The following is a 922,746-nucleotide window of genomic DNA, read 5'->3' as shown; positions in this document are numbered from 1 at the left end:
CGGTGCTGTTTTCGCAGCTTTCCATGGGGCAAATTGCCGCCGAGTTCTGTGCCGCCTATCCAGAGATAACGATTGAGATCGTGGCAGAGGACCGTATGGTTGACCTTGTCGAAGAACACTTTGACGTTGCCATTCGTATCAATCCCAGGCCCGACAGCGGCTTGATCGGCCGGTGCTTTGCCGAAGATCGTCAGGTCGTCGTAGCCGCCCCTTCGGTACCCATGCCGGCAGCGACCGGGCAGGTCAGCCCCGTGCCCGCCATCGTGTTTTCAAACGCCCAGCCTGCAACATGGCATCTGGACGAAGGCCGTCTGGTCCTCGACCCCATCCCCAGACTGAGATTTTCCTCATTCCTGATGATCCGCGACGCCGCTATCGCCGGCGGTGGTGCCGCCCTGATCCCGCAATCAATCGTAGGCAAGCAGCTTGCTCGCGGCGAATTGGTTCAATGGGGTACGGTATCGGGTGTCGAGGTTAAGCTCTGGGTGTTGCATACCTCGAGGCGCCTGACCGCGCCGAAGGTTCGGGCGTTCGTTGAGTTTATGTGCGAAAGATATCCGAAGATTTCTCTGGTACTGAACGGATAGTGGTCGCAAAGCGGAATGGCGGCGTTAAACAGAATCGATACTAAAGGGTCCATACGGCGATCTTATCCCCGAAAGAACAAATGTTTTCCTTTTTACCTGATTTATCTCTCATAAAGGCAAGGATAAAGTGGCGGCATATTCATAAGGAGAACCGCCATGAGTCCGATCCGTAAATTCGCCCTCGCTGCCACGCTGGGTTTCGCCGCCATGCAGGCACAAGCCGCCAATGTGTTGGTGGTGTTGTCTGATGCCAACCATTTGGACCTCAAAGACGGCAAGGTATTCCCTACCGGTTTTTATCTGAATGAACTGATGCAACCGGTCAAACTGCTGCTGGATGCCGGCCACCATGTGACCTTCGCCACCCCGGAGGGCAATGCCCCGACGCTGGATGCCTCTTCGGATGACAAGATGTATTTCGATAATGACGTCACCGCGTTGCAGGCTCACCGCGCGTTATTGTCCAAACTGAAACTGACCTCCCGCAGCGAGTCGCCGGTCGTCAGCCTGTCGCGCGTTGCCCAGATGGGCTATGCCAATTTTGACGCCATCTACGTACCCGGCGGGCATGCGCCGATGCAGGATCTGCTGACCAGCCCCGAACTGGGGAAAGTGCTGCAGGATTTCCATGCGCGGGGAAAACCCACCGCGCTGGTTTGCCACGGTCCTATCGCATTACTTTCAGCCATGACTGACGCGCCGGCGTTTACTCAGCGGCTGGCCGCCACCGGTCACGCAGTAAAACCCGCCGACTGGATTTACGCCGGTTACCGCATGACGGTGATCAGCAACGCTGAAGAGCAGTTGGCCAAAAGCCTGCTCAACGGCGGAGAAATGAAATTCTACCCGCAAACGGCGCTGGAACAGGCCGGTGGCGTATACAGCAGCAATACGCAGCCCTTTACGTCGCATGTGGTCACCGATCGTGAACTGATCACCGGCCAGAATCCGGCATCCGCTGTCGGCGTCGCTGACGAACTGCTCAAACGACTGAAATGACCGTCTCTCCCCAGCCTCTCGGCTGGGGAACTTAACCTGTTTGCATCGAAATCCGGCTCGCTTCGCGAGCTTTTGCCGTTCTGGATAAGGACCAGACCTCATTGAATTGCGAGATCATTTACGGGCGCGTCTGCGCCAGGCATTTCAGGTTGCCGCCGGCGCAAACAGCAGGCTGCGCAGAAACAGCATGATCAATTTGCCGGAGGGATCGGCGCCGGTGCCGGTCCGCTGCAAAGCCAGCCCGTGCGCCATCGCCATAAAGGCCGCCGCCAATTCGTTTTGATCCGCCGGCGGCGCTTTGCCTACCCGTTGAAACAGTGATCCAATCACCTCACCAATTTTTGCCTGATGAACGTCACAGATATTTTTGTACTCCACGGCAAAAGCCGGGCTGCGTTTCGCGTGCAACTGCAGCTCAACCGACAGCATGCACCAGTCCGCCTCCAGATTCAGGGTCGCCGCCCAGGCCTCCAGCGCCGTCAGCACGTGCTCCGGCGTATCGCTATCACTCTGCGCCAGCGCAGTGAGTTGCGTGGCCTCCGCTTCCATATGGCGTTGTAACAGTTGCAGCAGCAAGGCCTCCTTAGAGGCAAAGTTGGAATAAAACGCCCCCTGGGAATACCCGGCCTGGCTGGCGATATCCCGGATTGAGGTACCGCCGTAACCGCCGGCGATAAACAATTGGCGCGCGGTTTCAAGCAACTGCTCGCGGGTTTGCTGCTGACTTTCTTCGCGGGTTAACCGCTTTTTCTCTGTCTTCATCTTCTTCGACTTTAGGCTGCTTTGGCGTAATGGATACGCATTTGAGATATCACTTGATATTTTAAATGCACGTCACTAAATTAAGATATCATATGAACTTTGAAACTCACTTAAGATTTTAATGATGATGAACATGAAAACGGCTTTTGTCACCGGCGCAACGGGGTTGCTCGGCAATAATCTGGTCAGAGAGTTGGTTGCAAAAGGCTGCCACGTCAAAGCGCTGGTACGCTCGCTGGATAAAGGCCGCTGGCAGTTCGGCTCCCTCGAGGGCGTGGAACTGGTCGCCGGCGACATGGCCGATGTGGCCGCCTTTGCCGTACATCTGCAAGGGTGCGACGTACTGTTCCACACCGCCGCGTATTTTCGTGATAACTACAAGGGCGGCAGCCACTGGCCCGAACTGAAAGCGATCAACGTCGACGGCACGGAACGTCTGCTGGAGCAGGCTTACCGCGCAGGCATTCGCCGTTTTGTTCATACCTCCTCCATCGCAGTGCTCAATGGTGAACCGGGCATGCCGATAGACGAAACCTGCCTGCGTCGTTCGGAGGATGCCGATGATTATTACCGCAGTAAAATTCTGGCTGACGAGGCAGTACTGGCGTTTCTGCAAAGCCACCCCGATATGAACGGCAACCTGGTCCTGCCGGGCTGGATGTGGGGCCCGGCCGATCTCGGCCCCACTTCTTCCGGGCAACTGGCCAGCGACGTGATGAACGGTAAATTGCCGGGCCTGGTGCCGGGCAGTTTTTCAGTGGTTGACGCGCGAGATGTGGCGTTAGCGATGATCCTGGCAGCCGAGCGCGGCAAACGCGCAGAACGCTACCTGGCCGCGGGACGACATATGACCATGCAGCAACTGGTGCCGCTGCTGGGCAAAATAGCCGGGGTTCAAACGCCAAAGCGCACCTTGCCATTACCGCTGCTCTATATCATCGCCGCGCTGCAGGAAGCGTACGCCCGCCTCAGCGGCAAGCCGGTCTTGCTCAGTTTGGCGACGGTGCGTTTGATGGTCAAAGAGGCCAACCGCTCCCATTTCAATCATGCCAAAAGCGAACGGGAACTGGGCCTGACATTCCGGCCGGTAGAACAAACGATCGGCGATACGGTAACCTGGTTGCGCAATAACGCCTCTAAAAGCTAATCGAAGCGGGGGAAAGCTCTTTCCCCCGTTTTACCTAGGCGGCTTGCGCCTCCACATAGCTCAGCGCAGAACGCAATGTGGCCTCGCTGAGCGCGACCGGCAGCAGATGAATCGACTCGCCCTGCTGCAAGGTGCGTGCAATCAGGCGCCGAATCTGCTCGTCATCGTGAATATCCACCGCCAATGCGGCCAGATTTACCGGCAGATCCAGGCGGCGGTAAAGCGCGATTAACTGCGTGACGGTTTCCCACTGCTCCAGCAAGGCGCTTTGCACCAGAATGCCATAGGCCACCTTGGTGCCATGCAGGAAGGCATCGGTCTGTGGCAAGGCGGTCAGGCCGTTATGCACCGCATGCGCCGCCGCGATGCGGGTGTAACGATCCCCCAATCCGCCCACCAGGCCGCCGCCGGCGATAATCGCCTCCAGGACATTGAGGAAAGGCCGGCTCAATTGCCCCTGCGCCAGCGCCTGCAACGCCGCTTCGCTTTCGGTGAGCAGCACGTCGCGCAGGGTCAGCGCGGTATTCAGGCCCAGTTGCACGGTGAGCGGCAAACGTTCCGGTTGCGGGCTGAGCACCGCCGCTTCGTACCATTTCGCCAGCGTATCGCCAATGCCCGCCAGTAAATACGCCTTCGGCGCACGCAGAATGATTTCCGGCTCCACCAGGACCAGATGATTTGCATCCTTGAAAATTTCGTAGCGCAACGCCTGCCCCTGATCGTTATACCAGACCGAAAGCGGCGTCCAGGCGGCGCAGGTTGCGGCAATGGTCGGGATCGCCACCACCGGCAGACCCAGCCGGCGCGCCACCACTTTGGCGGTATCGAGCACCGCACCGCCGCCAAGGCCAATCACCACCTGCCGATCCGCCCCCGCCTGTTGCACGATGTTTTGCACCGTGCTTTCACTGCAATGGCTGTTGAACAACACCCTGCGGGCTGCGGGCGCGTCAAACGCCTCAGGCAACCAGGGCTTGGCTGCCGCCAGCGCGCGCTGGCCATAAATCCACAGCGCGTTATCCAGTTGCTGCGGCGAATAAAACTGCGCCAGTTGGTCAATCGCACCGGGGAAAGCAAAATAGTTGGCGGGGCCGGCGACCACGCGGATGTGGGTATCACTCATGCTCAAGTCCTTATTTTGTTTGCTGTTGCCATCATAGGGACGGGAAAGCCGATGACTAATACTGTTTTGCATTAGCTTATGATTTTTCATTCATTGTCATCCGCCCAACCGCCGTGGAAACTGGCTGCCTCAATTCATGCCGGTAAAAAAAACCATTCCAATGGTGACGATGAATTGTCCTCCCGTTTTTTAATGATGCTTAACCACGCAGGGTAAAAACTTGATGAAACTGTTCAACACCTCATTACTGGCGTTAAGCCTGTTCGCCGTGTTTCCCGCTTTCTCCGCCCCCGTTGCCGCACCGGTTCCGGCGGCGATCGCCAACCATCAGGGGCCGATCCGCATTGCGGTGATCCGCAATCTCGGCTCGGACGACAATACCACGCAGTTCGTCACCGGAGCGGTGCAGGAAGGCCGCAAGCTGGGGTTTCAGGTCAATACCTTCCTGACCAACGGCGACGACGCCAAATTCCAGGACTTCGTCAACCAGGCGATCAGCCAGAAATACGACGGCATTATTCTGTCGCAGGGGCGCGATCCTTACTCAACCGCCCTGCTCAAGCGCATTGCCGACAGCGGTATCGCGGTGGCGGCCTTTGATACCGCAGTACAGGGCAGCATCCCGGGCGTCACCGTCAGCCAGCAGGATGACGCTTCATTAACCGATCTCTCCTTCGGCCAACTGGTGAAAGACTTCGACGGCAAAGCCAACATCGTCAAACTTTGGGTGGCGGGTTTCCCGCCGATGGAGCGGCGTCAGGCGCAGTATCAGAAACTGCTGCGCGACCAACCCGGCATCAAAGAGCTTGAGTCTATCGGCGCGGTGTCTTCCGACGTTCAGGGCGACACGGCAAACAAAATCGGCGCGATCCTGGCCAAATACCCCAAAGGCAAAATCGACGCCATCTGGGGAACCTGGGACGCCTTTAGCCAGGGCGCGTACAAAGCGTTGCAGGAGAATGGCCGCACCGAAATCAAACTCTACAGCATTGATATCTCGAACCAGGATCTCGCGTTGATGCGCGCCAAGGGCAGCGCCTGGAAGCTCAGCGTGGCGGTCGATCCCAAGCTGATCGGCGCCGTTAACCTGCGCCTGGTGGCCAACAAAATCGCCGGCGAGAAAACCCCGGCAACCTATGAGTTTAAAGCCGCCGCCATTCCGCAAGCGCTGCTGCTGAGCCACCCGGAAGCCACCAACGTCGCCTCGCTGGCCAAGGTGATCCCTGATTGGGGCAAATCGGACGATTTCGTTGCGCCCTGGTTCGCCACGCTTGAAGCGCAACAGGCTAAAAAATAAGGAAGATCAATGGCATCGCAACCGCTTCCCCATCCCGAATACAGCCGCAACATGCGGCTGATTGGCCACAGCAACCAGGGCGGACGGCCCGATGGCGTGCAGGTGATGGTTCACCGGGGCTACGCCTACATCGGCCATATGGTGTCGCAGGGGTTTTCCATCGTCGACGTGCGCGATGCGAAAAACCCGCGCGCCGTCGGCTTTGTCCCTGCGCCGCTCGGCACCTGGAACGTGCATTTGCAGGCGCATGACGATTTGCTGCTGGTGATCAACGCCCGTGACCTGTTTGCCGACGCCCGCTTTGCCGACGAAAAAGTGTATTACACCCGCGCCATCAGCCAGACGGTGTCAGGCAACGACGCCCGCGGCTGGAGCGCCGGGGTACGTATTTTCGATATCTCCACGCCGGAGCGGCCACAGGAAATCGGTTTTCTGGCGCTGGAAGGCATAGGTGTGCACCGTATCTGGTATGTCGGTGGCCGATGGGCGTACGTTTCCGCCCTGATTGACGGTTACAGCGACTATATTTTTCTGACCGTCGATCTGGCGGACCCACGCAACCCGCAAATCGCCGGGCGCTGGTGGTTGCCGGGCATGCACAGCGCCGCAGGCGAGACGCCATCCTGGCCGGAGGGCAAACGCTACGCCCTGCACCATGCCATTATCAGCGGTGACACCGCTTACGCCAGTTGGCGCGACGGCGGGCTGACGCTGCTGGACATTCGCGATCGCAGCCGGCCGCAGCTCATCGCCCACCGCAACTGGAGCCCACCTTTTGGCGGCGGCACCCACACCGCGTTGCCGCTGCCGGAGCGGGATCTGCTGGTGGTGCTGGATGAGGCGGTGCTCGACAACCAGGAGGACGGCGAAAAGCTGATCTGGCTGTTTGATATCCGCGAACCGGCCAACCCGATAAGCATCGCCACCTTCCCGCAGCCGAATGAACGGGATTACGTCAGCAAGGGCGCGCACTTCGGGCCGCACAACCTGCATGAGAACCGCCCCGGCAGCTTTGTCAGCTCAACGCTGATTTTTGCCACCTACCAAAATGCCGGCGTCCGCGCCTACGACATCAGCAACCCTTATCAGCCGAAAGAAACCGGCGCGCTGGTGCCCGCCGCGCCGCAGACCATGATGGATAAACGCCCGGGACGCCCGCAGGTGATCCAATCCTGCGACGTGTTTGTCGACGCTCAGGGCATTATCTACAGCACGGATTACAATGGCGGTCTGTCCATTATCGAGTATCTGGGGTGAAAATTGGCCGGCGTAATGCTGAATGCCGATCGGTTAAGCCTGACTGGCATTTTTTATCCCCTCTCTGTACGCTCCGTGCAGGAAGCATTGCCGTCAATACACCGAATTTCTCTGCTGCCGCAATGTACGGCAATGGGAGGAGCCGTAGGCGCGGCCCCTCCACCCGCGCCTACGCTTAACACCGTCTGTCCGCTGCGCGGATGCCCTCGCTGCACCTGCGTTGTCGGGCGGGTCGGCTACGACAAACGTCCCTGTTTGTCTCGCCTCAACCGGCCTTCCCTGGCCGGTTGCCCCTGACAACGCCGTCTTGCTCGGCAGCCGGTGATGCGCACTAAGGTCAACACCCGAATCGGCCGCCACCGGGCAACCTATGCCCTGAGTTTGATGTTGCGTGATGAAAGACAGTGAAAATAGTGAGATGAGCAGGATGTTGGCCGCCCTTGAAGACGCCGAACGCAGGCGCGGCCCAGGGATGGGCCGAGTAACGTTGGCTCAGCCAACCGTCTGATAGGGCAAAGGCGCGGGTTGTAAGGGACTCCGCCCTGGGTCCCTTGCTCGGTCGAGGCCCGTGGGCCTCAGGGGACATCTCACCTTTATCGACCGAAAACGTCACTCATACCTGCAGAAAAACGCTAACTGACCAGCATTAGGCGCAATGCCGTTTTTTTTTGTCTATTTGAGATAGTATGAATAAACAGGCAATGGCCCCCGGAACAAGGAGAAGAGATGTTTAGCCATATCACCGTAGGCGTCTGCAATCTGGACAAAGCCGCAAAATTTTACGATGCCATTTTACTGCCGCTGGGATTAATACAGCGCCAGGTAACGCCCGATGGCGGCCCCGCCGCGCGTTGTTGGGTAAAACCGGGGCTGACCTTGCCGCGATTTTACGCCTACGAGCCGTATAACGGCCAACCCGCCAGCGCCGGTAATGGCAGCATGGTGGCGTTCACCGCCGACAATGAGAATCAAGTGCTGGCAGCCTACGCCGCAGGCCTGGCGGCCGGCGGCAGCGCCGAGGGTGAACCCGGTGAGCGCGCGAATTACGGCAAAGGTTACTTTGGCGCTTACCTGCGCGACCCGGACGGCAACAAAATTCATCTGGCCTATCGCGGGGACTTGCTTTGATAAAATGTTCGGTATACATCGCCACCAGCGTGGATGGTTTTATCGCCAGAACAGACGGCGATATCGATTGGCTATTGCGGCCTGAATACGCCGTATCGCTGCTCAACGGGCTGAGTTTCGAGGAGTTTGTCGCCGACGTCGATGCCTTGGTGATGGGACGCAATACCTATGAAAAGGTGAGCGCTTTCCCCGAATGGCCTTATGGCGCCTTGCCGGTGATCGTTTTGTCGTCACGCGCGCTCGACATCCCGCCCCACCTGCAACACAGCGTAAGGCGGGAGGCCGGCGCGCCTGAGGCCATCGTCGCCCGGTTGGCGAATGAAGGATGCCGACATTTGTATATCGATGGCGGCAATTGCGTGCAGCGTTTCCTGCAGGCCGGGTTGATTAACGAACTGACCATTACGCGCGTTCCGCTGTTATTGGGCGCCGGCATCCCGCTGTTTGGTGCCATGGGTGCAGAGCAACAGCTGCGCCTGATCGCCGCGACGCATTCCGACAATGGGTTTGTGCAGGAACGGTACGCCGTCAGCGCGCCGAATAGCGAACCCTAAGCGCCCGGCCGCCGAGGGCAATACCCAACGCGGCCAGCGCCAGCAACGCCGCCGCTGCGTAGGTGAAATGCATACCTGCGGTCACGGCGGCAGCCTCGGCGGCGTTGATATCTGCCGTTTTCGAGGCAAACATAAACAGTGCGCCCATGGCAGAAGCCCCGGTGATCAACCCAAGGTTGCGCGACAGGTTGATCATGCCGGAAATCAACCCGCGCCGCTCAGGGGCCGCGTCTTTAAGCAACGCGGTATTATTGGCGACCTGAAACAACGCATAACCAAGGGTGATCACGCAAAGCGGCACCACGTAGCCCAAAACCCCTTGCCTTATCGACATCATCGACATGACACCGGCGCCCGTGGCCTGGATAGCCAAACCCATGACCGTCATCTTTTGCGCCCCCAGCTTATCCACTAACCGGCCGGCCGGCACGCCGACCACCGCGGCGGTAATCGGCCCTGCCGACATCGCCAGCCCGGCCTGATCCACCGCCAGCCCCAGCCCGTGCGTCAGGTAAAACGGCCCCACCACCAGCGTAGTCATCATCACCGCCATCACCAGCAGGCTCATCATCAGCCCGGCACTCAACCCCGGCTGACGGAACATGGCCAGCTGAATCAACGGCGATAGGCTGCTGTTCTCCACCCAAACAAACAACCCGATCCCCAATGCGGCGCACAGCAGCAGCGCCAGATTAAGCCAACCGAAATCGCCGCGCCCCAGCGTCATGGAGAGCGCATAACTGGCCAGCGTCAACCCAAGCAACAAGGTGCCGGGGTAATCAAACCTGCCCTGCCGTTTTTGCGGTTCCCGAGCCGGGATCGGCAGGTAACGGTAAGCAAGAACAAACGCCAGCAGGCCCACCGGCAGATTGATCAGGAACATCGCCCGCCAACCAAAGCCAAAAATCAGCGCGCCCCCCAGCGAAGGCCCGAGCGCGGTCCCGATAGCGGACATAGTGCCGAGCAGCCCCATCGCCCGGCCGGTGTTGTCTTTACCCAGAGCCTCGCCCACCAGCGCCATGGTCATCGCCATCATGACTGCCGCCCCCAGCCCTTGGGCGATCCTGGCGGCAAACAGCGCCCCGATGCTCGGCGCAAGGGCGCACAGCGCAGATGCAAAGGTGAACAGCGCGATGCCCGCCAGCAGCAAACGCCGTCGGCCGATCCTGTCGCCCAGTCGGCCCAGAGCGATAATTGAGGTGGTGATGGCCAGCAGATAGGCGATCACCACCCACTGCACCGCCTGGAATGAGGTGTTGAGCGCCTGTGCCAGCGTGGGCAAACCGACGTTGGCGATGCTGGTGCCCAATGAAGAGAGCAGCATCGAAAGAGAAAGGCTGACGAGGATCCACCTTGGGTCTGCGCCGCCGGATTTAAGGGTAAACTTCATGTTGCTGCCTCCTGAAAGAACCTGTCAGCAGCCTATGTCATTGCCTGGTAAGGCGGAAGACGCAGCACATGCAGTTTATTCATGCATCAGACGCCATATCTGGATTGCGGTAGCCTGGACTGGGCATGCGTGTCATATTTCCCGAAAACAGTTCCCTCCAGGATATAATTAGCGCACTATAAAAAAGACCAGCAACAGAATAATAACTAAAATAAATAGAGCGACATTGCAATCAACTATCAGCCTTTATTTGTTGACGAAAATAAAAATGTTCTGTTAGCATTATTTCCGTATCATCGCTCTATTTGTAATTATCAAAAGGAAAGGTAATGGAATGCAATAAAAGAGTGAATGCCGGCGCGTTGGCATTGGGTTGCCTCATGCTGGCCGCATGCGCAACAAAAAGCCCCGCCGAAAAACACGCCTCCCACTATATTCACCAAATCTCAAACGAAAACTCTCCTTCAGTCAGGACGTTGGTTCAAGACAGCATCAAGGCCAGCACGCCGCTGTTTGATCAGTTTTACCAACAGGGCAAATGCGATCGTAACGCCCACTTACCCCTCGCGGAGGCCAAAACAAAAGCCGATTACTTATCCAGCGAAGAATTTAAAAGCAAACTGGAACTTAATAACACCGTATTAAATAAAACCTATAAAATTGATCACAATCAAAAGATTTATACTGTCTTTACGAAAGAAGCCACGGGCGCTTATTGGGACGGTTATAACGGTTTATAATAACCATCCTCGCCAGTAACATGTATAAAATTAATCGCCACCCTGGGTATTCACAGTGGCGATTAATGATTTGTCCGGCCTCCCTACTTACTGCGCAATAACCATGTTCAGGCCATACCTTCACTCACCGCGGCCGTTCCCCGTGGATAAAGCCCGATCTTAACCGCAATCGTCACTACCGCCAGCGCAGCGAACAGCCCACCGCAGAGAATGCTGCCCTGCAGGCCCAGCGCATCGATAAACCAGCCGCTGACCACCGAACCGACCGCCACGCCCAAATTGATAAAGGCGATATACAGCCCGGTAGCAAACTCAGGTGCCTGTGGCGCTTCGGATGTCAGCCAGATCTGGGTCACGATCAGGCCGCTGGTGTGCGCCGCGCCCCAGAACAGGCAAAGCGCGATCATCGGCCCCGTCTGGGCGCTGCCGTAGCGATACAGCAGCAGATAGGCGGCTGCCAGCACTATCGGGTGCAGTAAAGTGGTCGCTACCCGGTTCCGGTTCAGCAACTTACCGGCCAACAGGTTACCGGCGACCCCGCCTGCGCCAAAAATCACCAGCAGGATGCCCACCATCGGCTCGCGAATGGCGGTTTGTCGGCTCAGGTATTCGGTTGCGTAGGCATAAACGGAGAACATGGCGGCGAAAATCAGCACGCAGGCGGCAATATTCAGCCACAGCGCGCCGCTGCGCAGTATCGCCAGCTGTTTGCCGTAGCTGAGCCTTTGCGTGGCGGCGTCGGGCAGGCGGAAAAACAGGCCGACGCCCGCCAGCAGGTTAACCAATGCGCAAAACAGAAAAGAGGCTTCATAGCTGAACTGACCGGCAATCCAGTGGGTCAGCGGGATCCCCAGCACCATCCCCATGCTGGTGCCGATAAACGCGTAAGCGGTCGCCCGGGTCACCTGCTGTTTGGGGTACAGCGATGCCGCCGCCACCATCGCCAGCGAAAAATAAATCGGGTGGAACAGCGCCGGCAGGATACGCAGGATCATCAGGGTGCTGAAACTGGCCGCATAGGCCGACAGCACGCTGACCACCGAGAACACGGCCAGCGAAATCAACAGCATTCGCTTGCGGTTGAAGCGCGAAGCCAGCAGCACCAGCAGCGGCCCCAGCAAGGCGATGGTCACGGCAAACAGGCCGACCAGCCAGCCGGCCTGCGCGGTTGAAACCCCGTAGCGCGCAATGATCAACGGCAAAATGCCCACCACGCCAAACTCGATGCAGTAAACGCCGAACAGCCCCAGCGCGATGAAAAAAATCGGCGGCAGGATCTTCATCATGGTTCTCCCAACCCGTCATACACTGCCTGGCACAGCTCGCCGACAAACGCCCCCGCCATCCCCTCGAGCGCCGTATTGGTGAAGGCCACCACGCTGAGTTGCCGCGCCGGGTCGACAAACCAGGAGTGACCATAGGTACCGCCCATGCGCCAGGTGCCGATCGATTCCGGCGTCTGTGCCGCCTGCGGATCTTTCAGCAGGGTGATCCCCAGACCAAAACCGCGCCCCGGCCAGAATGGCATCGGCAGATCCCCTATCTGGTTGCTGGTCATCGCCGTTACCCACGCCGTTGGCAGCAGCGGCGCGCCGCCCTGGCGCAAGGTTTCCAACAGCCGCAAGAAATCCTCGGCCGAGCCCACCATGCCTGCGCCGCCGGAGGCATAGGCGTGAGCATCTAACGCCCGCGCCGGGGACAGATTAAAACCGGCCGTATCCTCGATGAAAGGCAAACGATCGGGTTGCTGCAACGGCCGGGGTTCGGGGTGGTGGTTGGCGTAAGCCACCGTCAACCGCTGCGCATCCGTGGCGATAAAGCCGGTGTCGCGCATCGCCAGCGGCCCGGTCACCAACCGCTCAACCGCCTCCGCCAACGGCAAGCCGCTGGCCTGCTCAATCACGGCGCCCAGCACGTCGGTAGCAATCGAATAGCGCCACTCGGTTCCCGGCGCCGCCAACAGCGGGGCCGAAGCGATACGCCGCAGATTCTCTTCCAGGCTGAGCCGGTCATCATCCATACCGTCGGAAACTCCCGCCTGAGCATAAAACCCCTGTTCCGGCTGGAAAAACCGGTAGCTCAACCCGGCGGTGTGGGTCATCAGATGGCGCACCGTCATTGGCGGTTCGCGCCCGTCGGCGGTGCGCGGCCGAAAAGCCGGCAACCAGCGCGTCACCGGGTCCTCCAGCCCCAAACGCCCTTGCGCCATTAGCACCAGCGCGGCCGTGGAAACGATAGGCTTGGAGACCGAAGCCAGTCGGAACAGCGCATTGGCAGCCATTGGCTTGCCGGCCTCTCGGTCCGCCATGCCCGCCGCACGGCGATAAACCACTTCACCGCCCTGCGCCACCAACACCACCGCGCCGATCAGCCGTTTGTCCTCCAGCGCCAGATCGACAGTTTTATCGATAGTATTGGCAACCAGCTTGCATTCACTCATGGGTCTCACTCCAGGTAGACAGTCAATTCTGTAACTACCGAGAATAGAGTCTGGCGATTAACGGAAAAACAGGCTAGATTTCCCTTCATACCGGACATAAGAGTCCGCAATAGGGGAAATATGGATAATCTGGCAGGCGTTTCGGCCTTTGTTCAGGCAGCAGAAACGCTCAGTTTTGTCGAGGCGGGCCGCTTGCTGGGGGTTTCCGCTTCGGCCATCGGCAAAAGCATCGCCCGGCTGGAGACGCGTCTGGGCGTGAGGCTGTTTCACCGCAGCACCCGCAGCATGACGCTGACGGCGGAAGGCGCGCTTTTCTTGCAGCGCTGCCAGCGGATCCTCGGCGAAATGGCGGCGGCGGAACAGGAATTGAGCGATACCCGCAGTGCGCCGCGCGGCAAATTGCGCGTCAGTTTGCCCCTGGTAGGCAGCCTGCTGAATCCGGTGCTGGCGGAGTTTATCCGCCAATATCCGCAGATTGAGCTGGAGGTGGATTTCTCCGATCGCCGGGTTGAGGTGATTGAGGAAGGCTTTGACGCGGTGATCCGCGTCGGAGAAACCGAAGATTCCCGGCTAATGAGCCGCCAATTAGGCACCTTCCACCTGCAACTGGTGGCGGCCCCCGGCTATTTACGCCAGGCGGGTATCCCGCAGCAGCCGGCCGATCTGCGCCAACACGCCTGCCTGCTGTATAAATTTCCCACCACCGGAAAAGTCGAAAGCTGGCCGGTGGCGGACTGGGACAAAATCCTCGGCGACGGCCTGCGCGCCAGCGTGGTATGCAATACCGTCGATACGCTGATTTATCTGGCGGAACAGGGCCAGGGCATCGCCTGCCTGCCCGATTTCGCCGTGAAACAGGCGCTGGCCGGGCAACGGCTGCAGCAGGTTCTCGGCGAACATAGCCACCATACCGGCAGCTTTAAAATTCTCTGGCCCTCCAGCAAGCATCTGGCTCCCAGGCTGCGGGTGTTTATCGATCTGCTGAGCGAACGGCTGTTTCCGGCTTAACGGCGCAACGCGGCTTAAGAGCAATTCCGGCTTTGCTTTGCACAAAATCAGCTAAGCCAGCCACAGCAGCGCCTGCCGGCGGCCTCACCGCGCCGGCTTCTTTCCCTGCTATTCCATTTTGAAATATGAAAGTCCCGTTCGTTCTTTCGGGGCGAGAAAAATCACCACACAATAAAACCTGAATCGCAGGCCGGCTCATAACCGCATAAAAAATCAGGGTTTATACTCTTGTCATCGCTCATAACCGCTCAATTTACCCATCTGGTGCTGGATAGCCAGCCTGATGAACTCGCGCTGTCAGCCGCCCGCCGCGGCCTGATGGACTACTTCGCCTGCGCATTGCCGATCGCCCAGGGTGCGCTGAAGGATTCCGGGCTGGCGGCGGTGAAATCGGTGTTCCCGCCTACCGGCGCCGAGAACCGTGCCTTGTATTTTGGCTACGTCAGCCACTCGCTGGATTTCGACGATTACCACCCTGCGCTGCGCGGCCATCCCACGACCGTGGTGCTGTCTGCCTTGCTGGCGCTGAACGGTGACCGCGACGATGCCGCCGCACTGTTAACCGCCTATACGATCGGCGTAGAAGCCGCCGGGCGATTGGGGCTGGCGGCCGGAACCCAGCATTATCAGTTGGGTTTCCACAGCACCGCGACCCTGGGCGCGGTAGCCGCCAGTGCAGCCGCCGCACGCTATTTAGGATTAACCCCGCACCAGACGCAGATTGCGCTCGGCCTGGCAGCGACCCAGGCTGCCGGGCTGCGCAGCCAGTTCGGTTCGGCCGCCAAACCGCTGCACGCCGGGTTGGCGGCGCGCGCGGCGGTCAATGCCGTGCTGCTGGCGCAAGCGGGCTTTGCCGGCCAACCGGAAGGCGTGATTGACAGCCTGTTAAGTTCCCACGGTGACGGCCGCCAGCGGCCGGAGCTGTTAACTGCAGATTGGGGCGCGCCGTGGCGTATCCTGCAACCGGGTCTGGAGTTTAAACGTTACCCGACCTGCGGCGGCACCCACAGCGCGGCCGAGGCCGCCTTCGCCCTGCGTGAACGCTTGCTGGAACAGGGTATTGCCGCCGACGACATGCCTGCCGCCATCAGCCACATTCAGGTCAGCTTTCCGCCCGGCGCAGATACCGCCCCTCATATTCGCCGCCCGCTAAACGGTGTCGAAGCGCGTTTCAGCCTGGAATATGTGATCGCCGATGCACTGTATAGCGGTGCCGTGCCGCTGGTGCATTACGGTGAAAACCCCGTCGACCCCATGATTGCCGCGCTGGCCGCGCGCGTGGAACGGCACGCCGACCTGACGGCCCCGCCGGATGAGAGGGATCCGGAGCTGCGTTTCCACCGCGTGACGCTGACGCTGCACGACGGCCGGCAATTTAGTGACATTGTCACCAGAAAACAAACCGCCGCCCGCCCAACGGACGTCGAAGCCAAGCTGCGCAACATCCTGCAACTGCTGCCGCAGCTGGACGGCGACCGCGTGGTTCGCGACTGCGCACTGACGCAGCCCGGCGCGCCGGCACGGCTAATCGCATTATTAAATCAATAATAAATAGAGGAATAATTATGAGTACTTCACCTTCAACACCATCGCGTCAATTACGTCTCGGCCTGTTTGTGCAGGCACTGGGGCACCATGTCGGCGGCTGGCGCGCAGAAGGCGCCAGTGGATCGCCGACCGATATCGACTGGTTCACCTGGATCGCCAAAAAAGCCGAAGAAGGCACCTTTGACATGTTCTTCGTCGGCGACGCGCTGGCCACCAGCGTACACCGCTTGCCCTCGACGATGTCACGCCTGGAGCCGTTGACCTTGCTGGCGGCGCTGGCGGTCAACACTCGCCATATCGGGCTGGCGGCCACCGCCTCCACCACCTTCGACCAACCCTTCCATCTGGCGCGCGCCATGGCGTCCATCGACCATATCAGCCACGGCCGCGCCGCCTGGAACGTAGTGACCTCCTTCTCCAGCGATGCGGCGCGCAACTTCAGCCGTGACGATCTCCCTTCGCACGCCGAGCGCTATGAAGTGGCGCGCGAGTTCCTCGAAGCCAGCTACAAGCTGTGGGACGGCTGGGAAGAAGACGCCATCGTGCGTGACAAACAACAGGGTATCTACGCTATCGACGAAAAAATCCACGCCGCCAACCACAAGGGCAAGCACTTCTCGGTGCAGGGGCCACTGAATATTTCGCGTTCCCCGCAGGGGCGCCCGGTGATTATCGAAGCCGGCTCCTCACCGGCCGGGCAGCAGTTGGCGGCGGAAACCGCCGAGGTGGTGTTTACCGCCGCCGCCACGCTGGAGGAAGGCCAGGCGTTTTACCGCAGCCAGAAAAAGTACGTGGCCGAGGCCGGCCGTAACCCGGACCACCTGCTGATCCTGCCGGGCGTGATGCCGATTATCGGCCGCACCAAGGCGGAAGCGCAGGAGACCTGGTATCAGCTGAATCAGTTAGTGGATATCGATAACGGTATCGAGCAGCTTTCCGCCCGCTTCGGCTTCGATCTGAGCGACTACCCGCTGGACGGCCCGGTGCCGGACGTGGGCGCAACCGAAGGCGGCCAAAGCCGGGTGAAACTGCTGACCGATCTGGCCGCGCGGGAAAACCTGACGCTGCGGGAACTGGCTGCGGTAGCGGCAGGCTCACGCGGGCACCGCGTGGTGGTCGGCACCGCCGAAGAGATCGCCGATGACTTCCAGCTGTGGCTGGAGCAGCAAGGCGCCGACGGCTTTAACATCATGCCCGCCGTACTGCCAAACCAACTGGAGCTGTTCGTCGAGCTGGTCATACCGGAGCTGCGCCGCCGTGGCCTGTTCCGCGAGGAATACCACTATTCAACCCTGCGTGAAAACCTGGGCCTGCCGGAACCGGCAATCAACTTCGCCAACGTAAAATCGGCTTAATCTGCAGGGGAATACCATGAAAACCACCGTTAAACGCACTACGCTGTCCCTGCTGTTGGCTTGCGCCACTTTGGCCCCGTTGGCCACAGGCTATGCCGCCGAAGGCGATGTCCCCTTCAAGGCTGCGGTGAAAGCCAGCGCCGATCCGAAACTGCACGACAGCCTGCCTGAAGCCGTCAAAAAAGCCGGTTTTATCGTGGCGGGCACCAACCCGAACACGCCGCCGACCACCTTCTACGAGGCGGACAACAAAACGCTGGCCGGGCGTGAAATCGATGTGATGAGCGCCATTGCCGATCGCCTCGGTGTCGCGATCCACTGGAAGGATACCGGCGGTTTCGACAATATCATTCCCGGTTTGAAATCCGGGCGCTACGACGTGGCGCTGGCCAACATCGACGCCAACAAGAAGCGTTTCCAGCAGGTCGACTTCGTCGGCTATTACAATGCCTCCAAGCTGGCGCTGATCGCCCGTAAAGATGCGGCGCTCGGCCCTTACACCGAGCTGGCGCAACTGTGCGGCCAGACCGTCGGCGCCGGGGCCGGCACTTCGCAGGTCACCCGTTTGCAGCAGGCCAGCGACCAGTGCGTCAGCGCCGGCAAACCGGCGATCACCATTCCGATCTTCCCGGACCGCCCGGCCGGCGTGCAGGCGACGATCAGCGGCCGCGTGCCGATGTTCTTCGGCCCGTATGAAGGCCTGCGCTACCAGGCAAGCCATGTTAAAGCGCTGGCGCTGGCCGGCGACATCAATATCGAGGGCACCACGGTAGCCATCGCATTGCCAAAAGGCTCAGAGCTGGTGAAACCGGTGCAGGCCGCGCTTAACTCGCTGATTGCCGATGGCAGCTACCAGAAAATCCTCGACGGTTGGGATATCGGTTTCGGCGCGGTGAAAACCGCCGGCATCAACGAAGAGATTGCAAAATGAGTGCGCAACAACCTGCCGATGATGCCGAGCTGAGCATCGTCGGTCATCGGCATTACGGGCGCTGGTTCAGCGCTCTGATCGTGCTGCTGATCGTCGGCATTATCGCCAACTCGATGCTGCACAACCCGCGCTTCGAATGGGCGGTGGTGGCGGAAAACTTTACCGAGGCGTCCATCATCAACGGCGTGATCATGACGCTGAAGCTGACGGTGATCTCGGTGATCTTCGGTTTCGCCGGCGGCGTGCTGCTGGCGTTGATGCGCCTCTCCGCCAACCCGGTGCTGGTTGCGGTAAGCTGGTTTTATACCTGGTTCTTCCGTGCCGTACCGATGCTGGTGCAACTTTTCCTGTGGTACAACATCGCCGCGCTCTACCCGCGCATCAGCCTGTGGATCCCGTTTCTGGGTGAGGTCGCCAGCGCGCCGACCAACACCGTTATCAGCACCTTCAGCGCCGCGGTGATTGCTCTGGTCATGCATCAGTCGGCCTATGCGGCAGAGATTGTGCGCGCAGGCATTCAAAGCGTGGGCAGCGGCCAACTGGAAGCCGCCAAGGCATTGGGCTATCGCCGTGGGCAGATCCTGTGGCGAGTGGTTTTGCCGCAGGCCATGCGCACCATTTTGCCGCCGGCCGGCAATGAGGTGATCGGGCAGCTTAAAACCACCGCCGTGGTGTCGGTTATCGCCCTGCAAGATGTGCTGTATTCGGCGCAGATTATCTACCAACGCACCTATGAGGTGATCCCGCTGTTGCTGGTCGCCACGCTGTGGTACCTGGTGATGACCTCGATTCTGTCGATTGGTCAGCACTATGTTGAGCGCTATTTCGGCCGCGGCACACAGGCCACTCGCGGCCACTGGCTGTTACGCAACCGCAAGGCCCCGACCGAACTGAACCAGGGAGCAGAACAATGAGCGCCGCCATTCATATCAACCAGGTGCGTAAGTCCTTCTCCGGCACCGAAGTGCTGAAAAATATCAGCCTGCAGATCCCGGCCGGTTCGGTGACGGTGATCCTCGGCCCTTCCGGCTCGGGGAAATCAACCTTGCTGCGTTGTATCAACCACCTGGAAAAGCTCGACGGCGGCACCATCCGCGTGGGCGACCAACTGATCGGTTATCGCCAGAAAGGCAAGCATCTGTATGAACTGAAGGAGCGTGAAGTCGCCGAACAGCGTAAAAGTATCGGCATGGTGTTCCAGCAGTTCAACCTGTTCCCGCACCGCACGGTGCTGGAAAACGTTACGGAAGCGCCGCTGCTGGTTAAAAAGGAAAAGAAAGCCGTGGTGGTCGAACGGGCGAAGGCCCTGCTGACCCGCGTGGGGCTGGAGCATCGCATTAACGCCTGGCCACGCGAGCTTTCCGGTGGGCAGCAGCAGCGTGTGGCGATCGCCCGCGCGCTGGCGATGAATCCCGAGGTGCTGTTGTTTGATGAGCCGACCTCCGCGCTCGATCCGGAACTGGTTGGCGAAGTGTTGCAGGTGATGAAGGGCCTGACGCACTCCGGCATGACGATGGTCGTGGTCACCCATGAGATCGGGTTTGCCCGCGAAGTGGCCGATCAAATCATCTTTATGGATCAGGGGAAAGTGGTCGAAACCGGGACTGCGCAGCAGGTGCTGGATGCGCCTCAGCATGAAAGAACGCGTAACTTCCTGGCGACGGTGCTCTAAATGGCATCAGGGGGCATTGCGCCCCCTGATCAATGAATTCAGTCTTTTTTTCTGCCGATAGCGGAGAAAACGTTAAACACTTCACCCAGACCATAAATCGAGCCCAGCAACACGGCTATCATTACCGGCACCAGGATCACCACGGTTGCCAAACTCTCAATCATTTCTAACATCGTTGTCTCCTGGTTTTTTAAGCGGAAAAAGCCATTCACAAATGGACTTGAATTTCTCCGGGATACCGCACATTTTATTGTTGGTATTTTCAATCTGTGACAAGTATCACAGTTTAGGGTGGCTAATGTAACTTACACAGTTACATTAAGACAATGACAAAAAATGCTCTGGAAAACGCGGATTAAAGCGACGAAACGCCGGTGGAGAGCCTGCTCGACACAGGTAATCAAGGTACAAAAAATGGCGATGGCGGCCAAATAACGGGAGCAATGATGATAACGCTGAGAATGGCGCGGCCTGTGGATGCACCGGCGATCGCTCGTCTGCATGTGCAGGTTTGGCGCAGCGCCTACCGGGGCCTGGCGACGCAGGCGGCCTATGCCGCGCTGGATGAACCAAGGCGGTTGGCCCACTGGCAGGAAAAACTGCAACAGCCAGGCGCATCGCAGGTGCTGCTGGCCGAATCGGCGAGCCTGTTGGTCGGATTCTGTCTGGCCGACGCCCCTTCCCATCCGCAGTTTGGCGAGCATGCCGAAATAAAATCACTTTTCGTCAGCGACACGCATCAACGTCAGGGTATCGGCCGCAGGCTGCTCGGTGCCGCAGCCAGAGCCATGCAAAAGCTCGGCTATCGCAGCATTGCGCTGGGGGTGGTCGAAGGAAATGACAGCGCGATGCGGTTTTATCAGGCATTGGGCGGCGCTCCGGCCGGTCACTATACCGATCCCGGTCCGTTGTGGCGCTCCAGCAATGTGATTTACGTCTGGCCGGATATTCGCCATCTGGCGGCCGTTAAATAATAAACAGAGCTCAAAATTAAGAATATTTACCTATTCTATTTTCTGCCGGAGGAATACATTCATCTCAACTTCTACCGAACGATTAATTGACGTATTTTTAGTCGAGCGTTCTATCATTTTACCAGGATAATTTTTATGAACATTAAACGTGTTGCCGGCGTGTTGGTTCTTGTAATGGCTACGCTTTCCGTAACTGCATGCGGACATATGTCCAACCGCAATCGCAACACCGCTATCGGCGCCGGCGTAGGCGCGCTGGGCGGTGCAGTGTTGACCGACGGCAGCACCCTGGGCACCTTGGGCGGCGCGGCACTGGGCGGTATTATCGGTCACCAAACCAGCCGTTAATGATAGCCGAATAATAAAAATCTCAGGCCGGAATTTTTAATAAAAGACTATTCCTGCCTGAGTTAATTTTATTTTTTTCCGTCTGTTTTTTCTTCTTTTTTAAAACTCTCGCCAAACGTTGATTGAACTCTAACCGGTTATCGCCGGTGTTATTCGCGCCCTCTGCATCGCCTTACCCCGTTCTGGCAACCTGTCAAAGCCACGTCGAAAAATAATGCGCGTTAGCCGCAGAAAAAATACCTTACCTAAAAAGCAGATATTGACCACCCGCACCGGGTAGATAACTAATCAATGAATGGTTCACAGCAAATCAATGCCTGCGTGACAAAATGGTGGGCGTCTCAGGGTCAGTAACAATTTGGCTTGCAGGCCTGTTTATTTGCAGCCTGCCGGGTAAACGAAAGGGGCCGGAAACGGCCCCTTTCTGCTTTCTATCGGCAACGCAACAACATTACCCCTTCACCTGAGAAACCACGTTCAGCGGTTGAGCGTCCGGCAGAATGTTCATATGCTCCAGCACCTGCGCCATGATCTTGCCGAATACCGGGCCGGCCACCGAACCGCCGAAGTGCTTGCCGGCTTTCGGATTGTTGACCATAACCACCAGCGCCACCTGCGGATCGCTGGCCGGCGCCACGCCTGCGGTGTAGTTGATATAGCCGCCGTCATATTTGCCGTTGGCGCCCATCTTCTCGGCGGTACCGGTTTTAATCGCCAGCCGGTAACCCGGCACGGCGGCGCTGACCCCGCTGCCGCCCGGCAAGGCATCGCTCTCCATCATGTGCACAACGGTTTTCACCGTATCTTCCGGCAATATCCGCTGCCCCATGACCGGCGGCGTCACCCGCGTGATCGACAGCGGCCGATAGACGCCGTAAGCGCCGATGGCGGCATATTCACGCGCCATTTGCAGCGGCGTAACGCGCAACCCATAACCGAAGGAGAACGTCGCCCGCTCGATATCGGCCCAGCGCTCACGATGCTGCGGCAGATAACCGCTGCTCTCGTTGCCGATCCCCAACTCGGTCGGCAGCCCCAGACCAAAGCTCTTGTAGACCGCAGGTAACACGGTGGCAGGCAGCGCCAATGCGATATGCGACACCGCGATGTCGCTGGATTTTTGCAGCACGCCGGTAATGGTCAGTTTGGACCAGTGGCCAACGTCCTTGATCAGGTGGCCGTTGACCCGGTACGGCGTGGTATCCAGCACCGTGTCCGGCTTGATCAGCCGGTGCTCCAGCCCGACCATCACGACCACCGGTTTTACCGTCGAACCCGGCTCGAAGCTGTCGCTGCTGCAAACGTTGCGAATATCTTTTGCCGGCGTATTGGCATAGTTATTCGGGTTGAACGACGGGTAGCTGGCCATGCCAAGCACCTCGCCGGTACTGACTTTCACCAGCACCGCACAGCCGGAATCGGCCTGGTTGGCCACCACGCCATCGCGGATTTGCGCAAAAAGTACGTACTGTATAAATTTATCGATGCTCAGCGTGACGTTCGGCGGCGGCACGGGATCGACGCTCTTGATCACGCCAATCACCGCCCCGCTGCCGTCCTTCTGGTACACCCGCATGCCGTTCTTGCCCTGCAGCAGGTGGTTGAAACCCAGCTCAATGCCTTCAAGCCCCTGATTGTCCTGCCCGACAATGCCTATCAGCCCGGCGGCGTCCTGGCCCATCGGGTAAAAGCGGCTGAAATCCTGCTCGGTGCTGACACCGGTCAGATGCAGTTTGTTGATATAGTTCGCGTTATCGTCCTCCACCTTGCGCGCCAGATAGACGAAACGCTTATGGGCGTTGGCCTGAATCAACTTTTGCACATCCGTCAACGGCATTTTCAGCACGTTGGCCATACTCTGCCAGCGCTCGTTGCCGGTGTCGGTATGGGTGTCGAAAATATGCTTGGGATCCAGCACGATATCTTTCGAAGACACGCTCACCGCCAGCGCTTCATCGTTACGGTCGGTGATCATCCCCCGGTTGGTCGGCAGCACCTGCGTACGGATTGAACGCTGATCCGCCTGGTCCGCCAACTGCTGATGCTCCATCAGTTGCAAATAACCGACCCGGAACGCCAGCAGGAAAAAACACACCAGAATACCGGCGCAAATCCAGCCAAACCTCAGTGAGGAATAATTTTTACCGCTCTTTTTTATTAATGGAGCCACTGTTAACCCTGCGTTTTTATTCGGATTATGTAATTATTTCAGTCTACCCTGACAGAAATCTCCAGAAGATTGCAGTTTGTAAGAAAGTAAAAACAAACGCGTTTACTGTTGCACATCTTCACTGTCGTTTAACTCCGGTTTAACTTTCTGCCCATCGTCAGGATTAGGCGCGTTGGCCGGGTCAAAAATATGGTCAAGGATCGCCCGCGCGGTTGGCCCCGCCACCACGCCGTCACCGCCGCCGTTTTCCAGAATCAACGCCATCGCCACCCGCGGATTTTTATAGGGAGCGAACAGCGTGTAGAAAATATGGTCGCGCAACCGCACCGGGATCATCTTGGCGTTATAAGTCTGATTTTCTTTCAAACTGAATACCTGCGAGGTACCGGATTTGGCGGCGATCTGATACGGCGCGGTATGGAACAGCTTATAACCGGTACCGTTCGGCAAGTTGGCCATACCGTACATGCCATTGCGCACAATGCCCCAATACGGTGATTTGGCATCGCCGATCTGTGCCGTCTGCTGCGGCGGTTGGTAGCGGTTCACCCGATTGCCCTGGCGCATGGAATACAGCAGATGGGGCGTTTTCACCTCGCCGTTATTGATAAGCGTGGTCAGCGCCTTCACCATCTGAATGGGCGTGGCGACCCAATACCCCTGGCCGATGCCGACCGACACGGTATCGCCCTGATACCAGGGTTTTTTATGCACCCGCTGCTTCCATTCGCGGCTGGGCAATACGCCGCGATACTCTTCGTTAAGATCGATCCCGGTCGCCTGGCCGTAACCGAACTGGCTCAGCCAGCTGTGAATGCGATCAATGCCCATTTCAAACGCCACCTGATAAAAGAAGGTATCGGCGGACTCTTCTATCGCCTTGGTGACGTTCAGCATGCCGTGGCCACTTTTCAGCCAGTCGCGGTAACGGCGTTGGGTACCCGGCAACGTCCAGGTCGGCGCGCCAAAGAAACTGGTGTTGGGCGTGATCACCCCGGCGAACAGCGCAGAGGTGGCCATATAAGGCTTCACGGTGGATGCCGGTGGGTACAGCCCCTGAGTGACGCGGTTAATCAGCGGCAAATCGGGGTTGGTCAATAAGGTTTTATACGCTTTGTAGCTGATGCCTTTCACGAAAGGATTGGGATCGTAACTGGGGCTGGACACCATAGCCAGAATGCCGCCGTCGCGCGGATCCTCAACCACCACCGCCGCGCGCTGCCCCTTCAGCACCGACTCGATATATTGCTGCAACGGCAAATCGAGCGTCAGATAGATATTTTTGCCGGCCTGCGGCGGCTGCTCTTTCAGCAGGCGTATCACGCGGCCGTGGTTATCCACCTCCACTTCCTGATAGCCGGTGGTGCCATGCAGTTCCGACTCGTAGTAAGCCTCAATGCCCTGCTTGCCGATGTTATGGTCGGCGGAGTAATTTTCGCCGATGCCGGCTTTATCGAGCCGTTTCACATCGCCATCGTTGATTTTCGATACATAACCCACCACGTGCGCCAGTTCGGCGCCATACGGATATTCCCGCTGCTGATAGGTGTCGATGGTCACCCCGTCAAAACGGTATTGATTGACCGCAAAACGGGCGACCTCGGTGTCGTTCAGCCCGCTTTTCAACGTCACCGGTTTATAGCGGCCGTTGTGGTGCATGTCGTCGCGAAAGGTGGCGATATCCTCAGGCGTCAGATCGACAATCGGCGTCAGCGCCTGCAACAGCGCGGCCATATTGGCGATTTTGCTGGGAATGACCTGGATCTGGTACAGCGTAATGTTACGCACCAAAGGGATGCCGTTACGGTCGAATATCAGCCCGCGGCTAGGCGCAATCGGCAGCATTTTGATGTCGTTCTGATTGGAGCGCGTCTGGTAGAACGCATGTTGCTTAATCTGCAGGTGATACAGGTTGACGATCAGTGCGCCGAAGCAGGCGACCACCAACGCCATCGCCACGCAGGCCCGGCGAATAAACAGCATTTCCTCAGCGGAATGGTCACGGATTTTTTCTTTCAAGAGGGCCATACGCAGCGCAGTACCTGTCCGACGTCACATTTTCCCCAGATAAATCAGGGCAGTGAAAAGTCGGCAAGCATAGCGTTATTGGTTAACGGCCCCCATTAAAAGGTTGCTAATGAAATGGCATAAATGTTTCAGCATGTTGGAATGTTTCCGGGGGGCAGGCTTTTATGCCGTACAGGGATTGAGCGACCCTTTATCCCGATGCTACAATGTGACGCAGATCACACTACTCCATTTTTGCCCGCACTGTTCTCCGGCGCCCTGCCGGCTGCGGCTTTTCACCAAGGATCATGTTCGATGAGTACCATAGCCACGGGTTTGATTATGATGCGCTGGGAATTACTGAGCGCCGTAATGATGTTTATGGCCAGCCAGTTAAACGTCGTTTGCCGTAAAACCAGCCGTAACGGCATGGCATTCATGTTCAGCAGCCTTGGGCTATTCACCACCTGCTGGTTCGTGATGGGTTTGATGGGCATCAGTTTCAGCCAGGAAGGCTTCCTGCATTTTTGGTCAGTGACCAAAGACGTCTTTTTCGACGTGATGAGCAAAACCCCGACCGACTGGCCAATGCCCTGAACCGCACCTAATCTCCCCCAGCGGCAGGCAGCGGCGCCGACATCTCCAGCAGTATTTTGCCGAATGCCTGCGCAGCCGCGCCAGGCTCCGCGCCGTTGACGATCAGGGTGAAATCGACGTCGGGTAATTCGGGTAGCCCATATTCGTCCGCGATCACTTTCATCCCCGGCTCCAGATCGCCGCTCGCCATGACGGCAATGCCCAGCCCCGCCAGCACGGCCGCCCGTAACCCTTGCTGGCTTTGTGAGGTGAAGGCGGTGTGCCATTCGATAGCCTTGCTTTCCAAAGCGGCGATCCCGGCCTCGCGGCTGACCGAAGGCGCGGGCAACAACGCCAGCGGCAACGACGTGCCCGCAAGGCTGAATGTCTCAGCCGCTACCCACACCAGTTGCGTCCGCCGCAATAGCCTACCCTCAATGCGGTCAGCCAGCGACATCACGACGGCCAAATCCAGTTCGTTGCCCTTCACCATGCCACAAAGATCCAGCCCGATACTGACATTCACCTCCAACCTGACCGCAGGGAAAGCCCGGGCGAACCGGGATAACAGCGGCGGCAATCGTTCCCCCAGAAAACTCTCCGTCAGGCCGAAGCGCACCGAGCCGGAAACGGGGGAAGATTCAAAGCGCCGCTGCATGGCGTCGAGCGCCTGCAAAACCTGCCCGGCGTGGCGCAACAGATCTTCACCGTCTTCGGTTAGCGTCAGGCGGCGCGTAGTGCGGTGCAATAGCTGTCGGCCAATCTGCTCCTCAAGCCGGCGGATCTGGTGACTGATCGCGGATTGGGTCAGATTCAGTTGCTGCGCCGCGCGCGTAAAGCCGCCGGTTTCGGTAACCGCAACGAAGGTGCGCAGCAGTGTCGGGTCAATGTTCATCGGGTAATTTCATGATGGGAATTAATTAATAACGATAAATTAAATCATTTCTATCATGCAATCCATTTATCCAGAATAGCTGTTCGTTGCCATCACCCTCTTTTGTGGAAAAAACTCATGACGCTTTCTCACGCCAGTAAAAACCGACTGGCATTAACGGCAATTTGCCTCGCCGCGCTGATGTTCGGCCTGGAAATCTCCAGCGTGCCGGTCATACTGCCGACGCTGGAACGGGTATTACACAGCGATTTCAGCGATATGCAGTGGATTATGAATGCCTACACCCTGGCCTGCACCGCAGTGATGATGGCCACCGGAACGCTGTCTGACCGGTTTGGCCGCAGGCGCGTTTTCATCATCGCCATTGCCGCTTTTGGCCTCACTTCCTTACTCTGCGGCTTGGCCAACGGCTCGACGATGCTGATCGCGGGCCGCTTTATGCAAGGCATGGCGGGCGGCGCCATGTTGATTTGCCAGGTAGCTGCATTGTCGCATCAGTTTCAGAGCGGCAAACAGCGTGGTCAGGCCTTCGGCATTTGGGGCGTCGTTTTTGGCATCGGTTTAGGGTTTGGGCCGGCGATCGGCGGCGCTATCGTGGCGCTCGCCAACTGGCAGTGGGTATTTTTGATTCATGTGATCATCGCCGTTCTGACCCTGTTACTGGTGATTTTCAGCGTGCAAGAATCCCGCGATCCTCAGGCGGCAAAACTGGATAGTCTGGGGATCGTCACATTGTCGTTGTCGGTTTTCGGGTTGGTCTATTTTATCACTCAGGGGGCGGGGTTCGGTTTCGTCAACGTTCGCGCCGGGGGGATTCTTCTGGCTGCGGCCCTCAGCCTGCTGCTGTTTATCGGGGTTGAGAGACGCACCCCCTATCCGATGATTGCGTTTTCCGTGTTCAGGAATCGGCAATTTTCCGGGGCGCTGATGGGATCCATCGGCATGAATTTCAGCTTCTGGCCCTTTATGATCTACCTGCCGCTCTATTTTCAAATCGGGCTGGGTTATGACAGCCTGACCACAGGTCTGTCGCTGCTCGCCTATACGCTTCCCACGCTGGTCTTCCCCCCGCTGGGCGAGCGATTGGCTCTGCGTTACCGCCCTGGAGCCGTGATCCCCGCAGGGCTATTCGCGCTCGGGCTGGGTTTCCTGTTGATGAAATCAGGCAGCAGCGGCGAACATGCCGGCGGATGGGCCATGCTGCCGGGGTTACTTCTCGCCGGCATCGGCCTGGGCATCACCAATACCCCGGTGACCAACACCACCACAGGTTCGGTGTCGAATGCCCGCGCCGGCATGGCCTCCGGGATAGACATGAGCGCCAGAATGATCGCCTTGGCTATCAATATTGCCGTCATGGGTTTTATCTTGCTGGCGGGCGTTGACGCTTGCCTGCGGCAAACGCTGCCCGAATCATTCGCTACCTTGCCGCCAGGTTCGGTGGCGGAGCAGATAGTGGCGGGTAATCTCAGCGCGTTGAAAGCACGCCCCGAATGGGATGCCTTGGCTCCCCTGGTTCATGCTGCGCTGACGCACAGTTTTGGCCTGGTGATGCTGTACGGCGGCCTCGGTGCCTGGGCGCTGGCTGCGGCCAGCCTGGCGATTTTCGCCCCCTGGAAAACCGCGGCCGCACTCCCCCGGTAATAACATTCCGTTATTACCTAAGGGTTCATAAAAAAGAATCGGGGGGCTGAGACCGGCTGGGACTTAGGCCGGCCTCAGACCGCCTTCTTGTTTTCCCCTGTTAATCCGGGAGCCGGCTTAATAGTTAAGCGATATCTGGCCTGGCTGAAGGATAGGCTACGCGGGCACCATGCGCTGAACGCCGTGGCCGTCACGCCACTTTGTGGCAGCGCACCGCCGTGCCCCCCAGATTCACCCGCAACGTTTGCGGCATCTGGCAGCCTTCCCCGGCGTAGGGACAACGCTCGCGGAAAAAACACCCCAGCGGCAACTGGCGATTGCCCGGCAACTCCCCTTTGCGATCTTCAATCGTGCTGTCGCTCAGCAAACGCCCGGCGCGCGGCACCGAATCCAGCAGCAGCCGGGTATAAGGATGCTGCGGCTGGCGCAAGACTTGCGCAGTGGGCCCCAGCTCGACGATTTGCCCCAAATACATCACCGCCACCCGATCGCTCATATGCTGAATCACCGAAACGTTATGCGAGATCAGCACATAGGTCAGATTGCGCTGGCGTTGCAGCTCCACCAACAGGTTGAGGATCTGCGCCTGCACCGAGATATCCAGCGCCGACGTTGGCTCGTCCAGCACGATGATATCCGGTTGCGAGGACAGCGCGCGGGCAATCGAGATCCGTTGGCGCTGACCACCGGAAAACTCATGCGGCAGCCGGTCAATAGACTCCGGCCGCAGGCCAACCTGTTGCACCAGCTCTGCCGCCAGCGCCCGCCGCTCTGCCACGCCATTATGCTGCTGCACGTAGACCGGCTCGGTGATAATGCGCCATACCGGCAGGCGCGGGTCGAGCGACGACTGCGGATCCTGAAACACCATCTGCATGCCGCTGCCAAACCAGGAACCGCCGGAACGGGCGCGCAGCAGCTCACCGCTGCTGGGCTTCAACAATCCCATCAGCAGTTGCGCCAGGGTGCTTTTGCCGCAGCCGGATTCGCCGACGATCCCCAGGGTCTCGCCGCGCATGATGTTGAGATCCAGCCCGTTGAGCGCATGGACATATTCTCTCGGCTTACCGCGCCAGTTATAGCTGGCGGGAAAACGCAGCCGCACGTCGCGCAGTTCCAGCAGCGCTTCAAGGTTCATTTTTCACCTCCAGATCGAGAGACTGCGGATGCCAGCAGGCCACCCGTTGCGTCGGGTCGGCGGCCAAAGGCGCCAACTGCGGCGTTTGTCGGCACTGGCCGCTGGCGTAGCCGCACCTGTTGCTGAATGCGCAACCCGGCGGCAACGCGCTCAAATTGGGCACCGTACCGGGAATGGCCCGCAGCAAGCTGCGCGGTTCGGCGCGTTCCGGCGCCGCCTGCAACAACCCAATGGAATACGGGTGACGCGGGTGGTCAATCACCTGCGCCGTGGCGCCGCTTTCGATCACGTGCCCGGCGTACATCACGTACACCCGGTCGCAGAGCTGCGACACCACCGCCATATCATGAGTAATAAACAGCACCGCCGTGCCGCTGGCGCGAGCCTTCTGTTGCAACAGGCGCAGCACCTGCCGCTGCACCGTAACATCCAGGGCGGTGGTCGGCTCGTCGGCGATAATCAACTCAGGTTCGCAGGAAAACGCCATGGCGATCAGCACCCGTTGGCGCATGCCGCCCGACAGCTCGAACGGATAGCGTTCCATCACCCGTTCCGCATCGGCAATTTGCATTTCACGCAGCAACTGGATCGCCTTGTCGCGCGCCTGCCGCACCGACAGCCGCTGGTGCAGGCGGATCACTTCGCACATCTGGCGGCCGATTTTCCGCGTCGGGTTCAGCGCACTCATCGGCTCCTGAAAAATCATCGACACCCGGGCACCGCGCAGTTGGCGCATTTGCCGCTCGCTGGCGCCGAGCACGTCGGTGCCCAACAGCTCCAGCCTGCCGCCGGTCATGTTGTAACCGTCCTCGGCCAGCAGGCGCAGAGTCATCATTGCCGTCACCGACTTACCGGAACCGGACTCCCCCACCACGCCGACGATTTCGCCGGCCCTGACCTGCAGCGAGACGCGGTTGAGCGCCTTGACGCTGCCGCCGTAGACCGGGAATTCCAGTTGCAGCTCATCAATCGATAAAACCGTAGTGTCGCTCATCAACGCCCCCGGGTTTTAGGATCCAGCAGGTCGCGCAGACCGTCGCCGAACAGGTTGAAGCCGGTGGCGGTGATCAGGATCGCCGTACCGGGAAAGGCCGAATACCACCACTGATCGAGCACATAGTTACGGCCGTTGGCCACCATGGCGCCCCATTCGGCGGTCGGTTGCTGGGCGCCAAGGCCGATAAAGCCCAGCGTGGCGGCCATCAGGATAGCGGTACCGATATCCAGCGACGCCTGCACCACCAACGGCGGCATGACGTTGCGCAGTACGTGCCAGCCGATCAAATGCCAGCGCGAGGCGCCAAAGGTGCGCGCCGCCTGCATATACGCCTGATGCCGCAGCGTCAGCGTCTGCCCGCGCGCCAGCCGCACGTAAAACGGAATGCGCACCACCGCAATCGCCAGCATGGCGTTGAACAGGCTTGGCCCGAGCGCGGCCGCCAGCGCCATGGTCAGCACCAGCGAAGGCACCGACAGCATGATGTCCATGCAGCGCATGATCAACGCGTCCACCGTACCGCCCATCACGCCGGAAAAACAGCCGAGCAGCGAGCCTATTCCGCCCGCCAGCACCACCACCGCCAGCCCGGCGGCTACCGACTGCCGGCTGCCGACCAGCACCCGGCTGAACAGGTCGCGGCCCACTTCGTCGGTGCCGAACCAGTGTTCGGCCGAAGGCGGCAGCAGCCGTGCGGTCAGGTCAATGGCGTCCGGATTGTGCGGCGCCAGCCAGGGTGAAAACAGCATCAAAAACAGCACGCAGAACATGATGGCGGCGCCCAACAGCGTCAGCGGGCTGCGCCGCACCCGATACCAGGCGCGCCGCGCGCCGACAAAGCGCAGCACAGGTTCCGCCGCCGGCGGTTGTTCGATTTGAGACGGCGGTCGTTCAAGTTGAGACATGGTCATTAGCCCTCGCGCCCCATTCGCGGGTCGATCCACAGATAAAGCAGATCGACGATCAAGTTAACCATCACATAGGCAAAAGACACCACCACGGCAAAGCCCATCACCGCCGGGAAGTCCAGCGCCTGAATGGAATCCACCACGTAAGCGCCCATGCCTGGCCAGGCGAATACCGTTTCGGTCAGCACCGCGCCATACAGCAAATCCCCCAACGCCAGCCCCAGTACCGTCACCGAAGGGATCAGCGCGTTCGGCAGCGCATGGCCGAGCACCACTCGCCAGTGCGAAAGGCCATTGGCGCGTGCGGTGCGGATATAGTCTTCGCCCAGTTGTTCAAGCATCGCCGAGCGGATTTGCCGCGCCACCACCCCGAGGTGTACGAACGCCAGGGTCAGCGCCGGCAGGATCAGGTGCTGCAGGCTGTTCCAAAACGCGTCGCCGTTGCCGGTCAGCAGCGAATCCAGCAGGTAGAACCCGGTAATATGGGTGGGCGGATCCAGCCAGTCGTCCAGCCTGCCGCCACCGGGCAAGACGTTCAGTTGGCCGTAAAACAAAATGATCACTCCCAGCCCCAGCCAAAACGCCGGCGTGGAGATGCCGGTCACCGACAGCAGGCGCACCAGATGATCGGGCCATTTATTGCGGTAAACCGCAGACAGCACGCCGAGCGGCACGCCCAGCGCGATCGCCAGCAGCAAGGCGCAAAATGCCAGCTCCAGCGTCGCCGGGAAGAAGGCGCGCAGGTCTTCCAGCACCGGCCGCCCGGTGCGGATAGAGGTGCCCAGATCGCCGTGCAGCAGATCCAGCACATAGCGGCCAAACTGCACGTATAACGGCTGGTCCAGCCCCAGTTGCTGGCGAATATGCCGGACGATTTCCTCGCTGGCGCGATCGCCGGCCAGCAGCCGCGCCGGATCGCCGGGGATCAGATGCGAGATGGTAAAGGTGATGACGCACACCCCGAACATCACCAGCACCAGCCCCCAGCAGCGCTGGCGGATAAGGCTCCAAACGTTCATAGTCATTTCCCGTGGCGCAAGGGGGCAGCCAAAGGGCTGCCCGAAAGAGAATTACTTGCTCATCTGCCCAACGTTGAACACCTGTTCCAGCATCGGGTTATACACAAAGCCCTTCACCTCTTTGTTCATCGCCACCTGATAGTTTTTCTGGAACAGATAGACGTAGGCCGCCTGGTCGATGACGATTTTCTGCGCCGCCTGATAATCGGCGGTGCGCACTTGCTGATCGGACACCGAAACCGCTTTTTTCAACAGTGCGTCCACCTGCGGATCGCTGTAGAACGAGCGGTTGCCCGGCAGCCCTTTTTTGTCGGATTCGAACCAGTAGTTCATGAACATGTAGGGGTCGGCGAAGTCCGGGCTCCAGTTGCCGATGGCGATGTCGTAATTGCCCTGGCCGATGCGATCGCGCATGGTGGCGTTAGCCAGCTTCTCCAGTTTGACGTTAATGCCTACCGTCGCCAGGCTGGCCTGCACCGAGAGCGCTATCGCCTCCCAGTTAGGATCGCTGACCGAATACAGGAAGTTCAGCGACGCCGGCTTGTCTTTCACCGCCGCCAGCGCGGCCTTGGCCTTGTCCGCATCCAGGCTATATTGCTGTGCGGCGGCATCGTAACCCCACATGCCTTCCGGGATCGGTCCGCGCATCTGTTTGCCGTTGCCGCCGAGAATGCCCTTCACCATGCCCTGATAATCCACCGCATAAGAGATGGCACGGCGCAGATCCACCTGATTCAGCGGCGCCTTGCCGTTGTTCAGGTACAGATAGGTAACGCGCAGCGAAGGAAACTCATTGACCGCCACCTTGTTTTCGCTTTTCAGCGCCGTGAGCTGATCGATGGGCAGAGATTCGGCGATGTCCAAATCACCGCGCGTCAATTGCAGGCGGCGGGTGGCGCTTTCGGCGATGATCTTCACCGTTACGCGTTTGAACGCCGGTTTGGCGCCGCCGTAATGCGGATTTGGCACCAGCACCAACTGCTGGCCCTTCTGCCAGCGATCCAGCTTGTAAGGGCCGGAGCCTGCGCTGTGGTTCGCCAGCCAGGCTTTGCCTTCGTCGGCCGGGTTGGCCTTGGCGATCGCCGGGTTGACGATGCCGGCGCCGTCATTGGCCAGCGTGTAGAGGAACGGGGCAAACGGCGTTTTCAGCGTGAAACGCACCGTCAGCGGATCCACCACCGTCACCTGCAGATCTTTCGGGAAGGCTTCTGACGGCCCCTGGCCGATCTTCATCAGCCGTTCAAACGACCATTTCACCGCCTCGGCGTTAACCTCGCTGCCGTCGTCGAACTTGTTGCCCGGCTTGAGCTTAAAGGTCCAGACCAGTTGATCGTCCGACGCGGCCCAACTTGCCGCCAGTTCGCCTTCAACCTGGGTGGAGCCTTTGCCGCCTTCGGTTTTGTATTGCACCAACCGCTGGTAGGCAGGATAAGTTACCGTCCAATCGTTGTTGTCGATGGTCACGGCCGGATCCAGCGTCTGCGGGTCGGCCGCTTTGCCGATCACCAGCATATCCTTTGGCACCGCCGCCTGCGCCGGAGCCAAACCGGCCAGACCCACAGTGACTGCCACCGCCAGCGCGGCGTATTTAACTTTGCTCATAAACTGACTCCTGGTGTGTTGAAGGTGCGTCGTTTTAATCGTAAGAAAAACAGCCGAAGCGATCGGCCAACAGCGGATAGTCACCGGCGTTGGGCAGCTCAAAATGCCACCATTCGCTGGCGATGCCGCAAAACCCCCCGGCGGCCATCACCGCATTCAGCAACAGCCGGTTGCGCTGCACCTCGGGAGGGAAATCGGGGTAAAACGGATGGGAACGCTCGCTCATCTCATCAAAGCCGGTACCCATATCCAGCGCCGCGCCCGCCGCATCCAGCAGCGTCACGTCGATAGCCACGCCGCGGCTGTGGTGCGAGCCGGTCTGCGTGCTGGTGACATATTGCGGATCCGGGCACGCCAGCCACAGCAACGCCTGCGCCTGTTGCGGCCGATAGGCGTCAAACACCTTTAGCGATAAACCGGCAAGCCGCGCGGCCAGCAGGCAGCGTGCCAGCCCACGCGCTGCGTCGGGGTGCAGCAGACAGCGGCTTTCGCGATAGATTGGCCGGCCGGTGAGGTTATCGGCGCCGGCGTATTTCAGCTCAATCGGCAGATCGGGAAACGCCTCGGCCAGATCAATTAACGTTACATTGTCACTCATTACCTGTTCCCATACGGTTAAGATTCAAATTGCCCCAGCTCTTTTTGCAGGATGCGGTTGTTGGCCAGCCGCTGCTCCACCGCCGCGCCGCCCTGTTCCAGCACCGAGGACAACAGCAGGTTGAACAGGCAACTGAGCGGCGCCAGCGAATCCCAAAACTGGCCGGTGTCGGTTTTCACCTGCAGCAGGTCAATCGGGTAGTCCCGCGCCCACGGGCAGTAAATGTCGGTAATCAGCGCCAGCCGCAGCCCGCGCGCGCAGGCCGCCTGGCAATACTGCCGGGCGATGGTCGAGTAGGCGCGAGTGTCGGTCAGCACCAGATAGGGCGCGCTAAATTCAGAATTGAGCGATTCCACGTAGGTGCCGGACAGCCCGTCGGCGTAATAGACTCTGGGCCGCAGATATTCCAGATGGCTGTAAAAGGCGTTGGCGATGCCGCGCGTAGACTGAATGCCGACCACAAACACGGCTTCCGCCTGCGCCAGTTGACGGCTGACGTGGTTGAACGCCTCCCCGCCGGCCAACTGGTAAACGTGTTCTATCGCTTCCAGCTCCAGGGTTAACGCCTGACGCAGCTTTTGCGGCTGCGGCTGCTCGCGCCGCCGGCGATAAGCCCCCAGACGATCGGTGACGCCCCAGGGTTGGTACAGCGCTGCCCCTTGTTCACGCAGCGTGCGTTTCAAATCGTCGAGATTGCGGTAACCCAGGCTGCGCAGATAACGGCCGACCGAAATGCCGCTGGTCGCCGTGCTGCGGGCGATGCCGTCGGCGGTTTCAAACGGCACCTGCGCCAGATTGGCCAGCAGATAACCGGCAATACGCTTGCCGGTCGGGGTTTGTACCGCGAATGACGCTTCTATCTGTGCGATCACATCAGGATGGTCTGTCATAGTTCGCCCGCTGTTGTTGAGTTGTCATCAAACCGCCGCCTGTTACTCAGGTAACAAAGACTGATGATGACAATGCATGGCCTGTGCCAATTGCGGACTTTCTGGGGATATTTCACGCGCGGCGGCGTACGGCGGCGCAGGAACGGTAAAACCTGCGGTTACAGCAAAGTCATCAGTTGATAACTATTGCACAACAATTGGGCAATGCATCTGGCGATGCACCGCCGTGGCCTCTGATTTTCAATTTTATGACAGCGCTTGCGAAACCAATGCAAAAGTCTGCACGCCGGCAGGATCCGGTCTATGAAGCGCGCCGCGCACCATGACGGCGGGCGTGTCCACGCAGGGTAAACCGCGCTCGAGCAGCCAAGGGCCGAGGCTGTTGGCCTGTGGCGTGTCGATACGCACAAACTGACCGGTGCAGGGCCGGCACAGCGCGTCGATTAACGCGACGGCGGAGGCCAGGTCAGGCGCGATTACCGGGCCGATCATGTGGCCATGACCAAAGCGGCGACGCACCGCGAAACCGGCGGCAATCCCCTGCCGCTCCAGCACCAGCGCCTGCCCGGCGCTACTCAGCAAGGTCTCCAGCAGCGGCTGACGCCGCATGCCGCAAGCGGCGAAATCCAGCTCGGCGAGGGTTGACAGATCCTGCGACGATGCCGGGCGCAGGGTAACGCCCTCCGGCAAAGGCTCGGCGTCGCGGGCAGGCAACTCCCGGCATTGATGCTGTGCCAGCCGCCCCTGTTCGATAAACCCCAACTGTTGATACAACGGCTTGCCCTGTTCGGTAGCCACCAGGTGCAGCTGATAGTCGGCCAATGGCGCCATCAGCGTCTGCATCATCGCCCTGGCAATGCCTTGCCCGCGATGCCCTTCGTCGACAATCACCAACCCCAGCGTGGCGCGGTTCTCTCCCCATAGCCAGCGCAGCGCGGTGCCGACCGTCTCGCCGTTGACCACCGCGACCACTCCCGCCCCCAATCCCCACGCCTGCTGCCAGTCTTCCAGGCGGTGAGGCCAGCGCGCCTGTTGCGACAGCCCGAACGCCGCCGGCAGATCCCTTTCGACCATCGGGCGCAGGTGAATGCTTTGCTTTTCCTCGGGCACGTTTGCCTCCTGATTCACTAGGGATAACTTGCAGGGTGGCGAAAACCGCCTTCCCGCAGAGTAGCAGATTCGGTTCTGCGTGGTGCATTGCTTATAGTCTGAATATGAACTAAATTTGACTCACGCAAGATACGAGGACGCCAGTATGAAAGTTGAAACCATCAGCTATGTTAAGAAGCACGCCGCCGCGCTCGATTTGTCTGAGCCTATTCTGGTGACGCAAAATGGTACCCCTGCTTATGTGATCGAATCTTATGAACAACACCAGCAAAGGGATGACGCCATTGCCCTGCTTAAATTGCTAACGCTGTCTGAAAAAGACAAAAAAGAAGGCAAGGTTTATTCCCGCGACCAATTGCTGGCTGATATAGATAAGTAATGCGGTCAAAAGGAGATGTCGCATGAGGGAACGGATTGATATTGAGTATACCGCAACGGCAAAGAGTACTTTGCTCGAGATTGTCCACCATTTGAAAGCCAATAATGTGCTGCCGGTACCGATCGTTGAAAGCATCATTACCGGGTTCGAAGCCAGGGTAAGCCTCTTTCCGACCGGCTGTCAGATATGCCCTGAACTCTTGAAAATTGGCTGCGATAAATACCGTGAATGTAATACGTTCAACGGCTATCGCGTTATTTATTCGCTCGAAGATTCACTTGTCACCGTGCATGCCTTTCTTGCCCAAAAGCAAGATATTCAACAAACGCTATTTAACCGGCTGATTGCGTCATAATCCCCCCGTTAAGCGGACAAGCCCTCCCGTTTTTCAACGAATAAATGCAATAACCCGTTTTTGCGGGTGACGACCAACACTTGCACCCCCTGCGATAAGCCGTTAGGGTAAATTGTGATTTTAATCACGTTTTTATCTGGGGGAGGCACGGCGTCGGCGGCAAACACCCTCAGCAACGCCACGCGTCGTTTCTCCGTCGGTCTAGATGACAACAAAGTAATCAACCTGTTTATCAGTGAGTTATGCACGATAGAATGGAGATGAAATGCTGAAACCGAGCCCCAACCTGTTAATTTTCACCGATCTGGACGGTTCGCTGCTGGATCACCACAGCTACCGCTGGCAGGCTGCGCAGCCGTGGCTGGATCGGCTGGCGCACGCCCAGACGCCGCTGATTATCGCCACCAGTAAAACCGCCGCAGAAGTCGCCCCGTTGCAACGGCAACTCGGGCTGAGCCACTGGCCGTTTATTGCGGAAAACGGCGCGCAGATTGTCTTCCCCGCCCAATGGCGCGATCGCCCCGACTATCCGGCCAGGCACCTGGGCGCAGATTACCCCAGCCTGTGCGCCACGTTGCGGGAACTGCGCAGCCAGACCGGCTTTGCCTTTCAGGGATTTGCCGACGTGGACGACGCCAGGGTCGCGCAATGGACCGGTTTAACGCTCAATCAGGCGCATCTGGCCCGCCGGCGCGTCGGTTCTGAACCCTTGCTCTGGGCCGGAAACGATGAACAGCTTGCCCAGTTTCGCACGTTGCTGGCGCAGCACGAGCTCAGCTTGACCCAGGGCGGACGCTTTTATCACGTGATGAGCTCGGCCGTCAGCAAAGGCAACGCCGCCCGTTGGATCACCGCGCGTTATCGGCCGCCGCACGGCCCCCCTCTTACCACCCTCAGTCTGGGCGACGGCCCCAACGATATTTCCCTGCTGCACGCCAGCGATCTGGCGGTGTTGATCCGGGGGCAGCAGGACAGACCTCTCGACTTACCGGGCGATTTCGCCGGCCAGCTGTACCGCACGCGCCGCCAAGGCTCCCAGGGCTGGTGCGAAGGATTGGATCATTTTCTGATTAACGGGAGATCTCACCATGAGTGATTTTTATCAAGATGGCATCATCACCAACTTTCACGCTCTCGCTCAGCGCGAATTGTCCGAACTGGAATATGAGTTGCAGGTATTTTCCGGCCGCAACACCATGGGGCTGATTCTGCCCTCGCTCTATTCCGAGCTGGAAGGCCCGGCACTGGACAATATTGTCGATGTTTTGGCGCAGGTGCCTTATCTGGAGGAGATCGTCATTGGTCTCGATCGCGCCAACCATGAGCAGTTCCTGCATGCGAAAAGCTTTTTCTCCCGCCTGCCGCAGCGCCACCGCATTTTGTGGAACGACGGGCCGCGCCTGACGGCGATTGCCGACCAGCTCAGCGCCGAAGGGCTGGCGCCCAACGAACCGGGCAAAGGCCGCAACGTGTGGTTTTGCGTCGGCTACACGCTGGCTTCACGCCGCTCCAGCTGTGTGGCGCTGCACGACTGTGACATTGTCACCTACGATCGCCGCATGTTGGCGCGGCTGCTGTATCCGGTGGCCAACCCGCATTTCCATTACGATTTCTGCAAGGGTTACTATGCCCGGGTGGCTAACGGCAAGCTGAATGGCCGCGTCGGCCGGTTGCTGGTGTTTCCGCTGCTGAAATCGCTGCAGAAAGTGTACGGCAATTCGGATTTTCTCGATTACCTGCGCAGCTACCGCTACCCGCTCTCGGGCGAGTTCGCCATGCGCACCCACATTCTCAACAACCTGCGTATTCCCAGCGACTGGGGGCTGGAGATCGGCGTATTGTCGGAAGTCCACCGCAACACCGCCACCAGCCGTATCTGCCAGGTTGATATCGCCGATAATTACGATCATAAACACCAGGCAATGTCGGAAGATGATCCGCACAGCGGCCTGCAGCGTATGGCGGGCGATATCACCAAGGCACTGTACCGCAAATTGGCGATCCAGGGGGTGCCGCTCACCAGCGATTCTTTTCGCGTACTGCGCGCCACCTACTACCGCACGGCGTTGGATATGATCGACGCCTTTGAGCACGATGCCAAAATGAACGGTCTGGATTTCGATCGCCACAGCGAAGAGTCAGCGGTCGAACTGTTCTCTCGGGTGATTTCTCAGGCCGGGCAAGCCTTCAGCGAAAACCCCGGCGATAAACCCTTTGTGCCAAGCTGGAACCGCGTACAATCCGCCTTCCCGGATATTCTCCAGCGGCTGTATGACGCCGTGGAACAAGACAACCAGAAGTAACTGCCTGCGCCCGCCGCAAGGCGGGTTTTACTTTTCCTCATTCATTTCCCCACGCCTGATAACCGGTGTTATTATTAACCTGCTCAATAATTCTCCCTTAATTCAAAGTGGTACGATAAGTTGATGATTGCAAAAATCGCAGATAACTGGACTGACCATCCGTATTTCAAGATTTGCTATACTGGCTTTTTATACAGTAAAAGGTTTTAGCCATGAGCAATTATGTAACTGTGGGAGCATCAGATCCAGCGAAGTCAAACGCTTTCTATGATGCAACTCTAGCAACAATTGGATGGAGTATGCATATAGAGTTTTCAGGTTGGCGTGCCTATTCAGAGGGCGGGACAGGTAATGGATTTACCCTATGGGTCTGTACTCCTTTTGATGGCGAGCAAGCCACGTCAGGTAACGGTTCCATGGTCGGATTTATGGTTAAATCGCGGGCCGAAGTGGATGCTTTTTATGAAGCCGCCATGACCAATGGAGGATATGATGAGGGTGCACCGAACCCTCGTCCGCACTATGGACCTAATTGGTATGCGGCCTACGTGCGTGACCCATCGGGAAACAAAATTGGCATTGTCTATAACGGCTAAATTGCGTATTTTCTGCATGATGTAACAACTGCAGCCTTCGTTTGCTGTCTCACGGAGGCTGCTATCTGTACGAGGTATTTATGAGTGAAGTTGTTATTTTTGATTTGGATAAGACGCTTTTATCTGGAGATTCCACTAAAGCCTGGATGTTGATGAGATTTAGAACTGGGAAGTTAAGATTCTTCTGTGCAGCCGTCTTAGCACCTATAGCTCTGCTTTTTTTGAAGTCAAAGAGGTTCAAATCCACTGGCGCATCTATTTTCTTCTTTATTGCATCTTTCAGAATGAAAGAAAAAGAAATGATGGACAGCTTTTTTCTATTCTCATCTAAGATTAGAGATGGGAAAATAAATGGGGTTAATTGGTTTAAAGACGGATTGCTAGAGCTTTTAAAACATAGAGAAGAAGGTCGAAGAGTTATCATCGCCACGGCTGCTCCTGAATTACTCGCTTATAAAATCATAGAGGCTATAAACCTTAACCTTGAAGTTATAGGAACTCCCTTATCTAAAACTTTATTTAATGGGTGGGTAGCAGGTAACCACTGCAGGAATGAGGAAAAAGTTAGAAGAATAAAAATGAAAGGGATATACCCAAAATGGCACTCAACATACACTGATGATATCGATGATGATTATCCTATCCTTATAAATAGCGAAAATCCTTATTTGATTAACTCGAAATGCAAACATGGACATGTTGTAAAAAATCTTAATCTACTTAACTGGTCATAAGATGGACCTCTTGAATACAAGTCAATCTGTAAGTACCCCGGCAAATAGTAACATTCGCCCTACATGCGGATTAAGTACGCCAGTAAACGACACCGTGGTTCAGTACTGGAAGTGCCGTTAAGACACTTCCCGATTAACGTTCCGGTTATTACCACTCTATTTGGATAGGCTAAACCCGCATCGCATCCAGTGCAGCGCTGCTGATTGTCAGCACGGACTTGATGCTTTGCTCAATCCTTTCGATAATCGCCTCCCTCGGGCCCGTTCGCCAGGCATCGCTTTTGTAAAATTCGTCCTGGGCGTTTTCAAGATGTTCGACACTGTCGAAAGCCCGGATTAGAAAGTACGAATCTGCATCGTGCAAAGAGTTTCCGAAGCGGACAACATCGATCCCCGCCTTAAGATGCAAAGGAACGCTGGTTTCCGTCATGATGTTGTGAAAATCGCGGCCAGTCCCTTTTTTGAGGGTGTAGGTGAGTATCTCCAGGGTTTTGTTTTCCATCCATGTCCTCATAAGCCAAACGGCGAAAATAGGCGCTGACGCCGGATTATGCTTCTGTCTGCTCAAGCTGATAATCGAACCAAATATGGTGCGTGCCATCTGCGTCGATCTTCATGCCTCCAGAGCCGGATATGCCTTTCAAAGCCTGGGTGCCGCTGCCATCCACGATGCAGAAAAACTCGTTCAGCCGATCGCTGCCGGTTGTCGAGGCCGAATGAATAAAATTAAAAGCCCCTTCTTTGCCGTTCACACTTCCCGAGAAACTTTCCATTGCGATGTAACTGCCTTGTTTTCTCGCCGGATCGAATGCGGCAGTAAAGATTGTTGCGGAAACCCCCTGGATCTCACCCGAATAGCGTTTCTCCATCGTGCTGACGGAAACCGGCAAGGCGGTTGTAAGCGCTGGCTCAGGGCTCAGATCCGTTGGTTTGAAATCCTTGGTAGAAAAAGTGGCAACTGCTTTCATTTAGAATCCCGTCTCTATAAAAATACCGAAAAAATGGATGCCAGGGATTGGCGCTGGGCGTGGTCTATCCGGAAATTTAGTGATACATGCAAGGGAAAGCATAGGTTCAGTCGCGCAGCCAAGGCGTGAAAGTGACGCCGACCAGCAACCCTTCCGGGCTGAGCAAGCGGGTGACGCTCTGGCCCCAGGGTTCTTCGCGGTTGGCGACCAGCAGGCGGTAGCCCTTGTCGATCAACCCTTGGGTGGCCAGCGCCATATCGGCGACGTCAAACTCCATCCATGCCTGCGGCACCGGCAGATCGGCCGGCCATTGTTCGCTGCCGAAGCAAGATTGCGCCGCCTGCGCCAACGGCCACAAGGCAAAGTGCTTCACCCCATCCAGCGCGCCATGCTCGGCCAGCAGATAATCGCTATTGCCGGGCATCGGCTTGAGCGGCAGCCCCAACACATCAACATAAAACGCCTTGCTGTGCTCCGTTTGCCGGGTAATAGGCCCAAATCCGGCGATAAACAATACGCCAAGTCCTGCGAACTGCTGTTCCATGTTCTCTCCTGTCGGTGTCAACGCCCCTGGCGCATCTGCATCGGGGCAAATCCGTAGGCCGCTTTGAAGCGGTTGCTGAAATGGCTGGCGGAACTGAAGCCGCATTCCAGCGCAATCTGCGTCAGCGGCAACAGGCTGTGACGCAGCAATTTTTCCGCCTGTTGCAGCCGCGCGCGCATCACAAACTGGTGTGGCGCCAGGCCGGTGTCATGTTTGAACATGCGGGCAAAGTGGAACTCACTCAGCTCGGCCTGCGCCGCCAAATCCGCCAGCAGCAACGGCCTGTCGAGGTGTTGTTCGATATAGTCTTTCACCCGCCTGGCTACCGCCGGCGCCAGGCCGCCGCGCACCCTCGGCAAAGCCCATTGCAGTTGACTGTAGCGCTGAACCAGATGCGACATCAACAACGTTGTCGCACTGCTGAGCGCCAACTGATTGGCGCGTTCCTGCCAGTTGCAGTTAAGCAAAAACTGGCGGTACAGCAGCGTAATTTGCGGATCCTCGGCAAACGCGCACGGCTCGAGAGCGATCGCCGCCGGGCTGCGATCCCAGGTTTGCTCCACCACCTGTCGCAGATGCCGGTCGGTGCAGTAAAGATGCACGAAAGATAAATCGCTGCGCACGTCCCAGGTGGATTCGTACTGGCGAGGCATAATGCAGAAACGGTCCGGCCCACCGCCGTTTTTCCAGCCGCCGGGCACTTTTTGATAGCACTCGTAGCCATCGGCGACATAGAGGCTCAGGGTATGGTGATCGGCGCTTTCCTGGGTAATGCGATCGTCACGGTTGGACCAGGCGGCCAGCTCCACGCCAGAACCCAGCTGCACACTGCCGTGCAACCGCGCTTTGTGTTCCCGCAGTGTTTCAAACGCCTTGTATCTGGACATCGCCGGCCCCGCTTCGCTGAGTTGTCTTCAGTGTAAAGAGTGACGCCATACCGCACCAGTCCACGACCCGCGCTTTCGCTAAAAAAAGCGCAAGAATATGCAATTGTGCGCAAAGCGCTGAAAGCGCGGCGGCGAGCGACAGCGGATACTGCGGCAGTCTATTTTGCCGGAGTCGATTATGAACGTGCTGTTGTACCTTGCCGTGGTGCTGATTTGGGGCACCACCTGGATTGCGATTACCCTGCAACAGGCAGGACCGGTCGCCATTCCGGTGTCTATCAGTTACCGCTTCGTGGTTTCCGCCGCGGTGATGTTGCTGATCCTGCTGTTGGCGCGCCGCCTGCGCCGCATTGCGCTGCGCGATCACCTGTTTTGTATCCTGCAAGGCTGCTGCGTGTTCGGCTTTAACTTCTACTGTTTCTACCATGCGGCGGCCTATATCAGCAGCGGGTTGGAATCCGTGATTTTCTCGATGGCGGTGCTGTTCAATGCCGTCAACGGCATGATCTTCTTCCGTCAACGCCCCAGCCCAAACTTGCTGCCTGCGGCGGTACTGGGCCTGACCGGGATCGTCGCCCTGTTCTGGCAGGATCTGGTCGCCACGCACATGGCGCCGGAACTGTTGCAAGGCATCGGACTGAGTGCGCTCGGCACCTACGGTTTTTCACTCGGCAATATGATCAGTTCGCGCCACCAGCGGCGTGGGCTGGACATTTTATCCACCAATACTTATGCCATGAGTTATGGCGCAATTCTGATGGCACTGATCGCCCTGGCCCAGGGCGCATCCTTCCAGATTGAGTTCAGCACCCGCTATATCGGCTCATTGCTGTATCTGGCGATTTTCGGGTCGGTGATTGCCTTTGCCGCTTACTTCAGCCTGCTTGGCCGCATCGGCGCAAGCGCTGCGGCCTACAGCACCCTGCTGTTTCCGCTGGTGGCGCTGAGCATCTCGACACTCTATGAAGGTTACCAGTGGCACCTCAATGCGGTGATCGGCCTGTGCCTGATCCTGTTGGGGAATCTGGTGATGTTCGCCAAACCCGGCATGTACGCCGCGTTATGGCGGCGGGCGGCGTAAGGGGAAATCGTAATAACAGCGGCTAATCCTGACAATTTGGAGGGCATTATGGCCGGGAACGGGCGCTGTAACCATTCCCGGTCACAATGTCTGGAAATCAGTGAGTTATTGCCATACCTAAATGTGCAACCAACCATCAATCAGCGTGCAGCTCTGTCCACCAATCCATGGCTCATCATGAATAAAACGAACGCTAACCCGGCCTTCTCGCTGAAGTTGGGTCCCTTGTCGAACCTGATACTCCAGTGCCGTCGAGCCACCGTCGGGGAAGTTATTGGCCTTCAACAGACGGGCCAGGCACGCATTAGCGCTGCCGGTCACGGGATCCTCAACCAACTGTCCCCCTTCAACCAGAAGCGCTCTCATTTCGTAATCAGCCGGATCACCGGATGAATAGGCAGCATAAATCACCACGCCATCAACATGACAGGCAATTTGCAGCTTTTTAATCATGGCTTGATCCGGCGTCGCCCTCAGGCAGGATTGAACGTTTGGCATACGCACCATAAGCCAGCGAATACCCATGTCGGCAATCACCGGCATGGTATCTGTTTCAATAACCGCCTGCTGAAAAGCGGCCTTTAGCAGGTCCCTTTCTCCGACCGTCAGCGATCGAAACGTTGCCGCCGGTGCGGCAAACGCCAGGGTTCCGTCAGCCAAGATATTGACCGCAACCAGACCAACCCCGCATTCTTGCATAACTACCCCCGGCTGTTTGGTCACCAATCCGGCCTCCAATAAGGCATGGGCCGTCCCCAATGTCGGATGTCCGGCAAAGGGCAACTCTTTATCGGGGGTAAAGATGCGCACCTGATAATCTGCAACCGGATTCGTCGGTTTGAAGACAAACGTCGTTTCCGAAAGGTTGGTCCAGCGAGCCAATGAAAGCATCTGCATTTCATTCAACCCTTCCGCCTCCAGGATCACCGCCAAGGGATTCCCCTGCAATGGCGAGGTGGTAAATACATCTACCTGTTTGTAGGCGCGTGGTATCACATTATCTCTTTTGAGCATTGGCCATAATCCGTTATATATAAGGCTTGATGATAGCTCTGTTAAATACCTTACATCAATTTATCAATCTGCCGCTATTTGAAGGGGCCACATGGCAGCCGTTACTGTTCCTTCCCCGCTAACCCTTGACGGAAGGCTCATCGACCTGCTGCGGTAACCAACACGCCAGTAGACAGGCGGCACGATTATCCATACCTAATGACAAAATGGTCGTGCTCCAAACGACAGGCCACGTCGTCTGCATCAGTCGCCAGACAGAGCTCAACGTCTGCGGCAAACCCGCGTTCAATCAACTCCCGCGCTGAGCTGCACTGGCGCAATGCCGTCGCAGGCAACGCCTGGAAGCTTGCTGCCGCCGCCAGTGCTTCCGGCGACGGGTTTCTTTCCGGCAGTTGCGCAATGACCCCGCCAGCAACCAGCCAGTCCTCAAGTGCCGGCCGCAGGCTGCCGTCCGGCCATTTTTCACCGCTGGGGACCACCAATATGTTTCGATACGCCGCACAGGCAGCGGCTGTCGCTTTAAGGTTGCGCAGACAAGCGCAGAATACCGCCGCCCCTGAATCACGCGCTTTAAAGGCCAACGAAGAACCATTGGGGGACGGGAGCACCAGCTTGGTCTGCGCGGGGATATTGACCAGCGAGAGCGGCGAAAGAGAATACCCTGCGCCATCGAAACGCCGGGTGTTGCTAGCCGTTACCGCGCCTAACTTGCTTGCATAATCCTTGGCCGAGTCATCTTTCCATATATAGGGATAGACGCTGGCTCCCCGTTTGGTCGCCACGCTGACACAGGTTGAAAACGACATCACATCGACAATGACGACGCAATCAACGTCACCCGCCATGTGCTCGATGGCGTTGGCTCCCCACTCAAGACGAATATCGAATGGAAGTTGCGAAAAATAGCCCATCTGCGGCTCCAAAACGAAAAAGATTTCGTGACGCTGAGCATCTCGACACTCTATGAAGGTTACCGGTGGTACCTCAGTAAGCTGTCCATTCCTCTGTAACGACCTAAACCGCCAGTGGAAAGCTCAACGACAAGGGCGAGATTAAACAGCGTCATCACGCGCTCCCCTGAGAAACTCGGGAAGCTAATCACCCACAACCCCGCTCTGCGGTTACAGCAGCAACCAGTGTGACATTATTGAAACACACGACCTGATTAAAGTGACACAATTTTTACCAATGCCGCGTTCAGTTCATCCCCCTAGTTCGAGTTATATACTCTGACATGGCGCCGTTTTTTGGTATTTTATAATTTCCGAAGCTAATTGGTTAGATTATTGATTGTTCCACATATAACATAATTTATTATTGATTGATTTTAGTAAGAATTGGCAATTAATAGGAGATTTCAGTATTTTTGATAGACACCATTGCATTTTTGCATTCCCGTGCCAAAATAAATCTAGAAAGCTGTTCTTATAACACCTACAGAAAATAAAAAAACATCAACCTTTACTGGTGGAAAGATTTTATTTATTAGTTTATGAAAAAAAACTCATCACCATTTGATTTTAATCCTACTTTTTGCCTTGCTTGGTTAAATAAAAATCAAGCAAGAAACACCATACAATACAAAGCGTGTTAATAATTACCACAGCAATGGAACGTTTTTTTGAAAGGCTGATTTCACCATGCGCTGTGAATATAAAAATAATTAAACAACCAAAATTCACGAAATTATTTTTTCATTGATGATTCATTTACTCTCTTTAACCATCACCTTATGAGAATAATTTATGGAAAATTTACGCATTGAAACATTAATAAATAATTACAACAAAGCACTTAGTCAACCAAAAAAGTAAGAAAAATCAAACCACTTAATCGTCAACCCTAAAAAGGACTCTCTTTTTTCCACATCGATGCTTAGTTGAGGAATATATACCGCCGTATAGAATCAATATCCATAAACTTCATAAATATGACATGACAGAGATGCCACTTCGCGTCTCGCCGCTACTTAAAACCTATCATAGTGGTTCACTGACACTGTGATCGATAAGACGGAGGCACTATGGTCCCTAGTAATGTTCTCACAATTCTGGTGCTTGGTGGTGTAGCTGGAATGGTTGGTCAAGGTATACGGGCCGTAATAGGTCTGAAAAAAGCAGGCTATCTGCAACTTGAAACGATGGATAACGCAAAGGTATTCAATGCTAGCTATTTAATACTCACACTGATGATTGGCTTTATTGCAGGCGTAATATCCATAATAATTGCTGGATTAGATAATTTTGTTAATAACATCGAGACTGACAAACTGTTAGCAATAGTCGCAGCGGGTTATTCAGGCGTAGATCTTATCGAAGGAAGTTTTAACTCCATCATTAAACGTGCCGTAATCCCCTCAACCGATATCCCTCAACCGCCAGAACCAGCCCTCACCGCAGATCTTGCTACTCATAGAGAGTTCAATTTATCCTTCGTTCCCGTGGCTATTGATCCCTTAGCTCACGCGCTGCAAGTTGTAAGTGAAAAAAGACTCAACTCTGACATCTGGGTTCCTGCACTTAATGAAGCGTTCACGAAATTCAGTTTCAATACCAACAAACAGAAAGCAGCGGCGATTGGGCAGTTTATGGTTGAAGCAGGAGAAGATTTCCATGAGTTGACAGAGAGATTGAACTACACACTTCCTGGCCTGATGAAGACTTTCGGTTCCCACTTCAAAGATGAGACGGAGGCGAAACTGTTTCTGGGCGATGAGGTAAAACTTGCAAACCGCGTCTACGCCGACCGTAACGGCAATGGACCGGAATCCTCCGGTGATGGTTATCGCTACCGCGGGCGCGGGTTAATCCAACTTACCGGTAAGACCGAGTATCAGCAGTTTGCTAAAGCACTAAACAAACCGATCGAAGAGGTTTTAGCTTGGTGTGAAAGCCCCAGAGGTGCGGCTATTTCTGGCTGTTGGTATCTTTCCACCAAGGGCTGTCTACCATTGGCCGATCGTTGGGAGCTGGAACATCTAACTGAGCTTGTTAATGGTCATGTCGAAGTCGACCTAGCTCGGCGCATAAAGCTCTCGGGAGCAATATTAGAAGCATTGAATAGTGGACTGCCCCCACAACCGTAGACATTTCCGTAGACATTTCATGTCCCTCACGACGAGGCCTTCTCGAAGGCCTCTGGACTGACGCCGCCAAGGTGGCTGTGGCGGCTAGCCCGGTTATAGAAGACTTCAATGTAATCGAAGATATCGGCGCGGGCCAGATCGCGAGTTTTATAGATCCGTTTTCTGATGCGCTCTTTTTTCAGCGAACTGAAGAACGACGCTGCTACGGCATTGACGCTCCTATGTCAAAAGCTGACGATTAGCATGTGCAAGATCCGATAAAATCAGTGGGTAGAGTTCACGGACGATATAGCGTTTTAGACATCTCAGGATCGTCTACCGGGCTGGGATCAGTCCATCAGTCCAACTCTGGTTCGGGATTGTCTATTGCAACCGGATCAGTCGGTTTGAAAACAAACGTCGTTTCGGAAAGTTTGGTCCAGCGAGCCAATGAAAGCATCTGCATTTCATTCACCCCCTCAGCCTCCAGGATCACCGCCAAGGGATTCCCCTGCAATGATTCACCTCTCCCAAATAGCCCCTAACAGCTAACGCTCTCACTGGTTTTCCAACACCTTTAACGCATCAGAAACGGATTCATAGCGACCTTTCAATGCGTTGCATTGGAAATCGTTTTCTTTACCTTTGGCACAAGTCATCATTATCTGTGCAGATAGCGTTAACAGACGCGAATTCAGCGCATTAATTTTGCCAGGCTTAGGATCATTCACCCCCTCATCCAACGCTAGCCGCAACCCTTCCATAAATGAACAAGAGTTATGGAAACTAATAAAATCACTCAAAGCATTATCGATGCCATAGTCATTTATTGATTCGTTTTTTAAACGATTTGCCATTGCAGTGACTTTTTCGGCCCTGATCGACATGATTTTTTTATCTACTGCCGGGACAATCATTTGTTTGTAAACCACTTCGTTAACCAATGATCTTTCAGCGTTAGAGAATAGCGCAAGCGCCGAGAAAACAGATTTCGTTGTGGTGGGAGTTGCAACGGTAGCAATACCGGCGAATAAATTGGTAAAACTGCCTGCGCTCACATTAAATAATGCATCATTGCCATAAATGGTTTTACGGTGCTGTAGGCAAGCCTGCTCAGAGCCAATAACTAACGCATAAATCGCTTCATTTCTTTTATAACGACAACTGTCATCGACACTGTCGCCAAAACAACGCTTCGGGATAAGCTCCGGGATGTTCACGACTTTCCCTTGGTCATTCTCATAGCTGCCCTCGCCAATCAAAATGTTCCTTAACTCTACGTAGTTCCCTACTGTAGAGCCGTCAACGGGTAAAGCGGCATAGTCATTATATAAATTTTTTTTAGAATTTAATCCGCAACCTACAACGCTAAAAGATAACAAAACCCAGGCCCCGCGCAGCACAAATTTATTTAGCTTAATCATGTGTTTTCCTTATGTATCAGATTCACGGGACCTGCGCATAAGCAGCAAGTATCAACGCCGAAGTTTACTCTGACGGCCTCAACACACACTGTTCTCTCGGGTATGGTCGCCCATTTACTTATATAGATGAAAAAGAAATTCACTTATTGAACAAAAATAAAAATAAAATAAAAAACCAAAAAAAAAGTCAACGCTAGCATTAAACCCCCATCTCTCCTGACTTTCATTCGTTAAAATCTTACGCATTCTCACACCAGCACACTATTAATTACCGTGATAAGCATTATGGCGTAAACAGTCAAGCATGAAACGGTCAAATAAAAAGCGCAGCCATCATTTTTATTTAATGGCGGCAATTGACATTTACTCACTGCTGGCTATTTTTATCAGCATAGATCATTTTATTCTCTCGCCATTTTTCTTCAAAAAAGACGAGTAACACATGCATATAATTAATACCGAATGAAAACCCATACTGAGTGATAATATCCAGGGGTTTTATTATGCCTATATCTCTAGTTAGTCATGTAACGGATCAAGACTCCGCGCTCCGACTATGGGCAGGCTTAGCAGGCTTCTCTGCCGATGAGCAACTTGTCTGGAGGATCAACGGTAACATCAGCACTCCCATAACGATCCGACAATATCATTGGCCTATTCACACCGGGCTACACTTTCAATCGCTGGTTGTTGAATTTCACAACCTTCCGACTGACCGTATTCATACGGTAGAACTCCAGGCGGGGGATGAAAGAACGCTTCGCAACTTCCGCACGCGAATCAATGGGGTTCCCGCCAAAGATGGGCAAACATTTAACCTATTGTTGCTGTCCTGTTTTGATAACAACATGGACAAAGGCGGGAAATCCGCCAAAATCCTGTCGCAGCTGGTCCCCAAACCTGACTGGACCATTTTGGCTGGCGATCAGGTTTACCTTGATTTGCCGCCTTTATTGAATTTTGTCGACGATACCCCTTGGCTGGAAAATCAATTCTATAAGACCTACTACAAAAACTGGTTTAACGGCAGCAGCAATACCAATCCTCAAAATGAACCTGTCGGCTATCCTAGCGTGTTGACACTCGCGCCTGTCGCTATGCTGCCGGATGATCATGAGTTCTGGAATAATGCGCCGGCATTAAGCCCCTGGATCGGCAATACCTTCACTGCGCAAGGGAGAAAACGGTGGTGGGACGCCGCCGCCAAAGCCTACGAGGCATTTCAACTTTCCGCCCTCTCATTGGGCTCTGCATGCAAATTGCAACAATCTCCACTTTCCATTTTGATGCTGGACACCCGAACCCAGCGTAATGCAGGCGGCATCTTCGATAATACCACAGACAACGCCGGCGATTTACTCGGCCATTCCGGACAACAACAAGCTCTGGAGGAATGGGCAACTGAACTGGTAGAAAGTGCCAACACCGCCACTCCTCAGTACGGCGTTCTGGTTACGGGCCAATCATTGTTCAGAGAACCGGCAGGCTTTTTCGAAGGGAAAACGACAGATTATGAACTGGCTAATTATTCATATGACTATGAATTTATCCTCCAACAGATTGAACGGGTATCTGCAGCCGGTTTGCCGGTGCTCTGCCTGACGGGGGATGTGCATTGGGGGCGGGTGTCGTGCGCTCAACACGTCAACAATAGCTACGGAAAAATTTATGAATTTATCTCCTCGCCAACGTCGCTATGCCAATACGGCAACAAAAGAGATATGGCTAATGTCTTGCTTAATCATTCACTGGGAGTGCTTCGCGATCTGCAATTGACCCGGGATTACCCGCTTCCAGAGCCACCGCCAGCCAGGTTCGGCACCCGCGGTTTGTACACAACGACGACCATCAATAACTTCGCACTACAGAATAATAAGCCTTTACAAGGAGATATGGGGATGATGTTGAGCTTTAGCACGGTGGGCAGAGGGTTGGATGTGATAGTTACCTATATCCCCTTCCCCGACACTATCCCGCAGAAACTGCAGCAGCGCAGCATGACGTTATCGCTGCGTCCTATCGTATAAAATGAGGACAGCCCAATGAGTATTAGCATCATGCGTTCCCAGGCAACTCAATCCAGCAATTTTATTAAAAATATCAAGCGCAAATCTAACGAACAAAATATCTCTTGGCTAAAACAGGCAGTTACCTCCTGCGTAATTGAGAATGTTGAAAACCCCGGATTAATTTTACTTGCTGGTGGCAACGATCCCGTTTCATTTCGGTTGCGGGTGGCACAAGCGCATTTACGAAGTGACTTTCTGCCGAGTGCGTGGTCCGTTGCGCTATTTATTCAGGACATAGACCCAATCAACCTGGGAGAAAGCACCACGCTGGGTATCGATCTTACGCCAAAAGAGTGGTATCCGGACCACGGCTATGCACCGGCATCGAATGCCATTCAGGTGGGTAAACTGTCCCGGTTTGCAGATAAATCGCGCTATCCGAACTTGGCACTGTTGGCGATCCCGGTTCCAAGCAAAGATATCGCCGAAAAAATCAGGCAGCTATACAAGGAACGTTTTATGCTGGATCTCTCCGCATTGTTGATCCGCTGGTTGCAATATAGTTGGGGCATAGGCACGGCGGCTAACCCTTTGCACGAAGGATATGGTTTTCCTTCCGCCGCCATGCTCAATATGGCATTTTCAGCCAACAGTTTTGATCTGTCGCCGGGTATGGGCGGCACTATCAGTAGCCCGGAATCCATCTGGCAAGCGGCACGCTACTGGCACGAATACTATGAGAGTGATGTTTCCCACACACCTATTTTCGGAGCTTATGTCATGTCGCACAGTTTGGTTCCAGACCGTTATTATCCCTCTCACCACACTGGCAACTAGCCCCTATCGATTAAGGCTGTCCATATTGCATGCATCCTTTTAGCCAGGGGGCATGGCGCAATGGACCAATCGAACAGGAGACGTTGTTAGAAAGATGATGAACGGCGCTAACGAGGTGATAATGCAAAGCCAAACGTCAACGCCGGCAACTTTGCTATCATCATAGACACAAAAGATGTTTCCGCCCGGCCACGAAAGCGACAATGAGGAAACTGATGTCCCGCCTTTTCTCCTTAATCCCACGGCGCATTGCCCTGACAGGAGCCGTTATGAGCCTATTGTTGTGCGGCAATACCTTCGCCAGTTCGTTGCCGTTGCTCGCCCCCTCCGCGCTGAAAGGGCACTGGCAGTTGACCGACACCGAAGGCAAGCTCGCCGCCTGCGACGTTGAGCTGAGCGATGAGCGGATCGAAAGCACCAACGCCTACCGTTTCACCGCCTCATCGCAGTGCCTGCAACCGCTGGCGCTCACCGAGCTGCCGGTGGCCTGGCGCCCGACGCCGGACGGTATGACGTTGACCAACGCCGAAGGCAGCAGGGTGGCGTTTCTGGCGCTGACCGCCCCCAAACGCTACCAGGTTACACACCGCGACGGTAAACCCCGCTTTGTGCTGACGCCGCGCTGATTAGGCGACCAGCAGCCCGAGCAGAGCACCGCCCGCCAGTACCCACAGCGGGTGAATGCGTTTGTTCATGCTCAGTAGCGTGGCCAGCGCGATGATCGCCGCCAACGGCCAGCTCGGCGCAGAGGCTTCGGCGATCAGGACCCCGCTGGCCGCCACCAAACCCACGGTGACCGGCACCAAACCGGTCTGCACGATGCGCCGCCAGGGTTTGTCCTTGAAGCGCCGCCAGGCCCCCATCACCAGTAAAGTCACGATCGATGACGGGCCGAACTTGGCGACGGAGGAAACCAGCAGCCCCGCCCAGCCGGCCACGTGCCAGCCAATCAGCGGCACGATCATCATATTCGGTCCCGGCGCGGCCTGCGCCATGGCGAACAGCGCGCTGAACTCCTGCGCGCTCATCCATTGATGAACCTCCACCACCTGGCGCTGCATTTCCGGCAGGATGGTCATGCCGCCGCCGAACGCCAGCAACGAAAGCTCGGTAAAAATAATCGCCAGCGAGATCAATACGCCCATCATGAGGGCTTCCTCCACCACAGCAACAGAATGCTCAGCGGTGCCAGCACCAGCATGGTCGGCAACAACGGCAGGCGCAGCCAGGCGATGGCGATCAGGCACAGCGCGACAATCCCCAGCGCCAGCCATTTACCGCGCAGCGGCAACAGCATTTTTATCCCGGTGGACAGCAGCAAGCCGGCCGCCGCAGCCGCCAGCCCGGCAAACACGTGCTGCACATGCGCATCGTTCTGGAAGCGGGCGTAAACCATCCCCAACCCGACCACAATCGCCGTCGGCGCGCTGATCAACCCCAACAACGCGCAACAAGCGCCGCGCAGGCCGCGGAACTCCATCCCCACCGCGACCGAAAGGTTGATCACGTTGCCCCCCGGCAGAAACTGGCACAGCCCGAGCAGCTCGGTAAACTGTTCGCCGCTCAGCCAGCGCCGATCCTCCACCAGCATATTGCGCGCCAGCGGCAGCACGCCGCCAAACCCTATCAGCCCCAGCATCAGAAAGCCCCAAAACAGCTCCCCATTGCCCGGCGGTGCCGCCAGCCGGGTATTTTTTACCGCATCCGATTCAGACATTGGTCGTTCCACATCGCTTATTTTGATGGCTGGTATGATGCGCGCCGCCATGCCATGATGTCTAATGCATTTCTGAGTCAACAAGGATACCTTTTAGGTATGTCTATGATCGAACTCCGCCGCCTGCGAGCCTTCGTTGCGGTAGTTGAAGAAGGCAATATTACCCGCGCCGCCGAACGGCTGTTTATTCAGCAGCCGCCGTTGACCCGCCTGCTGCAAGGGCTGGAGGATGAGCTGGGGGTAACACTGTTGCAGCGTCTGCCGCGTGGCGTGCGCGCCACCGAGGCAGGCAACGTGCTGTTTAACGAGGCGCGTGCGCTGTTGGCCCGAGCCGAACTGTTGACCGAAGCGGTGCATCGCGCGGCACGCGGTGAACAGGGGCATATCGCCATCGGCTTCACCAGTTCCGCCGCGCTGCACCCGTTCGTGCCCAACCTGTTGCGCCGCTATCGCGAGATCCTGCCGGGCATCACCACCCAACTGGAAGAAGCCGGCAGCGGCGAACTGCTGGATGCGCTGGTGGATGAACGGCTCGACGTGGCTTTTGTGCGCTCGCCGGCCAGCGGCATTCCGGGCCTGACCATTGAGCCGGTGCTGCGCGAACCTATGCTGGTCGCCCTGCCGGTCGGCCACCCGCGGGCAGTCGACGGCGAGCAGCCGTTGCCGCTGCTGTCGTTGGCTAACGAAGCTTTTATTCTCTACCGCCGCCCTGCGGGCCAGGGATTGTACGATGCCATTTTAGCCGCCTGCCATCGCGCCGGGTTCAGCCCGCGCGTCATTCAGGAAGCCCCGCGCCTGCCCGCGACGCTCAGTCTGGTGGGGGCCGGTCTGGGGCTGTCGATCGTGCCGGCCTCGATGCGGCGGTTGGGCGGCGACGGTATCGTCTACCGGGCCATCAGCGACGAAGCCCAGCTCAGTGCCCCGCTGTACCTGGCGCTGCGCAGCAACCGCACCTCCCCCCTCATCCAGCGCTTCCGTGCGCTGGTGGAAGACGCGGTGAGCGCACAGCATTCCGGCTAGTCCTGCGGGTCGGCGATACGCGTCAGGTGGATCACCAGATACAGCAGTTCATCGTTCGACATCTCCATCTCCAGCAGATTCTTCACATAGTCGCGGATCAGCAGCGCGCCGCGATAAGCATTCGGGTACTCCCTGGTCACCTGGGCAAAGATAAAGTCGTCTTTCGACGCCATCTGTTGCCCTTCGACCATCCGCTGAATAAAAAACTGCATATGCACCAGAAAACGCGCGTAGTTGAGCGAATCCGTATCGATATTGATGCGAAAGTGGTACTTGATGATATTGAAAATGTCTTTCAGCATCTTCACCGACAGCAGGGTATGTTCCATGTTCTGCACGTCGGTCTGACCGTTAACCAGATGGAACGCGATATTCCCCGCCTCTTCTTCCGGCAGAGTGATGTTAAGCCGCTGATTGATATGCGCCAGCGCCTGCGCCGCCACCGCGAACTCCTGCGGATAGAAGCGCTTCACCTCGAACAACAGCCGGTTTTGGATCGCGATGCCCTTGTGGTAGCGCTCGATGGCAAAACTGATGTGGTCCGTCAGGGTGAAGAAAATCTGCTCGTTAATGCGGCCATTGAGCTGCCGGTTGGCCTCGGCGAGGATCATCTGCACAATCTCCAGGTGCTCCTCCGGCGTGTTTTCCATCAGCCGCAGGTAATCACGGCCCTTTTGGCTGTTTTGCACCACATACACTTTCTCAATAGTGGCCGGGTCGAGAACGTCACCCACTTTGCTGTTAAAGCCAATACCCTTGCCCATGACGATAGCTTCGTTGTTATCGCTGTCTGTTGATAGCACCAGGCTATTGTTGAGTACCTTAATGACTTTCATCGTCGCGGCCATCACCCTTTATTTTTATTAGCGTTGCCGGCCATGAGTGGCAATCAGCCGTTGATACCAGTCAAAACTGCGCTTTTTGATGCGGCGCAGATCTTTCAGATCCTGCTCGCCCCGATTTACATAGATAAATCCGTAACGCTTGGCGTAGCCCTGATGGGTGCTGACCACATCTATCGCCGCCCACGGGCAATACCCCATCAGTTCAACGCCGTCGTTGATCGCCAATTGCATCTGTTCAACGTGCCGGCGCATAAACTCAATGCGGTAGTCATCATTAATTGTACCCTCGTCCTGTAACTCATCCGGTGCGCCGATGCCGTTTTCAGTGATTAATATCGGCAAATGGTAGCGTTCGTAGGTTTTGCGCAGCGTCAGGCGCAACCCGACCGGATCTATCACCCAACCGTAACGGGTTTTGCCAACGAACGGGTTCTCCGCCGCGCGGTACACCCCCGGTTCCCCCAGCATGATTTGCTGATCGCCGGCGCGGGCGCTGATGTCCGAGGCATCACCCCGGCTGGCGGCGATGGTGGCGGTGGAATAGTAGTTTATCGCCACGTAATCCGGTTTGCCTCGCAGCAACAACGCCGCATCGCCCGGTTCCATTTGCGGTGCCAGGCCGCGATCCTGCAAATATCGCCAGGCCAGCGCGTTATAGCGCCCCTGCACCGCCACGTCGAGGAAACTCCAGCAGCGCAGCGTTTCCCAGTTGTGCGCGGCGATGGCGTCCAGCGGGTGGCAGGTTTCCTGATACATCGAGGTGGTGTTAATCGCCGGGCCGATTTTGCCGGTTGGGCAGCGTTGATGGCATAACGCCATCACCCTGGCCTGCGCCACCAGCATGTGGTGGCTTTGCTGATACAGCACCTGTTTGGACGGCAACTCACCGCCCTTCGGCATGCCAATCGCGCCCGGATGCAGGATCATAGTGTTCTGTTCATTGATGGTCAGCCAATATTTTATCCGATCGCCAAAGGCGTCAAACAGCACCGCCGCATACTCGACAAACGCGTCGATAGTGGCGCGGTTGGACCAGCCGCCCTGCTGTTCGAGCACGTAAGGCAAATCGAAGTGATAAAGCGTCACCACAGGTTCAATGCCGTGACGCTGCAGTTCATCGATCAGTTGCCGATAGAACGCCAGCCCGGCGGCGTTAACCTCACCGGTGCCGTTGGGCAGCACCCGCGTCCAGGCAACGGAAAAGCGATAGGCCTTCAGCCCCAGCTCGGCGAACAGTTTCACGTCCTCGCGGAAACGGTGATAGTGATCGCTGGCCACCTTGAAATCGGCGGTATCTTCAGGATGATCGAGCATGTCTACAATCGACGGGCTTTTACCGTCTTCATCCCAGGCTCCCTCCACCTGATAGGCGGAGGTAGAAGCCCCCCACAGAAAATCTGCGGGGAAATCGTCCAGGCGTTGATAAATCATGCCGGCTCCTTGGGGGTATTGAGGGTGATGATCGCCTCGCCAAAGCCCACGCTACCCGGTTGACGGCAGCTCAACTGCGGGAAAGCTTCGCTGTTGATTACCAATACCGGCGTAGTGATGTCGTAACCCAACCCGGTAATCGCCGCAATATCAAAACGCACCAGTTCGTCCCCCACCTTGACCCGATCGCCAATCTGCAAATCAGATGCAAAATGCCGGCCAGCCAGATTGACGGTGTCGATGCCGATATGCACCAGCAGTTCGACGCCGTTATCACCCTTGATGCCCACCGCGTGCATCGACGGCAGGAAAGTCGCCACCTCGCCGTCCAGCGGCGCACGCAACACCCCTTCCTGCGGCCTTATCGCCACCCCCTGTCCCAATAATCCCTGTGAGAACACGTCGTCGTTAACCTGCTCCAGCGCCACCAGTTGGCCGGACAGCGGGCTGAAAACCTGCTGCTCATCACCGCCGATGGGAGCCACCGCCGGTGCGGCCGCTTGCTCCTGCTCTTCAACCGGATCCTCAAAGCCGAGGATCCAGGTCAGCGCGAAGGTCACCACGATGGCAATGGCACAGGTGATCAGCGCATGGACGATATTCATCGGATTTTCACCGATAAATGCCGGCAACGCCGCCAATCCCGGAGAGACAAAGGCATAGCGCACCAACCCGCTCAGCCCGGCATAGATACCGGCGCAGCCGCCGCCGATCATCGCCGCAATCAGCGGTTTGCGCAGCTTCAGCGTCACGCCATACAGCGAAGGCTCGGTGATCCCCAGCAGCGCAGTGAAACCGGCGGAAGACGCCAGCTGGCGCAGATTTTTGTTTTTGGTGCGGAAAGCCACGCACAGCGTCGCCGCGCCCTGCGCGATATTGGACGCCAGCATGCCCGGCCCGTTAATCATTTCGAAACCGTTTTTGCTCAACTGGCCGGTGGCGATAGGTGTCATCGCCCAGGCAGTGCCGGTGATCACCAGGAAGGGTTGCAGCCCGCCCATCAGCATCGGGATCAGCCAACTGGCCTTGCCGTCGATGATGGCCGCGCCTGCGGCGACCAGATCGTTAAGGAAAATACCGAACGGCCCGACCACCACCAACGCCAGCGGCGCCGTAACCAACAGGATAATCATCGGCTTGGTGAAAAACTTGATCATCGTCGGCGACACTTTCTCCGCAAAACGCTCGATATAGGACATCAGCCACACGGTGAATATAATCGGCAACACCGAACCGGCATAGTCCGCCAGGCGCACCGGAATGCCGATAAAATCAATCGCGGTGCCCGCCGCCAGCATCTGCGCCAAATTGGGGTGCAGCAAGGCGCCGGCGATGGTCATCGCCAGTATCGGGTTGCATTCAAACTTGATCGAGGCGCCGTAAGCCAGCAATACCGGCAGGAAGAAAAAGGCCGCATCGGCGATGGTGTCCAGCAGATGGTACGTCGGGCTGGCGGCGTCTATCACGCCGGTCAGTTTGAGGATCGCCAGCAGCGCCTTGATCATCCCCGCCCCGGTGATCGCCGGGATCACCGGAGTGAAGGTGGTGGAGATGACGCTGATGATCTGCGAAAACACCCCGCCCCTGGCCTGCTGTTTCTTCTCGCTCTGTCGGCCACCGAGATCGCCAATCTCTTTTTGCAACGTGCGGAAGGTTTGTTGCACGTTATTGCCGACCACGATCTGAAACTGGCCGCCGCGCTCCACCACGCTTATCACCCCCGGCAAGGCCTCAATGGCTTTCGCCTGCACCTTGCCGTCATCGTTAAACTCCATGCGCAGGCGCGTGGCGCAGTGCGTCAGTTTGCTGACGTTAGCTTTACCGCCTACCCGCGCCAATATTTCCAGGCCCAACTGTTTGTAATCCATCGTTTTTCCCCGGTAAAAAAACAAAAAAAAAGACCAAAACGAAAATGCGCCTCATCATGATGAGAGGTGCATTCCTATTTTGGTCTTGCCTGCCTGAGCAGTAACACGCCTTAATAAAAATGTCTGGCGATCACGAAGATCGCGACGGAAGTATCGCCATAGTTGCGATTTTTCAGCAACTGCCTTCGTCAAACTTTGCGAGCAACATCACTCTTTGCCGAAAATGCACTGCAATGTCACCTGATGCCCCATTTTAGCGCAGCGGGGATTCATTAACCGAGTAAAATAACACTGACAATAGAATAAACCCGCCATTAAATTAAATTTATTTATCTTTTGTTTAATTAAAAAATAAACCCAATTAATACCGGATGATGATTATTCAAAAAATAACTCATAAATTACCACCACTCTTAATTGGTAACACAAAGAAATGCAATATTCTCTGCGCGGTCAATTTCAGCCACTATAATTCAACCGTAGTCAAACATGACAAACTCGGCAATAAAAGCCTGCGCCCAATAAAAACAGATAAACTCTGCCCAGGGTCCGGCAGGATATTTATATGGAGAAAACTATATGTTATCGCGTCGTGATATATTAAAAGCCTCCGCAGTAAGCGCGGCGGCAGCCAGCGTCATGGGGAGTATGATAAAGTCCGCCAGCGCAGACGACCACCGTAATATTACCCCACCCAGCACTTTCCAACCCACCGCCGATGCGCAAAACGTTTATAAATATGTCTTTACCCACAGTAAAAAACGCAGCTTGCCCAATGGCTGGGCCAGAGAGGCCACCGTCGAGCAATTCCCAGTTTCCGAGGGCGTAGCCGGGGTGGACATGACGCTGGAACCGGGCGGTGTACGTGAATTGCACTGGCATGCCATTGCCGCGGAGTGGGCATTTATGCTGGAAGGGCATGCCCGTATTACCCTCATTGACCCTGACGGTAAATGTGAGGTGGCGGATTTCGGCCCAGGTGACGTTTGGTATTTTCCCAAAGGCTACGGACATTCGATTCAGGCGCTGGCAGACGGCGCACATTTTATCCTGACATTTGACAATGGTCACTTTTCCGAATTCGGCACGTTCAGCATTACCGACTGGGTGGCGCACATGCCCAAAGAAGTATTGGAAAAAAGTGTTAATATGCCGGCAGCGGTGTTTTCCAAAGCCAAACAGGGTGAGGCCTATATTGTCGGGGGCGCAGTTCCACCCGCCCTGCCGCTGCTCACCCAGGACGGTGGTTTGAATAATGCCCCGCTGACCCACCGTTATGAATTAATGAAACAGAAACCTTTTTTCGAAAATGATGCCGGCAGCGTACACCTGGTGTCATCGAAAGAGTTTCCTGTATCCACGACCATGACGGGAATTATTGAAATCGTTAAGCCTGGAGCCGTAAGAGAATTGCATTGGCACCCCAATGCCAATGAGTGGCAATACTATATTTCCGGAAAAGGTCGCATGACGGTATTCAGTTCGCACGGTCATGCGCAGACCGCAGAATACGCACCAACCGATGTCGGCTATGTACCTCAAGGGTTTGGTCATTACATTGAGAATATAGGTGATGAGGATCTGAAGGTGTTAATCGTACTGGATAACGGTATTTATCAGGATATCTCACTGTCTGACTGGCTGGCAAAGACCCCAGCCTATCTGCTGGCGGATAACTTCAATAACCAGATTGCCGACTGGCAGGATCGCCCCAAGGATAAACTGGTCATGTCCCGACGCAGACGTTAATCGGTGGCGAGGGGGCGTTCCCCCTCGCCGACCGTTACTGTTTGCGTTGTTCCGCGACCTGTTTCGCCGTGACCTTGCCTTGCTTCTCGCCAAACTGGCCGACCACATAGTTGGCCACCGCCGCCACTTCTTCGTCCGAATATTGGGCGCCGAAGTCCGGCATCACCTCATGCTGCTCCCCGATGCTGATGCGGGTGCCTTTGAGGATCGCCTGCACCACGCTGCGGCCCTGCGGATCGTTCACCGCCGTGCTGCCGACCAACGAAGCGTATTTACTTTGCCGGCCAACGCCGTTCCACTGGTGACAGCCGCTGCAATCGCCGGCAAACAATCTGCGGCCCAACGAATCCTCTTGCCCGCCCGGCAGCACCGCACTGGAGGACAACGCGCCCTTCGGTTGCAGGTTCACCGCACTGGCACTGTCGCCGGCGATAGGTTCTATGTTGCGCAGGTATTTCACCAACGCCTGATTATCCTCCGGCGTCAGATACTGCAGGCTGTTTTCCACCGCCTCCGCCATTGGGCCGGCGGCACTGCTGCGGCCCTCCGCGTGGCCGGTCGCCAGATACTGCGACAGTTGCTGCTCGCTCCAGCCGCCGATGCCGGTCTGCGCATCCGGGGTGATGTTGGCGGCGAACCAGCCCTGGACCACCTCACCGCTGAGGTTCTTGCTCTGATTCACGCCAAAGGCCAGGTTGCGCGGCGTGTGGCATTCGCTGCAGTGCCCCAGCGCGGTCGCCAGGTAGGCGCCGCGGTTCCACTGTTCATCCTGGTTGAGATTCGGTTCGAAGCGTTTTTCATGGAAGAACGCCAGATTCCAGAATTTCATGCCCCAGCGTTGGTTGAACGGGAACGGCAGATCGTTTTGCGGGTTGGCCTGTTTCACCGGCGGCAGGCTGAACAGATAAGCCTTGATCGCCAGCACGTCGTCACGGCTCAACGCGGTGTAAGAGGTGTAAGGCATCGCCGGATACAGGTTACCCTCCGGACCGACGCCCTCACGCACCGCACGCACAAACTGCTCGTCGCTCCAGTCGCCAATACCGGTCTCTTTATCTGCGGTAATATTGGTGCCGTAAATAGTGCCGAACGGCAGTTTAAACGCGAAACCCCCGGCGAAAGGCTTGCCACCCGGCGCGGTGTGGCAAGCCACGCAGTCGGCGGCGCGCGCCAGATATTCACCGCGCGCCAGTTTATCGGTAATGCCGGCCGGCGCGCCGGCGATGGGCGCGGCAGGCTCCGGCCCAACCGGCCGCAGCAGGGTATACAGCGCATAGCCACCGGCTATCACTACTACCGCGACAATCAGCCATAACAGCCATCTCAGGGCGTTGCTCATGAGTTTCTCCCTTAATCCAGCGCCTTGGCGGCCTGGTGGATGGCGGCGCGAATGCGCACGTAAGTAGCGCAGCGGCAAACGTTGCCGCCCATCGCCGCGTCAATATCCGCATCGCTCGGATTTTTGCTCTGGGCCAGCAGCGCGCTGGCGCTCATGATCTGGCCGGACTGACAGTAGCCGCACTGCACCACGTCCAGATTGACCCAAGCGTCCTGCACCGCTTTACCCGCCGGCGTTTCGCCGATGGCCTCGATGGTGGTGATTTTCTTGCCGACCGCCGCCGAAACCGGCGTCATGCAGGAACGTACCGGCACGCCGTCCAGATGAACGGTACAGGCGCCGCACATGGCAATGCCGCAGCCAAACTTGGTGCCGGTCAGCCCGGCTTCATCGCGCAAAAACCACAGCAGCGGCATATGGGTATCGCCATCAAACGTCAGCGATTGGTCGTTCACGGTTAAAGTAATCATGATGTTCTCCTTGATCAGGCGCTGGCGTCGCTGTGGGGACGGTGTAAGGGCAGGCTAAGCGAGGTTCGGGGCCGCCCGAGCAGCGCCAGCGCATTGCCGACCGCCGGGCCGATGGTCGGCACGCCCAGTTCGCCCACGCCGGTAGGCTTCTCGGTTGAAGGCACGATGATCACCTCGATTTCCGGCATTTCATCAATCCGCAGCGGGCGGAAATTGTTGAAGTTAGATTGTTCGACCATACCGTCTTTTAAAGTGATATTGCCGTACAACGCGATGCTCAGGCCGTAGCCGATACCGCCCTCAATCTGCGCGCGGATCACGTCGGGATTCACCGCCACACCGCAATCCACCGCGCACCACACCTTGTGTACGCGCGGAATGCCGCCTTCGCCGATAGACACTTCGGCAATCTGCGCCACCCGGGTGTCAAACGCCTTGGCGACGCCAACGCCGCGCGCCCGGCCATCCACCACCTTCGCGCCCTGCCAGTTGGCGGCTTTCGCCACCGCTCGCAACACTCCGGCTTCGCGTGGCGCATCCCCCATCAGCGCCAGCCGCCCTTCCACCGGATCCTGCCCGGTTTCCTGCAGCAACTGATCGATAAAGCTTTCCACCGCATGGCCGGTATGGGTGCTGGCCACCGATCTGAGCGAGGAGGTCGGCACCTTGCCCGGTACGATATGGGCATCGCAACGGAAACTTTCGAAGGTATAAGGCAGCTCGCTGGCGCCTTCGATCATCATCTGATCGACGCCGTTGACCACCAACGCCGTCATGGCGCTGTTGAGCGTCCAGGAGTGGCCGACGACGGTGTCGGTCCAGCCCACCACCTTGCCGCCCCGGATCGCCCCGCGCAGCCGGTGCAAGATCATCGGGCGATACCAGCCGTTGCGGATGTCGTCCTCACGCGTCCACACCACCTTCACGCCATGACCGGGCCCGATAGCCTTGGCGGCAGCGGCCATATCCGCCGCCAGATCCGGCCCCAGAGTCGGGTTGCCCAGATCGATGCGTCGGCCGAAGCTGCCCCCCGCCAGAATGGTTTCGATGTGCACTTTTTCCGGCGGTAGCTGGAACAGATCGCACAGCTGTTTATGGTCGAGAGTTTGGATCTGGCAGCCGTAACGCGCCTTGACGCTTTCGCCGTCCCAGAACAGATAGCCGTCGAGGGGTTCCATCGGCGCATGGGCCACGTAGGGGAAGGTATATTCCGCCTCGATCACCTTGTCGGCCTTGTCGAAAACCTCATCCGGCTTGCCGCGGCTGGTCGCCACCGCGCCGGTTTTTTGCGCCACCTGGCGGAATTCGGCAAAAATTTGCTCGGTATTGCGCCTTTCAGCCTGGGAGTCGTCCCACTCTACCTGCAATTTTTCACGGCCCTGGATTGCCGCCCAGGTATTTTTGGCGTAGACCGCGACGCCGGTGTCGATCTGCTTCACATCCACCACGCCCGGCACCTGCAGCGCCCGGCCGGCGTCAAACGACGCCACTTTGCCGCCAAAGCGCGGCGGTTTTTTTATGGTGACGGTCAACATGTCCGGCTCATGAATGTCCTGCGTGAACTGCGCGCTGCCGTTGGTCTTCGCCAGCGAATCCACGCGGTGCAGGCCGCTCACTTTGCCGATCAGGGTAAAATTGGCCGGGTCCTTCAACGTCAATCCTGCGGGATCCGGCGGCGGCAGTTTAGCGGCCAATGCGGCGAACTCGCCGAAGCCCGCTTCGCGGCCGCTGGCGGCATGACTGATTTTGCCTGCCTGTACGGTGATCTCCTGCGCTGAGGTTTTCCAGCTTTGAGCGGCGGCCTGAACCAGCAACGCCCGCGCCATGGCGCCCATGCGCCGCATTTGGTCATAGGCGTTGGCCACGGAACTGGAGCCGCCGGTACCCTGGAAACCGAATGACAGGTTTTTGTAGACGCTGGTGTCCACCGGGGCGGCGACTACCCGCACCTGCGCCCAGTCTGCGTCCAGCTCCTCTGCGACCAGCGTCGCCATGCCGGTATAGACGCCCTGGCCCACTTCGGTGTGTTTGCTGATGACGGTGACGATGCCGTCTTCGCCGATCTGTACGAAGGCGTTGGCTTCAAAAGCGTTGCTTTCTGGCGCCGTGGCGGGAGAGGTGCGTGCCAGTGCGCCGGTAGACGGCAGATAGGCGCCAATCACCAGCGCGCCTGCGCCGACGATAAACCGCCGCCGCGTAAGCGGAACTTGCGATATTGTCATTGCTCATAGCTCCAAAATGTCGCTCAGGATGATTCCCTGCGATGAGATCGTTTTTTTTATGTGAAATGTCGGCTGCGTCCCTGGAGGGATGTAGAACAACAGAACAATAATTAGCGTAGCCTATTATTCAGCCGGCCTGATGTGAGGCGGGCATTTTCTGTTGTGGGATCGTGCTCTGTGCTCCGAGCGTCACGCGGAGGCAAGAAAGTGCGGCTGTGCTATAAAAAAGATCTTACCGGCACATCTATGGGCATTAAGGCTATGTCGCAAAACAAGAGATTTCGTTTATATCGTCCATTACATGGGTTAAACCATACTTTTGGCGATCAGTGGTTTGCTTTGAAGGCCGAGGCTTTCGCCCGTTTCTTCGGCACCCCGACCTTTTTGATGGGGCAAACGCTGCTGGTTGGCGTCTGGATCTACCTCAACCTGGCGGGCTTCGCCAAGTTTGACCCTTACCCTTTCATCCTGCTGAACCTGGCGTTCAGCCTGCAGGCCGCCTATGCCGCGCCCTTGATCCTACTGGCGCAAACCCGCCAGACCGAACGTGACCAGGCGCATGCGTTGGCCGACGCGCAGCACCGGGAAGATTTGGATGAGGCGATGGCGCAGCGGCAAACCCTCGTCGAACAGCATTCCGAACAGTTGCTGGCGCTGTTGAAACAAAACACCGAATTAACCGCCCTGACCAAGCAGATGGCCGAACGCATTGAAAATCTGGCCATCCAGTTAACCCAGCGCGAACGCCGGTAACTACCCGGGCGGTGCCATCAGTTAATTCGCCAAGCGATCGAGCAGCGGCCCCAGCGCAACGCGTGAATGCTGGTGGAAGCCGCTGACGCCCTCGGCGCTCAGCAAGGCGTCCAGCACCGCGTATTCAGTGGCGTCCGCCGCCGCCGCGAACAGCGGCTCCAGCCGTTCATCCGGCAGCGCCGTTCCCTGCAGGCGGGTGGAGAACGCCAGCGCGATATCGCCGGAGCCGTGCCCCCAGTGGCTGCCCACGCGTCCCAGCCCGGCCCCGGCGCGTTTGGCGATGCGGCTGAGTTGCCGGCTGTCCAGCACCCGGTCGCAGGCGATAATGATGATGACCGAACCGGCCTCTATCTGCGGCGGCGGTTCCGCCAATTGCGCAGCCAATGCCGGCCCGACGCGCACCCCGCTCAGCGTGAGGGACTCCAGCGTGCCAAAATTGGCCAGCACCAGCACGCCCAGGGTGGCCCCCAGACCGGGGCAATAACGCGAAGCGGTGCCGATGCCGCCTTTCAGGCCGAAACTGCTCATGCCGCGCCCGGCGCCGACGCTGCCGCGCGCGAAGCCGATGCCGTGATTGTCCAGCGCACTGAACACGTGCTCTTCGCGCACCGGCATCGCCTGAATATCGTTGAGATAACCGTCGTTGCATTCCAGCACTACGGGATTGATGGTGGCGCTGTCGCGGCCGATCTGCGGGTAACGCAGGCAGCTGCGCCGCACCATGGCATTGAATAAGGTGCCGACGGCAAAGGTGTTGCTCAGCAGGATCGGCGTTTGCAGCACCCCCAGCTCGTTGAGCTGCACCAGGCCGAGCGGTTTGGCGAAGCCGTTCAACACCGCGCTGCCGCAGGGCAACGGCTGATTGAACAGGTCGCCCGGCGGCATAATGGCGGTCACGCCGGTCTGGCACTCGCCGCTGTCCAGAGTGTGATGCCCCACGCTGACGCCGCTCACGTCGCACAGGCTGTCCGTCGGTCCGGGCAAATAACGCGCCCCCGGCAGGCGACGGTGGCGCCGCCAGTAGCTCAGCAGATTATCCAGGCTCTGTCGTTCAAAGAGTTGGCTGTCTGTCATAGTGACCTCGTCAGGCGCAGCCCGTTTGTAAAACAGCATATCGCGCAATGCGGCACCCCGTAAATTGAAAGCCGAAACCGACGAGAAAATATTCTTTTTCGGCTGCGGCCGGGCATGCGAAGGGTCTCAGCGTGCCGGCCCCGCCTGGCAGCCCACGCAGGACGTCGTTGTGATGCCGTGGTTAACGCCGCAGGTTATCATCCGGCGTATTTTTTCATCGACCGGCAAGGCAGCTGCCAGATCAACACGGGGCAGGTTCATGCCCCGCCATGGCACATCGGCGCACCAATTTGCGTCAGCGTTCCCCCGCCACCCCGCTCACCGCCCCTTTCACGGACTGGTACGGAAATTGCTTCTCCCTGTTATGGCTACAAAGGAGAAGAACATGAAAGCAATCATCATAGGTGGCGGTATCGGTGGGCTTTGCGCCGCCATCGCTTTGAAGCGCTGCGGCATCGAGGCCGAAGTGTTCGAAGCGGTTAAGGAGATCAAGCCGGTTGGCGCGGCGATTTCCATCTGGCCGAACGGCGTTAAATGCCTCAACTATTTGGGGATGAAAGAACCCCTGCGCCGGCTCGGCGGCCCGATGCACTACATGGCCTATCAGGAATATCTGCACGGCCAGACCCTGACGCGTTTCAGCCTGGATCCGCTGATCGCCAGCGTCGGCGAACGCCCCTATCCCGTGGCCCGTGCCGAACTTCAGGCCATGCTGCTGGATACCTACGGCCGCGACAATGTGCGCTTTGGCAAGCGCGTCAACGGCCTCGAGGAAACCCAGGATGGCGTCATCGCCTGGTTCGAGGACGGCAGCCAGGCCAGCGGTGATTTTCTGATCGCCGCCGACGGCACTCATTCGGCCATCCGTCCTTACGTGCTCGGGCATGGGGTGGAGCGTCGCTATGCCGGTTACGTCAACTGGAACGGGCTGGTGACGATTGATGAATCTATCGCCCCGGCCGATCAGTGGACCACTTTCGTCGGTGAGGGCAAGCGAGTTTCGCTGATGCCGGTCTCCGGCAACCGTTTCTACTTTTTCTTCGACGTTCCGTTGCCGACCGGGCTGGCGGAAGACCGCAGCACGGTGCGCGCCGATCTGCAGCGCTACTTCGCCGGTTGGGCCGAACCGGTGCAGAAACTGATTGCCGCGCTCGATCCCGACACCGTCAACCGCATTGAAATTCACGATATCGAGCCTTTCGAACAGTTGGTGCGCGGCCGGGTGGCGTTACTGGGCGACGCCGGTCACAGCACCACGCCGGATATCGGCCAGGGCGGCTGCGCGGCGATGGAAGACGCGGTGGTGCTGGCGATTGCGTTACAGACCAACTCGCTGGGCATCGAAGATGCGCTGCTGCGTTATCAGGATAAACGCAGCTACAGGGTGAAGGATTTGGTGCTGAAAGCGCGCAAGCGTTGTGACGTGACGCACGGCAAAGAGATGGAGATCACCCGCAGCTGGTACGAAGAACTGAAAACCGAAACCGGCGAACGCATTCTCTCCGGCATGAAGGAAACCATCCTGGGCGGGCCGCTGGCCTGATCCGCAGCCCCTTCTCCGGCCAGGAGAAGGGGCAATCCCTCAAATTTTATTTATTGGTCTTGTGGTTAATAGTGAATGCAATTGTAAAACCCATCCTGGATACCACCGCCCGGTAGCCCAAACAAGAAATAACATCGAGTAATAATTTAAAATCATTAATGACTCCCTGGATTAGCGCGCAGCCTGGCTACCTGAGCCTCCACGTATTGCCATGCCGGTTTTTGGCCGGCATAGCGTTGACGCAGGTAATTCACCAGATCCGCTACCTGCCGATCGGAGAAACTGTCCTTAAAGCCCGGCATAAAGCCCAGATCGGCAGTGGCCGGTTTGGCAATGCCTTGCAGGATCACTTTGATCAGATTATCCGGCCGATCGCTGAAAATATTGGTGTTATTGGCCAAATCAGGACTGACGCCAAACAGCTGCGGCCCACCGGCGGCGGCGCTGTGGCAGGCCTGGCAAGCGCCCTGGAACAGGCGTTCACCGGCCTGTTGCGCCTGCGCGGATTGCAGACTTCCGGCTAGCTGTACCTGCGGTTCCAGGTTTAACGTTGTCGGGCTGCTCAGGGAGATAAGATAGCCGGCCATCGCCCGCACGTCCGATTCCGGCAGCGTAGCCAGTTCGCTGACCACCGGCCCCATCGGCCCGGCCGCCACGCCGTGTTCGGCGGAATGACCGCTGCTCAGATACTGGAACAGCTGTTCTTCGCTCCAGGGTTTGTCCGCATTGGCCAGTTGGTTCAACGCCGGCGCTTCCCAACCGTCCACCATCGCCCCTGCCAGAAAACCGGCGCCGCCCTTTTCCGCCCCCATCAGGTTGCGTGGCGAATGGCAGGCGGCGCAGTGGCCCAACCCGTTGACCAGATAAGATCCGCGATTCCACTGTGCAGTTTGCGTGGGGTCTGGCTGGTACTCGCCCTGGCGTAGAAACAGCGCATTCCAGCCGGCCATCAGCGGGCGCAGATTAAACGGGAAACGCATCCGGTTAGCCGGGTTGCTTTGCGCGACCGCCGGTTGCGACATCATGTAGGCATACAGCGCCTGCATGTCGCCGTCGGTCATTTTGCTGAACGACGTATAAGGAAACGCCGGATACAGATGACGGCCGTCGCGGCTGATGCCCTGGCGCATCGCGCGGTCGAACGCGGTAAACGACCAGTTGCCGATGCCGGTTGCCACATCCGGGGTGATATTGGTGCTGTACAGGGTGCCGAACGGAGTTTCCATTGCCAGCCCCCCGGCGTTGGTGGCCCCTTCTGAGGCGGTATGGCATACCGCGCAATCCCCGACGGCGGCCAACTGACGCCCACGTTCCAGAGTCGCGGCCGACCAGGTGCCTGCGCCCGGCGTGGCAACGGGTGCAATCGCCGTACGCCACGGCAGGGCCGTAGCCGCGACGCCCAACAGGGCGCCGACAATGCCGGCCGCGCCGCCGAACCACCATTTGCTGCGCCGGGGTTTGGCCGCCGGAGCAGGCTCCTGCCGGGCGCTATCCGGACCGTTCAACGCCTCGCGCAGCCGATCGGAGGTGATCGGCAATTCGCGAAAGCGAATGCCGGTGGCGTCAAACACCGCATTGGCGATGGCCGCCGCGCTGGGTACCGATGCGGACTCACCGGCGCCCAGAGGCGGATCGTACGGCCTCGGCATCATCACCACATCGACCTCCGGCACCTCCGGGAAGGTCAATATCGGGTAAGCGCCCCATTCCTTGCTGGAAATGGTCGACTCTTCGAAGGTGACGCGCTCTTTCAATACCCGGCTGGTCGACTGGATGACGTTGCCGTGGATCTGGTGACGCACCCCGTCCGGGTTGACCATCATGCCGGCGTCGTGCCCCACCACAATGCGCGTGACCGCCACTTCGCCGCTGGCCTTGTCGATCGCCACGTCGGCGACCCAGGCCGCCCAGGCGGCGCCAAAACCGGGAAACTTGCTGTGTATATAACGCGCATAAGCGAAACCGCGCCCGCGCAGCACGCCGTCCTCCGCCGGCGTCTGCATAGGTTCGGTATGCGGCGTCCAACCGGCGCGTTCGGCGGTGCTGCGCATCAGTTCGGTGGCGCGTTCATCATTGATGTAACGCAGCCGGTACTCCAGCGGATCGACGCCGGCGGCGTTAGCCAGTTCGTCAATATAAGACTCGTGCGCGAAGGTATTCGGCAACGCCGACACGCCGCGCATCCAGGAAGCGCGCACGATTGGCGCCATATCCTCGATGCTGACGCGCAGCGCCGGATATTCATAAGGCGGCACCGAGGTGCGGTCGCCCATTTCATAAGCCACAGGCACAGGTTCAACCCTGCCGGTCAGCAGCAGCGCCAGCGTCGGCGCGCCATTTGAGGGGTAATAGGTGCGAAAATCATAGGCGACGGGATGGCCTGCGGCGTCCAGCCCGCCATCGACCTCCATCAGCTGTGCGGTGCCCTTCGGTTCCCACAGGTGTTCCTGCTCGCGCGTCAGTTGCACCCGCACCGGGCGCCCCACCGCCCGCGACAGCAACGCCGCATCGGCGCACACGTCGTCGGCGCAGTTGCGGCCATAACAACCGGCGGCCTCCATGCGGATAATATCAATCTGCGCTTCCGGGTATTCCAACAGCCAGGCGAGGTCGGCGCGCAGCAGATGCGGATTTTGAGTGCCGGACCAGACCCGCAATTGCTGCGGCTGGTAGTCTGCCAACGCGCAAGAGGGGCCGATAGAGGCATGCAATTGATACGGCCACAGGTAGCTGCGGGTGAAACGCCGATCGGCGGACGCCAGCGCCGCATCGACGTCGCCGGTGTCATGCACCACCCGCGTTGAATGCGGATTATCGCGCAGCGCCTGCGCCACGTCGGTCATCTGCGGCAGGTTGCGGCGCCAATCCTTCCAGCTCACCTGTAGCGCCTGCGCCGCCTTGATCGCCTGTTCTTCGCGCTCGGCGACGATGCCGATAAAGTCCCCGATCACCACCAGCTTGACGATACCGGGAATAGCGGCGATCGACTGCTCATCCACCGCCAGCAAGCTGGTGCCGACGAACTCACCGCTGTCATAACCGGCGTACGGCGGCCGGACCACCCGGCCATGCAGCATATTCGGCAGGCGCATGTCGTGCACATAGGTCGTTTCGCCGGTCGCCTTGGCCGGAATATCGACCCGCGCAGTGCTGGTGCCCACCAGCCGATATTCGGCCTGCGGCTTGAGCGGCGCGTCGCCGGAAATCGGTAACTCGACATGCACGCCCGCCACCAGCTCGCCGTAGGTCAAGATCTGCCCTTGCGGATCGACAATAGCGCCGTCGCTCAGCGTCAGTTGATCCAGCGGGCAGTTAAAACGCTGCGCCGCCTGTTGCAGCAGCCAGCGCCGCACCTCGGCGGCAGCATTGCGCAGCGGCACGGCGGAAATCTGCAGCGTGGCGCTGGCGATGGTCGCCCCCTGGTTTGGCGTGCTTTCGGTATCGCCCAGCACCATGCAGACCTGTTCCATCCGCAGGTACAATTCTTCGGCGACGATCTGCCCCAGCGCGGTGCGCACACCGGTGCCGAGATCGACATGGCCGTTAAAGGCGTAGACCTCACCGCTGTCGCAAATGGCGATAAACAGCCCCTGCTCTTTGGGTTTCAGAGTAGGCGTTTGGCCTTTCGGCACCAGGCCCGGTGGCGGCTGGATCTGATCGATAACCAATAACGTGCCGTTACGTTGCAGTAATTCAGCCTGGCTCGGCAATGAGAAACGGGCCTCAGTCATGCGGAATTTCCTCACTGCGACAGAGAATAATGGCGCGCTGAACCGCACGCAGGATTTCGATGTGGGTGCCGCAACGGCACAGATTGCCGGACAGCGCCTGGCGGATTTCGCCGTCGCTCGGCGAAGGGTTGCGATCCAGCAGGGCTTTGGTGGTCATGATCATGCCGTTCAGGCAATAACCGCACTGCGCGGCCTGCTCTTCGATAAAGGCGCGCTGCACCGGGTGCAGGTGGTCGCGATCCCCCAGCCCTTCCAGCGTGGTGATCGCCCGATCGGCCACGCCCAGCGCCGGGATCACGCAGGAGCGTGCGGCAATGCCGTCAACCAGCACGGTGCAGGCGCCGCATTCGCCGAGGCCGCAACCGTATTTCGGGCCGTTCAGCGCCAGATCGTTACGCAACACCAACAGCAGCGGCGTATCCGCCATGACCTGGGTATGAATGTTTTTTCCGTTCACCGACAGCATCAGCGAATGCTCCGTCAGCGTTTTTACCGCCCCCTCCCTGGACGTTGGCACTTCAGATATCGCCATTCTCGCGTCTCCGCCTGCGCTCCGGTTATACCCGTCATCTTTCAAGCCGCAGCGTTGTTACCTGCACTTGCGCACCCCAGCCACTTACCGGAGTAAGCTCCTGGGGATGAGCAAGCTGGGCGCCTGGCTGCAACTTGAAAGCTATAGGGTATGTATTGTGGGCCGTGACCTCGCCGCAGGCCACTCACCGGGCAACCGCAGTTACGGGGAGCGAATTAGCCTGGCGGCTGGTCTTCCAGCATTTTATTGAGCAGGAACATCAAGGCGACACGCTCGGCCGGATTGAGCGTGCCGAAGGTTAATTCCGTGATCTTCGCCGCATGCGGCACCGTTGTCGCCAACAGCGCAGCGCCGGTGTCGGTCAACCCGACCACCACTTTGCGCCGGTCTATCGGATCCGGCATGACGGTGATCAATTCACGCGCCTTGAGGCGCTCAACGATACCGCGAATGGTGGCCTGATCGACCGCCGTCACCTGCACCAGCTCGGTCAGCGAGCTAGGCCCCATGTCGCGCACCGCGCACAGGGTAATAAACTGCACGGCGGTCAGTTGAGAATCCCCGACGTTCTGCTGGAATATCGCCACGTGGCGTTGATAAACCTTGCGCAGCAGGTGCCCGACTTGTTCGGTAAAATGATAGTTTTCGGCTTTGCCGTCGTCGGCGGCCGAGTCTTCGGGGGGCGTCATTGCGTTACTCTCACCATCTATGGAAACTACCGAGAATAGTACAAACCCCCGCGGTTAACAGCAACGGTTAACCCTGGCGCACCCGCGATGCCTCCGGCGCGACCACTTCCCCTTCAGCCACTACCGTCTGGCCATCCAGGCTGATATCGCAGCGACGCAGCGCAATATCCATGTGGCACGGCGTTTTTCGCGTGCCGCCGACTTCGGTATTCGGGCCGGTGGAGAACAGGAAGTTGCCGTAAAATGCGCGCGCATCCATGCACATGCCGTCGTTTTTGTCGTGCAGGCCCATTGCCGTCCACTGGGCGCGCGGTTGCAGGCCCCAACCGATATGCGAGATGCCGTACACTTCCGGATCCTTGAAATACTTCATGTATTCGCGCAGGTATTCCGCCTCGAAGCCGCCGTGAATCCCCGTCACGAAACCTTGTTCAATCTCCAGCGTAATGCGTTCCCGGGCATAGCTCTTAAACGGCAGCAGGATATCGCCGACGTCCAGCACCAGCACCCCTTCCGCCTGCTCCTCATTCGGCCAGGTAAACAGAAAACCGCTCGGCCAGTGATCCCAACGCCCCGGTTCGTCGGCATAACCGTATTCGGTCACCGTCGGGTATTGCCCCAGGGGGGCGCGGAAATCGCTGCCGGCGGCGGATGTCACCCGCATCAGCTTCGCCTGTTCCAGCAGCGCAGCCGCCGCCAACACCCGCGCTTTGTCCTCTGAGTCAGGCAACATCCGTGCCAACACCTCCGGCGGCTCGACCGCCAACAGTATGCGCGTGCCGGTTTTCAGTATTTGTTCCTGCTCCGGCGAGTGCAGCAACATCATGGTGTCGACGATCAAATCGGCGGCTTCCAGCGCACGCTGCGCGGCAGGGTTGCCGGTCAGCGCCGTGTCGCCGCAGTAGGCGGTCATGTCATTGCCCATCGCCCGCGGATGGTTGAACGAGGGGAGCTCCACCGCATACACCTTGGCCCCCAACCGCAGCGCGGCATCGGTGGCGGCGCGTACCGTACGCGCATCGGAATAGTGGCTTTTCAGGATGGCTACGCTCTGCGAAGCATCCACTTTCGACAGCGTAAGCACCTGCTCGAACAGTTGAACCAGCTGACTCTCATTGACCGCCATGGCGTATCTCCTGTTTCGCTAATGAATGACCGGCGCACTCGGCACGGTGAGGTTATTTTGCACAAATTAAAGCGAACACACTCTTTTAATCATCTAAGCCCAAAATTCAATGGGACGCAAGTCGCTAACGCCACCCATAAGTAAATCCTATTTTATGCCCGTACCAGGCTGTGATTAACATGAGTTTACCAGGAAATTACTGTCCGTTAGCGTGAGCGAGATCTAAATTAACACTTGTGCAACTTTGCGATATCTAGTGTATACACTATAAATCAATCGTCCGGCATTGCCGCGGACAACGCCTAAAAAGACCAACAGTCAGGGGAAAAACGATGAGCAAACAACAACGCATTGCCGTGGTCGGCGCAGGCCTGGGTGGCGCCGCCGCCGCCGGTCTGCTGCAAAAAGCCGGCTTTACCGTCGATTTGTATGAGCAAAGCCCGGTGTTTTCACGCCTCGGTGCCGGTATCCATATGGGACCGAACGTGCTGAAGATTTTCCGCCGCCTCGGTATCGAACAGCCGCTGGAGCAAATGGCTTCGCACCCGGATTTCTGGTTCAGCCGCGATGCCGAAAGCGGCGACTATCTGTCGCGCATTGAATTGGGGGCGTTTGCCCGCAAAGAATACGGCGCGGCATACGTTACGGTGCATCGCGGCGACTTACAGGCGTTGCAGATGGCGGCTCTGCTGCCGGGCAGCGTGCACTTTGGCAAATGCCTGAGCAAGATTGAAGATCGCGGCGACGACGTGGTGCTGAATTTCGCCGACGGCACCAGCGCCACCGCCGATATCGTGATTGGCGCCGACGGCATCAACTCACGCATTCGCGAACACCTGTTGGGTGCCGAAGCGCCAACCTACAGCGGCTGGGTGGCCCACCGCGCGCTGATCCGCGGCGAGAAACTGGCCAAATACAATTTGAGTTTCGAAGACTGCGTGAAGTGGTGGTCGGCGGATCGCCATCTGATGGTCTATTACACCACGCAAAAACGCGACGAATACTATTACGTCAGCGGCGTCCCCCACCCGGCGTGGGATTTCCAGGGCAGCTTCATCGACAGCAGCCGCGAAGAAATGTACGAAACCTTCGCCGGTTATCACCCGATAGTACAAGCGCTGATCGAGTCCAGCGAGCAGGTCACCAAATGGCCGCTGCTGAACCGCAAACCGCTGCCGCTGTGGAGCGAAGGCCGCATGGTGTTGCTCGGCGACGCCTGCCACCCCATGAAACCGCATATGGCGCAGGGTGCGGCGATGGCGATCGAAGACGCCGCCATGCTGGCGCGCTGCCTGCAGGAAACCGGCCTGACCGATTACCGCACCGCCTTCCAGCTGTATGAAGCCAACCGCAAAGAGCGCGCCTCCCGCGTGCAGGCGGTGTCCAACGCCAATACTTTCCTGCGCACTCAGGAAGATCCGGCCTGGGTGTACGGCTATGACCTGTACGCGCAGGCGTTGAAATCGGAGAACGCCGCATGAGCCGCTTCCTGTATGGCGCCAACGTGCAGGCCAACGGCATCCGTCAGCACTACCTGCGCTACGGCGGCCAGGGCCCGACGCTGATCCTGATCCCCGGCATCACCAGCCCGGCGATCACCTGGGGCTTCGTCGCCGAACGGCTGGGCGAAAGATACGATACCTACGTGCTGGACGTGCGCGGGCGCGGTCTGTCTTCCAGCGGCCCGGATTTGGCCTATGACGCCGAAACTTGCGCGCAGGACGTCAACGCTTTCGCCGCCGCGCTGAAGCTGGACAGCTATTCGCTGATCGGCCACTCCATGGGCGCGCGTTTTGCCCTGCGCGCTGCGGTGCTGCAACCGGCCGGCGTTCGCCGGTTAGTGCTGGTCGATCCGCCGGTTTCCGGCCCCGGCCGCCGCGACTATCCCGGTAAATGGCCGTGGTACGTCGACTCCATCCGCCAGTCGCTATCGGGGATGGATGCCGAGCAGATGCGCGCCTACTGCCCGACCTGGAGCGAGGAGCAGCGGCAGTTGCGCGCCGAATGGCTGCACACCTGCTATGAACCGGCCATTCAACGTGCCTATGAAGATTTCCATCAGGTGGACAGCCACCGCGACTATCCCGACCTGAGCATGCCGACGCTGCTGATGGTCGCGGGCCTGGGCGGCGTGATCCAACCGGAAGACGAGGCGGAGATCCGCACGCTGCAACCGGAAATCACCGTGGCGCACGTAGCAAACGCCGGGCATATGATCCCGTGGGACGACTTTGACGGTTTCTTCCGCGCCCTGGGCGATTTTCTGGATTAATTAAGGAATCTTTGTCATGACCAAAAATTACCGTATCGGCCAGATCGTACCCAGCTCCAACACCACGATGGAAACCGAAATTCCGGCGATGTTGACCGCGCGCCAGCTAATCCGCCCGGAGCGTTTCACCTTCCACTCCAGCCGCATGCGCATGAAGCATGTGAGCAAAGCGGAACTGGCGGCGATGGACGCCGAATCAGACCGCTGTGCGCTGGAGCTTTCCGACGCGCAGGTCGACGTGCTCGGTTATGCCTGCCTGGTGGCTATCATGTCGATGGGGCTGGGGTATCACCGTGAATCGCAGGCTCGTCTGGCCCGGATCACGCAAGACAATGCCGCAGCGGCGCCGGTGATCAGCAGCGCCGGCGCGCTGGTCAGTGGCCTGAAAGTGCTCGGCGCCAAACGCATCGCACTGGTGGCGCCTTACATGAAACCGCTGACCCAAATGGTGGTGGACTATATCGAACACGAGGGCATTGAGGTCAAGGTGTGGCGCGCGCTGGAGATCCCGGACAACCTGGCGGTGGGCCGTCACGATCCGGCCAAACTGCCGGGCATTGTCGCCGAGATGGATCTGCGCGACGTAGACGCCATAGTGCTCTCCGCCTGCGTGCAAATGCCGTCTTTACCCGCGGTAGCCACCGTTGAGGCGCAAACCGGCAAGCCGGTGCTGACCGCCGCCATCGCCACCACCTACGCCATGCTGACCGCACTGGAGCTGGAGCCGATCGTTCCCGGCGCCGGCGCCCTGCTGTCCGGCGCCTATTAAGGAGGAAAAATGGCATCCGCAGCCGATAACTCTCTCGTAGATAACTACAGCGGCGTCTGGGGCAACCGCATCGGTTTCGGCCATCGCCCGGCGCTGCTGATGATCGACTTTATGCAGGCTTACACCACCGAGGGCGCACCGCTGTTCGCCCCCGGCGTGGTCAGCGCGGTCGACGAAAGCGTGGCGCTGCTGGCCACCGCACGCCAGGTGAGAATTCCGGTGATCCACACCAATATCCGCTATCATGCGGGGCATTTTGCCGATGGCGGCATCTGGGTGAAAAAAGCGCCGGTGATGAAAGACATGGTCGAGGGCAACCCGTTGGCGGCGTTCTGCCCCCAGGTTGCGCCGTCAGCGACCGAGGTGGTGTTGACCAAACAATATGCCAGCGCCTTTTTCGGCACTGCGCTTGCACCTATGTTGGTGGCGCTCGGCATCGATACCCTGCTGCTGGCCGGTTGCTCCACCAGCGGCTGTATCCGCGCCAGCGCGGTGGACGCCGTGCAACACGGATTTCGCACTATCGTGGTGCGTGAATGCGTGGGCGACCGCCACTCAGGCCCGCACGAAGCCAACCTGTTCGACATCGACAGCAAATACGGCGACGTGGTGACGAAAAAGGAGAGCCTCGATTATCTGAACCGGCTGTAACCCAGAGTTTTACCTGCACGGAGAGCTGAACAATTAAAGAAGGCGCGGAAAGCGCCTCAAAAGCAAACACACAACACTCCTCCTCCGGAGGCCACCATGCACCACCTGGAGACACCATCATGGCCATTGTTGAAACCCCGTTAGCGGGGAAAGCGGGAACAGAATCGCTGCTGTACCGCAAAATCACCTGGAAGTTGATCCCGTTTCTCTGCCTGTGTTATCTGGCCGCCTACCTTGACCGCATTAACGTCGGGCTGGCCAAGCTGCAGATGGCCGATCAACTGCAACTGAGCGAAGCCGCCTTTGGGCTGGGCGCGGGGCTGTTTTTTGTCGGTTATATCCTGTTTGAAGTGCCGAGCAACCTGATCCTGCAGCGCGTCGGCGCCAAGGTGTGGATTGCCCGCATCATGATCACCTGGGGCCTGCTTTCCGCCGGCACCCTGTTCGTCACCACCCCCAATCAGTTTTACGCCATCCGTTTTTTGCTGGGCGTGGCGGAAGCCGGCTTCCTGCCCGGCGTACTCTATTATTTGACGTTATGGTTCCCCACCTATCGTCGCGGCCGCATCATAGCGCTGTTCATGATCGGCCTGCCGCTGTCGAGCGTGATCGGCGGCCCGCTCTCCGGCTGGATCATGGGGCATTTCGATATGCGCCACGGGCTGCATGGCTGGCAATGGCTGTTCCTGCTGGAGGGCATTCCCAGCGTGCTGCTGGGCGTGCTCACCTTCTGGGTGCTGCCCAATAATTATCGGCAGGCAAAATGGTTAACCGACGACGAGAAAAAACGCATTGAGCAGGATCTGGCGCATGACGATGCCGAAGCCGGCCACAGCAAGCACAGTTTCCGCGACGGTTTCTTTAACCTCAAGGTGTGGATGTTGGGCGGCATCGATTTCTCGATCCTGCTCAGCGCCTATGCGATGGGGTTCTGGATGCCGACCTTTATCAAAACTGCCGGGGTCACCGACATTACCACCATCGGCATGCTGACCGCGCTGCCGAGCGTCGCCGCCCTGCTGGGCATGTTGCTGATTGGCACCAGTTCCGACCGCATGCGCGAGCGCCGCTGGCATATCATAGTGCCGTTTATCGTCGGCGCGATGGCGATGGCCGGCAGCACCTTCTTCACCCATAACGTGATCGCCACGGTGCTGCTGTTCTCCATCGCCCAGGCGGCGATCATCGGCGCGGTGCCGGTGTTCTTCAGCCTGCCGGCCACGTTTTTGCGCGGTACGGCGGCGGCAACCGGCTTTGCGCTGGCCTGCTCGCTGGCGAATATCGCCGGGTTGGTGAGTAACTCGCTGATGGGGTTGGCACTGGATCTGACCGGCAAAAGCGGCGGCGCGCTGTGGGCTTTCGCCGGTTGTCTGCTGATCAGTTCGCTGCTGGTGATCGCTCTGCCGGCCAAGGTGGTTAATCGCTGAGGGTGTTGGGCTCCGTACGCGGAGCCCAACTTATTGGCAGGTGAAATGCCCGTCTGCGGCCTCGCCCATGCGCTGCAGTAAGCGGTGGCCAATGTTATTGCTCCAGTTGAAGCTGTTTTGCAACACCACCACCGCCGTCTTGTGGCGCAGATCCAGGCCGATATAGCTGGAGTAACCGCCGATAAATCCCACCTGATAGGTAATTTGCTGCGTCCCAACGTCATCCACTATCCAGGCGATGGCCGCCGCCTCTTTTTTGCGCGCAAAACGCACGGTCAACGAGTTTTTCAGCGCCTGGTCCAGCGCAGCGGAGCCGGTAGAGACAAAATGCGCCCGTGCATAGCGCAGCAGATCGTCGGCGTCGGTATACAACCCGGCGGCACCAATCATATAGGAAGAAAACCGCCAGTCCGGCACCGGCTGACCGCGCCGAATAAACTTCGGCTGATCGCCGGCATGACCTATGGCACGCTGCGCATAACCCGGTAACTGCTGCACATTGTAACTGGTGTGGGTCAGCCCCAACGGCTGGAGGATGTTTTCCGCCGTCAGGCGATCGACGGTTTTCCCGGTGCGCCGCTGCAAAATGTAATCCAGCAGCGCATAACCCAGGTTGGAATAGCGCGGTGCTTCCACCGCCGGTGCCTCAAACTGTGCCAGATCATCGAGAACTTTTGGCGTATCCAGCGCGCCATAAAAATTATCGCCGGTAAACAGGTAACGGACGAAGGCACCGAGCATTTCCGGTGTCATCATTTGGCGCGGCAGCCCCGAGGTGTGGGTCACCAGTTGCAGCAAGGTAATGTTGGCCGCATCCTTGCTGAGTACAGTCCCTGCCGGTAACAACGTCGCCAACGTATCCTCCCAATGCAGCACCCCCTTGTTAACCAACACGACGGTCACTTCGGCGATAAACCCCTTACTGACCGACCCCACGGCAAACAGCGTGTTACCGTTAACCGGATAACGCTGCTGCGCATCGGTTACGCCATAGCCAAAGGTGCGGGCCTGCCCGTTCGGCGTCAACACCCCGACCACCAGCCCCGGCGTCTGCCGGCCGTCAATGAGCGGCCGCGCCAGGCGATCAACTTCGGCTTGCAGATCGCCGCTGCACGCCAAACGTCGGCTTTCCAACGGCGAGGTGTCAGTCGGCATACGCGACAGGGTGCCACAGGCGGATATCAGTAACGGCAAGATCAGGACGAAACTGCGTTTTAAGAGGATTTTTATCTTCATTGCTCACGGGCCAAAATTATCCCGCGCATGATAAACCATCACACCGACCATGTCCCCCTGGCGTAAAAAAGGACGCAAGCAAGCTTGCGTCCTTCGTGGCCTTACGGGCTAACGCCGTGACGACTTATTCGTCTTTCAGACCGCGGTTAATCAGCATCGGCTCGATGCTTGGCTCTTTGCCGCGCCAGTCGACATACAGTTTTTCCAGATCCTGGCTGTTGCCGCGCGACAGCACCATTTCGCGGAAGCGCTGCCCGTTCTCCGCCGTCAGGCCGCCGTGCTCGGCGAACCACTGGAAGGCGTCATCCGCCAGCATTTCGGTCCACAGATAGGCGTAGTAACCGGCGGCATAACCGTTGCCCCAGATATGCTTGAAGTAGCTGGAGCGATAACGCGGCGGCACGTAGCCGAGATCGATTTTATCCTTCAGCAGCGATTCGGCTTCGAACTTGTCCACGTCCTGCTGCGGCTGGTCCGCGCTCAGCATGTGCCAATGCATGTCCAGCAACGCGGCAGACAGCAGCTCGGTCATGTCATAACCTTTGTTGAACTTGTCGGCTTTTTTGATTTTGTCGACCAGTTCCTGCGGCATGGCTTCGCCGGTTTTGTAGTGCCTGGCGAAGTGCGCAAAGACTTTGGGATCTCTGGCCCAGTGTTCGTTGAACTGTGAGGGGAACTCAACAAAGTCGCGCGCGGTATTGGTGCCGGACAGGCTCGGATACTCCTGATCGGCAAACATGCCGTGCAGCGCATGGCCAAACTCGTGGAACATGGTGATCACGTCGTCGTACGACAGCAGCGCGGGCTGGCCCGGCGCCGGTTTGGTGAAGTTGGCGACGTTGTAAATCACCGGTTTGGTGCCTTTCAGCTTCGACTGTTCGACAAAGTTGCTCATCCAGGCGCCGCCGCCCTTGTTGTCGCGCTTAAAGAAGTCGGTATAGAACAGCGCCAGAGATTTGCCGTCTTTATCGAAGACTTCATACACGCGTACGTCCGGTTGGTAGACCGGGATGTCCTTGCGTTCTTTAAAGCTGATGCCATACAACAGGTTGGCGGCATAAAACACGCCATTGTTCAGCACGTTATCCAGTTCGAAGTAAGGCTTGATCTGCGATTCATCCAGATCGTATTTCGCCTTGCGCACCTGCTCGGCGTAGAACTGCCAGTCCCAGGCTTCAACCTTGAAATTGCCTTTCTGCTGATCAATCACCGCCTGAATGTCTTTGGCTTCGCGTTCGGCGCGCGCGGTGGCCGCCGGAACGATATTGCGCATAAAGCTCAGCGCCGCGTCCGGGGTTTTGGCCATCTGGTTTTGCAGTTTCCAGGCGGCATAGTTCGGGAAGCCCAGCAGTTTGGCCTGCTCGGCACGCACTTTAGCCAGGCGTGCGAGGGTCTGGCGGGTGTCGTTGCCATCGCCCTTTTCCGCCCGGTTCCATGAAGCGTCAAACAATGCCTTACGCGTATCTCTGTCTTTCAGACTCTGCAATTCCGGCTGCTGGGTAGTGTTTTGCAACACCAGCAACCACTGTTTGTCCAGCTTGCGCTCGCCGGCCGCCTGGGCTGCCGCTGCCAGTTCGCTTTCCGACAGGCCGTCCAGCTTGCCTTTGTCGGCAATCGCCAGCGCGCCGTCTTTGGTCGCCGCCAGCAGCTTGTTGGAGAACTGGGTGCTCAGCGTCGCCGCTTCCTGATTCAGCGCTTTCAGCCTGGTTTTATCGGCATCGGGCAGGTTAGCCCCGGCCAACTCGAAGTTCTTGTATGTCACTTCCACCAGGCGGCGCGACTCCGCATCCAGCTTCAGCGCATCGCGCTGCTGATAAATCGCCTTGATGCGCGCGAACAGCTTGCTGTTAAGCATGATGGCGTCATCCAGCGCCGCCAGTTTCGGCGAGCTTTCCTCATCCAGCTTTTGCAATGCGTCGCTGGTGTTGGCCGAGGTCATGGCGCCAAACACGTTCATCACCCGCGTCAACAGCGCTCCGGCCTGCTCCAGCGCCACAAAGGTATTTTTAAAATCAGGCTTGGCCGGGTTATTGGCGATCTTCTCCACCTCCTCCAGCTTTTGCTTGATGCCGGCGTCGATCGCCGGGGCGTAGTCGCTTTCTTTAATCAGATTGAACGGCGGTGCCTGGAATGGCAGGCGGCTCTGATAGAAGAATGGGTTCTCGTTCTTTTTGTTCTCGTGCTGATTGGCTTCGCCGGTCACGTTAGCCTCCTTCGCCTGGCCGCTTGGCAACGCGCTATGACTCGCGTGCGGGTTGGTTTCTGCTGCCTGTGCCTGCGAGCCCAGCGCCATGCCGATCGCCAGCACCAATGTAGATAAACGCATCAAATCGAAACTCCTCCATGTTCACGGAATAAAGTGCACAGGGACCCCAGTCCCCAGACCACATCCTAGCTTAGGCGCAGTTGGCAGTTTGAGCAAAAACAAGTGATTAGAATAGCGGGCCCCGTTACAGGGCACCGCAGTCTGGACTATCTCTGAAGGATTCGGTCAAACAGGTCACCACGCTGAAGGGCTATTCGATTTCTGCGCCTGCCTTTCAACGTCATCTATTTTTTGAAATCACAGCGCTCATGTATTGATTTAAATCGCGCAGATCCTGAAGCCGCCAAGAGAACGGCGGCAGCTTTACCCCATTCTCTCGCAAAGTTTTGGGAATCAAGTCTCCATTTGGACGAAGTATTATCGATGAGACAATAACGCCCGGATAATCATTGAGCCGTTCTTTGAAAGAGGGAGTTGTCAGATCAGGCGGCGGCGGATTGGTTTTATCAGCCAATGGCCCCGTGCCTTTGAGGTCTGTTCCGTGACACATACTACATCTCTGTAAGTAGATGTTTTTCCCATTGGCGTTATCCGCGAAGGAGAATGATGCTTGCATTAACGATAAAGCGCCTAGCGAAGCGATGAGCAACACTTTCATTTCCATGTGACCTTGTTATGTGAATCAGACCTGAATCGAGAACAAACCCCGGCGGCGCCACTGCGACACGCCATTCTCACGATAACATTTGAAGCGAGATTGTTCATCAGCAACGTGCTCGCGCCCACGAGAGGTTGGCTGGCTCACCGGCATTGCCCCCCTCAAACCCCGGTCTTCATTTCGCATTAAAAAAACCGGCATAAATTGCCGGTTTTAATAGTTTCAATATATTTACATTGCTTGGCGTGATAATGAGATTTATTAATTTAGTTTATAAATCCCTGACTGCCATGGTTTTAGTTCGAGCAATGAATCATTCTTTTTCACACCGTTTTTGCCGTTGCTTTCTATAATCGCTGTATCAATGGATAAATTATCCGGTAATTTATATCTCATCATTTGCTCCTTAAAGTTAACAACAACGAGATATTTTTCCGCCCCAAGGCTGCGTGTATAGGCATAGACCGAATCATTTGCAGGATCCAAATCGGTGTATGTCCCGTAGGTCAGCGCCGGGATGTCATGCCTTATCTTGATCAGCTGACGATAATAATTAAATACTGAATCGGGCTGCGTGACTTGGCTGGCCGCATTGATTTCCTGGTAGTTTGGGTTGACCTTGAACCAGGGTTTTCCGCTCGTGAATCCAGCATTTTTGCTCCCGTCCCATTGGAACGGCGTCCGGCTGTTATCCCGGCTCGTCAGGCGTACATTTTGCAAGAACTCGTCGGCTTTCACCTTTCCTGTCTCAACATAGTCGTGCCAAAAACCTTTCACCTCGATATCATCGAATTCATCAATAGCTTTGAAGGGGTAATTGGTCATGCCCAATTCTGAACCTTGATAAATAAAAGGCGTTGCTCGTTGAGTCAGCGTCAAGGTGGCAAGCGCTTTAGCCGATGGCTCACGCCATTGTGGGCGGTCGTCGCCAAAGTGCGAGACAGCACGCGGGTTATCGTGGTTATCCAGGAAGAAGGCATTCCAGCCATATTCCCCTGCAGTACGGTCGACGTTATCGATGACCTGCCGGAATTGCGACAATTTCCAATCTTTTCGACGCCATCTCTGATCAGAGTCTCGATCGAGCCTGATGAGGTCAAAGGTAAATGCGATGTTCAGCTCATCGCGGCGGCGATCGAAGAACTTTATCGATTGATCCAGGGGTACGCCAAAGATTTCACCGGCAGTCGCAATGTCGTAATGAGACAAAACCTCTTTATTCATTTCATTGACGTAGCGATGAATGTTAGGGCCCTTGGTATACTCCTGTGCAAAATTCTTCAGCTGTTGTTGGGTGAGATCCGGGAAATCCGGAATTTTTGAGTAGGTCGCGACCGTATCAAAGCGCAAACCAGACACGCCTTTATCTAGCCAGAAACGTAACATTGCATAAAGATCCTGACGGACTTTGGGGTTATCCCAATTTAGGTCAGGCTGTTGTTTAGCAAAATAGTGCAGGTAGTATTGATTGGTTTTTTCATCTTTTTGCCACGCCGAGCCACCAAAGAATGAGGGGTAATTATTAGGCGACTGCCCTTCTTTAGCATCTCTCCAGAAATAATAGCTGCGGTAAGGATTATCCTTACTGCTTTTACTTTTAACAAACCATTCGTTTTGATCGCTTGTGTGGTTGATGACCACATCAATCATCAAGCGCATATTACGTTTTTTCATTTCAGAAATCAGGCGATCGAAATCTTCCATCGTGCCATATTCTTTCATGATTTTTCGATAATCACGTATATCGTAACCATTATCCGTGTTAGGGGAATCATAATGTGGGTTGATCCAAATAGCATCAATTCCCAAAGATTTTAGATAGTCTAATTTTTCTATGATGCCGTTAATATCCCCGATACCATCGCCGTTGGTGTCTTTAAAGGAACGCGGATACACCTGATAAAAAACAGCCTCTTTCCACCATTTAGGGAGGGTTTTCGCCTGTTCGCTACTCTTTTCGTGAGGCAAGGGTTGTTGCGTACCTAAGGCTTGCTGGCATGAGATGCATAATGATGTGGTTAGAAAAATCGCTAGTGCAGTTTTCAATCCTTGACGGGGCATTACAATACTCTCCTGTTTCTTATTCAAAAAATAAAATCAATTCAATGTTTCCCCTGATATTTAAATGTTTAATCGTTATTTTCACACTGATTAATTTCAGTATCTAATAGAAGCTTTTAAATTATGTATCCTAACAATGGCCGGGTAAAGTAAATATAAGGCATCACGATTTTTTAAGTGATATTTGTTTTAAATCGGCTGTTTTTTAGCACACCTTGCTAAACCGTGTTAGCTCATGGGGTGCGAACGCTCTAAAACACTATTAATTTGCGATAACAAAAAACATTCTTATGTTATTTTGCGAAAAAATCCGTTGATCAACGTAATGATTAGATTGGGAATTATTGCAATTACCATAGCGCAGAAATGCGGCCCCTTCGACCGCTATTTATTGCGCTTCAAATGGTAATCCACGTGGTATTCATTGGCATTTCTGAATATCACCGAATAGTTGATATAGTCGCCGGTATCACTGTAGGAAAGCGATGTCAGGCGCAGCAGCGGCGTGCCTTCGGCAACGTGCAGTAGCGCGCCGATCGTGCTGTCTGCCAAGATTGGGCTGAAGCTCTCGTAATTCCCTGCGATATTGATATGGCATTCGTCTTCTATATACGCAAACTTTGACCCCTCCAGGTGCGCCACTGAAAGGTTGCCAAATAACCTGCCAGGCATGTAACTGTCTTCCAGCACCACAGGCTTCCCTTCCACAAACCTGACGCGACGCGAATAGTAAATGCGTTCATCGGCCTTGATGCGCAGCTGGCTGGCGATGGCTGGGGGAGCTCCCATCATTCGAAACTCCAGCACCTGGCTCACCGTGGGGCGGCCCAGTTCTTTCATCAGTTCCGAAAACCCCATCAGCCCGCGAGTTTCATGTTGAAGATCTTTCTGCGCGACGAAGGTTCCGCTGCCGTGACAGCGACGCACCAGCCCCCATTCAATCAGTAAATTTACTGCTTTGCGTAGCGTCATTCTCGATACAGAAAATTCGGCAGCCAGACGTTTCTCGCTGGGTAAAGCATCGCCGATAGCAAAATCGGCAGAATTGATACGTATTCTCAGACGTTCAGCAAGCGTTTTGTAGATCACTTGAAGACCTCTTTATCCCTCAATGAATCCTGATAACCGCGCAACAAAAAGAGGTTACCGCACTGTAAAACCTGAAATTTATTTGGATATTCCCCTGGCTATTTTTTCCTTGATCACTCTAATGTATACAAATCGCCATAAAAGTAGACCACTTCACCCAGCGAGAAAACATGAATGCGATCACAAAATGATTAATAGTTTTGCGAACTTTTTTTTCAAAGTCCCTACTCTTTGAATGGAAAATAAATCGGTTAAAACGAAATAATAAAAAATCTGACCCGGAAAAATATGAGGAGTATTTATGCTCAGTCAAATTCAACGTTTTGGTGGTGCAATGTTTACACCTGTGTTGCTGTTTCCGTTTGCGGGAATGGTGGTGGGCATTGCAATCATGCTTCAGAACCCTATGTTTCTCGGGGACTCACTCACCGCACCTGGCAGTCTTTTCGCACAAATCGTTCATATTATAGAAGAAGGCGGTTGGACCGTTTTCCGCAACATGCCGCTGATTTTCGCGGTCGGCCTGCCCATCGGGCTGGCGAAACATGCGCAAGGTCGCGCCTGCCTGGCGGCGCTGGTTAGCTTTATGACCTGGAATTATTTAATTAACGCAATGGGATTAACCTGGGGCGATTATTTTGGCGTTAACTTTAACGTTGATCCAGGAGGACACAGTGGACTGACAATGATCGCCGGAATTAAAACTATCGATACCAGTATTATTGGCGCAATTATCATTTCAGGCATAATCACCTCAATACACAATCATTTATTTGATAAACAACTTCCCGTATTCCTCGGAATTTTTCAGGGCAGCTCCTTCGTGGTCATCGTCGGATTTCTGTTGATGATCCCTTGTGCGTGGCTGACGCTGCTGGTGTGGCCGAAAGTGCAGGCCGGCATCCTCTCGATGCAACACTTTATGCTGATCTCTGGTTCTCTCGGCGTATGGGTGTATACCTTCCTGGAACGCATTCTGATCCCTACCGGATTGCATCACTTCATCTATGGCCCGTTTATCTTCGGTCCGGCAGCTGTCGAAGGTGGAATTCAGGTTTACTGGGCAGAACACTTGCAGGCATTCAGCCAAACCACAGAACCGCTGAAAGCCTTATTCCCGCAAGGCGGATTCGCGCTGCAAGGTAACTCGAAAGTTTTCGGATCGGTCGGTATTGCGATGGCAATCTACGCTACCGCCGCACCGGAGAATCGCGTCAAGGTGGCAGGGCTGTTGATCCCGGCGACGCTGACCGCCCTGCTTGTCGGTATTACCGAACCCCTTGAATTCACCTTTCTCTTCATCTCGCCACTGCTGTTTGCCGTACATGCGTTACTTGCCGCCACGGTAGCGACGCTGATGTACATGGCAGGCGTGGTCGGCAACATGGGCGGTGGGCTACTGGACCAGTTCCTGCCGCAAAACTGGATCCCGATGTATCACAATCACGCCTCGATGGTATTCACCCAGATTGCCATCGGGCTGGTATTCACCGGCATCTGGTTCCTGGTATTCCGCACGCTAATCCTGCGTCTTAACCTGAAAACGCCGGGGCGTGAAGACAGCGAAATCAAACTCTACAGTAAGGCTGACTATCAGGCGCAGAAAAATCCGTCGGGCCACACCAGCGACATCCCGGCACCGTCTTCAGCACAAGCCCAGGCTGCGGGTTATCTGCATGCACTCGGCGGCAACGGCAATATCGTCAACCTCAGCAACTGCGCGACGCGGCTGCGTATCACGCTCGGCGACATGACGCTGACGCAGAGTGACGACATCTTCAAAGCCCTGGGCGCACATGGCGTGGTACGGCGCGGCAACGGCATTCAGATCATCGTGGGCCTGCACGTCCCCCAGGTTAGGGACCAGATAGAAACGCTGATGAAGCAAGATGCTTTCACACCATCATCCATATCCGGGGAGAGTTCCCCGACAAAAACATCCATTACGGAGGCAGTATGAAGAAGAAATTCTCGGTAGTCGTGGCTGGCGGCGGCAGCACATTTACACCCGGTATCGTATTGATGTTACTGGCGAATCTGGAAAGATTCCCGCTGCGCTCCATCAAGTTTTATGACAACGACGGCGCACGTCAGGAAATTGTGGCCGAAGCGTGCAAGGTGATCCTCAAAGAGCAGGCGCCGGACATTGAATTCGGCTATACCACAGACCCGAAAACGGCCTTTAGCGATGTCGATTTCGTTATGGCGCATATCCGTGTCGGTAAATATCCGATGCGCGAAAAAGACGAAAAAATCCCACTGCGGCATGGTGTCGTAGGACAGGAAACCTGTGGGCCTGGCGGTATCGCTTACGGCATGCGCTCCATCGGCGGCGTACTGGAAATCGTCGATTACATGGAGAAATATTCTCCGGACGCCTGGATGCTGAATTACTCGAATCCGGCCGCAATTGTGGCAGAAGCGACGCGCCGTTTACGCCCGCGCTCCAAGATCCTCAACATCTGCGATATGCCGATTGGCATTGAAGGCCGCATGGCACAGATTGTCGGGCTGAAATCGCGGAAAGAAATGCAGGTGCGTTATTACGGACTGAATCACTTTGGCTGGTGGACGTCGATTCAAGATTTGAAGGGTAACGATCTGATGCCCAAAATCCGCGAACATGTGGCTAAACATGGCTATATCCCGCCAACCAACGAACAGGGCGTCGAGGCCAGCTGGAATGATACATTCGCCAAAGCGAAAGACGTCTGGGCGTTAGATCCGTCCACGTTCCCGAACACTTACCTGAAATATTACCTGTTCCCGGACTATGTCGTTGCGCATTCCAATCCGGAACATACCCGCGCCAATGAGGTGATGGAGCACCGAGAAAAACACGTTTTCAGCTCCTGCGCCGCGATTACCCAGGCGGGGAAATCTTCCGCCGGCGAACTGGAGATTGATGAACACGCGTCTTACATCGTTGACCTGGCGACCGCCATCGCATTCAACACCCAGGAAAGAATGTTGCTGATTGTGCCGAATCAGGGTGCCATCAACAATTTTGATCCGGAAGCGATGGTTGAAATTCCGTGTCTCGTCGGTAGCAACGGGCCGGAACCGCTGACGGTCGGTAAGATCCCGTTGTTCCAGCATGGGTTGATGAGCCAGCAGGTGGCGGTTGAAAAACTGGTGGTCGAAGCCTGGATTGAGAAGTCCTATCTGAAACTGTGGCAGGCGATAACGCTCTCGAAAACCGTGCCGAGCGCTTCTGTCGCTAAAGCCATTCTGGACGATCTGCTCGAAGCCAATAAAGACTACTGGCCGGAACTGAAGTGATTTGACGATTCTTACATGTGGCGGCGCAACCTTCGGGGGGCGCCCACACAATTATCGAAAACACACCGCCGCGGTTTTAGCCCCGCTCCCCCTCCCGTAACAGGCAATCATCTCCCCGGCCACCGCCATAACGACGAGAACGACACCAATACGGCTAAGCCGCCGCATCCGACCAACGTCGCCAGGGCGTAAAATGCGATCCTCCTGCGGCTCACCGTAAATATGCTCCCAACGGGTTGGTTCTCGTTTTGTGCATTCTGCCAGACCTTCAGTCCGGAACATTTAAAATCCTTTTTATAACAAACGGTTATATTTTTCTCGAAACCCGATTCAACCCAGGCAAGAACACTCCTAAAAATCGGAAAACGGTCAAAATCGTCAGAAAGATAATATTAACCATGATAGAAAAAAGTTGTTCGAAGCACAGGATAGGTCACGCAACACATCGAGGTCTGTTGACCATAAGGGACGGATATTATGCAGGGAAAAAGTCAGCTACTCCTTCTGATGCTGGCCGCGCTGACGCTCGTCAGCTGCGCGACCATGAGGCCAAATGACACGCTGGCCGGCGATGTCGAGGGCTATAACCACACCGCGAAAGGCATCAATTGGTTCACTGTGAACGGTGCCGGCGGGCCTGGAATGAACGCCTATGGTATGGCCGGCGGCGCATGTTGCATTGCCTACTCCCCAAAGTGGACACCCGGCCTCAAGGCCCGCGTCGAGTGGGAGGCGGACCCTAACCCTGATGAAGTTATCCCCCGAAAAAAGGAAGGGTTTGAATACGAACCCGAGGCCGAAGCGCGCCATGTGGCAAAATACCAGCACTTTACCCGCACCGTTGACATCCCCCGGCCCGGCCCGGGAGGCACCTGCGGTATCACCGTCCACTTCCTGCCCTGCGACCGGGTCGAAGTCACCCAGTCCTGCCTGAGCCCCGGCCACCCCGACAGCCCGATAAAATATCCCAGAGAGATGAAGGAGCCCGCCACATGTCCACACTCATAGTCCAGCCAGCCTGCGTCCCACCGCCGTTTTCACTGGCATCAGCAGGCCGTCTAAAACTGACGCCCGCCGCTGTCATGCAAAATTACAAGCGCCTGATGCAGGAGCTGTTCGAAACACAGGATAGGTCACGCAACACATAAGGGTCTGTTGACCATAAGGGACGGATATTATGCAGGGAAAAAGTCAGCTACTCCTTCTGACGCTGGCCGCGCTGACGCTCGTCAACTGCGCGGCCATGAGGCCAAATGACACGCTGGCCGGCGATGTCGAGGGCTATAATCACACCGCGAAAGGCATCAATTGGTTCACTGTGAACGGTGCCGGCGGGCCTGGAATGAACGCCTATGGTATGGCCGGCGGCGCATGTTGCATTGCCTACTCCCCAAAGTGGACACCCGGCCTCAAGGCCCGCGTCGAGTGGGAGGCGGATCCTAACCCTGATGAAGTTATCCCCAGAGTAAAACAAGGGGCGGGGTTTGAACCCGAAGCCTACGCCCGCCATGCGGCAAAATACCAGCACTTTACCCGCACCGTTGACATCCCCCGGCCCGGCCCGGGAGGCACCTGCGGTATCACCGTCCACTTCCTGCCCTGCGACCAGGTCGAAGTCACCCATTCCTGCCTGGGCCCCGGCCACCCCGACAGCCCGATAAAATATCCCAGAGAGATGAAGGAGCCCGCCACATGTCCACGCTCATAGTCCAGCCAGCCTGCGCCCCACCGCCGTTTTCACTGGTATCAGCAGGCCGTCTAAAACTGACGCCCGCCGCTGTCATGCAAAATTACAGGCGCCTGATGCAGGAGCTGTTCGAAACACAGGATAGGTCACGCAACACATAAAGGTCTGTTGACCATAAGGGACGGATATTATGCAGGGAAAAAGTCAGCTACTCCTTCTGACGCTGGCCGCGCTGACGCTCGTCAGCTGTGCGGCCATGAGGCCAAATGACACGCTGGCCGGCGATGTCGAGGGCTATAACCACACCGCGAAAGGCATCAATTGGTTCACTGTGAACGGTGCCGGCGGGCCTGGAATGAACGCCTATGGTATGGCCGGCGGCGCATGTTGCATTGCCTACTCCCCAAAGTGGACACCCGGCCTTAAGGCCCGCGTCGAGTGGGAGGCGGATCCTAACCCTGATGAAGTTATCCCCCGAAAAAAGGAAGGGGATGAATACGAACCCGAAGCCTATGCCCGCCATGCGGCAAAATACCAGCACTTTACCCGTACCGTTGACATCCCCCGGCCCGGCCCGGGAGGCACCTGCGGTATCACCGTCCACTTCCTGCCCTGCGACCAGGTCGAAGTCACCCAGTCCTGCCTGAGCCCCAGCCACCCCGACAGCCCGATAAAATATCCCAGAGAGATGAAGGAGCCCGCCACGTGTCCACACTCATAGTCCAGCCAGCCTGCGCCCCACCGCCGTTTTCACTGGAATCCGGTGATCGTCGAAAGCTCAGCCCCGAAGCCGTGATGCAAAATTACAGGCGCCTGATGCAGGAGGAGCGCGATTACCATACTCAAAAATGCGTCGAGGCACAGTCTCGTGGCGTCTCTACGTGCAGCAAATGCCTCCACGTCAGCCTGTTTTTTGACGGCACCGGCAATAACAATGAGAACGACACCAATACGGCTAAGCCGCCGCACCCGACCAACGTCGCCAAGCTCTATCACGCCACCCCGCAAGACAGGGAGCGCGGCTATCATAATTACTATATGCCCGGCGTCGGCACCCCGTTCCCCAAGATTGGCGAATCGGACTACGACAGCATGGGGCTGGCAAATGCACTCGGCGGGGAAAACCGCATCAACTGGGCGCTGCTGCGTCTGGTGGACGCACTCATATACACCCTGACCGGCGGCAAGCTCGATGACGACGTGGCAAAAAAAGAGCTTGTGAACATGACCGCCCACCTGCCGTTCTCCGGCGAGGTGCCGCGCCGCCTCGTCATCAATCGGCTGCTGTCGCCGCTGAAAGCCAAAGTTGAGTACCACAAGCCCACGCTGCTTGGCATTAAGCTGTTCGTTTACGGGTTTTCACGCGGCGCTGCCGAAGCCAGAACCTTCGTCAACTGGCTCACCCAGCTGTCCCCCCCACAGCAAAACGGGCAGTACCCGCCCGTCATCACCCTGCTCGGGCTCCCCGTCACCGTCGAGTTTCTTGGCATCATCGACACCGTGCCGTCCGTCGGCCTTCCCAATATGGTGCCGGGCTTTAACGGCCATCAGGGCTGGTCTGACAATACCCAGCATCTGCCGGACGAGGCCGACTTTCCGGGCTTTGTTAAGCGCTGCGTGCATCTGGTCTCCGCCCATGAACAGCGCCAGTGCTTCCCGCTCGACTCCGTGCGCCGTGCCGACGGCCGCTATCCCGCGTACGCCACCGAAACCCTTTACCCCGGCGTCCACTCCGACCTCGGCGGCGGCTACCCGCCCGGCGAGCAGGGAAAAGCCACCGGCGACGTGAGCCTGCTGCTCTCACAAATCCCGCTGCATGACATGTACGCCGCCGCCTTTGAGGCCGGGGCCCCGCTCGCCATTCTGCCGGAATGCATTCCCGAGCAGTTGGCCCCGCTGCTCGCCTTCCGGGCATTTCCCCCAGGATTTGAGGACGAATTTAAGCTCAGCCACGAGCTGATCCTGCGCTTTAACGCATGGCGCACCACGCTGGGGATCTCACCGGACACCCCACCGGCGCAGGTGGACGGCTATCACCCCGTCAGGCTGGCTCAGGGGCTTGAACACCTTGTGCGTGAGCAGATGGGCTGGCTGACCGCATGGCGCATTGGCCGTTACGGCAAAAAAACCTTCCTCACGCAGCCGTTCTATCTGCATCAGTCTTATGATGATGAAGATCCTGACGTGCTGGATAAAAATAAAAAGGCCTGGGAGGCAGAGCATAAAATACGCCAGCGCGCCAAAATGCAAAAAGGTGGGGAGGACATACAGGGGCTACCCGACTACGCCCCCAAAACCGAGCAACGCCAGACCCGCGAAGCCGCCGCCGAGTTTCAGGCAGACTATTTCGACTGGGCGCGAGATCAGAACTCCTGGCAGCAGATCGTGCTCGACACCATTCCCCGCCACGCCGTTTATCTGATGCGCAGCCGCGACCGTAAAGCCGAGTATGACGCCATGAAGCGCGACGGCGAACGCCTCTTTCCCCGGCTCTACCGGGACAAAATGGGGTGGAAAACCGCTGATGAGACCGGGCAGCTCATCATGGCGCTGTTCGACGATCAGGTGCATGACTCCCGCGCATGGTTTATGCGCGAAAGCAGCGTGCAACAGCGCGAAATGTGGGCCGGGTATTTCCTCTACCGGCTGATTTATTTCGGCCTGACGACCAGCCGCGAGCTGTCGCTGGTCTCCGTAAATCGTCAGTTGGTCGGTACCGGGCTCGTGCAGGGCAGCCTCACGGTGAAACAGCAGGACGTGACCGCCAGCGGCGAGGCTCGGCCCGAACGCCGTTTCACTGCAATGAATGGCGCGCCGGTGGTCGTCGAATCCGGTGCACGTGCCCTGTGGGTACCCTCAACCCGCGCACCCGAACTCGCCGAATCTCAAAAAGACATCATCCGGGATAAAATGTTCGAGCACGCCAAACAGGCAATTCAGGATCTTTGGGCTTGATCCTCAGTGCTTCCCGCCACCGCAGGGGCGGGCCATCGGCCCGCCTTTATCCCCGGGTGGCTCTGCCGTAACAGGCAATAATCTCCCCGGCCACCGCTACCGCGATCTCCGCAGGCAGTTTGCCTTTCACGTCCGGCAACCCCAGCGGGCAGCGCATGGCGGCTATGACCTGTTCGCTGATGCCGCGCTGGCCAAGCTTGTACTCGAAGCGTTTACGCTTGGTCAGTGAACCAATCAGGCCAAAGTAACCGGCATCGCCACGGCGCAAAATGCGCTCCGCCAACGCCAGATCCAGCGCGTGATCGTGAGTCATCACGATGAAATAACTGCCTGGCGGCATGGCATCGACGATCTCCAGCGGCTCATCGCAAATCTCTTGCTGCACTCCCGGCGGCATCGCCGCAGGGAACTCCGCCGCACGGCTATCTACCCAACGCACCCGGCACGGCAAGGTGGCGAGAATGTTCACCAACGCACGGCCCACATGCCCGGCGCCAAACAGCGCGATTTGCGGGCGCGGCGGGATCAAGGGTTCGAACAGCACGCTGGTGGTTCCGCCGCAGCACTGGCCCAACCGCGCCGCCAGCGGGAAACGCTCCAGCCGCAGCGTGGCGCCACCCTGCTGCAACATCTCACGTGCAATCGCCAGCGCCTGGAACTCCAGGTGACCGCCGCCGATGGTATTGACCGCCCGTTCGGCGGTCACCAGCATTTTGGTGCCGCGGTTGCGCGGCGTGGAACCCAGCTCATCGATCAACGTCACCAGCACGCAGGGCTCGCCGCGCCGGCGTGCTTCCGCCAGCGCCTCAATCCATTCGTCCATCGCCGTTCTCCCGCGCCAATTCAGTGACAATGTCACTTGAAAGCATCTGTTGCACGCCCCACAGCACCCGCTCCGGCGTGGCCGGCGCGTCAATATTGGGTTGCAGGCGGTAATCCGCCAGGCTGGCGACCGCGTCCTTGATCGCGCACCAAACCGAGATCCCCAGCATAAACGGCGGCTCGCCCACCGCTTTGGAATGGAACACCGTATCTTCCGGGTTTTTGCGGTTTTCCAGCAGCGTGACGCGCAGATCGGCGGGCACATCGCCAATCGCCGGGATTTTGTAACTGGCCGGGCCGTTGGTCAGCAGCTTGCCCTGTTCATCCCACACCAGCTCTTCGCTGGTCAGCCAGCCCATGCCCTGCACAAAGCCGCCCTCAACCTGGCCGATGTCGATAGCCGGGTTCAGCGAGTCGCCCACGTCATGCAGAATATCGGCGCGCAGCAGTTTGTACTCGCCGGTCAGGGTGTCGATCAACACTTCCGCGCAGGCCGCGCCGTAGGCAAAGTAATAGAACGGGTGGCCGCTGGCCTTGTCGCGATCGTAGAAAATTTTCGGCGTGCGGTAATAGCCGGTGCTGGCGAGCGAAATCTGATTGAAATACGCCTGCTCGACCACCTGCTCGAAGCTGAAATAACGCTCGCCTACCCTGACCTGGCCGTTGCTGAAGGTAATTTGATCGGCGCTGACCTGGTGCTGTTTGGAAAGCATGTCGATCAACCGCTGCTTGATGATTAACGCCGCATTCTCCGCCGCCTTGCCGTTCAAATCGGTGCCGGATGACGCTGCCGTCGGCGAGGTGTTCGGCACTTTGCCGGTATCGGTGGCGGTGATCTGAATGCGTTCAATATCCACCTGGAACACTTCGGCGACTATCTGCGCCACCTTGGTGTTCAGCCCCTGGCCCATCTCGGTGCCGCCGTGATTGAGCTGAATGCTGCCGTCGGTGTAAACCAGCACCAGCGCACCGGCCTGGTTGAGGAAGCCGGCGGTAAAGGAGATGCCGAACTTCACCGGCGTCAGCGCCAGCCCTTTCTTCAGGATCGGGTTCTCGGCGTTGAAACGGCGAACAGCCTCGCGCCGAGCCGAGTAATCCGCACTCTGTTCCAGTTCGGCGGTCATCTCCTGCAGCAGGTTCTGCTCCACCGGCTGATGGTAATGGGTGACGTTGCGTTGCTCCTTGCCGTAATAATTGGTCTTGCGCACCGCCAGCGGATCGAGCGCCAGATAGCGCGCAATATGGTCCATGATCTGCTCAATCGCCATCATGCCCTGCGGCCCGCCAAAGCCGCGATAGGCGGTATTGGACGCGATATGGGTTTTGCAGCGGTGACCGGTAATCAATACATCTTGCAGAAAATAGGCGTTATCGGCGTGGAACATGGCGCGATCGACAATAGATCCTGAAAGATCGAGCGAGTAGCCGCAGTTGCCGGCCAGGTCGATCTTGATGCCGTTCAGCAACCCGCCGTCGTCAAAGCCAACGTCATAGCGGATATAAAACGGGTGGCGCTTGCCGGTGATCAGCATGTCGTCATGACGATTGAGGCGCATTTTGACCGGCCGCCCGGTCAGGTGCGCCACCACCGCACACAGGCACGCCGGGCCGGCAGCCTGGGTTTCCTTGCCGCCGAAGCCGCCGCCCATGCGGCGCATGTCGAGGGTGATTTTGTGCATCGGCAGGTTGAGCACCGAGGCCACCAGTTTCTGGATTTCGGTCGGGTTCTGGGTGGAGGAATACACCAGCATGCCTCCGTCCTCGGCGGGCATCACCGACGCAATCTGGGTTTCCAGATAAAAATGCTCTTGGCCGCCGACGTGCAACTCGCCCTGAATGCGGTACAAAGCCCGCGCCAGTGCGCCGTCGGCGTCGCCGCGCCGATGATGGTGCGCCTCCTGCACCACAAAACCTTCGCGCAGCGATTGCGTCACGTCCAGCCGCGCAGGCAGATCCTGATACTCCACCTTCACCGCCTGCGCCGCCCGCCAGGCGATCTCCGGGTCTTCTGCCGCCACCACCGCGATCACCTGCCCAACGTACTCCACCGTCTCCTTCGCCAGCAGCGGATCGCCGTGGGTCAGCGGCGCAATATCCAGTTCCCCCGGCACGTCCTGCCAGGTGATCACCCGCACCACGCCGGGGAAGGCGTAACAGCCTGACAAATCCAGCTTGATGATGCGCGCATGCGCCCGCTCGCTCAGCTTGGCCGCCAGATGCAGCTGGTTTGGGAATTCCAGCCGATCGTCGATGTATTGCGCCTCGCCGCTGACGTGTTTGTCGGCGCTTTCATGCTTGCGACTACGGCCTACCCCGGTAGTCAACGGCTGGCGGAAACGGTCGGCCAGCTGTTCCTGCGTCGATTCGATACGTTTGTTATTACTCATGAGCCGTCACCTCGATCGCCAGCTGCGGCGCGGTCAGCGCAATGAAATAGCGGCGCAGCAGGTTTTGCGCCACCAGCAGGCGATAACCGCTGCTGGCGCGGAAATCGCTGAGCGGCGTAAAGTCCTGCGCCAACGCCTGCACCGCATGTTCAACGGTGGCGCGCCGCCAGGGCTGCCCCACCAGTTGCTGCTCGCATAGCAAGGCGCGTTTTGGCGTTGCGGCCATGCCGCCAAATGCCAGCCGGGCACTGCGAATAACGCCGTGCTCGATCCTAAGGTTAAAAGCGCCGCACACCGCCGAAATATCGTCCTCCAGCCGTTTGGATACTTTCCAGGCGCGGAAATCCGCCGGCGCGGTGGCCGGCAGCACGATGCTTTCGATAAATTCCCCCGGCTGCAACGCGGTCTGGCGATATCCCAGGAAGAAATCGTTCAATGGCAGCTCACGCCGTACATCGCCGCAGCGCAGGTTCAGCATGGCATCCAGCGCCAGCAGCAAGGGTGCACCGTCGCCAATCGGCGAGGCATTGGCGATATTGCCTCCCAGGGTGCCCTGGTTGCGGATCTGCTGCGAAGCGAAACGCGCCAACAGCTCGCCGAAGGCCGGGTGATATTTTTCCAGCAGCGGATACAGGTCGCTCAGCACAGCACCGGCACCGATCGTCAAGCGTTCGTCCTGCCAGCTGACGTGCTTCAACGCCTCAATCTGCCCAATGGCAATCATCAGCGGCACGTCCTGGTGACGCTGGGTGACCTCCAGAGCCAGATCGGTGCCGCCGGCCAACAATTTGGCCTGCGGGTGTTGTCGGTACAGCGCCGCCAGCTCGTCGACCGTTTGCGGCATCAGGCAGCCTTTGCCCGCCGCTTCCAGCGGCGTCGCTGCACGAATGGCTTGCAGGCGCTCCAGGGTTTGCCGTTCCCCGCGATCGAAACTGTCCTCGCCCTTGACGCCGCAGGCCTGCTGCGCCGCCGCCAGAATCGGCCGGTAGCCGGTGCAGCGGCACAGGTTGCCCGCCAGCGCCTGCTGCGCCTGTTCACGCTGGTATTCCCCGCCGTTCTTTTGCAGGCAGAACATCGACATCACAAACCCCGGCGTGCAAAAACCGCACTGCGAGCCGTGGCAATCGACCATCGCCTGCTGCACGCTGTGCAATTGACCATCGTGTTTCAAATCCTCCACCGTGATCAGCTGTTTGCCGTGCAGCGCGCTGACAAACGTCAGGCAGGCATTGACGCTACGGTAGCGCAACTGCCCGTCTGCCGGTTCGGCCAATACGACGGTGCAAGCCCCGCAGTCACCGGAGGCACAGCCTTCTTTGGTGCCGCAACGGCCCAGGTTGCGGCGCAGATAGTTCAGCACCGTGGTGTTGGGATCGAGCGCGCTTTCACTTTTTAGCGTTTGATTAAGCAGGAACTGGATCATGCTGCCTCCTGATGCGCGGCCGCGCGGTAAACCACTTTGCCATCAACGTAGGTACGATAAACGTTGCGATCGTCCCCCAGCGTCATCAGCAAGAACAACTGGTCCGCCAGTTCGCTGCTGTTTTCATGGCGCAACTTCTGCAGCGGCGACACGGCAGGATCCAACACCACAAAATCCGCCTCTTTACCGACGCCGAAGTTGCCGATCTTATCGTCCAGCGCCAACGCGCGCGCACCGCCCAAGGTAGCGTGATAGAAGGCTTCGCAGGCGGAAAGTTTATAGCGCTGCAACTGGCCAATCTTGTAAGCCTCGCCCAGCGTTTGCAGCATATTGAACGTGGTGCCTGCGCCGACATCGGTGCCGATGCCCAGCTTCACCTGCTTCTGCCAGGCTTTTTGCAGGTTGAACAACCCGCTGCCGAGAAACAGGTTGGAGGTCGGGCAGAAAGCGATCGCCGAACCGGTCTGGCACAGGCAATCCCACTCTTGCTCTTCCAGGTGCAGGCAGTGAGCGAATACGCTTTTCTCGCCGGTCAGGCCGTACTGGTGATACACGTCCAGATAGCTGCTGTTCTCCGGGAACAAAGCTTTCACCCAGGCCACTTCATCCAGGTTCTCGCTCAGGTGGGTGTGCAGCCAGGCGTCCGGAAACTCTTCGCGCAGCCGCTGTACCTGTGCCAATAGCGCTGGGGTGCTGGTGGGCGCGAAACGCGGCGTTATCGCATAGCCCAGGCGTTGTTTGCCGTGCCAGCGTTCGATCAGTTCACGCGTTTGCCGGTAGCTTTGCTCCGGGGTTTCCAGCAGTTCGTCCGGTGCGTGGCGGTCCATCATCACTTTGCCGGCGATAAGGCGCATGTTGAGCGCCGCCGCCTGGCTGAACAATGCGTCAACCGACTGCGGATGTACCGTACCGAACACCAGCGCCGTGGTGGTGCCGTTGCTTAACAGTTGTTGCAGGAAGAACGCCGACATCTTGCCGGAATGCCGTTCGCAGCAGAACTGGCTTTCGGTCGGGAAAGTGTAGTGTTTCAACCACGCCAACAGTTGATCGCCATAGGCGCCGATCATTTCGGTCTGCGGGTAGTGAATATGGGTGTCGATAAACCCCGGCACGATCAGCTTGTCGCGGTAATGCGTCACCTCGAAACCCGGCGGCAACAGCGGCTCGCCCTGCTGCCAACTGCCGAGCCAGACAATGGTGCCTTCATTAAGCAGCAGTAATCCGTCGGGGATATGCCGCAGTTGCTCATTCAACTGCTGCGGGCTTTCCACGCAGGCAGCGATATCGAAAAAATTGCCACGGATGGCCGCGGTGAATGCCATGCTCATTTTGCTTTCCTTCTCTACCGACCCACGTACCGCACCCCGTTGAGTAAACTCAATTCGGTGAAAGTATGTCGGTCTTTTTATCGTTTGCAGATGTTGAATTAAGGATAGCAAGCAGCGTGCCAGTTGTTTTTTTATTGTTAATTATCATTAAAAAACAATGAGATAAAATAAATCATTGAATTAACACGGGGAAGTGAAAATAATTAGAAAGCAAGCAAACGGTTGCCTGAAAAATAGCAACCGTTTGCTTGCCTGGGCTAATTAACGCGATGCACCAACATCGAGCAAGAATATAAATCGAGAAAATGAAGTGGCTATTTCAACAGCACTTCATAACGTGGGTTAAACTCGTCGAACAGCGGCAGCGCCGCCGCCCCCAATGCTGCGGTATCCGCGCCGGTGGTGCCCAAGCGCACGCGCAGACCATCGAGGTATTTGCTGCGTACCGAGCGGTGCAAGGGCGCCAGGCGTTTGATCAGCTGCTCCACAATGCTTTCCGGCATCAGCCCGCCAATAATCACCGCTTCGGCATCGAACATGCACTCGATGATGTTGATCGCCTGGCGCAGTGCCGGCACCGCAGAATCCAGCCAGAGGTCGATCTGCGCCTGCGGCAATGCCAGCAGATCCTGCGGCATGGCACGCATCGGATCCAAACCGCAGCTTTCGTACGCCGCCTGCAAGGAAACGTAGCGCTCAAGACAACCCTGGTTGCCGCAATAACAGCCACGCCCGCCCGGTTGCACAATCATGTGGCCTATTTCACCGGCATTGTGCGCATGGCCGGTATAAATGCGCCCGTCGGTGAAGATCCCCGCCCCGAGGCCGGTGCCGAGATACAGATAAATAAACGAATTGAGCTGCCTGGCCACGCCGTGCAGACGTTCGCCGATGGCGGCGACGGTGGCGTCGTTCTCCAGCGTCACCGGCAGGCCGCTTTGCGCGCTAAGTTCAGCCACGACATCGATATTTTCCCAGCCGTTGAGGGTCGTCGGCCCGACGGAGGAGATCCCTTCCACGCCAAACGGCCCCGGCATCACCACGCCGATGCCCAGCATTTTTCCCCAGGCCATCTCCGGCTGTTGGCGCATTTCTTGCAGTACATCACAAATCAGTTTCAAGGTCGCAGCAGGTTGCGGCTTTTGCACCATAATCAGCCGATGGAAACGAACGCTCCCTGACAGATCAACGACGATGATCAGAAGCGTCTGGTGATCCAGATGGATGCCGATGGAATACGCACTGTCCGGATTGAGGGTCAACGGCGTCGCCGGTTGGCCCCTCCCTCCGGCACGGCGTGGCAGGTGCGAGGAGAGAATGCCGGCCTGTTCCAGTTCTGTCGCGATGTTTGAAACGGTTTGCGGCGTCAGTGAAGTCAGCCGGGCGATTTCGGCACGGGTCAGTTCGCCGTGCAGACGGATTGCCTCTATCACTACGCGCCGGTTGTGTGCACGAGCATGTTCAAGGTTAGTGCCGGATGTCGTCATAACTGCCTATGCAGAAAGGGAAATCGGTGTTTGCAGTATGGTGCCCTCCATTAAAGCAATCAAATTGATTTAAGAATCTTTTTAACACCGGAGAACGCACCATGAAAAGCCCTACCCGTGCCGCCAAGGCCGCCTGCACCCTGTCTGCCCTGGCGTTTTGCATCTCAAGCGCCTTTGCCGCCCCTACGCAAATCAACGCACTGTTTATGACCCAGGCGGCTTATAGCGAAAACGATATCCGCGCCATGACCGCCGATTTCACCCAACAGCACCCGGATATCACCGTTAATCTGGAATTCGTCCCTTACGAAGCGCTGCACGATAAAATCGTCGCGGCGCGCGGCGCAGGCAGCAACGGCTACGACGTGGTGCTGTTCGACGCCATCTGGCCGGCCGAATTCGTTAAGTTCGGCCTGTTGCAGGATGTCACCTCGCGCATCAGCGCCGACGACAGCGGCAAGATTTTCGACGGCGCCATGACCACCGTCACTTATAAAGACAAGCGCTGGGGAATGCCGTGGATCCTCGATACCAAGTACCTGTATTACAACAAAGCCATGCTGGCCAAGGCCGGCATCAGCGCCCCGCCGAAAACCTGGCAGGAGCTGGCGCAGCAGGCAGAAATCCTGAAACAGAAAAACGTGGTCAAATATCCGCTGGTGTGGAGCTGGTCACAGGCCGAGGCGCTGGTTTGCGATTACACCACGCTGGTGTCCGCCTTCAAGGGGCAGTTCTTCCAACAGGGGAAAATCAACTTCTCCACCCCAGGCTCATTACAGGCCGCCGGTTACATGAAAGACACGCTGGACAAGGGGCTGACCAACCCGAACTCGCGCGAATATCTGGAAGAGGACGTGCGCAAAGCCTTCTCTAACGGCGATGCCGCCTTTGCGCTCAACTGGACCTATATGTACAACATGGCCAACGATCCGAAGCAGAGCAAAGTGGCCGGCGACGTCGGCATAGTGCCGGCGCCGGGATCGGTTGAGGGCCAGGTTTCCGCCGTCAACGGTTCGATGGGCCTCGGCATCGCCAAGGCCAGCGCCCACCCGGATCAGGCCTGGCAGTACATCAGCTACATGACCTCCCAGCCGGTGCAGAATAAGTACGCCAAACTGAGCCTGCCGATCTGGAAATCCTCCTACGAGGATCCGGCGGTGCAGAAAGACCAGCAACCCTTGATCGCCGCCGCCAAACAGTCGTTGAACGTGATGCTGTCGCGCCCTGAAACTGCCGATTACTCACGGCTTTCCAACGGGTTGCAACAGGATTTGCAGCAGATCCTGCAAGGCAAGGTGACGCCGCAAGCGGGCCTGGATGCCGCCACCAAAAGCGCGGCGCGGCTGCGTTAAGGGATGACGATGCTCACTTTGCCCCAACGTGAGCGGCGTCAGGCATGGGTGCTGCTGGCGCCCATGCTGCTGATGATGCTGCTGTTAACCGCCTGGCCGCTGGGCCGCACCCTGTGGCTGAGCTTTACCGACGCGGCGCTGGTCGGTGACGGCGTAACGCCTGCCTGGGTCGGCGTCGATAACTTTTTGTATGCCCTGACCGACCCGGATTTCCAGGCCGCGCTGTGGCGCACGCTGTATTTCACCGTGGTTTCGGTGGCGTTCGAAGGGGTGATTGGCGTGTTGGTGGCGCTGCTGCTCAACCAGCAATTCCACGGCCGCAACCTGCTGCGGGTGCTGGTGATTTTGCCCTGGGCGCTGCCCACCATCGTCAACGCGACAATGTGGCGGCTGAACTTCAACCCGGATTACGGCAGCATCAATGCGCTGCTGACCCAGCTTAGGGTCATTGACCATTACCGCAGTTGGCTGGGCGATCCCGCCTCGGCGCTGAACGCGGTGATGCTGGCGGATATCTGGAAAAACTACCCGCTGATCACCCTATTGACGCTGGCGGCACTGCAATCTATTCCGGAGGATCTGTACGAAGCGGCCCGACTGGACGGCGCTTCCGCCTGGCGGCGATTCCGTGCCATCACTCTGCCCGCCATTCTGGCCCCGCTGGCGGTGGCGCTGGTGTTGCGCACCATCGACGCCTTCAAGGTATTCGACATCATTTACGTGATGACCCGCGGCGGGCCGATGGACAGCACCAAGACCCTCAGCTTCTTCGTTTATCAGGAATCGTTCAGCTATCTGCGTGCCGGCAGCGGCGCCGCCTACGCGGTGCTGATGACTCTGCTGTGCGGCCTGCTGATTGCACTCTACATGCTGATGCTGTTCCGCCAGCGCCGAAGGAGCCTTGCCGATGAAGCGTAAAATCCGCCTGATACTGCGCTATGGCGCCGCGCTGCTGCTGGCGCTGTCGATCCTCGCGCCAATGCTGTGGCTGTTTTTGATGAGCGTCAGCTCCTCCGCCGATCTGACCCGCGTGCCGCTGGAATGGTTGCCGCGCCGCTGGGACTTTTCGCGCTACGGCAGCCTGCTGTCGTTACAGGCCGGCCAGCCTGGCGCGCTGTTCCTGCACGCGCTGTTCAACAGCCTGCTGGTGGCCTGCGGCGCCACGTTGATTTCGCTGCTGCTGGCGATCCCGGCGGCGTTCAGCTTTTCACGCTATCCGGGCCGCGACGGCTGGCTGTTCGCCAGCCTGGCGATTTACATGGTGCCGCCGGTCGCCTTCGTACTGCCGCTGTACTTTATTCTGCAACAGCTGGCGCTGTTGAACACCCACATCGGTCTTGTGCTGGTCTACTGCTCGCTGATCCTGCCGTTTCTCACCTGGATGCTGAAGAATCAGTTCGATGCCCTGCCGATCGACATCGAACAGGCGGCGCGGCTGGATGGGCTGCGTCAGTGGCAGGTGCTGCTGCGCATCACATTGCCGCTGGCGAAGCCGGCGCTCGGGGCCTCGGCGCTGTTCGGCTGGTTGCTGGCCTGGGACGAATTTTTCTACGCGCTGCTGTTTACCAGCAATATTCAGGCCCAGACGCTGCCGGTGACCATCGCCGGTTTCACCGCCGGGCGCGCCACCGATGACGGATTGATCGCCGCAGTCGGCATTTTGGCCGCCATACCGCCACTCTTTATTGCCATTTGGCTGCAAAAAACGCTGGTCAGCGGCTTAACCAGCGGCGGCAGCAAGGGCTGACTTAAAAGGGAAGAATTCACATGATGAATACCAACACCAAACCCACCCTGTACGTGGTCGGTAATATCAACGTCGACGTGATCATGAGTACCCTGCACCAGTGGCCGCAGAAAGGCACCGAGGCGATGCTGGATCACAGCGAACTGCGCCCCGGCGGCTCGGCCGGCAACTGTGCGCTGGCGTTGGCGGCGCTGGAGACGCCTTATCGGCTGGTGGCCAATCAGGGCAACGACTATTTCAGCCCCTGGCTGGCGCAGCTGTTCCCGGAAAGCTCGCTGTATTGGCCGACCTACAGCTGCGAAACCTCGCTGACCTTCGGCGTGACGCACCCCGACAACGAGCGCACCTTTTTCAGCAATCAAGGGCACATCACCCGCCTGAGCCAGGACGACGTACTGCACCAGATCCCGCTGTTCGCCGGCAACGGCGACACCGTGCTGTTATGCGGCACCTTCCTGTGCACCACTTTGCTGGCGGATTATCCGGCGCTGCTGCAAACCCTGCGCCAGCGCGGCTACCGCATTGCGGTAGACACCGGCTGGCCGCCGCAGGGCTGGAGCGACGCGCTGCGCGGGCAGATCGCCGACTGGTTGCCGTTCTGCGACATTCTGTTGCTGAATGAAGTGGAGACCTGCGGCATGGCGGGCCATGAAGATTTGTACACCGCCGCCCGCACCCTGAACCGCCAACAACCGGCCGATGCCGCCTGCGTGGTGAAATGCGGCCCGGACGGCGCACGCATGTGGTGCGGCGAACGGCTGTTGCAGGCGGCGGCGCACCCGATCAAGGTGGTAGACACCATCGGCGCCGGCGACAGTTTCAACGCCGGGTTCCTGACCGCCTGCCTGCACGGCCATTCGGCCACGGTGGCGCTGCGTTGGGGCATTCGCGCCGCCAGCCACGCCATCAGCAGCTCGCCGCGCCAATATCTGGACTGGCATACCCTGAAAACCTGCGCCGGGGAGATGATCTGATGGCAAGCGTAGAACTGGTGAAAGTCGCCAAATATTATGGCAAACAGCGGGTGCTCAATCCGCTGGACCTGATCATTCCCGACGGCAGCTTTACCGTGCTGGTCGGCCCCTCCGGCTGCGGCAAATCCACGTTGCTGCGCTTGCTGGCCGGGCTGGATACGCTATCCGATGGCGCTATCCTGCTGGATAAACAGAAGATTAACGATCTGGACCCCGCCGATCGCGATATCGCCATGGTGTTCCAGAGCTATGCGCTCTATCCGCACCTGACGGTGGCGGAAAACATGGCGTTTCACATGCAGGTCATGAAGGTCAGCAAAAGCGAGCAGCAGAGCAAAGTGCAACAAGCGGCGCGTATTCTGGCGATCGATCACCTGTTGCAGCGCTATCCGAAAGAGCTGTCCGGCGGTCAGCGCCAGCGGGTGGCGATGGGGCGTGCCATAGTGCGCAATCCGAAGGTCTTCTTGTTCGACGAGCCGTTGTCCAACCTCGACGCCCAGTTGCGCATGGAGCTGCGCGCCGAGATAAAATCGCTGCATCAGCAGTTCAAAACCACCACGGTGTACGTCACCCACGACCAGATTGAAGCCATGACGCTGGCCGATCAAATCGTGGTGATGAAAGACGGCAACATCGTGCAACAGGGCCGGCCGCTGGAGATCTACGACGCGCCCGCCAACACCTTTGTGGCGCGCTTTATCGGTTCGCCGCCCATGAACCTGTTGGAGGGCATCGTCACGCCGCGCGGCGATCGCCCCGGTGTAACCTGCGGTGAACTTTGGCTGCCGCTGCCCGATAAGTGGCGGCAGGCGGTGCCGGGCAGTCACGTGATCCTCGGGCTGCGCCCACATGATTTTCTGCTGGTCGAAGTCAGCGAACAGCCGCCCGCCCAGCTTCGGCTGATGGAGATCACCGGTGACGTCAGTCTGCTGCACCTGACCTGGGGCGGCTACCGGTTGCATGTGCAGTTCAGCGGCAGGATCAACGCCGAAAGCGGCCAGCCACTGTGGCTGGCGCCCAACATCGACGCGATCCACCTGTTCGACGCCGCCAGCGGCCAGCGGCTAAGCGAACGTTGAGTATCCGGTACCCCGCATTTCGGCGTGAAAACGCGGATTGAAACAGACTGCCCCCCTCTGCGAGCGCAGATCGCTGCGCTCGCTAATCATCCCCCGCTTAACCTCTTTTTAACCTCTGTACGATGCGCTATGCTCGAAAACTCGTCCGGATTAAATTTTTTGAAACGGAGTTTCTTGTCATGCCTGCATACTGTCTGTGCTCCACCCGGCGAATCTCGCCATGAGCGGGTTTTCACGCGCCAGCGCGCTGCCGTTGCTGGTGGCCGGCGCCTTCTTTATGGAAAACCTCGACGGTACGGTGATTGTCACCGCCATGCCGCAGATGGCGGCCGCTTTCGGCGTGCGGGCGGTGGACATGAACATCGGCATTTCCGCCTATATCCTGACGCTGACGGTGTTTATTCCCGCCAGCGGCTGGATCGCCAACCGCTTCGGCGCGCGCAATGTCTTTGCCGCCGCGGTGATGATTTTCACCCTGGCCTCGGTGCTGTGTGCCGCCAGCGTCAACCTGCCCACCTTCACCGCCGCCCGCATTCTGCAAGGCTTTGGCGGCGCGCTGATGGTGCCGGTCGGCCGGTTGGTGGTGCTGCGCAATACCGCCAAACCGGATCTGATAAAAGCCATCGCCACCATTACCTGGCCGGGGTTGGTGGCGCCAATCCTTGGCCCGCCGGTCGGCGGTTTTATTACCACCTACGCGTCATGGCACTGGATTTTCCTTCTCAACGTGCCGCTGGGCGTCGCCGCGCTGTGGCTGGCCTGGCGGTTGATCCCGCAGGAAGCGCCGCAGAAAGGCGTGCCGTTTGACGCCATCGGCTTCATGCTGACCGGCATCGCCTGCTTCGGCCTGATGTTCGGCCTGGACCTTATCAACCACCCGCAGCTCTCCTGGCTGGTGCCGGTACTGTGCATCCTCGGCAGCCTGGCACTGGGCGCGCTGGCGGTACGCCACGCCAAACGCACCGCGCACCCGTTGATCAATCTGTGGGCGATGCGGATAAAAAGTTACGCCGTCACCATTTTGGGCGGTGCCTTGTTCCGCATCGCCATTGGCGCCGTGCCCTTCTTGCTGCCGCTGCTGTTCCAGATCGGCTTTGGTCTCAACGCCTTCGACGCCGGGCTGCTGGTGCTGGCGGTGTTTGCCGGTAATCTGGCGATGAAACCTTTTACCTCTGCCATACTTTACCGTTTCCGCTTTCGCACCACGCTGGTAGTCAATGGGCTGCTGAACGCCGCCACCATTTTTGCCTGCGCGTTATTGACGCCGCAGACCCCGACCTGGCTGATCGTGGCGTTGCTGTTCGTCAGCGGGTTGACGCGTTCCATGCAGTTCACCGCGCTGAATACGCTGGCGTTCTCCGAAGTGCCGCAGCCGCAGATGGGCGGCGCCAATACTCTGTTCACCGTATCGCAGCAACTGGGCAGCGGCCTGGGCATCGCCATCGGTGCGCTGGCGCTGCGATTGGCGGAAATGCTGATACCGCAGTCGGCCAGTCGCCTGCCGCTGGTCGATTTCCAGTTGGCGTTTGGGGTTATCGGCGTTATCGCCCTGTTGGCGGTGGCAGACAGTCTGACGTTGAATCCCGATGCCGGCAGCGAAGTGCGCCGGAAAAAATCCCCTTCGTCGGCACCGGCTGGCGCTGATGAATCCACGGCAACCAAGGCAAGGAGTTAAACGATGCAATACCGTCAGCTTGGCCATTCCGGCCTGAAAGTTTCGGCGCTGAGTCTCGGCACCATGACCTTTGGCGGCGCGGGCAAATTCGCCAAAACCGGCGATACCGGCGTTGACGAAGCCCGCAATCAGATAGACCGCTGTATCGACGCCGGCATCAACCTGTTCGATACCGCCGACGTCTATTCCGCCGGCAAGGCGGAAGAGATCCTGGGCCAGGCGCTGGGCAAAAAACGCCAGCAGGTGCTGGTCGCCAGCAAGGCGCGCTTCCCGATGGGCGCCGGCCCGAACGACGCGGGGCTGTCTCGCCATCATGTGATCCGCGCCTGCGAAGCCAGTCTGCGGCGGCTGAACACCGACTATCTCGACGTGTATCAACTGCATGAGTGGGACGGCCTGACGTCGGTTGAAGAGACCCTGCGCGCGCTGGAGCATTTGGTCAACAGCGGCAAGGTGCGTTACGTCGGCGTGTCCAACTTTTCCGGCTGGCACCTGATGAAACACCTTAGCGCAGCCGAACGCCTGGGCCTGGTGCGCCCGGTCAGCCAGCAGATTCATTACACGCTGCAGGCCCGCGAGGCAGAGTATGAACTGCTGCCGATCGCGGCGGATCAGGGCGTCGGCGTCCTGGTGTGGAGCCCGCTGGCCGGCGGTTTGCTTTCCGGTAAATACCGCCGCAATCAGCCTGCGCCGGCAGGCACCCGCCACCTGGCCAACTGGGGCGAGCCGCCGGTACGCGACGAGGAGCGGCTGTACGATATCGTCGACGTGCTGGTGGATATCGCCCAATCGCACGGCGTGTCTGCGGCTCAAGTCGCCCTTGCCTGGCTGCTGGCGCGGCCTGCCATCACCTCTGTGGTGATCGGCGCGCGCAACGACAATCAACTGCAGGACAACCTGCAGGCCGCCAATCTGCACCTGAATGAGGAGGACCTTCAGCGGCTGGAGGAAGTGAGCCGCCCGCCACTGATTTATCCTTATTGGCACCAGGCCGCCACCGCGCCGGACCGTCTCTCGGACGCCGACCTGCTTCTGCTTGCTCCACACCTGCAGCAAAAATAAGTCGCATCTGCCGTTAATCAACGTAGTATCGATGATCCGCCCCGTTTTGACGGGCGCGGATTTTTGCCGTTCTGGCCTGAAAAGCGAGGTAATAATAATGATTCACAGTGACCTTTCTCAGTGCCGCCTTAACACCGACCGGTTGTTGATTGCTCCATTTACCGCAGCAGACGCCGACGAGGTTTACCAGGCGATTACCCCAACCTTGACGCGCTTTATGAATTTTGAACCTGAGGCGTCGCCGGAGGCCTTCGCCAACGTCTGGCAAACCTGGTTACCGCTGATCCGCGAAGGCGAGGAAGTGATTTTCGTTGCCCGTCTGCGCGACACCAAAGCGTTTGTCGGCATGGGCGGCGCGCACGATCTGCACAGCCAAACGCCGGAACTGGGCATTTGGGTGAAGGAGACTCAACACGGCAACGGCTATGGCCGCGAAATTGTCCACGCCATAGCGGTCTGGGCCAGCGATCGCTACCGACCGCAGCACTTTATCTACCCGGTGGCCGAGCAAAATACCCCCAGCCGACGCATCGCGGAATCCCTCGGCGGCGTGGTAGCCGGCCGGCGCGAAAACACCAAATACGACTGCGTGGTCTACCAGGTTCCGCCACAGCGTTAAAGGTTTTACCGGCCCGGCCCTTGATAATCGTTTAGCGGCCTGGCCTGCTTTTCCCTTCGTTGCCAACTGACCGAAAACCGCCCGTTTGCCCGCATCGACGACTGTTTTTTACCGCACATGCAGATAACCGCTGCCACTTGGTGTGGGATTATGCTAATCCTAATAGCATGTAGGGTATAAACACTTGAGGAACAGTCACATGATCATTTTTGTCACGGGCGCCACATCAGGTTTTGGCGAGGCTATCACACGACGTTTTATCCGCGAAGGCCACCAGGTGATTGCCACCGGTCGCCGCGTTGAACGTCTGGAAGAGTTGAAAGACGAACTGGGTGACGCGCTGCATATCGTCCGCCTGGACGTACGCAACCGCGCCGCTATTCAGCAGGTGATCGACGAGCTGCCTGCCGCGCTGCGCCAAATCGACGTGCTGGTGAATAACGCCGGTCTGGCGTTGGGCCTGGAACCTGCGCACAGAGCCGACGCCGACGACTGGGATACCATGATCGATACCAACACCAAAGGCCTGGTGAACATGACCCGCGCCCTGCTGCCGGCGATGGTCGAGCGCAACATTGGCCATGTGATCAACATCGGTTCCGTCGCCGCCAACTGGCCGTATGCCGGTGGCAACGTTTACGGCGCGACCAAGGCTTTCGTCAAGCAGTTCAGCCTGGGTCTGCGGGCCGATCTGCACGGCACGCGCCTCCGCGTCACCGACATTGAGCCTGGGCTGGTGGGCGGTACCGAGTTCTCCAACGTGCGCTTCAAAGGCGACGATGGCAAAGTCGACAAGATCTACGACGGCGCCAATGCGTTGACGCCGGAAGATATCGCCGAGTCGGTGTTCTGGGTGGCCACCCTGCCGGCGCACGTCAATATCAATACGCTGGAAATCATGCCGGTCAGCCAGTCCTTCGCCGGGTTGAACATCCACCGCGAGTCCTGACGCTCCCCGTGCCGCCGGGTTATCCGGCGGCACGCCAGCCTGAAACGATAATCAGCATCCCCGCCAACGCCACCCCGGCGCCCAGCCAATCCAGCGCCGACAGCTTAACCCCGTCCACCACCCGCAGCCACAGCAGCGCCGTCGCCACATAAACGCCGCCATACGCCGCATAGACTCGCCCACTGGCGGCCGGGTGCAGCGTCAACAGCCAGACAAACAGCATCAAACTGGCCGCCGCCGGCAGCAACAACCAAACGCCGGCGTTTTTTTTCAGCCACAGGTAAGGCAAGAAGCAGCCTATAATTTCGGCTAGCGCGGTGGCGAAAAATAGCAGGGTAGTCTTTAACATGGGTAATGATTTTCTCTCTATAAAGTAAACGAAGCGGTGCTTGACTGGTGCAGCATCAAGGCTCGGTGGTATATTTATTGCCACGCCTGAGGGCGAGATTAAGCCAGTGTTACCTTCTTCCGGCAACACTAACTCATAAGGATGAAACGATGAAAACACTTTCTACTCAACGACTGCTGCGCGGGATGCTGCCGGTCGCCATGCTGATGTTGATGGGCGCCTGGCAGGCTCCGGCGTTGGCCGCCAGCTGCACTCAGGGCAGCACCTGCGTCACTGTCGATGGCAGCAACAGCGGCGCCATGAGCACCGAAGCGGCACGCCAGAGCAAAGAACAGTTCAACGACACCAAATCCCTGCGCCATAAGGTCAACACCCGCGTGGAGAAAGAGTTCGACAAGGTAGACAAGGCGATTGATAACGAGGACCGCTGCGACGACAGCCTGAACGTTAACGCCTACTGGGAGCCGAACACCCGCAAGTGTCTGGATCGCCAGACCGGCCGTCAGATTAATCCTTAATCACGCCACAGCAAGCGGCGAACGTTAACCTCAGCCGCCATTGCTGCTATTGTGACAAAGGAAGTTCATGCTCAAATAAGGACGAATTGATGAAAAAAGCGCTTATCCTGGGTGCACTGCTGCTGACCGCAGCCCCCTTGGCAGCCTTGGCTTCATGCGAAAGCGTGAAGGCGGACATTTCACAGAAAATTGTCAAAAACGGCGTCCCGGAATCCGGCTTCAAGCTGGACATCGTGCCCAATGACCAGGCCCAACAGGCCGGCGGATTGGTCGTTGGTCACTGCGAAAACGACACGCAGAAAATTGTCTATACCCGCCTGAGCAACGGCGATGACAACGGTGACGCGGCTCAGACCGGCACCAGCCAGGACACCAAAACCGCGCAATAACCGCAGTTCAGGGCGCAACCGCGCCCTTTCCTTTCTCTTGGAAAACGGAAATATCCCAGGTTCAGCCGGTTTCTTTGGCAGGCATGACAGACAGCTTTGAGCGAGAAGCTGACCTAATCGTAATCGGTAATCACCCCTAATAAATACATCATGGTTCTGAATCTAATAAAGATTAGGCCGTTTTACCGATGAACTATTGTCGTTAATACGGTGCAGTACATAAATCTATACGCGACAGTGTTAAAAAACGGTAATTGTCAGATCAGCCCTGAACCAACATAATTAATCAAAAAGTCACAGCGTTGATGTAATAGGCCTACTATCTAGCGGGACTCCTTCTAGGAATATGTCTGTATTGATTCAGATCACTATCAAGTGACCAGATAAATACTTCCGTAAGAGGAAATCTTTCAACGCATTTCTCATATTCTACAATAATACTTAGATCGCCAAAACTTGTGCCTTCAAATAGCTTAGTTGGGGACTTATTTTGACCAGCCAGTTGCGGAAATCGATCAAGCCATGAGAGTATTTCTGTGGTATTGGGAAACTCACTCGTGCGATAAGGGGCCTCACCTGTAAAGGCTCCTTTTACCGTTATGAGGAAACGTTCTGCCGTTTCTCGCCTGAGTGTGCCATTACCATTTTGGGCGATATGATTGCCTGTTTCAATGATCGTAGCCATTGGTAAAATAAATGTCGTTTCAAGTTGAACAAACTCCGAATAGCTCTGAATGATTGAATCTTTATCTTGGTTTTTTCCTGGTACGTTTAATAGATTCAAGAAAACAGAGGTATCAATGATGCAGACAGCACTCATTGTTCGCCCCCCTGCATTTTCGCTAGCCAATCAATTGCATTTTTTTTCTTCTGTTCAGGCGTAACCGGTGATTTAACAAAGCGATCTACAACACCATTGGTTACCAGTTCACCCAATGGTCCTTGGGAAACCAGACCCGGGAAATCATTCAAATCCGATAATCTCATTAGCTGACTATCCCCAGTATCTTTATTGCGATAACAAAACACTACATCGCCTAATGCGGAATCAGGTAAAGCGTCCATGAGGGCCGGATTGTGCGTGGACATTAATAATCGAATGTCTCTTTTTTGAGCTTGTTCACGCATCGTAGTCAGTAATTGCCTCGCACGGGAAGGATGAACACCATTATCCACTTCCTCTATGACCAGAGTCGACCCTTGTGGAATTGATAACAAAGCTGCTGCGATTGCCAGCACTCGCAGTGTTCCGTCAGAAAGTAACTCCACTGAGCATTTTCGATCCTGATTACCGAAAGACTCTAGTAATTCCAGGGATACTTTTCCCCTTCGATCTTCAAAGAAGGTTATATCTTTAACATCTTGTTCCGGTAAACTTTTGATGAAATCGACAATTACCGGCTTTGCATTTTCATTTTGCCAAAGAGTAAACAACACGCCAGACAGATTGGCACAATCGCCACGCAGGCGTTTTTCTGGATAACTATCACCTCGCATTAGCGAAGGCACAGGATCCAAAAAAAGCGTATTTGATAGCAAATTCTGAAATAAGGTCGTGGTTACAGGAATTTCTCTCTGAGCCTTTTTATGTCCTGAATCAAACATCGCTGATGATGCCAGTTGATTCATAATTGCAATCTGGTCAGTACAATTGACTTGAGGCTTACGTCCACCTCGCGAAAAGTTGTTGTAGGCCACCCGTACATCAGTACCCAAGCCTGAAGAAACCTGTTCTATTCGGTAAAGAGGGGAAGTCTCCTTCGTTGAGGTAATCGTCTCCTGAGAAATGTGAAGCTCTTGTTCTCGTAAGGTGATCTCAACTTCAAAATGGTTCCAATGGCTGTCATCAATGGAGCAGCCTAGCCTGAATGCGTTTGCGCCCAAATACCCTAGGTCTTTTACCTGGCCGCGAAGGATTTGCTCGGAGTCATCAACGCGATGTTTAAGGACTGACAGTTTCTGCCCCTGCGCAAGCCAGGACAGAAAACGAAATGCTTCTAGGGCGTTACTTTTACCGGAAGCATTTGCACCAATCATGAGTGTTAAGGGAGACAGATGTAACGTCTGTTGTTTGTAACTTTTAAAATCTTTAATCAGAATTTCCGTTAACATATATTCTCCTGTATCACATCTCGCATACTTCTTCTGTATCGTAGATGAGAGGGCTTGATTGATATAGTTCCACCCTTTGCAACATATTGGGGCAGAATAGCAAAAAAAATAGGGGAAATGTATCTAATGTCAGGTGCTTGCGGATCTTTCCTGTGCTGTTTTGACCCTGACCCAAAATCCTGCTCCATTCAGAAACAGAATTCCGGCATGATCTACACTCCCTGAACGGAGGTGGTGCCGATGAAAAAATCACGATTCACCGAAGAGCAGATTGTCTTTGCCCTCAAGCAGGCCGAACTGGGTACGTCGGTGCCTGAGGTCTACCGTAAGCTGGGCATTTCTGATGCCACGTTCTATACGTGGCGCAAGAAATACGGTGGCATTTCGCCCTCTGAGCTGAAGCACATGCGCCAGCTTGAAGAGGAAAACCTGCAGCTGAGAAACTGGTGGCCGATCTGAGTCTCGACAAGGCGATGCTGCAGGACGTGCTAGCAAAAAAGACCTGACGCTGGCACGGTTGCGTGAATGGGTCCGAGACCTGCAGGCGCGTTACGGGGCCAGCGAAAGGCAGGTCTGTTTGCGCTGCGGGTTAGTCGCAGTTCGTTTCGCTATCGCTCCGTGGCGGCCGATGACAGTGCGCTGCGTCTGCGTATCCGTGAGATCACAGAAACTCGCGTGCATTACGGGTACATTTTTTCAGTCGGATGTTGATAGCGTAAACACCATAGCAGTTTACTACTGGTTTTAACGAGCTAGCCTGTTGATTAGTGAAATTTCTTGTCAACAACGTCCGCTCCTGGCACTCAGGGGACGTTCAGACCTCTCTGGCTAACGCCTGACGGTCTGCCAATTCTGTCCCTAATAAAGCCCCCAGAGGGGCTCAGTCATCATCAGTCGGCATCTATCGCCAGCAGGTGCATTTCATTCAGAGCAAACTCGCGTACAGCCATCGTTTCTGTTTCATCCAGCACGTACATACCGATCCAGATGTAAAATGTTTCGTAGCACCTGTAATTCAGCATGGTTCCGTTTAAACGATATCTGGAACGGAAATCAGCGGTAAAGCTGATGATAGTCAGTAGCAGATCGTAAGATTTCATGGGTATGTCTCCAGTTGGTGCGCGACCGTCCCGCGCTTTACAGGGGGTATCGTCCCATCACGACCAAATTAGAGGTACTATTTTTTCATATTCCCCGTATCACCGGGACAGCCTGATTTTTCAGTCTATCAGCGATGAGACTGTCGCTTCTCATGCTGAATGTGAGATATTTGGCAGGCAGTTAAGAGCGAAAGCGGAAGTTCGCAGTTGTTCACACCACCCTCCATGGACATCTTCCGGTGCTCCCTTTATAGTAACTTCACCTCAGCATTCAACGATCTCGAGCCCCTGTCAGGAATAGTTAATGAACACTCTAACTGCGTTGGATTATCTGAAATATATGGGAGTCGGGTTAGTTCTGATCCCTTTTTTTCTTGTATCTAAAACTGTAATGATAAAAACGAGAAATGAGTTCAAGAATAGTGGGCTTGGCTCTGCAGCTTTTTTTCTAGCGGTTCATATTATGCTATTCCTTGCTCCTGTGGGTATTCTCCTTGCTACCTATATTGATAAAGGAACTAGTGCATTATTAATCGCCTCTCTTACTTTCTTGCTTATTTTAGCAGGCGCATACGTTTACGACAGGATCATCAAACGCACTTTCGTCATCAGCGTTGATGAGGAAACATTTTATGTATTATATAATCGCGCAAAAGATGACGGTGTTTCCATCAAAGACCTGATTGTGGGCAGGTTCAAAAAAGAATAATGGTACAGTTTGTCTTACAGGTCTTGACCTGCCCCATGATTAGATACAATGCTCAGTTAGTAATGTCGGATCCTTCACTCTCAGAATTACTCTTTCTCCAGCCCGCCGCAAATTCAGACGGCGTCTGATAATTCAGCGTGGAGCAGGTCACTGAGCTTGAAGTCCGCTAAGAGCTGTGAGTTCAAAGCGGATTAAGCAAACAGTAACTGCCATGTTCAGGTTCTGGTTGAGAAGAGATTTTGTATAGAAGAGTACGCACTTCAGTTGAATTTTCCTAGGAACCCGATTGGGGATATGGGGTTGATTATTTTAGTAAAACAAATCGGCATTGCCGGACGTGTTATGTGGTATGGGCGATAATGTATGAAGTGATATAGAGATTTTTTTAAACGTTTCCAGCATCACGATTTTAATGAAATGCTATTAATGCCATTACGTTAATCATTGCTTACATGCTTGGCTAACTTAGATTTGATTGGTTATGTTACGTCCTATTGTTTAAATCAGGACAACAGTTGCTTCATAAATATTGATATATATGTATCGAGTTTAATAACAATAGCTGGTTCAAATTTTGATAAATAAACTAGTAATGAGAGGATGAAAGGCGTAATTGATAAAATCAAAAAGATAACCATTACTAAGTTAAGCTTATCAGCTTGAGAAAAAAGATCTCTTTTGTGGGCGGCTATAAGTTCTGACAGTTCGCCAGATTTAGCTGACTTTGTATGGCTAAATAAAGCATCTATAGATGCCCTTATCGAATAAAGAACCTTTCTTTGATCTTGAATAGTAAAGAGTATTAATAGCGATGTAATTGCGACACCAATTAAGGTGAGAATACCTTCAAACTTTTGTGATGACTTTAAAATAGCAAGAGCAACACCTATGGAAATCGGAAGTCCGAAAAGCTTCCCTGAAATAGAGGATAGTGTACTTGATATTTTGCTTGAAACTGACATGTAATTTTCGGCAGCTTCTTTTTTTTGTTTCAGAAATGAAAAATTAGTTAAATAACATTCGAAATTACCGTAATAGGTCTCTTTAAGAAGTTCCCAGTGCTTAATTAAGTTATTAAAATTACCATCCTCTCTATCCACCTCTCTTAGCACTTCAATTAATGAAACTCTAAACATTGATTGTTTTTCTTGAACGTGAGCATTATCATTCTCATGATTATTGATGTTATTAAAGACTGATAAATCTACTGTAGGATAAGATACATTCTCTATTGATATATTGGGCTCAATAACAATTGGCGGTATTTTTTTAGAGCTTCCGGCATCAATAAATACAATTTTAAGACGGCCATTGTCATCAATGCGATCAATGTAGTTTGCTAGCTTACCAAGTTCATTTATAAAGTGAGATAATATTAATGTATTTTTAATTTTTTCATTGTTTGTCTTTTCTCCAAAAACATAATTTTCTTGGACAAGGTATACATTCTCGACATCTAACCCCATGTTCAATTTATTATCAAATGATAAAAAGACATCAAGTGAATCTACAAACTGAAAATCACCACTAGGCAAAGAAACTTTCAGTGTTATTTTTTTATTATTATCAATATTGGTCGGGAAAATATCACCAAAATAGGTCCCGACACTCGAACCATTAAATGATATTTCAAAATCTGAGAGCATTGGATTATGTTCATCCCATAACTCTTTTAGCTGTATAAGGTTATCTCTAAGTTTTCCCTCAAAAATAAATTGAGAATCAGTCATCGCAGGTCTACCTAGCCCACGATATAAATTGACTAATTTTTCAAATTGTTGGGCGCACATAATTACCCTCTCTCTTTAAGGACAGCTTCTAACTTTTGTATGGTATTATCATCTAGCTTCGATATTATCAGTTTTTTATCTGCTCGATTATACTGAATTACTGATCCTGGAGTTGTACCGAAAAATCGCCTTTCAAAATTTAATTCCCACCCATTTGACTTAGCTTTTACTTTAGCACGCCTACCGAGTACAGCTCTGTTAATAGAAAACTCTAACGGTAGTCCAATTTCTTCGCTATTAAGATAAGTTATAAAATTATCCATATATTCATGCTTTTCTGCCGGAACTATACCTCTAACTGCATGATCGATTTCGGTTAGAGATGCTAATTTACCATCTTCTTTTAATGTTAAGTAATTGAGTACAGCATCATAAGCTTGATTTTTATACGCAGTTAACTCTTTGTTCGCTTCGAAGTATTGTTTTACTCCATTAAGTGCACCATCAGTGGCTTTAGCAGAGGGAACACTATCTGAACATCCTAAGGCTGCTACAAAATATCCTGAAGCATCTTGATTTATTTTAGGACTGACGAAGGCGAGATATGTAGGTTTCTCTTCTTCCGGTAATACTTCATATTGATGGTATCTATCAAAGTTTATCCGTGCAGCTTGGTGTATCTTAGCCATATCTATTTGAACGGTTCCTACCGGCTTTAAATTTTCATCTAGCCGTAAAGCTTCTTTTTGCTTAACCATCGTAATAAGCATGAAGTTAGAGGTACCACTTGTGTAATGAGCAAATACTATTGCTCCACCAGATGCGGCAACTCTTGAAGGATCTTTTGCTTGTCGGGTAAGTTCATTCATACACACTGTTGAAAATGTATGAAATGAATCAGACCCTGCCCTACCGTTGTAATAGCCCTGGAAGGCATTCGGTACCTTATAAGTAGGATCCTCAATATCAAAAGTCCCTCTTGCTGCTTGGTTTTCTTTCTTTCCAATTAAGTCATTTAAGGATTTTACTAAGTCCTGCACATACTTGTCATCTGTAGGAAGAACCTGCTTAATAATATCCTCAACGCGCTGTTTTCCACTTTCTTTTACAAGTTCGTGTATAACACAATGCCTTAACTGAAATGCCATCTTGCACCCATTATCAATATATCACCGTAGTGATTCACCTAACTTCATAAAAAGTTGAAAAATCTCTTTCAACCACGAAAGATCTGTGTTGCGGATAGTGTAATGTTTATGGCTAGGTGTACAAAGTTTTTTTTCTTGCATACATGTACAAAGCGACAGTATTTAGGAAGTTAGAGGCTTTGTTGAATAAATCAGAGTTAGTCGACAGGATGGCTACTGTTGGCATACCTGTCATGTGATCCGAACGCTGCGCGTTATCCCCAATTGCGTCATCCGACTCAGCGCTTCACCCACCTGCGCATCCTAGTCCCCCCTGATCTGCTCCCCACAGATTATGCAGATAGATATTAGCAACTTCCGCTCTGGCACAGAGCGGACTGACACATGCTCCAATGTCCTCTTTGATCCAGGATTAGTCATTCAGCAGCATGCCAGTAAAAACAGATACCTTCGCTACAGATAAGGACAGTTCAGCTCAAGCGCCAAGGGTACCCATGATAAGCTGACTGGCATTTTTCCAGCTAACCCTGAATATCGGGGCTTTATCTGCCGAAGGCAAATCGGAGACTGTACGCTCCACAATGACCCCTCCAACATTCTGATAAAAAATTGTTGCCCTGACATTGTCTTCAAATACCCACAGGTAAATCGCTGACACAGCGTCCATACCATTTATCCATTCTGCTGCGTGACGGAGCAACTTTTTTCCAGCGCCCTGCCCCCGGAGAGCCGAACTGATATGCAGGCTATCGATATACGCTCCCCATTGCGCGTCATTCTGAAGTTTTACACATATAAACCCCTCAACTTTTCCTTCTTTTTCAGCGACGAAAACGGCCACATCGTCGCTGTACTTGCTCAATACAGAGTTCCAGTAGGAGAGGAGCTCTTTTTGCGCATAGTTCTCGAGAAAATCTGAAGACATAACGTTGCCGTAAGTATCTCGCCATCCGGCAGTATGCAGAAGTGCAATCTCATCGACATCCCCGTATTGAGCCGGTCTTAACTTGATCACAGTAATTCCTCTTCTAGAGTCACTTTGGGTTGCCATTAACCTGTATGAAGTGAAAGTTTCAGATAATCCTGGCGATCCAGTCGGCAAACGCGCGCACTGCGGGAGAAAGAAAGCGCTGATGCGGGTAAAGCATCGTTACCGGTACTGACGGCGGCTGCCAGTCTGCCAGAACCTCAACCAGGCTCCCTTCCTGAAGATTCTCAGAGATCACATTCTCAGCAAGCTGTGCCAGCCCGAAACCTTCAAGACACATTTTGATATAGAGTCCCGTTTCGTTAACGGCTGTATCTCCCTTCACCGGGACGGACAGCGTCTCAGTGCCACGCGCAAAACGCAGTTCATTCGTGCGCCTGGCCGAGCCGGAAAAGTAATGGATCGCCCGATGCTGTGACAATTCCTCAGGTGTTTTGGGGATACCGTATGCCTTGAGATAATCCGGAGAGGCGCAGGTCACCCAGCGAAACCTTCCAAGCGGACGGCCAACAAGTGTGGAGTCCGTTAATTCCCCCGTTCTGATTACGCAGTCTACGCCCTCCTGGATGAGATCGACCTGCCGGTCGCTCACCCCAATCATCAGGTAAATATCCGGATAAAGCCGGTAAAAGTCCTTCAACTTTGGCATGACGATGAAATGGGCGATCCCTCCGGGCATATCAACCCGCAGCCGCCCCTGTGGCCGCCTGACGGAGTCTGCCAGGCTGGATTCAGTATGTTCAATTAACGACAGGATTTCGCGGCATTGCGTAAGATACCGCAATCCTTCAGGGGTGAGGCTCACCCGTCTCGTCGTCCGGTTAAGCAGACGCACCTGCAAGTATTTCTCAAGGTTTTTAATCGTGCTGGTTACCGTGGAAGAAGGCAGTGAAAGTGTTTCTGCTGCGCGTACGAAGCTTCCGACTTCGGCCACCCGCGTAAAGACCTGCATAGCCTGAATACGGTCCATTTTCCTTCTCCCAAGCCGACAGTAAATCTTATTATTCGTAAATTATGAATTATGAAAACGCTTTAAGCATCTTTTTCAGGTTAATAGAGCGAAGTATCGTTTTCCTGTTGATTAGAAAAGAGGCACTTTAAATGACAGATTACATCAGAAATATTGTTAATAATCAGTCTGTAAACTCGCCGGCAACCTTGATACGAAACGCAACGATACTGAGCATGGATGAGAGTGTCGGTAATATTGAACGCGGTGATATTCTTATCAGCGGATCAACCATTACCGCCGTGGGTCGGAACCTGGACGCACAGGGTGCCTATGTTATAGACGCCACGAACATGATCGCCATGCCGGGGATGGTGGATTCTCATCGTCACTCATGGGAAGGACAACTCCGCCGCATTAACCCTAACGCCACCTGTCTGGACGACTACAGCAACGCAACGCATTTCTCTTTCGCCAAATACTATCGGCCTGCCGATATCTATATTGGTAACCTGCTGACTGCCCTGGGCTGTATTGACGCAGGCATCACCACGGTGATTGATAATTCGCACAACAGCCGCACCGCCGCACATTCCGATGCCGCCGTTGAGGCCCTGCTTGACACAGGTATTCGTGCCATACATGCCTCGGGGGCACCGGTAGCAGGCGAATGGGATAAAGCGCACTGGCCGGGTAACTGGCAACGCCTGCAGGAAAAGTACTTCAAGAACAATCCTGAAAGCCTTGTTTCTCTTGCGGTCATGGCACAGCTGGAGCCAGAGCTGTGGGCTGAGGCCCGCAAGCTGGGACTGTCGATCGTCACTGAATTCTTTGGTGCCGAGATGGCATCGGAGCTTGAACCCTTGCATCGAAAGGGCCTTCTGGGCCCGGACAATATTTTCAATCACTGCACGGCGCTGCCTGACGAGGGATGGAAAATCCTGCAAGAAGCCGGTGTCCGGGTGAACGTCTGCCCACGTTCCGATGCGCACTATGGTATCGAAAACGGTATGTTTGCCATTCAGGCTGCGCAGCGTCATGGCATCAACCCCGGCCTGAGCGTGGACAATGAAACGTCCTACAGCAGCGACATGTTTATGGAAATGCGCGTGGCATTTTACCTGCAGCGGGTGATGGGCATGCATCAGCAGCACTGCTGCGATTCCGCACCTTCGCTGAAAACGCTTCCGGCAGTACAACTCCTGAAAGCGGCGACCGTCGATGGTGCTGCCTGTGCAGGGCTGCAGGACAAAATTGGCAGCCTGACGCCAGGCAAACAGGCAGACCTGATCCTGATTAACACCGGCGACATCAACCTCTACCCGTCCGGGAATGCCTTTGGCACGGTGGTACATGCGACAGAGCGCAGCAACATTGATACCGTCATGATCGGCGGACGCATCGTCAAGCAGAACGGCAAAGTTCTGGGTGTGGACAGCACACGACTTCGTGCAGCGATTGATGAATCTCGTGAGCATCTGTTTGCCGCCGCCGGGTATGAGCCCGATATTTTTGCCGAGACCTTCCTGCCGCTGGAGCAGGCGCACTGACAGGTATGAAACGCATGAGCATGATTTATTATGTAATCGCTTTTGCCGCGGGTCTTGGGAGCACCCTTCTGTAGTGCGAAAAAACGCGCAGGCCGTATTGGACGGAGATTGAAGGCAGCGAGCGGCTCGCTTTTACTACGCCTGCTCCGCCTCTTCACCCTCGCCTTGCGGCCTGTGCCGCGCGGGGATCAACATCGCCGCCGCCAGCGCCAGCAACGAAATCAGTGCGGAAACCAAAAACACCCAATGCAACGAAGCGGCCACCTGTTGAACCACATCCGCCAGTTTTTCCGGCGTCATGGCGGCGCGCACTGCCGGCTCCATCAATTGCTGCACCGGATCGGCGGTTTGCGGCAGACGGTGCTGCAAGTTAAGGTTCAACGTCGCGCCCAGAATAGCGGTGCCGATGGCCGACCCCACCATCCGGGTGAATACCGTACAGGCGGTGGCTATGCCGCGAATGCTGTGATGCGCGGCGTTTTGCACTGAAACCAGAAACGTGGTGTTGCACAAGCCCATGCCGGCCCCCACCATAAAGGCCGCCACCCGCCCCCACAGCAGACCGCCGTTCGGCTGCAGCAGCAATAAGATCAATCCGCCGGCTACCAGCAACAGCGCCCCCAGCAACGCAGTGGTACGGTAAGACGTCATCAGCATCAGCCGCCCGCTCAGGGTGCTGGCCAGCGGCCAGCCAATCGACATCAGCGCCAGCGTGGTTCCGGCTTCCAGCGGCGTTCCGCCCATCACGCCCTGAATAAAGGTCGGCAGAAAAGCGCTGATCCCCATCATCGCCGCGCCGATCACCACCCCGCCAACATTGCCGGCCACAATCACCCGGCTTTGCCACAGCGCCAACGGGAACAACGGCTCTGGCGCACGGCGCTCCTGGCGGATCAGCAGCATCAGCGACACCGCCGCCAGCGACAGCAGCGGCAACACCCACCATCCCAGATTTTCCGCCTGCAGCAACGACATGAGCAGCGCCGCGACAAACAGCGTCAGCCACGCCGTGCCCGCCAGATCCAGCGCGTGTTTGCGCACCTGTTTACTGGGGGGCAGGTAGCGGCCGAGGAAAAACATCGCCAGCAGGCCGATCGGCAAATTGACCCAGAACACCAGCGCCCAAGGCAAATGCTGGACGATAAACGCCCCCAGCAGCGGACCTATGATTGCCGACACGCCCCACACGCTGGACAGATAGCCCATGACCTTCGGCCGCTCGGTAGCGCTGTAGATATCGCCGATAATGGTGGTCGCGATCGGCATAATCGCCCCGGCGCCCAGCCCCTGCAACAACCGAAAACCAATCAGCCAGTACATGTTGGGCGAAAAACCGCACAACACCGATCCCAGCAAAAACAGCGATGCGCCAAAGAAAAATACCCGCTTGCGGCCCAATAGATCCGCCAGCCGGCCATAGATCGGAATGGTGATGGCCTGCGCCAGCAAATAGACCGCAAAGACCCAGCCCAGCAGCGAGAAACCGCCGAGATCGCCAATGATGGTCGGCATTGCCGTGGCGACAATCGTCGCCTCGATGGCTGACATAAACATCGCCAGCATGCAGGCGATCAGAATCAGCGGGCGATGCGCGAGGGGTGCAGATGAGTCGTTAGTTGTCATAGCGATGTTTGGCTCTGGATTTTTATTGTCATCAAATTATACCCGTCGTGTTGAACGCTGCCGTAAGCTGCGTCTACTTCCCTGTTTTCCATGGCGAAAAACGCATCATTTGAACATTTGGTGACAACGTCACAGTAGATGAAAGGGATTTATCGCTTCTCAGTTGAAACCACGATCCCGGCGGCGGATCTGCAAAGATTCTCTGGCCTTCGGCCGGACCGGCAAGCACAATGCTCAGCTGAACCTTTCATTTTTCTCACGATTTTACCGACTCATGAAACGATTGGTCCACCTGCATCACTATCGCGCCCTGCTGCGCCGCCTGTTTATCGCCATCTTTCTGGGCATTGCCGCCGCGTTGGTCGTTTGGCTGTTTCACCGCGCCATGCTCGGGCTGGAGTGGGCATTGCTCGATCACGAAGATGGCAGCCTGGTGGCCGCCGCCGCCGCATTACCGGGCTGGCGCCGAGCCTTAACCCCGGCCCTGGGCGGCCTGGCGGCAGGTTTGTTGCTGTGGGTGTATCAGCGTTATCAACATCAGCGGCAAATAGCGCCTACCGATTATATGGAAGCGATAGAAACCGGCGACGGGCGACTCGATGTCAGCGCCAGCCTGGTTAAATGCCTGGCTTCATTGCTGGTGGTGTCCAGCGGCAGCGCTATCGGCCGCGAAGGTGCGATGATCCTGCTGGCGGCGCTGGTGGGATCGGTATTCGCCCAACGTTTCACCCACGAAAAAGAGTGGAAACTGTGGGTAGCCTGCGGCGCCGCCGCCGGTATGGCCAGCGCCTATCACGCGCCGCTGGCGGGCAGCCTGTTTATCGCCGAAATTCTGTTTGGCACTCTGATGCTGGCTTCGCTCGGCCCGGTAGTGATTGCCGCCGTCAGCGCGCTGCTGGTGACTAATTTGCTCAACGGTGGCCAGGCGCCGCTGTATTTGGTGGAGCCCCTGCCTGCGCCCTGGCCGGTGCAATATCTGTTGATGGCGCTGCTCGGCGTGCTGGCCGGCATCTGCGGCCCGCTGTTCCTGTGGGCGATGTCGGCCTCCGGCCATGCGTTCCGCTCACTGCGCCTGACGCCGCCGCTGCAACTGGCGCTGGGCGGATTCATTGTTGGTTTGCTGTCGCTGCTGTTTCCTGAAGTGTGGGGCAATGGCTACAGCGTGGTGCAGTCTCTGCTCAGCGCACCGCCCGGCGTATTGCTGGTCGGCGCCATATTGATCTGCAAGCTGCTGGCGGTGCTTGCCAGCAGTGGTTCCGGCGCGCCCGGCGGCGTGTTCACCCCAACGCTGTTTGTCGGCGCTGCGCTGGGTTCGGTGGTTGGGCAGTTGTGCGCCACCTGGCCCGAACTGGGTGCTGCCGTGCCGCTGTTAATGGCGTTGACCGGCATGGCAACCCTGTTGGCCGCCACCACTCACGCGCCAATCATGGCCGCGTTGATGGTGTTTGAGATGACCGGCGAATACACCCTACTGCCCGGCATTCTGCTGGCCTGCGTGATAGCCACCACAGTGTCGCGCGGCTTGCGTTCGGTGTCGGTCTATCACAATGCCTAGCGGTTCAGCAGCGCGGAGATATCGAGGTAGTGCGCCAGTTCGCGCTGCTCGGCGCGCGGCAGATAAGGGATTTCCCCCAACAGCGGCGCAGGAATGCGTTGACGCAAAGCTTCGATTGTTTCTGCGTAATGCGCCAGCCCCGGATTAATCCGGTTCGCCACCCATCCCAACAAAGGTAAACCGTCATTAATGATCGCTTGCGCGGTCAACAAGGCGTGGCTGACGCAGCCCAGTTTGATTCCCACCACCAACACCACCGGCAATTGCTCCTGAATCACCCACTCGGCGTAGGGACGCAGATCGTTCATCAGCACGCGCCAACCGCCGCTGCCCTCCACGACCACGGTATCGGCTCTGGCGGACAGACTCTGCAACCCGCTGCTCATCACGCCGTAATTGATATCCTCGGTGGCATGAGCGTGAAACACCTCATCCAGACAGGTGATGGGATTAATTTCCTCGTACGACAGCGGCAGGGTCGAAGATGCCTGTAAAACCAAAGCGTCTTTATTGCGAATGCCTTCGCTGGTTTCCTGACAACGCGCCGCGATCGGCTTATAGCCGGCGACCGAACGGCCTTGCGCGGCCAGCGCCTGCAGCAAGGCGCGAGAAACCACGGTTTTACCGACGTCGGTATCCGTGCCTGTTACAAATAAACGCTTTAACATGTCTTAATTGCCCCGAAATGCTCCATTAACCCAAATATCGCCGTAATAAGGCGAAGGAGAAGAACGGGAAAATTCTAGGGGATGCTGAGCGAACAGGGCTTGAGGTAGCGCAATCTTTTATCGTTAAACGATAAGTATTACTGATATTACCCTTGCAGCAGCTGTACCAGCAACGAGCCGTTGTACAAGGCTTCCTTCACCAGGGCGGCGCCGGGCATGGTGCCCTTGTTGAAAAACTGAGTGGACTCCACCTGCACATGATCGCTGTAGGCCGGCAGAGATTGCTGACGAATGCAGGAAGCGATGGCCGGATGCAGAATTTCCGCCGCGCGGTTCAGCGGCGAACCGACCAGAATTTTTTCAGGGTTGAACAAGTTGACCATGATCGCCAGAATACGCCCCACGCTGTGGCCCACGCCCAAAATGATATCTTTGGCCAGTTGATCGCCTGCCAGCGCCGCATCGCACAGGGATTCTGCCGTCAGCGGCGCGCCGTGCAGGCTGGAGCTCATGGAGGTCGCGAGACGCTGCTGGGCGATCTCCAGGATGTTTTCAATGCTGGCGACGGTCTCCAGACAACCGTGATTACCGCAGTAACAGCGTTTGCCGTAAGGATCGACCTGCGTATGACCAATCTCCACCACGCTGTGGCTACCGCCGTGCAGCACTCGCCCGCTGGTGATCACGCCGGCGCCGACGTTGTGGTCGATCACCACCTGAATCACGTTCTGGCTGCCGCGCGAAGCGCCGTACAGCGCTTCGGCCATGGTCCAGGCACTGATATCGTGCTGCAGATAGACCGGTAACCCGGTGCGCGTTTCCAGCGCGGGGCCCAGCGGCATGTCCACGACGTCGTAAAACGGCATACGGTGCACCACGCCGGAGACCACATCGATCGTGCCCGGCAGGGTAATGGCGATCGCCGTCAGACGCTCAAGTTTGCTTTGATGGCGGATAAAGAACTGGTCGACTTCAGCGAGAATGCGTTTTAGCAGCGGTTCGGGGTGTTCGGCGTCCAGCGGCAGAAGCTCTTCCACCACCAGTTTGCTGCTGATATCGCGCAGCGCCAGCGTAATGGTGCCACGGCTGATGCGCGCGGAAAGGTAATGCCAGGCTTCGGTGTCCAGCACCAGCCCCACCGCCGGTCGCCCGCGGCTGCCGACTTCCTGGTATTCGTTTTCTTTAACCAGATGCGCTTCCAGCAGCTCGCGTACGATTTTGGTGATGCTGGCGGGGGCGAGTTGCGCGCGTTTTGACAGTTCGATGCGCGAAATTGGGCCCAGTTCATCGATTAACCGATAAACTGCCCCTGCATTTGTTTGTTTGATTTGATCGATATGCCCAGGCTGCCCAACAGCAATCACAAACCTGCTCCTACTATTTTTCGCGCTTCTAAATAAAGACTAGAGGCTATGGTGGGGCTTTTGTAATACAGCGTCAACTATTTGATTCGTTATGTGATTTGCAGCACAAATTCCCCCTGCTTTCGCCGCGGATTGTGTTTTATTTGCGCAGAACTCCGTTACGGCAACAGCAGCGTCATCAAGGATTTGGCTGCAGCGGTCAGCGCCCTTTGGCGATGATGCACCAACCAGACTTCGGTCATCGCCTCCGGTTCCGCCAGCGGCAGGTATTTCACCCCATCGACTTTCACCCTGCCAAAAGACGCCGGCAAAATAGAGATGCCCAACCCGGAAGACACCAGGCCGATGATGGTCATCGCTTCGCCGACTTCCTGGGTGATATAAGGCGTGATCCCCGCTTTGGCCAACAGCGACAGTATTTCGTCATGCAACGCCGTGCCTACCTCCCGCGAGAAAAACACAAAGGGTTCTTCCGCCAGATGCTGGAAACGCAACGTGCCGGGCGCAATATGGGTTAACGGATGCCCTTCCGGCACCACCGCAACCAATGGCTCGCACAGCAACAGTTGATGCTTCAGTACGTCCGGCAAGCGCGTATTGCGCATCACGCCCAGATCCAGCTCGCCGTTAAGCAGCGGTTCGATCTGTTGCTTGGTATTCACTTCGCGCATTTTTATATGCACGTGCGGATGCTGTTGGCGGTAAGCCCGCAAACTGCGCGACACTACGCTGATAAAGGGGGCCGAAGAGGTGAAACCAATGGTCAACTCGCCCAGTTCGCCACGCTCCAGTCGCGCGGCCTTCTCCGCCGCACGGCCGACCTGATCGAGCACCTGATAAGCCTCTTTCAGGAACATTTCCCCCGCCTGCGTCAGGCTGACGTTGCGGTTGTTACGCGCCAGCAAACGCGCGCCGACCATTTCCTCCAGCGCCTGGATTTGCTGGCTGAGCGGCGGTTGCGAAATGCGCAGACGCTCCGCCGCCCGACCGAAATGCAGTTCTTCCGCCACGGCGACAAAATAGCGCAGGTGTCTCAGCTCGATATTCATACTTTAGACGTCTTAATTTGAATTATTAATATATTAGACAAAAAACTGGGCTCTCCCTATCATTTTGTCAACCCATGATGTGTCTGTTTAAATCGCCCGAAGCTCGGTAAGGAAAGACTGTGACAACCCCTGTGCGTTCTGCGGCCAGTATGCCGTCGACGCTGGCCGCCAATGACGAGGCGGCTGCTGCGCCAAAAGCCAAACGTTCCACCCTGAATAAACTCCCTTACATCGAACGCGGAACGCCGCAGTTTATACGCGTTACCCTGGCGCTGTTTTCCGCCGGGTTGGCCACCTTCGCCCTGCTGTACTGCGTGCAGCCGATCCTGCCGGTTCTGTCGCAGGACTTTGGCATCTCGCCGGCGGAAAGCAGCCTGTCGCTTTCCGCCTCCACCGGCCTGCTGGCGATCGGCCTGATGTTTACCGGCCCGCTGTCCGATGCCATCGGCCGTAAATCGGTGATGGTGGTGGCGTTGTTGCTGGCGGCTATATGCACCCTGATTTGCGCCTTTATGACCAGTTGGCACGGCATCTTGCTGATGCGTGCGCTGATTGGGTTGTCGCTGAGCGGCGTGGCCGCCGTTGGCATGACGTATTTAAGCGAAGAGATCCACCCCAGTTTTGTCGCCTTTTCGATGGGGCTTTACATCAGCGGCAACTCCATCGGCGGCATGAGCGGCCGCCTGGTCACCGGGGTGCTGACCGATTTCTTCTCCTGGCGCGCGTCGCTGGCGGTGATCGGGCTGTTTGCTCTGGCCGCCGCCTGCATGTTCTGGCGCATTTTGCCTGCTTCTACACATTTCCGCGCCAGTTCTCTGCGCCCTCGCACCTTGCTGATTAACTTCAGGCTGCATTGGCACGACAAGGGTCTGCCGCTGCTGTTTGCCGAAGGTTTTCTGCTGATGGGCAGCTTTGTCACCATGTTCAACTACATTGGCTACCGCCTGCTGTCCGATCCTTATCACCTCAGCCAAGCGATTGTCGGCCTGCTGTCGGTGGTGTATCTGACCGGCTCTTACAGTTCGCCGAAGGCCGGCGCGATGACCTCTCGTTTCGGTCGTGGCCCGGTTCTGCTGGCTTCAATCGTGATTATGCTGATCGGGATCCTGATTACCGCATTGGCGCCGGTAGCGATTATTTTTATCGGCATGATGCTGTTTACCGCAGGTTTCTTTGCCGCCCATTCGGTTGCCAGCAGTTGGATTGGCCGCCGGGCAAGACGCGCCAAAGGCCAGGCGTCTTCTCTTTACCTGTTCTGCTATTACGTCGGCTCCAGCGTCGCCGGTACGCTCGGCGGTGTGTTCTGGCACAGCTTCGGTTGGAGCGGCGTGGTGGCGTTTATCAGCGTGATGCTGCTGCTGGCGCTGCTGGTAGTGCATTATCTGAAGAAACTGCCGGAAGCGGCGCGCGTCTGACCCCTTCCCCTTGCCGCCTGTCCGTACGCTGAAACAGGCGGCCACCTTAATCCCCCTGCCAGACTGGACCACTGGGAGCCTGGCGTTATCACTGTGGCCGAGGTTGCCCTTTCGTTTGTCGTTCCCTTAATGTATGTTGTAACTAAAATGCGAGGTGAATGATGGATAAATACGGTCTAATCGGCAGGATGAATGCGTGTTTCATCGAGTTGGAGCAGGCACTGGCGGCGCTCCACCAGCAGATCCTGCCGCTGCGGCTGCTGGCCGCACGGGTGTTCAGCCTGCCGGAAATCGAGAAAGGCCAGGAGCATGCGGCAGTGGAACAGATCGCCGTCGAGCAGCATGTCGGCCAGGCGGCGCGTGCGCTCGCACTGGAGCACTACCAGCGGCTGTTTATCCATCACAATAAACACAACGTCAGCAGCAAGGCGGCGGTACGCCTGCCCGGCGTGATCTGTCTGGCCGTGGAACTGCCGCAATACCAGGCATTGCAGGCGCAGATCGCCCTGATTAATCGGCTGAAGGCCGAACTGGAGCAGATTATCACCGTCGATTCGGGCCTGGCGCCGGAGCAGCGGTTCGATTTCGTCCACACTCATCTGCATGGCCTGATCACCCTCAGCGCCTATCGTGCCATCACCGCCCTGAGTAACCCGGATTCGGTCCGCTTCGGCTGGGCCAACAAACACATTATCAAAAACGTGAAACGCGACGATATTTTGGCGCAGCTGGAAAAAAGCCTGAAGGCCGGGCGTGCAGTGCCGCCGCATAACCGCGAGCAATGGGCCGAACTGGTCAGCCGCGAGATCGATGACGTCAGCCGCCTGCCGCAACAGGCGGTGTTGAAAATCAAACGCCCGGTGAAGGTGCAGCCGATCGCCCGCGTGTGGTATCAGGAGCAGCAAAAGCAGGTGCAACACCCCTGCCCGCTGCCGCTGATCGCCCTGTGCCAGGTGGAAAGCGGCGCACAGGTGCCGAAGATTGGCGAACTGCTCAATTACGACGCCGCGGCGGTCAAACACAAATACAAACCGGATGCCAGACCACTGCGGCTACTGGTTAAACGGCTGCATTTGTATACCGACGCGCCTACCGGGTGAGCGCGTAGCCCCGCAGGCGGTGGCCGTCCGGATCGGTGGCGACGAAAGAATAACCGAAATCGAGCGACACCGGTTGCTGGATAATCTCAACCCCCAGATCACGCCACTGCTGACAAAGTACCTCTACCTGCTGCGGTTGCTCGCACAGAAAACCAATCTCACCGCCGCCACCGACAGCCGTTGCGGCCGGTTCTACGGTATGCTTCGACCACATCGCCAGTTTGAAGCCGTTACTCAGTACAAACAGCGCGAAGGTAGGTGAAAACTCCACCGGCTCCCGCCCCAGTAACCGGCGATAGAAAGCGACGCTTTTTTCCGGGCTATCGACGTAAAGCAGAGTCATGTTTGGGGTTGTCATCAGACTGTCCTCATGGCTGGGGAACCGACGGCTCCCGATAGCGATAAATTAGCCCACCCTGCTGACAGTTTTTGGCAGTAGTGATGATTGTTTACTGGGGAGTAATACCATGAGTTTGATACCACTCTTTCAACAGCACGCGGCGGCCGCGTGGGTAGCGCTGCGCCAGCGGCGTAGCCAGACGGATACGGTCGAGGCGGAAATGACGGAACTCCTGACGCAGCTCGCACCAGGCGGCCAGTATGCGCACCTGTTCAAAATAGCCGAGCGCAAATGGCCACAGAGTACGTTCGCTGGAGCTACCGTCGCGATCACAGTAATCCACGGCGAGCTTGCGCTCCTGGCGAATGGCATCCCGGATCAACACCACCGTTTCGTCTGCCACCTGCACCACGTCTATCGGGCCAACCAACAAGGTGTTGGCCTCCAGCTCATCACGCAGCGTCGCAGGCAGGACGTCGGCAATTTTCGCCAGCGCATTATTCGCCGCGCCGGCCAATTGGGTGTCGCCACGCCGCGCCACCCAGCGCATTCCCAGCACCAGCGCTTCGATTTCTTGCGGCGAGAACATCAGCGGCGGCAGCGTAAAACCAGGCCGCAACACATAACCCACGCCCACTTCACCGACGATCTCCGCCCCCTGCTGCTGCAACGTGGCGATATCGCGGTACAGCGTGCGCATGCTGATATTCATTTCCTGCGCCAGCGCATGGCCGGCGACCGGATAACGATGGCGCCGCAGGATCTGCATCAGATCCAGTAAACGTTCGGTGCGCGACATATCATGACTCCCTGTACAAGGCTTGCTGGACAACATCGGCGAATACCCTGGCCTTGGCGGGGGCGAAATGGCCGCCGGTTTCCCTGCGCTTAATCTGCGGGCGGCGGCGATAAAGGATGCCGTTTCGCACACGCAGATGAAGGTTTCCAAATCAGAAAACTTGCCCACGTCATTATAACCATTAGCTATTTTGGCAGTTTACACGGGTCGTTAAGGTATGGGCAAGATGGCGACAATGACGTTTGATACTGAAAGGGGCGCAGTCATAAATGCGCGGCACCCCTCGGTGACGTTCAATAAGGCGGGAGGTTAATTCTTCATGCTGCCGACCATCTCTTCCGGGCGCACCCATTGGTCGAATTGATCTTCGGTCAGGTAACCCAGTTTCAACGCCGCGGCTTTTAGCGTCAGCCCCTCTTTATGCGCTTTCTTGGCGATTTCCGCCGCTTTGTCATAGCCGATATGGGTATTCAAGGCGGTAACCAGCATCAAAGATTCGTTCAGCAACTGGCTAATGCGATCGCGGTTGGGTTCGATGCCCACCGCGCAGTGCTCATTAAAGCCCTGCATGCCGTCGGCCAGCAGCCGGATAGACTGCAGATAGTTGTGGATCACCATCGGGCGGAACACGTTCAGCTCAAAGTTGCCGGAAGCGCCGCCGATATTCACCGCCACGTCGTTGCCCAACACCTGCGCGCACAACATGGTCATCGCCTCGCACTGGGTCGGGTTGACCTTGCCCGGCATGATGGAGCTGCCCGGTTCGTTTTCCGGAATGGCAATCTCGCCGATGCCGCAGCGCGGGCCGGAGGACAACCAGCGCACGTCGTTGGCGATTTTCATCAATGAGGCCGCCAGCCCTTTTAGCGCGCCGTGCCCATGCACCAACGCATCGCAGGTCGCCAACGCTTCAAATTTGTTGGGTGCGGTAACGAACGGCTGCCGGGTCAGGTCGGCCAGCGCCCTGGCGACGCGCACCGCATATTCGGGATGGGTGTTCAGTCCGGTCCCCACCGCCGTGCCGCCCAGCGCCAGCTCGCAAATGTGCGGAATGCTGGCTTCAATGTGCTGCAAATTATGTTGCAACATCGCCGCCCAGCCGGAAATTTCCTGGCCTAGCGTCAGCGGCGTGGCATCCTGCAGATGGGTGCGGCCGATTTTGACGATATCGCGGAAAGCTTCCGCTTTGTCGCTCAACGTTTTATGCAGCACTTTCAGTTCAGGGATCAGATGTTCGCGTACCGCTATCACCGCCGCCACGTGCATCGCGGTCGGGAACACGTCGTTGGAGCTCTGGCTCTTGTTAACGTCATCGTTCGGGTGCACGCGCCGCTCTTCGCCGCGAACCCCGCCCAACAGCTCGCTGGCGCGATTGGCCAGCACTTCGTTCATGTTCATGTTGGTTTGGGTGCCGGAACCGGTTTGCCAGATCGACAGCGGGAACTCGTCCGGGTGCTTGTCCGCCAGCACCTCATCGGCGGCGTTGATAATGGCGTCGGCGCGCTCCGCCGGCAGCAAGCCCAGATCCCGGTTTACCCCGGCGGCAGCGCGTTTGGTCAGCGCCAGTGCATGAATCAATGCCGTCGGCATTTTTTCGGAAGAAATGCGAAAATGCGCCAGAGAACGCTGAGTTTGCGCGCCCCATAGCCGATCGGCCGGCACTTCGATGGGCCCCATGGAGTCTTTTTCAATACGAACGGCTGCCATCACTGTCTCCTTAGTACAATTCCTAAAAATGTACGATTACGCCAACGCGCTCAAGCCCGTCGGCACGCCCCTTCAGTATAGTGACATAATAACTATTCGCATTAAGAGAGTTGCCTCACAGCATTTTTTCTTCATTGCCTTTTTTAGCGTATGGCTATTATTTTCTCGGCGAACATCCTTGCGGCGCACCTGCTCTTCGATAACGCGCCAATACAATAAAAACGCCATCAGACGTTCAGCGCGCTATTTCAGCGGCCCGGTTGTGAATGAGTGAATGATGATGCTGATTGTTGGCATTAATTCTTTCATCCTGCGGAGGATTGATTTCATCATGAGCATTCTGCCGTTCATTGCGGCGTTCCCTCTCACACCAACCGCCGCAGTGGCTGCCGGCGGTGCCGCAGTAGCCGCAACCGGCGTCAGCGCCCACAATTTTTTCATCCGCGCCTCGGCGTTTAAATAGCGACACGCCAAGGGTTAATTTAATTTCGCTCAGTGTATCGCGATGCGATGTTTCAATTTAACCCCTTTTCCTGGTTGCCAATAAAAAAACACATAATAGTGATGTAAATATTCAACGAGTAATAATCCACATCAGAGTTCACACCTTGAAATAGAGCGAAATAAAATAACGCCAAAATGGCATTTTTGAGTTTCCATTTAATAGCCTGAGTAAAAACTGCCGATGCAACACCCTATTCGCCATCCCTTTTGGTCGGCGTTTTTTTACCCAACCGCAACCCCATCGAACCGCCTGAGGCATTTGTGACGCTTATTGCTATCACGTTATACTTTGCGAATGTCGAACAGCAGCGTGCCACAGAGATTATTTCCCCTGCCCGGCGCAGGTGGCCTATTGTTTGATCGCGCACATGATGTGGCGCCGTCGGATGAGCGTACGATGGGCGCTCAGGGTCTGCTTGTTTTAGCCGTATAAATCAGTCAGCTACTCCCCCGCCACCGCGGCGGCGAACGCAAAGGATATTTATCAAGATGCAAAAAATGACCAACGCAGTGCAAAACTATGCATGGGGCAGTCACGACGCCTTAACCCGGCTGTATAACATCGCCAACCCGCAGGGGAAACCGATGGCGGAGCTGTGGATGGGCGCTCACCCGAAGAGCAGCTCCAGCGTGGCGGATGCCAACGGCTCTTTGCGCTCACTGCGCGACGTCATTGATGAAGACCAACCTAAACAGCTGGGCGCGGACGTTGCCCGTCGCTTTGGCGAGCTGCCTTTCCTGTTTAAAGTCCTGTGCGCCGATCAGCCGCTGTCGATCCAGGTGCACCCAAGCAAGTCCGCCGCCGTTGCAGGTTTTGCCAAAGAAAACGCCGCTGGCGTTCCGCTGGATGCGGCCGAGCGCAATTATAAAGACCCTAACCACAAACCGGAGCTGGTGTTTGCGCTGACGCCTTTCCTGGCGATGAACGGCTTCCGCGAGCTGTCCGACATTGTTTCTCTGCTGCAGCCGATTGCCGGCGCGCATCCTGATATCGCCGCCTTCCTGCGACAGCCGGACGTTGCGCACCTGTCAACGCTGTTTGCCAGCCTGTTGGCGATGAGCGGCGACCAGAAATCACTGGCGCTCGGAGTGCTGAAAGCCGCGCTGAACAACCAACAGGGCGAACCCTGGGATACTTTGCGCTTTATCGCCGGTTTCTACCCGGACGACAGCGGCCTGTTCTCGCCGCTGCTGCTGAATGTGGTGCAACTCAAGCCGGGCGAAGCGATGTTCCTATACGCCGAAACACCGCATGCGTACCTGAAAGGCGTGGCGCTGGAAGTCATGGCCAACTCGGACAACGTGCTGCGCGCCGGTCTGACGCCTAAATTTATCGATATTCCTGAATTGCTGGCCAACCTGCAGTTCCGTCCTCAGCCGGTTTCCGGCCTGCTGACCCAGCCGGAAAAGCGCGGCGATGAGCTGTTCTTCCCGATCCCGGTAGAGGACTTTGCCTTTTCGCTGCACGATCTCTCCGCCGCACCGCAGACGCTGGCGCAAAACAGCGCGGCCATCGTGTTCTGCGTCGACGGTGAAGCGGTACTGGAAAAACAGGGCCAGCAACTGGCGCTGAAGCCGGGTGAGTCCTGCTTTATCGGCGCTTTCGAGTCTCCGGTCAGCGTTAGCGGTTCAGGCCGAATCGCGCGCGTTTATAATCAGTTGTCGTAATCACTCGGTAAATTTCAGCAAATTAGTTGCTAAAAAGAGTGAGTTACCTTCACAATTAAACGCCTGCGGGCGTTTTTTTGTTGGCCCAAATTTGCCCATCCATCTGTCTGCAACAGATGGCTTAATAAAGGATGAACAGAACTATGAAAAAATCGTTAGTCGCTGTCAGCGTCATTGTGGTTCTTGGCGCGGCATGGACCGGGGCTTCCTGGTACACCGGCAAACTGATCGAGCAACGGATGGGTGAAGTGGTTGATAACGCCAACAGCCAACTGAAAGCCTACCTGCCGAAAGCCGGTGTCAAACTGGGTTATGAAAATTACCAGCGCGGCATTTTCAGCAGTAAGATTCGTTACGTACTGCGCGCCGACGGCAGCGTCACCACCGACGATGCCGCACTGAAGCCCGGCGACGAAGTGGCGTTCCTGGAAACCATCGATCACGGCCCTTTCCCGTTCGCCCAGCTGAAAAAATTCAATCTGTTGCCAAGCATGGCCTCGGTGCATACCGAGCTGGAAAACACCCCGGCAACCAAAGGCCTGTTTGACATTACCAAAGGCAAGTCGCTGTTCACCGCCGACTCGCGCATTTCATACAGCGGCGACACCTCGTCGGCCATTGACGTGATCCCGTTGGAATACACCAAAGACAAATCGGCGCTGAAGTTCAGCGGCGCCACCATCAATGCCGATGTTTCGCGCGATATGAAGGCCTTTACCCTGGACGCCAACAGCGACAGCGCCGTGATCAGCGGCCCGAACCAGTTCGGCCAGATCGAGCAGGTTACCTTGCAGGGCGCTACGCTGAAGAGCCAGACTCATGCCGGCCAGTTCGATCTCAGCCTCGGCGACCAGAACATGGCGGTGAAGCAGGTCAAGATTGCCGTTGACGGTAAAGATACCCTGACGCTGGACGGCTTTAACCTGGCAAGCAAATTCGGCGAGAAAGACAACAATCTGAACGGCCAGATCGATTACACCATGGATGCGCTGAAGATCCAGAACAGCGACTTCGGCTCCGGCAAACTGTCGTTGAAGATCGACAAACTGGACGCCAAGTCGCTGAAAGAGTTTGCCGACCGTTACAACCAGCAGGCGCTGGCGATGCTGCAACAGGGCCAACCCGTCGATCCGGTCGCTTACCAGCAGCAAACCACCGATATCTTGCTGCAAAACCTGCCGCTGTTGCTGAAAGGCAACCCGAACATCAGCATCGCACCGCTGAGCTGGAAAAACAGCAAGGGTGAAAGTACCTTTACCCTGAATCTGGACCTGACCGATCCGGCGCAGGCCGGCTCCCCGGCACAATCTCCGGACCAGCTGATTGCCCGTTCGGTGAAAAAACTGGACGCCAGCCTGAGCATTCCGGTCGCGATGGCCACCGAAACCACCTCACAGACGGCACTGCTGCAAGGCTATAGCGCGGAAGAAGCGCAAAAACTGGCGCAGCAACAGGTGCAGGGGCTGGCGGCGATGGGCCAGATGTTCAAACTGACCACCCTGAAAGACGACGTGATTGGCAGCAGCTTCCATTACGCCGACAACCAGGTTGATCTGAACGGCAATAAAATGACGCTGCAAGAATTCATCGGCATGTTCGGCCTGTTGGCCGCACCGGCAGAGGAAGGCGCACCGGCTCAGGACGCCGTTCCCGCACCGGCGCAGTAAGCGATAAGTTGTTGTTCATCGGGGCTCCTTACGGAGCCCCGGTTTTATTCCCCTCTCCCGTACACCGCATCGCGGATCTGCTGCGGATACAGCCCGCACATCCCTTCGAACGCCGTATTGGTCAGTGCCACCACGCTTAGCTCCGCCTGCGGATCGTAAAACCAACTGTGTCCGTACACGCCGCCCCATTGCAGGGTGCCGCAGTGCTGCGGCGTCGCCGCCAATTGAGCATCCACCAGCACCGCGCCGCCGAAACCAAAGCCCCAGCCCGGCCCCTGAACTTCGGCTTCTGCCCCCACGTGCGGCTGGCGCATCAGCGTCACGGTAGCGGGTTGTAAAATACCCTCGCCGCCAGCGCGTAACGCCTCCACCAGCCGCAGTACGTCGTCGGCGTCACCGACCATGCCGGCCCCGCCAGAAGCATAAGCCTGCGGATCAAACGCCCGTGAGGGCGACAGTTCGATATCAAAGCCAAAGCCTTCAGGTAGCTGCAACCGCATACCGTCATGTATCGGCTCCGGCCGGGTGGCAATATCATGATAGGCCGTCGCCAGGTTGTCGGCATCGGTGGCGTAAAAACCGGTATTGGCCAGCCCTAATGGCTGTGCGACCCATTGGCTGAACAACTGCGGCAAGGGTTCGCCCGCTGCCTGCTCCAGCACCGCGCCCAACACGTCGATCGCCAGTGAATAATTAAATGCGCTGCCGGGTTCGGCCAGTAGTTCCGCCTGCGCCAGCAACTGCAAATTTTGCTCCAGCGTCAGTGACGACAGCTCCATGCCGTCTTCAACGCCCAACCGCTGATATGGGCCGTCCGCGGGCTGATTCATGCGGTAATCCAGCCCGGCGGTGTGGCTCAGCAGGTGGCGGATTTTAATCTCCGGGCGGCGGCCGTCGGCCAGCGCCGGGGTGAACCACGGCAACCAGCGGCTTACCGCATCGTCCAGGCTCAGTTTTTGTTGTTCGATCATGCGCATCGCCGCCAGCGTGATATAAGGCTTGGACACCGACGACAGGCGGAACTGCGTTTCACGCCGCATTGGCCGCTGCAATTCACGGTCGGCATAACCGGCAGCCCCGGCATAAATCACTTCGCCTCGTTGCGCCACCAGCACCACGCTGCCCACCAGGCGCCCTTCGTCGATCGCCCGCTGGCTGACCGCCTGCACTCTTTCTGCTAATGACTGATTCACTGTCGACATGTTTTGTTGTTCTCTCTGAGGGAATAAAATCAGTCTAACGCGTCTATTATAAAATTAAATGCCAGGTTACTTAACGAATCATTAAGCAGGAATTAGCGATCGATGAGCTCACTGTTACAACTGCTGCCGTTCTTCGAAGCCGTCGCCCGGCTGGGCAGCTTTACCCAGGCGGCCAACCAACTGGGCGTTACGCCACCGGCGGTGTCGCAAAACATTCAGGCGCTGGAAACGCGGCTGGGCGTCAGGCTGTTCAACCGCACCAGTCGTTCGGTACGGCTGAGTGATGAAGGGAAGATTTTTTACCGGCGGGTGGCACCGGCCATGAGCCAAATCGACGTGGCGGCGGACGATCTCCGCACCCTGCGCGGGCAACCTTCCGGCCTGCTGCGCATTACCTTGCCGCAACTGGCCGCGTCCCTGCTGGTGATGCCTTATCTGGCGGAGTTTCAGGCACGTTACCCCGAAGTACAGCTTGAGCTGTTTACCGACGACCATTTTTCCGACCTGGTGCTCGGCAGCTTCGATGCCGGCATCCGCATGCGCGCGATGTTGCAGAAAGACATGATCGCGGTGCCGATCGATAACGGCCAACGGCGGGTGGTGATCGCCTCTCCCGGCTATCTGACGCAGCACGGCATACCGCTTACGCCGGCGGCGCTGAGCGAACATAATTGCCTGCGTTACCGTTTCCCCGGCAGCGGCAAATTTGAGCCCTGGTATTTCAGGCAGAATGACGGGCACCTGACGCTGGAGGTCGGCGGCAGCCTGATTTTCAATGAAGATCGGCTGATAAAGGACGCCGCGCTGGCGGGGCTAGGCATTACCCAGCGCTTTCGCGGTGCGGCGCGGCGCGAGCTGGAAAGCGGGCAACTGGTGGAGGTTTTGGCGGATTATGCCGACGAGTCGCCCGGTTTTTTCATCTATTTCCCTGCCAGCCGCCATATGCCGCTCAAGCTGAGGGTATTTATTGATTTTATGCGCGAAAAACAGGCGTTGCAGGATATGCCCCAGAGCGCCATTGCGGCGCCCTGAGGCTGCGACTTAGGGTTTTTCCAGCGACTGTACGATGCGGTAAGTGGCCGCCACCCGATCGTCATTCGGGAACCATTTGTTGGCCAGCATGACCACGGCAATCTTTTGCTTGGGCAAAAACACCGCATAGGTAGAGAAGCCGCCGGTCGAACCGGTTTTATTGAACCAGGCCGCGCCCTGTTCCCGTTGCGGCGGCGTGATGGCGGTGGCCGGCGTGCCGTTCATGATCATCCCGGCATTGTTGCCCTCCGTCAGGCGCGCCAGCTCCACCGGATAAGGATAGCTTTCCCACATCAGATCCTGGGTGAGTACCCCCGCCCGGTAATAGCCGGTATGGGTCTCGTCCAGCGCCTTGCGCCATTTATCCCCCACCTTCGCGACCTGCATATTGGCCTCGAGGTAGCGGATCAGATCCTGCGCATTGGATTTGACGCCGTAGGATTCGGCATCCAGCGGTCCCGGCGTGACCCGCACCGGCTGGTCTTTTTTGTTGTAGCCCTGGGCGTAATTCGCCATTTGGCCGGTCGGTACGTTAATGTAGCTGTGCGTCAGCCCCAGCGCCGGGAACAAGCGTTGCTCCATCGCCTGAGCAAAGGGTTGGTTCAGGCTTTTCGCCGTGATCATCCCCAGCATGCCGATACCCAGATTGGAATAAACGCGGGTGCTGCCTGCCGGTTTAGGTGGCTGCCATTGCTTGTAATAGGCCATCAGTTGCGCGTCGTTGGTCACCTCGTCCGGCACAAACAGCGGCAACCCGGAGGTATGAGTCGCCAGCTTCAGCAGGCTGACATGGTCAAACGCGCTGCCGCGCAGCTCCGGCAAATAACGGCTGGCCGGTTCGGCGAACGACAGTTTGCCCTCATCGTTGGCATAGGCCGCCAGCGTGGCGGTGAAGGTTTTGCTCAGCGAGCCGATTTCAAACAGCGTCTGGTTGGTGATGGGTTTGCCGGTCTGTTTGGACGCCACGCCATAATGATAAAACTGCTGTTTCCCTTCCACCGATACCGCGATCGCCATGCCCGGCACGCCGTATTTCTGCATCAGCGGTTGAATGATGGCATCGATGTCGGCTTTATCTGCGGCATGGCCTGCCGGTATCGCCAGTGCGGTCAGCAACGCCACCGCCAACTTATGGGTTCTCTTCATGATAACAAGCTCATTGTGTTGAAGGGCTGCCGCCAATAGATTTTTTTGTCAGTCGGCGTAACCCTATCCTTGAGTGATTATACCCGGTGCATTTCACGTGGCAGCCAACGACGCTGCGGCCTGAAAGGTATGGGTATCGACTATTCCTTGGCTCGTCGCAGAACAGCTGCAACGAGTGCGCAAAATATCGGTGTTTATCCCCCGGCTGACAAGCGATAATAATTTCACCTAGCCAAAAGAAAAATTTATGGGTCGTTATGCGTAACCGACTGCCGCTGAACGCACTGCGCGCTTTTGAATCCTCCGCCCGCCACCTTAACTTTACCCGCGCCGGCCTGGAGCTGAGCGTGACCCAGGCCGCCGTCAGCCAGCAGGTGCGAATGCTGGAAGAACAGCTGGGCATTGTGCTGTTCAAGCGCCTGCCGCGTGGTCTGGATCTTACCGAAGAAGGCCAGGCGCTGCTGCCGGTATTAACCGAATCCTTTGACCGCATCGAGTCGGTACTGCAGCAGTTTGAAGGCGGCCATTTTCATGAGGTACTGACGATTGCGGTGGTCGGCACCTTTGCGGTCGGCTGGCTGATGCCGCGGCTGGCGTCGTTCCGGGAGGCCCACCCGTTTGTCGATCTGCGCATCCTGACCAACAACAATCTGGTTAACCTGTCCGCGGACGGCATGGATTTCGCCATTCGCTTCGGTGAGGGGCTGTGGCCCGCGACCTGCAATATCAAGCTGTTTGACGCGCCGTTGACGGTGTTGTGCCCGCCGGAGGTCGCCGCGCGCCTGCGTTCACCGGAAGATCTTAAAAACGAGCTGCTGATGCGCAGTTACCGCAAGGATGAATGGGAACGCTGGTTTGCCGCCGCGCAGATCGCTCCCTGGCGCATTAACGGCCCGGTGTTCGATGCGTCGAGATTGATGGTCGAGGGGGCGATAAACTGCGGCGGCGTGGCGCTGGCTCCCGCCAGTATGTTCGCCCGGGAGTTGCAGGGAGGGCTGTTGGTGCGCCCCTTTGCCGCCGAAGCGAATCTGGGCGGCTATTGGCTGACCCGCCTGAAATCCCGCGTAATGACCCCGGCGATGAAAACCTTCGAAGGCTGGCTGCAACAGCAGGCCCGGCAAGAACAGGCTTAGGCGGAACCGCGCTTGATCAGCCGCGGCGGCAGGATGACGTTTTGCGCCGGCAGCCCGGCGTCGCCAATCCGCTGCAACAAGCGTGCAGCCGCGCTGCGCCCAACCTCCATTGCCGAGCTGGACACCAGGGTCAGCGGCGGCTCGGTCAGTTCGGCTTCAGGCACGTCGCCAAAGCCAATCAGCGCCACCTGTTGGCCATAATAGGTGTCCACGCCTTCCGAACCTATGCTGCGCCCGCTGCGCACAATGCCGAAATAAGCGCCCAACGCCACCGAAGCCTTGTGACACACCAACGCGCTGATGTTCGGGTATTGGCGCAGCAGGTTTTCCGCCGCCTCCGCCGCCGCCCGCTGATGGCCATCGCATTCGACAATCCATTCGGAGCGGAAAGGCAGGCCATACTGCACCAGCGTGGCGCAAACCCCCCCCAGCCGTTCCGCGCGGGTCAGCGAGCCGCTCTCGCCGCCCAGATAGGCTATTTGGCTGTGGCCGCGTTTGATCAGGAATTCTGTGGCCATCTTGGCGGCCTGCATGTTGTCCGGGCGCACCACGTCGACCCCGTCCAGCCCGTTCGAACGCGCGGCGCACACCAGGGGAACGCCCTGCTCTGCGGCCTTTTCCTTCAGCCCCGCCGCCGAACGCATACCGCCCGCCAGCACCATACCGTCGACGCCGTGTTCCAGCAGCGTGTCAAAACAGCGCATCAGCCCTTTGCCGTCGCGGCCGCTTTGGGTGAGGAACAGCACTTTGCCGTGCGCCTCCAGCACCTCGCTCAGGCCCGCAGTCATTTCGGCGTAAAAAGGGTCGCAGATATCGCGCAGGATCAGCCCTATCACCCCTGACTCACCGCCACGTAACGTCGCCGCCTGGCGGTTGCGCACATAACCGAGCCGTTCGATCGCCTCGTTGACCCGCGTCACTGTGGTGGCCGAAATACGGCCCTTGCCGCTCAGCACCAGTGAAACGGTGGTGACGGAGACGCCGGCCTGCTGTGCGACATCGGTGATGGTGATCTTTTTGATGGTCATAACCCCTGCAAACCCGATCCTGGGCATATTGTGCAAACGCTGCAGCCTGAAAGCCATAAAGCCTGTCTCTGAAGCCATGGTATACCGAATCTCTTTGTTCGGTAAAACGTTTTACTGGCATAACCATTGTCACCATAAAGCACCTGCCATAATTGTGATTAGCGGCGCATTTTTGCTAGGTAAAACGTTTTATCTTATTTTTACCTAACAGGGGCACACATCACTTTTGCACGCTTTTTTCGCCAGGAGCCACCGGTCATGCCAGCATCTAAAAAACAAAAAATAACGCTCTGGGAGTTTTTCCAAAGCCTGGGCAAAACATTCATGCTGCCCGTCGCCTTGCTGTCTTTTTGCGGCATCATGCTGGGGATCGGCAGTTCGCTGAGCAGCCGCGATGTCATCACTCTGCTGCCTTTTATCGGCCACCCCGCCTTCCAGTTGCTGTTCACCTGGATGAGCAAGGTGGGCTCTTTTGCCTTTAGCTTCTTGCCGGTGATGTTCGCCATCGCCATTCCGCTGGGCATGGCGCGTGAAAACAAAGGCGTCGCCGCGTTCTCCGGCTTTGTCGGCTTTGCCGTGCTGAACCTGGCCACCAATTTTTACCTGACCACTACCGGCATCCTGCCCACCACAGATCCGCTGGTGTTAAAAGCCAATAACATCCAGAACATCCTCGGTATCCAGTCAATCGACACCGGCATTTTGGGCGCGGTGATCGTCGGCATTATCGTTTATCTGCTGCATGAGCGTTTCAATACCATCCGCCTGCCGGATGCGCTGGCGTTCTTCGGCGGCACCCGCTTTGTGCCGATCGTCACCACCCTGGTGCTGGGCCTGTGCGGGCTGGTTATTCCGTTGATCTGGCCCTGGTTCGCCGCCGGCATCAACGGCCTCGGCTGGGTGATCAACGGCGCGGGCGCTTTTGGCCCGATGATTTTCGGCACCGGCGAACGCCTGCTGTTACCCTTCGGTTTGCACCATATTCTGGTGGCTCTGATCCGCTTTACCGAAGCGGGCGGCACGCTGGACGTTTGCGGCCACAGCGTCAGCGGCGCCCTGACCATTTTCCAGGCGCAGCTCTCCTGCCCAACCACCACCGGCTTTGCCGAAAGCGCTACCCGCTTCCTGTCGCAGGGTAAAATGCCGGCGTTCCTCGGCGGCCTGCCGGGTGCGGCGTTGGCGATGTATCACTGCGCCAGGCCGGAAAACCGACATAAAATTAAGGGCCTGCTGATCTCCGGCGTGGTGGCCTGCGTGGTCGGCGGCACCACCGAGCCGATCGAGTTCTTGTTCCTGTTCGTCGCGCCTTTCCTGTACTTCATCCACGCCATTCTGACCGGGCTGGGCTTCACCGTGATGGCGCTGCTGGGCGTGACCATCGGCAACACCGACGGCAATATCATCGATTTCGTGGTGTTCGGCATCCTGCACGGCACCGCCACCAAGTGGTATCTGGTGCCGATTGTCGCCGCCATCTGGTTTGCCGCCTACTACGCCATTTTCCGCTTCTCCATCCAGCGCTTTAACATCAAAACGCCGGGCCGCGAGAGCGACGCCGCTACCAGCCAAAGCGCGCCGGTGGGCGCGGTCGGTAAATCCGGTTATAACGTGCCGGCCATTTTGGCGGCGCTGGGCGGCAGCGAGAATATCGTTTCGCTGGATAACTGCATCACCCGCCTGCGCCTGTCGGTCAGCGACATAAGCAAGGTGGATGACGCGGCGCTGAAAGCCAACCGCGCCATTGGCGTCGTGCGCCTCAATGACCATAATCTGCAAGTGGTGATCGGTCCGCAGGTACAATCGGTAAAAGATGAATTAGACTCACTGATAGCGGCAGCGCAACCTGCGGCCGCCCTGCAGGGAGCGTCACATGTTTGATTTTTCTACTCCGGTCGATCGGCACGGCACCTGGTGCACGCAGTGGGATTACATTGCCGATCGCTTTGGCAGCGACGACCTGTTGCCGTTCACCATCTCAGATATGGACTTCGCTACCGCCCCCTGCATTATCGAGGCGCTGCAACAGCGCCTGCAGCACGGCGTGCTGGGTTACAGCCGCTGGCAGCATGAGGATTTTCTCGGCGCGGTGCGCCACTGGTATCAGCAGCGTTTCAATACGCCGATCGACACCGGGATGGCGGTTTACGGTCCGTCGGTGATCTACATGGCTGCACAGATGATCCGCCTGTGGTCGGCGCCGGGGGAATTCGTGGTCACTCACACGCCGGCCTATGACGCCTTTTATAAGGTGATCCTCGGCAATCAGCGCCAACTGTTGGCCTGCCCGCTGCACAAGGACGGCGACCAATGGCTGTGCGACATGGCGCACCTGGAAGCGCTGCTGGCGCGGCCGCAAACCAAGATCCTGCTGTTGTGCAGCCCGCACAATCCGACCGGCAAGGTATGGAGCGTGTCGGAGTTGCAGCAGATGGCCGAGCTGTGCGAACGCCATGATGTACGGGTGATCAGCGATGAGATCCATATGGACATGGTGTGGGGCGAGAGGTGCCACACGCCATGGAGCCAGGTGGCGACCACGCCCTGGGCCCTGCTGACCTCCGGCTCCAAAACCTTCAATATTCCGGCGCTGACCGGCGCCTACGGGTTTATCAGCGACAATGCCGCTCGCGACGCCTACACCCAACTGCTGAAAAGCCGCGACGGGCTGTCTTCACCGGCAGTGTTGGCGGTGGTGGCGCACATTGCCGCCTATCGCCACGGCGAGCCCTGGCTGGATGCACTGCGCGATTATCTGCAAGACAACCTGACCTACGTCGCCGAACGGCTGAACCTGGCGTTCCCGACGCTCGACTGGCAGCCGCCGCAGGCCACCTATCTGGCCTGGATCGATCTGCGTCCGCTGGGCGTTGACGACAGCCAACTGCAACAGGTGCTGATCGACCGCGAGAAGGTCGCGATTATGCCGGGTTTCACTTACGGCGAAGAGGGCCGCGGCTTCCTGCGGCTGAACGTCGGTTGCCCACGCAGCAAGGTGGAAGCCGGCATGGACAAGCTGATTAGCGGGCTGAGGTTTGTTCTGGGCGAGGTTTAGTCGACCGGGCCTGCCACCGGGGATTGACCAAACCGCCACCGGTTACAGGCTGCGCCCGCTATTGGGTCATTCAGGGCGAACATGTTCGCCCTCTGTTCATTCCGCCTGTGGGATATCGTCCAGGCGGTAATAGACATTCAACCCGCGCTCATTGGCCAGCCGCACGTCGTTATCCGCCCCGGCAGAAGCACCTTCAATGCGATAAATAGCCTGGCATTGGGCAATCAGCCGATGGGCTACCGGATAGAGAAACGCCTCGCTTACCGCGTCCCCCAATTGGGTTGAACCGGCCGCCGCCGCCAGCGGCAACGCCAGCCATTCGCCAATCACCGGCACATGCCCGCGCTGATACACCTCGAGCGCCGCCTGCTCCAGACGGTGCAGATTAGCGGCAATGCGCTGCGGATCGCCATCGGTGCCGCTGCGGTACGGGCCGGCTATCAGAATCAATTGAGCGCTCATTGGTTATTCTCCAGGGTACGGTTAAGCGCCACAAATTGCAGCAGCATAATGGTTTTGGCATCCACAATGGTTCCTTGCTGAATGGCGTGCAGCGCGTCCGCCAACGGCATCTCGAGCACCTCGAGGTCTTCGCCTTCCGCTTCCACCCCGCCGCCATCGCTCACCCGGCTGCCGGCAGCGTATTCCCCGACGAAGAAATGCAGTTTTTCGGTCACCGAACCGGGGCTCATATAGGCCTCAAATACCTTCTGTACGTTTTCCACCCGATAGCCGGTTTCCTCCTCCGCTTCGGCGCGAATGCGCTCCTCCGGCGAGGCATTGTCCAGCAAGCCGGCGGCGGCCTCTATCAGCATGCCGTCATGGCCGTTGACGAACACCGGGAAGCGGAACTGGCGCGTCAGCACCACCTTTTGCGCCTGCCGGTTAAACAGCAAAATGGTCGCGCCGTCGCCGCGATCGTAAGTTTCGCGGCTTTGCCGTTGCCATTCGCCATCACGGCGTAAAAAATCGAAGGTGGTTTTTTTCAGCAGATACCAGTCATCGGACAATACCCGGGTTTCAACGATACGGACCCGATCTTTAGTCGCAATCATATTAGCCAACTCCATAACTCAGGAAAGGAACTGGATACTATCGTGCAGTTTCGTGTATGATCAAGATATTTCGTGCAATGCAAATTTAATGGGACAACAGGATGCTCACCAGTCAGCGCAAAAAAATTATTCTGGAGAAACTGGCACAGGACGGACAGGTGCTGGCCAAACAGCTCAGCGAAATGTTCGGGCTGTCCGAAGACACCCTGCGCCGCGATCTGCGTGAGCTGGACAGCGAAGGGCTGCTGCAACGGGTGCACGGCGGCGCGCTGCCGGTTTCCCCCGCCATTGGCACCTTTGCCGAAAGAAACGGGCAGGAATCGGCCGCCAAGCGCTCGATAGCCAAAGCCGCAGCGGCGATGATCATTCCAGGGCAAGTGGTGATCATCGATGGCGGCACCACCTCCGCCGAGCTGGTGAAACAGCTGCCGCCCACGCTGGAGGCGACAATCGTCACCCACAGCCCCAGCGTGGCGGTCGGGTTGGTTGATCACCCCAAAGTGGAGGTGATCCTGATCGGCGGGCGGTTGTATAAACATTCGATCGTCAGCGTGGGCGCCGCCGCGGTGGAGGCCATGTCGCACATCCGCGCCGACATTTACTTTATGGGCGTGACGGGCGTGCACTCGACCGCCGGGCTGAGCACCGGCGACCTCGAAGAGGCCTATATCAAGCGTGCGCTGGCGGCGCGGGCGGCAGAAACCGTGGTGCTGGCCTCCGCCGCCAAGCTGAACGCCGCCTCACAATTTGCGATTGGCGATATCACGCTGGCGCAGACCATTATTGTCGAACGCGCGACCGACGCCGCGCTGATCGCCCCGCTGGAACAGGCCGGGGTCACGGTGGTGAGGGCCTGAGCAGCGCGGCCCAAAGGCCGCCCCGCTGGCCATCGGCCCGGTGTTCCGGGTTGATGTTTTCCGCAACTGCCGATCAGAGCAAACGCGGGAGCTTCTCGCCCGCGATAACCCCAAAATGCCACGCCGCCCGCAATTAATGTGATTTTCATCACTTTTTTATGCAACGTAATGGCAATTTTCATCATTTTGTTTTTATACTGATATGCACTTTACCTACGACAAAATAACGAGTGCAGATCATGATTGACTCCCGCCTACCGCTTACCGACATTCACCGTCACCTCGACGGCAACATCCGTGCGCAAACCATTCTCGATCTGGGCCGTCAGTTCAATCTGGCCCTGCCCGCTGACGAGCTGGAAGCATTGCGCCCACACGTGCAAATTACCCATGCCGAACCGGATCTGATCAGCTTTCTGCAAAAGCTGGACTGGGGCGTGGCGGTGCTGGGCGACCTGGATGCTTGCCGCCGGGTAGCCTACGAAAACGTAGAGGACGCGGCAAATGCCGGCCTGCACTACGCCGAGCTGCGCTTCTCGCCGTATTACATGGCGATGAAACACCAACTGCCGGTGGCTGGCGTAGTCGAAGCGGTGATTGACGGCATTCGTTCCGGCGTTCGCGATCGGGGCATCGATGTGCGTCTGATCGGCATCATGAGCCGCACCTTTGGCGAAGCGGCCTGCTTGCAAGAGCTGGAAGGCCTGTTGGCGCACCGCGACGGCATTACCGCGCTGGATCTGGCCGGTGACGAGCTGGGCTTCCCGGGCAGCCTGTTCCTCAGCCACTTCAACCGCGCCCGCGACGCCGGCTTGCGCATTACCGTGCACGCGGGCGAAGCCGCAGGCCCGGAAAGCATCTGGCAGGCGATCCGCGAGCTGGGCGCCGAGCGTATCGGCCACGGGGTGAAAGCGATTGAGGATCCGGCGTTGATGGACTTCCTGGCTGAACACGGCATCGGCATCGAATCCTGCCTGACCTCCAATATTCAGACCAGCACCGTCTCTTCTCTGGCCCAGCATCCGCTGGCGAAATTCCTGCGCCACGGCGTGCTGGCCTCGATCAACACCGATGACCCGGCGGTTCAGGGCATCGAGATCGAACACGAATACCGGGTTGCGGCGCCACAGGCCGGGCTGACGCCGGCCGAAATCCGCACCGCACAGGAAAACGGCCTGAAAATGGCGTTCCTCAGCGAGCAGGAAAAGCAGGCTCTGCGCGATAAAGTGCAAGGCTGATAAAACAAGGGGCGCGTATAACGCGCCCCGGTTTATTTCACCGCCAGCGCCTCTCGCTGTTTGGCGGTTTTGCGCGCATAGCGCTGCGCCAGTACGGCGCACACCATCAATTGCACCTGATGGAAAATCATCAGCGGCAGCACCATGGCTCCCACCGCAGCGGCCGGAAACAGCACGTTGGCCATCGGAATGCCGTTCGCCAGGCTCTTTTTCGAGCCGCAGAACACAATGGTGATCTCATCGGCGGTATCGAACCCCAGCCAGCGCGCAGTGTAAGTGTTGATAATCAGCACCACCGTCAGCAGCACCAGCGACATCACCAGAATGGTCAGCAACGACCAGCCGTCAATCCGATGCCAGATGCCCTCCACCACCGCCGCGCTGAACGCGGTATACACCACCAGCAATATCGATGAACGGTCAGTGATGTTGATCAGTTTACGGTGGCGATCGACCCATTTGCCAATCAACGGCCGCGCCAGATGCCCCACCACAAAGGGCACCATCAGTTGCAGAATTATCGAACCAATGGCGTGCAGTACGTCGGTATTCCCGCCCTGAGTATGCATCAAGGCGCCCACCAGCAGCGGCGACAGGAAAACGCCGAGGATACTGGACGCCGAGGCGCTGCAAATCGCCGCGGCCACGTTACCGCCCGCCGCAGAAGTAAAAGCGATGGCCGACTGGACCGTTGCCGGCAACGCGCACAGATAAAGGAAGCCCAGATACACCGTCGGCGTCATCAGCCCCGGCACCATCCAGTTCATCGCCAGCCCCAATAGCGGGAACAGCGCGAAAGTGCTGAGGAATACCACCAGATGCAGTTTCCAGTGGCTCATGCCGGCGATAATCGCCTCGCGCGACAGCTTGGCGCCATGCATAAAGAACAACAGCGCAATGGCGGCGGTAGTCAGGCGTTCGAAGAAGGTTTTCCATACCCCTTCGCAGGGGAATATCGAGGCGACGATCACCACAAAAATCAAGACCAACAAAAACTTATCAATGCGCAGACGCTGTAACCAGGACATGAATCGGGATCCCTCGAAGAGTAAAAACGGGTTCGGCAAGCGAACCCGGAACCGTGGATGGCGGCAACTGCGGCGATCAGACCACCGGCAACGCCTTTTGCTGTTTCGCAGACTCAATGCCCAGCTCGATCATTTCCATCACTTTGATGGCGTCGCCGGCCGGCACCGGGTTTTCGCCCTCGCCGTTAATCGCATCGCGGATGGCCGCGTAATAGGCCGGGTAGTTGCCGGGAATGCTCAGCAATGGCTTCTCCGCCAGCAGGCCATCGCGTGACAATGTCACCACGCCGTCGCGCATATCGTAGCCCCAGTCGGCCTGCGGCAGGCGCTCACCGGCTTTCAGGCGGTCTTCCTGCGGATCCAGCCCGAACTTGATAAAGCTGCCCTGGGTGCCGTGCACGATATAACGCGCGGTTTCCGCCGCCGCCAGCACCGTGCCATGCAGCACTACCCGGCGGTTGCCGTAGTTCAACACCGCGTGGAAATAATCCACCGATTGCGAGCCAGGGCGCAGTTCGCCCAAATCGACAAACAGCGTTTGCGGCTTGCCGAACAGTTGCAGCGCCTGATCGATCAGATGCGGCCCCAAATCGTACCAGATGCCGGTGCCGGCGCCGGCCTGCTCGCGCCAGCGCTGGCGCACTTCCGGCCGGAAGCGATCGAAATGCGATTCAAAGTAAACCACTTCGCCGAGCGCGCCGTCTTTCAGCAGCGCCTTGAGCGTGAGGAAATCGCTGTCCCAACGGCGGTTGTGGAACACCGACAGCAGTGTGCCGCTCTGTTCCGCCTGCTGTTTCAATTCTTGCGCTTGTGACAATGTCACGGTAAAGGGTTTGTCTACCACCACGTGCTTACCGGCGGCCATCGCCTGCTGCGCCAGCGGGAAGTGGGTATCGTTGGGGGTGGGAATGACGATCAGATCGATAGAGGGGTCGTTGAACAACGCCTGCGGATCGCTCACTACCGTCATCGCAGGCCAGTCGGCGTGCACTTTGCCGGCATCGCTGCTGGACACGGCGGCCAGTTCTACGCCCGGAGTGCCGACAATCAGCGGCGCATGAAAGGTTTTGCTGGCATAGCCGTAACCGACCAGCCCAACCCGAATTTTTTCTGCCATGGTATTTCCTCTTGCTGGCTCGCTATAAACCTATCCGATTTGACACCATGACGCAGGCGGGAACAAGAAGTAAATCAGGCTGCGTCCGGCAATGGAAAGCTCGGACATAGCCTTGCGTTAACTGCTCACGGCGGCGTAAGGCGATTGGCGCTCGCTTTTAGCCGGGTAGTTGATCTCCAGGCTGCGGCGGCGGAAATCGCTTGGGCTGACCCCCACCCGTTTGCGGAATACGCGAGAGAAATAGAGTTGATCGTCGTAGCCCACCACCCGGCCGATAGTGGCGATCGACTCCTGCGTGGTCTGCAACAGCAGCTTGGCACGGATCACCCGCTGATCCTCGCGCCAGCGCAGGATATTGATGCCCACCTGCTTACGGAACAGGTGCGCCAGCCGTGACGGCGACAGGCAGACGTGGCGCGCCACCTCGTCAATGCGCAACTCGCCCGCCAGGTTGCCGGTGATGAACTGACAGGCTTCGATGACTCGCGGATCCATGATTTTCTGCGGGCTGAGCGGATCTTCTTCCATCGCGCGCAGCAACAGGCGTTCCAGCAGGTTCATGCCCAGCTCTTCCGCAAAACGGCGCCCGGAGCGCTGGGTCTGTTCGATATTGGCGAACAGCCGATCGAACTCCAGCAGCAGGTTGTTGTTTGGCAGCGTCAGGCGCCCCACCTCATGGGTTTTGCTGTGCCATTCCAGCCAGTCGGCCCAGTAGGCGCGCGGCCGGAAATAGACCCAGCGGTGATACCAACAGTCGCTGTCCGGTGAACGCCCATAGTAATGGGATGCTTTGGGAGGAAACAGCAGCAGGTCGCCGGGGTTGCAGTAAAAGGTGTCCTCGCCGTCGAACACTTTTCCCTGGCCCTTGATGGTCAGGTTGAGAATATAGCCCTTCATGCCGCCGGGGCGGTCGATAAAGAAATCCAGCGGGCCGTCCGCCATGATCGGCGTCAGCCCGGCCACCAGATAGGCATTGAAGGTGTAACCCGGTAACAGCGGGTTCGGTTGCGGTTCCTGCGCCATGCGATGGTACATCGGTCCTCCCGGAACGGTTTCAGCAACGAACTTATAGCTTAGATAACAACCCTATACCCTATGGCTTTCAAGTTGTAGCTAGGCGCCCAGCTCACTCATCCCCAGGCGCTTACTTAAGTAAGTAACTGGGGTGCGTGACAAATCTGTCGGGAACAGATTTGAACGCTGCTTGCAGCGGCCCTGAAAGGGCAAGGTCCATGGATGGGCCTTGTAAGCAGGTAACAACGCTGCGGCTTGAAAGACGACGGGTATAACCAAGTGTATCGGCCCGGCAGATTACTGCCTGAGCCGATGACAGAACTGTGAGCAGGGTTAACGATTTTCTACAGCGTGCGTTTGGCCTGCTGTTTGTAGCGGTCGAAAATTACCGCCGCCAGCAGGATCACGCCGCGCACCACATATTGCGAGAATGGCGAAATATTCAGCAAATTCATCGCGTTCTCTACCGTCCCGAGGATCAGGATGCCGGCGATAACGTAAGAAATCTTGCCGATACCGCCCTTCAGCGACACCCCGCCCAGCACGCAGGCCGAGATCACGATCAGCTCATAGCCGATCGAGGTCATCGGCTGGCCGCTGGTCATGCGCGAAGCCAGAATGATGCCGGCGGCGGCCGAAACCAGCCCGGACAGCACAAAGATGATGATTTTAGTGCGCACCACCGGCACCCCGGCCAGCCGTGCCGCCTCTTCGTTGCCGCCGATCGCCAGCGTATTGCGGCCAAAGGTGGTTTTGTTGAGCAGGAAACCGAACAGGATCAGGCAGGCGACGGTGATCCAGATCGGCGCAGGCAGCCCCAGCCAGTTGGCGTAGCCCAGGGTGAAGAAACGCTCGTCTTCAATGCCCACCGCTTTGCCGTCGGAAATGATGTAGGCCAGGCCGCGCAAGATCTGCATGGTGGCCAGCGTGGTGATCAGGGCGTTGATTTTCAATCGGGCGATGACAAAGCCGTTAATCAACCCCGACGCCACGCCCAACAGCAGGCCGGCACCTACGCCGATCCACAGGCTTTCGGTCAGGTTGATCACCACCGCCGTGGTGACCCCGGCGCAGGCGATAACCGAAGCGACGGACAGATCGAAGTCGCCGGAGGCCAGGCAAAACAGCATGCCGCAGGCCACCATGCCGGACATGGATATCGCCAACCCCAGCCCTTTCATGTTGATGAAAGAGCCGAAGTTAGGCACAAACACTACGCAGGCGATAAACAGCACCGCGAATACCACCAGCATGCCGTAGCTGTCCCAGATACGCGCCAGCCCCCGGCCGCTGCGGTTTTTCACAGAATGGGTCGTTATGGTCGACATCTCTTTCTCCTTCACAATCAGGCCACCGCCACAGCGGCATCAGGGGCAATATCGGGGGTGCGCAGCATCGCCAGGCTGAGGGCTTTTTCCTCGCTGGCATCGTCGTGCAGTAACTCGCCGGAAATGGCGCCTTCGCGCATCACGATGATGCGGTCCGCCAGCCCCAGCACTTCGGGCAAATCGCTGGAAGCGAACAGCACCGCGATGCCCTGCTGCGCCAGTTGGTAAATCACATGGTAAATTTCATGCTTGGCGCCGACATCGATACCGCGCGTCGGCTCATCCAGCAGGATCACTTTCATCTCTTCCGACAGCCAGCGGCCCAGAATCGCCTTCTGCTGGTTGCCGCCGGATAAGTTCATAATCAGCTGACCGGCACTTGGGGTTTTGATATTCAGCGCGCGGATGTGGTGATCGGCATTGCTGACCTCCCAGCCGTTATTGATCAGGCAGCCTGCGCGGATGCTTTTACGCCGTGCGCTGATGTTGATGTTGTCTCGCACCGAATGCACCGGAATGATGCCATCCGCCTTGCGGTCTTCCGGGCACAGCATGATGCCGGCGCGGATGGCGTCTATCGGCGAACGGATGTCCAGCCGCTGGCCATCCAGCGTCAGTTGCCCGCCGCTGACCCGCGTGGCGCCGAAAATGCCCTTCATCAGTTCGCTGCGCCCGGCGCCCACCAGGCCGAACAGCCCGACAATCTCCCCGGCCCGCACGTTTAGATCGATAGGGGTTTTGACGCCCGGCGCCTGCAACCCCTGTAGCGCCAACCTCACCGGCCCCAGCTCACGCGGCTGATAACCGTAAACGTCACCGAGATCGCGGCCCACCATCGCCTGCACCAGTTGCGCGTTGTTGACCTGGCTCATGTCGTCGAAGGTGCGCACATAGCGGCCGTCTTTGAATACCGTGATGGCATCGCTGAGGGCAAAGATCTCCTCCATACGGTGCGAAACGTAGAGGATCACCCGCCCTTCGGCGCGCAGTTCGCGGATCACCCGGAACAGTTGCTCAATCTCTCTGGCGGACAGCGAACTGGTCGGCTCGTCAAACGCAATCACCTTGGCGTTGCGCGCCAGCGCCTTGGCGATTTCCACCATCTGCCACTGGCCGATCGACAGGTATTTCAGCGGCGTATCCGGGTCGATATCCAGCCCGAGATGTTCCAGCTGCAAGCGGGATTCGTAACGCAACAGCTTGCGATCCACCAGCCCGAGTTTGGTCGGCAACTGGCCGAGATAGATGTTCTCCGCCACCGTCATTTCCGGCACCAGATGCAGCTCCTGGTAGATAATCGCGACCCCGGCGTTCAGGGCATCGGTGGTATTGGCGAACTGTACCGGTTGGCCTTTCAGCTGAATTTCGCCCTGGGTCGGCGCGTAGTTGCCGCTGAGGATTTTCAGCAGCGTGGACTTCCCGGCGCCGTTTTCCCCCATCAACGCGTGGATCTGCCCGGCCTGGCAACTGAAACTGATATCGTCCAGCGCCTTCACGCCCGGGAAGGTTTTACCGATGCCTTTAAACGTCAGATACGGCAATGCGGCGGTCATAATGCGATCCTCCTGCGGTCAAAAATGCCGCCCGGCGTTATGCTGCGGGCGGCTCGGTGATTACATCAGGCCTTTTTTCTGCAGTTCGGTTTTAAAGTTGTCGCGGGTGATCAGCACCACGTCGGTCACTTCGGTAAATTTCTGCGGCTCTACACCCTTCTCTACCCAGTCATGCAGCATCTGAATGCTTTTGTAGCCGTGAATGTCCGGGCTTGGCAGCAGCGACCCGTAGAAACCGGTAGCCTGCCCCTTGGACAGTTCGCTGACCGCGTCCACGCCGTTGATGCCGATGCCGATCACGTTCGGCGCCTTGAAGCCCTGGCCTTCGGTGGCTCGCACGCCGCCCAGCACGGTGTTGTCGTTCATGCCGACAATCAGCCAGTTTTTCACTTCAGGATGCTGCACCAGCATCGAGTTGGCGGCGTCGAACGCCCCCGGGATATCGTTGGATTTGGTCGGTACCGCGTAGATTTGTTTTTCCGGGAAGCCAGCCGCTTTCAGCGCGGCAATAGAACCGCCGGTGCGGCGACGGGCGGTGTCCAGCTCATCGGCGGTGATCGCCATCACGGCGGTGTCCGCCGGTTTCCAGCCGCGCTTGTTCATCTCTTTCCACAGCTCCTGGCCCTGGCGTTCACCGATTTTGGTGGCCGCCATCATCACCAGCGGCACGCTGTCCATAGGTTTGCCCTTGGCGGTGACGAACTGATCGTCCACGGCGATCACTTTCAGGTTGTAACTGCGCGCCTTGGCCATGATCGCCGAGCCGAGTTTCGGATCCGGCGTGCAGATGACAAAACCCTTGGCGCCGCTGGCCGCCAGGCTGTCGATGGCGTTAAGGGTTTTCTCCCCGTCCGGCACGGCGATTTTGATCACGTCGAAACCGAGATCCTTACCGGCCTTGTCGGCAAATTTCCATTCGGTCTGGAACCAGGGTTCCTCTGGCTGCTTGACCAAAAAGCCCAGCTTCATGGTCTCGGCGACAGCCGAATGTGACATAACGGCCGCCAGACCCAGCGCCGCCAGCGCCTTAGTGAATTTATGCATGATGCTCTCCGCAGTGTTGTTCTCTTCGGCGAATAAATTCGCTCGCCGTGAAAACGTTATCATTAGGGTACCTGCTGTCGGTGTGCCGCTTGTTTGCGAGGCATCGCCCAACACCAGCTGTAAGACGGATTAAGTTTTAGCGGGTATTTGTTGCCGAAATGTAGAGCGCTATCACATCCGTGGATTACAGCAGATATGTGCATATATTTAGCGAATTCCGCCAAGCATTAACTTATGACAACCGTCACAAAACCACTGTGAGAAGCAGAAAAGTGCATACTTCCAGCTAATGGCTCCTCACCTGCTCACCGCTCCCGCTCCTATGGTTGTCACAGCGTATTAACACATCAGGAGTCAACATCATGACGGCAGGCGCTATTGCCCTGGGATTGGACTTCGGCAGCGATTCGGTGCGGGTATTGGCGGTTGACTGCCATAACGGCCAGGAGCTGGATACCGAAGTGGTTTATTACCCTCGCTGGCAGCGCGGCGAATTCTGCAACGCTGCGGAGAACCTATTCCGCCACCATCCGCTCGACTATATAGAAGCCATGGAGCAGGCGATCGTCAGCCTGGTGCAGCGTATGTCCCCGCAGCAACGGCTGCAGGTGATCGGTATCGGGGTCGATTCTACCGGCTCCACGCCTGCGCCGATTGACGCGCAGGGCAAGGTGCTGGCGCTGCGGCCGGAGTTTGCCGACAACCCGAACGCCATGTTTGTGCTGTGGAAAGATCACACCGCCATCGAGGAAGCCGACGCCATCAACCGGCTTTGCCGCAGCGGCGATTTCCCCGACTATTCTCGCTATATCGGCGGCGTCTATTCATCCGAATGGTTCTGGGCCAAGATCCTGCACGTTTCGCGTCAGGACGCCGGGGTACGCCAGGCCGCCGCCTCTTGGGTGGAACTGTGCGACTGGGTGCCGGCGCTGTTATCCGGCACCACCGCCCCGCAGAGTTTGAAGCGCGGGCGCTGTAGCGTCGGGCATAAAACGCTGTGGCATCCCGACTGGGGCGGCCTGCCGCCGAAAGCGTTCTTCGCCGCGCTCGATCCGCTGTTGGTCGAAGACCTGCCCTGGCCTTTGTTTGAAGACTCCCACACCGCCGATTTGCCGGTCGGCACGCTCACCGCCGAGTGGGCCGCACGCCTCGGGTTGCCCGAGAGCGTGGTGTTGTCCGGCGGCGCATTCGACTGCCATATGGGCGCGGTGGGTGCCGGGGCGCAGCCCTATACCCTGGTGAAGGTGATTGGCACCTCCACCTGCGACATCCTGATCGCCGATCGCGAGCGGGTCGACGGGCGCGCCATCGAAGGCATCTGCGGCCAGGTCGACGGCAGCGTGGTACCGGAGTTGATAGGCCTGGAGGCCGGGCAATCGGCCTTTGGCGATATGTATGCCTGGTTCAGCCGTTTGCTGAGCTGGCCGTTGCATGAGGCGGCGAAAAACCACCCCGAACTGCAACCGCAGTTGAAACAGATTGAAGCCGGCCTGCTGGCCGCGCTGACCGAATCCTGGGCCAACAATCCGTCGCTGGACCACCTGCCGGTGGTGCTGGACTGGTTTAACGGCCGCCGCACCCCCTACGCCAACCAGCGCCTGAAAGGCGTGATTACCGATTTGAACCTCGGGACCGACGCGCCGACGCTGTTTGGCGGATTTATTGCCGCCACCGCCTTTGGCGCCCGCGCCATCATGGAGTGCTTCGAACAGCAGGACATCCCGGTCGACAACGTGCTGGCCATGGGCGGCATCGCACGGAAATCGCCGACCATCATGCAGGCCTGCGCCGACGTGATGAACCGCCCGCTGCAGATTGTCGCCTCCGATCAATGCTGCGCGCTGGGTGCGGCGATCTTCGCCGCCGTGGCCGCCGGCCGTTTCAGCAGCGTGCCCGAGGCGCAGCGCCTGATGGCCTGCGGCATCGAACGCACGCTGCAACCGGACTCGCAGCGGGTCGCACGCTATCAACAGCTTTATCGGCGCTATCAGCAATGGTGCCTGGCCGCCGAGCCGCGCTATGCCCTGCATACTTGACGCTGCCTTTTTGTTGGCTTCCTGCGCTTACCCCGGTCACGTACTGCTTGTACGCTCCCAGGGATGCGCTTAGTCGCCGCCGCGATGCAGCCCCAATTATTTTGGGTATCCGTCCCAATCAGCGGTTCAGTAAATCGAATCCCAATACACAATTCAGGAGTTTTTAATGGACGCATTCAAGCAGCATGAAGTCTGGTTCGCCATCGGCAGCCAGCACCTGTACGGCCCGCAAACCCTGCAACAGGTCAAGGCGCACGCCGAACAGGTCGTGGAAAGTCTCAACCGCGAGGCGGGGTTGCCGGTAAAACTGGTGCTGAAGCCGCTGGTCACCACGCCGGATGAAATTACCGCCCTATGCCGCGACGCCAACTATCGCCAGGAGTGCATCGGCATCCTGACCTGGCTGCACACCTTCTCGCCGGCCAAAATGTGGATCGCCGGGCTGTCTATCCTCAACAAACCGCTGCTGCAATTCCATACCCAGTTCAATGCCCAGGTGCCATGGGACAGCATGGATATGGACTTTATGAACCTGAACCAGACCGCCCACGGCGGCCGTGAGTTCGGTTTTATCGGCGCCCGCATGCGCCAGCAGCACAGCGTGGTTGCCGGTCACTGGCAGGATCCTGAAGCACACCGCCGCATCGCCCAGTGGATGCGTGCCGCCGCCGCCAAACAGGCGAGCCGGCAACTGAAAGTGGCGCGTTTTGGCGACAACATGCGTGAAGTGGCGGTGACCGAAGGCGATAAGGTCGGCGCGCAGATCCAGTTCGGCTACTCGGTCAATGCCTATGGCATCGGCGATTTGGTCAGCGTGATCAATGAGGTCAGCCGTGGCGATGTGGACACGCTGATTGAAGAGTACGAAGCCAGCTATGTGCTGAGCGACGCGGCGAAAGCCAACGGCGAAAAGCGCGAGAACCTGATCGACGCGGCACGCATCGAACTGGGGATGAAACGTTTTCTGGAACAGGGCAATTTCCAGGCCTTTACCACCAACTTTGAAGACCTGCACGGCATGAAGCAGTTGCCGGGGCTGGCGGTGCAACGCCTGATGCAACAGGGCTACGGCTTTGGCGGCGAAGGCGACTGGAAGACCGCCGCGCTGCTGCGCATCCTGAAAGTGATGGCCGATGGGCTGAACGGCGGCACCTCGTTTATGGAGGATTACACCTATCACTTCCAGCCAGGCAACGATTTGGTGGTCGGTTCGCACATGTTGGAGGTGTGCCCGTCGATCGCCAAAGAAAGCAAACCGCTGCTGGACATTCAGCCGCTCGGCATCGGCGGCAAGGCGGATCCGGCGCGATTGATTTTCTCCACCCCCGCCGGCCCGGCGGTTAACGCCAGCCTGATCGACATGGGCGACCGTTTCCGCCTGCTGGTCAATCAGGTGGATACCGTAGAACAGCCGCACCCGCTGCCCAAGCTGCCGGTAGCGCGCGCCATCTGGCGGGCTCAGCCGACGCTGGCCACCGCAGCGGAAGCCTGGATCCTGGCCGGCGGCGCGCACCACACCGTGTTCTCCCAGGCGCTGGACGCCGATCAACTGCGCCTGTACGCCGAGATGCACAACATCGAGTTCTTGCTGATCGATAACGCCACCGCACTGCCGGCGTTCAAAAATGAGATCCGCTGGAACGAAGCCTACTATCAGCTTAACCGCCGTTAATCGGCAGGCTACCGGCAGTAAAACTGGCCGCCGGTAGCCAAACGCTTTCCTGATATCTATACCCAAAATAATTGGGGCTGCATCGCGGCGGCAACTAAGCGCATCCCCGGGAGCGTACAAGCAGTACGTGACCGGGGTAAGCGCAGGAAGCCAACAAAGAGGCAGCTTCAAGTATGCAGGGTATATGATGACTAACCCCCTATTACCCGCTAAGCTATGCGGCTTCATGTCTTACCCAGGAAGCCGTTTATGTCTCAAGCTGAATACACCCGTATTGGCGGTTGGTTGCTGGCCCCAATGGCCTATATGATTGTCACTCTGCTTAGCGCCAGCCTGATGATGCTCCTGTATGGCATGGCGATTTTCATGCCGGAATCGCGCGAATACCTGCTGACCAACGCCCAGGCATTTACCCTGCAATGGTATTTGTCCGTCCTGACCACGCTGGCGATGTGGTGCTTTACCCTGTGGCTGCTGTGGCTGTTTTGCCAGCGTTCGCAGCGTTTCCCCAAACTGTTCCTGGTGTGGTTGTTGATCACCGTGCTGCTGGCGATAAAAGCCTTTGCCTTTTCGCCGGTACCGGACGAATTGGCGGTGCGCAGTTTGGGTTGGCCACTGCTGATGGCGGCGCTGCTGGTACCCTATATGAAGCGATCCCAACGGGTAAAAAACACCTTTACCGAGCGCTGAGTGCCGTTGTGGCACGTTTCGCACGCGGATTTGTGTAAATTTTCGCCAAAAAAGTGCGAAAAGAGCAATAACCCTGCTATCCATATGTTGTCGTTACGCCGCCAATTCCCGATAATAGGCGGCTTTTATTTTTTTAGGCATCGCAATGACCGAATACCTGCTCCTGTTTGTCGGCACCGTCCTGGTGAATAACTTCGTTCTGGTGAAGTTTCTTGGCCTGTGCCCGTTCCTTGGCGTATCCAAGAAGCTGGAAAGCGCCATCGGCATGGGAATGGCCACCACCTTCGTCATGACGCTGGCCTCCGTCAGCGCCTGGGTGATCAACACCTTTATCCTGGTTCCACTGGATCTGGTGTACCTGCGCACGCTGTCCTTTATTCTGGTGATCGCCGTTGTGGTGCAATTTACCGAGATGGTGGTGCGCAAGACCAGCCCGGCGTTGTATCGCCTGCTGGGCATCTTCCTGCCGCTGATCACCACCAACTGCGCCGTGCTTGGCGTAGCCTTGCTTAACGTCAATCTCGGCTACAACTTCCTGCAATCGGCAGTGTACGGCTTTAGCGCCGCGGCCGGTTTCTCGCTGGTGATGGTGTTGTTCGCCGCCATTCGTGAACGGCTGGCGGTCGCCGACGTGCCTGCGCCGTTCCGCGGTTCTTCTATCGCGCTGATCACCGCCGGGCTGATGTCGCTGGCCTTTATGGGCTTTACCGGGCTGGTGAAATTCTAATGACGGCGTTATGGATTGCTATTGCTGCGCTTAGCGCCCTCGGCCTGTTGTTCGGCCTGGTGCTGGGCTTTGCCGCCCGCCGTTTTGAAGTGGAAGAAGATCCGGTGGCCGAACAGGTCGACGAGATCCTGCCGCAGAGCCAGTGCGGCCAGTGCGGTTACCCCGGCTGTCGCCCTTATGCCGAGGCCGTCGCCAACGGCGAGATGATCAACAAATGCGCGCCGGGCGGCGAGCAGGTGATGCTGAAACTGGCAGAGCTGCTTAACGTCGAGCCGCAACCGTTGGGCAGCGAAGCCGTCGCCGAGCCGGTGCGCCAGGTGGCCTATATCGATGAAGCCAACTGCATCGGCTGCACCAAGTGCATTCAGGCCTGCCCGGTGGATGCCATCGTCGGCGCCACGCGCGCCATGCATACCGTAATTACCGATCTCTGTACCGGCTGCGACCTGTGCGTTGCGCCGTGCCCTACCGATTGTATTGAAATGAAGCCGGTCGCCACCACCACTGCCAACTGGAAGTGGGATATGAAGACGATTCCGGTGCAAGTGATCCACGTGGAGCAACATGCTTAATCTGTTCGCCGCCTTCAAAAAAGACCGGATTTGGGATTTCGATGGCGGGATCCATCCACCGGAAATGAAGACTCAGTCCAGCGGGGTGCCGCTGCGCACCGCTCCGTTGGCCGATAGTTTTATTATTCCCCTGCAACAGCATCTTGGACCGGAAGGCGAACTGTGCGTCAATGTCGGCGACCGGGTGCTGAAAGGCCAACCGCTGACCGTTGGCCGCGGCCGCACGGTGCCGGTACACGCGCCGACCTCCGGCACCGTCTGTGCCATCAAACCGCATATCACCGCTCACCCTTCCGGGCTGGCCGAGCTGTGCGTGATGATCCAGGCGGACGGCGAAGACCGCTGGTGCGAACGCGAGCCGGTGGCGGACTACCGCCAACTGGCGGCACAGGATCTATTGCAGCGCATTCATCAGGCCGGCATCGCCGGGCTGGGTGGCGCCGGTTTCCCGACCGCCAGCAAACTACAGGGCGGCATGAGCGGCGTGGAAACGCTGATCCTCAACGCTGCCGAATGCGAACCTTATATCACCGCCGATGACCGTCTGATGCGCGAACACGCCGATCAGATTATCGAAGGCACGCAGATTTTGCGTCACCTGCTGCAACCCAAGGTCACGCTGATCGGCATCGAAGACAACAAGCCGGAAGCGATCGAAGCGCTGAAGCTGGCGCTGCGCAATCAACCGGGCATCGCCCTGCGGGTGATCCCGACCAAATACCCTTCCGGCGGCGCCAAGCAGCTCACCAAGATCCTGCTCGGCAAAGAAGTGCCGCACGGCAAGCACTCTTCCGCCATCGGCGTGCTGATGCAAAACGTCGGCACCGCTTTCGCCATCAAGCGTGCCATTGTCGACGGCGAACCGTTGATCGAGCGCGTGGTGACCCTGACCGGCGATGCGCTTAGCCAACCGGGCAATGTGTGGGCGCGCATCGGCACGCCGGTGCAGCACCTGTTGAACTTTGTCGGCTTCCAGCCGCAGGCGCAGCAAATGGTGGTGATGGGCGGCCCGCTGATGGGCTTTACCCTGCCCGCCCTTAACGTGCCGATCGTTAAAATCAGCAACTGCATTCTGGCCCCGTCGGTCAACGAAATGGCGCCGCAGGAGCCTGAACAGTCCTGTATCCGCTGCGGTCTGTGCGTCGACGCCTGCCCGGCGGGCCTGCTGCCGCAACAGCTTTACTGGTTCAGCCGCGGCGCAGAACACGAAAAAGCCCGCAATCATAATCTGTTCGATTGCATTGAATGCGGCGCCTGCGCCTTTGTCTGCCCAAGCAATATTCCGCTGGTGCAGTATTACCGCCAGGAAAAGGCCGAGATCAAAGCCATCGATCAGGAAGCCGCACGCACCGCAGAAGCCAAGGCGCGTTATGAAGCCAAGCTGGCGCGATTGGAACGCGAAAAACTGGCGCGTGAAGAACGCCACAAGAAAGCCGCGGTCAAGCTGACCGATGACGATCAGGATGCCGTTCAGGCCGCTCTGGCGCGCGTGCGCAGTAAAAATGCCGCGCCGGCGACCGGCACGGTCAATGGCGATGCCCCAGACAACAGCGAGATGATTGCCGCCCGCGAAGCCCGCAAGGCTCAGGCGCGCGAACGCCGCGCCCAACAGGAGACGGCAACCGCTCCAGAGGCGGCAAGGGTCGCTGAAGATGAAGACCCGCGTAAAGCGGCGGTTGCCGCCGCGTTGGCGCGGGTAAAAGCCAAAAAAGCCGCACAGCAGGCCGGGGTTGAAACCCCTGTCGACACCGCACCAGCCGAACCGGCAGCGGCGGCGACGGAGGACGATCCGCGCAAGGCAGCGGTCGCGGCGGCCATCGCCCGCGCCAAAGCCAAAAAAGCCGCGCAGCAAGCCGGGGTTGAAACCCCTGTCGATACCGCGCCGGCCGAACCGGCAGCGGCGGTGACGGAGGACGATCCGCGCAAGGCGGCGGTCGCGGCGGCCATCGCCCGCGCCAAAGCCAAAAAAGCCGCGCAGCAGGCCGGGGTTGAAACCCCTGTCGACACCGCACCGGCCGAACCGGCAGCGGCGGTGACGGAGGACGATCCGCGCAAGGCGGCGGTCGCGGCGGCCATCGCCCGCGTCAAAGCCAAAAAAGCCGCGCAGCAAGCCGGGGTTGAAACCCCTGTCGACACCGTACCGGCCGAACCGGCAGCGGCGGTGACGGAGGAAGATCCGCGCAAGGCGGCAGTCGCGGCGGCCATCGCCCGCGTCAAAGCCAAAAAAGCCGCGCAGAGTCTGGCGGCTACCGAGACGGAAAAAGAGTAACGGAAGAAAGCGCCTTGCCGAACGCAAGGCGCCCCAGGCTGTGTCCCTTAATTATCCGTGGTGCCGCCGCCCCAAAGGGCTGGGGTCATTTGAACGCCAGCGGCATACATTAAGGGTCGCAGCCTAATCAATAGACATCAGATAGGTATAATCGACGTCGATCTGACGCATCTTCGAGTCCTGATTCCACTCTTTGGTTTGAATAATTTCCATTTCCACACTGCCCTGCACCTCATGACGCAGCCCCGGCATCACGTGGGTCATCAGATAAGCGAAGAACTGCAAGCATTCTTTCGCCGTGCCCAGATAGTTGATAGAGATATACTCGCGGCCGGGAATATGAATATTGTCGATCTGATGCCCCGAAAGAATATCTTTTTTGTTCTCCGCCTCCACCGCCATGACGTGAGTGGATGACCACTGCTTGTCATCACGGTTACGGGGCGAGTGAATGCTGTACACCCGGCGGCAGTCCACGTTCAGCCCGCGGAAGAAATCGGTGAAAATCTCATCCTTCATCGCCATGCAGGAAGCATGTTCGATTTCGGTTTCAGCGGCAAAATCCAGTTGGCGCGAGAAGCCAACCAGTTGCAAATCCGGCAGCGTTACACGTTTCACCTCCGGATAGTAATCGACCGCGAAACTGGCGTCGAAACTGAAACGCGGCATCAGGTTCTTCACATCCCATTTATCCATCGAGCGGTAGCGGTTGGGCGTGGTGTCGAAACGCTGCTTGAACATGCGCGTAAAGGTCTGCTGGGAATCAAAGCCCAACTCGTCTGAGATGTCGATAATTGAACGGTGGGTAATGCGCAAGGCTACTGCGGCACGCGTCAGGATGCGTGAACGGATATAGGTGGCGAGCTGAATGCCGGTGATACGCTTGAATTTGCGTTGCAGGTGCCACTTGGAGTAGCCGGAAATGCGCGCGACTTCGTCCAGATTTGGCCGTTTCTCCAGATGTATCTCAACCCACTCAATTAATTCTTCAATAAAAAATACATCTTCATTAGTCATTATTATGCTTTCACTAACTTAATAATACCCGGGATAATAACCCACATGGATTATGTAAAAGTTGTTATTTTGTGCGGAAAAACGTACCGAAAATAACATATAAATCCTGTGATTGTGGCCTGATTCCGGCCCGCGATACCAACAGTTTGGCTACTGCATTCCCAAGCTAGCGTAGTTTTACCGCGAAAAAAAATCCGATCGCGCCACAGGGCGATTAAGCCACGGCGCAACCCGTGCTAAAAGCCTAATACCCCTATAATTAAGACGTATTACCCTTTCAGCGATTGAGGTAGAATGCAGCGCTATTATTTTCCCTGCGCCTCCGCCGTGAGGTGCGTAGAACCTGCCGATGCACGGCAAAGATAGGTGTAGTGATTCTATGAAGTTCAGGCCGGTACAACAAACAGCCGCCAAAGGCTTGCACATCGCCAGTTCCCCTTTCACCCATAACCAGCAAAGCACCAGTCGCATCATGCTGTGGGTGATGCTGGCTTGCATTCCGGGCATGGCGGCGCAGGCGTGGTTTTTCGGCTACGGCAACCTGATCCAAACCGCGCTGGCGATGATCGTCGCACTGCTGGCGGAAGGCGCTATCCTCGCCTTGCGCAAATTGCCGGTACGCACCCGGCTGGCAGACAACTCGGCGCTGCTGACCGCGCTGCTGCTCGGTATCAGTCTGCCGCCGCTGGCCCCCTGGTGGATGATTGTTATCGGTACCTTCTTTGCCATTGTTATCGCCAAACAGCTTTACGGCGGCCTGGGGCAAAACCCCTTCAATCCGGCCATGGTCGGTTACGTGGTGCTGCTGATCGCCTTCCCGGTGCAGATGACCAGTTGGCTGCCGCCGGATGAACTGCGCGCCACCGCGCTGTCGTTCCAGGACACCCTGTTGGCTATTTTCAGCGGTCATACCGCGCAGGGCGCCACTATTCACGAACTGCAAATGGGCATTGACGGCATCAGCCAGGCTACGCCACTGGACGGTTTCAAAACCGGCCTGCGCAGCGGCCATAGCGTCGAGCAGATGCTGCAACAACCGCTGTTCGGCGGCATGCTTGCCGGCATCGGTTGGCAATGGATCAACCTCGGCTTCCTGGCGGGCGGCCTGTTTATGCTGGCGCGCCGCCTGATTCACTGGCAGATCCCGTTCAGCATGCTGGCGACCATCGCCTTCTGCTCCGGCCTGGCCTGGTGGTTTGATCCCGCGCATCAGGCATCGCCGCTGATCCACCTGTTCTCCGGCGCCAGCATGCTGGGCGCGTTCTTTATCGCCACCGACCCGGTCAGCGCCTCCACCACCCCGAAAGGCCGCCTGATTTACGGCGCTCTGATTGGCGTGCTGGTGTGGTTAATCCGCGTTTATGGCGGCTACCCGGACGGCGTGGCCTTCGCCGTGCTGCTGGCCAATATTACCGTGCCGCTGATCGACCACTACACGCAACCGCGCGTGTACGGTCATCGCTAAGGAGCCATGATGCTGAATTCAATGAGAAAGCATGGCACCACGCTTGCAGTGTTCGCCGCAGTGACGACCGGTTTGACCGCCGTGGTGCACAGTCTGACGCAGAAAACCATCGCTCATCAGGCGGAACTGCAGCAAAAAGCGCTGCTCGATCAAGTGGTGCCGCCGGAAAACTACGATAATAACATGCAGACCGAATGCTTCCTGGTCAGCGACCCGGCGCTGGGCAACGGCGCCCCGCACCGCCTGTATCTGGCGCGCAAGAACGGCCAACCAACGGCGGCTGCACTGGAAACCACCGCGCCTGATGGTTATTCCGGTGCCATTCAGCTGCTGGTCGGCGCCGATTTCAGCGGCACCGTGCTCGGCACCCGGGTGATCGAACACCACGAAACACCGGGGCTGGGAGACAAGATTGAGCTGCGCATTTCGAACTGGATTTCGTTCTTCAGCGGCAAGAAAATTGAAGGCGCGGACGACAAGCGTTGGGCGGTGAAGAAAGACGGCGGCATGTTCGATCAATTCACCGGCGCCACCATCACGCCGCGTGCGGTAGTCAACGCCGTTCGTCGCACGGCATTGTATATGGAAACGCTGCCGCCTAAACTCGAGACCTTACCTGCCTGCGGAGCCAGCGAATGAGTGAAGCAAAAGAGTTGATTGTCCAGGGGCTGTGGAAGAACAACTCCGCCCTGGTGCAATTATTGGGGATGTGCCCGCTGCTGGCCGTCACCTCCACCGTTACCAACGCCCTGGGGCTGGGGCTGGCGACCACGCTGGTGCTGACGCTGACCAACGGATCCATTTCGGCGGTGCGTCGCTGGGTACCCAGTGAAGTGCGTATTCCCATTTACGTCATGATCATCGCGGCGGCGGTGAGTATCGTGCAGATGCTGATCAACGCCTACGCCTTCGGCCTTTACCAGTCGCTGGGGATTTTTATTCCGCTGATCGTCACCAACTGCATCGTGGTCGGCCGCGCCGAAGCGGTGGCGGCCAAAAAACCGATTGGCCTGTCGGTGCTGGACGGCATGGCTATCGGCCTGGGCGCCACCGGCGTCATGGTGACCCTGGGCGCGATGCGCGAACTGCTCGGCAACGGCACCCTGTTCGACGGCGCAGATATGCTGTTGGGAAGCTGGGCCAAGGTGCTGCGCATTGAAGTGGTTCATTTCGACAGCCCGTTCCTGTTGGCCATGCTGCCGCCAGGCGCCTTTATTGGTCTGGGCCTGTTGTTGGCGGTGAAATACCTGATTGATGAACGGATGAAGGCGCGCTCCGCCAAGGCGTCAGTGATCGAACCGGCGCGGGAACCGGGACAAGCAGAGAAAGCGTAATGAATAAAAACAAACGTCTGGAAATTCTGACCCGGCTGCGCGACAACAACCCGCAGCCCACCACCGAACTGGTGTACACCACGCCGTTCGAGCTGTTGATTTCAGTGCTGCTTTCCGCGCAGGCCACCGACGTCAGCGTCAACAAGGCCACCGCCAAGTTGTATCCGGTGGCCAATACCCCGGCCGCGCTGCTGGCGTTGGGCGTCGACGGCGTCAAGAGTTACATCAAGACCATAGGTCTGTTTAACAGCAAGGCCGAGAACGTCATCAAAACCTGCCGCATGCTGCTTGAGCTGCACGGCGGCGAAGTGCCGGAAGACCGCGCCGCGCTGGAAGCGCTGCCCGGCGTAGGCCGCAAAACCGCCAACGTGGTGCTCAACACCGCCTTTGGCTGGCCGACCATTGCGGTAGATACCCATATCTTCCGCGTCTGTAATCGCACGAACTTCGCGCCGGGCAAAAACGTTGACCAGGTCGAAGAGAAGTTGCTGAAGGTGGTGCCGGGCGAATTCAAGGTCGATTGCCACCACTGGTTTATCCTGCATGGTCGCTATACCTGCATTGCGCGCAAACCCCGCTGTGGCTCCTGCATCATTGAAGATTTATGCGAGTTTGATTGCAAAACCGAGATGTAAAAGCACAAATAAAACCTCACTGGCACATCTTTCCATCGTGAAGTGATGCCGTTATGTAGACTCTCGCTATCAGACTGCTTGCAGAACCCAGAAGATCGGGCAATCTCGGGTGATTGTCACGGCAGGCCTCATCCGCAGTGCGTGCCATACAGCCGCCGACACGCCGAGAGTCGACATCTGCCCTCCCGGCTGAACCTGTAGCCCTGAGCATGGCGCTGTGCTGCTGGTGTGCTCTGTGCCCGCACTTTCAGACCGTTTTCATAGGCTGCGAATAGTCAGTGATAGCGCCCGGCAACGCGCGACACGGGGAATGATTGGGTTTGAATCTGTCAGATCTCCATGGCAAGGCGTTTCCTGCCTATTTATCTTCGATAATCCGGGCGTAAGAAAAATAATCGAAATCTGCATACGCGTTTTCCCCCGTAAAGTCCTGACAACAGATACCGACAAATGCCCCAGTAAAGCGCTCATGGCCTTTTTCTTTGAAGTATTCATCAGACAGCTTGCTGTACTCAACATACCCCCCCACGCTATGCCACTCTTTCTCGTCGCAGGAGTAAAAGAAGAATGCAGCATCATGGTTTACCTCAACCTTTAGATGAACCAGGCCATCATGATCCAGTTCAATGCCCTTTCCTGTCGGTTGATTGAATCTGTTCAGATCGTTAATCATCAGGTTAAGGGTGCGCTTCCCTTCACCGTCAGCCGTCAAAAACAGATAAATGTAATTAGTGGTATCGTAAATACAGACCAGCCCGGCCATTTGCTGGAAAGAAGTCGGTGTGAAATCAACGCATGTTTGCGCCCTGAAAACGAAGTCCGTTTGTCTTCTGGCCACCAAACTCTGACAGTGGTGGGAACTGAGAGACTCTTTGCCATGCAACCGCAGCCAGCCTTTTTTGGCTTTCAAGCTACAAATTTCCTCAGGCAGCGGAATGCGCAGGCTTTGAAAGTGCAGTGGCAAAGTGGGCAAGTCGAAATCATCCCGTTCCGGCTCATCAGGCCACGGTTTTTCCGGTAACCGGCAGTGGACGACAAGATCCGCAGTCGTTTTTTCATTGGACAGTCTTAACCAACCGTCGTGGCTCCAGTAAACTTTTTGGATGGCGGTTTCCCTGCCCATTGGGCTTCTGCCGCGTGAAGGCAAAGGCCGGCCACAGAGGTGGACCATAAAAAATTCACCCAGCTCGGTTTCAACCAGGTCGGCATGACCGGTACGCTGCAGTGGGAGACGACAATCATAACGGGAAGTCATCATCTGGCCATAGGGGTCAGTTTCGTACGGCCCCAGTAAATGGCGCGAACGTGCCATAGTCACGCCATGATTGTAGAAAGTCCCCCCTTCTGCCGTTAAGAGATAGAACCAGCCGTTCCGCTCATAAATATGTGGCCCTTCCGTCGTGCCCAGATCGCTTCCGTTATAAATCTTGTGACACTCGCCGATGAGTTTTCTGCTTTCCTCATCGTATTGCTGAATAATGATGCCATTCCAATGTGGGAAACCCGGCTTCCCCCCGTCCCGGTAACTCATCTCCATACTCACCAGCCACTTGGTACCGTCGCTGTTGTGAAACAGCGACGGATCAATTCCCCGGCTGTTGAGATAGGTTGGTTCAGACCATTCCCCCTCAATGTCAGACGTTGTCACGATAAAATTGTTGGCATCCCAAAATCTGCCCATCAGGTTTTTTACATCGGTGTAAACCAGGTAAAATTGCCCCTTATCGATACTCAGGCAAGGCGCGTAAATCCCGCCGGAGTCCGGGTTACCTTTCATATCCAACTGACTCACTCTGCTAAGCGGGTATGAGATTAACTTCCAGTTTTTTAAATCAAAAGATTTATAGAGACAGATACCAGGAAACCATTCGAATGTTGAAGTAACGATATAATAGGCATTATTGGCATAGATAATAGAAGGATCCGGGTTAAATCCCGGCAAAATGGGATTATTAATCATTGTCATCTTAATTCTCCCTTAGCTTCCGGAAGAACGTCGGCAGATGCATTTTTTGACGAATAGGCATCACCCTCGCTCTTCTGGGCAAGATTATATTTCCTGAGGATCAGGATAAGACTCAAAATCAACAGTGCGGGGATAACCGTGAAGATAAGACGAATGCAAAGAGTGGCAGCGTCCGCTTGGGTAGCCGAGTTTCCTATATAGCCACCGACCGTCAGTAACCACCCCATTAATGCTCCACCAATGGCAATGCCGACTTTGATGGCAAAAATGTTCGTTGAAAAAACCAGCCCGCTGAATGACTTCCCGGCCTTACTTTCAATATGGTCGATGATATCACTGAGGAGACTCCATTGTAACGGCGTTGCAGTGGAGTTTATAAAGTGGACGCATCCGATAATCACACAGATAACAATGACATATTGTGCCGGAACGAAAAATAAACCGATCATGATGGCTGCTTGCACCGTCATTGCCATTTTATAAGCGAATAACCGGTCTAACTTAGCATACAAAGCCGTGGTGAACATTGATCCAACAAATTTGGCGCCAAGAATAATGGTTAAAATAATGCTGACAAGATCAGGCCTGTGTAAATAATAAGTGACGAAATACATGGCACCGCCGGTTTTTAAAATCCCCGCCGTCAGGTTAACCACATTGAGTAAAAATAACTTCCTCCAGTTTCTGTCGGATGAGAGATGGTGGAGCTCTTTGAAAACGGTGCTGAATTTCTGTGATTTATCGACAGGACGAGCATACTTTTCATTGGTCAATGCGAAACAAAGATAAAACATAACGGTGCTGATTACCCCCATCAACACCATAGCGTAAAAGTAGCCGTGTTGCAGATTGCCGCCCCCCAGGGTTTTAGTCAGCGGCAGCGCAATAACCGATACGATGATCCCGCCCAGCGCCGCGAAGGCAAAGCGGTACGATTGCATGGAAACGCGTTCGTCCGGGTTCTGGGAGAGATTATTAATCATGGCGCAATAAGGGACGTTTACCAACGTATAAAGCAGTGATAATGCAGTATAAGAAACATAGGCATAGATGAGTTTTCCCGTCTCACCGAATTCCGGGGTGAAAAAAGTGAGAGAACCAATAATACCAAAGGGCAATGAGAACCACAGTAAGTAGGGTCTGAACTGTCCGTGCTTTGTTGAGGTGTGATCGGCTAAAAACCCGATATACACATCGAAAAAGGCGTCCAATATACGTACGACAAGAAACATGATTCCCATATGAAAGGCGCTGAGGCCATAAATATCCGTATAAAAATACGCCATGAACAACATGATGGTTTGCCAGATGATGTTCGAAGCGCCATCGCCCAATCCATAGCCTATCTTCTCTTTAACCGTGAGCTTAGACATGTTGATACCTTTTGAGTTTTTATAGAGTCAGAGAGAACTGACGTCCTGGCATCAAAAATAATCTTTATCTTGGGGAGCGGCTGTAACGGAAAGTGGATTTTATATAATTTTTTTGCGCTCGCAGCGTAACGGAGATCACCATTTTGGAAAGAGATGACGGCCTGAATTTCGTTGACACAGGGTTGAACGGCGGTTTCACCCTATGGGAACGATATATGGATGTTTAGGGTTTTGCCTGGCGTACCAGGTTATCGTGCCTGGTAGACAGTTGCTTCGTGGAGCGACTGTTGGTTCTGAATGTTTTAGGCGTGACGCCCATTAGCGATCTGAATTTGAAACAATAGTAGGCACTGTCGGTAAATTCGCACCGGTAAGCAATGTCAGTGATGCTTAACTCTGTATTTCTGAGGAGTTCAGTGGATTGGGCAATTTTTTTCCCGACCAGATACTCTTTAAAGCTGACTTGCATGATTCTTTTGAACGTTCTGGAAAAATGGCTTGTCGAGAGAGAGCAATACTCGGCAGCTTCATTCAATGTCATGCTGAAAGCTGCGTTTTTTTCAACATGTACGACCAAATCAATGATCTTGTCAAAGATGTTATTTTTTTCATCGCTTACGGTGACTTGCTCAGCATGTTGAGCATGGGTAAACACCGTATTGAGCAGGAGAATTAACAACGGATTCGCTTCACAGAGAGTGTGGGGGCCGTCATGCATATCGGTGAACCATCTGAAGAGAAATTGCATGCGCTCAGCATCCCGCTCGTTCAGTTGCAATACAAACCCGGCGTGCAGATGCGTCACGGGGAACTGATATTTTAAACGATTCAGCACGGTATTATTGTATTGCAGCAAGAACCGCTCATGATTGTCGGTGAATGCCAGCTCCATATCATGGAGTATCATCGGCCCCACAAAGACCAAGGTATTGTCTCTCAGTTTGAATTTTTCGCTGCCGATAGAGTAAAAACCCTCGGCGTGGCGAAACCACATAACCTCATGTTCCAAATGTACGTGAGGCCTAATGTATACCCCTTTCTCAGGCACGGCCTCCCGCGCGCGCAACATGTAATCTGTGCCCAGCGTCGTTTCGATTTTTTCGAAAAAGTGATCTACGTTCCACATGATACGCAAATTTCTTATAAAAAGACGTCGATAACGCCATTTGTTACGCCCTTTAAAGCCAAAAATCAATGCCGGGCGTTGCTGCGTTTGAAGGTCCTCTCTTTGCCGCACAGCCTGACGGCGGGCAGGCCATTACACTAATAGGCTCACTACCTGACCCGCCCCTGCTCAAGGATTCAAAACTCACCTGTCTTGCGTAATCTTGTCCTGACGTTTCCTGGTGAACACCCCATTGTTCTTGAGCCTGGCACACAAATAAGCACTGCCCGTGAAATCCGTTTGCTCCGTTTATCCGCCTTGAACAGGGCTTTTTAACACTGCGGCGTGTTGCAGATATAACATTCTGCACGCGCTCCCCTGCGTGCGCCACTTCCCCTGCCATCGCCCTATTTTTTATCAGAAATGTGATACCGAGCAGCAGTAACCTTGGCGATTTCGTGGATTTCAGCGAAAAACTCACTTCGATGTTATTTTCAAGCAAAAATTTAGTCAAAAATTGCGGCATAAATCACGCTTTCACGATCACATCCTCGTCACAACCCTCAGCTCCATTGTCCTAAATTTCTATAATTTTACAAAACACCCATTACTCACAACAATCGAGCAGACATGACATCACCTGCATTTATATAAACCATAAAAACCAAAAACAGCAGAACATATCACTAATTAAATTCCGCACAGCTTTTAATCAAAACAAAAGTTCGCCAAAACAAATCAAGGCAAAAGTTCATGCTGCGTAATATTTGCAACATAGTTGTTTCACAACGCGAACGTTATATGTAACAGAGTATGACAAACGGCTTGCCTCGTTGACAAAGATAGTGAACATTAACCGCCGTCATCCCATCCTATAACAACGCAGAAGGATGCAGTCCTGCATCACCTTTTGCCATTTCTCGTCTCTCCGAGACGGGGCAGTGAAAAATCAGAGGTACCAGTGTCAACTGCAAACAACAACAGCAAACACCCTGAAAGCGTCAGTCTTAACGCCTTCAAACAGCCCAAGGCGTTCTACCTGATCTTCTCGATCGAACTGTGGGAACGTTTCGGTTATTACGGCCTGCAAGGCATCATGGCGGTTTATCTGGTCAAAATGCTTGGCCTGAGCGAAGCCGACTCAATTACGCTGTTCTCTTCTTTCAGCGCCCTGGTGTATGGCTTCGTTGCCATCGGCGGCTGGCTGGGGGATAAAGTGCTGGGCTCCAAACGCGTGATCGTGCTGGGCGCGCTGGTACTGGCCGTCGGTTATGCCATGGTGGCGTATTCCGGCCATGAGATCTTCTGGGTCTACCTGGGCATGGCGACCATCGCCGTGGGCAGCGGCCTGTTCAAGGCGAACCCGTCCTCCCTGCTGTCGACCTGCTATGAGAAAGACGACCCGCGTTTGGACGGTGCATTTACCATGTACTATATGTCCGTCAATATCGGTTCTTTCCTGTCGATGCTGGCGACCCCGTGGCTGGCGGCGAAATATGGCTGGAGCGTCGCGTTCTCACTGAGCGTGGTGGGCATGCTGATCACCCTGGTCAACTTTATGGTGTGCCACAAATGGGTGAAACAACACGGCTCCAAACCGGACTTTAAACCGCTGCAGATCAAAAAGCTGCTGATGGTGCTGGTTGGCGTCGTGGCGCTGGTCGCCCTGTCAAGCTGGCTGCTGCACAACCAGGTCATTGCCCGCTGGGCGCTGGCGATTATTTCCCTGGGTATTGTGGTCGTGTTCGCCAAGGAAGCCTTTACGCTGCATGGCGCAGCGCGCCGCAAGATGATCGTCGCCTTTTTGCTGATGCTGGAAGCGGTGGTGTTCTTCGTACTGTATGCCCAGATGCCGACCTCGCTGAACTTCTTCGCCATTCATAACGTCGAGCACAGTATCCTCGGCGTGGCATTTGAACCTGAACAGTATCAGGCGCTGAACCCGTTCTGGATCATGCTGGCCAGCCCGATTCTGGCGGCGCTGTATAACAAGATGGGTGACCGTCTGCCAATGCCGCACAAGTTCGCCTTCGGCATGATCCTGTGCTCCGGCGCCTTCCTGGTCCTGCCGTGGGGCGCCAGCTTCGCCAACGAACAGGGTATCGTTTCGGTTAACTGGTTGATCCTGAGCTATGCGCTGCAAAGCATCGGTGAACTGATGATCTCCGGCCTGGGTCTGGCCATGGTGGCGCAGTTGGTGCCGCAACGCCTGATGGGCTTTATCATGGGGTCCTGGTTCCTGACCACCGCCGCCGCCGCGCTGATTGCCGGCAAAGTCGCCGGGTTGACCGCCGTACCAAGCGACATCAACGATGCGCACGCTTCACTGGCTATCTATAGCCACGTGTTTATGCAAATCGGTATCGCCACCGCCGTCATAGCCATTCTGATGATGCTGACCGCGCCGAAGCTGTACCGCATGACGCTGGACACCGCAGAAGATACCCATAAGAAAGCGCAGGCCGCCGCAGCGGTTAACTGATAACGGTTTCGGACAGACAAAAAAACGGGGCGTCTTAACAACGCCCCGTTTTTTATTTCAGCTTATCTCTTCTCAGCCTGGCGACTTGCCGCTCAGGGTTGCCCACATAAACTCGCTGACCAGCGCGCTGTGGAACGCAGCCTGTTTCTTATCCGCGGCGGCGCTATGCCCGCCCTCGGTATTCTCATAGAAATAAGCCTGTTGATACCCCATTTGCTGCATGCGCGCCGCCATTTTGCGTGCGTGCGACGGGTTGACCCGATCGTCGCTGGTGGCGGTGTAAAACAGCACCGGCGGGTATGCCGCATCCGCTTTGATATTGTGATAAGGCGAGAAGGTTTTGATGTACGCCCACTCCTCCGCTTTGGCCGGATCGCCGTATTCGGCAATCCAGGAGGCACCGGCGGAAAGTTGGGTATAACGCTGCATGTCCAGCAACGGCACCTCACAAACGATGCAGCCGAACAGCTGCGGGTACAGCGTCAGCATGTTGCCCACCAGCAGCCCGCCGTTACTGCCGCCGCGCGCGCCCAGATATTGTGACGACGTCACTTTTCGCGCAATCAGATCCTGCGCCACGGCGGCAAAATCCTCATAAGCGCGATGGCGATTCTGCTTAAGCGCCGCCTGGTGCCAGGCCGGCCCATATTCCCCGCCGCCGCGAATATTCGCCACCACATACACCCCGCCACGCTCCAGCCAGGCCGGTGCCTTGCTGCCCATGTAACCCGGCAGCAGCGACACTTCAAAACCGCCATAACCGTACAGCAGCGTTGGGTTGCTGCCGTCCAGCCTGGTGCCTTTGGCCGAAATCTGGAAATACGGCACGCGAGTGCCGTCGCGAGAAACGGCAAAATGCTGGCTGACCTGATAATCGCCGGCGTCAAAGTCCTGCGGCCCCTGCTTGAGCAACTCTGCCTCGCCGCCGTCGAGATCCCCCAGGTACAGCGAAGTCGGTTGCAGGAATCCGCCAATCGTCAGGAAATAATCGTTGGTTTCATCGTCAATTCCCCCGGCGGAAATCGTGCTAATGGCACCCGGCTTGCCGAGCGGCCTGCGCTGCCAGCTGTTACCCTGCGGCGTCAGCACTTCCAGCCGGTTCACCACGTTGTCCATGATGCTGAGGATCAGGTGGTCGCGCGTGCCGCTGTAACCGCTCAGCGCCGCCTGTGCGGTCGGCGTGAATAACACCGTCAGTTCGCGTTTGCCCGCAAGATAGTCATCGAAATGGGCCGCCAGCAGCGAACCTGAAGGATAGCGCGCACCGCCTACGTCCCAGTCGCTGCTCGGTTTGATCAATAGCCATTCGCGATGCGTGCTGAACTCGGCGTCGGCGGGAATATCGATTTTGATTTGCCGATCCTGCGCGGTTAGCACAAAGGTTTCACGGCGGTAGAAATCCAGGCTGCGGCCCACATAGTTGCGCTCAAACCCCGGCGTGTGGTCGTGATAGGCAAACACCGCCATGTCCTGCGGTTGCGCCTCATACAGCGTCTGGGCGGCGCTCAGCGGCGTGCCGCGCCGCCAACGTTTGGCGATGCGCGCGTAACCGGATTGTGTCATCGACCCTGCGCCAAAGTCGGTGGCGACGAACAACGTATCCTTATCAATCCACGACGCCTGGCTTTTCGCCACCGGCAGCGTAAAGCCGTTTTTCACGAACGCTTTGCTGACCAGATCAAACTCGCGTATTTCGGTGGCGTCGCCGCCGTCCGGCGACAATTCCACCAGGCAATAACGATACTCCGGCGGTAACGGCTCGGAACCGTGGAACACCCAGTCTTTGCCTTCCGCCTTGCCGAGCGCATCAATATCCAGCACCGTTTCCCAGGCCGGTTTGGCCTTGCGGTATTCCTGCAGCGTGGTGCGCCGCCATAGCCCGCGCGGGTTGGTTTGATCCTGCCAGAAGTTGTAGTAGTAATCGCCGCGCTTGGCGACCCACGGAATCTGGCTGTCCTTGTTCAGGATGTCCAGCACCTGTTTTTCCACCTGTTGGAAGCCTTCGCCCCGGGCGAAACGCGCAGTGGTACGCTGGTTTTCCTGCTTCACCCATGCCTGCGCGGCCTTGCCCTGCAACTCTTCCAGCCACAGGAATTCATCGGTGGCGCTGGCGCCGCCCTCCGCCGCCATCGCCAGGCGGATACTGTTCGGTAATGACGTCATCGCGAATACGGCTCCTGCAGTTTGTGCGCTGAGTTTAATAAACTGGCGTCGATTGCTAATCGGCAAAATCAAGCTCTCCTTCCTGGATAAATAAGACTCATTTTCAACAAGGTAGATCGTTGATGAGGCGGAGTCAAAGCCTGCGTCCGTGCCGTTGAGTCAAAATTTAGGATAGTGGATCAGATCGTGAATACGCACCCTCTCCTGGCCGGCGTTGCGGTAGGCATGCGGCCGATCGGCCTGAAAGCGCATAGCCTCGCCTTCGGCCAGGCTGTGCCACTGACCGTCAATCGCCAGTTCCAGTTGGCCGCTGATGACAATCACGTGTTCAATGACGCCCGGCTCGTGCGCCGAAGACTCGCTGAGTGCCCCCGGCGCCAGATCGATGACGAACATGTCGAAACCCAATTGCCTGTCGAACGGAAACAGCGGCACCACCCGCATATCGGCGTTGTACTGATTGAACACCGGCGCATCGCCGTAACGGTGCAGCGTGGCCTGTTCCTGCAGCGGCGAGATCTCCAAAAAAGCGGAAAACGCCACGTTGAAGCCGGTGGCGATTTTCCACAGCGTCGCCACCGTTGGGCTGGATTCGCCGCGTTCTATCTGCCCCAGCATCGCCTTGCTGACGCCGGTACTCTCGGCCGCCTGAGCCAGGCTCCAGCCGCGCTGCGCACGCAGCGATTTCAATGTTTGCGCCAGATGGCCGGACAGTTCCTGCATGATTCCCCCTTCTGAATTCCGGCTGATTATAGCCACTTGTGCGCTATAACGCACGGTGCTATGCTCAATCCTCGCCGTGCGTTATAACGCACAATTACAGCCGGAGTCTGCCATGCGCCCTGCCATCTCGTTACGTCATTTGACCCTGCCCGCCGTTATGGCCGGGTTTGTGGCGGTATTGGTGGGTTACACCAGTTCCGCGGCCATTATCTTTCAGGCCGCGGCGGCCGCCGGCGCCACGCCAGTGCAGATCGGCGGCTGGCTGAGCATGCTGGGGCTGGGGATGGGCGTGACCTCGCTGGGGCTTTCTCTGTATTACCGTACACCGATCCTGACCGCCTGGTCGACCCCGGGCGCGGCGCTGCTGGTCACCAGCCTGCCCGGCACGCCGATCAACGAAGCGATTGGCGTGTTTATCTTCGCCTCCGGATTAATCCTGCTGTGCGGCGTCACCGGGCTGTTCGCCCGGCTGATGGACTATATTCCGCAGGCGATTTCGGCGGCGATGCTGGCGGGGATCCTGCTGCGCTTCGGCCTGGACGCTTTTGCCTCGCTGCAGGTAAATTTTGTGCTCAGCGCCGGGATGGGGCTGGCGTATCTGGTCAGCCGCCGCTATCTGGCGCGTTATGCCATTGTGTTGACGTTGCTGGTGGGGCTGGCCATTGCGGCGTTGCAGGGCAACATTCATCTTTCTCAGCAACCGCTGACTTTCGCCGTGCCGGAATTTATTGCGCCGCATTTCACCTGGTCGACGCTGCTGGGCATTGGCATCCCCTTCTTTGTGGTGACCATGGCATCACAAAACGCCCCCGGCATCGCTACGCTGAAGGCCGCAGGCTATAGCGTCCCGACTTCGCCCCTGATCGGTTGGACGGCGCTGACTGCACTGCTGCTGGCGCCGTTCGGCGGGTTCTCCGTTTGCATCGCCGCCATTACCGCCGCCATTTGCATGGGGCCGGACGTGCATCCCGATCCACAGCGCCGCTATATGGGCGCCGTGGCCGCCGGGGTGTTTTATCTGCTCGCCGGGCTGTTTGGCGGCGCTATCGGCATGTTGTTCAGCGCGTTGCCGCCGGCGCTGATCCACACCATTGCCGGGCTGGCGCTGCTTGGCACTATCGCCGGCAGTTTACAACGGGCGCTGCAGGATGAAAAACAGCGCGATGCCGCTCTGATCGCCTTCCTGATCACCGCCTCCGGCGTGACGCTGCTCGGCGTCGGTTCTGCATTTTGGGGAATTATTGGCGGAGCGCTCGCGCATCTCATTTTGTCGCTGCCACGACGCCCGGAGCGCTCGGGAAGTTAGGCCAACAGGCTGAGTTTGGCGGTCAGCTTGCGCACGGTTTTCTTTTCGCCGACCAGCGCAATGCCCAACAAACGCCAGTCGTCGCTTGGTCGGTTGGCAATGCTGGCGCGAAACTCGGCGTAATTGGTCGTTTGCTGGCCATCCGCCGGGAACAAGATCCGATCCACCTCCGCGGCCCGCGGCTGTTTCAACAAAGCGCCCAACTGCTCCTCACTGGCGGCCAGTACGCTAATGCCTATCGGGATCAGCCCCGGCCAACACTGTCCGTGGCTGTCCGCCAACACCTCGCCAACCAACCCAGGATGGCGTTGGCCCAAGGTTAGCGCCAGTACCGCCGCCGCATTAGCGATATTGCCCAGCGGCAGGTCCTGATTAATCACAATCACGCAGCGCTCGGCGGTAATCGTCTCTGGGGGGATGTTTTCCATCATTCAGCTTCCTGTTTCCAAGTCAGCCTGCAGGATACTCAACCGAAGTCGCTTAATCTGGAAGATTTGTGCACAGTTTGCGGTAATGCGCCGGGGTCAGGCGGTAGGCGCGCTGAAACCAGCGCCCCAGATGGCTTTGATCGGCAAAACCCAGCTGCGCCGCCACGGCGATGGGCTTTGCCCCTGCGGCCAGCAGCCGCCGCGCCTGCGTTAACCTCAACTGAACCAAATAAGCATGCGGCGGTAAACCATAAGTCTGGCGGAACAGTCGGGTCAGCCGGAACCGATCCAGGCCGGTTAATGCCGTCAGCGTTTCCATCCGAATATCCTGATGGCTGTTGGCATGCAGAAAGTCACGAATGCGCCGCGCCTGATAGCCGGAAGTTTCATGCGGCGGCGAGCGTCGCCAGTGCACGTGCCGCGTCAGGCCGCACAGCAAATTATCCAGGGCGAACTGATGCTGCATTTCCCCTTCGCCCATTTGCTGCAACTGCGAGAAGGCCCGCATTGTCGCCTGTGCCAGCAGCCGATCGTCCGACAGCGTGGCGGCGAAACCAAGGCGAAAGCTGTCCGGCACCTCGGCAAATAACTGACGGAGTTGTGCGTCCAGCCATTGCGGACTGAGATACAGCATCTGGTAGGTAAAGCCGTCTTCCGCCGGCGCATCGCCGTCATGCACCTCCCCCGGCTCCAGCAAAAATACCTGCCCTGGCGTACTGCGATGACGCTGGCGTCGGCAATGAAACTGCTGCACGCCCTGTTCGGTGATGCCAACCAGATAATCATCATGCCAGTGAGGATCGTAAGCATGCGCATGGCCGCAAAAGTGGGCGCGGATCAACTCTATGCCGGTCGGCCCATCTTTCTTTAATTCGATCCAACTGCTCATCGCCGCTCCCTTGTCGTTAGCCCACATTGTCGTATAGCAGATGTTCGCCCTCCTGTCTGGAACACATGTGCACGCCAGCCCCACTTGCCGGGCGGGGTAAACTTTCCCGCTTCGGCGATCTTCTGCTTAACTGAGAGGGGGCGCGATTGTTGCCACACTTGAGCGTTAAGAGAACCTTTATGTCCTCTTCCGAGCTGATTGAGCTGATTCGCCACTGGCCAGGCAACCCGATTGGCTTAAGCAACAGGATTGTATGGACAATGCAGAATGACAGCCGTTGAGCGCAGGTTAACGCCTATATCCTCATCGTCGACAGGCTGAAACGCGTGTTCTATCGCCAGCGTCAATTATTAAGTGACATTGTAACGAGAGATTCTATGAATGATAATGCCGCGCTGTTAGCCCAGCGACTGATCCGCAATCTTGAAGAAGTCGAAAAAACTCACGATCGCCGTCCGCCGTTATATGACAGCGTCGGCGCCCGTTTAGGCACCGGCACCGCCGCCAGCAAGCTGGGGGCGTCCATCGACGTGGTGGCGCCTGGCATGCGTTCCTGCCCTTATCATTTTCACTACGCGCAGGAAGAAATGTTTATCGTGCTGGAGGGAAGCGGGACACTGCGGGTCGCCGGTGAGCAATTGCCGATCAAAAGCGGCGACGTTATTTTTATCCCGCCCGGCCCGGAATACCCGCACCAAATCATCAACACGTCGGCGGTACCGCTGAAGTATCTTTCCATCAGCACCCGTGAGCAGCCTGAACTGGTGGAATATCCGGACTCGGGCAAGTTTCAGGCCATCGCCCAGCGCGACAATGGCCAACCGGTACGCTATCTGCAACGCCCTTCAGCGTCGCTCGATTATTGGGAGGGTGAACCCTGAGTCCCCCTCCGGCAGCCGCAGGCCCAACGCGCGCGCAGCCTGTTCCGCCACCCGAAAATCGATATCCGCCGCTTCGCCGTCCTCCATAAACCAGGCTGCGGACAGCCCCGCCCAGGCGAGGATCCATTGCAGCAAACGCCGGCGTTCCAGCCCGGCCAACTGGCTGACCTGCTCCACGCGGCGCTGGAAAATATCCGGATCGGTGGCAATGCCGTAATTGGGATTGCAGAAGATATTGGCATAGTCGAAGGCGCGTTCGCCGTAGAGGCGTTTGGGATCGATCACCAGCCAACCGCGCTCGCCGAAATCCAGCACGTTGTCGTGATGAATATCGCCATGCAGCACGCTCTGATCCCGCGGGCTGGTCAGCAGATCCGCCGCCGCCGTGGCGCTGAGCCGCAGCATGCCGCCGTGGGCCTGCGCCGCCGGCCACAACGAGTTGAACCACAGGTGCAGTGGAATAAGCTCCGGCAAGGGCTGCGCACGCGGCGCATGCAGGCGGGCAACCACCTGACAAAGAATGGCCGTCGCCTGCCGATCGTCGCCGTCACGCACCATTTGCGCCAGCGATCGCTTGCCCTGAGCACGCTCCAGCAGGATGCCGTCTTCATGCCAGGCCAGAACTCGCGCTGCGCCTTCGCCCTGCCACCAGCACATCAGTAATCCGCCGAACTTTTCTTCCTGCTCGCGGGCGATTTTCAGCATGGCGGCAGCGCCCTGATAACGCACCGGCATCAGCAGGCTGCTGTGAGTTTCAAATGCTTTGCCGTCTGGTTCCAACTGCCAGCGTTGCACATAGGGAATAAAGGCCGGATTCATTGCGGTCAGGCGTCCTTATTGATGGCAATCACGGTGAAAAATTGGCGCCGGTGATACTATTAGACATCAACAGTTCCCGGCGTATTCCCGGTGTTAATTGCAGTATCCTAACCAAGTTTGCCTATTTTTTTAATTAATCTGCGGGGTTTTTATCATGACGTCATTGAAGCGCATTAATTATCCGCAATTGCCTGCGCCGGGTGGGCCTTATGTCCACGCGGTGCGCCACGGCGATACGCTGTATGTCTCAGGGCTAACGGCCTTCGCCACCGAAGCTCAGGGGCAAACGGCGCAGCAGCAGACGCAGGCCGTTCTGGAGCAGTTGGCGACCATTACCGCCGCCGAAGGCACCAACCTCAAGGGGCTGATTAAAATCACCGTATTTTTAACCGAGATCGGCGATCTGCAGGCAATTCGGCCCGTGCTGTTTGATTATTTCGATGGTGCGCTGCCGGCCTGTTCACTGGTCGCGGTCAGCGCACTGTTCTCGCCACAGGTTAGCGTGGAGATCGACGCCGTCGTAGCGCTGTGACATTGGGCGCTATAACGCGCCCTCATCCAGCTCGCACGGGCCGACTTTGAACCAGGCCTTCAGGATCTTGCCCTGTTCAACTTCATAAATGGCGATCACGTCCATTTTGCCGCGCCCCTGCGGGAAATTGCGCGTCACCACTTCCTGATCGATCACCATGCTGCCCAGCACCATGCGTTTAACTCGCTCACCGTACAGGCTTGGTTCCCTGAAGCGCGCAATATGGCGTTCGCGGATTTCCGCCTTGCCGCTGGCCAGCAGCGTATCGGGGTGTTCGTAATACTGCGCATCTTCCGCCCAATACGCCATAAAAGCATCAATATCACGGGCGTTATAGGCATCAAGCTGCTGCTGAACCACATCTTCCGGGCGTATCGTTTTGTTGTTCATAATATCCCCTGCTCGTAGTTAACCTGACAATTACAGCGCGGCGATTTCATCAACCCGATGATGAAAGACATAGGGATCTGAAATTAAAGCGAAGGCTTCATCGTCCGGATAAGTGACTGCTACCTGATAATCCTCACCGGCGAAGCGTTTTATCGCCGCCAAAGACTCCCAATAGGTGGCCAGAAAGAAGTGCGCATACTGCCCCTGGACCTCTTGTCGAACAAAAGCGCCAAGATTTCCAGCCGTAGCTTCAGCATGCTGCAGCCCTGTGACAGTTAAATGATCGGTAAATCCTTGCTGATGGCGTAACGGCACACACCCGTGCCAGGTTCTGACAATCATCGCACCCCCCGATAATGAATAAAAAAACACAAATAATGAATAGATAACGTATCATGTTTTGGCGTTTATTCACTACCCCGTGCGCAGATTTTCAGCGAAGGAATACCCGCGGGAAAAACAGCGGTATGACATGCGTTAACCTTTGCCGCCATCAGGAATATTCTGGTAATTTATCGCCAAGAGAACTATTACCCGCGGAAAGTTATGCAGCAAAAACCGGTCATGCACGAAGCCAGGCAATTAAAGCGACTCAACGCGGCCACGCGGCGACAATCCCATACGTACAAATGGATTGCCTTTATCGCGGCGATGGATGCTGTATTGGTGTTTTGCTATGACCGAGATATGCGCAACATTACCTTTTCAGGCGCAGTCGCGCTGGTGTGCGGCTATTTGTGGATCCGCGATCGCAACAAGGCGCGCGGTTATCGGCGAGAATACGATCGTAAATACGGCAAGCACAGCGGCCTTTAGCCCTGCATGGCTTCCAGCACTTTAGCGCTGTCCACGATTTGCACGAACTTGACGATTTTCCCCTCGCGCAGCTGATAAATATGCGCAAAGGATGCAGTGAACGATTTGCCGGTCGCACCATAGGTGCCGTGATAGAACCCTTGGGCGATCACGTTTTCACCGGCATCGTAGAAATGTTCAACGTCGGCGCGGTAGCCCTGCCATTCCGTCCCTAAACGCTGATGAACATTTTCAAAAATGGCCTGCGGCCCAACGTAGGTACCGGCATAAGGAAAGCCCGCCGCTTCGGTCCATTCTGCATCGGGCGCCAACGCCGCCAGCAGGTTGCGACCGTTCTCTTCGGCACTGCCGCCCTCATAGGTAGCGCGTACAATTTCCAGATTCGTTGGCATGTCTGTTCTCCTGTGGCATTAATGGGATATTCCGGCCATGCCCCGCAGACACAGGCTAACACCAGGCGAGGATGGCCGGAATGAGACTATTGTAGGTTGCTTATTCCGGTACAAAAACCGTAATTCCGGCAATAGTCTATTGCAATACGGTAAACAATTCTGTTCCTGCAGTGTCATAACCGCCTCATCTTCGGCTGCTATGATGATTCACGATTACCGTCAAAAGGAGCAAAACGTGCATTTTCCACTGCTGCCACAGTCATTGCTGCGGCCTTTTTCACCTCATCAGGAACTGGCGCAGGCGCTGTTGCCGCTGACCCTCGATTCCGACGATGGTTCCCATGACGTTGCCCACTTGCACCGTGTATGGAAGAACGCCCGCCAGATCAGTGCGCAGGAAGGCGGCGACCGGCGCATCTTGTGTGCGGCGGTGCTGTTGCATGACTGCGTGGCGGTAGAAAAGAATTCGCCGCAGCGCCACCTGGCGTCACGCATGGCGGCGGAAAAAGCCGCGTTGACGTTGGCGCAGTTGGACTGGGAAGCGCACGATATCGCTAAAACGGTCCATGCCATCGAAGCCCACAGCTTTTCTGCCGCCATTACGCCGGAAACGCTGGAGGCGAAAATCATCCAGGATGCCGACCGTCTGGACGCCATAGGCATGATTGGCGTGGCGCGCTGTTTCTATATCGGCGGACGTATGCGCAGCGCGCTGTACGATGCCGCCGATCCGCTGGCGCAACAGCGCCAGTATGACGATAAGCGTTTCACGCTGGACCACTTCGAAACCAAACTGTTTAAGCTACAAGAAGGCTTTCAGACCGCGGCCGGTCGACAAATGGCGCAGGAGCGCACCGAGCGCATGCGTCGCTTCCTCAGCGAGTTGCTGGAAGAGATGTGAAAATCGCGGTTAATGCCTCCAACGCATCGATTCCGTTACGTTACCGGCATCTTCGCCGCAATAATTGCTGTACACTGATAACCATCTTCACTGACCAGGCCACAACGATGAAAAAACTGACGCTGAAAGACATGACGGAAAGCGAACAACGTGAAGTAAAAACCGAGCTGGACAAGGCGCGTAAAAATCTCGGCCGGGAACTGACGAATGCCGAGAACAACAAGACCAAGGATGAAGTCGTGGCGCGCATCATGGCCGCCCGCGAGAAAATCGAAAAAGCCACGCGCGCCGAACGTAAAGCCAACCGGGTCAAACCCAGCGGCGAAACCTTCAGCTGGTCCGCTTCAATCAGCACCCGCCCCCCGCGTTAATGCCTTAAGAAAACCCCGCCGGCGCGGGGTTTTTTATTGCCCCGATTCATTAGCCAAACTCATCAGCCTATTCGAATCATGAATAACAATGTTATCAATAAGTTGTAAATTGACAGCATAATGAAGAATATTCATTATCGATGGATATCCTCTGGCATTTTCTCATCTGGCTTATCTGTCGTTTGCACTGAAGGAACTTATTATGGCTTCATTCTCCGGTATTTGGGTTGCGCTGGTTACCCCATTCAATAATAACGCCGTCGATCTGCCTGCGGTTAAACGGCTGGCGCAATACCTGATCGCCTCCGGCGTCTCCGGGTTGGTGGTCTGTGGCACCACCGGCGAAGCAGCGGCGTTGAGTAAAGAAGAACAATTGGCGGTACTGGATGCGGTGTTGGACGTTGTACCGGCCAGCCAGGTGGTGATGGGGCTGTCGGGCAATAACATGCTGGATACCCTGCAGATGCAGCAGGAGATCCAACTGCGCGACATCGCCGGTGTGCTGATCCCCGCGCCCTATTACATCCGCCCATCGCAATGCGGCCTGGTGGATTACTTCACCCAGCTTGCCGACGCGTCGAGCGTGCCGGTGATCCTGTACAATATCCCGCAGCGCACCGGTATCGTGATGGAGCTGCAAACCCTCAGGCAGATCGCCCGCCATCCGCAGGTCAAGGCGATCAAAGACTGCGGCGGTAACCCGGATACCACCATGGCGCTGATTGACGACGGCGAAATCGACGTCATGACCGGCGAAGATAACCTGATCCTCACCACCCTGTGCCTGGGCGGCACCGGGGCAATTTCCGCCTCCGCACATATTTACCCGCAGCGCTTCGTGCAACTGGTGCAACAGGTTGCCAACGGCGATCTGGCTGCCGCGCGCGCTAACTTCTATACGCTGTTGCCGATGATCCACCAGATGTTCAGTTTCCCCAATCCGGCCCCTGTCAAAGCCGCTCTTGCGCAGCAAGGTCTGATCCGCAACGAACTGAGATCGCCGATGCAAATCGCGCCGCAGGCGTTGCAACAGCGCATTGCCGTCACTTTGGCGCAGTTACAGCCAGAGGATGCGCTGGTGAGCTAAATTTGTTAGCTAACCCGCTGTAATTTTAACGTTATGGAACTAGGATCAGAGGTTAAGCATGCCTGTCATTCATCACAATCAAGGAGCTTACGATGAAACTGTTCTATAAAGCCGGTGCCTGTTCTCTGTCACCGCATATTGTGCTGCGCGAGGCGGGCCTGGATTTTACGGCGGAAAAGGTCGATCTGGCGCAGAAAAAGACCGAAAGCGGTGCCGACTACCTGGCCATCAACCCTAAGGGACAAGTACCGGCGCTGTTGCTGGATGATGGCAGCCTGCTGACCGAGGGCGTGGCGATTGTGCAATATCTGGCGGATCGCGTGCCGGACCGCAACCTGATCCCGGCTGCGGGTACACTGTCGCGTTATCATGCCATTGAGTGGTTGAACTATATTGCGACTGAATTGCACAAGGGATTCAGCCCGCTGTTTAACCCGAAAACGCCGGATGAATACAAGGCCATCGCACGCGCCAAACTGGAGCAGCAATTCGGCTATTTGGATTCCGTGCTGGCAAAGCAGCACTTCCTGTTGGGAAACCGGTTCAGCGTGGCGGACGCCTATCTGTTTACCGTTTTGCGTTGGGCCATCTCCCAGCGGTTCGATCTCAAAAAACACCCCCACTTGGCGGCGTATTTTGACAGAGTCGCTGCACGGCCAGCGGTAGATGCGGCGCTGAATGCCGAAGGTTTGAAATAGCACCCAAGCCCCGGCTGCACTGCCGGGGCTGCAGAGCTTAGCGTTTTACCGCTTTGAACTCGCAGTTCGGCTGCACGATGCGATCCTGAGCCGCCACGACCTGCAGTTCGTACTCGCCCATTGCCTGGGTTGCCAGCATCACTTCATACACCGCCGCCGTCACATGCTCCAATGCCTTATCCAGCGCCATGCCTTGCAGTAAATCGACCAGTAACAGGCCGCTGGTCAGGTCGCCTACGCCGACCGGTTGGCGAGCGCCAAAATCCACCAGCGGGCGGCTGATATGCCAGGCTTCATCTGCCGTGACCAACAGCATTTCGAAACAGTCGATATGATAGCCGGCGCGGCTCAGGTGTTTGACCAGCACCAGCTTCGGCCCTTTGGCGATCAGTTCACGTGCGGCGCTTATCGCTTGCCCAACGTCAGTGACTTCCCGTTGGCTCAGCAGTTCCAGTTCAAGCAGGTTTGGCGCAATCATGTCGCTGCATTGCAACGCCTGCCGGCAAAAAAACTCCGCCACGCCCGGCGCAACGATGCAGCCCTTTTCAGGGTGGCCCATCACCGGATCGCAGAAATACCAGGCGTCCGAATTAGCCTGTTTGACCTGACGAACCACCTCGAGAATATGATTGCCCTGCTCCGGCGAACCGATATAGCCGCTCAGCACCGCATTGCAGTTTTTCAGTTGATCGATGGCCGCAATCCCCTGAGCGATCTCTGTCAGGTGGCTGGCCGGCATCACGCAGCCCGTCCATTTTCCGTACTGGGTATGATTTGAAAACTGCACCGTGTTCAGCGGCCAGACGTTAACGCCCATACGGCGCATTGGGAATTCAGCCGCACTGTTGCCCGCGTGCCCAAACACCACATGCGATTGAATAGAGAGAATATTTTTCATCGATACAGCCTGACCTCGCCATGCCGTGCGCATCAGCCCGCGGCGAAAATAGTGTTATAAGCAACAGAATGTGTCAACCGTTGGCTTCCAGTGAGAGAATTTTAAGAAGTCGGCTCTTTTACTCCCAATCCAGATTCTATCCAAAGTGAAACAGCAAAAAAAGCTTATAAAAAATAAAGTTATGACGAACATCCTGAATAACAGATTATGTTTTCATCAAAACATTGCATTTATGATTTTTTAGTCTGTACTTAAAGATGCTCTTCTCTTTCACTCAACGAGGCAAAAATGGGAATTCTAAAAATACAACAAGATGTAGCGATTCTGTATTATGCAATTTTAGGTAAAAGTGCCGATATAGAAACCTGCGAATATTTTTCAAAAGGATTAGAGACGTTCGCTTACAATCAGGAATCTCTTGCCAATAAAATTTTCAACTCAGCAGATGGTCATTATCGCTACGATACCCTTAGCACCTCAGAAAAAATAAATAAAATTTATAATAACATAACGCAAGTAGAACCCACCGATGCCATACTCGCAGATTTAGTAGCGCAGGTAAATAGTGGGAAAAACCTTGGACAAATAACCCTGAGCATTATTAATAATATAAGCTCTTATGATAGTACCAATCCAGCCATTGTTGCTCAACAGCAGAATATAACAAACATTATCAACTCTACACTTTACCCTGCATTCGAGCTATCCTACTCACAACCTTCTGCCGCTGAAAAAATTCAAGGGATATATTATGTCTTAGGCAGTTTTATGGATGCAGATGGCATTAACTATTGGGGTAAGCAATTGTCAGAAGGGAAAAGAGATGCTGTAGAAATCGCAGATCTTTTCATCTCATCAAAATCTTGGTTATCCAGCTTAAGTGATGGTGATTTTGTCAAAAAAATATTCAAGCAAACCTTTGGAACTGACGCCAGTGATCAGGACCTGCAGAAATACACTGCTGGGTTGACTGGACATTTTGAAACCAGGGGTGATGTAGTGATGCGAATGATTGCTGACATTAAAAATGACACAAATCACGCCGTTGCTAAAACAAATTTCATCAACGCAACTCATGTTTATGCTCCTGGGGAGTTACCTGAATTAAAATACCAAGAAATGGTGGCATACATATACTTGAATACTGCACATTTCTCCGCAGATGCCAGAGCAATGGATACATACAGCAAGATGCTCTTCAGCGGTACAACCACCTCTGAGCTGTTAAAGATACTGTATACGTCACCCTCATTTTTCAGAGCCAAAGACTTTGACATTCTTTTTAACTCTCTCTACGGTTCACCTTTATCTCCAATGGAAAGGCAAAGTCTTTTAGACCAAACGGGGAATGACCCATTTAAGGTAAGTGCTTTAATATTAGAGACATTCCGCAACGGGAAATCACCGTTTCCAAATAATCATAAAGCCCCAAGCGAATCAACATTATTCCACCAGGAACTGGCTATCGCTCAAATGCTTGGGTACAAAAGCATCGCAGTATTGCAAAATACATCTGACTCTAACGGATTAATCAGCAATATCAATACCGGCGTTACTCATACCCTAACCAATGCAGAAAAATCGATCCTTGAGAAGGTATCTATAGAGGTATATAACAATAAAGAAATCAATCTTGATTATGCAAAAAAACTCACAGATGTAACATTACTTGGCGAGTTTTCTGCAAACCCCGTTGTTATAGACTCTCTTAAGAACAAGCCTTTTACATTACATGTCCAGATTGGTGACTATCAATCATTCCAGTCTGTTAAAAATATAAATTTTGGTTCTGAGAGCGATACCGTTGCATTTAATGACATTTATCACAATACTATTAAAAATGCCGTTCTCAATATCGACTTTGGTTCTGGTACTAATAAATTATTTTGGAACGGTAACGGTAAAAATGGAAACCCCAACATTGTCAGCACTCAATTCACCGCTGAGTCAAACTCCAGTTCCGAGCAATTATCTCTAATCTCAGGAAACTTCATCACCAAAGACATTTACTTGACAACTAATCAAGACGGAAGTGTTAGCGGTTATATTCAAAGTAATATCAATCAATTTAAAAACTTCCAATACATTGAGTTATCAAGCTACATAGGAACAGGGAGAATATATCTTGATGGGAAACTAGTAGGTAATGAAGGTAAAAACATCATTGACTTGGGTGTGACAAATCAAACAGCGAGCATTTACAATGAAAAATATGATAATGTTACATCACTAGTTCAATCTGATCATGCAACAGTCAGTTCCGCCGGCTGGACTGGTAGTAAAGGCGTTATATTATCCAGCGTAGCCAAAGATGTTCACGTTATTAATGCAGCAAGCGATGGAACTTTTTTGCTTGATGTCAGAGGGCATGCAACGAGTCAAAGCAAAATACATTTGGAACTGGCCCCGAGCATCCAACCTACGGCATATAACAACTGGAAGATAAATATTTCCGGAGTTAACCTTAAACAATTGAATGCTGGTGAAGTTGAATTAACAAGCCATTACAGCTCGCCTGACAGTAAAGAGGGTCTTGAAATTGTTTCTGCAGGTTCAGCAGTCAACTCATTAGTATTGTCAGGTAAAAACAATTACATTGAGAATATTTATGTGACTGGTTCATCAAAATTGAATTTGAAAATAAAATCTGATTTCAGTGACACATTGAAGAATATTAATATTCCTGCTGCCGAAGATCCCTGGACCTCAGTACCCAAAATATCTGTTAACTTAACTCTCGAAAAAGAAGGGAGTGGCGGTGGTGAATTTTATAAATTACTACAATCTTTGAGCGATCACAGTAAATATGATGTTCTGATCGGCGAACTTGCAGGTGAGCAGATCACTATTAATTACAATAGTAAGAACATTTTCAATATCAAAGGAGATACCACGCTAAAATATTATGATGAAACAGGGGTTGATTACATTCATGAATTAAATAGATTTAACTTTGAACAAAGCACAATCGATAAGATGGTAACCATTACCGGTCTTGACCCAACAGATACTGTTACCGTCGGTAAAGGTACACAACAGTGGGTCTTCAGCAAAGCGGGAGCAAAAAGCATGGAGAATTATGGCTCCGTCACGTCGCAAGATGCGATAGATGCAATATTCAACTCGCTTTCTCAGTCAAGTACCGACAACGCGCAAGCTACTTTTGGTAAAGCATTAGAGAAGATAACTCAGGGCGAAAGCAACGGTAATCTGGCTGAAGTTGGTGCACTCAAACTAGGTAAAAACCTGTATGTAATTATTGATAAAAATCATAATAAAAATTTTGATCATGATGATTATGTATTTTCACTTGGTAACCATGATATCAATGCTACTATCGCCGCGACGCATTACCAATCACCGGAAATTGCGCTGAACGGCCTTACCACTGGAATACATGAGATTATTACCGCCTAATAAACGGCCCGTGGGATAATTCCCCGGGCCTTATTTCTAACCGCTCCGCAGTAAATTACTGCCAGTCGACCAGGCAGTAATGCTTTTTACCCCGGCGCAACAGCGTGTAACGGCCGAACAGACGATCGGCGTCGCTGAACGCGTATTCGGCGTTGGACTGTTTCTCACCGTTGATGGTCACCGCGTTGGAGCCGATCATGGTGCGCGCCTGGCCACGTGACGGCACCAGTTCGGCATTGACCAGCGCCTGCTGCAGATCCGCGTCGCCATCCAGTTTGATGGTTGGCATACCGTCTTGCGCCAACTGGGCGAAGTCGGCTTCGGTCATCTCGTGCAGTGCGCCGGAGAACAGGCTCTGGGTGATGCGCTTGGCCGCAGCCAGCCCTTCCGCGCCATGCACCATACCTGTCACTTCTTCCGCCAGCACATACTGGGCGCGCGGCGCTTTGCCGCTGTTCTTGTCTTCTTCTTCCAGCGCGTTGATGTCTTCCAGGCTCATGAAGGTGAAGAACTTCAGGAAACGGTAAACGTCGGCGTCGGCGGTGTTGATCCAGAACTGGTAGAACTTGTACGGGCTGGTTTTTTCCGGTGCCAGCCACACTGCGCCGCCTTCGGTCTTGCCGAACTTGGTGCCATCCGCTTTGGTGATCAACGGCACCGTCAGGCCGAACACCTGCTTCTGGTGCATGCGGCGAGTCAGATCGATACCGGACGTGATGTTGCCCCACTGATCGGAACCGCCAATCTGCAGTTCCACCTGATGGCGATTGTACAGCTCGGAGAAATCGAACCCCTGCAGCAGGTTGTAGGAGAACTCGGTGAAGGAAATGCCCGAGTCGTCACGGTTCAAACGCTGCTTCACCGCCTCCTTGTTGATCATCTGGTTCACGGAGAAATGCTTGCCGATGTCACGCAGGAAGGTCAGCACGTTCATGCCTCCGAACCAGTCATAGTTGTTGGCGGCGATGGCGCTGTTGCTCCCGCAGTCGAAATCGAGGAACGGGGAAACCTGTTTGCGGATCTTTTCTACCCACTCATTCACCGTCTCGGCGGTATTGAGCTTGCGCTCAGCCGCTTTGAAGCTCGGATCGCCGATCAGACCCGTGGCGCCGCCTACCAGCGCGACAGGCTTGTGGCCGGCCAACTGGAAGCGCTTCAGGCACAACAGGGGAACCAGATGGCCCAAATGCAAGCTGTCAGCGGTCGGATCGAAACCGCAATACAGTGCAATTGGCCCTTGCGCCAGTCGCTCCGCTAACGCTTCTTCATCCGTAACCTGGGCAACGAGGCCCCGCTCTTGCAGTTGTTTAATCAAGTTGCTGCTTGCCATCAATGACTCCATGTATAAACGAATGCACCTTTGTCGGTACACGACCTTTCGCCCACTGGCGAAATATAAAATTTACGATAACGCATTTACCCTAAATAATTCGAGTTGCAGGAAGGCGGCAAGAACGCGAGTCCCGATGAGCTTACAACAGGTAAGTGATTCGGGTGAACGCTTGCAGCCAACACACCTGCAGCTTGAAGTACGACGGGTATAGAATAAAGCGCCGACGGCATCAGTGCCAGCGCTTAAGGGGGATTTTCAGTTTTCAGGGCGCCAGTCGGTCAATTTTCCAGTCATTCCCATCGCGCTGATACAAAAAGCGGTCATGCAGGCGGTGTTCGCCGCCCTGCCAGAACTCGACAGAATCGAAATTAACGCGGAATCCGCCCCAGAAACTCGGCAACGGCACTTCGCCCTGCTGGAATTTTTGCTTCAGTTCGAGGAATTTGCTCTCCAGTACGCCGCGTGCGGAAATGCGCGATGACTGCTGCGATACCCAGGCGCCGATCTGGCTGTCTTTCGGCCGGCTGGTGAAATACTTCATCACCTCCAGCGTGGACAGACGTTCTGCCTTGCCAAGGAAAATCACCTGACGATCTAGCATATGCCACGGAAATAGCAGGCTGATGTGCGGATTTTGCGCTAACTGTTGCGCCTTGCGGCTGCCGAGGTTGGTATAAAAGACCAGGCCTTTGTCGTCAAAATGCTTGAGCAGCACGATACGCTGATAAGGTTGGCCATTTTCATCCACCGTAGCCACGCACATGGCGGTAGGATCGGCCAGGCGCGCATCGCAGGCCTGCTTCAGCCAGCGTTCAAACAATTCAAGCGGATTAGCGGTCAGATCGTTGCGGCGCAGGCCGCCACGGGTGTATTCACGGCGCAGGTCCGCAACATCAAACTCATTATTTTCAATCATCTGGTTTATCGACCAACCGAAAAATTCGTCGTTACATTCTGCGCCTGCGGCGCCAGAATCTCAATCGTTCTGACGCCGCCGTCGGCCGATCAATTAGCCAGTACGCAGTCGCTTATAATCACCTTGTCATTACGCTCGACATAGGCGTTTTGGCCCTTCGACCAGAAACTGTACTTGCCGTCGCTGTATTTCGCGCCGGACATGACCAACACCTGTTTCAGCTTCAATTGCTCGCCATCCATCAGAAAGCTGGCCGTGCTGTCCTTACCGTCCAGCGACACCGTCAGCGGCGTAGTGCCGCACTGGTAATGCAGCGTCTGGCTGCTTTGCGGCAATACGTAACTGCAGCCTGCCAGCGTCAGCGCGCCTGCGGCAATAATGATTTTTTTCATGCTGTTGCTCCTTAGGGAAATCTGTCGATTTCTATCCTAACAGAGCTAACGGGGCCCTAAAGGCAAAACCGGATAAATCCCACCCAGCAGGGTTTCACGGCTGGCGCCGGTGACCGACGGCAGGTTGCCGGCCTGCCCGGACAGGGTGCGAAACGCCAGCCAGGCAAAGGCCAGCGCTTCCATATCGTCACCACTGACGCCGAAATCATCGGTCAGACAGACTTCGATACCCGGCAACAGCGCGGACATCCGCGCCATCAGCAACGGGTTGCGCGCCCCGCCGCCACACACCAGCAAACGCTCGCACCCTCCCGCCAATTGTACCTGCTCGCAAATGGTGACCGCCGTCAATTCCGCCAAGGTGGTTTGTACATCGGTGGGGCTGATTGCCGGCAAGCCCGAGAGTTGGCGCTCCAGCCAAGCGGCGTTGAAATACTCGCGACCGGTGCTTTTCGGCGCAGGCAGCGCAAAGTAAGGATCTGCCAACATCTGTTGCAACAGCGGCAGGCAGACGCGCCCCTCCATCGCCCATGCGCCGTCCTTGTCGTAAGGCCGCGAACGATGGCGCCATACCCAGGCATCCATCAGCATATTGCCCGGCCCGGTATCGAAACCGCGCACCGGCGCGCCTGGCAGCAGCAGCGAAAGGTTGGCGATGCCGCCAATATTGAGCACCATACGGCGCTCTACCTGATGCGCCAACAGCGCCTGATGAAATGCCGGTACCAGCGGAGCACCCTGGCCGCCGTAGGCCATATCGCGGCGGCGGAAATCGCCGACGGTGGTGATATTGGCCAATGCGGCAATGCGGTTGTTATCGCCCAGTTGCATCGAGAAGCGTGCATCGCCTTCAGGCTCATGCCATACCGTCTGGCCATGACAACCGATAGCGGTGATGTCGTGCGCCGACATGCCGGTCTGTTTCAGCAAACCAAGCACCGCCTCGCCAAACAACACCCCAAGCTGCGCATCCAGCCGGCCCACCGCAGAGAGCGTGGTCTGCTGGCCCTGGCACATGCCAAGAATGTCTTGCTTCAGTTGGATCGGCATCGGGTGGCTGTAACTTGCCTGCTGCGCGACCATTCGTCCGTCGATTGCGGCAAGCACCACATCGACGCCATCCAGACTGGTGCCAGACATAACACCTATATAGCGGCCTGACTTCATAGCAACATCCTTTAACCCGCACGGGGAAGCAAACTTTCAACCGATAAATAAACCAGAATTGGGCCATTAACGCCATGAATTATGATGTCTTTTTTTCACCTCTGTGAGCGATGCGCCTGTTTTTCGCGGCCGGCCACGGTGATAAAGGCGGCTAAACTGCGGTTCAACCCGCAACGGAATTTGTTCCGGCCCTGTCATAAAGCTAAACCACCGTTTATTATTGGTTGAACAGAGTAAAGTTAAGCTGCGTGCAGTAACGGGCATGGTGATGTACGCGTATTTACGCCATACTTTGTCTATTGTTTTCACAGAATCTGGCCTGGAAAGGTTTCCCAGGTTATGGACTACCACAACAGGAGTTTTATATGATCAAGCGTCTTCTCGTCGTTGCCGTCGCCGCAGTTACGCTGGCAGGATGCGCCAATGAATCCATGTCCGGCGATGTCTATTCATCCTCGCAGGCCAAACAGGTTCAGACCGTGACTTACGGTACGCTGGTTTCTGTTCGTCCGGTCAAGATCCAAGGGAGCGACAGTTCGAATACCATTGGGGCGATCGGCGGTGCGGTACTTGGCGGCTTGCTGGGCAACACCGTAGGTGGCGGCACCGGCCGTACCCTGGCAACCGCGGCGGGCGCAGTAGCCGGCGGCGTAGCAGGCAACAGCGTCGGTGAGCTGGCAGGACGCACCTCGGGTTATGAGTTGGAAATCAAGACCGACCAGAAAGAGAACATCGTGGTGGTTCAGAAGGCGGGCGAAACCAAGTTCAGCGTGGGTCAACGTGTGCGTATGGCGCGCACTGGCGACACCATTACCGTTTCCCCGTTGTAAGCGAAAGCTGCAAGGTAAAACCGGAGGCCAAGGCCTCCGGTTTCATTTCCGATGCTGTGAAATCTAATCAAATAAAGAAAACGTTATTATTGTTTATTTTGCAATTCAGAGATGTTTTGTTCCAGCTTGCCAATCAAACCTACCAACAACTGCACTTCATCCGTGGTAATGCCACTCAAAATCTCACCGCGCGTAGAGCTGATGACGCTGTCCACTTCCCTGATGATGGGATCGGCCGCTTCAGTCAATTTGATACGCTTTGCGCGCCGGTCGTTAGCGCAAGTGTGGCGAGTAATAAGCCCCTTCTCTTCCAGTTGGTCCAGCGTTCGAACCAGCGAAGGCTGTTCAATGCCGATTGCCTTGGCCAGTTGGATCTGCGACTGCTCCGGCGGTAGACGATTGATATTGTGCAGGGTGACCCAGTGTGTTTGCGTGAGCGCCAGCGGCTTGAGCCGATGATCGATAAGCGCGCGCCAAACACGAACTAATCGTGCTAAATCTGAACCTAATGATGACTCCACTTCCCCCTCCTTATAATTAGCATGCTAATATAACTATCCAAAGCTTAGACCATTCTGAGTAACTCACATTAAAAACACAAATGTATATAATGTATATTGTAGAAATAGCCACCACTTTGCTCAGCTATTGTTTATCCTTTACGCAAATATTTAACATATTCACTAGTAGGGATTGTTAATGTGAATAGTCCATGGCTTCACGCCGCCTCCCCCCTGCCCGATTTGGTGCTCGGCGCCTCACTCTATTTTCCACCCATATTTAAAGCTTTTCTGCTCGGGTCAGTTTTATGGCTACTGGCACACCGCCTGTTGCGAGACTGGATTTATTCCGGCGAAATTTGGCATCCCATGTTGATGGATTTGTCTATTTTCGTCATCGCCGTCAGTGGCTCCTTATGGATTTTAGCGAGTTGGTAACTCATGACGCATAAAACGTTAAAATATTTTTCTACGGTAATCGTCTGCGCCATTGCCCTGTGCGCCGGTTGGTGGTTGTGGAATTATTATATGCAATCCCCGTGGACCCGTGATGGAAAGGTGCGCGCCGAGCTCGTCAATATCACACCAGAAGTTTCTGGCAGATTAGAGAAAATAACCGTACATGACAATCAGTTCATACCTGCGGGAAGTCTGATTTTTACTCTCGACCCGGTGCCATACCAGATTGCGCTGGACAATGCTGAGGCCGCACTGGCAAAAGCGCAGTCCGACCTGGCCAAAGCGGAGCATGAGGCGGCGCGTCGTCGCAGCCTGCCAAAAAACGTTATTTCTGCCGAAAATATGGATGAGTCAAATTTAGCCGCGCAGGCAATGAAAGCCGCGTATAAAGCCGCTGAGGCTAATCTGAAACAGGCTAAATGGAATTTAAGCAAAACTAAAATTTACGCACCTGTCGATGGCTATATCACTAATTTGCAAGCACGTGTTGGGAACTATGCCAGCGCCGGCACGCCATTGGTTGCGCTGGTCGACGCACACTCATTTTACGTGCTCGGCTATTTTGAAGAAACCAAGCTCAAGCATATAAAAGAAGGCAATAAAGCGGATATCGTTTTATATAATGGCAACATCCCTCTGTTGGGCCAGGTGGAGAGCATTGGCCGTGCCATTAACGATCAAAGCGTCGACAGCAGCGGCGATTTATTAATGGACGTGAAGCCCAATGTTCCCTGGGTTCGTTTGGCGCAGCGCGTGCCGGTGCGGATAAAACTGTTGAACGCACCCGCCGATCTGCCCTTGGTGGCGGGTACCACCTGCACCATCGCCATTCATCAGTAAGGCTAACCAGTGAACCTGCCCTTTTTGGAATGGAAGCGCACCCCCTGGGGTAAGGCCACCGGGGGGCAATGGCGCTATGCGCTGCGCAACTCGCTGGCCATGTGCCTGTCATTATGGCTGGCGTTCGTCCTCAATCTCGACGAACCTTATTGGGCGTTGACCTCTGCTGCGGTGGTCAGCTTCCCCACCGTCGGCGGCGTCATCAGCAAAAGTCTCGGACGCATTATCGGCAGCCTGATAGGCGCCGCCGCGTCAGTGGCCATTGCCGGTCATTGCCTGAACGATCCCTGGCTGTTCACCTTATTTATCGCCGCCTGGATCGGTTTGTGCACCTACATTTCCAACCATTATCAGAACAACGTTTCCTATGCGTTTGCGCTGGCGGGCTATACCGCCGCCATCATCGCCTTCGGCACGGTCAACGTCACCGATACTCAGCAGATCTTTGATATCGCTCAAGCGCGCGTCTGCGAGGTCATCACCGGCATTCTGTGCGGCGGCGTGATGATGATGATCCTGCCCAGCACCTCAGACGGTGAAACCTTGCTGACCTCGTTAAGACGCATGCACCTGCGGCTGTTGGAACATGCAGCCATGCTGTGGCAACCGGAAATCACCGCTCAAATGCGCACGTCGCACGAGGGCGTCATCGGGCAGATCCTGACCATGAACCTGCTGCGTATTCAGGCGTTCTGGAGCCACTACCGACTGCGGCGGCAGAATAACCTGCTCAACTATATGCTGCACCAACAGTTGCGCCTTACCAGCGTGATCTCCAGCCTGCGCCGCATGTTGCTGAACTGGCCGGATCGCCCGGCCAATCTGGCGGCCGTCCTGGATCAAGTGCTGACCGAACTGCGCGATCCCGCCGCCGACAAATACCGGCTGGCGCGTATCCTGCAGCAGATAGCCCCTCAGGATCCGGCAGATTACCGCCACCGCGCCTTCTGGCTGCGGCTGCGCCATTTCTGTTGGCTGTATCTGAGCTGCAGCCGCTGGTTGCAAAGATTGGAAGGCGCCACGCCGGTCAGCGATATCCAGCCCCCTCGCGTGACCTCTCTGGCGCGCCATACCGACAGTTACGAAGCCGCCTATAACGGCCTGCGCACCTTTTTGTGCATTATCATCGGTTGCGCTTACTGGATTAACACCCAGTGGGATGCAGGCAGCTCGGCGCTGACGTTAACCGCCATCAGCTGCGTGCTCTATTCTTCCACCCCTTCGCCGATCAACAGCATCACCACCTTGTTGAAGGCGGTATTGCTGCTTTCGGTCGCCTGCTTTGTGGTGAAATTCGGCCTGATGATCCAAATTGACGATTTTTGGGTATTCTGCGCCTTCCTGTTCCCCATTCTGATCACCCTGCAGATGATCAAACTGCAAAATCCGCCCTACGCCGCGCTATGGGGGCAACTGATCGTATTTATGGGTTCTTTTCTCACCGTCACCAACCCGCCAAGTTACGATTATCAGTCGTTTATCAATAACAACATCGGCAAGATTGTCGGGGTATTGTTTGCCGGTTTGGCATTCCAGATCCTGCGGCCCAGTTCTGACAAACGTAAAAGCCGGCGCATTATTCGCGCTCTGCGGCGCGACTTTAGCGATCAACTGAGCCAAAAACCGCAGCAGAGCGAGAGCCAGTTCGAATCTCTGATTTATCACCGCATCAGTCAGTTGAGTCAAAGCCAGGATCAGGAGGCGCGCAGCTGGTTATTGCGCTGGGGCGTGGTGCTGCTTAACTGCAGCCATATCGTTTGGCAATTGCGTGACTGGCAAACCCGCTCCGATCCGCTCTCGGCGGTACGTGACGTCTGCATTCACTGTCTGCGGGACATTATGACCGAGAAAGGCGTGCAGCGCCCCTCCCTGGACGCCACGCTGCGGGAACTGCTGCGCATGAGCAATGCGTTGGCGCACCACCCGGAGCAGGCGGCGCGCGATCTTGCCGGATTGATTTGGCGGCTTTACTGTTCGCTGCAACAACTGCAGCAGGCGATCAACCTGCCCGACGACGCCGCGGCAGCCTCCGCCGCCCGTTAAACCCGGTTATCCCTTAATCACACCGCAGGCGAAACGTTCGCCCCCGCCACCCAAGGGTTTCGGATGGTCGGAGTGGTTGTCTCCACCGGCATGTACCATGAGCGCTTTGCCGGTTATTTCGCTGATTTTTTTCAGCCGCGGTGCCAGAACCGGGTAACTGGCCATGCCGTCATCCGTCACATAAATGGCCGGCAAATCGCCCAAATGGCCGTCGGCGTAAGGGCCAAGGTGCTTGCCGGTTTTTTGCGGATCAAAATGCCCACCCGCCGCCAACGCCGCTACCGCCTTGCCCTCTTTCATCCCCGGCTCGCAACTGCCGTTCTCGTGCACATGAAAACCATGCACGCCTGCAGGCAACGCTTTTAACTGAGGGGTAAACAGCAAGCCGTAAGGCGTTTCGCTGATCGTGACTTTGCCGATTTCCTGGCCAATTCCCTGTCCGGTCACCAGATTCATGTCAACATCCACCGTTGCCGCCTGCGCGACGCCACAGGCCATCAGGCCGAAGGCCGCATACCAATAATGTTTCATCAATCACTCTCCATGAAATATCCGTGAACCTTGAGTATAGGGTAGCTGGCGATGTCACCGCGCAAAATGGGGATAAATCTGGCGATAAGATTCGCATTATTAATAATTCATACTAATAATAATTTTACCGCCCGTGGTCATCCGACCAGTTGTCGTTCGGTTCGTTCTGTTCACCTACACTCGCTGCCAGTGCCATTTGATGAGTAAAAGGCCAATGCAGCAAACTCATAAGGAACTGATATGGGCATCTTTAATTACCAAGATCTCGATGATGCGGAATCAAAAACGTTATTTTCCGATGCGCTGGCGATATCCACGTACGCCTATCACAATATCGATAATGGCTTTGACGAAGGGTATCACCACAGCGGCTTTGGATTGGGTTTACCCCTTACGCTGGTTACCGCCCTTATTGGCAGCACCCAATCGCAGGGCGGGCTGCCCGGCATCCCCTGGAATCCCGATTCAGAAAAAGCAGCGTTAGAAGCGGTTAATAACGCCGGCTGGACCCCGATTGGCGCTGAGCAATTAGGCTACCTGGGCAAAACGGATGCCCGCGGCACCTATTACGGCGAGAGTCTGGGTTACACCACCGCCCAGGCGGAGGTGCTGGGAAAATATGACAGCGCAGGCAACCTCATCTCGATTGGCATTGCCTTTCGCGGTACCAGCGGGCCGCGCGAGTCATTAATTACCGACAGTATCGGCGATCTGATCAACGACGTGTTGGCAGGCTTTGGACCGGAAGGCTATGCCGACAATTACAGTCTGAAAGCTTTCGGCACTTTACTGGGCGACGTGGCTAAATTCGCCCAGGCACATGGCCTGAGCGGCGATGATATCACCGTCAGCGGCCACAGCCTGGGCGGGCTGGCGGTGAACAGCATGGCAGCGCTCAGCGACGGTAACTGGGCGGGTTTCTACGCGCAATCCCACTACGTGGCGTTCGCTTCGCCAACGCAATATGAAACAGGCGGCAAAGTCATTAATATTGGTTACGAAAACGATCCGGTCTTTCGCGCGCTGGATGGCACCACGCTGACGCCGGCGTCATTAGGCGTCCATGATGCGCCACAGGCATCCGCCACCAATAATATCGTTAACTTTAACGATCATTACGCCTCTGCCGCCTGGAATATCCTGCCTTTCTCCATTCTGAATATCCCGACCTGGTTATCCCATTTACCGTTCTTTTATCAAGACGGGCTGATGCGGGTGCTGAATTCAGAGTTTTACTCCCTGACCAATAAAGACTCGACGGTGATTGTGTCCAACCTCTCTGATGTCACCCGCGCTGATACCTGGGTGGAGGATTTGAACCGCAACGCCGAGAAACACAGCGGCCCGACCTTTATTATTGGCAGCGAGGGCAACGACTTGATCAAGGGTGGCGCAGGCAACGATTACCTCGAGGGCCGCGCCGGCAATGACACTTTCCGCGACGGCGGCGGGTTTAATATTATTTCCGGCGGCGAGGGAAATAACACGCTGGACCTGCAACAGGCCTTGAAGAAAAACGAGGTGGCTTACGACGGCAATACGCTTTATCTGCGTGACGCGACAGGCGGAATTACCCAGGCAAGCGGTATCAGCACCTTGCGCACTAAAGAAGCCTCATTATTGCTCTTCACCAAAGAAGTAGACCATCAGGTGACCGATGCCGGCTTGAAATCAGGCGCCGGTCTGAATGCCTACTCCGCATCATCCAATGGCAGTGACGGCGCCGATATCCTGCGCGCCAGAGCCGGCGACAACTGGTTGTTCGGCAAAGGTGGCGATGACCAGCTGTTTGGCCACGGCAGCGGAAATCTGACGTTTGTCGGCGGTAACGGCAACGATATGCTGCAAAGCGTCGGCGGTAACAATACGTTCTTGTTCAGCGGGGATTTTGGCAGCGATAAGGTGTACAACTTTGGCGCCACCGACAAGCTGGTCTTTCTGGGGACTCAGGGTGCCAGCGGCGATTTCCACGACTATGTTTCGCAACGCGCTGACGGATTGACGTTGGCCTTCGGCGAAAATAAAGTGACGCTGATCGGCGTAACCGCCGAAAGCCTCAACGATAGTCAGGTGGTGTTGGCTTAAAATAAAAAGCCGGGCTGTCTACAGACCCGGCTTTTCTGATGACGACCTTGGCTAATGCTTAAGGCACATCGTAACCCAGCGCCGCCTTGCGGATGCGGAACCACTGCTGACGGTTCAGCGTCAGTTCCTGCGCCTTCAGCGCCGAACGCACGCGTTCAATCTTGCCGGAACCGATGATCGGCAGCGGCGCGGACGGCAGACGCATTACCCAGGCATACACCACCTGCTCGATAGTCTCGGCGCCGATTTCCTGCGCCACCGTCTGCAATTCATCGCGCAACGGCTGGAACTCCGCGTCGCTGAACAAGCGGCCGCCGCCAAGACAAGACCAGGCCATCGGCTTGATGCGCAATTGCTGACACTGATCCAGGGTGCCATCCAGAATGGCCGGCTGGTGGATCGGTGAAATCTCAACCTGATTGGTGACCAGCGAGAACGGCAGGCGCGACTGCAGCAACGTAAACTGTGCCGGCGTGAAGTTGGAAACGCCGAAATGGCGCACCTTGCCGCCTTTGTGCAGGGCGACAAAGGCTTCCGCCACTTCATCGGCTTCCATCAGCGGATCCGGGCGATGAATCAGCAACAGATCCAGGTAGTCGGTGTGCAGAAGCGCCAGTGAACGTTCGGCGCTGTGCACAATATGATCGCGGTCAGTGTTGTAATGGCCGATGGGGTTGCCGGGCTTGGCAGTCGTGGCGATGCCGCATTTAGACACCAGCTCCATCGACTGACGCAGCGAAGGTTTCAGACGCATTGCCTCGCCGAACGCCTGTTCGCAGGCATAACCGCCATAAATGTCCGCGTGGTCGGCGGTGGTGACACCCAGTTCGATGTGCTGCTCGATAAACGTCAGCAGTTGCTGCGGCGTCATGCCCCACTCCATCAAACGCCAGTATCCGCAAATCATGCGGGAAAATTCAGGCCCCTGCGGCGCGAGTTGAATACGGTTTACCATCGTTAAAGCCTCGTGACATTATTTAATGCCAGCATACACAAGCGGATAAGCGTGTGGGAAGCGGAAAGCCCCGTTAACGTGCGGCCGATCAGGAAAGGTTCAGAACAGCGAAGGCTGTTCCGGTTGCGGTTCGTCAGGTTGTTTGTTGGCGCGTTGCAGGCGCAGGAAGCGTTGGTGGCACAGGCGCAGCACGTCGCGTTTTTGCGCGTCGCTCATTTGCATCCAGCCAAAACGCTCCTCGCGACTGCGCAGGCAGCCACGGCAGAAACCGCGCTCATCGGCCTGGCAAATACCGCGACACGGGCTGGGGATGTCGAAAAACTCTAGCTGCTGCGGCACACGTCCTCCTGCATTCTCTTGCTAATTGAAGACGCCATTAGCGCCGCTGGCAAGTGACTTTTCAGTATGGCGGCGAAAATAGTCGCGCAAATAGCGCAGCGCCTGCCGATTTTTCTCGGGCATCGCCCTTTCCAGCGTCAGCGCGTGCAGCCGCAGCGGCGCGGGCCGCCATTCCGGCATCAGTTGGATAAGCTCCCCGCGCTGCAATTCGTCCTCAATTTCATTCAGCGGCTGAACCGAAATCCCGAGACCGCTGCGAGTAAAGGCGCGCATGACGGTCATGCTGTCGCTGACGATCTGCCCTTCCGCCAGCCGTAATTTAAGCTGCTGTCCGCCAAGATGGTGCAAATCCAGATGCGCGCCACTGTAAATACCAGAAATCCAGCGGTGTTGCATCAAATCCTGCGGCGTCTCCGGCACCCCGTGCTGGCTGAGATAACGCGGCGCGGCGCAAAGCACCATCGGCCACTCGGCCAGCGGGTGGGCGATCATATTCGCATCCGCCAACTGACGATTGACCCGCAGCGCGATATCGATACGCTGCTCAATCATGTCGACGATCCGATCGTCCGCCAATACGCGCAGCGTCAGTTTAGGGTGCGCCAGCAGCAGCGGCGCCATCGCCTCCGCCAGCGGGCGACCGCCAATGCCGACCGTGGTGGCGATACGCAGCTCCCCCACCAGGGTGTCGCGCAATTCCGCCAGCCGCTGTTCCGCCTGCTGCGCCTGAAACAACATCGCTTCGCAGCCGGGATAGAACGCCGCGCCCGCTTCGGTGAGCGCCAATCGCCGCGTGGAGCGGTGCAATAACGGCACGCCGAGCGCTTTTTCCAGCGAACGCATATGCTGGCTGACCGCCGATGGCGTCATGCCCAACCGCCGGGCGGCGCCGGCCAGCGATCCTTCCGCCACCACGGTGGCGAATACCGCCATTCGATTCAGTTTATCCACGATTATGAAGTTTTACTTAATCAAGAAAGCATGAATATGGCACTAATCAGATCTATTGTTAAGTACTAGAGTATCTCTAACTTCGCAGGCCAAGCTGGCCTGCCCCGCAGACAGACCCTATTTCTGACAGGAGCAAACAGATGAAAGTAGCCATTATTGGAGCAACAGGTTTTGTAGGCCGCCGCGTGGTGGACGAAGCGCTGGCGCGCGGCTTGCAAGTGACGGCGATTGCACGTCAGCCCAAGGATCTGCCGGACAATGCCAACCTGACCGTGGCGCTGGGTGACATCGCCGACACCGAATGGCTGGCGAAACAGCTGGCGGGCCAGGACGCAGTAATCAGCGCCTATAACCCAGGCTGGGCGGAAGATAACCTGTACGAAAAAACCAGCACCGGCGCACAGAAAATCCTGAACGCCGTGGAAAAGGCCGGCGTTAAGCGCCTGTTGGTGGTCGGCGGCGCCGGCAGCCTGGAGGTCGCGCCGGGCGTTGAACTGGTAGACACCCCACAGTTCCCGGAAAATATCCGCCCGGGCGCACAGGCAGTGCGTGATTTACGCAACAAGCTGCGTAACGGCTCGCCGCTGGACTGGACCTATCTTTCCCCTGCCGCGTTGCTGGAACCCGGCAAGCGCACCGGTCAGTTCCGTCTCGGCACCACCCAGTTACTGATGAATGGCCAGGCGCCGGCCAGTATCTCGGTAGAAGATTTGTCGGTAGCCATTATCGATGAGATCGAAAAACCGCAGTTTATTAAAGCGCAGTTTACCGCCGCTTACTAAACACCCTGTCAGACCGCGTTCCACGCGGTCTGACGGCTGCAAACTAAACCAAAATTAAACAAACCCGCCACCATTCTGAATCTCTAAGGCTTTCTTAAGTTTCATCCTGTAAATTTCGGCGCATTACTCATTATCAGGATTCAGATTTGGCAATGTGGTTACGTCAACGCTTACAGTGCAACAGCCTGGAGTTTATCCTCGCCAGCGCCGTGTTTTTCACTCTGTTCCAGAACGCGTTATTCCTGCATAAGGCCTGGTCGTATATCAATTTCGATAGCGTCCACAACCTGATCTTCGCTGCCACCATGCCGGTAGTGATTTTCTGCGCGTTGAACATTATCTTCAGCGTATTGACCGTGCCTTTCCTGCGCAAACCGCTGATGATTTTCTTTCTGCTCGGCAGCGCGGCCGCCAACTACTTTATGTTCAGCTACGGCGTGGTGATCGACGGCAACATGATGCAAAACGCCTTCGAAACCAACCCGCAAGAGGCGACCGCCCTGTTGACGCCGCGCATGGGGTTATGGTTGGCGCTGCTTGGCATTTTGCCTGCGGTGTTGGTGTGTTTTACCGAGATCCGCATCACCCGCCCGTGGTGGTATATGGCCGGGCTGCGCGCCGCCAACGTGATGCTCTCGGTGGTGGTGATCCTGATTATCGCCGCGCTGTTTTATAAGGATTACGCCTCGCTGATCCGCAACAACAAAAGCGTGGTGAAAATGCTGACGCCGTCGAACTTCGTTTCCGGCACCATCAAGTTTACCCAACAGCGCTATTTTACCCATAACCTGCCGCTGGTGAAAATCGGCGAAGATGCACGTAAAGGGCCATTGATCGCCGGGCAACAAAAGAAATCCCTGGTGATCCTGGTCGTGGGGGAAACCGCCCGCGCCGAGAATTTCTCGCTCGGCGGCTACGGGCGCGACACCAATCCGCGCCTGAAGCAAGACAATGTGCTGTACTTTAAAAACGCCAGCTCCTGCGGTACCGAAACGGCGATCTCTGTCCCCTGCATGTTCTCCAATATGCCGCGCAAGGACTACGACGCCACGCTGGCGACCCACCAGGAAGGCATGCTCGACGTGCTGGCGCATGCCAGCGTCAACGTACTTTGGCGTGAAAACGACGGTGGGTGCAAAGGCGCCTGCGATCGCGTGCCGCACGTCGACATGACCAAGCTGAAACTGCCGCAGGATTGCGACGGCGACGTCTGTATGGATAACGTGCTGCTGTATAAGCTGAATGACTACATCAACGGCCTGAAAGACGATGGCGTGATCGTGTTGCACCAGATGGGTAGCCACGGGCCGGCCTATTTCCGCCGCAGCACGCCGGAGTTCCAGAAGTTTTCGCCAACCTGCGACAGCAATCAGATCCAGGATTGTACCCATGAGCAGTTGGTAAATACTTATGACAACTCACTGCTGTATACCGACGCGATGCTGGACGACACCATCAAGCTGCTGCAACAGCACAGCGATAAATTCAATACCGCGCTGGTTTACCTCTCCGATCACGGCGAATCCTTGGGTGAAAATGGCATGTACCTGCACGGCACGCCTTACGTGTTTGCCCCCAGCCAGCAAACCCACGTTCCTTTCCTGATGTGGATGTCCGCCGACTATGAGCGCAGCTTCAAGGTTGACCGCCAGTGCCTGAGTAACATGGCCGAAAAGGATGAGATCTCGCAAGACAATCTGTTCCATACCCTGCTCGGTATGCTGAACGTGCAAACCCGCGAGTATCAGCCGCAACTGGATATTTTGCATCGCTGCCGCAACGTGGCATAAAGGCTTAACTTCTGCCCCCCGCTCGGGCAAAATACCGCTCTTCGCAACCGGCGTTTTTACGCCGGTTTTTTTATTGTTATTGACCTAGACCAATCGGTCTATTATGCTTGTCTCCATTATGACGAAACATGCGCACTGCCCCGTAGATACCCGTGAACATCTGCTCGCTACCGGCGAGACACTTAGCCTGCGCCTGGGTTTTACCGGCATGGGGCTGAGCGAACTGCTGACCACGGCAGGTGTGCCGAAAGGCTCGTTTTATCACTATTTCCGCTCGAAGGAAGCCTTCGGCGAAAGCATGCTGCAGCGTTATTTCGAGCACTACGATGCTGAGATGCAACGGCTGTTTAGCGACGATAAAAGCGACGCTCGCCACCAGTTGCTGAGCTATTACGCCCAGGCGATCAGCTTCCATTGCCGCAGCGAATGCCATAACGCCTGCCTGGCGGTGAAACTCTCAGCCGAAGTGAGCGACCTGTCGGAACCCATGCGCCACGCCCTGGAGACCGGCACCGCACGGGTGATTGGCCACCTGCAGGATGCCATCGAGCGCGGCATCCGCGAAGGTTCGTTGTCGATAGCCATGAGCCCGGCTGCCACCGCAGAAACGCTGTACTCACTGTGGCTTGGCGCCTCGCTGCGAGCCAAAATCCGCCGTTCGGTCGCCCCGCTGACCAGCGCGCTGGAAAGTATCGAATTGCTGTTGCGCCCGCCGCAGCCGTAAACGTAATACCCAAGCTTTACCGAAAAATTACCCTGTTGGGCAGTTAGTTAGCCATTACTAGTCGACCGGTCTATTAATATAGGATGCACTATGAAGATTGAAAAATTGTTCTCCCCGCTGAAGGTTGGCTCTGCAACGTTGCCAAACCGCGTGTTTATGGCCCCGCTGACGCGTCTTCGCAGCATTGAGCCTGGCGATATCCCTACTCCGCTGATGGCCGAATATTATGCCCAGCGCGCCAGTGCCGGTCTGATCGTGACCGAAGCCACCCAGATTTCTTTCCAGGCGAAAGGCTATGCCGGCGCTCCGGGGCTGCATACCCCAGAGCAGATCGCCGCGTGGAAAAAAATCACCCAGGCCGTACACGATAAAAACGGCCATATCGCCGTTCAGTTGTGGCATGTGGGCCGCATCTCCCACAGCAGCCTGCAACCGGGCCAACAGGCACCGGTAGCCCCTTCCGCGATCAATGCCGACTCCCGCACCACCGTGCGCGACGAAACCGGTGCCTGGGTGCGGGTTCCAACCTCGACCCCGCGTGCGCTGGAAACCGAAGAGATCCCAGGCATTATTAACGATTTCCGCCAGGCAAGCGCCAATGCGCGTGAGGCCGGTTTCGACTTTATCGAACTGCACGCGGCCCACGGTTATCTGCTGCACCAGTTCATGTCCCCAGCCTCCAACCAGCGCACCGATCAGTACGGCGGCAATATCGAAAACCGTACGCGCCTGACGCTGGAAGTGGTGGACGCAACCATCGCTGAATGGGGTTCAGAGCATATCGGCATCCGCATTTCGCCGCTGGGCCCGTTCAATGGCCTGGATAACGGTGAAGATCAGGAAGAAGCGGCGCTGTATCTGGTCGAAGAGTTGAATAAGCGCAACATCGCTTTCCTGCACATTTCCGAACCGGACTGGGCAGGCGGCAAACCTTATTCCAACGCCTTCCGCGATTCGGTACGCGCCCGCTTTAAAGGGGTGATCGTCGGCGCAGGCGCCTATACCGCCGAGAAAGCCGAAGAGCTGATCAACAAAGGCTTTATCGATGCGGTAGCCTTTGGCCGCAGCTATATCGCCAACCCGGATCTGGTCGAGCGTTTCAAACAGAACGCACCGCTGAACGAACCGCATGCGGAAACCTTCTACGGCGGCGGCGCCGAAGGTTATACCGATTATCCGACGCTGTAAGCAATAACGATTTGACCACGCGTAATATCCCCCCGTTGTCAGGCAACGTTCTGACAATGGGGGGATATTTTTATGCCTGTTGTTCTTCAAGATGCAGATCGTCGACTATCCGCGGCGGGTTGCCTGACGTTCGGCAATATCTGCGGCAGCAATTTCATCCGTAGAAGGCAGCGGCTTGATGGTGACCTCACCCGAAATAAAGCGTTTTCCTTTAAAATCCTTGCCGAAATAACGCGTGCTGATGGCATGAAACTCGGCATTGCCCGATGCCAGATGTTCTAATTCAGTGAGATATCTTCTTACGTCAATACGCTCTCCAAATGGCCCTGCCAGCACCTTGTCGCGCGCGTTAATCAGTTTTTGTTCGTTCTCCCGGACGATACCCGCCAGCTTATCGAGAGATTGCTGCAGCGTCAGCCCCTCGAGATACATAAGCAACCAGACCGAGTTGACGGAGTCGGCAATATGTATTTCCTTGCGAAACGAATAGGGGTCATTCACCAATGTAATAGAATCTATCGCGGCCGTTCTTGCGACACCCAACGACTCTTCAGCGGCCAGTACATCGGTCATATCAACATCGATAGCATATTCCGTCATCATGGCCGCCCAGTCGCCATAATTATCGATACGCCGCAGCTCCAGATAGCGATCAAAAGTCAAGGTATCCATCTGCAAAGCCAGTGAGTCCGTCTGTCTGTCAATCATGGTATGCATAGACGTTTCCAAACGTTGCCAAACCCGGGGGTTCGACGCGAGTTGCGCCTTTATCGGGAGTAACCCTTCATACAACAACTGCGCGATTGGGAAACTATCAGGGGGGCGGATACCGGCTATGGCATCGAAGTAATGATGCCGAAGTTCGGCTTGTTTTTGTTGGTCCCCGAGGACGTCGGGGTTGGTGGTGGTGTCATCTATCAGAGTCGTGATGCTCATCATCCGCTCCGTATAGTAAATCCGGTCTTTTTTGGCATGTGGATAACATAGCCCGCCAAATGAAGGCATGCTCATTGATAAATAATGATCAACTGCCTTTTGGCTGCCGTAATGCGCTAAAATATAAGGACTATCGGTAAGCGCGACCTGCGCTTCGGCAGCATCATGATCGGGGTGCCACAGAGGCTGCAATGTGAGGAGAAAGTCTGGGTGGTATATCTTATCCCCTAACCTGGGCTTACCTGATAAAGTCTGAACGAAGTTGGGCGCCTTGGACATGTTCGGTTCCTCAGTCATGACTTGCGTAGATACACATCCTCAAGGCCGTTTCAGGATAGTGCTATAAATAGAAAACTTGTTTTTAACTATCGCGACCGCCAGGTTTTCACACATCACGCGCAGTTCCTCCAAAGCGCCGCCCGCACCGTCAGGAAAATGCCTTTCGATGTTATTGCGAATATCCAGTAACCATTTGGTTGCATCGGCATCACTGGGCAACACTCTTTTGTCTTGAATGATGAAACCGCTTTTTTCCAAAACGGAGAAAAAATACCCAGGCGTTTTCCGATGATTACACGCCAATCGGTCAACAGTATCCAGGGTGTCAGATTGATATGTCGCAAGATCAATCTTGTACAGATTGTCCGAAATAATCACCGTGCCGCCTGGCGACACGCGTTGCCACAGCTTATCCATCACCCTTTCGAAAAGCTCACCGGAAAAATGCGAAATAACGCCGCGCATGATTACCAGGTCGTAAGGTTGCTCCCTGCCGGGTAAAAGGTCGATATCCTGCGCATTGCACTGAAATAGGTTGATGCGATCCCTGAGCCCTTGCTCGGCATGAAATCGGGAACAGTAATTAAGCTGCTGACCGCTCACATTAATCCCATCCAAACGCCGGCATTCTGGATAACGGTCCGCCAAATGCTTGAGGATATAGCCCCATCCGCAACCAATATCCAAAATGCGGCGCATGGCCGGTCGCTCGCTGCCGGTCACGCCGGCCAAAAACAGCTGCTGCTCGAAATAACGCACACCGGCGCTATCCAGAGAGGCCGTAGGTTTGAATTTCAACAACGGGGTCAGGGACGCCCCGTCGTTGTCATACACCCCAAACTGGAACAGCAACGTATCGCCGATGGCCTTACGCCAGCGATCCGGTTCTTCGCAGTAGGCTTGCACCACTTTCTCTTCGTAACCGTCGATGTTTTTATCCCGGATCACCTGGTAAGGCTGGTTCTGTAGATACACCGAATCGGAATATTGAGTTTCAGACAGATTGCTCATGATCGCTCTCCTCGATAAATACAGATTTACTCAGGCCGTGTTCGCGCAATTGTTGCCCTTGTTCACCCTCAGACCAGCAGCTTCACCAAGCGCACGTGGCATTGTTCATCGTCTCCGGCACAGAGCGCCCCGTCGCCTATCACTGCGATACAATGCCGCCGTTTTTGCTGCCGCCGGGCCGCATGGGCCATCCCCAGGCTGTGCTAAAGGTGTCCTGGGGGATTCATCCCGTCCTGGAAAACCGGAAACGCCCCTCTTTTGACGCAGGTCGCTCATCTGTTCGCGTCTATCGGTACTCGTTTTGTGCGGATGGCATTGATGGCCGAGGTTCGAAGCCAAATGGCCACCATTTTTTGCAATGCCGAATAATAAAACGCTCGGAGTTCATTCACAGCCTGTGCCAATTACTCACGGGTTAATTCCCGCCAATCAATCGGAAAATTAATTAAACCCGGCAACGAACCCATATTATCCCCCGTCGTTTAAGACTTTTTCATTAGCGGGAGGCGATTTTTGCCCAACCTTCCAGCGTATCTGAATGGGTGTTTTTTATTATTTCTTTGAACCATACGGTGAAAGAGTCAGGATTAGTCGCTACTTTATCGGCTATTTGCCGAATACCGATCCACGCCCAGCCATCGACTTCCTCAGGATTAACCTGCAGTTGGCCATCAAACAATCCAACAAAAATATGGTCAAATTCATGCTCAATTAAATCGCCCGGCACTTCCGCATGGTAGGTAAAACTGGAAACCTTCCGTAACCGAGTGCTAAAACCCATCTCTTCCTGTAGCCTTCGCTGCGCCGCAGCCTGGGTGGCCTCTCCCCAGCGCGGGTGCCCGCAACAGCTGTTGGTCCACAACCCAGCCGAATGATATTTGCTGCGCGCTCTTTGCTGCAGCAACAATTGACCTTTACTATCAAATATAAATATCGAAAATGCACGATGTAATAACCCCTGTTGATGAACAGATAGTTTCCCTTCAGAACCAATAGAATTATCTTTTTTATCAACCAGAATCAGCATTTCTTCCATAGCAAAGACCTTTCAAACGGGTATGCCCGCACTGAAACCACAGTTATATTACTAAAGTCTATTTTTGATTTTTGTCAAATCCCCATAATTCAATGCAGGTTTCCATTTACTTTAAAAACAGCATCGCTTTAGATTGCCACAGCCAAAAATATAATAAATGCAATTATTTAACACCCCATGCCTATTAGCGTCAAAATCAGAACAATCAATAAAAATGGCGATAAGGAATTTTATATTTTAATAAAATCAGCAAGCTAGTTGTACACTAATGGGTTTCCAAAATAGCTCTTATAAAAAAGATTTTTTAGCCTGAAACATCATCATTTCGTGACTGCGTCACATCCCCCCTTTTCCCGTCCCTGGCTCGCGTTGTAATGCCTTACGTGACAACGCTATACTGGGTGGCTTAACTCCATTCGCCGTTGATGACGGCACACCCAATCAGAGGAATTATGCGCTTACTCCATACCATGATCCGCGTCGGTGACCTGCAACGCTCCATCGACTTCTATACCAAGGTATTAGGCATGCGCCTGCTGCGCACCAGCGAGAACCCTGAATACAAATACTCGTTGGCATTTGTCGGTTATACCGATGAAAGCGAAGGCGCAGTGATTGAGCTGACCTATAACTGGGGCACCGATAGCTACGAGATGGGCACCGCGTTCGGCCATCTGGCACTGGGCGTCGACGATGTGGCCGCCACCTGCGACAGCATTCGTAACGCCGGCGGTAAAGTGAGCCGTGAAGCCGGCCCGGTCAAAGGCGGCACCACGATTATCGCCTTTGTCGAAGATCCGGACGGCTACAAGATCGAACTGATCGAGAACAAACATGCCGGTCAGGGTCTCGGCCACTGAGACCGATAAGGGGCGCTTTCGGCGCCCTTCTTGTTATGCCTGCGATAACCGCCTGCAACCGGGCGCAAAATTTGCCATAATGCGCGCTGTATTCGATGAAGATAAGAAACTGATGGCCGAAAAAAGTGATCTTAACGCCCTGAGTGGTCGTTTTCGTGGGTTTTATCCCGTAGTTATAGATATAGAAACCGCCGGATTTAATGCCAAAACCGACGCGCTGCTGGAGATTGCCGCCGTTACGTTAAAAATGGACGAAGAAGGCTGGTTGCAGCAGGATGAAACCCTGCACTTTCACGTTGAACCTTTTGAAGGCGCCAACCTGCAACCCGAAGCGCTGGCATTCAACGGTATCGATCCCCATAACCCGCTGCGTGGCGCAGTCAGTGAATACGACGCGCTGCACAGCATTTTTAAAGCGGTGCGTAAAGGCATCAAGGATCGCGGCTGTAACCGGGCGATTATCGTGGCGCACAACGCCAATTTTGATCACAGCTTTCTCATGGCCGCAGCGGAGCGCGCAAGTCTGAAGCGCAATCCTTTCCACCCGTTCGCCACCTTTGACACCGCAGCGCTGAGCGGGCTGGTGTTGGGGCAAACCGTGTTGGCCAAAGCCTGTATTGCCGCCAATATTCCGTTCGACAGCACTCAGGCGCATTCGGCCCTGTACGACACCGAACAAACGGCTCAACTGTTCTGCGAACTGGTTAACCGCTGGAAACGCCTTGGCGGATGGCCACTGGCCATCGGTGATACTGACACTACCCTATAGCTTTCAAGTTGCAGCCAGGCGCCCACCCCAGGCGCTTGCTTCAGTAAGTCATTGGGGGGAACTAGTGCAGGTAACAACGCTGCAGCTTGAAAGATGACGGGTATAAACTACAAATAAATCGGGCGGCCCAGTAGCACTGGCACCGCCCGATGTCTTCTGGCAATAAACCCGAGCCGTTATGGCTGCTGGTCTTCTTGCTCTTTATACTTCTCTGCAGTTTCTTTGATCAACTGCTGCAGTTCGCCGCGCTGATACATCTCCATGATGATATCGCAGCCGCCTACCAGCTCACCGTCTACCCACAACTGCGGGAAAGTCGGCCAGTTGGCGTATTTCGGCAACTCGGAACGGATATCCGGGTTCTGCAGAATATCAACGTAGGCAAAGCGTTCGCCACAGGCAGACAGCGCCTGCACCGCTTGCGCAGAGAAACCGCAGTTTGGCAATTTCGGTGAACCTTTCATGTACAGCAGAATAGGGTTCTCACCGATCTGCTGTTGAATTTTTTCAATCGTCGTCATTTATCGCTTCCTCAAGCCACATCTCATGGCTACAACATGCATCACACTGGCTATTGTAGCGGCTGGAACAGTCGCAAGAAAACGCCATCTTTTGCAAGGGCATTTCCCCGTTGCCAATCGCGTCTCACCGGCCAGGCCATTCCGGTTAAAACATACGCTCAGAATAACATTTTTAATCCGACCATTTCACTAATATATTTTTCCGCCGCACAGCCCCATTTAATAATTCCCGCAGCGGCAAAAGGCGATTTTTTATACATCAATGGATTGATTTTTCAGCAAAAAAATTGTCGTTAACGTTTTCTCACAATATGGATTATCATTTATGAGTTCTTCGCTGTTTTATATGGCGAAATTGGGGAATACTGTCATTCTTTCGATATCTGTTCCGGGGCCAAGGTTGGTAACGTCGACATGCGTTTAATTCTTACGCTTTTTGTGCTGTTGTTTACACAGCTATTCTTAAATCTGGCGCACGCTGCGCCACAGGCGCGTGTTGCCGCCGAGCAGCGCAAAAGCCACGTTAATGAAGCTCGTCCGGATGACCGCAAGAAAAAGAAAGCGGCAAAGGCCAGCAAAAAAGTGAAAGTCACTGCTACGCCAAAAACTGCCAAGGTTTCCAAAGCCAAAACAGAAAAAACCGCTAAAAAGATCGTTAGCGCCAAATCGAAACACTCAACCCAGAAAATAGCCAAAATCAAAGTAACCCCACCGAAAAAGGGCTACAAAAAAGGCTATGGCCGCCATCGGGAAGCCGGTATGGCCACCGCCAAACTGGTGCGTGACGATAAGCCATTGAAACTCAGCCCGGCGCACAAAAAGCGCTATCAGCACGCCAAGCAAACCGCCATGGCCAAGCTGATGGATCAAATGGGCAAACCTTATCGCTGGGGCGGCACCTCGCCAAGAACCGGTTTCGACTGCAGCGGCCTGATTTATTACGCCTATAAAGACGTCGTGAAAATCAAGATGCCGCGTACCGCCAACGAAATGTATCACCTGCGCGATGCGGCGCCGATCAAGAAAAACGAACTGGAAAGCGGTGACCTGGTGTTCTTCCGCATCAACAACCGCGGCATGGCCGATCATGTCGGCGTCTATCTGGGCAACGGCAAATTCATTCAGTCACCGCGTACCGGCGAGGAAATCCGTATCAGCCAGTTGGACAACGACTACTGGCAAAACCACTATATCGGCGCACGCCGTGTAGTAACGCCGAAAACCATTCGATAATATCCTCCGCGGCTGGCGCTCTCCCGCCGGCCGCCCTCCTCGCAAGCGACGCCTTCTGTGCTTTCACCGCGCTCTGAGAACAGTTTTGCGAACCCGCAGGTGAAATTTCCGGGCATTGGTGTGGCTGGAGGCTTGCAAGAAGACGTAATGGCAGGAAAACGCGAACAGGCGCAGCGAGCTGCGCCTGTGTTACAACCGGGGATCAGTTCAACGCCGCAGTGAAGCTAAAAGCAATAATAACGGCCAGCGCGCACACAGTCGTGAACAGTGACATTTTCAGATCGGTATCCATTACAACTCCTTTTCAGACGGGATTTCCCAAGGGTAAAAGGCACACAATTAATGCGTCAACCCATTTTCCCACAGTTAGACAATAAAATCTTGTTATCATTTCCCGGTTTATAATACTGATTACCTCTTCCACTTTGGCTCAATATGGGACAAAATTCGCAGTTCACAACTGCGTACCGGCAAAAATGCCCCTCCTGACCAAGCGCTGACGACTTCAACACACTAAAAACTCAGCTTCGTTTATTTGGAAGAAGGATCTACGCAGGCAAACGATTAACATCACACTTACATGCTGCAACATGTGAGTTCAGGAGTCATTCTTTACATGGCAACGATTAAAGATGTGGCCAAACGCGCTGGCGTTTCCACCACCACCGTTTCGCACGTCATCAATAAGACTCGTTTCGTCGCCGAAGAGACCAAAGCGGCCGTTGGGGCCGCGATCAAAGAGCTGCACTATTCTCCCAGCGCCGTGGCGCGCAGCCTGAAGGTCAATCACACCAAATCTATTGGCCTGCTGGCCACCTCCAGCGAAGCGCCCTATTTCGCCGAAGTGATCGAGGCGGTGGAAAACAGCTGCTACAGCAAAGGCTATACGCTGATCCTGTGTAATTCGCACAATAACCTGGACAAGCAACGCGCTTATCTGGCGATGCTGGCGCAAAAACGCGTCGACGGCCTGCTGGTGATGTGCTCTGAATACCCGGATCAATTGCTGGGGATGCTGGAAGATTACCGTAATATCCCCATGGTGGTCATGGACTGGGGCGCCGCACGCGGTGATTTTACCGATACCATCATCGATAACGCCTTCGAAGGCGGTTATCTGGCCGGCCGCTATCTGATCGAGCGTGGTCACCGCGATATTGGCGCCATTCCGGGCCAGTTGGCGCGCAATACCGGCGGCGGCCGCCATCAGGGCTTTTTGAAAGCCATGGAAGAAGCCAATATCGAGGTGCGCGACGAGTGGATTGTTCAGGGCGACTTCGAACCGGAATCCGGCTACAAGGCCATGCATCAGATATTGTCGCAGAAACAACGCCCGACGGCGGTATTCTGCGGCGGCGACATCATGGCGATGGGCGCTATCTGCGCCGCCGATGAACTGGGGCTGCGAGTACCGCAGGACATTTCAGTCATCGGCTACGATAACGTGCGCAACGCGCGCTATTTCACCCCGGCGCTGACGACGATCCACCAGCCCAAAGAGCGTTTGGGTGAGATGGCGTTCACCATGCTGCTGGATCGCATCATCAGCAAGCGTGAAGAGTCGCAGGTCATTGAAGTGCATCCGAAGCTGGTTGAACGCCGCTCGGTCGCCGACGGCCCCTTTATCGATTACCGCCGCTAGTCGCCAGCGCCGGGAACCAAGGCGGTTTCCGGCGCCACTTCGCTCAGCCATTCCTGGTTCAAGGTTTCACTGTCCCCCAGGTAGTCCAGTAACCAGGCCATCGCCGGCGATGGGGTATTCTGCTGCCAGGTCAGGCAGCATGGGCTGGCGGGAAACGGCTGTTGCAGTTGCAGCGCCACCAACTCGCCGCGTTGTACCAACGGCAGCACCTGATGCGCCGGCATCATGCCGACACACAAGCCAGCGCACAAGCAATCCACCGCCGATGCCCAATCCGGCACCACCAACCGCCGCTGGTTGTCCAGCGTCCAGGTGACCCGTTTGGGCAGATTGCGCGAGGTATCCTCCAGACACAGGGAAGGAAAAGGCCGGAGCTGATCGTCGTTCAGCAGGCCCTCCAACGCCGCCAATGGATGCTGCGGGCTGGCGACACACAACCAGCGCATATCGCCCATGTCACGAAAGGCAAAACCGCCGCCGACAGGCACCGCTCGCGTAGCGCCGATCGCCATATCGGCGCGGCCGTCCACCAACGCATCCCAGACGCCGTTAAACACTTCCGGTTGGATCAGCAGCTCAACATCGGGGAAATGGCGGTAAAAATCCAACACCAGCTGTCGGCTGCGCTGCGGCTTGACGATGATATCCACCGCAATTTTTAATTGGCCGCGCCAACCATTGGCCACCTGCTGGCACTGCCTGCGCGTGTCGAGCATTTTTTTGATGACACCGCGCGCCTCCTGAATAAATAACAGGCCGGCCGGCGTCAGTTCTACATCACGATGACGCCGTTCAAATAACGGCACCGCCAACCATTGTTCCAGTTGCCGAACGGTATAGCTCACCGCCGAAGGCACCCGGTGCAGTTCCTGCGCCGCCGCGCTGAAGCTGCCGGTGCGGGCGACCGCGTCCACGACATCAAGAGAATATTCAGACCACATGGTTTGCCTTCAATTTTTTTAACAGCACTTCGCAAATATTACCGTTTCACAAGCAGAGATCCAGCCGGATACACTTGCCGGCGCTAAAAACCTGCGACAATAAAATATTAATGAGAAATACCATGCGAAATTCCTTTGGTTTTATGTTCTATCTTGCCGGCCTGAGCATGCTGGGTTACCTGGCCACCGACATGTATCTGCCCGCCTTTGGCGCCATGCAGCTGGATCTGCAAATTTCCGCCGGTGCAATCAGCGCCAGCCTGAGCATTTTCCTGGCCGGTTTTGCCTTTGCTCAACTGCTCTGGGGGCCGCTCTCCGATAATTTGGGCCGTAAACCCGTGCTGCTGATTGGCCTGGCGCTGTTTGCCCTGGGCTGCCTCGGCATGCTGTGGGTACAGAATGCCGTCCAGTTGTGGTCATTGCGCTTTATTCAGGCGATCGGCGTGTGCTCAGCCGCCGTCACCTGGCAAGCGTTGGTCATTGACCGCTACCGTGAAGGCAAGGCCAATCGCGTATTCGCCACCATTATGCCGCTGGTGGCACTTTCGCCAGCGCTGGCGCCGCTGGTCGGCGCCTGGCTGCTGAACCACATGGGATGGCGGGCAATTTTCGCCGTTCTGCTGGGTATCACCGTCATTTTGCTGCTGCCTACGCTGTTACTGAAGGAAAGCGCCAAAAGCGCGCCATTGGCCACTCGGAAAAACACCCTGAGCTTCTTCCAACTGCTGAAATCGCCGGTATTCAGCGGTAACGTCACCATCTTTGCCGCCTGCTCTGCCGGCTTTTTTGCCTGGCTCACCGGCTCGCCGTTTATTCTTGGCGATATGGGTTACAGCCCCAATGACATTGGCCTGAGCTATGTCCCGCAGACGCTGGCATTCTTATTGGGCGGTTACGGTTGCCGTACGGCGTTAAATCGCATCAATGGCAACACCCTGCTGCCGTGGCTGCTGGTAGGTTATGGCATCAGCATGGTGGCGTTATATCTGGTAGCAACAATGACCGAGCCTACGCTGACCACATTATTGATTCCATTCTGTCTAATGGCGCTGGTCAACGGAGCCTGCTACCCGATCGTAGTGGCGAATGCGTTGATGCCCTTCCCGGAAGGCACCGGCAAAGCCGCAGCCCTGCAAAATACATTGCAGTTGGGTTTATGCTTTGTCGCCAGCCTATTGGTTTCGGCCTTTATTGCCCAACCGCTGTTGGCGACGGTAACGGTAATGGTTTCAACGGTGGTATTGGCCGCGTTGGGGTATATGTTGCAACGGGGAAAAGTGATTGATGATGCACAGGCGACGCGCCAGGAACATGCTAACCCTGCGTCATAATTACCAGAATTAATAATCACTTAAAGAATATTTTTGCCGAGTGCGATTTACGGTTGAGTCAGCGCCTCGGCAAGCCTATACTCAAAAACGACCTTTTAAAATAACACTTTTGTAGTCTTATTATCACAAGTAGCTGTTGTGTACGCGTAAGGCGTCACACTTTTTTAAGGATTTGTTTATCCTGTGCCTATTGCGCTGGAGTCTTCTTAAAATTTTCCTCTGTTCATAGTCGGATATCAGACGCCACGGTGACTTTTCACCGCAGGTAAACGTATGCGCCCGCAGAAATTGTCTAAGCTATTTTCTGGCGGGTCATAAGTCAGAAGAAGGTGATGGAGAAGCTATGAGTTCATCGTGTATAGAAGATGTGAGCATTCAAGACAACCCATGGTACCGTATCGCTCATGAAATGCTCAGCATGGCCGGTATTGAAATAAACGGCTCACGCCCTTTCGATATTCAGGTTAAAAACCCTAATTTTTTTAAACGCGTGCTGCAGGAAGGTTCTCTCGGTCTGGGCGAAAGTTATATGGACGGCTGGTGGGAATGCGAACGGCTGGATATTTTCTTTCAACGCGTAGTCAGCGCCGGCCTTGAAAAGAAACTCCCGCATCATTTGAAAGACACTCTGCGTATTGCCGCCGCGCGATTAACCAATTTGCAATCGAAGAAACGCGCCTGGATTGTCGGTAAAGAACATTACGATCTGGGAAACGATCTTTTTACGCTGATGCTCGATCCCTATATGCAATATTCCTGCGCCTATTGGAAAGAGGCAACCACGCTCGAAGAAGCGCAGGAAGCCAAGCTGCGAATGATTTGCGAGAAACTGCAGTTGCAGCCGGGCATGAAATTATTGGATATCGGCTGTGGTTGGGGCGGCCTTTCCGCCTTTGCGGCGAAAAACTACGGCGTTTCCGTCGTGGGCGTCACCATCTCCGCAGAACAGCAAAAGCTGGCGCAGGAACGCTGCGCCGGACTGGACGTTGAAATCCTGCTACAGGACTATCGCGATCTGTACCAGCAGTTTGATCGCATTGTCTCCGTCGGCATGTTTGAGCACGTCGGCCCCAAAAATTATCGCACCTACTTCAAGGTGGTGGAGCGTAATTTAAAACCGGACGGCCTTTTCCTGCTGCATACCATTGGTTCGAACCGGACAGATATGAATGTTGACCCGTGGATCAACAAATATATCTTCCCTAATGGTTGCCTGCCTTCAATCACGCAAATAGCCAAAGCCAGCGAGGGGCGTTTCGTGATGGAGGATTGGCATAATATTGGCGCCGATTATGATCGCACGCTGATGGTCTGGTACGAGCGCTTCAGGCAGGCCTGGCCGCAGCTGGCCCAACGTTATTCCGAGCGTTTCGAACGTATGTTCAGCTATTATCTGAACGCCTGTGCCGGGGCATTCCGTGCGCGCGATATCCAATTGTGGCAGGTAGTGCTTAGCCCGAAAGGCATTGAAGGCGGTATCCGCGTCCCGCGCTGATTATCCTGCAGAGTAAAAAACATGCCCTATGGATTTCGATCTGCAGCCAGGCACTTGCTTAACTAAGTCGCCGGGGTGACAAATTTGCCGGGAGCAGATTTGAACGCTGCTGGCAGTGGCCTTTTGAGGGACGTGGCCCAAGGATGGGCCACGTAATTGAGTGCAGGCAACAACGCTGCAACCTGAAAGACGACGGGTATATCAGCCGCAATAAACCCGAATGATTTTATCATCGCTATCGCCCAGGAAGTTCAGACGACGCAGGTTAAAGTCCATGGTAACGGCCGAATTGTACGGTATAGCGCGTACCTGAGATTCAATCTGAACGCCTTCCAGCGCCGACATCGGTTTACCGACGTAACTCTGGTATTGCGATGCGCCGCAGGTATCACTTTCCGCATCAACGGCCTGATTGGCCGCGCCCTGCTCGGGTGAACTGCTACAGGCACTCAGCGCCAGCAGCGCCGTTAACATTAACGTTTTCCCATAAAACTTCACGCGGTTACTCCTCTGTGGTTATTGTCCGTCAGATCTTCTGCGCCAGCGCGCTCGCCGTCGCCATTGCCGCTTCGCGGCTCGCCAACACCCGCTCAACGGTGTCTACCACCGCCTGCGTTTGCGGATCGATCTCAATATTCACCTTGTCACCCAGGCGTTTTTTGCCCAGCGTGGTGCGCTCAAGCGTTTCCGGGATCAGATGAACGCAGAAACGGTTATTCACCACCTCTCCGATCGTCAGGCTAATACCGTCAATGCCAATAAAACCTTTATGCAGAACGTATTTCATCAGTTCCGCGTCAGGCATGCGCAGCCATACCTGGCGGTTATTTTCGGAGGTATAAATCTTGGCGACTTCCGCCGTGCAGATAATATGGCCGGACATCAGGTGGCCGCCAATTTCATCGTTGAATTTGGCTGCCCTTTCGATATTGACCACGTCCCCCAAAGCCAGCTCGCCGAGATTGGTCAGGCGCAACGTTTCTTTGATCAAATCGAAACTGACGCGGTTGCCTTCCACCGCGGTGACGGTCAGGCAGCAACCGTTATGGGATACCGACGCGCCGAGCTCCAGCCCTGGCAGCAGTTCCGCAGGCATCTCGATGACATGGGTGCGGAAGTTGGATTTTTCATCAATGGCGACCAGCGGCGCGGTGCCTTGTACGATACCGGTGAACATGTGAGCCTCTTCTTTCTGAAAATGTTTAAAGCGCTTGGGGCAGTTTGCCCCAGTTGGCGTGGAAAACCAAACCCGGGAGGCAAAAAATCCGCGCCTGCGCATTTAATAACTATTTCGTCACAACATTTGCTTAACGACGCCGAGCGCGTACAATCTTTTGGACAAAATTCCGCTATTTTTAATTGTTGTCCTTTCGCGACGACCCTCCCCTCAATCATAAATAAATAGAAAAGGTGTATGCGTGCAGAAGTACTTCATTGAAGCGCGTAGTTTATTGGCTCTCGCAATTCCGGTAATCATCGCGCAAATATCGCAAACCGCAATGGGCGTGGTCGATACCATTATGGCCGGGGCTTATAGCGCCACGGATATGGCCGCCGTCGCCGTCGGTACCTCTATCTGGCTACCGGCCATTCTGTTCGGCCACGGCCTGCTGCTGGCGCTGACACCGGTGATCGCGCAGCTTAACGGCGCCGGCCGCCGCGACCGCATCGCTCACCAGGTACGCCAGGGTTTTTGGCTGGCTTCCGCGGTCTCTGTCCTGATTATTGTCGTGCTGTATAACAGCAAGTTCGTGATCGACATGATGCACAATATCGATCCGCAACTGGCAGATAAAGCCGTTGGCTACCTGCACGCCATCATGTGGGGCGCGCCGGGCTATCTGTTCTTCCAGGTGCTGCGCGGCCAATGTGAAGGCTTGTCGAAAACCAAACCCGGCATGGTGATTGGCTTTCTCGGCCTGCTGGTCAATATCCCGATTAACTATATTTTCATCTACGGCAAGTTCGGTATGCCTGAGCTGGGCGGCGTCGGCTGCGGCGTGGCGACCGGCAGCGTCTACTGGTTCATGTTCCTGGCGATGCGCTGGTATGTAAAACGCGCACCGTCGCAACGCGACATCCTGCCGCACGAAGGCAGCAACCGCAGCCCGGATTGGCCGGCGATGAGACGTCTCGTCGGCATCGGTCTGCCGGTGGCGTTGGCGCTGTTTTTTGAAGTGACGCTGTTCGCCATCGTCGCCCTGCTGGTCTCGCCGCTGGGCATCATTTCCGTGGCCGGGCATCAGATTGCGCTGAACTTCAGCGCATTGATGTTCGTGCTGCCGATGTCGCTTGGCGTCGGCGCCACCATTCGCGTCGGCCATCGGCTCGGCGAAGGCGCGGTCGAAGGCGCGCGGATTGCAGCCTATACGGCTATCGGCGTCGGTATCCTGATGGCCTGTTGCACCGCCCTGTTTACCGCCACCTTCCGCGAACAAATCGCCCTGCTGTACAACGACAGCCCGGCGGTAGTGGCCATGGCATCGCACCTGATGTTGCTTGCTGCCATTTATCAGATTTCCGATTCGATTCAGGTGATCGGCAGCGGTATCCTGCGCGGTTATAAAGATACCCGCTCGATCTTCTTCATCACCTTTATCGCTTATTGGGTGCTGGGCCTGCCAAGCGGCTATATGCTGGCGCTGACCGATACCCTGGTGCCGGCAATGGGGCCAAGCGGATTCTGGATTGGTTTTATCATCGGCCTGACCTTTGCCGCCATCATGATGGCGGCGCGCATGCGCTGGCTGCAAAAACAGCCCGCAGTGCTGATTCTGCAGCGTTCCACCCGCTAAGCTTCGCCACCGGCCGGTCGGTTCCGCCGCCGGTGGCTTCTTCGTCCATGTTTGCAGAAAAAAACGCCGCACTGCACACAAGCTCAGCAATCGCGTGAAATACCGGATAAAATTACGTTTTTCTCCTTGCCAGCACGCGGGTAGCTCGTTAATATTCGTCCCCGCTGTCAGCCATGACAGACAGGAAAAGATGCGTCCGTAGCTCAGTTGGTTAGAGCACCACCTTGACATGGTGGGGGTCGGTGGTTCGAGTCCACTCGGACGCACCAAATTCCTAAAGCAGTACAGTGCGTCCGTAGCTCAGTTGGTTAGAGCACCACCTTGACATGGTGGGGGTCGGTGGTTCGAGTCCACTCGGACGCACCAAATTCCTAAAGCAGTGCAGTGCGTCCGTAGCTCAGTTGGTTAGAGCACCACCTTGACATGGTGGGGGTCGGTGGTTCGAGTCCACTCGGACGCACCAAATCATTATTTCCTCAGGTTTACCCTTTCTGTTCGATACTTCCATTACCCTAAACTGCCCATGCAATCGCGTAAGTTTGCTTGACTAACCGCTAGCCGTACCCGATATCATCAGGGGCGAACACCTTTTCAGGACAGGTTTAATGCTGACATTTACCGCTGAGACTCCGTTTGAAAAACTAGACAACGGCCTCCTCCGCCGCCAGGGCACAATGAGCGATGGCGCCCATGCTGCAGAAATCAAATTCGAAGCCGGCACCTTCGGGCAACTGCAAAAGCGGCTGCACCCATTACAAACGCGGGTCGTTTCCGGTGAATTTGAATTCACCGTTGGCAGCGATACTCAGATCGTGGTGGCCGGTGAAACGATAGTCATTCCCGCCAACACCGCCAGCGGGTGCTTCTGTCTGACCGCCGGCACGCTGCTGGAAATCGTCACGGCAGAGTGACTGAAGCAATTGTGGCGTTCACAGTAAGGTTATTTGCGCAACAAACACCTGCTGATGATTTGCATTTGCGCCACATTTGCTGCTGATTTGACGGTTCCGCCGTTGATCACCGGTTTTTTATTTTGTTTCCCGTCGCTTAGCCTTTATAATGCGCAACGTCTTTCAGTTGAATGGTTTCAGCCCTTGATCTGCGAAAACGCAATAACAACACATTTTCATCTCATCATGTTGCGCAGCATCCCTACGCCCCGGCGCGGGCTGAATTTTTCCGCCCCATTTCAACTCTGGTCACCTATCCTTAACTGTGTTTTGCACCACCAGGCGCGACTCAAATTCCATACCGGTGGCCTGGCCGCCGGTTTTATTCGTTTTTTTATCCATCACAACTTGTAGAAAACTCCGTCATGAAAAAGACCAAAATTGTTTGTACCATCGGTCCAAAAACCGAATCGGAAGAAATGCTGACCAACCTGCTCAATGCAGGCATGAACGTAATGCGTCTTAACTTCTCCCACGGCGATTACGAAGAACACGGCAACCGCATCAAGAACATGCGCGCAGTCATCGCGAAAACCGGTAAAAACGCCGGCATCCTGCTGGACACCAAAGGCCCGGAAATCCGCACCATGAAGCTGGAAGGCGGTAAGGACGCGGCGCTGGTTGCCGGCCAGACCTTCACTTTCACTACCGACCAGAGCGTTATCGGCAATAACGAACGCGTTGCGGTGACCTACTCCGGCTTCGCCGCCGATCTGAAAATCGGCAATACCGTGCTGGTTGACGATGGCCTGATCGGCATGGAAGTCACTAACGTGACCGAGAACGAAGTGATCTGTAACGTGCTCAACAGCGGTGATCTGGGTGAAAACAAAGGCGTTAACCTGCCGGGCGTTTCCATTCAACTGCCCGCGCTGGCTGAAAAAGACAAACGCGACCTGATTTTCGGCTGCGAACAAGGTGTCGACTTCGTTGCCGCTTCCTTTATCCGCAAGCGTTCCGACGTGCTGGAAATCCGCGAACATTTGAAAGCCCACGGCGGCGAGCAGATTCAGATCATCTCCAAAATCGAAAACCAGGAAGGCCTGAACAATTTCGACGAGATCCTCGAAGCTTCTGACGGCATCATGGTAGCTCGTGGCGATCTGGGCGTAGAAATCCCGGTAGAAGAAGTGATCTTCGCTCAGAAGATGATGATCGAGAAATGTAATCGTGCACGTAAAGTGGTGATCACCGCCACCCAAATGCTGGATTCGATGATCAAAAATCCACGCCCTACCCGTGCCGAAGCCGGCGACGTGGCGAACGCCATTCTGGACGGTACCGACGCCGTGATGCTGTCGGGCGAGAGCGCCAAGGGTAAATACCCGCTGGAAGCCGTGACCATTATGGCCACCATCTGCGAGCGCACCGATCGCGTGATGCCAAGCCGTATTGACAGCCTGAACGACAACCGCAAACTGCGCATCACCGAAGCCGTCTGCCGTGGCGCCGTTGAAACCGCAGAAAAACTGGACGCGCCATTGATTGTGGTTGCCACCAGCGGCGGTAAATCAGCCAAATCCGTGCGTAAATACTTCCCTAACGCCGTGATTCTGGCCCTGACCACCAACGAAGTTACCGCCCGCCAATTGATCCTGACCAAAGGCGTTACCCCGCAAATGGTCAAAGAAATCGCCTCTACCGACGACTTCTATCGCATTGGCAAAGAAGCTGCGCTGGCCAGCGGCCTGGCGCAAAAAGGCGACGTCGTCGTGATGGTTTCTGGCGCTCTGGTACCGAGCGGCACCACCAATACCGCCTCGGTACACGTGCTGTAATATAAAACGTGACATAATTGTCTTGACCAAAACGCCGCTTAGCGGCGTTTTTTTTAGCAGTAGTAAACCGTTTTCTCAAAAACGCAACCGCCGATTGCTCATTATTTAGCTAATTACAAATCGGAGTTGTCCCATGGAATCCAGCTGTTTTCCCTAGATTTTTTAACTATTTTTCAAAAGAAGATGCAAGTTTGAGCGAACGATCAAAATAAAGCACTCCAATACAAAAAAATTATTCTCTTTCGAAAAAAGTTTGTGTAATACTTGTAACGCTACATGGAGATTAACTCAATCTAGAGGGTGTTATAATGAATCGTACTAAACTGGTACTGGGCGCGGTAATCCTGGGTTCCACTCTGCTGGCAGGCTGCTCTAGCAATGCTAAAATCGATCAACTGTCTTCTGACGTTCAGACTCTGAACGCTAAAGTTGACCAGCTGAGCAACGACGTGAACGCAATCCGTTCTGACGTTCAAGCAGCTAAAGACGACGCAGCACGTGCTAACCAGCGCCTGGACAACCAAGCTCACGCTTACAAAAAGTAAGATAGCTTCGGTTATTGAAAACGGCGCACATTGTGCGCCGTTTTTTTTGGTCTGCATTTCCCCTTTCTTCTCGCACCAGGCGAAAAAAAGGGTTCAGCGCGCTGAACCCCCTCAGAATTGTCAGTTATGACCCGTTTTTAATTCACTGAGCTGATAGGTGCCCCCTTGAACAAGCCCTTATTCGCTTTCTGCGGGGCTACAGGCGTTAAAGTCACCTCAGACATACTCTGCCCCAGATTAACCAGTACCGGCATGCCAGAGCGGCGTACAACCGCGCTGTCGAACACCGTACGATCGGTCTGCGCATCCGCGACAAAGGTTTTTTCGGTTTTGGACAACGTAATCGGCATGGTCTGCGGATCGTCGCTTTCGATTCTCGACAGCGGCTGATGGACTTCGACGTAACGCTTGCCGTCCGGCTCCACGGAAATTTTCACCGGATCGTTAATCACCTGCACGCGGGTGCCGCGCGGCACCATGTTGAACAGCGCTTCGATATCCTTCGGACGCAGACGGATACAGCCGGAGCTGACGCGCATGCCAATACCGAAATTGGCATTGGTGCCGTGGATCAAATACTCACCGTGCCCCATAGCCAGACGCATGGCAAACAGCCCCATCGGGTTTTCAGGGCCGGCCGGTATCACCGCCGGCAGCGTCACGCCTTTGGCCTGATAGCGTTTACGGATGTTGGCCGTGGGTGTCCAGGTCGGGTTCGGGATCTTCTGGCTGACTGAGGTCACCTGCAGCGGCGTATGCATGCCGGTCTGACCAATACCGATGGGATAAACAATCACTTTGTTCTCGCCTTTCGGGTAGTAGTACAGGCGCAGTTCGGCCAGATTGACCACTATTCCCTCACGCTTGGTGTCCGGCAGCAACATTTGAGTCGGGATGGTCAATACCGAACCCGGCTTGGGCAGGAACGGATCCGTACCTGGATTGGCCTCCAGCATGCCCAGCAGGCCAATTTGATAGTCGGCGGCAATCGCCTCCAGCGGGCGGCCATCGTTAGGTACGGTGTAAGTGGTGTTCTCGCCAATCAGGCGGCTGTCCGGCGGCGGCAGCGGGTATTCGGTCGCGCTGGCGGCTTGGGTGCCTGTCAGTACGGTGGCGAATAGCATGCCCATTAAACTCAACGCACGTTTCATTATCATCCCTATATGCTTATTACGGTTCGGCCACAAGGCTAGCTGGCACCTGACGACAGGTAAATCAGACAATACCTGATTAATACTAGCAACGCTGGCATTAAAGGCAATAAGTCCTCTAAAAATCAACATGTTATAACGTAATCGCGCACCAGAATTGTCAGCAATACGTCAATGAGTAAGCTGCTGAAATGTCACTGATTTGCTGCACGGACAGGGGGACAGGAGGAGGTTTGTAAAGGCTCATTGACACAAGAAATATATTCAACGCATCAATAAGCCATTTTTGAATAGCAAAGCAGGATCACGCCAACTGGGCGGCCTTAATGCGGATAGCGCGGATCATCGCCTCCAACCCTTGAGAGCGCGAAGGCGTCAAGTGTTGGCTAAGCGCCAACTCGGCGAAAAAGGGTCGAACATCAAGCTCGGTAATCTGCTGTGGCGTCATTTGGTGATACAGAATAAACACCACCGCCAGCAACCCTTTGACGATGGCAGCGTCGCTGTCGCCGTGAAATTCGACGCGCCCTTGCTCGTCGGTATGCATCACAATCCACACCTGGCTCTGGCAGCCGGAAATCAGGTTACCCGCCTGGCGTTCAGCCTCGTCAAGCGCCGGCAACTTCGCGCCCAGTTCAATCACATACAGGTACTTATCTTCCCAGTTGAGGCAACGGGAAAAATTTCGCACCAATTTATCTTTATCCGGCAAGTTCGCCATGAGGATCCTTTCAATAATTCAGGGGCCGGCATGCCGGGCCCCACACAACTGTCCGCAGGCATTGTTTCGCCACAGAGCGCCACAAGAGGCGCCCTCGACCTACCCCAAGAGTTTTTGGATACGCTGCAACCCTGCCACCAGCCGGTCAACTTCATCGCGCGTGTTATATAACGCCAGCGAAGCACGGCACATGCTCGGCACATTATAGAACGCCATCAACGGCATCGCGCAATGGTGGCCGGTACGAATGGCAATGCCGTATTGATCCAGGAAACTGCCGACGTCGTAAGCGTGGTGCTCACCCAGGTTAAAGGCAATGACTCCGGCGCGCTCTGACGGACCATAAATTTTAAGTGCCGGCACCTGTTTTAGCGCTTCGAGCGCATAGTGCATCAGCGACTGTTCGTAGTCGTGAATCGCCTCCAGCCCAAGCGCGTTAACGTAATCAATCGCCGCGCCCAGCCCCATCATGCCGGCCGTGTTCGGCGAACCGGCCTCAAAGCGCCACGGCGGCTCGGCATAGGTGGTGCCATTCGTCAGGCTGACCTGTTGTATCATCGAGCCCCCGCCTTCCCACGGCGGCATCTGCTGCAACAGCGCCTGACGGCCATAAAGAATGCCGATGCCGGAAGGGCCATACAGCTTGTGGCCGGAAAACACATAAAAATCGCAATCCAGCGCCTGCACATCCACCCGCTGATGCATAACGGCCTGAGCGCCGTCTATCAGCACCTTCAGCCCCGCCGTCTTCGCCTGCGCGATGATTTCACGCACCGGGTTCACCGTGCCGAGCACGTTGGAGACCTGGGTCATCGCCAGCAATTTGGTGGACGAGTCGATCAAACCCGGCAACTGCGCCAGATCCAGAGTACCGTCCTGCTGCAGCGGCCACACCCGCAGTTGAAGCCCGCGTTCCTGCGCCAGCATCTGCCAGGGAACAATATTGGCGTGGTGCTCCATCTCGGTGATGATGATGCTGTCGCCCGGTTGCAGGAAATGGCGGCCAAAGCTGTTGGCCACCAGGTTAATGCCCTCGGTGGTGCCCTTGACGAAGACAATCTCTTCCGCCGAGGAGGCGTTGATAAACGCCGCCACTTTTTCGCGCACCGCTTCCATTTCCTGCGTCGCTTCTGCGCTCAGCGTGTGAATGCCACGGTGTACCGCAGCATAGCCATGGCGATAAAAATCCAGCTCGCGATCGATCACCGCCTGCGGCTTCTGCGCACTGGCGGCACTGTCAAGGTAAGCCAGCGGCCGGCCATTGACCTCACGCGCCAACAGGGGGAATTCGCTGCGCACCCGTTCAATCGGAAAACTCATGCTGCCTCCCCCGGCAGGCGCTGCGCTATGCGCGCCAGCACCCATTCGCGGATGACATCGTTGCCGATGCCCTCGGTCAGTTCAGCGGCAAAGGCAAAGATGATCATCTGCTGCGCTGCGTGTTTATCAATGCCTCGCGATTGCAGATAGAACAGTTGCTCTTCATCAATGCGCCCGACGGTGGCGCCGTGGCTGCATTTCACGTCATCGGCGTAGATTTCCAACTGCGGCTTGGTGTCCACCTCCGCCACCTTACCCAGCAGCAGGTTGTGGTTGGTCATCTGGCCGTCGGTCTTGATCGCATGTTTGGCGACTTTGATCATGCCGTTGAATACCGCCTTGGCGCGATCGCTGACCACCGTTTTATGCAGTTGACGGCTCTCGCAGTAACCTTTGTTGTGCTCCAGGTAGGTACGGGTATCGCACACGTCTTTGCCCACCGGCAACACCAGGCTGTTGATCGCCAGGTTGGAGCCTTCGCCGTTCAACTGCGCGCTGGTGTTATGCCGCGTAAGCCCGGCTCCCAGCAGGAAGCTGTCGCTTTTCACCCGCGCGTCGCGGCCAATCACCAAGTCGTTATGCGCAAAGTGGTAGCTCGCCTGGCTTTCGAACGCCAGCTTGCAGTGATGCAGCTCCGCGTTGTCTCCGACGCTGGCCGTCAGCCGGGCACCGGTGAAATGCGCGGCTTCGTTCAGGCTGACATAATGCTCGATCACCTCGGCCCGGGCATTGCGACCGACCTCGAGATGATGGCGATGATGCACGGTGTTCACTTCGCCCGCCGCGCCGCCCCCGCTGCTGATGTGCAACAGGTACAACGGCCGCGCAGCGATCTTGCCGGCCGCCACGCGGATCATGCTGGTCTCCTGCGCCAGGCTTTCGGTCAGGTGCAGAAAAATTTCAGGTTGGATCGGCTCCGGCAACGCCTGCGGCGTACCGTAGGGAGTGACGTCGAACTGGTATTCGCCCAGATCGCTGTCGCTCAGCGCGGCGTTGAAACGCCCGTCGACAAACACCAGCCGATAAGCATCCAGGTTCAGCGCCAGCGCATTACGTTGAGCGGCGGTGATCGGCTCGGCCTGCGGCTCAAGGAACTGCTGCTCCAGCAACCCTTCCAGCGGGGTATATTTCCAGTTTTCATGCTTGCGCGTCGGCCAGCCCAGGCGCAAAGCCTGCTGCCAGTGCGCCAGAGCATGAGCGGAGCGTTCGCCGCCTCGAGCCTCGAACAGGCTGTAAAGCTGTTGCAACGCGCGTGAGTTATTGTTGGTCGGTAAGCCAGCCATAGCCCTGCTCCTCCAACTGTTTCACCAGGGAGAAATCGCCGGACTTCACGATGCGCCCTTGGGAAAGAACATGGACATAATCCGGTTTGATGTAGTCCAGAATACGCTGATAGTGCGTGACGATAATGAAAGCGCGCTTGCCATCCCGCAGCGAATTGACGCCGTTGGCGACGATCTTCAGCGCGTCAATATCCAGGCCGGAGTCGGTTTCATCCAGAATGCACAGATCGGGCTCCAGCGCCGCCATCTGCAAAATGTCATTACGCTTTTTCTCGCCGCCGGAGAAGCCGACGTTGACCGAACGGGTCAGCAGATCCGGCGGCATATTCAGCAGTTCAATCTTTTCTTCGATGAAATCAGCGAAATCGAAGCGATCGAGCGCTTCTTGCTGGCGGTATTTGCGCACGGCATTCACCGACGTCTGCAGGAAGAAGTGGTTGCTGACGCCGGGGATCTCCACCGGATACTGGAACGCCAGGAACACGCCTTCACCGGCGCGATCTTCCGGAGCCAACTCAAGCAGATCCTTACCCTTGAAGGTCACCTCGCCCTCGGTCACTTCATACTCTTCACGCCCCGCCAGGGTGGCTGAGAGCGTACTCTTGCCCGAGCCGTTCGGCCCCATGATGGCATGCACTTCACCCGGTTTGATCTCCAGGTTCAATCCCTTGAGGATCTCATTGCCTTCGGCGCTGACTTTTAAATTCTTGATACTTAACATGCGATGTCCTTAGGTAGCGCTGCTGCGCTGTAAATCCGGCGTTTAGCCCACGCTGTGTTCCAGGCTGATGGCCAATAACTTTTGCGCCTCGACGGCGAATTCCAGCGGCAGTTCAGAGAACACGTCCTTGCAGAATCCGTTGACGATCATAGAGATGGCATTGTCTTCGCTGATACCGCGCTGCAAGCAGTAGAACAGTTGGTCATCGCCGATTTTCGAGGTGGTCGCTTCGTGTTCCAGCTGTGCGCTGTTATTGCGGGCCTCTACGTACGGGAAAGTATGGGCGCCGCTGTCCGGCCCAATCAGCATCGAGTCGCATTGGGTAAAGTTACGCGCGTTTTCCGCCCCCGGCAGGATCTTCACCAGGCCGCGGTAGGTGTTCTCGCTGTGCCCGGCGGAGATGCCTTTGGCAATGATGGTCGATCGGGTGTTTTTGCCGATGTGGATCATCTTGGTGCCGGTATCCGCCTGTTGATGGCCGCTGGTCAGCGCCACCGAGAAAAACTCGCCGATTGAGTTATCGCCCTGCAGGATCACGCTCGGGTATTTCCAGGTGATCGCCGAACCGGTTTCCGACTGGGTCCAGGACATCTTCGATCCCGCGCCTTCGCATAATGCGCGCTTGGTCACGAAGTTGAGAATGCCGCCTTTGCTGTCGCCGCCGGAGAACCAGTTTTGCACCGTTGAATATTTCACTTCGGCGTCTTTGTGCAGGATCACTTCCACTACCGCCGCATGCAGCTGATAGCTGTCGCGCACCGGGGCTGAGCAACCTTCGATGTAGCTGACGTAGCTGCCTTCATCGGCAATCAGGATGGTGCGTTCGAACTGACCGGTTTTGGCGGCGTTAATGCGGAAATAGGTCGATAGCTCCATCGGGCAGCGCACGCCTTTCGGCACGTAGACAAAAGTGCCGTCGGAGGCCACTGCGGCGTTCAGCGCGGCAAAGAAGTTATCATTGGACGGGACGACGCGGCCCAGGTACTTGCGCACCAGATCCGGATATTCCTGAATCGCCTCGCCGAACGAGCAGAAAATCACCCCGCTTTCCGCCAGTTTTTCGCGGTAGGTAGTGGAGACCGATACCGAGTCGAAGATCGCGTCTACCGCCACTTCGCTGCCTTCGCGCACCGGCACGCCGAGTTGGTTAAACGCCAGCTCAACCTCGCTGGTCAGATAGCTGTTTTCGGTTGCCGCGCCGGGTTGCTGTTCGGCACCGGGCTGGGAACCGCAGGCGTCGTCGCAGCTGCCGCAGGAGGGCGCGGAGTAATAGCTGTAATCCTGGTAGTTCAGCCGGTCATAGTTCGCTTTCAACCAATGCGGCTCTTCCATTTGCAGCCAGGCACGGTAAGCCTCCAGGCGGAATTCCAGCATCCACTCAGGTTCGTTGCGCTTGGCCGAGATGGCGCGCACCACGTCTTCGTTGATGCCCGTCGCCAATTCATCGGTATCCAACTGGGTGAAAAAGCCTTCTTTGTAGCGACCTTCGCTGACCCAAGCCTGCACTTCATTAGGCATTTCTATATTGCTTCGTGTCATGTTGATTGCATCGCTCAAACGCCAAAGCTCTCGCCGCACCCGCAGGCATGCTGAGCTTTAGGGTTATTGAATTTGAATATTTGATTCAGCCCTTCACGGACAAAATCTACCGTGGTGCCATCGATGAACGGCATGGCTTTCAGCGGCACATACAGTTTTGCGCCATCGCGCTCGAACAGCAGGTCGTCTTCTGCCGGGGCACGGGTGAGATCCAGCACATAGGCAAACCCGGCGCAGCCTGATTGCTTCACCCCGAGTTGCAGCCCCTTCACTTGCGGATCCTGCTGCATCAATTTAGTAATTTGTCGTACGGCGTCGTCACTGAGCAAAATGCCTTGCCAGACATTTTCGTCCAGAGAAAAGGTGCCGACATTTTCCGTTTGCATATGGCCTACCTCACACTCGTGTTTTACCGCAGCCAATCTGGGTTTCTTATATGTTAGTGATAACAATTATCACTTCAACCGTTTGTTTTGCGGGGGTATCCGCCAAAAGCCCATTTTTATGCTGCCTCAATAGGGAACAGTCTGAGCGCCTGACACAGTCCGGTGGAGACGCGTTCATTTTATCCTTATGAATTTGCTGTACATCCTGTATCACCGCCCCGCCCAACCGCTGGCCCGTCCTCTTTGCAGCACCGGCTTTTATTGTCGATCTAAACATTCATAGAAAATACCTATTTCAACATTTTGTCTGTCTCAAAAATGCGTTTATTGACAATTCGCGGTGTTTTCCGTTGTTTGCGCCGCCCTCCCGCAGTGGCCGAAACCGCTGGCATTGCTTAAAGTTTAGCCGCTACTGACTGATATTGGGCCGTAGCAGAACAAATGCAGCCCCGGCGGCCGATAAAAATTTCAACAGAATGATTGATCGCGAACGCATCCGTAAATATGATAATGATTATCATTTAAATTCAGGTGGCGCGGATATAATGGCTATTTCGATCGGTGCGTGGCTGTTGGGCAAAATTGATGACTATAAATTCAGCGTGCGTGATGCCACGGTAGATTTCTACATGGCGGAGGCGTCGCTCAGGCGGCCAGAGTGCAATATCAACCATCTGAAGCGCTACAATAACGTCAGCCTGAACATGGCCAATCTGTGTCTGGAAAACGGTGATGATGAAAGCTATTTGCATGCGCTGAGCAAACTGCATAACCGGCTGATCGTCGAAATCAACAATCCGCAGCGTTGCCAGCTGTTTCGGGTTCAGAGCTATCATTTTGCCCGTCATACCCTGACCTTAATCTGCCAGAAATATGCGATGGAAGGCACCTGGGAGAAGGCTAACGCCTTCCAGAAGGATTTCGTCAAGCGGGTGCCGTTCCAGCTCTAAACGCCTGCGGAACGGCAACGGAGCACCCGCAGGCAAGGCGCCTGCGGGTGGGAGGATCAGTCGATCACTGCGGTGGTCAAGCGTGAGGTGCAGCACAACCGGTCACGCGAATCGAATATCTCGATCTGCCACACCTGATGCCGCCGGCCCACGTGCAGCGCACGGCATACGCCGCGCACCTGCCCTTCAAACGCCGCCCGCAAATGGTTGGCATTGATTTCCAGCCCCACCACTTTCTGCTCCCCTTCGCTGCACAGATAGCCGGCCATCGATCCCATCGACTCCGCCAGCACCACCGATGCCCCGCCGTGCAGCAACCCGAAAGGTTGCCGGGTGCGGTGGTCCACCGGCATCGTGGCTTCAAGAAAATCGTCTTCCAGCCGGGTGAAGTGAATCCCCACATGGCTTACCATGCATCCCTCACCGGCGCGGTTTAACTGCTCCAGCGTCGTTTCTCGTTTCCACAATTTCACGCAATCATCTCCAGAAGTGCCTGTAACGGGTGGCGCACGCCGTTACCCTCAATGCGTTTGACCTGGCTGCGACAAGAATAGCCGGTCGCCAGACAACGTTGCCGCGGCAAACGTTGCAACGCCTGGTGCCATGATAGCTCATAAATCCCGAGCGAATTCTCCAGGTTCTTCACTTCATGCCCGTAGGTGCCCGCCATGCCGCAACAGCCCACGCTGACGTTTTCCAGCCTGGCCCCGAAGCGCGAGAAGATCGACGCCCAATGCTGGCCGCTGGCCGGCAGCGCCGTGGTTTCGGTACAGTGGCCAAACAGGTACCAGGCCTCGCCGGTCGCCGGTTGCTCGGCACGTTCCGCCAGCAGTTGTTGCAGCCATTCATGTACCAGTTGCACCTGGAAGTCACCGCGCGTTTCGCCGAGGATCTCGCTATATTCGTCGCGATAGCACAGCACCAGCGCCGGATCGACCCCTACCAGCGGCATCCCGAGCTTGGCCACTCGATTGAGGAAATCGGCGGTTTTGCGCGCGGTGCGGGCAAAGCGCGTCAAGAAGCCTTTGATATGCTGCGCCTTGCCGTTCGGCGAGAAGGGCAGCAGCACCGGCTGGTAACCGAGTTTTTCCACCAGCCGTACAAAGTCCGCCACCACCTTGGCGTCGTAATAGCTGGTGAAGGGATCCTGCACGATCAGCACGTGTTGCTCACGCTGTTCGGCGCTCAACGCCTCAAGTTGCTCCAGCGTCATGGTCAAGGCGCCGTGGCCGGAAAGCTGCTGACGCAGCGTCGGGCTGGAGAGCATTGGCAAATCGACCATACCGATAGCGTTGCGGCTCAGCTCACGCACCCAGGGCTGACGGAAGAAGAAGTTGAATACCTTCGGCGCTTTCGCCATCAACGGCGTATAGCTTTCAACCCCGGCGACCATATAGTCGCGCGCCGGCCGCAGATAACGGGTGTGATACAGCTGCAGGAAACGCGAGCGGAAACCCGGCACGTCAATTTTAATCGGGCATTGGGTGGAACAGGCTTTACAGGCCAGGCAGCCGGACATCGCCTCTTTCACCTCGTGCGAAAAATCATATTCGCCTTTGCCGGCATACCAGCTGTTGCGGGTTTTCTCGATCAAGGTACGGAAGCTGAGACGCTGCTGCGGCAATTGCCGTTCCAGCACCAGCGGGTCTACTCCCTGTTCGGACAGCAGACGCAACCATTCGCGCACCAGCGCCGCACGGCCTTTTGGCGAGTGAATGCGGCTGCCGGTGATCTTCATCGACGGGCACATCGGGCTGCGCACATCAAAGTTAAAACACAGGCCGTTGCCGTTGCACTCCATGGCGCCACGGAACGAGGTGCGCACCTCAATCGGGATACGACGATCGAGTGTGCCGCGCTTGGCCGCGTCCACTTTCATCATCGGGGCATCGACGCCCAACGGCGGGCAAATTTTACCGGGGTTAAGGCGGTTATTCGGATCGAACGCGGCCTTGATGCGGCGCAACTCCTCGTACAACTGCTCGCCGAAGAATTCCGGGCTGTATTCGGCGCGGAAGCCTTTGCCGTGTTCGCCCCACAGTAACCCACCATATTTGGCGGTCAGCGCCACCACCTGGTCGGAAAGCTGCTTCATCAGCACTTCTTGCTGCGGATCGCACATGTCGAGCGCAGGCCGTACGTGCAATACGCCGGCATCCACGTGGCCGAACATGCCGTAACTGAGGTTATGGCTGTCCAACAACTGGCGGAATTCGACAATATAATCGGCCAAATGCTGCGGCGGCACGCAGGTATCTTCGGCGAAAGGAATAGGTTTGGCGCGCCCTTTGGCGTTGCCCAACAGCCCGACCGCCTTCTTGCGCATGTTATAAATCCGCTCGATACCGACCAGGTCCCCGCAGATCTGATAGCCAATCACGCCGCCCTGCTTCTCGCGGATTAACTCGTCCAGCCGCAGACACAGAGTTTCCATCTGCTGGTCGATCAGCGCCTTGTCATCCCCGGCAAATTCGACGATGTTCAGACCCAGCATCTCTTTATCCGGCACGTTGGTGATCAATTCACTCACCGAGTGCCAAACAATATCTTCCCGCGCCAGGTTCAGCACCTTGGAATCAATGGTCTCCACCGACAGCGCCTTGGCCTCCACCATGAAGGGAGCGTTGCGCAGGGCTGAATCAAAGGAATCATATTTTACGTTAACCAAGCGGCGTACCTTCGGCAGCGGCGTGATATCCAGCCGCGCCTCGGTGATAAACGCCAGCGTGCCCTCAGCACCGGTCAGGATGCGCGTTAGATCGAAGGTCTGCAGATCGTCGCTGAACACATGCCGCAGGTCGTAGCCGGTCAGGAAGCGGTTTAGCTTGGGGAATTTCTCCAGGATCAACGCACGCTGGTCGCGGCAGCTATTCAGCACCCTATGGTAGATCCGGCCTTCGACGGTATCTTCCATAGCAATCGTTTCCGCAAGCGGTGTCGGCATGGCGCGGGTATCGATCATATCGCCCCCCAGCAGCACCGCCCTCAGGCCCAGAACGTGATCGGAGGTTTTGCCGTACACCAGCGAGCCTTGGCCGGACGCATCGGTGTTGATCATGCCGCCCAGCGTCGCGCGGTTACTGGTGGAAAGTTCCGGAGAGAAGAAATAGCCGAACGGCCGCAGATACTGGTTAAGCTGATCTTTGATGACCCCGGCTTCAACCTTCACCCAACCCTGTTCGACATTGATTTCAAGGATGCGGTTCATGTGGCGCGACATATCGACCACAATGCCGGTGTTGAGGGCCTGGCCGTTGGTGCCGGTACCGCCGCCGCGCGGGCTAAAGGTCAGCGCGCTGAAGCGCTCTTCGCCCGCCAGTCGCGCAATCAACGCCACATCCGCCGTTGAACGAGGAAACACCACCGCGTCAGGCAACAGCTGATAGATGCTGTTGTCGGTCGCCATCGTCAGCCGATCGGCATAGCTGGTCGCAACATCACCGTTGAATCCGTTTTGTTTTAAGGCTTCCAAAAAGTCGAGCACCCGTTGAACGAGGCCGGGCGCCTGAGAAATCTGTGGGATCATTCGCTTTTTTGACCCTGTCTGTCTATTTTTTATGCGTTAACGTACGCTGAATCAGGTCTTTACCCGTCGCCTTTCAGGCTGCGGCGTTGTAGGCTGCAACTTGAAATTCATAGGGTATATTCAGACCCACCCTACTTTTTATTGATGATGAAAACTAACATACTCGTTTAGTGAAGGCATTCACATTATCACAATTACCCCACTGCAGAATGACGCACGATAAAAGGTGCGCCGCCTTGTGGAAAGTAACGAAAATGCACCATGCTTAGCAGGTACGAAGGATTTAACTTACCAGGATGAGAACCTAATTCATGACACACCCGCAATCCCGATACGATTTGCCACGGATTATTTTTGGCGTGCTGTTTATCGCCATCATGATCGTCGCCTGTTTTTGGGTCATTCAACCGTTTATTCTCGGTTTTGCCTGGGCCGGCATGGTGGTCATCGCCACCTGGCCACTGTTGATCAAACTGCAAAAAATACTCTGGGGCCGGCGCTCGCTGGCGGTCCTCGTCATGACGCTGCTGCTGATCCTGCTGTTCATCCTGCCGATTTCGCTGCTGGTCAGCAGCGTAGTGGACAACAGCGCACCCGTCGTTGCCTGGGCCAGTACCCCCGGCAAGCTGCATATTCCCGATCTGGCCTGGTTGCACTCGATCCCGATGATCGGCAACAAAGTCTATAACAGCTATCACACGCTGGTGAATGCCGGGGGCGCGGCGCTGCTGGCGAAGATCCAACCTTACTTCGGTCAGACCGCCACCTGGTTTGTCGCGCAAGCGGCGCATATCGGCCGTTTCCTGCTGCACTGTACGCTGATGTTGCTGTTCAGCGTACTGCTGTATGCGCGCGGTGAACAAGTCGCCCTGGGTATTCGCCACTTTGCGGCGCGTCTTGCGGCCGATCGCGGCGACGCGGCGGTGGTGCTGGGTGGCCAGGCGATCCGCGCGGTGGCGCTGGGCGTAGTGGTGACGGCGCTGGTGCAGTCGGTACTCGGCGGGATTGGCCTTGCGGTATCCGGCATTCCTGCCGCCACCTTGCTGACGGTGCTGATATTCATTTGCTGCGTGGCGCAATTGGGACCGTTGCTGGTGCTGGTCCCGGCGATTATCTGGTTGTACTGGAGCGGCGACACCACCTGGGGCACCGTACTGTTGGTATGGAGTTGCCTGGTCGCCACGCTGGATAACGTGCTGCGGCCGGTGCTGATCCGCATGGGCGCCGATCTGCCGATGCTACTGATCCTGTCCGGCGTTATCGGCGGCCTGCTGGCCTTCGGCATGATCGGCCTGTTTATCGGCCCGGTGGTGTTGGCGGTATCTTATCGTTTGCTCACCGCCTGGATGGACGAAGCGCCAGAACCCACGGCCGATCTGGACGACGTCGCCAAAGAGTTGGAAAAGCGCTAATTCTCCTATTCTGCCCGGGCTGCCGGGCAGAATACCCTCAGCAAGATCCCTGATTCACTTCCTGTCTTTGAATTCACTCTCTGGCATAATATAGCTGCCCCATACCGGCACATTAATTGAACATGCCGAGCGAATGCATCTTTATACAATAAAGATAAAATAAGCGTTCTGATGAATAAATCATGAGGCAAGTATTTATTAGGATGATTCTTAATGACTAGTGGCCCTTAAATATTTAGTATTATTGCCATATATTGCTTCAAATCACTGATTTTAAAGCAAGCTTTCCAAACAATGTAATGCCATACATGTGAATTGCTGTGTGTAGTCTTTGCCCGTCTCCTGATGGGCTTTTTTTTATTCTTTTTTTAGCCACGCTTATTCACCCACCCACATCATTTACCTGCGGCAATAAAAAAACCGTAACCTGAGTTACGGTTTTATGTCAGCGCTCAATCTGCGGTGAAAGGTTATTTTTTCTTCGACAAATTGATCCAGGTTTGCACCACGGTATCCGGATTGAGGGACAGGCTATCAATGCCCTGCTCCATCAGCCATTCGGCGAAATCTTCGTGGTCGGATGGGCCCTGGCCACAAATACCCACGTATTTGCCATGACGCTTCGCGGCCTGAATCGCCATCGACAGCAGTGCCTTCACCGCTTCGTTGCGTTCATCAAACAGTTCCGACACCACGCCCGAGTCACGGTCCAGCCCCAGCGTCAGCTGAGTCATGTCGTTGGAGCCGATCGAGAAGCCGTCAAAATGTTCCAGGAACTGATCCGCCAATAGCGCATTGGATGGGATTTCACACATCATGATCACTTTCAGGCCGTTCTCGCCGCGCTTGAGGCCCTGACGCGCCAGCTCTGCAACCACCGCCTCCGCCTGCGCCACGGTTCGCACAAAGGGCACCATGATCTCGACGTTGGTGAGGCCCATTTCGTTGCGCACGCGTTTTACCGCATCGCACTCCATCGCAAAGCAATCACGGAAACTGTCCGATACGTAGCGGCCTGCCCCGCGGAAGCCCAGCATTGGGTTCTCTTCGTGCGGTTCATACTTCTCGCCGCCCACCAGGTTGGCGTATTCATTGGATTTGAAATCGGACAAACGCACGATCACGCGTTTCGGCCAGAATGCCGCACCCAGCGTGGCGATCCCTTCCGTCAGACGGCCCACGTAGAACTCTGCCGGATGGTCATAGCCCAACATCAACGCCTTGATTTCGTTCTGCAATGCCGGGGTTTGTTGATCGAACTCCAGCAGCGCCTTTGGATGGACGCCAATCATGCGGTTGATGATAAATTCCAGACGGGCCAATCCCACGCCTTCATTCGGTAAACGGGCAAAATCGAACGCCCGATCGGGGTTACCGACGTTCATCATGATTTTCAACGGCAGATCCGGCAGCTCAGTCACTTCGGAGCTCTGTACGGTAAAGTCGATCATATCGCTGTACACAAAGCCGGTATCGCCTTCCGCACAGGACACGGTGACTTTCTGGCCGTCTTTCAGCAGTTCGGTGGCGTTGCCACAGCCGACCACCGCCGGGATACCCAGCTCGCGAGCGATAATCGCCGCGTGGCAAGTACGGCCGCCACGGTTGGTGACGATCGCCGCCGCTTTCTTCATGATCGGCTCCCAGTCCGGGTCGGTCATATCGGTAACCAGCACGTCCCCCGGCAGAATACGATCCATTTCGCTGATGTTATGGATCACTTTCACCGGGCCGGCACCAATGCGATGGCCGATAGCTCGCCCTTCCACCAGTACCGAGCTGGTACCGTTAAGCTGATAACGCTCCATCGTCTGCTCGTTGGAACGCACGGTTTCCGGACGCGCCTGCACGATCAGCAATTTGCCGGTATGGCCGTCTTTGGCCCACTCGATATCCATCGGGCGGCCGTAATGCTTTTCGATCAAAATCGCCTGATGCGCCAGCGCTTCCACTTCCTGGTCGGTCAGAGAGAAACGATTGCGTTGCTGCTCTGGCACATCTTCAATTTTTACCTGCTTGCCGTGATCCTGCGATGGCGCGTACACCATGCGGATTTTCTTCGAGCCGAGGTTGCGGCGCACGATAGCCGGATTGCCGCGCAGCAACGTGGGTTTATGCACATAGAACTCATCCGGGTTCACCGCGCCCTGCACCACCATTTCGCCCAGACCCAAGGCGGAAGTAATAAACACCACCTGATCAAAACCCGATTCGGTATCAATGGTGAACATCACGCCGGAAGACGCCAGATCGGAACGCACCATACGCTGTACGCCGGCCGACAAGGCTACGCCGCGGTGGTCATAGCCCTGATGCACGCGATACGAAATGGCGCGGTCGTTAAACAGCGAGGCGAATACGTGTTTGATCGCCACCATGACGGCGTCGATACCCTGCACGTTGAGGAAAGTTTCCTGCTGGCCGGCAAAAGAGGCATCCGGCATGTCTTCCGCTGTCGCGGAAGAACGCACGGCAAACGAGGCTTCCGGCTCGCCGTCCGCCAACTGTTGGTAAGCCAGGTTAATTTCACGCTCGAATTCCGCATGGAATGGCGTATCGATGACCCATTGGCGGATTTGCGCGCCGGCCTTGGCCAGTTGAGCAACATCGTCAACGTCAGTTTGATCCAGTAATTGATAGATGCGCTGGTTAACACCGCTTTGCTCGAGGAAATCGTTAAACGCCTGTGCGGTGGTGGCAAAACCGTTTGGCACGGCCACGCCCAAATCGGAAAGATTGGTGATCATTTCACCGAGGGAGGCATTTTTGCCACCGACACGGTCAACGTCGTGCATGCCGAGCTGGTTGTACCAAAGCACATTACGCAAGTCTGGGCCATTGTTGGACATCGAGACAATCCTTATTGCTATCAGTAGGGTATAGACGGATTTAATTCGTTTGCTTTCTTGGGCACCGACAAAGCGGAGCCCATTCAGACTAGCACAATGATCCATAAGAAATGGAAAGGTGAATCGATCAACCCGATGAAGAAAGTGGATTTTCGGAAAATTACCTGAACGGCGAAACCTGCCCGGAACCGTTCCCTTTCGCACTAAAAGTTTAAATCTCAATAAATTAAGTATTTTTTAAACTTCAGTTTTAAAAACCACAATAATTACCATGTTTTTGATTGAGATTTCGCCGATATACTGAATAAGGCCCGCAAAAAACGAGTCATTTATCTCATGAAAATTAAAATAGCGTTTTAATACGAATACTCCATCACGTTCATTTTTCCTCGCTCGCGAAAATTAATGAGCCACTCTGCCTGCATTATCACATTTTTTTTGCTCACCCCTTTACCGCGGGATCGCCTGAAGCCCATGATACCGCCAAGCAGGCGATACAACTGCATCACCGTTTCAGGTAAGGAGCCTCGGGTGGAAAGAAGCGTTTTTTATATTTCGGATGGGACGGCGATCACCGCCGAAGTGTTGGGCCACGCGGTGTTGTCCCAATTCCCGGTCAAAGCCACGACCTTTACGTTGCCCTTCGTTGAAACCGAAGCGCGAGCCCGGGCGGTCAGCCAGCAGATCAACGATATTTATCGCGATACCGGCGTGCGCCCGCTGGTGTTTTACTCCATCATTTCGCCGGAAGTGCGTAATGTCATTACCCAGAGCGAAGGCTTTTGTCAGGACATCGTGCAGGCGCTGGTCGGCCCGTTGCAGGGTGAACTGGACGTTGAACCCACGCCGGTGCCGAACCGCACCCACGGGCTGACGGCCAGCAACCTCGGTAAATACGATGCCCGTATCGCTGCCATTGACTACACGTTAGCCCATGATGACGGCATATCGCTGCGTAATCTCGATCAGGCTCAGGTTATATTGTTGGGCGTATCACGCTGCGGCAAAACTCCCACCAGCCTGTATCTGGCGATGCAGTTCGGGATCCGCGCCGCCAACTACCCGTTTACCGCCGACGATATGGACAATTTGCATCTCCCCGCCGCGCTGAAACCGTTTCAGCATAAACTGTTCGGGCTGACAATCGACCCGGAACGGCTGGCCGCCATTCGCGAAGAGCGCCGCGAAAACAGCCGCTATGCGTCGCTGCGCCAGTGTCGGATGGAGCTTGCCGAAGTAGAAGCGCTGTTCCGCAAAAACCAGATCCGTTATCTGAACACCACCAACTATTCGGTGGAGGAAATCTCCACCAAAATCCTGGATATTCTTGGCATGAGTCGCCGCATGTTCTAGCCGGCACGGCCCGCCGCTAAGAGCGCGCTAGCAGGCTTTCCGGCAGGGGTATTTTCCCTGCCGTCTGACGTTTATTTCCCACATGCCATGATTTTTGTGCTTTTTTTAGTGGCTTCGATCAACAGAACACAATTTCTACGGTTGAATTCACCGGTTTTTACGTTATTGTGATCGCCATCACTTCCCGGCACTCCTGCCGCAGCGAAGAAAAGTCTTTAGAGAAAACCATGCACAAAACAGATGAACTGCGGACCGCGCGCATCGATAGCCTCGTTACGCCGCAAGCATTGGCGGAGAAGCTGCCGATCTCGGCGGAAATCGCCGATAGCGTGACAGCGTCACGAAAACGCATTGAAAAGATCCTTACCGGCGAAGACCGTCGCCTGCTGGTGGTTATCGGCCCCTGCTCCATCCACGATTTAGATGCCGCCATCGATTATGCCGGCCGTCTGAATGCGCTGCGCGTTCGCTATCAGGATCGCCTGGAAATCGTGATGCGCACTTATTTTGAAAAACCGCGCACCGTGGTGGGCTGGAAAGGCCTGATTTCGGATCCGGCGCTGGATGGCACCTTTCAGGTAAATCGTGGTATCGAAATGGCACGCCGACTGTTACTGGAAGTCAACCAGCTCGGTCTGCCGACCGCCACCGAATTCCTGGACATGGTGGTCGGCCAGTACATTGCCGATTTGATCAGTTGGGGCGCCATCGGCGCACGTACCACCGAGAGCCAGATCCACCGCGAAATGGCCTCCGCACTTTCCTGCCCGGTGGGCTTCAAGAACGGTACCGACGGCAACACCCGCATCGCGATTGACGCCATCCGCGCGGCGCGCGCCAGCCACATGTTCCTGTCGCCGGACAAAAACGGGCAGATGACGATTTATCAGACCAGCGGCAATCCCTACGGTCATATCATCATGCGCGGCGGCAAAACGCCGAACTACCACGCCACCGATATCGTTGCCGCCTGCGACAGCCTGCGCGAATTTGAGCTGCCGGAGCATCTGGTTATCGACTTCAGCCACGGCAACTGCCAGAAATTGCACCGTCGTCAACTGGAAGTAGCCGAGAATGTCTGCCAGCAGATTCGCGCCGGTTCCGCCGCCGTCACCGGCGTGATGGCAGAAAGTTTCCTGGTGGAAGGCACGCAGAAAATCGTTGCCGGCCAACCGCTGACTTACGGCCAGTCAATCACTGACCCGTGCCTGAGCTGGTCCGACAGCGAACAGCTGCTGGCCATGTTGGCCGATGCGGTGGATACCCGCTTCTGAACCTGTTCTCCGGGGTGGCGACACCCCGGTTTTTCAACCTTCCTTTCACTCATCTATACTTACGCCAACCAAGCCCGCAGACGCCATAAACCGCGCCCCTGCCAACAGGATGTGGAGTTTCCCGCATGAGCCATTCGCTGTTATCCATCCCCTGCGTCACGCTGCAAGGGGAGCACAAAACTCTGGGCGACTTTCCCGCCCGGGCTTATCTGGTGGTCAATACCGCCAGCAAATGCGGCTTTACCCCGCAATACCGTGGTCTGGAAAACCTCTGGCAGTACTATCGGGATCGCGGCCTGATGGTGTTGGGGTTTCCGTGCAATCAGTTTGGCGCACAAGAGCCGGGGGATCCGCTGGAGATCGCCAATTTCTGTACGCTCAACTACGGCGTCAGCTTCCCGCTGTTCGGCAAGGTGGAGGTTAACGGCCCCGGCGCGCATCCGCTGTTCAACGAATTGAAACGCCTGGCGCCGGGGGTTCTGGGCAGCAAGCGCATCAAGTGGAACTTCACCAAATTCCTGCTGACCGCCGACGGCCAACGGGTGAAGCGTTTTGCGCCCATCACCAAACCTGAGCGCCTGTTTGACCACATCGAAACCCTGCTGAAATAACCCCCTTAGTTTGCGGGCTGGGCGTGCCCGGACCGCTCCGTCCCCCTTTCTTTCAAAAAGGTTCCATCGGTAAGAAAATTTTCCTTGATGTAACCTTTCCCTCACATGATAATGATTATCAATACGATATTAATTACCATTTAATGGCCTGTTTTATAAACAAATGACGATGGATAATCACAATACTCCCCCTCATGGCATAGCTGCCCCCGGTGCTGAACGCAGCCTGATCTCGCCGCCTTGCTACGACAGCGCGCAGTTGCTCGATGCCGACGGCGTAGCGATCATCCTTCATCAGGGCCAGCGTTACCAACTGCGGCAGACCAAGGCCGGGAAATTAATCCTGACCAAATAATCCCTTATTCCTCAACGCCAGCCACCCCGATCGCTTAGATCCAGGCAGCCAGCAAATCTATTGATATGTTTAAAACATATGGAGAATTGCGACATGCCTCTGCCCTCTTACACCCGGTTGCGTTTATCCGCATTGAGTTTGGCGATTGCCTGCGCTCTGCCGACGGTGACTTTTGCACAAACCACCAGCACAGTTTCTTCTTCTGCCGCCACCCCGGCAAAAACCGAAAAAACCGGCGAAGACGCCATGACCGTTGTCGCTACCGGCAATCAACGCAGCAGTTTTGAAGCGCCGATGATGGTCACGGTAATCGAAGGCAACGCGCCGGAAAGCCAGACTGCGTCTACCGCAGCCGATATGCTGCGCCGGATCCCCGGAATTACCGTCACCGGCACCGGCCGCAGCAACGGCCAGGACATTATGATGCGTGGCTATGATCGCCGGGGTGTGCTGACGTTGGTGGATGGTATCCGTCAGGGAACGGATACCGGACACATCAATGGCACCTTCCTCGATCCCGGTCTGATTAAACGCATTGAAGTCGTGCGCGGCCCTTCTGCCCTGCTGTATGGCAGCGGCGCCTTGGGGGGCGTGGTCGCTTATGAAACGGTCGATGCCGCCGATCTACTGCTGCCGGGTCATGACAGCGGTTTCCGGGTATTCGGCACCGCAGCCAGCGGCGATCATAGTCTGGGCATGGGCGCCAGCGCCTACGGCAAGGCCGACAATCTCGACGGCCTGCTGTCGTTCGGCACCCGTGACGTCGGCAATTTGCGCCAGGGCAACGGTTTTGACGCGCCAAACGATGAAACCATCAGCAACCTGTTGGCCAAAGGGACCTGGACTCTGGACGAAAACCAGTCATTGAGCGGCAATCTGCGTTACTACAACAATCGGGCGCAGGAGCCGAAAAACCCCCAGGAATCCACCAACTCCAGCGGCAACCTGATGACCGACCGCTCCACTATCCAACGCGACGGCCAGCTCAGCTACCGCCTGAAACCTGTTGGCCAGGAATGGCTGGATGCCGAAGCGAAAGTGTATTACTCCGATGTGAAAATCAACGCCCACGCCAACGGCAGTGAAGATGAAGCCCGCAAACAAACCACTCGCGGCGCAAAACTGGAAAACCGCACCCGTTTGTTTGCCGATACCTTCGCGTCGCACCTGTTTACCTATGGTTCGGAAGCTTATAGGCAAGAGCAGACGCCGGGCGGCGCGACGGAAAGCTTCCCCCAGGCGAAAATCAACTTTGCTTCCGGCTGGCTGCAGGATGAAATCACCCTGCGCGACCTGCCCATCACCCTGCTTGCCGGCACCCGTTACGATAACTACAAAGGCTCCAGCGACGGCTATGCGGATGTCGACGCCGACAAATGGTCGTCACGAGGGGCAATCAGCATTGCGCCAACCGACTGGCTGATGGTGTTCGGGTCATATTCCCAGGCGTTCCGTGCACCAACCATGGGGGAGATGTATAACGACGCCAAACATTTCTCGATCCCCATGGGCCCGACCACCATTACCAACTACTGGGTGCCAAACCCGAATCTGAAACCGGAAACCAACGCGACGCAGGAGTACGGCTTCGGCCTGCGCTTTGACGATTTGCTGCTGGCGGACGACAGCCTGCAATTCAAAGCCAGCTATTTTGACACCAAGGCCAGAGATTACATCACCACCGGTGTCACCATGGAGTTGGGGCGTGGCCCGCGTGGCCCCTATTGCATCAGTTGCACCACTTTCTCGACCAATATTGACCGCGCAAAAATCTGGGGCTGGGACGCCATGCTGAGCTATAAAACGGCGATTTTCGGCTGGGATTTGGCTTACAACCGCACGCGCGGCAAGAACGAAGCCAGCGGCGACTGGTTAAGCAGCATCAATCCTGACACCGTGACCAGCACGCTGGATATCCCGTTGGGTGAAACCGGCCTGTCGACCGGTTGGGTCGCTACCTTCGCCGAGCGCGCCACTCGCGTGGAAACCGGCACCGCCGAGCAAGGCGGCTACGGCGTCAACGACTTCTACCTGAGCTATAAAGGCCGCGAACGCCTGCAGGGCGTCACCACCACGGTGGTGCTGGGCAACGCCTTCGATAAAGAATATTACTCGCCGCAGGGCATCCCACAGGATGGTCGCAACGCCAAACTGCTGGTCAGCTATCAATGGTAACCTTTTGAATACGGCGGGCAAGCCGATTGCCCGCCGCGTGAACCACACACAGGAGCACAACCGATGAGCAATAACTTATACGCCAGTTACCGGCAGGCAAAAATTGATAATCCTGGCAAATACGCACGCGATCTGGCAGAGCTGCTGGGTGTCAGCGAAGCGGAACTGACCCATGCCCGCGTGGGTGAAGACACCCGCCGCCTGCAAGCCGATGCGCGTACCCTGCTGACCGAGCTTGAGCAGGTTGGCGTCACCAAGTCCATTACTCGCAACAGCTATGCGGTACATGAACAAATGGGCCGCTACCTTAACCAACATCTGAACGGCCACGCGGGGTTGATTCTTAACCCGCGCGAGCTGGATTTGCGCCTGTTTCTCAATCAGTGGGCCAGCGTATTTGCCATGAGCGAAACCAACAAGCGCGGCGTACGCCACAGCATTCAGTTCTTCGACCATCAGGGCGACGCCTTGCATAAGGTGTACACCACCGAAGAAACCGATCTGGTGGCCTGGATGGCGCTGGTCGAGCGCCATCTGAGTGCAGAAAACCCGGTTCTGGAACTGAAGGCGACAGACGCCAGAGTCGGCAACGCCGCACCGGACGCCGAAAAAATTGACCGGGAATGGCGTGAAATGACCGATGTTCACCAGTTCTTCCAACTGCTGGGCCGCCATAAGCTGACGCGTCAGCAGGCTTTCCGCGCCGTCGGCAACGATCTGGCGTATCGGGTGGATAACAATGCCTTGGCGCAGCTGCTGAACGCCGCACAGAATCTGCAAAACGAGATCATGATTTTTGTCGGCAACCGCGGTTGCGTGCAGATCTTCACCGGCCAGATCGAGCGGCTGATGCCGCAGGAAGGTTGGATTAACGTGTTTAACCGCCGCTTTACCCTGCACCTGATCGAAGACGCTATTGCCGAAAGCTGGATCACCCGCAAACCCACCAAAGACGGCTTCGTTACCAGCCTGGAGCTGTTTGCCGCCGACGGCACGCAAATCGCCCAACTTTACGGCCAACGTACCGAGGGCCAGCCGGAACAAACCCAGTGGCGTGAGCAGATTGCCGCCCTTGAACCCAAGGACATTGCCGCATGAAAGCTTCATTGTCCCGTCGTCTGACGTTGTGCCTTGCGCTGGCATTGCCGTTCACCGCACCCGCGGCGGAACGTATTGTCTCGATAGGCGGTGACGTCACCGAAATTGCCTTCGCCCTTGGCGCAGGCGATGAGATCGTGGCGCGAGACAGCACCAGCCTGCAGCCTGCGGCCGTGAAACCGCTGCCGGATGTCGGCTATATGCGTCAACTCAATGCCGAAGGGATTCTGGCGCTGAAACCCACGCTGGTGCTGACCACCGAACTGGCTGAACCAGCGCTGGTGCTCAAGCAGTTGGAGGAAAGCGGCGTGAAGGTGGTGCGAATACCCGGCGACACCACGTTGCAGGCGGTGCCGGAGAAAATCGCGGTCATCGCCAAGACGCTGCAACGCGCCGACCAGGGCAAGCAACTGAGCGCCCGTTACCAACAGCAACTCGCGCAGGTGAACACCTCTTCGTTGCCGATCCGGGTGTTGTTCGTCATGAGCCACGGCGGCATTACGCCGATGGCCGCCGGACAACATACCGCCGCCGATGCGGTCATCACCGCCGCAGGGTTGAAGAACGCAATGCAAGGATTTAACCGTTACCGCCCACTGTCGCAGGAAGGCGTCATTGCCAGCGCGCCCGATCTGCTGCTGGTCACCACCGATGGCGTCAAGACCCTCGGTGGCCTGGAACAGCTGTGGAAACTGCCTGGCGTTGCCCTCACGCCTGCCGGCAAAAATCGCCGCGTGTTGGTGGTCGACGACATGGCGCTGCTGGGCTTTGGGCTGGAAACACCGGCCGCGCTGGCCAAACTGCGCAATGCGGCGGAGCAAAAGTAATGCCCGGTCGCACTTCTCCGCGCGTGACCATTGCCGGCCTGCTGGCGCTGCTGGCGTTATTGGCGCTGTGCGCCGCCAATATGGGCGCACTGACGCTGTCGTTTCGCACCCTGTGGCAAGCGCCGTTCAGCGATACCTCTTGGCATATCTGGCTAAACATCCGCCTGCCGCGCGTGCTGCTGGCGGTGGTCATCGGCTGCGCACTGGCGGTGTCCGGCGCCGTCATGCAGGGGCTGTTCCGCAATCCGCTGGCCGATCCCAGCCTGTTGGGCATCAGTAGCGGTGGCGCGCTGTTTGTCGCGCTGATTATCGTTATGCCATTGGCCCTGCCACCGGTGATTGCCCTGTATGGCCACATGTTGGCGGCTTTCCTCGGCAGCCTGCTGGTGTCGCTGCTGATCTACGGCATCAGCCGCAGCGGGCATGGCAGCCTGTCACGCCTGTTGCTGGCGGGGATCGCGATCAACGCCCTGTGCATGGCGGCCATCGGCGTGCTGTCTTATCTCAGCAGCGAACAACAGCTGCGTCAGTTTTCATTGTGGATGATGGGCAGCCTGAGCCAGTCACAGTGGCCGACGCTGATCGTATCTGCCTCTTTGATCCTGCCGGCGGCCCTGTTGACGCTGCTACAGGCGCGCCGCCTGAACCTGCTGCAACTGGGCGATGAAGAAGCGCACTACCTCGGCGTGAATGTCCAGCGAGCCAAACTGCAATTGCTTCTGCTCAGTGCCTTGCTGATTGGCGCGGCAGTGGCAATGAGCGGCGTTATTGGTTTTATCGGCCTGGTGGTGCCGCACCTGGTGCGCATGCGGCTCGGCGGCGACCACCGCTGGCTGTTGCCCTGCTCCGCGCTGGGCGGCGCCTGCCTGCTGTTGGTCAGCGACACGCTGGCACGGACGCTGGTGGCACCGGCGGAAATGCCGGTCGGACTGATGACCAGCCTGATTGGCGGGCCTTATTTCTTATGGCTGGTCATGCGCCAGCGGGAGCGTGCGGATGGATAACGCATCAAGCCTGACGGCACATCAGCTACGTTATAGCCTGGGTTCGCGCCGGTTAATCAACGACGTCTCGCTGAGTATCGCCAGCGGCGAAATGGTGGCGATTATCGGGCCGAACGGCGCGGGGAAATCGACGCTGCTGCGTCTGCTGACCGGCTACCTGTCGCCAAGCTGCGGGGAGTGCAAACTTCTCGGGCTGCCGTTGGATCAATGGCAGCCGCAACAGTTAGCCAAGGTACGCGCGGTGATGCGCCAGCACAGCGATCTGGCCTTTCCGTTTACCGTCGAGGAAGTGGTCGGCATGGGCCGATCACCGCACGGCAAGCGCCATCTGCAGCAAGCGGTGCAGCAGGTGATGGCGCAAACCGACTGTCTTGAACTGGCCCAGCGGGATTATCGCCGCCTTTCCGGCGGCGAACAGCAACGGGTACAGTTAGCCCGCGTGCTGGCGCAGCTTTGGCAGCCGCAGCCTTCGCCCTCCTGGTTGTTCCTGGACGAACCCACGTCGGCGCTGGATCTCTACCACCAGCAGCATACGCTGAGGTTGTTGCGTTCACTGACGCGGCAACAGCCCATTGCGGTGTGCTGCGTATTGCACGATCTGAACCTGGCGGCGCTGTATGCCGATCGTATTTTATTGTTGCATCAGGGGCGTTTGGTTGCCGTGGGCACGCCGCAGGAGGTATTGCAGGCGGATATTCTGACCCGCTGGTATCAGGCCGATTTAGGCGTGGTACACCACCCGGAAGTGGCGCTGCCACAGATTTATCTGCGCCAGTGAATCGGGCCCGGGTTTCAGCCAGGCGGTTTGCAGGGCGCAGCATGCTGCTGCCCAGGTTAGCCCGCCGCAATGTGAAACGCGGCGGGTATTTCAGCTCGAACAGGAAATCTCCAGATGCTTGCCCCAATCCGGCGGCAACGCGGCGAGATCGTCGTATTCTGGCGCATCGGCGAACGGCGTCAGCAACGCCTGATGCAGGCGCGCCAGCTTGCTGACATCATCCTGCTCGGCACGCTCAATCGCCTGCTGCGCCAGATAATTGCGCAGGATTAATTTGGGATTTGCCGCCTTCATCGCCTGCTGCCGTTCACTGTCGCTCACCTGCTCTTGCTGCAAACGCTGCCGATATTGCCGATACCACGCGTCGAAGGCGTCGCGATCGATAAACTCATCCCGCAACGGCGACTGCGCCTGTTGCTGTTCCGTCTGGCTCAGTAAGCGGAAAGTACGGGTATAGTCACGCCCCTCTTGCGCCATCAGGCTCAACAACCCGGTCAGCAGATCGTTATCCTGCGTCGACTGGGTGAAAAAGCCGAGCTTGGCACGCATCTGTTCCCCATAGGCACGCATCAACGCCGGCTCATAGGCCGCCAACGCCTGTTGCAACTGCTCGGTGGTCATCAACCCGGACAGCGCCTGCGCCAACCGGTGGAGGTTCCACAGCGCAACCGCAGGTTGATTGTCAAAGGCATAACGCCCCTGATGATCCGAGTGGTTGCAGATAAAGTCTGGTTTGTAATCGTCAAGGAAAGCGTAAGGGCCATAATCGATGGTAATGCCAAGGATCGACATATTATCGGTGTTCATCACGCCGTGAGCGAACCCGACGGTCTGCCAATGCGCGATTAAGCGCGCAGTGCGTTCAACTACGTCAATAAACCAGGGTAAATAGCCGTCGTCGTGACCCTTCAACTGCGGCCAATGACGGGCGATCACAAAATCGGCCAGCTGTTGCACCTGTTCTGGCTGTTTGCGGTAGTAAAAATGCTCAAAATGGCCGAAGCGCACATGGCTTTCCGCCACGCGCAGCAACATCGCCCCACGCTCTGGTTGTTCACGGAAAACGGGCTGCTCGCTGGTCACCAGAGTCAACGCGCGGGTGGTCGGGATCCCCAGGTGATGCAACGCCTCGGAGGCCAGAAATTCACGGATCGCCGAACGCAATACGGCACGGCCGTCACCCATCCGCGAATAAGGCGTTAGCCCAGCCCCTTTCAGATGCCAATCCATGCTGCGGCCATCCGCCAGCTTTTGTTCGCCGAGCAAAATGCCGCGGCCGTCACCCAATTGCCCGGCCCAAACGCCAAACTGGTGGCCGCTGTACACCTGCGCTAACGGCTGCATGCCGGGCAGCAGCGTTTCGCCCGACCATATCGGGCTCTTGTCCTGGGTAAACCAGCTTTCGTCCAACCCCAGCTCCCGCGCCAGCGGTTCGCTGTGATACAGCAGGCGGGCGCCCTTCAGCGGCGTGGGTTTCAACTCGGTATAAAAACCGGGTAACTGATGGTGGTAAGCGTTTTCGAACTGCGGCATAGGCCCTCCGTTTCCGCTTAGTGTAGAGCCTGAGCGTGCGGATTAACACAGAGGAAATGCAGGGAGAAGCCTCTGTCGGGAATCCATGCAGAGACGGAGGATCGACGCTGACGCCAATACGGCTTAAGCACCTTGTTGCGCCGATGAATGGGGGGCTTTATCAGCCAGAAAATCATCATAAATAACCAGGCCGGAATCGCAGCAAAAATCATCCGGACCGTTATTACTCTGGGGTGTATAACGTTACCCGTTATCGTTATTGAACTCTTCTGGCGTCATCCGCAAAGCAGCCAGATTATCCACATCAACGCTGGGCCATAAAAACCCCTGCAAACCAAAAACGCCGGCATGCCTGAGCTTATTAAAATATTCCTTCTTCTCTATGCCGCAGACAATCACCCCCTTGCACAGCAGATTGATATTCTTTAAGAGCGAGTCGATTACCACGTCATACCCTTGGTGGTCAAAAAGCTGCCAGTAAAAACGTTTGTCGATTTTCACATAGTCAAACAGGCCATCATACAATGCGGTCAAGGTCGCCTGCCCTGAGCCAAAGTTATCCAGCCACAAGGGAAAAATCTCGCTTAGCCGGCTGACCTTGGTATTGTTTTTTCCCGCTGAAAGATTCGGAAAACTCTCGCTGATCTCGAACGCAATAAACGGCCATTGCCGCAGGCGTTGACGCAGCAGATCGTCAGTGAGGATCACATCGACAAGGGTTTCTTCGATATTGAAGGTCAACAGCACGTCGTGTTCGACAAACCACTCGGCATGTTGCTCTACCAGCCTCAATTGCTCATGAAATAACTCAATCTTTTGCGAGGCGGTCAATAAATTAATCCCAATGTCAGCGGGCATGGCCAAATCACCGTCCAGGCTATTGAAACGGCATAATATTTCTACCGCCAGCAGCCTGCCGTCCATTGAGTAAACGGGTTGAAAAACATAGCTACTAATAAAGTCAGCTTCGAATTGAATTTTCATTTTAATGCCACAGGCAGAATGGCGAGCAGCTCATCCTATATCAATATATTTTATCGATCAATCCCTCTGGGATTAATCGGAAATATCAATGTAATTACCAATAAGTTATCATTTAATTGATAGATTAAAGCTATTCATGACTGGCAGCAGGAAGAATTAGAAAAAATTTAACTTATGGCAAAACCTGAGGATTACGAATAAACCCGTGAGAGATTTAACTTAAGTGATGGCAAAATTCTTAAAATTTAACTTGGCTCCATTGTTTTAATTAAAGAAATTCCTATTAGATAAAAAACAGGCCATTCTTGCCCAACGCTATTCTGCCCACGCGGCCAGATAACTGATTAAATTTAATAACACATCAATTCACTGCGTTATTCTCAGAATTGAAACAACCAAAAAATGCCCACCTTGATTTTAGCGGATTTATGCTGTAGCGGAATTTACGACTTTTTGACGATGGGAGGCTGCAAGAGAGTCAGGGGCCAGCACGGTTTGAAAAGGGATGAGCTGCCTCATCCCAGGGTACCTGAGCCTGAACGTTATTTAATCGTCTCGATCAGCCACTGCCGCAGCTCAGCCAACTCGGCAGCTTGATCGGGAGACTGCGCGGTCAGGCTATCACAGCAACTTGCCACAGCTTCGCTGCGATAGGCACACCCGACCAGCCTCTCTGCCAACTGTTGCAACGGCGCAGGGTTAAGGCTATCGGTGAAAATCTGCGCCCGCTCAATGACGCCTTTCTCCACGTCAAAGAAGATATCCACTCCGCCCCAGACGAACCGCTCATTCAGCAAATGGCTAAATGCAGGCGCTTTGCCGAAATTCCACTCCCAACTGCTTTGCCTGGCGAACTGGGCGGCGAAATCCGGCAGATCGGGATAAACATCCGGAGAGATGATTTCCGCCGTGGCGGTATCGCCATAGTGGTCAAAGAAGGCCTGTGTCACGGCGTCACATATCTGCCGGTGGTTGATATCGGGCAGGAACTCCGCCAGATTGGCAACGCGAGAACGCACAGAGGTGATGCCCTTGGCCTGCAATTTTTTGGGGTCCGGGTTAAGGTAATCCGCCAGACGATTGAGATTGGCATTCAGCAACAACGTACCGTGATGAAACCCGCGATCCTGAGTTTCACGGTAGGCCGACCCGGATATTTTACGTACGCCCTCTGCGGTATCGATCACCAGATCATTGCGCCCTGATGCCGTGGCGGAGATCCCCAACTGAGCCAGCGCCGCCAGAATAATGCCGGTGGACACGGTTTTATCGTAGCCGGGTTTACCCGCCATAAAGGTAAAACAGGTATTGCCCAGGTCGTGAAATACCGCTCCGCCCCCACTGCTGCGCCGCGCCAGCCGGATCCCATCTTGCTCCATCCGCCGGGTGTTGCATTCTTTCCACGGGTTTTGTGACTGGCCAATGACCACGGTATTAGCTAGTATTGCAAACATGATAACGATAATTATTATTAAAATGACATCGAGTCAGGCCAGGTACGGTACTCTAAATGACAAAGGAGCCTGAAGGCTCCTTTGTCGAATTACTTGGTATCTTTTGGTGGATTTGGATCATGTCCATGTGAATCAGAATTCGAAATCCTCCCATCCTTATTATGGATCACTAACTCACTTTCTTGATTACGGGAAATTGCCCTACCGGCATCAATGGCTTCCTTCTTTGTACCAGTAACAACCGTAGCACGACTGTTACCTTCACCTTTTACTTGCCATCCATCAGCATGGGGTGTTACGTGTTGATCTTTACCTTTTGCCATGTGTAAGTCCTCTTGATGGGATATCAACTTCAGATTACACATTTTGAAACAAAATGTACAATTTGCAACCAGATGGATTGTCACCCCCCCTATCCTTACCCTAAGATATATGTGGTTACTTGCTTACCCACTGGGAATGATGAAAATGACAGAAGAACAATTCGAAGATAACTATCCGAAAGACAAGTACGAGTACGTTAGAACCAATATGAGAACCAAAGGTACTATGGGTCAGACCGAAATCGAGTTTTTTGATATCATCGATCGTGAAACTGGGCAGGTAGTACTACAACCAACCAGAACTGAACATACGAACCTACGCGAGTTGAACACTACGGTGAATTGGAATTGGTAAGCTCAATGAAAAAATTGGTTCTAATTTGCCTTCCGTTGATTTTGGTAGGATGTGCTCAAGTTCAGTACAACGATGGGAAAACCGTAAGTATCCAGTCCGATGGCTGGTATGGTTTGGACAGCTTGCAAAAGACAGCCAACGCAGCTTGCCAACAGTACGGCAAGGGCAAGGCTACATATACACACTCTGCGAATATGAATCCTCACCTTCCGGAAGGATCTGGAGTACAGAACACCATATGGAAGTGTGAATAAAAATGCCCCTAGTGGGGCTTTTCATTTCGGAGTCGTAGTAAGTATTGGATACAGTGTGATCATAACCGTAATTATCACAAATATTAATGCCCAACCCGGTATGTATATCCCGCTAATTCTTTTGAATTTCTCATCGGGCAAAAGATAACTTTTAAAGTAATTATTTAACCTCATTCGTGTTACTAACAACCTGCTGTATAAAGTCCTCCGATACAGCACGCCTGTTATTCTCTGATATGCAAAAAATTTCTTAATCCAAGGTTTTATTCGATGAGCGTTAATTGACCCAGAATCATAAGTACTATATAAATTTATCGTTGGGTGATCGGCTAATGAGTCTTTGGAAGTGCTTGGAGTCAAAAAAACCAATACTAAACCTATAGCACTATAGGTTACATGCAGAGTTGCTCCGTGCTGGAAGTTAAGATCGGTATGAATGCTTTCATTATTTTTATATCTATACCCATTCCCAGTAAATTCGGCAGAAAACCTCAGGGCTACACCATCATAACCAACACTTTCCTTATTAGGAATAGATTGGTCTTTATAATCATAATAAAACAAGTCAATCCCATTTGACTTCGCATCTCTGACTACGCTCTCAAATTCTGAAATAATTAATCTTTTATGTATGTTCCAGTTTATTTCTGAAACACGCACTCTAAATTCATCTTTATTAAATCCAGCTCTTTGTTTTGATAACCAACTATCCATACAACACCCTGTTATTTAACCACCACCAATCAATACTATCAGTACCCGCCATACGTCATCAAGTGGTATTGGCAGTACTACCCCACATACAGCCAGTACTGGGAGAATCACGTAATTCCATGCAACAATAAACGTTAGTACATACCCAAGAGCCTGCCACCACGTGAAGCCCTTACGAGTTTCTTCGAGTGTTATTTCATTCTGCTCATGGCTGTTCTGTGCATCTAAATCTTTCTTACTCTGTTCCTTTTTCTGGAAGAAACTGAAACCAGTTTTGATCAAATCAATGATCGCTCCTATTCCAAACATTTTAGTATTCCTGTTGAATAAACCCAGAAGTACTTCCCCTTTACAAACAATCTTGTTTTTTCAATGACAACGATAGTTCGTTCAACGTCAAACAATGACCATTGGTATATGTTTCCAAGTTCCAGTTGTTGTTGTTATTTCTCAAAGATGATATTCATTGTTTCTTGTACATCAACTTCCATTTCAAGTTCTTCATTAATTAGTTTTAGCTGTTGCTTTAATAGTTTCTTGAACTTCTGACCAAGAAAACAAACATTAGTGGGCAGTGAGTTACCATCCGGTACTAGATCATTAATTTGAATTGAACGTGTATCATCTTCATAGTATTGATGTTGGTCTTGCATTATCATTTACATTCTCCTAAATATATATTGGCCTTGTAGGTCAGATAAGATAAGACGTGCACCGGCTTCGGCGTTTGCGTAAAAGTCATATACCATTTTACGTTTCTTAACCTCACGAACACCGACAACACGTTTAGAACGGTTTTTCCTACCTTTCTTTGTAGTATCAATCATTCGTTTCTTCCCACCTGAATCTACTATTTTAAATTTACCATTCCTAATGCCGGATTTCATTGCACTGATATTTCCCTGTGCAGTGAGTTTTGCAACAGATGTTGGTACTATTTTCACTTGATTACGTGGTTTCACAGTAATATCGTGTAAGTACTTGGCCTGATAATCCCTCACAATGATTTCATTAACTGCACCAGTACTTGTGTAAGTATCCCAGCTTTAGTTCCACGCACTTTTTGAGATTTCCGGGTTTTCAGCCATTAGCCGGTACTCTTCCGGCGTCAGGTTGTTCAGGGATTCATGAGGCCGCTCGTTGTTATATTCCATCAGCCAGCGCTCTGTAATTTCCCGTGCTTCATTCAGGGTTCTGAACAGGTAAAAATCCAGGATTTCTGTCCGGTATGTCCGGTTAAACCGTTCGATAAACGCATTTTGTGTAGGCTTACCCGGCTTAATAAATTCGAGCTGCACACCATGTTCTTCGGCCCACTGTGCCAGCGCCAGTGAGACCAGTTCTGGCCCGTTGTCCATCCGCATCTTCAGCGGGTAGCCGCGGTTTGCCACTATCCTGTCCAGCACTCTGACCACCCGGTGCGCCGGGATATTCAGATCGATTTCTATTGCGAGAGCCTCGCGGTTAAAGTCATCAACCACATTGAAGGTCCGGAAGCGTCTGCCACACACCAGCGCATCATGCATAAAATCTATCGACCAGCTCTGGTTAAGTGCTTCCGGCGTCGCCAGCGGCGCCGGGTTGCGTACAGGCAAACGCTGCTTTCCCTTGCGGCGAAAATTCAGTTTCAGCAGGCAGTAAATGCGGTGAACGCGTTTATGATTCCAGGCGTTACCCTGCCTGCGCAGCAACTGGAACAGCTTCTTAAACCCATACCGCGGGTAGCGCTCTGCCAGCTCAGTCAGCGCCTGGATCACCGGTTCATCACGCCGGGTATCGGGCGGGTAAAAATACACCGTCCTGCTCAGCGATAATGTCCTGCAGGCCTGGCGTAAACTCATGGCAAATTGCGCCGTCAGATAGTTAACGAGTTCACGCTTTATCGCTGGTTTTAAAGCTTTTTTTCGATAACGTCTTTCAGGGCCCGACATTCAAGGCTGAGATCGGCAAACATCTGTTTCAGGCGACGATTTTCGTCCTCGAGATCTTTCATCTTTTTGATATCAGAGACTTCCATACCGCCAAACTTCGCTTTCCAGTTGTAATAACTGGCTTCAGAGATACCGGCTTCACGGCAGACATCCTTAACGGTACGTCCGGCTTCGACGGACTTCAGAACGGCAATGATCTGGTGTTCGGTGAATCGGGCTTTACGCATGGTGATCTCCTCAGGGGACATAATCAGTATGTCGGAAGATCTCTAGAAGTGAATGGTTCGTTTCGCAGGGATACTTACACTGGAGCGTCTAGTACTAAATCGGTGTATGTATCCTTGATAGTACATGACCATTCCCCCGACATCGTAACTATCGTTTCAATCTGAAAACCATTAATGTTAATACATTGATATAACGATTCACTCAATTTAAAAGTTTTGCATTCTGCTATCAGTTTCATTACATATTACCTCTACTGTATTTAGGTAAAAAAAAGCCCCGGCGATTAGGCCGAGGCTGGGGGTAATTTATTATTACTATTATTGGTTAAATCCCCTATTCACTGGTGTTGGTAATTTTATAGGTTCTCAATACTATTGCTGTGAATCGGTGCGAGGCTATTCGTTTTTACTACAGTGTTACCCGTTTCACCCGGTTCACGATAGGCACGGATATTAGTAACCCGCTCGGCTGCAATGCGACAGCCCGTACTGTTATTGTCCAACTGATAGTTTTTATTGTATGTTCTGCGGCAATCGCTGCTGAATTGTGGCCTGTAAAATCCATCACCAGCCGGGAACAGTACTACTACGTTGTTCCCATCAACCGTTCCTACCAGTGCTTGATCCATCCAAGGGGTACTACAACCGGTAAGTAAGGCTATTGAAAATAATATGATTACTAATAATTTCATAAGGTTCTCCAGACATTTTTATTTTATTTATTGGCCGCTGACGGCTGGAAGCATCATATCAGACGAGCACTTACATTGATAGGATTTACAGATCAATAATTGATAATTGATCACTTTAAACGATCAATAAATTGATATCGTACGTGTACGCCACTGTGAACTGTTTTAGTGAAAACCCAGGTAATCATATAGGTGGTGTGATTTAAAACGCGTAGAGAGGCGTACAGGAGGTTGGATTATCCGGTGGTACTAACTTTTTACTTCAGGTTGATGCCCTTATTGTTTAGTACCACCGGACAATAGTACTATACTATCAAACATATAATGGTGGGGACAATTTGGTGTGAGACGAATAGACGTTATCATGATCACCATTACTGCTTTAGCTGTGGCTGTTACACTACCAACCTTCCCGTACTATATTAGTGAAAAATTAACCCGACTACTGTATGGCAGTATGTGAGGTAATAAAACATGGAAAATAATGCAAAACTAACTGATCATACCTTCCCTCTTGAGAGTAAAGAATACTTTGAACATTTACTGGGGAAGAGTCTCGCGGATGGGGAGAAATTCACTACGCAAGACTACAAAAAAATTGAAGAGGCTTATAATAAGGCTCATGACATTCGCAAATTTGAAATTGAATTATACTGGAAGCGGGCGTCATATTTTTGGACACTCATATCAGTACTAGTCGCAATTTGTGGTGTTGTCTCTGCTGCGTTTTTAAAGGATGGTAAGATTGCCAAAGAACTACTGTCATTTTTGTTTTGTGCAAGCGTGCTCGGTTATTTTATTAGTCTACAATTTTTAATCACCTGCCTTAGTGGGAAACAGTGGCAGGAAAATTGGGAGAGACATATTGATATACTTGAACCTTATTTTTCAGGAAATATTTATAAATTAAACATCGTCAAAGGTAATATAAGACACTCAATATCACTATCAAATGAAATTATAGTATTATCTATTACTTTTGTTTGGTTTGGCATTAGTATATATAGCATGTCATATATATCAGTAAACTTCATGCTAATAGGTTTGGCTTTCATAGGCATAACAACTGGGGTTTATTTATGGAAGTCTTTGAAAAGATCAAAAAATACAGATATAGATATAACATTCAACATTAGAAGAGTGAAATCCACAAAAATTAAAAATACAAAAAATTACCTTTCAGAAAAATTCCATATGAAATGGGCTAATCGAATAATCACCGGACTTGTTATAGTACTACTCACTCTTATAGTACTGCTATTGATTGGTGTTATTCTTTATAACTCGGATAAGAAAATGGAAATAGGTTCATTGACTGATTGGCTAAGTGCAGGTGCAAACAGCTGCATGGCTGGTGCAGCTGTTTATGCAGCCGTTAATGCCAAAGACTGGCTTTCACCTAAATTAAACGATCGTAAAGTAAAGTTCGCAGATGAAATAATAGATAATTTCTGTAGATTACAGCAAGAATCTTTATATCTTCACACTGATGTGAAACACATTATTAACACCGATCCTGATATTCAAGGTGAAAAAAATAGCTTTGCAAAACGCTGGGGAAACTTGCGTGATAGAGAGTCTATCTATAGGAAAAATACAATATCTCTAAGATCTGACATGGCAAGAATGGAGCTCTGGGGATTGAAACCAAAAAACAAGAATGAATTTTATGCAATAATTGAAGCACATTTAAATTTATCTTATACAATTAGAGATGCATTATCAATTGGAGCTTATGACACTCAAAATAGATTAAATAATAGTTTTGAGTATGATCGAGAGCTAAGCAAAAAGTACAAAACCGTTCGTACATCGCACAGTAAAATAATTAAACACTATGCTGATTTGTTTATTGATTAAGGAGCATATTATATGGCTTGGTATGATATTACAGGTACAATAGCAGATTGGACGATGGCTGGGGCTGCTGTTTATGCAGCCTTCAATGCTAAAGATTGGATTAAAGACAAACACAATTCAGCTGGCTATGATCATGTTGCAAAATTAATGGCAGATTACGATACAGTAGTTTTAGAAATGAATCGCTTTTACTTCTATATGTCAAAGTTGAAAAGAACAGATGATGAATTCCATACCACGATAAAGAATATTGAAGATCACGTATATACTGTATTGCCATTACAAGATAGATTAAAGGCTTGTAGAAGATTTAATATAAAGAGCAAAGTGGAGCTTGAACAGCATTTTAAAGATCTAGTTAGATTTTATAATCTTTGCCTGAAGTTTTATAGTGCTTTACGACTTGATGATATTAATATGTTTAAAGAAGCAAGAGCGAATCTAGATCAGCAATATCTCAAAGTCGATGGATTCAAAAAGAATTTGGATGCGGATATTAAAAACTTATTTTCCTTCTCCTAGTACGCTATGCGTTTAACAAGCCGCAATATTGCGGCTTTAATTTCACCATCATAGGGCAGCTCAATTAGATCGGGTTGGCTTCGCGTTAGTACTATACGATGCACAGCGTATGTCTTCACACGAGAAGTTAGGTATGGTTGCTGCGTGAAGTACTGGAGATAACATAGCCAGTACTAATAGAGTTCTTCTCATATGTGTCGTCCTTGTTTTTTCTGTACTGTAGTAGTATCGCCAGTATCTTAACCTTAGTGTAGAATCAGTACAAAGTATTCTCGTTCAAGACAACACAGAGACTCTATGACCAAACAAGATTGGATAATGCAGCTTCGCCGCTGCATCAGTATTGATACCCTTGAAAAAGTAATTGATAAGAATAAGTACGAACTATCTAATGATGAACTTGAAACCTTCTACGCCGCGTCTGATCATCGACTTGCAGAACTTACAATGGGGAAGTTGTACGACAAAATCCCCCCTACCGTTTGGAAGTACGTTAGATGAAATGGGCTAATAGAATTATAATTAGTTTAGTTATAGTACTGCTCTCTATTTTAGTACTGCTATTGATCAGTACTCTATACTACAGCACGGATAAGAAGATGGAACTTGGCTCCTTAACTGATTGGCTATTAGTTTTAGCGAATTTTATTATGGCATTCTCTGCTTTTTATGCTGCTTATAAAGCTAAAGACTGGCTGAAAACACAAACTAAAACCAAAGGACTAGAAGCTGCCATTGAAAAAATTTCTAAACTTGATGAACAGTATAGTGATGCAATGGATAGTAAAGAGCGTATAACTAAGTTTTCATCTAGAATAGAACAATTAAATGAGTTTCGTGATGAAGTACTTGAATTATATATTGAACAATCCAAAGTCGAATATGACAAAATAAAAAAAATCAAGAACCTCAGCCATTAGACTAAAACGAGAAATTCTTTCTATTGAACGACTCGGAATAATTATATCCGATAAAGAACAACTTGAAAAAATATGCAACTGTTTAATTAGATTTCATACTGCCTCTGCGATTTTCATCCTTACAGTACAACAATTCTTAAGATCTAAGCATCCAGATGAACAGTACTTGATGTATAAAATTCAATTCAAAGATATCAATTCATTTTCTAAGATCACTATGGCAGATATCTATGGTCTTAAAGAAGAAGCATCTAAAAAACTAGATTCATATTACGATGAACTTATGACGGTAAAAGTACATAAGCTTTTTCAGAGTTAGTTAAAATCGTATGTTTCTGATGAGGGTATTGGTTACATACCCTCGCCGTTAAATTATTAGACTTTCTTTTTAGCTCTAGATTCGGCTTTAATCAACACAGCCTCATCGCCATTTTTGTTCCATACTGTTTCATTTAAGCCCCAATGTATCGAATAAATCTTCACACCTTCATGTTCATAGACACTATCATTACCTTTACAAGTATAAAGAATTATTAAATCCCCATCATTCAAAGTAATTGCGGTTAGAGAGTCAAAATCGAACACGTGACGCAGTTTATTAGAAACAGTACCATCACTATGATAAGTACTATCCGATAGTAAGTAATTCCATAATAATACTCCGTTTGAATTGGAGCGTAACACTATCCTCTCCATGGAAATGTTTCCATGATCTGAAACAAAAGAAATTTCAAGACTCATTTAGACTCTCCAGAGTGTTTTTTGCGTGTAGTGTGAAACTATTTTACCGCTAATTATTTCCTGAATATAATATAATCAACATCCTCATCAAAGCGAGGATTTTTGGGATGTGTTAGGATCAGTTCGTAGTTGTCTCGTATGTTACGGTAAAGGTTAGTAAATTCTACGCACCATGAATTACTTGTGCGTCTCGCTTCCCAGTTACCATTTTCATTCTGCTTCAGTTTGTAGCTCGGTGGGTCAAAATCAACGATATCAAGGAAGTCGATCATCATTCCACCCTCATAGTTGCTCGCAGTTTAACCATATAATGTCATTTTTTTACTGTCCATATGTCAACATCACTATCATTATTCAATTTTTTTATCATGCGTACTTGAGTGTACTTTACATTTCGCTTTCAAAAATTCTCTATCAAAATAGTTTTCCGGTACTGGAGTTAACATACCATCTGGAATGTCAGCTATATATGTCGCCATAACTCCATTACTTTGACACTTTTTCATTATGTACTTGTCATTGTATTGAGCTATAATTACACGTCCATCCTTATCCTGATATAACCCATTAGGTGCGAAACCATAGTAATAATTCCCTAACGCGAAACAAATAACCCAAGAATAAAATACAGCCTTTAACAGCCCCCTGCCTTGCACGTTTCCCTCATCAGTTTTGTTGAGTTCTCTTATTGAATCGGCAATGGAAAACAATGAATAGTAAATTATAATATAAAAAACAAAAACAGTTGATACCTCATGTAAGTTTCTATCTTTAAGATACATCATTACGGAAAGTACTACCAAGCTAATAAGTACTAGAAAAGTATTCCAAATAGCACCTTGTGATGATTTCATTGCAGTCTTTATCATTGCGAAAGCAAATAACAATGCAATTAATGACTTTATCAGTACTGAAAACAAACTAGATGAATCTACACTGATGTAACTGAATGGATAGCCATAAAAAACAGCCTCTCCCATCCTAAAGAAGAAATAGCATGAGTACGCAAAAATGGTAATTTTAGTAATATCTGCTATGTTTTTTATTCCATTCCAATTTAATGCCATAGCTAAGTCATCCCTCTGCTATTAATCTTTCTACTAGTTTTTTGGAGTTCTTAATTCGGTACTCTTTCCCTTGAGTATCTAACACAGTGATATCTTCAAGTTGATAGACGTCACCTTCATCTCCATTGAGAATAGTGCTACGCCTTTCCACATCGAGTACCACCCTCTCTTTTTCCTTCAGATGAATTCCTTCCTCGATATAGTCACGACAGGTATAGCCTTGCTCATAATGGCATTGCACACCTTCTATTGCGGCAATTCGTCTACCTATATTTGTAACTTTAACCTCAATTTTATAGACCTTTTTGTAGAACGGCTCCGCTACTGTACGTGCGGTGATCAATAGTTTCGATCTGTCTCGCAGAGCAGTTCTTGCCGAGAAGAACAATGCAGTACATGCAATTATGAATGATAACGCACTAAAACTAATAGTAAGCAAATCTTTGTACTTGCTCGCGAACTCGATCATCTATTGTCCTTTGAAGTTGAACATTGCAGTACTTTATCATTGTCTCATGCAAGTGCCAGTGCTGCATGTCGAAATCACTATCATGAGGGGTTGTAATTGATCGGGGGTGGCTTCGCGTTAGTACTGCCCGGCGAATCATTGGACTTCCCTACTCACGAACGGGGGCGACGACTTGTCTTTTCTACTTACTGTCTTTTCAGTAGTTATTTTGAGTAGTTTTTATCTAAGGGCTTTCAACAGCCCGATCCCTAAACAAACGAAGTGCGTAGCTACTAATAAGTCATTTAAAATACCCAAAATTATTTTAGTTCTTTTCAATAACTAATAAATTATTTTAAAAAAATCAAAATGCCGCGTTCTTTTGACCGAAAGGGAAAAAACGCAAGTTTAATCCCTATTTAATTTTTCTTAGTTAAAGCGAGTTTACGAGCTTTGACTACGACAAGTTTACTTGGCGATTGTTTATTATAAAATTTTGAGTAAGAGTAATATTAATATAACGTCGCAAGATGCGAATTGACACCACAATCTGAACGCAAACAATTGATTTTACTACGATTTATTTTGTTATCATGTGAAGTAAACACACCATCTTGCGAAGTAAACCACCATCTTGCGAAGTAAGGTGGTCGCAACATAAAGTAAATCACTTCGCATCATCAATCATTTTCTGAATCAGTACTATCATTTCTTCTGCCGATCCGCCGTCATTATATATTTTATCGATTCGATATTTCTGTACTGGCGTTAAATAACAGTGACCGTCTTTTGAATTTTTAAATAACTTCACACCTTTAGTATGAGCATCAACCATTGCCGCCGATAGCTGCTTGGTGATAGTTAGAAACTTGCGTACTGTGTCCTCTGTAGGTGCCGAATCACCACTAGTTTTCCCGTAGTAGTACTGGAGCCAGTACTTAACCCTATCCCTGCTAATTTCAGTACAATTGAATAGTACGAAGTATACTTTTTCTTTTGGGTATCCTTTCTTGCCTGCACATTTACTAATAACATCAATAACTATGGATTTACCCTCTGTGGTAAGGTCTGAGTACTTATGGTTATTACCAGCAATGCTAATGAATTTTGAGTTATCTGTTTTTTGTTGTTTTCCTGCCATTATATACCCATAAATAGTTTAGTTGGTTTTTTATTTTCCCAAAAACAAGCCCCACGTCCGGGCTTTATTTTATTGCGTTTTCATATTGTTGTCGTAATCAGATTGGATACTATCTCTTACTTCAATGAGACGGTCGATAATACGACTATCTAAACGTGGTTCAGTACTGAATTGCGAGATCACATTATCAATCTCTTCAATCTTCCACTCTTGCCACTGTCTGTGGGCTTGATTGGGACATTTGAAAGTTTTATTTACGTGAAGTCCACCAACCCAACATTTCGCACAATAACTATCATTGTTATGAGACACTCCCATTGGCAAACTGTTACTTTTCTTACGACCATCACACATCAGACAATTGATCTTATTCGGAATCCAAACGCAATTACTTGGAGAGTACTCTTTCCCACCAGTAAGCCAATCTTTGTCAATGCACCAGTCTTCAATGTGAGTGTCTAGCCACCAGCGTGTGAAGTTAGAGTAAGTAAGCCATTCAGTGCAAACAGTGGCTTTCCCCTTCTTCTGTGCCGCTAAACGACTGTTCCACGCCTTATAGCAATCTTTTCGAAACTCAGGTGTAATTAGTCCGATTTCAATTTGTTTTTGTTTCTTGCGAGCTAGATCGTTAGTACCAATACCGTAGACTAGTTTATTATTTTCCTGTTCCATTTCAAATTCCATTTATATTTGCATCTCAACGTCCGTGTGATGCCTCTGTACTACTTACTGCAAACTACCTATTAGCTCTTATTACCTCCTAAAATTGCATATTGATTTATCAGGTAGACTAGTGCTCCACTTTGAGTACTTGCCTTACCACTATCCACTAATTGTTGTAAGTACTGCATTTGCGTTTCGTTTAAACGTACATTAATTTGCTTTTTCTTGTTCTTCTTTTCCATTGCTATACATTCCCTATGTTTTTTCCGTAAAAAAGTACCGCCTCGTGACATTGGCGGTAACTTTGTCTTTGGAGATTTGTTGTTGTATTATTTATCAGATAAAGTAGAAAATGTTTCCATATGCGATTCCAAGCTTTTCATCTCGAATCACAAAGGCTATTGTATTTCCATCATCTATATTTATTAATTTCACGTCATAAAGCGTGAACAATACAGGCCAGTATACGCTATTGAATTGATCAATATCATCTTCGGTTAATTCTAGATTATTGTCTTGAAGAAATCGTAGTATCTCATTTACCAAAACATCTAGTACTGGTAGATCGGGAAATAGTACTTTTACTAGCCAACAAGCCGTTATAATATTAAGCTTGTACATTTAGCACTCCCAATGCCCATATGAAGGCAATTCCCCAAATTATACTTATTGGGTTAGCGAGTATTAAAATAATTACTACGAAAATTGTAGATAGTACGATGAAGTCTTTTATAAATTGTTTCATTAGGTGTTCCTGTGCAATTTCACTGTACTTATTTAGTGAATAACCACCGAAACACTCTTATATTATAGCATAACAAAACGAGTCGTTTCATTTTTAGATAAAATACCCACCCATATTATAGCCGAAATTAGATTTTTTGTCAGAATTATTTGAGAACTGCGTCCATATTCTGTTGTAAATATATAACATCTACAATCCACTGTTTTTCTGGCAAACTACCGATGTAATTAGCCAACAAGAAATAATCGGTGTAACTAACATTATCGATACCTTCAAAAGTACAAACACCTTCGCTCTCACTCTCGACAATACTAAAACCACCACTATTATAAGTAGTATTATCACCACTAACTGTAATATCCACTTCGTGTAGTACTTTAAGTTTCTTATCAGTTATCAGAGCGTGGCAGTAAACATTATTATTGTACTGCACTTCTATGATGTTATAATCACCAATATTGATGAAAGTTAATTTATCAACCACCTGAACTAAGTACTTCCTAAGACTCATTCGAAGTTCAACATTACTTGCATCCAGAAGTGCTGAAATACTATCACTACTAATATCCGGCAATGGTTCTTGTACTTGTAAGTTTAAAATTTCACTTTGTATTTCTTCAATACGATCTTGAATATCCGTCAATGCGTTTGCCAAAGGCAAAGAAGCCCGTTGTTTTAATCTTTTCCGTTCATCAATCTTTACTCTACAACTCTGTTCTTCTATTTTTAGTTCTATCAGCTCTGCCTGTAACAGTGCTTCGTTTGAAGTATCTGCATTAGAGATTGAAAGTACCTTACTGAGATCAACTTGCTTAACGTGAGTGATAACTATTCTTTCAACTTCTTCAAGACGAATACTTTTCTGTCCACAAATTTTATAGTTCAAACGATTAAGGCATGTAATATATCGCATACCTCTACCATTTTTCGTAGTAGTGACTTTAGAACCACACTTTCCACAACGTACTAAGCCCGTTATGATATTATTAACTTCCCTTGTTTTATTGTTCTCACGTGGCCTGCCCTTCTTACATACGGCATTAGTACTTAATATTCTGTTCGCCAATACAAACAACTCATCATCGATCACTTTCGGAAATACATTAGGAATTAAAGTTATCTTCTCACGAACGAGATTACCTCTGAGACGCTCGTCTTTGATGAGTTTAGTGATCGTGTTAGGACGCCATAACGATTTACCAGTCCCTTCTTCATTCAACCTCCGGGCGATCATAGGGCTACTCATACCGTTCGTGTACTCACGAAAGATTCGCTTTATGATTTCTGCTTCATTTTTGAGTACTACATACTGGTCATCGTTCGACCCTAACCAACGCGGTAGTTTATTGGTGAATACACGACCATCTTTCAACGTATCGTTTAGACGCTTTTCCCAACCGGCAGTACTCCGCTCAGACTTAATCTTACTTTCGTTATTCCCACGGGTAACGATGAGTTCCATGATGATTTTTGACATGGAGTCTTCACGATTCAGTACAACAGGTGTACTGACATCATGGATTTCAACACCCTTTTTTACGAGGTGCTGTATTGTTGTTTCATCCCACGATGAACGCCGTGAAAGCCGGTCAAGGCTATAAATGATAAGGGCATCACCCTGCCCTATACGCCCTTCATCAACTTGTTTAATGAACTCGCTGAGCTGGCCATGTTGAATGTTCATGTCGCGGTAAGCAGATACCCCGATGTCTTGCCAGTAGGTCACGTCACCTTCAAAAAGGTGCCTCTTATCCTTCAAGTACTGTTCAATACGAGCGGTCTGTTCGTCCAGACCACTACCTTCTGTCTGGGTCGTTTTACTTATACGGGTGTAAACGTGGGGGCGGCGTGTAGTCATGACAAACTCTCAAATGATAATTTTCTCATGTGTGAATAATATCAGAACACCACGGTTTCGGCGTTGCGCCATAAGAACAGGATTTTTTGCGTAGTCATCTCGCGGAATATGCACTCTTCCACGGCAAGATTGAACCAGGGATCGCAGGAGTCGGAAATCAGTAAGCGTAGGCTATTCATGGCAGTCACCGTTAAGGACGTGATACCGCCATGATACACCTAATCAAAGGGTTAACGCTAAATACGCCGCGCCTGCCAGTAGGCTTGCTTCCAATAGACATTGTCCAGCGAGGAGCGAATAACGCCACGGCTGGTTGAGGCGTGGATAAATTGATCGTTGGTGTCGTAGATACCCACGTGCAAACCATTTTCACCCGCGCCGGTTTTGAAAAACACCAGATCGCCCGGCATCAGTTCATCACGCGAGACTTTGGTGCCCAGCTCGGTTTGTTCCTCGGTAGATCGCGGCAATTGCATATCGAAACGGTCACGGAAGGTGCGATAGACAAATCCGGAGCAATCGACGCCGCCGCGATCCATCCCGCCATAACGATATGGCGTGCCGTACCATTGCCGCAGTTGCTCATTCAATTGAGCCACCACCACGATCGAGTCGGCCAACCGGCCGCTTGGCGGCGGCGCATGGCTGCTGCAACCGGCAAGGATTAAACTGGCTAATAAAAACCAAACACGCATCCTCATACGATCCCTTCATTGAACCCGTAGCCGCATCATGCCGCCCGGTCAACCACACCACCAGCGAGGCAAAGCCGGCACCACGTTAGGAGAGAGCTATTTGGCGCTAATTTATCTCTCGCATGGGGAAAAAGGCAAGTGCTGTGAAGGAGATAATGGCGATGAAGCCAATTTTTGCGCTATTGGGCGGTTTTTACCCCAGCCTTGCTGTTAATCAGCCACACCCCAAGCAGAATAAACAACGTGCCGAGAGTTTTCAGCAAGGTGGCGGATTCATTGAACCAGGGCAGGATCACCGCAGCCAGGTACACCAGCGCATAGCTGACGCTCAACAGCGGATAAGCACGATTTAGTGGCAAATGATGCAGCGCAAAGAACCAGCACAGCATCGACAGCGCATAACCAAAGATACCGCCGCACACTGCCAGCAGCGGCAAACAATAATGCATGAGCAGCGCCGGCGTCACGTCCGCGAACGACATCAGCGGGATCTGCGCCATGCCCCACTTCATCAGCAGTTGCGCCAGCGTAACCAGCAGCACGCTGGCGGCGCCCCAGGCGTAGCCCCTCATGGTTGCACACTCATCAACAGGATCCCCAGCATAATGGACGCCACGCCGCACCAGTGGCGCAACGTGGTCGGTTCCTGAAACAGCCAGCGGGCAGCCAGCGTCACCAGCACAAAATTCAGGCTGAGCATCGGGTATGCCAAGCTGAGCGGCAAACGTTGCAACACGTTGAGCCACACCGCCATGCCGGCCCCCAGCAACAACACCGCCAGCGCCAACCAGCGCAGCGTCGGCCCCCGTCTAACGTCCGGTGGCAATTGCCAACACTGGGCGGCCAGTTTCTGGCACAGCTGCCCACCACAAGTGAGCAGGCTGACGACAATCACCAACAGGTAACCGATCATCATGGTTGTTGTTGGTACCAAACCAGCGCCAGGCGGTTCATCTCAACAATCTTGTCGGCAGCCGGTAAGTTTTTCGGCACGTGATCCCCTCTCGACAATTGCAATACCAGCGAGACATCGCCCTGTTTTCGCGCCTGTGCCAACCACTGCGGGAAATCGTCATCGCTGATGAAATGGCTGCGGGCATCCGGATAGTCCAGACCATAAGACACTTCGCCCTTCTCGCTGAACATCAGCACGTCGCTGCGCTTGAGTTCCCAGGCCAGGCCTGCGGCCACGCCTACGCTGTCGGTCAGCACATAGCGGCTATGGCTTAGTTCTGCCATGTTCACTCGCGCGAAGTTTTGCGGCAGCTTGGAATCGGTCACCTGCTGCGGAATCGCATAGCCAATCAGCAGGCACAGCAGCAACGGACAGGCGGCCGCCCAACGCCAGCGGCGTGCATTATCCCGCACCGACACCACGGCGAACGCCAGCCACCCGGCAAAGGCGATAATACCGATCACGATCTTCGGCCATTCCTGGGCGTTAAACAAATGCACCTTGGGCAACAGACCACTACCGATAATCAGCAACGCCAATACGCCTATCGCGCCAAACAATCCGTTTAGCAGCGCATTGACTTTGAATGCCTTGCTGCGCAGTGCCGCCGCATAATCCTCGGCATAGGCGGCCATCAACAGTGCCAGCGGCGCCATGCACGGCAGAATATAGGTCGGCAGCTTACCTTTGGCGATACTGAAGAATATCAAAGGCATCACTACCCAACTGAGCAGGAAAAACAGCTCCGGGCGATTGATGCGCTCACGCCAGCCCTTGATCAGCGAGCCTGGCAGCAGCGCCGCCCACGGCAGCACCCCGGCAAACAGAACCGGGATATAGTACCAGAACGGTGCCTTATGCTGCGCATTGTCCTCGGCGAAGCGCTGAATATGCTCCACCCAGAAGAAGTAATTCCAGAAGTCCGGTTCTCGCTGGGCAATGGCCAGCGCCCAAGGCAGGCTGAGCAACACCGCCACCACGATCGCCACCGGGCCGTAAATAAGAAGATCTTTAATCCGACGTTGCTGAATCACAATCGGGATCACCGCAATCACCGGCACCGCCAGCGCCAGGAACCCCTTGGTCATAAAGCCCATGCCGCAGGCCAAACCCAACAGCACGTAACCGCCCAACTTGCCTTTGGCCGTGGTGGCCTTCAACGTCAGGTAATAGCTGACCATCGCCGCGGCCAGCCACAGTGAGATCATCGGATCCAGTACGCTGTAGGTACCGATGCTGAACACCAGTACCATCGACAGGAAAATCAGCGTCGCCAGGCTGGCACGGCGCGCATTGCGCCACATCAGCATCGCCAGAGCAAATACCAGCAGCGCGGTTATGCCGGTGCTGAATACCGAACCGAAACGCACCGCAAAATTGGTCTCGCCAAACAGCCATTGGCTGATGTTGTTAAACCAATAACCGGCTACCGGTTTTTCAAAATAACGCAGGCCGAGCAGATTAGGCACCACCCAATCGCCGCGCTGCAGCATCTCGCGGCTGATCTCGGCATAACGGGTTTCATCTGGCTGCCACAGCAGGCGGCCATTAAGGGGAATCAGGTAAACCAGAGCAAAAAAAATGGCCAGCAAAATGGCCCATGATCCTTTTAGTGCCTTCATGAATCGTCCTTCACATCGGTTTGACAACCCAGCCAACCTTCACGGCCGGGGAAAGGAGCGCGCTTGACGCGGCCCAATGGCAATGACGCCAAATCGTGCGGCAGCAGTTCGCTTAACGGACAGAATGCTATGCCCTGCCGTTGCGCACGCTGCAATAACTGTTCGAACATCGCCGCCTGCGACATCCCTTCCACTTCGGTATGTATGGTGTACACCGGCACGCCGCGATCGTTTTCAATGGCTTGCAAAATGTAATCGTTGAAGTCGGCCATACTGACTTCACTGCCAATCACCTCATCAAAGGTGGGCAGCGTTACCGGGATCTGAACCGTTCCCATGCGACCATCGCTTAACAGCGGACGGAATGGATGGGTGCCGCGGCAGTCGCTGTTGTAGTGAAAACCGAAACGCTGCTTCACCTCCAGCACCCGCGTATCCGCACGCCAGCCGGCGACCGCCGAGCATTTTACCGGCTGACCAATGCTGGCGGTTAGCGCATCCACGCCCCGTTGAACCTGTTGCGTCAATTGCGCCTCGGACCAGCGGCCGACGTTCGCCTGCCAGCCCTGATGATCCCAGGCATGCAGCCCCACCTCATGCCCGGCCTCGGCGGTGCGCTTCATCAACGGCCCCAGCGCGCGCGAAATATTGCGCCCCGGCCAGGCGGTACCGGCCAGCAGGATATCCCAGCCGTACAGGGACGCAGCGTTCGAACGCAACATTTTCCACAGGAATTTCGGACGTAAAAGGCGCCACAGATGGCGCCCCATATTGTCCGGTCCTACGCTGAAGAAGAAACTGGCCTGAATATCGTATTTGTCGAACAGTTCCAGCAACTGCGGCACCCCTTCCCGGGTGCCGCTGAAGGTATCTACATCAACTCGCAGACCGACTTTCTTCATTCACCTTTACCTTCCTGGACGGTAGTGCGCAGGAAGTAATCCAACGTGTCTGCAACGGTCTGCTGCATAGCAATCGTCGGCTGCCAACCCAACAGGCGGCGGGCATTCTTGATGCTCGGCGTACGGTGCTCAACGTCCTGATACCCTTTACCGTAATAGCTGCTGCTTTCTACATCCTTGAAACCGGCAAACGGCGGGAAACTGTCGCGCAACGGGTGATTGTTGAAACTCTCGAGCAGCATTTCCGCCAGTTCACGGATGCTGGCTTCGTTGGTCGGATTACCGATATTGACGATCTGGCCGTCACACAAACCGTCGCGGTTTTCGATAATGCGAAACAGCGCTTCGATACCGTCGTTGATGTCGGTAAAGCAGCGTTTCTGTGCCCCGCCGTCCATCAGTTTGATCGGCGAACCTTCCACCAGATTGAGAATCAATTGGGTGATAGCGCGTGATGAACCGATACGCGCCGCATCCAGATTATCCAGACGCGGTCCCATCCAGTTAAACGGCCGGAACAGCGTGAACTTCAACCCTTCCTTGGCACCGTATGCCCAAATCACTCGGTCCAGCAACTGCTTGGACACCGAGTAAATCCAGCGCTGTTTGTTGATCGGCCCGACGATCAGACGCGAGTGGTCTTCATCAAACTCTTTGTCGTCGCACATGCCGTACACCTCGGAGGTGGACGGGAAGATAATGCGCTTATTGTATTTCACGCAGTCGCGGACGATTTTCAGGTTTTCTTCGAAATCCAACTCGAATACGCGCAGCGGGTTGCGGGTATATTCGATAGGCGTCGCGATGGCCACCAGCGGCAGCACCACGTCGCATTTCTTGATGTGATACTCGATCCACTCCGAGTGAATGCTGATATCCCCTTCCACAAAGTGGAAGCGCGGGTTATCCAGGAAGCGGCTGATGGCATCCGAACCGATATCCAGGCCGTAAATGTCGTAACGGTCGTCGCGCAGCAGGCGTTCGGTCAGGTGGTTACCGATAAAACCGTTAACGCCCAGGATCAACACGCGGGTTCTGCGTTTCATAACCGCATTCGGCTTGGCGGCCAAGCGCACATCGGTCACGATCCCCATTTCCTGCGCCAGACGGCTGCCCTGTACGTACAGACCGGTCTCGTTTTGCCCGGCAACGATTTCCAGCGCGCCTTCACCGCAAGCGATGATCAGCGGAGAGGTGCTGAGCACGGTGCCCGGTTGTTTATCATGCTGGGCATCCAGCACGCGGGCGCGCCAGACGATCAGTTTACGCTGGCCGAGGTAGCTGAATGCGCCAGGGTAAGGCTCGGTGACCGCACGGATCAGGTTGTTGATTTCCTGTGCGGATTTATGCCACAGAATTTCACCGTCCGCGGCAGTGCGGCGGCCAAAATAGCTGGCGTCGGCTTCATTTTGCGCAGTGAATGAGGCGGTGCCGTTTTTCAGTTTGGGCAGCTCGTCTTTCAGCAGTGCCTGCGCCGCTTCCAGCACTTTTTTGTGCAACGTCAGCGCCGTATCATCAGCGGCAATCGCCACTTTACGCTGACCAACGATATCCCCTGCGTCCGGGCGTTTGACCATTTTGTGCAGCGTGGCGCCGGTTTCGGTTTCGCCATTGACCAACGCCCAGTTCACCGGCGCGCGGCCACGGTAGCGCGGCAGCAACGAACCGTGCAGGTTGAAACCGCCAAGCGGTGCCAGCGACAGGATCTCATCGCTCAGCAGGTTGCGATAATAGAATGAGAAAATAACGTCCGGTTGCATCTGACGAATACGCTCGATCCACAGCGGATGGTTAACGTCTTCCGGCGCATAGACCGGTAACTCCAATTCAGCGCCCAAACGTGCTACGGAAGAGAAGAAGTTGTTCTCACCAGGATCGTCGGTATGCGTGAATACCGCCTGAACGTCATAACCTGCCTCAGTCAGCGCTTTCAAACCCGCGCAGCCAATATCATGGTAAGCAAATACAATAGCTTTCATCATTCTTCTTCCTGAGTATTGTGAACCGGCTGTTCACCGACCACTTTCTGAACAAAATAACGAGGGCGAGCGCGTACGTCGGTATAGATACGACCTATGTACTCTCCCAACAGGCCCATGCCGACAAATTGAGCGCCAATAAAGGTAAACAGCACCGCAAACAGGGTGAACACGCCGCCGCCCGACCATTCAGGCCCCATAATCAAACGCAGGGCGATCAACACCACCGCCAGCACAAAACCTGAGAGCGCCACCACGCTACCCACGACGCTAAGCATACGCAGCGGCGTCGTCGTCAGGCAGGTAAGCAAGTCGTACATCAGGTTAATCAGCTTCATCAGGCTGTATTTGGAGTCGCCAAACTCGCGCTCGGCATGCAGTACGTCGATTTCTGTGGTGCGCCGGGCGAAGGTGTTCGCCAGAATCGGGATAAAGGTGCTGCGTTCGTGGCAGTTCAACATGGCTTCGATAATATGGCGGCGGTAAGCGCGCAACATGCAGCCGTAATCGCCCATCGATTTACCGGTAGCGCGTTGGATCATCATATTGATAATGCGTGAGGCGCTTTTGCGGAACCAGGAATCCTGACGGTTGGCGCGCACGGTGCCCACGACGTCATAGCCCTCTTCCGCTACCCGCACCAGACGCGGGATTTCTTCCGGCGGGTTTTGCAAATCGGCATCCAGCGTGATCACCAGATCGCCGCTCACCTGATTGAAACCGGCCATAATCGCCGAGTGTTGACCGTAATTACGGTTCAGCAAAACGGCAATCACGCAACTGCCCGGTTGTTCTGCCGCAGCGGTCAGCATATCGGCAGAGTTGTCGCTGCTGCCGTCATCGACCAGGATAATTTCATAAGACTGAGTCAGTTGCTTACAGGCGGCAGTAGTACGCTCAAGCAAGGCAGGCAAACTTTCCTGCTCGTTGTATACCGGTATCACTACCGAAACTTTTTTTATTGGCTCAACGCGAGACACGTAATGACTCCACAACAGAAGATAAGGCATTGACCACGCGATCAACGTCATCGTCGGTCATATCAGGGAATAACGGTAAGGTGCAAAGACGCGCCGAGTTCCATTCGGTGTTCGGCAAAACCAGTTGCGGATAACGTTCGCGGTAAAATTTCTGGGTATGGGCAGCGCGGAAATGCAGGCCGGTGCCTATGCCCAACGCCTTCAGGCGCTCCATCAGTTGGTCGCGGTCGATACCGCAACGCTCGGCATCGACTCGCACCATAAACAGATGCCAGGCGTGGTCATGCGGGTAATCAGGCAGCCCCAGCGGCTGGAAAGGCGAGCCCTCCAGCGCGGCCAAATAACGCTCGGCCAGCGCTTTGCGGCGGGCGTTCAGCTGTGGCAGACGGGCTAACTGCACGACGGCGATGGCCGCGTGAATATCCGAAAGGTTGTATTTGTAACCCGGTTCCACCACCTCGGCCTGCGGCTTGCGCCCCAGTTGTTGCCGATCGAAGGCGTCAACCGCCAGCCCGTGGAACTTCAGGCAACGCACGCGATCCGCCAGTACATCGTCGTCGGTGGCGATCAGGCCGCCCTCGGCGCAGGTCAGGTTTTTAATCGCATGGAAGGAGAAAATTGCCGTGCCGCGCGCGCCGACCCACTCGCCGTTGTAACGAGCGCCCACCGCATGGGCGGCATCTTCAATCAGGGGGATATTGTGGCGTTTTGCCACATCGCGCAAGGCATCCATCTGCAGTGGCGCGCCGGCGTAATGCACCGGGACAATGGCTTTGGTTTTAGCCGTGATGGCAGCTTCGACATCGGCGGCGCTGACCATCAACGTATCGCGGTCAACGTCAATCATCACCGGCATCGCGCCAAGCAATTCAATCATGTTGAGGGTGGAAACCCAGGTTTGCGAAGGTGTGATAACTTCATCACCCGGCCCAATGCCCAGCGCCATCAGGGTAATGTGCATACCCGCAGTGGCGGAACAAACGGCGATGGCGTGTTTACATCCGAAGGTGGAGCAGAATTCGCTTTCCAATTGCTGGTTCTGTGGCCCGGTGGTGATCCAGCCGGAACGCAATACCTTTTCTACCGCTGCGATCTCTTCTTCGCCAATGGCCGGGCGCGAAAAAGGTAAAAATTCATCCATAGTTAACCCCAAACCCATCAAATTTCTTTAATGACACTGTAGATCTCTTTTATTTAACGAATATTAAACGCCAGAGAGAATCGTTCCTGGTGGATTAACTGCCAATGTACGGCTGCAAGCTTAACTAAACCTTAAGGTGAGATTAATTATCAGTTGGCTATCAAATGTGAGCGGCACATCAAAAAAAATAAAAATCCATTAAAAAACAATGAATTATAGTTATAAATAATTACTTACTTATTTTATTTGAACTAAATTATCGTAGCACGTCAGGGACGGTTTTCAAGGCGGGAGAGTTAATTTAATGGGAAAAAGGAAATAACGGCCGATGGTTAGCCGTCTATTTATATCGAGTCCGTTTAATTTTCGTTTAAGCCGCTTTTCTCGCTACGCGGTCTTGGTCATGATCCAACGCTGATCGCCGACCGCCTGCAGATGAAAATCCACATCATAAATCTGTGAAAGCAAGACCGGCTCCATCACATCTCGCGTAACGCCCTGCGCGATCAACCGACCGGCGTGCAACAGCCAAACCCGATCGGCCTGCTGCAGAGTGTGGTTGAGATCGTGCGCGCAAACCAAAGCACTGCGCCCGCTCTGGCAAAACTCGCGAAGCAGACGATCCAGAGCGACCTTCTGCGCCACATCCAGACTATTGGTCGGCTCATCCAGCAGCAGCAGTTGACTGTTGGGGTTAACCGTCGGCCACACCTGCAGCAGCACCGCCGCCAGCCTTACCCGCTGCCATTCGCCGCCGGACAGCTGAGTCAGCATTCGTGGCAACTTGTCCATCAGTTTTAAACGTTGGCAAAGATAGAGGATGGCACTCTCCACCGCGGCTTCAGAGGCCCCCGCCGGCTGGTGCAGCGCCAAATATTGAAATACCGGCATCAACGCGACCGGGGGCTGCTGCTGGCTTAAATAAGCACGACGCAGCGCCAGCTCATTCCCCTGAAAATCGGCCACCGGTTGCCCTGACAGCAGAATTTCTCCCCTGCCGGGCAGCATGCCCGCCAAGCGAGCCAGCAGCGTACTTTTACCGGCGCCGTTCGGGCCGATAAGGTGATACTGCAACCCGGCATCAACCTGCGCTGAAAATGGGGCCAAACGCCCTTCTACCCCAACCTCACTGAGTTGCAGCATGATAGACTACCGCTCCTTGTTATCCGGCGAGGGCCTGTTTCACGGCCGCGACCAGCACCGGATCTTCCGGCGTCATATCCGGCGAGAAACGCTGAATCACTTGGCCATCGCGCCCAATCAGGAACTTCTCAAAGTTCCACAGGATATCGCCGGTTTGTTTCGGCGCACGGCCTTTGCTGCTCATACGCGCCAGGAATTCGCTGCCCTCTGGCGCAATGGCCTGCGGTTTTGCGGCAATCAGCGCCTGGTACAACGGATGGCGATCGTCGCTGTTCACTTCAATTTTGGCGAACATCGGAAACTGAACGCCGAAGGTTCCGCGGCAAAACGCCAGGATCTCTTCATTGCTGCCGGGTTCTTGCCCCAGGAACTCATTGGACGGGAAGCCCAGCACCTCAAAACCCTGCGCGCGATAGGTTTCGTACAAGGCTTCCAGCCCTTCATATTGCTTGGTCAAGCCACATTCCGACGCCACGTTAACCACCAGCAGCGCTTTGCCTTCATATTCGCCCAGGGTGGTGGAATGATTTTCGATAGTGTTTACCGGAATGTCATAAATAGGTTGAGACATAGCTTTATCCTCTTGTTTTGTTTGCAGGTGAACAGAAAAAACTACCTTACGCTTTTTACCCGGGTCAGTAACCAGATAAATAGCGGTGCCCCGAGGGTAGCGGTCACCACCCCAATGGGCAATTCTGCCGACAACAGGGTGATACGCGCCACCACATCAGCGGCCAGCAACACGCCGCCACCGGCCAGCGCGCACCCGGGCAGCAGATAACGTTGATTGGTCAGGCCACTGAGACGCAGCATATGCGGGATCACCAGTCCGACAAAACCAATCACCCCGGCCAGCGCCACGCTGACGCCCACCAGCCAGCCAATCGCCAACACCAGCAGATTGCGCCACAGATGCAAGGAAAGCCCGAGCTGACGCGCCTGAATCTCCCCCAGGGCCATAAAGTTCAGCGCCTTGCCTTGGCAACACAGCCAAAGCAGTACCGGCAACAGGGCCAGCACCAACCACTTTTGCCGCCAGTCAACGCCGCCAAAGCCGCCCATCATCCAATACATCAGTTGGCGCAGATCCAGACTGGAACTGAAGTACACCGCCCAGGTCATCACCGCGCTGCAAACGATGCCCAGCGCAACCCCCACCAACAGCAAGCGCGCATTGGTTAAGCGTCGGCGGCGGGCAAAGCTCAGCAGCAGAAAAGTCATGACTAGCGCACCGACGATAGCGCTCAGGCTCATCAACGCCACCGGCAGCAAACCGTTACCCAACAACACCGTCAGCACCAACGCCACACCGGCACCATTCGCGACACCGAGCAGGCCGGGCTCGGCCAAGGAGTTTTCGAATAGCGCCTGCATAACCGCCCCGGCCACCGCCAGGCTGGCGCCTACCAGCATCACCGCCATCGCGCGCGGCAACCGCAATTGCCAGACAAACAGCTGCGCGGATTCACTCAACCACTGTGAGGGCCAGAGCCAAACGTCACCGGCACTGAGGCTGAAAACAAAAGCCACCGCAACGCCCAGCGCCAACAGCCACAAATGGCGTTTGTCGCGAGTACGTTGATTCTGGAGCAATAAAGAAAAGGTTTGGCTGGTCGGCATAGGCGCGCGATTCCCTGCAGGCCGTATTTGCGGCCGAATAATTGACGTCTGGGTCAAATATTAGGGGGTTAGCGCCTGAAGGGGAAGTATTCAATGGCAGGAAAACGGCGGCTGCCCCTGCCCGTCACCCGCAGGTGGTGGCAAAAGCAGCCGCTGTAGAATCAATTAATGACGCTGACCATTGCCATTCGGTGGATAGGGTTCACCATTACCGTGGCCGTTACCGCGCCCATTGTCATTGCCACGACCCTGATCGTTACCGCGACCGCCGTTGTCATGACGGTTACCGTTATCATGATTATCCCGTTCGCCACGGAATGGATTACCGCCGCGATCCGGGCCAGGGTGCTCATAACCGCGCGGTGGCTTCGGTTGCCAACGGCCCCCGTCCCAATACATGCCATGGCTATTCCGCTCCCCCATACCGCGGCCCTGATGAGCATGCCACCACTGCGGCGGACGCCAGTCGTAACCATCCCAGTAATAGCCCCGACGATCCTGATCGCCCAGATGAACCGAGACGCCCGGCACGTTGATATCTATAGAGACATCCGCCTGCGCTGCCACCGGCAGCAGCAACGGTAAACAAACCAGCAACAGGATCTTTTTCATTTTATGTTCTCACTTTATTTTTCTCGCCGGAGTGGTTATATCAGCGCATTTATTTAGCGCCTATCTCACCAATGCCTATTTTCAGATCGTTTTCATCTCCTTTACGAAATCCATACACTCTTCCTATGCAGGGTAATTAATATAATTACTGACAACGCTTAACGAATAACTGACGTACGTACCGCTACAGGGTTATTTATAATTAAGCCCACAACCACCGGAGAAATATTATTATGATTAAGCGTATTGGAATGCTATTGACCGTTGCCGTACTGGCTTCAGCGCTCAGCGCCTGCTGCTTCGGCCCACACGGTGGCGGCCACCGTGGCGGCGGGCCGGGTCACTACTACAACCATTATTAACCATCAGGGGCCTCGGCCCCTTTCTTATTTCACAAAGCAATCAATATAAAATATCAATAAGAATAATCCGTATAAAATATATTATTTTGAACCAATGGGACAATGAAAGTAATATCCTCACCAGCCGATGCCAATAGCGATATAATTTAAGAATAAACCGAATTTAACGCAGAAAAAGAAAAAGGCCGCAAAAGCGGCCTTTTTTGGTTTCACGCAACTTACTCTTTCGGGCTGGCGTTCTCTACCCGACTTTTCAGCTTTTGCCCCGGACGGAAAGTGACCACGCGGCGCGCCGTAATCGGAATGTCCTCGCCAGTTTTCGGGTTACGCCCAGGACGTTGGTTCTTGTCACGCAAATCAAAATTGCCAAAACCTGACAGTTTAACCTGCTCACCATTCTCGAGAGCACGACGCACCTCTTCGAAAAACAGTTCTACCAGGTCTTTGGCATCCCGTTTGCTAAGCCCAAGCTTTTCAAACAGGTGTTCTGACATTTCAGCTTTAGTAAGCGCCATAGGTTCAATCCCTCAAGGATGCTTGGAATCGCTGTTTTAGAGCCTCTACGCATCTTGCAACGGTAGCGGCTATCTCCTCTTCTTCCAGTGTACGAGCGGTATCCTGCAATACCAGACTGATAGCCAGGCTCTTATCACCCTCCGCTACGCCCTTGCCACGGTACACATCAAACAAGTTTACGCCAACCACCTGATTTTCGCCAACTTTCTTACACTCTGCCAAAATATCTTCTGCGGCGACGTTTTCAGCCACTACGACGGCGATATCGCGACGGTTTGCCGGGAAGCGAGAAATCTCCCGCGCCTGAGGCACAGCGCGGCTTGCGACCTTGTTCCACTCCAGTTCGAACACCACTGTGCGGCCGTTAAGATCCAGTTTACGCTCAAGTTCCGGATGAACCACACCGATGAAACCTACGCGTTCGCCCTGTAAATAAATCGCTGCGCTTTGCCCCGGATGCAGTGCCGGATTGGCCTCTGCCTTGAACTGAATTTCGGATAATTTACCGGTCAGTTCGAGTACCGATTCCAGATCGCCTTTTAAATCATAGAAGTCGACCGGCTTACGCGCCAGATCCCAGTGTTCTTCGTGCGTATGGCCCGCAATCACCCCTGCCAGCATGACATCCTGACGGATACCCAGATTTGCCGCAGTATCAGGCACAAAGCGCAAGCCGCTTTCAAACAGGCGCAGGCGGCTTTGCTGACGATTCTGGTTATACACCACCGCGGACAACAGGCCGGTCCACAATGACAGACGCATAGCCGACATCTCTACCGAGATTGGGCTTGGCAGGATCAATGCCTCTTCACCCGGGTGCAGCAAGGCTTGCACCTTAGGATCAACGAAACTGTAGGTGATCGCTTCCTGGAAACCGTGATCGACCAGCAGGGTCTTCACGCGTTTCAGCGTCAGATCGGCTTCGCGATGCTTGGTCATGACCAGATCGGCACGTACCGGAACGTCAGGAATATTGTTGTAGCCATAAACGCGCGCGACTTCTTCCACCAGGTCTTCTTCGATTTCCATATCGAAACGCCAGCTCGGCGCCACCGCCAGCCAGTTATCGCCCTGCTCGGTCACCTGGCAACCCAGACGACGCAGAATATCGCTCACCTGCTCGCTCGGCACTACGTGGCCAATCAAACGATCCAGCTTTTCACGGCGCAACGTAATGGTGGCGCGCTTCGGCAATTCGCTTTCGGTGGTAACATCAATAACCGGGCCGGCCTGGCCGCCGCAAATATCAATCAACAGGCGGGTAGCGCGCTCCATGGCTTTGTACTGCAGCGCAGGGTCAACGCCACGCTCATAGCGATGTGAGGCATCGGTGTGCAGGCCCTGACGGCGCGCACGGCCGGTAATCGACAGCGGGCTGAAGAAGGCGCACTCCAGCAGCACATCCTGGGTCTCGTCATTCACCCCTGAATGTTCGCCACCAAAGATGCCGCCCATCGCCAGCGCTTTCTGGTGATCGGCAATCACCAGGGTGTCTGCATTCAGTTTGGCTTCGCTGCCGTCCAGCAACGTCAGGGTTTCCCCCTCTTCGGCCATACGCACCACGATCCCGCCTTCAATGCGGCTCAGGTCGAAAGCATGCATTGGCTGACCCAGTTCCAGCAGCACGTAGTTGGTAACGTCAACCACCGCGTCAATGGAACGGATGCCGCAACGACGCAGTTTCTCACGCATCCACAACGGGCTGGCAGCCTTAACGTTGATGCCTTTGACTACGCGGCCGAGGTAACGTGGGCAGGCCTGCGGTGCATCAACGCGGATCGGCAGCGTATCATCGATAGTCGCGGCGACCGGGCTCATGTCCGGTTCGCTCAGCGCCACCTGATTCAGCACGCCGACATCCCGCGCTACGCCGATGATGCCCAGACAGTCCGCACGGTTAGGCGTTACGCTGATTTCGATCGTGTTGTCGTTCAGCTTCAGGTATTCACGGATGTCGGTGCCAATCGGCGCATCTTCCGGCAGTTCGATAATACCGTCGTGATCGTCTGAAATGCCCAGTTCGGAGAACGAACAAAGCATGCCTTCAGAAGGCTCGCCGCGCAATTTGGCGGCTTTGATTTTGAAATCGCCCGGCAACACCGCGCCCACGGTGGCAACGGCCACCTTCAGGCCAGTACGGCAGTTTGGCGCGCCGCAGACGATATCCAGCAGGCGATCGCCGCCCACATTGACCTTGGTCACGCGCAGTTTGTCCGCATTCGGATGCTGACCGCATTCAACCACCTGGCCAACCACCACGCCGTTGAAAACGCCGGCTACCGGCTCCACGCCGTCCACTTCCAGGCCTGCCATGGTGATTTGATCGGATAATGCTTCGCTGCTGATGGCCGGGTTTACCCACTCGCGCAACCAGAGTTCACTGAATTTCATGTGATATTCCCGCCTTACTTAAACTGTTTGAGGAAACGCAGATCGTTTTCGAAGAACGCGCGCAGGTCGGTCACGCCATAACGCAACATCGTCAGACGCTCCATACCCATGCCGAAAGCGAAACCGGAATAGATTTCCGGGTCGATGCCCACGTTACGCAGAACGTTCGGGTGCACCATGCCGCAGCCCAAGACCTCCAGCCACTTGCCGTTTTTGCCCATGACGTCCACTTCAGCGGACGGTTCGGTAAACGGGAAGTAAGACGGACGGAAACGAACCTGCAAATCCTCTTCAAAGAAATTATTCAGGAAATCGTGCAGCGTGCCCTTCAGGTTGGTGAAGCTGATGTCTTTGTCGACAATCAGGCCTTCCATCTGATGGAACATCGGGGTGTGCGTCTGATCGTAATCGTTACGGTAAACGCGACCCGGCGCAATAATGCGAATTGGCGGTTGCTGGTTCTTCATGGTACGGATCTGCACACCGGAAGTTTGGGTGCGCAGCAGGCGTGTGGCATCGAACCAGAAAGTATCGTGATCGGCGCGCGCCGGGTGGTGCCCGGGGATGTTCAACGCATCGAAGTTATGATAATCGTCTTCAATTTCAGGGCCGGTTTCAACGGAAAAACCCAGTTCGCCAAAGAAGGCTTCGATACGATCGATGGTGCGGGTCACTGGATGCAGCCCGCCGTTTTCCATACGACGGCCCGGCAGGGAAACGTCAATAGTCTCTGCTTCCAGACGCTCGTTCAGCGCAGCGGATTCCAGCGTATTTTTACGCGCGTTCAGCGCATCCTGCACCGCCTGTTTTGCCTGGTTGATCACTGCCCCGGCCGCCGGACGCTCTTCCGCCGGCACATCGCGCAGCGATTGCATCTGCAAGGTAAAATGGCCTTTCTTGCCTAAATATTCGACGCGTACCAAATCCAACGCGGCAACATCCTGGGCATCTTCTACGGCTGCTTTGGCATTGGCAACCAGCTCTGCGAGATGTGGCATTGCTTTCCTCTTCCTCTGGCCGGTATGGCCCTAAGTAATTGTTATCTATTATTCGAACACGCCTTTCGCAAATCTTCAAAGACTTTCACGTCATCGCTGAGCAGCCACCCCAGGTACCGGGCGTTTACTCCGCTAGCGGGCTGAGACAAGCGCGTGCAGCCAACAACGCTACGGTTTGAAAGACAAAGGGTATGGCCAAAAACAAAAAAGCCTCCACAGGGGAGGCTTAGGCGCTACTTTTCGTTTCTTTTCTTACGCGCAAAGCCTCCTGAGATCAGGCGCTAAAGTAAAAAAAGAAACGAAAAATAGCAGCGTGCATGATTGCTTAACCTTGTCGATTGATTGTCCACCGGTAATAAGGAGGCGGTCAATAAAAGTCAATATTTGTGCTGAAAAACAAAGATTAAAAGAGGGAGCAAGCTCCCTCTTCTACTGACTTACGCCAGTGCTGCTTTCGCTTTCTCAACCAGTGCGCCGAAGGCCACTTTGTCGAAGACTGCGATGTCAGCCAGGATCTTACGGTCAATTTCAATAGAGGCTTTTTTCAGGCCGTTAATGAATTTGCTGTAAGACAGGCCGTTCACACGAGCTGCTGCGTTGATACGTGCAATCCACAGCTGACGGAACTGACGCTTACGTTGACGACGGTCACGGTAAGCATACTGACCTGCTTTGATTACTGCCTGGAAGGCAACACGATAAACGCGCGAACGGGCACCGTAGTAACCTTTCGCTTGTTTTAAAATTTTCTTGTGACGTGCGCGTGCAATTACACCACGTTTTACGCGAGCCATATGCTCTCTCCTAAAGTCTTATTCTGGATTCAAAAAAAATGGCTTATGCGTACGGAAGGCACGCAACAACCAGGACCATATCGTTTTTAGACACCATGCCTTTCGGACGCAGGTGACGTTTACGCTTGGTTGCTTTTTTGGTCAGAATATGACGCAGGTTAGCATGCTTGCGCTTAAAACCACCGCTGCCGGTTTTTTTGAAGCGTTTGGCTGCACCACGTACAGTTTTAATCTTTGGCATTTTAATTAAATCCACTTCGCATTGTTAAACAACGATCAGTAAGGCGAATAAAACCCACACAACGCAAGCGTTGCGCGGGTTCGATTACTTGGAAGCCTTTACTGTCTCTTTTTCGGTGCGAGCACCATGATCATCTGACGACCTTCGATCCGAGTAGGGAAGGATTCGACAATGGCCAAATCAGAATCTTCACACAGGTCTTTACGGACGCGGTTAAGCACTTCCATACCGATCTGTTGGTGCGCCATTTCACGCCCACGGAAACGCAGGGTGATTTTGGCTTTATCGCCATCTTCCAGAAAGCGAATCAGGTTGCGTAGTTTGACCTGATAGTCGCCATCATCGGTACCAGGACGGAATTTGATTTCCTTGACCTGAATGACTTTTTGCTTCTTCTTCTGTTCTTTGGTCGACTTGCTCTTCTCGTAGAGGAATTTGCCGTAATCCATGATTCGGCAAACTGGCGGTTCGGCATTTGGGCTGATTTCTACTAAATCAACACCCGCTTCCTCAGCTTTTTCAAGAGCTTCATTCAGACTGACAATACCAATCTGCTCGCCATCGACGCCGGTTAGGCGAACTTCTTGCGCGCGAATCTCTCTGTTAATGCGATTAGGACGCGCCGGTTGAACTCGTTTTCCGCCTTTAATACTTTATTCCTCCAGTTGATGAAGACTACGGCTGCGAATCTCTTTCAGCAGCTTGTCTACGACTTCGTTTACATCGAGGCTTCCCAGGTCTTTGCCACGGCGGGTACGAACGGCGACTTTGCCTGATTCGACCTCTTTATCACCGCACACCAACATGTAAGGAACCCGACGTAAAGTATGTTCGCGAATTTTAAAGCCAATCTTCTCATTTCTCAAGTCCGCTTTAACACGAATCCCTGCATCTTGCAGTTTTTTGGTCAATTGCTGGACATAATCAGACTGGCTGTCGGTGATATTCATCACCACCACCTGCACCGGAGCAATCCAGGTTGGGTAGAACCCTGCGTACTCTTCGGTAAGGATACCGATGAAACGCTCCATGGAGCCCAAAATAGCGCGGTGGATCATTACCGGTACCACGCGATCGTTGTTTTCGCCAACATACGACGCGCCTAAACGACCCGGTAAGAAGAAATCGAGCTGCACGGTACCACATTGCCATGCACGATCCAAACAATCATGCAGAGTAAATTCAATTTTCGGTCCGTAGAAGGCACCCTCACCCGGCTGATATTCAAACGGAATCCCGTTTTCGGTCAGCGCCGCAGCCAGGTCTTCTTCCGCGCGAGTCCACATATCGTCAGTGCCGATGCGCTTCTCAGGGCGGGTTGAGAGTTTAACAGCAATCTTTTCGAAACCAAAGGTGCCGTAAACATCATAAACCATTCTGATGCATTCGTTCACTTCGGCGCGCACCTGCTCTTCGGTACAGAAGATATGGGCGTCATCCTGAGTGAAACCGCGCACGCGCATCAGGCCATGCAGAGAACCCGAAGGCTCGTTGCGGTGGCAGCTGCCGAACTCGCCCATACGCAGCGGCAAATCGCGGTAAGACTTCAGGCCCTGGTTGAAGATCTGCACGTGTCCCGGGCAGTTCATCGGCTTGATGCAGTACTCGCGGTTTTCCGACGAAGTCGTGAACATGGCGTCTTTATAGTTTTCCCAGTGGCCGGTTTTTTCCCACAGCACACGGTCCATCATAAATGGCCCTTTCACTTCCTGATACTGGTACTCCTTGAGCTTCATGCGCACAAAGGCTTCCAGCTCGCGGAAAATCGTCCAGCCGTCGTTGTGCCAGAACACCATGCCCGGCGCTTCTTCCTGCATATGGTACAGGTCGAGCTGCTTGCCGATCTTGCGGTGGTCACGCTTGGCGGCTTCTTCCAGACGTTGCAGGTAGGCATTCAACTGTTTCTTGTCTGCCCAGGCAGTACCGTAGATACGCTGCAGCATTTTGTTTTTGCTGTCGCCGCGCCAGTAGGCGCCCGAGGTTTTCTGCAGTTTGAAGTGATGGCAGAAACGCATGTTCGGCACGTGCGGACCACGGCACATGTCGATGTATTCTTCATGGTGATACAGGCCAGGACGGTCGTCATGGCTGATGTTCTCATCCAGAATCGCCACTTTGTAGTTTTCACCACGCGCGGCAAAGGTGTCGCGGGCTTCTTGCCAACTGACCTTTTTCTTGATGACGTCATAATCTTTGTCGGCCAACTCATGCATCCGCTTTTCCAGCAGATCCAGGTCTTCCTGCGTCAGGGTGCGGTCAATATCGACGTCATAGTAGAAACCGTTGTCGATCACCGGGCCAATGGCCATTTTGGTGTCCGGCCACAGTTGCTTGATAGCATGGCCCAACAGGTGCGCACAGGAGTGGCGCATGATTTCCAGGCCTTCGGCGTCCTTGATGGTGATGATCGCCAGTTGCGCATCGGATTCGATCAGATCGCCGGCATCAACCAGTTCACCGTTTACACGGCCGGCAATACAGGCTTTGGCCAAACCAGGGCCGATATCAAGGGCAACATCCAGCGGGGAAACGGCGCGGTCGAAATGACGCTGACTTCCGTCAGGAAGAGTAATAACAGGCATTAATGATTCCTTATCTACAGTGGTGACCCACACGACAGATCACATGAAGAAATACAATATCGTTTAACTACATGTTGTTATGAACGCTATTCAGCTTCACTCTGCCAAATATATACCCTCATAAGCACACAATTTACGATGTGCCATGGTGCGACGCCATAACGGAACAGAGAGTGTAACACTATGATTAGCGCGCCATCTACCTGAGAGTTTGTCGGGCATGCCCCACTTGCCGGCCGACGTATTTTAAACTCTCGGTAAGCGATTTATCTGCAATGAGCGAGCAATAACATTGCGTACAGCTATGGCGAAGCTTGCCCGCTACCGCTATTCTGTCGCCACTAACGGCTGAACTGAGACATACCTTCGCATCATGAACCGGTTATTCAAGTTACTTGTTGGCGTCTGCGTAGTGCTGGTGGCGAGTTTTGCTCTGCTTCACCTCGGCACCGATCGCCACCCGCGGGCCATTGCGGTCAACGAACCGCCGATGGAATGTGAAGATGCCCCGGACATCGCCAATGACTGCGTGAACGACGACGATGACGCCTCTGCAGACTCCGCTCCCGAATTGACGCCACCCAATACGCACGGCTGATAGGGCACCCATCCCGTGGCAACATTGTGAATTTTCAAATGATATCCCTCTCTCACCATTGCTGGTGATCTCCCGGCAGGCTACTCTATCATTTTGCGCCGCGCTGTGGCGTTAACTGAAAACAGAGGTCTGTTTCATGACGAGTATCATGCAGTTATTCCAGGCCATCGGATTAGGTCTGGTGCTGTTGCTGCCGCTGGCCAACCCGCTGACCACCGTGGCGTTGTTGCTCGGTCTGTCCGGCAATATGACGCGTGAAGAGCGCAATCAGCAGTCGCTGATGGCGTCCATCTACGTGTTCTTAATCATGACGGTGGCGTTCTACGCCGGCCAGTTGGTCATGAATACCTTCGGCATCTCCATTCCCGGCCTGCGTATCGCCGGCGGGCTGATTGTGGCGTTTATCGGCTTTCGCATGCTTTTTCCGCAGCAAAGCGCAGAAGAAGCGCCGGAGGTGGAAACCAAGTCAAACGAACTGCGCAAAAAAACCTCGGCCAACATCGCCTTTGTGCCACTGGCCATGCCAAGCACCGCCGGCCCCGGCACCATCGCCATGATCATCAGTTCGGCGTCGAGCATTAAAGATAACGCGCTGGGGTTTGACCACTGGGTGCTGTTGGTGGCGCCGGTGGCGATTTTTCTGTCGGTGGCGGTGATACTGTGGGCCTGCCTGAGAAGCTCCGGAGCCATCATGCGCCTGGTAGGCAAGAGCGGCATCGAGGCAATCTCGCGCCTGATGGGGTTCCTGTTGGTATGTATGGGCGTGCAGTTCATTATCAACGGCGTACTGGAGATTATCACCACCTACACGCCTGCGGCCTGATAAAACGGGCGCGAATCACCGCGCCCGTCCGCTTTACTTCCCTGTCGGCGCCTGAGCGCCCAAAATCCCCTTGCCTTCCGGCACTTCGGTAAAGCGGCTGAGGATCTCGCTGTAGGTTTTCGCCGGATCCAGCTCTTTAAACTGATTCGGATAGATAAACTTCGCCAGATACTCCAACCCGACAATGTTGTACGGGTGGTTATAGAAGTTGTGGTAAATGCCGTAGAAACGGCCCTCTTTCACCGCCGAGAGTTGAGCGAAGCCTGGGCGCTGTTTCATGCGGTTGAAAGCCTCGTCGACCTGCTGCCGGGTAACGCCATAACCGAAGGGCACTGCGGCATTGGTTTTGCTGGCCCATTGGGAGCCGGAAACGATATAGGCATCCGGTTTCATGCTGATCACTTTTTCAAGCGAGACGTCGCCGGTCGCGCCGGGCAGCAGTTCGGAACCCAGGTTACGGGCGCCCACCGCCTCGATCATCCCGCCCCAGCCAACGTGCGAATGCGTGAAGCAGCAAGACTCAAGCCCGTTCAAACCGGCTTTCGCTTCAATAAACACCAGCGGCTTTGGTTCCACCGTTTTGGTTTTATCGAGGATGCTCTGATAATGCTGCTGATAGAAATCGGTGTATTGCTTCGCTTCGCTCTCGCGGTTCAGCGTCTCCCCCAACAGCTGAATGCTTTTCGGGGTGTTTTCCACCGGCTTCAGCATGGTGTCGATAAACAGCACCGGAATGTTCAACGCTTTCAGCTTGTCCAGCACGCCGGTCTGGCTCAAAGACGGCTTGGAACGTAATTGCGCCACCATCAGATCGGGATGCTTCGCTATCACGCTTTCCAGGTTGATCTCGCCCTTGTCGCTGAAGCCCATATCGATAATGTTCTTCGCCTCGGGCCATTTGCTCTGCAGGATTTTCCAGGTTTCACCGTCGCTTTTCTTCAGCAGGTTGTTCCACGCCACCAGCCGGGTGAAGGGATCGGCGCGGTCCAGCAAGGCCAGCGTCAAAATATCGCGCCCGTCCTGCACCACAACGCGTTTCGGCTCTTGTTTAATCGTCACGCTTTCGCCGGAGGTGTCGGTCAGGGTCAACGGATAGGTGGTCGCCATCGCCTGAGCAGATAAAACGCAGGCGCAGGCCAATGCCAGCAGGGTGATTCTACGGTGCACGTAAAGCTCCTTAGCGTAAAAATTATCGGTAAATAATAATGAGAATGGCTTCTATTATCAAAGATAACGCTAAGCAGATTACGCTTTAATTGAAAATGGATGTGAATCCGGAGGGAAGCGTGGCGCGCCGGTTTCGGCGCGCCGCAGAGGTTAAACCAGGCCGTAAATCAGCGCAGAGAGCGCAATCAGCCCCATCACCAGCACGAACACGTTGCTCGGCGCACGGTAGCGGCGCATCGCGGGCACCGCACGCACCGCGTACATCGGCAAAATAAACAGGATTACCGCAATCAACGGGCCGCTGATAGTTTCGATAATATGCAACGCGCTGGGGTTCCACACCGTGGCCGCCCAGGTGAGCAGGAACAACAGTACGGCGGAAAGGCGGTGCGTGACGCGCGAACTTAACGGCTTACCGACCGCTCGCGTCAAACCGTCAATCAGGCTGGTCGCCCCTTCGGTCACGCCAAGCGAGGTGCCAAGATAAGATTTGGCCATCGCAAGCATCGCCATTACCGGGCCAAGATAGGCAATCAGCGGATTGGAGAATTTGTTCGCCAGCGTGGTCAGCACGGTGATGTTCTGATCTTTCGCCTGCTGCATGTCCGCATGGGACAGGCTCAGCACACAGCTAAAGACAAAGAACAGCACGGTGACGCAAATCAGCACGTAGCTGTAACGCATGATGCGTGCGCAGCGGCGCTCGGCCTTGTCGCCATACAGGCTTTTCTGGGTAGAGGCGAAGGACGAAATAATGGGCGCATGGCTGAAGGAAAACACCATCACAGGTACCGCCAGCCACAACGAATGCCACAAATCCGGGCTGCTGAACTGGGTGTTGGCCAGGCCGCTGACGAAGTTCGCCGTCTGCCAGGTCGGCATCAGGTACAGCGAAATGCCCATCAGGAATACCAACAGCGGGAACACCAGCATGCCCATCGCCGCGACAATCGCGTCTTTACCGCGCAACAACACCAGATTCAGCACCACCACCACCGCCAGGCTCAACCAGATGCGCGGCAACGGCGTCAGGTGAAACTGATGGATCAGGAAGCTGTCCAGAGCGTTGGTAATCGAAATGCTGTACACCAGCACGATCGGGAAGAACGCCATCAGGTACAACACCATGATGATTTTTCCCGCCAGCACGCCAAAGTGCTCGACCACCACATCATGGATATTGCCGTCGCGGCTGGAGCCGGAAAGCACGAAGCGACTCAGTGCGCGATGCGGCAAATAGGTCAGAGGAAAAGCGAACAGTGCCATCAGCAACAGCACCAACGGGCCGTTCAAACCGGCATTGATCGGCAGGAACAGCGTACCTGCGCCGACAGCGGTGGCATAGAGGCCAAACATCCACACCGTATCGGTTTTGTTCCATTTGGCCGCTTGGGTAACGGCCTGCGTACCTGAATCGGGAGAAATCGTACTCATAGGAAAGCTCACCTTACTCTTCAGCGACAACGATTGCGCTCAATGGGATATCCTTCTCCGCGAATTTTTTAACATTAATCAAGGGATTAATGCAGTATTTCATTCTTGTGCTTGATAAAAGGACGGCAAAGGATAATTAAAAACGCTGCGCGGGTCTATCTCTTGGCGGCTAACTGCGCGCTTCATGAGCGATTTTCAGTGCGGGAATAAGTACGGGAATGGATGGAAAGAGGCAAAGAACAGGGGCCCCTTGAGGCCCCTGGAGGTTTACTTGTTGGCGTCCGGGTGCTCCGGCACTGCGGCGCTACCCATCTCCTGCTCGTTGCGGATCATCGAGCGGTCTTTACGCACGCCGGCCACGTCTGAAGCAGCGATGGGCTTGGCGCTGTTGCCCCAGCTGGAACGGATAAAGTTGACCACATCCGCCACCTGTTGGTCATTCAGACGCCAACCAAATGGCGGCATGGTGATGTTGGATACCGCCCCTTTCACCGCCGGCGTGGTATTACCGGTCAGCACGATGTGGATCAGCGAGGTCGCATCGTCGGTTTGCACCACCGGGTTGCCCTTCAGTGCCGGGAAGGCGCGTTTGTAACCCACGCCGTCGGTACGGTGGCAAGCCGCACAGTTATCGACGTACAACGCCGCTCCAGGCTTGCTGTCGTTACCGCGCCACAGATCCTTGGCAACGCTATCCTCGACAGGTGCCGCCTGCTGTTTACCGTCTTTCGGCGGCAGCGTTTTCAGGTAGCGCGAGATCGCCGTCAGGTCCTCATCGCTGAGATACTGCAGGCTGTGTTCCACCACGTCGCTCATGCCGCCGAACACGATGGATTTGTCGTTGCGCCCGGTTTTCAGGAACTCGGTCAGTTCGGCTTCGCTCCAGGTTCCCAATCCGTCTTTATTGTCGCCACGCAGGTTGGAGGCGACCCAACCGTCGATCGGCGCGTTGCTGCCGGACAGATAATTGTCGCCGTCGTTATTGCTCAGCGATTTCTCCTGCATGGTAATGCTGCGCGGCGTATGGCAGGCACCGCAGTGTCCCAGCCCTTCCACCAGATAGCGGCCACGCTCGATCACCGGATCGGCTTTGGCGTCTGCGACAAAATCCGCCGGCGTCGGCGCAAACATGCCGCGCCAAATGCTCAGCGGCCAACGCATCGACAGCGGCCAGGGGATATCGGAATCCTTGTTGGCCTGCTCCACCGGTTGCACGCCGTGCATGAAATAGGCGTACATGGCGCGCATGTCGTCCTCTTTCACCAGCGCGAACGACGGATAAGGCATCGCCGGATACAGAGTGCTGCCGTTTTTGGCAACCCCCTTGCGCACCGCGTTGTCGAAGTCTTCAAAGCTGTAATCACCGATGCCGGTTTTTTTATCCGGCGAGATATTGGTGGAGTAAATGGTGCCGATCGGCGTTTCCATCGCCAAACCACCGGCAAACTCTTTACCGCTTTTACCGTTGGTGTGGCAGGCCACGCAGTCACCGGCACGCGCCAGGTACTCGCCGCGTTTGATCAACTCGCTGCTGACCGTCGCGTCCTGCGCCCAAACGGAAAAACTCAGTGCACTGAGAATCAGTGCGGGAACAAATGCTTTCATCGATCGCCGTCCTTATGCCTGCACCAGAGGGCCTGGGTTTTTCAGATACTGCTCGCGAATCGCGCGGGCAGACCAGTAAGCCAACGCGGCCACGGTACCGGTCGGGTTATAACCCAACCCTTGCGGGAAGGCCGAAGCGCCGATGGAAAACACGTTGTGCACGTCCCAGCTTTGCAGATAACGGTTTACCGCGCTGGTCTTCGGATCTTCGCCCATTACCGCACCGCCGTTCATGTGCGTGGTCTGGTAACTGGTGGTGTCAAAATGGCTGTTGGCGTTTTTCGGGCTGCCGGCGATCAACTTCGGGTTCATCGCTTTGGCGATCGGCGCCATTTTGTCGTACATGAATTGCGCCATCTTGACGTCGTTTTCCTGCCAGTCGAACGTCATGCGCAGCAACGGCTGACCAAACACGTTCTTGTAGGTGGGATCCAGGTCCAGATAGTTGCTGCGGTACGACTGGTGCGCGCCGTGGGCGTCCATCGACACGTGATGGGTGTAGGCATCCGCTACCGCCGCTTTCCACTTGCTGCCCCAGGCCGGGGTGCCCGGAGGCGTCGGCAAGCCGGAAATCGGTTTGGTGCCCGCCTGGTTGACCCAGAACGGTGAACCGCCGACGAAGCCTTCTTTGGCATGGTCGAAGTTATCGGCGTTGAAATCGTCCACCCCGACGCCGTTGCCGCCGGCGCCGATGAACGGGTTGGTGAACACGTCTTTGTCGAAGAACGCTTTAATGGTGGTCAGGTTCTGATAGGCGAAATTACGCCCGACAACGCCCTCTCCGGTCACCGGATCGTAAGGTTTGCCGATACCGGACAGCAGCATCAGATGCACGTTGTGGAACTGGAAGGCGCCCAGGATCACCAACTCCGCCGGCTGTTCAATTTCGCGGCCCTGCGCATCGACATAATTCACGCCGGTGGCGCGGGATTTGTCAGCGCTCAGGTTCACTTTCAACACGTTGGCGTTGGTACGCAGCTCGAAGCGTTTTTCCATGCGCAACGCCGGCAAAATATTGACGTTCGGCGACGCCTTGGAATACATGTAGCAGGCGTAACCGCTGCAGAAACCGCAGAAGTTGCACGGCCCCATCTGCGCGCCGTAAGGGTTGGTATAGGAGTCCGAGGTGTTGGCGGAAGGCAGATTATACGGATGATAACCCACCTCCAGCGCCGCCTTCTCGAACAGCTGCGCCGAAAAAGTATTCTTCTGCGCCGGCAGCGGGAAAGGGTTCGAACGGTCGGCCGCGAACGGGTTGCCGCCCTTTTGGCTCACTTTCTGCCCTTTGACCGTCCAGGCGGTGCCGGAGGTGCCAAACACTTTTTCGGCTTTATCGAAGAACGGCTCCAGCTCGTCGTAAGTCACGCCGAAGTCCTGAATAGTCATGTCCTTCGGGATAAAACTCTTGCCGTAGCGCTCTTCGTAGTGGCTGCGCATGCGCAACTCGATCGGGTCAACGCGAAAATGCACGCCGGACCAGTGCAAGCCCGCCCCGCCCACGCCGGTGCCCGGCAAAAATGCGGCCAGTTGGCGATAAGGCACCGCAGTCTGGCTGGTATTATGCCGAATGGTCACGGTGCTTTTCGACAGGTCCTGGAACAGCTTGCGGCGGATATTATAGGTCAGCTCGTCAATCACCTGCGGGTAGGAACCGTCCGGATAGGTATCGCGCATCGGGCCACGCTCCAGCGCCACCACGTTCAGGCCCGCCTCGGTCAGCTCCTTGGCCATGATCGCGCCAACCCAGCCGAAACCGACGATCACCGCGTCTACTTTTTTCATTATCGTTGCCATCGTTACCCCCTCTCCCCGCGAATTGATACCGGTGGGAAGGGATAGCGTTCCCCTCGCTCAACCCAGTCCATAAAGTCGGCGCGTGCGCCCGGAAAATTAATCAGCTTCCAGCCGACCATGTCTTTGTTGCCGCCATGGATCGGATCGCTGAAGAAACCTTCGCGGGTGTTTTGCAGCAGGTAGGAGAAGAACAGCTTGGAAGGTAACTGCGAGAATTCCGCCTCACCAGACTCAAATTTTTGCAGCAGCGCATCCTGCTGCGCAGCATCCAGCTCTGCAAAGGCTTTACCGGTGGTTTTCTTGCAGTAGGCATCCGCGTCGCTGATACCCAGGTTGTAAATCTGTTTCGGCACCAGCGGCAGCTGGTAACCCATCTCTTTCGGCACATCCGGGTTGAAAGGCCCCTGCATGTACCAGATTGAACCTGTGGCATACGGGGTATTCATCTGGCGATCGATAAACTCCGGCACGCCGGCTTCCAGCGCACCTGGGCCGCGATCGTCAGCCGGGATCAGGCGCGCAACGGCGGCCTTGATAAATGCCCATTCTTCCGGGGTGAAAAATGTAGGCTGGTAGTTCGTTGGGGTGTCTGTAGCCGCGACAGCGGGCATAGGTGCCGTCAGGGCGCTGACGCCACTGCCGCCAATCACCGCTGCGGGAATTAAAGTCATCGATTTCAGCAGGAAATCGCGCCGTGAGTTGTTAGTTTTATCGTCCGACATGTCACATTCCATCCAAAGATAATCACAACTATTTAACCTCAACCTTGTGAACATTGCGGGATTTAAAAACAATTTGTTACGTATTTGTCTATTTTTTGAAGGTTACTTTGTAAACTCAAGCCAAAATGTTACCGGTAACTTATTGAATGAACGTAAAGAATTATCCGCCAACGTAATTTTAACTATTTGTGCGGTTTTTGAGGTAACAGAATGGGAAATAACGAAAAATGGGATCGATGTCGCGATTGTGGTCACGCCGAAAAGAAAAACCGGCCGCTGTGGGCGGCCGGTGTTTGTGAGAAATAGAGCTTACTGCGACATTGCCTGATAAGCCGTCGTCACCTTCCATAAATAGCGCGGCGCCTGCGGGGCCGGATGCTTTTTCTGGATGTGCTGATAAAACTCATCCGGGCTCATCTGATTGATGCGGTTTACCGCCACGCGCTTATCCGATGAGAACGTGCGCAACATGGCGCCTGCTCCATTGACATAAGAAACGATGGTGGCGTAACGCAAAGTTTGTGGGTTGTTGATCCCGGCTAGCTGCTGGCTTTGAAGAATATTGATATAGGCCGTTCCCAGATCAATATTAACCGCCGGATCCTTCAACTCACGTGAGCTGGGTTGCCCACTTCTTCCTTTCATACGATAGGCATCGCGCCCGGCGGTTGAAGGTTTCAGCTGCATTAATCCCACAGCGTTCGAGGTGCTGACCACGTTCGGGTTAAACCCGGACTCCACCTGAATAATCGCTTTAATCAGCGTTTCGTCAACGCCATAACTGCTGGCGGCCTGACGAATGTAATCGTTATAGGCTACCGGTGTCCCCGTGCGATTGACCGGAGCCTGCGGGGGGGTTTTTAACCAACCGCCACGCGATGTGCCACTGCCTGAAATAGTACTTGTCGTTTGCGGGTCTTTGGCGCACCCCGACAAAAGCAAAATTGCCGTCAGGCAACCGATTTTTGTTTTCACAGAATCCCTCACTCCTTTCAATGGGTTGCGTAGCATATACAACTTGTAAGGACGCCTGCATAATTTTTTTGGTCTAATCTCAAGCTATCCATATACCAAGAGGTGATTTATGAGTCAATCTGCAACGACGTGTTTTGTGGTGACTTTCCACTATCAGGAAGAAGGATTGGCTGATTTGGCCAAGCTTACCGGACAATTAACCCGTGATGGATTTGTCACTTCGGTGACAGACGAACAGGGCGTTCCGCATCTGTTGGGCAGCAACAGTTTTGCGTTTATAACGCCATTGAATCAAGAAGATGTTCAACAGCTGGCGCAGAAGCTCGGTGAAGTTGCCCTGGGGAAAACCCCGGAGGTCGACATAGTTCGCTATGAGGAGTACGTTAAGCGGTTACATATTGATACATAAAATGCTATAACTCACCTGACGGTATTATTTGTTCAATGGATTGATAGCCTGCCGTCAGCTTAAAAGGTGACGCTTGACTTTACCTCAAATGATATTGATAATCATTTTCATTTGAGCCAGGAGATGTCACCATGCCTTTGAAACAACGCGTTTTTCCCTGCCTGTCACTCATTCCGGCCAGGGGCTTTTACCGCCCTTTTGCCCTGCTGTGTCTGCTGCTCGCCACAGGCCTCGCCAGTAACGCCGCCCTGGCAGAAAAAAAACTGCGCGTGGTAACGACCTTTACCATCATTCAGGACATCGCTCAAAACGTGGCAGGCGATGCCGCCGTGGTCGAGTCCATTACCAAGCCGGGCGCGGAAATCCACGATTATCAGCCCACGCCGCGCGATATCGTTAAAGCTCAGCACGCCGATCTTATCCTGTGGAACGGCATGAACCTCGAACGTTGGTTCCAGCGCTTCTTCGAGAATATCAAACAGGTGCCCGCCGCCGTGGTGACCGAAGGCATCACCCCGCTGCCCATCCACGAAGGGCCGTATAATGGCAACCCGAATCCGCATGCCTGGATGTCCGGCAGCAATGCGCTGATCTATATAGAAAACATCCGTAAGGCGCTGGTGCAACACGACCCGGCCAATGCAGAAACCTATAACCGCAACGCCAAAACCTATGCCGCCAAAATCAGCGCGCTGGATGCCCCGCTGCGCGAGCGCCTTGCGCGTATTCCCGCAGCCCAGCGTTGGTTGGTTACCAGCGAAGGCGCATTCAGCTACCTGGCGAAAGACTATCAGTTGAAAGAAGTCTATCTGTGGCCAATTAATGCCGACGAGCAAGGTTCGCCGCAGCAGGTTCGCCGGGTTATCGATGCCGTTCGCGCCAACCGCATTCCGGTGGTGTTCAGCGAAAGCACCATCTCCGACAAACCGGCCAGGCAGGTGGCGAAAGAAACCGGGGCGAAATACGGCGGCGTGCTGTATGTGGACTCGTTGTCCACCCAGGGCGGCCCGGTGCCGACATATATAGACCTGCTGAACGTTACAGTACAAACCATCGCCAAAGGATTTGATCAATGACCACCGAGGTTTTTGTCCGCCCCGAGTTAAACGTTGATGACGTTACCGTTACCTACAACAACGGCCATACTGCGATCCACAACGCCAGTTTTAACCTGAGCGGCGGCGCCATTTGCGCGTTGGTAGGCGTTAACGGCAGCGGCAAATCGACGCTGTTCAAAAGCATCATGGGGCTGGTCAAGCCCACCACCGGCCGCGTGCAGTTGAATGACAGGCCTGTGGCGCTGGCGCTGAAAAAAAATATTATTGCCTACGTCCCGCAAACCGAAGACGTCGACTGGAACTTCCCGGTTCTGGTGGAAGACGTAGTGATGATGGGCCGCTACGGCAAGATGAATTTTCTGCGTATTCCCTCCCGGGAAGATCGACTGCGCGTCGATAAAGCGCTGGAGCGCGTTGGCCTGAGCGAATTGCGTACCCGCCAGATCGGCGAGCTTTCCGGTGGGCAGAAAAAACGCGTATTCCTGGCGCGGGCGCTGGCGCAACAAGGTTCCGTGCTGCTGCTGGATGAACCCTTCACCGGCGTGGACGTCAAAACCGAGAACGCGATTATCGATCTGCTGCGCGCGTTGCGTGACGAGGGTCACCTGATCCTGGTTTCCACCCATAACCTGGGCAGCGTGCCGGAATTCTGCGACCGGGTGATCCTGATTAACCGCACGGTGCTGGCCGCCGGCCCAACCGAAACCACCTTTACCCAAAGCAATCTGGAGCAGGCGTTTGGCGGCGTGTTGCGCCATATCAACCTGTCCGGCCCGGATCTGCACGACGATAACGATCCGCGCACCGTGACGGTATTGACCGATGACGAACGCCCGGCGGTGTTCTATGGCCATAGCAAAAGCGACCCTCCGGCGCAAAGCCAGCCAAAGGAGAAGCAACTCTGATGCTGGACATTTTGCTGCAACCCTTCAATTACAACTACATGGTCAAAGCGATCTGGGTCAGCGCCATCGTCGGCGCCGCCTGCGCGTTCCTGTCGGCCTATCTGATGCTGAAAGGCTGGTCGCTGATGGGCGATGCGCTGTCGCACTCGGTGGTGCCCGGCGTCGCCGGGGCCTATGCCCTTGGGCTGCCGTACGCCGCCGGGGCCTTCTTCACCGGCATGCTGGCCGCGCTGGCCATGACGCTGGTACGCCACGTTACCCGGCTGCGTGAAGACGCAATCATCGGCTTTATTTTTTCCACCTTCTTCGCCGTCGGGCTGCTGATCATTTCACTCAATCCTACGTCGATTAACGTGCAGTCGATTATCTTCGGCAATATTCTCGGCATCGCCGACGAAGACGTGCTGCAAGTCGAGATTATCATCGGCGTCTCGCTGCTGATTCTGTGCCTGGTGTGGAAAGACCTGCTGGCAGTGTTCTTTGACGAAAGCCACGCGGTGTCGATTGGCCTGTCGCCGCTGCGGATGAAAATTCTGTTCTTCACCCTGCTCAGCGCCTGTACCGTCGCGGCATTACAAACCGTCGGGGCGATTTTGGTGATCGCCATGGTGATTACGCCAGGCGCCACCGCCTATCTGCTGACCGACCGCTTTAGCCGATTGGTCATCATCGCCATCATCATCGGCGCGCTGACCAGCGGCATCGGCGCCTATCTGAGCTTCTTCCTCGACGGCGCGACCGGCGGCGTGATCGTGACCCTGCAGACGCTGGTGTTCCTGGCGGCGTTTTTCTTCGCCCCCAAACACGGCCTGTTGTCGTCCCGGCGCCGCGTTGCCCGCGAACAGACCGGAGGCCACTGATGGAAACCCTGTATCAACTGCTCAGTGAACCCTTCGCCTACCCGTTTATGCAGCGGGCAATCCTCGCCGCTATCGTTACCGGCGTGGTGTGCGCGGTGCTGTCGTGCTATCTGGTGCTCAAAGGCTGGTCGCTGATGGGCGATGCCATCTCGCACGCGGTGCTGCCCGGCATCGTCGTGGCGTTCGTGCTTGGCATCCCGGTGGTGATCGGTGCGTTTTTCTCCGGCATTTTCTGCGCAGTGGCCACCGGCTATCTGAAAGAGAACAGCCGGGTGAAAGAGGACACGGTAATGGGCATCGTTTTCTCCGGCATGTTCGCCTTCGGGCTGGTGCTGTTTTCCCGTGTCGATACCGACCAGCATCTGAGCCACATCCTGTTCGGCAATATGCTGGGCATTACCGACGCCGAGCTGAAGCAAACGCTGCTGATTGCCGGCATTACGTTGGTGGTGGTACTGCTAAAACGTAAAGATCTGATGCTCTACTGTTTCGATCCCGGCCATGCCAGGGTCATAGGTCTGCCGGTAAAACTGCTGCATTATGGGCTGCTGTGCCTGCTGGCGCTGACCATTGTCGCTTCTCTGCAAGCAGTCGGGGTGATTCTGGTGATTGCGATGCTGATAGCCCCTGGCATCATTGCCTTTATGCTCTGCCGCAGTTTCGATCGCATGCTGATCATCGCGACGCTGGTGTCGGTATTCTCCTGCGTGCTCGGCACCCTGGTAAGCTTTCACATCGACGGTGCGACCGGCCCCTGTATTGTGATCGTTCAGGCAATTGCGTTTGTTATCGCCCTGCTCTACAGCAAACTCAAACCGTTACAACGTCACGAAGAGGGCTTACTCAGCGATAAACACTAAAATGGGTGGCGGTGCGTCATTGCACCGCCACTTCATATTAGTGTTGCTGGTAGATATCCGGCCGAACAATATGCCAGACAAAATCCTCACGATTAATCGCTTCATAACCCACTTTTTGGTACAACCAGGGTGCAGTGCCAGTCACCAACATAATCCGTCGCAACCGTTGCAGCACAGGGTGTTCCAACGTGCAATCCATCAGCCAACGCGCTAACCCCTGCCCCTGATAATCCGGGGAGACAAAGACATCACACAGATAACCGAAAGTGGCGTAATCCGTCACCAGACGGGCAAAGCCAATTTGTTGCTGCTGATGGTACAAACCGAAACACAGGCTGTTGTCGATTGACTGTTGCACCGTCTGCAGCGAGATACCGGTCGCCCACGTTGAAGTGGTCAAAAAAGCATGCGTAAAGACAATATTTAAATCACTTTTATCACTGGTGATCAGGTATTCACCGCGTTGCCATTGCTGATTTTGCTCCATTTCTTCTCATCTCATTGATAATGAAAACCATCCAAAGTTTCTACTGTCGCGACATGTGCAATCAGCCTAATAAACATCACCCCCATACCACCAAGTTGCAACATGCACAGTGCTTAAATTAATCAATAGCGTATATACTTTGAGCAAACGCGGTGGCGAAAAAATCGCCTTCCGTTGGTGCCAGTGTGCGCCAGGTCGTGTTTTCGCAACGGTAAAGACGCTAACCTAATGAATTCGCAGGCAACACAGAGGGGGTGTACCATGTGGCAAGCCGTTAGCCGTCTGTTAAGTGAACATCTTGGCAGCGCAGAAATCCGCGAAAGAACTGAACTGCCCGGGGGAGAAATCCACCCGGCATGGCGCGTGAGTTACGGTGACAACGAGGTATTTGTCAAATGCGATGCCCGCGAAATGCTGCCGATCTTTACCGCCGAAGCCGATCAACTGGCATTGCTGGCGCGCAGTAAAACCGTGCGGGTGCCGCAGGTTTATGGCGTCGGCAGCGATCGTGACTACAGCTTCCTGCTGCTGGAATACCAGCCGCTGAAACCCTTCGACGCCCACGGCGCCCATTGCCTCGGCCAACAGCTGGCCCATCTGCACAAATGGAGCGAACAGCCGCAGTTCGGTCTCGACTTCGATAACGATCTGACCACCACTCCGCAACCCAACGCCTGGCAACGCCGCTGGTCGGAATTCTTTGCCGAACAACGCATCGGCTGGCAACTGCAGTTGGCGGCGGAAAAAGGCATGACCTTTGGCGATATTGATGAAATCATCGACGTGGTGTATTTGCGCCTGCAGCACCATCAGCCGCAGCCTTCATTGCTGCACGGCAACCTGTGGCCGGGCAACTGCGGCATGACCACCAACGGCCCGATCCTGTTCGATCCCGCCAGCTACTGGGGCGATCGCGAATGCGATCTGGCGATGCTGCCGCTATACCCTGAGCTACCGCCGCAGATATATGACGGTTACCAGAGCGTCTGGCCGTTGGAGCATGGGTTTATTGAACGCCAACCGCTGTATCAGCTGTATTATCTGCTTAACCACAGCAATCTGTTTGGTGGCCAGCATCTGGTCAAGGCGCAGCGTGCGGTAGAAGCATTGCTGCGCCCTCAAGCTCGCTAGTATCAAGGCGCTATGCAGCGCCTTGACCTGGCCCCGCCTTAAGCCGCGCCGGCCAGTTGACCAAGCAACCTGATGACGAACCAGGCAATGACCGCGATCACCACCGGCAAGACGTACAGGGGGAAGTACTGCAGAAAAATGGTGTGATGTGGCAGCGTAATGCGCTCTTCCAGTTGTGCGCGCGTATGCCCTTCATCACCCTTGGCCTGTTCGAGAATCATCTGGTCCTCCAGGCCTTCACGGATAAACTTCACCTGGCGCGACATACGCGCGCCTGATGCCTGTAACGCCAACCCGACAAAAATCAAAAAATAGATAATGATAAACATCAGATTGGCGCCGCTGAACAGGCTTCTCGCGACGTCCGGCACCGGCGAGTTGTACCAGAAGATATTCAGGAACGGCGTATTGAAGCGCACCATATCCACCATCACGTGGACGAAATCCAACATCACCGCATTAATGCCTTTGGTCTTCTCACTGTGTTGATAGAAAAACAGCAGCAGCGAGATCAGCGTCGACAGCAACGCGGGAATGAAAACCACCCAGCCAAGAATTCGTTTTACAATGGCGATGCGCCCAGCCTGTTGATACGTCATGTGTTCCCCTTGTAAGCGACGTAACCGTAATTGGCTAAGTCTACCTGTAGTTACTGAAACTCGCCCACCGTTTTCTTTAGCCTTGCGGTGCTACAAGCGTAGCCGGGATTGGCCGTTTTCAACAACTTAACGGCGACAATGCATTCACATTAAAAGGCTATAGCGTTACTTCAATCGTTCGGAAAGGCGTTGTTTTCTGTTTTGCCCTTCACCCGTGGATGCTGGCGATACTGCGTTTCGACAAGGCACCTAAAGCGAATGCGGCGCAAACAGGCGGGCAAAAATTTTAGTCTGGTTCCTGGCGATGATAAAGTGACGGATACATTCACCGACGCCGGCAGGAGTTAATCGCTAATGGCCTATTCGCAACGCATTGAAACCGCTATTTTTGATATGGACGGTTTGTTGATCGATTCAGAACCTCTGTGGCTACAGGCGGAACTGGATATCTTTGGCGCACTGGGGCTGGATCTGTCTGACCGCCATAAACTGCCGGACACCCTCGGGCTGCGCATCGATCTGGTGGTAAAAATGTGGTATCAGGCCATGCCGTGGCAAGGCGTTTCTCTGGAGGACGTCTCTGCGCGGATTATCGAACGCGCCATTGAACTGGTGCATGAAAAACGGCCGTTGCTGCCGGGCGTGCAACAGGCATTGGAACTATGCCGCAGCCGGGATCTGAATATTGGCCTGGCCTCCGCATCGCCACTGCACATGCAACAACAAGTGTTGAAGATGTTCGATCTGGCGGGATATTTCGACCAGTTGGTGTCCGCCGAATATCTGCCTTACAGCAAACCGCACCCGGAAGTTTACCTGATCGCCGCTGAACGTCTCGGCAGCGATCCGTTGCGCTGCATCACGCTGGAAGACTCGTTCAACGGCATGATTGCCACCAAGGCCGCGAGAATGCGTTCAATCGTCATCCCGGCGCCAGAGTATCGCCACGACACGCGCTGGGCACTGGCGGACCATAAGCTCGATACCCTCGAACAGCTCACACCCGAGCATCTGGCCTAATCTTCGCGGCGGCGTTATCCCGCTGCCGCCCTGCTTCTCTTTTATCTTCAGCGTCCCCCGCTAACGTTCAAAACTCTGCCTTAGGTCAAAAAATAAATAAAACATTATTTCATTTTTATTGAATAAACGTACCGCCATCTCTATGCTGGGACATCAAGAAAGCGCCGGGTAGCCGGCGAGCGCTGTCACTGCCACGCAGCGCAACCCTGCCGTTCGGCGCTTTCTCCCGCATTTCTTGAGTCTAAGAGGCATTGAGAACCAGTTCTTTGGCGATATGGACCATGTTGCCGTCAGTGAACTGCGCGGATCCCCTTTCCCCTGTAATGGCTGCGCAGCACCCGGCCGGTGCCCTTTTTTACCGCCGCGGTTCCACAAACGCGCAATATATAATCCTGTCACGTAACAACTCGTTGTAAAACCGGGGAAAATAAACAATTAGTTACAGGGTAACCGCTTCCGCTACTGTTAATTTTCCCATATACTGGATAAATTAACAGTTTACCAGCCGGAACAACAGCAGCATGACCGCGGAAGGACATCTTATTTTCTCTGTCGCTTGCGCGATTTTCGCCAAGAAGGCCGAAGTGACGCCGGAACTGGCCAGCGGGGACTGGTGGCACATCATTCCTGCCGCGCTGCTGACCTCACTGCTGCCCGATATCGATCACCCCAAATCGGTGCTGGGCCAACGCCTGCGCTGGATCGCCATTCCCATCTCCCGCGCCTTTGGGCACCGCGGTTTCACCCACAGCCTGCTGGCGATCGTCGGCGGTATGGCGCTGTTCCAGTTAGACGTGCCACGCAGTTGGCCAATTCCACCCGACGTGCTGCATGCCATGATCATTGGCTATTTCAGCCACCTGTTGGCCGACATGCTCACCCCTGCCGGCGTGCCGTTGCTTTGGCCCTGTCGCTGGCGTTTCCGTTTGCCGGTGCTAAATTCTCAGAAAGGCAACCAGCTGGAGCGCGCCCTGTGCCTGTGTCTGGTAGCTTTCGCCATCTATTGGCAGGGAGACTGCACCATTCCAGTGCAGTCCTACTTTGAACAAATCAAAAATATCAGACTGTAATCACAAAAAATCGCCCACAAAACATTCACAAAGTATATTAATCAAACAAATTCATATTCGAAGTTATATCAAATTCCATTTGGATATAAGTGAGCCGTTGCGCAAACTGTTACGATATTTCGTATCGTTACATTTTGGTGCTTAGCCGTTTTTATATAAGAAAAATGATTGGAGACATTGGGGATGAATTTTCCGCTGGTAATTAACGTGGTGGTTTTTGTCGCCCTCCTTTTGCTGTTGGCGCAAACCCGCCATAAGCAATGGAGCCTGGCGAAAAAAGTGCTGGTCGGCCTGGCGATGGGCGTAGTGTTCGGCCTGGGCCTGCAACTGGTGTATGGCTCGGATAACCCGGTTCTGAAAGAATCCATCAGTTGGTTCAACATTGTCGGTAACGGCTATGTGCAACTGCTGCAAATGATCGTAATGCCGCTGGTATTCGCCTCAATTCTGAGCGCGGTCGCCAAGCTGCATAATGCCTCTTCACTGGGAAAAATCAGTTTCCTGACTATCGGCACTCTGCTGTTCACCACGCTTATCGCCGCGTTGGTGGGTGTGCTGGTGACCAACCTGTTTGGCCTGACCGCAGAAGGCCTGGTGCAAGGCACGCAAGAAAGCGCGCGCATGGCGGCCATCCAGAGCAACTACGTCGGTAAAGTGGCGGATCTGACCGTACCGCAGTTGGTATTGTCGTTCGTGCCGAAAAACCCGTTTGCCGATCTGACCGGCGCCAGCCCGACCTCGATCATCAGCGTAGTGATTTTCGCGGCCTTCCTGGGTGTGGCTTCGCTGCAATTGTTGAAAGACGATAAAGAGAAAGGCCAGCGCGTGCTGGTGGCTATCGATACCCTGCAAGCCTGGGTGATGAAGCTGGTACGTCTGGTGATGAAATTGACCCCGTACGGCGTGCTGGCGTTAATGACCAAAGTGGTGGCCGGTTCCAACATCCACGACATCGTCAAACTCGGCAGCTTCGTGGTGGCGTCTTACCTCGGTCTGGCAATCATGTTTGGGGTACACGCCCTGCTGCTGGCCTTCACCGGCGTTAACCCGGCGAAATTCTTCCGCAAGGTCTGGCCGGTCATCACCTTCGCCTTCACCAGCCGCTCCAGCGCCGCCAGCATTCCGCTGAACGTTGAAGCGCAGACTCGCCGCCTGGGCGTTCCGGAATCCATCGCCAGCTTCTCCGCTTCGTTCGGCGCCACCATCGGCCAGAACGGTTGTGCAGGCCTCTATCCGGCAATGTTGGCGGTTATGGTTGCCCCAACCGTTGGCATCAACCCATTGGATCCGGTGTGGATCGCCACGCTGGTCGGTATCGTCACTGTCAGCTCCGCCGGCGTTGCCGGTGTCGGCGGCGGCGCCACCTTCGCCGCATTGATTGTGCTGCCTGCGCTTGGCCTGCCGGTCACGCTGGTCGCCCTGCTGATTTCGGTCGAACCGCTAATCGACATGGGCCGCACCGCGCTGAACGTCAGCGGTTCAATGACCGCCGGCACCGTCACCAGCCAATTGATGAAGCAGACGGACAAAAACATTATGGACAGCGAAGACGAAGTGGAACTGGCTCACCAGTAAGTGTCGTCCGCAATAAAAAAACCGGGGCTGCGATGCTCCGGTTTTTTTATGTCTGCGATAGCGGTTCATTTAAAGGATAAAGGCTGCTTCCGTGAACGGCACGCCTTTACGCATCAAACGCCGGCAGGCTCAGAAGGGGTAATCGTGGTAGCCCATTTGCTCGGAAATGTTGCGTGCGGCGGTATGCAGGCGTTTAACGTAATCCGCCTTGGCATCTTCGGAGAAACGGATCGTGGGGAACGAGATGCTAAGCCCGGCGATCACCACGCCAAAGCGATCGAATACCGGCACCGCAATGCAACGTAGCCCCTCTTCCTGTTCTTCAATGTCTTCGCCCACTCCGTGCTCGCGCACCTGATCCAACACCAACAGCAGCTCAGCGGCGCTGGTAAGGGTATTCGGAGTACTGCGGGTAAATTCAATCTGCGACAGGATTTGTTCCACTTCAGCACGATCGCGCCAGGCCAGCAGCACTTTACCGATGGCGGTGCTGTGCAGCGGGTTACGACGGCCGATGCGCGAATACATCTGCAGGTTGTACATCGAGTCGATTTTATGGATGTAGACAATACTGTCTTCATCCCGCGCCCCGAGGTGAATGGTTTCACGGGTGTGATTCGACAACTCGCGCATCTGGATATCGGCGCTGCGGATCAGATCGACGTTCTGCAGCGACTTGGCGCCGAGTTCAAACAGCTTGAGAGTAAGCGCATATTTTTCCGATTCCCCTTCCTGCGAAACATAGCCCAGCGACTTCATGGTCTGCAGAAAACGGTAGACGGTGCTTTTGGACATCATGACCCGTTGGGAAAGCTCGGTAATGCCGATCTCGCGTTCCTCGCCCAGCGCTTGCAAGATACCGAACACTTTCAGCACTGATGAAACAGAATCCGGTTGTTTATCTAGATCTGCGTTAGCCATGGTAAATATCCTACTCAGCTTTTTCTGTTTTAAGAAATTTGAACAAGGGTTTCAGTATACGCGCAAGCCCTGAGGCCACGCAATGGAGCCAAGGAAAATGCCATAAGATGAATGGATTAGGCCCACTCTCATCGGTTATTACAATTGAGCCGGCCAGTGCAGGTGCAATCTCCGCCGAATATGATTAGCATGTTAATACTCCCCCGTATTAATACCTTCGAGATCAACATGCGTTCTTGTACTGACGGCCTCCCCGTCCCGCAACGCTATGGGGCCATCCTCGCCATCGCCCTGGGCATTACCGTTTCCGTGCTTGACGGTGCGATCGCCAATGTGGCGCTGCCCACCATCGCACGCGATCTTAACGCCAGCCCGGCCAGTTCGATCTGGGTGGTTAACGCCTATCAGTTGGCCATCACCATTTCACTGCTCTCGCTGGCCTCGCTCGGCGACCTGATTGGCTATCGCCGCATCTATCAGGCCGGCTTGCTGGTGTTCAGCATTACCTCGCTGTTTTGCGCCCTGTCCGATTCGCTTGCAACCTTGACCATTGCCCGCGTGCTTCAGGGGTTTGGCGCCGCCGCCATCATGAGCGTCAACACTGCGCTGATCCGCATTATCTACCCGCAGCGCTTTCTCGGGCGCGGCATGGGCATCAACTCACTGATTGTCGCCTTTTCCTCGGCGGCGGGCCCCACGGTGGCGGCGGCGATACTGTCCGTGGCGTCCTGGCAATGGTTGTTCGCCATCAACCTGCCGATTGGCATTGTGGCGCTGGTGTTGGGAATGAAGTTCCTGCCCGGCAACAGCCAGAAAAGCGGCAATCAGCGTTTTGACCCGACCAGCGCCGCGATGAACGCCCTGACCTTCGGGCTGTTGATCACCGCCATCAGCGGCTTTGCCCAGGGGCAGAGCCTGACGCTGATATTCAGCGAGATCGCCGTACTGCTGGTTATCGGCTTCTTCTTCGTCCGCCGCCAGCTGCGACAAGAGTTTCCGTTGCTGCCGGTCGACCTGCTGCGTATCCCTATTTTCGCCCTGTCGATGGGCACCTCCATCTGTTCTTTCACCGCGCAAATGCTGGCAATGGTCTCGCTGCCGTTCTTTCTGCAAAGCACGCTGGGCCGCGATGAGGTGGCTACCGGGCTACTGCTGACGCCCTGGCCGCTGGCGATTATCGTCATGGCGCCGATCGCCGGGCGACTGGTGGAGCGCGTTCACGCCGGGCTGTTGGGCTGTATCGGGCTGGGAGTGTTTGCCCTGGGGCTGTTCCTGCTGGCGCTGCTGCCGCATAACCCGTCGGATCTGGACATCATCTGGCGCATGGTGCTGTGCGGCGCCGGCTTCGGACTATTCCAGTCGCCGAATAACCACACCATCATTTCTGCCGCGCCCCGCAACCGTAGCGGCGGTGCCAGTGGCATGCTAGGCACCGCCCGCCTGTTAGGACAAACCTCCGGCGCCGCGCTGGTGGCGCTGATGTTCAACCTGTTCCCCACTTCAGGTACGCACGCCTCGCTTATCCTGGCCGGCACCTTCGCCACACTGGCGGCCGCGGTCAGCAGCCTGCGTATCACCCAACCGCGCGCGGAGCAGGCAGAACACAGCCCGCAAGCCAAATAGCAGGCATAAAAAAACCCCGGCAAGCCGGGGTCTTTAACCTTCTCAGCGTTACTTCAGGTACTGACCTGAACGCAGCGCTTCGATACGTTTATCGAGCGGCGGGTGCGACATGAACAGTTCGCTGAACGACTTGGATTTGCCGTTGATGCAAAACGCCATCATGCTGCCCGCTTCCTGCGGCTCGTAGCTGGTTTTCAGACGCTGCAACGCTGCAATCATCTTCTCGCGGCCCACCAGTTTGGCGGAGCCTGCGTCGGCGTAGAACTCACGGTGGCGTGAGAACCACATGGTGATGATGCTGGCCAGAATGCCGAACACCAGTTCCAGCACCATCGACACGCCAAAATAAATCATCGGGTTGCCGTTGCTTTCGCCTTCACCGTCGCGGTTGCCGAGGAAACCGGCGGCGACTTGTGCAATCAGGCGAGAGATAAAGATCACGAAGGTGTTCACGATACCCTGAATCAGCGTCATGGTGACCATATCGCCGTTGGCGACGTGGCTGATTTCGTGCGCGATAACCGCTTCCGCTTCATCCCTGCTCATGCTTTGCAACAGGCCGGTACTGACGGCAACCAGCGAGGCATCACGGCGTGCGCCGGTGGCGAAAGCGTTAATGTCCGGTGCGTGATAAATAGCGACCTGCGGCATGGCAATGCCTGCCTGCTGCGACTGACGGCGCACCGTTTCGAGCAACCAGTTTTCGGTTTCGTTACGCGGCTGTTCAATCACTTCCCCGCCTACGGAGCGTAGCGCCATCCATTTGGACATCAGCAGTGAGACAAACGCACCGCCGAAACCGAACAGACCGGCCATGATCATCAGGCCCTGAACGCTACTGGATTGGATTCCTGTCAGGCTGAGCACCAGCCCGAAAACCAACATCACCGCCAGGTTGGTGAGCAGGAACAGAGCTATACGCATCATAAAATGTTTACTTCCTCATAAATGTTAACAAAACGCTGCTTTGGATACCCTAGATCGTATGGGCATTCGTCACAGTTTCAAGAGTTGCGCGCCATTAACCTACTAAAAATACGAAACTTTACAAAATCGGCATTCCAGCATGGCTTTTCAAATTGTAAACGATTGTTGCACAAGGCGGTGGTTTTTCTGACGGCAAATCAGTCGCGTTTATTATTCAAACGCCCGAGGTAGAGTCAGTTCGCTCATCATTGCTTCACAGAGTGCTTAACGCCTCAATGTGCCTTCAGCGGCACCTAACAAAAAACGCACCCGAAGGTGCGTTTTTTATTTACCCGACTGCGTTACTTCGCCGCCGGCTGCTGGGTTGGCTGCGCCTGTTCAAGGTGAGCCAGATCCAGCGCGATATGCACGCTTTCATCCAGGTATGGATCCGGTTCCTGGTAATCCTTCGGCAAATCTTCCAGCGCCTTCAGCGGTTTTTTACCGGCGCGCTGCAGGCGATCGTTAATGCGTTGCAAACGGGTAGCGTCATCATCGTGGTTCTCTTTCTCGCGCTGAGCAAGATTGAGTGAGACGATGTTACGCTTGTCTTTCAGCGCCTTGTAATGGGCGATGTCCTGCGCGATGTACTGGAACTCCGGATCCTTGGCTATACGCTGCTCATGGTCTTTCAGCAGTTCAGGATCGAAAGGCGTCAGGTCGCCGGTTTTGCTGTAGGTAGCCGCATTGATGCTGTCCCACGGCATGGCGTTGTCTTCAAACGCCTCGCCGGTTTCCGCTGGATCGACGCCGGTAGGCATCAGGATATCCGGCGTTACGCCCTTACGCTGGGTGCTGCCGCCGTTAACGCGGTAGAACTTCTGGATGGTGTATTGCACCGAGCCCAGCGCCGGCCATTCCGGCCGCAGCATCTGATCGTAAATGCGGTTTAGCGAACGATACTGCTGCACGGTACCTTTACCGAAGGTAGGTTCACCGACAATCAACGCACGGCCGTAGTCCTGCATCGCCGCAGCAAAGATCTCGGAAGCCGAGGCGCTGAAGCGGTCAACCAGCACCACCAGCGGACCTTTGTAGTAAACGATGCCGTCGGTGTCGGCGTCTTCACGCACTTTGCCATTGTTGTCGCGCACCTGTACTACCGGGCCGCTAGGAATGAACAGGCCGGAGAGCGAGACCGCTTCGGTCAGCGCGCCGCCGCCGTTGGTACGCAGATCGATGATCAGGCTCTTGACGTTCTGCTTGGCCATTTTCTGCAGTTGCACTTTCACGTCATCGGTCAGGCCCACGTAGAAGCCAGGGATGTCCATCACCGCGACTTTCTCTTTGCCGACGGTCTTGATGGTCATTTTCACCGCACGGTCTTCCAGACGGATACGTTCGCGGGTCAGCGTAACAACGCGGGTTTTGGTGCCCTTGCCGGCCGGCAGGATTTCCAGGCGCACTTTACTGCCCTTCGGCCCTTTGATCAGGGAAACTACGTCGTCCAGACGCCAGCCGATAACATCGACCACAGGTTTCCCCGTCTGGCCGACGCCGACAATGCGGTCGCCCACGGTGATCGCCTTGCTTTTCGCCGCCGGGCCGCCCGGTACCATGGAGTTGATCAACGTATAATCGTCATCCATCTGCAGTACCGCACCAATGCCTTCCAATGACAGGCTCATCTCGGTGTTGAACTGCTCGGTGTTGCGCGGGGAAAGATAATTGGTGTGCGGGTCGATCTCATGCGCAAAGGCATTCATCACCAGCTGGAATACGTCTTCGCTGTTGCTTTGCGTCAGGCGCTTAATGGCGAACTGATAGCGTTTGGTCAGCGTCTCGCGGATTTCTTTGTCGGTTTTGCCGGTCAGCTTGAGGTTCAGCTCGTCATATTTGACTTTCGCATCCCACAGGCTGTCCAGTTCGGCCTTGTCTTTCGGCCACGGCGTTTTGCTGCGGTCGAGATCGATAGTTTCGTTGCCGGTAAAGTTCATCGGCTTTTCGAGCAACGACAACGCATAGGTGTAACGCTCAAAACGGCGTTTCTGGGCCAGATTGTACAGCGCGTAGGGGGTATCCAGCTTACCGCTTTTCAGTTCTTCGCCCAGTTGATTGCGCTTGTCGGCGAACTGCGCCACGTCGGAGGCCAGCAACACGTTATGGTTGTAGTCCAGCATATTCAGGTAACGATCGAAGATCTTGCCTGAAAAATCCGCATCGAGGGCAAACTGGCGGTAATGAGAGCGAGTGAAGCGCGAGGTTACGCGCTCACTCACAGTAGCATGCTGCGGCTCCTGATGAAGCTGAGGCAGTTGGTCGATGCGGATGTTGGCTGTATCCGCTCCGTAACTGACACCCGCCCACAACAGACCCGCGACTGCTGTTAATCTGACAAATTTGTTCATGCCTTGGTTGGCCTCCGTATCAGAACTGCAAGTGTTCTGCGCGCACAATCATCGCCAGACCGGAAGAGAGCTGCACACGTACGCCATCTTTAGCGATTTCAAGTACGGTTGCATCCATCGCGCTCTGGCCTGCTCTGACTTTGATTTCTTGGCCAATTTGCAGTTTAGAGATATCCGTGACTGGCACATGACGCTGCTGGCTTTCCTCTTTTGCTGCACGAGGTTGACGAGCTTGCTGTGGACGAGTTTGTGGGCGCGGCTTGCGGTTCTCCGGTGCGGCTCCGCCTTCGCGACGTGCAGCAGGTTTTTTACCGGCTGGACGTGGACGGCGTGGCTCGGCATCGGTTGATTCACCGGCAGCTTCACGTTTTTTGGCATTTTGTTCGGCACGCTGTGCCTGAACGCGCGCTTTGGCTTCTTCAAGCTGTTGGCGGGCATGATCGACATGCTGCTGTTCCAGCTCGCCGCACGGGTTACCGTCCAGGTCGACGCGCTGCGCGCCAACTTTGACGCCGTACAGATAACGCCAGCTTGAGGTGTACAGGCGCAGTGCAGAACGTAATTGCGTTTTGCTTAAGCTTTCTTCCCCCTGAACACGCTCTACCAGATCTTGAAAAATACCGATTTTCAACGGGCGAGCTTCGCCCTCGGCGCTAAAGCAGAGCGGAAAACGCTCGGCAAGAAAAGCAATGACTTCTTTACTAGAGTTCAACTTAGGTTGATTTTCCATGAAATTTCCTGATTACAACGGGTTGCCAACAAGCCACAGGCATGAACAGGCGTCATTATAATGACGCCATCGGTAAATGCCACGTTAACCGTAGATCAACTTGCCGCCACAGTGACGTATTTCGCACTATCACAGTGTTCCAGTTGCACGCAAAGCCCCGCCACCACTGCTTCCAGGCCCCGTTGGTCCTGTTCGTCGAAACGTTGATAAACTGTGCTGTCGATATCAAGAACGCCGATGATCTGACCGCTAACCTGCAGCGGCAGTACGATTTCCGCATTACTGGCCGCGTCGCAGGCGATGTGGCCCGGGAATGCGTGGACGTCGTCAACGCGCTGCACGCGATTTTCCGCCACCGCGGTTCCGCATACGCCCTTGCCCACCGGAATGCGCACGCAGGCGATTTTCCCCTGGAACGGGCCGAGCACCAGTTGGTTGCCGTCCATCAGGTAAAAACCGGCCCAGTTGACGTCGTCAAGGCGTTCATTAATCAACGCGCTGGCGTTGGACAGTGCGGCAATGAAGTTGGTTTCCCCGTCGAGCAACGCATTCAAATCGCGTTTTAATTCCGCGTAGAATTCTTCTTTTGTCATTTGTTAACCATGGTTATCTATTCCCGTGCAGAGCAGAGAGAAACACAGGAACCAGTCATAATGTGCGCAGACTACAATAGATTTGATTTTCTATTGTATATCATGCAGGTAGTTTCGCTGTCTTGCCATTTTCCTGTCGGCTTGCCCCCAGCATAATTGCTATTGCGCCGCGTTGTCCAAAGCAATCATGAGACGTTTTGAAACAGGGAGTTAGCGTAAGGAACCCATGATCAAACACCCTGGGTTTTATTCTTTTAATATCAATGCATTGAGGAATCGAACGTTCAACGACGCCCGGGGCAGGCAAAAGGTTTCGCCTCCGGCGGCCCTCAAACGACTGCCACGACTATAATGAAACCATGTCCAGAAAGGCCCCCCCGGAAAACGCGACGGTGAAGGCCGGCCCACATTGCCCTTCCTACAAAAAATGCGTATAGCCATCGGGTTATTCATCTGTTGCTTCACAAACCCCTGCCGGGCAAGGTATGTTTGCCTCGCAGAAACCCTGTTTACCGCCCCGCGCGGTTACAGCAGGTTTATTTTTCAGCTACGCTACCCATCCGGCGGGCTATAGAGCAGCTTTTGTCATGATGAAAATACACGCGATCACCGGCCCCCTTTCCAAAGCGCGCCACCAGCGCTGTCGCGAATGCGATCTGTTGTTTATGCTGCCGCCGCTGAACGGCAATCAGGCCGCCTATTGCCCGCGCTGCAACGCTAAAGTGGTGCATGGCCGCGACTGGTCGATGACCCGCCTGACGGCCATGGCGGTCGCCATGCTGCTGCTGATGCCGTTCGCCTTCAGCGAGCCGCTGATCAGCATCCGTCTGCTTGGCACCCGCATTGACGCCAGCCTGCTGGAAGGCATCTGGCAAATGAGCCGCCAGGGCGACCCTCTCACCGCCAGCATGGTGGCATTCTGTACCTTGGGCGCCCCGCTGACGTTGGCGCTGTCGCTGCTTTACCTGCGTTTCGGCCACGCCATCGGCATGAATTTGCGTCCGGTACTGCTGATGCTGGAGCGGTTGAAAGAATGGGTGATGCTCGATATTTACCTGATCGGCATGGCGGTAGCGGCGATAAAAGTCAAAGAGTATGCCGATATCCAGGCCGGCAGCGCGTTGATAGCCTATCTGTCGCTCACGCTGCTCAGCATCCTGACCCTGATCCACCTCAATCTGGAACAGCTGTGGGAGCGCTATTACCCGCAGGAACAGCCGAAAGGCCCGCCGGCGGCGCTGCATGTTTGCCTGTCGTGCCATTTCACCGGTTATCCGGACGAACGGGGACGCTGCCCGCGCTGCCATATTCCCATGTGTCACCGCCAGCCCTATAGTCTGCAAAAAACCTGGGCGGCGCTGATTGCGGCGATGATCCTGCTGATCCCGGCCAACCTGCTGCCGATTTCCATCGTTTACGCCAACGGCGCACGGCTCGAAGACACCATTTTCTCCGGGGTCGTATCGCTGGCGACCTCCGGCAACGCACCGATCGCCGCTATCGTTTTTATCGCCAGCGTGCTGGTGCCCTTTACCAAAGTCATAGTGCTGATCACCCTGCTGTTCAGCATACATTTCAAGACCTCGCACAGCCTGAAAACGCGTATTCGCCTGCTGCGGCTGGTCACCTGGATCGGCCGCTGGTCGATGCTGGATCTGTTCGTCATTGCGTTGATGATGTCGCTGGTGAATCGCGACCAGTTATTATCTTTTACTATGGGGCCGGCAGCCTTTTATTTTGGCACTGCGGTCATTTTAACTATTCTTGCCGTAGAGTGGCTGGATAGCCGATTGATTTGGGATGCACATGCAACAGGAAACGCCGAATACACCGACTGAAGCGCGGGTCAAAAACAAGCGCCGCATTTCGCCATTCTGGTTACTGCCGTTTATCGCCCTGCTGATCGCGGGGTGGTTGGTTTATAGCAACTTCCAGGAGCGCGGCACCACGGTTACCATCGATTTCCAATCTGCGGCGGGTATCGTCGCGGGCCGCACTCCCGTGCGTTATCAGGGGGTGGATGTCGGCACCGTGCAGACCATCAGCCTGAGTAAGGATCTGCGCAGCATTGTGGTCGAAGCCAGCATCAAGAGCGATCTGGAAGACTCGCTGCGCGATGGTACCCAATTCTGGCTGGTTACGCCTAAAGCTTCGCTCGCCGGCGTTTCCGGCCTGGATGCGCTGGTCGGCGGCAACTACATCGGCATGATGCCGGGCAGCGGCCAGCCGCAGAGCCACTTTACCGCGCTCGACACCCAGCCCAAATACCGCCTGAACACCGGTGAACTGATGATTCACCTGCACGCCGACGACCTCGGCTCGCTCAACAGCGGCTCTCTGGTGTACTACCGTAAAATCCCGGTAGGCAAGGTGTACGACTACACCATTTCCGAAGGTAATAAAGGCGTCACCATTGACGTGCTGATCGATCGCCGCTTCGCCAATCTGGTGAAGGGCAGCAGCCGTTTCTGGAACGTCTCGGGCTTCAAGGGCGATTTCAGCCTGGCGGGCGCCTCGGTGCAAATGGAAAGCCTGGCGGCGCTGGTCAACGGCGCGATAGCCTTTGATTCACCACCCGACGGCCAACAGGCCAAGGCCGACCAAAGCTATGACCTGTACCCGGATCTGGCGCACAGCCAACGCGGCGTGAACATTACGCTGGATCTGCCGAGCGGCAATAACCTCAGCGAGAACCGCACGCCGCTGATTTACCAGGGGCTGCAGGTGGGCACCCTGACCAAGCTGACGCTGCAGCAGGACAGTAAGGTCAGCGGCGAACTGACCGTCGATCCCTCAGTGGTGGATTTGATGCGCAGCGGCACGCGCATTGTGATGCGCAGCCCGCGCCTCAGCCTTAACGACGCAAAAATCAGCCAACTGCTGACCGGCAATACCCTGGAGCTGGTGCCGGGCGACGGAGAACCGCAGCAGCATTTCAACGTACTCGACAGCAGCGAAACCCTGCTGCAACAGCCGGGCGTGCTGACCGTGACGCTCAACGCGCCGCAAAGCTACGGTATCGACGTAGGCCAGCCGCTGATTGTGCACGGCGTCAAAGTCGGCCAGGTGATGAGCCGCGCACTGACCGACAGCGGCGTCGTATTTACCGCCGCCGTCGAAGCCCAATACCGCCGTCTGCTGCATAAAGACAGCAAATTCGTGGTCAACAGCCGCGTCGACGTCAAGCTGGGGATCGACGGCATGGAAGTGCTGGGCGCCAGTGCGCAAGAGTGGCTGGACGGCGGCGTGCGCATCATCCCCGGCAGCAAGGGCGAGCCGGTTGGCCAATACCCGCTGTATGCCAATGCCGAGAAGGCCGAAGCCGGCATTATCGGTAACAGCCCAACGCCAACACTCACGCTGAATGCCGACAGCCTGCCGGACGTGCAGACAGGTTCGGTGGTGCTGTACCGCAAATTCCAGGTAGGCGAGATCGTTAATGTTCGCCCGAAAGCCAACGAGTTTGAGGTGGATGTCTATATCAGCCCGGAATACCGCAAGCTGCTGACCAGCGAGAGCATCTTTTGGGCCGAAGGCGGCGCCAAGGTGCAATTGAACGGCAGCGGCCTGACGGTGCAAGCTTCGCCGCTCAATCGGGCGCTGAAAGGCGCCATCAGCTTCGACAATCTGCAGGGCGTCACATTGGGCAAAGGCGCCAAACGCGTGCTGTATGCCAATGAAACCGCCGCCCGCGCGGTGGGCAGCCAGATTGTCCTGAGGACTTACGATGCCAGCAAGCTGTCGCCCGGCATGCCGTTGCGTTATCTCGGCATCGATATCGGCCAGGTGGATTCGCTTAAACTGGCGCCAGAGCGCAATGAAGTGCTGGCCAAGGCAGTGCTGTACCCGGAATACGTACAGACCTTCGCGCGTCTGGGCAGCCGTTTCTCCGTAGTGTCGCCGGAAATTTCCGCTGCCGGAGTCAGTAATCTCGATACCCTGCTGCAGCCGTATATCAACGTCGAACCGGGGCGCGGCCGCGAACTGCGCAGCTTCGAACTGCAAGAAGCCAGCATCACCGACTCGCGCTATCTGGACGGCCTGAGCGTGATCCTCGACGCGGCAGAAACCGGCTCGCTGCAGGTCGGCACACCGGTGCTGTTCCGTGGCATGGAAGTGGGCACCATCACCGGCTTCTACCTGGGCGCCATGTCCGATCGCGTCCATGTTGCGCTGCGCATCAGCAAGAAATATCAGCATCTGGTGCGCAACAACAGCGTGTTCTGGCTGGCCTCCGGCTACAACTTGCAGTTCGGCCTGACCGGCGGCGTGATCAAGAGCGGCACCTTCCAGCAGTTCATCCGCGGCGGCATTGCCTTCGCCACCCCGCCAACCATTCCGCTGGCGCCGCAGTCGGCACCGAACAAGCACTTCATGCTGAATGCGGAAGAGCCGAAAGACTGGAAGGAATGGGGCACCGCGATCCCGCGGAATTAAACCCGTTACTCAATGCCGGCAGGGGCGTCCCTCTCCCTGCCGGCCCGTTTTATGCTAGAATCCCGCCCTTATTTTGATTGCTGCCAGAGAGCTCACCCCGTGGCCAAACCTGCCTCCGTTATTTTGCCTCCCGCTTTTCTCGACGCGACGCGCGCCGTCATGCCCGCCGAACTGTCGATGGACGATTTTATAGCCGCTTGCCAGCGCCCGCTGCGCCGCAGCCTGCGGGTGAATACGTTGAAGATCAGCGTTGCCGACTTTCAGGCGCTGGTGCAAGGTTATGACTGGCGATTGGAACCTATTCCCTGGTGTGCGGAAGGTTTTTGGATCGAGCGTGAGGATGAAGAATTGCGGCTCGGCAGCGCGGCGGAGCACCTGAGCGGCCTGTTTTACATTCAGGAAGCCAGTTCGATGCTGCCGGTCAGCGCCCTGTTCGCCGATCGCGAAAAACCGCGTCGGGTACTGGACGTGGCCGCCGCGCCGGGTTCCAAAACCACCCAGATTGCCGCGCTGATGAACAATCGGGGCGGTATCGTGGCCAACGAATACTCCGCCAGCCGGGTTAAAGTCCTTCACGCCAACATCAGTCGCTGCGGCGTAAAAAACGTGGCGCTGACCCACTTTGACGGCCGGGTGTTCGGCGCGGCGCTGCCGGAAAGTTTCGATGCCATTTTGCTGGACGCCCCCTGTTCCGGCGAAGGTGTGGTGCGCAAAGATCCGGACGCCATGAGCAACTGGTCACCGGAAAGCGTTACCGCCATTGCCGCCACCCAACGCGAACTGATCGACAGTGCTTTCCATGCGCTGGCCCCCGGCGGCGTCATGGTTTACTCCACCTGCACGCTCAACGCGCAAGAAAATCAGCAAATCGTCAACGGCCTGCTGGCGGCCTACGGCGATGCGGTGAGCATTGAACCGCTGGGTGAGCTGTTCCCCGGCGCGGAAAAGGCGCTAACCGCCGAAGGCTTCCTGCACGTGTTCCCGCAGATCTACGACAGCGAGGGTTTTTTCGTGGCGCGGCTGCGCAAGAACCATTCTGTTACCCCATTGCCGAAACCGAGCTACAAACTGGGTAAATTCCCGTTCACCCCGCTTTCCGGCAAGGATTCGGCCGCTATCTGCCAGGCCGCCGCGGCTTCCGGTCTCGCCTGGGATGAAACCAGCCGGCTGTGGGCGCGCGATAAAGAGATCTGGTTGTTCCCTGCCGAACTGGAGGCGCTGGTCAGCAAGGTGCGCTTCTCGCGCATTGGGGTGAAGCTGGCCGAGAGTTTCCCTAAAGGATACCGCTGGCAGCATGAAGCCGTTATCGCGCTGGCCACCGCCGACGGCAAGCAGCGTTTCGAGTTGGATGCCGCGCTGGCGCAAGAGTGGTATCACGGCCGCGATCTGTATCCGGAAGCGCCGCCGCAAAGCGATGAATGCATAGTGACCTACCAACAGCAGCCGTTGGGTATCGCCAAACGCATCGGCAGCCGGATCAAAAACAATCTGCCGCGCGAACTGGTCCGCGACGGTACACTGGATTTTCATCAATAATGTATTAATTGGCCGGGAAACCCCGGCCAATTAATACCGTTAATAATATTCCTAACTGCAAGTATTACCCTTCTAATGATTCTGCATTTACGCCTTTCCGCTTCCCAGACTGCGCAATATTGATACCTTTCAAAATAAAGAAAATTTTTCGCCCCCCACCAAGACAATTCCGAATTCCTATTCTATTAATTAACCTATAAAGAAATTAATGCGTTCAGCCTTTCCGGATGGCGCTTTGCGGATCTCTCTGGCACAGCAAGGAACAAAAAATGAAAAAAACTCTGGTGGCATTGGCCTCGGTAGCAACCCTGCTGTGCGCAAACGGCGCAGCCCACGCAGCAGGCACCATTCAGGGCAACCTGGGAGTGACGTTAACCATAGGCGCAGGTTGTGTTGTGGGTGGCGGCAACAGCAGCGGCTCAGTCAATGATTTTGGCTCCATCAGCTTTGGCACCTACTCTTCTCTTGCCAATATTATCGACGCCAGCGCAACCGGTTCCGGCGGCGCAGGCACGCTGTCGCTGACCTGCACTGACGGCACCGACTATACCGTCGCATTGGACAACGGGCTGCACGTAACCACCGGCAGCCAACGCCGCATGGCCAGCACCGCCGGCGCCTTTATCAATTACAACCTCTATCAGGATCAAGCCCGCGCTACCGCCTGGGGCAGCGGCGCCAACGCCCTGACCGGCACAGGCACCGGTGTGGCAGTTCCTCTGATTGTCTACGGCCGCGTCCCGGCTGCGGGCAGCACGCCGGCAGCCGATACCTATAACGATACCGTGATGATGACGGTAACCTGGTAAGGGTGCGGCAGGCGGTTTTCGGTTGCGGATTACTGGCGTTAAGTCTGGCGGTTTATGCCGATAGCAAAACCGCCAATATTGGCGTCAGCGCCACTTTGCTGAATGCGTGCGAAGCCGGCAGCAGCTCGGGGGGCAACGTCAGCTTCGGCTCGCTGAACTTTGGTACGGTGTATTTTCTCACTACCGCCGTCAGCGTAGCCGGGCAACAAAATGCCGGCGCCATCCGCGTGAAATGCAACAACGGCACCAGCTACAACGTGCTGCTCAACGGCGGGCAAAGCGGCAACACCGCAGCCCGCTACCTGCAAAGCGCCGCCAACCAACGGGTAAACTACAACCTGTACATCGATAGCGCCCACAGCGTCATTTGGAATAACCTGACCGGGGTCTCGCAAACCGCTAACGGCCAGGATAACTGGTTGCCGGTGTATGGCATGATCCCGGTGCAATCCACCCCGCCGGTCGGCAGCTACACCGATACCGTACAGGTGACCATCAATTGGTAACGGCAATGCGCATTTCAGCCTGCGGTCTACTGCTCGGGATGACGGCGGCCCCGGCAATCGGTGACACCGGCGTCAACGACTTGCAAAAGAGCTCGCCGTTTACCGTCAATGCGACGGTAGTGAAAGGCTGCGTCCTGGGCAGCGGCAACAGCGATGTCACCACCTTCGGCACCCTCAACTTTGGTCAAATCTCTTCGTTGGCCAGCAATATCAATATCGTATCCAGCGCCGGGGCCGGTTCAGTGCTGTTGCGTTGCAACCCGGGCCTGAGCGTCACGCTGGCGCTCGGCGTCGGCAACAACGTCACCGGCTCCATCTCCGCAGGGCGCAAACTAAAAAATACCCTGACCACGGAGACGCTGCTTTATCAACTCTACCAGGACAACAACTACGCCACCCTGTGGGGCGATGGCGCCAACGGCGGCGGCGCGCAGGTGATCGCCGCCACCGGCAGTACCCAGGAAATCAAAGTTTATGCCCGTTTGTTTTCGGCCAGTACCCTGCCCACCAGTGGCACTTACAACGATACGGTCTTGCTGACGGTAACTTATTAAGTATTTTGAATAAGGATTTAGCTATGCGTACTCCCTTCCGTCTGCCGTTGACGGCAGCGCTGCTGCTTGTCGGCCAGCAACAGGCACTGGCTGCAGCGTCGATTCTGATTTGGCCCATCGATCCGGTAATTGAAGATCAACAGCCCGCAACGGCGCTGTGGTTGGAAAACCGCGACACTAAACCGGTCTATATGCAGGTTCGGGTGCTTGGCTGGCGGCAAACCGACGGCAAAGACGATTACAGTAACCAGAGCGAGGTGATCGCCAGCCCGCCGGTCGCGTCGATAGCGCCGGGCAAGCGCCAACTGATCCGGCTGATTAAGCAGACCCCGCCGCCAGCCGGCCAGGAACGTGCCTACCGCATTCTGATCGATGAAGTGCCGGTAAAAGAAAACGACAGCGCATCCGCGCCCGCCGGTGCCCAGATGGGGCTGAAATTCCAGATGCGTTATTCCGTACCGCTGTTTGTCAGCGGCCAGGGGATCTGGACCAAGCCGGATTCTGAAAAGCCGCGCGACTACGCCACCGCCAGCCAACCGCAACTCAGCTACCGGCTATTGCAGCAAAGCAGCCAACGCTGGCTGGAAGTCCGTAATCAGGGCATTGTGCACGCCCGCATCTCCAAAGTGACGATACAGGGAAAAACGCTCAATGCCGGGCTGATGGGTTACGTATTGCCCGGTGCGCAAATGCGCTTTGCCGTGCCGCCTTCAGGCAGTTTCAGCAGCGGTAAACTGCAGGCCACGGTCAATGACAACAAACAACCGATAGCCTTCCCGTCTTACTGAGTTTCACATGCGGTTAACAGGGACGCCGTCACTCAGGAACAACGGATTCGGGCTGAAGCCGTTGGCATTCGCCATACTGTGCGCAGTGGCCGCCCCGTGGGCGCCGCTTGCCCACGCCGACGATTTGCCGCCGCCGCCCAGCGCCATCAGCATGCCGGATACCACCCTGTATCTGGAGCCGGTGGTCAACGGCCGCCAGACCGGCAAAGTGGTGCCGGTGGACTACCGTGGCGGCCACTATTACCTCACGCCGCAGCAACTGATCGACGCCGGCCTGCCGGTGGCGGACAAACAGGCAAAAGAAATTGCGGTCGACCTGTTGAAACAGGTGAATGTCACCTACAGCGGCGAAACCCAGCAGTTGCTGATCGACATCCCCAACGACTGGCTGCCCAAACAAAAATTCAACGCGCAGAACCCGCTGGATCGCCTGCCGGCGCAAAGCAGCCTCGGCCTGCTGTTCAATTACGACCTTTACGCCAGCCAAAGCAACGCCAACGGCCAACCGGGCTATCTTTCAGCCTGGAGCGAACAACGGCTGTTTGACGGTTTTGGCGTGGTGTCCAACACCGGCATCTTCCGTGGCAGCTTTAACGGATCCGCCGGCGATAACCAGGAGAGCCGTTATATTCGCTACGACAGCCAGTGGCGTTACACGGATGATGAGCGCCTGCTCAGCTATACCGCCGGCGATCTCACCACAGGTTCACTGCCCTGGAGCAGTGCCGTGCGCATTGGCGGCGTTCAACTGGCGCGTAACTTTACCGCACGCCCGGACCTGATCACTTACCCGCTGCCGCAATTTTCCGGCCAGGCGGCGGTGCCCAGCAGCGTCGATCTGTATATCAACAGCTATAAAAACAGCACCACCAGCGTCAATCCTGGCCCCTTTACCCTGGATACGGTGCCCTACATCAACGGCGCCGGCGAAGCCAGGGTGGTCACCACCGACGCGCTGGGCCGCCAGGTCAGCACCCTGGTGCCGTTTTATGTCGCCAGCAACCTGTTACAGGCCGGCATGAGCGACTTTAGCCTTTCCAGCGGCGTCCTGCGCCGAAATTATGGTTTGAATTCAGCCGATTATGGCCAGTGGGTCGCCAGCGGCAGCGGGCGTTACGGCGTCACGAACTGGTTAACGATGGAGGGTCGCGCCGAAGCGGCGGCGGAACTGGCGGTGGGTGGCGCAGGCGCCGATATCAAACTCGGCCAGTGGGGCGTGTTCAATGCGTCGTACAGCTACAGCCAGGCCGGCGACAACGCGTTTAACGATTATCACCCTTCGCGACAGATAAACTATTACGATCCGCTGACCGGCAAACCACTGCCGCAGCCCGACCCGCAAGCCGTCTACCACTACACCGGCAACCGGGGCGATCAAAGCAGCTTCGGCTACACCTACAGCAACCGGTATTTCAGCCTCAACGCCCAGCGTATCCTGCGCAGTGCCGGCTTTGGCGATATCTCGGTTTATAAGAGCGACTACCGCCTGAGCCGCCGTACCGATCAACTCACCGGCAGCCTCGGCCTTGGCCGCGCCGGCAGCATTGGCGCCGGCTATTTCGACGTGCGTGACGCTATCGGCACCCGCACCCGGCTGGTCAACGTCTCTTACAGTCTGTCGTTATGGCGCAATATGAGCCTGTATGCCTCGGTAAACCGGGAGATCGGCAGCAGCGGCTACAGCACCCAGTTACAGCTCTCCATTCCCTTCGACAGTTGGGGCACCGCCAGCGTCAGCGCCTCCCGCGACAACAACAACCGCTGGAGCGAACGCGTCAGCTACAGCCGCGCCGCGCCGACCGACGGCGGCCTGGGCTGGAACCTGGCCTACGCGGATGGACAAAACGGCGGCAGCTACCGCCAGGCCGACGTGATCTGGCGCACCCACCTGCTCGAGACCCGCGCCGGAATGTACGGCAACAGCGACGACTATACCCGCTGGGGCGAAATAAGCGGCTCGCTGGTCATGATGAAAGGCGATCTGTACGCCACCAATACCATCAACGACGCCTTCGCGCTGGTTTCTACTCAGGGCTACCCAGACATTCCGGTGCGCTATGAAAATCAGTTGATCGGCGTGACCAACGCCAAAGGCTATCTGCTGGTGCCGACCGTGACCTCGTATTACCACGCAAAATTCCAGATCGACCCGCTCAATCTGCCTGCGGACGTTGCCATTCCTACCGTCGAGAAAACCGTGGCGATCCGCGATCACAGCGGTTTCCTGGTCGATTTTCCGGTCCAGCAGATCGCCGCCGCAGACGTCAAACTGGTCGACGCGCAAGGCAAGCCGCTGGCCAACGGCAGTGAAGTGGCGGTTATCGGCGGCAGTCAGCGCAGTTACGTGGGCTGGGACGGTATGGCCTATCTGGATCCGGTGCAGCAGCACAACCGGTTGAGCGTCATCCCCGCAGACGGCGGCGCCCCTTGTCAGGCGCAGTTCAGCCTGACAAAAACGCAGGGCATCCAGAGCATCGGGCCGATCGTTTGCCAGTAACCCATTATGGAGAAAGATATGATTCGGGGATTCAAAGCGATATTACTGACGCTGATGCTGTTGGCAAGCCAGCGGGCGCTGGCTGACTGCGCGACCACCAATGGCAGCGTGACGCTGCCGGGCAGCAGCTCTTTTACCGTCTACAACGGCCAGATCAGCGCCCAGGGCACCGCCGGGCTGAACTGCACCGGCCTCGGTCTGTCGCTGCTGTCGCAAAACACCGTAACGGTGAAAATCACCTCGACCACCCACAATATGGCGATAGCCAATACCGACGGCTCCGGCGATCAGATTCCTTACCTGATTTACCCCGATTCGAATTACCAATACGCGTATAGCGTCGGGCAAACCATCGATTACAGCTCATTGAACCTGCTGTCGCTGATCCTCATCTCCTCCAACGTCAATTTCCCGCTGTATGTCAGGACCACCGCCGGGGCTAACGTGCGCTCCGGCACCTACACCGATACCGTTAACCTGACCTGGAACTACCACATCTGCGGCCTGGGCGCGCTCGGTTTGTGCATCTGGTGGGATGGCGTCAACAAGCTCAGTACCGTAACCATTACCGCCGTGATCACCAAAGACTGCCTGATTGGCACCGCGCAGAACGTCAATTTTGGCAGCATGGCGCTGGTGGGCCAGTTTAACCCGGTGAACCAGAGCATCACCCTCACCTGTACCAAAACCGAGGGTTACAACACCTATTTTACCAACGGCAACAACCCGGTCACCGGCTGGCGGCAGATGAAAAACGGCACCAGCAATTTTATGCAGTATCAAATTTACCTGCCCAACACCACTACCGTCTGGGACAGCACCAACAAGCAAAGCGGCGCAGGAACGGGGCTGGCGCAAAGTATTCCTTATCTGGCGGTGATTAACCCTGCACAAACCGAAAGGCCGGTCGGTACCTATCAGGACAATCTCAGCTTTGTCGTGGAATATTAGCTTCATGCGCTAGTCGCTGGCGTTGATTGTTGCCAGTTTGTATTTTTTATGTGGCATTTTTTGCTCATTTAGCTATGCTCAAAGAGATGGCCTCAACTGGTCATACCTCATACCAGCAGATCGAGCAAGGAGTTCCAATGGGCAAAACCGTGGTGAAAATAGGCAGTTTTGAGGTTGATGATGCGCATTTGTCCTCCTCGTCCGAGCAGGCCAGCACGCTGACCATTCCCTGCAAGTCGGATCCCGACTTGTGCATGCAATTAGACGGATGGGATGAACATACCAGCATTCCGGCGACGCTGGATGGCAAGCATTCGCTGCTGTTTAAGCAGCATTACGATCGGCAATCCGATGCCTGGGTGATGCGGCTGGCATGAATAACGATGAACTGAAAAACGCGCCGTGAGTTCCAGGAAACACGGCGCGTTTTTTATGCGATGGCGATACCGCGACCGGCGAAGAAACGGTCAAAAATGTTCAGCGGCAACCTCACCTGTTGGCGCGTGGCCGGGCTGTCGCCGGAAGGATTGTGGAAGGTTACGCCATCAGCGTCAACGGCGGTGACCAGCACCAGGTGGCCGCCCCGCTGCGGCGGTGCCCGATCGGGACGACGAATGCCCGGGTGCACCGAGGCCATGAAATAACGCCGCTGCGCCAGCAATTGCGGCAACGCCTCCGCATCGAGGCCGACCCGCACCTCGGCGTCCAACGCAAACTGCTCACGCACATAGTCGACAAAAGGCGCGTAGATCAGCCCTTTGATGTTCTCACTCTCATGGACATAGGCGCCGTACGGCAGGCTACGACGCGCCAGCTCCAACACCGGCGGCGCATCGCCGTCACGGTGGCTCAGCACCATTTTCAGGCAGGCCATACCGCAAACGTGATTGGCCCATTCGATATATTCCGCCCGATCGCGCGCCCCGCTGCACGCCCAGTTGGCGTCATCTGCCAAGGTCGCACGCCCGGCAATCAGATCGGCCGCCAGTTCAGGCGTCGCCCATTGGCAAACGTAGGGGACTGCGCTCGTCAAATCAGAAAGTCTCAATCACTTTGAAATTCATCAGCACCAGCGTCATATCCGGCGAAAACAGTTCGTACTCTTCAAAGAAACTCTGCAGCTCTTTACGCCAGTACGCCAATGAACGATCGCCTTCCCCTTCGGCATAGGCATGAGCTTCATCAACCTGATCGTAGGTTTTCATCTCCACCGAGGTCAGCTCTACCGCACAGACCGGAACATTTTTACCGTCAACGACCACAAACACGTCGCCGGCCAGCGGAATGCCTTCCCCGTCGAGATTGGAGCAGGTGGCGGTCTTGGTGCCGTTGAGGATCAGCTTGACCACATCATCAGCCTGCTGCTCGGTGTTGCCGAACGCCCAACGCTCGGTGTTCTCATATTTCTTCGGAATTGCGTCTGCCATTGCCTTACCTTATTGAATGAATCATTGTGCAGACAGAATAGTACAACGTATTCCCCGCCGCCTGCACCTGCCGAATTCGCCGCATCGCGGCGCAAACCCATACTATTTACAGGTTTTTTACGGTAAATCTCTGTGCCTGCCCCAGGACAACAGGCATACTGTGAGCGATATTCACACCATGGCTCTCAGCCAGGCGGTAAAATGAAAGAAGACGACAAAGATCCCGATGACACCTTCAGTGACTTATTAAAAGTCATCGCGCTGGTCGTGATTGCTCTCTTTGTTATCGGCGGCTGGTACTTCAGCTGATCAACAAAACAGGAGATCACCTTGGCCACCAAACGCATGCGCACCAAGCACTGGAAGATGTTTTTGATTCTGTTGCTGATCTGCCTCGCCCTGTTGTTATTGCGTTGGGCGGCAATGGTCTTCGGTTAACGCCGGCCCGGCCGAACCCCGGCGCCGGTTTCAGTTGTGCCGTTCGCCCGGTGTTTTAGCCACCGGCTCCAGCAACTCCCGCAAATAGGTTATTCGCGCCTCCCCCTGCGGCAACCACAGACGGCATAACCGATTTTGCACTTCTGCCCGCCGGCTCAGGCGATAATATTCCGCCAGTTGATCGACCAGTTTCATCACCTACCCTCCAGATATTCGACAGAGTCAGTATTGGGCGAAAAAACCAGAAGAAACACTGATGCCTTATTTTTTATGCTTCCGGTTTTAGCGTTGTGCGACCGGTGCAGTGGCGAACGCCAGGCCCAACTGCTACATTGACCAAAAATCACCCAGCCGAGGTAAACGATGATGTTCTCGGAGCAGGAGATAAAACCCGTGTGGGATGAGGTCGCCCGTTTGATTGGTGACAGCGTGATGCAACTGCGCCATCGCGGCGAGGTGTTATCGGTAGAAACGCTGGCGAAACACCTGGCGCGGCAGTTGGCTGAAAGCAACGACATCGAACGCCGGATCCTGATCGGTGCGGCGATCAACATGCTGAAAGATGGAAAATGAATCGCCAACCGGAATGGTTGGCGATTCGGCAGAAGCCCGAGGTATGCAAGCCCGGCCTTCTGAGCGCTACTATGTCAGGCTGACCCGATGAAATTAATAGGAATTATCGCGTTTTTCTCGAAAAAGACATGTTCTTATTGTATTTCACCTAGCGATAGAAGTGCCATGGCCTGCTGTAATGTAGCAGAGCATATGAATTGGATGAAAAACCACCACATTAACTAGGTGTAAAAATTAAAGGCCAATCACGTAAATCTATAAAGGCCTCAATATGTTTTCATTGACGTTACAATAATTTTGCCACTTTACCTCCCAATGAGGAATTTTTTCCTATTAGATCTACTAGCCATGAATATGTATAAGATAAAACCAAGGTCGCACCCGCTATCCCAAGAATGAAAAACAAAGGAATAGAATGAATCCATGTTTCATCACCAAATATCGAAAAAACAATTTCCAAGAAGAGGGCATGAATAAGGTAAACTCGGAAAGAGTGTTTTGACAAAAAGGATAACACTAGACTGGCATTAACTTTTAATGACCTAATAAAATTAAAGAAGCTTACTGCAGAAATAATAGCCAAGATGGAAACGTAAGAGAAAAAATAAGAACTATTAGTAGATTGGTGATAAGTTTTTGATGATAGTATCAGAATACACGCCGAGGTTAAAATATAAACAACCAGATTAAAGTATCGACCAGTCGGCTCAGGCTTCCTGGCTAAGTACATACCCAAGAAAAAGTACCCAAGATAGGTTACAAAATCCAACGGCCAAAACTTTTTAACTTCAAAAACATAATACCAAACAGATGAAACCGCTGCCATGGCAAGGAAATAGCCCGAGACATACAAAATCACCTTATTTTCATAACCATCAAATGCTTTAATAACAAAAGGTACCAGAAGATACAATCCAACAAGCATGTACATATACCATAGATGGTAATAAGGCCTTCCCATTGCCAATGAGTATAAGATATCCTTTGCCGAACCTTCGTGCAGGGTTTTCACTTTGAAAAATGAGAATGCCACATAAAAAACAGAATAAGCCAGAACAGGAACGACAATATTGAGAAATGTTTTAGTGTAAAAAGCTTTAACATCTGTATTTCGTGAATTGTTAAGAACAAAATACCCAGATATCATAACAAACAAAGGAACGCAAATCACACTAAAACTATTAATTAAATTACCAATTATAAATTCAGAATCTGATGTACTCCTCGGCATCACCCACTTCGATACATGAACAAAAACAACCATTACGCATGCGCATACCCGTAGAAGCTCAAGATTGTTATTACGTTCCATGACTTATCACCATACATTCAATTAACACACGGTTTTAGATAAATGGCGTCAATAAATCAAGTAATAAATCAACTTTCAGATAAAACCCATTAAGTGCAGTATCTTTGCTTTAAAGCAAAACCAAAGCTGACGCCATAAAACTTACGCCAGCTTAATAGATTTTCAATGATGTGAAAAGCTACCTTAACCAACCCAGCAATAATGTCGCGCCAATCACGGTAGAGGCGCCGCCAATCCGCGTGGCGATTTGCGCGAACGGCATCAGCCCCATGCGGTTGGACGCAGAGAGGATCGCCACGTCGCCGGTACCGCCCAGCCCGCTGTGGCAGCAGGTGACGATCGCCGCTTCAATCGGGTACATTTTCAGGTAAGGCGCAATCAGGAAACTCACCACGCCCATCGACAACACCACCGAACCGCAGACCACCACATAGCCCACGGAGAACACCGCCACCACGCTTTCCAGCGGCACATACAGCATGCCCAGGCCAATCATCAGCGGCCACACCAACGCGGTAGAAACGAACTTGTAAAAACTGTGCGCACCGGTTTCCATCGAGACCGGGATCACCCGGCAATATTTGCACAGCACGGCAAACAGAATCATCAGCACCGGGCCGGGAATATGCACAATATGTTCAAACAGGCCGCCGACGATAAAGAAGGCGCAGATCACCAGCAGCCCGCCGCCCATCAGTTGGAAATCGACATTGCCGTTGGTTTCCTTGATGGCGAACACCGCATTTTCCTGCGCCGAACGGATCAGCATGCCGTCACCGCTCAACGCCTTGCGTTGCAGGCCGATACGCGCCAACACCCCTGCCGCGACGATAGCGAAGATATTGCCCAGCACCGCCGCCGGCGCCAGTTGCGCCACGTAAACGTCCGGCGTCGATCCCAAAATGGCGGAATACGCCAGCGACAGCGGCAAAATGCCTTCACCTATGCCACCACCGATGATCGGCACGATGATAAAGAAGAAGGTGTGATAGAAGGTAAAGCCAAACAGCTTGCCTACCAGCAACCCGGTGGCCACCGCCGTTACCGTCCCGACCACCAAAGGCACGAACATGCGGATCATGCCTTGGATCAGAATCACCCGGTTCATGCCGAGTATGCTGCCCACCACCAGACTGGCGATAACGAAGTACAGCAGATTGGCTTCTTTCATCAGCAGATGGACGGTGCCCATCACGTTGGGCTGGAAGACGTTGAAGTAAACCAGAACCGAAGGCACCATCAGGCACAAAATGGCCGGGCCGCCAATATCCCGCAATACGGGAATGCTTTTACCTAAATGCGCCAGCGCAAAACCCAGCGTCATAATCACCGCCAGGCCGCCGATCATATTCTTTGGCAAGAAGTTGGCGTAGGCCGACACGGTAACAATGGCGCAAATGGTGATAAACAACGCGACCGGAACCGCGCCGATATCCATTTGTCGAATTTGGTTAATTACGCCTGATGAATCAGGTAGCGGCGTATCTTTCTCACAGGCTATTTCTGCATTTATCTGTTTCATTATTCACCCTGCTGACAAGTGTTCGGTGCGGAACGGTTCGCCTAACCACATGCGAAGAACGTTATTAAACAAAAACAACTGCTTATCATAAATTTCATTACGTATTTTCGTTTTTTAATAATGGAAAAAACAGTAGACAGCTCAGACAATATGATAAAAAATAAAAATACAAAACTAAATTGCGCTGCGTTAATTCAATATTGTGAGCCCCAGCCAATGTTGATTTTAATTAATTATCGTCAGCGTTTTGTAATTAAATTAAGCAGGTGAAAATTCGCTGCTATGCTATAGATGGAAGTAAAAATCCGCGCGTTTATTAATGAGAACCGGAGCAGTAATTAGCTGAATCCGGTCAGCTGTACCCGAGCCTCTTCTCTGCACGCGGCACCGTGCGGGAGTGAGGCACATAATATATGCCGTATGACTTTCATCCTTGCCAATGCCCCCACGGCTTGAAAGGCTACGGACATAGAACCGATAAGGAAGTAGATATGTCTTCAATCGCTGTTACCCCACAAACGCTGGCCCGCTACGGTATCCATCAGGCTACCGAGATCGTCTATAACCCAAGTTACGAACAACTGTTTACCGAGGAAACCCGCGCCGATCTGCCGGCGCTGGAGCGCGGTACGCTGACCCGGCTTGGCGCGGTCAACGTCGATACCGGCGAATTCACCGGCCGTTCCCCGAAAGACAAATACATCGTTCGTGACGACACCACGCGCGATACCGTCTGGTGGTCCGATAACGGCACCGGCAAAAACGACAACCAACCGCTGTCGCCGGAAGTCTGGCAGCACCTGAAAACCCTGGTGGGCAATCAGCTCTCCGGCAAACGCCTGTTTGTGGTGGACGCCTTCTGCGGCGCCAATGCCGATACCCGCCTGAAGGTGCGTTTCATTACCGAAGTGGCCTGGCAGGCGCACTTCGTCAAGAACATGTTTATCCGCCCGAGCGACGCCGAACTGGCGGATTTCGAACCGGACTTCGTGGTGATGAACGGCGCCAAATGCACCAATCCGGACTGGCAACAGCAGGGGCTGCATTCCGAGAACTTCGTCGCCTTCAACCTGACCGAACGCATTCAGTTGATCGGCGGCACCTGGTACGGCGGCGAGATGAAAAAGGGTCTGTTCTCCATCATGAACTACCTGCTGCCGCTGCAAGGCATCGCCTCCATGCACTGCTCGGCCAACGTCGGCGAACAGGGTGACGTGGCGATATTCTTTGGCCTGTCCGGCACCGGCAAAACCACCCTCTCCACCGATCCCAAGCGCCAGTTGATCGGTGACGACGAACACGGTTGGGATGACGACGGCGTGTTCAACTTTGAAGGCGGCTGTTATGCGAAGACCATCAAGCTCTCGCAGCAGGCCGAGCCGGAAATTTATCAGGCCATTCGTCGCGATGCGCTGCTGGAAAACGTGCAGGTGCTGGCAGACGGCAGCATTGATTTCGATGACGCCGGCAAGACCGAAAATACCCGCGTGTCCTACCCGATCGACCACATCGAAAACATCGTCAAGCCGGTGTCCAAGGCCGGCCATGCCAGGAAGATCATCTTCCTGACGGCGGATGCCTTCGGGGTGTTGCCGCCGGTTTCTCGCCTGACGCCGGAACAAACCCAGTATCACTTCCTGTCCGGCTTTACCGCCAAGCTGGCCGGTACCGAACGCGGCATCACCACGCCAACCCCCACCTTCTCCGCCTGTTTCGGCGCCGCGTTCCTGACGCTGCACCCGACGCAGTACGCCGAAGTGCTGGTGAAACGCATGGAGGCGGCCGGTGCCCAGGCCTATCTGGTGAATACCGGTTGGAACGGCAGCGGCAAGCGCATCTCCATCAAGGACACGCGCGGCATTATCGACTCGATTTTGAACGGTGAGATTGAGCACGCCGAGACCTTCACCCTGCCGATTTTCGGCCTGGCGGTCCCGACGGCACTGCCGGGTGTCGATCCTTCGATCCTCGACCCGCGCAAAACCTACGCCGACGAATCGCTATGGCAGGAAAAGGCACAGGATTTGGCGCAGCGCTTTATCGATAACTTCGCCAAATACACCGTGACGCCGGCAGGCGAAAAGCTGGTGAGCGCCGGCCCCAAACTGTAAACACGCCCTGTTTTATCCGGGCGTCTTCAGGCGCCCTTGTTATGGCAAAGGCAAAAAAACGGGTCAGGGAACGGATAGGCATCTGCAACACAAGGCGACCGCAGATGCCGCTAAAATACAAAACGCCCAATGACGTTCATCGGGCGTTGGCAGGTCCATTGCACCTTGTCTGCGCCGCTTAAGGCACGAACACGCCGCGGAAACGCATTTTCCCAGAGGCCAGCCGCGTGTAGGCTTCCTGCGCTTGATCCAGCGAGAAAGTCTCGACGATCGGTTTCACTTTACCTTTCGCCGCGAGATTGAGAACCTCGCTCAGATACTGCTGCCCACCGTGCGTCGAACCTATGATCCTTTGGCGCATCATATGGAATGGCACGCCGTCGGACGAGATAGCAAAGGGTTTACTGAAATCCAACCCGCAAAGAACGACGCGGCCGTCAACTCGCAATCCCGTCATCGCTTCCTGAGCGGAATCGAAATCATTGGTTGTCACCAGCAAAATATCTGCGCCGCCACTCTCCAACAAGGCCTTCCCAGACTCGACGACCCGATCGGCACCCAGTTGCAACGCCAGAGGGTGCTTATCCGGTGAATGAGTGATGGCGATCGTCTCGAAACCGCAGGCTTTCGATAGCTGCAACGCGACGTGTCCCAGACCGCCGATGCCCAAAATGGCCACCTTCTCGTGGGGTTGCGGCGCGGCGTCGCGAAGCCCGCTCCAGGTGGTATAACCGGCGCACATCATAGGCGCGGCATCCACATAGGGCAGTCCATCCGGCAGCAACACCGTGCCTTCGGCAGCAATGGCGATATATTCGGCATGCCCACCCTGCGCGACGAAACCCGTGGTACGCGGTGAAACGCAGTTCATCGCAGTTTGCCCCGTTAAAGGACGGTTCTCGCGACAATAGGCGCAACGCCCACAAGATGACTGCACCCATGTCGTACCGACGCGATCGCCAATCTGACGCGAATGCACGCCGGCGCCGACTTCAACCACGTCGCCCACCACTTCATGGCCGGGGGTCTGCGGATAGATATCCCCGCCGTAGCCTTGCGTAGACCATACATCGGTGTAACACATTCCTGAAGCACGCACTTTTACCAATACCTGACCTGGCTCAGCCTTGGGCATCGGCACTTGCCAAACTTCCCACGGGCGATTGGCGCCCGTCATGACGACGGCCTTCATCTTCTTTTCCATTGCGGGTTCCTTGCTTTGCGATGGCGGTTAATAGGCGCCGATATGCTCCGACGCCTTGCCATGCAAGCGTAAAACACTCCCCTTAGCGCAACAATGCAGGCCAGTCTCACTGTTAAAGTGAATGATATTCATCAATCCAAGGGACAGAGGAAAAGTACGCAGGCGAGTTATGACGGCTGTTGTTGCGCGCCGCGAATGCAGCTTATCAACGCCTTCAGCCCGCTCGACACATGACGATGACCGGAATAATAGAGGCACAATCCCGGGTATGACGGGCACCACTCATCCAACACGCGCTCAAGGCGCCCTTCCCGCAGCGCTTCGATGGCCAAATGATCGGGCACAAAGGCGATGCCAATACCGTCGATGGCAGCATCGACCATTAAAGGTTGATCGGTCAGGGTGAGTGGGCCGGTCACATTTATCGATTCCACGAAGCCATGGCGTTCGAACTCCCAGCGATAAATGGCCCCGCTGTCGAAACGGAAGCGGATACAGTGATGGCGCAGCAGATCTTGCGGCACTTTCGGGCGCCCGTGCGCGGCGAAATACTCGGGCGCGGCGATGACGGCAAAGCGTACGGGTTCGCTGACGCGTATTGCGACCATATCCTGCGGTACAGCGTCGGCCAGACGGATCCCGGCATCAAAGCCATCGGCAATGATATCGCTGAGTTTGCCGTCACAGACGATATCAAGGTGGATCTGCGGGTATGCAGCCAGAAAGCGGGCCAACAGCGGGCGTAAAACCATACGGACCGCGCCTTCGCTGGCGTTGATCCGCACAGTGCCGCTGGGTGTCCCGCGAAAATCGTCCACCTCTTGCAACGCATTGCTGATGGAGGACAATGCGGGGCGCAGTTTAGCCGCAAGCTGCTCTCCCGCGTCGGTCAGCGATACGCTGCGCGTTGTGCGATTGAACAATCGAACGGCAAGGCGTCGCTCCAGATTTTTCACTGAATGACTGATCGCCGATGGCGTCACCTCAAGTTCCACCGCCGCCGCATGAAAACTGCGATGCGTCGCGACGGCGAGGAAAACAGTCAGGGCAAACAGATCGCCATTTTTAAATTGGTGAGCGTTGTTCATTTTGCTGGCCGAAAATAGTGAGATCATATCAATAATGAACATGCCATATTTCAGCAAAAGCCACAACGATGCGAGGCTCCCTCCCTAATCCCGTACCAAGCCCGGCAGCACCAGCGTCAGCGCCGCCGTAATGCGAGTGTCGATGTCGCTGCCCGGCGGCAACAATCCCAGCGCCATCTGGCGCAAGGGTTCGGCCATCACCATCGCCAGCAGCAGATCGCTGGTCTGCGCGCAGTCCAACTCACGCAACCAGCCGTGCCGCTGTTGGCGTTGCAGCCAGTCCGCCACAATGGCTCGCCCGCGTTCAATGCCGTTACGCTGATAGGCCGTCAGCAAGGCTTCCCGCCCAGGGAATTCGCTCTGCAACAGGCGAAAGACTCCCACCGCCTGCACGCTCAGCACGTGGTGCGCAATGGCGCGCAGACCCTGCTCAAGCAATGGCTGCACCTCTGTCGCCCGCTGCGCATCCTGTTCAAACGCCGGCCGAAAAGCGTCGGTCCAACTGGCTATCGCCTGCATCACCAGCGCATCGCGGTTCTCGGCGAAACGGTACAGGGTCTTCTTGGCCATGCCGGCCCGTTTCGCCACCGCGTCCACGGTGGTGGCGGCATAACCCTGCGTCAGCAACAGCGCCAGGGTGGCCTCGACCGCCGCCGCGCGCAGTTCCGCCTCCGGGGCCGAAGGCCTTCCACGCGAGCGCGGTGCGGCATCCTTCTCATTTGCCATGATGGTTCCTCGAAATCGTTGACAGAGACAGCATACCGGCATAGCCTTAATTAGGAAACCAATATCGTTTCCTAATTTATAAGGATGACCGCCATGACACATCAATCGCTGATGCTCCCTTGGGGCGTGAATGATATCAACGCGTTGCTTAAACCGGAACCGCTGCTGCTGGAGATGGGGCTGACGCGCAGCACCGACGGCTTGCTGACCGTCGCGATCCGCACCGACCTGCACGGCTGCAAGGGCCACATGCTGGACTGGTGGTTTACCTTTTTTGAGACCACCCAGCACATTCGCTGGTGGCATCCGCACGATCACGTTGAACACCGTGGCTGGGACCGGCACTGGAAAAAAGGCGAAAGCTACATTGGCGCCAGCATCGATGCGGTTGAATGGCTGGCGGAGCTGCCGCCGGTGCCTGCCCGCCTCAAGTTTCACGCCGCCGAAGATTTTTTTGCCGCGCAACCGCTGCAACAGGCGCGCGACACTCAGGCGCTGTCTGCCGCCATTTGCGCCCGTATCGGCTTCGGCGAGCAGGTGGCGCTGGACGACAATGGCGACCCTCGCGACGGTGAAATGCTGCATTTGGTACGCGACACGCCTTACGGCTGCGTGCTGCGCAGCCGCTTCCTGCTGGGTAAATCCTGTGCGAACGCGCATGACGAGCTGCCGGACGAGATTGGCTTTAATCTGATGCGCCACTGTTACAACGAATTCAGCTATCTGGCGCAGTTCCTGCCGTCATTGTACTACGCCGAAAATGGTCGTGAGGCGGCGCCGTTACCCTGGTGAACCCCCTTCACACTTCCCGTTGAAAATAATTGATTGTTTTGTCATATGAATTTAGAAGTGGATGACAACAATTCAAACACACGGGAACGGGAATGGACGCACAAACGACGGTTATCGACGCACGCCAGTCACGCCAGGCATTGCTGGCCGGATCGGTCGGCAATTTTATCGAATGGTATGAATTCGGCGTTTACGGTTTTCTCGCCACCGTCATCGCCGCCAATTTTTTCACCCTGCAGGGTGAAAGTGAAATCACCAGTCTGATCCTCACCTACGCCGCCTTCGCACTGGCATTTTTCTGCCGCCCGATCGGCGCGGTGATTTTCGGCCGCATCGGCGACAGGATTGGCCGCCGCCCGACGCTGATTGCGGTATTGCTGCTGATGACCCTGGCAACCGCCCTGATCGGCGTGATGCCGACCTATGCCTCTATCGGCGTCGCCGCCCCGCTGCTGTTGACCCTGCTGCGCATGTTTCAGGGGTTGTTCGCCGGCGGTGAGTTCGGCGGCGCGGTATCGCTGATGACCGAGTTCGCCCCCAAGGGAAAACGTGGGCTGTACGGTGCCTGGCAATCGCTGACCGTGGCGTTCGGGCTGTTGGCCGGCGCCGGGCTGGTAGCGTTGCTGGCCGCGCTGTTGACGCCGGAACAGTTACATGACTGGGGCTGGCGCATTCCCTTCCTGTTGGCGTTGCCGATGGGCGCGGTGGCGCTGTGGCTGCGGCTGAAACTGCAGGAAACGCCGACCTTTAAACAGGCGCAACAACACGGCGGCGAAACGGCCCAAGTAGCGGAAGTGACGCTGGGCGGCATGCTGAAAACCATTCTGATCGGCATTGGCCGCATGATGGGCTGGTCCGCCGCCGGTTACACCTTCCTGGTGGTGATGCCGTCCTACCTGCAAACCTCGCTGCACGCCACCTTCCAGCAGGCGCTGGTGGCGACGGTGCTGGCCAACGTCGGCTTCGCCCTGACCATTCTGCCCGCCGGCGTTCTCAGCGATAAGCTGGGGCGCAAAACAGTGATGCTGGCGGCGGTCAGCGCGGTGATCCTGTTCACCTTCCCGCTGCTGCACGTGTTGCAAGATCCGCAAAGCTCGCTGCTGCTCAAAGGCGTCGCGGTATTGATCGCCGGTGCGGTGGTCGGCATGCTGGCCGGCCCCGGCCCGGCGATGCTGGCAGAGATGTTCCCGACCAACGTGCGCTACACCGGTCTGGGGCTGGCCTATTCGCTTTCCAACGCGGTATTTTCCGGTTCAGCGGGGTTAATCATCACCGGTTTGATCAAGCAGACCGGTAACCTCGATATCCCGGCTTATTACGTGGTCGCCACCTCGGTGGTCAGCCTGTTCGCGCTGATGACCCTGCGGCGCGACGATCATCTGCGCTCGCTGAACTCGCGTTAATCCTGATGGGGCGCATTGCGCCCCAAGTTCGAACCGCTGCGCAATTTTTGTGCGCCGTTCTGGTGCATTCCCCCATCCCCCGTTTCAACGCCCCTCTCGCCTCGTCGGCAAAATGCCTGATTATTTATAATTATTAATAAGTTGAAAAATAATTCCCGCCGCTATTCGCAGTTGGCCCTTAACTTGCTCCACCTTGTATATACATGGACGGACATTACCGACACGGACATCACTCTTACTCACCAGTGCGAAAGACGAGGTTCCACCATGAAGCAACCCATAAAAACGCTGCAAAAAGTGCTCGCCACCGCCTGCTGCCTCAGCATGCTTGCCGCCCCGGCATTCGCCGCCGAGGCACCGCTGACCAAGCCGGAGGCCGGCACCTTCAAAATGGGCATTGAACCCTGGTTGGGCTACGGCCAGTGGCACGTAGCCAATAGCCTGGACCTGTTCAAACAACAGGGGCTGGACAAGGTGGATATCATCAACTTCGCCGAAGACAAAGACATCAACGCCGCACTGGCCAGCGGCCAGATCGATGCCGCCAATATCGCCACCCACACCGCCATGGGCATGGTGTCCGCCGGACTGCCGGTCAAAATCGTGTTGCTGCTTGATCAAAGCCAAACCGCCGACGCGCTGATTGTCGGCCCAGGCATCAAAACGCTGAGCGATCTGAAAGGCAAACAGGTGGCGTACGAAGAAGGCACCACCAGCGACATCCTGCTGCACAGCGCCCTCGCCTCCGCCGGAATGAAATGGAGTGACATCGTGCCGGTGCCGATGCCGGCCGACGCCGCAGGCAGCGCGCTGATCGCCAAGCGCGTCAGCGCCGCCGTCACCTACGAACCTTACCTGAGCATGGCGAAGAAACAGGATGCCGCCGTGAAAATGCTGTACAGCGGCGAGTCCGATCCGGGCCTGATCGGCGACGTGCTGGTGGTGCGCGACGAGGTGATCAAGACCAAACCAGGCCAGGTCGCCGCCATGATTAAAAGCTGGGATGCCGCGTTACAGCATTATCAGCACAACACCGCGGCGGATCGGGCCATCATCGCCAAACAGGTTGGCGCCAGCCCGGCCGATCTGGCCAGCGCGTTTGACGGCGTGAAGTACTACTCGCTGGCGGAAAACAAGCAGGTCCTGAGCGAGCACTTTGCCAAACACACCTTCGCCCACGTGCTGAAAGCGGCCACAGAAGCCAAGCTGGTGAGCAAACCGGTTACGCCGGAAAACCTCATCGACGCGCGATTCGTTAACGGTCTGTAAGCCGGATTAGCGCCGGTCGGCGGTTTGTTGCCGGCGTAACTCCCCATCAGAGGAAAGACCCGATGAGCTCGATAAAACTGGATGCGCCTGACGCGCGCACTCATCTGAACAACGTCCCACCGCCTGGGCGGCGCAAGCGCCAGCCGCTTGGGCTGATGGTGATCGGTAAAACGCCGTCGCGCGGGCTGTTCGTCGCTATCGCCGTGGCCGTGTTCGCGCTGCTGCTGCTGAGTTGGTGGCTGGCGACCCGCAGCGGTGCGGTCCCGGCGATTTTTATGCCCACGCTGGACGGCGTATGGCGCCGCATGGCCAGCCTGGCGCAGGACGGCACGCTGTGGAGCGATATTCGCAGCAGCCTGTACCGCATTTCGGTGGCCTTCCTGATTTCGTCGGTGATGTCCATTGTCATCGGCGTATTGGCCGGCTGTTACGGTTTTTTCAAAGCGGTCACCGAACCGCTGGTGGATTTTGTCCGCTATATGCCGGTGGTGGCCTTTGTGCCGCTGACCATTTTGTGGACCGGCACCGATGACGTACAGAAATTCCTGATCATCTGGATCGGCACCTTCTTTCAACAGGTGCTGATGGTGATCGATACCGTAAAGCGCGTGCCGGGGGATTTTGTCGGCCTGGGCCGCACGCTCGGCATGCCGGACCGCAATATCCTGTTCAAGATCGTGCTGCCCAGCGCGCTGCCGGGCATCTGGGATGCGTTGCGCATCAGCCTCGGTTGGGCCTGGACCTGGCTGGTGCTGGCGGAACTGGTAGCCTCCACCTCAGGGCTGGGCTACCGCATCGTGGTGTCGCAGCGCTTTTTCCAGACCGACACCATTATCGGCTACATCCTGCTGCTGGGGCTGCTTGGGCTGATCACCGATCAACTGATGCGCGCCGCCGAGCGCGTATTGTTCCGCTACAACGCGAGGCGTAAATAATGGCAACCCTCACCCTCAATGGTCTGAACAAAAGCTTTCAGGTCGGCAAGCGCGCACGTCAGGTATTGCATGACATCGATCTGACGCTGCACGACAACGAGTTTGTCTCTGTGGTCGGCAGCTCCGGCTGCGGCAAAAGTACCCTGCTGTCGATCGCCGCCGGGCTGGAGGATTTCGACAGCGGCAGCGTGCGCGTCGACGGCGTGGACATCCGCGGGCCGGGTATCGATCGCGGCGTGGTGTTCCAGTCTTATACCCTGCTGCCGTGGCTGACCGCCCGCCAGAATATTGAATTCGCCCTGAAGGCGGCAGGCTATGGCCGCGGCGAATGCCGTGACATCGCCGGCGACCACCTGGCGCTGGTCAAGCTGACCGAATTCGCCGACGCCTACCCCAACGAACTGTCCGGCGGCATGAAACAGCGGGTGGCGATTGCCCGTGCGTTGTCCTACCGGCCGAAAATCCTGCTGATGGATGAACCCTTCGGCGCGCTCGACGCCATGACTCGCCACCAGATGCAGCTGTTGCTGACGCGCATCTGGGAAACCCATCGTCTGACGGTAATGTTTGTCACCCACGATATCGAAGAGGCGGTGTACCTGTCGGACCGCATCGTGGTGATGGGGCCGGGCAAAATCAATACCACCTTTCAGGTCGATCTGCCGCGCCCGCGCAGCGAAGAAGTGAGCGGCGACGCACGCTATATCGATCTGCACCGTCAGGTTCTGAAATCTATCCGGGAACAGGCTTCCCAACACGAATTAGCTTAGGAGCGCCACATGTCGCACACAGTGACCTTTCACGATCTCAGCCACAGCCGGCAATTGCCGGAAGCCCTGTTCCAACGCACCGAAGCCGACTTGTCGTTCTTTATCGAACGGGTGCAGCCGATTATCGCGGCGGTACGCAGTGAAGGCGATGCCGCGCTACAGCGCTTCGCACGGGAATTCGATGGCGTGCAGGCCGAACGGATGTCGATTCGCGTCGAGCAGAGCGAGTTCGACGACGCCATGGCGCGGCTGGATCCTGCCGTCACCGCCGCAATCGCCTATGCCGCCGGCAATATCCGCGCGTTTCACGAAGCGCAAAAACCGGAAGAAATGTGGTTGAAAGAGATGCAGCCCGGCGCTTTTGCCGGCGATCGCCACCTGCCGATCGATTCCGTGGCCTGCTATGTGCCGCGCGGCAAAGGTTCGTTCCCCAGCGTGCTGCTGATGACGACGATCCCGGCGCTGGTGGCGGGCGTCCCCCGGCCGGTGGTGATCACTCCGCCCGGCCCGGATGGCAGAGTCGATGATGCCACGCTGGTGGCGGCGCAGCTGGTCGGCATTCGCGAAATTTACAAGTGCGGCGGCGCGCAGGGGGTCGCGGCCGTGGCTTATGGCACTGAAACAGTGCCAAAGTGCCTGAAGATCGTCGGCCCCGGCAGCCCCTGGGTGGTGGCCGCCAAACGCCAGTTGGCGCAATTGATCGATCCCGGCGTGCCGGCTGGCCCCAGCGAAAGCATTATTTTGGCCGATGACAGCGCCAACGGTGCGCTGGCGGCGTTGGACCTGATCATTGAATCGGAACATGGCCCGGACTCCTCCGCCTGGCTGGTGACCTCCAGCCGCCGGGTAGCCGAACAGGCGATCGCCGCGCTGCCGGGTTACTGGGCGCAACTGGACGAGAAACGCGCCGGCTTCTCGCAAAGCGTGCTGTGCAGCGCCCACGGCGGCGTGGTGCTGACGCAGGACTTCGCCGCCGCAGTGGAGTTTGTTAACGGTTACGCACCGGAGCATCTGGAGATCCTGGCGGAAGAACCGCTGGCGGTGATGGGCCAAATTCGCAACGCCGGTGAAATCCTGCTGGGCAATTACACCCCGGTAACCTTAGGCAACTTTGTGCTCGGCCCCAATGCGGTGCTGCCGACCAATGCCGCCGCCAAGGTGGCCGGGCCGCTGTCGGTATTCGACTACATGAAGCGTATTTCGGTGGGTTATGTCACCCGCAGCGGCTACGACGCCTTGGCGGAAAAGGCGCACGGGTTTGCCCTGTATGAAGGCTTCCCCGCACACGCGCTGGCGGTGTCACCGTTGCGTAAAACCCTGCTCGATCGTCAGTCCTGAACAGGCAGTGAGGTTACGATGACCGATAATCCTATTCCCCGCAGCGCCCGGGGCGAACCCTTGGCGGCGCAGGCCAGAGCGCTGACCCACGCCGGCGAATGGCAGCAGGCGGCAGACAAACTGCGCCAACTGGTGCTGGAGATCACCGGGGTGGCGGTGGGCGAGTTGACCATCAACCGCGATCAGTACAGCCTGAACTCGCTGAACGGCCAGTTGCAATTGGCCGACGGCCGCGGCCTGTTCTTTAAATATCACCACGAGGAAGGCGAAGACCACACCATCGAGGAATATTACAACGCCGAGCTGTTGCGCAATAACGGTTTTCGCGTCGACGTGCCGCTGTATGCCTGCGGTGAACCGGGGCGGCAGATCCTGCTGTACCGGTTGCGCCACGATCGGCGGCTGGCCGACGTGTGCCGTGAGATTGAACTGCAACAGAGCTGGCCGCAGATGGCCCCGGTGGTCGATGCACAGCACCGCGCCGATGCGGAGATCTTGCGGATGACGCTGCCGACGTTAAAAATCGGCCAGTCGGCGGCGGTGGCGCGCGAGCCAATCCACCAGCTGTTTCATCACCGGTTGGTTAGCCCTGGCGCCACACCGGGATTGGGTGGCCGGGTGGCGCAGTTCTACGTCGGCAAAACCTTCCAGCTGGCGCAGTTGGAGTTGAGCTGGACGCAATTGCAAGACCTCCAGTGGGAAATCAACGGCGTGCGCTATCGCCATACGCTGGGTGAACTGCTGTTGCAGGCCGGTGAACTGCTGGCCCCGGCCGAACTGGCGCAGCACGGCGTGGTGATCGCCCACGGCGACGCGCACAACGCCAACGTATGGTACGAAACCGATCGCCCGCCGCCGCAGTTGGTCAGCTTCGATCCGGCCTTCGCCGGGCGTAATATCCCGGCGCTGCTGGCGGAGATCAAAGCGACTTTCCACAATATTTTCGCTCACCCGTTCTGGCTGTACGAACCGCAGCGCTGCGCGACGCATTACCGGGTGGCTGCCCGGCTGGAGGGGCAACGGCTGATCGTCGAGCATGACTGGCAACTGACGCCATTGCGCGCCGCCTTCCTGCAGGACAAAGGTACGCTGTACTGGCGGCCATTGCTCAGCGAACTGACGACGCGCGGCTGGCTGCCGCATAACTGGCGGCGGCTGATGAGGCTGGCGCTGTTCTGCTGCCCGACGTTGGTGCTCGATCTGCGTGCCGGTGGCGGCAGCGGCCATACACCGGCAAGCTCAGCGCTGGGCTTCGCCATCGCCATGATGCTGGGCAGCGAACCTGTCGACGGCAAGGACGTGGCCAGCCGCTGGTTCACCGCCATCGATCCGCAGTTCGGCGGTGAACGCGCGTTTTAGGGCAGAGTCCTGCTGAAACCCTGGTGGTTCCCTGAGGAGAATGTATGCAAAACACCTATTTACCGCCGGGCCTGGCCCCCTTTTCACTGCTCGGCAAGCGCGCACTGATCACCGGCGCTACGCGGGGGATTGGTCAGGCGCTGGCGATCGGGCTGGCGCAGGCCGGCGCGCAGGTGATCGTCGCCGGGCGACAACGCGCCGCGCTGCAAGAGGTGGTACAACAGCTGAATAATTGGGGAGAACACCCGGAAATGTTGCTGTTGGATGTCCAGGACTCGGCGTCGATTGAAACCGCCTTTGCCGCACTGGCGGGCAAACCGCTGGATATCCTGATCAACAACGCCGGTATCGAACGCCTGTGCCCGTCGCTGGAGGTGGATGAAACGCTGTGGGACAGCATCGTCGGCACCAACCTGAAAGGCGCTTTCTTCTGCGCGCAGGCGGCGGCGCGCCTGATGGTCAAACAGGGCGGCGGCAGCATCATCAACCTGTGCTCATTGACCAGCGAAGTCGGCGTGCCGGGGGCTACCGCCTACGGCGCGTCAAAATCCGGGCTGGCGGGCATGACGCGTGCGCTGGCCAGCGAATGGGCGGCCCACGGGATCCGGGTCAACGGCATCGGGCCAGGCTATTTTCAGACCGCGATGACCGAGGTGTTTTACCGGGACAAGGGTTGGTGCGAGTCCATGCAGGATAAAATCCCGCTAGGCCGCTTTGGCAAGCTGAGCGACCTTACCGGTGCGGCCATTTTCCTCGCCGGGCCGGCGGCAGCCTACATCACCGGCCAGATCCTGTATGTCGACGGCGGCTATCTGGCCAGTATCTGAATAACCGCAGGCGGGAGCGATATCCCACCCCCGCCCACTCTTCAGCGCCTTGCATCCATCCAGTGATGACGATCACAACGCAAATATGTTAACGTTAACTTTTGTGATTAACATCGCAATCCCTGACGTTGGTGGCTTTATTTGACGAAAGGTTAACGTTAACAATAAGGCTGACATCATCCATCAGGGCATCTCACATGAACCGCGAAACAAAAAAATATTATGTGCTTCTAAGCGGCCTGTTGTTTTTCTTCTTCTTTACCTGGTCGGCCAGCTTTTCACTGATCTCCATCTGGCTAAACCAGAAAATCGGTCTGAAAGGCACCGAAACCGGCCTGATCTTCTCGGCCATGTCGATCATGGCGCTGTGCGTGCAGCCACTGTATGGGTTTATTCAGGACAAACTCGGGTTGCGTAAGCATCTGTTGCTGTTTGTCGGCGTGCTGCTGCTGCTCACCGGGCCGTTCTTTATCTATGTTTACGCCCCGCTGCTGCAAACCAATCTGGTGATCGGCGCGCTGGTTGGTGGCCTGTTCGTCAGCCTGGCGTTCAACGCCGGCATTGGCGCGCTGGAATCCTATACCGAGCGCGTCAGCCGCATCGTCGGCTTCGAGTTCGGCCGGGCGCGCATGTGGGGCTCGCTGGGCTGGGCCAGCGCCACCTTCTTTGCCGGCTTTATCTATAACATCAACCCGAACATCAATTTCTGGATTGCCTCGGCCTCGGCGGCGGTATTCCTGCTGTTGCTGTGGCAGGTACGAGAGCTGAAACCCAACGCCATGGCCGGGCTGGAATACGGCAAACCGGAAAACCTGAAGTTGCAGGACGCCCTGGCGTTGCTGCGCCTGCCGGGGTTCTGGGCATTGGTGGTGTTCGTGCTCGGCACCAGCATCTACGGCGTCTTCGACCAGCAGTTCCCGGTGTACTTCGCTTCGCAGTTCGCGACCCACGAAGAAGGCAACCGCATGTACGGTTTCCTGAATTCGCTGCAAGTGTTTCTGGAGGCCGGCGGCATGTTCCTGGCGCCGCTGCTGGTCAACCGCATCGGTATCAAACAAAGCCTGCTGCTGGCCAGCAGCGTGATGGCGTTTCGCATGTTCGGCTCCGGCTTCGCCAATGGCGCGCTGATGATTTCCGCCATGAAACTGCTGCATGCCGTGGAGCTGCCGATTCTGCTGGTAGCCATGTTCAAATACATCACCACCCGCTTTGACAGCCGCCTGTCCTCCACGCTGTACCTGGTGGGCTTCCAGTTTATCAGCCAGATCGTCGCCGGCATTCTGGCGCCGCTGGCCGGCCTCGGTTACGACCGCATCGGCTTTGCCGACACCTATTTGCTGATGGGCTGCGCCGTCACCGGCACCACGCTGGTTTCCTGTTTTCTGCTGCGCGGCGAGACACCTACCCGCGCACCTCAATTTCAATCCACGATAAAATCAAGTGAGCCAATCCAATGAACAATGCCTTAGCTCAAGCCGACCAGGCGGTCGAAACCCTGCGCGCACAGCGTCAGGACGATTACTACCCGCAGTTTCATCTGGCGCCGGCCGCCGGCTGGATCAACGATCCCAATGGGCTGGTGTGCATTGACGGCGTTTATCATGCGTTCTATCAGCACCACCCCTACGACGAAAACTGGGGGCCGATGCACTGGGGCCACGCCATCAGCCGGGATCTGGCGCACTGGCAGCACCAGCCGATCGCCCTGGCGCCCGGCGACGACTACGACAAGGACGGCTGTTTCTCCGGCTGCGCGGTAGACGATAACGGCGTGCTGACGCTGATCTACACCGGCCACGTCTGGCTGGACAAAGTGGGCGATGACGATCAGGTGCGCGAAGTACAGTGCCTGGCCACCAGCGAGGACGGCGTACATTTCGTCAAACACGGGCCGGTGCTGGCGCCGCCGGAAGGCATTCAGCATTTCCGCGATCCCAAGGTCTGGCGCGAGAATGACGGCTGGTGGATGGTGGTCGGCGCCAAACAAAACGGCCTCGGGCAGGCACGGCTTTATCGTTCAACAGATCTGCGCGACTGGCAGTTTGACCGCGTGCTGGACGGCGCGCAGACGCTGCATCAGGGCTATATGTGGGAATGTCCGGATTTCTTCCCGCTCGGCGAAAAACAGGTGCTGCTGTTCTCGCCGCAGGGGCTGGCGGCGCAGGGCTACCGCCACCGCAACCGTTTCCAGAGCGGCTATTTGCTCGGTCACTGGCAGCCGGGCGCTGATTTCAACGTCACTCAACCTTTCTGCGAACTGGACGCCGGGCATGATTTTTATGCGCCGCAAACCTTCACCGCCGCCGACGGTCGCCGCCTGCTGTTCGCCTGGATGGACATGTGGGAATCGCCGATGCCGAGCAAGGCGCACGGCTGGGCCGGCGCGCTCACCCTACCCCGCGAACTGTCGCTGAATGCCGAAGGCGATGTGCTGATGAACCCGGCGCGGGAGTTGGCGGCGCTGCGCAGCATGCCGCAGACGTTTGCCGCAGCGCAGTTGCGCAACCAACGCCAGCTTCTGGCGGAGAACCTGCAAGAGCTGACGCTGTCGCTGGATCTGGCCGCCAGCGATGCCGAACGCTACGGTATCGCCATTGGCAACGCCGCGCGGCTGTACGTGGACAACCAGGCCCACAGGCTGGTGTTGGAGCGTTTCAGTGAAGAGCCGGGGCTGTGCGGTTGCCGCAGCGTGCCGCTGCCGGCGGGCGACACATTGTCGCTGCGCCTGTTTATCGACCGTTCATCGCTGGAAGTGTTCGTCAATCAGGGCGTTGCCTGCCTGACCAGCCGCATCTACCCGGCCGATGGCCAGCGCGGCGTGAGCCTGTTTGCCGAAAGCGGCCAGGCGCATTTTGGCGCACTACAGGGGTGGGAACTGAAAAGCATCTGGGCCTGATAGCCCTCGATACCGGACTGGCAGGGCACGCTTGTCGTGCCCTGTTTCATTCACATCGATTCGCGCAGCAACAGCGGGCAGGCAACCTTCACCGTCTCGCAGTGATCCAACTGGTTAATCAGATGCAGCGCCGCCTGACGGCCCAGTTCGTAATGCGGCAGTTGCACCGTGGTCAGCGGCGGCAGGAACAGCTGACCGATGCCGACCATGTTGTCATAACCCAGCACCCCCACCTGCTGCGGGATCTGCCAGCCCTGCGCCAACAGCACCTGATACACCATAAACGCCACCCGATCGTTGCCGCACACCACCACATCGCAATCGCGCCGCCCCGGAGCGAAATGCCGCTCCAGCAGTGCCACGCAATCGCGGTAGCGCTCGTCGCCGTCGCTCAGATCCAGGTGATATTGCTTGAGTTGGTCGACGTCGCCGCCCGCGTCACGCCAGGCGCGCTCCAGCCCGCGGCGGCGCAGCCCGGCTGCCAGCGTATTTTCCGGCAGGTGAATGCACAGCGGCGCCCGGTAACCTTTGGCGATCAACGCGCGTATGGCGTCGTACTGGCCCTGTTCGTCATCCGGAATGTAGCTGGCAACGGGGTTTCCCTGGCTGACGCAGTTGGCCAGCACCAGCTTTTTATCCAGTAACTTGGGCGGCACTCTGACCTGACGCAGCCCCATGGTGGTGAAAATCACCCCATCCGGCCGGTGCGCCAGCAGCAAATCTATGGTGTGTTCGGCGCTGTCGTCGGCGAACAGGTTGACGACAAAGCTGTTCCAGCCGTGTTCGCGCGCGGTTTTTTCGATCGACAGGATCATTTCCACCGAGAACGGTGTGGTGGCGGTGTCCAGCGCCAGCACGCCAAGCGTCTGCACCCGGTTGCTGTCGCCGCGAATGCGCCGCGCCGAGAGATCGGGCACGTAATCCAGTTGGTCAATCGCCAGCTTGACGCGCTGGTAGGTGTCTGGCCGCAGTTTGCCTGGCTCGTTGATGGCGCGGGAAACCGTCATCAGCGACACCCCGGCAAGTTTTGCAACGTCTTTCAGCGAGGCCATGCGCCCTTCTCTGTGTAGGATAGAAAACCAAATAATCCCACAACTTAACGCCGGACTCTACCCCTTGCGCACTCTGTCGGCCAGTTCATGTACCCGCTGCATGGCTTGCGTCAACTGGGTGACGGTGACCGGCTGCGACATATTGGCCATATCCGGTGCCTCTACCGCCGCCGCCATAATGGCGTTGATGGCTTGGTTGTCCAGATCGTCGGCGATATCCGCCAGATGCAGCGGTATCCGGCAGTCCTGCGCCAACCGCAGCGCCGCCAGCAGTTCCTCATCACTGCGCTGTTCCAGCGCCAGCAGACACAGATTACCGTACCCCACCAACAGACCATGACCAAAGTTGCGCGTCTTGTCGCAGACGGTAAAACCTTCAAACAGCGCATGGGCCGCCGCCGCATGCGCCCCGCTGCCCATCACCGACGTCAGCCCCGCGAACAGGAAGATGGCATCCAGCACCTGCTCCAGCGCGGTATCGGCCTGGCATCGCTCCGCCGCCTGACAAGCCGCAGCCCCGTATTCCTCAATCAATTGGTAACAGATACGGCTGTTGGCCTGAGCCGCCAGTGCCATGCCGTTCAGCGCCTGCGGGTGGGCGATAGCGCGATACTCATACCATTTCGCCAACGTATCGCCCAACCCGGCAGCCAACCAGCGGACCGGTGCCGCAGCCAACAACGGGCTGTCAATCACCACCGCCGCCGGGGCATGCGGCAGGTGCAGCATGTCGCGAAAGTGGCCATCGTCATGATAGCGGATGGTCAACGGCGTAACGGCAGCGCAAGTGGCAGCAATGGTCGGTACGGTGATGACCGGCAATCCGCAGGCTGCCCCCACCGCCTTGCCGGTGTCAATGGCTTTACCCCCACCCGCGACGATCAGCATCTGCGCCGCTGCCGAATGCGCCAATGCGACCAGCCGCGCAATCTGGGTTTCACTGCATTCGCCGCCATACTGCTCGCAGCCAACCAGCTCCACCGCCGCCGCACGCAGGCCGTTGCCTATGCGCGTCTCGGTAACCGCCAGCCCACGCGCGCCGCCGATCAACATCGCCCTTGAACCATAACCGGCGCACAGCGGGCCGATCTTCTCCAATGCTCCGACACCGCGCACCACACGCGCCGGGAAAGCGATTTGCGCTAAAGACATCTCAGGTTCCTTATCCTCGTTCATTCACCGGCCGCAGCAAGTGCGGCCCCAACTCTTGCACGCTGCAACAACCCAGTTGCGCCAACGTGCGGTCGATTTCCTCGCTGAAAATCCGCAGCGCCCGAGTCGCGCCTGCCTGCCCGGCCAGCGCCACGCCGTACAACAACGGGCGGCCGAGCAACACGGCATTGGCGCCCAGCGCCAGCGCTTTCACCACGTCGGTGCCGCGCCGAAAGCCGCTGTCGATCAGGATCGTCGCCGTCGGCCCACAGGCAGCACGCACCGCCGGCAACAGGCTGACGGGGGCAACGCTGCCGTCGAGCTGGCGGCCGCCGTGGTTGGACAGCACTATGCCATCCGCCCCGGCATCGAGCGCCTGACGGGCATCCTGCGGGTGCAGAATGCCTTTCACCAGCAGCTTGCCCGGCCAGCATTGCCGTACCCAATCCAGCGTTTGCCAGTTCAGCGCGGCGTCCATTTCGCGGGCAAAATAAGCGGCCCCACTCAGGCCCCGCTGCCGCTGCGCCGGCAGATAAGGTTGCAGATTGCCGAAACCGGGCATGCCCGCCGGGCGCAAGGTATGCCACAGCCAGCGAGGGTGCAGCGCCACGTCGCACAGGCTGGCGAGGGAGAGTTTCATTGGCTGCCGGTAACTGCGCCGATCGCGCTCGCGGTTGCCGAAATGCACCGCATCCACCGACAGCACCAGGGTGCCGCAGCCGGCAGCCAGGGCGCGTTGCAACAGCCCGGCGGTCACCTGCCGATCGCGCAGCACATACAGCTGAAACCAGTGCTGCCCCTGGCCGTCGGCGGCAATCTCCTCCAATGAGGCGGTCGACACCGTGCTCTGAATATAGGGAATGCCGAACGCCCGGGCGCTGCGCGCCAGCATCAGATCCGCCTGATAGCGCAGCATGCCGTTGTAGCCGGTGGGCGCAATCAGCAGCGGCGCCGCCAGTTCCTGCTGCCAAAGCCGGATGTTGAGCGTGCGGCGGCTGGCGTCACGCAGTACCGGCGGCACAAACTGCCATTGGTCGAACGCCACCCGATTACCGCGCAGCGTGTGTTCGTCTTCCGCGCCGCCCGCCAGGTAACGGTAAGCGAAACGCGGCAGATAACGCCGCGCCGCACGCTGTAAATCCGCCGCGTTGAGTATCGCCCCGCTCATCAGCGTGCCGCCTCCGCCAGCACCTGTCGCAATGCGTGGAGGAAACGCCGGTTATCTGCCGCGCTGCCGATCGAAACCCGGATGAACCGCTGATAACCGGCTTCGCGCCAGGGTTTGACGATGATGCCGTGCGCCAGCAACGCCTCGGCGATCTGCACGCTCGGGTAGCCGCAATCAAAGAACAGGAAGTTGGCGCTGGAAGGCGCCACCTGCAACCCCAGCGTACGCAACGCCGCCGCCATCGCCGCACGCGCTTCACTGACCCAGGCGACGCTGTCGGCCACATGCTGCCGATCGCGCAATGCCGCCAACGCCGCATTTTGCGCCGCCCGGTTAATGTTGAACGGTGTGCGCACCCGGTCTAGCAGCGCCACCAGCTCGGCATCACAGGCCAGGCCGTAACCGACGCGTAGCCCGGCCAGCCCGTAAGCTTTGGAGCAGGTGCGCAGCACAATCCACGGGCGGTCCTGTAACGGCAACAGCGCCAGGCTGTCCGGGTAATCCGCCTGGTTGGCGCAGTATTCGTAATACGCCTCGTCGATCACCAGCAGACAGTCTTGCGGCACTGCGGCGATCAGTTGCAGAAAGTCATCACGCCCGAGCATGCAGCCGACCGGGTTCGACGGGTTGCTGAATACCACCATCTTGGCCGGCCGTTGCAATGCCAACTGCCAGGCGGCCAGATCGAATTCCAGCGCCTGATTGACCGCCACCAGCGTCACCTCCGCCCCCATCATGCGCGGGTAGATTTCATGCAACCCAAACGACGGCAGCAGGGTCACCACCCGATCACCCGGATTAATAAACGCCAGACACAGCATTTCGAGGATGTTTTCAGACCCGTTGCCAATCACCACCTGCGGCGGCGCAATGCCGGTCAACGCGGCGATTTCCGCCCGCAGCGCCTGGCTGTTTGGGTCGGGGTAAATGCCGCTATGCTGAGCCAAATCGCTCAGCGCCTGTTGCACCAGAGGGCTGGCGCCAAGCGGGTTTTCGTTGCTCGCCAGGCGGGCAATTTCAGTGACGCCGTAACGATTGCGCACCGCCTCGCTGGATAATCCGGCGTTATAGGCGCCCAGCGAACTCGCCTGTTGGCGCGCCAGCCGGCGCACCGCCTGTGCTGCGGAAGAAATGGCTTGCATCCTCACCTCGCGGATTGAGTATCGGTAAAGTCAAATGGCCTGCCGGATTTCAGTGCAGGCTTTGCAGCGTTTCACTGCGGATCTCTTCCGTGACCTGCGCCTTGATGGCCATAAACTCCGGCGACGTTTTCAGGGTGTAATCACGCGGATGCGGGAAATTGACCGGTATTTCGGTTTTGATCCGCCCCGGCCGCGCACTGAAAATCGCCACCTTGTTGGCCATAAAAATCGCTTCATCGATGTCGTGCGTGACGAACAGCACCGTCTTGCGCGAAGCCTCCCAGATGTTGAGCAACAGCTCTTGCATCATCACCCGGGTCTGGTTATCCAGCGCGCCGAAAGGTTCGTCCATCAGCAGGATTTTCGGATCGTTGGCCAGCGCGCGGGCGATGGCGGTGCGCTGCTGCATGCCGCCGGAAAGCTGGCGCGGGAAATGCCGTTCAAAACCGCGCAACCCGACCTTGTTGATGAAATAATCGCTGCGTTCTTTCTGCTGCGCCGCGCCCACGCCGCGTTCCTGCAGGCCAAACCGGATGTTCTGCTCCACCGTGAGCCACGGGAACAGCGTATAGCTCTGGAATACCATGCCGCGATCGGCGCCCGGCCCCTCTACCCGCTGGCCATCCAGCCACACCTCCCCCTGCGTCGGGCTATCCAGCCCGGCAATGATGCGCAGCAGCGTCGATTTGCCGCAGCCGGAAGGCCCAAGAATGGTGATGAAATCATTCTCCTGCACCTGGTAATCGACCGGCAGCAGCGCCTGCGTCTGCTCGCCATGCGGCCCGGTAAAGATCCGCGATACCTTTCTGACGTTGAGCTTGTCGGCTTTCATCGCAGAGAACTCCAGATAAACAGGCGCTTGTTAGCCGCCTTGAACAGCAGATCGGACAGCAGACCGATACAGCCGATGACGATAATGCCGAAGATAATCTGCCCGGTGTTCAACAGCGCCTGGCTGTCGACAATCATGTGGCCGATACCGCTGGAAGAGCCGATCAGCTCGGCGACAATCACGTAGGTCCAGGCCCAGCCGAGCACCAGACGCAGCAGTTCGGCAATCTCCGGGGCCGCGCCGGGGATCAGCACCCTTCGCACCACGCTGCGGTTGGAAGCGCCCAGGGTATAGGCCGCCTCCACCAGATCGCGCCGGGCGGCGCCGACGGTCACCGCCACCATCAGCACTATCTGGAAGAACGACCCGATAAAGATCACCAGGATTTTCTGCATCTCGCCGATACCGGCCCACAGGATCAACAACGGCACAAACGCCGATGCCGGCAGATAGCGGCAAAACGAGACGAAGGGTTCGAGAAACGCCTCCACCAGTTTGTACGAACCCATCATGATGCCGAGCGGCACCGCAATGGCCGCCGCCAGCAGGAAACCGCTCAGCACCCGGAACACCGTCATGCCGATATCCAGCGAGAAATCGTACTCGGTGAACAACAGTACGCCTTCGCGCAGCATGGTGAGCGGATCGGCCAGAAACGTCGGCGACACCAGCCCGGTGAAGGTCACCAGCCCCCACAGCGCCACAAACAGCGCAAAGAAGGCCAGGCCGAGAAACCCACGCAGCCGTCCGGTAACCGGCCGCAGCGGCACCATCATCGGGTTATGCCAGTGCGGTTTGGCGGGCGGCAGCGCCGCAGGCTCCCGTTCCAGTTCCGCAACCGGACTGAGGGGTGAATTCATTTCGGACTCCTTCATGGCTGGTTTACGTAGCTGGCGTCATACAGCGTGCCGATGTCCGGCAGTTTGCGGATCACGCGCATTTCCAGCAGCAGCGCCGCGGCCTCTTTGCTGAAATCGGCGATTTCGCCGCTGAAGAACTTGCGGTTCTGCTCGCGATCCTGCCAACGCAGATAGCCGGCGGACTCGGCAAACTGCTTGCCGCTCGACTTCACTGCGGCGCCCATGATTTCGTAAGATTTATCCGGCTGCGCCTTGATCATGTCCAGCGCGTCGAAATAGCTCTCCACCAGCGCTTTCGCCGCCTGCGGGTTTTTCTTCAACCAGTCCGGCGTGCAACCCAGCGTATCCATCACCATCGGGTAATCCAGCGTGGTGGCCAGGATTTTGCCCTGCTTGGGGTTGTCGCGAACCGTCGACAGGTAAGGTTCATAGGTCATCGCCGCGTCGTTCTGCCCGGCATTGAAAGCCTGCGCCGCGGCCTGCGGCGACAAGGTGGCCAGCTTGACGTCTTTCAGCGTCATGTGGTTTTTGTCCAGGATCCACGCCAGCGCAAAATAGGAGGACGTGCCGGGCGCATCGACGCCCACCGTCTTGCCCTTCAACTGCGCCACGCTGCTGATACCGTTGCGCACCGCCAGCCCGTCGGCCCCGTAGGATTTATCCAACTGCACGATTTGAGTGATTGGCACGCCGTTGGCGTTCCAGGCGACGTAGGTTTCCACCGTGGTGGCGGCGCACTGCACCGCACCGGAGGCGATCGCCAGATGGCGGTCTTTCTGCGGGATCATTTTCAGATCGACATCCAGGCCATGCTTTTTGAAAATCCCGGCCTTGTCTGCCAGCGTTAACGGGGCGAAGCCGGTCCAGCCGGAGATGCCAATCGCCACCGGCGTATCGGCCGCCTGCGCCGCCGTCAAACCGCAAAACCCTGTCGCTGCCGCCAGGATCGAAAGTGTCCCCATAGCCGTTTTCACGGAAAAACCCTTGCTCATGCTGTGCTCCTGTCTTGCCGATAAAGCGCCCCATCGCGGGCGCCAGAATGACTCTGTATAGTCTTGTCTATACAAGAGAGGTGACTGGAGCAAAGACTGTGCCAAACGCGCAAGCGGCGTGGGCGGCGGAGAAACGGGTTTCAGCAGGGTGATGGCAGGTGCGGGTGAATCATGATGGCGCAGGCGGCGCACCTAATTGGAGCAAGGGCGCCGCTTGCCGGGTAAGCGGATTAAACCGGGTGAATATCGGCCCACAGGGCCAGACTCTCTTTCGCCAGCGGCGTCAACTGCCCGCCGTGATGTTCGGCCGGCCACCAGCCGCCCTGACGCGCCGACAGCGTAACACCGCCCGCCAGCGACCAGGTTCCCTGCAACACATACAGCACACCGGCGTGGCCTGCCGGCAATGCCATGCCGGCGGTGATGCGCTGCACCTTGGCCGCCCAGCGCCCGCGCCGGGTCATGATGTTGAAATCCTGGCTGGCGCAGCCCAGCAGCGTGGCGTTCAACGCCACGTCGCCGGAAAAGGCGAACGGTTCACCGACCTGCGACAATCGGTGATCGATTTGCCCGGCGCTGAACAAATGCACGCCGTCGCCCTCCAGCAGGGTAATCGAGCGGTCGATGCCGTCAAATGCCGAAAATGGGCCGTCCTGCGCAATGGTGGCGATGCTGGCGCGCCAGTCAAAGTCTGGCGCGCCCGCCGGCCAGCAGGCGATCTCGCGGGTTTCGCCGCCGCCATTGCGCCAAGGCGTCACCGGCAGGGAATCAAAATCAAAACGGGTCAGGTTCATCACGCCTCCTGCTGGAAAGTTTTCAGTACTTGCAGGAATTCCGCACTGCTTTGCTGTTGCAACGCGTGGCGCCCCTGTTCGATTACCTGACGGCCGCCAACGAAGACGTCGCGGATTTGCTCTTTGCCGCCGGCGAACAGCCAGCGATTGAGGATCGAGGCATCGGGTGCGGCGGCCAGATAAGGATCGTCGCCATCCAGTACCAGCCAGTCTGCACGGTAGCCGCTCTGCAAACGGCCGATTGGCGCGCCGCAGGCCTGCGCCCCGCCCTGCAATGCCTGCTGGTACAGCACATCCGCCACCGCCGGTTGTTGCGGCGTGGTCAGGCGGTTACGGCGCTGATCGCGCAGCCGCTGGCCGTATTCGAACCAGCGCAGTTCTTCCACGACGTTGAGCGACACGTGGCTGTCGGAACCTATGCCCCAGCGGCCCTGATGGTGCAGATACGCGTCACCGGGGAAAATGCCGTCGCCCAGGTTGGCCTCGGTGGTCAGACACAGGCCGGCCACCGCCTCGCTGCGCGCCAATTGCTCCAGCTCTGCGCGATCGAGATGGGTGGCGTGCACCAGGCACCAACGCGAGTCAACCGGCATGTGCTCATACAGCCAGGCCACCGGGCGTTGGCCGCTCCAGGCCAGGCAATCGTTGACCTCTTTTTGCTGCTCGGCGATATGAATATGCACCGGCAAGGCGCTGTCCGACGCCGCCAGGATTTGCTGCATCTGGCTCAGTTCCACCGCACGCAAGGAGTGGAAGCACAGGCCTTGGTTTTGCAGCGGTTGGTCCGCCAATTGGCGAGCTATCACCTGCTGCTGTTGCAGGTAGCTGTCCGCGTCCTGAATAAAACGTTTCTGCCCCGGCTGGGCGGGCTGGGCGCCAAAACCGGCGTAGCTGTACAGCACCGGCAGCAGGGTCATGCCGATCCCGGCCTGCTGCGCCGCCTGGCTGAGCCGGCCGGTCATTTCACCGCGATCGGCGTAAGGATTGCCGTCGGCGCCATGATGCAGATAGTGGAACTCGGCAACCTGGGTATATCCCCCCTTCAGCATTTCGATATACAGTTGTCGGGCGATAACTTCCACCTGCTCCGGGGTCAGCCGCTGCACCAGGCGATACATCAGATCGCGCCAGGTCCAGAAGCTGTCCTGCGGGTTGCCCGCGACCTCTGCCAGCCCGGCCATCGCACGTTGAAAGGCGTGGGAATGCAGGTTCGGCATGCCCGGCACCACATCGCCGTGCAGGCGAATGCAGCCTTCGGGATCTGAATCGGCAATCACCTGAGCCAGGTGACCGTGCGCATCGACGTCCAGACGGACGTTATGCGCCCACCCCTCAGGGAGCAGAGCGCGTGAGGCAAAATAAGCAGGCATGGCAGTATTCCACTGTTAGTGTAACGGCTAATAACGCGCGAGGATCACGCATCCGAAAATGCACAGGCCGATCGCATTGCTGTGGCGAACCGGGCCTTATACCCTGGATAATTGGAGTTGCATCACGGCGGCAAGAGCGCTTATCCGATGAGCTTACTGAAGTCAGCGATTCGGGTAAGTGAGCGCAGCCAACACAGCGGCAATTTCAAGTATGATGGGTATAGTTGTATATACATATACATACGCCGACATCAACAGTAAACTGGTGTTATTATTTTTTTATTTGACGAGGTTAACGTCGTGGTGGATCAACAGACCCTGTTACAACTGGCTGCTGCAATGAGCGATACCCCCGCCCCGATCTACCAACGGGTCAAGCAGGCGATCGTAAACCAAATCCGTGCGGGCCATTGGCTGCCGCACCAGCGCGTGCCCTCTGAAAGTGAACTGGTGGCGGAACTGGGCGTCAGCCGCATGACCATCAACCGCGCGCTGCGCGAGCTGACCAGCGAAGGTTTCCTGATCCGCATGCAGGGCGTCGGCACCTTCGTCGCCGAGGCTAAGGCGCATACCGCGCTGCTGGAAGTGCATAACATCGCCGACGAAATCGCCGCTCGCGGCCATCGTCACAGCAGCAAGATCCTGCAGCTGAAAGCGCGCCCGGCCAGCGAAGAAGAAGCGCTGGCGCTGGGTATCCAACCCGGCCAACAGCTGTTCTATTCGCAGATCGTGCATTACGAAAACGACCTGCCGGTGCAGGTGGAAGACCGCTGCGTCAATCCGGCAGTGGCGCCCGATTACATGAAGCAGGATTTCGACCGCGTGACGCCGTATATCTACCTGACGCAAGCCGCCCCGCTGACCGCCGGCGAGCACATCGTGGAAGCGGTAGTGCCGACCCGCCAGGAGCGCGACCTGCTGCAACTGGAAGATCACGAACCGGGGCTGTTGATTCACCGCCGCACCTGGTCCGGCAAAAACGTCGTCACCTCGGCGCGCCTGCTGTACCCCGGCAGCCGCTATCAGCTGTTCGGCCGTTTCACCAGCGACGTTTAATCCCTCTGCGGGTGCAGCCTTTGCGCCCGCCTTCTCTGCGCGATCACACCCCGATAACAAATTTTTACCCCGCCTCTTGTGACAAACCGGTGAATGCGCTAGGTTGTTTTTAATTGTATATACAACCATGTGGGAGCCAAGGCTCCGGCGGAGGAAAGCAATGACGTCTGAGATTCACTGCGACAGCCTGTGGCACGGGGCCGACATCGTCACCATGCGCGACGGCAAGTATCACACCCTCAGCGATGGCGCGATCGCCGTGCGCGCAGGGAAAATCGTCTGGGTGGGCGAATATGCCGCGCTGCCTGCGGGGCTGATCGCCGATGAAAGGGTGAAATTCGACGGCGGCATCATCACGCCGGGCTTTGTCGACTGCCATACCCATCTGGTGTTCGGCGGCAACCGCAGCGGTGAATTCGAACAGCGCCTGAACGGCGCGAGTTATGCCGAGATCGCCGCCCAGGGCGGCGGCATCATTTCCACGGTCAAAGCCACGCGCGATGCCGACGAAGAGGCGCTGTTCGAGCAAGCGCTGTTCCGTTTGCGGCCGCTGCTGGCGGAAGGCGTGACCTGCGTGGAGATCAAATCCGGTTATGGGCTGACGCCGGAAAGCGAGCTGAAAATGCTGCGCGTGGCGCGCCGGCTTGGCGAAACGCTGCCGGTAGAGGTGAAAACCACCTGCCTGGCGGCCCACGCGCTGCCGCCGGAATACGCCAACCGCGCCGACGATTATATCGATCTGGTGTGCAACACCATTATTCCTCAGGCCGCTGCCGCCGGGCTGGCGGATGCGGTTGACGCCTTCTGCGAGCATCTGGCGTTCTCGCCGGCGCAGGTTGAGCGGGTGTTCGCCGCCGCCGAAGCCGCCGGCCTGCCGGTGAAGCTGCACGCCGAACAGCTTTCCGCCCTCGGCGGCAGCGAGTTGGCGGCGCATCACCATGCGCTCTCCGCCGATCACCTGGAATATGCCACCGAGCAAGATGCACGGGCGATGGGCGATGCCGGTACCGTTGCGGTGCTGCTGCCCGGCGCTTATTACCTGCTGCGCGAAACCCAGTGCCCGCCGGTGGATCTGTTCCGCAAGCACCGGGTGGCAATGGCGATCGCCAGCGACGCCAACCCGGGCACCTCCCCGGCGTTGTCGCTGCGCCTGATGATCAACATGGCCTGCACGCTGTTCCGTCTGACGCCGGAAGAAGCGCTGGCGGGCGTCACGGTTCATGCGGCCAAAGCGCTGGGCCTGCAGGACAGCCACGGCACGCTGGAAACCGGCAAGGTGGCGGATTTTGTGCACTGGCCACTTTCCCGGCCGGCTGAACTGGCTTACTGGTTGGGTGGACAACTGCCCTGTACGGTGATTTTCCGAGGAGAAGTACGTCAATGACCATTCGCGATCCCTATGATTTCCAGGCCGGCAGCCTGCCGCTGCTGATCAGCATTCCCCATGCCGGCACCCGATTGACGCCTGCGGTCGAAGCCGGTTTGACCGAAGAGGCGCGGCCGCTGCCCGATACCGACTGGCACATTCCGCAGCTGTATGATTTTGCTCGCGCTATGGGTGCCAGCGTGCTGGTCGGCAACTACTCGCGCTTCGTCATCGACCTTAACCGCCCGGCGGACGATAAGCCGCTGTATACCACCGCGACCACCGGCCTGTACCCTGACGTGCTGTTTGACGGCCGCCCGAGTTTTTTGCCAGGCAAAGCGCCGTCGGACGAAGAGCGGGCCGGTTATTTACAGCAAGTCTGGCAGCCCTACCACCAGCAACTGCAGGATGAACTGGCGCGACTGAAAGCCAAACACGGCTACGCGCTATTGTTCGACGCGCACTCCATCGCCTCGGTGATCCCGCGGCTGTTCGACGGTAAGCTGCCGGATCTCAACCTGGGCACCAACGGCGGTGAAAGCTGCGCCCCGGCGCTGAGCGATCGCCTGGTGGCCTGCTGCGAACAACAACAGCAGTTTACGCACGTGCTTAACGGCCGTTTTAAAGGCGGGTATATCACCCGTGCTTATGGCCAGCCGCAACAACAGCAGCATGCGATTCAACTGGAGCTGGCGCAGGTCAACTACATGTCCGAACAGTATCCTTTTGCCTTCGAGCCGCAGCGGGCGGCCGCTTTGCAGCGCCTGCTGAAGCAAATGATCGATAGCCTGCTGTCCTGCGAACTACCGCGTTAACCCAGCGCTTATGCCCTGGCCGGGGCGGCTCCTCTCGCCCCGGCGTCACCAGGACGTCGCTTCGTCTCCTGATTTTGCGGCATAAAGCATGCCTCCTTTCCGGCTCCCGCCTCAATTTGCGTGCTGCATCGCAGTTTGAATGAAAACCCTTGAATCTGGTCGGAACAGCGCACAAAACAGCGGCATAGGGATCCCAGGGTGCGCCACAATCTGCCGAAAAGCCCGGCCATTGCCCGGGAATAAATCCCGTCAACCTCTCCCCGGCAACCTTGGCTGCCAGGGTTCCGGGTGCGCGGTCCAAAGCCCAAAATTGATCCCCCACTCTGGAGGCTACCATGTCTGAAACCCCGTTAAACTGGCGCGCCGCACAGGCCGTTGCCGATCGTCTGTTGGCGAATTGGCGCTCCGATGGCGAACCCGGTGGGGCAATAACCCTGTTCGACGCCGGGCAGATACGGGCGACCGCCAGCGCCGGCCTGGCCGACCTGGCGCAAAATACACCCTTTACCGCCGACAGCGTGGTGCGCTACGCCTCGATCACCAAGCACATCTTCGCCGCACTGGCGCTGAACGCCACCGACAATGCCCTCAGTCTGCACGATCGCCTCGGCGATTTACTGCCTGAGCTGCATGCCCCGCTGGCGGACGTGACCGTCGGCCAGGCGCTGGACATGACCAGCGGGCTGCCCGACGTGCGTGAAACCCTGGGGCTGCTCGGTATCTCGGTACATACCCGCAGCGATGCACAGCCGGTGATGCAGTTTCTGCAGGGGCTGCGCGGGCTAAACTATCCTGCCGGCAGCGAAGTGGCCTACACCAATACCGGATACCGGCTGGTTGAAGCGGCGCTAAAAGCCAAAGGCCATGACTTCGATCAACTGGTGCAACGGCATATTGCCGAGCCGCTGCAGGTTCAGCTGCGGGCACCGGAAAGCTGGTTTGACGTGGTGCCTGGGCTGGCACCCGGCTACTGGCGTTCACGGCAAGGTTGGCAACTGGCCAGCGCCGGCCTGCACCTGTCCGCCTCCGGCAGCCTGACCGGCAGCGCCAATGCCCTCACCCGTTGGCTGCAAACGCTGCTGGCTGATGAAGGCCCGGGCCACGGCGTGCTGGCGCAGCTTGGCGCCCCACGGCGGCTCAATCAGGGCCAGCTCAGCGCTTACGGTCTGGGGTTGGCGCAAACCTCGCTCGGCGCACATCGGTTACTGGGCCACGGCGGCTCGCATGCCGGTTACAAAAGCTATTTTCTGCTGACGCCCGATCGGCAGGCTGGGGTGGCGCTGGTGGCCAACCGCGAGGATTGCGACAGCTTTGGCATGGCGCTACAGGTGATGGCCGCCCTGCTCGATGAGGCGCTGCCGCAGCGCAGCACCGCCATTCCCGACGGCATTTACGCCACGGTGGCAGAGCCTTACTGGCTGGAGGTGGAGGACGGTAACCTGAGCTATTTGGGGATCGGCGAGCCGCTTTACCGCGCCGATGACGGCTATGCGGTGTCGCTTTCTGCCCATATGCCAATGCGGCTGAAATGGACCGGTGAAGCGGTTGAAGGCGAAGTGGGCCACGTGACGCGCAGCTTCCTGCCGGTAACGCCCAACGGTGACTGCCTGAAGCACGTGCAGGGTCTCTGGTATCATCCGCAGTACCGCACTGCCTTCGAGATTTGCGGCGATCGGGTGCTCATGGGCGTGGGTCCGGCGGCGCAGACCGGCACCATCAGTTCGCTCGGCCACGGCCGCATGCTGGTAGAAAGCAGCGACGGCCCGTGGCTAAAGCGCTTTTGTCTGTATTTTCGCGGTTACAGCGTGGATCTGATCGCCAACCGCAGCCGGGTGCTGACCTTTCAGCGCGGCAGCGCCGGCCACGATTAACTACGCCGCTCACCCCGTCTTGCCGGCCCTGACTGCCAGCAAGGCGGTGAACAACCGCTGCTTGTCGGCGTCGCTGAGATTAGCCTGATTGAGGGCGCCGACAAAAGCGCCACGCGCCTGTTCCGTCAAGGGGCCGCCTTTTAATTGCTGCGCCAGCCGTTGCAGAATGCGGTTGCTTAACTCGGCGATCTGCGGCCGCACGCTGTCCAGCGGGCGCGGTTGCCAACCGCTTTCCGGCGTCGCCAGCCAGTCTGCGCGATAGCGGTACTGAATCGCCTTGGCGGCGTCCATCTGCGCCACGATAAACGGCCGCACCGAGCGCGGGTCCAACCCTAATCTGCCCGCCTCCGCCTCTGTACTGGCCAGCACCTTGGCTTCCTGCGTAAGATCCTCGATCGGCAAGTGCTGCCGAGCTTTGTAACCGGCGACATCTTTCATATAAGACAGACGCTGGTTGACCAATTCGCCAAGCGGCGTCCCGTCGCCTGCCAGCGCGGAAAAACTGGCCAGACAGCAGACGAACACTAACGCTCTGAACATAACCCTTTCCTTTTTGTTTGCCCAAATAAAGAAAGCAGAGTTCATCACAATCGCCGCCGCTCAGGCAACTCTCCCTCGGAAAGAAAAAAGCCCCGCCGAAGCGAGGCTTTAAGTCGAAAACGCCGGACGTTAGTCAAACACGCCGTTAATCACCGAGGCTACAATGGCGGTGCTCAACGCCACCAACACCAGGTCGTCACCGGCAATGCGCCATTCGTAACCCGGATAGGACGGCAGATCGCGCAGCATTGAAGACGGCACCATTTTCTTGGCGATGCCTGGAGGCAGCGGTTTGCCGCGTGCCAGGTTCTTGGCAATGCCCGGCGGCAGAGAACGATAACCGGTCAGGCCGTAATTCAGCGCCAGCGAACGCACCCGCTCGTGAGAGATATTCACCGACACCAGATCGTGTTCGTTACCTTTGGCTCTGTAGCCGTCGTCTTTATTGCCCTTGACGTGATCGCCGCTCTTGCCATTGCCGTGACCATTGCCGTTGCCGTTGCCCTGACTATTCCCGTGACCGCCGCCATTGCCATTACCGTGGCCATTGCCGCCCTTATCGGCGAACGCCGGCGCAGAAGACAAACCCAGCGAAACAATCAGCGCCAGCGCCGTGAGAGTAGTACGTTTTTTGTTCATGTCATAACTTCCTGCCTGGGGTATTACATTAACTATAGCGGTAATTCCCCCCATAAAGGATAAGGAAAACTCCGAGATTGTGAGCAGTGAAAAGGCGGCCGGGCCGGCCAGAGCAAGGAGAGCGATGAGAGATTGTTCCGGCCAAAACAATTCGAAAAAACCGAGCTTCGCGACGAAATTTTTCTTGCAGCGAAATAAGCCTTCCAGTAGTTTGGAAAGGTAACAAAAAGAGTTAGTTTGCTCTTTTTCGTCGCACCTCAAATCTTATTTTATCGTCCAGAATGATAAACTGAATGCTTCCCGCCTCTCCGTGCGGGATTCTTTTTTTACTAAATTTGACGTCTGTCGCACCGTCCTGGTGCTTTATGTTGAGATTTGGTAGCCAATACTTTAAATTCAGCGTCTGAGAAACCTTAACCTCCCGCGGTGGCCAGTTGGCAACGGGTGGGCGTTCAGGAGCAAAAGACATGCAAATGACCCTCATGGAATATATCACTCAGCACTTTAACGGCGATCTTCACCGCTACGCTCAATCCGAAGGCGTGAGCAGTGAACAAATTATCCATTGGATCGATAATGAATGCCATGTAATCAAAGGACGATTATTTATGCCGGTGAGACATTTACCGGGTGAACAAGCGCAGTGATAACAAAAAAACCCCGCAAAGCGGGGTTTTCTGTTTCTGATACCACGGAAAATCAGAAGTTATAACCGGCCACGAGGTAATAGGCCCAGCCAGTAGATTTGATTGGGCCCTGCGGCGTACCGATCTCCGAGCCATCTTGCCACTGGCCGCCGTTATGGAAGTAACGGGCCACGAACGAGTAGTGCCAGTGATCGTAATTCAGCGCCAGAATGTGGCTGGAAGCAATCGAGTTGCTGGTGCGAACCTGTTTGCCGGTGCCGTCGGTCCAGTGACTGTCTTTGCCCAAATCGGAACCGAAGTCAAAGTTGGTGAAGCCGATGTAGCTCAGGTTTCCGCCCCACAGTTGGGTCAACGGCACAAAGTATTTCACCTTGAAGCGGTAACCATCCCAGCTGTTCTCGTTGGCAGCCTGATAGTTTTCCCACTGGTATTTGGCATAGATGTTCATCGACAGGCTCATCGGCAGGCCGGTATCGATGTCCGTACCCAGGCCCATGTACCAGGTATTCTGGCGGCCGTCGGCGTTATGGCCCAGGTCATAGATATAGTTGTTGGCGAAGTACCATTCTTTGAACGGCCCGAAGCTCAGATCGGTGCCGGTCAGCTTGTCGATGGAGAAGCGCGGCTCAATCTCCATAAACAGCGGTGAACCCTTGTCCCAAATCCCGCGGTCCGGCGTGTTGCCGACACCGAAGAACTTAGGCACATCGACGTAACCATAGAAATCGAACCAATCTTTTTTGGCGAAGGCTTCGTATTCAAGATACAGATCGTTGTTCAACTGCGGCCCGAAACGGGTGTGGTAGCTGCCCACCACGTTAACGCTTTGATGCCACCAATCCGAGACGAATTGGCTGTCTTTGCTATCAGCCATTGATGATGCACTGTAAGACGTTGCGAGCAATACGCCTGCTGCTAGAGCTATTTTTTTCATTTTTATTACCACATGCTTAAAGGGCCATTTCCTGCCCGTTAGAAAAGATGACAATGAGTCTGACGACACCTGGCGTTGCCCCCGCTGACTGTTTCTCGGCGACGCGCGCATTATAGAAATCACTGAGTGTAATAATCTGTGATCCAGTTATGCATTTTGCGAATAGGTAATCGATTGCGTTCACATTTGTCAAATTATGTTTCATGCAAATTCACGATCGATGTGATTTTTGTCATGCACGGCGATTTATAAAGCAGTTTTTGTGCCAATTGTGTACGACACCCAAAATAAATGCAGATGACATTTTCGAGGTTAAAAAGCCGGAACGAATTGACCGGCAGAGAGGGAGGGACAGGCAAGATGAGAGCGTTGGCGATGGAAAGCACCGGCAGCGTTAACCGAACATAGTGCTGAACATACGCTGCAGAAAGGGTTTCTTCTTGCGGGTAATGGTATTGCCGTCATACCGCTTTTGCGATTGCTTGTTAAAGTGACCGAAAAGCTGCGGATTGCGGTACTGCTCCAGGGTGTAACCCGCCGCCAGCGCTTCGTGATAGTACTGCTCAAACAGTTCACGCAGATCGTCGCGGTAATGGCTGTAAATTTTGCCGTCAAACCAATGACAACGGTTTTCGGATTGCAGGCGTGGCAGCGAGAAGCGGTGAGAAAACTGGCTCCCCATGTCTGAGTAATGCAATGCCTTTAACGCTTCCAGCGGCAAGTCGTCACCGTCGAGATTGCTATACTCCGGCGCCAGGGGTTCAACATATTCAGGATGTTGTTCAAAGAACTGCTGCATCTTTTTATGGCCATGCCGATCACGGCGCAATTCTTCGAGCGGCGGCAGAAAATGCGCCGCGGCTTCGCAATCCCACAGCATTTCCCCCAGCCGTAAATCCTTGCCGATGCCCGACGCTAATACGGCTTTCCCCTCTTCCATTGGATGATGCCAAATCTCCGCAATGTCGCTGAGATACAAAACATCGGCATCCGAATAGAATGCGCGCCCCTGAAAATTACAGAATGCAGGAATCCCCCAGCGGAACGCCGAAAAAGGGGTAGCCCAGCATTCCGTATTCCAACCCGCGCCGGCGCCGTTGGAGTGCCAGAAACTGGCAGGATCCCGCGAAAGCCTCATCCATTCGATATGGACGGGAATGGATGCATGTTTGCGCAGGCTATATTCCAGAACCATCATCTGTTCCAGATCGCAATCATTCGGATCACAACCAATAAAAACAAGCGCGGTATTTGCCGGTTGAGTCATGGTCATTCAGTCAACATCCCTATAAGCCACATCATTCTGTAATATTAACAACAACTATCAGAATATTCTAATGGCGAATAGAAACCCTTATCATTCCCTTTAAGGTCAGAAAACAATAATTTTACGCAATCCATTGAATTTTAAAAACAAATAACCAAATCAATCGGGCGTGCCCGCCCTTATTTTGAGAAAATACAGAACGGATGCTCACTCTTCAGCGTGCCCCCGGCACCGCTTTGGCAATATTTTCCTGGCGGAAGACCACTTCCTGCCCCGGAGCCACCTCCCACTCTTTAGGGGGAATGTCCACCTTCGGCGCAGCGGCAACCACGGAGCCGAAAATCAACTTGCCTTCCCGGCGCAGAATGCCGACATCAAGCTGGTACTCATGGCGCAAGTTAGCGGTGGTCAGGCGCACAGTATCACCGCGCATATAGTTTTCATCGTCAATCACTGGCTGCTGAATGAATTGGATATCGTCTCTCATTTTTATGTTCCTTCAGGCACAATCGATAGTTAAATTCTAGCCCACTATCCCAGGGTCGACTGAAAATTTCCGTTACTTTCCACGGGTTGCCCGCCAGCAGATCAGCGAACCGAGCGTGACCATCGCCACGCCCTGCCAGAAAGTGACCGTCAGCGACGTATCGAGCACCAGCGCGGCAAATACCGCCGACAGCACCGGCGTAAAATAGGATACCGTCGCCAGCAGCGTCATGTTGCCGTGCAAAATACCGACGTTCCACGCCGCGTAGCCGGCCCCCATCGCCATACCGGCACACAGCAGCGTCAGGGTCACCGGCCAGGTAAACTGCATGCCGCTTTCGTCGCTGAAGGCATATTTCAGCCACAGCGCCACGGCGGTCAGCGTAATAAACAGCACCACGCCGTTGCTGCCCTGCGCAATTTTTTTGGTCAGGTTGCAATACAGCGCCCAAATCACTGCGCCGCCAAAAGCCAGCGAATAACTCAGCGGGTTACTGCGTACATTCGCCAGCATCTGCGCCGGCGACCATCCGCCCTCGCCGCTCATGATCCAGCCAATGCCGAACAGCGACAGCAACAGCCCGGGCAACAGCCACCATTTGGCTTTCTGCCCGTTGAACACCAGCGCCATCAGCACGGTAAAACAGGGCCAGAGATAGTTGATCATCCCCACTTCTATCGCCTGCAGACGGGTATTGGCATAGCCCAGCGACAGCGACAGGCAGATCTCATAGCTGACGAACAGCAGGCTGCCGAGGATCAGATAAAGACGGGGAAAATGGCGCAAATTCGGCAAACGCAGCACCAGCAGCAGAAACACCGCGCTGACGCTGTAGATCATCGCCGCGCCGCCAATCGGCCCCAGCCCTTCGCTGACGCTGCGTATCAGACCGACGACGCTGCTCCACAGCAGGATCGCCAATAAACCGAACAGCGTGGCTTTATGCTGGATGGGTAAAGGAAACATGAAGAGGGTCCAATGGATTATTTTTTATCAGAATTTTCACTCTACTGCCGGGCGGCAGAAAAAGAAAGGCGGGAAACCCCGCCTGATTTCGTTATTGCTGCGGCTGCCGCTCAAACTGCGGCGGTGGCTGGCGGAAACGCCGGGTGAGGTACACCAGATATCCAAAGCCCAGCGCTGCCCAGATCAGCCCCATAGTCAGAGAACTTTTTTCCAGGTTCAACCACAGTACCGCCACCGTCAGCGCACCAATCAGCGGCAGGATCAGGTAGTTGAACCGGTCCTTCCAGCTTTTGTTGCGCCCCTCGCGAATAAAGAAATGGCTGATAACCGACAGATTCACGAAGGTGAAGGCCACCAGCGCGCCGAAGTTGATCAGCGCCGTGGCGGTGACCAGATCAAAAGACAGCGCGGACAGCGCCACCAGCCCGACCATCAGCACGTTCAATGCCGGCGTGCGCCATTTCGGGTGGATATAGCCGAAGAACTTTTCCGGAAACACGTTATCGCGCCCCATCACATACAGCAGCCGTGAAACGCTGGCGTGCGAAGCCAGGCCGGAAGCCAGCGTGTTGATGAAGGTGGTGCACAGGAAGATGGCCTGGAACAGCTTGCCGCCCACGTACAGCGCGATTTCCGGCAGCGCCGCATCCGGCTGGTGAAAACGCTGAATGGACGGGAAAAACAGCTGGATAAAGAACGACACGCTGATAAAGATCACCCCGCCGTACAGCGCTGTCAGGAAAATTGCGCGCGGGATCACCTTGGCGGCATTGGGCGTTTCTTCACACAGGGTGGTGACCGCATCAAAACCGAGGAACGAGAAGCACAGGATGGTAGCGCCGGTGATAATCGGCAACAAATGCGCATTCTCGCTGATGAACGGCTGCAAACTCCATACCGTTCCTACCCCTTCGCCGCTGTGCAGGCCGTGCACCACCAGGTAGATAAACACCAGAATAATCGCCACCTGGGCCAGTACGAACAACGTATTGAAGTTCGCCACCAGATTGACGCTTTTCAGGTTAATCGCCGTCATGATGATCACGAACCCCACGACCCAAATCCAGGGCGGCACCTCGGGAAACAGCGCGGTCAGGTAAATTTTCGCCAGCAGCGTGTTGATCATCGGCAGGAACAGATAATCCAGCAGCGAGGACCAGCCGACCAGAAAGCCGACGTGCGGGTTGATTGCTTTCTGCGCATAGGTGTAAGCAGAACCTGCGGTCGGGAACTGGCGTACCAGCTTGCCGTAGCTGATGGCGGTAAACAGCACCCCGGCCAGCGCAAACAGGTAGGAAGAAGGCACATGGCCGTCGGTGACGCCGGACACGATGCCGAAAGTATCGAACACCGTCATCGGCGTCAGATACGCCAGGCCCATCATCACCACCTGCCACAGCTTGAGGGTTTTGCGCAGTTGCGGCTTGGCCGCCGGATTACGGTCAGTGGCATTAATCGTCATAGCGCTTCCCCTCGTTGTCCTCTGCTGGTAACCGTTTAACGTCATTCAGAGAGGCCGCGGGGGAACTGCTGCTCGGGCGGCGGGAAAAGCGATACGAAAGTAAACGAGCTCGGCCAGCGAATGGCCCGTATTCACTGCGGCACGGGCAAACGCCCGCGCTGACTGACGGAAGGGTAATGGCTGTCATGATTATTTCCTCGCCGGCGTCCTGTACGCCTGTATGGAAGAAATGCGGTACCGCGACGCGCAGCTTCGCAGGCCACAGGATAGCCGGCGCAAATGCGCCAGACGCGCGCGGTAGGTTCGGATTGAGCGGTGTCAGGCGTTTTTCAGCATCCACTCGATTTCGGTCTCGGTGATCAGGCGCTCGAACTGCACCATTTCATCCGTTTTGCAGGCCAGGTAAACATGGCTGAACCTTTCGCCGAGCAGCGCATTCAACACCGGCTGGTGCTCGAACTCGTACAGCGCATCGCTCTGGCGGATCGGGAACGCCAGTCCTTCCTGCTCCAATCCGTTGCCGGTCACCGGCTCTTGCAGCGGCAGCGGCGTTTCCAGCCCGTAAACAATGCCCGCCAAAATGGTCGCCATCACCAGATAAGGGTTGGCATCGGCACCGGCAACGCGGTACTCCACGCGGTGATTGTCGCGATCGCCACAGGGGATGCGCAGCGCCACGGTGCGGTTGTTATGGCCCCAGGAAGCCTGGGTCGGCACGTACATGCCCGGCTGGAAGCGGCGATAGGCGTTAACGTTGGGCGCCAACAGCGCAATAGAAGAAGGCATCAGGGCGATCATCCCCGCCAGCGCCTGCTTCAGCAGCACGGAGTCCTCGCCGTCGTCATCGGCCAATACGTTGTTGCCCTGTTTGTCGAGCATGCTGATATGCACGTGCATGCCGCTGCCGGCGTGTTCTTCATAGGGCTTGGCCATAAAGGTGGCGTGCATGTTGTGATTTTCCGCCACCATGCGGATCAGGCGCTTCAGCGCCAACGCGTGATCGCAGGCTTGCAGAACGTTATCGGTATGATGCAGGTTTACCTCAAACTGGCCGGGAGAGGCTTCCGCCACCGCCCCGTCCGCCGGGATGCCCTGCAAACGCGCCAGCTCGTCGATGTCGCTCAGCACGTCGGCGAAGTGATTAAGGTTGTCGACGGAATACACCTGGCTCTGGGTATTGCGCTCCTGAGTACCCGGCGCGCACGGCGGCTGAAGATAGCCCTCCGAGTCGCGCTGGCGATCGATGAGATAGAACTCCAACTCTACCGCTACTACGGGGGAAAGCCCGCGCTGACGCAAACGCTGCCACACTCGGTTCAGCACATTACGCGGTTCAACGTCAAAGGGAGTACCATCTTCATCCAGCATGGTGAGCAGTACCTGGCCGATATATTGCGGATCCGCCGCCGACGGCGTCAGCGTGCCTGGCACCGGCACACAGATATGATCCGGCTCACCCAGTTCCTGCCCCAGCCCGGCTTCTTCTACTACGTTACCGAGAATATCCATCGCAAACACCGAGGCCGGGAAGTAACAGCCCTTCTCCAGCTTGCTCAGGCCACCGACAGGTATGCGTTTGCCGCGGAAGCTGCCGTTGAGATCGGTCAGCAGAACGTCAACGTGCTGAGTCAATGGATAACGTTCCAGGTACTGCTTCACTTCACGCTGGAACGCGCTACTTCGCCTTTCTTCGTTGTGCTGAACAAAGTTTTCCACTTCTACTATGTTGGTCTGCATGATTCACCCGCCATTTATGTTTTTGTCAGTGGTTCCCACACCTATTGCCGTCGATATTTTTTGACCATCGCGTTCAATATAATGCCCACCAATGAAACATAGTTGCAACAATTTTGTTTTGCAAGTGTTAATTTGAGTTTGAATATTGCCCATTTGACTGCTAGATTTATAAAATATTGAACGAAAATGGTACTGGAGAAGCTTATCGTTCATAATTTCGAACAACCCAAGGGGACAGTATGGGCAATATATTTAACAGACCGATGGTCGGCGTAGTGATGTGCAGGTATAGGTTAAACGAGCATCTCACTCAGACCTTGCAAGAAAAGTACCTGAATGCAGTCATCACCGCCGGAGGGTTGCCGATCGCCCTGCCACACGCGCTGGCGGAGCCCGCACTGCTGGAAGAATTGCTGCCGCACCTCGACGGCATTTTGCTGCCCGGCAGCCCCAGTAACGTGCAGCCGCACCTTTATGGTGAAAACGGCGATGAGCCTGACGCCGATCCCGGGCGAGATGAATTGAGCCTGGCGCTGATTCGCCATGCGCTCGACAGGCGCATTCCCCTTTTCGCCATTTGCCGCGGCATGCAAGAGATGGTGGTTGCCACCCGAGGCGCTTTGCATCGCCGATTGTTCGAACTGCCCGAACTGCTCGAACACCGTGAAGACCACGACCTGCCGCTGGATCAACAATACGCCCCCGCCCACGAAGTCATCGTTCAGGAAGGTGGGCTACTTTCGCAACTGATACCGGATTGCAACAGATTCTGGGTCAACTCACTGCACGGGCAAGGGGCAAAAACCCTCGGCCCCAACGTCCGCATCGAAGCCCACGCCGCCGATGGGCTGGTGGAGGCGATCAGCCTGCGTGACCAGCCCTTCGCGCTGGGCGTGCAATGGCACCCGGAATGGAACAGTGAGGAGTACGCCCTGTCGCGCCTGTTGTTTGATGGCTTCATTACCGCTTGCCGGCACTACCAAAAGGAAAAACGCCTATGAGCGATGTCAGCTTGGCACCGGGAAAACGTCTGTCGCAGATCCGCCAGCAATTAGGGTTGTCACAGCGCCGCGCCGCCGAACTGTCTGGATTAACCCACAGCGCCATCAGCACTATCGAGCAGGACAAGGTCAGCCCGGCCATCAGCACGCTGCAAAAACTGCTGACGGTGTATGGGCTGTCGCTGTCGGCGTTTTTCGCCGAGCCGGAAAAACCGGATGAGACGCGGATTGTCATCGATCATGAAGACCTGATCGAGATTGGCAGCCAGGGGGTGTCGATGAAGCTGATTCACAACGGCGACCCCAACCGCACGCTGGCGATGATGATCGAAACCTACGAGCCGGGCACCACCACCGGCGAACGCATCAAACATCAGGGGGAAGAGATCGGCACCCTGCTGGAAGGCGAAGTGCTGCTGCAGGTCAACGGGCAGAACTATCACCTGTTGGCCGGCCAGAGCTACGCCATCAACACCGGCATTCCCCACAGTTTCAGCAACACGTCGGCGCGGATTTGCCGGATTATCAGCGCCCATACGCCGACGACATTCTGATCAACGGAGCAAGGCATGGACTTCCATCACCTGCAGTATTGGCAACACCGGGCGCAAGCCCTGAATATTGAAAACCGACTGTTTATTAATGGCCGTTATCAACAGGCCGCTGAAGGCGAAACCTTTACCGTGGAGGATCCGGCCGCGCAACGCGAATTGACGCAGGTGGCGCGGGCGAGCAGCGCCGATATCGATCTGGCGGTCAGCGCGGCGCGCGAGGTGTTTGAGCGCGGCGAGTGGTCACGGGCCGCACCGGCGCAACGCAAGGCTACCCTGCTGCGACTGGCGGCATTGATGGAGCAGCATCACGAAGAGCTGGCGTTGCTGGAAACGCTGGATACCGGCAAGCCGATCCTCCACAGCCTGCGCGACGACGTGCCCGGCGCTATCCGCTGTCTGCGCTGGTACGCCGAAGCCGTCGACAAAGTCTACGGCGAAATCGCCCCCACCGGCAGCGACGCGCTGGCGTTGATCGAACGCGAGCCGATCGGGGTGGTTGGCGCTATCGTACCCTGGAACTTCCCGCTGCTGCTGGCCTGCTGGAAGCTCGGCCCGGCGTTGGCCACCGGCAACAGCGTGATCCTCAAACCTTCGGAGAAATCCCCGCTGAGCGCGATCTATCTGGGCAAGCTGGCGCAACAGGCCGGGTTGCCGGACGGCGTGCTGAACATCGTCCCCGGTTACGGCCACGATGCAGGCAAGGCGTTGGCGCTGCATAACGACGTCGATGCCCTCGCCTTCACCGGCTCCACCCTGGTTGCCAAACAGCTGATGATCTACGCCGGTCAATCCAATATGAAACGGGTATGGCTGGAAGCCGGCGGCAAAAGCGCCAATATCATTTTTGCCGACTGCCCGGATCTGGACAAAGCGGCACAGAGCGCGGCGGCGGGTATCTTCTACAACCAGGGGCAAGTGTGCATCGCCGGCACCCGGCTGCTGGTGGAAGAGAGCATTCAGCAGGAATTCTTGCAAGCCCTGCGCAAGCATGCGGCAGCCTTCGTGCCGGGGGATCCGCTCGATCCTGCCACGGTGATGGGCACGCTGATCGATCAGGCCCACTGCGAAAAAGTGGCCGGTTATATCGAACAAGGGTTGAGCCAGGGCGCAGCGCTGTTCCTTGACGGCCGTGATCACCCGCGTAGCGGCCATGCCGGTTATCTCGGCCCCACCATTCTTACCCTGGTGGATAACGCCATGAGCGTGGCGCGCGATGAGATTTTCGGCCCGGTGCTGGCGGTGACGTCCTTTAACGACGAACGGCAGGCATTGCAGTTGGCCAACGACAGCGAATACGGCCTGGGCGCCGCCGTCTGGACGCGCGACCTGTCCCGCGCCCACCGCATGGCTCGCCAGTTGAAAGCCGGTTCGGTTTTCGTCAATAACTACAACGACGGAGACATGACCGTGCCGTTCGGCGGCTACAAGCAAAGCGGCAATGGCCGCGACAAATCGCTGCACGCGCTGGATAAATTCACCGAACTGAAAACCACCTGGATTTCGCTGGAATAAGGGCCCCCATCATGACTGAACACGTAAAAAGCTATTATGCGGCTTCGGCCAACAGCCATCAGCCCTACCCGCAACTGAATGAATCCATTGAATGCGACGTTTGTATCGTCGGCGGCGGCTACACAGGTCTGTCTTCGGCGCTGTTCCTGGTAGAGGCCGGCTACAACGTGGTGGTGCTGGAATCCGCCCGCATCGGCTTTGGCGCCAGCGGCCGTAACGGCGGGCAGTTGGTGAATTCCTACAGCCGCGACATAGACGTCATCGAAGAGCGCTATGGCGCAGAAAGCGCCCGGGTGCTCGGCAGCATGATGTTCGAAGGCGCAGAGATCATTCGCAGCCGTATCAAGCGATACGCCATCGAATGCGACTATCGCCCCGGCGGCATCTTCGCCGCGCTGAACAACCGGCAATATCATGCGCTGATCGAGCAGAAACAGAATTGGGAGCGCTACGGCAATACCCAGTTGGAGCTGTTGGACGCCGGGCGCATCCGTGAGGAAGTGAACAGCGAACGCTACGTCGGCGCTCTGCTGGATCACAGCGGCGGCCATATTCATCCGCTGAATCTGGCGCTCGGAGAAGCCGAGGCTATTCGCCTGCAGGGCGGGCGCATCTTCGAGCAGTCCGCGGTGACCGACATCCGCCACGGCGAACCTGCGCTGGTCAGCACCGCCGGTGGCCAGGTGAAGGCCCGCTATGTGATTGTGGCCGGCAATGCTTATCTGGGCGACAAGCTGGAGCCCCGGTTGGCGAAACGAAGCATGCCGTGCGGCACGCAGGTGGTCGCTACCGAACCGCTGGCGCCGGAAGTGGCGCAGTCGCTGATCCCGCAAAATTACTGCGTGGAAGACTGCAACTACCTGCTGGATTATTACCGCATTACCGGCGATAACCGCCTGCTGTACGGCGGGGGCGTGGTGTATGGCGCACGCGATCCGGACGATATCGATAATTTGATCCGGCCAAAACTGTTGAAAACTTTCCCGCAGTTGAAAGGCATACGCATCGACTACCGCTGGACCGGCAACTTCCTGCTCACGCTGTCACGCATGCCGCAATTCGGCCGGCTGGAAAATAATGTGTATTACATGCAGGGCTACAGCGGCCACGGCGTGACCTGTTCCCATCTGGCGGGCAAGCTGATTGCCGAGCTGATGCGCGGCGATGCGGAACGTTTCGATGCCTTTGCCAAGCTGCCGCACCTGCCGTTTTTCGGTGGCCGCAACCTGCAAATCCCGTTCACCGCGATTGGCGCGGCCTACTACACGCTGCGGGACCGGATGGGGGTGTGATGCCAGGGGCCCAGCATGCTGGGCCCTTTATGCCAAGGATCAAACGATCTTCGGTTGGCCGTCTGATGCGGTCGCGCCGCCGTCAACCGGGATGTTGGCGCCGTTGATAAAGCTGGCGTCGTCGCTGGCCAGAAACGCCATCACCGCCGCCACTTCTTCCGGCTCTGCCGCACGCCCCAACGCAATACGCTCGTTGAACTTGTCGCGGATCTCCTGCGGCCAGCCATTGGTCATATTGGTTTTCACCAGGCTCGGGCACACCGAGTTCACGCGTACGCCGTCGCCGCCGTGATCCAGCGCCATGGCGCGCGTCAGGTTGACCACCGCCCCTTTCGCCGCGCAGTAATATGCCGCGCCCCAGTCGCCACCCAGGCCGGATACCGAGGCGGTGTTAACGATACAGCCCTTGGTTTTCAGCAGATAAGGCATGGCGAATTTGGAACAGAACACTACGCCGTCGATATCCACCCCGGCGATGCGCCGCCAGTCGGCCACGCTGGTTTCCAGCACTGTACCCGCCACGTGCACGCCGGCATTGTTCAGCAACACGTCGATACGGCCCAGTTTTTCCGCCACCTCTTTCATCATCTTTTCAACCGCAACCGGGTCGGAAACGTCGATGTGCACCGCCATCGCCCTGCCTTTCGGCAGCGAAGCGGCAACGGTATCTACCGCGTCCTTCGCCCAGTCCGCCAGCACCACCACAGCGCCCTCGGCGGAAAATCGGCGTGCCGCCGCCTCTCCCATCCCATTGCCTGCGCCGGTGATCACTACCACTTTATTGTCGAAACGCATGAAACCTCCTCCATGTGAATGTATTTCTATAAATCATACAAATCCTGCTGAGGCTCAAGGATAAAACTCATGAAGGGCAAGGGCCAGTCAAAACGTGCGGTTTATTAACCATAAAGAGGTATCTCCTGCCAATTCAATGCGACAGGCCCTGCATTATCGGAATTAAGCCAATACATTGATAGAATTGATAAAATAAAGACGTGAAACTGTTTTATCGAGGGATTATCAGCGTTCTATAAGTTCAACAACTGCCCTATAGCGCCACTGGTAAGATAAGGGACGGTAATGGAAAATCATCGCCGTCCCGTTTAGCGACGGCGATAAGCAGATTTATTTCTTGTCGATGGGGACCACCAGCAGATCAACCTGCAGATGGTTGATGGCCTGTCGCGCCGATGACATCAGCCGGCTCCAGATATCCTGGTGATGGCCAAAAATCACCAAATCAATGCCCTTCGCTTTCACCGCCCTATTCAGCTCTTGCGTCAATTCGCCGCGCCCAATAATCACCTCTTCAACCGGATAGGAGGACTGGCCCTTGATCGCGTTCAGCGTATTTTTCACGCGTTCCGAAAAAGTAGAGTCGGTGTAGTTGTATTCACCCACGCCCAGTTCGGCGTAATAGCCGGTACGGTGGATATCGATATAGATCAGGGATAGCCTGGCATTGAGAGCGCCGGCCAGCCTGGCGCCTTTACCGAGCAGAAACTCCGCGTCTTCGCTGAGATCGGTTGCGACAACGATATGTTGATAAGCCATGATGCTGCCCTCCACATTGCGCTGATGAACAGAAATGGCGCCCCGACAGGGGCTTTTCACTCGTTTCCTCTACAGTTCAAGTTTAGTTCAGCGCCAGGATTACCGCTTATCGGGCCCCGGCGGTTCTGGCCATGGAACGATGCACTCTGACCGACAGGCATAAAAAAACCCCGGCGTTTAGCCAGGGTCATCAATGTTTGCCGGTTACTTTCCCGGCTGTCATGTTATGGCGTAAGCGTCCATCGAACACTCCAACGTTACGCAGCCTAAGCACAACTTTTTCACAACAGAAAAAAAGACTGAATCAGTGTCGTTATTAACGTGGCGACGCCAATCTGTTTTTCTGTTGAGAATATTTACCGCAACTAAAACAGAGCGAAATATTCAGCTTTAAATAAACTCCGGGTAACCCCGGAGTTTATTCGGGCAACTTTTTATTTCTCATCCGCTCCGGCTCAAGCCATCATCGCTATCGCAAGAAATAAAACATTACCTTAAAATTATAAAACCACTACGTTGCCTGCTGAAGGGCCTTTTGCACCACTTTCGATGGTGAACTCAACGCGCTGGCCTTCATCAAGAGTTTTGAAATCATTGCTCTGAATGGCAGAGAAGTGCACGAACACGTCTTTGCTGCCGTCTGCCGGAGAGATAAAACCAAAACCTTTACCCGCATCAAACCATTTTACCAAACCAGTCATTTTAGTAGACATAGATATTTCCTTTATATTTTGAGACGCCATACGGCGATAGAGGTCTGTTTTTGTTGGAAACTTATTGGGCACTAGAGAAGGTAATTCGCGGAAGAAGAGGTATCTATGGGATATCACTAATACTGAGAACTGCTTTACTAAAACTGCTTTCATAAGGTCTGTACTACAAACCGATGACGCTATTTACACACAGCTGAATTATTTAATCAAGGGATATTTATAATTATATTTACTTACACGATGAATTTATTACGCTCCCCCGCGGAAAACTCACCGCCGAGAAAGGCGACATACAGACGGAAGACAAATTTTCGCTCCGCACGTTATCAGGATGGATTATGGCCGCGATTCATTATAAAACTGCCGGTATGTTCCTTTCTGAATCGGCCGTAACATGATGATCGATATGCCCGCAGTAATCGCCGTCTTCACCCTGTATGTCGTCGGCGTAGTCGTGCCTGGCCCCAATTTTGTCGCCGTAGCGCATAAAGCCGTCTCTGCCCGCCGAACGGAAGCCTTCGCTCTGGTAGCCGGCATAGTGCTGGTCAATCTGTTCTGGGCCAGCGGCGCAATTCTCGGCATCGACCTGATTTTTGCCCTGTTCCCCTGGCTGGCGATGGCGGTCAAAATCGCCGGAGCCGGCTATCTGATTTGGTTTGGCTGCCGCCTGTTCGCCAAGGCAAAACCCGCCTCGGGTTTGATAAACCCCGACGCCCGTGCAAAAAGCGGATCCCGCGTCGCCTTTCTGCAGGGTATCGCGACCAATATTTCACGAGGCGTACCAACGGGAAAATCCGTTTAGACTTAAATAACTGCACTCCGGCAGGCTCTCTCGGTATTTATCTACGGCTTGAACATGGCGCTCAGATGACCCTTTTTGTCACCGTTGCTTTGATTTTTTGCTGATATAAAGGTGAAGGGCTGCCGGGTACGCGCTGTTAATACCCCTGTCCAGCTGTCATGTTTTAGTAACAAAACCTTAACCAATCAATAAGTTCTCGACAACGGCGCATCGCAGTTGCTAGGATCGTTATAGTAAAGCACCAATATAGTTACCTAGGTGGTTGTCACGGGATGGTTATGATTTACAAAAAGACAGTGGCTCTGGTAGCCCTTGCTATCAGTCTGACGGGGTGTCAGCCGACGCCGCCCAGCTATGTGTCAAACGCTAATGCGCTGCTTGAAAAGCAAATTACCCAAATCGCCGGTAAAAACGCCCAGTGCAAGTACACCAGTAAAAACGGTTTCTGGCTTTCCGCTTGCTCTTCGCCCGATACGCACGCTTCCCCTTTGTTCGCGCTGTTCGAACCGGAAGGCGTGATGCAGGCCAATGATAATCTGGCGATTTTTGTTACACCGGTCAATGAAGATGCCCGTTACTTCACCCAACAGCCGGGTTTCACTATCCCGGTAACGACTCGGGAAATCCCGGTCAATGCCGATGCAGTGATCAACTCACTGGCCCCAGCGACACGCTAGTTTTTCTGGCCGTGTCAGGAGGAGCAAGTGCTCTTCAATGCGCTTAACCGATAATCGCAATACCCAGCCGTTCCATGATCTGGAACGCCTGATAACCGTCCAGTTTTACGCCCTGCAAATCGACGCCGCGCACGTCCAGCTCACCCAATTCAGAATTGGTCAGATCGCAATGAGTAAAGTTGGCGGCACGCCAGTCGAATGAAGAAAATTCGCCGCCGGAGAGATCGGAGCCGCTAAAGGTCGCGCCGAGGACCTGCGCCCCATTCCAGCGGTTTTCCCATAGCTCGCACTTCTCCAATACCACTTTCGAAAAGTTGGCGTAGCTGAGGTTGGTTTTGGTGATGTAAGCGCTGCAGAACCAGGTCCGCGCGGTGATCATGTTCATAAAACTGGCACCGCGAAAATCGGCGCCCTGGGCGCGACACTCGCGGATTTCAATGCCCAGCGCGCTGGCGTTTCTGAAGTCCGCCATCGATAAATCGCAGCTTTTGAAGCTGGCGTCTTTCAATAGCGCGCGGCTGAAATTGCCGCCTTGCTGGCTCTCGCGATCATAAAACTGACAGTCGATAAACTCGGTGCCGGTCAGATCCGCTCCCGAGAAATCGCAGTTGTGAAAAATGCCGTTTTCAATCTTCTCACCGGTAAACCGGTTACGACCAATTTTCTCGCCATCCAAAACCAGCGCCATGCAATCCACCTGTTTATTTATACAGTCCGCGGTGCATTATAAGCCGATCCTTTCGGCCAAGAAAACCGCTTTGGCGTATTTTCCTCGCCAAAAGGCACAAAAAAACCGGCAGGTGGCGGGAGGGGATTTATGCTTGCCTGACCCTGATGCGGTTCATGTTCAGACCGGCGGTCTGAGCCTGTAATGCCCCCTGTGCAATCAAGGCGTACAGACGGAAATTCAGAAAGGCATCCCCCACCGGATAAGGCGAATTCACCATCGCTTCGCCCACCACCCGCGAACCCTGCGTGTAATCTGCGGGGCAGGCATCCAGCAATTGGCGGTCGTGAAAATCCTGCGCCTGGCCGCGAACCGCGTTTTCCGCAAAGATCCGCACCGGGGCATTTTCCGCCAGCAGACGTTGCCAGTCGGCGGTGAGTGTCGTTTTGTCTGCCGAGGTCAGTTCACGTCGGCGGATCCACAAGGGTTCCAGCATTTCCGCCGCACAGCAGTGGGTGCTCGCCCGCCCAGTGTGTTCGGTTACGTTGACGGTAAAGACAGGGAGTTCGCCAAGCAGTGGCAGCAACGCACGCAGCATCAGCTGTTCATCGGCGTTATTGCCGACCCACAGCGTCACTTGCCCGGTAACGGCGGCAAGCTGCGCTTTTAACCTCGTCATCCCCGCCTGACATTCTTCGGAAGTGTCCCACTCAGGCGCGTGAACGGATTGGTACAATTCGCGCATCCAGCGGGTTCTGGCCTGCAACGCACCATCGTCGTCGAGCGCATACAGCGGCCCGAATGACAGCCGGTCGGGAAAATCCAGTACGTCTTCTCCCGGGTAAGCCAACCGTACGCAACTGCCCGACAGTGCGATATGCACATCCTTCATCAACGCTCTCCTCACGCTCTTTCTTAAGATAATCCTGAGGTCGATTTTACAACTTTTCCCGTTTCGCTCTATGACAAACAATCCGAATATGCCGGACAAAAAGCAAAAAAACCGCCCAAAGGGGGCGGTTGATTATGGGCGGCAGGAGCTTACTTCAAGGCTTCCTGTATGGCATCCACCAGGGGGCCAATATGCTTTTCAGCCGCTTTCAGTTGAAAATCCACGCCCCATCAGTGGGCGTTACGGCCCTTCATGGCAACCCGGAGACATTTTGGCCATCGCTAAACGCCACCTTGACGATGCTGAACTCGCGCGTGCGATCGGCATTCGCGGTATCGGCAAAGAGGCGAGGATAACGTGAATTGACAACCCAAACCTCACCATCCTTGACTGCCGCCGCAGTGGGTCCATCCAATCCCGGCGGCGTGACAACAGCGGTAATGCGCGCGCTAGCCCAACCGTCGGATGAAGAAAGCAGTGTCACATCCCCCGACATGCCCTGTCCGGTGCCAGGGAAAGACTGTACCACCACCAGGGTGTCGGGGTTTTTAAGACGTAACCCGTCGGGCCCTTTCAAACGCTGTGGCAGCTTGATTTCGCTTAGAGCGTGCGTCCCATCCAGCGCCACCTTCCACAACAGACCACGGGAATAGTCCCCGGCGATCAGATAGCCGTCCGGGTGGAAAACAATTCCGTTGAGATAAGGTTTCGCCCCCGACGCCGCTGTGGTCGTGGCGGGCATCAGACGTTCGGAACGCACCAGTATCGAAACCGCCTTGGTTGCCTGGTCGATTTTATAAATCTGCGGCTGGAAACTATCGGTAACGTAGACATTGCCTTGCGCGTCGAGGGCCAGATCGTTGGCGAGCGTCGGTCCTTTGCTCAACGGCGAGAAATCATAGACATGTTGCAGCGCACCTGTGTCGAGATCAAACTCAAGCACCTGCGCCACGCGATTGTGCGTACCGGGTGAAGACCTGAGCGCAATGCCTACATCTTCGTTGCATACCAGCACGCGGTTGCGCACGGCGTCAACGACAATGCCGGAAGTCGTGATCTGTGAACGGTCGACGGCGAAATGCCTGTAGCGCCCATCCTCATAAACCAGGCCGATCTGCCCGCCACGCAGCGACGAAACCAGAAACGCCCCGGCGCGCTCATTCCAGGCAATGCTCTCGGGGTATCCCCCAGCGGCATCGGGCACAAAGGTGATAACCTGCGCGCCCTGGGTCGGCGCGGCAGCCGCAAAGAACATGACGAAACTGACCAACAGCGTAATACCACCAAAGCGCAGTGGTGAAGTTGATGATAGGGTATGCTTGAACATGACAGGGAACCTGGTAATTAACCGGATCTGCATAGTAGGTGGGTGCTGAAAACGGCACTAGTCGGGAAAAAGGCAATAAGCTAATGAAAAAATCACAGCAATCATGCGATGGCTGTGCGCTCAACGCGGTTTGCCAGCAAAGCTGGCACAAAAAAACCGCCCAAAGGGGGCGGTTGATTATGGGCGGCAGGAGCTTACTTCAAGGCTTCCTGTATGGCATCCGCCAGGGGGCCAATGTGCTTTTCGGCGGCTTTCAGCTGAAAATCCACGCCGTTGCCGTCGTTGGTATCGGACAGGGTGGCCTTGATCAACTCCAACGCCACCTGCACCGCCACTCGCCTTTTATGCTGTTCGTCCGTGACGGGTTTGGAGCTCATCGTCGCCGGGTAGTATTGCTCTAACATCCTTCTCTCCTTGTGATTAGGCCAACCCCTACCCTATCAGCCTTTCCCCCTTTCTCTAATGAGGCTGATCACTGTATCGTCCCTCTGGCGTCTGGGTGACGAAAAAACGAACTAAAATGGGACGAGCCGAGGCTCCACCGCGCTTGCGGGGCTTTAGCGAAACTCAACCCAGCTGGCGCCGGCATCGGCGGAACGCACGCAGTTTTCCACCCAGCGCACCCCCATCGCCCCAGCATGCACGTCGGGGTACCAAAAATCCGCCAGGAAAGCCTCGTCCCGCCGGTCGGTGGCGTCCATCGCCAGCGCAAAACGTCGGTACAGATTTGACCAGGCTTCAAACAGCCCCTCGGGATGCCCGCCGCCAATCCTGTCGTCCGCCAACGCGGCGTGATCCAGGTAAGGCATGCCGCGCTCCAGAATGCGCACCGGCTCGCCCTGTACTTCAAAACGCATCTGGTTAGGCTGTTCGTCCCACCATTCCAGGCTGGCCTTCTCGCCGACGATGCGTATCTTCTGCCCGTGCATCGAGCCGCTGTTGACCGCGGAGCACCACATAGAGCCAACGGCACCATTGTCGTATTCCATCAGCACATAGGCGTTATCTTCCAGCGGCGCGCGGGTTTTGACAAAGCTCTGGCGGCTGCACATCAGGCGTTTGACCTTCAATTGCGGCGCCATGGTTTCCGCCAGGAATAACGGATGTGTGGCCAGGTCGCCCAGCACATAGCTCGGGCCGACAAAACGCGGGTCTACCCGCCAGCGCGTGCTGGGGTTTTCCTGCTCCACCGCCGTGGCGTGAAAACCGTGAGAGAACTGCATGTTGATGATGCGAATGTCGCCCAGCAGGCCGTCGGCAATCATCTGCCGGGCCTGCAAAATCAATTGGTGGCCGGAATAGCCGTAGGTGACGCCGATAATTTTATGCTGCCTTTGGCTCAATTCGACCAGTATTTGCGCCTCTTCGGCGGTAAAGCACAGCGGTTTTTCGCACACCACGTGCAGACCCGCTTCCAGCGCCGCCTGGCAAATAGCAAAGTGGGTGTTGTTTGGCGTGGCGATGGAAACCGCCTCGATGCCGTCTGCCCTGGCGGCTTCCTCCCGAAAGAGCGTGGCGTAATCCGGGTAACAGCGCTCCGCCGCCACTCCCAGGCTTTGCCCAAAGCTGCGCCCGCGTTGCGCGTCAATATCAAAGGCGCCCGCCACCAGGCTGAAGGTACCGTCGCGCAGCGCCGCAGAACGGTGGATATAACCGATTTGGCTGGTGCCACCACCGCCGACCATGCCCCAACGCAGGGAGCGCTCCAGAGGTTTAATGCCGTTGATCATCACGTTTCTCCTGATTAAAAACCGACTGTTCGCAAATAATTAAGGCTTTCCGTCACATCCTGCAGGCTGCCCTGCACGTTGCGCGGATCGCGCTCCTGCTCAATGGTGATCCAGCCCTGATAGCCGTGCGCCGCCAATAATTCGCGCACGGCTGGATAATCAATTGCACCCTGCCCCAGTGGGCACATCACCCCTTCCGCGCAGGCGGTAAAGAAATCCAGCCCGCGTTTCAGCACGTCATTGAACACCTGCGGGTTAACATCTTTGAAATGCAGGTAATCAATCCGGGAGAAATAGCGTTCGAGCCAGGCGACCGGATCCATACCGGAGTAATACAGGTGGCCGGTATCCAGGCATAATCCGGCGGTTTGGTGCGGAATTTGGCTAACCAACAGCTCGATTTCATCGGCGAACTCGATACAGCCGCCGGCATGCGGATGGATCACCGGCCTGACGCCATATTCCTGCCAGGCAATCTCGCTGACCGTTTTGATGTGGCCGATCATCCGTTTCCAATCCGCATCGCTCAGGCGCGGCGCCAGTGCATACTGGCCGGCCAATTTGGCCCGCTGCGGATTGCCGAAATCGATAATCACCAGATACGGCGCTGAGAAAGCCCCGCCCTGAGTGTTCTGCGCTTTAGGCGCCTGCGACAGATTGCGGCAAATGTTGTGCGTCAGCGCGAGGATATGGCTGAAGTTTTGCTCGCTGACCAGATCGTCAAAAATGGTGCCTGCCACCAGCGAAAGGCTGTGCCGCTCAAGTTCAGCACTCAAAGCCGCGGCCTCGATCGGCAAGTACCCCCACGGCCCCAGCTCAATGCTGTGATAGCCGGCGGCGCTCGCTTCCTGCAGCACTTTCTGATAAGGCGGAAGATAGGGATTTTTAGGGTCGTCCACCCCCCAACTGCAGGGTGCATTGGCAATAGGTAAATTCATCGTTGTGGTTCCGTTTCAGGCAGCATGTCGCGCCAGTATCAAACAAATATTTCGAAACCAACAATAATGAAACTTTCATTTTTTGATGGAGATCGCGTTAAATTTGATAGTCGTAATGATAGTTTTTTATCAAACACAGACAGACCGCGATCCGCAAGACATCGGCGACAACTCAGAGGGCAACGGCCCGCAGCGGGGCCCGGCGATCAGATATTTTCTTTGGTGATCAGATCAAAGCGGTTAATGATCTGCATAAATCCAGGGTGTTCGCCGCCGGCGGCGGCGACAAAGGTGTTGATGACCGACGCGGCGAATTCATGAATGCGATGCGTCAACATCAGATCCAGCGTGCCGTCGATCAACGCCATCTCCGCGTTTTCCACCGGGCCGTGACAAACCAGCATCACCTCGTGCTGCCTGCCGCTCTCCCGCAACGCGGCGATAATCCCTTCCACGCCGCCGCAGGGCGCGTACAACGCCACCAATTCGGGGCGCTGCGCCAATATGCTCAAGGTTACCTGTCTGGCGCTTTCGGCCCGTTCATGGCTGCGTAGCGGCTCCAGCACCCGGTGGCCACTCAGATGTTCGCGCAGGTAAGAGCGAAAGCTGATTTCGCAACTTTCCTGGCACAGGAAGCGATTATCGCCGATGACAACCCCGATTTCCCCCTGTTTTCGGCACATACGCTCTACCGCCCAGGCAGCGGTGCGGCCGGCCTGTTGATTATCCAGGCCCACATAACCGGCCCTGCTGTGCACCGACAGGTCCGACAGCAGCGTAAACACCTTGACGCCCGCGCGGCTGGCCTCTTCGACCGCATAACGGATCATCGGGTTATCCAGCGCCACGACCCCCATCACATCCACGCTCTGGCTCAGTTGCGTAATGGCAGCGGCGGTATCGCCTACCGCGCTGATATCATGAAAAACGAACTGCGGCGGGTGGGCCAGATCGTAGTACGGCGCGGCCTGTTCCAGCAGGCTTTCCGCTAACTGCGCATAGAAAGAATGTTCGCGTTGCAACAGGATAAAACCCATTTTGAGCCGCACCGGCGACTGCCCGGCCGCCTCAAACAACCGGTGAGACTTTTCGCGGGCAAAGCCCAGTTTTTTCGCCGCTGCGATAACTTTGCGTTCCGTTTCCGGCCGTACCGACGCTCGCCGGTTCATCACCCGGTCAACCGTAGCAATGCCGACCCGTGCCTCCCGGGCAATGGCGCTCATGGTGGTTTTCTTGCCTGCCATATTCTGCCTCATCATGATTTTGATAAAAACTATCATGGCATCTATGACGGAAGAAACCCGGTCTGGGGTTTTGTGTGATCGGGCGCGCTAATAGCGATTTGAGTCGTTGTGGGGATCAAATAAGGGTGAAGCGCCTGATGGGTCAGGCGTGATGAAAGACATCCGATCTGAGCGGGAGATTGAGCGGCCGGCGTTTAAGCTTATGGATCTCCGCCGTACTTTCCTCATCCGAACGCAACCTCTGAATAGCGTAATTTTATTTTTTTATCCGCCGTGTTCAGCATACCCTGGCAAATCACTACAGTTATCTTGATGGATATGGCCAATGGTGCTCCAACCCTGACAATGACAAAGCGCCCGTGGCCATCAGGTAAATCACCAAACCGCCAAAAGCGATCGCAACAATTATCTCAATAAATTTAAGTCGTTTATGCTCAGTCATACACCTACCTCTTAGTTTCAGGTGAAAATGCGCTCACATAAAACGTAGATAACCCACCCCTTATCATCAAGGTAAACTCACAAAATGAAACACAATCAATAAGACTTATTGATAATTTACACAAAAATCCGTAAACAAATCGGCTTACAGGCCAGAGAACCGCCGCTCACCAACAATCAGCTAACTGTTAAGGCATTGTGATGCTATGGTTTGTTTTTCACTGCTCGTCAATGTCGGTGAGCGCCAAGATTCACCGATAAAATCTATCATCAGAGGGACTGCCATGATGTCTAAAGGTATTTCAAAGGGATTCTTTATTCTGATCCTTTTCATCGTAACCGCCGCTTTTCTGGACGTATTGGGTCCCTATTATTCGTCGGTGCTATGGGCCATCATATTAGCCGTGATTTTCCACCCGTTGAAAAACAAGCTTAAGCAATACCTTGGCGACCGCAACGGCCTGGTCTCATTGTTAACACTGCTGGTGATCTGCCTGATTGTGTTTACCCCGTTGGCGATCATCGCTTCGTCGCTGGCGCTTGAGTTCAACGTTCTCTACGAAAAACTGCAGAACAACAATACCCAACTGCCTGCGATGCTGGCCGACGTGATGCGGCATTTACCCAGCTGGGCACGGCATTTTCTGGCGGAGCATAACCTCGACAGCGCCGCGGAAATACAAAAGCAGCTTTCCGAGGTGGCACTCAAGGGCGGGCAATTCCTGGCGGGCAGCGTATTCCTGATCGGCAAAGGCACGTTCAACTTTGCCGTCGGCTTTGGCATCATGCTCTATCTGCTGTTCTTCCTGCTCAAAGACGGCCCCTATCTGGTGACCCTGGCGCTTGAGGCGCTGCCGCTGTCCGAGCACGTTAAACACCACCTGTTCGTGAAGTTCGCCGCCGTGTCCCGCGCTACGGTGAAAGGCACCGTGGTGGTGGCGATTGTGCAAGGCGCCCTCGGCGGCCTGGCATTTTACATCACCGGCATCGATGGCAGTTTGCTGTGGGGCGCGCTGATGGCCTTCCTCTCCATCATTCCCGCCGTCGGTTCGGCCATTATCTGGGTACCGGCAGCCATCTATTTCTTCGCCACCGGCATGCTGTGGCAAGGGGCGTTCCTGGTCGGGTTCTTCGTGGTGGTTATCGGGCTGGTTGACAATATTCTGCGCCCGCTGCTGGTCGGCAAAGATACCAAGATGCCGGATTATCTCATCCTGATTTCCACGCTGGGCGGCATGGAGATTTACGGCATCAATGGCTTCGTTATCGGCCCCTTGATCGCCGCACTGTTCATCGCCTGCTGGAATATCCTTTCCGGCCGCGACAGCGAGGAAACCACCGATGAGATTGATGAAGCCTTTATCGAAGAAGGCAAGAATCATCCTGATGCGAGTTAAAAGGTGTTGAAGCAGAGATGGTGTTGATTCCGGGGGGCCTGCACAGGCCCCCAACGTTTGCCATCGCGTTACACCGCCCCTCTTATGCTATCTTGAGCCTGCTAAATGAAATAAGGTCGTTGCTTATAAAAAAACGGGAGCCCTAAGGCTCCCGTTTTTATTCAAATTGACCCTGCCTGAATAGCGTAGACAGGTTTTCCCCTCTCATTGAGGTGCTCAGGGGCGGAATTCCAATAGAGGATTTTTCAAAGCATCATAAACGGCTGGTGAAGGCGATTTGGGAAAACGGGCATTTGCGGCCGCCTTTATCGCTGCACGGCAAAGATCAGGGTCACCTTCTTCGGCCCGCGCATCTAAAAGCATGCCATCCGGTGCCAGCATAATTCTTAAAGCGCATCGCTTACCGGCATATGCACCAACGTCCAGAAAACTGCTTTGAATGGCGGATTGTATCTGCGCGGCATACTGGCGGGCCTCCGCCCCAGGTTCAGGCGCAGTTTTACCTTCGAAGGCGGCAAAAATCTCATCAACACCCTTATCAGACGGCACAGGTTTAATCGAAGAACTCGTCTTTGTACACCCCGTCAACAACAGCGCGGCGATAACAAGCGATAATGCCGGCGCGCAAATCCCAAACCCCAGATGAACTCTCTTCATGATTCCCTTCTTTATTGAATATCCACAGGAAAGAAGAATAAACCAATACAGGCAAATTTAAACGGCCTTAGATCAAGGTATTGCAAACCCACATGTTGTTGTTTCGCTTCAATGATGCGAGCACGCAGGGATATGGGAGCCGTACATTTGCAGTGCTGAGGGATTGAGCTACCAGCCGTAACGGGTCGGCGATACGGCTTCTATCAACTATACGGCGGTGTTCGCTGGGACTGAAATGCAAAAAGGCAACACTAGAGTGCAGCCCTGTGATTACGCGATTTGTAATCGACTTTTCAATGGTGAATGCCGCTGTGTGGCATTACTGGATGGATGACAGGTAGGTACATTGATTTGTGATATCACTGCGCCAAGACTTCCCCTTATCCTTAACCTTGCAGTTATGTGCGTCTCGATGACTTAACACTTTACCGGTGCAGTTCTTCGCGCTATACACGTGCCGGCAGCCGCAGACGCGGTTAAAGGAAGTAAGAGGCAGGATGTGTTTGCATTGTGGTTGACTGAGGCTAAAAAGATAAAGGCCAAGCATAAGCTCAGCCCTGTAATTTGGATTACTATTACGTTTTTATTTAAATGCTCAATACATAGAATCTCATTAACAATAGGATCGCCAAGCTCTGAATAGTTCAGCAAGAAAGACACTCTATAATCTCTATCAGTCATTAATTATGTTAAGTTCATCATTAAAATTATATTCGTCACAATCGCCAACTCAGACTTATATGCTTCGCCATTAAGGAACTCCGAAAACTTATCTCTTAGCAACCTAAGATTTTCGGACAAATCATCATTAGGTTTATCCTTGAGATAAACCATGCATCTTGTATGAACTTCGCTCATTACTACTATTATAATCTTCTTTTGGGTATTATCCTCGTCATCATTCAAATTTTTTGGCATAATTATAAGTGTATTGTTAAATTTAATAAGTGCCTCAATGAGCTTTATTTTTTTATCTTCGGTATATTGTTTCTTCCAAGTATATAGTGCTCTTTTAGCGAAAATTAAGGTTATCAATGAAATTATTAATGATACGACTGTCACAACAAGAGTATAAAACGCAAAGTCAGCTGAAGCCTTAGCTGCGAGCATTGACTCGTATGAAATAATGTCAGCATCCATCATCACTCCCTTTAATTATTGAATGGCTTTATCTCGTTATAAAAACGCATATTCACCATCACCAAAAAAAATTAGATTAACACAAAAACACTGGCAACAAATATATCACTGCATCGTAAAAAACACACATCACCACCACTTATATCACAAAAATAATTATAATTGTAAAACTAATTTATGCAACGACATGAAGCATCATATTATACAACAATACAACATCAAAATTTAACCCGCCATAGATAATTGAATAAAAACAAAAAGTAAACTATAATTACTTTTTTCTTCTAACAAAAAAGGGTTTACGCCATGGATAGAGTTGACTATCAATCGCTAGTAGTACAAGACTTAATAAACATCCGCAAGTCAGATGAACTTGATTTAGCTCCATGGTACCAACGCAGATCAGTATGGACAACAGCACAAAAATCTTATTTAATTAACACTATGTTCGAACAAAAACCTATCCCTGCAATTTACATTAGACATTCATTAGATTTAATTAATTCAAAAAGCATTAAAGAAGTTGTAGATGGACAGCAAAGATGTCGAAGTATAATTTCTTATGCAAACAATGAGTTTCCAGCCAAACATCCAAAATATAAAAAGAAAATAAGAATAAATGAATTAACCCAAGATGACCGGCAAAAATTCTTATTAACATCATTACCTGTAGGCTATCTACTTGGTGCATCTGATAGTGATGTAATCGATATCTTCGGTCGAATAAACTCAATCAGCAAGTCATTAAACTCTCAAGAAAAACGCAATGCTGCATACAGTGGAGAAATGAAACAATTCTGCTTAACTCAATCATCCTCACGGATAAATTTTTGGCGTGACTATAGTATATTCTCGTCAACAGATATATCTAGAATGAACGAAGTTCAATTTACTTCAGATTTAATTTACAATATTATCAATGGACTATCCGACTTTAGTAACACCTATTTAGATAAAATGTACAGAGAGTATGATGACGAATTTAATGACGAAACAAAAATAACAGAGAGACTTAACGCAACATTCGATAAACTATCTGAGATTGAGCCAAGAAAGTTCTCTGATACTATCTTCAATCGCCAACCACTATTCTTTTCTCTTTTCTTAATCATTGATGAAATGAAAATTAAGAGCAAAAATAAAATTAGTGAAGTAATCGATGAAATAGATTCAAGATTTAATTCCGACAATAAATCTCAAAATGACATTTTATTTCAGAATGCTTGCTCATCGACAACTCAACGGATTGCGCAAAGAAGAATTCGCGCAGACTATATAAAGGGTTTTCTCTAATGCCCATACCTAAATTGAGTATCACATTACGAAACTCACATTATGCATTGGATCGCTTGTTATGGTATAGAAGAGAGTGCATTTTATTAGATGCCAGGCATCAACACATTATATCCGAAATGATTATGCTAAGAGCATTTTCAATATTAGAATTACACATTTCAGAAATAGCTTTCAAAGTGGCCTCTGGGGCATGCTATACCAATACTACACAACCAATTACTTTTGTAAAATGCAAAAGCATTGCTGGGGCACGCAATCTTTTTTTAACATTTGGCCGTCAAAAACCCATTATGAATTTGAAGTGGACCAAGGCAAAATATATAACAGACAGTGTAAAGTACGTCATTGATGAAAACGATTTTTATATAAAAAATGTAAATATACACAGTCATTTAATTAATGAAATGAGAATTGTCAGAAATGTATTAGCACATCGCAGCAAATCAGCCAGGGATGATTTTCGCGCATTAATAAGAACTGTTTATGGGGCTCAAAACCACATAACACCCGGTGCATATTTAGCGACAACACGACGGGGGCAAATATGTAATATAGAACGCTACATAACCTCATCAAAAATAATATTAGATGATTTATGTAAAGGTTCGTAACCATACGGAATAACATACCCCCTAACACTGACCGCTTTATTGGACCTTAGAAAAATATCACATCGCCTATGCATATTTATATTATGCAATCTCAAAAGCCCCTTATCTACTTACATAACATCGTCCTGGTTAAATTAAGCCACCAATTTAGTTTCTGCAATTATCAACATCTTAGAAATAGCATTTGGTGCGCACTTCAAGCATAAGAATAGTTCTCACGGACGAAACCAATCTGTATAGGCTCCTCCACAGTGAGTACTTTTCAATCGACAAAAACGGGAGCCCTAAGGCTCCCGTTCTTATTCAAACACCAAACACAATTACATGTGTTTAACGATAGCGTCGCCAAACTCTGAACATTTCAGCAGCTTAGCGCCTTCCATCAGGCGTTCGAAGTCATAGGTCACGGTCTTGGCAGCGATTGCGCCTTCCATGCCTTTAACGATCAGGTCAGCCGCTTCGAACCAGCCCATGTGACGCAGCATCATTTCTGCGGACAGGATGATGGAACCTGGGTTCACTTTGTCCTGGCCCGCATACTTAGGTGCGGTGCCGTGGGTCGCTTCGAACAGCGCGCAATCGGAACCGATGTTGGCGCCCGGTGCGATACCGATACCGCCAACCTGTGCAGCCAGGGCGTCGGAGATGTAGTCACCGTTCAGGTTCATACAGGCGATCACGTCGTATTCCGCCGGGCGCAGCAGGATTTGCTGCAGGAAGGCGTCGGCGATCACGTCTTTAACCACGATCTCTTTACCGGTGTTCGGGTTCTTGATTTTCAGCCACGGGCCGCCGTCGATCAGTTCGCCGCCGAACTCTTCGCGCGCCAGTTCGTAGCCCCAATCCTTGAAGGCACCTTCGGTGAACTTCATGATGTTGCCTTTGTGAACCAGGGTCACAGAGTCACGGTCGTTGGTGATGGCGTATTCGATCGCCGCACGCACCAGACGTTTGGTCCCTTCTTCGGAACATGGCTTGACGCCGATGCCGCATTGTTCCGGGAAGCGGATTTTCTTCACGCCCATTTCGTCGCGCAGGAACTTGATCACTTTGTCCGCTTCGGCAGAACCGGCTTTCCATTCGATACCCGCATAGATGTCTTCGGCGTTTTCGCGGAAGATCACCATGTCGGTCAGCTCTGGCTGTTTAACCGGGCTAGGGGTGCCCTGGTAGTAACGCACCGGACGCAGACACACGTACAGGTCCAGCTGCTGGCGCAGAGCCACGTTCAGGGAGCGAATACCCCCACCGACCGGGGTAGTCAGCGGGCCTTTGATGGCAACGCGGTAGTCACGGATCAGATCCAGGGTTTCTTCCGGCAGCCACACGTCTTTCCCGTAAACGTGAGTGGATTTTTCACCGGTGTAGATTTCCATCCAGGAGATTTTACGTTCGCCGTGGTAGGCCTTTTTCACAGCCGCATCAACCACGTGAATCATAGCAGGGGTAACGTCAACGCCGATGCCGTCGCCTTCGATGAATGGGATGATCGGGTTATTCGGAACAACCAGTTTACCCTGGGCATCGACCGTAATCTGTTTACCTTCTGCCGGAACTACTACTTTGCTTTCCATCAACCTCTCCTTCAAGCGCAATTTTTGTTAATGCTTTGTAAGATGCGTGTAGATACTACTCGAATATTCAGTCCGCGCCAATCCGAAACGGATTCGGTTATAATGCGCCTATCATCCGTAATCTCAACTGTTATGAAAAAATTCCCTGTTAAAAATCACAACGTTAAACGATTCAGCCGACCGAATGCCGCCAAACCCGCAGTAGCACAGGGTCCGCGCCGCGTGGTGTTATTCAATAAACCCTTCGATGTGCTCCCCCAATTTACCGATGAAACTGGCCGCGCCACGCTGAAAGAATACATTCCTTTTCCCGATGTATACGCCGCCGGGCGGCTGGATCGCGACAGCGAAGGGTTATTGGTGCTGACCAATGACGGCAAGCTGCAAGCGCAGCTCACTCAGCCGGGCAAACGCACCGGCAAAGTGTATTACGTACAGGTCGAAGGCGCGCCGCAGGAAGCCGATCTGGCGCCGCTGCGCAGCGGCGTTACGCTCAAAGACGGCCCCACTCTGCCGGCCGGCGTGGAGTTGGTCGGCGAGCCGGAATGGCTGTGGCCGCGCAATCCACCGATCCGCGAACGCAAGGCGATCCCCACCGCCTGGCTTAAAATCACCCTGTTCGAGGGCCGAAATCGCCAGGTGCGTCGCATGACGGCGCATATCGGGTTCCCTACCCTGCGCCTGATTCGCTACAGTATGGGCGAGCTTTCCCTGGGTGCATTACAACCTGGCGAATGGAAAACCCTTGATTCACTGTAGTCCAAACCAAGGGTATGCCAGCACATCAACCAGCCGCTGTAAGGGGCCGTTATGTTTAAACCGCACGTCACCGTTGCCTGCGTGGTTCACGCCGCCGGGAAATTTCTGATCGTCGAAGAGACCATCAACAATAAGGCGTTATGGAATCAGCCGGCCGGCCACCTGGAGGCCGATGAAACCCTGGTGCAAGCCGCCGAACGCGAACTGTGGGAAGAAACCGGCATCCGCGCCACGCCGCAGTCGTTCCTCAAGCTGCACCAGTGGATCGCCCCGGACAACACGCCGTTTTTGCGTTTTTGTTTTGTCATTGAGCTGGAATCCCCCCTGCCCACCGAGCCGCAAGACAGCGATATCGACCGCTGCCTGTGGCTGAGCGCCGAAGAGATTTTGCAGGCCCCCAACCTGCGATCCGCGCTGGTTGCGGAGAGCCTTCGCTGTTACCAGCAACCGGAGCGTTACCCGCTGTCGCTGGTCGGCAGCTATGATTGGCCGTTCTGAGATGAATAAGTGCCGTGCGCCAACGCGGCCAACGTGGTAAAATCCTGCGCTTGTTTTTTATCGCACGGTTCGTGTTCAAGTTCGTGAGACCCCCATGTCAGATAACAGCCAGAAAAAAGTAATCGTCGGTATGTCCGGCGGCGTCGACTCTTCCGTTACTGCCTATTTGTTACAGCAGCAGGGCTATCAGGTCGCTGGGCTGTTTATGAAGAACTGGGAAGAGGACGATGACGAAGAATATTGCTCCGCAGCGACCGATTTGGCCGACGCGCAGGCAGTATGCGACAAACTCGGCATCGAGCTGCATACGGTGAACTTCGCGGCAGAGTACTGGGACAACGTTTTTGAGCTGTTCCTCGAAGAGTACAAGGCCGGTCGCACGCCGAACCCGGACATCCTGTGCAATAAAGAAATCAAATTCAAAGCCTTCCTGGAATTCGCCGCGGAAGATCTGGGGGCGGACTTTATCGCCACCGGGCACTACGTGCGCCGCCAGGACGTGGACGGCAAAAGCCGCCTGCTGCGCGGCGTCGACGGCAACAAAGACCAGAGCTACTTCCTGTATACCCTGAGCCACGGGCAGGTCGCGCAAAGCCTGTTCCCGGTCGGTGAACTGGAAAAGCCGGAGGTGCGCCGCATCGCCGAGCAGCTGGAACTGGTGACCGCCAAGAAAAAAGACTCTACCGGCATCTGCTTTATCGGCGAGCGCAAATTCCGTGATTTCCTCGGCCGTTACCTGCCGGCACAGCCAGGCCCTATCGTCAGCGTCGATGGTCAGACCGTCGGCGAGCACCAGGGGCTGATGTATCACACCCTTGGCCAGCGCAAAGGGCTGGGTATCGGCGGCATGAAGGACAGCAGCGAAGATCCGTGGTATGTGGTAGACAAAGACGTCGCCAACAACGTGCTGGTGGTCGCTCAGGGGCACGAACACCCGCGCCTGATGTCCACTGGCCTGATCGCGCAGCAGCTGCATTGGGTCGATCGCCTGCCGCTGAGCGGGCCATTTCGCTGTACGGTGAAAACCCGTTATCGCCAGCAGGACATCCCGTGCACCGTTACGCCACTGGATGATCAGCGCATCGAAGTGCGTTTCGACGAGCCGGTCGCCGCCGTCACCCCAGGCCAGTCAGCCGTGTTTTATCAGGACGAAATCTGCCTCGGCGGCGGCATTATCGAACAGCGTTTACAGGAGTAATCGTGGCGAAGAATTATTATGACATTACGCTGGCGATGGCTGGAATCAGCCAGTCGGCGCGTCTGGTCCAGCAACTGGCGCACGAGGGGATATGCGATAAAGACGCCTTGCATGTCTCGTTGAGCAGCCTGCTGCAAATGGATCCGCCTTCCACGCTGGCGGTGTTCGGCGGCGAAGAGCGCAATCTGAAAATGGGCCTCGAGACGCTGATGGGCGTGCTCAATGCCAATAACAAGGGGCCGGGCGCCGAACTGACCCGCTACACCATCAGCCTGATGGTGCTGGAGCGCAAGCTCAACGCCAACAAACAGGCGATGAACCAGCTTGGCGAACGCCTCGGTCAGTTGGAGCGCCAGTTGGCGCATTTTGATTTGGAATCAGACACCATTATCAGCGCACTGGCCGGCATTTATGTCGACGTGGTCAGCCCGCTCGGGCCGCGCATCCAGGTGATAGGTTCGCCGGCTATCCTGCAGAATACGCAGGTGCAGGCCAAGGTTCGCGCCACGCTGCTGGCCGGCATCCGTGCCGCCGTGCTGTGGCAACAGGTCGGCGGCAGCCGCCTGCAGTTAATGTTTTCTCGTAATCGTCTGTTTAAACAGGCGCAAAATATCGTTGCTCATTGTTAATCGATCCCAGGAGTTGCTACCGATGGAATTATCCTCACTGACCGCCGTTTCCCCCGTTGATGGACGCTACGGTGATAAAGTCAGCGCACTGCGCGCCATTTTCAGCGAATACGGTCTGCTGAAATTCCGCGTGCAGGTTGAAGTACGTTGGCTGCAGAAACTGGCCACTTGCGCAGAAATCAAGGAAGTTCCCGCTTTTGACGCCGACGCAAACGCTTTCCTCGACAAGATCGTCGCAGAATTCAGCGAAGAAGACGCGCAGCGCATCAAGACTATCGAACGCACCACCAACCACGACGTGAAAGCGGTTGAGTATTTCCTGAAGGAAAAAGTGGAGGCCGTCCCTGCCCTGCAGGCGGTCTCCGAGTTCATCCACTTTGCCTGCACCTCGGAAGATATCAACAACCTGTCCCACGCGCTGATGCTGCAAACCGCGCGTCAGGATGTGGTGCTGCCGTACTGGCGCAAAATCATCGATTCGATCAAGGGCCTGGCGCTGGAATATCGCGATATTCCTTTGCTGTCCCGCACCCACGGCCAGCCGGCGACCCCGTCGACCGTAGGTAAAGAATTCGCCAACGTGGCCTACCGTATGGAACGCCAGTTCCGTCAGCTGGAACGCGTTGAGATCATGGGTAAAATCAACGGTGCGGTCGGCAACTACAACGCCCACATCGTCGCTTACCCGGAAGTGGACTGGCACCAGTTCAGCGAAACCTTCGTCACCTCGCTGGGCATCACCTGGAACCCGTACACCACGCAGATCGAGCCGCACGACTACATCGCCGAGCTGTTCGACTGCGTGGCGCGCTTCAACACCATCCTGATCGACTTCGACCGTGATATTTGGGGTTACATCGCCCTGAATCACTTCAAGCAGAAGACCATCGCCGGTGAAATCGGGTCTTCCACCATGCCGCACAAGGTCAACCCGATCGACTTCGAAAACTCCGAAGGTAACCTGGGCCTGTCCAACGCGGTGTTGGCCCACCTGGCCAGCAAATTGCCGGTTTCCCGCTGGCAGCGCGACCTGACCGACTCCACCGTGCTGCGTAATCTGGGCGTGGGCCTGGGCTATGCGTTGATCGCCTATCAGGCGACCATGAAAGGCATCAGCAAGCTGGAAGTCAACCAGGCGCACCTGCTGGACGAGCTGGATCACAACTGGGAAGTGCTGGCCGAGCCGATCCAGACCGTGATGCGCCGTTACGGCATCGAAAAGCCGTACGAGAAGCTGAAAGAGCTGACCCGTGGCAAGCGCGTGGATGCCGCCGGCATGCAGGCGTTTATCGAGGGTCTGGCGCTGCCGGAAGAAGAGAAAACCCGCCTGAAAGCCATGACCCCGGCTAACTACATTGGCCGCGCCGCCACTATGGTTGACGAGCTGAAATAATCGGTCTGGTTAGAAACACAAAGGCGGCCACATGGCCGCCTTTGGTATTTTAAACTCTCAACGCATAAATGCCTGCAACCGCTGTTGCTGCTGCCCCTGCGCGTTGAAGTTGCCGGGGCTCAACCACTGCTCGAAGGCGGCTTTAATCGCCGGCCAGCGATCCGAGGTGATGGCGAACCAGTCGGTATCGCGGCTGCGGCCCTTGGTGATCACCGCATACCTGAACCGGCCCTCGTAATTGAAACCGAACCTTGCCGCCGCCTGTCTGGATGGCGCGTTGTGGCTGTCGCACTTCCATTCACAACGGCGATACCCCAAATCATCGAACAGGTGGCGCAGCATCAGATAGACGGCCTCCGTTGCGCTGGAGCGTTGTTTCATCGCCGGCGACCAACTGACGTGGCCAATCTCCAGCACGCCGTTGCCTTCATCGATGCGCATATAAGCCACGGTGCCGACCGGTGCGTGGCTTGCGCTATCGAACACCGTCATGTTCACCAACGTGGGGTTGGCCTGAAGCTGGGTCAGGTGTTGCAACATCGCCGCCGGGCTGTCCGGCCGTTCGATGGATAAATAGGTCCAGTCGCGGCCATCCGGAGCCAGTTGGAATGCGCGGAACAGGGCTGCGTGATCACGCTGCGGATCAAGCGATTTCAGAAAACAAAAGCGCCCGTCAAGCGGCTCTCCGGCAGGCCGTTGCGGTGCCCGCCAATCGGTTAATGGCTCGCCCACCGGCTGCCCGAATTGATTGAACGCCATAAAGCCCCTCGCAACCTGTAATTAACGGGTATAGATAATGAACGAACTTCTTTTGCCTATTTTGTCGTACAGCGAACGCGCCGGGGCGTTATATTCCTGCGTCATCCAGTAAACCCGGTCGCTGCCCCTTTCATTGGCAAGCTGATAAGCCTGCTCAAATAGCTTCTCGGACACCTTCTTGCCGCGCGCCACCGGGGAAACATAGAGATCTTCAATATAACAATAACCGGCGGAGCTCCAGGTTGAAGGGTGGAAAATCAGGTTCATCAACCCCAGAAGATTGCCGTTTGCATCTTCCGCCACCAACCCATACACCTGTCGATCCGAGCATAAGCATTCAAACGTGTGCTCGGTAACCTGCGCGGCAATGTCCGCACGATAAAAATGAAGATATCCCTGCCACAGATCCAACCACTGCGATTTATCGCCGTTTTGTATTTTGCGTACCACAACGTCATTGTTTACTGGGTGCATAGCGCCTCTCTGGTTTTAAGATATTATTTCCACAGGAGAAATAACCTGATACCGACAGGGTACACCGACGATCACAGACTGAATACAGACCAATTCATAACAGTGAGCAGACCAATTTTGACCGCATAGACGCCCTTAATCGGCCTGCGGCAGCGCGCTGAAAATGGAGGATAACTTTTTGATGAATTTTACGATTTCATCCGGCGTGTAGGCCGAGAAGCCAAACACCAGCGCCCCTTCCCGAGGTTGGCCGGTGTAAAAATCCGCCAGCCCATAGACCTTCATTCCCTGCGCGGCGGCGGCCTGAATCAAACGCCGCTCGGTAGCCGCATCCGCCAGCGGGCACACCAATTGCAACCCGCCCTGCGGCAGCGGCGGCCGGGTCCAGGCGGCAAGATACTGATGGACCGCCGCATGCAGAATATCGAGCCTGGCCTTATACAGCTTGCGCATATTCCTTAAGTGTTCGGCATAAAAATCGCCGTTTAAAAAACGGAACAGGGTCATTTGCGGCAACGCGGAGGTATAACCATCCTGGAATTGTTTGGCGGCCACCATCGGCTTGATTAACTGTGGCGGAACTATGATAAAACCGATGCGCAGCCCCGGAAACAGGGTTTTACTGAAGGTGCCGATATACAGCGTGCGTTGGTATTTATCCAGCCCCTGCAGCGAAGCCCTGGTCAGCCCGTCATAATTGAATTCGGAATCGTAATCATCTTCAATAATCCAGGCCTTGTGCTGCTGCGCCCATTCCAGCAGTTTCAATCGTCTGTCGATGCTGAGCGAATGCCCCAGCGGATAATGATGAGATGGCGTGACATACACGCCCCGCCCACGATGGCGCGCGTCAATTAATGCATCGATATCCATTCCGTCTTGATCGACCGCGACAGGCTGGGCGATGATCCCCGCAGACTGCACCAGCTTTTTTGCCCCCTGATACCCCGGCTCTTCGACAAATACCCTGTCGCCCGGATTGAACAACACCTGGGTACACAGCGACAGCGCCTGTTGGGAACTGGTCAGCACGATCACCTGTTCCACACTGGCCTTAACGCCCCTTTCGCGCCGCAGATACTCAATGATCTCGCCCCTCAGCTCCACCACTCCCTGGGGATCGGCATAGCCCAACAGAGGTTCGCCGTACTGCCGAACCGCCAGCCTTTCCAGTTGCAGCCAGCTATCTATCGGGAACAGCCGCAGGTCAGGCAATGACGGCGTGAGCGAACTGGCGCGGCTGGTATGCGGCGCATGGGCGGCCACCAGCAACGAGCGGCCATGCGCGCTCAGTTCCCGCTCCGCCAACAGTGCGCTTTCGGCATCATCCGCCGCCAACAGCTCGCGGCCAATCAGGGTGCTTCGCTGATAACTGACAAAGCTGCCGCGCCCCACCGCGCGGGCAATGTAGCCTTCGGCTTCCAGTTGGGCATAGGTCACCTCGACAGTATCGCGAGAAACGCCCAGCCCGGCAGCCAGCACCCGGCTGGGAGGAAGTTTCGCCAGATATTGCAGATCCCCCGCCGTCACCTGTTGTTTGATGGCCAGATGCAGCGCCGCTTTGCGCGTCATGCCCTGTTGCAAATGCCGGGCAAAGCTTGCCTGCAGGGCGTCCGGGGAGGTGGGTGGGCTGCTGTGTTTCATGGTGCTCCGGGTCAAGAGAGGGCGGCTTTACCGCCTCACTTTACCTTATTTCCCCCTCTGAGCGGGCATATCGGGTCATAGTGCCAAACCCGGTCGTTGGATGGCAGCGATGCTGGCGCGTATTGCCTGCGCGGGCATTTGCCGTGAAACATGTCAGTGCCGATTTCCTTAGGTTCCGGGCCGATCCTTCAACACCCGACGGTTTAAGTTTGGTTTAACTTTGTTCCGCCATTGTTTATCCAGCGTTTATTAGCCGTTGCAGATAATGACGGCGAACATAAAATCGATAGCGCTTATTTCCCGCCAACGCTCTGCGTCTCTTGCGGTAACAGCGGGTTCTACCTACCATAACGTCAACATTCAAGATCAATGGGTAAGGTAGCCGCACGCTATCCCTCACACGCTGAAGAGCGTGTTACCTTTTTAGCGGGGTGACAGGATGCTCACCCACCTAACCACAGGAGTTAGCCATGCGAGTATTGGTTGTTGAAGATAACGGTTTGCTGCGCCACCACCTTTCCGTACAGATGCGCGAGATGGGCCATCAGGTCGATGCTGCAGAAGATGCCAAGGAAGCCGACTATTTCCTGCAGGAACACGCGCCGGACATCGCGATTGTCGATCTCGGCCTGCCTGGCGAAGATGGCCTGAGCCTGATCCGCCGCTGGCGCGCTCACCAGATGAAGCTGCCCATTCTGGTCCTGACCGCACGCGAAAGCTGGCAGGACAAAGTGGCGGTGCTGGAAGCCGGCGCCGACGACTATGTCACCAAACCCTTTCACCTGGAAGAAGTGATCGCCCGCATGCAGGCGTTGATGCGCCGCAACAGCGGCCTGGCTTCCCAGGTGATCGTCTTGCCGCCGTTCCAGATCGACCTGTCGCGCCGCGAGCTGAGCGTCGGGGAACAGCAAATCAAACTGACCGCGTTCGAATACACCATTATCGAAACCTTGATCCGCAATGCCGGCAAAGTGGTCAGCAAAGACTCGCTGATGTTGCAGCTGTATCCGGATGCGGAACTGCGCGAGAGCCACACCATCGACGTGCTGATGGGCCGCCTGCGCAAAAAATTGCAGGCTGAATATCCGCAGGAAGTGATCACCACGGTTCGTGGCCAGGGCTATCGTTTTGATGCGAAGTGAACATGATGTTCAACAAGGATAAAAAACCTTTTTCGCTGCGCGCGCGCTTTTTGATGGCGACCGCCGGGGTGATCCTGGCGCTGTCGCTGTCTTACGGCCTGGTGGCGGTGGTCGGCTATATCGTCAGCTTCGACAAGACGGCCTTCCGCTTGCTGCGCGGTGAAAGCAACCTGTTCTTCAGCCTGGCGCAATGGAAAGACAACAAGCTCACTATCGCCATTCCGCCCGATATCGATCTCAACTTCCCTACCCTGGTGTTTATTTACGACGACAAGGGCAACCTGCTGTGGAGCCAGCGCCAGTTGCCGGAGCTGGAAAAGCGCATCAACAAAGAGTGGCTGGAGAAATCCGACTTCTACGAAATCGATACCGATACCCGCATCAGTAGCGAAGTGCTGGGCAACAACCCCAAAGCGCAAGACCAGCTGAAAAACTATGACGACAACGACCAAAACGCGCTGACGCACTCCGTGGCGGTCAACACCTACGCGGCGACCCCGCGGCTGCCTGCGCTGACCATTGTGGTGGTCGACACCATCCCGCAGGAGCTGCAACGTTCGGACGTGGTCTGGGAATGGTTCAGCTATGTGCTGCTGGCCAACCTGCTGCTGGTGGTGCCGTTATTGTGGCTCGCGGCTTACTGGAGCCTGCGCCCGATCAAGGCGCTGGTGAATCAGGTCGGCGAGCTGGAGAACGGTGAGCGCGAGCAGCTCGACGAAAATCCCCCCAGCGAGCTGCGTGGGTTGGTGCGCAATCTGAACATTTTGCTGCGCAATGAGCGCCAGCGTTACACCAAATACCGCACCACGCTGTCCGATCTGACCCACAGCCTGAAAACGCCGCTGGCGGTGCTGCAAACCACCTTGCGTTCGCTGCGCACCGGCAAGCAGACCACCATCGAAGAGGTCGAACCTATCATGCTGGACCAAATCAGCCGCATCTCGCAGCAGATTGGTTACTACCTGCATCGCGCCAGCATCAGTTCGGGGCAAACGGTACTGACCCGCGAGATCCACTCCGTGCCCGCGCTGTTGGACAGCCTGACCGTGGCGCTCAACAAGGTATATCAGCGTAAAGGCGTGGTGATCTCGCTGGATATTTCGCCGGAAGTGACCTTTATGGGGGAAAAGAACGACTTTATGGAAGTTATGGGCAACGTATTGGAAAACGCCTGCAAATACTGCCTGGAGTTCGTTGAAATTACCTCACTCCACTCCGATAAAAACCTCACCATCGTCATCGACGACGACGGGCCGGGCATTCCGGAAAGCAAACGCGAGTTGATCTTCCAGCGCGGCCAGCGTGTAGACACCCTGCGCCCCGGTCAGGGGCTGGGATTGTCCGTTGCGGCGGAGATTATCGAGCAGTATGACGGCACCATCATCATCAGCGACAGCCCGCTTGGCGGTGCGCGCATGCAGGTCACCTTCGCCCGCCAGCACGATTCCCATCATCACGAATAAATTCTGTCGTTCCGGCCCCGATCCACGGGGCCAAACTTCCGTTATAATCGCACTCAGGCTCACTTCTTTCTGCTGGAATAGAACATGGATTATCAATTAGATCTGGACTGGAACGACTTTTTGCAACGTTACTGGCAAAAGCGCCCGGTGATTCTGAAGCGCGGCTTCAAAAACTTTATCGATCCAATCTCCCCGGATGAGCTGGCCGGGCTGGCGATGGAAAACGAAGTGGATAGCCGCCTAGTCAGCCACCAGGACGGCCGCTGGCAGGTTGCGCACGGTCCCTTCGAGAGCTTTGACCACCTGAGCGAAAACAACTGGTCGTTGCTGGTGCAGGCGGTGGACCATTGGCATGAGCCTTCCAGCGCGCTGATGCGCCCGTTCCGCCAACTGCCGGACTGGCGGATGGACGACCTGATGATTTCGTTCTCGGTCCCGGGCGGCGGCGTTGGCCCGCACCTCGATCAGTACGACGTCTTTATCATTCAGGGCACCGGCCGCCGCCGCTGGCGCGTAGGCGAAAAGGTGCCGATGAAACAGCACTGCCCGCATCCGGATCTGCTGCAGGTTGAGCCTTTCGACGCCATTATCGACGAAGAAATGGAACCGGGCGATATTCTGTATATCCCGCCGGGCTTCCCGCATGAAGGTTATGCGCTGGAAAATGCGCTGAATTACTCGGTGGGCTTCCGCGCGCCGAGCGGCCGCGAGTTGATCAGCGGCTTTGCCGATTACGTGCTGGCACGCGAGCTGGGCAGCCAACGTTACAGCGATCCGGACATTCAGTTGCGCGACCAACCGGCGCAGATCTTGCCGCAGGAAGTCGATGCCCTGCGCCAGATGATGTTGGATCTGGTTCAGCAACCGGAACACTTCCAGCACTGGTTCGGTGAGTTCATTTCCCAGACCCGCCACGAGCTGGATGCAGCGCCGCCGGAGCCGCCGTATCAGGCCGGAGAAATCTACGAGCTGTTGCAACAGGGCGAACCCTTGCAACGCCTGGGCGGCCTGCGCGTGCTGCGCGTTGGCGACCGGTGCTTTGTGAATGGCGAGCTGATTGATACCGAGCATCTGCAAGCCGCCGACGCGCTGTGTCAGCACTTCAGCGTTAACGCCGCCATGCTGGGCGAAGCCATCGACGATCCGTCGTTCCTGGCCACGCTCACCGCGCTGATCAACAGCGGTTACTGGTACTTCAACGACTAGGCCCGATAACCCTCGGTTAAAGCCACCCGCTTCGGCAGGTGGCTTTTTTTTCATCATGCTCCCGGCATCCAACTGCGCCGTGGGGATATACGCAATTGTTAATAGCGTAAAACCTATGCCGGCGCGTTCCTGAACTCGCGTTAATAAAGAGAGGAACGACGTTTCCTACGCCTCAACCGTCGTTCCTTTCCCCGCTTCGTCCAGTATCCATTGAGCAAACGCTTGTATGGGCTCACTGCTTAATGCGATCGGTTCCGGGAGAATGAGACTGAAGGTTTTGGCGATTGTTTTCCCCTCCGGCCACGGCGCGACCAGCCTTCCGCGCGCAAGTTCGGTATCAACGTAGAGGCGCGGCACCAGCGCAACACCGAGGCCGGCCAATGCCGCTTCGATCAACATGGCATGAAGATCGTAGCGTGCTCCCATCGCAGGATGAGTCAACGGGATCCCCGTCTCCTGAGAGTAGCGTTGCCAAGCCTCAGGATTTTGCCGTCGGTGCAGGCGCGGTAAGTTGTCCAGCGCACTTGTCCCCTCGCCTCCCGTCAGAATGTCAGGATGGCAAACCGGCACCAGCACCTCATCCAACAGGGGGTGAGTCCGCATTCCCGTCCAGGCCGGATGCTCGAAATGGATTGCCGCATCGAACCCGCTCCCGGCCAGGACAAAGGGTTCCATGCGTTCGGAGAGATGCACAGTGATGTTCGGGTGCTTCCGCCGAAAGTGTGACAGGCGAGGAATAAGCCATCGCATCGCGAAAGTCGGGATGATGGCAATATCCAGGCTTGCGCCATCGCTCGGTTGCCCTGTCAGGTACTGGCTGTCCCGATCCAGGCGGTCAAGCAACTCACGGATTTGGGCCGCATAGCGTTCCCCGTTCGGCAGGAGCCGGACGCGATTGCCGATTCGCTCGAACAGCGTGACGCCAAGGAAGGCTTCCAGGCGACCAATCTGACGGCTGATAGCGCCTTCGGTTAGAGACAGTTCATTCGCCGCGCGAGCGAAGCTGCCATGACGAGCGGCAGCCTCGAAGGCGATCAGTGAAGTGTTGCTCGGGATCTTCCGGCGCATAAGCGTTCCTGATTGGGGCCACGACGGCTGACCCACCTTGATTTTTTGTCACTGAAGCATACCGAAAAATCGATTTTTTCGCTGCCTTTAACGCCCTACCATGATTTAACGTCAACAAGGCATCCGGTCGAGAGTGATCTAATGATTTATACAGTCGAATGCAGCTTTGCCGATCCAACCGGCGAAGCAGAGTGGAATGATTTTTATAGCCTGGAAAAACTGCCCGCGCTCATTTCGGTGAGCGGGTTCCATACCTCGCAGCGTTTCAAGGCGCTGAGCGCCGGTTGCCCTGTCTACCTTGCCCTTCATTCGATCGACAATCTCGATGTGCTCCAGGGAGATGAGTATCGCCAGAAAGGCGGCGGCAATTTCTCGCGCTGGCAACGGCACATCACCGACTGGCACCGCAATCTTTATGCTGGCCTTGATCGTGCCCTGGCCATCGGTGAACACGAACATCTGGTGACGAGTGCCGTCGGCCCGGAGCCGCTCGTCGAAATGGGCCTCACGCCTTATCGGATGCAGGCTGTCGCCCTGGAGATATCCCCTGAATTTCGCTGGCTGGCGAAGCTGGAGCGCGCCATTGACCTGGGCCTGGAACCGCTGCCGAAGGGCGTCCACCTCTATGCGCCCATGACGAATCAATTGACGAAAAGCAGTATTAGTGAGGAATACGGTGATGAATAACATGAAACTTCCAGGCCGGCAGATTGGCGCGTTTTCGGTCACGGCCATCAGCGACGGATACCTTTCCGCAGGTCTGGATTTGCTCTCCAATATCGATCCAATGGCTGCGTCAACGTTGCAGCAAGACGCGGGGGTGGAAGATCCCGCTTCTATTCATATCAATTGTTACCTGGTTCAGGGCCGTGGCCGCACTATCTTGATTGATGCGGGCGCCGGGGGATTTAAGCAATGGGGCGGCAAACTGAAAGCGAATCTTGCACTTGCCGGCGTACAACCCTGCGACATTGACACGATCCTTCTGACTCATGCGCATCCCGACCATATCGGGGGGCTGGTGGACTCATCAGGCGAGGTCGCTTTTCCCGATGCGGAATTAGTGGTCCACCAGCATGAGGTCTCGTTCTGGCAGGATGATGGCCATCTCAGCCGGGCGAGCGAGCGCGCTCGCGGAAACTTTCTGTTTGCGCGGAAGGCATTCGATAAGTATCGGGGGAAGATTCGTACGTTTACCGATAATGACGTTCTGCCTGGCATCAGTGCGATCCCCCTTCCGGGGCATACCGCCGGGCATTCCGGTTATCGCCTCGAATCCGATGGCCACAGTCTGTTGATTTGGGGGGATATCGTTCATTTCCCCCATATCCAGATTGCTCGCCCCGACGTATGCATAGCATTTGACCAGGAGCCGCTCGTTTCCGCCGAAACCCGGTCAAAACTGTTGGATGTCGTCAGCTCGGACAAAACGCTTATCGCCGGCATGCACCTGGGTGAACTCGGCTTTGCACGTATCGAACGGACAGGCAAGCGCTACACAATGTCTTACGAATCTTGAGCGTCATCCCTTCCTCTGCACGGGTGCGGGCCATTTTTATACCGGCAATGCCCGCGCCCGATAGCCGTCCAGCTCGTTTTCCGGCATGCCGACCTGTTTCGCCGCCGCGCAAATCTGCCGCCAGGTGTTGTCGTCTATCGGGATCCCCCGCTGCAACCGCGCCTCACGGTTCGCGTCTTCCCATTCGCCCGGCACCTCAATCGGCTTGCCGTCGCTTGGCGGCGAAGCCTTGACCCAGTCGATAAAGGCCTCGGCCTCGGTCTGCATCTCGGGCGCTTCAAAGGCTTCCGGGTTGAGAATGATGGTGGTCATGCAGTTGAAAATGGCGCTGCTGTCGGATTTCAGCGTGGCGTCATGAGTCGTGCGACCGCCGGAGAGCGCACCACCGAGAATTTCGCACAGGGTAGCCAACGCATAACCTTTATGGGCGCCGAACGGCAACAGCGATCCGAAAGGTTGTTCGTGCATCACGCTGGGTTCCGTGGTCGGCCGGCCTTGTTGATCAATCAGGTAGCCCGGTGCCACGCTCAGGCCTTTGTTGTAGGCGACGCGCGTTTTGCCGTAGGCGATGCCGCTGGTGGCGAAATCCAGCAATAGCGGTTTTTTACCCTCACGCGGGAAAATCACGCAAAACGGGTTGGTGCCAAAGCGGCGATCGCTGCCGCCGAACGGCGCCACCATAGGATCACCCACCACGTTGACGAAATGAATGGAGATAAAACCGGCGCGCGCGCACTGCTCGGCCCAATGGCCGATGCGGCCGATATGGTGAGAGTTATGCAAAGCCACCGCCGCCAACCCCAACTGCCGGGCACGTTCGATCCCCTTGTCCATCGCTTCACTGGCCACCACCTGGCCGAACCCCTGGCCGCCGTCAATCGTCAGCACCGCGCCGGCATCGCGCACCACCCGGGCATGAACGTTAAGCTGCAACTGCCCTTCCGCCAGCGACGCCATGTAGCTTGGGATCATGCCGACGCCATGCGAATCATGCCCGGCCAGATTGGCCTGCACCAAGTGCTCCGCCACCAGCGCGGCCTCCCGATCCGTGCTGCCGGCATGGCGCCAAATGGCCTGCACAAATTGTTCAAGGCTTTGGCTGTCGATACGGTGTTCGGTACTCATAATGCAGGTCCTTGCGCTGAAAAGATGTTCACAAACACTAGGAGCAAATCGTTGTTGCGGCAAGCAATTATGACAACGGCAATCAACGCTCTCGGCCGCGCTCGGCCGTCAGCGCCGCGATACGCATGATGACCGCTACCGCCTGCTCCATGCCCTCCAGCGAGATGAACTCGTGCTTGCCGTGAAAGTTATAACCGCCGGTAAACAGGTTCGGGCATGGCAGGCCGCGGAACGACAACTGTGCCCCGTCGGTGCCGCCGCGAATCGGCTTCATTATCGGCTCGATATCGCAATCGCGCATCGCCTGTTGCGCCAACGCAATCACATGCGGATGCTCGGCCACATGCTCGCGCATGTTGTAATAACTGTCTTCGATCGTCACTTCGATGTAGCAATCGCGCGGCAGGCCTTTGCCCACCTGGCGCGCCACTTCAATCATCCGGCGTTTGCGCGCTTCAAAACCCTGGTGCTCGAAATCACGCAGGATATAGTGCATTTCGGCACGTTCAACGCTCCCCTTGATGCCGCTGAGGTGGTAGAACCCCTGATAGCCGTCGGTAGTTTCCGGGGTTTCATCCGCCGGCAACGCCTGCTGAATCCGGGTTGCCAACGACAACGCGTTAACCATCACGCCTTTGGCACTGCCGGGATGAACGTTGTTGCCGACAATTTTGATTGTCACCGAGGCCGCATTGAAATTTTCGCATTCCAGCTCACCGACGCCGCCACCGTCGACGGTATAAGCCCACTCGGCGTTGAACTCTTCGACGTCAAACAGCTGTGCCCCTTTGCCCACTTCTTCGTCCGGGGTAAAGGCCACGCGAATATCGCCGTGCGGAATGTTGCGTTGCTGCAACCGCACCATGGCGGTGAGAATTTCGGCAATGCCCGCTTTGTCATCGGCGCCGAGCAGCGTTTTGCCCTCCGCGGTGATCAGCGTCTGCCCCAGCATATGGTGCAGGATCGGGAACATCACCGGCGACAGCACTTCATCGCCGATACCCAGGGCAATATCGCCGCCGCGGTAATTTTCGACAATCTGCGGATTGACGTGCTTGCCGGTAAAGTCCGGTGACGTATCCAGATGAGAAATAAATCCAATGGCCGGCACCGGCCAGGCAACGTTGCCCGGCAACGTCCCCATCACGCAGCCGTGCTCGCTGAGCGACACCCGTTCAAACCCCAGTTCAATCATTTCCTGTTGCAACGCACGCGCCAGCTTCAGTTGCCCGTCGGTACTCGGCACATGTTTGACGTTCGCTTTAGATTGCGTGTCGAAAGAGACGTAGTTAAAAAAGCGATCAAGTAGTTTATTCATGGTATCCGTCCTCAGAATATCGCATTTCATTATGCGGAACCGATCCGGATCAAATATTGAGACAGGTCATTTTTAACCAGAATTAACGGAAATCATTAATTCCCGGGATGTGTGCAATCTCGCCGGCTGTCTCCAGACTGGAGGCCGCCGGCGCCCTGATGTGATCCCCTTCACGCCTGGTACCTGTTGTCAGCCGCTGACCACAGGTACCTTTTTCGGGCAACCGATTGCAACGCCAAATCATTCCACCTATAACTAATTCAAGGCAAAGATTACCGCGTTCTTATGCTTTTATTTTCGCCACACTGGGGAGTTTTATCAGCAACGTCGTTATCCACTAAAAAATAAAAAGGAACTGCCATGAAAGGTATTATTGATAATATCTTAAGCAAGCTGCAGATTTTCTCTAAAGCCATGATGGGGCCGATATTTTTCCTGCCGGTGATTGGCTTGATTCTGGCATTAAGCTCTATTCTTACCAACGCCACGCTGGTGAATGAAAACTCCGGCGTATTTCATATTGGCAAAATGATCGGGGATACCTTTTGGCCGTTGTTTGGCAACCTCGGGCTCATTTTCTGCATTGGCATCACCTACGGCCTGGCAAAGGATAGATCCGCCTGGCTGAATACCTGTTTGAAATTCACCGTGCCCCCTGCCCATTCAGTAAAATAACGGCCGGTCGGCAGGCAAGACCAGAGCGCAGCGGACTACGCTCTGAACTGCAGATTAAGGCCGGTCGGCCCGTTCCACTTTCCCTACCAGGAATTTGTGCACAAAGCGCGGCACCACTTCACTGGCCTGGCCATAATGTTTCTCATCGAACTGGCTTTCCACCTGGCTGGGTTCCAGATTCAGCTCCATGGTATGCGCCCCGCCCAACCGGGCCTCGTGCACAAAACCGGCCGCCGGGTAAACGTGGCCCGAGGTACCGATAGCGACAAAGAAGTCGGCCTTGGCCAGCGCCTGATAAATTTCGTCCATGCCCAACGGCATTTCACCGAACCACACCACGTGCGGGCGCAGCGGTGCCGGGAACTGGCAGCAATGGCAGCGATCGTCCACGCTGAGATCTCCCGGCCAGTCAAACACCTGCCCGGAGCTGGTGCAGCGCGCTTTCAGCAATTCGCCGTGCATATGCAGCACCCGTTGGCTGCCGGCGCGTTCATGCAGGTTATCGATATTCTGCGTCACCAGCAGGAAGTTATCCCCCAGCCAGGCTTCCAAATCCGCCAGCGCGCGGTGCGCGGCGTTAGGCGCGACTTCCGGCATTTGCAGTTGCTGGCGGCGCGCATTGTAAAATGCCTGCACCAGTTGCGGATCGCGCTTATAACCTTCCGGCGTAGCGACATCCTCCACCGGGTGTTCCTCCCACAGCCCATCCGCAGCGCGGAAGGTGCGGATGCCCGATTCCGCTGAAATCCCGGCCCCGGTCAACACCACCACAAACGGCTTTTTCAGCTCGGCCGCCGCCATGGTGTCGCGATGGAAAATACGAGAACGAAAGCGCTGATGCAGCACATGCTTGCTCTTACGAAACTGACACAACCGATGGCGAGTGTGCATTAACTCTCTCCTTACCTTTCCCTGTTTGCCCTTCTTACTCGACATTGCAGCGTTGTTGGCCGCAACGCCAATTACTTTGGGCTGACCAAATTGAGGAACGCCGCCCCGCGCACGCCGCCGGCATCACCGTAGCGTGCTTTCTCGATCCGCGGCAGCTTGGCCACGCGCAGCAAGTGCGCCGGCAATCGCTGTGGCAACGCCTGATAGATCGCTTCAAAATTCGACAACCCGCCGCCGATCACCACCAGATGCGGATCGATAATGGTCAGCAGATTCCCCAGGCATATTGCCAGAACGTCCATAAAACGCTCGACGTGAGCTACCGCCTGCGGCTCGCCTGCCTGATAATGCGCAATGATCTGCTGCGCAGGCAAGTGCTGCTGATAAAAGTGAGCGTACATCCACTCAAAACCGCGGCCCGATATGTAATTTTCGATGCAACCCTGATGGCCGCAACCGCAGGCAACGCGAGGTATATCACGCCCCAGTACCTCGAGCGCATCCACCGGCAGCCGGAGGTGGCCAAATTCGCCGGCGATGTAATTGCGCCCAGACACCGCTTTGCCCTCCACGATCAGCCCGCCACCCACCCCGGTGCCCAGAATAATGCCCAGCACGGTCGGATAACGACGGAACTCTTCGTCCCAGGCTTCCGACAGCGCAAAACAGTTGGCGTCGTTGTCGACGCGTACGTCGCGGCCAATCAGCGCCGCCAAATCGCGCGGCAGCGGCTGCCCCATCGCCGCCGGGACGTTGGAGGTGAACAACGTACCGTCATCATTGGGCAACCCCGGAATGCCGATACCCACTTTGCCCCGCAGGCCGCAGAACTCGTCCGCCTCAAGGGTCAGGTCACGCAGCGTGGTCAGCAATTGCCGGTAATCGTCACGCGGCGTCGGCACCCGTTTTTGCCAGATGCGATGCAGATCCGCATCAAACACGCCCAGTTCAATTTTGGTGCCGCCCATATCGAAACCGTAGTACATAACCCACCCTCAGGCTAAAAAAAGGGGGCGGCGTTTCCGCCACCCCTGATTTTCATTATTGTCCGCTCAACACGCGCGCCGGATCGATACGGCTGGCGCGCCTGGCCGGATACCAACTGGCCAACAGGCTGAGCACCAATGCGGTCGCCAATACAATCACCACGTCCAGCCAGTGCAGCTCGGAAGGCAGGAAGTCGATGAAGTAGATATCTCCTGACAGGAACGAGTGCCCCATCAGTTTTTCCAATCCTTTGATGATGTTGGTCAGTTGCAGCGAGGCGATCACCCCGACCACCACGCCGCTGACGCTGCCCACCAGCCCGGCCAGCAGGCCGTACCAGATAAAGATGGCGCGGATAAAACCGTCTTTGGCGCCCAGAGTGCGCAGCACGGCGATATCGCCGCTTTTGTCCTTCACCGCCATCACCAGCGTGGAGACAATGTTGAAACAGGCAACGCCAATCACCAGCACCATCGCCAGATACATAATGGCGCGGATCATCTGGATATCGCGGTACATGTAGCCGTAGGTGCCGATCCAGCTCTTGATGTAGACGTAGGAATTGGTGACTTCGCCCGCGTCGCGCACCAGTTTGTTGGCGGCAAACACGTCATTAACTTTAATCGCGATACCGGTCACGCTGTCACCCATGTCCAGATACTGCTGAGCATCGGCCAGCGGTACCATCGCCAGGCTGTGGTCCAGTTGGCCGCTCAGTTGCAGAATGCCGGTCACATGCAGACGGATGCGTTTGGGCTGCAACAGCTTCATTTGCGGATCGCTGTTGGGGATCATTACCGTGACGTAAGAGCCTTGCTTCACGCCCAGCGCATCGGCCACGCCCTTGCCGAGGATCACCTGCTGTTCACCGCTTTTGAAATTGGCCCAGGCATCGCCCTGCACGTATTGCGGCAGCGCGCTGAGCCGGCTTTCCTGTTGCGGATCGACCCCTTTGACGCCAACCGCACGCAGCTGCGCGCCGTTTTCCATCAGGCCGGTAAAGTTGATATAGGGGGCGGCAGCCAGGATGCCCGGCACCTTTTCCACCCGCGGCAAGATTGACGACCAGTCTTTGAACGGTTGTTTCACCGGCTCAATCTCACCGTGCGGCACCACCGCCAAAATACGGTTTTTCAGCTCGCGCTCGAAGCCGTTCATCGCGCTCAGCCCGACGATCAACACCGCCACGCCCAGCGCAATGCCAATGGTGGAGATCACCGAAATCAGCGACACCATGCCGCCGCGCTTGCGGCCCCGGCTAAAGCGCAGCGCCGTCAAAAAGGAAAGTGACGCACCCGCCATTACTCGGCTCCCATCAGGGTCAGTTGAGCCTGCAGGTGGCCGTCGGCCATTTCCAGTTGGCGACTGAGGCGCTTGGCCAGTTGCAGATCATGGGTCACCACCAGGAAGGCGGTGCCCTGACGCACGTTCAGCTCACCGAGCAGATCAAAGATGCTGTCGGCGGTGCGCTTGTCCAGGTTACCGGTCGGTTCGTCCGCCAGCACCAGCGACGGGTTATTCACCAACGCACGGGCGATCGCCACGCGTTGACGCTCGCCGCCGGACAGCTCCGAAGGCCGGTGTTTGCTGCGTTTTTCCAGCCCGACCGCCGTCAGCATTTCCAGCGCCTTTTCCTGCGCCTGGGCCGGCTTCATGCCGCCGATCAACAGCGGCATGGCGGCGTTTTCCAACGCGGTGAAGTCCGGCAACAGATGGTGGAACTGATAGATAAAGCCCAACTGGCGGTTGCGCAACTCAGCCTTGGCCGCCGACGACAGGGTATTCAGCGACTGGCCTTTGTAGATCACTTCGCCGGAGGTTGGCGAATCCAGACCGCCCAGCAGGTGCAACAGGGTGCTTTTACCGGAACCCGAGCTGCCGACAATCGCCATCATCTCACCCGGCTGCATGGCAAAGCTGACATTACGCAGTACGTCGGTATGCAGGTTGCCTTCCTGATAGGTCTTGCACAGGTTTTCGCACTGCAGCAAAAGATGGTTACTCATAACGTAAAGCCTCAGCGGGTTGTACGGCGGCAGCGCGCCATGAAGGGTAAAGCGTGGACAACAGGGATACCGCCATCGCCGCCACGGCGATAATCGTCACCTGCAGCGGATCGACCGCCACCGGCAGCGACGCGCCGTCAATCAATGCGCCGAGGATCGGCATCAGGTTATTCAGGTTGGTCGCCAACAGCACGCCCAGCAGCGTGCCGAGCAGCGAACCGATAATGCCGGCGCTGGCGCCCTGCACCATGAACACCGACATGATCTGCCGGCGGGTCAGGCCCTGGGTTTGCAGAATGGCGACTTCGCCCTGCTTCTCCATCACCAGCAGGCCGAGCGAAGTAATGATGTTAAACGCCGCCACCGCCACGATCAGGCTGAGCAGCAGCCCCATCATGTTTTTCTCCATGCGCACCGCCTGGAACAGCTCGCCCTTGCGTTCACGCCAGTCTTTCCATTGCGTCCCCTGCGGCAGCATTTGCTGGCTGAGGGTATCGACCGTCAGCGGCTGTTGCAGGAACAGACGCCAGCCGGTGATGTTGCCGGCCGGGTAGCGCATCAGGCGCGAAGCGTCTTGCTGATTGACCAGCATCTGGGTGCCGTCCACCTCACTGTTGGCGTGGAAGGTGCCAATGATAGTAAACAGGCGCTGGCTGGGAATGCGGCCCATCGGCGTGAACTGGCTGGCGCTCGGCACCATCACCCGCAGTTGGTCGCCGCGTTTGACGCCCAGTTGCCCGGCAAGCTGCTCGCCGATGATGATGTTGTACTGGCCCGGCTGCAACTGTTGCTGCTTGACGTTCACCAGATACTGCGTCAGCGGATCGGCTTCGTCCGGGTTCACCCCGAGCATCACGCCGACCGCCACGCTGCGGGCGCTTTGCAGCACCACGTCGCCGGTAGTCAACGGCGCAACCCGGGTGACGCCCTGCAACCCCTGCGCCATCGAGGCCGGGATCTGCTGGGGATTGATCGACCCCTGCGGGCTGGTGATCAACGCCTGCGGCATCAGGCCGAGGATGTTGTTTTCCAGATCTTTTTCAAAACCGTTCATCACCGACAAAACGGTGACCAACGCCATGACCCCCAGCGTAATGCCGATGGTGGACAGCCAGGAGACAAACCGCCCGAAGCGGTCTGAGGCTCGCCCGCGCATATAGCGCAGGCCAATGAATAACGCGACAGGTTGATACATGAAATCCGTTTTGTTGCCGTAGCTTAAGCAAAGTGATCAAGGATAATAAAGGCTATACCTCGTTTAGGGAACCACCCAGACGCCTTTTATTCCGCCTATTGCGCATTCCGCCGCAGCATCTGCCCTATGGCGTCGAACTGGGCCATTGCATGCCGCGCCCATGTAAAACGCAGCGAATGCATTCACACCCCAATGCTTCTGCCAGGAACAGAGTGGAACGCTGCGGCTTGAAAGACGCCAGGTCGTTATCCGGCATCCCGTTTTAACAGGTTATAAACCGACACCCGTGAAATGCCCAACGCCTCCGCCGCCATGGTGGCCGCCCCGCGCAGTTGCAGATAGCCCTGCCGCTTCAATAACTGGATCACCTGAAAACGCTGCTCGGAAGAGAGCGCACGCGGCTGGGTAGCGTGCGACGCCGCAAAGTTGTTGATCACGGCGGCGATGTCCGACAGCGAACGGGCCCCTCCCGCCGCCGGCTGCGGCGCACTCTGCACTACCGCGGTCAGTTGTTGCAGGATGGCGTTGACGCTGTTGAAGATTGAGACGTCCAGATTGAGGCAGATGGCCGCCACATAGACGCCTTCGCTGTTGCGCAGACCGATCGAGGTGCTCTTGGCCGGACGCCCGTCCGGAAAGGCATTGGCGTAATTTTGTACCACGTCCGGAAAGTCCGGCGAAGCGATGCGCTCCAGCCCCATTTCACTGGCGGCGTCACCAATGCTGCGGTTCGACAGATTATTGGCGATGGCGACGATAGCATGGTCCGGCTGTGTCAGATCGTGCAATACCACTTCGCAACTGGGGGCAAACATCGTGCCCAGCGCCTGGACAATTTTTTCCGCTTCGCGCAGCAGTAGCGCATTTTCCTGCCTGAGATCGCTCATTGACTTAACCATTTGACAAAAACTTTACAAAGAGTAAGTTAAAAACTCCGGGCAATCAATCCCCCTTCACCCACGCGAGGTCGCCATGAGTTCAACGCCCCACTGTATCACCGCCGCCGATATCTCTGCCGCCGCCGAAATTCTGGCCGGACACGCTCTCCGCACGCCGGTCATGACGTCGCATCAGGCCGACAACCTCACCGGCGCAAAACTGTTCTTCAAATGCGAAAACTTCCAGCGCGTCGGGGCCTTTAAGTTCCGCGGGGCGTACAACGCGATCGCGCAACTGAGCGAGGCGCAGCGCAAGGCCGGAGTGATTGCCTTTTCCTCCGGTAACCACGCGCAGGCAATGGCGCTGGCGGCGCGGGAGCTGGGCGTCAACGTCACCATAGTCATGCCGAACGACGCGCCGGAAACCAAGCTGGCGGCGACGCGCGGCTACGGGGCCAACGTGGTGATTTATCAACGCCACAGCGAGAACCGCGAAGAGATTACCCAACGGCTGGCCGCAGAGCATGGCCTGTCGATAGTCCCCCCCTATGATTACCCGCAGGTGATTGCCGGCCAGGGCACCGCCACCAAAGAGCTGATAGAGGAAGTCGGCCCGCTGGACGTGTTGCTGGTGTCTACCGGCGGCGGTGGCCTGCTTTCCGGCAGTGCGATAGCGGCCCACCACTGGTCGCCGGGCTGCCGGGTGTACGGCGTGGAGCCGCAGGCAGGCAACGACGTGCAGCAGGCTTTTCGCAGCGGGCAGCCGGTGCGCATTCCGGTGCCGAAAACCATCGCCGATGGCGCGCAAACCCAGCAGGTGGGCACGCTCACCTTCCCGATCATCCAGCAATACGTAGAGGATATTCTGACGGTCACCGACGCGCAGTTGTGCCGGCAAATGCGCTTCTTTATGGAACGGATGAAAATGGTGGTCGAACCAACCGGGTGCCTGGCCGCAGCGGCGGCAATGAATTCGCTGCTGGATTTGCGCGATAAAAAAGTCGGGGTGATTGTCAGCGGCGGCAACGTCGACGTGGATAAAATCGCGCAATACCTCGCCATGGGCGCGCAAGCATAATACCTTCAGCGGGTTGACTCTCCGCCAGGCGCCCCGTTCGCCCAAACCTGACAGGGAGAGTGTCCACGCGGGCCGCAAATGAATGCCGCCGGCAACGCGGCGGCTTGAAAGACGACGGATATGGCGCTTTTACCTATGTCAGTTTGCTGGCCAGTGGGCTAGTATTACCGGGTAAAGGCGCTTTGTTATTTGTGCCAGGGCGAAATTTAACACATTGATTAAAGATACCTTAATGAGCACCTCCGATAACCGTAACCGTTCTGCATCGTCATCCTCCCGTTATTCCCTGCCCGATCGCGCAGGCGATGTGCGCCAGTTGGGGCAACTAACCGGCGCGGCCTGTGCCGTGGAGTGCGCCGAGATCGTCGAACGTCATAACGGGCCGGTGATGCTGATCGCCCCGGACATGCAGAACGCCCTGCGGCTGCGCGATGAAATCCAGCAGTTTACCGATCAAATGGTGACCACGCTGCCAGACTGGGAAACCCTGCCCTACGACAGCTTCTCGCCGCACCAGGAGATTATCTCCGCCCGTCTGTCGAGCCTGTACCACCTGCCGACCATGGTGCGCGGCATCATCATTCTGCCGGTCAATACCCTGATGCAGCGCGTCTGCCCGCACGAATTCCTGCACGGCCACGCGCTGGTGATGAAAAAGGGCCAGCGCCTGTCGCGCGAAAAACTGCGCGCCCAGTTGGAACAAGCCGGTTACCGCAGCGTCGATCAGGTGATGGAGCACGGCGAGTTCGCCACCCGCGGCGCGCTGCTCGATTTATACCCGATGGGCAGCGAAGAGCCTTACCGCATCGATTTCTTCGACGACGAAATCGACAGCCTGCGCATCTTCGACGTCGACACCCAGCGCACGCTGAGCGAAGTCGAGGCCATCAACCTGCTGCCGGCCCATGAATTTCCGACCGACAAAACCGCCATCGAGCTGTTCCGCAGCCAGTGGCGCGAGCAGTTCGAGGTGCGCCGCGACGCCGAACATATTTACCAGCAGGTAAGCAAAGGCACCTGGCCGGCCGGCATCGAATACTGGCAGCCGCTGTTCTTCAGCCAGCCGTTGCCGTCGCTGTTCAGCTACCTGCCGGCCAACACGCTGATCGTCAATACCGGCAACCTGGAGAGCGCCGCCGAGCGCTTCTGGCTGGACGTCAACCAGCGTTACGAAAGCCGCCGCGTCGATCCGATGCGCCCGCTGCTGGCGCCGGACAGCCTTTGGCTGCGGGTTGACGCGCTGTTTGGCGAATTGAAAGCCTGGCCGCGCATGGCACTCAAAACCGAAGCGCTGCCGGCCAAAGCCGGCAACACCAATCTGGACTATCGCGCGCTGCCGGATCTGGCGGTGCAAGCCCAAAATAAAGCGCCGCTGGACCAGCTGCGCCGCTTTATAGAAAGCTTTGACGGCAGCGTGATTTTCTCGGTCGAGAGCGAGGGCCGCCGCGAAACGCTGCAAGACCTGCTCGGCCGCATCAAACTCGGCACGTCATTAATTCAACATCTCGATCAGGCCGAACCGGCCGGCCGCTACATGATGGTCGGCGCCTCCGAGCGCGGCTTCCTCGACGGCATACGCAACCGGGCGCTGATCTGCGAAAGCGATCTGCTCGGCGAACGCGTCAGCCGCCGCCGACAGGACAATCGCCGCACCATCAATACCGACACTCTGATCCGCAATCTGGCGGAGCTGCACCCCGGCCAGCCGGTGGTGCATCTGGAGCACGGCGTCGGGCGTTACGTTGGCCTGACGACGCTGGAAGCCGGCGGCATCAAGGCCGAATACCTGATCCTCTCCTACTCCGGTGAAGACAAACTCTATGTGCCGGTCTCTTCGCTGCATCTGATCAGCCGCTATGCCGGCGGCGCAGATGAAAACGCACCGCTGCACAAACTGGGCGGTGACGCCTGGACGCGCGCACGGCAGAAAGCCGCGGAACGGGTGCGGGACGTGGCGGCCGAGCTGCTGGATATTTACGCCCAGCGCGCCGCCAAATCCGGTTTCGCCTTCAAACACAACCGCGAACAGTATCAGCTGTTCTGCCAGAGCTTCCCGTTTGAAACCACCCCAGACCAGGAACAGGCTATCAACGCCGTGCTGAGCGACATGTGCCAGCCGCTGGCGATGGACAGGCTGGTGTGCGGCGACGTCGGCTTCGGCAAAACCGAAGTGGCGATGCGCGCGGCCTTCCTGGCGGTGGAAAACGGCAAGCAGGTGGCGGTGCTGGTGCCCACTACGTTGCTGGCGCAGCAGCACTTCGACAACTTCCGCGACCGCTTCGCCACCTGGCCGATTCGCATCGAGATGATGTCGCGTTTCCGCAGCGCCAAAGAGCAGCAACAGATCATGGACGACGCCGTCGACGGCAAAGTTGACATTATCATCGGCACCCACAAACTGTTGCAGAGCGATCTGCGCTGGAAAGATCTGGGGCTGCTGATCGTCGATGAAGAACACCGTTTCGGCGTGCGCCACAAAGAGCGCATCAAGGCGATGCGCGCCGATGTGGATATCCTGACGCTAACCGCCACGCCGATCCCGCGTACGCTGAATATGGCGATGAGCGGCATGCGCGACCTGTCGATTATCGCGACCCCACCGGCCCGTCGTCTGGCGGTGAAAACCTTCGTGCGCGAGTACGACAGCCTGGTGGTTCGCGAGGCTATCCTGCGTGAAGTGCTGCGCGGCGGCCAGGTTTACTACCTGTACAACGACGTGGAGAACATCGAGAAGGCCGCAGAGAAGCTGGCGGAACTGGTGCCGGAAGCGCGTATCGCCATCGGCCACGGCCAGATGCGCGAACGCGATCTGGAGCGGGTGATGAACGATTTCCACCACCAGCGTTTTAACGTGCTGGTCTGTACCACCATTATTGAAACCGGCATCGATATTCCCAGCGCCAATACCATTATCATCGAACGCGCCGATCGCTTCGGGCTGGCGCAGCTGCATCAGTTGCGTGGCCGCGTGGGTCGTTCGCACCATCAGGCCTACGCCTATCTGCTGACGCCGAATCCGAAGGCCATGAGCACCGACGCGCACAAACGGCTGGAAGCCATCGCTTCGCTTGAAGATCTCGGCGCAGGTTTTGCGCTGGCCACCCATGACCTGGAAATCCGCGGTGCGGGCGAGCTGCTGGGTGAAGATCAAAGCGGCCAGATGACCACCGTCGGCTTCTCGCTGTACATGGAGCTGCTGGAGAGCGCGGTCGACGCGTTGAAAAACGGCCGCGAGCCGTCGCTGGAAGATCTCACCAGCAACCAAACCGAGGTGGAGCTGCGCATGCCGGCCCTGCTGCCGGACGATTTTATCCCGGACGTGAACACCCGCCTGTCGTTCTATAAACGCATCGCCAGCGCGAAAAACGACGGTGAACTGGAAGAGCTGAAAGTGGAGCTGATTGATCGCTTCGGCCTGCTGCCGGATCCGGCGCGCAACCTGTTGCAAAGCGCGGCGCTGCGCCAACATGCGCAGAAACTGGGGATTAAGCGCATAGAGGGGAACGAGCGCGGCGGATTTATCGAGTTTGGCGAAAAGAATCGGGTCGATCCGGGTTACCTGATCGGCTTGCTGCAAAGCAATCCGCAAATTTATCGCCTGGATGGGCCGACCAAGCTGAAGTTTATGCTGGACCTGACCGATCGCCAGAAACGCCTGAAATTCACCGAGGAGCTCTTGACCGCATTCCGCGAGCACACGCTGGCGGCCTGACTGTCGGCCCCGGCGGCAGCTATATTGCCCGGCTGCGGTTCTAAGTTATCGCCAAGCTGTCTATCCCGTTTTTTCAGTTCGGGATACTCTGTCCGCAGCCAAGATTAACGGGGGTAGCCATGAATACTGATGATGAGTTGCGTGCGCTCAGCGAACAGGAAGCCACGCTGACCTTTAGCCATTTTGACCATGCAACCGCCTGGGAGCTGGGCACGGCGCTGAAGACCGCCGCAGAGCAACGGCGTCTGAGTATCGCCATCGAAATCCAGTTGGCCGGGCAGACGCTGTTCTATTACGCGATGCCCGGCACCACGCCGGACATCGCCGACTGGGTGCGACGCAAACGCAACGTGGTGAATCACTTTCACAAAAGCTCTTACGCTATCGGCCTGCGCTTGCAACAGCGGCAGGCGACGCTGGAGGAGCGCTATGGCCTGAGCGTGCGCGACTACTCAGTACACGGCGGCGCTTTTCCCATCAATCTGGCGGGCATAGGCTGCATCGGCACCCTAAGCATCTCAGGTTCACCGCAGTTGGAAGACCATAACCTGCTGGTCGGCACGCTGGCACATTTTCTCGGTTTATCCCTGCCCTCGGTACACTAAGCGGTAAAAGTCTCTTTATATTTTTCCTGCCGGCCGCCTTATCCGCGGCCTGGCTGCCTTTCCCGCTTCGCCCTCCCCATCAAAATAGCCTGACTGCGATTTTCTGCGTCCGTTTGATGTATATCTAGGAATCGCCGCCGCAACTGGCGTAGTCTGTCTATCAGCTATTCGAGACGGACCTTACCTGGCCCGCCATTCCGTTCTCTTTTATAGACTTGGTCCGCACCTTAGATGAAAACGCACGAAATTACCGGTATCCGGCCGTTCAGCGCGCTGATTGACGCCTGCTGGCGAGAACCCTATTCCCTGCAACGCCTGCTTAAAGACGCCATCGCCGGCGTCACCGTCGGCATTATCGCCATCCCGCTGGCGATGGCACTGGCGATCGCCAGCGGCGTGCCCCCTCAGTACGGGCTCTACACCTCGGCGGTCGCCGGCATCGCTATCGCCATCAGCGGCGGTTCGCGCTACAGCGTCTCCGGCCCCACCGCCGCCTTTGTGGTGATCCTTTACCCGGTATCGCAGCAGTTCGGCCTTTCCGGACTGCTGATCGCGACCCTGCTTTCCGGCGTATTTCTGGTGATTATGGGGTTGGCTCGCTTCGGCCGTCTGATCGAATACATTCCCCTGTCGGTTACGCTGGGCTTTACCTCCGGGATCGCCATCACCATCGCCACCCTGCAAGTGAAGGATTTCTTCGGCCTGCAACTGGCGGCGATGCCGGAAAATTATGTCGGCAAGGTTTACGCCCTGTTGCAGGCGCTGCCGACGCTGGATATCGGCGACACGCTGATCGGTGCGGTCACGCTGCTGATACTGGTGTTCTGGCCGAAGCTCGGCCTGCGGGTGCCCGGTCATCTGCCCGCGCTGCTGGCGGGGATGGCGGTCATGGGCATTCTGGCGCTGTTTGATCATCAGGTGGCGACTATCGGTTCCCGCTTCAGTTACCTGCTGGCCGATGGCAGCCGCGGGCACGGCATCCCGCCGATCTTGCCGCAACTGATGCTGCCGTGGGATCTGCCCGCCGCGGGCGGCAAGCCGATGCCGCTGAGCTGGCAGACCCTTTCCGCCCTGCTGCCGGCGGCGTTTTCCATGGCGATGCTGGGCGCGATTGAATCGCTGCTGTGTGCGGTGGTGCTGGACGGCATGACCGGAAAAAAACACAACTCCAACACCGAACTTATCGGCCAGGGCGCGGGTAACCTCATTGCGCCGTTTTTTGGCGGCATTACCGCCACCGCCGCCATCGCCCGTTCGGCGGCCAACGTGCGCGCCGGCGCCACCTCGCCGGTATCGGCGATTATCCATGCGTTGCTGGTGCTGCTGGCGTTGCTGGTACTGGCGCCGTGGCTGTCCTGGCTACCGCTGTCGGCGATGGCGGCGCTGTTGTTGATGGTGGCCTGGAACATGAGCGAAGCGCACAAGGTAATTTATCTGCTGCGCCGGGCGCCGAAGGACGACATTCTGGTGATGTTGCTGTGCATGTCGTTGACGGTGCTGTTCGATATGGTGATCGCCATTACCGTGGGCATAGTGCTGGCTTCGTTGCTGTTTATGCGGCGTATTGCACGCATGACCCGGCTGAGCGAATTGAGCGCCGAAAACGGCCGCCTGGTATTGAGAGTGAACGGCCCGCTGTTCTTCGCCGCCGCTGAACGCATCTTTAATGAATTGCTGGCACGCAGTGAAAATTATGACGTGATCGTGCTGCAATGGGACGCGGTGCCGGTGCTGGACGCAGGGGGCTTAACCGCCCTGCAGCGTTTTATTGAGGCCCTGCCCGCAGGCAAGCAGTTGGCGATCACCGATATTCCGTTCCAGCCGTTGAAAACGCTGGCGCGGGCGCGGATACAACCGATAGAGGGAAAACTGCATTTCTACTCGACGCTGCCGGAAGCGCTGGCGGCGCTGGAAAACTAAAAAAAAGCCCGACGCATCGGGCTTTTTTATCGCGGCGATAACGCTTAGTTGCTGGTGTCCAGCTCCGGGAAGCTCTTCACCAGATCGTCGATGGCTTTCATCTGCACCAGGAACGGCTCCAGCTTGTCCAGCGGCAGCGCGGATGGGCCGTCGCACTTGGCACTGTTCGGCTCCGGGTGCGCTTCGATGAACAAACCTGCCAGGCCCACCGCCATACCGGCGCGCGCCAGCTCGGCAACCTGCGCGCGACGACCGCCGGAAGCGGCGCCGAACGGGTCACGGGTCTGCAGGGCGTGGGTAACGTCGAAGATCACCGGATGGCCGCCGGTCACGTTCTTCATCACGTTGATGCCGAGCATGTCGACCACCAGGTTATCGTAGCCAAAGTTACTGCCGCGATCGCACAAGATCACCTGATCGTTGCCGCCTTCCTTGAACTTGTCGACGATGTTGCCCATTTGGCCCGGGCTGACGAACTGTGGCTTCTTGACGTTGATTACCGCACCGGTTTTCGCCATCGCTTCAACCAGATCGGTCTGACGCGCCAGGAAGGCCGGCAGTTGGATAACGTCAACCACTTCGGACACCGGCTGCGCCTGCGACGCTTCGTGCACGTCGGTGATGATTTTCACGCCGAAGGTTTTTTTGATTTCTTCGAAGATTCTCATCCCCTCTTCCAGACCCGGACCACGGTACGAGTGAATGGAAGAACGGTTGGCTTTATCAAAAGAGGCTTTGAAAACGTAAGGAATGCCCAGTTTTTGCGTCACGGTGACGTAGTGCTCGCAGATGCTCATCGCCAGATCGCGCGATTCCAGCACGTTCATACCGCCAAACAGCACAAACGGCAGATCGTTCGCTACGTTGATGTCGCCAATGCTAACTACTTTCTGTTTCATGCTTTCGCCTTTGTTGATGTTATACCCGTCGCCTTCCAAGCCGCAGCTTGAAACTCACAGGGTATTTTTAATGAATTAATGCAGCGTAACCTGTTTAGGTTCAATCGAGTGGATCTGTACTTTGATCACTTCGCTGATGGGATCTTCAGGACACTGTTCGACAAAATAGTTGAGATCGGAAATAGCGACGTGGTTACATTCCAACTGGGCGTAAATCAGCCCGCGGTCGCGGATCTCGTAAGGATCTTCCGGATCGAAGCACAGCACCGTTTCGCTGGCGCGCAGGGCCATTTCCATCTGCTTTTCTTCCATCAGGGCGGCTTTCAGCGTATCCAGCATTTTACGCACCACCATGATGTTTTCGGATTCATCGAGATCGTCGTCTTCCAGCTCGGCACCCAGGCCCAGGTTGCCCTTGATCCACACTTCCAGCTGATGTTCGTTCAGCGTTTCGCCGTTCAGCGGGTTGATCAGCCACATTTCGTCATCCAGCCAGTCTGCGCGCAGGATCAGTTGGGTGGGGAAAATAACCGGCAACAGCGGTAAATCGAGATGATGGGCGATATGCAGGAAAATGGTGCCGAGCGAGACCGGTGTACCCTGACGCCCCTCCAGCACCTTGTCGAGCCAGATGGCGTCGGACAGCCGATACACGCCGCCGGCGCCGCCAAAACCCCAGGTTTTGAAGAACAGCTCAATGAGTGCGTCCAGTTGCTGTTCCTGGTTGAGATCCTGCGGCATGGCCGCACGCGCATCGTCGACCAGCTGTTGCAGCTTGCGTTCGACGTCGGCGACGGGGAAATCACGCCGTACCGACTGCGATACCAGGATTACGCCCTCGCTCAGCAGCGAGGTGTTAAATTCAAAATCAGCAATGCTACTCATAAGTATCCCATCAGAAAGGGTAATTTCGTCGTGGCAAGTTTAATTATCAGGTACAGACAGCCCAGCGCCAGCACAAACGCCAAGGTGCGCAGGTTCTGGCTTTTGGTCTTCTTGCCCAATGCGACGTAGCCAAGCAGGATATAGATAATAACGCCAAACAGCTTCTCGGTCAGCCACGAGTCCATGCCCAGCAGCGGATAGAACTTGAACATCACCACCAGTGCAATGCCGCTGGCGAACAACACCGTATCATTAACGTGCGGCGTTATCTTCACCCAACGCTTGTTCAACATGGCCGAGTCGCGCCATTTCCAGAAGAAACGCATCACAAACAAGGCAATACTGAGGGCGACCGTCAACAAATGCAGATGTTTTAACGCCGTGTAGACTGCCATATCGCTTCCTTTTTATTCGCTGTGTGCTTAGTTATCGTTGGTTTTCAGTTACTGCGGCCATTGGCCAAACGTCACGCGATCGTTATCGCCGTAATCACGGCGGGTAGCGACCGAAATAAAACCTGCGGCCTGCAGCAGCGCGCGTACGCTTTCCCCCTGCTGCCAGCCATGTTCAAGCAACAGCCAACCCTGTGGCTGCAGATAATGCGGCGCCTGCTGCACGATGGCGGCCAAATCCGCCAGCCCGTGCCGTTGCGCCACCAGCGCGCTGCTCGGTTCAAAACGAACGTCGCCCTGCGCCAGATGCGGGTCTGCGGCGTCGATATAAGGCGGATTGCTGGCGATCAGGGCGAAGGTTTGGCCGGCCAGCGGTTCGAACCAGCTGCCCTGCAAGAACTGTGCGTTACCGATCGCCAGCTTCTGCGCGTTATGCTGCGCCAGCGCCACCGCTTCCGGCTGCAAATCGACGCCGGTCACCGCGCAATCCGGGCGTTCGCTGGCCAACGCCAACGCGATGGCACCGGTGCCGGTACCCAGATCGAGGATAGTGCAGGGAGAAGGCGGCAAGCGCTCCAGCGCCAGTTCCACCAGGCATTCGGTGTCCGGACGCGGGATCAGGGTTGCGGGGGATACCGACAGCGGCAGCGACCAAAACTCGCGCTCGCCGATCAAATAAGCCACAGGTTCGCCACGTTCGCGGCGCGCCAGCAGCCTTTCCAATTGTTCTTGTTCCTGCGGCGTCAAAACGGTTTCGCCAAACGCCATCAGGAAGGTCCTGGCCCTGCCGGTCACGAAGCCCAGCAGGATCTCGGCATCACGTCGGGCGCTTTCGCTCTGCGTCAGCCGCGCACTTGCCGCCTTCAGCCAGGATTGATAATCCATTATTCAAGCTCTGCGGACAGCGCTGCGAGCTGATCGGCCTGATATTCCTGCACTATCGGCTGAATCAGCATGTCCAGCTTGCCTTCCATCACCTCATCCAGACGGTAAATCGTCAGGTTGATGCGGTGATCGGTCACCCTTCCCTGCGGGAAGTTGTAGGTGCGGTTACGGTCGGAACGATCGCCGCTGCCCAACAGGTTGCGGCGGGTTGACGCCTCTTCCTGCTGGCGTTTGGCCATTTCCGCGGCGCGGATGCGCGCGCCCAGCACCGACATCGCCTTGGCTTTGTTCTTGTGCTGCGAACGCTCGTCCTGGCACTCCACCACAATGCCGGTCGGCAAGTGGGTGATGCGGATCGCCGAGTCGGTGGTGTTGACGTGCTGACCGCCGGCGCCGGAGGAGCGGAAGGTATCGATTTTTAAATCGCCCGCATTGATCTCAGGCAATTCGGCCTCCGGCACTTCCGGCATCACCGCCACGGTGCAGGCGGAGGTATGGATACGCCCCTGCGACTCGGTTTCAGGTACGCGCTGCACGCGGTGGCCGCCGGATTCAAATTTCAGTTGGCCGTAGACGCCGTCGCCGGAGACCTTGGCAATCACTTCTTTATAACCGCCGTGCTCGCCTTCGTTGGCGCTCATGATCTCGACGCGCCAGCGGCGCGTTTCGGCATAGCGGCTGTACATGCGGAACAGATCGCCGGCGAAGATCGCCGCTTCGTCGCCGCCGGTGCCGGCGCGCACTTCCAGGAAGATACCGCGTTCGTCATCCGGGTCTTTCGGCAGCAGCAACAGTTGCAGTTGCTGTTCAAGTTCTTCCGTCGCCGCCTTGGCCTGCTTCATCTCTTCCTGCGCCATCTCGCGCATTTCCGGATCGTCCAGCATCATTTCTGCGGTAGCCAGATCCTCTTGCACCTGGCGCCATTCCAGGAAACAACGGCTGACGTCGGTCAGTTGCGAATATTCGCGCGACAGGGCGCGGAACCGATCCTGCTCGGCAATGACGCCGGCATCGCCGAGCAGCGCCTGCACTTCTTCATGGCGCTCTTGTAACGCTTCCAGTTTGGCAACAATAGAAGGCTTCATGCGTGGTATTAAACCCTGTTAAAAGAGAAAACTAATGCTGATCCAGCCCGAGGCTGTCGCGTAATAACTGCAACCGCTCCACGTCGCCATCGCCGGCGGCCTGCTGGAGGGATTTGGTAGGGGCATGAATAAGGCGGTTGGTCAGCCGGTGGGCCAGTTCGTGAATAACCTGTTCCGCATCAACGCCTTGCGCGATAGCGGCCAGCGCTTTGGCTTCCATTTCGGCACGAATCTGGTCGGCCTGCGAGCGGTAGTCACGGATGGTTTCCACTGCGCCCTGCGAGCGCAACCAGGCCATAAAGTTGGTGCTTTCCTGCTGAACGATCGATTCCGCCTGCACTGCCGCGGCTTTGCGCTGCGCCAGGTTGTTTTGAATGATGGCGTGCAGATCGTCCACGCTGTACAAATAGGCATTCGCCAGCTTACCCACTTCCGGCTCGATATCGCGCGGCACGGCGATATCCACCAGCAGCATCGGCTGGTTGCGACGCGCTTTCAGCGCCCGCTCCACCATCCCTTTACCGATGATCGGCAGCGGGCTGGCGGTAGAACTGATGATGATGTCGGCATCCGCCAGACGTTCGTCGATTTCCGGCAACGTGATCACTTCTGCGCCGACTTCGTCTGCCAGCAACTGGGCGCGCTCGCGGGTTCGGTTGGCAATAATCATATGCCGCACTTTATGCTCGCGCAGGTGACGCGCCACCAGTTCAATGGTTTCACCGGCACCAACCAGCAGCACGTTCAAATCGGCCAACGACTCGAAGATTTGGCGCGCCAGCGTACAGGCGGCAAAGGCCACGGAGACTGCGCTGGCGCCGATTTCAGTTTCGGTGCGCACGCGTTTGGCGACGGAGAAGGATTTTTGGAACAGGCGTTCAAGCTCGCCGGAGAGCGACTGGCCGCGTTGCGACTCGGCGAAGGCTTTTTTCACCTGCCCGAGGATTTGCGGTTCGCCCAGCACCAGCGAATCCAGCCCGCTGGCCACGCGCATCAGGTGGCTGACGGCGTCGTTGCCGTGGTGCCAGTACAGGCTTTTGCTCACTTCTTCCGGACGCAGGTGATGGTATTCACACAGCCAGGCGACCAGCTGTTCGTGAAGATGTTCCTGTTGCTCCACGCTGAGATAAAGCTCGGTGCGGTTGCAAGTAGACAACACCACTCCGCCCTGCACCAACGGTTGTTGGAGCAAGCTGGTCAGCGCCTGATCGATAGACTCTGGGGAGAAGGTCACCCTTTCACGCAGAGAAACCGGAGCGGTTTTGTGATTTATACCTAACGCCAGCAGGGTCATTGCTTCGAGTAATACTTCTGTTGGTACGGGTTCTCGTTGAACGGCATTCTACTTGATGCGCGGGATCAATAAAAGTAACAACCGCATCTTCCGTTCAATCGCTGATATAGCCAAAACCAATCAATGAATAATAATAAATTCAAAAAGTTAAATTATATCCAGATCAATAAGCACACTAAATTTTAGTTTGAAACGCGACGATCCGCACAGTATTCATCAATAAGTTATCCTGATTGAACGGTTAATGTCGCCCAAATAGTAAGCAGAGCGCGCGGGACGCCGCTCACCTGCCCGCCGAACAACGCTGGCCATATGAAGATATTCTCGCGGCCTGCGCAGCACGACCGGGCGATTGTGTTAATCTTATGGCAACCCAAAGCTCAGCCGTCAGCCGTTAAAGCGCCTGTTATCACGTCAAAAAGACGGTGATATTCACAACGGGGCGTGTTGACGCTATCGCGTTCCCCCGCTAGCGTGAACGCTGAAAAAAGATTTCGCTGTGCATGCCCGCAAGGACAAAAGGACAAGAGAAAGTTATGCCAATCCGCAAAGTTAGTTTGCTACGTCTGATCCCGCTGGCCAGCCTGGTGCTGGCCGCCTGTACCACCACCAAGCCAAGCGGCCCGGCTACCAGCCCAACCTCACCGCAGTGGCGCGCCCACGAGCAAGAGGTGCAACAGCTCGGGCAATATCAAACCCGCGGCTCTTTCGCCTATCTGTCGGACCAGAAAAAAGTCTATGCGCGCTTCTTCTGGCAGCAATTTTCGCCGGAACGCTACCGCCTGCTGCTGACCAACCCGCTAGGCAGCACCGAGCTTGACCTGAACGTGCAACAGAACGTGGTGCAGTTGACGGACAACCAGGGCAAACGCTATGTCAGCGACAACGCCGAAGAAATGATCCGCAAACTGACCGGCATGGCGATCCCGCTGGATAACCTGCGCCAGTGGATGCTCGGCCTGCCGGGCGAGGCCAATGATTTCACGCTGGATGACCAGTACCGTCTGAGCAAGCTGACTTATCAGCAAGGCGGCCAGACCTGGACCGTGGATTACCAGGACTACAACAGCGATCTCAAACCGCAGCTGCCAAGCCGCCTGGAACTGCAACAGGGCGATCAACGCATCAAACTGAAAATGGATAACTGGACCCTCAAATGATCCGCCAGTGGCCATCTCCCGCTAAACTAAATTTGTTTTTGTACATTACCGGCCGGCGCGAAGACGGTTACCACCAGTTGCAAACGCTGTTCCAGTTTCTGGATTACGGCGATACGCTGACCATCGACGCGCGCCAGGACGACCGTATCCGCCTGTTGACGCCGGTGGATGGCGTGCCGGACGAGCAAAACCTGATCGTCCGCGCCGCACGCCTGCTGCAACAGCATTGCGATAGCCACGGGGTGAACACGGCCCCGCGCGGAGCCGACATCAGTATCGATAAGCGCCTGCCGATGGGCGGCGGACTGGGCGGCGGCTCTTCCAACGCCGCCACGGTGCTGGTAGCGCTGAATGAACTGTGGCATTGCGGGCTGAGCGACGATCAGTTGGCTGAGCTGGGGTTGACGCTCGGTGCCGACGTGCCGGTTTTTGTGCGCGGTCATGCGGCGTTTGCCGAAGGCATCGGCGAACGATTGCAGCCGGCCAACCCGGCAGAAAAGTGGTATCTGGTGGCGCATCCGGGCGTCAGCATCCCTACCCCGGTCATTTTTGGCGACGCGGAATTAAAAAGAGACACCCCGGTTCGTCCGTTAAATGTGCTGTTGCAGGCAACTTACGCAAATGATTGCGAACCAATCGCAAGAAAACGTTTTCGCGAGGTTGAACAGCTTCTTTCTTGGCTGTTAGAATACGCGCCGTCACGCCTGACTGGCACAGGTGCATGTGTGTTTGCTGAATTCGACACAGAAATCGCCGCCCGTCAGGTGTTAAATCAAGCTCCGGAGTGGTTGTGTGGTTTTGTAGCGCGTGGCGTTAACGTCTCTCCACTACATCGCATCCGCTCCGGGCAGATTGAACCGTAGTTCTCGTTTCGCTGCGCAGGGTCATGCACACCTGGCCCTGTAATCCCTGCGCCGCTGCGGTTTGAAGTGAGTTTTTATGCCCTAAATAATTGGGGTTGCCTCAAGGCGGCAAACGAGTGACTCCCGATGAGCTTACTCAGGTAAGTGATTCGGGTGAGTGAGTGCAGCCAACACAAAGGCAACTTCAAGTATGACGGGTAACACACCCGTATGATATTGCGCCGGCATCGTTAACTGCCCCTTAGCGAAGGCCGTACGACAATATCTTCTCTGGACGCATGCCTGAGGTTCTTCTCGTGCCTGATATGAAGCTTTTTGCTGGTAACGCCACCCCGGAACTAGCACAACGTATTGCCAACCGTTTGTACACCAGCCTTGGTGACGCCGCTGTAGGTCGTTTTAGCGACGGCGAAGTGAGCGTGCAAATCAACGAAAATGTACGCGGCGGTGATATTTTCATCATCCAGTCCACCTGTGCCCCTACCAACGACAACCTGATGGAACTGGTTGTTATGGTAGATGCCCTGCGTCGCGCCTCCGCAGGCCGTATTACTGCTGTTATCCCTTACTTCGGTTATGCCCGCCAGGATCGCCGCGTGCGTTCTGCTCGTGTGCCTATCACGGCCAAGGTTGTCGCCGATTTCCTCTCCAGCGTAGGGGTTGACCGCGTATTGACGGTGGATCTGCATGCTGAACAGATTCAAGGCTTCTTCGATGTTCCGGTAGATAACGTGTTCGGTAGCCCGATCCTGCTGGAAGACATGCTGCAACAGAATCTGGTGAACCCAATCGTGGTTTCTCCGGACATCGGCGGCGTAGTGCGCGCCCGCGCTATCGCCAAACTGCTGAACGATACCGATATGGCCATCATCGACAAACGCCGCCCGCGCGCGAACGTTTCTCAGGTGATGCACATCATTGGTGACGTGGCAGGCCGTGACTGCGTGCTGGTTGACGACATGATCGACACCGGCGGTACCTTATGTAAAGCGGCTGAAGCGTTGAAAGAACGCGGTGCCAAGCGCGTATTTGCCTACGCGACGCACCCGATCTTCTCCGGCAACGCCGTGGAAAACATCAGGAACTCGGTGATTGATGAAGTGATCGTCTGCGACACCATTCCGTTGTCTGCAGAAATCAAGGCACTGAAAAACGTACGCACTCTGACGCTGTCCGGCATGCTGGCTGAAGCCATCCGCCGTATCAGCAATGAAGAGTCAATCTCTGCCATGTTCGAGCATTAATTCATTTTCTTTTCGGTGCGGCGCCCTGCCGTACCGGAAGAATCTATTGCCCGGCAGCAGAAAAAGAAAAACCCGTTGGTGCGCAAGCAGCAACGGGTTTTCTACTCGTAGTCAAACATGGTCCCAGACCTGAGTACGCGGCAGATCTCCTTTGCCGTAATGCCGTTTCCCTTCTGTTTTTTTAATCAATGCTGCGAACGATGTTGATCGTTGCGGCAGCGTTTATCAAAGTGTTTTACCCACCAGTAGCGATCCGCAACCTGCTCGCGGCCACCGATACGCGCACCGACCAGCCACAGCAACGCACCGACGAAAATACTCATGACGGCGCCATGGGCGAAAAGTTGCGGTAAATCGAGCTGCGATACTTCAGCAAGAATGTTGTATCCGACACCGCCGATCATCACGACCAGCCCCAGCCCCATAAAAAAGTTGCCCATTCTGCACGCGTTTCTACGTTTCATTTTGTCACCTCCATAGTGCTGTATGCCAACCGGGATAACTCAGCAAAGGGTTAACCCTCTTTGATAAGTTAAGTATAGTCCCTGGTCCGACAAGGGGTTTGCGGAGACGATCACAAATGGTAAAGAAAACGTGACAAATCTTTACCTTATCCGGTTTGTTAGCCAACAAATTGAATGGTTTTTCTAATGAATAATTTAATTTTCAGCCTATCGCTGAATCAATACGCCGGGGTTGGGCATCAGGATTTTGTCATTCGCGGCGGCGGCAGGTAGACTAATGCCCTTTCCATTATCTCGATCATAGCGAATTTCCCAGTGAGCAGTATTAAATTGATAGTCGGCCTGGCGAATCCGGGCGCTGAATATGCCCAGACGCGGCACAACGCCGGCGCCTGGTACGTAGATTTGCTGGCTCAACGCCATAACCAGCAATTGAAGGAAGAGAGCAAATTCTTCGGTTATACCGCGCGGCTCAATTTGGCGGGCAACGACGTGCGGCTGCTGGTGCCGACCACCTTTATGAACCTGAGCGGCAAAGCGGTATTGGCGATGGCCAATTTCTACCGCATTGAGCCGGACGAAATCCTGGTGGCGCATGACGAGCTGGATATCCCGCCGGGCATCGCCAAAATAAAACTCGGCGGCGGTAACGGCGGCCACAACGGGCTGAAGGATATTCAGAACAAGTTCGGCAATAACCCGAACTTCTACCGTTTGCGCATTGGCATTGGTCATCCGGGCGATAAAAACAAGGTGGTAGGATTTGTGCTCGGCAAGCCACCGGCCAGCGAGCAAAAAATGATTGATGAAGCGATAGATGAAGCCGCCCGCTGCACTGAAGTGCTGCTGACCGACGGGCTGGAAAAAACCGTTCGCCGCCTGCACAGCTTCAAGGCGCAGGCCTGAGAGTTACCGCAGCGGGCATGCCGCCCGCTGCGTGCCGCTATTACGTCCGCACCTTGAAGGTTTCTTCGCCGAGGTTACTGTCATCGGTCTGATACCCTTCTTCAGCTACATAATATTGCGGGTCGTCCAGCTCATGGCTGCAAAACGGGCCGGCCTGTTTCAGCAGCCGTACGCAATCGCCGCTCAGATGGCGCAGGCGGATGGATTTCCCCGCCGCCAGATAACGCGCCGTCAGCTTATCGATCGCCTCCACCCCGCTGGAATCCATCACCCGGGTACCGGCAAAATCCAGCACCACGCTTTGCGGATCGTTCTTCGGCTCAAACAGGTCGGCAAACGCCGCCGTGGAGCCAAAAAACAACGGGCCGTCGAGTTGATACACCGCCACATCGCCCTCTACCTGGCGCTGACGAACGCGGATGCGCGCCTGCTGCCAGGCAAACGCCAGCGCCGAGATAATCACCCCGCTGATTACCGCCACCGCCAGATCGGTAAAGATGGTGATCAGAGTAACCAGCAGCATCACCAGCGCGTCCATCTTCGGCATGCGGCGCAGACGACGCAGCGAACTCCATTCAAAGGTGTTGTAACACACCACCAGCATGACCCCGGCCAACGCCGCCACCGGCAGCAGGCCGATATAACCCGACAGGCTGACCACGAACAAAATCAATAACAACGCGCCCACCACGGCGGAAATGCGCCCACGGCCGCCTGAGGTGAAGTTGATGATCGATTGCCCAATCATCGCGCAGCCGGCAAAACAGCCAAACAGGCCGCAAATCGTGTTGCCCGCCCCCTGAGCGATGCTCTCGCGGTTGCCGTTACCCTTCTTGCCGCCCATTTCGTCGAGCACCGTCATGGTCAACAGCGATTCAATCAGGCCGACCAGGGCGATCACTAACGCGTACGGCAGCACCACTTTCAGCATTTCCAGGTTGAACGGCGCCATCGGCAGGCTGAAATGCGGCAAGGCACCGGAAATATCCGCCAGATCGCCAACCCGCAGCGTATGCAGATTAAGCCCGACAGCCAATGCGGAAACCGCGATCAGTGCCGCCAGCGAAGCCGGGATCGCTCGCGTCAGCCGGGGGAAGAACACCACCACCAGGATCGCCAGCGCCACCAGCCCGTACATCAGCGGCCCCTGCCCGGCAATCATATGCAGTTGCGCCAGCATGATGACAATCGCCAGGCCGTTAACAAAGCCGTGAATGGCGGGCAACGGCACCAGCCGAATAAACTTGCCCAGCCGGAACACGCCGATCAGGATTTGGATCACGCCGGCGAAAATCGTCGCCCAGAGTACGTATCCCATGCCGTGCTGCGCCGCCAGGCTCATCAGCACCACCACAATAGAACCGGCTGCGCCCGACACCATGCCCGGCTTGCCGCCGAACAACGCCGTCACCAGGCCGATAATAAAGGCGGTGTGCAGCCCGACAATCGGGGAAAGCCCGGCGACCAGCGAAAAGCCGACCGCTTCCGGGATCATCGATACCGCCACCACAAAGCCCGCCAGGACCTCGTTCTTGACGTCCGACAGCCTGACATTGCTCAGGTTAAACATGAATGATTCGCTTCTGACAGTTCAAAAAGACATCCCCGCTGAACAGGAACCAGGGCCGTATGGCGCGGCAAACCGCGGCAGAGAGGCAACTCAGGGGGGCTGGGCAAGAAGGACACCGGCGCGTTTCCTGTAGGTTAATCAGAAGCGCAGTATGTGTAAATGTGATCCAAATCTCAATCGAAAACCGGCCAACCTACCCGTCTTTCCTGTGTATCCGCCATACCTGGAGTTGCATCAGGGCGGCAAGCATGACGAGTACACAGTCAGATCGAGATAAACGCCCATTACGTGTATAATGGCCGCATTATTTTGCCATTTATGCAGCGGGTTAACCCTAACCAGCTGATAGTTAAGATATTTAAGGTGATAACAACATGGGATTCAAATGCGGTATCGTCGGCCTGCCTAACGTAGGCAAATCCACCCTGTTCAATGCGTTGACCAAAGCGGGTATCGAAGCAGCCAACTTCCCGTTCTGTACCATTGAACCTAATACCGGTGTGGTGCCGATGCCCGATCCGCGTCTGGACAAGCTGGCCGAGATCGTCAAGCCTCAGCGCATCCTGCCAACCACCATGGAATTCGTCGACATCGCCGGCCTGGTGAAGGGCGCATCCAAAGGCGAAGGCCTTGGCAACCAGTTTCTGACCAACATCCGTGAAACCGAGGCAATCGGCCACGTGGTGCGCTGCTTCGAAAACGACAATATCATCCATGTGAACAACAAGGTTGATCCGGCTGATGATATCGAAGTCATCAACACCGAGCTGGCGCTGTCGGATCTCGACACCTGCGAACGCGCAATCCACCGCGTGCAGAAGAAAGCCAAAGGCGGCGATAAAGACGCGAAAGCCGAACTGGCCGCGCTGGAAAAATGCCTGCCGCAGCTGGAAAACGCCGGTATGTTGCGCGCGTTGGACCTGACCGAAGAAGACAAAGCGGCCATCCGCTACCTGAGCTTCCTGACGCTGAAACCGACCATGTACATCGCCAACGTCAACGAAGACGGTTACGAGAACAACCCGTACCTGGACAAAGTGCGTGAAATCGCCGCAGCCGAAGGCTCCGTAGTGGTTGCCGTGTGCGCCGCCGTGGAATCCGACATCGCCGAGCTGGAAGATGAAGACCGCGCCGAGTTCATGGCCGAGCTGGGCCTGGAAGAGCCGGGCCTGAACCGCGTGATCCGCGCCGGTTACGAGTTGCTGAATCTGCAAACCTACTTCACCGCCGGCGTAAAAGAAGTGCGCGCCTGGACCATCCCGGTGGGCGCTACCGCCCCGCAGGCGGCCGGTAAAATCCACACCGACTTCGAGAAAGGCTTTATCCGCGCGCAAACCATCGCGTACGAAGACTTCATCACCTATAAGGGTGAGCAAGGCGCCAAAGAAGCCGGCAAGATGCGTTCAGAAGGCAAAGATTACGTCGTTAAAGATGGCGACGTGATGAACTTCCTGTTCAACGTCTAAGCTTCAGCTGTTGTCTTATGAGGTTTTAGTGAATCTCATAAAGACGGGCAAACCTCATAAAATCCACGCAATGGCGTGGATTTTTCATTTCATAGCGTCTCAACTCATCTCGTAACAAAGCAGTCAAAAATGAGTACATGGATGAGTGCAACATTCTTCCATCTTCATTTTAAGTGAGTACAACAACGGTATAATAAATAAACAAGGCCCCGTTATGCTCACTGACACGCAATGCCGCACTGCCAAGCCGAAAGAAAAACTCTATCGGCTCAATGATTTCAATGGACTCTACCTCGAAGTGAAACCCAATGGCAAAAAGGCATGGCGCTATCGGTTTAAACTCAACGGTAAATCCAGCATGTTTGCGTTGGGTGAATATTGAGGCTCAACTTACACATGCTGATACAAACAATGTTCACCGAACATACAACCATGCAACTTATCTCAAGGAGCAAAAGGTCATGATGTGGGGATACTTACACTCTCAATCAGCCCCTAAATCGCCGTTGGCGCTATGGATTTGACCCTATAAGCTCCAACCCATAAAATGATATGTAAATCAGTAAGTCGTGGTATCATTTAGCATCTTACCTATAGAGTAGCTGCACGAGTTTCTTGGCTAAAAAGGGAGGCTGCGCCGTGAGTTTACAAACAAATTTAAAGGGGCGTCTGCGAAATACCTCGCTGCCGAAAAGTCATGGCCTAATGCCAGTATTTGAGGCAGTAGTAAACTCCATTCATTCTATTGAAGAAATGGATAATGCCTCCGAAGGAAAGATTGTTCTCCGCATCAATCGCGCCTCTCAAGGCAGTCTGGATCTAGACACAAAGTCCCAGCCTCCAATCGTCAGTTTTACCATCACCGATAATGGCTGTGGTTTTGACGAGGCTAACTTTAAGTCATTTAAAACTCTCGATTCGGACCATAAGATTGACAAGGGGTGCCGGGGGGTTGGTCGCCTGATGTGGCTGAAAGTCTTTGCTCTGGTCGAAGTGGAAAGCCACTTTTTCGATGTTGATGGTAAGCTTAAAAAGCGCGTATTTCGCTTCAACGATAAATCAGGAGTCCATGGTGAAAAGGTTGTAGAGGCTACATCTCAAAAGCCAGGCACTCTTATCAAGCTGGTTGATTATGATGAAAGCTTTCGAAAGCAGGTTCCTGCAAAAGGCCAGTCCATAGCAAATCAGTTGCTCGAACATGTGCTCTGGTATTTTGTGCGACAGGGAAGTGCACCCAAGATACTTCTAGAGGACGCGGACGAGGTTTTTGACCTTGACCATTTGCTTGAAGAGCATATGCATGCCAGCGCATTTCTCGAAACCATTACAATTCGTGATTACCAATTCGACTTAACCCATATCAAGTTTCGCGCATCCGTTAATAAAAAACATCAATTGGCACTCTGCGCAGCCAATCGACTGGTTAAAGAAGAATCTATTCAGGGAAAACTTCCCGGCCTGTACGGAAAAATTTCAGACGCTTCTGGTGAATTCACTTATACCTGCTATGTATCTTCCGACTACCTTAATCAACACGTTCGCAGTGAACGTATTTCTTTTGATATTGCAGAAGATGTTGAGGACATACTCAACGAAGTGAGTTTTAAAGATATTCGGGAAGCTGTATTAACGCGTACTAAAGAGTATCTGCAAGATGTCCTGACAGAAAATGTGTCGGCTGGTCGCAGACGAGTAGATGATTTCATCAACACTCATGCGCCACGCTATCGCCCCATTGCCAATTATGTTGCAGAAGAATTACTGATCGTTGACCCTGAAAAATCAGATAAAGAGCTGGAGCTACACCTGCACGCTCAGTGGTATGAGGTGGAACGTCAGTTAGTGAGCGAAGGCCATGACATCATGCAACCTCAGAACAAGGAACATGTAGAGGAATACATGGAACGGCTAGGTGAGTACTTACGCAAAGCTGGAGACCTTAAAAAATCAGACCTTGCCAATTATATTTCTCATCGCAAGGTAATTATCGACCTGCTACAAAAATCTATCGAGCGGCTAGAAGATGGAAAGTACGCCCGTGAAGATATGATTCACGAGCTAATCATGCCTATGCGCAAAGATTCAGCTGAGGTTTTCCTAGACTCTTGCAACCTTTGGTTGATCGATGAACGCTTGGCATTTCATAATTATTTGTCTTCTGATAAAACGCTCAACTCAATGCCAATCACTGGCAATGACTCAACCAAAGAGCCAGACTTGCTCAGCCTGAGGGTGTTTGATAATCCTTTTCTTGTTAACGACCAGAGCAGCTTCCCACTTGCTGCTATTACTGTTATCGAAATTAAACGCCCCATGCGTAATGATATGCGAGAAGGCGAAGATAAAGACCCTATTGATCAAGCGCTCAGCTATTTAGAGCGGATACGTGAGGGAAAAGTCACTACAAAATCCGGTCGCCCTATTCCGGGCAATAATGATATACCAGGTTATTGTTATGTACTTTGTGACCTCACTGAATCTATGCATCGGCGCTGTCGTCGAGCCAACTTACGGATCACATCTGATGGAATGGGCTATTTCGGTTACAACGAACCTTCTCATGCCTATATAGAAGTGATTAGTTTTGACCAGTTAGTGAAAGCGGCCAAAGAGCGTAACCGGGCATTCTTCGATAAGCTTGGACTGCCTTCCGCCTAGGGGAGCTAGCTATACGCTGGGTTGAATTATAGATTTAGAAATTTCCATCTGATTGGTTAAAAAATTGAAATGAATATTATAGATACTCTGCAAAACGACCTAGAACGCGCAGAAGCGCTCCAAAATATAATGATCGCAAGAGCTACTGGTGCCCAAGATGAGGCTAATTCTGATTATTTACTTCTAAGAACTTATTTCCTACAAAATCAATCATTGCTACAGCTCTTACCTGATTTTGTAAGAACTAACCGCTCCTTAAAAGAATTCTGGGGATATATAAAAAAAACCGAAAAGTATGATCCTCGCAGAGAAATCATTTATAAAGCTTTTCAGCCCCTCTTAGACTATTTAGAAGGAAAAAATAAAACCCCAGCGGATGAAGACATTTCTAATGTGTTAAGGAGATTTGATGAGGATAGTGTCCACACTGTTTGGGCGAAAGCGCTAGAACGACGCCATACAGATCCAGATGGAGCAATAACATCTGCAAGAACACTTATAGAAACCGTTTGCAAACACATTCTGGATGATATGGGAGTGGCGTACAATAATAAAAACATAGAAATGTCAGAGCTTTATAAAATACTATCAAAAGAACTTAATTTATCGGCCGACCAACATACTGAGAGTATTTTCAAACAGATTCTTGGCGGTTGTTCCGCAGTTGTAAATGGCTTAGGCACTCTTCGCAATAAACTAGGTGATGCTCACGGAAAGAATAGATCATCAACGAAGCCATATCCAAGACATGCAGAATTAGCCGTAAACTTATCAGGATCTATGGCCCTGTTCCTTATCAGCACTTGGCTAAATCTTAAAGAAAAAAGTTAATATCTTACTGGTACAAAAGGTAATACGGCACACCGACTGATTAGTTAACCATCAGACTTAGCAGTTTATGCTGTTCCTAGCTTGGCTACCAGTCAGCCAATCTTGCATGTATTTGCACCGAACACTGAATATAACCAGAATGTCCTTTGCCTGGGAATGACTTGCATACACACAAAGTATCTTATGCACTGTTCCACTCCCCTATAAAAGTGTACTATCGACAAGAAACAGCATAGAACCGATGATTAACATAGGGATAAAGAATGAAAACACAGTATATTTTGGAGATCTATGACCCGGAAGATCTTTCATGCGTTGCGGGTTTGTATGAAAGTAGCACGCCTTTTGGTGCATTAAATGTAGGTGATGAGATCAGTGGGCATTCTTTAAATCATAGCGAATCAATAAAAAACGTAAAGATTACTAAAATTCAACACATCTTTTGGGAAATTGAGAATTCTCACCGGACTCACAAAATTTGTGTTACTACACAATTAGCTTAAATACCCCTCAGTATCAGAACGCGGCAATCAAGATTTTAGACTGCCGCGTTAATTATATCTGATATCCATAGAGATATTTGTCAGCACTTAGATGGTACATCTTTCATATGCTCCGTCCAGATATCTCGCCCCGTAGCCATAACGTGCCATCGTTAAGCAAAATACAGCGACTGCTGCTTCCAGTATTCGATGCCTCCTAAAATGCTGTCCGCCCTAAGCCACGGTCTGGCAATCAGAATATGCAAATGCCGGGTGTTCAGAACGCTGACGATCTGTGAACTTTCGGTTAACAGCTGCACAATATACGTCACAACATAGTCTCCCGAATCCAGATATTCCCTATGGCTCTGCCGTTCTTCCAGCACGCTTTGGCTCCCCTTAGGCCAGCGATGCCGCAAAGCAGAAAGTAGAGTATTGACGTAATTAATATTTGCCAGCACCAAGTCTGCGATGTGGTCCTCCTCACGAGTAGTACTACGTTCAATAAGATAAAAACCGCGAATTGCCGGGCCGTGTGGGGTATAAAAATTCGGGGGACGGCTCTCTCGGTATAGTAAATTCCAGACCTCGCCGAAGGAAAAGACGTCTTCATCGTGGAACAGGGTGGCTAAGCGAATGAACTGCATTTGCGCCCTCCCCTGCAAATATAGAGGCAACTTTCCATTCTCAAGCCTCATGAAATACTTACAGAAAATGGTACATATCTTTTCGCCTAAGTACCGCAAAGGTTTGCTCTGCCAGAATCGCCATCGCTGCCACCGTTCGGCAATATCAAGAAGGCAAGCAAAAGCGTCGATTTGCTCATCGAATGAAGGGCTAAGGCGGTTCCTTAAGTACTACACGAGATAAAATAAAAGCGCTTTTGCAGGTTTCCCTTTAGCGCGAATAAGGCCTGTGCGATTCACTTTCCTAGCTTCTTCGAGCGAGTTTTTCAGATAGTTTTGTATCCATAACGCCCCGGCAATAAACCCACATGAGTAGTAAATCTCAGCTTCAAAAGGCGCCAACATTTCGTCGTTCTCTAGCAGGCGTTTCAAATAGCGGAGTTATTCTTCAGCCAGTTGACCAAGCCCAATCGAACTGGCTAGCCGTGTACTGGTAAGGTACTTCTCTTTCTCCGTTGGGATGTAATATTCTGCTAGAGCAGTTCGCCACCAGTACTACAATCTTGAGCATCGACCAAAGTTCTACGGGAAATACCCAGCAGGACGGTCAGCAACTAACTCTGGCGTTGGTCCGTACTGAACCTTCATACCGCCAAATGCTCCCTACCAGTAAACTCTCGGCTCGCGATTTTCCTGTTCGCTCAGCCGCCAGAACTCTTCCACCTCATCCTGATGGTGCTCGATCCATACCAACCGAGTTGTACGATCTCCGTTCCAGCGCTCGCGAATCCAGTGATTAATGTCGAAATGGTCGGTGCCACTATAGCCTGCGACCACCATTAAATCAGCCTGATTTGTAACCTGTTCAAGAAGTGTGTTGAACGCTTCAGGCAGTCCATGTTCTAGGTCTGCAAGCGTTGCGCCAAGCCCCGAGCAGCGTGCTCGATGGTGCCATGCACTTTGATGATGCCCCAGTCTTCACCGTATTCCCGGTGCAGGATGTCAAAGGTTTTGGTATCAGGATCGATGACGTGCACAGGGATCTGATGACGACCAGCCCGTTCGATGCAGTTATCAAAATTGGTGGTAATGCACCAGCTGCGCTGCTTAATCAGGTAATCGGCAATCAGGTGATGATTCGCATTCGGGAGATGTAGGGAAAAGATGCGCAGCAGTTCGCGTGCAGCACAGCTACGCTCAACGACTTCAACGGTTGAAGGTTCAAAAGCTTTATCAAGCACGTGTTCTAGGCGCGGTAGGCTCCACCCCATCCACTGTTAACATTGGCTAAACACCGTTTTAATTTCGGAAACCGCTCGGCTGTCAAGCAAATGGTCGAGCAGTGCCTCCGTTAGTGCGTATCCGCCGGGTAGCTGCGTGGGGGACTCTATGGAAATCCCTGCACCAACCATCAACACAACCTTGCCTGGACAGGGGCGTTCGGGGGTGACCCCCTTCCAGCCAAACCACCAGTTGTCCATCTCCATTGTTTTATCTCCATGCCGTGCAGAAATGTTATTAATGCCTTAATTTTCTTGGCAATTCAAACCGCCAAAAAGAGTGTAAATGCGTAACATACAATTAAATTGTGTGATATTTATATTACTTCATGAGGACGATAACTAAGGCTAAAGACGTGCTGCTAATACCCCATGCAGTGAACAAGCTATCCCCCTCAATTACTGGCAGCAATTGGGCTGAACTACCCGCTTTCCTCGGGCTAGCCGGAACGCTTTAACATCAGTGAACTCATTACTTTCACCATTCTCTATTCATCAAAAGCCGCTGGTCCCGGAAGAATGTGTATTTCAGATAAGCCTTTTCACAAACTTCATTAGCTCCGGTTATAGCCAAACTTGAATCAGAAAGAAAAGATAAATTTACTAATATGACGAGGAAATAGACTCATCCTTTGTTTAAACGCTCTTCTGGCGTTTCCCACTTTAACAATCGCTCAATCGCCGTATCCTCAGACAGGAACTGACGGGCTAGTTGCAGGCGCTCTATGACCTGTATCTTCTGCTGCTCATCAAGCATGGCTGCGTCTAACTCTGCCTCGTGAAAAAACTGTTCCAGCTGTTTGTCTTCAGTCCACTGAACCATAATGGATTTCAGCTCGGTACGACTGGCTCTGTACGCTTTTTCTTCCTGCCTTATTCGCTCCTTTTCCAGATATATAGCATGTTCCCGCTCACTCTGAATGCGCCACTCATCAGCTTCGATTCTGGCCTTTTCTAATTGCTTTGAAATTAGCGGAACAGACTCCTGCATCGCCGAAATCATCTGAGGGATCTGACTAATCAATCCACACTGCTTTGTCTGCCGGAACTGAAGTAACCATTTTGCGGAAGAATAAGGCGAGTAAAGCTGCAACAAAAATCGCCCAGTAGGCAAAGTATGTTTTGATACGTGAAGAAAAAGCTCACTATTTTTTCCCCGCATCCATCGTCCCATCTGTTCATCACGGACATAGCGATTTTTGACTTTTTTCGCTGGGACATACTCCGTCATTTCAGCAAGATTAAACGCAAAGTACATATCCCCAACACAAATAATACTTGGCGTATAAGGCCGCCATAAATTGCCCCAGCGATATCCTCCCCCTTTCGGATCTTCCTTAATATCAATATCCGCACGATTCAACCTTTCTCCCGGCGCATCCAACGTAACACGGTACCCCTTTTTCCCCAGGGCATCAAAGAAGCGACTCAGAAATTCCATTGCACTATCAAATCCCGTATCAGAAACGTTGAGATCCAGTAATTTCTTTTTCGTAGGCTTGTAATAGCCATCTTCTGTAACCGAGGAGGCTGGCAAATACTTTTTGAGATCATTTATCAGTCCATAACCATTACCTGTAACAGGAGCTTGCTTTCGGGTTACTGAAGACACTGATTTTGATACAACAATGGCAGAAGGTTGCACTGATGGGTTGTGATTCTCAAGTACCTTTACCGCCCTTCCCTTTTTCAGGGCAGGCAGCGCCGGGATTGCAGGTGCGCTCCCTTTAGCTAGCGCTTTCCAGTAACCAGCAAGCGGCCTGGGTATACACATTTCGCTGCATCGCTTCGCCAATAACTCAGTACTAATGCCATACAGCGCAGTTATACGCTCCGCAGGCTCCCGCCAGACCAAGTGATACAGCGTTTCCCGCTCCTGAGGTAAAGTCTGTGCAGAATTGTGTGAATTAATATCTGGCATTGAGTCTCCCTTTTTTGACTAACGTCCTCAGAAATCTATGCCTGCTGATCATTAAATGAAATCTGACCTTCTCTCCATTGATTGAGGTATCAATGGCGTAGAAATGTCCGCGTCTAGCAAAAATCTATCTGTCAGATAAGATATTGTCCCGAGGATATGCTTACAACAACACTTGGCACTCATCAAGTATTTGATAACCCGGCCAGAGCAATGCGTTGATAAATAAAATAAATAATACCATTCTAGCAGGATGAACAAGAGTTGGTTAGCGCTGTGATAATTAACCTCAGTTAACAGCATCAACCGAAATGAGTACAGGTGTGAGTATAAAAATAACAACTGAAAACAAAATCAATTAATATCAATTAGATAAATATTAAATGACATTTCAACGTCTAAGCTTCAGCTGTTGTCTTATGAGGTTTTAGTGAATCTCATAAAGACGGGCAAACCTCATAAAATCCACGCAATTGCGTGGATTTTTATTTAACGGCAAAACGTTTAGTTCTGCTCACCGATCGGCTCCCCAATGCATTTCTCAAACACCACTTTCAATGGCCCGTAGTCACAAATGACCGCCGCTATGTTAGCGCGTATCCACTCAGCCTCTTCGACGGGCCACCAACTGATCGTAAAACCCGCGTTGACGATGATATGTTCGAACAGAACGCGTTGAGCTCTCCCGTTACCCTCCCGAAAAGGATGGATCATGTTCAGATCGCCAAATTGCTCGGCCACTGCATCGACCAAGGCTGAACGCTCCCACCCTTCAAACCAATCCTTTCGCGCCATGATGTTAAAGATTTTTGCAGCCTCGGGCTCGATTCGAGTAAGGCTGCAAAAACGCGTGTCGCCCTTTGAGATGTCAATAGTGCGAAGCTCACCAGCCCAATCATAAATATCGGAAAATAAGCTATGGTGAATTTGCTGAAGGTAGCTCAGATCATAAGGGGGAAGGGAAAAATCGATCTGCTCGGCCGCAATCTCTGAAAGATCACGTTCGGCCTGTACAAGTAACACATCATCCTTAAGGTTTAACCGATTACGTAGCGTGCTACTACCAGGGTAACAATAGGGATCTTGTCCAGTACCGTACTTGTCCAACAGTCAGGCCAGTTTCCGATACGTGCGTAAAACAGCTTCGCGTTCGGGTAGCTCGCGTTTAGACTCCGCCTCTGTGACTTCATAACCTTCTAAACGCAGACTGGCAACGTAGTTAGAACGACGTGTCTTGGCACAGTAGGCTACTTTGGCTTGCAGACTGGTCTTTTTCACTGAAAATACCTTATCTTGGGACCCAACAAAATATAGCTTAATTATACGCAATCCCCGACTAAAACTCACCCCGCAAAATACGCCACATCCTGTGGCACAGGTGAAGTTTTCCCCTCACCGCGGCTACCGTCGCACCAATACCCGATCCACCAGCCCCCACTCAACCGCCTCGTCGGCCGTCATAAAGCGATCGCGATCCAGCGCTTGTTCGACCTCTTCATCGCTGTGGCCGCAATGTTCGGCATACAGCCGGATCACCCGCTTTTTGGTGCGCCGCATCTCTTCGGCATGAATGAAAATATCCGATGCCTGGCCCTGAAAGCCGCCCAGCGGCTGATGAACATGCAGGCTGGCATTGGGCAATGCCGCCCGGTGGCCCGGCTCCCCCGCCATCAGCAGAAACGATCCCATCGAGCGGGCGGTTCCCATGCACAGCGTATGCACCTGCGCGTTGATGAATCGCATGGTGTCATAAATGGCGAAGCCGCTGGTAATGGCGCCACCGGGCGAGTTGATGTAGAGATGAATGGGTTTTTCCGGGTTCTCCGCCTCGAGAAACAGCAACTGCGCGCAGACCAATTCGGCGAGGGCGTCGTTGACTTCGCCATTCAGAAAGATGATGCGATCGCGCAACAACCGCGAGTAAATATCAAAGGATCTTTCCCCCTGGCTGGATCGTTCTACCACCGTCGGGACGAGCAGCATCGCTTCACGCATAGGTGAACTCCATTTTGCAGATACGGTTGATGAATAAAGGGGTCAGGCGGCGCGCATAAGGGGCTGCCCGCTGTCGTTGGCCGCCGTCAGGCGAGCGTCGTCCAGTCGATGGATAATGCGCAACAGGCTGCCGCCATCGGCGCCGGGCCGGATTTGCAACGTCACCGTGCTTTCCAGGAATGGCGGTTCGTCATCGCGCAGCCGATAGCGGATTTCTTCACCCGGTATCGAAACCACCGGCTCGGCATCGGCCAAGACTTGTGGCGGCAACCATTGTTCGCGCAACTCAGGAATGCCAATCGCCCGCCAGACTTTCTCCGGTGGCGCGTCGAGCCGATATTCGAGGACCAAAGGCTCGCCCCGTTTTTCGCTGCCGGTGTCGTTCATTGGTCCATGTCCTTGAGAAAAATGTTCAATTTGTCGATCTGCGCCGGCCAGAAGGCGCGGTACTTATCCAGCCAGCGGGCTATCAGTGCCAAGCCCTGGGGATCGACTTCGTAATTGACGAAACGGCCCTGCCGCTCCTCGCACACCAGCCCGGCATGGCGCAGCACCGCCAGATGTTGGGACATGGCCGATTGGCTGATTTGCATGCCTTCGCGCAGCGCGCTGGCATTCATGCTGCCAATCGCCAGCTTTTCGAAGATGGCGCGACGGGTGGGATCCGCCAGCGCTTTGAAGATCTCGTTTTCATTCATGATTACACATTAGTACTTACTTATCTAATGCGCAAGTTTGCAGCACGAGATATTCATTTGCCTGCCACAGCACGAGGCAAAAGATAGGCAGCCGGAAGACGACAAACCGCGCAGCCGCGCGGTTTGTTTATGCGTTATTGCTTAATCGGGATCACCAGCACGTCGACGTTCAGCTGATTGATGGCATGGCGGGTCGATGAAAACAGGTTGCTCCACAGGTCGTGATGATGGCCGAAGATCGCCAGATCTATCCCTTTATCCACCACCGCGTTCTGCAATTCGCTAATAAAATCACCGCGCCCGATAATCACCTCGTTGATCGGGTAATTCACATTTTGGGTCATCGGTTCCATCTCTTTTTTGATCTTGTCGGTGAAAGACACACCGTCGTAGCTTCTCTCCGAGAAACCAATCGCCGCATGATAGGTATCGTAATGAATGTCCACGTAGATCAGGGAGAGTTTGGCCTTGAGCGCAGCGGCCAGCAACGCGCCTTTTTCAACCAGCCGTTTGCCGTCATCGCTCAGATCTGTGGTAATTAAAATATGTTGATAACACATAGCGCCTCCTGTCATTGACTCGGTAGAGAGCCGAGGCTCCGATATCCCATAGGGCTATATCGTTATGGTTAATTTTAGTTCAGAAACGCAGCGATCGGGCGGGGATATTGGCGGGAATGGCCCCGCTGCCGGGGCCTGTGGGGTTCAGCGTACGCGCTGCACTTCAAACCACACATTGCAAACCGACAGAATCAGCGTGTTGACGTCTTTCACCAGCACGTTGTCGCCGGGTACGCCTTCGGTGCCTTGATCGGTGATGCCTTTAATCTCGGTGTCGGCATGCTGGATTGTCACCCGCTCAACCGAAGGCGTGCTGATGCCCAGCATCGGGAAGTCAATGTAGGAACTGCTGCCGGAGTTGTCCTCGACAAACTCCTGCGCCTCGACCGTGCTGAGGGTAGCGCCCTGATTTTTCAGCGCGGTGCCGTTCCAGCTGAAACCGTCGGCCTTGTAACTGATTTTGCCGCCGACCAGGCTGTTTGCCTGCTTTTCGTCCCAGCAGCCCAAGGTTTGCGTCGGCAAAATCTTGCTGACATGCCAGTTACCCAACAGCGTTTTGGGGATCGGCTCGACCGCCGCCTGCTGGCTCTGATCCGCCGCCTGCACCTGCGCCGTCGATACGCAGGCCAACACCACCAGCGGCAGCAGCGCCTTGCTCCAGATGTTAAATCGCATTGTATTTTCCTTTCGTGAATTCTGCCCCTGCCGGGCCTGCGAACATCATAATAACCCGGTGGATCCGCAGTCAAAACAAACCGAAGAACAGGGGCACAAACGGAGCAATCCTATAACCGTTATTTCACGACCGGCGACGCCCGAGCTTGCTCATAGCAAATCGCTATTAATCATAGTGAATCCGTCTTTTGTTTTATCCAGTTGCCTATCTAGAGTCATAGCCACTACTCAGCCTGCAATAACCAGCAGGCTATTTCGACAAGGACTCTGGGAAAATGACATTTACGCTAAAAAAGCTCGCCGCAACGTTGGCGGTAACCGGCACCCTGCTGCTGACCGCCTGCGGGCCGGCGGATCAAGACAGCCATCATATAAAAGTCGGCATCAGCTCCGGCATCGATCAATCGATGTGGGCAGTGGTGCAGAAGGTCGCCAAACAGAAGTACAACCTGGATGTGGAAGTGGTGACGTTCAATGATTACGTGCTGCCCAACGAAGCATTGAACAACGGTGACCTGGATATTAATGCCTTCCAGCACCGCCCTTATCTGGACAAACAAATTCAGGAGCGCGGCTACAAGCTGGTCGCGGTGGGCAATACCTTCGTTTACCCGATTGCCGGTTACTCGAAAAAAATCACCTCGCTCAGCCAACTGCCGGACGGCGCGCAGATCGCCGTGCCGAACGATCCCACCAATCTCGGCCGCTCGCTGCTGCTGTTGCAAAAACAGGGGTTGATCGTTCTGAAAGACGGCGTCGGCTTGCTGCCTACCGCGTTGGATATCGTCGGGAACCCGAAGAAATTGAAAATCGTCGAGATCGAAGCGCCACAGCTGCCGCGCGCACTGGACGACAAACAGATAGCGCTGGCGATTATCAATACCAACTACGCCAGCCAGATCGGCCTGTCACCGGCCAGGAACGGTCTGTTTGTCGAAGATAAAAACTCGCCTTACGTCAATATCTTCGCCACCCGCATCGATAACCAAGACAGCGAAAAGGTGAAGGATTTGGTCAAGGCCTACCAGACCGACGAAGTGGCCGCCAGCGCGGCCGACATCTACAAGGGCGACGCGGTGAAAGGCTGGTAATCACCCTGGAACCGTGGCGCATTCGCCACGGTTCCGCACCGCTAACTACGGTTAATGGAAACGCCGCCGTCGACCAGCATGGCGGTTCCGGTGACGAACGACGAGGCGTCCGACGCCAGGTACAACGCCGAACGGGCGATCTCTTCAGGCATGGCCAAGCGCTTCAGCGCATGCAAGTTGGCCACCTGCCGCAACGCCTCGGGGGTGTCGCTCATTTGCCTGCCCATCGCCGTATCGGTGCCGCCGGGCAGCAGTGCGTTTACCCTTATCCCCTGGCTGCCAAACTCCACCGCCAGCGCCTGCGTCAGGCCGATCAATCCCGACTTGCTGGCGGCATAGGCCGCAGTGCCGGGAAAAGCCGCCGTGTAGCCGACAAAGGTTGAGGTGAAGATCACCGAGCCCGCGCCGCGCTCCAGCATGGCGGGAATTTGATATTTGGCGCTGTAGTAACAGCCAGACAAATTGGTCTCCAGAACGTCGCGCCACTCCCCGCCGCTCAGCGCCAGCGACGGGCCCAGTGGCCCCAACGTGCCGGCGTTGTTGAAGGCGACGTCCAGACCGCCAAACTCGCCAACCGCCGCGTCGACCAACTGGCGGGCAAAGGCTTCGTCGCGGACATCTCCCGCCACCCACTCCGCCTTTCCTCCCTCACGGCGAATCTCCTCCGCCAGTTGTTCGAGCTGCCGCTCACGCCGCGCCCCCAATACCACCGAGGCGCCCATACGCGCGAAAAGCAGCGCGGCAGCTTTACCGATCCCCGAGCTGGCGCCGCTGATTATTGCCACCTTACCGTCCAATGCACTCATGTCTGATCCTCATCAAGTCAGGAGGCAGCATTGTGAAGGAAGGATTCCCGGTGCGCTGGCGGCAAGCGGACACACAACTGACGCAACAAAAAAGGGCGCTATAAATAGCGCCCTGTCGTCAACCCGCCTATTACTGCTTCGCCACGAATTTTTGCATAGTGGCCGGCGTCACCAGTTCAAACGGGATCCAATAATAGGGCTCCAGTTTTTCGCCTTTGATCATTCGCTGCGCAACGTCGACCGAGGCTTTGCCCTGGCCGACGGCGTCCTGGAATACCGTCACCTGCATCTTGCCGGAAGACAACGCCTTCAGGCCGTCCGGGGTGGCGTCGATACCGCCGATCAGCACCTTGCTGTCACGCTTGCCGGCCTGCTGCAACGCCATGATCGCGCCAATCGCCATCTCGTCGTTGTTGGCGGCGACAATATCGATAGGTTCGCCGTTAGTGACCCAGTTCATCATCAAATCCATGCCTTCGCTACGCGAGTAGTTGGCGCTTTGCTTCTGCACTACCTTCATGTTCGGGTACTTCGCGACCACCTGCTCCACGTCTTTGGTGCGTTGCAGCGCACCGGCGTCGGTCAGGTTGCCGATCATGATCGCGACGTTGCCCTTGTAGTTCGCCAGGCGCGCCAACTCTTCCATTTGCAGGGTGCCGGACTCTTTCTCGTCGGAACCGACAAACACCACGCCGGAAGGCAACTTGCTGTCGCCCGGCGTACGGTTCACGTACACCAAGGGAATGCCCGCCTTCGTCACCAGTTTGGTGATGGCCGGCGTACCCGCCGAATTAACCGGATCGACAATAATCGCGTCCACGCCGGCACTGATAAAGCTCTGCACCTGATCGGTCTGGCGGCCAACGTCGCCGCGTGCGTCTTCGAACTGCACGGTGATACCGCGCGTCTTGGCTTCTTTGTCTATCGAGTGGCGGATAATGGTCAGGAAGTTCTGGTCAAAATAGGCCATCGACACGCCGATGGTTTCCGCCAGCGCCGAGGTGGAACAGCTGAGCGCCGCCACCAGCACGATTTTTTTCAAGTATTTCATGATGATTCCCCAGAGATAAAAAAATACCGCCGGACAGGCTGCTCCGGCGGCAATTCACGGCAATCAGTGTTTTTTGCGGTTACGGTGCATGTCGATCGACACGGCAGCGACGATAATCACGCCTTTGATAATGTCCTGAATGTAGGAGTCCACGCCGATAAAGGTGAAGCCGCTTTTAATCAGCCCGAGGATCACCGCGCCGATCAGCGTGCCGGTAATGCGCCCGACGCCGCCCATCAGGCTGCTGCCGCCAATCACCGCCGCGGCGATGGCGTCCAGTTCGTAAGACATCCCCATGCTCGACTGGCCGCTGCTGACGCGCGCCGCCAGTACCACGCCCGCCAGCCCCGCCAGGCCGCCGGCAATGGTATACACCGTCACCAGGTATTTATTGACGTTGATGCCGGATACCCGGGCCGAGGTCATGTTGCCGCCGATGGCATAGATGTATTTGCCGTAACGGGTGTGCTTCAGCGCGATATGGAAAATCACCGCAATCACCAGGAAGATGATCACCGGCATCGCACCCTGGCCGATCGAGGTGAAACCGTCGGACAGGAAGCTGACCGGGTTACCCTTGGTGTAATACTGCGCCAGGCCGCGCGCCGACACCATCATGCCCAGAGTGGCGATAAAAGGCGGAATGCCGGTACGGGTGATCAGGAAACCGTTGACGAAACCGCACACGATGCCCACCCCTATCCCCGCGCCGATCGGGATCGCCGCAGGCAAATCGAGCAGTGCCGGGTACATAGGTGAAATGCTGTCGGAAGTTTGCGCCAAACTGGCCGCCACCACCGCCGTCAGCGCAATCAGCGAACCGGATGAAAGATCGATGCCGGTAGTGATAATGACCTGGGTAACGCCGACGGCGATGATGCCGATAATCGCCACCTGCAGTACGATCAGCAACAGCCGGTTGGGGTTCATCAGGAATGACTGATCGCGAATATACCAGCCGAGAATTTCGAATATCAGCGCGATGCCGATCATCACGATAAAGATGCCGGTGTCTTTCGGCATTTTGCCGCTCAGGCCAGAGAACAGTGGCGCTTTACCCGCAAGCGGCTTCTCGATTTTTACATTACTCATGGTGGTTCACCTTTGCGTTATTCAGAGGCCAGCGCCAGGATTTTTTCCTGATCCGCTTCTTCTTTATCCAAAATGCCGGTAATACGGCCGCCGTGCATGACCATCACCCGGTCGCTCATGCCGAGGATCTCCGGCAATTCCGAGGACACCAAAATAATGGCGACGCCCCGGTTCGCCAGCTCGCTGATCAGGCGATAGATTTCCGCTTTCGCCCCCACGTCGATACCGCGCGTGGGCTCGTCGAGAATCAATATTTTCGGCTGAGCCAACAGCCAGCGAGCGATAAGCACCTTCTGCTGATTGCCGCCGCTCAGGTTATTGATGATTTGATCCATGGTCGGGGTTTTGATGTTGAGCTTTTTAATCTGCTCCATGCAGTCTTTGGCCATTTGCACATGGCTGACAAACCCGTTCTTGCCGATGTACTCCGACAGGTTGACGATACTCATGTTCTCGACCACCGACAGCACCAGAAACAGCCCGGACTTTTTGCGATCTTCGGTAAGAAAAGCCAGCCCCAGCTCGATGGCCTTCGACGGGGAATCGACCTTTGCCGCCTTACCCTCGATAAAGATGTTGCCGCCGTCCGCCGGGTGCATGCCGAACAGACTTTCCATCACCTCGCTGCGGCCTGCGCCCACCAGCCCGGCGACGCCGAGGATCTCGCCGCGTTTAACGCTGAACGAAACATCCTGGAACCAGTCCGAACGCCGCAGCCCTTCGACCCGCAACACTTCCTCGCCGATATTGTTGTTGAACTTGGGGAACATTTGGGTCAGTTCGCGCCCCACCATCATGGTGATCAGCGACTGTTTGGTCAGGTTTTCGGTTTTATCGCAGGCGATAAAGGTGCCGTCGCGGAAAATACTCACCTCGTCGGTGATGGTAAAAATCTCGTCCATCTTGTGGCTGATATAAATAATGCCTTTGCCCTGTTCGCGCAGTTCGCGAATGATGGTGAACAAATGCCCGACTTCGCTCTCGGTCAGCGCCGAGGTGGGTTCGTCCATAATCAGGACGTCTGCGTTATAGGAAACCGCCTTGGCGATCTCCACCATTTGCTGGCTGGCGATGCTGAGTTCGCCGACCAGGGTTTCCGGTTTTAACTTGATGTTCAGCCGCGCCAGCAGATCGCGGGTTTTCCTGTTCAGCTCGTCATGATTGACGAAACCAAGCCGCACCGGTTCACGCCCCAGCCAGATGTTTTCCGCCACCGTCATGTAAGGCACCAGATTAAGCTCCTGGTGAATCATGGAAATGCCCGAATGCAGCGCCTGCAGCGTGTCGCTGAAGATCACCGGCTCGCCTTTTATTTTAATGGTGCCTTCATCGGGGTGATAAATACCGATTAAACATTTCATCAGCGTGGATTTTCCCGCGCCGTTCTCCCCCATTAACGCGTGTACGCTGCCTGGTTTGATTTTAATTGAGACCTTATCCAACGCCTTCACGCCGGGGAACTGCTTACTGATGCCTTCAGCCTCAAGAACATAAGGATACATACCGATAACCTCCGCCGTTCGTCAATGCATCCCTGCCGTATTTACCGCCGTCTACCGGGTAAATACGGCAAAGGATACAACCGCACTGCTTTAACGCTTATTTTCTGTTCTTGTCGGCAAATTCCTGATAATTGGCCTTGGTAATCAACTGATACGGGATCAGGACATTGCTTTCCACCTTCTCGCCCTTAACCAGCTGAATGGCGGTTTGCACTGCGCCCTCGCCCTGTCCTTTGGCGTCCTGGAATACGCTCAACGCCAGATCGCCCTTCTTGATGAACTCCAACGCGTCCGGAGTGCCGTCAACGCCGGCCACCAGCACGCCGGTTTTCTTCGCCTGCTTCAGCGCCAGGATCGCGCCGATGGCCATTTCGTCGTTATTGGAGGCAATGGCATCAATCTTCTGACCGGTCAGCACCCAGTCGGTGGTAATGTCGACGGCTTCTTTACGGCCCCACTTGGCGGTTTGTTTGTCGAGGATTTTGATGTCGGGATATTTGGCCGCCACCTCTTCCACGCCGCGCGTACGGTCGCGGGTCGCTTCAGTGGACAGTTCGCCCATCAGGATCATCACGTTGCCCTTGCCGTTCATTTGCTTGGCCAACTCTTCCATCTGCAGCTTACCGGCCAGTTTGGAGTCTGAGCCCACGTAGGCCATGCCCGCCGGCAGCGTGACTTCCGGGCGACGGTTAACGAACACCAATGGGATCTTGGCGCTTTCCGCCAGTTTGATCATCGGTTTCACGCCCTGGGTATCGACCGGGTTGAGGATGATGGCGTCGACGCCCTGACTGACAAAGTTTTCGACCTGTTGAATTTGCTGGGCAATATCCCCTTTGGCATCTTCAAACTGGCCGCTGACGTTGCCGTCCGCCTTCATTTTGTTCTGCATTGACTGGCGCAGGATGGTGAGGAAGTTGTCATCGAAATAAGCCATTGAAACGCCGATCTTGATGTCTTTTGCCAACACGCTGGCCGGCAACATGCACATCAGTACCGAGGTGACGATCAGTTTCTTCAGCTTCATGTTCTGTACCCTTTAATCGTTAGAATGAAGAGGCCTGTTGATTTGACAGCTAATGAAAAATATTTTTTACATTCAAACAACAATCCGGTCGGTGTTATCCCTTTGATACGGCAGATTTACCGCTTTTTCTGCGTATTCGGGCGGTGTGTAAAATTTTGATCAATATCTCAAAATAGAATAAAAACAATATATTGAAATAAACCTTCTCACAGAGCAGTAACGTTATCGCGTCATTATCAAATGTTTATTTCATAATTGAGATTATTGAAACTTTTTAACTCAAACAAGCGAAACATGCGTTTTGGAATGACCAAGTAACAAAAACATGACACGGATCTAACAAATGACGCAAAGACCATCAGCCGACCGCGTCCTTTACTGCGCTCAGCCGCAGTTCACGCCCGCAGCAATGAAAAATGGCACGGCGGTTTCTCAGCAAATGTGCGAGCGAGCGCGCAGTTTGCGGTTTCCCCATTTCATGCCCATGCTTACTCAGCGATACTGGATATATCCCTATTTTCAGGAGGATCTGACATGCAGCTCAGCAGTAAGGTACGGATGAACCGGCTGTTTAATGACGGCAAATGCCTCGATGTGGCGATCGACCACGGCATCGCCAATGAACCGGATTTTTTAATCGGCCTGGAAGATATCGAACGGGTCATGGGCAGCCTGATCGCCGCCCGGCCGGACGCCATTCAGGTTAACTACGGCCAGGCGGATTTGCTGCAACGCTCGCCGCTGCGCGACAAACCGGCGCTGGTGATGCGCACCGACGTCGGCAATGCCTATAATGCCGCCCGCCACCGCGAAATGTGGGCGGTGCTGCATAATCCGGATGCACCGATCCTCGCCGCGCTGCAAATGGATGCCGCAGCGGTGGTAGTTAACCTGTACCTGATCCCCGATGAACCCGGCATTTTCCGCCAGTGCGTGGAAAACATCGGCCGGCTGCGCCATGCCTGCGATCGCTACGCCATGCCGCTGATGATCGAACCGCTGGTGATGGCCCCGCCCGGCCAGGGCGCCGCTTACGGCTCGCTGGGCGATGTGGAAAAAATGGTGCCGTTGGTGCGGCTGGCGCGTGAACTGGGTGCCGACATCATCAAGGCCGACCCGACCGAGCGGGTGGAGGATTTTCACCGCATCGTGGAAGCGGCGCGCTGCCCGACGCTGGTGCGCGGCGGCGGCAAAGGCGAACTGGGCGCGGTGCTGGAGAAATCTGCCGCACTCATGGCGCAGGGCGCATCCGGCATGGTGTATGGCCGCAACGTTTATCAGCACAGCAACCCGTCAAAAGTGGTCAGTGCGCTCATGGCGATCATCCATCAGGGCGCCAGCGGCCAACAGGCGCTGGAAATCTACCACCAGCCCTGAATACGGCTTTTGTAACTAAAATAATCCCTCACCCGGCGGCGGCATGTTATAACCTGCTGCCGGTCACTGCCCTGCAACCTATTCCCCGCAAGAATCGTTGATATCGCCATTCGGAGAACCGCCATGCCAAAACAACGGATCCCGCTGAAGCTCAGCACCACACTCACGCTGATGGTGTCCGCCATTATTGCTTCGGTGCTGCTGGTGGTGTTCGCGCTGTTTTTTGTGCAGATGAACCGAGAGGGGCAGGATCGGTTGCAGCAAAAAGCGATGGCGATTGCCAATACGCTGGCGCTCTCTTCCACCGTGGTCGGGGGGCTTGAACGTCAGGATCGCAGCGGCGAGATCCAGCGCTTTGCCGAGCAGGTGCGTAAGCAGAACGAGTTGCTGTTCGTGGTGGTGGTCGATATGAACGGCATTCGCTACTCGCACCCCAAACCCTGGCGCATCGGCCAGCATTTTATCGGCGAGGACCTGGAGCCTGCGCTGCACGGCAAAACCAACAGCGCCATCACTCGCGGTTCGCTGGGGCCGTCATTGCGGGTTTTTGTCCCGGTCTATGACGCGCAACGGCAGCAGATCGGCGTGGTGTCGCTCGGCATCGCACTGGATACCGTCCGCCGGGTGCTGGGCGAAAGCCGCTGGATTATTTACTGGACCATCGCCTTCGCCGCGCTGGTCGGCACGCTTGGCACTTTCTTCCTGGTGAAGGCGTTGAAGCGCATCATGCTCGGCTTTGAACCCTACGAAATTTCCAACCTGTTCGAACAACGCAACGCCATGCTGCAGTCGATTAAAGAAGGCGTGATTGCGGTCGATAACCAGTCACGCATTACCATTGTCAACGACGAAGCCAAACGGCTGCTGCGTCAATGCGGGCCGCTTGAGAATTTGCTGCTGGAATCCGCCAGCAAACATTGGCCGGCCCAGCTGCACCTGGCGGAGGTCCTGGTCAGCGGCAAGCCGCTGCGCGACCGGCAGATCAGTTTTAACGGCAGCGAGCTGTTAACCAATACCGTGCCGGTGATCGCCAAAGGCCAGGTTATCGGCGCCATCGCCACCTTCCGCGATAAAACCGAGGTCAGCCAACTGGTGCAGCGCCTGAGCGGCATGGCACACTACGCCGATGCGCTGCGCGTACAGTCGCATGAGTTTATGAACAAGCTGCACGTGATCCTCGGCATGTTGCATATGAAGGCTTATCAGCAGTTGGAAAACTACATTATCAATACCGCCAGCAACTACCAGGAAGAAATCGGCGCGCTGCTGCGCAAGATCCAGTCGCCGGAAGTCGCAGGTTTCTTTATCGGCAAGATCAGCCGCGCTCATGAGGCCGGCATTGAGCTGACCATTGATGACGCCAGCCTGCTGCCGGAAAGCGACGATGCGGAAACTACCCATGTGCTGATCAGCGTGCTGGGCAATCTGATTGAAAATGCCATCGACGCCATCGACGGCGTTGAAGGGCATGAGATCAACCTGAGCTTCCATCATAATGAGAATCACTTACACTGTATTGTCAGTGATGACGGCCCCGGCATAGATCCGGCCATCGGCGCACGCATTTTTGAACAGGGTTTTTCCACCAAAGGACCGGGGCGCGGTATCGGGCTGGCGTTGATCCGCAGCAGCCTGGAGAAGCTGGGCGGCAGCATTGATTTCGACTCTGAACCGGGTGAGTTAACCCAATTTTTTGTGCATATTCCCTATCGGGCCAAGGGCTGAACCCATGATTAACGTATTGATTATCGACGACGATCCGATGGTTGCAGAACTCAATAAATACTATCTGAGCCAGGTCAGCGGTTTTCACTGCCAGGCGACGGTCGCCACGCTGGCGCAGGCGCGCGCGTTGCTGGCCGACGCCAACGTCCCGGTCGATCTGGTGCTGCTGGACATCTATATGCAGCAGGAAAACGGGCTGGATCTGCTGCCCGGCCTGCGCGAGCTGGGCGAAAAAACCGACGTCATCATCATTTCTTCCGCCAGCGACGTGGACACGGTGCAGCGCGCCCTGCACTACGGCGTGGTGGATTATCTGATCAAGCCTTTCCAGTTCACCCGATTCAAAGAGGCGTTGAACAACTACCAACAGCAGTCGCAGATCCTGGCGCAACGCGAGTTCTCGCAGAGCGACGTCGACAGCCTGCTGCGCCGCCAGCCCAGCAGCAGCGAAGGCAAGAAACTGCCGAAAGGGCTGACCACCATCACGCTGAGTACGGTGTGCGAATGGATCGAACAGCAACATGACGGCGAATTCTCCACCGACAATCTGGCCAACGCCATCGGCATTTCGCGCGTGTCCTGCCGCAAATATCTGATCTATCTCGCAGAAAGCGGCATCCTTGGCACCCGTATTCTGTACGGCACGACAGGCAGGCCGGTCTATCTTTACCAACTTAAGCCGGATGCCATCGCCATGCTGAAAGAGTATTGCCGGCCGGCCTAGCCGCGCAGAAACTCCAACCGCGCAGCCAAAAAATCATCGGGCAATTCGAGGTTGGACAGATGCACCGCCGGCAAATCACGAGGCGGTAACGACGTCGCCCTTCCGGCTATCAGCGACGGCGTTTGATATTCGGGAAAGCCCTATCGCGGCCAGGTTGCAGGCACGTTCCGCCCTGCGGGGGTTTATTGCCGCAACGACGCTCGCCGAACATCGCGCTGTTGCGCCGTCTGTTCGCCTGCTCGCTAACCCCCTGTTGCCGCTCCCGCTCAAGCGCCTGTTCATTGGCCAGCGCCACGCCTTCGGCGCTCCATATCTTGTGCTGTAGCCCGCTGCGTTTTTGCTGATAATCCTCAGAGACTTTGTTATCCGGCGGTAGCGCAGCGTGGTATTGCAAATCAACCGACGCTTGCGAAGAGAAAGCACAACACTGCGCCACGCAGGCCAGAAAAATCCGTTTCATTGATACACTCCCAACATGATATTTACCTTACTCCTCCCGCGGCTCGGCACCCCACCTGCCGCCAGTTGATCCACACGCGACAAAAAGTACCGACATACAGCCGATGCGCGCCCATCACCGGGATCGGCAACCGCTTCACGGCCAGGCAACGGTTAACAACCGATGCGAAGCCGCACTGCAATTCTTGGTGCTGATGGGGATACGCGACGGTCGCCACAGGGGGTAACTCTGATTCCCGTTGATGGATAGCGGCCTCCAGCGCTTTTCGCTCTGCGCGCAACTCGGCAAGCCGCGTCTGTTCCGAGCGAATTTGTTCTACATACCAGAGATGTTGCAACAGGCCGTTAAACCGCTGCCGATAGTCACCGGCACCGTCATTCGCGCCGTAGGTTGCAGGCTGAGCCTGCCGGTCGACGAATGAATGGCAACAGCCAGACGCCAGCAAGGCGAACGCCGCCGCAACCACAGAGGTCCATTTCAAAAGCATAAACTCCATTAATGCCGTAAGGGGCTAGCAACCGTCGATAAGCAAGGGTTGTTCTTCACGCGGTAAGGCCGACGTATGCGGTTCAGCCGTGGCAGAGGCAGTTTTTCCCCGGGTCTCGCAACCTTTACGCAGGGCCAGCGTATTGTTTTCGCCTTGCGTAGATACCGAAGGCCGCTGTTTTTCATGACCCATTTCGTCCCACAGGCCGTGGGCCATTTCTTTGAGCTTCTTGCGAAACAGCACGGGCGAGACCTCTTCCTGCCCCCTCTCATAACGGGCGGCGGCGGCCGGGTGGCTCCAGGGTAATAATAAGAACAGGAAAATAACGGGGATACCCTTTTCCACAATAAACTCCTGTAATAAGGCCCATGCAGGCGCTCATTTCCATTAAATCAAGAGAGGTATTATTTGCCGTTAAAACAAACGCCACCAAAGAACAAACACATTAACCGAAAAATAATAAACCTTAATTAAATAGGCGATATTGAGACTTATAATTCGCAGGCATAATATATTTTTACGGGTTAACGATCCCACAACCTTGACCAGTCCAGGGTTCCGCCAATACCCGGCGAACCCTCGTGCAATACGGAATAGGCCGACTCTCCACTACCGATGCGTTGCTTTTGCTCACGCGTTGCCCGCGAAGGCGGATCCCAGGATGAATGAGATGAATCAGCATGAATAGCGCTGCAGCCACTCAGGAATATTATCAGCGCGGGGATACCATGACGCAATGTCATATATTCTCCTTAAAATAGACTTAACTGCCGGTCGGGGTAAATAAAAAAGACACTTTTTTTAGTTTATTAATCCGAATGCCCCTTCGGCAACGCCGAAGCAAAACGTATCACTGTTAAATAATGTGGCGAATGAGTTAACGTAAAATAAACAAACAACCAGTTTCACCGCAGCGGCAATTAAATGGTTCATATAGCGGGCGGCGCGCAAAATGCGCTGCCGCGTCAGTCTTCGCTATCAGGTTCCCATGCCAGCAGATCGCCCGGTTGGCAATCGAGAATACGGCAGATTTTGTCCAACGTCTCCAACCTGACGCCTTTGACCTTACCGTTCTTCAGCAACGATAAATTTTGCTCAGTGATCCCCACCTGCTCCGCAAGCTCCTTCGATCGCATCTTCCTTTTGGCTAACATGACATCAAGACTTACTATTATCGCCACTCTATTCTCACACGAAAGAAAGCTGTTCTTCATTCAGCCGCAACGCTTCCAGGAATACCCGACTAAACACCAGGATTGCGCAGCCTACGATCAACGAACGTACCGACTCGCTGTTGACGCCATAATAAATTATTAACAGCATTTTTTCACTGGCGGTCAGTATCATCACCTGCAACATACCGGCCAATGAAGGGAACAACACATCGAGAATCAGTAAAATGCCGATGATCTGCAGCAACAGCATATTGTTGCGGTGCCAGACATTGCCGCGATAAAACTGATAAAACAGCCCGGCACCGCACAACAACGCGCTGTAATAAGGCACGTAGGCGAACATGTCCAGCAACAAGGTGGCGAAAATCGCCCAGCGCTGTTGCGGGATGGCGTAGGCATTCAGCTCCGGGTAGTAGTCGCGATAGGCAGCCACGATGCTGTTGAACGCCTCACCCTGCACCCAGCCCTGGACAATCATGAACATCTCCACGCCGGTGCTGATAATCAGCATCGCCATGATCAACAAACATAAGCAACGTACGTAAAGCGGAAGGTGGATCCGTGGCGCGGGAACCATAACGAGTCATCCTTGAAAAACAGCAATAAGTTATCGTAAAACGATAATTTATTACTGTCAACGATCAAGTGGACTGATGAGTAATGACGGAAACAGGCAGATAGGGGCGTAAAAAAGCCGGGATAACCCGGCCTTTTCTGAATGCTCGAGAGGCTTAGACCAGTTCGATCACGTCGAACTTAACTTCACCGCTGAGATCCGCTTCGTAATCAACGCCCTGCACACCAAAGCCGAACAGACGCAGGAACTCGGCCTTATAGCCCAGATAATCGGTCAGCTCATTGATGTTGTTGTCGTTGATCTGCGCCCAAATTTCACGGCAGGTGTTCTGCACGTCGTCACGCAGTTCCCAGTCGTCCAGACGCAGACGGTGCTTCTCGTCAGTGTCCGGTGCTGTGCCGCTGTACAGCTTGGTGGCGAACAGGCGCTGGATTTGCTCGATGCAACCTTCGTGGATCCCCTGCGCCTTCATGATTTTGAAGACGATGGAGATATACAGCGGCATCACCGGAATGGCAGAGGAAGCCTGAGTCACTACCGACTTCAGCACCGCAACGTAAGCCGCGCCGCCTTTGGCCTTCAGCTTCTGATCGATGGCCTGAGCCGCGCGATCCAGATCTTCTTTTGCTTTGCCCAGCGTACCGTGCCAGTAGATTGGCCAGGTCAGATCGGTACCGATGTAGGAGTATGCGACAGCCTGCACGTTGTCTGCCAGCACGCCGGCTTCGTCCAGTGCGTCCATCCACAGCTGCCAGTCCTGGCCCCCCATCACTTTGACGGTATCGGCAATTTCTTGCTCGTTGGCAGGTTCAACCACGGCTTCGACCAGCACGTCTTTATTGGTGTCTAACGCCACGGATTTGTACGGTTCGCCGATAGGTTTCAGCGCCGAACGCACCACTTCACCGGTTTCAGGCATTTTACGCACCGGAGAGGCCAGCGAGTAAACCACCATGTCGATCTGGCCCAGGTCCTGTTTGATCAGGTCAATAACGGTTTGACGGCATTCGTTGGAGAATGCGTCGCCGTTAATGCTTTTCGCGTACAGGCCTTCTTCTTTAGCTGCCTTATCAAAACCGGCAGAGTTGTACCAGCCGGCAGAACCGGTTTTGCCTTCGCTGCCAGGCTTTTCAAAAAATACGCCGATGGTGGCCGCACCGCTGCCGAACGCGGCATTGATACGTGACGCCAGGCCGTAACCGGTAGAGGCGCCAATCACCAGCACCTTTTTAGGCCCGTTTTTCAGTTCGCCACGGGATTTAACGTAAGCAATTTGCTCGCGGACGTTGGCCTCACAGCCTGCCGGATGAGCGGTGGTGCAGATAAAACCACGAATTTTAGGTTTGATAATCATAGTAATTTTGTCTTGGTAGCTAAAAACCGAAGGACAATATACCTGATTTTCACAATATACTTAAGACAGGAGCATTGCAGAATCGCAACAAGCCCAGTGAGCAGACCAGTGTCGCCCGGTAAACCCCGGCCACAGAAGGCGCTCATAAAGCGTGATGGCTTGGGGGATGAGGTCAAAGAACCTTACGGCAGATTGGGCAATTCACGCTGGATGGGATTGGTATCGCGCAGCCCCAGGTCAGGATTTTCGGCCCTGACCTGCCGGGGCGTCATCAGACCTTCTTCTTTTCCAACTGTTCAACCAGCGTATAGCGCAATGAGGATGCATCGGCCGGTACGTTTTCAACCTGGGTCACCTTAACCTTCAAACGATAGCGGTAGCCCGGTTCAAAGTCGAAGCCTTCAATCTGGCTGTAAAACATTTCCCACTGCCCTTGTATTGAATGACGCACCTGCATGCATTTCATTGGGGAGACACCCATGCAATCCACCAGCGCACTGTTAACCAGCAACACTTCCGTATGGTCACCCTTGTTTTTGTTGGGTTGGTTCACTGAGGTTCCCTCTTGGCTGCAGCCAGCCAGGCCGGCTAAGGCAACAAATAATAACGCTTGGATTTTCAATGTAATGCACCATTGACTGTTTGGGTGGGAGGGGATAGTAACAAAGCCATTGGCGCTGAGGCCAGCGGCATGCTCCGAATTTATCGGCGAACCGGGGGAACCGGCCCGCCGTTTTTTCAGAACTGCACGTCCACCGTTTGTATCAACTGGGCAAAAGGCCCCGACAGAGTCAGATTATGATGCCTGATTATCGCCTCGGCGTTCAGCACCGGCGTATCGCTGCAGCTGTGCGCATCGGCGACCAGTAACGCCTGAAACCCCAGCTCGCCCGCCTGCCGACAGGCGGTATCCACGCAATATTGCGTCTTCATTCCGGTTATCGCCAACCGGGTGATGCCACCTTCGTTTAGTTGCCCGGCCAGACCCGTTTGATAAAAACAGCTGGGCCGGTTTTTATCGATAACCCTGTCCACTGCCGTATCGATTGCCAGGCGCGGATGCAATTGCCAAAAATGGCTGCCTGCGGCGATCGGTGCCCCCTCCGGCCCGGCATGGCGCACAAAGAATATGGGGCAGCCCGCATCGCGCGCCCTGCCAATCAGCACGTTGATATTAGCCAGAACGCGTTCGCCTTCATAAGGCGGCTCCGGGCCCTCGTACATGCCGAGCTGCATATCAATGATCAAAAGTGCGGTACGGTGATGATGTTGTTGCATGTGGATCTCCGTCGTTACCAGCCAGGACGGAGCATGAAGACACCCCGGCCATTGCTGGCGGGGCTTTGGGGAACTGCGTTTTTAGCTCACGCACACCCTTACAGCCCGCCAGAAAAAGGCGGTATTTGGCCGTAAAATGCGGAACGTCGCTGAAAAGGGAGCCGTTGAAGACGGAAAAATAAACAATGCGCTGGATACCGGCATCGGCTGCGAGGTCAAGAGTGACTAACGCCTGGGTCAGCTCATCCGGAAGAACGGCGTTAAGCAAAAAGAGGGTCGTCACACCCTGCAACGCCGCCCGCATGCTGTTCAGATCGGTCATATCGCCGGTGACTGTTTTCACACCTGCAGGAAACGCCGGATTTTTCCCAGCCCGAACCAGCGCGCGAACGTCTGCGCCTTTCGCGGCAAGGATGTCAATTACGTGGGAACCGATGGTTCCGGTACTGCCTGTTACCAGAATAGTCATAACTTTCTCTCTCAGAATCGATAGTGTGAGGTAAGAGGTCAGCCTGTCACCTCACCGTTAGCGGTGAAAATCAGCCGATCAGCAGCGGTGCCAGCTGCGACCCCGCCTCCGTTGCCCAGCTTCCCGCGAGTTCTGCTATCAGCTGGTTGGTGGTGGTCAACGTCACGCCACTCTTTTCCATCCGGCGAAGCGCAATATCGTCAGCCATTTTCGTCGGCGATCCGCCGGCATCAGCCACGACCTGTACGTCAAAGCCCTGGCTGACCAGCGTCAGGGCTGGGTAGACGGTACAGACGTCATTAGTCACGCCGGCGATAATGAGTTTTTTGCGGCCGGTGGCCAGCACGGCGGCGGCGAAATTTTCATCCTCCATTGCATTCACGATCCCCAGCCGCTTAATGCGGGCGTCAAATGCGGAAGGCAGAAGCGCCTGTAGTTCAGGCAGCAGCGGCCCCTGGGCATGGTCTTCCATGCTGGAGGTCAGAATTACGGGCAACTCCAGGACTGCCGCGGCTTTGGCAAGTATCAATGCGTTGCGCTTCATCTCCTCAAAGGTCGTTGAGGTTACCCATCCCATCGTGCCGACCTGGTGGTCGATAAGCAGCATGGCGGCATTTTCACTGGTGAATTTTTCAAATTTCACGGTATTACCCCACAATGTTCTTTGTTCAATAAAAGCCTGAGTGAGAGGCTGAATTTATCTCGCAGCAATCAAACTCAGGGTTCCGCTTTTCTTCATCATCTGCTCAGACTTGCCTTGAGCAGAGCAGACACAAGCGGGTTAAAAGAGAATGCGCCCGATCACAAGATGGATAAAGAGGGTAAAATAGAAAACACTATTCCATAAATGGAGCAATAGAATGGTACTTCTGAACGACATCGCATTGTTTGTTGAGGTGGTCAAAACCCGGAGTTTCAGAGGCGCGGCAGAGGCTCTTGGGATGCCGAACTCCACGCTTTCGCGACGAATCAGTTTGCTTGAAAAAGAGATTGGACTGCGCCTGATGCATCGCACCACGCGCAAGATGGAACTCACTGAAGCCGGTCTGATTTATTATGACCGCTGCCGCAGGATTGTTGATGAAGCGAGGCTGGCGCACGAACAGCTGGGCCAGATGCTGGTACAGCCCACCGGCCTGCTGCGTGCATCGCTATCGGTAGACTTTGCCAGCGTCTTTCTGGCCCCCATAATTGCAGAATTTTCAGCAAATTATCCGGGTATCAGTTTTGAATTTGATTATACGCCCCGCCAGGTGAATTTGATTTCCGAGCCTTTTGACGTAGCCATCAGACTGGGTGAGCCTGCAGACTCCAGTCTTATTGCCCGGAAAATAGCCCGGCTGCCCCGCTATCTTTACGCCTCACCTGAGTACATCAGGAACCATGGCCAGCCCGCCCATCCTGATGAGCTCATTGTGCACGAATGTCTTCGCATGAGTACGGACTCCAGCTCGTACTGGGAGCTTTTTCGGGGGCAGGAGTGCGTAAAAATAACCCCTCAGGGAAAATTTCTGATGAACAGTGTGGGCATGATTAAGCGGTTTGCAGCGATGAATTTAGGTGTAGGGTTGCTGTCGGCAGAGCTGGTTCGGGAAGAGGTTAAAAACGGAGAGTTGGTACAGATGTTACCTGAATGGCAAGCTTCCGCTGTTTCAGTTTATGCCATAACAGAAACGAGGCTGTTGCCGGCAAAAACGCAATGCTTTATTGATTTCCTTAGAGAAAAACTGAGCTGAATGAATGTTTTTGATAGTCTGTGCTCAGTTGAATGACAGTATCTGATTTCAGCAACCTATGATTCACGCAAAGCGGCGTGAAGGTTATGCAGCGTCTGCCAAGAGATTGCTGACGCCGTAAGAGCATGTCCGCGCTTCTGGCACGAAGCAGTCCGGCGGGCATTCGAACTAAAGGCTTTGTCAAAAATCAGGAATAGCATTGAGTGATAGCCCACCTACACCCCATGGAATTCGAAGCCTGGCTGGTCATTCATATGAGGATGAATACGGAAAAGAGTTCACCCAGAAATTGCTCGGACATAAGTCGATTAAGATGACAGTTCACGACTTAGATCGTCGTCAAAAGGAATGGATTATGGTTTAGGCCGGGTATGAGATTTCGGACGAGTTTCAGCTTGAATGTAATTTTTACCTTACAAATCAAAAATATAAAAAAAGACCGAATACGATTCCTATATTCGGTCTAGGGAAATGGCTCTTGGGAGAGAGCCGTGCGCTAAAAGTTGGCATTTTGTGCAGGGCTTGTTCAGCCATGCACTTTAAGAGTAGCTTACCGCGCTAGTTTTGCCAGCCTCGCACAGGGGTAGTGACAGTTACGTTTTGAAATTAATTCCGCGCAATTTTTCAGCACCGATTAACTTCTGGCTAAACCATTGTGGGGCAAGCCATTAGTTCGCACACAGCTTTTCGGCGCGCTCACGATATGGCTCTGTGCTCATTTTTTTGCCGGGATTGGCAGCGTCATCCAGCAGGATCACATCCAGCGGCTGAGCGCGCTGCTGCCCCGCTTTCACCTGCGCTTCTGCGGCGGCGTTGAGCGGGTATTGCATCAGCGTGCTGTTGTTGAGCACAAACAACGCGCCGCCGCTGCGGCATTGCAGCGTCACCTCTTCCTTGGTGAACGCCCATTGCTTACCGTATTCCAGCTTGGTGATGTTAACCAGTTGGTCTGCCGCCAGCGCGCCGGTCGCGGTGGCCAGCAGCGTAATGCCAAGTAATACCGATTTCATGTTATGGCCTTAAGGTTGCTATTTGATTCAATTTTCCCGCAGTTTAGGGGCATCCGGCAAGCCGCAATATTACACCGGCGCATAGGTTGCAAATAAACTGACCAGCAGCAGTACGCACGCGCCGAGCACAACCTCAATCCAGCAGGCAAGCACCAACCCACGCTGTGCCAGCCTGGGTGCGCTGCTCATCGCCGGTACGATGGCGTAACGGTTGGCCAGCGCCACCATGACCATCAGCGCCACCAGCGCGGTTTTGAACAACAACAGACGCTGGTATGGCGAAGCCACGTCCAGCGGCCAGTTGCCGAGAATAATCAAACTGTTAATTACGCCGGTCAATATCACCAACGCCACCGCCAGGTGCCCCCAGCGTGAGAAACGTATCAAGGTGCTCACCGCGTCGCTGCGCCATTGCGGCTGGGCAAGATAGCGCAGACAGAGCAACAGCGGCAGCAAGCTGCCGAACCAGTAACCGGCGGCCAACAGGTGCAGTGCATGGTTAAAACGGTGCAGCACGCCGAGTGCACCCCCATGCATCGCCGCATGGCCGATAAACGCCATGCTGACCAGCAACAACGTGGAAAGCAGCGCCAAAAGCCGTACACGGCGCCGATCCGGCAGCCACAGGCTTAACAACGCCAGCAGCGACATGCCCAAATGCCAGCGCCAGATCTCGCCGAAGGTGGTGCCCAGTACCGCCCACCAAACCTCGGGTTGCCAGGTATCGGCCCAGCCATCCCCCATCTGCCCGGCTTGAATAGCCAGCAGCGCCACGGCAGAAAGCCCGGCAAGCCAGGTGCTGGAGACCAGCAGAGGACGCACGTCACGAGAGAGATACGGGGAAAGGCGCTGCGGCGACAATAAGGCGGTGAACAGGCTGGTGCCAAACATCAGCATCACCGCCGCAAAGTGCACAAAGCGACACAGAACAAACAGGGCCGCCAGACTCATAGCTTAGTTGACGGTGAAACTGTACTGGCCTTTGGTTTTATGACCGTCGACCGAAACCACATGCCAGCTGACGTTATATTTACCGGCAGCCAGATCGTCTTCGATAGGCAAATTGATCTGGGTGCTGTTGTTCGCGTCGAGCTGCAATTTACCGGTTTTCACTTTGGCGTCGTTCGGGCCGGTGATTTTCACGCCGCTGAAGTTAGGCTCAATACCTTCGGAGAAATTGAGCGTCAGCACCTTCGGTGCCGGGCTGACGATGGCATCTTCCGCCGGCGTCTGCACTTTTAAATGGGCATGCGCCAGCGCCTGCTGTGAAGACAGCCCGACAAACAGCACGAAAATGGTAGAAAGCAGGCGATACGAAGAGCGAATTTTACCGATCACAGTGATATCCCTTAAAGCAATAATCGAGGGTGATAAGGGTTAAGGCCGGCAGCCGTAACCCACCGCAGATGATTGCGCCACGGGTAAACAGAAGGAGCGGGAATAACGGCTAACCCGCTGTTTTGACTCTCTACCCTCCCTGTAGCGTATCGTATTAAATGATAACGAGACTCGATCCGTAAGTCGAGCAGAACGCTGGCATTCTGCGATCTGGCAGCACGTATCGCTGTAAAACCACGTTAAATCCAGGGCAAAAAAAAAGCGCGCCAGGCAAAGCCCGACACGCGGTTTTTCAGCGAGGGTTATCAGCCCTGGCCGTTTTCACCGGCTGCACCCATTTTCTTCAGATCTTTATCGATGAAGAACAGAGCCTTGCCGCTGTTGCCCACCAGCGCCAGTTTATCCAGCACGGATTTGAACAGTTTCTCTTCTTCGTGCTGCTCAGCGACATACCACTGCAGGAAGTTGAAGGTAGAGTAGTCATGAGCGGTCATTGCCGCGTGCGCCAGTTCGTTGATCTGGCGAGTAATCAGTTGCTCATGTTCGTAAGTCTGTTGGAACACGTCCGCCAGGGATTCGAACTCAACCGGCGGCGCGGCGATGCTGCCCAGCAGCGGCAGGGAGCCGGTATCGCTCAGATAATCGAACAGACGTTGCATGTGCTGCATCTCTTCCTGAGAATGCTCTTTAAGAAATGCGGCCGCGCCCTCAAAGCCTTTATCGCTGCACCATGCACTCATTTGCAGGTACATGTTGGCGGAATAAAATTCCAGATTCAGTTGCTCATTCAGCTTTTTGGTCATTTCTTGCGTCAGCATAATTATCCCTTTTATTTTGCAGGTATCGATTTAATTTTTCCGTATTATGCCTCGGTAAGAACAAAATAAAAACACCTGATTTAAATTACGCTAAGTTTTATTTTTAAAAACATAAAAATCAACTAGTTATATTAAAACTCAATTATTCACTCAAATTATTATGATAACTATTTTCATCTGTATATTTAACCAAAAAGCGAATCATTCTTATTTAATAAAATAAATAGATTGCATTGCCTTCATCATAATAAATAATCGCTGATGGCCAACGTTATTCCCCCCGCCCTGCTCTCCTTGCGCTTCAGGCTTGCCAAGCGCCGCCGGGTGCATTACCTTCTGCGCTGATCCAATGCGGTGACAGTAAGGAGAATACGGTGGGTTACAATCTGGCAGAGCTTTCCAAAGAAGAGATGGACAAAGTGAACGTTGATCTCGCGGCTTCCGGCGTGGCGTTTAAAGAACGCTATAACATGCCGGTGATCCCAGAAATGGTTGAGCGCGAGCAGCCGGCGCACCTGCGCGATTATTTCCGCGAACGCGTGGCGTTCTATCGCGTCGAATCACACAAGTATTCGCGCCTGCCGTACGAGCCGAAATCCAGGTAAAAAAAACCCGCCGTTATGGCGGGTTTTGCGTTATTTTGCGGCAAACCTGTCGGTAGCCAGCATCAACTGATGCAGGATACCCGGTTCATCGAAGGAGTGTCCGGCCCCCTCGACGATATGCAACTCCGCCTCCGGCCAGACCTTCGCCAAATCCCAGGCATTTTGCACCTGACAAGCCATGTCGTAACGGCCATGGATGATCACCGCCGGGATATGGCGAATCAACGAAACGTTGCGCAGCAACTGGTCATCGCTGTCCAGGAAGCCCTGATGGGTAAAGTAGTGGTTTTCGATGCGGGCGAACGCCAGCGCAAAGTCATCCTCACCAAAGGAGGCGGACTCGGTGCTTGGCAACAGCGTTACCGTCTCCCCTTCCCACACGCTCCACAGCTTCGCCGCTTCGAGCTGCACTTGCAGATCCTTTGAGGTCAAACGCTGGCGGTAGGCCGCGATCACGTCCTTGCGCTCTTCTTCTGAAAGAATCGACAGCACGCGTTCCCATTTCTCCGGGAAGAAGCGTGAAGCACCATCCTGGTAATACCAGCTCAGCTCCTGCTTGCGCAGCGTGAAAATACCCCGCAACACCAGTTCGCTAACGCGCTGCGGATGGGTTTGCGCATAGGCCAGCGCCAGCGTCGATCCCCATGAGCCGCCGAACACCAGCCATTGATCCACACCGGCCATTTCGCGCAGGCGTTCAATGTCCTGCACCAGGTGCCAGGTCGTGTTGTTGTCCAGGCTGGCGTGCGGTTTGGAGCGGCCGCAGCCGCGCTGATCGAACAGCAGCACCTTATAGCGCTGCGGATCGAACAGTTGGCGGTGATAGGAGGAAATACCGCCGCCCGGCCCGCCATGAATAAATACCGCCGGCTTACCCTTAGGGTTGCCGCTCAGTTCCCAGTAGATCCGGTGGCCATCCCCTGTGTCCAGCCAACCGCTGTCATACGCTGCTAACGGCGGGTACAAACCTCGTAATTGTTCCATGGCGCTTCCGTCTCTCTGTGGTCGTACCCTCATAAAAGCCGAAGCGGCCCATCAGGTCAACGGTAAAACCCGAAAACTCCTACAGTCTCCAACAAGTTAACGTGCGTTTGCTTAAAATGACTGCAAAATGCCCTTTGCCCCAGGCAGCCAATCTTCGCATCAGCCTCTCTTGCGCAAGTGCGGCTCACGCATTTCCTGAGCGGTTTTCGCTTCAATGCTCAGTTCCGCCGTGGGTCGCAATAGCAGACGTGCCAGGCCAATAGGTTCTCCGGTTTCCAGGCAGTAGCCATATTCGCCGTTGTAAAGCCGGGTCAGCGCCGCAGCGATCTTTGGCAGCAAGCGGCTTTCGCGATCCAACTGGCGGAACAGCAATCGCAGGTCTTCTTCACGCGCGGCTTTATCCGCTTCGTCGCCGGTCACCTCACCGCCGTCGATGTCACGTTTCAACGCCTCTATGTGCAGCAGCAGTTTTTGCTGCTCCTCCAGCAGGCGTTGGCGAAAAAACGCCTGCTGTGCCGGGTTCATATAATCAGACTCCGGCATGGCCAGGAGCTGCTGTGGGTTTAACAAGGAAACGACGGTCATTGCGCTCTCCGGTAATCGTTAATTTGTTACATTATAACATAACAAACCAATTGAGCAGCCTTTCATAAAAAAACAAAATACTCACGCTTAACAAGCGATTGACCAAAACATACGTTTTCATGCTTGCAACCAACCGGCGTAAGGTGGTTAATGGCTAAGCAAACCACCCACCCATAGGTAACTGAGAGGCCAACATGAGTAAGGGAATGGATAGCAAGAAAAATGCGAAGAAGAAGCCGTTGAAAACCCCTGCAGAAAAACGTGCAGGCAAACGCGCCAAAAAAGAGCAAACGTCCGGCGAGTAAGCGAACTTCTAACCGTAATTAAACCCGCCGAGGCGGGTTTTTTGTTGGCTGAAATTACCGAAGTGGATATCGATGCCCCCTTGTCTACGCCGCCGGCCTGTGGGCTTCTCAAACCGGTTACCCCACCGACAGCGCTAATTTGGCAAGTTATGCGCAACAACATGGCATTGTCGCCTTGATGGCTAACCGTGCCGGCCCTACCGGTGACGGGGTCCCTCGCAATATGGGATGCCAGCGTACCGGGTAGCTCCCAGGGGGTGCTGATTGCGGAAAACCGCCCCAAAGGTTGGCACGGGCGCTACTGCCGGTTAAGCTGATGCTGTGCCGTTGCCCCTGAGGAAACCATGATTTTACGCGTAATAGACACTGAAACCTGCGGGTTGGACGGCGGCGTGGTGGAAGTCGCCTCCGTCGACCTGATCGACGGCCACATCGCCAACCCGATGAGCGATTTGGTCAGCCCCGATCGGCCTATTGGCATTGATGCGATGGCTATCCACCATATCACCGAACAGATGGTCGAGGGTAAACCGCGCATCGCGGTGGCGATCGGCCGCTATCTGGGCAGCCCCTACTATGTGGCGCACAACGCAGCCTTTGATCGCGGCGTGCTGCCGGAAATGCGCGGTGCCTGGATATGCACCATGAAGCTGGCGCGCACCCTTTACCCGGACATCAAATACGGCAACCAGTATCTGCGCTACGCATTGAATCTGGAGGTGCAACTGCCGCAAGACACCACGCTGTACCCGCACCGGGCGCTGTACGATTGCTATGTCACCGCTGCGCTGCTGCAACGCATCATCAAAGATTCAGGGTGGACGCCGGAACACATGGCGCAAATCACCGAACAGCCGGTGCTGCTGAAGAAATTCAAATTCGGCAAGTATCGCGGGCAGGAAATTGATCGCATTGCGCAGGAAGATCCCGGCTATCTGCGCTGGATGTTGAAGTCCATTGAAGATCTCAGCCCGGACATGAAGCATACGCTGAAATACTATCTGATTGGTTGAAAAAGCGGGCGGCAACCGCCGCCCGCCTGCAGGTTACTCCGCCAGCGCCAAAATAAAGGCGTATTCCAGCGCAATATCCTCATAGGCTTTGAAACGCCCGGACTTGCCGCCGTGGCCGGAATCCATATCGGTATACAGCAGCAGTTGACGATCGTCGGTTTTCAGCTCGCGCAGCTTCGCCACCCACTTGGCCGGTTCCCAGTACTGTACCTGCGAATCGTGCAGCCCGGTGGTCACCAGCATGTGCGGGTAATCTTGCGCTTTCACCTGATCGTACGGGCTGTATTGCTTGATGTAGTCGTAATACGCCTGCTCGTTCGGGTTGCCCCATTCGTCGTACTCGCCGGTGGTCAGCGGAATAGACTCATCCAGCATGGTGGTGACCACGTCGACAAAAGGCACCTGCGCCACAATACCGTTAAACAGCTGCGGTGCCTGGTTGATCACCGCCCCCATCAACAGGCCGCCGGCGCTGCCGCCCATGGCGAAGACGCGTTTGGCGTCGCCATAACCCTGTGCGATCAGCGTTTCGGTCACGTCGATAAAATCGTTGAAAGTATTTTGCTTCTTGAACAGCTTGCCGTCCTCATACCACAGCTGCCCCAGTTCGCCGCCACCGCGAATGTGCGTCAGGACGAAGACGAAACCGCGATCCAGCAGGCTCAGGCGGCTGGCGCTGAAGGCCGGATCCATACTGCTGCCGTAAGATCCGTAGCCGTAAACCATCAACGGATTGCTGCCCCGGACGAAGCGATCCTGGCGATAAACCAGCGAGACCGGCACCTCGACGCCATCACGCGCTTTCACCCACACCCGCTCGCTGCGGTAATTTTCCGGCGTGAAGTTTTTCACTTCCTGCTGCTTGAGCATTACGCGCTCGCCGCTGTCGAGATTAAGCTCATACAGCGTGGTCGGCGTGGTCATCGAAGAGTAGCCGTAGCGCAGCAGTTCGGTTTCCGGCTCCGGATTGTAGGCCAGCCAAGTGGTATAGGTCGGATCGTCAAAAGCGATACGTTTCACTTCACCGCTCTGCCAGTGGATCTGGCGCAGTTGGGTCAGGCCTTCGCTGCGCTCTTCCACCACCAGCCAGTCACGGAACAGGCTGAAGCCCTCCAGCATCACCTCGAGACGCGGAGCGATAAGCTCCTGCCACTGCGCTTCATCCGCCTGCTCGCTCTGATACAGGCCAAAGTTCTTGCCGTCCTTGTTGGAGCGGATATAAAAATGCTGATGGTAGTGATCGATGCCGTATTCATGATCCTTGCGGCGCGGCACGAACATCTGCGGCGTGCTGTCGGCGCGATCGGCGTCCAGCAGCAAAATCTCCGAGGTGGTGGTACTGCTCAGGTGGATCAGAATGAAACGTTCGGAGGTGGTTTTTTCCAGCCCGACATAGAAGGTATCGTCCAGCTCTTCGTAGATCAGTTGGTCGTGCTGCGGATCTGTGCCCACCACGTGGCGATACACCTGGTATGGCAGCAGCGTTTTGGCGTGCTTGCGCACGTAATAAACGGTGGCGGAGTCGTTCGCCCATTCGAAGCTGCCGGAGGTGTTTTCCAGCACTTCGTCGGCCCAACTGTCGTCGCTCAGATTTTTAAAGCGAATGTCATACTGGCGGCGTGACAGGAAATCCTCCGCTACCGCCAGTTTATGGTTGTCCGGGCTGACTTCCAAACCGCCGAGGGTGTAAAACTCACGTTGTTCAGCGCGCTGATTGCCGTCGATCAGCGTATCCCAACGCTCACTTTCCGCCTCTGGTTGACGAACATAAATCGCGTATTCGTTGCCCGGCTCGAAACGGGTCTGATAACGGTAACCGTGCCTGACGTAAGGCACCGAGTGCTCCTGCTGGGGAATACGCGCCACCATCTCTTCATACAGCGTTTCACGCAGCGCCTGCTGCGGTTTCAACATCGCATCGGTAAAGGCGTTTTCCGCTTGCAGATAGTCCAGCACCTGAGGATCTGCACGCTCGTCGTCGCGCAGCCAATAGTAGTCATCCACGCGCGTGTCGCCGTGGGTGGTGATGGGATAAGGTCGTTTTTCTGCCTTAGGGGGTGTCATCATTGCTAAATCATCCGCTTACCTTGATTAAGGCAAGAGTGACACGATTCCCCCCGGCTTGCCAAGCGGCGCTACGCCAGCTCGCGTTTTTTCTCGTTGACGTCGTTTTCAATGCCCTGCCTGACGTCCGCTGGGATCTTCAACGACTGCGCCAGCGCATCGAGATAGCCACGTTCCATAAAGTGATCGACGTCGATCACCATGCAACTGAGGTAATACACCTCAAGCGCCTCATCTTCGTTTTTCACGCTTTGGGCGATCAGATCCGGGTTTAACGGTTGGTCGATCGCCTCCTGCACCCATTTTTGCGCTTCCTCACCCACCTGCAGTTGTTCCAGGCTGTGGTCGATGGCGCGTTTTTCTTCCGCATCGATATGGCCGTCGCTCTTGGCGGCAAACACCAGCGCCTGCACCAACCGTTTGGCGCGCAGATCCACCGGCGTGGCCTGTAAGCCAAACTGCGGTTCATCCTGATGAGTTTCTTTCACCCGCTGCTTGTATTTATTCCACAACACTGCGCCGACGGCCGCGCTGCCGCCGATAATCAAGGCGTTCTTGCCGAACTTGCCCACCAGCTTGCGCGAAGACTTGTTTGCCAGCAAAACGCCCACCAGCCCCCCCAACGCGGTCGGGGCTAGCAACTTGCCAATGCCTTCCGCCCCACCGATGGAACCGGCCTTTTGCCCAATCATCGATTGAATCTGCTGCATCCAGTTATTTTTCATGCTCTACCCTTTGCGTGAGGAAACGAGGCGCGCAGGCACGGAAGAGCCGACGCCGATGAACCGCCAGATTAGGGGATTTTTTGTCAACTTACGTATGGGGGATGAAAACCTGTGTTTAGCGTGGAGAAAACGATGACGGGCCGCGCAGGCCCGCCATTTTTGGTGCTTCAGCCTTCTTCGCCCGGCTGTTCTTCGTCCTGCTCATACTCTGCCAGTTCGTCACGCATCGCCTGAATCGACTCGCGGGCCAGCAGCGCCAGCGTACGGTAAAAACCGGTGGTGGCGTGCGCTTCCACTTTACCGAGGAAACGGCCGCACCAAGGCAACAGATATTCGTCAAACAGGGTGATTTGCGCCTGTACTTCGTCTTCCTGCGATTGGTCTTCCAGCCAGGAGGCAGCCAGCAGCAGAGAGCCGAAGTGATCGGCCGGCGCTTCGCCCAGCGGCATGCCGCGTTGCTGCAGGAAAGCGCGAACTTCCGCCTCCGTTGCCCCTTCCACATAAGCGGAACGGAACGGCGACACGCTGCATTCGCTGCCGACAAACATCGCGTTGAAATCGGCGGAAAGCAGGTTCACATCACACCCCTGCTGCAAGCGCGCCAGCAGTTCGTCCTGCTCCAGCGGCCAGTGTTGCTGCAGCTTGCCCTCTTTAATCAGCGTGAACAGCGGCACCAGCAGCGGATCTTGCGGCTGACGGTAAAACAGCGTACCCAGCACGCGGCAAACAACGGAAAACTCATTCATGATAATGCCTTATACAATACGGAAAATTTGCCGGGACGATGTCACAAATCGGCCAATTCCGCAATCGCCGGCTTGCCACGCCGCTCGAGAAAGTCCAGCAAGCGCCGTGGGCTGACGTTGAGGATCCGCTCCTGCGGGAATTCCACTTCAGCGATGATGCGTTCACAGTGCTCGAAGCCGCCGAGTGAGAAAGCGATATGTGAATCAGAACCCAGCGCCAGCCAACCGCCTGCATCACGCACCGCGGCGGCAATCGCCCGGCAATTGTCCTCGCTGCCCTTGCGTGAATGGGTGAATGACGAGTTATTCAGCTCCAGTGCCACTTCATACTTCGCCGCCGCTGCGGCGACCGCCGCGATGTCGATCGGATACCTTGGGTTGCCGGGATGGCTGATAATGTGCACATCCCCTTGCGCCATTGCGGCAATCATCGCTTCGGTATTGGCCGCCTTGTCCTGCGGCGCAAACACCGGCTCGTGGAAACCGGCGATAATCACGTCGACTTCGTTCAACATCGGCCCGGTGCAGTCGATATCGCCCTGCAGGTTTTTGATGTTGGCCTCGATACCGCGCAGGATCCCTACGCCATCCACCAGGCGCGGCCAGACGCGCATGTTCATAAAATGCCAATAATGCGGCGCATCGGCCATATCCGGGCCGTGATCGGTGATGGCGAACAGTTTGATGCCCTTTTGATGGGCTTCGACGATGTAATCATGCAGCGTACTGTAGGCGTGGGTGCTGGCAACGGTGTGCATATGCAAATCAACAGGGTACATTATTTCTCCTTCTGGCGGCCTGCCAAAGGGACAGCGACAGACCGGGTTTCTTATTAGCTTAGCAGGTGAGTCACCGAAAGGTCAGTAGCCAAGTTGCATATCCACCACCCCGGCCGGCGTTTGCCCGGCCTCGAGAGTGCGGATGTTGGCGGCTATCTGGTCCATCGCCTGTTCCGGCAAGGTGATGGCAGCAATATGCGGGGTAATGGTGACACGCGGATGACGCCAGAACGGATGTGCCTGCGGCAGCGGCTCGTTGACGAACACATCCAGGGTGGCGGCGGCAATCTGCCCCTGCTCCAGCGCCTGCAAGAGATCGTCCTCAACCAGATGCGCGCCGCGGGCGATGTTGATCAGATAGGCTCCCGGCACCAAATGCGCGAACAGGTGGCGATTGAGGATATCGGCGGTTTCCAGCGTGTTGGGCAGCAAGTTGATCAGCAACCGGGTACCTTCGAGAAACGCAGTGCGCTGCTCTGCGCCGGCAAAACTCTCAACGCCATCGATCTGCTTGGGGCTGCGGCTCCAGCAACGTACGTTAAAACCGAACTCCACCAGCTTTTGCGCCACGCTTTTCCCCAGAACGCCTGCACCGAGGATGCCAATGGTGAAATCATCCTGTTGATGGGGATCGAGCGGCTGCCATTTTTGCTGCTGTTGCAGCAATTGATACTCGTCGAAACGACGGAAGTAACGCAACACGCAGCTCAACGCATATTCCTGCATCTGCTGCGCCATGCCGGTATCTTCCAGGCGCAGCAGCGGAACGCCCGCCGGTAACGTGCCGGGATGCCGGCGCTCTTGTTCGAGGATGGCATCGACGCCCGCCCCCAGGGCAAACACCCCTTTCAGTTGCCGGCGGTTAGCCAGCATCTCCTGCGGCGGACGCCACGCCAACGCATAATCCGCCGGGCGATCGTCGCCGGGTTGCCATTCGCGAACGTTGGCCTGCGGCAAACGCTGTTTGATGCCTGTCAGCCAATCCCGGGCGTTAAATAAAGGGTGGTAATAAATGATGTTCATCGGTCAGGCTCCGTCTGTTTTTTATGCATTTTCATCCAGACTTCCGCGATTCGCCGACAGATGCAAGCGTTAAAGCCAAAAACGCAAACAGCCCCGACCAGTGGGGCTGTTTTTTTGTCCTGCGGGGGCTCAGGCAGCGACGGGGGCATCGTGCCTTATCAACCGGCGCAACAGCGGGATCAGAATCAACATCACCACGCCAACGCCCGCCGCTCCCCAGCCCAGCGCACTGAATATTTCGCTGTAGCCGGGGTTGGTCAGCGCCGGAGTGCTGCCGCTGTTTTCCGGCATCAGGCCGGAGACATAGCCTGCCAACACCGAAGCGACGCCGGTGACCATCATCCAGCAGCCCATCATGACGCCCTGATAACGCGGTGGCGCCAGCTTGCCGATCATCGCGTAGCCGATCGGGGAAATCATCAGTTCGCCAATACTCTGCAGTATGTAGCTGATTACAATCCATTTAAACGCCACCAGCCCGTCGCCACCGGCCAGGCTGATGCCCAGTGGCAACACCAGCATGCCCAACCCGATGCAAAACAGCGAGCCGGAGAATTGCAACGGGATATCGATATTGCAGCCACGCGCTCGCAAGCGGTTAAACCACCAGGCCATCAGCGGCCCGCCCACGACGATCACCAGCGTATTGATATTCTGGATCCACTGCGGAGCGACCTGAATACCGTAGACGTTCAGGTTGACATTGTGTTCGGAAAACAGCATCAGCCCCATAGGCGCCAATTGGTACAACGCCCAAAATACCAATGAGCCCAGTGCCAAAATCAGATACGCCACCATGCGGCGGCTCTCCGCACGCGGGTGGTGACGCAGTGTGACCACGCACAGCATCAGGAAAATCAGTATGCCGAGGCCAATCACAAAGTGGCCGCTGAATTCCGCATGGGTCAGCATCACCCGGATAATGGGCACCAGCGCCACCAATACTGCCAGCCCCACCAGCATACGCCGGCGGTATTGCGCGCGGCTGGCGTCATGCAGCGGTGTGTTGAGATCGGCCAGAATGCGCCAACGGCTGACGGCGACGATAATCGCCGCAGCATTGCCCAACGTCGCAAACAGGAACAGCGCACGGTAGTTTTCGCTCAACTGGAAATAGCCGGCCACGGTAAAACCGACAAAGAAACCCAGGTTCATCCCGGCGTAGTTCCACAAAAACGCCGATTCGCGCCGATCGTCATCCGGTTTGAAGCGCTGGGTGAGCATCATATTGATGCAGGTGACGTTCAGCCCGCTGCCGGTCAGGAACATCGCCAGCCCCCAATACAGGCCCCAAACGCCCGCCACGGCAATCAGCGCGCAGCCGATCACCTGCAGCACCATACCCAGTACGAACAGGTTGCGGTTACTCAGAAAGCGCCCGCCCAGGTAACCGCCGAACATATGCAGCCCATAGTTGAAGGCGCCGAACACCCCCATCATGGCGTTAGCGCTGCCCTCGCTAAAGCCCAGGCGTTTGGTGGCATAAAGCACCAGCGTGGAGTACAGCACGGCAAAACCCAGCGTGGCGAAGATTTGGATAAAAAACAGTGCCCCGGCGCCCGGGGGAATGGCGTGGCGCTGATGCGCCGCCGGCATGGAGTCCGATGGAGTCAAAGTAAACCTCTGCTGCATGATGCCCGTCGTATTTCAAGCCGCAGCGCCGCTGGCTGCCCGTTGAAATTCGTCGAGTCCGTTATTTTAATTGATCAGTCCCTGTCTGCGTTATCGCCGGCGTACGGCCCGACGACCTGCGCGGCGGTGTGATATTCCTTGCCAAATCCTCCGCGTCAGCAGCGATCTATTTAGCGATACATATGACTAATAATCCAGTATTAATGCATATAACAGCACAGCATAAGACTTAGCTGCTGGTATATTGAGCTGATGTATACCAAGGCGCTCAAACATTATCCTGCTAGATAATTTAGCGCCGTTATTACCCCTCAGACACGCGTTGGCCAACGGTTTATCGCTCGGGAAATCAGCAAATTGCTGCAACTTTGGCTAAACAGTCATTGTTATGTCACAAGAGGGTTGACGCTGGGATCAGATTCTCCTACATTAGCGCCCGTCGACAGCGCAATGCGTTAGCGATGCTACAAAACGGTGAGGTGTCTGAGTGGCTGAAGGAGCACGCCTGGAAAGTGTGTATACGCGTAAGTGTATCGAGGGTTCGAACCCCTCTCTCACCGCCATATTCTGAAGAGAAAGCCTGGATTCGCGTCCAGGCTTTTTTGCTTTTATAAATCCCCGTAGAGAGGGGTGAGAAGCCTCGACAGGGTTTGACAAAACGCATCGCGTTTTGGACCGCCAAAGGCGGCCCGCAGGGTGAGCGCAGCGAATCAAGCCCTCTCTCACCGCCATATTCTAAAGAGAAAGCCTGGATTCGCGTCCAGGCTTTTTTGTTGTCTGCAATTCAGGAAAAATGCCCGCAGAGCTAACGGTCCACTGGGTTTGCCGCAGTTTTCGACAAACTGAGCAGCGCGTGAGCGGACGCGCCGAAACGCAGAAATTCTGCTTGACCGGATCGCCCCCACTCCCTATAGTAGCGCCCCGTTGCACCAATGAGTACGCAACGAAAAAATACGGTGAGGTGTCTGAGTGGCTGAAGGAGCACGCCTGGAAAGTGTGTATACGCGTAAGTGTATCGAGGGTTCGAACCCCTCCCTCACCGCCATATTTTGAAGAGAAAGCCTGGATTCGCGTCCAGGCTTTTTTGCTTTATACGTCCCCTCACCGCCATATTCCAAAGAAAAAGCCTGAACGCAAGTTCAGGCTTTTTTGTTGTCTGCAATCCGTCTCAGTGTGCGCGGCTGGCGGCGATCTGCGGCTGCATCACGGCGCGGCGCCAGTCGCCCGGGGTCTGGCCGAATTGGCGTTTAAAACTGCGATTGAAGGATTGCTGCGAGTCAAAGCCGAGTGATATCGCCACGCTGACGATAGGTTCGCCGCTGTTGGCCAGACGCTCTGCGGAAACCCTCAGCTTCTGCATGCGGATATACTCCCCCAACGCGTAGCCGGTCTGGCGTTTGAACATGCGCTGCAGGTGCCATTTGGAATATCCCGCGCGGTCCGCCACGGTATTGATATCCAGTTTCTCTTCCAGATTGTTGTCAATCCACTCAATCAAATCAGTAATAAAACCCGTGCTGTTCATGCTGACGCTCCCATGACATTGGCAGGTAAGTCCTGCTGCCCTATACCACTACGTTGCAGCAGTTTTGCATTAAATGCAATTTTTATTATTGCATTTATAGAATAGGCGCTTCTATAATCCACCCAGTTAATGTAACCGATATTAATACATTAATGTGACAACAATGTGTTTCAAAACCTAACGTTGTGCCGATGAACGACGCAACTGCTCTGCCGCCGGTTACAGGCCAGGGACGTTACCCGGATAACAGGGCCGGGTGTATGGCCTGACCGCGCTCACCCATGGAATAAAAATAATGCCAAGCCAGCCAAACTCATTGTTTAACGCTCACAGCATCGGTTTCAGCACGCGCCTTTCAACGGTAGCGCTGCTGGTCGCCCTGCTGGCAGGGTGCGACAACAGCGTCGCTCAAAATGCGGCTCCCCCGCCACCGGCCGTCAGCGCCGCTAACGTGGTAATAAAACCCATCAGCCAGTGGGATGCCTTTAACGGCCGGATCGAAGCGGTGCAAAGCGTTCAGCTACGCCCGCGGGTTTCCGGCTATATCGATAAGGTGAATTACACCGAAGGCGACGAGGTTAAAAAAGGCCAGGTGTTGTTCACCATCGACGATCGCACCTACCGCGCCGCCCGTGAACAGGCTCAGGCCGAACTGGTACGAGCGCGTAATCAGGCGGCGTTGGCCCGCAGCGAATCCAGCCGCACCGAGAAACTGATCGGCACCCAGGCGATCTCGACCGAGGTGTGGGAACAGCGCCGATCCTCCGCCGCGCAGGCGCAAAGCAACGTGCTGGCGGCCCAGGCTCAGCTTGATATTGCGCAGCTTAACCTCGATTTTACCCGGGTGACCGCCCCGATCGACGGGCGCGCCAGCCGTGCCATGATCACCGCCGGTAACCTGGTCACCACCGGAGATAGCGCCAGCGTGCTCACTACGCTGGTGTCGCTCGATAAGGTCTATGTCTATTTCGACGTTGATGAATCCACCTTCCTGCGTTACCAGAACATGGCGCGCGACGGCCAACGCAGCCAGGATCCGCAGGCGAAATTGCCGGTCAAGGTCGGCCTGGTAGGTGAAGACGGCTACCCGCATCAGGGCGTTGTCGATTTCACCGATAACCAGCTGAATGCCGGTACCGGCACCATTCGCATGCGCGCTCAGCTAGAAAACCGCGAGCGCCGCTTCACTCCTGGGCTGTTTGCACGAGTGCAGATGCCCGGCAGCGCCGAGTTCAACGCCATGCTGATCGACGATAAATCGGTGATGACCGATCAGGACCGCAAATTCGTTTATGTCGTCGACAAGGACGGCAAGGCGCAGCGGCGCGATATCGAAGTAGGCCGCGTGGCGGATGGATTACGCATCGTGCAGAAAGGCCTGTCTGCGGGCGATCGGGTGATCGTCGATGGCATGCAGAAAGTGTTTATGTCAGGGATGCCGGTCAATGCGAAAACCGTCGTGATGGCCGCCAACACGCCCGCTTCCGCAGTCAACTAAGCCACCAGCAGAGAACCCTGACCCATGGATTTTTCCCGTTTTTTCATCGACCGACCGATCTTTGCCGCGGTGCTGTCGATCCTGATTTTCGTCAGTGGCGTTATTGCGATCCCGCTGTTGCCGATCAGCGAATACCCGGACGTCGTGCCTCCGAGCGTGCAAGTGCGCGCCCAATACCCAGGCGCCAACCCGAAAGAGATTGCCGAAACGGTGGCTACGCCGCTGGAAGAGGCAATCAACGGCGTCGAACACATGATGTACATGAAATCGGTGGCCGGTTCTGACGGCGTGCTGGTGACCACCGTCACCTTCCGCCCGGGTACCGATCCCGATCAGGCACAGGTACAGGTGCAAAACCGCGTAGCGCAGGCCGAGGCTCGCCTGCCCGAAGACGTGCGCCGCCAAGGGGTAACCACGCAGAAGCAATCCCCGGCCCTGACGCTGGTGGTGCATCTGGTTTCCCCTTCCGGCAAATACGACTCACTGTATCTGCGTAACTACGCCACCCTGAAGGTCAAAGATGAGTTGGCCCGTCTGCCGGGCGTCGGCCAGGTGCAGATTTTCGGCGCCGGCGAATACGCCATGCGCGTCTGGCTGGATCCCAATAAGGTCGCCTCTCGCGGGCTGACCGCCTCTGACGTGGTCACCGCCATGCAGGAGCAGAACGTGCAGGTTTCCGCCGGCCAACTGGGCGCGGAGCCGATGCCGACCCGCAGCGATTATCTGCTTTCCATCAACGCCCAGGGCCGCCTGCAAACCGAGGAAGAGTTCGGCAATATTATCCTCAAGAGCGGCGACAACGGCGAGATAGTGCGCCTGCGCGACGTGGCGCGTATTGAAATGGGGTCCGGCAGCTATGCGCTGCGCGCCCAGCTCAATAATAAGGATGCCGTCGGGATCGGTATCTTCCAGGCTCCGGGCGCTAACGCCATCGAGCTGTCGGATGCGGTGCGGGCCAAAATGGCCGAGCTGTCGACCCGCTTCCCGGATGGTATGAGCTGGAAATCACCCTACGACCCAACGGTGTTCGTACGCGATTCGATCCGCGCGGTGGTAGATACCCTGCTCGAAGCGGTGCTGCTGGTGGTGCTGGTGGTGATCCTGTTCCTGCAAACCTGGCGCGCCTCGATCATCCCGCTGCTGGCAGTGCCTATTTCCATCGTCGGTACCTTCGCCGCGCTATACCTGCTGGGCTTCTCGCTCAATACGCTCAGCCTGTTCGGGCTGGTGCTGGCGATCGGTATCGTGGTCGATGACGCCATCGTGGTGGTGGAAAACGTCGAACGTAATATCGAGGAAGGGTTATCGCCGCTGGCGGCGGCGCACCAGGCAATGCGCGAAGTGTCCGGGCCGATCATCGCCATCGCGGTGGTGCTGTGTGCGGTGTTCGTGCCGATGGCATTTTTGTCCGGCGTCACCGGCCAATTTTATAAGCAGTTCGCCGTCACCATCGCCATTTCGACCGTGATTTCGGCCATCAACTCGCTGACCCTGTCGCCGGCATTGGCGGCATTGCTGCTGAAACCGCACGACGCGCCGAAGGATATGCCATCGCGCCTGATCGACCGGCTGTTCGGTTGGCTGTTCCGCCCGTTCAACCGCTTCTTTGCCAACAGCTCGCAGCGCTATCAGCGTGGGGTTTCCCGCGCGCTCGGCAAACGCGGCGCGGTGTTCGTGGTGTACGTGCTGTTGTTGTGCGCTGCGGGCGTGATGTTTAAAACCGTGCCCGGCGGATTTATCCCGACGCAGGATAAGCTTTACCTGATTGGCGGGGTGAAAATGCCGGAGGGCGCGTCGCTGGAACGTACCGACGCGGTGATCCGCAAAATGAGCGCCATCGGCCTGAGCGTCGACGGGGTGACGGACGCGGTAGCCTTCCCGGGGCTGAATGCATTGCAGTTTACCAATACGCCCAATACCGGCACCGTGTTCTTCGCGCTTGAATCTTTAAGCACCCGCACCCGTAGCGCGGCGCAGATCAACGCCGAGATCAATGCGCGCATCTCGCAGATTCAGGAAGGGTTCGCCTTCTCGATCATGCCGCCGCCCATTCTCGGTATCGGGCAGGGGTCCGGTTATTCGCTGTATATCCAGGATCGCGCCGGTCTCGGATATGGCGCGCTGCAAACCGCGATCAACACCCTGTCGGGCAGCATCATGCAAACGCCGGGCATGAGTTTCCCGATCTCGTCTTATCAGGCCAACGTGCCGCAACTGGAAGCGAAAATCGATCGCGACAAAGCCAAGGCGCAGGGCGTGCCGCTCAACGCGCTGTTCAGCACGCTACAGACTTATCTGGGGTCGTCTTATATCAATGACTTCAACCGTTATGGCCGCACCTGGCAAGTCATCGCGCAAGCCGACGGCCAATTCCGCGACAGCGTGGAGGATATCGCCAACCTGCGCACCCGTAACGACAAGGGCGAAATGGTGCCGATTGGCAGCATGGTCAACATCAGCACCACCTACGGGCCGGACCCGGTGATCCGTTATAACGGCTTCCCGGCGGCGGACCTGATTGGCGATGCCGATCCGCGCATCCTGTCGTCTACGCAGGCAATGAGCGAACTGACGACGATGGCCACCAAGCTGTTGCCGAACGGCATGAACATTCAGTGGACCGATCTGAGCTACCAACAGTCGACCCAGGGCAATGCGGCGATTATCGTGTTCCCGGTGGCGGTGCTGCTGGCGTTCCTGGCGCTGGCCGCGCTGTACGAAAGCTGGACGCTGCCGCTGGCGGTGATCCTGATTGTGCCAATGACCATGCTGTCGGCGCTGTTCGGCGTCTGGCTGACCGGCGGTGACAACAATGTGTTCGTGCAGGTGGGGCTGGTGGTGTTGATGGGGCTGGCCTGCAAGAACGCCATTTTGATCGTCGAGTTCGCCCGTGAGCTTGAGTTGCAGGGCAAAGGCATTATGGAAGCGGCGCTGGAAGCTTGTCGCCTGCGGTTACGACCGATCGTCATGACCTCCATCGCCTTTATTGCCGGTACTATCCCGTTGATTCTGGGCCACGGCGCCGGTGCCGAAGTGCGCGGAGTGACCGGTATCACGGTGTTTGCCGGCATGCTTGGCGTGACGTTGTTCGGGTTATTCCTGACGCCGGTGTTCTACGTCACCCTGCGCCGTATGGTGACACGTAAAGCACAGCAGCAAACGGCATAAAAGTTCGCCTGCCGGCCGCGGCAGGCATAAAAAAAGGTCGGGCTCAGCCCGACCTTTTTCTTTGCATCAACACCGCAGATTATTTATCCGCAGCCTCCGCAAGTTTCGCCGTTTCCGCCACGTATTCCGCGCAACTGCGTTTATCGCCACGCTCCAGCTCGGCCAACGCATCCGCAACCGTATGGCGCTCCAGCACCGCCAGCGATGCCTCTTCCGCCTCATTCACCACCGACTTGAAATACCAGCAGGCATTGGCGCTGACCAGGCAGCGGGCAGGCCCTTCCGGCCGCGCAGCCCAGATGCGTTTATCGTCAATGACGGACAAATAGATCTCGCGCAGGGTGATCTCTTCCACAGGGCGGCCAAGGTGAATCGAGCCATTACGGCCCAGCGTGGAGACGATAATGCCATTTTTGGTCAAGGGCACCATCAGCTTGCGGATAAAACTGGGGTTGGCTTCCAGACCAGCGGCAAGGATCGCGCTGGTCGAACGCAGGCCCTGCTTTTCAGCCAAGGCTACGCTAAGTACCATTTGCAATGCTGTCGGAAAGCGGAAATCTAGCATGTCTTTATCTCTGTCTCCAGGAGACCAAAATCTCAGGCTTGGCCGGTGCGGCATCGCGCCATAACACCCGCTCAATTGCACAATAATATAACAAATATTGCCGCATTATTGAAGTTATGCCCTGGGAAATCGCACGGATACATTAGCGTAAAAAATGCCGTTGGCGCCGGCTCGAGGTGACGCGGCGGCGTAATAAAACAGAAACCCGCGTCAATATTAATGCCGCTCGCTTAACTGCGTTAAACGATCAGAACTAACACTGTCCGCGGGTTTAATTCTTAAACTGTGATCAGGCTTTGTTCAGCACCAGTTGGCCGCTTTTATCCAGCGGGATCTGGGTACCGGGATCGTGATCCATACGGATCTTGCCCTGCTGATTGCCAATCTTGTAGGTCACATCGTAACCCAGCATTTTCTGTGATTTGTCGTAGACCGTTTTGCAACGCTGTTGCGTGCTGGTAGTCGTGTCGTTGCTTTGCATCGCCCCCTGCACCTGATTACCGGCATAACCGCCACCCAGCGCGCCAACCACTGTCGCAACGTCACGACCGCGACCGCCGCCAAACTGATGACCAATCACGCCACCGGCTACCGCACCCAACACGGAACCGGCAATGCGATTTTCATCCTGCACCGGCGCACGGTGAGTGACGGTCACATTGCGGCATTCCTGACGCGGGGTTTTGATGGTTTCTTTGATCGGCGTTGCGGCGAGCACCTGCGCAAATTGCGGACCGGAAGAAAACACATCCATGCTTGCAACCGCGGCAATACCCAGAGCAGCTGCAATACCAATCCCAACACCGGCTAACATTGACTTGTTCACAGGAAATCCTCCTGAAAGTGTTACCACGCATTTGTACCGGGAACGCTACCTACAATTGCGCCGCGCTTATTATTTTGCGCATGGGCGGCACGTGGTATCCCGGTTTACGGCGTGCGCGACGCGCCGTCTGTAAACGAGATAAAGTCTGCACAATGTTCCGGATCCTCGCAATAAGACAATGTGACCAAAGATGCTGGAAATCACACATCTCCCCGATGTTTAGGAGGAATCTTAAGAATTTTACCCATGCCACCGAAATTTTATGCTGGTTACTAATCCCGCAACGGCCGATGCAGCCTGGCGTAGGCATAAAAAAACCCACGCGGGCGAACCGGCGTGGGTGAGTCGTTAACTGCTGCTTTTAGTGCATTTTCAGACGCGGGCGGATCACCCGGTTGATACCGCCAACCAGCATCATCAGGCCGGTTTTGATGTAACCATGCAGGGCGACCTGATGCATGCGGTACAACGAGATATAGACGAAGCGCGCGATGCGCCCTTCTACCATCATCGAACCGCGCATCAGGTTGCCCATCAGGCTGCCGACGGTGCTGAAGCGTGACAACGAGACCAGAGAACCGTGGTCTTTATACACGTAAGGTTTCAGCGTCTGGCCGTTCATCAGCGCCAGAATGTTGGTGAAGCAGCGTGACGCCATCTGGTGCGCCGATTGGGCGCGGGGCGGCACGAAACCGCCGCCTTCTTTCGGGCAGGAAGCGCAGTCGCCAATGGCGAAAATGTTCGGATCGCGCGTGGTCTGCAGCGTCGGCTCCACCACCAGTTGGTTAATCCGGTTGGTTTCCAGCCCGGCGATGTCCTTCATAAAGTCCGGCGCCTTGATGCCGGCTGCCCATACCATCAGATCGGCATCGATAAATTCGCCGCCCTTGGTATTCAGGCCGTTGGCATCCGCGCTGGTGACCATGGTGTTGGTCAGTACGCGCACGCCCAGTTTGTTCAGTTCCTGATGCGCAGCGGCGGAAATGCGCGGCGGCAACGCCGGCAGAATGCGCTCGCCCGCTTCTACCAGAGTCACGTTCAACGCGCTGTTGTCCAGGCCTTCGAAACCATAGCTGTGCAGCTGTTTCACCGCGTTGTGCAGCTCGGCGGACAGTTCCACGCCGGTGGCGCCGCCGCCGACGATGGCGATGTTCACTTGCCCTTTCTCCCCCGGCTGCGCCGAGAACTTCAGGAACAGGTTCAGCATTTCATTGTGGAAACGGCGTGCCTGATGCGGGTTATCCAGGAAGATGCAGTGATCTTTTACGCCTGCTGTGCCGAAATCGTTCGAGGTGCTGCCCAGCGCCATAACCAGAATGTCGTAAGGCAACTCGCGCTCTGGCACCAGTTCTTCACCCTGTTCGTCGCAGATTTGCGCCAACTGCAGCGTTTGGGTTTCACGGTTAATGTTGGTCAGCGATCCCAGCTGGAAGCTGAAATTGTGGTTGCGCGCGTGCGCCAGGTAGCTCAGCGCGTCCACGCCGTCATCAAGGGAACCGGTTGCTACTTCATGCAGCAAAGGTTTCCACAAATGGCTGTGGTTACGGTCCACCAGCGTGATCTCGGCTTTGTGCTTGCGGCCGAGCTTATGCCCCAGACTGGTAGCCAGTTCCAGACCGCCGGCGCCACCGCCGACAATAACGATTTTTTTCTTTGGCGTTGTCAAAATAACCCCCTAAATGTGAACCAATTGTTACCCAAGGGTAAATAAATAATATCCTTAGATTACATAGGGTTCGCTTAAAATAAACCTGCTATCTAAAGTCAGAATAGCATGTGAGGTTATTTGGTCATACCAAAATTGATGTGCATCAAACTTTTTTGGTTAAAGGCTGGACGCGGGGGATTTTTGAGGATTGCGATTCAAATAGTTAGCGCTGTGTCACAGTTTTAAATTTTGCCGCTGGCCAAGGAAAACAGGGCGTTTTTGCTGAAAAATGCCGCAATTTTTGCCGTTACAAAGCAATCACTGCGGCGTCGTCAGGCGTTATGAAACTGTTAAAGCAGGCTCTTGAACGCCTTGAGGCGTTGCAGGTGCGGCGAGATATTTTTGAACTTGTGGGTCTGTTGCTCATCCCAGACGATTTCGTAGTATTTGTGCAGCAATTCCGCACTGCGCTGGCTGTCCAGCACCTCATCCTGACGGGAAAGCACGACCAGGCAGCGATCCCGGTTCTTTTCGCGGAAATCCTCGACACACTTGGTGGCGATATCGCGGTACTCTTCCGGCCGGTCGATTTTGCCGTGCATATGTTCTTCAGGATATAGGTTAGGGTTGAAGATCGCCTGCCGGATGCCGCACAGGAAACCGATGCGTTCGGCCCAGAAACCGCCCAATCCCACCCCGCAGATCAGCGGATGCTGATCCCCTTCCTGCTGAACCGCCTTGTCCACCTCTTTCAACAGATGCTGCATATCATGGCGTGGGTGCAAGGTGCTGTAGCTGATAAAACGCACGTCCGGATCAATGAACTGCAGTTGTAAAACCTTTTCATGATTGCCGGGACTGGTGGAATCGAAGCCATGCAAATAGATAATCATATGGATCCTCGCAACAAGCTGAGGGCCGCGCCGCAGCCCTCATCATTTACTACGCCGTATTACGACGCCCTGGGTTCACCCGGCGCTACGCTGTTTATGTTCTTCCCAGCGTTCGCTGAGCGCGCTCAGCTCTTTATGCGCCTGCTGCCAGCGCGCAGAATCACGCAATTCCTGACGGGTGAACTGACCGCGATGATATAACTGCTTCACCCGGTCTGCTTTGACCGGGGACAGGTTATCCAGCACGCTGACCGCACCCTGGCGGTTATTGCACACCAGGATCATGTCACAGCCGGCATCCAGCGATGCCTGGCCGCGCTCGGCGTAACTGCCCATGATGGCGGCCCCTTCCATCGACAGATCGTCCGAGAAGATAACACCGTCAAAACCCAGTTCCTGGCGCAGAATTTGTTGCAGCCAGTATGGCGAACCGCTGGCCGGACGCGGGTCTGCTTCAGTATAGATGACGTGCGCCGGCATAACGGCGTCCAGCAACCGGCGGTTAATCAACTCGCGGAAGATCGCCATGTCATGCTCGCGGATCTGCGCCAGCGGGCGTGGATCGCGCGGGGTTTCTTTATGTGAATCCGCACTGACGGCGCCATGGCCGGGGAAATGCTTGCCGGTGGTTTTCATCCCGGCGCTGTGCATGCCCAGGATAAAACGCTCGGCCATCGCCAGCGCCTGTTGCGGCTCGCTGTGGAATGAGCGTTCGCCAATCGCCGCGCTGACGTGGCCGATATCCAGCACCGGCGCGAAGCTGATGTCGATATCCTGCGCGATCATTTCCGCCGCCATCAACCAACCGGCCTCCTGCGCCAGACGTCCAGCCTCATGCGCTTCGTTCAATGCGGCGAACGACTGCGCCGCCGGCAGGCGGGTGAACCCGTCGCGGAAACGCTGGACGCGCCCGCCCTCCTGATCCACCGCCACCACCAGCCGATCGTGGGAAGCCTCGCGGATTTGGCGCACCAGTTCACGCAGCTGCTGCGCATCGTGGAAGTTGCGGGTGAACAGGATAAGCCCGCCGACCAGCGGGTGTTTTAAAATCTCACGTTCTTCGGCATCCAGCTCATAGCTGGCGACATCTAACATTACTGGGCCCACGGCCACCTCACTTCATTATTCATTTATGCCTGTCATGCTTGAAGCTGCATCGTTGTTGGCTGCGCCTGCACGGCCCCGGTCACATCGTTATCCATGCTCCTGGGGGCACACAGGCTTGCCGTCTTAATGCCACTTCAATTATTTTGGTATAGAACATGGGGATGATAAACAAAAACGCCGGCGCTGCACTGCGCTCCAGCGTAAAAATTCGCTATCGCCGGTTTGTTGCCAGCGCACTTCAAACCATAACAGCATCAGGTAATCCACCCACGGCAACCAGCGCTGCACCTGTGTGCTCAGCAGCGGCAAGTCGTTGTAGCCATCTTGGGAATAGTGCTGCAAAAACTGCTGCTGATTGGCCGCAGACCACGCGTTGCCGCGAAACAGCGCGGCAATCTCCAGCGCGATATCGCCGTCGGCGGCGTACTCCCAGTCAATCAGCCGTACTCCTTCGCCCTGTGCAATCAAATTGCCCGGATGGATATCCATATGCAGCGGGGCGATTTTCAGCGGAGACGGCTGGCGGGTTTGCAAGAAGCGCTGATGCAACCGCAGCCAGGCAGGCGTCAAACGCCGACGATCCAACTGCTGCCAGTAACGGGCAAACTGTCCATGCAGGTTCAACGGATAACCGCTAAGCGGCCGCTGGTGTAAACGGGCAACCCATAGTGCCAGCTCGCCGTGCTGATTCAGACGCGTAAAACGCGCCTCAGTGACAACGTCACCAGCCAGCCATTCCAGGATAATCCACTGATTATTCTGCGCTAAAACCTGCGGCCCCAAGCCTCTGCCGGCACGGCGCAACACGCTCGCCTCTCGCCGCCGGTTCACGCCGAGCGCCGTTTTCTCTGCGCTTTGCCGGCGCGCCAACAATTGCACGCCTTCCCCCTCAATGCGCCAACTTTCGCCGGTCAACCCCTGCACCGGGCTGAAACGACAACCGGCGGTTTTCACCGCCGGCAGTTCGCTATCAATCAGCCTTCGCAGCGCGGCCTCAGCGGGTAACGGCGCCATTGCCTGACCAGACGATTTCACCGGTTTGTACCAGCATCAACTGCATATCCAGCGTTGGAGACTTCACGTCGCCGCTAACATCGCTGTACAGCACATACTGTGCGCTGACGATGCGCGCCAGGCCAATGGCCTTGCTGCGCGACCCCAGGCTGTCATCCGCCGACAGACCCAGCGTCTGCTTGGCGGTCGCCAGTTGCGCCTCCGGCACGACGGAGAAGGTTTGGTTCGATGCCAGCGCCTTATGCAACGCGGAGGTGGCTTTAGCGGTTTGCAATGAGCCGTTGGTGTTGTTCTTCACGCTGTCCAGCAGCAGCACGCTGCCCGGGTTGACGCCATCGGCTTTCAGCATCTGGTTCACCAGCGGTTGCACGCTGCTCAGCCAGTCAAGTTGCTGAATTTTTGGCGGTTGCGGCACCTGCTCGCCAACGGGCGGCTGGGGTTGCGGCTGCGGCTCTACCACCACCGGCGGTTTGGCCGGTTCCACGGTGGCCGGTGGCTGTTCAGGCTCTGGGGGACGTGACAAACAGCCGCTTAACGTCAATGCGGCCAGTGCGACCACTAGATACTTTTTCATTATCCCTCTCCAACAACTAAAGCAAAAGCTTACAAGAATAGATACAGACGCACGCGCTTGGCATCGAGGTTGCCGTTAATCGAGTAAATTTCAGCGTCTGAATTTGGCGCAACGATAACGGTACGCGGCTCTTCAAAGGGCCGAATATCCAGCCCCTGATTGTCATACCAGTAGAAGCGGTAATGCACCGTTACCGGTGTCGGCTGGTTGTTGCTGAGCACCGAAGTGGCCCTCACGCGCCCGGAGGCATCGGTAATCGACGGGTTATCGGCCACGATACCTGCGGTAAGCACCGGCGAATCCATCACCACCGCCTGCCGTTCGTTAACCGCAATGCCGGGCCGATTGCTGCAGCCCATCAGTATTGCGGCGGGTAACGCCAGCGCCATCAGACAACGCAGGGTTTTGCTATAGCGCATGATTGACCTCGGTTAGCGTGACAGCAGCGGCCCCAACGAACGGCCACCGACCAGGTGCATATGAATATGATAGACCTCCTGGCCGGCATGGCGATTGCAATTAACAATCAGGCGATAGCCGTCTTCGGCAATGCCTTCCTGTTCGGCAATTTTCGCCGCGGCGGTGATCATGCGGCCCAGCGCCGCTTCGTGCTCTGCAGTGACGTCGTTTACCGTTGGGATCAAGACATTGGGGATGATCAGAATATGGGTCGGAGCCTGAGGTGAAATATCACGGAACGCGGTGACCAGTTCGTCCTGGTAGACCACATCAGCAGGGATTTCGCGGCGGATAATTTTACTGAAAATCGTTTCTTCGGCCATCTGGCATTCCTTGTTGAGGAAAATAATCTGTACGCAGTATGAGTGACAAATTCTACTGCTTTCAACCTGATTGCGCACTTATCGCGTCGAGTGATGCAGAATCAGGCAACCTGCCAGGCCCGCTATGCCTCTGCCATTAGATCGCTGCGGCAATCATCTGATTTTTTTCACTTTGGTTATTCACTATTGTTGCTTTACTTGCCCGCGGCTGCCGCCAATAGTAACTCTATGATTAGCAAAGGATAGAAAACACCATGCCACTCAAAACCCTGGCGCTGGGCGTGCTGCTGCTGTGCGATGCCGCCCAGGCGGAAAGCAAAAACATTATCGATCTGCAGGCCAATCAGCAACATATACGCACGCTCAAAAACCCGGCTGCCGTCGCCTTGATCCCGGCAAATTACCATTTTGCCGTACCGGGCAAGTTAACCGTAGCGGTGGCGTCTGAAAACTCCCCGCCGCTGGCGCTGTTTGCCGAAGACAATAAAACCTTGATCGGCAGCGACCCGGATATCGCACAGCTGGTGGCGGACAGCCTGGGGCTGGAACTGAATCTTGTGCCTACCTCCTGGGAGGACTGGCCGCTTGGCATTACTTCCGGCAAGTACGATGCCGCCATTTTTAATATTGCGGTCACCAAGCTGCGGAAAACCAAATTCGATTTCGCCACATACCGCGTAGATACGCTGGGTTTCTATGTGAAATCCACCAGCAAGATCGCCTCAATCAACCAGCCGGCGGACGTTGCCGGGCTGCGGATTATTGTCGGCTCCGGCACGAATCAGGAAAACATCCTGCTCGGTTGGGATAAACAGAACCGCGCCAACGGCCTGGCGCCGGTGCAACCGATTTATGTTACCGATGACGCCGCCGCCAACCTGAGCATTCAGTCCGGGCGCGCCGACGCTTTCTTTGGCCCCCACTCTACCGGCGCCTATAAAGCGGCGCTAACCGGCAGAACCAAAATGGTCGGCATCGGTCCCAACGTCGCCTATGTCGCGGTAACCACCAAAAAAGACAATGGCCTGGTCACCGCCATCAACGCTGCCATTAATGGCGTGATCGTCAGCGGCGAATACGCGCAGGTGCTGGACCGCTGGGGTGAACATGATGAAAAGGTCGAGCGTTCCACCATCAACCCGCCGGGGATTGGCGATTAGCCAGCGTGCGGTGCATGCGCACGCATCCACTCGGCCAGTGAGTCCAACGCCGTAATCCGGTATTCAACGCGCGGAGGGTCCGGAAATACCTGCCGCGTCACCAGGCCGCGCTGCTCAAACTGCCGAAAGCGCCGCTGTCGTCAAAACGCCGGCGACTATTATTGAGTAATACCGACCGGGGAAGTGAAGGATGGCTATCGGCTCAGGTATCCTGAAAATGCCCATCCTATATAGTAATCGTGGAAATTATTTCTCTGATAACATTTTTACATACACTGATGTAAATGATGAGCTTCATTTACATCAACCTCCTGATGGTCACTGACAACCCGTCCTACACTGAATAGACAGGGCGTCGTCGGATCCCAGACCGCCAGCCGCAATCAGACTGACCCTAGGTTATCCCCCCACCCTCAATTGCTTTTCCCTGAATCGCTATGGCACGGATTTACCGTACCCTATGCATCAACGGACATTGAGATCATGAAAATCAGAACCTTCATTCATGCCGCGCTGCTGGTGATACCAATGGCGTTTAGCGGCATCGCCCAAGCCGGCGATCAAATCATCCCTTGGGCAAAAAATACCGGCGACGTCGAATCCAACCATATCGCCGCCGTCGGCCAGAACCTGAATGCCGGCCACCAGCAGGTGACCAAAACACAAGAAGGCGTATGGGCGACGAATACCGGCAGCATTTCCAACGATGAGAAGGCCCTGACCGGTGGCCAAAACCCGGTACAGAAAACGACGCCGTAACGCGAGTAATAGAAAGGAGACAAGCCGTGACCGTAACAAACTCACGGCTTATCAATCAACCCAGGCCGGGGATGGCGACGCCGAATGTCTGCAGCAGCAGCACCATGTTGAGCAGGATGATAATTACCGTACCTATGATCGATACCAGGCTGGTAAGGCGGCCGTTCACAAACTCGCCCATGATGTCGCGACGGCGGGTAAACATGACCAGAGCAATCATCGGCGCCGGCAGCGCCAGGCTAAGCACCACCTGGCTGTAGACCAGCGCATCCGTCGCATTCACGCCTAGCGCCACCACGATAAACGCCGGGATCATGGTCACCAGACGGCGCACCCACACCGGGATGCGGAAGCCGACAAATCCCTGCATAATCATCTGGCCCGCCATGGTACCCACCACCGAGCTTGAAATACCGGATGCTATCAGTGACATCAGGAAGATCCCTGCGGCGGCGGCGCCAAACAGCGGGGTCAGCGTATGGTACGCCGTGCCAATCTCCGCCACGTCGCTGTTACCGGCATGGAAGGCGCTGGAAGCCATGATCACCATGGCGATATTCACCAGCCCGGCAATCGCCAGCGCGATCACCACTTCGATATTGGAAAAACGCAGCAGTTTTCGCCGTTCGCCGCTGTTGCTGGCCGGCGTACGGTGCTGGGTCAGGCCCGAGTGCAGGAAAATGGCGTGCGGCATTACGGTGGCACCGATAATGCCGACCGCAATGGTCAGCGCCTGCGCATCCGGCAACTGAGGCGTTATCATGCCGGAACCCGCCGCCAGCCAGTCGACCGGTACGATAAACATCTCGGCGAGATAGCACAGGGCAATGATCGCCACCAGCCCGCCAATCATCAGTTCGACCGGGCGAAAACCTTTCTTTTCTACCATCAATAACGCATAGGTGATTACCGCCGTCACGCCCATCCCCGCCAGCAGCGGCATGTGGAACAGCAAGGCGAGCGCGATAGCCCCACCCAGGAACTCCGCCAGATCGGTGGCCATTGCCGCCACCTCGCTGAGCAGCCACATGCCAATCACCACCGGACGCGAGAATTGATCGCGGCACATTTCCGCCAGGTTACGGTTGGTGACGATACCCAGCTTGGCCGACAGCGCCTGGAACAACATGGCAATCAGATTGGCCATCACCACCACCCACAACAGGCTGTAACCGTATTTTGAACCGGCCTGAATATTGGTGGCGAAATTGCCGGGATCCATGTAGGCAATGGAGGCAATCACCGCCGGCCCGACGAACAGCAACGGCGTAAACGCGCCGCGCTTGCGCCCGGCTAAAGCGTTACCAATCGCCGCATTGGTTCGTTCGGTTAACGATGTGGTGGTTGCCGCCTCACGCATGTTTTACCCTCAATATTATTCTGGTTATTTTTCACCCAACATTCAGAACAATGTAGCATCGGCTACACTTTATGCAAGATGGAAAATACTCTGCCTTTGTGTACAAATATTTCGTATTGTCATTGAATACGGCGGCTGAATTGATAATGCGTCGCTATTAGACTAACGTAGGGCAGGATTCCATTAGTCTGGAACTCACTGGTTTAACCTATAAAGGACGTCTCAGAATATGGTAACAAGCGCGTCAGATAACGCCGAACGCCCCACCTTGGCTGAAATGCCGGATGAGGCTGAGCACGCCCTGCGCTTTACCCGCGCCCGAGAAGCGCAGTCGAATGCGTTGATCGAAGATTACGTCGAACTGATTGCCGATCTGCTGATGACGACCCGCGAAGCCAGAACTACCGACATCGCCCGTCGCTTTGGCGTTTCCCACCCTACTGCGATCAAGAATATTGCACGGCTGAAGAGCGCCGGATTGGTAGAGTCACGCCCCTATCGCGGGGTGTTTTTAACTGAAGAAGGTGAACAACTGGCGCAGCAAGTGCGCCGCCGCCACCGTATCGTGGTCGACCTGCTGGTGTGCCTCGGGGTGCCGACCGAGACGGCGGAGCTGGACAGCGAAGGGATTGAGCATCACATTTCTGGCGATACCCTGGCGGTGTTTGAACGTTTTCTGCAAAACCACGCCAAGAAATAAATCCTCGCCAATAAAAAAGGGAGGCTTTCGCCTCCATTTAAGCATCAATAAAAACAATCAGTTACAGGAACATCAGTAATTTAGATGCCTGTAACTGCGTGCTTAAAATGGGGATAGCGTGGGCATTTGGGTCAATTTGTGGATCATGCTTTGATAACCAAATTGCTGGGCATCATAAAATGATGCCCCCTAGAATTTCAGTATTAACTATACGATGATAAGGTGCTAGTCAAACCATTTCTCTTCAAAAGAAAGAAGCTGGGAGGTAATACTTTCTAAATCAAAGTTACTTTCCATTTCAATATCACCTAATTCTGCTGCTGCTTTAACATTTTCAGGAAACCAAATGGTCACTGTGATTGACGTCTTAAGGGGGAACTTTCTGCGCGTTACATTGTAAAAAGTAAATACATAGCGTTGATCTTCTGGATCAAAAGCTGATCTTTCATAGTCAGGTTCACTTGTTGCCGCCTCTATATCAGCCATCAATTCGACCTCAAAAACAACTGACTCGTCATCTAACTCAATAATATTTTTACCTTCAATCATTACATTATTGAGTTTTACATCATAAGCATCTTCATCATCAACTGTATAGGATGCTTCTAATAATTTATCCGAGACCCGCTTTACAATCTCTTCCTTAAATTTATCAAACAAGTCATCAGCTAATTTAACCGGCTCTTTCACCTCATCATCATTTCTAACGATCAGGTCGATAAGAGCATCAACACTATCTAAATGGATTAGACGATCACCATCACAGAAATTTTTCATATCACCATCGGTACTAACTATATATACCGGATAAGTCCTTTCTTTGGATAGATTTTTTATGGCATGTAAAACAAATGCATCTGGAAACTCATCCTTTTTCTTTGTGCTAAATGGAGCATTACCTTCAAAATAGTCCTTAAAAACAGATTCATTATCAACGGAGCTAATCGGAACTATTTCGATATTGTCACCATTTAAAAAATTTTCGAAACCTTGGTTCAATGTGGAAATTATGATCTCGTCAGTTAAACCTTTATCAAAAACACCACTTATAGAATTTTCAGGTAAATTTCTAAGAATTTTAGCCTTCTTTCTGGTTTCTTCAATCGTTCTAATGGCATCATTTGCTAATCCTGGGAAGTGTGATCGAACCTCTGCAATAGTAATTGAAGTCGTCAAAATTCTAATTTTTTCATCATCACTGTAGTCTTTTAATTTTTTCAATGAGTGATTATGGAACTGATAGTTTTTTGCTTTAAATGCAGATGTATCTATAAACGCTAGACGACCAACTAAATCTTGTTTCATATATTCACCTTTGGCAGGATTAATTTATGTTATTTTACGAGATTTTAACTCACTGAGTGGATTAAATCTAACCGCATCTTCCAGATAATCCGGCGCAAAATGCGCATAAACCATCGTTTGTAAAATACTTGAATGTCCTAGAATTCGCTGCAGCGCCAAAATATTGCCGCCATTCATCATGAAATGACTGGCGAACGTATGCCGCAGCACATGCACTGCTTGTCCCGCTGGCTGGCCGGGAGCAACTTCCTTCACGCATAGCCGGACATAGGGATAATTCAGATCCTTGAACAGCGGCCCCGACCTAACATCGCTGGCGATCTCTTTGCAGAGTTCGGGCGAGATCGGCACCGTCCGGTTCTTGTTGTTCTTGTTGTTCTTGTTGTTCTTGTTGTTCTTGGTGTTCAGGTAAGTGACCTTGTTACCGATCACCTCTTCCTTTCGCAGCTTCGCCACTTCACCCCAACGGGCACCCGTCGCCAGGCAAAGACGGACAGCTTTCCGGTGAGCGCCATCGAGTCGTTCCTGCAGCGCGGCAATCTCAGCCTGGGTAAGAAAGCCCATTTCCTGCGCCGGCAGCTTCATTTTCTTCATGGCCTTGAGCCGATGCTCACCGTGGTAATGCCCCAGCTCGATGAGAACGGAGAACACACCACCCAGCATTTCCTGGTCAAGGTTGACTGTCTTGGCCTTCTTGCCTTCAGCAAATCGCAGCGCCCGGTAGTCGGCGAAGAAAGTGCGGGTGATCTGGCTGGCTTTGGGATGCCCCATTTTCTCCGCCATGACACGCAATTTCTGCACCCTCTTCACTCCGTCTTTCAGGTGCTGTCCGTGATGGTTCCACCACAGGTCGATCAGGTCTGTTAATGGCCTATGATCAGCAGGCTTATCGAGCCACTCTTTATTGTTCTGTGTCGCAATCACCCAGCGTTCAAACTGCTGTGCCTCCGACTCGGTCTTAAATTTTTTGCGGACGCGCTTTCATGTACGTCCTTGAGGGCGCACATCCACCATATAACCATCAACACCAAAGGACTTAATGCCCATTCGTTACGCCCTTACCACTTACAGGCCTCACGTAACGGTTTAATAGCTGTCGATAGACCAGATAAATCAAAAGTAGTCTGTACAGGGCTTTCCCCATAAGGTGTTATTTGCACAAACATTTTTTTGCTTTTCATCAGCTCTTTGATGAACGAGATTGACTGCCCACTATAGAAAGTAGCCTTATTATCAGTTGAGATCTGCCAAGAGCGATTGACTGCTTTTTGGGTATCAATACGAGTAAGGACACGTGTGCTATCAATCCCAAGGAAAGTGTCCCAATCGATAAAAAGCTCAGTTTTCTTCTCTCTGCATGTGATATACAAAGAGGGAGTTATTGACTCACGAAATTGCCCACGAATCTGACTTTCGGCTGATAAATAAACGAACTCATTGCTTGAATCATCGATTGGGGATTTTTCACTCCTTGTTATCCATTTCCCCGCAGACTGAGGTTCTGTATTTTCAATTTTACCCTCAACCTTGTTTTTTCCTAGTTTATCAAAACACCCAAGACGTTCAGTGTCACCAGCAACCTTCTGACACTGTGCCAGTTGCTCCGATATACTTGTTTCCGCATGTAAAAAGCCAACAAAAGAACCAAATAAAACCAGAGATATTATTTTCTTCATTTTAATTATCACCCAACTTAACTATTACCATTTAAGTTAATTATTGCGTATCTAGCCAAGAGGTTTTTTCCACACAAATACCTCCTACCCCCAAGAATACATAACTTTCTAGGTGATTAGCCAGCCTTCTGGCCTTTTTGGGGACTGGATGTGCTTCCTAGCCCATCAGGGGTGCGCGATATCCTGCGCGCTTATGCCTGTGCGGAAGACACTGACGAGCTTTACAGCGAACGCTCAAGAAAAGCCCGTTTCCACGCCGAAGCCATAGATCCGGAAAAAGGCAGCGCCACCGGGTACATCGCCAAATACATCTCAAAGAACATCGACGGTTACGCACTTGATGGTGAACTGGACGACGACAGCGGCAAAGAGCTGAAAGAGGTTGCCCCGGCGGTATCCGCCTGGGCCGCCCGCTGGCGCATCCGCCAGTTTCAGTTTATTGGTGGCGCACCGGTGATGGTTTACCGCGAATTGCGTCGCATGGCTGACCATGAAACCGCACTAGGCCTCAGTGTCGAGTTTGCCGCCGTACATGATGCCGCCGATTATGGCCACTGGGCTGAATACGTCAACGCCCAGGGCGGCCCCTTTGTCCGGCGTGACGACCTGATCGTTCGCTCCTACTACGAGCCGGCAGAAGCCACTAACGACTATGGCGAAGACGTGATCCGGATACGGGGTGTGTTTTCACCACCGGTCAGGATGGATACCCCAATTATCACCCGCACGAAGGAATGGAAGTTCGTTCCGGCCCGTGCCGTTGACCTGGCCGGTGACCTTAAGGGCGCGCCTGCGCCCTCTCGAAGTTCTGTCAATAACTGTACGGTGCAGCCAAAAAGGTTAAGAACCAAACAGGTGCAGGAACCACCGTCATCGTCTAAAAACCTCGATTTTGAGCGAATAACCGACAAGGAACGGCGATTGTTGCTCCGGCGGATACGCAACGCACCGCCAGAACCTCTGAAAAATCCATTTATGGTCGTCGCCGAGGGCTTCGCATTACCTGGCGAGGGGCTAGATCTGCCACCAATAAGATCGGTACTACCAGATACGGCCAGCATTAAGCGGTGGCGGGAGCAAGTGCGCCACGAACAAGAGCAGCGTGCGCTTGCTTATTTCAGCTTGGATGATGGGCAGGAGGCTGAAAATCATCGGCCATCTACGACGAGCGTTGGCATTAACACAATCAAACGGCCACTCAGCAAGCTGGAACGCCAGATCGGCAGCTTCGCCGAGTCAATCGGTTTCAGTCTGGATGCCTGTATTCTGAAATCGGTGGCCAGGGGTGCAACAGTCACTATCGACGGTCAGCACTACCGGGCGCGGGCCGACGGTTGTCTGTATCGACAAACCATGCCGGCAACCACCACCGCGCTGACGCGACTCACTGCGCTATGGCATCGGCAGATACCAGAGCAAACACGCCTTGTTGGCGACCACCTGAGAAAAGAAGCCACAAAGCGTCAACCGGAGGAATAACATGACCACATCGACAGAACGTAAACGCGCCCAGCGACAGCGCGACAAGGCGAACGGCATCACTACGATCACCCTGCGGGTAGACAGCCAGGAAATGATGATGATTTTGGAAGGTTGCCAGCAGCGCCGGATAGCCAGGGAGCCTTATGAGCTGACGGAATACCTGATTGGCCTTATCCGTCAAGACAATAAATTGCTGCATAAGCAGATGGCTGAACTGCGGAAAAGCAGTTGTGGGAAGTGCGGGGATACATTGCCAGGTGATCCCGCCGGGTGTTGCATTCAAGGTGACACTCAATGCTGGCAGACGACAGGATACAAAACGCTGATGCTGACCACGCTATAGAATCTTCGCTATACGCCCATAGCAACAGCGCAGGAATAGCATGTATTAGCTCAGATTTCAGCTGACACTTTTGCTCCCATGGCCATACCTAAGCTGACAAACAGCTTTGAGCCAGAGACAGAGGTTATAAACATTGGCGTGCATTAATCCATGTGGAGCAGGTCACAAGCATGAGTGTATACTTGAGCGGACAAACGATAGACCTATTGCTACAATACACTCAAGTAGCGGACTTGTAAGAAAGCTTAATCCAGTTATATCATCAGCATTGTATGTTTATAACAAAAAGATATTCTTTAATACTATTTAATAAAGAACTGTGATTTCTAGAAAAATTAATTAGCATAAAAACAAAAAAAGGATTGGATTTATGAAAATTGAAATAGACTTCCACAAACTGAGATTACCCCCGGTAGATAAAGAGGATATTCTGAGGAGAATCAGCACTGGCAAAGCAATTATTTTTACCGGTGCTGGGTTTTCGAAAAAAACAGTCAACATCCTTAACGAAGAACCTCCTTTGGCTAAAGAGTTATCAAAGAAGATAGGGATTCTTGGGGGAATAGGCGAAGATATTGACGATCTAATGTTTACATCTAGGTTTTTTCTAAAATATAAAGATAAAAATGAATTATTAAAATTACTAAAAGATTCATTTGTTTTAAAATCGGTAACTGAAGAACATAAACTCGTTTGCTCACTCCCGTGGAGACGATTTTACACAACCAATTATGATAACTCGATAGAACTCGCGTGTCTTAACTCTGGGAAAAGGGTTGATGCTTTGGATATCGATGCAAAACCCAGTAACTATATGTCTCAAGAAAATCTGTGCATACATTTAAATGGTGTCATAGAAAAAGCGATTCCTGACGATCTAGATTCTAAAATAAAGCTAACGAATTCTTCATATTTAACAGCCCAGTCCTTTGTTAACTCCCAATGGAACTATGTATTCAAAAGGGATTTAGAAACAGCCAGTGCCATTGTATTTGTCGGATATTCAATGTATGACATGGATGTACAGCGGTTGCTCTATCAAACGGATAACCTAATCGATAAGACATATTTTATAGTAAGCGAAGATGCGGATTTTCAATCAACATTCTTCCTAACAGAATTCGGTCATGTCCTACCCATAGGCTTGTCTGGATTTGCAGAGATAACTAAGTCTATAAATCTAGATGAAGAAAAAAATAATGTACCAGATCTTGAATGCTTCAGTTTAAGAGAAATAAGACACACTGATAATTCAGTAACTGATACTGAGATAAAAGATTTTCTATTATTTGGTAAATTTAGTGATCATCAGATAGACACTTCAATTAGCAATGACTACAAAGATTATTTCCTAATCCACAGGGATTTAATGACAGATTCAATAAGGTTGATTGATGGTGGCGGCAACATATTAATACATGGTGAGTTAGGAAACGGAAAAACAATATTCCTTCATCAGTTAACTTATGAGCTAACCCAACGAGGGCATAAAGTATACATTTATTCTGGCAAGAGTGAGTATGATGATGAGTTATCAGAAATAGATATAATTGCATCAAGAAAAGAACAGCCAATAATAGTTATCGAAGGTTATAATCGAGCAGAAAGACTTCTTAAGCATATTAGTATAAAATACCCGAAAGACTTACGAGTTGTCATTGTAGATAGGAGTGCCGTTGCAGCTCGATCTGCACAGTTTATTAATTCTCTTGGGTTGAATTTTTCAGAAATCAGTCTTGATCAATTAACAGATAGTGAAATCTTCAACTTCATAGACTTATTGGAAAATCAGGGATTATGGGAGGATTTAACTACTTTACCCAAAGATGTGAAACTCAGAAAAATCAAGGAGGATTATAATGGACAAATGTCTGGGGTTTTACTTGGATTACTTAATAGTCCATCAATAAAAAATAAAATAAAAGCACTTACTGACGAGTTGTTTATTAGTCAGGAGTATAAGGATACAATTTTTGGAATTGCGTTATGTGATGTCATTGATGTAAACAAAACATCCTCAATGATATCTGAAATATCCGGAAACCAGAGTATTTATAAAATGGAGTTAAGAAATAATGATGCATTCAAATCCCTTTATAGACTTGTAGAAAATGGAAATGCTATTGAAACAAAATCAAGCTTAATGTCTTTGGCTATCATTAACAATTGTTTCCACGAAAGTTACATTAAACATAAATTGCTTTCTATCGTGGAGAATTTTAATCGTATGAGAAATGTATCTCATGATTCAAATAGTGTATTTAAATCTCTTTTGCGTTTTCATGTTCTTGAAATTTTAATGCCACAAAAGCAGAGAGCCTTAGATAGCTATTATATGGAATTAAAACGAGCATGCCCTTGGCTTAAAGACTCCCCTCATTACTGGGTTCAATATGCTATGTGTAGACTATCCATGGGGGATCTTGACTCGGCACAGACTTATTTAAATGATGCATACTCTCTAGCTCGTTCTAGAACAGACTATCATACTGAAAACATTGACACACAACAAGCAAGATTATTAATAATGAGATGTCTAAAAGAAAATGATGCAATAAAAAGCTTCTCTTACTTCCAAGAAGCACATAATATTCTCATCGGTTTACCTGATGATGGATATAAACATAGGCAAATATTGCCTTATAAAGAAATTTTTGAAGCGAAATATAAAATATTCAACAAAGGTAATAAAGTAAATTTTGAGCACGCCTGCAAAGCATTACTTCAACAAGTAGAGTCTGCAGTTTTATTTGTTGATGACCTAACTTTAATTAAGCGTGTTACATTCATTAATAAGAGCAAAAGAGTATTGGAGGATATAGTCGAAAAAATAAAAAGCCTTCGCTCGTAAATTAATATAAAGACGGCTGTTTCTAAGCAGCCGTCTTTATCGAGAGTTATCATTACTCCTAAATAGAAGTCAGAGAAACGCCGAAGAACGGCATAAAACCCAGCACATTACCCCGCCCTCCAAAGCCCCTCTACGCCACACAGTAATGAGCGTTTTCTTTACATCAACACCCATACCACGAGTCAAATATCTTCGCAACGATGCTCAAATGCAGCCAGAAAATGATCCTTATTGTTCCCCTGTTCCGTGCCGTCCCCCCCCGCCCCCGCGCTGCATACTTGAGAACTCACTTTTTATGCAGTAGGAAAAACACGTCAAAGCCTTGTCATATGTGGCTTGGAGAGATTATTAGGTATGAAAAAAGTATGCGAATTTTTGCACTTAAGATATGCAGTGTTTTTTTAGTTAAAATCCGGGTCGATGCAGATAAAAAACACACTTTATATAAGAGTGTCGGTACAGGGCGTACCAAGTGGAGAAAAACTATCCTGCCACGTCACAATTTTATTTTCAACATACTTGTGACGTGCCTTTTTGATAAAAATAAAATGCTCGTAGCATGTCACAACAACACACGACTAAGCATCTACCATATGAATAATCGGCGAATAGAGATGTTGAGAACCGACTTTCGCCTATTAGATGGTTCGATACGTAACTCCTATCGATTATGAGTGAGAAAATACACTTAGTATCGTGCTATAGACTCCGAATTCAGTAAAAAGCTAGCTCCGCTGCAAAGCCTTACTAAATCTATATTCAATTTCCACGATGAATTTTGTTGCAGCTGCAATAATTATTGCATCATGCATGCTTATATTTGGTTTTTTTGTATTCCCATGTCCAGATAGAGGCATTTTATTGCGAAGCCCATAAATAGAACCAACAACTTTTGTTATCTCTTTTGGAAGAGCTGATTCTCTTTCATACTTCCCAATAAAACTTCCCAAAGTCTGATCGGATAAACCTGCATCATTAAGAATATCCTTAGCCATTGTCTCCAAAATATTAGAAGCAGCATGAAGAACACCAGAAGGATCTTTGCTTTCAAGACATTGTTCCATCCGACCAATCAGAACTACTATATTTGAATGCACCAACCTATCTAACTCTTTAATTTTCTCCGAATTAAATATATTGACTTGATTGTAAACACTACAGTCAAGGAAGTGGCAAGCATCTAAAAACCCCCAACTATACCGCCAATTATTTTTAATACCTTCCCTTTCAGCCCTTCTCTGCCCTGCATCTTTGTCTATATCATCTACATATTTTGCCAAATAACTAGCGTAATAACCGAAATAGGAAAAAATGACTTCTGGGCAGAAGTTTGAGAAGGAGGTCCAACTACCTGGTGAACCGCCGATGCCAGTATCTTCTTCAGCGATTACCGGAACCAAACCTGTTTCTGACCAAAATGCTTCTAATTCAGATTTTTTTTCATCGCTGATAGATGTGATCATTTTAGCTTTGCCAAGCATGTCTAGGCTCGCATAGTATCTATAACATTTGTGTACATTGGCATACGGACACGAACAAGGAGCATCTGCACCAGCACTTTTAGCTTTGTACCATGAAGAATCAGGAACCGTTGTTGGCATTACTAACTTTCTCCTAAAAATAAAACGACTCAGCTTAAGACAGATACCAGCAAGTTCATTTGCATTTTAATAAACAACATGAAGTTATTCATTTTCATGCTTTGACGAAAAAAAACATATGCATCCATTATACTTACTAATTTCAAATTAACGCTAACTTTTGACACTTTAGCTGGTCATCTTTTAATCACGGAAGTGAACCGCCGCAACATAATTACTGTGGATTTAGCCAGTTTTTTTATATCACCGGGATTAAAATGGTAAAAGAGAGGCCGCCTAGATATCTACCAACGTCGGTTTCTGCAAAAGTCGACTGTCAGATAAAATCTGGCTCAAAACATAAAAAAAATTATCCGTTCAAGTATTATTAAGTATGTTTATTGAGCTAAACGCTTAAACATCCGATTTCAGCAATTCATAAGGGTTGAAGCTGACCACCTCTTCCCCTGCCCACTCGTTAAGTTCACATAGCCTTTCCTGCAACGGTGCCAGCTCGTTAATCGCAAATACTCGCGCGGCCTTCTCAACGTCACCAAAACCACCGGTGTTATTCGGCAAAATCCCCATCAATTGTGGCGGAGTGCGCTGGGCCGCAAGTTGATCATCGCGGGTCACGTTTTTGATGTTCAAAAATTCGTCCTTTGCCGCGACTTCGGCCAGGGGGATCAGTTGTAACCCGTCCGGCTTACCGCCAGGCGCATACATAAACAGGTTACGGAAGTTACCCGGCCCCTTTGACTCTTTCAGCGCTTTGCGCAGGTTATCAATATCCTCTTGTTTGTGTGCCGCGTCGTTCATGTACAGAATAAACCCGGCATGGCTGCCGTTAAGGTAGTATTTCCGGCGAAACAGCGTTGCCGCCTCATTAAGCCAGATGGAGTTAAGCGAGGAAAGGTATTCGGGAACGCCGTAAATCTCCTGGTTAATGTCAGGATCCAACAGGTGGAAAATAGAACCCTCCGCAAACTGATGCGGCTCCATCCACGATTACACGAACCAGTAAGAATCCGTTTCTACGCCACGGCGGGTATATTTCGCCAGGCTGGGGGCCAATTTCATCAGACCGCCCAACCGGTTGTAGCGCCCTTCAATAAAACTGTTGCCGAACACCATAAAATCCTGCGCATAGCGGCTAAAATCCTGCTTTGACAGCAACCGGTGGGGCTTGAACATGCTCACTAAAATATTGCGCTTCATGGTGATCGGTGAACTGTGATGCACCGCCGCGCGAAACGTTTTCGCCAGGCCACTGAAAGAGATCGGCGGCTCATACCAACGGTCAACAATGCTGCACTCCAGATAATCCAGGATTTCACGCCGATCCAGCATCGGGATCGGGTCGCCGAAGGTGAACGCCTCCACATGCTGCGCCCCGCTTTGTTTCTGCGTGATCGGCTGGGTGTTTTTGTGGCCCCGGTTGCGTTTGCTCATTTAAAAAATCTCCATAAAACCTGTATTGCTACCAGTTGCCCCTTCGAGCGGTTCATTGAATAAGGCGTGCATGACCGCCCAGGCCACATCCCCGTGGCTCACGCCTTCGGCGCGACTGGTGACATAGGTTGCCCGTCGGCCCGTTGCGGTCATCTGTTTACGGATGGACATAAACGCCTGGGCGATATCCAGCGCACCCGCGTCAAACTCCAGGCGGCCAGAGCGGATCACATCGCGGGCTTTCAGTACCAGGTCGGTTTTCATTTCAAGGTTGTAGTTGATGGCGTTAACCGCCGGGAAGAATTGGCGCACCAGTTGCGACACCGCACGGCCAAGGCCGGTGTTATCGATGCCGATATAGGTCACGTTGTAGCGCTCAGTCAGCGCCTTGATATTTTTGGCCTGGGCGGAAAAATCCATGCCGCGCCACTGATGGCGCTCCAGCACGCGGAACTTGCCGCCCGCAATCAGCGGCGGCAGGATAACCGCACAACCGGCGCTATCGCCGTTTTCAGAACTGGCCGGGTCATAACCGATCCAGACTTCCCGCGCCGCCACCGGGCGCAATACGAAGGGCTTAACGTCAGTCCAATGCTCCCAACTGTCGACCATGCAACGCTGCATTTCTCCCATAAGGAGCAGCCTCATCCCAATAACGGCGGACAAACTGCATTGATCTTTGGCTAAGCAGAGTGTCCGCAGAGGTGGGTATTTGTACCGCGTAGTTAATGCGAGGTTTTAATGTGGACACGTAAAATAAAAACACTTAAAAATCAATATAAAAAGCAATAAAAAAGGGAGGCTTTCGCCTCCCTCAAAGCTCCCCAGCCTGAATTAGTGATTACGGATGTATTCGTCCATATCGGTTTTCAGGTTGTCAGATTTGGTACCAAAGATAGCCTGAACGCCTGAGCCTGCGACAACAACGCCGGCAGCACCCAGTTTTTTCAGACCAGGCTGGTCAACTTTGCTCACGTCCGCCACGCTAACGCGCAGACGGGTGATGCAGGCATCCAGATTGGTGATGTTATCTTTACCGCCAAAGGCCTGGACCAGAGCCGCAGACATCTCAGAACCACCCTGAGCGACCTGCTCGGAAGCGGTGTCTTCACGGCCAGGAGTCTTCAGATCCAGCTTGGCAATCAGCACGCGGAAGATGGTGTAGTACACCACACCGTAGATGATACCCACGATTGGGAACAACCAGATCTTGCTGCTGTTACCGCTCAGCACGATAAAGTCGATCAGACCGTGCGAGAAGCTGGTGCCGTCGCGCATACCCAACAGGATACAGATCGGGAACGCCAGGCCAGCCAGAATGGCGTGGATTGCGTACAGGATCGGTGCAACGAACATGAAGGAGAACTCGATCGGCTCGGTGATACCGGTCAGGAACGAGGTCAACGCAGCGGAGATCATGATACCGCCGACTTTAGCGCGGTTTTCCGGCTTGGCTGAATGCCAGATGGCAATAGCGGCGGCAGGCAGACCGTACATTTTGAACAGGAAGCCACCGGACAGTTTGCCCGCAGTCGGGTCACCCGCCATATAACGCGGGATATCGCCGTGGAATACCTGGCCGGCCGCGTTGGTGAACTCACCGATCTGCATTTGGAAAGGTACGTTCCAGATATGGTGCAGACCAAACGGCACCAGCGCACGTTCAACCACGCCGTAGATACCGAACGCCACTACCGGGTTCTGATAAGCCGCCCACTGCGAGAAGGTCTGGATAGCCGTACCGATTGGCGGCCAGATGAAGGACAGAACTACGCCCAGAACGATCGCCGCCAGGCCGGAGATAATCGGCACAAACCGCTTACCGGCAAAGAAGCCCAGGTATTCAGGCAACTGAATACGGAAGAAGCGGTTAAACATATAGGCCGCGATGGAGCCGGAGATAATCCCCCCGAGCACACCGGTATCCGCCAGGTGTTTAGCCGCAATTTCGTCAGCCGGCAGGTGCAGAACCAAAGGTGCAACCACCGCCATGGTTTTCACCATGATGCCGTAAGCCACTACCGCAGCTAACGCAGATACACCATCGTTATTGGTGAAGCCGAGGGCAACACCGATAGCGAAAATCAGCGGCATGTTGGCGAAAACTGAACCGCCGGCTTCCGCCATCACGTGAGAAACTACCATAGGCAGCCAGCTAAAGTTGGCGGAACCGACGCCCAGCAGAATACCTGCGATAGGCAATACGGAAACCGGCAGCATTAGCGACTTACCTACTTTTTGCAGGTTTGCAAATGCGTTCTTGAACATAGTTGAGTGTGCTCCTGAGTAATGGTGCTTTGCTACTTCTCGCGATTCTTCGCGTTGCAAGGGGGGGAGAAAAACCCCTGCAATTCAGGGTGTCTGAGCACCCCTTGAATTTTTACGCAGAGTAAAATAAATAGCCTGCGCAATGTTTGATGGCAGTCACGTTTCGATGAACAAAGCCGGGTATTTTTCTTGAATCGGCCATTTTTTATCAAAACAGACGAAAAAAAAGCCCATCCATCGCCATAAAACGGGTGGGAACATTACCCGTTTCAGCGATTAATTACGAGCTTAAAAAAAATTCCGACATCAATGACTACAGCTAAGCCTAGGCCAAGGATTATAGTTCGATGTGAAATAAGCGTGAAAAGTTGGCGGTGGTGGTTTCGGCCAGCGTTTCCAGGCTCACGCCCTTCAATACCGCCATGTATTCAGCCACATCACGTACGTAGGCAGGTTGGTTTTCTTTGCCGCGATGCGGCACCGGGGCAAGATACGGCGAGTCGGTTTCCACCAGAATGCGATCAAGCGGCACGTAGCGCGCCACCTCACGAAGTTGCTCCGCATTGCGGAACGTCAGGATGCCGGAAAAGGAAATATAGAAACCCAGATCGAGCAGCGCTTCTGCGGTAGCGATATCTTCGGTAAAACAGTGCAGCACGCCGCCGCAGTCCTGCGAATTCTCCTCACGCAGGATCGCCAGCGTATCTTCACGCGCGTCGCGGGTATGCACGATCACCGGTTTGTTCAGTTCGCGACCAATGCGGATATGCTCACGGAATGACGCTTGCTGCAGCTCGAGATTGTCTTTCTGATAGAAGTAATCCAGCCCGGTTTCTCCCAGCGCCACCACCTGTTCTGCCGCCGCCAGACGACGCAGCTCTGCATAATCGTAGCCGCCCTCGAGGTTCAGCGGGTGGACACCGCAGGAGAACGCCACGTCATCGCGTGGGCCGATCAACTGCGTCATGGCCTGATAACCCGGCAAGGTGGTCGCCACCGCCAGAACGTAGCCGACATCGCGCGCCTTGGCTTTCGCCAGGGCGTCATCCACGTTTTGATGCAGCGTTTGGTAATCCAGGCCATCAAGATGACAATGCGAATCTACTAACAACATAATAATTAACTCTTTTACAACGAATGAGGGTGAGAATAACCGGTAGCGCCGAGCATCTGCTCCCAACCGAGTAGTCGTTCGGTCAGCAACAGTTCGCGATTGACGCCGGTTACGTTAAGCAACTGATGGCGGCAATTGAGCCATTGCTGCACCACCTGCTGCAGCGAGGTACCGCTCAGGCGGCTGGCCAATTGGTGCACCAACGGTTGCTGATCCTGATTAAGCATAAAGCTCGCCGCGCCCTGCTGCCACTTCATGGCATCCACCAGCAATGCGCACAGCCAGTGCAGCCGCTCCGCCACGTCTTCGTGATTCAGCGCCGGCAACAGCGACAGCATGTCATGCTGCGGCAAGGCAGCATTCAGTGCGGCGCACAAGGCTCTGCGCTGCTGCCAACGCTCGGGTTGCAACAGTTGCTCGGCGGCCAGCGGCGCCCCGTCGTGCAGCCGCAGTGCGGTAAGGAGATCCACCAAATTGCCCGGCATTTGCCGGTTCAACCACTGTAAACTGAGCTGCTCATCCGGGCTGGCGAGATGCCAATAGAAACAGCGGCTGCGCAATGTCGCCAGCAGCCGTGAAGGCTCGCGGCAACTCAACAGGAAATAGGTTTTTTCCGGCGGCTCTTCCAGCGTTTTCAACAGGGCATTGGCCGCCGCTTCGGTCAGCAGCTCTGCCTGCGGCAACCAGATAACCTTGGCGCCCCCCTGCTGGGCGTGGGAATAAAGGGTTTCGATCACCTGGCGGATAGGCTCGATACCCAGGCTGCTTTTCCCCTTTTCCGGCGCCAATACGTGATAGTCCGGATGGTTGCCCGCCAGCATAAGCCGGCAGCTATGACACTCGCCGCAGCTTTTTTCGCCGTTACGCCGCTGACAAATCAACCAGCGGCTCAGACCATAAGCCAGCGCGTCATCGCCATTGCCCGCTGAAGCATGCAACAACAGGGCATGATGGCCGCGACCGGCTGCATATTGCCCGACCAACTGACGGTAAGGCGTGTTCAGCCACGGGTACCAGTTCATTACACGCCTTCCTGCCGTAGCCATTGGCTGAGGCAACTGCGAATAGCCGCCGTCACCTGTTCCAGCGATTGGGAAGCGTCGACGGTGACGATAGAATCGTCCTGCGCCGCCAACTCCAGATAGCGCGAACGGGTGCGCTCAAAGAACGGCAGCGCTTCCTGTTCAATACGATCCAGTTCGCCGCGCGCACGGGCGCGTTGCAGGCCAACCAGCGGCGGCAGATCCAGATAAATCGTCAGGTCCGGATGAAAATCCCCCAAGACGGTGTCACGCAGCGAGGCCATCAGTTGTTGATCTACGCCACGACCGCCGCCCTGATAAGCCTGTGACGACAAATCGTGACGATCGCCGACCACCCAGGCACCGCGCGCCAGCGCCGGTTTGATGACGGTTTCTACCAATTGCACGCGGGCTGCATACAGCATCAGCACTTCGGCTTTGATAGTCGGCAGTTCGCCGTCGATGCCGCGTTTGAACAGATCGCGCAGCTTTTCCGCCAGCGGGGTACCGCCCGGCTCGCGGGTAAAAACAATGTCGTTAATGCCGTGTTCGCGCAGTACGTTGACCACGGTATCGCGCGCGGTGGTTTTCCCCGCGCCCTCAAGCCCTTCGATAACCACGAATTTACTTTTCATTCTTTTCCTTAAGCACCTGGCGATAGGCGCGAACCGCCTGATTATGGCTTGCCAGGTTAGTGGTAAACTGGTGGCCGCCCTTGCCGTCGGCGACAAAGTACAAATAAGGCGTCTTCGCCGGATTGGCGGCGGCTTCCAGCGAAGCCTGGCCCGGCATGGCGATCGGCGTCGGCGGCAGGCCGCTTATCACATAAGTGTTGTACGGCGTCGGCGTTTCCAGATCCTTGCGGGTGATATTGCCATTATAAGCATCGCCCATACCGTAGATCACCGTGGGATCGGTTTGCAGGCGCATGCCAATGCGCAAGCGATTAATGAAGACCGAGGCCACCTTGGTGCGCTCTTCGGGCACGGCGGTTTCTTTCTCGACGATCGAAGCCATGGTCAACAACTCTTCCTGCGTCTTGTACGGCAAGCTGGTATCGCGGCTTTGCCAGGCGGCCTCAAGCGTCTTGATCATGCGCAGATGTGCGCGCTTGAGCAACGCGATATCGCTCATGCCGGCGGTATACAGATAGGTATCCGGGTACAGGCGCCCTTCCGGATGAGTCCCCTCCGGCAGGCCCAGCGCCACGGCAATTTCCGCTTCGCTTTTGCCCGCCAGCGTATGTTTGAGGTATTTCGACTGCTGCAACACCAACAGCCAGTCACGCAGGCGCGAACCTTCGATAAAACGCGCGCTGAACTGGGCTTCTTTACCGCTGGCCAGCAGTTTGAGCATCTGGCGCACCGTCATCCCCGGCGTAAAGCGGTAGGTGCCGGCCTTGAACTCCGCCAATTTCGGCTCCAGACGCAGCAGCCACGGGAACCAGGCACCGTTGCGGATCAGCTTGTCGCGCACCAGCAACTCTTCCAACCCTACCCGTCCGGTGCCGGCCGGCAGTTTAAAAATGGCTTCCTGCTGGATCGCCAATGGCGTATCAGCAAAGCGCTCAACCTTCTGGTAACCCCAAAACAGCAGGGCCAATACCAGAACAACAATAATAGAAACGACCTTCAGCTTTCTTTTCTTCATCAATCAGCCATCGTTAACAGTGTGGGCGCAAAAAATCATAGAGTTGACGCGAGTGATAACGCCATGATTGCGCTGTATTTACCGGCAGCAAGGGCATCAGCGCGTTGCTCACCAGCACTTCTTCGGCGTCGGCAAGAGTGACCAGCGGCTCGCTGACGCAATGCAATGAATATTCACTGCCCGCCAACAACTCAATCACCCTGCGGCGCATCAAACCAGCCACGCCGGCCTGGCTCAGATCGGGCGTAAATACCGCTTTCCCTTTACGCCAGAATAAATTAGCCGCACAGCATTCCACCAGCATACCGGCAGTGTCAAGCACCAGCGCCTCGTCGGCAGTCGTCTGGTCAAGATGCGCGCGGATCAATACCTGCTCCAGGCGGTTCAAGTGTTTCAGCCCCGCCAGCAACGGATTACGCGCCAAAGCCACCGGGCTGAGCGCCAGGCTAATTCCCCGTTCGCGCCACGGCAGGTAATGGGTGGGATATGCGCTACGCGAAACAATCCGCGTAGGATTCTCACACCCCTGCGGACTGTAACCTCGTCCGCCGCTGCCGCGCGTCAGTATCGCTTTGACCACGCCGAGCGAGATAGATTCTGCCGCATGCGCCATTTCACGTTCAAGAGCCCCCCAATCTGCCACCGGCATCATCAGCCGCTGCGCCGCCTGTTGCAGGCGCTCAATATGCCAGGGAAGCAACTCTATTCTGCCATCGATAACCCTGGCAGTAGTAAAACAGCCATCACCGAACTGCAAACCGCGATCGCTTGGCGCTAACGCATCGTGCTGTTGTCCGTTAATCCAGTACATATGTCCCCCGAGCGCTTTGGCTTTCACTACAGAATAACAGGCGCGGGTGTCATTGGCAGCAGCTTGCCGTTCGGCAAACGCCCCGACAAGCCCCCCCCCCTGCAGGTCAGCGCCATAAAAAAAGCCCGGTTTAAAAACCGGGCTTTTTTATCGTCTGCCAGCAAAGATATTACACTTTGCGGAAGATCAGCGAACCGTTAGTACCGCCGAAACCAAAGGAGTTACACAGCGTGTACTGCATATCGCTTACCTGGCGCGCTTCGTGCGGAACGAAGTCCAGATCGCAACCTTCATCCGGGTTATCCAGATTGATGGTTGGCGGAACCGCTTGATCACGCAATGCCAGCACGGTGAAGATCGATTCAATCGCACCTGCCGCACCTAACAGGTGGCCGGTCATCGATTTGGTCGAGCTGACCATCACGCGCTTCGCATCGCTGCCAAATACCGACTTCACAGCCTGAGTTTCGGCGGTATCACCGGCCGGCGTAGAGGTGCCGTGCGCATTGATATACCCGATTTGTGACGTGGTCACACCTGCGTCAAGCAAAGCGTTTTCCATTGCCAGCGCAGCACCCGCACCGTTTTCCGGCGGAGACGTCATGTGATAGGCATCGCTGCTCATCCCAAAACCGACAACTTCAGCGTAAATCTTGGCACCGCGTTTCTTGGCGTGCTCGTACTCTTCCAGCACCATCATGCCAGCACCGTCACCCAGGACGAAACCGTCACGGTCTTTATCCCATGGGCGGCTGGCCGCCTGAGGGTTTTCGTTGCGGGTCGACAGCGCGCGCGCTGCGCCGAAACCGCCAACGCCCAGCGGAGTACTGGCTTTCTCTGCCCCACCGGCCAGCATAACGTCGGCATCATTGTAAGCAATGATACGCGCGGCATGGCCAATGTTATGCACACCTGACGTACAGGCGGTGGCGATCGAAATACTCGGGCCACGCATACCAAACATGATAGTCAGGTGACCTGCAATCATGTTCACGATGGTTGACGGCACAAAGAACGGACTGATTTTCCGTGGGCCACCGTTAACCAGTGAACTGTGGTTTTCTTCAATCAAACCCAGGCCGCCGATGCCGGAGCCGATAGCGGCACCAATGCGGCTGGCGTTAGCCTCGGTGATATCCAGCCCCGCATCCTGCATGGCTTGCATGCCGGCAGCGATCCCGTACTGGATGAAGGAGTCCATCTTGCGCGCATCTTTGCGAGAGATGAAATCCTCTGAATTAAAGTTCTTTACCAGGCCCGCAAATTTAGTCGCATAGGCAGTGGTATCGAAATGGTCGATCAGGCTGATGCCACTCTGACCGGCAAGAAGAGCGTTCCATGTGGACTCTACAGTATTGCCGACAGGAGACAACATGCCCAGTCCGGTCACAACTACTCGACGCTTAGACACGTTTGTCCTCCAAGGAGGGAAAAATATGACACTAGGGATAGAAAAAACTTAGGCGGTCGAATGACCGCCTAGATATGTTCTCTTACTGCTGGCTAGCGTTGATGAAATCAATAGCTGCCTGAACAGTAGTGATTTTCTCAGCTTCTTCGTCTGGAATCTCAGTATCGAATTCTTCTTCCAGTGCCATTACCAGTTCAACGGTGTCAAGAGAATCAGCGCCCAGATCTTCAACGAAAGAAGCGTTATTTAAAACCTCTTCCTGTTTAACACCCAGTTGCTCAACAATGATTTTCTTAACGCGTTCTTCGATAGTGCTCATACTCTTAAATTTCCTATCAAAACTCGCTTTCGCGATGGTTTTCGTAGTGTATAAAATGTTGAAAAAGATGCAACTAAATCCCGGCTGGTCAAACCACGATTTTACGCTATTTTGCGGTTTTTACCCCAGATAACGCAAATAGTTTTCGCATTTTTTAAATCATGTACATGCCGCCATTGACATGCAACGTTTCACCGGTGATGTAGCCAGCCTCATCAGAGGCTAAAAATGCAACAGCGCTGGCGATTTCTTTAGCATCCCCCAGCCGATTGGCTGGAACTGATGACAAAATGCCTGCACGTTGATCATCTGTCAACGCCCGTGTCATGTCCGTCTCAATAAAACCAGGTGCCACGACGTTGACCGTAATGCCACGCGAAGCAACTTCACGTGCCAAAGACTTACTAAAGCCAATCAGACCGGCTTTAGCCGCCGCGTAATTAGCCTGCCCTGCGTTCCCCATGGTACCGACTACGGAACCGATGGTGATGATCCGGCCAAACCGCTTTTTCATCATAGCTCGCATTACCGCTTTTGACAGACGGAATACGGAAGTCAAATTAGTGTCCAGGATATCCTGCCACTCATCATCCTTCATGCGCATCAGCAGGTTATCACGCGTAATGCCGGCATTATTCACTAAAATGTCGATTTCGCCAAATTCAGCACGAATAGATGCCAGAACGCTGTCGATAGATTGAGCATCAACCACGTTCAGCGCAAACCCTTTGCCGCTTGCGCCCAGATAGCTGCTGATAGCCTCAGCGCCGCTTTCACTGGTAGCGGTGCCGATCACTTTGGCGCCACGTGCTACAAACGACTCTGCGATAGCCCGGCCAATACCCCGGCTAGCGCCGGTGACCAGAACAACTTTACCTTCGAAGCCCATTATTTTCCTCTTTATTGTTCAAGCGCCGCCGACAGGCTGGTTGCGTCATTAACCGCCGCCGCCGTCAGGGTGTCAACAATACGTTTAGTCAGACCGGTCAGAACCTTACCCGGGCCAACCTCTAGCAGCAAGGTAACGCCCTGTGCTGCCATAAATTCTACGCTCTCGGTCCAGCGCACCGGGCTGTACAGCTGGCGTACCAGCGCACTGCGGATGGCTTCCGGATCGGTTTCAGTACGCACGTCGACGTTATTCACCACCGCGACCTGCGGCGCGTTGAAGGTAATTTCCTGCAACGCGACGGCCAGCTTATCTGCCGCCGGCTTCATCAGCGCGCAATGCGAAGGTACACTCACCGGTAACGGCAACGCACGCTTGGCGCCGGCAGCTTTACAGGCAGCGCCTGCGCGCTCAACCGCTTCTTTGTTGCCTGCAATGACAACCTGCCCCGGCGAGTTGAAGTTCACCGGAGACACGACCTGCCCCTGAGCGGACTCTTCACAGGCTTTGGCGATGGCATCGTTATCCAGGCCGATAATGGCTGACATCGCGCCAGTGCCTTCCGGCACCGCTTCCTGCATCAGTTTGCCGCGCAGTTCAACCAAACGAATCGCCGCCTGGAAATCCAGCACGCCCGCACACACCAGCGCCGAGTATTCACCCAGGCTGTGACCTGCCATCATCGCAGGCGCTTTACCGCCCTGCTGCTGCCAGACGCGGAAAATAGCCACGGAAGCGGCCAGCAATGCCGGCTGCGTCTGCCAGGTTTTGTTCAGCTCTTCCGCCGGGCCTTGCTGCACCAATTGCCACAGGTCATAGCCCAAAACGGACGAGGCTTCGCTGAAAGTCTCTTCAACGATCGGAAATTGCGTAGCCAAATCGGCCAACATGCCAAGGGTCTGAGACCCCTGACCTGGGAAAACAAAAGCAAATTGCGTCATTTTTTCTTCCTGTCAATCAGAAACGAACCAGCGCCGAGCCCCAGGTAAAGCCGCCGCCAAAGGCTTCCAGCAGCACCAGTTGGCCGCGTTGGATCCGCCCATCACGCACGGCTTCGTCGAAGGCTGCAGGGACCGAGGCGGCAGAAGTGTTGCCGTGACGATCGAGCGTCACAACCACTTTATCCATCCCCATACCCAGTTTTTTCGCCGTCGCGCTGATAATGCGCAGGTTGGCCTGGTGTGGCACCAGCCAATCCAACTGCTCACGGTCCAGATTATTGGCTTGCAGCGTTTCTTCCACGATGTGAGCCAGTTCGGTAACCGCCACTTTGAATACTTCATTACCGGCCATGGTGACGTAGGCCGGCTGCTCCGAATCCTGACGATCCTTGAACGGCAGCGTCAACAAACCGCCGTAGGTGCCATCGGCATGCAGATGGGTAGACAGGATGCCCGGCTCTTCGGAGGCGCCCAACAGCACTGCGCCAGCGCCATCGCCAAACAGAATGATGGTACCGCGGTCTTCAGGATCCAACGTGCGTGACAGCACGTCCGCGCCGATCACCAGCGCATGTTTCACCGCGCCATTCTTGACGTACTGATCGGCCACGCTCAGCGCATAGGTAAAACCGGCGCAGGCGGCGGCCAGATCGAAGGCCGCACAGTCTTTAATGCCCAACATCTGCTGCACCTGGCAAGCGGAGCTGGGGAATGCGTGGCTTGAGGTGGTGGTCGCAACGACGATCAACCCGATGTCTTCTTTAGCCACACCTGCCATTTCCAGCGCTTTTTCAGCTGCATGGAAGCCCATCGTCGCCACGGTTTCATCGGCGGCAGCGATACGGCGTTCACGGATACCGGTACGCGTGACGATCCACTCGTCAGAGGTATCCACCATTTTTTCAAGGTCAGCATTGGTGCGCACTTGTACGGGTAAATAACTCCCCGTACCGAGAATCTTTGTATACATGTACGATCAGTCACTCTTAGGTAATACAGCTTCAAGGCGCGCAGCAATCCTTTCAGGGACTTGCCGCTGCACCGCCTGCACAGCCTGTTCGATTGCTACTGCAAACGCGTGTGGGTTCGCAGCGCCGTGGCTCTTGATTACGGTGCTGCGCAATCCTAACAGACATGCGCCATTATACTGGTCGGGGTTCAGGTGGCCGAACCGTTTTACCACCCGTTTTTGCAACCAACGGCCTAACAACTTTAACCACCACACCTGCTTGCCACCGTCTCCGGATGATTTCAGCAGCGATAAAAACACTCTTACCACCCCTTCCATGGTCTTCAGGGTGACGTTACCCACAAAGCCGTCGCAGACCATTACATCGGTTTTACCGGTGAGCAGATCATTGCCTTCCAGGTAACCAATATAATTGATTGCCGGAGTATTTTTCAGCACGGCGGCCGCTTCGCGAATATTATCCAGGCCTTTGGTCTCTTCTTCACCAATATTCAGCAGCGCCACACGGGGCTGCGCAATACCCACCACCTCTTCGGCCATCACCGCGCCCATTACCGCAAACTGCACCAGCATGGTGCTGTCGCATTCAACGTTGGCGCCCAGATCCAGCACGACGGTTTTGCCGCGTTTCTGGTTCGGGATCACGGTCATCAGCGCCGGACGTTCAATACCGTCCAACGGCTTAATCAGCATTTTCGCCAGGCCCATCAACGCACCGGTATTACCTGCACTGACGCAACCCTGCGCATCACCGTTTTTGGTCAGTTCCAGCGCAATGCGCATAGACGTACCACGGCTGGCGCGTATCGCTTGTGAGGGTTTGGCGTCGCCGGCAATCACTGATTCAGCGGGCACGACTTGCAAACGCTCCAGAAGAACCGGATCGGCTTTGGCAAGTAAGGGAGAGATGGCGTCGGGATCGCCGACCAGCAGGAGATGAAGCTGTAAATTAGAGGCCAGTGCCTGCAATGAAGCAGGCACTGTGACGCAGGGACCGAAGTCCCCGCCCATTGCATCTAACGCCAGGGTTAGACGAGTCAAGGTACCGCTACTTAGCCGATAACCTTGCGACCGCGGTAGAAACCGTCGGCAGTGATGTGGTGACGACGATGAGTTTCACCAGAAGTCGCATCAACAGACAATGTGGTGGTGGTCAGGGCATCGTGTGAACGACGCATGCCACGCTTGGAACGGGTTGGTTTATTTTGTTGTACGGCCATGGACCTTACTCCTTAATTACTTACGCTTTAAACTGGCTAGTACGGCAAATGGATTCGGTTTCTCCGCCTCTGCAGGCAGTTTGCCAAATACCATGTCCGCTTCGGACACTTCACAGTGTTCAGATTCATGTAACGGGACGACAGGCAGAGAAAGAATAATTTCGTCTTCAATCATTGCCAACAGATCAACTTCGCCAAACTCATCGACTTCGATCGGTTCGTACGCTCCCGGTAATGCCTCAGCCTGCTCATCATTGACGACCGGGCTAAAACAATATGTTGTGTGGATATGACGTTCAAACGGGACGCCACAACGTTGGCACATCAGGGTTACCTGAACGTCCGAATGCCCTGTTATCACCGCGAGGCGTTGGTTATCAATATCGAACGATAACGAAACCTCAACATCACTGTCCACACTGACCACGGAGTCGGCAACACGTGTAACCTGCTCAGGCGCATAAGAACCGACATAGTCCAGGCGTTTCTGAGCGGTACGTACCGCATCAATGGTCAAGGGTAATTTTACCTTTTGCATAGGGCGCGCATATTAACTTTGTAACGACGTAGAGTCAAAGAAAAAGGCCGTAAAACGGCACCTTTCACCAATATTCGCTTCCTCAGCGGCGGACAGTTTAAAATGCCCACTCTATTTACGCTACGGTTTGCGAAAAAATATTATGCAAAGACTTCTCCTTGCCTCCACCTCGACCTACCGCAAGACGCTACTGGAAAAGCTGCGCCTGCCCTTCGCTTGCGCTGCGCCGCAGGTGGATGAAACCCCGCTGGCCGGGGAAAGCGCCGAGGCGCTGGTGCTACGATTGGCCACGGCGAAAGCCCAGGCGCTGGCTGCCGCCTACCCCGAACATCTGATTATCGGCTCCGATCAGGTCTGTGTGATTGCCGGAAAAATCACCGGAAAACCGCACACCAAAGAGAACGCCTGCGCTCAATTGCGCCAGGCCAGTGGCCAAAGGGTCACCTTTTATACCGGATTGGCGTTATATAACAGCCGCAGCCGGCATCTGCAGGTGCTGTGCGAACCCTTTCACGTACATTTTCGCACGCTGAGCGAGGCTGAAATTGGCGCTTACGTGCATCTTGAACAGCCACTCGACTGCGCAGGCAGCTTTAAAAGCGAGGGGTTAGGGATTGCGCTGTTCGAGAAACTGGAGGGGCGGGATCCCAATGCGCTGATCGGCATGCCGTTGATCGCACTGCTGGAAATGCTGCGGGCTGAGGGCATCAACCCGCTGGCATAGGGTAACAAGGGCTGCGTTATTTACCCTGCGACTGTTTGCGCAACACCAGCAGGCAGTGACGCAGCTCTTCATCCATCGGCGCTTCGATACGCATCGTTTCGCCGGTGCCCGGATGTTCGAAACGCAAAGAAGCCGCATGCAAGAACAAGCGCTTGAGCCCGGTGCCTGCCAGTTGGCGATCGAACTCGCGATCGCCATAACGATCGTCAAAGGCTATCGGATGCCCGGCATGCAAAGTGTGCACGCGAATCTGATGAGTGCGCCCGGTGATCGGGCTGGCTTTGACCAGCGTTGCATGCTCAAAGCGCTCTTCCACCTTGAAGCGGGTTTCCGACGGTTTACCTTCGCTGTTGACGCGAACGATGCGCTCACCGCTCTGCAGAATGTTTTTCAGCAAGGGGGCCTGCACCGCTTTGCAATGTGACTGCCACTGGCCACGAACCAGCGCCAGGTAATCTTTTTGCATCCCTTTCAGGCGCAGTTGTTCGTGCAGCGAACGCAGCGCAGAGCGTTTTTTCGCCACCAGCAGCACGCCTGAGGTATCGCGGTCCAGGCGGTGAACCAGTTCCAGGAAACGGGCTTCGGGACGAAGCGCGCGCAGGCCTTCGATCACGCCAAAGCTCAGGCCGCTGCCGCCATGGACTGCCGTGCCCGATGGTTTGTTCAGCAGCAACAGGTGATCGTCTTCATACAATATGCAATCTGCCAGCGCAGCCACTTTATCCAGTTTGGCGGAGACCGGCGCGTCTTCACGCTCGGCAACGCGCACCGGCGGTACGCGCACCACGTCGCCGGCGGCCAGTTTATATTCTGCCTTGATGCGTCCTTTATTAACCCGCACCTCGCCTTTACGCACGATGCGGTAAATCATGCTCTTCGGCACGCCTTTCAGGCGGGCAAGCAAAAAGTTGTCGATTCTCTGACCGGCTTCGTCGTCAGAAATCGTGATTAATTGTACTGCGGGAATGTTCGTTTTCATGGAGCGGGATTCTAAATAGAGCGAGTAAATAGCGCCACTTCTTTTTCTGTGCTTAACTGTCTCTCTGACTGCAGATGAAACCCCTGCGAACAATAAGGCAGCAAGCCGGTTTGAACGTTTGCGATTTCTTCCGCAGTTAAGGAAAAGTCACCTTGCTATAACGGTATCAGCAGTGGAATAATGCGTTTACTTTCCACGTTGATTCTCGTTAAACAGGGAAAACGGTGGAATTATAAAATTTGTCTGATGGCGCAAAAACGCAGCAATGGCGTAAGACGTAATGTGAAATCAAACAATTAGCGGGCTGCGGGTTGCAGCTTGGCCGGCAAACGGAATCAGATCTGTCGACGTAAATCAGAGGCTATTCCCCTAGTAAAAGTGCTGTTTTTCACAAAGAAATACAGGCTTACCGAGATAATGCGCCCCTATGCAGGCGACAACCGTGAGGTTGACGACTTTGCGAGAAGACACGGGGTTTTCGGTTTTAACCCGGCCATGAGGTTATTTTGCCCGCAGCTTTGTCGATAATGTAAAAATAACGAGTAAGTTAAGATGAAAAGAATGTTGATTAACGCAACTCAGCAGGAAGAGTTGCGTGTTGCCCTCGTAGATGGACAGCGGCTGTATGATTTGGACATTGAAAGCCCAGGTCATGAACAGAAAAAAGCGAATATTTACAAAGGCAAAATCACTCGTATTGAACCAAGTCTTGAAGCAGCGTTCGTTGATTACGGCGCAGAACGACATGGTTTCCTCCCTCTTAAAGAAATTGCCCGCGAATACTTCCCAAGTAACTACTCTTCCCATGGTCGCCCGAACATCAAAGATGTGTTGCGCGAAGGCCAGGAAGTTATCGTTCAGATTGATAAAGAAGAACGTGGTAACAAAGGCGCAGCCCTGACCACCTTCATCAGCCTGGCCGGCAGTTATCTGGTGTTGATGCCGAACAACCCGCGTGCCGGTGGCATTTCCCGCCGCATCGAGGGCGACGACCGCACCGAATTGAAAGAAGCGCTTTCCTCCCTGCAACTGCCGGACGGCATGGGCCTGATTGTTCGCACCGCGGGCGTAGGCAAATCCGCCGATGCGCTGCAGTGGGACCTGTCTTTCCGTCTGAAGCATTGGGAAGCCATCAAGAAAGCCGCCGAAGGTCGCCCTGCTCCGTTCCTGATCCATCAGGAAAGCAACGTGATCGTACGCGCATTCCGTGACTACCTGCGCCCGGACATCGGTGAAATCCTGATCGACAACCCTAAGGTTCTCGATTTGGCCAAAGAGCACATCGCTGCACTGGGCCGCCCGGATTTCAGCAGCAAAATCAAACTGTACAGCGGTGAAATCCCTCTGTTCAGCCATTACCAAATCGAATCTCAGATCGAATCCGCCTTCCAGCGTGAAGTGCGCCTGCCTTCCGGCGGCTCGATCGTTATCGACACTACCGAAGCGTTGACCGCCATCGACATCAACTCCGCGCGAGCAACCCGCGGCGGCGATATCGAAGAAACCGCGTTCAACACCAACCTGGAAGCGGCGGACGAAATCGCTCGCCAACTGCGTTTGCGCGACCTTGGCGGCCTGATTGTTATCGACTTCATCGATATGACCCCGATACGCCACCAACGCGAAGTAGAAAACCGCCTGCGTGACGCAGTGCGCCAGGACCGTGCGCGTATCCAGATCGGCCGCATTTCCCGCTTTGGCCTGCTTGAGATGTCGCGTCAGCGCCTCAGCCCGTCACTGGGTGAATCCAGCCATCACGTCTGCCCTCGCTGTAACGGCACCGGCACCATCCGTGACAACGAATCGCTGGCACTTTCCATTCTGCGCCTGATCGAAGAAGAAGCGCTGAAGGAAAACACCAAAGAAGTTCACGCTATCGTGCCTGTTCAGGTTGCCTCTTACCTGTTGAACGAAAAACGTGAGTCGGTGAGCGCGATCGAAAAACGTCAGGGTGGCGTAAAAGCGATCATCGTGCCGAACGATCAGATGCAAACCCCGCACTACTCTGTGCTGCGTGTGCGCAAAGGCGAAGAAACAGCGACCCTGAGTTACCTGTTGCCGAAGCTGCACGAAGAAGAGATGGACCAACCACTGGAAGATGCGCCGATGGAGCGCAAACGTCCGGAACAACCGGCTCTGGCTTCGTTCTCTCTGGCTGCCGACGCACCGCCACCTGCTGAAGAACCTGCGGCGACACAAGCTGCGACAGCCGCTGTAGCGGCCAAACCAAGCGCACCAACCACTGCCAAACCAGGCCTGTTGGGCCGCCTGTTCGGTGGATTGAAAGCGTTGTTCGCCAGTGAGGAACAACCGGTTGTTGAAGCCAAACCTGCCGTTGAGGCACCTAAGGCCGAAGGCAACGGTGAAAACCGCCGCCAGGATCGCCGTGGTCAACGCCGTCAGGGTGCAGGCCGTAAAGAGCGCGGTGAACGTGGGGAACGCGGTGAGCGTAGCGATCGTCCTGAACGTGGCGAACGTAAAGAGCGCGGCGAAGGCCGTGATAATCGCGAACGCGATAACCGTGAACCACGCGAAAATCGTGAACCGCGTGACAACCGTGGCGAAGGCCGTGAAACGCGTGAAGCGCGCGATGAACAACGCCGCAACAATCGCCGCAATGCGCCGCAGACTGCACCGGTTGCCGAGGAGCCACAGTCTGAAGAGGCTGCCAAGGCACAGCGTGAAGAGCAGCAACAGCGCCGCGATCAGCGTGCAGAGCGCCAACGCCGTCGTCAGGAAGAGAAGCGTCAAGCTCAGCAGGAAGTGGCTGCGCTGGAAAGCGTCAACACCAGCGCCAACGTTATCAGCGATGAAGATCTGGAAGAACGCCAGCAGCAGAATATGCAGCGTCGCCAGCGTCGTCCTCTGACGCAGAAAGTTCGCGTACTGTCCGCAGAAGAAGAACTGCATCGCGCAGCGGAAGAACTGCTGGCGCCTAAAGCGCCGGTTGCGAAAACCCAAGACGCGAAGCCGGCTGCGGAAGAAAACAGCGTTAAACTGCTGCCGGAAACCCTTGATGCACCAGTTGAAGATGATGTTCAGGGCGACAACCGTAACGGCGAAAACGGCATGCCACGCCGTTCACGCCGCTCACCGCGTCATCTGCGCGTGAGCGGTCAACGCCGTCGCCGTTACCGTGATGAGCGTTACCCTGTCCAGTCACCGATGCCGCTGGCCGGGGCTTTCGCCTCGCCGGAAATGGCTTCTGGCAAGGTATGGGTCAGTTACCCTGTAACACAAACTGCGCAAGTGATTGAAGACGTTGAAGTTCAGACTGAAGCTACCGAAATCGCTGTCGACAACGTGATGGCACAGGAAACCGCCGGCGTAGCCGCTCCGGTTATCGCTGAGGCTGCCGCGCAAACCATCGCACCGGTAGAAACCGCTGAAGTTGTCATTGCAGAAGCCCAGCCGGAAGTTGAAACTGTTGAGCCGGCGGTTGCAGCTCAATCTGAGGAAACGGCTGCGGTACCGCAAAGCGCAACGCCAGTCGTTGAAGCAGCTACCGAAGCTACCGTAGTTGAAGAAGCTATCGTAGTTGAAGAGACTACCGCTGTTGAAGCAGTTGCGGGCGTCGAGGCAGCCCCGGTGATTGAAGCAACGCCTGTTGCGCAAGAGACTGCCGCTGTTGTTGAGCCTGTCGCAGCGCCGGCGCCGGTCATCGTCGAGGCAACCCCTGTTCAGGAAGCCGCTGCTCCGGTCGTTGTTGCAGAAAAACCGCCAGTTGTTCAGCAACCGGTGCACGGTGTGCTCTATAAACATATCGCCACGGCACCGATGACCAAGGCTCCTGCGCCGGCTTACGAGCCTGAAGAACAAAAGCGCAGTGATTGGCAACGCCCTTCCTTCAATTTCGAAGGTAAAGGCTCTGCGGGTGGCCATGCTGCGGTAAATCAAGCCACAGCGCCGGCAACCAAACCGCAGCCGGTTAATGAATAATTAATCTGCTCCGATAAAAAAACCCGCCATTTGGCGGGTTTTTTCTTGCCGAAAAATAGCTTCAGGCAATTTTTTTCAATTGCTTGATATCCAGCAAATCCAGCTTGCCGTCGAGCTGGCTGACAAACAGCTTGAAATGCTCGGTAGCGTTGTGTTTCTCCAGCGCTTCCGCACTTGCCCAACGCTCGAAAAACACGAAGGTGCCTGGCTGTTCCAGGTCACGGTGCAGGTCATACTGCAGATTGCCCAGTTCCTGGCGGCTTGGTTCGATAATACCGTGCACCGTATCGCTGACGGCAGACACAAATTCAGGTTTCGCTTGCAGGGTTGCAATCACACGTACTTCCATTTCGTTCTCCCTTTCCACTTGATAAACGTAGATTACCCGACCGTCAGGAGGCGGGAATCGTTAAAATCCCTGTCACTATGCGCCCGATAGCCAATTGATTTCAACTTGCAGTGAACAAACAGATGCATCGGCGACGCTTTCCGCTTATCCTTACACCCCGGCGTGAATAACCCCCATTATTCGCTTTTATATAGACGTGTTTCTGACCGCCGGAGCCTTGCAACATGACCGCACAACCTCAAGCCCTGAAAATCCGCCGCCCTGACGACTGGCACATCCATCTGCGTGATGACGACATGCTGAAAACGGTTCTGCCCTATACCAGTCAGGTATTTGGCCGGGCGATTGTGATGCCTAATCTGGCTCCGCCAATCACTACCGTAGATGCCGCCCGGGCTTATCGTGACCGCATTCTGGCCGCTGTTCCTCAGGATCATGACTTCACCCCGCTGATGACCTGCTACCTGACCAACTCATTGGCCGCCGCCGAGCTGGTCAACGGCTTCGAGCAAGGCGTGTTCACCGCAGCCAAGCTGTACCCTGCCAACGCGACCACCAACTCCAGCCACGGCGTCAGCGACGTGAAAGGCATTTACCCGCTATTCGAACAAATGCAGAAAGTTGGCATGCCGCTACTGATCCACGGTGAAGTGACTGATGCCGCCGTCGATATTTTCGATCGCGAGGCACGCTTCATCGAGCAGGTTATGGAGCCAATTCGCCGGCAGTTCCCGGAACTGAAAATCGTCTTCGAGCACATAACGACCAAAGAAGCGGCTCAATATGTGCAGGAAGGCAATCGTTTTCTTGGCGCCACTATCACGCCACAACACTTGATGTTTAACCGCAACCATATGCTGGTTGGCGGCATCCGCCCGCACCTGTTCTGTCTACCGATCCTGAAACGCAATATTCACCAGGATGCGCTGCGTAAAGCGGTCGCCAGCGGTTCGGATCGCTTCTTCCTCGGCACCGACTCAGCGCCGCATGCCAAGCATCGCAAAGAATCAAGCTGCGGGTGCGCCGGCGTATTTAACGCCCCCAATGCAATTCCGGCCTACGCCAGCGTATTCGAACAACTGGGCGCGCTGGAGCATCTGGAAGCCTTCTGTTCACTGAACGGCCCGCGTTTTTATGGCCTGCCGGTCAATGCCGATTTCATCGAACTGCAGCGTGTCCCGACGACGCAACCGGAAGAGATCGCCATAGGCCAGGAAACGGTTGTGCCATTCCTGGCCGGAGAGAGCCTGAGCTGGTCAGTGAAAGCGTAAAATCTTTTTTTAACGCAACCTCTTGCCCCTACGCGGAGTTAACTGTATAAATAACCAGTAAATCGCTTCGGGGGCAATAATGCGTGTTGAAGTCACTATAGATAAAACCAGACCGCTACCGCCAGGGGCCATTGAAGCCCTGACCGGCGAGCTGGGCAAGCGGGTAAATCGTCAATTTCCAGACGCCGTGGTTCAGGTTCGTTATGCCGGTTCAAATGGGCTTTCTGTGCTTGGCGGCCTAAAAACGGATAAAGATCTTATCGCTGAAATCCTCCAGGAAACCTGGGAAAGCGCAGACGAGTGGTTCAGCGCAGAATAACACTGCAATGCTGTTTTTGCCGGGGGTCGCTCCCCGGCTTTTTTGTCTTTGAAATCACCCCCACCTCCTCACAATTTTATTCTGGAAGAAAAGCCTTATCTGGTCTGTACTGAATGTTTTGACAGGAGGTGTTTGAAATGGCCCCGGACAAGATAAAGTCTGAAGAAGCGATGACCTTTGGCGAGTTGCTGGCGCTGATTGGCGATCAAAAAAGACGCTTGAACGTACTGGAAGTCGCTTTCTCCTATCTGGCTTTTGGTCTGGATGACAAAGCCAATCAGTTGCTGATCCACAGCCTGAAACTGGAAGCGCAAAATCAGAATCGCGATGCTGAAACGCAGCAGCATTTCGCACACCTGGCCACCGAGCTGGAGAAACGGTTACACGGTGCCCCGCCGCCGCTTGATGCTGAATAATTGCCACATGCCCGCCGCGCTGGTTTTCTCAAGCCGGCCTGTAGAACAGTGACTCAAATAAATATTTATTTTGCATAAAAGGATGGAAAATCCCCACCGCAGAAGCCATATGCGTATACTGTAATTGCTCACATGATGATGAGCCGCATTGATCCTCGTTAGTCACTCACGTTAGTTACTACTCAATAAGGGGTCTTTATGGACAGAAATGATGAAGTAATTCAGACACACCCGCTTGTTGGTTGGGATATCAGTACTGTCGACGTTTATGACGCCATGATGATACGCCTTCATTACCTGTCTTCACTAGACCAGACGCCAGAGGAAGCCCAAGTAGACAGAACGCTTTGGTTAACTACAGATGTCGCACGCCAATTAATCAATATCTTAGAAGCCGGCATTGCCAAGATTGAAGCAACGGATTACCAGGACCTTGATCGTAAAAAGCACTGATTTACTGCCCCAAAAAACCTAAGGCGCCAGCGATTATCTCTGGCGCCTTTTTCTTTGCCGGCACCGTAGCGCAACGGGTGCATTGCAGCGTCCAACCTTTTATCATAGCCTGATAAGAAAGCGATATCAGAGGGGTTACGGCACGTGGAATATGACTTGATTGTGGTGGGCAGCGGTTCGGTAGGGGCAGCGGCAGGTTACTATGCGACGCGATCCGGCTTGAAAGTATTAATGATCGACAGCTCGATGCCCCCACACCGTAACGGTAGCCACCACGGCGATACACGGATCATCCGCCATGCCTATGGTGAAGGCGAAAAATACGTACCACTGATTTTACGCGCCCAGGCGCTGTGGAACGCGCTGATTCAACAAACCGGTGAAGAGCTGTTTCAGGCCTGCGGGGTACTGAACCTGGGGCCACAGCATTCTGAATTTATCAGCAATGCCCAACTCAGTGCGCAAAAATTCCGCCTGAACACGCAAAACCTCAGTGCAGAACAGATCAACCAGCGCTGGCCCGAATTCAACGCACCTGAAGGCTATATTGGCGTGTTTGAACCCGATGCCGGGTTCCTGCGCTCAGAACAAGCCATCGCCAGTCTGATCAAACTGGCTAAAGAGGCCGGTTGCAGCCAGCTGTTCAATTGCCCGGTCAGCGCAGTGACGCCTGTCGACGGCGGTGTGGAAGTGGTCACCGCTGAGGGCCGCTTCCAGGGCCGAAAAGCAGTCGTCACCGCCGGCACCTGGGTAAAGGCCCTGCTGCCGCAGTTGCCGATCGCACCGCTGCGGAAGGTGTTTTCGTGGCATCAGGCGGATGGCCGTTACAGCGTCAACAACCGCTTCCCGGCATTTACCGTTGAGGCTCAAGACGGCAACCATTATTACGGTTTTCCTGCCGATAACGACGGGCTGAAAGTAGGTAAGCATAATGGCGGCCAGGAGATTGATGCGCCGGAGCAACGTAAACCTTTCGGCGGTTTCACCAGTGATGGCACTGAAGTCTTCCAATTCCTGCGCCAGTTTTTACCCGGTGTAGGCGTATGTTTACACGGGGAAGCCTGCAGTTACGATATGAGTCCGGATGAAGATTTTATTATCGATACCCTCCCCGGATGCGATCGACTCATGGTCATCAGTGGCTTGAGCGGCCATGGCTTCAAGTTTGCCAGCGTGCTAGGTGAGATCGCCGCTTTGTTTGCCGAAGATAAGACCCCGCCGGTAGATGTCTCGCCCTTTACGCTAAAGCGTTTTAACTAACCTTTCCCATTCAGCAACCGCACCCGCTAACCCGCGCGGGCTGCGGTTTATCCCCAGTTACAATTACGCGCACGCATAACCCTTTAAAATCCAATATAAAATATCTGGCAACGGAAATTTCTGACGCAAGTATCCGGATTTCCGAATTGATCCCCCTATGGTGTAAGTTCTATTTTACAGCTCATATGCCCAAGTAATTTTTCGATCAACAAGGACGTGACCATGAAACTGCTTGTCGTGGACGAATGCTGCTTTACCCGGGTCGGAATTGACAACTATTTTACTGACCCTGTTTTTGCTCAAATCACCTGTTGTCACAGCATTGAACAGGCCATGCCGCTGCTGAGCAGTTACCAGCCGAGCCACATCTTGATCAACCTGACCAAAAATTGCCGTTATAACGAAGATGATGCCCAACTGCAGGCTTTTATTGAAGCCAGCCCCTCGGCGCTACTGTTCATTTATCTGGACACACCCTATCCCTACAGCGAAACGCCGATGCGTATCGCTGACAATGCTTTCCTGTTCAACAAAAGCATTTTGCCCGTCACCTTGCGCATGCTGAGGGAAAAGCCGGTCGCGCTGATGGATAGCGGCGTCGAACACTCTCTGTTCAGCCCGCAAGAGTTGACGGTGATGAAACACTGGATGGCGGAAATGCCGAATTACCGCATCGCGAAAAAACTGCAAATCAGCTCACATACGGTTTATGTTCACAAACGCCACATCACGGAAAAAATCAACGCCCGCAACCGGCTTGAGTTTTATTCTCTCTATAACGTACTGCGTTATTTCTATCCGCCAAGCACACCGCCGGTTACTCCGATGCCGCTGTCTCTGCTGGCCGTATAATTTATTTAAGAGGTGAAATTCACCTCTATCTCCACACTTTGCCCTTTCACCGTTTTAACGTCGGCTACAAAAATACTATAATCAACGGTCCTTACCTTTTGGCTGCTTAGAATGCTAAACAAAATACTGTCGGCGATCGTCAACAATGTGCGCGAACATCTGGTGCTGTATCTCTGTCTGTGGCTGCTGGTGCTGGCGCTTGATGTCTATTTCTTCTTTATGACCTGACTCATGCCGCTGACCTTCCCCCGTTTGTGTTTTCACCATTTCGGTTAGCCGGAACAGCTGCCCGGCCTTGAACAATCAGCCCGATCCTTCATCACCTGACCGGCCGCTGCGGCACATGCGCCATGCGCCGATCACCCCTTCTGATTTGCTCCCTATGCAAGACCAGCAGTTGGCGCCCCCTGACCACACTCGACAATGCAGAGTCATTTGGGTACCGGATGATATTGACGATACCAGAGCGGCACAAATCTACGGCGACCCACTTACCTGCCGGGTATTGCCGGCATAATGGCAAGCGGCGTTCCAGCAACCTGGTTAAAATCAAACTGGAAATAATAGACATTCGTTGCTACCGGCTTATTTGTTAAAAAAACCACATTTACGCAAAATGACAAAAGCTGACGAAAATAAATAAAACACTTTAATTTCAAAGCATAATGTAAAGTCACATCCAAATGACAATATTCACTACGACGATTTCACTGATTAACTTTCGCTATCTTCCGCAAATTCACTGATTGATATTCTAAAGAAGTAACATAGTTAAATTTATTATTGATTTTATGTTTCTTAAAGTTTAATTATTGCATCCAGAAAATGAAGAACGTAAGGAAACAAGATGCTTTGGAAAAATACCGCCAGCCGTTTTGGTCATATTTCAGTGCTCATCCATTGGCTGGTTGCACTTACGGTTTACGGCATGTTTGCCCTGGGCCTATGGATGGTCACACTGGGCTATTACGATGTCTGGTATCACCAGGCACCGGAAATTCATAAAAGCATCGGTACACTGTTGTTCATCGTTATGGTGGTTCGGGTGATCTGGCGTTTCGTTTCACCTCCGCCAAAACCGCTGGCCAGCTACAGTCGCGTTACCCGCGTCAGTGCGATACTGGCTCATATCGCGCTGTATGTCGTGTTGTTCAGCATCCTGATCAGCGGCTATCTGATTTCCACCGCCGACGGCCAGGCGATCAGCGTTTTCGGCTGGTTCGACATCCCCGCCACCGTCACCGGCATGGCTGAACAGGCCGATACCGCCGGCACTATCCACCTTTATCTGGCCTGGGCCGTCGTCGTGCTCTCACTGCTGCACGGCCTGGCTGCGCTTAAGCATCACTTTGTTGATCGTGATGCGACTTTGAAACGGATGCTGGGTAGCAGCGCCGATTAACCTTTGGATTTATGGAGATTGCTATGTTGAAGAAAACCGTACTGGGCCTGACCGCAGGCGCACTGCTGCTGAGCGCCGGTTCCGCGCTGGCTGCCGACTACAAGATTGATAAACAGGGGCAACACGCCTTTATCGAATTCCGCATCCAGCACCTGGGTTACAGCTGGTTGTACGGCACCTTCAAAGACTTTGACGGCGGCTTCACCTTCGACGAAAAAGATCCGTCCAAGGACAAGGTCAACGTCACTATCAATACCGCCAGCGTCGATACCAATCACGCCGAACGCGACAAACATCTGCGCAGTGCAGAGTTTTTGAACGTGGAAAAGAACAAACAGGCCAAGTTTGAATCCACCGAAGTGAAAAAGAGCGGTGACGGCTATGCAGTGGTCGGTAATCTGACGTTGAACGGCGTTACCAAACCGGTCACGCTGGACGCCAAACTGATCGGCCAGGGTAATGACCCATGGGGTGGCTACCGCGCCGGCTTTGAAGCCAACGGTAAAATCAAGCTGAAAGACTTCGGCATCACTACCGATCTCGGCCCGGCCTCGCAGGATGTTGAGCTGATTATTTCTGTCGAAGGCGTACGCGCGAAGTAATACCAGGTTCTATGAGTTGCTTGAAAGGCGACGAGTATAAAGCGCGGCAAATCTGCCGCGCTTCTCATTGGCTCAGCTTGCCGAGCCTTCATCCTCAGGTGCGGGAATGTGCATCGTGGTCTGCAACAGCCCTTTCGACTTATTGAAAATCTTGATGCCATTTTCACGGCCGGCCCGGCGAGCGCGCTGTTCTTCACGCGGCAGCTTCAGCTCTTCGCGGCAGATCTCGCTGCAACAACCTTCAAATTTGGCGGCGCAGGTCGGGCACTGAATAAACAGCAAGTGACAGCCGTCATTCTTGCAGTTGGTGTGAGTATCGCAGGCGGCGCCGCACTGGTGGCAATTGGCGATCACATCGTCAGAAATCCGCTCGCCCATACGCTCGTCGAACACAAAATTCTTGCCGACAAACTTCAGCGGCAGCCCCTGCTCTTTCGCCTTGCGCGCGTACTCGATAATCCCGCCTTCCACGTGGTACACGTTTTTGAAGCCATTATGCAGCATGTAGGCGCTGGCTTTTTCACAGCGGATACCGCCGGTGCAGTACATAACAATATTTTTGTCTTTATTGTCCTGCAGCATCTCAACCGCCATCGGCAGTTGGTCGCGGAAAGTATCTGAAGGCACTTCGATGGCGTTTTCAAAGTGGCCGACTTCATATTCGTAATGGTTACGCATATCCACAAACAGCGTATCCGGATCGTCAATCATCTGGTTGACGCGATCGGCCTGCAAATACTCACCCACATTCGCCGGGTTGAAGCTCTCATCGTCAATCCCATCGGCGACGATGCGATCGCGTACCTTAAGGCGCAGCACCCAGAAGGATTTACCGTCATCTTCCAAGGCGATATTCAGGCGCACCTGATCCAGCGCCGGGTGCGAGGCAAACAGCGTGGTTTTAAACGCGTCGAACTTGTTCTGCGGCACGCTGATCTGCGCGTTGATGCCCTCTTTGGCCACATAAATGCGGCCAAACACCTTCAGCTTGTCAAACTGAACGTACAGGCTGTCGCGAAACGCTTTGGGATCGTCGATGGTGAAGTATTTATAAAAAGAAACTGTGGTGCGTGGCTCTGTTTCCGCCAGCATGCGCGCCTTCAGTTCCTCATTAGAAATTCGGTTATGTAACACTGGCATGGTGTACTTTCCTGTCTTTCGGGAGGTGGCTTATTTTGAACGCGCAGGCCGCAGGCCCACGCGCGGCGCACATAATACCCGAAAATGTCGCTCAAAACAGCATTAGCCCGATGGCAATGTTTAACGCCGGAAACTTGACGCCGGTCACAAACCCCGATAAGCCTAAGGGTAGTTTGCTTTCTCTTTACCACGGATCCGGAGGACGTCATGAGTCAGTTATTTACCCCGATTTCACTGGGTGAACTGGATTTACCCAACCGCATTATTATCGCCCCTATGTGCCAATATTCTGCCGACGAGGGCAAGGCCACCGAATGGCATACCATGCATCTCGGCCAACTGTCATTGTCGGGCGCAGGGTTATTGATCGTAGAGGCCACTTCGGTCGCGCCTGAAGGGCGCATCACGCCCCGCGATCTCGGCCTGTGGGACGACGCTACCGAACAGGCGCTGGCGCAGGTGGTGCAGGCAGTGAGAAAACACGCCTCCATGCCATTAGGCATTCAACTCTCCCACGCCGGCCGCAAGGCCTCCTGCGGCATTCCCTGGGAGGGCGGCGGGCAACTCAGCGCCGCACGAGGCGGCTGGCAAACCCAATCCGCCTCCACTCTGCCCTTCTCATCGCATGATGTTCCCCCTGCTGCGATGAGTCTGAACGATATCGAACGGTTGAAAGCGCAGTTTGTTGCGGCGGCAAAGCGTGCCGACCGCCTGGGCTTTGAACTGCTTGAACTGCATGGCGCACACGGCTATCTGCTGCATCAGTTCCTTTCCCCCCTGGCCAACCAACGTAACGATCAATACGGCGGTTCCTTGCAAAATCGCATGCGCTTGTTGCTGGAGATTTTCAGTGCAGTGCGCGCGGTGTTCCCGGCGGAAAAAGCACTCGGCGTGCGGATTTCCGCCAGCGATTGGGTGGACGGCGGTTGGGATGAACAGCAGTCGGTGGCGCTGGCGAAAGCGCTGAAAGAGTTGGGTTGCGATTATATCCACGTTTCCAGCGGCGGCCTTTCACCTCAGCAGAAGATCCCGGTCGGCCCGAGTTATCAGGTGCCGTTTGCCGAAATCATCAAGCGCGAAAGCGGCCTGCCGACCATCGCCGTGGGGCTGATCACCGAACCGGAACAGGCTGAGGCGATTGTCGCCACCGGCCAGGCGGACATGGTCGCGCTGGCGCGCGGCATTTTGTACAACCCGCGCTGGCCATGGCACGCCGCCGCCAGGTTGGGTGAGAAAGTCAGCGCACCGCCACAGTACTGGCGCTGCGAACCTCACGTATTGAAAGGACTGTTTAAAAACGACTGACAGGGGTTGGCTTGGGCGCTCAGCGCCCAGGCCGACATTCGGTAAAACCGGAAATCACCATCCCCGCCGACAGCGCAATACCCGCAACTGCCAGCAGAGGATTAAACTGCAGATGCGCGCCCAGACTGCCCAATAATGCCCCAAGGATCAGCAACCCGGCACTTAACCATGATGCCCACATAACTTCCCCACGTCCCCTTTGTATAATTGCGCGGTCATAATACGCATCTCTTGTGGGCAGGCCTTATCCTTTAGGGCGATTCAGCCTAATTAATAATCATATCCAGTACAACTATCACTTAAAATTATGTATTAATGCGGTGCCTTTTCACGTTGCGCGAGAAAAATGTCACAATAGTGGTTATAAGCGACAGAAAAAGCAGGGCGAATAAAATCTCCGTCTGAAGGATAAACCCTGCTATTACTCTGTTATTATTGTTGAATGACTGCTTCTAAGCTGAGAACACATGACTCAAGTTCCTTCTTTTAATCGCACTTTATTGCACCCGCGTTACTGGCTTACCTGGTTCGGTATTGGCCTGCTTTATTTGCTGGTATTACTGCCTTACCCGATTATCTATCGCCTCGGGACCTCGCTGGGCCGTTTTTCCATGCGTTTTCTCAAGCACCGCGTGGCGATTGCCCGGCGTAACCTGACGCTGTGTTTCCCGGATATGCCGCAGGCCGAACGCGAAGCGCTACTGGTGCAAAATTTTGAGTCCGTAGGCATGGGGCTGTTTGAAACCGGTATGGCCTGGTTTTGGCCAAACTGGCGTATCGAGCGCTGGTTCCACGTCAGCGGGCTGGAGCACATTCAAAAGGCGCGCGACAACCATCAGGGCGTTTTGCTGATCGGTTTGCATTTCCTTACGCTGGAACTGGGCGCACGTATCTTTGGCATTCATAACCCGGGTATCGGCGTTTACCGCCCACACGACAACAAGCTGATGGACTGGCTGCAGACCTGGGGCCGCATGCGTTCCAACAAGTCCATGCTGGACCGTAAAGACGTGAAGGGCATGATCCGCGCGCTGAAACAGGGTGACATCATCTGGTATGCGCCGGATCACGACTACGGCCCGCGCAGCAGCGTATTTGCCCCGCTGTTTGCCGTGGAGAAAGCAGCGACCACCACCGGCAGCTACATACTGGTGCGGACGGGCAAACCGGCGATCATTCCCTTTACCCCGCGTCGTCTGCCGGATGGCAAAGGTTATGAGTTGATTATGCAGCCGGCGGTGGAAAACTTCCCGCTGGACAATGAGTTCGTGGCAGCCGCGTATATGAATAAAGTGGTGGAAAAAGAGATCCTGATGGCACCGGATCAATACATGTGGCTGCACCGCCGCTTCAAGACCCGCCCCGAAGGCGAGCCCTCGTTATATTGACCACAACCCGCCTTATGGCGGGTCATTTCGTGCTCTGGGTATTGAGAAACGAGGATAATGGTGAGAGGGTAATCATCCTGATCGTACTCAGTATTTTCACCCTGGAGCCGTTATGTATATCGTTAGCCTGACTTACCATCGCCCGATAGAAGAAGTTGACAGCCATCTCGAGGGACATGTCGCCTGGCTGAAAAAATATTTTCAGGACGGCACTTTCATCGCCTCCGGACGTAAAAATCCGCGTACCGGCGGTGTGATTCTGGTGAAAGGCATTGACCGTGCGCAGTTGGACGCCATCGTGGCACAGGATCCGTTCAACGCCGTAGCCAACTACGACATTACCGATTTCACCCCCTCCACCACCGGTAACGGTTTTGACGTGCTTGCCGGGCTGTAAATCCCGCTAAACCTCCAGTTGCCGCAAACAAGGATGCAGCCAGAAACCATTCCGCGCAGCCAGCGCGGAATACCGGCAACACGTTATTTTTAAAACTTTATTTCATTATTTAGGCTGACCTGCCACATCAATTGATACCGTCTATAATTAGGCATATACTTACCAGGCTAACTTTTTTGCTCTGCCCCCTTGTTTCCGCCCGTGAGCAAAGCGCGCCACCTTCCGCAAGGGTAATTTATGGCTTCGGCATCAGAACCAGTAAACTGGAAACGCAATCTTTTCGTCGCCTGGCTGGGGTGTTTCCTCACCGGGGCCGCCTTCAGCCTGATCATGCCCTTCCTGCCGTTATACGTAGAAACGCTCGGCGTGACCGGCCACGAAGCACTGAACATGTGGTCCGGGCTGGTGTTCAGCATCACCTTCCTGTTCTCCGCTATCGCCTCCCCCTTCTGGGGCGGGCTGGCCGATCGTCGTGGGCGCAAGCTGATGTTGCTACGCTCGGCGTTGGGTATGTCGATTGTGATGCTTCTGATGGGGATGGCGCAGAATATCTGGCAGTTTTTAGCTCTGCGCGCGGTACTTGGCCTGCTCGGCGGCTTTATTCCCAACGCCAATGCGCTGATTGCCACTCAGGTACCGCGCAACCGCAGCGGTTGGGCGCTGGGCACCCTGTCCACCGGCGGCGTTAGCGGCGCATTGATTGGTCCGCTGATAGGGGGTCTGCTGGCCGATCGATATGGCTTGCGTCCGGTGTTCTACATCACCGCCGCCGTGCTGTTACTCTGCTTTGTGCTGACGCTGTTGTACGTCAAAGAACAGTTCACCCCGGTGCAGAAAAAAGACATGCTGCACGCACGCCAGGTCTTCGCTTCACTGAAAAACCCCAAACTGATACTCAGCCTGTTTGTCACCACCATGATTATCCAGATTGCCACAGGGTCAATCGCGCCGATTCTAACGCTGTATGTGCGCGATTTGGCCGGCAACATCCATAATCTGGCTTTTATCAGCGGTCTGATCGCCTCGGTGCCCGGCGTTGCCGCGCTGATGAGTGCGCCACGGCTGGGTAAACTGGGGGACAGGATTGGTCCTGAGCGCATTCTGGTATTTATGCTGATTGTCTCTGTGCTGTTGCTGATCCCCATGGCTTTTGTACAAACGCCGTGGCAGCTCGGCGTATTGCGCTTCCTGCTCGGCGCCGCCGACGGCGCGCTGTTGCCGGCCGTACAAACGTTGCTGATCTACAACTGCACCAATCAGGTCGCCGGGCGGATCTTCAGTTATAACCAGTCGTTCCGCGACGTGGGTAACGTCAGCGGTCCGCTGTTGGGGGCTGCGGTCTCCGCCGGCTACGGCTTCCGGGCAGTCTTCTGTGTCACCGCCCTGGTGGTGCTGTTTAACGCCGCATATTCCTGGTGGTGTTTGCAACGCCGGCCGGCGCGCCTGAGGGAAGATACCTTGCAGGAAGAGCAATAACCTCATTTATCACCCACTGCTTCACTTAAATGGGTCTGCGGCCCGTTTACCTTACTTTCAGTACTGGTACCCTTCACGGCTTCTTTTTCTACGCCAACCAGAAAATTCTTAATGTAATACCCTGTTTTAAAAACAGTAATTAAATTTTTGCGCAATAAAACCGCTGTCAATAACATTCCCGATCAAACCAACATAAAAACCAAGAAAGTAGATGTTTGTCGACTTTTCATCTAAAAAATGGGATACAGGGACTAGACAAAACCACCATCCAGTTATCAAATGGTTAAATAATATCACGCCCAATGTAAATCATTGGCCAAGTGAAAAAAGGCCGACGCGCTGTCCACGGTTAACGGGCGTTTCGGCTGCGGTTTTGTCGGGTAATCCGCATTGGGTGGATCACCTTCCTTAAATACACATACATACCACAGTATAAGCCGCATCGATGCGGCGCATTTTATTGGGAAGACGTTATGCAATCCTCTGTTAATAACCAAGAAAGCCGGACCTTCTTCGGCCATCCTTATCCGCTGGGATCCCTGTTCTTTACCGAAATGTGGGAGCGGTTTTCGTTTTACGGCATTCGCCCATTACTGATTCTGTTTATGGCCGCCACGGTCTACGACGGCGGCATGGGCCTGGCACGTGAAAACGCCTCGGCGATCGTCGGTATTTTCGCCGGCAGCATGTATCTGGCCGCCTTGCCGGGCGGTTGGCTGGCGGATAACTGGCTCGGTCAACAAAAAGCGGTGTGGTACGGCTCCATTCTGATCGCACTCGGCCACCTGTCGATCGCGTTGTCCGCCATCATGGGCAACAACCTGTTCTTCATCGGCCTGATGTTTATCGTACTGGGTTCCGGCCTGTTCAAAACCTGTATCTCGGTAATGGTCGGCACCTTGTACAAGAAGGGCGACAACCGTCGTGACGGTGGTTTCTCGCTGTTCTATATGGGCATCAACATGGGTTCATTCATCGCCCCGCTGATCTCTGGCTGGCTGATCCGCTCTCACGGCTGGCACTGGGGCTTCGGCATCGGCGGTATCGGGATGTTGGTGGCGCTGGTGATCTTCCGGGTATTTGCCGTTCCGGCCATGAAGCGCTATGACAGTGAAGTCGGTCTCGATTCCACCTGGAACAGCCCGGTCGCCAAGAAAAACGGCGTCGGGGCCTGGTTAATCGCATTGGCCATCGGCGTGGCGGCGATCGTCACCCTGATTGCACAGGGCGTTATCGTGATTAATCCGGTGGCGGTGGCCAGCATGCTGGTTTACGTGATTGCCGCTTCGGTAACCCTGTACTTTATTTACCTGTTTGCCTTCGCCGGCCTGAGCCGCAAAGAGCGCGCCCGCCTGCTGGTGTGCTTTATCCTGTTGGTCTCCGCCGCCTTCTTCTGGTCGGCGTTCGAGCAGAAACCTACCTCATTCAATCTGTTTGCCAACGACTACACCAACCGCATGATTGGCGGCTTCGAGATCCCGGCGGTCTGGTTCCAGTCAATCAACGCCCTGTTCATTATTCTGCTGGCGCCGGTATTCAGCTGGGCCTGGCCGGCTCTGGCACGCAACAAAGTGCGCCTGAGCAGCATCACCAAGTTTGTTATCGGTATTTTGTTTGCCGCTGCGGGCTTCGGCATGATGATGCTGGCCGCGCAGAACGTACTGGGCAACGGCGGTGCGGGCGTGTCCCCGCTGTGGCTGGTGGGCAGTATTCTGATGTTGACGCTGGGTGAGCTATGCCTTAGCCCAATCGGCCTGGCGACCATGACCCTGCTGGCGCCTGAAAGAATGCGGGGTCAGATGATGGGCCTGTGGTTCTGCGCCAGCGCATTGGGCAACCTGGCAGCCGGCCTGATTGGCGGCCATGTGAAGGCCGATCAGTTAGAAATGCTGCCGAACCTGTTCGCCCGCTGCTCGATTGCGTTGCTGATCTGCGCTGCAGTACTGACGCTGCTGATCGTCCCTATCCGTCGCATGATGGAAAACACCCAGGGTAAAAGCGAACAGAAACCGGCCACCAACGCCTGATAACACGTTCTCTTTCACCTTCAAGCCAGCGCCCGGTGCGCTGGCTTTTTTATTTTCCCCACGCCTGCCGGTGCAGCACCACGCGGTAACCGTCCAGATCTTCGAACGTTTGCCCGCCGTTATCCCAATAAGGATTGTAAGAGGCCACGTGCCGAAAACCGGCGGCCAGCATACGTCGGCATCCTGCAAGCCAGTCTCCTTCTTGCGGCAGATAAAACACCAGCAGGTGATCCTGCGTTGGCGCCTGCCCCACCCTTACGCCACGATGATGGGTAAACTCCAGGTGATAACCGTGCTGCGGGTGCCCGACCATTACGCCGTCAAAACCCTGGTGATCGGCAAATTCACCCAACCGTTCGAACCCTAATCCCTGGCAGTACATCGCCGCAATGTCCTGCAGACGATCGGTCGGGCGCGCAATACGCAACACCGCATTGGCTATCGGCATTATTTTCTCCGTATCATAATGAATTCATACAGCGCCATGCCCGCCAGCATCGCCGCCACGAACAGCCAGCCGGGTTGCGAGCCCGCCCCCGCGAGCACCCACGCAGGCCCGGGACAGATACCCGCCATGCCCCAGCCAATGCCGAACAGCGCACTTCCCGCCAGTAAACGACGATCCAGACGCCGGTTGGTGGGAATGAGCAACGTCTCGCCCGACAGCGTTCTCTGTCGACGCCGGGCCCACAAAAACGCCGGAGCCGCTACCGCAATCGCCCCCACCATGACCAGAGCCAACGACGGGTCCCAATGGCCGGTAATATCGAGAAAGGCCAGCACCTTGGCCGGGTTGGCCATGCCGGCGATAATCAGGCCCAAGCCGAAAATGATCCCGCTCAGCAGCGCAAATAAAATCCTGAACATGGTTTTAGCCCCCCGCCAGATGACGAACAACCCAGACGCTGATAAACCCCAGCAGCATAAATACCGCCGTGGCGGCCAGCGAACGCGGCGCCAGCCTCGCCACGCCGCATACGCCGTGGCCGCTGGTGCATCCGCCCCCCAACCGGGTCCCGAGGCCGACCAGCAACCCGGCCGCCATCAACCACAGGCTGCCGCCGCTGACCGGCATTTCCGGTAAAGGGCCGGCAATACGATACAACCAGGGGGAAATCAGCAACCCGACAATAAATGCGCCGCGCCACGCTTTTTCTGTACCGCCCGGCGTCAACAAGCCGCCGGTGATACCGCTGATACCGGCGATGCGGCCGTTAAACACCAACAGCAGCGCCACCGCGATGCCGATAATCCCCCCGCCGGCCAGTGCGGAAAACGGCGTGAAATGCAGCCAGTCAATGGTCATAGTGTCGCTCCCGGAGCCGGGCAATAAAGTTGATACAAGGTGCTGAGGATCGTCAGCGCTTTTTCATCGCTGACGGCATAGTAAATCTGCTTGCCCTCACGCCGCGTTGACACCAGCTCTTCCTGCCGCAATACACCCAATTGCTGAGAAAGCGTCGGCTGACGGATCCCCAGCGTCTGCGCCAGTTCACCCACCGACATCTCACGCTGGCTGAGCTGGCACAGCAACAGCAAGCGATCCTCGTTGCCCAGCGCCCGCAACAACGCCCCAGCTTGGGTTGCCGCCTGCCGCATACTGTCGATATTCATAGAGCCCTCAAGATAATTCATAAAATTATATATTGTATTCTTATAGACTATAATTCGGCGCCGCACCAGAGGCTGGTGTGAAATCTGCCGGCGTGGCATGCTGCCATTACGCCTTTCCACCGCGCGGGGATACCGCTACAGATGCTGCTTTGCCATGACTTAATGCCAACCAACCGGTCGATTGTGCCGATTGCCAAAGATTACCAACACGGCGATTTCGAGCCCCTTCACCACCATAACTGCGCGCAGCTGATCCACAGCCTTAGCGGCGTGGTGCAGGTAAATACCCGCCTGGGCAGTTGGGTGGTGCCGCCCGGGCGCGGCGTCTGGTTGCCGGCACGGATGGAGCATAGCTTGCGCATCACCGGTAAGGTGGCGGCCAGAGCGCTGTTTGTCGATCCGTTGGCACGTGCCGATCTGCCTGCGCAGTGCGAGGTGGTGCAAATCTCACCGCTGCTGCGCGAACTGATTATCTGCGCGATGGACATTCCGATGGATTACCCGCCAGGCGGGCGCGAAGATCGGATAATGGAACTGATCCTGGACGAGCTGCGCGTCTTGCCTATTCTGCCGCTGCATTTGCCGGAGCCACGCGACGAAGCCCTGCTGGCGCTATGCCGGCATATTCAGCAATCGCTGGCCCAGCCCTGGGAATTAGAGCAGGCAGCCGGTTATATCAGCGCCAGCGGCCGCACGTTGTCGCGCCGCTTTCAGCGTGAAACCGGGCTGCGCTTTGGCGACTGGGTCCGCCGCGCCCGGCTGCTGGCGGCGCTGAACGCTCTGGCGGCCGGCCAGTCGGTGCTGGAAGTGGCGCTGGACCTGGGTTATGAAAGCCCCAGCGCCTTCAGCGCCATGTTCCGCCGCCTGCTGGGCGTCGCACCGAGCGTTTATTTCGCCAGATAGCGCCCGGCAACGTTAAACAGCGCCTGCAGCGAGGCGCTGGCGGAATCGACGTCTATCCCAACGCCATAGGCCGCCTCACCGTGTGCCAGGGTGCAACGTATGTAAGCCACGGCACGACTGTGACTCTGATGACCCAGGGTGTGTTCGTGATAATCCTCAATCGCCAACGCCAGGCCAAAGCGCTGGCGCAACGCATCCACCGCGCTGGACAGCAAGCCGTTCCCTATCCCCATCAACCTCTGTTGTTGCTCTTCGAACAGTACCCGGGCGCTGAAACTGTAAGCCTCAACGCCATGGCTCTCGGTCTGATAACTCAGCAATTGCAGGCTCGGCTGTTCAACCAGCCCGTAAGTCGTGCGGAACAGCCGCCACAGCTCGGCGGTAGTCATCTCTTTACCGCTGCCGTCGGTCGCCTGTTGCACCACCTTGCTGAAGTCAATCTGCAGCCCGCGCGGCAACGACAGGCCGTGATTCTGCTCCAGCAGCCAGGCTGCGCCACTTTTGCCTGATTGGCTGTTAACCCGGATCACCGCCTCATAGCTGCAGCCGACATCATCCGGATCGAGCGGTAAGTAAGGCACCTGCCACAAGCCGTCCTGCCGCTGCTGTTGGGCGGCGAAACCTTTCTTGATGGCATCCTGGTGCGAGCCGGAAAAAGCGGTAAAAACCAGCTCGCCGGCGTAAGGATGGCGCGGATGCACCGGCAGTTGGTTGCACTGTTCAACCACCTCAACCACCTGTTTCAACTGGCTGAAATCCAGCCCCGGCGCAACGCCCTGGGTGTACAGATTGAGCGCCAACGTCACCAGATCCACATTGCCGGTCCGCTCGCCGTTGCCGAACAGGCACCCTTCCACCCGATCGGCCCCGGCCAGCATCGCCAGTTCGGCGCAGGCTACCCCGGTACCGCGATCGTTATGCGGATGCACGCTGATCGTCACCTGTTTGCGCTGGCTGAAGCGGCGGCAAAACCATTCGATCTGATCGGCATACACGTTCGGCGTACTGACCTCTACCGTCGCCGGCAGGTTGATGATCATCGGCCGCCCCGGTCCAGGCTGCCAGACATCGGCCACCGCCTCGCAAATCTCCAGTGCGAATTCCAACTCGGTAAAGCAGAAGGTTTCCGGCGAGTACTCGAAGGTCCAGGCCGTTTCCGGCTGCAATTCGCACTGCTGACGGATGCGCAACGCGCCATTCACCGCCAGGGCTACCGTCGCCGCTTTGTCCTGCCTGAAAACAATCTCGCGGAACATGGGGGCGGTGGCGTTGTACAAATGCACGATAGCGCGAGGGGCGCCGCGCAGCGATTCAAAAGTGCGATCTATCAGATCGTCGCGCGACTGGGTCAACACCTGAATGCTGACATCGTCCGGGATCAGGCGCTCATCAATCAACGAACGCACAAAATCAAAATCCGTTTGCGACGCCGAGGGGAACGCCACCTCAATTTCTTTAAACCCGCACTGCAGCAACAACTGGTAGAACTGGCGTTTACGGGCGTTATCCATCGGCTCCGCCAGCGCCTGGTTGCCATCGCGCAGATCGCTGGAGCACCAGCGCGGCGCCTGCTCAAGGGTGCGGCCGGGCCATTGGCGATCCGGTAACGCCACCGGCGGGAATGGGCGATATTTGCTTGAAGGGTTGGTTAACATGGCGATCTCCTGGGTGGTCCTGGGCAATGCCTTATTATTTCCCGCCCGGTTATTCGCTGCTCCCGCTTAGCGGACAATCGTCGTCGCAAAACGGACAACAAAAAAATTTGCATCCTGCGCCAACGAGACAACAATTACTTCTGACGTATGTCATGACGCTTTGGCGCTGCCAAAGCCCTTTCATTTACCTCACTGTGACTGGAGACGGACATGAGCCTGTATGCAACCCTGGAAGAAGCTATCGAAGCCGCGCGCGAGGAGTTTATTGAATCCGCCGAAGGCGGCAATGACGATGAACCGCCGGTACCGCAACAGTTCAATCTGCAAAAATACGTGATGCTGGACGGTGATATCATGTGGCAGGCCGAGTTCTTTGAGGAAGAAGGGGAATCGGTCGAGTGTTTCACGCTACGCAGCGGCGCTGCCGCCCAGGCTATTTTTGACGGCGACTACGACGACGTGGAAATCAGCGCGGAATGGATAGAGGAAAATACGCTGCACGAGTGGGAAGAAGGTGATTTTCAGCTCGAGCCGCCGTTGGATACCGAAGAGGGCCAGACTGCCGCCGACGAGTGGGACGAACGCTGAATAACGTCGGGCAGAGACCGGCCGATATCCGCGCCTGCCCGAACCCCATAATGCTCTCCCGGGAGGATTCATGATCATCCGCCAGGCGTGTCGCGCCGATTACCCCGCTATCCTGCGACTGCAAGCGCAAAATACCCCGGCAAACCTTGGCGAGAGCCAAAAACGGCAAGGGTTTATCGTCTCGCGTATGGATGAGGCTCAGTTAGAAAGCATTAACCGGCGTCTTGGCATTCTGGTGGCGGTTGAAGATCGCGCGTTGGCGGGCTTTGTCTGCTTGATGCCCACCGATATGCAACCGCGCCCGCCGGTGGTGGATGCGATGCTGGATACGCTCGGCAATCAGTCATTCAACGGCCGGGCACTCCGTGAGCAGAAGGTGTTTTTGTATGGCCCGGTGTGCCTTGATGCCGCCTGGCGCGGCAAAGGGGTGCTTAAACAGTTGTTCGCGGCCGTCAAGGCATGCACCCGCGATGAGTTCGATGTCGGCGCGCTGTTTATTGACGACGACAATCCGCATTCACTGGCCGCCCACGAGCAAGGGCTGAAGATGACGGCGCTGGCCCCCTTCCGCTGCGGCCGGCACGGATACCAGTTGCTGGTGTTCGCCACACGGGATGCGATTTACTCGTAAGGCCCGTGCTGCGCATCAAACGGCAACATGAAGGTATCCACCACCATCGACAGCGGTACGTCTATCACCGTGATGTAGCGCCAGGGCGTATCGCGCAGATCCCATTGCACGCCCGGGTAATACTGATGCCCATGCCCGGCGCCGGGCACCGTGCGGCTGATGATGCTGCCGCAGCCGGTTAACGCCATGACGCCTGCCGCCAGCAACGCCAGGCGGATTAAAGAAGAAAAGTTCACCAAATTGACTCTGAACCTGGTTGTTTTGAAAATAAACAACGCCCTGAGCGGATGTTAGCACAGTTTCCCACCGCCGGTTTGTCAGCATTGCGTAAGCGAAAGAGCAAAAAAAAACGGGGAACACGCAACGCGTATTCCCCGCTTGGGCTAACCGGTCAGCGACTAACGCCGTCCGACAGGATGAGCCAGTTCGTTATGCGGCAGTTGCTGATAGAATTCACGCCACGCTTTGCCTTCTGGTTGCAGCCAGACGCGCTGATGCAGACGCGACAGCGCCACGGGATCGCTCAGCAGCTCCAGACGTTTACCCTTCACCAGTTTTTCCGGCCCCAGTTGCAGCGCTTCCGTCACCCGCTCTTCACGGTTACGCTCAATCGCCCCGCGCAGGTGGTGACGCGCCGTCGCCAGCGCCGTTGCCAATGCGTTGAATGACGGGTTAACCACGGCGTGCATAAAGCCATTGGCCAGCGCGCGCTCGCGGTTAAGCTGCAGATACTCTTCCGTCGCCAGCAGTTCGCGCGGCGGCGAGTATTCTTCCGGGATCAGGAACAGTTTGGCGCGCTTGCTCTTCATGCCCAAGGTCGCGCGGCTCGACAGCGCCGACACGATAGGTGACAGGATCAGCGAGAAAACGATTGGCGACAGCCACCACAGGAAACGCAGGTCCAGCCAGGCCATACCGCCGGCCCAGACCAGGCCCAACAGCATCTGTGAACCGTGACGCTTAAAGGCTTCGCTCCATGGCGTGTCATCATCGTCACGCTGCGGAGAGTTCCATACCACTTCCCAACCCAGGAAAGCGCTGACCACGAACACGGTGTGGAACAGCATGCGCACCGGCGCCAGCAGCACGGAGAACAGCATTTCCATCAGCATCGACAGCAGCAGGCGCAAAGCACCACCGTATTCTTTGGCGCCCTTGGCCCAGATCAGCACTATGCTGAGCAGTTTAGGCAAGAACAGCAGTATCAGGGTGGTGGAGAACAGCGCTACCGCCAGCTCCGGACGCCACTGCGGCCATACCGGGAACAGCTGACGCGGCTGCAGGAAGTACTGCGGCTCCATCAGGGTATGCACCACCTGCAACGCCGTCGACAGCGCCAGGAACATAAACCACAGCGGCGCCGACAGATAAGACATCACGCCGGTCAGGAACACCGCACGGTGCACCGGGTGCATGCCTTTCACCAGGAACAGGCGGAAGTTCATCAGGTTACCGTGACACCAGCGACGGTCGCGCTTCAGCTCATCCAGCAGGTTCGGCGGCAACTCTTCATAGCTGCCCGGCAGGTCATAGGCAATCCACACGCCCCAACCGGCACGGCGCATCAGCGCGGCTTCCACGAAGTCATGCGACATGATGGAACCGGCGAAAGAGCCTTCGCCCGGCAGCGGCGCCAGCGCACAGTGCTCGATAAACGGCTTCACGCGGATAATCGCGTTATGGCCCCAGTAGTGCGATTCGCCCAACTGCCAGAAATGCAGGCCGGCGGTGAACAGCGGCCCGTAGACCCGGGTGGCAAACTGCTGCACGCGAGCATACAGCGTATCCATGCCCGAGGCCTTCGGCGCGGACTGGATGATACCGGCGTTCGGGTTGGCTTCCATCAAACGTACCAGGCCGGTGAGACACTCACCGCTCATCACGCTGTCGGCGTCCAGAATCACCATGTAGCTATACTCGCCACCCCAACGACGGCAGAAGTCGTCGATGTTGCCGCTTTTGCGTTTTACGCGGCGGCGGCGGCGGCGGTAGAAGATGCGGCCATGGCCGTCTACGTCACGGCACAGTTCCATCCAGGCCTTCTGTTCCGCCATGCAGATATCCGGATCGTAGCTGTCGCTCAGCACGTAGATATCGAAATGCTCCAGTTGGCCGGTAGCGGCGACGGACTCATAGGTCGCGCGCAGGCCGGCGAACACGCGCTCGACGTCTTCGTTGCAGATCGGCATGATCAACGCGGTGCGGTGCGCCGGATTAATCGGCTCATCGCCTTTGATGGTGGAAGAGATGCTGTATTTATCTTTGCCAATCAGCAACTGCAGGAACCCCATCAGCGCGGTCCAGAAACCGGCCGATACCCAACAGAAAAGAATGGCGAACAGGATCAGAATGCCGGTTTGCAAAACATAAGGCAGCAGTTGCAACACGGATTGCATCAGATCCTGATCCAGCATGGCCAGCGGATCGATCAGCGCCCAGCCCTGATACGGCAAAATGGTTTTCATGTACCAGGTAGCGATGCCGGTTTGCACCAGCATCAACACCAGCAGCACATAGCGACGCATCGAGCCGACCACGCGCCAGCGATTTTCCGCCTCGGCTTCCTCTTTGGACGCGTGACGATTGTGCGGCGAGCGCCCCAGCAACGAATCCCAAAAGCGCGCCACCGGGTTGGTGCGCCAGGCTTCCGGGAACATACTGGTACGTTTGATCGGAGGCATCGCCTTCAGTACGGTACGGCCTTCGGCGTCGGTGTCGAAATCGTCGTCGCTGACCGCATCCGGCCAAGCGCTTTCGATACGCGTTTTGACCGAGGCCAGCGCCACGTCATCCGCCGACAGCTGATTGACGTTGGCATCGGCGGCGCCCATCTTGCGATGCAGCGCCTCCAGTGCCTGGCCGTCATCTGCCGCCGGCTGTGGTTTAAGCGCCTCTGACCGCTCGGCGGTCAGAGGCATTGCCGCAAGATAATCCTGGGCAGGTTGAGTAAACTTATTCATTGGCAGGTAGCTGATAGCTCCAGGTTTCCGACAGGGTCTTATCACCATTGACCAACGCAGCGCGCATTTCTACCGGCTTCTTGTCGTCTTTCACTTTAAGACGCAGCGTCAGACGCCAGCCTTTGGTCACTGGATTATAGCGGACATTGTTTTCTACCACTTCACCGTTGTCGCCGATGCTCACCTGAGAGGAGACCGGCGTAGCGCCGTCCAGACCTTTCAGTACCGGGCCAACGAAATCAACCAGGAACGCCACGCTGCCGTCAGGCTCGCGGATCAGGTTGGACTGCTTCACGTCACCGGTAGAACGCATCGTCTGGCTTACGTAGGCGATATCCTGTGAATGCAGCTTGTCTTCATCGCGGGTGAAGTGCAGGCGGTAGCTCAGCGCCAGCGGGGTTTTGGCATCCGGCAATACGTCCGGAGTCCAGAAGGCAACGATGTTGTCGTTGGTTTCATCCGCAGTAGGGATTTCCACCAGCTCAACTTTGCCCTTGCCCCAGTCGCCGCGCGGCTCGATCCAGGCGCTTGGGCGCAGATCGTAACGATCGTCCAGATCTTCGTAATCCTTGAAGTTACGGCCGCGCTGCAGCAAACCGAAACCTTTCGGGTTCTCGATCTGGTAGGTGCTGACGGACAGGTGCTTCGGATTATTCAGCGGACGCCAGATCCACTCGCCGTTGCCGGCATGGATCGACAAGCCATTGGAATCATGCAGCGCCGGACGGTAGTTCAACGTAGGCGATGGCTGGCTTGGCCCGAACAGATACATGCTGGTCAGCGGTGCCATGCCCAGTTTGCCGACCTTGTCGCGCAGGAACACTTTGGACTCGACATCCACAGTGGTATCGCGGCCCGGATAGACCACAAAACGATAGGCCCCGGTAGCACGCGGTGAATCCAGCAGCGCGTAAATGACCAGATGCTTGTCGCCCTGCTTCGGACGCTCAACCCAGAATTCGCGGAAACGCGGGAACTCTTCGCCGGACGGCAAAGCGGTATCGATCGCCAGGCCACGAGCGGAAAGCCCATAAACCTGCCCTTTACCCACCACGCGGAAGTAGCTCGCGCCCAGCAGGCTCATAATTTCGTCGTTCTTATCCGCACTGTTGATCGGATAAATCACCTTGAAACCGGCAAAGCCGAGGTTTTTTACCGAATCCGGATCGTGCTTCACCGAACCAAAGTTGAAGTACTCCGGGCTATACTTGATCTGTTTTACGCTGGTTGCAGTGACTTCATTGATTTTCACCGGCGTGTCGAAGTACATCCCCTGATGATAAAATTCAAGTTTGAATGGGGTTTTCAGCTTGTTCCAATAGGCTTTATCGTGATTGAACTGAATCTGCTGATAGTCCGCGAATTTCATCTCACGGAATTGAGAAGGAAGGTTGCTCTTCGGGGCCTCAAAGCCTTTCCCTGCCAGATCCTGTGCCTGCTTGGCCACATCGTCGATAGAAAAAGCCCATGCCTGCGAAGTAAACAGCGTGAACAATACGGTAGCACCTAACCAACGAACGCTCGCGGCGCGTGGTTTACTGGATAATATATTAACTAGCACATCCCCCCCTATTCGTGTGCTCAAATCATTTAAATCCATATTAATGGATTATTCAGCTTTCCGACAACATGATAAATGGATGGTTCATGTTTATGGCTCATTGTTTAAGCAGCTGATGAAACACCAGCGTAGCAAGCCGCGCAGCAAGACGCTATGGAAAAATGTGAATCTGTATAGTAGGGTTTGGGATTGCGATTTAACCATTGCCGACTTATTAAGCGTGTTAATGACCACTCGACAAAATGACTAGCGGTAACCTATGACTAAAGGCAACAATCAACGAGAGTTTTTCCTCGATTCGATCCGAGCTTATTTGATGTTGCTCGGCATTCCTTTCCACCTCTCCCTGATCTATTCCAGCCACGCCTGGGCGGTGAACAGCGCTACGCCCTCGTTCTCGCTGACGGTGCTGAACGACTTCATCCATGCCTTTCGCATGCAGGTGTTCTTCGTGATATCAGGCTACTTCTCCTACATGCTGTACGAGCGTTACGATCGCCACAAGTGGTTGAAGGTCAGACTGGAACGGGTGGCGATCCCCCTGCTGAGCTCGATACCCTTAATAACCGTGCCGCAGTTTTTCATGCTGAAATATTTTACGGATAAATTAAACGGCTGGGACGATTTTTCGAACTATCAGAAAATAAATGTAACAGTTTGGGAACTGGTTTCTCACCTGTGGTTTTTATTAACGCTGTCATTACTGACCACGGCCTGTTTTTATCTGTTCAAAAAAATTAAGACGTTAAAAAGTAACGTCGCTCCTGACCCGATAAATAAAATGACGGGATTAGGAAACATCTCACTGTTCTTTCTTCTATATGCTTTATGCTATTCGGCGGCGCACCGTATTATTTTAATTTTTGCACCGCATTTACTCTCCAACGGCCTGTTCAATTTTGTGGTGATGGAAACGATGTTCTACCTGCCGTTCTTCATCCTCGGTGCTTACGCATTTAAGTACGTATGGCTAAAAGAGATTTTTCTAAAACCCTCTCCATTGGCGGTGCTCGGTTCGCTGCTGCTGTTGATTGCCTACATGCTGAATCAGAAGTGGCTGGCCCATAGCAGCTATATGTTTGAGCTGGAAGTCGTGATCAAAACCCTGCTTGGCATCCTGATGACAAACATAGTGTTTTCATTCGGACATCGGTTGCTGAATTATCATTCGCCACAAATCACTTATCTGGTCAATGCGTCGCTGTTTATATATCTGGTGCATCATCCGCTGACCTTGATATATGGCGCTTTTGTGACGCCCTATATCAACAATAACCTGCTGGGTTTCCTGATTGGTCTGGTGTTCGTCTTCTCCTGCGCCTTTGCCTTATATGAGCTGCACAAGCGCATCCCTCTGTTGCGCTTCCTGTTCTCCGGTAAACCACAATAATACTAAGCCTATATTGCCCCAGGGCGAAATTTCCTCACCCTGGGGTAATAGAGGGAAGCTTCACTAACCTTTTGAATGCGTTGCTCATCTTTTCATCATGAGCATTTTCCTAATCTTCGACTTACCTCCCCCGTCACATTGCAAACTGGCGATCACCTGTTACGCTCATTAGACATACTTATAAGTTATTTTTGTTCTTTTTTGGGCAGGGTAATCACATGAGAGAAGCATGGGTCGACTATGCAAAAGGCATCGGTATTATTTTGGTGGTCTTTGGCCATGCAAACCGCGGTTTGTACAGTGCAAACATTCATCTTTCCGAATCGTTTTACCAACTTACAGACAGCGTTATCTACAGTTTTCATATGCCGTTGTTCTTTTTCCTTTCCGGTTTGTTTTTTGTTCAGTCATTAGATAGAAAGGGTAAAACCAGCTTTATTATCAGTAAAGTTGATACTATCGTGTACCCCTACATCATCTGGTCGTTGCTGCAGGGAGCTATCGAGATCGCGTTGTCACGCTATACCAACAACCCCGCCAGACTGGCGGACATGCTGACACTGTTTACGCATCCTCGGGCACAATTCTGGTTCCTGTACGCCTTGTTTATGGTGTTTGTCCTCGCCGTCCTGTTATATAGCAAAAACAAATTCAACTACATCTTGCCTGTCTTGATCGTTATCAGCGCCGGTTTGTATGTTTATCAAGGCAGTCTTGGACAAGCTTTCCATTTCGACTATATCACCAAGTTTATGATCTTCTTCCTGCTCGGGGCGATAGCAATACGCTATTCAACCGTCATTGGCGAAATCAGCATGGGTACCAGCATAATCACGTTACTGGCTTTTATTGTGTTGGAGTGGGGGTTCCATGGTTACCTTGGCCTGACCTACACAAATGCCGGCGTGTTCTCCCTGATCCTTGCCGTCGTCGCCATCGCCTTTATCATTTGCCTGTCAGTGCTGCTTGCAAAGGCAAACATCCCATGGTTACGACGTTTGGGTGAGTTGAGTATGGTGATCTACCTGATGCACATCCTTGCCGCCAGTGGATTACGTATCGTGCTGGCCAAGTTTCTGCACGTTAACAGCTGGTCGGTGCATGTTGTTGCCGGTACGCTGATTGGCCTGATCGCCCCCATTATTGCCTATTACGTTATTCAACGTCTGCACCTCAATTTCCTGTTGGAGCGTCCGCGTTACAACCGGGTGCAGCGCAAAGAAAAAACCCTCTGAACACGTGGGGCGGCTCTTGGCCGCCCCTTCTCGCGACAGCGTCTTCCCAGTCTATTTACGATACGGCAATAGCGTCCGGGTTGCTGCCTGACCTGTAGCATAGAGCACACATTGCTCAGCTCAATGGTTAAAGTTAAGGCAAAGTTATACTGGAGCATATTGCCGCCAGTTGTTATAACTGCAATGCATAAGTGGAAATCCACATCCCTGCCTTACGGTAGCGATTGGGCTCAATGAACCCTGAGGGGCGACGTTGTCGTTGGTACGACAATGTTGGCATCATCTCCCTTCCGTCACGACAGAGAGGATTTTTAATGACTGATGATAAAGACACTTCGGCTCAGGAAGCCGTACCAGAGAACGCCACTCTACTGAAAATTCTTGGCCGTTTGCTGTCCGCGCTGGATTCGTCGATCAGCGGCAAGGATCGCAGCATCCTGGTGACCGAACTTTCCAGCCTCAATCTTGACGGCATTTCAGAGTCGGAGCGAAAATTGGCCGCTGAGCTGATCAAGCGAGCCTTGCAGTCGCTCGATCATTAACGACGCTGCGCCTACAAACCATTAAGCCTCCCAACGGGGGTTTAATGGTTTTTCTCCCTCACTCGGCTTCCAATGATTGTTGCCCAGGTAAATATTCAGTCTGCTGATAACTATAGATAAAAGCACGAACTTATTCCCTTCCCCTCGCTTTCCCTGTCCGTTCCCACCAAGTGGCAATAAATACCAAATCAGCTTTAGCGTTTTACCCACTAAACACGTTATCATCACTGGGTATCTGCGCCCCCGCGCAACGCCTTTCCCCCAGCCTCAGGAGAACGTCATTTTGGATGCCAGCACGATCAACAGTTTGTTCATCATCGGTGCCGTGTTGGTGGGGGCAAGCATTTTACTCAGTTCATTCTCTTCGCGGCTAGGCATTCCCATTTTGGTGATTTTCCTGGCAATTGGCATGCTGGCAGGGGTCGATGGCCCGGGCGGCATCGTTTTCAGCAATTATCCTGTCGCCTATCTGGTCAGTAACCTGGCGCTGGCGGTGATCCTGCTGGACGGCGGCATGCGCACCCGCGTCAGTTCTTTCCGCGTTGCGCTGTGGCCGGCTCTCTCACTTGCCACCATCGGCGTAGTGATCACTGCGGGGCTTACCGGCCTGGCGGCCGCCTGGCTGTTTGACCTTGATCTGCTTCAGGGCATGCTGATTGGCGCCATTATCGGCTCTACCGATGCCGCAGCCGTGTTTTCATTGCTGGGCGGTAAAGGGCTTAACGAACGGGTTAGCGCTACGCTGGAAATTGAATCCGGCAGCAACGATCCGATGGCGGTCTTCCTCACCATCACTCTGATTGCGATGATCGCCGCCGGCGAAACCACGCTGAGCTGGATGTTCCCCCTTCACTTGTTGCAGCAGTTTGGCATGGGGATCGTCTTTGGCCTTGGCGGCGGCTGGCTGCTGTTGGGGTTGATCAACCACATTAAATTGGCCGAAGGCCTGTACCCGTTGCTGGCCGTGAGCGGCGGCATTTTGATTTTTTCCCTGACCACCGCGCTGGACGGCAGCGGCATCCTGGCGGTATATCTGTGCGGCCTGATGCTGGGCAATCGGCCAATCCGCAACCGCCACGGTATAGTTCAGACCTTTGATGGCCTGGCCTGGCTGAGCCAGATCGGCATGTTCCTGGTGCTGGGCTTGCTGCTCAATCCGCACGAGTTGCTGCCCATCGCCATCCCTGCCCTGCTGCTGTCGCTGTGGATGATCTTGTTCGCCCGGCCGCTTTCGGTATTTATCGGGCTGTTGCCGTTTCGCAGTTTTACCCTGCGCGAACGCAGTTTTATCTCGTGGGTCGGCCTGCGCGGCGCGGTGCCGGTCATTCTGGCCGTCTTCCCGATGATGGCAGGATTGCCGAACGCGCAGCTGTTCTTCAATGTGGCTTTCTTTGTGGTATTGGTCTCGCTGCTGCTGCAAGGCACCACGCTGTCATTCGCCGCCAAAAAGGCCAAGGTCATAGTGCCGCCGGCATTGGCGCCCATCTCGCGAGTCGGGCTGGACGTGCACCCGGAAAACCAATGGGAGCAGTTTGTTTACCAGCTCTCGTCGGAAAACTGGTGCGTGGGTGCCGCGCTGCGTGAGTTGAAAATGCCGCCCGGTACGCGTATTGCCGCACTGTTCCGCGGCAAGGAACTGCTGCATCCAAGCGGCAGTACGAGGCTGCGTGAAGATGACATCCTGTGCGTTATCGGCCATGAACACGATCTGCCGGTGCTGGGCAAACTGTTCAGCCAGGCGCCGGTGGTCACGCTTGACGAGCGCTTCTTCGGTGACTTTATCCTGCAATCAGACGCGCGCCTGAGCGATATCTCTCAGGTATACGGTCTTAACCTGCACGAAGGCGTGGACGAACAGCAAACGCTCGGCCAGTTCGTCCTTCAGTTGATCGGCGGTGCGCCCGTGGTGGGCGATCAGGTGGAATGGGATGGTTTGACCTGGACGATTGCCGAAATGGACGGTAACTCGATCAGCAAGATTGGCGTAAAAATCGTTACTGACTGATCCTCCTGCAGCACCCGCCCGCTGTACTGTAACGTCCACAGCGGGCCCCCGGAATAATGACGGAACTTATAGGCCCGGGAAGGTTCTTAAACTCTGAAATCATCAAAATCGGGGCTTTCAGCCTCGTCGTTTTAACCTTTACTCTGGGAACACCGCACAGCGGTGATGGGTATTGGTTTGAACAGCAAAACTCGATTTTTATCTGTCATGGTGCTGCTGGCGCTGGTGCTCATCGCGCTGGATCTGGGCATCGCCGATTTGGTCCATAGCTTCTTAATTGGATAACGTTAACGTGACACAGCAGCATCAAGAAAAAGATATTCTGGGAAAAATACTGGTTACCGTATCTGCGCTTTGCCTGGTTGGCGTGGCGGGGTTGTTGGTTTGGTGGTTTGTGCTGGATTAATCGTTTGGCTGACGCAGGTAACGCGGAAACACAACAACAACTATTTTGTTACAATGCTTCGACATCTCTTTCTTGTCACAGAGCGTATGCTGAACAGACATGGAAATAAAAATTATACCCTCATACTACTTAAGTGTTGGCCCGCCTGAAACGGGCTTTTTTTTGCCTGTAATCCCCATCCCGGATACAAAAAAACCGCCGCAGCGGTTTTTTCGTTAGCGATGGCGATCAGATTTTACACCCTTCGCAGTCCGCTTCGTCCTCAAGGAGCTCAGGCACTTCTTTCGCTTTCTGCGCCGCTTTTTCTTCTGCTTTCGCTAACTCGGCATCGATATCAAAATCGAAAATATCATCACTCATCGCAAACTCCTCACGCTTAACTGGCTTCGAGGACTGAGTATAATCGACAACCGCACAAGCGGAAACCCTTCAGTTAAGCACCGCCACCTGCGGCTGTTCACCCTGCGGCTTCTTTGAATACGCCAGATCGTAGACATCATAGAAATCGATCTCGCCTTTATTGGCGATGATTTCCTGCATACGCGTTTTCAGCGTCGCGCCGATCGACGGCTCATCCAACAGCGCCTTTACCGACTGCGGCGACAGCGCTCGGGTGAAATACCACTCACCGTTATAACATACGCGCAGATCCAACACGCCGATATCCTCAAAACGATATACCGGTTTGATTTCAATCATCAGCATGGCAAACATGAACAAGACGAAGACCGTGAAAGCCACGAATGAGAAAAAACCCATGTAAGGGACTTGGTACATCACGGCAACCACGGCGAAATAGCCAGCGAACATGGCAAGGCACAGATAGCGGTGATCGCGGGCAAATTCGCTGTTAAAACGCAGTTTGCCGTCGCGCCCTTCCTGCCGGTTGATCCGTTCGATTTCTTTTACCAAGATGCTTTTAATCGCGTCCATACTTACAACCTTATGCTTGGGAGCATTACGCTATCAATAATCTTTCCTCAAACTATCACAAGTACAGTTTGCCCAGGTAGATCAGTTCCTCACTTTAAAATCGTCAACTGTTATACCTGCAACGCCTAGCGCTGCAGGGAGTTTTTACCTTGTGCGAACATGAACATGCGCTGAGCAATATCGTCAGCCTGTTTGATTTTTTGCTTCTGGGGCTCATTACAGCGCTGAATCGCGCGGGCATAGGCGATCTCGTGCGCCTGGTCGATCATCGCAATAATCTTGTCGCGTTCCTGTTTATCCAGGTTGCCGAGCAGGGTGGTGATTATCGCCTGATAGGCGTTGGAGGCAGCTGTCAGCGACGTCTCTCTGGCTTCGAGAGCGGCTACACGCTGCAATAATTCCTGCAGTTGATCGGACTCGGACATATCGACCTCCTGTTGCCGGGCAGCGAACCTGCCTGATTACAGTCTAGCAAAGATCGATAACAACAGAGACAGGAGAACAGGTTACGGTAAAGCACACCCGAAAAACCCAACGAGGAGCCGATAGTGCAAATCAACCCGGGTGCGCTTTACGATAACCGATCTTAAAGGAGGAAGCTGGCGCGCTATGCAGGACTCGAACCCGCGTCTATCAATTTTGTAGCCAATACAAGCCATTAAAAAACCAATCACTCTGCCAACTGAGTCAATAGCGCATTCCTTCGCTTCGGGGCATCATTATCCATATCAATGCTATGGGATCAAGCGATCGCTTGATTTTGCAGATAAATCTGACCCACTCAGCGATCCAGTTCAATAATCGGATAATGCCCGCTCATCAATGGCTTGCACAGGATCTTGTAGCCATCACTGTCAAAATGGCTCGCGGTTCGCTGTAGCAACCCGGCCTGGTGCAACGTGCTGACGCTCCCCAAATAGAACCAGTTATGAATCACATGATACTGGCGCAAAGACGCCCCCTGCTCTTCCAGAGCCACTCGTCCGGCATAAGGCCAGGTGTTGATCCGCATCTGTTGCAGCGCCGCCGCCAACCGTTGCTCATGTTGCAGATCCGATTCGACGCCACAACAGGCACCAGCACATTTTCGCAGGCTATAACGGAAACAGGCCCGCCCGACAGGCAGTTTATCAATACCCAACTTACCGTAGCACAGGCGCTGCTCATCAGCGATGACCCGTAACTTTTCCAGCGCGGCAGTGCGGTTGGCAAACAGCCCATACAGATTAGGCGTGGCGGCAAAATCAATGTCTTTGGCGTATACGATACCCACTCGGCCAGGATCCAGATGCAATGAACAGAGCTGCTTCGAACGGCGCAGGCGTTTGTTGAACAGAGGCTGCTGCTGTTTGATCAACTGCGCCTCCAGCAGTAAAGCCCCCACTTCACCGGCCGTTTCATGAAAGCTGATGCGCTGAGTTTGCCGCAGCAGACGAGCCTCATCCTGCGTGCGAAAATGCGCCATCACCCGGCTGCGGATATTAACGCTTTTGCCGATATACAGCGGCATGCTGTCGCTCAGGCCATGAAACAGGTACACGCCCGGCGACTTGGGCAACAGCCCAAGGCTGGTGCGCAGGTGTTCCGGGTACTGATAAATGTCGAGCTCCGGCTCGAGTCGGTTTGGCATCATAGTGACGAATCGCGATCTTGGTTAATCAACATAACTGGTTTTTTATACAGCAAAGCGTTTGCATGCTCAAATTTCATGCATGAAAAACTTTCTTTGATGATGTTTTTATTATCGACGCGGCGGCAAAAATGCGTCTCGCGTTTATCGCCAGTTTACGGTGAGGGTACCTATTGGAATCACAGCTTTACCGCTGTTAGGGAAAACCAAGACAAACCGTCATGAAACCCACTTCACGCCACGTGGCGTTTGTCGCGGCCGGCGCTTTGCTTGCCGTTTTGCTCATCGCTTTGACCAGTACCAGAATCTGGCGCAAATCTACCTGGAATCTGGTGGTTCACCCCATTAATTCACCAGCCTGGCGTCTACGCCTGGCCTTGATCCACCGCGGCAAAACGCATTAATTTTACCCGTATCCTTTCCGGTTCCCCCTATACTTTAGCCATCCTGCCCGCCGACAAAAAAACGTCAATATGCGCGAATATTAACCTGTTTTGGCACTATTCTGGTGAAAATGCATAAGATAAACTGCTAAATTTGATCCTCGGCAGATATAACGTTAAGCTATAGATGCAAAATAATTAGTCACCTAAATGACATATTCTCGCTAAAAGCGGGCATATTATGTGATTCGCATCACGAAAAAATGGCGACATGGAATCTCTTCACATAGAGATCAGATTAGCCACACTGATAACTGGGCAGAAGAAAGTGAACAAGGATCGCGAATTCACGTACGACCAAAATTGATTAAGGGATGATTATATGAAGTTAAGAAAAAAACGACATAAGCCGATGCATATTAATGACATCACCATCATCGACGACAGCAAGCTGAAGAAAGCGATTACCGCGGCTGCATTAGGCAACGCGATGGAATGGTTTGACTTCGGTGTTTACGGCTTCGTGGCCTACGCCCTTGGGCAAGTATTTTTCCCTGGCGCCACCCCCGGCGTGCAGATGATCGCCGCACTGGCAACCTTCTCCGTCCCCTTCCTGGTACGCCCGTTAGGCGGTCTGTTCTTTGGCGCTATGGGCGATAAATTCGGCCGCCAGAAGGTCCTTTCCATCACCATTATCATCATGGCGGTGAGCACCTTCTGTATCGGCCTGATCCCTTCATATGCTTCGATCGGCATCTGGGCGCCGGTGCTGTTGCTGCTGGCAAAGCTGGCGCAGGGCTTCTCGGTGGGCGGCGAATACTCGGGCGCGGCGATCTTCGTCGCTGAATACTCGCCTGACAGAAAACGCGGCTTTATGGGCAGTTGGCTTGATTTCGGCTCTATTGCCGGCTTCGTGCTCGGCGCAGGCGTAGTGGTGCTGATTTCCAGCATCGTCGGGGAAAGCAACTTCCTCGACTGGGGCTGGCGTATTCCGTTCTTTATCGCTGCACCGCTGGGCCTGATCGGCCTGTATCTGCGTCATGCGCTGGAAGAAACCCCGGCGTTCCAGCAACACGTGGAGAAGATGGAGAAAGAAGACCGCGATGCCATCGGAAACCCGCCGAAGACCTCGTTTAAAGAGATCGCGGCCAAGCATTGGCGAAGCCTGCTGGTATGCGTCGGTATCGTGATTTCCACCAACGTAACCTACTACATGCTGCTGACCTACATGCCGAGCTACCTGTCGCATAACCTGCACTACTCGGAAGATCACGGCGTACTGATCATCATCGCCATCATGATCGGCATGCTTTTTGTGCAGCCGGTGATTGGCCTGGCCAGCGACCGCGTTGGCCGCAAGCCGTTTATCATTGGCGGCAGCGTTGGGTTGCTGCTGCTGTCGATACCTTGCTTTATCCTGATCAACAGCAACGTGATTGGCCTGATCTTTGTCGGCCTGCTGGTGTTGGCCGTGCTGCTGAACTCCTTCACCGGCGTGATGGCCTCTACTCTGCCGGCGATGTTCCCGACGCATATTCGTTACAGCGCGCTGGCGATTTCGTTCAACATCTCGGTTCTGGTCGCCGGCGCTACGCCGACGGTGGCTGCCTGGTTGGTCGAATCGACCGGTAACCTGTATATGCCGGCGTACTATCTGATGGCGGTAGCGGTGATTGGCCTGATCACCGGCCTGTATATGAAGGAAACCGCCAACAAACCGCTGCGGGGCGCCACCCCGGCCGCCTCGGATCGTACGGAAGCCAGAGAGCTGCTGCAGGAAACCTACGACAACATCGAACAGAAGGTTGAGGATATCAACGAGCAGATTGCCGAACTGGAGAAGAAAAAGCAGACGCTGATCGACCAGCATCCGAAACTGGACTAAAGCTCAATCTTCCTGGGATTGATGCCGCTCGGTTAGGCACTACATGATCGGAGCGCCATCCCATGGGCCGATAAAAATCCGTAATCTCACTGAAGATTACGGATTTTTTTATGTCCGCTTACTCGGTCAAAGCAAACCGGGACAAAAAACCTTAATGCCGGGTTCAGAAGCCTCATTCCCAGGCCGATAAAAATCGGCTTGTTAGTCGGTGTGCCGCGGATTAATCAATGAGGTCAATACGTGATCCTGCCAGCGGCCGGCGATCTTCAGATAAGACTTTGCATAGCCTTCTTTCTCGAAGCCAAGGCGCAGCAACAGCTTTTCACTGCGGGCGTTCGTCGGGATATAAGCCGCCATAACGCGGTGCAGACCCAACTCATCAAACAGATGACCGATGGCGGCGGTTAACGCCTGGTTCATTATGCCTTTACCTTCGTGCCGGGCGGCGATCGAATAGCCCAGATGGCAGGCCTGGAATGGGCCACGAGCAACCTGGGTAAAATTACAGGCCCCCAGCATTTCAGTGCCTGCGCCATTGACGATACCAAATTGATAGGCACGCCCCTGTTCTGCGTCTTTCCCCGCCTGCCAAAGCCGCTGCTGAATAACTTCAACGTTGTAAAAGTCATCTGACCGGATCGGCTCCCACGGCGAAAGATGCTGTCGATTCTCCCGAAAATAGCGATGAGCAATCTCGGTATCGCTGTCTGTCAGGATCTTCAGACGCAAGTCATTGCCTGCCATGCTCAAGATTTTCATTGTCATCCTCCATTTTTATCCTGCCGGCAGCCTGGGTAACTCCGGCATTATTACGCTGATATTTTATCCCTGAAGCGATTGATGCTAAGCTTAAACAATATTAACCTATTGAAGAATATAACCAACGAGCAAAATAGACGTGCTGATTATCATTGGCGTGGTGATCATGTCCGCGCTCTGGATAGGTACGATGTTTAACCTCGGGGATCTCGCCACCCGCTTTTCACGCATCTTCCACTGGATTGAAAGCCAGCGCTAACGCCCCTACCCGATCATTCTCCAAAAAAACCGCCTTGCGGCGGTTTGACATTCCTTCCAATGGCTCAGTTCACCTGGCACCAGTTATGCGGTTTCACGATACCGCCGTCCGGTGAGGTATAGCCGATGCAACCCAATACGCTGTCGAACAACTTCTCATGAAACACCGGCGTTTTGGCCTGCTGCAACGCCTTCAGCTGATTAAACGCCGCTTGGTGATCGGGCTGGCTGAGAAATTTGTCGGATGCCCAGACCATAATGGGAACGGTACGCTGTTCCTTCGGCGCGTGATCGCGCGGGGTGCCGTGGAAATGCATGTTTTCCGAGATCGACTCCCCATGATCCGAGGCGTAAAACACGATGGCGTTACGGTTACGTAACTGATTGAACACCTGCTCGAGGAAATAATCGGTGTACAGCAGGCTGTTGTCGTACGAGTTGATCATCTCCTCCGTAGAGCAGGCGTCATCAATGCCCTGGCACTCCGGCTTGTAACGGGCGAAAGCGCGAGGATAGCGTTCGGTATACATATAGTGCGAACCTTTGGTATGCAGAATGACCAAATGCTTGCCCTGCGGGTGACGGCCCAATGAATCCTGCAGTTCGTCAATCAACGCCATGTCATTCACCGGTTTGCCGACGTTGCGTTTTTCCGCCTGAATGCTTTCTCTCAGCGCATAATCATCCGCCTGAGTTTTGTTATAGAACCAGGCTTCGCTTTGCATCGAAAACAGTTCCGATGAAAAGCCCTGTTTTTTCAGCACTGAAAAGACGTTCATTTCCTTCAGCGTCCGCTCAGGTTCTTCAGCAGCCCCCCCTTCCCGCACGAACATGCAACGCAAAGAGAGTTTGGTTGAAGTGTCGCAGGAATAACCTTGCAGCACCGCCAGATTGGTTTCTTTATCAAGATAAGGCGTGTTGTCACGCTGATAGCCGTAAACCCCCATGTGATCGCGTCTGGCGCTTTCACCAATCACAAACACCACATAAAGGTCATTCACGTCTTTCGGCGGCTGATAGGTGAAATGCGCAGCCGGGTCGTACAAATTACGGCTGTCCTCCGCCTGGCTGTAAGAACTGTAGGTCAGCAACCCCAACGCCGAAAGCCAGTTCGACGGTGAATAGCTACCGGCGACTACGCCGCCATAGCTGGCCATCAGTTGATTATTTTCGCGATCGTGGCGGTCCTGCACCTGCCCCATCAATTGAAGTGGCAGCCAGCAGCACACTCCGGCGGCCAGCATGATGCTGCCCTTTTTAAACAACGTCGTCCAGTTACTGCGCTTGAGTGCGGCTTCGTGCATCGGTGCCAGCCAGATGAACAGCAGCGGCAACAAACTTACCAGCACCATCCACACGCCAAAATGCCAACCAACCGACTCTTTGGACAGATCAACATCGGTAGTCATCACCGCCGCCAGAATGCCGTAGCCGATATCGACGTGGAACAGCACCATATAATAGCTGGCAGCCACCGAGCTCAGAACCAAAAACGATGCCAGAACGCGGAACAGTCGACGCCCCAAAAACGAGATGAGCAAAGTGATAAAGCACACCAGGCTAAAGGCCGCGACGACCTCAATACCGATCGACAGTAAATTGTCGTAATTGAGTTGCTGGTAACGGCGATAAAATATGGGGATATTGAGCAATACACCGAGATAAAACGCGATAAAGAAAGAGACCTGCAACTGGGTCCAACGTCGGAACTTCTGCATTATTAATACCATTCTCGCCAAAGTGAGTTCATAACAGCTTACTGACACAGGTTGTAGTTGAGGGCACGCGCTCATCCTGCTATTGAATGGTAATCTGACAGATAATTTGAGCCGACGTTGCTCCCGCGAGAAAATTTATCGCTGTTATACTGTAACAAACCATGTGTAAAGGGGATGCCCCATCAAAAACCGAGCCAGGCTGGCCTGCGTTTTGGGTTGGTGAATAAAAGATTCGCGCTCAGCGTGCTTGCCGCCTCTGGAACCGCCACTCAAGAGTTTTAGCGCACAGCCCGATGTTAATCAGCCCCCACTTCTTCCCATTGATTCATCTTAGTGAGTTCAGATCCCCCACGCTGTTACATAAGGTTATTCCTAATTAGCCATCTGGATTGCCGCTGCCTATTGATAGGAATATTCTTATTACGCTATCGTTAACCTACCATAAAGGCATGTACCTAAGTGGAATTGGCAGTATTTTATTTTTTAATGGCTTCTCAGCCCGCTTCGGGCGGCGCTTTAAATTTCACCAGCGGTAAAAATACTATGATTGATTACTCTCTTTACGGTCTCGACGATAAAGACGTCGAGTTGTACCGTGAACAAATATACAACATTGTCGGCAAGAGCGTTGTCCAGGTGCTCTTGTCCAACAGGACCATCACCAAGCAAAGCATTCTTGCCCACTTGATCAAAGAGATCGAAAAGCAGCCCGAGGACCATTGCCAAAAGCTGCACAGAGCCGCTATCGAAGTCATTGGGGTTAACGGTCGCTAGCGAAGATGGTGCGGAAATAGAACCTGCGCGCCGTCACCGTTCGGGCAGTTTTAGCCCCTGAGCTGCACCACGAGCAAGGTACAGATATCTGCAACTCAGTGAGAGGTGCGAAGGGGCGTTATTAGGCAAAGGATATTCAACCTGGCTAAAACGATATGGGCCGCTGACGGAAAAAGAGCCAGAACAAAGGCTGCACTCATTTTTTCAAAAAGTTATCGCTAGCGGCACTCGCCAGATATCGCATCTTTCCCCTGAGGACAAACATCGGAACTTTGCGGAATAACGCCCAATATCGATCCCAAAGATCCTGAGCAGCCAGATAGCATTACAATAGCCAATAAAAATAATCCCCCTCTCATCCAACGCTCCTTCTCTTTTTTACTCTCTGGTTATATCTCACTTATCGTTAACCGTCTTAAAAAACTGCCAGATTTCATGAGAAAATGAGGCCTCCGCGGCATTTCCCATTACGGCACGCTTACTGATTCCCCCAACATTTCGAGCCTAAGATTAATCCAACGGCCGTCTGGAATGCCCATAAGTTTAGACGAGTTGGAAGCGGCTATCAGTGAAGCCAAAGCGTTGCCTTTGAAAATAAGTCTCTATGGCATAAGACGTCTCTCCGCTCTGGACCGGTTCACTGGCAGATAAGCAGGCGATATCTGGCCACAGAAATGCGAGTCAGACAGCAATTTAGATCGTAAAGGGAAGATAGTGCCGGTGGTCGGCGGGCAGTAATTATTCAGTGCAGAATAAAAAGATGTCAGGAAATGGATTTCAGGCACAAAAAAACCGCCTTCCGGCGGCCACGACATTACTGCATATTGCTTTGATTATTCTGGAATTATTTTCCCTGGTACCCGGGGCGGGACTTGAACCCGCACAGCCATAAGCCGAGGGATTTTAAATCCCTTGTGTCTACCGATTTCACCACCCGGGCTCGGGAAAATTGGAGGCGCGTTCCGGAGTCGAACCGGACTAGACGGATTTGCAATCCGCTACATAACCGCTTTGTTAACGCGCCTTAATTCTGCTGCCTTCTTCAGGCCAAAGCTCGTGAAACACCAGCTTTGTTTAATTTGGAGCGGGAAACGAGACTCGAACTCGCGACCCCGACCTTGGCAAGGTCGTGCTCTACCAACTGAGCTATTCCCGCATCAATCAGAACTTACTGATTTTTTTGCTATCTTTCGGCAATTCACTGCTGCCGTCTGATGCGATGCATTCTACTTACCTGACGTAATGAGTCAATAAAATTGTTGTCTCATTACGTTTGTTTGACGATTTTTGCAGCGCTTTGATCAGGGTTCAAGCAAATCTTTCCGGGCAGCGTTCAAATATTGGAACATTGACCAGAAAGTCAGCACTGCCGCGATGTACAACAGACCAAATGACACATATTCAACCGTAGGTTCCGGGCGCCACAACAACCCCACCAGCGACATCATCTGCGCCATGGTTTTGACTTTACCAATCCACGATACCGCCACGCTGCTGCGTTTACCTATCTCCGCCATCCACTCACGCAGCGACGAGATGATTATTTCGCGGGCAATCATGGTCGCCGCCGGCAAAGTGATCCACCATGTGTGGTAGTGCTCCGCGACCAGCACCAGAGCCACCGCCACCATCACTTTGTCCGCCACCGGGTCGAGGAAAGCCCCGAAACGGGTAGTTTGCTTCCAGCGACGGGCCAGGAACCCATCAAACCAGTCGGTTATGGCAGCAAATACAAAGATGACGGCGCAAACCATCGGAGCCCAGGTGAACGGCAGGTAAAATGCCAGAACAAAGAATGGGATCAGAACTACGCGAAACAGAGTAAGCCAAGTCGGTATATTCAATTGCATATGCTACGGTAACTATCTGGCTGGAGTGGGAATTAAGAGTATGTTGCTACATTGCCCTCAGTGTTTCAATGCATTGTAGATCTTTTCTGCCAATGCTTGTGAAATACCCGGCACTTTTGCAATTTCCTCAACGCTGGCGTTCAATAATGGTTGAAGTCCGCCCATATACTTCAACAATACCTGTCGTCGTTTTGGCCCAACGCCGTCGATGAGCTCCAAAGCGCTGGTATTTCTAACTTTTGCCCTTCTCTGCCGGTGCCCGGTGATCGCATGGTTATGCGAATCATCACGGATATGCTGGATCACATGCAGCGCCGGCGAATCCGAAGGCAGAGAAATCCCCTCCCCCTCAGGTACAAAGAACAGCGTTTCCAGGCCGGCTTTGCGATCGGCACCTTTGGCAATACCAATCAGCAAAGGTTTGTTTTTATCCCAGGTGACATTCAGTGAGTTGAACACCTCTATCGCCATGCCAAGCTGCCCCTTGCCACCGTCGATAAAGATAACATCCGGGATTTTTTTCTCTTCCAGAGCCTTACCATAGCGTCGTTTCAGCACTTGCGCCATGGCGGCATAGTCATCCCCTGGCGTAATGCCGGCGATATTATAACGTCGATATTCAGAACGCAGCGGCCCGTTGCCATCGAACACCACGCAGGAAGCGACGGTCTGTTCCCCCATGGTGTGGCTGATGTCAAAGCACTCCATACGATTAATCTCGGAGAGATTCAGGATCTTCGCCAATTCGGCCAACCGCTGATGAATCGTCGACTGTTGGGAAAGCTTGGTTGTCAAAGCAGTCGCAGCATTGGTGCGCGCCAGTTTTAGGTAGCGTGCACGATCGCCACGCGGTTTGCTTTGGATCTGGATCTTGCGGCCGGCCAACTCGGAGAGCGATTCCGCCAACAGGTCTTTTTCCGGCAGATTGAAGTCCAACAGGATTTCCGCCGGCAGAGTGCGTGACTGGCTCCCCTGTAGATAAAACTGTCCGACAAACGTCTGTACCACTTCGCTCATCTCGGTACCGCCCGGCACCTTCGGGAAGTAGCTGCGGCTGCCCAACACTTTACCCTGACGGATAAACAACACGTGCAGGCAGGCCATGCCCGCTTCAAACGCCACGCCTATCACATCCAGATCGTCGCTATTACCCGAAACGAACTGACGCTCCGTTACACGCCGCACCGCCTGGATTTGATCGCGGATACGCGCCGCATCTTCGAAGTTCAATGCCTTACTGGCGTTTTCCATCCGCTCGATCAACTGATGCAGCACTTGCTGATCTTTGCCGGACAGGAACAGGCGCACATAGTCCACCTGCTGTTGATATTCTTCCTCACTCACCAACCCGGCGACGCACGGCCCCAGACACCGGCCGATCTGATACTGCAAACAAGGGCGCGAACGGTTGCGATATACGCTGTTCTCGCACTGGCGTATCGGGAATAGCTTCTGCAGCAGCGCCAACGTCTCGCGCACGGCGTACGAGTTGGGAAACGGACCGAAGTATTCACCCTTGGCATGTTTGGCGCCACGATGAACGGCCAGCCGCGGATGACTGTCTGCGCTGAGAAAGATCAGTGGATAAGATTTATCGTCACGCAAAAGAACATTGTATCGCGGCTGGTATAACTTTATGTAGTTATGTTCCAGTAATAGCGCCTCTGTCTCGGTGTGCGTAACAGTAACGTCTATTTGCGCGATATTTTTAACCAACGTCTCGGTTTTTCGGCTTCCTACCTGCTGACGGAAGTAACTGGCGAGGCGTTTTTTCAGGTCTTTGGCTTTACCGACGTAGATAACCGTACCAGTAGCGTCATACATACGATAGACACCGGGCTGGCTGGTAACGGTGCTTAAAAATGCTTTGGCATCAAAACGGTCACTCACTGCTTAACAACGTCTCCGCATTGAACAATCCGTGTCGGATAGCCAGGTGTGTCAGTTCGACATCACCGCTGATATTCAGTTTGCTGAACATACGATAACGGTAACTGTTCACCGTTTTAGGGCTGAGATTCAGTTGCTCCGAGATCTCATTAACCTTTTTGCCTTTGGTGATCATCAGCATTATCTGCAGTTCACGTTCAGACAGGCAGCTAAACGGGGTTTCCGTCTGTGGCTCCAGTTGGCTCAAAGCCATCTGCTGGGCAATATCCGACGCGATGTAGCGTTGGCCTGCCTGCACCGACCGTATGGCGTTAACCACATCCTGCGGCGCAGCGCCCTTGCTCAGATAGCCTGCAGCACCTGCCTGCATCACCTTGGCAGGCAACGGGTTTTCAGTATGAATCGTCAGCATGATGACTTTAACGTCGGGCGCATAACGTACAATTTTGCGCGTAGCTTCCAGCCCGCCAATGCCCGGCATATTCATATCCATAAGAACGATATCTACGGCATTGCCACGGCACCATTTCACGGCATCTTCACCGCACTGGGCCTCCCCGACAACTTTTATACCTTTGATATCTTCAAGAATGCGTCGTATCCCTGCGCGCACCAGTTCGTGGTCATCAACAAGAAGAACGCTAATCAAGGAAAAATCTCCAAAAAAAGGGAGTAACGCCGTCAGCCTCTGTTATAGCCTGAGATATTACTTGTTTTTCGGCCAAGAATGAACACAGATTAATACTAACTCCCGATTAACTTTGCGAAACGGCGCTGATTTTTGAATTTTAGTCATCTACACCGCCCGATAAAACTGTTCTTTGCGGGTCAAAAACCCGCCGTACAAATATTACTGGATGCGACGCCACCTCAGGATACCGCACCAATCATAAGGTGTGGGTAAAATCAGTGTAAGCAATAGCGACATGGATAATATTAACACGAACAGGGTTATGTTGTAATTTATTGAAATAAAACAAAACGATGATTGCCTTTTCGCCTCCGCTGGAAAAACCGTCGCGAAAGAAAATTATTCAGTATTGACTTATGTGCCAAAGAGCGAGACAGCCAGGCTGATAATTAAAATACCCGGTATAAATCGATAATAACATGCCGGGCAAATACTTATTAACCCCAGCAAAATAACTGTCCTCTTATTCTTCCGCCGTCCTGTTGCCTTACGGATACCTCGAATTCATTAGTTCATTGCGCGTCTGCGCTACACCCCACAACAGACAACGGCTCCGTTAATGTCTCGATAACCACAGAAGGGCACGTTTCCAGCGCTATCTGTGCAGATGGATATCGGATGCTATGCTATACTCCGCGCCCAGATAAATACGCATCTGCATGCCAGAGTGAATGAAATTGATGCTGATGCGCATCAAAATGCATATTGTTTCAGGCTAAGGCCCAAAAAATCAGGAGAGAAAATGAGCAACGTTGACTTCACTACGTCTGCAAACCCGGAAACGCTGGCGACAGAAGTCGCCTGTCTTAAAGCAACGCTGACACTGATCCTGAAATCGATCGGTCAGGCGGATGCCGGGAAAGTCATTATCAAAATGGAACGCTTTATCGCACAGATTGAAGACCCGGCCCAGGCCGAAATCTTTAAAAACAGTATCCAACAAATTAAGCACGCTTACCGTCAGTAAGCTGCCGTCCATCCGGCCTGCCGTTCCCGCAGGCCCGTTTCTTCGCGAGTGATTGATCTCCCAACATTTTTCGGGCAGTGTATTTTTATTTACGCCAGAGAAACCTATGGGCATCCTCGTTAAAGCGCTGATCGGCGCTTTGGTAGTAATTTTAATCGGCCTGCTGGCTAAAAGCCGCAGTTACTACATCGCCGGCCTGGTGCCGCTGTTTCCCACCTTTGCATTGATTGCCCATTACATTGTCGGCAGCGAACGCTCGATCGAAGCGCTGAAAACCACGCTGATTTTTGGCATGTGGGCGGTTCTGCCCTATCTGGTGTATCTGATCTCGTTGTATTTATTTGTCAACAGCATGAGGCTGTCTTGGGCACTGGGTGCGGCGGTGTTGTGCTGGATTGCTGCGGCGTGGCTATTGATTACTCTGTGGGGATGGTGGCAGGGGCGCTGACTGCGCCCCGCCTGATCACGGCCTGCCGGCCTGCAGTACAAAGCCGCGTTGCATATCGCCCGCAATACGGAAGTAACGGCTCTCACCGGCGCGCAGCGTCATCGGTAACCGCCCGCTGGTATCGCGCCAGATGCACAGACTATTTTCGATCATATCCTGCCCGATGCTAACTTCGTTGTTCCCCACAGGCACCCGGAACTCGGCCTTCTCTTTTGACGCCAGCGATGCCGCAAATTCCCCGTTGATATAAACCCCGGTGCGGCAACTCCCTGCCAACATTCCGCTGTCTCGCACCACCACCACTGTGGCATAAGGCGTTTGCGGTACGCTCTGATAAAGCATCAATCGGCTGGGCGGCGGCAACTCAGCCTGTTGCGGCGGAACCGCCTGCGTGGCGCAGCCAGACAGCAGTAAGGTTGTAATAAATAATGCGACGTAATGCTTCATCCTGTGCTCCCGGAAAAAACCAATCTTTATAGTAGCAAGAGAATAGGCCGCAACAGTAGCAGCCGCGCGTGAACAATAGAAAAATAGGATAACTTCCAATAGGCTGGGAAGATACGCGGCGCAAAACGTATTTCACTGCCCATAGCGGCAATGAGCAAAAAAGACCACATAAACCCTAAGAAAAATCTTGGTTATTGTCTTGAAATGGATAGGATTTTTCCGAGATTAATTTAAAATTTAATCATGCGTTTCTTGATATCATCTTGAAAAACTCCCCCTACATAGTTAAATCCGGCCTCAGTGACATACACCCGCGGGTAGCCGCTTTCCGACAGCCCGGTCACCATGTATCCTCGGCTGATCATCTCTGGGGAAGGCGCATTCATCAAAGTAAGAAAACCGCGCCCCCGGCACCATTGATAAAAACGGGTACGGCCATAACCGAACCCATCGCCAACGTCGGAAAGACTTTTCAACCGAACACAATCGACTGATAATGAAGAAAATTTATCATCACTTTTAGGTATTTCAGGTCTATTCAAGAAATAAAACTCCCTTTTCACGCCTTCATTATCATGCAAATCATTCATCGCTCCTGAATCTAAAAAATTTATAGGTGAATTGCAATCGCATTACGAGCCATCCGAATAATAGTTTTAATTATTCTCGGTTTGAAGAACTGGATAAATTTTCACATATCAATTCAGCATTTAAAAAAACCTTACACAGCCAATAATAAAACGGACTCTTTAGGTAAAAATCTTAAAATCATACCCACCAAGAAATCACAAAAAAACTTAGCAAGGAAATTATAACCAAATAACATTAATTAGTTATTGTTCGTTTTCGTCATTAATATTCATCTGCACAGCCCGTATCCCCGCATACCAAAGTGAAAGTGATTTGCGTGAGCGGCGTTATATTCCGGGCCTAAGGCGCTGCCAAAAAAACCACATCCTTCTTCGAACAACGTTCTCAAATAACTTCCTGCGGAGCTTTGTTCTGGCCAGTTTCGCAATATTGTTAGCCGCTTGCCATTCGCCAGCCGAAAACCGGCAATATCCCAAGCCTCCGCAGTGGCGTGCTCGCTAAGCCTTCCCACCGGTCGATGATAGATATTTCGACAGGCGTAGCTGCCAAGATGATCAATACGCACCAGCCTTACACCAAACTGCCGTTGCGCCTGCGGCTCGGCGATTTGCCCAACGAACATTGCGCTGCTTAACGCCAGCGGGCAACTGGCAAGAAAACTGGAACTGAGACGTACCTCACCAAAATTTTGCACCTGCACCGGCGCAACCAGCGGGCATTCGCCCTGACTGTCGCCAGGCAGGCTAAAACTTATACGCCCCGCGTCTCTGGCCCGAGTCAGAATGGCCATGCAGGCTGCAGGATCATTGGCCAACAACCGCAGTTTAAGGCGTGTGACCAGGGTTGGAGGATCGTCCAGCGTCAAAGGAACGAAAGGGTTATAACCGGGTGGCAGATAACGGCTTGCCCAGGGGAACAACAAGGCCAACGCCAGTAATACCGAAAGTAAAACGAGCGTACGTCGCATGCCATTTCCCCCTTAGCCAAAGCATCAGTATATACCCCACGCCTTACAGGCCGCAGAGTTGTTGGCTGCGATCTGTAAGGCAGAATCTATGGGCTCCGCCAGAGTAACCTCAATCTTACCTAAACAATAACCATTATCATTTCCAATTTTAACACCCGTTTATTACACTCCTGCCTTGCGTTGCCTAGGATGATTCTTAGCACGTGCATTTAGGACGACAGAAAGAGTTAGGGAGACCATGAAGACATATAATTTTTTGATTATTTTGCCATTCTTGACATTGACCGCCTGCACCCAATGGGAAAAACCCGGCGCTGGCGCCGCCACCCGCGATGCGGAATATGCCGAATGCAAAGGCAAGGGGTATGAACGTTTTCCGCCAGATATGGTGAGAGATTTTGAGTTTGCCTACGAAAACCAATACAAAAGTTGTAAAAAAGACAAGAAGGATTGCCCGGAAGGTTACCGTTACGAAAAACAGCCCTCGTTCAAAACGGTGCAGAATGATCGCAATGAAGCCGCCCGCTCGGCGACTATCGAAGCCTGCATGTATGGCAAAGGCTGGCACGAAAAAACCTATTACTGGCCACAGTACTAACAGCGCAGTCAACGGGTTCGGCATGCCGAACCCAGCCACCCCGCCGGTAACCGGACGTTATTGATCATCACCATGCGGCATGCCAGTCTTGGGTTTAGGTTTCTCCCCCTCTGGTTTTTTATCCTTTGCAGTCGATAAAGCACGGCCAATCAGCCATAGCAACAGCGGCATCAGCAACAGACATAGCGCCAGCGTTATCAGTGCATTTGTCATCCTTTGCCCACCCGATTTCTCTGGTTATTATGCCTGAGTGTAGCATGCTTATCCGTCGCTCTCGGCGCGCCCAAGCCGCACCAGCGTTTCTGTTCTGGCCGGCGTCAATGGGATCCGTGGAGCCTCCAACGGCCAACCAAAAAGGTGACGTGCCGCCGTCGCGCAAATTTTGCCCTGGCAAGCTCCCATGCCGCAGCGGCTACCCAACTTGGCCGCCGACCAGCCAGAGAACTCGCGGACCTGTCCCAGCGGTACATCCTCGCAGCGGCACAACAGCGTGTTGGGCATCGGCAACGCTTTCAGAGCAGGGTTTAGCGTAAAGGCGCGTTCTACCGCTCCAGCGAAATGCCGCCACTTATCACGCTGTACCCGTAATGCCTGCGCCTGTTCCAGATTGCCGGTTGCGGCATAGCCTGCGATGGCTCCCTCAACGAGCGCCAACTCGCTGCCACCAACGCCGGTACAGTCTCCGGCAGCATAAACCTGCGGCAGACTGGTTTGCTGCTGTTCGTCCACGGCCACCGCATGATTGAACATTCGACACCCCAGGAGCATCGCCAGTTCGATATTCGCCACCAGACCAAAACCGCAGGCCAGTCGATCGCAAGGCAGTATCACTACTCGCCTGCCCTGCCGAACCCGCACCGCCTCCAGCCGTTGTCCACCCAGCGCCTCCAGCACATAGCTGTCAGGGCGATAACGTCGATTTAGCAGGGTCAATGACTGGCGTAGCTTCGTCGGCCAGCGCCACAGCCCACCGGCAAATTCCGCCAACTGCCGGACGGAAGCTTGCTCCGCCAGCAACACCACTTCGCCGCCGGCTTTGGCAACGCTATCGGCCACCGCCAACAGCAACGGCCCGCTGCCTGCAATCACCACCCGCTCCCCTTTGATTTGCAGACCTTGCTTTATTTGCGCTTGCAACCCACCGGCACCGGTCACCCCCGGCAGCGTCCAACCGGGAAACGGCAGCAGAAGCTCCCGTGCGCCGCAGCACAAGATCAACCGTTGATAATCGACGAGCCCACTGCCCAACTCGCTTTCATAGAGAATTTGCCGCGGCCCGCAGTGAGCCACGATCTTAACGGCGTTCAGTAACGTCACGTTATTCAGCGCCGCCACTGCCTGCCGATACTGCTGCGCAAGCACCGGCAATACGACTCCCGGCCCATCGCGCCAAATTTGTCCGCCTGGCCGGGGATTATCATCCAACACCAGCACCGACTGGCCACTTTGAGCAGCGGCGCGGGCTGCCGCTAACCCCGCCGGCCCTCCGCCGATAATCAGCACATCGCACGTCAGATTACTCATTATCGATCCTCTCAATACGCATCCCTGGTTGACACAGGGTCTGGCACGCCAGCCGCCGCAGGCCATTCACCGTGACGCGACACTCCTGGCAGATACCCATGCCACAAAACGGCGCTCGCGGCAGTTGGCTGACCGAGTGACGGCAACGATCCTGCCCGCTCAGGCTAAGGGCCGCTGCCACGCTGATGCCCTCCGGCACGCGCAAGTTTTCTCCCTCGATTATTAGGGTCAGCAAATTATCCTTCTGGCTCATACCGATAATACCTCCGAGCCAAACATCCGCGCAGCAAGATAGGGAGTGTCGTCAATGGCTGGCCGGTGATTCTGGATCTGCGCCGCAATCAGCGCAGCGCTGCCCAATGCGGTCGTCACCCCCAACCCCTCATGCCCCAATGCCAGCCATAACCAGGAGTGCTGCGGGTGCGGCCCCAATAGCGGCAAACCATCGGCCGAAGCGGCGCGCAGGCCGGTCCAGCAGCGGATAATATTCAGTTGCGCCAAGGTGGGCAAAAAGGTGTGGGCGCGCGCCAGCATCGCCGCCAGTATAGGCATATCTATGTCGGTGTCTGAGGCGCCAAATTGGCGGGAAGAACCGATCAGCAATTGGCCCGTCGGGCGCGCCTGAACGTTAAACGCCACTGAAGTGCCGTCGCAGGCGTGCGCACTGGCGCCATAACCCAGCTCAACCAATTGATGGCGCACCTGTTGTGGGTAGCGATCGGTGATCGCCAAGTGCCCTTTTTTGGCTTTCAGCAACGGTTGCGCCAACAGCCGATCGGCCTGGAGGCCGCAGGCAAGCACCACTACGGATGCCGTCAGGCGCTCACCACTGGCCAGCACTACCCTTTGCTCCTCCAGCATGACCGCCTCGCCGGCAATCACACTGATCGCCGTTCCCGCATCGGTTTGCAACCAGCGGGCAACGTTGGGTGCATACAGGATGCCATCGCCCGGCACCCGCAACCCGCCCGCCAGACCGGGCCGCAGCATCGGCTCAAGGCGGGTAACCTGCGCAGCACTGAGCGTCTCACTGAGCACGCCATATTCCGCCATTCGCCGCTGTTTCAGTTCGGCAATCGCCATTTCATCTTCCCGCTCCGCTAACCAGAGCGTGCCGCAACCGCGCCAGGCGCAGCTTTCCGGCATGCGATCCACCACTTCGCGCCACAATTGCGACGAATAAGCGCTTAGGGCCAATTCCGCGGGGTTATCATCCATGCAGACCAGGTGCCCCATACCTGCCGCCGTTGCGCCAGGGCGCTGATTATCCACCAGCAAGACCTGATACCCTTCCTGCGCCAGCCGCCAGGCACAGGCCGCACCGATAATGCCGGCACCCACCACTATCGCCTCCGCGCATCTGCCGGTGACCATTAGCGGATCCCCCAGGCGAAGGGGTCATTCTCATCCAGCAATAATCGGCTGTCGGCACAAACGTACGCTTGCCCGCGAATAAAAGGGGTTATGCGATCGCCATTACGACGGTAATAACCGCTGAACTCGCTACCTATCACGCTCGCCTGGCGCCAGACCTCATCCGGCTGCAATTTGCCGTCGGCCGCCAGACAAGCCAGCTTGGCGCTGGTGCCGGTACCACAAGGCGAGCGATCGTAGGCCTTGCCGGGGCATAGCACGAAGTTGCGGCTGTCAGCCTGCGGGTCGGCGGCGAACAGTTCAATATGATCGATAACACCGCCGTCTTCCCCATAAACTCCCGCCAGCTCCAGCGCCTGGCGCACCGCCCAGCAAAAGGCGGTTAGCGCCTCCAGATTTTGCATGTTGATGACCAAAGGATGCTCGGCAATCAGGAAAAACCAGTTTCCCCCCCAGGCGATGTCACCCGTCACCGCGCCATAGCCCTTCACCTCAACCGACACTTGGTGACGAAAACGATAGGCGGGCACGTTTTCCACCGTGACGCTACCATCTTGATGCAACGTGGCACTCACCGTGCCGACAGGGGTTTCAATCAAATGCTCCCCTGCGCTAATCCGCCCCAGGTAGGCCAGCGAGGCAACCAACCCAATAGTCCCGTGGCCGCACATGCCCAGATAGCCGGCGTTGTTGAAGAAAATCACCCCGGCGGTGGCCTGCGGTGAACAGGGTTGGCACAGCAATGCCCCCACCAGCACGTCATTGCCACGGGGCTCCAGAATCACGGCGCTTCGCCAGTCGTCATACTGCTGCGCAAACAACGCCTTGCGCTCCGCCATACTGCCGCTGCCCAGATCGGGGAACCCCTCAATAATCAATCGGGTGGGTTCCCCTGCGGTGTGGGAATCGATCGCCCGCAGTACGGTGAAATGCGAAGAAATTGCCATCGGAGTCTCCAGGGGTTAATAACGTGTTACCTATAGCCTTAGCCTGACCGAATACGCCGATGAGAGCTTGATGCATTTCGGCGCGGTAAATGCAGAAATCAGCACAATGCACGCCGCAGCGTTTAGCCCATGCCGCATAACCCTGTTAAAGCGGCCATAAGAATGACTTATTTATCATTATGTTATTGATATGCTATTTCTGAAACTGCGAGGAGACAGCCGTTTTCCTTGCTAAAAACTGCGCGGCAAAAAGAAAAAGTATGCGGCAATGCGCATATTTGGCAGCTGCGCTTGAAAAGTTATCAGAAAGTTAATATTGATTAACGGCGCCAAGAATGGCCTGTCCGAGCCGCCTCAGGTTCGGTGTCAAACAGCGGGGGAAGGTATTGCTATGCGATTGGCCCATGACCATCAGGTTGTTACTTCTCCTCAGCCCGCAACAGATGAGCAGGAAGATGACGTATTCGCCGTAGAGCAGCTGTCCCGGCTGTGCGATGGCCTGGCGCAACAGCGCCCTAACAACCTGCACGAATTGCTGAACTCGCTGGCGCTGATCGCCCCGCTGCTCAATGCCATTCCCAACGTGGTGTTCTTTATCAAGGATGCGCAGGCGCGTTACCTGTTGGCAAATCTGACGCTGGCCAAGCGCTGTGGGTTTAAAACCGTCATGCCATTGCTGGGAAAGACCTCGGCGGACGTCTTTCCCGCCCAGCTTGGCTCAGGTTACACCGAGCAGGATCTCCGGGTGCTGCGCCACGGGGTACTGATTCAGGATCAGTTGGAAATGCATCTGTATAACGGCCGGGAAACCGGCTGGTGCCTGACGCAAAAGCTGGCGCTGTACGACGCACAGGGCAAAATCATCGGCATGGCGGGCATCTCGCATGATCTGCAGGAGGCCAAGGCCAACCACCCGGCCTATCAACGGCTGGCTGCCATCGACGTCTATATACGCCAGCATTACGCCCGGCCGATCGCCCTCGAAGAGCTAACGGTGCTCACCGCACTTTCCGTGGCGCAAATAGAACGCTACTGCAAACGCATTTTTCACCTTACGCCGCGCCAGATGATCCACAAGGTTCGGTTGGAAAAAGCGACCGAATTGCTGGCCGGTGATTTGCCCATCACCGACATTGCCCTGCAATGCGGCTATACCGATCACAGCGCTTTCAGCCGTCAGTTCAAGTCGATGACCGGCTTGACGCCGCGCGATTTTCGGCTAACGGTAACCAATTAACCCTCTGATATTAATACTCATACCTCTTTTCTCGGCGGAAGAACCCTCAGGTTTTTTGCCGCCCGATGATCTGCGCCACTGTGCCAATTTCGTCGTGGCATTCGGCGAAAACCGTCAAGCCCCTGCGAACAATACAGGTCAATCTGTGGTTGGACTTCACCAATAATTCACCATCGATTAACAAACTTGGACGACAGGATAAACACTATGAGTCATAAAGCCATTAAATGGAGCGGCGTGTTCCCGGCGGTCAGCACCCAGTTCCGCAGTGATTTCTCTCTGGATCTCGACGCCACTCATACGGTGATCAAAAACCTGGTCGAGGACGGCGTTTCAGGTCTGGTGGTGTGCGGCACCGTCGGCGAAAACACGTCATTGACGGTACAGGAAAAGCTGTCAGTCATTGAGGTAGCGCGGGATGCGGCCCAAGGCAAGGTGCCGGTGATCGCCGGCATCGCCGAATTCACGACGGCCTTTGCGCGCAATATGGCGCGCGAAGCCCAGAAAGTCGGTGTCGACGGCATTATGGTGATGCCGGCCCTGGTTTACTCCGCCAAACCGCACGAAACCGCCACGCACTTTCGCAGCGTCGCCACCGCCACCGATCTGCCGATCATGGTCTACAACAACCCGCCCATTTATAAAAACGACGTAACGCCCGACATTCTGACCTCGCTGGTCGATTGCGAAAACATCGTGTGTTTCAAAGACTCTTCCGGCGACACCCGCCGCTTTATCGATCTGCGCAACGAGGTTGGCGATCGCTTCGTCCTGTTCGCCGGGCTGGATGATGTGGTGCTCGAAAGCATCGCTGTCGGGGCCGAAGGTTGGATATCCGGGATGTCCAACGCCTTCCCGCGTGAAGGCGAAACGCTGTTCCGCCTGGCGAAGCAAAAACGCTTTGAAGAAGCGCTGTCGCTATACCGTTGGTTTATGCCGCTGCTGCACCTCGATGCGCGGCCGGATCTGGTGCAGTGCATCAAGCTGTGTGAAGAGCTGGTGGGCCGCGGCAGCGCCATTACCCGTCCCCCGCGCCTGGCGCTGCAAGGCGACACCTTGGCGGAGGTCACCGCGGTAGTCAAAAAAGCACAGGCAAACCGCCCCGAGCTGCCGGACGTCGGCCTTTAATCGCCATCTTCGCCCGGCCCTCTGCCGGGCATTCTCATTTTTCTCATGGGGGATACATGCCCAATATCTATACCATCAGCGGCCAACAGTTTATCGGCGGCAAACGCCGCGCCAGCGGGGAAGCTACGCTGGTCAGCCTGCGTGCCGATAACGGCCGGCCAACCGGCCACCGTTTCCATCAGGCCACCGCCGCTGAAGCCGCAGCCGCTGCCGAGGCCGCCGCGCAGGCCTTCACCGCCTATTCGCAAATCGGCGCCGAGCGCCGGGCGGCGTTTCTTGACGCCATTGCCGATCAGCTGGACGCGCTGGAGGAGGATTTCTTCGCGTTCGCCATGCAGGAAACCGCCCTGCCATTGGCTCGCCTGAGCGGTGAACGCGCCAGAACCAGCGGTCAGATGCGATTATTCGCCACGCTGTTGCGTCGCGGCGATATGCACGGCGCACGCATAGATTGCGCTCTGCCACAGCGAACGCCATTACCGCGCCCGGATCTGCGGCAGTATCGTACCGCTATCGGCCCGGTAGCGGTGTTCGGCGCCAGCAATTTCCCGCTGGCGTTCTCCACCGCAGGTGGGGACACGGCGGCCGCGTTGGCTGCGGGTTGCCCGGTAGTTTTCAAAGCGCACGGTGGCCATATGATCACCGCAGAACTGACCGCGCAGGCGATTGAACGGGCCCGGGAGCAACTGCAAATCCCGGCAGGAGTGTTCAACATGATTTACGGCGATCGCATTGGCGCCGAGCTGGTACAGCACCCGGCGATCCAGGCTGTGGGCTTTACCGGTTCGCTGCGGGGCGGCAGAGCCTTGTTCGATCTGGCCATGCGCCGCCCACAACCTATTCCGGTGTTTGCCGAAATGTCGAGCATTAACCCGCTGATCGTGATGCCCCAGGCGCTGGCCCGGCGCGGGCAGAAAATCGCTCAGGAACTGGTTGCCTCATTCACCCAGGGGTGCGGCCAGTTCTGCACCAAGCCGGGGTTGATCCTCGGCCAACAAGGTGCGGCATTCAGCCGGCTGATTCACGAGTTAAATACGTGGGTAAACGCCGCCGCACCTCAGCCGATGCTGAATGCCGGCACGCTGGCACATTACCGCAGCGGATTAAAAGCGCTCGAAGAGGTGCCGGGCATTCGCCATCTGGCCGGCAACCGCGAGCAGCAACCGCATCTGGCCGCTCCGCAGCTTTATCAGGCCGACGTCAACCTGCTGCTGAGCGGCAACCCTTTGCTGCAGGAGGAAGTTTTTGGTCCGGTGGCCGTCCTGGTGGCGGTGGAAGACAACCGTCAACTGGCCGACGTGCTGGAAAGCCTGCAAGGGCAACTGACCGCCACCCTGCTGGCGGAGGAGGATGATCAAACCGACGCGGCACCGCTGGCCCAATTGCTGACTCGCAAAGCCGGGCGGGTACTGTTCAACGGGTATCCCACCGGAGTCGAAGTCTGTGACGCCATGGTGCACGGCGGCCCTTATCCGGCGACCAGCGATGCTCGCGGCACGTCGGTAGGCACGCTGGCCATCGAACGTTTTCTGCGCCCGGTCTGCCTACAGAATTACCCGGCGGCGTTACTCCCCCCGCAGTTGCAAGACAGCAACCCACTTGGCCTGTTGCGGCTGGTTAACGGCATCTATACCCGGGATCCCATTACTTTCTCTGCCAATGACTAGCCAGGCCGTATCTGAATGCCATCAAATAACAAGAGGGTAACCCCATGACAACCCAAGGCAAATTCAAGAAGCAGCTTACGCTCACCGATCTGACGTTTATTGGTCTGGGCGCTATATTTGGTTCCGGCTGGCTATTTGCCGCCAGCCACGTCTCCTCCATTGCCGGCCCTGCGGGCATTTACTCCTGGCTTATCGGCGGCCTGGCCGTTTTGCTGCTCGGCATTGTTTATTGCGAACTGGGCGCTGCTCTGCCACGCGCCGGTGGCATCATCCGCTATCCGGTATTTTCCCATGGCGAACTGATGGGCTATCTGTTGGGTTTTATCACCCTGATCGCCTTCTCCAGTCTGATATCGATTGAGATCGTCGCCGCCCGCCAGTACGCCGCCGCCTGGTTTCCCTTTCTGAGCCAGCCCGGATCCGGCGACCCGACGCTGATAGGTTGGGTCGTGCAACTGATACTGCTGTGCTTCTTCTTCGCCCTTAACTACTACAGCGTCAAAACCTTTGCCAAATCCAACAACCTGATCAGCGTGATTAAATTCGTGGTGCCGCTGTTGGTGATCGTGGTGCTGTTCAACTTCTTCAAACCCGAAAATTTGTACAGTCAGGGCTTTGCTCCCTTTGGTTCCGCCGGGGTAGAGGCGGCCATATCGGCAGGCGGGATTATCTTCGCTTACCTCGGCCTGACGCCGATTATCTCGGTCGCCAGTGAGGTGCAAAACCCACAGCGTACGATTCCCATCGCGCTGATCCTCTCGGTGGTACTGTCCACCATCATCTACGTGCTGTTGCAGGTCGCTTTCCTCGGCAGCATTCCCGGCGAAATGTTGAGTGGCGGCTGGGCCGGTATCAGCCAGCAATTCTCACTGCCCTATCGCGATATCGCCATCACGCTGGGCATGGGCTGGCTGGCGTTCCTGGTGGTGAGCGATGCGATTATCTCGCCGAGCGGCACCGGCAATATCTATATGAATGCCACGCCGCGGGTGATCTACGGCTGGGCGCGCGCCGGGACCTTCTTTAAAATCTTTACCCGCGTCGACGGGGAGTCCGGCATTCCGCGCCCTGCGCTGTGGCTGACCTTTGGTCTGTCGATCTTCTGGACGCTGCCTTTCCCCTCCTGGGAGAAGCTGATCGGCGTAGTGTCCGCCGCTCTGGTACTGAGTTACGCCATTGCGCCCGTCACCGCCGCCGGCCTGCGGCGTAATGCGCCGGACCTGCCTCGCCCGTTCTTCGTTCGGGGGTTTTGCGTGCTCGGCCCGGTATCATTCATCATCTCGGCACTTATCGTTTACTGGTCCGGATGGAACACCGTTTCCTGGCTGCTTGGTCTGCAAATCCTGATGTTCGTGGTCTATATCCTGTTCAAAAACAAGGTGCCTACCCATGCCGTCAGCCTGCGGCAGCAGATTTGGTCCTCACTGTGGCTGATCGGCTTTTACGCGCTGATTATTGTGACGTCCTATCTCGGTAGCTTTGGCGGTATCAATGCCCTGGGCCACCCGTGGGATACCCTTACGGTAGCGGTCATTGCGCTGGTGATTTACTACTGGGGTGCCTGTACCTGTTTGCCCAAGGCGAACTTCGACGGTGATGAAGAAGAGTAGCCGCAAAGGAGAAATCTCATGACGCAAACCCAGACTCTGTCGCTGAGCGAGGCCTATCATCTCGCGCTGCGCGCACTGCGCAGCAACGGTTTCAGCGCTGAACATGCCGACGCCGTCGCGCAGAATGTGACCGCCGGTGAACGTGATGGTTGTGCCTCGCACGGTCTATATCGGGTGCTTGGCTGCGTGCGCTCGCTGCTGGCCGGCAAGGTGTCCGCCAGCGCCGTTCCAGTGCTTATCGACAGCGCTCCGGCGATCCTGCGGGTGAACGCTAACGACGGTTTTTCGCTGCTGGCTTATCGCCGCGCACTGCCTGCTTTTGTCGACAAAGTGCGCGCTAACGGCATAGCGGCGCTGGCCATTAACCACTGTGTGCATTTTTCCGCCCTGTGGGCCGATATTGAACCCTTAACCGAGCAAGGGCTGGTGGCACTGGCATGCACACCCAGCCATGCCTGGGTCACCCCCGCCGGGGGAACCCGTCCGTTGTTCGGCACCAACCCTATCGCCTTTGGCTGGCCGCGCCCGCAACGCCCACCCTTTATCTTTGATATGGCCACCAGCGCCGCGGCACGCGGCGAAATCGAGTTGCACCGCCGCGCCGGCACACAGTTGCCCGAAGGATGGGGCCTTGATGAGCAAGGGCAGCCTTCGACCGATCCGGCCAGCGTGTTGCAGGGTGCGATGCTGGCCTTTGGCGGCCATAAGGGATCCGCGCTGGCGGCAATGGTCGAGCTGCTCGCCGGGCCGTTGATTGGCGATATGACCAGTAAGGAGTCGCTGGCCTACGATCGGCAGACCGGCTCCTCTCCTTACGGCGGCGAATTGTTTATCGCTATGGATCCCGATCGTTTTATGGGGGCCGACAAAGAGGTTCATTTTGCCAGAGCAGAAGCCTTGTTCGCCGATATGTCCGCGCAAGGGGCGCGTATTCCAGGGGAGCGGCGTTTTCAGATGCGGCAATACAGCGAGCAGCACGGCGTTACCTTGCCGCTGGCGCTGTATGAAGAAATCGTGGCCCTCTGCCGCTAAATGATACAGGCCCGCAAGCTGAGCTGCGGGCCTTAACCCATTATCTGACCACCATGACCGAGATATTGGCGTGGCGCACAATCGCCGCGGCATTAGATCCCAGCAGGTAGGTTTTCACGCTCGGACGGCGCGAACCTATGATGATCAAATCCGCTTTGATTTCCTCAGCCAATTCCAACACCTGATCGCGCGGGGAGCCAAAGCTGATGGTGTAATCCAGTCGTTCCAGCGGAATATCAATTTCCGACATGATTTTCTTCAGCTTATCTACCGCTTTTACTTCCGCTTGATTCTCAAACTCCTTGATGCCAAACGAATAGGCGGTAACGAACGCGGAAGCGTCCGGCAGCGCGTGGAAGAAATGCACTTTGGCACTGGAAATTTTCGCCAGGTACTCGACATTCTTCAAGGCATGCTCGGTCAGCAGATCTTCTTCGATATCTATCGGCACTAATATGGTCTTGTACATATTACATCCCTTCTATGTAAACCTTGGTGCCTATAGGGTACTGCCGGGAGAAAGGTGCGTGAACCGCTTTCTCGCGCTTTTGTGATCGCCGGTAACTCCTGGCCGGAATAATTGACTATTTAACAAAATATAAACATAGCGAGGTTAACGGCTAGTCGATTAATTATTTCAACATCAGTTAAATAAGCTGCAAATACACGGCTTTCGCCGTAGCGGCGGTTTTATTGGCAACTGACAGCTTTTTAATCGAATTACCAATATGAAAATTCACCGTCCTTTCACTCAACCCCAGAAGCATGGCAATTTCCTCTGAGGTTTTACCTTCGCTGCACCAGCGTAAAATATCCTTTTCGCGCAGCGTCAACACGTCTTTGATCGTCTCGTCGTTCACCGATATCAATGCTTCGCGCAACGTTTTATGGGCTATCTGCGCCAGCCATAAAAAGAAGGTTTCGTTATGCGCACCTGCCTGCGGCGACTGCTCAGGGATTTTTCTGCCGGCAAAGGTGAGAATACCCAACCGACCGTAGCAATCCTTGATCGACTGTGACCAACCTTCACGGATACCGAACTGCGCCATACGCCACCACAGCTCCGGTTTGTCTTGATAGAACCCTTCGTCCCAATGAAACTGCAGTGTGGAATGATGAGCCTGATCGATAACCGGATCCTGCAGATAGACCCGCAACTTGCGGTAGTCCTCCAGGTATTCTGCAGGATAATTCCCTTCTATCTGCATTTTGGGCCGGCTGGCGGGGTAACATGAAAATACGGTATAGGAATAGTATTCAAAGCCCAGCGTCTGAGCACAGAGTTCCAGACGGCGTAAAAAAAGCTCGCGGTCGTGCACACTGCCGAGTAAAGCATCCATCAAAGGCTGAATACGGGTGTCCATAAAACACGTTCTCCAGAAAGCGGTACCGGGTCATCGATAAGTGACATTAACTATAGTGGGGGCGCCCGGGCTGCAACAGCCGTTTCATAGTATAAAAAATACGATGGCTATAACAAAAGAAGCTATGGTCATCCAAACGCTAATAAATAACGCTTTTAACGCTGGCTAATAACCGGAATTACGCGAATACCATAACCGCCTATTATTGTAAACCTGTCACTTCTACCGTTAGACAGTCATCTCGCCGCCAATTACCTTCGCCATAGGCACCCGGTGCCGCTCCAAATCCAAATAAATTATAAGCATTTGCGAATTCTGCAATGCAGAAAAATACTCACGGGGATTTTCTATGGCAGAGAATAATTCGGCAATCCGTTCAGTCGCCGTTATTGGTGCGGGAACCATGGGCAGAGGCATCGCCTACCTCCTGGCGCTGAACGGCATACGCACCGTACTTTATAATCGCAATGGTAATAATCTCAATCAGGCCCGTGACTATATTGTCAGTGACCTGGACAGAAAAATGGATAACGGAAAAATAACCCTGCAGAAAAAAGGCCAGATATTAGCCAATATTATTTTCTCGGCCGTTTTCGAGGCCATAGCCGACAGCGATCTGGTAATTGAAACCATTGCGGAAGATGAGCAAACCAAGCATGAGGTTCTGGCAGCCATTGCGGCTACGGTAAAGCCCGAGGCGATTATTGCAACCAATACCTCATCGCTGTCGCTGAACAAGTTGGCGACGGGGGTGGAAAACAACCCGCGTTTTATCGGCCTGCATTTTTTCAATCCGGCGCCGTTGATGAAGTTGATCGAAATTATTCCCTCTTATTTTACCTCTCGCGCCGCCACTCTGCGCTGCCAGCAGTTGGTAACCGCGTTGGGTAAAGAGTTTGTGGTCTGCAAAGCCACGCCGGGCTTTATTGTTAACCGCATGGCGCGGCCTTTCTATCTGGAAGGGTTCCGGCTGCTGGAGGAAAACGTGGCGCTGGCGCCACAGATCGACCGCGCCCTCAAGGCTGGGGGGCATTTTCGCATGGGGCCTTTAGAACTGACTGATTTTATCGGCCAGGACATCAACTATCAGGTCAGCAAGCAGATTTGGCAGGACATGCAGTTCGACCCCCGCTATACCCCCGGCCATTTGCAACGCTCGCTGGTGGATGCCGGGCTGTTGGGGAAGAAAAACGGGCGCTCTTTTTTTTCCCCCCAACCTGCTACACCACCCTACCCGGCCACCGAGGGCGGCACGCCGACTTCACTGCATTTCTATGGTGAGCACGCTTTATTCGATCATCTGCAACAGCGCGCTCTGGCCAACTGGCCTGCGCTGCGCGTTCAGCGGTTGCCGGAACGGCCGGATCTGGGGCGCTTTATCCTGCTGAATAACACCCTGGCGATCAAAATCACCGATGGCAGAACGGCGAACCTGCTGGCCGGCTTAACCGCTCTCGACACCTTCGTGATTGACGCCGCGCTGAATTACGCCGACACCGCCTATCTGGTAGCCACCCACAATCAGCATGCCACAGAGGCGAACAAGGCGCTGTTTCTGACGCTGCTGCAAACCGTCATCGCTCAGGTGGAGTTTATTAAGGACTCCCCGGCCCTGATCGTTGCCCGCGTACTGAGCAGCCTGATCAATGAATCGGTGATCATGGTGGAGAGCGGCGTTTGCAGCCGGGCGGATATCGATATCGCCGCAGTGGCCGGCGTGAACTATGCCGACGGCATTTTTGCCTGGCTGGCGCAGCTCGGGCAGAAAAACGTGAAATCGACGCTGGATAACATGGCGCAGCTGCTGCACTCCACGCGCTATTACCCGCATTACTCATTGCTGAACGCGGCCCGGCCAGAGCTGGCTGTGGCGCCCTAAGGAAAAATGATGACGATTAAAGACGATGGGGTCTATCTGATCGACGGCACGCGCACGGCGATCGGCGCTTATGGCGGCAGCCTGGCGCTGACGCGCCCGGATGATATGGCGGCGGCCATTATTCGGGCACTGCTGCAACGTCACCCTGATGCGGAGCCGGATATCGATGAAGTGATCCTGGGTTGCGCCAATCAGGCCGGTGAGGACAACCGCAACGTCGCGCGCATGGCGGCGCTGTTGTCTGGCCTGGATCAGAGCGTGCCGGCCATTACCCTGAACCGGCTGTGCGCATCCGGGCTGGATGCCGTGATCTACGCCGGCGCGAAAATAAAAAGCGGCCTCAGCGATCTGGTGCTGGCCGGCGGCGTAGAAAGCATGAGCCGGGCGCCCTACGTGATGGGCAAAAGCGAAACGCCTTTCGACAAGGGCGTCAAGCTGTACGACACCACCCTGGGTTGGCGTTTTGTCAATCCGCAGTTGGCGGAGCGCTATGGTTGCGATCCGCTGGGCGTTACGGCGGAGAACGTGGCGCGGCAACACCAAATATCCCGTGAAGATCAGGATATTTTTGCCCTGAGTTCACAGCAAAAGGCCTGGCTGGCTATCGAAAATGGCCGATTGGCCAGGGAAATCACGCCACTCGAGGTGCAGGTGGATCGTAAAACCCGCAAGACTTTCGAACAGGATGAATTTCCGCGCCAGACCACGCTGCAAAAACTCCATGCGCTGAAACCGGCCTTTATTGCCGACGGCTCGGTAACCGCCGGCAACGCTTCGGGCATCAACGACGGAGCGGCCGTGCTGCTGCTGGCCTCTGGCCGTTATGTGAAACGCAAATCGCTGCAACCGCTGGCGGAGATTGGCGACAGCGCCAGCGCGGGCGTTGCCCCGTCGGTGATGGGCATCGGGCCGATCGCCGCCACCGACCGGTTGCTGGCGCGAACCGGCTTTACCCTGAACGATTTTGACGTGATTGAAATTAATGAGGCGTTTGCCGCACAGGTGTTGGCCACGCTGAAAAACTGGCGTATCGATTTCAACGATATGCGGGTCAACCCAAACGGCGGCGCCATCGCCCTCGGTCATCCACTTGGAATGTCAGGCGCGCGGCTGGTGCTTTCCGCCGCGCTGGAACTCAATGCACGGCAGGTAAACAACGCGCTGGTGACGATGTGTGTCGGTGTCGGCCAAGGCGTTTCATTGGTTATTAAAGCCCTTTAACGTAAGGAATTCCGCATGAGCGTATTAAACATTCTTGAAGAAAAACTGGCCGAAACCAAAAAACAGGGGCGGTTCCGCGAGTTCCTCAACCTCGAACGCAGCGTGGTGGATAAACCCTGGGCCATCAGCCACGGGCAGAACGGCGAGCGCCGCCTGAACGTCTGGTGCTCGAATGATTATCTGGCGATGAGCCATCACCCCAAAGTCATCCTGGCCACCACCGAGGCGGTGAATCGCGTCGGGCTGGGCACCTGCGGCGCCCGCAGCATTTCCGGCACCTCGGTCTACCACAGCGAGCTGGAAACGCTGCTGGCCAGCGCCTACGGCAAAGAGTCCGCGTTGCTGTTCACTACCGGCTTCGGAGCCAATGACGCTACGTTGTCCACGCTTTGCGACGCCATTCCCAATCTGATCGTATTTTCCGATGAGCTTAACCATGCTTCGATGATTTACGGCATCCGCTACAGTAAGGCGGAGAAAAAAATCTTCCGCCACAATGATGTGGCGCACCTTGAAGAGTTGCTGCAGGCGGCCGATCCCGACCGCCCCAAGTTGATCGCTTTCGAGTCGCTCTATTCGATGGACGGCGACTTCGCGCCTCTGGCACAAATTGTGGAACTGGCGGAGAAATATCAGGCGCTGACCTACCTGGACGAGATCCACTCCGCCGGCGTTTACGGCCATCGCGGCCTGGGTTATGCCGAGCAATTGGGCCTGTTGGATAACATCACCATTATCCAGGGCGGTTTCGGCAAATCTTACGGCGCCGCCGGCGGCTATATCGCCGCACCGCGTGTGGTGGTTGAAGCAGTGCGCAGTTGGGCACCGGCGTTCGTCTTCAGTACGTCGTCCCCTGCGCCGGTGGTGGCCGCCGCGTTGGCCAGCTTCAAATACAATCTTGAGCATGACAACCAACGCAAACACCTGCTGGTGATTATCGATCATCTTAAGTCCGGCCTGCGTGCCGCCGGTATCCCGCTGGTTTCGCAAGACAGCCACATTCTGCCGGTGCTGGTCGGCGATCCGCACCGGAACAAGCACATCAGCAAGGTGCTGCTCGACGAGTACGATATTTACGTGCAGCCGGTGAACGCCCCGACGGTCCCGGCAGGCAGCGAGCGTTTGCGCGTCACGCCGACCTCTGCCCATACTCATGAGGATGTGGATTATTTCCTGGCGGCATTAAGCAAAGTCTGGGCCGCCAATGAATTACGGAGAGCAGGATGAAGTCGACGGATTATAACGGCCATTTTCTTACGCTTTGTCTGATGGCGACCGGCACCTTTGCCATTGGCATCGATGCGTTTATCGTCGCCGGCGTGCTTACCGAGATTTCCGATACCTTTACTGTCAGCCCCGCTCAGGCGGGGCAGTTAATCTCGGTGTTTGCCCTCGCCTATATGCTGTTTGCCCCGCTGACCGCCTGGCTGTTTGGCAACCTCAACCGCAAGCATATTTTACAGATCGCCCTGGTATTGTTTATCGTCGGTAATCTGGCCTGCGCATTTGCCGACAGCTTTTTGCAAATCGCTGCCGGTCGAGTGCTGGCGGCGCTGGGGGCCGCAGCCTACACGCCGCAAGCCGCCGCCGCTGCGGTCGGGCTGGTGTCGGAAAAGCGCCGTGGGCTGGCTATCTCCATCGTTTACGGCGGCATGACGCTGGCCATTGCCCTTGGCATTCCTTTTGGTACCTTCCTGGCCAGGTTGGTTGGTTGGCGGGAGATTTTCCTGCTGATTGCCCTGCTGGGCGCCGTTTCTCTGCTGGGACTTTCGCTGGCGCTGCGCGCCATTGCCGCACCGGGTAAGCACACGCTGAAGGAGCGGCTCGCCCCACTGCGGCAAAAGGCGGTGCTGACCACATTGCTGATCACCTTCTTTGCCGTCTGTTCCGAGCATATCGTGTACAGCTATGTCAGCGTACTGCTGAAACATACCCAGTTGGGTGCGGAGGCTATTTTACCGATCGCGCTGCTGGTATTCGGCGTAGGCGCCGTCATCGGCAATTTCGTTTCCGGCGTGTTGACCGATACCCTCGGCAGCAAGTTTGTGCTGCTGTTCTCGGTAACCATTCAAACGGTCTCGCTGTTTCTGCTCACCTTTTACGTTACTTCCCCCTGGTGGGTGCTGGCGATTTTTCTGGTGTGGGGCATTACCGGCTGGATGTATCTGGTGCCAATCCAACATCACTTGCTGTCGCTATCGAAACGCTTTGGCGCACTGACCGTTTCACTGAACAGCTCCGTACTCTATGCCGGCATCGCCGCCGGCGGCATGCTCGGCGGCCTGACGCTGTATACGCTGCCGGCCTATTATCTGCCGCTGTTTTCGCTGCCGCTGGGGGCCATCGCCCTGCTGCTGACGCTGTTCTTCTTCCAGGGAGAAAAAGCCAATGAATGACCCGCAGCCTCCGGTGCTTTATGAGCGCCACGATGACGGCGTTGCCGTTATTACCCTCAATCGGCCGGAGAAAAAGAACGCCATCAATCTGGAGATGGCGCGTCTGATTCAAACTTATCTGCAACGGGCCGAGCAGGATGACGCGGTGCGGGCGATTGTGCTGACCGGCCATCCTGAGGTGTTTTCCGCCGGGATGGACATAAAGGCATTTCGCCAGGGGGAACTGCCGGTGGTCGAGCCAGAGGGGTTTGGCGGCATCGTGCATGCCCAACTCGCCAAGATCCTCATTGCCGCCGTCGATGGCATAGCCTTCGGCGGCGGTTTCGAGATTGCGTTGGCCTGCGACCTGATCGTCGCCAACCGCAGCGCACGGTTCAGTTTCCCGGAAACCGGGCTGGGGCTGATTGCGGCGCAAGGCGGTTGTTCGCGGCTACCGGCGCGGATCTCACCGTATATCGCCCTCGACTGGTTGCTGACCGGCAGAACAATAAGTGCGGAGGAAGCCTGGCGACACGGCGCTATTTCTCGTATCAGCGAAGGGTCGGCACAGGATGAAGCGCTGGGCATCGCCCGGCAAATCGCGCAAAAAAATCCGCTCGCCAGCCGGGCGGTGAAAGCCATCGTCCGTTATGGATTAACGCAGTATGAGACGCCGACGTTCGGCTACCAGCAGAGCTGGGTTGAACAGGTGCGGCAAGCGGCAGCAACCTCCTTTTGAGAACATTCTTAGTGAATGGCAATCATTCGCAGTCTAACGTTTAAGCATGACAAGACCGTGTTTGAGAAGCCATTGACCCCGCTCTGCGGGGGTTTTTTTGCCCTTTTAATCTTTCGTGGAAGAAAAAGGCTGCATAAACAGGAAGGTACAGGGTTTGCTTTGGTGCTGATTGATCAAGGGTACCAGCCGCGTGAAATGTTCGGTTTGGCAATGTACATCCAACGCAGCCCGGTCGGGCCACTCCTCGACAAAAATAAAATGCCCTGGGTCCTGGTGATCGATAAACAGTTCATAGGAGAGGCAAAGCGGCTCCCGCCGGGTTTTCTCCACCAGTTCCCGATACAGCGGCATCACCGTTTCAACACAATCGATCTTGATAAAATCCTCGGCTATCACCTTTAGCATGGCGCCTTGTTCCTTTCAGCGTATCTATCATGTGGGCCCACTGTACCGCGAATCTTTACCCTTTTCCCGATGATCCCGCCCTGCCGATAGCGCAAGCTATCGGGTAAAACGTCGTTCCTTGCCCAATATTTAACCTTTATTGAAGCGGGCAATGTGACACTGGTCCTCAGACACATTTTATGAGGATTTTTTATGGCGGAATGGACCCATATTATCGCCAAATACAGCCCGGAACCGGGCTTTCTGCTGCTGATCATCTTTCTGTTTTCGTTCGGCAAGTCGGTTATTTTCATTTCTTCGCTGCTGCCGCCGGCGTCGATTACCCTGATGCTGGGCATTGTCGCCGGCAAACCGGTGCTGGCCGACGGTTACGTCTGGGGGGCGATTGCTTTGGGTGCGCTGCTCGGTTCCATTTTATCTTTCCATTGCGGCGCATTGCTCCAGGGCCGCGCCCCCGGGAAGTGGTTGCCGGCCAGATATCACGGCACGTTGCACAAGGCCAAGTCAGCCTTGCAACAAAAGGGCGTGGCGCTATTGTTTATCTCGCGTTTTTTGGCCGTGATGCGCTACACCGTGCCTTTGGTCGCCGGCATGATTTCGCTGCCGCGCAAGCAGGTCTACTGTGCCAGCGCGCTCTCCGCCGGGATTTGGGCGGTGGCGCTGATGTCCGTTGGTCAGCTACTGTAAACGGCGATCGCCTTTCTACCACGCCCCAAAAGAGCGCTGCGATAAGCCCTAAGGGGTTGAATGATGCAGTATAATAATGTTTATGCGAGCTTCACATGAAGCTCCTCAGCACTTAAGGGAATAAAATGCCTCTCCTGCGAATCGCCACCACCGCCCTCCTGGCAGCGTTCAGCTTGACCGCATGCAACAGCAAATATGTTGCTCGGGTTTACCCTGAGCCAAAACGCACCGGCGTCGCGATCACGGATTATTACCACGATGTGTCCAACGCAATACTTATGGAAACGATCATAAAGGATAACTATTACGGGCAAGAATGCAGTATGTCCATATCCCTGAACCGCCAGGGTAAGGTCACCGACATCAATAATGTTGAGGGTTTTAAGCCGCTGTGCGAAGCGGGCATGGCTGCCGTCTTCTCAGCAGAGATCCCGGCACCGCCGGATGAAAAAACCTATGCAACCTTCAAAAAACTCGTGATCGTCTTTCAGCCGCAGCGAACCTGAAATTCGACAAAGCAAATGCCCTCAGACAAGGAGCCACAGCGACGCAAAGGCAGCAACCTCCGTTTTCAAAACCTGGACACACCGCCTGTAGGGCGAATTCTGACAGGGTTTCCATTATCAATTTTGCTGGATAGTGGGGATTGGGGGTCGACAGAAGGGGGCGAAGATAGACTCTTGCTGCGCCAGATCACCTTTCTGAACATAGATGGCAAATCGGTACGATTTTTTCATATCGCGACACAAAGACGACACGACAGAGAGAACAAGGAATCAAGAAGCTGTTGTAACCACATGTTTTTGTTGGTGGGTCGTACAGGGTTCGAACCTGTGACCAATTGATTAAGAGTCAACTGCTCTACCAACTGAGCTAACGACCCAACGGGTTAAATTATTCGCCTCTCCGTAATCAATGTCAAACGCTTACACTCATTACTTTTTCTCATGCGACATTTTCAACCCTCTGTTTTATCAACAAGATAAGGCCGCTTAGGGCTATTAATCTGCTAACGCGAGGAGTAATCTTCCGCCCCCAAGACGTCCGATTTGCCTCCTCGTGTAAAGAATAATCGACTTTTATCCCTCGTATAAATGTTGTAAACATGTTGCACAAAGGTGGCGTTATTGCACTACCTTACTAAAGCCGGGCAACCGGATAATCGTATAAAAAAGAGCCACTTCAGAGCTCACTATTTCACCCATGACAGGTAAAACAGGACATCATAAGATGGTAGATCACTCTAAAATAGTCACGGACGCGACGCCTGCGTCAGAAGATCATCTACGGCGAAACCTAACTAACCGACATATTCAACTGATCGCCATCGGCGGCGCTATCGGCACGGGTCTGTTTATGGGATCCGGTAAAACCATCAGTCTGGCCGGGCCTTCCATCATCTTCGTGTACATGATCATCGGCTTTATGCTGTTTTTCGTGATGCGCGCCATGGGCGAGCTGCTGCTCTCCAACCTGGAATACAAATCCTTCAGCGATTTCGCCGCCGATCTGCTCGGCCCCTGGGCCGGTTTCTTTACCGGCTGGACTTACTGGTTCTGCTGGGTCGTCACCGGTATCGCCGACGTGGTGGCGATCACCGCTTATGCCCAGTTCTGGTTCCCCGGGTTGTCGCAGTGGATCGCCTCTTTGTTGTGCGTGTTACTGCTGCTGGGTCTGAACCTGGCGACGGTGAAGATGTTTGGCGAGATGGAATTCTGGTTTGCGATGATTAAAATCGTCGCCATTGTCGGGTTGATCATCGCCGGGCTGGTGATGATCGCCATGCAGTTCCAGTCCCCTACCGGCACCGTCGCGTCGTTCTCACACCTGTGGAATGACGGCGGCATGTTCCCGAAAGGCATCAGCGGCTTTTTCGCCGGCTTCCAGATCGCGGTGTTCGCCTTTGTCGGCATCGAGCTGGTGGGCACCACCGCGGCTGAAACCAAAGATCCGGAAAAAGTGCTGCCGCGCGCCATCAACTCCATTCCGATCCGCATCATCATGTTCTACGTGTGTGCGCTGATCGTGATTATGTCGGTCACGCCGTGGAATTCTGTGGTTGCCGATAAAAGCCCGTTCGTTGAACTGTTCGTGCTGATCGGCCTGCCGGCCGCGGCCAGCGTAATCAACTTCGTGGTGCTGACCTCCGCCGCCTCTTCCGCCAACAGTGGGGTGTTCTCCACCAGCCGCATGCTGTTCGGCCTGGCGCAGGAAGGCGATGCGCCGAAGTCGTTCGCCAACCTGTCCAAGCGGGCGGTGCCGGCTAACGGCCTGACCTTCTCCTGCATCTGTCTGCTGGGCGGTGTGGTGCTGATTTACCTGATCCCGAACGTAATGACGGTGTTTACGCTGGTGACCACCGTCTCCGCCATTCTGTTCATGTTTGTCTGGACCATTATCCTGTGTTCTTACCTGGTTTACCGTAAGCAACGCCCGGCGCTGCACCAGAAATCGATCTACAAGATGCCGGCCGGTAAGCTGATGTGCTGGGTGTGCATGGCGTTCTTCGTGTTTGTGCTGGTGCTGCTGTCGCTGCGCGATGACACTCGCCAGGCGCTGATCGTCACGCCGCTGTGGTTTGTGGTGCTCGGTTTGTCTTACGTGTTCCTGCGCAAGAAAAAAACCGCCTAAAAGCAACGGGGGGATAATCGCTTATCCCCCTGCATTGCCCCTCTTTAGACGATTAACGCGGGCGTATCCCGTCGATAATCACCCGCTGCACGTTTTCCACCGTCTGCTGAAAGAACGCCTCATCATCGAGCGTTTTGCCGGTCACCGCCTCTACCTGCACCCAAAAATCGGCATAGTGCTGGGTGGTTGCCCACAGCATAAAGATCAGATGATGCGGCTCCACCGCCGCGATATGGCCTTCGGCGATCCAGCGCTCAATCATCGCGGACTTCTCGTCCACCAGCGCCTTCAACCCGCCCTGCAACTCCAGTTTCAGCAACGGCGCGCCCTGGATCATCTCCAGACAGAACAGCCGCGAAGCCTGCGGGTGATGGCGGGACACGTCCAATTTCAGGCGGATATATTCACGAATGGCCTGCAAGGGTTCCTGATCGGCGCGCAGCGCTTTCAGCGGCGCCAGCCACACGTCGAGGATGCCTTTCAGCACCGCAACGTACAGCTCTTCTTTCGAAGGGAAATAATACAGCAGATTGGTTTTGGACACGTCGGCGCGCTCCGCCACCTGATCCAGACTGGTGCCGTGAATACCGTACAGCGAGAAAAACTCCAGTGCCGCATCCATGATAGTGCTGCGTTTTGCGGCCACCGCGCGCGAACGGCGCGTAGGCGGTTTAACGGGTTGTTGCTTCACTGCAGCTCCTTGGCGCCACCTGATTCGGCCACCAGCATAACAAAGCCACTGAGTGAAACCCACGCATTTACCTACCCCTTTCGGGGGATTTTTTGCACCTTTTACGGGCAACTGCGCCTGATTTTTGTGCACATATTTTTTACCAAATGGTCTATTTTGGACCATTCACTCAACAACCCGATCACATGAAAACATCAATTAATTGATAAATATACCTTTTTAAAAACTGGCACCCCGTTTGCAATACCCTGACAAGCGCCGCGCAATTTGGAACCCGCAGGAAGCATTCAAGCAGCGCGTGAACCGTCCCATTCGCAGACCCGAGGTGTTCAAATGAAAATTGGCGTATTTATCCCGATCGGCAACAACGGCTGGCTGATTTCCAGCAATGCTCCGCAATACAAACCGACGTTTGAACTCAACAAAACCATCGTGCAGAAGGCCGAGCATTACAATTTCGATTTCGCCCTGTCGATGATCAAACTGCGCGGCTTCGGCGGCAAAACCGAATTTTGGGATCACAACCTGGAGTCCTTCACCCTGATGGCCGGGCTGGCCGCAGTCACCTCGCGCATCAAGATCTACGCCACCGCAGCGACCCTGACCATGCCGCCGGCGATCGTCGCGCGGATGGCCTCCACCATCGACTCCATTTCCAACGGGCGCTTTGGCCTGAACGTGGTGACCGGCTGGCAAAAACCGGAATACGAGCAGATGGGCATGTGGCCGGGCGACGATTACTTCGGCCGCCGTTACGACTATCTGGCGGAATACGTGAAGGTGCTGCGCGATCTGTGGGGCACCGGCAAGTCCGATTTCAAAGGCGAGTTCTTCCAGATGGACGATTGCCGCGTCAGCCCGCAGCCGCAGGCGGACATCAAGGTCATCTGCGCCGGGCAGAGTGACGCCGGCATGGCCTTCTCGGCCAAATACGCCGATTACAACTTCTGTTTCGGCAAGGGCGTCAACACCCCTACCGCCTTCGCACCGACGGCAGCACGGCTGAAAACCGCCGCCGACACCGAAGGCCGCAGCGTCGCCTGCTATGTGCTGTTCATGATCATCGCCGATGAGACCGACGAGGCCGCCCGCGCCAAATGGGAAAGCTATAAAGCCGGCGCCGACACCGAAGCGCTGGCCTGGCTGACCGAGCAAAGCGGCAAGGACACTAAATCCGGCGCCGACACCAACGTGCGCCAGATGGCGGACCCGACCTCGGCGGTCAACATCAATATGGGTACGCTGGTCGGTTCCTACGCCAACGTGGCGCGCATGATGGATGAGATCGCTACCGTGCCCGGTACCGAAGGCGTGCTGCTGACCTTCGATGACTTCGTGAAAGGGGTGGAAGACTTCGGCGAGCGCATTCAGCCGCTGATGAAAAGCCGCGCCGACGTTTGCCCAACAACCGCTGAAAGCCGTGAGGTAGCCTGATGAAAATTGTTGAAAACCAGCCGGTGGTGCGCCGCCAGTCGCCGGAAACCGGCGCCACAGTCACCTTGCCCGCTCGCCCTGAGGCCATCGCCTTTGCGCCGCAGGAAACCGCGCTGATCGTGGTCGATATGCAAAATGCCTACGCCTCGCAGGGCGGCTATCTCGATCTCGCCGGTTTTGACGTCTCGGCCACCGCGCCGGTGATCGCCAATATCAAACGCGCCATCAGCGCCGCGCGCTCCGCCGGTATCCGGGTGATCTTTTTCCAGAACGGCTGGGACAATCAGTATGTCGAAGCCGGCGGCCAGGGTTCGCCCAACTGGCATAAATCCAACGCGCTGAAAACCATGCGCAAGCGCCCGGAGCTGATGGGCAAGCTGCTGGCCAAGGGCGACTGGGACTACGATCTGGTGGATGAACTGCAGCCGCAGCCAGGCGATATCGTGATCCCGAAACCACGCTACAGCGGCTTCTTCAATACCCAACTCGACAGCCTGTTGCGCTCCTACGGCATTCACCATTTGGTGTTTACCGGCATCGCCACCAACGTCTGCGTGGAATCCACATTGCGCGACGGCTTCTTCCTCGAATATTTCGGCGTGGTGCTGGCGGACGCCACTCACCAGGCCGGGCCGCAGTTTGCCCAGCAGGCGGCGCTGTACAACATCGAAACCTTTTTTGGTTGGGTATCGGACGTCGACAGTTTCTGCGACGCGCTCATCGCCCCACTCAGCCAAACGGCATGAGTTTTGCCTGCGTTACCCTTTAATCATTCATCAGGAGCAAGACTATGCCAAAAACCATCATTACGCCGCCGGGCACCGGCAAACCGCTGGCACCGTTCGTCCCCGGCACGTTGGCCGATGGCGTGGTTTACGTCTCGGGCACGCTGGCGTTCGATAAAGACAATAACGTGGTACACGTCGGCGATGCGGCAGCGCAAACCCGTCACGTGCTGGAAACCATTAAAAGCGTGATCGAAACCGCCGGCGGCAGCATGGATGACGTGACCTTTAACTCGATCTTCCTCACCGACTGGCAAAACTATGCCGCCATCAATCAGGTCTATGCGGAGTATTTTCCTGGCGACAAACCGGCGCGCTACTGCATTCAGTGCGGGTTGGTGAAACCGGACGCACTGATTGAAATTGCCACCGTGGCCCATATCGGCCGATGACCCCTTATCCGCAGAGGATCGAGAATGTACTTTGAGATTTTGGGAAAAGACACCCCGCTCACCCCCACCCTGGTGCTCTCTGCCGGTCTGGGCGGCGCAGGCAGTTTCTGGCAACCGCAGATTGAAGCGCTGAGCGAGCATTTCCGGGTGGTGGTTTACGATCACCAGGGCACCGCCCGCAGCCAAGGCGAAGTGCCGGCCGGCTATAGCATGGCCGATATGGCTGATGAGGTGGCGCAGTTGCTGCGCTCGATTGGCGTTGAAAGCTGTTATTTCGTCGGCCACGCGCTTGGCGGCATGATTGGCCTGCAACTGGCGCTCACGCACCCTCAGTTGGTCGCAAAACTGGTGGTGGTTAATGGCTGGACGACGCTGGACAGCCAGACCCGACGCTGCTTCAAAGTGCGCCAGGACCTGCTGCTCAACAGCGGCGTGGAAGCCTACGTGCGCGCCCAGCCGCTGTTCTTGTTCCCCGCCGACTGGTTGTCGCGGCACGAAGCGCTGCTGGACGAGGAGTTGGCGCATCAGGTGGCGCATTTCCAGGGAACAGAAAACCTGTTACGCCGCCTGAGTGCGCTGATGAACACCGATTTCCGCCCGCACCTGGCGGACATCTCCACCCCGACGCTGGCGCTGTGCTCCCGCGACGATCTGCTGGTGCCTTACCACTGCTCGCATCAGTTGGCGGAGAACCTGCCGTTCGGCGAACTGGCGCAGATGGCGTACGGCGGCCATGCCATGAGCGTGACGGATGCCGACAACTTTAACCGCATCCTGCTCGGTTGGCTGCTGAAAACCGACGGCCAGTCGTCTGCCTGCAGCCCTGCGGACGCCCAGCTTGAGCCCACAGGACTGAAACACTGAGTTCAACCGCCTGGCCCTTCACTGTGGGCCAGCCACAGGAGAAAAGTATGCAAACCCTTCTTGCCAGCGCGCCACTTGTGCCACAGGGCGTAGAAAAACAGGACTTTCGCGACGCGATGGCGCGCCTGGGTTCGGCCGTGAATATCATTACCACCGACGGCCCGGCCGGCCGGGCCGGGTTTACCGCCTCTGCGGTATGCAGCGTTACCGATACGCCCCCGACGCTGCTGGTGTGCCTGAACCGCTCCGCATCGGTGTATTCGGTGTTCAAGCAAAACCAGACGCTGTGCGTCAATACGCTGGCGGCGGAACACGAGTCGCTGTCGAATCTGTTTGGCGGTAAAACGCCGATGGACATGCGTTTTTCCGCCGCCCGTTGGTCCACGCTGGCAACCGGCTCCCCCATTCTGCATGGCGCAGTGGTCTCTTTCGATTGCCGGATTAGCCAAATTGTCAGCGTCGGCACCCATGACATTCTGTTCTGTCAGGCGGTGGCGCTGGCGCGTAATGACGAAAGCCACGGGCTGGCTTACTTCGATCGCCGCTACCACCCGTTATTGAAACAATGATTTGCCGATAATGCCGTAACGCGCACTCACCTGCGCCCCTAACCTGCCCCCCTGTTTTGGAGATGACGATGGCGAATACCTGGTTTCCCCAATGGCGCATGAAGCAAGGCAATCTGGACGGTGCGGTGGTCGCACCCGATGAAAGGCTGCCGCTGGTGCCGACGCTGGTTATGGGCCTGCAACATGCGGTAGCCATGTTTGGCGCCACGGTGCTGATGCCGCTGCTGATGGGCTTTGACGCCAATCTGGCCATATTGATGTCCGGCATCGGCACGCTGCTGTTCTTCCTGGTGGTCGGCGGCCGGGTGCCGAGTTACCTCGGCTCCAGCGCGGCGTTTGTCGGGCTGGTAATCACCCTCACCGGTTACAGCGGCCAGGGCGCGAACCCCAACATTGCGCTGGCGCTGGGCGGTATCATCGCCTGCGGGCTGGTGTATCTGCTGATCGGGTTTGTGGTGATGAGCGTCGGCACCCGCTGGATCGAACGCCTGATGCCGCCGGTGGTGACCGGGGCGGTGGTGATGGCGATTGGCCTGAACCTGGCGCCTATCGCCGTACGCAGCGTTTCGGCGTCCAATTTTGACAGCTGGATGGCGGTGGTCACCATTTTGTGTATCGGTTCGGTGGCGGTATTCACCCGCGGGCTGATGCAGCGACTGCTGATCCTGATTGGACTGATCGCCGCCTATCTGATTTATGTGGTCGTGACCAACGGTTTTGGGCTCGGCAAGCCGGTGGATTACAGCGCGCTGAGCCAGGCGGCCTGGTTTGGTCTGCCGCAGTTCACCGCGCCGGCGTTTAACCTGCACGCCATGCTGTTGATTGCCCCGGTGGCGATCATTCTGGTGGCGGAAAACCTCGGGCATGTGAAAGCGGTCGCAGGGATGACCGGCCAGAATCTTGATCCCTATATCGGCCGCGCCTTTGTCGGCGATGGGCTGGCGACCCTGCTGTCTGGCTCGGTAGGCGGCACCGGAGTCACGACCTATGCTGAAAATATCGGCGTCATGGCAGTAACCAAAATCTACTCCACCCTGGTATTTGTCGCCGCAGCGGCGGTGGCGATTGTTCTGGGCTTTTCACCGAAGTTCGGCGCGCTGATCCACACCATTCCAGGCCCGGTGCTGGGCGGCGCCTCGGTGGTGGTGTTCGGTTTGATTGCCGTCGCCGGCGCGCGCATCTGGGTGCAAAACAAGGTCGATTTGGGCGATAACGGCAACCTGATTATGGTGGCCGTCACACTGGTGCTGGGTGCCGGCGATTTTGCGCTGACCATCGGCAGCTTCACCATGGGGGGCATAGGTACCGCCACCTTCGGCGCCATTATTCTGAATGCGCTGCTGCGCAACCGTAAAATCCTGCCGCTGGCGGACAACGTCGCACGTTGACGCCGAGGCCCGGCCAGCCGTAATGCCGGTCAGTTAAGCCTGACTGGCATTTTTTTCTCCCCTCTCTGTGCGTCTCGTGCAGAAAGCATTGCCGCCAATACTCCGAATTTCTCTGCTGCCGCCGTGGACGGCGGTTTCAGGCGAGACAGGCAGGGACGCCTGTCGCAGCCGGCCGTGATGCGGCGTGACGGAGGGAAGTCGGCGCAGCCAACCTCTGCCGCGCCTTATTCGACCAGCGCCGCTGCCTTGCCTTTGCGGCGAATGCGCAGTTCGCTGACCAGCACACCCAACACGATCAGCCCGCAGCCCAACAGGGCGACCCCCGGTAGACGTTCGCCTGCGATACGCCCGACGATCCCAGCCCAGACCGGTTCACCGGCATAAATGACCGTGGCGCGGGTCGGTGACATGCTGCGCTGCGCCCAGTTCATCGTCAGCTGAATCATAGCGCTGGCAATGCCCAGCCCTATCGCGCTGTACAGCAGATAACCGGTGTACGGCGGCAACGCCTCACCGGTCGGTACCATCATCAGGAACGAGGCCAGCGATGCCGTCGCCAGCTGTACCACCGTCACCCGTCTGATGTTCACCTTACCGGCATAGGCGCCAATCAAAATGATCTCGGCCGCCATGCCCAGCGTGCCGATCAATGTCAGTATCTCGCCGGTGCTGAGCGTCATATCCGCACTGCTCGGCGCGGCCAGCAGCATCAGGCCGGTGAACGCCAGCAGAACGCCTACCCACGACATCAGGCTGGGAAAACGCCCCAGCACCAGCCACTGTAACAACGGCACCATCGGCACATACATGGCGGTTATAAATGCCGACTGGCTACTGCTGATCGTTTGCAACCCAACGGTTTGCAGGCCGTAGCCAAACATGATGGCAATGCCGATAAACACGCCCGCTTTCAGTTCATACCAGGTTAACCCGCGCAGGGTGCGCAGAGAGAACAGCGTCAGCACCAACGTGGCGGCGGCAAAACGCAGCCCGACGAAAAAGAACGGCCCGCTGACCTGCATGGCGTGATGCACCGCCAAAAAGGTGCCGCCCCAGATCATGGTGATGAAAATCAGCACCGCTTCCTGAAGTTTAATTTTGGAAATAAGTGTGGAAACAAAAGATTTTTTTACTGCAGACACTGACTTGCCCTTAATGCCGGGTGCAATATAATGCACAGTTCGCACCAGTATGGGGGAATACCTGCAGATGAGCAATATAGTGCACAATGAAAAACATGACGCGCTCAAAGTGCTGCAATATCTGAGCAGCAACCTGCGGGGATACCGCCGGCAAGCCGGGCTAAGTCAAATGGCGCTGGCGGAAAAATCCGGCGTCAGCCGCCGCATGCTGGCCGGGATTGAAGCCGGTGACCGTAATGTCAGCCTGGCGGTGTTGGACAAACTTGCTGAGGCGCTGAATATCGCCTTCACCGATTTGATCCAGGCACCGGAAGCACGCGGCAATCATCTGGTGGGTGAACTGGCCTGGCAGGGGCGCGAGCCGGCAAGCCAGGCGGTGTTCGTCGCCAGCGTGCCCGCACGTCAGCGGGTGGAGCTGTGGGAATGGGCGTTGATGCCGGGCGAACGCTACGATTCGCTGCCGGATGCCGCAGGCTGGAACGAAATTATCTATGTGATCACCGGCAGCCTGACGCTGGTGCTGGAGCAGCAGACCCTGACGCTGGATGCCGGTGAAACCCAGGTGTTCAACAGCGATCAGCACTATGCCTACGTCAACTGCACCGATCGGCCGCTGCGTTTTATCCGCAACGTCACCTTTTAATCATCCAGCGCCGCCACTTCTGGCAGCTCTTCCAACGGCGGCTGGATCCCCTCGGAAATATAGTCTTTGGCGGCGAAAGTGATTTCATCGCCCACGTCGTCCTCCACCACCACATGTTTGATGGCGCCGTCGCTCAGCAATACCCGTTTGATGCCACGAAATGATGTCATTGTTTCCTCCGTTAATGGACCGGACACACTGCAAGTGTAGTTTAGCCCTCGGCGGCCACGGGTGTCACCCGCCTGTCGTGCGCATGTCATGTCGCTGTCGTGGCGGTTGGCTCGACCAACTCCTACAATTGGCCTCAGTGAAGGTTCATTTTGGAGAGCACAATGCAAACATACCGCATCAGGCAATTACGGCTGGAAAAAGGCTGGTCGCAGGAGCAGTTGGCCACCATCGCCGGCCTCAGCACCCGCACCGTTCAGCGCATTGAAAATGGCGAACAGGCCAGCCTGGAGACCCTGACCGCGATTGCCGCGGCGCTGGGGCTGCAGGTGAGCGATCTCAGCCAGCCGGCGCAGCCGGATAACGACAATCAGAGTGAACGGGCTGTTCGCCGACAGGTTGAAGCGGAAGGCAAGCTGCTGCGCATGGCGGTGCGTTTTGCGATCGTCGGTCTGTTTCTGTTTGCCGTTAACTGGTTTACCCATCCGCACTATCTCTGGTCGCTGTGGGCAATTGGCGGCATGAGCCTGGCGGTGATGATGCGGGCCGTACGCACCCTGCTGCTGCCAGAGGTTTTCAGCCGTTGGCAACGGCAGCGGCTGGAGCAAAAGCTCAGGCGTCTGCACTGAGCCTCAGCCAGTCCGCCAGCCGGGCGAGCGCACTGCCCGGCCTGATTTCCTGTGGCGACAACAAACAGTAACCGCTGCCATCCGGCGTAAAGCCAAAAGGCGCGCTCAGCAGGCCCGCAGCCACATCGTCGCGTACCTGCTGCCACGGGCCGATGGCAATCCCCATCCCCGCCACCGCCGCCTGCAGGCTGAAGTAGAAATGGTCAAAACGCTGCTCCGGCCGGCCCGTCAGCGCCACGCCTTGCGCTTGCGCCCATTGCCGCCAGGCGTCGGGACGGGTGGCGGAATGCAGCAGTACCGCATCGTGACTCAACTGCGGTGAGCCGTCGACAAGGGCTACCCAGCGCCGCAGCGTTTCAGGTTTGCACACCGGCCCAACCCGCTCGCGGAACAACGCCAGGCTATGCAGCTTGTCCCCCCAGTCAAAATCGTTGCGACGGATAGCGGCGGTAATGCCGTCATGAAACGAAAATGGCCCGCCACCGGCCACCAGTTGCAGGTTGATTTCCGGATGCGCCTGCTGAAACGCCGGCAGACGCGGGATCAACCAGCGCATCAATAACGTTGGCTCGCACGACAACACCAGCGGCGCGTCCTGCGCATGCTGACGCAGCGTTTGCGCAGTATGATCCAGGATGCCGAATGCTTGCTGAGACGCCTGAAACAGCGTGCGCCCGGCCGGCGTTAAATACACCCGCCGGTGGCGACGCTCGAACAACGCAACGCCCAGCTCATCTTCCAGCGCTCTGACCGCACGGCTGACGGCCCCATGCGTCAGGTTCAGGTTGTTCGCCGCCTGCGTAAAACTTTCCAGTCGCGCAGCGGCTTCAAAGCAGCGCAGCCCGCCCAGTGACAGCGGCCGATGCATTTTGCGTGAGTTTTTCTCACCGATATCGTCAGTTTTCATCGTTTGTCACCGCCGTCTATTCCTCTTATAAATCAGCCACTCTCTTCTGATTTTTTACAGGATAACTATGACTGAACTCCTCGCCGTCGTCACCATCACTTTACTCGCCGTTATCAGCCCCGGGCCGGACTTTGCCATGGTGTCGCGCAACAGCCTGCTCCTTTCCCGCCGCGCCGGGGTGCTGACCGCCTGCGGTATCGGCGCTGGTGTGATAATCCACGTGAGCTATACCCTGGTCGGTGTCGGCGTGCTGATCCAACAGTCGCTGTGGTTGTTTACTCTGCTGAAGGCGATCGGCGCCGCCTATTTGATTTATCTGGGTATCAGCATGCTGCGCCACGCCGGGGCTGCCGCTGCTGCCACTTCCCACGAAGACACCGCCGCCGCCAGTGACTTCGCCGCGCTGAAGATCGGTTTTTTGACCAATGTGCTGAACCCCAAAACCACTATTTTTATCGTCAGCCTGTTCATGCAGGTGGTCAATCCGCAGACGCCGATCAGCGTGCAGATCGGTTATGGGCTGTTTATTGCAGCTGCCCATATTCTCTGGTTTGCCGCCGTAGCGCTGCTGTTTTCCGCGCCGGGCGTCAATACTCGCCTGCTGCGCCTGCGTAAAGGCATCGACAGAGCCTTTGGCGGCCTGCTGATCGCCTTCGGTGCGCTGCTGGCGGTCGCCGGTATCAAATAAGGTTCAAAGATAAGTTCAGTATTCGCTTCTATGCTTATGGGGGCATCTCTTTCAATCACCGAGCGGGGAACGCAACATGGCAAAGGTTTTGGTCCTTTATTACTCAATGTACGGGCATATTGAAACCCTGGCAGAAGCGGTAGCAGAAGGCGCGCGCAGGGTCAGCGGCGTTGAAGTCACCGTGAAGCGGGTGCCGGAAACCATGCCGGCGGACGCTTTCGCCAAGGCCGGCGGCAAAAGCGATCAAAAAGCGCCTGTCGCCACGCCGCAGGAGTTGGCCGATTACGATGGCATTATCTTCGGTACCCCTACCCGCTTTGGCAACATGGCCGGGCAGATGCGTACCTTCCTCGATCAAACCGGGGGCCTGTGGGCTTCCGGCGCGCTGTATGGCAAGGTCGGCAGCGTATTTTCGTCCACCGGTACCGGTGGCGGCCAGGAGCACACCATCACCTCTACCTGGACCACGCTGGCGCACCACGGTTTCATTATCGTTCCGATCGGCTACGCCACCCCTGAACTGTTTGACGTCTCCCACACCCGCGGCGGCACGCCCTACGGCGCGACCACTATCGCCGGTGCTGACGGCTCGCGTCAGCCCAGCCAGGAAGAACTGACCATTGCCCGTTATCAGGGCGAACACGTGGCGAAAATCACCGCCAAGCTGAAAAGTTAAGCATTAACCTCCCGTTATCTCTCCGGTGGGGCCGCGGATTCGTTCGGCCCCATCTTGTTGCCGACCCGCAGCAAGGTTAAAATGCCGCTCAGCCTGCCATTCACTACCTGAACGTCACGGTCGAAATTCGTTCTGCCCGTCTATCACCGGCATTGGCCATGATGGCGGGCGTTCTGTTTTTGCGCATAGCGAAGGGAAATAAGTCAGTGTCTAAAGATTTTGATGAACTAATAAGAGACATGGATCTTATTATTGAAAATGTAGACAGTTTCAAGGCTATGGCCCCGCGCGCACCCGAGCCACCCGCTGCGCCGCCGGCAGTCCACCACTACGACTCGTTCTGCGAGAACGTTGCGTTGAAAGTGGTGTTGAAAGTCCTGCTCTCGTCGGTGGATAAAATCGTCAAGGTGCAGATTGCCAATAAGGTCGAGCAGGAGATCGCCCAGATAGAACAGCAGGCAGTTCGCGCCGGCGGAGGGCCGGTGTCGCCTGAAGATCTGGCTCAAATGACGCAATACGTGCGCCGCACCGTAAATAACCTGTTGGAATAGCCGCGCCACGGTTAAAAAACGTACCAACAATCTCAGGCGATATGAATTTTTACGTTTTTTCTATATCGCTTGCCTTATTCTTTATACAACTAAGATAAATTGACTCATTGTCGGCAGGCAATCTGGGCAAAAGCATGGTCAAAACCAAACAAATTCTGGTCGTTATTCATCTTTGCAGTTTCTTGGTTCTTCTTTATAGCCTTTCGATGATCCCTCCACTCCTCATGGCTCTGTTATATAAAGAAAAAAGTTTTTTTTCCTTTTTCTATACGCTGGCGCTCGCAGCCATGCTCGGCGGTATAGGTTGGCTCAGCACCCGCCAGTCCAAGGTACAACTGCGGACACAGGACGGTTTTCTGATTATCGTAATGTTCTGGCTGTTGTTTTCAATCATTAGCGCTTTGCCGTTATGGATGGATGATACTCTGAACATCCGCCTGGTTGACGCCATGTTTGAAGGCGTTTCCGGCATCACCACCACGGGCGCTTCGGTGCTGAACGATGTTTCCGGCGTGCCAAAATCTATCCTCTATTATCGTTCCCAACTCAATTTTATCGGCGGCCTCGGCGTCATCGTGTTGGCGGTGGCTGTCCTGCCCCTTCTGGGGATCGGTGGTGCCAAACTCTACCAGTCGGAAATGCCTGGCCCGTTTAAAGAAGAACGCCTGACTCCGCGTCTGGCCGATACCTCGAAAAATTTGTGGTTAATCTATCTCGGTTTAGGGCTGGCCTGCACGGTCGCGTTTCGCCTTGCGGGTATGCCATGGTTTGACGCGTTATGTCATGGACTTTCCACCGTTTCACTAGGCGGATTTTCTACGCGCAACGAGAGCCTGGGTTATTACGACAACCCGGCAGTGGAAATGGTCGGCGGCATCTTCTCTATTCTGGCGGCGGTAAATTTCACTTTGTATTTCGTCGCCATCGGACACCGCAGTCTGAAGCCGCTGTATCAAAATCCTGAATTACGTTTCTTCCTGCTGATCCTGTCGATTATCGTGGCTATCGTTTGCATCGAGCTATACAGATCAGATATGTATGGCGCCAAAGATGCCTTTGTACATGGTTTTTTCCTCACCAGCTCAATGATGACCGACAACGGTCTGGCCATCGCTGATTATGCTCGGATACCCTCTAATACCATTATGCTATTGCTGGCGATGAGTTTTTTCGGCGGTTGCGTTGGTTCGACCTGCGGTGGCATTAAAGCGCTGCGTTTTCTGATTATGTATAAGCAAAGCAGGCACGAGATCAACCAATTGGTTCATCCCAATGCTATTTTTACCATCAAGGTCGGTAATGCGCCGATCCAGGATCGGGTACTGCGTTCGGTATGGAGTTTCTTCTTTCTCTACGTCTTCTTCAGTTGTTTTTTCATCTGGCTGCTTAACCTTATGGGCTACGACATGGTCACGTCTTTTGCCACCGTCGCCGCCTGCATCAACAATATGGGGTTGGGGTACGGTGAAACCGCTGCCGGATTCGGCATGCTCAGCGACCCGGCCAAATGGTTAATGTGCTTCGCTATGCTGCTGGGGCGTCTTGAGATCTACCCCATGCTGATTCTCTGTTCGCGAGCCTTTTGGCGTTTTTGAGCCATGAGCCGGTAAGGGCAGGTCTTTTTGAGTGGATTTCGCTGTATCACCGGTAGCACATTCACAACCTGAATGTGTTGCATTGTTGTATTCGTTTCACTGATATAAGTTAAAAACACTGTAAATAAATACAGTATATTTTAACTTATTGAGGACATGAATATGCGCTTTAACAAGGTGTTAGCCCTGGCCGCCCTGCTGTTTGCCGCTCAGGTTTCGGCTGAAACACTCGAATCCATCGACAACTGCGCGGTAGGTTGCCCGACCGGTGGCAGCAGCAACGTATCTATCGTTCGCCATGCTTATACCCTGAACAATAACAGCAGCACCAAGTTCGCCAACTGGGTGGCTTACCACATCACCAAGGACACGCCGGCCAGCGGCAAGGATCGCAACTGGAAAACCGACCCGGCGCTGAACCCGGCAGATACGCTGGCACCGGCGGATTACACCGGCGCCAATGCGGCGCTGAAAGTGGACCGCGGGCATCAGGCGCCGCTGGCCTCGCTGGCGGGGGTGTCTGACTGGGAGTCGCTGAACTACCTTTCCAACATCACGCCACAGAAAGCCGATCTGAACCAGGGATCCTGGGCGCGGCTGGAAGATCAGGAACGCAAGCTGATTGACCGGGCGGATATCAGTTCGGTGTATACCGTCACCGGCCCGCTGTATGAACGTGATATGGGGAAACTGCCGGGCACCCAAAAAGCGCACACTATCCCCAGCGCCTACTGGAAGGTGATTTTTATCAACAACAGCCCGGAAGTGAACCACTACGCCGCGTTTCTGTTTGATCAAAACACCCCGAAAAGTGCCGATTTCTGCCAGTACCGCGTAACGGTCAGCGAGATCGAGAAGCGTACCGGGTTGATTATCTGGGCAGGTCTGCCGGAGGATGTGCAGGCTTCGCTGAAGAGCAAGCCAGGGGTGCTGCCGGAGCTGATGGGTTGCAAGAGCTAAAACCAACAACCCCGCGCTCTAAGGGGGCGGGGTTATCACCGGGTGCTGTCTATACCGGGAGCGAGTTATTGCGTCTGATTTTCCACGCGCGTAATCCCATGTTTCTTCATGACGTCTTCCATGGTCAGATTTTCATCCTCTGGCGTTTCGTCAATGACGACATTTTCCGGGCGAACATAAGGCTTGGTCGCACGCTTGAACATCCACCACCAAACGAACACCAGGAACGCCCCGGACTTCAGAAAAATCATGGTCCATAACGCCACTTGATACCAGTTCATCTCTATCTCCATGAAAGCGTTAAGCGCAATCGCATCGCTCTATTTTAACCTTTGCACTGCCCTGATCAAGCGTTGGCGGCGCATCTGCCGGGGATGACATCGAACAGTTTGGGGAAAAAACGATATAACAGTTTGCTCCGCAGCAGGTGACTGCCCCCACCCGGCGAGCAGATGAGCTCATCATGCGTAACCCTGTTTTTTTGGGCCCTGCCAGCGGGTGTCTACTCCGGCGAGCGTTGTTTGAGCGCGGCATAATGGTCGCCAAGCTGCTTCAGATGAATTTCTACCTGAACCAGCTCGGCAGCAGACAGCAGCGGCCCTGCCGGGGTGTGCGCCAATATTCGCAACTGCTCTTCGACCGGCGTGGCACGGTTAAACGACTGCATGGCGGTGAATACGACTGATTTCAGTTCGCTGACCGTCATGTATTTTCCCTTCTGTTCATCCAACCTCTCCAGCCTGTCGCTGAGTTGCTGTAGCGTCGTCATCCCCTGATGCCAGCCATTCAGTTTTTCAGCCGGCAGCACGCTGCCGTTAAGCCGTTGCCGCCACTGCCGTATCAGGGGCTTAGCCTGTTCCGGCCACAGTGTCTGAGCCTGTTCGACCAGTTGACGGCTGTAAGCAATATTCCAGTCAGGTGGCAACTGGCCTAAGCGCACGAGCCGCTGCTGTGTGTCTGCGATAAAGGTTTCCGGCGGAGGAGATTGCTGGCGCAGCGTATCCAGTTGCTCGGGAGTGAGTATTGCAGGCAACGGCGCCAGAGATGCAGCAAGCTGAGTCTGTAACGGGTCAGGTCGATGTAAGGCATGCCAGCACCACGCCGTTGCCGCGCTTACCACCAGCATGGTACACATCCCGGCGGCGAAGGATGTCCAGTTTTTGGCCGGAGCCGGTATTGCCGTCAACACCTCCACCTTCGACTGAGGTTCCGGCTGCGCCACATACTCCCGTTTCACCACGTCAACCGATTCGTTTTTTTCTGAAATCGGCATATCGGATATCGCATCCGCCGTTGTGCCCGCGCTATTCATTACCGAAGCTGGCAACGCTATACCCGGTGGTATAACAGTGGCAGAACCTGAGGAGCCGTCGCTGTTTTCCAGCCGAACGGCACTGTTATGCATCAGAGTACGCAGCGCATCGAGCTGGCTCAGATGCTTGAGTTCCAGGCGCTGCAATACCGCCCCCAGGCGGGTAAGCTGCTGTTCAGCCTGGTAAAGCTGGCTGAGGTTACTGTAATTCAGAGGGATCGTGCGCATCCGTTGCTGTATACGCCGGCTCAAGCCGCTGAGGATTTCCATCCGGGCATGTACCTGTTGCGGCCAGAGCGTAGCCCACTGATGGCTCACCAGTGCTTCCAGTATAGCCAAGCCTTCATTCAGGCCGGACAATCCAGTCAGTTGCGTACGGGTCAAGGTGTACCAGGCCGCCGTCTGCAACTCCACGCCATTTTGTTCAAACAGCGAGAGGCAGAGTTTTTCAGCATAACGCCAGTTCACGTCCGGGCGCGCCGGGTGGGTCAGTTTACCCAACTCGTCACGCAAGGCGGCATAATCCGGCAATGCGCGCGGGTCGCCGCCGGTTTTCAGTTGATTACGATTATTCACGGAGGTTTCCGCCAGGTAAAAGTGAGAAAGACAATGAATAACTGCGGCACAGCCGGCTAGGGAAGCAAGCCTTCCAGCATCCCAAAAAACGCGTCTTCATCGAACGCGTGTTCAGGCCGGGATAGGGTCTCCGGTCGGGCACGGGTCCAGTGCGTGTTGTGGCCTGCACGCATAAACAAACGCCCCAGCGGAGTCACCTTTCCTTCTGCGTAAAGACCCACTTCCACGCAGCCTGTCACGCCATGGCCGTACAAAAACAACGGGGTAAACTTTATCGTCCTGTTTTCGTAGCGCAGCGTTATGCCCGGCACGTCAAAAGCCCCGGCCTCAACCAGCAGGTCGCTGAGTGACACCCTTGAGTTTTCCGGTTGCAGGCCGGTATCGGCCAGCCATCCGACCATGTTTTCCTGAAGCTGCGCCATTCCCTGACGAAACGCAGCAATATCTGCCTGGCTCCGGCTGGTGAAAGAGTGGCCGGAAGACTGCTGCGCCTGAAGTTTTTTAAGAAAGTGTTTTCTTGCTGTCATTCGGTATCGGGCCTCCCTGCTGGATGTTGAAGGTGACTCAGAGTCGGGTTCGGGTGTCGAGGTACTGCTGTTGTTTCAGGTGGCGCAACAACACCCTCCCCTCAGGCATAAATTCGGTGCCGTAGCGCACCAGACCAATACCTTTCAGCTCGGCATCGATGGCGTAACGCAGCTCTCCGGGCTGAACCTGCTCCAGTATCACCACGTCAACGTTTTTCAGACGTGGTTCGTATTTCAGCAAAACGGATGACAGCGAGCCCATCAACTGATGGGCGGTCCCCGGCATCCCCTGCAGGATTTTCGCCATATCAGGCAGGCCGTAATCGGGTAAATGGGCCAGCGTCCCGGCGCGACTGTTGAGGATGCGCTGCATATTGTCCAGCACCGACAGAATGACCTGATTTTCTTCGCTAACCTGATGAAGGCCGAGGCCGCCGGTGAAATTGCCGACCAGCATTTCATACAGCGAAGGGGGGGTATGTCCCTGAGGCATTACTCGTCCTTAGCGGGTAGTAGTGTCAGATGGTTGTTCCCGGCTTCCAGGATGCGCGGCTTATCCGGGTCCAGCTCTTCACGCTCAATCACCCGCTTCCAGGTGTTATTAACCCAATCCGGATGACGGAACAGCCCCGCGACCGCCACAAACTGCGCATCGGTTTCCATGGGCATATTGAGGCTGGCATCGCCGCCCGGTTTTAGCACCACATCGCGGGTGGCCAGCACATCGGCTTGCAGGAGGGTGTCGCCGTCTTTCAGCAGTTGCTGATACACCGCCTTGTCGAAGGTTTGGCGGTCTTTCAACTGGTAAACGCGCACCACAACCGGCTCAGACAGCGAATTGCTCTCGCGGGCATCGGTATTCAGCGCCTCGCGCGCGGTGAAATCCAGATGCAGGACTTTAATTTTCTTGTAAAAAACGGCCTTAAAGGCCGATTTCGTGCCGTCCGTGACGCTCTGCGTCACCCCACAGCCCGTCAGGCTGAACGCCAACAGCGCGAGCGGCCAGCGTGCGGTTTTAGTCAAACTTGTAAGTAACACGGCGGTTTCCTTGTTGTGATGTGGCAGGCTTCATGCCGCTGTAATAGCCCAGTTCCGTCGTAAAGGTCTGCGGGATATCGTCCGGGAATGCGTCACCCTCCGCGCCCAACACACCATTCATCCCCAGCCAGAAAGGGCCATCGCCCAGCGGCGGGACGGTCAGCAGGTGGGTACTGACCCTGAGCTGGATTTTTGCCTTAAACCGCCAGCCCAGATAGACCCGCAGCATCACCAGAAAATCCTGATACAGCAGACTATCCGGCTTCCAGCCCTGCGCTTCCTGCTCGTTATCCGTTGAAAGCGCAATCAGCAACTGGCTGTTGGCATCCATCGCTTCATCACCGAGCGGCATATTGCCATCCAGCAGAAAATCCTCATCACCGTAAAAACCCAGCGGCTGGCTGATTTCCACCGGCCGCAGACAGTACGGACTGACCTGCACCACCGTGTCCGGTGCCAGCAGGCTCACCAGCGCCTGCATCCCTTCCTGGGTTTTGCCGGGCTGACGCAGCACACCCAGCAATGCCAGAAAGCGCGACACCGGCGTGGCAATGTGGTTTGCCGTCCCGGGAATACCCAACCCAACCAAACCCAGCAGCGATTGCGAAATGGCATCGCTCCCACCCGGCTCGAACGTGGCCGGATAAGAATATTTACGCCAGATGCGGTAAAACTGCGTCAGGATGCGGTGGTTGAAGATATCGAGGAATCCCTGCAATGCCTCGTGCCCTTCCCGACGCTGAGTGATGTCATCGAGATAGGCCGTCGGCAGCGGTGAGTCCACACCGTACAGGCCCATGAAGGTGGTCCGAATGACCGGCGGTGTGCTGTCATCTTCTTCATCGTATTCGACGGCTTTCAGCTCACTGGCCGGAAACCCCATCCCCGGATGCGGGCAGAACCGTACCGGGTCGTCTGAGGGATGGCAGGTAGCTCCTATCAAGGCTTTCCCCGGCTGACGCTTCTCCAGCAACTGGCAGAAGCGGTAGAAGTTCATCCGGTGAAGGTCGGCTTCCAGCCGCGGAGTCAGCCGGGAATGCGGCGGTTGTGCTTCTCTTCCCATTCCAGGCGTTCTCCGGTCGGTTGCAGGATGATAATCAGACGGTTAAACAGGTAAATATCGGTATAGAGCGCGAAGAAGCGGCTCAGCATCTCGCCAAACAGGCAAATATCGCCCCGACCGGCAAACCCGTGGCTGTCGAGAGCCACTTCAATCTGCACGCCGCGCACCAGATAGCCCTGCTCGAAGCGCTCGGTTTCGCTGTGCTTCACATCGATAATGGCTTCCAGACGGCGGCGGTTCATTTCACTGTCGGTCCACTCATACAGCGCCAGCGTGCCACGCAGCACGTCGGCGTTATCCATCATCGAGAGGAACCCGCTGCCGAGGTGACTCAGCACGCGCCAGTGAAAGCGGTCCTGCGCGGGCGGATAGCAGGGCAACGTGGGGGCACAGAGATTGCGTACGGCGATGCTGGCCGAGGTGGTTTTCATCACCGTATCAAGCACGGTACTTTGCAACGCACGTCGTGGCAGTTGGCCGTTGGTGCCGGTGAGCGTCAACGACAGACTTTCATCTTCCGGCACGGTGTGATTGTCGAAGGCTTCGCCACCGAGGATCAGCCAGGTGTTATGCAACCCGGAAGGGCCACGGCGCACGCGGGTGTGGTAGTAATACTCCGGCGCTGCGTGGCGCATCATCCCGCCTTTGTGGCGGAAGCTGGAGAACGGCACATAGGTATGCCGACTGGATGACGTCACCGAATCTACGGCGTAAACCTCGGTGTGGCCGTCCTGCACGCGCATCGGGCGCAGCAGGTATTCTGTTTGCAGAGCGTTCAGCGTCAGCGGATCGGACTCCAGCGGGAAGAGGTTGATCACCGGCACGCAGTTAAGGCGCAGGTGCTTTTCGGTAAAGCTGAAGTCATGTTCCCAGCGTTCAGCCAGCACCACATCGATTTCAAACCAGGGGAGCACAGCCGGAAAGGCGACGGTCTCCAGCCCATGCAGGCCAGTGAACATGAATTTCTCGCGGAAGGTGAAGTACTCCAACAGCAGTTGGTAGCCACTGAAACTGCCGCTGCCTTTTGGCCATAAGGTATCGCCGTCGCCAAAGCCCTGAGCGCTGAAATGCCCGTCAAGCGCTCTTCTGTCTATGTCGCCCGGCATCCGCAGCCACATCCGGGCCACATTCAGGGTAAAAGCTTCGTGCATGGCGCAGGCCAGCGGCGCATCGGCGTTGAAGTAAAACGACATACCGCTGAGATCGATACGGCTCCAGTCTGCCAGATGGCTGCAGTTGAAGCGCAGGCTAATGACCGAACGCCCGTCAGGGTCGGTCGACAGGCGGGCGTGCTCCAGCGACAACGGCTGAAGGGTTATCTCTTTGGTGGTGGAATACCGGCAGCGCGTGCCCTTCTCGCCGATCGGCCGCGAGTTCACCTCGAAACCTTTGACGATGCGCATCTGCTCTTTCATTTCGCGCCAGTCGGGGGTGAACTCCACCACCGACATCGACGGAATGGTGCGCAGGTAATGCGGCCATAACAGGCTGACCAGCCCTTCGGTCAGTTCAGGTAAATCATCATCCAGCTTTTCGCGAAGCCGCCCCATCAGGAAGGCAAAGCCCTCGAACAGACGTTCCACGTACGGGTCGCGCGCGCCCGCTTTATCGAGATTGAGCATCGCCGCCTGCTCAGGGTGAGCACGCGCGAACTCTTCGCCGGCTTCCAGCAGGTAGCGCATTTCGGCGTCGTAATAACGCAGGGTTAAGTCGTCCATAGAGTTATCATCTTTTGTTCGGTAGGTTAACCGCACAGCACTGCGGCGCGCGCCGGATCGAGAGAGATAAGCCCGGAGAGCAGTGAGTCCATCTCAGGCTGCAGGCGAATTTTATCTGCCTCACTGCGCCCAGCCTTGCCACGCAGCAGTTTGAGCCTGCGAGCTTTAACTTCAAACATCAGCTCTGGCGTCCACTGTTCAAGCGTGAGTGCCTTGGCGCTGCCGTCGAGTTCACCCAACAGGTGCAGGGCCATGTCGTTTTTTCCGTACTGCTCAGTGACGCGCGCCATCAACAGACGCATCAACCATTGATCGCGTGAAGACGCGTAGCCCGGGCGGGTCTGCAGCCAGCTCAACGCGGCTTCAACCCCCTCATTGTCCGCTTTGGCCAGTACTTCCGGCTCCAGCGTCAACACATCGTCACCGGAAACCGCGGCGATCACGACGGATTCTCCCTTCCAGTCCATCGTATTCTCCAGCACGGTTTCGTTAATCCAGTTCAGCGTCACTTCATCGGCGAAAGGTGTGCCATCATTGAACGCCAGCGCTCCCAGCCCCGGAAGGCGGGCCAGCAGTCCTTCCAGATCACGGCAGAGAATGTCGGCGCGCACGCTGTCGTTATCAAGCTTCACCAACGCCTGCCAGGCGTACCACTGCACATCCAGCCACAGATGGTTAACCCCCTGCGCCAGCAGGGTATCCGTATGCTCCAACAGTTCAGACCAGCTTTTCTGGAGATACAGGCGTTTGAGGTGCGCTTTGTTGTCTGGCTTAGGCGGGACCAGGCGGGTGCGGCCGGCGGCATCCAGCGGCGGTAACTCCGTCAGCGTATCCCAGCGGACACTTTTCAGCAGATGATGGCCGGCCAACCAGCCACCCGGCTGATCGCGAAGGTATTTCGCCAGCACTTTGGCCTGATCGAGCAAATCACGCCCTGACGTGACAGAATTCATCACCGGCGCAGCAGAGGCCGCAGCCGGTAAAATGGCGCTTTCTTCACGACTGGTTTGCGGCACCAAACTGTTGGCCCCGCCATTTTGAATCAGTCGGTTATCCAGAGCCTGATACAGCCCGGACAAATCTGGACGAGCGTCCTCATCAAACCTCTGGAGCGTCTGTTCCGCCAGTAACAGCGCGGCCGTGATGCGCCGCATGACGGACATATCCACTTCCGGGTACAAAGACAGGCTGTCTGTCACACGGCTGCTGCCGAGCCACTCCAGGGCAGATTTACGGCTGCGGGCGCGCAGGGGATGCAGGTCATTGCCAAACCGTGCAAGCATGGCGGCCAATAACTCAACGCCCTGCGCCAACCCGGCTTCACCGTCCTGATGCAGACGCGCCCAAACGTAGAAAGTGATGACGCGTAAGTCCTTACACCTGTCGGTCAGCAACTTTTCCGCCAACTGGCAAATCAGCCCGGTATCAATGCCGGAGAGCTTGTTGACCTCTTCGCGGATGTGCTGGAAATCGTCGTCGTAGCCCGGGTCTTCTCCGGTCGGTTCATTGTCGCTAATTGGCTCCAACCAGCGCGCCCAGTCAGCACAACGCGCCCGAGCCTGGCTCACCAGGATGTCTTCATCCACGCCACAGGTGTGAAGTAAACTCTGCAATGCGGTCATTATTCCTCCTCATCCAGGGTTGAGGGTGCCGTAAAGCGCATGTGGTCAAGCCGTTGGCGTTTTTCTCTTACCTTGCCACCATGTTCCCGCAAGCGGTCTCCTTTGCGGATGACGTTACTCATCGGGCTCTCCTTCCGTGATCTCAGGTGATTACCGTCAGGGCTTGTTCCAGCCATCTGGCCGGGATCGCGGCTTGCGCCCGCGCCAGTTGCTGTTCAGCCACCGCAGCTTTCTGTAAGGCGACAACCACGCCCGGTTCGGTGGTAAAGGCCCTGAGCTGTTCGCCCCCCGGCAGCTCCGGCAACGGCAGCCCGGTGAGCCTGTCCAGCACCTCGACCTGCAGCGAACGCACCGCGCCGGTGGCAGCCAGGCCGGCCAGCTTTCCGCTCAGGCTCTTTTGTTTGAAACTCAGTACCACGCCTGTGGCGAGGGTGGCAAAACCCACCAGATTGCCGGCGATCACCAGTGGCGACAGCGACTTGTTGCATTGCTCGCTGAAGTAAATCATGCGGTAACGGAAGTAGCCGGCCCACATCTCGCGCGTACTCAGCGCGGCGTGCATAAACCAGGCGCGCGAGTCGTGCACCTGGTCGTCGAACAGTGCCCTGACCAGCCCAGCAGGCTGCTGCGCATTACTGGCCTCACCGGCAGCGGGAAACAGGACAGCCACGCGGGCGTCACCGTCAGCCTTGATTCGCCGGTATTCCTGCGGTTCATCATCGGTATTGAGCACGAAAATCATCGGCTGCAACACGGTATCCAGCACCGCCTGCGCCAGGTTATCCGGGATGCGATAGCCGTCGTAGTAATCCTTGCCAAACTCCTTCGCCGCTTCAAACAGCTGGGGTTTATCCATCTTCGGATCAAAATCCTTGACCCCTGGGTGCAGCACCAAATCGTCCATCTTGTCGGCGGGCTGTGTTGCTATCTGGTCCTGGCGCGCTTTGAGAACTTTTTCCTGATTTTCATTCCGTAGTTCTTTTGCCGCCTTACGCGCGGCGGGCAGCGCTTCCTTATCCGAGGCAGCTTTGTAGAACCGCTGTTCCACCAGCGTCCCTTTGGCATAGCGGTTAATACGCCAGGCGGTGATCCAGGCAATCTGGTTCTCGACGAGGCTTTCCAGACTGCCGCTGGCGCGCGGCGGGTTGTAGCTGGCCGCCTCGTCAGGGCTGATTTTTTCGGGCGTGGTTAGATTCAGGGTGAGTTCGCGCCAAGCGTTGAATCTCGATATCAATTCCGGTGCGACGACAAAATCTCTAACTTGCTCAGCATCAAGTGCGCGCCAACTATCCTTTCCTAAACTCTCTGGTAAACTACACTTATTGACTTTCAGTGGTGCACCAGAAAAAAAAGCGCTTGAATACAGATCATGCAACACTATTTGCGACAGCAAATAGCCATCATGCTCAGCATTGGCCTTCCCTTGATCCCCCGGCGGATAGCCACCACCAATATCTGAGTGCATCCCCGGATACACCACCTCGGTGGCATAAGGCGGGTACTTGCCGTTACCCCGGCGCACCGAGTCCAGCGGGAAGCAGAGGCGCTGTTCATGGCCGGAGACCAGATGCACGCATTTTTTTATCAGCCCGCCATAGGTTTCATCACTTGGCAGCTCCATCGTATCGTCTGCCCAACCCATATGCCCCTCGGCAATCGGTGCCATATGCGCCACCCCAACCGAGGCCACGGTATCCAGCAACCCGAGAAACTCCACGCTGATGGGCAGCTGCAACTCACCAATTTGCAGGCATTGCGGGGGCTTCTCACCTTCCGCCGCCGGTGGGGGCAACAGCTCGCTCAGCCAGCGCACAAAGGCACGCGCCGCCGCCGCGCCGCGGGAAAAACCGTAAACATACAGCTTGATGCCTAACAGCCTGGGTTTTCCCGGCTCCGGCTGGGTAATCAATGGTCTCAGCTTCGGGGCTAAATCATTCAGTAAGCGACTGAACTCTTCATAGCGATTGTGACTACCGCCAAACCACAGGCGGTTCCAGCTGGTGCCCATTTTGTTGATGGACCGGCGACTCTCCGCAGTAGTCAGCCACTTTTCCGCGGCGCTAAACTTCAGTACCTCAATAATGCGCAGCAGCGCCCAGTTAATGCGCTCCTCACCCTTAGTGGCACCCACCAACCCCATAGTGGAATAGTCCGGGTCGTTCACTTCCGGGAACGGGGTCCCCACGCCGGGAATATAAAATTTAAAATATTTCCCCTCCCCCTCTTCAACAGCATCTAACAGCGCGCTCTGATCGTTGGCCGGTACCCCACCCGCCGTACCTGTCCCGATAGTGGCACGAAACAGACGGGCAATATTGGTCGGGTGTTTTGGGTTTGACAGAAGCAAATCATTGTTCAGGTTATTGCCGGTGCCGTCGAAAAACAGGCTGATATGCAGCGTCTTACAGCACGGCGGCGCCACGCGTCGCCCGGCGGCCAGGCACAGCTCCTGTCGGTAGAGCAGCTCGGCGCTGTCCTGCTGATAGAGACTCTGCCCGAGCTGCAATGCATGGGTCGGCAGGCGGCCCTGCGCCGGGAACGGCGGTGGCGCCCAGGCTAAGTCGGTTTCCTTTATCTCGGACATACTTTTGGCTCCTTCATCCTGATGGGCTCTTTAATCGGGTAGTTGGCATTTCTCGGTGACCAACAACTGGTCGTGACCTTCACGTCATCACAGGGCAAAAAGTGCACCGTGATACCGCAGGTATCCTGGCCGTTATAATCGGGGACCGGGACTATTTTGCTGTGCTGGCGATGACTGGCTTTGATGTTTTTTTCCCATTCCAGATATTTGTCCCATTTTTCATATCCTGGGAAATCATCTGTCGATGCTTCCCCACTTTCCCAATCAATACGCACCGTCATGCCCGGTTGCCAGCGGGCGGGCACGCTGTAGCAGCAACCGCCACCGCCGCCCTGGAACGGCCCAATAATGTCGATACCTGACTGGTTATCCACGCTGAAGTGGTTAATCGCCCATTGGGTGTGGTTGATGGCCTTAATGGTGCCACCGCCTCCACTGCCTCCGGCTTGCGCAGCAGGCTGGGCGCAACCGGTTAACAACAACAGCCCCGCCAGCAGCGGGCTGAGTAATGCATGTTTCATCTGACTTTCCTTGTAGATGTGGAATTCACTAAGAGGGAAACAACAACCGCAGACAAGCTATCTCGGACAGTCTTTTGGCTCCTTCATCCTGATGGGCTCTTTAATTGGATAGGCTGGGCTATCGTAGGTGTAGCAACTGGTGGTCACCTTCACGTCATCGCAGGGCAAAAAGTGCACCGTAATACCGCAGGTATCCTGGCCGTTATAATCGGGGACCAGGACGGTTTTGCTGTGCTGACGATTCTGGGCTTTCATTTTCTTAGCCCAGGCGAGATATTTTTCCCTGTCCTGATAACCAGGAAAACCATCCATATCACCCACCCCACTCTCCCAGTCAATACGCACCGTCATACCCGGTTGCCAGCGGGCGGGCACGCTGTAGCAGCAACCGCCACCGCCGCCCTGGAACGGACCAATAATGTCGATACCCGACTGATTATCCACGCTGAAGTGGTTAATCGCCCATTGGGTGTGGTTAATGGCGTCAATCGTGCCACCTCCGCCCCTTGCCTGAGCAGCAGGCTGGGCGCAACCGGTTAACAACAACAGCCCCGCCAGCAGCGGGCTGAGTAATGCATGTTTCATCTGACTTTCCTTGTAGATGTGTGGAATTCACTAAGAGGGAAGCAACAACCGGAGACAGGCTACCTCGGGCAGTCTTTTGGCTCCTTCATCCTGATGGGCTCTTTAATTGGATAGGCTGGGCTATCGTAGGTGTAGCAACTGGTGGTCACCTTCACCTCATCGCAGGGCAAAAAGTGCACCGTAATACCGCAGGTATCCTGGCCGTTATAATCGGGGACCGGGACGGTTTTGCTATGCTGACGATTCTGGGCTTTCATTTTCTTAGCCCAGGCGAGATATTTTTCATCATCTCCAAATCCAGGAGAGCCTTCTGTATCACCCACCCCAGTTTCCCAATCAATACGCACCGTCATACCCGGTTGCCAGCGGGCGGGCACGCTGTAGCAGCAACCGCCACCGCCGCCCTGGAACGGACCAATAATGTCGATACCCGACTGGTTATCTACGCTGAAGTGGTTAATCGCCCATTGGGTGTGGTTAATGGCGTCAATCGTGCCACCTCCTCCCCTTGCATGAGCGGCAGGCTTGGCGCAACCGGTTAACAGCAACAGCCCCGCCAGCAGCGGGCTGAGTAATGCATGTTTCATCTGACTTTCCTTGTAGATGTGGAATTCACTAAGAGGGAAACAACAACCGCAGACAGGCTATCTCGGACAGTCTTTTGGCTCCTTCATCCTGATGGGCTCTTTAATTGGATAGGCCGGGCTATCGTAGGTGTAGCAACTGGTGGTCACCTTCACGTCATCACAGGGCAAAAAGTGCACCGTAATGCCGCAGGTGTCCTGGCCGTTATAATCGGGAACCGGGACTATTTTGCTGTGCTGGCGTTTTTGCGCATCTATCCCTTTTTTCCAGGCAAGATATTTTTTCCTGTCCTGATAACCAGGGAAGTCCATTGAATACCCAACACCGCTCTCCCAATCAATACGCACCGTCATGCCCGGTTGCCAGCGGGCGGACGCGCTGTAGCAGCAACCGCCACCGCCGCCCTGGAACGGACCAATAATGTCGATACCCGACTGGTTATCCACGCTGAAGTGGTTAATCGCCCATTGGGTGTGGTTAATGGCGTCAATCGTGCCACCTCCGCCCCTTGCCTGAGCAGCAGGCTGGGAGCAACCGGTTAACAGCAACAGCCCCGCCAGCAGCGGGCTGAGTAATGCATGTTTCATCTGACTTTCCTTGTAGATGTGTGGAATTCACTGGAGGAAACAACAACCGCAGACAAGCTATCTCGGACAGTCTTTTGGTATCTTCATCCACAGACTCGCGAACCCGGTGCTCCAGCACGCCCAGTCAGCACAACGCGCCCGAGCCTGGCTAAGCAAGGTATCTTCGTCCACCCCACACGCGTGAAGTACATTCTGTAATGCGGGCATCATTCCTCCTCATCCAGGGTTGAGGGCTCCGTAAGGGTCAGCGCCTGCGCGGCGGCTGAGGCATCCACGCTGAATACGCTATCCGGCAGACTGAAATTGCGTAGCCCCAGCAGCGCCAGCGGCCCGTTGCCCAACTGGGTGCGCAGCACCCACTGTAGCGTGCGGCCATCTTGCGCGGTAAAGCTCATCATCCATTGGCTGTGGTCAAGCCGTTGGCGTTTTCCCTGCTCCAGCCAGCGGATAAAGCCCCAGCTCCCGCTGTAATCCCCGAACAGGCGCGCACCGGCGCTGGTTGACGTCCAGGTCAGCATGGTTCCTGGCTTATAGGTGTCCCCCGGCCAGCGGAAAGACTGCCAGTCGGCCATCTGGTTGAAGTAGTGCAATTTTTGCCCATCAATGGTCAGCTGACTCTCCACCACCTGCGGTGCCGGGCGTGCCTGCAGTTCGAAACTGATGCCCTGGCTGCCATCGGTAAACAGAACGTCCGACAGCTGGCTCAGTTGGTTAACGGCCTTAAGAAACGCCGGATTAAACGTCAGCCCCTGGCTGTGCGCCTTGTCCGGCACCCACTGGCTGCCTTCTTTGTGAAGCACACCCTTGAGTTCGGCGGTCAGGAACCTATCGATACGTCCACTGTCTTTGCGGATAAACTCGGCCAGCATCGGCAAAGAAGCGTCGCTTTTGCTTGCCGCAAACGGGAAGCGCCCCTCAAAAGCAGTGTGCCAGTTCGCCACCACCGAGCGACGCCAGCGATCGTTCAGACTGGCCGCCGACGGCTGGAGTACGGTCTCCCAGGCCTGGGTCAGCGGCTGCACAAACAGGGTATTGCCAAAACCGCTCCACTCCTCACCGAGGCTTGCCGCGACCAGGCTGCCATACTGCTGGGTGTCGGTCAGGTCTACACTTTTCCCCTGGAATACGGTCTGCGCCAGGGTCTGCATCATCTCCTGCGGGTCAGACGCGTTGGCCACCTGTTGCAGACGCAGACGAACGCGGGTGATACGGGTCAGATAGGTCTGCAGGCTCAGCGTGCTGTCGGCCGACATCACGTTGCTGGCTTGGTTTTTTCCCATCAGGGTCAGCAGCGGCCCGAAGGTGTCATCCAGCGGCCCCTGCGGCCCGGCTGCGCGCTGATCGATAACCGGCTTATCCTGATTGCCGAGCAGATCTTTTGCCGACTTAATGATGGAAACCGACAGCCCTTCCCCCTGCTCGCCGGTCTGCCCCTGCCAGGCCAGCGTGTTCATCAGCGCAATCAGCGGCGACTGGCGCACATCGCTCATCAGGGTCAGTTGGTCTGTCACATCGACGATGTTGTTTGCGGGATTCAGTCGCAGGCCGTTAAGAAAACTCAGCCAGCTGCCGGCAAAGTCGGTGAAGTAACGTTGCGTAAGACGCGCTTTAAGCGCTTCCGGAGAAAGGTCGGCAGAAACGGTCTTGCGGCTGTCACTCAGCACCCAGTCGATTTCATCCCGGCGCGAGTTCGCCGCTTTCTCGATGGCCTGCTGAATCCCCCCTTCCCACGCCTGACGGGTGAACATCCCCGGCACCACTTCATCGGTGGTGAACAGACGGCGGGCATCGGTCCCGCTGGTCATGTCTTCCAGAGACACATCGGCAAAGTTACGGCGCACCGATTTCAGCATGTTTTCGTAGAGTGTTCCTTCCGCATTACGGCGACCAATTTGCTGCAACAGCACCTGACGGCTTTGGCTGACCAGTTGCGCATCCGGGGTAATTTTCCACTGCGGCTGCTGTGGCAGCTCATTTATGTAGAATGCCCACAGGTCCGGGGAAAGACTCTGCCACAGGCCGGTAGATATGCCGGTCCTGGACGGTTGAACTTCCTTCATGGTCTGGGCATAGAACGCACCATCGGCTTTGTCCGGGCGGGACATCATCAACCAGGCTTTCAACTGGTCATAACCGGGTTTAGCCAATTGCGTGCGCTGGTCACTGTTCGGTGCTGAGTTAGCCAACGTTGTCAGTTTCTGCGTCAGGGCGGCATTGGCCGGGTCGCGGATCAGGCTATTATTCGCTACGCCATACCACGGGAGCATCGCGCTCAACAGTTGCGGGTTATGATCGAGGCCAAAACGTTGATACCACGGAGCACCACCCTGAACATGATGCTGCAAACGGCCGGCATCGTTGCGCAGGGTGTGCAGGGCCGTCAGTTGAGCGTCAGAAACGGAGGGATGTTCGACCAGGTGACGCGCTTTTGCCGCCACAGAAGAAATTTGTCCGTAGTTCAACGCAAACGAGAGCAACAGCCCCATCCCCCAGACACCGGTAATGCCCATCAGCGCCCAGGCAAGCGTCCGCTCCCACGCCATACCGACGCGGCGGCCACGTACACGGGTGCAGTCATCGACGATACCCTGCCAGGTGGCGGGCAGGGTCAGAGCATGACGCTGTGATTCTGGGACATATTTCTCAGCGTCGGCTGATGCAGCACCGGTTGTTCCCTCTGAGGCTTCGGCAGTTATATTCACTGGCAGGCTGAACATCAGGCCACGCAGCGTAACGCGTTGCTGGGAGACCGGCAGCCATGGCACCAGCTGCTGAGCCCAGCGGGAAATACCCTCCTCTTTAAGGTGCTGGCCCAGACGCAGCAGGAAGTCGTGACTGTTGTTCTCAGCGATCTGGCTTACGCCCTGCATCCGCAGGGCCGGCAACATCCGCTCAAGTTGACGGGCAACATCGTCTTCATTTGCGCGCAGCGGGAAGTGAGCCCCTATCGCCTGCTCAGTGCGCTTAGTCTGCGACCAGCCGCTCTCGCACAGTTGCCACAGCCAGACCGGCGCGGCGTAACAAAGCAGCCCGGCGATGTTCTCCAGCCCGCGCAGATCGCTGTCACTTACCTGCGGCGTCAGGTTCAACGCCGGTGGCATGACGCGGATAATGCCGTCCAGCGGGCGGCCCCGACGCAGCTTGCGCAGCGGGGTATACTTTTCGCTGTCGGGTTCCGTTGCCAGGCTGCCGCCGTAGATCAGCAGGGTGCGGTTGCCTTCCAGCCATTGTTGTTGCTTCAGGCCTGGAACCAGCTGTTCAATCGCGGCATCATCACCGGTCACCAGCAGCAGGCGGACTTTGCGGCGCCAGAAAATGGTATAACGTTGGCGGAGATGACTGGCGATGTCCGCCTTGGGCGGCAACCGGAGTGTGCTTTTCTTTTTCACGGGTCTGGAAGAAGCGGCCCCCATCACTTTATCCCGAATCACTAAATGAAACGCGATAAAACCCAGCACCAGCACACAGAGCGACACTCCCCAGACAACAAAACAGGCCGTCATGATCTGACGCAGCACATCCCATTCCGTGGAGAGATCCTTCCCCCAGTACCACCACAGCAACCCACCTGTCAGCACGAGCAGCGTGACAGTAGCAACAAACAACACCGCTGTGGAAACCACAGAAAATTCAGCGGGTTTATTTTCCTTCTCCATAAGGTTTAATAATTCCAAGTGCGAGAGTGTGTAGAGGATCTTTGGCTATCCAGCCGCAGGGTTCTTGATACTGTTTGGCGTAAAGGGCCGCCAGAACCAGCACGATGAGCATCTCCATCTCACCTGGGCTGCCCCAGTTGAGATCCTGGACATGGTGGGTCACATTCCAGCCACTTTGCGCCAGCGCGGGTAACGTGGGCTGTGAGAACAGCATGCAGGCATCGGGTGCCTTTTCGAGTTCGCTTTGCTGCTCCGCTCGCTCGCTGACTGCGGTTAAAACCTCTTCCCCGGTGGTATCGTAGACCTCCCCCCGGGTAAGGCTGACCAGTCCCTGATGAGCCACCAGACACAAAGCCGCAGACTCACCGGCAGGCTGCGCTGAGTTAAACGAGGCCGCCATCGAATGGCACCCGGCGACCAGAATGGCCTCGTTTTCCGGGAGCGTTTGAGCTGCCGCGGCAAGTACCGACAGCGTCTCTTCGCCTTGCCATTTCTCTGGTTTTTCGGGTAACGCAAAGTCAGCAAACGAAAGCTGCATTTGCGCGCAAAATGCCCGCCAGGCAACCAGGGAGCCCAGCCAGTAGCAGCGCCGTATCTGCGGGAGGGGGGAATCTGCATTCTGCGTCTGCCACTGCAGCACCAGCATTTTTGCCAACAGCGTCTCCCGTTCAGCCACCGGCTCGATCAACGTCCGGCCGATGCGCAGCGCTTTTCCGCTCGACTCATTTTTTATTTCAGGAACCCGATGCTCCCGCTTTAACAGACGCAGCCAGTGTGGCGTATCGGTTCCGGCCGGGCCCAGCAGCACCATTTCACTGAGCGCGAAACGGCGTTGATGCTGCTCCCACCAGGCCTGCTGTTGCCGCTCAATCAGCTGCGCATAATACCGGGCGTTATGGACCGAAACCCGGTAATACAGCAAGCGTACTAACCAGAGCGCGCCCATCAGAACCGCCGCACCCGCCATCCCTTTGACAATCAGCCCAACGCCACTCCCGGCAGAATGCAGCAACGCACCGCCGCCTCCGCACAGCAGCACCAGCAGCGCGCCCACTGACAGCCAGCGTTTTACATCAGGAGAGCGCGCGATCCGGTAGGATGGATACTCCGGTAACGGCCTCACAGCTCAATGCCGCAATCAGGGAAAGAGCTCACCAGCGTGCAACCGCAGGCGCAGCGGTGACCGTGCAGCGCCACCGGCTGCCCGTCGACCTCCGATAACGCACTACCTTCGCTGATGGCCGTCATGCCATGTTTATTGCACTTCACCGCATCGCCCTTGCAGGCAATCCCTTTGCCGAAGCACAGATAATGCCCACCCAGCACTTTCCCGCCATACTCCCGCAGGGTATCGCCCTCACGTATGATCGCTTTCATCCGTCATCCCTCCCTGAATTATGCCGTCACGGTCGCCTTAAGCTTTTCCGCCCAGCCGGACTCAATCAGCGATTTTGCCAGCGCCAACCGTTGTTCACCGATCGCCTGAGTTTGCTGCGCGACGACCACGCCGGGCTCCATTGTCGGCGCCTGCAGCTGTGCGGCATTGAGCAGCATCGGCAACGGCTTGCCTGAAAGCAGATCGATCGCCTGAGTTTCCAGATAGATAGCCCCTACGGTACCGGCAAGGCCCGCCAGTTTGCCCTTCGCGCTTTTCTGTTTGATGATAACGGCCGCGCCTGCGGCAAGAGTCGCGACCCCCACCACCGCCCCGGCAATCATCAACGGCGTCATCGGTTTACTGCTGCGGCTGCCGAAATAGATCATCCGGTAGAGGAAATAGCTGCCCCAGGGTTCACGGGAGCCAAAGGCGTTGTGCATAAACCAGGCGCGGGAATCGTGGATCTGATCGTCAAACAGCGCCCGCACCAGCCCGGCAGGCTGCGTGGCGTTACTCGCTTCTCCGCTAATCGGGAAAAGCACTTTTACGCGATCGTCTCCGGCCGTTTTTATTCTCAACCACTCACCGTACTCATCATCATTATTCAGCAGGAAAATAGCGTTACTGACTGAATCAGCAACAGCAAACAACCAGTTCCCGGTGCTGGTCCGGGAAAGGCCGTGATAGTCCTCTCTGAACTCCTCCGCCGCCTGACGCAGCTGCGTCTGCCCCAGCGCCGCGTCGAAATCCTTCGGCCCCGGCGGGAGCTTCAGGAAACCCTCCTCCGGATTATGTTGCGCCTTCATGTCCCGGCGAACATCGTCAATTTCCTTCTGTAAAGCCTTTCTGGCCGCCTCAGACTGCTTTCTGACCAGCGGATCGCTGTCTTTATCCAGCCCATTCGCCGCCGAATCGACATAAAAACGCTGGGTCTTGTAGCTTCCCCCGGCATAGCGGTTGATACGCCACGCCGTGATCCAGCCCAGCTGATTTTCAATGGCTTTCTCCAGGCTGACGGGCGCGCGCGGCGGATCGTATTTTTCTGCTTGTTCGGGGGAAAGCGGGGCCGAGGGCGTGCTCAAACCGAGGGTTATTTCACGCCAGGCATTGAATCGGCCGGAAAGGGGTTTATGAACAAAAAATGCTTTAAGTACATCTAAAGTCATCTTTCTCCATTCCACATTTTTTAACTCATCTGGTAATGCATCTTCCGGGACTTTTAAGGGGGCACCTGATTCAAAAGCAGAGGCATACATGTCATGCAGCGCTATTTGCGACAGCAAAAAGCCGTCATTGTCTGAATTGGCCTTTCCCTGATCCCTCGGTGGGTAGCCACCGCCTAAATCCGAGTGCATCCCCGGATAAATCATCTCCTGGCTGTTCGCCGGGTAGTGCCCATCCGGGCGGCGGATCGAATCCAGCGGGAAGCACAGCCGCTGCTCGTGGGAAGAGACTAAATGGACACATTTTTTGATCAACCCGCCGTAGATCTTCTCTGCCGGCAGCTCCTGGGTTCCGTCGGCCCAGCCCATGTGCCCTTCCGCCACCGGGGCGATATGCGCCACCCCCACCGAGGCCACCGTATCCAGCAGGCCAAGAAACTCGACGCTGAGCGGGATTTTCAGCCTACTTACCGCCAGGCATTGCTCGGGCTTGTCCTGCCCCTCTTCAGGTTTTGGCAGCAGCTCGCTGAGCCAGCGAACAAAGGCCCGCGCCGCCGCCGCCCCGCGCGAAAAGCCGTATACGTACAGTTTTATCCCTAACAGCTTCGGCTTTCCTAGCTCGGCAGGCATCAGCGCCTTTTGCAGCTCGGGCAACATACCTTTCAGCAGGCGCTGGAAGGTCTCAAAACGGTTAGCACTGCCGGTCAGCCCAAACGACGCCATCGAGGTCGCCATTTTGTCCACCGCCTTCCAGCTCTCGTCGTCCGACAAGGGATCATTACCCATCGTCCTCTTCAGGGCGTCGATAAGCCGCAGCAGGCCCCAGTTGATACGCTCCTCCCCGTGGGTCGCCGCCGCCAGCCCCATCATGCTGAAATCCAGATCGTTCACTTCGGGGAAAGGCGTCCCGACGCCGGGAATATAATATTTGTAGTATTTATCATCGCCGCTGCCGCTGGCATCCAACAACTCCGCTGTTTTATCCGCCAGCCCGCCGGCATAGCCCTGGCCGATAGTAGCGCGGAACAGACGGGCAATATTGGTAGGGTGCTTGGGGTCAGCAATATATAAATCGTGGTTGAGGTTATTGCCGGTGCCGTCGAAAAACAGGCTGATATGCAGAGTCTTGCAGCAGGGGGGCGCCACGCGGCGCCCGGCCGCCAGGCACAACTCCTGACGGTAGGCCAGCTCATGGCTGTCCTGCTGGGCGCAGTTGGCCCCAACCCGCGCAACCTGGGTGGGTAAACGCCCCTGAGCCGGAAACGCCGGCGGGAGCCACGCCAGATCGGTGATTATTTCGGACATACTTTTGGCTCCGGCATCTGCAGCGGCTCGTTGATCGGATAGCCCGGTCGGCCGGGGTTCACACAGCTGGTGGTCACTTTCACCTCATCGCAGGGCATAAAATGCACCGTGATCCCGCAGGTTTTCTGCCCCGTATAATCTGGCACCGGCACCACCTTGCTGTGCTGCCGGTTATTAGCACTCATTTTCTTTTCCCAAGCCAAATACTTTTCCGTATCTGCAAATCCCGGAAACCCTTTTGTAGATGCTTCACCACTTTCCCAATCTACCCTCACCGTCATACCCGGCCGCCATTTCGCCGGCACGCCATAGCAGCAGCCACCGCCGCCGCCCTGATAGGGCCCAATAGCATCAATGCCCGACTGACCGTCGACGCTGAAATGGTTGATCGCCCATTTGGTGTGGTTGATGGCGACAATAATCCCACCGCCACCACTCCGGGTTTTGGCTTTCGCCGCCGGCTGGCTACAGCCTGCCAGCAGCAGAGCCCCCAGTACCACGAGGTAATGCCGTGTTTTCATTTTGCATTCCTTTGATGAATTAACCGGTTACGTGCATCTTGCTTAACCATGGCTTTTCGCCATGACATGGCTAAGCATTACAGAAGAGGAACCACGCCAGATCGGTGATTATTTCGGACATATTTTTGGCTCCGGCATCTGCAGCGGCTCGTTGATCGGATAGCCCGGTCGGCCAGGGCTTACACAGCTGGTGGTCACTTTCACCTCGTCACAGGGCATAAAGTGCACCGTGATCCCGCAGGTTTTTTGCCCCGAATAGTCCGGCACCGGCACCACCGTGCTGTGCTGCTTATTCTGAGCCTTCATTTTTCTTTCCCAGGCCTTATACGTTTCCCAGTCTGCAAAGCCTGGAAATCCCTTTGAGCCACCCACTCCCGTTTCCCAGTCCACCCTCACCGTCATACCCGGCCGCCATTTCGCCGGCACGCCATAACAGCAGCCACCGCCGCCGCCCTGATAGGGCCCAATAATGTCTATCCCCGACTGACCGTCGATGCTGAAATGGTTGATCGCCCATTTGGTGTGGTTGATGGCGACAATAATCCCACCGCCACCGCTCCGGGTTTTGGCTTTCACCGTCGGCTGGCTACAACCCGCCAGCAGCAGAGCTCCCAGCACCACGAGGTAATATCGTGTTTTCATTTTGCATTCCTTTGATGAATTGGCAGGTTATGTGCGTCTTGCTTAGCTATGGCTAAGCATCACAGGAGAGGAGCCACGCCAGATCGGTGATTATTTCGGACATACTTTTGGCTCCGGCATCTGCAGCGGCTCGTTGATCGGATAGCCCGGTCGGCCGGGACTCACACAGCTGGTGGTTACTTTCACCTCATCACAGGGCATAAAATGCACCGTGATCCCGCAGGTTTTTTGCCCCGTATAGTCCGGCACCGGCACCACCGTACTGTGCTGCTTATTCTGAGCCTTCATTTTTTTTTCCCAGGCCAGATATTTCGCGTCATCACCAAACCCTGGAAATCCGTCCATATCGCCCACTCCAGTTTCCCAGTCGATTTTTACCGTCATGCCCGGCCGCCATTTCGCCGGCACACCATAGCAGCAGCCACCGCCGCCGCCCTGATAGGGCCCGATAATGTCAATCCCCGACTGACCGTCGACGCTGAAATGGTTGATCGCCCATTTGGTGTGGTTGATGGCGACAATAATCCCACCGCCACCGCTCCGGGTTTTGGCTTTCGCCGTCGGCTGGCTACAACCCGCCAGCAGCAGAGCCCCCAGCACCACGAGGTAATGTCGTGTTTTCATTTTGCCTTCCTTTGATGAATTAACCGGTTACGTGCGCCTTGCTAAGCCATGACTTTTCGCTAATGACATGGCTAAGCATTGCAGAAGAGGAACCACGCCAGATCGGTGATTATTTCGGACATATTTTTGGCTCCGGCATCTGCAGCGGCTCGTTGATCGGATAGCCCGGTCGGCCAGGGCTTACACAGCTGGTGGTCACTTTCACCTCGTCACAGGGCATAAAGTGCACCGTGATCCCGCAGGTTTTTTGCCCCGAATAGTCCGGCACCGGCACCACCGTGCTGTGCTGCTTATTCTGGGCCTTCATTTTTTTTGCCCAGGATAAAAATTTTTGTTCATCGGCATAACCCGGAAAATCCATTGATGATCCCACTCCCGTTTCCCAGTCCACCCTCACCGTCATACCCGGCCGCCATTTCGCCGGCACGCCATAGCAGCAGCCACCGCCGCCGCCCTGATAGGGCCCAATAGCATCAATGCCCGACTGACCGTCGACGCTGAAATGGTTGATCGCCCATTTGGTGTGGTTGATGGCGACAATAATCCCACCGCCACCACTCCGGGTTTTGGCTTTCGCCGTCGGCTGGCTACAACCCGCCAGCAGCAGAGCCCCCAGTACCACGAGGTGATGTCGTGTTTTCATTTTGCATTCCTTTGATGAATTAACCGGTTACGTGCATCTTGCTTAACCATGGCTTTTCGCGATGGCATAATGCTGCCCCTCCAGAAGATGAGCAGCATCATAAACCTGCGTTCAGGCCTGTTCAGAAGGCCGCCCGGTCAGGGTATTTATCACCCAATCTTGGCGTTCTTTATCCCATAACATTCCTTTGGCAGTGGCTGAAAGCATGCCGTTGAAACAGGCAGTAAACCGTTCATCCTGAGAGGTAAATCCAGTATCGGGAACGTCTCGATGGCGAAGCATCAACTTTACGTCGCAGATGCACATCAGGGCTTCAAACTGGTTATCGCTTAAAGCGATGTTCTGGCACTTCTCATTGATTGCGGGTTGATCCCCCTGCCCCATCAATAATGCCGGTTTCTCGTCAAGATCCAGCCAACTCCAGAACAGTGCAGGACGCTGCAACTGAGCCTGCTGCTCGGATACCAAAATATGAGAAAACAGGTAAGGGAAAATACGGGCATCAAAGTACCTGAACAGCCCTGCACGCCCCTCATGCGTCGCGTCGGCACAGGCCATTAACCATTCAGCCAGAGTAGTAAAAGGCCAATGAGAACAGAGCACCAATAGCGGGGCTGTCTTTTGCACTTTCTGAGCCAGCTCAATAAACCACTGTTTCTGCTGAGGATCGTTCAGCGAGATCCTGATCAACAGCGGCGACTCTTCGGGTAAAGCTTCTTCCGGCAGCCCCTGGTAGAGAGACTGCCATGCCAAAGGCGGTGAAAAACCCCGAAGTACAGGGATGACGGGAAAATCGATACCGCACTGGTCGATAATAAAATCAAGGTGGGTCATTTCAATATCCGCGCAGGTTTGCTCAAGCAGATTCACCCAGTCAGCGATGCGTGTCATTTTCACTTATGCCTCCCTTGGCACAAAGCCTTGTGCGAGCTGCTGCGCCTTTTTCAGACACTCTTTGCACACCGACGAAGGCAATTCGGGCAGCGGATAATCCTCACTCGCCGGGCCCTGTAATTTGTGCTGCCCTTTGAGGCTTAGCAGACCAGGGCCATGCACGTTGATTTCGCCCTGTGGCGTCAGTTGGATGTAAGCACCGCCACAGGCAAGCGTGATCCCATTCTTTGCCGTCAGTTGCAGGTGCCCCTGGGTGGACTGCACCGTGACATCTTTCATCGACGTCAGCGACAGCGTATCAGCATGGGATTCCACCGCCAGCGGACCTTTGGCAGAGATCAGGCGCATGCCCTCCTGGTGAGCCAGTATGGAGACGGCCTCGCTCGCGTTGACTGAATAGCGCTGTGCCGTGCTGATATTCACTTCACCCAGGCTCTGCAGGTACAACCCTTTCCCGCTGTGTAGCAATGTGGTTTCCGGTGTCACTGAGGCGATGCCTTGCGGTGCCGACATGAGCAAAGCAGGCCCTTTAAGCTCGCTGGCTTCTGAAACAAACTTTCTCAACGGCTCAGTGTCTGGAGCAACGTTGTGGTGAGTCTGCGTAATGGTTCCCCATCCCGTTACCTGATTCACCGCCCCTTTCAGCAGGCTGATGGCCTGCTGCATCTCCAGCACCTGACCCTGTGCCCTGTTCTGGCCATCCGCACTGATGAATATCCCTTTCTGCGCCCGTATCGCCCCCCAGTTGTCGGTTCTGAGCTCAAAGCCCTCGCCGCGCTTTTGCCTCTCGCTGTCCACCAGGTGGCCGAGGTTCAGCTGGCTTTTGCCGCCGTACTCCGTGCTGACCTTGATATGCTCTTTGCCGCGCTCATCGTCGAGGCGGATTTTGTTGTTGCTCGGGGTGCGCAGCACGTTACGTTTGTAGTTGCGGATGGTGACGTGGTCGCCGTGCGCCGAATCGTGCAGCACGCCATTGATGTACGGCCGGTCCGGGTTGCCGTCCTCAAAGCCAATCGCCACTTCGGTGCCCGCCAGCAGCGGCAGGTGCAGGCCATAGGTGTCGCCGGCATAGGGGCGGGACTGACGCACCCACAGGCTCTCGAATCCGGTTTCCCAGTTGTCGCGGTCAAACAGCATGTTGACGCGGTAGCGACCGTCTTTATCGATATGCCCGTAGGTGTCATTCTCGGTAGTGCTGGTGATGCGGGCCGGCAGTGTGCCGGCCATCACCGGGCGTGAACCTGGCTCAGGACGGAAGCTAAAATCATTGCTGTCCGGGATACCGCTGAAATGAACCTCAAAATCTTTATCACGGCGGGCCGCACTGTTCATCCCGGTGATGAGCACCCCCTGGCTGAACGCCTCCGCCACTTCATAGCCGCCGGTGACGTTCAGCACCTGCCCGGGCGCCAGTGTCGGGCAACTGGTGATGGCGCGGGTCTGCGTCTGGCCGTTCAGGTAACGTTCGTGACGCACGCGGGCATAAAACGCGCCGGACTCCGGCGACGGATTACGGTCATAAGAGCTGCCCTGCGTCAGATAGTTGTCGGCATAGTGGTAAGCCTCACCGTAGGTGGTGGCGTCCCCCCGGGAGGCGTCTACCTGCGTATTCATGTCTTCAGTGGCCTGGCGGTAGTTGTAATCGCGGGTGCTGACCTGCTTTTGCACCACGTTGTGATGGCTCTCCATCCCCCACACCGAATCCACGCCTTGCGAGTGCTGGCCCGACGGCGGCACCGACGGCAACGTCAGCCCTGTCTCATACCCCTGTCGGCTGTCGTAAAACTCCACCACATCGATGTTCAGACGTGAATCTGTGGTGAAGCGGAACCAGATGCCGACTTCACCCAGCAGACGGGTAATAAAGTGCAGGTCATCCTCGCCGTACTGCATCACCTGCTCACGGCGCGGGTACTCTTTTGAAAGCGAGAATAGAAAATCCTGACCGCGCATGCCGTGGCGCTCACGCAGGATTTTTTCCACGATTTGCGGCACCGACATGTCCTGGTAAATGGCGTTCTGATGAGAGCGGTCGAGCAGCGCCAGGCGCGGCTGTAGCGTCAGGGCGTAATGGGTTTCATCTTTTGAGGTACCAAGACGTTCAAAACCGCTCACCACCCCCTGGAGAACCCGTACCGGTTGTTGAATTTTAATGCCGTAACCCTGATCAACCGGGGCCTGTAGCGCCAGGGAACCGGCTTTCATCAGCATCGTTTCTTTGCTGATAGCGTGGTCTGAACTGGTGAACTCAATGCGGTAGCTGAACGGCTTGCTCAGGGCCTCGTTGCCTTCAAATGCCAGCACATCAAGTTCTGACTCACATCCTTTTATCGCCAGCAGGTGGTGGTTGTGGTTGAAAAAAGAAATCGGGTTTGCGCTCATGATAATGTCCTTATTATTCTGCAGCCGGTACATCGGCGTATCCACTCCCTGCGGTTGAGTCGAGGCCCATCAGACCGCAGGCTGTTCCTGTAACGCGTCCAGTATCTCAGCGTTGTTCAGCATCATTTGTGATGCACCGTTGCTTCCCTGTTACACCCGAAAAGGCGCTTAACGATCTCTGTCTCTACTGGCATAAAGATCCCAAGGAAGCAGAACCGTATCAACGACGAGATCAACGGGCATGGACACAATGTAAAAAATAGGTATAACCCCCAACGTGGACATCCATAAGAAAGCATGGCTTCCCGCCGTCTTATCCCTGTCAAATCCTCGATATGTCGATTGATAACTCATTCCCCTGTCCAGCGTTCCACACCCGCTTAACGTCAACGTTGGGACGGTAATCAACATGGCAAGAAATATAGCTTTGAACATTTTCATTATTTTGATTTTCCTGAGTGGAGATAAACTGCAAATGCGCTGTAACTGTCTGATGTTAGGTCATATAGCGTCCGGTTGTAGAGCGTCAAACACCAGCCTTATGCCCTCTTCCTCATCCCACCCAAGCCGAAGCGACTGCGATTTCTGCTTCGTCGCCATATGGGTGAGCAGTTGCTGGCTCAGTACCGGCAGGATTTGCTGATTCAGCAAGCTGTCGACGTTGCGCGCACCGGTATCCGGCAGCAGGCAGGCGGCGGTGAGGGCACCGTACAAGTTCTCTTCGATATGCGTAGTCAGGCCATAATGACGGTGCAGGCGTTTGCTCACCTGCGCCAGTTTCATTTGCACGATGGTACGCATTGCGGGCTCACTCAGCGGGCGGTAAATGACGGTCTGGAAGCGGGCCAGCAACGCGGGCTGGAAGTGGTCGCGCAATATCGGGCGCAGCAGTTCGTGCAGATCGCCTTCGGTCGCTTCCGGTTGTTCGTCCAACCGTTGCATGATGTGATCACTGCCGAGGTTGGAGGTCATCAGAATCACGGTGTTGCGAAAGTCGATTTCGCGTCCTTCGCCGTCGCGCATAAAGCCCCGATCAAACACCTGATAGAACAGGTTCATCACGTCGCGGTGGGCTTTTTCCACCTCGTCGAGCAGCACCACGCTGTACGGGCGTTTACGCACCGCTTCGGTCAGAATGCCGCCCTGACCGTAACCGACGTAACCCGGTGGGGAACCTTTCAGTTGGCTGACGGTATGCGGCTCCTGATACTCCGAAAGGTTGATGGTAATAAGGGATTTTTCGCCGCCGTACAGCGTATCCGCCAGGGTGAGCGCCGTTTCGGTTTTACCCGTGCCGCTCGGGCCCACCAGCAAGAATACGCCCTGCGGGCCGTTCTCAGATGTCAGGCCCGTTTTAGCCGCGCGCAGGCGCTGGGCAATGGCGTTCAGCGCTACCTCCTGGCCTACCACCCGCTTGCCGATCGCACTTTCCAGACTCAGCAACTCGGACTGTTCGTCCTTCATTAATGAAGAGAGCGGGACACCGGTCCAGTCGGCAATCACATTGGCCACCGTGCGGGTGTCCACATCCACCTGAATCAAGGCTTCATGCCGCTGGAGTTCGGACAACTGCCGTTGCAGGTCATCAATAATGCCTGCCTGGCAGCTGATGTCCTGACGACAGGCCATTAACTGCCGTGCAATCTGTTTCTCCCGGTCAAAATGCCCTTCTTGCTGTTGCAGGGTCGCGTCCAGCTTGCCGCGTTGCTGCTCAATGTCGCTCAGGCGGCCACCCCGGATGTTGCCCCCCGCTGCGATATCTTCCAGTAAAGCCTGTTCTTCCAATCTCAGCGCGGTCAGCTGTGCTTTCAGCTGCGTGATGGTTTCAGGTACGGTGTCCAGGCTCATGCGCACGCGGGCGCTTGCGGTGTCGAGCAGGTCGACCGCCTTGTCCGGCAACTGCCGCCCGGTAAGATAGCGGCGGGAAAGTGTCACTGCGGCCTGAATGGCGCTGTCGGTGATATGCACACCATGGTGTTCGGCATAGCGGGATTTCAGCCCCCTGAGCATCAGGCAGGCAGTGTCGTCATCCGGCTCGTCGACCACCACCCGCTGGAAACGACGCTCGAGCGCGGCATCACGTTCAAAATACTGTTTGTATTCGCTCCAAGTGGTGGCGGCGATAGTTCTGAGTTCGCCACGCGCCAAAGCCGGCTTCAGCAGATTGGCCGCATCCGCACCGCCCGCCTGGTTACCCGCCCCAATGAGGGTGTGGGCTTCGTCGATAAACAGCAGAATAGGGGTCGGAGACTGCTGTACGGCATCAATGACGTTTTTCAGACGCTGTTCAAACTCGCCTTTCACACCGGCTCCCGCCTGCAGCAGCCCCAGGTCAAGGGTACGCAGGCTGACGTTTTTCAGGCTGCCAGGAACATTACCTTCAGCGATACGCAGCGCCAGCCCTTCCACCAGGGCGGTTTTACCGACGCCGGGCTCACCCACCAGAATCGGGTTGTTTTTACGGCGTCGGGAAAGAATATCCACCATCTGGCGGATTTCCGTATCGCGCCCGAATACCGGGTCGATGTTGCCCTCTTTCGCTTTTGCCGTGACATCGAGGGTGAACTTATCCAGGGCGTTTTGCAGCGCCGCGGGAAGTTCGCCTTCTTTTATCTCTGCACCGGCCGGGCGCCCGACGAGCTCTACCGTCCCCCCGTGATCTTGTGCCAATGCGGCTTCCTGCTGTATTTCTTCACGCTCATCGGACTGCGCGTCCAGCAACGGGCGCAGACGCTCAAGCTGGCTCTGCCCCAGCGTCAGCAGTGGCCACACCCCGTCGCAACGCAGCATTTTGGGCATGTCAATCATTGCCGCCAGCACATGTACACTGCGGATGTGTTCGCCGCCTTCAAGCGAGGCAACCATCCACGCCTGTTTCAGCAGAGCTCCCGTCGCGTCCGACAACTGAGGACGGCTGCGCATAGCCCGCGGCAGATTATCAAGCCAGCCCAGCAGCGCCTGCCACAGGGCATCCATATCCCATTCGTAACGGCGAGCCAGCACGGTCAGATCGCCTTCCCCCTGCTCCAGCAGTTTCAACAACCAGTGCTCTGGCAGAATTTCTGCGTGAGCGCGGGTCTGGCACAGCGAGGCAGCGCCTTCAAGAGCACGGGCACAATAAGGATTTAGACGACGCAGCAGAATGGCGGGATTTTCCATGTTATTTCACTCTCAGTCTGGGGACCTTCAGGCACGCTACCGCCCATCGCTTTCCCTTAAAAGGAACCTAAAGCGCATCAGGTCGAATTCTGGATTGCGGGAGGTTTTACTGGGTACCCGCCGGGCAGGTACTCAGTAAAACTGCGGACAGGTTTCCCCGCCCGCATAAGCGGTTACCCTAAATAGTTCGCGTTGCAGCAAGGCGGCAAGTAAGTGCATCCCCTGGAGCGTACAAAAGTACGTGACCGGGGTAAGCGCAGGCAGCCAACGCCGCTGCGGTGCGAAATATGACGGGTAACTTAGGCGGTGGCGCGTTCGTTCCAGGAATCGGAATGAATAATGTTGCCGTCTTTGTAGGTCCAGGTGATTTTTTCGTAGCGCAGCTCGATGGCTTCGAGGTGGTTGTGCTTCTCTTTAGCCGGGTCTTTGATGTCGTGCATTTTCGGCGCGACCTTCACCAATTTAACGTTCTCAAGCTTGGTGTTGAAGTACTCCACTTCCTGGCCCGCGTCGTTGATTTTGTACCACTTGAACTCGGCGGATTTCAGGGTCTGGCCGGTGGTCACCGCCTTGTAGAGGTACGGGCTGGAAGAGTCGATTTCCTTGGTAAACAGGAATGGCGTGTGGATACGCGTACCGGTCAGTTTGCCGGTGTTGTTGTCGGTCGGGATGTACAGGTTGTGTTCCTGAGCCACCACTTCAATGCTGCCCTCGCGGTCTTTCACGTCTACAGACCCTTTGATGTCTGCACCGCCGTCGTCTTTCAGCCAAAGATAAACAGGAATTGCCATGTGTTACTTCTCCATTTCGTTTTTTGATATGTCATCATCCTGTGATGACGCTGGGGTTTTGCCCGGTATCCGGCAGGCATCCGCCTGCGGTACCAGACTGATTTCGACACGCCGGTTAAGCGCACGGCCTTCCGGAGTGTCATTGGTTGCAACCGGTCCACTTTCGCCATAGCCCTGCACCGCAAAACAGCTTTCCGGCACGTCGCCGGTGTCCCGCATCCAGTCACGTACCGCTTCAGCACGCTTCAGGGACAATGTCCGATTCAATTTTGGGTTGCCGGTATTGTCGGTATGTCCGGCCACCACAATCAGCCAACCCGGCCTCGCTTTGATGCCCACCAGAGAATTCACCAGCATTTTGGTGGAGCCGGTTTTCAATGCGGACCTGCCGGAATCGAACAGCGACAGACTGTCGAGGCGGACGATTTTCGGCACCGGTACTGGCTTTAATGCCGATTTGAACGGTGGAGGGGGAGGCACATAAGAGCGAATCGCATCCAGCACCGGCATACGCAGGCGTTCCCCCTGATACAAACCGAGGCTCATCCGGGCCGGTACACCATTGCGCGCCTGGTTATCCAACTGCATGGCATCCTCTCGCAGGACCGCGACGGCATCGGCCTTCGGGCCGTAGTCATCCATTGCGAGTCGGTCGTAACGGGCAATATCAAAACTTACACGGTGCAGCAGTTGGCGGTTATTCCAGCCACTGCTGAGCAGAGCCGCAACGGCTGCCAGGGTGAAAATACCGAGCGCACAACGCCAGGTGCGGTCCCGGGGCGTAAGGCCCCGGCCTTCCGGCAACAGCGACAGGATAAAGTCCGGAAACAACGGCATCACCGTGCTGTCCGTTCCCACTGGCTGCCAGCCCACGACGAACTGCATGGCGGTATGCCGTGTCAGCCAGGCGGTCCAGATTGACGTGGCGAGACTGCCGGAGAGGATCGGTCCAATACCCCATAACATCGCCGCGGGCGCAATGGTCGGAATATCCGGGTTTTCATCCGTAAATACCGCTTTGACGTGCAAGTGGAACCAGGTCATCAGACTGTTCATCAGCACCTGTTGCTGCATGGCCATCACACCGCCGGTGGTCGTCCACGCGGCGATCGAACCGGGAGCCGAAGACTCGCGCCAGAAACTGATGCCTTCGCCAGGGATCGCCGCCTGCCAGAGCATGTCATTCATCATCGCGCTGCCCGTCTGGCCATTAAGTACCAACGGCACGGTATGCCCGGTATCCTTACGCAACTGACTGATTTGCCAGCGCAGTGCCAGCAGGCGGCTGGTCAGGGTTTCACTGTCAGCGTGTTTCTGCGGGCATACGTTGACCATCACCGACAACTGACGTCCCCAGTCCGGACGCTGCCACAGTACCTGTAGCGCCACCTGCTCCAGGCTCTGATCGCCCTCCACCCGGATCCAGCAGCCCTGCGTCACCGTCAATACCTGCGATTGCTGTGGCCAGGCTTGCGGCAGATCGCCACAGACCAGCACCACCGGCTGGCGATATGTCGCCTCCGGGAGACCTTCCAGACTCAGGGTGGCATCATGCTCGACACGGCGGCTTGCGACGTACCAGAACACAGAAATCAGACCCAGCACCGCCAGCAGAATGAGCACCGCGACCCGTCGTGTCACGGGCAGAAAACCCAGGCACACGACTGCACTCAGCAGAGCGGCCCACAACGCAAGCCCGCGCTGTTGTGCCGGACTCATTTCACCGCCCCAGGCAACAGGGTTGCCAGCATCTGATCAAGCCAGTGGTTCAGTCCCCACCACAGGGTGGCGATAGCCAGAACACTCAACCCAATGCGTACAGGCCATGAGCGAAGCCAGTTCCCCCTTTCCCGGCCAGCCCGGCTTTCTGCCAGTACCGGATGGGTCTGCGGATAACTGAAAGGAGAAACCTGGCCACTGAGTGCCTGAACCAGCTTCTGGCGTTCGGGATCGTTCAGCGACCGGAAATTACCGAGAAAACCCAGCATCATGACGCGCTGAAAGCAGGTGAGCACCGCATTGTCGGGCGCGGGCTCACGCAGCACATCACGCATCCGGTCACACAGGGTGTCACCGGCATCCATGGTGCCAAGGAAATGTCCCTGCAACGGAATGCCATACCACTGTACGCAGGCATCGTCCTCCACGCCGCGACCTTTGACCGCCTCGTCGAGCAGGGCGCATTGTGCCGTCAGAATATGCCGACAACTGGCGTCATCCAGCTCACTGTCCTTAAGCGTGCGTTGTACACACTCCACATCGGCGATACAGCGTTCCCACAGCACCCGTCCTTCCCCTTCCTGAAACCGGGGACCATGACGCAGACTGATGACCTGCAGCCAGGTATCCTGCAGTAGCGCATCGATATCAATGGACTCGGCTGTTCCGCGTTTACGTTCACTCATGTTCTCAATACCGCAAAGAGTTCAAGTTCCGGCTCACCGAGCATGCCCGGGACATAAAACATGCAACTGCCGCTTTCGAGCATGTCAGTTGCCAGAGGATGGGTGACATCGAGGCTGAAATATTGATTCTCCAGACGCAGCGGAATGGCCGCCGGCACATGGCGCAGCGGTGTCAGCGGAACCCCGACGCGTGAGGAGTTCACGATAGCCCTGACATGATCCGGACTTCCCACCTTGCACTGGCGCGGGAACTGCTCCTGCAGTTGCGCCACCGGCATTGGCGAACGTACGGACAGGTAGTAGTCGGCGTCTTCACGCAGACGAGGATCCTGCAGACGGGCCTGCCAGAAGTGCAGCCGCTTATCGTGCTCAAGCTCGATGGACACCACCCGTGACGGCAGGCTCGCTTCCAGCAAATCGCCAAGTAAATCAAACAGCGGTGGGAAAACGGCATTCAGTTGTTCATGCTGATAGGCCGGGATCGCACTCACCTGATGCGCCAGCGAGAAGGTCAGCAGACTGCCGGCCAGCCGGGACAGTTCGGTATAAAGGCGTTCTGCCGGGCTCTGCAGATTTCGCTGGAACTGGCCCAGCACCGGCTCAGCACTGTTCAGGGCATTTAACAGCCAGAAGAGAGAGACGTCAGCCACCGCAAAATCCGCCATCCGCTCATTGCTTTCCCGGCGCATGGCCATCAAACGGGTCAGACGGGCGCGCAGTTGGGTCAGCAGTTGTTCGAGTTGGGTCACCAGCCAGAGGCTGCTCTGTACGGTCAGCAGCGGCGGGAGAAAGCTGTCGTCAAACCGCCAGACGCCCTGCAAATCCTGCCGCAGACAGGCTACCGGGCAGGTCAGATAATCACTGTTGTTCTGATGGGCAAAGCGCAGCGTCAGTTCCGGCTGCATCACCGCAATCTGGCGGGTGTCTTCACCAAACTGGTTACGCACGTCCCGCCAACGCTGACGGAAACGTACCGGGCGATCGGCCACGTCATCAGGTTTCAGGCAGTTGCCGCCATTCGCCCGCAGCAGGGGCAGCGCCAGTAGCACCACCACATCATGCGATTCGCTGTCCAGCGACAGAACCGGTGGCAGCGCATCGGCATTATCCGTATCGATAAGTGTCCCGTCCGGGAAACGGACATGCAGCTTACGGGCCTGCAGACGACCGAGCTTCAGCGTGTCCGGTTCAAAGGCAGACTCAATCATTCCCCAGGGATGATTGAGCCCCATTCGAGCAATGCATTCCGCAGACCAGGCCGCATAGGCGACCTGTTGCTGGAAGTGCTGGGGAGAGACCATGATGCCCCTGCCCCATAACGGTTGTTCCGTTTTCATCGGCTTCCTGCCTTTTAGGCTTTTGCTTTCGGCATCTGGGAAACCAGCGACAGATTGACGTCCATCCCTTCCACCTGGAAATGCGGTACCGCGTACAGCTTCACGCGGAAGAAACCCGGGTTGTCCTCGATATCTTCCACCACGACCTTCGCATCGCGCAGCGGGTGTGAGGCCTGCAGCTCGTCGCCCGGATCGGTCATTTCCGTCACCAGGCTACGCACCCAGGTATTGAGCTCCAGCTCCAGCAGGCGGCGATCCTTGGTGGTACCGATGTTTTCACGCTGAATCAATTTCAGGTAATGCGCGATACGCGACAGCAGGAAGATGTACGGCAGACGGGCGTTAATACGGCTGTTGGCCGTGGCATCTGCGGTGTCATACAGCGCCGGTTTCTGGGTGGAGTTGGCCGAGAAGAAACAGGAATAATCACGGTTTTTGTAGTACGACAGCGGAATAAAGCCCAGGTTGGCAAACTCAAACTCACGGGTTTCCGGGATCATTACCTCAGACGGGATTTTCACCTGATTACCGGTGCCCAGGTCGTACAGGTGGATTGGCAGATCTTTCACTGCACCACCGGCCTGCGGGCCGCGAATTTGCACGCACCAGCCGTTGTTGATGAAGCTTTTCACCATATTGGCGGCAAACGCAAAGGAAGCATTGGTCCACAGGTATTTGTCGTGATCCGGGCCTTTCACCTCTTCCACGTAGTTGAAGCTGCGCACCGGCACGGTGTCCGGACCATACGGCAGGCGGCCCAGCACGCGTGGCATCACCAGCCCGATATAACGGGCATCATCCGTCTCGCGGAAGGATTTCCATTTGATGTACTCGGCACGATCGAAGTAGTTGCCGATGTCTTTGATGGCGGCGACCTCTTCCATTTTGTCCTTGAGGAAGAATTTCGGGCCCGCAGAACCGATAAACGGCATATGGGCAGCGGCAGACACTTTGGAGATATTACGCAGCAGCGCCACGTCTTGCGCGGAAGCATCAAACTCATAAGCAGAAATCAGCGCGGCAATCGGCTCCCCGCCCGGGCTGTCGTATTCTGCCGTGTACGTGTGCTGGTATAATCCGCTTTGAATAATCTCCGGCGCGTCTTCAAAATCCTGACGCAGGTCGTCTTTCGACAGGTCCAGCAGCTCGATTTTGACGTTCTGACGGAAATCGGTTTTGTCGACCAGGGATTTCAGGCCACGCCAGGTACTTTCTGTTTTCTGGAATTCTTCATGGTGCATGACCGCGTCCAGCTGGCGACTAATCTGATAATCCAGCTCGGCGATATGGTGGTCGATCAGGTTCTTGTCCAGCTTCTCGACTTTCGAACCCGCTTTCGTCAGACATTCCAGAAAGACCTGCATCCCGGCGGTCAGACGTTCATCGGCCGTGGCATCCGACATCGCCTGGCTGTCCTGCCAGACATCCAGCGCACTCAGCGTTGATACCGGACTCAGGTTGATTTTTTCAAACAGGGAAGCGTACACACTGCCCGCGTCCTGACGCTCCAGTACGATGCTTTCACCGCCGGCGGCATTTTCATTTTTCACAGACATCAGCATTTTCTCTTCGTTAATCCGTTAAACATCACGACCGTTAGGCTTGCTTCGGTGCCAGGGCAGACAGCTCTGTGCGCAGTTCGGCGCTCAGCGCCGGGTCGAGCAGGATTTTTTCCAGCTCTTTTCGGAAGGTTTGGTTGTCTAAAAGATTGGCTTTCAGATCGCGTAGCAAGTTGCGCATAGCGAGCATCGCCTTCAACTGAGGTATCTGAACGGCCACCTGTTCAGGCTCGAAGTCTTTCATTTCATTGAAGGAAATTACGACGTTCTCTTCGCTGCCATCACCGGCCAGGGTGTTTTCTACGGAAAGGTTCACTGAGGGGGAAAACTCGGCCAGCACATTGTCGAAGTTGTTTTTATTGATGCTGACAGTTTCACGCTCCGACACCGGACGTTGCTCAGCACCGTTGCTGTAGTCCCCCACGACCATCAGCTTGAGGGGCAATTCGACTTTTTTCTGCGCGCCGCCCGTATGCAGGCTTAACTGGATATTGACGCGGGCCTTGGGGATCTCGGACTGATAGGAGCTAGACATGGCTGTACCTGTTCTATGGAATGATAGAATTGGTCAATGCCACTGAGAAATTAATAAGAAAGGCTTACCTTGCCGAAACAGCATCCCTACTCGCACCATCCGGCGCAAATCAAAACTGGGGTCAAAAGCGAGCGCATTCCATTCACTAGCGAGCATGACACAGTATTTTTAGGTCTTTATCCGAAAACCAATAATTTCGGAAAATTGCCTATTGATTGAAGTGTAAAAACATCAGCTAAGTAATGGAAAACCAATATATGTAACCAAATGTTACCTTGGCGTCATTTAAAAAAAACCTGACACAGATATGATTTATAAGAAATTTCTGACAAAAACCCTTACAAGTCGCACAGCGCAAGGCTGAGTGATAAATGATCAAATTGGTTTGAGTTTAAAAATTGAATGGCATTAACCCGAAAGCAAGAAGTTTCCGATTTTGAGCTTTTCTCGAAAAATCAGACATTGATGCCCCTTCTTTTTTCCTTTCATCGAAGGAAAAACAAAAAAACATTCTTATCGCTTATCATTCTTAATTAATCCATTAAAAAATTATTATCATTCCGCACCTGAAATAAGCTTGAATTCAGGGCGCAGGGAGCCCCCCAATACCGGCAAAGGGTGTTTGAGCGCAGCATTGTTAGTGTGTGAAAAGGCATGTTCTGAGATTACAAAGTCGGTAAGAAATTTCACCAAGAGGGGGCGTGCGCAGTGGCAGGAAAGCGGAAGATCGACGGTTATGGAGCATTTCGGCACGTCACATACAAAAAACCCCGCGCTCGAAGAGCACGGGGTCAGAATGTATGGCGGAGGAGCAGAGATTCGAACTCTGGAACGGTTTCCCGTCGACGGTTTTCAAGACCGTTGCCTTCAGCCACTCGGCCACCCCTCCGCAACGAGCCGAACTATAAACAGAGCCGATCCGCTTGTAAAGCCCATTACCGCTCAACCGAACGAAAAAACAGCATCTGGCGCGCGAACGTTGAATAAACCGCCAACGGCAGCTCAGGGTGGCAGCAATGATAACTAAGGGTAAAGATTGGTAAACAAACTTTAATCAAATGCTTGCGCTGCCTATCATCGAAACTAATTTTGTGATGACCTGATAAGAGAGATCATTATGGACCGCATTGTCGTCTCATCCTCCTCGCGCGACTCGTTGCTCAGCACGCATAAAGTTCTGCGCAATACTTACTTCCTGCTTTCGTTAACGCTGGCGTTTTCGGCGCTGACCGCGACCGCCAGCACCATGCTGGGGCTGCCGGCGCCGGGCCTGTTGCTGATGCTGGTCGGGTTCTATGGTTTGATGTTCCTGACCCACAAACTGGCGAACAGCCCGGCGGGCATTCTGGCGGCGTTCGCGCTGACCGGTTTTATGGGCTATGCGCTGGGTCCAATCCTCAGCTCGTTCATTAATACCGGGGCCGGCGATCTGATCATGCTGGCGCTGGGCGGCACCGCCGTGGTGTTCTTCTGCTGTTCGGCCTACGTGCTGACCACGCGCAAGGATATGTCATTCCTGTCCGGGATGATGATGGCAGGCTTTGTGGTGTTGCTGGTCGCGGTAATCGCTAACCTGTTCCTGCAAATTCCAGCTCTGCATCTGGCGATCAGTGCGCTGTTTATCCTGTTCTCCGCCGGCGCAATCCTGTGGGAAACCAGCAATATCATCCACGGCGGCGAGACCAACTACATCCGCGCCACCGTCAGCCTGTACGTGTCGCTGTACAACATGTTCATCAGCCTGTTAAGCATTCTGGGCTTCGCGCGCAGCAACTGAGTCAACGCTTGCCGAACACTCAAACCCCGCCTCGGCGGGGTTTTGTTTTTTGCGACAGCCAGAAATTTGTTAAACTGGCTGCCGTTCTGAATCATTCATTGTCGAGGCAGTATGTTGGAGTTTGAAGGCCAGATTATTGAAACTGATGCGCAAGGTTACCTGAAAAACAGCGCAGACTGGCATGAGGGCCTGGCGCCGCTGCTGGCTGCACAGGAAGAGATAACGCTAAGCGAGGCGCATTGGGAAGTGGTGCGCTTCGTGCGCAACTTTTACCAGGAATTTAATACTTCACCGGCAATCCGCATGCTGGTGAAAGCCATGGCGCAGAAATACGGTGAAGAGAAAGGCAACAGTCGTTACCTGTATCGCCTGTTTCCAAAAGGCCCGGCCAAGCAGGCAACCAAAATCGCCGGCCTGCCAAAACCGGTAAAATGCATCTAAACCTTAATAGCGGATACCGAAACCCTGGTAATCTGCCGCGCCGCGGGGTTCTACCAAAACGCGATCGACACGTGCGCTGCGCGGGCCACCGTTCTTCAGCCATTCCACCAGCTTATCCACCTGCGGTTGTTCGCCGCAGGCCACCACTTCGACGCTGCCGTCATCAAGGTTGCGCGCATAACCGCTTAACCCCAACGCCGTCGCCTGATGCTGGGTGCTATAGCGAAACCCCACCCCTTGCACCACGCCATAGACATACGCAGCAATGCAAACTTGTGTCATAATCCGCTCCTTATCAACTTTCGTTTATGGTATTGCCTGTGCGCCGCACGGCGATGTCACTCTTTTTACCTAGCTGGCAGCATTCTTAATTATGACCGTACGCCTGTTTCTCGCCAAAGGACGTGAAAAATCCTTACTCCGTCGCCACCCATGGGTATTCTCCGGTGCCGTTCAACGTATTGAAGGTAAAGCTCTTTCTGGCGAGACCATTGATATTCACGACGCCCAGGGCAAATGGTTGGCGCGCGGTGCCTACTCGCCTGAGTCGCAGATCCGCGCTCGTGTCTGGACATTCCAGCAGGACGAAGAGATTAACATCGACTTCTTTGTCCGCCGCTTACAGCAGGCACAAAACTGGCGTGATTGGGTTGCGAAACGTGATGGGCTGGATGGTTATCGTCTGATTGCCGGCGAATCTGATGGTATGCCAGGCGTTACCATCGATCGCTTCCAGAATTTCCTGGTCCTGCAATTGCTGTCTGCCGGCGCCGAATACCAACGCGCGGCGCTGATTACCGCCTTGCAGCATTGCTATCCGGAATGCGCAATCTACGATCGTTCAGACGTAGCCGTGCGTAAAAAAGAAGGTTTGCCTTTGGCTCAGGGGCCGGTGCTGGGCGATCTTCCCCCTGCTCTGCTGCCCATTACCGAACACGGCATGAAGCTGTTGGTGGATATCCAGCAAGGCCACAAGACCGGTTTTTACCTCGATCAGCGCGACAGCCGCCTGGCGGCACGCAATTATTCCGCCGGCCGCCGCGTACTCAACTGTTTCTCCTACACCGGTGCCTTCGCCGTTTCAGCCCTGATGGGGGGTTGTTCACAGGTGATCAGTGTAGATACATCACAGGCAGCGCTGGATGTCGCCAAGCAGAACGTCGAGCTGAACCAGTTGGACCTGAGCAAAGCGGAGTTTGTGCGCGAGGATGTATTCCAGTTGCTGCGCACCTACCGTACGCAGGGTGAAAAATTCGACCTGATCATTATGGATCCACCGAAGTTCGTCGAAAACAAAAACCAACTGGCCAGTGCCTGCCGCGGCTATAAAGATATCAATATGCTGGCGTTGCAGTTGCTCAACCCGGGCGGCATTTTGCTCAGTTTCTCCTGCTCCGGCCTGATGCCAACCGATTTGTTCCAGAAAATTTTGGCCGACGCCGCTGTAGATGCCGGGCGTGATGTACAATTTATAGAGCAGTACCGTCAGGCTGCCGATCACCCGGTTATCGCAACCTATCCTGAAGGCTTGTACTTGAAAGGGTTTGCGTGCCGGGTGATGTAACTTGAAATACGCTGCGTTGCCCTCATATAGAGAGCAACGCACTGTTTCTCAGGAGGTCATCATGATTGCCAGCAAATTCGGTATCGGACAACAGGTTCGGCATAAGTTGCTGGGGTATTTGGGGGTAATTATCGATATCGACCCTGAATACTCCCTCGAGCAGCCCAAAGCTGATGAGATAGCGGCGAATACCGATCTGCGGTTCGCCCCTTGGTACCACGTGGTGATGGAAGACGAAGAAGGCCAACCGGTGCATACCTACCTGGCGGAAGCGCAGCTGGATGGGGAAGCCCAAGACGCCCACCCTGAACAACCCTCGCTGGATGAACTGGCGGAATCCATCCGTCACCAGTTACAAGCACCGCGCCTGCGCAACTGATGCGTAATGGCCTGAGAAACCCGCCTTAAAGGCCTGGCATCGTGCCAGGCCTTTATTTTGCTCAGCGCTCAAGGCCCAGACGCGGGATTTCGATTTTAGGGCAACGATCCATCACCACCTTGAGCCCCGCGTCGTTCGCCAATGCCTCTGCCTGTTCATTAATCACACCAATTTGCAGCCACAACGCCTTGGCACCGATGGCAATAGCCTCTTGCGCCACCGCGTATGCAGCCTCTGAATTACGGAATACGTCAACCATATCGATCGGGTGCGGAATGTCCGCCAGCTTCGCATAAACCTGCTGGCCCAGGAGCGTCTGCCCCGCCAGCTTGGGGCTAACCGGTATCACCTGGTACCCTTGTGCAAGCAAATAGGCCATCACGCCAAAGCTGGCACGCGCCGGATTATCGCTGGCACCCACCAGCGCAATGGTTTTCACCTGTTGCAGCAGGCTGGCAATTTCGTTGTCTTGCATTTTCCGCTCCCAATAGTTGACAGGGATTCCCCTGTGAAGAGTGTAACTCATTGACCTTGAATCGACGAAACTCGATACCCCGGAAACTCCCTGCGACTTTTGCGGTCTGATGCTGTCACAGCTACCATTTACTCGGCGAATGATGTCAAAATAAATATAAATATGTGTGTTTGTAAAAAAATGCATAATTATGAAAAATTCTGACGTAATCCATGGCGTATTCAACACTGATTACGATGCCACTTATAAGGAGATAACGATGAAATTTGGTCTGATGGTTGCAGGGCTGCTCAGCATCAGTATCAGCATGCCTGCCGCAGCTACGACCCTGAGACTCTCCCCTGATATCGACCTGCTGGTGGTTGATGGCAAGAAAATGACGGGATCGTTGTTAAAAGGCGCCGACAGCCTGGAGCTGGATGGAGGGCAGCATCAGTTGCTGTTTAAAGTCGTCAAACCTGTTCGCTCGGGCCAGCATGAGGTCACGGCCTATGCCTCACCACCGCTTATCGCCACCTTCAATACGCAAAATGTCAGCTCCGTAGCCATCGAGTTGCCACGCATTGAGAATGTGCGTGATGGCCAAAGGTTTGATAAAACGCTTAATTACCAGGTTATTGATAAAAAAGGCAACGCGTTGACGATGAGACATGACGTGCTGCACCCCGATGGCGTGACGCTCAATGTTGATCTGGAAAAACTGATGGCAGATTACAACAGTCAGAATCGCCCAGCCTCGGTGCCGTCCTTCGCGCAGGTGCGTGCCGGCACGGCGCCCTCCCCGCTGGGCAGCACGGCATTAAACGCCCCTACGGTGACGCTGAAAGGTGAAAACGTTTCCGAACAAATGCTGCAATACTGGTTCCAACAGGCGGATAAAGACACCCAGAAACGTTTCCTGCAATGGGCGAATAAACAGGCCACCCACTAGGATGAGCGGCGCCTTTTACACAAAGGCACGCTTTCTTCGCATTTTCCGGTGTAAACGCTAGGCAGTGAAAAACAGTTTCAGTAATCTGTCGCACATCCCCCCGATTAGCGAAGGACATCGAGATGGAATTTACTACCCGCACTATCGCTGTGCGCAAACACATTGCCTTGGTGGCACACGATCATCGCAAGCAAGCCCTGCTCAAGTGGGTTGAAGACAATAAATCCGTATTGGAGCAGCATCAGTTGTACGCCACCGGCACCACCGGTAACCTGATCCAGCGGGCCAGTGGCATTCCGGTACAAAGCATGCTGAGCGGCCCGATGGGCGGCGATCAGCAGGTCGGCGCACTGATTGCGGAAGGTAAAATCGATATACTGATTTTTTTCTGGGATCCCTTGAATGCGGTACCCCATGATCCGGACGTAAAAGCCCTGCTGCGCCTGGCTACGGTATGGAATATTCCCGTCGCCACCAACCGTTCCACCGCAGATTTCCTGATTGATTCTTCGCTGTTTAAAAGCGAAGTGGAAATTGCCATTCCAGATTATCAACGTTATTTGCAGGATCGCCTGAAGTAGTGATTGCGGCCTGGCAAACACCAGGCCCTGAACTTAAGGTTTTTTCTGCAGCGGCACGCCGAGATCCTGCAAATGCTCAACGAACACCGACGGACGTTCGCGATCCTGCAATAGCCAGACCTGATGCTTGGCGCGCGTCAGCGCGACATACAGCAACCGCCGCTCCTCTGCGTCCGGGAAATCTTCCGGTTGCGGCAACAAAACGTCCTCCAGCACCGACTCACGCGCTACCGCAGGGAAACCATCGTTGCCTTCGTGCAAACCGGCGATGATCACATACTCCGCCTGCTGCCCTTTGCTGGCGTGAATAGTCATAAACTCGAGGGTCAGTTTTGGCCACCGGGTCGCCGCTTTCGACAGCACTTCCGGTTTCAGGTGATGATAACGCGCCAGCACCAGAATGCGCTCATCCGGCTTGGCGTAACCGCTCAGCTTGTCGAGCAGGTTCTCCAACTGCTCATGCGGTAAAATCACCACCGATTTTTTATTGCCTTTACTCAGGCTGTTCAACGGTTTTTTCAACTGGTGCGGGTTCTGCTGCACAAAGCGGTTTGCCACCTCGCCGATACGATCATTGAAGCGATAAGTGGTATCGAGCGCGCACTGGGCGCCTTCGCCAAAGTTTTCGGCAAACGCCGTGGTGAGCGTCAACTCCGCACCGCTAAAGCGGTAAATAGCCTGCCAGTCATCACCGACCGCGAACAGGCAGGTTTGCTTATTCTGCTTGCGTAGCGCTGCCAGCAACTGGGCTCGTTGCGGCGAAATATCCTGGAACTCATCCACCAGGATGTGCTTCCACGGGCTGACAAAACGCCCTTTCTCCAGAATATGGACCGCCTGATGGATAAGGCCGGAGAAGTCCACCGCCCCTTCATCTTTCAGCGCGCTTTTCCAGGCTTTCAGCAACGGCGCCATCAGGCGAATGCGTTTTGAAAACAGGTCGCGGATCTCTTCATCCGCCTGTTCGATCATTTCCGCCTGGCTGCCACCGTGCATCCGCATCAGTCCCAACCAACGTTCGAGCCGGCCGGCCAGCCGTTCGGCCAGGCGCTTATCCTGCCAGAAGTCGCCTTCGGGCACGTCCCATTCCAACTCCTCAATCAACCACTGACGCCATCCTTTGGCCTGCGTTTTTTTCTCTGTACACTGTTGCTGCCAATGGGTAATCAACAAAGCACGCCGGGCCTTGCTGTCGGTTTCCAACTTGCTGATTGCGGGTACCTTGCGGTTGCCCTGCTGAATGATCTGCAGCGCCAGCGCGTGAAAAGTTTTGGCTTGAATAGCCACGTTGCCCAGACGCTCCTGAATACGCTCATTCATCTCTTCCGCAGCCTGGCGACCAAACGCCAACAGCAATATCTGCCCGGGTTCAGCTTCCTGACGGCGTAACAGCCAGCCGGCTCGCGCCACCAGCACCGAGGTTTTTCCGCTGCCGGCGCCCGCCAGAACCAGCACCGAGTCTTCGCCATTGACCACCGCACGGCTTTGCGAATCATTCAACGGTGAACTTTCGATAGTCTGGAAGAAATCGCGATACGTCTCCAGCATCCGTTCTGTCCACTGCTGATTACGCTGCCCCACACTGCGTAGCCCGTGCTGCAACCACTGCTGACATAGCTGGTAGTCATTCCGACAGTTGTCGAACTCATCCAACCGCGCTACCGGCATTGGCAAGGCGCCAAAAGACTGCCGGATCTGCTGCTGCAATTTGCCCAGCTCAGACTTTTTGAACCACTTGTCCTGCTGTTCAATACGTTGGATATGTTCTACCTGCTGTTGTAAAACGCCTGCGCTGATCTCGCTCATCTCGGCGCTCCATTGCTGCCAGGCCTGTTGCAGGTAATGGTAGAAACGCTGAGTTTCTTGCCATTCGGTGCCGTGCAGACGTACCACTTTTTCATCGGGCAGCTCAAACTCCAGCTCGCCCCAGACGATGCCACGTTTGCATCTGACTTGAATCAACTGATTGAAAGGAATCAGATATTCATGCTTTTCGCCGCTCACCTCAACCCCGGCGTGCAGCAACCGCACGCGGTTATAAGGATGCTGAGCCAGGTGTTTCCCCAGCGATGTCGCTTTAAGTTCCATATCGGCGCGCCATGACTATGTTGAGATTAAATAACGGATATCAGCCAGTTTACCTGTGATAAGCAGTGGCACTCTAGCGCTAAAAAAAGGGTAGAATAGATTTTGCGTTTTGATACCAAACGCAACCGCGTCGCGGTTTGGCCATCATTAGAGCAGAATGACGACTATGCGTACTGTACTGAATATTCTTAATTTTGTGTTGGGCGGTTTTTTCACTACCTTTGGCTGGCTGGTCGCAACGGTGTTCAGCGTCATATTGATTGTTACCCTGCCCCTGACCCGCTCGTGCTGGGAAATCACCAAATTATCGTTTCTGCCTTTCGGCAACGAAGCCATTCACGTTAATGAGCTGTATCCGGAAAAAAACAACGCGCTGCTTTCTGCCAGCGGTTCGTTGCTGAATATTGTCTGGCTGATACTCTTCGGTTGGTGGTTGTGCCTGTCCCACATTGCCGCCGGCATTGTGCAGTGCGTGTCGATTATTGGCATCCCGGTTGGCATCGCCAATTTCAAAATCGCCGCCATCGCGCTGTGGCCGGTAGGTCGCCGCGTGGTATCGGTCGAGATGGCTCAACAGGCCAGAACTGAAAATGCCCGGCGTCAGTATCAACAGCGTTAATTTTTTCTCCGCCTGAGGAGTTTTTCGTGCTCTCTTTAGCACCAGCAATACGTCGTTATACCTACAACAGCAATCTGCTTTATAACCTGCGTATTTTTATTGCGCTGGCCGGCACAGCCGCCATTCCCTGGTGGCTGGCCATTCCCAAACTCACTATTCCCCTGACTCTGGGAGTAGTAGCGGCAGCATTGACCGATCTGGATGACCGCCTGAGCGGCAGGCTGCGTAACCTGCTGATCACGCTGGTATGTTTTTTTATCGCCTCCGCCTCTATTGAACTGCTGTTTCCTTACCCATGGTTGTTCGCCCTCGGTCTGACCACCTCTACCTGCGGCTTTATTCTGCTGGGGGCCTTGGGGCAACGCTACGCCACCATTGCGTTTGGTGCCTTGCTGATCGCGGTTTACACCATGCTTGGGGCCTCAATGTATGACGCCTGGTATCAGCAACCGATACTGCTGATCGTTGGCGCCCTGTGGTACAACCTGCTGACGCTGATTGGCCATCTGATATTTCCTATTCGCCCTTTGCAGGAAAATTTGGCGCGCTGTTACGAGCATTTGGCAAATTATCTGGATGCCAAAGCTAACCTGTTTGACCCCGATGCCGAGCATGCTGCGGACCTGCCCTGGATGGATGTAGCTATGGCCAACAGCACGCTGGTGACCACTCTCAACCAGGCCAAAGTCTCATTGCTGACGCGGCTGAAAGGCGACCGTGGCCAACGCGGTACGCGTCGTACCCTGCATTATTATTTTGTAGCTCAGGATATTCATGAACGCGCCAGTTCCGCTCATGTCCAATATCAGGCTCTGAGCCGACAATTCCGTCATAGCGATATCCTGTTTCGTTTCCAGCGCTTGCTCACCATGCAAGCACGCGCCTGTCAGCAGTTGGCGCAATCGATCCTACTGCGGCAAAAATACCAGCACAACCTGCGTTTTGAGCCGGCCTTCAGCCGCATTGATGAAGCTTTGGCTCGTGTTGCCGTCACCCCGGAAAATAGTGAGCTGACCAAAGCACTGTCGCACCTGTTGAAAAACTTGCGGGCGATTGACGCACAGTTGGCAAATATCGAATCCGAACAGGCGCTGGCCGACGGTCAGACGGAAGAGAACAGCCTGTCAGATGACCGGCTTACAGGGTGGAGCGACATCCGCCTACGGATTAGTCGCCATTTGACACCCCAGTCAGCCTTATTCCGCCATGCCATTCGCATGTCGGTGGTGCTGTGTATCGGGTATGCTTTCATCCAATTTACCGGCATGCAACACGGTTACTGGATCCTGCTGACCAGCCTGTTTGTTTGCCAGCCAAATTACAATGCCACCCGCCGCAGACTAGCGCTGCGTATTATCGGTACGCTTGCCGGCATTCTTATCGGCCTGCCGATCCTCTATTTTGTGCCTTCACAGGAAGGCCAGATGGTGTTGATCGTCATTGCCGGCGTCCTGTTTTTTGCTTTTCGCACCGTTCAGTACGCGCACGCGACCATGTTTATCACCTTGCTGGTACTGCTCTGTTTTAACCTGCTGGGTGAAGGCTTTGAAGTGGCTGCACCACGCGTTTACGACACCCTTTTGGGATGCGCCATCGCTTGGGCAGCAGTCAGTTTTATCTGGCCAGATTGGAAATTCCGCCAATTGCCGGCCGTGGTGAACAAAACATTGAACGCCAACTGCCGCTATCTGGATGCGATTTTGGTGCAATACCATCAGGGTAAAGATAATGGTCTACCGTACCGTATCGCCCGTCGGGATGCGCACAACAGCGACGCAGAGTTGGCCTCGGTGATTTCAAACATGTCGGCCGACCCCAAGGCCGATAAAGTGGTTCAGGATGCCGCTTTTCGCCTGCTATGCCTGAACCACACCTTGTTGAGTTATATCTCCGCATTGGGTGCACACCGTGAACGTATAAACAATCCCGCCACGCTGGCGTTGCTGAACGATGCCGTATGCTATGTCGATGGTGCCCTGCATCAGGAAGAGCAAGACGGCCTCCGCATCGCTCAGGCGTTAGAAAACCTGACTGAGCGTATCCAACTCGGGGCTCCAGAACCAGAAAGCAAAGAGCAACTGGTATTGCAGCAGATAGGCCTGGTCATTGAACTGCTGCCGGAACTCATGACGCTAAAAACGCAGATAGCTAAATCGGCATAATCACGCGAGATTTTTCATCACCCCCCTGATTCCTGGAGTGTGGCCATGGTTAAGCAGAGTCATTGTCTGTTCAAACCACTGGGTTAGCTCATTGCGCAGGGCCAGGGGCAAAGCGGCATGGTGATAACCGGCAATCGCCCCAGCTAACGAAAGCAGCACCCGCAATCCTAAATTGCGTTGCTGTTGCAACAGCCGGAGATAGCTGCGCTTGGCGCCATTCAAGCGCAAGTCATAAACGTTGCGAATGCCGGCACGCCACAGTAAACGCTCCATGTTAATATCGATGTTCGGCAACGTTTTCAGCCGCCCATGAGTATCCGTTTTGACCTGAAGCTCCAGGCAGGCCTCCATGATGGCTTGCCGCGCCAACCCAATAAGCTCATCCCCTTCCCGCCACAGCAACTCATTGACCCAATAATAACGCAGGGTGATTGGTACGCCCCGTTTGGAGTAAACCATATTGACCATTCCGCGGGCGCGAAAAGCAGGCTCCAGGCTATCCGTCGCACGAAGATACAGCTCGCCTTCCGCTATCACCCCAAACATAACGCCATCAGCCAGCAGCCCATAACCGCCAAACTGCGAGCGTGTAGTAATGTTCCCTAATGCGCAGAAGCACGCTTTGGCCTGTTTGACTCTTTCTGTTGATATCCCTTTCATAGAACGTCTCCTTGTGTAGGTTCTAATTGTACTATTTCTCACATCAATGAAATAAAAGTAACGTGAACAAGTAATTAGAAAAATACGCACTATCCGCAGTCCTGCCAATCATAAAAGCAGTACGTATAAAAAATAATCGCAATTATGCGAGGTACTACGAAAATTTGGGTTGATCTTACTCATCGTTAGATATACTGTATAAACATACAGTGACACTACGGGCGGGATACTTTATGCGTACTCAATCACTCTACAAACCCCATTTCAGCCACACCTCTTTTGCGGTGAACAATGCTGCGAAAAACACGGATGCCGGTAAAGAAAATGGCCTTATCAGTGAACTTGTTTACAACGAGCATCAACCCGCGGTGGCACAACTACTGCTGCCCCTGTTGCAACAGTTAGGCAGACAATCGCGCTGGTTGTTATGGTTAACCCCGCAACAGAAACTAAGTAGATTGTGGTTACAGCAGTCCGGTTTGCCTGTCAACAAAGTGGTGCAACTGAGCCAAATTGCTCCGCTTGCCACAGTTGAAGCGATGGAAAAAGCACTTTTGACGGGTAATTACAGTGTAGTTCTCGGATGGTTGCCCGATCTTACGGAAGAAGATCGGCTAAAATTAAGACGCGCTGCAGAATTGGGTAACGCTTATGGGTTCATTATGCGCCCGCAACGTGACATAAACCCGACTCAGGGACAGTGTTCCACGCTAAAAATTCACTCTTCTTTGTATCATTAAGTAAATTTAGGATTTTTCCCATCATTTTTATCTCTCTGGGAGGGAACCTTTGGTGGATCAGATGCAAAGCGAGTCCTGCCGCGGTTCCGCACGAAAAAATACAGACTAAATTGCCCCATTTTTTATCGGTTAGTGTTAGTAAATATGTACGATTCTGCGTTTTTTTTTAGAGCTTTATCACATCACACTTGTAACTTTCGCGCCACGTTGTAGACTTTACATCGCCAAGGTTGCTCTATAACGCCAGAAAAACTGGCCGAGTAACAAACGAGGGCTCAAACCTTGGCGAAGGAATTTAACCAAGGGCTTAAAACAGCTTTAAAGCTCATTGCCTATTTGGATGATAACGAGGCGCAAAATGAAAAAGACAGCTATCGCATTAGCAGTGGCACTGGCTGGTTTCGCTACCGTAGCGCAAGCCGCCCCAAAAGATAATACCTGGTACACCGGTGCTAAACTGGGCTGGTCCCAGTACCATGACACTGGTTTCTACGGCAACGGTTACCAGAATGGTATCGGCAATGGTCCGAACCATAAAGATCAACTGGGTGCTGGCGCGTTCCTGGGTTACCAGGCGAACCAATACCTGGGCTTCGAGCTGGGCTATGACTGGCTTGGCCGTATGCCTTACAAAGGCAGCGTGAACAACGGTGCTTTCAAAGCACAAGGCGTTCAACTGGCAGCTAAACTGAGCTACCCAATTGCTGACGATCTGGACATCTACACTCGTCTGGGTGGTATGGTATGGCGTGCAGACTCCAAAGCTAACTACGGCAATGGCACTCGTCTGAGCGACCACGATACCGGCGTTTCTCCGCTGGCTGCAGTGGGTGTTGAATACGCACTGACCAAAAACTGGGCTACTCGCCTGGACTACCAGTTCGTTAGCAACATCGGTGATGCAGGTACTGTCGGCGCACGTCCAGACAACACCATGCTGAGCCTGGGTGTTTCTTACCGTTTCGGTCAGGATGATGTTGTTGCTCCAGTTGCTCCAGCACCAGCTCCGGCTCCAGTTGTTGAAACCAAGCGTTTCACTCTGAAGTCTGACGTGCTGTTCAACTTCAACAAAGCAACTCTGAAGCCAGAAGGTCAACAGGCTCTGGACCAGCTGTACACTCAGCTGAGCTCCATGGATCCTAAAGACGGTTCTGTTGTAGTTCTGGGTTACACCGACGCAGTTGGTTCTGACCAGTACAACCAGAAACTGTCTGAAAAACGCGCACAAAGCGTTGTTGATTACCTGGTTTCTAAAGGCATCCCGTCAGACAAAATCTCTGCACGTGGTATGGGCGAAGCTGATTCCGTCACTGGCAACACCTGTGGCTACAAAGCTGGCCGTGCTACTAAAGCTCAGATCGCTTGCCTGGCCCCAGATCGTCGCGTAGAGATCGAAGTTAAAGGTATCAAAGACGTTGTAACTCAGCCACAGGCTTAAGTTACCACTGCTTAGTAAAAAACCCCGCGATGCGGGGTTTTTTTTCGTCTATAGGCGTTGAATTTTACAACAACGGCCCTTTTCTTGCTGGGCAGGTTACTTTTCGTCTTTGCCGAGGATCGCCTTCAGATCCTGTTTCAGCGACGACATCTGACTGGCGTACTTCTCTTTGCGTTCGGCATCTTCGATAAGTTGTACTATCGTCTCTGATAGCGTGACGCCACGGCGACGAGCAAGCGCGGCCAGGCGTTGCCAAACCAGAAACTCCAGGTCGATAGATTTTTTACGCGTGTGTTGATGTTCTGCGTTAAAATGACGCTTACGCCTTGCGCGGATAGTTTGCTTCATCCGGTTATCAAGTTCCGGATTCATATGCCTGCTAATCCACGTCAGCACTTTTACCGGCTCGTTTTCCAGCTTAAGCAGCTCGTCAATGGCTTCCTGAGCTACACTGTTTTCAATGTGGCGGGTAATAGATTCACCTTCCCGGTGCTTTTTCACCAGGTATTTCCATTTCCAGCCGCTCTCCAGGTTTTCCAGTTGCTGATATTTCATCTTGAGCTCTTCAGTGACCGCGTAACTTTATTAAGCATAACAGCTTTGCACCGAATTTCCCCGGCAATTACGCCCCATTTTAGACTGTTTTTTGCACAGTCGTCGCGCGATGTCAAACTCCCTGATGCCAACTGTGACTCTGTATGTATCAAGCTGTCGTTATTCTTGTATAATCGCCCTTTCCCTTTTTGACGATTGCATCTAACACTTTGACCAATAACCGACTTGAATGGCAATCTCTGTTGCCGGACGTTACGCCTTATCAAGCGATATTTGATACCGCCGCTCAGTTGGCACCAGTGTCCTTTGCCGCCATTCAGCCCCGGCTGGAAAATGCACTGACGCTGTTTTGCCATCCACAGTCGCCACCGCGTTTCATGTTGCTGAAAGCGCAGGAAACCCGCGAGTATCTGGCATTGATTGCCCGAGCGATTGAGCCATTGCAGCCACAAAACACGGCTTTCAAAGGCAGCCACTATGTAATCCAGGGCAGTAAGATAAGCGTAGAACCTGCCAGCCGCGGTGATGAGCCGTTTGCCGCCGGTGGCGCCTGCGTGTTTCAGGAATGGGTTGAGCCGGAACAGCTGTTTGGCTGCGTCAGGATTCACAATGATGAAATCTCGCTGCAACCGGGCCTGGTGCATCAAGCCAACGGCGGCGTACTGATTCTGTCGGCACGTTCTCTGCTGGCACAGCCCCTGCTCTGGCTGCGATTAAAGCAAATGATCACCCAACGCCAGTTCCACTGGGTTTCTCCCGATGAAACGCGCCCGCTTCCGGTCACTATCCCAGCGATGCCGCTGGAACTGCGTCTGGTTGTGGTAGGCGATCGCCACGGTCTTGCTGATTTTCATGATATCGAACCGGAGCTGAGCGAGCAGGCCGTCTATGGCGAATACGAAGATGACCTGCAGCTCACCGAAGCCGAGGATATGGTGCAGTGGTGCAGCTACGTCAACACGGTTATCGATGAACAGCAACTGCCCTCGCTGGCGGCTGATGCCTGGCCCCTGTTGATGATACAGGCGGTACGTTACAGCGGCGATCAGGGCAACTTGCCGCTCTCACCGTTGTGGATCGGTCAGCAGCTTTCTGAAGCCGCTCTGTACGCAGAAGAAGAAAGCATCACGGCCAAAGCCTTTGAAGCCGCATTGAATGCGCGCGAGTGGCGTGAAAGCTACCTGGCCGAACGGATGCAGGATGAGATCGAACTGGGTCAAATTCTGATTGAAACCGAAGGCGAAGTCGTCGGTCAAATCAACGGACTCTCCGTGCTGGAATACCCGGGGCATCCGCGCAGCTTTGGCGAACCCTCCCGTATCAGCTGCGTGGTGCATCTGGGCGACGGTGAATTTACCGACGTTGAGCGTAAGGCCGAGCTGGGCGGTAACCTGCATGCTAAAGGCATGATGATCATGCAGGCGTTTCTGATTTCCGAACTGGAACTGGATCAACCGCTGCCCTTCTCCGCTTCAATCGTGTTTGAACAATCCTACGGTGAAGTAGATGGCGATAGCGCCTCGCTGGCCGAGCTCTGCGCATTGATCAGCGCGCTGTCATTACAACCGATCACCCAGCAGATTGCGGTCACCGGCTCTGTCGATCAGTTCGGTAATGTTCAACCGATTGGCGGCGTCAACGAGAAGATCGAAGGCTTTTTTGAAGTTTGTCAGCGTCGTGGTTTGACGGGCAAACAGGGCATCATTCTGCCCGCAACCAACGTGCGTCACCTGTGTCTGCACCAGGACGTGGTCGATGCGGTGCGCGAAGGGCAATTCCATCTGTGGGCCGTCGACAGCGCCGCGGAAGCATTGCCATTACTCACCGGTTACCCCTACTCTGATGAGCAGCAACCGAATCTGTTAGCGGCCATTCAGGAACGAATTGCGCAGGTGAATCCGCAGGAACGTCGGCGCTGGCCATGGCCGTTTCGTTGGCTCAACTGGTTCAACCACGGCTGATCGGACTTGTTCAGCGTACACGTGTTAGCTAATCTGCGTCCTTCAATAAAATAAGGCTTACTGAGAACATGGTAGAAAAACGCGACTCCTATACGAAAGAAGACCTCGAAGCATCCGGCCGTGGCGAGCTGTTTGGCGCCGGTGGCCCGCCGTTGCCTGCAGGTAACATGTTGATGATGGACCGCGTGGTCAAGATGACCGAAGACGGTGGCTCCCACAACAAGGGTTATGTGGAAGCGGAACTGGATATCAATCCGGACCTATGGTTCTTTGGTTGCCACTTTATCGGCGATCCAGTCATGCCAGGCTGTCTGGGTCTGGACGCAATGTGGCAGCTGGTAGGTTTCTATCTCGGCTGGCTGGGTGGCGAAGGTAAAGGCCGTGCGTTGGGCGTGGGTGAAGTGAAATTCACCGGCCAGGTACTGCCAACCGCGAAGAAAGTCACCTACCGCATTAACTTCAAACGTGTCATCACCCGTAAACTGATTATGGGTGTGGCTGATGGTGAAGTGCTGGTCGATGGCCAGGTCATTTACACCGCCAGCGATCTGAAAGTGGGCCTGTTCAAGGACACTGCTGCGTTCTAATCGCAGTGACGGCGGCCCTTCCCGGCCGCCGTTTGTTTTCCCCGTCGTTATCTTGTCGCGAACTGCAAAGCTCGCATTCATAACGGCCAACAAGTAACTACAATTATTGTAGTCACTTAAGAGGTGTGCCATGCAAAGAACCCGTTTTGACAACACGCCATGCCCGATAGCACGCTCACTTGATCGCGTCGGTGAATGGTGGAGCATCCTGATACTTCGCGATGCGTTTCATGGGCTATCGAAGTTTGATGAATTCCGGCAAAGCCTCGGCCTTTCACCTACCATGCTGACGCGCCGCCTGAAATATCTGGTGGAGAGCGGCATTCTGCATAAGCAACGTTATCAGACGCGGCCGGTTCGCTATGAATATTTGCTCACCGAGCGCGGCAAAGATTTTTTCCCGGTGCTGGCGGCTCTGTTTCACTGGGGCAATACGCATCTGGCCGATGAAGGCATTACCGCCGAACTGGTCGATCGTCGTACCGGACAACCGGTATACGTGCAACTGGTCGACAGCGCCACCCGGCAGCCGATTGCATTGCAACACATCACTTTAGCGCCAGGGCCGGCGGCAAGCGACGGTATACGTCGGCGTGCAGCCCTGATGCAACAAAATCATTTTGCATTACCCCCCGAATCATCCAAGGAGTCACTATGAACAGTCGTCGTATAGTCATTACCGGCATGGGTGCCGTTTCACCACTGGGATGCGGCGTAGAGGCTATCTGGCAGCGCCTGCTCAATGGCCAGTCAGGCATTCGTCCGCTTCCGGAAGCTGTCGTGGCCGACTTGCAGGTTAAAATCGGCGGTCAGGTTCCTACTCTGGAACAGGATGCCGAAGCGGGCTTTAATCCCGATCTTTCCGTGGCGCCGAAAGACCAGAAAAAAATGGACCGCTTTATTCTGTTCGCCATGGCGGCGGCCGACGAAGCAATCCGTCAAGCGGGCTGGGTTGCTGATACGGAAGAAAAACAAGAACGCACCGCAACCGTGATCGCCTCTGGCATCGGCGGTTTCCCGGCGATTGCCCACGCGGTGCGCACCACCGACAGTCGCGGTACCAAACGCCTGTCGCCATTTACCATTCCCTCCTTCCTGGTAAACCTGGCCGCCGGCCATGTGTCGATTAAGCACCAGTTCAAAGGTCCGATTGGCGCTCCCGTTACCGCTTGCGCAGCAGGCGTACAGGCCATCGGCGACGCGGTGCGCATGATTCGCAACGATGAGGCTGACATCGCGCTGTGTGGCGGTACAGAGGCCGCTATCGACACTGTCAGCCTGGGGGGCTTTGCCGCCGCGCGCGCCATGTCCACTACGCCGCCGGAAGAGGCAGAAAAAGCGTCGCGGCCTTTCGACAGCGCTCGTGACGGCTTTGTCATGGGCGAAGGCGCCGGTATGCTGGTCATTGAGACGCTGGAACATGCGCTGGCCCGCGGAGCAACGCCGCTGGCGGAGATTGTCGGTTACGGCACCAGTGCGGACGCCTACCACATGACCTCCGGCGCAGAAGATGGTGACGGCGCCTACCGCGCAATGAAAATTGCCCTGAAACAGGCAGGTGTCTCGCCCGAACAGATCCAGCATTTGAACGCCCACGCCACGTCGACACCAGTGGGCGATCAGGGGGAAATCAACGCAATTAAACACCTGTTCGGTACCGACGGCGGCGTGGCAGTGACCTCTACCAAATCAGCGACCGGCCATTTACTGGGGGCCGCAGGCGGGCTGGAAACCATATTTACTGCGCTGGCGCTACGCGATCAGATCGCACCGGCCACGCTGAACCTGGATAATCCGGATCCGGCAGCCGAGGGGCTACATCTGGTGGCGAAAAAAGCGCAGCCTATGGTCATCAACTATGCGCTGTCGAACGGTTTTGGCTTTGGCGGGGTAAACGCGAGTATCTTGCTGAAACGTTGGCAGGGGTAAGACGACTTAAACAAAAACCTCCGCCTTGAGCGGAGGTTGTTCCTTTTTATGACAGGGAGCCGCTTAAGCGGTCACAGCCCTGTCTTCCATGGCTTCTCGCCAACCTCCCAGCCATTGAGACCGGCTGTCCACAGTTGTTTTATAAGGACAAAGATCTTTCGGATGTCCTAAAATACCTGCCTGATAACCTTTCGAATGCGCCCTTTCCAGACGATCGCGTTTCTGTCTCTTCATGCCTCGTTTCCCTCACTTTTTGGTCAGTTGGAAAGAAAACAATGGCTGCTTTTTGCGCAGCCACGTATAAGCAATAGCGCTAAATGAAGGGAAGATCAATGCGCAAAATTCACGCCAATGTCATATTTGTGAGCTATGCCCGTAGAATTGGCTAAGTGGCTGATATGCTGGAAAACAGGATAATTCATTGAAATAAAATAAAAATCCCTCCCGGAGAAAAGTTTTAATATCTCTCGCCGGAAGGGATTAGACCGTTTTAGTACAAATTATGACTAAAAACGCCCCGCCTGTGAGGCGATAACCTGGGCTTGCTGCTGCCAGCCCTGCGCCAAGGTACGCACCAGCGCATCGTAACCGTCCTCGCCCTGTTTCAATTCCAGGCTGAACGGCCGTTTGGTCAGATTGCCCTGATGGTTCAACACCCACTCGCCACGGATAATCGCCTTGCCGTCAAAGCGGCCGTGGAAGCCGCTGACAGTGACATTAAGCACATCCTGCTCGCTGCTCATCGGCTGAGAAGACACCACCCACCCTGGCAGCGCGCTGCTCAGGTTGGTGACCAGCGTCTGCTGCAGTTGTTGATCGAGCGGGCTGGCCCACAGGTTGTTCTGAGCGATCACATACTGCACGTCATTGGTCTGGTAAACCACGCCGTTCTGCGCCAGGTAATCCGCCACGCTGACGTGTTCCAACCACAGCTGACGCGTCGCAGTACCGGTACTGGCCGGTGCCGGCGCACCCAACGCCGGCAGTTGATAGTAGGTTTTCTGTGGTGTGCTGCTACAGGCGCTGAGTAACAGCGCCAGGGCTACCGGAATCCATTTCATCATTTATTGGCCTTCTTCGGCTGAGGATCGTTACTGCCCGCGGCTTCAAATACCAGCGCGTTGCTCTTTTCGTTCAGGGTACGCAGCACGGGTTGCAGTTCGCGCAGCACCTGATCAAGACGTTGCATATCACCGACCATCTTGTTGTAAGCCGGGGAGCCTGGCTGGAAGCCTTTCATGCTGCGATTCAGTTCTTGCAGGGTTTTTTGCATATCCTGCGGCAGCGCCTTCATCTCTTTGCTGGCGATGATATCGTTCAGCGACTGCATGGTTTTCTGCGTCGACTGCATGGTTTTCTGGCTTTCCGCCAGGGTTTTGGTCGCTTCGTTGATCATCGGATTCAATGGCATCGAGTTGATCTTATCCAGCGTCTGCATCAGTTTCTGCTGGATCTGCGCCAAACCGCCACTGGTGGTCGGCATCAACGGATAACCGAACAGCTCACGCGGCCCTTTCCAGGCTTTCTCCTGCGGATAGAAATCCAGATCGATATACAGCGAACCGGTCAGCAGGTTGGCGGACTTCAGCGAAGCGCGCATACCGCGTGACTCAGCGTCTTTCAGATGGCCTTCGATATCGAAGTTGCCGCCCAGCTGTTTCTGGAAACGATCCGGTTCAATGCGGATCAGCACGGGAATGCGGTAATCGTTATCCAGCCGCTGCATCATGCCCTCTTTATAGAATGGCACCTGCGACACCGTCCCCAAACGGATACCACGGAATTCTACCGGCGCGCCCGGCTGCAAACCGCGAATCGAATCGGAGAAGAACATCAGGTAATCTTTGTGTACGGTATACAGCGAATCCTGGATACTGCGCTGATTATCGAACAACGCATACTCCGTCTTTTCTTTAACCTGTTCACCGCGATCCCAGCCTTCCGGTACGTCAAAACTGACACCGCCGCTGAATAAGGTCGCCAGCGAGCCCATTTCCACCCGCATGCCCTGCGCCGACATGTCGAACGCCACGCCGCTGTCTTTCCAGAAGCGCACGTTGCTGGTCACCAGTTGATCGTAAGGCGCGGAGATAAACAGCTGATAACGCATCGCGCGCATCTTGGGATCAAAGTAGCTGGTCTCTACCGAACCGACGCGATAGCCGCGGAACAGTACCGGATCGCCGGCGTTCAGCTGACCCGATTTCTCGCTGTCGAGCACGATGCGCAGCCCTTTGGCGTCCGGAGAGGCCAGCGGCGGTGCGTCGAGCAGTTGGTAGTTATCCTTGCCGTCTTTGCCTTTGTTGCCCGGCTGCAGTTCGATATAGGCACCAGACAATAACGTGCCGAGGCCGGAAACGCCCTCCCGGCCAATCTGCGGTTTAACCACCCAAAAGGCGCTATCCTGGCGCAGCAGTTTCTCCATGCCAGAGTTAAGCCGCGCCTGCACCATCACCTTGCTCAGGTCGTCACTCAGCGTCACGGTCTCGACGACCCCAACGTCGACGCTACGGCTCTTGATTTTGGTTTTGCCCGCCTCCAGCCCTTCGGCAGTGGTGGTAACCAAGGTCACAACCGGCCCCTGATGGCTAAAATGGTAAAACAGGATCCACGCGCCGATCAGCGCGGTGACGATGGGAACAATCCACACCGGCGACCAGCGCTTGATCTTTTCAACGTCCGCGACGCTATGATTATTTTCCGTCACCTTGCGGCTCCTTTTTTATTGTCTCGTTTACGCGATCCCAGGTCAGCCGGGGATCAAACGTCATGGCTGCGAACATGGTGAGGATCACCACCAGGGCGAACAACAGCGCGCCCGTAGCAGGATAAATACTCATCAGTTGTCCCATCCGTACCAATGCCGAAAGCACGGCAATAACAAACACGTCGATCATTGACCAGCGGCCGACAAACTCGACCACTTCATAAATCAGGTGCATTCGTTCGCTGTCGGCCCTGTCTTGCCGTTTGCTGTTGGCATCCCAGCACAGCCAGCCAATCGCCAACATCTTCAGCGAAGGCACCATAATACTGGCGATGAAGATAACCATCGCCACGGGGTAAGATCCTTCGCCCCACAGCAGGATCACCCCGGCCATGATGGTGGAGGTGATTTTGTTGCCCAACGCCTCGGTCACCATAATAGGCATTAGATTCGCCGGAATATACAGCATGATAGACGTAAACAGCAGCGCCAGCGTCCATTGCAGACTGTGGCGGCGACGCACATACCCATTGGTATGGCAGCGCGGGCAGTGAGCCTGCTCCGCCGGCAGGATCGCCGTACAACACGGGCAGGATCGCAACCCCTGGCGTAACCCGGTCCGCCCCACCGCCACCGGGCGATCGATGCGCGGCATCGGCTCTATGTCGTTCCACAGCCAACGGCGATCCACACACTGGAAGGCACGCACCTGCAGTAAGCAAAACAAACAGTAAGCCGCAAAGCTGCTGCCGACGCCAATATCCCCGTAGGCCATCAGCTTGACGAAACTGACCAGAACCCCGGCGAGAAAAATTTCCACCATGCACCAGGTTTTAAACTGGAACAGCATCTTGGCCATCCACTCTTTCAAGCGAAGAGGGATGCGTACCTTGGCGCACAGCAGAATAATAGCCAACATGCAAAACGCCGGGATCAGCTGCACGAACACCATAAACAGCGTGGCCATGCTGGCGTAATCTTCCGCCACCATCACCTGCGGGATCTGGATCAGTTTGATTTCGTTACCGAGACCGGCAACGCGCATATTGATAAACGGGAAAATATTCGCCAGCAGCAGCATAAACAAAGCGCTGATGGCATAGCCGATGGGCCGCTTGCGCGGTTCCTCCCAGCGGGAACTGAGGGTCGTTTTACAGCGCGGGCACACCGCTTTTGTGCCATAGGCCAGCGGCGGCAACGCCACCATCATGTCGCATTGCGGGCACAGCATCAGGTTGTCCTGTTGCCGTTCAGCAGGCTTTGCGTGGCTGTGCTGCTCGTGATTGTCGTGGGAACACACTATATTCCTCCTTAATAACGTTGCTCACCGGTACGGCAATACCGCCCGCAGCAGCGCGCGGACGGTATTCTCAACGGTCAGCCGTTTTTCATCGCTTCCAGCTCTTCCCAACGGGCGAACGCTTCTTCCAGCGCCCCTTCAGCGGCGGCCAGCGCCGTCAACACCTGCTGTGTTTCGCTGTGTGGACGCGTGAAGAAATTCGCGTCGCTCATTTGCGCTTGCAGCGCTTCGATTTCCGCTTCCAGCTGTTCCAGGCGCTGTGGCAACTGTTCCAACTCACGCAGCAAGTTATAGCTCAGTTTAACCGCTGATTTCTTCGGCTGTTCAGCCTTTTTTTCCACCGAGGGTTTATTCTGATCGGCCGCGGCAACCTGACGGATCGGTTTCGCCGTAGCGCGTTGATGATGCGCATCGTAGTAACCGCCGACGAAGGTGCTGATCACGCCCTTGCCTTCGAAGATCCAACACTCGGTCACCGAGTTATCAACGAACTGACGATCGTGGCTCACCAGCAGCACTGTGCCCTGATAGCCATCGATCAACTCTTCCAGCAACTCCAGCGTTTCGACGTCGAGATCGTTGGTTGGTTCATCGAGGATCAGCAAGTTGCTCGGTTTCAGGAACAGCTTGGCCAGCAACAGGCGGTTGCGTTCACCGCCCGACAGCGCTTTCACCGGCGTCATCGCGCGTTTCGGGTGGAACAGGAAGTCCTGCAGATAGCCCAACACATGGCGGGAGCGGCCGTTGACCATCACTTCCTGTTTGCCCTCCGCCAGGTTGTCCATCACCGTACGTTCCGGATCCAGATCGGCGCGGTGCTGGTCAAAGTAAGCCACTTCCAGCTTGGTGCCGCAGTGTACACGGCCGCTGTCGGCTTTCAGCTGGCCGAGCATCAGTTTCAGCAACGTGGTTTTACCGCAACCGTTAGGGCCAACCAACGCAATCTTGTCGCCGCGCTGTACCTGGGCGGAGAAATTACGCACCAGTACTTTATCGCCGACCTGATAGTTGACGTCTTCCATCTCGAACACGATCTTGCCGGAGCGCACCGCTTCTTCCACCTGCATTTTGGCGGTGCCCATCACTTCACGGCGTTCCGAACGCTCATTACGCAGCGCTTTCAGGGCGCGTACGCGGCCTTCGTTACGAGTACGGCGCGCCTTGATGCCCTGGCGGATCCAGACTTCTTCTTGCGCCAGCTTGCGGTCAAATTCGGCGTTCTGCAACTCTTCCACTCGCAGCGCTTCTTCTTTGCTCAGCAGATACAGATCGTAGTTGCCCGGCCAGGACACCAGTTTGCCGCGATCAAGATCGACAATGCGCGTCGCCATGTTGCGGATAAAGGAACGGTCGTGGGAGATGAACACAATGCTGCCCTGGAACTCTTTCAGGAAACCTTCCAGCCAGTCGATGGTTGAAATATCCAGGTGGTTGGTCGGTTCGTCGAGCAGCAACACGCGCGGTGAGCTGACCAGCGCGCGGCCCAATGCGGCCTTGCGCAGCCAGCCGCCGGAGAGCGAGGACAGCTCCGCATCGCCGTCCAGCCCCAGTTGCAACAGCACTTCGCTGATGCGGCTGTCGAGTTGCCACAGCCCCTGGTGATCGAGGATCTCCATAATCTGCGCCATGCGCGTCAGATTTTTCTCGCTGGGATCGGTTTCCACCAAATGCGAAATCGCGTGATACGCTTTCAGGTGCTCTGCCTGCTCGGCCACGCCTTCGGCGACAAAATCGAATACCGTACCGCCGATATTGCGCGGTGGATCCTGCTGCAGACGTGCCACAATCAGATCCTGCTCATAAATCACCCGGCCATCGTCCAGCGGAATTTCTTTGCCGAGGATCTTCAACAGCGTGGATTTACCGGCGCCGTTGCGCCCAACCAGACAAACGCGCTCGTTGTCTTCAATATGAATTTCGGTGTTGTCTAAAAGTGGCGCATCGCTGAAGGACAGCCAGGCGCCGGACATGCTGATTAACGACATAGTAATTATTTTCCTTCGCCGGCATGAGTAAGCAGCCAGCAGTTATGAATTTGACGGTTACGGGCAAAGTCCTGCGACTGCGTCTGGGCGGTGATCTCTTTCGCCTCAAGACCCAACGCGCTCAGGCCGGCCATATCCATCTGGAAACCGCGCTTGTTGTTCGAGAACATGATGGTCCCGTTACGGCGCAGCAACCGTTTTAAATCTTGCATCAGCACCAGATGATCGCGCTGGACGTCAAAGGTGTTCTCCATACGCTTGGAGTTGGAGAACGTCGGCGGGTCGATAAAGATCACGTCGAACTGTTCGTCGGCATTATGCAGCCATGACAGACAGTCCGCATGGATCAATCGATGCTGTTTACCGGTCAGGCCATTGACGCGCAGGTTCTTCTCCGCCCATTCCAGGTAGGTACGCGACATATCCACGGTAGTGGTGCTGCGCGCGCCGCCCAGCCCGGCATGCACGCTGGCGGTGCCGGTATAAGCGAACAGGTTGAGGAAGTCTTTGCCTTTGCTCATCTCACCCAACATGCGACGCGCGATGCGGTGATCGAGGAACAAACCGGTATCGAGATAATCGGTCAGGTTAACCCACAGCTTGGCGTTAAATTCTTCCACCAGCAAGAACTCGCCTTTCTGAGCCAGCTTTTCGTACTGGTTTTTGCCTTTCTGACGCTCACGGGTTTTCAGGATCAACTGATTGGACGGCAGCTCCAGCACAGACAGCGTGGCGTTGATCACGTCGAACAGACGCTGACGCGCCTTCTGCGCATCGACGGTTTTCGGCGGCGCATACTCCTGTACCACAACCTTGCTGCCGTAACGGTCAACCGCGACATTGTATTCCGGCAGGTCGGCATCATACAGGCGATAGCATTCAATGCCCTGCTGCTTGGCCCATTTGTCGAGCTTCTTCAGGTTTTTGCGCAGACGGTTGGCAAAGTCTTCCGCGGCCAGCACGCCGCCGGCGCCCTGCGGGTTCTCCGCCAATTGGTAGTTTTTCTGTACGCAATCCAGCGGGCCGTTTTTAGCTTTGAACTGGCGTTCGGCACGCAGTTGCAGACAGCTCAGCAGCTCCGGCGACGCGCTGAACAGCGACAGTTGCCAGCCGCCGAAGGCGCTCTTCATGATGCGGCCCAGCATGTTATGCAGCGCAATCAGCGCCGGTTCGCTTTCCAGACGCTCACCGTAAGGCGGGTTGCTGACCACGGTGCCCTTAGGGCCTTCCGGCAGCGGGTTAGTCAGTTTGCTGACGTCGCTGACGTTAAAGGTAATCAGTTCGGCGACGCCGGCACGGCGGGCGTTGCCGCGTGCCATCTCGATCACCCGGCGGTCGATATCCGAGCCGAAGAAACGCGAAGTGGTTTCCTGCAAACCGCGGCGTGCGCGCACCTGCGCTTCGGTGATCACTTCACGCCACAAATCGGCATTGTGGCCGTTCCAGGCAGTAAAGCCCCAGTGCTGCCGGTGCAAGCCCGGCGCGCGATCGGAAGCAATCATCGCCGCTTCAATCAGCAAGGTGCCTGAACCGCACATCGGATCAAGCATCGGCGTGCCCGGTTGCCAGCCTGAACGTTGCACAATGGCAGCTGCCAGGCTTTCCTTCAGAGGCGCCTGGCCGGTCAGATCGCGGTAGCCGCGCTGATGCAGGCCTTCACCGCTCAGATCAAGCGCTACGCTGGCCATATCGCGTTGCAGGAACACGTTAACGCGAATGTCCGGCTGTTGCTTCGCTACCGTCGGGCGTTGATCGATCTTGCGGGTGAAGCTGTCGACAATGGCGTCCTTGACCTTCAGCGCGCCATATTGGCTGTTACGGATCTCTTCGTTAACGCCGCTGAAGTGCACGGCGAAGGTTTTATCCACGCCAAAAATGCTCGTCCAGTCGATCGCCTGCACGCCAAGGTACAGATCCAGATCGCTGTGTACGCGGAATTCATTGAGCGGCAACAAAATACGTGAGGCCAGACGGCTCCACAGCAGGCTTTGGTACAGAAGACGATCGTCACCCTGAAAATGTACCCCACCCTGCACCACTTTGCAGGCGTGAGCGCCCAGCGCTTCCAGTTCGCTTTTTAACAGTTCTTCCAGTCCACGCGCCGTGCTGGCAAACAGAGAGTTCATATCGTACTTATCACCAAAAAGAAAATTGTTGCGCATTATAGCTAATCCAGACCGCTTGTCATAAAGTTGCTCCCTTCTATTTAATAATCGCACGGGGGCAAGGGTGATTACGCTTTCCAGGCTGTACGTTCATCCGGTTAAATCGCTTCGGGGTCTGCAACTTTCTCACGCCCAGGTTTCCAGCAGCGGTCTGGCGTTCGACCGCACTTTTATGATCACCGAGCCGGATGGCACCTTTATTACCGCACGCCAATATCCGCAGATGGTTCTGTTTACGCCTGCACTGCTGGCGGACGGCCTGTTCCTGAGTGCGCCCGACGGGGAAAGCGCCGCCATTCGCTTCGACGATTTCGCCGCCGAGGCGCAGCCAACCGAGGTGTGGGGCAACCATTTCACCGCCCTGATTGCGCCGCAGGCTATTAACAGCTGGCTGAGCGGTTATTTCCAGCGTGAGGTTCAGTTGCGTTGGCTCGGCCCTGAGCTGACCCGGCGAGTCAAGAAGCACCCGGAAATCCCTCTGTCTTTCGCCGACGGTTACCCTTATCTGCTGATTAACGAAGCCTCATTCAATGATTTGCAGCAACGTTGCCCCGGCAGTATCAAGCTGGAACAGTTCCGCCCCAATCTGGTGGTGACCGGTGCCAGCGCCTGGGCCGAAGACGGCTGGCAGGTGATCCGCGTCGGTGACGTGATGTTCGATCTGGTAAAACCGTGCAGCCGCTGCGTGCTCACCACCGTCAGCACCGAGCGCGGGCGCAAACACCCCAGCGGCGAACCACTGAGCACCCTGCAAAAATTCCGCACCGCCGATAACGGCGATATCGACTTCGGCCAAAATATGGTGGCGCGCAACAGCGGCATTATCCGCGTTGGCGATGCGGTGGAAGTGTTATCCACCAAGCCGCCCCGCCCTTATGGCGCAGGTAAAGTGGTTGAAAGCGTGCAGGTGCCGCAAGACAGCGCGCAGAGCGTCACCATCGAATACGCGGGGAAGGTATTTACCGGCAATAATCAGCAGATCTTGCTGGAGCAGTTGGAACAGCAAGGGATCCGCGTGCCTTATTCGTGCCGTGCGGGGATTTGCGGCAGTTGCCGTATTGAATTGGTCAGTGGCGAAGTGGCACCGCTGAAGAAAAGCGCGATCGCCGGCAACGGCACCATTCTTTCCTGCAGCTGTATTCCCAAAAGCGATTTGACGCTGGCGTAATCTGCCTTATACCGCCCTGTCGTAAGCCGGGGCGGAAGCTTCATCCTGCGCGCAAGGTTTAAGGCGATCGTGCATCACCTTGATCGCATCACCCAGCACCATGGTACGCCCGGCCAGCGACAGCTGATTTTGCGCCAGCAGACACAGGCTGGCGTTATCGCCGGCTTCCACCACCAACAGACGGGCATCCGTGCCGCATTCCATGACCTTCACCGCCGCCAACTCGCCGTTTTTCGGCTGCAGCGGGTAGTGTTGCTGGGCGAAATGCCAGCTTTTCGGCATCAATGGTTTCAGGAAACGGTAGGCCACCAGAGCGTTTAATACCAACTCGGCGCGTTGCTCATGGCTGAGCTTGATCTGTTTGCACTGCTCTTCATAATTAAAATAAAGCGCAGCGTCATCAACGCAAAAGGCGCATTCATCGAAGGCGTCCGGCGTTAACATTTTGGCCGGGAAGCGTGAGCGAAAGATCATCCCATTGGCTAAATCCAGCATTAGCCGATCGTGTTCGGCATCAAAATACCAACGCCAATTATCGTCAGGTTTTATCTTCATCTCTTATCCTTCTCGCTGCCCATGCCACGCCGTATTTACCCAAAAGGCGATTTTATCACCGATAAAATAGCTCAAACATCAGATAATTCCGCGAACGATATTTATGCTAGTGGACAAAATATAGACGAGCCGGGGAAAGAAATAAACCCCCGGCGGAAAATGAAACAAAAAATATTAGATGTAGTTAACGATATCTTTAATCAGGCGCGGACCGTGGAAGATAAACCCGGAATAAATTTGCACCAGCGAAGCTCCGGCTGCCATTTTTTCGCGCGCGGCGGTCAGAGAGTCAATTCCGCCAACGCCGATAATCGGCAAACGCCCCTGCAGCTCAATCGACAGGCGGCGGATCACTTCAGTGCTGCTCGCCTGCAGCGGACGACCGCTAAGGCCCCCCGTTTGCTCGCAGTAATTCAGCCCCTGGATCAACTTGCGATCCAGCGTGGTATTGGTCGCAATCACGCCATCTATATTATGGCGCACCAGGCTGTCGGCTATTTGGATCAATTCTTCTTCAGAAAGATCCGGCGCGATCTTTACCGCGACCGGTACATATTTGTGGTGCCGCGCATGCAATTCCTGCTGCTTATTTTTAATCGCGGCTAAAAGATCGTCCAACGCTTCACCATACTGTAAGGATCGTAACCCCGGTGTATTTGGTGACGAAATGTTAATCGCGATATAGCCGGCATACGGATAAACTTTATCCATGCAGACCAGATAATCGTCTTTTCCTTGCTCTACCGGGGTGTCTTTATTCTTGCCGATATTGATCCCCAAAATACCGCCAAAATGGGATTTTTTAACGTTTTCAACCAGATTATCCACCCCCTGGTTATTAAAACCCATGCGGTTGATCAGGCCTTCTGCTTCCACGATACGGAACAGGCGCGGCTTATCATTGCCCGCCTGCGGACGTGGCGTCACAGTGCCGACTTCGACAAAGCCAAACCCCATGGCGCCGAACGCATCGATGCACTCGCCATCTTTATCCAGACCGGCGGCCAACCCCAATGGGTTTTTAAAAGAGAGCCCCATGCAGCTAACCGGCTTGGTCGGCACAGACTGACGAATGAGAAATTCTAACGGGGTGCCGGTGATACGGCGAAGCTGATGAAAGGTCAATTCATGCGCACGCTCGGGATCGAGCTGGAACAACGCTTTCCTGATGATGGGGTAGTACATGTACTCTCCTGATTTCCCGGTTGCAAACCGGGGGCCGATTATCCGGCATCCCCCGATCAATTGGAATTGATTAAAAGCAAAAAAAAGCGGTTTTTACGCAATCGTTTTCCTCTGGCTGGCCCAGATCACCGCCAATCCGCATTTGCGCATATCAAAATCAAAAAATGAGATTTAAGCAACCCGCTCCTAACTGATAGTTTTAAAACAGATCATGAACATTTCCTGATTAAACCTAACTTTTAGTTATAAGGAGTGGCAATGCGCGTTATATCACTGGCCGGCAGCCCCCGCATCCCCTCGCGCTCAGCCGCGCTGCTTACCCTGAGTCAAAACTGGTTGCAGCAACAAGGCGTGGAAGTGATTGCCTACACGCTGCACGATTTCGATGCCGAGGATTTGCTTTACGCCAATTTTAACAGCCCGGCAATCAAAGCTTTTGCCGAGCAGTTAGCTCAGGCAGACGGTTTGCTGGTGTCGACGCCGGTCTATAAAGCCTCGTTCTCCGGCGCGCTGAAAACCCTGCTGGATCTGCTGCCGGAACGTGCCCTGGACCATAAGGTCGTGTTGCCGCTGGCCACCGGCGGCTCCATTGGCCACATGCTGGCGGTGGACTACGCCCTCAAGCCGGTGCTGGCGGCGTTGAAAGCGCAAGAAGTGCTGCACGGTGTGTTTGCCGACGACAGCCAGGTGGTGCTGCAAGGTGAAGAGATCAGCCTGTCTGACGGCGTGGCGACCCGCCTGGAAGAGGCGCTGGAAAGCTTTTATCTTGCGCTCGGCCGCCGCAAGCCGCCCACGGTCAAGCTCTCCCCTTCCCTGTTTGCCCGTCAAACCGCCTGACAGAGAAGAGCATATAAGGAAAAGGACAGCATGATGAAGCGACTTTATTCACTCCGCCGCTGGCTTGGCGCCGGCACATTAGCCGGCATCCTCTCTCTTGCCTGGAGCAATGCCGCCAACGCGCAGGATCCGGCGCAGTTCCGCATCGGTTATCAAAAGGGATCGGTCAGCCTGGTATTGGCAAAAACCCATCGGCTGCTGGAACAGCGTTTTCCCTCGACCAAAATCAGTTGGATAGAATTCCCCGCCGGCCCGCAAATGCTCGAAGCGCTGAACGTCGGCAGTATCGATCTGGGCAGCACCGGCGACATCCCGCCAATTTTCGCCCAGGCCGCAGGCGCCGATCTGCTTTACGTCGGCGTGGAACCGCCAAAACCCAAAGCGGAAGTGATTCTGGTACCGGAAAACAGCCCGATCAAAACCGTCGCCGAGCTGAAAGGCCACAAGGTCGCCTTCCAGAAAGGCTCCAGTTCCCACAACCTGCTGTTGCGCTCACTGCAGAAAGCCGGGCTGAAATTTACCGATATCCACCCCATTTACCTGACCCCGGCCGATGCCCGCGCCGCCTTCCAGCAAGGCAACGTTGATGCCTGGGCGATTTGGGATCCCTACTATTCCGCCGCATTGCTGCAGGGTGGCGTGCGGGTGTTGGGCGACGGCAGTGATCTGAATCAAACCGGTTCGTTTTATTTGGCGGTTCGCCCCTATGCACAAGCGCACGGGCCCTTTATCAGCCAGGTTCTTGATGTGCTGACCCAGGCCGACGCACTGACCCGCAGCGATCGCGCGCAAAGCGTCACGCTGTTGGCAAACGCCATGGGCCTGCCGGAAAAGGTGATCGCCACTTATCTGGACCATCGCCCCCCGACGGCCATTAAACCTTTGGATGCGCACACCATTGCCGCCCAACAGCAAACCGCCGATCTGTTTTATGCCAACCGTTTGGTGCCGGTGAAGGTCGATATCTCTCAACGCATCTGGCACCCGAGCGCACAATAACTTTGGAGAACAAGCTATGAGCTTAAATGTATTCTGGTTTTTACCTACTCACGGCGACGGCCATTATCTTGGCAGCACGGAAGGCGCACGCAGCGTAGATTACGGCTATTTGCAGCAGATCGCTCAGGCCGCTGACCGGCTGGGTTTCGGCGGCGTGCTGATCCCCACCGGCCGCTCTTGCGAGGACTCCTGGCTGGTCGCGGCCTCACTGATCCCGGTCACCCAACGCTTGAAGTTCCTGGTGGCTCTGCGCCCCGGCATCATTTCCCCCACGCTAGCCGCTCGCCAGGCCGCGACGCTGGATCGTCTTTCCAACGGCCGGGCGCTGTTTAACCTGGTCACCGGCGGTGATCCCGAAGAACTGGCGGCAGAAGGTCTGCACCTGAACCACGAAGAACGCTATGAGGCCTCGGCAGAGTTCACCCATGTTTGGCGTAAGGTGTTGGAAGGGGAAACCGTCGATTTCCAGGGTAAGCATATTCAGGTGAAAGGCGCCAAGTTGCTGTATCCGCCGGTGCAACTGCCGCGTCCGCCGCTGTATTTTGGCGGATCCTCTGCCGCCGCTCAGGATCTGGCCGCCGAACAGGTTGAAATGTACCTCACCTGGGGGGAGCCGCCGGCGCAGGTAAAAGAAAAAATTGCCGAAGTGCGCGCCAAAGCCGCAGCCAAAGGCCGCACGGTGCGTTTCGGTATTCGTTTGCATGTGATCGTGCGTGAAACCACAGAAGAAGCCTGGCGGGCGGCCGATCGGCTGATCGCCAATCTGGATGAAGAGACCATCGCCAACGCACAGGCAGCCTTCGCCCGTTTTGACTCCGTTGGGCAACGGCGCATGGCGGCACTGCACGGCGGCAAGAAAGACAATCTGGAGATCAGCCCTAACCTGTGGGCCGGGGTTGGCCTGGCACGCGGCGGCGCCGGCACCGCGCTGGTCGGCGATGGCCCGACGGTGGCGGCGCGCATGCAGGAATATGCCGATCTGGGCATCGATACCTTTATTTTGTCCGGTTACCCGCATCTGGAAGAAGCTTATCGCGTCGGCGAGCTGCTGTTCCCGCATCTCGATTTGGCGCAAAACGAAGCCCCCATCCAACGCCGTCCGGTCAAACCGCAGGGCGAAGTGGTCGCCAATATTTACATGCCGCAAAAAGCGTCGCAAAGCTGAGGAGCAGCCCTATGGCAAACGGCACACAACGCATCTTGCACCGACTGGCACCCTGGGCGTTACCGGTCGCGCTGGTGGTTCTCTGGCAAATCTCCGTTGAAGCCGGCTGGTTGTCGAACCGTATTCTGCCGGCGCCGAGCGCAGTCGTGACCGCTTTTTGGACGCTAACCAAAAGCGGCGAGCTGTGGCAACACCTGACCATCAGCAGTTGGCGCGCGCTGATCGGTTTTAGCATCGGCGGCAGCATCGGGCTGGCGCTGGGTTTTATCACCGGTTTGTCGCGCTGGGGCGAACGCCTGTTGGACAGCTCGGTGCAGATGATCCGTAACGTGCCGCATCTGGCGCTGATCCCGTTGGTGATCTTGTGGTTCGGCATCGATGAATCCGCCAAGATTTTTCTGGTCGCGCTGGGCACCCTGTTCCCTATCTACCTGAATACCTATCACGGCATCAAGAATATCGATCGCGGTCTGCTTGAAATGGCGCGCAGCTATGGTCTGAGCGGTTTCCGGTTATTTACCCAGGTGGTATTGCCGGGCGCGTTGCCCTCGATCATGGTCGGCGTACGTTTCGCTCTGGGCTTTATGTGGCTGACGCTGATCGTGGCCGAAACCATTTCCGCCAACTCGGGGATTGGTTATCTGGCGATGAACGCTCGCGAATTCCTGCAGACCGACGTGGTGGTGGTGGCGATTGTGCTGTATGCCCTGCTCGGCAAGCTGGCGGACGTCAGCGCGCAGTTGCTGGAACGCGTCTGGCTGCGCTGGCATCCGGCTTATCAACTTAAAGGAGAAGCGCTATGACGACTCCCGCCCGCATTCCCCAAGGCACCCCGGTTACGCTGGACTCTATTGCCAAACGCTATGGCAACCGTACGGTGCTGGACAATATTCAGTTACGCATTCATGCCGGGCAATTCGTCGCCGTGGTCGGCCGCAGCGGTTGTGGCAAAAGCACGCTGCTGCGTTTGATGGCCGGGTTGGAAAAAGCCAGCGGCGGCGCGTTGCTTAGTGGAAACGCGCCCCTCGCCAGCGCCAAAGAGGATACCCGCCTGATGTTTCAGGATGCACGCCTGCTGCCATGGAAAAGGGTGATCGACAACGTGGGCCTCGGCCTGCGCGGCGACTGGCATGCCGACGCGTTGCAGGCGCTGGAAGCCGTTGGGTTGGCCGATCGCGCCAATGAATGGCCGGCAGCACTGTCCGGCGGGCAAAAACAGCGAGTGGCGCTGGCACGCGCACTGATTCATCGTCCTCGCCTGCTGTTGCTGGACGAACCTTTGGGAGCGCTTGATGCGTTAACCAGGATTGAAATGCAGGGGCTGATTGAAGGCCTGTGGCAACAGCATGGTTTCACTGTACTGCTGGTGACGCACGATGTCAGCGAAGCCATTGCGCTGGCGGATCGGGTGATCTTGATTGAGGAGGGCCGTATCGGGCTGGATCTGACGATTGATCTGCCACGCCCCCGCCGTAAAGGATCGGCCAGGCTGGCGGAACTGGAAGCCGAGGTACTGGACAGGGTGCTGTCACCGCCCCCACCGCTGGCTGAACGCCCACGCCAGGCAACGAATTGAAACCAGGGACGGCATGTCGCAGCGCCGTCCCTGGTCGGTTTTTATGCGTCGAGCGCTTTGCTGACTTTCTCGAACAGATCGCCGGAGAGGTTTTCCAGCCCTTTCAACTGTTCGAGCGCCTTGCGCATCAGAGCCTGACGCGAAGCATCATAGCGTTTCAGGCGGATCAAAGGTTCAATCAAACGAGCGGCAATCTGCGGGTTGCGCTGGTTCAGATCGCTGAGGATCTCCACCAGGAACTGATAACCGCTGCCGTCCGCCGCATGGAACGCCGCCGGGTTGGCGGAAGCGAAACCGCCGATCAGCGAACGGGTACGGTTTGGATTGCTCAGGCTGAAAGAACGGTGCTTCAGCAGGCCGCGTACCTGGGTCAGCACGTCCGCCGCCGGGCTGGTCGCCTGCAACACGAACCATTTGTCCATGACCAGGCCATCCTGATGCCAGCGTTCATCGAACGACGACATCAGCGCATCGCGACACGGCAACTGCGCCGCTACCGCCGCCGCCAGCGCCGCCAGCGAATCGGTCATGTTGTCCGCCTGACGATACTGCTCAGCCACCAGCCGATCGGCCAGCGCCTCATCGCCAAAGGCCAGATAACCCAGGCACAGGTTGCGCAGAGCGCGTTTGCCGATATCGGCATGCTCCACCCGGTAACCGTCGGTTTTGTTGGCGTTATAAACCGCCAGCCACTCGTCGGCCATTTCCTTCGCCAGGCAACGGACAATAGATTCATGCACCGCGGCGATAGCTTCCGGATCGATAGTGGCGAACAGCTCGGCAATCTCGGTTTCCGAAGGCAGCGTCAGGATCTGCGCGGCAAGCGCCGGATCCAGTTTCTCGTCCAGCAACACCGCACGGAACGCGTCGGCAACGTGCAACGGCAGAGACAGAGGCTGTTTCTGCTGATGCTTGGCAACGTTCAGTTTGATATAGGTAGCCAGCAGACTCTGCGCCGCGTCCCAACGGGCAAACTCATTGCGCGCATGCTGCATCAGGAAAGTCAGTTGCTGATCGCTGTACGGGTAATCCAGCTTCACCGGCGCCGAAAACTCGCGCAACAGCGAAGGCACCGGCTTGTGCGCCACGCCGTCAAACACAAAGGTCTGCTCGGCTTCGGTGACGTTCAGCACGTTACCGATCGCCGCACCGTCTTTCTGCAGGGCAATCACGTTGCCTTCGGCATCGTACAATTCGATATCCAGAGGAATATGCAATGGCAGCTTCTCTGGCTGATCGGCAGTCGGCTCGGTTTTTTGGCTGACGTGCAGGCGATACTGCTGATGCTCTGCATCGTATTCATCACGAACGGTCAGTAACGGCGTGCCGGACTGGCTGTACCAGCGGCGGAACAGCGACAGATCGACATTGGAGGCATCCTCCATCGCCTGAACGAAATCGTCGCAGGTTGCTGCGCTGCCGTCATGGCGCTCGAAATACAGTTGGATGCCCTTCTGGAACTGTTCTTCGCCCAGCAGCGTGTGCATCATGCGGATCACTTCGGACCCTTTCTCGTACACCGTCAGGGTGTAGAAGTTGTTCATTTCGATCACTTTATCCGGACGAATCGCGTGCGCCATCGGGCTGGCGTCCTCGGCGAACTGCGCGCCGCGCATGACACGCACGTTATCGATACGGTTGACCGAGCGCGAACCCAGATCTGAACTGAACTCCTGATCGCGGAACACCGTCAGGCCTTCTTTCAAGCTAAGCTGGAACCAATCGCGACAGGTCACGCGGTTGCCGGTCCAGTTGTGGAAATATTCGTGGCCAATCACCGCTTCGATATTCAGGTAATCCTTGTCGGTGGCGGTTTCCGCTTTCGCCAGCACGTATTTGGAGTTGAAGATATTTAACCCTTTGTTCTCCATTGCCCCCATATTGAAGAAATCGACGGCCACAATCATATAAATGTCGAGGTCGTATTCCAGACCGAAACGGGTTTCGTCCCATTTCATCGAGTTCTTCAGTGAGGTCATCGCCCAATCGGCGCGATCCAGGTTGCCACGGTCAACGAACAGTTCCAGCGCCACCTCACGCCCGGAACGGGTGGTGAAGCTGTCGCGCAGCACGTCGAAATCACCGGCCACCAGCGCAAACAGGTAACAAGGTTTTGGGAACGGATCCTGCCACTGCACCCAGTGACGCCCATCATCCAGTTCACCCTGGCCCACGCGGTTGCCGTTCGACAGCAGGAACGGATAACGCGCCTTATCCGCCACAATGCGGGTAGTGAAGCGCGCCAACACGTCCGGACGGTCCAGGTAATAGGTGATGTGGCGGAAACCTTCCGCCTCACACTGGGTACACAGCGCTTCGCCTGACAGATACAACCCTTCGAGCGCGGTATTCTTCGCCGGGTGAATATCATTGACGATGGTCATGGTAAATTGTGCTGGTAATTTCTCGATAACCAGCTTGTTATCCTGCAGCTGATAGGCGCTCCACGGCTGCCCGTCGATCTGAATACTCACCAGCGTCAGATCTTCGCCGTTCAGCACCAGCGCCGCATCGGCAGCGCCCTGGCGTTTAATCTTGCTGACTGCGGTGACGCGTGTCGTTTCTGCGTCCAGCTCAAAATCCAAATCAATGTCGGTGATGCTGTAGTCTGGCGCGCGATAATCGTGGCGATACTTCGCCTGTGGCAGTTGTGTCATAAAAACCCTTTGACGTATCAGTGAGTTACAGGTTCCAGGTGGTCATCATTGGCTTATTTCTGCCGCCGCAGAGGCGCGAAAATATCGATGAACCTGATTGTAAATAAACTGTATCACAGCCACGAAAAAAGCCTAGAGATGCCGGGGTACCGGAATGGAGAAATCGGAGGTGGATCCTAATGTTGTCGCCGAATAGCCCACTCCATCAGGCTCCTTCACCTGATGCAGAGCAAAAATCAGCATTTAATGCTAAAAGCCTCTCTTCACGTTACCCACTTGCGGATGCTTTATACTTTCGGAGGATATCCTCATTTCAACCTCTCCTGTGCCGCTACCCACCGATGGACTCTCTGTGGGTATAGTTAAGACATTTCGGCTGACTCGATGATATAATTGAAAAATCTGGCTCAAGGACTCCCGGCAGTATGAAAGTAAAATATCTGATCTATTTTTTTACCTTTGCCCTGATGTCATCGTTCGCCATATTTATTTCCGATGAGCTGATTGAAGCTCATACCGACTATCGCGACAATCAATTTAACCTGTATAAGATAAATCGCGCCAAAGAGATCTCGGAGGCGTTTCAAGCCACCCTGTTGGCGCACCGTTTAAAACGCCTGAGCCTGGTTAATGCAAACATTACCCCGGCGCAATGGCAGGAGGCCGACAGCCTGGCGCGCGAAAAAATTGCCCGCTTCAAGCCGCATATCGACAGCGAGATTTCTCAACAGCTCGGTATACGACAAAAAGTCGCCGCGCTTTCCATGCTCGGCCTGATGGAACAATTGCTGGATAACGATAATCGACAACTTTCATATGTGACCGATGCCAATGCCAATCTGTTTAATATCAACAGCGCCTATTACATTTCTCAGACCAGCAAAAGCTACTACCGTTATACCTACGATACCCGCATGCTCGATGCCGACTCGTTTCTGTTTCTGGAAGCCGTGCGCCTGAATAACCGACTGAATATGTCCCTGACCGAATTAATCGATCAGGTCATTGACGTGAACACCAATCAGCTGGAGCGAAAATACGCCTATCTGAAAGCCATACAGCTCACCGGGGTATTGAATGCGCTAAGCACCCGACTTATTTTTATGAAGCTGACCTACAACGATGTCCCCACCACCCTGCTGGTGAATGAGCTGCTCCGCCAGCTTTCGAAAGGGCAGATCGACCGGATTACCCAAGGGTTGTATACCGCAATCAATAATCATACCCCCTACTCCGCCGATTTTATTTATCAGTACGTCAAAAATCTGAGCGAGCTTTCGCAACGGCTTTATCAACGCAGTTTTGAACTGGAAATCGTCGCATCACAGCATAAGATCTACACCAGCCAGACGGCTATTTATGGCTTGATTTCTCTCGGTGGTCTGATCGTACTGTTTATTTTCCTGCCGACGCTGGTTTACTGTTCAAATATCAGCCGCTGGCTGACGAAAACACATAATAATATTTTACGCTTGTCGCGCGGCAATATGCACATCGACCGCAATGAGGTGTTTTACGGCCAGGAGTTAATCGCCATCAGCGACGCCATTAAACAGCTAAAACAGTATCAATTGGAAAAGGTGACGCTGGAAAATGAAAAACATCTGTTGATCAAAGAGCTGGAAGCCTCTTCGTTTCTTGATCCTCTGACCAATATCTATAACCGCCGCAAGTTCTTCCGCGAATGCGAATCCCTGGCAGCGCGCAGCTACCCATTGGCCTTCTGTTTGATTGATATCGATAATTTCAAAAAACTGAATGACAACTACGGGCATGATATCGGCGACCGTGCACTGGTGGCCTTCGGCAAATTGCTGCAGGACGCCTTCCGCTCCAGCGACATTTTTTGCCGCTATGGCGGTGAAGAATTCGCCGTGATCCTCGGCAACTGCACGCTTGAGAATGCGCGAGAAATCATGTCCAAGCTGCGCGAGCGTACCCACCAGCTCGCCCTCACCCTCGACGACGGGCAAACCGTGAGTTTCACGACCAGTTGCGGTATTGCCCAGGTAAACAGCCTCGGGCTATTGCCGACGGCGATCAAACAGGCGGATGAAGCGCTCTATTTCTGCAAGAAAAACGGTAAGGATCGGATCAGCATTCACACGCCAACCGGTTTTATCTGAATTGTTGTTTAAAATAATTAACATTATAATTTTTATGACTAATTAGGCTAAGTCATTCACCTTACAGGCTTATCTGGCTTTTCTGCCGGAAACCTGACGGCAAGCCGACATAAAGGCACGTTTAATCCTCGACCCGCTCCGGCGATTTGTGGTGTGATGCAGCTTCAATAACAGGATAATCCGGGTATACTCGCTCAACTTTTTATGACTATCCGGATTTGGACTCGCGCCTGACGAGGATGCAGTAACGCGCTATGACTCAATACGCTTCCCCGATTTTGACATCGCTGCTTGATACTGACGCTTACAAGCTTCATATGCAGCAAGCCGTGTTCCATCGCTACCCCGCGATCAGCGTGGCGGCGGAATTTCGCTGCCGTGGTGATGAACTGCTGGGCGAATATGCCGACGAAATCCGTGCGCAAGTCGCGCTGATGAGCCAACTGGCGCTGACCGAGGCTGAATTTGGCTATCTTTCAGGGTTGCCTTTCTTCCGCCAGGACTACCTAAGCTGGTTGCGTGATTTCCGCTATGACCCGCAGCAGGTTCAGATCGACGATCGCGACGGCAGACTGCATATCCGCATTGCCGGCCCGTGGCGCGAAGTGATTTTGTGGGAAGTCCCCCTGCTGGCGGTGATCAGCGAAGTGGTGCACCGTCACCGCTCGCCGCAGGTCACGCCGGACATGGCGGTAGCGCATCTGCGCAGCAAACTGGCGCAGTTCAAAGCCGTGAGCGCCGATGTGGATATCTCCCGCTTCAAACTGATGGATTTCGGCACCCGCCGCCGCTTCTCCAAAAGCGTGCAGCAGGCGATCGTCAGCACGCTGAAAAACGAATTCCCTTACCTGGTCGGTACCAGCAATTACGATCTGGCGCATCAACTCGGCCTGACGCCAGTGGGCACCCAGGCGCATGAATGGTTCCAGGCGCATCAACAGATAAGCCCGGTGCTGGCCAACAGCCAGCGCGCAGCATTGCAGGCCTGGTTGGACGAGTACCCAGACCAGCTCGGCATCGCGCTGACCGACTGTATCGCCATGGACGCCTTCCTGCGCGATTTCGGCCCGCAGTTCGCGCCGCGTTATCAGGGGCTGCGCCATGACTCCGGCGACCCGTTTGAATGGGGTGAAAAAGCCATCGCGCATTACCAGAAATTGGGTATCGATCCGATGAGCAAAACGTTGGTGTTCTCCGACAACCTGGATCTGGACAAGGCATTGGCGCTTTATCGCCACTTCTATCAGCGCATCAACCTAGTATTCGGTATCGGCACGCGCCTGACCTGTGACATTCCGGGCGTGAAACCGCTGAATATCGTCATCAAACTGGTCGAATGCAAGGGCAAGCCGGTGGCTAAACTGTCCGACAGCCCGGGTAAAACCATCTGCCAGGATCAGGCCTTTGTGAAGGCGTTGCGCAAAGCCTTCGATCTGCCACTGGTGAAGAAAGCCAGCTAAGCGGCCAGCCGCTGCAAACGATAAAAAGCCGGCCGAAAACTTCAGGCCGGCTTTTTATCGTTTATTAAGACACTTTCCGTCGCTCCCTTTTCGCCCAGCCCCAAGAAATGTTGCACCAATCCGGCGATTTCTGCTTGTGCTCTGCATCGCGGCAAGTAACATAGCAGCATCCCCATATTGTTGGGTTGTAAGCTATTTCCAAACCAAATTATAAAGAGAGAAATCTATGAGCGTAGTGCCTGTAGTCGACGTACTGCAAGGCCGTGCTGCGGTTGACAGTGAAGTCACCGTACGCGGTTGGGTGCGTACCCGGAGAGATTCTAAAGCTGGTATCTCCTTCCTGGCCGTCTATGACGGTTCCTGCTTTGATCCGTTACAGGCCGTCGTTAATAATTCTCTGCCGAATTATCAGGATGAAGTGCTGCATCTGACCACCGGCTGTTCGATTGAAGTCACCGGCAAAGTCGTTGCCTCACCGGGCGAAGGCCAGAGTTTCGAACTGCAGGCGACCGCCATCAAAGTCGTTGGCTGGGTTGACGATCCGGACACTTACCCGATGGCGGCCAAGCGCCACAGCATCGAGTACCTGCGCGAGGTGGCTCACCTGCGCCCACGCACCAACCTGATCGGCGCCGTGGCCCGCGTGCGTCATACGCTGGCGCAGGCGATCCACCGTTTCTACCACGAGAACGGGTTCTTCTGGGTTTCCACCCCGCTGATCACCGCCTCCGATACCGAAGGCGCCGGCGAAATGTTCCGGGTTTCGACGCTCGACCTGGAAAACCTGCCGCGCACCGATAAAGGCGCGGTTGATTTCAGCCAGGACTTTTTCGGCAAAGAAGCTTTCCTGACCGTTTCCGGCCAGTTGAATGGCGAAACCTACGCCTGTGCGCTGTCGAAAGTGTATACCTTCGGCCCAACCTTCCGCGCAGAGAACTCCAACACCAGCCGCCACCTGGCGGAATTTTGGATGATCGAACCGGAAGTGGCGTTTGCCGATCTCGAAGACATCGCCGAACTGGCGGAAAAAATGCTGAAGTATGTGTTCCAGGCCGTATTGAACGAGCGTATGGATGACATGCAGTTCTTCGCCGAGCGTGTGGACAAAGATGCGATTGAGCGCCTGAAGCGCTTTGTTTCTTCCGATTTCGCCCAGGTAGATTACACCGAAGCGGTGGAAATCCTGATCGCCTCCGGCCAGACCTTCGAAAACCCGGTATCCTGGGGCATCGACCTGTCTTCCGAACATGAGCGTTATCTGGCCGAGAAACACTTTAAAGCGCCGGTGGTGGTGAAAAACTACCCGAAAGACATCAAAGCTTTCTACATGCGCATGAACGACGACGGCAAAACCGTCGCGGCCATGGACGTGCTGGCTCCTGGCATTGGCGAGATCATCGGTGGTGCCCAACGTGAGGAACGTTTGGACATATTGGATCAGCGCCTGGAAGCTATGGGTCTGAATAAAGAAGATTACTGGTGGTATCGTGATCTGCGTCGCTACGGCACCGTTCCTCATGCCGGTTTCGGTTTAGGCTTTGAACGTTTAATCGCCTATGTGACTGGCGTGCAAAACGTACGTGATGTCATTCCGTTCCCACGCACACCGCGTAACGCAAGCTTTTAATTAATCAGTCTAAACATTTCCAAATAATTTAGTTACAAAACCAGGGCCAGCTTTGCTGGCCCTTCGCATTTTTTAATATTGACCCGCGTCACAAAGTTCCCTAAACATTACATTTTGTTACATATACTTTCCTTTTGAAACCTCATTAGGACATTGGTAGCATTTTCGTTCTAGATTAACCCGCCTGCGAATGGAACACTGCGTGCAGACACAGGACGACACCAATCTATCTACAATAGTTCCAAAAGAATTATTGGCGGCAGTGGCAAAGGTGTCCGAATAACACCAATGAGGGTAATAATGATGAAGCGCAACATTCTTGCAGTGGTAATCCCGGCTCTGTTAGCTGCTGGTGCAGCAAACGCAGCTGAAATCTACAACAAAGACGGCAACAAGCTGGATCTGTACGGCAAAGTTGACGCACGCCACCAGTTTTCCGATAACAAAGGCGATGACGGCGATCAGACCTATGTTCGTTTCGGCTTCAAAGGTGAAACTCAGATTGCTGACCAACTGACCGGTTACGGCCAGTGGGAATACAACGTTCAGGCTAACCATGCTGAATCAGATGGCACCAAAGGCACCAAGACTCGTCTGGGCTTCGCAGGTCTGAAATTCGGTGACTACGGTTCATTCGACTACGGTCGTAACTACGGCGTACTGTACGATGTAGAAGCTTACACTGACCAACTGCCAGTGTTCGGCGATGATACCTTCTACAATAACGATAACTATATGACTGGTCGTGCTAATGGCCTGGCAACTTATCGTAACAACAATTTCTTCGGTCTGGTTGATGGCCTGAGCTTCGCGCTGCAATACCAAGGCAAAAACCAGAACGATCGTAGCGGCGAAGGCAAGCGTAACACCCAGAACGGTGACGGCTTCGGTATTTCTTCTGCCTACGACATCGGCGCTGGCGTGAGCATCACCGGTGCTTACTCTTCTTCGAACCGTACCGACGAGCAGAAAGCGATCCACAGCGGCAACAAAGCTGAATCTTACGCTTTCGGTGCTAAATACGATGCGAACAACGTTTACCTGGCTGCGATCTACGGTGAAACCCGTAACACCACGCCATTTGGTAACACCGATCAAGTTGCCGACAAAACTCAAAACATCGAGTTGGTTGCTCAGTATCAATTCGATTTCGGCCTGCGTCCATCCTTGGCATACCTGGAATCCAAAGGCAAACACCTGGATTCAGTATCAGGCAACGGTGCTAAGTTCTCTGGCGGCGATGCAGATTTGGTTAAATACATCTCTGTAGGCACCTACTACTACTTCAACAAAAACATGTCCACCTATGTTGATTACAAAATCAACCTGCTGGACGACACCGATTACACCAAAGCTGCCGGTGTCTCTACCGACAACATCGTTGGTGTTGGCTTGCAGTACCAGTTCTAATCTGATGGCTTAACGGCAACATTTTTGCCGAGTCAGTGAAAAAACAGGGCTTCGGCCCTGTTTTTTTTTTATGCCGCGAGTAACTTTTTATTCTGCCAACGCCCCCTTCTCCCTCATTTTTTATGCCGAACCAGCCCCCTTCACAAGATCGATGTGTTTTTCTCGCAAACGGTTGGCAAAGCGCATAACTGGCGCTACCCTGATGCTTCTGTCTGCTTAACTCCGAGCCATGGAAGCACCTGACATGTTTGAAAAAATCACTGCTGCACCCGCCGACCCAATCCTGGGTCTGACCGACATTTTCCGCGCGGACGCCCGCCCTAATAAAATCAATCTGGGTATTGGCGTTTACAAAGACGAAACCGGTAAAACGCCGGTGCTGACCAGCGTGAAAAAAGCTGAGCAATATCTGCTGGAAAATGAAACCACCAAAAACTATCTCGGCATTGAAGGTATCCCTGCGTTCGCCAACTGCACGCAAGAGCTGCTGTTCGGCAAACAAAGCCCAATCATCGCCGACAAGCGTGCACGTACTGCGCAAACACCTGGTGGCACCGGCGGCCTGCGTGTGGCAGCGGACTTTATCGCCAACCAGACCAGCGCAAAACGCATCTGGATCAGTAACCCAAGCTGGCCGAACCACAAAAACGTGTTCAGCGCCGTTGGCCTGGAAGTCCTGGAATACGCCTACTACGATGCCGCCAACCATGCGCTGGATTTCGATGGCCTGCTGAATAGCTTGAAACAGGCTCAGGCCGGCGATGTGGTGCTGTTCCACGGCTGCTGCCATAACCCGACCGGCATCGACCCTACCGCCGAGCAGTGGGCGCAGCTGGCAGAGCTGTCCGTCGCCAACGGCTGGTTGCCGCTGTTCGACTTCGCCTACCAGGGTTTTGCGAAAGGATTGGAAGAAGATGCGCAGGGCCTGCGTATTTTCGCCGCCAAACACCAGGAACTGATCGTCGCCAGTTCTTACTCGAAGAACTTCGGCCTGTACAATGAACGCGTCGGTGCCTGCACGATCGTAGCCGCCGATGCAGAAACCGCAGATCGCGCCTTCAGCCAGGTGAAAGCCGCTATTCGCGCCAACTACTCCAACCCACCGTCGCACGGTGCCGCCGTCGTGGCGACCATCCTGGGCGACGATGCGCTGCGTGCCTTGTGGGAACAGGAACTGACCGATATGCGTCAGCGTATCCATCGCATGCGTCAGCTGTTCGTCAATACGCTGCAAGAGAAAGGCGCAGAGCAGGACTTCAGCTTTATCATCAACCAGAACGGTATGTTCTCGTTCAGCGGGTTGAGCAAAGAGCAGGTGCTGCGCCTGCGCGAAGAGTTTGGCGTTTATGCGGTCAACTCCGGCCGCATCAACGTTGCGGGCATGACGCCGGACAATATGGCGCCGCTGTGCGAAGCCATCGTCGCCGTGCTGTAAAACGTTGCTGCTGCAAATACAAAAGGGGCGCTTTTAGCGCCCCTTAGTTATTTCTGCCGGGAAATAACCTTACCAAATAGCCGGCTCTTCGCGCAGGAACGGGTTGGTTTCACGCTCCTGACCAAAGGTGGACATGGGCCCATGGCCTGGAATAAACGCCATGTCATCGCCCTGCGGCAACAGCTTGGTACGAATAGAGTTAATCAGCGCCTGATGATCGCCACGCGGGAAATCGCTACGGCCTACACCGCCGTTAAACAGCACGTCGCCCACCAGCGCCAGCCGCGCCTTTTCATTAATAAAGACGATATGGCCAGGCGTGTGGCCAGGGCAATGCAACACGTTGAACGTCATCTCGCCCACCTGCACCTTGTCGCCTTCTTGCAGCCATTGGGTCGGCGTCAACGGCGCGCACTCTTCCAGCCCAAACATCCGGCTCTGCGCCGGCAAGCCGTCCAGCCAGAAAGCGTCTTCCTTATCCGGGCCGTAAATCGGTACCTGATAATGCTCAGCCAGTTCCGCTGCGGCACCTACATGATCGAGATGGCCGTGCGTCAGCAGGATCTGCGTGATCGTAACGCCCTGTTTCGCCACTTCGGCCTTCAATTTTTCTGCCTCGCCACCGGGATCGACCAATGCCGCCTGTCGCGTGCTTTCACACCAGATCAGGCTACAATTTTGACTGAAGGCGGTAACGGGAATAATTTGGTATTTCATAAGGCTCCAACGACAACAGCGCCACACCCTCGCAGGCTGGCGCTATTCACAATGGTGTACAGCGATTACCAGGTCCGCACCGGGCCGGTATCGATGTGTACAAAGTTGCTACGTGGGTAATATCCTACACCACCACCGCGCATTTTTAACGCCGCTTTACGGATATTACTCAACTGGATACCTTCGATATGGAAATCCATCGCCTGGCCTTTGGTGTGATAGCTGTGCTTGGCCACACCGCGGCTGCGCTCACGCAGCTCGTTGTTGGTATCCAGAGAACGGTAACCTGAAACCAACTGCACCGGCTTGTTGGTACCCAATAGACCTTGCAGACGATAGAGCTGATCAAACAGACGGGGATCGATCGGCTTAACCTTATTGGCGCGGTAATCACGGAAAAGATGATTAAGACGAACCAGCTCGTCTTTATTATAACCTTTCCCATCAAAGAATTCGGCCTTCAACGATTCGCCCGTATGCATGTTATTTACGACCAGAATACGTGGGCGTGAAGTAGAAAGGCTGGCAAAAGCCTGCCCAGGGAGCAGAGCTATACCCATGGCAGCGCTACCTAACGCCAGCCATTTACGGCGATGATGATCAATTTTGTCCATGTTTCTGTTAAACCCGGCAAGAATATCAAAATATATGCACAAAACAGCGCACTGCCCGAACCATAACCGCCCACACAGCCTGAGTCAACCCGTGATGTCCCGCGGTTTGCAGGCACCCACTGAATGAGTGCCTGCATCATGGTCCGATATTCAGACCGTTATTTATTTATAATTACTGCATTTATTGCATTAATTTTTCGGCCTGAGCCAAAATTTGTGCACCCGATCTCACCGTATCATCGTAATTGTAAATATCTGTACGAAATTGTGGCTTTCCGTCATCAGAAACCCAGGCGGTTAAATAATACAATTTAACCGGAATATGCTGTCGAATATTTACGTAGGTGGTATTTCCCCCTTTAAGGGTGGAGGAAACGCGGGTATTGTCCCAGCCAGCATCTTGCAGCAGCATATTAGCCAAATCAGATGCCTTGTTAACGCGCACGCAACCGGAACTCAGGGCACGAATATCTTTCTGGAACAGATTATGGTTCGGCGTATCGTGCAGATAGATAGCGTCCGAACTCGGCATGTTGAATTTGAAACGCCCCAGTGAGTTGGTGGCGCCTGGCGCCTGGCGGATGCGGTACGGGAAATTACGCGCAGACACCATGTTCCAGTCAATCATCGCCGGGTTAATGACTTCAGCGTCATTGCTCCAGCCGGAAAGCACGGTATAGCCGTGTTTCTGGAAATAGCTGCCGTCACGCATTGCCTTTGGCACAATATCTTCGCGTACCAGCGTAGTCGGCACATTCCACGGCGGGTTGACCACGACGTTGTTCAGCGCACTGTTCATCAGCGGCGTCTTGCGGCTAGGCCGACCGACGATGACCCGTGAGGAAAGCACTTCATTGCCGTTCTGGTAGTAAGTCAGCGAGTAATTGGGAATGTTAACCATGATCCCGGTGTCGACGTAGCCTGGGAGGATGCGCAAACGCTGGATATTCAATGCCAACAGCGAAGCGCGCATTTGCGGCGACACGTTGAGCCATTCGCGGGTACGGGCGCCAATCACGCCGTCAGCGGCCAAGCCTTGCCATTTCTGGAAGCGTTTAACGCCTTCGACCAGATCGGGGGTATAAGCGTTATCAGTGACGGTCACCGGGGCGGCAGGCTGCTGGGCGAATGGCGATTCCGGCGATGCGGAAAGATCTTTTACCGGTGCGGCAGACGGGCTGATAACCACACTTTTGCTCTCGCGGCTTTTTTCTTCATCTACCGACAAGCCGCCATCGTCCGGTTCATTGCGCGAACCGGTCAGTACCGCAGGCGGCTCCTGCGTTTGCACCGGTGCTGCGGTAGTGGTCAGCATGCCATTGCGCGCCAGGATCTCACGCAGGGCGGCAATGTCGCTGCTCAGTTGATCGGGGCGCAAGCTCGGACCGTTAGCCATCTGCGGCCATGGACGGTTGTCGGCCAGCATCTCGCGCAGCGCCTGATGCATCTTGGCATATTGCGGGTGCTGAGGCGCCAGCTTGGTGACATAAGCCAACGTATTGCCCTGACGCACCGCCAGTTGCCATTGATTGATCACCGCATTAGGCGGCAGGCCGAGCTTGTAGGGAATATTGCTATACAGCCAGTTGTTACCGTTGGCGCCGATGGCTGAAACGAACTGCAAATACCCCAGCATAGCATCAGACAGGACAACGTCGCGCGCCACGCCGGTGATCGCCGGATCGGTCAGCAGCTTCACCCATTGGGTAAACTGCGGCTGCACGCCGGATATGGCCAGTTCGGCCAACTGTTGCTGGAACTGCTGAACCGCCTCGCGATCCTGCCACATCAATTGCATTCGGTTCGCAGCGTACAAAGGAGCCAGCGTTGAAAGATAGTACGGTGTAATCCCTTTCGGCAATGCTGCCAACAATTCCGAACGGCTTTGCGCAACTGACATGCCGGATGACGCCACCGGAAACGCGGGCACGGTTGCCCATGCGGGTAACGACGACGCAAGCCCAGATGCGATTGCGCAGCTCAGCGCCAGACGCCGTAAAGTGTTTCCATTTTTAAGCAACATCCATTGCCCCCTGTATGCTCACAAAAAATACATCAAAAACCGCTTATTAATTTCAGTATACGAACAGAAAGGCCATTTTGCCCTTGGACGCCGTTAATAACTGTTATTTCATTAAGCTACCCGTTTTTTAGCGGATAAAAAAGCAGGACCATCATCCATGCTCACAAAAAAATAGCCACCCCAGGGCGGCTATTTTCAGATTATTAGCGGACTTTTTTGCGTTTACGGCGTTTCTACCGTAGCCGCGCCCAGCGCAGGCGGCTCATTGGCGAAACCGCGCAGCCCCACTACGTGCACGTGCTCATGGTTCTGGAACACCTTACGCACCAGCTTATAAGTGGTGCCTTTTTCCGGGCTGATGTTTTCCGGCGCGGCGATAATCAGCTGCATTTCCAGACGATCGCACAGCTCGAACAGCGTTGCGATGGACTTGGCATCCAGTCGCGCCGCTTCATCGAGGAACAGCAGGCGGCAAGGTGAGATATCCTTGCCACGCAAACGGCGTGACTCCTCTTCCCAGCTTTGCACCACCATCACCAGAATCGACATCCCGGTCCCTATCGCTTCCCCGGTAGACAACGCGCCGCTCTCGGCACGCAACCAACCGTCGGAGCCGCGGAACACTTCCACTTCCAGCTCCAGATAGTTACGGTAATCCAGCAGCTCTTCGCCGATCGTCTGCGGCGTGCGTTGCCCCATATCAATCTGCGGGTTCAGGCGCTGATACAACTTGGCCAACGCTTCAGAGAAGGTCAGACGGTTGCTGTTGAACAGATCCTGATGCTGCTCTCGCTGCTCGGCAAGCACGTCCAGCAGCGTCGCATGCGCTTCGCGCACGTTGACGTTCAACCGCACGCTCTTCACCTGGCCGAAAGACACCGCCTGCAGACCCTGGTTGAGCATGCGGATGCGGTTCTGTTCACGCTGGATGGTTTTGCGGATGATATTCGCCACGCTCTTGGAACTGATCGCCAGCTTCTGCTCACGCGCGGTCAGTTCTTCGGTCAGGCGACCCAGCTCGATTTCCATCTGTTCGATGGCCTCAACCGGGTCATCGGTACGAATGATATCCTGGCGGATACGCTCGCGCAGATGCTGATACACCGCGATATAGAACTGAATCTTGCGTTCCGGGCGTTTTGGATCTTCCGACAGGCGCAATACATCGCGCAGATGTTCGTTATCCGACACCGCCAGACGCAGCGCACCCAGTGCCTTATCCGACATCGAACGCAGCTCGTCACCGTCCATATAAGCCAGTTCGCGACGGTGCAGACGGCGCTCAACGCCGTTGTCTTTCACCATGCGCATGACCGCACACCAGCCCGCCTTGGCGGTCACCACCTGCTCACGCAGTTGGTAATAGTCGCGCTCCAGCTTGCGCAGTTTCTTCTGCAGGCTGTCCATTTCCGCTTCGCAGAAGGTCAGCTGTTTTTCCAGTTGATTACGGCGTGCGCGGTTGGTACTCAGCGCCGCATGCAGCTCGTCACGACGCGCTCGTGCACGCAATTCGGCATTGGCATCGGCTTGCACGCCGATATCCACCAGTTCCTGGCTCAGCTCTTTCAGCATGTCGCGCTTGGCGTCATACGAACTTTTCAGCGATGCCAGCACCTGGCTGTACTGGGTAAATTGGGTTTGATACTGGCGCAGTTGCTCACGGGCGCGGGTACGTTCCGCTTCCGCATGCTCCAGACGCTGACGCAGCTTGTCGTTAAGATCGTTATTGGCGTTCTGCATGCCGGCGGAGTCGGTATAACCAAAGTGCGCACGACGCTGTACCACTTCGATCAGAGCAAACGCCTGCTGCTTGGCCTGGCGCTGTACGCTCTGCGCCTGGGCGTAATCCTGCTGCAGCTGTTCATGCTGTTGCGGATCGCTTTGCAACACCGACAGCAAAGGTTCCAGCTTGGCCAGGGAGACGCCGTGTTGCTGAATATGGCGCGCGGCATCCTGCGACTCTTCCAGCTCTTCGCGGATCTCTTCCACCCGGTCCTGCAGGGTGTCGTCGTTCAACAGTGACACCAACGGCATCAGGCGGTTGAGCGCCGAGATGCCCTCTTTCGCCTGATCGTACTGCTGCCGCTGCTGCTGGTTCTGCGCTTCATGGTTATTCAGCGCACGCTCGATTTCACCGCGACGGGAATTGAGGCCACGGATTTCTGCTTCCGGATCGGCGTCAAACGCCACCGCCAGATGGGAGCCGATAAAGCGGCTGAAAGCCTGATGCGAACGCTGGGTCTTTTGCACGTCGAACGACAAGGTCGCGTAGCGCTCAGCCAACGTTTCACGCTCGGCATGCAGCACTTCCAGGCGATTTTCACGCGCGGCGCGGCCAAACAGCGGCACTTCCGGGTAACGCGAATAACGCCATTGACGATCGGCGGTTTTCACCAACACCGCTCTGTCTTGCTCTTCGACGGCGAACACGCTGTCATCGAACGACTGCGGATCCCCTTCGATCAGATAGAGATCTTCCGGGCAGTCTTCGAGCCCCTCCAGCATCTCGCGCACCAGCGACAGATCCGGCACTACGATCGCGTGACGCGATGGGCCGTACAGCGCCGAGAAGTAAGGTGCATCGTCGATGGTGACATCGTCGTAAATTTCAGAGAGCAGCACGCCGCCAAAACGTTCGGCCAACGTCACCAGACGCTGATCTTCGGCGCCGCCAGGCTGGCTAAGGCGCTCGATCTGCGCTTCAACTTCGCGCTTGCGGGCAGCCACTTCGTCGCGCTCAACGGTGGTTTCACGTTCGCGCTCCAGCAGTTGCTGCATGAACTCGGTCACCTGCTGGCTGTTTTCCAGCTCTTCACCGCTCTGCTCGCTAAGCTGACTCAGGGAATCCTGTGCCGCCAGCCAGACTGGCGCACGGGCGGTCAGCTCACGGATACGCTGCTGGATCTGTTCCAGTTCCTGACGCATTTCCATCCGTCGCTCACCGGCGTCACTGACGCTCTGCGACAGCGACTCCAGACGCTCTTCCAACTCTTGCAACAGCGCATCGAGATCGTCCGGCTGATACTCCTGGCCGTGGCGCTTGCAGAACTCCTGCAACAGACGCTCGGCATCTTGTTGGGAGCGCAGACGCTGTTCCAGCTCGCTCAGGCGCATGCGCAGCGGCTGTACGCGTTCGGCAAGGTGCTGCTGCGAAGGCCAATCGCGCAACAATTCGCGCGCGCATTGCCAGGCTTCGCTGCGGCTGACCTGGCCGGCGATTTTACCCACCAGCTGATAAGCTTGTTCAAACTGGCCGTGCGCGGCGTCGGCCACGCTCAGTTTCTGTTCGAGCATCAGCAACGCTTCCGTCGCTTCCTGCTCACGCGCCTGGAAGGTATCCAGCCACTGTTCGGCATTTTCTGCAGTCAGCTCCGGCAGTTGGCACAGCCCACGCGCGCGCTCCAATGCCTGCAACGCCTGCTGATACTGAATGGCGCGGGTCTGTTGCACGTCGAGCGCCTGCTGGTAGTCGGCAAGCTGGCTTTTCAGCTCATCCACTTCCAGCTCGGCCGCCTCGGCGCGCGCTTCGTTTTCGGCCTGCTGCTCACTGGCCTCGGCAACCACTTCGTTCTGTTCTTCCAGGCGGTAGGTCAGCTCTTCCAGATCGCCCTCATAACGCTCGATCTTTTCCTGCTGACGCATCGCCGTCTGCACCAGATTCAGGTGATCGCTGGCGGCCTGGTAGTCGGTTTCCAAATCGGATTCCGCGCCGCTCTGCTCTGCCAGCTCACGCGCCATTTCCACGTGGCGATACTGCTCGGCGGCCAGCTGTTTACGGCTGCCCAGCAGATCGCTGCGCAGCGCCAGCGCGCCATCCAGATGAATGCGCCGCTCGTTGGCATGGCGCATATAGTCTGCCGCCACGTAGGACGTGGCTTCGGAGATCAGGTGTTTGAACAGGTCACGGTCCGACTGAGTGACGCGAATCGCTTCCAACGTCATGCGGTTTTCGCGCAGCGCTGCTTCCATATCCTGGAACGCCTTGCGCACGCCGCTGTTCTCCGGCAGCAAATAGTCACGCAGCGAGCGGGTGATGGCGCTGGAAATCCCGCCGTAGAGCGAGGCTTCGATCAGGCGGTAAAACTTGCTGCGATCGGCGGACGAACGCAGGCGTTTCGGGATCACGCCCAGATCGAACATTAAGGAATGGTAGTCGGTGATCGAGTTGAACTGCTTGAACTGCACGCCTTCCATCTCTTCGACGCGCTCTTTCAGTTCCTGCAACGTCAGCACGCGCGCCTGGCGCTCGCCTACCGTTTGGGTCAGCAGTTCAGTCGGCTGTACCGCGGTCGGCAGGCCCTGAATGGTGAACGGCTTGATGTCCACCTTGCGATCGCGGCCGGCCACCTGCTGCAGACGCACACCGACCACCACGCGCTGATGGCGTGAATTGATCACATCCAGCGTGGAGTAACAGACCCCGGCGCGCAGCTTGCCGTGCAAGCCCTTGTCGCGCGAACCGCTGGTGGCGCCGGCTTCGGTGGTGTTACGAAAGTGCAGCAGCGTCAAATCGGGGATCAGCGCGGTGACGAAAGCCGCCATAGTGGTGGATTTCCCGGCCCCGTTACCGCCGGACAGCGTGGTCACCAGCTCATCCAGATCAAAAGTACGGGCAAAAAAGCCGTTCCAGTTGACCAGCGTCAGCGAGCGAAATTTACCGCGTTCAATCATTCCTGTTCATCCTCTGCACTGTCCGGAGTGTTATCAACCTGCTGGTCTTCAGCTTCGCTCTCGTCATTCAGCGACAAGCTGTTTTCAACCGGCATCGCCTCACCGTCACGAATCATGCGCAGTTGCGCTTCACGCGGATCGTCACCGCTGCGCACGTCGGCGCCAAAGCGGAACACGGCTTCGGTGATGCGGAACTTGCTGCTGTCATTGCCCATGAAATAGACCATGCCCAGACGACGCAGGCGATTCAGCGAGGTACGCACTTTTTCGTGCAGTTTCTGACGATCGAGATCCGAGCCGGTGGAGCGCTGGTTAACGAACTTCAGCAATTTGGTCTCATCCGCCAGGCTCAGCAGCTCGTCGTACAGCTCCTGATGGCTGAAGATCCCCTCATGCGCCAGGCGCTCGGGGCTGAGATAGAGATAACACAGGATTTTTCCCACCATCATGTCCAGTTCGGACAATACCGAACGCGGGATCAGGGTAGTGGAACGCGGGCGCAGGTAGAAAAACCCTTCCGGCGCACGGATCAGTTCCACGCTGTAGCGGGTGTAAAATTCTTCCAGCTCGTCCTGGAAATCCATTAAGAAGGCATGGTTGTCCAGCTCATCGATACCGATGTGACGACCCGCACGCAGTTGGCTGTCGAGCGCAGGAAACAGCGCGTTAGACAATGCCTTGGCCAGCTTGACTGGCATTACTTGTTCAATATTTGTCGATGACATGGGCCTGGACCTTGGCTCCGTAATCATTGATTGCCTGCCATTGTGCCGGCAACCCTGAAAAATCTGCTTCAGCCACACCAAGGCGCACAGCCTGGTCGACCACTAAACGTGCCACGTCAAAATGACGCGCACGCGGATATTGCGCCAGATAATCGCGCATTACCGCCCCTAAATTGAGCGGCATCTGTTGTTCCTGATAAATCTTCAGCGCCTGTTCGATCATTGCCGCCAGCTGTTCGCGGAGCTCGCTGAACTCTTCGAACTCCAGATCCGGCGGCAGTTCCCCGGTCACTTCCTCGCTGCGCAACGCCAGTTCTTCGTCGCGCATATCCAGCAGACGAGAGGCGGAGGCGTGGGTCAGCGTCCATGGGTTGTCGAAATAGTTTTGCACCGATTGGCGCAAACGCTGAGCGAACACACGGTTCTTATCCATGTCGATCGCGGTACGGATAAATTTATGCACGTGGCGGTCGTAACCGATCCACAGGTCAATCGCCTGTTGGCCCCAACTGATAATGCGGTCAAGCTTGTTTTGCAGATCGAACACCAGTTTGTCGACGAAGCCCAGTTCCATCCCACCCAGCGTCGCATCCTGAATGCGCAACAGGTTGGCCTGCAGCTTGTCGCCCGCCGCTTCCAGCGTATCCTGCAGCTCGCGCAAGGTGCCGGAAGTCTCGGACAACAGCATTTCGCAACTGGAGATAGCCGCCCGCCAGTCCTGGTTCAACAATGCCGCGATATCGTCCTTCACGCCCTGCTGTTGTTCATCCATCAGCCGCTGGGTCATGTCGATACTGTCGAAGATTTCCGCCACCGAATATTTCAGCGGTGCAAACACGTTGCGGTGCCAATGGAAATCATCCCCGCCCTCTTCGGCGGCGTCGGCGGCGCGCTTTAGCTCCTCCGCCACGATCGACAGCTGCATCGACAGGCGCAACGTAGAGAATTCGCGCTGACGGATGTAGTAATCGGTGATACCTATGCCCAGCGGCGTCAGACGATAAATGGCGTTACCGTCTGCCAGTTCGCTGGTAAAGCGGTTTAACAGGCGCTGGCGCACCATGTCGTTAATCGCATTGTTGGCGCGGACCGCCACCGTTTCATGCGTCTGTTCGAAACCCTTGCTGACATGGCGAAATGCATCAACCAGCTCACCTTCGCTCATCTCGCCGTCCAGCCGCTCGCCGTTAAGGGTGGCGATAGCGAGCAAAAACGCGAGACGCTCCGTAGGGAGCGAAATAGAGAAATCATTTTTCCGTGCCCAGGCGACCAGTTCGGGTACTGTCTGGGAAAATTCACTCATAGTTCGTCCTTCAGGTTTGGTTTATGCGCCATGACGTGAATATAGCGCCCCAAACTCACGTACGGCTCCTGCCGGCAATAGTGCTGTTCAAGCGCCAGTAACTCTTCAAATTTTTGCGTCTGTAGCTGCCTGCTCTGCAGATAATCGTGGAACACCCGCACCCCGGTTTTCCCGCTGATGCGCATGCCCATTTGCTCCAACCAGCCATACACCTGCGGCGGGCTGTGCGGATACTGCGGCGACAAAGAGCGCTTTCTGCGCCTTCTGACCTCGGGATTCACCAGTTGGAAATTACCCAACACCACGTTGCGCATCAAGAGGCCATTGGCATTAAAGAACATCAATGACAGCGCGCCGCCGGGTAACAGGCAGTTGAACAACGCCTGCAACGCCACCTCAGGTTCAGCAATCCATTCAAGCACCGCATGGAACAATATCAGATCAACCGGCTGTTCCAAGTGCTGACCAATATCCTGCGCTGAACTTTGTATGAATTGCATGTTCTGGCTCACACCTTTCTGTTCGGCCAGTTGCGCAGCGCGTTGGATCATCTCACCTGAAAGATCGCACAACAACACCTGATGTCCTAATTCTGCCAGTTGACAAGCCAGGTGGCCTTCGCCGCCGCCGGCATCCAGAATGCGCAGCGGCCGCTGCGGCAACTGGGCCAGCAGCGTGGTCAGGTCCTGCCAGACTACCGCCTGACGGATCTTCCCTTTGGTGGTGCCGTAAATATTACGCGCAAACTTTTCAGCAATATCGTCAAAATTGCGATCCTGCATGGACAACGGCTCCGCTGATCTTATCCTGATGGGGGCAAAGCGCCAGCCCATTCAAACCTGCTATTTTGGCACAGACTGGCTTAGAATGAATCTTCTTGCGGCCTGATTGTGCCCGGATGTCGTTTTTTCGCCCAAAAGGACCTGATTTTTGATGCTGTTCAACCTGAAAAAGTTCATTGGCGCCATTTTAATGCCGTTACCTGCGCTGCTGCTGTTGATGGGGCTGGCGCTGTTGCTGCTGTGGTTCACCCGCTGGCAAAAAAGCGGCAGAGTAATTTTATCACTGAGCTGGCTGTTTTTACTGCTTTTCAGCCTGCAACCAGTGGCCGATCGCCTGTTGCGACCTATAGAGTCTGAATATGTAACCTATCGTGGCAATGATCAGGTGAATTATATCGTGGTGCTGGGCGGCGGCTATACCTTTAACCCGGATTGGGCTCCCAGCTCCAATCTGATAGGTAACAGCCTGCCACGAGTGACGGAGGGCGTGCGCTTATATCTCGCGCATCCGGGGAGCAAGATGGTGTTCACCGGTGCCGGCGGCGCCAATACCTTGAGCAACGCAGCAACAGCGGCGCGGGTAGCGGAAAGCCTGGGGGTGCCGCGTAGCGATATGGTGTTATTGGATCGCCCGATGGATACCGAGCAGGAAGCGTTGCAGGTGTCGAAGCTGGTCGGCCGGCAACCGTTTATTTTGGTGACCTCCGCCAACCATTTGCCGCGGGCAATGCGCTTTTTTGAAGCCAAAGGGCTGCACCCTATCCCGGCGCCGGCCAATCAGTTGGCCATCAGCTCAAGGCTGAACATTTGGGATCGCGTGGTACCTTCGGCCATGTTCCTGGGCCACAGCGAACGTGCCTGGTATGAAACGCTGGGCAGCCTGTGGCAATCGCTGAAAGGAGCAGATGAAGCCGCTGTCGATTAACCCGCAAGCCAGGGCAGCAGCTGTTTCGATGCATGGTCAAACAGCTGCCGGTCCAACTTGCCGGTGTGAATCAAGCGCCCTGCCGCCTCCCACACGCCATATAGCCAACGCCGCACCAGGAACGACTCCGATACCGGGGCCCGCTGCAAATAATAAAACATCAGTTGGCTGGGCATCCCCGTCTCGCACAACCGGAACAGCTCATATTCGCGCGGGGCCCACAGCATCATCCCAGGGTTGAGCATCGCCAGCAGTTGGTCGCTTTTGGCATCCTTCAGCATACTGCGTAACGACAGATTGCCATGCACCAGCACACAGGGGTCGTCGAAACCGACAAAAAAATGGGTCAGCGCTTCTCGCGTACGGTACAACAAGCGGCGATCGGCCATCGTCAACTGCGGTGAGTTGAGGTTGCCGAGCGTCGACCACAGCACCTCGATCCGCTGCTGATACCAACAAAACCAGTCGTTTTCCTGCGTGCTGTCAACCGTACCGACGCAACCGTGGCTGTCAATACGGTGCCAAGCCAATACGCCATCAACGATTTGTTCCATCAGCATATTCCAGCGATCCGGCGTGCGCGTCGGCGCCTCTACCGATACCCCCCGCAGACGCTCGACCAACAGAATCTCTTTATAGGGCGCCTGATGGGTATAGACCACGCCATACACCGTCGGCAGACGGATATCGCCTTCACGCGCCAGCATCGACAGCTTATAGGCTTCCTGCTGGGCGATCCCCTGGCAGACAAAGCTTTTTGCCATCAGCGGGATCGCGTGGCCCTGTTGATCGTACAGTGAATACATGTGTGCATAAGGCTGTTCGCTGACGCGTTCCAGCCGGCTGATAGATTCGCCCAGCACAATGCTCAGTTCGGCGCGTAACTGCTCCATAAGGAAATAACCTCAAAAAATAAGGAGGAGACGCTGACATCATCGAACGGTAAGCAAAAAAAAGCTTCAACGCAGATCAACAAAATGGGGATAAAAAGGCGGGAAATTGTACTGCCGACACGCCAGGTGGCATGCCGGCGTTTAATGCTCAGCCTTTGATGCTGTCGCGCACGCGCTGCAGATCTTCCGGCGTATCAACACCCACGGTCGGAATGGCTTTAGCGACCGCCACGTGGATTTTTTCACCGTACCACAGCACCCGCAGTTGCTCCAGCAGCTCAATTTGCTCCAGCTGGCTTGGCGCCCAACTGACATAACGGCGCACAAAACCGGCACGATAGGCGTAAATGCCGATGTGGCGCAGCAAGCTGTCGCCGATACTTTCTTTGGATTGAGCAAAACGTTCCCGATCCCAGGGAATAGTCGCGCGTGAAAAATAGAGCGCGTAACCCTGCGCATCCATCACTACTTTGACGGCATTGGGGTTAAAGGCTTCTTCCGCGCTGTCGATCGGTACCGCAAGAGTGGCCATGCCGGCCTGGCTGGCTGCCAGGTTTTCTGCCACCTGGCGCACAATGACCGGCGGGATCATCGGTTCGTCACCCTGCACGTTAACGATGATTTCGTCATCGGCAAAACCATAGTGCTCGATCACTTCCGCCAGGCGTTCGGTGCCGGAATGATGATGCGGACTGGTCATGCACACTTCGCCACCGGCGGCTTTGACCGCTTCGGCCACCTCGGGGTGATCGGTCGCTACGATAACGCGGCTGGCGCCGGATTCACGCGCACGTTCCATTACGTGCACGACCATTGGCTTACCGTGAATATCGGCCAAGGGTTTGCCCGGCAAACGGGTTGATGCGTAACGGGCTGGAATAATAGCGATAAAACTCATGCGTGTTTCTCATCCAATGACAGCGCACGCGCTTCGTTTTCCAGCAGAACGGGAATGCCGTCACGCAGCGGATAGGCAAGGCCGTCCACTTTGCAGACCAGTTCCTGATTTTCTTTATTGAAATAGAGCTTACCGTTGCAGACCGGGCAGGCAACGATTTCGAGTAAACGGTGGTCCATGCTTCCTCCAGGGTGGAGATCTAAAGTGCGTGAGAATAGCATAACGCTATGCGGCAGGTTAATCACCGGCTGTTTTACCGCTGCATTTTAATCTGACTCCGGGATTGAATTGACGGCGATGCAAGCGTAGAATTTTGTGATGCAAATCACAAAAAAACCATCCATGATTAAACGTATTCACAAAATCATCGCCCTGTTCGCCAATTTCAGCAACTGAGGCATCTATCTGATTGTAACGAGCGGCGCTGAAAATTCGTTTTACCCACGCTGACGACGCCGTTCGTTATTCCATTTCCCAGCCTTCCCCCCATTCCTGGGAAAGTTGCGCCGGAATATCCCCCAGCGTCACCTGTTTGGCCCCGTGCCATTTTGCACTGCGGGTAATTGCCTGCCGGAGATCCTGCACACGCTGTTTACCAAAGCGAATTTTGGCCTGCGGATGGAAACTGATAATTTCAAAAATGCCCTGTCGTCGATGCATTTTTGCATCGATACGGCCAATCAACTCGCCACGTTGCAACACCGGCAAGGTAAAATAACCATACTGTCGCTTCGCCTTCGGTGTATAGCACTCCAGCCGGTAATCAAAATCGAACAGCTCCAGCGCACGTCGGCGATCCCAAACCACGGGGTCAAACGGAGAAAGCAAGGTGGTCACACTGGATTTTAGCGCCCCCTGTTCTGCCAGTTGCAGTTCTTGCGCCAGCGAATGATGCACGTAAAAATCGCCTTCCAACCCCTCAATGACCACCGGCACTATTTCGCCCTGTTGCTGTAGCGATGCCAGCAGCTTTTTCGGCGCAACTCGCTTCAGACGGTAGTAGTCCGCCAACCATTCAGCCCTGAAAATCCCCAGATAACGACAAGTTCTGCTGAGCATTTCCTGCTGCGCATGACCCGCAGGTAACGCATGACGCTCATCATCCCAGTGAGGCAGTAGCCTTTCGGTCAGATCGTAGACACGATGAAAATTACGCCGTTCAGCCACCATCAGTTTACCGGCGGTGAACAAGATTTCGAGATGGCGCTTTTCCGGCTTCCAATCCCACCAACCGCTATTTCCTTTCTTCTCGGCATTAAAATCCGCCGAACGCACCGGCCCGCCGGCTTCGATATGCAATAGCAGATCGTCCATTGCCGCCTGGTGCTTTTGCACCCACTCTTCAGAATATTTCCAACCCATACCCTGCGGATGCAGCATGCGGTGACGCAACAGACCAAAATCTTCGATGGGTAAAAAACAGGCTTCATGCGCCCAATACTCGAACAGCAGACGGCTGGCCAGCGCCTGTTCCAGCCATTCCGGCTGATAGTCGCCCAGGCGGCTGAACAGCACCAGATAGGGGCTGCGAGCAACAACGCTGATGGTATCGATTTGCAGCAATCCCATACGCTGGATGGCGGTAACCACGTCGTCAGGTTTGGCTTTGCGTTTAATCGGGGATAACAGCCCTTGTGCGGCAAGATGAAGCGCGCGGGCGGCGGCAAGAGAAATAACCGGGGTGAGCATCCTGACATCCAAAGTCGTTAAGCGATTGCTCGATAATAGTGGATATCGGAAAATTTTTCTTCGCCAGTGCTTGGGGGTGGCGACACCGGCACTGGCGAGGAAGGAGTGGGTCAGAACGCGATAACGTCTGCCGCTGACAGCCCGTGGGAGCTGCGATAGATCGAGAACTCAACGTTCTGACCTTCGTTCAACGATTTATTTTTAGTATTGGCGATAGAACGACGGCTTACATAGATTTCGTCACTACCATCTACCGGTGAAATAAAGCCATAACCTGCGGCCTGATCAAACCATTTCACACGGCCCATTTGTAACACAGTATTTTTAAACATAACTTATATCCTTTTACTTGAGCATCCGTAACAACGTTATTTTTATTATTGTTGGACGCTACCAGCCCATCCTAAAGTTTTTCGTAACAAACCTCTCGTGAGCAAAAAATTAAAAACCCGCACTATGCGGGCTTGTTGAACTTAATATCTTCCGCAATGAATCAGCGTTAACGCCTCATCATGGTTGTATTAAACTCGCTTTACGTTATTCCCTATTTATTTACAGGGCGACAACGTTGGCGGCAGCCGGCCCGCGCGGGCTGTCCTGGATGCTATACTCAACACGCTGGCCTTCAGCCAGGGTTTTGAAACCGTCGGTCGCGATTGCAGAGAAATGTACGAATACATCTTTACCGCCGTCGTTCTGCTCAATGAAACCAAAACCTTTGCTTTCGTTGAACCATTTTACCTGACCCATCTTCTTAGACATTACACATTTACCTTTTAAATATATATACAAAACCTGCCATAAAGGCAATTTAGGCCGTTTTTAGGAACATTACTTATGGGAGGTACTTAGAAGGTTCGTCTTTGAAGCGGAATCGGATGATAGCGTCTTTGGAGGAACTGCTTAAATCTAAACTCGAACATAAATAGGTCTGTATCACAGGCCGACGAGCATTTACTCATAAATCTACCCTTTGCACAAGGGGTTTATTGGCCTATTTTTATCACCCCGCCTAATTTATTTTTATGTCCATGATTGTTAATAGGTTAATTTCTTTATTTTTACAGATCACACTCAACGTCATTGCCTTCCAGACGGCTATTACTTCCGCCAGCTCCCAGGCAAATGAGAGCTAACGCATAAAAATCCAATATGCTTGCCCAGGCTATAACAAAACCCAACCGAGATAGCTAAACTTGGGGTGAAAACAAGGTGGATGGCCTTTCAGCCAGTACTTTTACCGCCAAAAATACTATTTTTCAGATTATCCTGAATAAAGGAGCTATGCGCATGACCGCCCAGCAGTTCGTCTCACCAAATGAAATCCGCGCCAGGTTCTCTCACGCCATGTCAGATATGTACCAAAAAGAGGTACCGCTGTATGGCGATTTGCTCGAACTGGTTGCGGAAACCAACCGACAGGTCCTGCGCGAAGATGCCGCATTGGCTCATCAGTTACAAATTACCGGCGAAATAGAAAGGCTGGCCATGGAGCGCCACGGGGCAATTCGGGTGGGGACAGCAGAGGAACTGGCGACTCTTCGGCGGCTGTTTAACGTTATGGGCATGTCGCCGGTCGGATATTACGACCTGGCCGTGGCGGGAGTTCCGGTTCATTCCACCGCGTTTCGCGCAGTGCATGAAGACGCATTGCAGATCAGTCCATTCCGTGTTTTTACCTCCTTATTACGGTTGGAGCTGATTGAAAGCCCGGCGTTGCGTGAGTTGGCGCAGCAACTGCTGGCCCGCCGCCGCATCTTTACCGAGCGGGTGCTGGAGTTGATTGCCTTACAGGAAGCCCAGGGCGGGTTGGATGATGGCCAGGCCACAGAGTTTATCGAACAAGCGCTGGAAACTTTTCGGTGGCACAATCGGGCGACCGTCAGCGCCACCGAATATCAACAACTGCACGATCAACACCGTTTGATTGCAGACGTTGTGGCATTTAAGGGCCCACATATCAACCATTTGACGCCGCGCACGCTGAATATCGACCTCGTCCAGCAAGCGATGCCCGGTCGAGGGATAACGCCTAAAGCCGTTATCGAAGGCCCGCCGCCTCGCCGTCGGCCAATTTTGCTACGCCAGACCAGCTTTAAAGCGCTGGAAGAAGGCGTGGCCTTTGTTGAACATGACGGCAGCACCCTGGACGGGCACCATACCGCGCGTTTTGGCGAAATCGAGCAACGTGGCGTAGCGCTGACCCCGAAAGGCCGCGCTCTGTATGATCGCCTGTTGCAAGCCACCAACGATGCCTTGCAGGCACCGCCAAGTGAAAAAAACGCCGAGCGGTACAATCAGTTGCTGGCGGAAAACTTCCAGGCGTTTCCGGACGATTATACCACCTTGCGTGAGCAGCAACTGGCATGGTTCCGCTATTTCCCTACCGAGTGCGGCCTGGCGGCCAAAGATTCGCTGGATAAACACAGTACGCTGGAGCAGCTGATAGCTCAGGAACACATTCGCTTTCAGCCTTTGGTGTATGAAGACTTCTTACCGGTCAGCGCGGCGGGCATTTTCCAGTCTAACCTGGGCGACAACCGGCATGCTCAGTACAATGCAGCATCGAGCCGTTCCGCTTTCGAACAGGCGCTGGGGGCAGAGGTGATTGATGAATTGGCGCTGTATGAGCAAACACAACAGCGTTCGATAAACGCCTGCGCGCAAGCTCTGGGGCTTAACGCGCTGGCCGTGTGAGTTATTTAGTCAGCAGAGCTTCGATACTTTGCAGCAACGGCTCGGCCTGATTGGGGGGAAGAACCGCGTCAACCGGTAAATACCACCAGTTAGGCTGGGCAAAAATGCGGCATTTGACCGCATCTTTTTCAGTCATCAGCAGCGTTTGCTCAGATGACGCCAAAGCTGCCAGTTGAGCATGTTGGTACTCCTGGTGATCGGCGAATGCCACTTCTTTCTCGACATCCACGCCAAGCTTTTCCAGCGTGGCGAAAAAGCGCGGGGGATGGCCAATCCCGGCCATTGCCACCACGTGCGGCAACTCAGCCGCCGGCCGGCGCGCACCGCTGGCGATATTAACCGCCTCGCGCGCTTGCAACTGCATGGCGATTTCACCCGCCTGAGCCACGCCGCCGTTGGCAACCCGCGCATTCACGCTGTTCAGGCGCGACGCGCGTTCACGCATCGGCCCTGCGGGTAACCACCAGCCATTGCCAAAACGGCGCACGCCGTCGATCACCACCAGTTCAAAATCGCGCTGCAACGCGTAATGCTGCAAACCGTCATCAGTGATGACAACGTCGAGTCTCTGCTGTTGCAGCAGTGCCTGTACCGCTTCAGCACGCTTTGGCGAAATGGCCACTGGCGCACCGGTGCGTTGATAAATCAATACCGGTTCATCACCCGCCTGCTGGGTCGTAGTGTACTCATCCAATACCAACGGATAAGATGCCGCTTTGCCACCATAACCGCGTGATACCACACCCACCCGGTAACCGCGCCGTTGCAGTTGCTCAACCAGCCAGATCACCATCGGCGTTTTACCGTTGCCGCCAGCGGTAAGGTTTCCCACCACCACCACCGGCACCGGCGCACGCCAGCTTTTACGCAGACCGCAACGATAACTCAGCCGAATCAAGCCGCTGACCAAACCATACAGCCAGGACAGCGGCAGCAACAGCAGATATACCAGTGAACCACCCGACCAAATGCGCTCGATCATTATTGACCGAACTGCATGCGGTGAAGCTGCGCGTAGACCCCGCGCTGTTCGATTAACACAGCATGTTCACCGCGTTCAACGATGCGCCCATCTTCCACCACCAGGATCTCATCGGCTTTTTCAATGGTCGACAAACGGTGCGCGATCACCAGCGAGGTGCGGTTTTTCTGCAGTTCATCCAATGCAGCCTGAATGGCGCGTTCTGACTCTGTATCCAGCGCTGAAGTCGCTTCATCAAGGATCAGAATCGGGCAGTCACGCAGCAGTGCGCGTGCTATAGCAATACGCTGACGCTGCCCACCGGACAACATCACGCCATTCTCACCGATCACCGTATCCAGTCCGTTCTCCATTTTCTCAATGAAGTCCATGGCATAAGCCATGCGCGCAGCTTTTTCGATATCTTCCCGGCTGTAACGTTTCTCGCGGGCATAGGCGATATTGTTGGCGATGGTGTCGTTGAACAAATGAACGTTTTGCGATACCAAAGCCACCTGATCGCGCAGTGACGCCAAGGTATATTCACGCAGGTCATGCCCGTCCATCAGGATTTCACCTTCCTGAACGTCATAGAAGCGGGTCAGCAGGTTGGCAATTGTCGATTTGCCTGAACCTGAACGGCCAACCAGCGCCACCGTTTTCCCCTCAGAAATGCTGAGGCTGATATCACGCAACGCCGGAGTTTCTTTCCCTGGGTAATAGAAAGTCACGTTACGGAACTCGATGTCACCTTTCGCACGCGCCACTTCACGGGTGCCAGTATCTTTTTCCTGCTCCATATCCAGAATGGAGAACAGCGTTTGACAAGCTGCCATCCCACGCTGGAACTGGGCGTTGACGTTGGTCAGCGACTTAAGCGGACGCATCAACGCAATCATCGATGAGAACACCACGGTGATAGTACCGGCGGTCAGGGTTGCCATCACGCTCGGGAAGCTGGCGGCATACAACACAAACGCCAGTGCTAAAGACGCAATCAGCTGAATAATCGGGTCTGAAATAGAAGAAGCGGAAACCAGCTTCATGCCCTGTTGGCGCATACGGTTACTGACTGAATCGAAACGATCGGTCTCAACCTGCTGACCGCCAAAAATCAGCACTTCTTTATGGCCTTTCAGCATCTGCTCGGCGCTGGTAGTCACCTGCCCCATGGTGTTTTGCATGTTTTTGCTGATATTGCGGAAACGCTTGGAAACGATGCGGATAGCAACGGACACGATCGGCGCCAGCACAATCAAGATCACCGACAGCTGCCAGCTGTAGTAAAACATCATGCCGAATAACGCAATAATCGATGCGCCTTCACGCACCACGGTCACTAACGCGCTGGAGGACGAGGAGGCCACCTGCTCAGAATCGTAGGTGATACGCGACAACAGCGTACCGGTAGATTGCTGATCGAAGAAGGATACCGGCATTCTCATCATGTGGCCAAACAACCGGCGGCGCATATGCATCACTACCATGCCGGACACCCATGAAATGCAGTAGCTGGAAACGAAGCCCGTCAGGCCACGGACCACCATCAGGCCAATCACGACCAACGGCATCCAAAGCAAGATGTTACTCTCGGTCTTCCCAAAACCGTCATCCAATAAAGGTTTAAGTAAGGACAGCATAAAGGCATCGCTGGCCGCGTTTAAAATCAACGCAATGGCGGCCACAATCAGCCCGGTCTTAAAAGGAGTGATCATCGGCCAAAGGCGACGGAAAGTCTGCCAGGTGGAGAGATCTTTATCATTCATCATGCAAATACCAGCATCGGAAGAAATAGCGGCCCATTTTACTCATTATCACCCTCTACGCCAAACCGCTGATGGTACCAACGGGGCATTAATTGTTCACGAAAGCCTTTAATTTGCCAATCGTTGTCGAAAAAAAGTACGGATATCTGACCTGAGCGCGAAGTATCGTGCCATATGATGCCATTTGCCAGATATCTGGCGACAACTTTAACCGCGGGTAATCGCCATTTGTTGTAACGAGATGCGGACGCTAAAGCTACCTCCGGCGCTACCGCGCGCAGAAAGGGCGGCGTTGAGGACGTCCTGCTGCCATGATGAGGAACCTGAAGCACTGTGGATGCCAACCGATCGCGTTGCGATCTGAGTAACTGTGCCTCCGCTTTCTTTTCCACGTCGCCGGTCAGCAACAGGCTATATCGGCCATCATCGACACGGATCACGCAGGAGTCGTCATTGACCGGTCGCTTGAGCGCTTTCGGTGGCCATAACACCTGAAATTGCAGCGACTGCCACTGCCAGCTTTCGCCGGCCACGCAGGGTAAATGAACTGGGTCAAGTATTGGGCTGCGTACTGTAGCCTGAGGAAATGCCCGCCTTACCTCTTCCAGCCCTCCGGTATGGTCAAGATGATCGTGGCTGATAATAATTTGCTCCAGGCTGATGCCCCGCCAGTTGAGCATGGGTAAAATATGACGCTCCGCAGCACTGCCCGTCGCCCAGCGATCGCCGGTATCAAACAATATCCCCTTGCCGTTTCTTTCGATCACTACCGCCAGACCATGGCCGACGTCCAGCATGTCGACCCGCCAACGATATGCGGGTTCTTTTTCTCGCCACAGTACGCAGCATATCGCCACGGCGGTCAATCCCGTCGCGTAACTTAACCACCAGTGGAAACGCCAGCAGATAACCAGCAGCCAGCCCACCGCGCTGACCAGTAACGAGGCGGCGCCCAGATCGACCCAACCGCGCTGCAAATAATACAGCGGCGTGAACACCCAAAGCAGTGTCAAATCGGCCAACCACCATAACCCGCCGCTCAATAGCGGTAAGGCACCGCAAATCACCGCGATCAAAATCAAAGGAACCGTCACCAGTGATACCACGGGTACCGCCCACAGATTCGCCGGCATAGAGGTCAACGTCAGTCCAAGAAACAAAGCGGCTTGCATCGGCACCAGCAACAACGTGATACCGAGTTGAATATGCAGCCAACGCACCGGAGCCCAGTACCAGGCGGAGCGGAAACGCGCGCTTAACGGCACCCATTCGAACCAAAAGACCAGGCAGGCAACCGCCAATACCGATAGCCAGAAGCTGTCCGACAGTACCGCCAGCGGATCGCAGACCAGAATTAACCCCACACACCATAGCCATACCTGCCAGGAGGTGCAGTGAACGCCACGTAGACGTAGTAGCATCCACAACGTCAGCGCCACAGCAGTACGTACCGCAGGGGGCTGTGCGCCAGCCAGCCAGACATACGCCAGGGTGCCAAACCAACTGGCCAGCAGTGGGAAGCGGTAGCCGATCAGATAAGCGGGCAAGAATAACTGAACCGCCCGCAGCGCTAACCAAATCAATATGGCCGCCATAGCCACATGCAGGCCTGAAATGGCCATCAGATGAGCAATGCCGGTTTTCAGCATCAAAGTGCGTAGCGCCGGATCCAGCGAGGTTCTTTCGCCAAACGCTAAAGCCAGCAATACCGATTTATAACGCAGGTCGCCAATATTGCTCTCGGCATGGCTGATAATACGCTGCCGCCAGTTGCAGCTCCCCTCCAGCAACCTGGCGCGTTTCACCTGCGCAGTCAGTGGTTGACGTTGCGCCATCGCCCAACGCTGGCTATCGAATCCACCCTCATTCAGTTTGCCGTGTACCGCTCTCAGACGCAGCCGTAGCTCCCAACGTTGCCCGGCACACAGTAGCGGCTCCTCCGGCTGCCAGACGGTAGTAAACGCAATTGAAGGCGTTAACCAACGCCCGTTAACCTGTTCTATGCGCATCAGCGTTTGTTTGCTCGCAGCGGGCACCAAAGTAACACCGACAACCTGCACCACTGCGGTCACCTCTGGCCCACGGCTCAACCGTTCGACCTGCATCACCAGATTGCCGGCGTTGAAGATCGCCCACAGAAAACCCAGTGCTCCCCAGGCAATAAATTGGCAGCCCGCCCAACGGAAACGCAACATCAAGCTAACGGGTAAAACAACCAGCAAAGTTGTTAATACATCGGGTAATTGCGGCAACACCAGTAACGGCAGAATACCGCAGACAACGGCGATAACCGCCAGATCCAGCGAAGTTTTAATCGGCCTTTCTCCCGTCCGACAGAGGACATGCAACTACTGCACATCACACCCCGTAGACAGGATTGTTCCCCCGCAGTCAGGCAACCGCCAGCGCCAATGCGACGGCTCGCGGCACAGGCGGCAGGTTAACTCTGCAGGTTTCATTTATTGACGCAGGAATGCGGCGTAGCGCGCAAAGTAAAGTCAGGACGGGAGGCTCAGAAATCAGAAAGCAGGTGAACGCCAGGCAAAAAAAACGGCGCCCTGAGGCACCGTTTATATTCTTTACAAGCAACAACTCTATGGATAATCAGTGATTAACCATAGATATTGGCGCGGTCACGCAGCTCTTTACCTGGTTTGAAGTGAGGAACGTACTTGCCGTCCAACTCAACTTTGTCACCAGTTTTCGGGTTGCGACCAACGCGCGGAGCACGGTAGTGAAGAGAAAAACTGCCGAATCCGCGGATCTCGATGCGTTCACCATCGGCTAACGTTGCAGCCATGTGTTCTAACATCTCTTTCACTGCATCCTCAACGGCTTTCGCCGGTACATGAGATTGCTGGCCAGCAAGTCTTTCAATAAGTTCAGACTTGGTCATGAGTCCTCCAAGCTTTGCAGCTAAACTACCGTATCGGGGCGGTCAGAAACCGCCCCCCGTCATTACTCGCCTTTAGCCGCTTTGAAAGCTTCAGCCATTGCGTTAGAGAAGTTGCTTTCTTCCTGCTTGTTGTTAACAGTTGCGATAGCGTCTTTCTCGTCGGCTTCGTCCTTAGCACGTACGGACAGGCTTACTACACGGTTCTTACGGTCAACGCCGGTGAATTTAGCTTCAACGTCGTCGCCTACATTCAGAACCAGAGTTGCATCTTCAATGCGGTCGCGAGAGGCTTCAGATGCACGCAGGTAACCTTCTACGCCGCCTGCTAATTCAACTGTAGCACCTTTGGCGTCAACTGCAGTGACTTTACCAGTAACAATAGTACCTTTCTTGTTCATAGACAGGTAGTTATTGAACGGGTCTTCAGCCAGTTGCTTCACGCCCAGAGAGATACGCTCGCGCTCTGCGTCAACTTGCAGAACAACCGCTGCGATTTCGTCGCCTTTCTTGTATTCACGTACTGCTTCTTCGCCTGCAACGTTCCAGGAGATGTCAGACAGGTGAACCAGGCCGTCGATACCGCCGTCCAGGCCGATGAAGATACCGAAGTCAGTGATAGACTTGATTTTACCTTCAACGCGGTCGCCCTTGTTGTGGGTTTCTGCGAACAGCTGCCATGGGTTAGATTTGCACTGCTTCAGGCCCAGGGAAATACGACGACGCTCTTCATCGATGTCCAGAACCATAACTTCCACTACGTCGCCCACGTTAACAACTTTGGACGGATGGATGTTTTTGTTGGTCCAATCCATTTCAGAAACGTGTACCAGACCTTCAACGCCTTCTTCGATTTCTACGAAGCAGCCGTAATCAGTCAGGTTGGTTACACGACCAGTCAGCTTGGTGCCTTCTGGGTAACGTTTCGCGATAGCAACCCATGGATCTTCGCCCAGTTGTTTCAGGCCCAGGGAAACACGAGTACGCTCGCGGTCGAACTTCAGCACTTTAACAGTGATTTCGTCGCCAACGTTGACGATTTCGCTTGGATGCTTAACGCGTTTCCAAGCCATATCAGTGATGTGCAGCAGGCCGTCTACGCCGCCCAGATCAACGAATGCACCGTAGTCAGTGAGGTTCTTAACGATACCTTTAACTTCCATGCCTTCCTGCAGGTTTTCCAGCAGTTGATCGCGTTCTGCGCTGTTTTCGGATTCGATAACCGCACGGCGAGAAACTACAACGTTGTTGCGTTTCTGGTCCAGCTTGATGACTTTGAACTCAAGCTCTTTGCCTTCCAGGTGCAGAGTGTCACGTACTGGACGCACGTCAACCAGGGAACCTGGCAGGAACGCGCGAATACCGTTCAGCTCTACAGTGAAGCCACCCTTAACTTTGCCGTTGATAACACCGACGACAGTTTCAGCTTCTTCGTAAGCTTTTTCCAGCGTGATCCAAGCTTCGTGACGCTTAGCTTTCTCACGGGACAGCAGAGTTTCACCGAAGCCATCTTCAACAGCGTCCAGCGCAACGTCAACTTCGTCGCCTACCTGGATTTCCAGCTCGCCCTGTGCGTTTTTGAATTGCTCAGCCGGGATGGCAGACTCAGATTTCAGACCGGCGTCAACCAGTACTACGTCTTTGTCGATAGCAACTACAACGCCACGAACGATGGAACCCGGACGGGTTTCGATTGTTTTCAGGGATTCTTCAAAGAGTTGAGCGAAAGATTCAGTCATGTTTAATCTTCAGGGTTCTATAGTTTAACGTCCATTTAGCATCCCGCCGAATGGGGTTGTTTCACATACCCCGCCATTGGCTCCATGCCGACAGGGTTTAGGTTACAGGGGTAAAATTTTACCCGATATAGTTCGATACTGCTATGACAAATATGACAAAAAGCAATAACGTCGCAGCAGCTTATTGCTGCGGCAACGCTAACACTTCATGTGCATAAGTCAGCGCACGCTGGATGACTTCGTCGATCGACATGCTGGTTGAATCCAGCACGAGGGCGTCGGAAGCCGGCACCAGTGGCGCGATAGGCCGATTACGGTCACGGTCATCCCGTTCCTTTATCTCGGCTAAAAGACGTTCAAAGTTAACATTAAAGCCCTTTTCCTGCAACTGTAGCATGCGGCGTTGCGCACGCTCCTCCGAACTGGCGTCCAGGAAAATCTTTACCGGTGCATCGGGAAATACCACCGTACCCATATCGCGGCCATCGGCAATCAAACCCGGGGCCTCGCGAAACGCACGCTGACGACGCAGCAAAGCTTCGCGCACGCGCGGAAAAGCCGCCGCCTGCGAAGCGGTATTACCGACTGTTTCAGTGCGGATCTCATTACTGACGTCCTCACCTTCCAAAATGACCTGCAGTTTGCCGCCCTGGGCGACAAAGCGAACGTCGAGATGTGCGGCCAGCGGAACCAGCGCCTCCTCAGAGGTGATATCGACCTGATGATGCAACGCCGCCAACGCCAGCACGCGGTAAATCGCACCGGAATCCAGCAATCGCCAACCAAGGGATTCTGCCAACGCTTTACACAATGTGCCTTTACCAGCGCCACTTGGTCCATCAACGGTTATCACCGGGGCTGTAGCCGTCATTTCTCTCTCCTTCGGGTAGTAAACCTCACAGGGGCATAATCTGCCGTCAGCACAACGCGAAAGCATAATTAAAAACGCCCCTGCCGCCCGCCCAGTCGGGGCAGGTACGGTGGCGTATTATACGCTGCCAAGAGACGAACTGTTACCCTGGAACTGTCTGGTTGTTGAAAATAAGCTCGTAACCGCAGAAAAGTATAGAAGAAGTCTCAGCGTCAGGGCGTTAGAAATGATAAAGGCCCGGTTAAGGGCCTTAAAAAGAAATCATCCGACTGTCGGTTATGCCAATTGGCTGATGCGTGCCAATTGCTCAAAATAGTCCGGGAAGGTTTTCGCCGTGCATTTCGGATCGAGGATGGTCACCGGGGTATCCGACAACGCCACCAGCGAGAAACACATCGCCATACGGTGGTCGTTGTAGGTACCGATATCGGCAAATTTCAGCTTCGCCGGCGGCACCACGTGAATATAGTCCTCACCTTCATCCACTTCAGCGCCCACTTTGCGCAATTCAGTCGCCATGGCGGCCAAGCGGTCGGTCTCTTTCACCCGCCAATTATAGATATTGCGGATGGTGGTCGGTCCTTCGGCAAACAGGGCCGCAGTGGCAATAGTCATTGCCGCATCCGGAATATGGTTCATATCCATATCAATGCCGTGCAACTCACCGCGGCTACATTCGATAAAATCATCGCCCCAGGTAATGCGCGCGCCCATTTTCTCCAGCACATCGGCGAATTTGGTGTCGCCCTGAACGCTTTTCTTGCCGATTCCGGTCACGCGTACGGTGCCGCCTTTAATCGCCGCCGCCGCCAGGAAATAAGACGCGGAGGATGCATCACCTTCTACCAGGTAATCTCCCGGTGAACGGTAGGTTTGGCGGCCTTGAATATGGAACACCCGGTAGTTGTCATGGCTGACCTCTACGCCGAAGGTACGCATCAGGTGCAACGTGATATCAATGTACGGTTTAGAAACCAACTCGCCCTTGATATGGATATTAGTGTCCTGCTCGGCCAACGGCGCGGTCATCAGCAATGCGGTCAGGAATTGGCTGGAAACGCTGCCGTCGACGGTTACGTCACCGCCGTGAAAACCGCCGCGCAGGCGCAATGGTGGGTAATCGGTCTGTTCCAGATAATCAATTTGCGCGCCGCCCTGGCGCAGAGCATCCACCAGATGGCCAATCGGCCGCTCCTTCATGCGGGGTTCACCGGTCAACACCACATCGCCGCTACCCAGACACAACGCCGCAGCCAGCGGGCGCATCGCGGTACCGGCATTGCCGAGGAACAGCTCAAGCGGCTCGCGGGCCACCAGCGGGCCGGCAACACCCTCGACTTTACAGGTGGTGCGATCGCCGGACAGCTGATAACGCACGCCCAACGCCTGCAGTGCATTCAGCATATGGCGCACGTCGTCGCTGTCCAGCAGGTTAGTCAACGTGGTCGTTCCCTCCGCCAGCGCAGCCAGCAGCAGAGCACGGTTGGATACGCTCTTGGAGCCGGGTAAGTTGACGGTGCCATTGACCAAGGCGACCGGTTGTAACGTCAGGGAATCCACCATGTGAACAAAACTCTCCAAAATCTGATAAACGAAACGGCCCCGGTAAAATGCCGGAGCCGCTTTAATGCAAAAGGACAACAGCGAAAGCTGCCCGCGTTGCCCGCGTAAAGCAGGCAGCCAGGCTTAACCGTGACGACGTTCGAAGTCGATCATAAAGTCGGTTAATGTCCGCACGCCGGCCAGCGGCATGGCATTGTAAATAGAAGCACGCATGCCGCCAACCACCCGGTGCCCCTTCAGCGCCTGTAGGCCGATGGCTTCCGCTTCGCTGAGGAACACTTTGTCCAGCGCCGAGTCAGCCAATTGGAAGGGGACGTTCATCCAGGACCGGTTGGCATGCGCCACGCGGCTGCGGTAGAAATCGGAATTGTCGATGGTTGCGTACAGCAACTCGGCCTTGGCCTGATTGCGCTTGTGCATTTCCACCAGACCGCCCTGCTCTTTCAACCATTTGAACACCAGGCCGGACAGATACCAGGCGAAGGTCGGCGGCGTATTGAACATCGAATCGTTCTCGGCCAGCACGGTATAATCGAGAATCGACGGCACTTCGCGGCGCGCTTTACCCAGCAGATCGTCACGTACGATCACCAGCGTCAGGCCTGCCGGCCCAATGTTTTTCTGCGCGCCGGCGTAAATCACGCCAAAGCGGCTGACGTCCAGCGGGCCGGACAAAATGGTGGAGGAATAATCGCCGATCACCACTTTGTCGCCAAAGTCCGGCGTCTCATCGATAGCAATGCCGTCGATGGTTTCATTCGGGCAGTAGTGCACATAAGCCGCATTGTCGTTCAACTGCCACTCTTTCATCGGTTTGATGCCGAGCAGCCCGTCAACGGTAGTTTTCACATCAATGGCATTTGGCGTGCAGTACTTCTCCGCTTCCTTGATGGCACTGTGTGCCCAGTAACCACCATCGATATAGTCCGCGGTGGTTTTATCACCCAGCAAATTCAACGGCAGAGCGGCAAACTGCGCCCGGGCGCCGCCATGGCAGAACAGCACTTTGTAGTTGGAGGGGATCTTGAGCAGATCGCGCAGATCCTGTTCGGATTGCTGGGCAACTTCGATGAACTCTTTACTGCGATGGCTGATTTCCATCACCGAGGTGCCGAGACCGTGCCAGTTGCACAGTTCCTGTTCCGCACGACGCAACACTTCTACCGGCAACATTGCCGGGCCAGAGCTAAAATTATAAACCTGAGTCATTTCCCCTCACCACATTCACTATTCGCCAATGAAACTGGCCAACCGAAATACGCCCAAAGTTAACCGTCGAGTTAACCAACCCATCGGTTTTATCACTCACGTAACGCTGCTGCAATGCTTATTCGCCCGCAGGCGGCAAACTACCGCAAGACGAAATAACAGGCTCTGCCGTCGCTGCGTTTTTTTGTGCGATAAAACGCTGCGTCATCGGAGAATTCAGTGGGTTAACACGGTGTTTTATGCTGTATTCAGCTACCCAGACTATGGGGCAAGGCCGCAATCCACCGACCGTTGCCGCAGAGCGGGCAAATATGTTGCCGTGAATCCGCCAAAGGCGCTGCAGGCACAATCCCCCGCCACGTCGGCCGGTGATTGCCTGCAGCATGGCCCGACGACAGAAAACGGGGAGCGATGCCCCCCGTCGAACACGACTCAATACTGATTAAACATCTGTTGGATCTGTTTGGCGTCTTTGGTCTGAGTCAGCGCCAACTGCAGCAGAATCCGAGCTTTTTGCGGGTTCAACGTGCCAGAGGCAACAAAACCGAATTTAGCGTCATCCACTTCCGCGTCTTCCGTAGTGGAACCGGTCGGCACTCTTGAAGAGCGCACCACGGCCACACCGTTATGTGCGGCGGTCGCCAACGTATCAAACACCGTTTTGTACAGGTTGCCGTTACCGACCCCAGCGCTGACGATCCCCTGATAACCTTCGGCGATCAGCGCCTTGGCGGGCGCATCGGAAGCGTTGGCGTAGTTATAGACAATGCCGACCTTGGGCAGCTCGGTCAGGCTGGATACGTCAAATGGGGTATCGGTAGTATGCTTGCGCTGCGGTGAACGCTGATAGTCGACCTTGCCGTTATGGATATAGCCGAGCGGGCCGAAATTGGGCGACTGGAAGGTCTGCACCGAGGTGGTATTGGTTTTGGTCACGTCGCGCGCATCCAGCACGCTGTCGTTCATCGCCACCAGCACCCCGCGTTTGGCCGATTGTGGATCCGCCGCCGTCACCACGGCGTTATACAGATTGAACGGGCCGTCGGCGCTCATCGCCGTCGCCGGACGCATCGCGCCGACTATCACCACCGGCTTGTCGCATTTGACGGTCAGATCGAGAAAATAGGCGGTTTCTTCCAGCGTGTCGGTACCGTGGGTGATCACAAAGCCGTCCGTTTTGCCGCAGTCGGCGTTGATTTTCTTCACCAGTTTCAGCCACACCTCATCGTTCATATCCTGCGAACCGATGTTCACTACCTGCTCACCCTGCACATTGGCGACGTTTTTCAACTCCGGCACCGCATTCACCAGCGCGTCGACGCCCAGTTTGCCCGCCGTATAGTTGGATTTTGTCGCCGATTCTCCGCCGCCGGCAATGGTGCCGCCAGTTGCCAACAGAGTGATGGAGGGCAATGCCAGCGCAGAACCGCTCGCGCCCGCCAGGAGTAGCGCCGCAACGCTGAGTTTCACTGATTTCATTAGGTTTCTCCTTGATAGATAACCCGCTGAATTATGGCCCTTATCCTTAAAAAAACTGTGACTTTGCCACCGCTTTAGGAATACATGGAGCTTGGGCGTAAAACCCCGTATCATTGCGCGTTTTTAGTACGCTCAAAAAGTGAAGACAATGACGCAAACTTTTATCCCTGGCAAAGACGCCGCGCTGGAAGATTCCATCGCCCGTTTCCAACAGAAATTAAGCGATCTGGGTTTTAATATCGAAGAAGCCTCCTGGCTGAACCCGGTACCGCACGTATGGTCGGTTCATATCCGCGATCGCGATTGCCCGCTGTGCTTCACCAACGGTAAAGGCGCCAGCAAAAAAGCCGCGCTGGCTTCCGCTTTGGGCGAATACTTCGAGCGCCTTTCCACCAACTATTTCTTTGCCGATTTCTATTTGGGCAAGCACATTGCCGAAGGCGATTTCGTGCATTATCCGAACGAGAAATGGTTCCCGATCCCGGCCGACGATTCGCTGCCGGAAGGCATCCTCGACGAACGCCTGCATGCGTTCTACGATCCTGAGCAGGAACTGACCGCCGGCGATCTGATCGATCTGCAATCCGGCAATGGCGATCGCGGCATCTGCGCCCTGCCGTTCTCCCGTCAGTCGGACCAGCAAAGGGTCTATATCCCGATGAACATCATCGGAAACCTGTACGTGTCCAACGGCATGTCCGCCGGTAACACCGCGAACGAAGCCCGCGTACAAGGCCTTTCCGAAGTTTTCGAGCGTTATGTGAAAAACCGCATTATCGCCGAATCCATCAGCCTGCCGGAGATCCCGGCCGAAGTATTGAACCGCTATCCGGGCGTGGTGGAAGCTATTGCCCGCCTGGAACAGGAAGGCTTCCCGATCCTGTCCTATGACGCCTCGTTGGGCGGCAACTACCCGGTAATCTGCGTAGTGCTGTTCAACCCGGCCAACGGCACCTGTTTCGCCTCGTTCGGCGCTCATCCTGACTTCGGCGTAGCGCTTGAGCGTACCGTGACTGAACTGCTGCAGGGCCGCAGTCTGAAGGATCTGGACGTGTTCACCGCGCCAACCTTCGATGACGAAGAAGTGGCCGAACACACCAATCTGGAAACCCACTTTATCGATTCCAGCGGTTTGATCTCCTGGGACATGTTCAAACAGGATGCGGATTACCCGTTTGTCGACTGGAGCTTCAGCGGCAGCACGCAGGAAGAATTCGCCACGCTGATGAGCATTTTCGACAAAGAAGGTGCCGAAGTGTACATCGCCGACTACGAACACCTGGACGTTTACGCCTGCCGCATCATAGTGCCGGGCATGTCCGACATCTACCCGGCGGAAGATCTGTTGCTGGCCAATAACAGCATGGGCGCGCACCTGCGTGATACCCTGCTGGCGCTGCCGGGCAGCGAGTGGGAGCCGCAAGAATATCTGGCGCTGATTGAGCGACTGGATGACGAAGGCCTGGACGATTTCACCCGCGTACGTGAACTGCTGGGTATCGCCTCCGGTAAAGACAACGCCTGGCATACCCTGCGCGTGGGCGAACTGAAATCCATGCTGGCACTCGCGGGCGGCGATATGGAACAGGCTCTGATCTGGACGGAATGGACCCAGGACTTCAACGGCTCGGTGTTAAGCCCGGCACGCAGCAATTACTACCGCTGCCTGCAAACCCTGCTGCTGCTGACGCAGGAGCCTGAGCGCGATCCGGCTCAGTACTACGGTGCCTTCGTGAAAATGTACGGTCAGGAAGCGGTCGACGCCGCCTCTGCCGCCATCAGCGGCGAAGAGCGCTTTAACGGCTTGTTCGCCGTCGACAGCAGCCTGAAAGCGTTACCGGCGCACCAGGCGCTGCTGGCAGCCTACGAAAAACTGCAAAACGCCAAGCGTCGCCACTGGGCGCAGGCATAACGGCAGTATTCATGCGTCGGCAGCTTGCCTGCCGGCGCTACTCCTAAAGCAGTAGATCGGTGTATGCTGCATTCGTAAAAGCGGCAAAAAATAACCGGATATTATTTTGACGGTTAAATCACCCTTTTCTCTTTTTATTTTTTCCGGCTAATTACGCACTTATCAACAAACAAGACAAACAAAACGTTAATTGTTGCAAGTTGGTGAAATAATAATTAACCGATAAGTAAAGGTTAACTGCCAAAAAGAGACAATACGCATAAATATTTAACCTTTCAAACACGTGTTCACCCGGTCCATTCAAAATTATTTGCAAACATTAAAAAATATTTTTTTATTTAAAATCAATAAATTAATGCAATAAACCCTATTATTTATCTGGTTTTTGGCCGCTCTAGTTCCCCACCTTATGATCCAAATCAATTTTTACCCTATACTGCTTTGCTAGTATCTCATTGCGTTGTTTTAACCCTAAAGTGAGAGAGTTAGTGTGAAAGCTGACAACCCCTTCGATCTGATATTACCTGCGGCAACGGCGAAAATCGCTGAAGATGCAGGCGTGTATAAAGCCACCAAACATCCGCTGAAAACTTTTTATTTGGCGATCACTGCCGGTGTCTTTATTTCCATCGCATTTGTGTTTTATATCACAGCGACTACCGGCACTGCCGGTGTGCCTTTCGGCCTGGCAAAACTGGTCGGCGGCATCTGTTTCTCTCTGGGGTTAATGCTGGTTGTGGTCTCAGGTGCAGACCTGTTCACCTCCACCGTGCTGATTGTGATTGCCAAGGCCAGCGGCCGCATCAGTTGGTACCAATTGACAGCCAACTGGTTGAACGTCTATATCGGCAACCTGATTGGCGCATTGTTCTTTGTGGCACTCATCTGGTTCTCCGGTGAACACATGGTCGCCAACGGCCAGTGGGGCCTTAACGTCCTGCAAACCGCTGACCACAAGCTGCACCACACTTTTATTGAGGCCGTCTGCCTCGGCATTCTGGCTAACCTGATGGTCTGCCTGGCCGTGTGGATGAGCTATTCCGGCCGCAGCCTGATGGACAAAATGTTCGCCATGATCCTGCCGGTCGGCATGTTTGTCGCCAGCGGTTTCGAACACAGCATCGCCAACATGTTTATGATCCCTATGGGTATCGTGGTTAAACACTTCGCCACGCCGGAATTCTGGCAAGCCGTAGGGGCAGCACCCGAGCAATTTGCTCATCTGACCGTAAGCAACTTCATCATCGACAATCTGATCCCAGTCACCATTGGCAATATCATTGGCGGCGGCCTGTTGGTTGGGTTGACTTACTGGGTAATTTATCTGCGTGGTGGTGAACAGCAGCATTAAGCTGTCAGTCACCGTGCGCCGAGTTAGAAATCCACAATTAAAGGTAGGTGTATAATGACCGAACTTAACGAGAAGTTAGCCAAAGCCTGGGAAGGTTTCAGCAAAGGTAACTGGCAGAATGAAGTCAACGTTCGTGACTTCATCCAGAAAAACTACACTCCTTACGAGGGTGATGAATCCTTCCTGGCCGGCGCGACTCAGGCCACCTCCACCCTGTGGGACAAGGTTATGGAAGGGATCAAACTGGAGAACCGCACCCATGCGCCAGTTGATTTCGACACCAACGTTGTCGCGACCATCACTTCCCATGACGCAGGCTACATTGCCAAAGAGCTGGAAACCATCGTAGGCCTGCAGACCGACGAGCCATTGAAACGCGCCCTGATCCCGTTCGGCGGCATCAAAATGGTTGAAGGTTCTTGCAAGGTTTATGGCCGCGAACTGGATCCACAGCTGAAAAAAGTCTTCACCGACTACCGTAAGACCCACAACCAGGGCGTATTCGACGTTTACACCAAAGACATCCTGAACTGCCGCAAATCCGGCGTGCTGACCGGTTTGCCGGATGCCTACGGCCGTGGCCGTATCATCGGCGACTACCGCCGCGTTGCGCTGTACGGTATCGACTTCCTGATGGCCGACAAGCTGAGCCAGTTCAAATCTTTGCAGAGCAAGCTGGAAAGCGGCGAAGATCTGGAAATGACCATTCAGCTGCGTGAAGAAATCGCTGAACAACACCGCGCGCTGGCCCAGATTAAAGAAATGGCGGCCAAATACGGCTGCGACATCTCCGGCCCGGCGACTACCGCGCAAGAAGCCGTACAGTGGACCTACTTCGGCTACCTGGCCGCGGTGAAATCCCAGAACGGCGCAGCAATGTCCTTCGGCCGCGTGTCCACCTTCCTTGACGTGTTCATCGAACGCGATATCAAAGCGGGCAAGCTGAACGAAGAGCAAGCGCAGGAACTGATTGACCATCTGGTGATGAAACTGCGTATGGTGCGCTTCCTGCGTACCCCTGAGTATGATGAGCTGTTCTCCGGCGACCCAATCTGGGCGACTGAATCCCTGGCGGGTATGGGCGTTGACGGCCGTACGCTGGTCACCAAAAACAGCTTCCGTTTCCTGAACACCCTGTACACCATGGGGCCGTCTCCGGAACCGAACATGACCATCCTGTGGTCTGAAAAACTGCCGTTGAACTTCAAAAAATACGCGGCGAAAGTGTCTATCGACACCTCATCCGTACAGTACGAAAACGACGATTTGATGCGCCCTGACTTTAACAACGATGACTATGCCATCGCCTGTTGCGTCAGCCCGATGATCGTCGGCAAGCAAATGCAATTCTTCGGCGCACGTGCCAACCTGGCGAAAACCATGTTGTACGCCATCAACGGCGGCGTTGATGAAAAACTGAAAATTCAGGTAGGCCCGAAAGAAGCGCCAATGATGGACGACGTGCTGGACTATGACAAAGTCATGGAACGCATGGACCACTTTATGGACTGGCTGGCCAAGCAATACGTGACCGCGCTGAACATCATTCACTACATGCACGACAAGTACAGCTATGAAGCTGCGCTGATGGCCCTGCATGACCGTGACGTTTACCGCACCATGGCCTGCGGCATCGCCGGTCTGTCGGTCGCGGCTGACTCCCTGTCCGCCATCAAATACGCCAAAGTCTCCACCATCCGCGATGAAGACGGCCTGGCGACCGACTTCAAAATCGAAGGTGAATACCCGCAATTCGGTAACAACGATGCCCGCGTTGATGACATCGCCTGTGACCTGGTAGAACGTTTCATGAAGAAAATTCAGAAACTGCGTACCTACCGTAATGCGGTACCGACTCAATCCGTACTGACCATCACCTCTAACGTGGTGTACGGCAAGAAAACCGGTAACACTCCAGATGGTCGTCGCGCAGGCGCGCCGTTCGGTCCTGGTGCCAACCCGATGCACGGCCGCGACCAGAAAGGCGCAGTAGCATCTCTGACTTCCGTAGCCAAACTGCCGTTTGCCTACGCGAAAGACGGGATCTCCTACACCTTCTCCATCGTGCCAAACGCTCTGGGTAAAGATGACGACGTGCGTAAAGCCAACCTGGCAGGCCTGATGGACGGTTACTTCCATCACGAAGCCTCCATCGAAGGCGGCCAGCACCTGAACGTTAACGTGATGAACCGTGAAATGCTGCTGGAAGCGATGGAAAACCCTGAGAAATATCCTCAGTTGACTATCCGCGTATCCGGTTATGCCGTACGTTTCAACTCGCTGACCAAAGAACAACAGCAAGACGTGATTACCCGTACTTTCACCCAGTCGATGTAATTGCCCCATCCGGGCGGGGTTTCCCGCCCGGTGGTAAAGCTGAATACCGGGGCCGGATATTTCCGGCCTTTTTAACAAACGCAGTTCCCCTGACTCATCGCGAGTCTGTTTTGCCAGACAGCTATACTGAATGAAGTTGATGGATATCCGGCAAAACAGTTATCCGGTGTAATAATCGGCCAACAGGAATCGTTCCACCCCAGTCGCCGGGCCCATCCGGTTGCTGCATCGCTGATCCCTGGCCGGCGGTTATGAACCTACTTTTAGACTGCGCTTGACAGTCAATATTGGAGAACCCCCTGCAATGTCAGTGAAAGGCCGTATCCACTCCTTCGAATCCTGTGGCACCGTTGACGGTCCCGGGATCCGCTTTATCGTTTTCTTCCAGGGTTGCCTGATGCGCTGCCTGTATTGCCATAACCGCGACACCTGGGACACCCATGGCGGCAAAGAAGTCACCGTAGAAGAGCTGATGAAAGACACCGTCGCTTACCGGCACTTTATGAACGCTTCCGGCGGCGGCGTGACGGCCTCCGGCGGCGAAGCCATTTTGCAGGCCGAGTTTGTGCGTGACTGGTTCCGTGCCTGCCAGCAGGAAGGCATCAATACCTGCCTGGATACCAACGGTTTTGTACGGCGTTACGATCCGGTGATCGACGAGTTGCTGGACGCCACCGATCTGGTGATGCTGGATCTGAAACAGATGAACGACGACATCCATCAGAACCTGGTCGGCGTCTCCAACCACCGCACGCTGGACTTCGCCCGCTATCTGGCGAAGCGCAATCAGCGCACCTGGATCCGTTATGTAGTGGTGCCCGGCTGGTCCGACGATGACGAATCAACCCACATGCTGGGTGAGTTCACCAAAGACATGACCAACATCGAGAAAATCGAACTGCTGCCCTATCACGAACTCGGCAAGCACAAATGGGTGGCGATGGGGGAAGAGTACAAGCTGGACGGCGTCCATCCACCAAAAGCGGACACGATGGATCGCGTTAAAGGCATTCTGGAAAGCTACGGCCATAAAGTGATTTATTGATCTTTTTGCCGAGATCAAAAAACCGGCGCAATGGCCGGTTTTTTTGATCTCAGGCGGCAGCCAATGGAGTCTGGTGATGCTTTGTTTTTTTCAGCAACATCATCAGGTACACCAGCGCAACGGCAGCAATCATCACAAACAGCAGACGGTCGGAATAATTCTGCATCAACAAGGCCGTCATCGATGGGCCAAGCAGGCTGCCGATGGTGTAGCTCATCAGCAGTGCCTGATTCATCGCCACCAACTCATGCGGCAGCGCTTTCTCGCAGGCCCAGGACATCGCCACCGGGTACAACGTGAAACCGGCACAGCCGAGAATAAACAGCGCCGGCGCCATGGCATAGTTGCCGAGCATCGCCACACTGGCGAGGATCACCACAAATACCTGAATGCGCAGCACCAACAGGCGGCCATAGCGATCGGCCAGGCGCCCTACCGGCCACTGCCCGACAATACCGGAGCTGACCAGCAGCGCCATCCAGTAACCGACGTCGGCGTCGCTCATACCCTGATGGGATAAATACAGCGGCATCAGGCCATACAGTGAACCCAGAACAATACCGGAGATAATGCAACCATTGATGCCCAGCCGCGCGCTGCGGCGTTTCAGCATTGGCCATACCGCCGCCTGCTGCGGTTCGTCATGCTGGCTGTTAACCCGCGCAAACAGCATGGGCAGCATGGCGCAGATGATGATGGTGGCCACCCACGGCACTACGTTCAGCAATTCGGTCGATACCAGGCTCAGCAGCAGTTGGCCGATCACGGTGCCAAGATAGTAAACCATCATATAGGCCGCCAACAGTTGCCCGCGGTTGGACAGGTTACCGCTGCGCAGCAAGGCGCTTTCAACGATCACCCAAATCCAGGCGCAGCCAATGCCGGCAAAGAAACGCCAGCCCATCCAGCTCCAAAAATCGAGCGACAGCGCCATACCGGCCGTCGCGACGGCAAACACCACGCAGGCAAGATGATAGCTGCGGGTAAAACCGATGCGTTTGATCAACTTGCCCGCTATCAGCGTGCCCACCAGGTTGCCGGTAAAGTAAGAAGAACTCACCATCCCCACCTGGCCGGTTGACAACTGAGCGTGAGTCAACCAAAGAGGGACTAACGTATTCAATACGGCAATAGAAACCGTGAGCAATAACAGGCCGCAGAGCAGCAGGAGCACTGGGCGGGAATATGCGGACATAGTGAAATTGAAACCGAACGCGCGATGAGAGTGCGCGCATCATGCCACTGGCGATAAAAAAGTCAATCCGCTCTTATCTATGCACCGCACAATTTGTTTCACTCCCGGCGGCAGAGGCAACGCGGAGCAAAAAGGGCTATGCTGACGGCAGAAGAAATTCACTCCCGCAGAGACATAATGAAACAGACTATCGATAATGCCGTAGGCACATTGCTGGCGGATATAGGCAGCACCCATGGCGAACTTCTGGACGTAGTGCAACGGGTTCGCCAGGTGGTCACGGCAACCGGTGGTGGCGTCAGTGAATCGGTAAAATATGGCGGCATCATGTTTGCCCATAGGGCATTTTTCTGCGGCGTGTTCGCCTACAGCAGCCATGTAACGGTTGAGTTTGGCCGGGGCTATTTACTCGAAGACCACCAGCGGATGCTGGAGGGTAGCGGTAAGTATCGCCGGCATATCAAGCTTTATTCGGTTGCCGATGTCGAGACAAAACACCTGGCGAGCTACGTCAGGCAGGCCTATGAGCTGGAACCTCCACGCTGAAACCTGCATGCATCTGCGGCACTTAAAAAGATAAGACGATGAAGAGACGCTCTATTCAGATCGTCTCCAGCCGCCTCAACGGTATGGAAATATACGCTGGTCGGTTTCCCCGGCATTTATCGGTCTGTCCACAAGTTGGCGTTGACCAGCCACTGGCCCTCTGATTTTCAGACATAAAAAAAGCGCCCGCAGGCGCTTTCTTACCGGTTTGCTTTTCAGCCGATATATTCCAGACCATTCATGTAAGGGCGCAGTACTTCCGGCACCTGAATGCGGCCATCGGCCTGCTGATAGTTTTCCAGCACGGCTACCAGCGTACGCCCCACAGCCAGACCGGAACCGTTCAGCGTGTGCACCAAACGCGGCTTTTTCTCGGTTTTGCTGCGGCAGCGTGCCTGCATGCGGCGCGCCTGGAAATCCCACATGTTTGAACAGGAAGAGATTTCACGGTAGGTATCCTGAGCCGGCAACCACACTTCCAGATCGTAGGTTTTGCAGGCACCGAAGCCCATGTCACCGGTACACAGCAAGACTTTACGGTATGGCAGATTCAGCAGTTGCAGCACTTTCTCCGCATGGCCGGTCAGTTCTTCAAGCGCCGCCATGGAATCTTCCGGGCGAACGATCTGTACCATCTCGACCTTGTCGAACTGGTGCATGCGGATCAAACCACGGGTGTCACGCCCATACGAACCGGCTTCCGCACGGAAACATGGCGTGTGCGCGGTCATCTTCAGCGGCAAAGATTCCTCTTCCAGGATCTCGTCGCGCACCAGGTTGGTCAAGGGCACTTCCGCCGTTGGGATCAGCGCATAGTTGCTGCTGTCTGATTCTTCTTCCAAGGGTTTGGTGTGGAACAGATCATCGCCAAACTTCGGCAACTGACCGGTGCCATACAGCGTGGCGTGGTTGACCAGGTAAGGTACGTAGGCTTCCAGATAACCGTGCTGTTCCGTATGCAGATCCAGCATGAACTGCGACAGAGCACGGTGCATGCGGGCGATCTGCCCTTTCATCACCACAAAGCGCGAACCGGTCAATTTTACCGCCGCAGCGAAATCCAACCCACCGGCCATTTCGCCCAGATCAACGTGATCGCGCACCTGGAAATCGTACTGGCGCGGTTCGCCCCAGCGGCACACTTCCTGGTTCTCGCTGTCATCTTTACCGTTCGGCACGGCATCGTCAGGCAGGTTCGGCAACGTCAGGGCGTAATCGCGGATTTCGGCCTGCAAGGTATCCAATGCGGCCTTGGCAGCATCCAGCTTGTCACCCAGTTCGTTCACTTCGCGACGCAGCGGCTCAATGTCTTCCCCACGTGCTTTAGCCGCGCCGATGGATTTCGATCGGGAGTTACGTTCCGCCTGCAGCGTTTCGGTTTCTACCTGCAGAACTTTGCGGCGCTCTTCTTGCGAACGCAGCAGATCCAGATCGAGTTTAAAGCCTCGGCGAGCCAGTTTGACGGCGACTGCGTCTAGCTCATTACGCAGCAGATTGGGATCGAGCATGCTAATCCTGTGCTTATTGTTATTGAAAGAAAATTTGTCGTTTTATTTGGCTGAATATCAACCGAATAAGGAAAGAGTGATACCCGGTAACCTTACCGCAACGGCAACGCTAGCGGTAGCGTTTTGTCGGGCTATTTTGATCCTGCTCAGCCAGCCATGCCAGCTTCTCGCCGATTTTTCCTTCCAGCCCGCGTGCGGTCGGATGATAGTAACGGGTCCTGGCCATTTCAGGCGGGAAATAGTCCTCTCCGGCGGCATAAGCATTGGGTTCGTCGTGCGCGTAACGATACTCCGCGCCTAAGCCCATTTCCTTCATCAGCTTGGTCGGCGCGTTGCGCAGGTGCTCCGGCACGTCGTAATCGGCCATCTCTCGGGCGTCGCGCATCGCCGCTTTGAAAGCGGTGTACACGGCGTTGCTTTTCGGCGCGCAGGCCAGATAAACGATGGCCTGGGCGATTGCCCGTTCGCCCTCCGCCGGGCCGACGCGGGTAAAGCAATCCCAGGCCGCAATCGCCACCTGCATGCCGCGCGGATCGGCATTGCCAACATCCTCGGACGCAATCGCCAACAGGCGACGCGCCACATACAGCGGATCGCCGCCGGCGGTAATAATGCGCGCGTACCAGTATAGCGCGGCATCCGGCGCCGAACCGCGCACCGATTTATGCAGCGCCGAGATCAAATCGTAATAACGGTCGCCTTTATTGTCGAAGCGCGCACTGCGTTCTCCGGAGACCTCTTTTAGCAATGACGGCGTCAAAACGCGGATACCTTTGGCGTCGATTTCCGCCATATCCGCCATCATCTCCAGGCTGTTCAGCGCCCGGCGCGCATCGCCGCCCACCAACTCCGACAGCATGCGGCGCGTCTCTTCGGGCAACTCGATATTCTGGCCGCCGAACCCCCGGCTATTGTCTTTCATCGCCTGATCCAGCACCTGGCTGATATCGTCGGCGGTCAAAGCTTTCAACAAATATACCCGGGCGCGTGAAAGCAGCGCCGAGTTGAGCTCAAAAGACGGGTTTTCGGTCGTCGCGCCGATAAAGGTGATGGTGCCATCTTCAATATGCGGCAGGAAAGCGTCCTGCTGACTTTTGTTGAAGCGGTGCACCTCATCGACAAACAAAATAGTGCGGCGACCGGCGTCACGATTCTGACGTGCGCGCTCGATCGCCTCGCGGATCTCTTTGATGCCGGACGTGACGGCGGAAATCCGCTCGACGTCCGCCTGGCCGTAACGGCCGATCAACTCTGCCAACGTCGTTTTCCCGGTGCCCGGCGGCCCCCACAAAATCATCGAATGCAGTTGCCCGGCCTCGATGGCGCGCGGCAAAGGCTTGCCGGCAGCCAGCAGGTGTTGCTGGCCGATATACTGCGCCAGCGTGGTTGGCCGCATCCGCGCGGCCAACGGCTGGAACTCGTTCTGGGAAAAATCGAGCGACATATTACTCACGCGGACCTCACTGGCGCTGGTCGTCCAGCGTCACCCCCTTCGGCGGGGTAAATTTGAATTTGGCGGCGTCAACAGAGGTATTTTGTTGGCTTTTCAGCGCGTAAGAGCTGCGCTGGCCGTCTTGCTCAACCGCGGCAAAACTGCGGATAGTACCGCTGTTGGTTACGGTGATGGCGAACTGTTTCAGGTTGCCGCTGCTGGATTTTGGCGTCAGCTCAAAATCATCGCCTTTCTGCTTCACATTATACTGTTTCCAGTCATTGGCATCGTTGCGGGTGATCAGCATAAACGGCGTGTTGCCGGTGGCATTTTTCAGCCAGGTAGCAGTGACCTGCTCAACAAAGGGGTTATAGAACCACAGGGTTTGGCCATCCGATACCAACACGCTCTCGTCAGGTGAGGTCATGTGCCAGTTAAACAGATTTGGGCGTTTCACCCACAGTTCACCTTCGCCCTGCTGTACCGCAGCACCATCGCTGCTGGTCACGGTCTGGGAGAAACTGGCATGGAAACTGTTCACTTTCGCCAGACGACTTTGCAGATCCTGTGCGGCATCGGCCAGCACAGAGGTGGAAGCGAATCCCGAAAGCAGACAACAGGCAATCAACAGTTTTTTCATTATTCCAGATACCTTATGAAATGCATTAACCGCAAGGCGGTGCCGTGCGGGTCAAATTAACCCTTAACCAACGCTACTTTACCCGAAGCCACAAGCCGGCAGATAGGCCAATGTTCCGAGAAGCAGACGGGTTTACGCTTCTTTGCACAAGGGCCGCTAAGCGGCCCTTTATTATTGAATAACAACGATTAAAGCTTCATCAGTCATGCCGTGGCGGAGCCAATACCTCGCGGTTGCCGTTATGCCCCTGCTCGCTGACAATGCCCTGCGCCTCCATCTGTTCGATGATGCGCGCAGCGCGGTTATAGCCGATGCGGAACTGACGCTGCACGCCGGAGATAGAAGCGCGGCGTTTATCCACCACAAACTCCACCGCCTGATCAAACAGCGGATCCAGCTCTTCGTCACCTTCCAGGCCGCCGCCGGCGCCACCCTCACCGTCGTCACCGGCGCTGAGGATACCCTCTTTATATTGAGGCCGCTCACGCGCTTTCCAATCCTTGACCACCGCATGCACTTCCTGATCGCGCACAAATGCACCATGCACACGTACAGGAATGGAGGAGTTAGGCGCCAGATACAGCATGTCACCCATCCCCAACAGAGATTCGGCACCGCCCTGATCGAGGATAGTGCGCGAGTCAATCTTGCTGGATACGGTAAAGGCGATACGGGTTGGGATGTTGGCCTTGATCAGGCCGGTGATCACATCCACCGACGGACGCTGGGTCGCCAGCACCAGGTGGATCCCCGCGGCACGCGCTTTCTGCGCCAGACGAGCGATCAGTTCCTCAACCTTCTTGCCCACCGTCATGATCAGGTCGGCGAATTCGTCCACCATCACCACGATGTAAGGCTCTTTCTCCAACACAGGCGGCGTAATGTCCATGCTGTCGCTCGGCTTCCAGAAAGGATCCGGGATCGGACGCCCCATCGCTTCAGCCTGATCGACGCGTTCGTTATAACCGGCCAGGTTACGCACGCCGAGTGCAGACATCAGCTTGTAGCGGCGCTCCATCTCGGCGACACACCAACGCAGGGCGTTGGCGGCGTCTTTCATATCGGTCACAACGTCCGTCAACAGGTGCGGAATGCCTTCGTAAACCGACAGTTCCAGCATTTTCGGGTCAATCATGATAAAGCGCACTTCTTTCGGCGTGGCCTTATACAAGATGCTCAGGATCATGGCATTGACCCCAACCGACTTACCGGAACCCGTGGTACCCGCCACCAGCAGGTGCGGCATTTTAGCCAAATCGGCCACCACCGGCTCACCGGAAATGTCTTTACCCAGAACGATCGCCAGCGGCGACGGATTGTCGCGGAACGCTGGGCAATCCAGCACTTCGCGCAGATAAACCGTCTGACGTTTAACGTTAGGCAGCTCCAGCCCGACATAAGGCTTGCCGGGGATGACCTCTACCACACGCACCGCCGAGGTTGACAGCGAGCGGGCCAGATCGCGCGACAGGTTGGAAATACGCGCGGCCTTGACCCCCGGCGCCAGGTCCAGCTCAAAGCGGGTAATAACCGGGCCAGGTAAAATATCCACTACGTCGGCTTTCACCCGGTAGTCGGCCAAACTCGCTTCCACCAAACGCGCCTTTTGCTCCAGCGCGAAGGAGTCCACCGGCTCCACCTCTTTCGGGGCTTCGGTCAGCAGATCCAGCGTCGGCAACGGCGTGGTCGGTTTTTGCAGCGGTTGATCGTTACGCATCAGGAACGGGTGGATCAGGCTGTCCATTGCCGGCTGCTGCGGTGCGGCCGGCGTCGGTTGCGCCACAGGTTGCTGATAGGCTGACGGTTGCTGCGCTACCGGCTGCTGCTGAGGTGGCTGCTGATAAGCCGGCTGAGCGGGCTGCCGATAAGCAGGTTCGGCCGGCTGGTATGGCTGCGCCGCCGGAACCTGAGACTGCGGCGAATAAGCCGGTGCAGCAGGCTCAAACTGGCCAAAGGGGACATCGTCTTCACGTTCGCTTTGCTGCTCGATACGTTCTTCGAGCTGCGGCGACAGTGTGAACAAGGGTTCACTCGGGCTATCGTCGACCAAATCATCCATCGGCGAGAAGCTGAACGCGTTGCGGGTATCTACCGGATTGGCGATCGGCGCCGATTGCACAGGTTCCTGCTGGCCATAGCGAGCCTGCTGTTGCTCGGCAAACGCCTGACGCAACGCCGCTTCCTGCAGGGCCTGTTCATCATCCTGATTATCCTGCGGATACTCTTCGCCGTAACGCTGGCTTTGCTGTTCGGCAAACGCCTGACGCAGCGCCGCTTCCTGCAAGGCTTCTTCATCTTGCTGATGGCTTTCCGCGGTTTGCAGCGGTTGATCGTCGCGGGGACGCTGTTCCTGCTCGGCTACGCGCTGCGAAGGCAGCTTGATGCCGTAAGAAGCCAGCTCGCGCCGGGTAGGAATACGCACCGGATTCGGCCGCGGCAATTCAGGGCCGATGCCCTGTTTCACCTGCGAGTTGCCGTCGCTGGTGGCCGTAAAGGCCGGCATAAAGGTATTGGCGGCAACGGCACCGACAGCAGCCGCAGCAGCGGCTTCCGCCTGCGGTTTCACGCTGCCAAATGGCGTCATGTCAGGTTCAGCGGCACTGAAACCCGTCGACGTGCCAACGTCAACGCTGTCGCGCTGAGCCGCAGAGAAATCAAACGGAGAGCGATCGCGCGGCTGAGATACGGCCGGTGCGTCCCAATTGCCCAAACGGGGTTCGTCATCGTCCCGGTAAGGATCGGCCTGGCGCGTCATTTTCGGCGCCGGCGTCTCTTCAGGAATTTCAAACGAATACAGCGGTGGCGCCGTGTTTTCCGCCGCAGCGCTCATCGGATGTTGGTTCACCGAGGCTGGAGCCGCCGGCGCTGCCGTTACCGCAGGAGCCGCCACCGGAGCCGCTATCGGCGCTGGAGCAGGCGTTGCCGGCGTGCTGACGGCCGCCGGCGCGACAGGTGCCGCATCGGCATCGTCGTTAGCCCGCAAGCCGTTGAGCAGAGGATCGTCAGCCTCGTCTGCCGCTGCTTTGGCGGCATCCGTTACCGAAGGTGCTGAGAATAGCACGTCGTCTTCCGCCGCGTTGGCCGCTGCCGCAGAAGCGGCTACAGCAACCGCTGCGCCCTTCCCTGCCTGCTGCGGTTCATCATCGACGTAACGATCGTCATCGTCGTGGTAACGCTCATCACGACGTGAACGGTTGGTCATGAAGGTGGCCGTACCCAGCACCACGCCGCCGATTCTCTCGGCGATAACCAGCCAGGACCAGCCGGTAAACAGCGTGAGTCCTGCAGCCCATACGCACAACAATGTCAGCGTTGCGCCAATACCGTTGAACCACGGCAGCATGGCGTTGCTCAACAAGCTGCCGATGACGCCGCCGGAAGCGAAGTAATAGAGATCGTCGACATTCAGTGCCGCCAGGCCACACGAAGTGAGCACCAGCGCCAGCGTGCCGATAAGGCGCAGCGAGAGCGCAAAATAGTCGATGTAATCGCCGCTGTCGCGCTGACGGTAGGCCGCCCAGCACAAAACCAGCATGATCGGCGGTATCGCGTAAGCGAGTACCCCGAAAGTGAAGAACAGTGTGTCGGCCATCCAGGCTCCGACGCCACCACCCAGGTTATGAATCGGCTCATGCCACGCGGTCTGCGACCAGCTTGGGTCAGACGGATTGAAACTGACCAAGGCAGCCATGAGGTAAATGGCAAAAATCGCTACCACGATCAACACAGCCTCAAGCAAACGGCGGCCACTGCTGAGTTTTTTCAGGGTAACTTCTTTATCTTCTGTATATTCCTGGCTCAAGAAAGGCTCTCCAGGTTCCTGTTAGCTGACATAGCAACAGCGCCGAGAAGCTTCCCCGGCGCCGAAACTGTATGAATAAACAGGAGTGTAACCAATTTAATCAGGTTTTGCACCTGCACCTTACCGTGTTTTGATAACCAGACGGTTACTCTGTTTGACTTCTTCCATGACCACGTAGGTACGGGTGTCGTTAACCCCCGGCAGACGCAGCAAGGTTTCACCGAGCAACTTACGGTAAGCCGACATATCCGGCACGCGGGTTTTCAACAGATAGTCGAAATCACCGGACACCAGATGACACTCCTGAATTTCTTCAAGTTTTTGAACTGCTGAGTTAAATTGCTCAAACACATCCGGCGCGCCGCGGTTCAGCGTGATTTCCACGAAAACCAGCAGAGATGCATCCAGATAATGCGGGTTGAGCAAGGCGGTATAGCCATGAATAAAACCCTGGCGCTCGAGGCGGCGCACGCGTTCTAAACATGGGGTTGGGGATAACCCCACGCGCTTCGAAAGCTCAACGTTCGATATACGTCCATCCTTCTGTAACTCGTTCAGGATATTGCGGTCGATACGGTCGAGATCTTTACCCGGGCGTTTCTTATTGTCTGCCATTATTATTGTCTCTCTTATTTTCTTCCCTGCACTTGCCACACCCTAGCCAACGTCAATGTGTAAGGGCTTGTTCCAAGCGAAGACCCGATGCCTGTTATATGCTTCACTACCATCATTCATCGTTGTGCAGCCTGTCTGTCAACCCTGCACAACGTATTCAAATGACGTTCATTTCAAGAAGGAAATTGCCATTCGCTAACGCTATGTTCCCCTCACCTGCTGCTGTCTGCTTAAACAATGGCGCAAAACTCTGCACCGCCGCCGCAAATACGTACGATTTACTGCCGGCAGGGGGATAATTTCTTCTTCCTATGATGTTTTCGCAAATGCGCAGCGGATTGTCAAAGTAAAAGAAGCAAAATCAGAAGAACCTGCCGTCATGAAAAGTTAGCCCCCCATTTTTAGTTATGAATCGCTGGCTTAAATCCCGCAGCGCAAAACGGCTTAAACCCGGTAAAGGTAGTGTTTCAGGTCGAATGCACGCATAACGTCGGCAACGGCTTCCATAAGTTAAATTGCTGCGTTTGCGCTCACTTGGTCAGCAAAACAATAATTAATAGGGCATAGCTATCAAACAAATCGTTAACAACATCCGCTGATGCTTTTTTTAATGCTGCATTTTCCCTACAATCGGTTTCATTGTCCGCATTGTGGGAAAAGAGGGTATTCATGGGCACGGCTAAACATAGCAAACTACTGATTCTGGGTTCCGGCCCTGCCGGCTATACCGCCGCGGTTTACGCAGCGCGCGCAAACCTGAGCCCGGTATTGATTACCGGTATGGAACAAGGTGGTCAGTTGACCACCACGACCGAAGTGGAAAACTGGCCGGGCGACGCAGAAGGTCTGACCGGCCCGGTACTCATGGAGCGCATGCGCGAGCACGCAGAAAAATTCCAGACCGAGATCGTGTTCGATCACATCAACAGCGTCGATCTGCAGAACCGTCCGTTCCGCCTGTTCGGCGACAGCGGTGAATACACCTGCGATGCGCTGATCATCGCCACCGGCGCCTCCGCCCGTTACCTGGGCATGCCTTCTGAAGACGCCTTCAAGGGCAAAGGCGTTTCCGCCTGCGCCACCTGCGACGGTTTCTTCTACCGCAATCAAAAAGTCGCGGTCGTCGGCGGTGGCAATACCGCCGTGGAAGAAGCGCTGTATTTGTCCAACATCGCCGCTGAAGTTCATTTGATCCACCGCCGCGACAGCTTCCGCTCAGAGAAGATCCTGATCGACCGGCTCATGGATAAAGTGAAAAACGGCAACATCGTGCTGCATACCGACCATACGCTGGACGAAGTGCTGGGCGATCAAATGGGCGTTACCGGCGTGCGCATTCGCAGCACCAAAGCGGAAAACGCAACGCAGGAACTGGCGGTGGCCGGCGTATTTATCGCCATCGGGCACAGCCCGAACACCAGCATTTTCGGTGGCCAACTTGAGCTGGAAAACGGCTATATCAAAGTTCAGTCCGGCATTCACGGCAACGCCACCCAGACCACCATTCCTGGCGTATTCGCCGCCGGTGACGTGATGGACCATATCTACCGTCAGGCGATCACCTCCGCCGGGACCGGCTGTATGGCGGCGCTGGATGCTGAGCGTTACCTCGACGGCATCGCTGGCGCAGAAGTGCTGTAACGGCACATTCTGTTATCCTGAAAAGCGGCTGCCTCAGCCGCTTTTTTTGTACCTTAAATATGCGCGGACGGGCATTCGATGCAAAACCTCCTCCACTGGCGCTTGCTGGTCGCCGTGGCCGACAGCGGCAAAATTACGCTGGCGGCAAATCAATGCGGCATGACCCAGTCCGGTGCCAGCCAGGCTATTGCCCAGTTAGAGGACGTCCTGAATACGCCGCTGTTCGTCCGCCTGCCGCACTGCGTTACGCTGACGCAAAGCGGCGAGAGGATTGTCGCCCACGCCCGCATTATGCTGGCCGAACTCGATGCGATCCAAAGCTACGCGCTGCAGGCGAAAAGCGCGCATTCGGGCAAGATTCGCCTGGCCAGCTTTCCCTCGGCATTTGCGCTCCTGCTACCGCCGCTATTGCGGAAATTCCGCCGCCGCTACCCCGCCATTGAACTGGTTCAGTTGGAAGGCACCGATCGGGAGGTGGAGGACTGGCTGGCGCTGGAAACCGCCGACGTCGGCGTGGTGTTGAACCCAAAGGAAGAAAAAAAAGGCTATCCTTTGGGACAGGATCAGTGGCTTGCGGTTACCGCCAGCGGCCACCCGCTGGCCAGGGGGCGGCAACCGGTGGATTTCAGGGCACTGGCCGGGTTGCCCTTTGTGCTGGCTACCGGCGGCTGTAGCCTCAACGCGCAACTGTTGGCACAGCAGGCCGGTATTACGCTGGCTGACGTACGCGTGACCGTCAGCGACTGGAGCACCGCACTGACGCTGGTGCGCGAAGGCGTCGGCGTTTCGTTGATGCCTGCGTCGGTGATACCGAGCGATGCCGCCGGCATTTGCGCTCTGCCGTTGAGTGTCCCGCTCTACCGTTATTTTGGTCTGGTCTGTTCGTTCACTGGCGCAAGCTCTGCACCGGTACAAACCCTGCTGGATTACCTGCGCGATCATCTGCCACACCCCGTCAGTAGCTGAACTGATGACGGGTTTCTGACATTCTAATTTTTCTGCAGGCCGCACCGGCACCATGCTGTCGGTTAAGCGATATCGCTTTTTGCCTCAGGAACGCTCATGAAACTCTATTTTGCGCCCGACACCTGTTCGCTATCCCCGCATATTGTCCTGCGGGAGCTGGAATTGCCGTTTGAACTTATCCGGGTGAATAACCGCAGCAAACGCACCGCCGACGGCGGTGATTTTTACCAGGTCAATCCCAAGGGTTATGTCGCGGCTCTGATGCTGGAAGATAGCCGCGTGATTACCGAAGGCGCAGCCATCGTGCAATATCTGGCGGATTTGCGCCCCGACGCCGCACTGGCCCCCCCAGGCAATACCTTCGAACGGGTGCGCTTGCAGGAATGGCTGAATTTCATCACCGCCGAGATCCACGCCGGAGCCAGCCCGCTATTCAATGCAACCCTGCCGGAAGAGGTCAAAAGTCTGTTCCGCGACAAGCTGCGCCGCCGCCTCGATTATGTCGCTCAGACGCTCGACGGGCAGGATTTTCTGTTGGGTGAACGCTTTGGCGTGGCGGATGCCTATCTGTTTACCGTACTGCGTTGGATGGCCCGATTTTCCATCGAGTTAAAATGCTGGCCTTCGTTAACCCGGTATATGGCGCAGATCGGCCAGCGCAAATCGGTGCAAACCGCCCTGGCGGCGGAAGCGGCCAGCCGGGAGGTGGAATAACCTTCCCGACCAGAGTCTGTTATAGGGATATTTGACCGCTTTATTATTTTCAGTCTGCCGGGTGAAGAGGTAACATTGGCCTTCGCTTGTTCGCTTCAGGTTGAGGCAAACACTTTTTTTAACAGTACGTTAACCTTGCCTGTAACAACAGGCGTCGGCGACGCAGACTCATATCTGATGAAAAAAACCAGACAGCAACAGTTAACCCGTTGGCTCAAAACTCAGAGCGCGTTGGCGCAGCGTTGGCTGCGCCTTTCCATGCTGTTGGGGCTGATAAGCGGCATTTTGATTGTCGCGCAGGCATGGCTGTTGGCCGCCCTGCTCCACGCCCTGATTATCGAACACGCCCCGCGTGAACAGGTGATCCCTTCGTTTATCTGGCTGGCCGCCACCTTCGCGCTGCGTGCGTTGTTGAGTTGGCTGCGTGAACGCGTCGGTTTTATCTGCGGCCAGGTGATCCGCCAACGCATGCGCCAGCAGGTGCTGGACAAACTGCAACAGCTCGGCCCCGCCTGGATCCAGGGCAAACCGGCGGGCAGTTGGGCCAGCATCATCGTTGAGCAGATCGAAGACATGCAGGATTATTACTCCCGCTATCTGCCGCAGATGTATCTGGCGGTGTTTATCCCGTTGCTGATCCTGATTACCGTCTTCCCGATCAACTGGGCCGCCGGCCTGATTCTGTTGACGACGGCCCCGCTGATCCCGCTGTTTATGGCGCTGGTCGGCATGGGCGCCGCCGACGCCAATAGGCGCAACTTTGTGGCGCTGGCGCGGTTGAGCGGCAACTTCCTCGATCGCCTGCGCGGGCTGGATACGCTGCGCCTGTTTAACCGGGCGGAGGCGGAAACCGCGCAGATCGCCAAATCGTCCGAGGATTTCCGCAGGCGCACCATGGAAGTGCTGCGGCTGGCGTTCCTGTCATCGGCGGTGCTGGAGTTCTTTGCCTCCATCTCCATCGCCGTGGTGGCGGTCTATTTTGGCTTCTCCTTCCTTGGCGAGTTGAATTTCGGCAGTTACGGCACCGGCGTTACGCTGTTTGCCGGCTTCCTGGTGCTGATTCTGGCGCCGGAGTTCTTCCAGCCGCTGCGCGATCTGGGCACTTTCTATCATGCCAAAGCGCAGGCCGTGGGCGCCGCAGAAGCGCTGGAAACCTTCCTCGGCGCCACAGGCGAGCAAAGGGGCAATGGCACGCAGGAGCTGAATACCGACGCACCGCTGGAGCTAAAAGCGCAAGATCTCGAAATTCTGTCGCCAAACGGCGTGCTGCTGGCCGGCCCTCTCAGCTTCACCCTGCCCGCACACCAGCGCATTGCCCTGGTCGGGCTGAGCGGCGCCGGTAAAAGCTCGTTGCTGAATCTGCTGCTCGGCTTCCTGCCTTATCGCGGTTCACTGACGGTCAACGGCACCGAGTTGCGCGAGCTGGCAGCAGAAGGCTGGCGTCGGCAGCTCGGCTGGGTGGGGCAAAATCCGCACCTGCCGGCGCAAACGCTGCGGGCAAATATTCTGCTGGGCCACCCACAAGCGAGCGAAGCCCAATTGCAACAGGCGGTAGAGCAGGCTTACGTCAGCGAGATCCTGCCGCATTTGCCGCAGGGGCTGGACACTGAGGTCGGCGATAGCGCCGCACGGCTGTCCGTCGGCCAGGCGCAACGCGTGGCGGTCGCCCGGGCGCTCCTCAGCCCACGGCGTTTACTGTTGCTGGATGAGCCGGCAGCCAGCCTGGACGCGCACAGCGAACGACGAGTCATGCAGGCGCTCAACGCAGCCTCACGCCAACAAACCACCCTGCTGGTCACGCACCAGTTGGAAGATACCGAAGAATACGACCAGATCTGGGTCATGGAAAGCGGGCGGATCGTGCAACAAGGCGATTACGCCACGCTGAGCGCCCAACCTGGGTTGTTCGCCAATCTGATCGCACACCGCAGCGGGGAGCTATAATCATGCGCGTTTTGCTGCCGTTCCTGGCGCTATACCGTCGTCACAGCCTGCTGATCTGCCTGGGCATCCTTCTGGCCATCGTCACGCTGCTGGCCAGTATCGGCCTGCTGGCGCTTTCCGGTTGGTTCCTTGCCGCATCGGCGCTCGCCGGGCTGGCGGGCCTGTTTACCTTTAACTACATGTTGCCCGCTGCCGGAGTGCGGGGCGCGGCGATCTTCCGCACGGCCGGGCGCTACGCAGAGCGCGTGGTCAGCCACGACGCCACCTTCCGCGTTCTTTCTCATCTGCGGGTGTTTACCTTTAAAAAGATCCTGCCGCTGTCACCGGGCGGCATTGCCCGTTTCCGACAGGCCGATCTGCTTAACCGACTGGTGGCGGACGTCGATACGCTGGACCATCTGTATCTGCGGGTTATCTCGCCGCTGGTCAGCGCCGCAGTCGTGATCATCGTAGTCACCTACGGCCTCAGCTGGCTGGACAGCTCGCTGGCCCTGACGCTGGGCGGTATTTTGTTGCTGCTGCTGTTGCTGATACCGCCGGTATTTTACCGCGCCGGCAAGCCGATTGGCGGCCAACTGACCGCCCTGCGCGGCCAGTACCGCACCGATCTGACCGCCTGGCTGCAGGGCCAGGCCGAGCTGGTGGTGTTTGGCGCAGTCAACGATTTCCGCGCCGGTCTGGATGCCACCGAGCGGCACTGGCAGCGTCGTCAGTGGCAGCAGGCTTCGTTGGGCGGAATGGCGCAAGGGGTAATGATACTGGCCAGCGGCCTGACGGTGACGCTGTTGCTGTGGCTCACCGCCGGTGGCATAGGTGGCGATACCCAACCCGGCGCGCTGATTGCGCTGTTCGTATTTGCCGCGCTGGCCTCGTTTGAAGCGTTGATGCCTGTCGCCGGCGCCTTCCAACACCTCGGCCAGGTCATTGCTTCCGCGAGACGGGTGAAACAGATTATCGATCGGCAGCCGGAGGTCACCTTCCCGGCCAGCGGCCCGGCGACCGGGAACGGCGCCGCATTGAGCCTGCAACAGCTCACCTTTACCTATCCCGGCCAACCTCTGCCGGTGTTGCAAGAGGTTACGCTGGAAATTGCCGCCGGCGAACACATTGCGCTACTCGGGCGCACCGGCTGCGGCAAATCGACCCTGCTGCAACTGTTAACCCGCGCCTGGAACGCCGATAGCGGCAGCATGCTGCTCAACGGCCGGCCGCTCAGCGCCTATGATGAAACTACGCTGCGTCAGATGACCACCGTCGTCAGCCAGCGGGTGCATATTTTCAGCAACACGCTGCGGGAAAACCTGCGCATCGCCGCCCCGGAGGCGGACGATGAACAATTACGCGACGTGTTGTGCCAGGTCGGGCTGGAAAAACTGCTGGAAAACGAAGGGCTGAACGCCTGGCTGGGTGATGGCGGCCGCCAGCTTTCCGGCGGTGAACAACGCCGCCTGGGTATTGCCCGCGCGTTGTTGCATCAGGCGCCTTTGTTGTTGCTCGACGAACCGACCGAGGGGCTGGACGCCGAAACCGAACAGCAGATCCTGGCGCTGTTGCGCCGGCACTGCCAGGGCAAAACGCTGATCCTGGTGACTCACCGCCTGTATGGGCTCGAGCATCTTGACCGCATCTGCGTGATGGACGGCGGCCGAATTGTCGAACAGGGCGACCACCTTACCCTGATGCGCCTGCAAGGACGTTATGCCCGTTTCCGTCAGCGGATCAGTGGGATACCGCGTGAAAATGGCCTGTAGAGGACGCTGAGACCTTTTATGCGTATTGTTAAGCTGTCACCGCAGTCACTCGCGTTTCCCTCGCCAGAGGGCGCGCTGCGCGATCCTAACGGCCTGCTGGCCATCGGCGGCGACCTGACGGCGCCGCGTTTGTTGGCTGCCTATGAGCGCGGTATCTTCCCCTGGTTTTCGCCGGGGGAAGCCATTTTGTGGTGGTCGCCTGACCCGCGCGCCGTGTTGTTCCCGGCGCAATACCATATCAGCCGCAGCCTGAAACGCTTTCTGAACCACAATCCCTTTCGTATTACGCTGAACCATGACTTTGCTGCGGTGATTGCCGCCTGCGCCGATCGGCCGCATGAAGGCACCTGGATCGGCCCGGAGGTACAGCGCGCCTATCTGCATTTGCACCGCCTCGGTTTCGCTCATTCAGTCGAGGTATGGCAGGGTAAAGCGTTGGTTGGCGGTATGTACGGCGTGGCGCAGGGCGCGCTGTTCTGCGGCGAATCGATGTTTAGCCGCACCACCAACGCCTCCAAGTGCGCGCTATTGGCTTTTTGTCGGCATTTTGCCGCTTATGGCGGAGAATTGATTGACTGTCAGGTGCTTAACGCTCACACTGCCACGCTGGGAGCGAGAGAAATCCCCCGCCGCCAATTTTTACAGCAGCTCAGTAATCTTCAGCGCAAGCCGTTAGCACCGGAATGCTGGGCCGCGCAAGTCTTACCCCCACAGCAGGCTGAACCACCCTCCCCAACAAACTAATTTTGCGGAAACGGTGCAATGTTCACCGACACGTCTTTACATAATGTGGGTTTTTCGGCATTATCTTGCCGGTTAAAAACTAAGGTAGTTAGACCTAGAGGATTCGATGGCCAAAGAAGACAATATTGAAATGCAGGGCACCGTTCTTGATACGCTGCCGAACACTATGTTCCGCGTTGAATTGGAAAACGGGCACGTAGTCACCGCACATATCTCCGGTAAAATGCGTAAAAACTACATCCGCATCCTGACGGGCGACAAAGTCACTGTAGAGCTGACCCCGTACGACCTGAGCAAAGGCCGCATTGTCTTCCGTAGCCGTTAATCGGCTCACTCGTCGCCAGCCAACGGCGGCACCGAGGATGTAACCCCTCCGGAGCCCTTTCCGTTTACCCCCGTAGCAACGTTCAACATCGAGTTGCAAGAGCGCAGGTAAACCGAGAGGGCTCGCTCATTTCTGTCGTGGTGATGACACACTTTCACCCATAAAAAAAGCGATGCCGAAGCATCGCTTTTTCATTATCTGGACTGGCCGGCCTTTAGTGCACCGCGCCTTCATCCGCTTTGCGCTTCTGCGCGCTGAGGAAGTGGTAGGTCAATTTCTGGTTGTCCTTGTCCAGTTCGACCTTCACCGATCCACCGTCCACCAGTGAACCGAACAGCAGTTCGTTGGCCAGCGGTTTCTTCAGGTTTTCCTGCATCACGCGCGCCATCGGACGAGCGCCCATCGCACGGTCATAGCCCTTCACCGACAGCCAGTCACGCGCTTCGTCGCTCACTTCCAGCGATACGCCCTTCGCATCCAGCTGCGCCTGCAGTTCGACAATAAACTTATCGACAACCTGCTGGATCACCGCAGTCGACAGATGGTTGAACCAAAGAATGTTGTCCAGACGGTTACGAAACTCCGGCGTGAACACTTTTTTGATCTCTTCCATCGCATCAGTACTGTTGTCCTGCTGAACCAGACCAATCGATTTACGTTCTGTTTCACGCACCCCGGCGTTGGTCGTCATCACCAGGATCACATTGCGGAAATCCGCCTTGCGACCGTTATTATCGGTCAGGGTACCGTTGTCCATCACCTGCAGCAGCAGGTTGAACACATCCGGATGCGCCTTCTCGATTTCATCCAGCAACACCACCGAATGCGGATGTTTGAGCACCGCATCGGTCAGCAGCCCGCCCTGATCGTAACCGACGTAGCCCGGAGGCGCGCCAATCAAGCGGCTGACGGTATGACGTTCCATATATTCGGACATGTCAAAACGCAGCAGTTCGATATCCATCGCCTTCGCCAACTGTACCGTCACCTCGGTTTTCCCGACGCCGGTTGGCCCGGCAAACAGGAAGGAACCGACAGGCTTGCGATCGTGGCCCAGACCCGCACGGCTCATCTTGATCGCCTCGGTCAGCGCTTCGATCGCCTGATCCTGACCGAACACCAGCATTTTCAAACGGTCACCCAAGCTTCTCAACACATCGCGATCGCTGGCCGACACGGTTTTTTCCGGGATACGCGCAATACGCGCAACCACGGATTCAATGTCCGCAACGTTGACGGTTTTCTTGCGCTTGCTGATCGGCATCAGCCGGCTGCGGGCGCCCGCCTCGTCGATCACGTCGATAGCCTTGTCCGGCAGGTGACGGTCGTTGATGTACTTCACCGACAGCTCAACCGCCGCACGCACCGCCTTGGCGGTATAACGCACGTCATGGTGCGCTTCGTACTTGGTTTTCAGACCGTTGATGATCTGAATGGTCTCTTCCGGCGTCGGCTCGGTAATGTCGATTTTCTGGAAGCGACGGGCCAGCGCGCGGTCCTTTTCGAAAATGTTGCTGAATTCCTGATAGGTGGTGGACCCAATCACCCGGATCTTGCCGCTGGAGAGCAGCGGTTTGATCAGGTTAGCCGCATCCACCTGCCCGCCGGAAGCCGCACCGGCACCGATGATGGTGTGGATTTCATCGATAAACAGGATGCTGTTCTTGTCCTGCTCCAGCTGTTTCAGCAACGCCTTGAAGCGTTTCTCGAAGTCGCCGCGGTATTTGGTACCTGCCAGCAGCGAACCTATGTCCAGAGAATACAGCGTGCAGTCCGCCATCACTTCTGGGACGTCGCCCTGCACGATGCGCCAGGCCAGCCCTTCGGCAATGGCGGTTTTCCCCACGCCGGACTCGCCGACCAGCAGCGGGTTGTTTTTACGGCGGCGGCACAACACCTGAATAGCGCGCTCCAGCTCAGGATCGCGGCCAATCAGGGGATCGATACCGCCCACACGGGCCAACTGGTTGAGGTTGGTGGTGAAGTTTTCCATACGGTCTTCCCCTCCGGACTGCTCTTCGTTCACCGGGTTTTCCGCATTTGGCGCTTGGCCCGGCTCGTCTTTACGCGTGCCATGTGAAATGAAATTCACTACGTCAAGACGGCTGACGTCGTGTTTGCGCAGCAGATAGGCCGCCTGCGACTCCTGCTCGCTGAAAATCGCCACCAACACGTTGGCACCGCTGACTTCGCTGCGGCCGGAAGATTGAACATGGAATACGGCACGCTGCAGCACACGCTGGAAGCTTAGCGTCGGCTGAGTGTCGCGCTCTTCTTCGCTGGCAGGCAGCGTCGGCGTGGTTTGTTCGATAAAGGCTTCCAGCTCCTGGCGCAATGCGGCCAGGTCTACCGTACATGCCTCAAGCGCCTCTCGCGCGGCAGGGTTGCTGAGTAATGCCAGCAACAGGTGCTCCACGGTCATAAACTCGTGTCTGTGCTCACGCGCTCTGGCGAAAGCCATGTTGAGACTGAGTTCCAGTTCTTGATTGAGCATAAGCACCTCCCCAATAGTTGCCAAAATCTAGGCTTTTTCCAGCGTACAGAGCAACGGATGCTCGTTCTCCCTTGCATAACGGTTCACATGTACGACCTTGGTTTCCGCCACCTCGGCGGTAAAAACACCGCAGATCGCCTTGCCTTGATAGTGGACCGTGAGCATCAGTTGCGTTGCACGTTCAATATCATAAGAAAAGAACTTTTGCAGAACGTCAATCACAAATTCCATCGGTGTGTAATCGTCGTTGTTAAGTATAACTTTATACATAGACGGCGGTTTTACCGCATCGATTTGTTTTTCTTCGGCCAAGTGTTCAAAATTCAGCCAGTCGTTGTTATTGCCCATTGCCGCTCATCTTCTCTGCTCTGTCCTCTGATATGGGGACAGGTTCCGGTTATTCAAAGTGGGGATCATTACTATTTTATCATCTGCGCCATCATCCCGCCGTACTGGAACGTGCGCAAAAATCTCTGGCAAATTGTTACCAAACAATGTCAATAGCGTTAACTGCTTCAAACTTTGATGAACTGCCTCCTGCCGACAAAAGCCGATCCCTTGACGTGATAATCATTTGCTCTAGAGTGTAAATTCGTGAGCTGGCGGTCTTTTAACCACCCTGAGCTCATCTGCTACCTGCCTTTGGCGGGTGCGAATTCAGTTATTCATCTCACCTAAAATAGCGTTGCGAGGGATGTAAAAGCATGGAGACGGGTACTGTTAAATGGTTCAACAACGCCAAAGGGTTTGGTTTTATCTGTCCTGAAGGCGGCGGCGAAGACATATTCGCCCATTATTCAACGATTAAGATGGATGGGTACAGGACACTGAAAGCCGGCCAACAGGTCAGTTTTGACGTGCACCAAGGGCCAAAAGGGAACCATGCGAGTCTTATTGTGCCACTGGAAAGTGAGGCACTGGCCTAACGGGTGCAGAGCCTGCCTAACGCAGTCCGCTAAAAATGCCAGCCGCCGTACGACTGGCATTTTTTATTCTATCCCATGAATGTCGAGTTGCCGCCAATACCCTGCGGCTTGAATACGACGGAGTTAGATTATTACTCGCGCGCCAGCGCGTCAATCGGGTTAAGCCGGGCGGCATTGCGCGCGGGCAGATAGCCGAACGCCACGCCGATACCGGTGGAACACAAAAACGCGCTCAGCAACGCCGCCGGCGGGAAGCTTATCTGCCAACCCGGCAGCACCAGTTGCACCAGCAACCCGATGGCAAAGGACAGCATAATTCCCAAAGCGCCGCCAACCAGGCACACCAGCACCGCTTCAATCAGGAACTGCTGCAATACGTCGCCGGAGCGAGCGCCCACCGCCATACGGATACCAATCTCACGCGTACGCTCCGTCACCGACACCAGCATGATATTCATCACGCCAATCCCGCCGACCACCAGCGAAATCACCGCCACCAGCGTCAGGAACAGCTGTAGCGTGCGCGTGGTTTTCTCCGCCGTCTGCACCAAACTGTCCATGTTATAGGTGAAGAAGTCTTTCTTGCCATGGCGCAAAGTCAGCAAACGCGTCAGCTGCTGCTCCGCTTCCTGGCTATTGTAATTGTCGCGGATACGCACGGTGATCGAATCAAAATAGGCGTTGCCCATCAGCCGGTTGGCCATGGTGCTGTAAGGAACCCAAACGTTCAGCGTCTTGCTGCTGCCGAACATCGACTGCTTCTCCTTCGCCACCCCAACCACCGTCGCCGGCATGTTGCCCACCAGAATCACCTCACCCACCACATTCTTCTGATGCGGGAACAGCCGGCGCTGGGTGTTGGCGTCGATCACCACCGTTTGCGACTGCGACTGCACCTGGAACGGGTCAATGCCGCCGCCCTGGGTGAAGGTCATGCCGTAGACGCGGAAAAACTGCTCGCTGACCCCGGTCACATTGGCCGCCACATCGACGTTGCCCAGCCGCAATCGCATGCTGCTGGCGATATTAGGCGACAGTGCGCTGACATAGGGCTGCTCGCGCAACGCGTCGAGATCATCATACTTCAATGACTGGCGTAAGGTCGGATCGTCGTCGCCGAAGTCCTTGCCGGGATAAATGTCCACTGTATTGGTGCCGATGGATTTGATATCCGCCAACACCATCTGCTTGGCGGCGTCGCCGATCACCAGGATCGAAACCACCGAAGCGATGCCGATGATAATGCCCAACATGGTCAGCGCGGTGCGCATTTTATTCGCCGCCATCGCCCGCCAGGCCATCACCAGCGCCTCGCGAAAACGGCCGGTCGTCTGCTGCCAGGATGGCGCGGGTGCAACCAGTTCCAACGATTTGGCATTCGGATTGCCCTGCTGCGCCGGGCGTGAGTCGGCAATGATCTCGCCGTCGCGGATTTCAATGATCCGCTCGGCCTGCTGAGCGACAGCCGGATCGTGAGTAACGATAATCACCGTATGCCCCTGCGCTCGCAGTTGCTTGAGGATAGTCATTACCTCTTCGCCAGAATGGCTGTCGAGGGCGCCGGTCGGTTCATCCGCCAGGATCACCTGGCCGCCGTTCATCAACGCGCGCGCGATACTGACGCGCTGCTGCTGGCCGCCGGAAAGCTGGCTCGGCCGGTAGCCGACGCGTTCACTCAACCCAAGGCGCTGTAACAGGGCGACCGCCCGTTCACGCCGTGCCGCCTTGCCCAGCCCGGCGTAGACCGCCGGCACCTCAACGTTGTGCGCCGCGCTCAGATGAGGCAGCAGATGGTATCTCTGGAAGATAAAGCCAAAATGCTCACGCCGCAGCCGGGCCAACGCATCGCCATCCAGCGTCGCCACATCCTGGCCGGCCACCCGGTACACGCCGGCGCTGGGCTTGTCCAGACAGCCGAGAATATTCATCAACGTAGACTTGCCAGAGCCGGAGGCCCCCATAATGGCGACCATTTCACCGGCGTCGATGCTCAGGCTCACGTCTTTCAACACGTCCACCGTCTGATCGCCCGACTGATAGCTGCGGCGGATGCCACTCAGTTGCAACAGCGCCGCCATCAGTTGGCCTCCGCGCCGCCACGGCTGACAATCACGTCATCCCCGATGCTCAAGCCGCTCAGAATTTGTACGTCAATGTTATTACGCAGGCCGATGCTCACCTCGCGTTTCTCTTCCTTGCCCTGTTTCAATACCGCAACGTGGTAGCGGTTATCGGCGATTTGATCGCCCAGCGCTGCCAGAGGAATGACCTGCGCCTGGCTGACGCCCGCCAGTTGAATATGCACCTGCGCCGTCATCTGCAGCCGCAGCAACCCTTCGGGGTTCGGCACTTCGAAACGCGCATAGTAAAAGATGGCGTTGTTAACCTTTTCCGGCGTCGGCTGAATGTCTTTCAGCACGCCGTCAAAACGCCGGTTGGGATCGCCCAGCACGGTAAACCAGGCTTTCTGGCCCGGCTTGAGGTTGATAACGTCCGCTTCCGACACCTGCGCCTTCACCAGCATGGTGCTGAGATCCGCCAGCGTCAGAATGTTCGGTGCCTGTTGCGCCGCGATCACCGTCTGGCCTTGCAGCGTGGTGATCTGCACCACGTCTCCGTCCATCGGCGCTTCAATGCGGGTAAACGCCAGATTGATTTTAGCGGTATCCAGGCTGGCCTGGTTGCGGGCAATCTGCGCATTAATGGTGCCGACCTGCGCCTTCTTTACCGCCAGTTGCGTCGCCGCCTGATCCAGATCCTGGCGCGATACCGCTTGCAGCTTCGCCAGCGCCTGATTGCGCTGCAGCGTCACCGCCGCCAACCGCTGTTCAGCCTGGGCCTGTTGCAACTGAGCGTGCAATTCGCGCAGCGTCGCCTCGCCCTCGCGGATACTGTTCTGCGCCTGCTGCGGATCGATCACGCCAAGTAACTGGCCTTTTTTCACCTTATCGCCGATCTCAACACCCAGGCTTTCCAGCTGCCCGCTGACCTGTGCGCCAACGTCAACCTTGCGCACCGCGTCAAGCTGTCCGGTCGCCAGAACGTTTTGCTGCAGATCGCGCTTGGCTACCTTCACCGTTTTAAACTGGGTTGGCGCCGGGTGGCTGAAATGCCAGATCGCCAGCGCGGCGATAGCCACCACGACAATCAGTGCCATGCCCCAGCGTCGCTTACGCCCTTTGAACATCATTAATATCATCATCCTTTTGTTTTATATCACTTACTTCAAATATCCCAGAAAGCTTTTCCGACATCCTGTCCGGTTTGCATCCGCCAGTCATCATACCCATGGCAAGTAGAACAGGATTATAACCTGCGCTATTTATATCCGTATTAAGGCAGGATTAAGAGCCACCCCCGAAGGATAACTTACAGGAACAGATGAGGTTGTCTTCGGAATATCCTGCCGTTTAGCGGGTACCGCGTTGCGCAAGAAGGTCATTTTGGGCGGAGAAGAGGGTTACATTGCCGTACACAGTGCGGAGTAACTAAACCTTAGCTCAACACAATGTGGAGACACCTCTGGTTACAGTTGAGCATTGAACTCCCGTTTAGCGAAGGCTTGCTGAAATAGCCCCATTCAACACTGCCAAGGATTTCATCATGTCTCAGCTCAGCTATCCACTCGTATCTGCACGCCAGCTCAACGGTTGGCAACTGATGACGGCACTGATCAATGGCGATATGGCGCCAAGTAAAGCCTGGAAGAAAACCTCATTCCGCCTGAAGTTTATCGGCCGCTCGCTGTTTAACTGGCGCACTACCGGTGCCCTGCTGAATACGCTGGCGTCCAATCCCCTGCTGGATGAGATTCTGAGCGCTCAGCCCAATCTGCCCTGCAAGCTGCATCGCCCCTATCTGGCGGCAAACATGAGCAAGATCGAGTGCCTGTTCGCCCTGCGCGATCACTATGATCTCATCGCGCAGCGCATGCCGCTGAAAATGCAGATCGGTCACCTGAACAAACCCTTGGTGCTGGCCAGCATCACCGGCAAAAGCGGCGAACCGGTTTCGCTGGAACTGTCAGCCATCGACCATCTGAACAAAGAAGGGGAAACCACCCTGCTGCTGCGCAATGCCGCCGGCATTATGCTGGCGGAAATCACCTTTGCGCTGCTGCACTATCAGCAACAGCCGACGCTGTTCATCGGCGGTTTGCAGGGAGCCAACCACCAGGTGCCGCACGCGGAAATCCAGCTCGCCACCAAAGAATGTCACGGGCTGTTTCCGAAACGGCTGGTGCTGGAAGGCATTTGCGCGCTGGCGCATCATCTGGGCATTCGTCAAATAGTGGCGGTGGGCAATGCCACCCATATCTATCAAAACTGGCGTTATCACAGTAAAAAGAAAGATCAGCTGCACGCCGATTACGATCAGTTCTGGAGTTCAATGGGCGGCAAGATGCTCGACAGCGGTTACTTCCTGCTGCCGGAACGCATCACGCGCAAACCTATCGATGAGGTGGTCAGCAAGAAACGGGCAGAATACCGCCGCCGTTATCAATTTCTGGATGAACTGGAACAGGGAATGGCTGAACATTTCAGCCCCCCGACAAGATTGCCGGGAGCCTAATCCGCCCGGCCACGCGCCAGCCAGATCACGCGCGAGAACATTTTCTTCAGCAGCGGCGGTACAGAATCGGTGCCCCACTCGCCGGCCTGCATCGCTACTTCGATGGCCAGATCGGGTTTCGAAGAGTGATGCACCGCCTTCAGGATCACCTTGCGTATCGGCATCTGAGCATTGATCGGCACAGAGGCGACGCGGTGATAGACCGGGCTGAACCCTTCGCGGAACATAAAGTGCTCCATATCCGGCGCCGGCAGCGCGGTCAGGCGATCACGCTCGCTGTCGCCGTGGTTATCCAGCAAACTGCGCACGGTGTTGGCGTATTTCTTTCCGGCCTCGTCGCCGTCAACCAACGCATGCCATTCAATGCCCATGCGCCGGGCAAACCTCAACAGCGGCTTCAGGCCGCACTGGGCAAATTCAATCACCCGCACCCCTTCCGCCTCAAAGTGATAACCGCACTGGCGCGCCAGCTCACTCAACAACCAAACCTCGGTCTCGCCTTCCACCAGCAGCCAACAGCGGGCAAACAACGATGATGGCCGGTTAAAGCGAATATGAAAAGCAATGCGCCTCCCGTCCTCCTGCCCCAACCCACGCGGGCCGATACGATAGGTGGCAACCCGCCCCGACTCGCGCACCAACCGGCAAACGTGCTCGACCGGTACCAGCGACACCAGTTCGCTGGAATTGGTGGTGGTGATGCGTTGCAACGGCAGTTGGTTGAGTAATCCCCAGGCCACCGACAGCATGATCGGGTGCAGCCGGGTCTCCGGGTCCTCCACCAGCAGCAACGGCCGGGCGTGCGGGTCCAGCTTGACGTTGCCCTTGGCCTGTAGCAGCGTAGAAAACATGCCCAGTAAAATCAGCCGCATGCTGCGGCTGTTCGGTTCAGCGACCATCCGGTTGATGCTGTCCAGCGAGCGCCACGCCTGCTGATCCTGATCTTGATCCAGACGGTGGCTGCGCGGGCGCGCCACCTGCGATCCCTGCTCAGCGAAGTAGTGTTCCAGCAATTGCTGCATCGCCGCCAGCCCCTGCCGCAATTCGCCATTGGTCAGCTTTTGCGGATTGCGCACCAGTTCACGCGTCAGTTGATCCAACTGCTGGGCCAGCGCCTGATTATCGGCAGGGTGCTCGTCATTGAGCGTGCTGGGCCGCAGGCGACGAATAAAACGCGCATCGCGCAAACGCAATACCGGGTGAATACGGATAATGGCGTGCGCCAGCTGTTCAATGTGGTGCAGTTGCATCGCATTGCCCTCGGCGTCCAAAAAACTGCGCCAGGTGCACACCGTATCGTCATCGGCCAGTTCGCCTTCGCAACGATAATAAATACGGTTCAGGTTATCATCACCCTTGACCCATAGCGGCGACAAATGACGGTAACGGGGCAGATGGGCATGGCCGAGATCTTTCTCACAAAAGGTAAACACCACCTGCAAATGTCGCTCTTTGGCTGCCTCTTCGCCAGGAGGGAAATGGAAGTCATGCACTTCAAAACGGTATAACTGTTGCTCCGGCGCCAGCAGCAGGGTCAGCGCGTCGAGCAGGCTGGATTTACCCCAGGCGTTTTCACCGAGCAGCAGCGTGTTGTCATCCAGCATCAGGGACAACCGATTAATGCCGCGGAAACCTACAATCTCGATACGCTCTAAGAACATCTGCCGCCTCCCGTGCGTGCCGTCACCGTCTTCAATGAAGGTGACCTTCCCAGAGCATGGTCAAAAAACCCCTTGCAGGTCAAGCGGGCTGCATCAAATCTGCCGCTTTACTCCGGCCATGGTTTTGGTTAGCGTGTGGGCCTTGCCGGTCATCCGCGCACGGCACCCGAACAAACAAAGGACGTAAGCTTCTCCATGTATTCAGGACTGTTGATTATTCTGTTACCGCTGATTGCCGGTTACCTCATCCCCTTACGCAGCCGCACCTTACTCCAGGCCATCAATCGCCTGTTGAGCTGGATGGTTTACGTGATCCTTTTTTTTATGGGCATCAGCCTGGCGTTTCTGGAGGATCTGAGCAGCAACCTGTTGCTGATATTCCAGTATGCCTCGGTGTTTTTCCTGTGCATCTTGGCCGCCAGCTTGCTGACGCTGACGCTGCTGGAACGCAAAATGCCGTGGCGCAACAGCCATAAACAGGAACGACTGCCTTCACGCCTGCATATGGCGCTGGAATCGCTCAAGCTGTGTGGCGTGGTGCTCGGCGGCTTCCTGCTTGGCCTGACGCAATGGCAGTGGCTGCAGTTTGCCGGAAAGGGCAGTGAATACGCGTTGATTTTCCTGCTGCTGCTGGTAGGCATCCAACTGCGCAACAGCGGCATGACGCTGCGCCAAATCGTGATTAACCGACGCGGCATGATAGTGGCGGCGGTGGTGACGGTCAGCGCACTGGCCGGCGGCGCGCTGGCGGCACAGCTGCTGGGGCTGCCGATCAAGGCCGGGCTGGCGATGGCCTCCGGTTTCGGCTGGTACTCGCTTTCCGGTATTCTGATCACCGACGCCTATGGCCCGGTCCTGGGCAGCGCGGCCTTCTTTAACGACCTGGCGCGCGAGTTGGTGGCGATTATGCTGATCCCTACCCTGGTGCGCCGCAGCCGTTCCACGGCGCTGGGCCTGTGCGGAGCCACCTCGATGGACTTCACCCTGCCGGTGTTGCAACGCAGCGGCGGGCTGGAGATGGTGCCGCCGGCGATTGTGCACGGTTTCCTGCTGAGCCTGTTGGCGCCGGTGCTGATCGCCCTGTTCTCCTGATCTCTTTCGGGGGCTATGCCCCCGTAAAACGTAATAATTCCCATCCGCAGAGTAAAATTGCGTTAAATCAAACTTACCCGCAGTAACCTCACAAAAGCCTTTTTAAGCCCCGGTTGCCGATCTATGCTCATAAACAAGCATTAAAAATGCAACTTTAAAAAGGAAGCGATTATGTTCTGTGTGCAATGTGAACAAACCATCCGAACCCCGGCAGGCAACGGCTGCTCGTATGCTCAGGGTATGTGCGGCAAAACGGCGGAAACCTCCGATCTGCAAGATCTGCTGGTAGCGGCGTTGCAGGGGTTGTCCGCCTGGGCGTTGCAGGCTCGCTCGCTCGGGATTATCGATCAGCATATCGACAGCTTTGCCCCACGCGCCTTCTTCTCTACTCTGACCAACGTCAACTTCGACTCTGAACGCATCATCGGTTACGCGCGGGAAACCCTCCTGCTGCGCGACTCGCTGGCCACGCGCTGCCGGCTGCTGGATGCCGGCGCGCGCGTCGATCATCCTCTGGCCGGTTTGCAACTCGACGGCGACGACATGCCGGCGCTGTTGCAGCAAGCGGCACAGTTCGCCCTCGACACCGACAAAACCGAGGTGGGCGATGACGTTCACGGCCTGCGCATGTTGTGCCTGTACGGCCTGAAAGGCGCGGCGGCCTATATGGAACACGCCCACGTGCTGGGCCAGTTCGACGAGCAAATCTATGCCGATTACCACGCCTTTATGGCCTGGCTCGGCACCCAGCCGCGCGACGTGGACACCCTGCTGAACAACGCCATGGGCATCGGCAAAATGAACTTCAACGTGATGGCGATCCTCGATCGCGGTGAAACTCAGGCCTATGGCGATCCGATCCCCAGCGGCGTGAATGTGCGCCCGGTAGCGGGCAAAGCGATTCTGATCTCCGGTCACGATCTGAAAGATCTGCGCATGCTGCTGGAACAAACCGAGGGCCAGGGCGTTAACGTCTATACCCACGGTGAAATGCTGCCGGCGCACGGCTACCCGGAGCTGAAAAAATTCAAACATCTGGTCGGCAATTACGGCAGCGGCTGGCAGAACCAGCAAATCGAGTTCGCCAAATTCCCCGGCCCCATCCTGATGACCTCCAACTGCATTATCGATCCTAACGTCGGCAACTACGGCGATCGCATCTGGACGCGCAGCATCGTCGGCTGGCCAGGCGTTAACCATCTGGAAGGAGATGACTTCGCTCGCGTGATCGCCCAGGCGCAGGGCATGAGCGGTTTCCCTTATACCGAGATCGAACACATGATCACCGTCGGCTTTGGCCGCCAGACGCTGCTCAACGCCGCCGATACGGTGATCGATCTGGTGGCGCAGAAGAAACTGCGCCACGTGTTCCTGGTCGGCGGTTGTGACGGCAGCCGCGATGAGCGCAGCTATTTCACCGACTTCGCCCGCAGCGTGCCGCAAGATTGCCTGATCATGACGCTGGCCTGCGGCAAATACCGCTTCAACAAGCTGGACTTCGGCACGCTGGAAGGCCTGCCACGCCTGCTGGACGTCGGCCAGTGCAACGACGCCTATTCAGCCATCATGCTGGCGGTCAAACTTTCCGAGACGCTTGGCTGCACGGTCAACGAACTGCCTCTCAGCCTGGTGCTGTCGTGGTTTGAGCAAAAGGCGATCGTCATCCTGCTGACGCTGTTGTCGCTGGGGGTAAAAAACATCGTCACCGGCCCGACCGCTCCGGGCTTCCTGACCGACAACCTGATGGCGATCCTCTACGACAAGTTCGGCATGCGCCCGATCACCACCGTTGAGCAGGATCTGCAAGCCCTGCTCGGCTAATGCCGCTGCTTTTCGGGGCCGCGCCTATGCCGGCCCCTTTGCCTTTGAGGTGCTCTATGACCCAACCCAGCCCCCTGTGCCCCAATCGCATGCAGGTACACTCGGTCCGGCAGGAAACTGCCGATGTCTGGACGTTGAACCTGATCTGCGACGTTTTTTACCCTTATCAGGCCGGCCAGTTTGCGCTGGTCAGCATCCGCAATACGGAAGAAACGCTGCGCGCCTATACGCTCTCGTCCTCGCCCGGCCAAAGCCGCTTTCTCAGCATCAGCGTACGCTGCCTGCCGGACGGCGCGGGTTCGCGCTGGCTGACGCAGGAGGTCAAACCCGGCAACACCCTGTGGTTGTCCGATGCGCAGGGAGAATTCAGTTGCGAACGCCACCCGGCCGATCGATACCTGATGCTGGCGGCCGGCTGCGGCGTTACGCCGATTATCTCAATGTGCCGCTGGCTGGTAGTCAAGCGTCCGGCCTGCGATATTGCCGTGATCTTTAACGTACGCACCCCCGCCGATACGATTTTTGCCGAACAATGGCGCGAGTTGTGCGCTGCGCATCCGCAACTGCGGCTGACGCTGATGGCCGAACAGAATGCGCAACCGGGTTACCTCAGCGGGCGGATAACGTTAGAAATCTTGCGCCAGGCCATTCCGGATATTGCCAAACGTACGGTGATGACCTGTGGCCCAGCGCCTTATATGGCGCAGGCTGAGCAGCTTTGCCGCCAGCTTGGCGTACCGGCAACCCGCTTCCACAAAGAACAATTCCATACGCCGGCGGAAACGGACTCCGGGCAAAGCGAAGGGCTAAGGCTGCGCGTCGCCCGGCCGCTGCGCGAGTTCCGCGTGCCGGTCGGCAGCACGCTGCTGGCGGCGATGGAGGCCCACGCGCTGCCGGTTAACGCCGCCTGCCGCGCCGGGGTCTGCGGCTCGTGCAAAACCCGCATCCTCGACGGTGACTACACCACCACCAGCAGCATGACGCTCACCCCGGCCGAGATCGCCCAAGGGTATGTACTGGCGTGCAGTTGCCAATTGCAGGGCGACGTCACCCTCGCCTGACGGCCATAGCCCCATCTCGCCGATGGGGCATTTATCGGCAAGCGAGGTTTGAAGTCCCCTTCTACACTTTCCCGGTTCCGTGCGTTTTATTACGTCCATCTGAAAAAGACTTAACGATTCATACCCACTGAATTTCCAGTCGCAGCCCACAACGCTGTGGCTTGAAAGATGCGGGGGCCTTTTTACAACGCTTGGGGGAATTATGAAGCAAACCGTAGCCACACTGGTCGCCAAAACGCTTGAGCAGGCCGGCGTGAAACGCATTTGGGGCGTCACCGGCGATTCGCTCAACGGCCTTAGCGACAGCCTGCACCGCATGGGCACCATCGAATGGCTGGGCACACGCCACGAAGAGGTGGCCGCGTTCGCCGCCGGCGCAGAAGCCCAGCTTACCGGCCAGTTGGCGGTTTGCGCCGGCTCCTGCGGCCCGGGCAATCTGCATCTGATCAACGGCCTGTTCGACTGCCACCGCAACCACGTGCCGGTATTGGCGATTGCCGCGCATATTCCCTCCAGCGAAATCGGCAGCGGTTATTTCCAGGAAACCCACCCGCAAGAACTGTTCCGTGAATGCAGCCACTACTGTGAACTGGTCTCTAATCCGGAACAGCTGCCGCGGGTGCTGGAAATCGCCATGCGCAAAGCGATCCTCAATCGCGGCGTGTCGGTGATCGTGCTGCCGGGCGACGTGGCGCTGCGCATGGCGCCGGAAGACGCCAGCATGGTATGGCATACCCCGGCGCTGCCGCTGGTTCAGCCGCCGACGAGCGAACTGAACAAGCTGGCGGCCATACTGAATCAGGCGAAGAACATCACGCTGATGTGCGGCAGCGGCTGCGCCGGCTCGCATGACGAAGTCGTCAGGCTGGCCGAGCTGCTGCAAGCGCCGGTGGTGCATGCGCTACGCGGCAAAGAGCATATCGAATGGGACAACCCGTACAGCGTCGGCATGACCGGGTTGATCGGCTTTTCGTCCGGCTACCACGCGATGATGAACGCCGATACCCTGCTACTGCTCGGCACCCAGTTCCCCTACCGCGCGTTCTACCCGACCAACGCCAACATCATTCAGATCGACATCGACCCCGGCAGCATCGGTGCGCACTGCCCGGTCAATATGGCGCTGGTGGGCGATATCCACACCACCCTCACCGCCCTGCTGCCGCAGTTGAAGCCGAAGAGCGACCGCGCGTTTCTTGACAAGGCGCTGGAGCACTACCGCACTGCACGCAAGGATCTCGATGGATTGGCGACCGCCAATGACGATCAACCGATCCACCCGCAGTATCTGGCGCAGCAGATCGGCCAATACGCCAACGACGACGCCATTTTCACCTGCGACGTCGGCACACCGACGGTATGGGCTGCCCGCTACCTGAAAATGAACGGCAAACGCCGCTTGCTGGGTTCGTTCAACCACGGCTCGATGGCCAACGCCATGCCGCAGGCCATCGGCGCACAGGCCACCGAGCCGGGCAAGCAGGTGATCGCCCTGTGCGGCGACGGCGGTTTTACCATGCTGATGGGGGATTTCCTGTCGCTGATTCAGTTGAAATTGCCGGTCAAGATCGTGATCTTCAACAACAGCGTGCTGGGTTTTGTGGCCATGGAAATGAAGGCCGGCGGCTACCTGACCGACGGCACCGATCTGCACAACCCGGATTTTGCGGCGATGGCCAACGCCGCCGGCATCAAGGGCATTCGCGTCGAGAAGGCTTCGGATCTGGACGCTGCGCTGCAAGAGATGCTGGCGCACCCCGGCCCGGCGCTGCTGGACGTGGTGACCGCCAAACAGGAACTGGCAATGCCGCCGCAGATCAAATTCGAACAGGCCAAAGGCTTCAGCCTGTATATGTTGCGCGCCATTATCAACGGCCGTGGCGACGAAGTGGTCGAACTGGCGAAAACCAACTGGTTGCGTTAAATAACACCTCCCGGGTTCGGCGAGTGCTGTTCCCGGTATTTTTCTCTTTTGTCATAAAAGAATCCCGCTATGATGAAGGTCATATTCCCTTTCCCATCAGCCATCTCCAAGGTTAACTATGCTTATCGATTTACGCAGTGACACCGTGACCCGCCCTTGCACCGCCATGCGCCAAGCCATGGCGCAGGCCGAAGTGGGCGATGACGTCTATGGCGATGATCCCACGGTAAAGGCGCTGGAGGCGGAAGCGGTTCGTCTATCCGGCAAGGAAGCGGCGCTGTTTCTGCCGAGCGGCACCCAGGCCAACCTGGTGGCGCTGTTGAGCCACTGTCAGCGCGGCGACGAATATATTGTCGGCCAGCAGGCGCATAACTATAAATACGAGGCCGGCGGCGCAGCGGTGCTCGGCAGTATCCAGCCGCAGCCGATTGAGGCAAACCCGGACGGCACCCTGCCGCTGGACAAGGTAGCTGCGGCAATCAAACCCGATGACATTCACTTCGCCAGAACCCGCCTGCTGAGCCTGGAAAACACCATCAGCGGCCGCGTGCTGCCGCAGGAGTACCTGCAGCAGGCCTGGCGGTTCACCCGCGAGCATCAGTTGGCGCTGCACATCGACGGCGCGCGCATCTTCAATGCCGCCGTCGCGCTAAACCTGCCGCTGAAAGAGATTGTGCAGTACTGCGACACCTTCACCATCTGTCTGTCGAAAGGGCTGGGGGCACCGGTAGGTTCGCTGCTGTGCGGCAGTGAAACCTTTATTCAGCGCGCCGTGCGCTGGCGCAAAATGACCGGCGGCGGCCTGCGCCAGGTCGGTATTCTGGCGGCGGCAGGTTTGTATGCGCTGGAGCATAACGTCGAACGGCTGCGCGACGACCACGACAACGCCAAATGGCTGGAGCAGCAATTGCAGGGGATAGGCGTGGAGGTTGCCGAACCGGGCGCGCAGACCAACGTACTGTACCTGCGCCAATCGCCGGAACTGGCGGCAAAGCTGGGGCCGTGGATGCGAGAGCGTGGCGTGCTGATCAGCAGCGGGCCGCTGACGCGCATTCTGACCCATCTCGACGTCAGCCGTCAGGATCTGCAGCACGTCGTCGATTTATGGCGGGATTTCCTCCGGCAACATGCCTGAATCCCGGCCCGAACGGGGCGCCACTGCGCCCCGCCTTCAGATAATCCAGCGGCCGTAAACCCAGTACCAGATCCCCAGCGTCGCCACCAGGTTCACCACCACGCTGAGGATAAACCAGGTTTTGAACGGCTGTTTCTGGGTTTTATGGCGAAACAGCTGCTGTGCGACTATCGCGCCGATCCAGCCCCCCACCAGCCCAAACACCAGCAACGTGCTTTCCGGCACCCGTTGCCAGCCCTTGCGTGCGGCAAACTTATCCGCGCCGTACACCAGCAACGTCAGCAGGTTGGCCAACAACCACACCCCAATCGGATGCAGGAAAAACAGGCTGGCGATTAAAGCCAGGCCCAATAGGGCATAACAAACAGCATTCAGTTTCATATCATCCGTCTTATCGCAGGCAAACGGCGCGTAGTGTGACCCCGCCTCCCGGCAGATGCAACTCCCTCATAACCACACAAAAAGTGCATTTAAACGTCAGGTTTGGCATGCTGTCACCGACTTTCACTGCATAAGGCAGCGCTGATGACACCCCAACGCGTATTGGTTCTCGGAGCCAGCGGCTACATTGGCCAGAACCTGATCCCTCACCTGATCGACCAGGGACATACCATTACCGCCGCCGCACGCCGCCTGGAATGGCTGCAGGAACAGAACTGGCCGCAGGTCGACTGCCGCTATGTCGACGTTTACCGTCCGGAAACCCTGGCCGCCGCGCTGTGGGATATAGATGCCGTTTATTATCTGATCCACGGCATGGGCGATGGCGATGACTTTATTGAAAAGGAACGCCAGGCCGCGGAAAACCTGCGTGACGCGCTGCGCAGTTCCGCCGTCAAACAGGTGATTTTTCTGGGTGCATTGCAACCGGCGGGCGACAGTTCGCCGCACCTGGCGGCGCGCAAGCTGACCGGGGAAATCCTGCGCCAAAGCGGTATCCCGGTCACCGAATTGCGCGCCGGCATTATCGTCGGCCCAGGTTCGGCGGCGTTCGAAGTGATGCGCGATATGGTCTACAACCTGCCGGTGTTGACGCCGCCGCGTTGGGTGCGCTCTAAATCTTCGCCGGTGGCGCTGGAAAACCTGCTGGTGTATCTGACCGATCTGCTGGCGCACCCGGAGGAAGAAAACCGCATTTTTGACGTCGCCGGCCCGGAATACATCAGCTACCAGACGATGTTTGAGCGCTTCATCCGCATCAGCGGCAAGAAGCGCTGGCTGATCCCGATCCCCCTGCCCACGCGCTTTATTTCAGTGTGGTTCGTCAGCCTGATCACTTCTGTGCCCACCCCCATCGCCAGCGCGCTGATTCAGGGCCTGAACCACGATCTGCCCGCCGACGGCAAACCGTTGCAGGCGCTGATCCCGCAAACATTGCAGACTTTCGATGAAGCGGTGCGCGAAACCCTGCGCCGCGAGAAGGACGTGGTCGATTCTGCCGACTGGGGCTACGATCCGGAGGCACGGGCGCGCTGGCGGCCGGGCTACGGTTTCTATCCCAAGCAGGCCGGCTACACGCTGGAAACCCAGGCGTCCAGCCAGGCGTTGTGGCACATGGTGCAGCAACTGGGCGGCAAAGAGGGGTATTTCTATGCCAATCTCCTGTGGCAGATCCGCGCCCGCATGGACGATATGATCGGCAATCGCGTGGTGTATGGCCGCCCGCCGCGCGATACGCTGGCGGTGGGCGATCTGATCGACGGCTGGAAAGTGATCACCCTCAAACCACAGCGCCAATTGGCGCTCTTGTTCGGCATGAAAGCGCCCGGCCTGGGCCGTTTAACCTTCACGGTCAAAGATCACGGCGATCGCCGCAGTCTCGACGTGCGCGCCTGGTGGCACCCCGCCGGTTTCAGCGGGTTGCTGTACTGGTTCGCCATGATGCCCGCCCACCTGTTCATTTTTCGCGGCATGGCGCAACGTATTGCGAAGCTGGCCGAAGAGCACGAACGCAATCGGCCGTAACCCGCAACACAACCTGATGCTCATTTGTCGATCAACCGCACAGTTTGCTGCTGCGGTTAGGCCCTTTCCGATTGCATAGCGCACGAAATCACGAAAGAATGGCATCTTATTTGCTGGGGTGCCGCTGACGGTCTTCAGCATTCTGATTTTTGGTGAGAATAGAGTTCGTTATGAAGGTATTGGTCACCGGTGCAACCAGTGGGTTAGGCCGTAACGCCGTTGAATATCTCCGCCGCCAGGGCATAAAAGTACGCGCCACCGGCCGTAATCAGGCCATGGGCAGTTTGCTGGAAAAAATGGGCGCGGAATTCATTCATGCCGATCTCACCAACCTGATCTCGTCGCAGGCCAAAGCGATGCTGGCCGAGGTGGACGTGCTATGGCACTGCTCCAGTTTTACCTCCCCCTGGGGCACCGAAGAGGCGTTCGAACTGGCCAACGTGCGCGCCACCCGTCGCCTGGGCGAATGGGCGGCGGCCTATGGCGTTTCGCAGTTTGTCCATATCTCTTCACCTGCGATTTACTTCGATTACCATCACCATCGCAACATTACCGAAGATTTCCGGCCGGCGCGCTATGCCAACGAGTTTGCGCGCAGCAAGGCCGCCGGCGAGCAGGTGATCCAGCAACTGGCGCTGTCCAACCCGCAGACCCACTTCACCATCCTGCGCCCGCAGGGGCTGTTTGGCCCTCACGACAAAGTGATGCTGCCGCGCCTGCTGCAGATGATTAAGCATTATGGCAACCTGCTGCTGCCGCGCGGCGGTGAAGCGCTGGTGGATATGACCTATCTGGAAAACGCGGTACACGCCATGTGGCTGGCGACCCAGAAGGAGGATACGCCGTCCGGGCGCGCCTACAACATCACCAACCAGCAGGCGCGCCCGCTACGCAGCGTGGTACAGCAGTTGATCGACGAGCTGGGCATGAAATGCCGGATCCGCTCGGTGCCCTACCCGATGCTGGATATGATGGCGCGCGGCATGGAGAAGCTCGGCAGTAAAAGCGAGAAAGAACCGGTGCTCACCCATTATGGCGTCGCCAAGCTCAATTTTGATCTGACGCTGGATACCACCCGCGCGCAACAGGAACTGAATTATCAGCCGATTGTTTCGCTGGATGAAGGCATTACCCGCACCGCCCGCTGGCTGAAAGAGCACGGCAAGCTGTACGGCCTGTAATCAACGCGCCGCACCGTACTTCTGCAGCAACGCATCGACAATCGCTTCGCTTTCAGCATCCGGCTCACCGCGAAAATCGCTGGGCCGGAAGTGCATCTGGAACGCCGCCAACAGGTTTCGCTGCTGCCGCGCATCCCACTGCGCATCGACGCCATAACCGTAACGCGCCAGTTTTTCCAGCAGTGGCGCCAACGGCACCGCCGCATGGCGGTCACGCCCCGCCAATCGCCTTTGCACCTCGGCCGCGTCCGGCCAGGCGCCGATCCCCGCCTCCGCCAGTTGCTGCCAGGGAAAGAGCGGGCCGGGGTCTTGCTTGCGCTGCGGCGCAATATCGCTGTGCCCTACCACGTCGGTCGGCTGAATGCCGTAACGCTGAATGATATCCCGGCTTAGCGGGATCAACAGCGCGATTTGCTCGGGTGGATACGGCTGCCAATGGGTAAACAGCATGCGGCGGCTGAACCCGCGATTGACGATCTCAATGCCTATCGAGGTGTCATTGAGGCTGGTACGACCGCGCCAATAGCTGGCCCCGGCGTGCCATGCGCGCAACGCTTCCGGCACCAGTTGAAAAGCAACCGGTTTGCCCTGTTCCCGCAGCGGATGCGCCGGCAGCAGGTAATGCGCACTGACGTGCTCATCCGTCAGCGTTTTTAACGAAGAGTGAAAATCTTCCGCGGTGTAGTGCATCACCAGAAAACGGATCCGCTGGTCGGCGCCTTGCGCCTGATGCAGGGTTTCAAGGTGGTAACCGCCGCGATCGACGGTGGTGCCCTGCGGTGCGGTTTGGCAGCCGGCAAGCAGCGTGGCGGCAATGATCCCTGGCCAAATTTTCACGTATCCCTCCCTCTGGGTCAGATCCCCAAATTTGTAACTCAGGTTGATTAACTTGTATCCAATAAGCAAGTTAATCAATAAATGATGACAGACCCGCCAGATGTGCAAGCGAGTATTGCTCAGCACTGGCAGCCCGCCCGACAGGTGTTAGCCTCATCATATTACCTGTGCTGAAATAAGCGAATAAACCATGCGCAAATCGAACTGTTTAACCGGGTTGATCTGTCTCGCTCTGCTGCCGCTCAGCGGTTGCGATCAGAAAAGTGTCGCCGCCGTAATGGGCGTAACTCAACCCGTCGCTGCACCGGCCTATACGCCGCCAAGCGCCGATCAGCTTTATCAGCTGGTTAGTCCGGTAGCCCTGTTTCCCGACAAGCTGCTGGCCCAGGTGTTGGCCGGAGCGGGTTATCCCGATCAAATCAGCGCCGCAGACAATTGGCTGGCGCAGAACCGCAACCTGCCGCCGGCGGCGCTCGCCACGGCCGCAGACACCCAACCCTGGGATCCCAGCGTTCGCAGTCTGGTGCAATTCCCCGACGTGCTGGACCAGATGGCAACAAACCTCCCCTGGACCAGCGCTCTGGGCGACGCTTACGTCAACGATCCCACCGACGTCATGAACGCTATCCAGGTGATGCGCCAACGCGCGGCGAACAAAGGTACGCTGAAGAACTCGCCCCAGCAGCGGGTGGTGATTGCACCGCGCACGCTCCAGCAGCCTTATCAGCAAAGCGTGATCGCCGAGCCCGATCGGGTGATTGTGATTGAACCCAGCCAGCCGGACGTGGTTTATGTACCGCGTTACGATCCCTGGGAGGCCTACGGCGAAGCCGTGCCGATTTACCCCGGCTATCACGACCAACCGGCCTCCCGCTACAGCAGCGGGGACATGCTGGCAGCCGGCGTTATCAGCTTTGGCGTCGGCATCGCGGTCGGTGCCTTGATCAATCAGCATAACGATGGCTGGCATAACTGGGATGTGCATTGGGGCGACCGGCGTCAACCGGTGATTTACAACAATGCGCCTTATATATCGCGATCCACCACTGTGATTAACCGCGTCACCAATATCAATCAGTACAATAATGTGAACCGCACCAATACCCTGAATAACTATAATACGCGGGTGAATCAGGCGCCGCATTTCGCTCCGACCGCGCCGGCAACCGGGCACCCGGCGCCGAATTTTGCCACCATGGCAAAACCGCACTTTGCCCCCCAGCAGGCAGGCAATGCTCATCCGCCGACAGGTATGCCGGCCTTCACCCATTCGGCGCCTCCGGCCCCCCGCCCGGTAACGCAGCCCACCGTCGTCCATCAGCCGATGAGCACGCCAAACTTTAACCATTCTGCCCCTGCGGTAATGCCGCAACATCCGCACACGGCCCTCCCAACGTTACATCAGGCGGATAACCGGGCAACGCATCAGCCTGCGCCATTGGCAGCGGCTCCTCATCCGGCCTACGCGCCTTCACCGACGGTCAGGCCGGTAAATCACGCTATTGCGCCGCCGGTAATGAATCGACCAACGCCGATGCCACAGCATCAACCGCAGGAGCAACACCCCATTCCCGCGGCAAAACCACAGGAACAGCATCTGATACCCGCAGCAAAACCGCAGGAGCAACACCCCATTCCCGCGGCAAAACCGCAGGAACATCATCTGATACCTGCGGCAAAACCGCAGGAACATCGCCTGCTGAAGCCTGAAGAACACAAGGCGGGATAAATAGACTGCGCCCCGACGGTTGCCGGGGCGTTTCATAAAATGGGGGGTTAGCGGCTTACTTTCACCGCGGTGCCGCTGACGGTCACCATCAGCATGCTGCTGTCTTTACCCACGGTTTCGTAGTCGATATCAATGCCGACCACCGCGTTGGCACCCAACTCTTTCGCCTGTTCTTCCAGCTCCTGGAAAGCGATCAAGCGGGCTTTGCGCAGCTCTTTCTCGTAGGCGCCGGAGCGGCCGCCGACGATATCGCGCACGCCGGCGAAGAAATCACGAAAAATATTGGCACCGAGGATCGCCTCGCCGGTGACGACACCGCAGTATTCGGTAATGGTAAACCCTTCCAGGGTCGGGGTGGTTGAAAGCTGCATCAGAACTCCTTGTTTGATTGATTCATCGCATTTATCTGACCACCAATTTGGAATTATGTTCTGTTATGAAATGGCACGCAGTACGAATGCAAGGCCTGAAATCGCATTTATACTGTAGGCTAATGGTCTTCATGGTAGAGACTTTCACATAAGGTAATGAGATGAAAACAAAAACGATTGCGGCTGTTTTTCCCTTAGCGCTGTTATTGAGTGCCTGTACCACCGTCGAGCCGGCATTCAAGGATATCGGCACCCGTACCGGCGGTTGTGTGGAAGGCGGCCCGGATACGGTTGCACAGAAATTTTACGATCTGCGTCTGCAACAAGGCCCCGCAGCTTCACTGCCAGACAGCAACCGTCTGGCACAATTGCAACCTTACCTGAGTAAGGTGCTATACCAGGATCTGGTCACCGCCAACCAAAACCCGGGCAAGCATCAGATAACCGGCGATCTGTTCTCCGGCAATGCCCAGGGGGCGACCAGCGCCTCCGTTGCCAGCGCGTCTACCATTCCTAACGCCGATGCGAAAAATATCCCGCTGCGCGTTCAGTTGAGCCACCAAAAAGACGGCGGCAGCGCAGTCAACTGGCAAGATGAAGTGCTGATGGTGCGTGAAGGCACCTGTTGGGTGGTGGATGATATCCGCTACCTGAACGTACCGCCGCACGCCGCCAGCGGCACATTGCGGCAGGTGCTGGAAAACCAGTAACCCCCCCGCCACCGGCGCTCTTCGGCGCCGGTGGCCAAATGCCTTGATTGCGCTCAACGTTTGCTCAACTTAAGAAATTTCGCTACATACCTCACAGCATGCACGACAAATCCCCCCTTCGAACCTGAGTCGCGGTATCTTGTGCTATTCTTTTACTATTCTGCCGCGCAGTAATAAATTTTAACGCACAAAGATTGCATAAGTATTCTGTGGAAGTTAACATTCGCGGCATCAATATCTATTCAATTCTGGCGCATGAGCATTCAACTTAACGGTATCAACTGCTATTACGGCGTACATCAGGCGCTGTTTGACATCACGCTGGATTGCCCAGCAGGGGAAACTTTGGTGCTGCTTGGTCCAAGCGGCGCCGGGAAAAGCTCATTGCTGCGGGTGTTGAACCTGCTGGAAATGCCGCGTTCGGGCCAATTGCAGATCGCCGGCAACCAATTCGATTTCAAACAGGCTCCGGGCGAAAAAGCCATTCGCGAGCTGCGCCAGAACGTTGGCATGGTGTTCCAGCAATACAACCTCTGGCCACACCTCACCGTGGTGCAGAACCTGATCGAGGCGCCATGTCGCGTGCTGTGCCTGTCCAAGGCGCAGGCGATGGAGCGCGCGGACAAGCTGCTGAAGCGTTTGCGCCTGACCGACTTTGCCGATCGCTTCCCGCTGCACCTTTCCGGCGGCCAGCAACAGCGCGTGGCGATTGCCCGGGCGTTGATGATGGAGCCACAGGTACTGCTGTTCGATGAACCGACCGCCGCGCTGGATCCTGAAATTACCGCCCAGATCGTCAGCATCATTCGCGAATTGGCCGGCACCGGGATCACCCAGGTGATTGTGACCCACGAAGTGGAAGTGGCGCGCAAGACCGCCAGCCGCGTGGTGTACATGGAAAACGGTCGCGTGGTGGAACAGGGCGATGCCAGCCATTTTGCGCAACCGCAGACCACCGAGTTTGCCAATTACTTATCACACTAATAATTTTACTTGCTGTAATTTGGGGAGTTTGCGATGAAAAAACTAATAATCGCCGCCGTTCTGGCCGGCATCAGCGTTTCCGCTTCCGCAGCCGAAACGATCCGTTTCGCTACCGAAGCCTCATATCCTCCATTTGAATTTATTGACGCCGGCAACAAGATCCAGGGCTTTGACGTCGATCTGGCCAACGCGCTGTGTAAAGAGATCCAGGCCGAATGTACCTTCACCAATCAGGCCTTCGACAGCCTGATCCCGAGCCTGAAGTTCAAGCGCTTCGACGCGGTCATGGCCGGTATGGACATCACGCCTGAGCGTGAAAAACAGGTGCTGTTCACCAAGCCGTACTACGATAACTCCGCCCTGTTTGTCGCGCAGAAAGGCAAAGTGGCCGACGTTGCGGCGCTGAAAGGCAAAAAAGTGGGCGTGCAAAATGGCACCACCCATCAAAAATACCTGACCGACAAACACCCGGAAATCACCACCGTGCCTTATGACAGCTATCAGAATGCCATTCTGGATCTGAAAAATGGCCGCGTTGACGCGGTATTCGGCGACACTGCGGTGGTCAACGAATGGCTGAAACAGAACGCAGCGCTGGCGGTAGTAGGCGACAAAGTAACGGACAAAGACTACTTCGGCACCGGCCTGGGTATTGCCGTGCGTCAGAAAAATACCGAGTTGCAGGGCAAATTCAATGCGGCTCTGGACAAGATCAAGCAGGATGGGACTTACGAAACCATCTACAAAAAATGGTTCCAGCAGTAATCAACCCCGATGAATGAAATTCAACCTCTAGCAAGCGCCGCCGGGATGACCGTCGGCCTTGCCGTTTGCGCTCTTATCCTCGGGCTGATCCTGGCGATGCTGTTTGCCGTCTGGGAATCGTCGCGCTGGAAAGTCGTCAGTTGGCTCGGCACCGCCTGGGTGACGCTGCTGCGTGGCCTGCCGGAAATTCTGGTGGTGCTGTTTATCTATTTCGGTTCGTCGCAGCTGCTGTTGATGCTCTCCGACGGCTTCACCCTGAATTTCGGCCTGTTCCAACTGCCTATCCAACTGGCGATCGATAACTTCGAAGTCAGCCCGTTCCTGTGCGGCGTGATCGCGCTCGCCCTGCTCTATTCGGCTTATGCATCGCAGACGCTGCGCGGGGCATTGAAGGCCGTGCCGCAGGGCCAATGGGAATCCGGACAGGCGCTAGGAATGAGCACGGCGGCCATTTTCTTTCGCCTGATCATGCCGCAGATGTGGCGCCATGCGCTGCCTGGCCTCGGCAACCAGTGGCTGGTATTGCTGAAAGATACTGCGCTGGTGTCATTGATCAGCGTTAACGATCTGATGTTGCAAACCAAGAGCATCGCCACCCGTACTCAGGAGCCTTTTACCTGGTACGTGATTGCCGCGGCAATTTATCTGGTCGTCACCCTGTTCAGCCAGTACGTGATCAAACGTATAGAACTGCGCACCACGCGTTTTGAGCGGGGGCCAGTCTGATGCTTGAGTTCTTGCCGGAAATTATCAAAGGGTTGCACACCAGCCTGACGCTGACGATTACCGCACTGATTGTGGCACTGGTGTTGTCGCTGCTGCTGACCGTGATCCTGACGCTAAAAACGCCGATCCTGACGCCGCTCGTAAAGATCTATATCACGCTGTTCACCGGCACCCCGCTGTTGGTACAGATATTCCTGATCTACTATGGCCCCGGCCAGTTCCCGGCGATCCGTGAGTACCCGTGGTTATGGAACCTGCTGTCGCAGCCGTGGCTGTGCGCGATGATCGCGCTGGCGCTGAACAGCGCCGCCTACACCACCCAGCTGTTTTACGGTGCGGTGCGGGCGATCCCGTCCGGTCAATGGCAATCCTGCGAGGCGCTGGGCATGTCACGCTCACAGTCGCTGCGCATTCTGCTGCCTTTCGCTTTCAAGCGCGCACTGTCGTCTTACTCCAACGAAGTGGTGCTGGTGTTCAAAAGTACCTCGCTGGCTTATACCATCACCCTGATGGAAGTGATGGGCTACAGCCAACTGATGTATGGCCGCACCTACGACGTGATGGTGTTTGGCGCCGCCGGGCTGGTGTATCTGTGCGTCAACGGCCTGCTGACCTTGCTGATGCGTCTGGTCGAGCGGCGTGCGCTGGCGTTCGAACGCCGTAACTGAGCGCTTCGCCGGTCAGTCTAAAAGCCCTGCCTTCGCGCGGGGCTTTTTATTTTCATTGCAATTTTTAATCATTTATATTGCATATCAATTCATTAAATGGCAGGGTAAACGCCAGCGATCACCGCGAGAACCTTTGGGTTATTGTCAGTAAAATCAAGCGGTGGCGAGATAAAAATACGCAGACTTGCAGACAGGAGCTTTACGCATGAAAAAACTATTACTTACCGCGACGGTGCTGGCCGGGATCGCCTTCAACGCCGGCGCTGCCGACACCATTCGCTTCGCCGCTTCCGCCACCTACCCGCCGTTCGAATCACTGGATGCCAGCAATAAAATCGTCGGTTTCGATATCGATCTGGCTAACGCGCTGTGTAAACAAATGAAGACGGAATGCACCTTCACCAACCAGGCGTTCGACAGCCTGATCGCCGCGCTGAAATTCAAAAAATACGATGCGGTGATCTCAGGCATGGACATCACGCCGGAACGCAGCAAGCAGGTCGCCTTCACCCAGCCGTATTACGCCAACTCGGCGATTGTGATCGCCCAGAAAGGTAAATTCAGCTCACTGGCCGATCTGAAAGGCAAGAAGGTGGGTATGGAGAACGGCACCACTCACCAGAAATACATGCAGGACAAACACCCGGAGATTAACACCGTCTCTTACGACAGCTACCAGAACGCCATTCTCGAGCTGAAAAATGGCCGTATCGACGGCGTGTTCGGCGATACCGCCGTGGTGAACGAATGGCTGAAGAACAACCCTCAGTTGGCGCCGGTTGGCGAGCACGTCACCGACGCGCAGTACTTCGGCACAGGTTTGGGCATTGCGGTGCGTCCAGACAATAAGGCGCTGCTGGCCAAGCTGAACGCCGCGCTCGACGCCATCAAAGCCGACGGGACTTACAAGGCCATCAACGACAAGTGGTTCCCGCAGTAAGACTCGCAAATCATAAGGCCCGCTCACCGGGCCTTATATCAGTCAGTTTCGCACCAACAGCGTCAGCACTTCGTAATGGGCGGTATGCGGGAACATATCGAACAGCTGCACACGCTCGATGCGATAATCCGGCAGCCCTTCAATGTCTTTCGCCATGCTCTCGGCATTGCAGCTTGAATACAGAATGTAGCCTGGCGCCATCTGGTTCAGGTAGTCGCACAGCGCCTGGCCGATACCGCGCCGTGGCGGATTGACCAGCACCAACTGCGGCACGCTGCCTTCAGCGGTGGCAAAACGCGTGGAGTCCAGCGCCTGGAAACTGACGTGCTGCAAACCCAGCGTTTCCGCCGACTGGCGTGCGCAAGCAATGGCTTCGGCGCTGATCTCAATGCCGGTAAGCCGGGTTTCCGGCTGCGCACAGTGCAGGCCAAACCCACCCACGCCGCAGAACAGATCCCACATGCTGTCGATACCCAGCGCCCGAACCCAGTCGCGCGCGGTAGCGTACAGTTTGGCCGCTACCTGCGGATTGGTCTGGAAGAAACTTTGCGGACGGATATACAGCGGCACCTGATTGAACTGCTCCTCTAGCGCCTGCTGCTCGGTCAGCGGGATCTCGCGCTCCCCTTCCATAATCGCCATATGCACCGGCTGAATATTGGCGGAAATCACCCTGAGTTGCGGTAACTGTTGCTGCAACCACGGCAACGCGGCTCGCAGCTGCGCCAGTTTGCTATCCGAACGCAGTACAAAGCGCAACATTACGCCGCCGCTGTGGGTGCTTTCGGTTAACAACAGGTACTTCAGTTCACCGCGCTTGCGCGCCACGTTATACGGCGTCAGGCCGGCGCGGGCGATAAAACGTTTCAACACCACGAACATGGGTTCAAAACTGGCGGGATACAGCGGGCAAGCCCCCAGATCGACCGGCGTGCCGTCGCGATGCAGCATGCCGAGCAGCGGGCGCTCTACGCTGCCGCTGACCACCATTTTGGCTTTATTGCGAAACGCGCTCTGCTCGCCGGCAAGCGGTTCCAGCCACTGGGCGACATCGCGCCCGGCCAGCAGCGATTGCAGGTGATGCTGTTTGTCCGTCAGTTGCTGCAGGTAAGGTTTTTCCAGCCACTGACAGGAACGGCAGGTTCCCGCCGTATACAAAGCGCAATGCATAAAGATGACCCTGTGGGTTCGGGATGAATAATTAAGGGCGCAGAGTTTATCACTCTACGCCGTTAAAATCTCAGTGACGCGCGGCGAAATACCGGCGGCTGGTGACGGGAACAAACAGCAACGCCAGGATAACCGCGTCGGGAATTTTTTGCAGGATCAAGACATGCAGGATCTGGCTGCTGGTTTCCCCTTCAACGGTAAAAACCTCCGGCAGAAAGTTGCCGATGGTCGCCAGCAGCAAATAACCGACCACCAGACACTGGCAAATCACGTAGCTCCAGCGCCCCCAGTTATGACCGCGCATCACCGCAAAACCGCAGCTGATTTGCAGGCACAGCAATAGCAGGCCGGCCAGAAAAATAAACGTAGAATCCCAGGCCTGAGCGCTGGTACTGACAAATTCCTGAGCGCCGTCGACACCCAGCTCCCCCAACAGCAACAGCACGCTGATGCATTTGATGGCCACCATTGCCGTTCCGGCCACCATCACCGGTACTGGCGCATCTGAAGTCGATCTCATTCCCTGCCTGCTGTTCAGCATCTCTGACATATCCGTGTATACCACCAAACGCCGCCTATACTCGTCATACTTCAAGCTGCATGTGTGTTGGCTGTACCCGCGCCTCCAGGAACTTACCTGAGTAAGTTCCTGGAGACTCACGGCCTTGCCGCCTTCATGCAACTCGAATTATTTAGAGTATATTCAAACGGCATATATAAAGTCAGGTAATCAATTGCAATACCAATAATTGCAAAAATAGCAGGTTTGAACCGAATCAGCTACGGGCGGCCTTTTGTAATTCGCGCGATCGCTGTTTTTCCGAGCGCGCCATAAACCACCAGGCAATCAAACCGATAATCCCCACCACCAGCAGAATCAAACTCGCCAGGGCGTTGATTTCCGGATTCACCCCCATGCGCACGCTGGAGAACACCAGCATCGGCAAGGTGGTAGCGCCAGGCCCGGCGACGAAGCTGGCAATCACCAGATCATCCAACGACAGGGTGAAGGCCAGCATCCAGCCGGCAACCAGCGCCGGGGCAATCATCGGCAGCGTGATCACGAAGAACACTTTCAGCGGCGTCGCACCCAGATCCATCGCCGCCTCTTCGATCGAGCGGTCCAGCTCACGCAGGCGCGAACTGATCACCACCGAGACATAGGCGGTACAGAAGGTGACGTGCGCCAACCAGATGGTGAACATCCCGCGCTCCGACGGCCAGCCAAACGCGTGCCCCATCGCCACAAACAGCAGCAGCAGCGACAGACCGGTGATCACGTCCGGCATGACCAGCGGCGCTGTCAGCATAAAGGCAAACCCCGTTGACCCGCGGAAACGGCCGAAACGCACCATCACCACGGCGGCAATCGCCCCCAGCACCACGGCGGCAGTCGCCGAAGCGGCCGCTATCGTCAGGCTCAGCCCGACGGCGCTGATCATCGCCGAATCATGGAACAGCTCTGAATACCAGCGCGTCGACCAACCGGCCCATACCGTCACCAGCTTGGAGCTGTTGAACGAGTAAATGACCAGCATCAACATCGGCGCATACAGGAAGGTGAAACCTATCACCAGAATGGCGATACGCCACGGTGAACGCACTACCGGCAAGTTGTTCATCCCTGCCCCCCCATTTCCTTGTTCTGGTGCTTGTGGAACCAGAGAATCGGTACGATCAACAGCAGCAGCATGACGGAGGCAACCGCCGAGGCCACCGGCCAGTCGCGGTTATTGAAGAACTCTTGCCACAGCACGCGGCCGATCATGATGCTGTCCGGCCCGCCCAGCAGTTCCGGGATCACAAACTCGCCCACCGCCGGGATAAACACCAGCATCGAGCCGGCGATAATGCCGCCGCGCGTCAACGGCACAATCACGCTGAAGAAGGTTTTCAACGGTTTGGCGCCCAGATCCAGCGAAGCCTCGACCAGCGAGTAATCCAGCCGCGTCAGTGCGGTATAAATGGGCAATACCATAAACGGCAGGTAGGAATACACCACGCCGATATACACCGCCAGATTGGTATGCAGGATCACCAACGGATGATCGATAACCCCCAACCACAGCAGGAAGTTGTTGAGGATACCGTTGTTTTTCAGGATCCCCATCCAGGCGTAAACGCGGATCAGGAACGAGGTCCACGACGGCAGGATCACCAGCAGCAGCAAAATGTTGCGGGTTGAAGACTTGCTGTGCGCCACCGCCCAGGCCAACGGGTAACCGATGATCAGGCAGCAAATCGTCGATACCGCCGCCACCTGCAACGATTGCAGATAGGCATCCAGATACAGCGGATCGTCGGTCAATTGCAGGTAGTTGGCAAAGTTGAGCGCGATATCCAGCTTGCCTTCCGCCCAGCTCATCAGATCGGTGTAAGGCGGAACGGCCAACGCCAGCTCCGACAGGCTGATCTTGAACACAATCAAAAACGGCAGCAGAAACAGCAGCGTAAGCCACAGCAGCGGCACCGCGATAACCAGTTTGCGGCCGTGGGTCATTTGCAGGCGCTGGAAAAACGCTTTGAGCGCGCCGGGGCCGTTAGCCGGCGGTTCCGGCGGCGTGCGTTCAGAAAGCATTGTCATAACAAGTACTCCTCACCTTCGCCACTTACACCGTCAACACTACGCAACTGTCGGCTTCCCAACACAGGCGCACTTCATCGCCCCAGGTCGGCATCCCTTTGCGGAAACGGTGGCCGTTCTGCAACTGGGCGCTGAGCACCTGGCCGCTGAGCAGCTTCACGTGGTAGATCGACAGATCGCCGAGGTAAGCGATATGCGCCACTTCCCCCACCGCAAAGTTGCAGCCGTCTTGCGGCACCTCTTCGCACAGCATGATTTTTTCCGGCCGCAGCGCAACCTGGATCGGCACGCCGTCCACCACCGACGAATCCGGATCCACTTTTAGCGCATGACGCAGGCCGGGGCTTTGCAGGATCAGCGCGTCGTCATGACGTTCCTGCAGCACGCAGTCAAAGACGTTGACCGAGCCGATAAATTCGGCGCTGAAGCGGCTGTTCGGGTGCTCGTAGATCTCTTCCGGCTCACCGATTTGCACAAACTTGCCGCGGTTCATGATGGCGATGCGCCCCGCCATGGTCATCGCTTCTTCCTGATCGTGGGTGACCATTACGCAGGTCACGCCGACGCGCTCGAGAATATCCGTCACTTCAAGCTGCATGCGGTCACGCAGTTTTTTATCCAGCGCGCCCATAGGTTCATCCAGCAGCAACAGCTTCGGCCGCTTGGCCAGACTACGCGCCAGCGCCACACGCTGGCGCTGGCCGCCGGAGAGCTGGTGCGGCTTGCGTTTGGCGAACTCTTGCATGTGTACCAGCGACAGCATTTCCGCCACCCGTTCGGCGATTTCCGCACGCGGCATCTTGTCCTGCTTCAGGCCGAAAGCGATATTCTGCTCAACCGTCATGTGCGGGAACAACGCGTAAGACTGGAACATCATATTGATTGGCCGCTGGTATGGCGGCACGTGCGACATGTCCTGCCCGTCGAGCATGATCTGCCCTTCCGTTGGCTGTTCAAAGCCGGCCAGCATGCGCAACAACGTAGACTTGCCGCAGCCGGACGGCCCCAACAGCGCAAAAATTTCGCCCTTGTAGATGGTCAGGCTGACGTCTTCGACCGCGTTTTGGCCGTCAAAGGTTTTAGTGAGGTTACGGATTTCCAGCAGAGGGGTGAAAACCTTCTGCGACTTGGCTTGAGGACGAGGAATGGCGTCGTTCAATCGGGGTGCTCTCCGGTGTAAAGCAGTGCAAAAAACCACGGCGATTGCCATGGCCCAAAATGGCAACGCAGGCGGGGAGCACCCGCCTGCTGACAGAACACGACTGAAAACCGGGCTCGGTTGGCTGAGCCCTTACGTATTACTTCCCGCTTTTAACTTTAGTCCAGGCACGGGTAATGACACGGTCCAGCTTCGGCGATTGCACGTTCAGCGTGAACAGCTTGGCGCGCAGATCGGCCGGTGGATACACGTTCGGGTTGTTGCGTATATCGGCGTTCACCAGCGGCGTGGAATCCTTCACCGCGTTGGCGTAATACACGAAGTTGCTGATGCCCGCCATTACATCCGGCTTGAGCAGGAAGTTCAGGAACTGGTAAGCGGCGTCCTTGTTTTTGGCATCCGCCGGCATGGCGAACATGTCAAAATAGGTCAGCGCCCCTTCTTTCGGGATGGTATAAGCCACGTTCACGCCATTCTTCGCTTCTTTGGCGCGGTTGGCCGCCTGCATCACGTCGCCGGACCAGCCGATCGCCACGCAGATGTCACCGTTCGCCAGATCGTTGATGTACTGGGAAGAGTGGAAGTAACGGATGTTCGGCCGCAGCTTGAGCAGCAGATCGTTCGCAGCACCGGTGTAATCCGCCGCGTTGGTGCTGTTGGGATCTTTGCCCAGATAATGCAGCACGGTCGCGTAGATTTCGCTAGGCGCATCCAGGAAGGAAACGCCGCAGCTTTTCAGCTTTTCAAGGTTTTCCGGTTTGAGGATCAGATCCCAACTGTCGACCGGCGCGTCTTTGCCCAGCACCGCCTTCACCTTGTCGACGTTGTAGCCGATGCCGGTGGTCACCATCAGGTAAGGAATGCCGTATTTGTTGTCCTTGTCGTTATGCGCAACCAGTTTCAGCATCTCGGGATCAAGGTTTTTGTAATTCGGCATTTTGCTCTTGTCGAGCGGCTCAAAGATACCGGCCTTCGACTGGCGCTCAAGGAAGTTGGACGAAGGTACCACCAGGTCATAACCGGTGCTGCCCGCCATCAATTTGCCTTCAAGAACTTCATTGGAGTCAAAGACGTCGTACACCACTTTGATGCCGGTTTCTTTCTGGAATTTAGCTAAGGTGTCCGGCGCAATATAGTCGGACCAGTTATAGACGTGCAGCGTTTTTTCATCGGCTGACGCGGTGACGGACGCGGCCATCAGCAGGCCGGCAACAACACCCGATAACCACTTTTTACGTTGGGTGACCATCCGTAACTTCCTCCAAAACAGGGGGTGAATCATAGAATTGAACTTGTATCCCGAAATGATACAAAACCTTTCCTGATCGAGCGCAATCGTTGCAACCGCGAATTGAATGGCTATGCATTTGATTGCATGCGCCTTTTTCAGCTGTCCAGCTCGCGTGGTTACAAGGGGAATCGCAAGCCCTTAGCAGAATCAGCAGCATAACCGGTGTTGCCGGAACGCACCAGCCTTCAGGGCCAAAAACGCCTTTTATCGATTTTTTATGCAGTTTTTCTCTATGTGATACGCCATTAATGGCATAAACGGCGAGAAATATCTGGCAACAGAGGGTAAAACGCAGAATATATTATTGCGGAAGGAAATAAGGGCAGCATGCCGCCGGAGGTGCGGCATGCATCATCTACGGCGGCGATCAGTGCAGCATTGGCTGGCGGTCGGCGGCAGCCGGGTTCTCTTCTTCGTCACCCATAAACAGCAGATCGTTCGCCCGCGCCTCGAGGATCACCATCGAGATCTGTTCTTCGCCCTGCTGCATAAAGTGGGTGAACTGCTCCAGCGTCACGCCCACGGCGATGCTCAGCGACTGGCAGACGATCAGTTTCGGCAGATTGTCGTCCTGAATATCGACAAACGCCTTGATGGTCAGCGAACTGGCGTTGATCTGGCTGAGATCGGCCACCAGCGGGATCAGCGCGGTCGGCTTCACCTCGGCCAACGCGGAGAACAAGATCACGTTGTCTACCAGATCGATCTTGGCGTCGAACACGCCGTCGAAGTTTTGCATGTGCGGCAGGTGCAGCGCCTGACAGGAATCGCACTCAAAGAATGAAATGCCCGATTGATCCAGCCAACGTCGCAACAACGCCAAATCAGGGACTATGAGTGAATCCATATTACCAGCCTCACAATATTCAAAACGCGAAAAAGGCGCATAGCTTACGGAATATTGCCCCAATACGCCACGATCAAAGCCGCTTAATTCGCTATTAGGATAAATATGGGCGAGAAAAGGCCGCAGCACCAGCCGCAAAGCCGCGAATCTTTGCCGCCGGGCATTCAGCCGCCCGATTTCAGGCGAAACCCCGGCCGCGCGCGCTGTTCAATGTATTCGATCATCATGCCGGCGATATCCAGCCCGGTGGTGCCTTCAACCCCTTCCAACCCCGGTGAAGCGTTGACTTCCATCACCAGCGGGCCACGGGCCGCACGCAGGATATCCACGCCGGCGACGTCCAACCCCAGCGTAGCCGCAGCCTTCACCGCAATCGCCCGCTCTTTGGCGGTAATGCTCACTTTGCGGGCGGTGCCGCCGCGGTGCAGGTTGGAGCGGAACTCCCCGGCCTTGGCCTGCCGCTCGATTGCGGCCACTACCTTGCCGCCCACCACCAGACAGCGCACGTCCCTGCCCTGCGCCTCGCGAATGAACTCCTGCACCAGAATGTGGGCGTTGAGGCCGCGGAAGGCATCAATCACGCTCTCCGCCGCCTGGCGCGTTTCCGCCAATACCACGCCGATGCCCTGAGTGCCTTCGACCAGTTTGACTACCAGCGGCGCACCGCCGACCAACTCGATCAGATCGCCGGTATCGTCCGGCGAATGGGCGAAACCGGTGATCGGCAGGTCTATCCCCTGGCGCGCCAGCAATTGCAGCGAGCGCAGCTTATCGCGCGCCCGGGTGATCGACACCGACTCATTCAGCGGGTAGCTGCCCAGCAACTCAAACTGCCGCAGCACTGCGGTACCGTAAAAAGTGATGGCGGAACCGATACGCGGGATCACCGCGTCATAACGGTCCAACTGACGACCGCGATAGTGGATAGTCGGCGCGGCGGGGTTGATGTTCATATAACAGGAGAGCGGATCGATAATATCAATACTGTGCCCGCGCTGCTCCGCCGCTTCCAGCAGACGTTTGCACGAATACAGCGTTCCATCGCGCGAAAGAATGGCAATTTTCACTCGTCACCCCAAAAAGCAATTACCTGCCAGGCAGGCATAGTATCGGCGGCCGGCGCTCAGGCGCGCGGCTCACGGTCATTTTTATCGTCCGGTGCGTTTTTCGGATCGGGCTTGCGTCGATCGTTTTCCGGCGGCAGACCGCCACGCATCAACGGACCAAAGCCCTGCGCCACGCGCCAGACCAAAAACGCCGCCGCCGGCACCATCAGCGCCACCCCGAGAAAAATCATCGCCACCGCCGCCTGCTGCGAAGCCAGCCAACCCGGCAGGTGGACATGATCGTGAATACTCAGATAAGCCAGCACCAACAGCACCATACCCAGGCCTTCCAATACCAGCACCGGGCGCGGTAAGTCACCGAACGAACGCATATTTTTTTCTCCAGAGGCACTGCCCCCAGTGTAGTGAATTCCCCACGGCGGCGACAGCCCCGGCGGCTTAATCGGTTACGTGAATCAGATTAACAGGTAATTCCTGCTTTTTTTTCACCGAGCCAACGGGCATAGTAAACGGCATCAACGCAGGTAATGCGCAGACTGAGGCTTTTTTGGCTGACAGAATGTCGTTGCAGTAGCGATTAAATAATTGAATATCAACTAAGGAGTGATGCATGTTTGCAGTGATCTTCGGGCGCCCAGGCTGTCCTTATTGTGTCCGTGCGAAAGAGTTGGCGGAAAAACTGACTGAAGACCGTGACGACTTCAACTTCCGTTACATTGATATCCACGCTGAAGGCATCACCAAGGCCGACCTGGAAAAAACCGTCGGCAAACCGGTAGAAACCGTACCGCAGATTTTCCTTGATGAAAAACACGTTGGCGGCTTCACCGATTTCGAAGCCTACGCCAAAGAAAACCTGAATCTGTTCCAGTAAACCCTCGGGTTTAACGACGAAAAGGCGCTTAGAGCGCCTTTTTTATTGCCGTTCGCGACGGTGGCATTGCTGAAACGCCTGCAGCAGGCTGCGTGCAAACAGCGCCAGCATGGCACCGAATACGCACCAAAACACCGCGCTGGTGGCATAAGCCAGTTCCTGCCAGAACGAATAAAACGGCGTCAGCCAAAAATGACGGATCGTCAGACACAGCGGCAGCGCATACAGCGCGCCCAGCAGCGGGCAGAGGATCCGCTTTTTGCTCGAAAAATAGCTGGCGATCATGCCGGGTATCACAAACAGCAGCAGGCCGGTTTCACCGTGATGCTCGTGATCCGCGCTGCCGAATACCCCGCTCTGCTGGCCGAGAAACACCAGGCTGAACAACAGAGAACAGCTTAAAATGCCCACCCAATACCGATAATTCGCCATGCGGAGACTCCCCTTTAGCGTCGTCACTACTCCGTAGAAATCAGCCGTGTCACGCAACAGGCGACGACTTGCCATAAACGGCAACGCTGAGCTGAACTTTTTCCTTGGTCTAAAGAGAGTTAAATGCGTTCGGCAGCGCAGGAACTCAGCTTAATGCTGGCTGTCACGCGCCATAGCGACTAGAATATACGCCGCCGATCGATGGTTCGGATCGCCTTCCGCTGGTTAGTTATTTATGACGTCATTTTCCGACTGAATTTATATCTTATAGTCATCTACATCAAGCACTTACTGGTAAACAATAAGTTATCCTCCGTGAACATAAACGTCGCTAGTTTGTTAAACGGTAACTACATCCTGTTACTGTTTGTGGTACTCGCACTGGGGCTGTGCCTCGGTAAAGTTCGTCTGGGCTCCGTTCAACTCGGTAATTCCATTGGCGTTTTGGTGGTTTCACTGCTGCTGGGCCAACAACATTTCGCCATTAACACCGAAGCGCTGAATCTCGGCTTTATGCTGTTTATTTTCTGCGTCGGCGTGGAAGCCGGGCCAAACTTTTTCTCAATTTTTTTCCGCGATGGCAAAAATTACCTGATGCTGGCGTTGGTAATGGTCGGCTCCGCGATGGTGATCGCTATCGGTCTTGGCAAGTTGTTCCATTGGGACATCGGGCTAACCGCCGGCATGCTGGCCGGATCCATGACCTCGACCCCGGTGCTGGTGGGCGCAGGCGATACGCTACGCAACACCATCGTCAACGGCCCGGCGCTGCTGGCGGCACAGGACCATCTGAGCCTCGGCTATGCCCTGACCTACCTGATTGGCCTGGTGAGCCTGATCTTCGGCGCACGCTATCTGCCAAAATTACAACATCAGGATCTCTCCACCTCCGCCCAGCAGATCGCCCGCGAGCGCGGCCTGGATACCGACAGCCAGCGCAAGGTTTACCTGCCGGTCATTCGCGCCTACCGCGTTGGCCAGGAGCTGGTGGCCTGGGCAGACGGCAAAAACCTGCGTGAGCTGGGCATTTATCGCCAGACCGGTTGCTATATAGAACGCATCCGCCGCAACGGCATCCTGGCGAACCCGGACGGCGACGCCGTACTGCAGGTAGGCGACGAGATTTCACTGGTCGGCTACCCCGACGCCCATGCGCGGCTGGACCCCAGCTTCCGCAACGGTAAAGAAGTGTTCGACCGGGATCTGCTGGACATGCGTATCGTCACCGAAGAGATCGTGGTCAAGAACAGCAATGCGGTAAACAAGCGCCTGAGCCAGTTAAAGCTGACCGATCACGGCTGCTTCCTCAACCGGGTGATCCGCAGCCAGATTGAAATGCCCATTGACGACAGCATAGTGCTCAACAAAGGCGACGTGCTGCAGGTCAGCGGCGACGCGCGCCGGGTGAAAAGCGTGGCGGAGAAGATCGGCTTTATCTCTATCCACAGCCAGGTGACCGACCTGTTGGCCTTCTGCTCCTTCTTCATCATCGGGTTGATGATTGGCCAGATCACCATCCAGTTCAGCAATTTCTCGTTCGGCATCGGCAACGCCGCCGGCCTGCTGATGTCCGGCATCATGCTGGGCTTCCTGCGCGCCAACCACCCAACCTTCGGCTACATTCCGCAGGGTGCGTTGAACATGGTGAAAGAGTTTGGCCTGATGGTGTTTATGGCCGGCGTCGGCCTGAGCGCCGGTGCGGGTATCGGCCACAGCCTCGGCGCCGTCGGCGGCCAGATGCTGGTCGCCGGGTTGATCGTCAGCCTGGTGCCGGTGGTGATCTGCTTCCTGTTTGGCGCCTATGTGCTGCGCATGAACCGCGCCCTGCTGTTCGGCGCGATTATGGGGGCGCGTACCTGTGCGCCGGCAATGGAAATCATCAGCGATACCGCACGCAGTAACATCCCTGCGCTGGGCTACGCCGGAACCTACGCCATAGCTAACGTATTGTTAACCCTGGCAGGTTCGTTGATTGTGGTGTTGTGGCCGGGGATACTCGGCTAACCGATAAGCAGCAAAGATGAATCAGTGGCAAATATATTTTGAAATTTTTATCGCCGGTGAGAACTTTCCTTTCCGGGGGTAGTCTGAATTAGTGCCACTGCTTTTCTTTGATGTCCCCATTTTGTGGAGCCCGTTAGTCCCGCCTTTTTAGGTTCAAGACTATCGGGTTTTTTGTTGCCTGAAATCCTCCGCCCTGGCAAAACGAGCCCCTCAGACGACCCTGTTTCGCCGATGGCGACAAAGTGGCGACAACCGTTTTGTAAGGTACAAAAAAACCTGCTTTCGCAGGCTTCTTGTTAAATCCAAAGTGATCCCTGATTGCTCCTTGTTGGGTGCGGTGAAGCAATATCAATTTTACCCGGTGATACAATCTGCCGTTGGATAGATTCCAACGTCACGAAAGTACAACTGCAATTAATATTTTGGCACTGGTGATAGCGTTCTTTGGTATTCCCACTCAGATAGCGGCTTGTGCGGGCATGGGCGGCAGTTCGGCAAAGCGGGCAATGCATCATATTGATATCCCCTTCTTAATCTCTCAATGGCCGCGATAATAGCCGGGGGCAAATTCCGCGTGCTTGAGCGCCACCAGTGGCAAGGCATGAATTTTGCCAATCAGGCCCAGAAAATCGCAGACCTGACAGAAAAATATTGCGTGGAGCTAAAGCTGGGATACTTACACGAGGTTGCCACCAAAGACGACTTTTTCAACATCAAGAACGCCAGTCGCGATGATCTGCTGAGTGCGCACCGTGTGCCGCCGCAAATGATGGGGATTATCCCGAACAACACCGGCGGCTTCGGGACGTGAAAAAGGCCGCTCAGGTGTTTGTACGCAACGAGCTAACGCCGCTGCAGGAACGCATGAAAGAGGTGAACGAATGGATCGGCGAAGAAGTGATTAAATTCGCGCCATATGAGCTACCGGGCGAATAAGCAAAAGCCGCCAGTGATTGGCAATATTTTGTTAAAAGAACAATGCAATAAACTGCAAAACAAATGAAATACCAACCAGCAACATAGCGATATCTTTTACCTTTCGGCTCTTAACTGCATCCTCCTCCACCTTCTTAATTAATGGAATATTGGCATAAAAAGGAAGCCCGCCGCCTTCAGTGCGACCGGGCCACCAAGCAATAATTGCCCCGCATGCCCCAACAAGATAAGAAACAGCATTGATAACGGTTGCGATGCAGCTCATCTACACCCCCATGGCATTATTGGCAAGCCGCCTGTTAAAGGCGGCCTGCATAGACACATTCAAGAATGTTTTTCGATTACCAAATCAACACCTTCATTCAGCAGCTCATTGATTGACTGCCCGGTGGCTTGTGCCGCAATCGCTAATGCCTGATGACGCTCTGGCGACAAGCGAGTGGTCACTTTGCCGCTATACGATTTGTAAGGTGCAATACCATCTTTTTCACACTCATCTAAAAAGATCGCAAGCGAGGTAGAGCCTTCTGTTTTCAGTTCTTCAACACTGTAGGCATAGAAGTCAGCACCGCCATTCAGTCCGACAAACTCACCCCGGAACATTTCAATTTCAGGGTCAAAGGTAATAACGGCCACGTGGCCGTCGATTTTAAGTGTATTGTTCATCATGGTTTAATTCCTAAGCTATCCAACCAGATCCGTATGGAGTTAACCGCCCCCTTGTCAGTGGTAGGTCTGGGGTGTGGCCGGTGAAAGACACGTTTTTCATCTTTCAACAACACCGCGATCCTAGAACCTTCCCTTTCGTGAATCTCCGCCCCTAATGCGGTAAAAAGCGCCTCAATATCAGACCACTTTATAGAACCGTTGACAGGTCGGGCAAACACATCTGACAGCGTTTTTTGGTGTCGTTTGTTCATGGGGTTTACAGTATCACTTTGTGACACTATTGCAAGGGTGTAATGGTGTCGTTTTTTGGTGTCATGGTTTGATATAGAAATGCGTGCTGCTACAAACGCCTGAGAGCGCCGCTAGCGCGTTGTGTTCTAAAACTGCGTGGATGCTTGAATGATTCGATAAATCGCCGTGATGGCCCGCTGGCGGACAATTTGAAATAGTCTAAACACCACTTGCGCGCAATGCTATCCCCGCCTCGCCTGCGCGCTTTATATGTCGCTTTTAATGCAGTTGCATGATCCGGCGCGATCCGCGCCAGTGCTGGCGCTGCGGGGGATAAAAATCATACCGGATCATCATGCAAAACCATGCACCTGATGCATGCATCAACCTTTGGCAACTAAAGGTTGTTAAAACCTCACCATTTTTAGATATAAATTATTAGGTGATGGTGCGGGGTTGCTAACGCACATATCCGCTCTACGGAAACAAAGCTGTTTAGCAAGTATCGGTTCTTCAGTCATCAACCGTGCTGACCGGCCTCTACGGAGGCTTTGGAAAAAGAGGCGCCGCCGGGATTAGTTCTGGCTACCACATCCTCAGAGGATTTATTCTTTAACTCAACAACCGCCATTAAAAGCATTATAAATAAAAGAGAGAGAAAACATCCTCCAACAGAGTCGGAGGATTTAATGGGAGAGTATCAAAGACACTGAAAAAAATAATTACAAACCCAATCTGGAAGTTATCAAACCAGATTAATCCCAGAGAATTATCCAACGACTCCGTGCCAAACCTCAGTTAAACCAGAAGATGTTTACCGGTAATTAAAAATCCAAATTAAGGGGGCCGATGTGGAACTTTGAAATTAACCACGGTTTTACATCGGCGTCAAACTCAATATGGAATCCATCGTTGAAACTGATAGTTGCACTATACCAAATGTCAATGGAAGGAGACAAATACTCGTTATTTGATGAAAGAACGCCATTGTCAAAACTCAGAGTGAGCCCCCCCACTTTGTAGCCAAGTATGTTGGCGTTTATATTGAGTTTATACTTTCTTTCACCAAGTTCCAGCACCTCGATGTGTACATCAATCATGGCCGCGACGTTAAAATCTTTTTGGAATATAGGTGTAGAATCATAAGATTCGAAAAACGCAACGTCTTCACCTGTATCAGATACATGTGCGCCAGATACTTTAACGGCGACAGAAGGTTTCCACTCTACGCCATTATATTCGTGCAGTAACGCATCTGCGAATGCATCTGTCGGATCCTTATCTTTTGAGAAACTTGGGTCAATTCTTCGGGAAGCATCAATGAGTTTTCTTGCAAAAAATTTGGCGATATCTTTTTGTTGTTCACTTGTTTCTATTTGATTTTTCATAAACACCTCTAGATTGACAAGTTATTAGGAAAGCTACTTTGCTTAATGCCATTAAAATGTAGTTTAATAAATATTATTAATCAAGCCTCCGTTAAGTTGCTTAATAAATAATATAAAACCCAATCATTACATAACAAAGAGAACACGGTAGACGATTAACTAATGGCTCATAGATTACTCTATCATCGACGTACAACAGTCTGGGAGTATGTTAATAGGTTTTTTATTACCCACATTATTAATAGGTAACTAAACATAGCTTTTATGGTAATGTCATTAATTGGTTAAATGTGATGTATGAGGCTAAGAACCAGAATCAAACGTCTGGCCCATAGAACCATCTTGAAGTTTAGCGTCTCCATAAACGCCCCGGCTAAGTTTAAATCTCGAATCTCGTCTCATACGTCACCTATGGATTAAGAGATCGCGGCAAGCTGCCTGATCACTCCTGCTTTTTCGGGGGCAATGCTGGTCTTCATTTCCCCCGCAAGTTCTGAAATCCATATCAGTGCAATGTCTTTATCTTTCGCTTGGCTCTCATAACAAACCCCCAGACGGGCGATGAGTTCAATACGTTCTAAAACAACCACTTCATCCACTGCTTGCACTCTTTCCCTCCGATGCTTAATTACTGTGTGCACATACAGCATATGCCTATCAAATTTAATTGTGCAAGCAATTATTGGAAGTCCGCCCAATCCTTAATCTGCGGATAGTGCATTGAAATATCACCAAATTTCACTTTAACGCCGCGTGCCAGTGCTTCCAGTTGTAAGTATCCCGTTAAACCAAGCCATTCACTTTAGAGATCTTCCGCCATACTGACTGTGTCCCCTGATGAGATCACCATGCGCATTGCCCGACTCACTGAATATCAGAACATCGCCGAACATAAATAGATAGGTCGAAGCCGCACAGCCCGCCAATGAAGACGGCCGTGAGGTCCCGAATACCAACGATGACAACGGGAAGGCTGCGGATTTTATCAGGCATCCGTCCCGTGCCCACTGGCCTGAATCACTGCTCTTGCGAGTAAGCGACCCATTTGGCCATGTCGTGATGCGAGATATTCCCGCCGCAGACAACGATCCCGATGACGGCATCAGAGGGTAACCTGGGTGCGGTGGCAATAACTGCGGGTATAAGCGCCCCGGATGCGAGTTCAACCCATAATTTTGCCTGTTCGCCAAAGGCGAGCATGCCGTCAATCGCCTCCTTATCCGAGACAACAACTATGTCCTCAGCATAGGCTTGGGCATGGGCCAGCATCATTTCATCAATCAGCGGCACCCCAAGGGTAGAGATGATCGAGGTGACATCAATGTTTACCGGCTTTCCGGCACGCAACGCCTGATGCATTGAGTTGGCACCTGCGGTCTCAACGCCCCAGATTCGGATATCCGGCTTAATGGCCTTTAGCGCCGTAGCCGCACCTGCCAACATTCCACCGCCACCCACGGCAATGAAAACGTCGGTTAACTCCGGGCAATCGGCAATAAACTCGAGCGCCAGGGTTCCATGCCCTTCAGCTATCAGCGAATCGTTGCAGTCGTCGATGACGACATATCCCTCGTCAGCCATAACTTTGGCGCGCTCAAATGCCGCATGGACATCGGATTCTATGATCACCGAACTGCCCAAGCCCCGGACCCGGTCGACAGAGGTCGCCGGCGCGTTGGGGGGCATGACGATAGTGACGTTGGCGCCAAAGATCTTCGCAGCCTCGGCAATAGCGATACCAAAATTGCCGCCGCTCACCGCGACAAATCGGGTCTCTTTGAAATCGCCTTTCAGGCTCAGGAACTTGTTAAGCACCCCGCGCGCTTTAAAGGAACCGCCAAGCTGAGTATTTTCAAGCTTCAGGAAAACCGGTCTCTGAATGTGTTCAGCCAATCTCGTGCCGGCAATGGTTGGCGTACGGATGACCTTCCCTGCTAACCGCTCTGCCGCCGCGACGACCGCGTTAAATTCAATTAATGTTGTCATTTTTGCCCAGTCAGGTAGAAGTTGTTGCATCAAGTGTTTGGCAAACTATCCCGACTGAGAATAGAGTTCTGTGGGCAGGGTTGCAACAGGCGTACATATTGGTTTTAACCATAAAAAAAACCCGCCGGCGGGCGATTGCCAACTGCGCAATCCACTCTCCAGACGGGTTCGTTTCGAATAATGACTTAGCCGTGCCGCGTTACTTTTGTTCGGCGCTGCTCATGGTGTCTTCGGCTTTCCACACGCGGTATTTCACTTCCACGTCTTTCGGCACGTAAACCACGATCGGCAGGCGGCTGTTGTAGCGCTGCATGGCGGCATCGCCCAGATTAGCGGTGATAAACTTCTGCTGTTTGGCACCGTCCGGGCAGGCCATCATGGTGGAGGCCGGTGCAGACAGCTTATCCAGCACCAGGTAGTCGTAGCCCCAGCCGGAAAGGGTTTTGCTCTCCAGCATGCCGCCCATCATGTGGCGGTTACAGTCCACTTCCAGCGTTTTCCCGATCAACAGCTCAACCTTGAAGTTTTCTTCCTGCTCCTGCTTCGGCAGGTAAATCACCTGGCGGCTCATGCCTTTTTCCGCTTTCGGATACGGCGCGATCTTTTCCAGCGGCTGTTTGCTGATATCGGCGTCAACGGACGGGGTGGCAGCAATAGCGCTGGCGGAAGCGGCCATCAGCAGGCCGGAAAATACAACGGATGCCTTGTTCATGTTTTATCCCTACAATTTATAAAATGCTCCGGCCATAAACTAATACACTATCGCCAGCCTGGCTATAGGTTTAATCTTCTTTACAATAGCGCACGTGTAGTTACAAAAACCTATAACCAGCCATTGGTCGGGATAAAACCTCAGTGGGTGGCGGTTTTGGCGATATAGGCCTTCACCACCTGATAAACGTAGTCCTGGCATGCCAGCCCGGTTTGCGGGTCGTATTTGCCCTGATTGGTAATATTGTTGGAAAGCACGCGGATGCCGATAAACGGAATAGCGAAAGAAGCGGCGATCTGCGCCGCAGAAGCCGTTTCCATCTCTTCAACCGAGGTGTGATAACTTGCCCGGAAATGGCTAATACGGTCCAGTTCGCTGTTCCACACGTCGGCGGAGCCAATCACGCCCTCAACCACCTTGCCCCGGGTGTAACTTGCTTTAACGCCTTCCGCTATCGCCAGCAGGTTGGCGTCTGCCGGGAACTGGCGAATGCTGTGGACATTTTTATCCTCACCCGCACTGCCCTTCGAAGCCAGCAGGTCCATGGGTTGCCATTGCCGTGAGTCGCTGCCTTCCCCTGCCGCCTTCTTCGGTGTTTTAAACGCGCCCAGGCTCACCGAATACTTACCCAGCACGATATCGTAGACCTTGAGCGCCGGATCGTGGCCGCCTGCGGTTCCCTGGTTGATAATCGCCACCGGCTGGAAGCGAGTGGCGGCAATCGCCGTGGCCGCCGCTGCATTGGACATGCCTTTCAGGGTTTCCGATACCACCACCGGATAACCGTCCACGGTGCCATGCCAGAAACGCCAGCCGCCAATCTGTTCCTCACGCGGGTTATCCAGGCGTTGGGCGAAGCGTTCCGCCTCCACCGGCATTGCGCCTTGCACCACAATCGGCCCGCCTGCATGGCCCTGCTGCGCCAGTGCCAACGGGGAAAATGCCACGCCACAGGCGGCCAACAGCATAAAGCTCAGTTTTTTCGTCATCACCACAGCGTCCCGATAAAAAGCAAAGGTTTACCTTAGCCGAAAGGCGAAACTCCGCCTATCGCTTTCTCGCGGGTCTGCCGAAGGGTTAAGGTTTTCTTAAGACAGAATTATTACAGTGGCATAATTCCTCACTGTCACCGAGCCTGCGCGTGAACCCAAAACCTTCATTAAATCAATCCTCAACGACACCACAAATTCAGACTAACGCCCTTTACTCCTTACCGGCATCCTTTTACCTTTGGCAGGTTTTTGGGTTGATAGTCAGTGGGTTGTTGTTCCTTTGGTTGTCCCGCAACGAACAGCTGGATTGGGCCATCAGCAATTACTGGTTCGACGCCGCCAGCGGCCATTTCCCCTGGCAGAACGATCGCTGGCTGGATCTGATCAACCATCGTTTGTTGAAGATCGGCGTGATTAGCGGCGCGGTGCTGGCGCTGTTTTACGGGATTTACCGCCGTAACCCGCGCATGATCGTCGCCATGCTGCTGATCGGCATCGGGCCGTTGGTGGTCGGGATCCTCAAAGCCACCAGCGCGCATTCGTGCCCGTGGGATCTGATCGAATACGGCGGTAAAGCGATGTCCTACCCACTGTTCGGCGCGGTGCCGGCCGAACCGGGGCCGGGCCGTTGCTTCCCCGGCGGCCATGCTTCCAGCGGTTTTTCGGTGATGGCGCTGTTTTTCCTGTTTTACCCGCAACGCCCGCGCCTGGCCTACTGGTGCTGGTTTGGCGGCATTGCGCTCGGCATGATGATGGGGTTTGGTCAGATCATGCGCGGCGCACATTTTCTTACCCATAACCTGTGGGCAGGTTGGTGGGTTTGGCTCAGCCAACTGGCTGTTTATTGGATGGTTAGCGGGTATTTCCGCCGCAAGACAAGGTAAATATTATGGAGCAGTTGAATTATCTTCTTTTCGCCTGGATCAACGCGACCCCGGCGTCCCCCGAGTGGTTAATCGATATCGCGACCTTCCTGGCGCGCGATCTGATCGCCATCGTGCCTATGCTGATCGTCGGGCTATGGCTGTGGGGGCCACAAAGCCAACTGGTATCGCAACGTGAAGTGGTGGCCAAGACGACGATTGCTCTGCTATTCGCCATGCTTTCTGCCGCGACCATCGGCATGTTGTTGCCGCACGAGCGGCCGTTCGTCGCCGGCATCGGCTTCACCTTCCTGGCCCATGCACCGGACAGCTCATTCCCCAGCGATCACGGTACCGCCATCTTTACCTTTGCCCTGTCCTTCCTGTTCTGGCACCGGGTTTGGTCCGGCATTTTATTGCTGATCGTCGCGGCCGGTATCGCCTGGTCACGTGTGTATCTTGGCGTACACTGGCCGCTGGATATGGTCGGCGGCTTCCTGCTCGGCCTGGTCGGCTGCCTGTTTGCTCAACTGGTGTGGAACCTGTTTGGCGATGCTATCGCCGCTACGCTGACGCGCCTGTACCATTTCCTGTTCGCCTTCGCGATCCGCAGGGGCTGGGTAAAAGAATAATCGCTCATAACGACAGGGGCGGCATCGCCCCTGCCATTACACCACCCCGGTGGTGACGCGAAACTCCCGCATTTTTCCTCCCTCCAACATTTTCGCCGCCGCAGCCCCTCCGGGCGCGTGCGGGCTGCTGGTAGCCGGCTGAACAAACCTGAACAGGCGTTGGCTGCCTTGTTGCGTAATGGGGCGCAGGCCGTAATTGAACTGGGCGGTAGAAAACCGTGTTACGTACCGCCTGCCCTTTGACGCCAGCATAAAGAACTCGGCCTGATCGACATACAGTGACAGATCGTCCGAGCACAACATCTCTTGTTCGGCCACGTTCCCGTGCGGTGCCAACGCCGGAGCCGGCAGATTCTGACGGAAGACCGCACCCGGAATGCAGCCATAGTTAAGGTGGCAAACGTAGTCCAACGGCAGCGGCTCATCGGCAAGGTTGGTGATTTGCATCTCGATGGAAAATTGTGCGCTGTCCGCCGTTAAACGCAATGCCGGGCGTACCCGACAACGTGGGTGAGAAAGTTCTCTGCTGCCGTAAAGCGCCAATGTATCGCCTTCCACCTGCAACCCTATCCGTTGCATGCCTGCCAGCGCCCCCTCATGCGGCGGCCAGGGTGAATGAAACGCCACGCCGCCAACCGGTTTGTTCTTGCCCGGCCGGGCGCTGCGACGCCCCGATTTCAGCGAGTAGCCGTCAAAATCGGCATCCCAAATCGTCAGGCCACGGTAAGGCAATACCGTCAACGTGCCGCGACGGTTTGCCAACGTCAGCACCTGGCCGGCCTCTTCACAGGTAAAAGCCGTGACCACAAAATCCGCATTGCGGAAAACTTCATCCGGTTGCATCCCAAACTGCTCAGGTGCCAGATTTATCATCATGTTCCTCCTTTTCCCCTGGGTGTTTCGCTCGTAAACGCGCAGCTCGCACCTAAAATGTTACTTAAATAACATAATGCTGTTCCTTATGTTATACACATGACAGCCAAAAAACGATGCGTTGCGCGTCATTTTTAAAATCTCGCTAGGTTTACCGCTCGCTAAATGTTATTATTCTAACATTGTTCACATCCTGCTTTGTTTAAACCTCAATAAGGAATCGAGATGACTACCGAAAACATTGATTACGCCCGCTATGTCGATCACACCCTGCTGGCCATGGACGCGACCGAAGAGCAAATCGCCAAGCTCTGTGAAGAAGCGCAGCAGCACAATTTTTACGCCGTCTGCGTAAACTCCGGTTATGTACCGCTGGCGGCGCATCTGCTGCAAGAAAGCGAAGTAAAAATTTGTTCCGTGATCGGTTTCCCTCTGGGTGCCGGCCTGACCGCAGCAAAAGCCTTCGAAGCCAAAGCGGCGATTGCGGCCGGCGCGCAGGAAATTGACATGGTGATCAACGTGGGTTGGCTGAAAAGCGGCCTGCTGGATGAAGTCAAAGCCGACATCGCCGCCGTGCGCGAGGTTTGCGCGGCGATCCCGTTGAAGGTAATATTGGAAACCTGCCTGCTCAGCGATGCGCAGATCGTTCAGGTATGCGAAATGTGTCGCGAACTCGATGTGGCCTTCGTTAAAACCTCAACCGGCTTCAGCACCGGCGGCGCTCGTGAAGAGCACGTTAAACTGATGCGAGCCACCGTGGGCAGTGAAATGGGTGTGAAGGCATCCGGCGCCGTGCGCGATCGCGCAACCGCCGAGAAGATGATCAAAGCAGGCGCCACTCGTATCGGCACCAGCTCTGGCGTAGCAATCGTTTCCGGTGATCAGGCTGCCGCCGGCAGCTACTGATAACCTGAGGCACCTCAGTATCGGGTGCACGCCGTGAAAATCTGATGCGGGGTAATACGTCCAGCCAATGGCTGAGCGCGTATTGCCCCGCATTTGTGTGTTCGGCCCTGGAGATTGGCTCTTAACCCTGTGGGAAGACAGACTGATGGAAACGCGGCGCGAAGAACGTATTAACCGGTTAGTACAGGCGTTAAAGCGCTCTGACAAGATCCACTTAAAAGAAGCCGCCGTGCTGTTGGGCGTTTCAGAAATGACCATTCGCCGCGATCTCAGCGCGGAACCGGCCGCCGTGGTATTGCTCGGCGGCTATGTGGTAGCCGACCCGCGCAGCAACGGCGTAACCAACTATTTCGTTTCCGATCAAAAAGCCAAGCAGGTAACGGAGAAGCGCCGTATCGGCCTGCTCGCGGCTGCGTTGATCGGCGAGAACGACACGGTATTTTTCGATTGCGGCACCACCACCCCGGCGATCATCGACGCCATTACCGATGAACTGCCTTTCACGGCGGTGTGTCACTCGCTGAATACTTTCCTGGCGTTGCAGGACAAACCGAACTGCAAAGTGATCCTGTGCGGCGGCGAATTCAAACCGAACAACTATATTTTCACCGCCGTCGGCCGGCATAACGAGCTGGACCATATCTGCCCGAATATTGCCTTTATCTCCGCCGCCGGCCTGAGCCTGCAGCATGGCGCGACCTGTTTTAACTTCGACGAGCTGGAGATGAAGCACCGGGCGATGGCGATGGCGCAGCAAAAGATCCTGGTCGCCGACCACAGCAAGTTCGGTAAAACCAAGCCTGCATGCATCGGCCCGCTGACCCAGTTCGATCGGGTGATTACCGATCGCCAACCCGACTCGCAGTTTGTCGATTTTTTCGACGAAAACGCTGTCTCCATTCGTTTTTGAGCCATCTATCACCGTCGGGGCCGCCGGCGGTGCTCTTCATTTATCTGTTCGGATCCATGGTCCGACAGGACAAATAATGCGCAGTTGATGCATTTATTTTTTTAACCGCACGCCAAATCAGGTTAATAAGTCGCAACATCCCTTCAGGCAAATTCCCCCGCCTCAGTGAAACCCGACGAAATATCGATGGTCATTGATGCTTAACTAAGCTTTTATATGATAAATAACGGCAACCTCGATGCGATAAATATCAACAAACTCGCAACCATAATGCTCTAAATATGCCCAAATTTAATTATTCATATGATGAATGGTTAAGCATTTTTATTCGCTAGCCGGTTAACTAGTTTACCTGAGTTACTAACAGGTAATTTTCAATAAAATAAATAAAAATCATTAAGTTAATGGTAATTTTACTTAAAAATACTCTGTGATCCGCGTCACTAAAAATGCTTAATCCGGGTTTTTAGCTAGATCCAAACCTGAGCTTAAAATATATTGCTCGGCTTGCTGGCAACGATAGCGTTTTATCCGGTTAAATATTGTCCACTCCGAATAAACGTTAAAATACTCATGAGAGCGTTCTCAGCGCAAAATCTTACACAATTGCGCAACACGTGCGTGAAAAACCAATAAAAAAGCAGTTATACGCACAGGTTACGCATTTGGGAGCATGATCACGGTTGTTTCTACTGTAAATCGTTATCTTGCCGCCAACAAAAATCGGCAGGCACGAACCTTCCGGCAACAGTACTGATGGAAAGCCCTGATTCGGCGGAACGTCATTTGGTTAGTTATCCGGCGCCTGAGCAAAAAGATAATTAGCACAATAAACAACCAGGGGGACGCCAGTTATCCCCGCAAGCAACACCTGATTCTTACCGATGCCGCATCTGAATTGCGCCATTCGGTTTTAACCCTAAGTTTTGCCTTTAATTTTAAATTATCGTGTTCACTTCGGAGATATTTATGGACACTACACAGACCGGCACTATTGCCTCTGCGGCTTCTGGCTCCACCAGTACCTGGCGTAAAACGGACACCATGTGGATGTTGGGCCTGTATGGCACCGCCATCGGCGCAGGCGTTTTGTTCCTGCCAATCAACGCCGGCATCGGCGGTTTGATTCCTTTGATCATCATGGCCATCATTGCTTTCCCGATGACCTTCTTCGCCCACCGTGGCCTGTGCCGTTTCGTACTCTCCGGTAAAAATGCCGGTGAAGACATCACCGAAGTGGTTGAAGAACACTTCGGCATCAGCGCCGGTAAGCTGATCACCCTGCTCTACTTCTTCGCTATCTACCCAATCTTGCTGGTTTACAGCGTGGCGATCACCAATACCGTCGACAGCTTCATTACCCACCAGTTGGGCATGACCTCGCCACCGCGCGCCATTCTGTCGCTGATCCTGATCGTCGGCCTAATGACCATAGTGCGTTTCGGTGAGCAGGCGATCGTGAAAACCATGAGTATCCTGGTGTTCCCGTTTGTCGCCGTGCTGATGCTGCTGGCCGTCTACCTGATCCCGAACTGGACCGGCGCCATCTTCGAGAACGTCTCCCTTTCCGGTGCAGGCACCGGCATGGGCCACGGTCTGGTGATTACCCTGTGGCTGGCGATCCCGGTCATGGTGTTCTCCTTCAACCATTCGCCGATCATCTCCGCCTTTGCCGTAGCCAAGCGTGAAGAATACGGCCAGGAAGTTGCCGAGAAAAAATGCTCCCGCATTCTGGGCTACGCTCACATCATGATGGTGCTGACCGTCATGTTCTTCGTGTTCAGCTGCGTACTGAGCCTGTCTCCAGAGAACCTGGCGGAAGCCAAGGCGCAGAACATCTCGATTCTGTCTTACCTGGCCAACCACTTTAACAACCCGATGATCGCCTATATCGCGCCGGTTATCGCCTTTATCGCCATCACCAAATCGTTCCTCGGTCACTACCTGGGCGCACGTGAAGGCTTTAACGGCCTGATTGCCAAATCGATGAAGAGCCGTGGCAAAACCATCAGCACCAACAAGCTGAACCGTATCACTGCCATCTTCATGCTGATCACCACCTGGATTGTCGCAACCCTGAACCCAAGCATCCTGGGTATGATCGAAAACATGGGCGGCCCAATCATCGCCATGCTGCTGTTCCTGATGCCGATGTACGCAATCCACAAAGTGCCTGCAATGCGCAAATACAGCGGCCACATCAGCAACGTGTTCGTCGTCGTGATGGGCCTGATCGCCATCTCCGCAATTCTGTACAGCCTCTAATCAAGCTCCGCCGGCGCCCCGTGCGCCGGCGTCTCTCGGCACGGCCCCCTTTACTGCACTAACGCCTAACACCTGAAGAAGGAGGCGAGACCATGGTCAGCGTTTTCGATATTTTCAAAATTGGTATCGGTCCATCCAGCTCCCACACCGTCGGCCCGATGAAAGCCGGCAAGCTGTTCACCGATGATTTGATTGCCCATCAGCAGTTGATGGATACCACCCGTGTGGTCGTGGACGTGTACGGTTCGCTGTCGCTGACCGGCAAAGGTCACCACACCGACATCGCGATTATCATGGGGCTGGCGGGCAACCTGCCGCATGACGTGGACATTGACGGCATCGCCGGTTTTATCCGCGACGTAGAGCAACGTGGTCGCCTGCCGTTGGCTAACGGCCGCCATGAGGTGGATTTCCCGTTGCAAGGCGGCATGAACTTCCACAGCGATAACCTGCCGCTGCACGAAAACGGCATGCGCATTCGCGCCTTTGCCGGCGAGCAACTGCTGCACAGTAAAACCTATTACTCGACCGGCGGCGGCTTTATCGTCGACGAAGAACACTTCGGCCAGCCTGCGACAAATCAGGTTCAGGTGCCCTACCCGTTCCGATCGGCACGTGACCTGCAGCAGCACTGCAAGGACGCCGGCCTGTCGTTGTCCGGCATGGTGATGCAAAACGAGCTGGCGCTGCACAGCAAGGCCGAGATCGACGCCCACTTCGCCGACGTCTGGCAGGTGATGCGCGCCGGCATCGAGCGCGGCATGAACAGCGAAGGCCTGTTGCCCGGCCCGATGAAAGTCCAGCGCCGCGCCGCTGCCCTGCGCCGCATGCTGGTCACCGGCGACAAGAACAATATCGACCCGATGAACGTGGTTGACTGGATCAACATGTTCGCCTTCGCCGTGAACGAAGAGAACGCCGCCGGCGGCCGCGTGGTGACGGCGCCGACCAACGGTGCCTGCGGCATCATTCCGGCGGTGCTGGCCTATTACGACCAGTTTATTCGCCCGGTGAATCCGAATTCCTACACCCGCTATTTCCTGGCCTCCGGCGTGATTGGCGCGCTGTACAAGATGAACGCGTCGATTTCCGGCGCAGAAGTGGGTTGCCAGGGGGAAGTGGGCGTCGCCTGCTCAATGGCGGCGGCGGGATTGGCGGAGCTGATGGGCGGCAGCCCGGCGCAGGTTTGCATCGCGGCGGAGATCGCCATGGAGCACCATCTTGGGTTGACCTGCGATCCGCTGGCCGGCCAGGTTCAGGTGCCTTGTATCGAACGCAACGCGATTTCTGCGGTGAAGGCGGTCAACGCCGCACGCATGGCGCTGCGCCGCACCAGCGAGCCGCGCGTGTGCCTGGATAAGGTGATTGAAACCATGTACGAGACGGGCAAAGACATGAACGCCAAATACCGCGAAACGTCGCAAGGCGGCCTGGCGATCAAGGTCGTGGCCTGTAACTGATAAAAACGAGGGCGCAATGTTATCTATTGCGCCCTCTTTCATTCAGGGTGCCGTTAACCGAAGACGCTGCCGAACCACTGGGTCAGCTTCATCATCACCATGTCCCAAATGCGGCTGAAGAAGTTGCCTTCTTTCACTTCCTGCATCACCACCAGCGGGTATTGCTCGATGGTTTTACCGTCCAGTTGGAAATCAATGGTGCCCACCACCTGGTTTTTCGCCAGTGGCGCTTCCAGCGTGGGCTGATTCAGTTTGTAACTGGCTTTCAGATTTTTCATCTGCCCTTTCGGGATAGTGACCGCCGCATTCTTGGCGACGCCCAGCGGCACGTCGTTGATTTCACCGAACCACACGCGCTGGGTAACAAACGGCTTATCGGTCTTGATCGGCGTGGCGGTTTCGTAGAAGCGGAAACCCCAGGTCAGCAGTTTTTCACTTTCGCTGAAGCGAATACGGTCGCTCGGCGCGCCCAGCACCACCGAGATCAGGCGCATCGGGCCGTCGGTAGCGGATGCCACCAGGTTATGGCCGGCGCCGCCGGTGTAGCCGGTTTTGATGCCGTCGACATTCAGGTTGGTGCTCCACAGCAGGCGGTTGCGGTTAACCTGACGGATTTTGTTGAAGGTGAAATCTTTTTCTTTATGCAGCGCGTACTCATCCGGCACGTCGCGGATCAGCGCCTGGCTCAGCAGCGCCATATCGCGCGCGGTGCTGTACTGCCCTTCCGCATCCAGGCCGTGCACAGTCAGGAAATGGGTATTCTGCAGGCCCAGCGATTTGGCGTAGTTGTTCATCAGGCCGACGAACGAATCCTGGCTGCCCGCCACATAATCGGCCAATGCGATGCTGGCATCGTTACCCGACTGAATAACGATGCCCTTGTTCAATTCCATCACCGGCACCTGATCGCCCGGTTTGATGAACATCAGCGAAGAGCCGCGCAACGCCGGGTTGCCGGTTGCCCAGGCGTCCTTACCGACGGTGACCATATCCTCCGGCTTGATCTTGCCGGCCTTGATCGCCTGGCCTATCACATAACTGGACATGATCTTGGTCAGGCTGGCGGGGTCGAGACGCGTATCGGCATTGCCCTCCGTCAAGATTTTGCCGCTGTTGTAATCCATCAGCACGAACGCCTTGGCGTCAACCTGCGGGGCCGCCGGCGCATCGGCCGCGTGGAGCGCAGGTGTCGCCAGCAACAAAATGCCGACGCTAAAGGTCAATTTCTTCAGGGAGGTGGATAAGTTTTTTTTCATCATGACGTCGCCAGAGTGTCCATTCAAATCATTGAAATAGCGTTAACTTTCAAACATGTTCACGTTTTCAGCCAACCAGCGAGAGTGGCTCGGCGCGCGTTTGCCAACCGCAGACTCCCTGCGGCCCCCCAACGGGTGAGCGGCGCACCAAAAATGCCCTTGCTGTGAGTTTATTAGATTTATCTTATTTTTGCAGGGTTTAGCATGAATTTTCATCATTTTTACATAACTGTACGCTCTGTCGCGCAATTTGGATAAAAAGCCAGCCATCGGATGTTTTTTTATACCATCAATGGCTATACGGCTGCACATCTGAACCGCTGAACATCTGCGCATCCATACGTCTAAATCAGACTAATATATTCCAAAAATGCATATTGAACGGTTATTTGTTCTTTTTAATGCGCTTATTCACAGCGCTATCATCCAGATAACGGTTTTTAAACCGAATTATCCTGGAGATTACTCATGGCAATACCGCACTCCGTCATCGACATGATCGGCAATACCCCGATGCTGGAACTGACCCAGTTCGATACCGGCCCCTGCCGGCTGTTCGTCAAGCTGGAAAACCAAAACCCCGGCGGTTCGATCAAGGATCGCGTGGCGTTGTCGATGATCGAACAGGCCGAGCGCGACGGCAGCCTGCTGCCCGGCGGCACCATCATTGAAGCCACCGCCGGCAATACCGGCCTGGGGCTGGCGCTGGTGGCGGCCCTGAAGGGCTATAAACTGCTGCTGGTGGTGCCGGACAAGATGAGCCGCGAGAAGATTTTCCATCTGCGTGCGCTGGGGGTCGAAGTGGTGCTGACGCGTTCGGACGTGGGCAAAGGCCACCCGGCTTACTATCAGGATTACGCCAAACGGCTGGCGGATGAGATCCCCGGCGCGTTCTATATCGATCAGTTCAACAACCCGGCCAACCCGGCAGCCCATACCCGCACTACCGCGCCGGAGCTGTGGCAACAAATGGAGAACCGGGTGGACGCCATCGTGGTCGGCGTCGGTTCCGGCGGTACGCTGGGCGGCCTGAGCCGGTATTTTGCCGACGTATCGCCGCAAACCGAGTTTGTGTTGGCCGACCCTGCCGGTTCGATCCTGGCGGATTATCTCGATAGCGGCCAGATCGGCGAAGCCGGCAGCTGGCTGGTGGAAGGCATCGGCGAAGATTTCATTCCGCCGCTGAGCGACTTCGATCAGGTGCGTAACGCCTACCGCATCGGCGACGCCGAAGCCTTCGCCACCGCGCGCGATCTGCTGCGCAAAGAAGGCGTGTTGGCTGGCTCGTCCACCGGTACGCTTTTAGCCGCCGCGTTACGCTATTGCCGGGCGCAGACCGAGCCGAAACGCGTGGTCACCTTCGTCTGCGACAGCGGCAACAAATATCTGTCTAAAATGTATAACGATCACTGGATGCTGGAACAAGGCTTGCTGAGCAAGCCGCAGCATGGCGATCTGCGCGATCTGATCGCCTACCGCCACGATGAAGGTGCGGCGGTGTCGGCCGCGCCGGAAGATACCCTGGCGATCGTTCATGCCCGCATGCGGCTATATGATATTTCGCAATTGCCGGTGCTGGAAGGCGATCGCGTGGTCGGCCTGATCGATGAGTGGGATCTGCTCAATGCGGTTCAGGCGGACGCCAGCCACTTTAGCCTGCCGGCCACCCGCGCCATGACCCAATCCGTCAACACCTTGCAAAAAGAGGCCAGCTATCAGGATTTGCTCGCCACCTTCAATCACGGCCACGTTGCGGTGGTGCTCGATGGCGAGCGCTTCCTCGGCCTGATTACCCGGACAGACGTGCTTAACGCCTGGCGCCAAAAATTACGCTAATAAGGATTATTGTATGGCCAAGTTCGATACGTTGACCGTTCATGCCGGATATACCCCGGACGCCACCGGCGCAGTGATGCCGGCTATCTACGCCACCTCGACCTACGCCCAACCGGCGCCGGGCGAGCACAGCGGCTACGAATATTCACGCAGCGCCAACCCGACGCGCACCGCGCTGGAAAGCGCCATCGCCGAACTGGAAGGCGGCAGCCGCGGCTACGCCTTTGCCTCCGGCCTGGCGGCCTGTTCAACGGTGCTGGAGCTGCTCGATCAGGGCAGCCATCTGGTAGCGGTCGACGATCTGTACGGCGGCACCTACCGCCTGCTGGAAAAAGTACGCAGCCGCACCGCCGGTTTACGCGTCACCTATGTTTCCCCGGCGGACATCGCCGCGCTGGAACAGGCGATAGAGCCGGAAACCAAAATGATCTGGGTGGAAACGCCCACCAACCCGCTGTTGAAGCTGGCCGATCTGAGCGCCATTGCCGCTATCGCCAAAAAACACGGGTTGATCAGCGTGGCGGACAACACTTTCGCCTCACCCTATATTCAGCGGCCGCTGGAGCTGGGGTTCGATGTGGTGGTGCATTCAGCCACCAAATACCTTAACGGGCATTCCGACGTGGTGGCCGGGGTTGCCGCCGTGGGCGATAACGCGGCGCTGGCGGAACAGCTGGGCTTCTTGCAGAACGCCGTGGGCGGCATCCTCGATCCCTTCAGCAGCTTCCTGACGCTGCGCGGCATCCGTACGTTGGCGTTGCGCATGGAGCGCCACAGCAACAGCGCATTGCGTATCGCCCAGTGGCTGGAAACCCAGCCGCAGGTGGAGGACGTCTACTACCCGGGCCTGCCGAGCCACCCGCAATACGCGCTGGCGGCGAAGCAAATGAGCAGTTTCGGCGGCATGATTTCGGTCCGGCTGAAAGGCGACGACGCCTTTGCCCGCCGGGTCATCAAACGTTCGCGGCTGTTCACCCTGGCGGAAAGCCTGGGCGGCGTTGAAAGCCTGATCAGCCAGCCATTCAGCATGACCCATGCGTCGATCCCGCTGGAGCAACGGCTGAAAACCGGCATCACGCCGCAACTGCTGCGCTTGTCGGTGGGGATTGAGGATGCGGAAGATCTGATCGCGGATCTGCAACAGGCGCTGGCGGAATAACTGAAACTGGGGCAGTTACGCCCCTATTACATCCTGATAGTGGCGCTGCGCCACGTCGGGGTGGGAACGGATCCGCCCCTTCAGATAGTTAAAGCCCACGTCGCGGAACAGCGGATTATGCGGATCGCTGGCCGGCCCCTGTGCCTCTGCCGCCAGTTGCGCAGGCAGTTGATACAACGGCACCACGGCGTCTAACCGCGCCCCCAGGAAGAAGGCGATCGACAAGCGATCGCTCCCCGCCGGCGGTGTCTCCACCCGATGCACCGTAGCGCGCAAATAACCGTTGGTCGCCAGCTCCAGCAGCTCGCCGATGTTGACCACGAAGGTCTCCTCGCGCGGCTCGGCGTCGACCCAGTTCCCCTCGCTGACTTCGACCTGCAAACCTTTCTGCCGGTCCTGCAGCAAAAAGCTGAGAAAACCGGAATCCTTATGGGCGCCAACCCCTTGCCCGCTGGCGGTCGACTCGCGCCCCGGGTAACGAATCAGCTTGATATGTTCATTCGGCTTCTCGCCGTAGAGCGTATCAAACGCCTGTTCAGGCAACGAAAGCGCCAGCGCAAAGGCACGCAGTAACCGCAACGACATGTCGGTCATCGCCTGCTGCCACTGCAACAGCAGCGGTTTCAACTCAGGCAACGCCTCCGGCCATTGATTCGGCCCCTGCAAGCGCGCCCAGCGCGGCGTTTCTTCGGTCAGTGGCAACGCAGGGCGTTCCGCACCGATGTCAAATTGCTCGCGCCAGTCCGGTTGGCCGCGTGTCAGCTCGGCTGCGGCGCGGTTATAGCCGCGAAAATGCGGCGAATGCACCATCTGCACAGCCAGCTTGTCCGCTTCCGGTAGCGCGAAAAACTGCCTTGCCCGCTGCTGCAGTTGCGCATTCAGCCGGGTATCGACGCCGTGTCCGCGCAGATAAAAGAAACCTACATCACGCGCTGCCGCGCGCAAGCCGTCGAGAAATGCCTGCCGCTGCTGCGCGTCACCATCAAGCTGCGAAAGATCCAGCAGCGGCAGCGTCTTCAGCGTCAGTGGTGGTGTCATTATCCTGTTCCTCGTCATCCCCAACAAAAACCGGGCCGGTATAAAGGCGAATTATCAACATTTTCAGCTCCTGAATGGCCTGTGCATGCCCCTATAGTTACCACCCGGCCTGACGGGCGAGCCAATATTGTTGCGTTCTAAGATATGCAAAGGTTCAACAAAGTGACGCAAAACCGTCATCAAAGTTTCTTATGCTCTGCGCAATTTCGTCGCCGCCACTGGCTGGCGGCCTAGGGTATCCGCTATTGTTGTAGGCAACCCCCTTTCCCTCCCTGCCTGCCGGAGAAATATTGATGGATTTAGCCTTGTTCGACCTGGATGAGACCCTGATTGATGATGACAGCGCCAGCCTGTGGATCCGCTGGCTGGTTACGCAAGGGTTCGCGCCGGCGGAACTGGAACAGCAGGAACAGCAACTGATGCAGCTCTATTACCAAGGCAAGCTGTCCATGGAAGATTACATGCAAGCCACCCTGGCGCCGCTGGCCGGCTTAAGCACCCAGACGGTGGCCGGTTGGGTACAGCGCTATATCCGGCGCGACATCCTGCCGCGGGTTTATCCCGCCGCACGTGAGCGGTTGCTGTGGCACCGCGAACGCGGCGACTGCATTCTGGTCATTTCCGCCACCGGCGAACATCTGGTCGCGCCTATTGCCGAACAACTCGGCGCCGACGGAGCGCTGGCGATTGGCGTCTCTGTTGAAGACGGGCGCTTCACCGGTAACACCTACGGCACCATGACCTATCAGAAAGGCAAGGTGATCCGCCTGAAACAGTGGCTGGCGGAACACCCGGAGCTGAGCTTCGAACACAGCCATGGTTACAGCGACTCGCTGAACGACAAGGCGATGCTGGAATATGTCGACAGCGCTACCGTGATTAACCCGGACCGCGATCTGCATGCGTTGGCGACCGAGCACGGTTGGGAAGTGTGCCGTTGGGAGCGCTGAAAAGCAGGCAAAAAATGCCTTTCGGGTGTGACAAAAACAAAACTGTAGCGTAAGAATAATCGCTTAGGTTCGTTAATCCGCTGAAGCTTAAAGAGGCGCTCTATGCTGACCATCTGGGGTCGTGAGAATTCAAATAATGTCAGGAAAGTGCTGTGGTGCGCCGCAGAGCTGGAGTTGAGCTACACCCATATCAATGCCGGAGGCGCATTCGGTAAGGTGAACGAGGAAGCCTACCGTTCATTAAACCCGAACGGCCTGGTGCCGCTGCTGCAAGATGACGACTTCGTGCTGTGGGAATCGAACACCATCGTACGCTATCTGGCGGCGAAGTTCGGCAGCGAGCCATTCTACCCGCAGGATCTGCAAGCCCGCGCCAGCGCAGAGAAGTGGATGGACTGGACCACTTCCACTATCGTCGCGTCCTTCTCCATCGTGTTCTGGGGCCTGGTGCGCACCAAACCTGAACTGCGCGACATGGCGAAGATCGAAGCGGCGATCGCCACGCTGGAAAAACACTTCGATGTGGTGGAAGCCACTCTGGGCAGCCAGCCTTATCTGTCCGGCGAAACCCTGGGTTTCGGCGACATTCCGCTCGGCAGCTTTGCTTACGCCTGGTTCTCCATGCCGATTGAGCGCCGTCCGCGCCCGAACATGGAGCGTTGGTACCAGCGGTTGACCGAACGCCCGGCCTATCAACGCGCCGTGATGAGCGAGTTAACCTGAGTGTTGCGCGCCCCTGTGGGGCGCTACGATTTCTCCGTCAGCCCGACGCGCAACAGCTTGCCGTTATCCGCGTCGGTCAACAGATAAATATAGCCATCCGGCCCGGTCCGCACCTCGCGGATCCTTTCCCCCCGATCCTCCAGCAACCGCTGTTCGGCGATCACCTTGTCCCCCTGCAACGTCAAACGAATCAAGGCCTCCTGCGCCAGCGCACCGATAAATAGCGAGCCCTGCCATTCCGGGAAACGGCTGCCGTTGTAGAACGCCATACCGCTGATGCCCGGCGACACTTGCCAGAAATGCAGCGGCTGTTCGGTACCCGCCACCTGCTGCCCTTTCGCCTCCGGGATCGCTAACCCGGAGTAATTGATACCGTAGGTGGCGATAGGCCAGCCGTAATTTTTACCCGCCCGGGGAAGGTTGATCTCATCGCCGCCGCGTGGGCCGTGCTCGTGCTCCCAGAGCGCTCCGCTCCACGGGTTCAGCGCCAGCCCTTGCGGGTTACGGTGACCATAAGACCAGATTTCCGGCCGCTTGCCGGCCTGGCCGACAAACGGATTATCCGGCGGTACCGCGCCGTCGGCCGTTAAGCGCACCACCTTGCCCTGCAGCTTGTCCAAATCCTGCGCGGTCGGCCGTTGGTTATTTTCACCCAACGCGATAAACAGATAGCCCTGACGATCGAACGCCAACTTGCCGCCAAAATGGTTGCCGACCGACAGCTTCGGCTGCTGGCGGAAAATCACCCTGAAATCGTCCAGCCGCCGGTTGTCGGCGCTCAACCGCCCGTAGCCCACCGCGGTGCCCGCCTTGCCGTTATCACCCGCCTCGGCAAAGCTGAGATAGACCCGCCGGCTGTCGGCAAAATCTGGCGCCAACAGCACGTCCAACAGGCCGCCCTGGCCTTCGGCATACACCTGCGGCACGCCGGTAATCGGCGCTGACAGCCCTTTGCCCTGCTGCCATAGCCGCAAACGCCCCGGCCGTTCGGTAATTAACATCCCCTGCTCGCCGGGCAAAAACGCCAGCGACCACGGGTGTTCCAGATTGTCTTGCAACTGCGTTACCGCCGGTGCGGCCTGCAGCAGGCCACTGAATAACAGCAAACCGGCCATCATGGTCAATCGGGGCATGGCATCCTCCTGGACAAAAAACCGACCCATTCAGTGTAGCCCAGCAGGTCGATTCCGACGTTTGTTTTAAATTTCAATATGTTGAATTTTCGCCAAACTGAGCTTAAGTTAACGGATTACTCAGGAGGAAACATGGATATCACCGTAACCGATACGCTCAGTGAAGACACCCTTGACGCCATCCGACAAGGTCTGCGGGCACACAACAGCCCGTACATCGATCCCAGCCAGCGCAAACCGCTTGGCGTCTATACCCGGGATGCTTCCGGTCAGGTCGTGGCTGGGCTGACCGCAGAGACCTGGGGTAACTGGCTCAGTGTAGATTGGTTATGGGTGGCAGATTCGCAGCGTGGCACCGGGCTGGGGCGCCAAGTGCTGCTGGCAGCCGAACAGGAAGCTATCGCCCGCGGTTGTCGCTATGTTCGTTTAGATACCTTCAGTTTTCAGGCACGGCCGTTCTACGAGAAACTTGGCTACCAACTCCAGATGACGCTACAGAATTACCCGGTGGAGCATGAATGTTATCTCCTCACCAAAACCCTTATTGAATAAAACAGGTGGCCTGATGGAAACCGCAACCATGGTTGTGAACAGCGTGGCGTACAAAGCCGGTAAACGGCTGGGTGAAGTGACCATCGATGACATCAGCGAGGTGGTCAAACAGCCGGACACCTTCGTCTGGCTCGGGCTTTGGCAGCCGGAGGACGCCTTTATGCGCAAGGTGCAGGAAGAGTTTGGCCTGCACGATCTGGCGATTGAGGATGCGCTGTGCGCCCACCAACGGCCCAAGCTCGAAACCTACGGCGATTCGTTGTTTATCGTGGTCAAAACCGCGCAGTGGGGCGAGAACGAAGTCGAGTACGGTGAAACCCACTTCTTCGTGGGTAAAAACTTTTTGATCACGGTGCGCCATGGCGCGTCACCCAGCTATGCGCCTATCAGAGCCAAAGCGGAGGAGAACCGGAAGCAGCTGTGCCACGGACCCGGATTTGCGCTGTATTCGGTGCTGGATTTTATCGTGGATAACTACCGCACCGTAGTGGCCAAATTCGAGGCGAGCATCGAGGGCATCGAAGCCAACATGTTCAAATCGGAGTTTGATCAGGCCGCCATCGAGAACGTCTATACCCTACGGCGGCACCTGCTGGCGCTGCGCAATGCCGCGTGGCCGATGGACGAAATCTGTAACCAACTCATTCGCCTGCATGAAGAGGTGATCCCGAAGGAGCTGCGTGCCTACGTGCGGGACGTTCAGGATCATGCACGTCAGGTGGTCAGCAACATCGACGACATGCGCGAAATGCTGACCAATGCGATGCACGTGAACCTGGCGCTGGTCACCGTCAAACAGAACGAAGTGGTGAAACGCCTGGCGGGCTGGGGGGCGATCCTGGCGATCCCGACAGTGGTTTTCAGCCTGTACGGCATGAACTTTGCCGACATGCCTGAGCTGAAATTCCCCTGGGCCTACCACGCCACCCTCGGGGTGACCGTCGCCGGCTGTTTCTTCCTGTATCAGAAACTGAAGAAATCCGGCTGGCTGTAACCAGGAAAACGGCGCTTGTCGGCGCCGTTAGCGATGGAAAGTTACCTGTCAATTCACCAATCTTATTCCACACTGACCGGCAGTGTGACTTCGGGCAGCCTGGCGCCATAACGGCTCAGTGGCGTTAAGCCAATGGATACCGGTGAGCCATTGACGGGCACGCGCCGGGCTTCGCCCGCCATCAGATAAAGCGAGTCCAGTGGCAAAAAGCCCTCGCCAGGGTTCAATTTGAGCTGAGGGGCAAAGCGAATCACATGCTTGCCCGTATTGCTCAACACCAATGCCTGCCGATCGCGCGTGATTTTCAAATCCGTCCAGGGCGTCCCGGTCATCGCGACAGCGGCGGGCTGAATGATTAAACTGACGCTCTGACGTATCGGCATCTGGGCGCTATTTTCCACCACCTGCATGATGCCTTCGAACGACGCTTTCAACATCACCTCATGGGTGAGCGTGCTCCCCTTTTTCAGCAAAAAGTTCACTTGTTGACTCTGGCCCGGCTCAATGCGGGTGATCGGGGGGGAGAGCAACACATTCTTGCTAAAACCCGCGTTATCCAAATCTTCAACCTGGCTCGCCAACAATATCGGTGCCTGAGAGGTATTTTGGATCGTAAAACTGACCCTCCCCTCCTTTTCTTCCAAAACGATGCCGGTGCTTTCCAGTTGAAATGCCCCCCAGGCCGGCGTCATCACCAACAACAGCCCACAGATCCAACCTATTTCCCTCATTCGCCTCACGAGCGACGCCATCGTCTTCACAGCTATTACGTTCATAACGCCCCTTAACATCCATTTGATTTCCACAATAACTTCCTTCAACGGCAGACAGCGTCTTCCGCTTCATACAACGCCTCCGGATCGAATACCTCCGGCACCCGGTAGGACAACAAGCATTCGGGCTGATTGGGGACGCGCAGACGCAGTGTTTTACCGATATCGGCATTGACCAGCATCACGTTGCCGTCTCCAATTAACGTCCCCATAAATCCTCCCGCCTCATCGTATACCGCCGCCCCCTGAGGCAAGGAAGCACCAGAGGCCGTACGCACGGTCAACAGCAACTGCCGTACCTCGGTCACTTTGAACTGCCGTTTGACGACGGAGCCTCGCGCCACCCTGAAGGCCGTGTGCGTGCTGTCCAATCTCACATTCAGCGGCAGTTTTTGCGTATTCACGTTGGCCTGAATATCCATGTAAGGCTCAATGACCGGCAACAAGGCATCCCCGGAGAAATCCGTTATTCCCCCGGAACCGCCAGAAACGGTCACGGGCACCCCCGACTGCCGCGGCAAGCTCACTACCGCCAGAGAGTCCCCAATCCATTGCGGTGATGTCGCCAGAACGCCGTTGGCGTAGGCCATCGCCCCCGAAGACGAGAGATTAAAGGCGCTGCTCCCCTGATTGGTACGCGAGGCTCCAGCAGCCAACCTGGCATAAGCCGTTTTAAGATTTAACGACCCTCCCACACTGCGTTCTTGATCCGCAGCGCTCGTATCCAGCGTATAGTCGAAATTTTCGCTGCCCCCGTTTTGGTACTGACTCCCGAACGTACTGCGATTACTTTTAGAACGCTGAAAACGGTTGCTGAGGCTCCCGCTTCCCAACGGTAAAGAGAGGCTGACATACAGCGCGGCCGGTTCGTTGGCGGACGACTGCAGATTGAGGCTTAACGTCGTACGCTCGAAGGAACGGGTTACGCCCACAATATGCATGAGGCTGCTCTGGCCGCGATAATAGCGGTTCTGCGACAGGCTATAGCTGAACGCCCCCAACTCCGGAACAAATATCGACATCGCCAATCCGCTGGCGCTGCGAAGCCGGGAGGAACTGTCCCTACCGCCCAGGGAAGCCGAACTCAAGGCCTCATCGGGATCCTGATATTTTTCAGTTCGATAAAGAGAGAAGAGCGACAGGGAAAGCCGCTCGCCGAGCTGGATTTGCCCTTGCCCCTCCAGCTGCCCCCCCCGCCGCTGACGCCCATTCGAAGACAACGCGGACGCCGACAGGCTTCCTTTTTCGCCCTCAAAGATATCTCCACGTAATGCCAAATTCTGGTAATTCGACGCCAGCAGCCCGCCAAACGTGGCCTGCCGGCGCTGGCCGACGGCCCATGTTTTTTCCCCCAACAATAACAATGGAATGCCTGACGGCGGCGGTTCAGCCTGATACCGGCGATAGCGCCCAATCCCAAGTTGATAACTGCCGTGCCCTCCCCCGGCCCCCGTTGCCGGTATATTCACCGGGAAACTTTGTTTTTGCCCATTCTCTTCGGTGATCTCAACCGTCGCCTCGACGCCTGGCATCACCGTCCCGCCGCTATTGAGGCTGAATGGCCCCGGCGGAACCAGGGTGCGGTATACCGTTCTTCCGCGCTGGCGTATTTCGACCGTGGCGTTACTCTGCGCCACGCCCTGGATAGGTAACAGCCAACGGCCGGAGGTCACCTGGCCTTCATCGGTGAATAATTGGCCGCCAAGTAACGGCAGCCCGCTATACAATGAGCCACGAGCACCAAACTCACCCAATTGCAGTACCGACGACCAGGGTTCAATGCTGCGCCATGCCGCTGTTTCCTGGTATTCAACACGGTTGCTATAACCATCACGAGAGAACTGGCTGCGGTTACGGATCACCCAATTGCCCACGTTGATGCCGGGTTCAAAGGTGCCCATCAAGGAGGTTTGCTGACTGTAGCCACTGCGAAATTGCTGACCAAACAGGTCGTAGTTCAATAAGGCCGCGTAACCGCCCCGCTGTTCATTACTCGCCAGATCGGGATCAAAAGCACGTTCAGGCACCGTCAATAAAACGCGAAATCTGCCGGGCTCGACGTTCACTGTCGCCTCCGGCCACAGGCTTTCTAACGCCACACAGGATGCAGGGAGCTCTCGACGATAAAGCTTCATCATCATTAACAGCGACTCATCCATACAAGGTTGCCCTTCCTGGCCAAACTGCATGTCAGCCTCGTAAGTTTGTGCTGCATTCACCTCGATCGTCACGGCGTGCACCCCGGGCAAAAAACGTGCGCGATCAAAAAAACCGGCGATATCGGACGAATACCCCCTACCCATGAGGGTTTTTACATCAAACGCCGTGTGCGTTTCCGCTGAAATGCCTTTAAATACGGCGCAAGAGAGCAAAACGGCCAGCCAACGTAACCGCAAACGGGGTGTCCTCGAGAAAACGAATAAGGGGGAGCAGAACTCCCCCAATACAGCAGCGCTTACCGGCAAGCCAGCAAGACGAACGAGAAGCCCGTCGCGAGTTTTGCAGAGCGCAGATTGCGCTTAAATCCCGTAGCTGAACGCCAGGGTCGCGGAACCATCAAGCTTAGCCTGATCGGTGATGGGGCCATTCATCGCTTTTTCTGATGCCAGATGAGGTTTTACCAGAAGCGTGCCGGCAAATGACTTACCGCCGACCTGATTGTTATCCCCTCTGCTCCAGCCCGTGCGAGCGCCCGGTTGCAGATAGTTGATTGGCATGCTCGTGAAGGTGGAGCCTTTCGTTGTAAAGGTGCCGGTGGAAACACCATCCACTAGAGCCTGCATCAACTCCACCGTGTAATAGCCCAATTTACCGGAACCATTTACCGCACCGAGGCCAAAGTTTCTGTCATTGGCGGTGCTGGCGGTGCCCGCCCGGTTATCTACCGTTTTGAAACTGAGGAAAGTCGCACTGTCGCAGGTCACCGCAAAGACGATTGGCACCGCAGCCAGCTCCGTATCACTTGTTTGCTTGATACCGGTTACGGAGATCTTGCCAAGCTCAACGGTGCCACTACTACCGTTCACTAAATTACAGCTCGGTGTAGTAAAGGCCCCCGTGACTTTTAACTCGATAGACGGTGCCGACCATGCGCTGCTGATCGATAAAAAAACGGCTGACAGCATGGCGCCGCCCAAAAAAGTATTTTTCATATTCATTATTTCCATATATTTGATAAAAAGAATCACGCTTCCTGCCAATTATTCATGGCGAGGGTTAGACTCATCGAAAGAAGGCAATATCATTGCCTTATTTATTGCAAAGGAAAATTCCCATTCCAGAGCAACAAAATTGCTTGCCAACAACCAAAGATAGAAAGAGTGAGCCCGAGCTGAACGAGCAGTGCCAACAATTTGTCCTCTTAATCACCGGGCATCACGATGCCTTACAGGCCAAACTCAAAGCTTATCGTCATAGAGCCGTCCACCGTTTCACCTTCTAATGCGCGGCTTTTAGCCGCACCGGCGGCAGTCAGAAAAGGGTAAACGGTAATATCGGCACTAAACAGCCGGCCGCTGTGCAGCGCCACGTCGCCCTGCCACCATCCCATAGGGCGCCCCGAACGCATACGGGCAGAATCACCGCCGCCTGGCGCCAAGACCCGTGCAGGTTTTCCGTTGACCGTGGCGTTAGCGATCTCGACATAGTAATACCCCAACGCCTCGCCGCCACTGCGCCCGAGAAGGCCGTAGCTCGCCGGTTCCGACGATGTCCCGACAACGGCGCGATTATCGGTGGCCAGCAGTTTTAAATAGGTTTCCGCCTCACACTGAATGCGCCAGGTTTGGCTAAGCGGTGCCAACGCGATTTTCGTCGACTTCCCTGATGTGACCGGTAATGTGCCTAAGTCATAAACGCCGTTATTCGGTGCAACGACAAAACAACCTGGCGCGGCCAAGGTTCCAACCACCCGGATGTCTACTGCCGAAGCCCCCGCCCAACTGGCCTCTATAGGGAAACTTAGAAGGGAAAACACGGCCATACATTTTATATTCATATATTTTTTCACATATCTTCCCTGAGAATAATCAAGAGCTAATCCATCACGGATATAAATAACGTATTTACGTGAACCTACAGCAGGAAATTATTACAATAAAAATCCAGAATACCAACCTCACCCTGAAATAAATTGGAAACTTTAAGAATTCATCATCCTTTTTCTTCATCAAGACAAATAAATAGAAAGAAACATATATAAAAATAGAATGGTTTATTAAATAAATGAGCTTTACAGGTGCGCTTGCACTGCGTCTACCCTCCCGCACGCGGACGACGTGATCCCATTGATGGCAGAAGACAACATCCTGACGTACCTGGATATTCCGCTGCAGCACGCCAGCCCGAAAATCCTCAAGCTAATGAAGCCTAGAGCGCACGCAGGAACGCATCAAGCACTGACGTGAAAGTTGGCGACATGGTGCGGGTGAAAATCGAAAGCGACGACGAATACGATCGGTGGGGCAGCCGGGTATCATCGACCGCCCCGCTGTTTCAATACAGCATCGGCCGCCGATCGCGGTGCACGTGATTGTAGCGGCCAATGTGTTTATCATCAGCAGCACTCAGGTCGATCTCGGCCAGAAGCATGCCTTCGCCAGGTAAACTTTCTGCCCCCGCCAGCGGATAACCATCGGCATCGACAATCACTGAGCCCCCGACCCAATCAACGCCCCGTTCCTTCCCGCAGCGATCGCTCACCGCAATAAACAGACGGTTAACCGCAGCATTGGCCTGAACCTTTACCACCTCAACCGGCCGCTCTCCCTGCGGAGGCGGTGCCGACGGCCAATTTACCGGCGCGCATAGCAGTTGTGCACCAGACAGCGCGGGCAAACGTACCCACTCGGGAAATTCGAGATCGTAACAAATCATCATGGACAGTTGCCCAAAACGGGTCTCGATAACCGGCGGCGATTGATCGCCCGCAGTAAAGATCGCACTTTCCTCATGCCACAGATGCACTTTGCGATAAACCGCACGCACACCACGCGCATCGATCAATACACAGCTATTTGCTACCTGCCCAGCTCCCAGCGTTTCGCAGAAACCGGCGACGACAACCACATCAAGCTCCCGCGCCAGGGCCGCCCACAAACTGATGCTGGGTCCGTCGCAAGGCTCCGAGAGCGCCGCCGCCTCCGCCCGATCTTGAAAAACGTATCCGCTGTTCACCAGTTCGGGCAATACGATGATGTTCGCTCCACGCTGTGCCGCGTTACGGATCGCCTGAGTGGAGATCTGTCGGTTATAGTCCGGCTCACCGATCCTTGGCGCCAGTTGGCAACATGCTACGATCGCCTTGCCCATCACTCTTTCCCCCCTTCCAACAAGCGTTCATTATGTACCGCCACCTGCCGTTCAGTCTCAAGATCAAGCGTCCGGCACATGAATACATATAGCCCTCCGGCGACCAGCAAACCGATCAGGAAAGCGATATCCGCACCGCCCAAAGCCGCAGCAAGCGGGCCGGTGTAAAAACTCAGCGACATAAATGGCACCATCGCCAATAAACCTATCACATAAGCCACCAGGCCGGGACGGCCCCAGTGGCCGTAGATCCCTTCAGGATTGAAGATTTCGCCAATTGCATAGTGACCATTGCGCACGACGTAAAAATCCACCAGGTTAACCGCAGTCCAGGGCACCAGAAAATACAGCATCAACAGCACGAAAGTATTGAAGCTGACGAGGTAGCTTTGCGGGATCGCCAGAGCCACGGCGAACACCACCACGGCAATCGCACCAATGCCGATGATCCGCAACCTGAGCGTCGCCGTAACCTTGCGGAAGGCATCGATGGCGCTGAGACTGGTGAGCATCGCCCCATAACAATTGACGGCCATAATGCCAACCAATGACGGTACCGCGATCAACACGGCGAAGGTCCCGAAACCCGGATGAAAAGCATTCCCCACCTGACGAACGCTGCCGATCGCATCCGGCGTCGGTAGAGCAGAAGCCAGGAATGCGCCCAGCGACATCAACCAAAGTGCCGATCCCGCTGCGCCGAGGTAAGTCCAGAAAATCACCCGGGCGGATGAAGTTTCATGCGGCAAGTAGCGTGAATAATCGGAAACGTATACTGCATAACTGATTTGGTATCCCGCAGCGGCTGACAGTTGGATCAGAAACGCCGCCCATGAAAAATGACCGCCACCGGCAACCGCGTCCATTTGCAGGCTCAGCACGGCGCTGACGGTAAGCACACCAAACACCGCCATCATCACGTAGGTCAACCAACGCTGTACGGTATGCAACAGATCGTGCCCAACAATCGCCAGCAGCACCGCGACCACAATCAGCAGCAGATACCAGGGCACACGATGGCCCGGCAGAACGGTGTTAATCGCATCGGTCGCCAGAATCACATTGAAAACGTTGAAACCAACGTAGACAAACACCACGGCGGTGAAAGGAACGATAGCCCCACGCAGGCCGAACTGGGCGCGTGATTGAATCATCTGCGGCAGCCCCATTCGCGGCCCCTGATTAGCATGGCAGGCCATGAAGAATGTGCCGAAGCAGACACCGATGACGATGGCCAGCATCGAATAAACCGCCCCCAGGCCAAGTGCCGGTCCGGTAAACCCCACCACCATGGTGGTGAGGACAAAGTTACCGGTGAACCAAAAAGGCGCCTGATGCCAAACCTTGCCATGCCGCTCGCGACGGGGAACGTAGTCGATCGAACGGACTTCAATCTTCGGGCGTGACGCTTCGTTGCCGTTGCTCATGAAACTTCCTCATTATTATTATCGTTTCAACGCTCAGTGAATGTCTGCAACTGCGGGGTCGGCCGGCTCAGCAAGCTGACCAGTACAAAGGCCACGCCGCCGCCCAACAGCCCACCGTAAATTGGGCTGTTGGCCTCGATACCGTGCCAATACATCAACCCCAGTACGCACAAACTGCCGGTCAACATGCTGGCGATGGCACCGGCGCTGGTGGCTCGCGGCCAGAATATCGCCCCCACCAGCGGGATCAGCATCCCCCCCACCAGCAGGTTATAGGCCAGCGTCAGCGCCGCCAGCACGTCCCGCACCAGAAACGCCAGCCCCAACATGAATACGCCCATAATCAGGGTAGTGAAACGCCCTGCCGCCAGCCCACCCGACGGTCGCCGCCGGATCACCGGCAGCACATCCTCCAGTGCGATAGTCGATGACGCCAGCAGGCAGGCACTGGCGGTGGACATCAGCGCCGCCAGTGCCGCTGCGGCCACCAGCCCGCTGATCCCTTCCGGCAGCACCGCCTGCGCAATGGCGGCAAAGGCGCCGTCGGTGTTTGTCAGTTGCGGCAGCACGATCTTACCGGCCATGCCAATCAACGCGCCGGTCACACCGTACAGTACGCAGTAAATACCCGCCCCCAGCCCGGCGAAGCAGGCCACGTTGGCGCTTCGCGCAGTGAACACTCTTTGCCAGATGTCCTGACCGATCAGAATGCCAAAGAAGTAAATCAGGAAGAACACCAGTATGGTGTCCAGTCCGATCGACGACAGTTGGTAGTAGCTGTCCGGTAACAGGCTGGCGAACGCCGCCCAGCCACCGGCCTTGACGATGCTCATCGGCATCAGTACCAGCATCATGCCAACGGTCATGATGATAAATTGGATGATGTCGGTCAGCGTCAGCGACCACATTCCCCCCAGAGTCGAATACAACACCACCAGCCCGCCGCCGAGCAGGATCGACACAGGGAACGACAGACCGAACATCACCTGCATGACACTGCCGATGGCGATGATCGAGGTCACCGCCACCATCAGGTCATAGGCCAACATGATGGCGCCACTGGTGACGCGGGCGGCCGGATGGTAGCGCCGAGACAAGACCTGGCTGACGGTATAAAGCTTCAGTTTCAACAGCGGCTTGGCCAGCACCGTACTCAGCACCACGATGCCCATCCCTAACGCGCCGCACAGCCAGACGCCGGAAATCCCGTAGGTATAACCGAGTTTAACTGTGCCGATGGTCGATGCACCGCCGAGCACCACCGCCGACAGCGTGCCCAGATACAGGCTCGGCCCCAGATTGCGCCCGGCCACCAGATAAGCCTCTTTGGAGTTGGCACGGCGTATGCCCATCCACCCCACCGCGCCTATCACCAAAAAGTAAAACACCACGACCAGCAGATCGAGATTCATGGACACCTCCGTACCTTTGTTATTGTTATCAGGGGCTCCGGACGCAACGGCTCCGCCGGTAGGGTTAAAGTGCCGTCTTTAGCGGGCAGGCAGCACGCACAGCATTTCAAACAACAGGTTGGCCGCCAGCAACGCGGTATTGCCGGAACGATCGTAGGGCGGCGACACCTCCACCACGTCGGTGCCGACCAGATTCAGCCCACGACAGCCACGCACGATCTCCAACCCCTGCCAGACCGACAGCCCGCCGACCTCCGGCGTACCTGTGCCTGGCGCAAACGCCGGATCCAGCCCGTCGATATCAAAACTGAGGTAGACCGGCGCATCGCCCATTTGCTCGCGCACCTCCTCCATCAGGGGGCCCAGCGAGCGATGCCAGCACGCCTCGGCCGGCACCACGCGAAAGCCCTGCCGCCGTGACCAGTCGAAATCGTCCGCAGCATAACCGCTGCCGCGCAGGCCAATCTGCACCACCCGTTCTGGCGCCAGCAGCCCCTCTTCATAAGCGCGGCGGAAAGTGGTGCCATGAGCCAGTTTTTCGCCAAACATCTCCTCGTTGGTGTCGGAGTGGGCATCAACGTGGATTAAACCGACCGGACCATAACGACGGGCGACGGCCCGCAGGATCGGCAACGTCAGCGTGTGATCGCCCCCCAGCGTCAGCGGGATGCACCCATGGGAAAGAATGCCGTCATAGGCCCGTTCAATCCGGTTGACACTGTCTTCCAGGCTGTAGGGATTAATGGCAACGTCACCTAAATCGGCGATCTGCAACCGCTCAAAGGGTGCGGCGCCGGTGCCCATGTTATAGGGGCGGATCATCACCGATTCCTGCCGAATTTGCCGTGGTCCGTAGCGCGTGCCGCTGCGATTTGAAGTGCCTATATCAAGGGGCACGCCGACAAAGGCCGCATCCAGTCCCTGGGCATGGTCAGCTACGGGCAGGCGCATCATGGTGGGGATGCCGGCAAAACGCGGCATTTCGTTGCCGCTCTGGGGTTGATTCAGCATGCTTTTTCCTTCTATCAGCCGTTGTTAAATCTCAACATTTAGGTAACAAATACAGGCTACCCGCCACCTGGCTGAGCTACCATTCCATCTTTGGAATGTAAGCATTGAAAAAACCGATGCCAGTAAGGTGTTGAACTATTGATTTTTATTTCAAACCCATGACATATAAACCCAGGCATCCACCGGTGGGTTCGCTTCAGGGGGATGTTATCAGAGGGTTAATAACAGGCTGTTTCTGCGGAGGGAAAGATGCTCACCAACCTAAGCGATATCGATCTCAGGCTGCTGCGGGTTTTTGTCGCCGTTGCCGAAGCCCAGGGCGTCAGCGCGGCTCAGGAGGCGCTGTTGATGAATCAATCCACCATCAGCACTCACCTCGCGACCCTGGAAACCCGGCTGGGATTTCGCCTGTGTCAACGCGGCCGCTCCGGTTTTATGCTGACCCCAAAAGGGGAGCGCATGCTGATCGCCTGCCGCAATCTGTTCAACGCCGCACGCGACTTTACCCGGATCAGCCAGTCGCTAAACGGCTTACTGACCGGCGATCTGCAGATAGGCCTGGTGGACAATCTGGTGTCTCTGCCGGGCAATCCGTTCAGCCGCGCCATCAAAGGGTTTCAACGGAGGCATCAGGATGTTCAGTTGCAATGCCGAATTTGCTCCCCCGTCGAAATCGAACAAGGGCTGCTGAATCAACAGCTCGATCTGGGCATCGGCTATTTTGGCCAGCGGTTGGATGAATTGCAGTATCGGCCGTGGGCCGGCGAAACGCAGGCGATCTATTGCAGCAACGATCATCCGTTGTTTACCGTCGAACAGCCGAGCCGCGAACAGATCGAAAATGCGCGCTGGGTTAAACGCGGCTATCTGTTGGCGCAACAGTTGTGCCCTGTCGCGCCGTTAAATCTCGGTGCGGTAGCCCATCATATGGAAGGTGTCGCCCATCTGTTGCTCAGCGGGGAATATCTCGGCTACCTGCCGACCCATTACGCCGCGCGCTGGGTTGAACAAGGCGAGTTAAGACAACTTGGCGGGCAAGCGCTCTCTTATCAGGCAATGCTGAGTCTGGTGACCCGGCCTGGCCAGCCGAAAGAGGCATTGACCGCGCTGCTGGAGGATTTGAGCAGGTTCGCGCGGGAACCGCAGACGAAAAACCCCGCGGCTGCGGGGCTTGAAAAGGCGAATTAGTTGACCGGCATGCGCGCCGGATCAGGGTACTGATATTCAAATCCCAGCTCGTTGCAGATGCGGCTGCCGTCCACCAGCCGACCGCCCTGCTCGCTCTCGGCGGCAAACTGCGGCGGGGCCAGATGCAACTGCTCCGCCAGCGCCGGGTAGAACTCGCGTTTGGTCGGATGGGCCGGCGCGCACAGATTATAAACGTGGCCGCCTTTCGGCAGCTTCAGCAGCAGCTGAATGGCAGCAATCACATCATCCTGATGCACCAGATTGACGCCTTGCGAGCCGCCCTTGACATCGACTTTGCCCGCCAGGAAACGGCCAGGGTGGCGATCCGCGCCAACCAGCCCCGCCAGACGCAAAATATCCACCGAGGTGTTAGGCAGTTCATGCAGCCAGCGCTCCAGCTCCGCCAGCACGCGCCCGGAGGGCGTCACCGGCTTCAGCGGCGAATCTTCGCGCACCGTGCCCGCCGTTTCGCCATACACCGAGGTTGAACTGGTAAAAATGATGCGCGACACGCCAAAGGCCATTGCGCTGTCCACCAGCATGCGCACCGCATTGAAGTAGTTTTCACTGCCGTCGACGGTGCGGCGAGCGGGCAGCGTCACCACCAGCGCATCGACACTCAGCAGCGGCTCCAGATCGTCCGAATCGCAAATCAGATCCGGCGTCATTTCCAGCCGATAACATTCAATCCCGCTCATGCGCGCGGCCTCGACGCCATCCGGCGTAGTTTTACTGCCGACCACGTCAAACCCACGGCTCATCAGCGACAAGGCCAGCGGCATACCCAGCCAGCCCAGACCAATAATGGCTACCTTTTTCATTATCTTCTTCTCCTGAAGATTGCAGCACTTTACCCACTAAGGCTACGCCACTCCGTGGGGTGATACAATCCACCCTGCTTAAGCTTAGGTAAAACCGTGTCTGGCTAATAATTCACCCTGTTTCAATAAATTAAATTTATGACTGTAAAAAAGGGTTGCGCGACAGACAGCGGATAGTTTAGGTTAATTAGCAATTCGGTTTGTACCGACATTTTACAGAGAAAACACCATGACGCGCATTCAGTTCAACCACCATCATCACCATCATCCTGACTAGTCTTTCAGGCGATGTGTGCTGGGAGACGGTTTTTTAATCTTCCAGTGGCGCGCAGAATGCAAGAGAGAGCCCTCGGAAGATTTCTTCCGAGGGTTTTTTTTTGGCTCCGGACAGACAGAAAAATAATTTTTACAATAAATTCATAAAATTACAGATTAAAACAGAGGTTACCATGCTGGACAAAACACGTTTACGGATAGCAATGCAGAAATCAGGCCGCCTGAGTGATGAATCCCAGGAGCTGCTGGCGCGCTGCGGGATCAAAATCAACCTGCAGCAACAACGGCTGATTGCCTTCGCCGAGAATATGCCGATTGATATCCTGCGCGTGCGTGATGACGATATCCCGGGGCTGGTCATGGATGGCGTGGTTGATTTGGGCATCATCGGTGAGAACGTACTGGAAGAAGAGCTGCTCACCCGCCGCGCTCAGGGCGAAGACCCGCGTTATTTCACTCTGCGCCGCCTGGACTTCGGCGGCTGCCGCCTGTCGCTGGCCGCACCGCTCGACAGTGAATACAACGGCCCGCAAAGCCTGCAAGACTCCCGTATCGCCACCTCTTACCCGCACCTGCTGAAGCAATACCTCGACAAACAGGGCGTGCGTTTCAAATCTTGCCTGCTGAACGGTTCCGTCGAAGTGGCGCCGCGCGCCGGTCTGGCCGACGCCATCTGTGACCTGGTTTCTACCGGCGCAACCCTGGAAGCCAACGGCCTGCGTGAAGTCGAAGTGATTTACCGCTCCAAAGCCTGCCTGATCCAGCGCGACGGCGAAATGCCGGAGGCGAAACAACAGCTGATCGATCGCCTGATGACCCGCATTCAGGGCGTGATCCAGGCGCGTGAATCCAAATACATCATGCTGCACGCGCCGAGCGAGCGCCTGGACGAAATCGTCGCGCTGCTGCCGGGTGCCGAGCGCCCTACCATTCTGCCGCTGGCCGGCGCGCAAAACCGCGTAGCGATGCACATGGTCAGCAGTGAAACCCTGTTCTGGGAAACCATGGAGAAACTGAAAGCGCTCGGCGCCAGCTCCATTCTGGTGTTGCCAATTGAGAAGATGATGGAGTAACGCCATGTCGACCTTCAATACCCTCATCAATTGGGCGGACTGCAGCGCGCAACAGCGGGCAGAACTGCTGATGCGCCCGGCGATCGCGGCCGAAGACAGCATCACCCGCACGGTACGAGAGATCCTCGACAACGTGAAGGCCAAGGGTGACCAGGCGCTGCGTGACTACAGCGCCAAATTTGATAAAACCGCGGTTGGCGCGTTGCGCGTTACCGCAGAACAAATCGCCGCAGCCGGCACTCGCCTGACTGACGAGGTCAAGCAGGCGATGGCGGTGGCGGTGGCCAATGTGGAAACCTTCCACAACGCGCAACAGCTGCCGCCGGTCGATGTGGAAACCCAACCTGGCGTACGTTGCCAGCAGGTGACTCGCCCTATCGACTCCGTCGGCCTGTATATTCCCGGCGGTTCCGCACCGCTGTTTTCTACCGTGTTGATGCTGGCAACCCCGGCGCGCATCGCCGGTTGCCGCCGCGTGGTGCTCTGTTCGCCACCGCCGATTGCCGACGAAATTCTCTATGCTGCGCAACTGTGCGGCGTGCGGGAAGTGTTTCAGGTAGGCGGCGCGCAGGCGATTGCCGCCATGGCGTTCGGCACCGATTCCGTGCCGCGCGTGGCGAAAATCTTCGGACCGGGCAATGCCTTTGTCACCGAAGCCAAACGCCAGATCAGCCAACGGCTGGACGGTGCGGCTATCGATATGCCGGCCGGCCCTTCCGAAGTGCTGGTGATCGCCGACAGCGGCGCCACTCCGGCGTTTGTCGCCTCTGACCTGCTGTCGCAGGCGGAACACGGCCCAGACTCCCAGGTGATCCTGCTGACCCCGGACGCGGCCATGGCGCAAGCGGTGGCCGTTGCGGTGGAACAACAGTTAGCTCAGTTGCCGCGCGCCGAAACCGCCCGTCAGGCGCTGGCCAGCAGCCGACTGATCGTCGCCAAAGATTTGGCCGAGTGCATTGCCATCAGCAACCAATATGGCCCGGAACACCTGATCATTCAGACCCGCAACGCCCGCGAACTGGTCGACGGCATCACCAGCGCCGGTTCGGTGTTCCTTGGCGACTGGTCGCCGGAATCCGCCGGTGATTACGCTTCCGGCACCAACCACGTATTGCCGACCTATGGCTATACCGCCACCTGTTCCAGCCTGGGCCTGGCGGATTTCCAGAAGCGCATGACGGTGCAGGAACTGACGCCGCAGGGCTTTATGAATCTGGCGGCCACCATTGAAACGCTGGCCGCCGCCGAGCAATTGATCGCCCACAAAAACGCCGTCACCCTGCGCGTTGCCGCCCTGAAGGAGCAAGCATGAGCATAGAAAACCTGGCACGCGCCAACGTTCGCGAGCTGACCCCTTATCAATCGGCGCGCCGCCTGGGCGGCAAGGGCGACGTGTGGCTGAATGCCAACGAATACCCGACCGCGCCGGAATTCCAACTGACCGCTCAAACCTTTAACCGTTACCCGGAGTGCCAGCCTGCGCTGGTGATCGAGCGTTATGCCGATTATGCCGGGGTTAACAAGGATCAGGTGTTGGTCAGCCGTGGCGCGGATGAAGGCATTGAGCTGCTGATTCGCGCGTTCTGCGAGCCGGGCAAAGACGCTATCCTGTTCTGCCCGCCGACCTACGGCATGTACGCCGTCAGCGCCGAAACCTTCGGTGTGGAACGTCGTACCGTAGCGGCCAAGCAAGACTGGCAATTGGATTTGCCGGCTATCGCCGACAGCCTGGACAACGTGAAACTGATTTATGTCTGCAGCCCGAACAACCCGACCGGCAATCTGATCGATCCCGACGACCTGCGCACGCTGCTGGAGATGGCCAAAGGCAAGGCGATCGTCGCGATTGACGAGGCCTATATCGAATTCTGCCCGCAGGCTAGCTGCGCCGGTTGGTTAAAGGACTACCCGCATCTGGCGATCCTGCGCACGCTGTCGAAGGCCTTCGCGCTGGCCGGCCTGCGCTGCGGCTTTACGTTGGCCAACGAAGAACTCATTACCCTGCTGCTGAAGGTCATTGCCCCCTACCCGCTGTCGACGCCGGTTGCCGACATCGCCGCTCAGGCGCTCAGCACCGAAGGGATCCGCACCATGCGTCAGCGCGTTACCGAGATCTCGGCCAACCGCAGCTGGCTGCAACGTGAGCTGGAAAACTGCGCCTGCGTCGAACAGGTTTTCACCAGCGACAGCAACTACTTGCTGGCACGATTCACTGCCTCAAGTAATGTGTTTAAAACCTTATGGGATCAGGGCATTATCTTAAGAGACCAAAATAAACAGCCTGGGTTGTCCGGTTGCCTGCGCATTACCATAGGCACCCGCGACGAATGCCGGCGCGTCGTCGATGCGCTGTCAGCCCTGCCCGGAGCAACCGAGACTCGCCAGGAGCCAATGTGAGCCAGAAATTCCTCTTTATTGACCGTGACGGCACGCTGATTGCTGAACCGCCGGAAGACTTCCAGGTCGATCGCCTGGACAAGCTGGCGCTGGAGCCGGACGTGATCCCTTCGCTGCTGAGTTTGCAGCAGGCAGGCTATCAACTGGTGATGATCACCAATCAGGATGGCCTCGGCACCGACAGTTTCCCGCAGGAAACCTTCGATGCGCCACATGGCCTGATGATGCAAATCCTCAGCTCACAGGGCGTCCACTTTGAAGATATCCTGATCTGCCCGCACCTGCCGGCGGACAACTGCGACTGCCGCAAACCCAAGACCGCGCTGGTGAAAGGCTATCTGGAGCCGGGCGTGATGGATACCGCCCACAGCTATGTGATCGGCGACCGTCCGACCGACGTTCAGTTGGCGGAAAACATGGGCATTCAGGGGCTGCGCTATCAGCGCGACACGTTGGGTTGGAAAGAGATCACCCGTCAATTGACCCAGCGTGACCGCCACGCGCGGGTGAATCGCGTCACCAAAGAAACGCAGATCGACGTTAACGTTTGGCTGGATCGCGAAGGCGGCAGCAAGATCAAGACCGGCGTCGGTTTCTTCGACCACATGCTGGATCAGATCGCCACCCACGGCGGCTTCCGTATGGACATCGACGTGAAAGGCGACCTGTATATCGACGATCACCACACGGTAGAAGACACCGGCCTGGCGCTCGGCGAAGCCTTGAACAAAGCGCTGGGCGACAAGCGCGGCATCGCCCGTTTCGGTTTCGTGCTGCCAATGGACGAATGCCTGGCGCGCTGCGCGCTGGATATCTCCGGCCGCCCGCACCTGGAATATAAGGCCGAGTTCAACTACCAACGCGTCGGCGATCTCAGCACCGAAATGGTCGAACACTTCTTCCGTTCGCTGTCGTACACCATGGGTTGCACGTTGCACCTGAAAACCAAAGGCAAAAACGACCACCACCGGGTCGAAAGCCTGTTCAAAGTGTTTGGCCGCACGCTGCGCCAGGCGATCCGCGTTGAGGGCAACACCCTCCCGAGTTCGAAAGGAGTGCTGTGATGAACGTGGTGATTCTGGACACCGGCTGCGCCAACCTTTCTTCTGTCACCTATGCGGTGCAGCGGTTGGGTTACCAGCCGGAGGTAAGCCGCGATCCGGAGATTGTGCTGCGCGCCGACAAGCTGTTCCTGCCGGGCGTCGGCACCGCGCAGGCGGCGATGGATCAACTGAAAGAGCGCGAGCTGATTGATCTGATCAAAGCCTGCACCCAGCCGGTGCTGGGCATTTGCCTCGGCATGCAGTTGCTGGCGAAAAGCAGCGAAGAAAGCGGCGGCATCGACACGCTGGGCATTATCGACACCCCGGTGATGCAAATGACCGACTTCGGCCTGCCGTTGCCGCACATGGGCTGGAATCAGGTTTCCGCGCAAGCGGGCCATCATCTGTTCCGCGGCATCGAAGACGGCGCCTATTTTTACTTCGTTCACAGCTATGCGATGCCGATATGCTCAAGCACCATCGCCCAGGCGAACTACGGCGAGCCCTTCACCGCCGCCGTGCAAAAAGACAACTTCTTCGGCGTGCAGTTTCATCCAGAACGATCTGGAGCGGCCGGCGCGCAACTGTTGAAAAACTTTCTGGAGATGTAGGCAGCATGATTATTCCGGCTTTGGATTTGATCGACGGGAACGTGGTGCGTTTGCATCAGGGAGATTATGGCCAGCAGCGCGACTACGGCAACGATCCGCGTTCGCGTCTGCAGGACTACCAACAACAGGGCGCGCAAGTCTTGCATCTGGTCGACTTGACCGGCGCCAAGGATCCGGCGGCGCGCCAGATCCCGCTGCTGCGCAAACTGCTGGCGGGGGTTGACGTACCGGTACAGGTCGGCGGCGGCATTCGCACTGAGCAGGACGTCTCGGCCCTGCTCGAGGCGGGCGCGACCCGGGTCGTCATCGGCTCCACGGCGGTAAAACAGCCGCAACTGGTGCAGGGTTGGTTCGAACGTTACGGCGCGGAAGCCCTGGTGCTGGCGCTGGATGTACGCATCGACGCCGAAGGTATCAAGCGTGTGGCGATCAGCGGCTGGCAGGAGAATTCCGACGCCACGCTGGAACAGGTGGTCGAGCAGTTCCTGCCCTACGGCCTGAAGCATGTGCTGTGCACCGACATTTCGCGTGACGGCACGTTGGCCGGCTCTAACGTGGCGCTGTACCGGGAAATCAGCCGCCGTTATCCGCAGATCGCCTTCCAGGCATCCGGCGGTATCGGCAATCTGGATGATATCGCCCAGTTACGCGGCAGCGGCGTTGAAGGCGTCATCGTAGGCCGTGCCCTGCTGGAAGGTAAATTTAGCGTTGAGGAGGCGATCGCATGCTGGCAAAACGGATAATTCCCTGTCTGGATGTGAAAGACGGGCAGGTAGTGAAAGGCGTGCAGTTCCGCAACCATGAGATCATCGGCGATATCGTGCCGTTGGCGCAACGCTATGCGCAAGAAGGCGCGGACGAGTTGGTGTTCTACGATATTACCGCCTCCAGCGATGGCCGGGTGGTAGACAAGAGCTGGGTGTCGCGCGTGGCGGAGGTGATCGATATTCCCTTCTGCGTCGCCGGCGGGATTAAAAGCCTGGAAGATGCCAGCCAGATCCTCTCTTTCGGCGCCGACAAGATTTCCATTAACTCACCGGCGCTGGCCGACCCGACGCTGATTAGCCGCCTGGCGGATCGCTTTGGCGTGCAGTGCATCGTGGTGGGGATTGATACCTGGTTCGAAGCCGACACCGGCAAGTATCACGTTAATCAGTACACCGGCGACGAAAGCCGCACCCGCGTCACAGAATGGGAAACGCTGGACTGGGTTCAGGAAGTGCAAAAACGCGGTGCCGGCGAGATTGTGCTGAACATGATGAATCAGGACGGCGTGCGCAACGGTTACGATCTGGAACAGCTACGGCAGGTGCGGGAAGTGTGCAAAGTGCCGCTGATCGCCTCCGGCGGTGCGGGCACCATGGAACACTTCCTGGAAGCGTTCCGCGATGCGGACGTCGACGGCGCATTGGCCGCCTCGGTGTTCCACAAGCAAATCATTAATATCGGTGAACTGAAAAGGTTCCTGGCAGAACAAGGCGTGGAGATTCGCGTGTGTTAACAGAACAACAAAGAAACCAACTGGACTGGGAAAAAACCGGGAGCCTGCTGCCGGTTATCGTCCAGCACGCCGTGTCCGGCGAAGTGCTGATGCTCGGCTATATGAACCAGGAAGCGCTGGCCGCTACCGAACAAAGCGGCAAGGTCACCTTTTTCTCTCGCACCAAGCAGCGGCTGTGGACCAAGGGCGAAAGCTCCGGCCATTTCCTGAACGTGGTCAGCATCACTCCCGATTGCGACAACGATACGCTGTTGATTTTGGCCAACCCGATTGGCCCAACCTGCCACCTGGGCAACAGCAGCTGCTTCCACCCGGCCGCCAGCGATTGGGGTTTTCTGTATCAACTGGAGCAGCTGTTGGCGGAACGCAAGACCGCCAGCCCGGACAGCTCTTACACCGCCAGCCTGTACGCCAGCGGCACCAAGCGCATTGCACAGAAGGTGGGCGAGGAAGGCGTGGAAACCGCGCTGGCCGCAACCGTGAACGATCGCGAAGAGTTGACCAACGAGGCTTCCGATCTGATTTATCACCTGCTGGTGCTGCTGCAGGATCAGGACCTGGACTTGAGCAAGGTGATTGGCCGGCTGCGCGAGCGGCACCAGAAATAACCTGATTTTCCAGGCAATAAAAAGCACGGCTTAGTCCGTGTTTTTTTATATCTGATTGAAATGAAATAATATTAGTCCAACAGGCATTAACATAAAATCCATATGTAAAAACAACAAAGTCATTTAAAATCGATATGGGAGAATCATATGGACAACATCTGGCAAGGTTAAAAAATGAACAATTATGATCTGGAACGCTTTGAAAGCATGGGTGACAACTGTGAATTTGGTTTCTACCTGCGAAGTAAAGGTCTCGAAAATGGTAGTCTTTTTCGCTGGTCATTGATCAAAGATCATCAAGACCTGCTCAACCTGGTCGCAGGTGATTTTGCGAATTTCTATCAGTTCGACAATTTGCATCCCACCTGGAGCAATATGCTCGTTGATAAAGATAACGGTATTATCTTCCATACCGATCTCTATAGCAGCCAAATTGATAACAATTGGGTTTTTGATGATGCCGAAAATGAGCGAAAAGAAAAATACCTGATCGAAAAAAATAAAATAGATTATCTTGTTAAAAAGTTTCTTGATGGTTTACAAAACAATAAAAAGATTTTCGTCATTAAGAAAAATAATAACCAAATTGACATGAACGTAATAACGCTACTGGCTAATGAACTGAACCGAAGAGGAAAAGCCAAGATTTTGGTGGTTTTCCAAAGTGATGACAGTAGTAAACACGGTGCCATTGAGCATGCGGGCGAAAATGTTCTTATTTCTTACATCGAACGTTTTGCAGAATATAATAAAGCGGATGACATCTCTGTCGCGGGATGGGATAAAATCGTAAATAACGTATTGCATGCACTGCCCGCAGAGATATGATAATTAAATACCTCGGAAACTTGAATGCAGACATAAAAAAAGCGCCGTAAAAACGGCGCTTTTTTATCATTTTTTCATGTATTAAATCAGCGGCCTTTAAGGATACGGTAACATTTCCTCAAGGCACGGTAAAATATGTTTTTTCTATTGACTGCGTCGATTAACACGTTGAAACGGTCATGTGCCCAACCATCTCGTTGCTGAGAGATAAGAAACTCCAGCTTTTCATTGATGGTGCCGAGGGTGCCAGCATCCCCCATATTCCCACTATTACGGTAAAAGGCAAGATCGCGTTCCAATTTATTAATCTTGTCCATGAAAGAGGGCAGCAATCCCATCGTATACTGGACTTGATTACCTGGAGTCATGAATGGACGATAGCTGCGGAAATTATTCTTTGATTTATTACCACTGATCAGCATGCCTGTGTTAGCAACGCGATACCAGAATAATGGTTCAGGAATAACCTGCATTTTATAGCCTGCCAACGCTACACGGCAGAAAAACTCCCAGTCTTCATGACCAATACCATAATCTTCAGTAAATCCATGCAGACTATCAAAAACGTCCTTTTTTACCATGGCATTAGCATCGCCAAAGCAATTGGCAAAACTGGCTACGTTGATGTCAGCACCCAAAGGCAGCCAGCAATCCTTCATTTTTCTAAATGGCGACGGGAATTCATCACCGTAGATCAGATCGCTTGGCGTTGTTAAGACATCGCTGCCTGAGTGGATTGCCGCCTTAACAAACATCTCAATTTCGTCAGGTTTGGCGACGTTATCGTCATCCATGAAAATCAGGTACTCACCCGCTGCGTGTTTTGCGGCCAAATTCCTTGCTGCGCCCAAATAGTTATTTGAGCTTTTAATGATCTTCCAGCCTCTATCCGTGAACTCTTTATTAATCAGGTTCAGGTAACGATGAGAATCTTCTTTTACGCTGCCATCATCGACAAGAATAACCTCAAAATTCGAATAGGTTTGTGTCTTGAGGGAAGCTATCGCCTGCTGCAGTAAATGGCACCGATCGTGATGAACCAAACAAACAGTCACTAATGGCTCAGGATTAACGCCTGGGGCAATTTCACGCGTCTTGAAATCTTCTTTAAGTTTAGCCACCCATTTTTCTTTAATCTCTTCGACAGATTCTGAAAGCTGCGAAGCTATGCTCAAGTTATCAAGTCGAGAGGCTATTTTTAGATAAAGTTCACCGGGTGTCGGGTTAAAGATAATATCAGGATGGTTTTCCTCGGGGATTAGCTCTTTGATGCCGCCAACGGAAGAGGCGATGAAGTTCACGCCACCAATAAGACTTTCATAAACCGTATAAGGCGAGTTCTCTACCAGCGAAGGAATGACTACCAGAACATTTTCTTTCTTTATATATGCGTCAGCCTGGGTGCGATCGTAATCGGTAATGATGTTAACTTTTACTTTGATCTTATCCGTTTTTTCACGAATATGTTCAATCGAATTAAAGTTATCCGCCGTCACACTTTTACCTAGAAACGTAACAGCCGATACCTTTTCTAATTCATTATCTTTTAAACTCTGTAAAGCGCGCAGAAAAATGTCCAGACCCTTACGCGTTTCAAGACGGCCGAAGAAAACCAACTCCGCCCCTGAGGCCTTATTTTTCTTACTGCGGGGGCGAATAAGCTGATCATCTTCTTCTTGTATAGAGAAGGGTTCGCAGTTAAAGATAACCTGGCTGCGCTCCGGCAGAACCCATTTCTTATCTTTCATCCAGTCTAAAAGGTATTGGGATGGGCTAATAACCTGATCTGCCATCTCAACGACCTTCTGCTCCATGAAATACAATTCCATGTGATTCTGATCGTAAGGCAATTGATAATTGCCCTCATCGGCCCAAAGCGTCGAACTATGAGTATTAACAATAAAGGTTGTTTTTTCAAAGAACAAACCCTGCTCCTTACTCAGGAGCGAGTAATACAAATCGGCCTGCCATTCACAGCTAATGACGACCTCATACTTATCATTGTTTTTTAACCAGTCATATACAGTATAGCTTTTTCTTCTAAAATAAGGAGCGTCAATATTAACCTCGCTCAATGATGGAAGAACAATAAGATTAACCTTATGCTCACTGTATACATCAATCCAATAATCAATATTTTTATCACCTGATTCAGAGTAATCACCACAGGTATAAAGAACATCGATATCGAATCCCTCCTTGGCCATATTTACTGCCAGAGAGGTAAATGCTGTGCCTATTCCCCCATTACGAATTGGACCTTCAATGTCGGGAGTAACAATAAGAACTTTCTTCATTCTAAACTAATCCTTTTAAATCATTTATTGTCTAATTTAATTATTATTATTATAATTTAGTAACAAATATATAGTTGTTGATATGAGAACAAAAATTCAGTACGGTACATACTATCTCTATGCGAAGGAGCGTGTTCACAGTACTTTCAACTATTATGTTATTGCGAAACGCGGAGTTACATGATGTTACATAAAAACGAAAATCCACTGACCCTATTGTTAAAGTCATATTGCGAAAATTACCGTTTTATTTACAAAGCCAATCCAGGAAACGCAGGTGATGGCGTCATCGCTGCTGCGACGTATGATTTCCTTGAAGGAAATAATTTTAACTTTTCGCCTTATGACGCCACGGAAAATTACACACCCGAAAGAGATATATTACTCTTTGGCGGCGGCGGAAATCTCATTGAAGGTTATTACGCAGAAGGTCGTGATTTCATACGAGACAATATTCATAAATTTGCAAAAACAATTATATTCCCATCAACAATAAATGGATATGAGGACTTTTTTGAAGCCAACAAAAACTCATTATTTATTTGCTGCAGGGAAAAAATATCTTATGCAAAATTATTGAAGTTAGGTTATATTCCTAATGAATCAATTATATTGACTCATGATATGGCATTTTATCTTAATAAAGAAAATTACGTAACTTCAATCGTTGCGAAAAAAAAGGTAGTTTCCTGTTATAGAACAGACTCCGAGTCATTAACAAAAGAACATCGGGAAAATAATTACGATATATCGCTCACCTGGAACGGTGACTTTTGGGATAACGTGCCTCTTGCCAGAAACTCAACACGTTCTCTGATCAGCTTCTTACAAGAGTATAAAACTGTGAATACCGACAGGTTGCATATTGCTATCTTAGGTTCACTACTTGGTATGGAGGTCAACTTCCATCCTAACTCTTATTATAAAAACGAGGCTGTTTATGACAATTCGTTGTTGAATTATTATCCCAAGACTTACTTTATGAAGAATTCGTAATTTTTATATGAAACCGCCGGGTTTCCCCGGCGGCTTTACTAAAGGCGGTTAATTACTCCATCCATTCGGTATGGAATACACCTTCTTTGTCGATACGCTTATAAGTGTGGGCACCGAAGTAGTCGCGCTGCGCCTGGATCAGGTTGGCAGGCAGTACTGCTGAGCGGTAGCTGTCGTAGTACGCGATGGCTGCAGAGAAAGTTGGCGTTGGGATGCCGTTCTGCACCGCATAGGACACCACATCGCGCAGCGCTTGCTGATATTCATCAGCGATCTGCTTGAAGTATGGTGCCAGCAGCAGGTTGGCGATGTCGGCATTGTCTGCGTAAGCATCGGTGATTTTCTGCAGGAACTGAGCGCGGATGATACAACCGGCGCGGAAGATCTTGGCGATATCGCCATAGTGCAGATCCCAGTTATTTTCCTGAGAAGCCGCTTTCAACTGAGAGAAGCCCTGCGCGTAAGAAACGATTTTGCCCAGGTACAGCGCACGGCGCACTTTCTCGATGAACTCAGCTTTGTCGCCGCTTACTGGCGCAGCTTTAGGACCGGTCAGCACTTTAGACGCGGCAACGCGTTGGTCTTTCAGTGAGGACAGGTAACGCGCGAAAACGGATTCGGTGATCAGCGACAGCGGCTCGCCCAGATCCAGAGAGCTCTGGCTGGTCCATTTGCCGGTGCCCTTGTTGGCCGCTTCATCCAGGATCACATCGACCAGGTATTTACCTTCTTCGTCTTTCTTGGTGAAGATGTCTTTGGTGATGTCGATCAGGTAGCTGTTCAGTTCGCCTTTGTTCCACTCGGCGAAGGTCTCAGCCAGCTCTTCGTTGTTCAGGTTCAGCGCCTGTTTCAACAGGGAATAGGCTTCTGCGATCAGCTGCATGTCGCCGTATTCGATGCCGTTATGCACCATCTTCACGTAGTGGCCGGCACCGTCAGCACCGATGTAGGTCACGCAAGGCTCGCCTTCGGCAACCGCAGCGATTTTCTTCAGGATTGGCGCTACCAGCTCATATGCTTCTTTCTGGCCGCCAGGCATGATTGAAGGCCCTTTCAACGCACCCTCTTCACCACCGGAAACGCCGGTACCGATGAAGTTGAAACCTTGATCAGACAGTTCGCGGTTACGACGGATGGTGTCCTGATAATAGGTGTTGCCACCGTCGATCAGAATGTCACCTTTATCCAGGTGCGGAGTCAGGGAAGCAATGGTTTTGTCTGTCGCTTCACCCGCTTTCACCATCAGCAAAATGCGGCGTGGTTTTTCCAGCGATTCGACAAACTCTTCGACGGTGTAGAACGGCGCCAGGTTTTTACCCGGGTTCTCAGCGATAACCTCGTCAGTCTTGTCGCCTGAACGGTTAAAGATAGAAACGGTGTAACCACGGCTTTCGATGTTCAATGCCAGATTGCGGCCCATTACCGCCATGCCGACAACGCCGATTTGTTGCTTGGACATTTAGGAACTCCTGTCTGAGGATGACCCTGTTAACAACTTTGGCCAACAGGTTTTGTGATGTGGCACACATGTTAACTCAGGATTGAGCAGCGTGGGTAGTGATTGGTGCGATAGGCTTTGCAACAGTCTATAACCACTCAAAAATCATACAGTCTGGTTAACAATTTCCGCTTCGCCAGGTAAATTTTCTCACGCCCTTCAGCGTGATCAGCGCGTCTTTCAACCAGCAACTGTGCTATCGAGTCCGCAGAAACCTCAGGCCTGGCCATCGGCCAGTCAGACATCTGCTGCAGACTGGCAAATTTGTTATCATAGTAATCTGACCAAGACAGAGAGATGCCCGCAACGCCCAAACTGGCGGCAATGACTTGAAAGTGAAAGCGCGAACTAATACAGAAATCATTAGTGGCGAACTGCAGGCCATCGCGCCAAATATCCTCAAAACGAATAAACTCAGCCTGCGGAAAACACTGCCTTATCTGTTGGAAAAACACGCCATCGGAACCTGGTCTGAATTCATAAAACCTGATCGCGGTATCCGGATGCTGCTTACCGAATAAGGAAACCGCCTGCTGAAGTACCGCCAGCAAATTTTCTGTCAATACGCCATTTTCAGAAAGCTCTGTATGAATGCATAAATGCAACGCAGGCTGTTCGCGCTCGATCAAGCGCCCTATAGGATGATCGGGGAAGGCAAAGTAATCATCGCCGGTGAAACTCAAAGCAGGAATATCGAACGGCTCCAGCACGTCGAAACTGGCTCGATCACGCACGTCAAAGTAATCGAACTGACGAATAGAGGGCGAAAGTTTATTAGCATTGTCGGCAGACAGTGGCTGCAATCCTAAGCCGGTGGCGTAACAGACCAAGTCGTGTTTCTTTGCGAAGTAGGCCGCAAGCTCCATAAGGCGAACGTTCGCGCCCCATAGCTCATTAATATAGCCTCCCCCCAAGAGATGGATGCTGTACGCGCCATCAAATATCTTTCCCATAAGACGTTCGCGAGAAGGAAGCGTGTAGGAATCGGCAAACTTTTCCTCAACCGACCCTTCATCACCCAGGGCCTGTACCAGACGCCAGACATAATCCACGCATCTGGCAGTTGGAAATAATTCCGAGGCGACTACGGAATCAACCGCATCAAGGTAAATAGTACAACCGGGAAACTTTTCCTGGAGATAATCCACCCAATAACGCGTTAACATATCATCGCCAAAATTTGGCATTCCGGCAGCGGAAATCAGGTAAAACACTTTATTTTCAAGGGGCTGAGCGGGAATATCCTTATTGTGCCTTTTCGTCCATCGCTTTGCGAAAAAAGCCAAAATGAGACTCCTGTATTTCGGTCAAAAATTAGTAACCTTCAGCAGAAATAGCCCTTTGATAGAGTTTTAGAGTGTCGTCAATGACCAAGGACGAGGCGAACTTGTTTTCAATGCGCTTTCTGCCGCGCACCCCCATCTCGACTCTTTTACTGGGGCTGGTAAGCAAATGCTCCAGTTTTTCCGCCAACAGAGCGATATTGCGTTTCTCCACCAGGCTGCCGGTGTATTCATCGATAATCAAACTCTGGCATCCACCAACGTCATACGCGATGCAGGCGCGCCCTACTGACGAAGCCTCCAACAGGATGCGTGGGATACCTTCGGAATAAGTCGATGGAAGCGCAACTACATTAGAGGCTTTAATCAAGCTGTACACATCGCTGCAACGGCCGAGCCAGTTAATCAAACCCTGCTGATGCCATTCTTCAATCTGCGACAGAGGTATCGCATCCTGATCGTCACCTATGGAAATACCCGCCACGTTGAGCACAAAATCGACACCTTTAAGTGCCAAGCGTTTTTTCACCTCAACCAGATCGCCCAGCCCTTTACTCCAGAGCAAACGGCTGGCGAACAGAACAATCGGCTTTTCGCGATTTATTTCCAATGAATAGTGGTAGATTTCCGGGTTGATGCCCGCACCGTCAATCACTACTGTCTGATTCTTATTGACCTGGGTCAGCTCGATCAAACGATCCCTATCGTGCTCGTGTTCAAAGGCAAGCAACGATTTTTTATTTTGAAAAATATACTTATAGGAATGCAAGGTGAGCAAACGAATGATGTTCATAGATAATTTATCTTCCATAAACACCCGTCCCAAGCCGACAAAGCCCAAGATAATAGGTTTGTTATAGAAGCGGGCAAAGAACCCCCCCATCAAACAAGGTTTGATAGTGATGCAATGAAGCACATCGGGGTTGATCTTCTTGAGCAATCGCCACACTTTGAACAATGAGCCGACAAAGTGGAACGGGTTAATGGATTGCTCAGAAACTGAAGAATTGTGACATACAAAGCCTTTCTCTGTCAGTTTTTGCAGGATATCATCCCCTACAAAGTGACTGACAACATGTATTTCATAGCCTGCCGCTTTAGCGGCAAAAGCGCGTTCAACCCAGTGCAGATCAAAGTACCAGTCTGAGTTGATAAAATAACAAATCTTTTTCATTTAACTCTTACCGGCTAATGTTGTTTACCATTTTTACCTGATATACCGTCAACAATACCGCGAACTACGTATCTAATATATTCCGCTTTACGCTCTTGGGATGTAAAAGAAAGTAAATATTTTGCAATACGTAGTGCGATAGCACCTACTGAGTATGGTCTTTCATTTTTTCTGAACAATGCCCTTGAAAGGAGCAGATTTCTTACCAGATAGTAGACCTTCCAGGGTGGATTGATTCCCACACTCGCAGTCGGCACATCGTGTAAAAACGTCAGCTCGGGTGAGTATCGGATACGATACCCTCGTTGACTTAACCTGTAAGAGAAGTAAAGATCATCATAATAAATAAAAAGCTCAGGCCAAATTGATTCGCGATTCGCGCTTAAAACGTCTTTGCGAATTATTGCGCCAACAAACGAAAGTGTCACCACCTCAGACGCATGTTGCTCATCGGGGAGGTAATTTTTGGGCCTGAGAATATACTCGATGGTCTGCACCATCGAGGTAGGCATGGTGCTATAGGGTACGTTCATTTTACACAACGCACCCTGCATATCCACCACACGGCAACAATAAGCGTCGTAGCCTGATTCAACCACGGCAGAAAATTTCTCGATCAGCCCTGCCGTTGGGTAAGCATCATCATCAAACATAAACACCCAGTCGGTGTTTAGGTTCTCTGCAATAAACTCAGCCCCCAGCTTGAAGCCACCAGCCCCTCCACCGTTGCTTTTGGCACGTATCACATGGAGGCGCGTATCATCAATTGCATTCAACCATTCAAAAGTATTGTCGGTAGAGGCGTTATCAACGATGACAATGTGCTGAAAAGGCAACGCTGCCGTCGCTGCCCAGCAGTGTTTTAGTTTTTCCAATCGGTTGAAAGTAACAATTAACGCCGTTGCATTCATCTGACGCTGACCGTAAACGCTGGCATTGAGCGTGCTGTTTCAAGACTTTCCAGATAGGTCTCAGCCGTTTTCAAAGCCTCGGCAATAGTCACGTCCATATCCAGGTAACGATAAGTCCCCAAACGACCGATAAAAGTGATGTTTTTTTCTTGCTCAGCCAAATCAACATACTTCGCCAACAGGCTCATCTCACCGACCTGGCGGATAGGGTAATAAGGGATATCATCCGCCTCACAGGCCCGACTGAACTCTTTGTAGCATACCGATCCGTCATGTTGTTCCCAGGGTGAGAAGTATTTATGCTCTGTAATACGAGTATAAGGCACTTCTTGCTCGCAATAGTTCATTACGGCGCACCCCTGGTAGTCCCCTTCCACGGTAAAACGCTCAAAATCGAGGGTCCGATAGCCCAGACGACCGAACTGGAAGCCGTAGAAAGCATCCAACGGCCCGCTGTAAAACACGTGATCATATTGCGCGCGTGTTTCCGTCTGGTATGCGGTACTCAGAGACACCGAGATATTAGGATGATCAAGGATACCTGCAATCATGCTGGTGTATCCGTCTTTCGGCATACCCTGGAATTTATGATTGAAGTAATTATCATCATAATTAAATCGAATCGGTAAACGCTTCAGGATTGAAGCCGGCAATTGGGCTGGTGACATTCCCCACTGCTTGATGGTGTAACCTTTGAAAAAGGCCTCATACAGTTCTTTACCGACAAAACGCAGTGCTTGCTCTTCAAAGGACTGAGGATCCGTTATGCTACTGTCGCCTTTTTCGGCAATTAATGCTTTCGCCTCTGTAGGCGAACAGGTCTTTTTAAAGAACTGGTTAATGGTATGCAAATTAATAGGCAGAGAGAAAACCTGACCGTTCACTGTAGCCTTTACGCGATTGACATAAGGCATCATGGTGGCGTATTGGTTCACAAAATTCCACACTCGCTCATTATCGGTATGGAAAATATGTGGGCCATAGATATGTACCATTACATCAGTTTTCTCATCACGGGCATCGTAGCAATTACCTGCAATGTGCTCGCGACTATCGATGATTTGGACTTTATGTCCTTGCTCAGCCAATTGGCGACCAATAACCGCGCCAGAGAAACCAGCGCCAACGATTAAAACATTTTTGCTATTCATCAGTATGTTACCCAAGTATTACACGTCTAACTTTATAATAGTACTTCGTCAATGTGTTGCGGCGTACAGTTCCTTTTGGTGCCAACTTGTTCAAGGCAGGCATCAGTAACCTTTTGACCTTTGTCAGATTTAGTACGGGTACATGATGATCTTTCGGCTTGCTGCCCGGGAGCGCTACTGAAGTCACTAATCGTTCATAACTCTCAAATGCCCAGGGTGTATTTACGACATTCTTGTGATAATTATCAAAGAAATCAACATGTCGATTGTTCCAGGGTTTATTCTCCCCGGCAAAGTGAATCATTTTAGGGTTTTTACGTGCCTTGAGGAAACTCGTATACGTGGCAAAACGCAAGTTCGGGAAGAAATCATCAGTATTACCGTTGCCATGGTATACGTTCCATTCTAATGGCAGATAATGTACGCGCCCATGGAATACCTGATTCATAATATCCTGATCCAGGAACCAGTAGGTCTTGCTTTTCAGGGCATCCATCAGACTGGAAAAGGTATTCTCTTTATTCATCTGAGCGATATTGAATACCAAAATTCCGGCCTGGAAATAACCATCCGGATTAGCCATACCCAGTGAGGTTGACAGATATTGTTCCGCAGGCATCACGCCATCGCTGGATTGCGACATGGCGCCAAACATGACGAAACCTTCCATTACAATATCTTTTACTGCAGCAACCAGATTATCTTCCAACGGTACCGTCATCAACTCCGCCAGATCGCTTTCCACGACAGTATCGGAATCGATAAAGATAACTTTTTCAAAATCAGAGAAAAGTTTCGGAATAAATAAACGGGCATAGGTTGCAGCACTAAAGTGTGCACGCGTAAATACGCTTTTTATTTCGCTGAAAGCATTAACATCAAAGAAACGCAGGCTAATATTTTCATGTTTGGAAACCAATGTGAAAAAGCGTTCTTTATTGGCTAAAGAAACACCATTTTCCAACACGACCAAATCGTAATTCAGTTCCGGATTGGCATTGGCAAGAATGGAGTGAATCAACGCCCCGCCGCTAATCGCATAATTATTATCAAAACAGATTACTACCGGCACATTTTTGACTGAAAATGCAGGTTTCAATTTAGCATTAAAAGTTTCCTGCTGAATAAAGGTACGCTGTAGCTCTTTGATTTTTAATTCACGCGCATCAATCTGATAATTGATGTAAATATTCAGCAACCTTTCTGAAATATGACCTACAACCCGTTTCTCTTGATTATTATAATTTTTAAACCGGATTTTTTCTTCTAACTTATCAAGAATGGCGAACAACCACTTTGAATAGTCATCAAATATGTCTTTCCTCATGACAAACATATTTGTGTAATAACCGTCTGATGCGTTATTAAATTTATCTGCCGCGTTCTTGTACTCTGGATAAAGCGTATTCAGAACGTCCAATGCAGCATCATAGTCTTCAATATGAAGATAATTGGATATCTTATAATGCTGGTAGTTATTTTTACTACCCGCAGCGCTGACATCCCACTTTTTCGGCAAAATAACATCAACGCCGTCTAAACATTTGGTAATATCAGCGTCGTTTAATCCGTATTGATGTTGGTACTGCTCGTCAATTTTCTCATAATTGACCACACCCCAATTATCCTCCGGGGCATGTTGATCTTCAGAAAAATTGAAATGACGACGATAATGCATAAAGCCGATATAATCGGCTGGCGCGGCATTTTTCCACACCCAATAATGGGCAGTCAATTCACAGTAGAACGGATTTTTGAATGAAATATTATCGCCGGTATCATCACCTGGGCAACCAATCTCATTTAAACTATTTGCCTTTCCTACATGAATCGGTTGGATTAATGCAGAGTCTAGAAAAGCACTTGGCTTATGATGACAAGTGTAAATTTTAATATTACTCATTTGTATTACCTAAAGGTTACCTTGTTCATAAACATCAAGCCATTGCCTCTTTATAATGAGAGATAACCGTTTTAGCATCTCCAATTTCTCTCATTTTATGGTTTTCTATCCAAATGACCTTGTCACAAATTTTCTCAACATCGGCAAGATTATGACTCACAAAAAGAATAGTGACACCTTTTGCCTTAAACTCACTGATGGTATTTAAGCATTTGCGTTGGAATGAAATATCCCCCACGGCCAAAACCTCATCGATAATGAGAATATCAGGATCAACTTGGGTGATCACAGAAAAACCTAACTTGGCCAACATACCGCTGGAATAAACACGAATGGGCTCATCAATGAAATCCCCCAATTCAGAGAACTCAATAATCTTATCGAGTCTTTCCTTCAACTCCTTACGGCGCAGCCCTAATAAAGTTGCATTGAGACGGATATTTTCACGGCCGGTCAATTCAGGATGAAAACCGCCCCCCAACTCCAACATGGAAGCCACGCGCCCTTGTACGCTAACCGTACCCGAGGTAGGCCGCATCACGCCGGCTACAAGCCCCAAAGAAGTACTTTTTCCAGCACCGTTTCGGCCTATCAGCGCAACTGATTCACCCTTTTGAACCTGAAAACTGATGTCGCCAATAGCCAAATAGCTACGTCCCCGTAGCAGGTTGAACGCGCGGCGCGGATTAAAAATTAACTCTTTAATGCCAGATCCAATATGATGATATAATGGATAGCGCTTAGTCACATTTTTAAATTCGATAGCTATGCTCATTATAGAATCTCTGCAAACCTGTACTTCAGCTTATTGAATATACTAACGCCAATGATAATAAACAACAGTGCATATCCGTATAGCATACCAACCTGTTGATAATCTATGACACCATTCATGAACAGATCACGCCAGCTCAATATCATATTGGCCAGGGGGTTATAATCAATCAGGAATTTGTATTCTTTTGGAATCATATCTCCGGAGTAGAGAATTGGGGTGCAATAAAACATCAGCATAATACCCAGGGTTACAAACCGCTCCAAATCACGGAAGAAAAGATTCAATGTTGATAACATCATGGCAATACCGAAAGTCATCATCATTTGCGCCAGGCCTATTAATGGAACACCCCAAAGCCAATCAATAGATGGTCGCATGTCATAGACATAAAGAAATACGATAATAACTGGAATCGTACATAAAAAATGCAAACACTCCATTAACACATTACTGAATGGAATAACCGAACGAGGGAAAACGGTCTTTTTAATGATTTGAGCATTTGCCAGAAAAGAGTGTAACGAGTTTGACGTTGAACTGGCGAACCATTGCCAAGGAAAAAGTCCAGTAATAATAAAAATAGTATAGTTAGGGATTTGAACCCGCATGACCAACTTAAATATAAAATAGTAGATCATGGCAAACAGCAATGGGTTAGCAATTGACCATAAATAACCAAAGAAACTACTTTTATATCTTACTTTTAATTCTTTCTCTGTAATGACCGCAGCCAAATCCCAGAGGTAACCTAGACTATACTTCATATAAAAACTCGATTTAAGATTAAAATTCCCTAACATCTGAAACGTAATAGCATTTCAACCGGTGCAGATCTTGATGAGAAACACTTACCTACGACTGGCTCGAAGGAATCAAGTACTGCTCAATTTTAAACGATATTTTCAACCACGCTACCGCCCCTGGCATTGCTGCAACCAGAGTACATTTGAGATAACTCACTGATTTTTATTAAAATAGCAAACTGCGCACGCCCCTGCTCGCTTTCGCTATAGTGGCCCCAACAGCCTCTCTATTACGGGTCTGGGTGCTCGTTAAGTTACATCCAACCGCACCCTATTGCTCTAGGAATAGGCTGGATTCACCGTCATCAAGTCACGTGTAAGGCTTAGTCTTGCAGCATTCCCTTCAGCCACTCGGCGAACGCAGCTCCCTGCACAGGGTGACGAACGCCATACTCTACGAACGCTTTCATATAACCCAATTTATCGCCGCAGTCATGAGAACGCCCCACCAAAGCAAAAGCATCAACCGGCTTTTGCTCCATTAGCATAGCGATGGCATCGGTAAGTTGAATCTCACCGCCAGCCCCGTAAGGCGTTTTTTCAAGCAACGGCCAAATATCTGCAGCCAAAACATAGCGGCCTACGACTGCCAGGTTGGATGGCGCTGCATCAAGCTCCGGTTTTTCTACAATCGCGTGCATTGGCACACTTTCACCCGGCGCAACCACAGCACCTCGGCAATCCACCACCCCGTATTTGGAAACATCCTTATCTGGCACCGGCTCAACCATCACCTGACTGTGACCGCCCTGATCAAAACGGGCTATCATACTGGCCAGGTTATCTCTTTTCAGGTCGCTGGCAACATCGTCCATTAAAACATCAGGCAGAAGCACAGCAAAGGGTTCATCGCCAATTAAAGGCCGGGCGCACAGAATCGCATGACCCAAACCTTTGGATTGCCCCTGGCGGACATGCATCAGCGTGACGCCTTTAGGGCAAATCGATTGGACTTCCTCCAGCAGTTGCCGCTTGACACGCGACTCCAGCATGCTTTCCAGTTCAAAGGACGTGTCGAAATGATTCTCGATGGCATTTTTAGATGAATGAGTTACCAGAATAATTTCTTTGATGCCGGCAGCGACACATTCATTCACGATGTATTGGATGAGGGGTTTGTCAACGACTGGCAACATTTCTTTAGGAATAGCCTTTGTTGCCGGTAACATGCGGGTGCCAAGACCTGCAACTGGAATGACAGCTTTAAGCATTTATGTGGAGACTCCCAACTACTTTAGTTTCATTAACACAACACACCAAATGTTTACCGCTGTGGCCCATAGTTCCGTTCGCCAATCTTGGGTGTATTGCCAAAATGATGTCAATTTTCTTCGCGCTGAAGTATACACCTATGTTGAGGGTTAATACATTAACACCACATAGACGACCACTTACTTGCCTATCAGTTAGCCTGAACACAACCAGAAAATCAAAGTAAGTTGATGAAAAAGATAAAAAAGACTGAATCCGAGCCTATTTTTGGCGACAGCATTAAGTCAATTATATAGATATAGAAAGTATCTGCTTTCGAACAAATATCAATCACAATAAATAGCCAGAACATAGTAACCAATGTTACAAACACGCCTATTTATTGAGAATGATTATTGCTTAATTTATTCAGCCCATAGGCTATAAATATCAACGTACTGTTAATAAACAAAAAAGCCCACAAAACAGGGGCTTTTGAAGATTATTTGTACGTGAGCACGGCCTTAGCGTTTATTACCGTATCCTTGCGGGTTGTTCTTTTGCCAATTCCAGGTATCACGCATCATGTCATCAATCCCGCGGCGCACTTCCCAACCCAACTCCTGGCGCGCCAGGTTGGCATCAGCCCAAAATGCCGGCAGATCGCCATCACGACGCGGCAAAATCTGGTAAGGGATGTTCACTCCCGAAGCCTTTTCAAAAGCCTGTACCATAGCTAAAACAGAGTAACCAACTCCAGCGCCCAAGTTATACGCTTTGAACCCATCAATCTTATCCAAGTGGTCCATCGCCATCAGGTGACCCTCGGCCAAATCCATAACATGGATATAATCGCGTACGCCGGTACCATCTTCAGTCGGATAATCGCCACCGAATACACCCAGTTTTTCAAGTTTACCAATGGCAACTTGAGAAATGTAAGGCAACAGGTTATTTGGGATACCGTTTGGATCTTCACCGATCATCCCCGACTCATGGGCTCCGACTGGGTTGAAGTATCGCAGGGCAATAATGGAGAATTGAGGCTCGGCCTTGGCGAAGTCCTGTAGAATTTGCTCCACCATCAGTTTCGATGTGCCGTAAGGGCTGGTGGTACCGCCGATCGGCGTGGTTTCAACATAAGGAACAGGGGAATTGGCGCCATAGACCGTTGCGGAAGAGCTGAAGATGAACTTGCTCACCCCTGCGCGACGCATTTCTTCCAGCAACACCAGAGTACCGGAAACATTATTTTGATAATATTCAAGTGGCTTGCGAGTTGACTCACCGACGGCTTTCAGACCGGCAAAGTGGATCACGGCCGAAATCTTATTCTCGTCGAAGATATTGCGCAAACATTCACCATCCTGAATATCGCCCTGGTAGAACGTTGCCGCTTTGCCAGCCAACTGTTCGACGCGGTGCAACGACTCCTCTGATGAATTCGACAGATTATCCAGCACAACGACATCTTCGCCACGCTCCAACAAGGCCAGCACGGTATGAGAACCAATATAACCGGCACCGCCGGTGACTAAAATCGCCATAACAACTCCTTATACGCGCCTATGGCGCTAAAGATATAAATTTTAACGCCCACCATGACGTTCATTCAAACAAACAAGGCTGCAAATAGCAGCCCTGTTCTGATGCAACATCGTGGTTATGACATCAGCGAGACAGCATCGCCAAAATTTCGTTTGTTTTTTCTTGCATCAACGCTACATCCGCACGTGACTCAACGTTGAGACGAACTACCGGTTCGGTATTGGATGAACGCAAGTTAAAGCGCCAATCGGCAAATTCCATGCTGATCCCATCGGTGTAATCTACCTCACCGGCCTGGGCCAGGTAATGTTGCTTCACGCTTTCAATTGAAGCTGCCGGCTGCGACAGTTTGATATTAATCTCTCCAGAGGACGGATAAGCTGCAATCCGATCCTGCACCAGTTGCCCCAGCGTCTGGCCCTTGACACAGACCAGTTCAGCCACCAGCAGCCACGGAATCATGCCGCTATCGCAATAAGCAAAATCGCGGAAATAGTGGTGGGCGCTCATTTCGCCACCATAAATGGCATCTTCAGAGCGCATACGTTCTTTAATGAAGGCATGACCCGTTTTTGACATCACCGGAACGCCACCAGCTTTATTTACAACATCGATAGTGTTCCAGCTCAGGCGCGGATCATGAATGATTTTTGCCCCTGGTTGTTTTTGCAGAAAAGCTTCCGCCAGCAGGCCAACAATATAGTAACCTTCGATGAAATCGCCTTTTTCATCAAACAGGAAGCAACGATCGAAGTCGCCATCGAACGCGATCCCCATATCTGCACCCTGTTCACGCACGGCATTAGCAGTATCTGCACGACACTCGGGCAATAACGGATTAGGAATACCATTCGGGAATGTGCCGTCCGGCTGATGATGGACCTTAATAAACTCCAATGGAACATTCAGGGCCTTAAGAGATGCCTCAATCGCATCGATTGCATGCCCGGCCGCGCCGTTGCCTGAGTTGATAACCAGTTTCAACGGCTTAAAGTTTTCAACATTTACATAAGACAACACATGCTGAACATAATCAGTCAACACGTCCTTACGCACATAGCTACCGCGTGTAGCGACCGGTGCGGGGAACTCATTGGTTTCCGCCAGTTCCTGAATTGCCCGTAATCCGGTATCTCCGCTGATCGGGCGTGAACCTTCACGAACCAACTTCATTCCGTTATAGTCGATGGGATTATGACTGGCTGTCACTTCTACGCCGCCGTCAGCTTTCAAATGCGAAGTGGCGAAATAAACCTCTTCAGTCCCGGTCATGCCGATGTCGATAACGTCGGTACCGGCGTCCTGTAAACCTTTCGCCAGAGACAGTTTCAAACTCTCGCTGGTCAGACGCACATCGCTGCCCAAAACAATGGTCTTCGGCTTCAAAAACTCGCCATAAGCACGCCCTATGCGGTAGGCAATATCATCATTTAATTCTTCACCTAATTTACCGCGCACATCATAAGCTTTGAAACATGTTAACTTTTCCATCGCCAAACCCTTTAATTAAACTCTGCCATACCGATCGTGTAAACGCTCAATGTCATCTTCTTCAAGGTAAAATCCCGATCGAACTTCAATAATTTCAAGATCGATTTTTCCAGGATTCTCCAGCGTGTGGACGCTGCCGGCCGGGATGAATGTCGATTGATTTTCTGATAAGAAGAATTCTTTGTCTTCAACATTCACTTTTGCCGTACCACTGACGACCACCCAGTGTTCTGCGCGATGAAGATGACGCTGTACTGACAGCCCTTCACCGGGACGGACAATAATTTTTTTGACCTGGAAATGCTCACCGCTGTCGATATCGCAGATCTTGCCCCATGGGCGATAAGACGAGGAATGTTGGCGGAAGTGATGAAGATTGCGTTTCTTAAGTTCATCAACCACTTTTTTGACATCTTGAACGCGGTCTTTAGTCGAGATCAACAACGCATCATTGGTGTTGATTACGATCAAATCATCCAAACCGATGGTCGCCACAAGAGCTGAATCCGAGGAGATGTAGTTATTGTTGGAATCGATAGAGATAATCTGCCCAACGTTGACATTCCCTAAACCATCTTTTTCGGAAACCTCCCATAAAGATGACCAAGACCCTACATCACTCCAGCCGGCATCGATAGGAATGACCACCGCATCACGCGTTTTTTCCATGACCGCATAGTCAATTGAGTCACTTGGGCAGTGCTTGAATATTTCCTGATCAACGCGGATAAAATTCATATCGCGCTGGCTGTCAGCCACGGACTGTTGCGTAGTGTTAAATATTTCAGGGCTAAACTGTTGCAGTTCTTGCAGGAATTTGGCTGTTTTAAACATAAACATACCGCTGTTCCAGCTATACTCGCCGCTAGCCAGATACTCGACAGCTTTCTCCAGACAAGGTTTTTCAACAAACGAGTCAACCTTGAAGCATTCGTTAGAAAGAGCCTTACCACGCTTGATATAACCGTAACCGGTTTCCGGATGCCCAGGAATAATACCGAAAGTCACCAAATTATCTTCGGTAGCATGCTGAATTGCGGTTTTTATCGCCGAGTGGAAATTATCAATTTTTTTAATCAGATGGTCAGCAGCCAACACCAGCAGCATGCTGTCCTCATCTTCTTCCGCAGCCAAATGTGCTGCCAGCGCTACGGCTGGGGCAGTGTTACGCCCAACGGGTTCTAAAATGATATTGGTCGCCAGTTGATCGATTTCACGCAGTTGTTCAGCGACTAAAAAACGATGCCCCTCATTGCAAATAACCAATGGGGCGGCGACTTCCACGCCATCGAGCCCGGATAAACGTTGCAAAGTTTGTTGCAACAGGCTAAATCCACTGTCATCAATGGATAAAAACTGCTTAGGAAACGATTCGCGCGACAGCGGCCACAGCCGGCTACCAGTACCGCCAGCCATAACCACAGGAATTAGTTTTGCCATTATTAACCCTTTACTCAGTTGTCTTTCTCATAAACGAGTGCGCCATTTATCGCCAGCTGACCCCTTAACTATAAAAACCCTTCATCTACACAACGGTTACGTCTGTTATGCCAAAACCAACGCTTACCCGGAGCTGGCTGGAGCTCTAAAGAGATATGCGAATACATTCATCGAAAAATGGGCCATCCAGGGTGACGATAGAAGCACTATTGACAGCTAACATAACGTATTCATGCAAAAAAGAGCAGCTTGACGCTGCTCTTTCAGATTAATACTTATGGTCACTACGCAGCGGAAATTCTCTAGCGATTATGGGAAAAATACTGCGCCACACGTTTTACATCATGTTCATCCAGGGTACCCGAATCACTTAACAGGGTGATCCAAGCCTTGATATAGGTATATTTCGCCGACGCCAGGTCCTTCTGCGCACTGTATAGTTGTTGTTCCGCATTAAGCACATCTACGTTGACGCGTTGCCCCGCCAGCACGCTTTGCCGGGTAGCCGTGACCTGAGTGGTCGCCGACTTAACCGCCAACTCGTAAGCAGCCAGCTTGGCGCGACTGCTGATGCACAGGTTGAACTGCTTGCGTAAATCATTCAGCGTGGTGCCCGTCTGGGCATCCATTTCGAACATCGCCTGTCCATAGCGTGCGGCGGCCTGTCGGGTTGACGCCGAAACGCCGCCACCGGCATAAATGGGTACGCTGACCTGCACGCCAATACTGTCGGTACGATACTTCTGATTCACCGTGTTATCGCTGCTGGAGTCATTTTCTGAATGTGAGGCGTAAAGCTGCACCTGGGGCATAAAACCTGCGCGATTTCTTTCCACTTCATACTTCGCCGCATCAACGCCATGGCGAGATGCCGCCAACGTCGGGTTATTTTCCAGAGCGATCTTTTGCCATTCCTCAAACCTGGAAGGGATGAGCGGCGCCACCTGGAACTTGCCTGGGCGCAACGTTTGCAACTCATCCAGTTGGTTGAGCGGGACACCAATAATCACTTCCAACTCGCGTTGAGCGGCATCCAACGCATCACGCGCTTCAATCTCCTGCGCCTCGGCCAGGCTATAACGCGCCTGGGTCTCCGAAACGTCGGTAATGGTGCCTTCGCCGGCCCCCATTAAACGATCGTTCAGCGTCAACTGCTCTTTATAAGCCGCCTTCTGCGCAGAGGCCAACGCGATCTGGTCTTTCGAGTAAGCCACCTCCACGTAGGCGGAAATCACCCGCACCGCCAAATCCAGGAACTTGCTGCGATAACGTTCGTCAGACATCAATGTCTGAGCAACACCGGCTTTGTAACGCGCATAAGCCTCATAGTCGAACAATGGTTGCGTCAGCGTAATCGAGCTGGAATAGCTGCGATACTGCCTGCGCTGGGTGACTTCGCTAACATTGCCAAAAATGTCACTCGACGGATATTTTTGCGTCTGCCAGTTTCTCGGCGAGTTCTGGTAATTGCCCGATACCTTCGGCAGCAGCCCCGCCCTGCCGATATTTTCGTTTTCGTCTCCTGCCTCTTTCTCTTTTATTGCCGCCCGGAAGGTCGGATCTTTTTCAAGTGCCAGCGAATATGCGTCTAGAATCCCTATCGAATGAACCGGCGCAGATATCGCAAACAAGAGGGTACTGATAGCAAGGCCAGCAACCTGTCGTTTAAATTGAATCAAAATTATTCCTCGGTTAATGAAGTATGAGCGCGATCCAAAATAGGTTTAAACAGATAACTCAACAGTGAGCGCGACCCCGTCTTCACAAACACCTCAACAGGCATACCGGGTTTGATGTCTTCCCCATTCAGCATCTTCATGCCTTCTGGCGTTACCGTAACCTGCATCTGGTAGTAGGGCTCGCCGTTGGCTTTGTCCACCAGCCGATCGGCGGAAACCAACGTCACCGTCCCCGGAATTTTCGGGGTCTTGTTTTGGTTGAAGGCGGTAAACATCAAATCCACCGGCAACCCGTTGTACACTTTATCTACCAGTTCTACCTTGAGGCGAGAATCCACCACCAGCGTAGCCTGGCTGGGTACAACGTCCATCAGGTGGTCACCCGCTCCCACGACGCCCCCCTGAGTAAAGATGTTTAATCCGACCACGGTGCCATCCACCGACGAAGTGATGGCCGTGTTACCGAGCTCAAAATTCGCCATTTCAAGTTTATTTCTGAATTCGCTGGCATCCATTTGGGTCTGCGCCAACTGGGTTCTGACCTCACGCTGATAATCGGCAAAGCGTTGGTCGATCCGCTGCTGAGACTCTTGCAACTGTTTTTGCAGTTGGCCAATTCGCCCGATGGTTTCATCGATGCTGCTGTTCACCTCGGCAAACTGGCGCTGAACTTCCAGATAGCGGTTACGCGGTAAATAACCGTCCGCGGCAAGTTGCTTCATGCTGTTCATCTGCTCACGCAGACTGGAAAGCTGGATCTGTTTGTTAACCCGTGAATCCTGCAGGCCCTTTAACTGGAAACGTATGCCATCCATTGACTGCTTATAGCCGTCAATTTCGCTTTGCAGCCCCAGGCGCCGGGAAGAAAACAACTGTGTTTGCAATGCAATAATTTCGGCAACGCGTGGCTGATCTTTGATTTGCTCAAAAACGGGGGAAAAAGTGACTTTGCTTAATCCATCTCGCTCGGCGAGTAACCGCCCTTCCGAAGCCAGCGTGGTGTAGTACTGGTCACGCAGCGAAGCGACCTGAGCCTGTGCCTGCACCTGGCTCAATTGCACCAGCACCTCGCCGGCTTTAACCTTGTCACCTTCTTTAACGGCGATATTTGTGATAATGCCACTGGCTGGCGCCTGCACTGTTTTACGGTTGCCGGAGACGGTAACGGACCCCGGTGCCGCAACCCCTTTGTCCAAAGGCGCAAATGCTGCCCAGGCCAAAAAGCCAAACAGGCCAAACCCAACCACTAACCATCCCATGCGGGTGAAACGCCGTTCATCCTGAGGGATCTGCTCTGAATACGAGTCTTGCGGCTCGCCAATGTGCGTAGACATACCAACTCCTTTGACTGCAGACGGCGCATTGCAGCGCCGCCCGGCAAGTTCACAGCTTAATTAATTTGAGTTTTTGGGATATTGCCTTCGTCCGGCTCGGAATTGACTGCGCGAACCGCCTGCTGTGGAGTCTGCGCCTTCTGAGCATTCGCCAGCGCCTGCAACACCTGCTGAGTTGGGCCAAATGCATTGACGGTACCGTTTACCAGCAACAACAATTTGCTGGTCATTGACAGCAAATTGGTTCGATGGGTAATCAGAATCACCGTTTTATTGCGTTGCTTGAGGAACAGAATCGCCTGATTCAGCGCCTTTTCACCGGCATCGTCCAGGTTGGAGTTAGGCTCATCCAACACGATCAGGGAAGGATCGCCATACAACGCACGCGCCAGGCCAATGCGCTGCTTCTGCCCACCAGACAGCCCTGCGCCGCCATTGCCTATGACCGAATCATAACCATTAGGGAAACGCAGAATCAGTTCATGTACGCCGGCCAGTTTGGCGGCCTCAATCACTTTCGCTGAATCGATAGCGTTAAAACGCGCGATATTCTCGGCAATGGTGCCGGCGAACAGTTCGATATCTTGTGGCAGGTAGCCGATATACGGCCCCAACTCGTCTTTGTTCCATTGATAAATGTCGGCGTTATCAAGCCGTACAATGCCTTCGCTTACCGGCCAAATGCCAACCAACAAGCGTGCCAATGTGGATTTGCCGGAAGCGCTTGGCCCAATAATCCCCAGCACGTCGCCCGGTTGAATGGCAAAGCTGACGTTATGCAAGACCGCATCGGCTTTGGATCCCGGTGGAGTGGCGGTTACGCCTTCTACCGAGATGACGCCGACAGGCCGAGGCAACGACATACCCAGACCGCGCGGCGGATGCTGATCAAGCAATTTTACCAAGCGTTGATAAGAGAGCTTGGCTGAGCTCCAGCTTTTCCAGACGTTGATCACCTGTTCAATCGGTGCCAGCGTGCGCCCCATCAAAATAGAACCGGCAATCATCATTCCGGGAGTAATGTGGCCATCAATCGCCAGCCAGCCGCCTAATCCCAGCACCAATGATTGCAGCGAGAGACGAACAAATTTGGTGATTGAGGTAACGGTGGTGGCGCGTTCACTGGCCACACGTTGGCTATTGAGGAAACGCTGGTGCAATGTAAACCAACGCTGTTTAAGATTAGGCAACATGCCCAATGCTTCGATCACCTCGGCATTACGCAAGTTGGTGCTCGCCAGGCTGCTGGACATGATTGACAACTTGCTCGCTTCGCCCAAAGGTTTCTTGGAAACCATTTCGTTGATAACCGCCAGAGTGATCAACAACAGCGATCCCACCAAGGCAAACAAGCCAAGCCAAGGGTTGAACAGGAAAATCACCAGCAGGTAGATCGGGAACCAGGGCGCATCGAAGAAAGCGAATAAAGCGCTGCCGGTAAGGAATTGGCGAACGGTGGTCAAATCACTCAGCATCTGACCTGCATCGGAAGAGCCATTTTTAAGATTTGCCTCATACGCCGCAGTATAAATACGGGTATTCAAGCGCATATCCAACTGGCTGCCGATACGGATAACCACCATGCTGCGGACATACTCCAGTAACGCCATCATACCGAACATGCCCAGCATAATCAGCGTTAACATCAGCAAGGTTATTTCATTACGCGACGGAAGCACCCGGTCATAAACCTGGAGCATATAGATAGAGGGAACGAGCATTAACAAATTAATAAATGCGGTAAATATGCCAACGGTCCAGAAAATTTTACTGCGTGTCCGTATAACATCCGCAATTTCATTGCGCGGTATAAATTGGTTCACTTTCTGCCCTTACATCATGTGCACTGTCAGCCCAATCCGCATTGATTTCTTCTAAGGAAATTCCTAAAGGGGAAAACTAAAAAAATCCTAAAGAAGACTCACCCCAAACATGCTCGAGACTGCAGATACTTTTTTTTAACTATAGGTAGAGAAAGCGGATATCGGCAAGGTGGAAAGTAAAAAAAAATTTAGCTTATCTAAATTTTTTTTACTTTTTAAAACAAATAATTAGTTCACCTCATCTCATAAAAAACAAACCATTAGTTATTGTGAGGAATTTGACAGATTTCCGCCACCTTACTTATAAAATATAACCAATAAATAATTAGACATCTAACAATCACCTACAAAAACACTAGCCGTTGGTGTAAACATAAAAGCATATAAAATCAATACGTAAATTGCATAAGTTATTATTGCATCGAACATTTAGGATGTTTGATATGAAAAATAAATAAAAAAAACCACCACCTTGACAAAACACCCGATAGCTCCTTTGCTTAAGCTGCGAAAACAAAAAATTGCCATTTATGTATCACGCAATATCCCACTGTTTTTGCAAAACTTTTACCAGCTCAGTTTTGATTCCGTTCGGTCTTTGGCTTTGGTCGAAGACGGTAATATTGATTGCAAACAGACGCGATCGTGTACATTTTGAGATATCAAGGGGTAACTTATGGCTTCTTTAGCATCACAGCAATCAGCTGCAGCGATATATTATGCAGTCTTGGGAAAAACTCCTTCTGTATCAGACGTAAACTACTTTGGTGGTCGGATTGAGTCTAATACTCTAACCAGTGCTCAATTCGTATCATTGTTATTAGCCAGCCCTGAAGGATTAGCGCGTTATGCCGGGCGTTCTGATACTGAAATTGTTCAAACAGTATATCAACTTATCCATGGTGACTTGCCAACGAGTAATGAAGTCAATGAGTTACTGGGTTCCGGTTCGTTAAATCAAGCCCTGGCTAACGCAACAACAGAGTTATTGTCATATAATGGTTTTGACAGTACAACATTATCAGAGCAAAGCGCCTTTGAAACCACTGTTGATAAAATCCTTTACCCTTCAACTAACTCCGCAGCATCGGGGCAAGGCGCTTCTGACGTGCTGGCCATTTACCGTGTGCTGGGATCCGTCGCCGGTGCTGATGGCGTAAATTATTGGGGGGCAGTACTGAATCATGGTACGCAGAGCTTTGAGCAAGTAGCGCAATTGTTTATCAATAGCCGCTCTTATATTACCTCTTTAAATAATACCGACTTTGTCACACGCCTGTTTAAATTCGGTCTTGAACGTTCCCCTAGTAGTACTGAGCTCTCACAATACGTTACCGAACTGGGCAATGGTGCCTCTCGGGGCAACGTGCTTGTAGAGATTGTTAATGCCATCCGTGTCAACACTTCACCGACCGATGCCACTGGGAAACAACATTTCACTGACGCAACAACAAGCTATGCGCAAGGTCAACTACCTGACCTACAGTATCAAGAGCAAGCCGCAGCGATTTATCTTGCCATTCCAGAACGTGGAATTGATGCCACAGGTTTAGATACCTGGAGTAAATACCTGGCCAAAAGCGTTAATACCTACAAGAGTGCTATTTCTCTGGCGTTAGGCTCTGAAGAATTTTTGCGTAAAGGCGCGCAGCTTACCGGTGATAGTTTCATTCAACATGTTTATAAAGCCGTACATGGTGTAGATGCAACTCCGGCTCAATTAGCTGTTTATAGTGCACTGGGTACTGACAAAGCAGCTATCACTCAAGCGATTATTACTGATCTCCGCGGTTCCGTAGCAACAGATGCAGCAACCGTGACTCAACAGCACGGTTTTGAATTTGATATCGGCACCAGCCTGTTGTACAAAACTGCAGCATCCCTGACCACGACAGCGGCTGGCGGTAATGCCACCGGGACAGTTAACACTGGGGTTTCACACCAGATCAGCAATGCCGAAACTGCAGTATTGACCGATGTTCAACTTGCCGCCAATGCCGCCAGTGTCGTTAACCTGAAGTTCGCCGATCATCTGGCGAATCTGACCATTAACGGCACCAGCGCAGCAACGGTCAACCTGTCAGACAACGGGGTTGACCCGGGTGTGGATATTACCGTAAACAACGGTAATATCATTCTGAATGCCAGCTCTGGTTCGGACACTGTGGTTGTTACCTCTACGGCAAATATTGCCACCGGTACAGGCCAGTTTAACCTTGGTGCTGGAAACGATAGCCTGCAGTGGGCTGGTAATGGGGTGTCAAACGGTGCTAACACAGTGGCGACAACCATTAAAGCTGATGGTGGCGCAGGTACTGATTCCATTTCTGCCAACTTTATCACTAAATCTGTAGTGACGAATCAGAATGCTTTGGGTATTCGCACCAGTGTAGTCACCAGTAACGCCAATAACTTCTCAAATATCGAACAGATTGATCTGACGGGCTACATCGGCAAATCCGTTGGCACCCTGATTACCACACCATTAATTGGTTCACCGACCACTACCAGCGTAACTACACCGACCCATGTCTTTGATTTTGGCTTAACCAACGGGACAGCTACGGTTGAAGGGACTACTGGGGGGACCGTTACTCAAGGTGCTGCGGCCACCAACCTGGGCGCACAGGGCTTTGTTATTTCCGGTTTGGCCAATGCCAGTGTGATTAACGCTGCCGGCGGTACTGCTGCACAATTGGAAGTAAAAGGTGATGCGACGGCTGCAAGTACGTTGAGCTTCACTTTTGTCCAGAATGCGACTGACCATTTCAATATTAACTTTGATGCGGTGAGTTCTGCGAACGTGAATGCTGGTGCCATCAGCTTGAACAGCAGCAGTAGCGCATTGCTGGGTACTGCGTTGGGTACGGTGAATATTGCTTCTGGCGGTACGGGGGCATTTAGCAACATTATGTCTCTGGCGGGTACCAACGCACAGGTTCAGACTATCAACGTAACAGGTGATCATGCTCTGAATCTGGCTGTTGGCAGCGGTTTCAGCAACGTTCGCGATATTAACGCATCGACTAATACCGGCGGCCTGAATCTTGATTCAAGCCACGGCGGTACCGGTGACGGTATCATCGTTCAGTTGCTGAATATTCTGCCGCTGAGTGCTGTCACTACCGCGCTGCTGGCGCCGGTTCTGACGAGCCTGGGTCTGAATGGTTACCAACTGACAGTGGAAGGTTCTACCACTGCCGACCACCTGGCGGCGATCGGTAATACCACGCTGACCGGCGGGACTGGTGTAAATACCTTCGAAGCGAAGGCCAGTAATACTCAGGCTGGTATTACCATCACCGATTTTGACAGTACCAAAGACAAAATTGTCGACGTCGCTTCTGGCTTGACCATTTCCGGCGATACCAGCGGCACTGCGGTGGCGGATTACGGCACTCGTGCTGCCGATACTCTGGATGCCCTGCTGGGTACCCTGGTTGGCGGTCTGACCAACGGTGTTATCGGGCTGCTGGGCGGTATCCTCGGCCTGGACAGCAGCAACTCACTGACAGCTAAAGTCGGCGTGGCATCTGTAGTGTTCGGCGGAACAGGCAATAATGCCAGCTCCTACGTGATTATTGATAACAACAATAACCACACTCTGGATACCAACGACAGCGTTGTTTACCTGACAGGTCAAAACCATCAGCAACTGATTGATACTCTGCATTACGCTTAAGGGTACATGCCGCGGGCTGGCTCTTTTCGCAAAAGCCGCCAGTGGTTGAAGGATATATCAGTAATTTGAATGCCGGCCAGTTAACTCTGGTCGGCATTTTTATTATCAGGGGAAACAAAAGGGTCTGACCTTTGATCTCCCAATGTAAGTATCGCAGTTGTCGTGATGACAGGGCCCTGACTCACAGAGTAAGAGAAATTGCACAGACACGCACGTCCACAAGTGACCGCGTTAGATCAGTGCTGGAGCATGGATTTTGTTGCTGATAATCTGTTCAACGGACGGCGAATACGCACCCTGACTGTCGTGGATAATTTTAGTCGTGAATGCGAGGCGATCGAGGTAGGTCAGGGTCTGCGCGGAGATGATGTGGTAGCGGTTATGGAGCATCTGAAGCAAATACAGCACCGTATCCCCTATCGCCTGCAGACGGACAACGGAAGTGAATTTATCTCTAAATCGCTGGACCGATGGGCATATGAAAATAAGGTGACAATGGACTTCTCACGCCCCGGAAAACCGACAGACAATGCACTGGTAGAGTCATTTAACAGCAGCCTGCCTGACGAATGTCTGAATGTGCATTGGTTCCTGTCACTGGAGGATGCACAGGAGAAGATCGAGCACTGGCGCAGTGCAGACCGCATTCATCATTAAATAACCAGACTCCGGAAGAATTTATCCGAAGTCAGCAAAAAGGCCGAAGCCTCTGATTTAGCCTGATACCGATATTGGGAAGGGATCAAAGTAAAAGGCCACCTTCTTATAAGGTGGCCTTTTGTTTTTAGAACAATGTTTACTGAAGTGTAATTGGCTTTGAAGAACGAATCAAAAGAGGCACGCCGTCCGTACGCATTGGAGTAGCACTGTCTTTACTCTCAATCAACATTACGTCACCTCCGGAAATTCTGTTGGAGGATTTTAGCTTGCTCAAACCGCTATCAATCAAGGACTCTTTCTTCGGAATGACTTCCTGCCACTTTAAAGCGGCATACTTGCCCTCCGGGCTCTTTAAAATAATATTTACTACCCCATTGCTGTCCACTTTATACTGTTGGACCTGATAGTTTTTCGCCACATCTGCAATTTTCTGATAGTAATCTGCTGCGGGCTTCCGTTGTCCTCCCTGAGCATAAAACCCAAAACGATCCTCATTTACGTGATCGCGATTACCGTCATCAATCAGATCGTACCACCAAATACCTTTGATATAATCCCTGGTTTTGGCTAGCAAGGTATATTTAATGACATATTGGGCAACGTCATTACCGGACAACCCACCGTTCCCGGTATACGTTGGTATACCATTCTCAGTGATATATATCGGTACAGCACGCCCCGCTAGCTTACTTAATTTAGCCTCAAAAGCGTCGATCCCCGCCAAGTTCCCTTCAGCAGAACGTAGCTTATAATTACCGTCCTTGTAGGAGTATGGATGGATAGAAACACCATCCAAGTACTTCAAGACGCCGAGAGAAAGCACTTGATTAAACCACTCAGTATCACGTTTACTAAAGGGACTAATAGAACCGGCAACAACAATGGCATTAGGGTCTGCACGTTTGATAGCCATAGACGCCTGTTTCACTATCTCCACAAAGACCTCAGGTGGAGGAACTTTAAGAGGGCGGGTCTGTATTCCGGTCCCATTAACCCATTCGTTCCACACTTCGTAATATTTGACCTTCCCTTTAAGTCGTGTCGCTGACCAGTAGACATAATTCGCATACGCCTTGATAGCATCTGGAGTTGTGGGATACCCTGAAGGATCATAGAGCCGGTTACCATAAGCCAATACAGCTAATCCACTCAGACCGTATTTTGCGCCATCATGGAAAGCAGCATCTTCACGGCTTAGCGATGGACTAACAGCTAGTGTTCCCTTTTTCTCTTCCATACCCTCCCAAAGATAATCACTGCGGAAAGAATTGAAACCAAGATCACGAATTTGTTTCAAATAATAATCGCTAGGTTGAGAATAGCGACGAAAGTGACTGTGTATGCCAATTTCAAAGGCCGATGCATAAAAGGAAAAAAAAAGGGCACTCGTCAAACCGAACATTACTAGAAAATGTAAAAATGACCTTCTAATCTTATAAAATATCTGTGACATGGTAAAATCTCCAATAAATAAAAAGGAGAGCATTCACAGCAAATGGCGTTACTCATCTAGCCTGCGAATGATCCCCTACTCAAGATCATTTAATTGGCAATCCCTTCAATGCATACTCCCCACCTAATGCAGTAAGGTGCTGGATATCATAATAGAATGCACGACCATTCATACGGAAACGACATCCATTGTGATCACAAAGATTCTTATCCATATCATAATAAGTTACACCATTTCCTTGCACGCTACGTAACACCTCGACAATATTACTGTCTTTGGTCACAACTTGAGTTGTGTAGTCCGTATCATTAGAGTTCTTTTCCAGCAGGCTGTTCACATACCTTCTGAAAGGAATCTGATCAATATTTATTTTTTTAATGACGTCAAACCTGATAACTGGAACATCATTGAGTACTATAACTTTCTTTCCATTATCAGTTAATTTTTTTATGACATTGTCCAAACCAGCTTTGAATGATTCTTCAGCATCCTTTTTACTGCCGACCGCCGCACCATCTCTGGCATAACCACCGGCAGAAACCAGAAGCCCTGTATCCCAATAGCCAGCTAGTAAGACTGTCTTTATCGATTTGTTATTAAGAACATAATTTAATGCTTCCGTATTATACTTACTGCATTCGCTGCGATGAGCGGGGATGGAATTAATAACTCGTGAGGTCCCGAGCAGCATAGGACAAGAGGCTTTCGTTAATTGATAAACGACAAGTCCATTTTTTCGACTAAGTTGCTCAACCCCACCTCTCAGTGCAGCTGAATGGCTATCGCCTAGCAATGCTATACCAGGTGTTGATTTATCTTGGGGGATGCATTCAGAAATTTTATTGAAAGAACTAACACCATACCCCATCAGACAAGGATCCCTTACTCCAATATTCTTATCACTTTCATTATTATTTACCAATTCGCTCACACGATAAGGTGCACCAGAAGAAAGGAATAAAAGTAATAAAGGAACGACAAGCACAGCAGTTATGGCCACATAACCATAAATGATCTTGCTTTGTGAAAAACTGCTTTTTCGTCTGAATGGTGTTTCAATAAACAAATATGACAAGTAAGAGATAGCCAGGGCCAATACTGAAATGGATACACCAAGATACCAAGGTAACGCACCATTAACAGACAAACGGGCAAAACTCAGTAGGGGCCAATGCCAGAGATACCACGAATATGACACCAAACCGATAAATACCATAAATCTGTTGCAAAAAAGCAATTTACTGAGCTGGCCATTGCCAAGAATAAGCAGTAAGGAGCCTACAACAGGAATTATAGCAGCTGTACCTGGAAACTCTGTAAACTTATTAAAAGTAAGAGCCGCATAAATAATAACAACAAACCCAATGAAGAAAAGCAGCTCCTTGAGCCATTTATTAATTGGTGGTATTTTATTTTGTTTAAATAAAATACCTAAAACGGCCCCAGCGCCCATTTCCCATGCTCTGGTTGGTAGTAAATAGAAAGCAGCTAATGGATAGAGCTTAGTAATAACGGCACTCAGCGCCAAAGAAAATATAACTCCGACAACAAGTAAACCAACAACATGCTGTCTGAACTTAAATATAACCGCAAGTACAACAGGGAATACAATATAAAATTGTTCCTCAACACCTAAAGACCAAGTCATCAATAGTGGATTATAATCAGACGAGGCTGAGAAATAATCCACCTTCCACCACAAAATTATATTTGGAACAGAAGCCAAAGTTGATATTGAGTATATGGAAAATAGTCTATACTCATCCGGTGATAAAAGAAAATAAGCAATTAGAGTGCAAATCACCAACATCCCGAACAATGCCGGAGCGATTCTCTTTATTCTTCTGACATAAAAAGTTTTGTAGGAGAATTTACTCACCAGCATTTCACTGTAAATAATCCCTCCTATTAGGAAACCAGAAATAACAAAAAAGACATCTACGCCAATGAATCCACCCTTTAGAAATTTAATTCCGGAATGGAATGCAACGACTAAAAGTATGGCCAGTGCACGTAACCCATCTATATCTCGTCTATAATCACTTCTTGAACTACTTACCACTTCCATTTTATACCCTCAAAATATGTAAAATCGTCGGTAGCATTAGCATTGCCACTCCCATTTTTTGCATACATTGATCAAAACTAATATGCACCATCACGTTTTAGAACAACAGAAATTGTCTTGAACAATATTGCGATATCATTCCACAAAGCCCAATTTTTGACATACCAAGAATCGAAGTAGACACGCGTATCGTAATCAATATCATTACGGCCACTTACCTGCCAAAGACCTGTCATACCCGGTTTTGCCATCAGGTAATAATCAACATCGCCAGCATAACGTTCTAACTCAGCTTCGATGATTGGTCTCGGTCCGACTAAACTCATCTCGCCCCGAAACACATTCCAGAGCTGAGGAAGCTCATCGAGACTGGTTTTACGAATAAAAGCCCCAACCCGAGTGATGCGAGGATCATTTTTCAATTTGAAATCTTTGTCCCACTCAGCACGTGCATCCGGATCTTTAGCTAATAGCTCTTCAAGAACATCTTTTGAATTCAATACCATAGAGCGAAACTTAAGACACTTAAATTTCTTGCCGTTATGCCCAACTCGTTCATGACCATATATCGGTTTGCCACCACCTCTTGAAACCAAAAAAGTCAGGATGCACAGCACCGGTGATAGCATCAACATGATTAGTAGCGAGCCGATAATGTCAAACGCACGCTTAATAATACGCGAAGAACGCTTTGCCAAATTATTGTTGACGCGTAGAATCATCACCTCATGACTGAAAATGAAGCTCATATCTGTACCATACAACGGTACGCCACGCAGAGTTGGAATCACAGAAACTGAGCGGCAATCATGTTTGGCGAGATTTTTAAGCCACCAATCCCGCAATGCGTGCTGCTCAAACTCCAAAGCTACAATAAATTGTGTATTCTCAGTATCAGTACAATTCCAGAGTTCCTGCTCACTTGTGATGACAGGGACACTTTCATGGCTGTCTTCGCAGGGTGCATCGACACACACAAAAGCAACTACATCAAAACCTAGCACCTCTTCACTTTGCAACGCCGCATAGGCCTCGAATGCGTTTTTTCCAGACCCAATGATCACCGTTTGCTTCTTCCACATTCCCATCCGGTTCAGCAATTTTTTAGTCATGGCACGTCCTAATGGAACCAGGACGATCATGATTCCCCAAGCGAACATCCACACATAACGTGAGAAGTGCCACTTTGAGAAGGCAACCAAAGCCAGGTCGAGGACAGCAAAAATCAGTAAAGTACGGATAATTTCCTTTAGCTCAAACCAAAATGGCTTGCGATAGGTATAGTGACGCAGTCTCGTCCAGAACCAGAATACACAAGCGAGTGACAATATAAATTGTGCAAGTATCCGAACGCTAAATTCTTCAGGAGGAAGAAACTCATCAATCCCCCCCATAACCTCATTAATAAAGAAATATGCCAGATAAATTGACATATTGAAAAATAATATATCAGATACGGCAAGCATTAACTTCGCCGTTATATTACTGAACAGTGAATTAGTCTGCTTCATTGATTTTCTCATGATTTGCGAGTAGTTGCCATCGCAGCTATCTAACAGTTTATGTTAAATTATCGTACGCAAAAAGCATTAAGGACCGTGTCCATCCCCATTTGTGTTAGTTCAACACTCCTGCATAATTCAATACTTAATTAACCACAGGGTAAATATTCGAACCACACAGCGCGACTATTATTTAACCTCAAATACACCTTTGGTATAATTCTCGCGAGATAAGCTATTAAACCTCAGCCATAACAATCTAACATCAATAAATAAAATTAAGGAATTCCAATTAATAACTTATAGTTTTAGATTTATTAAAGTCTATCCACTTATCATTTACATATTGAGAGAGTTCAACTCTAAAGCGTTCAGCAGAGAATTTCAATGCATGCGTCCGGCAATCCTGAGGAAGAAATTGATCACTGATACTTTCAAATAGTTCGACTGCATCAACTACCGAAGCCACAGTTTGTTGCTTGAAAAAAAGCCCTGTTGGTTTATCACAACCATACGGCCGCACCGTTTCAAGCGCTCCACCTTTGCCATAAGCAATGACAGGTGTACCGCATGCCTGCGCTTCTACTGCAGTGATGCCAAAATCTTCTTCAGCAGCAAAGACAAACGCCTTGGCCCTTCGCATATGGTCTTGCAATATATCATTTTCCTGGTATCCCAAGATCTCTACATTTGGAGCAGCTTTGGATTTTATCTTCTTCATTTCAGAGCCATCGCCAATTACTATCAACTTCTTATCTGGCATAGCGCTAAATGCTTCAACTATAAGATCTATGCGTTTGTAAGGAACCATCCGAGATGCCGTGAAATAAAAGTCGTCTTTCTTTTCACAGAGTTCAAAACGCTCGACATCAACAGGGGGGTATATAACATCAGCATGTCGCCCGTAAACTTTTTTAATTCTGCGTGCAATAAACTGTGAATTCGCAATAAAATGATCGACTCCATTTGCCGTTCGATAATCCCACATGCGAATTTTATGTAATAACCATTTTGCCAGCATCCCTTTGAGACCTTTATCCAAATTGGCCTCTCTAAGGTATTGATGTTGCAAATCCCATGCATAGCGAATAGGAGAATGGACATAGCTTATATGCAGTTGATCTGGACCTGTCAATACCCCCTTGGCGACAGCGTGACTACTTGAGAGAATAATATCGTGTCCAGATACATCCAATTGTTCAACTGCAACTGGCATTAACGGCAAATATTTTTGATAATTTTTTTTGGCTTTAGGTAATTTTTGAATAAATGTAGTTTTTGCACTTTTATTATTAAATTTTTTCCGCGACTCATCAGAAAGAAAATCAACGACGGAATAAAGCTCAACATCGGGGTACACCCTGATAAACTCTTCTACAACTTTCTCGGCACCGGCATAAGTTACCAACCAGTCCATAACGACCCCAATACTAACATCTTTATCCAGCATACATATCTCCGTTCTACATTATTCTTTCAAAGTTCATGGCGAACTAAAACTGGATCAATCACAGTAATTCAGCTTACACAGTAATTCAGCTTAACGAATTGAGTAAGCTACTCACTTTAAGCGCTGACTCCTCCCAAGAGAACCTCTTACTATTCTCATATCCGGCATTGATCAATCTATTTCGAGTTTCAGTATCTGAAATCATTTTATTCATAGCATTTTTCATATCATCCATATTTGCAGGATCAAAATACAAAACGCTATTTTTTAATACCTCAGGCATTGAAGCCTGATTAGAGGACATAACAGGACAGCCACATGCTTGGGCTTCTAAGGGTGGCAAGCCAAAACCTTCATAGAACGAAGGAAAAACAAAAGCCAAGGCGTTCTGATATAATTCTATTAATTGTGAATCGTCGACACGCCCCATGAACTCTACTTTGTCGGATGTTGAAAGGAATTCGCTGAAATCCATTGTAGAAAAACTGGCAGAGGCTTTGCCTATGATTTTTAACTTAACATTGCTTTCTTTATTCAAAGCAATAAAAGCTTCAATCATGCCATGGAAATTTTTATGATAATTTGGTGATGAAACAGCAAGAAAGTAGTTTCCCTTGCCACCACCGTAGGCCGGAGAAAAATCAGCGCCTACTGCATTATAAACCACAGATATTTTCTCATGTGGAAAACTATATACCTTAGCGATCTCGTTTTTCGAAAACTCACTAACGGTAATAACATGCTTGCTACCGCGCAACATCAGCGGAATCAATGAGTTATATAGCAATCTAAATTTACGAGAGTAGCTCTGTGGATAACGCTTATATGTGACATCATGATGTGTCATTATTTTATTATTATAAAATACTGGGGCAGTACTCCCTAAATTAAGCAATAAAGGGGACCCTTTCTTGCGTAAAAAAGAAGGTAAGGCAACCTGCTCCCACTTATGTCCCGTCCCACCAGAAATAATTTTAACGTTCAATTCCTTCGCAACATCCTTGCGGAGGACACCATCCGGCGATACAAAGATCAAATCGTTTCTCCGGATGTTTAATGCCAGAGAAACTTGCTCAGCAAAACGCTGCACACCGGTTAACTCTTGAGTTAGAAAGCGGGCGTTTACATAAATCGTCATGACTAAAGCAGATCCTTCAATAATATTATTTAATGAGCAGGTGTAGGTTTATACCGTCTTAAAGATATAAATAATGTACTCATAATAATAGGGAAAGCATATCCCGGATAATTTAGCATTGGGTTGTTATACATAAAGTTCACTAAGAACGATATAACCCAATATAGATAAACGAGACTTGGCATACCTTCCATTGTAAATTTAAACATCAACATACATGCAATGAGGAAGAATAGCAGGCAGACAATAACCCCAACATTTCCATAGCTCGATAATATGTATATATGAGCACTGTCTAATGCAACCGTATCGGCATTATCTGCGCCAACCATTGCGTTGCCATTTACCGCATAGCCTGCACCATAATAGTCAGAATAGTTTGGACTACTCATTATTTTTTCAACGTTTTGCATTCGGAATAAAACGCTATTCTCTGCAGTAGCATTATCGCGTGAAAACGTACTTTGGTAGAGATCTTTATCTGTAGTAATGATGAAAGAAATAATGAAGACAATTATGGTACCGAATGTCGTAACTGACAGACTGAAACGCTCCGAGAAAAACTTTCTCGCAAAGAAGTACACCAGGAATAATCCCGTCATAATTGCAGCAGTTTTAGACGTTGAGCAATAGATTGCGGCAGCCATCAGGATGATATATTTTAACTGCCTACTTGGCCGAACATATCTCACCAACAACATACCAAAAAATAGATACTCACTGAGACTGAAGGGGCCAGTCAATAACCCGATAGCCCTAAATCGCCCCATAACTGAGCGTAAGAGAAGCCCATGAGTTTTACCAAACTCAGTAAATTTTGGTCCTGGATTAATACCAATAAGACTATAAATTATTTCAGCAAAAACCGACTGACCAATAGTAATAATCGCATTAATGACAGCTAAAATTATATATAGACGAACTAGTTTCATCAGTATTTCATATTGTTCATCAGGGGTTAGCGCTAATAACAACGCACCTGTCAATATGGAAAAAGCAATGAATAATTCCAATCTAAACTGAATGATTGTTCTAAGGACATCAAATCTGCTGAACAAAACAGTTAACAACACAAATGTGAAGATAAATATTAATGCAAATATTATTACAATGAAATAATATTGAAAGCTTGCAGCTATTTTTTGTCGTAAAACAATAAAAGAAATCAGAAGTAAAGACGGAATAAGTATAGCGAAAACGTCTTTATATAATATTAATGTTCTACTAGTGGAATAGCCGACAACTGCAACTACACCACTGATAGAAACAAAAAATAAGTACCATGAAAGATATGATGAGAAAAATGATTTTAGTGATATCTTCATTCTATTTCCTATAGACCTCTACATATCTGTCTGCCACCTTTTCAACATTAAAATCTGCAGGCAGTGAGATTTTATAAGCAAGATTTTGGTGTTCAATGATTGCTTGCGGATTAAAATTGCTCAATTCATGAATACCAGAGCAAATTTTGGCTATTTCAGTTACCCCACCGCGAAATGTTGTAAATACTGATTTTCCTGCTAGTGCCGCCTCAAGAACCACTCGCCCGAACGGCTCATTCCACTTTATAGGAAGAACGACGGCATCAACATTAGCCATAAACTCATTCACAGGAATAAAACCCAGTAGTTCAACGCCTGAAGTATTAGCTAATGCCTCCATATCTCGACCTTCGTCGTCATTATGAAAACGCCCAGCGGCGCGAAAAACTATATCAGGGTCATTTTTATATTTCATGGCAAGATTGCAAAAATCATCGAAGCCCTTGACTACGCTCAATCGGCCAATGAAACCAACGCTAATAAAGTCACGTTTAATGATTTTTTCATCGATGGTCAAAGACTCAACTTTTATTGGATTATACACATGACTGTGGCTTGCGTTGATCGCATAACCATTTTTCTGATGAAAATCAGAAATGAACTCGCTAATACCGATAAAACTATCAACGTATTGACTCATCCGTTTTTTAATAAATGAGAGGGCCTTAATGGAGAAGCTATTTTCATCCATGTTCCGGCCGTTTTTAAATAGTGTAGTATTAGGATGGAATAAATAATAATCACGGGTAGTATGTACGAGCTTTATTTTTTTTCTTTTTATCATCGGCCAAACAGCAACCGAGAAACCTGTTAGATTATTTGTATGTATAACCTCTGGCTTAAACTTTTCAATCTCGGCCTCAACCTGCTTTGCCATCAAAGGGTTATAGCTATCCAAGATATGCCAAAATAACCTCTTCCAACGCCCTTTTTCTTCATCATCAAAGGGCCAGTAAATATTTTTTAGGGGCAGATATTCAACCTCGACGCCATTAATTTTGTCAGATTTACTCACCGCGCCTGGATGAAGACACAATACCTTGACCTGATGACCATTCCCCACTAGCTGTTCAGCAAGCAACTGAACGGAAACCTCTGCACCACCAATTTTATATGGTGCATAAAGTGTATTTATGATCAATATTTTCATCATGCCACTTTTATTGGACGTTTAGTTATTAACTATGATAGCGAGTGCTCTATCAACTCGCATAACTCTCTATTTAGTTTATCTTGATTAAATTTTTGCTCAATGACCTTTCTAGCTGTAACTGTAACAGCAGTAATATCATATTGCTCACGAGTCAATGAAATTAGAACATCGGCTATCGCCTCCGAATCTCGCTCTTTGACTAACCAGCCAGATATACCATTTTCTATCAGCTCGGGAATTCCGCTATGATAAGTAGAAACTACCGGTAAACCAAGCGCCATAGCTTCCATTAGCGCAACTGGTATCCCTTCCATGTCGCCATCAGCGGCGACTACCGAAGGCAATAGAAAAACATCGGCCTTTTCAAGCAACTCACGGATTTTTTCCTGTGGTTGGAAGCCAAGGATTTTGACATTATCTTCTAACCCCAGCTCAGTTATTTGTTTTTTCAAAACAGGTGTCAACGGACCATCACCGATGATTGAATATTTATAGTCAATGTTCTTTCGCTTCAGATGAGCGCAAGCTTGAATGGCATACTCGAGCCCTTTCTTTTCGACAAACCTTGCAACGCTAATAATATGTAATGGAGTAGAGTTAAATGTTTTTGATTGATTAAACTTGAATAAGTTTACGTTTATTCCCATTCTGGAAACATGAACTTTATCTTTTTGACAGCCAAGAGAAATCAACTTACTCGCCCAGAGATCACTTATAGGTAATATTAACTCTGTACGTTTGAAAAGATTGATATAATCACACTTTGAATCATTCAATGTTTTGGTATGTGAAATATCCAACCCGTGAAATATAGTAGCAAGATTTCCTTTTAAAAAACCAATTTCACGTAATTTATCAGCAATCACACCTACAGTGCCAAAATGAGAAATAAAAAAGTCCGCACTGATTATTTTAGAGTTATTACCAACAATAGAAGGTAATAGCAAGTTTAAAGAATGCTTTCCGTAGTTAAATACGTTAAGTGATCTGAAGAGCTTAATACCAACACATTTAGGCTTTACATTCTTTAAACGCGCTACAATACGTATTGCACCACTAAGTTTTTCTTTCGGAAGAAGGTACGTCGTTTTTTTTATTAATTCGTACTGTTCAACCACAGCATGTTTTTTATCTGTATCACCTGGGTAGATTGATACAATATCCACATCAATGCCTTTATCGATAAAACTGACTATTTGGTTAATCACAAAGGTTTCGGAATAGTTAGGGAACCGTTCCAGAAAAAAAGCCACTTTCATCCCTGACTCCTATTTAAATATTTACAGAAAAGTTACAGAGACTCAACTTCTGAGTCTCTGTAAAGATTAATTATGCGTTATCTTTAGAGCGATATTCGTATTGATAATAGCCATAGTCTCCATAGTAACTACTGGCTCGTTTCTCTACTGCGTTAAGAATCACACCCTTAACGTCGATACCATTCTGATTGAATCGACGAACACTGATCTCAATTTCTTTCACTGTATTCACGGCGAAACGCGCAATCATCAGGCTAGTACCAGCAACATGCCCAATGATAGCAGCATCTGTTACGGCTAGAATTGGTGGAGTGTCAATCATGACAATGTCATAATTTTCACTTGCCCACTTTATCAATTCATTGAAACGACTCCCCATCAACAATTCCGATGGGTTAGGAGGGATTTGGCCACGAGAAATAAAGTCCAAATTATCTACCGACGTTTTCTTGATAGCCTTCTCAATGGAGATTTGTTGAGAAAGAATATCTGATAGACCATCTTTCCAGTCTACATTAAGCATCGTGTGGGAGTAGCCTTTACGCATATCCGCATCAATAATCAGTACTCGCTGATTAGTTTGAGCAACAACGGCTGCGAGGTTCAAACTCACAAACGTTTTACCAATATTAGGGCTAGCACCACAAATCATTAGAACATTGTTTTTGGCTTCCAACATCGCGAAGTGCAAGCTGGTACGTAAACTACGTACTGCTTCAATAGCCAAATCAGCTGGGTTACCTACTGCAAGCAAGGAGTTCGACCTCGTATTCGTCTTTCTCTTCGCTTTCAGGACTGTTTCGATATCTTTCTTCTGTTGCCATTCAGATAAAGGAATACTGGCATAAACATTAATACCTTGTTGCTCCAACTGCTCAGGACTTTCAATCCCATGGTGAAGCATGTTTTTCAACAATACTATAGCCACTGACAGCATCCCGCCCAGAAGGGTTGTAATCAGAACTATAATTGTCTTCTTAGGTTTAACTGGCTTCGGTTGCGTTACCGCCGGGTCAACAATGCGCACATTACCGACCGTACTAGCTTTGGTGATGGAAAGTTCCTGCTGTTTGTTTAACAACTGCATATATATTTCTTTACCTGCGTCAACATCACGTGTTAATCGCAGTATTTCCTGCTGCGTTTGCGGCATTCGGCTAACACGCTTGTTTAGAGCTACTTTCTCTTGCTCGAGAGTCGCGCGTTTCTCCAGGAGTGCACGGTATGCAGGGTGCTCTTTGGTATACAGCTTCGAAATTTCTGCTTCTTTGAACGTCAATTGGTTTAATTGGGCTTCAACACCAACGATCGTATCCAACATCGATTTAGCTTCAAGCGAAAGATCGACTGAGTCATTTGCTTGACGAAAACGATTAAGTTTGTCTTCTGCAGTCTCGAGAGAAGTTCGCATCAGCGGTAGCTGTTGCTTCAAGAAATCTAAACTCTTGGCCGCTTCTTCAGACTTCCGTTCTACATTCTGTGTTAAGTAATTATTACTAATGGAATCAAGAATTTTTCGCATTTCGATCGGGTCATCGCCCGTCAATGATAGCGAAAGTACACCTGTATCTGTTCCTTGGTCCTCTACGGTCAAACCATCCAGTAAATTCATTGTGGCTAACAGTTTCGGCAATTTGACCACCGTGAATACAGTGCCTGGTTCCGCATCTAATTCACTTACCAATAATGTTACGCCACTATGTTTGGCCAAATGTCCTACTTTGCCGCTAAACAGTTCAGTGCCGTCACTGCTCAGAGTATATGTGTTCTTATCCACAACCTCCAATTCCAACGGAGCATCTGAAAGTGATTTAGGAATATTTAAACGTGACAGTGCAATTTGTCCTGGGGCCTTACCTGTCAAGCGAGACCAACCACGGCCGATGATCGGAAAATATTTTTGCTGTACAACAGTATCAAGATGAAGATCATCAACTGTCTTACCAACAATCATGCGCGATTTAATCAACTGGATCTCAGTTGCCGATCCTGGTGAACTGCTAGGTAAAACTTGAGCCAGGTCATTCACAATTGAATTACCGCTGTTTTGCTCTACCTGCACCGTTGCATCCGCCTGGTATATGGGAGTAGCAAAAATACTATAAATAATCCCAATAACAGCAAATAAGCTGGTGATCCCTACAATTAACCAGCGGTGGTCTAGTAAGGTTCCAATAAGGTGGCCTAAGTCTATTTCACCACTGGAACCACTCGCTGACGAACTCAATCTATTATTCTCAGTCATCATCATCTCAATTTAACGATTTAATGCTTGCACCCATTTCTGAGCAGATTCAGCCAGCAGGCGGTAAACAAACTCAAAAGCCTCCGTACTCTTACGATACGGATCGGGAACTTCTTGTTGTCCTAGCCAATGCGCAAAAAGCATCGTTTTTCCCCTCACTTCAGGAGCCAAACGGCACACAGCATCGATATGTGCTTTTTCCATTACCAATATCAACGAATATTCACGGCACAACTCTTTGGTCAACTGCTGTGCAATATGACCATCCAGAGAAAGTTGATGTTCATTAGCAACTTTTATAGCACTGGCGTCTGCAGATTTACCCACAAGTGCACTAATTCCAGCGGAAGCAATTTTCTTATCGGGTAAATTCTGCTTCAGTAAACGTTCCCCTGTAGGGGAACGACATATGTTACCAATACATACAACTAAAATTGAATCAAACATTACCTACGCTCCACTATGGCCAATTACGGATCCGCAGCGTGCCTTCAGTCAGGTTGTTGAAGCCGTTAATGGTCCCCGTCAATTGACTGATCACACGGTTCCAACGCACAATCGGCGCAGTTGTAACATATACAATATCATAAGGTTGAAGGTGGAATTCTGAACCCATGACCATTGCAGTTGCATCAGACATATTGAGCTGATAGATATCCGCGATCTTTTTTCCCTGAGTGCCATGCAGAGGTCGTATGACAAAAACGCCCGTCGCGTCAGCTGCACTCTGATTCAAGCCTTCGCTATTACCAATTGCCTCAGTCAAAGTCATGCCACTACGGTCCATTTTCATGGTTGCCGGAGACTTGACCTCTCCCATAACGAAGACTTTGAGGTTATCGTTACGCGGGACATAAAGGATATCACCTGGGAAAAGAAGATGATTCTGCGTCAAATCACCGTTTTGCATTAATTTCTGTAAAGAGACAAGTTGTTCTTTGCCATCATGTGTCAGAACTACATTACGCCAATCAGCGTTCTCTGTAAGGCCACCAGCAGAGTTAATAGCATCCAGTATGGTAAGCGGAATATTAGTGATCGCCTGTTGTCCGGATTTAGAGACTTCACCAGTAATATAAGTTTTCTGTGAGCGGAAAGCAGCTACGTTAACATCAACCTGCGGGCTTTCAATATATTGAGCCAACCGACTGCTTATGATGTTGCGCACCTGCCCAACAGTTTTACCCACTACGGCAACTTTACCTATATAAGGATAGAAAATAGTGCCGTCGGACTGCACCCAGTTGCCGGTATCGCTGGCACTACGGTATTGTCCTGCCGGTGTTGTCAATTCTGGATGATCCCAAACAGTCACACTGAGCACATCACCCACACCAATTCGATATTCATAAGTCTGTAAAGAGGCATCCAGCTTAGGATTAGGCTGAGCGACGGATACGACAGGACGCATCTTGTCAATCAGCTTAGGTGTTAGCGGATAAATATTAACCACGTCATTTATATTGAAATCACTATCATCTTGTTTTACAACGTCTTTCCCGGAGGTTTTCAAATCTTGTCCGGGAATAACGGTACATCCGCTAACTAATCCTATGGCTATCAAGAGCGATACCATTTTCAATTGTCGTTTTGCCATCGAGTTATCATCACTTTCAAAGTAAATATTCTGCTAGGTCATCGAGCTTACCGAACCGTATGAAGAGCCGCATCAAAAAATGACTTTACACCTATCCGTATTTCTGAGAGGACTGCCATTCCGGTAGGGATGCCAACAAAACATCAGATGTTGACTTGGGGTTTAAGTCAACGTGAATAAAATCACTTATACTTAAGCCTTACGTATCGTCAATCATGGCGGTATGCTGATATTTAGTCCTAATTCTAACAAGAATACTGGCTTAAAAACACCGCTGTCTCGTTAGCTCCTATTGGACAAAAACATAGCACAGTTCAGCGCCCAGTCCAGTAAGTCGGAACATATGCCACTCAGGCACATGCAAAAACAGACTGAACAAATTAAACTCACACTGACTTCCTACTTGAAGAGGAGGATAGCTCACGCGTGAGAGTAACTTCTAGCGAAATTACAGCTTCAACGTTTCAGCCCATTCACGAAATGCTACACCCTGCGTTGGATGACGAAGACCGTAAGTGACAAATGCTCGTAGATAGCCCATTTTCTCACCGCAGTTGAATGACTCTCCAACTAAGCCCCGGACTTCTACCGGTTGCGATTTGACTAATTGAGCAATCGCATCAGTCAGTTGAATTCTGCCCCACGCCCCCGGCTCCGTTTTCTCCAAGATTGGCCAGATCTCTGCAGAGAGAACATATCGCCCTACAGCTGAATAATTAGATTTAAGCTGAACTTCACGTTCAGGTTTTTCGATAATTGAAAGCATGTTAGCACTTTCGCCAGGCAGGAGATGATTATTGTCGCACTCGACCACAGAGTAATCATGCAACACGGTTTCATCTGCAGTCTGTACCAAAACCTGACTAATTCCTGTCTGGTTAAAGTGCTGAATCATTGCTGCCAAATTATCTTGTCCCGGGTTTGCCTTTATATCATCTAGCAAAATATCTGGTAGCACGACAACGAAAGGGGAATTCCCCACCAAAGGTTTTGCACACAGTACCGCATGCCCCAGCCCCTTGGGTTGCCCTTGTCGTATATGCATTAACGTGACACCTTTTGGGCAAATGGACTGAACCTCTTCCAAAAGCTGTCGTTTCACCCGCGCCTCCAGCATAGCCTCCAGTTCGAATGATGTATCGAAATGATTCTCAATGGCATTCTTTGAGGAATGCGTTACAAGAATGATTTCCTTCACCCCAGCAGCTACACACTCATTAACAATATGTTGGATCAGAGGCTTATCGACAATAGGGAGCATTTCTTTAGGAATTGCTTTGGTCGCGGGCAGCATACGCATACCCAACCCTGCCACTGGGATTACAGCCTTTAATTTACTCATAGTGATCCTCGTCAAATTTTAGAGCGCGGGCCCTTATTATATCAAATGCAATACTATAATATGTTTTTCAGCCACTTACTGAATGCTTCCCCTTCAGTATCATGGCGTAAACCGTATTGCACAAAAGCTTTCATATAACCGAGTTTGTCGCCGCAGTCGTGGGATACTCCAGTCATATGGAAAGCCTCAACAACATCAGTTTCCATTAGCATGGCAATAGCATCAGTGAGCTGAATCTCATCGCCCGCACCAGGCAACGTTTTTTCCAGCAGTGGCCATATTTCGGCAGACAATACATATCGTCCCACAACCGCCAGATTTGACGGCGCATCTTCACATTTTGGCTTTTCAACAACGGCTGTCATTGGCGCACTCTCTCCTGCTTCGAGATTGACGCCACCACAATCAGCCACACCATATTTAGATACATCTTTTTCAGGAACCGGTTCAACCATGATCTGGCTACGACCGGTTTCATTGAAACGCTCAATCATTTTAGCCAGATTCTCTTTGCGCAGATCCGCTTTTGAATCGTCCAATAAAACATCTGGAAGCAGAACAATGAAAGGTTCATCACCAACCATAGGTTTTGCACATAAAACCGCGTGTCCTAGCCCCTTGGCTTGTCCCTGACGAACTTGCATCACAGTCACATCATTTGGACAGATAGTTTGTACCTCTGCCAACAACTGACGCTTAACACGTGATTCCAATACAGCTTCCAACTCAAAAGAAGTATCAAAATGGTTTTCAATGGCATTTTTAGATGAATGTGTAACCAATACAATATCTTTAATGCCAGCAGCCACACATTCATTGACAATATACTGAATCAATGGCTTATCTACGACAGGCAACATCTCTTTCGGAATGGCTTTCGTTGCTGGCAGCATGCGAGTCCCTAATCCTGCTACCGGGATAACTGCTTTCAATCTTTTTTGCATATTCACACCTTAAAACGAATTATTATTACTGTTCAAGTAAGTTACAATCACGATTAATGAAAAAACTTCCGAATTAATACCAAAATGCGTGGACACTGAAATATTAGTATATCCTTAAGCCCGTTCGACGAGTAATGAGAATAATCCTTGAATTTAGCCGTTAAGGCTGAAGGAATCAGTCGGTAATTTTCCGCACAGATATTTGCAATGGCGAGCAATGAATTCCTGACATATTTATATTTCACTTGTTCATAACGTTTTTCATGAGGAAGTTCATTATTCAAAACATCTAAAACAGCAGATAATGCGTTAAACCGTTCAAAAATGTACTCATCATCTTTCCTTGATTTGGTTAAAGAACCAAGCCGAGAACGCTGAAAGTAACCGACATGTTCTGTGACATAAGTCAGCTTACTTAATAAATACCCTTTTGCAGTATATAAATGATCTTCATGAACACGACCAATAAAACTCAATTTATTGTCTGTAATCAAGCTGCGCCTTAATATATAGGTCCATGCAGCCGAGGTATAATCACCTCGAGAAACCATCTCGCATAACACATCTCTCCCCTGTTCTCTCCATCCATTTTTTTGATGGCGGACTTTAGGCGACGTAGTATTATTTTCGTAAAATTGGATGGAGCTAAAACAAAAAAGATCCAACTGTGGTTTTTCTTCAATTCTTTTTTGAAACTCCGAAAATAAATCTGGACTAACAACATCATCAGGATCACAACAAAAAACATAGGTTCCAGAACTCAGTTCAATACCTTTATTTCTCGCCGCACCGGCGCCCTGGTTTAGCTGTGAGAAAACTTTTACAGCCTCGTTATCGCCATAATGTTCACTCACGATGTCTAAAGTGTTATCCGTAGACCCATCATTCACAACAATTATTTCATAGGGTAAAATGCTTTGATTAAGTAACGAATCTATAGCTTCAACGATATACTCAGCAACATTATACGCAGGTATCACAATGGAAATGGGACAAGTTTCTGATCTGTTACTGTAACTCATAATTTTTCCCTGCGGTGAGCACTCAACGGAAACGCAAAGATAATGCCAGCAATTTCAATTTGATATAGCCTCGTTTTAAGTAATGAATTTTCAAATATTTTTTTAATATTCTTTTAACCCACTCCTTTAAACCATCGTTAGATTGGCTAATAACACAATCTTGATTTTCACCCGACTTAGCATTTGCGGAAATACGCTCTTGTTCAATGCTGCTGGCATTTAGTTCAATTGGATGATTAATGAAATCAGAAAGATAGATCCCATCAATAATACCAATCTTTGCAAAGTAGGCCCATTCATCCGCAATATAAAAATCTTTGGAAAACAACTCAAGCAACTGATTAGACATCGAGCGACTCATCAGGTAGCAACACGTACGATAGATATACTGGTTACTCTGGATAGCTCGACTGAAGGTGACACCTCCCAATCTAATCCTTCCCCACTGACTCAGCGCTACCAGATGTTGATGACGTAAACCATTCTGGCCGCCAAGCAAATAAAGATTTTCCTGTTTGAATTGATCTAGCTTTCCTGGTCGATTAAGTGCCAAGTAGAAATCTTTAAATCGCTCATCAATAATTGCGTCATCTTCAAGAATAATACCCCAATCATGATGCTGGGCTATATCTGTATAAGCGAGCTGATGGCTGAGTGAACAGCCGATCTCCCCCAAAGTGGGTAATCTGCCCTTACGGTTCTGGTTTCCTGAAAAGTTAATTTGGTTTATTTCATTATCAGTCAACAACTTACCAACAACGGCATCGATGAAACGGAAATCAAGGCCCAGATTTTTGAACGTCCTTTCTATCACAAGCCGACGCTCAATATCTTTTTCCATTGAGACAACATAAATAGGTATCATATTCCGCCTTCGTCAATAACCTCAAACAAGCCTGGATAAAAATTACAGCAAACGGGTGTTATCAATATCTTTTGTCCATTCATTATAGTAACCGCGATTTTTACCATAAGAATTATCGATAAGAGTATTATCTGTATCAACCAGACACGAAAGAATATGTCCATGCATGCGAGAAGTTATAACTTTTGAATAACTGGAAAAAAGTTTAGAGTAACGGTTAACCATGTTCCAGGTATGCCAACACCAAATTTTCGCCACCATATTTTTCAACATTGAAGAGTTAGTGCGGATAGCCAAATTCAAAATTTTCATCAGAATTTTCTTGAGCACTATATCTTTCTTCTGCAGCACATGTTCCCAGTCAATAGTTTTTATATCTTTCGCCAGATTTAGTTGCTCCTGCTGAGGGCTGATTTCGCAATCTACGCGGAGAAAATAAAGGGTTTCGTTACTAGGAGAAGATGCCTTTTGCAATTTTCCATATAGCTGATGAGCCATATCAGGCATCAAAAAAACCTTATCGGTAAACTGATTAAACACGTCCAGACTACGCGTATCTCGCGAATAGATGACAACGTTGCTGTTTCTCTTAAAACGAGCTGCTGACTGCTGCAACGCCTGTTCGCTAGAGAAATAAGCCGTCTGCGGAAGTATAATAACCTGATTATTCGGGAACGACTCAACAACGCTCTCTCTTAAGTTTTGGTGAACGTGATATATATCACCAAAATTACCACCACCATGGCAAAGTATGGTTGTTGATGGCGTAATATGCATCTTTAATTCTGCAACACTGTACTCTTTGGCACCGCGTAGTAGTTTGAAACTAACACCATGTTCTTTGAAAAACAGCATGGCTCCTTGATAAATCAGCAAATCACCAACGTTATAATGAAATGGATAATCCAAATAGATAACGTCATTTTTGTCTTTGATAAAATCCAGGACACCACTTAAACTTGATTTTAAATCGATCATCACCTGATTCATAGCACACCTAAAAATATAAAAATTAAGCAAAAATAATAATTTCTCATCACTGCGTTTTGAGTGACATGAGTTTAAACTTGAGTAGTAATAATGCTACTGCAACATAGGACACTGCACCAATCACAATTAAAGTGATGCTTTCGACAATAACACTTCCGCTATAAAAACTTACCAGTGGCTCAGAAAACACTATTGCCGCTGCCATAACCAGACTGGCGACAATGGGTCCACATACAGGCATTAATTGTTCTTTTCCATTCAGGCCAAATATCTTCCACATAAGATAGATACCTAGCGGGATAGTTATTAAGATCCGGGCTGCAGACCAAGCCACTAAGGTATCAACCAAACTCATATTTCTGGTGAGCAAGGCGGCAACGACAGTCATAATGGCGGCAGTCGCTGACAAATAGAGGAAACGCTTTGATTCACCGATCGCTTTCATCACCGTGCCAACGAACATGCGGCTAAACATAATACCATTCATAACCGCAATAACCTGTATCACCGGTATAGCATCATGCCACTTATTGCCCAATACTAAAGGCACCCAGGTATTACAAGTCAGGGCAATGCCAAAGAAAGCTGGCATGGAAACAAAGTTAAATATCATTGTCGCCTTTTTGAAAGCTGACTTTAATTTAGGTAGATCGTTCTGAATGGAGGAGAAAATAGGTAAGGCGATACGTCCAATAACCGTATTCAGAATATTCAATACTGCATCTGTCAATCTTGTAGCCATATTAAACAGGCCAAGAGCATAAGTTCCATGGAAACTGAATATTAATAGACTAAACACCCTCGACATAACACTCCAAAGTACATTTTCGATCATGACGAAGATGCCGAAAGATGTCAGCTCGTAGAAATGCTTCCAACTAAAAAAGTAACCGCGTGGTAATAGTTTTCTACTTGCATGGAATACCAGTAAAGTTGCGACCAACACCTGTGAAAGATTAGCGAAGACGATGCTCCACAATCCTATTCCATTCATTGCCAGAGGAACCGCGACAACAAAAAAAACTAAGCGGGAAAATATTGTCCTTTTGGTAAAAGCGCTCATTTCAAGGTTTCTAAGCAACATTGCTGTAGGTAATGTCATTAACAGGTTAAGAAAAACACCAGTCGCCTCAAAAAGCAAAATAATAGGGATATTTTTATTCATACCGACCAAATAAAAATAAAGTGCAATTACCCCGCAAATGAGCACTCCGAAAATAGCCAGGAGAACACTTCCCCAAAAGGCACTCAACTCATGTTCACGAGTCAAGTTTTTTCTTTGGATAATGGCTTCCGTCAATCCTAAGCTAAGCAACATCTGAACCAGCGCAGCGATAACTTGTGCAGTTGCTATTTGTCCGTAGTCTTCGGGCAGTAAAACGCGTGCCAGAAATATTATAGAAATAACACTAAGCAGCGATGATGTTAATGCCTCTAATCCAGACCACAAGGCTGCTGCCTTTATTTTCTTATTAGCAATCAAATTTGAGTGTCCTTTAAGGAGAGATAATCTGCCCAGCCCCTATAAAGTTAGGAGCATTTACTACCGGGATTCTCCCTCTGCTCAGCAGGTGCATTTATAACCAAAGAAGTCGCAGTCAACCGCGTTCAGACACGCTACCGCCCCTGGCTTTCAGCTACCAATGTACTGTCGTCGTTCTGTATGAGGCGACAGAGGATTTCAGTCGCACTTTAATGTAAATCTAGGGTCTGTACTTTCTGCCATACGATACTCAGATCGCAGAAAAACAAAAAAAATGCCCTTATAACCAAACGATGAGACTTGTAAATGTTTATGTGCCTAAGATTCTTATACTATTGCCTTAGCGATACAAGTCCAAGATGCCCGCTGAGTGCCCTTTTCAGAATAAGACTACTGCTACAGCTTTTCTGCACAAAGTGTAGCAGCCCGTTACATCCATAACGAATTGATTTAAAAAATTATTTTTCAGCTGCTTTTATCAACAAACTGTGAGCACCACACGATGAAAATGCATCTCACCGCTGAAAGATGGCGTTTTATTTTTGCGTGTCATGTTGGAAATCGCTATGAAGGATGATTTTTTATGCATTATTTTGGCTTAAAACCGTGATGTCGCACTCTTCCCCGTCCCAACGCAGTTTTAATGTTGAATTTTCCCCGCCCAACACCCATCATTCCCTTACGGCATAAGCCGTCGAACTTAAGGTGAAATTGGGCGTATGGAATGGATCGCAGATCCAACAATTTGGGCCGGCCTGGCCACTTTGGTCGTGCTGGAAATCGTTCTGGGTATAGACAACCTTATCTTTATCGCCATTCTGGCGGAAAAACTTCCAAAACAACAAAGAGATAAAGCTCGCGTCGTGGGCCTGTTGCTGGCCTTGCTGATGCGTTTGGCGCTGCTCGCCTCTATCTCCTGGCTGGCGACACTGACCAAACCGCTGTTTGTGGTCGCGGAGCACCCCTTCAGCGGCCGCGATCTCATTATGCTGGTCGGTGGTATATTCTTGCTGTTTAAAGCCACTATGGAGCTGAACGAGCGGCTGGAAGGCAAAGACGATGAGCAGCAAGGTCCACGCAAAGGCGCTCGCTTCTGGCCCGTGGTGGCGCAAATCGTGGTATTGGACGCGGTCTTCTCTCTCGACTCGGTGATCACCGCCGTCGGCATGGTTGATCATCTGGCGGTAATGATGATTGCGGTCTGTATCGCTATCGGGCTGATGCTGCTGGCCAGCAAACCGCTGACGCGATTCGTCAACGCCCACCCGACTATCGTCATTCTGTGCCTGAGTTTCCTGCTGATGATCGGCTTCAGCCTGGTTGCTGAAGGGTTCGGCTACCATATTCCCAAGGGCTATCTGTACGCAGCGATCGGCTTCTCCGTGATGATTGAAGCATTAAACCAGTTGGCTCAGTTTAACCGTCGCCGTTTTCTGTCAAAGGTGCGGCCACTGCGCGAACGAACCGCAGAAGCGGTGTTGCGCATGCTGAACGGCAAACATGAAGAGGCCGAGGTAGACAGCCACTCCGCCAACCTGCTGGCCGACAGTGCGAGCGAAAGCGGGGAGATATTCAACCAGCAGGAACGGCACATGATAGAACGCGTGCTGGGTATGGCGCAGCGTACCGTGAGCAGCATCATGACCTCCCGCCATGACGTCGAATACCTTGAGCTCAATGATCCGCAGGAAAAGCTGACCCAACTGCTGGAAAAAAATCAGCATACGCGCATTGTGGTGGTCGAAAACAGCGCCAGTGACGAACCTCTCGGCGTTATCCATACCCTTGATGTCCTGAAACAGCAGTTGACCCCGATGCCGCTCGATTTACGCGCGTTAGTGCGCCAACCGCTGATTTTCCCGGAGCAGTTAACGCTGCTAAGCGCGCTGGAGCAGTTTCGGCAGGCGCAAACGCATTTCGCTTTCGTCGTCGATGAATTCGGTTCTGTCGAAGGTGTAGTGACCCTGACCGACGTGATGGAAACCATCGCCGGCAACCTGCCGGAAGCGGGCGAGGACGTTGACGCACGGCATGACATTCAGCAAAACGAAGATGGCAGTTGGACCGCCAACGGCCATATGCCGCTGGAAGACCTGGTGCTGTACCTGCCTCTGCCGCTGGAGGAAAAGCGCGAATACCACACGATAGCCGGCTTGCTGATGGAACACAGCCAGCGCATTCCCCAGGAAGGTGAGCAATTGCAGATCGGCGACTACCTGTTTGAACCGCTGGAAGTCAGTAGCCACCGTATTTTGAAAGTGAGGATCACCCCGCTGTCGGCACCGGAGCCAGACTACGAGGTATAAATCGGTGCCGGGCTATGCCCGGCTACCTTTATAGATGCTGAGGCACCAGCAGTTCGGTTGCCACAATCACCACGATCAACCCGACAATGACCGGTACCGAGGTGCGTTTAACCACTTCGAACGGCGAGATTTTCGCCATGCCGGATACCGCCACCACCACACCGGAAACCGGCGACAAAGTGCGGCCCAGGTTCGAAGCCTGCAGCATCGGGATCACCAGATAGGCCGGATTAACGCTCATCTGCGCTGCCAATTTGGGGATCAGCTCCACAAAAGCATAGAACGGCGCGTTCCCCGAGCCGGTGGTCATCGCCGCCAGCATGGTAATCACCACCAGCACCAACATCATGATAATGCCGCCGGTACCGAAAGATTGCGCCAGGCTGATTAACCCACTGATAAAGCCGAGGGTGCTCAACCCCTGAGCGAATACGCCGGCGGCCACCAACAGCATCACCACGCTGGCAAAAGCGTCCGCCATACCGCGATACGCGACTTCCAGGCCGGTAAACACCTGTTTGGCGCTGAAGCTACGCAGGAATTCAATCACCGCCGCCAGCAACATACAGCCAACCAGCACCGTGATGATATGCAACTCAGGCCCCCATTTGCCGTCAAAAACCAGCACGCCCAGGATCGGCGTGAAGGGTAACACTGCGTAGAAACCCGGCGCATGCGTGGTAATTTCACTCACATCCATAATGTGGTGCTGTTCGTTATTCTTCTTGTCGAGATAACGTTGCCAAAAGAAATGCGCAATGGCCATACAGACAATTGCCGCAATCGAAATGGGCAAGGTGGTTTTAAAAGCGAAGTCAACCAATGGCATTTCCGCCGCCTTGGCGGCCAACACCACGTCACCGGACGTCGGTGCCAGGATGATCGCCGCGGGCGAAGCGCAAATCGCTGCCGCAGCCCCCCGGCTAATGCCGACGTTAACCATCAATGGGAACAGCGTAGCCATCAGCAATACGCCCAGGCCGGTGGCGGAAGAGACCGCCAGTGACATCAGGCAGGCGACAAAATAGGCTGCCACCATCAGAAGATACGGAGAATTGATCATCTGCAGCGGACGGGAGGCCAACTTCACCACCACATCATTGGCGCCAATGTGCGTCATATAAGCCGCAAATCCGCACAGCATCATGATCATCATGCCAAGATCGCCGCCACGGCTCATCAGCAGAATTTTAACGTACTCGATGATGTCGGTGGCACGCCATCCGGTAGAGGCCGCGCCGGCAGGCAGCAGGTTTTTCCCCATCACGGCGCTTATAGCCAGCAACAGCAGGCCGCCAACCATCAGCACCCCGGTGGCGGAGTAGCCTTTGATGATGTAACGGCCGACGGCAACCGCAACGGCCGCACCAATAAAAAGTTCAATCATATTCCTCAACCTGTTGTTTTTAATCGTGCTGAAGCCCAGAGGGCGATATTCTGCATAAGCACAGCAGAAGGCGTCGTGATTTCTGTCAAAGTTACGGGAGGAAATGATTGGGAAAGGCAAATACTCTGCGGAGATCAAATCATGTGCGGGCCGCTGACCGGCCCGCATCCAACTGGGGTTAAAGCTTATCCAACAACTTTTTAAGATCCTGGCCTTCTCGGGACTCTTTGTTCTTCTCGGCCCATTTGTTCAACGCATCCTTCGCCCGGTTTTGCAGCGTTTTACGTAAAACCTGATCGACCTGCAATTGGTAATTAAGCTGTTGCCAAGGACCGTAGACCCGCAGCGGAATTGGCGTTTTCTGCAGTTGTTCGATCAGTTCGCCGCGCCCTTGCCAGCCACCGGTCACCCGCACGTTAAGCGCCATATCGCACTGTTTACCCGGCATATTCACCGAGCCGCCACCGCTCAGATTCAACAACGGGGAATCCGCGCTCAGTTCGCTGATGTTTACCGTCCCCCCGCTCAGGCTGGCCTTAGCCGAAAGCTGTTTTACTTCGGTAAAACGCTGGTAGTTATCCTGCCCGCGCACACTGTTGTCGTTACGCGCTACCGCTTGCTGAATCAACTGCTGAATATTCAGGCCGTGCAGTTGCGCATCCTGCATCGCTAACTGCGCGGTTCCCTTCCACCGATGCTCAAACGACTGCGAAGTCAGACGATCGCCCGTTAAATCCCCTTGCATGCTGAATTTGCCGGTCAATACCTGCGGCATTTCGAACGCCTTCAGTACGGTACCCAGTTCAACCTGCTTCAGCACTGGTTGCACCGCGATCACCGGTCTGGCGCCGCGTGCATCCAGCGAACCCGGTAACGCAAAATCCCCCCCCGCCAATTGGCCGGAGAGCCTATGCACCGTCAACAGGCCCTGCTGGTTATCAGCTTGCAGCGCCACATGGCTGATGTTCATGCCGCGATACGTCAGTTGGTCAACGTTCAAATCAAGCTGCCCGGTAAAGTCGCGCAGCACCTCCAGATTTTGTTGCGGATCCTCCGCCTGGTTGGCTATCACCGGCCCTGCAGTCATACTCACCGCTTGTTGCGTGCCCGAGCTGGATTGCCAGCCGGAAAGCGCATCCAAATTCAGTGCGGTCGATGTCAGATTCAATGCATAAGCCGGCACCTCGCCGAATCCGATGCTGCCGCCGCCAGAAAACTGGCTGTCATTGGCGCTCAGAAGCAACTGGCTCAGGGCAATTTGCTGCGGCGTTTGTTGATACACCACCTGGGCGCTGCCATCACCTTTGATACCGCCGCCCAAAATATCTGCGCCTTCCAGTTGATAATTGAACTGCGTGACCGTGGCCGCGATGCGCCGCGGGTATTGCTGCAGATCGATATCTGCCGCCATGCTGAAGGTCAGATCGCGCTGATCGCGGTTAACCCGGCTGGAAAGCTCCATCTGCGCCTGACGTTTGGCATTTTGCTGCAGGGTGAGATTAATATCGCGAACGTTAATCTGTTCATTATTGGCGCGCTGCCAGATCAGCAGGCTGTCCACCACCCGCAGATTATCGATATCAAATTTCCACGGCGTGTCCAGGGTCTCTTCGGAGGTGCCCGCAGGGGCAATAGGCGCGTTTGGCTGTTTTTGTTCTTCACTGTCGGGCGTCAGGCGGATGACGGCATTTTTCAGCATCACCTGTTTCACAAACAGTTGATGCGACAACAACGGCAACAGTTTGACATCCAGACGCATATTATCCGCGCTCACCACCGGTGCCTTGGCACCGGGTGCCGTCAACGTCATGCGCCCGGCCAGAATGCTGAGCTGCGGCCAGATATGCCAGCGCAGATCGCCATCCAGCGTCAGATGATAACCGCTCTTTTGTTCGACCTTCGTCACCATATAAGCGCGAAAATCGTTCGGATTAACCAACAGCACCAGCGCGGACATTCCCGCCACCAGCACAACCAGCAAAATCACCAAAGTCGTCAGTAATCTTCTCATGCCATCCTCTTGTCAACGCCGCACCGGCAGTGCTTCCTGCGCTGCTAGTCCTTGTCGATCCGACTGGCCACTGCGCCCTGCTGATCGCGGTATTTTGCATCCTGCCGGCTGTTGTAAGGACGTGCCGCCGGCCCGGAAAGCGGTTCAAAGCTCAGTGCGCCTATTAACATGCCCGGGCGCAACGCCAGCGGCAACTTACCTGAATTATAGAACTCCAGAACTATTCGGCCCTGCCAACCGGGATCGATACGGTGCGCGGTAACGTGAACCATCAGACCAAGGCGCGCCAAGGAGGAGCGGCCGTCAAGCCAGCCCACCAGATCGCTGGGCAAGGTAACCGACTCAAGCGTCACCGCCAACGCCAGTTCGCCCGGGTGCAAGAAGAAGGCTTCCCCTTCCGGCAGCACGATCTCGTCACTCATCACGCGGTCCAGCGCCGCGCTGACTTCGTCTTTTGGCCCGCTGAGATCGATAAACGCGGCGGTATGGCCGCGAAACACGCGAAACTGATTGCCTAAACGGACATCCACTGTAGCCCCGTTAATACGCTCAATCGGCGGACGCGGCGAAATCACCAGTTTTTCACTATCCAGCCAGGCTTCTATATCACGGTCGCACAGTCTCATTTCTTCATCTCCATCAGGGCGTGTCACTAAAACAAAAATTGCCACACAACGGACGAAAGGTCTACGCCACGGCGTAAATACTTGCCCGTCGGCCGGAAACACGGGTTTCCCGGCCATTGAACGACATTATTCAAAGAATTGGCTGATTTTGGCTTTTAGAATGTCGATCGCAATGCGGTTTTTGCCACCGCGCGGAACGATAATGTCGGCATATTGCTTGGAAGGTTCAATAAACTGCAGGAACATCGGGCGGACGGTTTTCTGATATTGCGCCATTACCGAATCCATAGAACGGCCACGCTCATTGACGTCACGCTTCATACGGCGCATCAGGCAAATATCCAGCGGCGTATCGACAAAGATCGAAAAGTTCATTTCCTGACGCAGGCGGATATCCGTCAGCAGCAGGATCCCCTCCAGAATAATCACCTTTTTCGGTTCAAGGTGGATAGTCTCTTTCTTGCGCGTATGTTCGGTGTAACTGTACAGCGGCAACTCAATCGCCTTGCCTGATTTCAGCATTTGCAGATGCTGGAACAGCAGGTTGTGATCCATGGCGCTTGGGTGGTCGTAGTTAGTCTTGACCCGTTCTTCCATGGTCAGGTGAGTCTGGTCTTTGTAGTAACTGTCTTCAGGAATAACGCCGATGTGTTCATCGCCAACCTGATCGCGAAGTTCGCGATATAACGTGCTGGCAATAAGGCTTTTTCCGGAGGCAGATGCGCCAGCTATACCAATAATGACGCACTGATGCGGCTTGTCAGTCATAAAATTTAAAGACCTGATTTCGATGTGTGAGGGAGGGAACTAAAACGCGACAATTATAGGGAGTTAGCAGGCATTGCGCCACTCTATATTGTCGTCTCGGGGCCGCTAACTCCGGTTATTTCGCCAGAATCGGCCGCAAGGTTTTAAGATTATTGCGTCTAGGGCAATCCCATGCGGCAGGGTAAACTCTTTAGCCTGTTCATTATCCTGCTGATGGGATGATGTATTTCACCGGAGACCAACGTGCTGGACTGGTATTTTCTGACATTTTTTGGCGACAGCATGCTGCTGCTGCCCTGCGCATTGATTCTTTTTGTCGCGTTAATCGCTCCGCGCGCCACCCGAACAGCGGGCTGGCAATGGGCACTGATCTTCGGCAGTGCCGGTGGCATGGTATGCGCCTCCAAACTGGCCTTTATGGGTTGGGGCATAGGTATCGAACGCTATGACTTTACCGGATTTAGCGGTCATTCGGCGCTGGCGGCCAGCATCTGGCCGGTATTTCTCTGGACGCTGACCGGGCGTTTCTCGCATGCGGGGCGCACCCTGGCATTGGTCGTTGGCTACGTATTGCCGCTGACGATTGGCTTGTCGCGGTTGGCCATTCAGGTGCATTCGCCTTCAGAAGTGGTCAGCGGCCTGGTGCTGGGATACGTGGCCAGCAGCCTGTTTTTGTGGTTACAGCTTAACAAGGCTCGTCCGCAGCTTTCCTGGTGGCAAATCGCCGGCGCGCTGGCTTTACCGATCATTCTGATGGGGCATCGACAACCGGCGCCTACCCAGGGCCTGCTGGAACATATAGCCACTGCCTTGGCGCATATCGATCACCCCTATACCCGCGCCGATCTGCACCATCTGAAAGACGCGCCATAAACAAAAACCCCGGACTTGCGCCGGGGTTTTGCTTTTTTACCTATTACGATCACAGCGCACGGAAAGAAATTTCCGTCGGAATGGCTTCGCCCTGCCAATACATCTGCGCCGCGACACGGCCGGCAAGCTGGCGATACAGTTCAGCGAATTCGCTGTCCGGGCGGCTGATTACCGTCGGCGCGCCGCGATCCAAATCTTCACGCAGCGAGATATGCAACGGCAGTTGCCCCAGCAAGCGGCTGTTGTACTTCTTCACCAACTTCTCTGCCCCGCCAGTGCCGAAAATCGGCTCATGATGACCGCAGTTGCTGCAAATATGCACGCTCATGTTTTCCACAATGCCCAGCACCGGCACATGCACTTTTTCGAACATCACAATGCCTTTGGCCGCGTCCAGCAAGGCGATATCCTGCGGCGTGGTAACCACCAGCGCGCCGGTAACCGGAATGTTCTGCGACAGCGTCAGTTGGATATCACCGGTGCCCGGCGGCATATCCAGCACCAGATAGTCCAGGTCCGGCCACAGCGTGTCCTGCAGCAGTTGCATCAGCGCCTTGCTGGCCATCGGGCCGCGCCACACCATGGCATTGTCGTCGGTCACCAGATAACCGATAGAATTGGTCGCCAGACCATGCGCCAGGATCGGCGCCATATGCTGACCATCCGGCGAGGTTGGCCGTTCATGCTCGGTGCCCAACATATTGGGGATCGACGGGCCATAGATGTCGGCGTCCAGAATACCGACCTTCGCGCCTTCGGCTGCCAGCGCCAATGCCAGATTGACGGCGGTGGTGGATTTCCCCACGCCGCCTTTGCCGGAACTGATGGCGATGATGTTGCGCACGCCCTTGATGCCGGCCTGATCGTTGGCGCGTTTCAGCGTGGCGATGTCATGCTTCAACTTCCACTCGATTGCCTCTGCGCCGGTGACGCGCAGCAGTTCTGCGCTAACGCGGTCTTTCAGCGCCTCAAAGGCGCTCTGCCAGGCGAACGGCATGACCAATTCAATGTGCAATACATGATCCAACAGCGCGCAATGGTGAATTGCCTTCAGCGCGGTCAGATTGTTTTTCAACGTCGGGTGTTCAAAGGCGGCCAGTACACCGGTCACCAGGGCACGCAGAACTTCGGGGTTGGTCTGCTCGGGGGATTTTGCGTTCATCCCGGCTCCTTGATTTTGAATGGATAGCTTCCCGCTAAGCATATCAGAACTGCAGGTCCGCTGGCGTGTGTCTGCAGAAAGAAACCGCCCTAGCCGTAGAGAGCGCGATCGGGTAACATCGAAGACCCTTTTTATTCATTACAGAAAGCAAGTTCTCACTATGGCTCAAGTCGCGAAAAAATTATTGGTGACGTGCGCGCTACCGTACGCAAATGGTTCCATCCATCTCGGCCACATGCTCGAGCACATCCAGGCAGATATCTGGGTTCGTTACCAACGAATGCGCGGCCACGAGGTTCATTTCATCTGTGCGGACGACGCGCACGGCACGCCGATCATGCTGAAAGCTCAGCAGTTGGGCATCGAGCCGGAAGAAATGATTGCGGAAATGAGCCAGGAGCACCAACAGGATTTCGCCGGTTTTGGCATCAGCTACGATAACTATCACTCTACCCATAGCGATGAAAACCGTGAACTCTCGAGCCTGATATACGGCCGCCTGAAAGAAAACGGCTTTATCAAGAACCGGACCATTTCCCAGTTGTACGATCCGGAAAAAGGCATGTTCCTGCCTGACCGTTTCGTGAAAGGCACCTGTCCGAAATGCAAATCGCCGGATCAATACGGCGACAACTGCGAAGTGTGCGGCGCGACCTACAGCCCGACCGAGCTTATCGATCCCAAATCCGTTGTTTCCGGCGCCACGCCGATCTTGCGTGATTCGGAGCACTTCTTCTTCGATCTGCCTTCGTTCAGCGAAATGCTGCAGGCCTGGACCCGTTCCGGCGCGCTGCAAGAGCAGGTGGCGAACAAGATGCAGGAGTGGTTTGAGTCGGGTCTGCAACAGTGGGATATTTCCCGCGATGCTCCTTACTTCGGCTTTGAGATCCCGGACGCGCCGGGCAAATACTTCTACGTCTGGCTGGATGCGCCGATCGGCTACATGGGCTCCTTCAAAAATCTGTGCGACAAACGCGGCGATCTGGACTTCGACGAGTTCTGGCGCAAGGATTCCAGCACCGAGCTGTATCACTTCATCGGCAAAGACATCGTGTATTTCCACAGCCTGTTCTGGCCGGCGATGCTGGAAGGCAGTCACTTCCGCAAACCGACCAACCTGTTCGTACACGGTTATGTGACGGTAAACGGCGCCAAGATGTCCAAGTCCCGCGGCACCTTTATCAAGGCCGGCACCTACCTGCAACATCTGGATGCCGACTGCCTGCGTTACTACTATGCCGCCAAGCTGTCCTCGCGCATTGACGATATCGACCTGAATCTGGAAGATTTCGTGCAACGCGTGAACGCCGATATCGTGAACAAGGTGGTTAACCTGGCTTCACGCAACGCCGGCTTTATCAGCAAGCGCTTTGGCGGCCAACTGGCCGATAACCTGGCCGATCCGGCGCTGTACCAAACCTTCGTTGACGCGGCAGGCAGCATCGCCGATGCCTACGCCAGCCGTGAGTCCGGCCGTGCAATCCGCGAAATAATGGCGCTGGCCGATTTGGCCAACCGTTATGTGGATGAGCAGGCGCCATGGGTCGTCGCCAAGCAAGAAGGCCGCGATGCCGAGTTGCAGGCCATCTGCTCGATGGGCATCAACCTGTTCCGCGTGCTGATGACCTACCTCAAGCCGGTGCTGCCATCGCTGACGGAACGTACCGAAGCCTTCCTTAACTGCGAACTGACCTGGGATGCGATCCAGCAGCCGCTGCTGGGCCACCAGGTTAATGCGTTCAAAGCTCTGTTCAACCGTATCGATCTGGACAAGGTGAATGAAATGGTCAGCGCTTCAAAAGAAGACATGACGGCGGCGAAAGTGGTCAGCGGCCCGCTGGCTGAAGATCCGATTCAGGAAACCATCACCTTTGACGACTTCGCCAAAGTTGATATGCGCATCGCCTTGATCAAGAGCGCCGACTTTGTCGAAGGCTCTGACAAACTGCTGAAACTGCAGTTGGATCTGGGCGGCGAGTCTCGTCAGATCTTCTCCGGCATCCGTTCCGCCTACCCGGATCCTAAAGCGCTCGAAGGCCGCCTGACCATCATGGTCGCCAACCTTGCGCCGCGCAAAATGCGTTTCGGCATTTCCGAAGGCATGGTGATGGCTGCCGGCCCAGGCGGCAAAGAGATCTTCCTGCTCAGCCCGGACAGCGGCGCCCAGCCGGGAATGCAGGTGAAGTAACTTCCGTTTTCACTGCCTTAAGGGCCAAGCAGCTGCTTGGCCCTTTTTTATTTGTTGCCCCCCTCAAAAGACGCCATCGCAGGCAAATTTTATCTGCCGCCCAGAAGCGATATATTTCAACATTATATATAGACGTCCAGATGTAAAGATTGCTATAAATACCCTCTTACCGGGATAGCTATCACCTGCTTTTGGAGCCAATAATAATGAAAACGATAAACACACCACTACTGGCCATTGGCCTGCTGGCCGCTCTGCCGCTGTTCGCCGCAGAATCCTCCACGCCGGCTCCGGTGCCAACCGCCATCGCCCAGCATCAGGGGCCGATCCGCGTTGCGGTGATCCGTAACCTGGGTTCAGACGACAACACCACTCAGTTTCTGGCGGGCGCCATCCAGGAGGGACGCAAGCTGGGCTTTAAGGTCGATACCTTCCTCAGTAACGGTGACGACGCGCGTTTTCAAGACTTCGTGAACCAGGCCATCAGCCAAAAATATGACGGCATTATTCTCTCGCAGGGCCGTGCGCCCTATTCCACCGATTTGGTCAAACGCATTGCGGCGGCGGGCATTGCCGTGTCCGTGTTTGATACCGACGTCAGCGGCAGCATTCCCGGCGTAACTGTGTCGCAGCAGGATGACGCTTCGCTGGCAAATGAGTCGTTCGGCCAACTGATAAAAGACTTCAACGGGAAGGCCAATATCATCAAGCTTTGGGTTGCCGGTTTCCCGCCGATGGAGCGCCGTCAGGCGGCCTACCAGCAGTTGCTGAAGCAAAACCCGGGCATTCACGAGCTGGAATCGATCGGCGCAGTGTCATCGGACGTGCAGGGTGACACCGCCAACAAGGTGGGCGCCGTACTGGCCAAGTACCCGAAAGGCAAGATTGACGCTATCTGGGGCACCTGGGACGCCTTTAGTCAGGGTGCCTACAAGGCGCTGAAAGAAAACGGCCGTACCGAAATCAAACTCTACAGCATCGATATTTCCAATCAGGATCTGCAGCTGATGCGCGAAGCCAATAGCCCGTGGAAGGTCAGCGTCGCGGTGGATACCAAGCTGATTGGTGCGGTAAATCTGCGTCTGGTGGCGAACAAGATTGCCGGTGAAGCTACGCCTGCAACCTATGAGTTCAAGGCGGCGTCTATTCCGCAGGCGTTGCTGGCCAGCCAGCCGGGGCCGGTCAACGTGGCCGGGCTGGCAAAAATCATCCCGGGCTGGGGCAGCAGCAGCGATTTTATCCAGCCGTGGTTCGCCACGCTGCAAGCCAAATCGGGAAAATAACCTTCCTCCGCTCCCTCCAGGCAGAACAGGGGGGCTGCATGCAGCCCCCCTAAGGCAACGGCCGCTTGAAAGTCGCGGAGGTTGCCTCTTTTTTTCATACAACATCTTCCCAGCCGGCCAAAATAAGCTATGTTATCAACATCGCTTAATAACTGTATGCATAAACAGGTCTGACATGAAGGGATTCCCACCGCTGATCATCGCACTGCTGGCCAGCTCGCTGGTATTGACCATAGGCCGCGGCGTCACGCTGCCGTTCATTACCATTTACCTCACCGGGCATTTCCACCTTTTGCCGAAAAGCGTCGGCATTATTCTGGGCATCAGCCTGACGATCGGCATTTTCGCCAGCCTGTATGGCGGCTACCTGGTGGACAAGTTCAACAAAAACACCTTGATCCTGCTTTCCATTTTACTGTTCGCCCTGAGCTTTTTCGCCATCCCGTGGATCCCGCGCCCGGGCGGCATCGTTCTGGTGCTGGCGATCCTGCATACTGCCTATTCGGTGCTGGGCATCACCATTAAAGCGTGCTTTGCCGACTGGCTGCCGGTCACGCAGCGCATAAAAGCCTTTTCGCTCAACTACACGCTGGTGAATGTCGGCTGGGCCATGGGGTCATCTCTGGGCGTGATGGTGGCCGGGCTGAACCCGCTGCTGCCGTTCTACCTCTCCGGTGGGCTGGCCTTATTGACGGTGGCGACGCTGAGCTTTCGTCTGCGTGGGCAGTTGCACCCAGGTCAGCCTGCGGCAGCCGAATCCGCACCGACCACATTGCCTGACTTTCGTCAGACGCTGGCCATCCTGCGCAGCGATCGCCGGCTGATTTACTTTACGCTCGGCAGTACGCTGGGGGCGGTCGTTTTCGGCCAGTTCACCGGCTACCTGTCGCAATACCTGATTATCGTCTCGAACGCCGAATTCGCGTACAAAATCATTGGCGTGGTGATGATCGTCAATGCCTGCATCGTCATCGCGTTGCAGTATTTGCTGAGCCGGGGCATGCGTCAGGAAAACATGCTGCGCTGGCTGGCGCTGGGCACGGCGTTTTTCATTGTCGGGCTGATCGGTTTTATGCTGGCGGGGCAATCCGTGTGGCTGTGGGCCGTGGCCATGGCGATATTCACGCTGGGGGAGATTATCGTCATCCCGGTGGAATATATGTTCATCGACTTTATCGCGCCGCCGCATCTGAAAGGCAGCTACTATGGCGTGCAAAACCTCAGTGCGTTGGGCGGCGCCATCAACCCGGTGATCTGCGGTTTTATCCTCAGCTACGCCGCACCGCCATTGATGTTTTTGATGTTGATTGCCGCCGCGTTATTGAGCCTGCTATTCTTTTTCCTCGGCCACCGGCTGGCGCAAAAGCAGTCACTCAATGCGATCGTCACACACGTGGAATAAGGCCGCGCGCGACCTTTCGCCGGTGCTGTCAGCATCGGTGTCATAGAGAGAATTCATGGTGTGATTTGTGGCGCAGGTCACAGTTTAATTGTATGATGAATACATCAGTTAAACGGGAAAAGGTGATGGCAAACGTGCTTACACTGTGCTGGAAATACCTGAGGGCAATCGTCCTTATCTACCTCTGCTTGTTTGCCGGCAATGCCATTACAGCGCTACTGCCGATCGCCATTCCCGGTAGCATTATCGGCATGCTGCTCCTGTTTGCCCTGCTCTCCAGCCAAATTTTGCCGGCGAAGTGGGTCAAGCCCGGTTGTCATCTGCTGATCCGCTATATGGTGCTGCTGTTCGTGCCGATTGGCGTCGGCGTGATGAACTATTACGAGCAAATCATCGAACATCTCAGCCCGCTGGTGGTTTCCTGCGTGATCAGCACCCTGATGGTGCTGATCGTCGTCGCCTGCACCTCTCACTATTTTCACCGCGAGCGTAAAATCATCGGCAGTGACGAACCTGCGGAGGGTAAAAAATGATCCATGAAATCTGGTGGTCATTGCCGTTAACCTTGCTGGTCTACTTTGCTGCACGCTGGCTGGCACAACGGCTGAAGATGCCGCTGCTGAACCCGCTGCTGGTTTCCATGGCGGTGATCATTCCCCTGCTGCTGCTGACCGGCATTCCCTATGAACGCTATTTTCAGGGCAGCAAGATCCTCAACGACTTGCTGCAACCGGCGGTGGTGGCGCTGGCCTTCCCGCTGTATGAGCAGTTGCATCAGATCCGCGCCCGCTGGAAGTCGATTATCGCAGTGTGCTTTATCGGCAGCATGACGGCGATGATCAGCGGCGGCGCCATCGCGCTGTGGATGGGCGCAACGCCGGAAATTGCCGCGTCGATCATGCCGAAATCCGTCACTACGCCGATCGCCATGGCGGTAGCGGGATCCCTTGGCGGCATCCCCGCCATCAGCGCCGTCTGCGTTATTTTCGCCGGCATATTCGGCTCGATATTCGGCCATTCGCTGTTCAGAGTACTGAAAATCACCACCCGTTCTGCACGCGGCCTGGCGATGGGCACCGCTTCGCACGCCATAGGCACGGCACGCTGTGCGGAAATGGACTACCAGGAAGGCGCCTTCAGCTCGCTGGCGCTGGTGATTTGCGGGATTATCACTTCGCTGCTGGCGCCCTTTGTCTTCCCGGTGTTGCTGCATTTGTTCGGTTAACGGGTTAGAAACTTGCGATACATCCCGCATTTATCGTTTTCATTGCATTGATTTCATCAATAAAGAGACTTTAATCACACTTTATTGCCAAAAGGCTGCCTAAAATGTTATCCCGTTAACCTGTAGAGAGAGTTTCTATGCACCCGCGTTTTCACACCGCTTTCGGCGAACTGTCCGCGACATTGCAATCCGTCCTGCTGCCTTATTTTGATGCGCCTGCTTTTCCGGCCATGTTCGAGGCGCAGCAGGTAGACGCGATCAAGCAGCGCTGCGGGCTGGATGATGATGCTCTGGCATTTGCCCTGTTGCCTCTGGCAGCGGCCTGCTCGTTAACGCCGATCTCCCATTTCCACGTCGGCGCCATTGCCCGCGGCCAGAGCGGCAATCTCTATTTTGGCGCCAATATGGAATTCAGCGGTGCGCCGATGCAACAAACCATCCATGCGGAACAGTGCGCGGTGACCCACGCCTGGTTGCGCGGTGAACCTGGTCTGGCCTCCATCACCGTTAACTACACGCCTTGCGGCCACTGCCGCCAGTTTATGAATGAACTGAACAGCGGTAGCGGCCTGCAAATTCGCCTGCCCGGCCGTGAGCCGGCCACGCTTGGCGATTATCTGCCGGATTCGTTCGGCCCGAAAGACCTGGATATCGCCACGCTGCTGATGGACCGGGTCGATCAGGGCTACCAACTGGCGCTGTCTGACGAACTGGAGAAAGCCGCGCTGGCCGCCGCCAACCAGAGCCATGCGCCCTACAGTAACGCCCATAGCGGCGTCGCGCTGGAGGCAGAAGACGGCACGATTTACGCCGGGCGCTATGCGGAGAACGCGGCCTTTAACCCGAGCCTGCCGCCGCTGCAAGCCGCGTTGATTCTGCTGAACGTCTCCGGACGCGACTGCCGGAAAATCCGCCGCGCGGTACTGGCTGAGCCACAAACCGCCATCTTCACCCAGTGGGACGCCACCCGTGCCACGCTGGAAGCGCTGGGTTGCCAAAACGTCAGCCGCATCACTTTCTGATCCCGATCGCGGCGGTGCCACCCGGCACCGCTGTTAACAGCCCCGCAAGCCGATTACAATGGCATTCACGTCTTAAAACACTTTCTTTAGTTAAATTAGGACGTGATCGTCGATAATTACGCCAATTTACCTCATGATCCGATAACAATTGCTGTACATATTTTCCCGATCTTTTAGGATCGGCATCATAAAAGTTATCCGATACGTTGAAGAGCAAAACAATGGAACTTGAATACGAAAGCAAACGCCCCCTCTACATCCCCTACGCCGGCCCGATTCTGCTGGAATTTCCGCTGCTGAACAAAGGCAGCGCCTTTACCGAGGATGAACGCAGCCATTTCAACCTGCACGGTTTACTGCCCGAAGCGGTGGAAACCATCGAAGAGCAGGTTGAACGCGCCTATCGTCAGTATCAGGATTTCAAGAACGACAACGACAAACACATCTATCTGCGCAATATCCAGGATACCAACGAAACCCTGTTCTACCGCCTGCTGGATGCGCATCTGAGCGAGATGATGCCCATCATCTACACCCCGACGGTCGGCGAAGCCTGTGAGCATTTCTCCGATATCTACCGCCGCGCGCGCGGGCTGTTTATCTCCTACCCAAACCGCGATCGCATCGACGACATGCTGCAAAACGCCACCAAGCAGAACGTTAAAGTGATCGTGGTCACCGACGGTGAGCGTATTCTCGGCCTAGGCGATCAGGGCATCGGCGGCATGGGCATTCCTATCGGCAAGCTGTCGCTGTATACCGCCTGTGGCGGCATCAGCCCGGCCTATACCCTGCCGGTCGTGCTGGACGTTGGCACCAACAACCCACAGCGCCTCAACGATCCGCTGTACATGGGCTGGCGCCACCCGCGCATCTCCGGCGATGAATACCACGCCTTTGTCGAAGAGTTCGTTCAGGCAGTAAAACGCCGCTGGCCAAACGTGCTGCTGCAATTCGAAGACTTCGCGCAGAACAACGCCACGCCGTTGTTGAACCGCTATCGCGATGAGATTTGCTGCTTCAACGACGATATTCAAGGCACCGCCGCGGTCACCCTTGGCAGCCTGATCGCCGCCAGCCGCGCCGCCGGCAGCCAACTGCGCGACCAAACCGTGACCTTCCTTGGCGCCGGTTCAGCCGGTTGCGGCATCGCCGAACAGATTATCGCGCAGATGAAATCCGAAGGACTGAGCGAAGACGAAGCCCGCGCCCAGGTCTTCATGGTTGACCGTTTCGGCCTGCTGACCGACAAACTGCCCAACCTGCTCGATTTCCAGAGCAAGCTGGTGCAAAAGAGCGAAAACCTGGCTTCATGGCAGACGTCCAGCGACGCCATCTCTCTGCTGGACGTGGTGCGTAACGCCAAACCCAGCATTTTGATCGGCGTTTCCGGCCAGCCGGGCCTGTTTACCGAAGAGCTGATCCGCGAAATGCACAAGCATTGCCCGCGCCCGATCGTCATGCCGCTGTCCAACCCGACCTCACGCGTGGAAGCCCGCCCGGAAGACATCATCAACTGGACCGACGGCGCCGCGCTGGTCGCGACCGGCAGCCCGTTTGCGCCGGTGAGCTATAAAGACCAGCTGTTCCCTATTGCCCAATGCAACAACTCCTATATCTTCCCGGGGATTGGTTTGGGCGTGCTGGCCTCCGGCGCTACCCGCGTGACCGACGCCATGCTGATGGCCGCCAGCCGCGCGCTGGCAGATTGTTCGCCGCTGGCGACCGACGGACATGGCGCGCTGTTGCCGAATATCGACGATATTCAGGGCGTATCCAAGTGCATCGCGATGGAAGTGGGCAAAGCGGCGCAGCTGCAGGGAATGGCGGTAGTCACCTCTGAAGAAGCGCTGTCGAAGGCCATTGAACACAACTTCTGGCGGCCACAGTACCGCAGCTACAAACGCACCTCGTTCTGATTTACGCAGGTGACGCGCAAGGTCCGGCACGCCGGACCTTTTTTATTGTCAAAACCGCCTAAAAATGCGGCGCAATACGTGCTTCAGGCGGTGGACAGCTTGCGTCGGCCAGTCAGGTAAAGTAGCCTTGAGCCATCTTTTTTGGCCCCTGTGCGCGTAAGGCAATAACATGTGGAAACGCCTGATAATCAGCCTGTTCATCATCATTACGGTGTTGATGTTCTCGGCGCTCGCGCTCGATCGCTGGATCAGTTGGAAAACCGCGCCTTACGTCTACGACGAACTCCAGGGGCTGCCCCATCGCCAGGTCGGCGTGGTGCTCGGCACCGCAAAATATTACCGTACCGGCGTCATCAACCAGTATTACCGTTACCGCATTCAGGGCGCGATTAACGCCTATAACAGCGGCAAGGTGAAATACCTGCTGCTGAGCGGAGACAATGCCCAGCAAAGCTATAACGAGCCCATGACCATGCGCCGCGATCTGATCGCCGCAGGCGTAGCACCCAGCGATATCGTGCTGGATTACGCCGGGTTCCGTACCCTGGACTCCATAGTGCGTACCCGCAAGGTGTTCGACACCAATGACTTCATCATTATCACCCAGCGTTTCCACTGCGAGCGCGCGCTGTTTATTGCCCTGCATATGGGGATCCAGGCCCAGTGCTACGCAGTGCCGTCGCCGAAAGACATGATGACGGTGCGCGCTCGCGAGATCTTCGCCCGCCTTGGCGCGCTGACCGACCTGTACATACTCAAACGCGAACCGCGCTTCCTCGGCCCGCTGATCCCCATCTCCTCCATGCACGCGGTGCCGGAAGACGCCCAGGGCTACCCGGCGGTGTCGCCAGAGCAGTTGGTGGAACTGGAGCACAAGCTGAAAGAAGAAAAGCAAAAGGCCAAACAGCCTTAGTTGCAACGGTGCAAATAAAAACGGTCGGCATTTGCCGACCGTTTTTATTGCTGCGGAACGCTTATTTCTTCTTGGCGTATTTCAGTGAGTCCAGCGCCACGGCGAAGATAATGATGCCGCCCTTGATGATGTACTGCCAGTAAGGGTTAACGCCAATGTAGGTCAGCCCGTAGTTGATGACGGTAAAGATGATCACCCCGGTCACTACGCCCAACACCGTCCCCACCCCACCGGCAAAGGACACGCCGCCCACCACGCAGGCGGCGATGGCATCCAGCTCATACATAAAACCGAGGTTGTTGGTGGCGCTGCCGATACGGCCGGCTTCCAACAGGCCGCCAAAGGCATAGAACACGCCGGACAGCGCATAGATCATGATCAGGTTCAACGGCACGTTCACGCCGGAAACCTTTGCCGCTTCCGGGTTACCGCCGATGGCGAAGATATTTTTGCCGAAGCGGGTTTTATTCCACAGGATCCAGACAAAAATAATCGCGATGATGGCGTAGAAAGTGATGTACGACAGCTTAAAGTCGCCAAAGCGCAGGAATCCCTGGGCAAAGCTAGAGAACTTGGGATCGAACCCCGCTACCGGCGAAGCGCCGACAGAATCGTAATACAGCGAGTTGATGCCGTAGACGATGATCATGGTACCCAGGGTGGTAATAAACGGCGTCACATTCAGATAGGCGATGATCAGACCGTTCACCAGGCCGATCACCGCGCCAACGGCGCACACCAGCAGGATCACCAGCGGGATCGACCAGGTTTCCATATGGGGAAACACTTTATTGACGTTGTCCATCGACTGCAGCAACGTTGCCGCCACCACCGCCGCCAGCCCAACCTGACGCCCGGCGGACAGGTCGGTACCCTGAGTGACGATCAACCCGGCCACGCCCAGTGCAATAATAATACGCACCGATGACTGGGTCAGGATGTTGCTCAGGTTCATTAAACTGAGGAAAGTCGGGTCCTGGATAATAATAATTGCCAGCAGCACCAGCAATACCACGTAAATGCCACCTTCTTTAAAATAGGTGAACAAAGTTTTCTTATTCAGCGCGTTCATAATTCTGATCCTTAAAGGTGCAGGGATGCGAGGCGTAAAATTTCATTTTGCGAGGTCTGTTTGGTGTTAACGATGCCCGCAACCTGACCATTACTCATCACCAGTATTCTGTCGGTAATTCCCAAAAGCTCCGGCATTTCGGACGAGACAATAATGATCCCCTTGCCCTTCTTCGCCAATTCGGTCATCAGCTGATAAATTTCGAATTTGGCGCCGACGTCAATGCCGCGCGTCGGTTCATCCAGCATTAATATTTCCGGTTGGGTTAACAGCCAGCGGCCGATAATCACCTTCTGCTGGTTGCCGCCGGACAGCGAGCCGATATGGGTATGGTGGCCCGGCGTTTTGACCCGCATGGCGTCGATCACCCATTGGGTGTCGCTCTTCATTCGGGCGTTATCCAGCAGACCGATTTTATTTTTATAGTTGCGGATATTGGATATCAGCGAGTTGAAGCCCACATCCAGATAGGCGTAAATCCCGGTAGAGCGGCGCTCTTCCGTTACCAGTGCAAAACCGTGGTTTATCGCTTCATTGGCGCTGTGATTGTTGATGGCCTTGCCGTGCAGCTTGATGGTGCCCGCCACCTTTTCACGGATACCGAACAGGGTTTCCACAATGTCCGTGCGCTTGGCGCCCACCAACCCGGCAATGCCAAGAATTTCACCTTTGTGCAGATCGAAAGAAACATCGCGAATCGAAGGCTGGCGCAATGACGTCAGGTTCTTCACCTCCAGAATCACCTCTCCCGGCGTATTCTGTCTGTCGGGGAAACGCTGACTGAGCGAACGGCCCACCATCATCGAGATGATCTTGTCCATATCCAGCCCTTCCAGCGGCTGGGTGGCGATCCACTGGCCGTCGCGCAGGATGGTGATTTCATCGCACAGTTGGAAAATTTCTTCCATTTTATGCGAGATATAGACAATGCCGCAGCCGCGCTCTTTCAGCTTACGGATAATGGTGAACAGATGGTTCACCTCTTTTTCCGTCAGTGACGAGGTCGGCTCATCCATAATGACAATCTTGGCGTCATAGGAAAACGCCTTGGCGATTTCGATCATCTGCATTTGCGATACCGACAGCGTGCCCACTTTATCCCGCGGGTTGATATCAATATCCAGCTCGTCGAATATCGCCTGGGTGTCCTTCAACATCTTGTCCTGATCGACAAACATGCCTTTGGTCGGATAACGCCCCAACCACATGTTGTCCATCACGGTGCGCTGCAGGACCAGATTTAACTCCTGATGCACCATTGAAACGCCGTGTTCCAGCGCCTCTTTTGAGCTTTTGAAATCAATTTCCCGGCCCTGAAAAACAATACTGCCGGCATCTTTTTTATAAATGCCAAACAGGCATTTTAATAATGTTGATTTCCCGGCGCCGTTCTCCCCCATTAACGCATGAATGGAGTGCGGACGAACGCGCAGGTTAACATTATCCAATGCCTTGACGCCGGGGAATGACTTGCTGATATCGGTCATTTCCAGGAGGAATTCGCGTGGGCTGTCGGCCATAAATACACCTGGCTATTATTGTACCCATCGTCTGTCAAACCGCAGCGTGGTTAGCCGCAACGTGAAATTCGTGGGTATAGGCTGTCATTTGAATAAAAAATTCCCCCGCCTGCGGCTTTCCTGGTGTTGGCGCTGAGCGCACCCCAGGCGGGGTCATTACGGCTTATATCAGAACTTACTTAACAAACTGAGACAGATTGTCTTTATCTACGCCAACGTAAGGAATGCGCACCACTTTATTTTCGATTTTATATTGGGTGCCGTCGGCGGCCGGTTTGCCCGCAGCCAGGTTTTTCGCCAATTCGAAGGTGGCTTTAGCCTGGTTGTCGGCATCGTTCAGCACCGTCCCCGCCATCGCGCCGGATTTGACCATCGCCAGCGCTTCCGGCAACGCATCCACGCCGAATACCGGAATGCTGGATTTGTTGTGTGCCTTCAGCGCTTCTACCGCGCCCATCGCCATGGCATCGTTGTTGGCGATAACCACTTCAATTTTGTTGGCGTTCGGGCCGGACAACCAGGCGTCCATTTTGTCTTTCGCCTGAGCGGTATCCCACATGGCGGTGTCCATCTGCAGTTGCTGCGTTTTAAGGCCGCCTTCGTTCAACGTTTTCACCACATAGGTGGTGCGCGCTTCGGCATCCGGGTGGCCCGGTTCGCCTTTCAGCAACACATACTGAATCTGGCCGTCTTTGTTCAGATCCCAGTTCGGGTTGGCTTTCCAGTGCTTGGCGATCAGCTGGCCCTGGATCACGCCGGACTCCTTGGAGTCGGTCCCGACATAAAACGCTTTGTCATAGCTGTCCAGCGCTTTGCGGGAAGGTTCTTTGTTATAAAACACGACAGGGATATCGTTTGCGCGCGCCTTATCGATAACCACCGGGGCCGCGGCCGGGTCAACCAGGTTGATCGCCAGCGCTTTCACGCCCTTGGCGATCAGTACGTCGATCTGGTCGTTTTGCTTGGACTGATCGTTCTGCGAGTCATTCATCAGCAGAGTGATATCCGGAGAGGCCTTGGCGTCTTTCTCGATCGCCTTGCGCACTACCGACATGAAGTTGTCGTCGTATTTATAAATGGTGACGCCAATACGGGTATCTGCATGAGCTGCGGCACCAAACATCATGGCTGCGGCCGTCGCGGCCAGGGTGAAAACCTTCTTATTCATTGTCTGTCTCCGGTTTATGTAGGTCGTACTCGGTATTGAGCCAAAGGTAACCGGCGGTGGGTGCACGACCGGGTCTGGCAGGTTCCCTGTCATCCGTGAATCATGTTATTCCTGAAAAGTGCTGTGTCAGCGCGAGATAAAACGGCAGCGGCAAGTGCCTTTGCGCCGGAAAACGCCTAGAGCATAGACGGGGCGATGTTAATAATCTGTGAATTTTCTCACAGATTGAAAACGGTTACACAAGATTAAATCTTCAGAGAGTGACCGCCGCCTCACTTTGCCAGGGCGCATCGGAATGGCGACGTACCAGAGTAGGCATAAACAGGTGGCGCGCCTGTGGCTCCAGCCCGCCAGCCGCGCCACGCAGGGCCAATTCGGTGGCGAGAGTCGCCATGGTAACAATAGGATAGCGTACCGTGGTCAGTTTAGGGCTGGTATAGCGTGCAATGGGGATATCATCGAACCCCACTATCGAGAAATTTTGCGGCACTGTGATACCGTTTTCTTTCAGCACCGCCATGGCGCCGGCGGCCATAGCATCGTTATAGGCGAACACCGCGCTCAGGTGCAGGTTGCGCCCAAGCAGCTCGACCATGGCGGCCTCCCCGCCCTGCAGATCCGGTGAACCGTAAGCGCGCCAGTTGTCCGGCGTAGCCAGCCCCGCGGCGCTCATCGCCTGCTCATAGCCCTGCTGACGCAGCGGTCCGTCTTCGATCGGGTGATTGGAGCCCAGGTAACCAATACGCTGGTGGCCCTGCGACAACAGCAGGCGCATCGCCATCTCTGCGCCGCTGACGTTATCCAGGCCAACGCAGCGGTGTTCATAGCCGGCGATGATTCGGTTAATCAGCACCATGCCCGGCACCTGTTCGAGAAAGGCGATCAACTCGGCGTCACACAAGGCTTTTGCATGAACAATCAAGGCATTGCATCGCTGACGAATCAATACTTCGATGGCATGACGCTCTTTTTCCGCCTGGTGGTAGCTGTTGCCAATCAGCAGGTATTTGTGGTTTTTCTGCGCCACAGTGTCTACCGCTTTCACCAACGCGCCAAAGAAGGGATCGGAAACGTCCATCACCACCACGCCGAGGGTATCGCTGCTTTGGGTGGCCAACGCCTGCGCGTTGGCATTGGGCCGGTAGCCCAGTTCCGCGACCGCCTGCAGCACCCCTTCACGCGTCTGTTTGCTGGTCAGGGCGCTGTTGTTCAGCACGCGGGAGACGGTCGCTACGGACACGCCCGCGCGTTTCGCCACGTCGCGAATGGTGATGGGGTGAACAGAGGCCATGAAAGATCCTGAGGTCGGGGTAGTTGACAGTGGCGCTATCCTACCCCGTTTGTCATCCTCCTCTGCGTGAATTACGTCACAGGAAAGAAAACGTTTACATACATTTTTTTAACCTGCCTGCGCCAGATCTCAGTTCAGCGCCTTGGGTTTTGCCTGACCGGCGGCCAGGTGGGTCAATTTTCGCCACAGCCACTCTACCGGCCCCTGCGGAAAATAACTCAACCACAGGTTGGAAAACAACAGGTTAGCCAGCCAGACCAGCGGCACAAACGCCAACAGTTGCAGGCGATCAAACTGCTGATACAGGCCAAAGCGATAGAACAGCGTGGTGCAGACCAGCGTTTGCAGCAGGTAATTGCTCAGCGCCATACGCCCGACCTGCGTCAGCCAATGGGCGATACGCAGGCGCGACAGCGTCGGCCAGAAACCGTAACACAGCGCCAGATAGCCCATCGCCTGCAAGGGTGCGCCCAGTTCACGCGGCACCTGCAATAAAAAACCGCTCCAGCGGTAGTCCCAGTGCAGATGCCACTGCAAGGCTACCGCCGGCAGTTGGATCAGCAATGAAAGCGGTATCAGCCAGGCCGCCTGCCGGCGATAGTAGCCCGGCGAATAAGTACCGCGCAGCCAGCCGCTGCGCATCAGTCCCGCACCGAACAGCATCAACCCCGCCAACTCCCAGCCGTATTGAGCGCCAATCGCCAGCAGGCTGGAAGACAGCAGATCAACACGGCTGCGCCATGCCTCCATGCCCCCCTGCAATTTCCAGAACTTCTCATACTGCAACTCAGCTACGCCTGGTTGCCAGAAACCGCCCGGCTCACCGTGCGAAACGAACCCCAGCAGCAACAACACCCCAACGCCAATCAGGTACAGCACCACGCCGGTTTTCAGCAGTTGGTAAGTGTCCTTCGCATCGCGGATCATCCGCCAGCACACCAGGCCGATCAACCCGTAAGCCAACAGGATGTCACCGTCCCAGAGAAAAATGGCATGCCCCAGGCCGAACAGCACCAACCACGACAATCGGGCACGTATCCAGCCTTTGCCGCGGCGCAGCAGCATCTGCAGGCCTGCGCCGAATAGCAGGGCGAACATCGCCAAAAACTTGGCCTGCGCGAAAATATCCAGCAGCGCCCAGGTCCAGGCATCGCGAGAGGTCGGCAGCCCCAGATAGGCAGGGTTTAGGTAGGCCGCCTTTGGCAGGCCAAAGGCGCTGATATTCAGCAGAAGAATGCCGAGAATGGCGATACCTCGCACGCAGTCCAGCGTGGCGATGCGTGGCAAGGGGGCCGTGGAGCTAGTGTTCATTATTTTACCGCTGTATGCCGGTCATTAAAAAGGCGCCCGCAGGCGCCTGTTCTTTTTTTTTAACCCGCCATCACCCCTGGTGATGGCGCACCGCGCGCAAAAACTCCTGGCGCGTGTTCTGACTGGACTTGAACAGCCCCCCCAGAGAAGTGGTGGTGGTGGCGCTGGTCGCATCACGGATGCCGCGTGCCTTAACACAATAATGGACCGCATCAATCGATACCGCCACGTTATTGGTGCCGAGCAAGGTTTGCAATGCCACCAGGATCTGCTGAGTCAAACGCTCCTGCACCTGAGGGCGCTGGGAGAAAAACTGCACGATACGGTTGATTTTCGACAAACCAATGACCACATCTTTCGGGATGTAGGCCACGGTCGCTTTGCCGTCGATGGTCACGAAGTGATGCTCGCAGGTGCTGGTCAGTGTGATATCGCGCACCGTCACCATTTCATCTACCTTCATCTTGTTTTCGATGACGGTGATTTTTGGGAAGTTGGCGTAGTCCAGGCCGGAGAAAATCTCATCGACATACATCTTGGCAATGCGGTGCGGGGTTTCCGCCAGGCTGTCGTCGGACAGGTCGAGATTAAGCAGCTGCATGATTTCCGTCATGTGCTCTTTAATACGACGTTTGCGCGTTTCGCGATCCAGCACTTCACCGCGCAATGGGGTTTCCAGACCACGCTCTTCGAGCGCTGCATGAACCAGGGCAGCTTCTTTATTTAATGATGTCATTTATTCTCTCCAACGGACTTGAACTCACCCATCCAACGGCTTTACCGGGCAGATAGGTGAATTGCATACTCTCCTGACAGCAGAAGTTTCCGTCGTTGATAACGTGAACCCGGTCAAGATTTTGCCCCCACTCTAGAGGAGAGTGAAGGGATTATCCAGTGATTGTGTTTCAACCGCAGGTGAAATATTCGCATTTAGCACAATCAGGCCTGCTGCAGGTATCCCGCTTTTTTTGTACGGAATTTAATCACGGCAGCGTCGGTTTTCGCGCCAATTCGCGTGCCGGCGTATTCACCACCAGCAGACCGGCCACGATCAGACCCACAACCGCCACATACAGCGCCGGTTCCAGCCTGTGGGTCAATGCCGTCGACAGCGCCGACAGAGTGGGGCCAACCAGTTGCCCCAACGCATAGCCGGTGGTCAACAATCCCGCCATATAACGCGCATGGTTGGGCGCCAACTCCCGGCCATGCTGAATGGAAAGCTGCACCACACTGAGGAAACCGCCGCCGGTAAGTAACGCCCCCAGCGCCAACCCGGCCACACCCGGTACCACTTCCGCGCACAGTACGCCCAGCGCCTGCACCCACAGGGTAATAGCCAGTCGGGACTGAGTGGTCAGCCGATGGCGGGTCAGAATGCCGAGAACGATCCCCAATACCGCCGCGCCGCCGAAGATCGGCCAAACGAATTGAGCGAACAGGCTATCGGGAAAACGCGCCGCCGCCATTTGCGATAAAAAGGTCGCCGGCAGAATATAGCCAAAGCCCGCCAGGCTGTAGCTCCAGACCAGGCGTTTCAACGCCGGGGTCAGTTGCAACGGCTCCGCCGCCACGTTGGGGCGATGCAGCTCACCGGCACGCGGCAGGTTAATGCTGATGGCGCCAATCAGTACCAGCGCCAATACGCCATACACCATCCAGGCCTGCGACGCCGTCAGCGCCAGGCTATGAATGCCCACCGCCATCATGCCGCTGATAAAAATTCCGGCCCCCGGGCCGGCGAATACCGCCGCGCTCAGCGCCGGCCGGCCATAGTGCGCCAGTCGCTCGTTGGTCCAGGCCGCCACCAATACCATCGACCAGCCGCTGGCCCAACCGATGGCAAATCGCACCGCACCATGCCACCACTCGCCCTGCACCACGGCGGAAAGCAGCGTCAAGGCCACGGCACCCCACACGCCCAGCCACAGCCGGCGCTCAACGTGGCGGCTGGCGCGCATGGCGTCGTAAGCGCCGCACAGATACCCCAGGTAGTTGATCGCTGCCACCAGCCCGGCCCCGGTCAGGGTAAACTGGTGCTCGGCAATCATCAGCGGCACCTGCGGGGTAAAGGCGAAGCGCCCAATCCCCATGGCGACGATCAACGCAATAAAACCGCTCAGGGCAATTCTTAAGGCCATGTAGAGTTATCCAGACTGTTAAAAGAAGGTTGCCAGCATCATGCCGCAGTATTAAACTCACAAAAACTGAATAATACTCATCAAGTTCATCACAAAAAGAGAATACAATGGATCTTACCCAGCTTCGCATGTTCTGCAGCGTCGCCGAAACCGGCTCCGTAGCCCGTGCCGCCGAACAGTTGCACCGCGTGCCGTCGAACCTGACCACGCGCCTGCGTCAGCTCGAGCAGGAACTGGGTACCGATCTTTTCATCCGCGAAAAGCAACGCCTGCGCCTTTCGCCGATGGGTCACAACTTTCTCTGCTACGCCAACCGCATTCTGGCGCTCAGCGAAGAGGCCATGAGCATCACGCATGCCGGTGAGCCGGCGGGTAACTTCGCCATCGGCTCGATGGAAAGCACGGCCGCCACTCGCCTGCCCAATCTGCTGGCGGCCTATCACCAGCGCTTTTCGCAGGTGTCGCTGTCGTTGACCACCGGTACCTCGGGCGAAATCACCGAACGGGTGCGCGCCGGTACGCTGGCGGCGGCGCTGGTCGATGGGCCGGTCCAGTATGACGAACTCAATGGCTGTATCGCCTTCCCCGAACACATGGTGGTGATCTCCTGCCTCGACCACCTGCCGATTCATAACGCTAAAGACGCCAAAGGCGAAACGCTGTTTGCCTTCCGGGCAAGTTGTTCTTACCGCCTGCGGCTGGAGTCCTGGTTCAAGCGCGAAGGCGTGTTGCCGGGCCAGGTTATGGAAATCCAGTCCTACCACGCGATGCTGGCCTGCGTTGCCAGCGGCGCCGGGTTGGCGATGATCCCGCATTCGGTGCTCAGCCTGTTGCCAGGCCATGAACGGGTGAAAGTGCATGCCTTACCGGATGATATCGCTCAAACCGCCACCTGGTTGCTGTGGCGGCGCGATGCGTTCGGCCCGAACGTGCGTGCGCTGAAAGAACTGATTATTGAACAGGCGGAAACCGCCGCTGTTGACAAAACAAACCTCGTTTCATCAGACGCTATCGATATAGCCTGATTTAAAAAATAGACCACTGGAGACTATGATGGAAATGATCAAAACCCGCGCCGCCGTTGCCTGGGGCCCGAACCAACCGCTGAAAATCGAAGAAGTCGACCTGATGCCACCGCAAAAAGGCGAAGTGCTGGTGCGGATCGTCGCCACCGGCGTATGCCACACCGACGCTTATACCCTGTCAGGGGCCGATCCGGAAGGCGTGTTCCCGGCGATCCTCGGCCATGAAGGCGGCGGCGTGGTGGAAGCGGTGGGCGAAGGCGTCACCAGCGTGGCGGTCGGCGATCACGTGATCCCGCTTTACACCCCGGAATGCGGCGAGTGCAAATTCTGTAAATCCGGCAAAACCAACCTGTGTCAGGCGATCCGCGCCACCCAGGGCAAAGGCCTGATGCCGGACGGCACCACCCGCTTCTACAAAGACGGACAGCCTATCTTCCACTACATGGGCACCTCGACCTTCTCCGAATACACCGTGGTACCGGAAATCTCGCTGGCGAAAATCAGTAAAGAAGCGCCGCTGGAAGAAGTCTGCCTGCTGGGTTGTGGCGTCACCACCGGCATGGGCGCGGTAATCAACACCGCCAAAGTGCAAAAAGGCGATACCGTGGCCATCTTCGGCCTCGGCGGCATTGGTCTGTCGGCGATTATCGGCGCGCAGATGGCCGGCGCAGGCCGCATCATCGGCATCGATATCAACACCAGCAAGTTCGATCTGGCGCGCAAACTGGGCGCTACCGATCTGATCAACCCGAAAGACTACGATAAACCTATTCAGGACGTGATCGTTGAGCTGACCGACGGCGGCGTCGATTTCTCCTTCGAGTGCATTGGCAACGTCAACGTGATGCGCTCCGCGCTGGAATGTTGTCATAAAGGCTGGGGCGAATCGGTGATTATCGGCGTAGCCGGTGCCGGCCAAGAGATCTCTACCCGTCCGTTCCAGTTGGTCACCGGCCGCGTCTGGCGCGGTTCCGCCTTTGGTGGCGTCAAGGGCCGTTCGCAGCTGCCGGGCATCGTCCAGCGTTATCTGGACGGCGAGTTCGCGCTGAATGACTTTATCACCCACACTATGGGGCTCGATCAGATTAATGAAGCGTTCGATTTGATGCACGAAGGCAAATCAATCCGCTCGGTTATTCACTTCGACAAAAAATAAGCCAGGAGGCAGAGATGAACTCGTCATTAGAACTTCTCGAAGAGCACCGCATGTTCGGTGGCTGGCAACAGCGTTACCGCCATGCAGCGCAGAGCCTGAATTGCAACATGACTTTCAGCATCTATCTGCCGCCGCCGCGCGATGATAACCCGCCGCCGGTGCTGTACTGGCTGTCGGGGCTGACCTGCAATGATGAAAACTTCACGTTGAAGGCCGGTGCGCAACGCATCGCCGCCGAGCTGGGCCTGGTGCTGGTGATGGCCGATACCAGCCCGCGCGGCGACGATGTGCCGAATGATGAAGGGTACGATCTGGGCCAGGGCGCCGGGTTCTATTTGAACGCCACGCAGGCGCCGTGGGACAAGCATTTCCGCATGTACGATTACCTCAGCGATGAGCTGCCGGCGTTGATCAATCAGCATTTCAGCGTCAGCGATCGCCAGTCGATCTTTGGCCACTCAATGGGCGGCCATGGCGCGCTGATGCTGGCGTTTCGTAATCCGCAGCGCTTTCGTTCCGTGTCGGCGTTCGCGCCGATCGTCAATCCTTGTCAGGTGCCCTGGGGGCGTAAAGCCTTCACCGCCTATCTGGGGAGCGACGAAAGCCAGTGGCTGCAATATGACAGTTGCCATCTGCTGGCCAACGGCGCGGAAAAAATGCCGGTGCTGGTGGATCAGGGCGACGGCGATCAGTTCCTGGCGGATCAACTGCAACCGGCGAAGCTGGCCGAGCTGGCACGCCAGCGCGACTGGCCGCTGACGCTGCGGATTCAACCAGGCTACGATCACAGCTACTTCACCATCGCCACCTTTATCGAAGACCACCTGCGCTTCCACGCCGAACACCTGTTCCGTGGATAAAAAAAATCCGGGCGGTTCAGCCGCCCGGATTTCTTCAAGCCGTGTTAACGCATTCAAATGTACGCCACGCATCATGCCGAAACCGGCCCGGACACGCCAAGGCAACAGACCCAAAGTCACCCCTTCAGTTTCGGATCCAGCGCATCGCGCAGCCCGTCGCCCAACAAATTAAACGCCAGCACGGTGAGGAAAATCGCCAAACTGGGGAAAATCGCCACGTGCGGCGCAATCACCATATCGGCACGCGCCTCGTTGAGCATCGCGCCCCACTCCGGCGTCGGCGGTTGCGCGCCCAGGCCGAGGAACGACAGGCTGGCGGCGGTGATGATCGAGGTGCCGATACGCATGGTGAAATACACCACGATCGACGAAAGGGTTCCCGGCAGAATGTGCCGCATGATAATGGTCCAGTCCGAAGCGCCAATGCTGCGCGCCGACTCGATATAGGTCAGGTGCTTCAGCACCAGGGTATTGCCCCGCACCAACCGGGCAAACGCCGGAATACTGAAAATGGCCACCGCGATAATCACATTGGCCATGCCGCTGCCCATGATCGCCACCACGCCAATCGCCAGCAGGATGCCGGGGAACGCGAACAGCACGTCGCAAATGCGCATGGTGATACGATCCCACCAGCCTTCATAATAGCCCGCCAACAGCCCCAGCAACGTGCCAATCAACCCACCGGCCAGTACCGAAAACACGCCGGCGGCCAGCGAAATGCGCGTGCCCATCAGGATGCGGCTAAAAATATCCCGCCCCAGCGAATCCACGCCCAGCCAATGCACCAGCGAAGGGCCTTCGTTCAGGCGGTCATAATCGAAATAGTTTTCCGCATCAAAGGGAACCAGATACGGCGCCAACAGCGCTGCAGCCACCAACAGCAACACAAATCCCCCCGCGACCAGCGCCACATGCTGTCGGCGGAAACGCCGCCAAAACTCATGCCACGGCGTGCGCACCGCGTTAGGGTCGATCGTCGGCATCGCCTTCAATGCAGCGTTACGCCGCCAATGCTTAATCATGCAGCGCCCTCATTTGTAACGTATCGCCGGGTTAATTGCCGCATACAGCATGTCCACCAACAGGTTAATCAGAATGAACTCCAGAGAAAACAACAGCACCTCGGCCTGGATCACCGGGTAATCGCGCATCTCGACGGCATCGACCAGCAGCCTGCCCAGCCCCGGCCAGTTAAAGACTTTCTCCACCACGATAGAACCGCCAAGCAGAAAGCCGAACTGCAATCCCATCATGGTCACCACCGGGATCATCGCGTTGCGCAGCCCGTGCTTCACCACCACCATGGTTTCCCGCACCCCCTTGGCCCGCGCGGTGCGCATATAGTCCTCTTGCATCACTTCAACGAATGAAGCGCGGGTAAAGCGCGCCATCACCGCCGCCACCGCCGCGCCCAAGGTAATGGAAGGTAAAATATAGTGCCGCCAGCTGTCGGCGCCCACCGTCGGCAACCAGCCGAGGTTGACGGAAAATACCTGCATCAGCAGCATGCCCAGCGCAAAGGCGGGAAATGAAATGCCCGAGACCGCCAGCGTCATGCCCAAACGATCCGGCCAACGGTTGCGCCACACGGCGGACACCATGCCAATGGCCATGCCGAAAATCACCGCCCACAGCATGCTGGTGAGGGTCAGCCACAGCGTTGGCATAAAGCGCGAGCCGATCTCTTCGCTCACCGGACGTTTGGATACCATCGAGGTGCCGAAATCGCCCTGCAGCGCGTTGACGAAAAAATGGACGAACTGCTGAGGCAACGGCTTATCCAGCCCCAGATCCTTGCGCACCAGTTGCACCACCGCTTCGTCGGCATCCGGCCCCGCCGCCAGCCGCGCCGGATCGCCGGGCAGCAGGTGAACGAACAGAAACACCAGCACCGCGACAATCAGCAGCGTCGGGATCAGACCCAGCAATCGTTTCAGAAAATAATTAAGCATGTCGGGTTAATCCCCTCACCCCGCCCCCGGATAGAGGGCGGGGATTGGCGCCTTATTTGAGATCGGCATTATCAAAGTTGAACGAGGTATCCGGCATCACATAGAAACCGCTCAGCTGTTTGTTGTTGGCCGACAGCAGGCGCTCTGTCGCCAGGAAAATCCACGGCGCGTCGGCCCAGATCCGGTCCTGCGCATCCTTGTAGAGTTTTTGCTTCTCGGCGCGATCGGTGGTCGCCAGCGCGCCGGTCAGATCCTTGTCCACCTGCGGGTTGCTGTAAAACGCGGTGTTGAACTGCTTGGGCGGCGCAGCCTGGGTGGAGAACAGCGGCGACAGCGCCCAATCCGCCTCGCCGGTCGACGCCGACCAGCCGGTATAGAACATGCGCACGCCGGTGTCTTTCACCCCGACGCTTTCCACCTGCGCGGCACGTTGGCCGGCGTCCATCGCGGTCACCGTCACTTTCACCCCAACCTGCGCCAGTTGCTGCTGGGCAAACTGCAGCACTTTCTGCGCGGTGCTGTGATTATGCGAAGACCACAACGTGGTGGTGAAACCGTTCGGGTAACCGGCCTCTTTCAGCAGTTCGCGCGCCTTGACCGGATCGTACGGCCACGGCTTGTAGCGGGTAGCGAAGTCGATCGCCGGCGGTACCGGGCCCTCCGCCGGCACCGCATAGCCGGAGAACGCCACTTTGATCAGCGCATCCTTGTTGATGGCGTAGTTCAACGCCTGGCGCACCTTAGGATTGTCGAACGGCTTCTGAGTGACGTTCAGGCTGATATAACGTTGCAGGATCGACGGTGCCGCCACCACGTCGAGCTTGGCATTGCCTTCCAGCACCTTGGCCTGCTCGTAAGGGATCGGGAAGGCGAAGGTCGCTTCGCCGGTTTGCAGCATCGCCGCACGGGTGTTGTTGTCCACGACCGGGCGCCAGGTGATGCTGTCGAGCTTCGGCAACCCCGGTTTCCAATAGCCGTCGAACTTCTTCACCTTGACGAAATCGGTCTGATTCCAGGTGACGAACTGATACGGCCCGGTGCCCACCGGATGGAAACCAATGTCTTTGCCATACTGCTTCAGCGCCGCCGGGGAAATGATCGCCGCCGCCGGGTGCGCCAGGTTGTTGATAAAGGCCGAGAACGGCGCCTTCAGCACGATTTTCACCGTATTGGCGTCCACCACTTCGGTTTTGTCGATCATCTTGAACAGGTTGTAACGCTTGAGATGGTTGTCCGGGTTGCTGGCGCGATCCAGGTTCACCTTCACCGCTTCGGCGTTGAACTCGGTGCCGTCGTGGAATTTCACCCCCGGATGCAGCTTGAGGGTATAAGTCAGCCCGTCTTTACTCACCTCGTAGCTGTCCGCCAGTACGTTAACCAGCTTCATATCTTTATCAAAGCCGAACAGCCCCTGATAGAAAGACTTGGCCACCGCCTGAGACAGCGTGTCGTTGGCATCGTACGGGTCCAGCGTGGTGAAGTTGGAAGCCACGGCAATCACCGCATCCTTCGCCGCCCAGGCCGGGCCTGCGCCCACCGCCGCCAGCAGCACGGCGGCCACCAACGCATTACGTTTGAATGTGTGCTTCATGTCGCTTGTCTCTCCTGAGGTCTTTAATAAGCACCGGCGATCGGGTGGCGGGCAACAAAGTGCCCCGGCCCAACCTGTACCAGCGGTGCGGTAACGGGTTCATCGCCCAGCGTGCGGATCGGGCTGGGGATTTCATCCACCAACAACGGTTGGCGTTTATGGACATGCGCCGGGTCGGCCACCGGCACCGCCGCCATCAGCTTGCGGGTGTAAGCGTGCTGCGGATTGTCGAATACCGCCCGGCGCGGGCCAATTTCGACGATCTGGCCGAGGTACATGACCGCCACACGATGGCTAATACGTTCCACCACCGCCATATCGTGCGAGATAAACAAGAATGCGATGCCGAGCTCACGCTGCAAGTCGAGCAATAAATTGACGATCTGCGCCTGAATCGACACGTCAAGCGCCGACACCGACTCGTCGGCGATCACCACCTTCGGGTTCAATGCCAGCGCACGCGCAATGCAAATACGCTGCCGCTGGCCACCGGAAAATTCATGCGGGTAACGCCGCGCATGCTCGGGTTTCAGCCCTACGCGCTCCAGCAACCAGGCCACGCGCTCCTCTGCCGCCTTGCCGCGCGCCACGTTATGCACCAGCAGCGGCTCCATAATCGAGAAACCGACGGTCAGCCGCGGATCCAGCGAAGCGTAAGGATCCTGGAAGATAAACTGGATATCGCGCCGCAGGTGCTGCAACGCCGAACCTTTCAGTCGGTTTATCTGGCGGCCGTCGAAGGTGATGGTGCCGCGCTGGCTGTCCACCAGCTTTAACAGCGAACGGCCGGTGGTGGATTTGCCGCAGCCGGACTCCCCCACCAGCCCCAGCGTTTCGCCGGGGTAGAGATCAAAACTGACGTTTTCCACCGCGTGTACCCGACGGGTGACGCGGTTGAAAATACCGCTGCGCAGATCAAAGCGCGTGACCAGGTTTTCCACCCGCAGGATAGGTGCGGCGCCTGGCGGCACGGTATCCTGAGGCAGCCCATTGTCTTCGCCGTTGGGCTGCGGGAATTTGGCCGGGAAGTCTTTATCTGCCATCGAGCCCAGTCTGGGTACTGCCGCCAGCAACGCCCGAGTGTAGGGCTGTTGCGGCGCGGCGAACAGATCGCGCACCGGCCCTTGCTCCACTTGCTCGCCCTGATGCATCACCAGCACCCGGTCGGCAATCTCCGCCACTACGCCCATATCGTGGGTGATGAAAATCACCCCCATCTGCATTTCCTGCTGCAACACGCGAATCAGCTGCAAGATTTGCGCCTGAATGGTGACGTCCAGCGCGGTGGTCGGCTCGTCGGCAATCAGCAGCGCGGGTTTGCAAGATAACGCCATGGCGATCATCACCCGCTGGCGCATACCGCCGGAAAGCTGGTGCGGATAACGGTTAAGCACCTCTTTGGCTTCGGGAATGCGCACCAGATCGAGCATGCGCAAGGCTTCTTGTTTCGCGGCGCGGCCGCCCATCGCCTGATGCAGCCGCAGAGACTCGGCGATCTGCTCGCCGACCGGAAACACCGGGTTCAGCGACGTCATCGGCTCCTGAAAAATCATCGCCATATCGGCGCCGCGCAGGGTGCGCAAGGTGCTCTGACGCGCTCGCGCCAGATCCAGCACTTCGCCGTTGCGCCGGCGAAACGGCATAGCGCCGCTGACGATAGCGCCGCCGCCCTGCTCAACCAGCCGCATCAACGCCAGAGAAGTCACGGATTTGCCCGAGCCGGACTCGCCGACGATCGCCAGCGTTTCACCGCGATCGATGTCAAATGACAGGTTGCGCACCGCCTCGACGGTGTCGCCTTGCTGGTTGAACCGGATGCCAAGATTGCGCACCGACAGTACGCGCTGTGGTGGCAGAAATAACGCAGAGTCAGCCGCAGGCGGCATTGCAGTATCGGTCATGCACCCTCCTGGTGATCGGTTAGCGATAAATCCCTATGGACGGCGCATCGCCGACATAACCAAACCCGCGGTACATCCCTTCGCTGTTGAAAGGCAGGACCACGTTGCCGTGGCGGTCGATGGCGATCAGCCCGCCGTTGCCGCCCATTGCCGGCAATTTTTCCATCACCACCCGGTCGCAGGCCTGTTGCAGGCTCAGACCGGCGTATTCGATCAATGCAGAGACGTCGTAAGCCACCACACCGCGCATGAATATTTCGCCGGTGCCGGTGCTGGAGATCGCCACCGTGGCGTTGTTCGCATAGCAGCCGGCGCCGATGATCGGCGTATCGCCTATCCGGCCGGCCTGTTTATTGGTCATGCCGCCGGTTGAGGTGGCGGCCGCCAGATTGCCTAATGCGTCCAGAGCTACCGCACCTACGGTGCCGAATTTACGATCGGGGTCTATCGGATCGGTGGCCTGCGCCGCGCCGTCGTGATCGAGCAGCACCCGGCCCTGCTCCGCCTGGGCGCGGTGCAGTTGATCAAAACGTTCCTGGGTAAAGAAGAAATCGGGGGTAACCATTTCCAGGCCGTGGGCGGCGGCGAATTTTTCTGCGCCCTCGCCGGCGAACAGCACATGCGGGCTGTTTTCCAATACCGCACGGGCGGCCAAAATCGGATTGCGAATGCGGCTGACCCCGGCTACGGCACCGGCGTCGCAGGTGTGCCCGTCCATCACGCAGGCATCCAGTTCGTGGGTGCCCTGGTGAGTAAACACCGAGCCTTTTCCGGCGTTGAAGAGCGGACACTCTTCCAGCAGCCTGACGGCCTCGGTGACCGCATCCAGCGCGCTGCCGCCCTGGGCCAAAATATGCTGACCGGCGGCGACAATAGAGGACAGCGCCTGAATATACGCTTGTTCTTTTTCAGCACTCAGCGCCGCACGGGTAATTGCGCCCGCGCCACCATGAATGGCAATCACTGGTTTGCTCATTTGCCTGACACCCTGTGTTAAACCCAACCTTTTTCCAAGACGCCTATACCCTATGGATTTCAAGTCGCAGCCAGGCAGCCGGTTCAGGAGACCCCAGGTATGCTTGAAATACGACGGGTATAATTATTATTCTGACTTTTTTCGACTATATTTAGCCTGGCTATCGAAGTAAAGCATAAAGTCACCGCTCAGCATTTAGCGTAGTCCGCTTAGATTATTTCGCACATTGAAATAGCTTAATGGAATAAAAACAGAAGGTTAGCCCAACGCATCAGCGCGGAAACAGCGGCTGGGATTTTTGTTGAAAACCTCAGCCGATCGCTCTGGATAAATAGCCGCTTAGCGTTCAACCTGCTGTGTGTTCGCCGGTTGAACGCAGATAATCAATATTCAGAACCCCGATCCCGGCAGCAATAAAAATGCTTCTTCCTCCGGCGTGCTGACCCGGCCTAATATCGCATTACGGTGCGGATAACGGCCAAAACGATCAATGATCGCCTTATGCCGTAATTCAAATTCCAACTGATCGCCATTATTCAGTTCGGTATACAGCGCCAGTGCCTGCTGATGAATTACCGCCGATTCCGAATGCATAAAGGGTAAATAGAGAAAGCCGCGCTGTTCGCGGCTGAGCTGTGCACATTGCCCGGAGCGGATCGCCTCTTGCGCCAGCACCAGCGCCATGCAGTCGCTGGAAAATGCCCGGGGTGTTCCCCGATACAGATTGCGGCTGAACTGATCGAGCACGATCACCTCAGCCAACCGGCCTTCGATGGTGTCGCGCCAGTGCGCCAATTCCCCCGCCGCCGCCGCGTGCCACAATTCGCCAAAACGTACCTGCAAGTCGCGGTCGAACTCATCGTCGTTCTTGAACCACATCACCGGATCGATTTCCTCGAACCAGAAGTCTATGACCTGTTTATGCATCACCTTTCTCCCTTGTTTTACTCAGTCTATACCCTGCGGCTTTCAAGTTGCAGCCCGCTCATGCTCAGGCATGGGTCGGGACCGTCCTGGGGCGGTCAATCCGTCCGGGCGCCGCCAACAACGCCGCGGCGTGAAAGACGGCGGGCGTACCCGTTCTCCCCTTCGGCGTTATCTGCCATAATACTCCCACTTTGCCGCTGTTTTTCGCGCACCCTGATTACGGAGTTCCCTTTATGGATCATTGCCATACTTCCGATCTCATCTCC

General features: G+C 55.0%; 851 protein-coding genes, 11 tRNA genes, 1 other RNA gene, 17 pseudogenes and 2 other annotated features (2 of these 882 only partly in view). Of the genes and pseudogenes, 376 read left to right on the top strand and 504 right to left on the bottom strand.

All coding sequences use genetic code 11. From position 1 onward, the window contains the following. Both JK621_RS10695 and JK621_RS10690 read left to right on the top strand, forming a co-directional pair. Window positions 1–587: the 3' portion of a LysR family transcriptional regulator gene (locus JK621_RS10695; protein ID WP_212559767.1), read on the top strand. It extends 292 nt beyond the left edge of the window; the window shows 587 of its 879 coding nt (coding positions 293–879); its start codon lies off the left edge, out of view; it ends in the stop codon at window positions 585–587. Between the two features lie 156 nt (window positions 588–743). Then, window positions 744–1,586 carry a type 1 glutamine amidotransferase domain-containing protein gene (locus JK621_RS10690; protein ID WP_212559766.1) on the top strand — a complete coding sequence of 281 codons (843 nt, stop codon included), beginning with the start codon at window positions 744–746 and terminating at the stop codon, window positions 1,584–1,586. Window positions 1,587–1,730: 144 nt separating this feature from the next. Here the strand turns inward: JK621_RS10690 and JK621_RS10685 are convergent, their stop codons facing one another. Then, on the bottom strand, window positions 1,731–2,348 hold the full coding sequence (locus JK621_RS10685) for a TetR/AcrR family transcriptional regulator (RefSeq protein WP_212559765.1): 618 nt from the start codon (window positions 2,346–2,348) through the stop codon (window positions 1,731–1,733). A 121-nt stretch (window positions 2,349–2,469) separates the two neighbouring features. On the opposite strand from JK621_RS10685, the gene JK621_RS10680 reads away from it, so the two are divergent. Beyond that, window positions 2,470–3,495, top strand: coding sequence for an SDR family oxidoreductase (locus JK621_RS10680; RefSeq protein ID WP_212559764.1), 1,026 nt, complete (start codon window positions 2,470–2,472; stop codon window positions 3,493–3,495). Window positions 3,496–3,529: 34 nt separating this feature from the next. Here JK621_RS10680 and JK621_RS10675 read toward each other — a convergent pair whose 3' ends face one another. Next, on the bottom strand, window positions 3,530–4,618 hold the full coding sequence (locus tag JK621_RS10675; protein ID WP_212559763.1) for an oxidoreductase: 1,089 nt from the start codon (window positions 4,616–4,618) through the stop codon (window positions 3,530–3,532). Between the two features lie 223 nt (window positions 4,619–4,841). Here JK621_RS10675 and JK621_RS10670 point away from each other — a divergent pair, with 223 nt between their 5' ends. From JK621_RS10670 to JK621_RS10655, 4 genes are all read left to right on the top strand, one after another. Next, window positions 4,842–5,915, top strand: a complete 1,074-nt coding sequence (locus JK621_RS10670; protein WP_212559762.1) for a sugar ABC transporter substrate-binding protein — start codon at window positions 4,842–4,844, stop codon at window positions 5,913–5,915. 9 nt (window positions 5,916–5,924) lie between these two features. Further along, window positions 5,925–7,172, top strand: coding sequence for an LVIVD repeat-containing protein (locus JK621_RS10665; RefSeq protein ID WP_212559761.1), 1,248 nt, complete (start codon window positions 5,925–5,927; stop codon window positions 7,170–7,172). 726 nt (window positions 7,173–7,898) lie between these two features. Then, window positions 7,899–8,300 carry a VOC family protein gene (locus JK621_RS10660; RefSeq protein ID WP_212559760.1) on the top strand — a complete coding sequence of 134 codons (402 nt, stop codon included), beginning with the start codon at window positions 7,899–7,901 and terminating at the stop codon, window positions 8,298–8,300. Then, entirely contained in the window at window positions 8,297–8,854 is a 558-nt protein-coding gene (locus JK621_RS10655; protein WP_212559759.1) for a dihydrofolate reductase family protein, read from the top strand. The genes JK621_RS10660 and JK621_RS10655 overlap by 4 nt, the downstream gene beginning before the upstream one ends. Here JK621_RS10655 and JK621_RS10650 read toward each other — a convergent pair. Continuing rightward, window positions 8,829–10,244 (bottom strand): MFS transporter, encoded by a 1,416-nt coding sequence (locus JK621_RS10650; protein WP_212559758.1) that lies wholly within the window; start codon window positions 10,242–10,244, stop codon window positions 8,829–8,831. The genes JK621_RS10655 and JK621_RS10650 overlap by 26 nt on opposite strands. Window positions 10,245–10,573: 329 nt before the next feature. Between JK621_RS10650 and JK621_RS10645 the strand changes: the two genes are divergently transcribed. Further along, on the top strand, window positions 10,574–10,984 hold the full coding sequence (locus JK621_RS10645) for an Exc2 family lipoprotein (protein WP_212559757.1): 411 nt from the start codon (window positions 10,574–10,576) through the stop codon (window positions 10,982–10,984). 107 nt (window positions 10,985–11,091) lie between these two features. On the opposite strand, the gene JK621_RS10640 is transcribed toward JK621_RS10645, so the two are convergent. Both JK621_RS10640 and JK621_RS10635 read right to left on the bottom strand, forming a co-directional pair. After that, window positions 11,092–12,267, bottom strand: a complete 1,176-nt coding sequence (locus tag JK621_RS10640) for an MFS transporter (RefSeq protein WP_212560178.1) — start codon at window positions 12,265–12,267, stop codon at window positions 11,092–11,094. Further along, window positions 12,267–13,424 (bottom strand): serine hydrolase domain-containing protein, encoded by a 1,158-nt coding sequence (locus JK621_RS10635; protein ID WP_212559756.1) that lies wholly within the window; start codon window positions 13,422–13,424, stop codon window positions 12,267–12,269. Before JK621_RS10635 ends, JK621_RS10640 begins: the two co-directional genes overlap by 1 nt. A gap of 120 nt (window positions 13,425–13,544) precedes the next feature. Here JK621_RS10635 and JK621_RS10630 point away from each other — a divergent pair, with 120 nt between their 5' ends. The 6 genes from JK621_RS10630 to JK621_RS10605 all read left to right on the top strand — a co-directional run bounded on the left by JK621_RS10630 (window position 13,545) and on the right by JK621_RS10605 (window position 19,938). Then, window positions 13,545–14,432, top strand: coding sequence for a LysR family transcriptional regulator (locus JK621_RS10630; protein ID WP_212559755.1), 888 nt, complete (start codon window positions 13,545–13,547; stop codon window positions 14,430–14,432). A gap of 228 nt (window positions 14,433–14,660) precedes the next feature. Continuing rightward, window positions 14,661–15,980, top strand: coding sequence for an MmgE/PrpD family protein (locus JK621_RS10625; RefSeq protein ID WP_212559754.1), 1,320 nt, complete (start codon window positions 14,661–14,663; stop codon window positions 15,978–15,980). A gap of 17 nt (window positions 15,981–15,997) precedes the next feature. Then, window positions 15,998–17,335: an LLM class flavin-dependent oxidoreductase gene (locus tag JK621_RS10620; RefSeq protein ID WP_212559753.1), complete on the top strand. Its 1,338-nt coding sequence runs from the start codon at window positions 15,998–16,000 to the stop codon at window positions 17,333–17,335. Window positions 17,336–17,351: 16 nt separating this feature from the next. Beyond that, window positions 17,352–18,266 carry an ABC transporter substrate-binding protein gene (locus tag JK621_RS10615; protein WP_212559752.1) on the top strand — a complete coding sequence of 305 codons (915 nt, stop codon included), beginning with the start codon at window positions 17,352–17,354 and terminating at the stop codon, window positions 18,264–18,266. Continuing rightward, the gene (locus tag JK621_RS10610; protein WP_212559751.1) at window positions 18,263–19,180 is read left to right on the top strand and encodes an amino acid ABC transporter permease; all 918 of its coding nucleotides are present in this window, start codon (window positions 18,263–18,265) and stop codon (window positions 19,178–19,180) included. The genes JK621_RS10615 and JK621_RS10610 overlap by 4 nt, the downstream gene beginning before the upstream one ends. After that, window positions 19,177–19,938 carry an amino acid ABC transporter ATP-binding protein gene (locus JK621_RS10605; protein ID WP_212559750.1) on the top strand — a complete coding sequence of 254 codons (762 nt, stop codon included), beginning with the start codon at window positions 19,177–19,179 and terminating at the stop codon, window positions 19,936–19,938. The genes JK621_RS10610 and JK621_RS10605 overlap by 4 nt, the downstream gene beginning before the upstream one ends. Before the next feature lie 38 nt (window positions 19,939–19,976). On the opposite strand, the gene JK621_RS10600 is transcribed toward JK621_RS10605, so the two are convergent. Beyond that, complete coding sequence (locus tag JK621_RS10600; protein WP_006325135.1) at window positions 19,977–20,111, bottom strand: AcrZ family multidrug efflux pump-associated protein; 135 nt, start codon at window positions 20,109–20,111, stop codon at window positions 19,977–19,979. Between the two features lie 273 nt (window positions 20,112–20,384). Here JK621_RS10600 and JK621_RS10595 point away from each other — a divergent pair, with 273 nt between their 5' ends. Beyond that, window positions 20,385–20,912, top strand: a complete 528-nt coding sequence (locus JK621_RS10595) for a GNAT family N-acetyltransferase (protein WP_212560177.1) — start codon at window positions 20,385–20,387, stop codon at window positions 20,910–20,912. Between the two features lie 135 nt (window positions 20,913–21,047). Beyond that, window positions 21,048–21,260 (top strand): glycine zipper 2TM domain-containing protein, encoded by a 213-nt coding sequence (locus JK621_RS10590; RefSeq protein WP_004944210.1) that lies wholly within the window; start codon window positions 21,048–21,050, stop codon window positions 21,258–21,260. 451 nt (window positions 21,261–21,711) lie between these two features. Here JK621_RS10590 and JK621_RS10585 read toward each other — a convergent pair whose 3' ends face one another. Beyond that, window positions 21,712–23,430, bottom strand: coding sequence for a penicillin-binding transpeptidase domain-containing protein (locus JK621_RS10585; RefSeq protein ID WP_212559749.1), 1,719 nt, complete (start codon window positions 23,428–23,430; stop codon window positions 21,712–21,714). 102 nt (window positions 23,431–23,532) lie between these two features. Then, the gene (gene mrdA / locus JK621_RS10580; protein ID WP_212559748.1) at window positions 23,533–25,458 is read right to left on the bottom strand and encodes a penicillin-binding protein 2; all 1,926 of its coding nucleotides are present in this window, start codon (window positions 25,456–25,458) and stop codon (window positions 23,533–23,535) included. A gap of 294 nt (window positions 25,459–25,752) precedes the next feature. On the opposite strand from mrdA, the gene JK621_RS10575 reads away from it, so the two are divergent. Next, entirely contained in the window at window positions 25,753–26,034 is a 282-nt protein-coding gene (locus JK621_RS10575; RefSeq protein WP_004944199.1) for a YjcB family protein, read from the top strand. Between the two features lie 7 nt (window positions 26,035–26,041). Here the strand turns inward: JK621_RS10575 and JK621_RS10570 are convergent, their stop codons facing one another. Beyond that, window positions 26,042–26,908, bottom strand: a complete 867-nt coding sequence (locus tag JK621_RS10570) for a LysR family transcriptional regulator (protein ID WP_212559747.1) — start codon at window positions 26,906–26,908, stop codon at window positions 26,042–26,044. A 117-nt stretch (window positions 26,909–27,025) separates the two neighbouring features. Between JK621_RS10570 and JK621_RS10565 the strand changes: the two genes are divergently transcribed. Continuing rightward, a complete protein-coding gene (locus tag JK621_RS10565) occupies window positions 27,026–28,552 on the top strand; it encodes an MFS transporter (RefSeq protein WP_212559746.1) in 1,527 nt (508 codons plus the stop codon). Between the two features lie 190 nt (window positions 28,553–28,742). Here the strand turns inward: JK621_RS10565 and JK621_RS10560 are convergent, their stop codons facing one another. The 8 genes from JK621_RS10560 to JK621_RS10525 all read right to left on the bottom strand — a co-directional run bounded on the left by JK621_RS10560 (window position 28,743) and on the right by JK621_RS10525 (window position 36,814). Then, window positions 28,743–29,690: an oligopeptide/dipeptide ABC transporter ATP-binding protein gene (locus tag JK621_RS10560; RefSeq protein ID WP_212559745.1), complete on the bottom strand. Its 948-nt coding sequence runs from the start codon at window positions 29,688–29,690 to the stop codon at window positions 28,743–28,745. Beyond that, a complete protein-coding gene (locus tag JK621_RS10555) occupies window positions 29,680–30,684 on the bottom strand; it encodes an ABC transporter ATP-binding protein (protein ID WP_212559744.1) in 1,005 nt (334 codons plus the stop codon). The genes JK621_RS10560 and JK621_RS10555 overlap by 11 nt, the downstream gene beginning before the upstream one ends. Further along, window positions 30,684–31,592, bottom strand: coding sequence for a D,D-dipeptide ABC transporter permease (gene ddpC, locus JK621_RS10550; protein ID WP_432761923.1), 909 nt, complete (start codon window positions 31,590–31,592; stop codon window positions 30,684–30,686). The genes JK621_RS10555 and ddpC overlap by 1 nt, the downstream gene beginning before the upstream one ends. Window positions 31,593–31,597: 5 nt before the next feature. Then, a complete protein-coding gene (locus JK621_RS10545) occupies window positions 31,598–32,614 on the bottom strand; it encodes an ABC transporter permease (RefSeq protein WP_212559742.1) in 1,017 nt (338 codons plus the stop codon). A 51-nt stretch (window positions 32,615–32,665) separates the two neighbouring features. After that, window positions 32,666–34,216, bottom strand: coding sequence for an ABC transporter substrate-binding protein (locus JK621_RS10540; protein ID WP_212559741.1), 1,551 nt, complete (start codon window positions 34,214–34,216; stop codon window positions 32,666–32,668). Window positions 34,217–34,250: 34 nt separating this feature from the next. Next, window positions 34,251–34,814, bottom strand: a complete 564-nt coding sequence (ddpX, locus tag JK621_RS10535; RefSeq protein WP_212559740.1) for a D-alanyl-D-alanine dipeptidase — start codon at window positions 34,812–34,814, stop codon at window positions 34,251–34,253. A 17-nt stretch (window positions 34,815–34,831) separates the two neighbouring features. Further along, window positions 34,832–35,704 carry a MurR/RpiR family transcriptional regulator gene (locus JK621_RS10530; protein WP_212559739.1) on the bottom strand — a complete coding sequence of 291 codons (873 nt, stop codon included), beginning with the start codon at window positions 35,702–35,704 and terminating at the stop codon, window positions 34,832–34,834. A gap of 246 nt (window positions 35,705–35,950) precedes the next feature. Further along, window positions 35,951–36,814 (bottom strand): GNAT family N-acetyltransferase, encoded by an 864-nt coding sequence (locus JK621_RS10525; protein ID WP_212559738.1) that lies wholly within the window; start codon window positions 36,812–36,814, stop codon window positions 35,951–35,953. 145 nt (window positions 36,815–36,959) lie between these two features. Here JK621_RS10525 and JK621_RS10520 point away from each other — a divergent pair, with 145 nt between their 5' ends. The 6 genes from JK621_RS10520 to JK621_RS10495 all read left to right on the top strand — a co-directional run bounded on the left by JK621_RS10520 (window position 36,960) and on the right by JK621_RS10495 (window position 41,181). Next, window positions 36,960–37,193 carry a type II toxin-antitoxin system Phd/YefM family antitoxin gene (locus JK621_RS10520; RefSeq protein ID WP_006318766.1) on the top strand — a complete coding sequence of 78 codons (234 nt, stop codon included), beginning with the start codon at window positions 36,960–36,962 and terminating at the stop codon, window positions 37,191–37,193. 22 nt (window positions 37,194–37,215) lie between these two features. Then, entirely contained in the window at window positions 37,216–37,548 is a 333-nt protein-coding gene (locus JK621_RS10515; protein ID WP_212559737.1) for a type II toxin-antitoxin system RelE/ParE family toxin, read from the top strand. Between the two features lie 265 nt (window positions 37,549–37,813). Further along, window positions 37,814–38,644 (top strand): mannosyl-3-phosphoglycerate phosphatase-related protein, encoded by an 831-nt coding sequence (locus JK621_RS10510; RefSeq protein ID WP_212559736.1) that lies wholly within the window; start codon window positions 37,814–37,816, stop codon window positions 38,642–38,644. Then, complete coding sequence (locus tag JK621_RS10505) at window positions 38,637–39,851, top strand: glycosyl transferase (protein ID WP_212559735.1); 1,215 nt, start codon at window positions 38,637–38,639, stop codon at window positions 39,849–39,851. Before JK621_RS10510 ends, JK621_RS10505 begins: the two co-directional genes overlap by 8 nt. 212 nt (window positions 39,852–40,063) lie before the next feature. After that, window positions 40,064–40,447 carry a VOC family protein gene (locus JK621_RS10500; RefSeq protein WP_212559734.1) on the top strand — a complete coding sequence of 128 codons (384 nt, stop codon included), beginning with the start codon at window positions 40,064–40,066 and terminating at the stop codon, window positions 40,445–40,447. Between the two features lie 80 nt (window positions 40,448–40,527). Then, window positions 40,528–41,181: an HAD family hydrolase gene (locus JK621_RS10495; protein ID WP_212559733.1), complete on the top strand. Its 654-nt coding sequence runs from the start codon at window positions 40,528–40,530 to the stop codon at window positions 41,179–41,181. A gap of 169 nt (window positions 41,182–41,350) precedes the next feature. Here JK621_RS10495 and JK621_RS10490 read toward each other — a convergent pair whose 3' ends face one another. From JK621_RS10490 to JK621_RS10475, 4 genes are all read right to left on the bottom strand, one after another. Further along, entirely contained in the window at window positions 41,351–41,683 is a 333-nt protein-coding gene (locus JK621_RS10490) for an NIPSNAP family protein (RefSeq protein ID WP_212559732.1), read from the bottom strand. Window positions 41,684–41,729: 46 nt separating this feature from the next. Beyond that, window positions 41,730–42,149, bottom strand: a complete 420-nt coding sequence (locus tag JK621_RS10485) for a DUF3224 domain-containing protein (RefSeq protein WP_212559731.1) — start codon at window positions 42,147–42,149, stop codon at window positions 41,730–41,732. Between the two features lie 106 nt (window positions 42,150–42,255). Beyond that, complete coding sequence (locus tag JK621_RS10480) at window positions 42,256–42,693, bottom strand: glyoxalase (protein ID WP_212559730.1); 438 nt, start codon at window positions 42,691–42,693, stop codon at window positions 42,256–42,258. Between the two features lie 17 nt (window positions 42,694–42,710). Beyond that, window positions 42,711–43,580: a helix-turn-helix domain-containing protein gene (locus JK621_RS10475; protein WP_212559729.1), complete on the bottom strand. Its 870-nt coding sequence runs from the start codon at window positions 43,578–43,580 to the stop codon at window positions 42,711–42,713. 178 nt (window positions 43,581–43,758) lie between these two features. Between JK621_RS10475 and JK621_RS10470 the strand changes: the two genes are divergently transcribed. After that, complete coding sequence (locus JK621_RS10470) at window positions 43,759–44,661, top strand: DMT family transporter (RefSeq protein ID WP_212559728.1); 903 nt, start codon at window positions 43,759–43,761, stop codon at window positions 44,659–44,661. A gap of 117 nt (window positions 44,662–44,778) precedes the next feature. On the opposite strand, the gene JK621_RS10465 is transcribed toward JK621_RS10470, so the two are convergent. Together JK621_RS10465 and JK621_RS10460 are read right to left on the bottom strand one after the other, a co-directional pair. Next, window positions 44,779–45,675 (bottom strand): PhzF family phenazine biosynthesis protein, encoded by an 897-nt coding sequence (locus JK621_RS10465; protein ID WP_212559727.1) that lies wholly within the window; start codon window positions 45,673–45,675, stop codon window positions 44,779–44,781. A gap of 185 nt (window positions 45,676–45,860) precedes the next feature. Beyond that, complete coding sequence (locus tag JK621_RS10460) at window positions 45,861–46,586, bottom strand: 2-phosphosulfolactate phosphatase (protein WP_212559726.1); 726 nt, start codon at window positions 46,584–46,586, stop codon at window positions 45,861–45,863. A 1,112-nt stretch (window positions 46,587–47,698) separates the two neighbouring features. Between JK621_RS10460 and JK621_RS10455 the strand changes: the two genes are divergently transcribed. Then, window positions 47,699–48,760: a glycoside hydrolase family 19 protein gene (locus JK621_RS10455; RefSeq protein ID WP_212559725.1), complete on the top strand. Its 1,062-nt coding sequence runs from the start codon at window positions 47,699–47,701 to the stop codon at window positions 48,758–48,760. Window positions 48,761–48,786: 26 nt separating this feature from the next. Here JK621_RS10455 and JK621_RS10450 read toward each other — a convergent pair. From JK621_RS10450 to JK621_RS10440, 3 genes and pseudogenes are all read right to left on the bottom strand, one after another. Next, window positions 48,787–48,972 (bottom strand): annotated as a pseudogene (locus tag JK621_RS10450) (IS3 family transposase); the annotation flags it as partial. A gap of 131 nt (window positions 48,973–49,103) precedes the next feature. Further along, window positions 49,104–49,256: pseudogene (locus JK621_RS10445) on the bottom strand (PhzF family phenazine biosynthesis protein); the annotation flags it as partial. A gap of 40 nt (window positions 49,257–49,296) precedes the next feature. After that, window positions 49,297–50,163, bottom strand: a complete 867-nt coding sequence (locus JK621_RS10440; protein ID WP_212559724.1) for a hypothetical protein — start codon at window positions 50,161–50,163, stop codon at window positions 49,297–49,299. A gap of 503 nt (window positions 50,164–50,666) precedes the next feature. Between JK621_RS10440 and JK621_RS10435 the strand changes: the two genes are divergently transcribed. From JK621_RS10435 to JK621_RS10425, 3 genes are all read left to right on the top strand, one after another. Continuing rightward, entirely contained in the window at window positions 50,667–52,190 is a 1,524-nt protein-coding gene (locus tag JK621_RS10435; protein ID WP_212559723.1) for a hypothetical protein, read from the top strand. 15 nt (window positions 52,191–52,205) lie between these two features. Then, the gene (locus tag JK621_RS10430) at window positions 52,206–53,009 is read left to right on the top strand and encodes a hypothetical protein (protein ID WP_212559722.1); all 804 of its coding nucleotides are present in this window, start codon (window positions 52,206–52,208) and stop codon (window positions 53,007–53,009) included. Between the two features lie 269 nt (window positions 53,010–53,278). Then, on the top strand, window positions 53,279–53,635 hold the full coding sequence (locus JK621_RS10425; protein WP_212559721.1) for a protease inhibitor Inh/omp19 family protein: 357 nt from the start codon (window positions 53,279–53,281) through the stop codon (window positions 53,633–53,635). Here JK621_RS10425 and JK621_RS10420 read toward each other — a convergent pair whose 3' ends face one another. Further along, a complete protein-coding gene (locus JK621_RS10420) occupies window positions 53,636–54,157 on the bottom strand; it encodes a chromate transporter (RefSeq protein ID WP_013812811.1) in 522 nt (173 codons plus the stop codon). Beyond that, the gene (locus JK621_RS10415; protein WP_212559720.1) at window positions 54,154–54,726 is read right to left on the bottom strand and encodes a chromate transporter; all 573 of its coding nucleotides are present in this window, start codon (window positions 54,724–54,726) and stop codon (window positions 54,154–54,156) included. Before JK621_RS10415 ends, JK621_RS10420 begins: the two co-directional genes overlap by 4 nt. A gap of 99 nt (window positions 54,727–54,825) precedes the next feature. Between JK621_RS10415 and JK621_RS10410 the strand changes: the two genes are divergently transcribed. Beyond that, window positions 54,826–55,746, top strand: coding sequence for a LysR family transcriptional regulator (locus JK621_RS10410; RefSeq protein ID WP_212559719.1), 921 nt, complete (start codon window positions 54,826–54,828; stop codon window positions 55,744–55,746). Here JK621_RS10410 and licT read toward each other — a convergent pair. The 3 genes from licT to JK621_RS10395 are packed head-to-tail and all read right to left on the bottom strand — an operon-like array spanning window position 55,743 to window position 59,890. Beyond that, window positions 55,743–56,582, bottom strand: coding sequence for a BglG family transcription antiterminator LicT (licT, locus tag JK621_RS10405; protein WP_212559718.1), 840 nt, complete (start codon window positions 56,580–56,582; stop codon window positions 55,743–55,745). The genes JK621_RS10410 and licT overlap by 4 nt on opposite strands. 27 nt (window positions 56,583–56,609) lie before the next feature. Beyond that, the gene (locus JK621_RS10400) at window positions 56,610–58,022 is read right to left on the bottom strand and encodes a glycoside hydrolase family 1 protein (protein WP_212559717.1); all 1,413 of its coding nucleotides are present in this window, start codon (window positions 58,020–58,022) and stop codon (window positions 56,610–56,612) included. Continuing rightward, window positions 58,019–59,890 carry a beta-glucoside-specific PTS transporter subunit IIABC gene (locus JK621_RS10395; RefSeq protein ID WP_212559716.1) on the bottom strand — a complete coding sequence of 624 codons (1,872 nt, stop codon included), beginning with the start codon at window positions 59,888–59,890 and terminating at the stop codon, window positions 58,019–58,021. Before JK621_RS10395 ends, JK621_RS10400 begins: the two co-directional genes overlap by 4 nt. 579 nt (window positions 59,891–60,469) lie before the next feature. On the opposite strand from JK621_RS10395, the gene JK621_RS10390 reads away from it, so the two are divergent. Then, entirely contained in the window at window positions 60,470–61,639 is a 1,170-nt protein-coding gene (locus tag JK621_RS10390; RefSeq protein WP_212559715.1) for a cupin domain-containing protein, read from the top strand. 34 nt (window positions 61,640–61,673) lie between these two features. On the opposite strand, the gene JK621_RS10385 is transcribed toward JK621_RS10390, so the two are convergent. From JK621_RS10385 to JK621_RS10375, 3 genes are read right to left on the bottom strand one after another with little or no spacing between them, the layout of a single operon-like run. Next, the gene (locus JK621_RS10385; protein WP_212559714.1) at window positions 61,674–62,978 is read right to left on the bottom strand and encodes a c-type cytochrome; all 1,305 of its coding nucleotides are present in this window, start codon (window positions 62,976–62,978) and stop codon (window positions 61,674–61,676) included. An 11-nt stretch (window positions 62,979–62,989) separates the two neighbouring features. Further along, complete coding sequence (locus JK621_RS10380) at window positions 62,990–63,448, bottom strand: (2Fe-2S)-binding protein (protein ID WP_126482551.1); 459 nt, start codon at window positions 63,446–63,448, stop codon at window positions 62,990–62,992. A gap of 14 nt (window positions 63,449–63,462) precedes the next feature. Further along, a complete protein-coding gene (locus JK621_RS10375; RefSeq protein WP_212559713.1) occupies window positions 63,463–65,670 on the bottom strand; it encodes a xanthine dehydrogenase family protein molybdopterin-binding subunit in 2,208 nt (735 codons plus the stop codon). 246 nt (window positions 65,671–65,916) lie between these two features. Here JK621_RS10375 and JK621_RS10370 point away from each other — a divergent pair, with 246 nt between their 5' ends. Beyond that, window positions 65,917–66,423: a DUF1003 domain-containing protein gene (locus tag JK621_RS10370; protein WP_249337168.1), complete on the top strand. Its 507-nt coding sequence runs from the start codon at window positions 65,917–65,919 to the stop codon at window positions 66,421–66,423. Between the two features lie 21 nt (window positions 66,424–66,444). Here the strand turns inward: JK621_RS10370 and JK621_RS10365 are convergent, their stop codons facing one another. Beyond that, entirely contained in the window at window positions 66,445–67,497 is a 1,053-nt protein-coding gene (locus tag JK621_RS10365) for a P1 family peptidase (protein WP_212559712.1), read from the bottom strand. A 385-nt stretch (window positions 67,498–67,882) separates the two neighbouring features. On the opposite strand from JK621_RS10365, the gene hpxO reads away from it, so the two are divergent. Then, entirely contained in the window at window positions 67,883–69,040 is a 1,158-nt protein-coding gene (gene hpxO, locus JK621_RS10360; protein ID WP_212559711.1) for an FAD-dependent urate hydroxylase HpxO, read from the top strand. Between the two features lie 155 nt (window positions 69,041–69,195). Here hpxO and JK621_RS10355 read toward each other — a convergent pair whose 3' ends face one another. The 4 genes from JK621_RS10355 to JK621_RS10340 form a co-directional block, all read right to left on the bottom strand. After that, the gene (locus JK621_RS10355; protein WP_212559710.1) at window positions 69,196–72,771 is read right to left on the bottom strand and encodes a molybdopterin cofactor-binding domain-containing protein; all 3,576 of its coding nucleotides are present in this window, start codon (window positions 72,769–72,771) and stop codon (window positions 69,196–69,198) included. Next, complete coding sequence (locus JK621_RS10350; protein ID WP_212559709.1) at window positions 72,764–73,303, bottom strand: (2Fe-2S)-binding protein; 540 nt, start codon at window positions 73,301–73,303, stop codon at window positions 72,764–72,766. Before JK621_RS10350 ends, JK621_RS10355 begins: the two co-directional genes overlap by 8 nt. A 215-nt stretch (window positions 73,304–73,518) precedes the next feature. Then, window positions 73,519–73,992, bottom strand: a complete 474-nt coding sequence (locus JK621_RS10345) for a MarR family winged helix-turn-helix transcriptional regulator (protein ID WP_212559708.1) — start codon at window positions 73,990–73,992, stop codon at window positions 73,519–73,521. A 67-nt stretch (window positions 73,993–74,059) separates the two neighbouring features. Beyond that, a complete protein-coding gene (locus JK621_RS10340; RefSeq protein WP_212559707.1) occupies window positions 74,060–75,118 on the bottom strand; it encodes a 2,5-dihydroxypyridine 5,6-dioxygenase in 1,059 nt (352 codons plus the stop codon). Between the two features lie 332 nt (window positions 75,119–75,450). Here JK621_RS10340 and JK621_RS10335 point away from each other — a divergent pair, with 332 nt between their 5' ends. From JK621_RS10335 to JK621_RS10315, 5 genes are all read left to right on the top strand, one after another. Further along, a complete protein-coding gene (locus JK621_RS10335; RefSeq protein ID WP_212559706.1) occupies window positions 75,451–76,599 on the top strand; it encodes an FAD-dependent monooxygenase in 1,149 nt (382 codons plus the stop codon). Continuing rightward, a complete protein-coding gene (locus JK621_RS10330; protein WP_212559705.1) occupies window positions 76,596–77,390 on the top strand; it encodes an alpha/beta fold hydrolase in 795 nt (264 codons plus the stop codon). Before JK621_RS10335 ends, JK621_RS10330 begins: the two co-directional genes overlap by 4 nt. Window positions 77,391–77,406: 16 nt before the next feature. Then, entirely contained in the window at window positions 77,407–78,159 is a 753-nt protein-coding gene (locus tag JK621_RS10325) for a maleate cis-trans isomerase family protein (RefSeq protein WP_432761922.1), read from the top strand. Window positions 78,160–78,168: 9 nt separating this feature from the next. Beyond that, window positions 78,169–78,810, top strand: a complete 642-nt coding sequence (locus tag JK621_RS10320) for an N-carbamoylsarcosine amidohydrolase (RefSeq protein ID WP_212559704.1) — start codon at window positions 78,169–78,171, stop codon at window positions 78,808–78,810. A 119-nt stretch (window positions 78,811–78,929) separates the two neighbouring features. Beyond that, window positions 78,930–80,237, top strand: a complete 1,308-nt coding sequence (locus JK621_RS10315) for an MFS transporter (protein WP_212559703.1) — start codon at window positions 78,930–78,932, stop codon at window positions 80,235–80,237. A gap of 30 nt (window positions 80,238–80,267) precedes the next feature. Here the strand turns inward: JK621_RS10315 and JK621_RS10310 are convergent, their stop codons facing one another. The 5 genes from JK621_RS10310 to JK621_RS10290 form a co-directional block, all read right to left on the bottom strand. Next, entirely contained in the window at window positions 80,268–81,473 is a 1,206-nt protein-coding gene (locus JK621_RS10310; RefSeq protein ID WP_249337167.1) for a serine hydrolase domain-containing protein, read from the bottom strand. A 124-nt stretch (window positions 81,474–81,597) separates the two neighbouring features. Continuing rightward, the gene (dcp, locus tag JK621_RS10305) at window positions 81,598–83,799 is read right to left on the bottom strand and encodes a peptidyl-dipeptidase Dcp (protein ID WP_212559702.1); all 2,202 of its coding nucleotides are present in this window, start codon (window positions 83,797–83,799) and stop codon (window positions 81,598–81,600) included. A gap of 220 nt (window positions 83,800–84,019) precedes the next feature. Beyond that, window positions 84,020–84,403 carry a c-type cytochrome gene (locus tag JK621_RS10300; protein WP_212559701.1) on the bottom strand — a complete coding sequence of 128 codons (384 nt, stop codon included), beginning with the start codon at window positions 84,401–84,403 and terminating at the stop codon, window positions 84,020–84,022. Window positions 84,404–84,658: 255 nt separating this feature from the next. Next, complete coding sequence (locus JK621_RS10295) at window positions 84,659–86,458, bottom strand: glycoside hydrolase family 13 protein (protein ID WP_212559700.1); 1,800 nt, start codon at window positions 86,456–86,458, stop codon at window positions 84,659–84,661. Window positions 86,459–86,842: 384 nt separating this feature from the next. After that, window positions 86,843–87,547 (bottom strand): GntR family transcriptional regulator, encoded by a 705-nt coding sequence (locus JK621_RS10290; RefSeq protein WP_006325064.1) that lies wholly within the window; start codon window positions 87,545–87,547, stop codon window positions 86,843–86,845. Between the two features lie 301 nt (window positions 87,548–87,848). On the opposite strand from JK621_RS10290, the gene JK621_RS10285 reads away from it, so the two are divergent. The 6 genes from JK621_RS10285 to JK621_RS10260 all read left to right on the top strand — a co-directional run bounded on the left by JK621_RS10285 (window position 87,849) and on the right by JK621_RS10260 (window position 95,471). Continuing rightward, window positions 87,849–89,507, top strand: coding sequence for an alpha-glucoside-specific PTS transporter subunit IIBC (locus tag JK621_RS10285; protein ID WP_212559699.1), 1,659 nt, complete (start codon window positions 87,849–87,851; stop codon window positions 89,505–89,507). Next, on the top strand, window positions 89,504–90,829 hold the full coding sequence (locus JK621_RS10280; RefSeq protein ID WP_212559698.1) for a 6-phospho-alpha-glucosidase: 1,326 nt from the start codon (window positions 89,504–89,506) through the stop codon (window positions 90,827–90,829). The genes JK621_RS10285 and JK621_RS10280 overlap by 4 nt, the downstream gene beginning before the upstream one ends. 477 nt (window positions 90,830–91,306) lie before the next feature. Beyond that, entirely contained in the window at window positions 91,307–91,837 is a 531-nt protein-coding gene (locus JK621_RS10275; RefSeq protein ID WP_212559697.1) for a DUF3304 domain-containing protein, read from the top strand. Window positions 91,838–92,006: 169 nt separating this feature from the next. Beyond that, complete coding sequence (locus JK621_RS10270; protein WP_212559696.1) at window positions 92,007–92,537, top strand: DUF3304 domain-containing protein; 531 nt, start codon at window positions 92,007–92,009, stop codon at window positions 92,535–92,537. A 169-nt stretch (window positions 92,538–92,706) separates the two neighbouring features. Continuing rightward, complete coding sequence (locus JK621_RS10265) at window positions 92,707–93,237, top strand: DUF3304 domain-containing protein (RefSeq protein WP_212559695.1); 531 nt, start codon at window positions 92,707–92,709, stop codon at window positions 93,235–93,237. After that, on the top strand, window positions 93,222–95,471 hold the full coding sequence (locus JK621_RS10260) for a T6SS phospholipase effector Tle1-like catalytic domain-containing protein (protein ID WP_212559694.1): 2,250 nt from the start codon (window positions 93,222–93,224) through the stop codon (window positions 95,469–95,471). The genes JK621_RS10265 and JK621_RS10260 overlap by 16 nt, the downstream gene beginning before the upstream one ends. Before the next feature lie 46 nt (window positions 95,472–95,517). Here the strand turns inward: JK621_RS10260 and xdhC are convergent, their stop codons facing one another. The 5 genes from xdhC to JK621_RS10235 all read right to left on the bottom strand — a co-directional run bounded on the left by xdhC (window position 95,518) and on the right by JK621_RS10235 (window position 102,918). Further along, window positions 95,518–96,294, bottom strand: coding sequence for a xanthine dehydrogenase accessory protein XdhC (xdhC, locus tag JK621_RS10255; RefSeq protein WP_212559693.1), 777 nt, complete (start codon window positions 96,292–96,294; stop codon window positions 95,518–95,520). Further along, complete coding sequence (gene xdhB, locus JK621_RS10250) at window positions 96,278–98,680, bottom strand: xanthine dehydrogenase molybdopterin binding subunit (protein WP_212559692.1); 2,403 nt, start codon at window positions 98,678–98,680, stop codon at window positions 96,278–96,280. Before xdhB ends, xdhC begins: the two co-directional genes overlap by 17 nt. Next, window positions 98,673–100,103: a xanthine dehydrogenase small subunit gene (xdhA, locus tag JK621_RS10245; RefSeq protein WP_212559691.1), complete on the bottom strand. Its 1,431-nt coding sequence runs from the start codon at window positions 100,101–100,103 to the stop codon at window positions 98,673–98,675. Before xdhA ends, xdhB begins: the two co-directional genes overlap by 8 nt. Further along, on the bottom strand, window positions 100,100–101,431 hold the full coding sequence (guaD, locus tag JK621_RS10240; protein WP_212559690.1) for a guanine deaminase: 1,332 nt from the start codon (window positions 101,429–101,431) through the stop codon (window positions 100,100–100,102). The genes xdhA and guaD overlap by 4 nt, the downstream gene beginning before the upstream one ends. Before the next feature lie 314 nt (window positions 101,432–101,745). Next, the gene (locus JK621_RS10235; RefSeq protein ID WP_212559689.1) at window positions 101,746–102,918 is read right to left on the bottom strand and encodes an ROK family transcriptional regulator; all 1,173 of its coding nucleotides are present in this window, start codon (window positions 102,916–102,918) and stop codon (window positions 101,746–101,748) included. Window positions 102,919–103,019: 101 nt separating this feature from the next. Here JK621_RS10235 and JK621_RS10230 point away from each other — a divergent pair, with 101 nt between their 5' ends. The 9 genes from JK621_RS10230 to ydfG all read left to right on the top strand — a co-directional run bounded on the left by JK621_RS10230 (window position 103,020) and on the right by ydfG (window position 112,375). Next, window positions 103,020–104,270, top strand: a complete 1,251-nt coding sequence (locus JK621_RS10230) for an extracellular solute-binding protein (RefSeq protein ID WP_212559688.1) — start codon at window positions 103,020–103,022, stop codon at window positions 104,268–104,270. A 9-nt stretch (window positions 104,271–104,279) separates the two neighbouring features. Then, complete coding sequence (locus JK621_RS10225; protein WP_212559687.1) at window positions 104,280–105,188, top strand: carbohydrate ABC transporter permease; 909 nt, start codon at window positions 104,280–104,282, stop codon at window positions 105,186–105,188. Next, a complete protein-coding gene (locus tag JK621_RS10220) occupies window positions 105,178–106,017 on the top strand; it encodes a carbohydrate ABC transporter permease (RefSeq protein WP_199639277.1) in 840 nt (279 codons plus the stop codon). The genes JK621_RS10225 and JK621_RS10220 overlap by 11 nt, the downstream gene beginning before the upstream one ends. A 20-nt stretch (window positions 106,018–106,037) precedes the next feature. Next, on the top strand, window positions 106,038–106,991 hold the full coding sequence (locus JK621_RS10215; protein ID WP_212559686.1) for a carbohydrate kinase family protein: 954 nt from the start codon (window positions 106,038–106,040) through the stop codon (window positions 106,989–106,991). Next, window positions 106,991–108,070, top strand: a complete 1,080-nt coding sequence (locus tag JK621_RS10210) for an ABC transporter ATP-binding protein (RefSeq protein ID WP_212559685.1) — start codon at window positions 106,991–106,993, stop codon at window positions 108,068–108,070. Before JK621_RS10215 ends, JK621_RS10210 begins: the two co-directional genes overlap by 1 nt. Window positions 108,071–108,290: 220 nt before the next feature. Beyond that, a complete protein-coding gene (locus JK621_RS10205; RefSeq protein WP_212559684.1) occupies window positions 108,291–109,745 on the top strand; it encodes an MFS transporter in 1,455 nt (484 codons plus the stop codon). Window positions 109,746–109,748: 3 nt separating this feature from the next. Beyond that, window positions 109,749–110,807, top strand: a complete 1,059-nt coding sequence (locus JK621_RS10200; protein ID WP_212559683.1) for an aldo/keto reductase — start codon at window positions 109,749–109,751, stop codon at window positions 110,805–110,807. A gap of 97 nt (window positions 110,808–110,904) precedes the next feature. Further along, complete coding sequence (locus JK621_RS10195) at window positions 110,905–111,426, top strand: GNAT family N-acetyltransferase (RefSeq protein WP_212559682.1); 522 nt, start codon at window positions 110,905–110,907, stop codon at window positions 111,424–111,426. 199 nt (window positions 111,427–111,625) lie between these two features. Then, window positions 111,626–112,375, top strand: a complete 750-nt coding sequence (ydfG, locus tag JK621_RS10190) for a bifunctional NADP-dependent 3-hydroxy acid dehydrogenase/3-hydroxypropionate dehydrogenase YdfG (protein ID WP_212559681.1) — start codon at window positions 111,626–111,628, stop codon at window positions 112,373–112,375. A gap of 19 nt (window positions 112,376–112,394) precedes the next feature. Here ydfG and JK621_RS10185 read toward each other — a convergent pair whose 3' ends face one another. Continuing rightward, complete coding sequence (locus JK621_RS10185; protein WP_004944027.1) at window positions 112,395–112,724, bottom strand: YnfA family protein; 330 nt, start codon at window positions 112,722–112,724, stop codon at window positions 112,395–112,397. A 149-nt stretch (window positions 112,725–112,873) separates the two neighbouring features. Between JK621_RS10185 and JK621_RS10180 the strand changes: the two genes are divergently transcribed. Both JK621_RS10180 and JK621_RS10175 read left to right on the top strand, forming a co-directional pair. Continuing rightward, window positions 112,874–113,242 carry a DUF1283 family protein gene (locus tag JK621_RS10180; protein ID WP_212559680.1) on the top strand — a complete coding sequence of 123 codons (369 nt, stop codon included), beginning with the start codon at window positions 112,874–112,876 and terminating at the stop codon, window positions 113,240–113,242. Window positions 113,243–113,331: 89 nt separating this feature from the next. Next, a complete protein-coding gene (locus tag JK621_RS10175) occupies window positions 113,332–113,631 on the top strand; it encodes a DUF1161 domain-containing protein (protein ID WP_013812766.1) in 300 nt (99 codons plus the stop codon). 319 nt (window positions 113,632–113,950) lie between these two features. Here JK621_RS10175 and JK621_RS10170 read toward each other — a convergent pair whose 3' ends face one another. Further along, window positions 113,951–114,451, bottom strand: a complete 501-nt coding sequence (locus JK621_RS10170; RefSeq protein ID WP_212559679.1) for a hypothetical protein — start codon at window positions 114,449–114,451, stop codon at window positions 113,951–113,953. After that, window positions 114,448–115,743 (bottom strand): AAA family ATPase, encoded by a 1,296-nt coding sequence (locus tag JK621_RS10165; protein WP_212559678.1) that lies wholly within the window; start codon window positions 115,741–115,743, stop codon window positions 114,448–114,450. The genes JK621_RS10170 and JK621_RS10165 overlap by 4 nt, the downstream gene beginning before the upstream one ends. 240 nt (window positions 115,744–115,983) lie before the next feature. Here JK621_RS10165 and JK621_RS25575 point away from each other — a divergent pair. Next, window positions 115,984–116,430, top strand: a pseudogene (locus JK621_RS25575) (transposase); the annotation flags it as partial. 203 nt (window positions 116,431–116,633) lie between these two features. Here JK621_RS25575 and JK621_RS10155 read toward each other — a convergent pair. Continuing rightward, window positions 116,634–116,843, bottom strand: a complete 210-nt coding sequence (locus JK621_RS10155) for a hypothetical protein (protein ID WP_212559677.1) — start codon at window positions 116,841–116,843, stop codon at window positions 116,634–116,636. Window positions 116,844–117,147: 304 nt separating this feature from the next. Between JK621_RS10155 and JK621_RS10150 the strand changes: the two genes are divergently transcribed. Next, on the top strand, window positions 117,148–117,552 hold the full coding sequence (locus tag JK621_RS10150) for a hypothetical protein (RefSeq protein ID WP_212559676.1): 405 nt from the start codon (window positions 117,148–117,150) through the stop codon (window positions 117,550–117,552). A 503-nt stretch (window positions 117,553–118,055) separates the two neighbouring features. Here JK621_RS10150 and JK621_RS10145 read toward each other — a convergent pair. The 4 genes from JK621_RS10145 to JK621_RS10130 all read right to left on the bottom strand — a co-directional run bounded on the left by JK621_RS10145 (window position 118,056) and on the right by JK621_RS10130 (window position 122,388). After that, window positions 118,056–119,342, bottom strand: coding sequence for a hypothetical protein (locus JK621_RS10145; RefSeq protein WP_212559675.1), 1,287 nt, complete (start codon window positions 119,340–119,342; stop codon window positions 118,056–118,058). 2 nt (window positions 119,343–119,344) lie between these two features. After that, window positions 119,345–120,430: a nucleoid-associated protein gene (locus JK621_RS10140; RefSeq protein WP_212559674.1), complete on the bottom strand. Its 1,086-nt coding sequence runs from the start codon at window positions 120,428–120,430 to the stop codon at window positions 119,345–119,347. A 475-nt stretch (window positions 120,431–120,905) separates the two neighbouring features. Continuing rightward, window positions 120,906–121,445 (bottom strand): GNAT family N-acetyltransferase, encoded by a 540-nt coding sequence (locus tag JK621_RS10135; RefSeq protein ID WP_249337166.1) that lies wholly within the window; start codon window positions 121,443–121,445, stop codon window positions 120,906–120,908. A 58-nt stretch (window positions 121,446–121,503) separates the two neighbouring features. Continuing rightward, window positions 121,504–122,388 carry a LysR family transcriptional regulator gene (locus JK621_RS10130; RefSeq protein WP_212559673.1) on the bottom strand — a complete coding sequence of 295 codons (885 nt, stop codon included), beginning with the start codon at window positions 122,386–122,388 and terminating at the stop codon, window positions 121,504–121,506. 131 nt (window positions 122,389–122,519) lie between these two features. On the opposite strand from JK621_RS10130, the gene JK621_RS10125 reads away from it, so the two are divergent. Then, on the top strand, window positions 122,520–123,917 hold the full coding sequence (locus tag JK621_RS10125) for an amidohydrolase family protein (protein WP_212559672.1): 1,398 nt from the start codon (window positions 122,520–122,522) through the stop codon (window positions 123,915–123,917). A gap of 135 nt (window positions 123,918–124,052) precedes the next feature. Here the strand turns inward: JK621_RS10125 and JK621_RS10120 are convergent, their stop codons facing one another. Next, window positions 124,053–125,540 carry an MDR family MFS transporter gene (locus JK621_RS10120; protein WP_212559671.1) on the bottom strand — a complete coding sequence of 496 codons (1,488 nt, stop codon included), beginning with the start codon at window positions 125,538–125,540 and terminating at the stop codon, window positions 124,053–124,055. Window positions 125,541–125,814: 274 nt separating this feature from the next. Between JK621_RS10120 and clcB the strand changes: the two genes are divergently transcribed. Beyond that, window positions 125,815–127,095, top strand: a complete 1,281-nt coding sequence (clcB, locus tag JK621_RS10115) for a voltage-gated ClC-type chloride channel ClcB (RefSeq protein ID WP_212559670.1) — start codon at window positions 125,815–125,817, stop codon at window positions 127,093–127,095. Here clcB and bioD read toward each other — a convergent pair. From bioD to JK621_RS10100, 3 genes are all read right to left on the bottom strand, one after another. Beyond that, a complete protein-coding gene (bioD, locus tag JK621_RS10110) occupies window positions 127,092–127,763 on the bottom strand; it encodes a dethiobiotin synthase (RefSeq protein WP_212559669.1) in 672 nt (223 codons plus the stop codon). The two genes, clcB and bioD, sit on opposite strands and share 4 nt — an antisense overlap. Before the next feature lie 146 nt (window positions 127,764–127,909). Next, window positions 127,910–129,127, bottom strand: coding sequence for a sugar metabolism global transcriptional regulator Mlc (gene mlc, locus JK621_RS10105; protein ID WP_212559668.1), 1,218 nt, complete (start codon window positions 129,125–129,127; stop codon window positions 127,910–127,912). A gap of 158 nt (window positions 129,128–129,285) precedes the next feature. Beyond that, window positions 129,286–130,176 (bottom strand): LysR family transcriptional regulator, encoded by an 891-nt coding sequence (locus tag JK621_RS10100; RefSeq protein ID WP_126482488.1) that lies wholly within the window; start codon window positions 130,174–130,176, stop codon window positions 129,286–129,288. Between the two features lie 149 nt (window positions 130,177–130,325). Here JK621_RS10100 and JK621_RS10095 point away from each other — a divergent pair, with 149 nt between their 5' ends. Continuing rightward, window positions 130,326–131,591 (top strand): MFS transporter, encoded by a 1,266-nt coding sequence (locus JK621_RS10095; protein WP_212560172.1) that lies wholly within the window; start codon window positions 130,326–130,328, stop codon window positions 131,589–131,591. Between the two features lie 161 nt (window positions 131,592–131,752). Beyond that, on the top strand, window positions 131,753–132,691 hold the full coding sequence (gene tus, locus JK621_RS10090) for a DNA replication terminus site-binding protein (RefSeq protein WP_212560171.1): 939 nt from the start codon (window positions 131,753–131,755) through the stop codon (window positions 132,689–132,691). On the opposite strand, the gene JK621_RS10085 is transcribed toward tus, so the two are convergent. The 3 genes from JK621_RS10085 to fumC all read right to left on the bottom strand — a co-directional run bounded on the left by JK621_RS10085 (window position 132,681) and on the right by fumC (window position 135,537). Next, window positions 132,681–133,049 (bottom strand): VOC family protein, encoded by a 369-nt coding sequence (locus tag JK621_RS10085; RefSeq protein WP_212559667.1) that lies wholly within the window; start codon window positions 133,047–133,049, stop codon window positions 132,681–132,683. The two genes, tus and JK621_RS10085, sit on opposite strands and share 11 nt — an antisense overlap. A gap of 91 nt (window positions 133,050–133,140) precedes the next feature. After that, window positions 133,141–133,830, bottom strand: coding sequence for a helix-turn-helix transcriptional regulator (locus JK621_RS10080; RefSeq protein WP_212559666.1), 690 nt, complete (start codon window positions 133,828–133,830; stop codon window positions 133,141–133,143). Between the two features lie 309 nt (window positions 133,831–134,139). Next, on the bottom strand, window positions 134,140–135,537 hold the full coding sequence (gene fumC, locus JK621_RS10075; protein ID WP_212559665.1) for a class II fumarate hydratase: 1,398 nt from the start codon (window positions 135,535–135,537) through the stop codon (window positions 134,140–134,142). A 274-nt stretch (window positions 135,538–135,811) separates the two neighbouring features. Here fumC and JK621_RS10070 point away from each other — a divergent pair, with 274 nt between their 5' ends. The 3 genes from JK621_RS10070 to JK621_RS10060 all read left to right on the top strand — a co-directional run bounded on the left by JK621_RS10070 (window position 135,812) and on the right by JK621_RS10060 (window position 139,376). Then, on the top strand, window positions 135,812–136,000 hold the full coding sequence (locus JK621_RS10070) for a hypothetical protein (protein ID WP_212559664.1): 189 nt from the start codon (window positions 135,812–135,814) through the stop codon (window positions 135,998–136,000). A gap of 530 nt (window positions 136,001–136,530) precedes the next feature. Continuing rightward, window positions 136,531–137,709 carry a mannose-6-phosphate isomerase gene (manA, locus tag JK621_RS10065; RefSeq protein WP_212559663.1) on the top strand — a complete coding sequence of 393 codons (1,179 nt, stop codon included), beginning with the start codon at window positions 136,531–136,533 and terminating at the stop codon, window positions 137,707–137,709. Window positions 137,710–137,852: 143 nt separating this feature from the next. Continuing rightward, the gene (locus JK621_RS10060) at window positions 137,853–139,376 is read left to right on the top strand and encodes a YdgA family protein (protein WP_212559662.1); all 1,524 of its coding nucleotides are present in this window, start codon (window positions 137,853–137,855) and stop codon (window positions 139,374–139,376) included. Window positions 139,377–139,420: 44 nt separating this feature from the next. Here the strand turns inward: JK621_RS10060 and JK621_RS10055 are convergent, their stop codons facing one another. Beyond that, window positions 139,421–140,578, bottom strand: coding sequence for a serine hydrolase domain-containing protein (locus JK621_RS10055; protein WP_212559661.1), 1,158 nt, complete (start codon window positions 140,576–140,578; stop codon window positions 139,421–139,423). Between the two features lie 102 nt (window positions 140,579–140,680). On the opposite strand from JK621_RS10055, the gene JK621_RS10050 reads away from it, so the two are divergent. Continuing rightward, entirely contained in the window at window positions 140,681–141,610 is a 930-nt protein-coding gene (locus JK621_RS10050; protein WP_212559660.1) for a LysR family transcriptional regulator, read from the top strand. 9 nt (window positions 141,611–141,619) lie between these two features. Here JK621_RS10050 and ampC read toward each other — a convergent pair whose 3' ends face one another. Then, window positions 141,620–142,756, bottom strand: coding sequence for a class C beta-lactamase (ampC, locus tag JK621_RS10045; protein WP_212559659.1), 1,137 nt, complete (start codon window positions 142,754–142,756; stop codon window positions 141,620–141,622). Window positions 142,757–143,013: 257 nt separating this feature from the next. Between ampC and JK621_RS10040 the strand changes: the two genes are divergently transcribed. Beyond that, the gene (locus JK621_RS10040) at window positions 143,014–143,889 is read left to right on the top strand and encodes a LysR family transcriptional regulator (protein ID WP_212559658.1); all 876 of its coding nucleotides are present in this window, start codon (window positions 143,014–143,016) and stop codon (window positions 143,887–143,889) included. On the opposite strand, the gene JK621_RS10035 is transcribed toward JK621_RS10040, so the two are convergent. Then, window positions 143,886–144,917: a Mal regulon transcriptional regulator MalI gene (locus tag JK621_RS10035; RefSeq protein WP_212559657.1), complete on the bottom strand. Its 1,032-nt coding sequence runs from the start codon at window positions 144,915–144,917 to the stop codon at window positions 143,886–143,888. The genes JK621_RS10040 and JK621_RS10035 overlap by 4 nt on opposite strands. Before the next feature lie 258 nt (window positions 144,918–145,175). Here JK621_RS10035 and malX point away from each other — a divergent pair, with 258 nt between their 5' ends. Together malX and JK621_RS10025 are read left to right on the top strand one after the other, a co-directional pair. Continuing rightward, entirely contained in the window at window positions 145,176–146,795 is a 1,620-nt protein-coding gene (gene malX, locus JK621_RS10030; RefSeq protein WP_212559656.1) for a maltose/glucose-specific PTS transporter subunit IIBC, read from the top strand. After that, window positions 146,788–147,969 (top strand): MalY/PatB family protein, encoded by a 1,182-nt coding sequence (locus JK621_RS10025; protein WP_212559655.1) that lies wholly within the window; start codon window positions 146,788–146,790, stop codon window positions 147,967–147,969. The genes malX and JK621_RS10025 overlap by 8 nt, the downstream gene beginning before the upstream one ends. A 96-nt stretch (window positions 147,970–148,065) precedes the next feature. Here JK621_RS10025 and JK621_RS10020 read toward each other — a convergent pair whose 3' ends face one another. Continuing rightward, a complete protein-coding gene (locus tag JK621_RS10020; protein WP_212559654.1) occupies window positions 148,066–148,431 on the bottom strand; it encodes an NUDIX hydrolase in 366 nt (121 codons plus the stop codon). Then, a complete protein-coding gene (locus JK621_RS10015) occupies window positions 148,428–149,024 on the bottom strand; it encodes an NUDIX domain-containing protein (protein ID WP_212559653.1) in 597 nt (198 codons plus the stop codon). Before JK621_RS10015 ends, JK621_RS10020 begins: the two co-directional genes overlap by 4 nt. Window positions 149,025–149,125: 101 nt before the next feature. Between JK621_RS10015 and JK621_RS10010 the strand changes: the two genes are divergently transcribed. Beyond that, on the top strand, window positions 149,126–149,881 hold the full coding sequence (locus tag JK621_RS10010; protein ID WP_212559652.1) for a DeoR/GlpR family DNA-binding transcription regulator: 756 nt from the start codon (window positions 149,126–149,128) through the stop codon (window positions 149,879–149,881). 239 nt (window positions 149,882–150,120) lie between these two features. After that, window positions 150,121–151,119, top strand: coding sequence for an adenosine deaminase (gene add, locus JK621_RS10005; RefSeq protein ID WP_004943928.1), 999 nt, complete (start codon window positions 150,121–150,123; stop codon window positions 151,117–151,119). 32 nt (window positions 151,120–151,151) lie between these two features. Here the strand turns inward: add and JK621_RS10000 are convergent, their stop codons facing one another. The 6 genes from JK621_RS10000 to JK621_RS09975 form a co-directional block, all read right to left on the bottom strand. After that, a complete protein-coding gene (locus tag JK621_RS10000) occupies window positions 151,152–152,147 on the bottom strand; it encodes a bile acid:sodium symporter family protein (RefSeq protein ID WP_212559651.1) in 996 nt (331 codons plus the stop codon). Window positions 152,148–152,223: 76 nt separating this feature from the next. Continuing rightward, complete coding sequence (locus tag JK621_RS09995; RefSeq protein WP_212559650.1) at window positions 152,224–153,264, bottom strand: oxidoreductase; 1,041 nt, start codon at window positions 153,262–153,264, stop codon at window positions 152,224–152,226. 117 nt (window positions 153,265–153,381) lie between these two features. Then, window positions 153,382–154,299, bottom strand: coding sequence for an arabinose operon transcriptional regulator AraC (araC, locus tag JK621_RS09990; RefSeq protein ID WP_212559649.1), 918 nt, complete (start codon window positions 154,297–154,299; stop codon window positions 153,382–153,384). A gap of 323 nt (window positions 154,300–154,622) precedes the next feature. Next, entirely contained in the window at window positions 154,623–155,606 is a 984-nt protein-coding gene (araH, locus tag JK621_RS09985) for an L-arabinose ABC transporter permease AraH (protein ID WP_004943906.1), read from the bottom strand. Window positions 155,607–155,623: 17 nt separating this feature from the next. Then, the gene (gene araG, locus JK621_RS09980; protein ID WP_212559648.1) at window positions 155,624–157,159 is read right to left on the bottom strand and encodes an L-arabinose ABC transporter ATP-binding protein AraG; all 1,536 of its coding nucleotides are present in this window, start codon (window positions 157,157–157,159) and stop codon (window positions 155,624–155,626) included. Between the two features lie 60 nt (window positions 157,160–157,219). Then, entirely contained in the window at window positions 157,220–158,203 is a 984-nt protein-coding gene (locus tag JK621_RS09975) for an arabinose ABC transporter substrate-binding protein (RefSeq protein WP_212559647.1), read from the bottom strand. Window positions 158,204–158,565: 362 nt separating this feature from the next. On the opposite strand from JK621_RS09975, the gene JK621_RS09970 reads away from it, so the two are divergent. The 6 genes from JK621_RS09970 to rsxC all read left to right on the top strand — a co-directional run bounded on the left by JK621_RS09970 (window position 158,566) and on the right by rsxC (window position 166,169). After that, window positions 158,566–160,239, top strand: coding sequence for a ribulokinase (locus JK621_RS09970; RefSeq protein WP_212559646.1), 1,674 nt, complete (start codon window positions 158,566–158,568; stop codon window positions 160,237–160,239). 166 nt (window positions 160,240–160,405) lie between these two features. Beyond that, window positions 160,406–161,911 carry an L-arabinose isomerase gene (araA, locus tag JK621_RS09965; RefSeq protein ID WP_212559645.1) on the top strand — a complete coding sequence of 502 codons (1,506 nt, stop codon included), beginning with the start codon at window positions 160,406–160,408 and terminating at the stop codon, window positions 161,909–161,911. Window positions 161,912–162,160: 249 nt separating this feature from the next. Further along, entirely contained in the window at window positions 162,161–162,601 is a 441-nt protein-coding gene (locus tag JK621_RS09960) for a DUF2569 domain-containing protein (RefSeq protein ID WP_212559644.1), read from the top strand. Between the two features lie 145 nt (window positions 162,602–162,746). Next, entirely contained in the window at window positions 162,747–163,328 is a 582-nt protein-coding gene (gene rsxA / locus JK621_RS09955) for an electron transport complex subunit RsxA (RefSeq protein WP_004938443.1), read from the top strand. Beyond that, on the top strand, window positions 163,328–163,900 hold the full coding sequence (gene rsxB / locus JK621_RS09950) for an electron transport complex subunit RsxB (protein ID WP_212559643.1): 573 nt from the start codon (window positions 163,328–163,330) through the stop codon (window positions 163,898–163,900). Before rsxA ends, rsxB begins: the two co-directional genes overlap by 1 nt. After that, window positions 163,893–166,169, top strand: coding sequence for an electron transport complex subunit RsxC (gene rsxC, locus JK621_RS09945; protein WP_212559642.1), 2,277 nt, complete (start codon window positions 163,893–163,895; stop codon window positions 166,167–166,169). Before rsxB ends, rsxC begins: the two co-directional genes overlap by 8 nt. Window positions 166,170–166,292: 123 nt before the next feature. On the opposite strand, the gene JK621_RS09940 is transcribed toward rsxC, so the two are convergent. Beyond that, the gene (locus JK621_RS09940) at window positions 166,293–167,186 is read right to left on the bottom strand and encodes a helix-turn-helix domain-containing protein (RefSeq protein ID WP_212559641.1); all 894 of its coding nucleotides are present in this window, start codon (window positions 167,184–167,186) and stop codon (window positions 166,293–166,295) included. 379 nt (window positions 167,187–167,565) lie between these two features. On the opposite strand from JK621_RS09940, the gene rsxD reads away from it, so the two are divergent. The 4 genes from rsxD to nth are packed head-to-tail and all read left to right on the top strand — an operon-like array spanning window position 167,566 to window position 170,620. After that, window positions 167,566–168,651, top strand: a complete 1,086-nt coding sequence (gene rsxD / locus JK621_RS09935) for an electron transport complex subunit RsxD (protein ID WP_212559640.1) — start codon at window positions 167,566–167,568, stop codon at window positions 168,649–168,651. 9 nt (window positions 168,652–168,660) lie between these two features. Beyond that, entirely contained in the window at window positions 168,661–169,290 is a 630-nt protein-coding gene (rsxG, locus tag JK621_RS09930; RefSeq protein WP_212560170.1) for an electron transport complex subunit RsxG, read from the top strand. Beyond that, entirely contained in the window at window positions 169,287–169,985 is a 699-nt protein-coding gene (locus JK621_RS09925; RefSeq protein ID WP_212559639.1) for an electron transport complex subunit E, read from the top strand. The genes rsxG and JK621_RS09925 overlap by 4 nt, the downstream gene beginning before the upstream one ends. Continuing rightward, window positions 169,985–170,620: an endonuclease III gene (gene nth, locus JK621_RS09920; protein WP_212559638.1), complete on the top strand. Its 636-nt coding sequence runs from the start codon at window positions 169,985–169,987 to the stop codon at window positions 170,618–170,620. Before JK621_RS09925 ends, nth begins: the two co-directional genes overlap by 1 nt. A 358-nt stretch (window positions 170,621–170,978) precedes the next feature. Here the strand turns inward: nth and JK621_RS09915 are convergent, their stop codons facing one another. From JK621_RS09915 to JK621_RS09900, 4 genes are all read right to left on the bottom strand, one after another. Further along, window positions 170,979–172,586: a glycoside hydrolase family 43 protein gene (locus JK621_RS09915; protein WP_212559637.1), complete on the bottom strand. Its 1,608-nt coding sequence runs from the start codon at window positions 172,584–172,586 to the stop codon at window positions 170,979–170,981. Beyond that, window positions 172,583–173,959, bottom strand: a complete 1,377-nt coding sequence (locus JK621_RS09910) for a glycoside-pentoside-hexuronide (GPH):cation symporter (RefSeq protein WP_212559636.1) — start codon at window positions 173,957–173,959, stop codon at window positions 172,583–172,585. The genes JK621_RS09915 and JK621_RS09910 overlap by 4 nt, the downstream gene beginning before the upstream one ends. A gap of 223 nt (window positions 173,960–174,182) precedes the next feature. Beyond that, window positions 174,183–175,085, bottom strand: coding sequence for a helix-turn-helix transcriptional regulator (locus JK621_RS09905; RefSeq protein WP_212559635.1), 903 nt, complete (start codon window positions 175,083–175,085; stop codon window positions 174,183–174,185). Between the two features lie 52 nt (window positions 175,086–175,137). Further along, window positions 175,138–175,590, bottom strand: coding sequence for a hypothetical protein (locus tag JK621_RS09900; RefSeq protein ID WP_212559634.1), 453 nt, complete (start codon window positions 175,588–175,590; stop codon window positions 175,138–175,140). Between the two features lie 435 nt (window positions 175,591–176,025). Between JK621_RS09900 and dtpA the strand changes: the two genes are divergently transcribed. Continuing rightward, entirely contained in the window at window positions 176,026–177,546 is a 1,521-nt protein-coding gene (dtpA, locus tag JK621_RS09895) for a dipeptide/tripeptide permease DtpA (RefSeq protein WP_212559633.1), read from the top strand. Between the two features lie 72 nt (window positions 177,547–177,618). Here the strand turns inward: dtpA and JK621_RS09890 are convergent, their stop codons facing one another. Together JK621_RS09890 and JK621_RS09885 are read right to left on the bottom strand one after the other, a co-directional pair. Then, on the bottom strand, window positions 177,619–179,709 hold the full coding sequence (locus JK621_RS09890; RefSeq protein WP_212559632.1) for a prolyl oligopeptidase family serine peptidase: 2,091 nt from the start codon (window positions 179,707–179,709) through the stop codon (window positions 177,619–177,621). Between the two features lie 159 nt (window positions 179,710–179,868). After that, the gene (locus JK621_RS09885; protein WP_212559631.1) at window positions 179,869–180,432 is read right to left on the bottom strand and encodes a helix-turn-helix domain-containing protein; all 564 of its coding nucleotides are present in this window, start codon (window positions 180,430–180,432) and stop codon (window positions 179,869–179,871) included. A 112-nt stretch (window positions 180,433–180,544) separates the two neighbouring features. On the opposite strand from JK621_RS09885, the gene JK621_RS09880 reads away from it, so the two are divergent. Beyond that, window positions 180,545–181,738 carry a benzoate/H(+) symporter BenE family transporter gene (locus tag JK621_RS09880; RefSeq protein ID WP_212559630.1) on the top strand — a complete coding sequence of 398 codons (1,194 nt, stop codon included), beginning with the start codon at window positions 180,545–180,547 and terminating at the stop codon, window positions 181,736–181,738. On the opposite strand, the gene JK621_RS09875 is transcribed toward JK621_RS09880, so the two are convergent. Next, window positions 181,735–182,169 carry a DUF2000 domain-containing protein gene (locus JK621_RS09875; RefSeq protein WP_249337165.1) on the bottom strand — a complete coding sequence of 145 codons (435 nt, stop codon included), beginning with the start codon at window positions 182,167–182,169 and terminating at the stop codon, window positions 181,735–181,737. The two genes, JK621_RS09880 and JK621_RS09875, sit on opposite strands and share 4 nt — an antisense overlap. Before the next feature lie 49 nt (window positions 182,170–182,218). Further along, a complete protein-coding gene (locus JK621_RS09870; protein ID WP_212559629.1) occupies window positions 182,219–183,055 on the bottom strand; it encodes an AraC family transcriptional regulator in 837 nt (278 codons plus the stop codon). Between the two features lie 377 nt (window positions 183,056–183,432). Between JK621_RS09870 and JK621_RS09865 the strand changes: the two genes are divergently transcribed. Continuing rightward, complete coding sequence (locus JK621_RS09865) at window positions 183,433–183,936, top strand: cupin domain-containing protein (protein WP_212559628.1); 504 nt, start codon at window positions 183,433–183,435, stop codon at window positions 183,934–183,936. Here JK621_RS09865 and JK621_RS09860 read toward each other — a convergent pair. Continuing rightward, complete coding sequence (locus JK621_RS09860; RefSeq protein WP_212559627.1) at window positions 183,901–184,755, bottom strand: aminoglycoside phosphotransferase family protein; 855 nt, start codon at window positions 184,753–184,755, stop codon at window positions 183,901–183,903. The genes JK621_RS09865 and JK621_RS09860 overlap by 36 nt on opposite strands. Before the next feature lie 154 nt (window positions 184,756–184,909). Here JK621_RS09860 and JK621_RS09855 point away from each other — a divergent pair, with 154 nt between their 5' ends. Further along, a complete protein-coding gene (locus tag JK621_RS09855) occupies window positions 184,910–185,287 on the top strand; it encodes a RidA family protein (protein WP_212559626.1) in 378 nt (125 codons plus the stop codon). A gap of 9 nt (window positions 185,288–185,296) precedes the next feature. Here JK621_RS09855 and JK621_RS09850 read toward each other — a convergent pair whose 3' ends face one another. Both JK621_RS09850 and JK621_RS09845 read right to left on the bottom strand, forming a co-directional pair. After that, a complete protein-coding gene (locus JK621_RS09850) occupies window positions 185,297–185,677 on the bottom strand; it encodes a nuclear transport factor 2 family protein (protein WP_212559625.1) in 381 nt (126 codons plus the stop codon). Between the two features lie 30 nt (window positions 185,678–185,707). Continuing rightward, window positions 185,708–186,019 (bottom strand): hypothetical protein, encoded by a 312-nt coding sequence (locus JK621_RS09845; RefSeq protein WP_037430818.1) that lies wholly within the window; start codon window positions 186,017–186,019, stop codon window positions 185,708–185,710. Window positions 186,020–186,223: 204 nt separating this feature from the next. On the opposite strand from JK621_RS09845, the gene JK621_RS09840 reads away from it, so the two are divergent. Then, window positions 186,224–186,493, top strand: coding sequence for a hypothetical protein (locus JK621_RS09840; protein WP_126486351.1), 270 nt, complete (start codon window positions 186,224–186,226; stop codon window positions 186,491–186,493). Here the strand turns inward: JK621_RS09840 and JK621_RS09835 are convergent. Further along, window positions 186,490–186,885, bottom strand: coding sequence for a nuclear transport factor 2 family protein (locus tag JK621_RS09835; protein WP_212559624.1), 396 nt, complete (start codon window positions 186,883–186,885; stop codon window positions 186,490–186,492). The two genes, JK621_RS09840 and JK621_RS09835, sit on opposite strands and share 4 nt — an antisense overlap. Before the next feature lie 235 nt (window positions 186,886–187,120). On the opposite strand from JK621_RS09835, the gene JK621_RS09830 reads away from it, so the two are divergent. The 4 genes from JK621_RS09830 (at window position 187,121) to gstA (JK621_RS09815) (ending at window position 189,942) form a co-directional block, all read left to right on the top strand. Beyond that, window positions 187,121–187,786, top strand: coding sequence for an HD domain-containing protein (locus JK621_RS09830; protein WP_212559623.1), 666 nt, complete (start codon window positions 187,121–187,123; stop codon window positions 187,784–187,786). 107 nt (window positions 187,787–187,893) lie between these two features. Then, window positions 187,894–188,157 (top strand): DUF3811 domain-containing protein, encoded by a 264-nt coding sequence (locus tag JK621_RS09825; protein WP_006324956.1) that lies wholly within the window; start codon window positions 187,894–187,896, stop codon window positions 188,155–188,157. Between the two features lie 202 nt (window positions 188,158–188,359). After that, on the top strand, window positions 188,360–189,244 hold the full coding sequence (gene dapA / locus JK621_RS09820) for a 4-hydroxy-tetrahydrodipicolinate synthase (RefSeq protein ID WP_212559622.1): 885 nt from the start codon (window positions 188,360–188,362) through the stop codon (window positions 189,242–189,244). Window positions 189,245–189,336: 92 nt separating this feature from the next. After that, on the top strand, window positions 189,337–189,942 hold the full coding sequence (gstA, locus tag JK621_RS09815; RefSeq protein WP_212559621.1) for a glutathione transferase GstA: 606 nt from the start codon (window positions 189,337–189,339) through the stop codon (window positions 189,940–189,942). A 37-nt stretch (window positions 189,943–189,979) separates the two neighbouring features. On the opposite strand, the gene pdxY is transcribed toward gstA (JK621_RS09815), so the two are convergent. After that, window positions 189,980–190,840 (bottom strand): pyridoxal kinase PdxY, encoded by an 861-nt coding sequence (gene pdxY, locus JK621_RS09810; protein WP_212559620.1) that lies wholly within the window; start codon window positions 190,838–190,840, stop codon window positions 189,980–189,982. 288 nt (window positions 190,841–191,128) lie between these two features. Here pdxY and JK621_RS09805 point away from each other — a divergent pair, with 288 nt between their 5' ends. After that, window positions 191,129–194,257, top strand: a complete 3,129-nt coding sequence (locus JK621_RS09805; protein ID WP_212559619.1) for a DUF4214 domain-containing protein — start codon at window positions 191,129–191,131, stop codon at window positions 194,255–194,257. Between the two features lie 55 nt (window positions 194,258–194,312). Here JK621_RS09805 and tyrS read toward each other — a convergent pair whose 3' ends face one another. From tyrS to anmK, 4 genes are all read right to left on the bottom strand, one after another. Then, window positions 194,313–195,587, bottom strand: a complete 1,275-nt coding sequence (gene tyrS / locus JK621_RS09800) for a tyrosine--tRNA ligase (protein ID WP_065506196.1) — start codon at window positions 195,585–195,587, stop codon at window positions 194,313–194,315. 265 nt (window positions 195,588–195,852) lie between these two features. After that, the gene (gene pdxH, locus JK621_RS09795) at window positions 195,853–196,506 is read right to left on the bottom strand and encodes a pyridoxamine 5'-phosphate oxidase (protein ID WP_062789513.1); all 654 of its coding nucleotides are present in this window, start codon (window positions 196,504–196,506) and stop codon (window positions 195,853–195,855) included. Window positions 196,507–196,595: 89 nt separating this feature from the next. Continuing rightward, the gene (locus JK621_RS09790) at window positions 196,596–196,898 is read right to left on the bottom strand and encodes an MliC family protein (protein ID WP_126482402.1); all 303 of its coding nucleotides are present in this window, start codon (window positions 196,896–196,898) and stop codon (window positions 196,596–196,598) included. Between the two features lie 45 nt (window positions 196,899–196,943). Next, on the bottom strand, window positions 196,944–198,065 hold the full coding sequence (gene anmK, locus JK621_RS09785) for an anhydro-N-acetylmuramic acid kinase (RefSeq protein ID WP_212559618.1): 1,122 nt from the start codon (window positions 198,063–198,065) through the stop codon (window positions 196,944–196,946). A gap of 365 nt (window positions 198,066–198,430) precedes the next feature. Here anmK and JK621_RS09780 point away from each other — a divergent pair, with 365 nt between their 5' ends. Continuing rightward, complete coding sequence (locus tag JK621_RS09780; RefSeq protein WP_212559617.1) at window positions 198,431–198,895, top strand: glycine zipper 2TM domain-containing protein; 465 nt, start codon at window positions 198,431–198,433, stop codon at window positions 198,893–198,895. A gap of 86 nt (window positions 198,896–198,981) precedes the next feature. On the opposite strand, the gene slyA is transcribed toward JK621_RS09780, so the two are convergent. Then, a complete protein-coding gene (slyA, locus tag JK621_RS09775) occupies window positions 198,982–199,416 on the bottom strand; it encodes a transcriptional regulator SlyA (RefSeq protein WP_212559616.1) in 435 nt (144 codons plus the stop codon). Window positions 199,417–199,596: 180 nt separating this feature from the next. Between slyA and JK621_RS09770 the strand changes: the two genes are divergently transcribed. Genes JK621_RS09770 through JK621_RS09760 form a run of 3 tightly spaced genes read left to right on the top strand, consistent with a single transcriptional unit; the run spans window position 199,597 to window position 202,737 of the window. Further along, window positions 199,597–199,833: a DUF1656 domain-containing protein gene (locus JK621_RS09770; RefSeq protein ID WP_212559615.1), complete on the top strand. Its 237-nt coding sequence runs from the start codon at window positions 199,597–199,599 to the stop codon at window positions 199,831–199,833. A gap of 3 nt (window positions 199,834–199,836) precedes the next feature. Further along, window positions 199,837–200,694 (top strand): efflux RND transporter periplasmic adaptor subunit, encoded by an 858-nt coding sequence (locus tag JK621_RS09765; RefSeq protein ID WP_212559614.1) that lies wholly within the window; start codon window positions 199,837–199,839, stop codon window positions 200,692–200,694. 9 nt (window positions 200,695–200,703) lie between these two features. Continuing rightward, window positions 200,704–202,737: an FUSC family protein gene (locus tag JK621_RS09760; protein ID WP_212559613.1), complete on the top strand. Its 2,034-nt coding sequence runs from the start codon at window positions 200,704–200,706 to the stop codon at window positions 202,735–202,737. 6 nt (window positions 202,738–202,743) lie between these two features. Here the strand turns inward: JK621_RS09760 and sodC are convergent, their stop codons facing one another. Beyond that, on the bottom strand, window positions 202,744–203,268 hold the full coding sequence (gene sodC, locus JK621_RS09755; RefSeq protein WP_126482393.1) for a superoxide dismutase family protein: 525 nt from the start codon (window positions 203,266–203,268) through the stop codon (window positions 202,744–202,746). A 240-nt stretch (window positions 203,269–203,508) separates the two neighbouring features. On the opposite strand from sodC, the gene JK621_RS09750 reads away from it, so the two are divergent. Next, complete coding sequence (locus JK621_RS09750) at window positions 203,509–205,353, top strand: polyurethane esterase (RefSeq protein ID WP_212559612.1); 1,845 nt, start codon at window positions 203,509–203,511, stop codon at window positions 205,351–205,353. 58 nt (window positions 205,354–205,411) lie between these two features. On the opposite strand, the gene JK621_RS09745 is transcribed toward JK621_RS09750, so the two are convergent. From JK621_RS09745 to JK621_RS09735, 3 genes are all read right to left on the bottom strand, one after another. Next, entirely contained in the window at window positions 205,412–206,308 is an 897-nt protein-coding gene (locus JK621_RS09745) for an aldo/keto reductase (protein WP_212559611.1), read from the bottom strand. A gap of 99 nt (window positions 206,309–206,407) precedes the next feature. After that, window positions 206,408–206,647 carry a DUF1289 domain-containing protein gene (locus tag JK621_RS09740; protein WP_013812685.1) on the bottom strand — a complete coding sequence of 80 codons (240 nt, stop codon included), beginning with the start codon at window positions 206,645–206,647 and terminating at the stop codon, window positions 206,408–206,410. Window positions 206,648–206,668: 21 nt separating this feature from the next. After that, on the bottom strand, window positions 206,669–207,598 hold the full coding sequence (locus tag JK621_RS09735) for a LysR substrate-binding domain-containing protein (RefSeq protein ID WP_212559610.1): 930 nt from the start codon (window positions 207,596–207,598) through the stop codon (window positions 206,669–206,671). A 140-nt stretch (window positions 207,599–207,738) separates the two neighbouring features. Here JK621_RS09735 and JK621_RS09730 point away from each other — a divergent pair, with 140 nt between their 5' ends. The 4 genes from JK621_RS09730 (at window position 207,739) to JK621_RS09715 (ending at window position 212,082) form a co-directional block, all read left to right on the top strand. Further along, entirely contained in the window at window positions 207,739–208,380 is a 642-nt protein-coding gene (locus tag JK621_RS09730; RefSeq protein WP_212559609.1) for an NAD(P)-dependent oxidoreductase, read from the top strand. A 152-nt stretch (window positions 208,381–208,532) separates the two neighbouring features. Continuing rightward, complete coding sequence (eptA, locus tag JK621_RS09725; protein WP_212559608.1) at window positions 208,533–210,170, top strand: phosphoethanolamine transferase EptA; 1,638 nt, start codon at window positions 208,533–208,535, stop codon at window positions 210,168–210,170. A gap of 103 nt (window positions 210,171–210,273) precedes the next feature. Continuing rightward, window positions 210,274–210,894, top strand: a complete 621-nt coding sequence (locus tag JK621_RS09720) for a TetR/AcrR family transcriptional regulator (protein WP_212559607.1) — start codon at window positions 210,274–210,276, stop codon at window positions 210,892–210,894. Between the two features lie 90 nt (window positions 210,895–210,984). Beyond that, the gene (locus JK621_RS09715) at window positions 210,985–212,082 is read left to right on the top strand and encodes an alkene reductase (RefSeq protein ID WP_212559606.1); all 1,098 of its coding nucleotides are present in this window, start codon (window positions 210,985–210,987) and stop codon (window positions 212,080–212,082) included. A gap of 105 nt (window positions 212,083–212,187) precedes the next feature. Here JK621_RS09715 and JK621_RS09710 read toward each other — a convergent pair whose 3' ends face one another. The 4 genes from JK621_RS09710 to idi all read right to left on the bottom strand — a co-directional run bounded on the left by JK621_RS09710 (window position 212,188) and on the right by idi (window position 215,344). Next, window positions 212,188–213,297, bottom strand: coding sequence for a terpene synthase family protein (locus JK621_RS09710; protein WP_212559605.1), 1,110 nt, complete (start codon window positions 213,295–213,297; stop codon window positions 212,188–212,190). Between the two features lie 39 nt (window positions 213,298–213,336). Further along, on the bottom strand, window positions 213,337–214,308 hold the full coding sequence (locus JK621_RS09705; RefSeq protein WP_212559604.1) for an SAM-dependent methyltransferase: 972 nt from the start codon (window positions 214,306–214,308) through the stop codon (window positions 213,337–213,339). Window positions 214,309–214,376: 68 nt separating this feature from the next. Further along, window positions 214,377–214,499 (bottom strand): hypothetical protein, encoded by a 123-nt coding sequence (locus JK621_RS25470; protein ID WP_283249354.1) that lies wholly within the window; start codon window positions 214,497–214,499, stop codon window positions 214,377–214,379. A 305-nt stretch (window positions 214,500–214,804) separates the two neighbouring features. Then, complete coding sequence (gene idi / locus JK621_RS09695) at window positions 214,805–215,344, bottom strand: isopentenyl-diphosphate Delta-isomerase (protein WP_212559603.1); 540 nt, start codon at window positions 215,342–215,344, stop codon at window positions 214,805–214,807. A 452-nt stretch (window positions 215,345–215,796) separates the two neighbouring features. On the opposite strand from idi, the gene gloA reads away from it, so the two are divergent. Both gloA and rnt read left to right on the top strand, forming a co-directional pair. Continuing rightward, a complete protein-coding gene (gene gloA, locus JK621_RS09690; protein ID WP_004943750.1) occupies window positions 215,797–216,204 on the top strand; it encodes a lactoylglutathione lyase in 408 nt (135 codons plus the stop codon). Window positions 216,205–216,283: 79 nt separating this feature from the next. Beyond that, window positions 216,284–216,973 (top strand): ribonuclease T, encoded by a 690-nt coding sequence (gene rnt / locus JK621_RS09685; protein WP_212559602.1) that lies wholly within the window; start codon window positions 216,284–216,286, stop codon window positions 216,971–216,973. 176 nt (window positions 216,974–217,149) lie between these two features. On the opposite strand, the gene JK621_RS09680 is transcribed toward rnt, so the two are convergent. Continuing rightward, window positions 217,150–217,494 (bottom strand): Grx4 family monothiol glutaredoxin, encoded by a 345-nt coding sequence (locus JK621_RS09680; RefSeq protein ID WP_212559601.1) that lies wholly within the window; start codon window positions 217,492–217,494, stop codon window positions 217,150–217,152. 414 nt (window positions 217,495–217,908) lie between these two features. Here JK621_RS09680 and JK621_RS09675 point away from each other — a divergent pair, with 414 nt between their 5' ends. Then, window positions 217,909–218,727 (top strand): C40 family peptidase, encoded by an 819-nt coding sequence (locus JK621_RS09675; RefSeq protein ID WP_212559600.1) that lies wholly within the window; start codon window positions 217,909–217,911, stop codon window positions 218,725–218,727. Window positions 218,728–218,929: 202 nt separating this feature from the next. Here JK621_RS09675 and JK621_RS09670 read toward each other — a convergent pair whose 3' ends face one another. After that, entirely contained in the window at window positions 218,930–219,019 is a 90-nt protein-coding gene (locus JK621_RS09670) for a YnhF family membrane protein (protein ID WP_004943739.1), read from the bottom strand. Between the two features lie 324 nt (window positions 219,020–219,343). On the opposite strand from JK621_RS09670, the gene purR reads away from it, so the two are divergent. Continuing rightward, window positions 219,344–220,369 carry an HTH-type transcriptional repressor PurR gene (gene purR / locus JK621_RS09665; protein ID WP_065506178.1) on the top strand — a complete coding sequence of 342 codons (1,026 nt, stop codon included), beginning with the start codon at window positions 219,344–219,346 and terminating at the stop codon, window positions 220,367–220,369. Here the strand turns inward: purR and punR are convergent. Then, window positions 220,366–221,310 carry a DNA-binding transcriptional activator PunR gene (gene punR, locus JK621_RS09660; RefSeq protein ID WP_212559599.1) on the bottom strand — a complete coding sequence of 315 codons (945 nt, stop codon included), beginning with the start codon at window positions 221,308–221,310 and terminating at the stop codon, window positions 220,366–220,368. The genes purR and punR overlap by 4 nt on opposite strands. Window positions 221,311–221,432: 122 nt before the next feature. Between punR and punC the strand changes: the two genes are divergently transcribed. Both punC and cfa read left to right on the top strand, forming a co-directional pair. Beyond that, entirely contained in the window at window positions 221,433–222,641 is a 1,209-nt protein-coding gene (punC, locus tag JK621_RS09655) for a purine nucleoside transporter PunC (RefSeq protein ID WP_212559598.1), read from the top strand. Window positions 222,642–222,984: 343 nt separating this feature from the next. Next, the gene (gene cfa, locus JK621_RS09650; RefSeq protein ID WP_212559597.1) at window positions 222,985–224,136 is read left to right on the top strand and encodes a cyclopropane fatty acyl phospholipid synthase; all 1,152 of its coding nucleotides are present in this window, start codon (window positions 222,985–222,987) and stop codon (window positions 224,134–224,136) included. 201 nt (window positions 224,137–224,337) lie between these two features. Here cfa and JK621_RS09645 read toward each other — a convergent pair whose 3' ends face one another. Further along, complete coding sequence (locus tag JK621_RS09645) at window positions 224,338–224,634, bottom strand: I78 family peptidase inhibitor (protein WP_212559596.1); 297 nt, start codon at window positions 224,632–224,634, stop codon at window positions 224,338–224,340. Window positions 224,635–224,662: 28 nt separating this feature from the next. After that, window positions 224,663–225,313, bottom strand: coding sequence for a riboflavin synthase subunit alpha (locus JK621_RS09640; protein ID WP_212559595.1), 651 nt, complete (start codon window positions 225,311–225,313; stop codon window positions 224,663–224,665). A 241-nt stretch (window positions 225,314–225,554) separates the two neighbouring features. Here JK621_RS09640 and JK621_RS09635 point away from each other — a divergent pair, with 241 nt between their 5' ends. The 8 genes from JK621_RS09635 to JK621_RS09600 all read left to right on the top strand — a co-directional run bounded on the left by JK621_RS09635 (window position 225,555) and on the right by JK621_RS09600 (window position 230,204). After that, window positions 225,555–226,931 carry an MATE family efflux transporter gene (locus tag JK621_RS09635; RefSeq protein ID WP_212559594.1) on the top strand — a complete coding sequence of 459 codons (1,377 nt, stop codon included), beginning with the start codon at window positions 225,555–225,557 and terminating at the stop codon, window positions 226,929–226,931. A gap of 192 nt (window positions 226,932–227,123) precedes the next feature. Continuing rightward, window positions 227,124–227,200: transfer RNA gene (locus tag JK621_RS09630), tRNA-Val, on the top strand. Window positions 227,201–227,220: 20 nt separating this feature from the next. Further along, window positions 227,221–227,297 (top strand) — tRNA-Val (locus tag JK621_RS09625). Between the two features lie 20 nt (window positions 227,298–227,317). Further along, window positions 227,318–227,394, top strand: a tRNA-Val gene (locus JK621_RS09620). A gap of 142 nt (window positions 227,395–227,536) precedes the next feature. Next, window positions 227,537–227,842: a cupin gene (locus tag JK621_RS09615; protein WP_212559593.1), complete on the top strand. Its 306-nt coding sequence runs from the start codon at window positions 227,537–227,539 to the stop codon at window positions 227,840–227,842. 33 nt (window positions 227,843–227,875) lie between these two features. Then, on the top strand, window positions 227,876–228,235 hold the full coding sequence (locus tag JK621_RS09610; RefSeq protein WP_212559592.1) for a hypothetical protein: 360 nt from the start codon (window positions 227,876–227,878) through the stop codon (window positions 228,233–228,235). An 11-nt stretch (window positions 228,236–228,246) separates the two neighbouring features. Next, the gene (gene pykF, locus JK621_RS09605; protein ID WP_212559591.1) at window positions 228,247–229,659 is read left to right on the top strand and encodes a pyruvate kinase PykF; all 1,413 of its coding nucleotides are present in this window, start codon (window positions 228,247–228,249) and stop codon (window positions 229,657–229,659) included. A gap of 308 nt (window positions 229,660–229,967) precedes the next feature. After that, complete coding sequence (locus tag JK621_RS09600; RefSeq protein WP_004943717.1) at window positions 229,968–230,204, top strand: major outer membrane lipoprotein; 237 nt, start codon at window positions 229,968–229,970, stop codon at window positions 230,202–230,204. Between the two features lie 137 nt (window positions 230,205–230,341). Here the strand turns inward: JK621_RS09600 and JK621_RS09595 are convergent, their stop codons facing one another. From JK621_RS09595 to sufA, 7 genes are all read right to left on the bottom strand, one after another. Further along, the gene (locus tag JK621_RS09595; RefSeq protein WP_212559590.1) at window positions 230,342–231,355 is read right to left on the bottom strand and encodes a L,D-transpeptidase family protein; all 1,014 of its coding nucleotides are present in this window, start codon (window positions 231,353–231,355) and stop codon (window positions 230,342–230,344) included. 304 nt (window positions 231,356–231,659) lie between these two features. Further along, window positions 231,660–232,076, bottom strand: coding sequence for a cysteine desulfuration protein SufE (gene sufE / locus JK621_RS09590; RefSeq protein WP_212559589.1), 417 nt, complete (start codon window positions 232,074–232,076; stop codon window positions 231,660–231,662). Between the two features lie 99 nt (window positions 232,077–232,175). Then, window positions 232,176–233,396 carry a cysteine desulfurase SufS gene (gene sufS / locus JK621_RS09585; protein ID WP_212559588.1) on the bottom strand — a complete coding sequence of 407 codons (1,221 nt, stop codon included), beginning with the start codon at window positions 233,394–233,396 and terminating at the stop codon, window positions 232,176–232,178. After that, window positions 233,393–234,679 (bottom strand): Fe-S cluster assembly protein SufD, encoded by a 1,287-nt coding sequence (sufD, locus tag JK621_RS09580; protein ID WP_212559587.1) that lies wholly within the window; start codon window positions 234,677–234,679, stop codon window positions 233,393–233,395. The genes sufS and sufD overlap by 4 nt, the downstream gene beginning before the upstream one ends. Then, window positions 234,654–235,400, bottom strand: coding sequence for a Fe-S cluster assembly ATPase SufC (sufC, locus tag JK621_RS09575; RefSeq protein ID WP_212559586.1), 747 nt, complete (start codon window positions 235,398–235,400; stop codon window positions 234,654–234,656). The genes sufD and sufC overlap by 26 nt, the downstream gene beginning before the upstream one ends. Window positions 235,401–235,442: 42 nt before the next feature. Beyond that, the gene (gene sufB, locus JK621_RS09570; RefSeq protein WP_212559585.1) at window positions 235,443–236,939 is read right to left on the bottom strand and encodes a Fe-S cluster assembly protein SufB; all 1,497 of its coding nucleotides are present in this window, start codon (window positions 236,937–236,939) and stop codon (window positions 235,443–235,445) included. Between the two features lie 14 nt (window positions 236,940–236,953). Further along, the gene (gene sufA / locus JK621_RS09565; RefSeq protein WP_126482347.1) at window positions 236,954–237,325 is read right to left on the bottom strand and encodes a Fe-S cluster assembly scaffold SufA; all 372 of its coding nucleotides are present in this window, start codon (window positions 237,323–237,325) and stop codon (window positions 236,954–236,956) included. Window positions 237,326–237,870: 545 nt separating this feature from the next. Here sufA and JK621_RS09560 point away from each other — a divergent pair. Further along, entirely contained in the window at window positions 237,871–238,275 is a 405-nt protein-coding gene (locus tag JK621_RS09560; protein ID WP_212559584.1) for a hypothetical protein, read from the top strand. A 56-nt stretch (window positions 238,276–238,331) separates the two neighbouring features. Here JK621_RS09560 and menI read toward each other — a convergent pair whose 3' ends face one another. Then, complete coding sequence (menI, locus tag JK621_RS09555) at window positions 238,332–238,748, bottom strand: 1,4-dihydroxy-2-naphthoyl-CoA hydrolase (RefSeq protein ID WP_212559583.1); 417 nt, start codon at window positions 238,746–238,748, stop codon at window positions 238,332–238,334. Further along, complete coding sequence (ydiJ, locus tag JK621_RS09550) at window positions 238,745–241,801, bottom strand: D-2-hydroxyglutarate dehydrogenase YdiJ (RefSeq protein WP_212559582.1); 3,057 nt, start codon at window positions 241,799–241,801, stop codon at window positions 238,745–238,747. The genes menI and ydiJ overlap by 4 nt, the downstream gene beginning before the upstream one ends. Before the next feature lie 311 nt (window positions 241,802–242,112). Here ydiJ and ydiK point away from each other — a divergent pair, with 311 nt between their 5' ends. Further along, window positions 242,113–243,213, top strand: a complete 1,101-nt coding sequence (ydiK, locus tag JK621_RS09545; protein ID WP_212559581.1) for an AI-2E family transporter YdiK — start codon at window positions 242,113–242,115, stop codon at window positions 243,211–243,213. 470 nt (window positions 243,214–243,683) lie between these two features. Here the strand turns inward: ydiK and ppsA are convergent, their stop codons facing one another. Continuing rightward, window positions 243,684–246,062, bottom strand: a complete 2,379-nt coding sequence (gene ppsA, locus JK621_RS09540; RefSeq protein WP_212559580.1) for a phosphoenolpyruvate synthase — start codon at window positions 246,060–246,062, stop codon at window positions 243,684–243,686. Between the two features lie 531 nt (window positions 246,063–246,593). Here ppsA and ppsR point away from each other — a divergent pair. The 9 genes from ppsR to JK621_RS09495 all read left to right on the top strand — a co-directional run bounded on the left by ppsR (window position 246,594) and on the right by JK621_RS09495 (window position 255,537). Next, window positions 246,594–247,415 carry a posphoenolpyruvate synthetase regulatory kinase/phosphorylase PpsR gene (ppsR, locus tag JK621_RS09535; protein ID WP_126482337.1) on the top strand — a complete coding sequence of 274 codons (822 nt, stop codon included), beginning with the start codon at window positions 246,594–246,596 and terminating at the stop codon, window positions 247,413–247,415. A gap of 227 nt (window positions 247,416–247,642) precedes the next feature. Further along, window positions 247,643–248,689: a 3-deoxy-7-phosphoheptulonate synthase gene (locus JK621_RS09530; protein WP_212559579.1), complete on the top strand. Its 1,047-nt coding sequence runs from the start codon at window positions 247,643–247,645 to the stop codon at window positions 248,687–248,689. A 125-nt stretch (window positions 248,690–248,814) separates the two neighbouring features. Beyond that, a complete protein-coding gene (locus JK621_RS09525; protein WP_212559578.1) occupies window positions 248,815–249,300 on the top strand; it encodes a glutathione peroxidase in 486 nt (161 codons plus the stop codon). Window positions 249,301–249,469: 169 nt separating this feature from the next. Then, window positions 249,470–249,655 (top strand): hemin uptake protein HemP, encoded by a 186-nt coding sequence (gene hemP / locus JK621_RS09520; RefSeq protein ID WP_212559577.1) that lies wholly within the window; start codon window positions 249,470–249,472, stop codon window positions 249,653–249,655. A gap of 93 nt (window positions 249,656–249,748) precedes the next feature. After that, window positions 249,749–251,830, top strand: coding sequence for a TonB-dependent hemoglobin/transferrin/lactoferrin family receptor (locus JK621_RS09515; protein WP_212559576.1), 2,082 nt, complete (start codon window positions 249,749–249,751; stop codon window positions 251,828–251,830). Between the two features lie 63 nt (window positions 251,831–251,893). After that, window positions 251,894–252,928 (top strand): hemin-degrading factor, encoded by a 1,035-nt coding sequence (locus JK621_RS09510; RefSeq protein ID WP_212559575.1) that lies wholly within the window; start codon window positions 251,894–251,896, stop codon window positions 252,926–252,928. Then, on the top strand, window positions 252,925–253,755 hold the full coding sequence (locus JK621_RS09505) for a heme/hemin ABC transporter substrate-binding protein (RefSeq protein ID WP_212559574.1): 831 nt from the start codon (window positions 252,925–252,927) through the stop codon (window positions 253,753–253,755). Before JK621_RS09510 ends, JK621_RS09505 begins: the two co-directional genes overlap by 4 nt. Then, window positions 253,755–254,759, top strand: a complete 1,005-nt coding sequence (locus JK621_RS09500) for a FecCD family ABC transporter permease (protein ID WP_212559573.1) — start codon at window positions 253,755–253,757, stop codon at window positions 254,757–254,759. Before JK621_RS09505 ends, JK621_RS09500 begins: the two co-directional genes overlap by 1 nt. Beyond that, window positions 254,752–255,537, top strand: a complete 786-nt coding sequence (locus JK621_RS09495; RefSeq protein ID WP_212559572.1) for a heme ABC transporter ATP-binding protein — start codon at window positions 254,752–254,754, stop codon at window positions 255,535–255,537. Before JK621_RS09500 ends, JK621_RS09495 begins: the two co-directional genes overlap by 8 nt. A 90-nt stretch (window positions 255,538–255,627) precedes the next feature. Here the strand turns inward: JK621_RS09495 and JK621_RS09490 are convergent, their stop codons facing one another. The 10 genes and pseudogenes from JK621_RS09490 to JK621_RS09445 form a co-directional block, all read right to left on the bottom strand. Then, window positions 255,628–257,070, bottom strand: a complete 1,443-nt coding sequence (locus tag JK621_RS09490) for a protein adenylyltransferase SelO (protein ID WP_212559571.1) — start codon at window positions 257,068–257,070, stop codon at window positions 255,628–255,630. A 243-nt stretch (window positions 257,071–257,313) separates the two neighbouring features. Further along, window positions 257,314–258,054, bottom strand: coding sequence for an EAL domain-containing protein (locus tag JK621_RS09485; RefSeq protein WP_212559570.1), 741 nt, complete (start codon window positions 258,052–258,054; stop codon window positions 257,314–257,316). Window positions 258,055–258,596: 542 nt separating this feature from the next. Then, window positions 258,597–259,493: pseudogene (locus JK621_RS09480) on the bottom strand (lipoate--protein ligase); the annotation flags it as partial. A gap of 104 nt (window positions 259,494–259,597) precedes the next feature. After that, the gene (locus JK621_RS09475; RefSeq protein WP_212559569.1) at window positions 259,598–259,831 is read right to left on the bottom strand and encodes a DUF2188 domain-containing protein; all 234 of its coding nucleotides are present in this window, start codon (window positions 259,829–259,831) and stop codon (window positions 259,598–259,600) included. A 630-nt stretch (window positions 259,832–260,461) separates the two neighbouring features. Continuing rightward, window positions 260,462–261,154 carry a hypothetical protein gene (locus JK621_RS09470; RefSeq protein ID WP_212559568.1) on the bottom strand — a complete coding sequence of 231 codons (693 nt, stop codon included), beginning with the start codon at window positions 261,152–261,154 and terminating at the stop codon, window positions 260,462–260,464. Between the two features lie 15 nt (window positions 261,155–261,169). Next, window positions 261,170–261,463, bottom strand: a complete 294-nt coding sequence (locus JK621_RS09465) for a hypothetical protein (protein ID WP_212559567.1) — start codon at window positions 261,461–261,463, stop codon at window positions 261,170–261,172. A 134-nt stretch (window positions 261,464–261,597) separates the two neighbouring features. Further along, complete coding sequence (locus tag JK621_RS09460; protein ID WP_212559566.1) at window positions 261,598–261,813, bottom strand: hypothetical protein; 216 nt, start codon at window positions 261,811–261,813, stop codon at window positions 261,598–261,600. Then, complete coding sequence (locus JK621_RS09455) at window positions 261,814–262,116, bottom strand: hypothetical protein (RefSeq protein ID WP_212559565.1); 303 nt, start codon at window positions 262,114–262,116, stop codon at window positions 261,814–261,816. It abuts the gene before it with no gap. Between the two features lie 84 nt (window positions 262,117–262,200). Then, a protein-coding gene (locus JK621_RS09450) for an IS3 family transposase (protein WP_212559564.1) occupies window positions 262,201–263,312 on the bottom strand; the annotation gives its coding sequence in 2 pieces (ribosomal slippage) (window positions 262,201–263,051 and window positions 263,051–263,312; 1,113 coding nt in all). 356 nt (window positions 263,313–263,668) lie between these two features. Continuing rightward, entirely contained in the window at window positions 263,669–264,004 is a 336-nt protein-coding gene (locus tag JK621_RS09445) for a hypothetical protein (RefSeq protein ID WP_212559563.1), read from the bottom strand. Window positions 264,005–264,478: 474 nt separating this feature from the next. On the opposite strand from JK621_RS09445, the gene JK621_RS09440 reads away from it, so the two are divergent. The 4 genes from JK621_RS09440 to JK621_RS09425 all read left to right on the top strand — a co-directional run bounded on the left by JK621_RS09440 (window position 264,479) and on the right by JK621_RS09425 (window position 267,306). Beyond that, complete coding sequence (locus JK621_RS09440) at window positions 264,479–265,864, top strand: hypothetical protein (protein ID WP_212559562.1); 1,386 nt, start codon at window positions 264,479–264,481, stop codon at window positions 265,862–265,864. Window positions 265,865–265,876: 12 nt separating this feature from the next. Then, window positions 265,877–266,386: a hypothetical protein gene (locus JK621_RS09435; RefSeq protein WP_212559561.1), complete on the top strand. Its 510-nt coding sequence runs from the start codon at window positions 265,877–265,879 to the stop codon at window positions 266,384–266,386. Between the two features lie 297 nt (window positions 266,387–266,683). Beyond that, on the top strand, window positions 266,684–266,887 hold the full coding sequence (gene hha / locus JK621_RS09430; RefSeq protein ID WP_046373740.1) for a hemolysin expression modulator Hha: 204 nt from the start codon (window positions 266,684–266,686) through the stop codon (window positions 266,885–266,887). Between the two features lie 98 nt (window positions 266,888–266,985). Then, window positions 266,986–267,306, top strand: coding sequence for a hypothetical protein (locus JK621_RS09425; RefSeq protein WP_212559560.1), 321 nt, complete (start codon window positions 266,986–266,988; stop codon window positions 267,304–267,306). A gap of 375 nt (window positions 267,307–267,681) precedes the next feature. On the opposite strand, the gene JK621_RS09420 is transcribed toward JK621_RS09425, so the two are convergent. The 21 genes and pseudogenes from JK621_RS09420 to JK621_RS09320 form a co-directional block, all read right to left on the bottom strand. Continuing rightward, a complete protein-coding gene (locus tag JK621_RS09420; RefSeq protein ID WP_212559559.1) occupies window positions 267,682–268,047 on the bottom strand; it encodes a hypothetical protein in 366 nt (121 codons plus the stop codon). Window positions 268,048–268,397: 350 nt separating this feature from the next. After that, a complete protein-coding gene (locus JK621_RS09415; RefSeq protein ID WP_212559558.1) occupies window positions 268,398–269,114 on the bottom strand; it encodes a hypothetical protein in 717 nt (238 codons plus the stop codon). 7 nt (window positions 269,115–269,121) lie between these two features. Continuing rightward, window positions 269,122–269,583, bottom strand: a complete 462-nt coding sequence (locus JK621_RS09410; RefSeq protein WP_212559557.1) for a hypothetical protein — start codon at window positions 269,581–269,583, stop codon at window positions 269,122–269,124. A 646-nt stretch (window positions 269,584–270,229) separates the two neighbouring features. Further along, window positions 270,230–270,703 (bottom strand): hypothetical protein, encoded by a 474-nt coding sequence (locus JK621_RS09405; RefSeq protein ID WP_212559556.1) that lies wholly within the window; start codon window positions 270,701–270,703, stop codon window positions 270,230–270,232. Window positions 270,704–270,772: 69 nt separating this feature from the next. After that, the gene (locus JK621_RS09400) at window positions 270,773–271,375 is read right to left on the bottom strand and encodes a hypothetical protein (protein ID WP_212559555.1); all 603 of its coding nucleotides are present in this window, start codon (window positions 271,373–271,375) and stop codon (window positions 270,773–270,775) included. A gap of 71 nt (window positions 271,376–271,446) precedes the next feature. After that, window positions 271,447–271,608 carry a hypothetical protein gene (locus JK621_RS09395; protein WP_212559554.1) on the bottom strand — a complete coding sequence of 54 codons (162 nt, stop codon included), beginning with the start codon at window positions 271,606–271,608 and terminating at the stop codon, window positions 271,447–271,449. 94 nt (window positions 271,609–271,702) lie between these two features. Further along, window positions 271,703–271,987, bottom strand: a complete 285-nt coding sequence (locus tag JK621_RS09390; RefSeq protein ID WP_212559553.1) for a hypothetical protein — start codon at window positions 271,985–271,987, stop codon at window positions 271,703–271,705. A gap of 269 nt (window positions 271,988–272,256) precedes the next feature. After that, window positions 272,257–273,969, bottom strand: a complete 1,713-nt coding sequence (locus tag JK621_RS09385) for a recombinase family protein (RefSeq protein ID WP_212559552.1) — start codon at window positions 273,967–273,969, stop codon at window positions 272,257–272,259. 47 nt (window positions 273,970–274,016) lie between these two features. Then, window positions 274,017–274,148, bottom strand: a pseudogene (gene lplA / locus JK621_RS09380) (lipoate--protein ligase LplA); the annotation flags it as partial. 57 nt (window positions 274,149–274,205) lie between these two features. Continuing rightward, window positions 274,206–274,670 carry an NlpC/P60 family protein gene (locus JK621_RS09375; RefSeq protein ID WP_212559551.1) on the bottom strand — a complete coding sequence of 155 codons (465 nt, stop codon included), beginning with the start codon at window positions 274,668–274,670 and terminating at the stop codon, window positions 274,206–274,208. Between the two features lie 173 nt (window positions 274,671–274,843). Beyond that, on the bottom strand, window positions 274,844–275,236 hold the full coding sequence (arnF, locus tag JK621_RS09370; protein ID WP_212559550.1) for a 4-amino-4-deoxy-L-arabinose-phosphoundecaprenol flippase subunit ArnF: 393 nt from the start codon (window positions 275,234–275,236) through the stop codon (window positions 274,844–274,846). Further along, window positions 275,233–275,580 (bottom strand): 4-amino-4-deoxy-L-arabinose-phosphoundecaprenol flippase subunit ArnE, encoded by a 348-nt coding sequence (gene arnE, locus JK621_RS09365; RefSeq protein WP_126486345.1) that lies wholly within the window; start codon window positions 275,578–275,580, stop codon window positions 275,233–275,235. Before arnE ends, arnF begins: the two co-directional genes overlap by 4 nt. Then, complete coding sequence (gene arnT, locus JK621_RS09360; protein WP_212559549.1) at window positions 275,577–277,241, bottom strand: lipid IV(A) 4-amino-4-deoxy-L-arabinosyltransferase; 1,665 nt, start codon at window positions 277,239–277,241, stop codon at window positions 275,577–275,579. The genes arnE and arnT overlap by 4 nt, the downstream gene beginning before the upstream one ends. Further along, window positions 277,238–278,143, bottom strand: a complete 906-nt coding sequence (gene arnD, locus JK621_RS09355) for a 4-deoxy-4-formamido-L-arabinose-phosphoundecaprenol deformylase (RefSeq protein WP_212559548.1) — start codon at window positions 278,141–278,143, stop codon at window positions 277,238–277,240. The genes arnT and arnD overlap by 4 nt, the downstream gene beginning before the upstream one ends. Next, window positions 278,140–280,122 carry a bifunctional UDP-4-amino-4-deoxy-L-arabinose formyltransferase/UDP-glucuronic acid oxidase ArnA gene (gene arnA / locus JK621_RS09350; RefSeq protein WP_212560168.1) on the bottom strand — a complete coding sequence of 661 codons (1,983 nt, stop codon included), beginning with the start codon at window positions 280,120–280,122 and terminating at the stop codon, window positions 278,140–278,142. Before arnA ends, arnD begins: the two co-directional genes overlap by 4 nt. Further along, window positions 280,122–281,102, bottom strand: coding sequence for an undecaprenyl-phosphate 4-deoxy-4-formamido-L-arabinose transferase (arnC, locus tag JK621_RS09345; protein WP_212559547.1), 981 nt, complete (start codon window positions 281,100–281,102; stop codon window positions 280,122–280,124). The genes arnA and arnC overlap by 1 nt, the downstream gene beginning before the upstream one ends. Then, a complete protein-coding gene (gene arnB / locus JK621_RS09340) occupies window positions 281,089–282,243 on the bottom strand; it encodes a UDP-4-amino-4-deoxy-L-arabinose aminotransferase (RefSeq protein WP_212559546.1) in 1,155 nt (384 codons plus the stop codon). Before arnB ends, arnC begins: the two co-directional genes overlap by 14 nt. Before the next feature lie 387 nt (window positions 282,244–282,630). After that, entirely contained in the window at window positions 282,631–283,386 is a 756-nt protein-coding gene (gene btuD, locus JK621_RS09335) for a vitamin B12 ABC transporter ATP-binding protein BtuD (RefSeq protein WP_212559545.1), read from the bottom strand. 19 nt (window positions 283,387–283,405) lie between these two features. After that, the gene (locus JK621_RS09330) at window positions 283,406–283,957 is read right to left on the bottom strand and encodes a glutathione peroxidase (protein WP_212559544.1); all 552 of its coding nucleotides are present in this window, start codon (window positions 283,955–283,957) and stop codon (window positions 283,406–283,408) included. 41 nt (window positions 283,958–283,998) lie between these two features. Further along, window positions 283,999–285,006 carry a vitamin B12 ABC transporter permease BtuC gene (gene btuC / locus JK621_RS09325; RefSeq protein ID WP_212559543.1) on the bottom strand — a complete coding sequence of 336 codons (1,008 nt, stop codon included), beginning with the start codon at window positions 285,004–285,006 and terminating at the stop codon, window positions 283,999–284,001. A 165-nt stretch (window positions 285,007–285,171) separates the two neighbouring features. Next, the gene (locus tag JK621_RS09320; RefSeq protein ID WP_212559542.1) at window positions 285,172–285,618 is read right to left on the bottom strand and encodes a DUF2502 domain-containing protein; all 447 of its coding nucleotides are present in this window, start codon (window positions 285,616–285,618) and stop codon (window positions 285,172–285,174) included. A 233-nt stretch (window positions 285,619–285,851) separates the two neighbouring features. Between JK621_RS09320 and JK621_RS25465 the strand changes: the two genes are divergently transcribed. Then, window positions 285,852–285,980, top strand: a complete 129-nt coding sequence (locus JK621_RS25465) for a hypothetical protein (RefSeq protein ID WP_013812635.1) — start codon at window positions 285,852–285,854, stop codon at window positions 285,978–285,980. 218 nt (window positions 285,981–286,198) lie between these two features. Here the strand turns inward: JK621_RS25465 and ihfA are convergent, their stop codons facing one another. The 8 genes from ihfA to thrS form a co-directional block, all read right to left on the bottom strand. After that, window positions 286,199–286,495: an integration host factor subunit alpha gene (ihfA, locus tag JK621_RS09315; protein WP_004943604.1), complete on the bottom strand. Its 297-nt coding sequence runs from the start codon at window positions 286,493–286,495 to the stop codon at window positions 286,199–286,201. Window positions 286,496–286,499: 4 nt separating this feature from the next. Next, window positions 286,500–288,887: a phenylalanine--tRNA ligase subunit beta gene (gene pheT / locus JK621_RS09310; RefSeq protein WP_212559541.1), complete on the bottom strand. Its 2,388-nt coding sequence runs from the start codon at window positions 288,885–288,887 to the stop codon at window positions 286,500–286,502. 14 nt (window positions 288,888–288,901) lie between these two features. After that, window positions 288,902–289,885 (bottom strand): phenylalanine--tRNA ligase subunit alpha, encoded by a 984-nt coding sequence (gene pheS, locus JK621_RS09305; RefSeq protein ID WP_212559540.1) that lies wholly within the window; start codon window positions 289,883–289,885, stop codon window positions 288,902–288,904. 200 nt (window positions 289,886–290,085) lie between these two features. After that, window positions 290,086–290,208 (bottom strand) — a sequence feature (Phe leader region). After that, the gene (gene pheM / locus JK621_RS09300; protein ID WP_121626058.1) at window positions 290,160–290,204 is read right to left on the bottom strand and encodes a pheST operon leader peptide PheM; all 45 of its coding nucleotides are present in this window, start codon (window positions 290,202–290,204) and stop codon (window positions 290,160–290,162) included. It overlaps the preceding feature by 45 nt. 114 nt (window positions 290,209–290,322) lie before the next feature. Then, window positions 290,323–290,679 carry a 50S ribosomal protein L20 gene (gene rplT, locus JK621_RS09295; protein WP_004943595.1) on the bottom strand — a complete coding sequence of 119 codons (357 nt, stop codon included), beginning with the start codon at window positions 290,677–290,679 and terminating at the stop codon, window positions 290,323–290,325. 43 nt (window positions 290,680–290,722) lie between these two features. Further along, on the bottom strand, window positions 290,723–290,920 hold the full coding sequence (gene rpmI / locus JK621_RS09290; protein WP_004943591.1) for a 50S ribosomal protein L35: 198 nt from the start codon (window positions 290,918–290,920) through the stop codon (window positions 290,723–290,725). A gap of 98 nt (window positions 290,921–291,018) precedes the next feature. After that, window positions 291,019–291,570 (bottom strand): translation initiation factor IF-3, encoded by a 552-nt coding sequence (gene infC, locus JK621_RS09285; RefSeq protein WP_013812633.1) that lies wholly within the window; start codon window positions 291,568–291,570, stop codon window positions 291,019–291,021. Window positions 291,571–291,573: 3 nt separating this feature from the next. Further along, window positions 291,574–293,502, bottom strand: coding sequence for a threonine--tRNA ligase (gene thrS, locus JK621_RS09280; protein WP_013812632.1), 1,929 nt, complete (start codon window positions 293,500–293,502; stop codon window positions 291,574–291,576). Window positions 293,503–293,875: 373 nt separating this feature from the next. Between thrS and JK621_RS09275 the strand changes: the two genes are divergently transcribed. Together JK621_RS09275 and JK621_RS09270 are read left to right on the top strand one after the other, a co-directional pair. After that, complete coding sequence (locus JK621_RS09275) at window positions 293,876–294,100, top strand: hypothetical protein (RefSeq protein ID WP_212559539.1); 225 nt, start codon at window positions 293,876–293,878, stop codon at window positions 294,098–294,100. A 136-nt stretch (window positions 294,101–294,236) separates the two neighbouring features. Beyond that, entirely contained in the window at window positions 294,237–294,923 is a 687-nt protein-coding gene (locus tag JK621_RS09270) for a MarC family NAAT transporter (RefSeq protein WP_283249352.1), read from the top strand. A gap of 33 nt (window positions 294,924–294,956) precedes the next feature. Here the strand turns inward: JK621_RS09270 and JK621_RS09265 are convergent, their stop codons facing one another. The 6 genes from JK621_RS09265 to JK621_RS09240 form a co-directional block, all read right to left on the bottom strand. Then, the gene (locus JK621_RS09265) at window positions 294,957–296,090 is read right to left on the bottom strand and encodes an ABC transporter substrate-binding protein (protein ID WP_212559538.1); all 1,134 of its coding nucleotides are present in this window, start codon (window positions 296,088–296,090) and stop codon (window positions 294,957–294,959) included. Window positions 296,091–296,240: 150 nt separating this feature from the next. Beyond that, window positions 296,241–297,524, bottom strand: coding sequence for an HAAAP family serine/threonine permease (locus tag JK621_RS09260; protein WP_212559537.1), 1,284 nt, complete (start codon window positions 297,522–297,524; stop codon window positions 296,241–296,243). Window positions 297,525–297,791: 267 nt separating this feature from the next. Further along, the gene (locus tag JK621_RS09255) at window positions 297,792–299,129 is read right to left on the bottom strand and encodes a c-type cytochrome (protein ID WP_212559536.1); all 1,338 of its coding nucleotides are present in this window, start codon (window positions 299,127–299,129) and stop codon (window positions 297,792–297,794) included. A 12-nt stretch (window positions 299,130–299,141) separates the two neighbouring features. Continuing rightward, a complete protein-coding gene (locus JK621_RS09250; RefSeq protein WP_126482287.1) occupies window positions 299,142–300,923 on the bottom strand; it encodes a GMC family oxidoreductase in 1,782 nt (593 codons plus the stop codon). A 2-nt stretch (window positions 300,924–300,925) separates the two neighbouring features. After that, window positions 300,926–301,645, bottom strand: a complete 720-nt coding sequence (locus JK621_RS09245; protein ID WP_212559535.1) for a gluconate 2-dehydrogenase subunit 3 family protein — start codon at window positions 301,643–301,645, stop codon at window positions 300,926–300,928. A 309-nt stretch (window positions 301,646–301,954) separates the two neighbouring features. Next, window positions 301,955–302,620 (bottom strand): transglycosylase SLT domain-containing protein, encoded by a 666-nt coding sequence (locus JK621_RS09240; RefSeq protein ID WP_212560166.1) that lies wholly within the window; start codon window positions 302,618–302,620, stop codon window positions 301,955–301,957. Between the two features lie 109 nt (window positions 302,621–302,729). Between JK621_RS09240 and ghoS the strand changes: the two genes are divergently transcribed. The 5 genes from ghoS (at window position 302,730) to JK621_RS09215 (ending at window position 306,712) form a co-directional block, all read left to right on the top strand. After that, entirely contained in the window at window positions 302,730–303,029 is a 300-nt protein-coding gene (gene ghoS, locus JK621_RS09235) for a type V toxin-antitoxin system endoribonuclease antitoxin GhoS (protein WP_212559534.1), read from the top strand. 131 nt (window positions 303,030–303,160) lie between these two features. After that, window positions 303,161–304,105 carry a metal ABC transporter substrate-binding protein gene (locus JK621_RS09230; protein WP_212559533.1) on the top strand — a complete coding sequence of 315 codons (945 nt, stop codon included), beginning with the start codon at window positions 303,161–303,163 and terminating at the stop codon, window positions 304,103–304,105. Continuing rightward, on the top strand, window positions 304,102–304,992 hold the full coding sequence (locus tag JK621_RS09225) for a manganese/iron ABC transporter ATP-binding protein (RefSeq protein WP_212559532.1): 891 nt from the start codon (window positions 304,102–304,104) through the stop codon (window positions 304,990–304,992). Before JK621_RS09230 ends, JK621_RS09225 begins: the two co-directional genes overlap by 4 nt. Then, a complete protein-coding gene (locus tag JK621_RS09220; protein ID WP_212559531.1) occupies window positions 304,992–305,852 on the top strand; it encodes a metal ABC transporter permease in 861 nt (286 codons plus the stop codon). Before JK621_RS09225 ends, JK621_RS09220 begins: the two co-directional genes overlap by 1 nt. After that, window positions 305,852–306,712, top strand: a complete 861-nt coding sequence (locus JK621_RS09215) for a metal ABC transporter permease (protein WP_212559530.1) — start codon at window positions 305,852–305,854, stop codon at window positions 306,710–306,712. Before JK621_RS09220 ends, JK621_RS09215 begins: the two co-directional genes overlap by 1 nt. Before the next feature lie 37 nt (window positions 306,713–306,749). On the opposite strand, the gene JK621_RS09210 is transcribed toward JK621_RS09215, so the two are convergent. Beyond that, the gene (locus JK621_RS09210; RefSeq protein ID WP_212559529.1) at window positions 306,750–307,199 is read right to left on the bottom strand and encodes a GNAT family N-acetyltransferase; all 450 of its coding nucleotides are present in this window, start codon (window positions 307,197–307,199) and stop codon (window positions 306,750–306,752) included. 261 nt (window positions 307,200–307,460) lie between these two features. On the opposite strand from JK621_RS09210, the gene JK621_RS09205 reads away from it, so the two are divergent. Continuing rightward, complete coding sequence (locus tag JK621_RS09205) at window positions 307,461–308,330, top strand: fructosamine kinase family protein (protein ID WP_212559528.1); 870 nt, start codon at window positions 307,461–307,463, stop codon at window positions 308,328–308,330. 38 nt (window positions 308,331–308,368) lie between these two features. Here JK621_RS09205 and JK621_RS09200 read toward each other — a convergent pair whose 3' ends face one another. After that, window positions 308,369–308,929 carry a YniB family protein gene (locus JK621_RS09200; protein ID WP_212559527.1) on the bottom strand — a complete coding sequence of 187 codons (561 nt, stop codon included), beginning with the start codon at window positions 308,927–308,929 and terminating at the stop codon, window positions 308,369–308,371. Between the two features lie 354 nt (window positions 308,930–309,283). On the opposite strand from JK621_RS09200, the gene hxpB reads away from it, so the two are divergent. From hxpB to JK621_RS09185, 3 genes are all read left to right on the top strand, one after another. After that, window positions 309,284–309,949, top strand: coding sequence for a hexitol phosphatase HxpB (hxpB, locus tag JK621_RS09195; protein WP_212559526.1), 666 nt, complete (start codon window positions 309,284–309,286; stop codon window positions 309,947–309,949). A gap of 521 nt (window positions 309,950–310,470) precedes the next feature. Then, window positions 310,471–311,019, top strand: a complete 549-nt coding sequence (locus JK621_RS09190; RefSeq protein ID WP_212559525.1) for a metal-dependent hydrolase — start codon at window positions 310,471–310,473, stop codon at window positions 311,017–311,019. A 183-nt stretch (window positions 311,020–311,202) separates the two neighbouring features. After that, window positions 311,203–312,594 carry an L-cystine transporter gene (locus tag JK621_RS09185; protein WP_212559524.1) on the top strand — a complete coding sequence of 464 codons (1,392 nt, stop codon included), beginning with the start codon at window positions 311,203–311,205 and terminating at the stop codon, window positions 312,592–312,594. Between the two features lie 129 nt (window positions 312,595–312,723). Here JK621_RS09185 and kdgR read toward each other — a convergent pair whose 3' ends face one another. Next, window positions 312,724–313,515: a DNA-binding transcriptional regulator KdgR gene (gene kdgR, locus JK621_RS09180; protein ID WP_212559523.1), complete on the bottom strand. Its 792-nt coding sequence runs from the start codon at window positions 313,513–313,515 to the stop codon at window positions 312,724–312,726. A 228-nt stretch (window positions 313,516–313,743) separates the two neighbouring features. On the opposite strand from kdgR, the gene JK621_RS09175 reads away from it, so the two are divergent. Beyond that, window positions 313,744–315,138 (top strand): MFS transporter, encoded by a 1,395-nt coding sequence (locus JK621_RS09175; RefSeq protein ID WP_212559522.1) that lies wholly within the window; start codon window positions 313,744–313,746, stop codon window positions 315,136–315,138. A gap of 48 nt (window positions 315,139–315,186) precedes the next feature. On the opposite strand, the gene htpX is transcribed toward JK621_RS09175, so the two are convergent. The 4 genes from htpX to JK621_RS09155 form a co-directional block, all read right to left on the bottom strand. Continuing rightward, window positions 315,187–316,065, bottom strand: coding sequence for a protease HtpX (htpX, locus tag JK621_RS09170; RefSeq protein ID WP_006320327.1), 879 nt, complete (start codon window positions 316,063–316,065; stop codon window positions 315,187–315,189). A 341-nt stretch (window positions 316,066–316,406) separates the two neighbouring features. Next, window positions 316,407–318,452, bottom strand: coding sequence for a carboxy terminal-processing peptidase (prc, locus tag JK621_RS09165; protein WP_212559521.1), 2,046 nt, complete (start codon window positions 318,450–318,452; stop codon window positions 316,407–316,409). 19 nt (window positions 318,453–318,471) lie between these two features. After that, complete coding sequence (gene proQ / locus JK621_RS09160; protein WP_126482255.1) at window positions 318,472–319,182, bottom strand: RNA chaperone ProQ; 711 nt, start codon at window positions 319,180–319,182, stop codon at window positions 318,472–318,474. Window positions 319,183–319,277: 95 nt separating this feature from the next. After that, window positions 319,278–319,775: a GAF domain-containing protein gene (locus JK621_RS09155; protein WP_212559520.1), complete on the bottom strand. Its 498-nt coding sequence runs from the start codon at window positions 319,773–319,775 to the stop codon at window positions 319,278–319,280. A gap of 590 nt (window positions 319,776–320,365) precedes the next feature. Here JK621_RS09155 and yebS point away from each other — a divergent pair. From yebS to JK621_RS09105, 10 genes are all read left to right on the top strand, one after another. Then, window positions 320,366–321,613, top strand: a complete 1,248-nt coding sequence (yebS, locus tag JK621_RS09150) for a membrane integrity lipid transport subunit YebS (protein ID WP_212560165.1) — start codon at window positions 320,366–320,368, stop codon at window positions 321,611–321,613. Next, on the top strand, window positions 321,582–324,212 hold the full coding sequence (locus JK621_RS09145; protein ID WP_212559519.1) for a PqiB family protein: 2,631 nt from the start codon (window positions 321,582–321,584) through the stop codon (window positions 324,210–324,212). Before yebS ends, JK621_RS09145 begins: the two co-directional genes overlap by 32 nt. A gap of 99 nt (window positions 324,213–324,311) precedes the next feature. Further along, on the top strand, window positions 324,312–325,748 hold the full coding sequence (gene rsmF / locus JK621_RS09140) for a 16S rRNA (cytosine(1407)-C(5))-methyltransferase RsmF (protein WP_212559518.1): 1,437 nt from the start codon (window positions 324,312–324,314) through the stop codon (window positions 325,746–325,748). Between the two features lie 269 nt (window positions 325,749–326,017). Continuing rightward, the gene (locus tag JK621_RS09135; RefSeq protein ID WP_212559517.1) at window positions 326,018–326,557 is read left to right on the top strand and encodes a Csu type fimbrial protein; all 540 of its coding nucleotides are present in this window, start codon (window positions 326,018–326,020) and stop codon (window positions 326,555–326,557) included. A gap of 2 nt (window positions 326,558–326,559) precedes the next feature. Then, window positions 326,560–327,063 carry a Csu type fimbrial protein gene (locus JK621_RS09130; protein ID WP_212559516.1) on the top strand — a complete coding sequence of 168 codons (504 nt, stop codon included), beginning with the start codon at window positions 326,560–326,562 and terminating at the stop codon, window positions 327,061–327,063. A gap of 5 nt (window positions 327,064–327,068) precedes the next feature. Then, window positions 327,069–327,617 (top strand): Csu type fimbrial protein, encoded by a 549-nt coding sequence (locus JK621_RS09125; RefSeq protein ID WP_212559515.1) that lies wholly within the window; start codon window positions 327,069–327,071, stop codon window positions 327,615–327,617. A 23-nt stretch (window positions 327,618–327,640) separates the two neighbouring features. Further along, window positions 327,641–328,405, top strand: coding sequence for a fimbrial biogenesis chaperone (locus JK621_RS09120; RefSeq protein ID WP_212559514.1), 765 nt, complete (start codon window positions 327,641–327,643; stop codon window positions 328,403–328,405). 7 nt (window positions 328,406–328,412) lie between these two features. Further along, window positions 328,413–330,902, top strand: a complete 2,490-nt coding sequence (locus tag JK621_RS09115; protein WP_212559513.1) for a fimbria/pilus outer membrane usher protein — start codon at window positions 328,413–328,415, stop codon at window positions 330,900–330,902. An 18-nt stretch (window positions 330,903–330,920) separates the two neighbouring features. Beyond that, window positions 330,921–331,853: a Csu type fimbrial protein gene (locus JK621_RS09110; protein WP_212559512.1), complete on the top strand. Its 933-nt coding sequence runs from the start codon at window positions 330,921–330,923 to the stop codon at window positions 331,851–331,853. Between the two features lie 137 nt (window positions 331,854–331,990). Then, complete coding sequence (locus tag JK621_RS09105; protein ID WP_004943489.1) at window positions 331,991–332,230, top strand: YebV family protein; 240 nt, start codon at window positions 331,991–331,993, stop codon at window positions 332,228–332,230. 53 nt (window positions 332,231–332,283) lie between these two features. Here JK621_RS09105 and JK621_RS09100 read toward each other — a convergent pair whose 3' ends face one another. After that, window positions 332,284–332,886 carry a C39 family peptidase gene (locus tag JK621_RS09100; protein ID WP_212559511.1) on the bottom strand — a complete coding sequence of 201 codons (603 nt, stop codon included), beginning with the start codon at window positions 332,884–332,886 and terminating at the stop codon, window positions 332,284–332,286. A gap of 1 nt (window position 332,887) precedes the next feature. Further along, window positions 332,888–333,280 (bottom strand): ASCH domain-containing protein, encoded by a 393-nt coding sequence (locus JK621_RS09095; RefSeq protein ID WP_126482234.1) that lies wholly within the window; start codon window positions 333,278–333,280, stop codon window positions 332,888–332,890. Between the two features lie 330 nt (window positions 333,281–333,610). On the opposite strand from JK621_RS09095, the gene yniD reads away from it, so the two are divergent. After that, window positions 333,611–333,718, top strand: a complete 108-nt coding sequence (gene yniD, locus JK621_RS25360) for a small membrane protein YniD (protein WP_232047434.1) — start codon at window positions 333,611–333,613, stop codon at window positions 333,716–333,718. Window positions 333,719–333,748: 30 nt separating this feature from the next. On the opposite strand, the gene JK621_RS09090 is transcribed toward yniD, so the two are convergent. Next, entirely contained in the window at window positions 333,749–333,913 is a 165-nt protein-coding gene (locus tag JK621_RS09090) for a hypothetical protein (protein ID WP_164713310.1), read from the bottom strand. 168 nt (window positions 333,914–334,081) lie between these two features. Here JK621_RS09090 and JK621_RS09085 point away from each other — a divergent pair, with 168 nt between their 5' ends. Then, the gene (locus JK621_RS09085) at window positions 334,082–334,291 is read left to right on the top strand and encodes a hypothetical protein (protein WP_004943477.1); all 210 of its coding nucleotides are present in this window, start codon (window positions 334,082–334,084) and stop codon (window positions 334,289–334,291) included. Window positions 334,292–334,577: 286 nt separating this feature from the next. Here the strand turns inward: JK621_RS09085 and JK621_RS09080 are convergent, their stop codons facing one another. Next, complete coding sequence (locus tag JK621_RS09080) at window positions 334,578–335,603, bottom strand: acyltransferase (protein ID WP_212559510.1); 1,026 nt, start codon at window positions 335,601–335,603, stop codon at window positions 334,578–334,580. A 178-nt stretch (window positions 335,604–335,781) separates the two neighbouring features. Next, window positions 335,782–337,125, bottom strand: coding sequence for a 2-hydroxycarboxylate transporter family protein (locus JK621_RS09075; RefSeq protein WP_212559509.1), 1,344 nt, complete (start codon window positions 337,123–337,125; stop codon window positions 335,782–335,784). A gap of 491 nt (window positions 337,126–337,616) precedes the next feature. Between JK621_RS09075 and pckA the strand changes: the two genes are divergently transcribed. Continuing rightward, window positions 337,617–339,236 (top strand): phosphoenolpyruvate carboxykinase (ATP), encoded by a 1,620-nt coding sequence (gene pckA / locus JK621_RS09070; protein ID WP_212559508.1) that lies wholly within the window; start codon window positions 337,617–337,619, stop codon window positions 339,234–339,236. Window positions 339,237–339,414: 178 nt separating this feature from the next. Here pckA and JK621_RS09065 read toward each other — a convergent pair whose 3' ends face one another. From JK621_RS09065 to JK621_RS09055, 3 genes are all read right to left on the bottom strand, one after another. Beyond that, window positions 339,415–340,428 carry an alcohol dehydrogenase catalytic domain-containing protein gene (locus tag JK621_RS09065; protein WP_249337164.1) on the bottom strand — a complete coding sequence of 338 codons (1,014 nt, stop codon included), beginning with the start codon at window positions 340,426–340,428 and terminating at the stop codon, window positions 339,415–339,417. Window positions 340,429–340,607: 179 nt separating this feature from the next. Then, window positions 340,608–341,528 carry a LysR family transcriptional regulator gene (locus tag JK621_RS09060; protein ID WP_212560164.1) on the bottom strand — a complete coding sequence of 307 codons (921 nt, stop codon included), beginning with the start codon at window positions 341,526–341,528 and terminating at the stop codon, window positions 340,608–340,610. An 84-nt stretch (window positions 341,529–341,612) separates the two neighbouring features. Beyond that, a complete protein-coding gene (locus JK621_RS09055) occupies window positions 341,613–342,254 on the bottom strand; it encodes a TetR/AcrR family transcriptional regulator (RefSeq protein ID WP_212559506.1) in 642 nt (213 codons plus the stop codon). 93 nt (window positions 342,255–342,347) lie between these two features. Here JK621_RS09055 and JK621_RS09050 point away from each other — a divergent pair, with 93 nt between their 5' ends. The 10 genes from JK621_RS09050 (at window position 342,348) to JK621_RS09005 (ending at window position 353,843) form a co-directional block, all read left to right on the top strand. Beyond that, on the top strand, window positions 342,348–343,046 hold the full coding sequence (locus JK621_RS09050) for a DAPG hydrolase family protein (RefSeq protein WP_212559505.1): 699 nt from the start codon (window positions 342,348–342,350) through the stop codon (window positions 343,044–343,046). A gap of 92 nt (window positions 343,047–343,138) precedes the next feature. Next, entirely contained in the window at window positions 343,139–344,449 is a 1,311-nt protein-coding gene (locus JK621_RS09045) for an MFS transporter (protein WP_212559504.1), read from the top strand. Between the two features lie 267 nt (window positions 344,450–344,716). Continuing rightward, window positions 344,717–345,718: an ABC transporter substrate-binding protein gene (locus JK621_RS09040; RefSeq protein ID WP_212559503.1), complete on the top strand. Its 1,002-nt coding sequence runs from the start codon at window positions 344,717–344,719 to the stop codon at window positions 345,716–345,718. Window positions 345,719–345,780: 62 nt separating this feature from the next. Continuing rightward, window positions 345,781–346,653 carry an ABC transporter permease gene (locus JK621_RS09035; protein ID WP_212559502.1) on the top strand — a complete coding sequence of 291 codons (873 nt, stop codon included), beginning with the start codon at window positions 345,781–345,783 and terminating at the stop codon, window positions 346,651–346,653. Beyond that, window positions 346,653–347,423, top strand: coding sequence for an ABC transporter ATP-binding protein (locus JK621_RS09030; RefSeq protein WP_212559501.1), 771 nt, complete (start codon window positions 346,653–346,655; stop codon window positions 347,421–347,423). Before JK621_RS09035 ends, JK621_RS09030 begins: the two co-directional genes overlap by 1 nt. A 9-nt stretch (window positions 347,424–347,432) precedes the next feature. Continuing rightward, entirely contained in the window at window positions 347,433–348,761 is a 1,329-nt protein-coding gene (gene hisD / locus JK621_RS09025) for a histidinol dehydrogenase (RefSeq protein ID WP_212559500.1), read from the top strand. 18 nt (window positions 348,762–348,779) lie between these two features. Next, window positions 348,780–350,120 (top strand): hypothetical protein, encoded by a 1,341-nt coding sequence (locus tag JK621_RS09020; protein ID WP_212559499.1) that lies wholly within the window; start codon window positions 348,780–348,782, stop codon window positions 350,118–350,120. Between the two features lie 44 nt (window positions 350,121–350,164). Continuing rightward, entirely contained in the window at window positions 350,165–350,947 is a 783-nt protein-coding gene (locus tag JK621_RS09015; protein ID WP_212559498.1) for an SDR family NAD(P)-dependent oxidoreductase, read from the top strand. Between the two features lie 197 nt (window positions 350,948–351,144). Next, window positions 351,145–352,404, top strand: a complete 1,260-nt coding sequence (locus tag JK621_RS09010) for an MFS transporter (RefSeq protein WP_212559497.1) — start codon at window positions 351,145–351,147, stop codon at window positions 352,402–352,404. Continuing rightward, the gene (locus tag JK621_RS09005; RefSeq protein WP_212559496.1) at window positions 352,401–353,843 is read left to right on the top strand and encodes a glycoside hydrolase family 32 protein; all 1,443 of its coding nucleotides are present in this window, start codon (window positions 352,401–352,403) and stop codon (window positions 353,841–353,843) included. The genes JK621_RS09010 and JK621_RS09005 overlap by 4 nt, the downstream gene beginning before the upstream one ends. A 50-nt stretch (window positions 353,844–353,893) precedes the next feature. On the opposite strand, the gene JK621_RS09000 is transcribed toward JK621_RS09005, so the two are convergent. The 9 genes from JK621_RS09000 to JK621_RS08960 form a co-directional block, all read right to left on the bottom strand. Next, window positions 353,894–354,895 carry a LacI family DNA-binding transcriptional regulator gene (locus JK621_RS09000; protein ID WP_212559495.1) on the bottom strand — a complete coding sequence of 334 codons (1,002 nt, stop codon included), beginning with the start codon at window positions 354,893–354,895 and terminating at the stop codon, window positions 353,894–353,896. A gap of 57 nt (window positions 354,896–354,952) precedes the next feature. Then, complete coding sequence (locus tag JK621_RS08995; protein WP_212559494.1) at window positions 354,953–356,047, bottom strand: iron-containing alcohol dehydrogenase family protein; 1,095 nt, start codon at window positions 356,045–356,047, stop codon at window positions 354,953–354,955. 10 nt (window positions 356,048–356,057) lie between these two features. After that, window positions 356,058–357,215 (bottom strand): alpha-hydroxy acid oxidase, encoded by a 1,158-nt coding sequence (locus tag JK621_RS08990; protein ID WP_212559493.1) that lies wholly within the window; start codon window positions 357,213–357,215, stop codon window positions 356,058–356,060. Then, window positions 357,215–358,357 carry a histidinol-phosphate transaminase gene (hisC, locus tag JK621_RS08985; protein WP_212559492.1) on the bottom strand — a complete coding sequence of 381 codons (1,143 nt, stop codon included), beginning with the start codon at window positions 358,355–358,357 and terminating at the stop codon, window positions 357,215–357,217. Before hisC (JK621_RS08985) ends, JK621_RS08990 begins: the two co-directional genes overlap by 1 nt. A 49-nt stretch (window positions 358,358–358,406) precedes the next feature. Beyond that, entirely contained in the window at window positions 358,407–359,189 is a 783-nt protein-coding gene (locus JK621_RS08980) for an ABC transporter ATP-binding protein (RefSeq protein WP_212559491.1), read from the bottom strand. Then, window positions 359,186–360,049 (bottom strand): ABC transporter permease, encoded by an 864-nt coding sequence (locus JK621_RS08975; protein WP_212559490.1) that lies wholly within the window; start codon window positions 360,047–360,049, stop codon window positions 359,186–359,188. Before JK621_RS08975 ends, JK621_RS08980 begins: the two co-directional genes overlap by 4 nt. 11 nt (window positions 360,050–360,060) lie before the next feature. Next, entirely contained in the window at window positions 360,061–361,041 is a 981-nt protein-coding gene (locus JK621_RS08970; RefSeq protein ID WP_212559489.1) for an ABC transporter substrate-binding protein, read from the bottom strand. Window positions 361,042–361,271: 230 nt separating this feature from the next. Continuing rightward, window positions 361,272–361,835, bottom strand: a complete 564-nt coding sequence (locus JK621_RS08965) for a HutD/Ves family protein (RefSeq protein ID WP_212559488.1) — start codon at window positions 361,833–361,835, stop codon at window positions 361,272–361,274. Further along, window positions 361,835–363,205 (bottom strand): formimidoylglutamate deiminase, encoded by a 1,371-nt coding sequence (locus JK621_RS08960; RefSeq protein WP_212559487.1) that lies wholly within the window; start codon window positions 363,203–363,205, stop codon window positions 361,835–361,837. Before JK621_RS08960 ends, JK621_RS08965 begins: the two co-directional genes overlap by 1 nt. A gap of 339 nt (window positions 363,206–363,544) precedes the next feature. Between JK621_RS08960 and hutC the strand changes: the two genes are divergently transcribed. From hutC to JK621_RS08940, 4 genes are all read left to right on the top strand, one after another. Further along, window positions 363,545–364,261, top strand: a complete 717-nt coding sequence (gene hutC, locus JK621_RS08955; RefSeq protein WP_432761930.1) for a histidine utilization repressor — start codon at window positions 363,545–363,547, stop codon at window positions 364,259–364,261. 160 nt (window positions 364,262–364,421) lie between these two features. Then, window positions 364,422–365,645 (top strand): imidazolonepropionase, encoded by a 1,224-nt coding sequence (hutI, locus tag JK621_RS08950; protein ID WP_212559485.1) that lies wholly within the window; start codon window positions 364,422–364,424, stop codon window positions 365,643–365,645. Continuing rightward, on the top strand, window positions 365,642–366,442 hold the full coding sequence (gene hutG / locus JK621_RS08945; RefSeq protein ID WP_212559484.1) for an N-formylglutamate deformylase: 801 nt from the start codon (window positions 365,642–365,644) through the stop codon (window positions 366,440–366,442). Before hutI ends, hutG begins: the two co-directional genes overlap by 4 nt. A gap of 335 nt (window positions 366,443–366,777) precedes the next feature. Then, the gene (locus JK621_RS08940) at window positions 366,778–368,313 is read left to right on the top strand and encodes a serine hydrolase domain-containing protein (RefSeq protein WP_212559483.1); all 1,536 of its coding nucleotides are present in this window, start codon (window positions 366,778–366,780) and stop codon (window positions 368,311–368,313) included. A 9-nt stretch (window positions 368,314–368,322) separates the two neighbouring features. Here JK621_RS08940 and JK621_RS08935 read toward each other — a convergent pair whose 3' ends face one another. Beyond that, window positions 368,323–368,853, bottom strand: coding sequence for a chorismate mutase (locus tag JK621_RS08935; RefSeq protein ID WP_212559482.1), 531 nt, complete (start codon window positions 368,851–368,853; stop codon window positions 368,323–368,325). Window positions 368,854–368,982: 129 nt separating this feature from the next. Then, on the bottom strand, window positions 368,983–369,492 hold the full coding sequence (locus JK621_RS08930; RefSeq protein WP_212559481.1) for an anti-virulence regulator CigR family protein: 510 nt from the start codon (window positions 369,490–369,492) through the stop codon (window positions 368,983–368,985). Window positions 369,493–369,959: 467 nt separating this feature from the next. Here JK621_RS08930 and JK621_RS08925 point away from each other — a divergent pair, with 467 nt between their 5' ends. Then, entirely contained in the window at window positions 369,960–370,139 is a 180-nt protein-coding gene (locus JK621_RS08925) for a hypothetical protein (protein ID WP_006320432.1), read from the top strand. A gap of 52 nt (window positions 370,140–370,191) precedes the next feature. On the opposite strand, the gene JK621_RS08920 is transcribed toward JK621_RS08925, so the two are convergent. The 6 genes from JK621_RS08920 to JK621_RS08895 form a co-directional block, all read right to left on the bottom strand. Next, entirely contained in the window at window positions 370,192–371,073 is an 882-nt protein-coding gene (locus JK621_RS08920; protein ID WP_212559480.1) for a nucleoside-specific channel-forming protein Tsx, read from the bottom strand. Between the two features lie 394 nt (window positions 371,074–371,467). Beyond that, window positions 371,468–372,346, bottom strand: coding sequence for a glycosyl transferase (locus tag JK621_RS08915; protein ID WP_212559479.1), 879 nt, complete (start codon window positions 372,344–372,346; stop codon window positions 371,468–371,470). Window positions 372,347–372,554: 208 nt separating this feature from the next. Beyond that, entirely contained in the window at window positions 372,555–372,827 is a 273-nt protein-coding gene (locus tag JK621_RS08910) for a hypothetical protein (protein ID WP_212559478.1), read from the bottom strand. A gap of 72 nt (window positions 372,828–372,899) precedes the next feature. Further along, a complete protein-coding gene (gene yddG / locus JK621_RS08905) occupies window positions 372,900–373,793 on the bottom strand; it encodes an aromatic amino acid DMT transporter YddG (RefSeq protein WP_212559477.1) in 894 nt (297 codons plus the stop codon). 91 nt (window positions 373,794–373,884) lie between these two features. Continuing rightward, window positions 373,885–375,255 (bottom strand): APC family permease, encoded by a 1,371-nt coding sequence (locus JK621_RS08900; RefSeq protein WP_212559476.1) that lies wholly within the window; start codon window positions 375,253–375,255, stop codon window positions 373,885–373,887. A 318-nt stretch (window positions 375,256–375,573) separates the two neighbouring features. Then, on the bottom strand, window positions 375,574–376,992 hold the full coding sequence (locus JK621_RS08895) for a glutamine synthetase family protein (protein WP_212559475.1): 1,419 nt from the start codon (window positions 376,990–376,992) through the stop codon (window positions 375,574–375,576). A gap of 239 nt (window positions 376,993–377,231) precedes the next feature. On the opposite strand from JK621_RS08895, the gene puuD reads away from it, so the two are divergent. From puuD to JK621_RS08875, 4 genes are read left to right on the top strand one after another with little or no spacing between them, the layout of a single operon-like run. Further along, the gene (gene puuD, locus JK621_RS08890) at window positions 377,232–377,993 is read left to right on the top strand and encodes a gamma-glutamyl-gamma-aminobutyrate hydrolase (RefSeq protein ID WP_212559474.1); all 762 of its coding nucleotides are present in this window, start codon (window positions 377,232–377,234) and stop codon (window positions 377,991–377,993) included. Continuing rightward, window positions 377,990–378,547, top strand: coding sequence for an HTH-type transcriptional regulator PuuR (gene puuR / locus JK621_RS08885; RefSeq protein ID WP_006320460.1), 558 nt, complete (start codon window positions 377,990–377,992; stop codon window positions 378,545–378,547). The genes puuD and puuR overlap by 4 nt, the downstream gene beginning before the upstream one ends. 15 nt (window positions 378,548–378,562) lie before the next feature. After that, window positions 378,563–380,059, top strand: a complete 1,497-nt coding sequence (gene puuC / locus JK621_RS08880; protein WP_212559473.1) for an aldehyde dehydrogenase PuuC — start codon at window positions 378,563–378,565, stop codon at window positions 380,057–380,059. 11 nt (window positions 380,060–380,070) lie between these two features. Further along, window positions 380,071–381,351: an NAD(P)/FAD-dependent oxidoreductase gene (locus JK621_RS08875; RefSeq protein WP_212559472.1), complete on the top strand. Its 1,281-nt coding sequence runs from the start codon at window positions 380,071–380,073 to the stop codon at window positions 381,349–381,351. A 39-nt stretch (window positions 381,352–381,390) separates the two neighbouring features. Here JK621_RS08875 and JK621_RS08870 read toward each other — a convergent pair whose 3' ends face one another. The 3 genes from JK621_RS08870 to cspE (JK621_RS08860) all read right to left on the bottom strand — a co-directional run bounded on the left by JK621_RS08870 (window position 381,391) and on the right by cspE (JK621_RS08860) (window position 383,618). Next, window positions 381,391–382,146 (bottom strand): SDR family NAD(P)-dependent oxidoreductase, encoded by a 756-nt coding sequence (locus JK621_RS08870; RefSeq protein ID WP_212559471.1) that lies wholly within the window; start codon window positions 382,144–382,146, stop codon window positions 381,391–381,393. A gap of 330 nt (window positions 382,147–382,476) precedes the next feature. Then, entirely contained in the window at window positions 382,477–382,905 is a 429-nt protein-coding gene (locus tag JK621_RS08865) for a universal stress protein (protein WP_212559470.1), read from the bottom strand. 500 nt (window positions 382,906–383,405) lie between these two features. Beyond that, entirely contained in the window at window positions 383,406–383,618 is a 213-nt protein-coding gene (gene cspE, locus JK621_RS08860; protein ID WP_004943356.1) for a transcription antiterminator/RNA stability regulator CspE, read from the bottom strand. Window positions 383,619–384,024: 406 nt separating this feature from the next. On the opposite strand from cspE (JK621_RS08860), the gene JK621_RS08855 reads away from it, so the two are divergent. After that, window positions 384,025–384,420, top strand: a complete 396-nt coding sequence (locus JK621_RS08855; protein WP_249337163.1) for a LysE family translocator — start codon at window positions 384,025–384,027, stop codon at window positions 384,418–384,420. Between the two features lie 278 nt (window positions 384,421–384,698). Beyond that, window positions 384,699–385,097: a hypothetical protein gene (locus tag JK621_RS08850; RefSeq protein WP_212559469.1), complete on the top strand. Its 399-nt coding sequence runs from the start codon at window positions 384,699–384,701 to the stop codon at window positions 385,095–385,097. A gap of 43 nt (window positions 385,098–385,140) precedes the next feature. On the opposite strand, the gene JK621_RS08845 is transcribed toward JK621_RS08850, so the two are convergent. The 7 genes from JK621_RS08845 to JK621_RS08815 form a co-directional block, all read right to left on the bottom strand. Then, window positions 385,141–385,785: a Qnr family pentapeptide repeat protein gene (locus tag JK621_RS08845; protein ID WP_212559468.1), complete on the bottom strand. Its 645-nt coding sequence runs from the start codon at window positions 385,783–385,785 to the stop codon at window positions 385,141–385,143. Window positions 385,786–385,912: 127 nt separating this feature from the next. Then, entirely contained in the window at window positions 385,913–386,656 is a 744-nt protein-coding gene (locus JK621_RS08840; RefSeq protein ID WP_212559467.1) for a DUF3658 domain-containing protein, read from the bottom strand. 250 nt (window positions 386,657–386,906) lie between these two features. Continuing rightward, complete coding sequence (locus JK621_RS08835; protein ID WP_212559466.1) at window positions 386,907–387,983, bottom strand: SMP-30/gluconolactonase/LRE family protein; 1,077 nt, start codon at window positions 387,981–387,983, stop codon at window positions 386,907–386,909. Between the two features lie 194 nt (window positions 387,984–388,177). After that, the gene (locus JK621_RS08830; protein WP_212559465.1) at window positions 388,178–388,387 is read right to left on the bottom strand and encodes a hypothetical protein; all 210 of its coding nucleotides are present in this window, start codon (window positions 388,385–388,387) and stop codon (window positions 388,178–388,180) included. A 153-nt stretch (window positions 388,388–388,540) separates the two neighbouring features. Further along, window positions 388,541–389,713, bottom strand: coding sequence for a Gfo/Idh/MocA family protein (locus tag JK621_RS08825; RefSeq protein WP_212559464.1), 1,173 nt, complete (start codon window positions 389,711–389,713; stop codon window positions 388,541–388,543). 14 nt (window positions 389,714–389,727) lie between these two features. Beyond that, the gene (locus JK621_RS08820) at window positions 389,728–390,651 is read right to left on the bottom strand and encodes a TIM barrel protein (RefSeq protein WP_212559463.1); all 924 of its coding nucleotides are present in this window, start codon (window positions 390,649–390,651) and stop codon (window positions 389,728–389,730) included. A gap of 206 nt (window positions 390,652–390,857) precedes the next feature. Then, on the bottom strand, window positions 390,858–391,895 hold the full coding sequence (locus tag JK621_RS08815; RefSeq protein WP_212559462.1) for a LacI family DNA-binding transcriptional regulator: 1,038 nt from the start codon (window positions 391,893–391,895) through the stop codon (window positions 390,858–390,860). Window positions 391,896–392,620: 725 nt separating this feature from the next. On the opposite strand from JK621_RS08815, the gene JK621_RS08810 reads away from it, so the two are divergent. Then, on the top strand, window positions 392,621–393,733 hold the full coding sequence (locus JK621_RS08810) for an AI-2E family transporter (protein ID WP_212559461.1): 1,113 nt from the start codon (window positions 392,621–392,623) through the stop codon (window positions 393,731–393,733). 216 nt (window positions 393,734–393,949) lie between these two features. On the opposite strand, the gene tolA is transcribed toward JK621_RS08810, so the two are convergent. Together tolA and JK621_RS08800 are read right to left on the bottom strand one after the other, a co-directional pair. Then, entirely contained in the window at window positions 393,950–394,390 is a 441-nt protein-coding gene (gene tolA, locus JK621_RS08805) for a cell envelope integrity protein TolA (protein ID WP_249337162.1), read from the bottom strand. A 684-nt stretch (window positions 394,391–395,074) separates the two neighbouring features. Then, window positions 395,075–395,533 carry a hypothetical protein gene (locus tag JK621_RS08800; protein WP_212559460.1) on the bottom strand — a complete coding sequence of 153 codons (459 nt, stop codon included), beginning with the start codon at window positions 395,531–395,533 and terminating at the stop codon, window positions 395,075–395,077. Window positions 395,534–395,836: 303 nt separating this feature from the next. Here JK621_RS08800 and JK621_RS08795 point away from each other — a divergent pair, with 303 nt between their 5' ends. Both JK621_RS08795 and JK621_RS08790 read left to right on the top strand, forming a co-directional pair. Beyond that, the gene (locus JK621_RS08795; RefSeq protein ID WP_212559459.1) at window positions 395,837–396,823 is read left to right on the top strand and encodes a DUF262 domain-containing protein; all 987 of its coding nucleotides are present in this window, start codon (window positions 395,837–395,839) and stop codon (window positions 396,821–396,823) included. Continuing rightward, window positions 396,823–397,437: a hypothetical protein gene (locus JK621_RS08790; protein ID WP_212559458.1), complete on the top strand. Its 615-nt coding sequence runs from the start codon at window positions 396,823–396,825 to the stop codon at window positions 397,435–397,437. Before JK621_RS08795 ends, JK621_RS08790 begins: the two co-directional genes overlap by 1 nt. 320 nt (window positions 397,438–397,757) lie before the next feature. Here the strand turns inward: JK621_RS08790 and icd are convergent, their stop codons facing one another. Continuing rightward, a complete protein-coding gene (gene icd / locus JK621_RS08785; protein ID WP_004943319.1) occupies window positions 397,758–399,011 on the bottom strand; it encodes an NADP-dependent isocitrate dehydrogenase in 1,254 nt (417 codons plus the stop codon). A gap of 132 nt (window positions 399,012–399,143) precedes the next feature. On the opposite strand from icd, the gene rluE reads away from it, so the two are divergent. The 5 genes from rluE (at window position 399,144) to purB (ending at window position 403,488) form a co-directional block, all read left to right on the top strand. Then, window positions 399,144–399,770 carry a 23S rRNA pseudouridine(2457) synthase RluE gene (gene rluE, locus JK621_RS08780; protein WP_126482154.1) on the top strand — a complete coding sequence of 209 codons (627 nt, stop codon included), beginning with the start codon at window positions 399,144–399,146 and terminating at the stop codon, window positions 399,768–399,770. A 51-nt stretch (window positions 399,771–399,821) separates the two neighbouring features. Then, entirely contained in the window at window positions 399,822–400,268 is a 447-nt protein-coding gene (locus tag JK621_RS08775; RefSeq protein WP_212559457.1) for an NUDIX hydrolase, read from the top strand. A 94-nt stretch (window positions 400,269–400,362) separates the two neighbouring features. Next, window positions 400,363–401,466 carry a tRNA 2-thiouridine(34) synthase MnmA gene (mnmA, locus tag JK621_RS08770; RefSeq protein ID WP_212559456.1) on the top strand — a complete coding sequence of 368 codons (1,104 nt, stop codon included), beginning with the start codon at window positions 400,363–400,365 and terminating at the stop codon, window positions 401,464–401,466. A 2-nt stretch (window positions 401,467–401,468) separates the two neighbouring features. Next, the gene (gene hflD, locus JK621_RS08765; RefSeq protein WP_126482148.1) at window positions 401,469–402,095 is read left to right on the top strand and encodes a high frequency lysogenization protein HflD; all 627 of its coding nucleotides are present in this window, start codon (window positions 401,469–401,471) and stop codon (window positions 402,093–402,095) included. 22 nt (window positions 402,096–402,117) lie between these two features. Next, complete coding sequence (gene purB, locus JK621_RS08760; RefSeq protein WP_212559455.1) at window positions 402,118–403,488, top strand: adenylosuccinate lyase; 1,371 nt, start codon at window positions 402,118–402,120, stop codon at window positions 403,486–403,488. A gap of 57 nt (window positions 403,489–403,545) precedes the next feature. On the opposite strand, the gene JK621_RS08755 is transcribed toward purB, so the two are convergent. The 3 genes from JK621_RS08755 to JK621_RS08745 all read right to left on the bottom strand — a co-directional run bounded on the left by JK621_RS08755 (window position 403,546) and on the right by JK621_RS08745 (window position 406,365). Further along, window positions 403,546–404,247, bottom strand: coding sequence for a GNAT family N-acetyltransferase (locus JK621_RS08755; RefSeq protein ID WP_212559454.1), 702 nt, complete (start codon window positions 404,245–404,247; stop codon window positions 403,546–403,548). Between the two features lie 21 nt (window positions 404,248–404,268). Next, the gene (locus JK621_RS08750; protein WP_212559453.1) at window positions 404,269–404,721 is read right to left on the bottom strand and encodes a GNAT family N-acetyltransferase; all 453 of its coding nucleotides are present in this window, start codon (window positions 404,719–404,721) and stop codon (window positions 404,269–404,271) included. A gap of 135 nt (window positions 404,722–404,856) precedes the next feature. Further along, the gene (locus JK621_RS08745) at window positions 404,857–406,365 is read right to left on the bottom strand and encodes a PLP-dependent aminotransferase family protein (RefSeq protein ID WP_212559452.1); all 1,509 of its coding nucleotides are present in this window, start codon (window positions 406,363–406,365) and stop codon (window positions 404,857–404,859) included. Between the two features lie 470 nt (window positions 406,366–406,835). On the opposite strand from JK621_RS08745, the gene phoP reads away from it, so the two are divergent. From phoP to JK621_RS08730, 3 genes are all read left to right on the top strand, one after another. After that, entirely contained in the window at window positions 406,836–407,507 is a 672-nt protein-coding gene (gene phoP, locus JK621_RS08740) for a two-component system response regulator PhoP (protein ID WP_004943295.1), read from the top strand. A 5-nt stretch (window positions 407,508–407,512) separates the two neighbouring features. Next, window positions 407,513–408,970: a two-component system sensor histidine kinase PhoQ gene (gene phoQ, locus JK621_RS08735; RefSeq protein ID WP_212560163.1), complete on the top strand. Its 1,458-nt coding sequence runs from the start codon at window positions 407,513–407,515 to the stop codon at window positions 408,968–408,970. A gap of 84 nt (window positions 408,971–409,054) precedes the next feature. Next, the gene (locus tag JK621_RS08730; protein ID WP_212559451.1) at window positions 409,055–410,176 is read left to right on the top strand and encodes a cupin domain-containing protein; all 1,122 of its coding nucleotides are present in this window, start codon (window positions 409,055–409,057) and stop codon (window positions 410,174–410,176) included. A 165-nt stretch (window positions 410,177–410,341) separates the two neighbouring features. On the opposite strand, the gene JK621_RS08725 is transcribed toward JK621_RS08730, so the two are convergent. Next, complete coding sequence (locus JK621_RS08725) at window positions 410,342–411,244, bottom strand: LysR substrate-binding domain-containing protein (protein WP_212559450.1); 903 nt, start codon at window positions 411,242–411,244, stop codon at window positions 410,342–410,344. Between the two features lie 141 nt (window positions 411,245–411,385). Between JK621_RS08725 and JK621_RS08720 the strand changes: the two genes are divergently transcribed. Further along, window positions 411,386–411,931: a sugar ABC transporter gene (locus JK621_RS08720; protein WP_212559449.1), complete on the top strand. Its 546-nt coding sequence runs from the start codon at window positions 411,386–411,388 to the stop codon at window positions 411,929–411,931. Next, window positions 411,924–412,763 (top strand): MBL fold metallo-hydrolase, encoded by an 840-nt coding sequence (locus JK621_RS08715; protein ID WP_212559448.1) that lies wholly within the window; start codon window positions 411,924–411,926, stop codon window positions 412,761–412,763. The genes JK621_RS08720 and JK621_RS08715 overlap by 8 nt, the downstream gene beginning before the upstream one ends. A 36-nt stretch (window positions 412,764–412,799) precedes the next feature. Here the strand turns inward: JK621_RS08715 and JK621_RS08710 are convergent, their stop codons facing one another. Both JK621_RS08710 and pepT read right to left on the bottom strand, forming a co-directional pair. Beyond that, window positions 412,800–413,888 (bottom strand): malate/lactate/ureidoglycolate dehydrogenase, encoded by a 1,089-nt coding sequence (locus tag JK621_RS08710; protein ID WP_212559447.1) that lies wholly within the window; start codon window positions 413,886–413,888, stop codon window positions 412,800–412,802. Between the two features lie 82 nt (window positions 413,889–413,970). Then, window positions 413,971–415,206, bottom strand: coding sequence for a peptidase T (pepT, locus tag JK621_RS08705; RefSeq protein WP_212559446.1), 1,236 nt, complete (start codon window positions 415,204–415,206; stop codon window positions 413,971–413,973). 360 nt (window positions 415,207–415,566) lie between these two features. On the opposite strand from pepT, the pseudogene JK621_RS08700 reads away from it, so the two are divergent. Continuing rightward, window positions 415,567–415,821, top strand: a pseudogene (locus JK621_RS08700) (PTS transporter subunit EIIC); the annotation flags it as partial. 114 nt (window positions 415,822–415,935) lie between these two features. On the opposite strand, the gene cobB reads toward JK621_RS08700, so the two are convergent. The 6 genes from cobB to JK621_RS08670 all read right to left on the bottom strand — a co-directional run bounded on the left by cobB (window position 415,936) and on the right by JK621_RS08670 (window position 421,847). Continuing rightward, window positions 415,936–416,772 carry a Sir2 family NAD+-dependent deacetylase gene (gene cobB, locus JK621_RS08695; protein WP_212559445.1) on the bottom strand — a complete coding sequence of 279 codons (837 nt, stop codon included), beginning with the start codon at window positions 416,770–416,772 and terminating at the stop codon, window positions 415,936–415,938. A gap of 71 nt (window positions 416,773–416,843) precedes the next feature. Beyond that, window positions 416,844–417,758 carry an N-acetylglucosamine kinase gene (gene nagK, locus JK621_RS08690; protein ID WP_212559444.1) on the bottom strand — a complete coding sequence of 305 codons (915 nt, stop codon included), beginning with the start codon at window positions 417,756–417,758 and terminating at the stop codon, window positions 416,844–416,846. 55 nt (window positions 417,759–417,813) lie between these two features. After that, window positions 417,814–419,061, bottom strand: coding sequence for a lipoprotein-releasing ABC transporter permease subunit LolE (lolE, locus tag JK621_RS08685; RefSeq protein ID WP_212559443.1), 1,248 nt, complete (start codon window positions 419,059–419,061; stop codon window positions 417,814–417,816). Continuing rightward, a complete protein-coding gene (lolD, locus tag JK621_RS08680; RefSeq protein WP_006316762.1) occupies window positions 419,061–419,765 on the bottom strand; it encodes a lipoprotein-releasing ABC transporter ATP-binding protein LolD in 705 nt (234 codons plus the stop codon). The genes lolE and lolD overlap by 1 nt, the downstream gene beginning before the upstream one ends. Continuing rightward, window positions 419,758–420,960 (bottom strand): lipoprotein-releasing ABC transporter permease subunit LolC, encoded by a 1,203-nt coding sequence (lolC, locus tag JK621_RS08675; RefSeq protein WP_212559442.1) that lies wholly within the window; start codon window positions 420,958–420,960, stop codon window positions 419,758–419,760. The genes lolD and lolC overlap by 8 nt, the downstream gene beginning before the upstream one ends. 245 nt (window positions 420,961–421,205) lie before the next feature. Then, a complete protein-coding gene (locus JK621_RS08670) occupies window positions 421,206–421,847 on the bottom strand; it encodes a helix-turn-helix transcriptional regulator (protein ID WP_212559441.1) in 642 nt (213 codons plus the stop codon). Window positions 421,848–421,932: 85 nt separating this feature from the next. Between JK621_RS08670 and JK621_RS08665 the strand changes: the two genes are divergently transcribed. The 4 genes from JK621_RS08665 (at window position 421,933) to dauA (ending at window position 429,153) form a co-directional block, all read left to right on the top strand. Beyond that, window positions 421,933–422,916, top strand: a complete 984-nt coding sequence (locus tag JK621_RS08665; protein WP_212559440.1) for a threo-3-hydroxy-L-aspartate ammonia-lyase — start codon at window positions 421,933–421,935, stop codon at window positions 422,914–422,916. Window positions 422,917–423,148: 232 nt separating this feature from the next. After that, on the top strand, window positions 423,149–426,628 hold the full coding sequence (mfd, locus tag JK621_RS08660; RefSeq protein ID WP_212559439.1) for a transcription-repair coupling factor: 3,480 nt from the start codon (window positions 423,149–423,151) through the stop codon (window positions 426,626–426,628). Between the two features lie 119 nt (window positions 426,629–426,747). Beyond that, complete coding sequence (locus tag JK621_RS08655) at window positions 426,748–427,233, top strand: heme-degrading domain-containing protein (protein WP_004943239.1); 486 nt, start codon at window positions 426,748–426,750, stop codon at window positions 427,231–427,233. 231 nt (window positions 427,234–427,464) lie between these two features. Next, a complete protein-coding gene (gene dauA / locus JK621_RS08650; protein WP_212559438.1) occupies window positions 427,465–429,153 on the top strand; it encodes a C4-dicarboxylic acid transporter DauA in 1,689 nt (562 codons plus the stop codon). Window positions 429,154–429,197: 44 nt separating this feature from the next. Here dauA and kdsA read toward each other — a convergent pair whose 3' ends face one another. The 6 genes from kdsA to hemA (JK621_RS08620) all read right to left on the bottom strand — a co-directional run bounded on the left by kdsA (window position 429,198) and on the right by hemA (JK621_RS08620) (window position 434,593). Beyond that, entirely contained in the window at window positions 429,198–430,052 is an 855-nt protein-coding gene (gene kdsA / locus JK621_RS08645) for a 3-deoxy-8-phosphooctulonate synthase (RefSeq protein WP_004943235.1), read from the bottom strand. Window positions 430,053–430,127: 75 nt separating this feature from the next. Beyond that, the gene (gene sirB1 / locus JK621_RS08640) at window positions 430,128–430,937 is read right to left on the bottom strand and encodes an invasion regulator SirB1 (protein ID WP_212559437.1); all 810 of its coding nucleotides are present in this window, start codon (window positions 430,935–430,937) and stop codon (window positions 430,128–430,130) included. Further along, the gene (locus JK621_RS08635) at window positions 430,934–431,332 is read right to left on the bottom strand and encodes a SirB2 family protein (protein WP_212559436.1); all 399 of its coding nucleotides are present in this window, start codon (window positions 431,330–431,332) and stop codon (window positions 430,934–430,936) included. Before JK621_RS08635 ends, sirB1 begins: the two co-directional genes overlap by 4 nt. Before the next feature lie 48 nt (window positions 431,333–431,380). Continuing rightward, window positions 431,381–432,214, bottom strand: coding sequence for a peptide chain release factor N(5)-glutamine methyltransferase (prmC, locus tag JK621_RS08630; protein ID WP_212559435.1), 834 nt, complete (start codon window positions 432,212–432,214; stop codon window positions 431,381–431,383). Further along, a complete protein-coding gene (gene prfA / locus JK621_RS08625; protein ID WP_006316751.1) occupies window positions 432,214–433,299 on the bottom strand; it encodes a peptide chain release factor 1 in 1,086 nt (361 codons plus the stop codon). Before prfA ends, prmC begins: the two co-directional genes overlap by 1 nt. Window positions 433,300–433,330: 31 nt before the next feature. After that, window positions 433,331–434,593: a glutamyl-tRNA reductase gene (gene hemA / locus JK621_RS08620; RefSeq protein WP_212559434.1), complete on the bottom strand. Its 1,263-nt coding sequence runs from the start codon at window positions 434,591–434,593 to the stop codon at window positions 433,331–433,333. A 536-nt stretch (window positions 434,594–435,129) separates the two neighbouring features. On the opposite strand from hemA (JK621_RS08620), the gene lolB reads away from it, so the two are divergent. The 3 genes from lolB to prs all read left to right on the top strand — a co-directional run bounded on the left by lolB (window position 435,130) and on the right by prs (window position 437,860). Then, entirely contained in the window at window positions 435,130–435,753 is a 624-nt protein-coding gene (gene lolB / locus JK621_RS08615; RefSeq protein WP_212559433.1) for a lipoprotein insertase outer membrane protein LolB, read from the top strand. Beyond that, on the top strand, window positions 435,750–436,616 hold the full coding sequence (ispE, locus tag JK621_RS08610; protein ID WP_212559432.1) for a 4-(cytidine 5'-diphospho)-2-C-methyl-D-erythritol kinase: 867 nt from the start codon (window positions 435,750–435,752) through the stop codon (window positions 436,614–436,616). Before lolB ends, ispE begins: the two co-directional genes overlap by 4 nt. A 296-nt stretch (window positions 436,617–436,912) precedes the next feature. Beyond that, window positions 436,913–437,860 (top strand): ribose-phosphate diphosphokinase, encoded by a 948-nt coding sequence (gene prs / locus JK621_RS08605; protein ID WP_004943207.1) that lies wholly within the window; start codon window positions 436,913–436,915, stop codon window positions 437,858–437,860. Between the two features lie 185 nt (window positions 437,861–438,045). On the opposite strand, the gene ychH is transcribed toward prs, so the two are convergent. Continuing rightward, on the bottom strand, window positions 438,046–438,324 hold the full coding sequence (gene ychH, locus JK621_RS08600; RefSeq protein WP_212559431.1) for a stress-induced protein YchH: 279 nt from the start codon (window positions 438,322–438,324) through the stop codon (window positions 438,046–438,048). Window positions 438,325–438,639: 315 nt separating this feature from the next. On the opposite strand from ychH, the gene pth reads away from it, so the two are divergent. Further along, entirely contained in the window at window positions 438,640–439,230 is a 591-nt protein-coding gene (gene pth / locus JK621_RS08595; protein WP_006316744.1) for an aminoacyl-tRNA hydrolase, read from the top strand. Window positions 439,231–439,270: 40 nt separating this feature from the next. Here the strand turns inward: pth and JK621_RS08590 are convergent, their stop codons facing one another. After that, window positions 439,271–440,800 (bottom strand): SulP family inorganic anion transporter, encoded by a 1,530-nt coding sequence (locus tag JK621_RS08590; protein WP_212559430.1) that lies wholly within the window; start codon window positions 440,798–440,800, stop codon window positions 439,271–439,273. A 374-nt stretch (window positions 440,801–441,174) separates the two neighbouring features. Between JK621_RS08590 and ychF the strand changes: the two genes are divergently transcribed. The 5 genes and pseudogenes from ychF to JK621_RS08565 all read left to right on the top strand — a co-directional run bounded on the left by ychF (window position 441,175) and on the right by JK621_RS08565 (window position 446,258). Beyond that, window positions 441,175–442,266 (top strand): redox-regulated ATPase YchF, encoded by a 1,092-nt coding sequence (gene ychF, locus JK621_RS08585; protein WP_004943196.1) that lies wholly within the window; start codon window positions 441,175–441,177, stop codon window positions 442,264–442,266. 214 nt (window positions 442,267–442,480) lie between these two features. Continuing rightward, window positions 442,481–442,645: pseudogene (locus JK621_RS08580) on the top strand (Arm DNA-binding domain-containing protein); the annotation flags it as partial. 260 nt (window positions 442,646–442,905) lie between these two features. Beyond that, window positions 442,906–444,924: an ATP-binding protein gene (locus JK621_RS08575; RefSeq protein ID WP_212559429.1), complete on the top strand. Its 2,019-nt coding sequence runs from the start codon at window positions 442,906–442,908 to the stop codon at window positions 444,922–444,924. Between the two features lie 69 nt (window positions 444,925–444,993). After that, on the top strand, window positions 444,994–445,755 hold the full coding sequence (locus tag JK621_RS08570; protein WP_212559428.1) for an abortive infection family protein: 762 nt from the start codon (window positions 444,994–444,996) through the stop codon (window positions 445,753–445,755). Between the two features lie 263 nt (window positions 445,756–446,018). After that, window positions 446,019–446,258 carry a hypothetical protein gene (locus JK621_RS08565; RefSeq protein WP_212559427.1) on the top strand — a complete coding sequence of 80 codons (240 nt, stop codon included), beginning with the start codon at window positions 446,019–446,021 and terminating at the stop codon, window positions 446,256–446,258. 152 nt (window positions 446,259–446,410) lie between these two features. On the opposite strand, the gene JK621_RS25355 is transcribed toward JK621_RS08565, so the two are convergent. The 11 genes from JK621_RS25355 to JK621_RS08520 all read right to left on the bottom strand — a co-directional run bounded on the left by JK621_RS25355 (window position 446,411) and on the right by JK621_RS08520 (window position 453,989). Continuing rightward, complete coding sequence (locus JK621_RS25355; RefSeq protein ID WP_249337161.1) at window positions 446,411–446,884, bottom strand: hypothetical protein; 474 nt, start codon at window positions 446,882–446,884, stop codon at window positions 446,411–446,413. 881 nt (window positions 446,885–447,765) lie between these two features. Further along, window positions 447,766–448,104, bottom strand: coding sequence for a hypothetical protein (locus JK621_RS25350; RefSeq protein WP_249337160.1), 339 nt, complete (start codon window positions 448,102–448,104; stop codon window positions 447,766–447,768). Window positions 448,105–448,140: 36 nt separating this feature from the next. Then, window positions 448,141–448,350, bottom strand: coding sequence for a hypothetical protein (locus JK621_RS25345; RefSeq protein ID WP_249337159.1), 210 nt, complete (start codon window positions 448,348–448,350; stop codon window positions 448,141–448,143). Window positions 448,351–448,768: 418 nt separating this feature from the next. Further along, window positions 448,769–450,064: a hypothetical protein gene (locus JK621_RS08555; protein ID WP_212559426.1), complete on the bottom strand. Its 1,296-nt coding sequence runs from the start codon at window positions 450,062–450,064 to the stop codon at window positions 448,769–448,771. A 501-nt stretch (window positions 450,065–450,565) separates the two neighbouring features. Continuing rightward, window positions 450,566–451,168: a Fic/DOC family protein gene (locus JK621_RS08550; RefSeq protein WP_432761921.1), complete on the bottom strand. Its 603-nt coding sequence runs from the start codon at window positions 451,166–451,168 to the stop codon at window positions 450,566–450,568. Between the two features lie 3 nt (window positions 451,169–451,171). Then, complete coding sequence (locus JK621_RS08545) at window positions 451,172–451,339, bottom strand: YhfG family protein (RefSeq protein ID WP_212559425.1); 168 nt, start codon at window positions 451,337–451,339, stop codon at window positions 451,172–451,174. 123 nt (window positions 451,340–451,462) lie between these two features. Further along, the gene (locus JK621_RS08540) at window positions 451,463–452,056 is read right to left on the bottom strand and encodes an ATP-dependent Clp protease proteolytic subunit (protein WP_212559424.1); all 594 of its coding nucleotides are present in this window, start codon (window positions 452,054–452,056) and stop codon (window positions 451,463–451,465) included. A gap of 42 nt (window positions 452,057–452,098) precedes the next feature. Continuing rightward, a complete protein-coding gene (locus tag JK621_RS08535) occupies window positions 452,099–452,443 on the bottom strand; it encodes an SRPBCC family protein (protein ID WP_212559423.1) in 345 nt (114 codons plus the stop codon). Further along, complete coding sequence (locus JK621_RS08530; RefSeq protein ID WP_212559422.1) at window positions 452,440–452,754, bottom strand: ArsR/SmtB family transcription factor; 315 nt, start codon at window positions 452,752–452,754, stop codon at window positions 452,440–452,442. The genes JK621_RS08535 and JK621_RS08530 overlap by 4 nt, the downstream gene beginning before the upstream one ends. A gap of 134 nt (window positions 452,755–452,888) precedes the next feature. Next, window positions 452,889–453,314 (bottom strand): universal stress protein, encoded by a 426-nt coding sequence (locus JK621_RS08525; RefSeq protein WP_212559421.1) that lies wholly within the window; start codon window positions 453,312–453,314, stop codon window positions 452,889–452,891. 144 nt (window positions 453,315–453,458) lie between these two features. Then, window positions 453,459–453,989 (bottom strand): hypothetical protein, encoded by a 531-nt coding sequence (locus JK621_RS08520; protein WP_212559420.1) that lies wholly within the window; start codon window positions 453,987–453,989, stop codon window positions 453,459–453,461. Between the two features lie 275 nt (window positions 453,990–454,264). On the opposite strand from JK621_RS08520, the gene JK621_RS08515 reads away from it, so the two are divergent. Next, on the top strand, window positions 454,265–455,080 hold the full coding sequence (locus JK621_RS08515; protein ID WP_212559419.1) for a MetQ/NlpA family lipoprotein: 816 nt from the start codon (window positions 454,265–454,267) through the stop codon (window positions 455,078–455,080). A 41-nt stretch (window positions 455,081–455,121) separates the two neighbouring features. On the opposite strand, the gene JK621_RS08510 is transcribed toward JK621_RS08515, so the two are convergent. From JK621_RS08510 to JK621_RS08490, 5 genes are all read right to left on the bottom strand, one after another. Continuing rightward, complete coding sequence (locus tag JK621_RS08510; protein WP_212559418.1) at window positions 455,122–455,886, bottom strand: SDR family oxidoreductase; 765 nt, start codon at window positions 455,884–455,886, stop codon at window positions 455,122–455,124. 130 nt (window positions 455,887–456,016) lie between these two features. Further along, window positions 456,017–456,937, bottom strand: coding sequence for a sugar ABC transporter substrate-binding protein (locus tag JK621_RS08505; RefSeq protein WP_212559417.1), 921 nt, complete (start codon window positions 456,935–456,937; stop codon window positions 456,017–456,019). A 63-nt stretch (window positions 456,938–457,000) separates the two neighbouring features. Beyond that, on the bottom strand, window positions 457,001–458,029 hold the full coding sequence (locus JK621_RS08500; RefSeq protein ID WP_212559416.1) for an ABC transporter permease: 1,029 nt from the start codon (window positions 458,027–458,029) through the stop codon (window positions 457,001–457,003). 17 nt (window positions 458,030–458,046) lie between these two features. Beyond that, the gene (locus JK621_RS08495) at window positions 458,047–459,531 is read right to left on the bottom strand and encodes a sugar ABC transporter ATP-binding protein (protein ID WP_212559415.1); all 1,485 of its coding nucleotides are present in this window, start codon (window positions 459,529–459,531) and stop codon (window positions 458,047–458,049) included. Between the two features lie 97 nt (window positions 459,532–459,628). Then, window positions 459,629–460,558, bottom strand: coding sequence for a sugar ABC transporter substrate-binding protein (locus tag JK621_RS08490; protein ID WP_212559414.1), 930 nt, complete (start codon window positions 460,556–460,558; stop codon window positions 459,629–459,631). A 534-nt stretch (window positions 460,559–461,092) separates the two neighbouring features. Between JK621_RS08490 and JK621_RS08485 the strand changes: the two genes are divergently transcribed. The 3 genes from JK621_RS08485 to dcuR all read left to right on the top strand — a co-directional run bounded on the left by JK621_RS08485 (window position 461,093) and on the right by dcuR (window position 464,384). Then, entirely contained in the window at window positions 461,093–461,935 is an 843-nt protein-coding gene (locus tag JK621_RS08485) for a class I fructose-bisphosphate aldolase (RefSeq protein WP_212559413.1), read from the top strand. Window positions 461,936–462,058: 123 nt separating this feature from the next. After that, window positions 462,059–463,660 (top strand): sensor histidine kinase, encoded by a 1,602-nt coding sequence (locus JK621_RS08480; protein ID WP_212559412.1) that lies wholly within the window; start codon window positions 462,059–462,061, stop codon window positions 463,658–463,660. Window positions 463,661–463,664: 4 nt separating this feature from the next. Next, on the top strand, window positions 463,665–464,384 hold the full coding sequence (gene dcuR, locus JK621_RS08475) for a two-component system response regulator DcuR (RefSeq protein WP_212559411.1): 720 nt from the start codon (window positions 463,665–463,667) through the stop codon (window positions 464,382–464,384). 109 nt (window positions 464,385–464,493) lie between these two features. Here dcuR and JK621_RS08470 read toward each other — a convergent pair whose 3' ends face one another. The 10 genes from JK621_RS08470 to JK621_RS08425 form a co-directional block, all read right to left on the bottom strand. Then, a complete protein-coding gene (locus JK621_RS08470; RefSeq protein ID WP_212559410.1) occupies window positions 464,494–464,844 on the bottom strand; it encodes a hypothetical protein in 351 nt (116 codons plus the stop codon). 22 nt (window positions 464,845–464,866) lie between these two features. Next, complete coding sequence (locus tag JK621_RS08465) at window positions 464,867–465,331, bottom strand: hypothetical protein (protein WP_249337158.1); 465 nt, start codon at window positions 465,329–465,331, stop codon at window positions 464,867–464,869. A 24-nt stretch (window positions 465,332–465,355) separates the two neighbouring features. After that, the gene (locus tag JK621_RS08460) at window positions 465,356–465,676 is read right to left on the bottom strand and encodes a hypothetical protein (RefSeq protein ID WP_212559408.1); all 321 of its coding nucleotides are present in this window, start codon (window positions 465,674–465,676) and stop codon (window positions 465,356–465,358) included. A 620-nt stretch (window positions 465,677–466,296) separates the two neighbouring features. Continuing rightward, window positions 466,297–466,512, bottom strand: a complete 216-nt coding sequence (locus JK621_RS08455; RefSeq protein WP_126482053.1) for a helix-turn-helix domain-containing protein — start codon at window positions 466,510–466,512, stop codon at window positions 466,297–466,299. A 7-nt stretch (window positions 466,513–466,519) separates the two neighbouring features. Beyond that, complete coding sequence (locus JK621_RS08450; protein WP_212559407.1) at window positions 466,520–467,083, bottom strand: DUF2975 domain-containing protein; 564 nt, start codon at window positions 467,081–467,083, stop codon at window positions 466,520–466,522. Between the two features lie 154 nt (window positions 467,084–467,237). Then, the gene (gene fabV / locus JK621_RS08445; RefSeq protein ID WP_212559406.1) at window positions 467,238–468,437 is read right to left on the bottom strand and encodes an enoyl-ACP reductase FabV; all 1,200 of its coding nucleotides are present in this window, start codon (window positions 468,435–468,437) and stop codon (window positions 467,238–467,240) included. Between the two features lie 271 nt (window positions 468,438–468,708). Further along, window positions 468,709–469,059, bottom strand: a complete 351-nt coding sequence (locus JK621_RS08440; RefSeq protein WP_212559405.1) for a DUF4377 domain-containing protein — start codon at window positions 469,057–469,059, stop codon at window positions 468,709–468,711. Between the two features lie 116 nt (window positions 469,060–469,175). Then, the gene (locus JK621_RS08435; protein ID WP_212559404.1) at window positions 469,176–469,715 is read right to left on the bottom strand and encodes a cysteine hydrolase family protein; all 540 of its coding nucleotides are present in this window, start codon (window positions 469,713–469,715) and stop codon (window positions 469,176–469,178) included. After that, window positions 469,675–470,184 carry an SDR family oxidoreductase gene (locus JK621_RS08430; protein ID WP_249337157.1) on the bottom strand — a complete coding sequence of 170 codons (510 nt, stop codon included), beginning with the start codon at window positions 470,182–470,184 and terminating at the stop codon, window positions 469,675–469,677. Before JK621_RS08430 ends, JK621_RS08435 begins: the two co-directional genes overlap by 41 nt. A 70-nt stretch (window positions 470,185–470,254) precedes the next feature. Further along, window positions 470,255–470,827 (bottom strand): isochorismatase family protein, encoded by a 573-nt coding sequence (locus tag JK621_RS08425; protein ID WP_212559403.1) that lies wholly within the window; start codon window positions 470,825–470,827, stop codon window positions 470,255–470,257. Window positions 470,828–471,044: 217 nt separating this feature from the next. Between JK621_RS08425 and JK621_RS08420 the strand changes: the two genes are divergently transcribed. Continuing rightward, window positions 471,045–471,920 (top strand): LysR family transcriptional regulator, encoded by an 876-nt coding sequence (locus JK621_RS08420; protein WP_212559402.1) that lies wholly within the window; start codon window positions 471,045–471,047, stop codon window positions 471,918–471,920. A 187-nt stretch (window positions 471,921–472,107) separates the two neighbouring features. Continuing rightward, a pseudogene (locus tag JK621_RS08415) lies at window positions 472,108–472,284 on the top strand (tyrosine-type recombinase/integrase); the annotation flags it as partial. A 304-nt stretch (window positions 472,285–472,588) separates the two neighbouring features. Here JK621_RS08415 and JK621_RS08410 read toward each other — a convergent pair. From JK621_RS08410 to ftnA, 4 genes are all read right to left on the bottom strand, one after another. Further along, window positions 472,589–472,930 (bottom strand): YebY family protein, encoded by a 342-nt coding sequence (locus JK621_RS08410; RefSeq protein WP_004943126.1) that lies wholly within the window; start codon window positions 472,928–472,930, stop codon window positions 472,589–472,591. Window positions 472,931–472,999: 69 nt separating this feature from the next. Continuing rightward, window positions 473,000–473,881: a copper homeostasis membrane protein CopD gene (gene copD / locus JK621_RS08405; RefSeq protein ID WP_212559401.1), complete on the bottom strand. Its 882-nt coding sequence runs from the start codon at window positions 473,879–473,881 to the stop codon at window positions 473,000–473,002. A 3-nt stretch (window positions 473,882–473,884) separates the two neighbouring features. Beyond that, window positions 473,885–474,268 (bottom strand): CopC domain-containing protein YobA, encoded by a 384-nt coding sequence (yobA, locus tag JK621_RS08400; protein ID WP_212559400.1) that lies wholly within the window; start codon window positions 474,266–474,268, stop codon window positions 473,885–473,887. Between the two features lie 305 nt (window positions 474,269–474,573). Continuing rightward, window positions 474,574–475,086: a non-heme ferritin gene (gene ftnA, locus JK621_RS08395; RefSeq protein WP_212559399.1), complete on the bottom strand. Its 513-nt coding sequence runs from the start codon at window positions 475,084–475,086 to the stop codon at window positions 474,574–474,576. Between the two features lie 374 nt (window positions 475,087–475,460). Here ftnA and JK621_RS08390 point away from each other — a divergent pair, with 374 nt between their 5' ends. Then, window positions 475,461–475,691: a DNA polymerase III subunit theta gene (locus JK621_RS08390; RefSeq protein WP_004943118.1), complete on the top strand. Its 231-nt coding sequence runs from the start codon at window positions 475,461–475,463 to the stop codon at window positions 475,689–475,691. Between the two features lie 30 nt (window positions 475,692–475,721). On the opposite strand, the gene pip is transcribed toward JK621_RS08390, so the two are convergent. Continuing rightward, window positions 475,722–476,675 carry a prolyl aminopeptidase gene (pip, locus tag JK621_RS08385; RefSeq protein ID WP_212559398.1) on the bottom strand — a complete coding sequence of 318 codons (954 nt, stop codon included), beginning with the start codon at window positions 476,673–476,675 and terminating at the stop codon, window positions 475,722–475,724. A 159-nt stretch (window positions 476,676–476,834) separates the two neighbouring features. Beyond that, window positions 476,835–477,260 (bottom strand): TraR/DksA C4-type zinc finger protein, encoded by a 426-nt coding sequence (locus tag JK621_RS08380; RefSeq protein ID WP_212559397.1) that lies wholly within the window; start codon window positions 477,258–477,260, stop codon window positions 476,835–476,837. 649 nt (window positions 477,261–477,909) lie between these two features. On the opposite strand from JK621_RS08380, the gene exoX reads away from it, so the two are divergent. Then, window positions 477,910–478,578, top strand: a complete 669-nt coding sequence (gene exoX, locus JK621_RS08375) for an exodeoxyribonuclease X (protein WP_212559396.1) — start codon at window positions 477,910–477,912, stop codon at window positions 478,576–478,578. A gap of 33 nt (window positions 478,579–478,611) precedes the next feature. On the opposite strand, the gene JK621_RS08370 is transcribed toward exoX, so the two are convergent. The 6 genes from JK621_RS08370 to JK621_RS08345 form a co-directional block, all read right to left on the bottom strand. After that, entirely contained in the window at window positions 478,612–480,645 is a 2,034-nt protein-coding gene (locus tag JK621_RS08370) for a S9 family peptidase (RefSeq protein ID WP_212559395.1), read from the bottom strand. Window positions 480,646–480,713: 68 nt separating this feature from the next. Beyond that, a complete protein-coding gene (locus JK621_RS08365) occupies window positions 480,714–481,367 on the bottom strand; it encodes a tellurite resistance TerB family protein (protein ID WP_212559394.1) in 654 nt (217 codons plus the stop codon). 167 nt (window positions 481,368–481,534) lie between these two features. Then, window positions 481,535–482,113, bottom strand: coding sequence for a TorD/DmsD family molecular chaperone (locus tag JK621_RS08360; RefSeq protein WP_212559393.1), 579 nt, complete (start codon window positions 482,111–482,113; stop codon window positions 481,535–481,537). 41 nt (window positions 482,114–482,154) lie between these two features. Next, window positions 482,155–482,892, bottom strand: coding sequence for a phosphatase (locus JK621_RS08355; protein ID WP_004943097.1), 738 nt, complete (start codon window positions 482,890–482,892; stop codon window positions 482,155–482,157). An 81-nt stretch (window positions 482,893–482,973) separates the two neighbouring features. Continuing rightward, window positions 482,974–483,915, bottom strand: a complete 942-nt coding sequence (gene ghrA, locus JK621_RS08350; RefSeq protein WP_212559392.1) for a glyoxylate/hydroxypyruvate reductase GhrA — start codon at window positions 483,913–483,915, stop codon at window positions 482,974–482,976. Between the two features lie 129 nt (window positions 483,916–484,044). Then, window positions 484,045–485,511 carry a peptide MFS transporter gene (locus JK621_RS08345; RefSeq protein WP_212560160.1) on the bottom strand — a complete coding sequence of 489 codons (1,467 nt, stop codon included), beginning with the start codon at window positions 485,509–485,511 and terminating at the stop codon, window positions 484,045–484,047. Between the two features lie 509 nt (window positions 485,512–486,020). Here JK621_RS08345 and JK621_RS08340 point away from each other — a divergent pair. The 3 genes from JK621_RS08340 (at window position 486,021) to JK621_RS08330 (ending at window position 486,592) form a co-directional block, all read left to right on the top strand. Further along, a tRNA-Ser gene (locus JK621_RS08340) sits at window positions 486,021–486,110 on the top strand. 46 nt (window positions 486,111–486,156) lie between these two features. Beyond that, window positions 486,157–486,278: non-coding RNA, RtT sRNA (locus JK621_RS08335), on the top strand. Between the two features lie 224 nt (window positions 486,279–486,502). After that, window positions 486,503–486,592, top strand: a tRNA-Ser gene (locus JK621_RS08330). Between the two features lie 123 nt (window positions 486,593–486,715). On the opposite strand, the gene JK621_RS08325 is transcribed toward JK621_RS08330, so the two are convergent. After that, entirely contained in the window at window positions 486,716–487,072 is a 357-nt protein-coding gene (locus JK621_RS08325) for a helix-turn-helix domain-containing protein (protein ID WP_212559391.1), read from the bottom strand. 295 nt (window positions 487,073–487,367) lie between these two features. Between JK621_RS08325 and JK621_RS08320 the strand changes: the two genes are divergently transcribed. Both JK621_RS08320 and sdeB read left to right on the top strand, forming a co-directional pair. Then, window positions 487,368–488,570: an efflux RND transporter periplasmic adaptor subunit gene (locus JK621_RS08320; RefSeq protein ID WP_212559390.1), complete on the top strand. Its 1,203-nt coding sequence runs from the start codon at window positions 487,368–487,370 to the stop codon at window positions 488,568–488,570. Between the two features lie 24 nt (window positions 488,571–488,594). Next, on the top strand, window positions 488,595–491,738 hold the full coding sequence (gene sdeB / locus JK621_RS08315) for a multidrug efflux RND transporter permease subunit SdeB (RefSeq protein WP_212559389.1): 3,144 nt from the start codon (window positions 488,595–488,597) through the stop codon (window positions 491,736–491,738). Between the two features lie 79 nt (window positions 491,739–491,817). Here the strand turns inward: sdeB and JK621_RS08310 are convergent, their stop codons facing one another. The 9 genes from JK621_RS08310 to hinT form a co-directional block, all read right to left on the bottom strand. Further along, window positions 491,818–492,303: an RrF2 family transcriptional regulator gene (locus JK621_RS08310; protein WP_062870499.1), complete on the bottom strand. Its 486-nt coding sequence runs from the start codon at window positions 492,301–492,303 to the stop codon at window positions 491,818–491,820. Between the two features lie 289 nt (window positions 492,304–492,592). Beyond that, window positions 492,593–493,129: a glycine zipper 2TM domain-containing protein gene (locus tag JK621_RS08305; protein ID WP_006322457.1), complete on the bottom strand. Its 537-nt coding sequence runs from the start codon at window positions 493,127–493,129 to the stop codon at window positions 492,593–492,595. A gap of 361 nt (window positions 493,130–493,490) precedes the next feature. Continuing rightward, on the bottom strand, window positions 493,491–494,795 hold the full coding sequence (locus JK621_RS08300; protein ID WP_212559388.1) for an NAD(P)/FAD-dependent oxidoreductase: 1,305 nt from the start codon (window positions 494,793–494,795) through the stop codon (window positions 493,491–493,493). 332 nt (window positions 494,796–495,127) lie between these two features. Further along, a complete protein-coding gene (gene ycfP / locus JK621_RS08295; protein ID WP_212559387.1) occupies window positions 495,128–495,670 on the bottom strand; it encodes an alpha/beta hydrolase YcfP in 543 nt (180 codons plus the stop codon). A gap of 75 nt (window positions 495,671–495,745) precedes the next feature. Then, window positions 495,746–496,765, bottom strand: coding sequence for a beta-N-acetylhexosaminidase (gene nagZ, locus JK621_RS08290; protein WP_212559386.1), 1,020 nt, complete (start codon window positions 496,763–496,765; stop codon window positions 495,746–495,748). Between the two features lie 150 nt (window positions 496,766–496,915). Next, window positions 496,916–497,791, bottom strand: coding sequence for a thiamine kinase (thiK, locus tag JK621_RS08285; protein ID WP_212560159.1), 876 nt, complete (start codon window positions 497,789–497,791; stop codon window positions 496,916–496,918). After that, entirely contained in the window at window positions 497,772–498,365 is a 594-nt protein-coding gene (gene lpoB, locus JK621_RS08280) for a penicillin-binding protein activator LpoB (RefSeq protein ID WP_212559385.1), read from the bottom strand. Before lpoB ends, thiK begins: the two co-directional genes overlap by 20 nt. 29 nt (window positions 498,366–498,394) lie before the next feature. Next, on the bottom strand, window positions 498,395–498,784 hold the full coding sequence (locus JK621_RS08275) for a YcfL family protein (RefSeq protein WP_212559384.1): 390 nt from the start codon (window positions 498,782–498,784) through the stop codon (window positions 498,395–498,397). A 12-nt stretch (window positions 498,785–498,796) separates the two neighbouring features. Further along, entirely contained in the window at window positions 498,797–499,147 is a 351-nt protein-coding gene (gene hinT, locus JK621_RS08270) for a purine nucleoside phosphoramidase (RefSeq protein WP_004943071.1), read from the bottom strand. A gap of 254 nt (window positions 499,148–499,401) precedes the next feature. Here hinT and JK621_RS08265 point away from each other — a divergent pair, with 254 nt between their 5' ends. Beyond that, window positions 499,402–500,307, top strand: a complete 906-nt coding sequence (locus JK621_RS08265) for a transporter substrate-binding domain-containing protein (protein ID WP_212559383.1) — start codon at window positions 499,402–499,404, stop codon at window positions 500,305–500,307. On the opposite strand, the pseudogene JK621_RS08260 reads toward JK621_RS08265, so the two are convergent. Continuing rightward, window positions 500,304–500,441, bottom strand: a pseudogene (locus tag JK621_RS08260) (winged helix-turn-helix transcriptional regulator); the annotation flags it as partial. The gene JK621_RS08265 and the pseudogene JK621_RS08260 sit on opposite strands and share 4 nt — an antisense overlap. A gap of 349 nt (window positions 500,442–500,790) precedes the next feature. Here JK621_RS08260 and JK621_RS08255 point away from each other — a divergent pair. Continuing rightward, window positions 500,791–501,066 (top strand): hypothetical protein, encoded by a 276-nt coding sequence (locus JK621_RS08255; RefSeq protein WP_212559382.1) that lies wholly within the window; start codon window positions 500,791–500,793, stop codon window positions 501,064–501,066. 55 nt (window positions 501,067–501,121) lie between these two features. On the opposite strand, the gene JK621_RS08250 is transcribed toward JK621_RS08255, so the two are convergent. Beyond that, window positions 501,122–502,426 (bottom strand): Nramp family divalent metal transporter, encoded by a 1,305-nt coding sequence (locus JK621_RS08250; protein WP_212559381.1) that lies wholly within the window; start codon window positions 502,424–502,426, stop codon window positions 501,122–501,124. Window positions 502,427–502,655: 229 nt separating this feature from the next. On the opposite strand from JK621_RS08250, the gene mntR reads away from it, so the two are divergent. Next, window positions 502,656–503,126, top strand: coding sequence for a manganese-binding transcriptional regulator MntR (gene mntR / locus JK621_RS08245; protein ID WP_212559380.1), 471 nt, complete (start codon window positions 502,656–502,658; stop codon window positions 503,124–503,126). 225 nt (window positions 503,127–503,351) lie between these two features. On the opposite strand, the gene JK621_RS08240 is transcribed toward mntR, so the two are convergent. The 3 genes and pseudogenes from JK621_RS08240 to JK621_RS08230 all read right to left on the bottom strand — a co-directional run bounded on the left by JK621_RS08240 (window position 503,352) and on the right by JK621_RS08230 (window position 506,107). Further along, the gene (locus JK621_RS08240; protein WP_212559379.1) at window positions 503,352–504,431 is read right to left on the bottom strand and encodes a PIN domain-containing protein; all 1,080 of its coding nucleotides are present in this window, start codon (window positions 504,429–504,431) and stop codon (window positions 503,352–503,354) included. Window positions 504,432–504,455: 24 nt separating this feature from the next. Beyond that, window positions 504,456–505,478: pseudogene (locus JK621_RS08235) on the bottom strand (phage integrase). A gap of 11 nt (window positions 505,479–505,489) precedes the next feature. Beyond that, window positions 505,490–506,107, bottom strand: coding sequence for a type VI secretion system-associated protein TagO (locus tag JK621_RS08230; protein WP_212559378.1), 618 nt, complete (start codon window positions 506,105–506,107; stop codon window positions 505,490–505,492). A gap of 171 nt (window positions 506,108–506,278) precedes the next feature. Between JK621_RS08230 and JK621_RS25340 the strand changes: the two are divergent. The 3 genes and pseudogenes from JK621_RS25340 to JK621_RS08215 form a co-directional block, all read left to right on the top strand. After that, a pseudogene (locus tag JK621_RS25340) lies at window positions 506,279–506,932 on the top strand (replication endonuclease); the annotation flags it as partial. Window positions 506,933–507,587: 655 nt separating this feature from the next. Then, entirely contained in the window at window positions 507,588–507,932 is a 345-nt protein-coding gene (locus JK621_RS08220; protein ID WP_128864238.1) for a hypothetical protein, read from the top strand. A gap of 370 nt (window positions 507,933–508,302) precedes the next feature. Then, window positions 508,303–510,783: an SIR2 family protein gene (locus JK621_RS08215; RefSeq protein ID WP_212559377.1), complete on the top strand. Its 2,481-nt coding sequence runs from the start codon at window positions 508,303–508,305 to the stop codon at window positions 510,781–510,783. A 725-nt stretch (window positions 510,784–511,508) separates the two neighbouring features. On the opposite strand, the gene JK621_RS08210 is transcribed toward JK621_RS08215, so the two are convergent. The 17 genes and pseudogenes from JK621_RS08210 to yceD all read right to left on the bottom strand — a co-directional run bounded on the left by JK621_RS08210 (window position 511,509) and on the right by yceD (window position 526,968). After that, window positions 511,509–512,384, bottom strand: coding sequence for a hypothetical protein (locus JK621_RS08210; RefSeq protein ID WP_073972041.1), 876 nt, complete (start codon window positions 512,382–512,384; stop codon window positions 511,509–511,511). A 393-nt stretch (window positions 512,385–512,777) separates the two neighbouring features. Beyond that, window positions 512,778–513,815, bottom strand: a pseudogene (locus JK621_RS08205) (phage portal protein). Continuing rightward, window positions 513,816–514,448 (bottom strand): annotated as a pseudogene (locus tag JK621_RS08200) (oxidoreductase); the annotation flags it as partial. A 201-nt stretch (window positions 514,449–514,649) separates the two neighbouring features. Beyond that, window positions 514,650–516,083, bottom strand: coding sequence for a PTS glucose transporter subunit IIBC (gene ptsG / locus JK621_RS08195; protein WP_212559375.1), 1,434 nt, complete (start codon window positions 516,081–516,083; stop codon window positions 514,650–514,652). 337 nt (window positions 516,084–516,420) lie between these two features. Beyond that, entirely contained in the window at window positions 516,421–517,197 is a 777-nt protein-coding gene (locus JK621_RS08190) for a metal-dependent hydrolase (RefSeq protein ID WP_212559374.1), read from the bottom strand. Window positions 517,198–517,211: 14 nt separating this feature from the next. Beyond that, a complete protein-coding gene (holB, locus tag JK621_RS08185) occupies window positions 517,212–518,219 on the bottom strand; it encodes a DNA polymerase III subunit delta' (protein WP_212559373.1) in 1,008 nt (335 codons plus the stop codon). Continuing rightward, the gene (gene tmk / locus JK621_RS08180) at window positions 518,219–518,854 is read right to left on the bottom strand and encodes a dTMP kinase (RefSeq protein WP_212559372.1); all 636 of its coding nucleotides are present in this window, start codon (window positions 518,852–518,854) and stop codon (window positions 518,219–518,221) included. The genes holB and tmk overlap by 1 nt, the downstream gene beginning before the upstream one ends. Continuing rightward, complete coding sequence (gene mltG / locus JK621_RS08175) at window positions 518,844–519,869, bottom strand: endolytic transglycosylase MltG (RefSeq protein ID WP_212559371.1); 1,026 nt, start codon at window positions 519,867–519,869, stop codon at window positions 518,844–518,846. The genes tmk and mltG overlap by 11 nt, the downstream gene beginning before the upstream one ends. A 13-nt stretch (window positions 519,870–519,882) precedes the next feature. Beyond that, window positions 519,883–520,680, bottom strand: coding sequence for an aminodeoxychorismate lyase (pabC, locus tag JK621_RS08170; protein WP_212559370.1), 798 nt, complete (start codon window positions 520,678–520,680; stop codon window positions 519,883–519,885). Between the two features lie 169 nt (window positions 520,681–520,849). After that, complete coding sequence (fabF, locus tag JK621_RS08165; RefSeq protein ID WP_212559369.1) at window positions 520,850–522,091, bottom strand: beta-ketoacyl-ACP synthase II; 1,242 nt, start codon at window positions 522,089–522,091, stop codon at window positions 520,850–520,852. Window positions 522,092–522,173: 82 nt separating this feature from the next. Then, window positions 522,174–522,410: an acyl carrier protein gene (acpP, locus tag JK621_RS08160; protein ID WP_004719003.1), complete on the bottom strand. Its 237-nt coding sequence runs from the start codon at window positions 522,408–522,410 to the stop codon at window positions 522,174–522,176. Between the two features lie 154 nt (window positions 522,411–522,564). Next, window positions 522,565–523,299 carry a 3-oxoacyl-ACP reductase FabG gene (gene fabG, locus JK621_RS08155; RefSeq protein ID WP_126481958.1) on the bottom strand — a complete coding sequence of 245 codons (735 nt, stop codon included), beginning with the start codon at window positions 523,297–523,299 and terminating at the stop codon, window positions 522,565–522,567. Window positions 523,300–523,310: 11 nt separating this feature from the next. Then, window positions 523,311–524,240, bottom strand: a complete 930-nt coding sequence (gene fabD, locus JK621_RS08150; RefSeq protein ID WP_212559368.1) for an ACP S-malonyltransferase — start codon at window positions 524,238–524,240, stop codon at window positions 523,311–523,313. Window positions 524,241–524,256: 16 nt separating this feature from the next. After that, window positions 524,257–525,210, bottom strand: a complete 954-nt coding sequence (locus JK621_RS08145; RefSeq protein WP_212559367.1) for a beta-ketoacyl-ACP synthase III — start codon at window positions 525,208–525,210, stop codon at window positions 524,257–524,259. A gap of 6 nt (window positions 525,211–525,216) precedes the next feature. Continuing rightward, window positions 525,217–526,251 (bottom strand): phosphate acyltransferase PlsX, encoded by a 1,035-nt coding sequence (plsX, locus tag JK621_RS08140; RefSeq protein ID WP_212559366.1) that lies wholly within the window; start codon window positions 526,249–526,251, stop codon window positions 525,217–525,219. 11 nt (window positions 526,252–526,262) lie between these two features. Then, on the bottom strand, window positions 526,263–526,430 hold the full coding sequence (gene rpmF / locus JK621_RS08135) for a 50S ribosomal protein L32 (protein WP_004943042.1): 168 nt from the start codon (window positions 526,428–526,430) through the stop codon (window positions 526,263–526,265). A gap of 16 nt (window positions 526,431–526,446) precedes the next feature. After that, window positions 526,447–526,968, bottom strand: a complete 522-nt coding sequence (yceD, locus tag JK621_RS08130; RefSeq protein WP_006322514.1) for a 23S rRNA accumulation protein YceD — start codon at window positions 526,966–526,968, stop codon at window positions 526,447–526,449. A gap of 142 nt (window positions 526,969–527,110) precedes the next feature. Between yceD and JK621_RS08125 the strand changes: the two genes are divergently transcribed. Next, window positions 527,111–527,692, top strand: a complete 582-nt coding sequence (locus JK621_RS08125) for a Maf family protein (protein ID WP_212559365.1) — start codon at window positions 527,111–527,113, stop codon at window positions 527,690–527,692. Window positions 527,693–527,708: 16 nt separating this feature from the next. Here the strand turns inward: JK621_RS08125 and rluC are convergent, their stop codons facing one another. Beyond that, window positions 527,709–528,671: a 23S rRNA pseudouridine(955/2504/2580) synthase RluC gene (gene rluC / locus JK621_RS08120; RefSeq protein WP_126481948.1), complete on the bottom strand. Its 963-nt coding sequence runs from the start codon at window positions 528,669–528,671 to the stop codon at window positions 527,709–527,711. A gap of 552 nt (window positions 528,672–529,223) precedes the next feature. Here rluC and rne point away from each other — a divergent pair. Next, window positions 529,224–532,610, top strand: a complete 3,387-nt coding sequence (gene rne / locus JK621_RS08115) for a ribonuclease E (protein ID WP_212559364.1) — start codon at window positions 529,224–529,226, stop codon at window positions 532,608–532,610. A 61-nt stretch (window positions 532,611–532,671) separates the two neighbouring features. Here rne and JK621_RS08110 read toward each other — a convergent pair whose 3' ends face one another. Continuing rightward, on the bottom strand, window positions 532,672–532,959 hold the full coding sequence (locus tag JK621_RS08110; RefSeq protein WP_212559363.1) for a putative quinol monooxygenase: 288 nt from the start codon (window positions 532,957–532,959) through the stop codon (window positions 532,672–532,674). Between the two features lie 224 nt (window positions 532,960–533,183). Here JK621_RS08110 and pyrC point away from each other — a divergent pair, with 224 nt between their 5' ends. The 9 genes from pyrC to JK621_RS08065 all read left to right on the top strand — a co-directional run bounded on the left by pyrC (window position 533,184) and on the right by JK621_RS08065 (window position 539,534). Beyond that, window positions 533,184–534,230, top strand: a complete 1,047-nt coding sequence (pyrC, locus tag JK621_RS08105; protein ID WP_212559362.1) for a dihydroorotase — start codon at window positions 533,184–533,186, stop codon at window positions 534,228–534,230. Between the two features lie 79 nt (window positions 534,231–534,309). Continuing rightward, window positions 534,310–534,549: a DNA damage-inducible protein I gene (gene dinI / locus JK621_RS08100; protein ID WP_006324660.1), complete on the top strand. Its 240-nt coding sequence runs from the start codon at window positions 534,310–534,312 to the stop codon at window positions 534,547–534,549. Window positions 534,550–534,686: 137 nt separating this feature from the next. Next, window positions 534,687–534,965: a hypothetical protein gene (locus JK621_RS08095; protein ID WP_212559361.1), complete on the top strand. Its 279-nt coding sequence runs from the start codon at window positions 534,687–534,689 to the stop codon at window positions 534,963–534,965. Window positions 534,966–535,163: 198 nt separating this feature from the next. Next, window positions 535,164–535,418, top strand: a complete 255-nt coding sequence (gene bssS, locus JK621_RS08090; protein ID WP_004943025.1) for a biofilm formation regulator BssS — start codon at window positions 535,164–535,166, stop codon at window positions 535,416–535,418. A 144-nt stretch (window positions 535,419–535,562) separates the two neighbouring features. Next, a complete protein-coding gene (gene solA / locus JK621_RS08085; protein ID WP_212559360.1) occupies window positions 535,563–536,678 on the top strand; it encodes an N-methyl-L-tryptophan oxidase in 1,116 nt (371 codons plus the stop codon). A 222-nt stretch (window positions 536,679–536,900) separates the two neighbouring features. Further along, the gene (locus tag JK621_RS08080; RefSeq protein ID WP_212559359.1) at window positions 536,901–537,530 is read left to right on the top strand and encodes a LuxR C-terminal-related transcriptional regulator; all 630 of its coding nucleotides are present in this window, start codon (window positions 536,901–536,903) and stop codon (window positions 537,528–537,530) included. A 111-nt stretch (window positions 537,531–537,641) separates the two neighbouring features. Further along, entirely contained in the window at window positions 537,642–537,758 is a 117-nt protein-coding gene (locus JK621_RS08075; protein ID WP_006324655.1) for a DUF2770 family protein, read from the top strand. 619 nt (window positions 537,759–538,377) lie between these two features. Next, a complete protein-coding gene (locus JK621_RS08070; protein WP_212559358.1) occupies window positions 538,378–538,932 on the top strand; it encodes a cytochrome b in 555 nt (184 codons plus the stop codon). A 23-nt stretch (window positions 538,933–538,955) separates the two neighbouring features. Beyond that, entirely contained in the window at window positions 538,956–539,534 is a 579-nt protein-coding gene (locus JK621_RS08065) for a YceI family protein (RefSeq protein WP_043913327.1), read from the top strand. Window positions 539,535–539,606: 72 nt separating this feature from the next. On the opposite strand, the gene JK621_RS08060 is transcribed toward JK621_RS08065, so the two are convergent. Then, window positions 539,607–540,674, bottom strand: coding sequence for a rhodanese-related sulfurtransferase (locus tag JK621_RS08060; RefSeq protein ID WP_212559357.1), 1,068 nt, complete (start codon window positions 540,672–540,674; stop codon window positions 539,607–539,609). Between the two features lie 207 nt (window positions 540,675–540,881). On the opposite strand from JK621_RS08060, the gene JK621_RS08055 reads away from it, so the two are divergent. Beyond that, a complete protein-coding gene (locus tag JK621_RS08055) occupies window positions 540,882–541,979 on the top strand; it encodes an NADH:flavin oxidoreductase/NADH oxidase (protein ID WP_212559356.1) in 1,098 nt (365 codons plus the stop codon). Window positions 541,980–541,998: 19 nt separating this feature from the next. On the opposite strand, the gene JK621_RS08050 is transcribed toward JK621_RS08055, so the two are convergent. Further along, a complete protein-coding gene (locus JK621_RS08050; RefSeq protein ID WP_212559355.1) occupies window positions 541,999–542,160 on the bottom strand; it encodes a histidine kinase in 162 nt (53 codons plus the stop codon). Between the two features lie 286 nt (window positions 542,161–542,446). On the opposite strand from JK621_RS08050, the gene JK621_RS08045 reads away from it, so the two are divergent. The 3 genes from JK621_RS08045 to mdtG all read left to right on the top strand — a co-directional run bounded on the left by JK621_RS08045 (window position 542,447) and on the right by mdtG (window position 545,240). Beyond that, complete coding sequence (locus tag JK621_RS08045; protein ID WP_212559354.1) at window positions 542,447–543,367, top strand: Kdo(2)-lipid IV(A) acyltransferase; 921 nt, start codon at window positions 542,447–542,449, stop codon at window positions 543,365–543,367. Window positions 543,368–543,479: 112 nt separating this feature from the next. Further along, entirely contained in the window at window positions 543,480–543,764 is a 285-nt protein-coding gene (locus JK621_RS08040) for a YciI family protein (protein WP_212559353.1), read from the top strand. A gap of 237 nt (window positions 543,765–544,001) precedes the next feature. After that, window positions 544,002–545,240, top strand: coding sequence for a multidrug efflux MFS transporter MdtG (gene mdtG / locus JK621_RS08035; protein ID WP_212559352.1), 1,239 nt, complete (start codon window positions 544,002–544,004; stop codon window positions 545,238–545,240). A 2-nt stretch (window positions 545,241–545,242) separates the two neighbouring features. Here mdtG and JK621_RS08030 read toward each other — a convergent pair whose 3' ends face one another. After that, entirely contained in the window at window positions 545,243–545,410 is a 168-nt protein-coding gene (locus JK621_RS08030; RefSeq protein WP_212559351.1) for a hypothetical protein, read from the bottom strand. 303 nt (window positions 545,411–545,713) lie between these two features. Between JK621_RS08030 and JK621_RS08025 the strand changes: the two genes are divergently transcribed. Further along, on the top strand, window positions 545,714–547,267 hold the full coding sequence (locus JK621_RS08025) for a peptide MFS transporter (RefSeq protein WP_212559350.1): 1,554 nt from the start codon (window positions 545,714–545,716) through the stop codon (window positions 547,265–547,267). Window positions 547,268–547,316: 49 nt separating this feature from the next. Here JK621_RS08025 and JK621_RS08020 read toward each other — a convergent pair whose 3' ends face one another. Genes JK621_RS08020 through JK621_RS08005 form a run of 4 tightly spaced genes read right to left on the bottom strand, consistent with a single transcriptional unit; the run spans window position 547,317 to window position 548,881 of the window. Then, window positions 547,317–547,715 (bottom strand): VOC family protein, encoded by a 399-nt coding sequence (locus JK621_RS08020; RefSeq protein ID WP_212559349.1) that lies wholly within the window; start codon window positions 547,713–547,715, stop codon window positions 547,317–547,319. Beyond that, window positions 547,715–548,134: a YeeE/YedE family protein gene (locus tag JK621_RS08015; protein ID WP_212559348.1), complete on the bottom strand. Its 420-nt coding sequence runs from the start codon at window positions 548,132–548,134 to the stop codon at window positions 547,715–547,717. Before JK621_RS08015 ends, JK621_RS08020 begins: the two co-directional genes overlap by 1 nt. Window positions 548,135–548,138: 4 nt before the next feature. Then, window positions 548,139–548,573, bottom strand: a complete 435-nt coding sequence (locus JK621_RS08010) for a YeeE/YedE family protein (RefSeq protein ID WP_212559347.1) — start codon at window positions 548,571–548,573, stop codon at window positions 548,139–548,141. Then, window positions 548,570–548,881 (bottom strand): ArsR/SmtB family transcription factor, encoded by a 312-nt coding sequence (locus tag JK621_RS08005; protein WP_212559346.1) that lies wholly within the window; start codon window positions 548,879–548,881, stop codon window positions 548,570–548,572. The genes JK621_RS08010 and JK621_RS08005 overlap by 4 nt, the downstream gene beginning before the upstream one ends. Window positions 548,882–549,022: 141 nt before the next feature. Between JK621_RS08005 and JK621_RS08000 the strand changes: the two genes are divergently transcribed. Continuing rightward, the gene (locus JK621_RS08000) at window positions 549,023–549,784 is read left to right on the top strand and encodes an AraC family transcriptional regulator (protein ID WP_212559345.1); all 762 of its coding nucleotides are present in this window, start codon (window positions 549,023–549,025) and stop codon (window positions 549,782–549,784) included. Here the strand turns inward: JK621_RS08000 and leuA are convergent. Next, window positions 549,769–551,439, bottom strand: coding sequence for a 2-isopropylmalate synthase (gene leuA / locus JK621_RS07995; RefSeq protein WP_212559344.1), 1,671 nt, complete (start codon window positions 551,437–551,439; stop codon window positions 549,769–549,771). The genes JK621_RS08000 and leuA overlap by 16 nt on opposite strands. 210 nt (window positions 551,440–551,649) lie before the next feature. Here leuA and JK621_RS07990 point away from each other — a divergent pair, with 210 nt between their 5' ends. Further along, window positions 551,650–552,027, top strand: coding sequence for a MysB family protein (locus JK621_RS07990; RefSeq protein WP_212559343.1), 378 nt, complete (start codon window positions 551,650–551,652; stop codon window positions 552,025–552,027). A gap of 70 nt (window positions 552,028–552,097) precedes the next feature. Next, a complete protein-coding gene (locus JK621_RS07985; RefSeq protein ID WP_212559342.1) occupies window positions 552,098–552,658 on the top strand; it encodes a GNAT family N-acetyltransferase in 561 nt (186 codons plus the stop codon). On the opposite strand, the gene JK621_RS07980 is transcribed toward JK621_RS07985, so the two are convergent. The 3 genes from JK621_RS07980 to JK621_RS07970 form a co-directional block, all read right to left on the bottom strand. Continuing rightward, entirely contained in the window at window positions 552,649–552,846 is a 198-nt protein-coding gene (locus JK621_RS07980) for a YceK/YidQ family lipoprotein (protein WP_042437287.1), read from the bottom strand. The two genes, JK621_RS07985 and JK621_RS07980, sit on opposite strands and share 10 nt — an antisense overlap. Before the next feature lie 210 nt (window positions 552,847–553,056). Beyond that, a complete protein-coding gene (mdoH, locus tag JK621_RS07975) occupies window positions 553,057–555,618 on the bottom strand; it encodes a glucans biosynthesis glucosyltransferase MdoH (RefSeq protein ID WP_212559341.1) in 2,562 nt (853 codons plus the stop codon). After that, window positions 555,611–557,179 (bottom strand): glucan biosynthesis protein G, encoded by a 1,569-nt coding sequence (locus tag JK621_RS07970; RefSeq protein WP_212559340.1) that lies wholly within the window; start codon window positions 557,177–557,179, stop codon window positions 555,611–555,613. The genes mdoH and JK621_RS07970 overlap by 8 nt, the downstream gene beginning before the upstream one ends. A gap of 259 nt (window positions 557,180–557,438) precedes the next feature. Between JK621_RS07970 and mdoC the strand changes: the two genes are divergently transcribed. The 4 genes from mdoC to JK621_RS07950 all read left to right on the top strand — a co-directional run bounded on the left by mdoC (window position 557,439) and on the right by JK621_RS07950 (window position 562,351). Continuing rightward, entirely contained in the window at window positions 557,439–558,569 is a 1,131-nt protein-coding gene (mdoC, locus tag JK621_RS07965) for a glucans biosynthesis protein MdoC (protein ID WP_212559339.1), read from the top strand. A gap of 218 nt (window positions 558,570–558,787) precedes the next feature. Beyond that, window positions 558,788–559,804 (top strand): acyltransferase family protein, encoded by a 1,017-nt coding sequence (locus JK621_RS07960; RefSeq protein ID WP_212559338.1) that lies wholly within the window; start codon window positions 558,788–558,790, stop codon window positions 559,802–559,804. A 314-nt stretch (window positions 559,805–560,118) separates the two neighbouring features. Continuing rightward, window positions 560,119–560,346 carry a hypothetical protein gene (locus JK621_RS07955; RefSeq protein ID WP_209632698.1) on the top strand — a complete coding sequence of 76 codons (228 nt, stop codon included), beginning with the start codon at window positions 560,119–560,121 and terminating at the stop codon, window positions 560,344–560,346. A 283-nt stretch (window positions 560,347–560,629) separates the two neighbouring features. After that, a complete protein-coding gene (locus JK621_RS07950; RefSeq protein ID WP_212559337.1) occupies window positions 560,630–562,351 on the top strand; it encodes a potassium/proton antiporter in 1,722 nt (573 codons plus the stop codon). Between the two features lie 634 nt (window positions 562,352–562,985). On the opposite strand, the gene JK621_RS25460 is transcribed toward JK621_RS07950, so the two are convergent. From JK621_RS25460 to cho, 5 genes are all read right to left on the bottom strand, one after another. Beyond that, entirely contained in the window at window positions 562,986–563,117 is a 132-nt protein-coding gene (locus JK621_RS25460; RefSeq protein ID WP_283249351.1) for a hypothetical protein, read from the bottom strand. A gap of 69 nt (window positions 563,118–563,186) precedes the next feature. Continuing rightward, entirely contained in the window at window positions 563,187–563,690 is a 504-nt protein-coding gene (locus tag JK621_RS07945) for a YlaC family protein (protein WP_212559336.1), read from the bottom strand. Window positions 563,691–563,815: 125 nt separating this feature from the next. After that, window positions 563,816–564,115 carry a hypothetical protein gene (locus JK621_RS07940; protein ID WP_212559335.1) on the bottom strand — a complete coding sequence of 100 codons (300 nt, stop codon included), beginning with the start codon at window positions 564,113–564,115 and terminating at the stop codon, window positions 563,816–563,818. Between the two features lie 175 nt (window positions 564,116–564,290). Beyond that, a tRNA-OTHER gene (locus tag JK621_RS07935) sits at window positions 564,291–564,387 on the bottom strand. Window positions 564,388–564,471: 84 nt separating this feature from the next. Next, window positions 564,472–565,323, bottom strand: coding sequence for an excinuclease Cho (gene cho / locus JK621_RS07930; RefSeq protein ID WP_212559334.1), 852 nt, complete (start codon window positions 565,321–565,323; stop codon window positions 564,472–564,474). 762 nt (window positions 565,324–566,085) lie between these two features. Here cho and proP point away from each other — a divergent pair. Then, entirely contained in the window at window positions 566,086–567,588 is a 1,503-nt protein-coding gene (proP, locus tag JK621_RS07925; protein WP_212559333.1) for a glycine betaine/L-proline transporter ProP, read from the top strand. Between the two features lie 201 nt (window positions 567,589–567,789). Here proP and JK621_RS07920 read toward each other — a convergent pair whose 3' ends face one another. Both JK621_RS07920 and eptB read right to left on the bottom strand, forming a co-directional pair. Next, on the bottom strand, window positions 567,790–568,347 hold the full coding sequence (locus JK621_RS07920) for a GNAT family N-acetyltransferase (RefSeq protein WP_212559332.1): 558 nt from the start codon (window positions 568,345–568,347) through the stop codon (window positions 567,790–567,792). Between the two features lie 323 nt (window positions 568,348–568,670). After that, a complete protein-coding gene (eptB, locus tag JK621_RS07915) occupies window positions 568,671–570,323 on the bottom strand; it encodes a kdo(2)-lipid A phosphoethanolamine 7''-transferase (protein ID WP_212559331.1) in 1,653 nt (550 codons plus the stop codon). Between the two features lie 459 nt (window positions 570,324–570,782). On the opposite strand from eptB, the gene JK621_RS07910 reads away from it, so the two are divergent. Then, window positions 570,783–571,097: a hypothetical protein gene (locus JK621_RS07910; protein WP_249337155.1), complete on the top strand. Its 315-nt coding sequence runs from the start codon at window positions 570,783–570,785 to the stop codon at window positions 571,095–571,097. An 854-nt stretch (window positions 571,098–571,951) separates the two neighbouring features. On the opposite strand, the gene JK621_RS07905 is transcribed toward JK621_RS07910, so the two are convergent. The 6 genes from JK621_RS07905 to uvrY all read right to left on the bottom strand — a co-directional run bounded on the left by JK621_RS07905 (window position 571,952) and on the right by uvrY (window position 575,486). Next, window positions 571,952–572,037, bottom strand: a tRNA-Leu gene (locus JK621_RS07905). Between the two features lie 10 nt (window positions 572,038–572,047). Further along, window positions 572,048–572,121 (bottom strand) — tRNA-Cys (locus JK621_RS07900). A gap of 56 nt (window positions 572,122–572,177) precedes the next feature. After that, window positions 572,178–572,253: transfer RNA gene (locus tag JK621_RS07895), tRNA-Gly, on the bottom strand. A gap of 145 nt (window positions 572,254–572,398) precedes the next feature. Beyond that, on the bottom strand, window positions 572,399–572,947 hold the full coding sequence (pgsA, locus tag JK621_RS07890; protein ID WP_212559330.1) for a CDP-diacylglycerol--glycerol-3-phosphate 3-phosphatidyltransferase: 549 nt from the start codon (window positions 572,945–572,947) through the stop codon (window positions 572,399–572,401). A 57-nt stretch (window positions 572,948–573,004) separates the two neighbouring features. Beyond that, the gene (gene uvrC, locus JK621_RS07885) at window positions 573,005–574,837 is read right to left on the bottom strand and encodes an excinuclease ABC subunit UvrC (RefSeq protein ID WP_212559329.1); all 1,833 of its coding nucleotides are present in this window, start codon (window positions 574,835–574,837) and stop codon (window positions 573,005–573,007) included. After that, window positions 574,830–575,486, bottom strand: coding sequence for a UvrY/SirA/GacA family response regulator transcription factor (uvrY, locus tag JK621_RS07880; protein WP_004942941.1), 657 nt, complete (start codon window positions 575,484–575,486; stop codon window positions 574,830–574,832). The genes uvrC and uvrY overlap by 8 nt, the downstream gene beginning before the upstream one ends. Before the next feature lie 784 nt (window positions 575,487–576,270). On the opposite strand from uvrY, the gene JK621_RS07875 reads away from it, so the two are divergent. Both JK621_RS07875 and JK621_RS07870 read left to right on the top strand, forming a co-directional pair. Beyond that, the gene (locus JK621_RS07875) at window positions 576,271–576,495 is read left to right on the top strand and encodes a DUF2594 family protein (RefSeq protein WP_004942939.1); all 225 of its coding nucleotides are present in this window, start codon (window positions 576,271–576,273) and stop codon (window positions 576,493–576,495) included. Window positions 576,496–576,601: 106 nt separating this feature from the next. After that, window positions 576,602–576,943, top strand: a complete 342-nt coding sequence (locus JK621_RS07870; RefSeq protein ID WP_212559328.1) for a GlpM family protein — start codon at window positions 576,602–576,604, stop codon at window positions 576,941–576,943. 15 nt (window positions 576,944–576,958) lie between these two features. Here JK621_RS07870 and JK621_RS07865 read toward each other — a convergent pair whose 3' ends face one another. The 3 genes from JK621_RS07865 to JK621_RS07855 all read right to left on the bottom strand — a co-directional run bounded on the left by JK621_RS07865 (window position 576,959) and on the right by JK621_RS07855 (window position 578,948). Further along, window positions 576,959–577,390, bottom strand: coding sequence for a hypothetical protein (locus tag JK621_RS07865; RefSeq protein WP_212559327.1), 432 nt, complete (start codon window positions 577,388–577,390; stop codon window positions 576,959–576,961). A gap of 230 nt (window positions 577,391–577,620) precedes the next feature. After that, a complete protein-coding gene (locus JK621_RS07860) occupies window positions 577,621–577,980 on the bottom strand; it encodes a hypothetical protein (protein WP_212560287.1) in 360 nt (119 codons plus the stop codon). A gap of 269 nt (window positions 577,981–578,249) precedes the next feature. Next, window positions 578,250–578,948: an extensin-like domain-containing protein gene (locus JK621_RS07855; RefSeq protein WP_212559326.1), complete on the bottom strand. Its 699-nt coding sequence runs from the start codon at window positions 578,946–578,948 to the stop codon at window positions 578,250–578,252. 238 nt (window positions 578,949–579,186) lie between these two features. Between JK621_RS07855 and JK621_RS07850 the strand changes: the two genes are divergently transcribed. Beyond that, window positions 579,187–579,546 carry a hypothetical protein gene (locus tag JK621_RS07850; protein ID WP_212559325.1) on the top strand — a complete coding sequence of 120 codons (360 nt, stop codon included), beginning with the start codon at window positions 579,187–579,189 and terminating at the stop codon, window positions 579,544–579,546. Between the two features lie 57 nt (window positions 579,547–579,603). Here JK621_RS07850 and JK621_RS07845 read toward each other — a convergent pair whose 3' ends face one another. From JK621_RS07845 to JK621_RS07825, 5 genes are read right to left on the bottom strand one after another with little or no spacing between them, the layout of a single operon-like run. Then, window positions 579,604–579,759, bottom strand: a complete 156-nt coding sequence (locus tag JK621_RS07845; RefSeq protein WP_212559324.1) for a hypothetical protein — start codon at window positions 579,757–579,759, stop codon at window positions 579,604–579,606. 48 nt (window positions 579,760–579,807) lie between these two features. Continuing rightward, entirely contained in the window at window positions 579,808–581,070 is a 1,263-nt protein-coding gene (locus JK621_RS07840; protein WP_249337154.1) for an NAD(P)/FAD-dependent oxidoreductase, read from the bottom strand. Next, entirely contained in the window at window positions 581,063–581,323 is a 261-nt protein-coding gene (locus JK621_RS07835) for a (2Fe-2S)-binding protein (protein WP_212559322.1), read from the bottom strand. The genes JK621_RS07840 and JK621_RS07835 overlap by 8 nt, the downstream gene beginning before the upstream one ends. Further along, window positions 581,320–582,444, bottom strand: coding sequence for an NAD(P)/FAD-dependent oxidoreductase (locus tag JK621_RS07830; protein WP_212559321.1), 1,125 nt, complete (start codon window positions 582,442–582,444; stop codon window positions 581,320–581,322). The genes JK621_RS07835 and JK621_RS07830 overlap by 4 nt, the downstream gene beginning before the upstream one ends. Further along, the gene (locus tag JK621_RS07825) at window positions 582,444–583,391 is read right to left on the bottom strand and encodes a 4-hydroxyproline epimerase (RefSeq protein WP_212559320.1); all 948 of its coding nucleotides are present in this window, start codon (window positions 583,389–583,391) and stop codon (window positions 582,444–582,446) included. Before JK621_RS07825 ends, JK621_RS07830 begins: the two co-directional genes overlap by 1 nt. Before the next feature lie 391 nt (window positions 583,392–583,782). Between JK621_RS07825 and JK621_RS07820 the strand changes: the two genes are divergently transcribed. The 5 genes from JK621_RS07820 (at window position 583,783) to JK621_RS07800 (ending at window position 590,065) form a co-directional block, all read left to right on the top strand. Next, window positions 583,783–584,628, top strand: a complete 846-nt coding sequence (locus tag JK621_RS07820; protein WP_212559319.1) for an AraC family transcriptional regulator — start codon at window positions 583,783–583,785, stop codon at window positions 584,626–584,628. A gap of 207 nt (window positions 584,629–584,835) precedes the next feature. Beyond that, window positions 584,836–585,756, top strand: a complete 921-nt coding sequence (locus JK621_RS07815; protein WP_212559318.1) for a dihydrodipicolinate synthase family protein — start codon at window positions 584,836–584,838, stop codon at window positions 585,754–585,756. Window positions 585,757–585,812: 56 nt separating this feature from the next. Continuing rightward, window positions 585,813–587,423, top strand: coding sequence for an aldehyde dehydrogenase (NADP(+)) (locus JK621_RS07810; protein WP_212559317.1), 1,611 nt, complete (start codon window positions 585,813–585,815; stop codon window positions 587,421–587,423). Between the two features lie 44 nt (window positions 587,424–587,467). Continuing rightward, entirely contained in the window at window positions 587,468–589,033 is a 1,566-nt protein-coding gene (locus JK621_RS07805; protein ID WP_212559316.1) for an APC family permease, read from the top strand. Window positions 589,034–589,051: 18 nt separating this feature from the next. Further along, window positions 589,052–590,065: an Ldh family oxidoreductase gene (locus tag JK621_RS07800; RefSeq protein ID WP_212559315.1), complete on the top strand. Its 1,014-nt coding sequence runs from the start codon at window positions 589,052–589,054 to the stop codon at window positions 590,063–590,065. Between the two features lie 40 nt (window positions 590,066–590,105). Here JK621_RS07800 and JK621_RS07795 read toward each other — a convergent pair whose 3' ends face one another. Both JK621_RS07795 and JK621_RS07790 read right to left on the bottom strand, forming a co-directional pair. After that, window positions 590,106–590,534, bottom strand: a complete 429-nt coding sequence (locus tag JK621_RS07795) for a universal stress protein (RefSeq protein ID WP_212559314.1) — start codon at window positions 590,532–590,534, stop codon at window positions 590,106–590,108. 178 nt (window positions 590,535–590,712) lie between these two features. Next, complete coding sequence (locus JK621_RS07790; protein ID WP_212559313.1) at window positions 590,713–591,429, bottom strand: autoinducer binding domain-containing protein; 717 nt, start codon at window positions 591,427–591,429, stop codon at window positions 590,713–590,715. Window positions 591,430–591,778: 349 nt separating this feature from the next. Here JK621_RS07790 and JK621_RS07785 point away from each other — a divergent pair, with 349 nt between their 5' ends. From JK621_RS07785 to JK621_RS07765, 5 genes are read left to right on the top strand one after another with little or no spacing between them, the layout of a single operon-like run. Continuing rightward, a complete protein-coding gene (locus JK621_RS07785) occupies window positions 591,779–593,308 on the top strand; it encodes a 3-hydroxyacyl-CoA dehydrogenase NAD-binding domain-containing protein (RefSeq protein WP_212559312.1) in 1,530 nt (509 codons plus the stop codon). Window positions 593,309–593,317: 9 nt separating this feature from the next. After that, window positions 593,318–594,529 (top strand): acetyl-CoA C-acyltransferase, encoded by a 1,212-nt coding sequence (locus tag JK621_RS07780; protein ID WP_212560156.1) that lies wholly within the window; start codon window positions 593,318–593,320, stop codon window positions 594,527–594,529. 15 nt (window positions 594,530–594,544) lie between these two features. Further along, a complete protein-coding gene (hemA, locus tag JK621_RS07775) occupies window positions 594,545–595,756 on the top strand; it encodes a 5-aminolevulinate synthase (protein WP_212559311.1) in 1,212 nt (403 codons plus the stop codon). Beyond that, window positions 595,753–596,925, top strand: coding sequence for an MFS transporter (locus JK621_RS07770; protein ID WP_212559310.1), 1,173 nt, complete (start codon window positions 595,753–595,755; stop codon window positions 596,923–596,925). The genes hemA (JK621_RS07775) and JK621_RS07770 overlap by 4 nt, the downstream gene beginning before the upstream one ends. Next, a complete protein-coding gene (locus tag JK621_RS07765) occupies window positions 596,918–597,643 on the top strand; it encodes an enoyl-CoA hydratase-related protein (protein ID WP_212559309.1) in 726 nt (241 codons plus the stop codon). The genes JK621_RS07770 and JK621_RS07765 overlap by 8 nt, the downstream gene beginning before the upstream one ends. Before the next feature lie 105 nt (window positions 597,644–597,748). On the opposite strand, the gene JK621_RS07760 is transcribed toward JK621_RS07765, so the two are convergent. Continuing rightward, entirely contained in the window at window positions 597,749–598,048 is a 300-nt protein-coding gene (locus JK621_RS07760; protein ID WP_212559308.1) for a putative quinol monooxygenase, read from the bottom strand. Between the two features lie 192 nt (window positions 598,049–598,240). Between JK621_RS07760 and JK621_RS07755 the strand changes: the two genes are divergently transcribed. Together JK621_RS07755 and JK621_RS07750 are read left to right on the top strand one after the other, a co-directional pair. After that, window positions 598,241–598,735: a DedA family protein gene (locus JK621_RS07755; protein ID WP_212559307.1), complete on the top strand. Its 495-nt coding sequence runs from the start codon at window positions 598,241–598,243 to the stop codon at window positions 598,733–598,735. A 125-nt stretch (window positions 598,736–598,860) separates the two neighbouring features. After that, on the top strand, window positions 598,861–599,241 hold the full coding sequence (locus JK621_RS07750) for a cell envelope integrity TolA C-terminal domain-containing protein (RefSeq protein ID WP_212559306.1): 381 nt from the start codon (window positions 598,861–598,863) through the stop codon (window positions 599,239–599,241). A gap of 301 nt (window positions 599,242–599,542) precedes the next feature. On the opposite strand, the gene JK621_RS07745 is transcribed toward JK621_RS07750, so the two are convergent. Beyond that, a tRNA-Lys gene (locus tag JK621_RS07745) sits at window positions 599,543–599,618 on the bottom strand. A 347-nt stretch (window positions 599,619–599,965) separates the two neighbouring features. Between JK621_RS07745 and cycA the strand changes: the two genes are divergently transcribed. After that, window positions 599,966–601,366 (top strand): D-serine/D-alanine/glycine transporter, encoded by a 1,401-nt coding sequence (cycA, locus tag JK621_RS07740; RefSeq protein WP_212559305.1) that lies wholly within the window; start codon window positions 599,966–599,968, stop codon window positions 601,364–601,366. Window positions 601,367–601,418: 52 nt separating this feature from the next. On the opposite strand, the gene rutR is transcribed toward cycA, so the two are convergent. Beyond that, window positions 601,419–602,057 (bottom strand): HTH-type transcriptional regulator RutR, encoded by a 639-nt coding sequence (gene rutR / locus JK621_RS07735; RefSeq protein WP_013812371.1) that lies wholly within the window; start codon window positions 602,055–602,057, stop codon window positions 601,419–601,421. Between the two features lie 333 nt (window positions 602,058–602,390). Here rutR and rutA point away from each other — a divergent pair, with 333 nt between their 5' ends. The 6 genes from rutA (at window position 602,391) to rutG (ending at window position 607,489) form a co-directional block, all read left to right on the top strand. Beyond that, window positions 602,391–603,491 (top strand): pyrimidine utilization protein A, encoded by a 1,101-nt coding sequence (gene rutA / locus JK621_RS07730; RefSeq protein ID WP_212559304.1) that lies wholly within the window; start codon window positions 602,391–602,393, stop codon window positions 603,489–603,491. Further along, complete coding sequence (rutB, locus tag JK621_RS07725) at window positions 603,491–604,237, top strand: pyrimidine utilization protein B (protein WP_212559303.1); 747 nt, start codon at window positions 603,491–603,493, stop codon at window positions 604,235–604,237. The genes rutA and rutB overlap by 1 nt, the downstream gene beginning before the upstream one ends. Window positions 604,238–604,281: 44 nt before the next feature. Then, window positions 604,282–604,668 carry a pyrimidine utilization protein C gene (rutC, locus tag JK621_RS07720; protein WP_004942866.1) on the top strand — a complete coding sequence of 129 codons (387 nt, stop codon included), beginning with the start codon at window positions 604,282–604,284 and terminating at the stop codon, window positions 604,666–604,668. 24 nt (window positions 604,669–604,692) lie between these two features. Next, entirely contained in the window at window positions 604,693–605,532 is an 840-nt protein-coding gene (gene rutD, locus JK621_RS07715) for a pyrimidine utilization protein D (RefSeq protein WP_212559302.1), read from the top strand. 47 nt (window positions 605,533–605,579) lie between these two features. Next, window positions 605,580–606,101 carry an NADH-dependent FMN reductase RutF gene (gene rutF / locus JK621_RS07710; protein ID WP_212559301.1) on the top strand — a complete coding sequence of 174 codons (522 nt, stop codon included), beginning with the start codon at window positions 605,580–605,582 and terminating at the stop codon, window positions 606,099–606,101. Window positions 606,102–606,169: 68 nt separating this feature from the next. Next, window positions 606,170–607,489 (top strand): pyrimidine utilization transport protein G, encoded by a 1,320-nt coding sequence (gene rutG, locus JK621_RS07705; RefSeq protein ID WP_212559300.1) that lies wholly within the window; start codon window positions 606,170–606,172, stop codon window positions 607,487–607,489. 224 nt (window positions 607,490–607,713) lie between these two features. On the opposite strand, the gene JK621_RS07700 is transcribed toward rutG, so the two are convergent. After that, complete coding sequence (locus JK621_RS07700; RefSeq protein ID WP_212559299.1) at window positions 607,714–608,631, bottom strand: DMT family transporter; 918 nt, start codon at window positions 608,629–608,631, stop codon at window positions 607,714–607,716. 67 nt (window positions 608,632–608,698) lie between these two features. Between JK621_RS07700 and JK621_RS07695 the strand changes: the two genes are divergently transcribed. Then, window positions 608,699–609,274, top strand: a complete 576-nt coding sequence (locus tag JK621_RS07695; protein WP_212559298.1) for a helix-turn-helix domain-containing protein — start codon at window positions 608,699–608,701, stop codon at window positions 609,272–609,274. On the opposite strand, the gene JK621_RS07690 is transcribed toward JK621_RS07695, so the two are convergent. Then, window positions 609,271–609,444: a hypothetical protein gene (locus tag JK621_RS07690; protein ID WP_212559297.1), complete on the bottom strand. Its 174-nt coding sequence runs from the start codon at window positions 609,442–609,444 to the stop codon at window positions 609,271–609,273. The two genes, JK621_RS07695 and JK621_RS07690, sit on opposite strands and share 4 nt — an antisense overlap. 162 nt (window positions 609,445–609,606) lie before the next feature. On the opposite strand from JK621_RS07690, the gene JK621_RS07685 reads away from it, so the two are divergent. Further along, window positions 609,607–610,071, top strand: a complete 465-nt coding sequence (locus JK621_RS07685; protein WP_212559296.1) for a helix-turn-helix domain-containing protein — start codon at window positions 609,607–609,609, stop codon at window positions 610,069–610,071. Here the strand turns inward: JK621_RS07685 and JK621_RS07680 are convergent. Then, window positions 610,055–610,978, bottom strand: coding sequence for a LysR family transcriptional regulator (locus JK621_RS07680; protein ID WP_212559295.1), 924 nt, complete (start codon window positions 610,976–610,978; stop codon window positions 610,055–610,057). The genes JK621_RS07685 and JK621_RS07680 overlap by 17 nt on opposite strands. A 67-nt stretch (window positions 610,979–611,045) precedes the next feature. On the opposite strand from JK621_RS07680, the gene JK621_RS07675 reads away from it, so the two are divergent. From JK621_RS07675 to JK621_RS07655, 5 genes are all read left to right on the top strand, one after another. Beyond that, the gene (locus JK621_RS07675; RefSeq protein ID WP_212559294.1) at window positions 611,046–611,666 is read left to right on the top strand and encodes a LysE family transporter; all 621 of its coding nucleotides are present in this window, start codon (window positions 611,046–611,048) and stop codon (window positions 611,664–611,666) included. A gap of 76 nt (window positions 611,667–611,742) precedes the next feature. Then, window positions 611,743–612,342, top strand: coding sequence for an NAD(P)H:quinone oxidoreductase (wrbA, locus tag JK621_RS07670; RefSeq protein WP_212559293.1), 600 nt, complete (start codon window positions 611,743–611,745; stop codon window positions 612,340–612,342). A gap of 239 nt (window positions 612,343–612,581) precedes the next feature. Next, window positions 612,582–612,893, top strand: a complete 312-nt coding sequence (locus JK621_RS07665) for a hypothetical protein (RefSeq protein WP_212559292.1) — start codon at window positions 612,582–612,584, stop codon at window positions 612,891–612,893. A gap of 134 nt (window positions 612,894–613,027) precedes the next feature. After that, complete coding sequence (locus JK621_RS07660) at window positions 613,028–614,488, top strand: TrkH family potassium uptake protein (RefSeq protein ID WP_212559291.1); 1,461 nt, start codon at window positions 613,028–613,030, stop codon at window positions 614,486–614,488. Window positions 614,489–614,650: 162 nt separating this feature from the next. Further along, a complete protein-coding gene (locus JK621_RS07655) occupies window positions 614,651–615,448 on the top strand; it encodes a DNA/RNA non-specific endonuclease (protein ID WP_212559290.1) in 798 nt (265 codons plus the stop codon). Between the two features lie 65 nt (window positions 615,449–615,513). Here JK621_RS07655 and JK621_RS07650 read toward each other — a convergent pair whose 3' ends face one another. The 32 genes from JK621_RS07650 to JK621_RS07495 form a co-directional block, all read right to left on the bottom strand. After that, complete coding sequence (locus JK621_RS07650) at window positions 615,514–615,729, bottom strand: hypothetical protein (protein WP_004942827.1); 216 nt, start codon at window positions 615,727–615,729, stop codon at window positions 615,514–615,516. A gap of 221 nt (window positions 615,730–615,950) precedes the next feature. Further along, window positions 615,951–617,336 (bottom strand): VasL domain-containing protein, encoded by a 1,386-nt coding sequence (locus JK621_RS07645; RefSeq protein WP_212559289.1) that lies wholly within the window; start codon window positions 617,334–617,336, stop codon window positions 615,951–615,953. Window positions 617,337–617,392: 56 nt separating this feature from the next. Beyond that, window positions 617,393–617,863: a hypothetical protein gene (locus tag JK621_RS07640; protein ID WP_212559288.1), complete on the bottom strand. Its 471-nt coding sequence runs from the start codon at window positions 617,861–617,863 to the stop codon at window positions 617,393–617,395. A 37-nt stretch (window positions 617,864–617,900) separates the two neighbouring features. Continuing rightward, window positions 617,901–618,356, bottom strand: a complete 456-nt coding sequence (gene tssE, locus JK621_RS07635) for a type VI secretion system baseplate subunit TssE (protein WP_212559287.1) — start codon at window positions 618,354–618,356, stop codon at window positions 617,901–617,903. Beyond that, entirely contained in the window at window positions 618,356–618,901 is a 546-nt protein-coding gene (gene tssJ / locus JK621_RS07630; protein ID WP_212559286.1) for a type VI secretion system lipoprotein TssJ, read from the bottom strand. The genes tssE and tssJ overlap by 1 nt, the downstream gene beginning before the upstream one ends. Then, a complete protein-coding gene (gene tssG / locus JK621_RS07625) occupies window positions 618,879–619,964 on the bottom strand; it encodes a type VI secretion system baseplate subunit TssG (protein WP_212559285.1) in 1,086 nt (361 codons plus the stop codon). Before tssG ends, tssJ begins: the two co-directional genes overlap by 23 nt. Further along, window positions 619,928–621,682, bottom strand: coding sequence for a type VI secretion system baseplate subunit TssF (gene tssF / locus JK621_RS07620; protein ID WP_212559284.1), 1,755 nt, complete (start codon window positions 621,680–621,682; stop codon window positions 619,928–619,930). The genes tssG and tssF overlap by 37 nt, the downstream gene beginning before the upstream one ends. A gap of 26 nt (window positions 621,683–621,708) precedes the next feature. Then, complete coding sequence (gene tssA / locus JK621_RS07615; RefSeq protein ID WP_212559283.1) at window positions 621,709–623,304, bottom strand: type VI secretion system protein TssA; 1,596 nt, start codon at window positions 623,302–623,304, stop codon at window positions 621,709–621,711. Continuing rightward, window positions 623,304–623,426 carry a hypothetical protein gene (locus JK621_RS25455; protein WP_283249350.1) on the bottom strand — a complete coding sequence of 41 codons (123 nt, stop codon included), beginning with the start codon at window positions 623,424–623,426 and terminating at the stop codon, window positions 623,304–623,306. Before JK621_RS25455 ends, tssA begins: the two co-directional genes overlap by 1 nt. A gap of 20 nt (window positions 623,427–623,446) precedes the next feature. After that, window positions 623,447–625,888 carry a T6SS phospholipase effector Tle1-like catalytic domain-containing protein gene (locus JK621_RS07610; protein WP_212559282.1) on the bottom strand — a complete coding sequence of 814 codons (2,442 nt, stop codon included), beginning with the start codon at window positions 625,886–625,888 and terminating at the stop codon, window positions 623,447–623,449. Continuing rightward, a complete protein-coding gene (locus tag JK621_RS07605) occupies window positions 625,876–626,409 on the bottom strand; it encodes a DUF3304 domain-containing protein (RefSeq protein WP_212559281.1) in 534 nt (177 codons plus the stop codon). The genes JK621_RS07610 and JK621_RS07605 overlap by 13 nt, the downstream gene beginning before the upstream one ends. 57 nt (window positions 626,410–626,466) lie before the next feature. Beyond that, entirely contained in the window at window positions 626,467–626,994 is a 528-nt protein-coding gene (tli1, locus tag JK621_RS07600; protein ID WP_212559280.1) for a T6SS immunity phospholipase A1-binding lipoprotein Tli1-KP, read from the bottom strand. A gap of 59 nt (window positions 626,995–627,053) precedes the next feature. Further along, entirely contained in the window at window positions 627,054–627,581 is a 528-nt protein-coding gene (gene tli1, locus JK621_RS07595; protein WP_212559279.1) for a T6SS immunity phospholipase A1-binding lipoprotein Tli1-KP, read from the bottom strand. A 57-nt stretch (window positions 627,582–627,638) separates the two neighbouring features. Beyond that, window positions 627,639–628,166 (bottom strand): DUF3304 domain-containing protein, encoded by a 528-nt coding sequence (locus JK621_RS07590; protein WP_212559278.1) that lies wholly within the window; start codon window positions 628,164–628,166, stop codon window positions 627,639–627,641. A gap of 206 nt (window positions 628,167–628,372) precedes the next feature. Continuing rightward, the gene (locus tag JK621_RS07585; RefSeq protein WP_212559277.1) at window positions 628,373–631,822 is read right to left on the bottom strand and encodes an ImcF-related family protein; all 3,450 of its coding nucleotides are present in this window, start codon (window positions 631,820–631,822) and stop codon (window positions 628,373–628,375) included. Then, the gene (locus JK621_RS07580) at window positions 631,806–632,945 is read right to left on the bottom strand and encodes a hypothetical protein (protein ID WP_249337153.1); all 1,140 of its coding nucleotides are present in this window, start codon (window positions 632,943–632,945) and stop codon (window positions 631,806–631,808) included. The genes JK621_RS07585 and JK621_RS07580 overlap by 17 nt, the downstream gene beginning before the upstream one ends. Further along, entirely contained in the window at window positions 632,942–633,199 is a 258-nt protein-coding gene (locus tag JK621_RS07575) for a PAAR domain-containing protein (RefSeq protein ID WP_212559276.1), read from the bottom strand. Before JK621_RS07575 ends, JK621_RS07580 begins: the two co-directional genes overlap by 4 nt. Window positions 633,200–633,217: 18 nt before the next feature. Further along, a complete protein-coding gene (locus JK621_RS07570; protein WP_212559275.1) occupies window positions 633,218–635,668 on the bottom strand; it encodes a T6SS phospholipase effector Tle1-like catalytic domain-containing protein in 2,451 nt (816 codons plus the stop codon). Further along, window positions 635,656–636,189, bottom strand: coding sequence for a DUF3304 domain-containing protein (locus tag JK621_RS07565; protein ID WP_212559274.1), 534 nt, complete (start codon window positions 636,187–636,189; stop codon window positions 635,656–635,658). Before JK621_RS07565 ends, JK621_RS07570 begins: the two co-directional genes overlap by 13 nt. 108 nt (window positions 636,190–636,297) lie before the next feature. Continuing rightward, window positions 636,298–636,831 (bottom strand): DUF3304 domain-containing protein, encoded by a 534-nt coding sequence (locus tag JK621_RS07560; protein ID WP_212559273.1) that lies wholly within the window; start codon window positions 636,829–636,831, stop codon window positions 636,298–636,300. Window positions 636,832–636,921: 90 nt separating this feature from the next. After that, window positions 636,922–637,455: a DUF3304 domain-containing protein gene (locus tag JK621_RS07555; protein ID WP_212559272.1), complete on the bottom strand. Its 534-nt coding sequence runs from the start codon at window positions 637,453–637,455 to the stop codon at window positions 636,922–636,924. 109 nt (window positions 637,456–637,564) lie between these two features. Continuing rightward, window positions 637,565–638,098 carry a DUF3304 domain-containing protein gene (locus tag JK621_RS07550; RefSeq protein ID WP_212559271.1) on the bottom strand — a complete coding sequence of 178 codons (534 nt, stop codon included), beginning with the start codon at window positions 638,096–638,098 and terminating at the stop codon, window positions 637,565–637,567. Between the two features lie 111 nt (window positions 638,099–638,209). Continuing rightward, window positions 638,210–638,989, bottom strand: coding sequence for a DUF4123 domain-containing protein (locus JK621_RS07545; protein ID WP_212560154.1), 780 nt, complete (start codon window positions 638,987–638,989; stop codon window positions 638,210–638,212). A gap of 6 nt (window positions 638,990–638,995) precedes the next feature. Continuing rightward, window positions 638,996–641,374 carry a type VI secretion system Vgr family protein gene (locus tag JK621_RS07540; RefSeq protein WP_212559270.1) on the bottom strand — a complete coding sequence of 793 codons (2,379 nt, stop codon included), beginning with the start codon at window positions 641,372–641,374 and terminating at the stop codon, window positions 638,996–638,998. A gap of 501 nt (window positions 641,375–641,875) precedes the next feature. Beyond that, the gene (gene tssH, locus JK621_RS07530; RefSeq protein WP_212559268.1) at window positions 641,876–644,533 is read right to left on the bottom strand and encodes a type VI secretion system ATPase TssH; all 2,658 of its coding nucleotides are present in this window, start codon (window positions 644,531–644,533) and stop codon (window positions 641,876–641,878) included. 299 nt (window positions 644,534–644,832) lie between these two features. Then, window positions 644,833–645,324: a type VI secretion system effector Hcp gene (hcp, locus tag JK621_RS07525; RefSeq protein ID WP_212559267.1), complete on the bottom strand. Its 492-nt coding sequence runs from the start codon at window positions 645,322–645,324 to the stop codon at window positions 644,833–644,835. 3 nt (window positions 645,325–645,327) lie between these two features. Beyond that, complete coding sequence (locus JK621_RS07520; protein ID WP_212559266.1) at window positions 645,328–647,043, bottom strand: OmpA family protein; 1,716 nt, start codon at window positions 647,041–647,043, stop codon at window positions 645,328–645,330. Continuing rightward, window positions 647,040–647,729, bottom strand: a complete 690-nt coding sequence (tssL, locus tag JK621_RS07515; protein ID WP_212559265.1) for a type VI secretion system protein TssL, short form — start codon at window positions 647,727–647,729, stop codon at window positions 647,040–647,042. Before tssL ends, JK621_RS07520 begins: the two co-directional genes overlap by 4 nt. Next, window positions 647,726–649,066, bottom strand: coding sequence for a type VI secretion system baseplate subunit TssK (gene tssK / locus JK621_RS07510; protein ID WP_212559264.1), 1,341 nt, complete (start codon window positions 649,064–649,066; stop codon window positions 647,726–647,728). The genes tssL and tssK overlap by 4 nt, the downstream gene beginning before the upstream one ends. Window positions 649,067–649,080: 14 nt before the next feature. After that, window positions 649,081–650,628, bottom strand: coding sequence for a type VI secretion system contractile sheath large subunit (tssC, locus tag JK621_RS07505; RefSeq protein WP_212559263.1), 1,548 nt, complete (start codon window positions 650,626–650,628; stop codon window positions 649,081–649,083). Window positions 650,629–650,662: 34 nt separating this feature from the next. Next, window positions 650,663–651,160 carry a type VI secretion system contractile sheath small subunit gene (tssB, locus tag JK621_RS07500; RefSeq protein ID WP_212559262.1) on the bottom strand — a complete coding sequence of 166 codons (498 nt, stop codon included), beginning with the start codon at window positions 651,158–651,160 and terminating at the stop codon, window positions 650,663–650,665. A gap of 801 nt (window positions 651,161–651,961) precedes the next feature. Beyond that, window positions 651,962–652,049 (bottom strand) — tRNA-Ser (locus JK621_RS07495). 228 nt (window positions 652,050–652,277) lie between these two features. On the opposite strand from JK621_RS07495, the gene yccA reads away from it, so the two are divergent. Further along, on the top strand, window positions 652,278–652,937 hold the full coding sequence (gene yccA, locus JK621_RS07490; RefSeq protein ID WP_004942825.1) for an FtsH protease modulator YccA: 660 nt from the start codon (window positions 652,278–652,280) through the stop codon (window positions 652,935–652,937). A gap of 111 nt (window positions 652,938–653,048) precedes the next feature. Beyond that, window positions 653,049–653,378, top strand: coding sequence for a sulfurtransferase TusE (gene tusE, locus JK621_RS07485; RefSeq protein WP_004942823.1), 330 nt, complete (start codon window positions 653,049–653,051; stop codon window positions 653,376–653,378). Between the two features lie 3 nt (window positions 653,379–653,381). On the opposite strand, the gene yccX is transcribed toward tusE, so the two are convergent. Next, window positions 653,382–653,660, bottom strand: a complete 279-nt coding sequence (gene yccX / locus JK621_RS07480) for an acylphosphatase (protein WP_212559261.1) — start codon at window positions 653,658–653,660, stop codon at window positions 653,382–653,384. Window positions 653,661–653,751: 91 nt separating this feature from the next. Between yccX and rlmI the strand changes: the two genes are divergently transcribed. Together rlmI and hspQ are read left to right on the top strand one after the other, a co-directional pair. Then, window positions 653,752–654,942, top strand: a complete 1,191-nt coding sequence (gene rlmI, locus JK621_RS07475) for a 23S rRNA (cytosine(1962)-C(5))-methyltransferase RlmI (RefSeq protein WP_212559260.1) — start codon at window positions 653,752–653,754, stop codon at window positions 654,940–654,942. 61 nt (window positions 654,943–655,003) lie between these two features. After that, entirely contained in the window at window positions 655,004–655,321 is a 318-nt protein-coding gene (gene hspQ, locus JK621_RS07470) for a heat shock protein HspQ (protein WP_004942817.1), read from the top strand. A gap of 61 nt (window positions 655,322–655,382) precedes the next feature. On the opposite strand, the gene JK621_RS07465 is transcribed toward hspQ, so the two are convergent. Next, window positions 655,383–655,796 carry a CoA-binding protein gene (locus tag JK621_RS07465; protein WP_212559259.1) on the bottom strand — a complete coding sequence of 138 codons (414 nt, stop codon included), beginning with the start codon at window positions 655,794–655,796 and terminating at the stop codon, window positions 655,383–655,385. Window positions 655,797–656,055: 259 nt separating this feature from the next. Between JK621_RS07465 and JK621_RS07460 the strand changes: the two genes are divergently transcribed. Further along, on the top strand, window positions 656,056–656,727 hold the full coding sequence (locus JK621_RS07460) for a DUF2057 family protein (protein ID WP_212560153.1): 672 nt from the start codon (window positions 656,056–656,058) through the stop codon (window positions 656,725–656,727). A 122-nt stretch (window positions 656,728–656,849) separates the two neighbouring features. Further along, window positions 656,850–657,308, top strand: a complete 459-nt coding sequence (locus JK621_RS07455) for a methylglyoxal synthase (RefSeq protein ID WP_212559258.1) — start codon at window positions 656,850–656,852, stop codon at window positions 657,306–657,308. A 33-nt stretch (window positions 657,309–657,341) separates the two neighbouring features. Here JK621_RS07455 and helD read toward each other — a convergent pair whose 3' ends face one another. Next, complete coding sequence (gene helD / locus JK621_RS07450) at window positions 657,342–659,396, bottom strand: DNA helicase IV (protein ID WP_212559257.1); 2,055 nt, start codon at window positions 659,394–659,396, stop codon at window positions 657,342–657,344. Window positions 659,397–659,562: 166 nt separating this feature from the next. Here helD and JK621_RS07445 point away from each other — a divergent pair, with 166 nt between their 5' ends. Together JK621_RS07445 and yccS are read left to right on the top strand one after the other, a co-directional pair. Further along, on the top strand, window positions 659,563–660,015 hold the full coding sequence (locus JK621_RS07445) for a YccF domain-containing protein (protein ID WP_212559256.1): 453 nt from the start codon (window positions 659,563–659,565) through the stop codon (window positions 660,013–660,015). A 26-nt stretch (window positions 660,016–660,041) separates the two neighbouring features. Then, a complete protein-coding gene (gene yccS, locus JK621_RS07440) occupies window positions 660,042–662,177 on the top strand; it encodes a YccS family putative transporter (protein ID WP_212559255.1) in 2,136 nt (711 codons plus the stop codon). Here the strand turns inward: yccS and JK621_RS07435 are convergent, their stop codons facing one another. Continuing rightward, window positions 662,178–662,837 carry a TfoX/Sxy family DNA transformation protein gene (locus tag JK621_RS07435; RefSeq protein WP_212560152.1) on the bottom strand — a complete coding sequence of 220 codons (660 nt, stop codon included), beginning with the start codon at window positions 662,835–662,837 and terminating at the stop codon, window positions 662,178–662,180. 233 nt (window positions 662,838–663,070) lie between these two features. On the opposite strand from JK621_RS07435, the gene sulA reads away from it, so the two are divergent. Continuing rightward, the gene (gene sulA, locus JK621_RS07430) at window positions 663,071–663,577 is read left to right on the top strand and encodes an SOS-induced cell division inhibitor SulA (RefSeq protein ID WP_212559254.1); all 507 of its coding nucleotides are present in this window, start codon (window positions 663,071–663,073) and stop codon (window positions 663,575–663,577) included. A 358-nt stretch (window positions 663,578–663,935) separates the two neighbouring features. Then, on the top strand, window positions 663,936–665,015 hold the full coding sequence (gene ompA, locus JK621_RS07425; protein ID WP_212559253.1) for a porin OmpA: 1,080 nt from the start codon (window positions 663,936–663,938) through the stop codon (window positions 665,013–665,015). A 96-nt stretch (window positions 665,016–665,111) separates the two neighbouring features. On the opposite strand, the gene matP is transcribed toward ompA, so the two are convergent. Continuing rightward, window positions 665,112–665,570, bottom strand: coding sequence for a macrodomain Ter protein MatP (gene matP, locus JK621_RS07420; RefSeq protein ID WP_126481688.1), 459 nt, complete (start codon window positions 665,568–665,570; stop codon window positions 665,112–665,114). A 209-nt stretch (window positions 665,571–665,779) separates the two neighbouring features. On the opposite strand from matP, the gene JK621_RS07415 reads away from it, so the two are divergent. The 4 genes from JK621_RS07415 (at window position 665,780) to fabF (JK621_RS07400) (ending at window position 670,047) form a co-directional block, all read left to right on the top strand. Continuing rightward, complete coding sequence (locus JK621_RS07415) at window positions 665,780–667,531, top strand: AAA family ATPase (RefSeq protein ID WP_212559252.1); 1,752 nt, start codon at window positions 665,780–665,782, stop codon at window positions 667,529–667,531. 68 nt (window positions 667,532–667,599) lie between these two features. Continuing rightward, the gene (fabA, locus tag JK621_RS07410) at window positions 667,600–668,118 is read left to right on the top strand and encodes a bifunctional 3-hydroxydecanoyl-ACP dehydratase/trans-2-decenoyl-ACP isomerase (protein ID WP_004942787.1); all 519 of its coding nucleotides are present in this window, start codon (window positions 667,600–667,602) and stop codon (window positions 668,116–668,118) included. A gap of 130 nt (window positions 668,119–668,248) precedes the next feature. Further along, window positions 668,249–668,776 carry a winged helix-turn-helix transcriptional regulator gene (locus JK621_RS07405; protein WP_212559251.1) on the top strand — a complete coding sequence of 176 codons (528 nt, stop codon included), beginning with the start codon at window positions 668,249–668,251 and terminating at the stop codon, window positions 668,774–668,776. Further along, window positions 668,773–670,047 carry a beta-ketoacyl-ACP synthase II gene (fabF, locus tag JK621_RS07400; RefSeq protein ID WP_212559250.1) on the top strand — a complete coding sequence of 425 codons (1,275 nt, stop codon included), beginning with the start codon at window positions 668,773–668,775 and terminating at the stop codon, window positions 670,045–670,047. Before JK621_RS07405 ends, fabF (JK621_RS07400) begins: the two co-directional genes overlap by 4 nt. A 63-nt stretch (window positions 670,048–670,110) precedes the next feature. Here the strand turns inward: fabF (JK621_RS07400) and rmf are convergent, their stop codons facing one another. From rmf to rlmKL, 6 genes are all read right to left on the bottom strand, one after another. Then, window positions 670,111–670,281, bottom strand: a complete 171-nt coding sequence (rmf, locus tag JK621_RS07395) for a ribosome modulation factor (RefSeq protein ID WP_013812328.1) — start codon at window positions 670,279–670,281, stop codon at window positions 670,111–670,113. A gap of 272 nt (window positions 670,282–670,553) precedes the next feature. Continuing rightward, a complete protein-coding gene (gene pqiC / locus JK621_RS07390) occupies window positions 670,554–671,111 on the bottom strand; it encodes a membrane integrity-associated transporter subunit PqiC (protein ID WP_212559249.1) in 558 nt (185 codons plus the stop codon). After that, window positions 671,108–672,754 (bottom strand): intermembrane transport protein PqiB, encoded by a 1,647-nt coding sequence (gene pqiB, locus JK621_RS07385; RefSeq protein WP_212559248.1) that lies wholly within the window; start codon window positions 672,752–672,754, stop codon window positions 671,108–671,110. Before pqiB ends, pqiC begins: the two co-directional genes overlap by 4 nt. Beyond that, the gene (pqiA, locus tag JK621_RS07380) at window positions 672,741–674,057 is read right to left on the bottom strand and encodes a membrane integrity-associated transporter subunit PqiA (protein ID WP_212560151.1); all 1,317 of its coding nucleotides are present in this window, start codon (window positions 674,055–674,057) and stop codon (window positions 672,741–672,743) included. Before pqiA ends, pqiB begins: the two co-directional genes overlap by 14 nt. 74 nt (window positions 674,058–674,131) lie before the next feature. Beyond that, the gene (locus JK621_RS07375) at window positions 674,132–676,039 is read right to left on the bottom strand and encodes an ABC transporter ATP-binding protein (RefSeq protein WP_212559247.1); all 1,908 of its coding nucleotides are present in this window, start codon (window positions 676,037–676,039) and stop codon (window positions 674,132–674,134) included. Window positions 676,040–676,044: 5 nt separating this feature from the next. Next, complete coding sequence (gene rlmKL, locus JK621_RS07370) at window positions 676,045–678,165, bottom strand: bifunctional 23S rRNA (guanine(2069)-N(7))-methyltransferase RlmK/23S rRNA (guanine(2445)-N(2))-methyltransferase RlmL (RefSeq protein WP_212559246.1); 2,121 nt, start codon at window positions 678,163–678,165, stop codon at window positions 676,045–676,047. A gap of 103 nt (window positions 678,166–678,268) precedes the next feature. On the opposite strand from rlmKL, the gene JK621_RS07365 reads away from it, so the two are divergent. Beyond that, on the top strand, window positions 678,269–679,372 hold the full coding sequence (locus JK621_RS07365; RefSeq protein ID WP_212559245.1) for a YcbX family protein: 1,104 nt from the start codon (window positions 678,269–678,271) through the stop codon (window positions 679,370–679,372). Between the two features lie 6 nt (window positions 679,373–679,378). Here JK621_RS07365 and JK621_RS07360 read toward each other — a convergent pair whose 3' ends face one another. Together JK621_RS07360 and pyrD are read right to left on the bottom strand one after the other, a co-directional pair. Continuing rightward, the gene (locus tag JK621_RS07360; protein ID WP_212559244.1) at window positions 679,379–679,927 is read right to left on the bottom strand and encodes a cell division protein ZapC; all 549 of its coding nucleotides are present in this window, start codon (window positions 679,925–679,927) and stop codon (window positions 679,379–679,381) included. 174 nt (window positions 679,928–680,101) lie between these two features. Continuing rightward, window positions 680,102–681,112: a quinone-dependent dihydroorotate dehydrogenase gene (gene pyrD / locus JK621_RS07355; RefSeq protein ID WP_212559243.1), complete on the bottom strand. Its 1,011-nt coding sequence runs from the start codon at window positions 681,110–681,112 to the stop codon at window positions 680,102–680,104. Between the two features lie 258 nt (window positions 681,113–681,370). Here pyrD and ssuE point away from each other — a divergent pair, with 258 nt between their 5' ends. The 5 genes from ssuE to ssuB are packed head-to-tail and all read left to right on the top strand — an operon-like array spanning window position 681,371 to window position 685,689. Next, complete coding sequence (gene ssuE, locus JK621_RS07350; RefSeq protein WP_212559242.1) at window positions 681,371–681,949, top strand: NADPH-dependent FMN reductase; 579 nt, start codon at window positions 681,371–681,373, stop codon at window positions 681,947–681,949. Window positions 681,950–681,982: 33 nt separating this feature from the next. Then, window positions 681,983–682,948 (top strand): sulfonate ABC transporter substrate-binding protein, encoded by a 966-nt coding sequence (locus JK621_RS07345; protein WP_212560150.1) that lies wholly within the window; start codon window positions 681,983–681,985, stop codon window positions 682,946–682,948. A 16-nt stretch (window positions 682,949–682,964) separates the two neighbouring features. Beyond that, window positions 682,965–684,113 carry an FMNH2-dependent alkanesulfonate monooxygenase gene (ssuD, locus tag JK621_RS07340; protein ID WP_212559241.1) on the top strand — a complete coding sequence of 383 codons (1,149 nt, stop codon included), beginning with the start codon at window positions 682,965–682,967 and terminating at the stop codon, window positions 684,111–684,113. Between the two features lie 11 nt (window positions 684,114–684,124). Further along, window positions 684,125–684,916: an aliphatic sulfonate ABC transporter permease SsuC gene (gene ssuC, locus JK621_RS07335; RefSeq protein WP_212559240.1), complete on the top strand. Its 792-nt coding sequence runs from the start codon at window positions 684,125–684,127 to the stop codon at window positions 684,914–684,916. After that, window positions 684,913–685,689: an aliphatic sulfonates ABC transporter ATP-binding protein gene (ssuB, locus tag JK621_RS07330; RefSeq protein WP_212559239.1), complete on the top strand. Its 777-nt coding sequence runs from the start codon at window positions 684,913–684,915 to the stop codon at window positions 685,687–685,689. Before ssuC ends, ssuB begins: the two co-directional genes overlap by 4 nt. A gap of 41 nt (window positions 685,690–685,730) precedes the next feature. On the opposite strand, the gene pepN is transcribed toward ssuB, so the two are convergent. Then, entirely contained in the window at window positions 685,731–688,346 is a 2,616-nt protein-coding gene (gene pepN, locus JK621_RS07325; RefSeq protein WP_212559238.1) for an aminopeptidase N, read from the bottom strand. Window positions 688,347–688,771: 425 nt separating this feature from the next. Here pepN and JK621_RS07320 point away from each other — a divergent pair, with 425 nt between their 5' ends. The 5 genes from JK621_RS07320 (at window position 688,772) to JK621_RS07300 (ending at window position 696,404) form a co-directional block, all read left to right on the top strand. Next, the gene (locus JK621_RS07320; protein WP_212559237.1) at window positions 688,772–690,472 is read left to right on the top strand and encodes a GGDEF domain-containing protein; all 1,701 of its coding nucleotides are present in this window, start codon (window positions 688,772–688,774) and stop codon (window positions 690,470–690,472) included. 254 nt (window positions 690,473–690,726) lie between these two features. Continuing rightward, window positions 690,727–691,932, top strand: a complete 1,206-nt coding sequence (gene pncB / locus JK621_RS07315; RefSeq protein ID WP_212559236.1) for a nicotinate phosphoribosyltransferase — start codon at window positions 690,727–690,729, stop codon at window positions 691,930–691,932. A 226-nt stretch (window positions 691,933–692,158) separates the two neighbouring features. Continuing rightward, window positions 692,159–693,559, top strand: a complete 1,401-nt coding sequence (gene asnS / locus JK621_RS07310; protein WP_006320763.1) for an asparagine--tRNA ligase — start codon at window positions 692,159–692,161, stop codon at window positions 693,557–693,559. A gap of 300 nt (window positions 693,560–693,859) precedes the next feature. Beyond that, complete coding sequence (ompC, locus tag JK621_RS07305) at window positions 693,860–694,969, top strand: porin OmpC (protein WP_283249349.1); 1,110 nt, start codon at window positions 693,860–693,862, stop codon at window positions 694,967–694,969. 244 nt (window positions 694,970–695,213) lie between these two features. Continuing rightward, entirely contained in the window at window positions 695,214–696,404 is a 1,191-nt protein-coding gene (locus JK621_RS07300) for an amino acid aminotransferase (RefSeq protein ID WP_212559235.1), read from the top strand. 69 nt (window positions 696,405–696,473) lie between these two features. Here the strand turns inward: JK621_RS07300 and JK621_RS07295 are convergent, their stop codons facing one another. The 3 genes from JK621_RS07295 to ldtD all read right to left on the bottom strand — a co-directional run bounded on the left by JK621_RS07295 (window position 696,474) and on the right by ldtD (window position 699,635). Continuing rightward, the gene (locus tag JK621_RS07295) at window positions 696,474–697,121 is read right to left on the bottom strand and encodes an MBL fold metallo-hydrolase (RefSeq protein ID WP_212559234.1); all 648 of its coding nucleotides are present in this window, start codon (window positions 697,119–697,121) and stop codon (window positions 696,474–696,476) included. Between the two features lie 65 nt (window positions 697,122–697,186). Next, window positions 697,187–697,735 (bottom strand): YcbK family protein, encoded by a 549-nt coding sequence (locus JK621_RS07290; RefSeq protein ID WP_212559233.1) that lies wholly within the window; start codon window positions 697,733–697,735, stop codon window positions 697,187–697,189. 181 nt (window positions 697,736–697,916) lie between these two features. Beyond that, window positions 697,917–699,635, bottom strand: coding sequence for a L,D-transpeptidase (gene ldtD, locus JK621_RS07285; protein ID WP_249337152.1), 1,719 nt, complete (start codon window positions 699,633–699,635; stop codon window positions 697,917–697,919). Between ldtD and JK621_RS25335 the strand changes: the two genes are divergently transcribed. Continuing rightward, the gene (locus JK621_RS25335; RefSeq protein ID WP_006324566.1) at window positions 699,634–699,855 is read left to right on the top strand and encodes a hypothetical protein; all 222 of its coding nucleotides are present in this window, start codon (window positions 699,634–699,636) and stop codon (window positions 699,853–699,855) included. The two genes, ldtD and JK621_RS25335, sit on opposite strands and share 2 nt — an antisense overlap. A gap of 125 nt (window positions 699,856–699,980) precedes the next feature. Here the strand turns inward: JK621_RS25335 and mukB are convergent, their stop codons facing one another. From mukB to cmoM, 4 genes are read right to left on the bottom strand one after another with little or no spacing between them, the layout of a single operon-like run. Then, window positions 699,981–704,429: a chromosome partition protein MukB gene (gene mukB / locus JK621_RS07280; protein WP_212559231.1), complete on the bottom strand. Its 4,449-nt coding sequence runs from the start codon at window positions 704,427–704,429 to the stop codon at window positions 699,981–699,983. Further along, window positions 704,426–705,154 carry a chromosome partition protein MukE gene (gene mukE, locus JK621_RS07275; RefSeq protein WP_006320785.1) on the bottom strand — a complete coding sequence of 243 codons (729 nt, stop codon included), beginning with the start codon at window positions 705,152–705,154 and terminating at the stop codon, window positions 704,426–704,428. Before mukE ends, mukB begins: the two co-directional genes overlap by 4 nt. Continuing rightward, entirely contained in the window at window positions 705,135–706,457 is a 1,323-nt protein-coding gene (mukF, locus tag JK621_RS07270; protein ID WP_212559230.1) for a chromosome partition protein MukF, read from the bottom strand. Before mukF ends, mukE begins: the two co-directional genes overlap by 20 nt. Beyond that, on the bottom strand, window positions 706,454–707,239 hold the full coding sequence (gene cmoM / locus JK621_RS07265; protein WP_212559229.1) for a tRNA uridine 5-oxyacetic acid(34) methyltransferase CmoM: 786 nt from the start codon (window positions 707,237–707,239) through the stop codon (window positions 706,454–706,456). The genes mukF and cmoM overlap by 4 nt, the downstream gene beginning before the upstream one ends. A 151-nt stretch (window positions 707,240–707,390) precedes the next feature. Here cmoM and elyC point away from each other — a divergent pair, with 151 nt between their 5' ends. Next, window positions 707,391–708,164 carry an envelope biogenesis factor ElyC gene (gene elyC / locus JK621_RS07260; protein ID WP_212560148.1) on the top strand — a complete coding sequence of 258 codons (774 nt, stop codon included), beginning with the start codon at window positions 707,391–707,393 and terminating at the stop codon, window positions 708,162–708,164. Here the strand turns inward: elyC and JK621_RS07255 are convergent. From JK621_RS07255 to cspE (JK621_RS07230), 6 genes are all read right to left on the bottom strand, one after another. Then, window positions 708,161–709,057: a YcbJ family phosphotransferase gene (locus JK621_RS07255; RefSeq protein WP_212559228.1), complete on the bottom strand. Its 897-nt coding sequence runs from the start codon at window positions 709,055–709,057 to the stop codon at window positions 708,161–708,163. The genes elyC and JK621_RS07255 overlap by 4 nt on opposite strands. A gap of 148 nt (window positions 709,058–709,205) precedes the next feature. Next, on the bottom strand, window positions 709,206–709,955 hold the full coding sequence (gene kdsB / locus JK621_RS07250; RefSeq protein ID WP_126481641.1) for a 3-deoxy-manno-octulosonate cytidylyltransferase: 750 nt from the start codon (window positions 709,953–709,955) through the stop codon (window positions 709,206–709,208). Next, window positions 709,952–710,134, bottom strand: a complete 183-nt coding sequence (locus JK621_RS07245) for a Trm112 family protein (protein WP_006320791.1) — start codon at window positions 710,132–710,134, stop codon at window positions 709,952–709,954. Before JK621_RS07245 ends, kdsB begins: the two co-directional genes overlap by 4 nt. Window positions 710,135–710,417: 283 nt before the next feature. Continuing rightward, window positions 710,418–711,644 carry a winged helix-turn-helix domain-containing protein gene (locus JK621_RS07240; RefSeq protein WP_212559227.1) on the bottom strand — a complete coding sequence of 409 codons (1,227 nt, stop codon included), beginning with the start codon at window positions 711,642–711,644 and terminating at the stop codon, window positions 710,418–710,420. A 110-nt stretch (window positions 711,645–711,754) separates the two neighbouring features. Then, window positions 711,755–711,976: a cold-shock protein gene (locus tag JK621_RS07235; protein ID WP_006320799.1), complete on the bottom strand. Its 222-nt coding sequence runs from the start codon at window positions 711,974–711,976 to the stop codon at window positions 711,755–711,757. A gap of 220 nt (window positions 711,977–712,196) precedes the next feature. Further along, on the bottom strand, window positions 712,197–712,406 hold the full coding sequence (gene cspE, locus JK621_RS07230) for a transcription antiterminator/RNA stability regulator CspE (protein WP_212559226.1): 210 nt from the start codon (window positions 712,404–712,406) through the stop codon (window positions 712,197–712,199). A gap of 528 nt (window positions 712,407–712,934) precedes the next feature. Between cspE (JK621_RS07230) and hglS the strand changes: the two genes are divergently transcribed. Beyond that, the gene (hglS, locus tag JK621_RS07225) at window positions 712,935–714,341 is read left to right on the top strand and encodes a 2-oxoadipate dioxygenase/decarboxylase HglS (protein WP_212559225.1); all 1,407 of its coding nucleotides are present in this window, start codon (window positions 712,935–712,937) and stop codon (window positions 714,339–714,341) included. Window position 714,342: 1 nt separating this feature from the next. On the opposite strand, the gene lpxK is transcribed toward hglS, so the two are convergent. From lpxK to ansB, 9 genes are all read right to left on the bottom strand, one after another. Then, window positions 714,343–715,323, bottom strand: a complete 981-nt coding sequence (lpxK, locus tag JK621_RS07220; protein WP_212559224.1) for a tetraacyldisaccharide 4'-kinase — start codon at window positions 715,321–715,323, stop codon at window positions 714,343–714,345. Then, window positions 715,323–717,071 carry a lipid A ABC transporter ATP-binding protein/permease MsbA gene (gene msbA / locus JK621_RS07215; RefSeq protein WP_212559223.1) on the bottom strand — a complete coding sequence of 583 codons (1,749 nt, stop codon included), beginning with the start codon at window positions 717,069–717,071 and terminating at the stop codon, window positions 715,323–715,325. The genes lpxK and msbA overlap by 1 nt, the downstream gene beginning before the upstream one ends. A 35-nt stretch (window positions 717,072–717,106) precedes the next feature. Further along, a complete protein-coding gene (locus JK621_RS07210; RefSeq protein WP_212560147.1) occupies window positions 717,107–719,371 on the bottom strand; it encodes a ComEC family protein in 2,265 nt (754 codons plus the stop codon). A gap of 308 nt (window positions 719,372–719,679) precedes the next feature. Next, window positions 719,680–719,964 carry an integration host factor subunit beta gene (ihfB, locus tag JK621_RS07205; protein ID WP_004942652.1) on the bottom strand — a complete coding sequence of 95 codons (285 nt, stop codon included), beginning with the start codon at window positions 719,962–719,964 and terminating at the stop codon, window positions 719,680–719,682. A gap of 62 nt (window positions 719,965–720,026) precedes the next feature. Next, complete coding sequence (gene rpsA / locus JK621_RS07200; RefSeq protein ID WP_004942650.1) at window positions 720,027–721,700, bottom strand: 30S ribosomal protein S1; 1,674 nt, start codon at window positions 721,698–721,700, stop codon at window positions 720,027–720,029. A gap of 181 nt (window positions 721,701–721,881) precedes the next feature. Continuing rightward, the gene (gene cmk, locus JK621_RS07195; protein ID WP_212559222.1) at window positions 721,882–722,571 is read right to left on the bottom strand and encodes a (d)CMP kinase; all 690 of its coding nucleotides are present in this window, start codon (window positions 722,569–722,571) and stop codon (window positions 721,882–721,884) included. Window positions 722,572–722,847: 276 nt separating this feature from the next. Further along, complete coding sequence (aroA, locus tag JK621_RS07190) at window positions 722,848–724,134, bottom strand: 3-phosphoshikimate 1-carboxyvinyltransferase (RefSeq protein ID WP_212559221.1); 1,287 nt, start codon at window positions 724,132–724,134, stop codon at window positions 722,848–722,850. A gap of 123 nt (window positions 724,135–724,257) precedes the next feature. Then, window positions 724,258–725,343 (bottom strand): 3-phosphoserine/phosphohydroxythreonine transaminase, encoded by a 1,086-nt coding sequence (gene serC / locus JK621_RS07185; RefSeq protein ID WP_212559220.1) that lies wholly within the window; start codon window positions 725,341–725,343, stop codon window positions 724,258–724,260. A 432-nt stretch (window positions 725,344–725,775) separates the two neighbouring features. Then, window positions 725,776–726,822, bottom strand: a complete 1,047-nt coding sequence (gene ansB / locus JK621_RS07180; RefSeq protein ID WP_212559219.1) for an L-asparaginase 2 — start codon at window positions 726,820–726,822, stop codon at window positions 725,776–725,778. Window positions 726,823–726,970: 148 nt separating this feature from the next. Here ansB and ycaO point away from each other — a divergent pair, with 148 nt between their 5' ends. The 4 genes from ycaO (at window position 726,971) to pflA (ending at window position 733,467) form a co-directional block, all read left to right on the top strand. Beyond that, window positions 726,971–728,734, top strand: coding sequence for a 30S ribosomal protein S12 methylthiotransferase accessory factor YcaO (ycaO, locus tag JK621_RS07175; RefSeq protein ID WP_212559218.1), 1,764 nt, complete (start codon window positions 726,971–726,973; stop codon window positions 728,732–728,734). A 490-nt stretch (window positions 728,735–729,224) separates the two neighbouring features. Then, window positions 729,225–730,085: a formate transporter FocA gene (gene focA, locus JK621_RS07170; protein WP_212559217.1), complete on the top strand. Its 861-nt coding sequence runs from the start codon at window positions 729,225–729,227 to the stop codon at window positions 730,083–730,085. Window positions 730,086–730,139: 54 nt separating this feature from the next. Beyond that, window positions 730,140–732,422 (top strand): formate C-acetyltransferase, encoded by a 2,283-nt coding sequence (gene pflB, locus JK621_RS07165; protein WP_212559216.1) that lies wholly within the window; start codon window positions 730,140–730,142, stop codon window positions 732,420–732,422. A 304-nt stretch (window positions 732,423–732,726) separates the two neighbouring features. Further along, window positions 732,727–733,467, top strand: a complete 741-nt coding sequence (gene pflA, locus JK621_RS07160; protein WP_212559215.1) for a pyruvate formate lyase 1-activating protein — start codon at window positions 732,727–732,729, stop codon at window positions 733,465–733,467. 49 nt (window positions 733,468–733,516) lie between these two features. Here pflA and JK621_RS07155 read toward each other — a convergent pair whose 3' ends face one another. Next, a complete protein-coding gene (locus tag JK621_RS07155; RefSeq protein ID WP_212559214.1) occupies window positions 733,517–734,662 on the bottom strand; it encodes an MFS transporter in 1,146 nt (381 codons plus the stop codon). Between the two features lie 177 nt (window positions 734,663–734,839). Between JK621_RS07155 and JK621_RS07150 the strand changes: the two genes are divergently transcribed. Further along, window positions 734,840–735,208, top strand: a complete 369-nt coding sequence (locus tag JK621_RS07150; RefSeq protein ID WP_212559213.1) for a DUF1801 domain-containing protein — start codon at window positions 734,840–734,842, stop codon at window positions 735,206–735,208. Window positions 735,209–735,423: 215 nt separating this feature from the next. Here the strand turns inward: JK621_RS07150 and serS are convergent, their stop codons facing one another. The 5 genes from serS to lrp all read right to left on the bottom strand — a co-directional run bounded on the left by serS (window position 735,424) and on the right by lrp (window position 743,205). Beyond that, entirely contained in the window at window positions 735,424–736,716 is a 1,293-nt protein-coding gene (gene serS, locus JK621_RS07145; protein WP_212559212.1) for a serine--tRNA ligase, read from the bottom strand. Window positions 736,717–736,825: 109 nt separating this feature from the next. Further along, a complete protein-coding gene (locus JK621_RS07140; RefSeq protein WP_212559211.1) occupies window positions 736,826–738,169 on the bottom strand; it encodes a replication-associated recombination protein A in 1,344 nt (447 codons plus the stop codon). Between the two features lie 7 nt (window positions 738,170–738,176). Next, the gene (gene lolA / locus JK621_RS07135; RefSeq protein WP_126481605.1) at window positions 738,177–738,788 is read right to left on the bottom strand and encodes an outer membrane lipoprotein chaperone LolA; all 612 of its coding nucleotides are present in this window, start codon (window positions 738,786–738,788) and stop codon (window positions 738,177–738,179) included. A 199-nt stretch (window positions 738,789–738,987) separates the two neighbouring features. Next, window positions 738,988–742,590, bottom strand: coding sequence for a DNA translocase FtsK 4TM domain-containing protein (locus JK621_RS07130; protein ID WP_212559210.1), 3,603 nt, complete (start codon window positions 742,588–742,590; stop codon window positions 738,988–738,990). A gap of 120 nt (window positions 742,591–742,710) precedes the next feature. After that, window positions 742,711–743,205: a leucine-responsive transcriptional regulator Lrp gene (gene lrp, locus JK621_RS07125; RefSeq protein WP_004928318.1), complete on the bottom strand. Its 495-nt coding sequence runs from the start codon at window positions 743,203–743,205 to the stop codon at window positions 742,711–742,713. Window positions 743,206–743,874: 669 nt separating this feature from the next. On the opposite strand from lrp, the gene trxB reads away from it, so the two are divergent. The 7 genes from trxB to infA all read left to right on the top strand — a co-directional run bounded on the left by trxB (window position 743,875) and on the right by infA (window position 751,290). Continuing rightward, window positions 743,875–744,846, top strand: a complete 972-nt coding sequence (trxB, locus tag JK621_RS07120) for a thioredoxin-disulfide reductase (RefSeq protein WP_212559209.1) — start codon at window positions 743,875–743,877, stop codon at window positions 744,844–744,846. Window positions 744,847–744,924: 78 nt separating this feature from the next. Continuing rightward, a complete protein-coding gene (locus tag JK621_RS07115) occupies window positions 744,925–745,812 on the top strand; it encodes a LysR family transcriptional regulator (protein ID WP_212559208.1) in 888 nt (295 codons plus the stop codon). 96 nt (window positions 745,813–745,908) lie between these two features. Continuing rightward, complete coding sequence (gene gstA / locus JK621_RS07110) at window positions 745,909–746,526, top strand: glutathione transferase GstA (RefSeq protein ID WP_212559207.1); 618 nt, start codon at window positions 745,909–745,911, stop codon at window positions 746,524–746,526. Window positions 746,527–746,703: 177 nt separating this feature from the next. Beyond that, complete coding sequence (cydD, locus tag JK621_RS07105; RefSeq protein WP_212559206.1) at window positions 746,704–748,470, top strand: heme ABC transporter permease/ATP-binding protein CydD; 1,767 nt, start codon at window positions 746,704–746,706, stop codon at window positions 748,468–748,470. A gap of 2 nt (window positions 748,471–748,472) precedes the next feature. Further along, window positions 748,473–750,221 (top strand): heme ABC transporter ATP-binding protein/permease CydC, encoded by a 1,749-nt coding sequence (gene cydC, locus JK621_RS07100; protein WP_212559205.1) that lies wholly within the window; start codon window positions 748,473–748,475, stop codon window positions 750,219–750,221. Window positions 750,222–750,239: 18 nt separating this feature from the next. Then, entirely contained in the window at window positions 750,240–750,965 is a 726-nt protein-coding gene (gene aat / locus JK621_RS07095) for a leucyl/phenylalanyl-tRNA--protein transferase (protein WP_212559204.1), read from the top strand. A 106-nt stretch (window positions 750,966–751,071) separates the two neighbouring features. Continuing rightward, complete coding sequence (infA, locus tag JK621_RS07090; RefSeq protein WP_002211347.1) at window positions 751,072–751,290, top strand: translation initiation factor IF-1; 219 nt, start codon at window positions 751,072–751,074, stop codon at window positions 751,288–751,290. Between the two features lie 214 nt (window positions 751,291–751,504). Here infA and clpA read toward each other — a convergent pair whose 3' ends face one another. Together clpA and clpS are read right to left on the bottom strand one after the other, a co-directional pair. Next, window positions 751,505–753,784 carry an ATP-dependent Clp protease ATP-binding subunit ClpA gene (gene clpA / locus JK621_RS07085; RefSeq protein ID WP_212559203.1) on the bottom strand — a complete coding sequence of 760 codons (2,280 nt, stop codon included), beginning with the start codon at window positions 753,782–753,784 and terminating at the stop codon, window positions 751,505–751,507. 27 nt (window positions 753,785–753,811) lie between these two features. Then, a complete protein-coding gene (gene clpS, locus JK621_RS07080; RefSeq protein WP_004928347.1) occupies window positions 753,812–754,132 on the bottom strand; it encodes an ATP-dependent Clp protease adapter ClpS in 321 nt (106 codons plus the stop codon). A gap of 356 nt (window positions 754,133–754,488) precedes the next feature. Here clpS and cspD point away from each other — a divergent pair, with 356 nt between their 5' ends. Beyond that, entirely contained in the window at window positions 754,489–754,710 is a 222-nt protein-coding gene (gene cspD / locus JK621_RS07075) for a cold shock-like protein CspD (RefSeq protein WP_004942590.1), read from the top strand. Between the two features lie 131 nt (window positions 754,711–754,841). Here the strand turns inward: cspD and macB are convergent, their stop codons facing one another. Together macB and macA are read right to left on the bottom strand one after the other, a co-directional pair. Further along, complete coding sequence (gene macB / locus JK621_RS07070) at window positions 754,842–756,788, bottom strand: macrolide ABC transporter ATP-binding protein/permease MacB (RefSeq protein WP_212559202.1); 1,947 nt, start codon at window positions 756,786–756,788, stop codon at window positions 754,842–754,844. Further along, entirely contained in the window at window positions 756,788–757,900 is a 1,113-nt protein-coding gene (macA, locus tag JK621_RS07065; RefSeq protein WP_212559201.1) for a macrolide transporter subunit MacA, read from the bottom strand. The genes macB and macA overlap by 1 nt, the downstream gene beginning before the upstream one ends. A 413-nt stretch (window positions 757,901–758,313) precedes the next feature. Between macA and JK621_RS07060 the strand changes: the two genes are divergently transcribed. Continuing rightward, window positions 758,314–759,282 carry a VirK/YbjX family protein gene (locus tag JK621_RS07060; RefSeq protein WP_212559200.1) on the top strand — a complete coding sequence of 323 codons (969 nt, stop codon included), beginning with the start codon at window positions 758,314–758,316 and terminating at the stop codon, window positions 759,280–759,282. On the opposite strand, the gene JK621_RS07055 is transcribed toward JK621_RS07060, so the two are convergent. Then, window positions 759,279–760,943, bottom strand: coding sequence for an ATP-dependent endonuclease (locus tag JK621_RS07055; protein ID WP_212559199.1), 1,665 nt, complete (start codon window positions 760,941–760,943; stop codon window positions 759,279–759,281). The two genes, JK621_RS07060 and JK621_RS07055, sit on opposite strands and share 4 nt — an antisense overlap. A 195-nt stretch (window positions 760,944–761,138) precedes the next feature. On the opposite strand from JK621_RS07055, the gene JK621_RS07050 reads away from it, so the two are divergent. From JK621_RS07050 to ltaE, 5 genes are all read left to right on the top strand, one after another. Further along, window positions 761,139–762,035 (top strand): lysine exporter LysO family protein, encoded by an 897-nt coding sequence (locus JK621_RS07050; RefSeq protein WP_212559198.1) that lies wholly within the window; start codon window positions 761,139–761,141, stop codon window positions 762,033–762,035. A gap of 171 nt (window positions 762,036–762,206) precedes the next feature. Continuing rightward, window positions 762,207–763,856: a hydroxylamine reductase gene (gene hcp / locus JK621_RS07045; protein WP_212559197.1), complete on the top strand. Its 1,650-nt coding sequence runs from the start codon at window positions 762,207–762,209 to the stop codon at window positions 763,854–763,856. A 56-nt stretch (window positions 763,857–763,912) separates the two neighbouring features. Then, window positions 763,913–764,917 carry an NADH oxidoreductase gene (gene hcr / locus JK621_RS07040; RefSeq protein WP_212559196.1) on the top strand — a complete coding sequence of 335 codons (1,005 nt, stop codon included), beginning with the start codon at window positions 763,913–763,915 and terminating at the stop codon, window positions 764,915–764,917. 202 nt (window positions 764,918–765,119) lie between these two features. Then, the gene (gene poxB / locus JK621_RS07035) at window positions 765,120–766,841 is read left to right on the top strand and encodes a ubiquinone-dependent pyruvate dehydrogenase (RefSeq protein WP_212559195.1); all 1,722 of its coding nucleotides are present in this window, start codon (window positions 765,120–765,122) and stop codon (window positions 766,839–766,841) included. Between the two features lie 118 nt (window positions 766,842–766,959). Then, window positions 766,960–767,976 (top strand): low-specificity L-threonine aldolase, encoded by a 1,017-nt coding sequence (ltaE, locus tag JK621_RS07030; RefSeq protein WP_212559194.1) that lies wholly within the window; start codon window positions 766,960–766,962, stop codon window positions 767,974–767,976. A gap of 36 nt (window positions 767,977–768,012) precedes the next feature. On the opposite strand, the gene JK621_RS07025 is transcribed toward ltaE, so the two are convergent. Then, window positions 768,013–768,357 carry a DUF1294 domain-containing protein gene (locus JK621_RS07025; protein ID WP_212559193.1) on the bottom strand — a complete coding sequence of 115 codons (345 nt, stop codon included), beginning with the start codon at window positions 768,355–768,357 and terminating at the stop codon, window positions 768,013–768,015. Window positions 768,358–768,501: 144 nt separating this feature from the next. On the opposite strand from JK621_RS07025, the gene JK621_RS07020 reads away from it, so the two are divergent. Both JK621_RS07020 and JK621_RS07015 read left to right on the top strand, forming a co-directional pair. After that, on the top strand, window positions 768,502–769,941 hold the full coding sequence (locus JK621_RS07020; protein ID WP_212559192.1) for a DUF2867 domain-containing protein: 1,440 nt from the start codon (window positions 768,502–768,504) through the stop codon (window positions 769,939–769,941). Between the two features lie 170 nt (window positions 769,942–770,111). Continuing rightward, the gene (locus JK621_RS07015; protein ID WP_212559191.1) at window positions 770,112–771,122 is read left to right on the top strand and encodes an NAD-dependent epimerase/dehydratase family protein; all 1,011 of its coding nucleotides are present in this window, start codon (window positions 770,112–770,114) and stop codon (window positions 771,120–771,122) included. On the opposite strand, the gene JK621_RS07010 is transcribed toward JK621_RS07015, so the two are convergent. Then, on the bottom strand, window positions 771,123–771,959 hold the full coding sequence (locus JK621_RS07010; RefSeq protein WP_212559190.1) for an N-acetylmuramoyl-L-alanine amidase: 837 nt from the start codon (window positions 771,957–771,959) through the stop codon (window positions 771,123–771,125). It lies immediately after the preceding gene. Window positions 771,960–772,149: 190 nt separating this feature from the next. Between JK621_RS07010 and JK621_RS07005 the strand changes: the two genes are divergently transcribed. Then, window positions 772,150–773,688, top strand: a complete 1,539-nt coding sequence (locus JK621_RS07005; protein WP_212559189.1) for a DUF3300 domain-containing protein — start codon at window positions 772,150–772,152, stop codon at window positions 773,686–773,688. Window positions 773,689–773,735: 47 nt separating this feature from the next. Here JK621_RS07005 and JK621_RS07000 read toward each other — a convergent pair whose 3' ends face one another. Next, window positions 773,736–774,059, bottom strand: coding sequence for a heavy metal-binding domain-containing protein (locus JK621_RS07000; protein ID WP_004942542.1), 324 nt, complete (start codon window positions 774,057–774,059; stop codon window positions 773,736–773,738). Window positions 774,060–774,220: 161 nt separating this feature from the next. Here JK621_RS07000 and JK621_RS06995 point away from each other — a divergent pair, with 161 nt between their 5' ends. The 6 genes from JK621_RS06995 (at window position 774,221) to artJ (JK621_RS06970) (ending at window position 778,852) form a co-directional block, all read left to right on the top strand. After that, a complete protein-coding gene (locus JK621_RS06995) occupies window positions 774,221–774,769 on the top strand; it encodes a lipoprotein (protein WP_212559188.1) in 549 nt (182 codons plus the stop codon). A gap of 255 nt (window positions 774,770–775,024) precedes the next feature. Further along, the gene (gene artP, locus JK621_RS06990) at window positions 775,025–775,753 is read left to right on the top strand and encodes an arginine ABC transporter ATP-binding protein ArtP (RefSeq protein WP_126481551.1); all 729 of its coding nucleotides are present in this window, start codon (window positions 775,025–775,027) and stop codon (window positions 775,751–775,753) included. Between the two features lie 33 nt (window positions 775,754–775,786). After that, window positions 775,787–776,518 (top strand): arginine ABC transporter substrate-binding protein, encoded by a 732-nt coding sequence (artJ, locus tag JK621_RS06985; protein WP_212559187.1) that lies wholly within the window; start codon window positions 775,787–775,789, stop codon window positions 776,516–776,518. Window positions 776,519–776,527: 9 nt separating this feature from the next. Continuing rightward, window positions 776,528–777,244: an arginine ABC transporter permease ArtQ gene (artQ, locus tag JK621_RS06980; protein WP_212559186.1), complete on the top strand. Its 717-nt coding sequence runs from the start codon at window positions 776,528–776,530 to the stop codon at window positions 777,242–777,244. Then, a complete protein-coding gene (gene artM, locus JK621_RS06975; protein ID WP_212559185.1) occupies window positions 777,244–777,912 on the top strand; it encodes an arginine ABC transporter permease ArtM in 669 nt (222 codons plus the stop codon). The genes artQ and artM overlap by 1 nt, the downstream gene beginning before the upstream one ends. A 205-nt stretch (window positions 777,913–778,117) precedes the next feature. Further along, window positions 778,118–778,852 (top strand): arginine ABC transporter substrate-binding protein, encoded by a 735-nt coding sequence (artJ, locus tag JK621_RS06970; RefSeq protein ID WP_212559184.1) that lies wholly within the window; start codon window positions 778,118–778,120, stop codon window positions 778,850–778,852. Between the two features lie 42 nt (window positions 778,853–778,894). Here the strand turns inward: artJ (JK621_RS06970) and rlmC are convergent, their stop codons facing one another. The 9 genes from rlmC to JK621_RS06925 all read right to left on the bottom strand — a co-directional run bounded on the left by rlmC (window position 778,895) and on the right by JK621_RS06925 (window position 787,341). Then, window positions 778,895–780,022 (bottom strand): 23S rRNA (uracil(747)-C(5))-methyltransferase RlmC, encoded by a 1,128-nt coding sequence (rlmC, locus tag JK621_RS06965; RefSeq protein ID WP_212559183.1) that lies wholly within the window; start codon window positions 780,020–780,022, stop codon window positions 778,895–778,897. Between the two features lie 70 nt (window positions 780,023–780,092). Beyond that, window positions 780,093–780,572, bottom strand: a complete 480-nt coding sequence (locus JK621_RS06960) for a YbjO family protein (protein WP_212559182.1) — start codon at window positions 780,570–780,572, stop codon at window positions 780,093–780,095. Between the two features lie 226 nt (window positions 780,573–780,798). Further along, entirely contained in the window at window positions 780,799–781,644 is an 846-nt protein-coding gene (potI, locus tag JK621_RS06955) for a putrescine ABC transporter permease PotI (protein ID WP_006320894.1), read from the bottom strand. Beyond that, on the bottom strand, window positions 781,641–782,606 hold the full coding sequence (gene potH, locus JK621_RS06950; RefSeq protein WP_432761920.1) for a putrescine ABC transporter permease PotH: 966 nt from the start codon (window positions 782,604–782,606) through the stop codon (window positions 781,641–781,643). Before potH ends, potI begins: the two co-directional genes overlap by 4 nt. Window positions 782,607–782,631: 25 nt before the next feature. Beyond that, a complete protein-coding gene (gene potG / locus JK621_RS06945) occupies window positions 782,632–783,765 on the bottom strand; it encodes a putrescine ABC transporter ATP-binding subunit PotG (protein WP_212559181.1) in 1,134 nt (377 codons plus the stop codon). A gap of 139 nt (window positions 783,766–783,904) precedes the next feature. Beyond that, window positions 783,905–785,014, bottom strand: coding sequence for a spermidine/putrescine ABC transporter substrate-binding protein PotF (gene potF, locus JK621_RS06940; protein ID WP_212559180.1), 1,110 nt, complete (start codon window positions 785,012–785,014; stop codon window positions 783,905–783,907). Between the two features lie 409 nt (window positions 785,015–785,423). Then, on the bottom strand, window positions 785,424–785,903 hold the full coding sequence (locus tag JK621_RS06935; RefSeq protein WP_004942518.1) for a YbjN domain-containing protein: 480 nt from the start codon (window positions 785,901–785,903) through the stop codon (window positions 785,424–785,426). 164 nt (window positions 785,904–786,067) lie between these two features. Continuing rightward, window positions 786,068–786,970 carry a 30S ribosomal protein S6--L-glutamate ligase gene (gene rimK, locus JK621_RS06930; protein ID WP_212559179.1) on the bottom strand — a complete coding sequence of 301 codons (903 nt, stop codon included), beginning with the start codon at window positions 786,968–786,970 and terminating at the stop codon, window positions 786,068–786,070. Window positions 786,971–787,026: 56 nt separating this feature from the next. Then, window positions 787,027–787,341, bottom strand: a complete 315-nt coding sequence (locus JK621_RS06925; RefSeq protein ID WP_212559178.1) for a YbjC family protein — start codon at window positions 787,339–787,341, stop codon at window positions 787,027–787,029. A 239-nt stretch (window positions 787,342–787,580) separates the two neighbouring features. On the opposite strand from JK621_RS06925, the gene JK621_RS06920 reads away from it, so the two are divergent. Then, the gene (locus tag JK621_RS06920) at window positions 787,581–787,844 is read left to right on the top strand and encodes a GrxA family glutaredoxin (protein ID WP_004942515.1); all 264 of its coding nucleotides are present in this window, start codon (window positions 787,581–787,583) and stop codon (window positions 787,842–787,844) included. 42 nt (window positions 787,845–787,886) lie between these two features. On the opposite strand, the gene JK621_RS06915 is transcribed toward JK621_RS06920, so the two are convergent. Continuing rightward, window positions 787,887–788,276, bottom strand: a complete 390-nt coding sequence (locus tag JK621_RS06915) for an inner membrane protein YbjM (RefSeq protein ID WP_212559177.1) — start codon at window positions 788,274–788,276, stop codon at window positions 787,887–787,889. Between the two features lie 315 nt (window positions 788,277–788,591). Between JK621_RS06915 and JK621_RS06910 the strand changes: the two genes are divergently transcribed. Further along, window positions 788,592–790,280, top strand: a complete 1,689-nt coding sequence (locus JK621_RS06910; RefSeq protein ID WP_062871318.1) for an aspartate:alanine antiporter — start codon at window positions 788,592–788,594, stop codon at window positions 790,278–790,280. Between the two features lie 296 nt (window positions 790,281–790,576). Here the strand turns inward: JK621_RS06910 and JK621_RS06905 are convergent, their stop codons facing one another. Next, entirely contained in the window at window positions 790,577–790,795 is a 219-nt protein-coding gene (locus tag JK621_RS06905) for a DNA-binding transcriptional regulator (protein WP_212559176.1), read from the bottom strand. A gap of 26 nt (window positions 790,796–790,821) precedes the next feature. Here JK621_RS06905 and JK621_RS25510 point away from each other — a divergent pair. Both JK621_RS25510 and JK621_RS06895 read left to right on the top strand, forming a co-directional pair. Further along, window positions 790,822–790,926: pseudogene (locus tag JK621_RS25510) on the top strand (hypothetical protein); the annotation flags it as partial. Between the two features lie 27 nt (window positions 790,927–790,953). After that, a pseudogene (locus JK621_RS06895) lies at window positions 790,954–791,216 on the top strand (phage portal protein); the annotation flags it as partial. A gap of 31 nt (window positions 791,217–791,247) precedes the next feature. Here the strand turns inward: JK621_RS06895 and JK621_RS06890 are convergent. The 8 genes from JK621_RS06890 to JK621_RS06855 all read right to left on the bottom strand — a co-directional run bounded on the left by JK621_RS06890 (window position 791,248) and on the right by JK621_RS06855 (window position 797,191). After that, window positions 791,248–791,481 (bottom strand): hypothetical protein, encoded by a 234-nt coding sequence (locus JK621_RS06890; protein ID WP_212559175.1) that lies wholly within the window; start codon window positions 791,479–791,481, stop codon window positions 791,248–791,250. A gap of 59 nt (window positions 791,482–791,540) precedes the next feature. Beyond that, complete coding sequence (locus tag JK621_RS06885) at window positions 791,541–791,885, bottom strand: type II toxin-antitoxin system HicB family antitoxin (protein ID WP_249337151.1); 345 nt, start codon at window positions 791,883–791,885, stop codon at window positions 791,541–791,543. Further along, the gene (locus JK621_RS06880; protein ID WP_212559174.1) at window positions 791,882–792,136 is read right to left on the bottom strand and encodes a type II toxin-antitoxin system HicA family toxin; all 255 of its coding nucleotides are present in this window, start codon (window positions 792,134–792,136) and stop codon (window positions 791,882–791,884) included. Before JK621_RS06880 ends, JK621_RS06885 begins: the two co-directional genes overlap by 4 nt. An 804-nt stretch (window positions 792,137–792,940) precedes the next feature. After that, the gene (locus tag JK621_RS06875) at window positions 792,941–793,504 is read right to left on the bottom strand and encodes a hypothetical protein (RefSeq protein ID WP_212559173.1); all 564 of its coding nucleotides are present in this window, start codon (window positions 793,502–793,504) and stop codon (window positions 792,941–792,943) included. 416 nt (window positions 793,505–793,920) lie between these two features. Next, complete coding sequence (locus JK621_RS06870) at window positions 793,921–794,103, bottom strand: hypothetical protein (RefSeq protein WP_249337150.1); 183 nt, start codon at window positions 794,101–794,103, stop codon at window positions 793,921–793,923. A 418-nt stretch (window positions 794,104–794,521) separates the two neighbouring features. Further along, on the bottom strand, window positions 794,522–795,490 hold the full coding sequence (locus JK621_RS06865; RefSeq protein WP_212559171.1) for a threonine ammonia-lyase: 969 nt from the start codon (window positions 795,488–795,490) through the stop codon (window positions 794,522–794,524). A 199-nt stretch (window positions 795,491–795,689) separates the two neighbouring features. Next, window positions 795,690–796,202, bottom strand: a complete 513-nt coding sequence (eco, locus tag JK621_RS06860; RefSeq protein ID WP_212559170.1) for a serine protease inhibitor ecotin — start codon at window positions 796,200–796,202, stop codon at window positions 795,690–795,692. A 140-nt stretch (window positions 796,203–796,342) separates the two neighbouring features. Next, a complete protein-coding gene (locus tag JK621_RS06855) occupies window positions 796,343–797,191 on the bottom strand; it encodes a 5'-methylthioadenosine/S-adenosylhomocysteine nucleosidase (RefSeq protein ID WP_212559169.1) in 849 nt (282 codons plus the stop codon). Between the two features lie 152 nt (window positions 797,192–797,343). Between JK621_RS06855 and JK621_RS06850 the strand changes: the two genes are divergently transcribed. Together JK621_RS06850 and ybjG are read left to right on the top strand one after the other, a co-directional pair. After that, on the top strand, window positions 797,344–798,078 hold the full coding sequence (locus JK621_RS06850) for a phosphatase PAP2 family protein (protein WP_212559168.1): 735 nt from the start codon (window positions 797,344–797,346) through the stop codon (window positions 798,076–798,078). A 5-nt stretch (window positions 798,079–798,083) separates the two neighbouring features. Further along, window positions 798,084–798,689 carry an undecaprenyl-diphosphate phosphatase gene (ybjG, locus tag JK621_RS06845; RefSeq protein WP_212559167.1) on the top strand — a complete coding sequence of 202 codons (606 nt, stop codon included), beginning with the start codon at window positions 798,084–798,086 and terminating at the stop codon, window positions 798,687–798,689. Window positions 798,690–798,725: 36 nt separating this feature from the next. Here the strand turns inward: ybjG and JK621_RS06840 are convergent, their stop codons facing one another. Next, window positions 798,726–799,562, bottom strand: a complete 837-nt coding sequence (locus JK621_RS06840; RefSeq protein ID WP_212560144.1) for a hypothetical protein — start codon at window positions 799,560–799,562, stop codon at window positions 798,726–798,728. A 225-nt stretch (window positions 799,563–799,787) separates the two neighbouring features. Between JK621_RS06840 and deoC the strand changes: the two genes are divergently transcribed. The 4 genes from deoC to JK621_RS06820 all read left to right on the top strand — a co-directional run bounded on the left by deoC (window position 799,788) and on the right by JK621_RS06820 (window position 805,103). Further along, window positions 799,788–800,468: a deoxyribose-phosphate aldolase gene (gene deoC, locus JK621_RS06835; RefSeq protein ID WP_212559166.1), complete on the top strand. Its 681-nt coding sequence runs from the start codon at window positions 799,788–799,790 to the stop codon at window positions 800,466–800,468. A 145-nt stretch (window positions 800,469–800,613) separates the two neighbouring features. Then, the gene (gene deoR / locus JK621_RS06830; RefSeq protein WP_212559165.1) at window positions 800,614–801,378 is read left to right on the top strand and encodes a DNA-binding transcriptional repressor DeoR; all 765 of its coding nucleotides are present in this window, start codon (window positions 800,614–800,616) and stop codon (window positions 801,376–801,378) included. A 969-nt stretch (window positions 801,379–802,347) separates the two neighbouring features. Then, window positions 802,348–803,643 (top strand): HAAAP family serine/threonine permease, encoded by a 1,296-nt coding sequence (locus JK621_RS06825; RefSeq protein ID WP_212559164.1) that lies wholly within the window; start codon window positions 802,348–802,350, stop codon window positions 803,641–803,643. Between the two features lie 92 nt (window positions 803,644–803,735). Next, window positions 803,736–805,103 (top strand): L-serine ammonia-lyase, encoded by a 1,368-nt coding sequence (locus JK621_RS06820; RefSeq protein ID WP_212559163.1) that lies wholly within the window; start codon window positions 803,736–803,738, stop codon window positions 805,101–805,103. Between the two features lie 53 nt (window positions 805,104–805,156). Here the strand turns inward: JK621_RS06820 and JK621_RS06815 are convergent, their stop codons facing one another. After that, window positions 805,157–806,362, bottom strand: a complete 1,206-nt coding sequence (locus JK621_RS06815; RefSeq protein ID WP_212559162.1) for a serine hydrolase — start codon at window positions 806,360–806,362, stop codon at window positions 805,157–805,159. 465 nt (window positions 806,363–806,827) lie between these two features. Here JK621_RS06815 and JK621_RS06810 point away from each other — a divergent pair, with 465 nt between their 5' ends. Both JK621_RS06810 and JK621_RS06805 read left to right on the top strand, forming a co-directional pair. Next, a complete protein-coding gene (locus JK621_RS06810; protein ID WP_212559161.1) occupies window positions 806,828–808,195 on the top strand; it encodes a pyridoxal-phosphate dependent enzyme in 1,368 nt (455 codons plus the stop codon). 13 nt (window positions 808,196–808,208) lie between these two features. Then, complete coding sequence (locus tag JK621_RS06805; protein ID WP_212559160.1) at window positions 808,209–809,354, top strand: trans-sulfuration enzyme family protein; 1,146 nt, start codon at window positions 808,209–808,211, stop codon at window positions 809,352–809,354. Window positions 809,355–809,369: 15 nt separating this feature from the next. On the opposite strand, the gene JK621_RS06800 is transcribed toward JK621_RS06805, so the two are convergent. Next, window positions 809,370–810,392 carry an isopenicillin N synthase family dioxygenase gene (locus JK621_RS06800; RefSeq protein ID WP_212559159.1) on the bottom strand — a complete coding sequence of 341 codons (1,023 nt, stop codon included), beginning with the start codon at window positions 810,390–810,392 and terminating at the stop codon, window positions 809,370–809,372. A gap of 293 nt (window positions 810,393–810,685) precedes the next feature. Between JK621_RS06800 and JK621_RS06795 the strand changes: the two genes are divergently transcribed. Together JK621_RS06795 and JK621_RS06790 are read left to right on the top strand one after the other, a co-directional pair. After that, window positions 810,686–811,342 carry an HAD family hydrolase gene (locus JK621_RS06795; protein WP_212559158.1) on the top strand — a complete coding sequence of 219 codons (657 nt, stop codon included), beginning with the start codon at window positions 810,686–810,688 and terminating at the stop codon, window positions 811,340–811,342. Window positions 811,343–811,444: 102 nt separating this feature from the next. Next, window positions 811,445–812,065 carry a glutathione S-transferase family protein gene (locus tag JK621_RS06790; RefSeq protein ID WP_212559157.1) on the top strand — a complete coding sequence of 207 codons (621 nt, stop codon included), beginning with the start codon at window positions 811,445–811,447 and terminating at the stop codon, window positions 812,063–812,065. 23 nt (window positions 812,066–812,088) lie between these two features. On the opposite strand, the gene JK621_RS06785 is transcribed toward JK621_RS06790, so the two are convergent. Continuing rightward, window positions 812,089–813,198, bottom strand: coding sequence for a PQQ-dependent sugar dehydrogenase (locus JK621_RS06785; RefSeq protein WP_212559156.1), 1,110 nt, complete (start codon window positions 813,196–813,198; stop codon window positions 812,089–812,091). Between the two features lie 132 nt (window positions 813,199–813,330). Between JK621_RS06785 and JK621_RS06780 the strand changes: the two genes are divergently transcribed. Continuing rightward, the gene (locus JK621_RS06780; protein ID WP_212559155.1) at window positions 813,331–813,750 is read left to right on the top strand and encodes a GNAT family N-acetyltransferase; all 420 of its coding nucleotides are present in this window, start codon (window positions 813,331–813,333) and stop codon (window positions 813,748–813,750) included. Window positions 813,751–813,763: 13 nt separating this feature from the next. After that, window positions 813,764–814,744 carry a magnesium and cobalt transport protein CorA gene (locus JK621_RS06775; protein ID WP_212559154.1) on the top strand — a complete coding sequence of 327 codons (981 nt, stop codon included), beginning with the start codon at window positions 813,764–813,766 and terminating at the stop codon, window positions 814,742–814,744. Window positions 814,745–814,806: 62 nt separating this feature from the next. Here the strand turns inward: JK621_RS06775 and JK621_RS06770 are convergent, their stop codons facing one another. The 4 genes from JK621_RS06770 to JK621_RS06755 form a co-directional block, all read right to left on the bottom strand. Continuing rightward, entirely contained in the window at window positions 814,807–815,550 is a 744-nt protein-coding gene (locus JK621_RS06770; RefSeq protein WP_249337149.1) for a fimbria/pilus chaperone family protein, read from the bottom strand. Between the two features lie 11 nt (window positions 815,551–815,561). Beyond that, window positions 815,562–817,913: a fimbria/pilus outer membrane usher protein gene (locus JK621_RS06765; protein ID WP_249337148.1), complete on the bottom strand. Its 2,352-nt coding sequence runs from the start codon at window positions 817,911–817,913 to the stop codon at window positions 815,562–815,564. 123 nt (window positions 817,914–818,036) lie between these two features. Next, window positions 818,037–818,705: a DUF1120 domain-containing protein gene (locus tag JK621_RS06760; RefSeq protein WP_212559153.1), complete on the bottom strand. Its 669-nt coding sequence runs from the start codon at window positions 818,703–818,705 to the stop codon at window positions 818,037–818,039. A 197-nt stretch (window positions 818,706–818,902) separates the two neighbouring features. Further along, complete coding sequence (locus JK621_RS06755; RefSeq protein ID WP_212559152.1) at window positions 818,903–819,526, bottom strand: hypothetical protein; 624 nt, start codon at window positions 819,524–819,526, stop codon at window positions 818,903–818,905. A 231-nt stretch (window positions 819,527–819,757) separates the two neighbouring features. Here JK621_RS06755 and JK621_RS06750 point away from each other — a divergent pair. Next, a pseudogene (locus tag JK621_RS06750) lies at window positions 819,758–819,884 on the top strand (hypothetical protein); the annotation flags it as partial. Window positions 819,885–820,011: 127 nt separating this feature from the next. On the opposite strand, the gene JK621_RS06745 reads toward JK621_RS06750, so the two are convergent. From JK621_RS06745 to speB, 4 genes are all read right to left on the bottom strand, one after another. Next, window positions 820,012–820,827 carry a nitrilase family protein gene (locus tag JK621_RS06745; protein ID WP_212559151.1) on the bottom strand — a complete coding sequence of 272 codons (816 nt, stop codon included), beginning with the start codon at window positions 820,825–820,827 and terminating at the stop codon, window positions 820,012–820,014. Next, window positions 820,827–822,254, bottom strand: coding sequence for a purine-cytosine permease family protein (locus JK621_RS06740; RefSeq protein ID WP_212559150.1), 1,428 nt, complete (start codon window positions 822,252–822,254; stop codon window positions 820,827–820,829). Before JK621_RS06740 ends, JK621_RS06745 begins: the two co-directional genes overlap by 1 nt. Before the next feature lie 26 nt (window positions 822,255–822,280). After that, the gene (locus JK621_RS06735; protein ID WP_212559149.1) at window positions 822,281–823,666 is read right to left on the bottom strand and encodes a sodium:solute symporter; all 1,386 of its coding nucleotides are present in this window, start codon (window positions 823,664–823,666) and stop codon (window positions 822,281–822,283) included. Between the two features lie 78 nt (window positions 823,667–823,744). Then, a complete protein-coding gene (speB, locus tag JK621_RS06730; RefSeq protein WP_212559148.1) occupies window positions 823,745–824,677 on the bottom strand; it encodes an agmatinase in 933 nt (310 codons plus the stop codon). Window positions 824,678–824,926: 249 nt separating this feature from the next. Here speB and JK621_RS06725 point away from each other — a divergent pair, with 249 nt between their 5' ends. Further along, window positions 824,927–825,865 carry a LysR family transcriptional regulator gene (locus JK621_RS06725; protein ID WP_212559147.1) on the top strand — a complete coding sequence of 313 codons (939 nt, stop codon included), beginning with the start codon at window positions 824,927–824,929 and terminating at the stop codon, window positions 825,863–825,865. On the opposite strand, the gene JK621_RS06720 is transcribed toward JK621_RS06725, so the two are convergent. Next, a complete protein-coding gene (locus JK621_RS06720) occupies window positions 825,862–826,686 on the bottom strand; it encodes an SDR family oxidoreductase (protein WP_212559146.1) in 825 nt (274 codons plus the stop codon). The genes JK621_RS06725 and JK621_RS06720 overlap by 4 nt on opposite strands. A 229-nt stretch (window positions 826,687–826,915) precedes the next feature. On the opposite strand from JK621_RS06720, the gene hisL reads away from it, so the two are divergent. The 10 genes from hisL to JK621_RS06670 all read left to right on the top strand — a co-directional run bounded on the left by hisL (window position 826,916) and on the right by JK621_RS06670 (window position 835,023). Next, window positions 826,916–826,963 (top strand): his operon leader peptide, encoded by a 48-nt coding sequence (hisL, locus tag JK621_RS06715; RefSeq protein ID WP_110605893.1) that lies wholly within the window; start codon window positions 826,916–826,918, stop codon window positions 826,961–826,963. Continuing rightward, window positions 826,939–827,065, top strand: a sequence feature (His leader region). (Overlaps the previous gene by 25 nt.) A 70-nt stretch (window positions 827,066–827,135) precedes the next feature. Further along, complete coding sequence (gene hisG / locus JK621_RS06710) at window positions 827,136–828,035, top strand: ATP phosphoribosyltransferase (protein ID WP_004942454.1); 900 nt, start codon at window positions 827,136–827,138, stop codon at window positions 828,033–828,035. 4 nt (window positions 828,036–828,039) lie between these two features. Continuing rightward, window positions 828,040–829,347, top strand: a complete 1,308-nt coding sequence (hisD, locus tag JK621_RS06705) for a histidinol dehydrogenase (RefSeq protein ID WP_212559145.1) — start codon at window positions 828,040–828,042, stop codon at window positions 829,345–829,347. Next, window positions 829,344–830,432, top strand: coding sequence for a histidinol-phosphate transaminase (gene hisC, locus JK621_RS06700; RefSeq protein ID WP_212559144.1), 1,089 nt, complete (start codon window positions 829,344–829,346; stop codon window positions 830,430–830,432). The genes hisD (JK621_RS06705) and hisC (JK621_RS06700) overlap by 4 nt, the downstream gene beginning before the upstream one ends. Then, a complete protein-coding gene (gene hisB, locus JK621_RS06695; RefSeq protein ID WP_212559143.1) occupies window positions 830,429–831,496 on the top strand; it encodes a bifunctional histidinol-phosphatase/imidazoleglycerol-phosphate dehydratase HisB in 1,068 nt (355 codons plus the stop codon). The genes hisC (JK621_RS06700) and hisB overlap by 4 nt, the downstream gene beginning before the upstream one ends. Further along, a complete protein-coding gene (gene hisH / locus JK621_RS06690; RefSeq protein ID WP_062870325.1) occupies window positions 831,496–832,086 on the top strand; it encodes an imidazole glycerol phosphate synthase subunit HisH in 591 nt (196 codons plus the stop codon). The genes hisB and hisH overlap by 1 nt, the downstream gene beginning before the upstream one ends. 5 nt (window positions 832,087–832,091) lie before the next feature. After that, window positions 832,092–832,829, top strand: a complete 738-nt coding sequence (hisA, locus tag JK621_RS06685) for a 1-(5-phosphoribosyl)-5-[(5-phosphoribosylamino)methylideneamino]imidazole-4-carboxamide isomerase (RefSeq protein ID WP_212559142.1) — start codon at window positions 832,092–832,094, stop codon at window positions 832,827–832,829. Then, window positions 832,811–833,587, top strand: a complete 777-nt coding sequence (gene hisF / locus JK621_RS06680) for an imidazole glycerol phosphate synthase subunit HisF (protein ID WP_212559141.1) — start codon at window positions 832,811–832,813, stop codon at window positions 833,585–833,587. The genes hisA and hisF overlap by 19 nt, the downstream gene beginning before the upstream one ends. Then, window positions 833,581–834,195 carry a bifunctional phosphoribosyl-AMP cyclohydrolase/phosphoribosyl-ATP diphosphatase HisIE gene (hisIE, locus tag JK621_RS06675; protein ID WP_006320932.1) on the top strand — a complete coding sequence of 205 codons (615 nt, stop codon included), beginning with the start codon at window positions 833,581–833,583 and terminating at the stop codon, window positions 834,193–834,195. The genes hisF and hisIE overlap by 7 nt, the downstream gene beginning before the upstream one ends. Before the next feature lie 174 nt (window positions 834,196–834,369). Beyond that, entirely contained in the window at window positions 834,370–835,023 is a 654-nt protein-coding gene (locus tag JK621_RS06670; protein WP_212559140.1) for a hypothetical protein, read from the top strand. Window positions 835,024–835,109: 86 nt separating this feature from the next. Here the strand turns inward: JK621_RS06670 and JK621_RS06665 are convergent, their stop codons facing one another. Beyond that, on the bottom strand, window positions 835,110–837,320 hold the full coding sequence (locus tag JK621_RS06665; protein ID WP_212559139.1) for a glycosyltransferase: 2,211 nt from the start codon (window positions 837,318–837,320) through the stop codon (window positions 835,110–835,112). Window positions 837,321–837,500: 180 nt separating this feature from the next. Between JK621_RS06665 and JK621_RS06660 the strand changes: the two genes are divergently transcribed. Then, window positions 837,501–838,316, top strand: a complete 816-nt coding sequence (locus JK621_RS06660; protein WP_249337147.1) for a polysaccharide pyruvyl transferase family protein — start codon at window positions 837,501–837,503, stop codon at window positions 838,314–838,316. 52 nt (window positions 838,317–838,368) lie between these two features. On the opposite strand, the gene gndA is transcribed toward JK621_RS06660, so the two are convergent. The 15 genes from gndA to JK621_RS06585 form a co-directional block, all read right to left on the bottom strand. Beyond that, window positions 838,369–839,775, bottom strand: coding sequence for an NADP-dependent phosphogluconate dehydrogenase (gndA, locus tag JK621_RS06655; RefSeq protein ID WP_062870323.1), 1,407 nt, complete (start codon window positions 839,773–839,775; stop codon window positions 838,369–838,371). A 137-nt stretch (window positions 839,776–839,912) separates the two neighbouring features. Beyond that, complete coding sequence (locus tag JK621_RS06650; protein ID WP_212559138.1) at window positions 839,913–841,100, bottom strand: polysaccharide pyruvyl transferase family protein; 1,188 nt, start codon at window positions 841,098–841,100, stop codon at window positions 839,913–839,915. Window positions 841,101–841,128: 28 nt separating this feature from the next. After that, window positions 841,129–842,271 carry a glycosyltransferase family 4 protein gene (locus tag JK621_RS06645; protein WP_212559137.1) on the bottom strand — a complete coding sequence of 381 codons (1,143 nt, stop codon included), beginning with the start codon at window positions 842,269–842,271 and terminating at the stop codon, window positions 841,129–841,131. Between the two features lie 14 nt (window positions 842,272–842,285). Continuing rightward, on the bottom strand, window positions 842,286–843,182 hold the full coding sequence (locus JK621_RS06640) for a glycosyltransferase (RefSeq protein WP_212559136.1): 897 nt from the start codon (window positions 843,180–843,182) through the stop codon (window positions 842,286–842,288). Beyond that, entirely contained in the window at window positions 843,179–844,333 is a 1,155-nt protein-coding gene (gene glf / locus JK621_RS06635; RefSeq protein WP_212559135.1) for a UDP-galactopyranose mutase, read from the bottom strand. The genes JK621_RS06640 and glf overlap by 4 nt, the downstream gene beginning before the upstream one ends. A gap of 7 nt (window positions 844,334–844,340) precedes the next feature. Further along, a complete protein-coding gene (locus tag JK621_RS06630) occupies window positions 844,341–846,236 on the bottom strand; it encodes a DUF4422 domain-containing protein (protein WP_212559134.1) in 1,896 nt (631 codons plus the stop codon). 34 nt (window positions 846,237–846,270) lie between these two features. Further along, window positions 846,271–847,011, bottom strand: coding sequence for an ABC transporter ATP-binding protein (locus JK621_RS06625; protein ID WP_020438762.1), 741 nt, complete (start codon window positions 847,009–847,011; stop codon window positions 846,271–846,273). Then, window positions 847,011–847,778 (bottom strand): ABC transporter permease, encoded by a 768-nt coding sequence (locus tag JK621_RS06620; RefSeq protein ID WP_212559133.1) that lies wholly within the window; start codon window positions 847,776–847,778, stop codon window positions 847,011–847,013. Before JK621_RS06620 ends, JK621_RS06625 begins: the two co-directional genes overlap by 1 nt. A 362-nt stretch (window positions 847,779–848,140) precedes the next feature. Beyond that, window positions 848,141–849,028, bottom strand: coding sequence for a UTP--glucose-1-phosphate uridylyltransferase GalU (galU, locus tag JK621_RS06615; RefSeq protein ID WP_212559132.1), 888 nt, complete (start codon window positions 849,026–849,028; stop codon window positions 848,141–848,143). Window positions 849,029–849,532: 504 nt separating this feature from the next. Continuing rightward, on the bottom strand, window positions 849,533–850,555 hold the full coding sequence (gene galE, locus JK621_RS06610) for a UDP-glucose 4-epimerase GalE (protein ID WP_212559131.1): 1,023 nt from the start codon (window positions 850,553–850,555) through the stop codon (window positions 849,533–849,535). A gap of 124 nt (window positions 850,556–850,679) precedes the next feature. Beyond that, window positions 850,680–852,047, bottom strand: a complete 1,368-nt coding sequence (gene cpsG / locus JK621_RS06605; RefSeq protein ID WP_212559130.1) for a phosphomannomutase CpsG — start codon at window positions 852,045–852,047, stop codon at window positions 850,680–850,682. A gap of 15 nt (window positions 852,048–852,062) precedes the next feature. Further along, the gene (locus JK621_RS06600; protein WP_212559129.1) at window positions 852,063–853,487 is read right to left on the bottom strand and encodes a mannose-1-phosphate guanylyltransferase/mannose-6-phosphate isomerase; all 1,425 of its coding nucleotides are present in this window, start codon (window positions 853,485–853,487) and stop codon (window positions 852,063–852,065) included. A gap of 302 nt (window positions 853,488–853,789) precedes the next feature. Next, complete coding sequence (locus JK621_RS06595) at window positions 853,790–855,166, bottom strand: TolC family outer membrane protein (protein ID WP_212559128.1); 1,377 nt, start codon at window positions 855,164–855,166, stop codon at window positions 853,790–853,792. Between the two features lie 2 nt (window positions 855,167–855,168). Next, on the bottom strand, window positions 855,169–856,500 hold the full coding sequence (locus tag JK621_RS06590; RefSeq protein WP_212559127.1) for an HlyD family type I secretion periplasmic adaptor subunit: 1,332 nt from the start codon (window positions 856,498–856,500) through the stop codon (window positions 855,169–855,171). Window positions 856,501–856,556: 56 nt separating this feature from the next. After that, window positions 856,557–858,323 carry a type I secretion system permease/ATPase gene (locus JK621_RS06585; RefSeq protein ID WP_212559126.1) on the bottom strand — a complete coding sequence of 589 codons (1,767 nt, stop codon included), beginning with the start codon at window positions 858,321–858,323 and terminating at the stop codon, window positions 856,557–856,559. Between the two features lie 676 nt (window positions 858,324–858,999). On the opposite strand from JK621_RS06585, the gene JK621_RS06580 reads away from it, so the two are divergent. Then, window positions 859,000–862,005, top strand: coding sequence for a DUF4214 domain-containing protein (locus tag JK621_RS06580; RefSeq protein ID WP_212559125.1), 3,006 nt, complete (start codon window positions 859,000–859,002; stop codon window positions 862,003–862,005). Window positions 862,006–862,206: 201 nt separating this feature from the next. After that, window positions 862,207–862,718, top strand: a pseudogene (locus tag JK621_RS06575) (integrase core domain-containing protein); the annotation flags it as partial. A gap of 83 nt (window positions 862,719–862,801) precedes the next feature. Here the strand turns inward: JK621_RS06575 and JK621_RS06570 are convergent. From JK621_RS06570 to JK621_RS06490, 17 genes are all read right to left on the bottom strand, one after another. Then, the gene (locus JK621_RS06570) at window positions 862,802–864,118 is read right to left on the bottom strand and encodes a cellulase family glycosylhydrolase (RefSeq protein WP_212559124.1); all 1,317 of its coding nucleotides are present in this window, start codon (window positions 864,116–864,118) and stop codon (window positions 862,802–862,804) included. Between the two features lie 85 nt (window positions 864,119–864,203). Then, complete coding sequence (locus tag JK621_RS06565) at window positions 864,204–866,186, bottom strand: acyltransferase family protein (RefSeq protein ID WP_212559123.1); 1,983 nt, start codon at window positions 866,184–866,186, stop codon at window positions 864,204–864,206. A gap of 77 nt (window positions 866,187–866,263) precedes the next feature. Continuing rightward, a complete protein-coding gene (gene wbaP / locus JK621_RS06560; RefSeq protein ID WP_212559122.1) occupies window positions 866,264–867,697 on the bottom strand; it encodes an undecaprenyl-phosphate galactose phosphotransferase WbaP in 1,434 nt (477 codons plus the stop codon). 283 nt (window positions 867,698–867,980) lie between these two features. Further along, window positions 867,981–869,138 carry a glycosyltransferase family 4 protein gene (locus JK621_RS06555; protein WP_212559121.1) on the bottom strand — a complete coding sequence of 386 codons (1,158 nt, stop codon included), beginning with the start codon at window positions 869,136–869,138 and terminating at the stop codon, window positions 867,981–867,983. A gap of 85 nt (window positions 869,139–869,223) precedes the next feature. After that, window positions 869,224–870,276, bottom strand: coding sequence for a glycosyltransferase family 4 protein (locus JK621_RS06550; RefSeq protein ID WP_212559120.1), 1,053 nt, complete (start codon window positions 870,274–870,276; stop codon window positions 869,224–869,226). Window positions 870,277–870,305: 29 nt separating this feature from the next. Continuing rightward, window positions 870,306–871,601, bottom strand: a complete 1,296-nt coding sequence (locus JK621_RS06545; protein ID WP_212559119.1) for a hypothetical protein — start codon at window positions 871,599–871,601, stop codon at window positions 870,306–870,308. A 1-nt stretch (window position 871,602) separates the two neighbouring features. Further along, a complete protein-coding gene (locus JK621_RS06540; RefSeq protein ID WP_249337146.1) occupies window positions 871,603–872,754 on the bottom strand; it encodes a glycosyltransferase family 4 protein in 1,152 nt (383 codons plus the stop codon). Window positions 872,755–872,783: 29 nt separating this feature from the next. Then, window positions 872,784–874,013 carry a glycosyltransferase gene (locus JK621_RS06535; RefSeq protein WP_212559118.1) on the bottom strand — a complete coding sequence of 410 codons (1,230 nt, stop codon included), beginning with the start codon at window positions 874,011–874,013 and terminating at the stop codon, window positions 872,784–872,786. Window positions 874,014–874,083: 70 nt separating this feature from the next. After that, a complete protein-coding gene (gene wzc / locus JK621_RS06530; RefSeq protein WP_212560139.1) occupies window positions 874,084–876,258 on the bottom strand; it encodes a tyrosine-protein kinase Wzc in 2,175 nt (724 codons plus the stop codon). 12 nt (window positions 876,259–876,270) lie between these two features. After that, on the bottom strand, window positions 876,271–876,705 hold the full coding sequence (locus JK621_RS06525) for a protein tyrosine phosphatase (RefSeq protein ID WP_212559117.1): 435 nt from the start codon (window positions 876,703–876,705) through the stop codon (window positions 876,271–876,273). Between the two features lie 13 nt (window positions 876,706–876,718). Then, entirely contained in the window at window positions 876,719–877,855 is a 1,137-nt protein-coding gene (locus tag JK621_RS06520; RefSeq protein ID WP_212559116.1) for a polysaccharide export protein, read from the bottom strand. Window positions 877,856–878,303: 448 nt separating this feature from the next. Further along, complete coding sequence (locus JK621_RS06515) at window positions 878,304–879,197, bottom strand: sugar phosphate nucleotidyltransferase (protein ID WP_212559115.1); 894 nt, start codon at window positions 879,195–879,197, stop codon at window positions 878,304–878,306. 53 nt (window positions 879,198–879,250) lie between these two features. Beyond that, entirely contained in the window at window positions 879,251–880,141 is an 891-nt protein-coding gene (gene galU / locus JK621_RS06510) for a UTP--glucose-1-phosphate uridylyltransferase GalU (protein WP_212559114.1), read from the bottom strand. A gap of 53 nt (window positions 880,142–880,194) precedes the next feature. Beyond that, window positions 880,195–881,163, bottom strand: coding sequence for a glycosyltransferase family 2 protein (locus tag JK621_RS06505; RefSeq protein WP_212559113.1), 969 nt, complete (start codon window positions 881,161–881,163; stop codon window positions 880,195–880,197). A gap of 22 nt (window positions 881,164–881,185) precedes the next feature. Next, window positions 881,186–882,028, bottom strand: coding sequence for a glycosyltransferase family 25 protein (locus tag JK621_RS06500; RefSeq protein WP_283249348.1), 843 nt, complete (start codon window positions 882,026–882,028; stop codon window positions 881,186–881,188). A gap of 42 nt (window positions 882,029–882,070) precedes the next feature. Continuing rightward, a complete protein-coding gene (locus JK621_RS06495) occupies window positions 882,071–883,018 on the bottom strand; it encodes a polysaccharide pyruvyl transferase family protein (RefSeq protein WP_212559111.1) in 948 nt (315 codons plus the stop codon). Between the two features lie 46 nt (window positions 883,019–883,064). Then, on the bottom strand, window positions 883,065–884,501 hold the full coding sequence (locus tag JK621_RS06490) for an oligosaccharide flippase family protein (protein ID WP_212559110.1): 1,437 nt from the start codon (window positions 884,499–884,501) through the stop codon (window positions 883,065–883,067). A 719-nt stretch (window positions 884,502–885,220) separates the two neighbouring features. On the opposite strand from JK621_RS06490, the gene JK621_RS06485 reads away from it, so the two are divergent. Then, complete coding sequence (locus tag JK621_RS06485; protein WP_212559109.1) at window positions 885,221–886,807, top strand: TerC family protein; 1,587 nt, start codon at window positions 885,221–885,223, stop codon at window positions 886,805–886,807. Between the two features lie 28 nt (window positions 886,808–886,835). On the opposite strand, the gene dcuC is transcribed toward JK621_RS06485, so the two are convergent. The 4 genes from dcuC to udk form a co-directional block, all read right to left on the bottom strand. Further along, window positions 886,836–888,194 carry an anaerobic C4-dicarboxylate transporter DcuC gene (gene dcuC, locus JK621_RS06480; RefSeq protein ID WP_212559108.1) on the bottom strand — a complete coding sequence of 453 codons (1,359 nt, stop codon included), beginning with the start codon at window positions 888,192–888,194 and terminating at the stop codon, window positions 886,836–886,838. A gap of 178 nt (window positions 888,195–888,372) precedes the next feature. Continuing rightward, the gene (gene asmA / locus JK621_RS06475; RefSeq protein WP_212559107.1) at window positions 888,373–890,205 is read right to left on the bottom strand and encodes an outer membrane assembly protein AsmA; all 1,833 of its coding nucleotides are present in this window, start codon (window positions 890,203–890,205) and stop codon (window positions 888,373–888,375) included. Between the two features lie 44 nt (window positions 890,206–890,249). Next, window positions 890,250–890,831, bottom strand: a complete 582-nt coding sequence (dcd, locus tag JK621_RS06470) for a dCTP deaminase (protein WP_004942378.1) — start codon at window positions 890,829–890,831, stop codon at window positions 890,250–890,252. Between the two features lie 126 nt (window positions 890,832–890,957). After that, the gene (gene udk, locus JK621_RS06465; protein WP_004942376.1) at window positions 890,958–891,599 is read right to left on the bottom strand and encodes a uridine kinase; all 642 of its coding nucleotides are present in this window, start codon (window positions 891,597–891,599) and stop codon (window positions 890,958–890,960) included. A gap of 243 nt (window positions 891,600–891,842) precedes the next feature. Here udk and JK621_RS06460 point away from each other — a divergent pair, with 243 nt between their 5' ends. Further along, window positions 891,843–892,472 carry a phosphatase PAP2 family protein gene (locus JK621_RS06460; protein ID WP_212559106.1) on the top strand — a complete coding sequence of 210 codons (630 nt, stop codon included), beginning with the start codon at window positions 891,843–891,845 and terminating at the stop codon, window positions 892,470–892,472. 49 nt (window positions 892,473–892,521) lie between these two features. On the opposite strand, the gene apbC is transcribed toward JK621_RS06460, so the two are convergent. Further along, window positions 892,522–893,634, bottom strand: a complete 1,113-nt coding sequence (gene apbC / locus JK621_RS06455) for an iron-sulfur cluster carrier protein ApbC (protein WP_212559105.1) — start codon at window positions 893,632–893,634, stop codon at window positions 892,522–892,524. A gap of 160 nt (window positions 893,635–893,794) precedes the next feature. On the opposite strand from apbC, the gene metG reads away from it, so the two are divergent. The 8 genes from metG (at window position 893,795) to sanA (ending at window position 903,586) form a co-directional block, all read left to right on the top strand. After that, window positions 893,795–895,822 carry a methionine--tRNA ligase gene (gene metG, locus JK621_RS06450; protein WP_212559104.1) on the top strand — a complete coding sequence of 676 codons (2,028 nt, stop codon included), beginning with the start codon at window positions 893,795–893,797 and terminating at the stop codon, window positions 895,820–895,822. A 206-nt stretch (window positions 895,823–896,028) separates the two neighbouring features. Further along, complete coding sequence (locus JK621_RS06445) at window positions 896,029–897,105, top strand: sugar ABC transporter substrate-binding protein (protein ID WP_212559103.1); 1,077 nt, start codon at window positions 896,029–896,031, stop codon at window positions 897,103–897,105. 175 nt (window positions 897,106–897,280) lie between these two features. Continuing rightward, window positions 897,281–898,507 (top strand): MFS transporter, encoded by a 1,227-nt coding sequence (locus JK621_RS06440; RefSeq protein ID WP_212559102.1) that lies wholly within the window; start codon window positions 897,281–897,283, stop codon window positions 898,505–898,507. A gap of 125 nt (window positions 898,508–898,632) precedes the next feature. Then, a complete protein-coding gene (locus tag JK621_RS06435) occupies window positions 898,633–899,040 on the top strand; it encodes a CidA/LrgA family protein (RefSeq protein ID WP_212559101.1) in 408 nt (135 codons plus the stop codon). Next, on the top strand, window positions 899,037–899,732 hold the full coding sequence (locus JK621_RS06430) for a CidB/LrgB family autolysis modulator (protein WP_212559100.1): 696 nt from the start codon (window positions 899,037–899,039) through the stop codon (window positions 899,730–899,732). The genes JK621_RS06435 and JK621_RS06430 overlap by 4 nt, the downstream gene beginning before the upstream one ends. Before the next feature lie 137 nt (window positions 899,733–899,869). After that, the gene (gene cdd / locus JK621_RS06425) at window positions 899,870–900,754 is read left to right on the top strand and encodes a cytidine deaminase (protein WP_212559099.1); all 885 of its coding nucleotides are present in this window, start codon (window positions 899,870–899,872) and stop codon (window positions 900,752–900,754) included. 221 nt (window positions 900,755–900,975) lie between these two features. Continuing rightward, on the top strand, window positions 900,976–902,673 hold the full coding sequence (locus JK621_RS06420; RefSeq protein WP_212559098.1) for an NAD-dependent malic enzyme: 1,698 nt from the start codon (window positions 900,976–900,978) through the stop codon (window positions 902,671–902,673). Window positions 902,674–902,842: 169 nt separating this feature from the next. Then, window positions 902,843–903,586, top strand: a complete 744-nt coding sequence (gene sanA / locus JK621_RS06415; protein ID WP_212559097.1) for an outer membrane permeability protein SanA — start codon at window positions 902,843–902,845, stop codon at window positions 903,584–903,586. A gap of 61 nt (window positions 903,587–903,647) precedes the next feature. Here the strand turns inward: sanA and mglC are convergent, their stop codons facing one another. The 7 genes from mglC to JK621_RS06380 all read right to left on the bottom strand — a co-directional run bounded on the left by mglC (window position 903,648) and on the right by JK621_RS06380 (window position 912,089). Next, on the bottom strand, window positions 903,648–904,658 hold the full coding sequence (gene mglC, locus JK621_RS06410; protein WP_006324395.1) for a galactose/methyl galactoside ABC transporter permease MglC: 1,011 nt from the start codon (window positions 904,656–904,658) through the stop codon (window positions 903,648–903,650). 11 nt (window positions 904,659–904,669) lie between these two features. After that, window positions 904,670–906,178, bottom strand: a complete 1,509-nt coding sequence (gene mglA / locus JK621_RS06405; RefSeq protein ID WP_006322187.1) for a galactose/methyl galactoside ABC transporter ATP-binding protein MglA — start codon at window positions 906,176–906,178, stop codon at window positions 904,670–904,672. 175 nt (window positions 906,179–906,353) lie between these two features. Further along, window positions 906,354–907,346: a galactose/glucose ABC transporter substrate-binding protein MglB gene (gene mglB, locus JK621_RS06400; RefSeq protein ID WP_004942352.1), complete on the bottom strand. Its 993-nt coding sequence runs from the start codon at window positions 907,344–907,346 to the stop codon at window positions 906,354–906,356. A gap of 253 nt (window positions 907,347–907,599) precedes the next feature. Then, on the bottom strand, window positions 907,600–908,637 hold the full coding sequence (gene galS / locus JK621_RS06395) for an HTH-type transcriptional regulator GalS (protein ID WP_212559096.1): 1,038 nt from the start codon (window positions 908,635–908,637) through the stop codon (window positions 907,600–907,602). 129 nt (window positions 908,638–908,766) lie between these two features. Next, complete coding sequence (yeiB, locus tag JK621_RS06390) at window positions 908,767–909,948, bottom strand: DUF418 domain-containing protein YeiB (protein WP_283249347.1); 1,182 nt, start codon at window positions 909,946–909,948, stop codon at window positions 908,767–908,769. A gap of 70 nt (window positions 909,949–910,018) precedes the next feature. After that, entirely contained in the window at window positions 910,019–910,684 is a 666-nt protein-coding gene (gene folE / locus JK621_RS06385) for a GTP cyclohydrolase I FolE (RefSeq protein ID WP_212559095.1), read from the bottom strand. A 247-nt stretch (window positions 910,685–910,931) separates the two neighbouring features. Beyond that, window positions 910,932–912,089 (bottom strand): YbfB/YjiJ family MFS transporter, encoded by a 1,158-nt coding sequence (locus tag JK621_RS06380; RefSeq protein WP_212559094.1) that lies wholly within the window; start codon window positions 912,087–912,089, stop codon window positions 910,932–910,934. A 107-nt stretch (window positions 912,090–912,196) separates the two neighbouring features. On the opposite strand from JK621_RS06380, the gene ptrR reads away from it, so the two are divergent. From ptrR to fghA, 3 genes are read left to right on the top strand one after another with little or no spacing between them, the layout of a single operon-like run. Further along, on the top strand, window positions 912,197–913,114 hold the full coding sequence (gene ptrR / locus JK621_RS06375; RefSeq protein WP_212559093.1) for a putrescine utilization regulator PtrR: 918 nt from the start codon (window positions 912,197–912,199) through the stop codon (window positions 913,112–913,114). Window positions 913,115–913,142: 28 nt separating this feature from the next. Further along, entirely contained in the window at window positions 913,143–914,270 is a 1,128-nt protein-coding gene (locus tag JK621_RS06370) for an S-(hydroxymethyl)glutathione dehydrogenase/class III alcohol dehydrogenase (RefSeq protein ID WP_004942340.1), read from the top strand. A 14-nt stretch (window positions 914,271–914,284) separates the two neighbouring features. Beyond that, the gene (gene fghA, locus JK621_RS06365) at window positions 914,285–915,130 is read left to right on the top strand and encodes an S-formylglutathione hydrolase (RefSeq protein ID WP_212559092.1); all 846 of its coding nucleotides are present in this window, start codon (window positions 914,285–914,287) and stop codon (window positions 915,128–915,130) included. Window positions 915,131–915,246: 116 nt separating this feature from the next. Here the strand turns inward: fghA and gsiD are convergent, their stop codons facing one another. The 6 genes from gsiD to JK621_RS06335 form a co-directional block, all read right to left on the bottom strand. Next, the gene (gene gsiD, locus JK621_RS06360; protein ID WP_212559091.1) at window positions 915,247–916,155 is read right to left on the bottom strand and encodes a glutathione ABC transporter permease GsiD; all 909 of its coding nucleotides are present in this window, start codon (window positions 916,153–916,155) and stop codon (window positions 915,247–915,249) included. 9 nt (window positions 916,156–916,164) lie between these two features. Further along, window positions 916,165–917,085 carry a glutathione ABC transporter permease GsiC gene (gsiC, locus tag JK621_RS06355; RefSeq protein ID WP_013812170.1) on the bottom strand — a complete coding sequence of 307 codons (921 nt, stop codon included), beginning with the start codon at window positions 917,083–917,085 and terminating at the stop codon, window positions 916,165–916,167. Between the two features lie 52 nt (window positions 917,086–917,137). Next, a complete protein-coding gene (gene gsiB / locus JK621_RS06350) occupies window positions 917,138–918,676 on the bottom strand; it encodes a glutathione ABC transporter substrate-binding protein GsiB (protein WP_212559090.1) in 1,539 nt (512 codons plus the stop codon). A gap of 23 nt (window positions 918,677–918,699) precedes the next feature. Further along, a complete protein-coding gene (locus JK621_RS06345; RefSeq protein ID WP_212559089.1) occupies window positions 918,700–920,577 on the bottom strand; it encodes a dipeptide ABC transporter ATP-binding protein in 1,878 nt (625 codons plus the stop codon). 19 nt (window positions 920,578–920,596) lie between these two features. Continuing rightward, the gene (locus tag JK621_RS06340; RefSeq protein ID WP_212559088.1) at window positions 920,597–921,553 is read right to left on the bottom strand and encodes an isoaspartyl peptidase/L-asparaginase family protein; all 957 of its coding nucleotides are present in this window, start codon (window positions 921,551–921,553) and stop codon (window positions 920,597–920,599) included. A gap of 390 nt (window positions 921,554–921,943) precedes the next feature. After that, window positions 921,944–922,480, bottom strand: coding sequence for a DUF924 family protein (locus tag JK621_RS06335; protein ID WP_212559087.1), 537 nt, complete (start codon window positions 922,478–922,480; stop codon window positions 921,944–921,946). A gap of 233 nt (window positions 922,481–922,713) precedes the next feature. On the opposite strand from JK621_RS06335, the gene moeA reads away from it, so the two are divergent. Next, window positions 922,714–922,746, top strand: partial view of a molybdopterin molybdotransferase MoeA gene (gene moeA / locus JK621_RS06330; RefSeq protein WP_212559086.1) — the start only. Its footprint extends 1,206 nt past the window's final position; 33 of the gene's 1,239 nt are visible here — the first part of the coding sequence; its start codon is at window positions 922,714–922,716; the stop codon falls past the right edge of the window.

The sequence above is a fragment of the Serratia plymuthica genome, from assembly GCF_018336935.1.
GTDB classification, from domain to species: Bacteria; Pseudomonadota; Gammaproteobacteria; order Enterobacterales; family Enterobacteriaceae; genus Serratia; species Serratia plymuthica_B.
Note: the sequence above shows the minus strand (reverse complement) of the source record. Positions and strands in the feature narration are given on the sequence as shown.

Bases quoted from the DNA above. Each gene is read 5' to 3' on its own strand.
- JK621_RS10690 (WP_212559766.1), top strand. From the start codon at position 744: ATGAGTCCGATCCGTAAATTCGCCCTCGCTGCCACGCTGGGTTTCGCC.
- JK621_RS10685 (WP_212559765.1), bottom strand. From the start codon at position 2,348: ATGAAGACAGAGAAAAAGCGGTTAACCCGCGAAGAAAGTCAGCAGCAA.
- JK621_RS10680 (WP_212559764.1), top strand. From the start codon at position 2,470: ATGATGATGAACATGAAAACGGCTTTTGTCACCGGCGCAACGGGGTTG.
- JK621_RS10675 (WP_212559763.1), bottom strand. From the start codon at position 4,618: ATGAGTGATACCCACATCCGCGTGGTCGCCGGCCCCGCCAACTATTTT.
- JK621_RS10670 (WP_212559762.1), top strand. From the start codon at position 4,842: ATGAAACTGTTCAACACCTCATTACTGGCGTTAAGCCTGTTCGCCGTG.
- JK621_RS10665 (WP_212559761.1), top strand. From the start codon at position 5,925: ATGGCATCGCAACCGCTTCCCCATCCCGAATACAGCCGCAACATGCGG.
- JK621_RS10660 (WP_212559760.1), top strand. From the start codon at position 7,899: ATGTTTAGCCATATCACCGTAGGCGTCTGCAATCTGGACAAAGCCGCA.
- JK621_RS10650 (WP_212559758.1), bottom strand. From the start codon at position 10,244: ATGAAGTTTACCCTTAAATCCGGCGGCGCAGACCCAAGGTGGATCCTC.
- JK621_RS10645 (WP_212559757.1), top strand. From the start codon at position 10,574: ATGGAATGCAATAAAAGAGTGAATGCCGGCGCGTTGGCATTGGGTTGC.
- JK621_RS10640 (WP_212560178.1), bottom strand. From the start codon at position 12,267: ATGAAGATCCTGCCGCCGATTTTTTTCATCGCGCTGGGGCTGTTCGGC.
- JK621_RS10635 (WP_212559756.1), bottom strand. From the start codon at position 13,424: ATGAGTGAATGCAAGCTGGTTGCCAATACTATCGATAAAACTGTCGAT.
- JK621_RS10630 (WP_212559755.1), top strand. From the start codon at position 13,545: ATGGATAATCTGGCAGGCGTTTCGGCCTTTGTTCAGGCAGCAGAAACG.
- JK621_RS10620 (WP_212559753.1), top strand. From the start codon at position 15,998: ATGAGTACTTCACCTTCAACACCATCGCGTCAATTACGTCTCGGCCTG.
- JK621_RS10615 (WP_212559752.1), top strand. From the start codon at position 17,352: ATGAAAACCACCGTTAAACGCACTACGCTGTCCCTGCTGTTGGCTTGC.
- JK621_RS10610 (WP_212559751.1), top strand. From the start codon at position 18,263: ATGAGTGCGCAACAACCTGCCGATGATGCCGAGCTGAGCATCGTCGGT.
- JK621_RS10605 (WP_212559750.1), top strand. From the start codon at position 19,177: ATGAGCGCCGCCATTCATATCAACCAGGTGCGTAAGTCCTTCTCCGGC.
- JK621_RS10600 (WP_006325135.1), bottom strand. From the start codon at position 20,111: ATGTTAGAAATGATTGAGAGTTTGGCAACCGTGGTGATCCTGGTGCCG.
- JK621_RS10595 (WP_212560177.1), top strand. From the start codon at position 20,385: ATGATAACGCTGAGAATGGCGCGGCCTGTGGATGCACCGGCGATCGCT.
- JK621_RS10590 (WP_004944210.1), top strand. From the start codon at position 21,048: ATGAACATTAAACGTGTTGCCGGCGTGTTGGTTCTTGTAATGGCTACG.
- mrdA (WP_212559748.1), bottom strand. From the start codon at position 25,458: ATGGCCCTCTTGAAAGAAAAAATCCGTGACCATTCCGCTGAGGAAATG.
- JK621_RS10575 (WP_004944199.1), top strand. From the start codon at position 25,753: ATGAGTACCATAGCCACGGGTTTGATTATGATGCGCTGGGAATTACTG.
- JK621_RS10570 (WP_212559747.1), bottom strand. From the start codon at position 26,908: ATGAACATTGACCCGACACTGCTGCGCACCTTCGTTGCGGTTACCGAA.
- JK621_RS10565 (WP_212559746.1), top strand. From the start codon at position 27,026: ATGACGCTTTCTCACGCCAGTAAAAACCGACTGGCATTAACGGCAATT.
- JK621_RS10560 (WP_212559745.1), bottom strand. From the start codon at position 29,690: ATGAACCTTGAAGCGCTGCTGGAACTGCGCGACGTGCGGCTGCGTTTT.
- JK621_RS10555 (WP_212559744.1), bottom strand. From the start codon at position 30,684: ATGAGCGACACTACGGTTTTATCGATTGATGAGCTGCAACTGGAATTC.
- ddpC (WP_432761923.1), bottom strand. From the start codon at position 31,592: ATGTCTCAACTTGAACGACCGCCGTCTCAAATCGAACAACCGCCGGCG.
- JK621_RS10545 (WP_212559742.1), bottom strand. From the start codon at position 32,614: ATGAACGTTTGGAGCCTTATCCGCCAGCGCTGCTGGGGGCTGGTGCTG.
- JK621_RS10540 (WP_212559741.1), bottom strand. From the start codon at position 34,216: ATGAGCAAAGTTAAATACGCCGCGCTGGCGGTGGCAGTCACTGTGGGT.
- ddpX (WP_212559740.1), bottom strand. From the start codon at position 34,814: ATGAGTGACAATGTAACGTTAATTGATCTGGCCGAGGCGTTTCCCGAT.
- JK621_RS10530 (WP_212559739.1), bottom strand. From the start codon at position 35,704: ATGACAGACCATCCTGATGTGATCGCACAGATAGAAGCGTCATTCGCG.
- JK621_RS10520 (WP_006318766.1), top strand. From the start codon at position 36,960: ATGAAAGTTGAAACCATCAGCTATGTTAAGAAGCACGCCGCCGCGCTC.
- JK621_RS10515 (WP_212559737.1), top strand. From the start codon at position 37,216: ATGAGGGAACGGATTGATATTGAGTATACCGCAACGGCAAAGAGTACT.
- JK621_RS10510 (WP_212559736.1), top strand. From the start codon at position 37,814: ATGCTGAAACCGAGCCCCAACCTGTTAATTTTCACCGATCTGGACGGT.
- JK621_RS10505 (WP_212559735.1), top strand. From the start codon at position 38,637: ATGAGTGATTTTTATCAAGATGGCATCATCACCAACTTTCACGCTCTC.
- JK621_RS10500 (WP_212559734.1), top strand. From the start codon at position 40,064: ATGAGCAATTATGTAACTGTGGGAGCATCAGATCCAGCGAAGTCAAAC.
- JK621_RS10495 (WP_212559733.1), top strand. From the start codon at position 40,528: ATGAGTGAAGTTGTTATTTTTGATTTGGATAAGACGCTTTTATCTGGA.
- JK621_RS10490 (WP_212559732.1), bottom strand. From the start codon at position 41,683: ATGGAAAACAAAACCCTGGAGATACTCACCTACACCCTCAAAAAAGGG.
- JK621_RS10485 (WP_212559731.1), bottom strand. From the start codon at position 42,149: ATGAAAGCAGTTGCCACTTTTTCTACCAAGGATTTCAAACCAACGGAT.
- JK621_RS10480 (WP_212559730.1), bottom strand. From the start codon at position 42,693: ATGGAACAGCAGTTCGCAGGACTTGGCGTATTGTTTATCGCCGGATTT.
- JK621_RS10475 (WP_212559729.1), bottom strand. From the start codon at position 43,580: ATGTCCAGATACAAGGCGTTTGAAACACTGCGGGAACACAAAGCGCGG.
- JK621_RS10470 (WP_212559728.1), top strand. From the start codon at position 43,759: ATGAACGTGCTGTTGTACCTTGCCGTGGTGCTGATTTGGGGCACCACC.
- JK621_RS10465 (WP_212559727.1), bottom strand. From the start codon at position 45,675: ATGCTCAAAAGAGATAATGTGATACCACGCGCCTACAAACAGGTAGAT.
- JK621_RS10460 (WP_212559726.1), bottom strand. From the start codon at position 46,586: ATGGGCTATTTTTCGCAACTTCCATTCGATATTCGTCTTGAGTGGGGA.
- JK621_RS10455 (WP_212559725.1), top strand. From the start codon at position 47,699: ATGGTCCCTAGTAATGTTCTCACAATTCTGGTGCTTGGTGGTGTAGCT.
- JK621_RS10440 (WP_212559724.1), bottom strand. From the start codon at position 50,163: ATGATTAAGCTAAATAAATTTGTGCTGCGCGGGGCCTGGGTTTTGTTA.
- JK621_RS10435 (WP_212559723.1), top strand. From the start codon at position 50,667: ATGCCTATATCTCTAGTTAGTCATGTAACGGATCAAGACTCCGCGCTC.
- JK621_RS10430 (WP_212559722.1), top strand. From the start codon at position 52,206: ATGAGTATTAGCATCATGCGTTCCCAGGCAACTCAATCCAGCAATTTT.
- JK621_RS10425 (WP_212559721.1), top strand. From the start codon at position 53,279: ATGAGCCTATTGTTGTGCGGCAATACCTTCGCCAGTTCGTTGCCGTTG.
- JK621_RS10420 (WP_013812811.1), bottom strand. From the start codon at position 54,157: ATGATGGGCGTATTGATCTCGCTGGCGATTATTTTTACCGAGCTTTCG.
- JK621_RS10415 (WP_212559720.1), bottom strand. From the start codon at position 54,726: ATGTCTGAATCGGATGCGGTAAAAAATACCCGGCTGGCGGCACCGCCG.
- JK621_RS10410 (WP_212559719.1), top strand. From the start codon at position 54,826: ATGTCTATGATCGAACTCCGCCGCCTGCGAGCCTTCGTTGCGGTAGTT.
- licT (WP_212559718.1), bottom strand. From the start codon at position 56,582: ATGAAAGTCATTAAGGTACTCAACAATAGCCTGGTGCTATCAACAGAC.
- JK621_RS10400 (WP_212559717.1), bottom strand. From the start codon at position 58,022: ATGATTTATCAACGCCTGGACGATTTCCCCGCAGATTTTCTGTGGGGG.
- JK621_RS10395 (WP_212559716.1), bottom strand. From the start codon at position 59,890: ATGGATTACAAACAGTTGGGCCTGGAAATATTGGCGCGGGTAGGCGGT.
- JK621_RS10390 (WP_212559715.1), top strand. From the start codon at position 60,470: ATGTTATCGCGTCGTGATATATTAAAAGCCTCCGCAGTAAGCGCGGCG.
- JK621_RS10385 (WP_212559714.1), bottom strand. From the start codon at position 62,978: ATGAGCAACGCCCTGAGATGGCTGTTATGGCTGATTGTCGCGGTAGTA.
- JK621_RS10380 (WP_126482551.1), bottom strand. From the start codon at position 63,448: ATGATTACTTTAACCGTGAACGACCAATCGCTGACGTTTGATGGCGAT.
- JK621_RS10375 (WP_212559713.1), bottom strand. From the start codon at position 65,670: ATGACAATATCGCAAGTTCCGCTTACGCGGCGGCGGTTTATCGTCGGC.
- JK621_RS10370 (WP_249337168.1), top strand. From the start codon at position 65,917: ATGGGCATTAAGGCTATGTCGCAAAACAAGAGATTTCGTTTATATCGT.
- JK621_RS10365 (WP_212559712.1), bottom strand. From the start codon at position 67,497: ATGACAGACAGCCAACTCTTTGAACGACAGAGCCTGGATAATCTGCTG.
- hpxO (WP_212559711.1), top strand. From the start codon at position 67,883: ATGAAAGCAATCATCATAGGTGGCGGTATCGGTGGGCTTTGCGCCGCC.
- JK621_RS10355 (WP_212559710.1), bottom strand. From the start codon at position 72,771: ATGACTGAGGCCCGTTTCTCATTGCCGAGCCAGGCTGAATTACTGCAA.
- JK621_RS10350 (WP_212559709.1), bottom strand. From the start codon at position 73,303: ATGGCGATATCTGAAGTGCCAACGTCCAGGGAGGGGGCGGTAAAAACG.
- JK621_RS10345 (WP_212559708.1), bottom strand. From the start codon at position 73,992: ATGACGCCCCCCGAAGACTCGGCCGCCGACGACGGCAAAGCCGAAAAC.
- JK621_RS10340 (WP_212559707.1), bottom strand. From the start codon at position 75,118: ATGGCGGTCAATGAGAGTCAGCTGGTTCAACTGTTCGAGCAGGTGCTT.
- JK621_RS10335 (WP_212559706.1), top strand. From the start codon at position 75,451: ATGAGCAAACAACAACGCATTGCCGTGGTCGGCGCAGGCCTGGGTGGC.
- JK621_RS10330 (WP_212559705.1), top strand. From the start codon at position 76,596: ATGAGCCGCTTCCTGTATGGCGCCAACGTGCAGGCCAACGGCATCCGT.
- JK621_RS10325 (WP_432761922.1), top strand. From the start codon at position 77,407: ATGACCAAAAATTACCGTATCGGCCAGATCGTACCCAGCTCCAACACC.
- JK621_RS10320 (WP_212559704.1), top strand. From the start codon at position 78,169: ATGGCATCCGCAGCCGATAACTCTCTCGTAGATAACTACAGCGGCGTC.
- JK621_RS10315 (WP_212559703.1), top strand. From the start codon at position 78,930: ATGGCCATTGTTGAAACCCCGTTAGCGGGGAAAGCGGGAACAGAATCG.
- JK621_RS10310 (WP_249337167.1), bottom strand. From the start codon at position 81,473: ATGAAGATAAAAATCCTCTTAAAACGCAGTTTCGTCCTGATCTTGCCG.
- dcp (WP_212559702.1), bottom strand. From the start codon at position 83,799: ATGCGTTTATCTACATTGGTGCTGGCGATCGGCATGGCGCTGGGCTCG.
- JK621_RS10300 (WP_212559701.1), bottom strand. From the start codon at position 84,403: ATGGAAATGAAAGTGTTGCTCATCGCTTCGCTAGGCGCTTTATCGTTA.
- JK621_RS10295 (WP_212559700.1), bottom strand. From the start codon at position 86,458: ATGCCCCGTCAAGGATTGAAAACTGCACTAGCGATTTTTCTAACCACA.
- JK621_RS10285 (WP_212559699.1), top strand. From the start codon at position 87,849: ATGCTCAGTCAAATTCAACGTTTTGGTGGTGCAATGTTTACACCTGTG.
- JK621_RS10280 (WP_212559698.1), top strand. From the start codon at position 89,504: ATGAAGAAGAAATTCTCGGTAGTCGTGGCTGGCGGCGGCAGCACATTT.
- JK621_RS10275 (WP_212559697.1), top strand. From the start codon at position 91,307: ATGCAGGGAAAAAGTCAGCTACTCCTTCTGATGCTGGCCGCGCTGACG.
- JK621_RS10270 (WP_212559696.1), top strand. From the start codon at position 92,007: ATGCAGGGAAAAAGTCAGCTACTCCTTCTGACGCTGGCCGCGCTGACG.
- JK621_RS10265 (WP_212559695.1), top strand. From the start codon at position 92,707: ATGCAGGGAAAAAGTCAGCTACTCCTTCTGACGCTGGCCGCGCTGACG.
- xdhC (WP_212559693.1), bottom strand. From the start codon at position 96,294: ATGGACGAATGGATTGAGGCGCTGGCGGAAGCACGCCGGCGCGGCGAG.
- xdhB (WP_212559692.1), bottom strand. From the start codon at position 98,680: ATGAGTAATAACAAACGTATCGAATCGACGCAGGAACAGCTGGCCGAC.
- xdhA (WP_212559691.1), bottom strand. From the start codon at position 100,103: ATGATCCAGTTCCTGCTTAATCAAACGCTAAAAAGTGAAAGCGCGCTC.
- guaD (WP_212559690.1), bottom strand. From the start codon at position 101,431: ATGAGCATGGCATTCACCGCGGCCATCCGTGGCAATTTTTTCGATATC.
- JK621_RS10235 (WP_212559689.1), bottom strand. From the start codon at position 102,918: ATGACGACATCCGGCACTAACCTTGAACATGCTCGTGCACACAACCGG.
- JK621_RS10230 (WP_212559688.1), top strand. From the start codon at position 103,020: ATGAAAAGCCCTACCCGTGCCGCCAAGGCCGCCTGCACCCTGTCTGCC.
- JK621_RS10225 (WP_212559687.1), top strand. From the start codon at position 104,280: ATGCTCACTTTGCCCCAACGTGAGCGGCGTCAGGCATGGGTGCTGCTG.
- JK621_RS10220 (WP_199639277.1), top strand. From the start codon at position 105,178: ATGAAGCGTAAAATCCGCCTGATACTGCGCTATGGCGCCGCGCTGCTG.
- JK621_RS10215 (WP_212559686.1), top strand. From the start codon at position 106,038: ATGATGAATACCAACACCAAACCCACCCTGTACGTGGTCGGTAATATC.
- JK621_RS10210 (WP_212559685.1), top strand. From the start codon at position 106,991: ATGGCAAGCGTAGAACTGGTGAAAGTCGCCAAATATTATGGCAAACAG.
- JK621_RS10205 (WP_212559684.1), top strand. From the start codon at position 108,291: ATGAGCGGGTTTTCACGCGCCAGCGCGCTGCCGTTGCTGGTGGCCGGC.
- JK621_RS10200 (WP_212559683.1), top strand. From the start codon at position 109,749: ATGCAATACCGTCAGCTTGGCCATTCCGGCCTGAAAGTTTCGGCGCTG.
- JK621_RS10195 (WP_212559682.1), top strand. From the start codon at position 110,905: ATGATTCACAGTGACCTTTCTCAGTGCCGCCTTAACACCGACCGGTTG.
- ydfG (WP_212559681.1), top strand. From the start codon at position 111,626: ATGATCATTTTTGTCACGGGCGCCACATCAGGTTTTGGCGAGGCTATC.
- JK621_RS10185 (WP_004944027.1), bottom strand. From the start codon at position 112,724: ATGTTAAAGACTACCCTGCTATTTTTCGCCACCGCGCTAGCCGAAATT.
- JK621_RS10180 (WP_212559680.1), top strand. From the start codon at position 112,874: ATGAAAACACTTTCTACTCAACGACTGCTGCGCGGGATGCTGCCGGTC.
- JK621_RS10175 (WP_013812766.1), top strand. From the start codon at position 113,332: ATGAAAAAAGCGCTTATCCTGGGTGCACTGCTGCTGACCGCAGCCCCC.
- JK621_RS10170 (WP_212559679.1), bottom strand. From the start codon at position 114,451: ATGAGTGCTGTCTGCATCATTGATACCTCTGTTTTCTTGAATCTATTA.
- JK621_RS10165 (WP_212559678.1), bottom strand. From the start codon at position 115,743: ATGTTAACGGAAATTCTGATTAAAGATTTTAAAAGTTACAAACAACAG.
- JK621_RS10155 (WP_212559677.1), bottom strand. From the start codon at position 116,843: ATGAAATCTTACGATCTGCTACTGACTATCATCAGCTTTACCGCTGAT.
- JK621_RS10150 (WP_212559676.1), top strand. From the start codon at position 117,148: ATGAACACTCTAACTGCGTTGGATTATCTGAAATATATGGGAGTCGGG.
- JK621_RS10145 (WP_212559675.1), bottom strand. From the start codon at position 119,342: ATGTGCGCCCAACAATTTGAAAAATTAGTCAATTTATATCGTGGGCTA.
- JK621_RS10140 (WP_212559674.1), bottom strand. From the start codon at position 120,430: ATGGCATTTCAGTTAAGGCATTGTGTTATACACGAACTTGTAAAAGAA.
- JK621_RS10130 (WP_212559673.1), bottom strand. From the start codon at position 122,388: ATGGACCGTATTCAGGCTATGCAGGTCTTTACGCGGGTGGCCGAAGTC.
- JK621_RS10125 (WP_212559672.1), top strand. From the start codon at position 122,520: ATGACAGATTACATCAGAAATATTGTTAATAATCAGTCTGTAAACTCG.
- JK621_RS10120 (WP_212559671.1), bottom strand. From the start codon at position 125,540: ATGACAACTAACGACTCATCTGCACCCCTCGCGCATCGCCCGCTGATT.
- clcB (WP_212559670.1), top strand. From the start codon at position 125,815: ATGAAACGATTGGTCCACCTGCATCACTATCGCGCCCTGCTGCGCCGC.
- bioD (WP_212559669.1), bottom strand. From the start codon at position 127,763: ATGTTAAAGCGTTTATTTGTAACAGGCACGGATACCGACGTCGGTAAA.
- JK621_RS10100 (WP_126482488.1), bottom strand. From the start codon at position 130,176: ATGAATATCGAGCTGAGACACCTGCGCTATTTTGTCGCCGTGGCGGAA.
- JK621_RS10095 (WP_212560172.1), top strand. From the start codon at position 130,326: ATGCCGTCGACGCTGGCCGCCAATGACGAGGCGGCTGCTGCGCCAAAA.
- tus (WP_212560171.1), top strand. From the start codon at position 131,753: ATGGATAAATACGGTCTAATCGGCAGGATGAATGCGTGTTTCATCGAG.
- JK621_RS10085 (WP_212559667.1), bottom strand. From the start codon at position 133,049: ATGACAACCCCAAACATGACTCTGCTTTACGTCGATAGCCCGGAAAAA.
- JK621_RS10080 (WP_212559666.1), bottom strand. From the start codon at position 133,830: ATGTCGCGCACCGAACGTTTACTGGATCTGATGCAGATCCTGCGGCGC.
- fumC (WP_212559665.1), bottom strand. From the start codon at position 135,537: ATGGCAGCCGTTCGTATTGAAAAAGACTCCATGGGGCCCATCGAAGTG.
- JK621_RS10070 (WP_212559664.1), top strand. From the start codon at position 135,812: ATGATGATGCTGATTGTTGGCATTAATTCTTTCATCCTGCGGAGGATT.
- manA (WP_212559663.1), top strand. From the start codon at position 136,531: ATGCAAAAAATGACCAACGCAGTGCAAAACTATGCATGGGGCAGTCAC.
- JK621_RS10060 (WP_212559662.1), top strand. From the start codon at position 137,853: ATGAAAAAATCGTTAGTCGCTGTCAGCGTCATTGTGGTTCTTGGCGCG.
- JK621_RS10055 (WP_212559661.1), bottom strand. From the start codon at position 140,578: ATGTCGACAGTGAATCAGTCATTAGCAGAAAGAGTGCAGGCGGTCAGC.
- JK621_RS10050 (WP_212559660.1), top strand. From the start codon at position 140,681: ATGAGCTCACTGTTACAACTGCTGCCGTTCTTCGAAGCCGTCGCCCGG.
- ampC (WP_212559659.1), bottom strand. From the start codon at position 142,756: ATGAAGAGAACCCATAAGTTGGCGGTGGCGTTGCTGACCGCACTGGCG.
- JK621_RS10040 (WP_212559658.1), top strand. From the start codon at position 143,014: ATGCGTAACCGACTGCCGCTGAACGCACTGCGCGCTTTTGAATCCTCC.
- JK621_RS10035 (WP_212559657.1), bottom strand. From the start codon at position 144,917: ATGACCATCAAAAAGATCACCATCACCGATGTCGCACAGCAGGCCGGC.
- malX (WP_212559656.1), top strand. From the start codon at position 145,176: ATGCCAGCATCTAAAAAACAAAAAATAACGCTCTGGGAGTTTTTCCAA.
- JK621_RS10025 (WP_212559655.1), top strand. From the start codon at position 146,788: ATGTTTGATTTTTCTACTCCGGTCGATCGGCACGGCACCTGGTGCACG.
- JK621_RS10020 (WP_212559654.1), bottom strand. From the start codon at position 148,431: ATGAGCGCTCAATTGATTCTGATAGCCGGCCCGTACCGCAGCGGCACC.
- JK621_RS10015 (WP_212559653.1), bottom strand. From the start codon at position 149,024: ATGATTGCGACTAAAGATCGGGTCCGTATCGTTGAAACCCGGGTATTG.
- JK621_RS10010 (WP_212559652.1), top strand. From the start codon at position 149,126: ATGCTCACCAGTCAGCGCAAAAAAATTATTCTGGAGAAACTGGCACAG.
- add (WP_004943928.1), top strand. From the start codon at position 150,121: ATGATTGACTCCCGCCTACCGCTTACCGACATTCACCGTCACCTCGAC.
- JK621_RS10000 (WP_212559651.1), bottom strand. From the start codon at position 152,147: ATGTCCTGGTTACAGCGTCTGCGCATTGATAAGTTTTTGTTGGTCTTG.
- JK621_RS09995 (WP_212559650.1), bottom strand. From the start codon at position 153,264: ATGGCAGAAAAAATTCGGGTTGGGCTGGTCGGTTACGGCTATGCCAGC.
- araC (WP_212559649.1), bottom strand. From the start codon at position 154,299: ATGTACCATCGCATGGCGCAGGAACCGCAACCGAACCCGCTGTTACCG.
- araH (WP_004943906.1), bottom strand. From the start codon at position 155,606: ATGTCGACCATAACGACCCATTCTGTGAAAAACCGCAGCGGCCGGGGG.
- araG (WP_212559648.1), bottom strand. From the start codon at position 157,159: ATGACCGCCGCATTGCCGTATCTGACGTTTAAAGGCATCGGTAAAACC.
- JK621_RS09975 (WP_212559647.1), bottom strand. From the start codon at position 158,203: ATGCATAAATTCACTAAGGCGCTGGCGGCGCTGGGTCTGGCGGCCGTT.
- JK621_RS09970 (WP_212559646.1), top strand. From the start codon at position 158,566: ATGACGGCAGGCGCTATTGCCCTGGGATTGGACTTCGGCAGCGATTCG.
- araA (WP_212559645.1), top strand. From the start codon at position 160,406: ATGGACGCATTCAAGCAGCATGAAGTCTGGTTCGCCATCGGCAGCCAG.
- JK621_RS09960 (WP_212559644.1), top strand. From the start codon at position 162,161: ATGTCTCAAGCTGAATACACCCGTATTGGCGGTTGGTTGCTGGCCCCA.
- rsxA (WP_004938443.1), top strand. From the start codon at position 162,747: ATGACCGAATACCTGCTCCTGTTTGTCGGCACCGTCCTGGTGAATAAC.
- rsxB (WP_212559643.1), top strand. From the start codon at position 163,328: ATGACGGCGTTATGGATTGCTATTGCTGCGCTTAGCGCCCTCGGCCTG.
- rsxC (WP_212559642.1), top strand. From the start codon at position 163,893: ATGCTTAATCTGTTCGCCGCCTTCAAAAAAGACCGGATTTGGGATTTC.
- JK621_RS09940 (WP_212559641.1), bottom strand. From the start codon at position 167,186: ATGACTAATGAAGATGTATTTTTTATTGAAGAATTAATTGAGTGGGTT.
- rsxD (WP_212559640.1), top strand. From the start codon at position 167,566: ATGAAGTTCAGGCCGGTACAACAAACAGCCGCCAAAGGCTTGCACATC.
- rsxG (WP_212560170.1), top strand. From the start codon at position 168,661: ATGCTGAATTCAATGAGAAAGCATGGCACCACGCTTGCAGTGTTCGCC.
- JK621_RS09925 (WP_212559639.1), top strand. From the start codon at position 169,287: ATGAGTGAAGCAAAAGAGTTGATTGTCCAGGGGCTGTGGAAGAACAAC.
- nth (WP_212559638.1), top strand. From the start codon at position 169,985: ATGAATAAAAACAAACGTCTGGAAATTCTGACCCGGCTGCGCGACAAC.
- JK621_RS09915 (WP_212559637.1), bottom strand. From the start codon at position 172,586: ATGACAATGATTAATAATCCCATTTTGCCGGGATTTAACCCGGATCCT.
- JK621_RS09910 (WP_212559636.1), bottom strand. From the start codon at position 173,959: ATGTCTAAGCTCACGGTTAAAGAGAAGATAGGCTATGGATTGGGCGAT.
- JK621_RS09905 (WP_212559635.1), bottom strand. From the start codon at position 175,085: ATGTGGAACGTAGATCACTTTTTCGAAAAAATCGAAACGACGCTGGGC.
- JK621_RS09900 (WP_212559634.1), bottom strand. From the start codon at position 175,590: ATGCCGCAATTTTTGACTAAATTTTTGCTTGAAAATAACATCGAAGTG.
- JK621_RS09890 (WP_212559632.1), bottom strand. From the start codon at position 179,709: ATGACGTCATTACCGAACAGTATCCGCCTGGCGATGGCGGCGGAGGGC.
- JK621_RS09885 (WP_212559631.1), bottom strand. From the start codon at position 180,432: ATGCAGGAACTGTCCGGCCATCTGGCGCAAACATTGAAATCGCTGCGT.
- JK621_RS09880 (WP_212559630.1), top strand. From the start codon at position 180,545: ATGCGCCCTGCCATCTCGTTACGTCATTTGACCCTGCCCGCCGTTATG.
- JK621_RS09875 (WP_249337165.1), bottom strand. From the start codon at position 182,169: ATGATGGAAAACATCCCCCCAGAGACGATTACCGCCGAGCGCTGCGTG.
- JK621_RS09870 (WP_212559629.1), bottom strand. From the start codon at position 183,055: ATGAGCAGTTGGATCGAATTAAAGAAAGATGGGCCGACCGGCATAGAG.
- JK621_RS09865 (WP_212559628.1), top strand. From the start codon at position 183,433: ATGAATGATAATGCCGCGCTGTTAGCCCAGCGACTGATCCGCAATCTT.
- JK621_RS09860 (WP_212559627.1), bottom strand. From the start codon at position 184,755: ATGAATCCGGCCTTTATTCCCTATGTGCAACGCTGGCAGTTGGAACCA.
- JK621_RS09855 (WP_212559626.1), top strand. From the start codon at position 184,910: ATGACGTCATTGAAGCGCATTAATTATCCGCAATTGCCTGCGCCGGGT.
- JK621_RS09850 (WP_212559625.1), bottom strand. From the start codon at position 185,677: ATGAACAACAAAACGATACGCCCGGAAGATGTGGTTCAGCAGCAGCTT.
- JK621_RS09845 (WP_037430818.1), bottom strand. From the start codon at position 186,019: ATGATTGTCAGAACCTGGCACGGGTGTGTGCCGTTACGCCATCAGCAA.
- JK621_RS09840 (WP_126486351.1), top strand. From the start codon at position 186,224: ATGCAGCAAAAACCGGTCATGCACGAAGCCAGGCAATTAAAGCGACTC.
- JK621_RS09835 (WP_212559624.1), bottom strand. From the start codon at position 186,885: ATGCCAACGAATCTGGAAATTGTACGCGCTACCTATGAGGGCGGCAGT.
- JK621_RS09825 (WP_006324956.1), top strand. From the start codon at position 187,894: ATGAAAAAACTGACGCTGAAAGACATGACGGAAAGCGAACAACGTGAA.
- dapA (WP_212559622.1), top strand. From the start codon at position 188,360: ATGGCTTCATTCTCCGGTATTTGGGTTGCGCTGGTTACCCCATTCAAT.
- gstA (WP_212559621.1), top strand. From the start codon at position 189,337: ATGAAACTGTTCTATAAAGCCGGTGCCTGTTCTCTGTCACCGCATATT.
- pdxY (WP_212559620.1), bottom strand. From the start codon at position 190,840: ATGAAAAATATTCTCTCTATTCAATCGCATGTGGTGTTTGGGCACGCG.
- JK621_RS09805 (WP_212559619.1), top strand. From the start codon at position 191,129: ATGGGAATTCTAAAAATACAACAAGATGTAGCGATTCTGTATTATGCA.
- tyrS (WP_065506196.1), bottom strand. From the start codon at position 195,587: ATGGCAAGCAGCAACTTGATTAAACAACTGCAAGAGCGGGGCCTCGTT.
- pdxH (WP_062789513.1), bottom strand. From the start codon at position 196,506: ATGATTGAAAATAATGAGTTTGATGTTGCGGACCTGCGCCGTGAATAC.
- JK621_RS09790 (WP_126482402.1), bottom strand. From the start codon at position 196,898: ATGAAAAAAATCATTATTGCCGCAGGCGCGCTGACGCTGGCAGGCTGC.
- anmK (WP_212559618.1), bottom strand. From the start codon at position 198,065: ATGAAGTCAGGCCGCTATATAGGTGTTATGTCTGGCACCAGTCTGGAT.
- JK621_RS09780 (WP_212559617.1), top strand. From the start codon at position 198,431: ATGATCAAGCGTCTTCTCGTCGTTGCCGTCGCCGCAGTTACGCTGGCA.
- JK621_RS09765 (WP_212559614.1), top strand. From the start codon at position 199,837: ATGACGCATAAAACGTTAAAATATTTTTCTACGGTAATCGTCTGCGCC.
- sodC (WP_126482393.1), bottom strand. From the start codon at position 203,268: ATGAAACATTATTGGTATGCGGCCTTCGGCCTGATGGCCTGTGGCGTC.
- JK621_RS09750 (WP_212559612.1), top strand. From the start codon at position 203,509: ATGGGCATCTTTAATTACCAAGATCTCGATGATGCGGAATCAAAAACG.
- JK621_RS09745 (WP_212559611.1), bottom strand. From the start codon at position 206,308: ATGGTAAACCGTATTCAACTCGCGCCGCAGGGGCCTGAATTTTCCCGC.
- JK621_RS09730 (WP_212559609.1), top strand. From the start codon at position 207,739: ATGAAAGTAGCCATTATTGGAGCAACAGGTTTTGTAGGCCGCCGCGTG.
- eptA (WP_212559608.1), top strand. From the start codon at position 208,533: ATGTGGTTACGTCAACGCTTACAGTGCAACAGCCTGGAGTTTATCCTC.
- JK621_RS09720 (WP_212559607.1), top strand. From the start codon at position 210,274: ATGCTTGTCTCCATTATGACGAAACATGCGCACTGCCCCGTAGATACC.
- JK621_RS09715 (WP_212559606.1), top strand. From the start codon at position 210,985: ATGAAGATTGAAAAATTGTTCTCCCCGCTGAAGGTTGGCTCTGCAACG.
- JK621_RS09710 (WP_212559605.1), bottom strand. From the start codon at position 213,297: ATGTCCAAGGCGCCCAACTTCGTTCAGACTTTATCAGGTAAGCCCAGG.
- JK621_RS09705 (WP_212559604.1), bottom strand. From the start codon at position 214,308: ATGAGCAATCTGTCTGAAACTCAATATTCCGATTCGGTGTATCTACAG.
- JK621_RS25470 (WP_283249354.1), bottom strand. From the start codon at position 214,499: ATGGCCCATGCGGCCCGGCGGCAGCAAAAACGGCGGCATTGTATCGCA.
- idi (WP_212559603.1), bottom strand. From the start codon at position 215,344: ATGGAAGAAATGCTGATTCTGGTTGATAAAAAAGATAATTCTATTGGT.
- gloA (WP_004943750.1), top strand. From the start codon at position 215,797: ATGCGCTTACTCCATACCATGATCCGCGTCGGTGACCTGCAACGCTCC.
- rnt (WP_212559602.1), top strand. From the start codon at position 216,284: ATGCGCGCTGTATTCGATGAAGATAAGAAACTGATGGCCGAAAAAAGT.
- JK621_RS09680 (WP_212559601.1), bottom strand. From the start codon at position 217,494: ATGACGACGATTGAAAAAATTCAACAGCAGATCGGTGAGAACCCTATT.
- JK621_RS09675 (WP_212559600.1), top strand. From the start codon at position 217,909: ATGCGTTTAATTCTTACGCTTTTTGTGCTGTTGTTTACACAGCTATTC.
- JK621_RS09670 (WP_004943739.1), bottom strand. From the start codon at position 219,019: ATGGATACCGATCTGAAAATGTCACTGTTCACGACTGTGTGCGCGCTG.
- purR (WP_065506178.1), top strand. From the start codon at position 219,344: ATGGCAACGATTAAAGATGTGGCCAAACGCGCTGGCGTTTCCACCACC.
- punR (WP_212559599.1), bottom strand. From the start codon at position 221,310: ATGTGGTCTGAATATTCTCTTGATGTCGTGGACGCGGTCGCCCGCACC.
- punC (WP_212559598.1), top strand. From the start codon at position 221,433: ATGCGAAATTCCTTTGGTTTTATGTTCTATCTTGCCGGCCTGAGCATG.
- cfa (WP_212559597.1), top strand. From the start codon at position 222,985: ATGAGTTCATCGTGTATAGAAGATGTGAGCATTCAAGACAACCCATGG.
- JK621_RS09640 (WP_212559595.1), bottom strand. From the start codon at position 225,313: ATGTTCACCGGTATCGTACAAGGCACCGCGCCGCTGGTCGCCATTGAT.
- JK621_RS09615 (WP_212559593.1), top strand. From the start codon at position 227,537: ATGCTGACATTTACCGCTGAGACTCCGTTTGAAAAACTAGACAACGGC.
- pykF (WP_212559591.1), top strand. From the start codon at position 228,247: ATGAAAAAGACCAAAATTGTTTGTACCATCGGTCCAAAAACCGAATCG.
- JK621_RS09600 (WP_004943717.1), top strand. From the start codon at position 229,968: ATGAATCGTACTAAACTGGTACTGGGCGCGGTAATCCTGGGTTCCACT.
- JK621_RS09595 (WP_212559590.1), bottom strand. From the start codon at position 231,355: ATGAAACGTGCGTTGAGTTTAATGGGCATGCTATTCGCCACCGTACTG.
- sufE (WP_212559589.1), bottom strand. From the start codon at position 232,076: ATGGCGAACTTGCCGGATAAAGATAAATTGGTGCGAAATTTTTCCCGT.
- sufS (WP_212559588.1), bottom strand. From the start codon at position 233,396: ATGAGTTTTCCGATTGAACGGGTGCGCAGCGAATTCCCCCTGTTGGCG.
- sufD (WP_212559587.1), bottom strand. From the start codon at position 234,679: ATGGCTGGCTTACCGACCAACAATAACTCACGCGCGTTGCAACAGCTT.
- sufC (WP_212559586.1), bottom strand. From the start codon at position 235,400: ATGTTAAGTATCAAGAATTTAAAAGTCAGCGCCGAAGGCAATGAGATC.
- sufB (WP_212559585.1), bottom strand. From the start codon at position 236,939: ATGACACGAAGCAATATAGAAATGCCTAATGAAGTGCAGGCTTGGGTC.
- sufA (WP_126482347.1), bottom strand. From the start codon at position 237,325: ATGCAAACGGAAAATGTCGGCACCTTTTCTCTGGACGAAAATGTCTGG.
- JK621_RS09560 (WP_212559584.1), top strand. From the start codon at position 237,871: ATGGCTATTTCGATCGGTGCGTGGCTGTTGGGCAAAATTGATGACTAT.
- ydiJ (WP_212559582.1), bottom strand. From the start codon at position 241,801: ATGATCCCACAGATTTCTCAGGCGCCCGGCCTCGTTCAACGGGTGCTC.
- ydiK (WP_212559581.1), top strand. From the start codon at position 242,113: ATGACACACCCGCAATCCCGATACGATTTGCCACGGATTATTTTTGGC.
- ppsA (WP_212559580.1), bottom strand. From the start codon at position 246,062: ATGTCCAACAATGGCCCAGACTTGCGTAATGTGCTTTGGTACAACCAG.
- JK621_RS09530 (WP_212559579.1), top strand. From the start codon at position 247,643: ATGCACAAAACAGATGAACTGCGGACCGCGCGCATCGATAGCCTCGTT.
- JK621_RS09525 (WP_212559578.1), top strand. From the start codon at position 248,815: ATGAGCCATTCGCTGTTATCCATCCCCTGCGTCACGCTGCAAGGGGAG.
- hemP (WP_212559577.1), top strand. From the start codon at position 249,470: ATGGATAATCACAATACTCCCCCTCATGGCATAGCTGCCCCCGGTGCT.
- JK621_RS09515 (WP_212559576.1), top strand. From the start codon at position 249,749: ATGCCTCTGCCCTCTTACACCCGGTTGCGTTTATCCGCATTGAGTTTG.
- JK621_RS09510 (WP_212559575.1), top strand. From the start codon at position 251,894: ATGAGCAATAACTTATACGCCAGTTACCGGCAGGCAAAAATTGATAAT.
- JK621_RS09505 (WP_212559574.1), top strand. From the start codon at position 252,925: ATGAAAGCTTCATTGTCCCGTCGTCTGACGTTGTGCCTTGCGCTGGCA.
- JK621_RS09500 (WP_212559573.1), top strand. From the start codon at position 253,755: ATGCCCGGTCGCACTTCTCCGCGCGTGACCATTGCCGGCCTGCTGGCG.
- JK621_RS09495 (WP_212559572.1), top strand. From the start codon at position 254,752: ATGGATAACGCATCAAGCCTGACGGCACATCAGCTACGTTATAGCCTG.
- JK621_RS09490 (WP_212559571.1), bottom strand. From the start codon at position 257,070: ATGCCGCAGTTCGAAAACGCTTACCACCATCAGTTACCCGGTTTTTAT.
- JK621_RS09485 (WP_212559570.1), bottom strand. From the start codon at position 258,054: ATGAAAATTCAATTCGAAGCTGACTTTATTAGTAGCTATGTTTTTCAA.
- JK621_RS09475 (WP_212559569.1), bottom strand. From the start codon at position 259,831: ATGGCAAAAGGTAAAGATCAACACGTAACACCCCATGCTGATGGATGG.
- JK621_RS09470 (WP_212559568.1), bottom strand. From the start codon at position 261,154: ATGGATAGTTGGTTATCAAAACAAAGAGCTGGATTTAATAAAGATGAA.
- JK621_RS09465 (WP_212559567.1), bottom strand. From the start codon at position 261,463: ATGTTTGGAATAGGAGCGATCATTGATTTGATCAAAACTGGTTTCAGT.
- JK621_RS09460 (WP_212559566.1), bottom strand. From the start codon at position 261,813: ATGATAATGCAAGACCAACATCAATACTATGAAGATGATACACGTTCA.
- JK621_RS09445 (WP_212559563.1), bottom strand. From the start codon at position 264,004: ATGAAATTATTAGTAATCATATTATTTTCAATAGCCTTACTTACCGGT.
- JK621_RS09440 (WP_212559562.1), top strand. From the start codon at position 264,479: ATGGAAAATAATGCAAAACTAACTGATCATACCTTCCCTCTTGAGAGT.
- JK621_RS09435 (WP_212559561.1), top strand. From the start codon at position 265,877: ATGGCTTGGTATGATATTACAGGTACAATAGCAGATTGGACGATGGCT.
- hha (WP_046373740.1), top strand. From the start codon at position 266,684: ATGACCAAACAAGATTGGATAATGCAGCTTCGCCGCTGCATCAGTATT.
- JK621_RS09425 (WP_212559560.1), top strand. From the start codon at position 266,986: ATGGAACTTGGCTCCTTAACTGATTGGCTATTAGTTTTAGCGAATTTT.
- JK621_RS09420 (WP_212559559.1), bottom strand. From the start codon at position 268,047: ATGAGTCTTGAAATTTCTTTTGTTTCAGATCATGGAAACATTTCCATG.
- JK621_RS09415 (WP_212559558.1), bottom strand. From the start codon at position 269,114: ATGGCATTAAATTGGAATGGAATAAAAAACATAGCAGATATTACTAAA.
- JK621_RS09410 (WP_212559557.1), bottom strand. From the start codon at position 269,583: ATGATCGAGTTCGCGAGCAAGTACAAAGATTTGCTTACTATTAGTTTT.
- JK621_RS09405 (WP_212559556.1), bottom strand. From the start codon at position 270,703: ATGGCAGGAAAACAACAAAAAACAGATAACTCAAAATTCATTAGCATT.
- JK621_RS09400 (WP_212559555.1), bottom strand. From the start codon at position 271,375: ATGGAACAGGAAAATAATAAACTAGTCTACGGTATTGGTACTAACGAT.
- JK621_RS09395 (WP_212559554.1), bottom strand. From the start codon at position 271,608: ATGGAAAAGAAGAACAAGAAAAAGCAAATTAATGTACGTTTAAACGAA.
- JK621_RS09390 (WP_212559553.1), bottom strand. From the start codon at position 271,987: ATGTACAAGCTTAATATTATAACGGCTTGTTGGCTAGTAAAAGTACTA.
- JK621_RS09385 (WP_212559552.1), bottom strand. From the start codon at position 273,969: ATGACTACACGCCGCCCCCACGTTTACACCCGTATAAGTAAAACGACC.
- JK621_RS09375 (WP_212559551.1), bottom strand. From the start codon at position 274,670: ATGAGGATGCGTGTTTGGTTTTTATTAGCCAGTTTAATCCTTGCCGGT.
- arnF (WP_212559550.1), bottom strand. From the start codon at position 275,236: ATGAGGGGCTACGCCTGGGGCGCCGCCAGCGTGCTGCTGGTTACGCTG.
- arnE (WP_126486345.1), bottom strand. From the start codon at position 275,580: ATGATGATCGGTTACCTGTTGGTGATTGTCGTCAGCCTGCTCACTTGT.
- arnT (WP_212559549.1), bottom strand. From the start codon at position 277,241: ATGAAGGCACTAAAAGGATCATGGGCCATTTTGCTGGCCATTTTTTTT.
- arnD (WP_212559548.1), bottom strand. From the start codon at position 278,143: ATGAAGAAAGTCGGTCTGCGAGTTGATGTAGATACCTTCAGCGGCACC.
- arnA (WP_212560168.1), bottom strand. From the start codon at position 280,122: ATGAAAGCTATTGTATTTGCTTACCATGATATTGGCTGCGCGGGTTTG.
- arnB (WP_212559546.1), bottom strand. From the start codon at position 282,243: ATGGATGAATTTTTACCTTTTTCGCGCCCGGCCATTGGCGAAGAAGAG.
- btuD (WP_212559545.1), bottom strand. From the start codon at position 283,386: ATGCTGCAACTCAGTGAGGTTGGGGTAGAAGGGCGTTTGGCCCCATTT.
- JK621_RS09330 (WP_212559544.1), bottom strand. From the start codon at position 283,957: ATGTCTCAACCTATTTATGACATTCCGGTAAACACTATCGAAAATCAT.
- btuC (WP_212559543.1), bottom strand. From the start codon at position 285,006: ATGCCGACCAGCCAAACCTTTTCTTTATTGCTCCAGAATCAACGTACT.
- JK621_RS09320 (WP_212559542.1), bottom strand. From the start codon at position 285,618: ATGAAAAAGATCCTGTTGCTGGTTTGTTTACCGTTGCTGCTGCCGGTG.
- JK621_RS25465 (WP_013812635.1), top strand. From the start codon at position 285,852: ATGATTAAGCGTATTGGAATGCTATTGACCGTTGCCGTACTGGCTTCA.
- ihfA (WP_004943604.1), bottom strand. From the start codon at position 286,495: ATGGCGCTTACTAAAGCTGAAATGTCAGAACACCTGTTTGAAAAGCTT.
- pheT (WP_212559541.1), bottom strand. From the start codon at position 288,887: ATGAAATTCAGTGAACTCTGGTTGCGCGAGTGGGTAAACCCGGCCATC.
- pheS (WP_212559540.1), bottom strand. From the start codon at position 289,885: ATGCCACATCTCGCAGAGCTGGTTGCCAATGCCAAAGCAGCCGTAGAA.
- rplT (WP_004943595.1), bottom strand. From the start codon at position 290,679: ATGGCTCGCGTAAAACGTGGTGTAATTGCACGCGCACGTCACAAGAAA.
- rpmI (WP_004943591.1), bottom strand. From the start codon at position 290,920: ATGCCAAAGATTAAAACTGTACGTGGTGCAGCCAAACGCTTCAAAAAA.
- thrS (WP_013812632.1), bottom strand. From the start codon at position 293,502: ATGCCTGTTATTACTCTTCCTGACGGAAGTCAGCGTCATTTCGACCGC.
- JK621_RS09275 (WP_212559539.1), top strand. From the start codon at position 293,876: ATGAACCGGTTATTCAAGTTACTTGTTGGCGTCTGCGTAGTGCTGGTG.
- JK621_RS09270 (WP_283249352.1), top strand. From the start codon at position 294,237: ATGACGAGTATCATGCAGTTATTCCAGGCCATCGGATTAGGTCTGGTG.
- JK621_RS09260 (WP_212559537.1), bottom strand. From the start codon at position 297,524: ATGAGTACGATTTCTCCCGATTCAGGTACGCAGGCCGTTACCCAAGCG.
- JK621_RS09255 (WP_212559536.1), bottom strand. From the start codon at position 299,129: ATGAAAGCATTTGTTCCCGCACTGATTCTCAGTGCACTGAGTTTTTCC.
- JK621_RS09250 (WP_126482287.1), bottom strand. From the start codon at position 300,923: ATGGCAACGATAATGAAAAAAGTAGACGCGGTGATCGTCGGTTTCGGC.
- JK621_RS09245 (WP_212559535.1), bottom strand. From the start codon at position 301,645: ATGTCGGACGATAAAACTAACAACTCACGGCGCGATTTCCTGCTGAAA.
- ghoS (WP_212559534.1), top strand. From the start codon at position 302,730: ATGAGTCAATCTGCAACGACGTGTTTTGTGGTGACTTTCCACTATCAG.
- JK621_RS09230 (WP_212559533.1), top strand. From the start codon at position 303,161: ATGCCTTTGAAACAACGCGTTTTTCCCTGCCTGTCACTCATTCCGGCC.
- JK621_RS09225 (WP_212559532.1), top strand. From the start codon at position 304,102: ATGACCACCGAGGTTTTTGTCCGCCCCGAGTTAAACGTTGATGACGTT.
- JK621_RS09220 (WP_212559531.1), top strand. From the start codon at position 304,992: ATGCTGGACATTTTGCTGCAACCCTTCAATTACAACTACATGGTCAAA.
- JK621_RS09215 (WP_212559530.1), top strand. From the start codon at position 305,852: ATGGAAACCCTGTATCAACTGCTCAGTGAACCCTTCGCCTACCCGTTT.
- JK621_RS09210 (WP_212559529.1), bottom strand. From the start codon at position 307,199: ATGGAGCAAAATCAGCAATGGCAACGCGGTGAATACCTGATCACCAGT.
- JK621_RS09205 (WP_212559528.1), top strand. From the start codon at position 307,461: ATGTGGCAAGCCGTTAGCCGTCTGTTAAGTGAACATCTTGGCAGCGCA.
- JK621_RS09200 (WP_212559527.1), bottom strand. From the start codon at position 308,929: ATGACGTATCAACAGGCTGGGCGCATCGCCATTGTAAAACGAATTCTT.
- hxpB (WP_212559526.1), top strand. From the start codon at position 309,284: ATGGCCTATTCGCAACGCATTGAAACCGCTATTTTTGATATGGACGGT.
- JK621_RS09190 (WP_212559525.1), top strand. From the start codon at position 310,471: ATGACCGCGGAAGGACATCTTATTTTCTCTGTCGCTTGCGCGATTTTC.
- JK621_RS09185 (WP_212559524.1), top strand. From the start codon at position 311,203: ATGAATTTTCCGCTGGTAATTAACGTGGTGGTTTTTGTCGCCCTCCTT.
- kdgR (WP_212559523.1), bottom strand. From the start codon at position 313,515: ATGGCTAACGCAGATCTAGATAAACAACCGGATTCTGTTTCATCAGTG.
- JK621_RS09175 (WP_212559522.1), top strand. From the start codon at position 313,744: ATGCGTTCTTGTACTGACGGCCTCCCCGTCCCGCAACGCTATGGGGCC.
- htpX (WP_006320327.1), bottom strand. From the start codon at position 316,065: ATGATGCGTATAGCTCTGTTCCTGCTCACCAACCTGGCGGTGATGTTG.
- prc (WP_212559521.1), bottom strand. From the start codon at position 318,452: ATGAACAAATTTGTCAGATTAACAGCAGTCGCGGGTCTGTTGTGGGCG.
- proQ (WP_126482255.1), bottom strand. From the start codon at position 319,182: ATGGAAAATCAACCTAAGTTGAACTCTAGTAAAGAAGTCATTGCTTTT.
- JK621_RS09155 (WP_212559520.1), bottom strand. From the start codon at position 319,775: ATGACAAAAGAAGAATTCTACGCGGAATTAAAACGCGATTTGAATGCG.
- yebS (WP_212560165.1), top strand. From the start codon at position 320,366: ATGAAAATACACGCGATCACCGGCCCCCTTTCCAAAGCGCGCCACCAG.
- JK621_RS09145 (WP_212559519.1), top strand. From the start codon at position 321,582: ATGCAACAGGAAACGCCGAATACACCGACTGAAGCGCGGGTCAAAAAC.
- JK621_RS09135 (WP_212559517.1), top strand. From the start codon at position 326,018: ATGAAAAAAACTCTGGTGGCATTGGCCTCGGTAGCAACCCTGCTGTGC.
- JK621_RS09125 (WP_212559515.1), top strand. From the start codon at position 327,069: ATGCGCATTTCAGCCTGCGGTCTACTGCTCGGGATGACGGCGGCCCCG.
- JK621_RS09120 (WP_212559514.1), top strand. From the start codon at position 327,641: ATGCGTACTCCCTTCCGTCTGCCGTTGACGGCAGCGCTGCTGCTTGTC.
- JK621_RS09115 (WP_212559513.1), top strand. From the start codon at position 328,413: ATGCGGTTAACAGGGACGCCGTCACTCAGGAACAACGGATTCGGGCTG.
- JK621_RS09110 (WP_212559512.1), top strand. From the start codon at position 330,921: ATGATTCGGGGATTCAAAGCGATATTACTGACGCTGATGCTGTTGGCA.
- JK621_RS09105 (WP_004943489.1), top strand. From the start codon at position 331,991: ATGGGCAAAACCGTGGTGAAAATAGGCAGTTTTGAGGTTGATGATGCG.
- JK621_RS09095 (WP_126482234.1), bottom strand. From the start codon at position 333,280: ATGGCAGACGCAATTCCGAAGAAATATGAGAACACCGAGCGTTGGGCG.
- JK621_RS09090 (WP_164713310.1), bottom strand. From the start codon at position 333,913: ATGAAACTGGTCGATCAACTGGCGGAATATTATCGCCTGAGCCGGCGG.
- JK621_RS09085 (WP_004943477.1), top strand. From the start codon at position 334,082: ATGATGTTCTCGGAGCAGGAGATAAAACCCGTGTGGGATGAGGTCGCC.
- JK621_RS09080 (WP_212559510.1), bottom strand. From the start codon at position 335,603: ATGGAACGTAATAACAATCTTGAGCTTCTACGGGTATGCGCATGCGTA.
- JK621_RS09075 (WP_212559509.1), bottom strand. From the start codon at position 337,125: ATGAAACAGATAAATGCAGAAATAGCCTGTGAGAAAGATACGCCGCTA.
- pckA (WP_212559508.1), top strand. From the start codon at position 337,617: ATGTCTTCAATCGCTGTTACCCCACAAACGCTGGCCCGCTACGGTATC.
- JK621_RS09065 (WP_249337164.1), bottom strand. From the start codon at position 340,428: ATGAAGGCCGTCGTCATGACGGGCGCCAATCGCCCGTGGGAAGTTTGG.
- JK621_RS09060 (WP_212560164.1), bottom strand. From the start codon at position 341,528: ATGAACAACGCTCACCAATTTAAAAATGGCGATCTGTTTGCCCTGACT.
- JK621_RS09055 (WP_212559506.1), bottom strand. From the start codon at position 342,254: ATGGCAAATGAGAAGGATGCCGCACCGCGCTCGCGTGGAAGGCCTTCG.
- JK621_RS09050 (WP_212559505.1), top strand. From the start codon at position 342,348: ATGACACATCAATCGCTGATGCTCCCTTGGGGCGTGAATGATATCAAC.
- JK621_RS09045 (WP_212559504.1), top strand. From the start codon at position 343,139: ATGGACGCACAAACGACGGTTATCGACGCACGCCAGTCACGCCAGGCA.
- JK621_RS09040 (WP_212559503.1), top strand. From the start codon at position 344,717: ATGAAGCAACCCATAAAAACGCTGCAAAAAGTGCTCGCCACCGCCTGC.
- JK621_RS09035 (WP_212559502.1), top strand. From the start codon at position 345,781: ATGAGCTCGATAAAACTGGATGCGCCTGACGCGCGCACTCATCTGAAC.
- JK621_RS09030 (WP_212559501.1), top strand. From the start codon at position 346,653: ATGGCAACCCTCACCCTCAATGGTCTGAACAAAAGCTTTCAGGTCGGC.
- hisD (WP_212559500.1), top strand. From the start codon at position 347,433: ATGTCGCACACAGTGACCTTTCACGATCTCAGCCACAGCCGGCAATTG.
- JK621_RS09020 (WP_212559499.1), top strand. From the start codon at position 348,780: ATGACCGATAATCCTATTCCCCGCAGCGCCCGGGGCGAACCCTTGGCG.
- JK621_RS09015 (WP_212559498.1), top strand. From the start codon at position 350,165: ATGCAAAACACCTATTTACCGCCGGGCCTGGCCCCCTTTTCACTGCTC.
- JK621_RS09010 (WP_212559497.1), top strand. From the start codon at position 351,145: ATGAACCGCGAAACAAAAAAATATTATGTGCTTCTAAGCGGCCTGTTG.
- JK621_RS09005 (WP_212559496.1), top strand. From the start codon at position 352,401: ATGAACAATGCCTTAGCTCAAGCCGACCAGGCGGTCGAAACCCTGCGC.
- JK621_RS09000 (WP_212559495.1), bottom strand. From the start codon at position 354,895: ATGGCCTCGCTGAAAGACGTTGCAAAACTTGCCGGGGTGTCGCTGATG.
- JK621_RS08995 (WP_212559494.1), bottom strand. From the start codon at position 356,047: ATGTCTTTAGCGCAAATCGCTTTCCCGGCGCGTGTGGTGCGCGGTGTC.
- JK621_RS08990 (WP_212559493.1), bottom strand. From the start codon at position 357,215: ATGAGCGGGGCGATACTCAACGCGGCGGATTTACAGCGTGCGGCGCGG.
- hisC (WP_212559492.1), bottom strand. From the start codon at position 358,357: ATGCAAGCCATTTCTTCCGCAGCACAGGCGGTGCGCCGGCTGGCGCGC.
- JK621_RS08980 (WP_212559491.1), bottom strand. From the start codon at position 359,189: ATGAAAGCCGACAAGCTCAACGTCAGAAAGGTATCGCGGATCTTTACC.
- JK621_RS08975 (WP_212559490.1), bottom strand. From the start codon at position 360,049: ATGAATTCACCCCTCAGTCCGGTTGCGGAACTGGAACGGGAGCCTGCG.
- JK621_RS08970 (WP_212559489.1), bottom strand. From the start codon at position 361,041: ATGAGCAAGGGTTTTTCCGTGAAAACGGCTATGGGGACACTTTCGATC.
- JK621_RS08965 (WP_212559488.1), bottom strand. From the start codon at position 361,835: ATGAACCTGACCCGTTTTGATTTTGATTCCCTGCCGGTGACGCCTTGG.
- JK621_RS08960 (WP_212559487.1), bottom strand. From the start codon at position 363,205: ATGCCTGCTTATTTTGCCTCACGCGCTCTGCTCCCTGAGGGGTGGGCG.
- hutC (WP_432761930.1), top strand. From the start codon at position 363,545: ATGAGCGATACCCCCGCCCCGATCTACCAACGGGTCAAGCAGGCGATC.
- hutI (WP_212559485.1), top strand. From the start codon at position 364,422: ATGACGTCTGAGATTCACTGCGACAGCCTGTGGCACGGGGCCGACATC.
- hutG (WP_212559484.1), top strand. From the start codon at position 365,642: ATGACCATTCGCGATCCCTATGATTTCCAGGCCGGCAGCCTGCCGCTG.
- JK621_RS08940 (WP_212559483.1), top strand. From the start codon at position 366,778: ATGTCTGAAACCCCGTTAAACTGGCGCGCCGCACAGGCCGTTGCCGAT.
- JK621_RS08935 (WP_212559482.1), bottom strand. From the start codon at position 368,853: ATGTTCAGAGCGTTAGTGTTCGTCTGCTGTCTGGCCAGTTTTTCCGCG.
- JK621_RS08930 (WP_212559481.1), bottom strand. From the start codon at position 369,492: ATGAACAAAAAACGTACTACTCTCACGGCGCTGGCGCTGATTGTTTCG.
- JK621_RS08925 (WP_006320432.1), top strand. From the start codon at position 369,960: ATGCAAATGACCCTCATGGAATATATCACTCAGCACTTTAACGGCGAT.
- JK621_RS08920 (WP_212559480.1), bottom strand. From the start codon at position 371,073: ATGAAAAAAATAGCTCTAGCAGCAGGCGTATTGCTCGCAACGTCTTAC.
- JK621_RS08915 (WP_212559479.1), bottom strand. From the start codon at position 372,346: ATGACCATGACTCAACCGGCAAATACCGCGCTTGTTTTTATTGGTTGT.
- JK621_RS08910 (WP_212559478.1), bottom strand. From the start codon at position 372,827: ATGAGAGACGATATCCAATTCATTCAGCAGCCAGTGATTGACGATGAA.
- yddG (WP_212559477.1), bottom strand. From the start codon at position 373,793: ATGTTTCCTTTACCCATCCAGCATAAAGCCACGCTGTTCGGTTTATTG.
- JK621_RS08900 (WP_212559476.1), bottom strand. From the start codon at position 375,255: ATGACGATTAATGCCACTGACCGTAATCCGGCGGCCAAGCCGCAACTG.
- JK621_RS08895 (WP_212559475.1), bottom strand. From the start codon at position 376,992: ATGCAGACCAACATAGTAGAAGTGGAAAACTTTGTTCAGCACAACGAA.
- puuD (WP_212559474.1), top strand. From the start codon at position 377,232: ATGGGCAATATATTTAACAGACCGATGGTCGGCGTAGTGATGTGCAGG.
- puuR (WP_006320460.1), top strand. From the start codon at position 377,990: ATGAGCGATGTCAGCTTGGCACCGGGAAAACGTCTGTCGCAGATCCGC.
- puuC (WP_212559473.1), top strand. From the start codon at position 378,563: ATGGACTTCCATCACCTGCAGTATTGGCAACACCGGGCGCAAGCCCTG.
- JK621_RS08875 (WP_212559472.1), top strand. From the start codon at position 380,071: ATGACTGAACACGTAAAAAGCTATTATGCGGCTTCGGCCAACAGCCAT.
- JK621_RS08870 (WP_212559471.1), bottom strand. From the start codon at position 382,146: ATGCGTTTCGACAATAAAGTGGTAGTGATCACCGGCGCAGGCAATGGG.
- JK621_RS08865 (WP_212559470.1), bottom strand. From the start codon at position 382,905: ATGGCTTATCAACATATCGTTGTCGCAACCGATCTCAGCGAAGACGCG.
- cspE (WP_004943356.1), bottom strand. From the start codon at position 383,618: ATGTCTACTAAAATGACTGGTTTGGTAAAATGGTTTGATGCGGGTAAA.
- JK621_RS08855 (WP_249337163.1), top strand. From the start codon at position 384,025: ATGCCCGCAGTAATCGCCGTCTTCACCCTGTATGTCGTCGGCGTAGTC.
- JK621_RS08850 (WP_212559469.1), top strand. From the start codon at position 384,699: ATGATTTACAAAAAGACAGTGGCTCTGGTAGCCCTTGCTATCAGTCTG.
- JK621_RS08845 (WP_212559468.1), bottom strand. From the start codon at position 385,785: ATGGCGCTGGTTTTGGATGGCGAGAAAATTGGTCGTAACCGGTTTACC.
- JK621_RS08840 (WP_212559467.1), bottom strand. From the start codon at position 386,656: ATGAAGGATGTGCATATCGCACTGTCGGGCAGTTGCGTACGGTTGGCT.
- JK621_RS08835 (WP_212559466.1), bottom strand. From the start codon at position 387,983: ATGTTCAAGCATACCCTATCATCAACTTCACCACTGCGCTTTGGTGGT.
- JK621_RS08830 (WP_212559465.1), bottom strand. From the start codon at position 388,387: ATGTTAGAGCAATACTACCCGGCGACGATGAGCTCCAAACCCGTCACG.
- JK621_RS08825 (WP_212559464.1), bottom strand. From the start codon at position 389,713: ATGATCAACGGCATTAAACCTCTGGAGCGCTCCCTGCGTTGGGGCATG.
- JK621_RS08820 (WP_212559463.1), bottom strand. From the start codon at position 390,651: ATGAATTTACCTATTGCCAATGCACCCTGCAGTTGGGGGGTGGACGAC.
- JK621_RS08815 (WP_212559462.1), bottom strand. From the start codon at position 391,895: ATGGCAGGCAAGAAAACCACCATGAGCGCCATTGCCCGGGAGGCACGG.
- JK621_RS08810 (WP_212559461.1), top strand. From the start codon at position 392,621: ATGATGTCTAAAGGTATTTCAAAGGGATTCTTTATTCTGATCCTTTTC.
- tolA (WP_249337162.1), bottom strand. From the start codon at position 394,390: ATGAAGAGAGTTCATCTGGGGTTTGGGATTTGCGCGCCGGCATTATCG.
- JK621_RS08800 (WP_212559460.1), bottom strand. From the start codon at position 395,533: ATGATGGATGCTGACATTATTTCATACGAGTCAATGCTCGCAGCTAAG.
- JK621_RS08795 (WP_212559459.1), top strand. From the start codon at position 395,837: ATGGATAGAGTTGACTATCAATCGCTAGTAGTACAAGACTTAATAAAC.
- JK621_RS08790 (WP_212559458.1), top strand. From the start codon at position 396,823: ATGCCCATACCTAAATTGAGTATCACATTACGAAACTCACATTATGCA.
- icd (WP_004943319.1), bottom strand. From the start codon at position 399,011: ATGGAAAGCAAAGTAGTAGTTCCGGCAGAAGGTAAACAGATTACGGTC.
- rluE (WP_126482154.1), top strand. From the start codon at position 399,144: ATGAAAAAATTCCCTGTTAAAAATCACAACGTTAAACGATTCAGCCGA.
- JK621_RS08775 (WP_212559457.1), top strand. From the start codon at position 399,822: ATGTTTAAACCGCACGTCACCGTTGCCTGCGTGGTTCACGCCGCCGGG.
- mnmA (WP_212559456.1), top strand. From the start codon at position 400,363: ATGTCAGATAACAGCCAGAAAAAAGTAATCGTCGGTATGTCCGGCGGC.
- purB (WP_212559455.1), top strand. From the start codon at position 402,118: ATGGAATTATCCTCACTGACCGCCGTTTCCCCCGTTGATGGACGCTAC.
- JK621_RS08755 (WP_212559454.1), bottom strand. From the start codon at position 404,247: ATGGCGTTCAATCAATTCGGGCAGCCGGTGGGCGAGCCATTAACCGAT.
- JK621_RS08750 (WP_212559453.1), bottom strand. From the start codon at position 404,721: ATGCACCCAGTAAACAATGACGTTGTGGTACGCAAAATACAAAACGGC.
- JK621_RS08745 (WP_212559452.1), bottom strand. From the start codon at position 406,365: ATGAAACACAGCAGCCCACCCACCTCCCCGGACGCCCTGCAGGCAAGC.
- phoP (WP_004943295.1), top strand. From the start codon at position 406,836: ATGCGAGTATTGGTTGTTGAAGATAACGGTTTGCTGCGCCACCACCTT.
- phoQ (WP_212560163.1), top strand. From the start codon at position 407,513: ATGTTCAACAAGGATAAAAAACCTTTTTCGCTGCGCGCGCGCTTTTTG.
- JK621_RS08730 (WP_212559451.1), top strand. From the start codon at position 409,055: ATGGATTATCAATTAGATCTGGACTGGAACGACTTTTTGCAACGTTAC.
- JK621_RS08725 (WP_212559450.1), bottom strand. From the start codon at position 411,244: ATGCGCCGGAAGATCCCGAGCAACACTTCACTGATCGCCTTCGAGGCT.
- JK621_RS08720 (WP_212559449.1), top strand. From the start codon at position 411,386: ATGATTTATACAGTCGAATGCAGCTTTGCCGATCCAACCGGCGAAGCA.
- JK621_RS08715 (WP_212559448.1), top strand. From the start codon at position 411,924: ATGAATAACATGAAACTTCCAGGCCGGCAGATTGGCGCGTTTTCGGTC.
- JK621_RS08710 (WP_212559447.1), bottom strand. From the start codon at position 413,888: ATGAGTACCGAACACCGTATCGACAGCCAAAGCCTTGAACAATTTGTG.
- pepT (WP_212559446.1), bottom strand. From the start codon at position 415,206: ATGAATAAACTACTTGATCGCTTTTTTAACTACGTCTCTTTCGACACG.
- cobB (WP_212559445.1), bottom strand. From the start codon at position 416,772: ATGCACACTCGCCATCGGTTGTGTCAGTTTCGTAAGAGCAAGCATGTG.
- nagK (WP_212559444.1), bottom strand. From the start codon at position 417,758: ATGTACTACGGTTTCGATATGGGCGGCACCAAAATTGAACTGGGCGTG.
- lolE (WP_212559443.1), bottom strand. From the start codon at position 419,061: ATGGCGGGTGCGTCACTTTCCTTTTTGACGGCGCTGCGCTTTAGCCGG.
- lolD (WP_006316762.1), bottom strand. From the start codon at position 419,765: ATGAGTAACCATCTTTTGCTGCAGTGCGAAAACCTGTGCAAGACCTAT.
- lolC (WP_212559442.1), bottom strand. From the start codon at position 420,960: ATGTATCAACCTGTCGCGTTATTCATTGGCCTGCGCTATATGCGCGGG.
- JK621_RS08670 (WP_212559441.1), bottom strand. From the start codon at position 421,847: ATGAGCGATCTCAGGCAGGAAAATGCGCTACTGCTGCGCGAAGCGGAA.
- JK621_RS08665 (WP_212559440.1), top strand. From the start codon at position 421,933: ATGAGTTCAACGCCCCACTGTATCACCGCCGCCGATATCTCTGCCGCC.
- mfd (WP_212559439.1), top strand. From the start codon at position 423,149: ATGAGCACCTCCGATAACCGTAACCGTTCTGCATCGTCATCCTCCCGT.
- JK621_RS08655 (WP_004943239.1), top strand. From the start codon at position 426,748: ATGAATACTGATGATGAGTTGCGTGCGCTCAGCGAACAGGAAGCCACG.
- dauA (WP_212559438.1), top strand. From the start codon at position 427,465: ATGAAAACGCACGAAATTACCGGTATCCGGCCGTTCAGCGCGCTGATT.
- kdsA (WP_004943235.1), bottom strand. From the start codon at position 430,052: ATGAAACAGAAAGTAGTTAGCATTGGCGACATCAACGTAGCGAACGAT.
- sirB1 (WP_212559437.1), bottom strand. From the start codon at position 430,937: ATGAGTAGCATTGCTGATTTTGAATTTAACACCTCGCTGCTGAGCGAG.
- JK621_RS08635 (WP_212559436.1), bottom strand. From the start codon at position 431,332: ATGGCAGTCTACACGGCGTTAAAACATCTGCATTTGTTGACGGTCGCC.
- prmC (WP_212559435.1), bottom strand. From the start codon at position 432,214: ATGGATTATCAATCCTGGCTGAAGGCGGCAAGTGCGCGGCTGACGCAG.
- prfA (WP_006316751.1), bottom strand. From the start codon at position 433,299: ATGAAGCCTTCTATTGTTGCCAAACTGGAAGCGTTACAAGAGCGCCAT.
- hemA (WP_212559434.1), bottom strand. From the start codon at position 434,593: ATGACCCTGCTGGCGTTAGGTATAAATCACAAAACCGCTCCGGTTTCT.
- lolB (WP_212559433.1), top strand. From the start codon at position 435,130: ATGCCAATCCGCAAAGTTAGTTTGCTACGTCTGATCCCGCTGGCCAGC.
- ispE (WP_212559432.1), top strand. From the start codon at position 435,750: ATGATCCGCCAGTGGCCATCTCCCGCTAAACTAAATTTGTTTTTGTAC.
- ychH (WP_212559431.1), bottom strand. From the start codon at position 438,324: ATGAAACGTAGAAACGCGTGCAGAATGGGCAACTTTTTTATGGGGCTG.
- JK621_RS08590 (WP_212559430.1), bottom strand. From the start codon at position 440,800: ATGTTTAACCTGAGCAATGTCAGGCTGTCGGACGTCAAGAACGAGGTC.
- ychF (WP_004943196.1), top strand. From the start codon at position 441,175: ATGGGATTCAAATGCGGTATCGTCGGCCTGCCTAACGTAGGCAAATCC.
- JK621_RS08570 (WP_212559428.1), top strand. From the start codon at position 444,994: ATGAATATTATAGATACTCTGCAAAACGACCTAGAACGCGCAGAAGCG.
- JK621_RS08565 (WP_212559427.1), top strand. From the start codon at position 446,019: ATGAAAACACAGTATATTTTGGAGATCTATGACCCGGAAGATCTTTCA.
- JK621_RS25355 (WP_249337161.1), bottom strand. From the start codon at position 446,884: ATGCAGTTCATTCGCTTAGCCACCCTGTTCCACGATGAAGACGTCTTT.
- JK621_RS25345 (WP_249337159.1), bottom strand. From the start codon at position 448,350: ATGGAGATGGACAACTGGTGGTTTGGCTGGAAGGGGGTCACCCCCGAA.
- JK621_RS08555 (WP_212559426.1), bottom strand. From the start codon at position 450,064: ATGCCAGATATTAATTCACACAATTCTGCACAGACTTTACCTCAGGAG.
- JK621_RS08540 (WP_212559424.1), bottom strand. From the start codon at position 452,056: ATGCGTGAAGCGATGCTGCTCGTCCCGACGGTGGTAGAACGATCCAGC.
- JK621_RS08535 (WP_212559423.1), bottom strand. From the start codon at position 452,443: ATGAACGACACCGGCAGCGAAAAACGGGGCGAGCCTTTGGTCCTCGAA.
- JK621_RS08530 (WP_212559422.1), bottom strand. From the start codon at position 452,754: ATGAATGAAAACGAGATCTTCAAAGCGCTGGCGGATCCCACCCGTCGC.
- JK621_RS08525 (WP_212559421.1), bottom strand. From the start codon at position 453,314: ATGTGTTATCAACATATTTTAATTACCACAGATCTGAGCGATGACGGC.
- JK621_RS08520 (WP_212559420.1), bottom strand. From the start codon at position 453,989: ATGCGATTTAACATCTGGAGCAAGGCGCTGCTGCCGCTGGTGGTGTTG.
- JK621_RS08515 (WP_212559419.1), top strand. From the start codon at position 454,265: ATGACATTTACGCTAAAAAAGCTCGCCGCAACGTTGGCGGTAACCGGC.
- JK621_RS08510 (WP_212559418.1), bottom strand. From the start codon at position 455,886: ATGAGTGCATTGGACGGTAAGGTGGCAATAATCAGCGGCGCCAGCTCG.
- JK621_RS08505 (WP_212559417.1), bottom strand. From the start codon at position 456,937: ATGAAATACTTGAAAAAAATCGTGCTGGTGGCGGCGCTCAGCTGTTCC.
- JK621_RS08500 (WP_212559416.1), bottom strand. From the start codon at position 458,029: ATGAGTAATGTAAAAATCGAGAAGCCGCTTGCGGGTAAAGCGCCACTG.
- JK621_RS08495 (WP_212559415.1), bottom strand. From the start codon at position 459,531: ATGTATCCTTATGTTCTTGAGGCTGAAGGCATCAGTAAGCAGTTCCCC.
- JK621_RS08490 (WP_212559414.1), bottom strand. From the start codon at position 460,558: ATGAAGCTGAAGAAACTGATCGTCACCTCGGTACTGATGTGCATGTTG.
- JK621_RS08485 (WP_212559413.1), top strand. From the start codon at position 461,093: ATGCAGCTCAGCAGTAAGGTACGGATGAACCGGCTGTTTAATGACGGC.
- JK621_RS08480 (WP_212559412.1), top strand. From the start codon at position 462,059: ATGCCAAAACAACGGATCCCGCTGAAGCTCAGCACCACACTCACGCTG.
- dcuR (WP_212559411.1), top strand. From the start codon at position 463,665: ATGATTAACGTATTGATTATCGACGACGATCCGATGGTTGCAGAACTC.
- JK621_RS08470 (WP_212559410.1), bottom strand. From the start codon at position 464,844: ATGAAACGGATTTTTCTGGCCTGCGTGGCGCAGTGTTGTGCTTTCTCT.
- JK621_RS08465 (WP_249337158.1), bottom strand. From the start codon at position 465,331: ATGCTTTTGAAATGGACCTCTGTGGTTGCGGCGGCGTTCGCCTTGCTG.
- JK621_RS08450 (WP_212559407.1), bottom strand. From the start codon at position 467,083: ATGGTTCCCGCGCCACGGATCCACCTTCCGCTTTACGTACGTTGCTTA.
- fabV (WP_212559406.1), bottom strand. From the start codon at position 468,437: ATGATTATCAAACCTAAAATTCGTGGTTTTATCTGCACCACCGCTCAT.
- JK621_RS08435 (WP_212559404.1), bottom strand. From the start codon at position 469,715: ATGCAACAACATCATCACCGTACCGCACTTTTGATCATTGATATGCAG.
- JK621_RS08430 (WP_249337157.1), bottom strand. From the start codon at position 470,184: ATGACTATTCTGGTAACAGGCAGTACCGGAACCATCGGTTCCCACGTA.
- JK621_RS08420 (WP_212559402.1), top strand. From the start codon at position 471,045: ATGGTACTTCTGAACGACATCGCATTGTTTGTTGAGGTGGTCAAAACC.
- JK621_RS08410 (WP_004943126.1), bottom strand. From the start codon at position 472,930: ATGAAATCGGTATTACTTGGCATTACGCTGCTGGCCACCGCGACCGGC.
- copD (WP_212559401.1), bottom strand. From the start codon at position 473,881: ATGAGTCTGGCGGCCCTGTTTGTTCTGTGTCGCTTTGTGCACTTTGCG.
- ftnA (WP_212559399.1), bottom strand. From the start codon at position 475,086: ATGCTGACGCAAGAAATGACCAAAAAGCTGAATGAGCAACTGAATCTG.
- pip (WP_212559398.1), bottom strand. From the start codon at position 476,675: ATGGAACAATTACGAGGTTTGTACCCGCCGTTAGCAGCGTATGACAGC.
- JK621_RS08380 (WP_212559397.1), bottom strand. From the start codon at position 477,260: ATGACCGTCGTTTCCTTGTTAAACCCACAGCAGCTCCTGGCCATGCCG.
- exoX (WP_212559396.1), top strand. From the start codon at position 477,910: ATGATTTTACGCGTAATAGACACTGAAACCTGCGGGTTGGACGGCGGC.
- JK621_RS08370 (WP_212559395.1), bottom strand. From the start codon at position 480,645: ATGATGACACCCCCTAAGGCAGAAAAACGACCTTATCCCATCACCACC.
- JK621_RS08365 (WP_212559394.1), bottom strand. From the start codon at position 481,367: ATGAAAAATAACTGGATGCAGCAGATTCAATCGATGATTGGGCAAAAG.
- JK621_RS08360 (WP_212559393.1), bottom strand. From the start codon at position 482,113: ATGAATGAGTTTTCCGTTGTTTGCCGCGTGCTGGGTACGCTGTTTTAC.
- JK621_RS08355 (WP_004943097.1), bottom strand. From the start codon at position 482,892: ATGTACCCTGTTGATTTGCATATGCACACCGTTGCCAGCACCCACGCC.
- ghrA (WP_212559392.1), bottom strand. From the start codon at position 483,915: ATGAACATCATTTATTACCACCCTTTATTTAACGCCCGGGATTGGCTG.
- JK621_RS08345 (WP_212560160.1), bottom strand. From the start codon at position 485,511: ATGCCGGCGGCGCATCAGCGCCACGCCATTCCCCCGGGCGCCGGGGCA.
- JK621_RS08325 (WP_212559391.1), bottom strand. From the start codon at position 487,072: ATGAACAGCACGGGTTTTATTACTGATTTGATTGAGTGGATTGACAAC.
- JK621_RS08320 (WP_212559390.1), top strand. From the start codon at position 487,368: ATGCCAAGCCAGCCAAACTCATTGTTTAACGCTCACAGCATCGGTTTC.
- sdeB (WP_212559389.1), top strand. From the start codon at position 488,595: ATGGATTTTTCCCGTTTTTTCATCGACCGACCGATCTTTGCCGCGGTG.
- JK621_RS08310 (WP_062870499.1), bottom strand. From the start codon at position 492,303: ATGCTAGATTTCCGCTTTCCGACAGCATTGCAAATGGTACTTAGCGTA.
- ycfP (WP_212559387.1), bottom strand. From the start codon at position 495,670: ATGATTATCTATTTGCATGGCTTCGATTCCACCAGTCCCGGCAATCAT.
- nagZ (WP_212559386.1), bottom strand. From the start codon at position 496,765: ATGTTAGATGTCGCCAGCTATGAGCTGGATGCCGAAGAACGTGAGATT.
- thiK (WP_212560159.1), bottom strand. From the start codon at position 497,791: ATGGCGCCGTTACCCGCTGAGGCCGCGCTGCGAAGGCTGATTGATAGC.
- lpoB (WP_212559385.1), bottom strand. From the start codon at position 498,365: ATGAAAAAGTATCTAGTGGTCGCACTGGCCGCATTGACGTTAAGCGGC.
- JK621_RS08275 (WP_212559384.1), bottom strand. From the start codon at position 498,784: ATGCGCTATAGCAAAACCCTGCGTTGTCTGATGGCGCTGGCGTTACCC.
- hinT (WP_004943071.1), bottom strand. From the start codon at position 499,147: ATGGCCGAAGAAACGATTTTCAGTAAAATTATCCGCCGCGAAATCCCT.
- JK621_RS08265 (WP_212559383.1), top strand. From the start codon at position 499,402: ATGCCACTCAAAACCCTGGCGCTGGGCGTGCTGCTGCTGTGCGATGCC.
- JK621_RS08255 (WP_212559382.1), top strand. From the start codon at position 500,791: ATGAAAATCAGAACCTTCATTCATGCCGCGCTGCTGGTGATACCAATG.
- JK621_RS08250 (WP_212559381.1), bottom strand. From the start codon at position 502,426: ATGCGTGAGGCGGCAACCACCACATCGTTAACCGAACGAACCAATGCG.
- mntR (WP_212559380.1), top strand. From the start codon at position 502,656: ATGGTAACAAGCGCGTCAGATAACGCCGAACGCCCCACCTTGGCTGAA.
- JK621_RS08240 (WP_212559379.1), bottom strand. From the start codon at position 504,431: ATGAAACAAGATTTAGTTGGTCGTCTAGCGTTTATAGATACATCTGCA.
- JK621_RS08230 (WP_212559378.1), bottom strand. From the start codon at position 506,107: ATGAAGAAAATAATATCTCTGGTTTTATTTGGTTCTTTTGTTGGCTTT.
- JK621_RS08220 (WP_128864238.1), top strand. From the start codon at position 507,588: ATGACCACATCGACAGAACGTAAACGCGCCCAGCGACAGCGCGACAAG.
- JK621_RS08215 (WP_212559377.1), top strand. From the start codon at position 508,303: ATGAAAATTGAAATAGACTTCCACAAACTGAGATTACCCCCGGTAGAT.
- JK621_RS08210 (WP_073972041.1), bottom strand. From the start codon at position 512,384: ATGCCAACAACGGTTCCTGATTCTTCATGGTACAAAGCTAAAAGTGCT.
- ptsG (WP_212559375.1), bottom strand. From the start codon at position 516,083: ATGTTCAAGAACGCATTTGCAAACCTGCAAAAAGTAGGTAAGTCGCTA.
- JK621_RS08190 (WP_212559374.1), bottom strand. From the start codon at position 517,197: ATGTTGTTAGTAGATTCGCATTGTCATCTTGATGGCCTGGATTACCAA.
- holB (WP_212559373.1), bottom strand. From the start codon at position 518,219: ATGAACTGGTACCCGTGGCTGAACACGCCTTACCGTCAGTTGGTCGGG.
- tmk (WP_212559372.1), bottom strand. From the start codon at position 518,854: ATGAAAAGTAAATTCGTGGTTATCGAAGGGCTTGAGGGCGCGGGGAAA.
- mltG (WP_212559371.1), bottom strand. From the start codon at position 519,869: ATGAAGAAAAGAAAGCTGAAGGTCGTTTCTATTATTGTTGTTCTGGTA.
- pabC (WP_212559370.1), bottom strand. From the start codon at position 520,680: ATGTACTGGATTAACGGACAACAGCACGATGCGTTAGCGCCAAGCGAT.
- acpP (WP_004719003.1), bottom strand. From the start codon at position 522,410: ATGAGCACTATCGAAGAACGCGTTAAGAAAATCATTGTTGAGCAACTG.
- fabG (WP_126481958.1), bottom strand. From the start codon at position 523,299: ATGGGCTTCGAAGGTAAAGTTGTTCTGGTCACCGGCGCTAGCCGGGGT.
- fabD (WP_212559368.1), bottom strand. From the start codon at position 524,240: ATGACGCAATTTGCTTTTGTTTTCCCAGGTCAGGGGTCTCAGACCCTT.
- JK621_RS08145 (WP_212559367.1), bottom strand. From the start codon at position 525,210: ATGTATACAAAGATTCTCGGTACGGGGAGTTATTTACCCGTACAAGTG.
- rpmF (WP_004943042.1), bottom strand. From the start codon at position 526,430: ATGGCCGTACAACAAAATAAACCAACCCGTTCCAAGCGTGGCATGCGT.
- yceD (WP_006322514.1), bottom strand. From the start codon at position 526,968: ATGCAAAAGGTAAAATTACCCTTGACCATTGATGCGGTACGTACCGCT.
- JK621_RS08125 (WP_212559365.1), top strand. From the start codon at position 527,111: ATGCAAAGACTTCTCCTTGCCTCCACCTCGACCTACCGCAAGACGCTA.
- rluC (WP_126481948.1), bottom strand. From the start codon at position 528,671: ATGAAAACGAACATTCCCGCAGTACAATTAATCACGATTTCTGACGAC.
- rne (WP_212559364.1), top strand. From the start codon at position 529,224: ATGAAAAGAATGTTGATTAACGCAACTCAGCAGGAAGAGTTGCGTGTT.
- JK621_RS08110 (WP_212559363.1), bottom strand. From the start codon at position 532,959: ATGGAAGTACGTGTGATTGCAACCCTGCAAGCGAAACCTGAATTTGTG.
- pyrC (WP_212559362.1), top strand. From the start codon at position 533,184: ATGACCGCACAACCTCAAGCCCTGAAAATCCGCCGCCCTGACGACTGG.
- dinI (WP_006324660.1), top strand. From the start codon at position 534,310: ATGCGTGTTGAAGTCACTATAGATAAAACCAGACCGCTACCGCCAGGG.
- JK621_RS08095 (WP_212559361.1), top strand. From the start codon at position 534,687: ATGGCCCCGGACAAGATAAAGTCTGAAGAAGCGATGACCTTTGGCGAG.
- bssS (WP_004943025.1), top strand. From the start codon at position 535,164: ATGGACAGAAATGATGAAGTAATTCAGACACACCCGCTTGTTGGTTGG.
- JK621_RS08080 (WP_212559359.1), top strand. From the start codon at position 536,901: ATGAAACTGCTTGTCGTGGACGAATGCTGCTTTACCCGGGTCGGAATT.
- JK621_RS08075 (WP_006324655.1), top strand. From the start codon at position 537,642: ATGCTAAACAAAATACTGTCGGCGATCGTCAACAATGTGCGCGAACAT.
- JK621_RS08070 (WP_212559358.1), top strand. From the start codon at position 538,378: ATGCTTTGGAAAAATACCGCCAGCCGTTTTGGTCATATTTCAGTGCTC.
- JK621_RS08065 (WP_043913327.1), top strand. From the start codon at position 538,956: ATGTTGAAGAAAACCGTACTGGGCCTGACCGCAGGCGCACTGCTGCTG.
- JK621_RS08060 (WP_212559357.1), bottom strand. From the start codon at position 540,674: ATGCCAGTGTTACATAACCGAATTTCTAATGAGGAACTGAAGGCGCGC.
- JK621_RS08055 (WP_212559356.1), top strand. From the start codon at position 540,882: ATGAGTCAGTTATTTACCCCGATTTCACTGGGTGAACTGGATTTACCC.
- JK621_RS08050 (WP_212559355.1), bottom strand. From the start codon at position 542,160: ATGTGGGCATCATGGTTAAGTGCCGGGTTGCTGATCCTTGGGGCATTA.
- JK621_RS08045 (WP_212559354.1), top strand. From the start codon at position 542,447: ATGACTCAAGTTCCTTCTTTTAATCGCACTTTATTGCACCCGCGTTAC.
- JK621_RS08040 (WP_212559353.1), top strand. From the start codon at position 543,480: ATGTATATCGTTAGCCTGACTTACCATCGCCCGATAGAAGAAGTTGAC.
- mdtG (WP_212559352.1), top strand. From the start codon at position 544,002: ATGGCTTCGGCATCAGAACCAGTAAACTGGAAACGCAATCTTTTCGTC.
- JK621_RS08025 (WP_212559350.1), top strand. From the start codon at position 545,714: ATGCAATCCTCTGTTAATAACCAAGAAAGCCGGACCTTCTTCGGCCAT.
- JK621_RS08020 (WP_212559349.1), bottom strand. From the start codon at position 547,715: ATGCCGATAGCCAATGCGGTGTTGCGTATTGCGCGCCCGACCGATCGT.
- JK621_RS08015 (WP_212559348.1), bottom strand. From the start codon at position 548,134: ATGTTCAGGATTTTATTTGCGCTGCTGAGCGGGATCATTTTCGGCTTG.
- JK621_RS08010 (WP_212559347.1), bottom strand. From the start codon at position 548,573: ATGACCATTGACTGGCTGCATTTCACGCCGTTTTCCGCACTGGCCGGC.
- JK621_RS08005 (WP_212559346.1), bottom strand. From the start codon at position 548,881: ATGAATATCGACAGTATGCGGCAGGCGGCAACCCAAGCTGGGGCGTTG.
- JK621_RS08000 (WP_212559345.1), top strand. From the start codon at position 549,023: ATGCTGCTTTGCCATGACTTAATGCCAACCAACCGGTCGATTGTGCCG.
- leuA (WP_212559344.1), bottom strand. From the start codon at position 551,439: ATGTTAACCAACCCTTCAAGCAAATATCGCCCATTCCCGCCGGTGGCG.
- JK621_RS07990 (WP_212559343.1), top strand. From the start codon at position 551,650: ATGAGCCTGTATGCAACCCTGGAAGAAGCTATCGAAGCCGCGCGCGAG.
- JK621_RS07985 (WP_212559342.1), top strand. From the start codon at position 552,098: ATGATCATCCGCCAGGCGTGTCGCGCCGATTACCCCGCTATCCTGCGA.
- JK621_RS07980 (WP_042437287.1), bottom strand. From the start codon at position 552,846: ATGGCGTTAACCGGCTGCGGCAGCATCATCAGCCGCACGGTGCCCGGC.
- mdoH (WP_212559341.1), bottom strand. From the start codon at position 555,618: ATGAATAAGTTTACTCAACCTGCCCAGGATTATCTTGCGGCAATGCCT.
- mdoC (WP_212559339.1), top strand. From the start codon at position 557,439: ATGACTAAAGGCAACAATCAACGAGAGTTTTTCCTCGATTCGATCCGA.
- JK621_RS07960 (WP_212559338.1), top strand. From the start codon at position 558,788: ATGAGAGAAGCATGGGTCGACTATGCAAAAGGCATCGGTATTATTTTG.
- JK621_RS07955 (WP_209632698.1), top strand. From the start codon at position 560,119: ATGACTGATGATAAAGACACTTCGGCTCAGGAAGCCGTACCAGAGAAC.
- JK621_RS25460 (WP_283249351.1), bottom strand. From the start codon at position 563,117: ATGAGTGATGATATTTTCGATTTTGATATCGATGCCGAGTTAGCGAAA.
- JK621_RS07945 (WP_212559336.1), bottom strand. From the start codon at position 563,690: ATGGACGCGATTAAAAGCATCTTGGTAAAAGAAATCGAACGGATCAAC.
- JK621_RS07940 (WP_212559335.1), bottom strand. From the start codon at position 564,115: ATGTCCGAGTCCGATCAACTGCAGGAATTATTGCAGCGTGTAGCCGCT.
- cho (WP_212559334.1), bottom strand. From the start codon at position 565,323: ATGATGCCAAACCGACTCGAGCCGGAGCTCGACATTTATCAGTACCCG.
- proP (WP_212559333.1), top strand. From the start codon at position 566,086: ATGAAGTTAAGAAAAAAACGACATAAGCCGATGCATATTAATGACATC.
- JK621_RS07920 (WP_212559332.1), bottom strand. From the start codon at position 568,347: ATGAAAATCTTGAGCATGGCAGGCAATGACTTGCGTCTGAAGATCCTG.
- eptB (WP_212559331.1), bottom strand. From the start codon at position 570,323: ATGCAGAAGTTCCGACGTTGGACCCAGTTGCAGGTCTCTTTCTTTATC.
- pgsA (WP_212559330.1), bottom strand. From the start codon at position 572,947: ATGCAATTGAATATACCGACTTGGCTTACTCTGTTTCGCGTAGTTCTG.
- JK621_RS07875 (WP_004942939.1), top strand. From the start codon at position 576,271: ATGAGCAACGTTGACTTCACTACGTCTGCAAACCCGGAAACGCTGGCG.
- JK621_RS07870 (WP_212559328.1), top strand. From the start codon at position 576,602: ATGGGCATCCTCGTTAAAGCGCTGATCGGCGCTTTGGTAGTAATTTTA.
- JK621_RS07865 (WP_212559327.1), bottom strand. From the start codon at position 577,390: ATGAAGCATTACGTCGCATTATTTATTACAACCTTACTGCTGTCTGGC.
- JK621_RS07860 (WP_212560287.1), bottom strand. From the start codon at position 577,980: ATGAATGATTTGCATGATAATGAAGGCGTGAAAAGGGAGTTTTATTTC.
- JK621_RS07855 (WP_212559326.1), bottom strand. From the start codon at position 578,948: ATGCGACGTACGCTCGTTTTACTTTCGGTATTACTGGCGTTGGCCTTG.
- JK621_RS07850 (WP_212559325.1), top strand. From the start codon at position 579,187: ATGAAGACATATAATTTTTTGATTATTTTGCCATTCTTGACATTGACC.
- JK621_RS07845 (WP_212559324.1), bottom strand. From the start codon at position 579,759: ATGACAAATGCACTGATAACGCTGGCGCTATGTCTGTTGCTGATGCCG.
- JK621_RS07840 (WP_249337154.1), bottom strand. From the start codon at position 581,070: ATGAGTAATCTGACGTGCGATGTGCTGATTATCGGCGGAGGGCCGGCG.
- JK621_RS07835 (WP_212559322.1), bottom strand. From the start codon at position 581,323: ATGAGCCAGAAGGATAATTTGCTGACCCTAATAATCGAGGGAGAAAAC.
- JK621_RS07830 (WP_212559321.1), bottom strand. From the start codon at position 582,444: ATGGTCACCGGCAGATGCGCGGAGGCGATAGTGGTGGGTGCCGGCATT.
- JK621_RS07825 (WP_212559320.1), bottom strand. From the start codon at position 583,391: ATGGCAATTTCTTCGCATTTCACCGTACTGCGGGCGATCGATTCCCAC.
- JK621_RS07820 (WP_212559319.1), top strand. From the start codon at position 583,783: ATGCGATTGGCCCATGACCATCAGGTTGTTACTTCTCCTCAGCCCGCA.
- JK621_RS07815 (WP_212559318.1), top strand. From the start codon at position 584,836: ATGAGTCATAAAGCCATTAAATGGAGCGGCGTGTTCCCGGCGGTCAGC.
- JK621_RS07810 (WP_212559317.1), top strand. From the start codon at position 585,813: ATGCCCAATATCTATACCATCAGCGGCCAACAGTTTATCGGCGGCAAA.
- JK621_RS07805 (WP_212559316.1), top strand. From the start codon at position 587,468: ATGACAACCCAAGGCAAATTCAAGAAGCAGCTTACGCTCACCGATCTG.
- JK621_RS07800 (WP_212559315.1), top strand. From the start codon at position 589,052: ATGACGCAAACCCAGACTCTGTCGCTGAGCGAGGCCTATCATCTCGCG.
- JK621_RS07795 (WP_212559314.1), bottom strand. From the start codon at position 590,534: ATGTACAAGACCATATTAGTGCCGATAGATATCGAAGAAGATCTGCTG.
- JK621_RS07790 (WP_212559313.1), bottom strand. From the start codon at position 591,429: ATGGACACCCGTATTCAGCCTTTGATGGATGCTTTACTCGGCAGTGTG.
- JK621_RS07785 (WP_212559312.1), top strand. From the start codon at position 591,779: ATGGCAGAGAATAATTCGGCAATCCGTTCAGTCGCCGTTATTGGTGCG.
- JK621_RS07780 (WP_212560156.1), top strand. From the start codon at position 593,318: ATGACGATTAAAGACGATGGGGTCTATCTGATCGACGGCACGCGCACG.
- hemA (WP_212559311.1), top strand. From the start codon at position 594,545: ATGAGCGTATTAAACATTCTTGAAGAAAAACTGGCCGAAACCAAAAAA.
- JK621_RS07770 (WP_212559310.1), top strand. From the start codon at position 595,753: ATGAAGTCGACGGATTATAACGGCCATTTTCTTACGCTTTGTCTGATG.
- JK621_RS07765 (WP_212559309.1), top strand. From the start codon at position 596,918: ATGAATGACCCGCAGCCTCCGGTGCTTTATGAGCGCCACGATGACGGC.
- JK621_RS07760 (WP_212559308.1), bottom strand. From the start codon at position 598,048: ATGCTAAAGGTGATAGCCGAGGATTTTATCAAGATCGATTGTGTTGAA.
- JK621_RS07755 (WP_212559307.1), top strand. From the start codon at position 598,241: ATGGCGGAATGGACCCATATTATCGCCAAATACAGCCCGGAACCGGGC.
- JK621_RS07750 (WP_212559306.1), top strand. From the start codon at position 598,861: ATGCCTCTCCTGCGAATCGCCACCACCGCCCTCCTGGCAGCGTTCAGC.
- cycA (WP_212559305.1), top strand. From the start codon at position 599,966: ATGGTAGATCACTCTAAAATAGTCACGGACGCGACGCCTGCGTCAGAA.
- rutA (WP_212559304.1), top strand. From the start codon at position 602,391: ATGAAAATTGGCGTATTTATCCCGATCGGCAACAACGGCTGGCTGATT.
- rutB (WP_212559303.1), top strand. From the start codon at position 603,491: ATGAAAATTGTTGAAAACCAGCCGGTGGTGCGCCGCCAGTCGCCGGAA.
- rutC (WP_004942866.1), top strand. From the start codon at position 604,282: ATGCCAAAAACCATCATTACGCCGCCGGGCACCGGCAAACCGCTGGCA.
- rutD (WP_212559302.1), top strand. From the start codon at position 604,693: ATGTACTTTGAGATTTTGGGAAAAGACACCCCGCTCACCCCCACCCTG.
- rutF (WP_212559301.1), top strand. From the start codon at position 605,580: ATGCAAACCCTTCTTGCCAGCGCGCCACTTGTGCCACAGGGCGTAGAA.
- rutG (WP_212559300.1), top strand. From the start codon at position 606,170: ATGGCGAATACCTGGTTTCCCCAATGGCGCATGAAGCAAGGCAATCTG.
- JK621_RS07695 (WP_212559298.1), top strand. From the start codon at position 608,699: ATGAGCAATATAGTGCACAATGAAAAACATGACGCGCTCAAAGTGCTG.
- JK621_RS07690 (WP_212559297.1), bottom strand. From the start codon at position 609,444: ATGACATCATTTCGTGGCATCAAACGGGTATTGCTGAGCGACGGCGCC.
- JK621_RS07685 (WP_212559296.1), top strand. From the start codon at position 609,607: ATGCAAACATACCGCATCAGGCAATTACGGCTGGAAAAAGGCTGGTCG.
- JK621_RS07680 (WP_212559295.1), bottom strand. From the start codon at position 610,978: ATGAAAACTGACGATATCGGTGAGAAAAACTCACGCAAAATGCATCGG.
- JK621_RS07675 (WP_212559294.1), top strand. From the start codon at position 611,046: ATGACTGAACTCCTCGCCGTCGTCACCATCACTTTACTCGCCGTTATC.
- wrbA (WP_212559293.1), top strand. From the start codon at position 611,743: ATGGCAAAGGTTTTGGTCCTTTATTACTCAATGTACGGGCATATTGAA.
- JK621_RS07665 (WP_212559292.1), top strand. From the start codon at position 612,582: ATGGATCTTATTATTGAAAATGTAGACAGTTTCAAGGCTATGGCCCCG.
- JK621_RS07660 (WP_212559291.1), top strand. From the start codon at position 613,028: ATGGTCAAAACCAAACAAATTCTGGTCGTTATTCATCTTTGCAGTTTC.
- JK621_RS07655 (WP_212559290.1), top strand. From the start codon at position 614,651: ATGCGCTTTAACAAGGTGTTAGCCCTGGCCGCCCTGCTGTTTGCCGCT.
- JK621_RS07650 (WP_004942827.1), bottom strand. From the start codon at position 615,729: ATGAACTGGTATCAAGTGGCGTTATGGACCATGATTTTTCTGAAGTCC.
- JK621_RS07640 (WP_212559288.1), bottom strand. From the start codon at position 617,863: ATGACAGCAAGAAAACACTTTCTTAAAAAACTTCAGGCGCAGCAGTCT.
- tssE (WP_212559287.1), bottom strand. From the start codon at position 618,356: ATGCCTCAGGGACATACCCCCCCTTCGCTGTATGAAATGCTGGTCGGC.
- tssG (WP_212559285.1), bottom strand. From the start codon at position 619,964: ATGGGAAGAGAAGCACAACCGCCGCATTCCCGGCTGACTCCGCGGCTG.
- tssF (WP_212559284.1), bottom strand. From the start codon at position 621,682: ATGGACGACTTAACCCTGCGTTATTACGACGCCGAAATGCGCTACCTG.
- tssA (WP_212559283.1), bottom strand. From the start codon at position 623,304: ATGACCGCATTGCAGAGTTTACTTCACACCTGTGGCGTGGATGAAGAC.
- JK621_RS25455 (WP_283249350.1), bottom strand. From the start codon at position 623,426: ATGAGTAACGTCATCCGCAAAGGAGACCGCTTGCGGGAACATGGTGGC.
- JK621_RS07610 (WP_212559282.1), bottom strand. From the start codon at position 625,888: ATGTCCGAGATAAAGGAAACCGACTTAGCCTGGGCGCCACCGCCGTTC.
- JK621_RS07605 (WP_212559281.1), bottom strand. From the start codon at position 626,409: ATGAAACATGCATTACTCAGCCCGCTGCTGGCGGGGCTGTTGTTGTTA.
- tli1 (WP_212559280.1), bottom strand. From the start codon at position 626,994: ATGAAACATGCATTACTCAGCCCGCTGCTGGCGGGGCTGTTGTTGTTA.
- tli1 (WP_212559279.1), bottom strand. From the start codon at position 627,581: ATGAAACATGCATTACTCAGCCCGCTGCTGGCGGGGCTGTTGCTGTTA.
- JK621_RS07590 (WP_212559278.1), bottom strand. From the start codon at position 628,166: ATGAAACATGCATTACTCAGCCCGCTGCTGGCGGGGCTGTTGCTGTTA.
- JK621_RS07585 (WP_212559277.1), bottom strand. From the start codon at position 631,822: ATGGAGAAGGAAAATAAACCCGCTGAATTTTCTGTGGTTTCCACAGCG.
- JK621_RS07575 (WP_212559276.1), bottom strand. From the start codon at position 633,199: ATGAAAGCGATCATACGTGAGGGCGATACCCTGCGGGAGTATGGCGGG.
- JK621_RS07570 (WP_212559275.1), bottom strand. From the start codon at position 635,668: ATGTCCGAAATAATCACCGATCTGGCGTGGCTCCCGCCGGCGTTTCCG.
- JK621_RS07565 (WP_212559274.1), bottom strand. From the start codon at position 636,189: ATGAAAACACGGCATTACCTCGTGGTACTGGGGGCTCTGCTGCTGGCA.
- JK621_RS07560 (WP_212559273.1), bottom strand. From the start codon at position 636,831: ATGAAAACACGATATTACCTCGTGGTGCTGGGAGCTCTGCTGCTGGCG.
- JK621_RS07555 (WP_212559272.1), bottom strand. From the start codon at position 637,455: ATGAAAACACGACATTACCTCGTGGTGCTGGGGGCTCTGCTGCTGGCG.
- JK621_RS07550 (WP_212559271.1), bottom strand. From the start codon at position 638,098: ATGAAAACACGACATCACCTCGTGGTACTGGGGGCTCTGCTGCTGGCG.
- JK621_RS07545 (WP_212560154.1), bottom strand. From the start codon at position 638,989: ATGACACGCATCGCTGACTGGGTGAATCTGCTTGAGCAAACCTGCGCG.
- JK621_RS07540 (WP_212559270.1), bottom strand. From the start codon at position 641,374: ATGAGCGCAAACCCGATTTCTTTTTTCAACCACAACCACCACCTGCTG.
- tssH (WP_212559268.1), bottom strand. From the start codon at position 644,533: ATGGAAAATCCCGCCATTCTGCTGCGTCGTCTAAATCCTTATTGTGCC.
- hcp (WP_212559267.1), bottom strand. From the start codon at position 645,324: ATGGCAATTCCTGTTTATCTTTGGCTGAAAGACGACGGCGGTGCAGAC.
- JK621_RS07520 (WP_212559266.1), bottom strand. From the start codon at position 647,043: ATGAGTCCGGCACAACAGCGCGGGCTTGCGTTGTGGGCCGCTCTGCTG.
- tssL (WP_212559265.1), bottom strand. From the start codon at position 647,729: ATGAGTGAACGTAAACGCGGAACAGCCGAGTCCATTGATATCGATGCG.
- tssK (WP_212559264.1), bottom strand. From the start codon at position 649,066: ATGAAAACGGAACAACCGTTATGGGGCAGGGGCATCATGGTCTCTCCC.
- tssC (WP_212559263.1), bottom strand. From the start codon at position 650,628: ATGCTGATGTCTGTGAAAAATGAAAATGCCGCCGGCGGTGAAAGCATC.
- tssB (WP_212559262.1), bottom strand. From the start codon at position 651,160: ATGTCTAGCTCCTATCAGTCCGAGATCCCCAAGGCCCGCGTCAATATC.
- yccA (WP_004942825.1), top strand. From the start codon at position 652,278: ATGGACCGCATTGTCGTCTCATCCTCCTCGCGCGACTCGTTGCTCAGC.
- tusE (WP_004942823.1), top strand. From the start codon at position 653,049: ATGTTGGAGTTTGAAGGCCAGATTATTGAAACTGATGCGCAAGGTTAC.
- yccX (WP_212559261.1), bottom strand. From the start codon at position 653,660: ATGACACAAGTTTGCATTGCTGCGTATGTCTATGGCGTGGTGCAAGGG.
- rlmI (WP_212559260.1), top strand. From the start codon at position 653,752: ATGACCGTACGCCTGTTTCTCGCCAAAGGACGTGAAAAATCCTTACTC.
- hspQ (WP_004942817.1), top strand. From the start codon at position 655,004: ATGATTGCCAGCAAATTCGGTATCGGACAACAGGTTCGGCATAAGTTG.
- JK621_RS07465 (WP_212559259.1), bottom strand. From the start codon at position 655,796: ATGCAAGACAACGAAATTGCCAGCCTGCTGCAACAGGTGAAAACCATT.
- JK621_RS07460 (WP_212560153.1), top strand. From the start codon at position 656,056: ATGAAATTTGGTCTGATGGTTGCAGGGCTGCTCAGCATCAGTATCAGC.
- JK621_RS07455 (WP_212559258.1), top strand. From the start codon at position 656,850: ATGGAATTTACTACCCGCACTATCGCTGTGCGCAAACACATTGCCTTG.
- helD (WP_212559257.1), bottom strand. From the start codon at position 659,396: ATGGAACTTAAAGCGACATCGCTGGGGAAACACCTGGCTCAGCATCCT.
- JK621_RS07445 (WP_212559256.1), top strand. From the start codon at position 659,563: ATGCGTACTGTACTGAATATTCTTAATTTTGTGTTGGGCGGTTTTTTC.
- JK621_RS07435 (WP_212560152.1), bottom strand. From the start codon at position 662,837: ATGAAAGGGATATCAACAGAAAGAGTCAAACAGGCCAAAGCGTGCTTC.
- sulA (WP_212559254.1), top strand. From the start codon at position 663,071: ATGCGTACTCAATCACTCTACAAACCCCATTTCAGCCACACCTCTTTT.
- ompA (WP_212559253.1), top strand. From the start codon at position 663,936: ATGAAAAAGACAGCTATCGCATTAGCAGTGGCACTGGCTGGTTTCGCT.
- matP (WP_126481688.1), bottom strand. From the start codon at position 665,570: ATGAAATATCAGCAACTGGAAAACCTGGAGAGCGGCTGGAAATGGAAA.
- fabA (WP_004942787.1), top strand. From the start codon at position 667,600: ATGGTAGAAAAACGCGACTCCTATACGAAAGAAGACCTCGAAGCATCC.
- JK621_RS07405 (WP_212559251.1), top strand. From the start codon at position 668,249: ATGCAAAGAACCCGTTTTGACAACACGCCATGCCCGATAGCACGCTCA.
- fabF (WP_212559250.1), top strand. From the start codon at position 668,773: ATGAACAGTCGTCGTATAGTCATTACCGGCATGGGTGCCGTTTCACCA.
- rmf (WP_013812328.1), bottom strand. From the start codon at position 670,281: ATGAAGAGACAGAAACGCGATCGTCTGGAAAGGGCGCATTCGAAAGGT.
- pqiC (WP_212559249.1), bottom strand. From the start codon at position 671,111: ATGATGAAATGGATTCCGGTAGCCCTGGCGCTGTTACTCAGCGCCTGT.
- JK621_RS07375 (WP_212559247.1), bottom strand. From the start codon at position 676,039: ATGTCGTTAATCAGCATGTCCGGCGCCTGGCTGTCCTTCAGCGATGCG.
- rlmKL (WP_212559246.1), bottom strand. From the start codon at position 678,165: ATGAACTCTCTGTTTGCCAGCACGGCGCGTGGACTGGAAGAACTGTTA.
- JK621_RS07360 (WP_212559244.1), bottom strand. From the start codon at position 679,927: ATGAAGATAAAACCTGACGATAATTGGCGTTGGTATTTTGATGCCGAA.
- pyrD (WP_212559243.1), bottom strand. From the start codon at position 681,112: ATGTACTACCCCATCATCAGGAAAGCGTTGTTCCAGCTCGATCCCGAG.
- ssuE (WP_212559242.1), top strand. From the start codon at position 681,371: ATGCGCGTTATATCACTGGCCGGCAGCCCCCGCATCCCCTCGCGCTCA.
- JK621_RS07345 (WP_212560150.1), top strand. From the start codon at position 681,983: ATGAAGCGACTTTATTCACTCCGCCGCTGGCTTGGCGCCGGCACATTA.
- ssuD (WP_212559241.1), top strand. From the start codon at position 682,965: ATGAGCTTAAATGTATTCTGGTTTTTACCTACTCACGGCGACGGCCAT.
- ssuC (WP_212559240.1), top strand. From the start codon at position 684,125: ATGGCAAACGGCACACAACGCATCTTGCACCGACTGGCACCCTGGGCG.
- ssuB (WP_212559239.1), top strand. From the start codon at position 684,913: ATGACGACTCCCGCCCGCATTCCCCAAGGCACCCCGGTTACGCTGGAC.
- pepN (WP_212559238.1), bottom strand. From the start codon at position 688,346: ATGACACAACTGCCACAGGCGAAGTATCGCCACGATTATCGCGCGCCA.
- JK621_RS07320 (WP_212559237.1), top strand. From the start codon at position 688,772: ATGAAAGTAAAATATCTGATCTATTTTTTTACCTTTGCCCTGATGTCA.
- pncB (WP_212559236.1), top strand. From the start codon at position 690,727: ATGACTCAATACGCTTCCCCGATTTTGACATCGCTGCTTGATACTGAC.
- asnS (WP_006320763.1), top strand. From the start codon at position 692,159: ATGAGCGTAGTGCCTGTAGTCGACGTACTGCAAGGCCGTGCTGCGGTT.
- ompC (WP_283249349.1), top strand. From the start codon at position 693,860: ATGATGAAGCGCAACATTCTTGCAGTGGTAATCCCGGCTCTGTTAGCT.
- JK621_RS07300 (WP_212559235.1), top strand. From the start codon at position 695,214: ATGTTTGAAAAAATCACTGCTGCACCCGCCGACCCAATCCTGGGTCTG.
- JK621_RS07295 (WP_212559234.1), bottom strand. From the start codon at position 697,121: ATGAAATACCAAATTATTCCCGTTACCGCCTTCAGTCAAAATTGTAGC.
- JK621_RS07290 (WP_212559233.1), bottom strand. From the start codon at position 697,735: ATGGACAAAATTGATCATCATCGCCGTAAATGGCTGGCGTTAGGTAGC.
- JK621_RS25335 (WP_006324566.1), top strand. From the start codon at position 699,634: ATGCCGGATGACGCCACCGGAAACGCGGGCACGGTTGCCCATGCGGGT.
- ldtD (WP_249337152.1), bottom strand. From the start codon at position 699,635: ATGTCAGTTGCGCAAAGCCGTTCGGAATTGTTGGCAGCATTGCCGAAA.
- mukB (WP_212559231.1), bottom strand. From the start codon at position 704,429: ATGATTGAACGCGGTAAATTTCGCTCGCTGACGCTGGTCAACTGGAAC.
- mukE (WP_006320785.1), bottom strand. From the start codon at position 705,154: ATGTCATCGACAAATATTGAACAAGTAATGCCAGTCAAGCTGGCCAAG.
- mukF (WP_212559230.1), bottom strand. From the start codon at position 706,457: ATGAGTGAATTTTCCCAGACAGTACCCGAACTGGTCGCCTGGGCACGG.
- cmoM (WP_212559229.1), bottom strand. From the start codon at position 707,239: ATGCAGGATCGCAATTTTGACGATATTGCTGAAAAGTTTGCGCGTAAT.
- elyC (WP_212560148.1), top strand. From the start codon at position 707,391: ATGCTGTTCAACCTGAAAAAGTTCATTGGCGCCATTTTAATGCCGTTA.
- JK621_RS07255 (WP_212559228.1), bottom strand. From the start codon at position 709,057: ATGGAGCAGTTACGCGCCGAACTGAGCATTGTGCTGGGCGAATCTATC.
- kdsB (WP_126481641.1), bottom strand. From the start codon at position 709,955: ATGAGTTTTATCGCTATTATTCCAGCCCGTTACGCATCAACCCGTTTG.
- JK621_RS07245 (WP_006320791.1), bottom strand. From the start codon at position 710,134: ATGGACCACCGTTTACTCGAAATCGTTGCCTGCCCGGTCTGCAACGGT.
- JK621_RS07240 (WP_212559227.1), bottom strand. From the start codon at position 711,644: ATGCTCACCCCGGTTATTTCTCTTGCCGCCGCCCGCGCGCTTCATCTT.
- JK621_RS07235 (WP_006320799.1), bottom strand. From the start codon at position 711,976: ATGTTTAAAAATACTGTGTTACAAATGGGCCGTGTGAAATGGTTTGAT.
- cspE (WP_212559226.1), bottom strand. From the start codon at position 712,406: ATGTCTAAGAAGATGGGTCAGGTAAAATGGTTCAACGAAAGCAAAGGT.
- hglS (WP_212559225.1), top strand. From the start codon at position 712,935: ATGACCGCCCAGCAGTTCGTCTCACCAAATGAAATCCGCGCCAGGTTC.
- lpxK (WP_212559224.1), bottom strand. From the start codon at position 715,323: ATGATCGAGCGCATTTGGTCGGGTGGTTCACTGGTATATCTGCTGTTG.
- msbA (WP_212559223.1), bottom strand. From the start codon at position 717,071: ATGATGAATGATAAAGATCTCTCCACCTGGCAGACTTTCCGTCGCCTT.
- ihfB (WP_004942652.1), bottom strand. From the start codon at position 719,964: ATGACCAAGTCTGAACTTATTGAAAGACTTGCTGGCCAGCAATCTCAT.
- rpsA (WP_004942650.1), bottom strand. From the start codon at position 721,700: ATGACTGAATCTTTCGCTCAACTCTTTGAAGAATCCCTGAAAACAATC.
- cmk (WP_212559222.1), bottom strand. From the start codon at position 722,571: ATGACGGCTACAGCCCCGGTGATAACCGTTGATGGACCAAGTGGCGCT.
- aroA (WP_212559221.1), bottom strand. From the start codon at position 724,134: ATGGTGGATTCCCTGACGTTACAACCGGTCGCCTTGGTCAATGGCACC.
- serC (WP_212559220.1), bottom strand. From the start codon at position 725,343: ATGACTCAGGTTTATAATTTTAGCTCTGGCCCGGCAATGTTGCCGGTA.
- ansB (WP_212559219.1), bottom strand. From the start codon at position 726,822: ATGAAATCAGTGAAACTCAGCGTTGCGGCGCTACTCCTGGCGGGCGCG.
- ycaO (WP_212559218.1), top strand. From the start codon at position 726,971: ATGACGCAAACTTTTATCCCTGGCAAAGACGCCGCGCTGGAAGATTCC.
- pflB (WP_212559216.1), top strand. From the start codon at position 730,140: ATGACCGAACTTAACGAGAAGTTAGCCAAAGCCTGGGAAGGTTTCAGC.
- pflA (WP_212559215.1), top strand. From the start codon at position 732,727: ATGTCAGTGAAAGGCCGTATCCACTCCTTCGAATCCTGTGGCACCGTT.
- JK621_RS07155 (WP_212559214.1), bottom strand. From the start codon at position 734,662: ATGTCCGCATATTCCCGCCCAGTGCTCCTGCTGCTCTGCGGCCTGTTA.
- JK621_RS07150 (WP_212559213.1), top strand. From the start codon at position 734,840: ATGAAACAGACTATCGATAATGCCGTAGGCACATTGCTGGCGGATATA.
- serS (WP_212559212.1), bottom strand. From the start codon at position 736,716: ATGCTCGATCCCAATCTGCTGCGTAATGAGCTAGACGCAGTCGCCGTC.
- lolA (WP_126481605.1), bottom strand. From the start codon at position 738,788: ATGAAAAAACTGTTGATTGCCTGTTGTCTGCTTTCGGGATTCGCTTCC.
- lrp (WP_004928318.1), bottom strand. From the start codon at position 743,205: ATGGCAGACAATAAGAAACGCCCGGGTAAAGATCTCGACCGTATCGAC.
- trxB (WP_212559209.1), top strand. From the start codon at position 743,875: ATGGGCACGGCTAAACATAGCAAACTACTGATTCTGGGTTCCGGCCCT.
- JK621_RS07115 (WP_212559208.1), top strand. From the start codon at position 744,925: ATGCAAAACCTCCTCCACTGGCGCTTGCTGGTCGCCGTGGCCGACAGC.
- gstA (WP_212559207.1), top strand. From the start codon at position 745,909: ATGAAACTCTATTTTGCGCCCGACACCTGTTCGCTATCCCCGCATATT.
- cydD (WP_212559206.1), top strand. From the start codon at position 746,704: ATGAAAAAAACCAGACAGCAACAGTTAACCCGTTGGCTCAAAACTCAG.
- cydC (WP_212559205.1), top strand. From the start codon at position 748,473: ATGCGCGTTTTGCTGCCGTTCCTGGCGCTATACCGTCGTCACAGCCTG.
- aat (WP_212559204.1), top strand. From the start codon at position 750,240: ATGCGTATTGTTAAGCTGTCACCGCAGTCACTCGCGTTTCCCTCGCCA.
- infA (WP_002211347.1), top strand. From the start codon at position 751,072: ATGGCCAAAGAAGACAATATTGAAATGCAGGGCACCGTTCTTGATACG.
- clpA (WP_212559203.1), bottom strand. From the start codon at position 753,784: ATGCTCAATCAAGAACTGGAACTCAGTCTCAACATGGCTTTCGCCAGA.
- clpS (WP_004928347.1), bottom strand. From the start codon at position 754,132: ATGGGCAATAACAACGACTGGCTGAATTTTGAACACTTGGCCGAAGAA.
- cspD (WP_004942590.1), top strand. From the start codon at position 754,489: ATGGAGACGGGTACTGTTAAATGGTTCAACAACGCCAAAGGGTTTGGT.
- macB (WP_212559202.1), bottom strand. From the start codon at position 756,788: ATGGCGGCGCTGTTGCAACTGAGTGGCATCCGCCGCAGCTATCAGTCG.
- macA (WP_212559201.1), bottom strand. From the start codon at position 757,900: ATGATGTTCAAAGGGCGTAAGCGACGCTGGGGCATGGCACTGATTGTC.
- JK621_RS07060 (WP_212559200.1), top strand. From the start codon at position 758,314: ATGTCTCAGCTCAGCTATCCACTCGTATCTGCACGCCAGCTCAACGGT.
- JK621_RS07055 (WP_212559199.1), bottom strand. From the start codon at position 760,943: ATGTTCTTAGAGCGTATCGAGATTGTAGGTTTCCGCGGCATTAATCGG.
- JK621_RS07050 (WP_212559198.1), top strand. From the start codon at position 761,139: ATGTATTCAGGACTGTTGATTATTCTGTTACCGCTGATTGCCGGTTAC.
- hcp (WP_212559197.1), top strand. From the start codon at position 762,207: ATGTTCTGTGTGCAATGTGAACAAACCATCCGAACCCCGGCAGGCAAC.
- hcr (WP_212559196.1), top strand. From the start codon at position 763,913: ATGACCCAACCCAGCCCCCTGTGCCCCAATCGCATGCAGGTACACTCG.
- poxB (WP_212559195.1), top strand. From the start codon at position 765,120: ATGAAGCAAACCGTAGCCACACTGGTCGCCAAAACGCTTGAGCAGGCC.
- ltaE (WP_212559194.1), top strand. From the start codon at position 766,960: ATGCTTATCGATTTACGCAGTGACACCGTGACCCGCCCTTGCACCGCC.
- JK621_RS07025 (WP_212559193.1), bottom strand. From the start codon at position 768,357: ATGAAACTGAATGCTGTTTGTTATGCCCTATTGGGCCTGGCTTTAATC.
- JK621_RS07020 (WP_212559192.1), top strand. From the start codon at position 768,502: ATGACACCCCAACGCGTATTGGTTCTCGGAGCCAGCGGCTACATTGGC.
- JK621_RS07015 (WP_212559191.1), top strand. From the start codon at position 770,112: ATGAAGGTATTGGTCACCGGTGCAACCAGTGGGTTAGGCCGTAACGCC.
- JK621_RS07005 (WP_212559189.1), top strand. From the start codon at position 772,150: ATGCGCAAATCGAACTGTTTAACCGGGTTGATCTGTCTCGCTCTGCTG.
- JK621_RS07000 (WP_004942542.1), bottom strand. From the start codon at position 774,059: ATGCAGCTTTCAACCACCCCGACCCTGGAAGGGTTTACCATTACCGAA.
- JK621_RS06995 (WP_212559188.1), top strand. From the start codon at position 774,221: ATGAAAACAAAAACGATTGCGGCTGTTTTTCCCTTAGCGCTGTTATTG.
- artP (WP_126481551.1), top strand. From the start codon at position 775,025: ATGAGCATTCAACTTAACGGTATCAACTGCTATTACGGCGTACATCAG.
- artJ (WP_212559187.1), top strand. From the start codon at position 775,787: ATGAAAAAACTAATAATCGCCGCCGTTCTGGCCGGCATCAGCGTTTCC.
- artQ (WP_212559186.1), top strand. From the start codon at position 776,528: ATGAATGAAATTCAACCTCTAGCAAGCGCCGCCGGGATGACCGTCGGC.
- artM (WP_212559185.1), top strand. From the start codon at position 777,244: ATGCTTGAGTTCTTGCCGGAAATTATCAAAGGGTTGCACACCAGCCTG.
- artJ (WP_212559184.1), top strand. From the start codon at position 778,118: ATGAAAAAACTATTACTTACCGCGACGGTGCTGGCCGGGATCGCCTTC.
- rlmC (WP_212559183.1), bottom strand. From the start codon at position 780,022: ATGCATTGCGCTTTGTATACGGCGGGAACCTGCCGTTCCTGTCAGTGG.
- JK621_RS06960 (WP_212559182.1), bottom strand. From the start codon at position 780,572: ATGTCAGAGATGCTGAACAGCAGGCAGGGAATGAGATCGACTTCAGAT.
- potI (WP_006320894.1), bottom strand. From the start codon at position 781,644: ATGAACAACTTGCCGGTAGTGCGTTCACCGTGGCGTATCGCCATTCTG.
- potH (WP_432761920.1), bottom strand. From the start codon at position 782,606: ATGACAATGCTTTCTGAACGCACGCCGCCGGAACCGCCGGCTAACGGC.
- potF (WP_212559180.1), bottom strand. From the start codon at position 785,014: ATGGTCACCCAACGTAAAAAGTGGTTATCGGGTGTTGTTGCCGGCCTG.
- JK621_RS06935 (WP_004942518.1), bottom strand. From the start codon at position 785,903: ATGGATTCACTCATAGTCCCTGATTTGGCGTTGTTGCGACGTTGGCTG.
- JK621_RS06925 (WP_212559178.1), bottom strand. From the start codon at position 787,341: ATGCGTTCGTTCGGTGACTTACCGCGCCCGGTGCTGGTATTGGAAGGC.
- JK621_RS06920 (WP_004942515.1), top strand. From the start codon at position 787,581: ATGTTTGCAGTGATCTTCGGGCGCCCAGGCTGTCCTTATTGTGTCCGT.
- JK621_RS06915 (WP_212559177.1), bottom strand. From the start codon at position 788,276: ATGGCGAATTATCGGTATTGGGTGGGCATTTTAAGCTGTTCTCTGTTG.
- JK621_RS06905 (WP_212559176.1), bottom strand. From the start codon at position 790,795: ATGATGCATTGCCCGCTTTGCCGAACTGCCGCCCATGCCCGCACAAGC.
- JK621_RS06890 (WP_212559175.1), bottom strand. From the start codon at position 791,481: ATGAGCTGCATCGCAACCGTTATCAATGCTGTTTCTTATCTTGTTGGG.
- JK621_RS06885 (WP_249337151.1), bottom strand. From the start codon at position 791,885: ATGATGAACAATACACTTAAAATCGACGGCCACGTGGCCGTTATTACC.
- JK621_RS06880 (WP_212559174.1), bottom strand. From the start codon at position 792,136: ATGAACAAACGACACCAAAAAACGCTGTCAGATGTGTTTGCCCGACCT.
- JK621_RS06875 (WP_212559173.1), bottom strand. From the start codon at position 793,504: ATGAAAAATCAAATAGAAACAAGTGAACAACAAAAAGATATCGCCAAA.
- JK621_RS06865 (WP_212559171.1), bottom strand. From the start codon at position 795,490: ATGACAACATTAATTGAATTTAACGCGGTCGTCGCGGCGGCAGAGCGG.
- eco (WP_212559170.1), bottom strand. From the start codon at position 796,202: ATGAACAAGGCATCCGTTGTATTTTCCGGCCTGCTGATGGCCGCTTCC.
- JK621_RS06855 (WP_212559169.1), bottom strand. From the start codon at position 797,191: ATGACGAAAAAACTGAGCTTTATGCTGTTGGCCGCCTGTGGCGTGGCA.
- ybjG (WP_212559167.1), top strand. From the start codon at position 798,084: ATGGAGCAGTTGAATTATCTTCTTTTCGCCTGGATCAACGCGACCCCG.
- JK621_RS06840 (WP_212560144.1), bottom strand. From the start codon at position 799,562: ATGATAAATCTGGCACCTGAGCAGTTTGGGATGCAACCGGATGAAGTT.
- deoC (WP_212559166.1), top strand. From the start codon at position 799,788: ATGACTACCGAAAACATTGATTACGCCCGCTATGTCGATCACACCCTG.
- deoR (WP_212559165.1), top strand. From the start codon at position 800,614: ATGGAAACGCGGCGCGAAGAACGTATTAACCGGTTAGTACAGGCGTTA.
- JK621_RS06825 (WP_212559164.1), top strand. From the start codon at position 802,348: ATGGACACTACACAGACCGGCACTATTGCCTCTGCGGCTTCTGGCTCC.
- JK621_RS06820 (WP_212559163.1), top strand. From the start codon at position 803,736: ATGGTCAGCGTTTTCGATATTTTCAAAATTGGTATCGGTCCATCCAGC.
- JK621_RS06815 (WP_212559162.1), bottom strand. From the start codon at position 806,362: ATGATGAAAAAAAACTTATCCACCTCCCTGAAGAAATTGACCTTTAGC.
- JK621_RS06810 (WP_212559161.1), top strand. From the start codon at position 806,828: ATGGCAATACCGCACTCCGTCATCGACATGATCGGCAATACCCCGATG.
- JK621_RS06805 (WP_212559160.1), top strand. From the start codon at position 808,209: ATGGCCAAGTTCGATACGTTGACCGTTCATGCCGGATATACCCCGGAC.
- JK621_RS06800 (WP_212559159.1), bottom strand. From the start codon at position 810,392: ATGACACCACCACTGACGCTGAAGACGCTGCCGCTGCTGGATCTTTCG.
- JK621_RS06795 (WP_212559158.1), top strand. From the start codon at position 810,686: ATGGATTTAGCCTTGTTCGACCTGGATGAGACCCTGATTGATGATGAC.
- JK621_RS06790 (WP_212559157.1), top strand. From the start codon at position 811,445: ATGCTGACCATCTGGGGTCGTGAGAATTCAAATAATGTCAGGAAAGTG.
- JK621_RS06785 (WP_212559156.1), bottom strand. From the start codon at position 813,198: ATGCCCCGATTGACCATGATGGCCGGTTTGCTGTTATTCAGTGGCCTG.
- JK621_RS06780 (WP_212559155.1), top strand. From the start codon at position 813,331: ATGGATATCACCGTAACCGATACGCTCAGTGAAGACACCCTTGACGCC.
- JK621_RS06775 (WP_212559154.1), top strand. From the start codon at position 813,764: ATGGAAACCGCAACCATGGTTGTGAACAGCGTGGCGTACAAAGCCGGT.
- JK621_RS06745 (WP_212559151.1), bottom strand. From the start codon at position 820,827: ATGGGCAAGGCGATCGTAGCATGTTGCCAACTGGCGCCAAGGATCGGT.
- JK621_RS06740 (WP_212559150.1), bottom strand. From the start codon at position 822,254: ATGAGCAACGGCAACGAAGCGTCACGCCCGAAGATTGAAGTCCGTTCG.
- JK621_RS06735 (WP_212559149.1), bottom strand. From the start codon at position 823,666: ATGAATCTCGATCTGCTGGTCGTGGTGTTTTACTTTTTGGTGATAGGC.
- speB (WP_212559148.1), bottom strand. From the start codon at position 824,677: ATGCTGAATCAACCCCAGAGCGGCAACGAAATGCCGCGTTTTGCCGGC.
- JK621_RS06725 (WP_212559147.1), top strand. From the start codon at position 824,927: ATGCTCACCAACCTAAGCGATATCGATCTCAGGCTGCTGCGGGTTTTT.
- JK621_RS06720 (WP_212559146.1), bottom strand. From the start codon at position 826,686: ATGAAAAAGGTAGCCATTATTGGTCTGGGCTGGCTGGGTATGCCGCTG.
- hisG (WP_004942454.1), top strand. From the start codon at position 827,136: ATGCTGGACAAAACACGTTTACGGATAGCAATGCAGAAATCAGGCCGC.
- hisD (WP_212559145.1), top strand. From the start codon at position 828,040: ATGTCGACCTTCAATACCCTCATCAATTGGGCGGACTGCAGCGCGCAA.
- hisC (WP_212559144.1), top strand. From the start codon at position 829,344: ATGAGCATAGAAAACCTGGCACGCGCCAACGTTCGCGAGCTGACCCCT.
- hisH (WP_062870325.1), top strand. From the start codon at position 831,496: ATGAACGTGGTGATTCTGGACACCGGCTGCGCCAACCTTTCTTCTGTC.
- hisA (WP_212559142.1), top strand. From the start codon at position 832,092: ATGATTATTCCGGCTTTGGATTTGATCGACGGGAACGTGGTGCGTTTG.
- hisF (WP_212559141.1), top strand. From the start codon at position 832,811: ATGCTGGCAAAACGGATAATTCCCTGTCTGGATGTGAAAGACGGGCAG.
- JK621_RS06670 (WP_212559140.1), top strand. From the start codon at position 834,370: ATGAACAATTATGATCTGGAACGCTTTGAAAGCATGGGTGACAACTGT.
- JK621_RS06665 (WP_212559139.1), bottom strand. From the start codon at position 837,320: ATGAAGAAAGTTCTTATTGTTACTCCCGACATTGAAGGTCCAATTCGT.
- JK621_RS06660 (WP_249337147.1), top strand. From the start codon at position 837,501: ATGATGTTACATAAAAACGAAAATCCACTGACCCTATTGTTAAAGTCA.
- gndA (WP_062870323.1), bottom strand. From the start codon at position 839,775: ATGTCCAAGCAACAAATCGGCGTTGTCGGCATGGCGGTAATGGGCCGC.
- JK621_RS06645 (WP_212559137.1), bottom strand. From the start codon at position 842,271: ATGAAAAAGATTTGTTATTTTATCAACTCAGACTGGTACTTTGATCTG.
- JK621_RS06640 (WP_212559136.1), bottom strand. From the start codon at position 843,182: ATGAATGCAACGGCGTTAATTGTTACTTTCAACCGATTGGAAAAACTA.
- glf (WP_212559135.1), bottom strand. From the start codon at position 844,333: ATGAATAGCAAAAATGTTTTAATCGTTGGCGCTGGTTTCTCTGGCGCG.
- JK621_RS06630 (WP_212559134.1), bottom strand. From the start codon at position 846,236: ATGAGTAATATTAAAATTTACACTTGTCATCATAAGCCAAGTGCTTTT.
- JK621_RS06625 (WP_020438762.1), bottom strand. From the start codon at position 847,011: ATGAGCATAGCTATCGAATTTAAAAATGTGACTAAGCGCTATCCATTA.
- JK621_RS06620 (WP_212559133.1), bottom strand. From the start codon at position 847,778: ATGAAGTATAGTCTAGGTTACCTCTGGGATTTGGCTGCGGTCATTACA.
- galU (WP_212559132.1), bottom strand. From the start codon at position 849,028: ATGCTTAAAGCTGTCATTCCAGTTGCAGGTCTTGGCACCCGCATGTTA.
- galE (WP_212559131.1), bottom strand. From the start codon at position 850,555: ATGGCGATTTTAGTCACCGGCGGTGCCGGTTATATTGGTTCTCATACC.
- cpsG (WP_212559130.1), bottom strand. From the start codon at position 852,047: ATGGAAAAGTTAACATGTTTCAAAGCTTATGATGTGCGCGGTAAATTA.
- JK621_RS06600 (WP_212559129.1), bottom strand. From the start codon at position 853,487: ATGGCAAAACTAATTCCTGTGGTTATGGCTGGCGGTACTGGTAGCCGG.
- JK621_RS06590 (WP_212559127.1), bottom strand. From the start codon at position 856,500: ATGTCTACGCACATTGGCGAGCCGCAAGACTCGTATTCAGAGCAGATC.
- JK621_RS06580 (WP_212559125.1), top strand. From the start codon at position 859,000: ATGGCTTCTTTAGCATCACAGCAATCAGCTGCAGCGATATATTATGCA.
- JK621_RS06570 (WP_212559124.1), bottom strand. From the start codon at position 864,118: ATGTCACAGATATTTTATAAGATTAGAAGGTCATTTTTACATTTTCTA.
- JK621_RS06565 (WP_212559123.1), bottom strand. From the start codon at position 866,186: ATGGAAGTGGTAAGTAGTTCAAGAAGTGATTATAGACGAGATATAGAT.
- wbaP (WP_212559122.1), bottom strand. From the start codon at position 867,697: ATGAAGCAGACTAATTCACTGTTCAGTAATATAACGGCGAAGTTAATG.
- JK621_RS06555 (WP_212559121.1), bottom strand. From the start codon at position 869,138: ATGCTGGATAAAGATGTTAGTATTGGGGTCGTTATGGACTGGTTGGTA.
- JK621_RS06550 (WP_212559120.1), bottom strand. From the start codon at position 870,276: ATGACGATTTATGTAAACGCCCGCTTTCTAACTCAAGAGTTAACCGGT.
- JK621_RS06545 (WP_212559119.1), bottom strand. From the start codon at position 871,601: ATGAAGATATCACTAAAATCATTTTTCTCATCATATCTTTCATGGTAC.
- JK621_RS06540 (WP_249337146.1), bottom strand. From the start codon at position 872,754: ATGATGAAAATATTGATCATAAATACACTTTATGCACCATATAAAATT.
- JK621_RS06535 (WP_212559118.1), bottom strand. From the start codon at position 874,013: ATGAAAGTGGCTTTTTTTCTGGAACGGTTCCCTAACTATTCCGAAACC.
- wzc (WP_212560139.1), bottom strand. From the start codon at position 876,258: ATGACTGAGAATAATAGATTGAGTTCGTCAGCGAGTGGTTCCAGTGGT.
- JK621_RS06525 (WP_212559117.1), bottom strand. From the start codon at position 876,705: ATGTTTGATTCAATTTTAGTTGTATGTATTGGTAACATATGTCGTTCC.
- JK621_RS06520 (WP_212559116.1), bottom strand. From the start codon at position 877,855: ATGGCAAAACGACAATTGAAAATGGTATCGCTCTTGATAGCCATAGGA.
- JK621_RS06515 (WP_212559115.1), bottom strand. From the start codon at position 879,197: ATGAGTAAATTAAAGGCTGTAATCCCAGTGGCAGGGTTGGGTATGCGT.
- galU (WP_212559114.1), bottom strand. From the start codon at position 880,141: ATGCAAAAAAGATTGAAAGCAGTTATCCCGGTAGCAGGATTAGGGACT.
- JK621_RS06505 (WP_212559113.1), bottom strand. From the start codon at position 881,163: ATGAGTTACAGTAACAGATCAGAAACTTGTCCCATTTCCATTGTGATA.
- JK621_RS06500 (WP_283249348.1), bottom strand. From the start codon at position 882,028: ATGATACCTATTTATGTTGTCTCAATGGAAAAAGATATTGAGCGTCGG.
- JK621_RS06495 (WP_212559111.1), bottom strand. From the start codon at position 883,018: ATGAATCAGGTGATGATCGATTTAAAATCAAGTTTAAGTGGTGTCCTG.
- JK621_RS06485 (WP_212559109.1), top strand. From the start codon at position 885,221: ATGGAATGGATCGCAGATCCAACAATTTGGGCCGGCCTGGCCACTTTG.
- dcuC (WP_212559108.1), bottom strand. From the start codon at position 888,194: ATGATTGAACTTTTTATTGGTGCGGCCGTTGCGGTTGCCGTCGGCCGT.
- asmA (WP_212559107.1), bottom strand. From the start codon at position 890,205: ATGAGAAGATTACTGACGACTTTGGTGATTTTGCTGGTTGTGCTGGTG.
- dcd (WP_004942378.1), bottom strand. From the start codon at position 890,831: ATGAGACTGTGCGACCGTGATATAGAAGCCTGGCTGGATAGTGAAAAA.
- udk (WP_004942376.1), bottom strand. From the start codon at position 891,599: ATGACTGACAAGCCGCATCAGTGCGTCATTATTGGTATAGCTGGCGCA.
- apbC (WP_212559105.1), bottom strand. From the start codon at position 893,634: ATGAACGCAAAATCCCCCGAGCAGACCAACCCCGAAGTTCTGCGTGCC.
- metG (WP_212559104.1), top strand. From the start codon at position 893,795: ATGGCTCAAGTCGCGAAAAAATTATTGGTGACGTGCGCGCTACCGTAC.
- JK621_RS06445 (WP_212559103.1), top strand. From the start codon at position 896,029: ATGAAAACGATAAACACACCACTACTGGCCATTGGCCTGCTGGCCGCT.
- JK621_RS06440 (WP_212559102.1), top strand. From the start codon at position 897,281: ATGAAGGGATTCCCACCGCTGATCATCGCACTGCTGGCCAGCTCGCTG.
- JK621_RS06435 (WP_212559101.1), top strand. From the start codon at position 898,633: ATGGCAAACGTGCTTACACTGTGCTGGAAATACCTGAGGGCAATCGTC.
- JK621_RS06430 (WP_212559100.1), top strand. From the start codon at position 899,037: ATGATCCATGAAATCTGGTGGTCATTGCCGTTAACCTTGCTGGTCTAC.
- cdd (WP_212559099.1), top strand. From the start codon at position 899,870: ATGCACCCGCGTTTTCACACCGCTTTCGGCGAACTGTCCGCGACATTG.
- JK621_RS06420 (WP_212559098.1), top strand. From the start codon at position 900,976: ATGGAACTTGAATACGAAAGCAAACGCCCCCTCTACATCCCCTACGCC.
- sanA (WP_212559097.1), top strand. From the start codon at position 902,843: ATGTGGAAACGCCTGATAATCAGCCTGTTCATCATCATTACGGTGTTG.
- mglC (WP_006324395.1), bottom strand. From the start codon at position 904,658: ATGAACGCGCTGAATAAGAAAACTTTGTTCACCTATTTTAAAGAAGGT.
- mglA (WP_006322187.1), bottom strand. From the start codon at position 906,178: ATGGCCGACAGCCCACGCGAATTCCTCCTGGAAATGACCGATATCAGC.
- mglB (WP_004942352.1), bottom strand. From the start codon at position 907,346: ATGAATAAGAAGGTTTTCACCCTGGCCGCGACGGCCGCAGCCATGATG.
- galS (WP_212559096.1), bottom strand. From the start codon at position 908,637: ATGGCCTCTGTTCACCCCATCACCATTCGCGACGTGGCGAAACGCGCG.
- yeiB (WP_283249347.1), bottom strand. From the start codon at position 909,948: ATGAACACTAGCTCCACGGCCCCCTTGCCACGCATCGCCACGCTGGAC.
- folE (WP_212559095.1), bottom strand. From the start codon at position 910,684: ATGACATCATTAAATAAAGAAGCTGCCCTGGTTCATGCAGCGCTCGAA.
- JK621_RS06380 (WP_212559094.1), bottom strand. From the start codon at position 912,089: ATGGCCTTAAGAATTGCCCTGAGCGGTTTTATTGCGTTGATCGTCGCC.
- ptrR (WP_212559093.1), top strand. From the start codon at position 912,197: ATGGATCTTACCCAGCTTCGCATGTTCTGCAGCGTCGCCGAAACCGGC.
- JK621_RS06370 (WP_004942340.1), top strand. From the start codon at position 913,143: ATGGAAATGATCAAAACCCGCGCCGCCGTTGCCTGGGGCCCGAACCAA.
- fghA (WP_212559092.1), top strand. From the start codon at position 914,285: ATGAACTCGTCATTAGAACTTCTCGAAGAGCACCGCATGTTCGGTGGC.
- gsiD (WP_212559091.1), bottom strand. From the start codon at position 916,155: ATGATTAAGCATTGGCGGCGTAACGCTGCATTGAAGGCGATGCCGACG.
- gsiC (WP_013812170.1), bottom strand. From the start codon at position 917,085: ATGCTTAATTATTTTCTGAAACGATTGCTGGGTCTGATCCCGACGCTG.
- gsiB (WP_212559090.1), bottom strand. From the start codon at position 918,676: ATGAAGCACACATTCAAACGTAATGCGTTGGTGGCCGCCGTGCTGCTG.
- JK621_RS06345 (WP_212559089.1), bottom strand. From the start codon at position 920,577: ATGACCGATACTGCAATGCCGCCTGCGGCTGACTCTGCGTTATTTCTG.
- JK621_RS06340 (WP_212559088.1), bottom strand. From the start codon at position 921,553: ATGAGCAAACCAGTGATTGCCATTCATGGTGGCGCGGGCGCAATTACC.
- JK621_RS06335 (WP_212559087.1), bottom strand. From the start codon at position 922,480: ATGCATAAACAGGTCATAGACTTCTGGTTCGAGGAAATCGATCCGGTG.